The sequence below is a fragment of the Xenorhabdus bakwenae genome (genome assembly GCF_030272115.1).
GTDB classification, from domain to species: Bacteria; Pseudomonadota; Gammaproteobacteria; order Enterobacterales; family Enterobacteriaceae; genus Xenorhabdus; species Xenorhabdus bakwenae.
The window spans coordinates 2822930-3745675 of sequence record NZ_CP119194.1; the positions used below are offsets into that span (position 1 = coordinate 2822930).

At 45.0% G+C, this 922746-nt stretch carries 764 protein-coding genes, 7 tRNA genes, 11 rRNA genes, 1 other RNA gene, 89 pseudogenes, 1 riboswitch and 1 other annotated feature (2 of these 874 only partly in view); of the genes and pseudogenes, 504 read left to right on the forward strand and 368 right to left on the reverse strand.

Annotation, left to right across the window (positions count from 1 at the left end):
* The 5 genes from PXH59_RS14260 to btuB all read right to left on the reverse strand — a co-directional run.
* Nucleotides 1-2753, reverse strand: a 23S ribosomal RNA gene (locus PXH59_RS14260); it reaches 159 nt to the left of the window's first position.
* 191 nt (nt 2754-2944) lie between these two features.
* A tRNA-Glu gene (locus PXH59_RS14265) sits at nt 2945-3020 on the reverse strand.
* 86 nt (nt 3021-3106) lie between these two features.
* Nucleotides 3107-4650 (reverse strand): 16S ribosomal RNA (locus PXH59_RS14270).
* A gap of 374 nt (nt 4651-5024) precedes the next feature.
* Complete coding sequence (murI, locus tag PXH59_RS14275; RefSeq protein WP_285808871.1) at nt 5025-5888, reverse strand: glutamate racemase; 864 nt, start codon at nt 5886-5888, stop codon at nt 5025-5027.
* The gene (gene btuB, locus PXH59_RS14280; protein WP_285808873.1) at nt 5833-7671 is read right to left on the reverse strand and encodes a TonB-dependent vitamin B12 receptor BtuB; all 1839 of its coding nucleotides are present in this window, start codon (nt 7669-7671) and stop codon (nt 5833-5835) included. The genes murI and btuB overlap by 56 nt, the downstream gene beginning before the upstream one ends.
* A gap of 202 nt (nt 7672-7873) precedes the next feature.
* On the opposite strand from btuB, the gene trmA reads away from it, so the two are divergent.
* Nucleotides 7874-8974 (forward strand): tRNA (uridine(54)-C5)-methyltransferase TrmA, encoded by a 1101-nt coding sequence (gene trmA, locus PXH59_RS14285; protein WP_285808874.1) that lies wholly within the window; start codon nt 7874-7876, stop codon nt 8972-8974.
* Between the two features lie 74 nt (nt 8975-9048).
* On the opposite strand, the gene PXH59_RS14290 is transcribed toward trmA, so the two are convergent.
* Both PXH59_RS14290 and fabR read right to left on the reverse strand, forming a co-directional pair.
* Nucleotides 9049-9426 carry a YijD family membrane protein gene (locus PXH59_RS14290; protein ID WP_047768584.1) on the reverse strand — a complete coding sequence of 126 codons (378 nt, stop codon included), beginning with the start codon at nt 9424-9426 and terminating at the stop codon, nt 9049-9051.
* A gap of 21 nt (nt 9427-9447) precedes the next feature.
* Nucleotides 9448-10110, reverse strand: coding sequence for an HTH-type transcriptional repressor FabR (fabR, locus tag PXH59_RS14295; protein WP_285808877.1), 663 nt, complete (start codon nt 10108-10110; stop codon nt 9448-9450).
* Nucleotides 10111-10315: 205 nt separating this feature from the next.
* Here fabR and sthA point away from each other — a divergent pair, with 205 nt between their 5' ends.
* Nucleotides 10316-11713, forward strand: coding sequence for a Si-specific NAD(P)(+) transhydrogenase (gene sthA, locus PXH59_RS14300; protein ID WP_047768588.1), 1398 nt, complete (start codon nt 10316-10318; stop codon nt 11711-11713).
* On the opposite strand, the gene oxyR is transcribed toward sthA, so the two are convergent.
* The 5 genes and pseudogenes from oxyR to argC all read right to left on the reverse strand — a co-directional run bounded on the left by oxyR (nt 11705) and on the right by argC (nt 17206).
* A complete protein-coding gene (gene oxyR / locus PXH59_RS14305) occupies nt 11705-12622 on the reverse strand; it encodes a DNA-binding transcriptional regulator OxyR (protein ID WP_285808878.1) in 918 nt (305 codons plus the stop codon). The two genes, sthA and oxyR, sit on opposite strands and share 9 nt — an antisense overlap.
* Nucleotides 12623-12721: 99 nt before the next feature.
* Nucleotides 12722-14094: pseudogene (gene argH, locus PXH59_RS14310) on the reverse strand (argininosuccinate lyase).
* Nucleotides 14095-14149: 55 nt separating this feature from the next.
* Nucleotides 14150-15361: an argininosuccinate synthase gene (locus PXH59_RS14315; RefSeq protein ID WP_285808879.1), complete on the reverse strand. Its 1212-nt coding sequence runs from the start codon at nt 15359-15361 to the stop codon at nt 14150-14152.
* 24 nt (nt 15362-15385) lie between these two features.
* Entirely contained in the window at nt 15386-16159 is a 774-nt protein-coding gene (argB, locus tag PXH59_RS14320) for an acetylglutamate kinase (RefSeq protein ID WP_047768595.1), read from the reverse strand.
* Between the two features lie 42 nt (nt 16160-16201).
* A complete protein-coding gene (gene argC, locus PXH59_RS14325; protein ID WP_285808880.1) occupies nt 16202-17206 on the reverse strand; it encodes an N-acetyl-gamma-glutamyl-phosphate reductase in 1005 nt (334 codons plus the stop codon).
* Between the two features lie 116 nt (nt 17207-17322).
* Between argC and argE the strand changes: the two genes are divergently transcribed.
* Together argE and metF are read left to right on the forward strand one after the other, a co-directional pair.
* On the forward strand, nt 17323-18480 hold the full coding sequence (gene argE, locus PXH59_RS14330; protein WP_285808882.1) for an acetylornithine deacetylase: 1158 nt from the start codon (nt 17323-17325) through the stop codon (nt 18478-18480).
* A 214-nt stretch (nt 18481-18694) separates the two neighbouring features.
* Complete coding sequence (gene metF / locus PXH59_RS14335; protein ID WP_047768602.1) at nt 18695-19582, forward strand: methylenetetrahydrofolate reductase; 888 nt, start codon at nt 18695-18697, stop codon at nt 19580-19582.
* Between the two features lie 57 nt (nt 19583-19639).
* Here metF and ppc read toward each other — a convergent pair.
* Together ppc and PXH59_RS14345 are read right to left on the reverse strand one after the other, a co-directional pair.
* Nucleotides 19640-22275 (reverse strand): annotated as a pseudogene (gene ppc, locus PXH59_RS14340) (phosphoenolpyruvate carboxylase).
* Between the two features lie 287 nt (nt 22276-22562).
* Nucleotides 22563-22787: pseudogene (locus PXH59_RS14345) on the reverse strand (IS110 family transposase); the annotation flags it as partial.
* Nucleotides 22788-22826: 39 nt separating this feature from the next.
* On the opposite strand from PXH59_RS14345, the gene PXH59_RS14350 reads away from it, so the two are divergent.
* The 3 genes from PXH59_RS14350 (at nt 22827) to PXH59_RS14360 (ending at nt 25429) form a co-directional block, all read left to right on the forward strand.
* A complete protein-coding gene (locus PXH59_RS14350) occupies nt 22827-23033 on the forward strand; it encodes a hypothetical protein (RefSeq protein WP_285811859.1) in 207 nt (68 codons plus the stop codon).
* Nucleotides 23034-23291: 258 nt separating this feature from the next.
* A complete protein-coding gene (locus PXH59_RS14355) occupies nt 23292-24869 on the forward strand; it encodes a DUF6973 domain-containing protein (RefSeq protein ID WP_285808884.1) in 1578 nt (525 codons plus the stop codon).
* 128 nt (nt 24870-24997) lie between these two features.
* Entirely contained in the window at nt 24998-25429 is a 432-nt protein-coding gene (locus PXH59_RS14360) for a hypothetical protein (RefSeq protein WP_285808885.1), read from the forward strand.
* 241 nt (nt 25430-25670) lie between these two features.
* Here the strand turns inward: PXH59_RS14360 and PXH59_RS14365 are convergent.
* The 4 genes and pseudogenes from PXH59_RS14365 to metB form a co-directional block, all read right to left on the reverse strand.
* Nucleotides 25671-26839 (reverse strand): annotated as a pseudogene (locus PXH59_RS14365) (IS3 family transposase).
* 70 nt (nt 26840-26909) lie between these two features.
* Nucleotides 26910-27056 (reverse strand): annotated as a pseudogene (locus tag PXH59_RS14370) (IS5/IS1182 family transposase); the annotation flags it as partial.
* A 220-nt stretch (nt 27057-27276) separates the two neighbouring features.
* Nucleotides 27277-29712, reverse strand: a complete 2436-nt coding sequence (locus PXH59_RS14375; protein ID WP_285808887.1) for a bifunctional aspartate kinase/homoserine dehydrogenase II — start codon at nt 29710-29712, stop codon at nt 27277-27279.
* A gap of 9 nt (nt 29713-29721) precedes the next feature.
* Complete coding sequence (gene metB / locus PXH59_RS14380) at nt 29722-30882, reverse strand: cystathionine gamma-synthase (RefSeq protein ID WP_285808888.1); 1161 nt, start codon at nt 30880-30882, stop codon at nt 29722-29724.
* A 292-nt stretch (nt 30883-31174) separates the two neighbouring features.
* Here metB and metJ point away from each other — a divergent pair, with 292 nt between their 5' ends.
* A complete protein-coding gene (gene metJ, locus PXH59_RS14385; RefSeq protein ID WP_047768609.1) occupies nt 31175-31492 on the forward strand; it encodes a met regulon transcriptional regulator MetJ in 318 nt (105 codons plus the stop codon).
* 83 nt (nt 31493-31575) lie between these two features.
* Here the strand turns inward: metJ and rpmE are convergent, their stop codons facing one another.
* Nucleotides 31576-31791: a 50S ribosomal protein L31 gene (gene rpmE, locus PXH59_RS14390; protein ID WP_047768612.1), complete on the reverse strand. Its 216-nt coding sequence runs from the start codon at nt 31789-31791 to the stop codon at nt 31576-31578.
* 231 nt (nt 31792-32022) lie between these two features.
* On the opposite strand from rpmE, the pseudogene priA reads away from it, so the two are divergent.
* The 7 genes and pseudogenes from priA to rraA all read left to right on the forward strand — a co-directional run bounded on the left by priA (nt 32023) and on the right by rraA (nt 40048).
* Nucleotides 32023-34222: pseudogene (priA, locus tag PXH59_RS14395) on the forward strand (primosomal protein N').
* Nucleotides 34223-34442: 220 nt separating this feature from the next.
* Nucleotides 34443-35468 (forward strand): DNA-binding transcriptional regulator CytR, encoded by a 1026-nt coding sequence (cytR, locus tag PXH59_RS14400; RefSeq protein ID WP_285808889.1) that lies wholly within the window; start codon nt 34443-34445, stop codon nt 35466-35468.
* A 72-nt stretch (nt 35469-35540) separates the two neighbouring features.
* The gene (gene ftsN, locus PXH59_RS14405) at nt 35541-36368 is read left to right on the forward strand and encodes a cell division protein FtsN (protein WP_285808890.1); all 828 of its coding nucleotides are present in this window, start codon (nt 35541-35543) and stop codon (nt 36366-36368) included.
* A gap of 137 nt (nt 36369-36505) precedes the next feature.
* Nucleotides 36506-37036 carry an ATP-dependent protease subunit HslV gene (hslV, locus tag PXH59_RS14410; RefSeq protein ID WP_047768620.1) on the forward strand — a complete coding sequence of 177 codons (531 nt, stop codon included), beginning with the start codon at nt 36506-36508 and terminating at the stop codon, nt 37034-37036.
* An 11-nt stretch (nt 37037-37047) separates the two neighbouring features.
* Complete coding sequence (hslU, locus tag PXH59_RS14415) at nt 37048-38379, forward strand: ATP-dependent protease ATPase subunit HslU (protein ID WP_047768621.1); 1332 nt, start codon at nt 37048-37050, stop codon at nt 38377-38379.
* A 136-nt stretch (nt 38380-38515) separates the two neighbouring features.
* Nucleotides 38516-39442: a 1,4-dihydroxy-2-naphthoate polyprenyltransferase gene (locus PXH59_RS14420; RefSeq protein ID WP_285808891.1), complete on the forward strand. Its 927-nt coding sequence runs from the start codon at nt 38516-38518 to the stop codon at nt 39440-39442.
* Between the two features lie 108 nt (nt 39443-39550).
* The gene (gene rraA / locus PXH59_RS14425; protein WP_047768685.1) at nt 39551-40048 is read left to right on the forward strand and encodes a ribonuclease E activity regulator RraA; all 498 of its coding nucleotides are present in this window, start codon (nt 39551-39553) and stop codon (nt 40046-40048) included.
* Nucleotides 40049-40104: 56 nt separating this feature from the next.
* On the opposite strand, the gene zapB is transcribed toward rraA, so the two are convergent.
* Nucleotides 40105-40347, reverse strand: a complete 243-nt coding sequence (gene zapB, locus PXH59_RS14430) for a cell division protein ZapB (protein ID WP_047768623.1) — start codon at nt 40345-40347, stop codon at nt 40105-40107.
* A 326-nt stretch (nt 40348-40673) separates the two neighbouring features.
* Between zapB and PXH59_RS14435 the strand changes: the two genes are divergently transcribed.
* Entirely contained in the window at nt 40674-41471 is a 798-nt protein-coding gene (locus PXH59_RS14435) for an MIP/aquaporin family protein (RefSeq protein WP_047768625.1), read from the forward strand.
* A gap of 25 nt (nt 41472-41496) precedes the next feature.
* Complete coding sequence (glpK, locus tag PXH59_RS14440) at nt 41497-43020, forward strand: glycerol kinase GlpK (protein ID WP_047768627.1); 1524 nt, start codon at nt 41497-41499, stop codon at nt 43018-43020.
* Nucleotides 43021-43109: 89 nt separating this feature from the next.
* Here the strand turns inward: glpK and emrD are convergent, their stop codons facing one another.
* Nucleotides 43110-44297, reverse strand: coding sequence for a multidrug efflux MFS transporter EmrD (gene emrD / locus PXH59_RS14445; protein ID WP_047768629.1), 1188 nt, complete (start codon nt 44295-44297; stop codon nt 43110-43112).
* A 348-nt stretch (nt 44298-44645) separates the two neighbouring features.
* Between emrD and fpr the strand changes: the two genes are divergently transcribed.
* On the forward strand, nt 44646-45392 hold the full coding sequence (gene fpr, locus PXH59_RS14450; protein ID WP_285808895.1) for a ferredoxin--NADP(+) reductase: 747 nt from the start codon (nt 44646-44648) through the stop codon (nt 45390-45392).
* Here fpr and PXH59_RS14455 read toward each other — a convergent pair whose 3' ends face one another.
* Nucleotides 45393-45827 carry a DUF805 domain-containing protein gene (locus PXH59_RS14455; protein ID WP_047768631.1) on the reverse strand — a complete coding sequence of 145 codons (435 nt, stop codon included), beginning with the start codon at nt 45825-45827 and terminating at the stop codon, nt 45393-45395.
* Nucleotides 45828-45873: 46 nt separating this feature from the next.
* Between PXH59_RS14455 and PXH59_RS14460 the strand changes: the two genes are divergently transcribed.
* Nucleotides 45874-46506, forward strand: coding sequence for a DUF1454 family protein (locus PXH59_RS14460; protein ID WP_235428318.1), 633 nt, complete (start codon nt 45874-45876; stop codon nt 46504-46506).
* Nucleotides 46507-46651: 145 nt separating this feature from the next.
* Entirely contained in the window at nt 46652-47419 is a 768-nt protein-coding gene (gene tpiA, locus PXH59_RS14465; protein ID WP_285808897.1) for a triose-phosphate isomerase, read from the forward strand.
* 94 nt (nt 47420-47513) lie between these two features.
* Here tpiA and PXH59_RS14470 read toward each other — a convergent pair whose 3' ends face one another.
* The 4 genes and pseudogenes from PXH59_RS14470 to PXH59_RS14485 all read right to left on the reverse strand — a co-directional run.
* Complete coding sequence (locus tag PXH59_RS14470) at nt 47514-48476, reverse strand: sulfate ABC transporter substrate-binding protein (protein ID WP_434223384.1); 963 nt, start codon at nt 48474-48476, stop codon at nt 47514-47516.
* 254 nt (nt 48477-48730) lie between these two features.
* Nucleotides 48731-49708 carry a 6-phosphofructokinase gene (gene pfkA, locus PXH59_RS14475; protein ID WP_285808899.1) on the reverse strand — a complete coding sequence of 326 codons (978 nt, stop codon included), beginning with the start codon at nt 49706-49708 and terminating at the stop codon, nt 48731-48733.
* Nucleotides 49709-49865: 157 nt separating this feature from the next.
* Nucleotides 49866-50765: a CDF family cation-efflux transporter FieF gene (gene fieF, locus PXH59_RS14480; protein ID WP_285808900.1), complete on the reverse strand. Its 900-nt coding sequence runs from the start codon at nt 50763-50765 to the stop codon at nt 49866-49868.
* A gap of 26 nt (nt 50766-50791) precedes the next feature.
* A pseudogene (locus PXH59_RS14485) lies at nt 50792-51025 on the reverse strand (phosphatidate cytidylyltransferase); the annotation flags it as partial.
* Nucleotides 51026-51110: 85 nt separating this feature from the next.
* Here PXH59_RS14485 and rfaL point away from each other — a divergent pair.
* Nucleotides 51111-52325, forward strand: a complete 1215-nt coding sequence (gene rfaL / locus PXH59_RS14490) for an O-antigen ligase RfaL (protein WP_285808901.1) — start codon at nt 51111-51113, stop codon at nt 52323-52325.
* 55 nt (nt 52326-52380) lie between these two features.
* On the opposite strand, the gene PXH59_RS14495 is transcribed toward rfaL, so the two are convergent.
* The 9 genes from PXH59_RS14495 to PXH59_RS14535 all read right to left on the reverse strand — a co-directional run bounded on the left by PXH59_RS14495 (nt 52381) and on the right by PXH59_RS14535 (nt 58309).
* On the reverse strand, nt 52381-53247 hold the full coding sequence (locus tag PXH59_RS14495) for a glycosyltransferase (protein WP_285808902.1): 867 nt from the start codon (nt 53245-53247) through the stop codon (nt 52381-52383).
* Nucleotides 53248-53369: 122 nt separating this feature from the next.
* Nucleotides 53370-55397, reverse strand: a complete 2028-nt coding sequence (locus PXH59_RS14500) for a replication endonuclease (protein WP_285808903.1) — start codon at nt 55395-55397, stop codon at nt 53370-53372.
* A complete protein-coding gene (locus PXH59_RS14505) occupies nt 55394-55516 on the reverse strand; it encodes a hypothetical protein (RefSeq protein ID WP_255334729.1) in 123 nt (40 codons plus the stop codon). The genes PXH59_RS14500 and PXH59_RS14505 overlap by 4 nt, the downstream gene beginning before the upstream one ends.
* Before the next feature lie 81 nt (nt 55517-55597).
* A complete protein-coding gene (locus tag PXH59_RS14510; protein WP_053014246.1) occupies nt 55598-56224 on the reverse strand; it encodes a hypothetical protein in 627 nt (208 codons plus the stop codon).
* Nucleotides 56221-57054: a DNA adenine methylase gene (locus tag PXH59_RS14515; RefSeq protein WP_285808904.1), complete on the reverse strand. Its 834-nt coding sequence runs from the start codon at nt 57052-57054 to the stop codon at nt 56221-56223. Before PXH59_RS14515 ends, PXH59_RS14510 begins: the two co-directional genes overlap by 4 nt.
* A 1-nt stretch (nt 57055) precedes the next feature.
* Complete coding sequence (locus PXH59_RS14520) at nt 57056-57277, reverse strand: TraR/DksA family transcriptional regulator (RefSeq protein WP_285808905.1); 222 nt, start codon at nt 57275-57277, stop codon at nt 57056-57058.
* The gene (locus PXH59_RS14525; RefSeq protein ID WP_285808906.1) at nt 57270-57512 is read right to left on the reverse strand and encodes a DUF2732 family protein; all 243 of its coding nucleotides are present in this window, start codon (nt 57510-57512) and stop codon (nt 57270-57272) included. Before PXH59_RS14525 ends, PXH59_RS14520 begins: the two co-directional genes overlap by 8 nt.
* Nucleotides 57513-57597: 85 nt before the next feature.
* Nucleotides 57598-57948, reverse strand: a complete 351-nt coding sequence (locus PXH59_RS14530) for a DUF5347 family protein (RefSeq protein WP_285808907.1) — start codon at nt 57946-57948, stop codon at nt 57598-57600.
* Between the two features lie 124 nt (nt 57949-58072).
* Nucleotides 58073-58309 (reverse strand): hypothetical protein, encoded by a 237-nt coding sequence (locus tag PXH59_RS14535; protein ID WP_053460693.1) that lies wholly within the window; start codon nt 58307-58309, stop codon nt 58073-58075.
* A gap of 143 nt (nt 58310-58452) precedes the next feature.
* Here PXH59_RS14535 and PXH59_RS14540 point away from each other — a divergent pair, with 143 nt between their 5' ends.
* Nucleotides 58453-58632: a hypothetical protein gene (locus PXH59_RS14540; RefSeq protein ID WP_285808908.1), complete on the forward strand. Its 180-nt coding sequence runs from the start codon at nt 58453-58455 to the stop codon at nt 58630-58632.
* On the opposite strand, the gene PXH59_RS14545 is transcribed toward PXH59_RS14540, so the two are convergent.
* Genes PXH59_RS14545 through PXH59_RS14550 form a run of 3 tightly spaced genes read right to left on the reverse strand, consistent with a single transcriptional unit; the run spans nt 58633 to nt 60840 of the window.
* Nucleotides 58633-59406, reverse strand: a complete 774-nt coding sequence (locus tag PXH59_RS14545) for a hypothetical protein (protein WP_285808909.1) — start codon at nt 59404-59406, stop codon at nt 58633-58635.
* Between the two features lie 26 nt (nt 59407-59432).
* Entirely contained in the window at nt 59433-59501 is a 69-nt protein-coding gene (locus PXH59_RS20315) for a Cox family DNA-binding protein (protein WP_491630988.1), read from the reverse strand.
* A gap of 16 nt (nt 59502-59517) precedes the next feature.
* The gene (locus tag PXH59_RS14550; RefSeq protein WP_285808910.1) at nt 59518-60840 is read right to left on the reverse strand and encodes an IS4 family transposase; all 1323 of its coding nucleotides are present in this window, start codon (nt 60838-60840) and stop codon (nt 59518-59520) included.
* Between the two features lie 144 nt (nt 60841-60984).
* On the opposite strand from PXH59_RS14550, the pseudogene PXH59_RS14555 reads away from it, so the two are divergent.
* Nucleotides 60985-61380, forward strand: a pseudogene (locus tag PXH59_RS14555) (transposase family protein); the annotation flags it as partial.
* Between the two features lie 20 nt (nt 61381-61400).
* On the opposite strand, the gene PXH59_RS14560 reads toward PXH59_RS14555, so the two are convergent.
* The gene (locus PXH59_RS14560) at nt 61401-62369 is read right to left on the reverse strand and encodes an IS110 family RNA-guided transposase (RefSeq protein ID WP_285808913.1); all 969 of its coding nucleotides are present in this window, start codon (nt 62367-62369) and stop codon (nt 61401-61403) included.
* A 172-nt stretch (nt 62370-62541) separates the two neighbouring features.
* Between PXH59_RS14560 and PXH59_RS14565 the strand changes: the two are divergent.
* Nucleotides 62542-63048 (forward strand): annotated as a pseudogene (locus tag PXH59_RS14565) (IS982 family transposase); the annotation flags it as partial.
* A gap of 28 nt (nt 63049-63076) precedes the next feature.
* Here the strand turns inward: PXH59_RS14565 and PXH59_RS14570 are convergent.
* The gene (locus PXH59_RS14570) at nt 63077-63304 is read right to left on the reverse strand and encodes a Cox family DNA-binding protein (protein ID WP_285808915.1); all 228 of its coding nucleotides are present in this window, start codon (nt 63302-63304) and stop codon (nt 63077-63079) included.
* Nucleotides 63305-63427: 123 nt separating this feature from the next.
* Here PXH59_RS14570 and PXH59_RS14575 point away from each other — a divergent pair, with 123 nt between their 5' ends.
* Nucleotides 63428-63700, forward strand: a complete 273-nt coding sequence (locus PXH59_RS14575) for a helix-turn-helix domain-containing protein (RefSeq protein ID WP_285808917.1) — start codon at nt 63428-63430, stop codon at nt 63698-63700.
* 93 nt (nt 63701-63793) lie between these two features.
* Complete coding sequence (locus tag PXH59_RS14580) at nt 63794-64780, forward strand: phage integrase (protein WP_285808919.1); 987 nt, start codon at nt 63794-63796, stop codon at nt 64778-64780.
* 227 nt (nt 64781-65007) lie between these two features.
* Here PXH59_RS14580 and PXH59_RS14585 read toward each other — a convergent pair whose 3' ends face one another.
* Nucleotides 65008-65499 (reverse strand): Spy/CpxP family protein refolding chaperone, encoded by a 492-nt coding sequence (locus PXH59_RS14585; RefSeq protein ID WP_285808921.1) that lies wholly within the window; start codon nt 65497-65499, stop codon nt 65008-65010.
* A gap of 152 nt (nt 65500-65651) precedes the next feature.
* On the opposite strand from PXH59_RS14585, the gene cpxR reads away from it, so the two are divergent.
* From cpxR to trmL, 15 genes are all read left to right on the forward strand, one after another.
* Nucleotides 65652-66344, forward strand: coding sequence for an envelope stress response regulator transcription factor CpxR (cpxR, locus tag PXH59_RS14590; RefSeq protein WP_047768645.1), 693 nt, complete (start codon nt 65652-65654; stop codon nt 66342-66344).
* Nucleotides 66341-67717, forward strand: coding sequence for an envelope stress sensor histidine kinase CpxA (gene cpxA / locus PXH59_RS14595; protein WP_285808923.1), 1377 nt, complete (start codon nt 66341-66343; stop codon nt 67715-67717). The genes cpxR and cpxA overlap by 4 nt, the downstream gene beginning before the upstream one ends.
* A 312-nt stretch (nt 67718-68029) precedes the next feature.
* Nucleotides 68030-69118, forward strand: a complete 1089-nt coding sequence (gene rfbB, locus PXH59_RS14600; protein ID WP_285808925.1) for a dTDP-glucose 4,6-dehydratase — start codon at nt 68030-68032, stop codon at nt 69116-69118.
* Nucleotides 69118-70008, forward strand: a complete 891-nt coding sequence (gene rfbD, locus PXH59_RS14605) for a dTDP-4-dehydrorhamnose reductase (protein WP_285808926.1) — start codon at nt 69118-69120, stop codon at nt 70006-70008. The genes rfbB and rfbD overlap by 1 nt, the downstream gene beginning before the upstream one ends.
* A 47-nt stretch (nt 70009-70055) precedes the next feature.
* Complete coding sequence (gene rfbA / locus PXH59_RS14610) at nt 70056-70940, forward strand: glucose-1-phosphate thymidylyltransferase RfbA (protein ID WP_285808928.1); 885 nt, start codon at nt 70056-70058, stop codon at nt 70938-70940.
* Between the two features lie 50 nt (nt 70941-70990).
* Entirely contained in the window at nt 70991-71536 is a 546-nt protein-coding gene (rfbC, locus tag PXH59_RS14615) for a dTDP-4-dehydrorhamnose 3,5-epimerase (protein WP_285808930.1), read from the forward strand.
* Between the two features lie 1198 nt (nt 71537-72734).
* Nucleotides 72735-73973 (forward strand): flippase, encoded by a 1239-nt coding sequence (locus PXH59_RS14620; RefSeq protein WP_285808931.1) that lies wholly within the window; start codon nt 72735-72737, stop codon nt 73971-73973.
* Nucleotides 73973-74635, forward strand: coding sequence for a glycosyltransferase family 2 protein (locus tag PXH59_RS14625; protein ID WP_285808932.1), 663 nt, complete (start codon nt 73973-73975; stop codon nt 74633-74635). The genes PXH59_RS14620 and PXH59_RS14625 overlap by 1 nt, the downstream gene beginning before the upstream one ends.
* A 252-nt stretch (nt 74636-74887) precedes the next feature.
* Nucleotides 74888-76186, forward strand: a complete 1299-nt coding sequence (locus tag PXH59_RS14630; protein ID WP_285808934.1) for a hypothetical protein — start codon at nt 74888-74890, stop codon at nt 76184-76186.
* Complete coding sequence (locus PXH59_RS14635) at nt 76183-76746, forward strand: acyltransferase (protein WP_285808936.1); 564 nt, start codon at nt 76183-76185, stop codon at nt 76744-76746. Before PXH59_RS14630 ends, PXH59_RS14635 begins: the two co-directional genes overlap by 4 nt.
* Before the next feature lie 14 nt (nt 76747-76760).
* A complete protein-coding gene (locus PXH59_RS14640; protein WP_285808937.1) occupies nt 76761-77684 on the forward strand; it encodes a glycosyltransferase family 2 protein in 924 nt (307 codons plus the stop codon).
* Nucleotides 77681-78787: a glycosyltransferase gene (locus PXH59_RS14645; RefSeq protein ID WP_285808938.1), complete on the forward strand. Its 1107-nt coding sequence runs from the start codon at nt 77681-77683 to the stop codon at nt 78785-78787. The genes PXH59_RS14640 and PXH59_RS14645 overlap by 4 nt, the downstream gene beginning before the upstream one ends.
* 5 nt (nt 78788-78792) lie before the next feature.
* Nucleotides 78793-79863 carry a glycosyltransferase family 4 protein gene (locus tag PXH59_RS14650; protein WP_285808939.1) on the forward strand — a complete coding sequence of 357 codons (1071 nt, stop codon included), beginning with the start codon at nt 78793-78795 and terminating at the stop codon, nt 79861-79863.
* A gap of 261 nt (nt 79864-80124) precedes the next feature.
* Nucleotides 80125-81258, forward strand: coding sequence for an ISAs1 family transposase (locus PXH59_RS14655; RefSeq protein ID WP_285808940.1), 1134 nt, complete (start codon nt 80125-80127; stop codon nt 81256-81258).
* Between the two features lie 297 nt (nt 81259-81555).
* Nucleotides 81556-82059, forward strand: coding sequence for a tRNA (uridine(34)/cytosine(34)/5-carboxymethylaminomethyluridine(34)-2'-O)-methyltransferase TrmL (trmL, locus tag PXH59_RS14660; RefSeq protein WP_047771590.1), 504 nt, complete (start codon nt 81556-81558; stop codon nt 82057-82059).
* Between the two features lie 75 nt (nt 82060-82134).
* Here the strand turns inward: trmL and cysE are convergent, their stop codons facing one another.
* The 4 genes from cysE to PXH59_RS14680 form a co-directional block, all read right to left on the reverse strand.
* Nucleotides 82135-82956, reverse strand: coding sequence for a serine O-acetyltransferase (gene cysE / locus PXH59_RS14665; RefSeq protein ID WP_047771589.1), 822 nt, complete (start codon nt 82954-82956; stop codon nt 82135-82137).
* A gap of 18 nt (nt 82957-82974) precedes the next feature.
* Nucleotides 82975-83994: an NAD(P)H-dependent glycerol-3-phosphate dehydrogenase gene (gpsA, locus tag PXH59_RS14670; RefSeq protein ID WP_047771588.1), complete on the reverse strand. Its 1020-nt coding sequence runs from the start codon at nt 83992-83994 to the stop codon at nt 82975-82977.
* Nucleotides 83994-84464 carry a protein-export chaperone SecB gene (gene secB / locus PXH59_RS14675; RefSeq protein ID WP_047771586.1) on the reverse strand — a complete coding sequence of 157 codons (471 nt, stop codon included), beginning with the start codon at nt 84462-84464 and terminating at the stop codon, nt 83994-83996. The genes gpsA and secB overlap by 1 nt, the downstream gene beginning before the upstream one ends.
* A gap of 74 nt (nt 84465-84538) precedes the next feature.
* Nucleotides 84539-84976 carry a rhodanese-like domain-containing protein gene (locus PXH59_RS14680; RefSeq protein WP_047771585.1) on the reverse strand — a complete coding sequence of 146 codons (438 nt, stop codon included), beginning with the start codon at nt 84974-84976 and terminating at the stop codon, nt 84539-84541.
* 329 nt (nt 84977-85305) lie between these two features.
* Here PXH59_RS14680 and envC point away from each other — a divergent pair, with 329 nt between their 5' ends.
* Nucleotides 85306-86619, forward strand: a complete 1314-nt coding sequence (gene envC, locus PXH59_RS14685) for a murein hydrolase activator EnvC (RefSeq protein ID WP_285808941.1) — start codon at nt 85306-85308, stop codon at nt 86617-86619.
* Nucleotides 86620-86634: 15 nt separating this feature from the next.
* A pseudogene (locus tag PXH59_RS14690) lies at nt 86635-86862 on the forward strand (divergent polysaccharide deacetylase family protein); the annotation flags it as partial.
* 129 nt (nt 86863-86991) lie between these two features.
* Here PXH59_RS14690 and tdh read toward each other — a convergent pair.
* On the reverse strand, nt 86992-88017 hold the full coding sequence (tdh, locus tag PXH59_RS14695) for an L-threonine 3-dehydrogenase (protein WP_285808942.1): 1026 nt from the start codon (nt 88015-88017) through the stop codon (nt 86992-86994).
* Nucleotides 88018-88026: 9 nt separating this feature from the next.
* Entirely contained in the window at nt 88027-89223 is a 1197-nt protein-coding gene (gene kbl / locus PXH59_RS14700; RefSeq protein WP_285808943.1) for a glycine C-acetyltransferase, read from the reverse strand.
* Nucleotides 89224-89518: 295 nt separating this feature from the next.
* On the opposite strand from kbl, the gene rfaD reads away from it, so the two are divergent.
* From rfaD to rfaC, 3 genes are read left to right on the forward strand one after another with little or no spacing between them, the layout of a single operon-like run.
* A complete protein-coding gene (gene rfaD / locus PXH59_RS14705) occupies nt 89519-90457 on the forward strand; it encodes an ADP-glyceromanno-heptose 6-epimerase (protein ID WP_285808944.1) in 939 nt (312 codons plus the stop codon).
* A gap of 9 nt (nt 90458-90466) precedes the next feature.
* Nucleotides 90467-91519 carry an ADP-heptose--LPS heptosyltransferase RfaF gene (rfaF, locus tag PXH59_RS14710; RefSeq protein WP_285808945.1) on the forward strand — a complete coding sequence of 351 codons (1053 nt, stop codon included), beginning with the start codon at nt 90467-90469 and terminating at the stop codon, nt 91517-91519.
* The gene (gene rfaC, locus PXH59_RS14715) at nt 91519-92493 is read left to right on the forward strand and encodes a lipopolysaccharide heptosyltransferase RfaC (protein WP_285808946.1); all 975 of its coding nucleotides are present in this window, start codon (nt 91519-91521) and stop codon (nt 92491-92493) included. The genes rfaF and rfaC overlap by 1 nt, the downstream gene beginning before the upstream one ends.
* A gap of 376 nt (nt 92494-92869) precedes the next feature.
* On the opposite strand, the gene PXH59_RS14720 is transcribed toward rfaC, so the two are convergent.
* The 3 genes from PXH59_RS14720 to PXH59_RS14730 form a co-directional block, all read right to left on the reverse strand.
* A complete protein-coding gene (locus PXH59_RS14720; RefSeq protein ID WP_285808947.1) occupies nt 92870-94024 on the reverse strand; it encodes a glycosyltransferase family 4 protein in 1155 nt (384 codons plus the stop codon).
* Between the two features lie 419 nt (nt 94025-94443).
* Complete coding sequence (locus PXH59_RS14725; RefSeq protein WP_285808948.1) at nt 94444-95559, reverse strand: glycosyltransferase family 9 protein; 1116 nt, start codon at nt 95557-95559, stop codon at nt 94444-94446.
* A gap of 36 nt (nt 95560-95595) precedes the next feature.
* The gene (locus tag PXH59_RS14730; RefSeq protein ID WP_285808949.1) at nt 95596-96558 is read right to left on the reverse strand and encodes a polysaccharide deacetylase family protein; all 963 of its coding nucleotides are present in this window, start codon (nt 96556-96558) and stop codon (nt 95596-95598) included.
* 218 nt (nt 96559-96776) lie between these two features.
* Between PXH59_RS14730 and rfaQ the strand changes: the two are divergent.
* The 6 genes and pseudogenes from rfaQ (at nt 96777) to coaD (ending at nt 102713) form a co-directional block, all read left to right on the forward strand.
* Nucleotides 96777-97846 (forward strand): annotated as a pseudogene (gene rfaQ / locus PXH59_RS14735) (putative lipopolysaccharide heptosyltransferase III).
* Nucleotides 97843-98973, forward strand: coding sequence for a glycosyltransferase family 4 protein (locus PXH59_RS14740; protein WP_285808950.1), 1131 nt, complete (start codon nt 97843-97845; stop codon nt 98971-98973). Before rfaQ ends, PXH59_RS14740 begins: the two are co-directional and overlap by 4 nt.
* On the forward strand, nt 98970-100073 hold the full coding sequence (locus PXH59_RS14745) for a glycosyltransferase (RefSeq protein ID WP_285808951.1): 1104 nt from the start codon (nt 98970-98972) through the stop codon (nt 100071-100073). The genes PXH59_RS14740 and PXH59_RS14745 overlap by 4 nt, the downstream gene beginning before the upstream one ends.
* A 104-nt stretch (nt 100074-100177) precedes the next feature.
* Nucleotides 100178-101455 (forward strand): lipid IV(A) 3-deoxy-D-manno-octulosonic acid transferase, encoded by a 1278-nt coding sequence (gene waaA, locus PXH59_RS14750; RefSeq protein WP_285808952.1) that lies wholly within the window; start codon nt 100178-100180, stop codon nt 101453-101455.
* Nucleotides 101455-102234 carry a glycosyltransferase family 2 protein gene (locus PXH59_RS14755; RefSeq protein ID WP_285808953.1) on the forward strand — a complete coding sequence of 260 codons (780 nt, stop codon included), beginning with the start codon at nt 101455-101457 and terminating at the stop codon, nt 102232-102234. The genes waaA and PXH59_RS14755 overlap by 1 nt, the downstream gene beginning before the upstream one ends.
* Nucleotides 102231-102713 carry a pantetheine-phosphate adenylyltransferase gene (coaD, locus tag PXH59_RS14760; RefSeq protein ID WP_047771564.1) on the forward strand — a complete coding sequence of 161 codons (483 nt, stop codon included), beginning with the start codon at nt 102231-102233 and terminating at the stop codon, nt 102711-102713. The genes PXH59_RS14755 and coaD overlap by 4 nt, the downstream gene beginning before the upstream one ends.
* A gap of 38 nt (nt 102714-102751) precedes the next feature.
* On the opposite strand, the gene mutM is transcribed toward coaD, so the two are convergent.
* The 8 genes from mutM to radC all read right to left on the reverse strand — a co-directional run bounded on the left by mutM (nt 102752) and on the right by radC (nt 109827).
* Nucleotides 102752-103561, reverse strand: coding sequence for a bifunctional DNA-formamidopyrimidine glycosylase/DNA-(apurinic or apyrimidinic site) lyase (gene mutM, locus PXH59_RS14765; protein ID WP_285808954.1), 810 nt, complete (start codon nt 103559-103561; stop codon nt 102752-102754).
* Nucleotides 103562-103684: 123 nt separating this feature from the next.
* The gene (locus PXH59_RS14770; protein WP_285808955.1) at nt 103685-104863 is read right to left on the reverse strand and encodes a glycosyltransferase family 4 protein; all 1179 of its coding nucleotides are present in this window, start codon (nt 104861-104863) and stop codon (nt 103685-103687) included.
* A complete protein-coding gene (locus PXH59_RS14775; RefSeq protein ID WP_285808956.1) occupies nt 104844-105965 on the reverse strand; it encodes a glycosyltransferase family 4 protein in 1122 nt (373 codons plus the stop codon). Before PXH59_RS14775 ends, PXH59_RS14770 begins: the two co-directional genes overlap by 20 nt.
* A 16-nt stretch (nt 105966-105981) precedes the next feature.
* Nucleotides 105982-106971: a glycosyltransferase family 9 protein gene (locus PXH59_RS14780; RefSeq protein ID WP_285808957.1), complete on the reverse strand. Its 990-nt coding sequence runs from the start codon at nt 106969-106971 to the stop codon at nt 105982-105984.
* A 191-nt stretch (nt 106972-107162) separates the two neighbouring features.
* Entirely contained in the window at nt 107163-108281 is a 1119-nt protein-coding gene (locus PXH59_RS14785; RefSeq protein WP_285808958.1) for a glycosyltransferase family 4 protein, read from the reverse strand.
* 160 nt (nt 108282-108441) lie between these two features.
* Complete coding sequence (gene rpmG / locus PXH59_RS14790) at nt 108442-108609, reverse strand: 50S ribosomal protein L33 (protein ID WP_010847629.1); 168 nt, start codon at nt 108607-108609, stop codon at nt 108442-108444.
* An 11-nt stretch (nt 108610-108620) separates the two neighbouring features.
* On the reverse strand, nt 108621-108857 hold the full coding sequence (gene rpmB / locus PXH59_RS14795) for a 50S ribosomal protein L28 (RefSeq protein ID WP_038239873.1): 237 nt from the start codon (nt 108855-108857) through the stop codon (nt 108621-108623).
* 277 nt (nt 108858-109134) lie between these two features.
* Nucleotides 109135-109827 carry a RadC family protein gene (radC, locus tag PXH59_RS14800; RefSeq protein WP_047771596.1) on the reverse strand — a complete coding sequence of 231 codons (693 nt, stop codon included), beginning with the start codon at nt 109825-109827 and terminating at the stop codon, nt 109135-109137.
* 338 nt (nt 109828-110165) lie between these two features.
* On the opposite strand from radC, the gene coaBC reads away from it, so the two are divergent.
* The 3 genes from coaBC (at nt 110166) to slmA (ending at nt 112621) form a co-directional block, all read left to right on the forward strand.
* Nucleotides 110166-111425 (forward strand): bifunctional phosphopantothenoylcysteine decarboxylase/phosphopantothenate--cysteine ligase CoaBC, encoded by a 1260-nt coding sequence (gene coaBC, locus PXH59_RS14805; protein ID WP_285808965.1) that lies wholly within the window; start codon nt 110166-110168, stop codon nt 111423-111425.
* Nucleotides 111403-111861 carry a dUTP diphosphatase gene (gene dut, locus PXH59_RS14810; protein WP_047771552.1) on the forward strand — a complete coding sequence of 153 codons (459 nt, stop codon included), beginning with the start codon at nt 111403-111405 and terminating at the stop codon, nt 111859-111861. Before coaBC ends, dut begins: the two co-directional genes overlap by 23 nt.
* Before the next feature lie 160 nt (nt 111862-112021).
* Nucleotides 112022-112621, forward strand: a complete 600-nt coding sequence (gene slmA / locus PXH59_RS14815; RefSeq protein ID WP_047771550.1) for a nucleoid occlusion factor SlmA — start codon at nt 112022-112024, stop codon at nt 112619-112621.
* A gap of 274 nt (nt 112622-112895) precedes the next feature.
* Here slmA and pyrE read toward each other — a convergent pair whose 3' ends face one another.
* Nucleotides 112896-113537, reverse strand: a complete 642-nt coding sequence (gene pyrE / locus PXH59_RS14820) for an orotate phosphoribosyltransferase (RefSeq protein ID WP_047771549.1) — start codon at nt 113535-113537, stop codon at nt 112896-112898.
* A 118-nt stretch (nt 113538-113655) separates the two neighbouring features.
* Nucleotides 113656-114399: a ribonuclease PH gene (gene rph / locus PXH59_RS14825; protein WP_285808966.1), complete on the reverse strand. Its 744-nt coding sequence runs from the start codon at nt 114397-114399 to the stop codon at nt 113656-113658.
* 124 nt (nt 114400-114523) lie between these two features.
* Between rph and PXH59_RS14830 the strand changes: the two genes are divergently transcribed.
* The 5 genes and pseudogenes from PXH59_RS14830 to cml all read left to right on the forward strand — a co-directional run bounded on the left by PXH59_RS14830 (nt 114524) and on the right by cml (nt 119697).
* Nucleotides 114524-115387, forward strand: coding sequence for a YicC/YloC family endoribonuclease (locus PXH59_RS14830; protein WP_285808968.1), 864 nt, complete (start codon nt 114524-114526; stop codon nt 115385-115387).
* A gap of 577 nt (nt 115388-115964) precedes the next feature.
* The gene (locus tag PXH59_RS14835) at nt 115965-116186 is read left to right on the forward strand and encodes a type II toxin-antitoxin system Phd/YefM family antitoxin (protein WP_047962450.1); all 222 of its coding nucleotides are present in this window, start codon (nt 115965-115967) and stop codon (nt 116184-116186) included.
* A complete protein-coding gene (locus tag PXH59_RS14840) occupies nt 116183-116581 on the forward strand; it encodes a type II toxin-antitoxin system death-on-curing family toxin (RefSeq protein ID WP_285808969.1) in 399 nt (132 codons plus the stop codon). The genes PXH59_RS14835 and PXH59_RS14840 overlap by 4 nt, the downstream gene beginning before the upstream one ends.
* 411 nt (nt 116582-116992) lie before the next feature.
* Nucleotides 116993-118135 carry a Fic family protein gene (locus PXH59_RS14845; protein ID WP_285808970.1) on the forward strand — a complete coding sequence of 381 codons (1143 nt, stop codon included), beginning with the start codon at nt 116993-116995 and terminating at the stop codon, nt 118133-118135.
* A gap of 465 nt (nt 118136-118600) precedes the next feature.
* Nucleotides 118601-119697 (forward strand): annotated as a pseudogene (gene cml / locus PXH59_RS14850) (CmlA/FloR family chloramphenicol efflux MFS transporter).
* Between the two features lie 226 nt (nt 119698-119923).
* Here cml and PXH59_RS14855 read toward each other — a convergent pair.
* On the reverse strand, nt 119924-120952 hold the full coding sequence (locus PXH59_RS14855) for a TPM domain-containing protein (RefSeq protein WP_047771537.1): 1029 nt from the start codon (nt 120950-120952) through the stop codon (nt 119924-119926).
* A 115-nt stretch (nt 120953-121067) separates the two neighbouring features.
* On the reverse strand, nt 121068-122480 hold the full coding sequence (locus tag PXH59_RS14860; protein WP_285808971.1) for an MFS transporter: 1413 nt from the start codon (nt 122478-122480) through the stop codon (nt 121068-121070).
* A 94-nt stretch (nt 122481-122574) separates the two neighbouring features.
* On the opposite strand from PXH59_RS14860, the gene PXH59_RS14865 reads away from it, so the two are divergent.
* Nucleotides 122575-123234 carry a helix-turn-helix transcriptional regulator gene (locus PXH59_RS14865; protein ID WP_285808972.1) on the forward strand — a complete coding sequence of 220 codons (660 nt, stop codon included), beginning with the start codon at nt 122575-122577 and terminating at the stop codon, nt 123232-123234.
* Nucleotides 123235-123327: 93 nt separating this feature from the next.
* Here PXH59_RS14865 and PXH59_RS14870 read toward each other — a convergent pair whose 3' ends face one another.
* Nucleotides 123328-124977 (reverse strand): LTA synthase family protein, encoded by a 1650-nt coding sequence (locus PXH59_RS14870; protein ID WP_285808973.1) that lies wholly within the window; start codon nt 124975-124977, stop codon nt 123328-123330.
* Nucleotides 124978-125368: 391 nt separating this feature from the next.
* On the opposite strand from PXH59_RS14870, the pseudogene PXH59_RS14875 reads away from it, so the two are divergent.
* From PXH59_RS14875 to PXH59_RS14880, 3 genes and pseudogenes are all read left to right on the forward strand, one after another.
* Nucleotides 125369-126622, forward strand: a pseudogene (locus tag PXH59_RS14875) (DUF7400 domain-containing protein); the annotation flags it as partial.
* A 61-nt stretch (nt 126623-126683) separates the two neighbouring features.
* Nucleotides 126684-126830: pseudogene (locus PXH59_RS20275) on the forward strand (DUF7403 domain-containing protein); the annotation flags it as partial.
* Between the two features lie 30 nt (nt 126831-126860).
* Nucleotides 126861-127442 carry a plasmid pRiA4b ORF-3 family protein gene (locus tag PXH59_RS14880; protein WP_285808975.1) on the forward strand — a complete coding sequence of 194 codons (582 nt, stop codon included), beginning with the start codon at nt 126861-126863 and terminating at the stop codon, nt 127440-127442.
* 264 nt (nt 127443-127706) lie between these two features.
* Here the strand turns inward: PXH59_RS14880 and PXH59_RS14885 are convergent.
* The 9 genes and pseudogenes from PXH59_RS14885 to PXH59_RS14925 all read right to left on the reverse strand — a co-directional run.
* Nucleotides 127707-128282: pseudogene (locus PXH59_RS14885) on the reverse strand (4Fe-4S dicluster domain-containing protein); the annotation flags it as partial.
* 12 nt (nt 128283-128294) lie between these two features.
* Nucleotides 128295-128731: pseudogene (locus PXH59_RS14890) on the reverse strand (molybdopterin dinucleotide binding domain-containing protein); the annotation flags it as partial.
* Between the two features lie 132 nt (nt 128732-128863).
* Nucleotides 128864-129745, reverse strand: coding sequence for a DUF6282 family protein (locus PXH59_RS14895; RefSeq protein ID WP_285808976.1), 882 nt, complete (start codon nt 129743-129745; stop codon nt 128864-128866).
* Nucleotides 129742-130416 carry an RraA family protein gene (locus PXH59_RS14900; protein ID WP_285808977.1) on the reverse strand — a complete coding sequence of 225 codons (675 nt, stop codon included), beginning with the start codon at nt 130414-130416 and terminating at the stop codon, nt 129742-129744. Before PXH59_RS14900 ends, PXH59_RS14895 begins: the two co-directional genes overlap by 4 nt.
* A gap of 62 nt (nt 130417-130478) precedes the next feature.
* Nucleotides 130479-132095 (reverse strand): isocitrate/isopropylmalate dehydrogenase family protein, encoded by a 1617-nt coding sequence (locus PXH59_RS14905; protein ID WP_285808979.1) that lies wholly within the window; start codon nt 132093-132095, stop codon nt 130479-130481.
* On the reverse strand, nt 132092-132847 hold the full coding sequence (locus PXH59_RS14910) for an alpha/beta hydrolase (protein WP_285808980.1): 756 nt from the start codon (nt 132845-132847) through the stop codon (nt 132092-132094). Before PXH59_RS14910 ends, PXH59_RS14905 begins: the two co-directional genes overlap by 4 nt.
* Nucleotides 132844-133782: a hydroxymethylglutaryl-CoA lyase-like TIM-barrel protein gene (locus PXH59_RS14915; protein WP_285808981.1), complete on the reverse strand. Its 939-nt coding sequence runs from the start codon at nt 133780-133782 to the stop codon at nt 132844-132846. The genes PXH59_RS14910 and PXH59_RS14915 overlap by 4 nt, the downstream gene beginning before the upstream one ends.
* A complete protein-coding gene (locus tag PXH59_RS14920; protein WP_285808982.1) occupies nt 133775-134986 on the reverse strand; it encodes a multidrug effflux MFS transporter in 1212 nt (403 codons plus the stop codon). The genes PXH59_RS14915 and PXH59_RS14920 overlap by 8 nt, the downstream gene beginning before the upstream one ends.
* 489 nt (nt 134987-135475) lie before the next feature.
* Nucleotides 135476-136112, reverse strand: a pseudogene (locus PXH59_RS14925) (AAA family ATPase); the annotation flags it as partial.
* A gap of 136 nt (nt 136113-136248) precedes the next feature.
* Here PXH59_RS14925 and fdhD point away from each other — a divergent pair.
* The 4 genes from fdhD to PXH59_RS14945 all read left to right on the forward strand — a co-directional run bounded on the left by fdhD (nt 136249) and on the right by PXH59_RS14945 (nt 140736).
* On the forward strand, nt 136249-137094 hold the full coding sequence (gene fdhD, locus PXH59_RS14930; RefSeq protein ID WP_285808983.1) for a formate dehydrogenase accessory sulfurtransferase FdhD: 846 nt from the start codon (nt 136249-136251) through the stop codon (nt 137092-137094).
* A 253-nt stretch (nt 137095-137347) separates the two neighbouring features.
* The gene (locus tag PXH59_RS14935) at nt 137348-138073 is read left to right on the forward strand and encodes a Slam-dependent surface lipoprotein (RefSeq protein WP_047771524.1); all 726 of its coding nucleotides are present in this window, start codon (nt 137348-137350) and stop codon (nt 138071-138073) included.
* 286 nt (nt 138074-138359) lie between these two features.
* The gene (locus tag PXH59_RS14940; RefSeq protein ID WP_047771523.1) at nt 138360-139079 is read left to right on the forward strand and encodes a Slam-dependent surface lipoprotein; all 720 of its coding nucleotides are present in this window, start codon (nt 138360-138362) and stop codon (nt 139077-139079) included.
* A 148-nt stretch (nt 139080-139227) separates the two neighbouring features.
* Complete coding sequence (locus tag PXH59_RS14945; protein ID WP_285808985.1) at nt 139228-140736, forward strand: surface lipoprotein assembly modifier; 1509 nt, start codon at nt 139228-139230, stop codon at nt 140734-140736.
* Here the strand turns inward: PXH59_RS14945 and PXH59_RS14950 are convergent.
* On the reverse strand, nt 140733-141497 hold the full coding sequence (locus PXH59_RS14950) for a transferase (RefSeq protein WP_285808986.1): 765 nt from the start codon (nt 141495-141497) through the stop codon (nt 140733-140735). The two genes, PXH59_RS14945 and PXH59_RS14950, sit on opposite strands and share 4 nt — an antisense overlap.
* A 567-nt stretch (nt 141498-142064) precedes the next feature.
* On the opposite strand from PXH59_RS14950, the gene PXH59_RS14955 reads away from it, so the two are divergent.
* The 7 genes from PXH59_RS14955 (at nt 142065) to PXH59_RS14990 (ending at nt 151294) form a co-directional block, all read left to right on the forward strand.
* On the forward strand, nt 142065-142805 hold the full coding sequence (locus PXH59_RS14955) for a Slam-dependent surface lipoprotein (protein ID WP_047771520.1): 741 nt from the start codon (nt 142065-142067) through the stop codon (nt 142803-142805).
* A 92-nt stretch (nt 142806-142897) separates the two neighbouring features.
* Nucleotides 142898-144373 (forward strand): surface lipoprotein assembly modifier, encoded by a 1476-nt coding sequence (locus tag PXH59_RS14960; RefSeq protein ID WP_285808988.1) that lies wholly within the window; start codon nt 142898-142900, stop codon nt 144371-144373.
* A 94-nt stretch (nt 144374-144467) separates the two neighbouring features.
* A complete protein-coding gene (locus PXH59_RS14970) occupies nt 144468-147344 on the forward strand; it encodes a TonB-dependent receptor domain-containing protein (RefSeq protein ID WP_434223385.1) in 2877 nt (958 codons plus the stop codon).
* Between the two features lie 20 nt (nt 147345-147364).
* Nucleotides 147365-148186 (forward strand): TonB family protein, encoded by an 822-nt coding sequence (locus PXH59_RS14975; RefSeq protein ID WP_285808990.1) that lies wholly within the window; start codon nt 147365-147367, stop codon nt 148184-148186.
* A gap of 269 nt (nt 148187-148455) precedes the next feature.
* A complete protein-coding gene (locus PXH59_RS14980; RefSeq protein WP_285808991.1) occupies nt 148456-149238 on the forward strand; it encodes a 2OG-Fe(II) oxygenase in 783 nt (260 codons plus the stop codon).
* A gap of 3 nt (nt 149239-149241) precedes the next feature.
* Nucleotides 149242-149961, forward strand: a complete 720-nt coding sequence (locus PXH59_RS14985; protein WP_285808992.1) for a hypothetical protein — start codon at nt 149242-149244, stop codon at nt 149959-149961.
* Nucleotides 149954-151294, forward strand: a complete 1341-nt coding sequence (locus PXH59_RS14990; RefSeq protein WP_047771129.1) for an MFS transporter — start codon at nt 149954-149956, stop codon at nt 151292-151294. The genes PXH59_RS14985 and PXH59_RS14990 overlap by 8 nt, the downstream gene beginning before the upstream one ends.
* A 140-nt stretch (nt 151295-151434) precedes the next feature.
* On the opposite strand, the gene mnmE is transcribed toward PXH59_RS14990, so the two are convergent.
* The 5 genes from mnmE to rpmH all read right to left on the reverse strand — a co-directional run bounded on the left by mnmE (nt 151435) and on the right by rpmH (nt 155260).
* Nucleotides 151435-152799 (reverse strand): tRNA uridine-5-carboxymethylaminomethyl(34) synthesis GTPase MnmE, encoded by a 1365-nt coding sequence (gene mnmE / locus PXH59_RS14995; protein ID WP_285808993.1) that lies wholly within the window; start codon nt 152797-152799, stop codon nt 151435-151437.
* Between the two features lie 100 nt (nt 152800-152899).
* Nucleotides 152900-154516: a membrane protein insertase YidC gene (yidC, locus tag PXH59_RS15000; protein ID WP_285808994.1), complete on the reverse strand. Its 1617-nt coding sequence runs from the start codon at nt 154514-154516 to the stop codon at nt 152900-152902.
* A gap of 2 nt (nt 154517-154518) precedes the next feature.
* Nucleotides 154519-154779, reverse strand: a complete 261-nt coding sequence (gene yidD, locus PXH59_RS15005) for a membrane protein insertion efficiency factor YidD (protein ID WP_047771132.1) — start codon at nt 154777-154779, stop codon at nt 154519-154521.
* Nucleotides 154743-155102, reverse strand: a complete 360-nt coding sequence (gene rnpA / locus PXH59_RS15010) for a ribonuclease P protein component (RefSeq protein ID WP_047771133.1) — start codon at nt 155100-155102, stop codon at nt 154743-154745. The genes yidD and rnpA overlap by 37 nt, the downstream gene beginning before the upstream one ends.
* A gap of 17 nt (nt 155103-155119) precedes the next feature.
* Nucleotides 155120-155260 carry a 50S ribosomal protein L34 gene (rpmH, locus tag PXH59_RS15015; protein ID WP_004093983.1) on the reverse strand — a complete coding sequence of 47 codons (141 nt, stop codon included), beginning with the start codon at nt 155258-155260 and terminating at the stop codon, nt 155120-155122.
* Nucleotides 155261-156012: 752 nt separating this feature from the next.
* Between rpmH and dnaA the strand changes: the two genes are divergently transcribed.
* Genes dnaA through gyrB (PXH59_RS15035) form a run of 4 tightly spaced genes read left to right on the forward strand, consistent with a single transcriptional unit; the run spans nt 156013 to nt 162048 of the window.
* Nucleotides 156013-157401, forward strand: a complete 1389-nt coding sequence (dnaA, locus tag PXH59_RS15020; protein ID WP_285808996.1) for a chromosomal replication initiator protein DnaA — start codon at nt 156013-156015, stop codon at nt 157399-157401.
* A gap of 4 nt (nt 157402-157405) precedes the next feature.
* Complete coding sequence (dnaN, locus tag PXH59_RS15025) at nt 157406-158506, forward strand: DNA polymerase III subunit beta (protein WP_285808997.1); 1101 nt, start codon at nt 157406-157408, stop codon at nt 158504-158506.
* A gap of 17 nt (nt 158507-158523) precedes the next feature.
* Nucleotides 158524-159615 (forward strand): DNA replication/repair protein RecF, encoded by a 1092-nt coding sequence (gene recF, locus PXH59_RS15030; protein ID WP_047771136.1) that lies wholly within the window; start codon nt 158524-158526, stop codon nt 159613-159615.
* Nucleotides 159616-159633: 18 nt separating this feature from the next.
* Nucleotides 159634-162048 (forward strand): DNA topoisomerase (ATP-hydrolyzing) subunit B, encoded by a 2415-nt coding sequence (gene gyrB, locus PXH59_RS15035; RefSeq protein ID WP_285808998.1) that lies wholly within the window; start codon nt 159634-159636, stop codon nt 162046-162048.
* A 38-nt stretch (nt 162049-162086) separates the two neighbouring features.
* On the opposite strand, the gene PXH59_RS15040 is transcribed toward gyrB (PXH59_RS15035), so the two are convergent.
* Nucleotides 162087-162452, reverse strand: coding sequence for a hypothetical protein (locus tag PXH59_RS15040; RefSeq protein WP_285808999.1), 366 nt, complete (start codon nt 162450-162452; stop codon nt 162087-162089).
* A gap of 923 nt (nt 162453-163375) precedes the next feature.
* Between PXH59_RS15040 and PXH59_RS15045 the strand changes: the two genes are divergently transcribed.
* Both PXH59_RS15045 and PXH59_RS15050 read left to right on the forward strand, forming a co-directional pair.
* The gene (locus PXH59_RS15045) at nt 163376-164155 is read left to right on the forward strand and encodes an MFS transporter (RefSeq protein ID WP_285809000.1); all 780 of its coding nucleotides are present in this window, start codon (nt 163376-163378) and stop codon (nt 164153-164155) included.
* 414 nt (nt 164156-164569) lie between these two features.
* Entirely contained in the window at nt 164570-165277 is a 708-nt protein-coding gene (locus PXH59_RS15050; RefSeq protein ID WP_285809001.1) for a YqcI/YcgG family protein, read from the forward strand.
* On the opposite strand, the gene PXH59_RS15055 is transcribed toward PXH59_RS15050, so the two are convergent.
* Nucleotides 165278-165984 (reverse strand): IS1 family transposase gene (locus PXH59_RS15055; RefSeq protein ID WP_285808308.1). Its coding sequence is split into 2 segments (ribosomal slippage): nt 165278-165735 and nt 165735-165984, totalling 708 coding nucleotides; the frame shifts between segments, so codons are not numbered across the junction.
* Nucleotides 165985-166040: 56 nt separating this feature from the next.
* Here PXH59_RS15055 and PXH59_RS15060 point away from each other — a divergent pair.
* From PXH59_RS15060 to PXH59_RS15075, 4 genes are all read left to right on the forward strand, one after another.
* The gene (locus tag PXH59_RS15060) at nt 166041-166922 is read left to right on the forward strand and encodes a DUF819 family protein (protein ID WP_285809002.1); all 882 of its coding nucleotides are present in this window, start codon (nt 166041-166043) and stop codon (nt 166920-166922) included.
* A gap of 106 nt (nt 166923-167028) precedes the next feature.
* Nucleotides 167029-167868, forward strand: a complete 840-nt coding sequence (locus tag PXH59_RS15065) for an IS630 family transposase (RefSeq protein ID WP_285809003.1) — start codon at nt 167029-167031, stop codon at nt 167866-167868.
* A 69-nt stretch (nt 167869-167937) separates the two neighbouring features.
* A complete protein-coding gene (gene gyrB, locus PXH59_RS15070) occupies nt 167938-170352 on the forward strand; it encodes a DNA topoisomerase (ATP-hydrolyzing) subunit B (protein ID WP_285809004.1) in 2415 nt (804 codons plus the stop codon).
* A gap of 547 nt (nt 170353-170899) precedes the next feature.
* Nucleotides 170900-171541 (forward strand): hypothetical protein, encoded by a 642-nt coding sequence (locus PXH59_RS15075; RefSeq protein ID WP_047770894.1) that lies wholly within the window; start codon nt 170900-170902, stop codon nt 171539-171541.
* Nucleotides 171542-171718: 177 nt separating this feature from the next.
* Here the strand turns inward: PXH59_RS15075 and asd are convergent, their stop codons facing one another.
* Entirely contained in the window at nt 171719-172828 is a 1110-nt protein-coding gene (gene asd / locus PXH59_RS15080) for an aspartate-semialdehyde dehydrogenase (RefSeq protein ID WP_047770893.1), read from the reverse strand.
* A 230-nt stretch (nt 172829-173058) separates the two neighbouring features.
* On the opposite strand from asd, the gene PXH59_RS15085 reads away from it, so the two are divergent.
* Entirely contained in the window at nt 173059-173844 is a 786-nt protein-coding gene (locus PXH59_RS15085; protein ID WP_285809006.1) for an IS5 family transposase, read from the forward strand.
* Between the two features lie 238 nt (nt 173845-174082).
* On the opposite strand, the gene glmS is transcribed toward PXH59_RS15085, so the two are convergent.
* The 15 genes from glmS to asnC all read right to left on the reverse strand — a co-directional run bounded on the left by glmS (nt 174083) and on the right by asnC (nt 189032).
* Nucleotides 174083-175912, reverse strand: a complete 1830-nt coding sequence (gene glmS, locus PXH59_RS15090) for a glutamine--fructose-6-phosphate transaminase (isomerizing) (protein WP_285809007.1) — start codon at nt 175910-175912, stop codon at nt 174083-174085.
* 121 nt (nt 175913-176033) lie between these two features.
* On the reverse strand, nt 176034-177434 hold the full coding sequence (glmU, locus tag PXH59_RS15095) for a bifunctional UDP-N-acetylglucosamine diphosphorylase/glucosamine-1-phosphate N-acetyltransferase GlmU (protein WP_285809008.1): 1401 nt from the start codon (nt 177432-177434) through the stop codon (nt 176034-176036).
* Nucleotides 177435-177578: 144 nt separating this feature from the next.
* Nucleotides 177579-178001, reverse strand: coding sequence for a F0F1 ATP synthase subunit epsilon (locus PXH59_RS15100; RefSeq protein WP_047770884.1), 423 nt, complete (start codon nt 177999-178001; stop codon nt 177579-177581).
* Between the two features lie 21 nt (nt 178002-178022).
* On the reverse strand, nt 178023-179405 hold the full coding sequence (atpD, locus tag PXH59_RS15105) for a F0F1 ATP synthase subunit beta (protein WP_047770883.1): 1383 nt from the start codon (nt 179403-179405) through the stop codon (nt 178023-178025).
* Nucleotides 179406-179439: 34 nt separating this feature from the next.
* On the reverse strand, nt 179440-180303 hold the full coding sequence (gene atpG, locus PXH59_RS15110) for a F0F1 ATP synthase subunit gamma (RefSeq protein WP_047770897.1): 864 nt from the start codon (nt 180301-180303) through the stop codon (nt 179440-179442).
* A 72-nt stretch (nt 180304-180375) separates the two neighbouring features.
* Nucleotides 180376-181917: a F0F1 ATP synthase subunit alpha gene (gene atpA, locus PXH59_RS15115; protein WP_285809009.1), complete on the reverse strand. Its 1542-nt coding sequence runs from the start codon at nt 181915-181917 to the stop codon at nt 180376-180378.
* Between the two features lie 14 nt (nt 181918-181931).
* On the reverse strand, nt 181932-182465 hold the full coding sequence (gene atpH, locus PXH59_RS15120) for a F0F1 ATP synthase subunit delta (RefSeq protein WP_047770881.1): 534 nt from the start codon (nt 182463-182465) through the stop codon (nt 181932-181934).
* Nucleotides 182466-182477: 12 nt separating this feature from the next.
* The gene (gene atpF, locus PXH59_RS15125) at nt 182478-182948 is read right to left on the reverse strand and encodes a F0F1 ATP synthase subunit B (RefSeq protein WP_047770880.1); all 471 of its coding nucleotides are present in this window, start codon (nt 182946-182948) and stop codon (nt 182478-182480) included.
* A 59-nt stretch (nt 182949-183007) separates the two neighbouring features.
* Nucleotides 183008-183247: a F0F1 ATP synthase subunit C gene (atpE, locus tag PXH59_RS15130; RefSeq protein WP_045967711.1), complete on the reverse strand. Its 240-nt coding sequence runs from the start codon at nt 183245-183247 to the stop codon at nt 183008-183010.
* 51 nt (nt 183248-183298) lie between these two features.
* Nucleotides 183299-184123 carry a F0F1 ATP synthase subunit A gene (gene atpB / locus PXH59_RS15135; protein ID WP_047770879.1) on the reverse strand — a complete coding sequence of 275 codons (825 nt, stop codon included), beginning with the start codon at nt 184121-184123 and terminating at the stop codon, nt 183299-183301.
* Nucleotides 184124-184154: 31 nt separating this feature from the next.
* The gene (gene atpI / locus PXH59_RS15140; RefSeq protein ID WP_047770896.1) at nt 184155-184532 is read right to left on the reverse strand and encodes a F0F1 ATP synthase subunit I; all 378 of its coding nucleotides are present in this window, start codon (nt 184530-184532) and stop codon (nt 184155-184157) included.
* A 609-nt stretch (nt 184533-185141) separates the two neighbouring features.
* Entirely contained in the window at nt 185142-185762 is a 621-nt protein-coding gene (gene rsmG, locus PXH59_RS15145; RefSeq protein ID WP_047770878.1) for a 16S rRNA (guanine(527)-N(7))-methyltransferase RsmG, read from the reverse strand.
* A gap of 11 nt (nt 185763-185773) precedes the next feature.
* Nucleotides 185774-187663: a tRNA uridine-5-carboxymethylaminomethyl(34) synthesis enzyme MnmG gene (gene mnmG / locus PXH59_RS15150; protein ID WP_285809010.1), complete on the reverse strand. Its 1890-nt coding sequence runs from the start codon at nt 187661-187663 to the stop codon at nt 185774-185776.
* A 375-nt stretch (nt 187664-188038) separates the two neighbouring features.
* The gene (gene mioC / locus PXH59_RS15155) at nt 188039-188479 is read right to left on the reverse strand and encodes an FMN-binding protein MioC (protein WP_285809011.1); all 441 of its coding nucleotides are present in this window, start codon (nt 188477-188479) and stop codon (nt 188039-188041) included.
* Between the two features lie 91 nt (nt 188480-188570).
* On the reverse strand, nt 188571-189032 hold the full coding sequence (gene asnC / locus PXH59_RS15160; protein WP_047770875.1) for a transcriptional regulator AsnC: 462 nt from the start codon (nt 189030-189032) through the stop codon (nt 188571-188573).
* Nucleotides 189033-189198: 166 nt separating this feature from the next.
* Here asnC and asnA point away from each other — a divergent pair, with 166 nt between their 5' ends.
* Entirely contained in the window at nt 189199-190191 is a 993-nt protein-coding gene (asnA, locus tag PXH59_RS15165) for an aspartate--ammonia ligase (protein ID WP_285809013.1), read from the forward strand.
* 3 nt (nt 190192-190194) lie between these two features.
* On the opposite strand, the gene viaA is transcribed toward asnA, so the two are convergent.
* Nucleotides 190195-191652 (reverse strand): ATPase RavA stimulator ViaA, encoded by a 1458-nt coding sequence (gene viaA / locus PXH59_RS15170; protein ID WP_285809015.1) that lies wholly within the window; start codon nt 191650-191652, stop codon nt 190195-190197.
* A gap of 112 nt (nt 191653-191764) precedes the next feature.
* On the opposite strand from viaA, the gene PXH59_RS15175 reads away from it, so the two are divergent.
* Complete coding sequence (locus tag PXH59_RS15175; RefSeq protein WP_285809017.1) at nt 191765-195244, forward strand: DEAD/DEAH box helicase; 3480 nt, start codon at nt 191765-191767, stop codon at nt 195242-195244.
* Nucleotides 195245-195318: 74 nt separating this feature from the next.
* Here the strand turns inward: PXH59_RS15175 and ravA are convergent.
* Nucleotides 195319-196810: pseudogene (gene ravA / locus PXH59_RS15180) on the reverse strand (ATPase RavA).
* 218 nt (nt 196811-197028) lie between these two features.
* On the opposite strand from ravA, the pseudogene PXH59_RS15185 reads away from it, so the two are divergent.
* The 5 genes and pseudogenes from PXH59_RS15185 to PXH59_RS15205 form a co-directional block, all read left to right on the forward strand.
* A pseudogene (locus tag PXH59_RS15185) lies at nt 197029-197133 on the forward strand (RbsD/FucU domain-containing protein); the annotation flags it as partial.
* Between the two features lie 11 nt (nt 197134-197144).
* Nucleotides 197145-197261, forward strand: a pseudogene (locus tag PXH59_RS15190) (hypothetical protein); the annotation flags it as partial.
* A gap of 106 nt (nt 197262-197367) precedes the next feature.
* Nucleotides 197368-197703: pseudogene (locus PXH59_RS15195) on the forward strand (substrate-binding domain-containing protein); the annotation flags it as partial.
* A 64-nt stretch (nt 197704-197767) separates the two neighbouring features.
* Nucleotides 197768-198697, forward strand: coding sequence for a ribokinase (gene rbsK / locus PXH59_RS15200; RefSeq protein WP_285809019.1), 930 nt, complete (start codon nt 197768-197770; stop codon nt 198695-198697).
* 2 nt (nt 198698-198699) lie between these two features.
* Nucleotides 198700-198918: pseudogene (locus PXH59_RS15205) on the forward strand (LacI family DNA-binding transcriptional regulator); the annotation flags it as partial.
* Between the two features lie 127 nt (nt 198919-199045).
* On the opposite strand, the pseudogene mdtD reads toward PXH59_RS15205, so the two are convergent.
* A pseudogene (gene mdtD, locus PXH59_RS15210) lies at nt 199046-200432 on the reverse strand (multidrug transporter subunit MdtD).
* Between the two features lie 585 nt (nt 200433-201017).
* On the opposite strand from mdtD, the gene PXH59_RS15215 reads away from it, so the two are divergent.
* The 4 genes from PXH59_RS15215 to rrf (PXH59_RS15230) all read left to right on the forward strand — a co-directional run bounded on the left by PXH59_RS15215 (nt 201018) and on the right by rrf (PXH59_RS15230) (nt 206020).
* Nucleotides 201018-202560: ribosomal RNA gene (locus PXH59_RS15215) — 16S ribosomal RNA — on the forward strand.
* A gap of 86 nt (nt 202561-202646) precedes the next feature.
* Nucleotides 202647-202722, forward strand: a tRNA-Glu gene (locus PXH59_RS15220).
* A gap of 191 nt (nt 202723-202913) precedes the next feature.
* Nucleotides 202914-205825, forward strand: a 23S ribosomal RNA gene (locus tag PXH59_RS15225).
* Nucleotides 205826-205904: 79 nt separating this feature from the next.
* A 5S ribosomal RNA gene (rrf, locus tag PXH59_RS15230) occupies nt 205905-206020 on the forward strand.
* A gap of 79 nt (nt 206021-206099) precedes the next feature.
* Here rrf (PXH59_RS15230) and actP read toward each other — a convergent pair.
* The 3 genes and pseudogenes from actP to acs all read right to left on the reverse strand — a co-directional run bounded on the left by actP (nt 206100) and on the right by acs (nt 210153).
* On the reverse strand, nt 206100-207749 hold the full coding sequence (actP, locus tag PXH59_RS15235) for a cation/acetate symporter ActP (protein WP_285809021.1): 1650 nt from the start codon (nt 207747-207749) through the stop codon (nt 206100-206102).
* Nucleotides 207746-208057 (reverse strand): DUF485 domain-containing protein, encoded by a 312-nt coding sequence (locus PXH59_RS15240; RefSeq protein ID WP_285809023.1) that lies wholly within the window; start codon nt 208055-208057, stop codon nt 207746-207748. The genes actP and PXH59_RS15240 overlap by 4 nt, the downstream gene beginning before the upstream one ends.
* A gap of 139 nt (nt 208058-208196) precedes the next feature.
* Nucleotides 208197-210153: pseudogene (gene acs, locus PXH59_RS15245) on the reverse strand (acetate--CoA ligase).
* A gap of 381 nt (nt 210154-210534) precedes the next feature.
* Here acs and sodA point away from each other — a divergent pair.
* Nucleotides 210535-211161 carry a superoxide dismutase [Mn] gene (sodA, locus tag PXH59_RS15250; protein ID WP_047766347.1) on the forward strand — a complete coding sequence of 209 codons (627 nt, stop codon included), beginning with the start codon at nt 210535-210537 and terminating at the stop codon, nt 211159-211161.
* Nucleotides 211162-211290: 129 nt separating this feature from the next.
* Nucleotides 211291-211962: a 6-hydroxyaminopurine reductase gene (yiiM, locus tag PXH59_RS15255; RefSeq protein WP_285809025.1), complete on the forward strand. Its 672-nt coding sequence runs from the start codon at nt 211291-211293 to the stop codon at nt 211960-211962.
* 60 nt (nt 211963-212022) lie between these two features.
* Here the strand turns inward: yiiM and trpS are convergent, their stop codons facing one another.
* From trpS to pilM, 11 genes and pseudogenes are all read right to left on the reverse strand, one after another.
* Complete coding sequence (trpS, locus tag PXH59_RS15260) at nt 212023-213057, reverse strand: tryptophan--tRNA ligase (protein ID WP_285809026.1); 1035 nt, start codon at nt 213055-213057, stop codon at nt 212023-212025.
* 4 nt (nt 213058-213061) lie between these two features.
* Entirely contained in the window at nt 213062-213784 is a 723-nt protein-coding gene (locus PXH59_RS15265; protein WP_285809027.1) for a phosphoglycolate phosphatase, read from the reverse strand.
* The gene (gene rpe / locus PXH59_RS15270; protein ID WP_285809028.1) at nt 213784-214458 is read right to left on the reverse strand and encodes a ribulose-phosphate 3-epimerase; all 675 of its coding nucleotides are present in this window, start codon (nt 214456-214458) and stop codon (nt 213784-213786) included. Before rpe ends, PXH59_RS15265 begins: the two co-directional genes overlap by 1 nt.
* Before the next feature lie 58 nt (nt 214459-214516).
* Nucleotides 214517-215332, reverse strand: a pseudogene (gene dam / locus PXH59_RS15275) (adenine-specific DNA-methyltransferase); the annotation flags it as partial.
* An 89-nt stretch (nt 215333-215421) separates the two neighbouring features.
* Nucleotides 215422-216372: an SPOR domain-containing protein gene (locus tag PXH59_RS15280; RefSeq protein ID WP_285809029.1), complete on the reverse strand. Its 951-nt coding sequence runs from the start codon at nt 216370-216372 to the stop codon at nt 215422-215424.
* A 260-nt stretch (nt 216373-216632) separates the two neighbouring features.
* Nucleotides 216633-217730, reverse strand: a complete 1098-nt coding sequence (gene aroB / locus PXH59_RS15285) for a 3-dehydroquinate synthase (protein ID WP_285809030.1) — start codon at nt 217728-217730, stop codon at nt 216633-216635.
* 45 nt (nt 217731-217775) lie between these two features.
* A complete protein-coding gene (gene aroK / locus PXH59_RS15290; protein WP_038237472.1) occupies nt 217776-218297 on the reverse strand; it encodes a shikimate kinase AroK in 522 nt (173 codons plus the stop codon).
* 443 nt (nt 218298-218740) lie between these two features.
* Complete coding sequence (locus PXH59_RS15295; RefSeq protein ID WP_285809031.1) at nt 218741-219799, reverse strand: secretin GspD/PilQ domain-containing protein; 1059 nt, start codon at nt 219797-219799, stop codon at nt 218741-218743.
* The gene (locus PXH59_RS15300; RefSeq protein ID WP_047766355.1) at nt 219796-220350 is read right to left on the reverse strand and encodes a hypothetical protein; all 555 of its coding nucleotides are present in this window, start codon (nt 220348-220350) and stop codon (nt 219796-219798) included. Before PXH59_RS15300 ends, PXH59_RS15295 begins: the two co-directional genes overlap by 4 nt.
* Nucleotides 220340-220888: a PilN domain-containing protein gene (locus tag PXH59_RS15305; RefSeq protein ID WP_285811796.1), complete on the reverse strand. Its 549-nt coding sequence runs from the start codon at nt 220886-220888 to the stop codon at nt 220340-220342. The genes PXH59_RS15300 and PXH59_RS15305 overlap by 11 nt, the downstream gene beginning before the upstream one ends.
* Nucleotides 220888-221736, reverse strand: a complete 849-nt coding sequence (pilM, locus tag PXH59_RS15310; protein WP_285809032.1) for a type IV pilus biogenesis protein PilM — start codon at nt 221734-221736, stop codon at nt 220888-220890. Before pilM ends, PXH59_RS15305 begins: the two co-directional genes overlap by 1 nt.
* 194 nt (nt 221737-221930) lie before the next feature.
* Between pilM and mrcA the strand changes: the two genes are divergently transcribed.
* Complete coding sequence (gene mrcA, locus PXH59_RS15315; RefSeq protein WP_285809033.1) at nt 221931-224465, forward strand: peptidoglycan glycosyltransferase/peptidoglycan DD-transpeptidase MrcA; 2535 nt, start codon at nt 221931-221933, stop codon at nt 224463-224465.
* A 329-nt stretch (nt 224466-224794) separates the two neighbouring features.
* On the opposite strand, the gene nudE is transcribed toward mrcA, so the two are convergent.
* A complete protein-coding gene (nudE, locus tag PXH59_RS15320; protein ID WP_285809034.1) occupies nt 224795-225346 on the reverse strand; it encodes an ADP compounds hydrolase NudE in 552 nt (183 codons plus the stop codon).
* A gap of 359 nt (nt 225347-225705) precedes the next feature.
* Here nudE and PXH59_RS15325 point away from each other — a divergent pair, with 359 nt between their 5' ends.
* The 4 genes and pseudogenes from PXH59_RS15325 to pckA all read left to right on the forward strand — a co-directional run bounded on the left by PXH59_RS15325 (nt 225706) and on the right by pckA (nt 230974).
* The gene (locus PXH59_RS15325) at nt 225706-227811 is read left to right on the forward strand and encodes an IgaA/UmoB family intracellular growth attenuator (protein WP_285809035.1); all 2106 of its coding nucleotides are present in this window, start codon (nt 225706-225708) and stop codon (nt 227809-227811) included.
* On the forward strand, nt 227792-228196 hold the full coding sequence (gene hslR / locus PXH59_RS15330) for a ribosome-associated heat shock protein Hsp15 (protein WP_285809036.1): 405 nt from the start codon (nt 227792-227794) through the stop codon (nt 228194-228196). The genes PXH59_RS15325 and hslR overlap by 20 nt, the downstream gene beginning before the upstream one ends.
* 97 nt (nt 228197-228293) lie before the next feature.
* Nucleotides 228294-229166: an Hsp33 family molecular chaperone HslO gene (gene hslO / locus PXH59_RS15335; RefSeq protein ID WP_047766362.1), complete on the forward strand. Its 873-nt coding sequence runs from the start codon at nt 228294-228296 to the stop codon at nt 229164-229166.
* Between the two features lie 187 nt (nt 229167-229353).
* A pseudogene (gene pckA, locus PXH59_RS15340) lies at nt 229354-230974 on the forward strand (phosphoenolpyruvate carboxykinase (ATP)).
* A gap of 67 nt (nt 230975-231041) precedes the next feature.
* On the opposite strand, the pseudogene PXH59_RS15345 reads toward pckA, so the two are convergent.
* The 6 genes and pseudogenes from PXH59_RS15345 to PXH59_RS15370 all read right to left on the reverse strand — a co-directional run bounded on the left by PXH59_RS15345 (nt 231042) and on the right by PXH59_RS15370 (nt 239682).
* A pseudogene (locus PXH59_RS15345) lies at nt 231042-231738 on the reverse strand (pirin family protein).
* A gap of 329 nt (nt 231739-232067) precedes the next feature.
* Nucleotides 232068-232994, reverse strand: coding sequence for a GNAT family N-acetyltransferase (locus PXH59_RS15350; RefSeq protein ID WP_285809037.1), 927 nt, complete (start codon nt 232992-232994; stop codon nt 232068-232070).
* Between the two features lie 11 nt (nt 232995-233005).
* Complete coding sequence (locus PXH59_RS15355; protein WP_047766366.1) at nt 233006-234250, reverse strand: phenylacetate--CoA ligase family protein; 1245 nt, start codon at nt 234248-234250, stop codon at nt 233006-233008.
* A gap of 15 nt (nt 234251-234265) precedes the next feature.
* Nucleotides 234266-236701, reverse strand: coding sequence for an acyl-CoA reductase (locus tag PXH59_RS15360; RefSeq protein ID WP_285809038.1), 2436 nt, complete (start codon nt 236699-236701; stop codon nt 234266-234268).
* Nucleotide 236702: 1 nt separating this feature from the next.
* Nucleotides 236703-237833 carry a LuxE/PaaK family acyltransferase gene (locus PXH59_RS15365; RefSeq protein WP_047766368.1) on the reverse strand — a complete coding sequence of 377 codons (1131 nt, stop codon included), beginning with the start codon at nt 237831-237833 and terminating at the stop codon, nt 236703-236705.
* 649 nt (nt 237834-238482) lie between these two features.
* Nucleotides 238483-239682 (reverse strand): BaiN/RdsA family NAD(P)/FAD-dependent oxidoreductase, encoded by a 1200-nt coding sequence (locus PXH59_RS15370; protein ID WP_285809039.1) that lies wholly within the window; start codon nt 239680-239682, stop codon nt 238483-238485.
* A 352-nt stretch (nt 239683-240034) separates the two neighbouring features.
* On the opposite strand from PXH59_RS15370, the pseudogene pitA reads away from it, so the two are divergent.
* Nucleotides 240035-241526, forward strand: a pseudogene (gene pitA / locus PXH59_RS15375) (inorganic phosphate transporter PitA).
* 439 nt (nt 241527-241965) lie between these two features.
* Here pitA and PXH59_RS15385 read toward each other — a convergent pair.
* The gene (locus PXH59_RS15385) at nt 241966-242865 is read right to left on the reverse strand and encodes a LysR family transcriptional regulator (RefSeq protein ID WP_047766369.1); all 900 of its coding nucleotides are present in this window, start codon (nt 242863-242865) and stop codon (nt 241966-241968) included.
* A 14-nt stretch (nt 242866-242879) separates the two neighbouring features.
* On the opposite strand from PXH59_RS15385, the gene PXH59_RS15390 reads away from it, so the two are divergent.
* Nucleotides 242880-244157, forward strand: a complete 1278-nt coding sequence (locus PXH59_RS15390) for an MFS transporter (protein WP_285809040.1) — start codon at nt 242880-242882, stop codon at nt 244155-244157.
* A 150-nt stretch (nt 244158-244307) separates the two neighbouring features.
* On the opposite strand, the gene PXH59_RS15395 is transcribed toward PXH59_RS15390, so the two are convergent.
* From PXH59_RS15395 to uspB, 3 genes are read right to left on the reverse strand one after another with little or no spacing between them, the layout of a single operon-like run.
* On the reverse strand, nt 244308-244799 hold the full coding sequence (locus PXH59_RS15395) for a hypothetical protein (RefSeq protein ID WP_285809041.1): 492 nt from the start codon (nt 244797-244799) through the stop codon (nt 244308-244310).
* The gene (locus tag PXH59_RS15400) at nt 244796-244996 is read right to left on the reverse strand and encodes a hypothetical protein (RefSeq protein ID WP_285809042.1); all 201 of its coding nucleotides are present in this window, start codon (nt 244994-244996) and stop codon (nt 244796-244798) included. Before PXH59_RS15400 ends, PXH59_RS15395 begins: the two co-directional genes overlap by 4 nt.
* 17 nt (nt 244997-245013) lie before the next feature.
* On the reverse strand, nt 245014-245343 hold the full coding sequence (gene uspB / locus PXH59_RS15405) for a universal stress protein UspB (RefSeq protein ID WP_285809043.1): 330 nt from the start codon (nt 245341-245343) through the stop codon (nt 245014-245016).
* 297 nt (nt 245344-245640) lie between these two features.
* Between uspB and uspA the strand changes: the two genes are divergently transcribed.
* Both uspA and gdhA read left to right on the forward strand, forming a co-directional pair.
* Nucleotides 245641-246072 (forward strand): universal stress protein UspA, encoded by a 432-nt coding sequence (gene uspA, locus PXH59_RS15410; RefSeq protein WP_285809044.1) that lies wholly within the window; start codon nt 245641-245643, stop codon nt 246070-246072.
* A gap of 257 nt (nt 246073-246329) precedes the next feature.
* Nucleotides 246330-247673 carry an NADP-specific glutamate dehydrogenase gene (gene gdhA, locus PXH59_RS15415; RefSeq protein WP_285809045.1) on the forward strand — a complete coding sequence of 448 codons (1344 nt, stop codon included), beginning with the start codon at nt 246330-246332 and terminating at the stop codon, nt 247671-247673.
* 75 nt (nt 247674-247748) lie between these two features.
* On the opposite strand, the gene rsmJ is transcribed toward gdhA, so the two are convergent.
* Both rsmJ and prlC read right to left on the reverse strand, forming a co-directional pair.
* The gene (gene rsmJ / locus PXH59_RS15420; RefSeq protein WP_285809046.1) at nt 247749-248492 is read right to left on the reverse strand and encodes a 16S rRNA (guanine(1516)-N(2))-methyltransferase RsmJ; all 744 of its coding nucleotides are present in this window, start codon (nt 248490-248492) and stop codon (nt 247749-247751) included.
* 6 nt (nt 248493-248498) lie between these two features.
* On the reverse strand, nt 248499-250541 hold the full coding sequence (gene prlC / locus PXH59_RS15425; protein WP_285809047.1) for an oligopeptidase A: 2043 nt from the start codon (nt 250539-250541) through the stop codon (nt 248499-248501).
* A 205-nt stretch (nt 250542-250746) separates the two neighbouring features.
* On the opposite strand from prlC, the pseudogene PXH59_RS15430 reads away from it, so the two are divergent.
* Nucleotides 250747-250938: pseudogene (locus tag PXH59_RS15430) on the forward strand (GNAT family N-acetyltransferase); the annotation flags it as partial.
* Nucleotides 250939-251480: 542 nt separating this feature from the next.
* On the opposite strand, the gene treC reads toward PXH59_RS15430, so the two are convergent.
* Both treC and treB read right to left on the reverse strand, forming a co-directional pair.
* The gene (gene treC, locus PXH59_RS15435; RefSeq protein ID WP_285809048.1) at nt 251481-253142 is read right to left on the reverse strand and encodes an alpha,alpha-phosphotrehalase; all 1662 of its coding nucleotides are present in this window, start codon (nt 253140-253142) and stop codon (nt 251481-251483) included.
* A gap of 31 nt (nt 253143-253173) precedes the next feature.
* Nucleotides 253174-254610: a PTS trehalose transporter subunit IIBC gene (gene treB / locus PXH59_RS15440; RefSeq protein ID WP_285809049.1), complete on the reverse strand. Its 1437-nt coding sequence runs from the start codon at nt 254608-254610 to the stop codon at nt 253174-253176.
* Between the two features lie 458 nt (nt 254611-255068).
* On the opposite strand from treB, the pseudogene PXH59_RS15445 reads away from it, so the two are divergent.
* Nucleotides 255069-255236, forward strand: a pseudogene (locus tag PXH59_RS15445) (DUF6444 domain-containing protein); the annotation flags it as partial.
* Between the two features lie 888 nt (nt 255237-256124).
* Nucleotides 256125-256300: pseudogene (locus PXH59_RS15450) on the forward strand (IS4 family transposase); the annotation flags it as partial.
* Between the two features lie 250 nt (nt 256301-256550).
* Here PXH59_RS15450 and catB read toward each other — a convergent pair.
* From catB to paaA, 13 genes and pseudogenes are all read right to left on the reverse strand, one after another.
* Nucleotides 256551-257189, reverse strand: coding sequence for a type B chloramphenicol O-acetyltransferase (gene catB, locus PXH59_RS15455; protein WP_285809050.1), 639 nt, complete (start codon nt 257187-257189; stop codon nt 256551-256553).
* Nucleotides 257186-258127, reverse strand: a complete 942-nt coding sequence (gene paaX / locus PXH59_RS15460; RefSeq protein WP_285809051.1) for a phenylacetic acid degradation operon negative regulatory protein PaaX — start codon at nt 258125-258127, stop codon at nt 257186-257188. The genes catB and paaX overlap by 4 nt, the downstream gene beginning before the upstream one ends.
* Nucleotides 258128-258272: 145 nt before the next feature.
* Nucleotides 258273-259592, reverse strand: coding sequence for a phenylacetate--CoA ligase PaaK (gene paaK, locus PXH59_RS15465; RefSeq protein WP_285809052.1), 1320 nt, complete (start codon nt 259590-259592; stop codon nt 258273-258275).
* 118 nt (nt 259593-259710) lie between these two features.
* Nucleotides 259711-260925, reverse strand: a complete 1215-nt coding sequence (pcaF, locus tag PXH59_RS15470) for a 3-oxoadipyl-CoA thiolase (RefSeq protein ID WP_285811797.1) — start codon at nt 260923-260925, stop codon at nt 259711-259713.
* Nucleotides 260926-261000: 75 nt separating this feature from the next.
* Nucleotides 261001-261498: pseudogene (gene paaI, locus PXH59_RS20125) on the reverse strand (hydroxyphenylacetyl-CoA thioesterase PaaI); the annotation flags it as partial.
* Nucleotides 261383-262996: pseudogene (locus PXH59_RS15480) on the reverse strand (3-hydroxyacyl-CoA dehydrogenase). The pseudogenes paaI and PXH59_RS15480, both read right to left, overlap by 116 nt.
* Nucleotides 262997-262998: 2 nt before the next feature.
* Nucleotides 262999-263796 carry a 2-(1,2-epoxy-1,2-dihydrophenyl)acetyl-CoA isomerase PaaG gene (gene paaG / locus PXH59_RS15485; protein WP_285809053.1) on the reverse strand — a complete coding sequence of 266 codons (798 nt, stop codon included), beginning with the start codon at nt 263794-263796 and terminating at the stop codon, nt 262999-263001.
* A 3-nt stretch (nt 263797-263799) separates the two neighbouring features.
* A complete protein-coding gene (gene paaF / locus PXH59_RS15490; RefSeq protein ID WP_285809054.1) occupies nt 263800-264573 on the reverse strand; it encodes a 2,3-dehydroadipyl-CoA hydratase PaaF in 774 nt (257 codons plus the stop codon).
* A 9-nt stretch (nt 264574-264582) separates the two neighbouring features.
* On the reverse strand, nt 264583-265671 hold the full coding sequence (gene paaE, locus PXH59_RS15495) for a 1,2-phenylacetyl-CoA epoxidase subunit PaaE (protein ID WP_285809055.1): 1089 nt from the start codon (nt 265669-265671) through the stop codon (nt 264583-264585).
* A 42-nt stretch (nt 265672-265713) separates the two neighbouring features.
* Nucleotides 265714-266232, reverse strand: coding sequence for a 1,2-phenylacetyl-CoA epoxidase subunit PaaD (gene paaD / locus PXH59_RS15500; RefSeq protein WP_285809056.1), 519 nt, complete (start codon nt 266230-266232; stop codon nt 265714-265716).
* A 27-nt stretch (nt 266233-266259) separates the two neighbouring features.
* Nucleotides 266260-267051 (reverse strand): 1,2-phenylacetyl-CoA epoxidase subunit PaaC, encoded by a 792-nt coding sequence (gene paaC, locus PXH59_RS15505; protein WP_285809057.1) that lies wholly within the window; start codon nt 267049-267051, stop codon nt 266260-266262.
* Nucleotides 267052-267062: 11 nt separating this feature from the next.
* Entirely contained in the window at nt 267063-267350 is a 288-nt protein-coding gene (paaB, locus tag PXH59_RS15510; protein WP_047766388.1) for a 1,2-phenylacetyl-CoA epoxidase subunit PaaB, read from the reverse strand.
* A gap of 40 nt (nt 267351-267390) precedes the next feature.
* Entirely contained in the window at nt 267391-268332 is a 942-nt protein-coding gene (gene paaA / locus PXH59_RS15515) for a 1,2-phenylacetyl-CoA epoxidase subunit PaaA (RefSeq protein WP_285809058.1), read from the reverse strand.
* Nucleotides 268333-268660: 328 nt separating this feature from the next.
* On the opposite strand from paaA, the gene paaZ reads away from it, so the two are divergent.
* A complete protein-coding gene (gene paaZ / locus PXH59_RS15520) occupies nt 268661-270727 on the forward strand; it encodes a phenylacetic acid degradation bifunctional protein PaaZ (protein WP_285809059.1) in 2067 nt (688 codons plus the stop codon).
* A gap of 81 nt (nt 270728-270808) precedes the next feature.
* Here the strand turns inward: paaZ and PXH59_RS15525 are convergent, their stop codons facing one another.
* The 15 genes and pseudogenes from PXH59_RS15525 to gntX all read right to left on the reverse strand — a co-directional run bounded on the left by PXH59_RS15525 (nt 270809) and on the right by gntX (nt 283565).
* Complete coding sequence (locus PXH59_RS15525; protein ID WP_285811798.1) at nt 270809-271894, reverse strand: aminotransferase class V-fold PLP-dependent enzyme; 1086 nt, start codon at nt 271892-271894, stop codon at nt 270809-270811.
* Nucleotides 271895-271928: 34 nt separating this feature from the next.
* Entirely contained in the window at nt 271929-272921 is a 993-nt protein-coding gene (locus tag PXH59_RS15530; RefSeq protein WP_352232093.1) for a YhfT family protein, read from the reverse strand.
* Nucleotides 272890-273279: pseudogene (locus tag PXH59_RS15535) on the reverse strand (YhfT family protein); the annotation flags it as partial. The gene PXH59_RS15530 and the pseudogene PXH59_RS15535, both read right to left, overlap by 32 nt.
* Before the next feature lie 10 nt (nt 273280-273289).
* The gene (locus PXH59_RS15540) at nt 273290-273652 is read right to left on the reverse strand and encodes a DUF2620 domain-containing protein (protein ID WP_285809060.1); all 363 of its coding nucleotides are present in this window, start codon (nt 273650-273652) and stop codon (nt 273290-273292) included.
* A gap of 86 nt (nt 273653-273738) precedes the next feature.
* Nucleotides 273739-274647 (reverse strand): phosphotriesterase-related protein, encoded by a 909-nt coding sequence (locus PXH59_RS15545; protein WP_434223323.1) that lies wholly within the window; start codon nt 274645-274647, stop codon nt 273739-273741.
* An 89-nt stretch (nt 274648-274736) separates the two neighbouring features.
* Entirely contained in the window at nt 274737-275927 is a 1191-nt protein-coding gene (locus tag PXH59_RS15550) for a YhfX family PLP-dependent enzyme (RefSeq protein ID WP_047766393.1), read from the reverse strand.
* Between the two features lie 101 nt (nt 275928-276028).
* Nucleotides 276029-276391, reverse strand: coding sequence for a hypothetical protein (locus tag PXH59_RS15555; RefSeq protein WP_047766394.1), 363 nt, complete (start codon nt 276389-276391; stop codon nt 276029-276031).
* A 54-nt stretch (nt 276392-276445) separates the two neighbouring features.
* Nucleotides 276446-277354, reverse strand: a complete 909-nt coding sequence (yhfZ, locus tag PXH59_RS15560) for a GntR family transcriptional regulator YhfZ (RefSeq protein ID WP_434223324.1) — start codon at nt 277352-277354, stop codon at nt 276446-276448.
* A gap of 408 nt (nt 277355-277762) precedes the next feature.
* Nucleotides 277763-278017 (reverse strand): hypothetical protein, encoded by a 255-nt coding sequence (locus PXH59_RS15565; RefSeq protein WP_285809062.1) that lies wholly within the window; start codon nt 278015-278017, stop codon nt 277763-277765.
* A 212-nt stretch (nt 278018-278229) separates the two neighbouring features.
* Nucleotides 278230-279723, reverse strand: coding sequence for a glycerol-3-phosphate dehydrogenase (glpD, locus tag PXH59_RS15570; protein WP_285809063.1), 1494 nt, complete (start codon nt 279721-279723; stop codon nt 278230-278232).
* Nucleotides 279724-279967: 244 nt separating this feature from the next.
* Nucleotides 279968-280726 carry a DeoR/GlpR family transcriptional regulator gene (locus PXH59_RS15575; protein WP_047766397.1) on the reverse strand — a complete coding sequence of 253 codons (759 nt, stop codon included), beginning with the start codon at nt 280724-280726 and terminating at the stop codon, nt 279968-279970.
* Between the two features lie 86 nt (nt 280727-280812).
* Nucleotides 280813-281673, reverse strand: a complete 861-nt coding sequence (gene glpG / locus PXH59_RS15580; protein ID WP_285809064.1) for a rhomboid family intramembrane serine protease GlpG — start codon at nt 281671-281673, stop codon at nt 280813-280815.
* A 75-nt stretch (nt 281674-281748) separates the two neighbouring features.
* Nucleotides 281749-282072, reverse strand: coding sequence for a thiosulfate sulfurtransferase GlpE (glpE, locus tag PXH59_RS15585; RefSeq protein WP_285809065.1), 324 nt, complete (start codon nt 282070-282072; stop codon nt 281749-281751).
* A 174-nt stretch (nt 282073-282246) separates the two neighbouring features.
* Nucleotides 282247-282822 carry a Fe-S biogenesis protein NfuA gene (gene nfuA / locus PXH59_RS15590; protein ID WP_285809066.1) on the reverse strand — a complete coding sequence of 192 codons (576 nt, stop codon included), beginning with the start codon at nt 282820-282822 and terminating at the stop codon, nt 282247-282249.
* A gap of 59 nt (nt 282823-282881) precedes the next feature.
* Nucleotides 282882-283565, reverse strand: a complete 684-nt coding sequence (gene gntX, locus PXH59_RS15595) for a DNA utilization protein GntX (RefSeq protein ID WP_285809068.1) — start codon at nt 283563-283565, stop codon at nt 282882-282884.
* Between the two features lie 38 nt (nt 283566-283603).
* On the opposite strand from gntX, the pseudogene PXH59_RS15600 reads away from it, so the two are divergent.
* Nucleotides 283604-283840, forward strand: a pseudogene (locus PXH59_RS15600) (alpha/beta fold hydrolase); the annotation flags it as partial.
* 154 nt (nt 283841-283994) lie between these two features.
* Here the strand turns inward: PXH59_RS15600 and PXH59_RS15605 are convergent.
* Complete coding sequence (locus PXH59_RS15605) at nt 283995-285164, reverse strand: IS701 family transposase (protein ID WP_285809069.1); 1170 nt, start codon at nt 285162-285164, stop codon at nt 283995-283997.
* Between the two features lie 52 nt (nt 285165-285216).
* Between PXH59_RS15605 and bioH the strand changes: the two genes are divergently transcribed.
* The gene (bioH, locus tag PXH59_RS15610; protein WP_434223386.1) at nt 285217-285771 is read left to right on the forward strand and encodes a pimeloyl-ACP methyl ester esterase BioH; all 555 of its coding nucleotides are present in this window, start codon (nt 285217-285219) and stop codon (nt 285769-285771) included.
* A gap of 62 nt (nt 285772-285833) precedes the next feature.
* Here the strand turns inward: bioH and PXH59_RS15615 are convergent, their stop codons facing one another.
* The 6 genes from PXH59_RS15615 to PXH59_RS15640 form a co-directional block, all read right to left on the reverse strand.
* Nucleotides 285834-286277, reverse strand: a complete 444-nt coding sequence (locus tag PXH59_RS15615) for an OsmC family protein (protein WP_047766403.1) — start codon at nt 286275-286277, stop codon at nt 285834-285836.
* Nucleotides 286278-286441: 164 nt separating this feature from the next.
* The gene (locus PXH59_RS15620; RefSeq protein WP_047766404.1) at nt 286442-286681 is read right to left on the reverse strand and encodes a FeoC-like transcriptional regulator; all 240 of its coding nucleotides are present in this window, start codon (nt 286679-286681) and stop codon (nt 286442-286444) included.
* Nucleotides 286682-286704: 23 nt separating this feature from the next.
* A complete protein-coding gene (gene feoB, locus PXH59_RS15625) occupies nt 286705-289020 on the reverse strand; it encodes a Fe(2+) transporter permease subunit FeoB (RefSeq protein WP_285811801.1) in 2316 nt (771 codons plus the stop codon).
* Nucleotides 289021-289093: 73 nt separating this feature from the next.
* On the reverse strand, nt 289094-289321 hold the full coding sequence (feoA, locus tag PXH59_RS15630; RefSeq protein WP_047766405.1) for a ferrous iron transporter A: 228 nt from the start codon (nt 289319-289321) through the stop codon (nt 289094-289096).
* A 326-nt stretch (nt 289322-289647) separates the two neighbouring features.
* Complete coding sequence (locus PXH59_RS15635) at nt 289648-290172, reverse strand: pyridoxamine 5'-phosphate oxidase family protein (protein ID WP_285809070.1); 525 nt, start codon at nt 290170-290172, stop codon at nt 289648-289650.
* 315 nt (nt 290173-290487) lie between these two features.
* Complete coding sequence (locus PXH59_RS15640) at nt 290488-292824, reverse strand: Tex family protein (protein WP_285809071.1); 2337 nt, start codon at nt 292822-292824, stop codon at nt 290488-290490.
* Between the two features lie 273 nt (nt 292825-293097).
* Between PXH59_RS15640 and greB the strand changes: the two genes are divergently transcribed.
* From greB to PXH59_RS15695, 11 genes and pseudogenes are all read left to right on the forward strand, one after another.
* Nucleotides 293098-293580: a transcription elongation factor GreB gene (gene greB / locus PXH59_RS15645; protein WP_047766408.1), complete on the forward strand. Its 483-nt coding sequence runs from the start codon at nt 293098-293100 to the stop codon at nt 293578-293580.
* A gap of 99 nt (nt 293581-293679) precedes the next feature.
* Nucleotides 293680-294399, forward strand: coding sequence for an osmolarity response regulator transcription factor OmpR (gene ompR / locus PXH59_RS15650; RefSeq protein WP_285809072.1), 720 nt, complete (start codon nt 293680-293682; stop codon nt 294397-294399).
* Nucleotides 294396-295427, forward strand: a complete 1032-nt coding sequence (locus PXH59_RS15655) for an ATP-binding protein (RefSeq protein ID WP_285809073.1) — start codon at nt 294396-294398, stop codon at nt 295425-295427. Before ompR ends, PXH59_RS15655 begins: the two co-directional genes overlap by 4 nt.
* Before the next feature lie 190 nt (nt 295428-295617).
* Nucleotides 295618-296640: a phosphate ABC transporter substrate-binding protein PstS gene (gene pstS / locus PXH59_RS15660; protein ID WP_285809074.1), complete on the forward strand. Its 1023-nt coding sequence runs from the start codon at nt 295618-295620 to the stop codon at nt 296638-296640.
* Between the two features lie 31 nt (nt 296641-296671).
* Nucleotides 296672-297631 carry a phosphate ABC transporter permease PstC gene (gene pstC, locus PXH59_RS15665; protein ID WP_285811802.1) on the forward strand — a complete coding sequence of 320 codons (960 nt, stop codon included), beginning with the start codon at nt 296672-296674 and terminating at the stop codon, nt 297629-297631.
* A 1-nt stretch (nt 297632) separates the two neighbouring features.
* Complete coding sequence (gene pstA / locus PXH59_RS15670; RefSeq protein WP_047766412.1) at nt 297633-298541, forward strand: phosphate ABC transporter permease PstA; 909 nt, start codon at nt 297633-297635, stop codon at nt 298539-298541.
* A gap of 99 nt (nt 298542-298640) precedes the next feature.
* On the forward strand, nt 298641-299414 hold the full coding sequence (gene pstB, locus PXH59_RS15675) for a phosphate ABC transporter ATP-binding protein PstB (protein ID WP_285811803.1): 774 nt from the start codon (nt 298641-298643) through the stop codon (nt 299412-299414).
* An 18-nt stretch (nt 299415-299432) separates the two neighbouring features.
* Nucleotides 299433-300149 carry a phosphate signaling complex protein PhoU gene (phoU, locus tag PXH59_RS15680; protein WP_047766413.1) on the forward strand — a complete coding sequence of 239 codons (717 nt, stop codon included), beginning with the start codon at nt 299433-299435 and terminating at the stop codon, nt 300147-300149.
* A 110-nt stretch (nt 300150-300259) separates the two neighbouring features.
* Nucleotides 300260-301109, forward strand: a pseudogene (locus PXH59_RS15685) (ABC transporter substrate-binding protein).
* Between the two features lie 99 nt (nt 301110-301208).
* Entirely contained in the window at nt 301209-301946 is a 738-nt protein-coding gene (locus PXH59_RS15690; RefSeq protein WP_285809075.1) for an amino acid ABC transporter permease, read from the forward strand.
* Between the two features lies 1 nt (nt 301947).
* Nucleotides 301948-302787 carry an amino acid ABC transporter permease gene (locus tag PXH59_RS15695; protein WP_285809076.1) on the forward strand — a complete coding sequence of 280 codons (840 nt, stop codon included), beginning with the start codon at nt 301948-301950 and terminating at the stop codon, nt 302785-302787.
* 135 nt (nt 302788-302922) lie between these two features.
* On the opposite strand, the gene PXH59_RS15700 is transcribed toward PXH59_RS15695, so the two are convergent.
* A complete protein-coding gene (locus PXH59_RS15700; protein WP_285809077.1) occupies nt 302923-304404 on the reverse strand; it encodes an MFS transporter in 1482 nt (493 codons plus the stop codon).
* 100 nt (nt 304405-304504) lie between these two features.
* On the opposite strand from PXH59_RS15700, the gene PXH59_RS15705 reads away from it, so the two are divergent.
* On the forward strand, nt 304505-305044 hold the full coding sequence (locus PXH59_RS15705) for a TetR/AcrR family transcriptional regulator (protein WP_285809078.1): 540 nt from the start codon (nt 304505-304507) through the stop codon (nt 305042-305044).
* Between the two features lie 559 nt (nt 305045-305603).
* On the opposite strand, the pseudogene PXH59_RS15710 reads toward PXH59_RS15705, so the two are convergent.
* Nucleotides 305604-305864 (reverse strand): annotated as a pseudogene (locus tag PXH59_RS15710) (helix-turn-helix domain-containing protein).
* Between the two features lie 726 nt (nt 305865-306590).
* On the opposite strand from PXH59_RS15710, the pseudogene PXH59_RS15715 reads away from it, so the two are divergent.
* From PXH59_RS15715 to PXH59_RS15725, 3 genes and pseudogenes are all read left to right on the forward strand, one after another.
* Nucleotides 306591-307654: pseudogene (locus tag PXH59_RS15715) on the forward strand (ThiF family adenylyltransferase).
* The gene (locus tag PXH59_RS15720) at nt 307639-308856 is read left to right on the forward strand and encodes an MFS transporter (protein WP_285809079.1); all 1218 of its coding nucleotides are present in this window, start codon (nt 307639-307641) and stop codon (nt 308854-308856) included. The pseudogene PXH59_RS15715 and the gene PXH59_RS15720 overlap by 16 nt, the downstream one beginning before the upstream one ends.
* 19 nt (nt 308857-308875) lie before the next feature.
* Nucleotides 308876-309346, forward strand: a complete 471-nt coding sequence (locus tag PXH59_RS15725; RefSeq protein ID WP_285809080.1) for an HIT family protein — start codon at nt 308876-308878, stop codon at nt 309344-309346.
* A gap of 328 nt (nt 309347-309674) precedes the next feature.
* Here PXH59_RS15725 and PXH59_RS15730 read toward each other — a convergent pair whose 3' ends face one another.
* A complete protein-coding gene (locus PXH59_RS15730; protein WP_285809081.1) occupies nt 309675-311147 on the reverse strand; it encodes a glycosyltransferase family 39 protein in 1473 nt (490 codons plus the stop codon).
* 146 nt (nt 311148-311293) lie between these two features.
* Between PXH59_RS15730 and yihI the strand changes: the two genes are divergently transcribed.
* The 3 genes from yihI (at nt 311294) to PXH59_RS15745 (ending at nt 314288) form a co-directional block, all read left to right on the forward strand.
* Nucleotides 311294-311812 carry a Der GTPase-activating protein YihI gene (yihI, locus tag PXH59_RS15735; protein WP_047766422.1) on the forward strand — a complete coding sequence of 173 codons (519 nt, stop codon included), beginning with the start codon at nt 311294-311296 and terminating at the stop codon, nt 311810-311812.
* Nucleotides 311813-311965: 153 nt separating this feature from the next.
* Nucleotides 311966-313339, forward strand: a complete 1374-nt coding sequence (gene hemN, locus PXH59_RS15740) for an oxygen-independent coproporphyrinogen III oxidase (protein ID WP_285809083.1) — start codon at nt 311966-311968, stop codon at nt 313337-313339.
* A gap of 622 nt (nt 313340-313961) precedes the next feature.
* Entirely contained in the window at nt 313962-314288 is a 327-nt protein-coding gene (locus PXH59_RS15745) for a hypothetical protein (protein WP_285809086.1), read from the forward strand.
* Between the two features lie 2 nt (nt 314289-314290).
* Here the strand turns inward: PXH59_RS15745 and PXH59_RS15750 are convergent, their stop codons facing one another.
* The 5 genes from PXH59_RS15750 to glnA all read right to left on the reverse strand — a co-directional run bounded on the left by PXH59_RS15750 (nt 314291) and on the right by glnA (nt 320153).
* Nucleotides 314291-315091 carry a DUF4225 domain-containing protein gene (locus tag PXH59_RS15750; RefSeq protein WP_285809088.1) on the reverse strand — a complete coding sequence of 267 codons (801 nt, stop codon included), beginning with the start codon at nt 315089-315091 and terminating at the stop codon, nt 314291-314293.
* A gap of 2 nt (nt 315092-315093) precedes the next feature.
* Nucleotides 315094-315573, reverse strand: coding sequence for an Hcp family type VI secretion system effector (locus PXH59_RS15755; RefSeq protein WP_285809089.1), 480 nt, complete (start codon nt 315571-315573; stop codon nt 315094-315096).
* Nucleotides 315574-316026: 453 nt separating this feature from the next.
* Nucleotides 316027-317472 (reverse strand): nitrogen regulation protein NR(I), encoded by a 1446-nt coding sequence (glnG, locus tag PXH59_RS15760; protein ID WP_285809091.1) that lies wholly within the window; start codon nt 317470-317472, stop codon nt 316027-316029.
* 19 nt (nt 317473-317491) lie between these two features.
* Complete coding sequence (gene glnL / locus PXH59_RS15765) at nt 317492-318535, reverse strand: nitrogen regulation protein NR(II) (RefSeq protein WP_369813296.1); 1044 nt, start codon at nt 318533-318535, stop codon at nt 317492-317494.
* 208 nt (nt 318536-318743) lie between these two features.
* Complete coding sequence (glnA, locus tag PXH59_RS15770) at nt 318744-320153, reverse strand: glutamate--ammonia ligase (protein WP_047766429.1); 1410 nt, start codon at nt 320151-320153, stop codon at nt 318744-318746.
* A gap of 565 nt (nt 320154-320718) precedes the next feature.
* Between glnA and typA the strand changes: the two genes are divergently transcribed.
* The 4 genes from typA (at nt 320719) to fabY (ending at nt 324875) form a co-directional block, all read left to right on the forward strand.
* A complete protein-coding gene (gene typA / locus PXH59_RS15775; RefSeq protein WP_047766430.1) occupies nt 320719-322548 on the forward strand; it encodes a ribosome-dependent GTPase TypA in 1830 nt (609 codons plus the stop codon).
* A gap of 264 nt (nt 322549-322812) precedes the next feature.
* A complete protein-coding gene (gene yihX, locus PXH59_RS15780) occupies nt 322813-323430 on the forward strand; it encodes a glucose-1-phosphatase (protein WP_285809094.1) in 618 nt (205 codons plus the stop codon).
* 39 nt (nt 323431-323469) lie between these two features.
* Entirely contained in the window at nt 323470-323907 is a 438-nt protein-coding gene (gene dtd, locus PXH59_RS15785; protein WP_285809095.1) for a D-aminoacyl-tRNA deacylase, read from the forward strand.
* A gap of 50 nt (nt 323908-323957) precedes the next feature.
* Nucleotides 323958-324875: a fatty acid biosynthesis protein FabY gene (gene fabY / locus PXH59_RS15790; RefSeq protein ID WP_285811804.1), complete on the forward strand. Its 918-nt coding sequence runs from the start codon at nt 323958-323960 to the stop codon at nt 324873-324875.
* Here the strand turns inward: fabY and PXH59_RS15795 are convergent.
* Entirely contained in the window at nt 324865-326646 is a 1782-nt protein-coding gene (locus PXH59_RS15795) for an AsmA family protein (protein WP_285809097.1), read from the reverse strand. The genes fabY and PXH59_RS15795 overlap by 11 nt on opposite strands.
* A 140-nt stretch (nt 326647-326786) precedes the next feature.
* Nucleotides 326787-328172, reverse strand: coding sequence for a nucleobase:cation symporter-2 family protein (locus PXH59_RS15800; protein ID WP_285809098.1), 1386 nt, complete (start codon nt 328170-328172; stop codon nt 326787-326789).
* Between the two features lie 241 nt (nt 328173-328413).
* Here PXH59_RS15800 and gltS point away from each other — a divergent pair, with 241 nt between their 5' ends.
* Nucleotides 328414-329628 carry a sodium/glutamate symporter gene (gltS, locus tag PXH59_RS15805; protein WP_047766435.1) on the forward strand — a complete coding sequence of 405 codons (1215 nt, stop codon included), beginning with the start codon at nt 328414-328416 and terminating at the stop codon, nt 329626-329628.
* Nucleotides 329629-329695: 67 nt separating this feature from the next.
* On the opposite strand, the gene recG is transcribed toward gltS, so the two are convergent.
* The 6 genes and pseudogenes from recG to gmk all read right to left on the reverse strand — a co-directional run bounded on the left by recG (nt 329696) and on the right by gmk (nt 335251).
* Nucleotides 329696-331777, reverse strand: coding sequence for an ATP-dependent DNA helicase RecG (recG, locus tag PXH59_RS15810; protein WP_285809099.1), 2082 nt, complete (start codon nt 331775-331777; stop codon nt 329696-329698).
* A gap of 22 nt (nt 331778-331799) precedes the next feature.
* Nucleotides 331800-332042: pseudogene (locus PXH59_RS15815) on the reverse strand (tRNA (guanosine(18)-2'-O)-methyltransferase TrmH); the annotation flags it as partial.
* Between the two features lie 30 nt (nt 332043-332072).
* Nucleotides 332073-332159 (reverse strand): annotated as a pseudogene (locus PXH59_RS20280) (tRNA (guanosine(18)-2'-O)-methyltransferase TrmH); the annotation flags it as partial.
* A gap of 5 nt (nt 332160-332164) precedes the next feature.
* A complete protein-coding gene (gene spoT, locus PXH59_RS15820) occupies nt 332165-334279 on the reverse strand; it encodes a bifunctional GTP diphosphokinase/guanosine-3',5'-bis pyrophosphate 3'-pyrophosphohydrolase (protein ID WP_285809100.1) in 2115 nt (704 codons plus the stop codon).
* An 18-nt stretch (nt 334280-334297) separates the two neighbouring features.
* Nucleotides 334298-334573: a DNA-directed RNA polymerase subunit omega gene (gene rpoZ, locus PXH59_RS15825; RefSeq protein ID WP_047766439.1), complete on the reverse strand. Its 276-nt coding sequence runs from the start codon at nt 334571-334573 to the stop codon at nt 334298-334300.
* Between the two features lie 54 nt (nt 334574-334627).
* Entirely contained in the window at nt 334628-335251 is a 624-nt protein-coding gene (gene gmk / locus PXH59_RS15830; protein WP_047766440.1) for a guanylate kinase, read from the reverse strand.
* A 334-nt stretch (nt 335252-335585) separates the two neighbouring features.
* On the opposite strand from gmk, the gene ligB reads away from it, so the two are divergent.
* Nucleotides 335586-337367, forward strand: a complete 1782-nt coding sequence (ligB, locus tag PXH59_RS15835; RefSeq protein WP_285809101.1) for an NAD-dependent DNA ligase LigB — start codon at nt 335586-335588, stop codon at nt 337365-337367.
* 34 nt (nt 337368-337401) lie between these two features.
* Here the strand turns inward: ligB and PXH59_RS15840 are convergent, their stop codons facing one another.
* A complete protein-coding gene (locus tag PXH59_RS15840) occupies nt 337402-338019 on the reverse strand; it encodes a trimeric intracellular cation channel family protein (protein WP_045973134.1) in 618 nt (205 codons plus the stop codon).
* A 135-nt stretch (nt 338020-338154) separates the two neighbouring features.
* On the opposite strand from PXH59_RS15840, the gene PXH59_RS15845 reads away from it, so the two are divergent.
* Nucleotides 338155-339444, forward strand: a complete 1290-nt coding sequence (locus tag PXH59_RS15845) for a YidR family protein (protein ID WP_285809102.1) — start codon at nt 338155-338157, stop codon at nt 339442-339444.
* A gap of 78 nt (nt 339445-339522) precedes the next feature.
* Here PXH59_RS15845 and PXH59_RS15850 read toward each other — a convergent pair whose 3' ends face one another.
* Entirely contained in the window at nt 339523-339870 is a 348-nt protein-coding gene (locus PXH59_RS15850) for a YceK/YidQ family lipoprotein (protein WP_285811805.1), read from the reverse strand.
* A 241-nt stretch (nt 339871-340111) separates the two neighbouring features.
* On the opposite strand from PXH59_RS15850, the pseudogene PXH59_RS15855 reads away from it, so the two are divergent.
* Nucleotides 340112-340717: pseudogene (locus tag PXH59_RS15855) on the forward strand (aspartate-alanine antiporter-like transporter); the annotation flags it as partial.
* A 352-nt stretch (nt 340718-341069) separates the two neighbouring features.
* Here the strand turns inward: PXH59_RS15855 and PXH59_RS15860 are convergent.
* Complete coding sequence (locus PXH59_RS15860) at nt 341070-342326, reverse strand: valine--pyruvate transaminase (RefSeq protein WP_285809103.1); 1257 nt, start codon at nt 342324-342326, stop codon at nt 341070-341072.
* 222 nt (nt 342327-342548) lie between these two features.
* On the reverse strand, nt 342549-343112 hold the full coding sequence (locus PXH59_RS15865; protein ID WP_047770518.1) for a DNA-3-methyladenine glycosylase I: 564 nt from the start codon (nt 343110-343112) through the stop codon (nt 342549-342551).
* 192 nt (nt 343113-343304) lie between these two features.
* On the opposite strand from PXH59_RS15865, the gene glyQ reads away from it, so the two are divergent.
* From glyQ to PXH59_RS15925, 11 genes and pseudogenes are all read left to right on the forward strand, one after another.
* The gene (gene glyQ, locus PXH59_RS15870; RefSeq protein ID WP_047770520.1) at nt 343305-344213 is read left to right on the forward strand and encodes a glycine--tRNA ligase subunit alpha; all 909 of its coding nucleotides are present in this window, start codon (nt 343305-343307) and stop codon (nt 344211-344213) included.
* Nucleotides 344214-344222: 9 nt separating this feature from the next.
* Nucleotides 344223-346295: a glycine--tRNA ligase subunit beta gene (gene glyS / locus PXH59_RS15875; RefSeq protein WP_285809104.1), complete on the forward strand. Its 2073-nt coding sequence runs from the start codon at nt 344223-344225 to the stop codon at nt 346293-346295.
* 100 nt (nt 346296-346395) lie between these two features.
* Nucleotides 346396-346472 (forward strand) — tRNA-Pro (locus tag PXH59_RS15880).
* Nucleotides 346473-347298: 826 nt separating this feature from the next.
* Complete coding sequence (gene dppA / locus PXH59_RS15885; RefSeq protein WP_285809105.1) at nt 347299-348909, forward strand: dipeptide ABC transporter periplasmic-binding protein DppA; 1611 nt, start codon at nt 347299-347301, stop codon at nt 348907-348909.
* A gap of 143 nt (nt 348910-349052) precedes the next feature.
* Entirely contained in the window at nt 349053-350072 is a 1020-nt protein-coding gene (gene dppB / locus PXH59_RS15890; protein ID WP_285809106.1) for a dipeptide ABC transporter permease DppB, read from the forward strand.
* Between the two features lie 9 nt (nt 350073-350081).
* Nucleotides 350082-350984 (forward strand): dipeptide ABC transporter permease DppC, encoded by a 903-nt coding sequence (dppC, locus tag PXH59_RS15895; protein WP_285811806.1) that lies wholly within the window; start codon nt 350082-350084, stop codon nt 350982-350984.
* A gap of 12 nt (nt 350985-350996) precedes the next feature.
* Nucleotides 350997-351977 (forward strand): dipeptide ABC transporter ATP-binding protein, encoded by a 981-nt coding sequence (gene dppD, locus PXH59_RS15900; protein WP_047770531.1) that lies wholly within the window; start codon nt 350997-350999, stop codon nt 351975-351977.
* Nucleotides 351974-352990 (forward strand): dipeptide ABC transporter ATP-binding subunit DppF, encoded by a 1017-nt coding sequence (gene dppF / locus PXH59_RS15905; protein ID WP_047770533.1) that lies wholly within the window; start codon nt 351974-351976, stop codon nt 352988-352990. The genes dppD and dppF overlap by 4 nt, the downstream gene beginning before the upstream one ends.
* Before the next feature lie 246 nt (nt 352991-353236).
* Nucleotides 353237-353944 carry a HAMP domain-containing protein gene (locus PXH59_RS15910; protein WP_285809107.1) on the forward strand — a complete coding sequence of 236 codons (708 nt, stop codon included), beginning with the start codon at nt 353237-353239 and terminating at the stop codon, nt 353942-353944.
* Nucleotides 353945-354051: 107 nt separating this feature from the next.
* Nucleotides 354052-355522, forward strand: a pseudogene (locus PXH59_RS20130) (insulinase family protein).
* Nucleotides 355523-355820: 298 nt separating this feature from the next.
* Nucleotides 355821-357962 (forward strand): phosphocholine-specific phospholipase C, encoded by a 2142-nt coding sequence (locus tag PXH59_RS15925; protein WP_285809110.1) that lies wholly within the window; start codon nt 355821-355823, stop codon nt 357960-357962.
* A gap of 74 nt (nt 357963-358036) precedes the next feature.
* Here the strand turns inward: PXH59_RS15925 and PXH59_RS15930 are convergent, their stop codons facing one another.
* From PXH59_RS15930 to PXH59_RS15950, 5 genes are all read right to left on the reverse strand, one after another.
* A complete protein-coding gene (locus PXH59_RS15930; protein ID WP_285809111.1) occupies nt 358037-358243 on the reverse strand; it encodes a 2-hydroxymuconate tautomerase family protein in 207 nt (68 codons plus the stop codon).
* Nucleotides 358244-358320: 77 nt separating this feature from the next.
* Nucleotides 358321-359298: an inner membrane protein YhjD gene (gene yhjD, locus PXH59_RS15935; protein ID WP_285809112.1), complete on the reverse strand. Its 978-nt coding sequence runs from the start codon at nt 359296-359298 to the stop codon at nt 358321-358323.
* Nucleotides 359299-359439: 141 nt separating this feature from the next.
* A complete protein-coding gene (locus PXH59_RS15940; protein WP_285809113.1) occupies nt 359440-363885 on the reverse strand; it encodes a hemagglutinin repeat-containing protein in 4446 nt (1481 codons plus the stop codon).
* A gap of 110 nt (nt 363886-363995) precedes the next feature.
* A complete protein-coding gene (locus PXH59_RS15945; protein ID WP_285809114.1) occupies nt 363996-365666 on the reverse strand; it encodes a ShlB/FhaC/HecB family hemolysin secretion/activation protein in 1671 nt (556 codons plus the stop codon).
* Between the two features lie 626 nt (nt 365667-366292).
* Complete coding sequence (locus tag PXH59_RS15950; RefSeq protein WP_047770551.1) at nt 366293-366811, reverse strand: Hcp family type VI secretion system effector; 519 nt, start codon at nt 366809-366811, stop codon at nt 366293-366295.
* A gap of 917 nt (nt 366812-367728) precedes the next feature.
* Here PXH59_RS15950 and tssB point away from each other — a divergent pair.
* The 24 genes and pseudogenes from tssB (at nt 367729) to PXH59_RS16070 (ending at nt 397904) form a co-directional block, all read left to right on the forward strand.
* Nucleotides 367729-368226 (forward strand): type VI secretion system contractile sheath small subunit, encoded by a 498-nt coding sequence (tssB, locus tag PXH59_RS15955; protein WP_047770553.1) that lies wholly within the window; start codon nt 367729-367731, stop codon nt 368224-368226.
* Between the two features lie 20 nt (nt 368227-368246).
* Entirely contained in the window at nt 368247-369725 is a 1479-nt protein-coding gene (tssC, locus tag PXH59_RS15960) for a type VI secretion system contractile sheath large subunit (protein ID WP_047770555.1), read from the forward strand.
* A 2-nt stretch (nt 369726-369727) separates the two neighbouring features.
* Nucleotides 369728-370168, forward strand: coding sequence for a type VI secretion system baseplate subunit TssE (gene tssE / locus PXH59_RS15965; protein ID WP_047770557.1), 441 nt, complete (start codon nt 369728-369730; stop codon nt 370166-370168).
* The gene (gene tssF, locus PXH59_RS15970) at nt 370169-372001 is read left to right on the forward strand and encodes a type VI secretion system baseplate subunit TssF (protein ID WP_047770559.1); all 1833 of its coding nucleotides are present in this window, start codon (nt 370169-370171) and stop codon (nt 371999-372001) included.
* On the forward strand, nt 371965-373017 hold the full coding sequence (tssG, locus tag PXH59_RS15975) for a type VI secretion system baseplate subunit TssG (protein ID WP_047770561.1): 1053 nt from the start codon (nt 371965-371967) through the stop codon (nt 373015-373017). The genes tssF and tssG overlap by 37 nt, the downstream gene beginning before the upstream one ends.
* Before the next feature lie 5 nt (nt 373018-373022).
* The gene (gene tagH / locus PXH59_RS15980) at nt 373023-374318 is read left to right on the forward strand and encodes a type VI secretion system-associated FHA domain protein TagH (protein ID WP_047770563.1); all 1296 of its coding nucleotides are present in this window, start codon (nt 373023-373025) and stop codon (nt 374316-374318) included.
* Complete coding sequence (tssJ, locus tag PXH59_RS15985; RefSeq protein ID WP_047770565.1) at nt 374302-374856, forward strand: type VI secretion system lipoprotein TssJ; 555 nt, start codon at nt 374302-374304, stop codon at nt 374854-374856. The genes tagH and tssJ overlap by 17 nt, the downstream gene beginning before the upstream one ends.
* Nucleotides 374857-374858: 2 nt before the next feature.
* Nucleotides 374859-376212: pseudogene (gene tssK, locus PXH59_RS15990) on the forward strand (type VI secretion system baseplate subunit TssK).
* 2 nt (nt 376213-376214) lie between these two features.
* Nucleotides 376215-376982 carry a type IVB secretion system protein IcmH/DotU gene (icmH, locus tag PXH59_RS15995; protein ID WP_047770568.1) on the forward strand — a complete coding sequence of 256 codons (768 nt, stop codon included), beginning with the start codon at nt 376215-376217 and terminating at the stop codon, nt 376980-376982.
* A 54-nt stretch (nt 376983-377036) separates the two neighbouring features.
* A complete protein-coding gene (gene tssH, locus PXH59_RS16000) occupies nt 377037-379709 on the forward strand; it encodes a type VI secretion system ATPase TssH (protein ID WP_434223387.1) in 2673 nt (890 codons plus the stop codon).
* Nucleotides 379709-380506 carry a hypothetical protein gene (locus PXH59_RS16005; RefSeq protein WP_047770572.1) on the forward strand — a complete coding sequence of 266 codons (798 nt, stop codon included), beginning with the start codon at nt 379709-379711 and terminating at the stop codon, nt 380504-380506. Before tssH ends, PXH59_RS16005 begins: the two co-directional genes overlap by 1 nt.
* Nucleotides 380503-381171, forward strand: coding sequence for a type VI secretion system-associated protein VasI (gene vasI, locus PXH59_RS16010; RefSeq protein WP_285809117.1), 669 nt, complete (start codon nt 380503-380505; stop codon nt 381169-381171). The genes PXH59_RS16005 and vasI overlap by 4 nt, the downstream gene beginning before the upstream one ends.
* Before the next feature lie 5 nt (nt 381172-381176).
* Nucleotides 381177-382622, forward strand: coding sequence for a type VI secretion system protein TssA (gene tssA, locus PXH59_RS16015; protein WP_285809118.1), 1446 nt, complete (start codon nt 381177-381179; stop codon nt 382620-382622).
* The gene (tssM, locus tag PXH59_RS16020) at nt 382619-386227 is read left to right on the forward strand and encodes a type VI secretion system membrane subunit TssM (RefSeq protein ID WP_285809119.1); all 3609 of its coding nucleotides are present in this window, start codon (nt 382619-382621) and stop codon (nt 386225-386227) included. Before tssA ends, tssM begins: the two co-directional genes overlap by 4 nt.
* 84 nt (nt 386228-386311) lie before the next feature.
* Nucleotides 386312-387718: a VasL domain-containing protein gene (locus PXH59_RS16025; RefSeq protein WP_285809120.1), complete on the forward strand. Its 1407-nt coding sequence runs from the start codon at nt 386312-386314 to the stop codon at nt 387716-387718.
* Between the two features lie 153 nt (nt 387719-387871).
* Nucleotides 387872-389800, forward strand: coding sequence for a type VI secretion system Vgr family protein (locus PXH59_RS16030; RefSeq protein WP_369813285.1), 1929 nt, complete (start codon nt 387872-387874; stop codon nt 389798-389800).
* A 97-nt stretch (nt 389801-389897) separates the two neighbouring features.
* Nucleotides 389898-390317, forward strand: a complete 420-nt coding sequence (locus tag PXH59_RS16035; RefSeq protein ID WP_285809121.1) for a DUF1795 domain-containing protein — start codon at nt 389898-389900, stop codon at nt 390315-390317.
* A 12-nt stretch (nt 390318-390329) separates the two neighbouring features.
* Nucleotides 390330-394754, forward strand: a complete 4425-nt coding sequence (locus PXH59_RS16040; RefSeq protein WP_285809122.1) for an AHH domain-containing protein — start codon at nt 390330-390332, stop codon at nt 394752-394754.
* A gap of 5 nt (nt 394755-394759) precedes the next feature.
* On the forward strand, nt 394760-395308 hold the full coding sequence (locus PXH59_RS16045; RefSeq protein WP_285809124.1) for a hypothetical protein: 549 nt from the start codon (nt 394760-394762) through the stop codon (nt 395306-395308).
* An 18-nt stretch (nt 395309-395326) separates the two neighbouring features.
* Nucleotides 395327-395557, forward strand: coding sequence for a hypothetical protein (locus PXH59_RS16050; RefSeq protein ID WP_285809125.1), 231 nt, complete (start codon nt 395327-395329; stop codon nt 395555-395557).
* Nucleotides 395558-395618: 61 nt separating this feature from the next.
* Complete coding sequence (locus PXH59_RS16055) at nt 395619-396215, forward strand: RHS repeat-associated core domain-containing protein (RefSeq protein ID WP_285809126.1); 597 nt, start codon at nt 395619-395621, stop codon at nt 396213-396215.
* A gap of 2 nt (nt 396216-396217) precedes the next feature.
* The gene (locus PXH59_RS16060; protein WP_285809127.1) at nt 396218-396685 is read left to right on the forward strand and encodes a hypothetical protein; all 468 of its coding nucleotides are present in this window, start codon (nt 396218-396220) and stop codon (nt 396683-396685) included.
* Between the two features lie 272 nt (nt 396686-396957).
* Nucleotides 396958-397652, forward strand: a pseudogene (locus tag PXH59_RS16065) (IS1 family transposase).
* 21 nt (nt 397653-397673) lie between these two features.
* Nucleotides 397674-397904, forward strand: a complete 231-nt coding sequence (locus PXH59_RS16070) for a hypothetical protein (protein ID WP_285809129.1) — start codon at nt 397674-397676, stop codon at nt 397902-397904.
* 69 nt (nt 397905-397973) lie between these two features.
* Here PXH59_RS16070 and PXH59_RS16075 read toward each other — a convergent pair whose 3' ends face one another.
* From PXH59_RS16075 to PXH59_RS16085, 3 genes are all read right to left on the reverse strand, one after another.
* Nucleotides 397974-398324 carry a SymE family type I addiction module toxin gene (locus PXH59_RS16075; protein WP_047771163.1) on the reverse strand — a complete coding sequence of 117 codons (351 nt, stop codon included), beginning with the start codon at nt 398322-398324 and terminating at the stop codon, nt 397974-397976.
* Nucleotides 398325-398459: 135 nt separating this feature from the next.
* The gene (locus tag PXH59_RS16080) at nt 398460-398798 is read right to left on the reverse strand and encodes a SymE family type I addiction module toxin (protein WP_285809131.1); all 339 of its coding nucleotides are present in this window, start codon (nt 398796-398798) and stop codon (nt 398460-398462) included.
* 86 nt (nt 398799-398884) lie between these two features.
* Nucleotides 398885-399067 (reverse strand): hypothetical protein, encoded by a 183-nt coding sequence (locus PXH59_RS16085; protein ID WP_285809132.1) that lies wholly within the window; start codon nt 399065-399067, stop codon nt 398885-398887.
* Between the two features lie 48 nt (nt 399068-399115).
* Between PXH59_RS16085 and PXH59_RS16090 the strand changes: the two are divergent.
* Nucleotides 399116-401014, forward strand: a pseudogene (locus PXH59_RS16090) (PAAR domain-containing protein); the annotation flags it as partial.
* Nucleotides 400986-401573, forward strand: coding sequence for a hypothetical protein (locus tag PXH59_RS16095; RefSeq protein WP_285809134.1), 588 nt, complete (start codon nt 400986-400988; stop codon nt 401571-401573). The pseudogene PXH59_RS16090 and the gene PXH59_RS16095, both read left to right, overlap by 29 nt.
* Before the next feature lie 114 nt (nt 401574-401687).
* On the opposite strand, the gene PXH59_RS16100 is transcribed toward PXH59_RS16095, so the two are convergent.
* Nucleotides 401688-401930, reverse strand: a complete 243-nt coding sequence (locus PXH59_RS16100) for a SymE family type I addiction module toxin (protein ID WP_285809135.1) — start codon at nt 401928-401930, stop codon at nt 401688-401690.
* 217 nt (nt 401931-402147) lie between these two features.
* Between PXH59_RS16100 and PXH59_RS16105 the strand changes: the two genes are divergently transcribed.
* The 5 genes and pseudogenes from PXH59_RS16105 to PXH59_RS16125 all read left to right on the forward strand — a co-directional run bounded on the left by PXH59_RS16105 (nt 402148) and on the right by PXH59_RS16125 (nt 405392).
* Nucleotides 402148-402732, forward strand: a complete 585-nt coding sequence (locus PXH59_RS16105) for a TetR/AcrR family transcriptional regulator (RefSeq protein WP_047770735.1) — start codon at nt 402148-402150, stop codon at nt 402730-402732.
* Between the two features lie 139 nt (nt 402733-402871).
* A complete protein-coding gene (locus PXH59_RS16110) occupies nt 402872-403747 on the forward strand; it encodes an NAD(P)-dependent oxidoreductase (RefSeq protein ID WP_285809136.1) in 876 nt (291 codons plus the stop codon).
* 173 nt (nt 403748-403920) lie between these two features.
* Nucleotides 403921-404223: pseudogene (locus tag PXH59_RS16115) on the forward strand (transposase family protein); the annotation flags it as partial.
* 631 nt (nt 404224-404854) lie between these two features.
* Nucleotides 404855-405133, forward strand: coding sequence for a hypothetical protein (locus PXH59_RS16120; RefSeq protein WP_285809137.1), 279 nt, complete (start codon nt 404855-404857; stop codon nt 405131-405133).
* Entirely contained in the window at nt 405081-405392 is a 312-nt protein-coding gene (locus tag PXH59_RS16125; protein ID WP_285809138.1) for a hypothetical protein, read from the forward strand. The genes PXH59_RS16120 and PXH59_RS16125 overlap by 53 nt, the downstream gene beginning before the upstream one ends.
* 68 nt (nt 405393-405460) lie before the next feature.
* On the opposite strand, the gene PXH59_RS16130 is transcribed toward PXH59_RS16125, so the two are convergent.
* Nucleotides 405461-405841, reverse strand: coding sequence for a DUF1090 family protein (locus tag PXH59_RS16130; RefSeq protein WP_285809139.1), 381 nt, complete (start codon nt 405839-405841; stop codon nt 405461-405463).
* Between the two features lie 207 nt (nt 405842-406048).
* Here PXH59_RS16130 and PXH59_RS16135 point away from each other — a divergent pair, with 207 nt between their 5' ends.
* Nucleotides 406049-406891, forward strand: coding sequence for a 23S rRNA (adenine(2030)-N(6))-methyltransferase RlmJ (locus tag PXH59_RS16135; protein WP_285809140.1), 843 nt, complete (start codon nt 406049-406051; stop codon nt 406889-406891).
* 151 nt (nt 406892-407042) lie between these two features.
* Nucleotides 407043-408395 (forward strand): glutathione-disulfide reductase, encoded by a 1353-nt coding sequence (gene gorA / locus PXH59_RS16140; protein ID WP_285809141.1) that lies wholly within the window; start codon nt 407043-407045, stop codon nt 408393-408395.
* 122 nt (nt 408396-408517) lie between these two features.
* Here gorA and lsrK read toward each other — a convergent pair whose 3' ends face one another.
* Entirely contained in the window at nt 408518-410110 is a 1593-nt protein-coding gene (lsrK, locus tag PXH59_RS16145; RefSeq protein WP_285809142.1) for an autoinducer-2 kinase, read from the reverse strand.
* Between the two features lie 297 nt (nt 410111-410407).
* On the opposite strand from lsrK, the gene lsrF reads away from it, so the two are divergent.
* Complete coding sequence (gene lsrF / locus PXH59_RS16150; protein WP_047770742.1) at nt 410408-411292, forward strand: 3-hydroxy-5-phosphonooxypentane-2,4-dione thiolase; 885 nt, start codon at nt 410408-410410, stop codon at nt 411290-411292.
* Nucleotide 411293: 1 nt separating this feature from the next.
* Complete coding sequence (lsrG, locus tag PXH59_RS16155; protein ID WP_047770743.1) at nt 411294-411593, forward strand: (4S)-4-hydroxy-5-phosphonooxypentane-2,3-dione isomerase; 300 nt, start codon at nt 411294-411296, stop codon at nt 411591-411593.
* 58 nt (nt 411594-411651) lie between these two features.
* On the opposite strand, the gene mobB is transcribed toward lsrG, so the two are convergent.
* Both mobB and mobA read right to left on the reverse strand, forming a co-directional pair.
* Nucleotides 411652-412176 (reverse strand): molybdopterin-guanine dinucleotide biosynthesis protein MobB, encoded by a 525-nt coding sequence (gene mobB, locus PXH59_RS16160; RefSeq protein ID WP_047770744.1) that lies wholly within the window; start codon nt 412174-412176, stop codon nt 411652-411654.
* Nucleotides 412173-412760, reverse strand: coding sequence for a molybdenum cofactor guanylyltransferase MobA (gene mobA / locus PXH59_RS16165; protein ID WP_285809146.1), 588 nt, complete (start codon nt 412758-412760; stop codon nt 412173-412175). The genes mobB and mobA overlap by 4 nt, the downstream gene beginning before the upstream one ends.
* 187 nt (nt 412761-412947) lie before the next feature.
* On the opposite strand from mobA, the gene PXH59_RS16170 reads away from it, so the two are divergent.
* The 6 genes from PXH59_RS16170 (at nt 412948) to spfP (ending at nt 418456) form a co-directional block, all read left to right on the forward strand.
* A complete protein-coding gene (locus tag PXH59_RS16170; protein WP_047770746.1) occupies nt 412948-413217 on the forward strand; it encodes a YihD family protein in 270 nt (89 codons plus the stop codon).
* Nucleotides 413218-413235: 18 nt separating this feature from the next.
* The gene (locus tag PXH59_RS16175; protein WP_285809148.1) at nt 413236-413682 is read left to right on the forward strand and encodes a serine/threonine protein kinase; all 447 of its coding nucleotides are present in this window, start codon (nt 413236-413238) and stop codon (nt 413680-413682) included.
* Nucleotides 413594-414226 (forward strand): serine/threonine protein kinase, encoded by a 633-nt coding sequence (locus PXH59_RS16180; protein ID WP_285809150.1) that lies wholly within the window; start codon nt 413594-413596, stop codon nt 414224-414226. The genes PXH59_RS16175 and PXH59_RS16180 overlap by 89 nt, the downstream gene beginning before the upstream one ends.
* An 18-nt stretch (nt 414227-414244) precedes the next feature.
* Nucleotides 414245-414868 carry a thiol:disulfide interchange protein DsbA gene (gene dsbA, locus PXH59_RS16185; RefSeq protein WP_047770747.1) on the forward strand — a complete coding sequence of 208 codons (624 nt, stop codon included), beginning with the start codon at nt 414245-414247 and terminating at the stop codon, nt 414866-414868.
* Nucleotides 414869-415277: 409 nt separating this feature from the next.
* Nucleotides 415278-418070 (forward strand): DNA polymerase I, encoded by a 2793-nt coding sequence (polA, locus tag PXH59_RS16190; RefSeq protein WP_285809151.1) that lies wholly within the window; start codon nt 415278-415280, stop codon nt 418068-418070.
* A gap of 338 nt (nt 418071-418408) precedes the next feature.
* Complete coding sequence (gene spfP / locus PXH59_RS20320) at nt 418409-418456, forward strand: small protein SpfP (RefSeq protein WP_438361642.1); 48 nt, start codon at nt 418409-418411, stop codon at nt 418454-418456.
* A 62-nt stretch (nt 418457-418518) separates the two neighbouring features.
* On the opposite strand, the gene yihA is transcribed toward spfP, so the two are convergent.
* Nucleotides 418519-419142, reverse strand: coding sequence for a ribosome biogenesis GTP-binding protein YihA/YsxC (gene yihA / locus PXH59_RS16195; RefSeq protein WP_047770749.1), 624 nt, complete (start codon nt 419140-419142; stop codon nt 418519-418521).
* A gap of 596 nt (nt 419143-419738) precedes the next feature.
* Here yihA and ppiA point away from each other — a divergent pair.
* The 3 genes from ppiA (at nt 419739) to PXH59_RS16210 (ending at nt 422502) form a co-directional block, all read left to right on the forward strand.
* Nucleotides 419739-420305 carry a peptidylprolyl isomerase A gene (gene ppiA / locus PXH59_RS16200; protein ID WP_047770750.1) on the forward strand — a complete coding sequence of 189 codons (567 nt, stop codon included), beginning with the start codon at nt 419739-419741 and terminating at the stop codon, nt 420303-420305.
* Nucleotides 420306-420586: 281 nt separating this feature from the next.
* On the forward strand, nt 420587-421162 hold the full coding sequence (locus tag PXH59_RS16205) for an aminodeoxychorismate synthase component II (RefSeq protein ID WP_285809152.1): 576 nt from the start codon (nt 420587-420589) through the stop codon (nt 421160-421162).
* A gap of 122 nt (nt 421163-421284) precedes the next feature.
* A complete protein-coding gene (locus PXH59_RS16210; protein WP_285809153.1) occupies nt 421285-422502 on the forward strand; it encodes an aspartate aminotransferase family protein in 1218 nt (405 codons plus the stop codon).
* A gap of 61 nt (nt 422503-422563) precedes the next feature.
* Here the strand turns inward: PXH59_RS16210 and crp are convergent, their stop codons facing one another.
* The 3 genes from crp to PXH59_RS16225 all read right to left on the reverse strand — a co-directional run bounded on the left by crp (nt 422564) and on the right by PXH59_RS16225 (nt 424773).
* A complete protein-coding gene (gene crp / locus PXH59_RS16215; RefSeq protein WP_004240730.1) occupies nt 422564-423196 on the reverse strand; it encodes a cAMP-activated global transcriptional regulator CRP in 633 nt (210 codons plus the stop codon).
* Between the two features lie 422 nt (nt 423197-423618).
* The gene (locus PXH59_RS16220; protein WP_285809164.1) at nt 423619-424488 is read right to left on the reverse strand and encodes a phosphoribulokinase; all 870 of its coding nucleotides are present in this window, start codon (nt 424486-424488) and stop codon (nt 423619-423621) included.
* A gap of 66 nt (nt 424489-424554) precedes the next feature.
* On the reverse strand, nt 424555-424773 hold the full coding sequence (locus PXH59_RS16225; RefSeq protein ID WP_047770754.1) for a YheU family protein: 219 nt from the start codon (nt 424771-424773) through the stop codon (nt 424555-424557).
* Between the two features lie 180 nt (nt 424774-424953).
* On the opposite strand from PXH59_RS16225, the gene PXH59_RS16230 reads away from it, so the two are divergent.
* On the forward strand, nt 424954-425559 hold the full coding sequence (locus PXH59_RS16230; protein ID WP_285809165.1) for a LysE family translocator: 606 nt from the start codon (nt 424954-424956) through the stop codon (nt 425557-425559).
* 70 nt (nt 425560-425629) lie between these two features.
* Here the strand turns inward: PXH59_RS16230 and murQ are convergent, their stop codons facing one another.
* Nucleotides 425630-426535, reverse strand: coding sequence for an N-acetylmuramic acid 6-phosphate etherase (murQ, locus tag PXH59_RS16235; RefSeq protein WP_285811808.1), 906 nt, complete (start codon nt 426533-426535; stop codon nt 425630-425632).
* A gap of 1041 nt (nt 426536-427576) precedes the next feature.
* Between murQ and PXH59_RS16240 the strand changes: the two genes are divergently transcribed.
* Both PXH59_RS16240 and PXH59_RS16245 read left to right on the forward strand, forming a co-directional pair.
* Entirely contained in the window at nt 427577-427948 is a 372-nt protein-coding gene (locus PXH59_RS16240) for a LysR family transcriptional regulator (protein ID WP_285809166.1), read from the forward strand.
* 280 nt (nt 427949-428228) lie between these two features.
* Complete coding sequence (locus PXH59_RS16245; protein WP_285809167.1) at nt 428229-428468, forward strand: hypothetical protein; 240 nt, start codon at nt 428229-428231, stop codon at nt 428466-428468.
* Nucleotides 428469-428757: 289 nt separating this feature from the next.
* On the opposite strand, the gene PXH59_RS16250 is transcribed toward PXH59_RS16245, so the two are convergent.
* Entirely contained in the window at nt 428758-430713 is a 1956-nt protein-coding gene (locus tag PXH59_RS16250; protein WP_285809169.1) for an ABC transporter ATP-binding protein, read from the reverse strand.
* Between the two features lie 249 nt (nt 430714-430962).
* On the opposite strand from PXH59_RS16250, the gene PXH59_RS16255 reads away from it, so the two are divergent.
* Both PXH59_RS16255 and slyD read left to right on the forward strand, forming a co-directional pair.
* A complete protein-coding gene (locus PXH59_RS16255; RefSeq protein ID WP_047770758.1) occupies nt 430963-431166 on the forward strand; it encodes a YheV family putative zinc ribbon protein in 204 nt (67 codons plus the stop codon).
* Between the two features lie 145 nt (nt 431167-431311).
* The gene (gene slyD, locus PXH59_RS16260) at nt 431312-431845 is read left to right on the forward strand and encodes a peptidylprolyl isomerase (protein ID WP_285809171.1); all 534 of its coding nucleotides are present in this window, start codon (nt 431312-431314) and stop codon (nt 431843-431845) included.
* A gap of 132 nt (nt 431846-431977) precedes the next feature.
* Here the strand turns inward: slyD and PXH59_RS16265 are convergent, their stop codons facing one another.
* A complete protein-coding gene (locus PXH59_RS16265; RefSeq protein ID WP_047770760.1) occupies nt 431978-432196 on the reverse strand; it encodes a SlyX family protein in 219 nt (72 codons plus the stop codon).
* A 244-nt stretch (nt 432197-432440) separates the two neighbouring features.
* Between PXH59_RS16265 and fkpA the strand changes: the two genes are divergently transcribed.
* The 17 genes from fkpA to rpoC all read left to right on the forward strand — a co-directional run bounded on the left by fkpA (nt 432441) and on the right by rpoC (nt 452813).
* Nucleotides 432441-433205 (forward strand): FKBP-type peptidyl-prolyl cis-trans isomerase, encoded by a 765-nt coding sequence (fkpA, locus tag PXH59_RS16270; RefSeq protein ID WP_285809172.1) that lies wholly within the window; start codon nt 432441-432443, stop codon nt 433203-433205.
* Between the two features lie 465 nt (nt 433206-433670).
* Nucleotides 433671-434408 (forward strand): helix-turn-helix transcriptional regulator, encoded by a 738-nt coding sequence (locus PXH59_RS16275; protein WP_047770762.1) that lies wholly within the window; start codon nt 433671-433673, stop codon nt 434406-434408.
* On the forward strand, nt 434408-434803 hold the full coding sequence (gene tusD / locus PXH59_RS16280; protein WP_285809175.1) for a sulfurtransferase complex subunit TusD: 396 nt from the start codon (nt 434408-434410) through the stop codon (nt 434801-434803). The genes PXH59_RS16275 and tusD overlap by 1 nt, the downstream gene beginning before the upstream one ends.
* Nucleotides 434804-434837: 34 nt before the next feature.
* Nucleotides 434838-435197, forward strand: a complete 360-nt coding sequence (gene tusC / locus PXH59_RS16285) for a sulfurtransferase complex subunit TusC (protein ID WP_047770764.1) — start codon at nt 434838-434840, stop codon at nt 435195-435197.
* A 19-nt stretch (nt 435198-435216) separates the two neighbouring features.
* Entirely contained in the window at nt 435217-435504 is a 288-nt protein-coding gene (gene tusB / locus PXH59_RS16290; protein WP_285809178.1) for a sulfurtransferase complex subunit TusB, read from the forward strand.
* A 223-nt stretch (nt 435505-435727) separates the two neighbouring features.
* Nucleotides 435728-436102 carry a 30S ribosomal protein S12 gene (gene rpsL / locus PXH59_RS16295; RefSeq protein WP_010848548.1) on the forward strand — a complete coding sequence of 125 codons (375 nt, stop codon included), beginning with the start codon at nt 435728-435730 and terminating at the stop codon, nt 436100-436102.
* 98 nt (nt 436103-436200) lie between these two features.
* Nucleotides 436201-436671: a 30S ribosomal protein S7 gene (gene rpsG / locus PXH59_RS16300; RefSeq protein WP_285809182.1), complete on the forward strand. Its 471-nt coding sequence runs from the start codon at nt 436201-436203 to the stop codon at nt 436669-436671.
* Nucleotides 436672-436766: 95 nt separating this feature from the next.
* Nucleotides 436767-438875: an elongation factor G gene (gene fusA, locus PXH59_RS16305; RefSeq protein ID WP_285809183.1), complete on the forward strand. Its 2109-nt coding sequence runs from the start codon at nt 436767-436769 to the stop codon at nt 438873-438875.
* A 70-nt stretch (nt 438876-438945) separates the two neighbouring features.
* Nucleotides 438946-440130 (forward strand): elongation factor Tu, encoded by a 1185-nt coding sequence (gene tuf, locus PXH59_RS16310; protein WP_047770768.1) that lies wholly within the window; start codon nt 438946-438948, stop codon nt 440128-440130.
* A 336-nt stretch (nt 440131-440466) separates the two neighbouring features.
* Nucleotides 440467-440850: a preprotein translocase subunit SecE gene (gene secE, locus PXH59_RS16315; RefSeq protein ID WP_047770769.1), complete on the forward strand. Its 384-nt coding sequence runs from the start codon at nt 440467-440469 to the stop codon at nt 440848-440850.
* Between the two features lie 2 nt (nt 440851-440852).
* The gene (gene nusG, locus PXH59_RS16320; protein ID WP_047770770.1) at nt 440853-441398 is read left to right on the forward strand and encodes a transcription termination/antitermination protein NusG; all 546 of its coding nucleotides are present in this window, start codon (nt 440853-440855) and stop codon (nt 441396-441398) included.
* 215 nt (nt 441399-441613) lie between these two features.
* On the forward strand, nt 441614-442042 hold the full coding sequence (gene rplK / locus PXH59_RS16325; protein ID WP_047684958.1) for a 50S ribosomal protein L11: 429 nt from the start codon (nt 441614-441616) through the stop codon (nt 442040-442042).
* Nucleotides 442043-442045: 3 nt separating this feature from the next.
* Nucleotides 442046-442747, forward strand: coding sequence for a 50S ribosomal protein L1 (rplA, locus tag PXH59_RS16330; RefSeq protein ID WP_047770771.1), 702 nt, complete (start codon nt 442046-442048; stop codon nt 442745-442747).
* Nucleotides 442748-443082: 335 nt separating this feature from the next.
* Entirely contained in the window at nt 443083-443580 is a 498-nt protein-coding gene (gene rplJ / locus PXH59_RS16335; protein ID WP_047770772.1) for a 50S ribosomal protein L10, read from the forward strand.
* Between the two features lie 63 nt (nt 443581-443643).
* Complete coding sequence (gene rplL / locus PXH59_RS16340) at nt 443644-444009, forward strand: 50S ribosomal protein L7/L12 (protein ID WP_047770773.1); 366 nt, start codon at nt 443644-443646, stop codon at nt 444007-444009.
* A 381-nt stretch (nt 444010-444390) separates the two neighbouring features.
* On the forward strand, nt 444391-448419 hold the full coding sequence (rpoB, locus tag PXH59_RS16345; RefSeq protein WP_285809185.1) for a DNA-directed RNA polymerase subunit beta: 4029 nt from the start codon (nt 444391-444393) through the stop codon (nt 448417-448419).
* 161 nt (nt 448420-448580) lie between these two features.
* Nucleotides 448581-452813, forward strand: coding sequence for a DNA-directed RNA polymerase subunit beta' (gene rpoC / locus PXH59_RS16350; RefSeq protein ID WP_285809186.1), 4233 nt, complete (start codon nt 448581-448583; stop codon nt 452811-452813).
* A 774-nt stretch (nt 452814-453587) separates the two neighbouring features.
* Here the strand turns inward: rpoC and malM are convergent.
* Genes malM through malK form a run of 3 tightly spaced genes read right to left on the reverse strand, consistent with a single transcriptional unit; the run spans nt 453588 to nt 456947 of the window.
* Nucleotides 453588-454544: a maltose operon protein MalM gene (gene malM, locus PXH59_RS16355; protein WP_285809187.1), complete on the reverse strand. Its 957-nt coding sequence runs from the start codon at nt 454542-454544 to the stop codon at nt 453588-453590.
* Entirely contained in the window at nt 454544-455803 is a 1260-nt protein-coding gene (locus tag PXH59_RS16360; RefSeq protein ID WP_047771051.1) for a maltoporin, read from the reverse strand. The genes malM and PXH59_RS16360 overlap by 1 nt, the downstream gene beginning before the upstream one ends.
* A 34-nt stretch (nt 455804-455837) precedes the next feature.
* The gene (malK, locus tag PXH59_RS16365) at nt 455838-456947 is read right to left on the reverse strand and encodes a maltose/maltodextrin ABC transporter ATP-binding protein MalK (RefSeq protein WP_285809188.1); all 1110 of its coding nucleotides are present in this window, start codon (nt 456945-456947) and stop codon (nt 455838-455840) included.
* Nucleotides 456948-457374: 427 nt separating this feature from the next.
* Here malK and malE point away from each other — a divergent pair, with 427 nt between their 5' ends.
* The 3 genes from malE (at nt 457375) to malG (ending at nt 461123) form a co-directional block, all read left to right on the forward strand.
* Nucleotides 457375-458574 (forward strand): maltose/maltodextrin ABC transporter substrate-binding protein MalE, encoded by a 1200-nt coding sequence (gene malE / locus PXH59_RS16370; protein WP_285809189.1) that lies wholly within the window; start codon nt 457375-457377, stop codon nt 458572-458574.
* A gap of 89 nt (nt 458575-458663) precedes the next feature.
* Nucleotides 458664-460220 (forward strand): maltose ABC transporter permease MalF, encoded by a 1557-nt coding sequence (malF, locus tag PXH59_RS16375; RefSeq protein ID WP_285809190.1) that lies wholly within the window; start codon nt 458664-458666, stop codon nt 460218-460220.
* 12 nt (nt 460221-460232) lie between these two features.
* Entirely contained in the window at nt 460233-461123 is an 891-nt protein-coding gene (gene malG / locus PXH59_RS16380; RefSeq protein WP_047771047.1) for a maltose ABC transporter permease MalG, read from the forward strand.
* Nucleotides 461124-461313: 190 nt separating this feature from the next.
* Here malG and malQ read toward each other — a convergent pair whose 3' ends face one another.
* The gene (gene malQ, locus PXH59_RS16385) at nt 461314-463458 is read right to left on the reverse strand and encodes a 4-alpha-glucanotransferase (RefSeq protein ID WP_285809191.1); all 2145 of its coding nucleotides are present in this window, start codon (nt 463456-463458) and stop codon (nt 461314-461316) included.
* Between the two features lie 9 nt (nt 463459-463467).
* Nucleotides 463468-465930 (reverse strand): maltodextrin phosphorylase, encoded by a 2463-nt coding sequence (gene malP, locus PXH59_RS16390; protein WP_285809192.1) that lies wholly within the window; start codon nt 465928-465930, stop codon nt 463468-463470.
* Between the two features lie 380 nt (nt 465931-466310).
* On the opposite strand from malP, the gene malT reads away from it, so the two are divergent.
* From malT to PXH59_RS16425, 6 genes and pseudogenes are all read left to right on the forward strand, one after another.
* Nucleotides 466311-469025 (forward strand): HTH-type transcriptional regulator MalT, encoded by a 2715-nt coding sequence (gene malT, locus PXH59_RS16395; RefSeq protein ID WP_285809193.1) that lies wholly within the window; start codon nt 466311-466313, stop codon nt 469023-469025.
* Nucleotides 469026-469259: 234 nt separating this feature from the next.
* Nucleotides 469260-470512 (forward strand): annotated as a pseudogene (locus PXH59_RS20285) (aminotransferase class III-fold pyridoxal phosphate-dependent enzyme).
* Nucleotides 470506-471567: a zinc-dependent alcohol dehydrogenase gene (locus PXH59_RS16410; protein WP_285809196.1), complete on the forward strand. Its 1062-nt coding sequence runs from the start codon at nt 470506-470508 to the stop codon at nt 471565-471567. Before PXH59_RS20285 ends, PXH59_RS16410 begins: the two are co-directional and overlap by 7 nt.
* A 25-nt stretch (nt 471568-471592) precedes the next feature.
* Nucleotides 471593-472261, forward strand: a complete 669-nt coding sequence (locus tag PXH59_RS16415) for an HAD family hydrolase (protein WP_285809197.1) — start codon at nt 471593-471595, stop codon at nt 472259-472261.
* A gap of 101 nt (nt 472262-472362) precedes the next feature.
* Nucleotides 472363-473529, forward strand: a complete 1167-nt coding sequence (locus tag PXH59_RS16420) for an MFS transporter (RefSeq protein WP_434223325.1) — start codon at nt 472363-472365, stop codon at nt 473527-473529.
* Nucleotides 473530-473543: 14 nt separating this feature from the next.
* Nucleotides 473544-474140, forward strand: a complete 597-nt coding sequence (locus tag PXH59_RS16425; RefSeq protein ID WP_285809199.1) for a DUF1349 domain-containing protein — start codon at nt 473544-473546, stop codon at nt 474138-474140.
* A 139-nt stretch (nt 474141-474279) separates the two neighbouring features.
* Here PXH59_RS16425 and thiH read toward each other — a convergent pair whose 3' ends face one another.
* The 6 genes from thiH to thiC are packed head-to-tail and all read right to left on the reverse strand — an operon-like array spanning nt 474280 to nt 479817.
* Nucleotides 474280-475404 (reverse strand): 2-iminoacetate synthase ThiH, encoded by a 1125-nt coding sequence (gene thiH, locus PXH59_RS16430; protein WP_285809200.1) that lies wholly within the window; start codon nt 475402-475404, stop codon nt 474280-474282.
* Nucleotides 475401-476171: a thiazole synthase gene (locus PXH59_RS16435; protein WP_047771037.1), complete on the reverse strand. Its 771-nt coding sequence runs from the start codon at nt 476169-476171 to the stop codon at nt 475401-475403. The genes thiH and PXH59_RS16435 overlap by 4 nt, the downstream gene beginning before the upstream one ends.
* 20 nt (nt 476172-476191) lie before the next feature.
* Nucleotides 476192-476407, reverse strand: a complete 216-nt coding sequence (gene thiS / locus PXH59_RS16440; RefSeq protein WP_047771036.1) for a sulfur carrier protein ThiS — start codon at nt 476405-476407, stop codon at nt 476192-476194.
* Entirely contained in the window at nt 476404-477189 is a 786-nt protein-coding gene (locus tag PXH59_RS16445; RefSeq protein ID WP_285809202.1) for a HesA/MoeB/ThiF family protein, read from the reverse strand. The genes thiS and PXH59_RS16445 overlap by 4 nt, the downstream gene beginning before the upstream one ends.
* Nucleotides 477183-477857 carry a thiamine phosphate synthase gene (gene thiE, locus PXH59_RS16450; RefSeq protein WP_285809203.1) on the reverse strand — a complete coding sequence of 225 codons (675 nt, stop codon included), beginning with the start codon at nt 477855-477857 and terminating at the stop codon, nt 477183-477185. The genes PXH59_RS16445 and thiE overlap by 7 nt, the downstream gene beginning before the upstream one ends.
* Nucleotides 477841-479817: a phosphomethylpyrimidine synthase ThiC gene (thiC, locus tag PXH59_RS16455; protein WP_047771033.1), complete on the reverse strand. Its 1977-nt coding sequence runs from the start codon at nt 479815-479817 to the stop codon at nt 477841-477843. Before thiC ends, thiE begins: the two co-directional genes overlap by 17 nt.
* A 146-nt stretch (nt 479818-479963) precedes the next feature.
* A riboswitch (TPP riboswitch) is annotated at nt 479964-480088 on the reverse strand.
* Between the two features lie 163 nt (nt 480089-480251).
* On the opposite strand from thiC, the gene nudC reads away from it, so the two are divergent.
* From nudC to PXH59_RS16485, 6 genes are all read left to right on the forward strand, one after another.
* Nucleotides 480252-481019 carry an NAD(+) diphosphatase gene (gene nudC, locus PXH59_RS16460; protein WP_285809204.1) on the forward strand — a complete coding sequence of 256 codons (768 nt, stop codon included), beginning with the start codon at nt 480252-480254 and terminating at the stop codon, nt 481017-481019.
* Between the two features lie 106 nt (nt 481020-481125).
* Complete coding sequence (gene hemE, locus PXH59_RS16465) at nt 481126-482190, forward strand: uroporphyrinogen decarboxylase (protein WP_285809205.1); 1065 nt, start codon at nt 481126-481128, stop codon at nt 482188-482190.
* A 4-nt stretch (nt 482191-482194) separates the two neighbouring features.
* On the forward strand, nt 482195-482884 hold the full coding sequence (gene nfi, locus PXH59_RS16470) for a deoxyribonuclease V (RefSeq protein ID WP_285809207.1): 690 nt from the start codon (nt 482195-482197) through the stop codon (nt 482882-482884).
* Nucleotides 482885-482960: 76 nt separating this feature from the next.
* Nucleotides 482961-483551, forward strand: a complete 591-nt coding sequence (locus tag PXH59_RS16475) for a YjaG family protein (RefSeq protein ID WP_285809209.1) — start codon at nt 482961-482963, stop codon at nt 483549-483551.
* A gap of 185 nt (nt 483552-483736) precedes the next feature.
* A complete protein-coding gene (gene hupA, locus PXH59_RS16480) occupies nt 483737-484009 on the forward strand; it encodes a nucleoid-associated protein HU-alpha (protein WP_047771029.1) in 273 nt (90 codons plus the stop codon).
* 41 nt (nt 484010-484050) lie between these two features.
* Entirely contained in the window at nt 484051-484725 is a 675-nt protein-coding gene (locus tag PXH59_RS16485) for a DUF1481 domain-containing protein (RefSeq protein ID WP_369813279.1), read from the forward strand.
* 29 nt (nt 484726-484754) lie between these two features.
* Here PXH59_RS16485 and purD read toward each other — a convergent pair whose 3' ends face one another.
* Together purD and purH are read right to left on the reverse strand one after the other, a co-directional pair.
* Nucleotides 484755-486050 (reverse strand): phosphoribosylamine--glycine ligase, encoded by a 1296-nt coding sequence (purD, locus tag PXH59_RS16490; protein ID WP_285809211.1) that lies wholly within the window; start codon nt 486048-486050, stop codon nt 484755-484757.
* Between the two features lie 30 nt (nt 486051-486080).
* The gene (purH, locus tag PXH59_RS16495) at nt 486081-487670 is read right to left on the reverse strand and encodes a bifunctional phosphoribosylaminoimidazolecarboxamide formyltransferase/IMP cyclohydrolase (protein ID WP_285809212.1); all 1590 of its coding nucleotides are present in this window, start codon (nt 487668-487670) and stop codon (nt 486081-486083) included.
* A 594-nt stretch (nt 487671-488264) separates the two neighbouring features.
* On the opposite strand from purH, the gene PXH59_RS16500 reads away from it, so the two are divergent.
* The 9 genes and pseudogenes from PXH59_RS16500 (at nt 488265) to aceK (ending at nt 499781) form a co-directional block, all read left to right on the forward strand.
* A 16S ribosomal RNA gene (locus PXH59_RS16500) occupies nt 488265-489807 on the forward strand.
* A gap of 78 nt (nt 489808-489885) precedes the next feature.
* Nucleotides 489886-489962, forward strand: a tRNA-Ile gene (locus PXH59_RS16505).
* Between the two features lie 20 nt (nt 489963-489982).
* Nucleotides 489983-490058 (forward strand) — tRNA-Ala (locus PXH59_RS16510).
* A 173-nt stretch (nt 490059-490231) separates the two neighbouring features.
* A 23S ribosomal RNA gene (locus PXH59_RS16515) occupies nt 490232-493143 on the forward strand.
* 79 nt (nt 493144-493222) lie between these two features.
* Nucleotides 493223-493338: ribosomal RNA gene (gene rrf, locus PXH59_RS16520) — 5S ribosomal RNA — on the forward strand.
* Nucleotides 493339-493770: 432 nt separating this feature from the next.
* Nucleotides 493771-494700 carry a homoserine O-acetyltransferase MetA gene (gene metA / locus PXH59_RS16525; RefSeq protein ID WP_285809214.1) on the forward strand — a complete coding sequence of 310 codons (930 nt, stop codon included), beginning with the start codon at nt 493771-493773 and terminating at the stop codon, nt 494698-494700.
* A 310-nt stretch (nt 494701-495010) separates the two neighbouring features.
* Nucleotides 495011-496606 (forward strand): malate synthase A, encoded by a 1596-nt coding sequence (gene aceB, locus PXH59_RS16530; protein WP_285809215.1) that lies wholly within the window; start codon nt 495011-495013, stop codon nt 496604-496606.
* A gap of 126 nt (nt 496607-496732) precedes the next feature.
* Nucleotides 496733-497972 (forward strand): annotated as a pseudogene (gene aceA, locus PXH59_RS16535) (isocitrate lyase).
* An 84-nt stretch (nt 497973-498056) separates the two neighbouring features.
* Nucleotides 498057-499781, forward strand: a complete 1725-nt coding sequence (gene aceK / locus PXH59_RS16540; RefSeq protein WP_285809216.1) for a bifunctional isocitrate dehydrogenase kinase/phosphatase — start codon at nt 498057-498059, stop codon at nt 499779-499781.
* Between the two features lie 223 nt (nt 499782-500004).
* Here aceK and iclR read toward each other — a convergent pair whose 3' ends face one another.
* Nucleotides 500005-500793, reverse strand: coding sequence for a glyoxylate bypass operon transcriptional repressor IclR (gene iclR / locus PXH59_RS16545; RefSeq protein WP_285809218.1), 789 nt, complete (start codon nt 500791-500793; stop codon nt 500005-500007).
* 252 nt (nt 500794-501045) lie between these two features.
* Nucleotides 501046-502419: a lysine-sensitive aspartokinase 3 gene (gene lysC, locus PXH59_RS16550; protein ID WP_285809219.1), complete on the reverse strand. Its 1374-nt coding sequence runs from the start codon at nt 502417-502419 to the stop codon at nt 501046-501048.
* 277 nt (nt 502420-502696) lie between these two features.
* On the opposite strand from lysC, the gene pgi reads away from it, so the two are divergent.
* The 3 genes from pgi to ubiA all read left to right on the forward strand — a co-directional run bounded on the left by pgi (nt 502697) and on the right by ubiA (nt 505936).
* Nucleotides 502697-504343 (forward strand): glucose-6-phosphate isomerase, encoded by a 1647-nt coding sequence (gene pgi, locus PXH59_RS16555; protein ID WP_285809220.1) that lies wholly within the window; start codon nt 502697-502699, stop codon nt 504341-504343.
* A 184-nt stretch (nt 504344-504527) separates the two neighbouring features.
* Nucleotides 504528-505040 carry a chorismate lyase gene (gene ubiC / locus PXH59_RS16560; protein ID WP_285809222.1) on the forward strand — a complete coding sequence of 171 codons (513 nt, stop codon included), beginning with the start codon at nt 504528-504530 and terminating at the stop codon, nt 505038-505040.
* Between the two features lie 41 nt (nt 505041-505081).
* Nucleotides 505082-505936 (forward strand): 4-hydroxybenzoate octaprenyltransferase, encoded by an 855-nt coding sequence (gene ubiA / locus PXH59_RS16565; protein WP_285811809.1) that lies wholly within the window; start codon nt 505082-505084, stop codon nt 505934-505936.
* Nucleotides 505937-505970: 34 nt separating this feature from the next.
* Here the strand turns inward: ubiA and plsB are convergent, their stop codons facing one another.
* A complete protein-coding gene (gene plsB / locus PXH59_RS16570; protein WP_285809224.1) occupies nt 505971-508439 on the reverse strand; it encodes a glycerol-3-phosphate 1-O-acyltransferase PlsB in 2469 nt (822 codons plus the stop codon).
* A 138-nt stretch (nt 508440-508577) separates the two neighbouring features.
* On the opposite strand from plsB, the gene PXH59_RS16575 reads away from it, so the two are divergent.
* The gene (locus PXH59_RS16575; RefSeq protein WP_285809226.1) at nt 508578-508949 is read left to right on the forward strand and encodes a diacylglycerol kinase; all 372 of its coding nucleotides are present in this window, start codon (nt 508578-508580) and stop codon (nt 508947-508949) included.
* A 119-nt stretch (nt 508950-509068) separates the two neighbouring features.
* The gene (gene lexA, locus PXH59_RS16580; protein WP_047769942.1) at nt 509069-509686 is read left to right on the forward strand and encodes a transcriptional repressor LexA; all 618 of its coding nucleotides are present in this window, start codon (nt 509069-509071) and stop codon (nt 509684-509686) included.
* Between the two features lie 148 nt (nt 509687-509834).
* Here lexA and zur read toward each other — a convergent pair whose 3' ends face one another.
* A complete protein-coding gene (gene zur / locus PXH59_RS16585; RefSeq protein WP_047769944.1) occupies nt 509835-510347 on the reverse strand; it encodes a zinc uptake transcriptional repressor Zur in 513 nt (170 codons plus the stop codon).
* A gap of 465 nt (nt 510348-510812) precedes the next feature.
* On the opposite strand from zur, the gene PXH59_RS16590 reads away from it, so the two are divergent.
* The 3 genes from PXH59_RS16590 (at nt 510813) to dusA (ending at nt 514212) form a co-directional block, all read left to right on the forward strand.
* Nucleotides 510813-511964, forward strand: a complete 1152-nt coding sequence (locus PXH59_RS16590; RefSeq protein ID WP_285809230.1) for a DUF1266 domain-containing protein — start codon at nt 510813-510815, stop codon at nt 511962-511964.
* Nucleotides 511965-512035: 71 nt separating this feature from the next.
* Nucleotides 512036-513049 carry a PDDEXK family nuclease gene (locus PXH59_RS16595; protein WP_285809232.1) on the forward strand — a complete coding sequence of 338 codons (1014 nt, stop codon included), beginning with the start codon at nt 512036-512038 and terminating at the stop codon, nt 513047-513049.
* A gap of 188 nt (nt 513050-513237) precedes the next feature.
* Nucleotides 513238-514212 carry a tRNA dihydrouridine(20/20a) synthase DusA gene (gene dusA, locus PXH59_RS16600; protein WP_285809233.1) on the forward strand — a complete coding sequence of 325 codons (975 nt, stop codon included), beginning with the start codon at nt 513238-513240 and terminating at the stop codon, nt 514210-514212.
* Between the two features lie 25 nt (nt 514213-514237).
* Here the strand turns inward: dusA and PXH59_RS16605 are convergent, their stop codons facing one another.
* On the reverse strand, nt 514238-515221 hold the full coding sequence (locus PXH59_RS16605) for a quinone oxidoreductase (RefSeq protein ID WP_285809235.1): 984 nt from the start codon (nt 515219-515221) through the stop codon (nt 514238-514240).
* Nucleotides 515222-515405: 184 nt separating this feature from the next.
* On the opposite strand from PXH59_RS16605, the pseudogene dnaB reads away from it, so the two are divergent.
* The 3 genes and pseudogenes from dnaB to PXH59_RS16620 all read left to right on the forward strand — a co-directional run bounded on the left by dnaB (nt 515406) and on the right by PXH59_RS16620 (nt 519263).
* Nucleotides 515406-516816, forward strand: a pseudogene (gene dnaB / locus PXH59_RS16610) (replicative DNA helicase).
* Nucleotides 516817-516920: 104 nt separating this feature from the next.
* Complete coding sequence (gene alr, locus PXH59_RS16615; protein WP_285809236.1) at nt 516921-518000, forward strand: alanine racemase; 1080 nt, start codon at nt 516921-516923, stop codon at nt 517998-518000.
* Between the two features lie 68 nt (nt 518001-518068).
* A pseudogene (locus PXH59_RS16620) lies at nt 518069-519263 on the forward strand (amino acid aminotransferase).
* Between the two features lie 129 nt (nt 519264-519392).
* Here PXH59_RS16620 and PXH59_RS16625 read toward each other — a convergent pair.
* The 3 genes from PXH59_RS16625 to uvrA form a co-directional block, all read right to left on the reverse strand.
* Nucleotides 519393-519959: a disulfide bond formation protein B gene (locus tag PXH59_RS16625; RefSeq protein ID WP_285809239.1), complete on the reverse strand. Its 567-nt coding sequence runs from the start codon at nt 519957-519959 to the stop codon at nt 519393-519395.
* A 12-nt stretch (nt 519960-519971) separates the two neighbouring features.
* On the reverse strand, nt 519972-520130 hold the full coding sequence (locus PXH59_RS16630) for a DUF5993 family protein (protein WP_167400589.1): 159 nt from the start codon (nt 520128-520130) through the stop codon (nt 519972-519974).
* 262 nt (nt 520131-520392) lie between these two features.
* Complete coding sequence (gene uvrA / locus PXH59_RS16635; RefSeq protein WP_285809243.1) at nt 520393-523224, reverse strand: excinuclease ABC subunit UvrA; 2832 nt, start codon at nt 523222-523224, stop codon at nt 520393-520395.
* A gap of 250 nt (nt 523225-523474) precedes the next feature.
* Here uvrA and ssb1 point away from each other — a divergent pair, with 250 nt between their 5' ends.
* The gene (gene ssb1, locus PXH59_RS16640; protein ID WP_285809244.1) at nt 523475-523990 is read left to right on the forward strand and encodes a single-stranded DNA-binding protein SSB1; all 516 of its coding nucleotides are present in this window, start codon (nt 523475-523477) and stop codon (nt 523988-523990) included.
* A gap of 111 nt (nt 523991-524101) precedes the next feature.
* Here ssb1 and PXH59_RS16645 read toward each other — a convergent pair whose 3' ends face one another.
* Together PXH59_RS16645 and glk are read right to left on the reverse strand one after the other, a co-directional pair.
* Nucleotides 524102-524884: an aminoglycoside adenylyltransferase family protein gene (locus tag PXH59_RS16645; RefSeq protein ID WP_285809245.1), complete on the reverse strand. Its 783-nt coding sequence runs from the start codon at nt 524882-524884 to the stop codon at nt 524102-524104.
* 104 nt (nt 524885-524988) lie between these two features.
* Complete coding sequence (glk, locus tag PXH59_RS16650; protein ID WP_285809247.1) at nt 524989-525957, reverse strand: glucokinase; 969 nt, start codon at nt 525955-525957, stop codon at nt 524989-524991.
* Between the two features lie 363 nt (nt 525958-526320).
* Here glk and PXH59_RS16655 point away from each other — a divergent pair, with 363 nt between their 5' ends.
* The 3 genes from PXH59_RS16655 to PXH59_RS16665 all read left to right on the forward strand — a co-directional run bounded on the left by PXH59_RS16655 (nt 526321) and on the right by PXH59_RS16665 (nt 530556).
* Nucleotides 526321-527667 (forward strand): NCS2 family permease, encoded by a 1347-nt coding sequence (locus tag PXH59_RS16655; protein ID WP_285809249.1) that lies wholly within the window; start codon nt 526321-526323, stop codon nt 527665-527667.
* Between the two features lie 300 nt (nt 527668-527967).
* Nucleotides 527968-529617 (forward strand): Na+/H+ antiporter, encoded by a 1650-nt coding sequence (locus PXH59_RS16660; RefSeq protein ID WP_047770669.1) that lies wholly within the window; start codon nt 527968-527970, stop codon nt 529615-529617.
* A 39-nt stretch (nt 529618-529656) separates the two neighbouring features.
* The gene (locus PXH59_RS16665) at nt 529657-530556 is read left to right on the forward strand and encodes a carboxylate/amino acid/amine transporter (RefSeq protein ID WP_072059794.1); all 900 of its coding nucleotides are present in this window, start codon (nt 529657-529659) and stop codon (nt 530554-530556) included.
* On the opposite strand, the gene metR is transcribed toward PXH59_RS16665, so the two are convergent.
* Entirely contained in the window at nt 530441-531397 is a 957-nt protein-coding gene (gene metR, locus PXH59_RS16670; RefSeq protein WP_285809253.1) for an HTH-type transcriptional regulator MetR, read from the reverse strand. The genes PXH59_RS16665 and metR overlap by 116 nt on opposite strands.
* A gap of 108 nt (nt 531398-531505) precedes the next feature.
* Between metR and metE the strand changes: the two genes are divergently transcribed.
* The 13 genes and pseudogenes from metE to hemB all read left to right on the forward strand — a co-directional run bounded on the left by metE (nt 531506) and on the right by hemB (nt 545557).
* Nucleotides 531506-533785, forward strand: coding sequence for a 5-methyltetrahydropteroyltriglutamate--homocysteine S-methyltransferase (gene metE / locus PXH59_RS16675; RefSeq protein ID WP_285809255.1), 2280 nt, complete (start codon nt 531506-531508; stop codon nt 533783-533785).
* A gap of 424 nt (nt 533786-534209) precedes the next feature.
* Entirely contained in the window at nt 534210-535595 is a 1386-nt protein-coding gene (locus PXH59_RS16680) for a GntP family permease (RefSeq protein WP_047770665.1), read from the forward strand.
* A gap of 182 nt (nt 535596-535777) precedes the next feature.
* Complete coding sequence (gene udp, locus PXH59_RS16685; protein WP_047770664.1) at nt 535778-536533, forward strand: uridine phosphorylase; 756 nt, start codon at nt 535778-535780, stop codon at nt 536531-536533.
* A 161-nt stretch (nt 536534-536694) separates the two neighbouring features.
* On the forward strand, nt 536695-537477 hold the full coding sequence (locus PXH59_RS16690) for a tyrosine-protein phosphatase (RefSeq protein ID WP_285809257.1): 783 nt from the start codon (nt 536695-536697) through the stop codon (nt 537475-537477).
* Nucleotides 537478-537553: 76 nt separating this feature from the next.
* Nucleotides 537554-538085 (forward strand): annotated as a pseudogene (locus PXH59_RS16695) (DedA family protein).
* A 210-nt stretch (nt 538086-538295) separates the two neighbouring features.
* Entirely contained in the window at nt 538296-539630 is a 1335-nt protein-coding gene (rmuC, locus tag PXH59_RS16700; protein ID WP_285811810.1) for a DNA recombination protein RmuC, read from the forward strand.
* 75 nt (nt 539631-539705) lie between these two features.
* The gene (gene ubiE, locus PXH59_RS16705; protein ID WP_285809259.1) at nt 539706-540461 is read left to right on the forward strand and encodes a bifunctional demethylmenaquinone methyltransferase/2-methoxy-6-polyprenyl-1,4-benzoquinol methylase UbiE; all 756 of its coding nucleotides are present in this window, start codon (nt 539706-539708) and stop codon (nt 540459-540461) included.
* 1 nt (nt 540462) lies between these two features.
* On the forward strand, nt 540463-541131 hold the full coding sequence (ubiJ, locus tag PXH59_RS16710) for a ubiquinone biosynthesis protein UbiJ (RefSeq protein ID WP_285809260.1): 669 nt from the start codon (nt 540463-540465) through the stop codon (nt 541129-541131).
* Nucleotides 541118-542752 carry a ubiquinone biosynthesis regulatory protein kinase UbiB gene (ubiB, locus tag PXH59_RS16715; protein WP_285809262.1) on the forward strand — a complete coding sequence of 545 codons (1635 nt, stop codon included), beginning with the start codon at nt 541118-541120 and terminating at the stop codon, nt 542750-542752. Before ubiJ ends, ubiB begins: the two co-directional genes overlap by 14 nt.
* Before the next feature lie 135 nt (nt 542753-542887).
* Nucleotides 542888-543160: a Sec-independent protein translocase subunit TatA gene (gene tatA, locus PXH59_RS16720; RefSeq protein ID WP_047770658.1), complete on the forward strand. Its 273-nt coding sequence runs from the start codon at nt 542888-542890 to the stop codon at nt 543158-543160.
* 3 nt (nt 543161-543163) lie between these two features.
* Nucleotides 543164-543631, forward strand: coding sequence for a Sec-independent protein translocase protein TatB (gene tatB / locus PXH59_RS16725; RefSeq protein ID WP_285809265.1), 468 nt, complete (start codon nt 543164-543166; stop codon nt 543629-543631).
* Between the two features lie 3 nt (nt 543632-543634).
* A complete protein-coding gene (gene tatC / locus PXH59_RS16730) occupies nt 543635-544423 on the forward strand; it encodes a Sec-independent protein translocase subunit TatC (RefSeq protein ID WP_285809266.1) in 789 nt (262 codons plus the stop codon).
* A gap of 117 nt (nt 544424-544540) precedes the next feature.
* A complete protein-coding gene (gene hemB, locus PXH59_RS16735) occupies nt 544541-545557 on the forward strand; it encodes a porphobilinogen synthase (RefSeq protein WP_285809267.1) in 1017 nt (338 codons plus the stop codon).
* Nucleotides 545558-545598: 41 nt separating this feature from the next.
* Here the strand turns inward: hemB and rfaH are convergent, their stop codons facing one another.
* Entirely contained in the window at nt 545599-546087 is a 489-nt protein-coding gene (rfaH, locus tag PXH59_RS16740) for a transcription/translation regulatory transformer protein RfaH (RefSeq protein ID WP_047770675.1), read from the reverse strand.
* Nucleotides 546088-546338: 251 nt separating this feature from the next.
* On the opposite strand from rfaH, the gene ubiD reads away from it, so the two are divergent.
* Both ubiD and fre read left to right on the forward strand, forming a co-directional pair.
* The gene (gene ubiD / locus PXH59_RS16745; protein ID WP_285809268.1) at nt 546339-547811 is read left to right on the forward strand and encodes a 4-hydroxy-3-polyprenylbenzoate decarboxylase; all 1473 of its coding nucleotides are present in this window, start codon (nt 546339-546341) and stop codon (nt 547809-547811) included.
* Nucleotides 547812-547821: 10 nt separating this feature from the next.
* On the forward strand, nt 547822-548523 hold the full coding sequence (gene fre / locus PXH59_RS16750) for an NAD(P)H-flavin reductase (protein WP_047770653.1): 702 nt from the start codon (nt 547822-547824) through the stop codon (nt 548521-548523).
* Nucleotides 548524-548703: 180 nt separating this feature from the next.
* Here fre and fadA read toward each other — a convergent pair whose 3' ends face one another.
* Together fadA and fadB are read right to left on the reverse strand one after the other, a co-directional pair.
* Nucleotides 548704-549867 carry an acetyl-CoA C-acyltransferase FadA gene (gene fadA / locus PXH59_RS16755; RefSeq protein ID WP_047770674.1) on the reverse strand — a complete coding sequence of 388 codons (1164 nt, stop codon included), beginning with the start codon at nt 549865-549867 and terminating at the stop codon, nt 548704-548706.
* Between the two features lie 11 nt (nt 549868-549878).
* Nucleotides 549879-552065: a fatty acid oxidation complex subunit alpha FadB gene (gene fadB / locus PXH59_RS16760; RefSeq protein WP_285809271.1), complete on the reverse strand. Its 2187-nt coding sequence runs from the start codon at nt 552063-552065 to the stop codon at nt 549879-549881.
* A 276-nt stretch (nt 552066-552341) separates the two neighbouring features.
* Between fadB and pepQ the strand changes: the two genes are divergently transcribed.
* From pepQ to rrf (PXH59_RS16805), 9 genes are all read left to right on the forward strand, one after another.
* Nucleotides 552342-553676: a Xaa-Pro dipeptidase gene (gene pepQ / locus PXH59_RS16765; protein ID WP_285809273.1), complete on the forward strand. Its 1335-nt coding sequence runs from the start codon at nt 552342-552344 to the stop codon at nt 553674-553676.
* Entirely contained in the window at nt 553676-554287 is a 612-nt protein-coding gene (locus tag PXH59_RS16770) for an IMPACT family protein (RefSeq protein WP_047770650.1), read from the forward strand. The genes pepQ and PXH59_RS16770 overlap by 1 nt, the downstream gene beginning before the upstream one ends.
* 36 nt (nt 554288-554323) lie before the next feature.
* Complete coding sequence (trkH, locus tag PXH59_RS16775) at nt 554324-555775, forward strand: Trk system potassium transporter TrkH (protein ID WP_285809274.1); 1452 nt, start codon at nt 554324-554326, stop codon at nt 555773-555775.
* Between the two features lie 141 nt (nt 555776-555916).
* On the forward strand, nt 555917-556459 hold the full coding sequence (hemG, locus tag PXH59_RS16780) for a menaquinone-dependent protoporphyrinogen IX dehydrogenase (RefSeq protein WP_285809276.1): 543 nt from the start codon (nt 555917-555919) through the stop codon (nt 556457-556459).
* 395 nt (nt 556460-556854) lie between these two features.
* Nucleotides 556855-558397, forward strand: a 16S ribosomal RNA gene (locus PXH59_RS16785).
* A gap of 78 nt (nt 558398-558475) precedes the next feature.
* Nucleotides 558476-558552: transfer RNA gene (locus PXH59_RS16790), tRNA-Ile, on the forward strand.
* 20 nt (nt 558553-558572) lie between these two features.
* Nucleotides 558573-558648, forward strand: a tRNA-Ala gene (locus tag PXH59_RS16795).
* Nucleotides 558649-558821: 173 nt separating this feature from the next.
* Nucleotides 558822-561734, forward strand: a 23S ribosomal RNA gene (locus PXH59_RS16800).
* Nucleotides 561735-561813: 79 nt separating this feature from the next.
* Nucleotides 561814-561929: ribosomal RNA gene (gene rrf / locus PXH59_RS16805) — 5S ribosomal RNA — on the forward strand.
* Nucleotides 561930-561986: 57 nt separating this feature from the next.
* On the opposite strand, the gene PXH59_RS16810 is transcribed toward rrf (PXH59_RS16805), so the two are convergent.
* Nucleotides 561987-562652, reverse strand: a complete 666-nt coding sequence (locus PXH59_RS16810) for a GntR family transcriptional regulator (protein ID WP_434223326.1) — start codon at nt 562650-562652, stop codon at nt 561987-561989.
* A 324-nt stretch (nt 562653-562976) separates the two neighbouring features.
* Here PXH59_RS16810 and PXH59_RS16815 point away from each other — a divergent pair, with 324 nt between their 5' ends.
* The 5 genes from PXH59_RS16815 to PXH59_RS16835 all read left to right on the forward strand — a co-directional run bounded on the left by PXH59_RS16815 (nt 562977) and on the right by PXH59_RS16835 (nt 569421).
* Complete coding sequence (locus PXH59_RS16815) at nt 562977-563744, forward strand: LamB/YcsF family protein (RefSeq protein ID WP_285809280.1); 768 nt, start codon at nt 562977-562979, stop codon at nt 563742-563744.
* A 43-nt stretch (nt 563745-563787) separates the two neighbouring features.
* Nucleotides 563788-565386 carry a 5-oxoprolinase subunit B/C family protein gene (locus PXH59_RS16820; protein ID WP_285809282.1) on the forward strand — a complete coding sequence of 533 codons (1599 nt, stop codon included), beginning with the start codon at nt 563788-563790 and terminating at the stop codon, nt 565384-565386.
* Nucleotides 565383-567176 carry an acetyl/propionyl/methylcrotonyl-CoA carboxylase subunit alpha gene (locus PXH59_RS16825; protein ID WP_285809283.1) on the forward strand — a complete coding sequence of 598 codons (1794 nt, stop codon included), beginning with the start codon at nt 565383-565385 and terminating at the stop codon, nt 567174-567176. The genes PXH59_RS16820 and PXH59_RS16825 overlap by 4 nt, the downstream gene beginning before the upstream one ends.
* A gap of 227 nt (nt 567177-567403) precedes the next feature.
* Complete coding sequence (locus PXH59_RS16830) at nt 567404-568351, forward strand: TonB-dependent receptor plug domain-containing protein (RefSeq protein WP_285809284.1); 948 nt, start codon at nt 567404-567406, stop codon at nt 568349-568351.
* A complete protein-coding gene (locus PXH59_RS16835; RefSeq protein ID WP_285809285.1) occupies nt 568348-569421 on the forward strand; it encodes a TonB-dependent receptor domain-containing protein in 1074 nt (357 codons plus the stop codon). Before PXH59_RS16830 ends, PXH59_RS16835 begins: the two co-directional genes overlap by 4 nt.
* Nucleotides 569422-569514: 93 nt before the next feature.
* Here PXH59_RS16835 and frdD read toward each other — a convergent pair whose 3' ends face one another.
* The 4 genes from frdD to frdA are packed head-to-tail and all read right to left on the reverse strand — an operon-like array spanning nt 569515 to nt 572818.
* Complete coding sequence (gene frdD / locus PXH59_RS16840) at nt 569515-569868, reverse strand: fumarate reductase subunit FrdD (protein WP_285809286.1); 354 nt, start codon at nt 569866-569868, stop codon at nt 569515-569517.
* A 16-nt stretch (nt 569869-569884) separates the two neighbouring features.
* On the reverse strand, nt 569885-570280 hold the full coding sequence (gene frdC, locus PXH59_RS16845) for a fumarate reductase subunit FrdC (RefSeq protein ID WP_047771673.1): 396 nt from the start codon (nt 570278-570280) through the stop codon (nt 569885-569887).
* A 14-nt stretch (nt 570281-570294) separates the two neighbouring features.
* Nucleotides 570295-571029 (reverse strand): succinate dehydrogenase/fumarate reductase iron-sulfur subunit, encoded by a 735-nt coding sequence (locus PXH59_RS16850; RefSeq protein ID WP_285809287.1) that lies wholly within the window; start codon nt 571027-571029, stop codon nt 570295-570297.
* Entirely contained in the window at nt 571022-572818 is a 1797-nt protein-coding gene (gene frdA / locus PXH59_RS16855; protein WP_285809288.1) for a fumarate reductase (quinol) flavoprotein subunit, read from the reverse strand. Before frdA ends, PXH59_RS16850 begins: the two co-directional genes overlap by 8 nt.
* Nucleotides 572819-573369: 551 nt before the next feature.
* Here frdA and epmA point away from each other — a divergent pair.
* The gene (gene epmA, locus PXH59_RS16860; RefSeq protein WP_285809290.1) at nt 573370-574347 is read left to right on the forward strand and encodes an elongation factor P--(R)-beta-lysine ligase; all 978 of its coding nucleotides are present in this window, start codon (nt 573370-573372) and stop codon (nt 574345-574347) included.
* An 81-nt stretch (nt 574348-574428) separates the two neighbouring features.
* Here the strand turns inward: epmA and glpQ are convergent, their stop codons facing one another.
* Together glpQ and glpT are read right to left on the reverse strand one after the other, a co-directional pair.
* Nucleotides 574429-575505 (reverse strand): glycerophosphodiester phosphodiesterase, encoded by a 1077-nt coding sequence (gene glpQ / locus PXH59_RS16865; protein ID WP_285809291.1) that lies wholly within the window; start codon nt 575503-575505, stop codon nt 574429-574431.
* 575 nt (nt 575506-576080) lie between these two features.
* Nucleotides 576081-577433 (reverse strand): glycerol-3-phosphate transporter, encoded by a 1353-nt coding sequence (gene glpT, locus PXH59_RS16870; RefSeq protein WP_285809292.1) that lies wholly within the window; start codon nt 577431-577433, stop codon nt 576081-576083.
* 979 nt (nt 577434-578412) lie between these two features.
* Here glpT and PXH59_RS16875 point away from each other — a divergent pair.
* Nucleotides 578413-581580: a thioester reductase domain-containing protein gene (locus PXH59_RS16875; protein WP_285809293.1), complete on the forward strand. Its 3168-nt coding sequence runs from the start codon at nt 578413-578415 to the stop codon at nt 581578-581580.
* Entirely contained in the window at nt 581568-581750 is a 183-nt protein-coding gene (locus tag PXH59_RS16880; RefSeq protein ID WP_047768566.1) for an MbtH family NRPS accessory protein, read from the forward strand. The genes PXH59_RS16875 and PXH59_RS16880 overlap by 13 nt, the downstream gene beginning before the upstream one ends.
* 82 nt (nt 581751-581832) lie before the next feature.
* On the opposite strand, the gene PXH59_RS16885 is transcribed toward PXH59_RS16880, so the two are convergent.
* Both PXH59_RS16885 and PXH59_RS16890 read right to left on the reverse strand, forming a co-directional pair.
* Nucleotides 581833-582933: a glycerol dehydrogenase gene (locus PXH59_RS16885; protein ID WP_047768564.1), complete on the reverse strand. Its 1101-nt coding sequence runs from the start codon at nt 582931-582933 to the stop codon at nt 581833-581835.
* A 191-nt stretch (nt 582934-583124) separates the two neighbouring features.
* On the reverse strand, nt 583125-583793 hold the full coding sequence (locus tag PXH59_RS16890) for a 7-cyano-7-deazaguanine/7-aminomethyl-7-deazaguanine transporter (RefSeq protein WP_285809294.1): 669 nt from the start codon (nt 583791-583793) through the stop codon (nt 583125-583127).
* A gap of 170 nt (nt 583794-583963) precedes the next feature.
* Here PXH59_RS16890 and tusA point away from each other — a divergent pair, with 170 nt between their 5' ends.
* Nucleotides 583964-584218, forward strand: a complete 255-nt coding sequence (gene tusA, locus PXH59_RS16895) for a sulfurtransferase TusA (RefSeq protein ID WP_047768560.1) — start codon at nt 583964-583966, stop codon at nt 584216-584218.
* 245 nt (nt 584219-584463) lie between these two features.
* Here tusA and PXH59_RS16900 read toward each other — a convergent pair whose 3' ends face one another.
* The 3 genes from PXH59_RS16900 to rsmD form a co-directional block, all read right to left on the reverse strand.
* Nucleotides 584464-586806, reverse strand: a complete 2343-nt coding sequence (locus tag PXH59_RS16900; protein ID WP_285809295.1) for a zinc/cadmium/mercury/lead-transporting ATPase — start codon at nt 586804-586806, stop codon at nt 584464-584466.
* 326 nt (nt 586807-587132) lie between these two features.
* A complete protein-coding gene (locus PXH59_RS16905; protein WP_047768557.1) occupies nt 587133-587414 on the reverse strand; it encodes a DUF1145 family protein in 282 nt (93 codons plus the stop codon).
* A 41-nt stretch (nt 587415-587455) separates the two neighbouring features.
* Nucleotides 587456-588034 carry a 16S rRNA (guanine(966)-N(2))-methyltransferase gene (gene rsmD, locus PXH59_RS16910; RefSeq protein WP_285809296.1) on the reverse strand — a complete coding sequence of 193 codons (579 nt, stop codon included), beginning with the start codon at nt 588032-588034 and terminating at the stop codon, nt 587456-587458.
* A gap of 220 nt (nt 588035-588254) precedes the next feature.
* On the opposite strand from rsmD, the pseudogene ftsY reads away from it, so the two are divergent.
* The 7 genes and pseudogenes from ftsY to PXH59_RS16945 all read left to right on the forward strand — a co-directional run bounded on the left by ftsY (nt 588255) and on the right by PXH59_RS16945 (nt 593680).
* Nucleotides 588255-589858: pseudogene (ftsY, locus tag PXH59_RS16915) on the forward strand (signal recognition particle-docking protein FtsY).
* 6 nt (nt 589859-589864) lie between these two features.
* Complete coding sequence (ftsE, locus tag PXH59_RS16920; RefSeq protein WP_047768551.1) at nt 589865-590530, forward strand: cell division ATP-binding protein FtsE; 666 nt, start codon at nt 589865-589867, stop codon at nt 590528-590530.
* 2 nt (nt 590531-590532) lie between these two features.
* Entirely contained in the window at nt 590533-591498 is a 966-nt protein-coding gene (gene ftsX / locus PXH59_RS16925; RefSeq protein ID WP_285809297.1) for a permease-like cell division protein FtsX, read from the forward strand.
* A gap of 208 nt (nt 591499-591706) precedes the next feature.
* Nucleotides 591707-592564, forward strand: a complete 858-nt coding sequence (rpoH, locus tag PXH59_RS16930) for an RNA polymerase sigma factor RpoH (protein WP_047768549.1) — start codon at nt 591707-591709, stop codon at nt 592562-592564.
* 105 nt (nt 592565-592669) lie between these two features.
* Nucleotides 592670-592780: pseudogene (locus PXH59_RS16935) on the forward strand (glycerate kinase); the annotation flags it as partial.
* A 59-nt stretch (nt 592781-592839) separates the two neighbouring features.
* A complete protein-coding gene (locus tag PXH59_RS16940) occupies nt 592840-593163 on the forward strand; it encodes an IS630 transposase-related protein (protein ID WP_285808283.1) in 324 nt (107 codons plus the stop codon).
* Nucleotides 593132-593680 carry an IS630 family transposase gene (locus PXH59_RS16945; protein WP_285811610.1) on the forward strand — a complete coding sequence of 183 codons (549 nt, stop codon included), beginning with the start codon at nt 593132-593134 and terminating at the stop codon, nt 593678-593680. Before PXH59_RS16940 ends, PXH59_RS16945 begins: the two co-directional genes overlap by 32 nt.
* Here the strand turns inward: PXH59_RS16945 and PXH59_RS16950 are convergent.
* Entirely contained in the window at nt 593667-594737 is a 1071-nt protein-coding gene (locus PXH59_RS16950) for an ATP-binding cassette domain-containing protein (RefSeq protein ID WP_285809298.1), read from the reverse strand. The two genes, PXH59_RS16945 and PXH59_RS16950, sit on opposite strands and share 14 nt — an antisense overlap.
* A gap of 396 nt (nt 594738-595133) precedes the next feature.
* Here PXH59_RS16950 and PXH59_RS16955 point away from each other — a divergent pair.
* The 7 genes and pseudogenes from PXH59_RS16955 to PXH59_RS16985 form a co-directional block, all read left to right on the forward strand.
* Nucleotides 595134-595277 (forward strand): annotated as a pseudogene (locus PXH59_RS16955) (IS1-like element transposase); the annotation flags it as partial.
* Between the two features lie 74 nt (nt 595278-595351).
* Nucleotides 595352-598567, forward strand: coding sequence for a DEAD/DEAH box helicase (locus tag PXH59_RS16960; RefSeq protein WP_285809299.1), 3216 nt, complete (start codon nt 595352-595354; stop codon nt 598565-598567).
* 430 nt (nt 598568-598997) lie between these two features.
* The gene (locus tag PXH59_RS16965; protein WP_047768819.1) at nt 598998-599666 is read left to right on the forward strand and encodes a DedA family protein; all 669 of its coding nucleotides are present in this window, start codon (nt 598998-599000) and stop codon (nt 599664-599666) included.
* Nucleotides 599667-599884: 218 nt separating this feature from the next.
* A complete protein-coding gene (locus PXH59_RS16970) occupies nt 599885-600190 on the forward strand; it encodes an ElaB/YgaM/YqjD family protein (protein ID WP_047768817.1) in 306 nt (101 codons plus the stop codon).
* A 1-nt stretch (nt 600191) separates the two neighbouring features.
* Complete coding sequence (locus tag PXH59_RS16975) at nt 600192-600593, forward strand: phage holin family protein (protein ID WP_047768814.1); 402 nt, start codon at nt 600192-600194, stop codon at nt 600591-600593.
* Complete coding sequence (locus PXH59_RS16980; RefSeq protein ID WP_285809300.1) at nt 600586-600879, forward strand: YqjK-like family protein; 294 nt, start codon at nt 600586-600588, stop codon at nt 600877-600879. Before PXH59_RS16975 ends, PXH59_RS16980 begins: the two co-directional genes overlap by 8 nt.
* Before the next feature lie 193 nt (nt 600880-601072).
* On the forward strand, nt 601073-601468 hold the full coding sequence (locus PXH59_RS16985; RefSeq protein ID WP_047768810.1) for a DoxX family protein: 396 nt from the start codon (nt 601073-601075) through the stop codon (nt 601466-601468).
* 122 nt (nt 601469-601590) lie between these two features.
* Here the strand turns inward: PXH59_RS16985 and PXH59_RS16990 are convergent, their stop codons facing one another.
* Entirely contained in the window at nt 601591-602496 is a 906-nt protein-coding gene (locus PXH59_RS16990) for a LysR family transcriptional regulator (protein WP_285809301.1), read from the reverse strand.
* A gap of 92 nt (nt 602497-602588) precedes the next feature.
* Between PXH59_RS16990 and PXH59_RS16995 the strand changes: the two are divergent.
* Nucleotides 602589-602727 (forward strand): annotated as a pseudogene (locus PXH59_RS16995) (pirin family protein); the annotation flags it as partial.
* A 123-nt stretch (nt 602728-602850) separates the two neighbouring features.
* Here the strand turns inward: PXH59_RS16995 and rnpB are convergent.
* Nucleotides 602851-603237: RNase P RNA component class A (gene rnpB / locus PXH59_RS17000), an RNA gene on the reverse strand.
* A gap of 42 nt (nt 603238-603279) precedes the next feature.
* On the reverse strand, nt 603280-604170 hold the full coding sequence (gene rsmI, locus PXH59_RS17005) for a 16S rRNA (cytidine(1402)-2'-O)-methyltransferase (protein WP_047768806.1): 891 nt from the start codon (nt 604168-604170) through the stop codon (nt 603280-603282).
* 63 nt (nt 604171-604233) lie between these two features.
* Between rsmI and PXH59_RS17010 the strand changes: the two genes are divergently transcribed.
* The 4 genes from PXH59_RS17010 to dolP are packed head-to-tail and all read left to right on the forward strand — an operon-like array spanning nt 604234 to nt 607607.
* Nucleotides 604234-605970 carry a penicillin-binding protein activator gene (locus tag PXH59_RS17010; RefSeq protein WP_047768804.1) on the forward strand — a complete coding sequence of 579 codons (1737 nt, stop codon included), beginning with the start codon at nt 604234-604236 and terminating at the stop codon, nt 605968-605970.
* A gap of 25 nt (nt 605971-605995) precedes the next feature.
* On the forward strand, nt 605996-606376 hold the full coding sequence (locus PXH59_RS17015) for a YraN family protein (RefSeq protein WP_047768802.1): 381 nt from the start codon (nt 605996-605998) through the stop codon (nt 606374-606376).
* 54 nt (nt 606377-606430) lie between these two features.
* Nucleotides 606431-607021 (forward strand): DnaA initiator-associating protein DiaA, encoded by a 591-nt coding sequence (gene diaA, locus PXH59_RS17020; protein WP_047768800.1) that lies wholly within the window; start codon nt 606431-606433, stop codon nt 607019-607021.
* A gap of 10 nt (nt 607022-607031) precedes the next feature.
* Nucleotides 607032-607607 (forward strand): division/outer membrane stress-associated lipid-binding lipoprotein, encoded by a 576-nt coding sequence (dolP, locus tag PXH59_RS17025; protein ID WP_047768798.1) that lies wholly within the window; start codon nt 607032-607034, stop codon nt 607605-607607.
* Nucleotides 607608-607628: 21 nt separating this feature from the next.
* On the opposite strand, the gene mtgA is transcribed toward dolP, so the two are convergent.
* The 3 genes from mtgA to arcB form a co-directional block, all read right to left on the reverse strand.
* The gene (gene mtgA / locus PXH59_RS17030; RefSeq protein WP_285809302.1) at nt 607629-608378 is read right to left on the reverse strand and encodes a monofunctional biosynthetic peptidoglycan transglycosylase; all 750 of its coding nucleotides are present in this window, start codon (nt 608376-608378) and stop codon (nt 607629-607631) included.
* Between the two features lie 4 nt (nt 608379-608382).
* Nucleotides 608383-609036, reverse strand: coding sequence for an isoprenoid biosynthesis glyoxalase ElbB (elbB, locus tag PXH59_RS17035; RefSeq protein WP_285809303.1), 654 nt, complete (start codon nt 609034-609036; stop codon nt 608383-608385).
* Nucleotides 609037-609272: 236 nt separating this feature from the next.
* On the reverse strand, nt 609273-611615 hold the full coding sequence (gene arcB / locus PXH59_RS17040; RefSeq protein ID WP_285809304.1) for an aerobic respiration two-component sensor histidine kinase ArcB: 2343 nt from the start codon (nt 611613-611615) through the stop codon (nt 609273-609275).
* Between the two features lie 671 nt (nt 611616-612286).
* Here arcB and gltB point away from each other — a divergent pair.
* The 3 genes from gltB to PXH59_RS17055 all read left to right on the forward strand — a co-directional run bounded on the left by gltB (nt 612287) and on the right by PXH59_RS17055 (nt 618994).
* A complete protein-coding gene (gene gltB, locus PXH59_RS17045; RefSeq protein WP_285809305.1) occupies nt 612287-616744 on the forward strand; it encodes a glutamate synthase large subunit in 4458 nt (1485 codons plus the stop codon).
* A 10-nt stretch (nt 616745-616754) separates the two neighbouring features.
* A complete protein-coding gene (locus tag PXH59_RS17050) occupies nt 616755-618173 on the forward strand; it encodes an FAD-dependent oxidoreductase (RefSeq protein ID WP_285809307.1) in 1419 nt (472 codons plus the stop codon).
* Nucleotides 618174-618487: 314 nt separating this feature from the next.
* Nucleotides 618488-618994 (forward strand): hypothetical protein, encoded by a 507-nt coding sequence (locus PXH59_RS17055; protein ID WP_285809309.1) that lies wholly within the window; start codon nt 618488-618490, stop codon nt 618992-618994.
* A gap of 123 nt (nt 618995-619117) precedes the next feature.
* Here PXH59_RS17055 and sspB read toward each other — a convergent pair whose 3' ends face one another.
* On the reverse strand, nt 619118-619615 hold the full coding sequence (sspB, locus tag PXH59_RS17060) for a ClpXP protease specificity-enhancing factor (RefSeq protein WP_047768789.1): 498 nt from the start codon (nt 619613-619615) through the stop codon (nt 619118-619120).
* A 3-nt stretch (nt 619616-619618) separates the two neighbouring features.
* On the reverse strand, nt 619619-620260 hold the full coding sequence (sspA, locus tag PXH59_RS17065) for a stringent starvation protein SspA (RefSeq protein WP_047768787.1): 642 nt from the start codon (nt 620258-620260) through the stop codon (nt 619619-619621).
* A gap of 257 nt (nt 620261-620517) precedes the next feature.
* On the opposite strand from sspA, the gene PXH59_RS17070 reads away from it, so the two are divergent.
* On the forward strand, nt 620518-620646 hold the full coding sequence (locus PXH59_RS17070) for a hypothetical protein (RefSeq protein WP_285809312.1): 129 nt from the start codon (nt 620518-620520) through the stop codon (nt 620644-620646).
* 43 nt (nt 620647-620689) lie between these two features.
* Here PXH59_RS17070 and rpsI read toward each other — a convergent pair whose 3' ends face one another.
* The 3 genes and pseudogenes from rpsI to zapE all read right to left on the reverse strand — a co-directional run bounded on the left by rpsI (nt 620690) and on the right by zapE (nt 622893).
* Nucleotides 620690-621082 carry a 30S ribosomal protein S9 gene (rpsI, locus tag PXH59_RS17075; RefSeq protein ID WP_045959780.1) on the reverse strand — a complete coding sequence of 131 codons (393 nt, stop codon included), beginning with the start codon at nt 621080-621082 and terminating at the stop codon, nt 620690-620692.
* Nucleotides 621083-621097: 15 nt separating this feature from the next.
* Entirely contained in the window at nt 621098-621526 is a 429-nt protein-coding gene (gene rplM / locus PXH59_RS17080; RefSeq protein WP_047768784.1) for a 50S ribosomal protein L13, read from the reverse strand.
* Between the two features lie 238 nt (nt 621527-621764).
* Nucleotides 621765-622893 (reverse strand): annotated as a pseudogene (zapE, locus tag PXH59_RS17085) (cell division protein ZapE).
* A 355-nt stretch (nt 622894-623248) separates the two neighbouring features.
* Between zapE and zapG the strand changes: the two are divergent.
* From zapG to degS, 3 genes are all read left to right on the forward strand, one after another.
* Nucleotides 623249-623647, forward strand: coding sequence for a Z-ring associated protein ZapG (gene zapG / locus PXH59_RS17090; protein WP_047768780.1), 399 nt, complete (start codon nt 623249-623251; stop codon nt 623645-623647).
* A 299-nt stretch (nt 623648-623946) separates the two neighbouring features.
* On the forward strand, nt 623947-625326 hold the full coding sequence (locus PXH59_RS17095; RefSeq protein WP_047768778.1) for a Do family serine endopeptidase: 1380 nt from the start codon (nt 623947-623949) through the stop codon (nt 625324-625326).
* Between the two features lie 89 nt (nt 625327-625415).
* The gene (gene degS / locus PXH59_RS17100; protein ID WP_047768776.1) at nt 625416-626477 is read left to right on the forward strand and encodes an outer membrane-stress sensor serine endopeptidase DegS; all 1062 of its coding nucleotides are present in this window, start codon (nt 625416-625418) and stop codon (nt 626475-626477) included.
* Nucleotides 626478-626553: 76 nt separating this feature from the next.
* On the opposite strand, the gene murA is transcribed toward degS, so the two are convergent.
* The 7 genes from murA to mlaF form a co-directional block, all read right to left on the reverse strand.
* Nucleotides 626554-627816 (reverse strand): UDP-N-acetylglucosamine 1-carboxyvinyltransferase, encoded by a 1263-nt coding sequence (gene murA, locus PXH59_RS17105; protein WP_285809316.1) that lies wholly within the window; start codon nt 627814-627816, stop codon nt 626554-626556.
* Nucleotides 627817-627873: 57 nt separating this feature from the next.
* Nucleotides 627874-628128, reverse strand: a complete 255-nt coding sequence (ibaG, locus tag PXH59_RS17110) for a BolA family iron metabolism protein IbaG (RefSeq protein WP_047768772.1) — start codon at nt 628126-628128, stop codon at nt 627874-627876.
* 136 nt (nt 628129-628264) lie between these two features.
* Nucleotides 628265-628618, reverse strand: coding sequence for a lipid asymmetry maintenance protein MlaB (gene mlaB / locus PXH59_RS17115; protein WP_047768770.1), 354 nt, complete (start codon nt 628616-628618; stop codon nt 628265-628267).
* A 1-nt stretch (nt 628619) separates the two neighbouring features.
* The gene (gene mlaC / locus PXH59_RS17120; protein ID WP_047768768.1) at nt 628620-629249 is read right to left on the reverse strand and encodes a phospholipid-binding protein MlaC; all 630 of its coding nucleotides are present in this window, start codon (nt 629247-629249) and stop codon (nt 628620-628622) included.
* Nucleotides 629250-629283: 34 nt separating this feature from the next.
* Entirely contained in the window at nt 629284-629796 is a 513-nt protein-coding gene (gene mlaD, locus PXH59_RS17125; RefSeq protein ID WP_285809317.1) for an outer membrane lipid asymmetry maintenance protein MlaD, read from the reverse strand.
* Between the two features lie 4 nt (nt 629797-629800).
* Nucleotides 629801-630583 (reverse strand): lipid asymmetry maintenance ABC transporter permease subunit MlaE, encoded by a 783-nt coding sequence (gene mlaE / locus PXH59_RS17130; RefSeq protein WP_285811811.1) that lies wholly within the window; start codon nt 630581-630583, stop codon nt 629801-629803.
* Nucleotides 630584-630593: 10 nt separating this feature from the next.
* Entirely contained in the window at nt 630594-631397 is an 804-nt protein-coding gene (gene mlaF / locus PXH59_RS17135; RefSeq protein WP_047768882.1) for a phospholipid ABC transporter ATP-binding protein MlaF, read from the reverse strand.
* Between the two features lie 229 nt (nt 631398-631626).
* Here mlaF and PXH59_RS17140 point away from each other — a divergent pair, with 229 nt between their 5' ends.
* The 17 genes from PXH59_RS17140 (at nt 631627) to PXH59_RS17220 (ending at nt 644807) form a co-directional block, all read left to right on the forward strand.
* Nucleotides 631627-632604 (forward strand): calcium/sodium antiporter, encoded by a 978-nt coding sequence (locus PXH59_RS17140; protein WP_285809319.1) that lies wholly within the window; start codon nt 631627-631629, stop codon nt 632602-632604.
* Between the two features lie 24 nt (nt 632605-632628).
* Entirely contained in the window at nt 632629-633597 is a 969-nt protein-coding gene (gene kdsD / locus PXH59_RS17145) for an arabinose-5-phosphate isomerase KdsD (protein WP_285809321.1), read from the forward strand.
* A 68-nt stretch (nt 633598-633665) separates the two neighbouring features.
* Entirely contained in the window at nt 633666-634229 is a 564-nt protein-coding gene (kdsC, locus tag PXH59_RS17150; RefSeq protein WP_047768762.1) for a 3-deoxy-manno-octulosonate-8-phosphatase KdsC, read from the forward strand.
* 18 nt (nt 634230-634247) lie between these two features.
* Nucleotides 634248-634841, forward strand: coding sequence for an LPS export ABC transporter periplasmic protein LptC (gene lptC / locus PXH59_RS17155; RefSeq protein WP_047768759.1), 594 nt, complete (start codon nt 634248-634250; stop codon nt 634839-634841).
* A complete protein-coding gene (gene lptA, locus PXH59_RS17160) occupies nt 634822-635370 on the forward strand; it encodes a lipopolysaccharide ABC transporter substrate-binding protein LptA (protein WP_047768757.1) in 549 nt (182 codons plus the stop codon). Before lptC ends, lptA begins: the two co-directional genes overlap by 20 nt.
* A gap of 6 nt (nt 635371-635376) precedes the next feature.
* Entirely contained in the window at nt 635377-636102 is a 726-nt protein-coding gene (lptB, locus tag PXH59_RS17165) for an LPS export ABC transporter ATP-binding protein (protein ID WP_047768749.1), read from the forward strand.
* A gap of 69 nt (nt 636103-636171) precedes the next feature.
* A complete protein-coding gene (gene rpoN / locus PXH59_RS17170) occupies nt 636172-637617 on the forward strand; it encodes an RNA polymerase factor sigma-54 (RefSeq protein ID WP_285809325.1) in 1446 nt (481 codons plus the stop codon).
* Between the two features lie 301 nt (nt 637618-637918).
* A complete protein-coding gene (ptsN, locus tag PXH59_RS17175; RefSeq protein WP_047768746.1) occupies nt 637919-638386 on the forward strand; it encodes a PTS IIA-like nitrogen regulatory protein PtsN in 468 nt (155 codons plus the stop codon).
* 41 nt (nt 638387-638427) lie between these two features.
* Nucleotides 638428-639279, forward strand: a complete 852-nt coding sequence (gene rapZ, locus PXH59_RS17180) for an RNase adapter RapZ (protein WP_047768744.1) — start codon at nt 638428-638430, stop codon at nt 639277-639279.
* A 16-nt stretch (nt 639280-639295) separates the two neighbouring features.
* The gene (gene npr / locus PXH59_RS17185; RefSeq protein ID WP_047768742.1) at nt 639296-639568 is read left to right on the forward strand and encodes a PTS phosphocarrier protein NPr; all 273 of its coding nucleotides are present in this window, start codon (nt 639296-639298) and stop codon (nt 639566-639568) included.
* 341 nt (nt 639569-639909) lie between these two features.
* Nucleotides 639910-640773, forward strand: a complete 864-nt coding sequence (locus PXH59_RS17190) for a nucleotidyl cyclase domain-containing protein (protein ID WP_047768740.1) — start codon at nt 639910-639912, stop codon at nt 640771-640773.
* A gap of 39 nt (nt 640774-640812) precedes the next feature.
* Nucleotides 640813-641118: a hypothetical protein gene (locus PXH59_RS17195; RefSeq protein ID WP_285809330.1), complete on the forward strand. Its 306-nt coding sequence runs from the start codon at nt 640813-640815 to the stop codon at nt 641116-641118.
* A 231-nt stretch (nt 641119-641349) separates the two neighbouring features.
* Nucleotides 641350-642582, forward strand: coding sequence for an alanine racemase (gene alr / locus PXH59_RS17200; RefSeq protein ID WP_285809332.1), 1233 nt, complete (start codon nt 641350-641352; stop codon nt 642580-642582).
* Between the two features lie 206 nt (nt 642583-642788).
* Complete coding sequence (gene rnk / locus PXH59_RS17205) at nt 642789-643199, forward strand: nucleoside diphosphate kinase regulator (RefSeq protein WP_047768734.1); 411 nt, start codon at nt 642789-642791, stop codon at nt 643197-643199.
* Between the two features lie 209 nt (nt 643200-643408).
* Nucleotides 643409-643567, forward strand: coding sequence for a hypothetical protein (locus PXH59_RS17210; RefSeq protein ID WP_285809335.1), 159 nt, complete (start codon nt 643409-643411; stop codon nt 643565-643567).
* Nucleotides 643568-644142: 575 nt separating this feature from the next.
* Complete coding sequence (locus PXH59_RS17215) at nt 644143-644331, forward strand: type II toxin-antitoxin system HicA family toxin (protein ID WP_285809336.1); 189 nt, start codon at nt 644143-644145, stop codon at nt 644329-644331.
* 68 nt (nt 644332-644399) lie between these two features.
* On the forward strand, nt 644400-644807 hold the full coding sequence (locus tag PXH59_RS17220; RefSeq protein ID WP_047766643.1) for a type II toxin-antitoxin system HicB family antitoxin: 408 nt from the start codon (nt 644400-644402) through the stop codon (nt 644805-644807).
* Nucleotides 644808-644955: 148 nt separating this feature from the next.
* Here PXH59_RS17220 and PXH59_RS17225 read toward each other — a convergent pair.
* The 3 genes and pseudogenes from PXH59_RS17225 to PXH59_RS17235 all read right to left on the reverse strand — a co-directional run.
* Nucleotides 644956-645360, reverse strand: a pseudogene (locus tag PXH59_RS17225) (hypothetical protein); the annotation flags it as partial.
* A 13-nt stretch (nt 645361-645373) separates the two neighbouring features.
* Nucleotides 645374-646080, reverse strand: a protein-coding gene (locus tag PXH59_RS17230) for an IS1 family transposase (protein WP_285808308.1) whose coding sequence is annotated in 2 segments (ribosomal slippage) — nt 645374-645831 and nt 645831-646080 — 708 coding nt in all. Because the reading frame shifts where the segments join, the coding sequence is not laid out codon by codon here.
* A 58-nt stretch (nt 646081-646138) separates the two neighbouring features.
* Nucleotides 646139-646267 (reverse strand): annotated as a pseudogene (locus tag PXH59_RS17235) (transposase); the annotation flags it as partial.
* 72 nt (nt 646268-646339) lie between these two features.
* On the opposite strand from PXH59_RS17235, the pseudogene PXH59_RS17240 reads away from it, so the two are divergent.
* Nucleotides 646340-646561 (forward strand): annotated as a pseudogene (locus tag PXH59_RS17240) (tyrosine-type recombinase/integrase); the annotation flags it as partial.
* A 150-nt stretch (nt 646562-646711) separates the two neighbouring features.
* Here PXH59_RS17240 and pmbA read toward each other — a convergent pair.
* The gene (pmbA, locus tag PXH59_RS17245) at nt 646712-648055 is read right to left on the reverse strand and encodes a metalloprotease PmbA (RefSeq protein ID WP_285809337.1); all 1344 of its coding nucleotides are present in this window, start codon (nt 648053-648055) and stop codon (nt 646712-646714) included.
* A 198-nt stretch (nt 648056-648253) separates the two neighbouring features.
* Here pmbA and yjgA point away from each other — a divergent pair, with 198 nt between their 5' ends.
* The 5 genes and pseudogenes from yjgA to PXH59_RS20135 form a co-directional block, all read left to right on the forward strand.
* Nucleotides 648254-648790 (forward strand): ribosome biogenesis factor YjgA, encoded by a 537-nt coding sequence (gene yjgA, locus PXH59_RS17250; RefSeq protein ID WP_047768730.1) that lies wholly within the window; start codon nt 648254-648256, stop codon nt 648788-648790.
* A 238-nt stretch (nt 648791-649028) separates the two neighbouring features.
* Entirely contained in the window at nt 649029-650975 is a 1947-nt protein-coding gene (locus tag PXH59_RS17255; RefSeq protein ID WP_285809340.1) for a T6SS phospholipase effector Tle1-like catalytic domain-containing protein, read from the forward strand.
* Nucleotides 650975-651679 (forward strand): DUF2931 family protein, encoded by a 705-nt coding sequence (locus PXH59_RS17260; RefSeq protein WP_285809341.1) that lies wholly within the window; start codon nt 650975-650977, stop codon nt 651677-651679. Before PXH59_RS17255 ends, PXH59_RS17260 begins: the two co-directional genes overlap by 1 nt.
* A gap of 101 nt (nt 651680-651780) precedes the next feature.
* The gene (locus tag PXH59_RS17265) at nt 651781-652491 is read left to right on the forward strand and encodes a DUF2931 family protein (protein WP_285809343.1); all 711 of its coding nucleotides are present in this window, start codon (nt 651781-651783) and stop codon (nt 652489-652491) included.
* A gap of 175 nt (nt 652492-652666) precedes the next feature.
* A pseudogene (locus tag PXH59_RS20135) lies at nt 652667-652720 on the forward strand (hypothetical protein); the annotation flags it as partial.
* Between the two features lie 21 nt (nt 652721-652741).
* On the opposite strand, the gene PXH59_RS17270 reads toward PXH59_RS20135, so the two are convergent.
* The 10 genes and pseudogenes from PXH59_RS17270 to mreB form a co-directional block, all read right to left on the reverse strand.
* Nucleotides 652742-652966 carry a barstar family protein gene (locus tag PXH59_RS17270; RefSeq protein ID WP_285809344.1) on the reverse strand — a complete coding sequence of 75 codons (225 nt, stop codon included), beginning with the start codon at nt 652964-652966 and terminating at the stop codon, nt 652742-652744.
* Between the two features lie 4 nt (nt 652967-652970).
* Nucleotides 652971-653146 (reverse strand): annotated as a pseudogene (locus PXH59_RS17275) (ribonuclease domain-containing protein); the annotation flags it as partial.
* A 56-nt stretch (nt 653147-653202) separates the two neighbouring features.
* Nucleotides 653203-654648 carry a metalloprotease TldD gene (gene tldD / locus PXH59_RS17280; protein ID WP_047768728.1) on the reverse strand — a complete coding sequence of 482 codons (1446 nt, stop codon included), beginning with the start codon at nt 654646-654648 and terminating at the stop codon, nt 653203-653205.
* An 18-nt stretch (nt 654649-654666) separates the two neighbouring features.
* On the reverse strand, nt 654667-655515 hold the full coding sequence (nit1, locus tag PXH59_RS17285; protein WP_285809346.1) for a deaminated glutathione amidase: 849 nt from the start codon (nt 655513-655515) through the stop codon (nt 654667-654669).
* Nucleotides 655512-659324: an AsmA2 domain-containing protein YhdP gene (gene yhdP, locus PXH59_RS17290; RefSeq protein ID WP_285809347.1), complete on the reverse strand. Its 3813-nt coding sequence runs from the start codon at nt 659322-659324 to the stop codon at nt 655512-655514. Before yhdP ends, nit1 begins: the two co-directional genes overlap by 4 nt.
* 93 nt (nt 659325-659417) lie before the next feature.
* Nucleotides 659418-660887, reverse strand: a complete 1470-nt coding sequence (gene rng, locus PXH59_RS17295) for a ribonuclease G (protein ID WP_285809348.1) — start codon at nt 660885-660887, stop codon at nt 659418-659420.
* On the reverse strand, nt 660884-661471 hold the full coding sequence (locus PXH59_RS17300; protein WP_047768720.1) for a Maf family protein: 588 nt from the start codon (nt 661469-661471) through the stop codon (nt 660884-660886). The genes rng and PXH59_RS17300 overlap by 4 nt, the downstream gene beginning before the upstream one ends.
* A gap of 77 nt (nt 661472-661548) precedes the next feature.
* On the reverse strand, nt 661549-662037 hold the full coding sequence (mreD, locus tag PXH59_RS17305; RefSeq protein ID WP_047768718.1) for a rod shape-determining protein MreD: 489 nt from the start codon (nt 662035-662037) through the stop codon (nt 661549-661551).
* Nucleotides 662034-663037, reverse strand: a pseudogene (mreC, locus tag PXH59_RS17310) (rod shape-determining protein MreC). The gene mreD and the pseudogene mreC overlap by 4 nt, the downstream one beginning before the upstream one ends.
* A gap of 108 nt (nt 663038-663145) precedes the next feature.
* Nucleotides 663146-664189 carry a rod shape-determining protein MreB gene (gene mreB, locus PXH59_RS17315; protein WP_047768715.1) on the reverse strand — a complete coding sequence of 348 codons (1044 nt, stop codon included), beginning with the start codon at nt 664187-664189 and terminating at the stop codon, nt 663146-663148.
* Nucleotides 664190-664759: 570 nt separating this feature from the next.
* Between mreB and acuI the strand changes: the two genes are divergently transcribed.
* The 10 genes and pseudogenes from acuI to PXH59_RS17365 all read left to right on the forward strand — a co-directional run bounded on the left by acuI (nt 664760) and on the right by PXH59_RS17365 (nt 674002).
* Nucleotides 664760-665734 (forward strand): acrylyl-CoA reductase (NADPH), encoded by a 975-nt coding sequence (gene acuI, locus PXH59_RS17320; RefSeq protein ID WP_285809350.1) that lies wholly within the window; start codon nt 664760-664762, stop codon nt 665732-665734.
* A 155-nt stretch (nt 665735-665889) separates the two neighbouring features.
* Entirely contained in the window at nt 665890-666342 is a 453-nt protein-coding gene (aroQ, locus tag PXH59_RS17325; RefSeq protein WP_047768710.1) for a type II 3-dehydroquinate dehydratase, read from the forward strand.
* A gap of 27 nt (nt 666343-666369) precedes the next feature.
* Entirely contained in the window at nt 666370-666816 is a 447-nt protein-coding gene (accB, locus tag PXH59_RS17330; protein WP_285809352.1) for an acetyl-CoA carboxylase biotin carboxyl carrier protein, read from the forward strand.
* A 13-nt stretch (nt 666817-666829) separates the two neighbouring features.
* A pseudogene (gene accC, locus PXH59_RS17335) lies at nt 666830-668180 on the forward strand (acetyl-CoA carboxylase biotin carboxylase subunit).
* Between the two features lie 130 nt (nt 668181-668310).
* Nucleotides 668311-668553: a YhdT family protein gene (locus PXH59_RS17340; RefSeq protein WP_047768703.1), complete on the forward strand. Its 243-nt coding sequence runs from the start codon at nt 668311-668313 to the stop codon at nt 668551-668553.
* Complete coding sequence (gene panF / locus PXH59_RS17345) at nt 668543-669988, forward strand: sodium/pantothenate symporter (RefSeq protein WP_285809354.1); 1446 nt, start codon at nt 668543-668545, stop codon at nt 669986-669988. The genes PXH59_RS17340 and panF overlap by 11 nt, the downstream gene beginning before the upstream one ends.
* 26 nt (nt 669989-670014) lie before the next feature.
* Complete coding sequence (gene prmA, locus PXH59_RS17350; protein WP_285809355.1) at nt 670015-670896, forward strand: 50S ribosomal protein L11 methyltransferase; 882 nt, start codon at nt 670015-670017, stop codon at nt 670894-670896.
* Nucleotides 670897-671180: 284 nt separating this feature from the next.
* A complete protein-coding gene (gene dusB / locus PXH59_RS17355) occupies nt 671181-672164 on the forward strand; it encodes a tRNA dihydrouridine synthase DusB (RefSeq protein ID WP_047768699.1) in 984 nt (327 codons plus the stop codon).
* Nucleotides 672165-672171: 7 nt separating this feature from the next.
* On the forward strand, nt 672172-672468 hold the full coding sequence (fis, locus tag PXH59_RS17360; protein WP_010847912.1) for a DNA-binding transcriptional regulator Fis: 297 nt from the start codon (nt 672172-672174) through the stop codon (nt 672466-672468).
* Between the two features lie 402 nt (nt 672469-672870).
* Nucleotides 672871-674002 (forward strand): annotated as a pseudogene (locus PXH59_RS17365) (IS701 family transposase).
* A gap of 177 nt (nt 674003-674179) precedes the next feature.
* Here the strand turns inward: PXH59_RS17365 and PXH59_RS17370 are convergent.
* Nucleotides 674180-674518, reverse strand: a pseudogene (locus PXH59_RS17370) (IS110 family transposase); the annotation flags it as partial.
* 74 nt (nt 674519-674592) lie between these two features.
* Nucleotides 674593-674829, reverse strand: a complete 237-nt coding sequence (locus tag PXH59_RS17375; RefSeq protein ID WP_285809360.1) for a helix-turn-helix domain-containing protein — start codon at nt 674827-674829, stop codon at nt 674593-674595.
* 283 nt (nt 674830-675112) lie between these two features.
* On the opposite strand from PXH59_RS17375, the gene PXH59_RS17380 reads away from it, so the two are divergent.
* Genes PXH59_RS17380 through PXH59_RS17395 form a run of 4 tightly spaced genes read left to right on the forward strand, consistent with a single transcriptional unit; the run spans nt 675113 to nt 679437 of the window.
* Entirely contained in the window at nt 675113-675517 is a 405-nt protein-coding gene (locus PXH59_RS17380) for a DUF6088 family protein (RefSeq protein ID WP_285809361.1), read from the forward strand.
* A gap of 2 nt (nt 675518-675519) precedes the next feature.
* Nucleotides 675520-676464, forward strand: coding sequence for a nucleotidyl transferase AbiEii/AbiGii toxin family protein (locus PXH59_RS17385; RefSeq protein WP_285809362.1), 945 nt, complete (start codon nt 675520-675522; stop codon nt 676462-676464).
* A gap of 8 nt (nt 676465-676472) precedes the next feature.
* Nucleotides 676473-679052: a type I restriction-modification system subunit M gene (locus tag PXH59_RS17390; protein ID WP_285809364.1), complete on the forward strand. Its 2580-nt coding sequence runs from the start codon at nt 676473-676475 to the stop codon at nt 679050-679052.
* Nucleotides 679045-679437: a restriction endonuclease subunit S gene (locus PXH59_RS17395; RefSeq protein ID WP_285809366.1), complete on the forward strand. Its 393-nt coding sequence runs from the start codon at nt 679045-679047 to the stop codon at nt 679435-679437. The genes PXH59_RS17390 and PXH59_RS17395 overlap by 8 nt, the downstream gene beginning before the upstream one ends.
* A 128-nt stretch (nt 679438-679565) precedes the next feature.
* On the opposite strand, the gene PXH59_RS17400 is transcribed toward PXH59_RS17395, so the two are convergent.
* Entirely contained in the window at nt 679566-680735 is a 1170-nt protein-coding gene (locus PXH59_RS17400) for an IS701 family transposase (RefSeq protein ID WP_285809069.1), read from the reverse strand.
* A 234-nt stretch (nt 680736-680969) separates the two neighbouring features.
* On the opposite strand from PXH59_RS17400, the gene PXH59_RS17405 reads away from it, so the two are divergent.
* From PXH59_RS17405 to PXH59_RS17455, 11 genes and pseudogenes are all read left to right on the forward strand, one after another.
* The gene (locus tag PXH59_RS17405; RefSeq protein WP_285809368.1) at nt 680970-681647 is read left to right on the forward strand and encodes a restriction endonuclease subunit S; all 678 of its coding nucleotides are present in this window, start codon (nt 680970-680972) and stop codon (nt 681645-681647) included.
* A 114-nt stretch (nt 681648-681761) separates the two neighbouring features.
* A protein-coding gene (locus PXH59_RS17410) for an IS1 family transposase (RefSeq protein ID WP_285808308.1) occupies nt 681762-682468 on the forward strand; the annotation gives its coding sequence in 2 pieces (ribosomal slippage) (nt 681762-682011 and nt 682011-682468; 708 coding nt in all).
* A gap of 105 nt (nt 682469-682573) precedes the next feature.
* Nucleotides 682574-685696 (forward strand): type I restriction endonuclease subunit R, encoded by a 3123-nt coding sequence (locus PXH59_RS17415; protein ID WP_285809370.1) that lies wholly within the window; start codon nt 682574-682576, stop codon nt 685694-685696.
* A gap of 394 nt (nt 685697-686090) precedes the next feature.
* The gene (locus tag PXH59_RS17420; RefSeq protein WP_285809372.1) at nt 686091-686264 is read left to right on the forward strand and encodes a hypothetical protein; all 174 of its coding nucleotides are present in this window, start codon (nt 686091-686093) and stop codon (nt 686262-686264) included.
* Nucleotides 686251-686709 carry an antirestriction protein gene (locus PXH59_RS17425; protein WP_285809373.1) on the forward strand — a complete coding sequence of 153 codons (459 nt, stop codon included), beginning with the start codon at nt 686251-686253 and terminating at the stop codon, nt 686707-686709. Before PXH59_RS17420 ends, PXH59_RS17425 begins: the two co-directional genes overlap by 14 nt.
* 204 nt (nt 686710-686913) lie before the next feature.
* On the forward strand, nt 686914-687372 hold the full coding sequence (locus PXH59_RS17430; RefSeq protein WP_285809375.1) for a hypothetical protein: 459 nt from the start codon (nt 686914-686916) through the stop codon (nt 687370-687372).
* 16 nt (nt 687373-687388) lie between these two features.
* Nucleotides 687389-687697, forward strand: a complete 309-nt coding sequence (locus PXH59_RS17435) for a TA system toxin CbtA family protein (RefSeq protein WP_285809376.1) — start codon at nt 687389-687391, stop codon at nt 687695-687697.
* A gap of 90 nt (nt 687698-687787) precedes the next feature.
* A pseudogene (locus tag PXH59_RS17440) lies at nt 687788-687940 on the forward strand (DUF1281 domain-containing protein); the annotation flags it as partial.
* A gap of 61 nt (nt 687941-688001) precedes the next feature.
* Nucleotides 688002-688841 carry an IS630 family transposase gene (locus tag PXH59_RS17445; protein ID WP_285809378.1) on the forward strand — a complete coding sequence of 280 codons (840 nt, stop codon included), beginning with the start codon at nt 688002-688004 and terminating at the stop codon, nt 688839-688841.
* Between the two features lie 6 nt (nt 688842-688847).
* Nucleotides 688848-689876: pseudogene (locus PXH59_RS17450) on the forward strand (glycerate kinase); the annotation flags it as partial.
* 200 nt (nt 689877-690076) lie between these two features.
* Nucleotides 690077-690265 (forward strand): hypothetical protein, encoded by a 189-nt coding sequence (locus PXH59_RS17455; RefSeq protein ID WP_152669787.1) that lies wholly within the window; start codon nt 690077-690079, stop codon nt 690263-690265.
* Between the two features lie 30 nt (nt 690266-690295).
* Here the strand turns inward: PXH59_RS17455 and PXH59_RS17460 are convergent, their stop codons facing one another.
* Complete coding sequence (locus tag PXH59_RS17460) at nt 690296-690598, reverse strand: helix-turn-helix domain-containing protein (RefSeq protein WP_047768547.1); 303 nt, start codon at nt 690596-690598, stop codon at nt 690296-690298.
* 2324 nt (nt 690599-692922) lie between these two features.
* Between PXH59_RS17460 and PXH59_RS20140 the strand changes: the two genes are divergently transcribed.
* Together PXH59_RS20140 and PXH59_RS17465 are read left to right on the forward strand one after the other, a co-directional pair.
* A complete protein-coding gene (locus PXH59_RS20140; RefSeq protein WP_352232099.1) occupies nt 692923-693072 on the forward strand; it encodes a hypothetical protein in 150 nt (49 codons plus the stop codon).
* A gap of 32 nt (nt 693073-693104) precedes the next feature.
* Nucleotides 693105-708419: a non-ribosomal peptide synthetase gene (locus PXH59_RS17465; protein WP_352232143.1), complete on the forward strand. Its 15315-nt coding sequence runs from the start codon at nt 693105-693107 to the stop codon at nt 708417-708419.
* 136 nt (nt 708420-708555) lie between these two features.
* Here the strand turns inward: PXH59_RS17465 and PXH59_RS17470 are convergent, their stop codons facing one another.
* Together PXH59_RS17470 and PXH59_RS17475 are read right to left on the reverse strand one after the other, a co-directional pair.
* Nucleotides 708556-708960 carry a hypothetical protein gene (locus PXH59_RS17470; RefSeq protein ID WP_285809380.1) on the reverse strand — a complete coding sequence of 135 codons (405 nt, stop codon included), beginning with the start codon at nt 708958-708960 and terminating at the stop codon, nt 708556-708558.
* The gene (locus PXH59_RS17475) at nt 708939-710306 is read right to left on the reverse strand and encodes an MFS transporter (RefSeq protein ID WP_285809382.1); all 1368 of its coding nucleotides are present in this window, start codon (nt 710304-710306) and stop codon (nt 708939-708941) included. The genes PXH59_RS17470 and PXH59_RS17475 overlap by 22 nt, the downstream gene beginning before the upstream one ends.
* A gap of 95 nt (nt 710307-710401) precedes the next feature.
* Here PXH59_RS17475 and PXH59_RS17480 point away from each other — a divergent pair, with 95 nt between their 5' ends.
* On the forward strand, nt 710402-711289 hold the full coding sequence (locus PXH59_RS17480) for a LysR family transcriptional regulator (protein ID WP_285809383.1): 888 nt from the start codon (nt 710402-710404) through the stop codon (nt 711287-711289).
* Between the two features lie 96 nt (nt 711290-711385).
* Here PXH59_RS17480 and PXH59_RS17485 read toward each other — a convergent pair whose 3' ends face one another.
* The 3 genes and pseudogenes from PXH59_RS17485 to PXH59_RS17495 all read right to left on the reverse strand — a co-directional run.
* Nucleotides 711386-712039, reverse strand: coding sequence for a LysR family substrate-binding domain-containing protein (locus PXH59_RS17485; RefSeq protein ID WP_285809384.1), 654 nt, complete (start codon nt 712037-712039; stop codon nt 711386-711388).
* A 36-nt stretch (nt 712040-712075) separates the two neighbouring features.
* Nucleotides 712076-713185, reverse strand: coding sequence for an ISAs1 family transposase (locus PXH59_RS17490; protein WP_285809385.1), 1110 nt, complete (start codon nt 713183-713185; stop codon nt 712076-712078).
* A gap of 88 nt (nt 713186-713273) precedes the next feature.
* Nucleotides 713274-713889: pseudogene (locus PXH59_RS17495) on the reverse strand (winged helix-turn-helix domain-containing protein); the annotation flags it as partial.
* 673 nt (nt 713890-714562) lie between these two features.
* On the opposite strand from PXH59_RS17495, the gene PXH59_RS17500 reads away from it, so the two are divergent.
* Complete coding sequence (locus PXH59_RS17500; protein ID WP_047768868.1) at nt 714563-714913, forward strand: SymE family type I addiction module toxin; 351 nt, start codon at nt 714563-714565, stop codon at nt 714911-714913.
* Nucleotides 714914-715041: 128 nt separating this feature from the next.
* On the opposite strand, the gene PXH59_RS17505 is transcribed toward PXH59_RS17500, so the two are convergent.
* Nucleotides 715042-715788, reverse strand: coding sequence for an SDR family oxidoreductase (locus PXH59_RS17505; protein ID WP_285809386.1), 747 nt, complete (start codon nt 715786-715788; stop codon nt 715042-715044).
* Between the two features lie 131 nt (nt 715789-715919).
* Between PXH59_RS17505 and PXH59_RS17510 the strand changes: the two genes are divergently transcribed.
* The 7 genes and pseudogenes from PXH59_RS17510 (at nt 715920) to PXH59_RS17540 (ending at nt 721772) form a co-directional block, all read left to right on the forward strand.
* A complete protein-coding gene (locus PXH59_RS17510) occupies nt 715920-716138 on the forward strand; it encodes a hypothetical protein (RefSeq protein WP_285809387.1) in 219 nt (72 codons plus the stop codon).
* A 67-nt stretch (nt 716139-716205) separates the two neighbouring features.
* Nucleotides 716206-716256: pseudogene (locus tag PXH59_RS17515) on the forward strand (DUF3761 domain-containing protein); the annotation flags it as partial.
* Nucleotides 716257-716994: 738 nt separating this feature from the next.
* Nucleotides 716995-717768, forward strand: coding sequence for a protein bax (locus tag PXH59_RS17520; RefSeq protein ID WP_285809388.1), 774 nt, complete (start codon nt 716995-716997; stop codon nt 717766-717768).
* A gap of 263 nt (nt 717769-718031) precedes the next feature.
* Nucleotides 718032-719009 (forward strand): MBOAT family O-acyltransferase, encoded by a 978-nt coding sequence (locus tag PXH59_RS17525; RefSeq protein ID WP_285809391.1) that lies wholly within the window; start codon nt 718032-718034, stop codon nt 719007-719009.
* Nucleotides 719010-719118: 109 nt separating this feature from the next.
* On the forward strand, nt 719119-719454 hold the full coding sequence (locus PXH59_RS17530) for an MBOAT family O-acyltransferase (protein ID WP_285809392.1): 336 nt from the start codon (nt 719119-719121) through the stop codon (nt 719452-719454).
* Nucleotides 719441-720577, forward strand: a complete 1137-nt coding sequence (locus tag PXH59_RS17535) for an SGNH/GDSL hydrolase family protein (protein ID WP_285809393.1) — start codon at nt 719441-719443, stop codon at nt 720575-720577. The genes PXH59_RS17530 and PXH59_RS17535 overlap by 14 nt, the downstream gene beginning before the upstream one ends.
* Nucleotides 720564-721772: an SGNH/GDSL hydrolase family protein gene (locus PXH59_RS17540; RefSeq protein WP_285809394.1), complete on the forward strand. Its 1209-nt coding sequence runs from the start codon at nt 720564-720566 to the stop codon at nt 721770-721772. Before PXH59_RS17535 ends, PXH59_RS17540 begins: the two co-directional genes overlap by 14 nt.
* Before the next feature lie 136 nt (nt 721773-721908).
* Here PXH59_RS17540 and gntU read toward each other — a convergent pair whose 3' ends face one another.
* The 4 genes from gntU to PXH59_RS17560 all read right to left on the reverse strand — a co-directional run bounded on the left by gntU (nt 721909) and on the right by PXH59_RS17560 (nt 725621).
* A complete protein-coding gene (gene gntU, locus PXH59_RS17545) occupies nt 721909-723246 on the reverse strand; it encodes a gluconate transporter (RefSeq protein WP_285809395.1) in 1338 nt (445 codons plus the stop codon).
* A complete protein-coding gene (gene gntK, locus PXH59_RS17550) occupies nt 723243-723800 on the reverse strand; it encodes a gluconokinase (RefSeq protein WP_047768847.1) in 558 nt (185 codons plus the stop codon). The genes gntU and gntK overlap by 4 nt, the downstream gene beginning before the upstream one ends.
* Before the next feature lie 220 nt (nt 723801-724020).
* Nucleotides 724021-725016 (reverse strand): gluconate operon transcriptional repressor GntR, encoded by a 996-nt coding sequence (gntR, locus tag PXH59_RS17555; RefSeq protein WP_285811813.1) that lies wholly within the window; start codon nt 725014-725016, stop codon nt 724021-724023.
* Nucleotides 725017-725429: 413 nt separating this feature from the next.
* Nucleotides 725430-725621 carry a hypothetical protein gene (locus PXH59_RS17560; RefSeq protein ID WP_285811814.1) on the reverse strand — a complete coding sequence of 64 codons (192 nt, stop codon included), beginning with the start codon at nt 725619-725621 and terminating at the stop codon, nt 725430-725432.
* A 1171-nt stretch (nt 725622-726792) separates the two neighbouring features.
* Between PXH59_RS17560 and PXH59_RS17565 the strand changes: the two genes are divergently transcribed.
* The 12 genes from PXH59_RS17565 to PXH59_RS17620 all read left to right on the forward strand — a co-directional run bounded on the left by PXH59_RS17565 (nt 726793) and on the right by PXH59_RS17620 (nt 740225).
* Complete coding sequence (locus tag PXH59_RS17565; protein WP_285811815.1) at nt 726793-727191, forward strand: bleomycin resistance protein; 399 nt, start codon at nt 726793-726795, stop codon at nt 727189-727191.
* Nucleotides 727192-727243: 52 nt separating this feature from the next.
* Complete coding sequence (cas3, locus tag PXH59_RS17570; RefSeq protein WP_285809396.1) at nt 727244-729994, forward strand: CRISPR-associated helicase Cas3'; 2751 nt, start codon at nt 727244-727246, stop codon at nt 729992-729994.
* A complete protein-coding gene (gene casA, locus PXH59_RS17575) occupies nt 729994-731613 on the forward strand; it encodes a type I-E CRISPR-associated protein Cse1/CasA (protein ID WP_285809397.1) in 1620 nt (539 codons plus the stop codon). The genes cas3 and casA overlap by 1 nt, the downstream gene beginning before the upstream one ends.
* Complete coding sequence (gene casB, locus PXH59_RS17580; RefSeq protein ID WP_285809398.1) at nt 731606-732157, forward strand: type I-E CRISPR-associated protein Cse2/CasB; 552 nt, start codon at nt 731606-731608, stop codon at nt 732155-732157. Before casA ends, casB begins: the two co-directional genes overlap by 8 nt.
* A 41-nt stretch (nt 732158-732198) precedes the next feature.
* A complete protein-coding gene (gene cas7e, locus PXH59_RS17585) occupies nt 732199-733236 on the forward strand; it encodes a type I-E CRISPR-associated protein Cas7/Cse4/CasC (RefSeq protein ID WP_285809399.1) in 1038 nt (345 codons plus the stop codon).
* Nucleotides 733237-733247: 11 nt separating this feature from the next.
* Nucleotides 733248-734021 carry a type I-E CRISPR-associated protein Cas5/CasD gene (gene cas5e, locus PXH59_RS17590; protein ID WP_047768832.1) on the forward strand — a complete coding sequence of 258 codons (774 nt, stop codon included), beginning with the start codon at nt 733248-733250 and terminating at the stop codon, nt 734019-734021.
* A complete protein-coding gene (gene cas6e, locus PXH59_RS17595; RefSeq protein WP_285809400.1) occupies nt 734008-734682 on the forward strand; it encodes a type I-E CRISPR-associated protein Cas6/Cse3/CasE in 675 nt (224 codons plus the stop codon). The genes cas5e and cas6e overlap by 14 nt, the downstream gene beginning before the upstream one ends.
* On the forward strand, nt 734682-734924 hold the full coding sequence (locus PXH59_RS17600; protein WP_434223327.1) for a hypothetical protein: 243 nt from the start codon (nt 734682-734684) through the stop codon (nt 734922-734924). The genes cas6e and PXH59_RS17600 overlap by 1 nt, the downstream gene beginning before the upstream one ends.
* A 483-nt stretch (nt 734925-735407) precedes the next feature.
* Entirely contained in the window at nt 735408-736391 is a 984-nt protein-coding gene (locus tag PXH59_RS17605; protein WP_285809401.1) for a hypothetical protein, read from the forward strand.
* Nucleotides 736391-737542, forward strand: a complete 1152-nt coding sequence (locus PXH59_RS17610; protein ID WP_285809402.1) for a BamA/TamA family outer membrane protein — start codon at nt 736391-736393, stop codon at nt 737540-737542. Before PXH59_RS17605 ends, PXH59_RS17610 begins: the two co-directional genes overlap by 1 nt.
* Nucleotides 737539-738675: a DUF4056 domain-containing protein gene (locus PXH59_RS17615; RefSeq protein WP_285809403.1), complete on the forward strand. Its 1137-nt coding sequence runs from the start codon at nt 737539-737541 to the stop codon at nt 738673-738675. The genes PXH59_RS17610 and PXH59_RS17615 overlap by 4 nt, the downstream gene beginning before the upstream one ends.
* A gap of 449 nt (nt 738676-739124) precedes the next feature.
* Nucleotides 739125-740225 (forward strand): AraC family transcriptional regulator, encoded by a 1101-nt coding sequence (locus PXH59_RS17620; RefSeq protein WP_235428321.1) that lies wholly within the window; start codon nt 739125-739127, stop codon nt 740223-740225.
* A 33-nt stretch (nt 740226-740258) separates the two neighbouring features.
* On the opposite strand, the gene PXH59_RS17625 is transcribed toward PXH59_RS17620, so the two are convergent.
* Entirely contained in the window at nt 740259-740903 is a 645-nt protein-coding gene (locus PXH59_RS17625) for an ATP-binding cassette domain-containing protein (RefSeq protein ID WP_285809404.1), read from the reverse strand.
* A gap of 100 nt (nt 740904-741003) precedes the next feature.
* Between PXH59_RS17625 and PXH59_RS17630 the strand changes: the two genes are divergently transcribed.
* The 3 genes and pseudogenes from PXH59_RS17630 to PXH59_RS17640 form a co-directional block, all read left to right on the forward strand.
* Nucleotides 741004-741327 (forward strand): IS630 transposase-related protein, encoded by a 324-nt coding sequence (locus PXH59_RS17630; RefSeq protein WP_285808283.1) that lies wholly within the window; start codon nt 741004-741006, stop codon nt 741325-741327.
* On the forward strand, nt 741296-741844 hold the full coding sequence (locus PXH59_RS17635) for an IS630 family transposase (protein ID WP_285811610.1): 549 nt from the start codon (nt 741296-741298) through the stop codon (nt 741842-741844). Before PXH59_RS17630 ends, PXH59_RS17635 begins: the two co-directional genes overlap by 32 nt.
* A gap of 1 nt (nt 741845) precedes the next feature.
* Nucleotides 741846-742127: pseudogene (locus PXH59_RS17640) on the forward strand (DUF1281 domain-containing protein); the annotation flags it as partial.
* Between the two features lie 7 nt (nt 742128-742134).
* Here PXH59_RS17640 and PXH59_RS17645 read toward each other — a convergent pair.
* Nucleotides 742135-743303 (reverse strand): IS3 family transposase gene (locus PXH59_RS17645; protein WP_285811816.1). Its coding sequence is split into 2 segments (ribosomal slippage): nt 742135-743042 and nt 743042-743303, totalling 1170 coding nucleotides; the frame shifts between segments, so codons are not numbered across the junction.
* Between the two features lie 92 nt (nt 743304-743395).
* Between PXH59_RS17645 and PXH59_RS17650 the strand changes: the two genes are divergently transcribed.
* The 18 genes and pseudogenes from PXH59_RS17650 to ssb all read left to right on the forward strand — a co-directional run bounded on the left by PXH59_RS17650 (nt 743396) and on the right by ssb (nt 761028).
* The gene (locus tag PXH59_RS17650; protein WP_285809405.1) at nt 743396-744415 is read left to right on the forward strand and encodes an IS110 family RNA-guided transposase; all 1020 of its coding nucleotides are present in this window, start codon (nt 743396-743398) and stop codon (nt 744413-744415) included.
* 282 nt (nt 744416-744697) lie between these two features.
* A complete protein-coding gene (locus PXH59_RS17655; RefSeq protein WP_285809406.1) occupies nt 744698-744997 on the forward strand; it encodes a TraI domain-containing protein in 300 nt (99 codons plus the stop codon).
* Nucleotides 744936-745658 carry a TraI domain-containing protein gene (locus tag PXH59_RS17660; RefSeq protein WP_285809407.1) on the forward strand — a complete coding sequence of 241 codons (723 nt, stop codon included), beginning with the start codon at nt 744936-744938 and terminating at the stop codon, nt 745656-745658. The genes PXH59_RS17655 and PXH59_RS17660 overlap by 62 nt, the downstream gene beginning before the upstream one ends.
* A 157-nt stretch (nt 745659-745815) precedes the next feature.
* Nucleotides 745816-746824: pseudogene (locus PXH59_RS17665) on the forward strand (tyrosine-type recombinase/integrase).
* Nucleotides 746825-747295: 471 nt separating this feature from the next.
* Nucleotides 747296-748184 (forward strand): annotated as a pseudogene (locus PXH59_RS17670) (ParA family protein).
* On the forward strand, nt 748181-748576 hold the full coding sequence (locus tag PXH59_RS17675; RefSeq protein ID WP_285809408.1) for a hypothetical protein: 396 nt from the start codon (nt 748181-748183) through the stop codon (nt 748574-748576). The pseudogene PXH59_RS17670 and the gene PXH59_RS17675 overlap by 4 nt, the downstream one beginning before the upstream one ends.
* Nucleotides 748560-749925 (forward strand): annotated as a pseudogene (dnaB-PI, locus tag PXH59_RS17680) (SPI-7-type island replicative DNA helicase). Before PXH59_RS17675 ends, dnaB-PI begins: the two are co-directional and overlap by 17 nt.
* Nucleotides 749926-749928: 3 nt before the next feature.
* Nucleotides 749929-751516 (forward strand): annotated as a pseudogene (locus tag PXH59_RS17685) (ParB family protein).
* An 80-nt stretch (nt 751517-751596) separates the two neighbouring features.
* On the forward strand, nt 751597-752172 hold the full coding sequence (locus PXH59_RS17690; RefSeq protein WP_285809409.1) for a DUF2857 domain-containing protein: 576 nt from the start codon (nt 751597-751599) through the stop codon (nt 752170-752172).
* 20 nt (nt 752173-752192) lie between these two features.
* Entirely contained in the window at nt 752193-752450 is a 258-nt protein-coding gene (locus tag PXH59_RS17695; protein WP_285811818.1) for a ParE family toxin-like protein, read from the forward strand.
* 94 nt (nt 752451-752544) lie between these two features.
* Nucleotides 752545-753786 carry an STY4528 family pathogenicity island replication protein gene (locus PXH59_RS17700; RefSeq protein WP_285809410.1) on the forward strand — a complete coding sequence of 414 codons (1242 nt, stop codon included), beginning with the start codon at nt 752545-752547 and terminating at the stop codon, nt 753784-753786.
* Nucleotides 753787-754035: 249 nt separating this feature from the next.
* Nucleotides 754036-755517 carry an Eco57I restriction-modification methylase domain-containing protein gene (locus PXH59_RS17705; protein ID WP_285809411.1) on the forward strand — a complete coding sequence of 494 codons (1482 nt, stop codon included), beginning with the start codon at nt 754036-754038 and terminating at the stop codon, nt 755515-755517.
* Nucleotides 755518-755531: 14 nt separating this feature from the next.
* Nucleotides 755532-756518, forward strand: coding sequence for a BsuBI/PstI family type II restriction endonuclease (locus PXH59_RS17710; protein ID WP_285809412.1), 987 nt, complete (start codon nt 755532-755534; stop codon nt 756516-756518).
* A gap of 181 nt (nt 756519-756699) precedes the next feature.
* Nucleotides 756700-757413, forward strand: a complete 714-nt coding sequence (locus tag PXH59_RS17715) for a PFL_4669 family integrating conjugative element protein (RefSeq protein ID WP_285809413.1) — start codon at nt 756700-756702, stop codon at nt 757411-757413.
* Between the two features lie 13 nt (nt 757414-757426).
* Nucleotides 757427-759433: a DNA topoisomerase III gene (locus PXH59_RS17720; protein WP_285809414.1), complete on the forward strand. Its 2007-nt coding sequence runs from the start codon at nt 757427-757429 to the stop codon at nt 759431-759433.
* 315 nt (nt 759434-759748) lie between these two features.
* On the forward strand, nt 759749-760213 hold the full coding sequence (locus tag PXH59_RS17725) for an STY4534 family ICE replication protein (RefSeq protein ID WP_285811820.1): 465 nt from the start codon (nt 759749-759751) through the stop codon (nt 760211-760213).
* A 76-nt stretch (nt 760214-760289) separates the two neighbouring features.
* Nucleotides 760290-760499, forward strand: a complete 210-nt coding sequence (locus PXH59_RS17730) for a hypothetical protein (RefSeq protein WP_285809416.1) — start codon at nt 760290-760292, stop codon at nt 760497-760499.
* Between the two features lie 16 nt (nt 760500-760515).
* A complete protein-coding gene (ssb, locus tag PXH59_RS17735) occupies nt 760516-761028 on the forward strand; it encodes a single-stranded DNA-binding protein (RefSeq protein ID WP_285809417.1) in 513 nt (170 codons plus the stop codon).
* A 71-nt stretch (nt 761029-761099) separates the two neighbouring features.
* Here the strand turns inward: ssb and PXH59_RS17740 are convergent, their stop codons facing one another.
* Together PXH59_RS17740 and PXH59_RS17745 are read right to left on the reverse strand one after the other, a co-directional pair.
* Nucleotides 761100-761780 (reverse strand): DUF4276 family protein, encoded by a 681-nt coding sequence (locus tag PXH59_RS17740; RefSeq protein WP_285809418.1) that lies wholly within the window; start codon nt 761778-761780, stop codon nt 761100-761102.
* Entirely contained in the window at nt 761773-762879 is a 1107-nt protein-coding gene (locus PXH59_RS17745) for an AAA family ATPase (protein ID WP_285809419.1), read from the reverse strand. The genes PXH59_RS17740 and PXH59_RS17745 overlap by 8 nt, the downstream gene beginning before the upstream one ends.
* A 527-nt stretch (nt 762880-763406) precedes the next feature.
* On the opposite strand from PXH59_RS17745, the gene PXH59_RS17750 reads away from it, so the two are divergent.
* Both PXH59_RS17750 and pilL2 read left to right on the forward strand, forming a co-directional pair.
* Complete coding sequence (locus PXH59_RS17750) at nt 763407-763670, forward strand: helix-turn-helix domain-containing protein (RefSeq protein ID WP_285809420.1); 264 nt, start codon at nt 763407-763409, stop codon at nt 763668-763670.
* Between the two features lie 175 nt (nt 763671-763845).
* A pseudogene (gene pilL2 / locus PXH59_RS17755) lies at nt 763846-764199 on the forward strand (PFGI-1 class ICE element type IV pilus protein PilL2); the annotation flags it as partial.
* An 11-nt stretch (nt 764200-764210) separates the two neighbouring features.
* On the opposite strand, the gene PXH59_RS17760 reads toward pilL2, so the two are convergent.
* Entirely contained in the window at nt 764211-764756 is a 546-nt protein-coding gene (locus PXH59_RS17760) for an IS630 family transposase (protein ID WP_327213539.1), read from the reverse strand.
* On the reverse strand, nt 764725-765048 hold the full coding sequence (locus PXH59_RS17765) for an IS630 transposase-related protein (RefSeq protein ID WP_047769920.1): 324 nt from the start codon (nt 765046-765048) through the stop codon (nt 764725-764727). The genes PXH59_RS17760 and PXH59_RS17765 overlap by 32 nt, the downstream gene beginning before the upstream one ends.
* A 60-nt stretch (nt 765049-765108) precedes the next feature.
* On the opposite strand from PXH59_RS17765, the pseudogene PXH59_RS17770 reads away from it, so the two are divergent.
* The 5 genes and pseudogenes from PXH59_RS17770 to PXH59_RS17790 form a co-directional block, all read left to right on the forward strand.
* Nucleotides 765109-765303: pseudogene (locus tag PXH59_RS17770) on the forward strand (PFGI-1 class ICE element type IV pilus protein PilL2); the annotation flags it as partial.
* The gene (locus PXH59_RS17775; protein ID WP_285809422.1) at nt 765303-766001 is read left to right on the forward strand and encodes a TIGR03759 family integrating conjugative element protein; all 699 of its coding nucleotides are present in this window, start codon (nt 765303-765305) and stop codon (nt 765999-766001) included. The pseudogene PXH59_RS17770 and the gene PXH59_RS17775, both read left to right, overlap by 1 nt.
* Complete coding sequence (locus PXH59_RS17780) at nt 765977-766516, forward strand: integrating conjugative element protein (protein ID WP_285809424.1); 540 nt, start codon at nt 765977-765979, stop codon at nt 766514-766516. The genes PXH59_RS17775 and PXH59_RS17780 overlap by 25 nt, the downstream gene beginning before the upstream one ends.
* Nucleotides 766513-768576, forward strand: coding sequence for a type IV conjugative transfer system coupling protein TraD (gene traD, locus PXH59_RS17785; RefSeq protein ID WP_285809426.1), 2064 nt, complete (start codon nt 766513-766515; stop codon nt 768574-768576). The genes PXH59_RS17780 and traD overlap by 4 nt, the downstream gene beginning before the upstream one ends.
* Entirely contained in the window at nt 768576-769334 is a 759-nt protein-coding gene (locus tag PXH59_RS17790; RefSeq protein ID WP_285809427.1) for a TIGR03747 family integrating conjugative element membrane protein, read from the forward strand. The genes traD and PXH59_RS17790 overlap by 1 nt, the downstream gene beginning before the upstream one ends.
* A 96-nt stretch (nt 769335-769430) precedes the next feature.
* Here PXH59_RS17790 and PXH59_RS17795 read toward each other — a convergent pair whose 3' ends face one another.
* A complete protein-coding gene (locus PXH59_RS17795; RefSeq protein ID WP_285809428.1) occupies nt 769431-770150 on the reverse strand; it encodes a DUF5710 domain-containing protein in 720 nt (239 codons plus the stop codon).
* A gap of 149 nt (nt 770151-770299) precedes the next feature.
* Here PXH59_RS17795 and PXH59_RS17800 point away from each other — a divergent pair, with 149 nt between their 5' ends.
* From PXH59_RS17800 to PXH59_RS17905, 22 genes and pseudogenes are all read left to right on the forward strand, one after another.
* A complete protein-coding gene (locus PXH59_RS17800; protein WP_285809429.1) occupies nt 770300-770629 on the forward strand; it encodes an integrative conjugative element protein, RAQPRD family in 330 nt (109 codons plus the stop codon).
* A complete protein-coding gene (locus PXH59_RS17805; protein WP_285809430.1) occupies nt 770626-770862 on the forward strand; it encodes a TIGR03758 family integrating conjugative element protein in 237 nt (78 codons plus the stop codon). Before PXH59_RS17800 ends, PXH59_RS17805 begins: the two co-directional genes overlap by 4 nt.
* A 79-nt stretch (nt 770863-770941) precedes the next feature.
* Nucleotides 770942-771274, forward strand: coding sequence for a TIGR03745 family integrating conjugative element membrane protein (locus PXH59_RS17810; RefSeq protein WP_285811821.1), 333 nt, complete (start codon nt 770942-770944; stop codon nt 771272-771274).
* 10 nt (nt 771275-771284) lie between these two features.
* Nucleotides 771285-771641 (forward strand): TIGR03750 family conjugal transfer protein, encoded by a 357-nt coding sequence (locus tag PXH59_RS17815; protein WP_285809431.1) that lies wholly within the window; start codon nt 771285-771287, stop codon nt 771639-771641.
* Nucleotides 771638-772294 carry a PFL_4703 family integrating conjugative element protein gene (locus tag PXH59_RS17820; RefSeq protein WP_285809432.1) on the forward strand — a complete coding sequence of 219 codons (657 nt, stop codon included), beginning with the start codon at nt 771638-771640 and terminating at the stop codon, nt 772292-772294. The genes PXH59_RS17815 and PXH59_RS17820 overlap by 4 nt, the downstream gene beginning before the upstream one ends.
* Nucleotides 772291-773115 carry a TIGR03749 family integrating conjugative element protein gene (locus PXH59_RS17825; protein ID WP_285809433.1) on the forward strand — a complete coding sequence of 275 codons (825 nt, stop codon included), beginning with the start codon at nt 772291-772293 and terminating at the stop codon, nt 773113-773115. Before PXH59_RS17820 ends, PXH59_RS17825 begins: the two co-directional genes overlap by 4 nt.
* Nucleotides 773105-774505, forward strand: a complete 1401-nt coding sequence (locus tag PXH59_RS17830; protein ID WP_285809434.1) for a TIGR03752 family integrating conjugative element protein — start codon at nt 773105-773107, stop codon at nt 774503-774505. The genes PXH59_RS17825 and PXH59_RS17830 overlap by 11 nt, the downstream gene beginning before the upstream one ends.
* Nucleotides 774505-774861: a hypothetical protein gene (locus PXH59_RS17835; RefSeq protein WP_285809435.1), complete on the forward strand. Its 357-nt coding sequence runs from the start codon at nt 774505-774507 to the stop codon at nt 774859-774861. The genes PXH59_RS17830 and PXH59_RS17835 overlap by 1 nt, the downstream gene beginning before the upstream one ends.
* Nucleotides 774849-775250: a TIGR03751 family conjugal transfer lipoprotein gene (locus PXH59_RS17840; RefSeq protein WP_285809437.1), complete on the forward strand. Its 402-nt coding sequence runs from the start codon at nt 774849-774851 to the stop codon at nt 775248-775250. Before PXH59_RS17835 ends, PXH59_RS17840 begins: the two co-directional genes overlap by 13 nt.
* Nucleotides 775250-777968 (forward strand): annotated as a pseudogene (locus PXH59_RS17845) (conjugative transfer ATPase). Before PXH59_RS17840 ends, PXH59_RS17845 begins: the two are co-directional and overlap by 1 nt.
* Nucleotides 777969-778359: 391 nt before the next feature.
* Nucleotides 778360-778611 carry a hypothetical protein gene (locus PXH59_RS17850; protein ID WP_285809439.1) on the forward strand — a complete coding sequence of 84 codons (252 nt, stop codon included), beginning with the start codon at nt 778360-778362 and terminating at the stop codon, nt 778609-778611.
* Between the two features lie 19 nt (nt 778612-778630).
* The gene (locus PXH59_RS17855; protein ID WP_285809441.1) at nt 778631-779197 is read left to right on the forward strand and encodes a thioesterase II family protein; all 567 of its coding nucleotides are present in this window, start codon (nt 778631-778633) and stop codon (nt 779195-779197) included.
* Nucleotides 779198-779221: 24 nt separating this feature from the next.
* Nucleotides 779222-780076, forward strand: coding sequence for an AvrD family protein (locus PXH59_RS17860; protein WP_285809442.1), 855 nt, complete (start codon nt 779222-779224; stop codon nt 780074-780076).
* A 13-nt stretch (nt 780077-780089) separates the two neighbouring features.
* Entirely contained in the window at nt 780090-781109 is a 1020-nt protein-coding gene (locus PXH59_RS17865) for a beta-ketoacyl-ACP synthase III (RefSeq protein WP_285809443.1), read from the forward strand.
* Between the two features lie 115 nt (nt 781110-781224).
* Nucleotides 781225-781470, forward strand: coding sequence for an acyl carrier protein (locus PXH59_RS17870; RefSeq protein ID WP_285809444.1), 246 nt, complete (start codon nt 781225-781227; stop codon nt 781468-781470).
* Between the two features lie 8 nt (nt 781471-781478).
* The gene (locus PXH59_RS17875) at nt 781479-782045 is read left to right on the forward strand and encodes a histidine phosphatase family protein (protein WP_434223328.1); all 567 of its coding nucleotides are present in this window, start codon (nt 781479-781481) and stop codon (nt 782043-782045) included.
* An 8-nt stretch (nt 782046-782053) separates the two neighbouring features.
* A complete protein-coding gene (locus PXH59_RS17880; RefSeq protein ID WP_053460688.1) occupies nt 782054-782329 on the forward strand; it encodes a putative quinol monooxygenase in 276 nt (91 codons plus the stop codon).
* Nucleotides 782330-782337: 8 nt separating this feature from the next.
* Entirely contained in the window at nt 782338-783798 is a 1461-nt protein-coding gene (locus PXH59_RS17885; RefSeq protein WP_285809446.1) for an MFS transporter, read from the forward strand.
* Nucleotides 783779-785317 carry an FAD-dependent oxidoreductase gene (locus PXH59_RS17890; RefSeq protein ID WP_047771181.1) on the forward strand — a complete coding sequence of 513 codons (1539 nt, stop codon included), beginning with the start codon at nt 783779-783781 and terminating at the stop codon, nt 785315-785317. The genes PXH59_RS17885 and PXH59_RS17890 overlap by 20 nt, the downstream gene beginning before the upstream one ends.
* A gap of 10 nt (nt 785318-785327) precedes the next feature.
* Nucleotides 785328-785873: a carboxymuconolactone decarboxylase family protein gene (locus tag PXH59_RS17895; RefSeq protein ID WP_053014317.1), complete on the forward strand. Its 546-nt coding sequence runs from the start codon at nt 785328-785330 to the stop codon at nt 785871-785873.
* 10 nt (nt 785874-785883) lie between these two features.
* Complete coding sequence (locus PXH59_RS17900; RefSeq protein ID WP_285809448.1) at nt 785884-786858, forward strand: aldo/keto reductase; 975 nt, start codon at nt 785884-785886, stop codon at nt 786856-786858.
* A gap of 15 nt (nt 786859-786873) precedes the next feature.
* Nucleotides 786874-787833, forward strand: a complete 960-nt coding sequence (locus PXH59_RS17905; RefSeq protein WP_285809450.1) for an oxidoreductase — start codon at nt 786874-786876, stop codon at nt 787831-787833.
* 395 nt (nt 787834-788228) lie between these two features.
* Here the strand turns inward: PXH59_RS17905 and PXH59_RS17910 are convergent, their stop codons facing one another.
* On the reverse strand, nt 788229-789197 hold the full coding sequence (locus PXH59_RS17910; protein ID WP_285808913.1) for an IS110 family RNA-guided transposase: 969 nt from the start codon (nt 789195-789197) through the stop codon (nt 788229-788231).
* Between the two features lie 174 nt (nt 789198-789371).
* Here PXH59_RS17910 and PXH59_RS17915 point away from each other — a divergent pair.
* A pseudogene (locus PXH59_RS17915) lies at nt 789372-789467 on the forward strand (IS1 family transposase); the annotation flags it as partial.
* A gap of 20 nt (nt 789468-789487) precedes the next feature.
* Here the strand turns inward: PXH59_RS17915 and PXH59_RS17920 are convergent.
* The 3 genes and pseudogenes from PXH59_RS17920 to PXH59_RS17930 form a co-directional block, all read right to left on the reverse strand.
* A pseudogene (locus PXH59_RS17920) lies at nt 789488-789706 on the reverse strand (IS982 family transposase); the annotation flags it as partial.
* A gap of 471 nt (nt 789707-790177) precedes the next feature.
* Complete coding sequence (gene cspE, locus PXH59_RS17925; RefSeq protein ID WP_047769059.1) at nt 790178-790390, reverse strand: transcription antiterminator/RNA stability regulator CspE; 213 nt, start codon at nt 790388-790390, stop codon at nt 790178-790180.
* A gap of 522 nt (nt 790391-790912) precedes the next feature.
* Nucleotides 790913-791770 carry a hypothetical protein gene (locus tag PXH59_RS17930; protein ID WP_285809453.1) on the reverse strand — a complete coding sequence of 286 codons (858 nt, stop codon included), beginning with the start codon at nt 791768-791770 and terminating at the stop codon, nt 790913-790915.
* Nucleotides 791771-792091: 321 nt separating this feature from the next.
* On the opposite strand from PXH59_RS17930, the gene PXH59_RS17935 reads away from it, so the two are divergent.
* Genes PXH59_RS17935 through PXH59_RS17985 form a run of 11 tightly spaced genes read left to right on the forward strand, consistent with a single transcriptional unit; the run spans nt 792092 to nt 798968 of the window.
* On the forward strand, nt 792092-792853 hold the full coding sequence (locus tag PXH59_RS17935; RefSeq protein WP_285809454.1) for an IS5 family transposase: 762 nt from the start codon (nt 792092-792094) through the stop codon (nt 792851-792853).
* Nucleotides 792854-792856: 3 nt separating this feature from the next.
* Nucleotides 792857-793270 carry a hypothetical protein gene (locus PXH59_RS17940; protein ID WP_285809455.1) on the forward strand — a complete coding sequence of 138 codons (414 nt, stop codon included), beginning with the start codon at nt 792857-792859 and terminating at the stop codon, nt 793268-793270.
* A 37-nt stretch (nt 793271-793307) separates the two neighbouring features.
* Nucleotides 793308-793556: a hypothetical protein gene (locus PXH59_RS17945; RefSeq protein ID WP_285809456.1), complete on the forward strand. Its 249-nt coding sequence runs from the start codon at nt 793308-793310 to the stop codon at nt 793554-793556.
* Nucleotides 793553-794290: a cyclase family protein gene (locus tag PXH59_RS17950; RefSeq protein ID WP_285809457.1), complete on the forward strand. Its 738-nt coding sequence runs from the start codon at nt 793553-793555 to the stop codon at nt 794288-794290. Before PXH59_RS17945 ends, PXH59_RS17950 begins: the two co-directional genes overlap by 4 nt.
* A complete protein-coding gene (locus PXH59_RS17955) occupies nt 794287-795435 on the forward strand; it encodes a beta-ketoacyl-[acyl-carrier-protein] synthase family protein (RefSeq protein ID WP_285809458.1) in 1149 nt (382 codons plus the stop codon). Before PXH59_RS17950 ends, PXH59_RS17955 begins: the two co-directional genes overlap by 4 nt.
* Nucleotides 795428-796081 carry a hypothetical protein gene (locus PXH59_RS17960; RefSeq protein WP_285809459.1) on the forward strand — a complete coding sequence of 218 codons (654 nt, stop codon included), beginning with the start codon at nt 795428-795430 and terminating at the stop codon, nt 796079-796081. Before PXH59_RS17955 ends, PXH59_RS17960 begins: the two co-directional genes overlap by 8 nt.
* The gene (locus PXH59_RS17965) at nt 796068-796535 is read left to right on the forward strand and encodes an SRPBCC family protein (RefSeq protein ID WP_285809460.1); all 468 of its coding nucleotides are present in this window, start codon (nt 796068-796070) and stop codon (nt 796533-796535) included. Before PXH59_RS17960 ends, PXH59_RS17965 begins: the two co-directional genes overlap by 14 nt.
* Complete coding sequence (locus PXH59_RS17970; protein WP_285809461.1) at nt 796532-796948, forward strand: EVE domain-containing protein; 417 nt, start codon at nt 796532-796534, stop codon at nt 796946-796948. Before PXH59_RS17965 ends, PXH59_RS17970 begins: the two co-directional genes overlap by 4 nt.
* Entirely contained in the window at nt 796945-797319 is a 375-nt protein-coding gene (locus tag PXH59_RS17975; protein ID WP_285809462.1) for a hypothetical protein, read from the forward strand. Before PXH59_RS17970 ends, PXH59_RS17975 begins: the two co-directional genes overlap by 4 nt.
* A 10-nt stretch (nt 797320-797329) precedes the next feature.
* Complete coding sequence (locus tag PXH59_RS17980; protein WP_285809464.1) at nt 797330-798493, forward strand: MFS transporter; 1164 nt, start codon at nt 797330-797332, stop codon at nt 798491-798493.
* A gap of 31 nt (nt 798494-798524) precedes the next feature.
* Nucleotides 798525-798968, forward strand: coding sequence for an SRPBCC family protein (locus PXH59_RS17985; RefSeq protein ID WP_285809466.1), 444 nt, complete (start codon nt 798525-798527; stop codon nt 798966-798968).
* A 101-nt stretch (nt 798969-799069) separates the two neighbouring features.
* On the opposite strand, the gene queF is transcribed toward PXH59_RS17985, so the two are convergent.
* The 4 genes and pseudogenes from queF to PXH59_RS18005 all read right to left on the reverse strand — a co-directional run bounded on the left by queF (nt 799070) and on the right by PXH59_RS18005 (nt 803172).
* Nucleotides 799070-799906 carry an NADPH-dependent 7-cyano-7-deazaguanine reductase QueF gene (gene queF, locus PXH59_RS17990; protein ID WP_285809468.1) on the reverse strand — a complete coding sequence of 279 codons (837 nt, stop codon included), beginning with the start codon at nt 799904-799906 and terminating at the stop codon, nt 799070-799072.
* Nucleotides 799907-799919: 13 nt separating this feature from the next.
* A pseudogene (locus tag PXH59_RS17995) lies at nt 799920-800779 on the reverse strand (queuosine precursor transporter).
* Between the two features lie 18 nt (nt 800780-800797).
* A complete protein-coding gene (locus tag PXH59_RS18000; RefSeq protein ID WP_434223329.1) occupies nt 800798-801409 on the reverse strand; it encodes a helix-turn-helix domain-containing protein in 612 nt (203 codons plus the stop codon).
* 878 nt (nt 801410-802287) lie between these two features.
* Complete coding sequence (locus PXH59_RS18005; RefSeq protein ID WP_285809472.1) at nt 802288-803172, reverse strand: IS982 family transposase; 885 nt, start codon at nt 803170-803172, stop codon at nt 802288-802290.
* A gap of 1009 nt (nt 803173-804181) precedes the next feature.
* Here PXH59_RS18005 and PXH59_RS18010 point away from each other — a divergent pair.
* The 3 genes from PXH59_RS18010 (at nt 804182) to PXH59_RS18020 (ending at nt 806431) form a co-directional block, all read left to right on the forward strand.
* On the forward strand, nt 804182-805102 hold the full coding sequence (locus PXH59_RS18010; RefSeq protein ID WP_285809474.1) for an integrase domain-containing protein: 921 nt from the start codon (nt 804182-804184) through the stop codon (nt 805100-805102).
* Nucleotides 805103-805490: 388 nt separating this feature from the next.
* Nucleotides 805491-806009 carry a hypothetical protein gene (locus PXH59_RS18015; protein ID WP_285809476.1) on the forward strand — a complete coding sequence of 173 codons (519 nt, stop codon included), beginning with the start codon at nt 805491-805493 and terminating at the stop codon, nt 806007-806009.
* Nucleotides 806009-806431 (forward strand): tail fiber assembly protein, encoded by a 423-nt coding sequence (locus PXH59_RS18020; RefSeq protein ID WP_285809478.1) that lies wholly within the window; start codon nt 806009-806011, stop codon nt 806429-806431. The genes PXH59_RS18015 and PXH59_RS18020 overlap by 1 nt, the downstream gene beginning before the upstream one ends.
* 26 nt (nt 806432-806457) lie before the next feature.
* Here the strand turns inward: PXH59_RS18020 and PXH59_RS18025 are convergent, their stop codons facing one another.
* From PXH59_RS18025 to PXH59_RS18035, 3 genes are read right to left on the reverse strand one after another with little or no spacing between them, the layout of a single operon-like run.
* Nucleotides 806458-806616: a phage tail fiber protein gene (locus PXH59_RS18025; protein WP_285809480.1), complete on the reverse strand. Its 159-nt coding sequence runs from the start codon at nt 806614-806616 to the stop codon at nt 806458-806460.
* Complete coding sequence (locus PXH59_RS18030) at nt 806591-807007, reverse strand: tail fiber assembly protein (protein WP_285809482.1); 417 nt, start codon at nt 807005-807007, stop codon at nt 806591-806593. Before PXH59_RS18030 ends, PXH59_RS18025 begins: the two co-directional genes overlap by 26 nt.
* 1 nt (nt 807008) lies before the next feature.
* On the reverse strand, nt 807009-807563 hold the full coding sequence (locus PXH59_RS18035; protein ID WP_285809484.1) for a hypothetical protein: 555 nt from the start codon (nt 807561-807563) through the stop codon (nt 807009-807011).
* 378 nt (nt 807564-807941) lie between these two features.
* Here PXH59_RS18035 and PXH59_RS18040 point away from each other — a divergent pair, with 378 nt between their 5' ends.
* Entirely contained in the window at nt 807942-809075 is a 1134-nt protein-coding gene (locus tag PXH59_RS18040; RefSeq protein WP_285809486.1) for a PD-(D/E)XK nuclease family protein, read from the forward strand.
* Between the two features lie 438 nt (nt 809076-809513).
* Here PXH59_RS18040 and PXH59_RS18045 read toward each other — a convergent pair.
* Nucleotides 809514-810550 (reverse strand): annotated as a pseudogene (locus PXH59_RS18045) (IS110 family RNA-guided transposase).
* A 434-nt stretch (nt 810551-810984) separates the two neighbouring features.
* Here PXH59_RS18045 and PXH59_RS18050 point away from each other — a divergent pair.
* The 3 genes from PXH59_RS18050 to pcp are packed head-to-tail and all read left to right on the forward strand — an operon-like array spanning nt 810985 to nt 813412.
* A complete protein-coding gene (locus tag PXH59_RS18050) occupies nt 810985-811713 on the forward strand; it encodes a DUF969 domain-containing protein (RefSeq protein ID WP_285809487.1) in 729 nt (242 codons plus the stop codon).
* Entirely contained in the window at nt 811710-812729 is a 1020-nt protein-coding gene (locus tag PXH59_RS18055; RefSeq protein WP_285811822.1) for a DUF979 domain-containing protein, read from the forward strand. The genes PXH59_RS18050 and PXH59_RS18055 overlap by 4 nt, the downstream gene beginning before the upstream one ends.
* A 20-nt stretch (nt 812730-812749) precedes the next feature.
* On the forward strand, nt 812750-813412 hold the full coding sequence (pcp, locus tag PXH59_RS18060; RefSeq protein ID WP_285809488.1) for a pyroglutamyl-peptidase I: 663 nt from the start codon (nt 812750-812752) through the stop codon (nt 813410-813412).
* Nucleotides 813413-813462: 50 nt separating this feature from the next.
* On the opposite strand, the gene pgpA is transcribed toward pcp, so the two are convergent.
* From pgpA to queA, 11 genes are all read right to left on the reverse strand, one after another.
* Nucleotides 813463-813954, reverse strand: a complete 492-nt coding sequence (gene pgpA / locus PXH59_RS18065; RefSeq protein WP_047766859.1) for a phosphatidylglycerophosphatase A — start codon at nt 813952-813954, stop codon at nt 813463-813465.
* Nucleotides 813947-814993, reverse strand: coding sequence for a thiamine-phosphate kinase (thiL, locus tag PXH59_RS18070; protein ID WP_047766860.1), 1047 nt, complete (start codon nt 814991-814993; stop codon nt 813947-813949). Before thiL ends, pgpA begins: the two co-directional genes overlap by 8 nt.
* 100 nt (nt 814994-815093) lie before the next feature.
* The gene (gene nusB / locus PXH59_RS18075; RefSeq protein ID WP_047766861.1) at nt 815094-815510 is read right to left on the reverse strand and encodes a transcription antitermination factor NusB; all 417 of its coding nucleotides are present in this window, start codon (nt 815508-815510) and stop codon (nt 815094-815096) included.
* 29 nt (nt 815511-815539) lie between these two features.
* Nucleotides 815540-816010 carry a 6,7-dimethyl-8-ribityllumazine synthase gene (gene ribH, locus PXH59_RS18080; RefSeq protein WP_047766862.1) on the reverse strand — a complete coding sequence of 157 codons (471 nt, stop codon included), beginning with the start codon at nt 816008-816010 and terminating at the stop codon, nt 815540-815542.
* An 86-nt stretch (nt 816011-816096) separates the two neighbouring features.
* The gene (ribD, locus tag PXH59_RS18085) at nt 816097-817203 is read right to left on the reverse strand and encodes a bifunctional diaminohydroxyphosphoribosylaminopyrimidine deaminase/5-amino-6-(5-phosphoribosylamino)uracil reductase RibD (RefSeq protein WP_285809490.1); all 1107 of its coding nucleotides are present in this window, start codon (nt 817201-817203) and stop codon (nt 816097-816099) included.
* A 5-nt stretch (nt 817204-817208) separates the two neighbouring features.
* Complete coding sequence (gene nrdR / locus PXH59_RS18090) at nt 817209-817658, reverse strand: transcriptional regulator NrdR (RefSeq protein ID WP_047766864.1); 450 nt, start codon at nt 817656-817658, stop codon at nt 817209-817211.
* A gap of 122 nt (nt 817659-817780) precedes the next feature.
* Complete coding sequence (gene secF, locus PXH59_RS18095) at nt 817781-818749, reverse strand: protein translocase subunit SecF (RefSeq protein ID WP_285809492.1); 969 nt, start codon at nt 818747-818749, stop codon at nt 817781-817783.
* A 10-nt stretch (nt 818750-818759) separates the two neighbouring features.
* The gene (gene secD, locus PXH59_RS18100; RefSeq protein WP_285809493.1) at nt 818760-820607 is read right to left on the reverse strand and encodes a protein translocase subunit SecD; all 1848 of its coding nucleotides are present in this window, start codon (nt 820605-820607) and stop codon (nt 818760-818762) included.
* Nucleotides 820608-820635: 28 nt separating this feature from the next.
* The gene (yajC, locus tag PXH59_RS18105; protein ID WP_047766868.1) at nt 820636-820974 is read right to left on the reverse strand and encodes a preprotein translocase subunit YajC; all 339 of its coding nucleotides are present in this window, start codon (nt 820972-820974) and stop codon (nt 820636-820638) included.
* 123 nt (nt 820975-821097) lie between these two features.
* Nucleotides 821098-822222, reverse strand: a complete 1125-nt coding sequence (tgt, locus tag PXH59_RS18110) for a tRNA guanosine(34) transglycosylase Tgt (protein ID WP_047766871.1) — start codon at nt 822220-822222, stop codon at nt 821098-821100.
* A 143-nt stretch (nt 822223-822365) separates the two neighbouring features.
* Nucleotides 822366-823439, reverse strand: coding sequence for a tRNA preQ1(34) S-adenosylmethionine ribosyltransferase-isomerase QueA (gene queA, locus PXH59_RS18115; protein ID WP_047766873.1), 1074 nt, complete (start codon nt 823437-823439; stop codon nt 822366-822368).
* 104 nt (nt 823440-823543) lie between these two features.
* Between queA and PXH59_RS18120 the strand changes: the two are divergent.
* The 3 genes and pseudogenes from PXH59_RS18120 (at nt 823544) to ggt (ending at nt 826914) form a co-directional block, all read left to right on the forward strand.
* Nucleotides 823544-824132 (forward strand): annotated as a pseudogene (locus PXH59_RS18120) (acyl carrier protein phosphodiesterase).
* A 182-nt stretch (nt 824133-824314) separates the two neighbouring features.
* Nucleotides 824315-824917, forward strand: a complete 603-nt coding sequence (locus tag PXH59_RS18125; RefSeq protein WP_285809495.1) for a peroxiredoxin C — start codon at nt 824315-824317, stop codon at nt 824915-824917.
* Nucleotides 824918-825153: 236 nt separating this feature from the next.
* Entirely contained in the window at nt 825154-826914 is a 1761-nt protein-coding gene (gene ggt, locus PXH59_RS18130; protein WP_285809496.1) for a gamma-glutamyltransferase, read from the forward strand.
* Between the two features lie 100 nt (nt 826915-827014).
* On the opposite strand, the gene brnQ is transcribed toward ggt, so the two are convergent.
* From brnQ to phoB, 3 genes and pseudogenes are all read right to left on the reverse strand, one after another.
* Nucleotides 827015-828355, reverse strand: coding sequence for a branched-chain amino acid transport system II carrier protein (gene brnQ / locus PXH59_RS18135; RefSeq protein WP_047766882.1), 1341 nt, complete (start codon nt 828353-828355; stop codon nt 827015-827017).
* A 355-nt stretch (nt 828356-828710) separates the two neighbouring features.
* Nucleotides 828711-830037: pseudogene (phoR, locus tag PXH59_RS18140) on the reverse strand (phosphate regulon sensor histidine kinase PhoR).
* A 19-nt stretch (nt 830038-830056) separates the two neighbouring features.
* Nucleotides 830057-830746: a phosphate regulon transcriptional regulator PhoB gene (phoB, locus tag PXH59_RS18145; protein ID WP_285809499.1), complete on the reverse strand. Its 690-nt coding sequence runs from the start codon at nt 830744-830746 to the stop codon at nt 830057-830059.
* A 269-nt stretch (nt 830747-831015) separates the two neighbouring features.
* Here phoB and sbcD point away from each other — a divergent pair, with 269 nt between their 5' ends.
* Both sbcD and PXH59_RS18155 read left to right on the forward strand, forming a co-directional pair.
* Nucleotides 831016-832233: an exonuclease subunit SbcD gene (gene sbcD / locus PXH59_RS18150; RefSeq protein ID WP_285809501.1), complete on the forward strand. Its 1218-nt coding sequence runs from the start codon at nt 831016-831018 to the stop codon at nt 832231-832233.
* 17 nt (nt 832234-832250) lie between these two features.
* Nucleotides 832251-835931 (forward strand): SbcC/MukB-like Walker B domain-containing protein, encoded by a 3681-nt coding sequence (locus PXH59_RS18155; RefSeq protein WP_285809503.1) that lies wholly within the window; start codon nt 832251-832253, stop codon nt 835929-835931.
* 204 nt (nt 835932-836135) lie between these two features.
* Here PXH59_RS18155 and PXH59_RS18160 read toward each other — a convergent pair whose 3' ends face one another.
* From PXH59_RS18160 to PXH59_RS18170, 3 genes are all read right to left on the reverse strand, one after another.
* A complete protein-coding gene (locus tag PXH59_RS18160; protein WP_285809506.1) occupies nt 836136-837758 on the reverse strand; it encodes an ABC transporter substrate-binding protein in 1623 nt (540 codons plus the stop codon).
* Between the two features lie 274 nt (nt 837759-838032).
* The gene (locus tag PXH59_RS18165) at nt 838033-839667 is read right to left on the reverse strand and encodes an ABC transporter substrate-binding protein (protein ID WP_285809509.1); all 1635 of its coding nucleotides are present in this window, start codon (nt 839665-839667) and stop codon (nt 838033-838035) included.
* A 378-nt stretch (nt 839668-840045) separates the two neighbouring features.
* Nucleotides 840046-841998, reverse strand: a complete 1953-nt coding sequence (locus PXH59_RS18170; RefSeq protein WP_491630989.1) for a bifunctional 2',3'-cyclic-nucleotide 2'-phosphodiesterase/3'-nucleotidase — start codon at nt 841996-841998, stop codon at nt 840046-840048.
* A gap of 322 nt (nt 841999-842320) precedes the next feature.
* On the opposite strand from PXH59_RS18170, the gene rdgC reads away from it, so the two are divergent.
* Nucleotides 842321-843232 carry a recombination-associated protein RdgC gene (gene rdgC / locus PXH59_RS18175; protein ID WP_047766893.1) on the forward strand — a complete coding sequence of 304 codons (912 nt, stop codon included), beginning with the start codon at nt 842321-842323 and terminating at the stop codon, nt 843230-843232.
* Between the two features lie 45 nt (nt 843233-843277).
* Here the strand turns inward: rdgC and PXH59_RS18180 are convergent, their stop codons facing one another.
* A complete protein-coding gene (locus PXH59_RS18180; protein WP_047766894.1) occupies nt 843278-844426 on the reverse strand; it encodes a porin in 1149 nt (382 codons plus the stop codon).
* A gap of 317 nt (nt 844427-844743) precedes the next feature.
* On the opposite strand from PXH59_RS18180, the gene PXH59_RS18185 reads away from it, so the two are divergent.
* Together PXH59_RS18185 and PXH59_RS18190 are read left to right on the forward strand one after the other, a co-directional pair.
* Nucleotides 844744-844866, forward strand: a complete 123-nt coding sequence (locus tag PXH59_RS18185; RefSeq protein ID WP_285809515.1) for a hypothetical protein — start codon at nt 844744-844746, stop codon at nt 844864-844866.
* Nucleotides 844867-845069: 203 nt separating this feature from the next.
* Complete coding sequence (locus PXH59_RS18190) at nt 845070-845696, forward strand: TetR/AcrR family transcriptional regulator (RefSeq protein WP_285809517.1); 627 nt, start codon at nt 845070-845072, stop codon at nt 845694-845696.
* Between the two features lie 98 nt (nt 845697-845794).
* Here PXH59_RS18190 and PXH59_RS18195 read toward each other — a convergent pair whose 3' ends face one another.
* Complete coding sequence (locus PXH59_RS18195) at nt 845795-846109, reverse strand: RNA polymerase sigma factor (protein WP_285809519.1); 315 nt, start codon at nt 846107-846109, stop codon at nt 845795-845797.
* A 71-nt stretch (nt 846110-846180) separates the two neighbouring features.
* Here PXH59_RS18195 and PXH59_RS18200 point away from each other — a divergent pair, with 71 nt between their 5' ends.
* Complete coding sequence (locus PXH59_RS18200) at nt 846181-846504, forward strand: type II toxin-antitoxin system RelE/ParE family toxin (protein ID WP_285809523.1); 324 nt, start codon at nt 846181-846183, stop codon at nt 846502-846504.
* A 52-nt stretch (nt 846505-846556) separates the two neighbouring features.
* Nucleotides 846557-846853 (forward strand): NadS family protein, encoded by a 297-nt coding sequence (gene nadS, locus PXH59_RS18205; protein WP_285809525.1) that lies wholly within the window; start codon nt 846557-846559, stop codon nt 846851-846853.
* Nucleotides 846854-846989: 136 nt separating this feature from the next.
* Here the strand turns inward: nadS and PXH59_RS18210 are convergent, their stop codons facing one another.
* The 4 genes from PXH59_RS18210 to PXH59_RS18225 form a co-directional block, all read right to left on the reverse strand.
* Nucleotides 846990-848033, reverse strand: coding sequence for an acyltransferase (locus PXH59_RS18210; protein WP_285809527.1), 1044 nt, complete (start codon nt 848031-848033; stop codon nt 846990-846992).
* 214 nt (nt 848034-848247) lie between these two features.
* Nucleotides 848248-848607, reverse strand: a complete 360-nt coding sequence (locus PXH59_RS18215; RefSeq protein WP_491630990.1) for an SGNH/GDSL hydrolase family protein — start codon at nt 848605-848607, stop codon at nt 848248-848250.
* Nucleotides 848608-849133: 526 nt separating this feature from the next.
* A complete protein-coding gene (locus tag PXH59_RS18220) occupies nt 849134-850240 on the reverse strand; it encodes a PTS sugar transporter subunit IIA (RefSeq protein WP_285809531.1) in 1107 nt (368 codons plus the stop codon).
* Nucleotides 850237-851046, reverse strand: coding sequence for a helix-turn-helix domain-containing protein (locus PXH59_RS18225; RefSeq protein WP_285809532.1), 810 nt, complete (start codon nt 851044-851046; stop codon nt 850237-850239). Before PXH59_RS18225 ends, PXH59_RS18220 begins: the two co-directional genes overlap by 4 nt.
* 179 nt (nt 851047-851225) lie before the next feature.
* On the opposite strand from PXH59_RS18225, the gene PXH59_RS18230 reads away from it, so the two are divergent.
* The 6 genes from PXH59_RS18230 (at nt 851226) to PXH59_RS18255 (ending at nt 855570) form a co-directional block, all read left to right on the forward strand.
* Nucleotides 851226-851540, forward strand: a complete 315-nt coding sequence (locus PXH59_RS18230; protein WP_047766907.1) for a PTS sugar transporter subunit IIB — start codon at nt 851226-851228, stop codon at nt 851538-851540.
* A gap of 61 nt (nt 851541-851601) precedes the next feature.
* Nucleotides 851602-852846, forward strand: a complete 1245-nt coding sequence (locus PXH59_RS18235) for a PTS transporter subunit EIIC (protein ID WP_285809535.1) — start codon at nt 851602-851604, stop codon at nt 852844-852846.
* Nucleotides 852819-853217, forward strand: a complete 399-nt coding sequence (locus tag PXH59_RS18240; RefSeq protein WP_235428422.1) for a PTS sugar transporter subunit IIA — start codon at nt 852819-852821, stop codon at nt 853215-853217. The genes PXH59_RS18235 and PXH59_RS18240 overlap by 28 nt, the downstream gene beginning before the upstream one ends.
* A gap of 11 nt (nt 853218-853228) precedes the next feature.
* Nucleotides 853229-854668, forward strand: coding sequence for a glycoside hydrolase family 1 protein (locus PXH59_RS18245; RefSeq protein WP_285809538.1), 1440 nt, complete (start codon nt 853229-853231; stop codon nt 854666-854668).
* A 174-nt stretch (nt 854669-854842) separates the two neighbouring features.
* Entirely contained in the window at nt 854843-855103 is a 261-nt protein-coding gene (locus tag PXH59_RS18250) for an HPr family phosphocarrier protein (RefSeq protein ID WP_285809539.1), read from the forward strand.
* A 77-nt stretch (nt 855104-855180) separates the two neighbouring features.
* Entirely contained in the window at nt 855181-855570 is a 390-nt protein-coding gene (locus tag PXH59_RS18255; protein WP_285809540.1) for a cytidine deaminase family protein, read from the forward strand.
* A gap of 43 nt (nt 855571-855613) precedes the next feature.
* Here the strand turns inward: PXH59_RS18255 and PXH59_RS18260 are convergent.
* From PXH59_RS18260 to exbB, 4 genes and pseudogenes are all read right to left on the reverse strand, one after another.
* A pseudogene (locus tag PXH59_RS18260) lies at nt 855614-855887 on the reverse strand (type II toxin-antitoxin system YafQ family toxin).
* 6 nt (nt 855888-855893) lie between these two features.
* A complete protein-coding gene (locus PXH59_RS18265) occupies nt 855894-856154 on the reverse strand; it encodes a type II toxin-antitoxin system RelB/DinJ family antitoxin (RefSeq protein WP_193852359.1) in 261 nt (86 codons plus the stop codon).
* A 181-nt stretch (nt 856155-856335) separates the two neighbouring features.
* Nucleotides 856336-856761: a TonB system transport protein ExbD gene (gene exbD, locus PXH59_RS18270; RefSeq protein WP_047766755.1), complete on the reverse strand. Its 426-nt coding sequence runs from the start codon at nt 856759-856761 to the stop codon at nt 856336-856338.
* Between the two features lie 6 nt (nt 856762-856767).
* Nucleotides 856768-857763, reverse strand: coding sequence for a tonB-system energizer ExbB (gene exbB / locus PXH59_RS18275; protein ID WP_285809542.1), 996 nt, complete (start codon nt 857761-857763; stop codon nt 856768-856770).
* A gap of 464 nt (nt 857764-858227) precedes the next feature.
* On the opposite strand from exbB, the pseudogene metC reads away from it, so the two are divergent.
* The 4 genes and pseudogenes from metC to PXH59_RS18295 all read left to right on the forward strand — a co-directional run bounded on the left by metC (nt 858228) and on the right by PXH59_RS18295 (nt 861930).
* Nucleotides 858228-859422: pseudogene (metC, locus tag PXH59_RS18280) on the forward strand (cystathionine beta-lyase).
* Between the two features lie 162 nt (nt 859423-859584).
* A complete protein-coding gene (locus tag PXH59_RS18285; RefSeq protein ID WP_047766753.1) occupies nt 859585-860256 on the forward strand; it encodes a DedA family protein in 672 nt (223 codons plus the stop codon).
* 218 nt (nt 860257-860474) lie between these two features.
* Nucleotides 860475-861305: a 2,5-didehydrogluconate reductase DkgA gene (gene dkgA, locus PXH59_RS18290; RefSeq protein ID WP_285809545.1), complete on the forward strand. Its 831-nt coding sequence runs from the start codon at nt 860475-860477 to the stop codon at nt 861303-861305.
* Nucleotides 861306-861612: 307 nt separating this feature from the next.
* A complete protein-coding gene (locus tag PXH59_RS18295) occupies nt 861613-861930 on the forward strand; it encodes a hypothetical protein (RefSeq protein WP_285809546.1) in 318 nt (105 codons plus the stop codon).
* Between the two features lie 7 nt (nt 861931-861937).
* Here the strand turns inward: PXH59_RS18295 and PXH59_RS18300 are convergent, their stop codons facing one another.
* Nucleotides 861938-862603, reverse strand: a complete 666-nt coding sequence (locus PXH59_RS18300; RefSeq protein ID WP_047766750.1) for a YtjB family periplasmic protein — start codon at nt 862601-862603, stop codon at nt 861938-861940.
* A gap of 116 nt (nt 862604-862719) precedes the next feature.
* Here PXH59_RS18300 and serB point away from each other — a divergent pair, with 116 nt between their 5' ends.
* The 4 genes from serB (at nt 862720) to PXH59_RS18320 (ending at nt 868243) form a co-directional block, all read left to right on the forward strand.
* A complete protein-coding gene (gene serB, locus PXH59_RS18305; RefSeq protein ID WP_285809547.1) occupies nt 862720-863697 on the forward strand; it encodes a phosphoserine phosphatase in 978 nt (325 codons plus the stop codon).
* Nucleotides 863698-863725: 28 nt separating this feature from the next.
* Nucleotides 863726-865108 (forward strand): DNA repair protein RadA, encoded by a 1383-nt coding sequence (gene radA / locus PXH59_RS18310; RefSeq protein ID WP_047766748.1) that lies wholly within the window; start codon nt 863726-863728, stop codon nt 865106-865108.
* Between the two features lie 505 nt (nt 865109-865613).
* On the forward strand, nt 865614-866840 hold the full coding sequence (gene nadR / locus PXH59_RS18315) for a multifunctional transcriptional regulator/nicotinamide-nucleotide adenylyltransferase/ribosylnicotinamide kinase NadR (RefSeq protein ID WP_285809549.1): 1227 nt from the start codon (nt 865614-865616) through the stop codon (nt 866838-866840).
* A gap of 674 nt (nt 866841-867514) precedes the next feature.
* Nucleotides 867515-868243: an ATP-binding cassette domain-containing protein gene (locus tag PXH59_RS18320; protein ID WP_285809550.1), complete on the forward strand. Its 729-nt coding sequence runs from the start codon at nt 867515-867517 to the stop codon at nt 868241-868243.
* 74 nt (nt 868244-868317) lie between these two features.
* Here PXH59_RS18320 and ettA read toward each other — a convergent pair whose 3' ends face one another.
* Nucleotides 868318-869985 carry an energy-dependent translational throttle protein EttA gene (ettA, locus tag PXH59_RS18325; RefSeq protein ID WP_072059729.1) on the reverse strand — a complete coding sequence of 556 codons (1668 nt, stop codon included), beginning with the start codon at nt 869983-869985 and terminating at the stop codon, nt 868318-868320.
* Nucleotides 869986-870249: 264 nt separating this feature from the next.
* Here ettA and sltY point away from each other — a divergent pair, with 264 nt between their 5' ends.
* The gene (gene sltY, locus PXH59_RS18330) at nt 870250-872169 is read left to right on the forward strand and encodes a murein transglycosylase (RefSeq protein WP_285809551.1); all 1920 of its coding nucleotides are present in this window, start codon (nt 870250-870252) and stop codon (nt 872167-872169) included.
* Between the two features lie 54 nt (nt 872170-872223).
* A complete protein-coding gene (trpR, locus tag PXH59_RS18335) occupies nt 872224-872547 on the forward strand; it encodes a trp operon repressor (protein WP_047766743.1) in 324 nt (107 codons plus the stop codon).
* A gap of 82 nt (nt 872548-872629) precedes the next feature.
* Here trpR and yjjX read toward each other — a convergent pair whose 3' ends face one another.
* The gene (gene yjjX, locus PXH59_RS18340) at nt 872630-873157 is read right to left on the reverse strand and encodes an inosine/xanthosine triphosphatase (protein ID WP_047766742.1); all 528 of its coding nucleotides are present in this window, start codon (nt 873155-873157) and stop codon (nt 872630-872632) included.
* A 54-nt stretch (nt 873158-873211) separates the two neighbouring features.
* On the opposite strand from yjjX, the gene gpmB reads away from it, so the two are divergent.
* Nucleotides 873212-873859, forward strand: coding sequence for a 2,3-diphosphoglycerate-dependent phosphoglycerate mutase GpmB (gene gpmB, locus PXH59_RS18345; protein ID WP_285809554.1), 648 nt, complete (start codon nt 873212-873214; stop codon nt 873857-873859).
* Here gpmB and robA read toward each other — a convergent pair.
* Nucleotides 873856-874737 (reverse strand): MDR efflux pump AcrAB transcriptional activator RobA, encoded by an 882-nt coding sequence (gene robA, locus PXH59_RS18350; RefSeq protein ID WP_285809555.1) that lies wholly within the window; start codon nt 874735-874737, stop codon nt 873856-873858. The genes gpmB and robA overlap by 4 nt on opposite strands.
* A 629-nt stretch (nt 874738-875366) precedes the next feature.
* On the opposite strand from robA, the gene creA reads away from it, so the two are divergent.
* Complete coding sequence (gene creA / locus PXH59_RS18355) at nt 875367-875843, forward strand: protein CreA (protein ID WP_072161169.1); 477 nt, start codon at nt 875367-875369, stop codon at nt 875841-875843.
* A 114-nt stretch (nt 875844-875957) separates the two neighbouring features.
* Here creA and arcA read toward each other — a convergent pair whose 3' ends face one another.
* Both arcA and PXH59_RS18365 read right to left on the reverse strand, forming a co-directional pair.
* Nucleotides 875958-876674, reverse strand: coding sequence for a two-component system response regulator ArcA (arcA, locus tag PXH59_RS18360; RefSeq protein WP_047766739.1), 717 nt, complete (start codon nt 876672-876674; stop codon nt 875958-875960).
* A gap of 489 nt (nt 876675-877163) precedes the next feature.
* On the reverse strand, nt 877164-877439 hold the full coding sequence (locus PXH59_RS18365; RefSeq protein WP_285809560.1) for a hypothetical protein: 276 nt from the start codon (nt 877437-877439) through the stop codon (nt 877164-877166).
* Nucleotides 877373-877491 (forward strand) — a sequence feature (Thr leader region). Its footprint overlaps the gene before it by 67 nt.
* A gap of 26 nt (nt 877492-877517) precedes the next feature.
* Here PXH59_RS18365 and thrA point away from each other — a divergent pair.
* The 3 genes from thrA to thrC are packed head-to-tail and all read left to right on the forward strand — an operon-like array spanning nt 877518 to nt 882219.
* A complete protein-coding gene (thrA, locus tag PXH59_RS18370) occupies nt 877518-879992 on the forward strand; it encodes a bifunctional aspartate kinase/homoserine dehydrogenase I (protein ID WP_285809562.1) in 2475 nt (824 codons plus the stop codon).
* The gene (thrB, locus tag PXH59_RS18375) at nt 879992-880924 is read left to right on the forward strand and encodes a homoserine kinase (protein ID WP_491630985.1); all 933 of its coding nucleotides are present in this window, start codon (nt 879992-879994) and stop codon (nt 880922-880924) included. Before thrA ends, thrB begins: the two co-directional genes overlap by 1 nt.
* Nucleotides 880925-880926: 2 nt before the next feature.
* Nucleotides 880927-882219 (forward strand): threonine synthase, encoded by a 1293-nt coding sequence (thrC, locus tag PXH59_RS18380; RefSeq protein WP_285809564.1) that lies wholly within the window; start codon nt 880927-880929, stop codon nt 882217-882219.
* A gap of 91 nt (nt 882220-882310) precedes the next feature.
* On the opposite strand, the gene yaaA is transcribed toward thrC, so the two are convergent.
* Nucleotides 882311-883087, reverse strand: coding sequence for a peroxide stress protein YaaA (gene yaaA / locus PXH59_RS18385; RefSeq protein WP_285809566.1), 777 nt, complete (start codon nt 883085-883087; stop codon nt 882311-882313).
* A gap of 170 nt (nt 883088-883257) precedes the next feature.
* Between yaaA and tal the strand changes: the two genes are divergently transcribed.
* Both tal and mog read left to right on the forward strand, forming a co-directional pair.
* Nucleotides 883258-884211 carry a transaldolase gene (tal, locus tag PXH59_RS18390; RefSeq protein ID WP_285809568.1) on the forward strand — a complete coding sequence of 318 codons (954 nt, stop codon included), beginning with the start codon at nt 883258-883260 and terminating at the stop codon, nt 884209-884211.
* Between the two features lie 122 nt (nt 884212-884333).
* Nucleotides 884334-884910 (forward strand): annotated as a pseudogene (gene mog / locus PXH59_RS18395) (molybdopterin adenylyltransferase).
* 67 nt (nt 884911-884977) lie between these two features.
* Here mog and PXH59_RS18400 read toward each other — a convergent pair.
* A complete protein-coding gene (locus PXH59_RS18400; RefSeq protein WP_285809569.1) occupies nt 884978-885673 on the reverse strand; it encodes an ArsR/SmtB family transcription factor in 696 nt (231 codons plus the stop codon).
* Between the two features lie 130 nt (nt 885674-885803).
* Between PXH59_RS18400 and PXH59_RS18405 the strand changes: the two genes are divergently transcribed.
* Nucleotides 885804-886301 (forward strand): DUF2938 domain-containing protein, encoded by a 498-nt coding sequence (locus PXH59_RS18405; RefSeq protein WP_047766730.1) that lies wholly within the window; start codon nt 885804-885806, stop codon nt 886299-886301.
* Nucleotides 886302-886794: 493 nt separating this feature from the next.
* Here PXH59_RS18405 and trxA read toward each other — a convergent pair whose 3' ends face one another.
* A complete protein-coding gene (gene trxA, locus PXH59_RS18410) occupies nt 886795-887115 on the reverse strand; it encodes a thioredoxin (protein ID WP_047766729.1) in 321 nt (106 codons plus the stop codon).
* Nucleotides 887116-887889: 774 nt separating this feature from the next.
* On the opposite strand from trxA, the gene PXH59_RS18415 reads away from it, so the two are divergent.
* The 9 genes from PXH59_RS18415 (at nt 887890) to PXH59_RS18455 (ending at nt 899222) form a co-directional block, all read left to right on the forward strand.
* Nucleotides 887890-891321 (forward strand): non-ribosomal peptide synthetase, encoded by a 3432-nt coding sequence (locus PXH59_RS18415; protein ID WP_285809571.1) that lies wholly within the window; start codon nt 887890-887892, stop codon nt 891319-891321.
* A complete protein-coding gene (locus tag PXH59_RS18420; RefSeq protein WP_285809572.1) occupies nt 891305-892957 on the forward strand; it encodes a GMC family oxidoreductase in 1653 nt (550 codons plus the stop codon). Before PXH59_RS18415 ends, PXH59_RS18420 begins: the two co-directional genes overlap by 17 nt.
* Nucleotides 892947-893675 carry a thioesterase II family protein gene (locus PXH59_RS18425; protein WP_285809573.1) on the forward strand — a complete coding sequence of 243 codons (729 nt, stop codon included), beginning with the start codon at nt 892947-892949 and terminating at the stop codon, nt 893673-893675. The genes PXH59_RS18420 and PXH59_RS18425 overlap by 11 nt, the downstream gene beginning before the upstream one ends.
* 19 nt (nt 893676-893694) lie before the next feature.
* Nucleotides 893695-894831 (forward strand): acyl-CoA dehydrogenase family protein, encoded by a 1137-nt coding sequence (locus tag PXH59_RS18430; RefSeq protein ID WP_285809575.1) that lies wholly within the window; start codon nt 893695-893697, stop codon nt 894829-894831.
* A 37-nt stretch (nt 894832-894868) separates the two neighbouring features.
* A complete protein-coding gene (locus PXH59_RS18435; protein WP_285809576.1) occupies nt 894869-895738 on the forward strand; it encodes a GNAT family N-acetyltransferase in 870 nt (289 codons plus the stop codon).
* Nucleotides 895739-895806: 68 nt separating this feature from the next.
* Entirely contained in the window at nt 895807-896271 is a 465-nt protein-coding gene (locus tag PXH59_RS18440; RefSeq protein ID WP_047766723.1) for a group II truncated hemoglobin, read from the forward strand.
* 35 nt (nt 896272-896306) lie between these two features.
* Complete coding sequence (locus PXH59_RS18445) at nt 896307-897152, forward strand: metallophosphoesterase family protein (protein WP_285809578.1); 846 nt, start codon at nt 896307-896309, stop codon at nt 897150-897152.
* Between the two features lie 34 nt (nt 897153-897186).
* Nucleotides 897187-897630, forward strand: a complete 444-nt coding sequence (locus PXH59_RS18450; RefSeq protein ID WP_285809579.1) for a flavoprotein — start codon at nt 897187-897189, stop codon at nt 897628-897630.
* 320 nt (nt 897631-897950) lie between these two features.
* A complete protein-coding gene (locus PXH59_RS18455) occupies nt 897951-899222 on the forward strand; it encodes an MFS transporter (protein ID WP_285809581.1) in 1272 nt (423 codons plus the stop codon).
* 72 nt (nt 899223-899294) lie between these two features.
* On the opposite strand, the gene satP is transcribed toward PXH59_RS18455, so the two are convergent.
* The gene (satP, locus tag PXH59_RS18460) at nt 899295-899867 is read right to left on the reverse strand and encodes an acetate uptake transporter (RefSeq protein ID WP_285809582.1); all 573 of its coding nucleotides are present in this window, start codon (nt 899865-899867) and stop codon (nt 899295-899297) included.
* A gap of 349 nt (nt 899868-900216) precedes the next feature.
* On the opposite strand from satP, the gene dnaK reads away from it, so the two are divergent.
* Together dnaK and dnaJ are read left to right on the forward strand one after the other, a co-directional pair.
* Nucleotides 900217-902133, forward strand: a complete 1917-nt coding sequence (gene dnaK, locus PXH59_RS18465; RefSeq protein WP_285809584.1) for a molecular chaperone DnaK — start codon at nt 900217-900219, stop codon at nt 902131-902133.
* Nucleotides 902134-902232: 99 nt separating this feature from the next.
* Complete coding sequence (dnaJ, locus tag PXH59_RS18470) at nt 902233-903366, forward strand: molecular chaperone DnaJ (protein ID WP_285811823.1); 1134 nt, start codon at nt 902233-902235, stop codon at nt 903364-903366.
* A 103-nt stretch (nt 903367-903469) separates the two neighbouring features.
* Here the strand turns inward: dnaJ and PXH59_RS18475 are convergent, their stop codons facing one another.
* The 23 genes and pseudogenes from PXH59_RS18475 to PXH59_RS18590 all read right to left on the reverse strand — a co-directional run bounded on the left by PXH59_RS18475 (nt 903470) and on the right by PXH59_RS18590 (nt 920904).
* Nucleotides 903470-903811 carry an EamA family transporter gene (locus PXH59_RS18475; protein WP_285809586.1) on the reverse strand — a complete coding sequence of 114 codons (342 nt, stop codon included), beginning with the start codon at nt 903809-903811 and terminating at the stop codon, nt 903470-903472.
* A gap of 353 nt (nt 903812-904164) precedes the next feature.
* Nucleotides 904165-904533 (reverse strand): NIPSNAP family protein, encoded by a 369-nt coding sequence (locus PXH59_RS18480; protein ID WP_285809588.1) that lies wholly within the window; start codon nt 904531-904533, stop codon nt 904165-904167.
* Nucleotides 904534-904611: 78 nt separating this feature from the next.
* Entirely contained in the window at nt 904612-904893 is a 282-nt protein-coding gene (locus PXH59_RS18485; protein ID WP_285809590.1) for a hypothetical protein, read from the reverse strand.
* 1746 nt (nt 904894-906639) lie between these two features.
* Nucleotides 906640-906786: pseudogene (locus PXH59_RS18490) on the reverse strand (ClpX C4-type zinc finger protein); the annotation flags it as partial.
* 141 nt (nt 906787-906927) lie between these two features.
* Entirely contained in the window at nt 906928-907488 is a 561-nt protein-coding gene (locus PXH59_RS18495) for a MerR family transcriptional regulator (protein WP_285809592.1), read from the reverse strand.
* Complete coding sequence (locus tag PXH59_RS18500; RefSeq protein ID WP_285809595.1) at nt 907485-907649, reverse strand: hypothetical protein; 165 nt, start codon at nt 907647-907649, stop codon at nt 907485-907487. The genes PXH59_RS18495 and PXH59_RS18500 overlap by 4 nt, the downstream gene beginning before the upstream one ends.
* A gap of 229 nt (nt 907650-907878) precedes the next feature.
* Nucleotides 907879-908508, reverse strand: coding sequence for a hypothetical protein (locus tag PXH59_RS18505; RefSeq protein WP_285809596.1), 630 nt, complete (start codon nt 908506-908508; stop codon nt 907879-907881).
* Nucleotides 908509-908520: 12 nt separating this feature from the next.
* A complete protein-coding gene (locus tag PXH59_RS18510) occupies nt 908521-909231 on the reverse strand; it encodes a hypothetical protein (RefSeq protein ID WP_285809597.1) in 711 nt (236 codons plus the stop codon).
* A gap of 2 nt (nt 909232-909233) precedes the next feature.
* Nucleotides 909234-909398 carry a hypothetical protein gene (locus PXH59_RS18515; RefSeq protein ID WP_285809599.1) on the reverse strand — a complete coding sequence of 55 codons (165 nt, stop codon included), beginning with the start codon at nt 909396-909398 and terminating at the stop codon, nt 909234-909236.
* Between the two features lie 391 nt (nt 909399-909789).
* Nucleotides 909790-910218 carry a tail fiber assembly protein gene (locus PXH59_RS18520; protein WP_285809601.1) on the reverse strand — a complete coding sequence of 143 codons (429 nt, stop codon included), beginning with the start codon at nt 910216-910218 and terminating at the stop codon, nt 909790-909792.
* Between the two features lie 2 nt (nt 910219-910220).
* Nucleotides 910221-910931: a tail fiber protein gene (locus PXH59_RS18525; protein ID WP_285809602.1), complete on the reverse strand. Its 711-nt coding sequence runs from the start codon at nt 910929-910931 to the stop codon at nt 910221-910223.
* 689 nt (nt 910932-911620) lie between these two features.
* On the reverse strand, nt 911621-912091 hold the full coding sequence (locus PXH59_RS18530; protein WP_285809603.1) for a hypothetical protein: 471 nt from the start codon (nt 912089-912091) through the stop codon (nt 911621-911623).
* A gap of 878 nt (nt 912092-912969) precedes the next feature.
* Nucleotides 912970-913191: a hypothetical protein gene (locus tag PXH59_RS18535; protein WP_285809604.1), complete on the reverse strand. Its 222-nt coding sequence runs from the start codon at nt 913189-913191 to the stop codon at nt 912970-912972.
* A gap of 180 nt (nt 913192-913371) precedes the next feature.
* Nucleotides 913372-915648 carry a DUF5906 domain-containing protein gene (locus PXH59_RS18540; RefSeq protein WP_285809605.1) on the reverse strand — a complete coding sequence of 759 codons (2277 nt, stop codon included), beginning with the start codon at nt 915646-915648 and terminating at the stop codon, nt 913372-913374.
* A complete protein-coding gene (locus PXH59_RS18545; RefSeq protein WP_285809606.1) occupies nt 915642-915947 on the reverse strand; it encodes a hypothetical protein in 306 nt (101 codons plus the stop codon). Before PXH59_RS18545 ends, PXH59_RS18540 begins: the two co-directional genes overlap by 7 nt.
* Before the next feature lie 2 nt (nt 915948-915949).
* Nucleotides 915950-916120: a DUF4222 domain-containing protein gene (locus PXH59_RS18550; protein ID WP_285809607.1), complete on the reverse strand. Its 171-nt coding sequence runs from the start codon at nt 916118-916120 to the stop codon at nt 915950-915952.
* Nucleotides 916113-916361 (reverse strand): hypothetical protein, encoded by a 249-nt coding sequence (locus tag PXH59_RS18555; protein ID WP_285809608.1) that lies wholly within the window; start codon nt 916359-916361, stop codon nt 916113-916115. The genes PXH59_RS18550 and PXH59_RS18555 overlap by 8 nt, the downstream gene beginning before the upstream one ends.
* On the reverse strand, nt 916358-917617 hold the full coding sequence (locus PXH59_RS20290) for a hypothetical protein (RefSeq protein WP_434223330.1): 1260 nt from the start codon (nt 917615-917617) through the stop codon (nt 916358-916360). The genes PXH59_RS18555 and PXH59_RS20290 overlap by 4 nt, the downstream gene beginning before the upstream one ends.
* Complete coding sequence (locus tag PXH59_RS18570; protein WP_285809613.1) at nt 917617-918441, reverse strand: antA/AntB antirepressor family protein; 825 nt, start codon at nt 918439-918441, stop codon at nt 917617-917619. Before PXH59_RS18570 ends, PXH59_RS20290 begins: the two co-directional genes overlap by 1 nt.
* Nucleotides 918442-918459: 18 nt before the next feature.
* The gene (locus PXH59_RS18575) at nt 918460-918741 is read right to left on the reverse strand and encodes an AlpA family phage regulatory protein (protein WP_285809615.1); all 282 of its coding nucleotides are present in this window, start codon (nt 918739-918741) and stop codon (nt 918460-918462) included.
* A gap of 67 nt (nt 918742-918808) precedes the next feature.
* Nucleotides 918809-919033: a helix-turn-helix transcriptional regulator gene (locus tag PXH59_RS18580; protein ID WP_285809617.1), complete on the reverse strand. Its 225-nt coding sequence runs from the start codon at nt 919031-919033 to the stop codon at nt 918809-918811.
* A complete protein-coding gene (locus PXH59_RS18585) occupies nt 919011-920240 on the reverse strand; it encodes a tyrosine-type recombinase/integrase (protein ID WP_285809619.1) in 1230 nt (409 codons plus the stop codon). Before PXH59_RS18585 ends, PXH59_RS18580 begins: the two co-directional genes overlap by 23 nt.
* Before the next feature lie 139 nt (nt 920241-920379).
* Nucleotides 920380-920904 carry an EamA family transporter gene (locus tag PXH59_RS18590; protein ID WP_285809621.1) on the reverse strand — a complete coding sequence of 175 codons (525 nt, stop codon included), beginning with the start codon at nt 920902-920904 and terminating at the stop codon, nt 920380-920382.
* Nucleotides 920905-921112: 208 nt separating this feature from the next.
* On the opposite strand from PXH59_RS18590, the pseudogene PXH59_RS18595 reads away from it, so the two are divergent.
* The 4 genes and pseudogenes from PXH59_RS18595 to nhaA form a co-directional block, all read left to right on the forward strand.
* A pseudogene (locus PXH59_RS18595) lies at nt 921113-921448 on the forward strand (Na+/H+ antiporter NhaA); the annotation flags it as partial.
* Nucleotides 921449-921508: 60 nt separating this feature from the next.
* A complete protein-coding gene (locus tag PXH59_RS18600; protein ID WP_047769920.1) occupies nt 921509-921832 on the forward strand; it encodes an IS630 transposase-related protein in 324 nt (107 codons plus the stop codon).
* Entirely contained in the window at nt 921813-922346 is a 534-nt protein-coding gene (locus tag PXH59_RS18605; RefSeq protein ID WP_235428344.1) for an IS630 family transposase, read from the forward strand. The genes PXH59_RS18600 and PXH59_RS18605 overlap by 20 nt, the downstream gene beginning before the upstream one ends.
* A 5-nt stretch (nt 922347-922351) precedes the next feature.
* Nucleotides 922352-922746: pseudogene (gene nhaA / locus PXH59_RS18610) on the forward strand (Na+/H+ antiporter NhaA); its annotated part runs 463 nt beyond the window's last position; the annotation flags it as partial.

Here is a 922746-nt window from a genome sequence, read left to right on the forward strand (position 1 = left end):
AGCGGTTATCTCTTCCGCACTTAGCTACCGGGCAATGCCATTGGCATGACAACCCGAACACCAGTGGTGCGTCCACTCCGGTCCTCTCGTACTAGGAGCAGCCCCTTGCAATCTTCCAGCGCCCACGGCAGATAGGGACCGAACTGTCTCACGACGTTCTAAACCCAGCTCGCGTACCACTTTAAATGGCGAACAGCCATACCCTTGGGACCTACTTCAGCCCCAGGATGTGATGAGCCGACATCGAGGTGCCAAACACCGCCGTCGATATGAACTCTTGGGCGGTATCAGCCTGTTATCCCCGGAGTACCTTTTATCCGTTGAGCGATGGCCCTTCCATTCAGAACCACCGGATCACTATGACCTGCTTTCGCACCTGCTCGAGCTGTCACTCTCGCAGTCAAGCTGGCTTATGCCATTGCACTAACCTCCTGATGTCCGACCAGGATTAGCCAACCTTCGTGCTCCTCCGTTACGCTTTGGGAGGAGACCGCCCCAGTCAAACTACCCACCAGACACTGTCCGCAACCCGGATAACGGGCCGGCGTTAGAACATCAAACATTCAAGGGTGGTATTTCAAGGATGGCTCCGTGCAGACTGGCGTCTGCACTTCACAGCCTCCCACCTATCCTACACATCAAGGCTCAAGGTTCAGTGTCAAGCTATAGTAAAGGTTCACGGGGTCTTTCCGTCTTGCCGCGGGTACACTGCATCTTCACAGCGAGTTCAATTTCACTGAGTCTCGGGTGGAGACAGCCTGGCCATCATTACGCCATTCGTGCAGGTCGGAACTTACCCGACAAGGAATTTCGCTACCTTAGGACCGTTATAGTTACGGCCGCCGTTTACTGGGGCTTCGATCAGGAGCTTCTCGCCAGGCGATAACCCCATCAATTAACCTTCCAGCACCGGGCAGGCGTCACACCGTATACGTCCACTTTCGTGTTTGCACAGTGCTGTGTTTTTATTAAACAGTTGCAGCCAGCTGGTATCTGCGACTGGCCTCAGCTCCGGACGCTCGGTCCTTCACCTAACGCCAGCGTGCCTTCTCCCGAAGTTACGGCACCATTTTGCCTAGTTCCTTCACCCGAGTTCTCTCAAGCGCCTGAGTATTCTCTACCTGACCACCTGTGTCGGTTTGGGGTACGATGAGCACTAATCTGAAGCTTAGGGGCTTTTCCTGGAAGCGGGGCATCAGCAACTTCAGCACCGTAGTGCCTCGTCATCGTGCCTCAGTGCTGTGGATAACCGGATTTGCCTGATTATCCCACCTACACACTTAAACCGGGACGACCGTCGCCCGGATTGCCTAGCCTTCTCCGTCCCCCCGTCGCAATTATTGCCCGTACAGGAATATTAACCTGTTTCCCATCGACTACGCTTTTCAGCCTCGCCTTAGGGGTCGACTCACCCTGCCCCGATTAACGTTGGACAGGAACCCTTGGTCTTCCGGCGAGCGGGTTTTTCACCCGCTTTATCGTTACTTATGTCAGCATTCGCACTTCTGATACCTCCAGCAAACCTCACAGTTCACCTTCAACGGCTTACAGAACGCTCCCCTACCCAGCAACACATTCGTGTCGCTGCCGCAGCTTCGGTGCATGGTTTAGCCCCGTTACATCTTCCGCGCAGGCCGACTCGACCAGTGAGCTATTACGCTTTCTTTAAATGATGGCTGCTTCTAAGCCAACATCCTGGCTGTCTGAGCCTTCCCACTTCGTTTCCCACTTAACCATGACTTGGGGACCTTAGCTGGCGGTCTGGGTTGTTTCCCTCTTCACGACGGACGTTAGCACCCGCCGTGTGTCTCCCGTGATAACATTCTTCGGTATTCGCAGTTTGCATCGGGTTGGTAAGTCGGGATGACCCCCTAGCCGAAACAGTGCTCTACCCCCGAAGATGACTTCACGAGGCGCTACCTAAATAGCTTTCGGGGAGAACCAGCTATCTCCCGGTTTGATTGGCCTTTCACCCCCAGCCACAAGTCATCCGCTAATTTTTCAACATTAGTCGGTTCGGTCCTCCAGTTAGTGTTACCCAACCTTCAACCTGCCCATGGCTAGATCACCGGGTTTCGGGTCTATACCCTGCAACTTAACGCCCAGTTAAGACTCGGTTTCCCTGCGGCTCCCCTATACGGTTAACCTTGCTACAGAATATAAGTCGCTGACCCATTATACAAAAGGTACGCAGTCACCCTGATAAATCAGGGCTCCCACTGCTTGTACGTACACGGTTTCAGGTTCTCTTTCACTCCCCTCGCCGGGGTTCTTTTCGCCTTTCCCTCACGGTACTGGTTCACTATCGGTCAGTCAGGAGTATTTAGCCTTGGAGGATGGTCCCCCCATGTTCAGACAGGATATCACGTGTCCCGCCCTACTCTTCGAGCTCACACAACACACCACTTCGGATACGGGGCTTTCACCCTTTACTGCCGGCCTTTCCAGACCGTTCTCCTGAGGCGTGTCATGCTGATGGCTCTGGGCTCCTCCCCGTTCGCTCGCCGCTACTGGGGGAATCTCGGTTGATTTCTTTTCCTCGGGGTACTGAGATGTTTCAGTTCCCCCGGTTCGCCTCATTAACCTATGGATTCAGTTAATGATGATGCAACGAATTGCACCGGGTTTCCCCATTCGGACATCGCCGGCTGACAGCGCTTCATATCAGCTCACCGGCGCTTTTCGCAGATTAGCACGTCCTTCATCGCCTCTGACTGCCTAGGCATCCACCGTGTACGCTTAGTCGCTTAACCTCACAACCCGAAGGTGTCTTCGGATTGACGGGTCTGAGAGACTCACCCGTGCTGATGAATTCATCGTCACGGGCTGTTTCAAATTTTCAGCTTGTTCCAGATTGTTAAAGAGCTAATATTGCTAAACCGACGCGCACGTCCGCTTAACAATATTTCAGTGGCACCGTCTTTCACCCGATACCTGAGCAAGATGGCGTCCCCTAGGGGATTCGAACCCCTGTTACCGCCGTGAAAGGGCGGTGTCCTAGGCCTCTAGACGAAGGGGACTCAAAGTCTTCTTCGCAGACGCTTGCTCTGCTTTATTTCATCAGACAATCTGTGTGAGCACTGCTACAAAAACTACTATCTTTCGGTAAGGAGGTGATCCAACCGCAGGTTCCCCTACGGTTACCTTGTTACGACTTCACCCCAGTCATGAATCACAAAGTGGTCAGCGCCCTCCCGAAGGTTAAGCTACCGACTTCTTTTGCAACCCACTCCCATGGTGTGACGGGCGGTGTGTACAAGGCCCGGGAACGTATTCACCGTAGCATTCTGATCTACGATTACTAGCGATTCCGACTTCATGGAGTCGAGTTGCAGACTCCAATCCGGACTACGACAGACTTTATGAGGTCCGCTTGCTCTCGCGAGGTCGCTTCTCTTTGTATCTGCCATTGTAGCACGTGTGTAGCCCTACTCGTAAGGGCCATGATGACTTGACGTCATCCCCACCTTCCTCCGGTTTATCACCGGCAGTCTCCCTTGAGTTCCCACCATCACGTGCTGGCAACAAAGGATAAGGGTTGCGCTCGTTGCGGGACTTAACCCAACATTTCACAACACGAGCTGACGACAGCCATGCAGCACCTGTCTCACGGGTCCCGAAGGCACTTCCGCATCTCTGCAGAATTCCGTGGATGTCAAGAGTAGGTAAGGTTCTTCGCGTTGCATCGAATTAAACCACATGCTCCACCGCTTGTGCGGGCCCCCGTCAATTCATTTGAGTTTTAATCTTGCGACCGTACTCCCCAGGCGGTCGATTTAACGCGTTAGCTCCGGAAGCCACAGCTCAAGGCCACAACCTCCAAATCGACATCGTTTACAGCGTGGACTACCAGGGTATCTAATCCTGTTTGCTCCCCACGCTTTCGCACCTGAGCGTCAGTCTTCGTCCAGGGGGGCCGCCTTCGCCACCGGTATTCCTCCACATCTCTACGCATTTCACCGCTACACGTGGAATTCTACCCCCCTCTACGAGACTCTAGTCAACCAGTCTTAGATGCCATTCCCGGGTTAAGCCCGGGGATTTCACATCTAACTTAATTGACCGCCTGCGTGCGCTTTACGCCCAGTAATTCCGATTAACGCTTGCACCCTCCGTATTACCGCGGCTGCTGGCACGGAGTTAGCCGGTGCTTCTTCTGTGGGTAACGTCAATCACAGGGTGTATTCAACCCTGCGCCTTCCTCCCCACTGAAAGTACTTTACAACCCGAAGGCCTTCTTCATACACGCGGCATGGCTGCATCAGGCTTGCGCCCATTGTGCAATATTCCCCACTGCTGCCTCCCGTAGGAGTCTGGGCCGTGTCTCAGTCCCAGTGTGGCTGGTCATCCTCTCAGACCAGCTAGGGATCGTCGCCTAGGTGAGCCATTACCCCACCTACTAGCTAATCCCATCTGGGTTCATCCGATGGTGTGAGGCCCGAAGGTCCCCCACTTTGCTCTCTCGAGGTTATGCGGTATTAGCCACCGTTTCCAGTGGTTATCCCCCTCCATCGGGCAGATCCCCAGACATTACTCACCCGTCCGCCGCTCGCCGGCAAAGAAGCAAGCTTCTTCCCGCTGCCGCCCGACTTGCATGTGTTAGGCCTGCCGCCAGCGTTCAATCTGAGCCATGATCAAACTCTTCAATTAAAGTGTTTGATGCTCAAAGAATTCTGACTGTCCGTTCATAATGAATTAACTGTTCAGTCACTCTTCAAGACTTTTTTAATCTTTTTCGCCTTTCGGCGTCAGATAGTGTCTTGTGAGTGCCCACACAGATTGTCTGATTAATTTGTTAAAGAGCGTTGGCAACCGGAAGGACCTTCCGGGTTGCGAGGCTGCGTATCTTACGCTTTTCGCCTCGAGAGTCAAGCGATTATTTTCGCTTTTCTCTCACTGTCCTTCGCGGTCTGTTTCAGCTCGGCGTCGGTCAGTGGGGGCGCATTATAGGGGGTTTTTCAGCGCTGACAATAGTTTTTTTTGAAAAAAAAATACCAAGTGGTGATTATTACACCAAATTGCACTTAAATTGGTAGTTTTTCCAGCGTTAAGAAGCCTAATTCGCGTAAAACGGGATGTAATGTTTCACTCTCTGGCTCGATCTTTGTGCAGTAGGCTAAGTTATCCGCTGTTGTTAAAAACAAATCTTCCCGATTTTTGACAAGCCATGCAGTTCTGCGAGCGATTGCCGCTCCCGAATCAATCAATCTTGTTCCATCCGGTAAAACTTGAGCAATTTCTTCTGCTATCAGAGGAAAGTGTGTACATCCTAAAATAACTGTATCTGGTGGCTCTTTCATTCTTAGCCACGGTTTCAGTATTTTCTCTAACTCCTTTAGAGGAACGTCCTTACCATGTAATTTTCGTTCAGCTAACTCAACCAATTCAGCAGAGCCAATTGCATACATCTGGCAATCCGTAGCAAACCTTGCGATTAATTCTTTGGTATAGTCGCGCTTCACTGTGGCACTTGTCGCCAATAGTCCCACAACACGGTTACAGGTTAGCTTCGCCGCAGGTTTGATCGCGGGCACAACACCAACCACAGGAAAAGAAAAACGTTCACGCAAGGCGGGCAAACTGACCGTACTGGCAGTATTGCAAGCAATCACGACAACTGCCAAAGGGTGTTTTTTCTGGATCGTATCAACAATCTGAACAACCCTTTCTACAATGACTTCCGCCGTTTTCTCGCCGTAAGGGAATGCTTCATTATCGAAAGCATATATATAGTGGAGATCTGGCAAGAGTTGCCGAATCTCTTGATAGACAGATAAACCACCCACTCCAGAATCAAAAACCAGAATCGTTGGACGGGCGGTCTTGTTTAAATCAGAAGTTGTAGCTTCCAGTGAGGTAGTATTCTCTTCCTGGGGTGCGATAGCCATAGGCTGTCTCATAATGCTTATCAAACAGATTGGCTATTCTAGCATGGATTGTCAGGTGGTCAGTGATCGAATATGCGGCGCTGATATCCCACAGACTTACGCCCGCTAATTTTACTGTTTTCGCAGGATATACATTATAGTCTTGGTCATAACGCCGCCCAATATATTGATAGGTTATTCCCCAATCGACATTAAAAGCGTCCCAATCCAATTGATATTTAACTTGCTGTTTAGCTCTGCGAGTTAATTGCTGCCCACGGCCATCACGCGGGTCAGTGAACTGTAATGTGAGTTGATGTTGGAATAAGCCAGTCTCCATTGTTCCCGTCCACTCAACACCTTTTATTTTTGCCTTATCACCGTTCTCATAGCGATTATTGGCAAAATCTATCAACTGTTCAATATCGTTACGATAAGCAGATAGACGCCAATTAAGTGACCTGGTCAATCCTTCAATTCCAATTTCCCATTGCTTGCTTTTTTCTGCTGTAAGGTTTTCATTTCCCCATTTGCTATAAAGCTGATTCAAAGTTGGTGCTTTGAATGCCGTTCCATACGAAGTGATAAAACGATAACCATCAACAAATTCCCAGCCGATGCCGATTTGCCCTGTCGTATTCCAGTTATAATCAGAATGGTGATCTGAACGTACAGCACCCTCTAAAATGACATTCTGCACCTTTTGCTGTGCAGTTAAATAGAGTCCCGTATTATCAACATGTTTTTGTACAGGAATGTTATTAGAGCCTGCGGCAACCCCTTCTCTTTTCCAATCAATCCCACTACTGATTGCCCCATGACCAACCTGCCACGTATTTCCCCATTGCACATTGTACTGTTTTGAATCACTCAGACTGGCGTTATTGCCATAACGCCCATGCTTAGGAACATAATCGTAATCTTTGACATGACCGTAACTGACAATGAATTGAGAAGAATAACGGCCTTGATTAAATTGAATACCCGCATCATAGGAACGATTGAACAGTTCGCGAGTGTCTGCTTCGCCGATGTTCCATGCGTCATAAGCCGTCCGATTATTCAATCCATAGGCTCGGACAAATCCGCTTATTTGCTCACTTATTTTATGATCTATTTCCAACCACAGCATTTTACTCATAAAGCCATCACGATCTGGCTGACGATATCCCCCCGTTTTACCATCAACTATCACATCAAACCCTTTGGTGTAGGTATAGCCTGCGGCTGTAGTGAATAAAGTATTCTCACCGAGTTTTTGCTGTGTTGAACCATTATAGTTCTGGTATCCGTTTGAGCCGATACCCGCATTCAGTGTTACCCCGCGTTGTTCCCGTTTTGTGATGATATTGATCACGCCACCCATGGCATCAGAACCATATACAGCAGAACGTGCGCCACGGATATATTCTATTCTTTGCACCATGGAGATTGGGATCTGGCTAAAATCGGCGGCTCCGGTAATGCCTGCCTGATTCAAACGGATCCCATCCACCAGCACCAGTGTATGATTTGAGTTCGTACCACGAACAAATAAAGAAGAGTGCTGCCCAATCCCCCCATTCTGCGCAATATCAATACCCGGCAACCGGCGGAAAACATCCATCAGGCTGCTGGATTGCCAACGATCTAACTCTTCACGCGTCACTACCGTCGTTGGCGCCAACACTGAAGAAATCGGCTGCTTAAAGCGATTAGCTGTAACCACCAACGTATCTGGATTATCAGCCACTGCAAAATGGTTCCAACCAGAAAATATCGCCACGGATGCAGCAGATAGAAAAATCTGTTTTTTATTTGCCATAAGATTTGTGATGAGAATGAGTGTGGTATCTGGCTATCTATATTAACTATAAAGCGTCATGCTACGATGAAGGCTTTAGCATGTCCAGAATGCCCCTCTATCAAAAAAAGCGCGGATAAACTAGAAAACTGGACATCCTTTTCACTTGCCCTACAATGCCGCACGGAAATTTTTCTTAACGCAACCATACGAGAACCCGATAATGCAGAATGCCTTGCCAACGGAAAATTATGAAAATCAATTGACGGAGAAAGTTTATCGTCTAAAAGGAATGATGCTCCCCTTTAGCGCACCCGAACCTGAAGTTTTCCGTTCCCCGGCATCACATTACAGAATGCGCGCAGAATTCCGTATCTGGCATGAGGAAGATGACCTCTACCACATTATGTTTGATCAGCAGACCAAACAGCGTATCCGCATTGATCAATTTCCAGTGGCCAATCAGCTCATCAATAAAATGATGCAAGCCATCATGGCTGGCGTAAAAGACAATCCCGTATTACGCCATAAACTGTTTCAGGTGGATTACCTTTCTACCCGCAGTAACAAAATTATTGTCTCCCTGCTTTACCACAAAAAACTGGGGGATGAATGGCGTGAACATGCAACCGCTCTGCGTACTCAACTCATCGCCGCAGGGTTTGATGTGCAACTTATTGGACGCGCTGCAAAAACCAAGATCATGCTTGACCATGACTATATAGATGAAGCGTTGTCTGTTGCCGGTAAGACGATGATTTACCGTCAGGTCGAAAATAGCTTCACACAACCGAATGCCAGTATCAATGTTCATATGTTGGAATGGGCTATTGATATTACTAAAGGCTCGAAAGGTGACTTGCTTGAGCTGTATTGTGGCAATGGTAATTTCTCTCTGGCGCTGGCGCAGAATTTTGAACGGGTATTAGCGACAGAAATTGCCAAGCCTTCCGTAGCTGCGGCACAATTTAATATCGCAGCGAACAAAATTGATAACGTACAGATTATCCGCATGTCAGCGGAAGAATTTACCCAGGCGATGAACGGAGAGCGTGAGTTTAACCGATTGCAAGGCATTGATTTAAGCCGTTATCAATGTGAAACCATTTTTGTTGATCCACCGCGCAGCGGACTGGATGAAGAAACGCTAAAAATGGTTCAAGCGTATCCACGTATTCTTTATATTTCCTGCAATCCAGAAACACTCTGCCAAAATCTGGAGACGCTGACACAAACCCACAAAATCAGCCAACTGGCACTCTTTGACCAATTCCCTTATACCCACCATATGGAGTGCGGTGTCCTACTGGAAAAAAGAACATAGTCGTCATTAAAAATCAAAACGCCACCCAATTGACTTTGTGGCGTTTTTTATTGAATCGTTCTCGATAAAAGCGATTAGCTTTGGCTTTCTGAAGTGAGCGCTACTTGCTGCTTGCGTTTTTTCATCTTTAGGTAGATCCAAAACACCAAGACAGTACCAATAACGACAGGCAAGAAATTAGAGCCAATTGCTGGATATTCCATCCGAATAAAGGCGTTATACACAAACATACCTAAAAAGAAGCATCCCACAGCCAGCTTGGGTAATCCGTCTGCCATCGGATAATTCAAATAACGTTGGTGGAGACAATACAAAGAAAGTACCAGGGCAATAAGAGGGAAAATAGAAAAAGGGACAAATGAATTAAAAAATATTGAGAAAGTTCCGTGTGTTGCCATTCCAACGATAAGAGCCAGCAACATGGTGCTTTTATCTTGGCGGTATTGTTCCATCGTATTATTCTCCTTTCATTATTATTCAGAGGGTTTAGGGATCGCTTTAGAGACAGTGTTTTTTTCTTGCTCACGACGATACCAATAATAAGCGCCTTTGGAAATCATGCGGAGTTGCAAAACCAAACGCTCTTCGAGACGACGCCTTTTTTCTTCATCAATATCCAGCGCTTCTGCACCTGCACTGAACACGATTGTCACCATCGCCTCGGCTTGTATTTCAGTGAAATGGCGGGGCATATGGCTGGCTTGCTCAAGGTAGTCTGCCAATTCAGCAATAAAATGTTGGATTTCCCGTGCTACAGCCGCACGAAATTCAGCCGATGTACCGGAGCGTTCACGCAGCAACAGCCGGAACGCATTAGGATTGTTGCCAATAAACTCCATGAAGGTTGAAACCGAAGTACGGATGACACTGCCGCCTTTGGCGATGCGCTGACGTGCCTGACGCATTAACTGACGCAACATCAAACCACTTTCATCGACCATCGTCAGCCCCAGTTCATCCACATCTCGAAAATGTCGATAAAAAGAAGTTGGTGCAATACCCGCCTCCCGAGCCACTTCCCGTAGGCTAAGGCTGGTAAAACTGCGTTCAGCACTGAGTTGGCGAAATGCCGCCTCAATCAGGGAGCGGCGGGTTTTTTCTTTCTGTTTTGCTCTAACGCCGGTTACGTTACTCACAACAATCCTGATCTATCTCGACTTTAATCGGGCAAATATAACAGATTCTGCTAAGTTTGCTGTGATTGTTCTCTTAAAGATATTATTCGATGTTTTCCCGATCTATTTCTAAACAGTGAGATAAAAACCTCATGCTCATTGGGTTATTGCATCGAGTAATGTTAAGATAGCGTTGTTATTTTGTGTAAAAACAGGTCTTTCCTCTATGCAACATACTCATTTTGATGCCATTGTGATTGGCTCTGGTCCCGGTGGGGAAGGAGCAGCAATGGGGTTAGTAAAACAAGGCAAAAACGTTGCTGTTATAGAACGTTATAATAATGTCGGCGGTGGATGTACTCACTGGGGTACAATCCCCTCGAAAGCGCTCCGCCATGCTGTTAGTCGTATTATCGAATTTAATCAAAATCCCCTCTACAGTGATAACTCCCGCATTCTTCGTTCCTCGTTTTCAGAAATTCTGCGCCATGCTGACGTCGTGATTAACCAGCAAACTAAAATGCGCCAGGGGTTTTATGAACGTAACCGTTGTCGAATGTTTGCAGGAGAAGCCACTTTCATTGATGAACATCGGGTAAGTGTGCGTTATGCCGATGATAGTGTTGATGTCTTGAGCGCAGACAACATTATCATTGCCACCGGTTCCCGCCCTTACTGTCCTCCTGACGTCGATTTCACCCACTCCCGTATTTATAACAGCGATACCATATTGCAACTGGATCACGAACCTCGCCATGTCATTATTTATGGTGCCGGCGTGATTGGTTGTGAATATGCCTCCATTTTCCGTGGATTGGGTGTTAAGGTGGATTTGATCAATACCCGTGATTATCTTCTGTCCTTTCTTGATCAAGAAATGTCTGATGCCCTTTCCTACCATTTTTGGAATAGTGGTACGGTCATCCGTCATAACGAAGAATATGAAAAAATTGAAGGCCTTGATGATGGTGTTATTGTTCACCTGAAATCTGGCAAGAAAGTCAAAGCGGATTGCCTGTTGTATGCCAATGGCAGAACAGGTAATACAGACACGCTAGGTTTAGAAAATGTCGGACTGGAAACAGACAACCGAGGTTTACTGAAAGTCAATCGCGTCTACCAGACCAACAATGAAAACATCTATGCAGTGGGTGATGTTATTGGCTATCCAAGTTTGGCTTCTGCGGCCTATGATCAGGGACGCATCGCTGCAAGAGCGATGACCACAGGCAATGCTAATCTGCATCTGGTGGAAGATATCCCGACCGGGATTTATACCATTCCTGAAATTAGTTCGGTGGGCAAAACCGAGCAGCAATTAACCGCCATGAAAATCCCTTATGAGGTGGGTCGCGCCCAATTCAAGCATCTGGCAAGAGCGCAAATTGCCGGTATGAATGTTGGCAGCATCAAAATCCTGTTCCACCGTGAGACAAAACAGATTTTAGGCATCCACTGTTTTGGCGAACGTGCCGCAGAGATCATTCATATTGGTCAGGCCATTATGGAACAAAAAGGTGAAGGCAATAATATCGAATATTTCGTTAATACTACCTTCAATTATCCAACAATGGCGGAAGCCTACCGTGTTGCGGCACTCAATGGGCTAAACCGATTATTTTGATGTTTTTCCGGGTATTTCAAAATAATTGCCCATTTTAGTCCGGATCGCCTCTGCCAATTGCTCATAGCGACCACGCAGAGGTGAGCCGGGACGATAAACCAATATGACGGTTCGCTTAGGTTCCGGTTCATAACACGCCAGATAGCAAACCCCATCCCGCCTTCTCTCATTCGGCACTGACAAATCAGGTAATAATGTAATGCCGCTGCCCGCTGCGACCATATTACGCAGGGTTTCCAGACTGGTCGCCCTAAAATGGGTATCTTCTTTGGCTCCCGCCTGAAAACAAAATCCCATCGCCTGATCACGTAAACAGTGCCCATCTTCCAGCATCAATAACTTCTCGCCGGATAGCTCACCCATCTTAATTTTGTCCCGCCCGGCCCATTTATGCTCCTCATATACCGCCAGCTTCATGGGTTCTTCAAACAACGGCACTTCGATAAATGCTTCGGTTTCTTTCACCAACGCCAAAATAGCGCAGTCAAGCTTTCCACTATCAAGTTGAGCCAACAAGTTTAGGGTTTGTGCCTCATGCAGGTACATTTCCAATTTGGGGAACAATGTATGCAGTTCAGGAATAATCAGCGGCAGGAGATAGGGAGCGATTGTTGGAATAAGACCGATATGCAACGGCCCAGACATACTTTCACCTTGAAGGGAGGCCATTTCCTGCAAAACCTTCACTTCCCTCAAAACGGTTTTGGCCTGTTCCACTAGCAACATTCCCTGTTGGGTAAACAATACCTTGCGGCTAGTGCGTTCCAGCAGCATCACGCCAAGCTCATCTTCCAGTTTGCGGATTTGCCCGCTCAGTGTCGGTTGGCTGACATGACTTGCATCAGCGGCGCGGCGAAAATGCCGGTATTCAGCAAGTGCTACAAGGTATTCCAGATCGCGGATATTCATTCCCAACCTCAGCATTTGATATCAATGATAGTATTGACCAATAAATCATTATATCCACGAGGGGAAAAAACTATCAACTGCGTGTGATTATTAATGTTTTTAGCGAAATCGCTGTCTAGCCTGAGCAATCGCTAGCTTCACTTGTTCTTGCGCTACCCCCCTTTTGCCCGTCGCTTGTCCAAACACGATTGCAACAATAAAACATCATAGACATCCACCGCAATGACGTTGCTGAATTTTTGCAATTCAAATAGAGAAAGCTCTTCCAGCGCCTTACCTCTGTCAATTGCCGCAACAACAACTTCACCAACAATGTGATGTGCCTCGCGGAACGGAACACCTTTTGCGACCAGATAATCAGCCAGCTCAGTCGCATTAGCATATCCTTGCTTTGCGGCTTCCTCGCAACGGGGGCGTTTTATCTGAATGCCATTTAACACCAGTATCGCCATATGCAAACAATCCAGCCAGGTATCCAGTGCATCAAACAAGCCTTCCTTATCTTCCTGCATATCTTTATTGTAGGCGAGAGGAAGCCCTTTTAACGTCATCATCATCCCCGTCAATGCCCCTTGCACCCGTCCACACTTGCCACGGATAAGTTCCAACGCATCCGGGTTTTTCTTTTGTGGCATCAAGGAAGAGCCGGAAGTTACCCGATCCGACAATTCAACAAAGCCGGCCTCTCCGCTATTAAAGAAAATTAAATCCTCAGCAAAACGCGAAAGATGGATCATACTAATGCCCGCATCTGACAGTAGCTCCAAAACATGATCACGATCCGAAACACTATCCAGACTATTGCGTGTCGCTGAGGCGAAGCCAAGCCATGACGCCAGTTGCTCACGATCAATATCATAAGCCGTTCCTGCCAGCGCCCCGCATCCCAACGGACTGATATCCAATCGCTTTAATGCATCCTGCAATCGGCTTTCATCACGACTCAGCATTTCCACATAGGCCAGACACCAATGAGCAAAAGTGACAGGTTGCGCCCGCTGTAAATGGGTATAACCTGGCATGACTGCATCCTGATTATTTTCAGCAGTGAGTACCAACGCTTGTTGCAACTCATCTAATGCTGTCAGAATGTGGACGATCTGATCTTTACACCATAATTTCAGGTCAGTTGCGACCTGATCATTACGGCTGCGTCCCGTATGGAGTTTCTTCCCCAAATCGCCCACTTTCGTGATAAGTTGCCCTTCTACCCAACTATGAATATCTTCCGCATCGCTTTGCAAAATGGCCTTGGGGTTGGTTCGCACTTCATCCAGTAACGCATTTAAAGCCAGCTCCAGCTTTTGCTGCTCTTCGGCAGTTAACACCCCCACCGTCACCAACGCTTTTGACCATGCAACCGAGCCAATAATATCCTGCTCCGCCAAACGATAATCAAAACACAGTGAATCATTGAATTGCTTGAACCGCTGATCGGCTTCCTGACTGAAACGTCCACCCCAAAGTGCCATAATATCGTTCCTGTTTTTTCTACTTGCTGATTACCAAGAATTAATAATCCCAAAATTACTTTTTGCTGCTCAGTGCACGAATACGTGAAGAAAGCGAATAGAGGCGGATAAACCCTTCTGCATGGCGATGATCGTAAACTTCATCCTCGCCAAAAGTGGCGAACTCTTCAGAATAGAGGCTATTGGCTGACTTTTTCTGCACCGCTGTTACCTGCCCCTTATAAAGTTTCAGGACAACTTCACCGCTGACACTGGCCGCTAAAATTTCTGCGGCCGCTTGAATTGATTGACGCAATGGCGCAAACCAACGGCCGTCATAAACCACATAAGACATCTCCAGCCCCAGTTGTTGACGCCATTTGAAACTATCGCGATCTAAAACCAGTTGTTCGATGCCGCGCAGTGCTGCCATCATGATGGTTCCCCCCGGTGTTTCATAACAACCGCGGGATTTCATGCCGACTAAACGGTTTTCTACGATATCGATCCGGCCAATGCCGTGCCTGGCTCCCAACTTATTTAACTCAGCAAGGCATTGATAGGGGGAAAGCGCCTGACCATTCACGCCAACCACCTCACCCCTTTCAATCGTCACCGTGATATATTCCGGTTCATTAGGTGCCTCTTCTGGTTCGGCTGTCCACACCCAACAATCTTTATCAGCAGCATTCCACGTACTTTCCAGAACCCCACCTTCGGTTGAAATGTGCCAGGCGTTTTCATCACGGCTATAAATTTTCTCCCGCGTTGCGGTTGTCGGGATATCACGAACCTTCAAATAATCCAGCAGCGCTTCACGGGAACGCAGATCCCATTCCCGCCACGGAGCGACAACTTTCAGATGTGGTGCCAACGCGGTATAAGTACTTTCAAACCGAACCTGATCATTGCCTTTACCTGTTGCACCGTGGGCGACGGCATCCGCGCCTACTTTCAGTGCCAGCTCCACCTGCGCCTTAGCAATAATTGGACGAGCCATTGACGTACCAAGCAGATAGCTTCCCTCATACAGAGCGCCGGTTTTTAACACAGGATAAACATACTCTTTGATAAACACTTCGCGCAGATCAACGACATGGCATTCGGAAGCACCGGAACGTAATGCTTTCTGCTCCACACCGTCCAGATCTTCACGACTTTGGCCAACATCAGCGACAAACGCAATCACTTCACAATTGCCATAATGTTCTTTCAACCACGGAATAATGGCGGATGTATCCAAACCACCTGAATATGCCAAAACGATTTTCTTAATGCTTTTAGTCATAGGGGTAACCTTTTTAATTTTTGTTTATGCCAAAATTCGTGTGCCAATCGGTATGCCATTAAATAACGCAATCAATTGATCTGCATGACGCCAACTCGCTATATCCACGGGTTGTCCGAGTGTTTTTGCCGCTTCCAGCGCCGCATTCACTTTCACTATCATGCCATCAGTGATAATGCCTTGATCGATAAGCTGCCCGATCTGCTCTGCCGTGGCTTCTGGGATCTTTTTCCCTTTCCCATCCAGAATACCGCTGACATCGGACAACAAGATCAAATCTGCATTCAGCACTTGTGCGATGGCTGTCGCCGCTTGATCGGCATTCACATTCATCAATTCCCCCTGCCCAGTGATACCAATTGAGCTGATAACCGGCATATAGCCCACATCCAACAAAATTTTCAGGAGATCAGGCGTTCCTGGTTGAGCTTTTCCAGTGTGACCAAGCTCTTCATCAAGTTGAGAAACTTTAACCATTCCCCCATCACCCAGACATAATCCGATCGCAGGCAAACGATATTTTGTTGCCGACGCCAGCAATTTCTTGTTGGCAGTGCCGGCTAACGTCCCTGTAATGATGTCGATTTGATCCTCTGGCGTCACCCGCAGACCTTGTTTCTTCAAAATCGGCATCTGTAATCGCTGCATCAACTCATCAACCAAGCAACCACCGCCGTGTACAATGACCAGTGGACGTTTATGGTTTTTTCGGTATAACTGTAATGTAGTAAATAACCGTTCCAGCGCCTCTTCACTGTCTAATAACACACCACCCAACTTGATAACTAACGGCTCCATCGGATTTATCCTCTGTCGGTATTCATCTCTGTAGGTTAGAAATTAAAGTAGTGCCTGAGTTTCTTCATACCCAAAACGAATATTCATGCACTGTACTGCTTGTGCCGCTGCCCCTTTCAACAAATTATCCTCAGCCCCTACGATGATCAGGTGTTGCCCCTGAACAGCAAAACCAATATCGCAGAATGGCAAACCAACAACAGCTTTCAACGCGGGAACGCCTTTGCTATATAACCGCACCAACGGCTTATCATGATAGGCCTGTTGATAAGCTTCCCTGATTTGTGCTTCTGTCACACCAGATTTCAATTTACAGGTAATTGTGGCAAGAATACCGCGTGAGAAATTGCCCAAATGGGGGGTGAAAATCACCTCTGTACCTAAATGGGCGGTGATTTCAGGTTGATGACGATGGTTAAAAATCCCATACGGTTGCAAACTCACTTCACAGAAACTATTGGTGATCGATGCTTTCCGGCCAGCACCACTGACACCACTGATCGCATTGATAACAGGCCAATGTTCTGTATCTAATAAATTTTGTTCAAGCAACGGTTTCAAGGAAAGTTGGGAAACAGTAGGGTAACAACCGGGAACAGCAATCAATTGCGCTTGCCTGATTTTTTCTGCTTGCCATTCGGCTAATCCATATACCGCTTGCTCCAACCACAGCGTATTTTTATGTTCAAACCCGTAGTATTTTTTATAGAACTGTGTATTTTGTACACGATAGGCTCCCGATAAATCAAACACGATACAACCTGCTGCCAGAAATATCGGGGCAATATCATGGCTGACTTCATGGGCTGTGGCGAGAAAGACCACATCAATCCCTTTTGCCGCTTCACTCACATCAGTCAGCGGCTGTAAGGACAAATCCACAATACCCTGATATTGTGGATGAAGTTCTGAAAAACATTTCCCTGCATCTAAACTTTGAGAAGAAACCATCAAGCCGGAGAGATGGACATAGGGATGACGTTGCAGATATGCTGCTAACTCAGCTCCGGTATAACCACTGGCACCAACTATCAGCGTATTCAACATGGGATTTATTCACCTTATAGTATTAACCCAATAATATTAATTCAATGACTTTACTGAATTTATATGCAATAAATCTGCATTAATATTGATACTATTATGAGTAAGGGCTGTCAACAGTGAATCTTAAATTACCGTCTTTTATTAAATTATATCATCAGCTCATTGCGGCACCTTCTATCAGTGCAACTGATGCTGAACTCGATCAAAGCAATGAAGTTGTTATCAATCTGCTGGCGGAATGGCTAAAAGAGATCGGGTTTGCCATTGAAATTCAAGGCGTTCCTGAAACACGAGGTAAATTCAATCTACTGGCTACATTGGGCAGGGGTTCGGGAGGGTTACTACTGTGTGGTCATACGGATACCGTTCCTTTTGATGCGGGCCGCTGGACACAAGATCCCTTCACACTGACCGAACGCGATGGCAAATTATATGGACTTGGGACGGCTGACATGAAAGGCTTTTTTGCCTTTATCGTTGATGCTCTGCGGGATATCGATGTCAGTAAACTCTCTCATCCCCTTTATATTCTGGCCACCGCTGACGAAGAAACATCGATGGCAGGTGCACGTTACTTTGCTGCCAGTGCCCATATTCGGCCTGATTTTGCCATCATTGGCGAACCCACATCATTACAGCCAATCCGCGCCCATAAAGGGCATATAGCCCAGGCTATCCGCATTGAAGGAAAATCAGGACATTCCAGTGATCCAGCACGAGGTGTCAATGCCATTGATCTGATGCACGAATCCATTACCCAGCTCATAAAACTACGCCACACCTTACAAGAACGCTATCACAATCCGGCATTCGTCATCCCTTACCCAACCATGAATTTCGGCCATATTCATGGCGGTGATGCTGCAAATCGTATTTGTGCCTGCTGCGAGCTGCATATGGATATCCGCCCGCTTCCCGGATTGACTTTGCAGGATTTAAACGGATTGCTGAATGAGGCACTGGAACCCGTAAAACAACGCTGGCCCGGTCGCCTGAACGTAACGGAACTCCATCCCCCGATTCCGGGTTATGAATGCCCAACAGACCATAAATTGGTGGGTGTAATTGAAAAACTGCTGGGAACCAAAGCAGATACCGTCAATTACTGTACGGAAGCGCCTTTTATTCAGGCATTATGCCCAACATTGGTTTTAGGACCGGGATCAATTGAACAAGCGCACCAGCCTGATGAATTTTTAGATATGGCATTTATTGAGCCAACAAGAACGCTACTTTCACAACTTGTGACGCATTTTTGCTTGAATGCGGGTTGATTTTCACTGCCTATCACCCCGATGAGTACATCGGGGTTTCATACCACCTCCCCAACATGAATTTCTTTCCTGATCGCTTTGAATATTCCTCACTGGAAATAAGCTATTTCCCGATTGACTAAAAATCCCGCTTCGCCCATTCTATTTAGACATCTAAACGGATAGACATTTAAACACTTAAACATCTAAAAATAGATTCATGAGGGCACAGGGTATGAGTTTTTTTCACGCGAATCAGCGAGAAGCGCTGAACCAGAATCTGGCTGAACTTGAAGGGCAAATTCGTGTTTCCTTTGAATTCTTTCCACCCAGAACGGCTGAGATGGAACAAACTCTGTGGAAATCCATTGATCGCTTGAGCAAGCTGAAACCTAAATTTGTTTCTGTCACCTATGGTGCTAACTCTGGCGAACGTGATCGCACTCATAGCATTATCAAGGGGATTAAAGAAAAAACCGGCCTTGATGCCGCCCCACACCTGACTTGTATTGATGCCAACCGTGAAGAGCTACGCGACATTGCCCATGATTATTGGCAAAACGGCATTCGTCATATTGTGGCATTACGTGGTGATTTACCGACTCACGGTTGCAAGCCCGAAATGTATGGTGCTGATTTAGTAGAGCTTTTAAAAAAAGAAGCGGATTTTGATATCTCCGTTGCCGCTTATCCAGAAGTGCATCCAGAAGCGAAAAGTGCACAGGCAGACTTGATCAATTTAAAACGTAAAATTGATGCCGGCGCTAATCGTGCCATTACCCAATTCTTTTTTGATGTGGAAAGCTACCTGCGTTTTCGTGATCGTTGCGTCGCAACAGGGATTGACGTGGAAATTGTACCAGGGATCTTACCAGTCTCGAACTTCCGTCAGTTACAACGATTTGCCACGCTGACCAATGTCCGTATTCCCAGCTGGATGACCAGAATGTTTGACGGGTTAGATGATGATCCGGAAAGTCGCAACTTAGTCGGCGCCTCGATTGCGATGGATATGGTGAAAATTCTCAGTCGTGAAGGTGTGAAAGATTTTCATTTTTATACCCTGAATCGGGCAGAATTGAGTTATGCCATCTGCCATACATTGGGAGTACGTCCTTGTTAAAACCCAAAAAGCCGAACAGTTTCCCTATTCGGCTTCTATGATTAAAAAATATGTAAACTATCCTGTATTACGCATGCCTGCCGCAACGCCGGCAATCGTCACCATCAGCGCCTGTTCAAGATGCGGATCAGGATTTTCCTGCTGACGAGAGCGCTGTAATAATTCGGCCTGGAGTACGTTCAACGGATCGGTATACACGTTACGCAAAGCAATAGATTCGGCGATCCACGGCAAATCCGCCATCAATTGCTCATCCTGTGCAATGGTCAATACCGTTTCGATATCCTCTGCAAGTTGGTTACGCAATTTTACCCCTAATGACCACAGTTTCGGTTCGACCAAACGCTGATCGTAATATTCCGCTAACCACAAATCTGCTTTGGCAAATACCATCTCCAACATGGCAATACGCGTATTGAAAAATGGCCAGGCGCGACACATCTCCGTTAAAACGGACAAATTACCAGCATCGATCACCCGTTGCAGCGCTGCACCCGCGCCTAACCATGCCGGCAACATCAAGCGGTTTTGCGTCCAGGCAAATATCCACGGGATCGCTCGCAAACTTTCAACGCCTCCTGTCGGGCGTCGTTTAGCCGGCCGCGAACCCAAAGGCAGTTTTGCCAACTCTTGTTCCGGTGTTGCTGCCCGGAAATAAGGCACAAATTCCGGTTGCTCACGGACATAATCACGATACATGTCACAGGAAACATCGGAGAGCGTATCCATAATCTGCTGCCATTCCGGTTTCGGCTCTGGTGGCGGCAATAAGTTGGCTTCTAGAATTGCACTGGCATATAAGGCCAGACTGCTGATCGTTACCTGCGGCAAACCAAACTTAAAGCGGATCATTTCTCCCTGCTCGGTGACACGCAATCCCCCTTTCAGACTGCCCGGTGGCTGAGAGAGCAAAGCTGAATGTGCTGGCGCACCACCACGACCAATCGTGCCGCCGCGTCCGTGGAACAAGGTTAATGTTACACCTTCTTGTTCACACAATTTGATCAACGCATCCTGTGCCCGGTATTGTGCCCAAGATGCCGCCATCACCCCTGCATCTTTGGCTGAATCGGAGTAACCGATCATCACCATCTGCTTATCCTGAATCAGATCGCGATACCACTTAACGCCCAATAGTTGCCGGATAACACCTTCTGCATTGTTCAGGTCATCAAGGGTTTCGAACAAGGGCGCGACAGGCAGTGACAATGGGCATCCCGCTTCTTTCAACAACAATTTTACCGCCAAGACATCAGAAGGGACTTTCGCCATAGAAATAACATAAGCCGCAATCGAATCTTGGGGTGATTCAGCAATCACCTTGCAGGTAGCGAAAACTTCTTGCGTTTCTGCGCTTGGCTGCCAATCACGCGGGGTCAGAGGGCGTTTTGATTGCAACTCGCGTAACAGGAACGCCTGTTTTTCGGTTTCAGGCCAGCTCGCATAATCACCCATTGCCAGATATTGCGTCAGTTCAGCAATCGCATCGGTATGGCGGGTACTTTCCTGGCGGATATCAATACGCACCAAAGACAGACCAAAGCAACGGATGCGACGCAAGGTATCCAGCAATTGCCCGTTGGCGATAATTTCCATACCGCAATCCTTCAGGGATTGATAGCAGGCATATAGCGGTTGCCATAACTGTTCGTTATGCAGGAGTAGATCCGCAGGTGGCAGAACTTGCTCGCCTTTCAGGCGTTTTTCCAGATAAGCCAGTGTGTTATTTAATTGCGTGCGCAATTGTTTGGCAATTTCACGGTAAGGCTCTAAAACCTGCTCACCTCCCGCCATTTGACGCAGTTCAGGTGTACATTCCGACATGGAGAGTTCAGAGACTAAAACCTGAATATCTTTCAGGAACAGATCGGCGGCTTTCCAACGGCTCAACAGTAAAACATGACGGGTAATTTCAGCGGTAACGTTAGGATTACCATCGCGATCCCCCCCATCCAGGAGGTGAAACGTATTGGCACGGCTTCCACTGGCAAGCTATGACCAATGGATCCTTCCAGTTGTTCATTGAATTCACGCAGGAAGGCCGGCACACCTTCCCATAAGCTGTTTTCAACCACAGCAAAGCCCCATTTTGCTTCATCAATTGGGGTGGGACGGTTCTTACGGATCTCATCAGTATGCCATGATTGGGCAATCAGCTGCCGCAATCGGCGCATGATGTTATTGCGTTCATAATCGGCCAAATCGTCATGATCAAGCTGTGCCAGACAGCCATTAACTTCAACCAACTTATGAATCAGAGTACGGCGGGCAATTTCTGTCGGATGAGCGGTCAGAACTAATTCAATTGCCAGTTCATTGACTGCCTTAATCAAATCGTCATTGCTGAATTGTTTGTCTTTGAGCCGGTTGAACAGCGCGGCCAGCGCGACCGGATTACTTGCTGCTTCGCCGTGTGGAGAAATACTGTGATATTGTTCGGCAACGTTAGTCAGATTTAAAAACTGGTTAAACGCACGGGCAACAGGCAATAATTCATCATTGGATAAATTTTCCAGCGTTGATAAAAGCTGCTGACGGTGAGCCTCATTACCTGCACGGGATGATTTAGATAACTTCCTGATCGTTTCAACTTTATCAAGAATATCTTCTCCTAAAGCTTCCTTAATTGTATCGCCCAGCAACTTACCGAGCATACTGACATTACTTCGCATTGCGGAATATTGTTGATTCATGTGGTTCCTGGCCTTGTGTTGCTGTATGTCACCTATTTCACCAATAAACTGGCTTAATCGGCATTTACCCTATTTTCTGTCCAAATATTTCATGTTTTTGCTATAGAGAGTGTTGTTCTGTTTATCTCTAGCATTCTATTCATATCAGAAAACAAACAATTTGGGCGAATTTTATGAAATTAAAAAAAGGAAAAGGCATTTGAGGAGATCGTAATCAAATATCGGCAGGAATAATCTGTCATGTCCCTGCCAAAGCCTGATCAATATACCAATCCAACTTCAACATGTAGTGGCATGATAAATCCCATCGCCTGAAGGGTTCTGCCCCAATAGTGAGAAGTTGCACAGGCCTCCATAGCAATGAGGGTTCCTGGCGAAAAAGTGCGCACAGTATCAAGCAATTTTTGCCGTGAAATTTTTCGGTTCGAGACGACAGAACCGTCCTCCATCCAGACACAGACTTGAAAAACGTTTTTGGCGAGGTCAATGCCAATGACTTTAATCGTATTCATGAGATGTTCTCCCGAAATTCAGTGCATCGGAAAAAAAAGGTGGCACTATTTGCTGCTGAAAAAGGGGACGTCCATCACATCACATCACATCACTACACTAAGACACTGGATGAGGTACTCACTAAACCGCCAAAATCCGGTATTAAATGGGATGATGTGGTGAGTTTAATCAAAAAGCTCGACGGAAAAATCAAAAATGGCAGCGGCTCCCGGAGAAAGTTTGTTTTGATGGGGTCGGTTTTGTAACACCAACCTTACACCGCTCATAAGTTAAAATTTAAAAAATAAAATTATAATATTATTAATGACGAATGAGATTAATTTACTATCTTGTTTTTTATTAAAGAGGTTTTTAAATTAATAAATTTTCAAACTTATAAAATAGGATTTATTTTTATAATTGTCATTTGTTGATTTTGAAATTAGAGTTGATGTAAATTTTTATTTCCCTTTAAATTAAGGGGTTTATTTTATCTTAAAAATAAATAAGTTAAGGATATAGATATGTCATATAATTTAATTGCATATTATGAAAATGGTATTCCATATACTGCGGATGGAAAAAGAATTCTTAAAATCATCCCAGCGAGAATCACGGGGAGAGACGTTTTAAACAGATTGAAGTCTAGTTTTATGCCAGATACGCCTAACATTTTTCCTGGTATTGGGTATGGTTCATACGAGAAGCCAAGTAAAACTCTGACGGATGGTGCCCTTTATGCACCCGGAGGAGGAATTAGCGCCTATGATATGACTAAGGCATGGGAAGCTAATGGCGTTAGTGGAAAGAATGAAATATGCCCAGTCTGTTCAAGAAAACAGTGTCCTTTTATAGAAAGCGAAATGAAGAAGGCACTAAGACTAATGGATCAATATCGTAATAAACCTAATGGTGAGACTTTGGCACTAATGAGGTGTGATTACCATTTTCAGCGACCATTATTAAGTATTAAAAACATGTTTAACTCTACAGCGCCTGTTGTGATGAGTCATTTATCAATGCTTGAAGATAAACGTTTTTATTCAACTTCGGATAATTTAAGAGGGCTTTTTGAAGATCGATGTTTACTAGATACTCGAATAGGTTCATTTAAGAGCTTATCATCTAATACTCAAACCACATTACAAATATTTGCTTATGGAAATGAATCCAGAGAATCAAAATATAATAACTTTTATCATCATATGGGGAGTGTGGAAGGTGCAGGAAGGGGGACTCAATTTGGTAAAAGGGATTTGGATTCAGCCATTAAAGAATTATATAAAAATATGACTCCAACATTGAAAAATATTTTCGTGTTAGATGAACTTGTTAAGGAATTCGATAAATTTGGTCAAATGAGCACATATGTAAAAAATATTGGTAATTTAGCTGCTGATTTTCTTAAAAGTGAAAATAGCAATGGTGATAATAAAGATATTATTAAAAACCAATATGATTTCTTCTCAGGAGAGAAAACTAATTGGCAACGAGACCTACAGCAATACATGTTTGCCGTAGGTAATCTAGACAAGGTCTTCACTATCGGGGGAATTTCCCCAGGAAGTACGAATATTTCAACTAGCGCCCTGCGTTTTTCAACTCAGGGAAATAGAGATACAAACCCTCACGGAGTATTTCAAGAAAATAATCGTAGGGAAGGTAGCCAGGTTAATGCCTTTCGACATACACTCTGGCAATCTGCAATTACCGCTAAATACGGTGATGAAATCGCTTCTCGTGTGGCTGATGCGCATGAACGATATGACACATTAGATTTGAATGTTCGTCATTTCCCGACGTCCGAAAAGGCGGATGAAACGATTGATATGCTGAATAACCGAACAGGTCGTCAAATTGGCATGGCAAACGCCAATACGCCAATGAAAGCGCAGGCTAAAGCAGTATTAAACCACTTTCATAAAGAAGGTCTCTACGTTGCCAAAGAGAATGCCTCTGGATTTTCAGTAGTGAAAGAGAAAATTTCAGATGAACAGTTTTCTTATATGAAGAGTCAATTTGATAGAGGTGATAATGAAGGTTTTTCACCCGAACAGTTAGCAGCTGGGAAGAGAAAAGAGCCCTTTGTCGATTATCAATGATAACGACTTAAAAATAATGTAAATTTAAGCTCGGCTTTTTCGGTTGTCATGGGTATGCAATTAAACGCTATACTACCGCCGACAAAAAGCCGACTTTTTTATATGAATGGGAAATGTAGAGAGAGGCGATGATGATAGTTTTTAACCCAGACAATTATTTGCTAGGGCGAAAAAGTCAATTAGTTACTTTGTTTATTATTTTTTTCTCTGTATTTTATTTATCCAGTTGCAGGGAGGTGAATATAGTTGAAGGTATATATAATTATACTGATAAATATTGTCATGTTAATGATGAATGTATTGTCAATATGAAAAGCATAACGCCATTTAAGTGGGATTACATGTATGTAATAGATAACGGATTTGAACGTAAAACTGTTGAAAATTTTATCAACTTAAAAATTAATGAGGATTTGGATATATTTTCAAAAATCATATTTGTTAAAGGAAATAAACTGGTTCATCTTGAGCATTATATTTATATTTCTGATTCAGAAAAAACATTATTATTAAATTTTGATATGGAAGAAAAGAAAAAAAATATATTAAACATTATGTAATATCAAAAAATAATGCAAATATTTTAATTAAAAAGGAAGTGATATCTAATAATAGAAATTATTATTGGTTTTCATATTCGAATGAAAATCAAGTGGTAAGAATGGATTAAATAACTCAAATATAGCTTAAGCTATCAGGTCATGTATTCAATCCGTTGATTATGTGTCATTTTCAGAAGACGACCGCACAGAATGTCAAAAATCGACTGCTCTCAATTGCCGAAGTGGGATATTGAAGTGGTCAATAAAAATTGGTCACTGACTTAGAGGCTTCCCAAAATAATCTTTCTGATTCATTGGGGGTTAATCCGTTGTTATACCAGTGAGGGCGAAGCTGACTGTAATAACCTGTTATATACTGGGTGATTGAATATCTGGCTGCCATAAAATTTGCATATCCCTCTAAAGGCACCCATTCGCTTTTCAAGCTCCTGAAAAACCGCTCCATTGGGCTGTTATCCCAACAGTTTCCCCGTCGGCTCAGGCTTTGTTTGATACCATATTGCTGTAATAATCGCCTAAATGCTTTGCTGGTATACTGGCATCCCTGATCGCTGTGAAACATCACACCTTGTGGCTTTCCTCTTGATTCAAATGCCATTGTTAAGGCTTTCTTCGTTAACTCAGCGTCGGGCGAAAATGACATCGCACAACTGACGGGTTTACGCGCAAATAAGTCGAGAACCACCGCTAAATACGCCCAACGTTGACCTGTCCAGATGTAAGTGATGTCACCACACCAAACCTGATTAGGTTCCGTAACAGCAAATTGGCGGTCAAGATGGTTTGGAATATCAACATGTTCCTGCTCCTTTCGTGAATACCGATGTTTGGGGTGTTGACGACTGACCAGCCCGAGTTCAGCCATGAGTTTTCCGGCCCGCCATCGGCCTAATGGGATCCCCTCACGGGTAACTATCGAGGCAATCGTTCGTGCTCCGGCAGAACCGTGACTTTTGTTAAAGGCTTCACGAACCCGGCTTTTTAGCGTTACGCGAGCAGAGTCTGGCCGCTTGATTCGCTTGTGCCAGGCCTGATAACTACTGCGATGAACCCCGAACAGTTGGCAAAGAGAAGCCACCGGATAATGCACTCTGAATTGCTCGATTAACGAGAACTGTTCATGTAGTCCGACATCAAGAGTGCTGAGGCTTTTTTTAATACATCGTTTTCCATTTCAAGGCGTTGCAGTTTCTTCTTCAGTTCGCGTATTTCAATTTGCTCCGGCGTGATGGGTGAGGCTTTGGGTGATTGGCCTTGTCGCTCCTGTTTTAACTGGCGAACTCAAGATTCCATTGCCGATTTACTCACATTCATCGCCTTCGCCGCTTCTCTTATGCTGTAATGCTGGTCAAGGACTAGCTGGGCAGATTCCAGTTTAAATTCGGGGCTGAAACGTCTTTTCATCATGTCACCTATTTTGCGTGTTGAAGTGAGAATATCACCTCTATAACGGTGACCAAAATCATTAGACCACATCATCCCGCCACGGACATCCCGTTCTCATTCGATAAAGAATGCTTTCGAAAGTCAGATAGTGCGCTTCTTTGTGGTAAATACATCCACTTTGTTGCATCAATATAACTAGCTTATTCCATAAGGATTTTGATAACATTGTTCCTGGCATGATGAGCTGGGGTAATAGTTTTTTCGCGAAGACAATGATACCAGATCATCATGCTGTTCAAATCCCCCTCACAAAACGTCAACATCCCCTAATGTAATATTCAGTTAAACGAATAACACTAAAATCGAATACTAAACTGTTTAAGGATGAATGGTTGGTATTACTGAAGCCTCATTATGAGGCTTCAGGCTCCAATTCTCGCTTGTAGAAATATTGTGGACTACAGAAGTTGTGACAGACGATTTAAATCCGATTGGATTGCCCCCGCAGTAACATCTCGCCCCGCTCCTGGCCCACGGATCACTAACGGATTATCACGATACCAGCGGCTTTCTATCGCAAAGACATTATCTGCCGGCAGCAATGAAGCCAATGGATGATCGCTACGCACCGCTTCCACACCCACTTTCGCCTTACCACTGGCATCAAAACGTGCGACATACCGTAGTACCATGCCCATTTCCTGTGCCGCTAGCAATCGTTGCCGCATTTGCTCATTAATGGCAGCACTGTTTTCAAAGAACTCTTCGATAGAACCGTTCCGAGCCTCTTTCGGTACTAAAGACTCAACACGCACATGATTAGGCTCTATCTCATAACCCGCTTCGCGTGCCAGAATAACCAGCTTACGCATCACATCCTGACCAGAAAGGTCAATACGCGGATCAGGTTCTGTCAACCCTTGTTGCCAGGCTTGTTCTACTAAATCACTGAAAGGCACAGAACCATCAAACTGCAAGAACAGCCAGGATAATGTGCCAGAAAAAACGCCACTGATGGACAAAATGGTATCACCGCTCTCCCGCAGATCCCTGACAGAGTGGTTAATCGGCAGCCCTGCCCCCACTGTGGCGTTGTATAACCAATGACGCCCCGTTTTTGTAAAGGCATCTCGGATCATACGATATGTATTGCTGTCGGAAGAACCGGCAACTTTGTTGGCACTGATAACGTGAAATCCATAGCTGGCAAAGTAGATATACTCTTTAGCCAGTTCTTCACTTGCCGTGACATCCAGTACAACCAAATCATCATAAGGATGTGCCCGTATCCATAAAAACAGGGCATCTTCTTCATGTTCAGTTGCTTCATCATCAAAAAAGGCCAACGCACGACTGGCATCAATGCCCTGATAATTCAGCAAACTCCGGCGACTATCGACGATCCCCGCCAGGATAAATTCAAATCCACTGCGAGCAGAAATGTTCTTCTGTTCACGGGCAAACAGCTCCAGCCAACGAGAACCAATATTCCCTTTGCCAAACAGCACTAAACCGATACGTTTTTCTGCTCTGAACAGGCTTTGGTGCAATCCCTGAATCAAATGTGATGTCTGCTTCGAACGCAGTACAGCAACCAGACTAATGTCATCTTCTGCATGCCAGATAAATTCAACGGGCTGATCTTTTAATTGTTGATAAAAACGATGGCTATGCAGCGGATTCTTGCATACCCCCGCCCCCACTAATGCCACCAGCGCTAAACCTTCACGCAAAGAAAGTTTGCCGGGTAAGGGGGCATCCTGCAAAACATCAAGAGCGCTATTCACAATCTCAGAGGTATAACAGAGTTGGATCAGGTTGCAATCTGCGTGCAGCCCTGTTGCCAATGGCCGGATTTGGGCGCGTTTCAACAAAGAATCAATGTCTTTATAGACTTGCTTGAAATCGTGGGCTGGAGAAACATGCAATTCAATCAGGCAAACATCATCATGGCTGGTGACAATTTTTGCCCCTGTCCCGGTTGCCAGCACCCGTTCAATCTGGGTGGAACCCTGTTCAGGTTGGTAACTGCAACGCAATTGCAGATCAATATCGCTGAGAGAAACTGGCTGCAATGTACGGGTATGGAGAACGGGTGCGGCTAAACGTGCCAGTTCACTGGCTTCATCCAAACGCAGCAACGGCAACAGGCAGGCATCGTTGACTTTACGCGGATCGGCACTGTAAACCCCCGCCACATCACTCCAAATTGTGACTTTTTTGGCTCCCGCCAAAGCCCCAACTTGGGTAGCAGAATAGTCGCTGCCATTGCGTCCCAACAATACCGTCTCCCCCTTCTGATTACTGGAAATAAAACCGGTAACCACTAAACGCTTATTGGCGTTTTGGATCAGTAATTGGCTCAGTAGCGGTTGAGATAAACTGACGTCAACTTGCGGTTGAGCAATGCGCTCTGCCCGCAGGAACTGACGCGCATCCAGCCATGCACTGGGGATACCCTGATTTTCCAGCACCGCCGCCATTAAACGGGCAGACCAGATTTCCCCATGACCGACAACTTCGGCATATGTGATATCGGTGACGGGTTTATCCAACAATACGCTCAATCTTTCCAGATCAGCGATAAAGGCTGCGTTCAGTTCTTCTGCAACGGTTTCGGGCAACAAGCCACGGATCAATTCTTGCTGGTAACGCCGCAAAGACTGCTGTATTTGATGGGCTGATATCCGGTCATTCTGACTCAATTTAAGCCAATCAATCAACTGGTTGGTCGTACTCCCCGCAGCCGATACCACCATCAAATCACCCGGCTGGCTGTAGTTCGCCATAATTTCAGCCACCCGCTGATAGCATTTCACATCAGCCAGGCTGCTGCCACCAAATTTATGTAACTGACGGCCAGATTCCGCCCCCGCTGTTGCCAGTATACTCATGATTAATGATTACCTCGTTACCGCTGCCTGAAAGGCATTGTCCAGATCAGCAATTAAATCCTGACTATCTTCAATTCCTACAGAGACACGAAGAAGCAAATCCGTAATCCCTGCCTGAGTCCTTGCTTCTGCCGACATTCCCGCGTGTGTCATGGTTGCAGTATGAGAAATCAACGATTCCACACCACCGAGAGATTCAGCCAAGGTAAATAATTTTAACGCAGATAAGAAACGACGCATGGCCTGTTCATCACCCTCCAGTTCGAAACTGAGCATCGCCCCAAAACCTTGCTGTTGCTTAACAGCAATTTCATGCCCCGGATGGTTCTTCAACGCAGGATAGAAGAGCCTTTTCACTTGGGGCTGCTGTTGCAAATAATCCACAATGGCAACAGCATTGTTTTGCTGGAGCAACACACGGGCAGATAATGTACGAATGCCACGCAGTAGCAGATAGCTATCAAACGCCGCAGCCGTCACACCAATATTGTTCGCCCACCATGCCAACTCTTCCGCGATGGATGGCTCCTTAGCGATAATGGCGCCTGCGATCAGATCAGAGTGTCCATTCAAATATTTCGTGCAGGAATGCACCACTAAATCTGCCCCCAAATCCAACGGCTTTTGCAGTACAGGACTTAAGAACGTGTTATCGACGACAGCCAATGCCCCAATTTCATGAGCCAATCCACAAATGTATTGAATATCTACGATCCGCAACAAAGGATTACTCGGCGTTTCAATGAGCACCAGTTTGGGCTTTTGGGCCAACGCCTGTTTCAACGCCTGTTCATCTGACTGATCAACAAAAATCACATTGTATGCACCACGTTTGCTCAGACTGTCAAACAACCGGTAACTCCCGCCATAACAATCATGGGGCGCCACCAATAAATCTCCCGGCTTCAGGAATACGGTACAGAGCAGATGAATCGCTGACATGCCACTGCTGGTCATGACTGCGCCCGCTCCGCCTTCCAGCTCGGCCAAAACCTGTTGGACAACATCACGGCCAGGGTTGCCACGGCGTGAGTAATCATGCTCTCTGGGTTCATTGAAACCGGTAAAGTTGTATGTACTGGAAAGATAGATAGGCGGAACAACACAACCATATTGTTCATCAACATTTAAACCACTGTGAACCGCAATTGTCGCTTGCTTACATCCCATAACCTTTCCCCATCGTCGTTATTATTAGCGTCCCGCAAGAATAACGACTGAAAAGATGGACGTCAATACATCTAGACATCCAAATTATTTTGCGGTTTAATACCACAATTCTATGGCTGTCATTACACTTTATATGTCTTCTGGTTATATTTTATAAATTAGTGCAGGTGGGGCGATATAGTCGACAGGCTAATTATGTTAGACTACTGAATTATCGACATGAAAACAGATCAGGAATTCCTTCCAATTTCTGATCTCAATTACTTGATTCAAAAATTATTTAAGGTATCTCATGGCTGAGTGGAATGGTGAGTATGTCAGCCCTTATGCTGAACATGGCAAAAAAAGTGAACAGGTCAAAAAAATTACAGTTTCAATCCCGCTAAAGGTATTGAAAATCCTGACTGATGAGCGCACCCGCCGTCAGGTAAACAATTTGCGTCATGCAACAAACAGTGAATTGCTGTGTGAAGCTTTTCTCCATGCGTTCACCGGACAGCCTCTGCCTGACGATAACGATCTACGCAAAGAACGCCATGATGAAATCCCAGAAGCAGCGAAGGTCATGATGCGTGAGAAAGGCATTGATCCTGATACATGGGAATATTGATAACAAAAAAAACGCCCGATGCAAAACATCGGGCATTTTTTTGTTCTGACCCGCCTGTACTGATGACAGGCAGGAGAAAATCATTACTTCTTAGCACCTGGAACGCTGAAACGTTTGTTAAAGCGATCAACACGACCACCAGTTGCAACATCACGCTGCTTACCAGTGTAGAACGGGTGACATGCACCACAGACGTCCAGGTTCAGATCGTGAGCTACAGTAGAGTTGATTTTGATGACATTACCGCAAGAGCAATTTGCAGTAATTGCTTCGTATTTAGGATGGATACCTTGTTTCATGGGAAACCTCTGTTCAGGCCGTGTCGCTATCCAGCCTTGTTTTGCTGCCAGACACCACACGTCGTGTTGATAAAAAATATGTATCGGTAATTTCTATACCAAAGGCGGCGGATCATACAGAATATCTGTTTATTGCGCAATGAAATCTGCCGATTTGCTATGATACCCTGATCGCCATATGTTCTTTTATACGTTCTTTCATCTGGTCATTAATTATCTGGAAATCACCTTATGACAGTTGTCCAGGTTGCATTGCCTGTTCCCCTAACCCGCTCGTTTGATTATCTATTACCTACAGGGTTACCTTTACCCGCTATTGGTGTTCGAGTGCGCGTGCCTTTTGGTAAGCGTAATGCGATAGGTATCGTCACGGGTATCGCAGACAGCAGCGAATTTCCTTCTGAGCAGCTCAAGTCTATTGCCACCATTCTTGATATCTCCCCCCTTTTTCCTAACAATCTCTGGCAATTGCTTCAGTGGGCCGTCAGCTATTATCACTATCCGCTGGGCGAAGTGTTGTTCCATGCCTTACCTGTCTTGCTACGGCAGGGAAAACCGGCAGAATTTTCCCCACTCTGGCAATGGCAAGTCACCGAAGCCGGCCGTGAACTTCCACTTGCTCAACTCAAGCGCTCCGCCAAACAGCAAAAGGCATTAGCTGTTTTGCGCCAACGCCCTGTTTATCGTCACCAAGTTTCTGAATTGGAGTTAAGTGAAAGCGCACTGCAATCATTGAAAAAGAAATCACTGATTGCCCTGCATCCCATCCAACCAGAAGCGGAAAATTGGTGTGAGGATTTTACAACCATTGGCGAACGGTTAAAGCTCAATACAGAACAAGCTACTGCGATAGGCGCCATCCGTGCAGAAGATCAAACCTTTTCTCCGTGGTTATTGGCGGGAATCACGGGTTCGGGTAAAACGGAAGTGTATCTCAGTGTACTGGAGAACATTCTTGCACAAGGCAAACAGGCTCTTATTTTAGTGCCGGAAATTGGCTTGACCCCACAGACTATCCGTCGGTTCCGGGAACGTTTCAACGCGCCTGTTGATGTTCTGCACTCCGCCTTGAATGACAGCGAACGGCTGACAGTTTGGCTGAGGGCGAAAAGAGGGGAAAATGCCATCGTTATCGGTACACGATCGGCTTTGTTTACTCCCTTTGCCCATCTGGGTGTCATTATTATCGATGAAGAACATGACAGCTCTTACAAACAGCAAGAAGGCTGGCGCTATCATGCCCGCGATCTGGCGGTATTCCGGGCGAAAAAAAGAGGGGATTCCGATCATTATGGGTTCTGCCACCCCCGCACTGGAAACACTGTATAATGTGCAACAGGGGAAATATCGCCAACTCACCTTAACTCAACGGGCAGGCCACGCCCAAGTAGCCACTCAGCATTTATTAGATCTGAAAGGATTGCCATTGACGGTTGGGTTATCCCAGCCGCTCATCAACCGCATGGGTGAACATCTCAAGGCGGATAATCAGGTCATCCTATTTCTGAACCGTCGTGGTTATTCCCCCGCCGTGCTCTGTCACGAATGCGGCTGGATAGCAGAATGCCAACGCTGTGATCACTATTACACCCTGCACCAAAATCATCGCCACCTGCGTTGCCATCACTGTGACAGCCAGCGCCCAATCCCACGCCAATGCCCGCAATGTGGCACCACTAACTTAATTCCCGTTGGTTTAGGCACTGAACAACTTGAAGATGGTATTACAACACTGTTCCCCAACACTCCCGTTACCCGTATCGACCGTGATACCACCAGCCGCAAAGGCGCACTGGAACAGCAACTGGCCGAAGTCCATCAAGGTGGCGCCCGTATCTTAATTGGTACGCAAATGCTGGCGAAAGGTCACCATTTCCCCGATGTTACACTGGTCGCCTTACTGGATGTCGATGGTGCCCTGTTTTCTGCTGATTTTCGAGCCGCCGAACGTTTTGCCCAACTCTATACCCAGGTTTCCGGTCGGGCAGGACGGGCAGGAAAGCGGGGAGAAGTCGTCCTGCAAACCCACCATCCTGAGCATCCACTTTTGCAAATATTGTTGGAGAAAGGCTACGATGCCTTTGCCCAGCAGGCAATGGAAGAGCGTCAGCAAGTTCACCTGCCACCGTTTGTGAGCCATATCCTGCTCCGCGCAGAAGATCACGACAATCAGCAAGCCCCCGCATTTTTGCAACACATGCGTCAATTGTTTGAACATCATGCACAGTCTGATAATCATTTATGGATCATGGGACCTGTACCCGCATTACAGGCCAAACGGAGCGGTCGTTATCGTTGGCAGTTGATGATTCAGCACCCTTCCCGCATTTTTCTCCAGAAAATGATGGCCGGGGTCTATCCCCAAATCACGACACTGCCACAAGCACGTAAAGTGAAATGGAACATTGATGTTGATCCCAGCGAAAGTTGATAATTATTTCTTTAATTTGCGAAGCACCTCTAAGAAATGATTCATATCACACTTTTTATGCAAACAAAGTAACAGATTGATCGGTTAATCAGCTTAAAATGAAATTATTAATATAATTGTAGAAAACAATGCGCCAGCACGCCCTTCTCAGGCAAGACTGGCGTTTTTTAACAGCCGGATAGCAATCGTTTCGCCGCCTGTGGAGAGCGAGGAGTGGACTATGGAAAAAAGGAAGTGCGCACTGGTAACCATGAAAGATGTTGCCAAAGTGGCTGGTGTTTCTACTGCAACGGTATCAAGAACATTAATGAATCCTGACAAGGTTTCTGTCCGTACACGCCAGAAAGTCGAGAATGCGGTGTTGGAAGTGGGTTATTATCCCCACAAACTGGTCAAAAATTTACGGCGTAATGTATCCAGAACCATCCTGGTTATTGTGCCTAATATCAGTGATCCTTTCTTTACTGAGGTTATTCGGGGCATTGAAGAAACCGCCACTGAACAGGGTTATCTGGTTCTGATTGGTGATTGCAAACATCAACAGCAACAAGAACATGCGTTTATCAATCTTCTGATCACCAAACGCATTGATGGTATGGTGCTATTGGGTTCCAACATTCCTTTCGATGTTTCCAAAGAAGAACAGAAAAACCTGCCTCCTATGGTTATGGCCAATGAATTCACGCCAGAACTGGAACTACCCACTGTCCATATTGACAACCTGACAGCCGCCTTCAATGCCACTCATCATTTGCAAAAACTGGGGCACAAACGCATTGCCTGCATTACCGGGCCGGAAACCATGCCATTGTGCCACTACCGTTTACAAGGTTACATCCAGGCATTGCGGCGCACAGGAGAAAAAATTCGCGAAGAATATATTATCCGTGGTGATTTCACTCATGAAAACGGAGCAACATTGGCAGAAACCTTGCTTAACCTGCCAGAGCCTCCAAGCGCTATTTTTTGCCATAGTGATGTCATGGCACTGGGCGCAATGTGGCAAGCTAAAAAAATGGGATTAAAATTACCAGAAGATCTCTCTGTTGTCGGTTTCGATAATTTAAATCTGGCTCAATACTGCGAACCCGCCCTAACCACGGTGGAACATCCCCGTTATGAGATTGGATATCATTCCACTCTGTTATTGCTGGAACAGCTTCAAGGCCGTTTGGTTTTTAAAGGTTCAAAATTATTGGAGGCAGAATTGATCATTCGTGCGAGTACTTGTTCGCCTAAAAGCTAGGCAAATAACGACAGCTTAAGTAACATTAGTTACCTATCCTTTAATTTTTTAAATAACTCAGTGAATTAAACAGTGGCACAACGAGATTATGTGAGTCGCGGGCGCAGCAATCCCCGTCAGAAAAGTACTGGTAAGAAAAAAAATCAGGCTCAAGGATTACCCAAAACTACATTAGCCGTTGCCGTGGCCTTAGTGGTCATGTTTATTGGTGGGCTTTATTTCATCGCACACAATAAACAGGAAGAAAATAAGCAGGAAGGAAGTGCACAAAATGCCTCACAGGCTCATCATCAAACCAAAGGGCACGGCCTGCCACCAAAACCAGAAGAGCGCTGGAGTTACATCAAAGAATTGGAAAATCGCCCTGTTAATGAATCGTCCATCCAGGAAGGCGATGCAACAGTAAATAAACCGCTAAACCAACCTCCTCAATTAACGTCTGAACAAAAACAGCTCCTCGAACAAATACAAGCAGATATGCGCCAACCGCCTATTTCATTGAAAGAGGTGCCTTATAACAGTGAACCTGTTCCACGTTCACGTGTGTTGATCACCCCTCCGGCGCAGCAGCATACTGAACAATATTCGCCAGAACAAAAGTCGGCTGCCGTGCCGGAAAAAAAGCCTTCAACGTCTTCGTCTTCCCAAACCAGTACACAGTCTGAGGTAAAAGAGGCGAAATTGATGCTACAATGCGGCTCTTTCCGCACAATGGAACAGGCAGAATCCGTCCGTGCCAGCCTTGCATTCGCCGGCATTGAGAGTCAGATTACCACGAAAGACAACTGGAACCGTGTTGTACTTGGCCCTTATAAAAATAAAGCCAGCGCTGAGAAAATGCGCGAACGGGTCGCAGGTGCTGGCGTACCTGGCTGTATTCTCCGCCCTACCGGGGGTTGAAAAAGTAGAAAGCCCCCCCATCTTAATCTCTAATAATATACACATGGTGATTTTATCAGCAGTGCGCAAGCAATTGTGGGATAACAAATTAATGCTCCGTGTGTACCCTTTTCTATTTTGTAACCAGGGGCTAACTCGTGACTACAATCGTAAGTGTCCGCCGGAATGGCAAAGTTGTCATCGGTGGTGATGGACAAGCAACAATGGGTCATACCGTTATGAAAGGCAATGTCCGCAAAGTACGCCGCCTTTACCATGACAAAGTCATCGCGGGTTTTGCCGGCGGTACTGCCGATGCTTTCACGCTGTTCGAGCTGTTTGAACGGAAACTCGAAATGCATCAAGGGCACCTGACCAAAGCAGCCGTTGAACTCGCCAAAGACTGGCGAACCGATCGCATGCTACGTAAGCTGGAAGCCCTGCTTGCTGTCGCAGATGAAAATGCTTCTCTGATCATTACAGGCAATGGTGATGTGATTCAGCCAGAGAATGACCTTATCGCCATTGGTTCCGGTGGATCATACGCACAGGCGGCTGCCCGCGCGATGCTGGAAACAACCGAACTCGGCGCCAGAGAAATCGCAGAACGCGCTTTAACTATCGCTGGCGATATCTGCATCTACACCAACCATAATCACAACTTCGAAGAACTGCCTTCGAAAGCGTAAGGATAGATAGTATGTCTGAAATGACTCCTCGCGAAATTGTCAGCGAATTAAATAATCATATTATCGGTCAGGATAAAGCAAAACGTGCCGTTGCTATTGCCCTGCGTAACCGCTGGCGTCGCATGCAGTTAGATGAATCACTGCGTTATGAAGTCACACCAAAAAATATTTTGATGATAGGCCCGACCGGTGTCGGTAAGACCGAGATTGCCCGTCGTCTGGCAAAACTGGCCAACGCCCCCTTTATCAAAGTTGAAGCAACTAAGTTCACTGAAGTGGGTTATGTCGGTAAAGAAGTCGACTCAATCATTCGAGATCTGACTGACGCGGCTGTCAAAATGGTGCGCCTGCAATCCATTGAGAAAAACCGCTATCGTGCAGAAGAATTGGCCGAAGAGCGCATTCTGGATGTCCTGCTGCCACCAGCCAAAAATAACTGGGGACAGACTGAAACTCAGGCTGAGCCGTCTTCAACCCGTCAGACCTTCCGCAAAAAATTACGTGAAGGCCAGTTAGACGATAAAGAAGTTGAAATCGAAGTTTCAGCCGCTCCGGTTGGTGTTGAAATCATGGCCCCGCCGGGTATGGAAGAGATGACGAATCAGTTACAATCCATGTTCCAAAATCTGGCAGGCCAGCGTCAAAAAAATCGTAAGATGAAAATCAAAGACGCATTCAAACTGCTGATCGAAGAAGAAGCCGCGAAACTGGTCAACCCTGAAGAATTGAAACAACAGGCCATTGATGCAGTTGAACAACATGGCATCGTTTTTATTGATGAGATCGATAAAATTTGTAAACGTGGTCAAACTTCTGGCCCGGATGTTTCCCGTGAAGGTGTTCAGCGCGATCTGCTGCCACTTGTCGAAGGTTGCACCGTTTCCACTAAACACGGCATGGTCAAAACGGATCACATCCTGTTTATCGCTTCCGGCGCATTTCAGGTTGCCAGCCCTTCTGATCTGATCCCAGAGCTTCAGGGCCGCTTACCAATCCGTGTTGAGTTGCAAGCTCTGACCACCGAAGACTTTGAGCGTATTCTGACTGAGCCTAATGCTTCGCTCACTGAACAGTACAAGGCCCTGATGGCAACGGAAGGCATGGGCATTGAATTCACGGCTGACGGTATCCGTAAAATTGCGGAAGCAGCATGGCAAGTCAATGAAACCACTGAAAACATCGGTGCCCGTCGTTTGCACACCGTGCTTGAACGTATGATGGAAGACATCTCTTTCAACGCCAGCGAACGTCAAGGACAATCCGTCGAAATCAATGCCGGTTACGTCAAAGAGCATCTGGATGAACTGGTTGCAGATGAAGATTTGAGTCGGTTTATTTTATAATCAGTCATATTATTGGTTTGATTAGCGCCAATAATTCGCCGGACTTATGCAAAATGGGAGGCTTTTAGCCTCCCATTTTGCGATTTTCGATGGTATAAAATTTATTACATCAATCATAATGACAAACAGTGACAATATGAGCTTAACAACGTCTATCAGTCAGATGCAGGCATGGCTGGAAAGTTTACGCCCTAAAACGCTCCCACTGGCCGTTGCTGCCGTCATAACGGGTTCAGCCCTTGCATCATGGACAGGACATTTCAAATGGCCTGTCGCGTTACTGGCTTTATTAACTGCGGCCCTGCTGCAAATTCTTTCTAACCTCGCCAACGATTATGGTGACGTCACCAAAGGCAGTGACACAAAAAATCGCATTGGTCCAAGTCGCGGTATGCAAAAAGGCCTGATTACCGCAAAGCAGATGAAAAGTGCATTGAAGCTCACTGTACTACTCTCTTGTTTATCAGGAAGTTCCTTGATTGCTGTAGCTTGCAATAACCCAAACGACATTATCGGATTCTTGATCCTGGGATTACTGGCAATTGTCGCTGCTATCACTTATACAGTGGGTACGCGTCCTTATGGTTATCTGGGGCTGGGAGACATTTCTGTCCTGATTTTTTTTGGTTACTTGAGCGTTCTTGGCACTTACTATCTGCAATCCGGTACTTTTTCCATAAGCACCGTTTTGCCCGCAACGGCCAGTGGCTTACTTTCCGTGGCCGTCTTGAACATTAATAACCTACGCGATATCGAAAATGACCGCCAAAACGGCAAAAATACGCTGGCTGTCCGGTTAGGCGGAAAAAAGGCTCGCTATTACCATGCAGCCGTTCTGCTAACTGCCATGCTCTGCCTTATCACCTTCACGCTTCTATACCTGAATAATTGGTTTAATTGGTTTAATTGGTTATTCCTGCTCGCTTTTCCTCTGCTGTTAAAACATATGATACAAGTGCTGCGTGATCCAACCGCTGAAGGTATGCGTCCCAGATTGGTACAAATGGTCAAAGCAGCATTATTGACCAATATTCTGTTTTCCATTGGATTGGTACTTAATTAAGCGGGTAAGCATCGATTTTACCCATAGGTTTCAAGATTGATGGTTTTGCCAACACTGGCGTTAAAAGGATATACTGTTCGTTCCTTGCATAAACCAGACGTAAATCCCATGAAATATGATACTTCCGAACTTTGTGATATCTATCAAGAAGATATAAATGTGGTAGAGCCAATCTTCACCAACTTTGGTGGGCGGACTTCATTTGGTGGTCAGATCATCACAGTGAAATGTTTTGAGGACAATGGCCTCCTTTATGATTTACTTGAAGAAAACGGCCATGGCCGCATTTTGCTCGTTGATGGTGGTGGATCAGTACGCAAGGCACTCGTTGATGCAGAACTGGCTCAACTCGCCGTCAATAATGAGTGGGAAGGCATTGTCGTCTATGGTGCAGTGCGTCAAGTCGATTACCTCGCAGAACTTGATATTGGAATTCAGGCAATGGCTGCTATTCCTGCTGGCTCCAATAGCGAAGGGGGGGGAGAAAGTGATATCAGGGTGAATTTTGGTGGCGTCACATTCTTCTCTGGTGACTATCTCTACGCCGATAATACCGGCATTGTCTTATCAGATTTCCCTCTGGAGATTGATGAAGAGCTAAGTTAAAGGGTATATAAAAAGGGCGCAATTATCGCCCTTTTTCAGCTAATCCATTGGATACCTTATTGTACATCTTCCATCTTACCCAACAGAGTGCGTAAGCGTTCTTGCCATGCCGATTGTTCTTGTTTGAGCTGCTCATTTTCACGTACCAGAGCATCACGGCTATCTGCCATATTCTGGACATCCTGAGATAAGACTGCATTCTTTTCTTTTAATTCTTCAATTTCCATTTGCAGCAAAGTGATGGTATCAATCGCCTGCTGAACTTTAGATTCTAGCTTCTCAAAAACTTCAAATGACATTCTGGGGCCCCTCTTGTAAGCAATGTTATTGATTGTATTTAGCCTATTGGCGTCTGTCTAGTTTCATCCTTGCAATGTGCGGCATAACGCGAAATATAACGACCAAACCCAAATGTCTGTAAGATCGCATTTCCAGGCTCAATAAAACTGCAAATAAATGCGAATTCGCTCATTTTGTTGACGCAACACGCAGATTTCAATTTCGCTATTTCTCGTTTACGCGCATTAACGATAAATTCACAGGCACCTTTCTCTTAATACATAAGAAAGGACTCATAATTAATCACTCTCCCCCTGTACTTTGTTATTGGATATAGGATATAGAAATGAGCCAGACCACAACTCCAACATTATCAGGTCAATGCATTTCCGAATTTCTCGGTACTGCGTTGCTCGTTTTTTTTGGCTTAGGCTGCGTTGCTGCTGCCCGAATCGCCGGAGCACAACTGGGCTTATGGGAAATCAGCATTATCTGGGGCTTTGGCGTCGCGCTGGCAGTTTATCTCACTGCCGGAATTTCAGGCGCACATCTTAACCCCGCAGTGACCATTGCGTTATGCCTATTTGCCAACTTTGACAGAAAAAAAGTGCTGCCTTACCTCATTGCCCAAATGCTTGGTGGCTTTGTCGCAGCACTCATCATCTACATGATGTATTACAACCTTTTCCTCGATTATGAGCAAGTTCATAACATCGTGCGCGGCTCGCAGGAAAGTCTCTTTACGGCAGGAGTTTTCTCCACTTATCCAGCGGCCCAGCTCTCCGTATTTCATGCATTTATCGTTGAAGTTATTATCGCCGCCGTTCTGTTATGCCTGATCCTGTCCCTGACCGATGATGGCAATGGTATCCCACGAGGACCTTTGGCCCCTTTGTTAATTGGGATCCTTATTGCAGTTATCGGTGGTGCGTTTGGCCCACTGACCGGATTTGCCCTGAATCCAGCCCGTGATTTCGGTCCCAAATTAGTTGCTTACTTGACTGGCTGGGGAGACATTGCCCTCACTGGGGGCCGAGATATTCCTTATTGCCTTGTTCCATTAGTGGCGCCTATCGTTGGCGCGATTTTAGGTGCTTTTGGCTACCGCCAGCTGATTACTCGCCATTTACCACGCGAGATTTAAAATACATAAAACCAGGTTAATAGTTATGACAACAGAAAATACTACAGAAAAAAAATATATTGTTGCTCTGGATCAGGGCACGACCAGTTCACGCGCCGTTGTACTTGATCACGATGCCAATATTGTCTGCATCTCACAGCGTGAATTCCCACAAATCTATCCCAAGCCAGGCTGGGTAGAGCATGATCCAATGGAAATCTGGGCAAGCCAAAGCTCTACCTTAGTGGAAGTACTGGCAAAAGCCGATATTCGCTCTGATCAAATTGCCAGCATTGGTATTACAAACCAACGAGAAACAACCATTGTCTGGGAAAAAGAAACCGGTAAACCCATTTATAACGCGATCGTATGGCAATGCCGCCGGACAGCAGATATTTGTACCAAACTGAAACAGAAAGAGGGTCTGGAAGAATATATCCGCCACAATACCGGTTTGGTGATTGACCCTTACTTCTCCGGTACGAAAATAAAATGGATTTTGGACAATATCGAAGGTGCCCGTCAACGCGCTGAAAATGGTGAACTTTTATTCGGTACAGTCGATACATGGCTGGTCTGGAAAATGACTCAGGGACGTGTACATGTGACCGATTACACCAATGCCTCCCGTACCATGCTGTTTAATATCCATAATCTGGAATGGGATCAAAAAATCCTTGAAGAATTGGGCATACCTCGCGTTATGCTGCCTAAAGTGGCTGCGTCCTCGGAGATCTATGGCCAAACCAATATCGGCGGTAAAGGCGGCACCCGCATTCCTATTGCGGGTATCGCAGGCGACCAACAAGCCGCTTTGTATGGGCAATTGTGTGTACACGCTGGAATGGCAAAAAATACTTACGGCACTGGCTGCTTCTTACTGATGAACACAGGCAAAGACGCCGTCCGTTCCAATCATGGCCTGTTGACAACTATTTGCTGTGGCCCACGCGGTGAAGTCAATTATGCACTGGAAGGCGCAGTATTTGTTGGAGGAGCATCCATTCAATGGCTGCGTGATGAACTGAAACTCATTGCGGATGCCACAGATTCAGAATACTTCGCAACCAAAGTCAAAGACAGCAATGGCGTTTACGTTGTGCCCGCCTTTACTGGCCTTGGCGCACCATATTGGGACCCTTACGCCCGTGGCGCTATTTTTGGCCTGACCCGTGGTGCCAATAGCAACCATATTATTCGTGCTACATTGGAATCCATCGCTTACCAAACCCGCGATGTATTGGACGCTATGCAGGCTGATGCGGGTTCACGTCTGCAAGCCCTGCGCGTCGATGGCGGTGCTGTCGCCAACAACTTCCTGATGCAGTTCCAGTCCGATATTCTCGGTACGCGTGTGGAACGTCCTGAAATACGTGAGAGCACAGCGTTAGGCGCGGCTTTCCTTGCAGGTTTAGCCGTCGGCTTCTGGCGGGATCTGGATGAAGTGAAAAGTAAAGCTGTTGTCGAAAAAGAATTCCGTCCAAGTATCGAAACGACTGAACGCAACCATAAATACAATGGCTGGAAAAAAGCCGTCGCCCGTGCCCAAGAGTGGGAAGATCGCGCCTAACCGCGAAATATAGCCAATTAAAGGCCCCGGCATTCTGACATTTTATGTACTTTGCCAGGGCCTTTTTAAAACACCGTGGTTTATCCATTTTACAAAATCGTATGTTTCTGACTCTGGAACTGCTGGGAAACGGGCAGCCAACAAAATAGGATCAGCAATGACATGGAAAACATCAACATCCCAACACTAAATTGGCTATTTTGCGGTAGCATCGCCGACAGCCACGTTGCCATACCTGAACCTACATTTTGCAACCCCCCGACCAAAGCACCTGCGGCTCCTGCCAGATAAGGGAAGGGTTCCATCGCTCCCGTCGTCGCCAGTGGGAACAACATACCTGCACCAAAAAAGAATAATGCGGCCGGTATCAACAAAGTCCAGATATTCATGATGCCAAACCAACCGGGCAACCACATCAAGATCCCCGCCAGCAAGCAACAGCTCACAGAGCGCCACATCAGCCGATAAAATGTTTTCCCTTCACGCCCCGCATACCATGCCCCAAAAAACGCCGCCGGAATTGGCAGAATAAACAAAATACTGACTGTTAGGCTATCCAATCCCAAAACAGCGCCCATCAACACACCGCTACTGGCTTCAAAAACGGCAATCCCAGCCAACCCTCCCACCAACATGATCAGGTAAGAGACAAAAGAACCCTGCGAGAGTAATTGGTGGAAAGAGATCAGCATCGTGCTATGTGCAGTCCCTGTGGGACGCGTCTCCGGTAAATGCCGGACCAGTAAGAAGGCAACAACAGCTCCTAACATCAATAGAAACAAGTAGCAGGAGCGCCAACCAAAATAGTAGGCAACCATCCCACCAATCATGGGAGCGACCAGAGGGCTAACCAATATAGCCATATTCAGCAAGCTATTGGCATAACGCAACGTCAGTCCAGTATATAAATCTCGCGGCATGGTACGCACCATCACACCTGCGACCCCGGTGCCCAATCCCTGTAATGCACTCGCAATCACCAGTACCAACAAGTTTGGAGCAAAAAAAGCACATATTGTCGCCACCAAATAAATCGACATGCCCACCAAAATCACAGGACGGCGTCCCACCTTGTCAGATAGTGGCCCATAAAAAAGTTGTGAAAACCCGTAAGAAAACAGGTATGCCGCCATTACCTGCTGAACTTCTCCCGCAGGCTTATTAAGATCACTTGCCATATCAGCAATAACTGGCACGTAGATTGTTTGCGTCATCTGCCCTACAGCGGCCAAGGCAATTAACATCAACAATAAATTAAAGTGTTCTATTTTTCTCATCGCGCTTTATTCAATCACCCATTGAAAACAATAACCCATAAAGCAATCACTCATTGCAAACAGCCGTAGTGAACCCCCAAGCTCTTAATAAAGAACCTGATGAATTGACTTCATTAGATATGATCTTCTTGGTAGATCTATATTTTTTCTTTGTAGTATACAATGTTACACGAAGAAAAAATTACAGATATATTATCTGGATATGTCAATAAAAATGTACATATCAAACCATAAAATTGGCAAAAATCCAGTTAATCGAACTGTAACACGTAATCGATAATGCTATCTCAAGTAATCACGTAGAATCGTTACAAAAAATCATCAATTCGTGTAGAGAGGTTAATCGTAATGGCAAATTGGGTTACAGGAAAAGTTACTGACATAACCAACTGGACAGATTCGCTTTTCAGCATCAACGTTCATGCACCAATAGAAAAATTCACCGCCGGGCAATTTGCAAAACTTGCACTGGAAGTTGAAGGAGAGCGCATCCAACGGGCTTACTCTTACGTCAACGCTCCCGATGACAATAATCTGGAATTTTATTTGGTATCCGTGCCTGAAGGAAAACTCAGCTCCCGATTATCTGCACTAAAAACCGGTGATGAATTGCTGGTAACAGAGCAAGCGGCGGGTTTTTTTGTTCTTGATGAAATCCCCGACTGCCAAACTCTCTGGATGCTTTCCACCGGAACCGCCATTGGGCCTTATCTTTCCATTCTCCAGCAAGGAACGGATCTGGAACGATTCGAAAATATCGTTTTGGTTCATGCCGCCAGATGGGGAACGGATTTAAGTTATTTACCTATGATGCAGGAATTAGAGAAAAAATTTCAGGGTAAACTGCGAATACAGACCATCGTCAGCCGGGAAAAATGGCCTGATTCATGCATGGGCAGAATTCCGGCATTAATTGAAAATGGCGAATTGGAATCGGCTGTCGGCTTACCCATTCAGGCAGAAAACAGCCATGTCATGCTGTGCGGGAATCCCCAGATGGTCAGGGATACCCAGCAACTATTAAAAGAGCAGCGTAATATGGCAAAACATCTGCGCCGTAAACCCGGCCATATCACCAGCGAGCAATACTGGTAATCAGTTTTCCTTGGCAGAAATATAATCAACCGTTTCTGCCATCTCACCAAAACGATTGGTGCCTTCCGTACCACGGAATACACCACAATCTAATATCATCATGACAAAAATCAGTGTCGGGACAAAACGACCAATTCCCCACTGCCATATTGGTGCCATTGCACTCCAGTCCAGCGACAGCAATACCCAGGCCAGTGCAATTAACAACACCCAGCCACCACGTTTATTCCGGTCATGCAGGCGTTTCGAAAAAATCGCCGTGGTCGGATACCATAGCAAAGCAACCCCAACCGCTGCATAATTCATGGGGAGAACATTCATTCCATGCAGTGTCAGGAGTATAAAGATCAAGGCGAAACAAATTCCGATACCGATCCAAAACTCTCGTCGTCCAATTCGGCCTTTGAATGAAAATCCCCATTGTTGTAATGTCATGTACTCTTTTCCAATTGTGGATGCTGTTTTTCCAGGATTTAACTCAGTGAGTAATAAGATGAAAACAGGCATGAATAAATTTCTGATGGCCATATTAATCGTTTTTGGCATCGGTTTGCCATTATCAGCCTCTGCCGATAAGCTTTCTGTCACACCAGAAATAAACTCACCGTTAGTCTACCTGCTGCCGGATTCCCCGACTTTCGAAGAAACCATCCCTGCCTTTCGGGAAAAATATAACAAAAGACACCCCGACATTCCCTTGTACGAATATCGGGTGATTGCAAGCAAAGATATTTCTCAGCCTTTTATCCGCGCCGCCAGTAAAATCAATGACAATATTTACTCTTCAGCGGTACTGGAACGAGGCAGCGAAAAGATTAAAAGCCTGCAACTTACCTTGCTGCCATCACAAAGTGAACAACAAAATGAACGAAACCGTATACTGGCAAAACAATATATCACGGCCCTGATCAGCCAATTCGAACCGACGCTTTCCGCTGAACAATCTCGGTTTCAATTGGAAAGGCTATTGCGGGCAGCAGAAAACCGCCCGGCTTTCAGTCAAAAAATGGGAGCAATGCGCTATATCATCGTAAACAGCCACGAAAATATAATGACCTTCGCAATTGAACCGATTAAGCTATCGTTATCTGACACAGCAGCAAATGAAAATTAGTGACACAGCGCAGAGCTATTCGCATTGATGATCTTTATACTGTCGGGATTCCGCTTACAGGGGAATGACATCACCATAATGTCATCCAAAGAACGAGTATTCATTCATTTCGCAATTTGATTATTTTCTGGTTGGAGGGAAAAATATGCGACATCCATTAGTTATGGGTAACTGGAAATTAAATGGCAGTACCCACATGGTTAACGACCTGATTGCAGGCCTGCGTAAAGAACTGAGCAACGTTGACGGCTGTGGCGTCGCTATTGCACCACCAACAGTTTATGTTTCTCTGGCAAAAAATGCCCTGGCGGGTAGCCGTATCGCCCTGGGTGCGCAAAATGTTGGTGTCAATCTTTCGGGTGCCTTCACTGGCGAAACATCCGCAGAAATGCTGAAAGACGTCGGGGCCAAATATATCATTATCGGTCATTCTGAGCGCCGTACTTACCACAAAGAGAGCGACGAATTCATCGCGGAGAAATTCGCTATTCTGAAAGAGCAAGGCCTGATACCTGTTCTGTGCATTGGCGAAACTGAGCAAGAGAATGAAGCCGGTCAGACTGAATCCGTCTGCGCACGCCAAATCGATGCCGTTCTGAACACGCTGGGTGCCGAAGCATTCAAAGAGACGGTTATTGCTTATGAGCCAGTTTGGGCAATCGGCACCGGCAAATCTGCAACGCCGGCCCAGGCTCAGGCCGTGCATAAATTTATCCGCGACCATATTGCAAAACAAGATGCCGCTATCGCTGAACAGGTCATTATTCAATATGGTGGCTCGGTTAACGCCAGCAATGCAGCAGAGCTGTTCACCCAGCCGGATATCGACGGCGCTTTGGTCGGTGGTGCATCACTGAAAGCCGAGGCGTTTGCGGTTATCGTGAAAGCCGCCGCAGAAGCGAAAAAATCTTAATTTTTTAATAAGTTAACCGCCACAAAGCTCTACTTGTGGCGGTTGTTTCTCACTTAATTCTGACTATTCAATTCATCCCCAATCGGCTCAATAATTAACGCCGGATAATGTCGTCAAATGTTCCGCCTGTGGCAAAATGTTTTTTCTGAGCGTTCTCCCAGCCACCAAAAACCTCATCAATCGTAAAAAGCGTCAAATCAGGAAAAAACGCGCGGTATTTTTCTGCAATTGCTTTATCACGAGGACGATAATAATTTTTAGCGGCAATCTCCTGCCCAACCGGAGAATAAAGATATTTCAGATATTCTGTTGCCAGCTCGCGTGTTCCTCGTTTATCAGCCACCTTATCGACAACGGAAACCGTTGGCTCTGCCAGAATAGAAATGCCGGGCGTCACAATTTCAAACTTACCTTTGTCCAACGCATTAATTGCCAATAAGGCTTCATTTTCCCAGGCAATCAATACATCGCCAATGCCGCGCTCCACAAACGTATTCGTTGCACCGCGTGCGCCGGAATCCAGCACTTCAACATTTTTATAAAGTGCTTTCACGAATTCTTTGGCTTTAGTCTGATCCTGATTGTTATGCGCCAGGCCATATCCCCAGGCAGCCAGATAATTCCAACGTGCTCCACCGGAGGTTTTTGGATTCGGCGTAACCACTGCAACATCCGGGCGAATCAAATCCGACCAATCCTTAATCTGTTTAGGATTTCCTTTTCTCACTAAAAAGACAATGGTTGATGTATAAGGTGCTGAATTATCCGGTAGACGCTGAATCCAATTCTTATCAATGCGTCCATGCTCTGCAATGGCATTGACATCATAAGCCAAGGCCAGCGTCACAACATCCGCCTGAAGACCATTAATAACGGAAGTTGCCTGCTTACCGGAACCGCCATGTGATTGACGGATTTTTACATCATCCCCCGTTTTGTTATGCCAGTATTCGCGGAATGCCTCATCATATTGCTGGTAAAATTCACGCGTTGGATCATACGAGACGTTCAATAATTGCCGCTCTTTTGCCCATGCACTGTTAGTCATCAGTGTCATCGCCAACGCCACCAAGACTAACGCCGATACCACATACTCTTTTGTCATTGCCCATTTTGAGCCTCTATTTATACCCCTTGCATCCACGATAATATTTCCTCTAAGTTATTATGATTTCTCCATAAAAACTGACAGAAAGCGTTATAACGCAGAAATAATTTTAAATTCCTGCTTATGCATAAGAAGAATATGAGGAACAAGACAGCCAAATCATATGGCTGTCTCCAAAAGAGGATCTTACAGGTAGGAAAGGATTAGTAGAGCTTCTTCGCGGTTTCCAGCCACTCTTTCTTAAAGACACGCTGCATATTTTGCACCGCATCAATAATATCGTGATGAACAAGTTTCTCGTTCTGGATACCAACACAACGACCGCCGTGTCCTTCCAGCAGGAGTTGAACAGAATACGCCCCCATACGGGAAGCCAGAATGCGGTCATAAGCAACAGGCGCACCGCCACGCTGGATATGCCCTAATACTGTCGCACGGGTTTCATGGTGGGTTTCTGTCTCAATATATTTTGCCAGTTCAGCGACATCACAGACATGCTCAGTGATAGCAACAATCGCGTGACGCTTGCCTTTTTCAATCCCAGCCTGAATTTCAGCCAGCAATTCCTCACGATCAAATGGAACTTCATTTTCAGGCAGAACAATAAATTCACATCCCCCCGCGATTGCCGCTGATAAGGTCAAATCACCACAATAACGCCCCATCACTTCAACAATCGAAATTCGTTTATGGGAAGTTGACGTATCGCGCAAGCGGTCAATCGCTTCAACCACCGTTTCCAGCGCGGTGAAATAACCAATGGTGTAATCTGTGCCCGCAACATCGTTGTCAATGGTTCCAGGCAAACCGATACAAGGGAAACCCGCTTCGGTCAGCTTTTTCGCGCCTAAATAAGAGCCGTCTCCTCCAATCACCACCAACGCATCAATCCCATTTTTGTGCATGTTTTCAATAGCAATTTCCCGAACCTTATCATCCCTAAACTCTGGGAAGCGGGCTGAACCCAAGAACGTACCACCACGGTTAATCATGTCGGAAACACTAAAGCGATCAAGCTTTTTCATGCGGTTTTCATACAACCCCAGATAGCCATCATAAATGCCATAAACTTCCAACCCTTCGGTTAAAGCGGCACGAACAACACCACGAATAGCGGCGTTCATGCCAGGCGCATCACCGCCACTCGTTAAGACTCCGATTCTTTTAATCTTGTTGATCATGATGACCTCTGACTTGTAGATATAATATTTGAAAAACCTGATTGTCACTGCATTAGCTGAATTGATTCAACTCTAACTATAATACGGAAAAACACCCAGTCTGCATCAAGATTATGCCTGTTTTTTGATGTTCTTTTGATTATGAATAAATTCCCCTTCAATCCCAGCGGTTTTTATGCTCTTCAGACACGACAGAGCAAGGATCTTGGTGAATAATAATATCGGCACCGGGAAATCTACTCCGCAATTTATTTTCAATCCCTTCGGCCAAAGCATGCGCTTGCACTAGTGGCAAATTATCAGCTATCTCCAGATGGAACTGAATGAAACGCGTCGGGCCAGATTGACGGGTTCGCAGATCATGCCCACCCGCTATACCTGGATAATTTTGGATGATATCAATAATCTCCTGTCGCTCTTCATCTGGCAAGGCGCGATCAAGTAAAGACTGTACAGCATCATAGCCCATCCGTAACGCACTATAGAGGATAGTGACTCCAATACCCAAGGCAAAGATTGCATCCGCACGTTTAAAACCATACAGGCTCAAAAGCAACGCCAGCAAAATTGCCCCATTCATCAATAGATCGGACTTATAATGCAACATATCCGCACGGATCGCCTGACTTTGCGTTTTACTGATCACCCATTTCTGGAACGTGACTAAACATAACGTGGAAATCAGAGCAATGACAATGACCCATATGCCTATCGCCGCATGTTCCAGTGGCTGGGGGGAATACAGATGCTGGAAGCCCGTCAAAAACAAAAAAATTGCCGAACCGGAAATAAACATACTTTGCGCCAAAGCCGCCAGTGATTCAGCCTTACCATGCCCAAAAGTGTGTTCGTCATCAGCAGGTTGAAGTGAATAGCGCACAACAAAAAAATTCGTCAAAGACGCAGCCAGATCAACCAATGAATCCACCAGCGCCGCCAATAAACTCACCGATCCCGTCGACCACCAGGCAAAAATTTTCACGATCAACAATACACTCGCCAGTACCGTTGCCGCCAACGCAGCGGAACTGACCCATCGCCCATAATTTATACTCATGACTACCACCTTTCGGTTATTCTGTCTTAGGTATAAAAATAGCGCGTCAGATAGAAAAATATAGGGGCGGCAAAGCAAAGTGAGTCGATTCTATCCAACACTCCACCGTGACCTGCAATTATTCCACCAAAATCCTTCACTCCACTGTCTCGTTTAATCGCCGACATACATAATCCCCCCATAAATCCCAGCAGGGTGATTGCCAACGACATCAGTCCCGCCTCCCAAGGGGAAAAAGGCGTTACCCAGAACAACGACAGGTAACATCGTATTTTTATTCGTGCCTGTCTGGTGAAAATGGTACAAAATACCAGCCAGAAATCCATTTTCCATTCTGGTAAGGCTATGTTTAAAGAAACTATCAAAAATCACTTGTCTTGGGGTACTTTTTTCGTCGGTGGTTACATCGCACTTGTTTATGTAACAGGCATCACGCGTTATAAAAACCTCTTTTTTGCATTGATAGCATTAACCGCACTCTATTTTCTTATTAAAAACCCCAAAGGCTGCCTTTCTGCGTGGAAGAACAATATCGTACTGGCTTTGGGAATATTAACTTTGGCTTATCTCTATTCGATTGTTATTTCACCTGATCCCAGACTCAGTTTCAGTGAAATAAAAACACCTTTTTTCAGAGATGTCGTTCTCTCCGGTATCATCATTACATTAGCATTAAGTCATACGGATACACTTAAAATCCAGAAAATGATTATGGGTTCCTTTCTGCTTGGGTTGTCATTCATTACGCTGAAAGAAATGTACCTGTTTTATCTGGATTATCAGAACAATATCATGCCATTCACCAACTATAACCACCGCAGTGTGTCGGATGGCATTGTCTTCTTCTTTCCCGCACTAGTGGCTCTTTGGCATTTTCAAAAACCCCAAAATTATGTTCGCTTGGTACTGACAACGTTACTTATCTTATCCGTACTCTTTGTGTTACTGGGAACGCTTTCCAGAGGGGCATGGCTCGCCGTTTTTGTGATGTTTTTCATGATGATAATCATGAATAAAAATTGGAAAACGTTCATTGCCAGCATTGTTTTTATCTGCGCCGCCATATTGGCTATCAAATCTGATTACCTTGGTAAGCAGTCGACTCTAACCTATAAATTGGAACAAACAGATAGCAGTCACCGATATAGCAATGGAACACAAGGTTCAGCACTTACCTTAATTCTAGAGCATCCTATCAAAGGCTATGGTGCTGGCAACAAGATCTATGACCAAATTTATAATGAGAGCGCTAAAAATTACCCTGATTGGACATTTAAAACCTCCCTTGGCCCTCATAATATTTTCCTGACAATTTGGTTTTCTGCCGGCCTATTGGGGATAGGCGCCTTTTTATTTTTAATCTTCTTTTATCTGAAACAATCGGCTCAAGAGTGGAACACAAGCACCAGCTGCAATAAGCAAGCTGGGCTAATCTTGCTTATCTCTTTCTTTGGATATTTTATTGTCAGAGGGAACTTTGAAAGTGTTCATTTGAACATTTTGGGGATTTACCTTGGCTTACTGGCCACATTGTGCTCAAAAAGATGGAATAAAGCTTAACTGTCCTGAGGGCTATTCAATTTTTTTTGGATAGCCCAAAATGACGCTAAAATAGTTAAAACCACTCAGCTAACGCTTTTGATAAAGACACACTGACATTACGCCAATTGTATTGGCTTATTACTGTTTCTTTGGCATGTTCAGCAACCATGTTTAAATTATCTTGCAACAACGTATCCGAAATATCTTTGGCAATGCTTTCTGGAGACAAGGGTTCTTGCAGTAAAAATCCCATACTTTCGGGGATCACAAACTCTTTTATTCCTCCTCTGGGGCTGACCAAAACGGATACACCACATGCCATTGACTCCAGGGCGACCATACAAAAGGCTTCTTCTCCCAATGAGGGAACCACCGTTAAATCAGCCAGTGGATATACTTGGTGCATCTCTGCCGGCGGTATACTCCCTGCAAGAATACAGCTATCAGCCATTTTTGCAGCTTTATCCAACACTTTTTTCCGATAAGCTTCGCGTTCGCCTTTTTTAACCGTTGCATGATCACCAATCAAAAGCAGCTTGATATTTTGGTCTTTTTTGTGCAGCAAATTGACTGCATCCATGAGTTCAATAACACCTTTCCCCTTATCTAATCGGCCAGCATACAAGATGACGGTTTCGTCACTTCTTAGTCCAAAACGGTCTCTTTTCCAGCTAACTCCCTGTTTATACAATTCCTTATCAATACCATTCGGAACTACTTTGATATTCTCAATCTTCGCTTCTGAACGAAAAAAATCAGCTAAAAAATGACTAGGCGTAATGAGCTTTGTTTCAGACCCTAAATCAACCACTTTATGTTTGTTATGCAGATGAAGTACCATCAGTTTTTCTGGGTAAAACTGCTTCAAAGAATTATAAAGTGCAATAGAATTTTGAATGATCAGAATCGGCCTCTCATCATCTGGACTGTGATAACGCATAACAATATCTATCACCCTTTTGGCATAAGGGTAAGGATCTACGCGAGACCACTTTCTAAAAAAGCGTTTATAGATTGCACTCGTGTGTATTCTGTGAATAGTGGCATATTCACTGATTTTCTCTACCGTTTCCTCTGTTCTTTCCCCTTGATGCTAATTTTTCCACTCATGATTAATGACCGCGCCATAAATCGGCTAAAATCCATCCCGATTGAATCGGCATAGTCAATAATTTTTTCCACTAACTTTTTATTGTCGTTAATCGTCCTCCGTGCCTCCGTACAGTTATTGACAGAACTCCAAGGGGCGGCTGCGCCGCCAGATAAAGGCAAAAACCTCCCATTGGCAGGATCGTTATCTGCCTTTAACTTCGGCACAATCTGCCAGTTTTTTACGCGAGTGATGATCGGAGTATCTTCGCCGACCAAGGTGCAGAAAACCCCCTTAATACAATCAACGGGTTCCCCGTAAGCATTTGTTTTTTCTTCACGTTCATACCACAGTCTCGCCACGAGATCGGCACGACGTACAAAAGCACCGCCCTGCGCTTTGGTGTACTCCCCCCAATAACCCCGGTCAGCCGCTTTATGAACTTCTGCAAAATCAATATCTAAACCGTCCGATGAGGTTGTATCATCCCCCATGCGGCGTAATTCGCGCCAAACAGACACAGGCGCACCACCGATTTGTTGAAACTGGCGAATTTTCCAATGTGACGCCCACGCTGAAACTGCCCTCGCCATGTCCTTACATTTCTGCCCGGTTTCACCATCCACTTCGTCATCCATTGCATAGCCATCAATATTTTTACTGATATATTTCGCGATATAACCGGTCGCACTGCCTTTTTCTTCATCAATAGGCTCTACGTGAAAACGGGCTTTCAGGGCTTTCTGTGTCTGCAATTCTTCGGAGTCTTCAAGACGGGCGTAATAACAGAAAATATCCCGTAACGCTTCCACCTGTTCCGGGCGGACAAATAGCAGCATGTGCCAGTGTGGCGTACCATCATGATGAGGCTCAGTCACGCGGAAGCCGAAAACGCGAATACCCGCGCGGCTATAAGCGGCACGAATTTTTGCCCAGACTTTACAAAGATATTTCTGGGTTTCCCGTGGATCATTGCCTTGCCAGTTTTTGACAAAGCCACCTGCCTGATAGGCTGAATGAAAACGTGATGGCGCAGTAATAGTGTAGAATTCCCCCACACACCCCATTTCTTTAGCCAAATCTTCAAAACCGCGCATTCTGACCATCAATTCGCAACGTTTGATTGCTGGGTTAGACACACTGGCGAGCACCATTTTTGATAATTCGGTGCGGTTTCCGTCCTCGTCTTCGAGATCGAACTCTTTCAGAAACTGCCAGTTACTGCGCTTTTGTTCCAACCAACGGTGCAGAGTAGTGCGGGAAACGTAAGGGGACGCTGATTTTTGCACCTGACCAATAGCAATGGCCAAGTGTTCGAGTTTAATGTCACACAGTCGTTTTAATCGGCGATACCACCACTGCGCATCCATCATGCGCAGTAAAGCGGCACAGAGCTGATCATCATTGGGTTCTATCCTTCCTTTGATGAACTGCTGCCAGTACGGCGGCTGCGTGCCTGATTGCAGGGTTAATTTAGCCAGTAAGGTATAAACCCGTTCTAGGCGTTTACGCGCTTCACACTCTTCTACAGGCGGGTTATCCGCAAAATCATGGGTGACTGACTGATAGGTTTCAGACATAAAATTGGTGATGCCTGTTGCCAGTGATTTGATGGCCGACCGGTCTAGCTGGGCAATACGCTCCAATTGTTCAATAAACGGAAAGGGAACCGTCCCGGAAGCACGATGCTTGAATTCGTACTGTTTCATCACCAATTCAAACCGTGGCAATACATTCTTGGCTGTTTTGAGCAAAAATTCATTGGCACGGCGGCGACCGGATTTTTTAAATATTCTGGCGTATTTGGTGGCAAAATAGATCGCCAGAAAATCAGGGACGTGGGCGATAATATCGTGCCGCCACTCTGCGTCGTCCTGATTAGCTTCCCACATAATGCGCTCAGCCAGAGTCGCATCGCTTGGCAACTCCGGCTGAAACTCTTCACGCTGGCGACGCATTGATATATATACGTCGCTGTTGTGTTCCTGCAATTCGCTCATGCACGCGCCTCTAGCACCGCAATAATCTCTTTCGCCCTCTGGCAGTTGCCATTGGCAGTGCGTTGGCGATTGTGTACCGCTATTGAATTTTGTACATTGCGGCAATGCTGTTCAGTCATAAAGTCAATCAACCATAATTAAGGATTAATAAGTGGATAATTCAGGAATATCATCTGATCCGCCTTATTACGCGAACCACATTAGCTTCTTATCCGGTGCAACCGTTCTTCAAGGCGAAGTAAGGTTTTTATCAGCCCGCGTGATGTACGACGCTTGCGACGCTTTTCTTGGCGTAACGGCATGCCACATAACACGTCATTGGCTGCCCAAAAAAGAGCATCGAAGGCATCTTGCTCAGCTATTGAAGTCGTACATTCCATCCGACTGGAAACCTTACGGAGAATGGAAAGAACTAGTTCGGCACGCATTAGAAACCGCATATCTGCATTCACCCCGGCACCATATATTCGAATGGGATGATCGGGACACTCAGGAAGAGCTACTGACAAATATTCATCTTTCTGCCCAGGCGACTCGAAAAACGGTTGAACTTTTTGACAGTGGCGATCCAATACATCTGCCAGTTGGCACAAAGGTGTTTGCTGTCTCTGCTCAGTTGAATGAATTTCTTTCGTCTGTGGTTGCCGGTGATGTAAACCCGGTATGGATGGCAACAATGGATAGTGAATGGACACCGGGTTGCCGCAATGGTATTCACCCGAAATATCACCCTCGAAAAGTTTAATCATTTTCCCAGCAGGGAGCGTTGCCGCAGGAACAGAGCACGCGGATTGTGCGGTGCAGTGATGTTTCAGTAATTGATTCATGCTGCGCCCTCCAACACCGCAATAATTTCTTTCGCAGGCTGACGGTTGCCATTGGCGGCAATCGTGCGCGGGGCGTCGATTTCATGGATAGTGAAACCGAGATCGGCATAAAGCGATTTGGCGGCAATTGAGTTGGATACGGTGACAGGGACACCGAGATGCGCATTGAGCGTGTACAAATCAACAGCCAATGCTTCATGATAAGCAGGGGTGAAATTCACTTCATGATATTGGGTGAATGCCTTACCTTTGGTCAGGTACGGCGGATCGCAATAAACCACGTCACCATAATCAACGAGAGTTAATGTGTCCTGCCATTCAAGACATGAGAAACTCGCACGCTCCCGTGATTTACGGCGAAACGCTATGATTTCAGCCTCTGGAAAATAAACCTTTTTATATTTCCCATAAGGAACATTAAATTCACCTTTGGTGTTATAGCGGCAAAGTCCGTTATAACCGTGGCGATTTAAGTAGAGAAACAAACACGCTTTATCAGCATCACTGGTTGCGAAAGGCCGCTCATTGAAGATGTCTCTATTTTTGTAATAATCATCTTCAGTGTTAAAACAATGAAACCAATCTTCAAAATAATCTTCCGCTTTACAAAGAAACACGTCGACAGGAACGGCGTTAACTTCACGGTATAAATTAATCAAATCCGCATTCGCATCAGCAACCAAATACTCTGGGTAATCGGTATTCATCATTACCGCACAAGAACCCGCGAACGGCTCAACCAGTCGCTTACCCGCAGGCAAGTGTGGCAGCAACTTATCCATAATGCGGGCTTTCGAACCCGCCCATTTGAGGATGGTTTTATTAGCCATCTCACACACTCCGGTAATGTTTTTGTTTCAGTTCAAAAACGCTCTGGCAGGTTGCACAGCGGGTGACACCGGCAATAATCATGCGACGTTCTTTAGGAATGGGTGCGCCACAGTCTTCACACGCAAACGCAGAAACACCGACCGGGCGGTTAACATGGGCGGCTATCCGGCACGCCAGCATTTCGGCGATGCGTTCACAGGCGCGGTCGAGTTCCCTAGACATAACTCCACTCCTGCGCCTCACGCTCGATGTTTTCAGATTCGCGTTGCATCAGGTCAGCGCTGGCAGAAGGCGACAGCGCGTTATCCAGAACATGGGAGGACATCTTCACCAAACGGACGGCATATAAACTCGCGCAATGTTTTCGTTCTGCCTGGCGCACATCTTTAACCAGTTGTTTGATGAATTCTTCATCAGCGTTTTTTCTGGCATATTTTGCTAAATAACTTTCTTTCATTATTTCTATTTCCTGTTTTTAGGTAATAAAAAGCCCTGTGCGTCAGCACATAAAATTTGATTACAGTGATTAATTAATGCGGCGTTCAGTCAGGTATAACCAACTTATTGGGTAATACCGAGCATATCGCCTGACATTGATGAAGAATAAAAATAAACGATTTTTTCTCTTCGGGCGTAAATTCATTAATTCCGATGTGATAACGGGATTTATCAAATCCGGCCATATGAAACATCATATGCAGGAACCGTTCATTATTCCAAACACGGTTATTAGTACGGTCGCGCATGTAATCAAGGAAATCCGCCAGCTGTTTATCTGTCCGCAACCCATCATTATCAAAATGGCCACTTAAAAACTCAGCTGTTTTATTCATGCCGCGTATTTTCTCATCCAATGTTAATGATATTGCGCGATGAGATTCAGTATTCGCCATTGCATCACCTCATAATATGGATAATAACGGGGTTAACATTGTTGTCGCCAAACCAATTGAGATTAAAATCTCGGCCAAATGGTTTTTATTAGTGACTTTTTTATTAAAATCATCACTGGAAATTTTATATTTGTGTTGCACTCTCTTTAATTGGTTCATCTAACCGTTCCTCATATAACTGCCGACAAAAATCAATGGCCTGTTCTTTGGAATTAAATTTACCGTAGCAATATTCACCGTCCCCGACCTGATAACGGATGAACGGGCAAACAGCGCTGATACGTAACGGGCGAATGAATAACGTGCCGAATTTAATTTTCCCCTTGTTTAATTCCTCTGGTGTTGGAATAGTATTTCGCATATTTATTACCTCATCGTTATTATTGTGCTGCCGACTTTTAGCCATGTCCGGCGCATGGTACTGTGGTATCTTCTTTGCCTGTGGTTTCTTTGAGCGGAGACTCAGGCGAAAAACATCAACCACCCTATAAAAGGAGCATAAAAATGACAAAAGATGAAAAAGTTTTATTTCTGTTCGAGCAAACAATAAAAGCAATCGATATGCACTATGGAAGTGATACGACTTCCCTGAATAACATTGAATTTCATTTCAATAGGTATTATTCATCGCTTGAATCACTGCTTGACCAAAAATTACTCGAATCAAATATAAAGGTTAAATAATCATCTTTGCTTAATTAAGCCTTCAAATAATTCATTGAGGGCTTTTTTGATAGTTAAACAGTTCTTTTCAAGCAACAACTTCAAACTCCTTTCATCATCAGCCCAATTGATACCGTATGAAATCATTTTTCTGAATACAGGCAACCCGTCAATAACATGGTTGTTATCTTTTCTATATTCTGAAAAGGCGTGATGAAGAGTCCGGGATATTATTAAGGCTTCTTTTTCAGGCGTCACTCTTTCCCATACCGCATAACGATGCAAAACATCTTCCAAGCACAAAGTCATTTCACGGGACAGGATATCATTAAGCTGATTGCCTTCATCAGGCACCTTTAATTCTGCCGCATTTTTAGAAGCCAGGGACATGAGCGCCCGAGCATGAATTTCGGCGGATTCGCGGTCGAGATGAATTAGACCGCGATCTAATTGCAGGTAATCATATTCATCCCCATACCATTCAAGTTCATCAGTGACAGAATCTTTCATGCACAGCGCCGGAACATAATACGTACGATTTAGCTCCAGTGGCGCCCTTACTGGTTCCGGTACATCAACCAACGGTTGAGATTGCACTTCCCCAAACCCAATACGCGCTGACTTAGAAACGTGATAATCATTACCCGTCGCCATCTGCATAAACCGCACCAGCGTTTCCTGGATAAATTCAGGTGTCACTTCCACCTCGTTTTTGACATCATCAAAAACATCATACAGGCGGGCCATCAGGGTTAATTGCCGTTTTGAACGGTTCAGGGATGTTGAGTTTTTCATTTGAATGCCCTCTGATAGATGATTACTTACAAACCAATCCACAACAACCAAGCATCACGCTGCTCTTTTGGTCGATTGTAAAAAGCCTCTTCCATAGCTAATACCGCTCGCTTAAGCACGAGCGGTTCTTTTTTTATAAGGATAACGGGATGTTTTACAAAGCACTTGCCTTGGAACCGATTGCCGTTTTCGCTTTTGGGGTAAGATCAGCCGTTTACCACTTTCCCTGAGGGCTTTTAATTTTTGTGGTATCGTGCCCGGACTGCGTCCTGAACACCATAAAAATTCATCCTGTATCAACCGTAACGCGTTGATAAAGCTTATCCGAAGCGGTTCAACACAGTAGGCCTTTGCCATCCGACTCATCTCCAGCCGAACCAGATTGTAGGCAATCAGTATGCCCCATAATTCCTGATAGATCCCTACTCGTGTCTGGCTTCTCAGCAGAGCGATATTATTGAGTTGCCTTTGTTTCAGTTCACCATAGCCTTCTTCGGTTTCCCATCGTTCCCAGTACACGGTCAGGATCTCTTTAAGAGGATAGGTCACCGGACATTCCAGGGAGGTAATAAATCCTTTAATTTCACCGTTGGGTTCCGGGATCAGGATCAGGCGCGCTCGCCAGGTCTTTTCAAGGTGAGGATACCTTTTCCGGGCTTGGGGAGACACCGGCATCTCGATGAGTTTGTCATAAGCACTGTATTCCTGAATGACGTCATAACGCATTTTGCTTTTTATCGGGGTAAGCCAATGGGTATTTTTGCCGGTGCCCTGCCAGGCCTGAAATAACTCCGCAGAAAGAAAGCCCCGATCAAACAACGTCAGGGTATTTTCGGGGGCAGACCCCACTAATTGTTGGGCATAGCTAACCTCACTTTGGGTGATAGGGCCAAATGCCACATCAGAGATCAGGTGTGTCCGGGCGGACATCAGGGTCACCGCCAACACAGAGGGGAAGGTCGCTTTGCCGGAGGCATAACCCAGCAGTTGGTTATCGCCGGTGTCAGGCACTTTAAACTGAGTGCCATCCACGCATAAGATTTTCAGGCCACACGTCGCATAATTTGTCTCTTCTTTTTCCCATTCGGTGGCGGTGGTATGAAAAAGGTGTCGTAAGGGCTCAACCCCAATGCGATATCGGGCTTTTGAGATACTGCTTGACGCTAATAACGGCAGTTCCCCTTTTGCATCAGGAAACGCCAAATCTAATTTGTCGCAAACCTCATTGATAGAACGATTTCGCATGAGACCGATGCCCAGCACTAACCAGACGGCTTGTTCAGCCGGGAATCGACGTTTTCGCACGGTGGCTCGCCCTGTTTCTTTAACGGCTTCAGTCACCCATTCCATTGGAATGTTTTGACTAAACGCATCCAGGGAGACTGGGTAATTCAATGCCGCAGTGGCTTGGAGTTCACGAGAAAATTCAGACATAAAAAATCGGCCTTAGACAATCATCGAAGGCCGATTATGCTTATCTTAACGCGATGCTCGACTTTTATGGTGAGTTGAAATGACATAGCCGCTCCTTTATAACTTTAAGTCGTCAAAAATAGAGAAATAAAGGAACAAAAGGCTATGTCACAGCAAGATTTTATCATTTGGGTATTTTGTTGGGTAGATGAAAATCTAACGGCGTTACAGCAAGGCACACGGTTCAGAAGCCGGGGATATCCACCTAAGCTGAGCGATGCGGAAGCCATCACGATGGAAGTCGTGGGCGAATTTTTAGAATTTTCAACGGATAAAGGCATTTGGACGTACTTTCGTGACCACTGGCGCGAGTGGTTTCCGGGACTGGGTTCACGCGCCAATTTCGCTAAACAGATTTCGAATCTTTGGGTTGTTAAACAACAACTGCAAGAAAAGCTGGCGAGGTTATTGGGTGCGCCCGACAGGCCGGTACATATTATCGACGGATTTCCGCTGCCCGTCTGTGGATTCAAAAGAGCAAAAGGCAGTGCCAACTTCAAGCAACTGTCTTGAACGCGATTTTATGGCGTTATCTGATGATACGAATTATTCCATTCTTCATTTTTTCTAATCATCGCATTCAAGATGGTCAGCAGCTTGCGCATACAAGCCACAAGAGCCACTTTTTTGGCCTTACCCGCCGCCAGCAGGCGGTTGTAAAACGTCTTGATTACCGGGTTAAAACGGGTTGCCACGAGTGTGGCCATATACAACGCTGTCCGAACCCCAGCGCGCCCGCCAAAGATGGTTCGTCGACCCCGCATAGTTCCCGAGTCACGGTTAACAGGAGCAACGCCAACAAGTGCACTGATTTCCCGACGCGAGAGCTTGCCCAGTTCAGGGACTTCTGCCAGCAGGGCTGCTGTTGTCATTGCCCCAATGCCCTTGATGGCGCTGAGCCGGTCAGCCAGTTCCTTAAAATGAATCTGGATATGTTTATTCATATCTTCATCGATCCGCGCCAGCTCAGCTTCCAGTGCTTTAATGACAGTGTTGATGCTCTTTCTGCTCTGAGGATGCGCAGGATGTAGGCGATTACGCTCAGCAACCAGCATCGTAATCAACTGCCGTCTGCGCACCACCATGGCAGAAAGAATCTGACGTTCCGCATCTGGCAGCGCCCGAATAAACCGTTCTCGTTCGGGATGACGGTTTATCACTTCTGCCATCTGAGTCAGGACCTTGGCGTCAATGCGGTCAGTCTTTGCCAGATATCCCATGGCCCGGGCAAAATCTCGCGCTTGCCTGGGATTAATAACAACGACATCAAACCCTTCGGCCTGAAGCGAGCAGGCAACAGCAGATTCCAGTCCACCGGTGGCTTCCATCAGAATCAGGGACACGAGATGTTGCTTCAGTACGGACACAATGGCATCAAAACCATCAGGATCATTACTGGCGGTGAATGCCTCTACGCCAGTACTCACGGCGATATCTAATGAGGCTTTGGAAACATCGATGCCCACACAAAGTGGATTTGGCTGACTCATATTACCCTGCCTTGCAAATACGTTATGGATGACGGACAACTGTTCGGGTTTCAGATGAGTGGCTCAGTGTATGCGTCAATAGCTTTAAAACGGGCTTAAAACCCCAGGGCAACTCAGACTGCGTACACTGTGCCAAATCTAATCGTATTTATTTTAACCTACTTTTAAGATACAAGGGCAAGCCGATTATGGGTACTGTGCCGCCAAAAACGAAACTGACTACGGCTTCAAAGGACATCTCATGATAGACGAAATCGGCGTGGTAACCGGGTTTACGCTGACGCCCGCCAATGTCGGTGAGCGTGAAGCAACCTGGGATGTGATCGGTTCGATAAAAGGCTATTTGCTGGGTGATAAAGGGTATTTAGGCGTTGAATTTAAACAGGAAATGAAGGCAGAGGGTATTGAAATGATTACCCTAGTGCGTGCCAATAGGGATGATCCCATCCCCAGAAAAACGAGAAGGGTCATTAACGCCAAACGCCGTTTAATTGAAACCGTCATTGGTCAACTTGCCGGGCAATTTGCTATCGAGAAGTGCTGGGCACGGGATTTGTGGCATTTGAGTAATCGAATTGCCAGGAAACTGCTTTCTCACACATTGGGTATTTTTGCCAATTTTAAACAAGGTAAAAGTCAACGCGACTGGCTTCAACAAGCCAACGTTATAGGATGTTAAAGTCGAGCATCGCGTTATCTTAATTTACTTAAGCGAGCGGTATTACTTCCATAGCTCGGTTAAATTCAGGGATGTAAACCCATTTTTCCCCAACTCTGGATTTTAGCTTACTCGGATCACGCCACTCAATAAGTGGTAGTTTGTTTTGCTTTGTCATTTCTTTAACTGCATCGGCTTTTTTACCGATTAACTCTGCAAATTTCTGGTATGGCACAGCGTTAACTGGGTACTCCACCTTGTAAATTTCTTCGTTCATTTGCTAACCTTCTTAGTTTGAACCTTTTTAAAACCGCCCTTACTCGGTTTTAAGGGGTTTTTTGTGCCGCAAAAGGTAATTAATTAATTACCATTTCATCAATATAGTATTGAGGTGATTACCATGTCAAGAGACTATGGGCAAAAATTACGAGAGATAAGAAAAGCCGAAAAATTAACCCAGCAAGCAATGAGTGATATAACGGGAATAAGCTTGGGTGCAATAAAGGGATATGAAACGCAAAATGTTAGCGTAGGGATTAGCATCGTAGAAAGAGTGTTAACCGTTGATATATTTAGAAAATATACTTTATGGTTAATGACTGATACAACAGCACCGGAAGCTGGCCAAGTCGCGCCGGCCCTCGCGCGCTGTGGGCAAGAGAAAATAACCTGACCCCGCTTAGAACAGAAAATTGGCTAGATATTTGTTATGCATATGCTGACGAGTTGTGGGCACAATCTGTCAGTTACATCGGAGGGCTTACTTATGGCAATTAAGAAGCTCAATGATGGACGCTATGAAGTGGACTTAAGACCTCACGGAACCAAGGGCGTAAGATTCCGTAGGTTATTTAATCGAAAAAGTGAAGCAGTTGCTTTTGAAAGATATACATTAGCAAAAGCAGAAAATAATGAGCTGGCTCTTAATGGCTCAAGCAAAAAGAATCTCAGCAATCTGATTGAAATTTGGTGGTTATATTACGGACAAAATACAGAAAATGGAGCTATAGAAAAGCGGCATCTCATCAAAACAATGAGACACCTCAATGACCCAACCATAGATCGACTGACGAAACGGACAATCATGGAGCATCGTGGAAAACGATTAGCTCAAGGGATCACCGCTAAAACTATAAACAGAGACATGTACAGGCTATCAGGCATGTTTTCAACCTTAATAAAAATTGAGGAATATACAGGCGATAACCCCTTACATGGTTTAGAACCCTTAAGCGAGATAAATGTTGCGATGACCTATCTCACCACGCCAGAGATAGATCTATTGCTCAAATCGCTGAATAAGGAAGAAAGGAAAATAGCAGTATTTTGTCTTAGTACTGGTGCGCGATGGGGAGAAGCAGAAAACCTAGAAGCGCAGCAAGTTTTGAAAGGTCGGGTGATTTTTCTTAAAACAAAGAACGGAAAACAGCGCGTCGTTCCTATTTCTGATGATGTAGAGAAAGAAATTCGTGGACGAACGCAAGCAGGTAAGCTGTTTAAAGTTGACTACAAGAAGTTTTGTAACATCTTGCATACCGTCAAACCAGACTTACCAAAAGGACAGGCGACCCATGTACTAAGGCATACTTTCGCTAGTCATTTCATGATGAATGGAGGAAACATAATTGCGCTGCAACAGATACTTGGGCACGCCAGCATAACCCAGACAATGGCCTATGCTCACCTTGCCCCAGACTATCTGCAACATGCAATTACATTAAATCCTCTTAAGGGTGGAATTAAAGTAGCGTAAGTAAAAGAGTGTGGCGATCGTCCACCGACCGTCCACACTCAAAAACTTTCATATACTTTCTAACTCTTTCATACTTTTTTATGTTGTTGTTTTTTATGGAATAGTGACTATAAGTCATTGAAAAAAAAAGCCCCTCAAGGGGGCTGAAAGACAGGGATGGTGTCTATGGCAAGGAAAATCGTTATTGCTGCTACGGCGTAACAAAAAGTCAGTTCACTTTTCGAGCGTCACATTCGTATTCGTTTTTTTAGACGATCTTTTAGCAGCTCTTTCTGCTCGGGTGTTAACAGTTGATAAACCTGATTACTAACACGCGCAATTTCTACATTCAGAGCAACATTCTTTTCGGCTATTTTTTCAAGCTGCGAACGAACCTCAGCTTCATCAAAATCCTCTGCTGTCAAAAGCGCATTCAACTTACGATGCTCAGTTCGCATATCAATCAACGGCTGCTCATACTGATGCTGCTGTTTGACTAAATTCCACATCTGTTCACGTTGCTGTTCAGTTAACGCTATTCCACCGAAGATATAACTATAGTTATATTGACCATCCCGGTGATAATTAAAATTCCTCTTATAACCATATGACATACAATATGGGTGCGGAGTGTAGGAACTAACCTCAGGAATATGATCCGTATCAGCAGTTTTAGCTAAAGCTTCCGTTGTTCCGACGACAACCATTGACGCTAAAGCCAATATTGCTATGTTACGCATTAAATTTCCTCGCTTTCTCGAACAGCAGCATTCGATTCAGTGCGGATAACTATAACCCTACGGCTGCAAACTAGCGTCAGAGCGTGTAAAAGAACGTAAAGTCATGGAATAGCGAAGTTTGTTATCGTATTTTGCTCTTGGAGGAAGAATTAATGCATAAAATCTTATTAGTTGATGATGACCGCGAGCTGACATCGCTATTAAAAGAATTGCTCGAAATGGAAGGATTCAATGTTGTCATCGCCTACGATGGCGAACAGGCTTTACAATACATCGATTCTTCAATTGACCTATTGTTGCTGGACATCATGATGCCGCGCAAGAACGGCATTGAGACGCTGAAAGAGCTACGGCAATACCATCAAACCCCCGTTATCATGTTAACGGCTCGTGGCAGCGATTTAGACCGCGTTTTGGGATTAGAACTGGGAGCGGATGACTATCTCCCCAAACCGTTTAACGATCGTGAACTGGTCGCCCGTATACGTGCCATTTTGCGCCGTTCCAACTGGAGTGAACAACAAGCTGACGTTGGAACACCGATACTGGAGATCGATAAACTGCAACTTAACCCCGGACGCCAGGAAGCCAGTTTTGGTGGTACGATTTTAGATCTCACTGGCACGGAATTCACCCTGCTTTATTTACTCGCACAACATTTGGGACAAGTTGTTTCCCGTGAACATTTAAGCCAGGAAGTATTGGGAAAACGCTTAACACCTTTTGATCGGGCTATTGATATGCATATTTCGAATCTACGCCGTAAATTACCAAACAGAACAGATGGACTACCATGGTTTAAGACATTACGCGGCCGTGGATACTTAATGGTTTCCTCAAAATGATCAATAGCTTGACGGCCCGTATATTCGCAATTTTTTGGTTCACGCTCGCACTTGTCCTGATGATCGCCTTAATGGCGCCCAAACTGGACTCACGGCAGTTAACGCCTCTTTTGGACAGTGAATATCAATTGGGAACAAAACTGGCAAAACAAGTAGAAGAAGAATTAATACACGACTCTGGGAATGACCTATTCTGGTGGCTACGTCTGGATCGCGCTATTGCCTTGTGGACTCCACCAGGCCAGCGCCTGATCCTCGTCTCCAGTGAAGGGCTTATCAGTGACATCAATACCCCGACCCACCAACAACAAGTGATCCGCAACTTTATCGGCCAATCCGATAATGCAGATCACCCTAAAAAGAAAAAATATGGCCGTTCGGAAATACTCGGCCCTTTTTCTGTCCGTGATGGAGAAGACCATTACCACCTTTACATCATTAGACCAGCAGGCAGCCCACAATCAGATTTTATTAATTTGATGTTTGACCGACCATTTTTACTACCTGCGGCCACCATGTTAATCAGTGCGCCATTACTCTTGTGGCTGTCATGGAGCCTGGCAAAACCCGCTCGTAAACTCAAAAACGCCGCCGATGACGTTGCGAGAGGCAACTTACGGCAACACCCTGAGCTGGAATCCGGCCCACAAGAGTTTTTAGCGACCGGCAGTAGTTTCAACCAGATGATCAGTGCACTGGAAAGAATGGTCACCGCCCAACAGCGGCTGATTTCCGATATCTCCCATGAACTACGTACGCCACTTACCCGCTTACAATTAGCGACGGCTTTACTACGCCGCCGTCACGGTGAAAGCAAAGAGCTGGGGCGTATCGAAACAGAGACCCAACGTTTAGATGGCATGATTAATGACCTGCTAGTACTTTCCCGCAATCAACATAAGAACGAGTTACTACGCGAGAATATCAAAGCCCACGATATATGGTCTGACATCCTAGAAAATGCGAAATTTGAAGCCGAGCAGATGAGCAAGACGCTGGATATCGTATCACCTCCCGGAAACTGGATAATTTACTGCAACCCGGCCGCACTCGGCAGCGCACTGGAAAACATCGTCCGCAATGCACTGCGTTACTCCAGCAACCATATCGCCGTTGCATTTACGGCAGATAACCAAGGCGTGACGATTAGTGTTGATGATGATGGATCAGGAGTCAGCCCAGAAGACCGCGAACATATCTTCCGCCCGTTTTATCGAACGGATGAAGCACGGGATAGAGAGTCCGGTGGAACCGGATTAGGGTTAGCGATAGTTGAAACAGCAGTCAGCCAGCATCGCGGTTGGGTGAAAGCAGAAGATAGCCCATTGGGGGGACTACGGTTGATGATTTGGCTGCCATTGCATGGAAGATAAGATAGGCGGCTTTCGCCTTGAAATTTAGTTAGTTACAAGATGTAACAATTAAAGAAAAAATCTATTATACTTGACCTCAATGCGGCGAGGGACTAATCTCGTCGCTGCTTAACACAAATTGTTGATATGTTAATTTTTGTTAAGCAGAAAATTCCTTTTATATTAATTGGATAAGTCAAATTGTGACACACAACAGGCACTCTGGGAGCCGTAACCTAGTGCGGTAGCTTTGGTTATACATGACAATTTATATCCCATAAAATTTCCTTTCCAATTTCATATCAATCCTAAGATCAACTAAAAAAATCAAACATGAAAATTCTGGTTACTGGTGGGGCAGGTTTTATTGGCTCTGCATTAATTCGACATATTATCAACCACACTAATGATAGCGTTATCAATGTTGATAAACTTACTTATGCAGGCAATTTAGAGTCACTCAAAGAAATTGACAGTAGTCCACGTTATAATTTTGAAAAAGCAGATATTTGTGATCACAACAGGCTAGATAATATATTAGAACAATACCAGCCTGATGCTATTATGCACTTAGCTGCAGAAAGCCACGTAGACCGTTCAATCAGTGGTCCTGATGATTTTATTAAGACCAATATTATTGGTACTTACACGCTTTTGGAAGCCACAAGAAATTATTGGCAACAACTACCCGAAGGCAAAAAAAATAAATTCATTTTCCATCATATTTCAACTGACGAAGTATATGGTGATTTACCTCATCCTGATCAATGCCCTGATAATACTACCCTTCCTTTATTTACCGAAAAAACAGCTTATGCTCCAAGTAGCCCATATTCTGCATCAAAAGCATCCAGCGATCATTTAGTCAGAGCATGGCACAGAACTTATGGATTACCGACTATAGTAACTAATTGCTCTAACAATTATGGCCCTTATCACTTCCCAGAGAAATTAATTCCTCTTGTTATTTTGAATGCATTAGAAGGAAAACCTTTACCTATTTATGGGGAAGGAGACCAAATTCGGGATTGGTTATATGTTGAAGATCACGCTCAAGCGCTCTACAAGGTAGTTACTATGGGAAAAATTGGCGAAACCTACAATATAGGTGGCCATAACGAGAAAAAGAACATTGAAGTAGTAAATACCATTTGCAAACTCCTTGATGAACTCAAGCCAAAATCTCAAGGCTCTTACCAAGATCAGATTACATATGTAGCAGATCGCCCAGGTCATGACCGTCGTTATGCCATTGATGCCAGCAAAATTAGCCGTGATTTAGGCTGGCAGCCACAAGAAACCTTTGAAGAAGGTATTCGTAAAACCATACATTGGTATTTAGATAATCAGGTTTGGGTTCAAAATGTGAAAAGTGGTGCTTACAAATCTTGGGTTAACCAACAGTATGGAGAAAACAAATAATGCATATTCTCTTGTTTGGTAAAAATGGGCAGGTAGGATGGGAGTTGCAACGTGCATTGGCACCTTTGGGAAAGGTTACAGCACTCGACTTCACTTCGAATGATTACTGCGGTGATTTCAGCAATCCAGAGGGCGTTGCAAAAACTGTCCAGTTACTCAAGCCTGATGTAATCGTAAACGCAGCTGCACACACGGCAGTGGATAAAGCAGAGTCAGAGCGAGAACTAGCCGAACTGTTAAATTCTCACAGTGTAGAAGCTATTGCCAAAGAAGCCCAAAAACTAGGGGCTTGGTTAGTACATTACTCCACTGACTATGTATTTGATGGTAGCGGAGAAAAACCTTGGCATGAAAATGATACTCCTGCTCCCCTCAATGTCTATGGAGAGACTAAGCTAGCTGGTGAAATTGCAGTACAAACTCATTGTGAAAAACATCTTATCTTCCGAACTAGTTGGGTTTATGCAGCTCGTGGGGCTAACTTTGCTAAAACAATGCTAAAACTAGGCAAAGAACGAGAAACACTCTCTATCATAAATGACCAATTCGGAGCACCAACGGGAGCTGAGTTACTAGCTGATTGCACAGCCCACGCAATCCGAGTAACACAGCAGAAACCAGAATTAGCTGGACTCTATCATTTGATAGCATCAGGTGAAACAACTTGGTTCAGCTATGCTCAATACGTGTTTGAACGGGCACAACAAGCGGGTTTTGAACCAGCTGTCAAAGAGATTAAATCCGTACCAACTTCTGCGTTCCCTACCCCAGCACCACGTCCACACAATTCTCGGCTCAATACCAACAAATTTCAAGAATCTTTTGATCTAATACTTCCTGATTGGAAAATAGGAGTAGATCGCATGCTAGCCGAAATTCTGGGGCAATAAGTTAGAGCTCTGTTCGATTTTCATTTTACACTCGTAAGTTAAACAACATGACAACACGTAAAGGTATTATTCTGGCAGGGGGGTCTGGTACTCGCCTTTATCCTGTCACCATGGCGGTAAGTAAACAGTTACTCCCTATCTATGACAAGCCCATGATCTACTACCCTTTAAGCACACTAATGCTAGCTGGGATTAGAGACATTCTTATTATCAGTACACCTCAGGATACTCCTCGATTTGAGCAATTACTGGGAAATGGCTCTCAATGGGGACTCAATCTTCAATACAAAGTACAACCAAGCCCTGATGGTCTAGCGCAAGCCTTTATCCTTGCTGAAGAGTTTATTGGTGGAGACAACTGCGCTCTCGTATTGGGAGATAATATTTTCTATGGTCATGATTTGCAAAAGCAATTAGAACAGGCCGCTGAAAAAACCAATGGTGCAACAGTTTTTGCTTATCATGTGCATGATCCTGAACGTTATGGTGTAGTAGAGTTTAATACCGAAGGAAAAGCTATCTCTCTGGAAGAAAAACCGCTGAAACCCAAGAGTAACTATGCGGTTACCGGACTCTATTTTTATGACAATCGTGTGGTAGAAGTGGCTAAAGGTCTAACCCCTTCCAAACGCGGTGAGTTTGAAATCACTGATATTAACCGTATCTACCTTAAACAAGACGAATTATCAGTAGCTATGATGGGGCGTGGTTATGCCTGGCTAGACACGGGTACTCACCAAAGCTTGATAGAAGCAAGTAACTTTATCCAAACTATCGAGATACGTCAGGGGCTAAAAGTTGCCTGCCCTGAAGAAATTGCCTATCGCAAAAAGTTTATTAATGCTTCTCAGCTCAAAGAACTAGCTACTCCACTGGCTAAGAATGACTATGGTCAATATCTGATAAAAATGGTGGAAAGAGATCATCAGTAAATTATCAATGGTAAAATTCTTTCCAGTCCTTATATCTAAAGAGCTACCCGATGAATGTAATTAAAACAGCAATTCCTGATGTATTAATATTCGAACCTAAGGTATTTGGAGACGAACGCGGTTTTTTCTTCGAAAGTTTCAATCAAAAAGTCTTTGAAGAAGCAGTTGGCCATTCCGTAACATTTGTTCAAGATAACCACTCTAAATCCAGTAAAGGAGTATTGCGTGGTCTTCATTATCAATTAGCTCCATACGCTCAAGGAAAGCTGGTACGCTGTATTGCTGGTGAAGTTTTTGACGTGGCTGTCGATATTCGCAAAAATTCTCCCACGTTTGGTCAGTGGGCAGGCGTTCATTTGAGTGCAGACAATAAACGTCATTTTTGGATCCCTGAGGGATTTGCACATGGTTTTTTAACACTCAGCAACACAGCTGAGTTTCTTTATAAAACAACGAATTATTATACACCTAGCCATGAAAGAAGTATCATCTGGAATGATCATTTATTATCTATCGACTGGCCAGAATGCTCTGAATTAAAACTTTCTCCGAAAGATGAAAAAGCTTCACCATTTGATTCTGCAGATTTATTTTGATTTAATTAGGTGTTGTTATTAACCTGGTGTGCTTTTACCAATGCTTGAATTTCAATCATTGAGATAATTTCCTTTAATATCAATTTAATAATGAATTTGTTATAACTTAAATTAACAAAGGTATGCCTATTTGAACACCGACTTAATAATGTTTCAGGTCATACATCTAAAAGTTAGTTCAATAATCAAATGTAGTACTCGCATTCAATAAAAATTTCTATGACGTTCTTATGCATAGATTTAACTTGAAATAACAGATAGTTGTTCGATTCAACCTTTATTATGTTCTTTCACATTTACTGATTGATGACGATAACGATAGAAAAAAAGCCGAAAATTTTCTTATCGAGTTTCCGGTTCCTAATAGGGAATGGCAGGGGTTTCCCCTTGCAGTTTAACAATATGTCCGAAGATTTCATTATCGTACACTTTATCCGCAATCACAAAATCCGATGGTGGTAATTGTTTCGAAAACTTCTACATAAACAATATCGTTTGTCAACCAATCGAAAAGCTCAAAATGCACCTATAAATCGCCATTATTTGCCTCTAAATGTGTTTTAGTTGAACATCCTCTCCGGTTTTTTACAATTGAGTTACTTTCTTTGGAAGAAGCATCCGAGCCAGTTGATAGGAACTAACAATATTGCATTAATAAACAACCATTCAATTTTTAAAGACAGTATTCCATTTACCGAATTCACAAATCACTCCAAGGGTAACAGTTTATTACGCGATAAAGAATCCCCTCAAGAGTCAGGCCATATTATACTTTGTGATAAATAAATCTACTTTGTCATAACAATCCATAGAGGGTTTGATAACATTGCTTTCAGTATGATAGTTGAATTCGTCCATACTAAAACCATAGTACTAATCTTAGGAAATTATGGCATTCATAAAAGCTGAAAAACATAGACTGACTGGCGAGAAATACTAAATTTAAACTATTTTATTTTTTTACTATATCACTCACCTTGACTAAATAAAATTGAGCACCTATGGCAATCTCTGTATAAAACAGTAACACAGAACTATTTCTATTAGTTTGTATCTCAATTGATTAAATATGTAACATCTCCATAGAATCGGCCTCATTGCAATAGCAATAGCAATAGCAATAGAGAATAAAAAAACAGATGTACCACTATTATGAAATTTTATTCAATAAACTTTCCATATGATATATGAGGTCCTTGTGGATAGGATTTTATTAAAAAATATATTTTCTTTATTTAGCATTCAAGCAGTAAATTATTTTCTACCACTTATATTAATTCCATACCTTGTCAGAGTACTAGGTATAGAAAACTTTGGAATATATGGTTTAATATTAGCAATAATACAATATTTAATTATTATTATTGATTACGGATTCAATTTTACTGCAACAAAAGAAATTTCAATTTATAGAGGGAACAAACTTTATATAAGTAAAGTTTTTTGCAGTGTTATTTTTTGTAAGATAATTCTATCTCTTCTTGCTCTATTCGTTATCTTTCTCATTACAATTTTTTATGAAGAGGATAAATATTTAGTATTATCTTTTTATTTTGGTTTCTTTCTTGTCATAGGAAGCGCACTATTCCCTGTTTGGTTATATCAGGGGTATGAAAAAATGATTGTTATCGCCATAAGCAATTTTATTGCACGTTTAATAGGTATTTTACTTGTATTTATTCTTGTAAAAAAAGCAAATGATACATATATCGCTATTCTGATTCAAGGTATTATGTCTATAATTGCTGCAACCATAGCTCTAACCATGGCATTTTATCTTAAACTAGTTACCATTGTTAAATTTGAAAGAAAGGATATAATTAATCACTTTAAGTCTGGTTGGGATATTTTTATATCTACATCTTTTGTAAGCTTGTATACAACAAGTATACCAATAGTTCTTGGAGCTACATCGGGGGCAGCAAGTGTAGGAATATATTCCGCAGCTGACAAGATAAAGCTAGCTTTACAAGGATTTATTGGACCAATATCTCAAGCTCTATATCCTAGGTTAAGTCGTTTAATGTCGGAATCTAAGCAAGAAGCTTTATCTTTAATCAAACAATCTTTCAAATATTTTGTTATTCCTTTGTTTGCTCTTAGTTTTTTCGTTTTTTTATTTTCCGATAAGATTGTATATATAATTTATGGACAAGGATTCTCTTCCACAGCAGACATATTAAAAATAATAATTTGGATTCCTCCTATTATAGGCATAGGAAATTTGCTAGGAGTTCAAATTATGCTACCTATGGGACTATATAAAGAGTTTAGTAGAACATATATTTTCACAGGTGTTATAGGCTTTGTATTAATATATTTTTTGTCTAAATATTATTCTTATTATGGAGTTTCGATATCTCTATTATTAATTGAAATAATGGTCGTATTGTTATTTTTTTGTTTTCTTAAAAAAGCATCATTAGGGAATAAGTAATGATTTTTGTTTCAATTTGTATTCCGACGAAAGATAGAGTTGAATATCTAAAAGAGACATTAATGTCTATAATTAACGATCATGAAAATAGATCAGAATATGAAATTGTTGTTTCAGACAACTCTGATAATAATAAAACAATGGATTATGTTCTCTCTTTAAAGGAATCAGGTATTAATGTTGTTTATTATAGAAATCCGGTTAAAGGATTTTACAACTCAATAGAAGCTCTGAAGCACGGCAATGGTGAATTATTAAAATTACATAATGATTATAGTAAATTCCGACCAGGTCAATTCTCCAGACTAGTTCAACAAGCAAAAAATAATATTAAAAATAAACCAGTTATTTTCTTTTCAAATGGCACATTGAAACTAAATTGCCAAGTAAAATCATTTGATAATAAAGATGATTTCATAAGAACCACAAGCTTTCAGAATACATGGAGTTCGGCTTTTTCTATTTGGAAAGAACAATTATGTAATTTAAAGCATAGTAAGGATGATGTTGATGTTATGTTCCCTCATACAAGCTTACTATTCAATATCGATTTAGGATTATATTTGATTGATAATGGAGAATATATTGAGAATCTAGCTGTCGAAAAAAAGGAGGGTATAATATTTTTTATAATTTTTGTATATTGTATATGGAAATGTTAAAAACATTATTATTGACAGAAAAAATATCAAAACGAACTTATAACTATATAAGATTTCATATGTTAATTAGTTTTGTTTCGCCTTGGTATTTTCGAACTGTTTATACAAACCAAGGGTATACTTTTGATTCAACAAATGCGAAAGAAAACATTTGCAAACAATATGGTGTGTGTGGATTTTATCTTATTAAATGCTTGTGTATATTTAATGTTTTTTTGAAAAAAATAAGAAAATATTCTCGTGGTAAATAACATGACAATATTAACGTTTCCGAAAATAAAAATAGGAAAACCGCTAATAGTTTTTTTTATCCTTCTACTTATATTTTGTGGCGCATATAAAACCCCTGTAGGTATTGTCAGCGTTAGTATCGTTATATTTCTAATGGCTGTACTAAAAATAGCATTTTATATATGTACATATAAGAATAATTTAATTTTCCATTTTCAAAAAGAAATAAACCCTTATTTTTATTTTTGTTGTATATTAATATTTTTATTTATTTATTCACTGATAAGGTTTTTGTATTTTGATATTGGTGACCAATTATTTATTGATCTACAATTAAAACAATATTCGATTGCTATAATATCTTCTGTGGTATTCTTTTTTTTAATAAACTCTTGGATGATAAATATCTCAGAGAAAGACTTGTATAAAGGTGTATTTATATTCCTTATTTTTGAGATTATATTTAATGCTTATCAATCCCTATTTCCTTCGTTTAAATTATGGTTTATAAGTGTTACTGCTTTAAATGGTCACTGGTTAGAATTTGCAATTAATTCTCTAAGAGGTATAGGGTTACAAGGACTGTCCATTTGGGACACGTCTATATCATATGCTCTACTTTCTTTTGTTAGCATCATAGTAATAAAAAAGAAAAAATTAATTTACTTTTCTCTTTTTATTCTCCCAATAATAATATTGACAATTTTGTCTGGAAGAACAGGATTAATATATTTGATAATATTTATCTTTCTTATTCTTTTTTGTTTAAGAAAAGGACACTATATTTTTCCTTTATCAGCGTTAACAATAGCATTAATTTTTTATCTTTATTATATTGAAAACTCTTTGATAGTCAAAATAATAGACTTTTCTTTTGAGTTATTTATTAATATCATTAATGGGAAAATGGAATCAAATTCCACAAATGATCTAATACAAAATCATCTGTTTTTTCCAGAGTTGGTACATCCTGTTTTAGGAGACAACATTTATATTGGTGATGGTGATGTGATAAAATCAAGTTTAGGAAGATCATCTGATTCAGCATTTGTTATAAATTATTCCGCATATGGTATTCTGGGGTTTTTATCAACAATAGCCTTTGTATTCCTATGTACAAAAATTCTCTATCAATATTTCCCATTAGTTAGATATAGACGACCAATTTTGAGATATATTATTTATCTTTTTTCATTCCTTATGGCTTTTGGTCTATTTATTAAAGTTCCTGTCTATGTTAGTGCAACATTACTTAAAACAATGGTTTTTGTTTCTATATGCATGTTAAATATAAACAAAAACATTCAGGTTTCAAAATGATTAAAAGAGAACGTTTTTTATTAGGTGTAATTAAAATACCAAATTTCATTCGATGCAGAATTAGTAACTTTATCTATAGCTGTGCATTTTCATGCAGTAATTTAAAAATAGGAAGAAATGTATCTATCAGCAACTCTAAACAAATATTTATCGGAGATAATGTATATATAGGTAATCAATCATGGTTTGATGCTATTGATAAAGGAGTTATATGCATTGGTAGTGATGTGTCATTTAGTCAAAATGTTCATATAGCAGCCTGTCATAAGGTTACCATAGGTAATGGATGTTTAATCGGTAGTGATGTTCTTATTACTGACCATGATCATTCATTCTCTAAAAATATGATAAATATTATTCCTAAAAACCGCCCATTAACTATTAAGGGAGAGACTGAATTGAGTGAAAATGTCTGGCTAGGTGACAATGTGAAAATTTTATCTGGAGTCAAATTGGGTCGAAATGTCATTGTTGCAGCTAACTCTGTAGTTACACGTTCATTTCCTGATAATGTCATTGTAGCAGGGATACCTGGTACAATTATAAAAAATTTAGAATGAGTCTGGTGAAAATTATGTCTGTAGATATCATACTTGCAACATATAATGGTGAGAAATATATTGCTGAGCAAATAGATTCTATATTGAACCAGTCGTTTAGTGATTTTATACTTTATATTCGTGATGATGGTTCAACTGATAATACTGTCGATATAATAAGATCTTATAAAGACCAAAGAGTTAAGTTTCTCGTCGATGAAAAAAAATGTTGCACTGCAGGAAGAAATTTTTGTGAGTTATTGAAAAAAACCACTTCTGACTATGTTTTTTTTGCTGACCAAGATGATGTATGGTTGCCTAACAAAGTCGAAAGAACACTTAAGCATCTTAGGGAGATTAATGGGGCAGGTTTAGTTTATGTTAATGGTCGAGTCGTTAATAAAGATCTTATAGATTTGTCAGTAAATGTATATCCCCTTACGATGCCAGCACCAGATTTAAGAAATTTATTTTTTCTAAATGGTGGAGTACAGGGATGTGCTTTAGCTATTAATCGTGATTTACTTAATCTTATAAATGATTATGATCACCTTTTTTGGCATATGCATGATCAAGTCGTAACATTCTACGCTGCACTGTATGGAAAGATTGTTTTCATTGATGAGATTTTATTCTTATATCGTCAACATGAAAATAATGTTATAGGTCATCAAAATAAAGGCTATTTTAAAGCACTTTTCTCTCAACTAAAAAAAGAGCGTAAAGATTATTTAATTCACTACTCTAGTCTACAGTTTATAAAAAGTTTTTATAAAATTGAAAAAAACAGAATGGATAGAAATAGTTTGGAAATATTTCAATCTTTTTTCTCTTTTATATCATCAGGAAAATTAATATCTATCTTTTCTATTTTAATGAATGGCTTTTCTCTAAAAGGTTCAAAAGTTAGGTTGTTAGTAAAATCTATTTTCACAAATAAGGTTGAATCCCAATCATGAGAATATTGTTTGTTATTACAGGATTGGGTATGGGAGGAGCTGAACGTCAAGTCTGCGATTTAGCGGATAAATTATCAGACAAAAGAAATGAGGTTGAAATTGTTTCGCTTGTTGGTAGTGTCGTCACTAGTCCTAAGAACAAACAGATATCCCTAAGATCTTTATATACTAAGAAAAACCCCTTCAGTCTTTTATTTGCATTTTATAGACTTAGGCGAATTATAAAAAATTTCCAGCCAGACGTTGTGCATGCACACATGGTTCATGCCAATATTCTTACTAGGTTAGTCCGATTAATAACAAAAATTCCTGTCCTGATATCCACTGCTCATAGTAAAAATGAGGGGGGAAGTATTAGGATGTTAGCATATAGATTAACTGATAGTTTATCTGATATATCGACAAATGTAAGCCAAGATGCAGTTGATAATTTTATTTACCTGAAAGCATCCAGCCAAAATAAAATGATTCCCATGTATAATGGTATTGATACAGATAAATTTGTTTTTTCTGAGTTTGATAGAGAAGAATACCGAAAAAAACTTGGTATTGCTTCTGATAAAATTCTGTTGCTAGCAGTAGGAAGATTAACTAAGGAGAAAGATTATCCAACATTATTGACTTCCTTTTCACATATTATTAAAAATCTTCCAGCAGAGTTAGCCATTATAGGCACAGGTCCACTAGAGAGTGAACTAAAAGAGTTAGCTCAAAATCTCAATGTTTCAAATAAGCTCCATTGGTTAGGATTGCAACATAATGTTGAAAAATGGATGTCTGCTTGTGATATTTTTGTATTATCATCAGAGTGGGAAGGATTTGGTCTTGTCGTCGCTGAAGCGATGTCCTGTGAAAGGATAGTGATAAGCACTGATTCCGGTGGAGTTAAAGAGGTCATTGGAAATGATTATTTTATTGTTCCTGTTAAGGATAATAATAAATTGGAAGAAAAGATACGTGAAATAATAATTCTGAAGGACGACGATAAAAAAGAAATAAGAAGTAAGAATAGAGAATGGATAATAAATAGATTTTCTTTAGATGCATCCGTTAAAAAATGGATAGATTTATATAAAAAATATCTTGGTGTTACAAGTAATTAAATAAAATGAAAAAAATCGCTCATATTCAACTGTTGCCGTTATTAAGTGGTGTTCAGAAAGTTTGTTTAGATGAATTGTTAAGATTAGATCCTAGTGAGTTTGAACGTTACTTAATATGCTCTAGCCCTGGTCCCCTGACTGAAGAGGCTGAAAAGGTTGGTATTAAATGTATATATATTTCAACTCTTACAAGAGATATATCTCCAAAGCAAGATTTGATTACACTGTTTAATTTGATAAGTATATTCAAAAAATATAAGTTTGATATTGTCCATACACATTCATCTAAACCGGGTGTTTTAGGTCGTATTGCTGCCAAAATATGTGGCGTTAGATTCATCGTTCACACAGTGCACGGTTTCTCCTTTCCTGCGGCAAAAAATAAAATTCAAAATTTTATTTTTTATGTTATGGAAAAAATTGGCACACTGTGCGGAGATATGCTAATTTGCCTACATGATAATGATAAAAATATAGCCATGTATAAATTAGGTTCTCCTTATGATAAAACAATTATATTGAAAAATGGTGTCGACACAAATCATTATATTAAACACTCCTCTGATAAGATCGAAAATTTAAGAAATGAAATTGGATTCGATGATAATGATATAATTATTGGGATGGTTGGTAGACTTTGGCCACAGAAAAATCCCATACTGCTTATTGATGCCTGCAAAGATTTATTGCTTAAAGATCAACGTCTACATCTTGTATTTATCGGAGATGGTGAATTAAAAAATAGTATATTAAATAAATCAAAAGAACTATCAATTGAATATAAAGTTCACTTAATGGGGTGGAGGAAAGACACCAATAATTTTCTGAATGTGTTTGATATCTTTGTTCTTCCTTCATTGTATGAGGGAATGCCTTTGGCTATTTTAGAAGCGCAAAGCTCATCATTGCCTTGTATTGTATCTGATATTCCAGGAAATAATCATTTGGTTGAAAATAATGTTACTGGACTATTATTTGAATCTAACTCTATTGATGAATTAAAAGAAAAATTATGTCTATTAATTAACAATAGCCATCTAAGAAAAAAATGGGGGAACGTGCAAGGGAAAAAATAGTATCTGAATATGATATCAATGTACGTATTGAACTACTCTCTGAAATATATAAAAAATACACCTATTAATTATCTAGTTATCGTATCACGCATTCAAAAGAGCAACTCTAAACAATTTTTAGCCGTTAAATGGAATAAAGATAGTGTAGTTCTCGGCAAGCTAACGCCACAGGGCAAGAGCGTGAAAAATTTGTTAACAAAATTCAGATTTGACCGACAGGAACAGATATGATCTGATCTTCCTTTTTCCGGAGATCCCTTCATGAATATCGATGCCTTTTCTCAATATTTTGGTCAGTTAACAGACCCTCGCCAGTCTGCCAAAATCAGTTACCCCTTGTTTGATGTGCTGTTCCTGACCATGTGTGCCGTTATCGCCGAGGCGGAAGGATGGGAAGATATTGAAGATTTCGGGGAAACGCACTTTGATTGGCTTCAGGAAAAAGGCCTGTTCCCAACAGGATTGCCTGTTCATGACACCATTGCCCGCATTATCTCCCGCCTTGATCCGACCCAGTTTCAGCATTGTTTTATTCAGTGGGTACAGGCGGTCAGCGAACGAACGGAAGGGGAAATCATTGCCATTGATGGGAAACGATTGCGGGGATCTTATGACCGGAAAAATCGGCAGTCGGCTATTCATATGGTCAGTGCGTTTGCTACCCAGAATGGCATTGTTATGGGGCAGTTGAAAACAGACAAAAAATCCAATGAAATCACAGCAATCCCTAAGCTGATTAACTTGCTGGATATCAAAGGATGCCTGGTGTCCGTTGATGCGATGGGGTGCCAGACTAAAATTGCCGAACGTATTATTCGACAAGAAGGAAACTACCTTCTGGCCGTCAAAGGCAATCAGGAAACCTTGTATCGAGCCGTGAAGCAGGCGTTGTCAACCCAGATATCAGCGGTCAGCAAAACTGAAAATGTCACTCTGGAACAAGGGCATGGACGTACCGAAGCGCGTGAATATCACGTCTTACCGGCGGGAGAGTTGATCCAGCAATTCCCTGAATGGAAAAACTTAAACAGCATCGGTGTGGCAATAGGTTATCGGATTGATAATAAAGGAAAAGAGTCACTTGACTATCGTTACTACATCAGTTCAGCGGAACTTAACACCGCCGACTTTGCGACAGCGGTTCGAGGACACTGGGGAATAGAAACCCGGGTACACTGGGTGCTTGATGTCTCAATGAAAGAAGATGCTTGCCAGATCTATCGGGGAGAATCCGCTGAAATATTAGCGTGTATGTGCCATCTGAGCCTGAATATGCTTCGGGCCGAAACGACAAAAAAAGCCAGCATTCGTCGAAAACGAAGAATAGCAAGTATGGATATTGGTTATTTGGATAAGGTATTAGCCGCAGGATTTAATGCGTTGGGCAAGAAATAAACATTCGTGCTCTTGCCCTGGCTAACGCCATTATGAGGATTCACTCTACTTTGAAAGATAAATTGGCTACCGAGTATCATCGTCGAAAAATGTATAAGCTGAGAGGGTTACAGAACTACTACACGGGATACAGCGGAAAAGAGAAACATTAAAAAATCGTAAACTTCACTGGGATAATATTCCCATTCCTCAATTGGATAAGATAGCTGTTGGTATACACTTAGTAGAAAAAATACACGCAGCCGAAATGGATACTGTAGAAAATTACAACTACATCTGTAACAATTTAATCAAAACATGCTAAACATCGTCCTATTCGAACCAGAAATTCCGCCTAATACAGGCAACATCATCCGCCTGTGTGCCAACACAGGCTGTCAGCTTCATCTCATTCAACCTTTGGGTTTTACATGGGACGACAAACGCCTGCGTCGTGCGGGGTTGGATTACCATGAGTTTGCCAATATCAAACAACACCACGATTACAATGCGTTCCTGGAAAGTGAAGGACTCAGTTCCATCAATTCACAATCCCCTTCTGGAGCGCGTCTGTTTGCCTTAACCACAAAAGGTACTCCGGCTCATAGTAACGTGAGTTATCGTGATGGTGATTACTTGATGTTCGGCCCGGAAACCCGTGGGTTACCACCTTATGTGTTAGATAATATGCCGCCTGAACAGAAAATCAGAATTCCCATGCTGCCAGATAGCCGTAGCATGAATCTGTCTAATTCTGTCTCAGTGGTTGTGTTTGAAGCATGGCGGCAACTGGGTTATCCCGGTGCGTTATTGCGGGATTAAGATTAATAGGACATTCAGCGTCTAATCCGCGCTGAATGTCCTATCTATTAATGCTCATAAGAAAAGAACAGAATTTCAAATCCCATCCCCATTCTCAAATCCATTATTGATGCCATTAAAATGTTGGTTCATATCCAGCGATGGCTTCTCACTTTCCGGTTTACCAACAATCCTCGCCGGTACGCCTGCCACTGTGGTATGAGGTGGAACTGATCTTAATACAACCGACCCTGCCCCAATTTTCGCACCTCGACCAATTTCGATATTGCCGAGTATTTTGGAACCCGCGCCAATCATCACCCCTTCACGTACTTTCGGATGACGATCTCCGCTAGTTTTACCTGTTCCCCCAAGCGTTACGGATTGCAGGATGGAGACATCGTTTTCAACAATCGCTGTTTCACCAATCACAATGCCCGTTGCGTGATCTAGCATAATGCCGCAGCCAATCTTTGCGGCAGGATGGATATCGACACCAAACGAAACTGAGACTTGGTTTTGCAGATAAATCGCCAATGCCTTGCGATTTTCTTTCCATAACCAGTGAGCAATACGGTAGGCTTGCAGAGCATGGAAACCTTTAAGATAGAGTAAAGGTGTCGAATATTTATCTACTGCCGGATCGCGCAGTCGAACAGCTTTGATATCACGTGCTGCCGATTCAATCATCTTGGGATCACTGCGATACGCATTTTCAACGACTTCTCTGACTTCAATGGGGGGCATAATCGGTGATGCCAGCTTATTTGCCAGCATGTAGCTCAGGGCACTACCAAGATTTTCATGCTTGAGTAGTGTCGCGTGAAAGAAACTGGCTAACATGGGTTCACAGTCTGCCAGCGCCCTCGCCTCGTTTTTAATATTTTTCCAGACTTCGTTCAGTTCTGCTCGCGACATATCAGTGTTCTCATTTATTTAAGAGTGAGAGCCTTCTCCCTCATCTCTTGTCGCTCTTCCCAATAATGTTTGGGCGGCCTCAAGCACATTTTTATTGCAGTATAGTATCTGGTAGATCTGCTCTGTAATAGGCATTTCAACACCCGCTCGTTTTGCCAAGGCACGAACTTCTTTAGTGTTGCGATACCCTTCAACCACTTGCCCGATCTCACTCTGCGCTTCATCAACACCGATACCTTTTCCCAGCATCATGCCAAAGCGACGGTTACGGGATTGGTTATCAGTGCAGGTCAGAACTAAGTCACCCAGTCCAGCCATTCCCATAAATGTAGAAGGATCAGCACCCAATGCTACTCCGAGGCGGCTCATCTCTGCCAACCCTCGGGTGATCAATGCCGTGCGGGCATTGGCTCCAAATCCCATACCATCAGAGATCCCTGCACCAATTGCAATAACATTTTTTATTGCCCCGCCGAGCTGTACTCCTATGAAATCTGGGTTTTTATAAACCCGGAAGCTTTTGCCGCAATGGAAAAACTGTTGCAGTTCTTCACCAAATTCAGGTGTTGTGGCAGAAACCGCGATCGCGGTTGGTAAACCTGCTGCTAGCTCTTTCGCAAATGTCGGGCCAGAAACGACGGCCAGAGGGATTTCATCGCCTAATATCTCACGAGCGACATCTTGTAATAAACGCCCGGTTTCCGCTTCAAGCCCTTTGGTTGCCCAAACAATGCGGCTATCCTGTTGTAAATATGGTTTTATCTGCTGTAAGACATCGCCGAAAACATGGCTGGGAACCACCACCAGGATATTACAACTGGCTGAAACAGCGCTTTTCAGATCGGACTCGAGCAATAAGCTGTCAGGAAAAGAAACATCCGGTAAAAATGCCTGATTACAGCGCGCTTGTTGCAATGCATTGACGTGCGCAGGGTTATGCCCCCAAAGCACAACATCATGCCCATTGCGAGCCAACGTAATCGCTAAAGCGGTGCCGTATGAGCCGGCACCGATTACTGTCATAGAAGCGGTATTCATCAGGCTTCCTGTGCAGCCTCATTAGACTGAGATTCAGTCTGCTGTTGCAGATAATTCATGAACAGGGCATCGAAGTTAACAGGAGCCAGATTCAGTTGTGGGAAAGTACCACGACTAACCAGGCTGGTGATGCACTCACGGGCGTATGGGAACAGGACGTTCGGGCAATATGCACCTAAGCAATGTGCCAACTGAGTTCCTTCAAGACCATCAACAGAGAAAATACCCGCCTGCTGGACTTCACACAGAAACGCAGTTTCTTCTTCCAGTGTCGCCGTGACAGTAACGCGCAGAACAACTTCATAAACTCCCTGAACCAATTCACTGGAAGCGGTATCCAGATCCAATTTAACTTCCGGCTGCCAATCCTGCTGGAAAATCTGTGGGGCCTTTGGTGCTTCGAAAGAAATATCTTTCGTGTAAATGCGCTGGATCTGGAAAGCCATTTCTGTGTTGTTTTGTTCTGACATAATAATATTTACCTTTTTCAGATGTCCTTACTAAACTTTTCTACAATGCAAGCGACTACTTGCACCTCAGTTCGTTATTTCTTGCCGCGAGCCAATGGCAAATTTTCACCCGCCCAGCCAGTAACCCCTTCTTTCAGGGAATAGACCTGCTCAAAGCCCAAACGAACCAGATTTTCCGCTGGTGTTCTGGATTCCAGCCCATTCGCTGAAACGACGATAACAGGCTGTTTTTTATGTTTCTCCAACTCACCTAAATTATTGTCTTTAATTTCAGATGGCGTCAGGTTAACGGAACCAATAATATGCCCTTTGCGGAAATCGTCCCGGGAGCGTAAATCCACGACGATAGCGTCTTCCTTGTTGATGAAATGGATAGCCTGAGCACGGGTGATCTCTTTACTCTTGGAGAACGCGCTTTTTACCGTCATCACAATGACAGCCACCAGCAATGCAATCCAGGCAAGGCTCAGGATCGTGTTCCGGCTAATAAATTGCATGATTTCTTGCAGCATGGAGGGCAACAACTCCCGTTGGTTAATAACAAATATCTAAGGTAGAAGAGTATACCTGTGTGTTGCATCAATTACAGCCAATTAGCATCAATCCAATGCAGATTTTGCGGAGAGTTTCGAGAAAAATTAAAAAACATACCGAGAACAACTTGATTGTAATGCATCAATCAAATATTTCATGTAACACTGGATCAAGGCAGGATTTTCGACAATAAATAGACTAAATTAACTAAAACTTATATTAATGATAAAAAACAGTCTGTTCTCTGGTCAGGTGCAATTCCTCATGAAATAATCAGGCGCTATGTGGCAGCAGGGTAACCAATAAGATGGCTGAAAATAAGGATCTCAGGAGCCGTAAAAATCGGCAGAGGCAATACAAACTGCAAAATAAAATCAGAGTGTTACAGCTCTGTGCCTTGTTGTTCACCTTTCTCAGTTTCAGTATAAAGACTTTCGCCAATCCAATTTCAGAGAATAAAAATCAGCTCAAAGATATTCAACAGAATATTGCCGAGAAAGAGGAAAGCGTAAAACAGCAACAAAAACAACGTACAGATCTGCTTAACCAATTAAAAGAACAAGAAAGTACTATCTCAGAAGTGGGACGTTCGCTGCACACGACACAAACTCGTCTGAATAAGCTAGAAAACGACGTGTCATCGCTAAATGCCAATATCAAACACCTGCAAATGCAACAAAAAGAGCAACGACAATTACTTGCCAACCAATTGGATGCCGCATTCCGGCAAGGAAATCACCAAGGTTTAGAATTGTTGCTCAATGGGCAGGAAAATCAGCGCAAAGAACGTATTCTCGCCTATTACAGTTACTTGAATCAGGCACGTCAGGAAACTATTGCCAGACTGCAAAAAACAACTGAAGAACTCAACCAGCAAAAAAAACTGCAACTAGAAAAACAAAGTGAACAAAAAGCGATACTGGTTAGCCAAAAACAGCAAAAGCAAAAGATGGAAACTGCCCGCACGGCGCGGCATAAGACATTAACGGTTCTTGAATCTTCATTGAAAAAAGTTCAACAAAGCCTGGCTGTGCTTCGGCAGAATGAAACCAGACTGAGAGACAAAATTGCCAAAGCTGAACGGGAAGCCAAAGCGCGTGCTGAACGTGAAGCACGTGAAGCGGCTCGTGTTCGTGCCCAGGTTGCCGCTAAACAGAAACAAGCGCAACAAAAAGGTTCCAGTTATAAGCCAACAGAAGCAGAACGTGCTCTCATGGCACGAACGGGTGGCCTTGGGCGTCCTGCCGGGCAAGCAATCTGGCCAGTACGCGGTCGTGTCATCCATAGTTTTGGCGAAGCGATACAAGGTGAACTTCGCTGGAAAGGGGTTGTTATCTCGGCAACGGAAGGGACGGAAGTCAGGGCAATCTCAGATGGACGTGTATTGCTGGCAGACTGGCTGCAAGGCTATGGCCTGGTTGTCGTGATTGAACACGGTAAAGGCGATATGAGCATTTACGGTTACAACCAGAGCACATTGGTCAGTGTCGGGCAACAGGTTCGGGCTGGTCAGCCAATAGCATTGGTTGGCAGCAGCGGCGGGCAACAACAGCCCTCACTGTACTTCGAAATCCGCCGTCAAGGGCAGGCTGTTAACCCATTACCGTGGTTAGGGAAATAGGATAGGAACGCAATAATGGTGAAGATGCGGTATCGATTGATAAAGCGGGTTAATGCATTCACGCTTTTATCTTGGGTACTGTTATTCTTCACATCATTGCTGTTGACTCTAAATGCTCAGGTTGCACGTTTAGCCATCGTCATTGATGATATTGGCTATCGTGTTAGTGAAGAAAATAAGATCTTACAAATGCCCGTTGCGGTTTCTATTGCGATCCTGCCCAACTCCCCGTATGGCAGAAAAAAACATCCAATATTTCAGGCAAGCCAGAAGTAAAGCAAACAACGGAAAACAAGGCTGCCAATAAAACACAATTGCCACCAAAAGCGGATAAAACAGGCACCCAAAAGCCAAAGGTGCCTGTGCTAATTTTTAATCCCAATTTAAGAGAACTTTGCCAGATTGCCCTGAGCGCATGACATCAAAGCCTTTCTGGTAATCATCAATCGAGAATTGGTGAGTGATAATCGGGGACAAATCCAGACCAGATTGGATCAAAGCCGCCATCTTGTACCAGGTTTCGAACATCTCACGTCCGTAGATGCCTTTGATAAACAGCCCCTTAAAGATGACCTGATTCCAATCTATCGCCATGTCTGAAGGTGGAATACCCAACAGCGCAATACGTCCACCGTGGTTCATGGTATTAAGCAAAGTACGGAACGCTGGTGGAGCGCCTGACATCTCCAAACCAATATCAAAACCCTCTGTCATTCCCAGTTCTGCCATGACATCAGTCAGATTTTCTTTGCTGACATTCACCGCGCGGGTAACGCCTATTTTGCGAGCTAACTCAAGACGATATTCATTGACGTCTGTTATCACGACATGACGCGCACCGACGTGCTTACATACCGCAGCTGCCATAATCCCGATAGGGCCAGCGCCTGATACCAGAACATCTTCCCCCACCAGATCAAAAGACAGCGCAGTGTGTACCGCATTGCCAAATGGATCAAAAATCGCAGCCAGCTCATCGGGTATATTGTCTGGGATCTTAAAAGCATTAAATGCGGGAATAACCAGATATTCAGCAAATGCACCTTCACGGTTCACACCAACACCCGTGGTATTGCGACATAAATGCGTACGTCCACCACGACAATTACGACAGTGACCGCAAGTGATATGGCCTTCACCGGATACACGATCACCAATCTTGAACCCTTTGACTTCCTGACCAATCGCAACCACTTCACCAACATATTCGTGCCCGACGACCATCGGGACAGGAATAGTTTTTTGCGACCAATCATCCCAGTTATAGATGTGAACGTCCGTCCCGCAAATGGCCGTTTTACGGATTTTAATCATCACATCGTTGTGCCCAATTTCTGGCGTGGGCACTTCTGTCATCCAGATACCTTCTTCTGGCTTTAACTTGGACAAGGCTTTCATAATGATACCTTAAGCAATCACATTCAATTGCTTGCCAATGCGGATAAATGCAGCCACCACACGTTCAATTTGCTCTTCAGTATGGGCGGCTGAGATCTGGGTTCGAATACGGGCCTGACCTTTTGGCACAACCGGATAGAAGAATCCAATCACATAAATGCCTTCTTTCAACAGTTCCGCCGCGAATTCCTGCGCCAGTTTCGCATCTCCCAACATAACAGGGATGATCGCATGGTCTGCTCCCGCCAGAATGAAACCAGCCGCTGTCATTTTTTCACGGAATAAGTTCGCATTTTTCCAGAGACGCTCACGCAGATCATCACCATTTTTCAGCATGTCCAGCACTTTGATCGATGCGGCGACAATGGCTGGAGCCAGTGAGTTGGAGAACAGATAGGGGCGTGAACGCTGGCGCAACCATTCAACCACTTCTTTGCGCGCAGCAGTATAACCACCCGATGCGCCCCCCAGAGCCTTACCCAGCGTACCGGTGATGATGTCAATACGTCCCATAACATCACAATATTCATGTGTGCCACGGCCGTGCTTGCCAACAAAGCCAACTGCATGTGAATCATCCACCATGACCAATGCACCAAATTCATCAGCCAGGTCACAGATAGATTTCAGGTCAGCAATAACGCCATCCATGGAAAATACCCCGTCAGTTGCGATCAGGATATTTTGTGCACCGTCTGCTTTTGCCTTTTCCAACTGAGTTCTTAATTCTTGCATGTTATTATTGGCATAGCGGTAACGTTTCGCTTTACATAAACGGATGCCATCAATGATGGAGGCATGGTTCAAAGCATCAGAGATAATGGCATCTTCTGGTCCAAACAGGGTTTCAAACAGACCGCCGTTTGCATCAAAGCACGAGGAGTACAGAATGGCGTCTTCCATACCCAAAAATTCAGCAAGTTTATTTTCTAATTCTTTATGGGCATCTTGCGTACCACAGATAAAACGCACGGATGCCATACCAAAACCGTGGCTATCCATGCCTGCTTTTGCCGCCGCGATCAGGTCAGGGTGATTGGCCAAACCTAAGTAATTGTTGGCACAAAAATTAACGACTTGGTGACCCTCAGCAACAGCAATATTGGCATGCTGAGCAGAAGTGATAATACGCTCACTTTTGAATAACCCTTCGGAGCGGGTTTGTTCCAACTGCTCATTCATTTTCTGATAAAACGACGCTGACATGTTTCTCTCCTGAATCCCTAACTAAGTGAAAGGCGTGGTGTATTTTACTGATAGATCCTGCCAGTGACGACATAACGAGCAAGATAATATCAACTTTGTAAAGCTGATCACGGCCCAGAGCCTGGCATACAGCAAAATTTCAGGATATTCCCCTGGTTAAGCTGCTGTCGTCAGTAGGGTTAAGTGCTATTATACGCAGCAAAGATATACCCAATAGATGTCAAATTGCAGCGATAAAGCTGCAATTTGACATCTATTGGGTATAAAGTGAACTGACTATTTAGAGGTGGGCCAAATGATTATTGTCACTGGTGGCGCAGGGTTTATTGGCAGCAATATTGTCAAAGCACTGAATGACGAAGGCTATAAGGATATTCTGGTTGTTGATAACCTGAAAGATGGCACAAAATTCGTCAATTTGGTTGATTTGGATATCACCGATTATATAGATAAAGAAGACTTCATCGCCAGCATCGTGGCGGGTGACGATTTAGGTGCCATTGATGCCATTTTCCATGAAGGGGCTTGCTCATCCACAACCGAATGGGATGGTAAGTATATGATGGACAATAATTATCAGTACTCTAAAGATGTGCTGCATTACTGCCTTGAGCGCCAAATCCCCTTCCTGTACGCCTCTTCTGCGGCGACTTATGGCGGCCGCAGTGACAATTTCATTGAAGAGCGCCAATATGAAAAACCTCTCAATATTTATGGTTACTCCAAGTTCCTGTTTGATCAATATGTTCGTGATATTTTGCCTCACGCGGATTCCCAAATTTGCGGCTTCCGTTATTTCAATGTTTACGGGCCGAGCGAAGGGCATAAGGGCAGCATGGCGAGTGTCGCCTACCATTTAAATAACCAAATTCACCAGGGACAGAATCCGAAGTTATTTGCTGGCAGTGAGAATTTCCGCCGCGATTTTATCTATGTCGGTGATGTTGCCGCTGTCAATCTGTGGTTCTGGAAAAATGGCGTTTCCGGCATTTTTAACTGTGGAACAGGCCGCGCGGAATCTTTTCAGGCTGTGGCAGATGCTGTAATTACATTCCATAAAGAAAAATCCCCAACCGTGGAATACATCGACTTTCCGGAAAAATTAAAAGGCCGTTATCAGAGTTTTACTCAAGCAGATCTGACAAAACTCCGCGCTGCTGGCTATCAACAACCGTTCAGGACGGTTGCCGAAGGCGTCGCTGAATATATGCAATGGCTCAATCAGGATAATTAATCGACCCCTATGAAGATATTGGTGATCGGCCCATCATGGGTGGGTGACATGATGATGTCACAAAGCCTCTACCGTACTTTGAAAGCGTTGTACCCCAGTGCGGAAATTGATGTGATGGCACCTACATGGTGTCGCCCATTACTGGCAAAAATGCCAGAAGTGCATCAGGCATTGGCTATGCCGCTGGGTCATGGTGCCCTTGCCTTGGGTGAACGCCGACGCCTCGGTCTGGCATTGCGTGAAAATAGATACGATCGTGCTTATGTATTGCCCAACTCATTCAAATCTGCGCTGGTTCCTTTCTTCGCCAATATCCCGCTACGTACAGGCTGGCGCGGCGAGATGCGTTACGGGTTGCTAAATGATATCCGAGTCCTGAATAAGAGTGCGTTTCCACTCATGGTTCAACGTTATGTCGCTCTCGCGTATGAAGGGAAAAATATACGTAGCGCCGATGAGCTTCCACAATCTTTGTTATGGCCGCGATTAAGTGTCAATGACGAAGATATTGCAGAATCAACCTCAGCCTTCAATATCTCTGATCACCGCCCTATTATTGGCTTCTGCCCTGGTGCTGAGTTCGGCCCAGCCAAACGCTGGCCACATTATCACTATGCCGCTCTTGCCGAACAGTTAATTACCCAAAAAGGCTATCAAATTTTGCTGTTTGGTTCTGACAAAGATCATCCGGCAGGTGAAGATATTCGCGCACTTTTAAGCGATGATGCCCGCGAAAATTGTCTCAATCTGGCAGGAAAAACCTCGCTTGAACAAGCGGTAAATGTCATCGCCGGCTGTGACGCCATCGTCACAAATGACTCCGGTTTGATGCATGTAGCGGCGGCCTTAAACCGTCCTCTGGTAGCATTATATGGACCAAGTAGCCCGGATTTTACCCCGCCACTATCAAATAAGGCTGAAGTGATCCGCCTGATTACGGGCTATCACAAAATCAGAAAAGGCGACAGCGACGGCGGCTATCACCAAAGCCTGATCGATATTCAACCTGAACAGGTTCTATCTTCATTAGAAAAACGGCTACAGGCGGAGAAGCAAAATTAATGCGTGTTTTACTGGTAAAAACATCTTCGATGGGGGATGTGTTACATACTCTGCCAGCATTAACTGATGCAAAACAGCAGTTTCCTGACATTCAATTTGATTGGGTAGTGGAAGAAGGATTTGCCCAAATTCCAACCTGGCACAATGCGGTCGAAAATGTGATCCCTGTGGCTATTCGCCGTTGGCGAAAAAATTGGTTCAGAAAAGATATTCGGGAAGAACGGGCACGATTCCGGCAACAACTACAACAACACCAATATGACGCCATCATTGATGCGCAAGGTCTGTTAAAAAGTGCTTTTTTGGTAACCAGGCTGGCACATGGCCCAAAACATGGTTACGATCGAAAAAGTATTCGTGAACCCATCGCCAGTTTTTTCTACGATCATTGTCATGCTATCAGCAAGCAACAACACGCGGTTGAACGCACCCGAGCTTTATTTGCTGAGAGCCTGGGCTATCAAAAACCGTCAGGGCAAGGTGATTACGCTATCGCCTGCCATTTTTTGCACCAGCAAACCAGTAGCCAAAATAACTATCTCGTTTTTCTTCATGCAACAACGCGCGATGAAAAACATTGGCCTGAAAATCATTGGAAGCGGCTTATCGCAGATCTCCGGGCAACGGGTATGCGCATTAAACTACCTTGGGGCGCTGAACATGAATATCAGCGGGCATTAAGGCTAGCGGAAGGGTTTCCCCATGTTGATGTTCTGCCAAAACTAACGCTGGCCGAAGTTGCACATGTTATTGCGGGGGCACAAGCTGTAGTTTCCGTTGATACAGGATTAAGCCATCTTACAGCAGCACTTGATCGACCCAATATTACGCTATTTGGGCCGACTGATCCTGGTTTGATCGGTGGATATGGCAAAGAGCAGCATCCCCTGAAATCAGCGGATAATACGATGAAAGGTATTACTTCAGGGGAAGTTATGCTGCTCTTGCAAAATATTTTAGTACATTCAGGATAAAGGTAATTTGTTTATTAAACAAAATCGTAAACAAGATCTTCATTATTTTTTTGTAGTCAACAAGTTCGAAACGATTTTTAGTTAAACAATTTGCTTCTAAATTTCAAGGACATTAATCCAATATAATAGTGCGTTAGGGCTTGTTAACACACTCTAATGTAGTGAAATCTTTATCCTCAAAAGTACCAGCAATCGAACTATGATACTTTAATACAAAAATTAAATTATTGGCAGGGTAACTTAAAATTTATTTTTCCTAAAATTATGAGTTTCCAGAATTGAGGATAGATTGTGAGATATTTTGAAAGTAAAAGCGGTCATTGCTGGCCGCTTCTTGTATTTTTAAATAGTTAGAATAAATACTATCTTTCTAACTTTATTTTTCTACTTCATCTTTTATGATTTGGTGTATTTTAGAAACAAAACTATCATTACTATGATAATTTTTAACATAATTAATCGCCTGCTTCGCAAGATACTCTCTTCTTATGTCATCTTGCATCAATTCATGAATAGCTGAAACGAATGAATCTATTTTATCAAATCCATCACCTAAAACATCTCCCACATGAATTCCAAATTTTGACGTTAAATTATCAGGATTACGATTGCTAACAAGTAAAGTACCAAACGATAAGGCTTCAAGGAAAGAAACTGGTAAAGCTTCATGAATTGAAGTATTTACTAAAATTTTTGCATCACGTAAAAATACATTCTTCTGTTCACCTTCAATATGACCTGTAAAATGTAAATTATTAATATTTTTATAATCTGCCATTATTTCATGATTTTTATCATCTTCTCTATATATTTTACCTAAAACATAAAAATCATACTCAGGCATTCTTTTTGCAATTTCACAAAATAACCAACCACGCTTTACAGATGCAATTCTTCCTAAGAAGATAATCATATCCTTCTTTTTATGAGTAGTTATATCAAATTTCTGGTCAATATCGATGGGATTTGGAACATATTCAATATCAACATCTGAATCTAATTTATATAAATCTTTAGCTTTATCATTCAAACAATATGCTTGTGATATAAATTTAATTCTATCTTGTTTATACCAATCATGAACTAAATCATATACTTTTTGATTATAATAAGAAGTTTCAGGGAAAAGTTTTACAGTAAAAATCTCATCCCACTCATACATTGGACGCGGATCTTGAATCCATAATATTAATTTCTTATCTTTACTTGGCTCATTTTCTAAAATATGATCATAGGTTAATTCAACACTAAAATAAAGGTTATAATTTTTATTTTTTAACCATCGACGAGCAAACCATTTTCTGCGAGGCAACCGATAAATAGTAACATTATCTACTTTATATTCTTCTGCAAAAAAATGACTCTTCCCTTTTCCTAACAATACTTCAATTTCAATTTCTTTATTTGGTAAGTATTTCGCAATGTAATTACGTGCTAGATAACCATATCCTCCGAATCTAGTACCGGCAGCACCAAAGAACTCATCAACAATCAATCCTACTTTAATTTTACTTTTGTTAACTATAGTCATTAAAAACTCCTCTATATTTATTATATTCTTTGAATAACCTGATGAAAATAACGCTTTGATTACTCTAAATTAAAGATAAAATCTACGGTATAAAAGGTGATTATGTCATTTTATCGTCAGACCATCTATGGTGGTATTATAAAATATCTCTTATATGAATGACTATAATAGTATCACACTCAGCCAAATAATAAATTAACAATCTAATTGCAACATAACTATTGATTTATCACAACATTACCATTTTATCTTTTATTGTTAAAAATAATAAACTTTACTTCATAATACCAATACATTTTGTTCATATAATGGATATATCCTTAGTATCTAATAAGCATAATAATAAATAGTTCTATTAAATACATATTATATGTACTTGTTTATAAATAGTTTTAAAATAAATCTATTATCTTGAAAAATTATTTATTATTTTGTGACTCCTTACTATATAAAATATTGTTAATTTCATATATAACTAGAGCTGGAGATATAGTATCCATAATATGAGTATTAGTTATTCCATTCAGTGGCATAACTGCGCCTAGTATTACTTTATGAATTTCAGTATCTTGATATGGCCCTGTAGAACTTGGAATAGCTGTAACAAATAAACTAATAGTAGGTATTTTTAGGGCAATAGCTATATGCATAGGTCCCGTGTCACCAGTAACAAGCAGGTCTAATTCGTTTATTTTTTGTGTTAACTCTACTAAAGTTGTTTTTCCAATAAAGTTATTAACTCTGTTATGATATTCATTTGGCAACAAATTCATAAATTCTTTTTTTAAATGTATATCATTAGATGATCCTATCAATACTATTTTTGCAGTTTTATTATTATCTAAAATATCAGATGCAACCTGAACAAAGTTCTTAACAGACCAACAACGTTCGGGTGAAGAAGCCCCCATTTGAAATCCAATAGTTATATAATCTTTATCAATGGATTTAACGTTACAAGGAAGATGCATTTCAATACAGGATTTTGATGTTGTTTCACACCCCAATGGTTTTATTAGCTCAAGTTTTCGTTGAATAATATGCCCTCTAAATGATTCAACATAGTTAGTTAGCCATTTTTTAATTAGTTCATTTTCCTTATAATTATCTCTAAATACAAGCTTAGCTCCCGACATTATAGCACTTAAATAGTCATATGGACCGTGTGAATGCAATATTACCGCAAGATCTGGCGTTCCTGATTTTTTTATTTCTTTTAATAATTTCGGAATATGATTTACTTTATTATTCCATGTGACAACCCTATCCCAATCAGTACCATGTTCAAGAAATGATTTAAAATTCTGGTGGCAAATTAATGTAATGAAAGCATTTTTGAATCTTTTTCTTATAGCATTTATTGCAGGTGTATTCATCAAGAAATCACCCAGCGCGGTAGTAGAATAAATGATTATATTTGAAAATTCTTTTTCTTCTAATCTATTGAATTCATTTCTCGATTGAGAGAAGTCAGGTCTCTTGGTATAAGCCTTTAAAAAAAGGTCTACTAATTTGTGTTTAGAATACTTATCCATTTAATACCTTTTAAACTATAAACTATTATTATAGATTTATGCATTAGTCAACTTCATCTGATAATACTCTGCCAACGTCATACCCTGCACCAGTGGCTTCAAAAACTCAAACAATCCTTCCAAATCCTGATAAAGCTGTTCAATTTGCTCTTCACTCTTAAACGTTGGGCTTCCACCAGGCATAAACTCAGATGAATGCAACATAAATTCAACATAGTCACTGCCATTAGACAAAGTTTGTTGGACAACGGTTTTCATCTGCGCCAAATTCTCACCTTTTGGTCTCAGCCAATTAACCGATGGAGAACGCTGTTTTCCTCTCAATCGATCATATTTCTGCTTAATAAAGTTCATAACCGCAGAGTGCTTATATTGAATACTCATAGGGACTTGCAATAACGGAGAATGTCCTTCTTTGGAAATATCCTGCAAATCCATAAAATAAGCATGATCAGGAAAACGGCTATAATCTGTTCCACCATTTCCATTAGGATCACCTTTGGTAAAGTTCCAATTAACTTTTGGTGTAACAGAACAGTCTACGTGATATCCATATTCCACTAATAATTGTGCGTAATACTCATTAAATGCCCAGCGCCCAGCACGGTGGCTTAACATTTTAGTCTGGAGCTTATCTTCCAAAAGATGGGTCATTAAATCAACTTTTGCTTTAATCTGATCTTTAGGATACTCAATCAGATATGGTTTATAGTGCATATCATCATCAGTAAGAGGGACAATAGGTGGACTATTCCAGGCATGCAAATGCATACCGATTTCACCCGTATTTCTGGCGATCACATCCTTGGCAAATTCGATATAGCTACCATTCATTGCCATTTCATAGTTAGTTAACCAAACGGGTTTGAAGCCAAAACGCTCACAGAGATTCTGAAACCTTGGCAAATAATGCGTGTTTTTTGTTGAGATCTGACCACTATTTTGCCATAGATCATCACCTTCGGTGTCGATCGTGATAATAAAAGCGGGTAATGACATTGATATACACCAAAACGTGACGATGATAATTGTCCTAATGGTACGCATAGCAAACAAAGAGCGCAATTAGAGAATACCGATTGCCTATATGATTCTTATCTATCTGATTGAATATAAACCCTATCTAGTACTATTCTTGGTTGGTGTACTTAAGATGCCACGCTATGATTTTTACATTAAGATCATCGTATACCTCGATATGCTAAAGAACCCAACAAATGATCCCAAAAAATAATAAAATCAAACGCATTCTGTTGATTAAATTACAACATCATGGAGATATGTTACTGATAACTCCGGTGATCAGCACACTTACTCTCCACTATCCAGATGCAAAAATTGATGTTCTCCTTTATCAAGAAACCTCACCGATGCTGGAAAATTTAGCAGAGATTTCCCGTATTTTTTCTATAGACCGCACGTGGAGGCAGCTGGACACAAGGAAAAAATTATTACATGAGTGGACTCTGCTTAAGACATTGAGACAGCAGCATTATGATTTAGTAATCAACCTTGCCGACCAATGGAGAAGTGCATTTATTTCCCGTTTTACCGGCGCATCTATCCGCCTGGCCCTTAGTTTCCCTAAACGACAAAATTGGAAATGGAGTTTATGTCATACTGAGGTTGTACCAACAGATAACCATGATTCATTACATACAGTAGAACAAAATCTTTCTATCCTAAAGCCATTGCAACTTAATTCAATTATCACAAAAGTAACAATGAGTTATAGTGAAGACGATTTAAAATGGATAATGCAAACACGTTCTAAGTATGGATTTTCAGAAAGATATGTCGTTGTTCAACCCACATCTCGATGGTTTTTTAAGTGTTGGGATGAAAAAAAATGGCACAAGTGATTACTTCACTACAAAAAGATGGGCATAGCATTATCATTACTGCTGGACCAGACCAAAAGGAATTGGAAATGGTAAACACCATCTTGTCACACTGCCCTGATGATAAAAAGAACATTCTTTCTCTGGCGGGAAAATTAACATTACCCAAACTTGCCGCTTTGATTGATCATGCTAAATTATTCATTGGCGTAGATTCAGTACCAATGCATATGGCCGCAGCCCTAAAAACGCCCTGCATTGCATTGTTCGGTCCATCCAAACTGACATTTTGGAAACCCTGGCAATCGGTTGGTGAGGTGATTTGGGCTGGCGATTATGGCAATATTCCACACCCAGATGATATAAAAACTTGTACAAACGAACGCTACTTAGATCTGATACCCACAGATGTCGTCATTTCAGCAGCAAGGAAATATATTTCATGAAACCATTACGTTTAGCCATTGTCCGTCAAAAGTATCGTCCAGATGGAGGTGCTGAACGTTTTATTTCAAGAGCCTTGGAAGCTCTAGAGCACCAACAGCTTGAACTGAATGTTATTACACGCTCTTGGCAAGGCGCAAGTACCCCCAATTGGCATATCCACCTGTGTGATCCCATTAAATATGGAAGAATTAGCCGTGAAAGCGGTTTTGCCAAATCAGCACGGCAATTATGGCAAAAAGCACAATTTGATTTGGTTCAAAGCCATGAACGCATTGCTGGCTGTGATATTTATCGGGCCGGAGATGGCGTCCATAAGCGCTGGTTACATCAAAGAACCCGTATCTTATCAACATGGAAAGCACGCTGGTTGTTAAATGATAGGTATCACCGCTATGTTATGAATGCTGAGGCAGAAATGTATGCAGATCCGGCCTTAAAAAAAGTGATTTGTAACGCTGAAATGATAAAAAGGGAAATTATCGAAGAATTTGGTGTAGCCGAAGATAAAATCACTGTTATATATAACTCAATCGATAATACAAAGTTCTTTCCTGCTGATGAGCAAACCCGTCTACAACTTAGACAACAATATCAAATCCCCGTAACAGCAAGATGCTTAGTTTATGTTGGTTCTGGTTTTGAGCGAAAAGGATTATCTGCGGCAATCCAGGCCATCGCAAAGACAGATAGCTATCTATTAGTTATTGGTAAAGACAAAGAGCAGAAAAAGTATCAGGCGCTGACAAATACGCTGGGGTGTACTTATCGCGTCCGTTTCATGGGGTTACAAAAAAATACATTGCCTTTTTACCAGTTGTCTGATGCTTTACTACTACCGACACTATATGATCCCTTTCCTAATGTGATCCTTGAAGCTATGGCCAGTGGTTTGCCCGTCATTACTAGCACAACATGTGGTGGGGCAGAATTTGTCACCGAAGGGAAGAATGGTTTTATCTGTGATGCATTAGATATTGAAAAATTAAGGGATGCTGTTTATGACATTCCTGATAACATATTCGGAACCAACATGTCTATTGCCGCCAGAAACCAAATAATCGCTGCAACACCTGAAAATTTATCCAAACAATTAATTGATCTTTATCAACGAGTTTTAACACAGTGAAAGAACATATCCTTTTTATTATTGATGGATTACCCGGAGGAGGAGCTGAAAATGTTACCCTTCGCCTTGCGGCTGGTTTGAGTAAATCAAACTACCAAATTTCATTACTTTCACTCAATACTCAATTAGATTACACCATCCCAGAAGATATTCATTACATCGTCAGCCCAGATGATTATCGAGGGCTACTCAGAAAACTCAATGAGATAAGCCGCAGAGCTAAAGCAATGGATAAAGTTTTATTTAAGCTTTTCCAACAAAAAGGTAAACCTGCTCTTGTCATATCCAATCTACATAAAACCGACCGTATCGTAGTAAAATCCAAAGCCTTGAGAAATTGTAATGTATGGCATTGTATTCATGGCATTTATTCTCAATCCTACTTAAGCAATAAAAGTGGCTTTTCTTTTTGGATTAAAAAGAAAAAGATAAAAAAAGTTTATAAAAATAAAAAAATTATCTGCGTTTCCGAGGCTGTTAGTCATGATCTACTAAGCAATATCGGGATACAGCCCAAGCAGATAAAAACCATCTATAATCCCTTTGATTTTGAAAAAATAAAAACACAGGCATCAGAAACCAATCCTTATCACGGGTTGAATTACATTCTGCATGTCGGGCGCTTACATCGAGTAAAACGTCAAGACCGATTAATAGGTGCCTTTGCAAAGACAAATCTCCCATGCAAGCTAATTATTGTTGGGCAAGGTTCCAAAGAAATAGAAAGGTATCTTAAAGTAAAAATTCATGAGCATGGGTTAGATGATAATGTTATTTTGGCTGGCTTTCACCCCAATCCACATCCCATAATCAATGAAGCAAAAGCGGTTGTGATAAGTTCAGATAGTGAGGGATTACCGACAGTATTAATCGAAGCATTAATTTGCCATACTCCTATTGTCAGTACTGATTGCCCTGGTGGTGTTAGAGAGATAATGACAGATCAACTGAAAAACTATCTGTCTAAACTAGACGTAGATTCTTTGGCCGAAAAAATACAGCTTGCTTACGATACACCCCCACTAATTACAGATGAACTGTATGAAAAATTTGAGGCAAACAATATACAGAAGCAATATATTGAATTAATAGAAAAATAGCCCACAGAACACCAAAATATGGTTCAAGGGAAACTGCATTTTACACACTTTCTTCAAGCCAATGTGGTACTATATCCGCAGTCTATGTCAGTGAATTTGATAGAATGTTGCTTCGCTTATATCAGGTACTTCTCTACCTTATCCAACCCATTATCTGGTTACGTCTGCTGCTACGCAGCCGTAAGTCGCCTGCGTACCGCAAACGCTGGGGAGAACGCTATGGCTTCTGCGCTAAAAAGGTGGCACCCGGTGGGATCTTACTGCATTCCGTTTCTGTTGGAGAGACATTGGCGGCCATTCCGCTCGTACGGATCTTGCGGCACCATTACCCTTTTTTACCCATTACGATAACAACCATGACACCGACAGGTTCTGAAAGGGTTCTGTCTGCCCTCGGCAATGATGTTAACCATGTCTATCTTCCCTATGACCTGCCAGGTTCAATGAAACGTTTTCTGGATCACGTCAATCCCAAGTTAGTGATCATTATGGAAACCGAACTATGGCCGAACCTGATTACCCAGTTACGTCAACGGGAAATCCCGCTGGTTATCGCCAACGCAAGGCTATCTGCCCGCTCTGCGGAGGGATATCAGAAAATTAGCAGCTTTATCAAAACCATTTTAAATAAAATCACGTTGATCGCCGCACAAACTCAGGAAGATGGTGACCGCTTTATCGAATTGGGTTTGAGACGTTCCCTGCTCTCCGTGACGGGTAGCCTTAAGTTCGATATCTCTGTTACACCAGAACTCGCGGCAAAAGCCGTCACATTGCGCCGCCAATGGGCACCGCATCGTCCTGTATGGATAGCAACCAGCACCCATGATGGGGAAGAAACGATCATTCTGGATGCGCATTGCAAATTGCTTAAACAATTTCCTGATCTGCTGTTGATTCTAGTACCCCGCCATCCTGAACGTTTTGGTAAGGCCGCTGAGTTAACCCAAAAAGCGGGATTAAACGCGATACTACGCAGTGCTGGCACTATTCCTGACACTAATGTGCAAGTGGTGATTGGCGATACGATGGGCGAATTGATGCTCCTGTATGGTATCGCTGATCTGGCTTTTGTCGGAGGGAGCCTGATAGAACGCGGAGGACATAACCCACTGGAAGCGGCTGCCCATGCCATTCCTGTTATCATGGGTCCACACACATTCAACTTTAAAGATATTTGTGCCAAGCTGCATAAAGCGGATGGATTGATTACTGTTACGGATAGCCCATCATTAAGTTCAGCTATCAATAGCCTGCTGACAGACGAAGATTACCGACGCTATTACGGCCACCACGCCGCAGAAGTCCTGCATGAAAACCAAGGGGCACTTCAACGCTTGCTAAAATTACTGGAACCTTACCTCCCGCCAAGGAGCCATTGATGATTGCCAAGAAACGCCTGTCCGTTGTCATGATCACCAAAAACGCTGCTGATGTGATTGCCGATTGCTTGCTTTCTGTGGATTGGGCGGATGAAATCATCATCCTGGATTCCGGCAGTACCGATACCACTTGCCGAATAGCCAGCGAAATGGGTGCAAAAGTCTATTCAAATGCCCAATGGCCCGGCTTCGGGCGGCAACGGCAGCTTGCACAATCCTATGCCAGCGGTGATTACATCTTTATGATTGATGCCGATGAACGCGTAACGCCAGAACTAAGAGCATCCATTGAACAAGTCCTAGCAAATCCTGATGACAATAAAGTCTATAGCTGCGCACGCCTCAATCTGTTTATGGGCCGATTCATGAAACACAGTGGCTGGTATCCTGATAGGGTTATCCGCCTTTATTGCCGTGAACGTTACCAATACAATAACAATCAGGTTCACGAATCCCTTGATACTCAAGGCGTATCTATCGTGACGCTCAGGGGAGATCTGCGTCACTTGACCTGCCGTAACCTGATGGAGTTCCAGCAAAAACAGTTAAATTATGCAAGAGATTGGGCGAAGCACCGCTACGATCAAGGCAAAAAAATCCGTTATTTTTCTATAATCAGCCATACGCTGGGCGCATTTCTCAAAACCTGGCTATTAAGGGCAGGTTTTTTGGACGGTAAGCAAGGCCTGATATTGGCAATTGTAAATGCTCAATATACATTCAATAAATACGCTGCACTTTGGGAAGTGATTCAGACAAAGGGTAAAAAACCACGATGAAAAGAAAAGCGATTTATCCCGGCACCTTTGACCCTATCACTTACGGTCATCTTGATATTGTTACTCGTGCCGCAAACATGTTTGACCATGTTCTATTGGCTATCGCTAATAGTGATAGAAAAAGTCCCATGTTCAGTTTGGAAGAGCGTGTCACATTGGCAAAAGAAGTCACGGCTCATCTGGAAAATGTCGATGTGGTTGGGTTTAGCGAACTGATGGTCAATTTTGCCAAAAAGCAGCAGGCTAACATCTTAATCCGCGGAGTACGTTCTGTTTCCGATTTTGAATATGAATGGCAACTTGCCAATATGAATCGACATTTTATGCCTGAGCTGGAAAGTGTCTTTTTATTGCCTTCCCAAACGCTGTCTTTTGTCTCATCATCCTTAATCAAGGATGTTGCTCGTCATGATGGCGACGTTTCATCTTTCCTGTCAGAGCCAGCTACACAGGCAATGCTAAAGAAATTGGGCAAATAACAATCAGGCGGGGCAATTATCCTCTGCCCCCAATCCGTTTAATGCTGGCACTGACGACAGAAAAATGTACTGCGTTGCCCCAATTTTACACACTCGATTTTCTCACCACATACGGAACAAAGTTCACCTTTCTTGCCGTAGACAAACAACTCCTGAGCAAAATATCCCGGTTTGCCATCAGATTGCAGAAAATCCTTCAGGGTCGTACCACCTTGCTCAATGGAACGACGTAAAATCTGTTTGATTATATCGGCCAAGAGATAGGCTTCTTGCTGCGTTAATGAATTCACCGGACGTTCAGGCAGGATATGAGCAACGAACAACGCCTCGTTGGCATAGATATTTCCAACCCCAACCACAACTTTGTTATCCATCAACCAAGGTTTGACAGCCATTTTTTTGTTGCGGGAAACCGTGTAAAGGTATTCACCATCAAATTGATCAGAAAGAGGTTCAGGGCCTAAATGAGCAAGTACAGAGCACTCATCAAGAGTGTCGCTCCATAACCATGCCCCAAAACGTCGGGGATCGGTATACCGGAGAATTTTACCATCAGCCATAACCAAATCGACATGATCATGCTTTGCCGGGGGTTGTTCATCCAACAAGACACGCAAGCTACCAGACATTCCTAAGTGGATAATAATCCAGCCCTCCGGCAACTCAAGCAATAAGTATTTCGCCCGCCGTTGGACACTCAGCACAGGCCTGTCTGAAAGCGCCATGATTTGCGCAGAAACAGGCCAGCGCAAACGGGAATTCCTGACCTCTGCATATTGGATCACATTTCCAACCAAGTGAGGTTCAATCCCCCTGCGACTGGTTTCCACCTCTGGTAGTTCCGGCATACCCACCCCTTGAATACGTTATCTACGATATTGTTTCTGAGAATATTGCATCTGAGCAGATTACAATACCGTTTTCATGTATCATTTGCAGCCAGATTTGATTGAGATAACAGGGCAAGATATTCACTGAGACAATCTTTCCGCTATCACGCCCATAATTAACTTCGCACGCTGATCCCAGTTAAAACGTTCTGCAACCAGCCGTTGGGAATAGTCAACTTTAGCCATCATTTCAGCGGGATGATGAATCAGCCATTGAATTTGTTCAGCAAAACTCGCTGCATCTTCACTATCAGCAAAATTTACTGCATTTTCATCAACGGCATCACGAATGGAAGGAAAATCAGAAATAACTACAGGCTTACCCATAGCCATATATTCAAAAAGCTTGAGAGGAGAAGTATAGCGACTGCCAATACTGGTTTTCGTCAATGGCAGAACACAAATATCACTACCAGCAATAACCTGAAAGCGTTTTCTGGGTTGGACAAAACCAAGGAAATTAATTTTATCATTGACACCAATCTGTTTAGCCGTCTGCCGCAATCGCTCAATTTGTTCAGTAGTGCCACCAGCAATATTCAGCTCAACGTTATCCAGGTAAGACATGGCTTTCATTACCGTTGGGATACCTTTCCAACGATGTAAGCTGCCCAAATAAAGTACTTTTTTAGGAAGAGTATTGCTGTCATCGTTGCCGGTAATTGTCTGCTTAACCGATTCAACTGCCAGCATATCAACCCCATCGGGAGCCACAACAATCGGTGTTTTGACACCGTATTGCTTATAAATATCTTCTCGTAATAGTGAAGTAAGGGCAAAAACAACCTTAGAATCCGCATAAACCTGCTGCTCAATTTTTCTCAGTTTATGATACTTACGTTGGTTTCTACGATTGAGCAAATCATGGGATTCCCTAAAAGACTGAGAAAATACTTCATGGCTTTCAAAGAAATGAGGAGTATCTGGATGATTACACAACAGGTAATTCGCCATTTTAATATTGCGGGTAAAAAGGGCATCAACTTGATGCTCTTTAAGCCAGCGCGAAACTTGCAAATAAAACAGTTTCTGAGTATTTAGCGGAAAATACCATTTTCTGCGTATATCGTGCAGGGCAATTAGCTCCACAGAAAGCGGCAATGACCTGCCAAGAATCTCCTCAACCTGGCTTTGGCCTTTTGGGGTAATCAGGAAAACACGATGCCCCTGACGAGCAAAAGCATCTACATTCTGTAAAATTTGTAGTGACGCAACCCGATAATCGGGTACAGGATAAGGATCAATATACGCAATTTTCATTATTTTTTATGGCGTTCAATAAACGGCTAGCAGAATGTTCCCAAGTGTACATCGATTCAATCCTCTGGCGGGCAGATTTCCCCATCTTTTCGCCTCTATCCGGCAAAGATAAAAGATGATTTACCGCCTCAGCAATAGCCATAGCATCACCCGGTGTCACCAAAATACCAGCACTGCCTTCATTACCAACCACTTCCGGTATGCCACCAATATAGCTGGCAATCACAGGCCGTCCACACGCCATCGCTTCAGCAATAGTAATACCAAATGCTTCATCACCAATACTGGGGAAAATCCCGGCATCACCCGCCGCATAAAATTCAGGTAATTGATCATGACCAACAGGAGGATGAAAAATGACGGATTTTTCTAGCTGCAAAGTAGAAACCCGCTTTTTAAGCGATTTCAACTCTTCACCTTCACCAATAATCAATAATTTTACATCCTTGTTCCGCAACAAAGCCATTGCATCAATGGCGACTTTCATGCCTTTCCAACCAACCAACCTGCCAGCAAACGTTAACAGGAACGTTTTCTCATTGATATCTAATCGAGTTCGGACATCCGAGTCAGATGGTTTGAATTTATCGATATCTACCCCATTATAGATGATACTGGGAAATTGCTTAAAATGATGCTGAATCTGCCAGGCATTAAAATGGCTACATGCAACCCATGCAGATATTTTTTTACCCAATACCCGATCCCCTTTAAAAAAACTGGTTCCGCCACTCATATAACAAAACTGGGTATGGGATGTTTCAGGCATCATTCTGGGCCAGAAAAAATCAAAAGGCTTAGTCAAAATCACCCAATCAAAATTTTCAGCAATAACTGTTGCACGGGCATGACGGGCAAAAGAATAACGTTCAACAATACGTTGGAAACGGCGCCCAATGTTAAGCACGCGTTCTCTGGGAATAAATGGAAAAATATGAATAGGGATATTTCTTTCGCCTAATGCAGGCCGAATATCGCCAGTTCCACCGAAAATATGGACTTCATGCCCCGCATCTGTCAGCGCCTTAGCTAACGCCCAAACAGCCGTTTGAATGCCACCGTATGACATGGTAACAGTAACATCGATAAATCCTATCTTCATTGGGTGAATTATCCTTTCATTCATTTTCCAGCAAATTCTGAACAGAATGCCAGACTTGATCGACTGATATTGCTGACATTGTATCTTGACGCGTTGCCTGTCGATAATCTACAGGATGTTCAATTACCACTAATTTTGGATGTTGCTGAGGGGCGAGAAAACGTCCTGGGTGAAAGCTGTGATACAGAGCAACCATTGGTATTCCCAAGGCCCCGGCCAGATGAGTTGTTCCAGTATCAACGCCCACATACAAATTAAGTTGACTCATGATTGCCGCGTTTTGCCGCATCGTAGTCTTACCCGCTAATGATGAGCATCTGTTTGTGCCCAATTTCTCAGCCAGCATTCGCGCACTGTCCTCACCCTCTTTACTGCCTAATAGTAATATATGCGCATGAGGATAATCTCGATAAATATGTTTAGCTAATTCGTAAAAGTGTTCTACAGGCCAATCACGATAGGCTTTTGCCGGGAAACTCTGTAACTGAAAACCAATTTTTAATTGTCGTTCTATCCCTTGCCGTTGAAGCAAATCTCTGGCGTACTCCGCTTCATGCAGGCTTACACTATACTGCAAACGCCAATTACTTACTTCAACCCCAAGTGAATCGATTAACAGTGCCCTTTCCTGTTGGGCAGGCATAAGTTCTCCGGGCCTTGCTATAGCATACTCATTTGATGTTTTACCAGGGGTATCCGAAAAATAAACGGTCAAATTGGCTACACGTTTGGCATACTGCAATAAGAGTTTATCCTGGCCATAGACGAATGCCAGATCATAGTGCCGATGAGAAAACCAGCCACACCATTTAGCCTTGCCTTTTGAAAAATCTTTTAATTTATTAATTAAATCGATATTTTCAAGGATTTCTTTCGTCTTTTTATGCACAAATATATCAATATTTGCCTCTGGCCATTTTTCTTTCAGGGCGCGAATAACCGGCGTTATTAGCAAGGTGTCACCAAAACGGGCGATATTGATGATTAGAATATTTTGGGGTTGCATAATAATGAATATTAAATTATCAATCCAAAGACTGGATCACTTTAGGTACTATACAGTAAAGTGAGTCACTGTTCTATTTACAGTTAATAAGCACAACAGGCATACAAAAATAAAGCCAGTGACATTTCAAATAGTTAATAAAAAGCATCAATGACTCTGCCAATACAGATAAAAATAATATCAACAAAATATTACCGCTTACTTTCTATACTGGAATAAAAAACAGACTCCATTTTTTCTAACATATTATCCATGCCAAATAAATGAGTTGCCCGTCGCAGTGAAGCCTCTCCCATTTGTAAACGTAGCTCTGCATCATGCATTAATAAATATAATTTTTCTGTTAATTGTTCGACATTTTTAGGTTCGATAATATACCCTGTATCGCCATCAATTACAGCTTCGGTAATCGCGCCTACCGAGGTAGAGACAACCGGCAATCCACATGCCATTGCCTGCATGATGCCTTGAGGTACACCTTCATTACCAAACGAAGGTAGAGCAAAGATATCCATTGCATTTAAGCAATCAGGAACATCCTGGCGATTACCAAGAAAGATGACACTCTCTGTCAACCCTTCCTGGTGAACTCGCGGCTCCAAATTCTTTCTTTGAGGACCATCTCCCACAAACAGCAATTGCCAATCAGGATAACGTTGATGGAGAATTTTCCAACTATCAAGCAGGTAACGATGGCCTTTCCACGTTCTCATTGTGGCAACAATGCCCAGTGTTGGCTTGTCTTTGATGCCAATACGCTGACGACTTGAGGACTGACTTTCAGGATGAAAACGTGACAAATCGATCCCCGTCGGCACAGAGGTCATATGAGATAGAGGATACTCATTATGTAAATGCAGATATTGGCGCAGTTTTTCCCCGGTTGTCACAATATGCTGACCCGCGTGCAAATACAGCCAACGAGTCGCAATAGATTTTGAAACATGAGTCGAAACATGACGGGTTCGGACTATCGCAGGCATACCTTTTAATGTGGCACATGCCGCAGCCACCAGCCAGGAATCAGTAGAACTATGGGTATTGATTACATCGAACTGGCGACCTTCAGTTTTTAACCAATGACGCATCGCCCGAAGACACAAAAGACGTTTTTTTTCAATTGGGAGCGCAACAACAGGCACACCATAATGATGAGCTTCACGGTAAAGGGTTGAAGTTGGACAACAAACGATAACCACATGGTGTCCACGCTGTATCATGCCCTGAGATTCTGTCAGGATACGAATTTCCTGCCCTCCCCAACCACACGATGATTCTGTATGTAAGATATTCAAGGTCTTTCTAACCATTTTAGCGCTACACCTGACGGTTCATAATTGAAAAAACGGGAGTATAACTGAACAATGCATTGGTCTACACGCATAACCAATTTAAAATAAGCTACAGTGGCACTATCAACAGATATAAAAAAGCCCAGCATTATGCCGGGCTTTTTATCATGCGCTAAAATTATTTAATTTTAGCTTCTTTGTACATAACATGCTGACGAACAACTGGATCGAATTTTTTCATTTCCAGTTTTTCAGGCATAGTACGCTTGTTCTTCGTAGTGGTATAGAAGTGACCTGTACCAGCGGAAGAAACTAGCTTGATTTTATCGCGAATACCTTTAGCCATTTTTCAGCTCCTTAGTACTTCTCGCCACGGGCACGCAGTTCGGCCAGAACTGTGTCGATGCCTTTTTTGTCAATCACACGCATACCTTTAGCAGATACACGCAGAGTTACAAAACGTTTCTCAGACTCAACCCAGAAACGGTGAGAGTGCAGGTTAGGCAGAAAACGACGCTTAGTCGCATTTAATGCGTGGGAGCGGTTGTTACCACTCACCGGACGTTTGCCAGTAACTTGGCAGACTCGGGACATGTCTATTCTCCAAAAATCAAATCAGCTCGAGCTTTGTATTGGGTGTGACCGCCTCGTCAGGCTTAGGAGCCCATCTCAGCAAACTTTCTTTACTGAAAATAGGTTACTGAAAAGAACGTCACTGAAAAGACTCACATTTTCCCAGTAAAAAAAACTTACTGAGATAGGCTCTTCTCGTCAAACCCAAGATCCTCAAAGGTGGCGTAGTATACGCCCTCATTCGCTGATGCTCAAGTCCCGAACAACTAAGATCTGATCGTATCGCGAAAAAACGGCATTAAATCCAACCTCTTTCCATAAATGAGACACAAGATTGCTTACCAATGACGATATGATCCAAAACTTTAACGCCAACCAAGTCACAAGCCTCAATAATTTTTTCTGTCACCAATTTATCTGCCAAGCTAGGTTCTGGATTACCGGAAGGATGATTATGAGCCAGAATAATTGATGCAGCATTCACTTTAACCGCCTGTTTCACAATTTCACGAGGGTGAACTTCAACTTTGTTTATCGTTCCTTTAAACATTTCATCATGGCAGATAACTTTATTTTGGTTAGTTAAAAACAGCACCACAAATATTTCCCGATCTTGCCAGGATAATAAATCCTGCAAATAATTCTGGGTTATCGTGGGGCTGCTCATGATATCTTCATGGATAAATTGACTGGAAAAAAACCGCTTTGCCAATTCAGATATCGCCTGCAATTGAACATACTTACATAGCCCCATCCCCTTATGTGCACAAAAGTCTGCGTAATCGGCGGACAGAAGGTGATAAAGAGAACCAAATGAGTTCAGCAGATATTCTGCCATTTGTACGACCGGAACGCCTCGGGTTCCCGTGCGCAAAAAGATAGCCAATAACTCCGCATCCGTTAGGGAAACCGCCCCATAAGCCAGTAATTTCTCCCGGGGAAGAAGGTTTAAATGCGATTCATCGTTTCTTTCCATTAGCGTTAAATCCATAATACTTCCCCCCACCGTCAATATTCTTTGCCCTATAACTCCCATAACAATGGGTGCTATCAATCAATATTTACTCGCCGGCTATATCCATTCTTCCACTATATTTATACAGTTATATATTCATACAGTTATATATTCATACAGTTATATATTCATGCGCCTACATTTACACATCTACTATCCCATGATGAAAAAATCATCGCTAGCTCGACTTGCGAGGCTTGCGCAGCGCTTCGCAAACTTGCCATTTTTGGCTGGCTAAATAGGGAAGGTTCTCAACGCAATATTTTCTTGTGATAGAATCTTAAGGAATTACAACTGACATCTGGACAATCAAAATGACAGGATTTTCCGGCAAACCACTTTCTGATAATCCGCTTTCCGGTAAACAACTTTCTGATAAACAAATAGTCCTTGGAATCAGTGGAGGGATCGCCGCTTACAAAACTGCCGAATTGGTGCGCCGTTTACGTGACCGTGGTGCCCAGGTACGCGTTGTTATGACTCCCGCAGCCGAAGCTTTCATCACTCCACTGACCTTACAGGCAGTATCTGGTCATCCCGTCTCAGATGATCTTCTAGACCCCGCAGCCGAAGCCGCCATGGGGCATATCGAACTGGCAAAATGGGCTGATTTAATTATTCTCGCGCCCGCCACTGCTGATCTGCTGGCTCGCCTGGCCGCAGGCATGGCGAATGATTTAGTCACCACAATCTGTCTGGCTTCCGCTGCATCTATTGCTGTTGCCCCCGCAATGAACCAGCAAATGTACCGTGCACAGGCCACCCAAGATAACCTGAAGGTGCTTAAAGAGCGTAATGTATTGGTTTGGGGACCCGATGAAGGCAGCCAGGCATGTGGTGATGTAGGGCCAGGGAGAATGTTGGAACCGATGACTATCGTCGAACGGGCAATACAACATTTCAACACCGAGCCAAATCTTTCTGGTCTACGCATCGCTATTACCGCAGGACCAACCCGTGAAGCCCTAGACCCCATCCGTTTCATCAGCAATCATAGCTCCGGTAAAATGGGTTTTTCCATTGCGCAAGCTGCGGCAGAGCGTGGCGCTGAGGTGACATTAATTACCGGTCCCGTTAATTTACCCACACCACAAGGCGTTAAACGCATTGATGTCAGTAGTGCACTGGAAATGAATGAACAGGTTCAAGCTGCCGTAACTTCACAGCATATCTTTATTGGTTGCGCGGCCGTGTCTGACTATCGTTTTAAACAAATCTCAACAGAGAAAATCAAAAAGCAGGGTGATGAAATCACATTTACACTGGTGAAAAATCCTGACATTGTAGCGAGCGTTGCGGCCATGGAAAAAAATCGGCCATTTGTCGTTGGATTTGCAGCCGAAACCCAGAATGTGGAAGAATACGCTCGCGGAAAACTCAAGCAGAAGAATCTGGACTTGATTTGCGCGAATGATGTATCGCTGGCCGGACACGGTTTCAACAGTGATACTAACGCATTACATCTATTCTGGCATGATGGTAGTGTTCATTTACCCCACAGTGGTAAATTACAACTCAGCCACCGCTTATTAGACGAGATACTCAAACGCTATGATGAAAAAAATCGACGTTAAAATCCTTGATCCCCGCATCGGGCAAGAATTTCCTTTACCGACTTATGCTACACCTGGCTCTGCGGGTTTAGATTTACGTGCTTGTCTGGATAATGCAGTGGAACTGGCTCCTGGCCAAACCGAACTTCTGCCAACGGGGATTGCTATCCATATTGCAGATGAACAATTGGCGGCAGTTATTCTCCCCCGCTCTGGTCTGGGTCACAAACATGGCGTTGTTCTGGGTAATTTAGTGGGACTTATCGATTCAGATTATCAGGGACAATTGATGGTCTCCGTTTGGAACCGTGGTGATAAAACTTTCATCATCGAACCAGGTGAACGCATCGCCCAGATGGTTTTTGTACCCGTTGTACAGGCCGAATTTAATTTGGTTGCAGATTTTGAAACGAGCCAGCGCGGCAGTGGTGGATTTGGCCATTCCGGTCGTCAATAACTTTCCATAAGGCCTGATACCGTCAATCGATTTTCATATTTTTTGCCCACAATGTGTGTGACAGCAATAGGTTGTGACAACAATAGCTTTTGACAGCAATAACGTTGTGGCAAAAAATAGCCGGATTTGTTTTGCTGTTTTAGCAGGGGTCTTACCAGACATGGCAGAAAAAGAACGTACAAAAAAGAAAAATAGGCGTGAGGAAATTTTGCAGGCATTAGCACATATGCTGGAATCCAGTGATGGCAGCCAACGTATTACTACTGCAAAACTTGCCGCAAACGTTGGTGTTTCTGAAGCAGCCCTTTACCGTCATTTTCCGAGCAAAACCCGGATGTTTGACAGCTTGATTGAGTTTATTGAAGATTCCTTAATTTCACGTATCAATCTGATCCTGCAAGATGAAAAGGACACCATCACACGTATTCGGTTAATTCTTGTCCTGCTTTTGGGTTTTGCAGAAAGGAATCCGGGGCTGACCCGTATTATGACCGGTCATGCCCTAATGTTCGAACAAGACAGATTGCAAAATCGCATCAACCAGCTATTTGAGCGAATTGAAATGCAACTTCGCCAAATTTTAAAAGAGAGAAAAATCCGTGATGGGCAAGGATTCGCTTATGAAGAATCTGTGTTGGCATCACAGTTACTGGCGTTTTGTGAAGGGATGCTTTCCCGTTTTGTTCGCTCTGAATTTCGCTATCGCCCGACAACTGAATTTGAAGTACGCTGGCCATTGATATTGACCCAACTGCAATAATCTAATCCACTACAATAGCTTATCGCAGTATCGTAAGTTCATATCCTTATACAGTGAATGATAACGTGCGGATTTTTTATCGGGTTGTGTTAATATGTTCCAGCTCATTGAGTTCACTACTAAGTGACTTAATAATGGCATCATTGTCACAATCCTTACCATATAGATAGATGCCATTTCTACTACTCACCCCGCCCATCCTTGGGCGAGGGATTTTTTTCGCTCAACCCAATTCATAGGTTATAGGTTACTAACGCGCCACATTTTCCAGCCATCAAATACCGTATTCTTTGCGATAAGCTTCCACCGCTTCCAAATGGGATTGCATCTCTGGATTTTCGCGTAAATAACTCACCAAATCATTTAAAGTAATAATGGAGAAGACCTGACAATGGTAGTCATGCTCAACTTCTTGAATCGCCGAAAGCGTTTCACGCCCACGTTCCTGACGATCCAGACACAAAATCACACCGGATAACGTTGCGCCATGTTGTTTAATGATTTCCATCGACTCACGAATCGCCGTACCTGCGGTAATGACATCATCCACCACCACAACATTACCTTGCAGAGGGCTACCAACCAATGATCCACCTTCGCCATGATCTTTAGCTTCCTTGCGATTAAAGCAATAAGGCATATCGATATCATGATGTTCAGCCAATGCCACTGCGGTAGTGGTTGCAATCGGGATGCCTTTATAAGCCGGTCCAAACAGCAAATCGCACTGAATTCCGCTATCTAGCAACGCAGCTGCATAGAAACGACCAATCAACGCCAAGTCACGTCCGGTATTAAACAGGCCCGCATTAAAAAAGTATGGGCTTTTGCGACCCGATTTCAGCGTAAATTCGCCAAATTTCAGCACCTGTTTTTCCAGTGCCAGCTCAATAAATTCGCGCTGATAGGCTTTCATTGGCGTTTCTCCTCTTTGATCTCTTGTCATTCATTACTATTTATTACAGGTAAACTTATTACAGGTAAATTTATTGCAGATATAAAAAAGGCGACTCTTCAGCCGCCTGATTTATTTATTATTTTAATGGATCTTGTTCTAACACATCTCGCTGCGCTTTGAAAATCGTATCCAATCCCTCTTTGGCCAATGAGAGCAGTGAGAGCAATTCATCATGGCTGAACGGTTCACCTTCTGCCGTACCCTGCACTTCAATCATTCTGCCATCATCCATCATGACGATATTCATATCAGTTTCAGCCGCAGAGTCTTCGACATATTCCAGATCACAACGTCCTTCACCCTCAACGATGCCAACAGACACTGCCGCAACCATTGCTTTTAGTGGGCTTTCTTTCAGTTTGCCCTGCGCAACCAGCTTATTTAGGGCATCGACCAGTGCCACACAAGCGCCAGAAATAGCCGCAGTACGAGTACCGCCATCCGCTTGGATCACATCACAATCCAGCGTAATCGTGAATTCACCCAGTTTTTTTAAGTCGATGGCAGCACGTAATGAACGAGCAATCAGGCGTTGGATTTCCATCGTGCGGCCTGTTTGCTTGCCTTTGGCAGCCTCGCGTGCATTACGGCTATTGGTTGCCCGTGGCAACATGCCGTATTCAGCGGTGATCCAGCCTTGCCCTTGGCCTTTCAGGAAACGGGGAATTCCTTCTTCAACGGAGGCATTGCATAACACTTTGGTATCCCCAAATTCCACCAGAACAGAGCCTTCCGCATGTTTGGTGTAATGACGGGTCATTTTAATAGGACGCACCTGCCCTGCTGACCTTCCCGCTGGACGCTTTCCTACTAAGCTCATAGTGTGATCTCCGTTGTTCGTACATTTTAGGGGCGCATTATACGGCCTAAAGCGGCGAATGCCTATCCTGCATCTACACGGAGCGCTATAATCCGCGCATCATTTTATAAATTGGGAACGAATTATGATCCGTAGTATGACTGCTTTTGCACGGAGAGATATCAGGGGAGATTGGGGTAATGCAGCGTGGGAACTGCGTTCTGTCAATCAACGTTACTTAGAAACCTATATTCGCCTGCCAGAGCAATTCAGAAGCCTTGAACCTGTCATCCGTGAGCGCATCCGTTCCCGCCTGACGCGCGGCAAAGTGGAATGTAACCTGCGTTTTGAGCTGGATACCCTTACCCAGGGTTCTTTGATTCTGAATGAAAATCTGGCAAAACAACTGGTTGAAGCAGCAAACTGGGTTAAACAGCAGAATAATGAAGGTGAAATTAATCCGGTGGATATCCTGCGCTGGCCGGGCGTGATGTCTGCCGAAGAGCAGGATTTAGATGCCATCAGTACACAATTGCTGGCGGAATTAGATCTGACGCTGGATTCTTTTATCCAGAGCCGTGAGAGCGAAGGACAAGCGCTCAAGACACTGATTGAACAACGTTTAGATGCGGTAATTGTAGAAGTGGCTAAAGTTCGAGAACAAATGCCGGCAATCCTACAATGGCAGCGCGAGCGCTTACAGTCCAAGCTGGAAGAAGCACAAATTCAGTTAGATAATAACCGCCTTGACCAAGAGCTAATTTTATTAGCCCAGCGTACCGATGTAGCAGAAGAGTTGGATCGTCTGGATGCCCATGTCAAAGAAACGCGTAATATCCTGAAGAAAAAAGAAGCCGTCGGCCGCCGACTGGATTTTATGATGCAGGAATTTAACCGCGAATCAAATACATTGGCGTCAAAATCAATTAATGCGGATGTGACGAATTCTGCGATTGAATTGAAAGTCCTGATTGAGCAGATGCGCGAGCAGATTCAAAATATTGAATAACGTTTCATAACATTTTAGAGAAAATCATAAAGCCAGATATACATTGTTATGTCTGGCTTTTTTACTATCAGGGCATTACAGAGTGAATCACAGCAGCGCGTGTATTAGCGTGTACCACTTAGATGTACCACCAGTGATTAAAAAAACCATTTAGTGGTACACGGTCATTTTTTACATTGGAGATTGCACAATGCCGAAACTTACTGACAAAGAGATCAGGGCATGGATAAAATCCGATGAAATGCGCGTGATGAAAACAGAACGCTAATAGTGAAAATAAATTTTTCACACAATTTCAGTTTAAGATTTTCCTCACACCCCAGTACTGGCGCGGTCTGGCGATTTGGTTTGTAGAATTTTAAAACTGAAAAAACTTTTTGATCCAAAACGTGGTGGCGTGATCAAAATGAACCCATCTCAGAACACAAAATCATATCTGCGTAGCTTAGAGTGCGATTGGTTGCGTTATATGAGGATGTAAAAAGTCGCACTTAAAGGTAATCCGTACCGAGATCTCGATTGTTGATTAAGCAGCCAAAATATGCACAATTAATATGTACATATTTGGAGACATATTATGCGTACATATACATCAACCCAAGCACGAGCCAATATTTCAGAAGTGTTGGATGCTGCTACCCACGGCGAACCTGTTGAAATTACTCGTCGAGATGGTAGCTCAGCTGTCGTTATCAGTAAGGCAGAATTCGAGGCATACCAGAATGCCAAACTGGATGCAGAGTTTGATTCTATTATGCAGCGTCATGGGCATACGGTAGAGGCACTGACAAACCGATGATATGGGTCAGTGCGCAGGAGGTTATCGCTTTTCATGACCGTATATTGCAGCGGCTTCCGGGCGTTGCCGGAATGCCTGATTCTGGCAGGGCTGAGGCACTCATCTATCGAGTGCAAAACCGTACCCACTACGAAGATGTAACAGACATTTTTGAACTTGCAGCCACCTACTGGGTTGCTATTGCTCGCGGCCATATCTTCAATGATGGTAATAAGCGCACAGCATTTTTCGTTACCATGACTTTTCTTTACCGTAACGGCATTAAGATCCGTGATAACGACAATACACTGGAAAATTTAACGGTAGAAGCTGCCACGGGTGAGAAAACCGTTGAGCAGTTGGCGCAACACCTGCGTGAATTGGTGGACTGTGTTAATCCAAGCTGTAAGACATAATCACAACTTACTTTTTATGAGGATGAGTGAACACCTCGTTTTGCCGTGTACCAAAGAGTGTACCACTCGAAAATATTGAATAACATCAATCCGGCATTCATGCAGGTTTAAGCCCTATACTCAATGAATAGATTCTAACGCTTCATAACATTTTAGAGAAAATCATAAAGCCAGCATGTACATGTTATAGCTGGCTTTTTTACTATCAGGGCATTACAGAGTGAATCACAGTAGCGCATGTATTAGCGTGTACCGATTTTTTGAGATAGCAACATAGCTATATTTGAGATCTTCATAACCTTGATTTTGAGATAATAGTGAGTCACTATTGTTCATAACGTACCATAAATAATCAATTTTTTTCTTTATTTTCGAGATATTGAAAACATGATTTTTGAGATAACTTAAGATATGGCTACATTTAATCACTTTGAACTCAAATTATTAAATCCTAGTTTTGATTCTGCTCTTGTCGATATCATAACTGAACTAGAATTATTGAGGCATTTGCGCCTAGAAATTGATGTGCATCCATCACTTTTTAGTCAATTAAAAGAGATCTTTCATATGCTTGAAAGTCTTGGTTCAGCCAGAATTGAAGGCAACCATACAACCCTTGCTGACTATGTTGAAAGTAAAATTGCAGGAACTCAGAGCCAAGATGACCAGTTGAAAGAAATTGAAAATATTGAAAAAGCAATGAGTTTTATAGATGGGCATTTTAAAAGTGGTGAGGATATAACAGAGCATTTTATAAGAGGGTTACATTCGCTTGCTGTTAATAACTTACAACGCGAAGGAGACAAAACACTTGGTCAATATTGTCATTATGGTGTGAGCATTGGACAATCAGAGCACCTTCCCCCCGATAGTATACAAGTGCCTAGCTATATGAATGAATTAACCTCTTTCATTAACCGTGCAGACAACCCTAAATACGATTTAATGAAGATAGCTCTTGCCCATCATCGCTTTGGCTGGATTCACCCTTTCGGAAACGGAAACGGTCGGACGGTAAGATTGTTAACTTACGCATTACTTATCAAGTATGGATTTAACGTTCAAGTTGGCGGTAGAGTTCTCAACCCTACAGCAGTGTTTTGCAACGATAGAAACAAATATTATGAAATGTTATCGAAAGCAGATCTTGGAACTAATGAAGGACTTGAAGAATGGTGTATTTATGTATTAGGTGGTATTTCTACCGAGCTAAAAAAGGTTGATCAGCTAACTAATCTACAATTTTTGAGTCAGAAAATTTTATTTCCAGCAATAACCTTTGCTTTAGAAAAAGGTGTGCTAAGCGATATTGAAGCAAAAATACTGAGAAAAGCGGTTACAACGGGCATCATTAAGGCAGGAGACTTGAAAGAGGTTTTACCTGAACTGAAGCCAGCGCAAATAACATACCAAATATCTAAACTAGTAGAACAGAAATTATTAGAGCCAATATCAGATAACGCCAGAAGCTACACAATTGATATATCTCATTCATATCTGATAAGAGGTGTAATTCAATCATTGAGAAATGAAGGGTTCGTTCCTAGCTTATAGCTACCAATACCCTATCAATATTAAGCTTGGCAAAAGGGTGGGGACAACGCGAATGGCTAAAAGGAGTAGCTAATAAAGCAAGCGTAGCTTATTTGCTCCATGTCTTAGAAAAAATGAACAATTATCTATAAAGTACCATCCGTAATTTAAGGCGCCTTGCATCTCAGCATGGAGATGTTTACGGTACGAATTCACTACAGGATAACCTACATATGAGTATTCTCAACGAGCACAGAGCAGAGAGATAAGCCGCAGCAACCATAGTTTTTTTCGGTTGTTGCGGCGTCCTCAAGAACTTCTCAATTCTATGAGCACGCCGCCAATTCCTTAACTTTAGGAGATGGATTCGTGCACTCAAAAGATTTTTCCTGGCAATATTCTCTTACCGCCACAATATTATTGTTATCACCATTCGATTTACTGGCATCACTGGGTATGGATATGTATCTGCCCGTCGTTCCTCTCATGGCCGATGTACTTAATGCCGGAACAGGGACGATCCAGCTAACATTGACTGTATACCTGATTCTGTTAGGAGCTGGTCAGCTTTTATTTGGCCCACTGTCAGATCGGTTCGGTCGCCGTCCTGTTTTACTCAGCGGTGGGATTGCTTACACAGTTGCTTCATTCGGCCTTGCCATAACTTCATCACCAGAAGTTTTTTTGGGCTTCCGGGTTATCAAGCCTGTGGGGCTTCGGCATGTCTCGTAGCCATGTTTGCGGCTGTACGCGACATCTATTCGGGCCGTAAAGAAATCAACGTCATCTATGGCTTGCTCGGTTCTATGCTTGCTATAGTTCCGGCAGTAGGTCCTTTGCTCGGAGCGCTGATTGACACTTGGCTGGGGTGGCACGCAATCTTTGGTTTATTAGGATGTGCAATGGTAGTTGCTGTTATTGCAGCCTGGAAATTCTGTCCAGAAACCCGGCGGCAAGGGACGGCAAGCTTACAGTGGTCGCAGCTACTTCTTCCTGTGAGACACCTGCATTTCTGGCTGTACACGCTCTGCCACAGCGCAGGGATGGGTAGCTTTTTCGTCTTTCTTTCAACGGCCCCTTGGGTAATGATGAGCCGACAAGGATTATCACAAATTACTTTCAGCTTGCTATTTGCAACTGTGGCTATCGCAATGATGGTGACTGCGCGAAGTGTGGGAAGTTTGATTACCCGATGGGGAATCCTAAATACGTTACGGGCGGGAATGTACTGCCTGATGGCAGGAGCACTATTGCTGGCTGTTGGGGAAATACTCATACCTAATTCGGTATTGGGCTTCATTGCCCCAATGTGGCTTGTCGGTGTTGGTATCTCTATTGCGGTTTCTGTGGCCCCTAATGGTGCACTTCAAGGTTTCGATCATATAGCAGGAACGGTTACAGCAGTCTACTTCTGCTTAGGGGGCTTACTGTTAGGAGGGATTGGAACGCTCACTATTACACTTTTATCCAACGCTACTACCTGGCCAATTATCGCTTATTGCCTGATCCTGGCAATAGCTGTGATTTGTCTGTCCTGCTTTAATCCCGGCAGACACCATATTAGCAGTGAAGAGCATGACTAACGCTATTGTTTGGGGCCATATCTGAAAAACCGCGACACGAATTACTTCTTTCTGAAGATTCGTGTCGCGGATTATTCTAAAATAGACTATCTGTAATTTCCACTTGGTATTTTTATTAATCCGCCCGCAATATTTAATTCTGGGTAATCAGTTATATTCCCAAAATACAAAATAATTCAATTTCATTATTATTGATAACAATGAATTTATTGATATTAAAAAACAATTACCAATCGCCTGAAGCTCCACCACCGCTACTGCCGCCGCCACCACCGGAAAAATTATCATCATCGTTACGATCAGAACTACAGCCACCAAACAAGCCACCAAAAAGGCTGCCGAATAGGCTTTTCAATAATGACACCACGGACGAGATCAGAAAAAATACCAGAATCACGGGTAACAGGATAATAAGCAGATAAAACTCTGCCGGAATGGTAGAAAATAACCCAATAAAGTTCAGTACATAGGTTCCTACAGCGATAGTCAGGGCACTCTTGAGAAAACGCTTAAACCAATGCCCTGTGCGAAAAACTTTTAGTGGCAGTAAGATTATACTCACCAACCAAAAACCCAGTAGCATAAAGATGTCTTTACCGGATATCTTGTTGAATGCGCCATCGCCTTCTTCAAAAGCCTGAACAATCTTCGCCGTTTCTTTCTGTGCTTCCGCTTGTTCGGATTTTTTCAGCCATGTACCAATTGAATCAATTGCCTTGCTAATCCCCTGATAATAATCATCTTCTTTGAAAGCCGGTTTCACATTCTGCAACAAAATGAGTGTAACCTTGCCATCGGATAATTTACGATCTAAACCCGAGCCAACTGCAATACGCATTTTATGGTCATCAGAAGCGATCACAAACAAGATGCCATCATTGCGTTCTTTACTACCTAACTTCCATTTATCAAATACACGGGAAGTAAATTCCTCAACAGTATCACTTCCCGTCGTCGGGATAATCAGGACTGCCATCTGTACTTTTTCTTCCGATTGCAGTTTTTTCAGTTGGCGGGTCAGGCCCTGACGCTCTTCTTTCGTTAGAACTTTAGATATATCTGTCACACGCTTGCTTAATGCAGGAATATCAACAGTTGTTGTTTCTTGTTTTATCTCTCTGGCTGATACGTTGCCCATCCCGATGAGCAATAAAAACAGTATAAAAAATTGTTTCATTATCAATGAATAACTGCGTTTCGGCTCTATCATTCGGGTACGACAACCATCCTTCGGCATAGGGGAAATAACTAACATCAAATATCCTTAGCTCTTATTTATGGAATCAATCATCACTATTATATGAATATCCTCCATTGCACATCATGAAAAAAACGGCATTATTTTTTCGATAATGCCGTTGATAATAAATTTATTCCCCGACTTTAATTTTTGCTGATTTATACGCGGTCAATAATGCCAATACGGGTGCGATAGAGAAGAGCAGAAATAACCAATAGGAAGCAGCAGCAGCGCCCTCCACACCACCGGGCTGATAAAACCCAAATATATTGGTGACCATCCCTGCCAGTGCGGAACCGAATGCGGTGGCAAATAGCTGAACGGTAGTAATGGATGAACCGGCGATGTTTTTATCCGCATCACGGGAAGCCTGTAAAATGAGAGTCAAAAGATGAGGCCAGCCGAATCCAACCCCGAAGCCAAACACCCCCAATCCCAGGATTATCGGTAGTATAATCTGCCACTCCCCTGCCGACTGAGATGGCAACAACACAAGCAACACCAACATGCCAACCAACATAAAGACTGGACCACTGACAATTGCAAACCGCATCTTTGTCCCTTGCCAGCTAGCACTGAGCATTTCTCCTATAGTCCAACCCATTGCAGCAGAAGCAACCATGTAACCAGAAGCCAAAGGGGATTGCCCATGCAGAATTTGCAAAAAATAGGGAATAAAAACATCCCCCGATAAACCCACTATCAATAGAAATAGGGTAGTGAATAAAACCAAATGAGGAGAACGTAAACTTAGGGAATTTTCAGGCAATAACCTGACTGAGGTTCGGCGCTCATAGATGATCAATAAAAAGATTAAGATTACAGCCGCAACAATGCCGAAAATGTTGAACCGAATATCCGGTGACAAACTGCCTGAAGAAACCGCCAGTACCGCCGCTGACAATAGGATCAATTGCACAATGGGCAATGCTGTTTTGGTTTTATTCTGTGCCTCTGTTTTAGGTAAAATAAGGTAGGTAAATACGGCATAACATAGAGTAATGGGAAGCATAATGCCAAATGCGTAACGCCACGCATCCATTTCAGCAAAAACACCGCCAATGGCTGGCCCGATTAAAGTCGCTATTCCCCACATCCCCGAAACCAACGCTATAGCTCGCGGCCAAAGTGATTGAGCAAATACAAGATTAATCATCAAATAGGAAAGGGCAAACAAAAATCCCCCGCCCAGGCCCTGAATAGTTCTGCCAACCAGCATCACGTCCATTGTCGGTGCAAGAGTACAGAGTAAGCTGCCGATAAAAAAAACCAGTGATGCAACCAGATAAGCATTTCTTGCGCCCAAGGCACCCAACAATCTCGCAGAAAGAACGGAACCAATAATCGATGCCACGACAAACAATGTCGTATTCCAGGCATAGAGGTTCAATCCGCCAATATCATTGACGACAGAAGGCAGAATAGTAATCGCAATTAAGGTATTCATTGCCATCAATACCACGCCCAGTGAAAGTGCTATCGCACTTGGCGCATTTTTGCTGGAAAACAGATCTCTCCAGCGGTTTTCCTCAGTCATTATCATAATTTTTGCCCTGAACACAGGTTGAGTTGTGAAATGTCTTACGCTAAATTAAACAAGATAAATCTTGGAATAAATTAATGTCGGGATCAACAATATGTCAAGCGATGACTTGGAAAATAGTACAATCGTAGGGCAAACCGTGAGTGATAAGCTATTAATGCTGTTAAAAACTCAAGGTGCCTTACAAGCCTCTGATGCCGGCAAATTATTGGGAACGACTGGAGAAGCCGCCCGCCAACAGTTTGTGAAAATGGCTAAAGAGGGATTAGTTGAAGCAAAATCAGAAACGAGAGGAGTTGGGCGTCCAGTACAGCTCTGGCATATCACAGAGAAAGGTCATGCCAAATTTCCTGATGCTCACGCAGAGTTAACAACCCAACTGATCTCGATTATCCGTAATCAGTTGGGTGAAGATGCGATGGATTTGATTATCAGCGCCCGTGAAAAAGAGGCTTTTTCCAACTATAAAAAGGCGATGGAGGGTGCGACTGGATTACAGGAGAAGGTTGAGCGTCTGGTTTCGATTCGCTGCCAAGAAGGTTATATGGCTCATTATTCTGTTGAAGAAAATGGCGCTATTTTGTTTTTTGAAAACCATTGCCCAATTTGTGCCGCTGCCAAGTTGTGTCAGGGCTTTTGTCGGACAGAGCTGAAACTGTTTCGGGAGATCCTGCAAGCCAATGTGGAAAGAACCGAATATATCCTTAGTGGTCACCGACGCTGTGCTTATCGCATCACCGCCGCCCATTCTTAATAAACGGAGGCTTCACGAATAGCGCCCATATCGTCGCAGTATATCGATAACACATCCCTTCTGTCAGCGACATCACCGACAGAAGGGATAACATTATTCCTTACCTGCTGCTTCCAACTGCTGGTAAATATAATGCTTATAACTCTCTACCAGTGCACTATCCTGACAATCATTCAAAGCACCATGACATAAATGACGCATGATCATATTTGCTTGGTAAAACGCGGGCGCTGACAGACGGGCACGTTCCAGAATGATTCCGCCGAGGAAGGAGATATCCGTCAGTTTACCCGTTGTTATTGACGCTCCCTGTTTCAGGTTATCCCGCAACGTAAACTGAGTCACATGTGCTGGATCAGGTAGCGGAGAAGTGTAGTGCTCAAAATTGATGTTTGGTTGATGATCACCAAAATAGAGGAAAACGGTAGGCTTGTCGCGCTTGGCAACGAATTCACTGAAATCCCTGATGGCAGGATCAGAGACCACGATTTTTTCCATGTAATGGCTAAACTTACCTGTCGCTGTTGCAGAATCAACGTTGCCAGCCAAGCCATAATCATCATGATGACTCTCTTCATAAGGACCATGTTCATACATGGTGAGAGAGAAAATAAAAATCGGCTTGTCTGTTTCCTTAGCCAGGAGGGTTTTCACATAAGACAACATATCTTGTGTCGGGATTTTCCACAAATTCTCATCCATGTCAGCGGGATAGCCTAACTCCTGTGGTTGGATAATGCGATCAACACCCAGTGTCTTGTAAGCATGTCCCGCATGGTAAGCAGACTTATTAAACGGTGTCAGAACAACCGTGTAATAGCCGTTATCTTTCATTGCACGGAACAGGCTGTTTTTCAGGTGATCAACGACAAAATAAAACACCGCATTTTTACGTGAACCAAAATCATCCGTATTCAATCCGGTTAAAACGGAGAATTCAGATAACCAGGTTCCGCCACCAAAGGTTTGTACCCTTAATGGACTTTGGGCACTGACACCCGCATCACGCCGGAACATGTAAAGATCGGGCAACTGCACATTGGCAGGTAATTGGTAAATATGGGGATTGACAGTAGACTCTTGCAGCAATACAACCACATCGGGTTTCACCTCTGACTGAGGTTCAGGCAACGTCACCTGTTTCGCCTGTTGCAAGAAATAATCAGCAGATGAGCCAAATTTCGGTGGCTGATATTGCGCATCCGAGGCAGACATCACCATATTAGTCACCGTTCCCCGCCCCTTCGGTAATTCCTCTTGCCATTGAGCATGATAGGCACTAACTGTGAGATTGATACCCCAGGCACTCACGACCATCAAAACGATACTGGCGAAGCGCCATTTGATCCCACGCGCAGAAGGGACTATTTTCCAGCTCAATATCATGTTGAATATCAACCAGATAAGCATAGCCACTACAGCGATCCCTGCCAGCCAATAGTGGCGCAAAGTCTCCTGATTTGATGGATCTAACATCACATTCAAATCAGAAAACATCAATTGTTCTTTGTAGTAATGGATTTTTATCTGGTTGAGGAATTTTAGGATGATAAATAAAGTGCCAGTGAACACTGCCGAAAATAACCAGCGCGCTGAAACTAAAAAAGCCAGGCCAAAGAGGATGCCGAATACGCCGACAGACACCAGTGCAGGATAAATATCTCCACCTTTCTCCAACACTAATATCAAGGAAGCAATCAACAACAATCCAAGATAAATCCTCGAGATTATCTTCTTTTTCATACTCTATCGAATTCCACACATGAGTTCAGTTTGCCAACCCGATGAAAAATAGCACAGATTGTCAAAGATACTATAAATAAAATGGTGACTGCTCCCGCTCTATCGGGCAAGGCTGCGGCTTGTGCGACAAATGTCTTGCTGAGAATGACCAGGAAGCTCATCCAATGCCATCTCCAGCGGAGAATGGCATTGCCAGACCCTATCGATTTCAAGTTACAGACCCCAAAGCAGCAACCCGGAAATAACAGAGATAAATTTCAACACAAACTTACTGCCTTCACAAAAATTCAGGTTAGACTATTGAATAATCGCAAAGGGGAATGGTGGATATGACAGCGTGATAACCAGCACTCTTCTTGGTTGAAATATCGATATATTGAAGAGGTTGATAATGAAATTAACACCTGAAAAATTGCTATCTGCAATAGAAAAATATGCCCATACTCCCGAGAAACAGCGCACCTTAACGCCAAAGCAGATACGGTGGTTTTCCGATCCAGAAAACGTCTTCTTGTTGATTAGCCTGGTGCTAGCGCTGCCTAAGGAAGCGATGACGGAGATAGGGGATAGCATTAACCATTGGCTTGAAGTTGCCATCGCAGAACTTGCATTAACAGCAAATAAATTGCCGGCTGAGGCCAAACAGCAGCTTGAAGAAGTTATTGAACAAATTTTGGTTTATACCAAAGAAAAATTCGAGATTAATAGTGAATGCGTATTATTATGTGTATCAATCCTGAAAAGAAATCAGTTTCATATCAAAACTGACATCACTGGGCTACTGGATGCCCCTCAATATCCTGATAACACCAACATAGCGACTTTCCCTAAAAAATCCTTAAACTTAAATCAACTGTTTAAACAGTTTGAAATTCATTCTGGCATTGAATTTATTGACTTTTTTGAAAGCGGGCTTTCCGTCGTGCCCCATGAAGCCTTACCTCATCTATTGTCGGAAGTCGCCAAGCATTCATGGGGTATAGATGCCCTGCTATTACTCACCCAATACTTTGAAGAACCCATTGCCCTTGCCTGTGTGCAAGCATTGGACGATTGCCCTTCCTCTGCATGGGAAAATTTATCCTACCTGCAACTTGTCAATCTGTGTGCACGGTTTAACCGCCATCCAGCCATTCACACCTGTTTTAAGCGCTGGAAAAAAAAGGCGATGTCGCACCACAAGAAGGCGCGGGAAACAGCGAAGATACACGAATTATATGTTACTCACGTTGATGGAAATGACTGTGCCAGCATGATGATGACAATCACACTGGATGGTCAGGAATATCAAACGAATATGATGCTGGATTTTAAATCTGGTATCCGCGAGAGCTTACTGAATATTGCTCCTGAGAGTACAATCCCCGAACTGATTGAAGAGTTGGGCAATAATGAAGCTTATGTTGACTTTACTCCGGTCTCCCCTGACTGGCTGCAACAGATTTTACCGTGGATACTTTCAGTTCAACAAAATAAAAACACACCGCTCGATCTCACCTCACTTTATTGGTTGTCACAACTTCCCGTCGAATGGACACAGCCAGAAGCATTTGAACTTGAACACTGGAGCCAGCAGTTCGATTACCAGGTTAATCCGAAACGACAGGATCAACATCGCCTTGGCATCACCATGGGTTCATCATTAATACTGTCTTGGCTGGCACCGGAAGAATGCTTGTTGACGGCGAAAAAAACCCAAGGATTTATTGAAGCTCTATTATTATGCAAACCGCGAGCTGTTTATTGGACGCCTGACTTATTCCGCTGCAATCGAACAATACAGATTGCCACCACAAGCGCCATACCTGGTAGAGCAATATTTAGATTTGGCTTATGCCCTGAGAGACCCTGCGTTAAATCGCAAGAGATTTGCTTTATTTGATATGTTGGCTGAACTCAGTTTTGAATATTTCTATATGGAGCAAGAAGAAGAGATTGAACCGCAAGGTTTGGTTCTCAAAGTGAGTTTATTTGATGCAACGCCAGCCATATGGCGCCGGATCCGTGTCAGCAATCAGCTAACACTCAGTGAATTTCATGATGTGATACAAACTGCCATGGGTTGGGAAAATGCTCATCTATTCAGTTTTGGTTTTGCAGGAATCGACATTCCAGAAGAACATTATGACCAAATGCGCATCGGTGCATTTCTGGAGGAAGTTGGGGATGAATTCAACTACCAATATGACTTTGGCGATGATTGGTTCCATCAAATAACAGTAGAGAAAGTTCTGCCAAAAGATATTATCCAGCCGGAGGTGACCGCAGGTAATGGCATGTGTCCGGCAGAAGATTCTGGTGGCATTTGGAATTGGAACTATTTACTCAAATTGAGAAAAAAGAAACACCTGACTGAAGATGAAGCAGAACAATTAGAGCTTGTGGGATTATCCCCGAATGAATCACTCGAGCCTTTTGATAAACAGCAGGTTAATAAGAAGCTCAAGGCATTTATCAATCACTAAAAGTCACTAAACCGGAGGAGAAAACGGCCTCCGGTTTCCTTCACCTTGCAGAGAACGGCGATAGCCGTTTTCGAATACTCAGCCCTAAACTCACTCTTTCCCTTTTTACTGCTCTTGTTGTTTCACCATTTCACGATACCAACGGGGATGATGTTTTTTCGCCCAGCCACGTGTGCCCCAACCTTCTACCATGGCCTGCACTGATCCCTTCACCCAAAACGTCGTATAAGCATGGACGATAATTGTCAAAATAAGACCAATCTCCGCCAGCGCTTTCATATCCTGCTTGCTACCGAAATGAATTGCACCGGTTGGACACGTTTTCACACAGACCGGTTCTTGTCCTACACCAACTAGATCAACGAACAAAGTACATTTGTAGGCGCGATTATCCTCTTTGTTGATGCGCGGTACATTGAATGGACAGCCAGCACTGCAATAGCCACAGCCAATGCAGTGCTCTGACTGAAAATCAACGATGCCATTGGCATATTAAATAATCGCGCCTTCCGCCGGACAGGCTTTCAGGCAACCCAGATCGGCACAGTGCATATAACCATCCTTGCGGATCAACCATTCCAGTTTGCCATGCTCCTCCACCTCTGGAAATCGCATCACTGTCCATGACTTCGCTGTCAAGTCAGCCGGATTATCATAAACGCCAACGTTGTGCCCAACTTCATCACGAATGTCGTTCCATTCTGAACACGCCACCTGACACGCTTTGCAGCCAATACAGGTTGTCACATCGATCAGTTTAGTCACTTCTTGCTGATGATCCCGCACACGAATGAATGGGGGGGCAGAGCGACGAATGATGTCCTGGGATTGCAATGACATAATTTTTCTCCCTTACACCTTTTCCACATTAACCAGAAATGCCTTGAATTCCGGCGTCTGTGTATTGGCATCACCGACAAACGGCGTCAGGGTATTTGCAAGAAACCCTTTCTTCGCCGCCCCTTCAAAGCTCCAGTGAATCGGAATACCGATGGCATCCACTTCACGGCCGTGAACCTTCAAGGTACGAATGCGCTTCGTCACCACCGCTTTGGCCTTAATATAACCACGACTGGAACTCACTTTGACGGTATCGCCCTGTTTGATGCCTTTTTCTGCCGCCAACCGTTCACCAATTTCCACAAACTGCTCTGGTTGGGCAATGGCGTTGAGCAATGCGTGTTTTGTCCAGAAATGGAATGCTCAGTCAAGCGGTACGTGGTGCCTACGTAAGGGAATTTATCGGCTTTATCCAAAGCCTCAAAATCGCTCTTGAACACGCCGGAGGCGGAGTTGAGAATTATTATAATTTATTGAAAATAAAAAATTTATAACCTTATCTTTCTTTTATACTCCTTTTAATGCCCCTAAGTTTTTTTGCTTGCTTTTACTTTTATGTTTGATGATGGCTTATCCTAGCTCTAATCAGGAGCCAACATACGCAACGGATTAAGTAAGAATATGTCTCGGATATGTGACTCACTAAGGCCTGCCATTTTAAACCAACATTTGCTGTCACTCAGCCATTTCTCAATATCCGGCTGCACAGGCTGACCAAGATCAGAACTATAAACCACATTATTTACTTCTGATAATACCTCAAAAAAATCGTCAGTTGTTTGATAACCGAGATAAATGGTCAGCGCTGTTTGCTCCACATAAAGCCACTCATGCTCACCCAGCGCCTTAAGGTCTTTCGCCTTTAGTCCCGTTATCGGACTAGCTGGTTGGTTAAGCATAAACTTACAACCACCTGCGGCAGTAATCGTATCAATAAGTTGCATAACTTCATAACAAGAGGCATGACCAGATGACAGCACAACATTATATTGTTGCGCAAAACGAATCAATTCATGAATTTCTTTACGTACTCGTCCGTTGCTATCGACAACAGACGAATATTGCTGAGCAAATGTGTGAGCAGCAGCATTTGCCCAAGCACGTTTCATTACACTTTTATGATTTGTCGGAACAATAGTTGGTAAATGAACTAATAATCTAGGAGCTTCATCAAACTGATATTGACTTAGTGCTTGGATTACTGAGTTGATCGCCATTCCTCCAGCCGTTGCATTCAATACCACCGAACCAAAAACGGGAAGTCCTTCTTCTTGGGCCAGTGACGATAAAGCAGTAACACTTCCCAAATGACTTTTGAGTACAATTCCTCCATTTTGTCGTGCGTATTCTCTTCCTGCTTCGAGTACATTATACCTACGAATATAACTATCGGGGCGGGCATGATAATGAACATCCAGAAAGCGAAGTCTTTTCTCCCAATATTCTATAAACTCTTGATTCATAAGTCATATTTCCAAGGTACGGCATATCCTAATTTTTCACGAGCGGAAACCAAATCTTCTCCATTGGTTATTGCCTCAATGATGGCTTGTTCAGTTTTTTCAACATTTTCAGCACGTTCGATAACTGTTAGTAAATGCTGCTGTGGGATGACTAACGCACCATTATCATCAGCAAAGACCCAATCTCCAGGAGATACAACTACATCATCAATTTTCAGAGGACATTGCACTTCTGCAACCTTGGCTCGATTTTTTCCGGATACCATATAAATTCCTGTTGTAAATAAGGGGTATGCCAGCCTACGGACTTCCGACAAATCTCGTGCTGATCCATAAATTACAGAACCTGCAATTCCTTTTTGTATAGCCTTAAATGTCAAGATATTGCCCCAACTGGTACAATCCGTGCGCCCTTGGTTATCAACCACCACTATGTGTCCAGCAGGTACTTCATCAATATAGTTTCCAGCATTAAGAAATTTTCCCTGCTCTGGAATGATAGGCTCATAACGTACAGTAAAAGCTGGACCCACTATTTTAATTCCAGAGTTGCGTGGCACAATCCCAGCTAATCCTGCGGGAATATGCAGACTATCCATTGCATCCGATATAGCTGCACTATCGAGTGCCATTAAACGTTCTTTGATTTGCTCAATTTGTGTAATTTGCATTAGGTTTTCTCCTTGGGTACACGGGCATACATGAAACTCCCTATGGCAATTTCATTCTCATGTTAGTCACTGGAGGAAATAGAGTGCTTTTCTGACAACATTAGCTGCATCTGGAAAGGGGGATCAGATAATACAACTATTTTACTGCCATCCACATTCAGGCTAAAACCAGGTGTTGTCCCTACAACATTGGGTATAACTTCTGCACTGGTTGGAAACATTGCTTGAAATTGATATGAGGAGTCAGGATATATTCCTAATTTTTTCAATTGTTGCTGTATTCCTACCCAGATATTGTCACGTATCTCTAGAGACTGCCCTGCTATTCTAGCTATAGCCTCACGGATTTTATCATCAGGGGTAAGGCCAAGGCCGCCGCACACTACGATGAGAGCATCTTGTCCCAACCTACGAATGACTGCTGTAGCAATTTGATGAATATCATCAGAACAAACCTGTTGTTGTTTTACCTTATAACCTTGCTTTAGGAGATAGCGGCTAATATCCTGAAGGTTAGTATTAGTATGTTGCCCGCTCAGTAATTCATCACCAACCGAAATAATCGATGCCGACTTGTTGGTACACTTTTCGTCTAGAGTATTAATAATAGCTTGTGCCATTTGTTGGGTTGTTGCATTTCCCCCTAGATCATAAGTTACAGTTTTCCCTACACGTATTACATTGTCCACTGCACGATTAATTTTCATGGCGGCATTAATAAAACCAAGATTTTCCAATAGCAAAGCTATTGTATAAAACATAGCTGCTGGATTAGCTTTATTTTTACCGGCCATGCTAGGTGCACTACCATGGACAGGTTCAAAGTATGCAATATCACTACCAATATTGGCGCTAGGAGCTAAACCAAGCCCTCCCATTACGCCAGCAGCCAGATCAGACAAAATATCACCGAACATATTTTCAGCAACAATCACACCAAATTCATGTGGCTTTTTTACTAACCACAATGCTACTGCGTCTACATTATGAATATCTGCTTGTATCTCTGGATAACGAGCAGCAACCGTATCAAAAATAACTTTTGCAAAATGCCCACTTTCCCGCATAACATTCGGTTTATCAGCAAAAGTTACGCGTGTGTAATTATTTTCCTGTGCATACTCGAAGGCAGTGGTAAACAAACGCTCCAGACCAAAACGTGTTTGTAAGCGGACTGACCATGCTGCCTCTTCAGGGCCATATTTGTCTATATTAGGATGTGTTAACCAAGTCGCTGCAATAGCAGGAATTCCTTTAAAATCGAATCCCGCATATAATCCCTCTGTATTTTCTCTAATAACACAACAGCGAAAGGGTTTACGCTCTCCTTCTATATAACGTATTGGCCGAATATTTGCGTATAAGCCCAAACGTTGACGTAATTGGATAACGGGTGATACATAATTTCCCACTTTTCCACGAAGATACAATGGCAACGCCTGTTGTGCTTCTTCTTTGCCTTTACTAGTAATGGCACCGAGCAATACAGCATCAACTGAACCTATTTGTTCCCAAGTACTTTCAGGTACAGGATTACCTTCTCTTTCCCAACAAGCCCAACCAATATCGCCAATTGTCAATGTCACAGGAAGATCTAACGCTTTAAAAACAGGAAGAGCAGCATCACATACTTCTTGGCCAATACCATCTCCAGGTAAAACAAGAATTTTTTTGTTCATAAGATTTTGAGCCAATCGTTAATTACATCGTTAATAAATTCAGGTTGATCGTTCCAAGGTCGCATTCCTGCTCCCTCAGCTACAACAAAACAGTGCATAAGATTAGGACTGACAACTTGATTACGTACAGTAGCCAACTGTGAACATCCACCAACTATACTCAGAAATTTTCCTTTATAATTGCACAGTGCTGTTCTTGCATCGAATTGTAGCAACAATGAAAACCCCATTATCAAACGCTTTTGTGCAATACCTTTTAAATGATTCGGGATAGCGGATACCGAGGGAAGTGGCGTTCCTCCTTTAGGAATAACAAAGTCATGCAATAATGAAATGGCTTCATCCAACTGACTTTTTTTCAGTAAAATTATTAGTTGTCCTAACTTATCGCTCAGTAATATATCTGCATATCCAGGACCACTGATTGAAATCACTCCCGTAATCGTCTTTAAGCGTGGTGCAAGTAACTGCACCAGAGTACCTGCCATAGCAAATCCAATAAGAAGATAGGGCTTAGAAAAACGTTGAGTTAACTCAAACTCAATAGTGTTAATAAAACAGTCAGGATCAATTAAATCAGGATTCACGTGGTTAATTAAGAATAATGTATCAATAATAGATACTCGATATCCCATTTTCTCTAATAATAAGACCAATGGTGCGCAAAAATTACCATGATCCCATAGCGGCATCACTGGAGAGAGAATTACCGCATCAGGACTAAAATGCCCGGCATTACTATGCTGCATCATGCCGTTATTTCCTTCAAAGACTTAACAATCTGAAACGCATAATTAATACCACATCGTAACCCTTCTTCGAGAGCTGTTTTATTTTCCACACTCAGATTGTACATTCCCATGATTACATCAATAAGCTCGCGTTTAGATGCAGCAAAAAAGTGATGGGATTGCAGTTCATTAAGTTGATTAAATACGTGTTCAAGATCGTATTGTTTAGTATCTTGACTCAAATTGAGAAATGATAACCAGCTTTCCAAATTGAGATTTCCAGCTCCTTTCCCCATTCCTGATAAAGAGCTATCAATAAAACTGGCTCCAGACTTCATAGCTTCAATACTATTCGCGGTAGCAAGTCCTAAATTGTCATGGGGATGAAAACCCAATTGCAATTGAGTAGCAGATTTTAGCTTATAAAATAACTGCGATACTTGTTCTGGGAATAAGCTGCCATTTGAGTCCGCTAAGTAAATGATATTAGCACCAGCATGTTCACATTGTTTGGTAATCTCAATAACTTTATTGATAGAAAGCTGGCTTACCCGAATAAAATTGATACTAACCGCCATTCCAATGGACTGCGCAGTTTCACATAATGCCAAACATGGCTGCGGATTGTCAGTCTTGATACATAGTCTAAGTAAACTAATACCATTCGCCTTCATTGCATGAATATCATGAACATTAATATTGTGTGGGTGTGCAATAACGACCAACTTTGCCTTAGGCACCATTTGATGAATATCACTAATGTAACTGTCTGGGGATATACCTGTTAGGCCAATATTTGGTATAGGTTTAAAAGAACCATTACGATAACCAATTTCGAACCACTCCACACCACCTTTGAGCAATGTCTTAACATGATTTATCGCGTATTCTTTTGTAAAATTAAAATTATTCAGATATCCACCATCCCGTAGTGTTACATCTATATTGTTAACCATTTTTATTCCTTCTTAATTTAACTTTTATTTCTTTATCACCAATTAAATAAATTGAACTGCCGATAAGAGTAATAATGGTGATAATCATTGCCACTTTCATGGGATCATGGTGAGATATATAACCGATAAGGAGTGATGCTAATCCTGCACTGCCCAATTGTAATGTTCCCATCACACCAGAAGCAGTTCCTGCAACTTGTGCATTCGTAGCGATTGCCGATGCCGTACCAAGTGGTAGTAAAAAACCATTGCCGAAAGTCAATATTGCTATTGTTATCACTGAGGTTAACAATGGAAAAGGACTTAAAAACATTTGTATTGTGAAAGCAATTCCTCCAACAGTAAAGAATATATAACCACGGGAGATCGTTTTTCTCAAACTTCGTTGACGGCTTAATTTCTTAGCTGTCATATTACCTAATACATAACTCAAAGAGAGTGTGATATAAGTGTAGCCAATATATTTCTCTGGTAATCCCATAGTTGTAAGAATAAAAGGTGATTCTATCAAATAAGAAAAGTATGCGGCATAAGCAAAACAAGGTATTGCTGCATAGTAGAGAAACTCTTTATTTATTAGTACGTAATAAGTATTGTTAAATACACTCCTAACATTCAATTTTTGACGTTTCTCTACAGGTAATGATTCTTTTAATACCAGTAAACTCAATATAAGCGTGACTGCTATAAATAAAGTCAGAAATAAGAAACAAGCTTTCCAGCCATAATGTTCATTAAGTACTCCGCCGATCATTGGTGCGACTGCTGGTGACATTCCAACAAAAGGAAAAATGATTAGATACAAGCTCGCAGCCTCTTCCTTCTCCATTAAATCATTAATGATGGCACGACTTAATGTAATACCGGTGCAAGCTCCTATTCCTTGAAATAAACGCAATAGCAACAATTCACTAATATGTGTGCTGTAGAAAATACAAATAGTAGAAATCAACCATATAATAATCCCCGAAAGGAGAATTTTTTTTCTTCCTAAACAATCACTCAATGGACCATAAATAAGTTGAGAAAAGGCTATAGCAAATAAAAATATAGCTATCGCACTTTGTACATTAGATTCACTAACGTTGTAATAATCCCCCATTTCACTTAAAGCAGGAAGAAATATATCTGATGAGATCAATCCTCCCATAGAAAGAAAAGCCATTAATACAATAAATAATAAAGAATAAGTTTTGTTTTTCATAAACAACTAGTCAACTGATATGAGAATAAGTGTTATATTAGAATGAAATAATCATAAAAAAAATAAACAGTCATTCAACGTGAATTAAATACATCAAAAACAACATACAAAATCAGAATGACATTCTATACTTTAAATTAAATAACACTGTAATAATATTCTGATTTCATTATATTGACAATAAATAATTTAAATAAGATCAATCACTTTTATATAAATAAATACCATCAAGAATGAAAATAAAAAAGGTTAAGAATCATTGTTTATAAATAATTAACTGAATAAACGCACGAGTGACTATAAAATATACAACAAGATGTATGCACATGGTCTATAGTGCTAAATTAATTGCCCACCAAAAAGAATGAATTTCTCGCTTAATCAGCTTGTTTGTCTATTCAGAGCGCCACTGACGCGCTGCGCTTGTTCCCTTATTCATGCATCAGTATTTGCTGTTAACATTTTAGCGCCTCACTCATTCCTCACTTTTTAATCTTCATTATTCTGATTAATGATGCTGAGTTCCTGCCCGTTGCGGGTAATCAAGCCATCCTGCCCTAACTTGGTCAACCAGCGGCTGAAATTTTTCACATTCACGCCCATCGCTTTTAAATCATCACGCACAAGGGCAATGAATGCTACAAGGCTCTTTCAGAACGGTACGTGACCGAATACGCTGCCACAATGCTGTATGCTTATCGGTCTTATTGGAGACATGCACGATGTCCTCCTCTTCAACCGGATCGCGTGGCCTGTCAATCAAAACCAATGACGTAATATCCTCACCGTCTTTATCAGTAAAAAATTCAACCACACGCACGTCATAGGCTTTGGTTTCCTGCTCTTCGGCATCTTTCATTTTGGTGCAGGTAATAACCAGCGCGGCACGAAAAGCACTGGAACCCCTTGCAACCTTTACTTTCATCTTTGCCGGAATGGTGAACCACGAGAATGCTGCGCCTGTTTTGGCTTTCAGCTCGTCACAGCCCCGGACAAACGCACCCATATCTTTAGAACCATTCTCATCCGCACCCCCAAAACAGCGGGCAAGGGTGTCCAGAATAATCAGGCGTACCGGTTCGCCTGTTTCAGACTCAACCTGCAGGGTGGCGATCACCAGCTTATTCGCTGCCATTGATGACTCATTAACACACCGCCTAACAGGAATGCCGTGGGTGTATTTGCTTCTTATCAGGACACGGACTGGTAATATATTATCCACACAAACAGCATTATGAATCAAACTACTGGGGAATTCATTGATGAAAAATAAAAGGCCGGAAAATGAGTTAACTATGGAGAAAATCAATGGTGTTTCTCGCACCAATGTACAACAAAAAAATGCCAAACAAAGCGCCCCATTGGGCAGTCCAACGCCGGATTGGGTCGCTGAGGAAGTACCTGTTGCATTGATTTACAACGGTATTTCCCATGTCGTGATGATGACCAGCCCGAAAGATCTCGATCATTTTGCTATCGGGTTTTCCTTGTCAGAAGGGATCATCACGTCTCCACAGGAAATTCGGGGGATTGATTCGATAGTTAACTGCCACGGCGGCATTGAACTACATATTGAGCTTTCCAGCCGCCGTTTTGCGGAATTAAAAGAGCGCCGACGCAATATGGCCGGGAGAACAGGTTGCGGTATTTGTGGCACAGAACAACTCGCAGAGATCTTTCGCCCAATGACACCTCTGCCTTTCACCCAAACGTTTTCACTCTCTTACCTTGATATTGCACTTGCCCAATTACCGCATGTTCAGGAAATCGGCGCACTCACTGGTTGTACCCATGCGGCGGGTTGGATTGACCCAGAGGGCAAATTACTTGGTGGCTGCGAAGATGTTGGGCGCCATGTTGCACTGGATAAGTTGCTGGGAATGCGGGCAAAAACAGGCTGGCAACAAGGCGCTGTGTTGGTCTCCAGCCGTGCCAGTTATGAGATGGTGCAAAAATCAGCTAACTGCGGGGTCGAAATTTTATTTGCCGTTTCTGCCGCAACCTCACTCGCCATTGAGGTCGCACAGGAATGTAATCTGACGTTGATCGGATTTTGCAAACCAGGAAGAGGGACAGTGTATACCCATCCTCAACGGTTAGTGATTTAATTTAAGTAATGAAACAATCCGAAATTCATTCCACTATAAAAAATAAAATTAATTTCAATAAGTTGATTTTAAAATTTCGCAAGCAATGAAGAATAACAAACAATAAACATAATAATAACTTGTTATTTACAGCGCCATTTATCCAGCATACCTTTTATTTGCTGTGCATTTTTTGCGCATATTTTTCACACAAAAAGTTCAGGACGTTCTGATGACAGGATAATCAAATATTCAATACTCTGCGAGGTTTCCCATGAAAAAGGTCAATATATTAATCGCTATATTAAGTGTTCTCGGATTTACGACTACACAGGTTCAGGCAAAAGTTGGGTATGGTATCAGCCAGCAAGAAACCGACCCACATCTTATAATCGGAGAGGTAAACGGTGAACCTGCCCTGGGCGTCACGGTGGATGTAGCGATACTAGGAGGCCAATTATTTCCTGCCTCCGTACTGAAAAAGAAGGCCACGCTCGATAACAATGGCATCTATCACGTTGCATTCAATGGTAAAACATACAAAATAGAGAACCAATATATCGATATCGGTCAGGTTCCCAATACAGAAGTTTACTTTGGCGAATGGGCACAAAAAACACCCGATAAATCAGATGTTACTCATACTGCTTTTTACGCAGGCAAAGATGTGACAACCAATCTGCCAACGGGTGGCTCTGCAACCTATACGGTAAAAGGCCTAAGCCAGTATAGCGGCAAGAATCTCCTCTCCGGCAAACTCGTCGCAAACTTCGGGACCAAAAAATTGAATGGTTCACTGAGCAATAACTCACTCAATATTGGTATCAATGCCAATATCAATGGCAATGGCGGCTTTTCAGGTAAAGCCACAGCCAACGGTAGTACTAATGGAGTGACTGATGGAAAATTCTTCGGTAATTCCGCCTCCGCTCTGGCAGGGTATGCCAAATTTGATAGCGACAGAAACAAAGATACGGCTTTCGGCGGTGCTAAAGATTAATGATTAATTCCCCAAAAAACAGTGTCATTCAGGCACTGTTTTTTTCTTCATCTTTTTTACTACTCTTACCTTTTATTTCAAAGTATTAGATTCTGATTTACGTAAAACTTAATTTGCGCAATCAATGAATCTCAACAAACACAAAACATAATAATAACTTATCATTTACACCACTATTTATCCAGTATACATTTTATTCTCTGTATGTTTTTTGCGCAGAACTTCAAAAGTTATGGACTCTCTTATAACAGGATAACAAGACATTCAACACGCTGTGAGGCTACTTATGAAAAAGGTCAATATAGTAATCGCCATATTAGGCGTTCTCGGATTTACTACTACACAGGTTCAGGCAAAAGTTGGGTATGGTATAAGCCAGCAAGAAACCGACCCACATCTTGTAATCGGAGAGGAACATGGTGAACCTGCCCTGGGCATCACGTTGCCTACACTAAAAGGCGGATTATTTCCTGCCTCCGCACTGAAAAAGCGCGCCACGCTCGATAATAATGGCATCTATCATTACGAAGTGACTCAGGCAGCATGTGGTGCTGAGGATCAGTATGTCGATATCGGTCAGGTTCCCAATACAGAAGTTTACTTTGGCGAATGGGCACAAAAAACACCCGATAAATCAGATGTTACTCATACTGTTTTTTACGCAGGCAAAGATGTGACAACCAATCTGCCAACGGGTGGCTCTGCAACCTATACGGTAAAAGGCCTGAGCCAGTATAGCGGCAAGAATCTCCTCTCCGGCAAACTCGTCGCAAACTTCGGGACCAAAAAATTGAATGGTTCACTGAGCAATAACTCACTCAATATTGGTATCAATGCCAATATCAATGGCAATGGCGGCTTTTCAGGTAAAGCCACAGCCAACGGTAGTACTAATGGAGTGACTGATGGAAAATTCTTCGGTAATTCCGCCTCCGCTCTGGCAGGGTATGCCAAATTTGATAGCGACAGAAACAAAGATACGGCTTTCGCCGGTGCTAAAGATTAATGATTAATTCCCCAGAAAACAGTGTCATCTAGGCACTGTTTTCCTTTTCATCTTCTTTACCCTATTTATTTTCAAATTGTTTATTTCAAGCTGTTTATTTCAAACTTTTTATTTCAAATAAATAGGGACCTTATAAAGCGGGTTTGCTATGTCTGATCAAAAAAAAGTGATTGAAAAGAGAATATTTCCAATATTACTCATATTATTAATATTCATTCTGAACTCATTTCTCTCCCCAGCAGTTTGTGCCAATGAGGATATTAACCACAAAATTTGGCAAGAAACACGATATCATCAACAACACACCCAACAGAGAAATGAAGCCAGTTTAATTATACCAAACGCTATCTCTACAAAAGAGGTCACCTCATTGCCCGTCATTCCAGGACAAGAACTTAAGGGTGCAAATAATCTTAAGAAGATCAGTCAAGCGCTGTACCTTGCCATTAATTATCAGCAATGGCAAGACGTCAGACGTCTTATGCTGATTTATCAAAAAATTCCCGGGTATGATCCGTTTCTCATTGATTTTGCCCGGGGCGGCTTGGCTCGTATTGAAGGGAATTTAGCGCTTGCTACCTCTTATTATCAAAAAATCCTACGTCAAAAACCGAATTTTACCCGCATTAAACTGGAACTGGCTCGTCTTTATTTTGAAGATCACAAAAACCAAGAATCCGCGCAATTATTTAAAGAAATCAGTGAACAATATCAGTTACCAGAAATGGTATTGAAGAATATCGATAGTTATCTGGCGGCAGTAACCCAAAGAAATGGCTGGAACGGTTCGTTTTCATTAGGCTATATCTATGACGACAATATTAATATGTCACCAAACCAAAAACCGATCTGCCTGTTTTACAAAGAGGGAGCGTGCGTCGTTGAACGGAAAGTGCCTAAGCCTATCAAAGCATGGGGGGGAACTTACAACGCAACCTTAAACCGACGTTACCAACTTGCCGGCCATCACGGCGTTTTTGGCCGTGGTCTGATATATGGTGAAAATTATCGCAATGACCATGACGAAAATAAAAATATGTTCCAGCTGTTCAGTGGCTACAGTTATAAAAGCAAAAAACAGGATTTCTCCTTTGGCCCTCTGTTTGAATATCAACAGTATGCAGAAAATACCGGATACCATGCCATCGGCGCTAAAATGGAATGGCAGTGGGCAGTCAGTGAAGATACCACTCTCTATGCTGAACTTGGACATAAAAAATTAAGTTACAAACCGCGTTACAGTGAGAACGATAGCGAACTTTCCTCAGCCTATCTCAGCCTGTCTCACGCCATCAGTGAAAAATTAATTCTGTTTGGTGGTGGCAACTGGAGCTATCAGCATAATCGACAACCAACATCTCGTTATCAACAATGGGGAGTCAATGCGGGAATAGCAGGACAAATCTATCCCCATATTAATGGCTCGCTGTTTGTCACACTGAGGCAACAACGCTTCGGCGCTTACAGCCCGTTATTAGGTGCCAGACGTCAAGATAATGAGCAGATCTATACTGCTGCCATTAAATTCCCTGCTGCGAAGATATTGGGAATGACCCCTTCTTTAACTTTCCGCCATCGCCACAATCACAGTAATGTCAACTGGCTATACAGTTATGATAAAAACGAAGTACAGATACAGTTAGAGAAATATTTTTAATCCAGACTGTGGTACATCCACAAATTAGGCTCAATGTAATAAGCCATCTGCTTTTCAACATCTACCACTAATGGCACCAGGCCACCTGGAATGACGTATTCCCCGCTTTGCGGAAACTTCATGCCTGTCCATTCCTGCCACTGATCCAAAGTGCCGTAAATATCCATGGAGCGCAGGGCAGGCTTGATGATTTTGGCACCTATTCGGCAATGGGTACGGACCCACGGATCAAACGGTTCACCTTTGTCATTTTTCCACCCGCAATATTCGATGAAGTCTTGCAGGGGATATTGGCTTTTCAGACTCGGCCTGACAGGCACAACCAGCCCCTGCAACCGCTCATCTCTGGCAGTCTGTTTCAAGCTGTTAATCAATAAAGCCGGAATATTTTTCCCCCGAAACGCAGGATCAACCGTCACACTCAGGGCAGAAACCAGATTGGCTTGCACCTTTCCTTTAGCTCTCCCACCCGCATCAAATACCGCATCCCATCCTTCATCAGGTAATTGATCTAACGAATGATTTTCCCAAGGAAAAGGAATTGAGTTCAGTAAGCCAATAAGACGCTCTTCTTTTCCCTGTTGCAGAATGGCAAATTTTTGAAAGTGACTGAAACCAGGCTCATATAATTTATGCCAGTGTTGTTCAGCGACTGCATCATAATTCATAAACAGAGGCCAATTGTTATCAATAAGCTCCTCTACCTCATCACCAAGATCTGTCCTTTCTTCAGCAGACTGAATAATGATTTTTGCTTCCATAATGCATCTCCAATTAGGCTTTTTTCAGCCAGATAGATATATGAAAACTGATATACCCTTTATTCTTTTAGATAGCAGCTTCCTGCTACGCAGAAAATAAAGATATGAGTAAACATTTATTTGCTTGGTTCTTTGCGCTCAAATTTCACCATAACTCATTATTTTCCACAACAGGAGATGAATATTTCCCCCTATAAAATACATGTATTAACTTTATTTAATGATATGAGCAATAAAACAACCCCCATCAATTTAATTACATTGGAAAATTTTTTAATGCTAATTATATTGTTAATAACAAAATAACCTCAGTGAATAAAATCTACCAATCTCACATTTTCAAAAAAAAAGCAGATAGATCAAACCTTACCCAAAATGCAAAAAATAAAATAAAAATCAATAAAATAAAAAAAGATATTGACTAATAAACCCTATCATTAGTGAAACAAATAATAATAATTATCATTTACATTATCATTTGAACAGTGTACGTTTTTCTCGCGCAATAGATCAGGCCGTTTTTAAGATTGGGTAACGAGGGATCCCCCACTCCAAACGAGGATAATGATGAAAAAGTTAAACGTATTAATCGCCGCTTTAGGCACATTGGGATTGATGGCACAGGCTCAGGCAGAAGTTGGTTTTGGGCAGAGCCAGCAAGCAACTACACCACACATTAAGGTTGGCAAAACTCAGCCAAGTTTAGGGCCACACGGTGGCAAAGGCGATGAGCCTGGTATTGGTGTTAGTTCCGTTTATGGCGGCCAAATCACAGGCTTTGCTGGCTTGACTCGCATGGCTCCTGCTGACAGCAATGGTATTCATAATATCTCAATGGCGGGTGCACCAGGTTCTCACGGAGGTATGGGTGTATTCCATTTCAGTAAAGTTGCTAATGCGGATGTTTATTTTGGTGAATGGTCTCAAACCGGTAAAGCCGGGGATAGTACCCATACCGTTTACTATGCAGGCAAGGATATCACCACCAATATTCCAACCGACGGTACAGCAACTTACACGATAACAGGTATTAACCAGTACAGTGGTGACAATGCTCTGGCCGGTACATTTACCGCAGACTTCGGTGAGAAAACGCTGGTCGGTTCCATGGAAAATACCGCAATGACAATAAATATTGATGCGGATATTTATGATGATGCCAGTTTTGAGGGTGATGCCAAGAGCGGTACTCTTGATGGGATAACTCAAGGTCACTTCTTTGGTGATAGTGCTTCCAGCATTGCGGGATATACCACATTTGCTGATGACAATTCCAAAAATACCGCTTTCGGTGGTTCTAAACAGTAATCGTTAATTTTTCAGAGAACAGTGCCATTTTTGGCCTGTTCTCTGTTTTTATTTTATTCCTAATAACGTGAGCTTTGTGATCTGGTTTCCCGATGTCTGACAATAAAATTACGCCAATATTATCAACGGCACTGGTGGCGCTATGCCTCTCCCTACCCGTTTATGCCGATGAAGATACTCCACGAACAATCTGGCAAGAAGCACAGCATAATCAACAGGAAAATGAAACCAACCTGATTACGCCAGATCCTATTTTTGTTGAAAATAATGCTTCACTGATTGTTATTAATGGGCAAACGTTTCAGGTCGAAAACAATATTAATGATATCGGCCAAGCGCTATTCCTGGCTATTAATCATCAACAATGGTCAGATGTCAGACGCTTTCTGGCGGCTTATCAAAAATTGCCGGAACATGATGTTATGTTGGTCAATTTTGCTCAGGGTGGGCTGGCACGTTTTGAGGGAGATTTAGATCTCGCTGCTTATCATTATCAACAAGTTCTGAATCAACAGCCCGATTTTCCCCGTATCGAACTGGAACTGGCCCGCGTCTATTTTGAGGATCATAAAAATCGGGAAGCCGAGCAACTGTTTAGTGGATTATATAAAGCACAAAAGCTACCCGAAGTCGTATTGAAAAATATTAACAGCTATCTGGAAGCGATAGATCTGAGAAACGGTTGGCGCGGCTCTTTCTCAGCCGGTTACGCTTATAATGATAATGTGAATATGTCTCCTGATCAGGAAACTCCCCATTACGATTTTGATCTCATAAATCAAAGACGCTATAAAATGCAGGTGCCAAAGCCCATCAAAGCATGGGGTATGTCTTATGACGCAACATTAAGTCGGCGCTATCAACTTAGCGGCCATCACGGCATTTTCGGCCGTGGCCTGATTTACGGCGAAAACTATCGTGATTACCACGCTGAGAACGAAAATACTTTTCAGCTGGTTAGCGGATACAGCTATAAAAGCAAAAGTCACGATTTCTCTTTTGGTTCCTTATTTGAATATAAACAACGAGCAGGTGAACCCTATTACCGTGCGGCAGGCGCCAAAACAGAATGGCGATGGGCGTTCACGGCCAAAACAGCCATGAAGGTTGAATTAGAGCACAAACAGCTACGTCATCAGCCAAGTTTCCGCCGGAAAGATGGCAGCCTTACCACAGCCTACTTCACCCTGTTCCATTCCATTAGCAAAGACGTTGTCCTGTTTGGCGGCGGCGATTGGGTTTACCGCGACAACGACCTGTATGCCATGGATCGCTACCAGCAATGGGGAATTCGGACAGGGATTGCCGGACAGATCTATCCCGGAATCAACGGCTCACTGTTCGCCACACTGAAAAAACGTCATTTTGGCGCTTACAGCCCGATGTTGAATGCCACACGGCAAGATAATGAGCAGATTTACAGCGCTGTCATTAAAGTGCCCGCCGCTGAAATATGGGGCATGACACCTTCTTTCACTTTCCGCCATCGACGCAATCACAGCAATGTGAGTTGGATGTACAGCTATAACAAAAACGAAGTGCTGATCAGGCTGGAAAAATATTTTTAATCAAAATGGAGGCATCAATGGCATACCGAGTTAGAACCCAGTTCACCCCCATCACAATTGCATTGTCACTGGCATTGTCACTGGCTGCCCCCCCCTGTTTGCCGAATCCAAACCTACGGGCACCACCTCAAACAGCAAGACGGATCTGGGCAAGATCCGTGTCACGGATAACAGCGCTAAAGATGAAGAAGGTTACGATGCAGTCTATGACAAGGATATCGCCAATATATATATTGGCAAAGAACAGATAGAGCGCTACAAGGGTGCTTCTCCCGCCGATTTAATTAAAGGTGCTGTCGGTGTATATAGCGGTGATTCCCGCAATAGTGGTGCTCTGGATATCAATATCCGTGGCGTTCAGGGACAAGGGCGAATTCCCGTCACCATTGATGGTACAGAACAGGCGATTACCGTCGGGCGTGGTTATAATGGCGCCAATAACCGTAATTACATCGATCCAAACCTAATCAGTAGCATTGAAATCGAAAAAGGCCCTTCTCTGAACCGTAGAGTTAAAGGATCTATCGGTGGTGCAGTATCCATCAAAACATTGACCATTGATGATGTAGTGCCGAAAGGAGAAACTTTCGGCATCAATACTAAGCTGGAAACCAGTAGTAACTCAGTGAGAGAGCGTACACCGTCCCTACCATTGGGGCAGGACTACCGCGATATTCCTGATTTTATCCAAAATAAGATTGAAACCGATCCAGAGTTGCAGATTACGCCTCATTCATCGAAAGACAATAAACTGTTTGGCTTCAAAGATAATGCCTTCCGTCTCGCATTAGGAACACGGCAGGAATATTTTGACCTAATGCTGGCCTATGCATACCGTCGTCAGGGTAACTATTTTGCCGGAAAAGGTGGCGCCCATCGCTATGATGAACCCATTACGGAAAACGACAGGGAACTCATGAAGAATGTCAGGACAACGCTGGACCCCTATCTGCCTTTTGCTGCTCGTATCTATCGTCCCGGTAATGAAGTTCCCAACACTTCCAGTGAAATGCGTTCTGTATTAATTAAAAACAGTTGGCGTTTCACCCATAATCAAACATTACTATTAGGCTTTCGCAATACGCGCATGGAGTTCGGCGATATTATGCCTTCACGCCTGGGCTGGATTAAGCCCGAAGAAAATAAAGTTCCTCAATGGCCATTAGCGAAAGTTCATCAGCAAGCAGCCAACCTGAGCTATAAATGGCAGCCTGAGAATAACCCCTATATCGACTTCGACATGAACTTATGGACAACTCGCACCACCAGCAATACCAACACCGCCGGAGGATATCCGCGCTCCCCTGTCGACAGAGACTGGCGTTGGGAAGATGGTATTGGCCGCAGAAACGCCAATATCGATGGCACATTGATCAATACCGCTCTCACCCATTCTCAAAACAATCGTTGGGGTGTCGATCTTTCCAATAAATTTACCCTACACCCGAGCTTAGAGTTGACCTTAATGGGGAATTTCCAACGGGAACGCCTCGATTCCAATGATAATTATAATTCAACTAACCTATATTTCTTCCAGTCACCGGCACGGAAAGGACAACGTCAGGAAATCAACCTCGCCTTTAACTTTAACTGGCAGCCCGCTTCATGGCTGGAGTTGAATGCTGGAGCCAAACGTGTTTCTTATTGGTCCCAAGACGATTTGCTTAATGAACGGCGTGTCGTAAGAGATAACAATTATCAGAAACAACGGGAAACCATTGGCCATGAAATGAGTTATTACCAAACACCGACAGTCGAAGAATCTGAGTATCTCAAGAAAAGATTGCATGGAAAATTGAGCCGAAAAGAACGCAAGGAATTGACTAATAAATTAAAAGAAATAGGTTTATCAACTAACCCTATTCTTGATCGTGATGGGCAACAACAACGCTATATGGTTCTAAAAAAATTCACTTGGAAATACGATCCTAGCAATGGCAGGCTCAGTAAAAGCGGTAACCCCTATTTCAATGGCCAATTAAACATGAATGAAAAGGTTATTGATCCAATAAGCGGCAAAGAAGTCTATAAATATGAATACGATGCGGGAGCTGACGCTAATGGCGTACCTGGCCCTGATGTTAACGATCCCTGGGAACCTGCTCCAAAACGTAAGGATCACGCTTGGGCACCCACTTTCTCTGCTACAGCCTATGTCACTGACGATTTCCGTATCTACGCCCGCTATGCCGAAGCGGTAAGAATGCCCAGTATTTTTGAAGATACCGTCGGTTTTTCAGGCTCTAAAACCAACCAAATAGGTTATAAGTTCAAGCCTGAGCGTGCCAAAACTGCGGAAGTCGGCTTAGTCTACGATTTCAGCCAATTAGTCGACGCTGAACGCCATGCCGATATCAAACTTTCCTATTACAACACCCTCATTGAGAATGTGTTCGACAGGGACACTACCTATAAATTCTCTCAATTGGACAAACAGAAACTGGCAGGTTTGGAACTCCAGGCACGTTATGACAACGGTGGCTTCTTTGCCGAGATGGGGTTGGTTTACAACATGAAAAATAAGGTATGTGACAGTAATTCTGCCATGAGGCTGGATTCCCAGAATCGTTATGGCATACCTGAATGTATTGACGGCGGTTTCCCTGGCGGTTTTTTACGCACCTCTATCCAGCCTAAATACTCAGCTAACCTGTCCGTTGGCGGCCGCCTGTTTGATGAAAAACTGGAGCTAGGCAGCCGAATGCTCTATCACAGCAAAGCTGAAAACAAAGATGAAAAATGGCTGATGAGTGCCTTGCCCGATATTTATGAGGGGCAATCCAATAACCCAATGCGCTGGAATCCGGTGTTTACGGTTGATGCCTATATCAGCTATCAAATCACTCCGGCTATCTCCGTAGAGTTGACTGGCACAAACCTCACTAACCGCTACTATCTCGATCCGCTAACGCGTTCGATGATTCCAGCACCGGGCAGAACCTTTAAACTCAGCCTGACCAGCCAGTTTTAGAGACTTGATTCGAGGATCGTATGACCAACACAGCCATATTAGACAATCCAGCCATCTGTTTTCCACTGATGCCCAGAAGGAGAGTACTGGGTGGTATCCTGATCGCTATTTTATTGCATACCAGTCTGATATGGCTGTTTAACCGACATGCTTCATATGATGATGACACGGCACCTCATATCAACAATAACGCTTCTACTATGGGGCTATCTATAACGATGGTTGCCGCCCCATTGTGGGAAAACAAGCCGGAGCCTGTTTCTCCTCCCTCCCCACTTTTGACGGCACCGGAATCACCAACAAAACCGGAACTCGTACTGGATAAAGCCATTCACCCTGAAAATAAGATAGCAAAACCGCCAGAAGCCGATAAACCTAAGAAACGCCAAAAGCAGCAGAAAGAAAAACCGCAAAAAGTGGCAGCAAAGAAACCCACCCAATCACCACAGGTACAGAAAGACAATCAGACAGAGCAGGCAACGCATGGTAGCGATCAGGTTAATTCAGAAGGCAATATGAGCCGCGCGGCAACATCAAAACCTTTGGTGGGGCAAGGAAATAGCGAAGTGGACAATTACTATGCAAGACTGCGGCAAGAAATTGAACGCCATAAACGCTATCCCCGCAAAGCAAAAAGAATGAAACAACAAGGTATAGTCACAGTTAACTTTACCCTGCTGGATGACGGCACATTAACCGCTGCCAAAGTAGTGAATTCCTCCGGCAATAGCACACTGGATAATGCCGCCCTCGATGCTATCAATCATGCCAATTCAGTTGGCTCCATACCAGCGGGTATAGAGCCTAATGTCATGCTGACACTTGATTTTACATTGAGGTAAATCCAACAAGGCCATTAAAATAAGTTTTTAAAATCGTAGATCATGACTAAATAAATTATTAAACCTATCACTTTCTTAAAGTTAAACAACATAATGAAATTTTAAAAAAATATAAAGCAATTCACCATAACTCAAAGAAAAATAATTTTTTTATTTTAACTCCCTGTTATTTTTGTTTTTAATAAAAAGTTATAAATAAAATGTTATTTGTTTAATTTTGGTTTAATTTTTGTTTAATATTATTTTCTCCGTTTTCATAAGGAGATAGTATGGGCAAAGTAATAGAAGTTGATGTGAAGTCCCTAACAGGTAACCACCTATGTTCACTATGTACTGGGGATGCTTTAGCGATAAGGATACCTAATTTTGTTCAAATTTCAGCCACTGAGAGGGCAAAAGAAAAATTATTCCTTCATCAGGATAAAGGCGCTCTCGGACATGCCCGGGAGTTTACCCGACTTGGTATAGCTTATGCTGAGATAAAGACAGACGAAATAAGGCAAGAATATCACCAACAAGCAATAAAAAACATCCAACGGATACGTGATATATTTGGTGAATTAGCTTCACCAATAGAGCATTTCAGAACATTATTAGATGATATTTGGCCAGAAGGTGCTCATTTATTAGCAGTTAAAAAACAAAAATGTTTTGTCGGTGTTTGCCGCTATCTTACTCCAAATGTTGATCTTGAACCTCATATTGATAGTTTAGAATGGACACTTCCTCCTGATACTGATTGGACATTACAATACCAACTTTCCGCCAATATCTACATGCAGGTTCCTGATCACGGAGGAGAACTCGAAATGTGGAACATTCAACCTAGTGCTTTAGAGTATGAACGCCTGAAAGGAACACGGCATTATGGTATTAATCGCCACGACATGCCTACACCTGATTTAGTAATAAAACCAAAACTACGTGATTTAATAATATTAAATCCTCGTTTCATCCATGCCGTTCGCCCAGTTAAAGAGCAAGATCGTATAACGCTTAGTTCTTTTATTGGAGTGATATCTGAAAATGATCCGTTAGTTTATTGGAGTTGAGAAATGTACAAAGTTTCATTACAAGCACAAGGTAAATTTAAAGCTAATCATTATATAGATAAGACAGTGCTTCTACTTATCAGTGTGGGAAAAGAATATCATGAGGGAGAAAAAATTTCTGCAACAATAGATAAAATAAATCAATCTGGTTTTGGTAAATGTATCATTGCTGTAGCAGACTCTTTACAACGACATAACTATAGTACTGGCACAGCTAGTGATAACTACCAATACAGTTTGACAAAAGGAAATGAATGGCTTAAGAATAATGCAGGGACGCTGTCTAATCTAAAAATACCTAATGAAATTATTCGCTGGGATGTCTATCTTAAACGTGAAGACTATAAATATTACTATGACCGTATTTTGAATGAATATTATTCCAATGAACACTATCGTTCATGCATTAATGAAACTATCAATGTATTTGCAGAAAGAAATAATATTAAATATGGAACAGCAGAATATGAAGGTACTTTTTATCGATCACTCTTTTATATTCTAGAAGAATGTCCTGTCATTATGCCAATGTGGGCCAATGATGATATCAACTTCATCATTTATCCGAAACAAATGACTGCCGCAATGCGTAAAACCAGAGAGATTTTTGTTGAAAAATCACATAATGAGTATGTTAACTGGCTCTCTTTAAAATTTAAGAAAAAATCTCAATTTTATGAAGATCCTATTGATACAGAGCAAAAGGAGCTAGTAAATGAGTGAGTCAGTCATTGTAACCCGAAAATATACCGGATTAATCGGAATATGTATTGCAAGTTTTCTTGGATGTATAGATCTCACCGTTGTGAATACCATTATCCCTGCAATTGGACGTGAATTTAATACCTCGTTGAGGGAAACACAATGGGTTACTTCTATATTTATGATAGCTCTTTCCGCTTTTATGGTTCCGGTCGGGACATTGGCTGATAGTCGCGGGCGCAAAAAAATATTATTGTGGGGATTAATACTGTTTGGCGCAGCCTCATTACTTGTTGGCCTCGCAACAAACCTTGCCGCCATCACTACCTTTAGGTTTATTCAAGGGATTGGTTGTGCAATTCTCTATACTGTTTCTGGTGCTATTATTTCCTATTTATTTGATGAACATGAACAGGGAAAAGCTCTTGGTATCTTATTTGGGATTAACGGACTAGGGCTTGCAATAGGCCCAATTATCGGTGGATTATTTGCAGGTATAGTAGATTGGCGTTACGCATTCTTGATAAATATTCCTTTTATCATTATTAGTTTTATTCTATGTGCCTGGTCTATACCCGAATATAAAACCGAAAAAGTGAAAAAACTGGATATACTCGGTTGTATTCTCCTGATCATTTTTCTAATAAGTTTAGTCAGTTATTTCTCTTTGGATGGAAATGCCCTGCAACAATGGAGCCTATTGGCTATAGCAGTTATAGCATTGTTTATCTTTATATGGCATGAGTTAAAAACACCAGAACCCATTGTTGAATTCCATTTTTTCCGCAAAATGCGTTTTGTTTCTGCACTACTTGCAACCTTTTTTCTTGCTTTTTTCTATTGCACAGTGCTGCTGACATTACCTATGTTTTTCGCAGGACAATTGGGGAAAAATGATATCGAGATAGGTCTGTTCTTGCTACCTGCCACAGTCATGTTTGCCTTAACGTCTCCGTGGGTAGGTAACCGCAGTGAAAAATTTGGCCCGCAACGAGTCATTTTAGTCGGTTTGTTACTGTTTGTAGCTGCTGCTACTTTCCTCGCATTCGCCTCAACACAGGTCAATGCTTGGTGGTTCATTATCCCACTATTGTTATTTGGTATGGGATGGGGATCAATTCTTGGACCGTCAACATTAATTGCATTGAATTCCCTGCCTCGTGAACAAGCGGCTGTTGCCATGGGAACTTCATGGACTATTCATAATGTAGGGGGAGCTTGTGGTATCGCTTTTGCTGTATTTTTGTTAGCTCGCTTCAATACCTTGATCCAGGGTTATCAAGCCCTGATGTTATTTTTGGCTGGACTTGCATTAGCCTTTACTTTCATCTGTTATTTTCTCAATCGAAAATAATCTCAGTGGCGAGCTATGGAAAAATAAAGGGTTATAAGATTAATGACAAAGCGCTGGTTTTTTTATCCAGCGCCTTACTTTCATCAGATTTTATTCACGCAGTAGCAGAAGAGCCTCCCAAGCGGACTTTATTTGTCATCTTACTTCCCAATACAAAAACTGGAAAAAATCCGCCCAAGTAAATCATCGGAAGTAAATTCACCGGTGATTTCACTTAGAGCTTGCTGTGCCAAACGCAGTTCTTCTGCTAACAGTTCCCCTGAACGGGCAAAGACGAGCTGTTGATGGCCTTCCTGCAAATGTTCTGCTGCCGTGCTCAATGCCTGCAAGTGACGACGACGGGCAAGAAAACCACCTTCTGTATTGCTGTTGAAACCCATCGTCTTTTTTAGGTGATCACGCAGAAAACCGACACCTTCCCCATCGCGGGCAGAAAGGCGAATTAAGGTATAGTTACTGACTTCTGTAACACCCGTTTTTTCCCCCGTCATATCTGTCTTATTACGAATGATGGTAACCGGCAGCGATTCTGATAGCTTAGCCATAAATTCAGGCCAGATTTGTGCAGGCTCAACGGCATCGGTTGTCGTACTGTCTACCATAAACAGTACCCGATCCGCCTGCTCAATTTCCTGCCATGCCCGCTCAATACCAATACGTTCCACTTCATCACTGGCTTCGCGTAATCCTGCCGTATCAATCACATGCAGCGGCATTCCATCAATATGGATATGTTCACGCAAAACATCGCGCGTTGTTCCTGCAATATCAGTCACAATCGCAGCTTCACGGCCTGCCAGTGCATTAAGCAAACTGGATTTACCCGCATTCGGACGCCCTGCAATCACGACTTTCATGCCTTCGCGCAACAAACTGCCCTGACGCGCCTGTGAACGAACGTGCTCAAGGTCTGCGATCACGTCATCCAACTTGGCTTCTATCTTGCCATCGGAAAGAAAATCAATCTCTTCATCTGGAAAATCAATCGCGGCTTCAACGTAGATCCGCAAGTTAGTCAGCGCTTCCACCATTTCATGGACTTGGCTAGAGAATGCACCTTGCAGGGAATTCATCGCGGAACGTGCGGCCTGTTCAGAGCTGGCGTCGATCAAATCCGCAATGGCTTCTGCCTGTGCCAGGTCAAGTTTATCATTGAGAAAAGCTCGTTCAGAGAATTCACCCGGGTTGGCAATACGTACACCGGAAATCGCCAGAATACGCTTTAACAGCAAATCCAGAATAACCGGCCCACCGTGCCCTTGAAGTTCCAGAACATCTTCCCCCGTAAATGAATTAGGGCCGGGAAAGTAAAGTGCAATACCTTGATCAAGCACAGAACCATCGGTATCACGGAAGGGCAGGTAATCGGCATAACGCGGTTTTGGGAGTTTACCCAATACCACCTCAGCAACTTCCGCAGCTTTATGGCCAGAAATACGCAGAATGCCTACACCGCCTCGTCCCGGAGGAGTGGCCTGAGCGACTATCGTATCGGTGGTATTCATGAAATTCTCTCTTTCGACCTAGGTTTGTTATCTTTCAAAACTAAAATAATAAAGGCGGCCAATGACCGCCTTCCACTTATATTTTATATTTTTTTAACAGCTATTTTTTCTCGCGGGTATGTAAACCACGTTTTTCCAGACTGCGGAAAATAACTTGTTGCTGGATAATGGTAACCAGGTTACTGACGATGTAGTACAGCACCAGACCAGACGGGAACCACAGGAAGAAAACCGTGAACACAACAGGCATATAGGTCATGATTTTCTGCTGCATTGGATCAGTCACGGTAGTCGGTGACAGTTTCTGGATAACAAACATGGTCACACCCATCAGCAATGGCAGGATGTAGTAAGGATCTTGAGCAGACAAGTCATTAATCCAGCCAATAAATGGGGCATGGCGCAGCTCAACAGAACCCATCAGCATGTAATACAATGCCAGGAAGATTGGCATCTGGATCACCAGAGGCAAACAACCACCCAGCGGGTTCACTTTTTCTGTCTTATACAGCGCCATCATTTCCTGGCTCATGCGCTGGCGGTCATCACCAAAACGCTCACGCATTGCCGTGATTTTTGGCTGCAACAGACGCATTTTCGCCATTGAGGTGTATTGCGCCTTGGTCAGCGGATACATGATACCGCGCACGATAAAGGTAATCGCAATAATAGAGAAGCCCCAGTTACCGATGAATTCATGCAGGAATTTCAGCAACTTGAATAACGGCTGGGAAATAAACCACAACCAACCGTAATCCACGGTCAGATCCAGATGAGGTGCAACCTCTGCCATTTTGTCCTGAATTTCAGGGCCAACCCACAGGGTAGAAGAGATATTCTGCTGGCTGTTCGGCGCAATATTGATGTCTTCACCTTTGTACCCGATGATCGCCATTTTTTGGTTTTTCAGGTCTTTGGTATAGAAAGTACTGGTTTTGCCTTCTCCCGGAACCCACGCCGTGGCGAAATATTGCTGGAGCATTGCTACCCAGCCGCCTTTTGTGGTCACGGAAAGCGCTTTACTTTCAATATCATCAAATTTGTATTTTTCGTATTTTTCTTCATCAGAAGAGTAAGCAGCGCCACGATAAGTATGCAGAGCAAAGTTGTTGCTGCCAGTATCACGATGTTTTGGCAGTTCAACGCTCTGTTTCAACTGACCAAAAAACGCCATCTGCAAGGGTTTATCAGTGACGTTATTGACGTTGTAATCAACAGAAACTGCATAGTCGCCCCGTTTTAAAACGAAGGTTTTGACATAAACAACGCCGTCCGGCGCGGTATAAGTCATTGGAATACGCAATTCATTCTGACCATCGGCCAAAACAAAACTATTCTGAGTGGCATGATAAAGCGGGCGTTCAGCTTGATTATCGGGACCATGGATACCCGTTAATCCACTTTGAGCCTGATAAGTGAATTCAGGGGTTGTTTCCAGCAATTTGAATGGGGTTTTGGAACCGAGAGTATCAGGATAGGCCAGCAGATCAGCCTCCTCGATATCACCGCCACGGGTATTGATGTGCAATGACAGCACATCCGTTTTCACGGTGATCAGTTTACCTTGCCCACTGCTTGCTTCGCTACTCAGCGTAGTATTTGCTTGCTGCGTGATCTGGGCCGTTGGTTGTGGGTTTTTATCATTTTCCCACGCCTGCCAGACCAAGAACGAAACAAACAGCAGAGCGATGAGAAGAAGATTGCGTTGCGAATCCATCGTTAATGTTCTCTGTTATCGTCATTTTTTTTAGGTGGGACAGGATCATCACCACCTTCGTGTAAAGGGTGGCATTTTAATACGCGTTTCACTGTTAACCAACTGCCTTTTATCATCCCAAACCTGCGCAATGCCTCTATGCCATAGTGGGAACAGGTAGGATTGAAACGACAACGAGGCCCCAGCAGTGGACTAATCACTAACTGGTAACCCCGAATTAAAGCAATCAGGAGGCGCGAGCCAAGCGACAGTGACGACGCCATAATTTGCCCAAAGCTTCCGTTAGCTCACGGTTATCAAGCTCAGAGACCCCTTTCCTCACCAAAACCACAAAATCCATTGGAGGCAATTTATGTTGGTTTAAACGAAAACTTTCACGAGCCAGTCGCTTGATACGATTACGCTCATGGGCGCGTTTAACATTTTTTTTGGCGACGGTTAGACCGATGCGGGGATGCCCCAGCTCATTCAAGCGCGCAAGGATTGTTATCTCTGCGGAGCTTGCCCGTTGCGGCTGCTGGAAAACATACGTGAAATGCTCGGGAGTTAACAAACGTAACTCCCTCGGAAAAGCGAGCTTAACCACTGGATTGGTTAGCTTTATTACTTAGAAACAGTCAGACGAGTACGGCCTTTCGCACGACGGCGAGCCAGAACCTGACGACCATTTTTAGTGGCCATACGTGCGCGGAAGCCGTGAGAACGGTTACGCTTCAGTACGGATGGTTGAAAAGTGCGTTTCATAGCGATTTCTACCTAGCTTAAAATTTGTTACTGATTCAGCAAATGCGTTGGCGACCAGTGAGAATAAAGTAGACACCGATGCCTCAGTCGCAACATCAATATATAGAAAGAGGCAGGATTGTAATAAAATGTACTCCCCCTCGTCAATCTAAGATGACACGAGCCTGACCGCCCCCCTGTCGGATTTTTTTATTTCAATCAATCACAGACAGGTCAGACTTTTGCTACCCGAAGTGCTAACCCCAAATCCTCACCAGACCTAACCGGAAAAAATCATTGGCATAACACGCAGGGTGCAAGATTATACGGACTGTGTAATAAAGCGCAAGGATCATACACCTATCGTTGCATTCTTATTGCGCGATCGTAACACCATCAGCATATTGAATTTCAAACGATAGCTAAATGAAGTTTGCTATATGCCATGATTACACTACAGTATCTCTTGCGGGCCTACATATTCTGCAAGTACCAAAAAGCGTGGTGATCTCCCTGTGGATAAAAAGCGTCAAAGCTGTGTAAAAGAATGAGGATTTGTGTCGTCTTTTGCGTTATGATCGTTGATCCCGATCCCAGTCTCTCTATATACAGATTATGTGGATCTTTGGGGAGCGATGATGTTAAAAATCGCCACAAGGTACGTGCTCTGTTCCTCGTCACATGAGAAACAGAGAGGAATAACACCTTGTGCCCTATATAACGTATCTTTTATTCCGGTTTCTTTTATTAGTCTTGTTTTAGGGGAGTTCGCCGTGTCACTTTCGCTTTGGCAGCAATGTCTTGCCCGATTGCAGGATGAGTTACCTGCCACAGAATTCAGTATGTGGATACGACCCCTTCAGGCAGAACTGAGTGATAACACTTTGGCTCTCTATGCCCCCAACCGTTTTGTGTTGGATTGGGTGAGGGAGAAATATATTAATAATATCAATGTGTTATTAAATGATTTCTGTGGTCCTGAAGTACCTTTACTGCGTTTTGAAGTAGGAAATAAGCCTGTTTCACCAAACCAGTCTCCATCTCAGAAAATCATTACCAATATGCCGGTGGCTGCTGCGCCGTCCAGTCCATCAGTACGCCCAAGCTGGGACAACGCAAAAGCTCAACCAGAGTTATCCTATCGTTCCAACGTTAATCCCAAGCATACATTCGATAACTTTGTTGAAGGTAAATCCAACCAACTCGCCAGAGCTGCCGCCAGACAAGTGGCTGATAATCCTGGTGGCGCATACAATCCTCTGTTCCTTTATGGCGGAACCGGACTGGGCAAAACCCACCTTTTGCACGCTGTCGGCAATAGCATTATGGCCCGCAAGGCCAATGCAAAAGTGGTTTACATGCACTCTGAACGCTTCGTTCAGGATATGGTAAAAGCATTACAAAACAATGCGATAGAAGAATTTAAACGTTACTATCGCTCAGTGGATGCTCTACTGATCGATGATATTCAGTTTTTTGCCAATAAAGAGCGATCCCAGGAAGAATTCTTTCACACGTTCAATGCGCTGTTAGAAGGTAATCAACAGATTATTCTGACGTCAGATCGCTATCCGAAAGAGATAAATGGCGTCGAAGATCGGTTAAAATCCCGTTTTGGTTGGGGATTGACCGTGGCTATTGAACCACCGGAGCTGGAGACCCGCGTTGCCATTCTGATGAAGAAAGCTGATGAGAACCAAATCCAGTTGCCGGGGGAAGTGGCTTTCTTTATTGCTAAACGCCTGCGATCTAACGTTCGTGAACTCGAAGGCGCGTTGAATCGAGTCATCGCCAATGCCAATTTTACCGGCCGTGCGATTACTATTGATTTTGTACGCGAAGCATTACGTGACTTATTGGCTCTACAGGAAAAGCTGGTAACCATCGATAATATTCAGAAAACGGTGGCTGAATATTACAAAATCAAGGTTGCCGATCTGCTTTCCAAGCGCCGTTCACGCTCTGTTGCCCGTCCGAGACAAATGGCAATGGCGCTGGCAAAAGAGCTGACCAATCACAGCTTGCCTGAAATCGGGGATGCCTTTGGTGGACGTGACCATACAACCGTACTTCACGCTTGTCGTAAAATCGAACAACTGCGTGAAGAGAGTCACGACATCAAAGAAGATTTTTCTAACTTAATCAGAACATTGTCTTCCTAGCGCTATGAAATTTATCATTGAACGTGAGCAATTATTAAAACCTTTGCAACAGGTTAGCAGCCCCTTGGGGGGTCGCCCTACCCTGCCTATTTTAGGCAACTTATTATTGCAGGTAACAGAAGGTTCCCTGTTGCTGACGGGCACCGATTTGGAAATGGAAATGAAGGCTCGGGTGACACTGACCCAGCCACATGAACAAGGTGCAACAACTGTCCCCGCCCGTAAATTTTTTGATATCTGGCGTGGATTGCCTGACGGAGCAGAAATCAGTGTAGAACTGGATGGCGATCGCATTCTCGTCCGTTCGGGACGCAGCCGATTTTCACTCTCTACGTTACCTGCTTCAGATTTTCCTAATCTTGATGACTGGCAGAGTGAAGTTGAATTTTCTCTGCCTCAGGCCACACTGAAACGCCTGATCGAGTCTACCCAATTTTCCATGGCGCATCAGGATGTTCGCTATTACTTGAATGGTATGTTGTTCGAAACTGAAGGCGAAGAACTGCGTACCATTGCCACAGACGGCCACCGTTTGGCCGTTTGTTCCATGAGCATCGGGCAAAATCTGCCGTCCCATTCCGTGATCGTACCCCGCAAAGGCGTTATTGAATTAATGCGTCTGCTCGATGGCGGTGATAATCCGCTGCAATTGCAGATTGGCAGCAATAACATTCGTGCTCATGTTGGTGATTTTACCTTCACATCGAAGTTGGTTGATGGCCGTTTTCCTGATTATCGTCGCGTATTGCCCAAAAATCCCGATAAAACGCTGGAAGCCAATTGTGACATGCTTAAGCAGGCATTTTCGCGGGCCGCCATTTTGTCCAATGAAAAATTCCGTGGCGTTCGCATCTACTTGAGCGAAAATCAACTTAGAATTACCGCCAATAACCCAGAGCAGGAAGAGGCAGAAGAGATTGTTGATGTCAGTTATCAGGGCACTGAAATGGAAATTGGCTTCAATGTCAGCTACGTACTGGATGTTCTGAACGCATTGAAATGCGAGCAAGTCAGTCTCCTGCTAACAGATGCCACATCCAGCGTAAAAATTGAGAATTCAGCCAGTCAGGCTGCGACTTATGTCGTGATGCCAATGCGCCTGTAACAACATTAACTCATTATATGATTCTCTCGCGTTTGCTGATCCGCGATTTCCGTAATATCGCGGATGCTGACCTGCCACTGGCAGCCGGTTTTAATTTTCTGGTTGGGCCGAACGGTAGCGGCAAAACAAGTATATTGGAAGCCATTTATACCTTAGGCCACGGTCGTGCTTTTCGCAGTATTCAGGCAGGCCGGGTAATTCGTCATGATTGCGACGCGTTCATTCTTCATGGGCGCATTGATCAGCTATCCTATGAACGTACTTTATCGGTGGGATTAAGCAAAAACCGTCAGGGCGATAGCAAAGTCAGGATAGATGGCAGTGATGGGCATAAAATTGCTGAATTGGCGAAAATACTGCCGATGCAACTTATCACACCAGAAGGTTTTACGTTGCTAAATGGCGGTCCGAAATATCGTCGGGCCTTTATTGATTGGGGATGTTTTCACAATGAGCCACGCTTTTTTGCAGCCTGGGCTAACCTGAAAAGGCTGCTTAAGCAACGGAATGCCGCATTGCGACAAGTCACCCGCTACAACCAAATCCAGCATTGGGATCGAGAGCTTGCCCCATTGGCAACCGAAATCAGTCAATGGCGGGCTGAATATATTGCAGAAATTTCCGAGGATATAGAAAAAACCTGCAAACAATTTTTACCTGAATTCACACTGAGTACCAGCTTCCAGCAAGGTTGGGACAAAGAGAGTGAATATGCGGAGCTGCTCGCGCGGCAGTTTGAGCGCGACAGATCGCTAACCTACACCGCTTCCGGCCCGCATAAAGCCGATCTGCGGATCAGGGCGGACGGTACACCAGTAGAAGATATGCTGTCCCGGGGTCAGTTGAAGTTACTGATGTGCGCATTGAGGTTAGCACAGGGTGAATATTTCACCCGACAGAGCGGGCAAAAATGCCTGTATCTGCTTGATGATTTTGCCTCAGAACTGGATGCCGGCCGTCGTCAGCTATTAGCCGAGCGTCTGAAATCTACGCAAGCCCAGGTGTTTGTCAGTGCAATCACATCCGGGCAAGTTACAGACATGATTGATGTAAATAGCAGGATGTTTCGCGTAGAACATGGCAAAATAGAGGTTCAACCACAGGATTAAGATGAGCGAGAAACGTTGATGTCGAATACATATGACTCCTCAAGTATCAAGGTATTAAAAGGGCTGGATGCCGTCCGTAAACGTCCAGGCATGTATATCGGTGATACCGATGATGGTACTGGCCTTCACCACATGGTCTTCGAGGTTGTTGATAACGCTATCGACGAAGCCCTCGCAGGTCATTGTGACAAAATAACTGTCACTATCCACGCAGATAACTCCGTTTCTGTGCAGGATGATGGCCGCGGTATTCCGACCGACATACACGAAGAAGAAGGTGTTTCAGCAGCAGAAGTCATTATGACCGTGCTGCATGCGGGGGGTAAATTCGATGATAACTCCTATAAAGTTTCTGGTGGACTGCATGGCGTGGGGGTTTCTGTTGTTAACGCCTTATCGGAAAAACTGGAACTGACTATCCGCCGTGACGGTAAGGTTCACGAACAAACCTATTGTCTGGGCGTGCCACAGTCACCACTGAAAGTTGTCGGTGATACTGAGCAGACAGGAACCACTGTCCGTTTCTGGCCAAGTATGGATACGTTTAAGATTAACACTGAGTTCGAATACGACATTCTGGCAAAGCGCCTGCGTGAATTATCATTCCTCAACTCCGGTGTTGCCATTCGTTTAGTCGACAAACGCACCAATGCCGAAGATCTCTTTCACTATGAAGGGGGCATCAAAGCGTTTGTTGAATTCCTGAGCCGCAATAAAAACCCCATTCACCCGAATGTCTTCTATTTCTTTACCGAAAAAGATGGTATTGGTGTTGAAATTTCCATGCAATGGAATGACGGTTTTCAGGAAAACATTTACTGTTTCACCAACAACATTCCTCAGCGTGATGGGGGAACCCATTTAGTGGGTTTCCGTACCGCAATGACCCGTACCCTTAATAGTTACATGGACAAAGAGGGTTACAACAAGAAATCCAAAGTCAGCGCTACCGGTGACGATGCCCGCGAAGGTTTGATTGCGGTCATTTCCGTTAAAGTCCCTGATCCTAAATTCTCTTCCCAGACCAAAGACAAACTGGTTTCTTCCGAAGTGAAAACAGTGGTTGAAACCCTGATGAATGAGAAGCTGGTGGAATACCTGCTGGAAAATCCGAACGATGCTAAAACCGTCGTCGGCAAAATCATCGACGCAGCCCGCGCCCGTGAAGCCGCCCGTAAAGCGCGTGAAATGACCCGCCGCAAAGGTGCTATGGATCTGGCCGGATTACCGGGCAAACTGGCTGACTGCCAGGAGCGCGATCCGGCGCTGTCTGAACTCTATCTGGTGGAGGGTGATTCTGCGGGCGGTTCAGCAAAACAGGGACGTAACCGTAAGAACCAGGCTATCCTGCCGTTGAAAGGTAAAATCCTGAACGTTGAGAAAGCGCGCTTTGACAAGATGCTCTCCTCACAGGAAGTCGCCACCTTGATCACCGCTCTGGGTTGCGGCATTGGCCGTGATGAGTACAACCCAGACAAGCTGCGTTATCACAGCATTATCATCATGACCGATGCCGACGTTGATGGATCGCACATCCGCACCCTGTTGCTGACATTCTTCTATCGTCAGATGCCGGAAATCATTGAGCGCGGTTATGTCTACATCGCCCAGCCACCACTGTATAAAGTGAAGAAAGGCAAACAAGAGCAATACATCAAAGATGACGATGCAATGGAAGCCTACCTGATGTCCATTGCCTTGGATGGCGCAGCATTGTATACCAATCCACATGCACCCGCCCTGAAAGGTGAAGCATTGGAAAAATTGGTGACTGAATTCAATACCGCTCAGAAAATCATCCGTCGCATGGAACGCCTGTATCCGCTGGCCCTGCTGAACAACCTGATTTACCATCCAAAACTGACCGAAGATGCCTTGAACGATCAGGCGAAAGTGGAAGAATGGGTCAGCGAGTTGTCTATTCGTCTGAATGACAAAGAGCAGCATGGCAGCACTTACAGCTATCAAATCCATGAAAACCGCGAACGCCAGATTTTTGAGCCAATTTTGCGCATTCGTACACATGGTGTTGATATTAACTACAATCTGGATTTCGATTTTATCCACGGTGGCGAATATCGCCGCATTACCAAACTGGGTGAATTGATCGGGAGTTTGATTGAGGAAGACGCATACATCGAACGTGGCGAACGTCGTCAGGCAATAAGCAGCTTTGAACAGGCTCTGGAATGGCTGACGAAAGAGTCACGCCGTGGTCTTTCCGTCCAACGCTATAAAGGTCTGGGGGAAATGAACCCTGATCAGTTGTGGGAAACAACCATGAACCCGGAAACCCGTCGCATGATGCGTGTCACCGTGAAAGATGCGATTGCAACTGACCAACTGTTCACGACCCTGATGGGAGATGCGGTTGAACCTCGCCGGGCATTTATTGAGGAGAATGCTCTGAAAGCGGCGAATATTGATATCTGATATTACTCCTTAAATCCATTATCCCAGATAGCACAGAGCTATCTGGGATAAATTTGTGATTCCCCCGTTTCTGCAACACTAATTTCGTTATCCATTTCATGGATGCAGATGTTCCAAGCTTTTAGGTCTTCCCACAAGTTTTGATGATGATTGAAGGCATTGACATTCTGGGTGGGGACAAGCCTGATGATAAATCCCATCTCCTGTAGTGTTCTGCCCCAATAATGAGACGTTGCACAGGCTTTCATCGCAATGACGGTGGCCGACGGGAAAATGCGCACGGTATCGAGTAATTTTTGCTGTGAGATTTTTCGGTTCAAAGTCACGAAGCCATATTCCATCCACACACAAACCTGAAAAACGTTTTTAGCGAGCTCAATGCCCACCACTTTGATCGTATTCATGAGATGTTCTCCCAAAATTCAATGCATCGGAAAAAAGATGGCACTGTTTGCCGTTGAAAAGGAGGCGTCCATCATCACTATTATTTTGACATGAGGAGGGTGGATAAAAACTCTAAATGATGTAACAAATATGTTTATGATATGCTTTGTGAATGATGTTTTTTGTACATTTGTAGTGTGATAAACCGAAAATACTATTTTATATCTTAATTACCACTGTAGGGCTTGAAAAATATCTAATCTTAAACATAATAGGTTATTCCAAATTTTATCCAGAAAAGTTTAAGTTTAGAATACAAATTTGTTATACATAACTATATGGGCACTGTTCATATTCAAGGGGATACATACTTTCTTGTTTGTATAAAAAATATTGCATTTATTATTTATATTAAATGAGAATAATAACCATACTGAACTTCTTACTCTCTCCTTGTCATATGAATTGATGGTTATTACGTGTTTTATTTAAAATCTTGGAAGAAGCTAATGTTCAGAGTAGTAATATTAATTATATTTAAACAGAAAGATATCAATGGTAAATTATTATCTTTCTATTATTTTAAAATCAAACAAAATTTAGAAACATTAAAATTTTATTATTATTAACTTTAGATATTAAAGCATGGTTAATAATTAACCTGAATTTTTTGATAAAAAATATTTTAGTGCCTAGGACTAAGATACTGTCATTAGGAAAGGTAAAAAGTTAATTATTAGTACCATAGATAACAAAATAGGCTATTAAAGGTTTACATCATTTAAAATAAAGAATTAAAACTATCACCATCTGTAATTATTTAAGGTTAGCAGAATATGAAATTACCAGTAGACAGTTAGAGAAACAAAATACGCCTTTACTTCGAATATAATGATGTAGTACTCATTATGTGAATCTGCCATTTAAATAAGGTAACAATAAAATGTCTACGAAGGTTTCAATTATATTACTTGCTATCGCAATGTTTGTTATCACCTTTGCTGTCAATATTCAGACCCCACTTTATAGCCAATATGCATCCATGAGTAATGTAGGAACAACTGCAGTGACCCTTGCCTTTGCTGCTTATGTATTAGGTTTGATGCCTACGCTATTATTCCTAGGAGGTTTATCCGATAGAGTTGGAAGACGACTTCCTATTTCTATTGCATTATTTTTAGCAATAGCAGCAACATTTTTGCTTATTATTTATCCAGGCTGGGGAAGCTTATTTATTTCACGGTTATTACTTGGGATCGGTACAGGGCTAGCTACCACATCAGGTACAGCATATATGACAGAACTGATGGGAGAAGCCAAGGCAGATAAAGCTGCTCTTCTCGTCACATCAATGACCTCGCTTGGTTTCGGTAGTGGTGCATTAGCAACCAGTATTAGTTTAAAATTTCAGGGAACTACATTTACTCCATATAGTTATCAAGCTTTCATTGCACTCGCCCCCATACTGGCAATCATCACTCTAATGATGTCTAAAAAGTATACCCGTAAAAATGTCTCAATGCTCAGACTCCCAACATTCCCAGCAGGAACTTGGATTTACGGTATGGCTATTGCTATTGCATGGTCAACTACTGGCATGATTATTGGGGTAATACCTCTAGAACTTGAGAGATTGGCACTGAGTGATTGGACTGGGATGACAGTTTTTTTTGGCTGTATTCGTGGGTTTTTTAAGTCAACCTTTTGCCAGATGTTTATCTAACGAAAATTCATTGCGACTCGGATTCATTTTAACGTTCCTCGGCTTTGTGGTTATTGTTATTGGTGTTAATTACGTATCTCCCAGTTTGATCTTAATGGGGACTGCATTAACCAGCGCATCTAGCTATGGATTTATCTATCTTGCAGCGTTGTTTTTATTTTCATCTAAGGATCCTCATAACCGTGCTCGTTCAGTAGCTGGTATGTTCATATACGCCTACGTTGGTTTTTCTCTACCTGTAATTGGCAGTGGTATTATCGCTGATCTGTTTGGAAATGAAAAAGCACTGGAGATATTTCTCTTCTTCCAGATCATAGCAATTATATGTTCACTAATAGCATGGAAGCTCCTCGCAAGATATCGAAAATCACATTGATTTAGTTTAAATAATCTTACCATTGGAGATATTATCAAATGAATAATATTAGATTACTGATCTCTCAGAGAACTCTATCAGAAAAAGGCACAGGCTGGCATAAAGATGTATTTGATAATTTAAAAAATAAACTCAATGATCCTGATTTTCCTTGTGTTTTTTCCAAACGTGCATTTAGGAAAAAGTTGTTACTGTTTATTTTTGTTGAAAATAATTCACATGAAGAATTAAATCATTTAATCGAAACACTCAAAGAATTCATAGCTATTGAGAGGAAATGGAATAAAGAAATTGATACTGCTTCTCCACTGGTTGTTGCATTCTCCAAAAACGCAATTTCTGCCAACACCATAGAGGGTTATCACAACTATGGCTGGAGTATTTTGCAAAAGCTTCATGATAATGACACCATCCCTTGGCCAGAAAATGTTGGAATAGATCCTGATGCAGAAGGTTGGTCAATGTGTTTTGACGGCATGCAGTTATTTATCAACATGAGCACTCCAGAAAATAAAAAAAGGCGTAGTAGAAACCTAGGAGATCATTTAATTTTTATTATTAATCCACGGGAACGATTTGATGTAATTGCCGGAGAAAATCCTATTGGCAGAAAAATCAGGAGTAATATTAGGAAACGAATTGAAAACTATGATGGCATGGAGCGTGCTAAACAACTTGGTTCTTATTCGACTGGTGCACTGGAATGGTGGCAATATGGTCTAATTGAAGGGTCATGCACCCAATAGTTAGATAACCTTTGGAAGATAGTATTCACGCTCAATGAAAGTGCCTATCACTTTGTCATGCATTTCTTCGGATTTGGAATAACAGATCGTTTTCCGATTCAGTCTCTTGATGCGAGTACGTAAGGTCAGATTGGTTCTTTCGATACGTTGAGTAAATTTCTTCCCTCTAAAGTGTTTTTCCTCAGAAAGGCAATCGTAAACGGCATAATTATCGGTACAGAAAAATTGAATTTCGAAAGGAGCCAGAAGTGCCAGCAATTTGCTCAGTGTTTTCCTGCTGCGATCCCCCAATACGTGCGCGATTATTTGCTTTTGCTCCGGTTCCCAGGCATACCAAAGCCAGCGCTGATTCTTCTTGTTACCGACAAAAGACCATTGTTCATCAATTTCGCAGATAATATGAATATTATTTGCGGCCAGCGGCAGTGTAGTTACCTGTCTGGGTTCGAGTTTTTTAGGGTACGAAGAACGGTGTTGATACCCACCTTCAGGACACGAGCGGTGTCTCTGATACCGCCATTATTCGCAGCCATATCCACAATCTGATCTTTCATTCCGGGTTTGCAGGCTTGGTAGGTGTAATTCAGTTGAAAGGTTTTACGGCAGGCATAACAGTGATAACGCTGATGTCCGCTGCTTCCTTTTCCATGCCCTTTGACCTCTTCCGCTTTGTGACAGTAACGACAAACCACATCAACTTTAGCCATATCTCACCAGTAATAAAAAGTGGGGAGTTTACTACAACAATCTAATGATTGGAAGCATGACCCATCTGCTCAAGGGATATATTTCCGAACTGGATAAAATAAGCAGTATGATTTCGGCATCTTATACGGGAGGAGGAGTCAACTTTGCTGTAATGGCGGCTAAACTAGAACCTTCTCAAAGTATGGTTGTATCCACCATTGTGGCTGATCATATGATGATGGCTGGCTATTTTATTATTCTGATAGCAATATCTGGCTGGACAGCGGCAAGGAAATTCTGGGGCAGTCTCTACTCTGGCGTGATAGATGACTCTCCCAACTTAGATAAATCCCAGACCTTTGCTGCCGCCTATTGGAAACCCCAAAATATTGCCCTGAAAGATATAGCCTTATCTCTTGCATGGTCAATCTTTATCGTTACCTTATCATTTCATCTCTCATCATGGCTAAAGTTCCTGTTTGGGCAGCCTGATAATATCTATCAGGAACTAGTTTTCAGTTTGGTATCTGATAAATACCTGCTCCTTACCACGGTAACATTTATTGTCGTATCTATCTTCAAAAAGACGTTCAGTAACTTGAATGGTACACAGGAATTAGGGATTTATGCCATTTATATGTTTTTTGTCGTTATAGGTATACCAGCTTCAATTCATTCCATCATTAACAACGCGCCTTTACTGTTTGTCTTTGTTTTCATCATTGCCATGATTAACTTGATTATTACCCTTGCTGCGGGGAAAGTATTTAAATTCAGTCTGGAAGAAAACATTCTTGCCTGTAATGCCAATATCGGTGGACCGACCACAGCCGCGGCAATGGCAATCAACAGAGGTTGGAATACTCTGGTCGGGCCGATTATGGTTATTGGTACCGTCGGTTACGTTATTGGTAATTACGTTGGCACATTTGTTTATTTTATTGTGGGGAAAATGTAGTGGCAGGAGGAGTTCAGGCTTTCATGGAAACTTTAACTTTAGATATAGCAAAATCATACTAATATGTCATAATATCCAAATCCAAAATGACAAGGCATAAAGTGAAATGGGTTACAGTCTAAATTTTCGAAAAAGAGTACTGGCATACAAAGATAAGCATTCGTTGACTTTCGAACAAACGAGTGCCCATTTTGAGATTTCTATTCGTACCCTGTTCCGGTGGAGTCATAAAATAGAACCTTGCATGACGCGTGATAAGCCTCCCATGAAAATTCCTGATGAGGTGCTCATCGCGGATGTCCAAAATTTTCCTGATGACTATCAATGGGAAAGAGCAAAGCGCTTAGGGGTCTCACAATCGGCGATTCATTACGCGTTGAAACGGCTTCGCCTCACTCATAAAAAAACCTTAAAACATCCTCGCGCTGATCCTCAGCTTCGTCAGGCGTTTGTCGAGCGCATCAGCGGCTATAAACAGGAAGGCAAACCGATTGTGTATTTGGATGAAAGTGGTTTCGCGCAGTCAATGCCACGGATATACGGGTATTCAGAGAAAGGGCAGCGTTGTTTTGGTACACAGGATTGGCACGCGAAAGGCCGTATTAACGTGATTGGAGCCATTCTCGAAAATACGTTCATCACCTTAAGCTTATTTACTGGCAACATTAACGCCGATGTCTTTCATGCGTGGGTGACGCAGGATTTATTGCCCAAACTCCCACACGGTGCCGTGATAGTCATGGATAATGCGCGTTTTCATAAACGACTTGATACGATACAAGCGATAGCAGAGAGTCAATATCAATTAGAGTGGCTGCCCGCTTATAGTCCGGACTTGAATCCCATAGAACACAAATGGGGTGGGGCAAAAGCGATAAGAAGACAAAAAAGATGTTCAGTTGATGAGGTGTTCACCGAGCACATCGAGTGTGTCAGGTTATGTTGATTCTGCTATAGCATACCCTTCACAACCAAACCGTGGGGCACTTATGGGTAATCCTTCCGAGAAACGTTGATGTCGAATACATATGACTCCTCAAGTATCAAGGTATTAAAAGGGCTGGATGCCGTCCGTAAACGTCCAGGCATGTATATCGGTGATACCGATGATGGTACTGGCCTGCACCACATGGTCTTCGAGGTTGTTGATAACGCTATCGACGAAGCCCTCGCAGGTCATTGTGACAAAATAACTGTCACTATCCACGCAGATAACTCCGTTTCTGTGCAGGATGATGGCCGCGGTATTCCGACCGACATACACGAAGAAGAAGGTGTTTCAGCAGCAGAAGTCATTATGACCGTGCTGCATGCGGGGGGTAAATTCGATGATAACTCCTATAAAGTTTCCGGTGGACTGCATGGCGTGGGGGTTTCTGTTGTTAACGCCTTATCGGAAAAACTGGAACTGACTATCCGCCGTGACGGTAAGGTTCACGAACAAACCTATTGTCTGGGCGTGCCACAGTCACCACTGAAAGTTGTCGGTGATACTGAGCAGACAGGAACCACTGTCCGTTTCTGGCCAAGTATGGATACGTTTAAGATTAACACTGAGTTCGAATACGACATTCTGGCAAAGCGCCTGCGTGAATTATCATTCCTCAACTCCGGTGTTGCCATTCGTTTAGTCGACAAACGCACCAATGCCGAAGATCTCTTTCACTATGAAGGGGGCATCAAAGCGTTTGTTGAATTCCTGAGCCGCAATAAAAACCCCATTCACCCGAATGTCTTCTATTTCTTTACCGAAAAAGATGGTATTGGTGTTGAAATTTCCATGCAATGGAATGACGGTTTTCAGGAAAACATTTACTGTTTCACCAACAACATTCCTCAGCGTGATGGGGGAGCCCATTTAGTGGGTTTCCGTACCGCAATGACCCGTACCCTCAATAGCTACATGGATAAAGAGGGTTACAACAAGAAATCCAAAGTCAGCGCTACCGGTGACGATGCCCGCGAAGGTTTGATTGCGGTCATTTCCGTTAAAGTCCCTGATCCTAAATTCTCTTCCCAGACCAAAGACAAACTGGTTTCTTCCGAAGTGAAAACAGTGGTTGAAACCCTGATGAATGAGAAGCTGGTGGAATACCTGCTGGAAAATCCGAACGATGCTAAAACCGTCGTCGACAAAATCATCGATGCAGCCCGCGCCCGTGAAGCCGCCCGTAAAGCGCGTGAAATGACCCGCCGCAAAGGTGCTATGGATCTGGCCGGATTACCGGGCAAACTGGCTGACTGCCAGGAGCGCGATCCGGCGCTGTCTGAACTCTATCTGGTGGAGGGTGATTCTGCGGGCGGTTCAGCAAAACAGGGACGTAACCGTAAGAACCAGGCTATCCTGCCGTTGAAAGGTAAAATCCTGAACGTTGAGAAAGCGCGCTTTGACAAGATGCTCTCCTCACAGGAAGTCGCCACCTTGATCACCGCTCTGGGTTGCGGCATTGGCCGTGATGAGTACAACCCAGACAAGCTGCGTTATCACAGCATTATCATCATGACCGATGCCGACGTTGATGGATCGCACATCCGCACCCTGTTGCTGACATTCTTCTATCGTCAGATGCCGGAAATCATTGAGCGCGGTTATGTCTACATCGCCCAGCCACCACTGTATAAAGTGAAGAAAGGCAAACAAGAGCAATACATCAAAGATGACGATGCAATGGAAGCCTACCTGATGTCCATTGCCTTGGATGGCGCAGCATTGTATACCAATCCACATGCACCCGCCCTGAAAGGTGAAGCATTGGAAAAATTGGTGACTGAATTCAATACCGCTCAGAAAATCATCCGTCGCATGGAACGTCTGTATCCGCTGGCCCTGCTGAACAACCTGATTTACCATCCAAAACTGACCGAAGATGCCTTGAACGATCAGGCGAAAGTGGAAGAATGGGTCAGCGAGTTGTCTATTCGTCTGAATGACAAAGAGCAGCATGGCAGCACTTACAGCTATCAAATCCATGAAAACCGCGAACGCCAGATTTTTGAGCCAATTTTGCGCATTCGTACACATGGTGTTGATATTAACTACAATCTGGATTTCGATTTTATCCACGGTGGCGAATATCGCCGCATTACCAAACTGGGTGAATTGATCGGGAGTTTGATTGAGGAAGACGCATACATCGAACGTGGCGAACGTCGTCAGGCAATAAGCAGCTTTGAACAGGCTCTGGAATGGCTGACGAAAGAGTCACGCCGTGGTCTTTCCGTCCAACGCTATAAAGGTCTGGGGGAAATGAACCCTGATCAGTTGTGGGAAACAACCATGAACCCGGAAACCCGTCGCATGATGCGTGTCACCGTGAAAGATGCGATTGCAACTGACCAACTGTTCACGACCCTGATGGGAGATGCGGTTGAACCTCGCCGGGCATTTATTGAGGAGAATGCTCTGAAAGCGGCGAATATTGATATCTGATATTTCCGGCACTATGTAGAGAACGCCAGATAATAAATTTCAAGTTGCAGGCAATAAAGCTGCAACTTGAAAAATGACAGAATTATATCCGACAGGAAAATAAAAAAATTTATAATAATCTATAAATATTGTCATAATCAAAAAATATAAACAAACCTGACCACTATAAAATAAATATTATCCCCATGAGAGTAATAAATTTATTATTGATGACTTCACCTGTTATTAATATATATTTATACCAATCCAACCTCAAGGTATGTGTTATATTTCTTCACACAACGGGGAAATATAAGCCCCGTTGCGGATTGCAACTTGAAGTTTATCGAGTATATAATTCACGCGCTTACTATTTAATTATATGTAACATAACAAAATACAAATAAGAACAGCCTTAAAAAATTATTGACAATGGTATGCTAATAAAGTTAATTAATACCCCAGTTCATTCATCTAATCCGATTTATCAGAAGCTGTATCATTATCCGTAGGGATATTTACATATTTATATATCTATATATTTAGTAATGTCATTTAGGAGAAGATCATGCAAAATTTTACTACCCAAACATCCACCATACCTCATATTATTGAGGCCGAGATGGTGAGTCAAAATGAGCTGTGTCGTATATCCGACAATGCCGATGCTCTCCGTTCTAAGGCAATGGAACTGACCGATTCGTGGGAAGGTGTAATGTTCGCATTAACCCATGAAGAAATTGAAAATATCGCACTGGCTGTTGGTTTCATTCCAGAAGTAGCAAGTAAAATTCACCATGAAATTAAATCACTTTCCTATGCCAAAATCCAATCCAACACAGGCTCAGATTCACTTGCAACCAAACATAACATGGATATTAGTCTTCTTGCACTCCGGGGTGTAACAGACTTTGATCGTGCTTTATCTCATGTTAATGATAGTAACCTGGAAGAAATTCTGGATGAAAACCAAGAGATATTCCAGAAAATCCGTAATGCACTTCCCGCTTATGAAGCCCGGATGAATTTTAGGCCCGAAACGGCCTCTGCTGTGCTTAAGTCTCTGGGGGCAGAGATATCACCTGAATTGCTTTATAAAATTTGTCCAAAATACCACACGACGTCGGTTATAGACCTTGAAAACCGCAAAGGGGTCAGTACCGAGTTTATTCGTTGTGTCACATTAACATTGGGTACAACCGTTTGCTAAAAGCATTAATATTATGCCAGCGCCCGTTTTCTTGGGCGCTGGCATTTTAGGTAACGACACTGATTTATTGATATTGATGAAAAATTCAGGCGACAGGCGAAAAAATCATTAATGCCGCCACGAATGACGGCATTATCCCAACAAATGCAGTGTTTCAATAAAAAACTTAACTCTTTTCTACAGCAGAATACGTAACATACGGCGCAAAGGCTCTGCGGCTCCCCAGAGCAACTGATCACCCACCGTAAAGGCAGATAAATATTCCGGTCCCATATTCAACTTACGCAGACGACCCACAGGTGTATTCAACGTGCCGGTAACCGCTGCCGGCGTTAACTCCCGCATCGTTAGCTCCCGATCATTTGGAATAACGCGAACCCAATCATTATGGGAAGCCAATAGCATTTCAATTTCCTGGATCGGGATATCTTGTTTCAATTTCAGGGTAAATGCCTGACTATGGCAACGCAATGCCCCAATACGGACACACAAGCCATCAATCGGGATCACATTATTGCCTGTGTTCAAGATCTTGTTGGTTTCCGCCTGACCTTTCCATTCTTCGCGGCTCTGCCCGTTTTCCAGTTGTTTATCGATCCACGGAATTAAGCTCCCGGCCAAAGGAACACCAAACTGCTCCGTTGGCAATGCCCCACTGCGGGTAAAATCTGTTACACGTTTTTCAATATCCAAAATTGCGGAAGCAGGGGTCTTTAATTCTTCAGCAACCAGATGATGCAACATCCCCATTTGCACCAACAGCTCACGCATATGGCGAGCACCACCGCCAGAAGCGGCCTGATAGCTTGATACCGACGCCCATTCAATCAAATCATTGGCAAACAATCCTCCCAACGACATCAACATCAAGCTGACGGTACAGTTACCGCCAACAAAAGTTTTGATACCTTTATTCAGGCTATTTTGAATATGTCGGAGGTTAACAGGATCAAGAATAATGACAGCGTCATCATTCATACGTAGTGCAGAAGCGGCATCTATCCAATATCCCTGCCAGCCGGTTGCCCTCAGTTTAGGGTAGATTTCATCGGTATAATCCCCACCCTGACAGCTAATGATAATATCCAGCGCACCCAGTGCCTCAATATCAAAAGCATCCTGTAACACACCTGATTTTCCAGCGAATTCTGGCGCAGGAAGCCCGTGCTGGGAGGTTGTGAAGAAAACCGGATTTATTGCGTCAAAATCCTGCTCTTCTACCATTCGCTGCATCAATACTGAGCCGACCATACCGCGCCAGCCGATAAAACCTACACACTTACTCATGTTTACCCTGCCTTGAAAAATGTTCATCTGATACCACTGATATCATTAAAACTGACAAAATATAGCAAAAGGTGCAAGTATATTTATGAGCTATAGCACTAGAACTTTTAAAGCGATGGGTCTGCCATTTTTAAGTTATATTGAGATTTGCACCGTTAATTTAGAAAATACCGCTGTAACAACCTGTTCAGAGTTTTTACTAAAATACATTGAACCCTGATAATCTGAAGATGAGAAAAGTTTACCCCAGTGATATCACCCGTGAGCAATTTGAGCAGATACGCTCTCTGCTTGAACAAGCCCGTAAACGAACTGCATCCCGTAAAATTGACCTTTACGAGGTATTTTGTGGCCTCTTGTATCTGTTGAAAAGCGGATGTCAATGGCGCATGCTGCCGTCCGATTTCCCTAAATGGCGTACTGTACATTATGACTACCAGATTTGGAGTGAACCCCATGAATCCGGCTCTGTTTTGGCGCTGGCTTTAAAAAAATCAGGTTCAAGAAGCCAGACAAAAAACGGCCGTGACGCATTGAGCACGTTTTTAATTGTTGATGCACAAAGTGTCAACAATACCGATACAGCGAAAAGCAAAGGCTATGATGCGGGGAAAAAGATTTCAGGGATAAAGCGCCATATCGTTGTTGATAGTCAAGGACTTCCTCACGCCATGATAGTCACAACGGCCAATGTGACTGACAGGGAAGGCGCACTGGATGCACTGGCCGGGCATCAGGCCAATCCGGGAAACTTAAAGTGCCTTTTGGCGGATGGGGGATATACAGGTGATCGTTTTGCTTTGTCGATCAAACTGTTGTGTGGTGCTACCGTGCAAATTGCCCAACGTCATGAGTTACATAGATTGATAGTCATTCCTAAACGTTGGGTTGTTGAACGCTCGTTCAGTGGGTTGGAAAAATGCAGACGGCTTTGGAAAAATTGTGAACGAAAACTGAATACCAGTTTGCAAATGATCAATTTAGCTTTCTTAGTGGTGTTATTAAAAAGACTCTGAACAGGTTGTTAGGTTAGGCAATAGAAATTTTGGTTGTCAAGTCGCATGAAACCAACCGATATTGTGCGTCTTTTGAAGATATATTGAGTGTAGTTTAGACATCACTTATCACGTGAAAATAGCTATGATCTGTTTTCAGAAAGGAATAATAAGTCCGTTATCCATTACGTGCAAACTCCCCAAATACAGTGAGATCTGCCTTTGAAAGACAGATCTCTGACCGCTAACTACAACACCATCACTCCACCGTTACCGACTTCGCCAAGTTACGAGGCTGATCCACATCCGTACCTTTGATCAAGGCAACGTGGTAAGACAGCAATTGCAGGGGCACAGTGTAGAAGATCGGTGCGATCAACTCTTCTACGTGTGGCAGGGAGATGATCTTCATGTTTTCGCTGTTGGTGAAACCTGCATCTTGATCGGCGAAGACATACAACAAACCGCCACGGGCACGAACTTCTTCGATATTGGATTTCAGTTTTTCCAGCAGTTCGTTGTTTGGTGCGACGATGATGACCGGCATATCCGCATCGATCAGTGCCAACGGGCCATGTTTCAATTCACCAGCAGCGTAGGCTTCTGCGTGAATGTAGGAGATCTCTTTCAGTTTCAGTGCACCTTCAACCGCGATCGGGTATTGATCGCCACGGCCAAGGAACAGGGCATGATGTTTTTCAGAGAAATCTTCTGCCAATGCTTCAATCAGCTTGTCTTTGGATAACATGCTTTCAATGCGGCTTGGCAGGGCATGCAGGGCATGAACAATGTCTTGTTCCAGTGCTACATCCGCACCTTTCAGGCGTCCAATGTAAGCCACCAGCATCAGCAATACAGTTAGCTGGGTGGTAAAGGCTTTGGTGGATGCCACGCCGATTTCTGCCCCTGCTTTGGTCATCAGGGCAAATTCAGATTCACGTACCAAAGAGGAACCAACAACGTTACAGATGGTCAACGAAGTCAGATAGCCTAGTTCTTTAGACAAACGCAGAGCAGCCAAGGTATCCGCCGTTTCACCGGATTGGGACAGGGTGATCAGCAGGCTTCCTTTACGGCACGCTGGTTTGCGGTAACGGAATTCAGAAGCGATTTCAACATCACATGGAATACCTGCTAGTGATTCGAACCAGTAGCGCGAAACCATGCCTGCATTGTAGGAAGTACCGCAGGCAACGATTTGGATATGCTCAACTTGTGACAGTAATTCCGCCGCATTAGCGCCCAGTTCTGACAGATTTACCTGACCATTGCTAAAACGGCCTTCCAATGTGCTTTTGATCGCCATCGGTTGTTCGTAAATCTCTTTCTGCATGTAGTGACGGTATACCCCTTTATCACCGGCATCGTACTGAACGTTGGATTCAATTTGCTCGCGCTCAACCGCTTCGCCCTGCACATCAAAGATGCGAACGGAACGGCGAGTGATTTCTGCAATATCCCCCTCTTCCAGATAGATAAAGCGACGAGTCACTGGCAGTAATGCCAATTGGTCAGATGCCAGGAAGTTTTCACCCACACCTAAGCCAATGACCAATGGGCTGCCAGAACGCGCAGCAACCAGCACATCTGGATGACGGCTATCCATAATTACGGTGCCATAAGCGCCACGTAATTGTGGGATCACACGCTGCACCACTTCCAGCAGTGAACCGCCTTGTTGCTGTTCCCAGTGAATAAGGTGGGCAATGGTTTCTGTATCTGTATCAGAAGAGAAGGTGTAACCACGCGTTTTTAATTCTTCGCGTAGCGCTTCATGGTTTTCAATAATGCCATTATGCACAACGGCAATATGCTCAGAAACATGAGGATGAGCATTGCGTTCGTTTGGTTCACCGTGAGTCGCCCAACGAGTATGAGCAATCCCTGTGCCGCCAATAACTGGCTGTTTATCTGCTTCATCAGCCAGCATCTGTACTTTGCCCACTTCACGCAGGCGGGTCATGCGGTTTTCACTGTCAACGATAGCCATACCCGCAGAGTCATAACCACGGTATTCCAGGCGACGAAGACCTTCGATCAGTATTTCTGCAATATCCCGTTGTGCTACTGCACCAACAATTCCACACATTTTGTTTTATTCCCAAAAACAGGGCGATGAAGCCCTTTTATGTCGCTAACCTGATTGTGTTTCGGCTTTGCCGTCCCCGAGCTTTGTAGAGATGGGGATTTTTATTATGGATATATCTTATTTATTTTTTCTTCACTGGACGCTGCCAGTTTTTAATATGGGTTTGCTTTACACGACTGATAACCAAGTCATTCTCAGCAACGTCTTTTGTTACTGTGGTTCCGGCACCAATCGTCGCGCCTTTCGCAACCGTCACTGGCGCAACAAGCTGTGTGTCAGAACCAACAAAAACATCATCACCAATGATGGTCTTAAATTTATTGGCACCATCATAGTTACAAGTAATGGTTCCCGCACCAATATTGACATTATTGCCAATTTCAGAATCACCAAGATAAGTCAGATGACCTGCCTTGGAACCTGTGCCAAGCGAGGATTTTTTCATTTCAACGAAATTGCCAACATGCGCTTTTTCCGCCAATTTGGAACCTGGGCGTAAACGGGCAAAAGGCCCAATAGTACACTCTGCCGCAATGTCAGAATCTTCAATGACGGTGTACGGGTCAATGACTGCCCCATCACCAATAACACAATTTTTCAGGATACAGCCAGAGCCGATCTGAACATTATTTCCCAGTGTGACATGACCTTTAATAATCACATTGGTATCAATCACCACATCACGACCGTGTTCTAGTGTTCCGCGCAAATCAAAACGGGCAGGATCTAATAACATGACGCCCGCCAGCAGTAATTTTTCCGCTTGCTCAGATTGGTAAATACGTTCCAGATCGGAAAGTTGCAGACGATTGTTGACCCCTTCCATTTCACTTAAACGGCTTGGGTGTACGGCCTTGATTTGACGGCCTTCTTTGTGTGCAAGCGCAATAACATCCGTCAGGTAATATTCGCCCTGTGCGTTATTGTTTTCCAGCCGGGATAACCACCGTTTCAAATCACCGCCATTCGCCACCAAAATACCGGTGTTAATTTCGTTGATTTTACACTGTTCTTCCGTTGCATCTTTCTGTTCGATAATCCCCGTCACTTCACCATCTTCACGGATGATACGACCATAGCCCGTTGGATTATCCAGTATGGCAGTTAATAAACCAATTCCACCCTCTGGTTTAGCTTCTATCAAACGCGCCAAGGTATCTTTGCCAATCAAAGGCACATCACCGTAAAGGATCAGAATATCTTCATCATCCGAAAAATACGGAGCAGCTTGCTGCATGGCATGACCTGTACCAAGCTGTTCAGCTTGCAGTACCCAATTCAGATCCTGGCCGGGAAGTGCTTGTTTCATCAAATCACCTCCATGCCCATAAACCAGGTGAACATTTTGGGCGCCCAACTCCATTGCGGTATCAATAACATGCTGAACCATCGGCTTACCGGCCAGCACGTGCAGAACTTTAGGAAGAGCGGAATACATGCGAGTTCCCTTGCCCGCGGCAAGGATCACAACACTTTTTGTACCGACATTATTTGCGTTGTCATTATTTGCAATAATAGACATAAGAAACCTGACAATCCCAATTTTTAAGTATGAAAGTAAACCTGTTTGCGAAATAAATTGCCACATATTTCGTAATGCAAAAAAAGCCAGTTAGTTTTCACCAACTGGCTTTTTATCTAACTGCCTATACCCTTTGGGTATTTATTACATCATTTTTTTTGTCAATTCGATAACACGAAGTTTCGCGATCGCTTTCGACAATTCAGCAGATGCCTGAGCATAATCAACATCGCCGTGAGAATTACGGATGTGTTCTTCCGCCTTGCGCTTGGCTTCAAGCACTTTAGCTTCGTCCAAATCCTTACCACGGATCGCTGTATCGGCCAGTACGATAACGCCATTTGGCTGAACTTCAAGAATACCACCTGACAGGTAGATAAATTCTTCTTCACCAAACTGCTTAACAATACGTATCATGCCCGGTTTTATGGCAGTAAGCAGTGGTGTGTGTTGAGGATAGATCCCCAGCTCACCTTCACTACCTGTCACCTGAATTTTCTGTACCAGCCCTTCAAACAACAGTTTTTCAGCACTGACTACGTTCAGGGAGAACGTCATTGCAGCCATATCAACCTCCCGTCAGCCATATTAAAGCGTTTTCGCTTTTTCCATCGCTTCTTCGATGGAGCCAACCATGTAGAACGCCTGCTCTGGCAGATGGTCATAATCACCGTTCAGGATGCCTTTGAAGCCTCGGATAGTGTCTTTAAGAGGAACAAATTTACCTGGTGAACCGGTGAAGACTTCTGCAACGAAGAATGGCTGAGACAAGAAGCGCTGGATCTTACGGGCACGTGCCACAACCAGTTTGTCGTCTTCAGACAGTTCGTCCATACCCAGAATAGCGATGATGTCTTTCAGTTCCTGATAACGTTGCAGGATAGACTGAACACCACGAGCCACGTCATAGTGCTCCTGACCAACGACCAGTGGGTCAAGCTGACGGCTGGTTGAATCCAGAGGATCAACCGCAGGGTAGATACCCAGAGATGCGATCTGACGGCTCAATACGACGGTTGCATCCAAGTGAGCAAAGGTTGTCGCAGGTGATGGGTCAGTCAAGTCATCCGCAGGAACGTAAACGGCCTGTACCGAGGTGATAGAGCCAGTTTTAGTTGAGGTGATACGCTCTTGCAAAGCGCCCATCTCTTCCGCCAATGTTGGCTGATAACCTACAGCAGATGGCATACGACCTAACAGTGCAGATACTTCTGTCCCTGCCAGGGTGTAACGATAAATGTTATCAACGAACAACAGAACGTCGCGGCCTTCATCACGGAATTTTTCTGCCATCGTCAAACCGGTCAATGCAACACGCAGACGGTTTCCCGGTGGCTCATTCATCTGACCATACACCAAAGATACTTTATCCAGTACGTTTGAATCCGTCATTTCATGATAGAAGTCGTTACCTTCACGGGTACGCTCACCAACACCAGCAAATACAGAGTAACCTGAGTGCTCGATCGCAATGTTACGGATAAGCTCCATCATGTTAACGGTTTTACCTACACCCGCACCACCGAACAGACCCACTTTACCACCCTTAGCGAATGGGCAGATCAAGTCCATAACTTTAATACCGGTTTCCAGCAGTTCCTGAGAGTTGGACAACTCTTCATAGCTTGGTGCTGTACGGTGAATTGACCAGCGCTCTTCTTCGCCGATCTCACCTTTCATGTCAATGGGATCGCCCAATACGTTCATGATACGGCCCAGTGTTGCTTTACCCACTGGGACTTCGATTGGGTGTCCTAAATCAGTCACGTCCAAATGACGGCGCAGGCCATCGGAAGTACCCATTGCGATACAACGAACTATACCCCCACCTAACTGCTGCTGAACTTCCAGCACCAGTTTTTCTTCACCGTTTTTAACCTCAAGGGCATCGTATACTTTTGGTACGCTGTCCTGAGGGAATTCGACGTCCACCACGGCGCCGATTACCTGGATAATCTTTCCAGTAGCCATCTTGAATCCTCTACGTAATTCGTAAACCTAGCTGTTAAACCGCAGAAGCACCCGAAACGATTTCGGTGAGTTCCTGAGTGATGCTGGCCTGACGAGCCTTGTTGTAAACCAACTGCAACTCTTTGATCAGGTTGCCACCGTTATCGGTCGCGGCTTTCATCGCTACCATTCGTGCGGCCTGTTCACTAGCCAGGTTTTCAACGACGCCCTGATAAACTTGCGATTCTATATAGCGACGCAGCAGGGTATCCAACAGCGCCTTAGGATCAGGTTCATACAGATAGTCCCAGGACTTCTTCTTCAGTGTTTCATCGTCTCCGGCTGGCAGAGGCAATAACTGAGTGATCGTCGGAACCTGAGACATTGTATTCATGAACTTGTTTGTCACTATATACAGTTTATCCAGACGCCCTTCGTCATATGCTTGCATCATGACGTGGACTGGCCCGATCAGTTCGGATAATGATGGGTTATCTCCCATCCCTGTTACTTGGGCAACAATGTTGCCACCAACAGAAGAAAAGAAGGAAACCGCTTTTGATCCAATAAGCGCCAAATCAACTTGAACGTTTTTATCAGACCAGTCTTTCATTTCTATCAGCAATTTTTTGAACACGTTAATGTTCAAACCGCCACATAAACCACGGTCAGTCGAAACAACCACGTACCCAACACGCTTCACTTCGCGCTCTGCAAGGTAGGGATGTTTGTATTCCAGATTACCTAACGCAAGGTGTCCAATCACACTGCGAATGGTTTCTGCATAAGGACGGCTGGCTGCCATGCGATCCTGCGTTTTACGCATTTTGGACGCGGCGACCATCTCCATCGCTTTAGTGATTTTTTGCGTGTTCTGCACACTGGCGATTTTGGTACGTATCTCTTTTGCGCCGGCCATTTCTGCTTCTCCGAATTCAACCAGACGGCCCATTTTTTATTCATCAACAGAATCAAACTGGGCCGAATAGTGTTACCAGGACTGAGTCGCCTTGAAGGATTCCAACAGCGCTTTCAGCTTCGCTTCGATCTCGCCATTGTAATCACCAGACTGGTCAATCTCTTTCAGAAGATCAGCATGTTCACGGTTAGCATAAGCCAACAGCGCAGCTTCGAAACTGACCACTTTTGCGATTTCGATATCTTCCAGATAACCACGTTCAGCAGCAAACAGAGACAGAGCCTGCTGTGCAATGGACATCGGCTGATACTGTTTCTGCTTCAACAACTCAGTGACTTTCTGACCATGGTCCAACTGCTTACGCGTTGCATCATCCAGATCAGAAGCAAACTGGGAGAATGCTGCCAGTTCACGGTACTGAGCCAGAGCGGTACGAATACCACCAGACAGTTTCTTGATGATCTTAGTCTGAGCAGCACCACCTACACGGGATACTGAAATCCCTGGGTTAACCGCTGGACGGATACCTGAGTTAAACAGAGAAGATTCAAGGAAGATCTGACCATCAGTGATGGAAATAACGTTTGTTGGTACGAACGCAGAAACGTCACCCGCCTGAGTTTCAATGATTGGCAGTGCAGTCAGAGAGCCGGTTTTACCCTTCACTTCACCATGAGTGAATTTTTCAACATATTCAGCGTTAACACGCGCTGCACGCTCCAGCAAACGGGAGTGCAGGTAGAAAACGTCACCAGGATATGCTTCACGTCCAGGTGGACGACGCAGCAACAGGGAAATCTGACGGTATGCTACAGCCTGTTTAGACAGATCATCGTAAACAATCAGGGCATCTTCACCGCGATCACGGAAGTATTCACCCATCGCACAACCAGAGTAGGGCGCCAGATATTGCAGGGCCGCAGATTCAGAAGCGGATGCAACAACAACGATGGTGTTTTCCAGTGCGCCGTGTTCTTCCAGTTTACGGACTACGTTAGCAATGGTAGAAGCTTTCTGACCAATCGCAACATAGACACATTTGATACCAGAATTACGCTGGTTGATGATAGCATCAATAGCCAGAGCAGTTTTACCGGTCTGACGGTCACCGATGACCAGTTCACGCTGGCCACGGCCGATTGGGATCATGGCATCAACGGATTTGTAACCTGTCTGGACAGGCTGGTCAACGGATTGGCGATCGATAACACCTGGTGCGATCACTTCTACCGGTGAGAAGCCATCGTTCTCAAGAGCACCCTTGCCGTCAATCGGTTCACCCAGTGTGTTAACAACACGACCTAGCAGACCACGACCAACAGGCACTTCCAAAATACGGCCAGTACATTTGACTTTCATGCTTTCGGCCAAGTCAGCATACGGACCCATCACAACCGCACCTACAGAGTCGCGCTCTAGGTTCAGTGCAATTGCGTAACGGTTGCCAGGCAGAGAAAGCATTTCACCCTGCATGACATCAGCTAAACCGTGGATACGAATGATCCCGTCGTTAACGGAAACTATCGTACCTTCATTGTGAGCTTCGCTCACGACATTGAACTGAGCAATACGCTGTTTGATCAGTTCGCTGATTTCGGTGGAATTCAGTTGCATATGCTCCAGTCCCCTTAAGACTGCAAGACGTCTGTTAAACGATTCAGACGGCCACGAATACTGCCGTCAATCACCATGTCACCCGCGCGGATAATCACGCCGGCAATAACAGACTTGTCAATTTTGCAATTCAGCTTCACTTTGCGTGACAGACGTTTTTCCATCGCCGCAGAAATTTTAGCCTGCTGCTGCTCATTCAGTTCGGTCGCAGAAGCCACTTCAACATTGATAGTCGATTCAAGTGACGCACGCAATTGGATAAATTGCTGGAAGACTTCTGGCAGTACCAGCAAGCGACCATTTTCTGCCATTACACGAATAAAGTTCTGAGCATGCTCATCAACCTGCTCACCACAAAGGGTGATGAAGGTTTTGGCTAACGTTTCCGGTGCTAATGAACCGGAAAGCAGCTCACCAACCTGCTCATTGCGAGTAACCTCAGCAATAAACGCCAGCATATTCTGCCAGTGTTCAAGCGACTGGTGTTCTACAGCAAAGTCAAAAGCAGCTTTGGCGTAGGGGCGAGCTACCGTAGCGAATTCAGACATGCCCCTCCCTCCTTACAGTTCAGCGACCAGTTTATCAACGATGTCGCTGTTAGCAGCTTCATCCACGGAACGTTCGATGATTTTCTCGGCACCTGCGATAGCCAACATCGCAACCTGTTTACGTAACTCTTCACGCGCACGCTTGCGTTCAGCTTCAATTTCAGCATGAGCTTGCGCCACAATTCTGTTACGTTCCAGCTCTGCTTCTGCTTTCGCATCATCAATAATTTGGGCTTTTTGTTTATTAGCCTGCTCAATGATAACTTGTGCATCAGCTTTCGCTTTTTTCAGTTGGTCGGTCGCATTGGCTTGCGCTAAGTCCAGGTTCTTTTTGGCACGCTCTGCTGAAGCCAAACCGTCAGCAATCTCTTTCTGACGTTTTTCAATGGCCGCCATGATTGGTGGCCATACATACTTCATGCAGAACAAAACAAACAGGACAAACGCTAAGGCCTGGCCGAGGATTGTTGCGTTAATATTCACGACACAATACCTCTAATTTCAATTAATAAATTGGCGTAAATTTAAGTTCTGCTATCTTATTAACCGCCAACAGCAAACATCATAAACAAGCCCAGGCCCACAGCAATCATCGGGATGGCGTCAACCAGGCCCATGACGATAAAGAACTGCGTACGCAGCAGAGGAATCAGATCAGGTTGGCGAGCAGCGCCTTCCAGGAATTTACCCCCGAGGATGCCGATACCGATCGCAGCACCGATAGCAGCCAACCCCATCAGAATAGCGGCAGCTATGTACAGCAGATCCATGTTTATATCCATGACAGTCTCCAGTTTGTTTCAAGTTAAAACACAATTATTGATTGATAAAAATTAATGCTCTTCAGATGCCATCGACAGATAAACAATCGTCAGAACCATGAAAATAAAGGCTTGTAACGTAATAATTAATATGTGGAAAATCGCCCAAGGCAGGCTGAGTAACCACTGTGCTCCCCACGGTAGAAGGGCCGCAATAAGAATAAAGATCAATTCGCCAGCATACATATTACCAAACAGTCGCAGACCGAGTGATATAGGTTTAGACAGCAAGCTGACCCCTTCCAAGATTAAGTTAATTGGAATAAAGAGTGGATGATTGAAAGGCTGCAATGTCAGCTCCTTCGCAAAACCACGAATTCCTTTCATCTTAATGCTGTAGAACAGAATGAGGACAAAAACACCGAGGGCCATCGACAAAGTGACACTGACGTCTGCGGTTGGAACAATACGCAGAGCAGGCAAGCCGAAGAAGTGTTCACCGATTAGAGGAATAAAATCGATTGGCAGCAAATCCAATGCGTTCATGAGTAACACCCAGACGAACACAGTCAAAGCCAGAGGAGCTATCACTTTGCTCTTGCCGTGATACATATCACGCACGGTGTTATCAACGAAGCCGATTACCATTTCTATTGCAGTCTGAAATTTGCCCGGAACGCCGTCAGTGGCGCGAACCGCAACTCTTCTGAATACGAATAGAAACAACATCCCTAATACGATGGAGAAAAAAAGCGAGTCGATATTCAACGTCCAGAACGTCGCCTCATAACCACTAGCGTGGGGATTGACCAACTCAAAGGTACGCAAGTCCAACTGAAGGTGCTTCAGGTGATGACTTATGTACTCCGAAGTTGAAACTTCTCCTGATGCAGACATGATGCTTTTTACCCTTTTGTTGTTAAAAACGCTAACCGTTCATTACGGCAGGTGCGATGATCTGCACAATCAGCACCGCTAAATAGGCCACACCAAGTGGTGCAAATGCCGCCTTGAACACCCCTAAAGCGACTATCAGCACGGTTATCGTAATGATAACCTTCACCCCTTCGCTAATCGCGAAAAACCATGCAATCCGTACTGGAACCCCTTCTTCTTTTACCTTTTGGAAGCGGCTAAGTCGCATAAAAATGGCATTTGGTAGCCAACATGCTAGCCCACCAGCAAAAGCAGAAGCGCCCCACTCTATACTTTTGGTACAAAAAGCTACACTGAGAATAACAAAAGTCATTAACTGCAAAAATAACAGTTTCAGTGCCATTCTACCGCTGTAAAGGGATACAGACATGACTTTTGTTTTCTCCCTGTGGTACACCATCACATATCAGGCTTTGCTGAATGTTGTATAAAACTGGCTTTGCTTAAGAGTGTCAAGTGACAAAAACGTGCAAATTATACGGGCCGCCAAAATGAATTCAATCCATAAGTAGCGAAAAAGTGAATAATTATTTAAATTTCTAACTTTGATGCTAGATCGCTCACAAATACCATTTAATATTCTGCAATGACTAATGGTATGACCTCAAAATTAAACGTGATATACATCACATTAAACAAAAATCATTAATTATGTTTATCATTAAATATGTGATAAAAATCTTTTATTTTTTTATCGAAAATCAAACTATTAATATTATAGCTATGAAGTTTTATCTGATATACCGATAAAAAAGATTAAATGATTATTTTCTCACTTTCTCTAAAGTTTATTTATAAAGAAAATCGATAGCAATCTTTGAAAAGAGAAATTCTGCCAATATAAAAATAACGTTGATTTTCTGTGAATCATCAGTAAATAAAGTTGAATTCATGGAAGAGAATAATGAGTAACGCCAGTTACATTTTAACTGTCGTTGGCGTCACTTATTATTTAGATTTTTATTGACAAATAGCAAAGTTAGTTTGACTTAAGTATTACCAGATGACGCTGTTCATCTAACGCTGTGACCTGGAGAGGAACGACAGTGTCGAGCACAATCCCCGTTGGCAATTCAGCCAATTCATCTTCCGGCAATACACCTTTCAAAGCATAAAAACGCCCTTCACGTGGTTTAGAAAGATGGTTGCACCATGACAGCATGTCTTGCAGTGAAGCAAATGCACGGCTAATCACCCCATCAAAAAGAGGTTCGGGAATAAATTCTTCAACCCGGCTCTGTACAGGCTCAATATTGTTTAAGCCTAATTCATGTTGAACCTGACGCAAAAAGCGAACGCGTTTTCCCAAACTATCCAATAAAGTGAAATGGGAATCTGGACGTACAATGGCCAGTGGGATGCCTGGCAAGCCAGGCCCTGTTCCAACATCAATAAAACGCGTTCCACGCAGGAATGGATTAACAACAATGCTATCCATAATATGCCGAACCAGCATCTGTTCTGGGTCGCGGACAGATGTCAGGTTATAAGCCTTGTTCCATTTATTGAGCATGTCAACATAGGCAACGAGCTGCTGTTTTTGTGGCAGTGATAACGTAATGTCAGTTTTCGCCAGCAGTGATTCCAATTTATTAAGCAAAATCTGTCCTCTTAGGCGCTACGACGCAATAAACCTTGTTTTTTCAGCCATACCAGCAAAATAGAAATTGCTGCTGGCGTGATGCCTGAAATCCGTGAAGCCTGGCCAATTGAACTGGGTTTATGGTCATTCAGTTTTGCAATAACTTCATTTGAAAGCCCGCTCACTTGTTGGTAATCCAAATCAACAGGCAATGCAGTTTTTTCATTACGTAACTGTTTTTCGATCTCTTCTTGCTGACGGGCAATATAGCCTTCATATTTCACTTGAATTTCAACCTGATCCGCAGCTTGAGGCTCAGTCAGCCTAGGAGAGAAACGGGGTAACGACGTCAATAATTCATAATTCATCTCAGGGCGGCGCAGCAAATCTTCACCGTTGGCTTCTTTTGATAGCGGTGTTTTCAGCATCTGGTTGATATCCTCTAAGTTATCAGAGTGAGGATGAACCCAGATATTGCGCAGGCGCTGGCGTTCTTGCTCGATCATGTCAAATTTGCGGCAATAATGCTCCCAACGGAGATCATCCACCAAGCCAAGTTTACGGCCCTGTTCAGTCAGACGAAGATCCGCATTGTCTTCGCGCAGCATCAAACGATATTCAGCGCGGGAGGTGAACATGCGGTAAGGCTCTTTGGTGCCAAGTGTGCATAGATCATCAACCAATACGCCAATATAAGCCTGATCACGGCGTGGAAACCAACCTTCTTCACCATAAGCATAGCGTGCAGCGTTAAGGCCAGCCAGTAATCCTTGTGCGGCGGCTTCTTCATATCCGGTGGTGCCATTGATCTGACCAGCAAAAAACAGACCGTGAATAAATTTACTTTCCAGTGTTTGTTTTAAATCACGTGGATCGAAGAAGTCATATTCGATCGCATAGCCAGGGCGGATAATACGGGCATTCTCCATGCCTTTCATGGAGTGAACAATTTGCATCTGAACATCAAATGGCAAACTGGTAGAAATACCGTTTGGATAGATTTCGTTACTGGTTAATCCTTCAGGTTCCAGGAAGATCTGGTGAGCGTTACGATCCGCAAAACGCATCACTTTGTCTTCGATGGAAGGACAGTAACGAGGGCCGATCCCTTCAATGATCCCCGCATACATTGGACTGCGATCCAAGTTATTGCGGATCACTTCATGGGTTTTTTCATTGGTATGCGTGATGTAACACGGGAGCTGCCGTGGGTGTTGATCAACGTTACCCATGAATGAAAATACGGGTGTGGGGTTATCGCCCAGTTGTTGTTCAAGCTCGCTAAAATCAATGGTTCGAGCATCAATGCGAGGGGGTGTACCTGTTTTCAGGCGAGCTACACGCAATGGCAATTCACGTAAACGGTGAGATAATGAGATCGCGGGAGGATCACCTGCCCGTCCTCCACTGTAGTTTTCCAGTCCGATGTGAATTTTTCCATCAAGGAAAGTCCCTACGGTCAGCACTACAGATTTAGCTTTAAATTTCAATCCCATACGGGTAACAACACCTGTAACTGTGTCGTTTTCAACAATGAGATCTTCAACGGGTTGCTGGAAGATCATTAAGTTAGGTTGATTTTCCAGTGCTGTTCTTACAGCTTGTCGGTAAAGTACTCGATCCGCTTGTGCTCGTGTTGCCCTAACAGCAGGGCCTTTGCTGGCATTGAGTGTTCTAAACTGAATCCCGGCCTGATCTGTGGCTTTTGCCATTAGGCCACCAAGTGCATCGATCTCTTTTACCAGATGCCCTTTACCGATCCCACCAATGGCTGGATTACATGACATCTGGCCCAAAGTATCAATATTGTGAGTCAGTAGTAAGGTTTGACGCCCCATACGTGCGGAGGCCATCGCTGCTTCAGTACCGGCATGACCCCCGCCGATAATGATGACGTCAAAGTGCTCTGGATAAAACATGTGCGAACCTTCAATAGTGAGAATGCTTCATATGCATCAGGGAGAGAATTCTACCCAAGTTTGGAGCTGAGACCAAGAGGTGAGAGATCATCATTAATTAAAAGAAGATCTTTTTATTTAAAGATCTCTTTATTAGATCTTTTATTAGGATCACGATCATCTGTGGATAAGTGGATTTTCCATATAAAGATCATGATACTGTAAAGGATCATTTGCTGTGAATGATCCGTGATCCAACTCAGTATAAGCTGGGATCTAAATGCCTAGTTATTCACAGCCACTTAATTGTAACTCGGTTATTAAATGGATAACTACGGGTTAACCCCTGCTTTTCAGACAAGTTATCCACAGCTGATCGTTATATTTTTAATCAGATCAGAGTAACTTTGCCCACTCTTTAACCCATTCTTCGGCTGGATCTTCGGGAATTTCGTGTTGCAGGATATCGATTTCCAATCGATCGCCGATCCGTTTTGCTCCATGATCTTCTAATAAGCGTTCCAGTGATCTTATTGCGCCACAGAAGGTGTCATATTCGGAACTGCCGATACCGACGGCTCCAAATGTGATATTGCGGAGATCCGGTTGCTGTTGTGTGATCTGATCCACCAGAGGTTGGAGATTATCAGGTAAGTCCCCAGCTCCATGCGTTGAAGTAACGACAATCCACAACCCTTCACGTGGGAGATCTTCCAATGAGGGACCATGCAGCATCTTCGTTGGAAAGCCATTATTTTCTAAGATCTCAGCCATATGTTCTGCGACGTATTCGGCGCTACCCATTGTGCTGCCGCTGATTAAGGTTATTGTGCTCATCATGATCCTTGTTAAATTAAAGAATAACTATTGTACGCAGTGAATCTATTGGGATCTACCTGTGGATAATGTGGTTAACTGGTTTTTCGTTTTAAGGTTTTATTGTCCTCATTATCGGGTTTTGCAGGGAGATCAACGTTTCTGTTGACTGGATTTCGTCAATCGTCTGGATCTTGTTGATAAGTACGTCCTGAAGAGCTTCTATGGATCGGCACATGACTTTAATGAAGATACTGTAGTGCCCTGTGGTGTAATAAACTTCAACAACTTCATCAAGCATGTCGAGTTTCTTCAATGCCGCCGGATAGTCTTTGGCGCTTTTTAATATGATGCCAATAAAGCAGCACACATCGAACCCCAGTTGTTTAGCACTGATATCAACCCGAGTCCCCGTAATGATCCCTGATTGTTTCATTTTTTCTACACGGACATGAATCGTTCCTGGGCTTACTGCGAATTTTTTGGCTAATTCTGCGTAAGGTGTACGTGCGTTCGCCATTAAAGCGTGAAGTATGTCACGGTCTAAATTATCGATCTGATAAATTTCCGCCATTTTCAACCCCTGTTTTTGAATAATATTCATTTTTATAGTGTAAAATTTATCGTTTATAAATCTTATTCACTATTTTTATCATCATATATTGAATTTGCACCTCATTTTGTTGCTTAATCTATATCAACAGGACACAGGGCCACTAAAAAATTTTGAGAGCTGCATCATGAAAACATCCTTTATTGAAAAGCAACAGCAGATTAGTTTTGTGAAATCATACTTTTCCCGTCTGTTAGAGAAAAAACTTGGCTTAATCGAAGTGCAGGGACCTATCTTAAGTCGTCTTGGTGATGGTACTCAGGACAACTTATCGGGTCATGAAAAAGCGGTTCAGGTGAAAGTGAAAACTTTGCCAGACGACACATTCGAAGTGGTTCATTCTCTGGCGAAATGGAAACGTAAGACATTAGGTCGCTTTGGTTTTCAAGCTGAACAGGGATTGTATACTCACATGAAAGCTCTGCGTCCTGATGAAGATCGCTTGACGCCTATCCACTCTGTTTTTGTTGATCAGTGGGATTGGGAGAAAGTGATGGGTGAAGGTCAGCGTTCACTCGACTATTTAAAACAGACAGTAGGTAAAATCTACGAAGCAATAAAAGAAACACAACAAGTAGTAAGTAAGGAATTTGGTCTGGCACCGTTCCTGCCAGATCAAATTCACTTTATTCACAGTGAAGAGCTTCTGAAACGTTACCCTGGTCTGGATGCTAAAGGTCGTGAACGTGAGGCTGCCAAAGAGTTTGGTGCCATTTTCCTGATGGGCATTGGTGGTAAGTTGTCTGATGAGCAGGCTCATGATGTACGTGCGCCGGATTACGACGATTGGACTACACCAAACGGTGATGGTTTCTTTGGTTTAAACGGTGACATTATTGTCTGGAACCCAGTTTTGCAGGATGCTTTTGAAATTTCTTCTATGGGTATCCGTGTTGATGCAGAGACGCTGAAACGTCAGCTTGCACTGACTGGTGATGAAGATCGTCTGCAATATGATTGGCATCAAGCGTTGATCAGCGGTGATATGCCACAATCTATCGGTGGTGGTATCGGGCAATCCCGCTTGGTGATGTTGCTGCTGCAAATGGCACATATCGGTCAGGTTCAGTGCGGTGTCTGGTCACCTGAGATTATTGAATCCGTTGAAGGTGTACTCTAAGTTTTAATTTCGCCACCTTCTTTGTAAACGGCTTATAAGCCCGGTATCAAAACACCAGATATAGTCGAATATCTGCATAATACCGGGCTTTCCGTAATGGGAAAGGGAGACTGCATGGAAGCGGTGTTGCTGATGCTGTTGCAGATTTTTTATCTGATGGATTAGGGAGCCTGGCAAACGTTGGGCAATGAAATCTGAAATAACAACAGCATCAGCATCTTCCCAACTATTTTCTTTCATTTTTTCAACGGTTGCATTTAAACAAGATGCCAGATCTGTTCCTCCCCTAAAGGTTTGTCCCAGAAAATGCATCACTTGAGTGAGTCCATCCGGTGATGTTAAGTCATAATGAATAAGTTGTGTCGAGAACAATATAATATGACAGTGACGATTATCCGCCAGTGCAATACGCATCAAAGCCAGACAGAGTGCTTTTGCACATTGCTCATTAAATCCACCCATTGAACCTGAAGTATCGACACAAACAATAAATGGTCCTCGAGGTTGTTTTTCATTATGGTGATGTGTAACGGGTTTAAGAGTGGTTTTCGGTTGCCAATCGTCTCCTTGTAGGCGATAGGATAGTAACTTTTTCTCCACCAGCCGCCGGTAAAATTCGTATTCCAACGCGTCAATACCCAGCATAGCCATTTCGGTGGGTAATAACCTTAAGATATCGTCGCTTTGCCTAATCCCGCTAATTTGCTCCGGTATAGTCTCTGGCAGCCTTTCAGGTCGGGTAAACGGCTCCAGAACGACGCTTTCTTGAGGGATTGCTTTCGCTGCCTGACTGCGGCCAAGTAATTGCGCCAGTTTTTCCAGCTCAGGTTGCTGTTTAAGAAAGTCAGCATAAAGAGTAAATAGTTGTATATTTTTCGTGGTCAGGTGAAGTTGTCCTTTACTCATATCCCATAATCGGCCTGCCGCGTGATCATTGTGATCAAAGAGGGGATCAAGGTTACCACTGAGTGTTAATCGCTTCTGGATCTCTGCAAATAGTTGTTCTTTTTCTTGTTCTAATAGTGTCTTGTTAAAGGTCGTTGCTTGCAGGATCAGGCTGAGATGCCAGCGTTGGATAAATAACATCTGTTCTGAAGGGGGGTGTTCAGAGAATGCTTTGGATAGTGTATTGGCTTCTTTGGCAAAGGGGGATCCGAGCTGTTGGAGTTTCTTCAGGATATTAGGTAATTGTTGATAGAAATCTGACGTATCAATTGCCTGTATGTGTTGGTATAACTGAAACTCTTCAGCTAATGGAGCAGGGATACGTGTCTCTTTTATTCTCTGCTGCAATGCTTGTTGCCATGAGGGAAGATCTTTCAGCAATGCGTTCTTAAGCCTTGGGAACTTGCCAAAGAAAATAACGAGCTGGGGGGAACCTAACAGTACCAAAATGATCTCTTCGATCAGCTCGCTTTCATTGATAGAGAGCAAGAGATCGAGTGTGGCTAGTGTTAACATGTGGGTTTCCCATTGTGGGGCATGTGCCAATGTTGCAAAAAAATAATCATGTGCTTTGTAGCCAAAACTCGTAAAATTCAGTCTATATCTTCTATCTTCTTTGGTAAATATCATGAGTTATGGTAATACCTGGTGGGGTAAACAATGGCTGAACGCTCTCACTAATATAGATTATGACAACCGATTGCCGCGTGGGAGAACTTACGCTAATAAAGGTGTGGTCAAGAATCTGACATTGAAAGGAGGCACTTTGCAGGCGAAAGTGCAGGGTTCTCGTCCATTACCTTATCAAGTTTTAATTCAAGTCCCTTCACTGACCCAGAAACAAATCAATCGATTGCTTGATGTGTTGGTGGGTGATCCTGGTGTGATCGCCCGTCTGCTTAATCGAGAATTAGATCCTTCAGTGTTAGAGCAGGCTAAACGCTTGGGTATTGCCGTATTTCCGTCCCAGTGGAAAGATTTAACGATGAGATGTTCCTGCCCCGACTGGGTAGTGCCTTGTAAGCACTTGGCGGCAACGATTTACTTGATCAGTCGTCAAATCGACAGCAATCCTTTTCTGGTGTTCTCCCTGCGTGGTGTGGATCTTGTTCAGCAGCTAAAAGAACGAGGAATTAATATTGAGCGCGAGGCAGTGGTCAATGTGCCGCGCTTGTCGACCCTGTTAATTGAAGGTGGCGCGTTGGTAGACGCTATCCTGCCGGATCCGATGGCACTGGAAACGTTGGATTATACTGGCTTGCCATCTCTGTCTGAGCCGCTATTGGCGGTATTGCCTGCACAGACGGTTTTTTTTCCTGACGGCGATCTACGCAAGGTGATGCAAAGAGTACTGACGCGGGTGGCTAAGTTTGCCCGCAAGGTATTGGATGGCAAAATTCTGATGGATATGCCTGTAGTCACTTTGTTGGCTCCCCACCGTCCCCGTATCACGTTGAATCGGGAGGGAGATGCCATCATCAGTGGTGTCAACGGGCTATATACCATTGAAGAACTGGACACTGCGCTGGCACAACTTACTCCAGCAGACTTGCCGGACAGGCAACCAGAGGTAGCCGCCCTGTTCCACCTGCGCATGATATCTTTGCATCTGCTGGTTCACGGAGCGGTGGTGCCACAGGTATTTTCTGTGGAGCCAAATGTTCTGGGAGTGCGTTGGTTACCCGCTATGCTCGATAACCGGGTTGCTGAACAGATACAGCTTCTGGCAAGAGGCTTGCCGTCGCAATTGGCCGTGTTAAGTCGGAACCAGACTATTTCACCGATAATGCAGACCTGCGCGTTATGTGCGGTATTTCTCGGTTATTACCTGCGAATGGCGTCGGAGTATGTCAGAGAGAAACCGCGCGACAATAAAATCTTGTCCTTGTTATTCAGTGGTGAACCGAAAAATTTTGATGGTTCAGAGGAAAGTGCTATCGGTCCTGCCTTACAGACTTGGCTTGCTCGTTATCATCTGGCTGAACGGGACTATTCTCCCGTACTGAACCTGAATGAGGGGGAGTTCGGCGATTTCGAGGTAGGGTTGGCTATTCAGCCCAAATCGGCCTTGTTGACACCACCGGTTCCGTTGTACAGCGTACTAACTGAGCAAGAGTGGAGTCAGGCGCGTTTCGGCATCTTGCAGACGGTCATTCTGCTGGCCGAATTTTTCCCTCCTCTTAATGACTACCTGAGACAGGGCGCACACTCTCCTATTGTTCTGACGGCGGAACAACTGCCTGAGCTATTGTTCAACACACTACCTGCCATTCAACTGCTCGGCATTCGCACTTTGCTACCCAAGGTGTTGGAACGATTGTTACGCCCTCGGTTGTCGATGAACGTATCTAGTCGGACTCAGGGACTTGGAAGCAATCAATTGCGGGTTGATGAGATCCTGACTTTCGATTGGCGGGTCGCTTTGGGTGAACATCATCTGACTCGTGTCGAGTTCGAGCAATTGGTTCAGGGCGCAACGGGCGTAGTGCGTTTCAAAGGAGAATATGTCTACTTAGATCCGGAAGAAATTGCGAGTTTGCAAGCCCAACTGAACCGCCCCTCAAAATTGTCGGGCACTGAATTGCTGCGCACGGCACTGGCTGGTGAATATGGTGGCACACCGGTAAAGCTCGACGACAACACGCTACAACTGCTGACCGAGTTGAGGGAGTCGGGTGAAATGCCTTTACCGTGCGATCTCAACGCTACCCTGCGTCCGTATCAACAACGCGGTTACGCTTGGATGATGCGCAACTTACAGGTAGGATTTGGCAGCGTGATTGCTGATGATATGGGGCTTGGAAAAACCCTGCAAGTGATCGCTACACTGCTCAAACTTAAGCAGGACGGTGCCTTAGAGCAGTCTAAGGCATTGATAGTGGTTCCCACCAGTTTGCTGACCAATTGGCAGAGGGAAATTGCTCGCTTTGCGCCAACGATCAGCATTGACGTATTTCATGGCAGAAAACGTGAATTGACCTGTGAACGACCGGACGTCTTGCTGACTACCTACGGTATTGTTCGTAGTGCGGTGACCTCGCTCAAGGCTATGTCCTGGCGGGTTCTGGTGGTGGATGAAGCGCAAAACATCAAGAACCCGTCTGTCGCGCAGACCAAAGCGATCAAATCTATTCCTGCTGCTGGCTATATTGCCATGAGTGGTACTCCCGTTGAAAACCGTCTGTCTGAATACTGGAGCTTAATGGATTTTGTCAATCGCGGTTATTTGGGCACACTTAAACGTTTCGAGAAAGATTACACTACGCCGATCCAGATCAACCGCGATCGGCAGGTAGCAGAACGCTTCCAACGCATCACCGCCCCCTTTCTCCTGCGCCGCCTTAAGTCCGATCGCAGCGTGATCAGCGATCTGCCCGACAAGGTTGAAAGTGATCAATACTGCAGCTTGACGGCAACACAAACCGCACTGTACGAATCGGTGGTGCGTGAAAGTCTGCTGACCCTTGAAGCTGAAGAAGATCAGTTCAAACGCCAGGGCTTGGTATTACAAATGATTCTGTCGCTCAAGCAGATCTGCAACCATCCCGATCTGTACCTGAAACAACCTGCCAGCGATGCTATAGCGTCCGGCAAACTCGAACGCTTGTTCGATCTGCTCGACGATATACATGCCAGCCACGAGAAAACGCTCATTTTCACTCAGTTCCGTGAGATGGGGGAATTATTGGCTCACTGGTTACGACAACGCTACGGGCAGGCCCCGATGTTCCTGCATGGCGGTCTGTCCCGCACTAAACGTGACGAAATGGTGGAGAAATTTCAGACCGACCGCACTGAACGGGTGTTTCTGTTATCCCTCAAGGCCGGAGGGACGGGGCTTAACCTAACTGCCGCCTCAAACGTGATTCACTTCGATTTATGGTGGAATCCCGCAGTGGAGGCGCAGGCTACTGACCGTGCGTATCGCATTGGTCAACAGCGTAATGTGCAGGTGCACCGCTTTATTACCAGTGCCACCTTTGAAGAACGGATTAACGAAATGATCCAGCGTAAGCGTGAGCTATCTGATATGGTGGTGGGTAGCGGAGAACAATGGATAGGCAATCTGGATACGCAAGCGATTAGAGAACTGTTTGCGCTTGCTTGATTATAACTCCATCCCAAGGGAGACGATATTTGCACTTTGTATAAGTCGCTCCCTTGCGGAATATCAACACGATATTACCCACTCATTTTTACCCTCAACTGTTTCTGTTTTTCAGTTAATTGCAGAAAACTCTGTTCAATGTTGACAAGCCAATGTGCTTCGATAAATAAACAGGGTTGATGCTGACTGAATAAATTGCGTTGTTGCTGAATTTCATCGCTGATGGATATCATTTTTTCATGCCATTCTGTATTGGTGTTTTTTGAAGTACTAAATAGGCAGAGAACAGCGTTATTACGGCTAATATCCAGCACTGTAAGCAGGTTCTTTTCATTGATTTCTGCCGTGATAGTTTGAGGAAAACCAATGCCGTTTAAACAGGCAGAGAGTTCTCCTGTATTATTTTTTAGAGCGTTTTCCAGCGAGTTTTTATCTAGTTCGATGAAATTGACTTCAATATTATGCATGTGTAATGAAGGACGTAAAAATAGGGTCAGTTTTTCATCTGCTATATCTTCGGGCAGTGAATAAAGGGTCTTACGGCGAAACAGAGAGGATTTGGCGACTAATTGCAGGGGATGGTCATTTTCTCCTTGGTTGGATTGTACCCATTGCTGGTATAACTTCTCCATTTTTTGCAGGAGGGAATGTTGTCGATAAGCCTGTTCTGTCAATAAGACATGCAAAAATTGGGACAAGAATTTTAAGCTATTCAAGTCGTGCCATAGGCAATCTTTTAATAGCACGATATCTAACGGGGATATCTCATTTCTGCCGCTGAAAAAGGCACAGGCTTGCAGTAAACGGATAGATTTTTTCCAACGGCGATCTGAGACATCAGCCGTGCTCTTAGTCGCATTGACTTGTTGGCGTAATTGATAAATCAGTTCGAAGATATGATCTGGCAGGGATACATGATTGATCTTATCTTGCCATTGCTGAAATTCATCATCGGTGATTTGAATATGGGCAGGCACGGGATTGCTATTTTCCTTGTTTCGGTCAGTCAGCAAGGCGCGAAAATTTTTCTTTTCCTGAATTTTGTCCAGCCAGAGTCGAATCAACATGCGATCGTAGAGTGCTTCCAGATTGCTATCACTATCCGGGAGTTCATTGGATGCTGTAACCAGTAAACGCATCGGTAGTTGTTCTTCCAGGTTGCCATTTCTGAATTTCTTTTCATTAATCGCGGTGAGTAACGTATTCAAAATGGCGGGACCTGCTTTCCAAATTTCATCCAAGAAAACGATTTCCGCTTCGGGTAAATAACCTTCAGTAAGGCGCTGATAACGGCCTTCATCTTTGAGCGCTTGAATGGAAAGGGGGCCGAAGATCTCTTCTGGGGTGGAAAAACGGGTCATCAGATACTCAAAAGCGCGTGCGTTTTGGAATGCAAATTTGATCCGACGCGCGATAAGGCTTTTGGCTATTCCCGGGGGGGCCAAGAAGAAAAATGCTCTCTCCACATAATGCGGCTAGCAGGCACAGGCGAATAGCTTGCCGTCTTTCATATAGTCCGCTTTCTAGATGCTGACCTAACTGGGATATTTTCTCGACCAATTGCATAGTATGGACACCAAGGATTGAAGAGTTACCTTCCTTTATTTATAGATAAAATTCACCCTATGCAAAGATTTTGATGATAAGTTATTTTTTCCCTTTATTTATCTCCCCCATTAAACGTTTCTATGATGATCACATTTTTATATTAATCATATTGTCTTTGATGGTTAGCTTTATATGATGACTGTTTAGCGAAACGTTTCGCTAAACAGTTTATAAAAATGAAAAAAGGCGTTTTATTACATTCTGATATTTCAGCCGTTATTTCTCGTTTGGGACACACCGATCCGATTGCGATCAGTGATGCGGGCTTACCTATCCCGTCGTTGTGGCTTCCACTGGTTCCAAATCCGCTCAGGAAGCTGGTATTGGCATTCTTCATCAAGAATTAAACCCCATCCCCCAACTAACGATTGCTGAAAACATTTTTTTGGGTCGTGAATTCGTCAATAAACTGGTAACTATTTTCTCCGTCATGGCATAAAGTGCCACTATCAGTGCTAATTAAGGGCAATGTTATCAGCTATATTGCTTCTGACAGCCGTTTAGGTGCTAAAATAGTCGCTGATTATGATCGCACAAAAGGGATGAATGTTATGCAGAACTTGCTGACAGCTCATCCGTCAGTACAAGCTGTTTTCGCTCAAAATGATGAAATGGCTCTTGGTGCATTGCGAGCGTTGCAGGCAGCCGGTAAAGAAGAGGTGTTGGTTGTCGGATTTGATGGCATTGACGATGCTCTTAAGGCTGTACAGAGTGGTAAATTGGCAGCAATCAACGCACAGGATCCGGATCAGATAGGTATCATTAGTGTTCAGACTGTGGACAAAGTGCTAAAAGGTGAAAAAGTTGATGCCATCATTCCGGTTGAGCTGGAATTAGTTGTGAAGAAATAATCAACATTATTCATGCAGTCATTAATTTTTATGGCTGCATTATTTTTACACAGGAATAAATGTAATGCGTGTGGCAAAACTGGTTGTGATGGGTAGCATCAATGTAGATCACATATTGAATCTCAACTCTTTTCCCCAACCAGGGGAAACAGTGAGAGGAGAACAATATAAGGTTGCCTTTGGAGGAAAGGGGGCAAACCAGGCCGTTGCTGCTGGTCGTTGTGGTGCTGACATTACATTTATTGCTTGCGTTGGCCAAGATGATGTCGGCATACGTGTTTGCCAACAGTTGGCGAAAGATAATATCAATACTTCCTCAATTGAGGTGATTGAAGGGGAAACAACGGGCGTTGCTCTGATTTTTGTCAATCGGCTGGGTGAAAATGTTATTGGCATTAATGCTGGGGCGAATGGGAAGCTAACGCCTAATTATTTCCTTCGTCATGAACAGATTGTCAAAGAAGCTGATGCATTGTTATTGCAGCTTGAAACGCCATTGGAAACCGTACAACTTGCTGCTGAAACGGCCAAGAAACATCATGCTAAAGTGATTTTGAATCCAGCACCGGCACAGCAAATCTCAGATAAATTACTGTCGCTGGTGGATATTATCACGCCGAATGAAACTGAAGCGGAATATTTGACTGGCATTGCCGTAAAAGATGATGTTGGCGCGAAAAAAGCCTCGCAGGCTTTACATCATAAAGGCATAGAAACGGTCATTATCACATTGGGTAGCCGAGGCGTATGGCTGAGTGAGAAAGGTAAGGAAGGGAAAATTGTTTCTGGATTTAAAGTAAAAGCGATCGACACAATTGCTGCTGGGGATACATTTAATGGCGCCTTGGTAACAGGATTGCTGGAAGAAAACACCCTGTTGTCTGCTATCCGCTTTGCTCATGCGGCGGCAGCGATTGCCGTTACGCGTCAGGGAGCACAACCTGCGGTTCCGTGGCGGAATGAAATTGACGCATTTCTATCTGAACAGGATTAACTGTGGCTACCATGAAGGACGTTGCCCGTCTGGCGGGCGTCTCAACATCAACAGTTTCTCATGTGATTAATGGCAATCGTTATGTCAGTGACAACGTGAAAAAGAAAGTCAATGCAGCGATTGAGGAATTGAATTATGCGCCGTCTGCTTTGGCAAGAAGCTTGAAAATAAAGCAAACCAAAACCATTGGTATGTTGGTTACAGCCAGTGATAACTCTTATCCATCAACCCAAGGATGAATTGGGTAAGCCTGCTTTATCGAATGAAAAATCCAGAAAGCGAACCAAAGTAACTGATTTTGACACCTAAATTGATCGAGCGAAGTTCTGTAGCAAGTCGCTAACGGGTTCATTTCTTCTTAATTAAGTTATTACCGTCTTCTTTATTCAGTAATAGAAAAACAGTAGAAGAAATCAAGGTAATCACTCCCATCGTGATTAAAGTATAGTGGAAATGGTTGATGGCTGAACCATATTCCATTGACTCATAAAATCGCAGAACTGCCGCACTGATGGTCACCCCAAAACTGATGGATAACTGTTGAGTGACTGATAACAGGCTATTACCGGCACTGGCATTGTTATCATTCAGATCAGCTAAAGTGATTGTATTCATCGCTGTGAATTGTGTGGACATGACTACTCCCAATATAAAAAGAGGAATTATCAACAATATGATGGGGAGTTCCGGTGTTTGTAGCGAAAATTGTGAAATCATTATGCCAATAATAATCGTGACCCAGATGAGTGTTTTTCGATATCCAAAGCGGGTCAGTATCTTAGTGACAAAAGATTTGGCTAAAATTGAACCAATTGCATTCGGTGCCATCATGACGCCAGCAATGACGGCTGGAAATCCAAACCCCACTTGGAGCATTAAAGGAATAATAAATGAAAGCGAGCCAGTACTTAGCCGAGTAGCAATATTGCTGGCGATGCCAATTGAAAATGTACGTGTCTGGAACAACTGGAGATTAATGAGGGGATTTGAGTGTCTTTTTGCATGGAAGACATACCCTAATAACATAATGATACCGCTACAAAATAAAGTAGGGGAAAGATAACCAGAGAATGTCTGATCTCCAAATAAATCAAAACTGACTGAAATGATCACCAAGCCCATACTAAACAACATGAATCCCAGAAAATCGAAAGGGCATTTGGGCATAGTTAAATTAGGCATATTCTTTCTGGCGTAAATGATACCTAATAAACCAATGGGAATATTGATGATGAAAATCCAGTGCCATGTTGCATAAGTGACTAACAATCCGCCAAACATTGGACCCAAAATTGGGCCTAATAACCCTGGCATGGTGACAAAATTCAAAATAGGTAGCAGTTCACTACGTGGATATGATCTTAATAGAGCCAGGCGCGCAACGGGCATCATCATAGCTCCACCTATACCTTGAATAACTCTGGATGCAACTAAGAAAGAAAAATTAGGCGATAGCGCACAAGCAAGCGAGCCTAAAGAAAAGAAGAAAACAGCATAAATGAATACCGTACGAGTACCAAATCTATCGGCAAGCCACCCGCTTACGGGAATGAGCATTGCTACAGTTAAAGTATAACTGACAATAGCGGGCTGCATTGCCAGTGGAGAGTGATCAAGACTTTTTGCAATTGCCGGTAGTGCGGTGTTAAGAATTGTGGCATCTAAAGACTGCATAAAAAAAAGCCATCGCTGCAATCCAAGGTAACCCCGACATATTGCGTGCGGATTTGACCATCAGATATCCTGTTTATTTTTTAATGATAGTGAATACATAATGTCTCACTATACCAAATTCAACCATTTATTGGTTGTTAATCAACCAACAACTTCCTCTGGGGCCAATTGACAGTTGCCGTAGGCAATTGCACAACAATCATTGTATAAGAACTTTGCCTCTATGATTTTTGTTTAAACCCTCAATTTTAGGATGTAAAACATGCAAAATTACCGTTTTTGTTGAAAAAAACCACGAACAGAAAAAAAATCAAAAAAAAAACTATTGTCAGCGCCGAAAAACCCCCTATAATGCGCCACCACTGACCGGCGCTGAGCTGAAACAGACCGCGAAGGACAGTGAGAGAAAAGCGAAAATAATCGCTTGACTCTCGAGGCGAAAAGCGTAAGATACGCAGCCTCGCAACCCGGAAGGTACTTCCGGTTGCCAACGCTCTTTAACAAATTAATCAGACAATCTGTGTGGGCACTCACAAGACACTATCTGACGCCGAAAGGCGAAAAAGATTAAAACAGTCTTGAAGAGTGACTGAGCAGTTAATTCATTATGAACGGACAGTCAGAATTCTTTGAGCATCAAACACTTTAATTGAAGAGTTTGATCATGGCTCAGATTGAACGCTGGCGGCAGGCCTAACACATGCAAGTCGGGCGGCAGCGGGAAGAAGCTTGCTTCTTTGCCGGCGAGCGGCGGACGGGTGAGTAATGTCTGGGGATCTGCCCGATGGAGGGGGATAACCACTGGAAACGGTGGCTAATACCGCATAACCTCGAGAGAGCAAAGTGGGGGACCTTCGGACCTCACACCATCGGATGAACCCAGATGGGATTAGCTAGTAGGTGGGGTAATGGCTCACCTAGGCGACGATCCCTAGCTGGTCTGAGAGGATGACCAGCCACACTGGGACTGAGACACGGCCCAGACTCCTACGGGAGGCAGCAGTGGGGAATATTGCACAATGGGCGCAAGCCTGATGCAGCCATGCCGCGTGTATGAAGAAGGCCTTCGGGTTGTAAAGTACTTTCAGTGGGGAGGAAGGCACAGGGTTGAATACACCCTGTGATTGACGTTACCCACAGAAGAAGCACCGGCTAACTCCGTGCCAGCAGCCGCGGTAATACGGAGGGTGCAAGCGTTAATCGGAATTACTGGGCGTAAAGCGCACGCAGGCGGTCAATTAAGTTAGATGTGAAATCCCCGGGCTTAACCCGGGAATGGCATCTAAGACTGGTTGACTAGAGTCTCGTAGAGGGGGGTAGAATTCCACGTGTAGCGGTGAAATGCGTAGAGATGTGGAGGAATACCGGTGGCGAAGGCGGCCCCCTGGACGAAGACTGACGCTCAGGTGCGAAAGCGTGGGGAGCAAACAGGATTAGATACCCTGGTAGTCCACGCTGTAAACGATGTCGATTTGGAGGTTGTGGCCTTGAGCTGTGGCTTCCGGAGCTAACGCGTTAAATCGACCGCCTGGGGAGTACGGTCGCAAGATTAAAACTCAAATGAATTGACGGGGGCCCGCACAAGCGGTGGAGCATGTGGTTTAATTCGATGCAACGCGAAGAACCTTACCTACTCTTGACATCCACGGAATTCTGCAGAGATGCGGAAGTGCCTTCGGGACCCGTGAGACAGGTGCTGCATGGCTGTCGTCAGCTCGTGTTGTGAAATGTTGGGTTAAGTCCCGCAACGAGCGCAACCCTTATCCTTTGTTGCCAGCACGTGATGGTGGGAACTCAAGGGAGACTGCCGGTGATAAACCGGAGGAAGGTGGGGATGACGTCAAGTCATCATGGCCCTTACGAGTAGGGCTACACACGTGCTACAATGGCAGATACAAAGAGAAGCGACCTCGCGAGAGCAAGCGGACCTCATAAAGTCTGTCGTAGTCCGGATTGGAGTCTGCAACTCGACTCCATGAAGTCGGAATCGCTAGTAATCGTAGATCAGAATGCTACGGTGAATACGTTCCCGGGCCTTGTACACACCGCCCGTCACACCATGGGAGTGGGTTGCAAAAGAAGTCGGTAGCTTAACCTTCGGGAGGGCGCTGACCACTTTGTGATTCATGACTGGGGTGAAGTCGTAACAAGGTAACCGTAGGGGAACCTGCGGTTGGATCACCTCCTTACCGAAAGATAGTAGTTTTTGTAGCAGTGCTCACACAGATTGTCTGATGAAATAAAGCAGAGCAAGCGTCTGCGAAGAAGACTTTGAGTCCCCTTCGTCTAGAGGCCTAGGACACCGCCCTTTCACGGCGGTAACAGGGGTTCGAATCCCCTAGGGGACGCCATCTTGCTCAGGTATCGGGTGAAAGACGGTGCCACTGAAATATTGTTAAGCGGACGTGCGCGTCGGTTTAGCAATATTAGCTCTTTAACAATCTGGAACAAGCTGAAAATTTGAAACAGCCCGTGACGATGAATTCATCAGCACGGGTGAGTCTCTCAGACCCGTCAATCCGAAGACACCTTCGGGTTGTGAGGTTAAGCGACTAAGCGTACACGGTGGATGCCTAGGCAGTCAGAGGCGATGAAGGACGTGCTAATCTGCGAAAAGCGCCGGTGAGCTGATATGAAGCGCTGTCAGCCGGCGATGTCCGAATGGGGAAACCCGGTGCAATTCGTTGCATCATCATTAACTGAATCCATAGGTTAATGAGGCGAACCGGGGGAACTGAAACATCTCAGTACCCCGAGGAAAAGAAATCAACCGAGATTCCCCCAGTAGCGGCGAGCGAACGGGGAGGAGCCCAGAGCCATCAGCATGACACGCCTCAGGAGAACGGTCTGGAAAGGCCGGCAGTAAAGGGTGAAAGCCCCGTATCCGAAGTGGTGTGTTGTGTGAGCTCGAAGAGTAGGGCGGGACACGTGATATCCTGTCTGAACATGGGGGGACCATCCTCCAAGGCTAAATACTCCTGACTGACCGATAGTGAACCAGTACCGTGAGGGAAAGGCGAAAAGAACCCCGGCGAGGGGAGTGAAAGAGAACCTGAAACCGTGTACGTACAAGCAGTGGGAGCCCTGATTTATCAGGGTGACTGCGTACCTTTTGTATAATGGGTCAGCGACTTATATTCTGTAGCAAGGTTAACCGTATAGGGGAGCCGCAGGGAAACCGAGTCTTAACTGGGCGTTAAGTTGCAGGGTATAGACCCGAAACCCGGTGATCTAGCCATGGGCAGGTTGAAGGTTGGGTAACACTAACTGGAGGACCGAACCGACTAATGTTGAAAAATTAGCGGATGACTTGTGGCTGGGGGTGAAAGGCCAATCAAACCGGGAGATAGCTGGTTCTCCCCGAAAGCTATTTAGGTAGCGCCTCGTGAAGTCATCTTCGGGGGTAGAGCACTGTTTCGGCTAGGGGGTCATCCCGACTTACCAACCCGATGCAAACTGCGAATACCGAAGAATGTTATCACGGGAGACACACGGCGGGTGCTAACGTCCGTCGTGAAGAGGGAAACAACCCAGACCGCCAGCTAAGGTCCCCAAGTCATGGTTAAGTGGGAAACGAAGTGGGAAGGCTCAGACAGCCAGGATGTTGGCTTAGAAGCAGCCATCATTTAAAGAAAGCGTAATAGCTCACTGGTCGAGTCGGCCTGCGCGGAAGATGTAACGGGGCTAAACCATGCACCGAAGCTGCGGCAGCGACACGAATGTGTTGCTGGGTAGGGGAGCGTTCTGTAAGCCGTTGAAGGTGAACTGTGAGGTTTGCTGGAGGTATCAGAAGTGCGAATGCTGACATAAGTAACGATAAAGCGGGTGAAAAACCCGCTCGCCGGAAGACCAAGGGTTCCTGTCCAACGTTAATCGGGGCAGGGTGAGTCGACCCCTAAGGCGAGGCTGAAAAGCGTAGTCGATGGGAAACAGGTTAATATTCCTGTACGGGCAATAATTGCGACGGGGGGACGGAGAAGGCTAGGCAATCCGGGCGACGGTCGTCCCGGTTTAAGTGTGTAGGTGGGATAATCAGGCAAATCCGGTTATCCACAGCACTGAGGCACGATGACGAGGCACTACGGTGCTGAAGTTGCTGATGCCCCGCTTCCAGGAAAAGCCCCTAAGCTTCAGATTAGTGCTCATCGTACCCCAAACCGACACAGGTGGTCAGGTAGAGAATACTCAGGCGCTTGAGAGAACTCGGGTGAAGGAACTAGGCAAAATGGTGCCGTAACTTCGGGAGAAGGCACGCTGGCGTTAGGTGAAGGACCGAGCGTCCGGAGCTGAGGCCAGTCGCAGATACCAGCTGGCTGCAACTGTTTAATAAAAACACAGCACTGTGCAAACACGAAAGTGGACGTATACGGTGTGACGCCTGCCCGGTGCTGGAAGGTTAATTGATGGGGTTATCGCCTGGCGAGAAGCTCCTGATCGAAGCCCCAGTAAACGGCGGCCGTAACTATAACGGTCCTAAGGTAGCGAAATTCCTTGTCGGGTAAGTTCCGACCTGCACGAATGGCGTAATGATGGCCAGGCTGTCTCCACCCGAGACTCAGTGAAATTGAACTCGCTGTGAAGATGCAGTGTACCCGCGGCAAGACGGAAAGACCCCGTGAACCTTTACTATAGCTTGACACTGAACCTTGAGCCTTGATGTGTAGGATAGGTGGGAGGCTGTGAAGTGCAGACGCCAGTCTGCACGGAGCCATCCTTGAAATACCACCCTTGAATGTTTGATGTTCTAACGCCGGCCCGTTATCCGGGTTGCGGACAGTGTCTGGTGGGTAGTTTGACTGGGGCGGTCTCCTCCCAAAGCGTAACGGAGGAGCACGAAGGTTGGCTAATCCTGGTCGGACATCAGGAGGTTAGTGCAATGGCATAAGCCAGCTTGACTGCGAGAGTGACAGCTCGAGCAGGTGCGAAAGCAGGTCATAGTGATCCGGTGGTTCTGAATGGAAGGGCCATCGCTCAACGGATAAAAGGTACTCCGGGGATAACAGGCTGATACCGCCCAAGAGTTCATATCGACGGCGGTGTTTGGCACCTCGATGTCGGCTCATCACATCCTGGGGCTGAAGTAGGTCCCAAGGGTATGGCTGTTCGCCATTTAAAGTGGTACGCGAGCTGGGTTTAGAACGTCGTGAGACAGTTCGGTCCCTATCTGCCGTGGGCGCTGGAAGATTGCAAGGGGCTGCTCCTAGTACGAGAGGACCGGAGTGGACGCACCACTGGTGTTCGGGTTGTCATGCCAATGGCATTGCCCGGTAGCTAAGTGCGGAAGAGATAACCGCTGAAAGCATCTAAGCGGGAAACTTGCCTTAAGATGAGTCTTCCCTTACTCCTTTGAGGGTACTGAAGGACCGTCCGAGACGAGGACGTGGATAGGCCGGGTGTGTAAGCGTTGCGAGACGTTGAGCTAACCGGTACTAATGAGCCGTGCGGCTTAACCTGACAACACCGAAGGTGTTTTGGGGATTTGAGAGGGTTTCAGAATAAAAAACAGCTTGTTCGGGATTGAAGACAGAATTTGTCTGGCGGTAATAGCGCGGTGGGACCACCTGAACCCATGCCGAACTCAGCAGTGAAACGCCGTAGCGCCGATGGTAGTGTGGGGTCTCCCCATGTGAGAGTAGGACACTGCCAGACATTCATTTAGTCAGAAAAGCCATCCGTCACCGGATGGCTTTTTTTGCGTTTAGGAAAAACCGAAATAATTAACCATAAGTTAATGCACTTTTCCTTGTTCCATACCAATACCCGTTTGTGAACGAATAAACTGACTGCGAAACATTTCCCTTTCCTGCATTCCTTGTGCCGAAGTATCGGTAATCGAAGATAACCAAGCTCCGATAAATGCGATAAACATGGAAAACAGAGCTGGGTATTCATAAGGATAAATTGGATTCTCATGACCAAGAATGCTAACCCAGATCGTAGGGCCTAGAATCATTAATACAACTGCTGTCAGTAACCCCAACCATCCGCCAACTAACGCTCCACGTGTAGTCAGCTTGCTCCAGTACATAGACAATAAAATAATAGGGAAATTGCAACTTGCGGCAATGGAGAAAGCCAAACCGACCATAAAGGCAATGTTTTGTTTTTCGAATAAAATACCCAAGCCAATGGCAACCACTCCCAGAATAACGACGGTAATTTTGGAGACTTTTAGCTCATCTCGCTCATTAGCTTTTCCCCGTTTAATCACATTGGCATAGAGATCATGGGATACTGCGGAAGCGCCTGCTAATGTTAACCCGGCTACTACAGCTAAAATAGTGGCAAAAGCAACAGCAGAGATAAAACCAAGGAAAAAATCACCGCCAACGGCATTTGCCAGATGGACAGCAGCCATATTTGTACCACCAATTAATGTGCCAGTTGTGTCTTTGAAAGAAGGATTGGCGCTGACCAATAGAATTGCACCAAATCCGATAATAAACGTCAGGATATAAAAATAGCCGATAAAGCCTGTTGCATAGAAAACACTTTTACGGGCTTCTTTAGCATCACTGACGGTAAAAAACCGCATGACAATATGGGGTAATCCTGCAGTACCGAACATCAATGCCAATCCTAAAGAGAGTGCAGAGATAGGATCTGATACCAATCCGCCAGGACTCATAATGGCAGGCCCAAGAGAATGTACCGCAATGGCTTCTTTAAACAGGGTATGAAAATTGAAATTAACTACTTTCATGACCATCAAAGCCATGAATGTTGCTCCTGCCAGCAACAGAATTGCTTTAATAATCTGAACCCATGTTGTCGCCAGCATTCCGCCAAATAAGACATAAAGCACCATCAAAATACCGACCAAGACAACAGCGACGTAATAATTTAATCCGAATAGCAACTCGATCAGTTTTCCGGCTCCGACCATCTGAGCTATTAGATATAGCGCAACAACAACTAACGAACCCATTGCGGATAAGGTACGGATGGGACGTTGCTTCAGCCGATAAGAAGCGACATCCGCAAAGGTGTAACGCCCCAAATTTCTTAATCTTTCGGCAATGAGGAATAGAATTATTGGCCAGCCAACGAGAAAGCCAATGGAATAGATCAACCCATCATAGCCAGAGGTATAAACTAACGCTGAAATTCCCAGAAACGAGGCGGCTGACATATAGTCACCTGCTATTGCCATACCATTCTGGAAACCAGTAATACGTCCGCCAGCGGTATAGTAATCTGAACGTGAAATAGTCCGCTTTGAAGCCCAGTAAGTAATACCAAGCGTTAACCCGACGAATAACAGGAACATGATAATTGCCTGAATATTCAACGGTTGTTTTTCTACATTACCTGAAATGGTATTTGCTTGAGCTAGGATAGGGAAGAGGAAAGAAAATAGTAATACGATTTTTTTCATTTTCTCACCTCGTTGAGAATAGTTGACGTCAGACGATCAAATTCACCATTCGCCCTGATTACATAAATTCCGGTCAGTATGAAAGATATGAAAATGATCCCAACTCCTACAGGAATTCCCCGTGTCATACTGGTGTTTTCATGAAGTGGTGTCCCAAGCCATTCAGGAGCAAAAGCAATAAGGAAAATAAAACTAACATAAAGCACTAACATAATGATGGATAACTGCCAGGCAAAACGCCCTCGCTTCTTAACTAACTCCTTAAAGCGGGGATTATTTTCAATCTCTTGATAAATGCCGTCACTCATTGGAGTATCTCCTGTTGATTTTAAACGTCACACCTTAAGCCCACCATATCCGAGGGAATTTGACTATTAGCCAGGTCCCTGTACGGCTCCGCACTTTTGGTGATGCGTTATCAGGCCGCCTTACGACGGCGCATATGTTTTACGACATATTGATGGATTGCTTTTCTTCCAGCAGTTTTTCAACAACTCCCGGATCGGCCAGCGTGGAGGTATCTCCTAAGTTACTGGTATCACCAGAAGCAATCTTGCGCAAAATACGCCGCATAATTTTCCCGGAACGTGTTTTGGGCAGAGAGTCTGTCCAATGAAGGATATCAGGCGTTGCAATTGGGCCGATTTCTTTACGAACCCAATCTCTGACCTCGGTATACAATTCAGGGGAAGGCTCTTCACCATGAACTAGCGTGACGTAGGCGTAAATAGCTTGTCCTTTGATATGATGGGGGATACCAACAACAGCAGCTTCAGCGATTTTGGGGTATGCAACTAAGGCTGATTCAATTTCTGCGGTTCCCAAACGATGGCCTGAAATATTCAGAACATCATCAACACGGCCAGTGATCCAGTAATAGCCATCTTCATCACGTCGAGCGCCATCGCCACTGAAATACATTCCCTTGAAAGTGGAAAAATAAGTCTGTTCAAAACGCTCATGATCGCCATACAAAGTTCGTGCCTGTGCTGGCCAGGAATCCGTGATAACTAGGTTGCCTTCACTCACACCCGCTAAAATTTCTCCAGAATTATCAACCAAGGCCGGACTAATACCAAAAAATGGCAGAGTGGCGGAGCCTGCTTTGAGATCGGTAGCGCCTGGTAGCGGTGTGATCATGAATCCACCGGTTTCGGTTTGCCACCATGTATCTACGATAGGACATTTACTGTTGCCTATTTTTTTGTAGTACCATTCCCATGCTTCTGGGTTAATGGGTTCGCCCACAGAACCCATAATGCGCAATGACGTACGCTTAGTTCCTTCTATGGCTTTATCACCTTCGGCCATCAATGCCCTGATGGCGGTTGGCGCAGTATAAAGAATATTCACTTTATGCTTATCAACCACCTGACAAAGACGGTTAACATCGGGATAGTTGGGGACACCTTCAAACATTAGCGTCGTGGCACCACAAGACAAAGGTCCATATAGCAGGTAGCTATGCCCTGTTACCCAGCCTATGTCGGCTGTACACCAGTAAATCTCCCCCGGTCGATAATCAAACGTGTATTTAAACGTTAAAGACGCGTAGACTAAATAACCACCAGTCGTATGCAGGACACCTTTAGGTTTTACCTGTAGAGCCTGAAGTATAAAGAATGAATAATGGATCTTCGGCACCTATTTCTTCAGCAGGACACTCAGCACTCACACTCTCGGTCAGTTCATGCCACCATAAATCACGATTGTCATTCCAGTTTTTGGTATTTCCGGTACGTCTGAAAACAACCACATTAGTTACACTAGTCACGTCAGAATGGTTCAGAGCCTCATCGACATTTTTTTTCAATGGGATTGTGCGGCCCGCTCGCAAGCCTTCATCTGCGGTAACCACGAGTTTAGCGTTGGAATCGATAACTCGGCCCGCGATGGCATCAGGAGAGAAACCACCAAAAATGACGGAATGGATCGCTCCGATACGGGCACAGGCCAACATTGCGACGGCGGCTTCTGGCACCATTGGCATATAGATAGCAACAACATCGCCTTTTTTGATCCCCAGTTTTTTCAACACATTAGCAAATTGGCAGACGTCATGATGTAATTCTCGATAGGTAACATGGCGGGATTCTGCGGGATTATCTCCTTCCCATATAATGGCGGTTTGATCACCTCGCTCTTGCAAATGGCGATCAAGACAGTTGGCACTTAAGTTCAGGGTGCCATCTTCAAACCAACGGATGCTGATATGCCCAGGATCGAAAGAGGTATTTTTGACCTTGGTGTAAGGCTTAATCCAGTCAACTACTTTACCTTTTTCACCCCAGAAGCCCTCTGGGTCTTGCAATGACCTTTGATAGTCATGTAGGTACTGTTGCTTGCTTATCAGGGCTGTATCTGCAATATCAGCAGGAATAAGATGCTTGATTATTTGAGTCATATTTTTATCTCCTTGCAATTGTTAATACTATGTCAAAACAAGGTTAACTAAAGTATGAGAAGAGTTTTTGTTTCTTTTTTGCGCGGAAGATCACGCAATAAAGAGAATGAATTTTATGGAATGATCATTTAATGCTGTAGATATTAAGCAATACTAAGTAATGAGTTTATTATTTTTATTGGATTTATATTCTGTTATTTAAGTTTATTATTGATATTTTTATCTATGAGGAGGCATGAAACGTGAATGTATAAAGGAAACCATAGTAATAACATGGAATTGATAATCATTTTCATTATTGTTCAATTCACTATAATAATCATGTTGTTCACAAGGTGTGAGCTTTATATATTCTAAATTCTAAATAACTGGAGATATGATATGAGCCATTCATTGCCTTCTCTACCTTACTCCTATGATGCGCTAGAGCCTCATTTCGATAAACAAACGATGGAAATTCACTATACTAAACACCATCAGACGTATGTTACTAACACGAATACTGCTCTGGAAACCTTCCCGGAATTAAGCAAACTTGATATCGATGATCTCATTCAGCAGCTTGATAAAATTCCAGCCGATAAACGCACTTTTATTCGCAACAATGCAGGTGGTCACTCAAACCATAGCCTGTTTTGGCAGGGTTTAAAATTAGGTACAGTCTTGGATGGTGCCTTGAAAACCGCGATTGAGCGTGATTTTGGCAGTATCGACAGTTTCAAGGAAAAATTTGAACAAGCGGCAGCAACTCGCTTTGGTTCTGGCTGGGCTTGGTTGGTACTGAAAGAAGATGGCAAACTTGCAGTTGTTTCAACAGCCAATCAGGATAGCCCACTGATGGGTGAAGAAATAGCCGGTGCTTCTGGTTACCCGATTGTGGGTCTGGATGTATGGGAACATGCTTATTACCTGAAATATCAGAATCGCCGCCCTGATTACATCAAAGCATTTTGGCATGTAGTCAACTGGGATGAAGCGGCAAAACGTTACGAAGAAAAAACGAAATAATCTTTCAATTATTTTTTCACAAGAATGCTGGTCATCGCTGTGACCAGCATTTTTATTGCCTGTAATCTTGGCTATTATGCCAGGATAATACGTGTTCATCTTCACCAGCTCATTGAGAGGGAATAAAGAATGTATTATCCACAAATATATAGAGGCAAAATATCATCGTCAGAAACACTGGGTTTCAGTGCGATCAATAAACTGGTGGTGAATGGTCGTTTACAGCTAACCTCTCTTGGGTTAGAAGGCGATGAACAAGCGGAAACTCGTTTTCATGGTGGCGCTGATCGTGCACTTTGCCATTATCCAAGAGAACATTACCTATTTTGGAAAAGGCAATTTCCTGAATTGATGGAATTATTTGTCTCTCCCTTGTTTGGTGAGAATATATCCACAGAAGGAATGACAGAAGATAATGTCTATATTGGTGATATTTTCCAATGGGATGAAGCTCTGATTCAAGTAACTCAACCACGCTCTCCTTGTTATAAACTCAATTTTATTACAAATATCAGTGAGTTTGCTGCGATAATGCAAAGTAATGGGCGCTGTGGCTGGTTATATCGTGTTATCTCTCCGGGTTTGGTTAATGCTGGTGAACCGATAAAACTGTTAAGCCGTAATAGCGATGTTTCTGTTAAGGAAGCCATTTCCATTGCTTTTCATAATCCATTTGATGAAGAGCTGTTTCGGCGTTTAATGGGGGCAGCTGGGCTGTCTGCCAGTTGGAATCTAACGATGCAAAAGCGCATATTGCATGGAAAAATCGAGGATTTTAATCGTCGTTTATTGGGTCATTAAGGAATCTATATGCCAAAGGGGAGAATGGGATCCCCTTTGGCATTCATCTAAGGTCAGCTGTTACGGATGAGCAATCAAACCTACCGCTTCATAGACTTTATCCAGGGTTGCCTGGGCACGAGCCTGAGCCTTTGCCGCACCTTCTGCCATGATTTGGTTAAGTAAGGCGTCATCGTTACGGAAATGATGGAAACGTTCCTGTAAGCCTGTCAGCATTTCACTGACAGCCTCTGCGACGGCTCCTTTCAAATGGCCGTACATTTTACCGGTAAACTCGGCTTCTAATTCAGGAATAGTTTTACCTGTTACACCCGCGAGGATATCCAGTAAGTTGGAAACGCCGGGTTTGTTTTCCTGATCATAACGTACGCAAGGTGGCTCATCAGAATCGGTAACCGCACGTTTAATTTTCTTGACGACGGATTTAGGATCTTCCAGCAGGGCAATGACGTTATTGCGGTTATCATCCGACTTCGACATTTTCTTGCTCGGATCTTGCAATGACATTACGCGTGCGCCACCTGTCGGAATGAATGGCTCTGGAACAGTGAAAATATCGCCATATAAAGCGTTAAACCGCAGCGCCAAATCACGGGTTAATTCAAGGTGTTGCTTTTGGTCAATACCCACAGGGATCTGATTAGCCTGATAAAGCAAAATATCAGCAGCCATTAGAACCGGATAATCAAACAGGCCGGCATTGATATTTTCTGCATGACGGGCTGATTTATCCTTGAACTGGGTCATGCGGCTAAGTTCACCGAAATAAGTGTAGCAGTTCAGCACCCAGCTTAACTGGGAATGTTGTGGAACATGTGACTGAACGAAGATGGTGCTTTTCTTTGGGTCAATACCACAGGCAAGGTAAAGTGCCAGCGTATCCAGCGTGCGTTTTTTCAGTTCATTGGGATCTTGACGCACAGTAATGGCATGCTGGTTAACGATGCAATAGATGCAATCGTATTCATCTTGCATTTTAACCCACTGACGTAACGCCCCCATATAGTTACCGATGGTCAATTCACCGGAGGGTTGTGCGCCGCTGAATACAATAGGTTTTTGGGAGTTTGGTTTTATTGCAGTGGGTTCATTCATTTTATTAAGCTTCCTGTATTTTCAGACTGGATAACGGGTTCAAAGTGGATAGTCCAATAATTGGGAGTAAATCCGAAAAATGGTCCAATACATAATTTGGGTGGCTTGATGCTATCGACTCGCCATAGTTATATCCATAGGTTAAGCCAATACACGGGCAACCGGCGGCTTGTGCCGCCAAAATATCATTACGGGAATCACCAACAAAAAGCAATTCTTCTTTATGCAAACCAAACATACCCATTGTTAGATAGAGTGGTGCGGGATGAGGCTTTTTCTCTTTAACATCGTCACCACCCAGTACTAATGAAAAATATTCACTGATACCTAATGATTCCAGCAATGGAGCAATAAAAGGGGTGGGTTTGTTCGTAACAATCGCCATCGGCAAATGGTGTTTTGCCAGTTCTGCCAAGGTCTCTTTTACCTGGGGAAACAGTTGGCTGCCTGTGGTTACACTGGTTTCATAAAATGTATCAAACAGCTTGCGTGTTTCACTATGCAATTTGGCAGACAGTTCTGCTCCAGCCCATTTTAATGCGCGTTCAACCATGACATCAGCACCATTGCCTATCCAGACGGTGACGTGTTCTTTGCCCGCAGCGGGTAAGCCTTTGGCCATCAGAGCCTGATCCAAAGCATCGGCCAGACCGCCGGCACTGTCCACCAGTGTGCCATCCAAATCAAATGCAATGGCACGAATTCCTTTTACGACGTCATTTTTCATTATGCTACCTTCGATAATTCGCGGCGCATCTCATCAATAACTGCTTTATAATCTGGCTGACTGAAAATAGCAGAGCCAGCAACGAACATATCTGCGCCAGCTTGAGCCGCCTCAGCAATATTATTGGGTTTGATACCACCATCAACTTCAAGACGGATATCGTATCCGCTGTCATCAATGATTTTGCGTACCTGATGCAATTTTTTCAGTGTTTCAGGAATAAAAGACTGACCACCGAAACCTGGGTTAACAGACATCAACAGAATCACATCCAACTTATCTAATACATAATCAAGATAGCTAAGCGGTGTTGCTGGGTTGAAGACCAAACCCGCTTTGCAGCCATGTTCCTTGATAAGTTGCAGTGTGCGATCGACATGCTCACTCGCTTCGGGATGGAAAGTAATATAGGTTGCACCCGCCTTGGCAAAATCAGGAATAATGCGATCAACCGGTTTTACCATTAGGTGAACATCAATGGGCGCAGTAATGCCATAGTCGCGCAGTGCCTGACAGACCATTGGACCAATCGTCAAATTTGGCACGTAATGGTTATCCATAACATCAAAGTGCACAACATCAGCGCCTGCTGCCAGAACCTTAGCGGTATCTTCACCTAATCGGGCAAAATCTGCGGATAGAATGGATGGGGCAATCAGAAAGTCTTTCTTCATTGTTATCTTCTCCAATTCATTGTTTTATCCCCGTTATTTCAGGGACTGGAAACCTTAATCACTTCTGGCAGTATAACGCCAAAAGTTCATCAACTTTACTGCGGGCAAGAATATTTCTGCTGATTGTCCGGCGGGCTTTAACAATGTAAAGGGAAGCCTGATGATACCATTCTCGTGTCATCGGTGTGTCATGGTTAGATATGAGCACCGGAATGTCTTTTTGAGACGAGATATAATAGGCGATATGTGCTAGCTTTTCCTGATCGAGAAGGTTAAAGCTATTTGTATGGTAGGCGGTAAAATTGGCCGTAGCCGAAAGCGGGGCATACGGAGGATCACAATAAACCACCGAACCCGTTGAAGCATTATTCAATGCTATTTCGTAATGTTGGCAGATGAATGTTGCCTTTTGGGACTTTTCAGCAAACCAGTAAAGCTCATTTTCAGGAAAATAAGGCTTTTTATAGCGGCCAAAAGGAACGTTAAATTCACCTCGTGAATTATAGCGACAAAGGCCGTTATAGCAGTGGCGATTCAGGTAAAGAAACAGCATACTGCGGCGAAAGGGATCATTGCTTTTGTTAAACTCTTCTCGCAGGCGATAGAAGTTTTCGGCAGTGTTGAACTCCGATGAAAATAATGGACGGACATGACTAATAAATTCATCCGCACGAGATTTTACGGCATTGTACAGATTGATCAGATCGTTATTGATATCTGACAAAATGTAAAAATCATAATCGGTATTGAGAAATACCGAGCCTGCGCCAACAAATGGCTCAATCAAGCAATCGCCCTCTGGTAGATAATGTTTAATATCATCTACTAAGGGGTATTTTCCACCGGCCCATTTTAAGAAAGCGCGTTTTTTTTTTCATGCCGTCAAATTAGTTATTCAATAATTTCAGAGCCGCAGATTGTACTCTGTTTAGGACAGCATATCAGCGCCTAATCAAAATAGTTTTATTTTTTCAGATCTTGCTGAACTTGTTGTAGTTTTCTGACCCAAGGCTTTTTAGCCTGAACTTCAGCAGGCAGTGAGGAAATGGCCCTTTTAGCATCAGAAACAGAACGATAACTACCGTGGATCAAGATAAACCATGTTTTTCCATCGCGTTTAGTTTCATAAACCTTGTAATTTATAATGTTATTTTTTTCCGCGAAGGCGCTTAAGGTATCAGAACGGCCGGCACTACTCAATTGTAGTGTGAATCGATTTGCGGGTGCTTTCAGCAAATCACCCCCAGCATCGGCGACGCTCTTTTTATTGGCCTGATATTGACCAGCTGCTTTGGCGTGATTGTCTCCTTTGGCCTTATTCTCTATTTTGGGTGGCGTAACCTTCTCTGGTTTGCTTGGCTCAACAGGTGATGTTACCGTTGGTTTAGTGGGTTTGGCCTGCGGTTGTGTCAGATTGTTTTGCACAGAATGATTAATGGTGCTTTGTTGTTGATTTAAAGCATCAGTAATATCACCGGGTAACTCTATGCGCTGGTTGTAGCCCCCCGTCCCAGTTTCGGCAGGAAGATCTTTACTTGGCGTACTATTAATTGGTGGCGGACTGATTTCACGTGCGCCATGAGTTGTTGGTTCTGACGGGTTTTCTTGCTCGCTGTCAGGGAAATTGGTCGAAAGTGAAGAAGAACCAGAACCAGAAAGGTTAATACTCTTTTCCGAGGCATTGTGCTGTGATTGCTGTTTTTCATGCTCAGTGGGTGATTTCAATGCGGAGCTGATAGCAATAATCAGAAGCAAAAGTACCAGAATACCAACACCAATCATTATTTGTTGGCGGGATATTGCGAGCTTAGGTTGATTGAACTGGCTTCTGGAGCGCTGAAGATTGCGATCAGAAGTATCAGGCTTTAATTCACTTTCTGTTTTTTGTTTGTTTTCTGATTTTAATTCGTCCACATGCCCTCCTAACAGAGATAGTTCTGCCAATTGTTATTGAAGAGGTTTGGCAGTCTGACCTAACTAAAACCGATGATGCTTTATTTGATAATCTAGCTATTGTATAGCATAACAGCTAGAGGATAATTCATCATTCAGCTTTTATTATCAGCGCAAATTTTGCCATATCCAGAAATTCCCTTCATCTTCCCAATTTCAGCCTGGCAGTAAAATTCACTGCCAGAGCAATAAGTTGGGATTAATTAGAGAGTATCAAGTATCTAACGAGGGGATGGCTGAGATAGACGAACGGCATCCAATATAACTTCTTTCCCAATATCAGAACGAAGTTTTGCTTCCCCAATCGCGGTTGGCAGTACCAGATGCAGTTTTCCGGCAGAAACTTTTTTGTCACGCATCATATGAGGTAGATAGGCATCAGGGGACATTGCTTCAGGGCCATTGACAGGTAATTCTGCTCGTTCCAGCAAGCGGATGATCCGTTGGGTGTCCTGTTTTGAGAAGGTGCCGACAAGTTCAGATGCTCTGGCCGCCATCACCATACCCGCCGCAACAGCATGACCATGCAGCCAGACGCCATAACCCATTTCAGCCTCAATCGCATGTCCAAAGGTATGACCGAGGTTTAACAGTGCCCGCATTCCACTGCGTTCTTGTTCATCAGCCGCAACAACCAACGCTTTGAGTTCGCAGCAACGACGGATGCAATAAGCCATTACCTGACTGTCGAGAGCCAGTAATTTCTCAATATTCTCTTCAAGCCAGCGAAAGAATTCGCCATCCAGAATAATGCCGTATTTAATCACTTCAGCCAGACCTGAATGTAACTCTTGAGCCGGTAATGTTTTCAGGCAATTGAGATCGACAATAACCGAAGCGGGCTGGTAGAAAGCGCCTATCATGTTTTTGCCGAGGGGGTGGTTGACTCCTGTTTTTCCACCGACGGAAGAGTCAACCTGAGAGAGCAATGTGGTGGGTACTTGGATAAAACGAACACCGCGTTGATAGCTAGCTGCGGCAAACCCCGTCATATCACCGATTACACCACCACCAAGGGCGATAAGCGTTGTGTCACGGCCATGATTCTTTTCCAGCAAGGCGGAAAAAATGTCATTGAGCACAAAAAGTGATTTGTGCTGTTCACCGTCAGGCAAGATAACTTCATTTACCCGAAGATCCATTCTCTGCAATGTGGATTTCACCTGTTCGAGATACAGGGGAGCAAGCGTCTCATTGGTCACTATCATGACCTGTTGACCCGCTTGCAGGGGCTTGAATGCCTCACTGTCAGAAAATAGCCCTTCGGCTATGGTAATTGGATAGCTTCTTTCACCTAACGTAACAGTCACTTGTTCCATATCAGCTTTCGCCTTATCGTTTGCCGCTGTGCGGACTCGCTATAATCAGTTTTTTTCCAGTAGTTCAATGATTTGGTTAGCGACGACTTTGGCGCTTTGCTCATCTGTGCGAATAGTCACGTCAGCAATTTCCTCATAAAGAGGATTGCGCTCATCAGCCAAATTCTCTAAAACTTCGCGTGCTGGTGCATCAACTTGAAGTAAAGGGCGTTTTTTATCGCGCTGGGTACGAGCCAACTGTTTTTCGATGGTTGTTTCTAAATAGACGACCACACCACGGGCAGACAGGCGATTGCGGGTTTCTTTTGATTTAACAGAACCCCCTCCAGTAGCCAATACGATGCCTTGTTTTTCAGTCAGTTCGTTTATTATTTTTTCTTCGCGATCGCGGAAGCCTTCTTCGCCTTCCACATCAAATACCCAGCCCACGTCAGCTCCGGTACGTCGCTCAATTTCTTGATCAGAGTCGTAAAACTCCATATTGAGTTGCTGAGCTAACTGACGACCAATAGTGCTTTTGCCGGCACCCATAGGCCCAACCAGAAAGATATTGCGTTTCTCTGCCATGTTTTTGGTATTACTAAGACTGTTTGTTAATGATAACCCGCCCCGCCAATCAGATTAGCCACGGGACCTAAACTGAAACCTCATGAGTGATAATGTGAGATCAGATATGAAAATTATCTCAGCACATCAGCCTGTATTGCAACTATATAAATTTCGCACGAACTCAAACATCGGGTTCATGCTTTTGCTGGCCAATTGAGAGCCTATTGTATCTACCTTCCATCCTACAACTTGCTGTTTTGCTGCAATTTGCCATCTATTGGGTATAAGCTCTTGCTTGCGATATTAGATCTGCTCACTCAATTAGTTAATCCTTGTATGCTAAATTACTCTCAGCGTCAAATCCATAAACAGGCCAGACCAAGAAAAACGGTAGGTGTTTTGACAGAAAAAACACAATTACGTTATTAATTGATTGATTTTTATATTATATTTTTCATTGGTTAAATATCGGTCAGTTGAGGCGTGATAAAAATGACGAGTTCCCGGCGGCTATGTTGCTCTCCTTTTTGGTTAAATAATGCCCCCAATAGGGGAAGATCTGATAAATAAGGAACTTTTTGTAAACTTGCGGTTTTTTTCTGTTGAAAGATCCCTCCGAGAATCAAGGTCTCCCCATTTTTAATTGTAACGTGGGTTATTATCTCTTGTTTATCGATGGACAAATTTTCATTTCCGCCTTGGTTGATGGGAAAACCGGGGGCATTCTGACTAATTTTCAGCGCGAGCCGGATTTTTCCCTGCCTTAAAATATGGGGCGTAACTTCCATGCCCAATACCGCCTCTTTAAATTGAACGGTAGTTTTGTCCTTGTCCTGAACAATATAGGGAATATCAGAACCTTGCTTGATACTGGCTGTTTGCTGGTGTGAAGCGGTTAGTCGTGGGCTGGCAATGATATCAAGCTGGTTTTCCTGCTCTAGTGCACTGAGTTCCAGCTCGAGTAAGTTTGCATGAATGCGGGCGGTATTCAGTACCAACCGATGGCGCTGGTTGCCTGCGGGTTGATGCAGATTTAAGCGGTTTAAGCCTATTGATTGATTATGCGGATCGGCGTTTATTCCCCAGTGGATCCCCAATTCATGCAGGGCTTCCTGACTGCTGGTAACAATATGGGCAGTGATCTGTACTTGTTGCTGTGGGGTATCGACTTCTTTCAGCCAGTTTTTAATACGAGTAATGGCATCAAATTTATCTTCCAGGATCAGACTGTTGGTTAAGGGATCATGTTCAACTTTTCCCCATTTTGTCAGTAGCGCAGGATGATTTTGCTGTAATTGTTCTGCCACTTGTCCTGCATCGGCGTATTGCAAAGTAATAGCCTGATATTCGATCTCTTGTTCTTGCCCATCTTGCTCTGCCGGAGAAAAGTCAGTTGCATTCTCTATTATTGGAGGCTGGAACGGATCTCTTATTGGCATTTCAGAATTGGGTTCTTCTCCGGTAAAACCGAATAGGGGAAATAAGAGACAGATTAGGAGAATCAAAGGATGGCGGTTCATGATTTCTCCTTATCTGAAAAAGCGGTGTCTGAAAAAACCATGTGAACCGTTAGGTTATCATCGGCAGGTGTAATTGTGATGTGCTTAATTAATAACGGGGGCTGCAATTTTTGAATTTCATTCAAGAAATGGAGAAATTGGCCGTAATTTAGCGACAGCATGATATGCCAGAAAACGTGTTCGTTTTCTTTGTGGATTTGCCATTCCATTAGCTGACTACCGGAGTGGGTTAGTGGTATATGCAGTCGTTTGAGTATGGTCGTATTATTTTTTGAGGATGAAAGATGGCCGTCTGGGGTAAGGCTTGTGGCCATATGCTGGATCTGCTGTTGCGTTTCAGGCAGAGATGGCAGCTCAGCAAGCTTCTGCCGGGATAGCACCACATTGTGTTGCTGCTGCTTAATATTGCTCTGGAGGGTATGAATTTCATACCGATTTTTCTGCCAGACTAAAAAGTAGAACCCTAACAGCAGTGAGATGATGAGCAATTGTTGCAAGACAAGCTGTTGCCAGACAGGCCGATAAAACCATTCAAGATAATTATTTCTCATCGGACTCTCCCGTCAACCAATTGGCATCAATGGTAAAAACCTTGAAATGATCTTCTGTCGTGGTCATTTTCTTTAGCTGCACATTGATAAGCGAAGTATCGTCAGTCAGGTTATCCAACAAATTGGAGATATCGGTATAGTTTTGACTGCGGGCAGTAAAAATTAATTGTCCACTGTCGTCACTAAATGCAGTCAGCCAACTGTTCTCTGGTAACACATTGGGGAGTTGACGAAAGAGTTGTAAATAACGTTGATTCTGTTCCATGAATATGCGTTTTTTCCGTAATCGTTGTGACAATTGTTGGTGCTGTTGCACGGCGTGGTCTGTTGCGCTGATAGTTTGTTGTAATTGAGCCAATGAGTGAGTCATTTCCGTTAATTGTCCGCGATATTGTCTAATCTGGTTTGTTTGTAGCGTAGAAATAAACACGAATACAGCTGTCCACAACGTAAGTTGTAAGCAAAGTAGTACTCCCCATATTTGGCACTGGCGTTTCAGCCTATTTTGCCGCCAAGGTAAGAAATTGACTTGATACATCACTGATCACTCGGCCTGAGCGCTAAACCTGCGGCAATAATGAACGCATTCGTTTTATCTGGCAGCGGGGGATGATAATGACGGAACGCCATTAAGAGTTGCCAAATATTGGCTGATTTTGTTGATACTGATATCGCTTTTACTGATGTCGATTGCTCTTCATCGCTGTAATAAATTGCATAATCTTCTGTTTCTGACGTGATGGGGAGCTGGTTGATGATCTGCGCCAGATGGGAATCCGGTTGTGAAGATATCAGGCCATAACCGAAAGGTCGGTTGGCAGGAGCTACCCATAGCCAGTTTGTTATACGTTTGTGAAGCAGCCAACTGGCGTCAGGCACTCCCGCAAATTTGGCGACATAACGCAATGCACAGGGGGCAATATCAATAGCATCAAGGGATAAATTGATCTCCGCGAATAAATTCAGCCAGCGGTTGAGATCTTTTTGACGGGTTGCACTAATGCAAATCTGCTGACCATGAACACGATAATCCAACGCCAGGTCACTGGCAGGAAATTGTTTTTCAGCATTGGCGTGCACAAACCAGCCGAGTTCCGGCTCCTGCAAGGCAGTATGGTCAGGCAAGGCGATCTGGCGCTGTAAGGTTTGCTGAACAGGGAGGGCTAATCTTAGGCTAAGATTCTTAGGTAATATTTTTCGCCATTGCATTAAAATGTGACGTAATTTTTCAGGATCTTGTAGCCGCCCTCCTGAAATAATCTCGCTGGATAAGTGATATTGCCAGCAATGCCGAAGTTGCCAACCGTCACGGCGTTTAATAGCGGCAAGAGCACGAATGTAATGATCCTGGATATCCAATCCGATATACCATTTAGGTGGATACATAGAGAGATCTCCTTATCTACTATCAACGAAAACATCAAATTAATGAAAACCTAATGAGACATGAAAAGGGGATTGGTAAAGGTGATATCTATAGTGTTGTACAGCCCTTATACTAATTCCTTTATACTAAGTCTTTTATACTACGTACTGATCGTTTATAAACTGCCCGATTAACATGGCGTGAGAAATTTCAGGTGAAGTTCATAAAGTATTTTTTGATCCTTATTGTTGTTTGCATTTTATTGGGAGTTGTCTCGATTTTTGGTTTGTACAAATATATCGAGCCACAGCTTCCTGATGTTGCGACACTAAAGGATGTCCGGTTACAAACACCGATGCAGGTGTTCAGTGCTGATGGCGAATTAATAGCCCAATATGGTGAAAAACGCCGTTTACCCCTTACCTTGTCAGAAATACCTCCCCTAATGGAGAAAGCCTTTATTGCCACGGAAGATAACCGTTTTTATGAACACCACGGTGTTGATCCCATCGGGGTTATCCGCGCTGTTTCTGTGGTAATCACTTCCGGTCATGCTTCCCAAGGGGCGAGTACCATCACTCAGCAGCTTGCGAGAAACTTTTTTCTTAGCCGAGAGAAGACATTGATACGTAAAGCGAAAGAGGCATTTTTGGCGATTAAGATCGAGCAATTATTAACTAAGGATGAAATCCTGGAGTTGTATCTCAACAAGATCTATCTCGGCTATCGTGCTTATGGTGTTGGCGCTGCGGCTCATGTTTATTTTGGTAAAAACGTCAACGAGTTGACATTAAGTGAGATGGCGATGATTGCCGGTTTGCCGAAAGCACCTTCAACATTTAACCCACTTTATTCTTATGATCGCGCGATCAGTCGCCGCAATGTGGTACTGGGCAGGATGCTGGAAGAGGGATATATCACCCGGCGTCAGTATGAGGAAGCCAGAGAAGAAAAATTGGTTGCCCGTTATCACGCTCCACAAATTGTTTTTTCTGCGTCTTATCTGACTGAAATGGCTCGTCAGGAAATGATCAATCGATATGGTGAAGAAAATGCCTATACAGAGGGTTATAAGGTCTATACCACGATCACGCGTAAATCCCAGTTAGCGGCTGTGAACGCGGTTCGTTCCAATGTGATTGACTATGATGTCCGTCACGGTTACCGAGGCCCTCAAGAAGTGTTATGGAAAGCCAATCAACCGGCATGGAGCCAAACGCAGATTATCGATAAGCTGAAAACCTTACCTAAATATGGCCCTCTGGTGCCAGCCATTGTGACGAAATCCAGCGCTAACCAGGCACAAGTGATGCGGGTGGATGGCAACAACGTTGAGTTGACAATGGCAGGCGTGCGCTGGGCACGTCCATTTAAAACCGACAGCTTACAAGGTGCTGTACCACATAGTGTCAATGAAGTTATTCGGGCAGGCGAACAAATTTGGATCAGAAAAGTCAATGATACTTGGTGGTTGGCTCAACTTCCCGAAGTTAATGCAGCGCTGGTTTCCATCAATCCGATGAATGGTGCAATAGAAGCGTTGGTCGGTGGATTTGATTTTGAATTGAGTAAATTTAACCGTGTGACACAATCGTTGCGTCAGGTCGGTTCCAATATCAAGCCATTCCTGTATACCGCCGCAATGGACAAAGGGTTGACGTTGGCTTCATTGATGAATGATGCGCCAATCAGCCGTTGGGATGCCGGAGCCGGGACGGATTGGCGTCCGAAAAACTCACCACCGAATTACGATGGGCCAATTCGTTTGCGTCAGGGGTTGGGACAATCCAAAAACGTAGTGATGGTTCGAGCCATGCGTGCGATGGGGGTTGATTATGCTGCGGATTACTTGAAGCGCTTTGGCTTACCGGGTGAAAACGTTGTACGCACAGAATCTTTGGCTCTGGGTTCCCCTTCATTTACTCCGCTACAGTTAGTACGCGGTTATGCCGTGATGGCAAACGGTGGTTACCTGGTTGATCCTTACTTCATCAGCAAAATTGAAAATGATGAAGGAAAAGTCCTGTTTGAAGCGAAACCTAAAATTGCTTGTCCTCAATGTGAAAACATTCCGGTGATTTATGGTGAAACAGCACGTTCTATCGAATTATCTGAAGATTCCATTGAGAACGTGGCGCATTCTGAGGTTCCGCAAAATCCAGATTTACTGCCTCAACCGGAGTTAGAGAGCGTATCGGGAAATGTTAATGTGGATGATCAACAGTATGCCCCTCACGTGATCAGTACACCGCTGGCGTTCCTTATTCATGATGCCTTAAAGACGAATATCTTTGGTGAGCCGGGTTGGATGGGAACGGGCTGGCGTGCTGCCCGTGATTTGAAGCGCCGTGATATTGGTGGCAAAACCGGGACAACCAACAGCTCAAAAGATGCGTGGTTCTCTGGTTATGGCCCGGATAGGGTGGCAACAGCCTGGATTGGCTTTGATGAACATAGCCGAAGTTTGGGACGTACTCCGGTATTAAAAGGGGAAGGTGGCGCGAAAACGGCTCAACCAATTTGGGATGATTTTATGAAAGTGGCGTTGGCAGACGTTCCAGATAAAGCCATGGAACCCCCTGCCGGCATTGTTTCTGTCACAATTGATCGGGCAACGGGCAAGTTAGCTAATGGTGGCAGTAATACCCGTAAAGAATATTTCATTGATGGCACTCAGCCGACGGAATATGCTGTACCCGATGTGGGTACGACAGTCACTGAAAATGGTGAAAGCCGTGAATTATTCTGATTGATCTGTCTGTAACCAACATAACGGAAATGGAAGATAAAAAGGCCTTGCCGGGGAACTGGCGAGGCCTTTTGTTATTTACTGGGGAAGATATGATTATGATGCGAATTAATTTTGAAGGTGTAGTTAATTTGTTTATTTATTATTTTTAATAAGCTGAGTTATTTTTCATAAATATTATTAAAATTATTACACGCATCAAATTAAACCTTACTCTGTTTAGGTGTTTGTTCTTTATCTCCGTATTTCACTTAAAACGAGTATAAAATTGGTATTGGGATATCAATTGCATACCCGTTTTTAAAGAATGCATTAATTAATGTTTCCTATTATTTTTTTGCTTGCAGGTATCGTTGAGCAAAAAATAGGGCGCTGACATTTCTGGCTTCATTGAAATCGGGATGCTCCAATAGTGACATCATGTCAGAGATTGGCCAGCGTTTCTGCACGAGTGGTTCGGGTTCATCGCCTTTCAGACATTCTGGATAAAGATCATGAGCAATCATGATATTCATCTTGCTGGAAAAGTAGGACGGTGCCATCGTCAATTTCGTCAACAACTCCAGTTTTCCTGCACCAAAACCAATTTCTTCCTTCAATTCACGATTGGCGGCTTCCAAAATACTTTCGCCAGCATCAATGGCCCCTTTTGGAAAACCTAATTCATATTGTTCGATGCCAACGGCATATTCGTGAATCAGAATTAATTCATCCCCGATAATTGGAATAATTAGAACCGCTTCACGATTTGCGGGTTTCATTCGTTCATAAACACGTTTTACACCATTGCTGAACTCAAGATCAACTGATTGAATATTGAATAAACGAGAATGAGCAACGTCATTTATATTCAGTATCTTAGGTTTTTTTAGATCAATCATGCTCGCCCCTGATGGCTGTCATATACCGGATAATTGAAAATAATAATGCGCCAAGTAACTTAAATATTACTGTATTTTTAAAGTGTTGTGATGAAATGGTTATGCATTCAAGCTTTGCTTTAATATGGCGGATTATGTTAGTAAATGATAGCGATTATCGCTTGAATGTATTTTTGTTGCTATCTTACTCACTCTTGCAAAAAGACGTTAGTTTATGGAAAGGTATGAGGAAAATTATATAACCTTTTGTAAATAAAATTAAAAATAGAAGAGAAGAATAGGAATAACCTGATTCTGGGTGTTCCATGAGGTTGTTATTCTGCTGATCTCTGTACTGCGGTTATGAGCATGGGGAAAAAATGAGCTTATTGGTCATTATATTGGCTATTTTTATCATTAGCCTGATTATAATGGCTTCCTTTCTGATTTTCAGATGGAGGCGGCTTGGTAACGCGTGTTATCTACAGTCAATGACTAAAACTGCCAGCCGTAAACTGGGTACTGATGAATACCAAGCTATAGAATCTTACTTGCGAAATGCCCGTCTTCTGATGAAACCGAATAGTAGACACAGGGCTGATCATCCGGTACTACCTGTTAAACATGCTGATGTCTATACCATCACACATCCTATTAGCCGTTTTTCTGCTGCAACGGATGGAGAGCACTATTGGCGCTATTATCTTGGTGAAACAGAAATACATCTGCCTGTGTTGTTTGAGCCATTTATCAAGCAGCAGAATACGATTGAGATTGTTCGAACTTCATCAATACCGCTAGTCATCGCGGTTAATGGTCACTTTTTGCAAGATTATCAGCAAGATTTGCTCATCACGCGAGTAATGGCAAAAACCGAACATGCCTCCATTCAAAAAAATGGCAATTCGAGTGCTAAATTACTGTATATCCGCAAGGAGACGTTAGAAGAATATCGTTTGCGAAAACCAACGGGCATTCAGGGAAGCATCCTGATGTGTGTTGGTTTATCGCTGTGGTTTGTGGCTCTTTTTGTACCCATTCCGATGTTGCCGTGGTTAATGCTGGTGGCGTTTTTGTTTCTTCTGGGCAGTTTTTGGTCACATTTTCGATTGCCATCCGGTCGAAAATTAGCCGATATCCATTGTTTCAATGGCATTCCGAAACGATGGGGAATATTTAGCGAATTTGAGCCGGAGCAAAGAAAGAATATCTCTCTGGGCGGCATTGATCTGGTTTATCCCGTACATTGGGAGCCTTATATTTTTCATGATCTTGATCAGAATACCGATATTGACATTTATACCAACTGCCATGTTGTGCGGCAGGGGCGCTATCTCTCTTTGCATGAAGAAGAGAAGCACTACCCTTATCAGCGTAGTAGAAAGAATGTGATGTTGGTGGCTTTCTCTGTATTTGTCATGCTGTTGCTTTACTTTTACCAGCCGGTGAACTTATCCATGCAGCTTAGTTTTGCCTGGTTATATGGTAGTAATACCAAGGTCATTACCCGCTTTCATGAGCTACAAAATATGTCGTTGAAGGAAGGGGATGTATTAAAGGTCAAAGGTGTTGGGATGTGCTATGTTCCCCCCAATATCATGCCCGAAGCGAATATTACAATATTCGCCCCATTTGATTGTGTGGGTATCTATTGGAATAGTGAAATTCCATTACCTATGCTGGAATCTGACGTTGTCGAAAGTGCTTCAGCACTGATTACAGCGGTTAGTGAGCAATTACATCCAGTTGAACGTAAAAGTAATCCTGGCCTGAATGCAGCCATTGCCAAATCGGGCATGGCCTTGCTCGACAATTTTTCACAAATCATTTTGAAAACACAAAAGTTGTGCCAAAACGATGCTGATTGTGACCGTTTGAAAAATGCATTGGTCAATTTGGGAAATGCCAAAAGTTGGGACAAGTTGTTAAAAGCCGCAGATAGCGGCAAGCTGGACGGAACTAAGGTATTGCTGCGTTCTGTCAGTGCCGATGCGTTGGAAAAACTGGTTGATTCAACTACTGCATCATTTATCTATCGCGAGATCGATAGAATGATCATTCTTATAAACAGCCCATCTCCGGGAGGCGTTTTATTGCTGAGTGATGAGGGAAAAACTTTAGTTGAATACCCGATGCGAACACACTACATATACGAACACTCAGCGTTAGATCGGTGGCGGGAATTACAGGGGCTTTTAGAACTGTTGATGAAGACACCATTTGAAACCGAGGGGATTGTGACAAAATTGTCAGAAGATCCGAATGGGACTCGCCATATCATGCTGCATCGTGAACCCGATTCCACGTCGATTATTCGTTATCTGGGAAGTTGTCTGCTGCTGGCGATTTTGCTGGTAACGTTGATCATCAACGTCATATTGATTATCAAGAAAAAGCAGAAGAACCGACGACGTCCTCAACAAATCACCCAATACTATAATAACTGTTTTAATGAGAGAAATATCCATGCAGAATTCAGACACTGATCAGGTTGTTCGCCTTGATAAATGGCTGTGGGCTGCCCGTTTTTATAAAACCCGTTCCATCGCACGTGAAATGATTGAAGGGGGAAAAGTCCATTATAATGGGCAACGGAGTAAGCCGAGTAAACTGGTTGAGTTGAATGCAGAGATTAAACTGCGTCAGGGAAACGATGAAAAAACGGTGATCATCTTGGCATTGTGCAGTCACAGACGGAGTGCTACCGAAGCCCAGCAACTTTATCAGGAAACGGCAGAGAGCATTATCAATCGGGAAAAAACGGCATTAGCGCGTAAAATGAATGCGCTCACGATGCCGCATCCCGATCGCCGTCCAGACAAAAAAGAACGGCGCACACTAATAAAATTCAAGAACGCAAAACTATCATGAGTCGGAAGATACTTAATCGATTTTAAGCTGCACCTAATAAAAACAGGCAACTTGAAAGACGAAGGAGACAACCGTTTCAGTGAAATGAGAGAGATTTATGACCAAGCATGACCAATTACACCGCTTTTTATTTGCAAGCCACTCTGTCAGGGGGGAACTTGTTTCCGTTAGTGAAACTTACCAACGGATGCTGGAAAATCATCATTTCCCTCAACCGATACAGCAGCTATTGGGTGAATTGTTGGTCGCAACCAGCCTGTTAACCGCTACCTTGAAATTCAGCGGGGATATCACGGTACAGATCCAGGGGGATGGGCCGGTCAAACTGGCGGTGATTAATGGTAACAACCGACAACAGATGCGTGGCACGGCTCGCATTGATGGTGAAGTGAATGCCGCAAGTAGCCTGCGCGATATGATCGGCAATGGTTATATGGTCATCACGGTGACACCAACAGAAGGTGAGCGTTATCAGGGCGTTGTGGCGTTGGAAGGCAATACGCTGGCAGAGTGCCTGGATGCGTATTTCAAACAGTCAGAGCAGTTACCAACGCGTCTGTTTATCCGTACAGGGATGCAGGATGGAAAAATAGCAGCCGGTGGCATGTTATTGCAAATCTTGCCCGGGGCGCAGGAAAGTAGCGAAGACATGCTTGACCACTTGGTGCAACTGACTGCAACCATTAAGGGAGAAGAGTTGTTTACGCTGGATGCGAAAGAGATTTTGCATCGCCTTTATCATGAAGAAGATGTCACGCTATATGAACCTCAGCAAGTGGAATTCCGTTGCACCTGCTCCCAGCAACGTTGTGCTGATACCCTGGTGACATTATCGGAAGCCGATCTACAGGAAATTTTGCACAACGATGGCAAAATTGACATGCAATGTGAATTTTGCGGCATGCATTATGTTTTCGACGAAAAAGATATCAACGCAATAAAAGCGGCAAAAACAGAGCGGTTGCACTAATTAGGTATCATAGGGCGTTATATACGCCCTTTTTATTACGAATGATTCAGCCATTCCGTGTTCTGTGTCTCATATAAGCTTAAAAAAAGTAATGTGATTTCAATTTTTTGATAACAATCGCTGTTAATTAGTCATAATTATTTATTATCCCCTACAGAGATAAAGTATAACCGACCAGGAGCAACAAATGAGCGTTACAGGCATTACTGAGCAGGAACTTGCGGTTTATGGTATTCACGGTGTTAGTGAAATTGTTTATAACCCAAATTATGAACTGTTATTCTCTGAAGAAACTCAACCCACGCTACAAGGGTACGAGCGTGGCATATTGACTAACCTCGGTGCTGTCGCAGTAGACACAGGTATTTTCACGGGGCGTTCTCCGAAAGATAAATATATTGTTCGTGATGATGTTACCCACGACACAGTATGGTGGGCTGATCAGGGCAAAGGCAAGAACGATAATAAACCGCTCAGTCAGGAAACCTGGTCTCATCTAAAAGGTTTGGTTACTCAGCAGCTTTCAGGCAAACGTTTGTTTGTGATTGATGCTTTTTGTGGAGCCAATACGGATACGCGCCTGAAAGTGCGTTTTATTACTGAAGTGGCGTGGCAGGCCCATTTTGTGAAAAATATGTTTATCCGCCCGTCAGACGAAGAATTAGTTGATTTCACACCTGATTTTATTGTGATGAACGGTGCTAAATGCACCAACCCACAATGGAAAGAGCAGGGGCTGAATTCTGAAAACTTTGTTGCTTTTAACCTGACCGAGCGTATGCAGTTAATCGGGGGGGACTTGGTACGGTGGTGAAATGAAAAAAGGGATGTTCTCAATGATGAACTACCTGTTACCACTAAAAGGTATTGCCTCGATGCACTGTTCCGCCAACGTGGGTGAAGCGGGAGATGTCGCTATTTTCTTCGGTCTTTCTGGAACAGGGAAAACCACGCTTTCCACTGATCCGAAACGTAAGTTAATCGGTGATGATGAACATGGCTGGGACGATGACGGCGTGTTTAACTTTGAAGGTGGTTGCTACGCGAAAACCATCCATTTATCCAAAGAAGCTGAACCGGATATTTATCACGCCATTCGCCGTGATGCCCTGTTGGAAAATGTCACTGTACTGGCGGATGGTACGGTTGATTTCAATGATGGCTCCAAAACAGAAAATACCCGTGTTTCTTATCCGATTTACCATATTGAAAATATCGTTAAACCAAGCTCAAAAGCAGGGCATGCGACCAAGGTTATTTTCCTGACCGCAGATGCTTTCGGTGTATTGCCTCCGGTTTCCCGCTTAACCCCAGAACAAACCCAATATCATTTTCTGTCTGGCTTCACGGCAAAATTGGCAGGAACAGAACGTGGTGTGACAGAACCAACACCTACTTTCTCTGCTTGCTTTGGAGCGGCGTTCTTGTCACTGCATCCGACACAATATGCGGAAGTTCTGGTTAAGCGTATGCAGTTATCGGGCGCGAAAGCTTATCTGGTCAATACTGGCTGGAATGGCACGGGTAAACGTATCTCCATCAAAGATACCCGTGCCATTATTGATGCGATCCTCAATGGTGACATTGAAGATGCGGATACCCTTCAATTGCCGATTTTTGATTTGGCCATACCAACGACATTGCCGGGTGTAGATACCCACATTTTGGATCCACGCAATACCTATGCCGATAAATCTGAATGGGATGTGAAGGCAAAAGATCTGGCCGAGCGTTTTATCGATAATTTTGACAAATATACTGATACGGCTGCGGGTGCTGCATTGGTAAAAGCAGGCCCTAAGCTGTAGTGTAATTTTAAGTTTTCTATGAAAGAACTCTATTCAGTTGGGTAGAGTTCTTTTTCAATATTCAACATCAATTGGAGGGTAAGTCAAACAGTAGGATCTCACTTTCTTGATTTGCAGTTAGCCGAAGTTGGGATTCATCCCAAATAGCAATACCATCGCTGGTGGTAGCCCGGGTTCCATTGATTATCACTTCACCACGAACCACCTGGATCCAGACATTTCGTGTTTTCTCCATGTTATATTCACCCTCTTCGCCATTTTTTAATGCCCAACGCCATAATGTCATATCCTGAAAAACTTTCAGGGAGCCAGCACGGGCATCAGGAGAGAGAATTAATTGGCGACCTTCTGTAGTATCAAAACGGTGTTGTTCATAACGGGGAGTGAGTCCTGTTTTTTCCGGTATGATCCAGATCTGGTAGAGATGCAGTTGGCTATCATGCTGTGGGTTATATTCTGAGTGGCGGATGCCTGTCCCTGCACTCATAATCTGGAACTCTCCCTCAGACACTTGCCCTTTGTTACCCATACTGTCTTGATGTTCCACCGTTCCAGACAGCACATAGGTCAATATTTCCATATCCTTGTGAGGATGCGATGCCGAATCCCTGACCCGCGTCAATCACATCTTCATTAATGACCCTGAGTGCAGAAAATCCCATGAAATTGGCATCATAATAGTTGGCGAATGAAAAAGTATGCCAACTGTCCAGCCAACCGTGATTGGCATGACCCCGTTCTGAAGCTTGGCGTAAGTAGATCATTACAAAATCCCTCAAATTTTTTTTGTAGTCTAGTTGAAGGAATGAAATAGAAAAGACGGGAAATTTAACCTTAAATTTCAAAATATTTGAATAAAAATAAGGCAATGACAAGACGAAAAAAAAAGCCAACATAAAGTTGGCTTATAAAAGTAAACACTGGAAGCAATGTGAGCAATGTCGTACTTTCACATGGACCCTGAAGGTGGTGCACTGAAAGTGCTAATAATGATAATCGTTCTCAATATCATTTGTAAAGTGTTTTTTTTAAGCAAATTTTAAATTTGAGATACTGTTTAAAATGCGATTTTTGACACATATCAGTTGTATGGTTACCCCTCCAATTCCATCTGATAGAGATGTTGAGTACCCATATCATGAAATTGATAGGGCGTTAATTGGTAGCCTCGTAGCCACAGCAAAAACCATCCATCATGTGTGTCCGGGCAAAGCCCGGCGAAGCGAAACCCGCCTTTTTTCAGCAATGAGTACAACTTCAGCGCTTCTTCACATGCAGGCAGTTTCAAATAGATTAATTGTCCAGAGGGAAGATCGATGACCTCCGATAAAAAGTCAGCCTGAACTTTGTATAGTGTGATTTCCAAACGTCTACCCGATTTTTTGATGGTAATAGGCTCAGAAAGAATAGAGTGCCGATACACTGATGGTTCACTTTGGGATGATTCGCCAACATATTGGCTGATTTGAGTGACCCAGCCTTGCCAGGGTCGGGGCCAGTTCAGCTTAGGTAATGGCAATGATTTAAACGGCAAAATACCCTGAATGATACTTTCGGGTTCTGGCAAACCAAATGGCGAATCAACATAATCCAGCATCAGCGCCGTAGAATAAAACCCCAAATTTTGGGCGATGTACTGGCTTTTAGGGTGTGAACATACCTGTTTCATCGTCAATAAATTATAGCCTTGCTCTTTCGCATAGCCGCATAAATAATTGCCCAGAGACTTAGCCACACCATGACCTTGAAAATCGGAACACACCGCAATAAGTGCCAGCTCTGCCTGATTTTTCTGTACCGTATCTTTAACCAGAGACGCATGACCGATGAGCAGGCCTTGATGGAATGCCAGGGCAGAATACCATTGCCCTGTAGACTGGTAGTCATTGATGAGCTTTGGTAGATAAATGTCAGGATAGACATACGAATCGCCGTAAACCTCACGGAATAATTGGCTGATCTTTTTATCATCTCCTGGCTGATAGCTGCGGATTTGAAGAGTGGATTGTAAGATAGTCATTGATTTCAACCTTAGCTATAACGACGTAGATCCACAACTCGCTGCAATTTTCCTGATCGTGGGTGCGTAGACATGCTATCAATATTGGTTTGCACGATCTCCAGCATATTCTGGTGTATACAAGCTTCTTCTAAACCCGGAAATGCGGCCATAACCCGATGGCGTATTCTGTCGATATCTACAGTTTGCAGACTTGCTACCAACAACCGAATTTGATCTTGTCCTTCTTTCTGGCTTAGCTCCAATTGCCAGGCCAAAAGCTCTGTTTGTTGTGATAACTGTGTCGTTAAGTCGTCAGGGAATAACGATAGGGTGCCAAATCGTATACGATAGCCTTGATTAGCACGTCCTTGCAGGGCAAATTTACGGCTTGGCTGTTCTGGCTCGCACCAGCAAGCCATATCACCAGTAGGATAGCGGATCACAGGCATAAGTTGTCGTTGCAGGTTAGTAACAACTAATAAGCCACGTTTCCCTGGCACAGTAATGGGCTGGTGAGTGATTTCATCGACAATTTCGATAATCGTTTCGTCAGAAAATACGCGATGCTCTCCCTGTTTACAATCGGGATCAGCAAAGCCAATCAAACCCGCATCGACACTGGCACAACCGATGGAGCCTAAACGGGCGCAAGGAAATGCTTGTCTTATCATCGTGAGCTGTGAATCAAATATGCTTTCGCCCCCGTAAAGAATGGTCTCCACCATTGGCAATGTTTGTTCCATCTCTTTCAGATAGTGAGCTAAACGGATTAACTGCACCGGGACGCCGGCCAGCACATTAATGTTGTGAAGGCGGATATTGTTAATCAGTAATTCATCCTCAACCTTACAGGTGAAAGGAAATTCCAATATCGGGATTGGTGAATTCGATAATGCGCCGTGGATAAATATAAAGCTGGTATAAAGATCGCCAGCAAAAAACAGGTTAGCCACCCGATCCCCGGCTTTTAATTGGCGGGCAATGCCTTGACCAAAGGAATAAATGAAGGCTTTCCATTCTTGTTGACTGAAAACCGATAAACGCCCTTCGCTGGTTGAGCCACCTGTTTTAAACACATGACCGCCTTCCAGCGGGGCAGTCAGCACCGGCCATGCCGGTAAGTCATTTGAATGTGCCCAATAATGGTTAGGCTCCACGAGAGGTAAATCTTCCAAAACCCAATTGTCGGGAATGGACTGATAGAGTTCTCGGTAATAAGCAGAATGCTCGCGTGTATGATGGAGCAAATCAGTCAATGTCGTTTTGGTCATCATCTTAATTTTACTCAATTAATATTTACGCAAGTCGATGAATAATGGTGTTTTCCCACTATGTTCATTGCGGTGAAACTCAGTACTTGACATGGAAATAACATCTAAATTCAGCAGGTTTCCTTCAACAACTTCGGCAATTTTGGGATCTTTTAATAAATTTTGGTGCACAGTGAGGGGATCGGTATGTTCAACCAATAGCTGAATGCTATCAACGCCATTATTGTTATGGTTGATTATCCATTGCACGGGTAATGCCAATTGTTCAGACAAATCAGCAAGATTGAAAAAAATACTGCCTATACGTAACAGGGAACCGTGGCGCTCTTTAAGTCGGAAACGTGGTGAAGTCAGGCCACAACAACAAGGTTGATTAATCCAGCAGCCGAGATCGCCTAAATTGTAGCGTTGGACGGGTTGGGCTTCACGGTGGCGGGAAGTGAATATCAGACGACCTGTTTCACCCTCTGCCACGGGTTGATCATTCTCTATATTGAGAATTTCCAGCCATTGAGTATCAGCCATTAAATGGAAAACGCCATCCTCGCTGGCTGCGCACGCATGACCCATTGGCCCCGCATCGACTGAACCGTAAATTGTTGAACGTATCAGGGTAACGCCAAAATTGGTCAGGAAATTTCGCTGGTTTATATTGAGGGGTTCGCCCCCCAGTAATAGCTTACGAATACCGCCATATTGACGTAGTTTGGTTTCTTCATTTAGAAATAGCCGATGTATCGTGCTTGGCATACCCACCAGCGTATTAATGCGTTGGTGTACGATAAAATCAGCGATTTCACTAAAATCATTATCAGTAGGGCCACCCATTGGATATTGTGCCACGCCCAATTTATCCAGGATGGTGAAGAAGCTCATCATGCCACCGTATAACTTCCCGCCATACAACAGGTTCATGACGCGATCGGTTGCAGGTTCAAGCCCTGAGGCGAATACTCCATCGGCTGCGGCCTGCATCTGCCTGTGGTAATCATGGTAGCTATAAGCCGCCAACTTAGGCGTACCACTGCTGCCACCACTGCGGAAAAACAGGCGTGCCTTATCGTTAGGAACCCGCGCCTGAAAATCTGCCTTATTCATGACAGGCAGATTTTCTAATCCGCGTGGACGTGGTGGAGGGACATCAAGATGGGCACAACCTGCCATTAAATCAGGCGCAAGGCTGACAGAGACCCGCTTGGTAAGGCGCGATAGTGCGTAGACGCCATCGTGTGGTTCACCACTATAACCATCATGCATCTGTCCCGCCGGTGTGATTCGGCTGACGCCCGCAGCAAACAGGGTATGACTCATTTCGGTGATATGCGCTTGACGGGTAATCAAAGCACAGCTTTGTAGATAGTGACGCCAGGGCAGCAAAATAGAACACAAATGCTGACGGGGTGCAGGGCGTATCTGCAATGTGCGGAACAAAGGAGATGCGGCTAATTCTTTTTCGTGTCGCCATATCACTCGCCAGCCGTCGGCTTGCCATATTTCACCGCGAACCTGTGTAAACGCAAAATCGAGTTGTTGGAAAGCCGTTTGCGTCGTAATTTCAGCTGCTTCCTGAATATCCGGTTTCAGGGCTGGATGCAATCCGGTACGGCGTTGTAAAGCGGCCGCCATTCGTTGCCCGATATGGTGTAAAACCTCAGGTTCATCGCTATCGACCAGCAAACATTGCGGGCTGGAACAGGCTTGTTGGTCATAACGACAGATATCATCAGCTAATGCATCCAATTGGGTATCATCGGCGGCGTCAGGGCTTAACCAGGCAATGCTGATACGGTGCCCCCAATCTATCCAGCGGCAACCGGGGGGGAGTTGAGCACGAATGGAGGTCAGGGAAGAATCGCTGCCCCAGGCAGAAACCGCATCCGCCTGACTGAACAACTCTGTCAATTGTGTTACGGGCACAGGCAATACTGCGACCCGATCAACTAAATCACCTGAAATATCCTGGGATAAAAATTCTGCCAGCAGTTGAGCACTAAACCCGTTATCGCTGCTGCTTGGACGTAACCAGTTAATATTCCCCACCAGCAAACTCTCTATGACGGCCATAAAGGGCAAAAGTTCAGCATTGGAAGGCGTAATATGGACGACCAAGCCTAATGGTTTCCAGGTCTCATATCGGTTCTGGTTATAATCGAATCGACGCAGTGAAAAAGCATTTTGCCCCAGTTCCCGCTCCAGTTTGGCTTCCAGCGCTTCACGTTGGCAAAAAGCGATAAGCGATCTCTGTGTCTGAGCATCAAACAAGGGATGTTCACTCAGATTGACAAGATATTCGGCAAAGCGTTGTGCGCAATCCAGAACTTGCTCAGAAGTATGGGGACGTGCCAGAAGATCAGGTAAACGCTCACGTAATTGCGCGATTTTTTGTTCTGCCAATTGTTTTGAAGAAATCGGATTATTCATGGTTTTTACAGAAACAGTATTTACGGAAGACATATCAAGATCTCTTAATCAATTCTGAAGCGGCAATCGCACAACTCCGGTTTTTGCTAGTGCCAGCGCGGCCAAGCAGTTCAAACCAATCTGTTTTAAGCTCACAACCACAGCTTTCACCGGAATGCAGTACAGCCAGGTCGCTGGTAACAATGCTGTGGGCTGGGCAGGAAGTGATATAAGGGGATGTAAGATGCAGAAAACCCGGTTCCCCATAAGGTTGGCAGGTCAAGTTAGTGGTATGGCGCACATAGGCACGGGCATAGACTGGAACATGGAAATGATGGTGAGAACATTCAACATAAGGGACCGGGTGTTCAACCGAACCATAACCATCACGACAGCGAATATCAGGGATACCCAATTGTTCGGTTATCCGTTGATAGAGTTCTTTTTTAGGAATGGATTTATCGGCATGGGTTTTCCAGCCTCCGCCGAGGAAAACCAGCGATTCAGGATGTAATTTCAGTGCCGGTAGTCCCATCTGTTCCATTCTTTGCAGGGTGAACCACAAAAAGGCAGGAAAGCCGAAAATCCGCACGGGCAATCCTTCTTGGGCAAATTGCTGGAGTGCCGTAATAGTACCGAAGGGATCAAATTCATTACCTTGTCCGTTATGGCGCAAAGCATAATAAGCCCGATTTACCGGCGCATATTTACACAGGAATTGATCGGTGTAGGCGGTGCCCAGAGTGACGGCACCAGCGGGTTCATAGCTCAGCAGCAGGTAATTACAGGGTTGATCAGGCGTATTCCAGCCATAATAGTCAAAAATACAGTCCACCATATGCTGGGCAGCCGCAATACTGACAGCGTCATAGCGCATACGGCTTTTTTGTCCGGTGGTTCCAGAGGAAGTCAGTTCCAGCGCATCGTGTGCACTGTCGCTGAGTATTAGGTTATGTTTGAAATAATTGGCAAATAGCAAAGGCAGATCTGACCAATCATCCAGAGTCATTATTGCCTTTTTATCCAAGCCATGCTCTGTCAGCCACTGCTTGTAACCAGGGGTATGTTCGCAATGATATAGCGTCAGTTCATACATGGCGTTATTAAATAACGCATCATATTCGGCACAAGCACGGTAAGGATGTGTGATAGCACACAGTGCTTTGACGTGAGGTAAGTTTTGCATATCAGCACTCATTCTTCAGTAACAGCTATAAATAATTATTAATTAAACATATAGATAAACTAATTTTTTATTCTTAGGTTGGGTGTAATTATTTTTGATAGGTGTTATTAATATAATAAATAAGGCGCCTATTTAAATTTAATCTTTAGACGTTGTTGGAAGATGATGCGTTGGTTTCTGACAATATGTAAATTTTATGAAAAACAGCTGGTTATTGATAGTAAGCAGGTGTTTTTTATCGTTACGTCAGCCCTGTGTTTGCGGAGCACATTATTTCAAACCAAATGATAACAATCAAATTGTTTTTATAATGTTATGTCTTATTTTGTGTTTAATGCAATCATTGTTTGATATATCAGTTCCATTATTTAGTATTATATGATGATTGGTTTAAGTTTAGTTTATTTAAATGGGTGAATTATTTGAAGGTAAATATTTATTTAAAGAGAAAGTCCGAATAAAAATTAAATATTACCTTTAACCATTTGTTTTAAAACAGTTAATTATTTATTTGTGCCCGGTGTATTAAATTTTCGCTCACATCAAGGGATGTTTATTTTTTTATCCAGTGATTTGCATTAATCAAGTTCCGTTTGATGAGCGGAACTTGCTGCCATGTAAGAACAATAATAATTCAAATCGCTTTTAATTATCTCTCCACAACCACCAATGCCTGCGCACAAGCCCACGCCGAACTCCATGCCCACTGGAAGTTATACCCACCAAGCCAACCGGTTACATCGACCACTTCACCAATAAAGTACAACCCTTTCACCTTATGGGCTTCCATCGTTTTTGATGACAACTCGTGAGTATCCACGCCGCCAAGAGTCACTTCTGCTGTACGATAACCTTCCGTACTATTGGGTTGCACCGGCCAGCATTGCAGGGTTGTGATTAGCGCTTTTTGCTGTGCGCCATTAAGTTGTTTCAAAGACAGTTCCGGCAATTGCCCCAGGGACTGTAAACATTCCACCAGACGTTTGGGCAGTAATTTAGCCAGCGTGTTTTTCAAACTCTGATTGGGATGAAATTCCCGTTCCTTATCCAGAAAACTCCCGAAATCTGTATCAGGAAGTAAGTTAATACTCACATACTCACCTGGCTGCCAATAGCTGGAAATCTGTAAAATAGCCGGGCCGGAAAGACCGCGATGGGTGAACAGAATATTTTCCCTGAATACGGTGCCATCTTTTGCGGTCACAACAGAGGAAACCGAGACACCGGAAAGGGTTTGAAGTTGTTCCTGTAGTGGTTTATGCAGGGTAAAGGGAACTAATGCTGCACGTGTAGGCAGGATGTTGAGTCCAAATTGTTCCGCGATACGGTAACCCAAAGGAGAGGCTCCCAAGCCCGGCATGGACAAACCACCGGATGCCACAACAAGTGAGTGGGCGCTTACCTTTCTTCCTGCCGCCGTAATGACAAAACCCTGCGTTTTCTTCTCGACATGAGTCACTTCACTGCGCAATTGAATCGTTACCTGTCCTCTTTCACACTCTTTTAAAAGCAGGTCTATGATTTGTTGGGCTGAGTCGTCGCAGAAAAGCTGCCCCAATGTTTTTTCGTGGTAAGGGATACCATAACGTTGTACAAGAGCAATAAAATCCCACTGGGTATAGCGAGCAAGTGCTGACTTACAAAAATGGGGATTGGCAGAAAGGTATGCTGCTGGTTCGGTATACATGTTGGTGAAATTGCAGCGCCCGCCACCGGACATCAAAATCTTGCGACCCGCTTTTTTGCCATTATCCAGTACCAGAACGTTTAACCCAGCCTGTCCTGCTTGTGCAGCACAGAATAAGCCGGCAGCGCCAGCACCAATAATCACTACATCAAATTTTTCCATTCATTTGTCTCTTTTGTCTCTTTTGTCTCTTTTGTCTCTTTTGTCTCTTTTGTCTCTTTTGTCTCTTTTGGCCGAGTTAATTGTGGGAATTCACTGCATTGTGAGGGTTCTGTTCACGAACTACGGAGAAAAATAGGCATTTGGTTTAACTTTCTGCGGTAAAAAGTTATTTTTCATCAAAAAAATATCAAAATATTAAAATTAAATAACCATTTGATATTATTAATAAATGCAAGAATTTTTATGTCATTTGACCATCATTAAATCAAAAAAAGGTCATATTTCTCTTTTCCCGCTACCATTTGTCACTGATAATGCGCGCGTTCATGTCCTACTAACTGGCTTAACGTTTATGCTACATCTGTTTACTGGCCTGGAATTTTATACCGGCCTTATGTTAGTGCTTGCTCTGTTGTTTGTGCTTTTCTATGAAGCCATCAATGGGTTTCATGATACCGCAAACGCAGTAGCAACTGTTATTTATACCCGGGCAATGCGTTCACAGCTTGCTGTTGTGATGGCAGGGGTTTTTAACTTTTTGGGTGTTCTCCTTGGTGGGTTAAGTGTCGCTTATGCGATTGTGCATCTACTACCTACTGATCTTCTGCTAAATGTCAGTTCAGCTCACGGTTTGGCTATGGTTTTTTCCATGCTGCTGGCGGCGATCATCTGGAATTTAGGGACGTGGTATTTCGGTATTCCTGCATCCAGTTCCCATACGTTGATTGGTTCTATTATCGGCATCGGCCTGACTAATGCGATAGTGACCCGTTCTTCAGTGGTTGATGCGTTGAATATTCCGAAGATGATACAGATTTTCATGTCCTTGATCCTGTCTCCTCTTGTTGGCCTGATCATTGCCGGAGCGATGGTGTTTTTACTGCGTCGTTATTGGAGTGGTACAAAAAAAACGTCGCCGTATCCATATGACGCCTGTTGAGCGTGAAAAACAGGATGGCAAACGTAAACCCCCATTCTGGACACGTACTGCCCTGATCCTCTCGGCTGTTGGTGTGAGTTTCTCCCACGGAGCGAATGATGGTCAGAAAGGTATCGGTTTGATTATGCTGGTTCTGATTGGTGTCGCGCCTGCGGGGTTTGTCGTCAATATGAATTCAACCAGTTATGATATTGCTCGCACTCGTGATGCCGTTGTCCACTTGCAGCAGTATTATGGGCAGCATACTCCAGCGCTGACTCATGCGATTGAACTAAATCCAGCCGCTTCTTCTGTTGAAGATCAACTCGATCTGACGTTCCATTGCGATAGCTCACGCGCATTAGTGGTGCTGAATAAGGCTGAAAGCATGTTGGCGAGTACTCAAAACTTCAACGAGTTAACGCCGGATCAACGTAACAGTATGCGCCGTATGTTGATGTGCGCCGCTGATACGACCAACGTTGTGGCTAAGTTGCCAGAAACCAGCCTTGAAGATGCACGTTTCCTGAATAAGCTGCGTAAAGATCTGCTCAGTACGGTGGAATATGCGCCATTATGGATCATTGTTGCCGTGGCTCTTGCCCTGTCTTTAGGCACAATGGTGGGCTGGAAACGTGTTGCTGTGACTATCGGTGAGAAGATTGGCAAAAAAGGCATGACTTACGCCCAGGGTGTTTCTGCACAGGTGACTGCTGCGGTTTCTATTGGTGTAGCCAGCTATACGGGTATGCCGGTATCCACGACACAAGTGCTCTCTTCTGCGGTAGCGGGGACGATGCTGGTTGATGGTGGTGGTGTGCAGAGCAAGACCATTAAGAATATCATGTTGGCGTGGGTTTTGACGTTGCCGATTTCCATTGCATTGTCGGGCTTACTGTATTGGATCGCCCTGAAACTGATCTAATCACATCTTAGAAAAAGGGTTGGTTGTTATTGTCAGCCAACCCTTTTTTATTTTTTAGTAGATAAAAAAAGACTCGATGCTTCAGCATGGGTACCCAAAGTGGTAATCCTTGATAAAAATGGTGCCAATAAAACCGCACTGGATGAATTAAGCCAGAGAAAGCCAAAAGATAAGGCCATCCGGAAAAATAAGTATCTCAATAAAATGATTGAACAGGAGCGTTGCAACGTCAAACACGTTCCATGCTGAGGTATAAAAATTTCAGGCAGGCTCAGACTGTGTTAGCCAGCGTTGAACGGGTCAGTATGTTGCGCAAAGGGTAATATCCGTAAGAGCTGGGACGTCCGATTTCACCAGACACTTTTTTCTATCAATGAATGGCATGATAATTAATCAATACACTTGCGATCGAGCTCTCTCTGTTAATGCGAAGGAACCCTTAAAATTTAGGATTTATCCATTCGTAAGTTAAGTGTTCAATAAAGCTTCTTACCCTTTGAGGAATCGGTTCCCTACGAGCTCTGATTATACTTATCATTGTTTCTTTTTCTTTCCAATCTGGCAGAACTCTAACCAATTTACCTGTGGCTATCTCATCTTTTACATCCCATTTTTCCCTCAGCGCTATACCTAACCCAGCAAGACACCATGCTTTTATGGCATGGCTGTTATCGCTACGTAAATTTCCTGAAACAGTAATTTCAATTTGCTCTTTTGCTTTATTTAATGACCATGTGTGTTGAAAAAGACCAGGGTAAGAGAATAGAAGACAGTTGTGGTTTTTGAGTTCATTAGGATGTGATATAGTCCCGCCTTGCATATATTTTGGTGAAGCAACTAAAATACGTTCACTAACTGCGAGTGGTGTAGCTATTAACTGTGAGTCAGCCAACTGGCCAAAACGTATAGCAAGATCTAATTTATTGCTGTATATATCGATTATCCGATCAGTCAACTGTAAATCGAAATTGACTCTGGGATATTTATCTATAAATGAAGTGATTTCTTTGGTGATATATTTCTCCCCAAATGCGACTGGCGCTGTTATTTTAATGTTTCCTTCCAAATTATTATTTCCTTTATTATCTATGGTATAGATGTTTTCTAAAAGTGATAAAGCTGTACGCACATATTTCGCAATAGCTGTTCCCTCATCGGTAATTTTTATCATTCGGGTATTTCGTTCGAACAAACTGACATTTAAGGCAGCTTCCAGTCGTGCTATCTGCTTACTGACGCTTGAAGGCGTTTTATTCATTATTCGTGCAGCAGCTGAAAAACTATTAGAGTCTATCACAGTTAAAAAAGTCACAAGATCATCAAGGTTACTGAGAGCCATAGAGTTGTTCTATTTTGGAAAAAGAGATAGTCCATTTTATCTTTTTAGGATTATATATCAATGCATTTAAACTACTACTCATTCTGTTGACCAAGAAATTGATTACCCTAGTAATTATTTTTAATAAGGTAATAATTATGCCTCTTGCTATATACGCATTAACGGTTGGCGCTTTTGGAATTGGCGTAACTGAGTTTGTTATTATGGGATTATTAATAGAAGTCAGTACTGATTTAGGTATTTCTATACCTGCCGCAGGGTTACTGATATCAGGATATGCTTTAGGTGTTGTTATTGGAGCACCGTTTTTAACAAGCTTGATGAATAATTGGCCTCGCAAGCGTGTATTATTAGTGCTTATGGTAATTTTTATATGTGGTAATGCAGCATGTGCCTTAGCTCCAAATTATGAGTTACTAATGGCAGCACGTATATTGACTGCTTTTACTCATGGCACTTTTTTTGGGATTGGTTCTGTAGTTGCAACTAACCTGGTTCTTGCCGAAAAGCGTTCATCTGCTATTGCTGCTATGTTTACAGGGCTTACGGTTGCTAACATCGCTGGTGTTCCTTTTGGTACTTGGCTTGGTCAGTATTTAGGATGGAGGGCAACTTTTTGGGCTATAACTATTATCGGTATTATTTGTTTAGCTATTATTGCCATGTTCATACCTTCTGAAAGTAAACCATCTGATAGCAGTAATTGGCGTAATGACTTGAAATCAATGGCAAGAAAACCTGTCATATTTGGATTATTATCTACTACTTTAGGTTATGCCGGTTTTTTTGCTGTATTCACATTTATTTCTCCAATATTAACTCAAATCAGTGGCTTTGAACTATCAGAGATATCGCCTATTTTGCTATTATTTGGAGTTGGTTTAGTCATAGGAAATATTGCCGGTGGACTACTAGCAGATAAGAAGATTTTACCTACCTTGATTTGGACAATTGCTCTATTAGGTTCAACATTAATAATCATGACGTGGGCTATGAATTATAAAGCAACAGCTTTGATTTTTACTGTCTTACTTGGCATAACCGCATTTTCTACAGTTTCACCATTGCAGACTTGGATATTAAAAAATGCTGAAGGAGCCGGACAAAGTCTTGCTTCCAGTCTAAATATAGCCGCCTTTAACTTAGGGAATGCCATAGGGGCATGGATAGCCGGTATTATTATAGAGTATGGGCCTGGTTTATCATACATTCCTGTATTTGCCTCTTTATTAACATTCTCTGCAATCGGCGTAATTTATATAAGTATCAATTCGGCACATAAAGACAACTGAGGATAATCGGCTCTGTTGCATTAACAGGGCCCCTTTCTCTATCAATTGTTTGTATAAATGATTAACCGTCACACGAACTTTCTTTGGTAATGAGACATAACCTAGAACGTGGTGAAAATAAACGATTACTACTGGTTTAACAGTGGAGTTTCATTTCATTGTAGTGCACGACGATTTTTGCATCTTTTGCGACATAGTAATTAGGAACCGAGTAGGCAATGGTCGCAAAATAAATTTTGCCGCGATTTTTAAAATCTGCAATTGCGATATATCCAATAACACCCGATGCCATTCTGCTTCCTGAGGTTTTGCATCATCCTTTTTGTAGTACACTGCCACAGTATTACCATGGAATGGTTCAGTAGCTGCTACATAACTGAAGATGTCGTTACCTATCCGACCAACATCCATATCACCATTGCCTTTAAAACCGGTTTTTTCAAACTGAGTGAGTTCGTCTGTACCTATCAATACTCGCCGCCAGTCACGAGTTTCATCATCGAAATACACACCCTTATCAGAGGCTAGTACCACTGAGTCACGGGAAGAGCCATGTATCAACCCCGTTTTCTTTTCTGCGCCATGAATCATACGGAATGTACTATCGTCGATGACTGTCATATGCCATTCTTTTGCATTCAACACATCATCCGGCTGGGTAAATAACACAATTGGCAGGACTGCACTGGATTTTCGTACCAATACAACTCTCCCAATGTCAAACCATAGCCAAAGAGATCGGTTTTTCCATCTAGGTTTAAATCTGTTGCCTCTAACCAATAACCATCACGTAAATTTTTCGCTACGACTTCTTTAGATCGGGGGGATGTAAAATTCATCGTTTCTCACATTTACGTCAGATCATCATCGCTATCAGGCAAAGCAGAACAACGCCACAGAGTATTTCTGTCAATATAAATTGTTTCCTCATCCTTTCGCATAATAAGATGACATCAGGGTCGTGATGGTTAAGATAACTTTGTGAATTGATATAATGCACGAGCCGAATCTGCTTATTAAATTGACCATTAGCTTTAAAAAAACCATTCCCATCAACGGATTGATACAGCATGGGATCTGATTCACGTAAAATTGACAGAAGTACACGGAGCGAAGAACAGTAGCGCATTATGTTAATAATGCAGATAAGGCAAACTGCCCAAAATAGTGCAATGGTATTGAACATACTTCCCCCTCCTGATTGTGGCAGTAAAGGTTGCTAATAGCTGCCAGCAAAAGAAGAAACCAATAAGAAACGTTTTGATTTGAATAATAACTATATTGAATCTTAGTTAAAAATACAGTGTCCAGCAGGTATTATCGTAAGGCATATAATCTGCTATTGTGGCTGGTTTGAAAGTAAAACAATAAGTTGTGATCACAACAACACTCAAAAGACACATTGAGCGGTTATAGTATAAACATCGAATCATGGCGTTTAATGTTGCCTATCCATTTAAACGACGTTATGGAAGGAGTTCTTATGGCTTACAAACATATTCTTGTTGCGGTTGATTTATCCCCGGAAAGCCGGATTTTGGTGGAAAAAGCGGTATCATTGGCGAAACCGTACAATGCCAAAATTTCCCTGATCCATGTTGATGTTAACTACTCTGATCTTTATACCGGCCTGATTGATGTAAACCTTGGCGATATGCAGGAGCGTATCGCGGATGAAACGCGTAATTCCCTGAAAGAACTCTCTGCTAGTGCAGATTATCCCGTTCAGGAAACGTTGAGTGGCAGTGGTGATTTAGGGCAAGTCCTTGTCGATGCGATTAAGCAATACAATATGGATCTGGTGGTATGCGGCCACCATCAGGATTTTTGGAGTAAGTTGATGTCTTCAGCACGCCAGCTTATTAACACCGTTCATGTTGATATGTTGATTGTTCCTTTGCGTGACGAAGAATAATCTTCGGTTGATATTTTATTCCGTAAAATCGCCTGCTTATGCAGGCGATTTTTTTATCCGCAGAAAAGATAATGAAACTGGTTTAGAAATTGTCAAAGGTATTTTTGAGAAAATACATAAAAATAGTTGTTGAAATTTAAGCATAGAACAGTGCTATATTCAGAAAGCAAACCGTAACTACCTCACATTTTCGACAAAAAAATAATATGGAAAATGGCAGGGGGTCATCACATCTGCATGACAAAAAGGAAGCCCGAATGAATGTTTCATTATCTTTAGTTTCGTTTCTCGATTTGGTTCAATCCCGTAATCAGCATCAACCAGAATACCTACAGGCAGTACGAGAAGTGTTGACTTCTCTCTGGCCTTTTCTGCAACAAAACCCACAATATTGTGAGCAAGGGTTATTGGAACGTCTGGTGGAGCCGGAAAGAGTTATCCAATTCCGCGTCTGCTGGGTGGATGATCAAGGGAAAGTACAGGTTAACCGCGCATGGCGGGTTCAGTTCAGCTCAGCTATTGGGCCGTTTAAAGGCGGAATGCGTTTTCACCCTTCTGTTAATCTTTCTATCCTGAAATTTTTAGGTTTTGAGCAGACATTGAAGAATGCGTTAACAACGTTGCCGATGGGCGGCGGAAAAGGGGGTTCTGATTTCGATCCCAAAGGGAAAAGCCACGGCGAAATTATGCGATTTTGTCAGGCATTGATGACAGAACTTTACCGTCATTTGGGACCAGATACCGATGTGCCGGCCGGGGATATTGGTGTAGGCAGCCGTGAAGTTGGGTTTATGGCAGGTATGATGAAAAAACTGTCGAACAATACGGCGTGCGTTTTTACGGGTAAGGGCCTTTCTTTTGGTGGCAGCCTGATCCGCCCTGAAGCTACCGGATATGGGCTGGTTTATTTCACCCATGAGATGCTTAAACGTCATGGTATGGAACTTGAAAGCAGGCGAGTATCTGTGTCCGGTGCGGGGAATGTCTCCCAGTATTCCATTGAAAAATGTATGGAATTGGGGGCGAAAGTCGTCACAGTATCGGATTCAGGCGGGACGGTATTGGATGAAGAGGGTTTTACACCGGAGAAACTGGCTCATCTTCAAGAGATCAAAAACCAGCGTTACGGCCGTGTGGAAGAGTATGCCAAAGAGCGTGGCCTGACTTTCCTTAAAGGCCAGGATCCGTGGTCCATTCCTGTGGATATAGCCTTGCCTTGTGCGACGCAGAATGAACTGGATTTGGAAGCAGCACAAACATTGATCAAAAATGGTGTGAAAGCGGTTGCGGAAGGTGCCAATATGCCTGCGACGATTGAGGCTACTACAGCTTTCCTTGATGCAGGCGTTTTGTTTGCACCGGGTAAGGCGGCCAATGCGGGTGGCGTGGCAACTTCGGGTCTGGAGATGGCACAGAACGCAGCACGCCTGAGTTGGAAAGCGGAAAAAGTGGATATTCGCTTACATCACATTATGCTCGATATCCATCAGGCTTGCGTAGAATACGGTGGAGAAGAGCAACAAACTAACTACGTACAAGGCGCAAATATCGCTGGCTTTGTCAAAGTGGCGGATGCGATGTTGTCACAAGGCATTATTTAGGAAGGTAATTATTTATAAAATAATTGTGTAGTCAGGCAATTTAAAAACCCCAATAGAACATGGGGTTTATTTTTTCTAACAAGGATAAATATCGAATCGGTGATTTTTGGTGGTAATGGCAGCGGATGCTTTAACACCTGCCAGTGGTTCTGCATAATCGGGCCGTTTTACCACAACCCGACGTTTTGCCAGCGTTCTGGCAGGTTCCAGCAAACTATCAGCATCGTCATCCGGCCCGACCAACGATTGGAAAATCCGCATCTCTTTTTTGACCAACGCGCTTTTTTGCTTATGTGGATACATTGGATCAAGGTAAACCACATCTGGCGGCGGTGTAATATCTGTCAACGCCGTAATGCTTGAGGCATGGATCAGTGTCATGCGTTCTTTCAGCCAGCTACCAATCTCTTCATCCTGATAGCCACGCTGTAGGCCGTCATCCAACAAAGCGGCTACCACGGGGTTGCGCTCCAACATCCTGACATGACAGCCGATAGAAGCCAGTACAAAAGCATCGCGTCCCAACCCGGCGGTGGCATCCACAACATTGGGTAAATACTCTTTCTTGATGCCGACGGCTTTCGCAACGGCTTCGCCACGGCCACCACCAAAGCGACGACGGTGTGCCATTGTTCCGCTGACAAAATCGACATAAATCCCGCCCAGCTTAGGCTCATCGCGCTTGCGTAATTCCAATCGCTCGGGAGTCAATACTAGTGCCATGACTGAGTCTTCATCGTGGATCAGATCCCAACGTTCAGCCAATAACGACAAGGCGCTGCGATCAGCGCCTTCTTCACAAATCAAACAAATCTTCACTGGCCATTATCCGCCGATGCCGTAGCTCTTCAGCATGGCATCCAGTTCTGGTTCACGACCACGGAAACGGACAAACAGGGTCATTGGATCTTCTGAGCCGCCGCGGGTCAAAATATTGTCGAGGAATGACTGACCGGTGGCGCGATTGAAAATTCCCTCTTCCGAGAAGCGGGAATAGGCATCGGCTGCCAGCACATCCGCCCACAGATAGCTGTAATAACCTGCTGCATAACCACCATTAAAGATATGGCTAAAGGAGTGCGGGAAGCGTCCCCAATCAGGTGATGGCGCAACTGCAACCTGTTTTTTCACAGATTGCAGCGTTTCCAGGATTTGCGCTCCTTTGGCGGGATCATATTCCACATGTAAGCGGAAATCGAACAGGCCAAACTCAAGCTGGCGCAGAATTTTCATTGCGGCCTGATAGTTTTTGGCTGCCAGCATATTATCCAGCATCTCTTGTGGCAGCGGTTCCTGCGTTTGATAGTGACCGGAGATAAAGGCTAATGCTTGCGGCTCCCAGCACCAGTTTTCCATAAACTGACTTGGGCACTCTACCGCATCCCACGGCACGCCACTGATGCCGGCAACATCCAGGGCTTCAATTTCGGTCAGCATATGGTGCAGGCCATGCCCAAACTCATGGAAGAGTGTTGTCACTTCATCGTGCGTAAACAGGGCGGGTTGATCACCGACTGGCTTATTGAAGTTACAAGTCAGATAAGCGACTGGGTTTTGCAACTCGCCAGATGCATGACGCATTCTGCCGACATAACTGTTCATCCATGCGCCACCGCGTTTATGTTCACGGGCGTAAAGATCTAAATAGAAACTGCCGCGCAATACCTGCTGATCATCATACAGGTCAAAGAAACGAACATCAGGGTGCCATGTATCGACATCATGGCGCTCTTTGGCGGTGATGCCATAAATGCGGCGAATGACTTCAAACAGTCCTTCCAGCGCCCGTTGTTCCGGGAAGTAAGGACGCAGTTGTTCATCATCAATGGAGAAATCATGCTGCTTTTGCTTCTCGCTGTAATAGGCCAGATCCCACGCTTCCAGCCCATCAACACCGTGGTGAGATTTGGCAAAGTCGGTGAGTGTTTCCAACTCTTCTTGACCTTGTTGATGGGCGCGTTTGGCCAGATCGTTCAGGAAATCGAGCACTTGCTGAGGTGTTTTGGCCATTTTGGTTGCCAGGGAACTTTCAGCATAGTTCTTGAACCCCAGTAATTGAGCGAGTTCATGACGTAATGCAAGGAGTTCCGCCATCACTTCACTGTTATCCCATTTTCCGGCATCTGGCCCTTGATCGGAAGCACGGGTTGTATAGGCGTAATACATTTCTTTGCGCAGTTCACGATTATCGCCATAGGCCATAACGGGCAGATAACTGGGCATATTGAGTGTCAGCAACCAGCCATCCAGCCCCTTGGCTTCGGCGGCGGCCTTGGCGGCGGCTTTGGCACTTTCAGGCAAACCAGCCAGATCGCTCTCGTCGGTAATCAGCTTGGTCCATCCCATGGTGGCATCCAGCAAATTATTGCCGAACTTTGCACCCAGCTCAGATAAACGGGCCGTAATTTCACCGTAACGCTTCTGTTTCTCTTCTGGTAAGCCAATGCCGGTCAATTCAAAATCACGCAAAGTATCTTCAATAACCTTGCGCTGTGGCTGGGGAAGGGTTTCGAAGGCTTGGCTCTCTTTTAGCGATTTATATGCCTGATATAACCCTTTGTGTTGCCCCAACCAGGTATCGAATTCAGAGAGCAGGGGCAGGCTTTGCTCATAGGCTTCGCGGAGTTCTGGACTATTCTTAACCGCATTCAGATGTTCGACTGGCGACCACATACGGGAAAGCCTGTCTTTCTCTTCTGAAATGGGTTGGCACAGGTTATCCCAGGTAAAAGCAGTGTTTTCGGATAAAATCTTCTCAATTAACTGGCGGTAATTGGCTAACGTCTCTTTCACAGCAGGCACGACATGTTTTGGTTCGATTGCAGAGAACTCAGGCAATGCAGAAGATGTCAGTAACGGATTAGTCATAATGAGTGCCTTATAGGTATATTTGGGTACAGGCTTAAACCAGCCCCGCATCCCAATGGGTTGTTGACGATAGATGGGGATAAGATATCGTGAGTTCAATGCTAATGCCGCACTTTTATGCGAATAATTAGGCTCTTTTTCTGTCAGAGATCTGTGATGTCATGGAAACGTTTAGATATTATTGGAGACGCGCTATAACTCTGTAATTCATCAATTTCTGACACGTTCCCGTTGGGCGGAAGGTGTTGATCTCGAAGCAGTTCGGTCTGCTATTGAAAACAGCCTGATATCTGGATTGTACAAAGATAAAACCCAAATGGAATTTGCCAGGCTCGTCACAGATTTTGCGACGTTCGGCTATCTATGTGATGTTTATGTATCGGAAAAGTATCAAAAACAAAAGGACGACAAATAAACTCTGCCACTTTTTTGGTATCTGACCAGTTTTCTACCGTTGGTCGTGCAGATTTATCTGTAACTTGTTTATTAATCTGCCGTTGCAGGTATTTTTTTTGGGTTTTGGAGATAATTGTTGAGAGGGCACTTATGCTTGTGCAAAGGCAGATAATAGTAGACTGATAATCCCCAAATAAGTTAAGTATCTTGAGTAAAACATAATGGTATATGCCTTGTTTGAGATTAAAAAATTATGGCATAAATTTTTGGTGGCGCCATTAATATACTGCTATGGTATGCGTTTGGGATTACTTATCGATAAGATTAATGTTAACAGATATATCGATTAATCTTGTAATTACGGATGGGGTTGTAAAATGTTAAGCAGGATTTAAATAATGTTTTTTGCATCGAATAAGCATGATGTGTTCTTATTTTTTTGAAAAAGAAAAGCATACCTCACCTTATTTTTAGTGAGGTATGTTATTTAAAAGATTTTATAAATAATTCAATATGCCAAATGACGATATATCAATAAAATTATCATTTGGATATTAAGTATATTGATTCATAAGGTTTAATTTTAATCTCATGATCTACCGTTGCCGATGATGAGTAATTGCTCATCAATACTTGCCATTCTGTGCTTACAAGTGAAGTCTCTGGAGACCAGAGTTGAGTTTCATCGCTTAGGTTTGCAATAACCAGCAAGGTTTGATCCTGCCAACGACGCAGATAGCACCACAGTGAAGGGTGCTCTGGCAGCAAATCCAGGTAATCACCGTAGGTCAGAATGGGCTGTTGCTTTCTCAATTTAATCAAATTGTGGTAGCAATAGAAGACGGAATCTTCATCCTGTAATACGGTTTCGGCGTTGATCTCTGAGTAATTACTGCAAGGCGCAATCCACGGCGTTCCGGTGGTAAAACCCGCGTTTGCTGAATCATTCCACTGCATGGGGGTTCGGCTGTTATCACGGGATTTCTGCGCCAAAATTGCCAGTATATCCTCTGCTTGCATACCTTTCTCAATGCGCTCTTGATACATATTCAGGCTTTCGATATCCCGATAATCTTCAATACGCGTAAAGTGAGGGTTTGTCATGCCCAGCTCTTCGCCCTGATAAATATAAGGCGTACCCTGCATACCATGCAGCACCATCGCCAGCATTTTAGCGGATGTTTTGTGGTGCTGGTGTTCATCCCCGAACCGGGAAACAATGCGCGGTTGATCATGGTTACACCAAAAAAGCGCATTCCAGGCTTTTTGGTGCATACCCTGCTGCCAGGTTGAGAAAATCTTTTTCAGTTCAACATAATCTGGTTTTGCCCGAGTCCATTTTTCTCCATTTGGGTAGTCAACTTTTAGGTGGTGAAAATTAAACGTCATGGACAGCGTCGTTCCGTCCAGAGCAGCATAGCGTTGGCAGCTCTCAAGGCTGGTGGATGACATTTCACCAACGGTCATTAATCCCTTGGGCTGGAAAACATCACGGCTCATTTCTTGCAGAAACTCATGTATCCGTGGGCCATCGGTGTAGAATCGGCGGCCATCGCCGTGATCATCACTAGGATAATCTTGCTGTTTTGATACCAGGTTAATGACATCCAGACGCAAGCCATCAACGCCACGATCAGCCCAGAATTCACAGATTTTCTTCAGCTCAGTGCGAACCGGTTCATGCTCCCAATTTAAATCGGCTTGTTCAACCGCAAACAGATGGAGGTAATATTGTTGGCTCTCTGTATGCCATTGCCACGCATGACCACCGAATTTGGATTTCCAGTTATTGGGCAGGGAACCTTCAGAACCATCCCGCCAAATATAAAACTGGCGGTAGGGGCTGTTAATATCCTGTGCCGCCTGGAACCACGGGTGTTGGGTTGAGGTGTGATTGAAAACCATATCCAAAATAATGCGAATGCCACGGCGATGGGCATTTTGCACCAAATTATCAAAGTCCTCCATCGAGCCATAATCAGGATTGATGGCACAGTAATCAGCGACGTCATAACCATTATCAACTTGTGGAGAGGGATAAATTGGCGTGATCCAAATGGCTCCAACGCCAAGTCGCTGTAGATAATCCAGCCGCTGGGTGATCCCGTTGATATCTCCTGTGCCACTACCGGTACTATCCTGAAAACTCTTGGGATAAATTTGGTAGATAACGCTATCCATCCACCAGGGTTTTTGTTCCGTCATAAATAGATACCTATAAAATTAATTGGCCTGTTTATTGGGTAAGATCAGCATTGGATAAGGTCGCTTTGCGTTCATTTCTACGATAAGCCAGAACGGTCAGCAGGAATGGCACAATAATTGCGACGATCATAGCAAGCAGATAAACCATCCAGAACTGCGGCTTGATAGACAGAATTCCCGGTATTCCGCCAACGCCGATACCATTGGCCGTGACATGGTTGAGTCCACAAATCAGCCCGGCTATGGCCGCCCCAATCATCGCACAGAACATGGGGTAACGGTATTTCAGGTTGATTCCATACATAGCGGGTTCGGTGACACCCAGATAGGCTGAAATCGCCGCAGGAACAGAAATTTCGCGCTCTTTTTGTTTCTTGCTTGCCCAGACAATGCCGACAACGGCAGAACCTTGAGCGATATTAGATAGCGCAATAATCGGCCAGATGGGGGTGCCTCCGGTGCTTTGGATCATTTGCAGATCGATTGCCAGGGTGGTTTGGTGTACACCGGTGATCACCAGCGGGGCATAGAAGAAACCAAACAAGGCGGCTCCAATAGGCGCAAAACTCCCCGTCATTAGACTTTTAACAACCCAGGCAACACCATCACCGATAGCACGTCCGGCAGGGCCTATCAGGGCATGGGCAAGGAGGACGGCCAGTATCAGAGAAGTCACAGGGACAATCACAAGATAGAGATAGTCTGGGACCCATTTTTTCAGCCGCGTTTCAATCCACCCCAACGTTAGGCCAGCTAATAGGGAAGGAATAACCTGTGCCTGATAACCGACTTTAGAAATGGTAAACCAGCCGAAATTCCAGACTTCGGGCGTTTGTTGCCCAAGCAGGTAAGCATTCATCAATTGTGGGGAAACCAGGGTAATGCCGAGAATAATCCCCAGAATGGGTGTTCCGCCCATTTTTCTGACGGCAGACCAACAGATACCCACAGGGAGGTAGAAGAATACCGCTTCACCAATTAGCCAGAGAAAATCATAGACACTCTGCCAGACAGGGTAGAGTTGCGCGAGCGATTTGCCTTCACTAAACGGGATATCGCCGATCAGGTTACGAAAACCGAGGATTAAACCGCCGCTGATCAGGGCTGGGAGTAATGGGAAGAAGATCTCAGCAAAATGTGAAATTGCATTTTCATACCATTTCATATTTTGGCGAGCTGCTTGCTTAACCTCTTCTTTATTAACGGATTGTTTCCCCGTAGTTTCAAGCAGAGCTTTGTAATAGACATCCACATTCGTCCCAATCACGACCTGAAATTGTCCGGCATTAGTGAAGCATCCCTTGACCATTGGTAACTCTTCAATGGCTTTGGCATCGGCATTTTCTGGTGTATTAAGAACGAATCTGAGGCGGGTGATACAATGACTGACGGAAGCGATATTTTCTTTACCACCAATCAAGGTAATAAGATTATCAATATCCTTTTGATTTATTTGTTTTTTCTTCATGCCTTTGCTCCTTGGTGTGGCAGGAGTGATAAATAATGGAGTTTTGCGATTAACAGAATGATTACGCTCGTGATGAGATAATGAATAGACTGAAATAATAGCAGGTTGATCCTAGACAGATTTTTGTATTTTGAATATGAAAAGATGTTTTGTTTGAGTTTTAGATCACATTTTAGGCCATTGATTTGAAATTAAAGGGTTTTTTATATTCGTGATGCTTATCATTATCGGATTTTTAGTTTTTTTGGTAATTAATAGATGTAGGTTATAGGTTTATGTTATCGATTGGTAAAATAAAGCAAGATCCATACCCTATTGAGTCACAACTTGGAGGGATAATTTTAGCTTTATTTTTGTAACCCTTCACCAGTCCCCTATTGACACAAAAATGTGATGTTTATCTCTTGATCCGCTTTTACCTGTTGCTTGAACCTGCCAGTCAGGTCATTTTTCCGCCCATGAAAAAGAAAAAGTACTTTACCGCTGAACCACCTGAGGTGAGCAACATCAGCGAAGCTAGTGCCCTTATCCGGGAACTCTGGGCCAAACTCCGTGAATACGAAGACCGCCTGGCTCAGAATTTGCGTAATTCCTCACGCTCTCCGTCCAGCGATACGCCCCAGGAAGCGCCCGTCACCACAGCCGAAGGTGCCGCCCCCTACATATTGAGCCTTTTATTGTCCTGGAGAGAAAAATCCGGAAAACACGGGAATATAGTGAGATCACAGTGACCCTGCGCCAGACGGGAACGGTTACCGATCACTGGCAGGTCGGATTTCTGCAATCTTAATTCATTAAATGATAATTGCTGGTACAACTATCTCAATAGATTTTCAAAATGAGATGAGTATTTCTTTCCCCATTTGATACGCGGAATAAGGAAAAATAACTACTGATGCTCTCATTATTATAAATAGGGTATATACAATAATCCAAACTACAACAAGTAATGATTTAATCTATCCTTTATGTTTTTTTACAAACATAAAGGATTTATATGTTAGTCTTACAGATGAAAAATATAACACTATTGGCATTGAAATAAAAAATGTAAGCGCAGTATTAATATAATCATCGATATCATGAGCGAGTAATAGCATGCAAATAAAAAAAGAAAGAGAAATGAAAAAAACAAAAATAGCACCATGAAATTTTCTTTTCAAAATACATATTTCTTGCATAATTTCATAACCGGAACGTCTCTGAGGCAGCTTTTATCAAGCTAATATCCTTTGAAGTAAAACCATGTTCAATCATTAATGACTCTATATTTTTTTCCATTTTAACTCACCTTTAATGATTTTTTCATATATGCAAAGCGCTGACATGGAAATTGAATATTCTGTCAGGTTGACTATGAAAATTATATACTCGATAAACTTCAAGTTGCAATCCGCAAGACGACGCGAGGCCTTATATTTCCCCGCTGCGCGCTGAGGAATCCCCAGAAAAATAGACAAGCATAGCGTTGTGTGATCTACTGATTGTTCCACCAAGTCAATAAGGTCACTGCTATGCCTGTACGTCAAGTATGTCATAACTTCTTCAAAGAGGCTTTAGCGCCGTTTCATAAATATCGTCAGAATGCATTAATCGATGCCACTACCGCGTTGACCGACTCCTCGGTAATAAAGCGCTTCATGGCGATATTCCTGATATTTTTCGTCACATTATTGCCATGTTGACAAAATCGACATTTTACTTCAACCGCCGCCATTTAATTTCTCTGAAAAAAGGGGAATTATACATCACCATCAACGGGTTGAATACGTTACCCAATGATTCTGTTGTTCCCTATAAAGAAGCTGAAGGGGCACAAGCTTTATGGGCTAAAGAAGGTGTAATTCAACTCATAGAAATTTGAGATTAATATCCAGTGCATCTGGGGTTGCAGCCAATCAGGCTGCAACTTGAAGAACGAAAAGGATATTATCGATGGTTTATTTGGCCTTGTGTTGATCTTTCCACCACTGATACAGAGCTTCAATATCTGATGAGGTGATCAGCTTCATTGCTGCCTTAAGTTGTTCCAGTGACCAGTCCCACCATCGCATTTCCAGCAATAGGGCAATATGTTCATCAGAAAAACGTTTTCGGATCACTTTTGCCGGATTGCCGCCAACAATGGTATAAGGTTCGATATCTTTGGTCACCAGCGCACGTGTGCCAATGACGGCACCATCACCAATTTTTACGCCTGGCATAATGATTGCTTCTGCACCAATCCAGACGTCATTGCCGATAATGGTATCCCCCATAGGTTGGTAGCCATTTTGTGCATCAGCAAAGGCGGGTTCTTCCGGCATATAAAAAAACGGAAATGATGAAACCCAATCCAGACGATGCCCTTGGTTGCCCGCCATCATAAAGGCGACACCTGTACCAATGGAGCAGAAGCTGCCGACGATGAGCTTATCGACATTGGTTAAATCAGGTGATAAGTAACGGGCGCATTCGTCAAATGAATGACCGTGATAGTAACCGGAATAGTAACTGAAACGGCCAACCTGAATATTGGGGTTGGTGACCTGTTCCGTTAATGTCTTGCCCTTAAAGGGGCTATCGAAATAGTTTTTCATAGGGTATTGATTTCATTATGTAACCCGCCAAATCGTCGGTAATACGCGGCGGTGGGTTGAGGTAACTGACCAATGGTCGTTTCGCAACGTTCACTGACGTAGTGTGTCGCAGCAAGGCCAAGGTGCTGATAAATATTGATACACAAGTTACGGGCAATTTTCCCTTCCCATTGTGCGGGCAGCAGGGCATCCGGTAGCAATGGATCACGCAGGACGATGCGGCGGTAAAAGTGGATTAGCAGCAGGCGCAATTGGAAACAGCGTTCTGGGGTCAGGTCAGCCTCATGGCAATCCCGTAGCAGTGTCATCAACGGACGGAAGGAAACAATAAATTCGTGATAATGCTGTGATATCTGCTCCAGTGACCAATTGAGAGAGACAAGTTCTTTCAGGCTCTGTTCCGAACGCGGGTAAGGATAATCAGCCCGGAAATAGATGACAGAATCGCTGGCGTTGAGTTCGCCCAACAGAGAGGGAATGTCTCTTTGGGAATGGCTTGGTGCAGCCATCAGGGTACTGTTAAATTGCGCGAATCCGAGCCAGCCCAGCGCTTTTTTCAGGCGGGTGCGCTCGTTTTTGTCTGTGCCTTCCAGCAACAGTAGATCCCACTTACCATCCCATTCTGGCTGCTCATAGAGGTAGATTTTATCCTCGGCATGACGAAATTGATGCATTCCCCGTTCGGCGATGCGGTAATAACTGCGTCGCCCGAGTTTTTCTACTGTGAGCCACCCCTCTTTTTGCAGCCTGAATACGGATGTTCTCACGAAACGGTCACTAAACCCCATCGGTTCCAGCAAGAGGCTCAAACTGCCAAGCCAGACTTCACCGCCACGGTGACTCAGGGCATCCCCATATAAGGAGATAATCAGCGATGTTCCGCTGACAGGCTGTGCATTGAGAGCGTGTTGGATAAAATCATCAAGTTTATGTGCCATAGTTTCTGTGATCTGCTCAAAAGTGTGTCATAACTGTATCGGTAAGCTCAAAGAAAACCCCTCGGAGCAACATACTGTTGGGAAAAATACCCTTAAAAAGGGTGCCACCGCCGTTTCATAGCATTTAACTTGCGGTGGCAAAAGGTTATTCGTGTGGCCGGTTGTCGATCACCCGTACCGCTTTGCCTTCTGAGCGTGGAATAGCACCACAGTTGACAATGCTGACATCGATGCTGAGTCCTACCGTTGATTTTATATGCTGGCGCAACTGATGACAGAGGTTGCAACGTTGTTCATGGTTCAGCAGATCGGGTTCTTTTAGTTCAACTTTGACTGTCAGGCAATCATAGTTACTTTCGCGGTTGACTTCCAACTGATAGTGGGGAGAAAGCGCCTTAAAGCACATGATCTGTTCTTCTATTTGTGATGGAAAGACGTTGATGCCACGAATAATCAGCATGTCATCGGAACGGCCGGTGATCCTGTCCATGCGACGCATATTACGCGCCGTACCGGGCAATAAGCGTGTCAGGTCGCGGGTGCGATAGCGGATCACGGGCATGGCTTCTTTGCTTAAGGTAGTGAGAAGGAGTTCTCCGGTTTCGCCATCTGCCAGGTTATTCAGGTTGTCAGGATCAATGACTTCCGGGTAGAAATGATCTTCCCAGATGGTAGAGCCGTCGGCGTATTCCAGTGATTCCATAGCAACGCCTGGACCCATCACTTCGGACAGGCCATAGATGTCCAGGGCTTTGATACCCATACGTGTTTCAATTTCAGTACGTAAGGTGGTTGTCCACGGTTCTGCGCCAAAAATACCAACACGTAAGGAGCATGAGCTGGCATCCCCACCCATTTGGCGCTCCAGCTCATCCAGTAAAGTCAGGCAGTAAGAAGGCGTCATCATAATGATGTCAGGCTTGAAATCCACAATCAGTTGCGCTTGTCTGGTGGTGTTACCGCCAGATACCGGAATGACGGTTGCTCCCAGCCGCTCGGCACCATAGTGCGCACCCAATCCTCCGGTGAACAGGCCGTAACCGTAGGCGACGTGAACTTTGTCTTTGGCACTTGCACCGGCAAATCGCAGGCTGCGGGCGACCAGCTCTGACCAATTATCGATGTCCTGTTGGGTATAACCCACCACCGTTGGGCGTCCCGTTGTGCCGGATGAAGCATGAATGCGAACTATTTGCGCCATCGGGACGGCGAAGGCATCAAAAGGGTAGTGTTCCCGCAGATCTTGCTTGGTGGTGTAAGGAAATTGGGCGATATCACTAAGTTGCTTGAAATCACTCGGATGAATACCGGTTGCATCAAATTTGCGGCGGTACATGGGAACGTTGTCATAGGCGTGGTTGAGGGTCCATTTTAACTGGTTAAATTGCCATGCCTGAATCTCATCACGTGAAGCAAATTCAATAGGATCCAGCGGATTCTTCAGGTTTTGTACGTTGTTGCTCATTGTTGCCTGTCCTTTTGTTGATTTGTTTGTAACAGGTTATTTTTTATGGTTATTTACTTGCATGTAGTTATGTGCACGTCGTGATACGCAGGTGTTGGTTAAGTCAGGTAAATAGCGGCTATGCAATACGTTCAATAATCATGGCGATGCCTTGCCCGACGCCAATGCACATGGTGCATAAGGCGTAACGTCCGGCCCGTCGCTCCAGTTCAAGGGCAGCTGTCAGCGCAAGGCGGGCACCGCTCATCCCCAGAGGATGCCCCAGTGCAATTGCCCCGCCATTTGGGTTGATGTGTTCTGCGTCATCCGGTAATCCCAGTTGGCGTATCACCGCCAGTGCTTGTGCAGCGAAAGCCTCATTCAGTTCAATAACATCCATTTGATTCAGGGTTAAGCCGGTGAGTTCCAGTACCTTGCGAGTCGCAGACAGTGGCCCGATCCCCATGATGCGTGGCTCCACACCACATGTTGCCGTTGCGACGATGCGTGCCCGTGGTGTCAGCCCCCGGCACAAGGCTGCTGTTTCTGAGGCGATGATCACTGCTGCCGCACCATCGTTGACACCGGAAGCGTTACCGGCGGTGATAGTGCCGTCAGCACGGAATGGGGTTTTGAGCCGTTGTAATTGTTCGAGCGTCGTTTCTGGTCGTGGATGTTCATCCTGTGAAATAACCGTAGCTACGCCTTTTTTATTGGCGGGAGGCAGAGTCACAGGGATGATTTCCTCAGCCAGTACGCCACGTTGTTGTGCTCTGGCGACACGTTGCTGGCTGCGCAGGGCGAAAGCATCCTGGTCATCGCGGCTAATGTGAAACTGGGCGGCGATATTTTCTGCCGTTTCTGGCATGGAGTCTGTGCCGAATTGCTGTTGCATCAGGGGGTTAATAAAGCGCCAGCCCAGAGTGGTATCAAAGATCTCCGCCTGCCGGCTGAAAGCACTGTCTGCTTTGCCCACCACGAAAGGGGCACGGGTCATCGATTCAACGCCCCCCGCCAATATCAATTGGGCGTCGCCGGATTTAATACTGCGAGCGGCGAAGGCCAACGCATCAAGGCCTGAGCCACATAACCGATTGACTGTTGTACCAGAAACCGAACTTGGCAATCCCGCTAACAATAGCGCCATACGTGCGACGTTGCGATTATCTTCTCCTGCCTGATTGGCACAGCCGAGGATCACATCATCGATTTGTTGCCAATCCAATGCCGGATAACGCGTCATCAATGCCCGTAGCGGCAGGGCAGCCAGATCATCAGCCCGCAGGCCGGATAGCGCCCCCCCATAACGGCCGATAGGTGTGCGGATACCATCACAGATAAATGCATGGTTCATGATTACTCTCCCTGACGGTTTGGCTGGTTTTTTTTTCAGCGTATTGTCCGAAATAGGGGGACTGAGGCGATGGGAGTAACCACGGAAAAAAGCCACAACTTTACCGTTTTGGTTGATGATCTCCACGTCGTACAGGCCTGTATTTTTACCTTGATGCCGAACGGAAGCGGTGGCGGTCAGTTGATCACCCACTAATGCCGGACGGATAAAATCAATGCTGCCTCTGGAAGCGACCGCAGCCAGCCCTTCACTGTTACAGGCATAGGCGAAAGCCGTATCCGCCAGGCTGAACAGAATACCACCGTGACAACGGTGATGACCGTTGAGCATGTGAGGCACGATTTTCATACTGAGTCGGGCCAACCCGATATCGATATGTTCAATCTGTATTCCCATATTTTGGGCGCAGACATCTTGGGCATAAAGAGTTTCAATGTGATGGCGAGCCGCGTTAACGTTATTTTGCATGGTCATCCCCTTTCTTGCGTTTTTGAGCCTGTTGGTAGGGGAGTTGGGTATGCCCTGCCGCGAGTTGGCGCAGTAAGGGGGCTGGGCGGTAACGGGGTTCCCCATAAAACTTCTGCAAGTTTTCCAGCGTACTGAGAATATGTTTCCAACCCAACTGTTCACCCCATGCCAGCGGGCCGATGGGATAATTCACACCGTAGCGCATCGCCAGATCGATATCTTCAGCGTTGGCGATACCTTTATTAATGGCATCCAGTGCCTCGTTGCACAGCATAGCAACGGTACGCATGGTTAGCAGGGCGGGATAATCCGGCAGGAGAATGACCTGCTTACCGAGGGATTGCAGAAAACCGATCACCTTTGCGGTTTGCTGAGGCGTATTCTGGCAAGCAGCACTGAGTGTCATGACAGAAGCCGATTGGTGATTGGCGGAAAGGTCAAATTGCACCACGGGTGCCCTGACTTCATCGGCAATCTGGGCGCAGGTTCTCCCTTTGGTCAGAATCAAGAGAATGTCATCAATCTGCAAGGTCGGGGAGTGGAATCGGTCATTTTTGCTTTCTTCGAAGATGATTCCATATTGCTGTAACTTAGGGTGTTGTAACAGGGCAACAAAGTGTGGCAATGCCGCCCAATTTCCTGTCGCCTTGATCCGCACTGGCTGTTTTTGTGCTTTGGTGTGTTTCGGTTCTAGTTTGGGTTGCGGCTGGGTCTCTTTTTTTTCCGCCGCTTCCTGTTATGTCATAGGCGTAAAAACCACGACCGCGTTTACGCCCAAGATGATTGGCATCCACCAGCTCTTTTTGTCGCAGTGACGGCTGGAAGCGGGGATCACAGTGGAAAGCCTGAAACAGGGATTCAGTCACGGCGTAATTAATATCATGGCCGATCAAATCCATCAGTTGTAATGGTCCCATAGCGAAACCGCCCGATTCTTTGAGAACGGCATCTAATGTGGCGGGAGTCGCAATCTGCTCTTCCAGTGCACGCAGGGTTTCAGCATAGAATGGGCGGGCGATGCGATTGACGATAAACCCCGGCGTAGAACGGCAAATTACCGGTTGTTTTTTCCAGCCAGTTACGAAGTTTTTGAGTGTTGCCACGGTTTGGGGGGAAGTTTCCAGACCTTGCACGATTTCCACCAGCTTCATTAGGGGGGCTGGGTTGAAAAATGTAGCCCTGCCATGCGCTGTGGCGCAGACAGGACACGGGCAATGGCGGTAATCGACAATGATGAAGTATTGCTGGTAAACAGGGTTTGGTGTGAACAAATGGATTCCAGTTGCTGGAAGAGATCCTGTTTAGCTGCCAGTTGTTCGATAATGGCTTCAATCACCAGCCCACACGGTGCCAACGCCTGTAACGAATTCGCCTGAGTGATGCGTTGTAACAGGGTTTCTGTTGCGCTGGCTTCGGCTTTGCCTGCTGCGACACGTTGATGCAGGCGGGTGCGTAAACTATCCAGCGCCTGACTGACCGCTTCGCCGTTGCTGTCAAACAGCAGGACGGAATGTCCTGCCTGAGCCGCAACCTGGGCAATGCCGATGCCCATTGTTCCCGCACCGATAACGGCTATGGGACCGTGGAGGTGAGGCGTGGTCATGATCATTTCCCCTTGAACATTGGCTGGCGTTTTTCAATGAATGCATTAACGCCTTCACGGAAATCTTCGCTATGCCCGCACCGGCGTTGTAAATCTCGTTCGAGAGCAAGCTGTTGCTCCAGCGTATTGGTTGCGGCGGCATAGGTGGCTTGCTTGATGCAGCTAAGGGCCAGGGTAGGTTGGGTAGCAAGGTGTCGGGCGAGTTTCTGGGTTTTGTCTTCTAACTCTTCAGGCTCAACAACTTGCCAGATCATTCCCCAATCCAGGGCTTGTTCGGCGCTGATTTTTTCGCCCAACAGCGCCATCCCCATCGCCCGCGCCTGCCCAATCTTATGAGGCAGGAAGTAGCTACCGCCAGAATCAGGTGTCAGGCCAATACGGCAGAAAGCCTGAATAAAGCTAGCGGTACGGGAAGCGATAACGATGTCACAGGCCAGAGCAAGGGAGACACCAGCCCCCGCCGCGACACCGTTGACGGCGCAGATAATGGGCTTAGGCAGAGAAGTCATACGCCGGATTAGCGGGTTGTAGTAGCGTTCAACCGATAGGCCGAGATCAGGGATACCGCCATCAGAGATAACGACATTGCGATCATTTAAATCTTGTCCGGCACAGAAGCCGCGTCCGGCTCCGGTGAGCCGGACACAGCGTACGGACTCATCCTGTTCAGCAATATCCATTGCCTGACTTAATTGTTGGTGCAGCTCCTCGTTAAAACTATTGAGGCATTCTGGACGGTTGAGAGTAATGCTAAGGACACCTGCTTGTATATCAGTCAGTACCGTTGACATGTTTTCCATCGATCAGAACCCTTTAAATGTTGGTTTACGTTTTTCCAGAAAGGCGGAGATGCCTTCCTGACGATCGGTTGTGCCGGCCAACGTAACAAAATGCTGGCGTTCGGCGAGTAGCCCTTGTGACAGGCTGGTTTCTTGGGCGGACTTGAGGGCTGCTTTGGCTGCCCGCAAGGCCAGAGGGGAAAATTCGCTGATGCGTTGCGCGATCTGCTCTGCACGTTCTCGTGTCAGGGCATCAGGGCACACTTCGCTGACCAGCCCCGCTCCCAGAGCACGATGGGCATCGATAGCTTCGCCGGTCAAGACCATCTGGTAAGCCAATGCTTTGCCGACGCTGCGGATGAGCCGTTGTGTTCCTCCCGCCCCCGGCATCAGCCCCAATGTGATTTCTGGCAGGCCAAAACGGGCGCTTTCTCCGCAAATCACCAAATCACAAGCCAATGCCAGTTCGCAGCCAGCGCCAAGTGCGTAGCCATTGACGGCAGCGATCAGGGGCTTGCTGATATTATTTAAACGTTGCCATAGCTGTGGACGGCGATCCGTCATGGCTGTAGCAACGTTTTGTTGTTGTAGTTCTCTCAGATCGGCACCTGCCGCGAAACAGCGCCCGGCTCCCGTCATAACAATGGCACCTGTACCGTTATCTGCCTCCGCAAGTTCCAATTGCTGCACGAGCTGTTCCAGACAATCATTACTGAGGGCATTGCGCACTTCTGGCCGGTTTAGGGTCAATGTGCGCACCCTTTGCTGCTGGTGGCATAAAATCCATTCCTGACTCATGGTGGCTCCTCAGACATCAAAATCGACAACGACATCATCGCCTTTCGGCCATGACTGGCAGCTCAAGATATAACCGGCAGCCAATTGATCGGGTTCAAGGCTGTAGTTCACCCTCATATCTACTTCGCCGGCTTTAAGCTGGCATTTACAGGTAGCGCATACTCCGCCTTTGCAGGCGTAGGGCAAGTCTGCGCCCTGGCGTAATGCGGCATCGAGGATGCTGTCATCTTCGGCGTTCATGGCAATGTTGAGGATGCGGCCATCCAGATGGATCTCAACACGGGTTTCACTGCGTTCTGCCAGATTGGCAGGGCGGGAATTTACCGTGGCTTGTCCGGTATTGAAACGTTCACTATGGATGCGTTTAACCGGTATCCCCGCCTGCTCCAGCGCAGAGTGGGCCTCATCCAACATGGCTTCCGGACCACAGAGAAAAGCATGGTCAAATTGGGTAAAATTGAGCAGGGTTTTGCCGATGTGGTTTAGGTGCTCAGTATCAATACGTCCGTTAAACAATGGGCTATCAGTGGTTTCCTGACTGAATAAGTACAGCACCTGAAAACGGCTCAGGTAGCCATTTTTGAGATCGGCCAGCGCTTCTTTGAACATGGCAGAGCGACTGGTGCGATTGCCATAAATAAGTGTAAAAGTGCTATTAGGCTCTAATGCCAGCGTACTTTTGATGATCGATAAAATGGGCGTGATACCCGACCCTGCGGCAATAGCCAGATAATGCCCCAGCTGGCCTGTATTGGGGTGATGGCCAAAATTGCCCTGTGGCTGCATGACTTCCAGCTCATCCCCGACTTTTAATTGTTGGTTGATGAAGGTCGAAAAACGGCCCTGGTGAATGGCTTTGACACCAATTTGTAATACATCATCCAACGGTGAGCTACAGATAGAGTAGCAGCGGCGTAGTTCTTCGTGATTCACTTTTGCCTTGAGTGTCAGGTGTTGGCCGGGGTGATAGCAGAACTGTTTTTTCAGTTCAGCGGGAATATGCAGGGTGACGACCACTGCATCCGGCGTTTCCCGTTCGATGGCAGCAATGCTTAAGCGATGAAAGCCATGTGAGCGTGTTTGATGCAAAGTGGACATCTTACGTTCCTCGTTAAGTGCGTCCTCGTTAAGTGCACCTCGTTAAATGCATTTGAAATAATCAAAGGGTTCCAGACAATCCCGACAGCGATAGAGGGCTTTGCAGGCCGTGGAACCGAATTCGCTGATTGTTTCTGTTTTATGACTGCCACAGTACGGGCAGGTAATGGGGACCATATCCGCTGTTTTTTCGCAAGCCAATCCCTGCGGAGGGGCAATACCGGCTGCTCGCAAGCGTTGTTTGGCATCTGCATTTATCCAGTCGGTCGTCCACGCAGGGTTCAGGCTTACTTCGATATCCACCGGCGCAAAGCCTGCTTGTGTCAGTGTTTCCTGAATGATTCCGATCAGGTACTCCGTTGCAGGACAGCCGGAATAGGTTGGGGTAAATGTCACCCGCCAGCCGTTTTGTAACGGCGTAACGACCCGTATCATGCCAAGATCAGTAATGGAGAGCGCGGGCAGTTCTGGATCGGCAATTTGGTGCAGACACTGCCAGATTTGATGAATTTCCGGCGGTTGTATCTCTGCATGGAAGCGAAGGTTACATTGCTGTTCCATGATCTTCTCCTATACCAATCCGTATTGTCACCAGTTGCAGTTGGGGTAGGTGCGTTGCAGGTATTGCATTTCTGCCAACATGTATCCCAAATGCTCTGTATGCAGCCCTTGTTTTCCGCCATGTCGATAAGGCACCTCTTGTGGCATTGCTAGCGTGGCTTCGGTGAACGTTTCGTTGATGATGTGCAGCCACGGTTCATGCAGGGTGCGGGGATCAATGGCAATGCCTTCTTCTGCCAGTTGCTGCTCGATTTCGTCACAATGGAACAGTTCGCCGGTAAAGCGCCACAGTTGATTGATCGACTGCTGGATTTTTTCGTGGCTCAGTGCTGTTCCATCGCCTAATCTGATCATCCAGCCTCGGCTAAAGCGCAGGTGATATTCCACTTCCTTCAACGATTTGGCACTGATTGCTGCCAATTGGGGATCACGACTTTGCTCCAGCGCCTGATGCAGCAAAACATGATAGGCATCAATAAAAAATTGGCGTACCAAGGTGTCATTAAAGCCACCATTGGGTTGTTCTGCCAGCAACAGATTGCAGAATTCGCGCTCATGACGCGAAAATGCCAGATGATCTTCATCCAGCCCTGTTCCTGCAAGGGTGGCGGCATAACTGAGGCAATGGCGTGCCTGGCCCAACAGGTCGAGTCCGATGTTGGACAGGGCAAGGTCAATTTCCAGTTCGGGTGCATGTCCACACCATGCGCACAAGCGCTGTGCCAGAATCAGTGGGGTATCTCCCTGACGAAGGACATAGTTGAACAGGGCGTGGTTTAACAGGGAATGGCGGGGAGATGAAACGCTATGTGTATGCATATTCTCGTCCCCTACATATTTTTGATGCCATCAGGAATGGCGTAGAACGTGGGATGACGGTAAATTTTGTCCTCCGATGGCTCGAAAAAAGCACCACGATCTTCCGGTTGTGACGCTACCAGATAGATGGATTTCACTACCCAGATGGAGCAGCCTTCGTTGCGCCGGGTGTAGGCATCGCGTGCGTTTTCCAGTGCCATTTGATCATCTGCCGCGTGGAGGCTGCCGGCGTGACGGTGCGCCAATCCCTGTTTACTGCGGACAAAGACTTCATACAGTGGCCAATCGGTATCGTTCATCAGATTTACTCCCTTCAAGGTGGTTCAGTAACGCGAGGTACTAAGCGACACGATTTTTGGCGGCTATTTTCCCGGCGTGAACCGCCGCCGCTTCCCGTACCCAACTTCCTTTTTTCCAGACCCGGCGTTTGGCTGCCAGCCGTTCGTGGTTGCATAGCCCCTGTCCTTTCAGCACCTGATAAAATTCATCCCAGTCGATTGCACCAAAACGGTAATGGCCTGTTGTTTCATCCCAAGCTAATTCAGGATCGGGCGCTGTCATACCCAGGGTTTCCAACTGGGGTACGGTGTTGTCGATGAATTTTTGCCGCAGTTCATCATTACTGAATCGCTTGATTTTCCATGCCATGCTCTGGGCGCTGTTGGGGGAATCACTGTCATTGGGACCAAACATCATCAATGTCGGCCACCAGAAGCGGTTGATAGAATCTTGTAACATGGCGCGTTGGGCTTCGCTGCCATTCGCCAGCACGGTTACCGCTTCATAGCCCTGCCGCTGGTGGAAACTTTCCTCCTTGCAGATTTTTACCATCGCACGGGCGTAGGGACCGTAAGAGGCACGGCACAAGGCAACCTGATTGACAATTGCCGCACCATCCACCAGCCAGCCAATCACACCAACATCAGCCCAACTGAGGGTGGGATAGTTAAAGATTGAAGAATATTTCATCTTGCCATCCAACAACTTTTGGTAGATATCCTGACGGGAACAGCCCAATGTTTCAGCGGCGCTGTAGAGATACAGCCCGTGCCCGGCTTCATCCTGGACTTTCGCCAGCAATATGGTCTTGCGACGCAGGGTCGGGGCACGGGTGATCCAATTGGCTTCCGGTAACATGCCGACGACTTCCGAGTGTGCGTGTTGGCCGATTTGGCGTATCAGGGTTTGGCGATAGGCTTCGGGCATCCAATCTTTAGCCTCGATCGAGAGATCGGCCGCTATTTTTGCCTCAAAGCTCACCTGACGCGGATCTGTTGTCATGTGCGACTCCATTATGATTCTTATTTTATGAGATAAGATATAAAAATGAATCACTTTACATAACTGCAAATCTACAAACTGATAACAAAAATAGCAAACACAAAAATTGTGTATTTGTTGTTCATATCACAATATTAATTTTTATTCGTTATAAAACAATTGATTAATTATTTTTATTTAGCGATGGGATAAATATTAACAAGTGATCAGGTGAGGATGTTTGTTTTTTGTTAATTTTATGGGTGGTTTTGTCAATCATATATGTGATACATAAATGGCCTTTCATTACTTAATGATTGTTTCATGGATTAAATCGGTGGAGAAAAAAATGCAACAGTTAACGAGTTACATTTGTGGTGCCTGGGTTTATGGGCACGGTGATCCCAGAACTATTTATCATGCAATCAGCGGCGAAGCTTTGTATCAGGTCTCTTCAGAAGGTTTGTCCTTGGCAGAAAGTTTAGGCTACGCCCGTGAAAAAGGCGGAAAGGTGCTGGCTGCGATGACGTTCCAGCAACGTGCGCAGATGATGAAAGCAGTTGCAAAACACCTGCTCGCCAACAAAGAAGCCCTGTATGCCATTTCCACAGAAACAGGTGCAACCCGTGCGGATAGCTGGGTGGATATTGAGGGGGGCGTAGCTACTCTGTTCTCCTATGCCGGGTTAGCCGGGCGTGAATTGCCGGATGATACCCTGTGGCCGGAAGATGAGATGATCCCGCTGTCTAAACAGTCCCAGTTTGTGGCACGCCATGTGCTGACTTCCCGTCCCGGTGTTGCACTGCATATCAATGCGTTTAACTTTCCGTGTTGGGGGATGCTGGAAAAACTGGCACCGACGTGGATGGCAGGCATGCCAGCGATTATCAAGCCTGCCACGGCATCCGCCCAACTGACACAGGCGATGGTGAGCATGATCATCGATAGCGGTCTGGTGCCGGAAGGGGCGTTGCAATTGATCTGCGGTGGCATTGGTGATCTGTTTGATCATCTCGATTATCAGGATGCGGTGACGTTTACCGGTTCGGCTAAAACGGGGCAAAAGTTGCGGGTCCATCCTCGGCTGATAGAAAAATCCATTCCTTTTACGATGGAAGCGGATTCGCTTAACTGCTGCATTTTAGGCGCGGATGTGACACCTGACATGCCAGAATTTGGCGTTTTCATCAAGGAAGTCGTTCGTGAAATGACGGTAAAAGCCGGCCAGAAATGTACGGCTATCCGGCGTGTTATTGTGCCCGCCAGCCAAATGGAAGCGGTCAAACAAGCACTACTTAAACGGCTATCTGGCGTGGTAGTTGGTGATCCTGCTTTGCCGGAAGTGCGCATGGGGGCGTTGATTAATCGGGAACAGCGTGATGAGGTGCAGGCGAAGGTCAACGAATTGCGCAATAGTGGTTGCGAGGTTTTATGTGGTGGTTCACTGGATAAATGGGTGCTGGCAGGCAATAACAACCGTCATGGTGCCTTCTACCCGCCGACATTGCTCTACTGTGCAGATCCAATGACCAATCAGGTGGTACACGGCACCGAAGCCTTTGGGCCGGTGGCCACGTTAATGGCGTATCAGGATACCGGGCAGGCGATTGCATTGGCGATGATGGGACAGGGGAGTCTGGCTGGCTCACTGGTGACGGCAGATGAACAGATTGCCGTACAGGTGATCCGGGCGACAGCCTGTGCGCATGGTCGGATGCTGGTGCTGGATGAAGCGGCGTCTGCGGAGTCCACGGGACACGGCTCCCCGCTGCCCATGCTGGTACATGGTGGCCCAGGGCGTGCCGGTGGCGGAGAAGAGTTGGGTGGCTTGCGTGCTGTGAAACATTATATGCAGCGCACAGCGATCCAAAGCAGCCCCAGTATGCTGGCCGCGATTGGCCGTGAGTGGGTTCGTGGCGCGAAAGTGAAAGAAGGGCCGATTCATCCATTCCGCAAGTACTTTGAACAAATTGAAATGGGTGAAAGTTTGCTGACGGCTCGCCGGACGGTGACGGAAGCGGATATCGTGAATTTCGCCTGCCTGAGTGGCGATCATTTTTACGCCCACATGGATAAAATCGGCGCGGCTGAATCCTTGTTTGGCGAGCGTGTGGCACATGGTTATTTTATCGTATCGGCTGCGGCGGGCTTGTTCGTTGATGGTGCGGTAGGGCCGGTACTTGCCAACTACGGTATGGAAAACCTGCGCTTCATTGAGCCGGTCAAGATTGGCGATACCATTCAGGTTCGTTTGACCTGCAAGAAGAAGATTAAAAAAGTCCAGAAGACGCCAGAAGATAAACCACATGGGGTGGTGGTGTGGGATGTTCAGGTGCTGAATCAGGAGCAACAGCCGGTGGCGCTTTATAGCATTCTGACTTTAGTGGAACGGCAGCAAGGGGATTTTGCGGCTTAGGAGGCGCGTTGTTGAGTCAAGGGAACAGAAGAGCCTGAGGGTATTTGCCAAAGGCAAGGGCAGCGGTAATTCTCAGGCCGTTTATTTCAACTGACAGCTTTCCCGTAAAATGCGCATAACGGTATCTGCGCCGCTACGGTTGGGATTGATGCGGATCATGCGCTGTTCCAGGGTGGGATCTGCCTGACGGAAGGTACCGGAAATGCGGTAAAACAGGGGCGGAATTTCAAACTTTGACTCTGCACCTACCGGATAAGGGAGTGCACCGAGTGTATGGGCTGTGGTGAGTACGCTTTCTGCAATGGGATCGTGAAATTCCACTAATAATACTTTTGATTGTGCATTGGCGAGAAAGGCGTGTTTTACCTGTGGTAACTCCCCTTGGTTCAGACGGGTCACCAGTTCGTTATTCACTTCTGCTTGCACTGCGTGCATCACTGGCGCGAATACCATACCGCGCAACGCTTCCATAGCCTGATAACCTTGTATCTGGCAGCCACCGGAGTACATGCTGTGGCGTAGATTATCAATAATTGCCTGTTTTCCTACAATTAACCCAACGCCTTGTGGTCCCAATAATTTGAAGCAAGAGAATGTGGAAAGGGTTGCACCATATTGACAACCGATATGTGCCACTTTCATCGCCGCGTAGTTATCATCGACCAATGAAGGAATGTCATATTGATTCAGGGTGCGGATAACCTCTTGCAGGGAATAACGGTCAGACATTTTCTGGCGTGTATGTTGGACAAGACTGGCTGCGGGTTGGTATTGCTCAATGGCGGCCACAATTTGCTTTGTGTGGTTGAAATCTGCCTGAACGACACGAAGCCCCATTTGTTCAATTGATGCCCGGGTTGTGGGATAAATCGGTGCATTATGCACAAGTAACGTTGAATTAGGGCTGACCAAAGCGGCCAGCCCAGCGCGTAATGCGCCTGTTCCTGCTCCATTGACAAAAGCGGCGGTTTCAGCACCAAAAAACGCCGCAATCACCGTTTCAATGCGTCGGGTCATCCGTGGTTGGTGAAGATCTGGGACTAAGCCCAGATCGCCTTGCGAAAGAAAATCAGCACCAGGAAAGTGGCGACAGATAATATCAACCAGCCTGAATTGTTGCTGTTGCGCTTGCGCCATCGTCATGCTTTGCAATGGAGCGGTTTTCAATGGATCGGTTTTCAATGGATCGGTTTGCATTTTCTTATTTTATTCCCAGCAGAAAGAGCACGTTTGCCAGAATACCCACCATGATTGTTGCGATTGGGCCGATAGCCATTTCTACTAAAGGACGTTTGGATGTACGGTTAAGCAGGTAGATACCCGCCACGATCATAAAGCCCATACCCGGCAGAATGGCGTTGGAAGCAATCATGGCACCCACCAGCAAGGCAACTTCGAGCATTTTGGTGATTGCGGTACGAATATGTCCGCTGCACGCTTTCACGCCAGGGTATTTATCCAACCAGATAGCGATTCTTGCCAGTAGCTGGATTTCAATAAACATGGTGATACCGCCCGTGATAAAGGCCATCCACGGGTTGTTAGTGGCTAACCCTGCCACAAACACAAATTTCATGCCATTTGGGCTATAAACGCCGGTGGCGATAGCTGTCGTGCCCACTAACGGGATAAAGCTAATGGCACGTGCCAGTGCTACCAGTAGTGCATTGGTCTGCTCACCTTGTGCCATGAGTTGCAGGGAAACAGGCCCTTCCGCCAGCAGGCTAAAAGACATGGTGGCTGCACTGGCGGTCAGGCCACCGCACAGGATTAACAGCCATTTGTTTTTTTGGATACGCGCTATGCGGGTTGAAAACAGGCCGACTAAGACCTCGTTGGTGCCTTTTTGCTCCGCTGTCTGCGTTGGGCGCTCACGCATTGCAAAGTAGAACATGGCAATCATCGACAGCAATAGTGCAGCACCGTTAGGGTCAATGCTGACGGGTTTTTCGATCATCCCCCCAAAGCTCAATGGGCCAATGGCCTTGGTTGCCAGATAGCCGATCAGTGCGGTGAACATGACTAAAAGCCCTTTGCGATAGCCATATTGATAACCGACGACCATCGCAGGAAACAGGGCAAAACAGGCCACAATCGGATCGCCCACTTTTTTTGAGGTCATCGGTGAAATTGACGGGCAGCATGGCAAACAGTTCCACCACCGAACGCAGACCAGCCAGCAACGCGATGGCATATAAGGCACCAATGATGCCTGAGGTGATAAAACCTCTCCGGCTGTTGGCACACCAAATCCCGATCATGTCTGTACCGAGTAACAGGCTGTGAACCAAAACAATGGGGGCAGTGAGTGAAAAGGGAATGCCGAAACCGACAACCAAACCGATGCTCAGGGCGAAACTGGTTGCGGCAAGCGTTTTGCGGCTCATGCGACCTTCAAGGTATTCCGGCAAAAGTGGCCGCAGGCCATCGTGGAATACGGCGATACCCCGGTTTGCCATCATCGCGGCAATGGCACCAATGGTTGCCAATAACCCGGCTTTAAAAGGGTCGACTTCCATCAATCTCAGCAGGAAATCATGGAAATGTTGCATGATTGCCTCCTTACAGTGAGATGATGGTATTGATGATCACAGGAAGGACGATATCAATATCCTGGCCGGTAAAACCAAATGCTTTCTTGCCTGCTTTCACATGGGCGATGATCTCGTCATTAGACAGGATTTTTCCCGGCATTCCGATGGTGGCACATTGGTTTAGTCCAATAAGAGCAATTGCCATTGCCAGCGCACCTCCTCCACCCGTATTGCACGCGCCAAAATAGTAATCCGCTTCGCCATTTTTAATTGCCATCGCCGCATCAATATCATTCATAATGGTAATGGCGGTGGCTTTATCGCCTGCTAATTGACGAATACCTTCGGCTATTGCCTGTTTCTCTATTTGTCCACCAACGACAAATTTCATGTTGTTATCCCTCTCTTTTGTATCTTCATATCGGATTGCTTTTTGAAAAAGCCAGGTTTTTAGAATTAATATTCTGTTTTAGAGATTTATTTAATCTTACCTTGGAAAAATTGTGCAGGGTTATCACGCAGCATTTGGTCTATCTGTTTTTGGCAAAAACCCGCTTCCAGTAACATGGGAACGAATACGGTTAGCAAGTAATCGAAGCCATTGCCCCCATTGTTTTTCAAATGAGATCGACGCGTGATATCTTGGGAAAGCATGACCCGATCAAGCAACCTACGCTTGGCAACCTCTTGCAACAGGGTTATGCGTCGGCTGTCGGGGTAGTAATTATTCTTGCCGATTGTATCGAATTGTACCCATGCTCCGGCTTCTAGCAGCGGAATAATGGTGTCCAGGTTATCTCTCAGATCACAATGACCGATAGCCACATATTCAGGAGAAACACCAGACTTCTTTAGCAGCGCCAACTGCTCACGTCCCATTGTGCTTAATGTCGTGTGGGTGGAAATGGGACAGCCTGTAGCCTGGTGTGCCAATGCCGCAGCAGTGAACACCTTTTGCTCATCTTTCGTAATTTGATCGAGACTAGAACCAATTTCTGCAATGACCCCTGCTTTTAATGCGGTGCCATCAATGCCAATTTCAATTTCAGCGATCATGTCATCGGCGATAGCCTGTACACTTAACTCTCCGAAATGAGCCGGGAAGAATGATTGTTTATAGTAGCCCGTCGAGGCAATGATATTGATACGGGTATCACGCATCAGATCCAACAGAAAAGCGGCGTTGCGCCCCATGTAACGATTGGTCATCTCCACGATGTTTCTTACCCCAAGGATGTAGAGGTAACGAAGTTCTCCTACGATCAGATCGTATTGATCCAATCGACAATCCAGATTTCCTTTCACATCAGAGAGATCGATATGCAAGTGTTCATGTACATAGGTGTAGCCTGAAACATCAATCAAGTTATTTGCCTTTATTGCCAAACGGCCGGATCATGCGGTAATTCCGTTATAGCGAAAATAATATTATTTAACGATGGAATGATCTTATTTGTAATACCTTTGTCGGGGGATTAGTCACAATAACCACTATTTTTCCAATTGCCTTGACTGTCATAAATACCTTCAAGTTTTGGAGAGCCAGACTGAATACCTGAGACAAGGGCAACATCGCTGCGCGTTATGAAAATCTGAGGGCGAAAACACATTATCACTGGGCTACCAATAGGATGAATGCCTGCTAATGGGAGGTGGTAGTCAATGCAGGGTTCACCCAGACGCAGTATGCGTACTTTTTTAGCCAGGGTAATGCCTGGAGGGAGGGTGCGTTCAGGGAGAACCAATGCATGTTTCATCTGCCCGCGTTTATAATAGCCGCCACCATAGCAGTAACTATGGCCACTGTGGTGATGGGAAATTTCTGTGAGATAGACCATTGCAATATGTTCTGGTTCTCGGCCACAGAAGTTAGCGGGAATGGTTCCGGTCAGGGCATGGCCCGGCTCCAGGTGGGTAGCCCCGTATTTGGCCAGTAAGGGTATGGTGTTGCAGCTTGAGGCCGCCGGAGCATTAATTTGCGCAAGTTTGATGCCGAGTTGTTCCAGTCGGTTTCGTGCACGAATGAGGGTGAGCAAATTGGTGGTAGGTAAGGTTATCTGATAGCGGGGATCCCATGCCAGGCAAGGAAAATGCGTCAGTCCGCTCAATTTGATGCCTGGCATGTGTTTTAAGGCATCCACGACGGTATCTAACTCATCAAAGGCGATCCCGGCTTCTTGGCCGGGAAAGGCGATATCTCGTTTATCAAATATTTTCAGCATGATGGGCTGAATTCGCCCCAATTTCTCCGCAATATCCGAAATAGCCTGGGCTTTTTCAAGGGAAAATACGGTAATGATACTCGGACTATGCTTGAGCATGGTTTCTATCAAATGGGTTGGGGTCTGCACTAAATGGCCGATGTGGCACAGTGGAATACCATGCTGGCTTAGGCTATACGCTTCCCTGAAATCGACAGCCACGACACCGCGATAACCGAGTTCAATCAATTTCTTGGTCAGCCATGGGTTACGTCCAATTTGTTTGGTCATCAAATAGAGTTCAATGTCATACCGCTCTGCGGTTTGCAGCAAACGCCGACCATTGTCCAAAACCTGATCGACGTCGATGATGTAGGTATCTGGCAAGATTACACCTTGTTGCCAAAGGTTTTTTGCAACTTCAATCAATTCGGGGTTCTGTTTTTTTAATGCCTCAATAAACATAGGACTCCCTTTTTATAGCTGCAAAGCAGCCAGGCTGTGTGAAATCAACATTTTTACAGATAAATTTTCATTTTTTTGAATATTTTTATGAGAATCAAAAGCTAACCTCTTTCGAATGAAAATATTAAACCATATAAATTTGCCAACAGATAGCCTTCCTCGTTGGGATGTAAGGCGACGGTAAATTTTTCAATCAGGGAGTGATGAATGGTGAGTAATTGCTCGTAGTATTCAGATTGCTTGAGTGTTGCTAATATTTCTTTATCCAACGGAGCAATGATTTCACCACGGCGTGAACGCATGAAAGCACTTGCCATATGGGTGAGTGCCATTTCGCCTTGTGGATGACGGATAGGGATGAGCCACGTATCTTCCAGAACATGCACAACTTCCAGCATGTTTTCGTAGATATCTTGATCGATAACATTACCTTGTAGCAGGATAGTTAACCGTTGTTCTATCATTGCTTTTTGTTATACGTAGGTGTTAATCAGCAGTTTATTTTGGTTAATCGAGTTTCAATAAACCGGTTCGATGATGCCTGTTACTACATTTTGTTGATGGGACAGCAATAGATCCCGATCCACCATAGTATGCAGGAGTTGCTGGATCGGGATATTATCCTTGCGGGTAAGGATAACGGCTTCAGAAGCCTTGATAAAACACGCACTGTTGTCAGGGAGTTGGGTCATCAGGCCTTGTGCTATGAGTTCATGGCCTTGCCCAACATTCCAGATGGCCGCATCAATGTGGCCTTTTATGATTTGATTTAGGCATTCATGATAGGAAACCTCGACCAATTCGATCTCTCTGTCAGCAAAGTATTGCTTTGTCATTATTTTTTGGTCTGCTGAGGTGCTATCTAACCCAACGCGACGAATTGATTCCATTTCGCCATTGCGAAAGATTAACCTATGCCCGTCTGTGTAACTTTGTGTCCCTAGTGAAAGCGCAATATATAAATCTTTATTTTCTGGGTGCTGCTCTGCGGCAAGCCTTGATGTTACCGCTAAATCGTAAACACCGTTCAGTAAACATTCAATGCGGATGTCTGAGCCACGCATGTGTGCAAAGTAAAAAGGAACACTTGCACACAACGCTTTTAAACCACTTGCCAGCCCTTCATAAGCACGGGTATACGGGAGCGGCATCGCACAAACCACATTGCCAATATCGGCATACTGCAACAGTAATCTGTGGTTTATCTGTACAAGAAAGCTACCACTACGACCTCGACGCTTAATTCCAACCACCTGTGCTTGTTCAAGAGATTTTAATGCTGCTTGCATCAAACCCACTGACAATCCACATTCTTTAGCCAATAACTCTATGGTTTTCAGGCGGTTACCACATTGTTCAGAGAGGAGATAACGAGCCAGAAATGACTGTGCGATCCCCTCTTTCTTAATGAATGTTTGACTCATCATTACAAGTTGTTGTCCATTCCTGTTTATATTCATAAAATTGAACATAAATCGCAATAAGCGAATTAAAGAAAGGGGATTAATATCACAATTACAAAAAAAATGAAAATTTAAAAAATGATAAAGTGTAATATTATCAATATTTTGAATATATATTCTAATTTTGTATTGAAGATATAAAAATCTCCATTATGGGAGAATATAGGGAAGGCGGGAGTATTATTGATGCTTACTCACTGTATTTTTCTGTATAGATGGTGATTTTTGCCATGCTATTGATCACGCTACAGAATAATTAGGCTATATTCTGCACGCCATTCTTGCATGAATCAATAAAATATCTTATGGATGTATCTGATTTTATGCCTAATATATTTTGCATGGATCGAGCAATAAGGCTTTTTTGATAAATTAAATATGTGATCCAATAGTATGCTGGGATTCAGCAATAAACCATTTATGGTCGGGAGATTGTAATGAAGTCAATATTTTCTCTATGGAACATTCTCCCGCAATATATTCTTCCAGTTCATTTTGGTCATGCCATAAATAAGAAAAGTGAAAACGATAGCTTGTTTCCAGAGTAGCCAGAATAGTAGTGCAGCGTCTTTTATCGTTGCATTCCGAATCGTTAACATGGATATCGCCCAATTTAATTTCTGACATACTATCACGGCGATAAAAATGCGCTCATAAAATAACCAGCCGAATGAAATAAAAAAATAAGGGAATTGCGATAAAAAACAAGGATGATTGATTTCGAAAGTTAACGTTCGTTTGCGGACATTGATGAGCGGGAAAAAACGTATATGACAGGAATCAAATCGAATAAAAAATGGCGATAATTTCTATCGCCATTTTAAAAATCAATCTGGCAATTAAGCGGCTTTGGCGTTTTGTGCCAGCCAGTCAGCTACACGCTGTTTTTGTTCCTCAGTGAGCCACATGCCCAGTTTGGTACGGCGCCAGATAGCATCATCTAACTGCGTTACCCATTCGTGTTTAACCAAATAATGCAGTTCTGCCTCATATAAACCGTGGCCGAAGCATTCGCCGAGATCGGCCAGCGTTTCTGCGCCTTGCAGGATGAATTGGCTGTTGCTGCCGTAAGTACGAGCATAACGCAGTGCCACACCTTCTGGCAGCCAGTTATAACGCTGGCGTAGCAGGCGCGCATAACCATCACGATCACAGCCTTCCAGCTCACCGCCTGGTAACTTGCCATTTTTGGTCCAGGCCTTACCTGCGTTAGGGTAGTACTGCACCAGTTTTTCCATAGCGTGTTCAGCCAGTTTACGATAAGTTGTCAGCTTACCGCCAAATACGGACAGCAATGGCGTCTGGCCTTGCTCATCCTGCACATCCAGCGTGTAATCACGGGTGATCGCTTGGGGTGAATCGGATTCATCATCACACAGGGGACGAACGCCAGAGTAAGTCCAGACAATATCATCGCGCCCAAGTTGTTTCTTAAAGTGGTCGTTATAGACTTTCAGCAAATAGCCGATCTCTTTATCGTCAATTTTGACTTCTTTAGGATCGCCTTTGTATTCAACATCCGTCGTGCCGATAATCGAAAATTCGGCATTCCATGGAATAACAAATACGATGCGATGATCTTCATTTTGCAGAATATAAGCCTGCGGTTCATCGTGAACGCGAGGCACAACGATATGACTGCCTTTGATCAGACGGATGCCATAAGGCGATTTCAGTTGCAGACTGTTATCGAAGAAATTTTTCACCCACGGGCCTGTTGCGTTAACCAAACCTTTTGCGCGCCATGTATGGGTTTCGCCAGTTTTGAGGTCTGTGGCTTCAACCATCCAATAACCATTTTCACGCCATGCACGGGTTACTTTAGTACGGGTACGTACTTCACCGCCGTGTTTCTGCACTTCCTGTGCGTTCAGAACAACCAGACGCGCATCGTCAACCCAACAGTCGGAATATTCAAAGCCACGGGTGATCGAGGGTTTCAGTACTGAGTTTGCACCAAATTTCAGCCCTCTACTGCCTGGTAAGCTAACGCGTTTGCCCAAGTTATCGTACAAGAACAGGCCAATGCGGATCATCCACGCTGGGCGCAGGTGTGGTTGATGTGGCAGGCGAAAGCGCATCGGGAATGCAATATGGGGAGCCAGTTTTAAAAGCACTTCACGTTCTGCCAGTGCTTCACTGACCAAACGAAACTCATAATGTTCCAGATAGCGTAAACCACCGTGGATCAGTTTGGAGCTGGCAGACGAAGTTGCGCTGGCCAAATCCTGACCTTCCAACAGTAGGACAGAAAGCCCCCGGCCAGCAGCATCTGCCGCGATACCAGCGCCGTTAATTCCGCCGCCTATTACAATCAAGTCTTTGGTTTCCATTGCATCCCCTATGAAATGTTCGAAACAGTTCTTTAATGTTCGTTTTCGCTCAAGGATTGTAATTAAAAATTCATCAATCGCCAACCTTTAACTCAGAAAAAACACATTCACGTGATATGGGTAGCAAAATCTCATCATATACATAAGATTAATAAGGATTCTGTGGGATACAAATTTGAGGGGGTTATTGGTGGGAGCTAACCCCACCAGAATCTCTGATGGGGCATTTTTGCCTAAAAAGTGATTAGCACAATTCCAACTTAACGTTGTGTTGCTCGATAATTTTCTGGAGGCCGGAAGGAGGTGCTTTATCCGTGAACAAAAAATCAATCAGGTTCATGTTGCCGAGATTAACCATCGCATTGCGGCCGAATTTTGAATGGTCGGTCACCAGCATGACACAGCGGGAGTTTTCGATAATGGCACGTTTGGTACGAACTTCGTGGTAATCGAATTCCAGCAGTGAACCATCACTATCGATGCCGCTGATCCCAAGAATGCCAAAATCAAGGCGGAACTGGGAAATAAAGTCTAGCGTTGCTTCACCGATGATTCCGCCATCGCGGGAGCGTACTTCACCACCCGCTAAAATCAGACGAAAATCTTCTTTGCCCATAAACAGAGTTGCGACGTTGAGATTGTTGGTGACAATCCGTAAATCGCGGTGGTTGAGCAGCGCATGTGCTACGGCCTCTGGCGTTGTTCCAATATCGATGAACAGGGTTGCGCCGTTTGGAATTTGGGTGGCAACGTGTTGTGCAATTCGCGCTTTTTCATTCGACCACATGATCTTGCGGTCATGGTAGGCTGTGTTGACAGAGCTGGATGGCAACGCAGCGCCGCCGTGATGACGCTGGATCTTATTTTTATCTGCGAGATCATTTAAATCGCGTCGAATGGTTTGCGGGCTAACATCAAAATGTGCAACCAGCTCTTCAGTGCTGACATAACCTTGAATGCGTACCAGCTCGATTATTGCATCATGTCGCTGAGTTTGCTTCACAAAATTCCCCTAATATATGCATAGATGGATTATCGTTGACCAAAATTATCTCCCTTCTATTTCAAGCCGATGCTGAAACTCGAAATCTATTGGGGCTTATTTGGCATTTTTTGGTTTTTTTGTTTGCGCAAATTATCCCATAACCCCATTAATAACCCGATGATTAATCCTGCAACATGGGCGGCATTGGCGATGTTTAACGAAAATAGATCGAAATAACCCACCAACAACCAAATGACAGAGACAGCGATTAATCCTCTGGGAGCACTGATCCCACGTTTTGGGGAGATTTCACCGGTTAGCCAAACATATCCGATCAGTGCGTAGACGACACCGGATAATCCCCCGAAATCAGATCCGCTGAATAATGATTGCGCCCAATTACTGAAAATGGCTGACACTATCGTAATTTCAAACAGTTTGCTGCCCCCAATCTTCTGCTCTACCTGGCTGCCGAAATACCACCATAAGGCAAGATTAAAGAGCAGGTGTGTCCGAGAGAAATGCAATAGAGCTGGGCTTATCCAGCGCCATAATTCCAGATACTGATCACTGTTGGCTGGCCATGCTAACCAGTTCATCACATCCTTTATGTCTGCCATTGCTATCCAGAGGTAAACGAGGATGCAGAGCAGGGTTATGGCAATAGTCAGTGGGCCAGATTGGTTTTTGAGCGTATTTAAATTCAGGTTGTTATGATACTTGAAGAAGCTGACAGATTGGCCTGTTTGCCAACTGGCAGCTTGATAGCGTTCATTCAGTGGATCGCGAGCAAAGTGGCGAAGCTCCTCTTCAACCTGACTTCGTTGGCTATCATCCTCTAACCAGAGTTCAACTAATGGTGGCTCATTGGTGGGCCGCATGGTCAAATGAATGCCCTGCGTCGCCATATAATCAATAAAGGCCTGAGCCAGCCGAGGATTAGATATTGAGGTTATATGGATCATTGCTCGTCTTATCTCTGCCTTAAGTTGAGGTTAATTACACTGGAGTTAATGGCATTAAAATCAATGTATTAATGTTTATTGAGTATGGACAGCGTGAGGATAGTCTTTTCGCCAGCCTTCAAAACCGCCATTGACACTATAAACGGTCTCAAAACCCATATTGATCAGGTACTGTGCTGCGCCCTGACTGCTATGACCGTGGTAGCACATCACCATGACCGGCTGGTCAAAATCCGCTTCCTGTAGAAAGCCATTGAGTGTTTCATTTGTTAGGTGAAACGCATTGGTTGCGTGCCCGGCATGGAAGCTTTGTGGATCGCGGATATCAACCATGACTGCGGTTTTATCGAGCCAATGTTGGTAAGCCTGTTCAGGCGTTATCGTTTGAAAATGGTTCATAAATACTCAACGTAGTTTCTAAGATTTTTATTTTCAATATATTCATTTCTGAATAGTCGTCTGGTATGACCTGACTGTCTTCCCAATATTAACCATTGGGAAGACATAGAAATTGAGATAGAAAACGTCAGAAACAGAAAAATGGTTAAAAACTGTCAAAATAAGAATAAAAAATCAGTAATATGAATGTTCACCGCGCTGGTGCTCAGTCAGATCTCTCACGCCTTTTAATTCAGGAAATAGCTGTAATAACTGTTTTTCGATCCCTTCTTTCAGAGTGACATCGACCATTGAACAGCCGTTACATCCACCACCGAATTGCAGGATAGCATAGCTTTCATCGGTGATTTCCATCAGGCTGACACGCCCCCCATGCCCTGCGAGCTGCGGATTGATCTGCGATTGCAGGACGTATTCAACACGATCAATCAGTGGGGCATCATCCGCCACTTTACGCATTTTAGCGTTCGGGGCTTTCAGGGTCAGTTGAGAACCCAATTGATCGGTCACAAAATCAATGACGGCCTCTTCCAGAAAAGGGACACTAATTTCATCAACATAAGCAGAGAGTTGATCAAACTTCAATTCGGTGTCAGTGGCTTCAACAGCATCCGGTGGGCAATAGGAGACACCGCATTCAGCGGTCGGCGTTCCTGGATTAATAACAAAGACGCGGATCTGTGTGCCCGGTTCTTGATTTGCCAGTAGCTTGGCAAAATGTGCTTGCGCTGCTTCAGTAATATTAATCATGTCATTTGCTCAATAGTTGACTGTTCTAGTTGGTTATAATACGCCCATTTATAAAGGAACTACAAGGTTCGGCATATTGCCCAAGCCTGTACAGAGCGAGCGCCAGCACGAATCATCAACTGTGACGTTTCATGCAGCGTTGTGCCCGTGGTGATCACATCGTCGAAAATAGCGACATGTTGATCGGTAAAATCGCCCTGTAATTGAAAGGCTTGCTTAAGATTGGTTCTCCTTTGGGCGGCAGATAAGCCCCGCTGCGTGAGTGTAGCACGTGAGCGGCGTAAAAAATCGGGTTGATATGGACATTGCAGCCAACGTGATAGGGATCGGGTAATGAGTTCAATATGATCGAAACCACGTTGCCAGCGTTTTCTGCTGTGCAGAGGAATACCCAGTATGCAATCTGGTTTATGCCAGCGGCCTTCACGATAGCCTTGCAACCAATGCAGCAGGAACACCCGCGCCAGCATTGGTGCGAGTTGTGGGGTACTGTAATATTTGTATTGTTGAATAAGCTGGCTTAATGGTGGGGTGTAATCCGTAATGGCGATCAAATGTTGCCATGCAGGGGGATTCCTTATGCATCGTCCACAGGGAAGGTTGCCGGATTCAGAAGGCAATGCACAGCGTGGACAGACATGTTGCAGCCGCTTTAAGTGACGGTAGCAGCTGTTGCAGATCCCATGATGGGCAAAATACAAATTTTGATGGCATAGCCAACAGTATCCAACCATTGTTAGCATAGTTTCCTTCCTTGGTGACAAATAAAGTGAGAATAACAATGAATCAGTTGTTTTGGCAGACAATTGGCGATGCGCCACGTGATCTTGTGATGCTGCACGGATGGGGGCTAAATTCTGAGGTTTGGCGCTCAGTGGAAACGCGATTGGCTCCGCATTTTCGTTTGCATCTAGTGGATTTGCCGGGTTATGGGCGTAGCCAATCGCATTCGGCTCTGTCATTGGCGGATATGGCGGACACTGTATGGCAGCAGGCGCCAGAGAATGCCTTGTGGCTAGTACTACAGTCGTAATCGTTCTGTAATCATAAGGCTATTCCGCCGACGATAATGGCATTGTTGTGCGCGATACTGATGTCGTCGTCGCCAGGTTGACCAAGATAAAATCTGCTTTAGGGTTTCTCCTGTTTTTCTCATCAGTTTTGACAGGAGTTTACGCAGTTCTGCTACACTCAGGGCTATCAGTCCCGCCGGCGTTTTTTTTCTCCTGTATTCGCAAAACTGCCAGCACCGCATGCGCCAATAATGACAACGTAATATGCCGATACCAGCTGTGCCACTGCCGCACTTCGTAATGATCCAGACCGCATTCCCCTTTCGTTTCCTCAAAACCGCTTTCGATTTCCCAGCGATGGCCAGCCACTTGAATCAACGTCTTGAGAGCGGCCTGCTCTTTGAGGGCATAGACAACATAGTAGGCCAGTTCCTGTTTCTCATCCCGATTACGCCGTATTAGCAGATAATGGCCATAACGCCTTTCCTCTGCATTGACTTGTAACCGCCAGAGCGGGATCCGAGCCCAGTCATACCACCGTTCACCTTTTGTTCCCCTCCCGGCTGACTGTTTTTCCCAGTCGTCAGCGGTCAGACTGGCTGCAATGGTGTCTGCTCGGGTGTAGTGTGGTGTTTGCCACCAGAGGCGTTCATTTTTGGGGATCGCTAAGACAAACGGTTGATGCTGAGATTCCAGCCAGCATCGCAAGCAGCGATCATGTCCATAGACCGCATCGGCGGTGACCCAGCGACAGGGGATATTGGCCTTGAATGCGCGCGCCAGCATGTGCCGGGCGAGCTGGGGTTTGGTTGCAAAACTGACCGAGTCGGGAATGCCAGCGGCATCACAGCGGGGGCGATCCTCCGTCCACTGTTTGGGCAGATATAAAGCCCGGTCAATGAAGGCATGGCCGCCGTTGCCGGCGTAACACAGGAAGACCCCTATCTGACTGTTTTCAACCCGTCCCGCCGTGCCACTATACTGACGCTGTACCCCGGCAGAATGCGTCCCTTTTTTGATAAAACCGGTTTCATCGATAATGAGGATCCCTTGCTCATCAGCCAAATGTGCGGTGACATAATCACGTAAGATATCGCGAGCGGCTTCAGCATCCCAATGGGCTCGTTCCAGAAAATATTGAATACCATCCGGTGAGCGTTCACCCAGCCATTCAGCCAGTTGCCAGCCATTTTTACGTTCCACATCACTGAGTAATCCGCGAAGATAATCCAGACAACGTTGTTGAGAACTTGCAGAATGAAACAGCGGAGTCAGACGGGAATGGGTGGTCAGGAGTTCCTGTTCCCAGAGATTAACAGGTGAGGCCATGTGGCACCTCCCTTAGAGGGTTAGAAAGAAGGACGATAGCTATCATGACACAATACACATTACGACTGTAGTACTAGGCTGGTCTTTAGGTGGATTGGTGGCTAGCCGGATTGCTTTGGATCATCCGGCACACGTTGCGGGTTTGATAACCGTGGCCTCCTCGCCAAAATTTAGTGCTGATGGCGACTGGCCGGGCATTAAGCCAGAGGTCTTGAAGGCATTTGAGCATCAATTGAGTGCGGATTTTCAAAAGACGGTTGAACGTTTTCTGGCTTTGCAGACCTTAGGAACAGACAGCGCCCGTCAGGATGCCCGTGTACTGAAATCAGTGATACTGAATCAGCCGATGCCGACAGTCGAGGTACTTAATGCCGGTTTGGAAATCCTGCGCACTGATGATCTAAGGGAGGAGTTATCCCAACTTCAATTACCTTTCCTGCGCCTTTATGGTTATCTTGATGGTTTGGTGCCGCGTAAGATTGCTTCACAGCTTGACAAGGCATGGCCACATACGCACTCCGTTCTTATGCGCAACGCTGCCCATGCGCCTTTTATTTCCCATCCTGATGAGTTTGTGGAAGCGTTAAAGAATTTTGTGGCAGGGTAGTCAATTGATTTGTCATTATTGATAATTACCCATAACATTAATTGTTATGGGTAATCGATAAGTTATCTTGAGGAATAAACCTCAGTCACAATTTCAGGTGTATTGACCATTGTGTCGCGAATAGGGCAATTGCTCTCGACAAAATCAATAAAATCTCGTATCTCTTGTTCAGTATTATCTGCTTTGATATAGAATTTGGAGGTGATTTTGGAAAAGCCCATTTTGGCGTTTTTATTTATACCTGTGAAGCCATCGGTATCCAGTTCTCCTTCCATTTTAACCTGAATATCGATCAAATTGATTTTGTGCTTGCGGGCAAAGCTTTTTGCCACAATGCACTGACATGCACCAAATGCAGAAAGTAACACTTCCACTGGATTCATCGCCTCATTGGTTCCACCGAGGCTTTTGGGTTCGTCCATATGGAAGTTAAAATCTCGCGATGAGCATTTCATCTTGAGATTGCCAACTGATTCAACTGTTGCAGTGAATAACTCTTTAGGCATATTACTATCCTCAGATTATTAATGTACAGCATCTCAGATAATAAAGAGATAATTATAATTAATCTATTTATTCTTTTTAAACGCTTATTAGAAGGGATTTTCTTACAGGGCAATTATAGCGATAGGATATTTTCAATCATCTATTCTATAACGCAGGGAGTCCCTTATTTTTTTACGCCAAGCTGATATGTTTTAGTATCACATTTCTGTGTTTCCGGGCACTGCTTGCAGCCCCCGCTGAGGCAGGAGGAAGCATCCACTTCCTCCAGTTTACCCATTATGACAAGCTGCTTGAGCATGGCTTCTACCATTGGCAGCGGTGCTGAGAACTGATGGCTCAATGACCTGGCATCGGTACGCCCGTTGAGGGCAACAGCATCTCTGATTTTCAGCAGGTTAATCATTTATGGCTCCTCAATGGCTCCGGCTAGTGACAGCTATTGTTTGAACATTCGCAACTATGGTCAGCAGCAGCGTTGTTGAATGTCACAGTGACTCGGCTGCGTGCGCGGCGTAAACCAATAACTATCAGAATGTTAAACAGGATCACGGCCAGAATGGTGATCAGGCTACTTTGTGGATGAGCTGAAAACGTTGTGATTTGATAAAACAGGGCTGACAGAGAATAAGCGACGTTTAATCCCCACAGAATCGAGAATATCATCCAGCCACGGCTGGTCTCACGGGCAATGGCACCCATCACGGAAACGCAGGGTACGTACAGCAACACGAAAATCAGGTAACTGTAAGCGGAAATGGCAGAGCCAAATTTGGCGCTCATGGTTCCCATAGAGCTGCGATCCATGTTGCCATCACCTTTACTGGCTTCAATCGGGTTAGAAAGTGCGCTCAAAGTGAAGGTTTCTTTCAGGCTATCCCACGTTTCTGCGAACGAATCTTTTAGTTGATCCAATAAATTAAATTCATCGGGATTAAATGGCTCTTGAGCAATGTTTTCTGCGGTATAGAGGGTATTTAGGGTTCCTACAACCACTTCTTTTGCCATCGCGCCAGTGATAAGCCCGACGGTGGCTTGCCAGTTATCGGAATGCACACCGAGAGGTTGTAAAACAGGAGTCAGCACTTTACTGACGGAAGCCAGCGCCGATTCGTTGATATTGTCTACGGCCTTACCGGAGAAGGAGAAACTGTTCAGGGCACCAATCAATATGCTTGCTGCGACAATCACTTTACCTGCGCGTATGACAAAACCTTTCAGCCTTTGCCATGTCTGGAGCAGCAGGGTCTTGGCATGGGGAACGTGATAGACCGGCAGTTCCATGACAAATGGCGATGCTTCACCGCGCATTAGCGTGAATTTCAATAGCAGCCCTGTCAGGATGGCAATGACAATCCCCAGAATATACAGGGAGAAAACGATGCTTGCGCCCTCTTTGCCGAAGAAAGCCGCAGCAAAGACGGCAAAGATCGCCAACCTTGCCCCGCAGGACATAAACGGTGCCATCATGATGGTAATCAGGCGTTCACGCGGCGCATCCAGTGTCCTTGAACCCATGACGGCAGGCACGTTACAACCAAAGCCAACAATCAGGGGCACAAAGGATTTACCCGGCAGCCCCAGGGCTTGCATCAGCCTGTCCATGACAAATGCCGCCCGAGCCATATAGCCGGAATCTTCCAGAAAGGAGAGGAACAGGTACATCATGCCAATTTGGGGAACCAGCGGCAGTACGGTATTGATACCCCCACCAACGCCTTGAGCAAGGAACACCGTTAACCAATGTGGAAAATGGAGAGTATGGCCGAGCCATTGCATGCCATCAATAAAAATGGCGGTGGAAGCGCCGTCAAAGATAGGCTGTAAGGCTCCACCAATATTGATAGCCAGTACAAACATCAGGTACATGACAAACAGGAAGACAGGCAGACCCAACCAGCGGTTCAGGATAACGGCATCTAACGCTTGAGTCAGTTTGTTGGGTGTGGCTGTGCGGGTATCAATGACTGCCAGACAAATTTCACTGATGGTTTGATAGCGTGAGCCTGCAATGATGAGGTCAGGTTCTTCGATTTGTTGTTTTTGTAAGCGTTCTCTGCTTTCAGCCAGTTGTGCGTGAGCCAGGCCGGATACTCCACGGCTGTAAATATCCCCTTCCAGGACTTGTAAAGTCAGCCAGCGGCGCTGTTGTGATGTGAATTTTTCTGCGATCTGGCTGGAAAGGTGGGAAATCTCCTGCAATAACGCATCAGGATAATTAACCTGTACAGGGCGGGTATGCTGAGGGTAATTGTCGATGGCTTTTTTTAGCGTATCTATCCCTGTGGCACGGGTTGAAACCAGTGGGATGACCGGACAGCCAAGACGTTTTTCCAGTGCAGGAATATCAATCTTGATGCGTTGATTTTGGGCGATATCCAGCATGTTCAGCGCAATGATGCAGGGAACACCCAGTTCAATCAATTGCAGTGAGAGATAAAGGTTACGTTCCAGATTAGACGCATCAATAACATTGATGAGCATATCTGCTTCACCACTGAGGATATAGTGGCAGGCGATTTGCTCATCAATGGAAGTTTGCTCGGAAATGGTGGTAAGGGAATAAGTGCCGGGAAGGTCGACAAGTTCGATCTGATGGTTATGGGTGGTAAAGTGGCCGGTTTTGCGTTCTACGGTAACGCCAGCCCAGTTTCCCACGCGTTGGTGAGAGCCGGTAAGCTGGTTAAAAAGCGTTGTTTTGCCGGCATTGGGATTACCAATCAGGCCAATGGTTAATTGTTTCATCATACTTTCTGCCAATCAGGAAAGTGAATTTCGTACCTTATATATTTCAGTACCAAATTGACTTCGGGCCTTGCTAATTCAGATCTTCATGTAACATGAGAAATGCCAGGTCTTGTTTACGAAGGGTAAGGTTAACTCTGCGTGTTTCGATTTGTATTGGATCGCCCAATGGAGCGAAGCGAATGACCTGAAATGTTGAACCAGGTAACATGCCGAGTGACAATAATTTTTGTCGGTAAGCTGGGGTAATCTTTGGAGAAAATCCCAGAATTTTATATCTGCGTTCTGGAATAAGAACCATATAAATCTCCACGCTAATTGAAAAAATAAGTGATTATAAGAATTATTATCCTCAATAATGGAAGAACCACAAGAAAAAAGTATGGTAATTTCTCTGAATTATAGTTGTTAATGATAATAATACGCAATTGCGATGTTAGCCATTTATCCTGAATAATGTGGAAATGAATTGATATTAATCAAATTAATGGTGGTTTTATTGAAAATAAATTTTTATTAAGAAGGGGGAATATTCGGAAAAAATTTTTACTGATAAGCCTCGTTAATAAACAAGGCTCATTGATTTCAATTTTATTATTAATTTAACAAATCATTTGTCGGTATTTACTAACCTTTTGGAGGATAAAGTAATTCACTCAGTGGAACCTGTATACGTTCATCATCTTGATGTTGGCTCCAGGCATCCGAATCGTATACCCACCATGCCCGAATCGCCAATTCATAGAAACGGCGTATGGCGTGGCCTTGATAGTCACTGATAGGACGGGCTTTTTTCTGTCTGATATTTTCATCAGGATAAGTTTTTAAGAAAAAATAGTCATAGGTTTCCTGTAGTCGCTCATCGGGGACTTGGCGGGCATAGCCAACGAATTGGGCGCCGGTCAGATCCAGCGATGAATCAGGCATGACCCGGCTACTGTAGATTGCACCGCTGACACGGGGATTGATATGTAATTCTTGCGAATGTCGGGTATCTTGCTTTGAGTACCAGATTAGTGTCAGTGGATTGTATTTCGGAATATAGAACATTGTCGATGGCCAGGCTGAATCTTCATCTGGTTCATGGGTGGAAAGGTTGAAGAAACGTATATTGCTGAGTAGATCAAAACTGCGTTGGATATATTTATTCATGACTTTTCCTCAACAGTACGAATGCGTTCTTTATACCTAAAATGCGAAACCCATTGGGTATAAGAACATTGGAGTATTATTGATGATTTATATTATTCAATAAGTTCCCATTATGATGAGATTTATTGCGAAATGGATTATACGAAGAATTAACTAAAATATGCAGATGTCATAACGTATTCAAATTTATAACGTTAGCAATGAATAGAATTATGATGATGAAAATCATGATTTTTTCAGATATTAAAGATCCCGAACTGGCACAATTAGGCCAGTTCAGGAAATCATTTTAAGCCACCTAACGTTTTTTATTGATTAACGTTTTTTGTTAAAAGCCGCAGCCAATGCATCACTCATGGCGCTGTTGGCTAAAGGCGCAGAACCTGAACGCGAAGCAGGCCGGTTTCTGCCATTACCGTTACGATTATTGCGATCCTGGCGGTTACCTTCTTGGGCGCTATGGCGGGCTTGGGTTTCGCCTGGTTGCTCATCAAGACGCATGGTTAATGCAATACGCTTGCGGTTGAGGTCAACATCCATCACCTTCACTTTCACGATGTCACCTGTCTTGACGATGGTGTGTGGATCTTCCACAAAGCGATCGGAGAGGGAAGAGATATGAACCAGACCATCCTGATGGACACCGATATCCACGAATGCACCAAAATTGGTCACGTTAGTGACCGTACCTTCCAGGATCATGCCTGCTTGCAGGTCGTTCATGGTTTCAACCCCATCGGCAAATGTGGCAGTCTTAAATTCAGGACGTGGATCGCGCCCCGGTTTTTCCAGCTCTTTCAGGATATCGGTGACGGTCGGGATCCCAAATTTTTCGGTCGTGAACTCTTGGGCGCTCAGGTTACGCAAATTAGCCGGGTTGCCCATCAGTTCAGGCAGTGTCTGCTGGGTTGTTGCCAGGATCTTCTCAACCACGGGATAGGCTTCTGGGTGAACCGTTGAAGCGTCCAGCGGGTTATCACCCTGATTGATGCGCAGGAAGCCTGCACATTGCAGGAAGGCTTTGGGCCCCAGACGGCTGACTTTCAATAATTGATTACGGTTGTCGAAACGACCGTTTTCATCGCGCCAGTTCACAATATTTTGGGCAACAGTGCGCGTCAGGCCAGCAACGCGAGTCAGCAAGGCAACAGAGGCCGTATTCAGGTCAACACCGACGCTATTTACACCGTCTTCAACCACGTTATCCAGTTTTTTGGCAAGCAGGGTCTGGCTAACATCATGCTGATATTGACCCACACCGATGGATTTGGGTTCGATTTTCACCAGTTCAGCCAGTGGATCTTGCAAGCGGCGGGCAATGGAGACTGCACCACGCAGGGAAACATCCAAATCAGGGAATTCTAGTGCAGCCAATTCAGATGCGGAATAGACAGAAGCTCCCGCTTCGCTGACCACGACTTTTTGTGCCGTAACATCAGGATACTGTTTTTGCACGTTAACAAAGAAACGCTCTGTTTCACGGGATGCGGTGCCGTTGCCAATAGCAACCAGTTCCACCTGATGTTTGGTGCACAGCGCTGCGACTATGGCAGCCGCTTTGTTTTCCTGTCCGGTGTGCGGATAAATGGTATCGGTAGCAATCAGTTTGCCTGTCGCGTCAACAACGGCGACTTTTACGCCTGTACGCAAACCCGGATCCAGTCCCATTGTTGCACGCATACCCGCAGGCGCAGCCATCAGCAGGTCATTCAGGTTACGGGCGAATACGTTGATGGCCTCGTTTTCGGCTTTCTCACGCAGGGTGCCCATCAGTTCGGTTTCCAGATGCAGCAGCACCTTGATGCGCCATGTCCAGCTCACCACGGCTTTACGCCAATTGTCAGCCGGTGCATTGTTCAGGCGCAGGTTCAGGTGATCGGTAATAATTTGTTCGCAGTGGCTCTCTTTTGGCGCTTCCTCAAATTGTGGGTCTGCATTCAAAGAGAGTTGCAGGATGCCTTCATTGCGTCCACGGAACATAGCAAGGGCACGATGGGAAGGAACGGTGGCGATGGCTTCGTGGTGATCGAAATAATCGCTGAATTTTGCACCTTCTTCCTCTTTACCTTCGATAACCTTGGAAACCAGGTGAGCATTTTTCCATAAATACTCACGTACCTTCGCCAGCAAGGTTGCATCTTCGGCAAAACGCTCCATCAGGATATAACGTGCGCCATCCAATGCGGCCTTGGTATCAGTAACGCCCTTGTCGGCATTGACATAGGCCGCCGCCGCCAGTTCTGGTTCTTGTTGTGGATCTTGCCACAGCAGATCAGCCAGCGGCTCCAATCCAGCTTCAATGGCCGTTTGTCCACGGGTACGGCGTTTAGGTTTATAAGGCAGGTACAGATCTTCCAACTCAGTTTTGCTCAGTGTAGCGTTAATCGCTTCTGTCAGCTCAACAGTTAGTTTTCCCTGTTCCTCAATTGATTTCAGGATAGTCTGACGGCGGTTGGACAGTTCACGCAGATAACCGAGACGGCTTTCGAGTTGGCGGAGCTGTGTGTCATCCAGACCACCGGTGGCCTCTTTACGGTAACGGGCGATAAAGGGAACTGTATTTCCCTCATCAAGCAGGGAAATGGCAGCTAGGATTTGCTGTGGTTGAGCCTGTAGCTCACCGGCAATGATTCGACTTAAAGATTCATTCATGGTCTGTTTTCTTCAACTTCTTTAGGGCCTGTAGATATTCTGAGACATCAGCAGACAGAGCCGGATAAGATCAAATTTCATCTGAAACAGTATCGGCATGGTTCAAACTGGCTCCATTTATACGTGCTGAGCGCGATAATTTCCAGTTTAGCGCGATATTTCAGTTATGTTGCAGCAGAATTCATCAAATATCTTCTGAATTGGGATTGGGTTGATGAAAGTTGATAAGATATAGTACTGCGCCATTAATCCTTTTTCTCAAGTGAGTTTTTCATGGCCAAGAGTCACTATATTACCCGAGAGGGCTGGCATGTACTTGATCAGGAATTGAAATATCTCTGGAAAGTTGAACGTCCCAAAGTTACCCAAGCGGTTTCAGATGCCGCTGCATTGGGGGATCGTTCAGAGAATGCAGAGTACATTTATGGTAAAAAAAGGTTAAGGGAAATTGACCGCCGAGTACGGTTTTTGTCCAAACGACTGGATGTACTGCAAATTGTCGATCCTGACCCGCGCCAAGAAGGGAAAGTCTTTTTTGGGGCATGGGTAAAAGTTGAAAACGAGAATGAAGAGGAACACCTGTTTCGTTTGGTAGGGCCGGATGAATTCGATCCTGCCAGGAAGTGGATCTCCATTGATTCTCCGGTGGCGAGGGCATTACTGGGTAAGCAGGTTGATGATGAAGTCACAGTGATGACACCGAATGGCGTGGTGACTTACTGGATACTGGAAATTCGCTATCAGCCTTTGGCATAAGTTGCCTTAAAATACATGCGGTTAAGTTTCTATTGGGGTTATGGGTTTTCTGTGAAAGTAATGGATGTTGCGGGCATGGAGCATCTTGGGAGCTGAAACATGCAAGAGAGTTATAAAATCCTTGTTGTTGATGATGATATGCGCTTGCGGGCGTTACTGGAACGCTATTTATCCGAACAGGGGTTCCAGGTGCGTAGCGCCGCAAATGCAGAGCAGATGGATCGTTTATTGACCAGAGAATCTATTCAATTGATTGTCCTGGATTTAATGTTGCCGGGCGAAGATGGGTTGTCTATCTGTCGAAGGTTGAGAAGTCAGCATAACGCGATCCCGATCATCATGATATCCGCGAAAGGGGAAGAGGTTGATCGGATTGTGGGGCTTGAAATCGGCGCTGATGATTATCTTGCCAAGCCGTTTAACCCGCGTGAATTGTTGGCACGTATGCGTGCTGTCCTGCGGCGACAGGCGAAAGAACTGCCGGGGGCACCGACGCCGGATGATGCGGTGATCAAGTTCGGGAAATTTAAACTTGATCTTGGAACGCGTGAAATGTTTCATCAAGATGAATGGTTACCTTTGACCAGTGGGGAATTTTCCGTGTTGAAGGTGTTGGTTTCTCACCCACGTGAGCCATTATCACGGGATAAATTGATGAATCTGGCTCGGGGACGAGAGTATGGTGCGATGGAGCGTTCCATTGATGTCCAGATTTCCCGTCTGCGTCGCCTGATTGAAGAAGATCCTGCCCATCCGCGTTATATCCAGACGGTTTGGGGGCTGGGATACGTTTTTGTTCCTGATGGAAACAAGGTATGAAAAAGCCCAGTGTAAAAAAGATTTGGCTTTCTCTGCGTACTTTGTTTTTCTGTGTTCTGTACTTAGTGCTGGGCAGCTTGCTGTTCAGCGCTCTGGTTACCTTACTGCTGGTGGTATTAGAAAAGCTCCCTTTTAACGCGGTATTTCCCTATCTCTTTATCAGTGTTTTTGCGGTGGTATTGTCCGTGTTCATGATGTTCGGGCGATATTCCGCTGTCCAGAGACATTCATTGAAAGCCATGCAGAATGCCGTTATCGACATGGGAAAAGGAAAAAGAGGCTCATCAGTGCCTGAAAGGGGGACGCCCGCTATCCGTTCCGTGATTAGGGCGCTTAACCAATTGTCCACGGAGCTGAAATCACAGGAAAGCGATCAGGCGGTATTAATGGCTGGCGTGAGCCATGACTTGCGCACTCCGCTTACCCGTATTCGTCTGGCGATGGAAATGATGGAGGGAAAAGATGATTTTCTGGCAGAATCGGTTCATCAGGACATTGAAGAGTGCAATGCCATGATTGATCAATTCATTGATTATCAGCGGGCAGGGCAGGATATGCCGATGACATGCTGTGAATTGAACGGGTTGCTTAAAGAGGTGATTGCCGCAGAACAGCGTTGTGCGGCAGATACCGATATTGAAAATCGTTTAGCGACAAGTTCGATTTTCATTTTAGCCCATTCCTTTTCCATCAAACGTGTACTGGTCAATCTGTTGACTAATGCCCGGCGTTATGGCAATGGATGGGTTCGTATCAGTAGTGGCTCAACAGAAAAATTTGGCTGGTTTCAGGTTGAGGACAACGGTACTGGAATGACGAAAGAAGCCGCCGCCATTTTATTTCAGCCTTTTATGCAGGGAAATAATAAAAGTGAAATAAATAATAGGGGCGAAATAAATAAGGGCGTGGGGCTGGGGTTGGCGATCATCCGCCGTATCATTGATAGCCACGGGGGAGATATTCAGGTGGGGAGCAGTGAAAAACAGGGGCTGTCCATTCGTGTATATCTTCCATTGAGTGCAACATAAGAATCGCATTGGACGCAAAATAAGGCACTGCCGAAACCGCCTGTCATAAAAATGTCATCATTCATACATCTTATTGTCATTGCATTCACCTATTTTCTTTATTGAATCATTTTCTTACCTGAAAATCAGATTGTCAGCGATACCTGTCATTTATTTTTCATTAATGATGTGTATTCCAACAGGAGATAGTATGAAATCAATGCGTACCACCGTGGCGAGCATCATGGTTACTGTATTTGCCATGACATCCCTGTCTTCATTTGCCGCCGCCAGCCTGACGGGGGCAGGTGCAACATTTCCTGCTCCGATATATACCAAGTGGGCGGATTCTTATCAGAAAGAAACGGGTAACAAAATCAATTATCAAGGCATCGGTTCTTCTGGGGGTGTAAAACAGATTATTGCGAATACCGTTGATTTTGGTGCCTCTGATGCCCCGCTGTCTGACGAAAAATTGGCGACTGATGGTCTGTTCCAGTTTCCAACGGTCATCGGTGGGATTGTGCTGGCAGTGAACATTACCGGTGTTAAAGCGGGTCAGTTGGTTCTGGATGGTAAAACCCTTGGTGATATCTATCTGGGTCATATCAATAAATGGAATGATCCGGCGATTGCAAAGTTGAACCCCGATCTCAAACTGCCAGAGCAAAACATTGCCGTGATTCGTCGCGCGGATGGCTCAGGGACTTCCTACGTTTTTACGAGTTACCTGTCCAAAGTTAGTAGCGATTGGAAACAAAAAGTCGGGGCTGGCTCGACCGTCAAATGGCCAACAGGATTGGGCGGTAAAGGTAATGACGGGATTGCTGCATTTGTTCAGCGTCTGCCGGGTTCGATTGGTTATGTCGAATATGCCTATGCAAAGCAGAATCACCTGGCTTATACCAAACTGGTTTCAGCGGAGGGAGCTGTGCTAGCGCCTACCGAAGAGAACTTTAGTGCGGCGGCTAAAGGGGCAGATTGGAGCCACAGCTTTGCCCAAGATCTGACAAACCAGAAAGGCGATAATGCGTGGCCAATTACCTCGACTACATACATTCTCATCTACAAAAAGCAGGCAAATGCAGTCAAGGGTGCAGAAGTGCTGAAATTCTTCGATTGGGCTTATAACAACGGCAAACAACAAGCGAAAGAGCTAGATTATGCCACCCTGCCGGAAGAAGTGGTCAGCCAGGTGCGTGCAGCGTGGAAGCGTAATTTCCCCTTTTATTAAGGGGACATAACCTAACATGAGAATGATGCGTATGGCCGAACGTAAAACGGCACTGAAAGCACCAAGCAAAAAGGGTGACATTATCTTCAGCGTTCTGGTTAAGTTAGCGGCGTTGTTAACTTTATTTCTGCTGGGCGGCATTATCATTTCGCTGATCATTGCTTCCTGGCCGAGTATACAAGCATTTGGTTTTGCGTTCTTATGGAGCAAAGAGTGGGATGCGCCGGCAGGGATGTTTGGCGCATTGATACCGGTTTATGGCACATTGATGACTTCGTTAGTTGCCCTGATTATTGCGGTTCCCGTGAGTTTTGGTATCGCCCTGTTTCTGACGGAATTGTCACCAAACTGGTTAAAACGTCCGTTGGGTATGGCGATTGAGTTATTGGCCGCGATCCCCAGCATTGTTTATGGCATGTGGGGGCTGTTTGTTTTCGCTCCACTGTTTGCCACCTATTTTCAGCAACCCGTTGGTGACGTGTTCTCCAGTATTCCCATCGTGGGTGCGCTATTCTCCGGCCCTGCCTTTGGCATCGGCATTCTGGCGGCGGGTGTCATTCTTGCCATCATGATTATCCCCTATATCGCTTCTGTCATGCGCGATGTGTTTGAACAGACCCCTGTGATGATGAAAGAGTCTGCCTATGGTATTGGTTGTACAACATGGGAAGTGATTTGGCATATCGTCTTGCCGTATACCCGAAATGGTGTCATTGGTGGCGTCATGTTGGGGCTTGGCCGGGCATTGGGAGAAACAATGGCGGTCACTTTTATTATCGGTAATACCTACCAACTTGATAGTGTGTCTCTGTATATGCCGGGGAACAGTATTACCTCTGCATTGGCAAATGAATTTGCTGAGGCTGAATCAGGCCTGCATACCGCCGCATTGATGGAACTGGGGCTGATTTTATTTGTCATCACTTTTATTGTCCTGGCGTTATCAAAATTGATGATTCTGCGTCTGGCAAAAAATGAGGGGCAGCGCTGAGATGACAACCATCAATGAGCAACCCGCCCCTTTCGCCAATACAGTAAATGACGCGGAGATGAAAAGCCGTCGCCGTATGCAGTCATGGCGTCGTCAGAAAAACCGGCTGGCGCTGATGCTCTCCATGATGACGATGGCATTCGGTTTATTCTGGCTGGGCTGGATTTTATTCTCCACTGTCACTAAAGGTATCGATGGTATGTCGCTGGCGTTGTTTACTGAAATGACGCCTCCTCCCAATACCGAGGGCGGTGGACTGGCAAACGCCATTGTGGGTAGCGGTTTGCTGATCTTCTGGGCGACGGTGTTTGGTACGCCATTGGGGATTATGGCGGGCATTTATCTGGCGGAGTATGGCCGCCGTTCATGGCTGGCAGAAATCATCCGTTTTATTAATGACATCCTGCTTTCAGCGCCTTCGATTGTGGTTGGATTGTTTGTCTACACGGTTGTGGTGGCAAAAGTGCAGCACTTTTCGGGTTGGGCAGGCGTCATTGCACTGGCACTGTTGCAGATCCCCATTGTTATTCGTACAACGGAAAACATGCTGAAACTAGTGCCGGATAACTTGCGTGAAGCCGCTTATGCACTGGGCACACCAAAATGGAAAATGATCTCTGCCATCACGTTGAAAGCCTCAATATCCGGCATTATGACCGGTGTATTGCTGGCTATTGCTCGTATCGCCGGTGAAACGGCTCCATTGTTGTTCACTTCGCTTTCCAACCAGTTCTGGAGCACCGATCTTAACCAGCCGATGGCAAACTTGCCTGTCACTATTTTCAAGTTTGCCATGAGTCCATTCTCCGACTGGCAACAGTTGGCATGGGCGGGGGTATTGTTGATTACTCTATGTGTATTGCTCATTAACATTGTGGCGCGTGCGTTGTTTGTGAAGAAAAAGGACTGATGTTTTTCAAAGGAACAAAAGCAGAAAGTATTAAAGAGACAAATACTGATGAATAAGGCTAATGACGTTATTTCAGTAAACAATACGGCGATAAACAACATGGCAGTCAATAAAATCGCAGGAAGTAAAATTCAGGTATGTGATCTGAATTTCTATTACGGCACGTTTCATGCGTTGAAAAATATTACGCTGGATATCGCACAAAATAAGGTAACGGCATTCATCGGGCCATCGGGCTGTGGTAAATCCACGTTACTGCGTATTTTCAATAAAATGTATGAATTGTACGGTGATCAGCGCGTTGAGGGTGAAATTATTCTGGATGGCACCAATATCCTGACAGACAAGCAAGATGTTGCCTTGCTACGTGCCAAAGTTGGGATGGTCTTCCAGAAGCCGACACCATTCCCGATGTCCATTTACGACAATATTGCTTTCGGGGTGCGCCTGTTTGAAAAACTGCCCAGAACAGAGATGGACGAACGTGTCCAATGGGCGTTGACCAAAGCGGCATTGTGGAATGAAACCAAAGATAAATTGCACCAGAGTGGGCATAGCCTTTCTGGTGGTCAACAACAGCGTCTGTGTATCGCCCGTGGTATTGCTATTCGTCCAGAGGTTTTGTTGCTGGATGAACCCTGTTCGGCACTTGATCCCATCTCGACAGGGCGCATTGAAGAGTTGATCAGCGAACTGAAATCGGAATATACCGTCGTGATCGTCACCCACAATATGCAGCAGGCGGCTCGCTGTTCGGATTACACGGCATTTATGTACCTGGGTGAACTGATTGAATTTAGCGATACGGACAGATTGTTTACCACACCGAAGATGAAACAGACCGAAGATTACATTACCGGCCGTTACGGTTAATACGGGGTATAGCATAATATGGATAATCTGAATCTCAGCAAACATATCTCCGGTCAGTTCAATGCTGAACTGGAACATATTCGTACAGAATTGATGACAATGGGCGGGCTGGTGGAAGAACAGCTCAGTAAGGCGATTCTGGCGATGCACAACCAGGATGAAGTGTTGGCGCGGCAAGTGATTGAGGATGACCAGAAAGTCAATATGATGGAAGTGGCGATTGATGAAGCGTGTGTTCGCATCATTGCCAAACGTCAGCCGACGGCCAGTGATTTGCGTCTGATCATGGTTATTTCAAAGACCATTGCTGAACTGGAGCGGATTGGCGATGTTGCCGATAAGATCTGCCAGACTGCGCTTGAAAGATTTTCACATCAACAGCAATCCTTGCTGGTTAGCTTGGAATCATTGGGACGCCACACGATCCAAATGTTGCATGATGTGTTGGATGCCTTTGCCCGTATGGATCTGCAAGAGGCTATCCGTATCTACCGTGAAGACAAAAAAGTTGATCAGGAATATGAAAGTATTATCCGTCAGCTCATGACCTATATGATGGAAGATCCCAGAACGATTCCGAATGTCATGACGGCGCTTTTCTGTGCCCGCGCGATTGAGCGCATTGGTGACCGTTGCCAAAATATTTGTGAATTTATCTTCTATTACGTCAAAGGACAGGACTTTCGTCATATTGGGGGTGATAAGCTGGAGAAATTACTCACCCAAAAAGACTAGTTTTTATTCCTAACTGGAATAAATATAGTATTTTATATTATTTCAGGTGCTATATCTAAATTGATAGCTTTTGTTGATAGATAAAAATTAATAACCAACAGGGGTGTACAATGAAGATCCGCAATCAATCTCGCGTAGCAGTTACTGCTCTGCTGACCGGTTTGGCCTTGGTTTCAGGAGTGGCAAAAGCAGATAAACTTGATGACATTAAAAAAGCCGGCACGGTACGTATTGCGGTATTTGACAGTAACCCACCATTTGGCTTTATCGATCCCAAAACGAAAAAATTGGCAGGCTATGATGTCGATATCGCCAATGCGATTGCTAATGATTTAGGGGTGAAACTGGAATTGCGCCCAACAAATCCGGCAAACCGTATTCCTTTGCTTTCTTCCAAAAAAAATCGACTTAATTGCCGCTAATTTCACCATCACTGACGAACGTGCAAAGCAAGTTGATTTCTCCGTTCCTTATTTTGCCACGGGCCAGAAGTTCATTGCCCGCAAAGGCGTTCTGACCAAGCCGGATGATATTGCCAAACTGCGTATTGGGGCAGATAAGGGAACAGTACAGGAGATTACCCTGCGTGAGCGTTATCCAACTGCCAAAGTGATCTCTTATGACGATACGCCGCTGGCATTTGCGGCTTTAAGAAATGGCAATGTTCAGGCGATTACGCAGGATGATGCGAAACTGGTCGGTTTGCTGGCAAATGTACCGGAAGCCCAGAAAGCCGATTTTGAAATTTCCCCTTTCAGCATTACTCGTGAATATCAAGCAGTTGCGGCCTCCAAAGGGGAAACACGATTGGTGGATTCGGTTAACCAAACCTTAGTGAAATTGGAAAAAGAGGGTGAAGCAGCGAAAATCTACAATCGCTGGTTTGGCCCGGAAACTAAATCCGCTCAACCGCGAGGTGATTTTAAATTTGCTCCGTTAGAGGATCAGGCAAAACAGTAATGTTTGTTTAGTGCTTCCATTTAGTGCTTCCATTTAAGAACACCAATTGATTAGCCCCGTTATTTCGGGGCTTTGCTGTTTGTTTATGCGGTGAATGATATGTTTGAGCAATTGATTACTGAGCATTTACTGGCTCCTGAATATCTTCAGTGGCTTTGGCAGGGATTTCTGATCACCTTGTGGCTTTCTGCCTGTGTCATGATCTCTTCTACTTTACTGGGTTTTGTCATTGCGGCGGTACGGGATAGCCAAATCAAGCCACTGCGCTGGCTGGTGACGGTTTACACTACGGTATTTCGTAACACGCCTTTGTTGGTACAACTGTTTTTCTGGTATTTCGCATCCGGGCAAATTCTGCCACAAGAGGCGATGATGTGGCTGAACACGCCCCACGACACCCTGATTTTCGGTCTGACACTGGCATGGCCATCCTTTGAATTTTTGGCGGGATTTATTGGATTAACCCTTTATTCAGCCCCGTTTGTGGCGGAAGAATTACGTGCGGGCATTCAGGGCGTCGCACGCGGGCAGAAATATGCTGCTCATGCATTGGGCTTAACGGGCTGGCAGGCCATGCGGTACGTTGTATTGCCACAGGCATTGAAAATAGCCATGCCACCCTTGTTGGGGCAATACATGAATATTGTCAAGAATTCATCATTAACCATGGCGATTGGGGTGGCAGAACTTTCCTATGCTTCTCGTCAGGTGGAAACCCAAACCTTACAAACCTTTGAGGCATTTGGTGTGGCGACAGTACTCTACATCGCCATTATTGCGGTGATGGAAGGCTGGGGACAATGGCGCCAACAGAAAACAGTGGCGAGAGGGTATTGATATGGACTTTACTGTTATTGCAGAAAACTGGCGTTATTTGCTATTGGGAACCTTTCCCGATGGGCCGTTGGAAGGCGCGGCATTGACGCTGGTCATCAGCATCATAGCGGGGACGATCTCCATTGTATTGGGTATTCTGGGTGGCGTTGCTCTGGCGATGTTGCGTGGTTTTTGGGCCAACCTGTTGGCGGCAGTACTGGGTTTCTTTCGCGCTATTCCGGTCATTATGCTGATTTTCTGGACGTACTTTTTGTTGCCTGTCGTATTGGGGATGGAGATCCCTGAAATTACGACCGTTGTCTGTGCGCTGGCATTGATTACTTCGGCTTATTTAGCACATGGTGTTAAAGCGGGAATTTTAGCGATTGGTGATGGTCAATGGCGGGCTGGGTTATCACTGGGCTTCAATCGTTGGGAAGTGCTTTGGCATATCGTTTTGCCGCAGGCATTGCGTATGATGGTGCCTTCATTCATCAATCAGTGGATTGCGTTAATTAAGGATACCTCATTGGCGTATATCGTTGGTGTGGCAGAACTGTCATTTTTGGCGACCCAGGTGAATAGCCGCAGTATGGTTTATCCGATGGAAGTCTTTTTATTCGTTGCGCTGGTTTATTTTGTCATGTGTTTGTCACTGGAGTTAATTGCCAATTACGTTGCCCGCCGCTTCTCGGTGAGGCGTGAAAGAACCGCAATCTTCGGCTTCTGGCGTAAAAAAAGCGTTGACCGTGGTGCCGCAAAATTAATATCTGGCATCTGGCAGATATTTTCGTTGTTGTATTCATTCCCTGCGCAGCGGGGAAATATAAGGTCTCGCGTCGTCTTGCGGATTGCAACCTGACGTTTATCGAGTATAAAAGAACTGCAAAATCACCTTTAATTTGTGATGTTAGTCATAAAGATATTTAAATTAACCGCTTAAAGGAACATTTTCAGAGAGCCGCTTAATGCGGCTTTTTCATGTTTATTGGCTCAATTAATGGCGTTTCTCTTTTCCAAACACAGCAATGAGTACAGAAGTCAACAACAGCAATGTCCCTGCTGCGATTAACACCGACAGGAATGAGTGATTGAAAGCCTGTTTTGCTGCATGGATCAGTGACAGTGCGACCTCTCCCTTTAGCCCTTCTGCAACAATAAGTGCCTCATCAATACTGTTTCGCGCCAGTTCTGGAATACGTGTATCAGCCGGAAGAATAAATGAGGCAGAATAGACCGCCACCATCAGACTGCCGAGAACGGCTATCCCGATTAAACTTCCCAGTTCATAAGCGACTTCTTCGATAGAGGCAGCGGTGCCAGCTTTATTTTCTGGGGCATTTAGCATGATGGATGTGGAAGCAGCGGTCATTGCTGCGCCGCTACCAAATCCAATGATGCAAAATGCAGTGATTTGCACGAAAAGCCCGGATTGCAGGCCAGCGAGATAAACAGTGATCCCCAGACCGGCAAAAGCGAGTGAAAGCCACATGATCCGCCCGGCACCAAATTTGGGTATCGCAATTCCGGCCAAAGGGCCGGCAATAAAAGAGGCAATCGGAATGGGCAGAATAAATAGTCCCGCCAGAAGGGGAGATAGACCCATAGCGAGTTGGAAGCGTTGACTGATAGCAAGTTCCATCCCGACTAGTGCTGCTGTGGAAACGAAAGCTGCGACGACTCCCGCAGTGAAAACACGATTGCGGAAGAGGTTGAAATCGATCATCGGGGTTGATGAACTTAACTGGCGACGAATGAAGATGACGGTGAAAATAATTCCTGCGATACCCACTGTCGCGGCGGTTAACAATGAAGGTACTGGTTTGCTTAATTCTTTGATGGCATAAGTGATACTGACCAAACCAATCATAATTTGCACCGAAGCAATCAGGTCAAAGTGATGGCCTGGATTGTCCGGGCTTTTAGAAATGACGACCAGTGCAAAGCCAAACGCAATCAGAGCAATCGGGATGTTGATCAGAAAAACCGATCCCCACCAGTAATATTCGAGCAGGAACCCGCCGATAACCGGGCCAAGTGCAGCTCCGCCCGAAGCTATAGCAGACCAGATGCCGATGGCAAGTGCCCTTTCGTTTGGATCTGTAAACGCTTGCCGGACTATGGCGAGTGTCGCCGGCATCATCATCGCCGCGCCAAAAGCAAGCACCACACGTGCAGCAATCAGAGTGGCAGGATTGGGGGAAAATGCCGCCATCAGCGATGCAACGCCGAAAATGGCTAACCCGTGAGTAAACAGTTTTTTGGCACCCAAACGGTCAGTTAACGCCCCCATAGCGGGAAGTAACCCTGCGATGGTCAACGTATAGGCATTCATGATCCACAATTTCTCTGAAGCAGAAGCGTGCAAATCATGTGTTAACCGTGGTAAAGCGGTGTATAGCACGGTCATATCAATAACAACTAAGAAAAGTGCACTGGAAATAATAGCGAGCACAAGCCAGCGGATATTCGATTTCATAAGCAAATTCACCAATGCGGTTTGGTCACCTTACCGAACCTTGACTAAATTGTTGGCGATTATTATAAATACATCCGTATTTAATGAAAAGGAGGTTCGCATGGGACGACGTAAAACAATTGACCGAGAAGTTCTGCTGGATGCAGCGGAACAGATTGTCACAACACATGGCGCTGCGGCTCTCACGATTGATGCACTGGCGAAGGCGGTTGGCATTACCAAGGGGGGAGTGCAATACAGTTTTAGTACAAAAGATGGCCTGATTGATGCGATGCTTGAGCGTTGGGAGGCGAGTTATGACGAACAGTTTCATGAAATTGCCGGACATGATCCCCACCCGTTGACAGCCGTGCGTGCGCATATTGAGGCGACCAGACGATCTGATGAAGCATCGACGGCAAAGGCGGCTGGTTTGATGACGGCTTTATTACAAACACCGGAACATCTTGAATCAACCCGTATCTGGTATCGACAACGCATAGCAGGCTTGGACACAACGACGGAAGAAGGCCGGCAAGCGCGTTTGGCGTTTTTAGCTACAGAGGGGGCATTCGTTTTGCGTTTCTTCGGCTTAATGGATATGTCCGAGGATGAGTGGGGAGATATCTTTACCGATATTCTTGCTGCTGTGTCACCCTGAATTTCTCCGGCAAGACCAATCGCGGATAAATCGAATAAAATATCGTCACAAAATGAATTTCCTCAAGAATCATAATGTTATTTAAGTTATTGATTTCACGTTTAGCAATCGTTTTCTTTTTTGTCGTTTCAGGGTAACGATTTATGTAGGTTTCCTGTAGGATAGGCCGAAAACTTCGCTTTTTTTGGGAAACAATATTACATGAGCACAATAAATTCTGGCTCTGCTCATCGTCAGGGCCTGCTTCAGCGTGTGTTTAAATTAGGGGAACATGGCACGACTTGGAATCGAAAAAAAATTATAATTTATTGAAAATAAAAAATTTATAATCTTACCTTTCTTTCTATGCCCCTTTTAATGCTCCCGGATTTTTTTGCTTGCTTTTATTTTTATATCTGACTGATTTTTTCTTAGTTATATCGCTTATTGTGCACTTTGCAATCATCTTAAAGCAAAAAACGTGAGGGTTAAAAATGGTCAAATTGGGTTGACATTTTACGCTCAGGGCTTGAGATAAAAAATTCTCATTTTTACAACATCGATCACAAATTACAGCGGGTTATTTCTGTGGTTTACTGCGAACCTTACGCTCAATTAATCGTCCGTACATATCAAAATAACGGCTAGGCCAGATTTCAGAGGGATGGATTGCCAAGATAGTTCGCAATAATCCATTCGCCTTTAGGCCACTGTCTGCTGAGTGCATTTGCTAGAGTTGATGAACTGAGTCCCGTCTCACGGGAGGTAGCTGCTAAGGTTGTCCCACGTTTACGTAATCGATGATATCGGCCTGATGCCAGTCATTTCTAACGTTATTCATTCCTGCTACCCCTTTCATTAATTAATGTTGATGGTGGCGATCCAGGCAGGGTTTGCAGACCGGCACTTATTCCGGCGAGACATAGCCTCCCCAGCCTGAACCACCATAGAAAAGGTAATAGCAAGAACACTGGAAAAGTATCTTACCAGTGTATAAGTGCACAAGGCTGCAAACTTCTGTTATTTATTTTTTGAAAATGGTTGCTTAAAAAACAATATGTATAAAATGAATCTACCAACATCTGATTCATTAAATTTAATTATGATTTTATTTTCACAGGATAGAAAATCTGCATAGACCGGTGCATTATTTATAAGGAATTTCCCGTTTTGAGATGAGAGTTAAGTAGATTAATTCCTAAGGATAGCCGAAAAGCTTCAATAATCAGAGTTAAATTACTTTCATTACAAATAAATAAAATTTTTTGTTTTTATTGTTGCTATGTTAGATAATATAATGTAGATCTATTCTAGAAAGATAATCTTTTTGGTTTATATAATATTTAGATTAGCTTGGTAAGATTTATTCTTTTATTAATATATGTGGAGGCGAACATGATCTCTTATTCAGTTAACTAATTAAAAAACAGATGGTGTGTATACTTGTGTATGCGCACCATCTATATAATTTAATTAGGTTTATTTGGAATAAAAAAGGATGTAAATTAAGTGAAAAATGTTAATTTTCATACTGTAATTTATGTTGATTAATTAGGAGTGAATTTGTATGAAAAATAAAGAAATTAAGTATATTCTTTCAAGAGATACTTATGTTGGCTTTTTAGGGCGTAGATGTGTTTTTTCAGTTGGAAATAGACAGGAAGTTTTTGATAATGAAGAAGAATATATTCCCATTTTAAAAGCATCAAAAATCTGGAAAGAACCAAATACAGTAGAATCTGTTATTAAAAAACTTATACATGATGGATTAACATTAGAAAAATCAGTAAATTCAATAAATTTTCTTATAGAAAAACATCATGTCATATATGATGAGCCTAGTAAACTAAATAGATATAGTAGGCATTACCTTTATTATGGCTGCTGGAGTTATAGTCCAAATGATGTACAGGAAAAAATTTCATCAAGTCATGTGATTGTCATTGGTTGTGGAGGAATAGGTAACCACATAGCAACAAATTTAGCTACTGCTGGAATTGGTGAGCTAACTCTTGTTGATGATGATTTAATAGAAATATCCAATCTAACAAGGCAGCACATGTTCACGGAAGAAGATGTTGGTTTCCATAAAATTGATGTACTAGAAAGAGAGATAAAAAAAGAAACAAAAGCATTAAAATTAATACAATTAAAAAATCAATAAATAATAGCGATGACCTCGATTACTTACCTAAAGCTGATTTAATAGCACTATCCGCTGATTATCCTCATGAGTTGGTTTTTTGGGTTAACTCCTATGCTGTAAAGAATGGAATACCTTTTATAAATATTGGTTATGTTGGTGATATTGCTGTTTTTGGCCCATTCTATATTCCTAATGAATCTGGTTGTTTTGCTTGTGGTTCAAATATAGCTCCAGATATTGAATCTGACCATATTGATTTGCATCAATATGCTGAAGTAATAAATGGAAATTTTCAAGCGCCGTCTTTTGTTGCTGTTAATGCAATGTCATCAGCTATGGCAACAAACGATATTATTCGATATTTGGGGAAATGTGTTAGACCTCTATCTGAAAATAAAAGAATAGGAATCCACTCGAATAAATTAAAAATCGAATACCAAGAATGCTCAGTTAATAAAGAGTGTCGAGTATGTTCACATTACTAAGTGGTAGCCGGGGTATAATTTTTTACGGACTAATAACTAGTGCAGCAAGGATGCTTGCTGGTGCAACATCTACTGTTTATTTAATGTCATCTGGAATGACTATTGCCGACATCAGTTGGCTGAAATCGATACAGGCTGCGGTAATACTTTTTGCAGATGTTCCATTTGGTTATCTTGCGGATAAATTTGGTAGAGGAAATACAGTAAAAATCAGTATACTATTTAGTGCAATATGGTTATCAATGACTGCTGTTGGTGAGCATAAGTCTGTTTTTATGATAGCAGAAGTCTTTAATGCCTTTTCTATCGCATTGTTTAGTGGTGCATTTAATGCATTACTGCTAGAAACTTGCAAAAAAGAAACAGAATATATTAATTTTGAAAAAATTATAGGCCATTTTTATAAATGGCAATTCATCCTGATGGCTTTGTTTTCTTTCATTGGAGCTATTGTTTTCCCTCCAGACTCAAAAAAAACGTGGTGGATTGCTGCTATTGTAGTAACATCTATTATGCTTTTATTCAATTATGTTATCCCTGTAAATGAAGAAGCAAAAAGTAATAAAAAAGAAATTTTAAATAAAAATTTAATTTGGGCAATAAAAAATATTTTTTCCTCCAAGATATCTTTGCCAATATTTATACTCTGTATCAGTGTATCACTCTGTTTTCAGATATCAATACAGTTTTGGCAACCAATGATTGCGGGTGAAAATCTATATAATATTCCTGGTGAATATTATGGCATTGTATTTGTGTTAATTTTGTTATCACAATCACTTGCCTCATATATAGCTCAACAAATAAAAGCAAAGATATCAAATTTATTATTAATTTCTATTATGATGATGGTGTCATTTGTTATAACGTTTATATGTTACAAAGAGTTATCAAAGTATTTTATAATTCTATTAATATGTTCTGACTTTTTCCTAATGAAGTTAATAACTATTCACACGTTATCTATTTTTTTACAAGAACAGTCAGATAATCAGTGGGCAACATCAGAATCATTTGTTTCATCCATGACAAGAATCTTTTTACTGCTCATCCTTGCTGGTCTTGGTAGTATCGGTCCTGGCTTAGATATAAAATTTATTTTTTTCTCATTAATTATAATGTCTGTCATTTATGTTATTATTATTTCAGTATTATCATGTTTATCTCTAAAGGAAAAAACTTTTTCAAAAAAAGACGCTTAACAATATAAGGATACTTTATATGAGTAATTGCATTTTCTGTGAGATAGTTAATAGAAATTCACCTGCACATATTATCTGGGAAGATGATAATTACATGGCATTTTTATCAACATATCCAAATACACTAGGATTTACAGTGGTTATTCCCAAAAAACACTATGGAAGCTATGCATTTGAATTAAGTGATGATAATTTGTCAGGGCTGATTATCGCATCTAAAAAGGTTGCTAAACTCCTTGATTCAACTTTAGATGGGGTTGCCAGAACAGGATTAATATTCGAAGGTTATGGAGTTGATCATGTACATTCTAAGTTATTTCCTATGCACGGCACAGGAAATAATAGCAGTTTTAAAAGAATATCATCTAATATGAATAAGTATTTTTATAAATACGAGGGTTATATTTCATCACATGATAGTAAGAGAGCATCTGATAATGATTTGAGCATATTAGCTAAGAAGATTCGAGAACACTCGGAAATGAAATAGATAATATACTCAAATTAATGGCTTTAACTTTGATTTTTTATTGTATAACTTTCAAATAGAAAGGTAAGCACACAGCATGTGTTGACAAACTAATTGCCAGCCAGGGTGTAGAGGTCAAGAAATACCGGACACATTTTTAGCCTTTTCCCACTGCTTTTCATATTCAACCGGTGAAATTCCACCATTAAAACTATGCGGACGATCGGGGTTGTAATAGCCGCCCAAATATGGCGTGATATCCCGTATGGCATCATGGATACCCACTGACCACGATTGACAGGGTAATAAAAAAAAGCCTGACGCGTATTCAAGTCAGGCTTGCTTATTTCTACCCTTGCAGACTGTCAGGTGCCACAAAGCCAATGCAGACAGTATCTAACTCAGCACTGGGCTGGGCCTGGAAGGAAAGCTCTTCTTTGTGACTGAGCACCAATAATAGCCATTGTTCAAACGTGTGTTGGAAATCTTCCTCTGCACAGCTTTTTCCTCGTTCTCCCACTAACAAGGCACCATATTGCACAATATTGCCCTGTTTGATATGGCGGTTATAGATATTGGGTGGCATACCTTTGTCTAACTCCCAGGGTTGTATCGTTTCTGGATGGTAGTGGCTGTAAAATGTCAGCCATTGATGCAGATATTCTCCACCCACATAACGTAATGGCGTTGGATACAATTCGTTCCAGCGTTGATCCAATTGGCTGGCGAAGGTTTTTATGCCAACAAACTTTTGCCCGGCATCACGGACATTTGCCATCATCACACTGACGTAACCGATCAACACCAATACACCAAACACGGCCAATCCCCGTAATGTGCCGCGCAAGGGTTTATTGGGAAAGACCGTTATCGATCCCACCAACAGTGCCGGTGAAACTGTCATAAAAGGTTGTACCCATTCGGTCATACGCCCGCCCTGATTGAAGGAGAACCAGCCATAAATCAGCAGCAGAGGCAGCAGGATCACGATATTAGTCAGCGCACTGGATTGATGCCTGGGCCAGCCAATCCGGCCTCCGAGCAGATAAATAATGGCAGCGACGATAATTAACGGGTAGAACACGGAAAGGATAGCGCGTGTGGTATGTAGATTGAACCCTTCCTGAATTTGGGAATCTACCCACTTAAATGCGACGAAATCGTTATGCACCAGCCACCAAACGTTCGGTAGTACCAGTGCAAACCAGATGACAATGGCGAGATAGAACAGTGGCTCCCGATAGTTGCAACGGACTTTAGGCACGAACAGGGAGAGCAAAAAGACCGAGCCGACGATAGCAAGCGAAGAATACTTTGCCATCGTTGCCAGCCCTGTGGTGAGGGCGAATGCCAGCCACCATTTGGGGTGATCGTCAATGGCCCGCAGAAAAAACAGCAATGACCACGGCCAGAGCATAACCAAAAAGTAATTATCATTATAAGGAATGATATCAAAATTGATGACACCGGATAGGTTCAGCGTCAGCATGGCAAGCCATGCGAGTGCAACTTTGCCTGTCAGCCGGAAAGCCAGCTGCCAAACCCCAAGCATACCAATGGCAATAGCAACAAAGTGGGTGAAATACCAATAAAAACTCAGAGAAATGTCGCTGATAGAGATAGCGGGTAGCATGATGGCTCCCACTAGCCACGGATTTTTGGGTGAACCCCATTCCCCATTAAGACCCCAGTTTAAAGCTTCTACGGCATCATAAGGAACGGTGGGATCGAGAAAATAACTTGCTATTATCCACAAAACGGCATAACCAGTGACCCAAAGATACAATGGCATGCGGTAAGAAGAGGTATCAAAAAAACGCATGGTAGCCTGAACATATTATTTGAGTTAAATCTATCCATAATACTAGACGAAATTTAAACAATCAGTGAATGACATTGGATGTTAAAGGGAGTTTCTGTTAGATTCCGCCGAAAATATCTTGATAAAAATAAGTTGAGTCACAAGCTATGAACCCGTTAAAGAAAAAATCACCGGCGAAACCTTCCGCTGGTAAGCAAAAAAGAAAAAGTCGCGCAGAGCTGGATGCAGAAGGACGCGAACGTAAACGCCAGAAAAAGCGCCGTGGTCATTCGGCCGGCAGCCGTCATAACAGTGATGACGGTAATAAGCGTAAAGTAGTCAAGCAGGAACAAGATCCACGTGTCGGCAGTAAAGTTCCGGTTCCTCTGATCGTAGGCGAAAAAGCACCGACAATGAAACCCGCGGTTAAGCCGGTGGTAGAGCAACAAAAACCGCGCCTGTCACCGCAGGAAGAGCTGGAAATGTTGGAACATGATGAGCGATTGGATGACTTGTTGGCACGCCTTGAACAAGGTGAAAAATTGTCCCAGGAAGACAATGCTTATGTCGACAATACGCTTGATCGCATTGATACCCTGATGGAAGCGTTGGGCATCGAGCTGGAAGAAGAGGACAATGAAGAAGAACCACAGGAAGATATCATGCAATTGCTGAAGGGTAAGTAACGCTTTCATCAATGAATTGTGATCGTAAAAGGCGGGTTCATTCTGATAACCATGATATTAATAACCACAATAATAGTATGTTATTCATTGTGGTTATTGGGTAAACTATGGCGGCTATCGTTTTGATGGGCGAAAACAGCGGAAGGAATAAGCATGTCAGAGCAAGCCATTGTTTGGGATCTGCCTTTGATCCAAAAATACAACTATTCAGGGCCTCGTTATACTTCGTATCCAACAGCATTGGAGTTTAGCCAACAATACGATGCAGCTGCTTTTGCTCAGGCCGCCGCCCGTTATCCTGATCGCCCGCTTTCCCTCTACATCCATATCCCGTTCTGCCATAAGCTTTGTTATTTCTGTGGTTGCAATAAGCTGGTTACGCGCCAGAAGCACAAGGCGGATGACTATCTGAATGTGTTGGAAAAAGAGATTGCTGACCGCGCCACATTATTTTCCCAGCGGAAAGTCAGCCAAATGCACTGGGGTGGAGGTACGCCTACCTATCTGGATAAAACGCAGATCAGCCGATTGATGTCGATGCTGCGCAGCCATTTCCAGTTTCTGCCCAATGCTGAACTTTCCATTGAAATTGATCCGCGTGAAATTGAACTTGATGTGATTGATCATTTGCATCACGAAGGTTTTAACCGTCTGAGTATGGGCGTGCAGGATTTCAATAAAGAGGTGCAGCGTTTGGTGAATCGTGAGCAGGATGAGGCGTTTATTTTCGAACTGATCAGACGCGCCCGTGAAACAGGCTTTACATCCACCAGTATTGATCTGATCTATGGCCTGCCGAAACAGACACCTGAGAGTTTTGCCTTTACCTTGCAGCGTGTGTTGGCCTTGTCACCTGATCGCTTAAGTGTCTTTAATTATGCTCACTTACCGGATTTATTTGCGGCACAGCGCAAGATTAAGGAGCAGGATTTACCCACAGCGATGCAGAAGCTGGATATCTTGCGAGAAACGATTGCGACCCTGACAGGGAATGGCTATCAGTTTATTGGGATGGATCACTTTGCCCGCCCTGATGATGAATTGGCGATTGCCCAACGCCAAGGCATCTTGCACCGCAATTTTCAGGGATATACCACGCAGGGGGAATGCGATTTACTGGGTATGGGGGTTTCCGCGATCAGCATGTTGGGGGATAGCTATGCTCAGAACCAGAAAGACCTGAAAACTTATTACGCTGTGGTAGAAGCACAAGGCCATGCTTTGTGGCGGGGTTTAGCTTTGACGCAAGATGATTGTATTCGCCGTGATGTGATTAAGGCGCTAATCTGTAACTTCCGGCTGAACTTTGCGGATATTGAGCAGCGTTATGGGCTGAATTTCACGGATTACTTTGCCGAAGACCTGCAATTGCTGGCACCTTTGACCGAAGATGGATTAGTTGAAGTGACCGAATCGCAGCTCCAGGTATCCCCGAAAGGGCGATTACTGATACGTAATATTTGTATGTGTTTTGATAGCTATCTGCGTAACCAGATGCGACAGCGGCAGTTCTCGCGGGTGATATGAGGACTTAATTTTCTATTGAAATATCTAACACACTAAAAATCTGAGGTAAGTCACTATGGAAAAAGTAACAGAAGAGTTGATGATGGAGCATGGTTTTACATTAAAGTAAATAAATCAAATAAAATCGGCTTCTCAACGGTCTGGTCACAATATAAAAAAAGAAGTTATGATTCTAAGTAATAGTTTTTATAGGTTGATATTGGTTTTTCTTATTATTTTATTTTCTGTTGTTTCTGCCATTTTTTTGTTCCAGATGTTGATTATTTGAGTGTGGCATTAACATTTTTTATTTCTATTTTTCTTGTGTTACTCTTTTTCTCCCCAACTTTAAGATACAAATCCTTTATTTTTATAAAAAATATAAAGGATGGGTGATTTATCTTTGTTGTTTTTTAACATGATTCCAATTTGTTGATAATGCCGAATATTCATATAATATCCAAAATGTAGCACAATTAGGATCAGATAGTTAGTGGCTGTGCTTATCGATTTGAATGTAAAATTATTATTTGCTTCTTAGTTAGAGAGGAATTACAATGATATTATAGTTAATTACCAAAAAGTTGAGTAACTAGAAGAGAGACTTAATTACAAATAATTAAGAAAAATAGGGAGTGAAAAAATGAATGATGAAAAAATAGAAGAATTAATGAAAAAAAGTGGTTTTACTTTTAAAGACATAAAACTATTAAAGTCAATAAGTAAAAAAAATAACACTACATTACTAAATGAATTAATTGAATTGGAAAGTAAATTTTTCAGGTCTTTATTTGCATTGTTGTTTGTTTTTTTTGTGGCTGCTTGTATGTTTTTAGTAGCCGGTGAAATGAATTTAATTGGTTTTTTTATATCTCTTGTGCTTACAATTCCATTGGCATTGTATATAACAGCTTTCAAGTTATCATATAAGTCGTTTGTTTTTATGAAAAAATATAAACGACTTATCTAGTTTTATTTTTTGCTATTCTGTAGGTTGTCATATGAATCATAGGTGGATTTTATCGTTATCCCATCTACTGTCATTTCAAACATCAGAGAATAACCACCCATATTTTTATATCCAATTATAAAATCTTCATTTATATAATTGAATAATCTCCATGCTTCAGGTTTTAATACATTTCGGAACAAACCATATCCAGATAGTGCAATATCTACTCCACCGTAAACTATATTTGCTGTTTTTTTATCTGATCCGAAAAATTCAAAAGTTTTTTCATATCCTATTTTTAAATAACCTTTATATTCGGCATCATTATTAAATAATGACATAAAATTTTCTTCTATGTTACCAAAGCCATGAACTACAAGGGATGCACCTGCAACAGCACCAACAACAGTAACGCTTGTTGCGGTCAAAATAGTATATCCTAAAATAACTTGAAAGACACCTGCAACTAAACCGACTCCTTTCAATACATAACTAACAACATCGTTCTCTTTTTTTAGTTCTATAATAGCATACTTTTCAATTTGATTATATCTCAATATTTTTTCTTGATTGCATAAGTATTCTCTTTCTTGTTTTAATTCTTGTATTGATTTTAATTTAGAGGATTCTTGGGATGATTTGCTTGTTATTATTCCTATATGATAATTAGTGAATTTCTTTATTTCCTCTTGAAATTTATATTTAATAAAAGGACTGTTAATAAATCTTGAAGCAGATAAAGCACATTCATTAACACTTCTAGCAGTTAATGCTCCCATTGCAGAAAAATAATCATTATCTTTATTTGCATATATGTCCATGTTTAATAAATCCTATCATCCCAGATGCTATAACCACTAGTACCCGCCAAGTGATGTTGCCATGTTATACTTTTGTATTTAAATGAGACGCTCTCTAATGGTTGTGCATCATTATGAGTTGATGAGTTAGGGCAAATAATATCAATATTGCAAATTGTTACACCTGTGACCTTTATAGAAAAATAAAGAGATAACCCACCGTTGCTATCTGTTCTGTACATATTAAACATACATTCTAGTTCTTCATTATCTGATATTGCGACTCCTAGTAATGGTGTTGACTTATCTATTGGTTTTTTTATGTTAATAGGGAAGTGATTTACATTTTGTTCTCTGGATAAAGAAGAGTTTAATTCGTAAATATATATTTCATTTTCATGGCCAGTTTGATAAAGATTACCAATTGAACTTTCTGATGAACATCCAGAAGATATTAGACCTTGTTTTTTTCCTTTAATCGTTAAATAAATAATATTAGCCATTCTATTTTTTCCTTATTGTATTTTAATTTGCTATAAAATACAGAATAATTATTTGTTTTGTCAATGATATTTATCATATTTTAAACCACATTAACTGTATTTAATTTCTGGTGTTTTATATTTCCATAAGTGAATATTTAGATAATTATCTTTTTATTTTGCAATAATATGGTTTTTCTTTGGGATTTTATTTTTTAAATTTCAATTAAATAATCTATGTGTGATTTTTATACACGATAAACTTCAAGTTGCAATCCGCAAGACGACGCGAGGCCTTATATTTCCCCGCGCAGCGGAGAAATATAACATGCATCTTGAAGTTGGATTGGTATAATTGTTAAATTAGTTAGAGAAATAACAAATACTTGGCAATTTTAGTCTGGCATCCCATAGCTTCAATGGACACCAAACAGTCTTTAATATTCTCGTTTTGGGCCTTGGCTGAATAGCCCGTTACAAACCCAATTCCTTCAATTTCCGCGTGATTGTATTTCTTCCCCAGCCCAGAAAACGGGCGGCTTCCTGTTTATGTCCATTGGTATATTCCAGTGCGCAATTAAGCAGAGTGCGTTCCAGTAATGGCAGGGCATCGGCAAGGAGATCAGTTTTTCCCTCTTCTAAGGCATGTCGCGCCCATTCAGCCAGCAGTTGTGGCCAGTCTTCCGATGGTGGCATGACGCGGGAAATAGGAGTATTTCCGGTCTGCCCTGTGGGTGAGTTGCCAATCAGATCAGCGGGCAGATCCTGTACCAGTATCTCCTTGCTTGCCGCCATCACGGTCAGCCAGCGGCAAACATTTTCCAACTGACGGACATTGCCTGACCACGGCAGGCGCATCAGCGCGAGTTCCGTATCAGGATGCAGCACCTTGGCTTCAACGCCCAGCTCTTTGGCAGTGTGTTGCAGGAAATGATGTGCCAGACGAGGAATATCTTCCACTCTGTCCCGCAAAGGCGGTAATTGGACGCGGATCACATTCAGGCGATGGTAGAGGTCTTCCCTGAATTTACCTTCTGCAACGCGTTGCTCAAGATTCTGGTGAGTGGCGGCAATGATACGGACATCCACTTTCACAGGTGCATAGCCTCCGACGCGATAAAATTGCCCCTCAGCCAGAACCCGCAGCAAGCGAGTCTGGATATCCAGCGGCATATCACCAATTTCATCTAAAAACAGTGAACCACCATTGGCTTGCTCAAAACGACCCTGACGTACTTGATTGGCACCGGTGAATGCCCCTTTTTCGTGACCAAACAGTTCGGATTCAATCAAATCCTTCGGGATTGCCGCCATATTCAGGGCAATAAAGGGGGCTGAGGCGCGTGGACTGTGGCGGTGAAGGGCATGGGCAACCAGCTCTTTTCCCGTGCCGGATTCACCATTAATTAACACACTGATGGAGGAGCGGGAAAGGCGGCCGATAATCCGGTATACCTCCTGCATGGCCGGGGCTTCTCCGATCATATCTGAAACCGATACCGGCAACTGTGGGTTCGAGGTTGATTGATGTTGTTCCCGATAATGACTTAGTGCTCGCTCGACCAGTGCAACCGTTTCATCAATATCAAAAGGCTTTGGCAAATAATCGAAGGCACCGTGTTGATAGGCACTGACAGCGGCATCCAGATCAGAATGGGCCGTCATAATGATGACCGGAAGCTGTGGGTAGCTCTGCTTTATCTGGTTGAGCAAACTCAGTCCGTCCAATCCGGGCATACGGATATCTGACAGGATCACTTCTGGATTACCCTGCCCTGAATGACCCTGTGCCAGCGCGGCCAGTACGGCATCGGCATTTTCAAAACTGATACACTCCATCCCTGCACCACTCAGCGCCCGTTCAAGTACCCAGCGGATAGAACTGTCATCATCAACGATCCAAACTTTTCCTCGTTGCATAGTCACTCCTACTTAACGGTTATTTCTTGATAGGCAGGTAAATGGAAAATTCCGTATGTCCTGGCCAACTGGTAAATTCAATTTTGCCCGCATGTTGGTCGATAAGATTACGTGCTATGGATAAGCCAAGTCCAGTTCCTCCTTCATACCCGCTGACCATCGGGTAAAAAAGCGTATCCTGAATATTGGGAGGAATACCAGGCCCATTATCTTCAATATCAATTCGGGCTGCCAATCGGTAACGCTCCCCTTGTAAGGTAATCTGGAATGCGGTTCGTGTTCTCAGGGTGATAATTCCTCCCTTCTCACCGAGTGCTTTTAGGGCATTACGGGTGATATTCAGTAATACCTGTTCAATCTGGTCAGGATAATGCGCCAGTTCAGGTAAGCTCGGATCATAATCTTTAATCAGCGTGACATTGGCGGGCATTTCCAGCGAAACCAATTGACAGACCCGCTCGACCACATGGTGAATGCTCTGGCGGGTTTGGGAACCGGGATGCTGTGGTCCCAGCAAGCGATCAACCAGGTTACGTAGCCTGTCTGCCTGTTCAATGATCACTTGGGTATATTCCCTCAAGGACGGATCAGGCAGCGCCTTGGCAAGCAACTGTGCGGCTCCCCGCAGCCCGCCGAGAGGGTTTTTGATTTCATGTGCCAGTCCCCGAACCAATTCCCGCGCAGCCGCCTGCTGTGCTTGTTGGATCTGCTCTTGGCTTAACCGGCGTTGACTGTCCATAGATGCCAGTTCCAGCAGAACAAACTGTTCGGAAATTGGTTGGGCACTGAGCGACATCACATGAGAGTGATTATTGATCACCAATATGACTTCGTTATCGGTAAAGCCATGACCGTTGATCAAACTGGAACGCATCAATTCTGTATCCAGTGAAATATAACTAAACAGGATAGGAAGCGGCGTGCCGAATAATTTACGGGAACTTTGTGCCAGAAGTTGCATGGCAGAATGATTGGCGTAGCGAATCACTAAATCATTATCCAGTATCAGGACGTTGTTTATCTGTGAGTCGAGAATCTGTTCTGCTTTGGGCAAACTAACCATTGTCATTCAGTTCCTGCACTTTTTTGGTGCGTTGTAGCTTATTTAAGCATAGTTCGATGAATCCTTTTACTCAGCATATATCGTCAATCATGATGTCATTGTGTCTATGCGAGGGAAAAAAGCCCATCCAAGGATGGGCCAAAAGTTTCACGGCAACAAAAAAACACAAGTAATGCCCTCACGTTATGGGGCATTACCTGATAAAGCACTACACGCTGTAATACAGTTCAAACTCCAGAGGATGTGGTGTCATGCGAACACGTTCAATTTCCCCATTCAATAAAGTGATATAAGCATCAATCGTATCATCGGTAAAAACACCACCGCGCGTCAGGAATTCACGGTCGGCATCTAATGCGGCCAACGCTTCTTCCAAAGAAGGGGCCACGGTTGGGATCTCCTGGGCTTCTTCTGCGGGCAAGTCATACAAGTTTTTATCCATCGCATCACCTGGATGGATTTTGTTGATGATGCCATCCAAACCTGCCATCAACAGCGCAGAGAAGGCCAGGTAAGGGTTCGCTGCGGGATCAGGGAAACGCACTTCAATACGGCGAGCTTTGGCACTGGCGACCACCGGGATACGGATAGACGCAGAACGGTTACGGGCAGAATAGGCCAGCATCACCGGGGCTTCAAAGCCAGGCACCAGACGTTTGTACGAGTTAGTTGTTGGGTTGGTAAAGGCATTTAACGCACGTGCGTGTTTGATGACACCGCCGATATAGTAAAGCGCCATTTCGGACAAGCCACCGTACTTGTCACCTGCAAACAGGTTAGTGCCATTTTTGGACAGTGACATATGACAGTGCATACCTGATCCGTTATCGCCCACCAACGGTTTTGGCATAAATGTCGCGGTTTTACCCAATTTATGGGCAACGTTATGAACCACATATTTATAAATCTGGGTTTCATCCGCTTTTTTGGTCATAGTATTAAAGCGGGTGGCAATTTCGTTTTGTCCGGCAGTTGCGACCTCATGGTGGTGGGCTTCAACGACCAGGCCCATTTTTTCCATGGTCAGGCACATGGCTGAACGCAGGTCTTGGGAAGAATCCACCGGAGGAACCGGAAAGTACCCGCCTTTAATGCCGGGCCGATGGCCTTTGTTACCGCCTTCATAGCGTGTGCCGCTGTTCCAGGCGGCTTCCGTATCATCGATATGATAATAAGAGCCAGAGATGGAGCTGCCGAAACGGATATCATCGAACAAAAAGAATTCGGGTTCTGGCCCAAATAAAACGGTATCAGCAATATCGCTTGCCCGCAGGAAATCTTCTGCGCGTTTGGCAATGGAGCGAGGATCGCGGCTATAGCCTTGCATGGTGCCGGGTTCAAGGATATCACAACGCAGGATCAGGGTGGCATCATTAAAGAAGGGATCAAGCATCGCGGTGCCTGGATCTGGCATGAGCACCATGTCGGATTCATTGATACCTTTCCAGCCACCGATAGATGAACCGTCAAACATTTTGCCATCTTCAAAGAAGTCTTCATCAACTTGGTGGGCAGGAATAGTGATGTGTTGTTCTTTACCTTTGGTGTCAGTAAAGCGTAAGTCAATAAACTTCACCTGATGTTCTTCAATCATGGACAAAACATGTTCAACGGACATACTGGCTCTCCTGGTTTACGTCGGCCTGATAAAACAGGGCAAGAAATAGGCTGTTTTATCTTAAAAGTTAAGGGCGATTGTGGATCTCTGTATGATCAATGTTATGAAATCACTATCGCTAAAGATAAATGCGAAAAATGTGCCAATATTTAAAAATTATTTAATATCAATATGATAAAAAAGTATGGCAGAGGGAAGAGAAAAAATAAATAAGACAGGAGTATGGTTTTAGGTATTTTTGCACCAAAGTGGTGAATTCTGACAATGTGCTTGCATTATTATGGTGCGACTGGCCGGCTGAAATCTCGCAAACTTACATCAAATTTTGCGGGAAGGAATGCCCTGGGCTGTCTATACCAAGCTCGCTTCTGTAGTTGGCTCGGAACTTAAGGAACTCGCTAAATAAAGAGAAAACCGCCAATACTGCACAACTTTTAATACCAGTGCAACCATCCAAAGTGTATAATGCTGCACTTTTGTTCGGCGGCGGCCAAGTAAAACAGAATTCTTTTTGTGTACTGCATTGAGAGTGCATAAATGATCTTAGCGTTATCGGAATTTTTAAATGTCAAATGAAATCAGTAATTTAAGAAATATAGCAATTATTGCTCACGTCGACCATGGCAAAACCACGCTGGTTGATAAACTCCTGCAACAGTCTGGCACCTTTGGGGAGCGTGCTGCAACAACCGAACGTGTGATGGATTCCAATGATCTGGAAAAAGAACGTGGTATTACCATTCTGGCAAAGAATACGGCGATCAAATGGAATGACTATCGTATCAATATCGTAGATACCCCAGGCCACGCCGATTTCGGTGGCGAGGTTGAACGTGTCATGTCAATGGTAGACAGCGTGCTGTTGCTGGTTGATGCGATGGATGGCCCAATGCCACAGACTCGCTTTGTTACCCAGAAAGCGTTTGCTCACGGCCTGAAACCGATTGTGGTGATCAACAAAGTTGACCGTCCGGGTGCTCGCCCTGACTGGGTGGTGGATCAGGTATTTGACTTGTTTGTGAACCTCGGTGCAACCGATGAGCAACTGGATTTCCCAATCATTTATGCTTCTGCACTGATGGGTGTTGCGGGTAACGAGCATACCGAAATGGCTGAAGATATGACTCCGTTGTATCAGGCAATCGTTGATCACGTTGAGCCACCTAAGGTTGACCTTGATGGCCCATTCCAGATGCAAATTTCGCAGTTGGATTACAATAACTACGTTGGGGTTATCGGTATCGGTCGCATTAAGCGCGGTATGGTAAAACCAAACCAAAACATCACGATTATCGACAGCGAAGGTAAAACGCGCAACGGTAAAGTCGGCAAGGTCTTTAGCCATCTGGGATTGGAGCGTATTGAGTCTGATAAGGCGGAAGCCGGCGACATCATCGCAATTACCGGTCTGGGTGATCTGAACATCTCCGATACCCTGTGTGAAGTTAATACGGTCGAAGCATTGCCTGCACTGGCCGTTGATGAACCTACCGTCAGCATGTACTTCTGTGTCAACACTTCACCGTTCTGTGGCCGTGAAGGTAAGTACGTGACTTCTCGCCAGATCCTTGATCGTCTGAAAAAAGAACTGGTTCATAACGTTGCACTGCGTGTTGAGGAAACGGAAGATCCAGACGCTTTCCGTGTATCTGGCCGTGGTGAACTGCACTTGTCCGTTCTGATCGAGAACATGCGTCGTGAAGGTTTCGAGCTGGGCGTTTCCCGTCCAAAAGTGATTTTCCGTGACATTGATGGCCGTAAGCAGGAACCTTTCGAGCAGGTTACTCTGGATATCGAAGAGCAGCACCAAGGCGATGTGATGCAGGCACTGGGTGAGCGTAAAGGTGAAATGCGTGACATGCTGCCAGATGGCAAAGGCCGCGTTCGTCTTGATTACGTTATTCCAAGCCGTGGCCTGATTGGCTTCCGTACTGAATTCATGACCATGACTTCGGGTACTGGCTTGTTGTATGCCACATTCAGCCACTATGATGATATCCGCCCAGGTGAGATTGGTCGTCGCCTGAATGGGGTACTGATTGCCAATGGACAAGGTAAGGCAGTGGCTTACGCGCTGTATAGTTTGCAGGAGCGTGGTAAGTTGTTCCTGGGTCATGGTACGGAAGTGTATGAAGGCCAGATCATTGGTATTCACTCACGTTCAAATGACCTGACCGTTAACTGTCTGACCGGTAAGAAACTGACTAACATGCGTGCGTCAGGAACGGATGAAGCGACAACACTGACTCCACATATCAAGAAAACATTGGAGCAGGCGCTGGAGTTTATTGATGATGACGAGTTGGTTGAAGTGACGCCAGTGTCAATTCGCTTGCGTAAGCGTCATTTGACTGAAAACGATCGCCGCCGTGCAAATCGTAGCAAAGACGTTTAATTTTTGGGTCATGTGTTGTATTTGATGACCTGAAAATCAATTGCTTAGGGCGCTTCGGTGCCCTGAGTTCTTTTATGATATCCCCTTCCAGCCATTTGTGATCTATCCCTGCTGATCGGTCGGTAGCCAGTCAAGAGCTTCAACGACGATTTATAAGACACTTCATAAGAAGAACAATTTATTTGTTTTTTTATCCCGCCCTTCTTTTTTCTTAATAAAAGTATGATAAAAGTACTAAACAATGAGCGTCAGTCAGGAGGGATTATGCTGTATATTTTCGATCTGGGTAACGTGATTATTAATATTGATTTTAAAAGAGTATTGGCTGTCTGGAGTAATCTGAGCGGGACACCACTGGCAACATTGACCCCCAAATTTTCGCAGGGAGAAACTATTGAAAAGCACGAGCGTGGGCAAATTAGTGACTCTGAATTTGCAGAAATGATGTGTGATGAAATGGATATCTCACTCAGTTTTGAACAATTTGCGGAAGGCTGGAATACAATCTTTGTCGGTGTCAGGCAGGAGGTCATTGAGCTAATGAATAAATTGCGTGCCGAAGGGCATCGTGTAGTTGTGCTGTCAAATACCAACCGTCTGCATTTTGATTACTGGTCAGTGCATTATCCTGAAGTTGCTGCATCAACGGATTTCCTTTATTTATCCCAGGATTTAGGTATGCGTAAACCAAATCTGGATATTTTTAACTATGTGCTGGCCGCAGAAGGTGTGACAGCGGAACAAGCCATATTCTTTGATGATCTGTCAGAAAACGTCGAAGCAGCAAAAAAATCAGGCATCAATGCAATTCATGTGACTGACAAGAGTGTCATCCCCGATTATTTTAAGTCACATGATTTCTCGCTTCCCGCAAAAAATTAACATTGTTTGCTTATTGCAACGAAATAACAGGCAAGAGAAATGATCGCATTAATTCAGCGTGTAACACAGGCAAAGGTTGTTGTTGAAAGTGAGACGATTGGAGAAATTAGACAGGGGTTGTTGGTGTTGCTGGGGGTGGAAAAAGACGATACCCCACAGAAAGCACAACGTTTATGCGACAAGGTAATGGGATATCGGGTATTCAGCGATGAACAGGGAAAAATGAACCTTAACGTTCAGCAAGCGGGTGGTAGTTTACTGGTTGTATCGCAATTTACATTAGCTGCGGACACGCAGAAAGGCTTAAGACCCAGTTTTTCGGGTGGAGCTGAACCACAAAAAGCAAAGGAACTGTATCGCTATTTTATTGAACAGTGTCGTGTAACGGGTGTAAAAACAGAAACGGGGAAATTTGCGGCAGACATGCAAGTCAGTTTGATAAATGACGGGCCAGTGACTTTTTGGTTGCAAGTATGATGGATTTTTCTGTCGACACAGGGCAACACACAAAAGAAGGGGTTGTTTCTATGTACCATCTGAGAGTACCTCAAACAGAACAAGAGTTGGACACCTATTACCAATTTCGTTGGGAGATGCTGCGTAAACCGCTTCACCAGCCCGTCGGATCAGAGAAAGACGGTTACGATTCGATGGCTCATCACCAAATGGTGGTGGATGAACAGGGTAATCCGCTGGCTGTTGGGCGTTTATACATCAATGCAGACAATGAAGGCGCTATTCGTTTTCTGGCCGTTCATCCCAATGTACAACGAAAAGGTTTGGGGACACTGATTGCGATGGCATTGGAATCTGTAGCCAGACAGGAAGGTGTGAAACGAATTGTTTGCAGCGCACGGGAAAATGCGGTTGATTTCTTCGGTAAGTTGGGTTTTCAAAACAGGGGGTTGATCAATGGTGCTAAGGCATTGCCGATTAGCCATTTTCTCATGATCAAACCGATAATAAGCCTTGATGATATCTTGCACCGTCCTGATTGGTGTGCGGAGTTGCAGCAAGCATGGCATAAGCAAATCCCTTTGAGTGAAAAAATGGGGCTTAGGATCACCCAATATACCGGGCAACGCTTCGTTACGACGATGCCGGAAGCCGGAAACCAGAATCCCCACCATACTATTTTCGCGGGTAGCTTATTTTCTCAGGCCACCTTAACGGCATGGGGATTGATTTGGTTGTTGTTACAGGAGCGCCAGTTAGGGGGAGATATCGTTTTGGTGGATGCCAACATTCGTTATCGGCAACCGATTACAGGGCGCCCCTGTGCAACTGCGGATTTCAATAATATGAGCGGCGATCTTGCCCGTCTTGCCCGCGGCAATAAAGCCCGCGTAACGGTGGACGTGCAGGTTAGCGGTGAACATGGCATAGGTAGCGTGTTCACCGGAACTTATATCGTCCTGCCTCCCGAACGTCTCACTAAAGCTTGATTTTTGCGCAGGGTTGGCTTTCCGTAGAGTGGCCTGTTGTTGAGTTCCCAGTTTCAGGATTATCTACGGAGGCCGGGGCTGTCGGGGTACAGCGGCTCGTTGAGATCAAACCTTGCTCAATAGATTGTGACTCCTTGTCTGATGATTTATCTTCAGCAACCAATGTCCCGTTGATGGTTCCCTTCACATCGTCAGCGGAGAGATCCCCCGTGAAAGCGAGTGAAAAATTGCCTTCTCCCTGAATAGTAAGCGGTATCCAGCCCCATTGTGGCAAGATGTTCAAATCTGCATTCATCCCTTTGAAATTGAGGTTAAAAGGCGTATGAGCAGTTTGTTGTTCCGCTGAACCAGTCACTTGCAGCAGCCCTTCACGGGTAAAGCCATTCAGTTTATCAATGGTGACTTTGCCGTCTGTAGCGTGTAGTTGCAGATAAGGACGGGTTATTTCGACCTTGTTAAAGGTTCCCGCCGCCGCTTGTAGCGATGCCTGACCATTCCATAATCCCCACTTGCCATTTTTCAAGATATCCATGTTGTTAATATGGGCTGCAAGGGTGGTGAGCTGGAACGGGAAATTGGGATTGGTATCAATCAACAGCGTATTATTGAGAGTAATATCGTTGAGTTTCACGCCTGAAATCCATTCCGGCGCGGGCTGTTTGAAATAATCGAGCCATGTTGGTGGCAGAGCATAAAGCAGCCCGGTGACAGAACTCTCTTTGAGGGTAAGCAACCGGTTTTTGCGATCCCATTGAGACTGGATATTGAACAACCCTTTTTGATAGTGGGTTGTCAGGCTTGCGATGGTAAAGGTATCACCAGAAAAACGGAATTTTCCAAGCGTGTCGCTGAACTGTGCATTATTCAACGTTATGTTCATCGCATTAAAATCAATCAACCCATCTTCGGCGTTCCAGCTGCCGTTGACTAAGCCTAAATTTTTGATAGAACTGTCCAGATAATCAACAGACCAGTTTTGCCCTTGCAGTTTGGCATTGGTGATATTGAGATCTTTGACATACATCGCCGGCAGATGACTGATTTTTCCTTTCAAATCACTCAGTGTCATCGGGGTTTGCCAGCGAATATCACTGAGCAGGATATTGTTCCAGCGCCAACTGCCGTCCGGTAATTGCTGACCATCGCCAGAAATGGCGCCTCGCAAAAATGTTGCGCCAAAAGCGTCGATAGTCAGGGCTTTATTCTGGTAACTGCCTTGCACAACAGCATGTTCAACAGACATGTCATTAAAACGGATATTACTGGCACTGAATTGATATTTTCCATGACCAAATGGGTTGTCCCTGGCAGGAACCCAGGGTGTAATGCCGCCCGTGATATTCTCCCCCTGAATACGCGTATTGGGACTCTCTAGCTGAATATTCATCTGGTTCAGTTGCAGGATATCCGCTTGTAAAAGAGGAGGAAGTTGATTTCCAGACAGTATCAATGTCCCTTGTTGCAATGTCAGACGACGGAGATTTTGGGGGGACAGTAAATGCTGCCATTTGAAATCGAGATGAATGGTATCGGCATTGAGTGAGAAAGGACTTTGTGTATCGTGAAGGTCGATGTGGTTTAGTGATAGGGTAGCAGGCTGCTGCCAGCTATGGCTGATGCTTTCAATACTGACTTGATAATGTCCTTGCCTGCTGAACCATTGGCTTAACTGTTTGGCTCCCCAATGCGTCTGGGCAACAACATAGATAACTATGATTGCCAGAATTAGCATTAATAGAAGAGTGACAAAAAATTTCCCTAACCACCTCATATTTCACCTCAACAGTGTGACCTTCCAATAGAAGCCCTTTTATGCCGTAAAATAGAGCCGCACTCAATAGATGTTTTAGGCAAAAAAAGAAAACTCCCGCTGGTAAGGCGGGAGAGAAGCATTATACAAAAAACGGCTGACTATTTTTCTTGGGGAAAAATGAGGTTAAGCATAATGGCGGTTAACCCACCAGCGGCAATGCCTGAAGAGAGTAAGTTTTTCAACCAATCAGGGGCAAACTGTAAAATCAGCGGTTGTTGAGAAATACCTAACCCCACAGCCAGGGACAGTGCGATGATCATAATGGCACGACGATTCAGCGGCTCACGGGAAACGATTCTGACACCAGATGCAGCGATAGTGCCGAACATCACAATCGTTGCTCCGCCCAGAACAGGCTCAGGAATGTGTTGTACAAAACCCGCCACGGCGGGAAACAGCCCCAATAGGATCAGCATGGAAGCAATCATGTAACCGACATAGCGGCTGGCAACACCAGTGAGTTGGATCACGCCATTGTTCTGACCAAAACAGGAGTTTGGAAACGTATTAAACACGGCTGACACCATAGAATTAAGGCCATTTGCCAGCACACCGCCCTTGATACGTTTTATGTAAAGTGGGCCGCTGACAGGTTGCCCGGAGACATCTGAGGTGGCTGTGATATCACCAATTGTTTCCAGTGATGTCACCATAAAAATCAGAATCAGTGGGATCAACAGATTCCAGTCAAAAGACAAGCCATAATAGAGTGGCGAAGGAATTGTGATGATTGGTGCATCTTCGTGCGGTATTGAAGTGGGTAACCTATCCATATACCAGGCCAGCAGATACCCCACTGCCATGGCGATGACCAGAGAAGCAACACGCAAGTAAGGGTTATTTTGGCGATTCAGCAATACGATAACCGCAAGAACAACTCCCGCCAGCAGCAAGTTTTCAGATGCGCCAAATGTGCCATCTTGAATCGCAGAATAACCACCACCAATCGAAGTTAATCCCACCTGAATTAGTGATAACCCAATGATCATCACCACAATACCGGAAACCAGAGGGGTAATAATCCGTCTTGCCAAATGTAACACTCGTGAGAGCAGCACTTCCGTCATTGAAGCGAGCATCAGTGTACCGAACAAGGCTGCCATCATCGTTGGAATATCTGCACCGCCCTTTTTCAATGCCAGGCCACCCATAATAAGTGGGGCAACGAAATTAAAGCTGGTGCCTTGGATTGAAAGCAACCCTGAGCCAATGGGTCCCCAAGAGCGAATTTGAATCAGTGATGCTAAACCTGAAGCAAACAGGGACATACTGATAATGCGTTGGGTATCCTGTTCTGGAAGCCCCAGAGCCTGGCAAATCAACATCGCTGGCGTAATAACAGCCACAAACATGGCCAGTAAATGTTGGCATGCAGCAAATAAGGCATGTGGAAGCGGTGGCTTATCTTCCAGACGATAGATCAGTTCGTTGTTTGATTTATTGGATACTTCTGATGAATTGGATTCACGGGGTAAATTGACCATGTTGTGAAATTCCAGATAGACAAAAAGCGCATTTTAATGATTCTTATCATTAAAGCAATCGTTTGCGTTAAGTTTTCATCATGAATTGTGGTTCAATCCCGTCACATTTTTAAATGTTTTAACTTGTGTTTATGCGTAATTTTATTTCTAATCCAACCCTTACCTGCTCTTGGCGTTTTTATAGGATGATTATAACGTCACATTAAGTTCACATAATATTAACAATGGATGAGGTACATCAATGTATCATCTGGATATTTATGGCACGCTCGTTGCTGCCACACTGGTTTTGCTACTAGGAAGAAAACTCGTACAATCAGTCCCATTTCTTGAGAAATATACGATCCCGGAGCCAGTCGCAGGTGGATTATTGGTTGCATTAGTTCTGCTGGCAGTTAAACAATCCATAGGCTGGGAAGTCAGTTTTGATTTATCTCTCCAAGAGCCTCTCATGTTGATGTTCTTTGCCACAATCGGCTTGAACGCTAACCTTGCCAGCCTGAAAGCCGGCGGAAAATCGTTGGTCATTTTTGTCTGCGTGGTTGTTGGCCTGTTATTTGTACAGAACACCGTGGGCATCGCATTGGCGAAAATGCTTGGCCTTGATCCATTAATGGGATTGCTGGCAGGCTCCATTACACTATCTGGTGGGCATGGAACAGGTGGCGCTTGGGGTAAAGTATTCACTGAGCGCTATGGCTTTGAAAATGCCACGGAAGTGGCAATGGCATGTGCAACATTCGGCCTGGTTTTAGGTGGACTGATAGGAGGTCCGGTTGCCCGCCTGTTGGTGAAAAATACCAAAACGCCAGGGCTGGGGGCTGAGGATACCGAGCTGCCGACGGCATTTGAGAAACCTTATACGGGTCGGCTTATTACACCATTAGTGATGGTGGAAACGATTGCTATGATTTCCATTTGCCTATTGGCAGGTAAGTTTATTGAGAAACTGCTACAAGGCACGGCCTTTGAATTGCCGACATTCGTCTGTGTCCTGTTTGTTGGTGTTATTCTTAGTAACGGTCTGTCTCTGCTTGGTTTTTATCGGGTATTTGATCGAGCGGTTTCGGTCTTAGGTAATGTCAGTTTATCGCTGTTCCTGGCTATGGCATTGATGAGTCTTAAACTGTGGCAATTGGCTTCCCTTGCGTTGCCAATGTTGATCATTCTTGCCGTACAAACAGTGGTTATGGCTTTGTATGCTGTTTTCGTCACTTACCGCATAATGGGTAAGAATTTCGATGCCGCCGTATTATCAGCCGGCCACTGTGGTTTTGGCTTAGGTGCAACACCAACAGCTATCGCGAATATGCAAGCGATCACCGACCGTTTTGGACCATCGCATGTGGCATTCTTACTCGTACCTATGGTGGGGGCATTCTTTATTGATATCGTTAATGCTGCCGTCATCAAATTGTATCTGCTATTACCGGTATTCCCATCTGTAGCAGGTTAAATTAGTACACTTTTGTCTCGCCTGATATCCTGGCGAATATGCCGCTGAAATACTCAGCGGCTGGCACTTAAGCATGACTATATTGGGAACTATCCGGCAACCAGCGTTCAATCAACGCTTTGGCGTGTTCAGGATAGTATTGGTGGATATAGCGGGCGATACGCTGAACTTCGGGTAGCATACTTTGGTCGCGCAATAAATCCGCGATCCTGAATTCTGCATTACCTGTTTGGCGTGTACCCAGCAGTTCACCTGGCCCACGGATCGCCAAGTCTTTCTGGGCAATCACAAAACCATCATTACTGTCGCGTAAAACTTGCAGGCGAATTTTGGCTGTATGGGTCAGTGGCGTTTTATAGAGCAGGACACAGTGAGAAGCGATGGCGCCACGCCCGACGCGCCCTCGAAGCTGGTGCAACTGCGCCAATCCCAGCCGTTCGGGATTATCGATGATCATCAGGCTGGCATTGGGCACATCCACCCCGACTTCAATGACCGTAGTGGCAACCAGCAATTGTATTTCACCTTGCTTGAATGCCGCCATAACGGATTGTTTTTCTGCCGGTTTCATCCGCCCATGCACTAAGCCAATTTTCAATTCAGGCAACGCCAGTGTCAGCTCTTCGCTGGTTGCCTGTGCGGCTTGTGCTTCCAGTACCTCCGAATCTTCGATCAGAGTACATACCCAGTAAGCCTGACGCCCTTCATCCAGACAGGCGCTTTTGATACGTTGGATAATGTCGTTCCGGCGAGTATCTGGGATGGCAACCGTTGTGACGGGCGTTCGGCCTGGTGGCAATTCATCAATGACGGAGGTATCCAGATCGGCGTAGGCGGTCATTGCCAATGTGCGTGGAATAGGGGTCGCTGTCATGATCAACTGATGGGGATGGAAACCTTGTTCGCGTCCTTTTTCCCATAATGCCAGACGTTGATGAACACCGAATCGATGTTGCTCATCAATAATCACCAGTGCCAATCCGGCAAATTTTACCTGCTCCTGAAACATGGCATGAGTACCGACAATCATGCTCACGTGACCGCTTGCTATCGCCTCTTGCTGTGCCTGACGCGCCTTACCTTTCTGCTTGCCAGCCAGCCAACCGACCTGAATACCGAGCGGCTCAAGCCATTGGCGGAAGGTATTGGCATGTTGCTCTGCTAAAAGTTCAGTTGGTGCCATCAGGGCCACCTGCTTGTCGTGAACAATGGCTCGAACGGCTGCCAGCGCTGCCACCAATGTTTTTCCCGAACCGACATCCCCTTGTATCAGGCGCATCATGGGGACATTTTTTGCCAAATCATGTTCTATTTCTGCCACAACACGGGCTTGTGCGCCTGTGGGGGAGAATGGCAACTGGCTCAGGAGCTTCTGCTTTAGCGAATCATCTGCCGTCAGAGGGTATGCATGAAAGCGCTGGGTTCCAGCCCTGACGGCTAACATACTTAAATGATGCGCCAGCAACTCTTCCAGAATTAACCTTCGCTGGGCTGGGTGCCGGCCATTCTCTAAATCGGCCAACGAAGCCTCCGGCGGAGGGTGATGCAATGTACGCAATGCATCGGGCAAGCTAATGATCTTCCGGCTGAATTCTTCCGGCAGTAATTCATTGATGGAGCAGGTGGACAATATTTCCAATGCCTGATCGATTAACTTGCGCAGCGTTGTCTGACGCACTCCCTCAGTCGTGGGATAGATGGGGGTTAACGTCTCTTGCAGTTGGACGCAGTTGGCGTGTTGCTGGACTTTATATTCAGGGTGGATAATCTCTGACCCTTGATTCCCTTGGCGAATTTCGCCATAAGCGACAACGTGCTTTCCTGCGGCCAGATTATTTTTCATGGCGGCAGTAAAATTGAAGAAACGCAGGGTCAATATGCCAGTGCCATCACTGATTTGGCAGGTCATGATGCGCCGACGTCCAAAAGCCACATTTGTACGTAATATTTCACCGGTTACCGTAGCATAAATTCCGGGCAGTAACTCATTAATGGCATACAGGCGGGTTTGATCCTCATAGCGGAGTGGCAAGTGCAAAAGCAAATCCTGTAGATTGACCAACCCTAACTTAGCGAGCTTAGTGACCTGATTGGCTCCAACACCACGTAACGTGGTTAAGGGGATAGCATCAAGTAATTGGCCTTTCATACGATTTCTCCGTCAGTGTGGTTTATTTCCTTGTTGATGGTGCAGTTGTTTTTTGCATAGCTGACCACCATGATTCACTTGCGATGATTTGCACTTGTTTATCTATCAAAGGTTGTTCCAGGCCCGTACGGTGAGAAACGGTGACCAACACGGGATACCCTCCTTCAAACAGTAACCTTTGCTGCTTCTCTTCCGGCAGAATACTTTTCTCCCGCCGGTACATGCCTGCCAATTAGCGTTGCCGTTGTGCTTCATACAGAACAAGGCAGACGCAACAGCGACATTCAATATGGGGTTTGTGAATTTCTTCTAAACAGATTGTCAGGTCAGGTTGACGCATTGCCATCATCTGGTAAATGCGTGCGTAACGTTTAGGATTCATAACCTCTAGTTTCGGTTACGGCTGACTCGCATCACGTCTGGCATGATACGTATCTTACGCATGATATTCGCCAGCTGGATACGGTCTTTGGTCGTCAGTCTGATGAAAGCACAATAGACACGGCCATCTTTTTCCTCTGTATTCATACTTTGAATACTGGAGTTGACATCGTTAATGGCCGCAGTCAGATTTGCCAGTGCCCCCTGATGGTTAAACATATCGACTTTAATTTCAGCAATAAAATCGCTATTGATATCTTTATCCCACTCAACCGGCATGAATTTTTCCGGCTCTTTCTGATATCCACGGATATTGCGACAGGATTCGTGGTGGATGACTAAACCTTTTCCGGGGCTGATATGGGCAATAATCGGGTCGCCTGGAATGGGGCGACAACATTTGGCAAAAGTAATCAGAATACCATCAGCGCCCTTGATAGGCAGCTTACGGGAAGGGTTGCCGTTGTTGTGGGGTATTTTCTCGGGTGAACCCAATAATAAGTTGCGGGCGACAACCACGCTCATGGCATTACCCAGACCGATTTCCGCCAACAAATCATCCAAAGTAGCGAGCTTCATTCTTACCAGTTCTTTGTTGATATTTTCTTGCGGAATATCGGTAATTTTTGTGCCGTTACCGAGCGCATGATTGAGCAGGCGGCGCCCCAAACTAATGGAATCATCCCGTTTCAGGTTTTTCAGTAACTGACGAATTTTGGCGCGTGCTTTGGAACTCACGACAAAGTTCAGCCATGCAGCATTAGGGCGGGCACCGGGCGCAGTAATAATTTCGACCGTTTGCCCACTACTAAGCGTTTGTGAAAGAGGATAAGGCAGACGATCAACGCGGGCACCAACACAGGCGTGGCCGATATCGGTATGGACGGCATAGGCAAAATCGACAGGGGTCGCGCTAGCCGGTAACTCAACAATTCGTCCTTCAGGGGTAAAAACGTAAATCTCATCAGGGAACAAATCGGATTTAACGCTTTCAATAAATTCAAAAGAGCTGCCGGCACTTTGCTGGAGTTCCAGCAAGCTTTGCATCCAACGTTGGGCACGAACCTGCGCAGTTGTACCAGATTCCCCTTGCTCTTTATAGGCCCAATGCGCGGCAACCCCCATTTCCGCCATTTGATCCATATCTTCGGTGCGGATCTGAACTTCGACGGGGACGCCATGCGGGCCTATCAGGGAGGTATGGAGGGATTGGTAACCGTTGGCTTTTGGGATGGCAATATAATCTTTCACTCTACCCGGGCGTGGCTTGTACAAACTGTGCATTTGCCCCAGTACGCGGTAGCAGGTATCAAGATTATTGACGATGACACGAAAGGCGTAAATATCCATAATGGAATGGAAACGCTGCTCTTTCAGACGCATCTTACGATAGATCGAATAGAGATGTTTTTCGCGGCCACTGACGGTGCATTTGATACCGGCATCCGTTAACCTGCCTTCAATCTCCGACAGAATTTTCTGGATCATCTCTTTGCGATTACCGCGAGCGGCTTTCACAACTTCTTTGATTACGCGATAACGGTTCGGATACAGGGCCTCAAACCCCAGTTCCTCCAGCTCGGTTTTTAGGTGATGAATACCCAGACGATGAGCCAGCGGACTATAAATTTCCAGCGTTTCCCTGGCAATGCGCCGCCGTTTATCGGGGCGCAGGGAACCAAGGGTTCGCATATTGTGCGTACGGTCTGCCAGTTTGATCAAAATGACGCGGATATCCTGCACCATCGCCATGATCATTTTGCGGAAGTTTTCAGCCTGTGCTTCCTTTTTATCGCGGAAGTTGAGCTTATCCAGCTTGGATACACCTTCCACCAATCCGGCAACAGCCGTGCCAAATAACTGTTCTATATCCTGAAATGTTGCAGGGGTATCTTCAATGACATCGTGCAAAAGCGCCGCCATAAGTGTTTCATGGTCAAGGCGCATTTCAGCCAAAATACAGGAAACGGCGACGGGGTGAGTGATGTATGGCTCACCGCTGGAGCGGGTTTGCCCTTCGTGGGCATCCCGCGCAACCACATAGGCCTGTTTAAGCAGATCAATTTGATCTTCAGGCAAATATTTTAGAACCAGCTGATTCAGGCTTTCAAACAGGTACAAGGCAGACCTACCGTAAAATTAACGACGACCTTCAGCGATGGCAGAAACGGCTTTGATTTCTGCGGCTTCTTGCTCTTGCCGTTCCTGACGTTCACGAACATCAAGAATTTTGTTGTTGATAAGGCCTTGCTCGATTTCACGCAGGGCAATAACAGTCATCTTATCGTTTTCTTCTGGAACGAGGGGATCTTTGCCACCTACTTGCAATTGGCGTGCTCGGCGAGCAGCGACCAACACCAGGTCAAAACGGTTACCAATTTTTTCTACTGCGTCTTGAACAGTTACGCGTGCCATATGTGTGCTACTCCACAGATAAATAAATGACTGGGCATCATACTGAAACTTGGTTCAGTCTGCCAATAATTTGCTGATTAAGGCATCATGCCGCTGGGTCTGACGATCTAATCGTAGACGCTCTGAACGAATAATAGATTGTAAATCGGCCAGTGCCGTATTGAAATCGTCATTGATGATGACGTAATCATATTCGTTGTAGTGTTCCATTTCCGCGACAGCCTGAGCCATGCGTTTGGCAATGATTTCTTCGCTGTCCTGACCGCGCCCACGCAGGCGGCGGAGCAACTCTTCCTTAGAAGGTGGAAGAATGAAAATGCTGCGAGCTATTGGCATTTTCTGGCGGATTTGCTGTGCACCTTGCCAGTCAATATCAAGAAAAACATCAACGCCACTGGCGAGTGTATCTTCGATGACTTTTCGGGATGTGCCGTAATAGTTACCAAAAACACAGGCATATTCCAAAAATTCATCATGGTTGATCATATTTTGAAATTCATCCACCGTGACGAAAAAATAGTGTTCACCATGATTTTCGCCCGGGCGAGCGTGCCGTGTTGTATGCGAGACAGAAACCTGAGTGTCATACAAGGGCTGGGTTTTTAATAAAGCCTGAATAAGGCTTGATTTGCCTGCTCCACTCGGCGCAGAAACAATATATAACGTTCCTTGGTTCATGATGATTTCTTGACTGATTGGGTATAAATAAATGCAAGCGCAGGAATATAAGATCCCACATAGTATACACGGATACGTTAATCCATGCAGCGCTACAATACATGCCAACAGGTATTTCACCAAAATATTTTCTTAACAAACGGGCATTAATGAGATTTTTTGCGAAACATTTTCAGCAAAAATAGTCGGTTGCAGAAATTGCACATTTACTTTTCGAAACGCTTCGCAAAATTCTTTTTTGCCACTTGGTAAAAATTCTCCTGCTTTTTATTCTCTGCCCATGTCTTGGGAATCAATTTTCAGGAAGCCGTTTTAAGGAAAACAAGGAGCAAGGATGCTTAATTTTCTCATCAGTTTTTTAATAACAGTATGGATATTGCTATCTGGTATGCCAATGGCATTTGCAAACAAGGTTCAGTGTCCTGACTGGGCACCAGAAAAATATCAGCATGAAATTAATCAACTGACACAGCAGGTGGCTAAATGGGATTATCTTTATCGCCAGCAGGGAATGAGTGAAATAGATGATGAAATTTACGATCAATTATTGGAAACCTTGAGAATTTGGCAAAGTTGTTTAAATCACGGATCAGACAGCGCTTTACTTGATGTTAGCCCTGTAGCCGACACTTCTGTGATCCCTGGGCTTTCATCTGAGATACAGTCAGGGAAACAGCTTCATCCTGTCCAGCACACAGGCTTGCATAAGTTGAAAGGAATACAGGAAATTAGCCAGTGGTTACAGGGCCGCACAGGGGTGTGGCTGCAACCTAAAATCGATGGTGTTGCGGTTACTTTGGTGTATGACAACGGTCAATTAGTGCAGTTAATCAGCCGGGGTAATGGTATTGAAGGAATAGACTGGATGGATAAAAGCGCGTTTATTCCCAGTATTCCTCAGCGGATTAAAAATGCCCCTGAACATTTGGTATTACAAGGTGAGCTTTTCTGGCAGCAGGAACAGCATCGGCAGTTTGTTGAGGGGAGCCAGGGGGCGCGCAGTAAAGTTGCGGGCTTAATGATACGTAAAACTCCGGCACCGGAACTGAAACAAGTTGGTATTTTTATTTGGGGCTGGCCGGATGGACCAAATGAGATGGCGGTGAAGCTGGAAAAATTGGCAGAAATGGGTTTCCCCATCACACAGCAACATAGCCACCCCATTGCCACAGCACAAGATGCCGAAAAAAGATGGAAAGATTATTTTGTCCGGTCCCTCCCTTTTGCTACGGATGGTGTTGTGTTACGCCAAGAGGTTGAACCGACAGGCCGACAATGGCGAGCCGCATCAAATAGTTGGGCGGTTGCATGGAAATATCCACTGCGGCAGCAAATGACAACCGTGAAAGATGTTAATTTCACAATAGGCCGGACAGGGAGAATAACCGTTGTATTGGCGCTGGAAAAAGTAAAGGTGGATGATCGACAGGTGAGTCGAGTCAACATCGGTTCGATCAAACGTTGGAAGCAGTGGAATGTCTATCCTGGCGATAAAATTACGGTGGCACTGGCGGGGCATGGTATACCTAAACTCGATAAAGTGGTGTGGCGTATGACGGAACGCCCTGGCATTCAACCACCTAATGAGCAGGATTATCATTTTCTGAGCTGTCTGACATTCGATCATCAAAATGAAATGAATAATGATCATTATTGCCAGCCACAGTTTATCGCTCGCCTGACATGGCTTGGGGAAAAATTGAAAATGAAAGGCATTGGACAAGGAACGTGGTCAGCGCTGGTAAAACATGGTCTGGTGGCAAATTTAACGGATTGGCTGGATCTGGATAAGGAAAAGCTTGAGGCAGTGACCAATATTGGAACTAAACGGGCAGAATTGATCTTTTCCCAATTTCAACAGGCAAAGTTACAGCCACTTTCGCTATGGTATGAAGCCATTGGTCTGCCTTATGCCAGGCACTTTACGGATAAACAAGCAGATAAACTGGGATGGCAGTGGGAAACGATATTATCCGGTGCAAAAGCGAAAAACGCATTAACAGTAAAACAAAGAGAAAAAATCCTGGCCTTTTTACAGCATCCTGAGATTAAGGGGGTAATTCATATTTTGTCTTTACGGGACATTGAGAATAAACAAGAGATATTAAGTGAATAGGGGCAAAAGGCTGCCCCTGAGGTTCGTTATGGTATCAGTGGTCTGTGCCATCGTAATTGAAGATAGGTAAACCAAGGCGATAACGAATAGCAATTAATCGTGCAGCGAGTCCCGCAACAAGCGTAATCAAGATGACGCTGTTCGGGGGTAATGGCGTATGCAGTAAGGCAATATAGAGCCAGGCTGCGGCAAAAGAGACACCGGCATAAATCTCTTTTTGGAATACCAAAGGGATGGTATTACAAAACATATCGCGCAATACGCCACCAAAAACGCCAGTGATGACGGCGGCAATAGCGGCAATAATCGGGCTGTAGTGCATATCTAACGCGATTTGGGCACCGATGATGGAGAAGACGATTAAGCCAATGGCATCAAGAATGAGAAACAGTCGGCGTAGATGTTTCATCATGGGGGCAACCCAGATAGTGAGCACAGCAGCGCAGGCAACGGTCACGATATACTCTGGATTTTTTACCCAGCCGAGGGGATAGTGCCCCAAAATAATATCACGAACAGTGCCACCACCGATGGCTGTCACGGAAGCAATAATGATAACGCCGAATACATCCATTTTTCGACGACCTGCGGCTAGGGCACCTGTCATGGCTTCAGCCGTAATACCGATGATATAAAGGACACTGAGTAACATAAATTTAATTACATGAAATATAACGTAGAAGTAAAGGGTACTGTTGAAATAATAACGTTTCGACTGAAATTTTTTAGCCGAATTTGAATGAAATTAGTTTTTATTATCCGAAACCTCGCAAAGTAAGGCAGTAAAATGGTTTTTAAGGAACGTCAGATTACATTCTATAGCCGTAGCCATCAGATAACGAATATAAATGCTTGGACGCCAGACAGCCAATGGTTAGTATACGATGTTCGTCCCGATGGTGCTTCTTTTACCGGTTTAACGATAGAAAAAATTCATGTTAATCATGGGCAAACTGAAATTATCTATCAGGCAAAGGAGGGCGCTCATGTCGGCGTGGTGACTGTCAGTCCGAAAGAGCCTGTTCGTTATGCCTTTATTCATGGCCCGGAGAAACCCGATGCACAGTGGCAATATGATTTTCATCATCGTCGTGGTGTCATTGTTTCCGATATACAGCCAAATGTGGCAATTAACATTGATGCTATGGATATTACTTCACCTTATACCGCTGGCGCTTTGCGCGGAGGAACACATGTCCACGTTTTCAGCCCCGATGGCAGTCGTCTAAGTTTTACCTACAATGATCATGTGATGCACGAGTTAGATCCTGCGCTTGATTTACGTAATGTGGCGGTGGCGGTTCCTTTGCGAGCTGTAATGCCAGCCAAAAAACATTCGAGAGAATATGGTGGCCGCTATTTCTCGGTTGTGGTTAGTGAGACTACGGCTTGCCCACGTCCCGGCAGTGATGACATCAATCGGGCGTATGAAGAAGGATGGATTGGACAGCAAGGATATCGCAAAGGTAATGGTCAATGGCAGCGTTGGGCACTGTCTTTTATTGGGGATACATACGCCACCAATGGCGAAAAAATACCGGAAATTTATCTCGTTGATCTGCCGGAACACAACGATGAATATGCCATTGCGGGCGATCAACCTTTAGCGGGTACAGAAACAACATTACCGGCACCGCCTGCGGGAGTGAAACAGAAACGCCTGACTTTTACGCACAATAATCGCTGGCCGGGAGTGGTGACGGTTCCACGTCATTGGCTAAGAACATCGCCGGATGGCTATAAAATCTGTTTTCTGATGAAAGATGAAAAAGGGATTGTCCAGCTATGGTATATCTCACCAAATGGTGGTGAACCCATGCAGATTACTTACAGTAAAAACAGCATACAATCTGCATTTAGCTGGGATAGCCGTGGGCGGTTTATTGCCTGTGTTTGTGATAATAGTGTTGTTCTCTGTGATAGCCAGACTGGAAAAATGCAGCGTTTAACAGAGCACACTGATGATGCACCTTCCGCTGATGCGATAGTGATATCACCGGATGATCGCTATGTCGCTTTTATGCGTGATATTGACGGTTACCGACAAATATTTGTGGTGGAAACTGGGATTATCTGAAAACAAATAGAGCAAAATGGGCATTGCCGATGAAGGGTGATGCCCGATAATACGCTGATATCGCCCATAGTTTTTATTCTAAGTATCGTGTTCTACAGTTTCGGGTGTAGGCAGTATGACGATTGGATTTTTATCGAGCTGCTCTATACGATGTTTGGGGGATTGTTCTGCGCTATCTTGATCGGAACGCGCATAATCGTAGGGAAGCAGAAGCGTGTCTAAGAAGGCAGAAAACGGCAGATCTATCGCAAGCAAGGGTTTCATAAGCCATCCCGTTTTGTCATCTTGCAACATGCCAATATTGGCTTTTGCTCCAGAATAATAACCTTGATAGGGACCGCTGTGGGTCATGATGCTGGAACAGCCAGTAAGTAGTAACCATCCTAATGTGGTACATAGTAATAGAGGTACTTTACAATTTTTCATCGTTTCCATGATCTCAATGAGTTAATTTGCCAATGTCCAGATACTTTATTCGCTATTAACGCCACTTTTCCAAAGCATGACGGGTATTTTAAAGCCATTTACCCTTTAAAGCTATTTACCCTTTAATACTATTTACTATAGTCAGGTAATATTCAGTTTGCTATAGCGTTTATCGCCAAAAAGCACACAATATGTGGTTTAAAACACATAACTTACTGTTAATTAGTGCCAATATTAATGGGTGGAAGCCGTCACAAAGCTTTTGGGTAACTCACAGCAAAAACTCCAGCAAGTACAAATGTTGCCTGTATTTATAGGAATAGGATTAGGGGTTTTATTAGGTTCGATTCCTCTATTTATTCCTGGTTTTCCCGCTGCGTTACGCTTGGGATTGGCGGGAGGGCCTTTAGTTATTGCGTTAATTTTGGGACGGATTGGCACGATCGGTAAACTTTATTGGTTTATGCCTCCTAGTGCGAACCTTGCATTACGCGAATTGGGGATTGTTATGTTTCTGGCGGTGGTAGGGCTGAAATCTGGCGGTAATTTTATTAATACACTGGTGCATGGCGAAGGGCTGGCATGGATTGGTTATGGTGCATTGATAACAATAGTCCCCCTGTTAGTTGTAAGCCTACTGGCACGTGTTGTTATAAAAATGAATTATCTCAGCTTATGTGGGGTGTTGGCTGGTGCCATGACCGATCCTCCCGCTCTGGCTTTTGCGAATGGAATTCATAGTACCAGCGGGGCTGCGGCGTTGTCATATGCGACAGTTTATCCATTGGCAATGTTTTTAAGGATTATGTCTCCCCAAATTTTGGCCGTTATTTTCTGGGCCTTATGATTTAGTGCATTAAGTATATTGTTTGATTCATTAAATGTGCTTTAGATCACAGAATACGGACCAATTATCTTAATTTGGCTTAAATTTGAGATAGTAGAGGCAATTTAAAGTAAAAAATCCCTGCTTATTCAATTCATTAGAATAATATTTTTTTGGTTAAATATACGCAGTTCAGGGAAGGTATAAAAACAAGGAGTGTTTTCCTTTCCTATTGTGTGTGAAGAATTCTTTTGGGATTCTAATAACTACTGTCCTGTTCGCAGGTAAAAGTCCTCGTTATCATCTTGCTCCCTCCCTAAAATGAGGGAGCTTTTTTTTATTTTATTGCTAAGGGCAGATTGCGATGCAAGATTCAGCGTCCTGCTGCTTGATGTGCTATTTCAATCTCTTCAGACAGAATACGAATACCTTCTTCGATCTTATCAATATCAGGAACATAGTTCATTCGCATACATTGATGGGCATGTGACCAATCGTGTTCCAGTCCCGGAAAGAAGAAATGTCCCGGCACCATCAGCACCTTGCGTTTCTTCAGCCGTTGATAAAGCTCTTCTGTCGTGATGGGTAAGTCTTTGAACCAGAGCCAGAGAAATATGGCCCCTTCCGGTTTATGGATAAGGCAGCGATCTTCCGAGATGTGGCGACGAATGATGGTAATCACGTTATCTACCCGTTGTTTGTAAAACGGTTGAATAACATTTTGTGACAGGCGGAACAGATCGTTACGTTTAATCATTTCCAGAGCGATGGCCGGCCCTATCCCTCCAGGGGATAAGCTGATAATGCCATTCATATTACTGATAGCATTGATGATTTTTTCATTGGCGATAATGATACCGCAGCGGGAGCCGGGTAGTCCGAGTTTGGACAGACTCATGCACAAAATAACATTGTGATTCCACAGCGGCGTAGCTTCATTGAAGATAATACCGGGGAAGGGGACACCGTAGGCATTGTCTATCAATAAGGGGATCTGATGCTGTTGAGCCAGACTATCCAGGCGCAGTAATTCTTCATCGGTGATCACATTACCGGTTGGATTAGTGGGACGAGAGACGCAAATCAGGTTAATGTCTTCGGTAATATTCAGGTGATCGAAATCAACGTGATATTTGAATTGACCGTTGGGTAGCAATTCAATATTCGGTTTATTAGCAACAAATAACCCTTCATCCAAACCTGAATCGGAATAGCCAATATATTCTGGAGCAAGAGGAAATAAAACGCGCTTCATTGAACCATCTTCAGCGCGACCGGCCAATAAGTTAAACAGATAGAAAAAGGCACTTTGGCTGCCATTGGTCAGGGCAATATTTTGTGGGTGGATATCCCAGCCGAGCTTTTCTCTTAGCTCCTGAGCCAATGCTGCTATCAAGGTGTTTTTCCCTTGTGGCCCGTCATAGTTACATAGTGTTTCGCTTAATTGACCGTCTAACGCCATGTCAGTCAATATCTGCTGGAAATAGGCATCCATTGCTGGGATATGTGCAGGATTGCCGCCGCCTAACATAATTGCGCCAGGTGTTCTCAGGCCCTGATTGAGATCCTCCATCAGACGGGTAATTCCTGAATCTTGTGTAAATTTGTTTCCGAATTGCGAAAATTTCATAGTGGCGTTTGCGTCTGTTTTTTTGTATGAGAAGAAAACACCATACCCTGCTCACTATCAGGGCGCAATGGGGTAAAACGGATATTCTGCGGTTCTGTATCGTTTGGTTTGTCTTTTTTTTGAATTTTAAAACTGGATAATTGCGTTTAATCCAGTTTTATATTTTAAGGTGATATTTTTGTTTATTTTTATGCACTAATTTTAATTTTTCACCACAGCCACTTATTTCCGACATAAACAATTTATGAGGTGATCATTGACTAAACCAGCTGCCTGCATAAAAGCGTAGCAGGTGGTGCTACCAACAAATTTAAATCCCCGTTTTTTCAACTCCTTTGCAAGTGCATCGGAATTGGCTGTTTTGGCAGGAACTTCTGATAAATTTTGCCAGTGATTCATTTGTGGAGAGTGATCAACGAAACGCCAGATAAAAGCGCTGAAGTCTTCACCTTGTTCAGCCATTTTCAGATAAGCGCGGGCATTGTGAATAATGGCATTGATTTTGCCACGATTACGCACGATAGCCGGTTCTTCCATCAGTCTCTCAACGTCTGTTTCATCCATTTTGGCTATTTTGACCGGATCAAACTGATGAAAACATTTTCGATAGCCTTCCCGTTTTTTCAGGATGGTAAACCATGATAAACCGGCTTGTTGTCCTTCCAGACAAAGCAGTTCGAAAAGTTGTTGGCTATCTCTTAAAGGGATTCCCCATTCGTTGTCGTGATAGGCCAGATAATCAGGGGCGGATGTGACCCAACCACAGCGCGTTATTTCCTTGTCCATGAATTGAACTTACCTCAAATAGTGGTTGATAATGACCCTAATCTTAGCTGTATAAATATACAAGTAAAGCGACCTGAATAAGATTTTTTATACTGCGATAAAATTGAGGATGATCAGTGCTGTATATCTTACGTCCAAAGGGTATACTGACCGCTTTCGTTTAAATTCATATGCATCGCGTGCGGGGTCAACATGCAAAAGTTTGATACCAAAACCTTTCAGGGACTTATCCTGACATTACAGGATTACTGGGCGCGTCAAGGCTGTACCATTGTCCAACCACTGGATATGGAAGTCGGCGCAGGAACCTCTCATCCTATTACCTGTCTGCGTGCTTTGGGACCAGAGCCTATTGCAGCAGCTTATGTGCAACCTTCTCGTCGTCCAACTGACGGTCGTTATGGCGAAAACCCAAACCGCCTCCAGCACTACTATCAATTTCAGGTTATCATCAAGCCATCTCCAGAGAACATTCAGGAACTCTATCTGGGTTCCTTGAAAGCGTTAGGACTTGATCCGACTGTTCACGATATCCGCTTTGTTGAAGATAACTGGGAAAACCCAACTCTGGGCGCATGGGGGCTGGGTTGGGAAGTCTGGTTGAACGGTATGGAAGTCACTCAGTTCACCTACTTTCAGCAAGTTGGTGGCCTTGAATGTAAGCCAGTAACGGGCGAAATTACTTACGGATTGGAACGTCTTGCGATGTATATTCAAGGCGTGGACAGCGTTTACGATCTGGTATGGAGCGATGGCCCGTTGGGTAAAACCACCTATGGCGATATTTACCACCAGAATGAGGTTGAACAGTCGACTTACAACTTCGAGCACGCGGATGTGGATTTTCTGTTTACCTGCTTTGAGCAATACGAAAAAGAGGCACAGGAATTACTGGCGCTAGAAACGCCGCTGCCATTGCCGGCGTATGAGCGCATTTTAAAAGCGGGCCATACCTTCAATTTGCTGGATGCCCGCAAAGCGATTTCCGTGACTGAACGTCAGCGCTATATCCTGCGCATCCGTACCCTGACCAAAGCGGTTGCTGAAGCTTATTATGCCTCCCGCGAGGCGCTTGGCTTCCCTATGTGTAACAAGAAATAAGAGGCCATCATGATTCAACAGACTTTCCTTGTGGAAATCGGCACAGAAGAGCTGCCACCAAAGGCGCTGCGTTCATTGGCTGAATCTTTTGCGGCCAATTTTGAAGCCGAACTGGATAACGCCAATCTGGGTCATGGTGAAGTTAGCTGGTTTGCGGCTCCTCGCCGTTTGGCACTGAAAGTCGCCAATTTGGCGGCAGCACAGGCTGATCGTGAAGTTGAAAAGCGTGGCCCTGCGATTGCTCAGGCGTTCGATGCAGAAGGTCAACCAACCAAAGCCGCAGAAGGTTGGGCGCGTGGTTGCGGTATCACCGTTGATCAGGCTGAACGCATGGTAACGGACAAAGGGGAATGGCTGCTTTATCGTGCTCAAGTTAAAGGCCGCGAAGCAAAAGCGTTGCTGGCGGATATGGTGAGCAGTTCTCTGAGTAAGTTGCCGATCCCTAAGCTGATGCGTTGGGGCGATAAACAGACCCAGTTTGTTCGTCCGGTACATACGGTCACTATGCTGCTGGGCGGCGCAGTGGTTGAAGGCGAAATTCTGGGTGTTCAATCGGATCGCATTATTCGTGGTCACCGCTTTATGGGTGAAGCGGAATTTACCATTGAGAACGCGCAGCAGTATCCGGCTATTTTGCAGGAACGTGGCCGGGTTATCGCGGATTATGAAGTTCGTAAGGCGATAATCAAGCGTGATGCCGAACAGGCCGCAATACAGCTGGGTGGTGTAGCGGATCTGAGCGACAGTTTATTGGAAGAAGTGGCTTCGCTGGTGGAATGGCCGGTTGTACTGACGGCGAAATTCGAAGAAAAATTCCTGCAAGTTCCTGCTGAGGCGCTGGTTTATACCATGAAAGGTGACCAGAAATATTTTCCGGTTTACGACAAGGCCGGCAAATTGATGGCGAGCTTTATTTTTGTCACCAATATTGAATCTTCTGATCCTCAGCAAATTATTTCCGGTAACGAAAAAGTGGTTCGCCCACGTCTGGCGGATGCGGAATTCTTCTTCAAGACTGACCGTAAGCAACGTTTAGAAGACAACCTGCCGCGTTTGGAAACCGTACTGTTCCAGAAACAATTGGGCACTTTGCGTGACAAAACGGATCGCATTCAGGCTCTGGCTGGCTGGATTGCGGAAAAAATCGGTGCAGATGTCAATCATGCGACGCGTGCTGGGTTATTGTCCAAATGTGACCTGATGACCAACATGGTGTTCGAATTCACCGATACGCAGGGCGTAATGGGAATGCACTATGCACGTCATGATGGCGAGGCGGAAGATGTGGCACTGGCACTGAATGAGCAGTATCAGCCACGTTTCTCTGGTGATGCACTGCCATCAACAGGCGTCTCCTGTGCCGTTGCCATTGCCGATAAGATGGATACCTTGGCTGGGATCTTCGGGATTGGCCAGCATCCGAAAGGGGATAAAGACCCGTTTGCTTTGCGCCGTGCGGCACTGGGTGTTCTGCGCATTATCGTTGAGAAAAAATTACCTCTCGACCTCCAGACCTTGGCAGAAGAAGCGGTACGTCTGTATGGCGACAAGCTGACCAACGAAAAAGCGGTGGATGAGGTAGTTGAGTTTATGCTCGGTCGCTTCCGCGCCTGGTATCAAGAGCTGGGGTATAGCGTTGATATTATTCAGGCGGTATTGGCGCGTCGTCCGACTCAACCGGCAGATTTTGATGCCCGAATGAAAGCGGTTACGCATTTCCGTACTCTGGATGCCGCCGTTTCGCTGGCGGCAGCCAACAAACGCGTTTCCAATATTCTGGCGAAATCAGCAGAACCGTTGAATGATACTGTCCTTGCTTCCGTGTTAAAAGCGGCAGAAGAGATCCAACTGGCGACACACCTTGTGGTATTGAAGGAAAAACTGGCTCCTCTGTTTGCCGAAGGCAACTATCAGGATGCGTTGGCTGAATTAGCTTCCCTGCGTGAAGTGGTGGATGCGTTCTTCGATAATGTGATGGTGATGGATGAAGACAGCCAGGTCAGGGTCAATCGCTTGACGCTATTAAGTGAATTGCGTGACCTGTTCTTGCGTGTCGCCGATATTTCCCTGCTCCAGTCATAGGCTATATCGGTCATATTGGATGGTTTATGGTCAACTAACCACTTATCTTTAAAAAGATATTGACGGTTTGTGGCTCTGGCAGTAAGATGCGGCTCGTTTTCGGCGAGTAGCGCAGCTTGGTAGCGCAACTGGTTTGGGACCAGTGGGTCGGAGGTTCGAATCCTCTCTCGCCGACCAGCATTCAGAAACCCTGCTCTTATGAGCGGGGTTTTTTCTTATATGCTCGATAAACTTCAAGTTGTAATCTGCAAGACAACGCAAGACCTTATATTTCTCAGCGCAGCGGGGAAATATAACACGCCTCTTGAAGTTGGAATCGATAGGGGCTTTTTAGTTAGGGAAGAAAATTCATAATCACCTAGCTCTAGCTTCAAAAATGAAACATTTAAATAATTACCAAAGCTGACAATGAGTTAACTATGCAATCACATTGACTTTTTTTTGCTCTTAATGTGATTATTATCATTGGCACAATAACTAAATGCAAAAAATGCAATTATAGATGGAATGATTATCGTAAAAAATAACCAAATCATTTTGATGCCCCTTAAGTAAAATGTTTAAAAATTGTATGTTACGCATTCCAAAAGATCAAAGATTATTTTCTCAGCAATCCGTAATAGGTGAACATCTCTCTGCCTTACTTTAACTATTTATATTTAAATCAATTCTCCTGATCGGATCAGATTTCATCTCATATATCCCCACCTTTTTATAAGCCACATTGCCTATTATTTAAGCATTTGGTCGCAAATTCAAAATTATCATCACCAGAGATTAATTCTTTACATTCGCTTAATTTTTGGTTTATTTGTCTATTCCATGTGCTTTCCGTCATGTTTTTTAACCATGATTGTTAATAATTCTTTTCTTTTGTGTTTTTCTTGTGTTTCTAGTGTTGTGTTTGATGATGTTGACGTCAGGCATAACAATTGATTAATTGATAAGCGAAAAATAATAAAACAAGTTAAACATCATAAACATCACAAACGGGGTTCAAGTAATGACAATTTCCAAGAAGAAACCGTCTGGTTTGTTAAAACTGGGTGTCGGTCTTGTCGCACTGGTTGTTACCGCCAGTATTCAGGCCAAAACGTTGGTGTACTGCTCTGAAGGTTCTCCTGAAGGTTTCAATCCACAACTATTCACTTCTGGCACAACTTATGATGCTAGCTCTGTACAACTCTATAACCGTTTAGTGGATTTTAAGTTAGGTACAACAGAGATCATCCCCAGTCTTGCTGAACGCTGGGAGGTGAGTGAGGATGGAAAAACTTATACTTTCTATTTGCGTAAGGGCGTGAAGTGGCACAGCAGTAAGGACTTCAAGCCAACACGTGATTTTAATGCTGATGATGTGATTTTTACTTTCATGCGCCAGAAGGATGAAAACCATCCATATAATAAAGTGTCAGGGGGGAGTTATGAATACTTTATTGGTATGGATCTGGGCAACATCATCAGTAAAGTAGAAAAAGTCGATGATTACACGGTTCGTTTTGTGTTATCTCGTCCAGAAGCCCCTTTCTTGGCTGATATCGGTATGGATTTTGCCTCAATTCTGTCTCAAGAGTATGCCGATGTCATGATGAAGGCTGGAACACCTGAAAAGGTTGACCTTAACCCGATTGGTACAGGCCCATTCCAATTGGTGCAATATCAAAAAGACTCCCGAATTCTCTATAAGGCATTTAAAGATTATTGGAAAGGGCCAGCAAAAATTGACCGTTTAGTTTTCTCTATTACCCCTGATGCGTCTATTCGTTATGCAAAATTACAGAAAAACGAATGTCAGGTAATGCCATATCCAAATCCGGCTGATATCGCCCGCATGAAACAAGATAAAGACATTGTTTTGAAAGAACAGGCGGGGCTGAATGTCGGTTATCTCTCCTTTAATGTCACTAAGCCGCCGATGGATAATCAAAAAGTCCGTCAGGCGCTGGCGATGGCGGTCAATAAAGATGCCATCATTGATGCGGTTTATCAGGGAGCGGGACAGAAAGCGAAAAATCTAATCCCACCGACGATATGGAGTTATAACGATGATATTAAAGACTATGCGTATGACCCTGCTAAGGCTAAAGCGCTATTGAAAGAAGCGGGTTTCCCGAATGGTTTTGAAACTGATTTGTGGGCCATGCCGGTACAGCGCCCGTATAACCCGAATGCTCGTCGCATGGCGGAAATCATTCAGGCTGACTGGGCGAAAATTGGCGTTAAAGCCAAAATTGTCAGTTATGAATGGGGGGAATACCTGAAACGAGCCAAAGATGGTGAACCGAAAACAGTCATGATGGGATGGACAGGGGACAATGGTGACCCTGATAACTTCTTTGGCACTTTGTTTAGCTGTGCCGCCAAAGAAAAAGGCTCCAACTATTCTAAATGGTGTTACAAGCCATTTGAGGATGTTATCCAACCCGCGCGTGAAACTGCTGATATCAACAAGCGTACTGAACTTTACAAACAAGCGCAGGTTGTTATGCACGAACAAGTACCGGCATTGATTATTGCCCACTCTACGGTTTACGAGCCGATTCGTAAAGAAGTGAAAGGTTATGTGGTCGATCCTTTCAGTAAACATCATTTCTATAACGTTGATCTCAAATAATTCTTGCGGTTGAGCTGTTGTGATTAACCATCCCCTCAGATTTTTCTGGGGGGATGGTTTCGCTTCTTTGATGGGCAAGTCAACTCTGTAGACACCAAGCGGTCCGAAGAACCGCACTGGTATTTAAAAAGGGAACTCAGGATATGCTGCAATTTATCCTCCGACGTCTGGGATTAGTGATCCCGACGTTTATTGGTATTACGCTGCTGACTTTCGCATTTGTGCACATGATACCGGGTGATCCCGTGCTGATTATGGCGGGAGAGCGAGGTATTTCTGCTGAGCGTCATGCCCAATTACTGGCTGAAATGGGGCTGGATAAGCCTCTCTGGGAGCAATATCTTCATTACATCAATGGCGTATTGCATGGCGATTTGGGGATCTCGTTAAAAAGCCGCATTCCGGTGTGGGATGAGTTTGTCCCGCGTTTTAAAGCGACTTTCGAATTGGGTATCTGTGCCATGTTATTTGCCATCTCTGTCGGTATTCCGGTCGGGGTATTGGCAGCTGTCAAACGGGGTTCTGTCTTTGATCACACCGCGATAGGTTTGTCATTGACAGGCTACTCCATGCCCATTTTCTGGTGGGGGATCATGCTGATCATGCTGGTTTCCGTTCACTGGAACTTAACCCCTGTTTCTGGCCGAATCAGTGATAGTGTGTTTCTTGATGACAGCAATCCCCTGACGGGATTTATGTTGATCGATACGCTGATTTGGGGCGAGGAAGGGGATTTCACTGATGCTGTCATGCACATGATCCTGCCAGCCATTGTGCTGGGAACGATCCCGTTAGCCGTCATCGTGCGCATGACGCGTTCTTCCATGCTGGAAGTGCTGGGCGAAGATTATATTCGCACTGCCAGGGCAAAAGGGTTGAGCCGAATTCGTGTCATTGTTGTCCATGCGCTGCGTAATGCGTTGTTACCTGTCGTCACGGTGATTGGCCTGCAAGTGGGCATCATGTTGGCGGGTGCCATTCTGACCGAAACCATTTTTTCATGGCCAGGATTAGGGCGTTGGCTGATTGATGCCCTGCAACGTCGTGACTATCCGGTGGTACAGGGCGGAGTATTGTTGGTGGCAACCATGATTATTCTGGTCAATCTGGTGGTTGATTTGTTGTACGGCATCGTCAATCCGCGCATTCGTCATAAGAAATAGGAGCACATGATGACTCAAACAACCGAGCTTGTCGTATCAGATGCGCCGAAATTAATGACGCAGATACAGGAATTCTGGCACTACTTTAAACGTAACAAAGGCGCAGTGATTGGCCTTGTCTATATTATCCTGATGCTGCTGGTTGCGTTATTGGCGGGGATATTAGCGCCGCATGGTCCGGCAGAACAGTTTCGTGATTCCTTGCTAGTGCCTCCGGTATGGCAGGAAGGCGGAAGCTGGCAATTTATTCTCGGCACCGATGATGTTGGGCGCGATATTCTGTCCCGCCTGATGTATGGGGCACGTCTTTCATTATTGGTGGGCTGTCTGGTGGTAGTGATGTCACTCATCATGGGCATCATTCTGGGATTATTGGCCGGATATTTCGGCGGTGTGGTAGATACCATGATCATGCGTATCGTCGACATTATGTTGGCCTTGCCAAGCCTGCTGCTGGCATTGGTGCTGGTGGCGATCTTTGGTCCATCAATTGTCAATGCGTCCCTGGCACTCACTTTTGTCGCCCTGCCTCACTATATCCGCTTAACAAGAGCGGCGGTACTGGTGGAAGTTAACCGCGATTATGTGATGGCTTCCCAAGTGGCGGGTGCGGGAGCCATACGCCAGATGTTCATCAATATCCTGCCAAACTGCCTTGCACCGCTGATTGTGCAAGCGTCATTAGGGTTTTCGAACGCTATTCTTGATATGGCGGCCTTGGGGTTTTTGGGAATGGGAGCACAGCCACCAACCCCAGAATGGGGAACCATGTTGGCCGATGTTTTGCAATTTACCCAGAGTGCGTGGTGGGTTGTGACCTTTCCGGGGCTGGCTATCCTGTTGACGGTACTGGCATTTAACCTGATGGGGGACGGGTTGCGCGATGCACTTGATCCCAAGCTCAAGCAGTAGGGGGATTGTGAAATGGCATTATTGAATGTAGACCAATTGTCTGTGCATTTTGGGGATGAAGATGCGCCATTCCGCGCCGTTGACCGTATCAGCTACCGTGTTGAGCAGGGAGAGGTTGTCGGTATTGTTGGAGAATCCGGCTCAGGTAAGTCGGTCAGTTCATTGGCGATTATGGGGCTGATTGATTATCCGGGCAAAGTCATGGCCGAAAAACTGGAATTCGCGGGCCGTGACCTGACTAAAATTTCAGAAAAAGAGCGCCGGCAGTTGGTAGGGGCGGAAGTGGCGATGATTTTCCAGGATCCCATGACCAGTTTGAATCCGTGCTACACCGTCGGTTATCAGATAATGGAAGCCTTGAAAGTCCATCAGGGCGGCAATCGGAAAACGCGATATCAGCGGGCAATAGACTTATTGAACCTGGTGGGTATTCCCGATCCGGTTTCTCGTTTGGATGTTTATCCGCACCAATTATCTGGCGGAATGAGCCAGCGTGTGATGATCGCAATGGCTATCGCGTGCCGCCCGAAGCTTTTGATTGCCGATGAGCCGACGACGGCACTGGATGTCACCATTCAGGCACAAATCATCGAGTTGTTGCTGGAATTGCAGCAGCGGGAAAACATGGCATTACTCTTGATCACCCATGATTTGGCGCTGGTGTCGGAAGCCGCCCACCATATTATTGTGATGTATGCCGGGCAGGTGGTAGAAATTGGCAAGGCAACGGAAATCTTCCGTGCGCCACGCCATCCTTATACACAAGCATTATTGCGGGCATTGCCGGAATTTGCAGTGGATAAATCCCGTTTGGCATCGTTGTCCGGTGTTGTTCCCGGAAAATATGATCGCCCAATGGGATGTCTGCTCAACCCGCGTTGTCCTTATGCCAATGCGCATTGTCGCCAGGAGGAGCCGCCACTGAAATCAGTAGGAGAGCGTCAGGTTAAATGTCACATGCCACTGGATGATGAGGGGAGGCCGACAGTATGAGCATTCAACAAAACAGGGAACAAGAAAAGGCGACAGTACCTTTACTGCAAGCCACTGAATTGAAAAAATATTATCCGGTGAAAACAGGCTTATTTTCGCCTGAGCGTATGGTCAAGGCGTTGGATGGTGTCTCATTTGAACTGGAAAAAGGCAAGACGTTGGCGGTTGTCGGCGAATCGGGCTGTGGAAAATCCACATTGGGCCGCTTGTTGACCATGATTGAAAAACCGACTGAGGGGGAACTTTATTATCTGGGACAAGACCTCTTAGTGCCAAATAAAGAAGCAGAAAAACTTCGTCGCCAGAAGATCCAGATTGTCTTTCAAAACCCCTATGCTTCCTTAAATCCCCGTAAAAAAGTAGGGCAGATTTTGGAAGAGCCGTTGCTGATTAATACTTCACTTACTGCGCATGAACGTAAGGAAAAAGTCTTACAGATGATGGAGAAAGTAGGATTAAAACCGGAACATTATGCGCGTTATCCCCATATGTTTTCTGGAGGGCAGCGTCAGCGTATCGCCATTGCCCGTGGATTAATGTTAAACCCAGATGTGGTCATTGCAGATGAACCCGTTTCAGCGTTGGATGTTTCAGTGCGGGCGCAGGTTCTGAACCTGATGATGGATTTGCAACAGGAGTTGGGATTGTCTTACGTCTTTATATCCCATGATCTTTCAGTCGTCGAACATATTGCTGATGAAGTGATGGTGATGTATTTGGGACGCTGTGTTGAAAAAGGGAGTAAGGAAATGATTTTCAACACGCCTCGTCATCCTTATACACAGGCGTTGTTGTCGGCGACGCCTCGTCTGAATCCTGAGCTGCGCCGTGAACGCATTAAGCTGACAGGAGAACTGCCAAGCCCGATGAATCCGCCGACGGGGTGTGCTTTTGCTGCCCGTTGTCGTCGTGCATTTAACCCATGTACCCAATTCCAGCCGAAGTTAAAGCAATATGGTGGACAACTGATCGCGTGTTTCGCGGTCGAACAGGATGAAAACCCATCCACCTGATCATATCTGACCGTGGTATAACGTATAAGCATTGTGGTAGGTTGTAGTAGAAGAAGTAGTAGTAGTAGAAACTTATACAATCACTTTATGCGCTTTATTGAGTGATACCGTTATATCCCGGTCATTTCTCTGTTGTATTCATCAAAATAAGACGACCACAAGTAAGATCAAGTATACTCACTCACATTGTTAAGATGTGCTGGTCAGTGTTTTCACTATTATTATCTCAGTGTTGGTTTGGATAAGATGAAATTGCGTGTCAAACGTTCGTTAACTATTAAACAGATGGCCGCTGTGACAGGAGTCACTTTGGTTACCATTGCTATTTTCATCACCATCCAGTTGTCTCATCTGTTACAGCAGCGGAAAGATGACTATATCAGTCAGCTTAACAATGCGGCCGTACAGATCCAGACTCCTTTGGCAGAAGCCTTGTTGAGTTCAGATCTCAATAAAGCGAAAACGCTGTTGATTGGATTAAAGACCTCAGGCATTCTGGGTCGGGCCGATGTAATGTTACCTGATAACGTTCGGGTAATGAGCCTGGATTTTGCCACTCATCGTCCCATACCTGAACTGGCAAAGCAGGTTTTTGGCATTCCCGTTGAGGTTAATATTCCTCTCTATGTTTATGGTGTTTCGCCAAAAATAGCGCAATCACAGGGGCACCTTATTTTACAGGTTGATTCCAATCGAGTGTATCGTTTTGCCTTGAATACACTTGCATTAATGTTGACCACTTATTTATTACTCGCACTTATTCTTACGGTGTCGATAAGCTGGTGCGTAAATCGCATTGTCATCCATCCGTTGCGTGATGTTGCGCGGGAACTGAATGAAGAACAGGCACCAGAGCCTATGCCTTGCCCGAAAAACCATCAGGATGATGAGCTGGGGTTGTTGGTGAAAGGCTATAATCGTCAGGTTAATAAGCAGAAAACGCCATCAAAATGAAACCTGACAAGATGAATAACAGTCTAATCCTTGATGATAATATTCAGGGATGAATGATTGTCTTAGGCTATCGCAGGATAAAATTAAACAGGTAGGGGTAAGTGAACATGCTGAGCAATAAAATCGGATATCTTATTGGTGGTGCGATTCTGGTTACAACTTGTTTGGCACAGGCTGAGACCTTGCAACCAGATCCAGCCTGGCAACAAGGCAAACTTGAAAATGGATTTAGCTGGCAAATCCTGCAAACACCACAGCGGCCTAATGACAGAGTACAGTTGCGGTTATTGGTAAAGACTGGCTCACTGTCTGAAAAAACCCAACAACGGGGCTATACCTCCCTGATTCCGAAAATCGTCTTATCCAGCAGCAAAGATTTATCATCGCAGAAACTGGAAAACCTATGGCACAATGCGATAGATACTAAAAATCTCTTTCCGCCTGCCATTGTTTCCTATGATTTCACCCTTTACAGTCTGAGCCTGCCAAATAATCGTCCCGATCTATTGCAGGATGCATTGATATGGTTATCCGATATTGCTGGTGGTGCGGTATTTACACCGGAGACACTGGCACAGGCCATAAAAGGGGATGAACATCTTGTGACGACGTTCCCATCTGATATTCAGGATCCTGTGTGGCGTATGCGTCTGCAAGGTTCGACACTTATCGACCATGATCCCGGTATGTCCATATCAGTGCCTGTCGATGTAAAAAAAAGTCGAAAATTTTTATCATCAATGGTACACGCCGGATGCGATAACGCTGTATATCGCAGGGCATGTTGACAACCGATTACTGTCAGAGCGGATTAACCGGACCTTTGCCTCATTGGCGGGGAAACGGCAGATACCGGCTCCTGTTTCTACCTTGCTGCCACTGAGAGCAGCAACGATTGGCGTAGTGAGTGATAAGGCCGAACAAGATCGCTTATCGTTAATCTGGAACCTGAACTGGTTGCCGATTAACAATTCGGAAACCCTGATTCAGTACTGGTTAAATGACCTGACGCGTGAAGCGCTTTACCGTTACCTGCAATCGGGGCTTAAGGATAAGCAGGATGACATGAAATTAGGCTTGGATTGCCGGGTGCTATACCAGCGGGCAAACTGCTCACTAAATCTGGATTCTTCTGCGGACAAGCTGATGAAATCTACGCTTTATCTGGCTTCCCAGCTATCAACATTGCGGGAACATGGCTTGCCACAGGAACAATTTGATGAGCTTTATGCGCAGAAAAAAAGTCAGCTCCAGCAGTTATTTGCCATGTATGCCCGCACTGATACCGATGTTTTGATTAATCAACGTCTGTTGTCACAGCAAAATAATGTGATAGATATCGCCCCTGAACAATTCCAGCGGTTAAGGCAGGCGTTTTTATCCTCTCTGACACCCCAAATTTTGAATAAGAGGCTGAAAGAGATGCTGTCCCAGGAAATCTCTTTTATTCTGGTGCAACCAAAAGGTGAAGCGACGATGGATGTGAATCAGATTAAAAATAGCTTTAATCAGATTATGCGCCCCGGTCCATTGCCGGAGAAACCGAAAGAGCCTGAAAGGGTGAAGGAGGGGAAATAGATAGTGACTAATAAAAGAGCAAACTGGTGTTGAGTCTAAATGTGAACAGCGCTATCATGATTAATAGTTTCTATTAGAAACTATTATATTAATATCAGTTTATCTACTGATAAGGTTTGGAATTTCATCTTGTTACGGACATTTTTTACTGATGCCATGCTGCCGTAACCCGATTTTCACTCAGAGCTTTGAGATATTCGCGTATATCCGACTAGTTCGATTTCCTTGGCTTCATTTTCCTGCAATATTTGGCTATTACTCTCGAGGCTCTTTCCAATAGACATCTCAGGAATGAATTATGCCAAACTTTTCACACAGAGAAAGATTAAAAGCTGCCGCCGCCGGATCAGCGTGTTCATTGCTGCCTGACTCGATTCTCAAGGCGCTGGTCATACCAGCCAACAACCGTACCGGTACTATTGACGACGTGGAGCATGTCGTGATCCTGATGCAGGAAAACCGTGCCTTCGACCATTATTTTGGCACCTTGTCTGGTGTACGTGGCTTCAGTGACCGTATCACCATTCCACTCCCCGGTGGCCGCAATATCTGGCAACAGCAGGGGAATGGGCGGCTGATCTTGCCATATTATCTGGACAGTCGATGTGGCAATGCACAGAGAGTTGGGGGGACGCCTCATTCCTGGGATGATGAACACTCCGCCTGGGACAATGGCCGTATGAGTGCCTGGCCAACCTATAAGACGGCAAACTCAATGGGCTATTACCGTCAGGCTGAATTGCCATACCAGTTTGCTTTGGCCAACGCCTTCACCTTGTGTGACGCATACCACTGTTCGATCCATGCCGGCACTGATCCCAATCGTCTGTTCCTCTGGACCGGCACCAACGGTCCTAGTGCGGCTAACGTCGCCGCAGTGATCAATGAGTGGGACGCGCCTGGCCCGCCAGAAGAAGGGTATACGTGGAAAACCTATCCAGAAAGATTGGAGGAGAGCGGCATTAGCTGGAAAATTTATCAATACCTGCCGGACAACTTCGGTGATAACCCGCTGGCCGGTTTCCGCCAGTACCGTGCTGCCAGTGTCGAGGCGGGTAATCCGGCACAGCCACCGGAAGGTTTCCACGACTTTGTACCTTACAGTGATGAACTGAACGAGAGGGTTCCACTGTACAAGGGCAATGGCAATACTCTGCCGGCTGCCAGTGGTGATGATTTGGAGACGATACTGGCTGGATTTCGCACCGAGGTGAAGAAGGGCAGATTGCCGCAGGTAAGCTGGATCGTCGCACCGCAGGCCTATAGTGAGCATCCAGGGCCGTCCTGCCCTGTGCAGGGTGGCTGGTTCGTTCAGGAAATCATCAATGCGCTGACAGATGACCCACAGGTGTGGAGCAAAACGGTATTGTTGGTGAATTTCGATGAGAATGATGGTTTTTTTGACCACATGCCTTCACCCTCCGCACCGTCGCTACGGGAAGATGGTAGTTTCGCCGGCAAATCCACGCTACCTTTCGACACTGAAATCTTCCAACACGTAGCCCCAGAGGGATCGCAGCAGCCACCACCAGACGGGCGCATTTATGGTCCCGGGCCGAGAGTACCGATGCTGATCCTGTCACCCTGGAGTCGTGGTGGTTGGGTTAACTCACAGGTATTCGATCACACCTCAGTCCTACAGTTTTTGGAAAAACGCTTTCGGGTACGTGAGCCGAATATCAGTGCCTGGCGGCGTGCAGTGTGCGGTGACCTCACTTCCGCGTTCAACTTTGTTAATCCCAACAATGAAGTACCCTGCTTGCCTGCCATTACACGACAGATAGCAGACAACCTGCGTTGGGATCAGGAAGCGTTATCGCCTGTGCCGTTACCGGAGGTTGAAAACCAGCACTTGCCGTATCAATGGCGGCTGGCTCGTCCTTCCCGCGCATTACCTTACCGACTTAATGTTGAAGCCTCGGCTTACCCTGCCAAAGGTTTACTGACACTGAGCTTTCACAACATGGGTGAACAGGGTGTGGTATTCCATGTTTACGATAAACTACATCTGGATGAGATCCCTCGGCGTTACACCGTTGAGGCGGGAAAGTCGCTCAGTGATGACTGGCAGACGGCAGATAACTATGATCTCTGGTTGTTAGGACCCAATGGTTTTCACCGTGCATTGAGCGGTTCACTGACACAGCGGGAGCCAGAAGTGAGTCAAATCATGAATGATACTTGCCTGCAACTGGAACTGAACAATCCGGGTGACAAAACGGTGGAGATCATCATAAACCGCTGTCCTTATACATTACAGGGACCGTGGTGCATTAACATGCCTGCGGGAAGCTGTCACAGCCAGTCTTTTGACACCCGCATCCATGGTGGCTGGTACGATATTTCACTGGTGGGACCGAAAGGATGGCACCGCCGCCTGGCTGGCAGACTGGAAAACGGTGAGCACAGTATCAGCGATCCGTTGATGGGAAAAGAATAAGGCTACTGCGTCGAATAACAGGGCGGTTTAAACCGCCCTGATTTAAATAGTTAATGGTTTCTGAAACCATTAACTTATTTCTTCGCGGCAGCCCGTAACTCCGTGACGTTTTTACCCCCAATGCCCCAGTTATCTGTTTCTACTTCATCGATGATCACAACAGTTGTTGCCGGATTTTTCCCAAGTACATCCACCAGCAATTGGGTGGCTCCTTCAATCAGTTGTTTTTTCTGTTCAGTGGTGACGCTTTCACGGGTAATTTTGATGTTCACAAATGGCATAAAAATAACTCCTTTTTGAGGTTGTTATAGACACGTGGGTACAGCCAAAAAAACAGTCTTACTTAATATGTGGATGTTTACTTGGCTTTCTTCTCTTCCGCTGTGGCGATCCAGGCGGCACAAAACAGTGTCAGACGAGCGAAAAAATAGAAGAATGCCATTAAGCCAATCACCGAACCAAAAGCGGCACCCGAAGGGGAGCTGGCAAGGCGTGGCAGCATCATAGTCATAATATATTTAATCACTTCAAATCCAATGGCGGCCATTAGTGTGCCTTTAAACAGCGCTGTCCTTTCAGGGCGATGACGCGGCAAGATCCACAATATCCACAGGAATAATAAATAATTGGCTGAAATGGAAATGGTCATGCCAATTGATGTCCATGCCGGCCGGAGCCATTCGATGCCTTCCAGTCCGAGGGCGTGGACGATAGTCGCCTGGGCAGAGCCTGCTATGGAAGTCAGCGAAAGGGTGATAACCAATGCAAACAGCAGACCGAATAAAGAGAAAAAGTCGCGGATATATTGAAAGTAAATTTTCTCTTTATCTTCATGATGACGTTCCCAGACATCTCTGGATTGGGCGAGTATTGCCTCACGTAAATTACCAACCCAGTTCATCCCTGAATAAAGTGCAATCGCCAAACCCGTCAATCCCACCGTTGTTCTTTGGTTAATCGCCGTGTCTACGCTGTTTTTCAGGGTGTTGGCGAGCGTGGGATCACTGATGCTATTGGCGATGCCATTAATCAAACGTGTCAGCAAGTCAGGGTTGGAAGCCAGCACAAAACCTGCGACGGCAAAAGAGAGCATCAGAATTGGGATTAAGGATAGAAACGAAAAATAGGTGATGGCAGCCCCGAATTGGCTCCCCATACGGTCGTTAAAACGTTGTGCCGCCCTAATAAAGTGGGCGATAAAAGGAATACGGCGGATGACATTGCCAATACGGATGGTTACGGAAAGTGCTTTTTTACTGCCATATAGCCCTTTCTCTAACGGTGTGAAACGCTTCCCTGTATTGCGTTGCTCCCTGTTTTCATGGTTATCTGGCATTACATCCCCTGACGAAAAAATATGTCTGCAAAAAAAAGAGTAACAGGCAAAATGGAAAAGGCAACAGGTTGGGGAATATGAAGAAATACGGTAGCCGTATATTGGCTACCGCACAAGAGGATCAATCGTTAGTCATCATGATTAATCTAACTGACGACCCTTAACTTCACTGTGGATAGTGGGCAGTTCAGTATCGTGGCCCTCATTTTTCACAAAAGGCACTTTACCGGAGAAAATATCTTTTTGTGCAGAGGTTGCCAGACTGGTGAGGGAATCAGGTACATTAATACCTAAGTTTTTGCCCTTATCGTATCCGGCGACAGATTGTTGATTAATTTGTGGCGTGTTCAGCGAGACAGCACCTTGTGCACTGTCAATTTTGCTGCCCATTAAAGAGGTTGTTCCAGAGACATCCAGATTAACCCCTTGAGTACCGGTCAATGCTGTTTGCTTACCTACAGTTTCCCGATCGAGAGAATCGTAGTTGCCTTTGAGTTTGCCATTGAAGCCCTTGAATGTGGCTTTCAATTGATCTGTTAAACTTGGGGCTTTATCCCCGGTTTTAGCGTCACCGGTAGCCGCAGTTTCAGTTACGGCCTTTGTTATGTTTTCTGACAAGACGTCTGTGGTAGGAACAGCCTGTTTAGAAGCGGCATCCCCTTTGACGGTTTTGCTATAACCCACGCCCGCATCCAGACCCACATTCAGGCTATGGATGCTGTCTTTGCGGCTTTCGACATTGAAATTGCCACCGACGTTGCCCGTTACCTGATCAGCATCCACATTCGCCCCTTTAAGTGAAGTATCACCCGCACTGGTCAGGTTAACATTGCCGCCGGAAACCTGTGCGTTATGGTGTGTGGTTTGCGTCAGGTTATTGACACCCAATTTCAGTTCACCACCCATATTATATTTATTGTCGAAAATTCTGTTGGCCGGATCGTTTGTTGTTGAAGCATGGCCTGCTGCGCCATCACCTCCTTCTTTGCGGGCGGTAGAAGACATGCCGCCTTTAGCTTTAGCACCGACATGCCAACCCTCGGCGCTCGCCGTATCCTGAGCCGAGATCAGTTCGATTTTCCCACGCTGTGCGGTTAAATCTACCTGTTTGGCGGAAACGTTGGCACCTTGTAATGTCAGATTATTGCCTGCATTCAGATTTACCCCTTGTCCACCCGTGATATTGCTGGTTTGGGCGGTAGTGTTGTTCTGATTGGCGGTGTTATAACCGCCACCGAGGCTCCCACTGAAATTCTTGCCATCCGGGTTGGTTCCCACGGTCAGGGAAATTTCCCCATTGTAACCATGACCTTGTTTCTCATTACGGTTGGTGGCCTGATTGAACTGAATATTGCCACCCGCTTTAACATTGGCTGAACCTTCACCGGCATTGATTGACGTGCCCTGGTAGCGTGCATCTCTGGTCACCTGAACATTAACGCCATTTTGGGTGTTGATGCCGCTGGTTACTGCACGGGTAGTGCTGTTCGATGTTTCCTGATAACTGCCACTGCCTTTGCCATTGACGGAGATATCTGCACCGGTTGTGGTGTAGACACGCAGGCTGGCATTGCCAGTTGTGTCAGCGGTATGGGAGCGTTGACTGTTGGTTGCGGCTTCACTGGTATGGCTGCCGGCCGTCAGCGAGACACCCCCTTTATTGGCCTGGTATTGCGTACCCTGGTCATAGATATCACCGTTCGTTGTGACGTTGACATCATCCGCCTTGATAGTCGTGACTACCGCATTGGACTGATGGTTATTGGTGTAACGACTGTTGCCATTCATGGTCAGTTCAATACCGGCATTAGGCAAACCCGTTTTCGTGATGGAAGCATCCAGTTTCTTATCTGCGGCCGCCCTGGCTGTTTTTTCTACAGGTCGAGTGGTTGCACTGTAATCGGCAGTCCCGCTAATCTCGCCGCCTGCCTGTAATTGATGGGTTGAGCTGGATGCGGTATTGGCCGTTGCCACATTTTTAATGCTGCCGGCATTAGCCTGATAAGAACCTTGCACTTGATGATCCGTGCCCTGTTGCTTCAACTCACCCATCGCATTCAGCTCAAGGTTGCCCGTCACCTGGGTTTTGGTGACTTCTGCCGTTGTCCGGCTGTCAGATTTTCCGTTGCTGTTGTAAGTTCCTTCAACACCACTACCGAGTTTGTCCATACCGCCAGTGACAAATACACTGCTGCTCAGTTTTTCTTGTGAGGTTGAGGTTGATGTGCTGTTTTCGCCAGCCAGCAATGCAATGTTATTGCCGCTAATTTTCGCATCACCGTAGGTTGTGACCAATTTAGAGCCAGTTACAGTGACATTGTTGCTCGCATTTACGCTAAGGCTGCCACCATTCAGTTCTGATGGGCGTTGAGTTGTACTTTCATCTTTCTGTTTATCGGTGGTGTGTTCAAAACCCACACCCGCACGATATTGGTTATCTTTCATCTCCTTGGCGTAGTACTGCCAGTCAAGGTGGTTTTTTTCCTGTTGATATTGATTCTTCTCACCATAATTCAGGATATTGATATTGCCTGACGTATTCAGTTGCAGTTTGCCGGCACTTTTTGCCAGACTGCCAATGACATTGATGTCTTTATTACTGAGTAATTTCAGATCGACATCGGAAATCAATTGACTGCCGGAAGATTTTTGCTGTTTGTTGTGTTCCTGATTCGTATTTTTGGTGATGTTGAAGATTGTTCCCTTTCTTTCATCCACCTCTTGAGAAATATAGCTGACCGCATTATCGATAATTAACGACCCTTCATTGGCTTGAACATAAGCGCCTTTTTGCGCTTTGACTTTACTGCCCGTAATGGTGACACCCTTTGTACCTGTCAGCAGCAAGTGCCCGTCAGCCGTCACTTCGGAAATATGATGGGTTTCTGATTTATCGCGGTTATCTTTTTTGCTGCCACCGGCAATCCCGCCCCAATAGGTTTTATCCTTGGCAAGGATCTGATCATCAACGAGGGATTGGACAGTAATGTGAGTTTGCTGATCCGCAGAAATAAGCAGGTTTTTGCCTGAGTTAATCTGGGTTCCGATAATGTCAACATTGCCTTTCGCCTTAATCCCTAAGTCTCCGCCTGCGCTTAATTCATTGCCGGTGCTTCTTTGGGTGGAATTGACCTCATTCCAATTACCCGTTTGCAATGATGCCCGATGGTTCTTTTTGTATCCCTTCTCTAAGGTCATTTCTGATTCCACTAAACCCGCCAGCTTCACATTTTTCTGGGCGGATACGGACAACTGGTTGCCCGCTTTGATCTTACTGCCAAGAACTTCGGCATCGCCTTCACTGGCGGTCAACTGGATATTTTCACGCGCGTTAACGGTATTGCCTTCGTGCTGATATTTTTCACTTTCATTGGTGACATCGTACTGCCAGCCCCACTCCCGTTGATTGTTCGTGTTACGGTCAAGTTGGTGAAGCTGTTGCCCATCCAGTTTCAGGTTGGCACCAGTCAGTTTGATATTATCCCCTTCAATATCGGTTGCCATCACGTGATTGTTTTGTCTGGCCACCAGCGTGATGTTCTTGCCTGCCAGTTGGGTACGGGCAACAGATTCACTGATTTGCTTTTGTTCGGTATAAATGCCACTAAAAGTGCTATCGTGATTGTTGCTGCCTGTTTTGTCTGATGAAAATTGATTCAGGCGACCCTGAGACAGCACATTCTTGCCGCTCAAGGTGATATCCCCGCCTTTTAGCTCCGCCGCTTCCAACTTCACATCACCGTAGGATTCAACTTCAATCCCATCATTGGCGGTTACCTGACCCTTTAAATTGACGCCGCTTCCTTCTGCGGTATTCAGCAGACGAATGCGTCCTGCCCGCATACTGCCCAAATAATAGCTGTCAAGTGCATTGATATTGGCTTGCTGGGTATCCAGGATGCGACCATCGGCCGAAATCTTGTTATTCCCCGTTGTAATATTGAGACTTTTTGTGGTGATCACCTGACCATTGATGTCAATTTTAGGTGCGATCAGATTCAGCACGTCATGATGGGATAACCCATTGGTTCTGATATTCAGGGCGTTTTGGTTATCAAAGGTGTTGAAGCCCTGCAAGATCCCACTTTCCACCAGTGGATTACCGACAACCAGTGATGCCTGATTGGTATTGATAAAACCACAGCCGTCACAAGTGATACCGTTAGGGTTTGCCAGGACATAATCGGCGGCGATACCAAATATTTCCTGTTCGCCGAGCAAGAATGAAGGGTTACGGCTAATAACCTCATTTAAGATCACACTGGCAACTTGTCCATTAAGGTTACTGTTGGCAGATAATTCCCCTGCCAATTGTGATGTTCCATCCTCCAGAGAGTTATTGAACACCGCCCCCGTTTGATTGACGTTAAAATCCTGGTATTGGTTATGTGATAACCCTGATTCGGAAGGCGCAACGATATTGACCACGGTTGCACCGGTATCAGCTTGCATAACATCCGGGCTGTGGGCGGCATCGCCACCGGGCGTAATATCATGGGCAAAACTGACTGAACAGGTTGCCAGAATAATTGCCATAGAGGCGGCAAGCTTGCCCGTGGGAGACAGTTTAAATTTTTTACTTTTCATATAATTTCCTTATTTGCTTCTTTTTATTGCCATGTGCAGCGCTCTGGGGATCATGGTTCTGATCATTCCCACAACGGGCTGCGGTTAAAAAAATCAAATGGTTCAAAAAATTAAAAAGAGTAAGAGAAGCGGGTTAACAGCTGCATAGGTTCATCCGTGTGCCTATTTGGGTGAGAAAGCAATTTGCCTCGGTTGAACTCAACATCCGCAAACAGTTGCTGATAGCGTAGTGTCAAACCTGCACTTAATCCGGCACTGCTTTTCCAGCTGTCTTGGCTGCGATAGCCTTTAACCTGGCCGATATCCACGCCGGTACGCAACAAAAGTGAGCCTTTGGCAATGGGGATTGAGTGAGAAAATGTATTTCTTAAATACCAGCCATTATCAGCCGATGACACATTTTTGCTGAATCCTCGCACCGCATTCCGGTCGGTCACATTGAGCCACTCAACACCGGGTAGCCCATCTTTGCTGTATTGAGCATAAAATTGGCTGCTGAATTGGTAAGGCACATCCAGGAGTGTGAAACGCTGTTGCAAATTTGCCGATAATTTACCTTTGGTAAACTGCTTATTCAGGTTGGCTGTCGTGGTTTGGGCACCAAACCACGGCATTCCCCGCTCAATACTCATATTGAGAGAGAGCAGGCCTGAAGGGATAATTTGTAAATGGTGAATACCCAGTTCGAGGACACTCAATGTCTGGCTACTGACGGTGAGCCTGGCTTCTTGGAAATGGTTGGTGTAATTCTTATAAACTAACTGGGTGTTTAATGTACTAATCTGCGACTGGTTACGATGAAAAACCCAATCGGCACGAATGCCCGTTTGCGTTGAATTCCCGTACAATTTAGTCGAATGTATCTTTAAACGAGGATGACTGGTGTATTGGGAATAACTGTTGAATCCACTCAATGTTACGGCTCCATAGGGGAGTGAATAGAGCAGAGTATAGGCGCGATTATATTGGGTATCGGGTTTATCTATGGTACTGGCGCCGCTGAGGCTAACAAAGTCAGATAACCCTAATGGGCTATCAACATTGGCATTGAGTCGCGTGATCCATTTTCCTGTGCTTTTCTGTCCATAATTATCGGTTGTGGTGGTTATTCTCCACGGAGAAGCGTGCCGATTATGTAGCCTGACGACAGAACCCCCATTAACTGTACCCGGTAGAATATCGAGAGTGGTTTTGTTTGACTGCAAACGATTTGCCTGATCCAGCCCTTGATCAAGTTGATTCAGGTTGAGTGGTTTATTTACCAAACGTGGGAAGAGTGTTTGGCTATTGACCCAACGGTCAGCACCTTCTATCGCCTCGACAAAACCTTCAACAACATTGATCCCCAGCTCGCCATTTGCGTTGGGGGGAATGAACTGTACCCGCGCCGTAATGTAACCTTTAGCAATATAAAGGTTGGTGATTTCCGCTGACAGCGTGTTGATGTCATTGCGGGTGATACAGCTATCGGGCAGGGCACTGAGGGTATTCAGATCCCCTAGAGAGAGTAAGGTAATGCCCTGAAGATAAACCCCATTAACCGCCAAACATGGCGGTGCTTCGACTACGACGGGTGAGACAGTTTGTGGTGAAACGTTATCGGTGCGATTAATCAATCCTTGATGACGGCGTTCTTCAATTAATTGGTCTATTTCTCGAGAACTATCTTGTAAGGTTCTTCTTGCTTCATCTGTAGGAAAAGCGGGATTAGGCGTATCAGGTGATGCGCTCCCCTGAAATGCAGTACATAATAAGATGAAGATTGTCGTCCTTTTAATCATGGGAATACCCAAATGACAATAGTTGATGGGAAATGTATCGTGTTGGGTTAGGTTTAAACATCCTGGTTTATTAATTAAGCATTAGAGCATAGAAAATCTTTTATGTTGTTCTGATTAACAAATGTGTTTTGTCAGGAATTATAATTTCCAGTTATAAATTTACATTAGTGATTTATGATAATTCATTTTAGTTATGTATTAACTCAATGTGAAGAGTTAAGTGAAATTTAATTTGGCTTAATCAATGCTCAGCAGAATAATGAGATTGAATTAGGGGCTTTTTCTGTATTTTCAGCTTTTTATTTGCAAGTTTTACTTATGGAATGTTGATGAAAGGTATTGAAGTGGCGGAAATGTAAGACATTAAGAACAGCGGTTTTTTAGTCAGATTGCTTGGCGTAAAATCAATCATGCATGTAACTATAAATTCATCTATCTTTATTTATTGTGAAAATAATTACTATATGAAAATCTGACAGCGAAAAAAAAAGCAGAAAAACAAATATAAAATAGAAAAACAGGAATTAAAGTAAATTAGCGGGAATTTTGAGATGTTAGAATGATTCAGCCAATGAATAATATTCATTGGCTGAAAAATTATGACTTAATATTTAATGAATAAGATATTAAGCAACAACCGGTGCGCGCCAGTCGTCAGCACCAGAAGTACCCGCAGTAGTGTGTTCCCAAGTAATCTTACGATAAGAAAGAGATACACGAACTAATTGCGTGAATTCTGATTTAGCCGGATCCTGGCAGTGTGGCATTTTGCAATCGATATCAACGATAGTTGCATCTTCCAGTTTTGTCGTAAAGAAATGCTCTTGTTTACCTTCGATTGAAGTACGATACCATTTCAATTCTACAGTAGGCAGCATTTCGCCAGAAGCCAGTGCGTTGTACAGCAGAGGAACTGATTTATTCAATGCAACGGTAAAGCGGAATGGCTTATGCGCACGCTGGCCAGAAGGTTGTCCTGACTGTGGATCAGTGGGGACAGTGACGATGTGGTCAAATTCTTGAACCAGCATTTCGTCTTCGTGACCCTGAACAAAGATATTACCTACGGATTCAGCAGTGAATGAACCAGCGGTAATATGACCCTGAGTTTTACCATGGATGGAAATATAACATGGAGTTGGCATATGAATATCCTATAAAAAGTTACCAATATTAGTGTAAGTGTTCATTTCTTGCGTGATTATTCCATCTGTTAATAAAATGAAATTATCGCTTACCAAACACTCGGGGCGAATAATAAAGCTGAAATTGCCTGATGCAAAGTCATTTGAAAAATGCAACATGCACGCTAATTCAATGACAAATAATAATTTTATAATTATTGCCGTTATAAAATTTATAGCTGATTTTTTATAAACAATAAGCTCATTCAACTGGTTTAAAAATGATCTATGACTTTTTTGTTTTCTTAACATTTTGATATTTAATGTTTTTTATTTTTTTGTTTAAATGTTTTTTATGATCATTTGAAAAGTGTTAACTAGATCAAAAAAATGGAAATAACCTGGATTGTTATGGCGCATAATTAATCAGGATAAAATACAAAATGATATTGATGATGATTATTGATAACGGTCTGTAAGGTTATATTTTATTCAGGTGAAGATGAAAAATATTTCTTTTAACGCAAATAATAGGTAGTGGGGTTACGTACTCTTACAGAGAGTAAAACCAAACTTTCCTCTATTTTGAGCGCAAAAAAATGTTTATAACTTGCTATGGATTTTGATAGGAAGATTAAAGGCTTGAATAGAGGTCTTTATCAATTTGTGTTTAGGCTTTACATCAAAAAAATAAAATGTCAAACTCGAACTTGACGATTTTCGTATCGATGTTATTTCCACGATTGGATAGGGTATATCTGATTATTTAACTATATGTTGATATAAAACTATTCGTGCCTGCAAATATAGTTGTCTTCTTTAGCCTATTTTTTAGGAAGATTTTCTGTATTTATTATATGGGTGAACATTGGAATCATTCTCTCACCAATAATGGGTTGTTAGACAGTTCATGGTTGTATTAGCCAAAGGATTCAAATATGAGTAAGAATAGTCCAGGTAGCGTAGCGCCGAAAGAAAGAATTAATATTAAGTATGTTCCTAATAATGGTGACCAGACCGCAGAAGTTGAATTACCTCTAAATCTTCTGGTTGTTGGTGACTTGAAAGGAAAAAGCGAAGATACGCCAATTGAAGAGCGGCAGACAGTTTCTATCAATAAGAACAACTTTAATGCCGTAATGAATGAAGCGAACATCAACCTAACTTTTAACGTTCCTAATCGTCTCGATGAAAAAAGCGAAGAAGATCTGCCGGTTAATCTGGAAATAAAATCGCTGAATGATTTTTCGCCAGATAATGTCGCGAAGAAAGTGCCTGAATTAAATAAACTTCTCGAACTTCGTGAGGCATTAGTTGCATTAAAAGGTCCATTGGGAAATATCCCAGCATTTCGTGCTCGTTTGCAGTCACTACTGGATGATGAATCCGTTCGTGAGCAACTCCTGAAAGAACTTGAAATCGTCAATAAAAAATAACTGGTTAAAGGAATTTTTAAATGGCTCAACGCGAAGAAAACAGCACAGCTATTGCTTCTGGCGCAACGACTTCCTTGCTTGATGAAATTATGTCTCAAGCGAGAATGACTCCTGAAAATGACGGCTACTATATTGCTAAACAAGGTGTTGCTGCGTTTATCGGTAGCATCCTGGATACTGGCTCTAACGACGAACCCATCAACAAGCTGCTTGTTGATAAGATGATCGTTGAGTTGGATAAAAAGCTAAGTGAGCAGATGGATGAAATCATGCACGCGAAGCCGTTCCAGGAATTGGAATCTTCCTGGCGTTCACTGAAAATTTTGGTGGATCGCACAGATTTCCGTGAAAACATCAAAATCAACATCCTTCATGCCACTAAAGATGAATTGCTGGAAGATTTTGAATTCTCTCCTGAAATTATTCAGTCTGGCTTCTATAAGCACGTTTATGCCTCAGGTTACGGCCAGTTTGGGGGGGAACCTGTTGCTTCCGTCATCGGTAACTACGCGTTCAACAACACCACGCCTGATATTAAACTGATGCAGTATGTCAGTTCGGTTGGTGCGATGGCTCATGCACCATTCTTGTCTTCCGTTTCACCGGAATTCTTTGGTGTTAACAGCTTTACTGAGCTGCCTGCCATCAAAGATCTGAAATCCGTCTTCGAAGGCCCTTCACATACTAAATGGCGTGCGCTGCGTGAGTCAGAAGATTCACGTTACTTAGGCCTGACCGCACCTCGTTTCTTGCTGCGTCTGCCTTATTCCAGTGTTGAAAACCCAATCAAGAACTTCAACTATCAGGAAAATGTCAGCCGTGAGCACGAACATTTCTTGTGGGGCAATACTGCGTACTTGTTGGCTAGCTGCCTGACTGACAGCTTTGCTAAATACCGCTGGTGTCCAAACATCATTGGTCCACAAAGCGGTGGTGCAGTCAGCGACCTGCCAGTTCACCTGTATGAAGCAATGGGTCAGATTCAGGCGAAGATCCCAACAGAAGTTTTAGTCACTGACCGCCGTGAATTCGAACTGGCAGAAGAAGGCTTCATTACCCTGACCATGCGTAAGGGTAGCGATAATGCCGCATTCTTCTCGGCAAACTCGGTTCAGAAACCCAAAGTGTTCCCCAATACCCGTGAAGGGAAGAACGCCGAAACCAACTACAAGTTGGGCACCCAGCTTCCATATATGTTCATCATCAACCGTCTGGCTCACTACATCAAAGTGTTGCAGCGCGAACAGATCGGCTCCTGGAAAGAGCGTCAGGATCTGGAACGTGAACTGAACATGTGGCTGAAACAGTACATTGCTGATCAGGAAAATCCACCCACTGACGTTCGTAGCCGTCGTCCTCTGCGTGCCGCTGAGATTAAGGTACTGGATGTTGAAGGCGATCCAGGCTGGTATCAGGTGGCGATGCAAGTTCGCCCGCACTTCAAATACATGGGTGCAAGTTTCGAACTGTCTCTGGTTGGACGTTTGGATAAGGAATAATCATGGCTGCGCTGTACAGTTGGAGTAGGGGCAGCTCTGCCAGTCTGTTCGAGCGCATTCAAGGGAAGAGCGGTGGCTCTTCCCGTCAATCAAGGATGCGTGCACTACTTGATTCTATTAGGAAGCATTTGAATGAAGTGCTGAATTCCCGTCCGGGTGCTTGCCAAAGTGCCGTAGATTTAGGGGTCATTGATCTCAATGATGCGACCGCAACATCGGTGGATTTCAAGCAAAGTATCGAATGGGCGATTGAAGGGTGCATCAGAAATTATGAGCCAAGAATATCAGCGGTTTCTGTCAGCGCCATCAATGATGATTCAGATCCGTTGCTGTTGAGCTTTCATATCAGCGCTGAAATCTCTCTGGATGATATCAACGATCTTGTGGAATTTAGCATCCAGTTGGATAACAACCGGCGCTATTGCCTGGAGCGAACCCAATAAATGTCATTTGAAAAATATTTCAGAGATGAGTTGAACTATCTGCGACAGCTGGGAAAAGAAGCCGCAGTTGAGCGCCCTCATCTTGCCGCATTTCTGTCAGAACAGGGTTCTGATCCCGACGTTGAGCGTTTGCTTGAAGGTTTTGCCTTCCTGACGGGCAACCTGCGGGCAAAGATTGATGATCAATTCCCTGAATTGACCCACGGTCTGCTCAATATGCTGTGGCCGAACTATTTGCGTCCAACTCCCAGCATGACCATCATCGAGTATACCCCGGATGAGAGCGTGGTGACGAAAGCGACACAGGTCAAGCGTGGCACACAGATTATGAGCCATTCGTTGTCGGCTCAGGATGATATTTTTTCGAACGAAAAATCGGCTGGCAAAAAAGACGATCCAGATCGCTGCACCTTTACGCTCTGCCGCGATGTCTGGCTTTTTCCGCTTTCCATCCGTGACATTACCGTCAATAACAGTAATGAAACTGGAATTATCGGCCTGAATTTTACGTCGAAAACAGAACTGAGCCTGCATGAGTTGGAACTGGGCAAACTGCGTTTTTATTTGAGTGGTGATAATTATACTACCTCCCAGCTCTATTTCTGGCTTTGCTACTACTTCAGAAAAGCAGAGTTGGTGGCAGGCGATACCGTGATCCCGCTGCCAGATTTTGATTTTGTGCCTGTGGGATTTGAGCGGGAAGATGCGTTACTGCCTTACCCCAAAAATGCCTATATGGGATATCGTATCTTGCAGGAATATTTCTGTTTCGCGGAAAGTTTCCTGTTTTTTGATGTGAAAGGCTTCCCGGAACTGCCGGAAGATCTCAAGACCAAAGATTTCAAACTGAATTTACATTTTTCTCAGGCATTGCCACCAGAAGCCAAGATTCGCCATGACACTTTTCGTCTGCACTGCACACCCGCAATCAACCTGTTCCCCATGGACAGTGAAGCCATTGAACTCAATGGCAGCCAGACGGAATACCCATTGAAAGCCAGTTACAGCTTCCCGGATAACTACGACATTTTCTCCGTTGATAGCGTAGAAAGCTGGCTGACGGGGGAAAATGGTGAACGCAGTCGTGCCCGTCTTGGTGAGCGAGTCTATACCCCGTTTGAAAGTTTCAACCACCAAATGGATGACGAAGATGAACGTTCGATGCGTTATTACCGTATCCGGGTGAAAGAGTCTCCTTTCCGCCGGGGGCTGGAACATTTCATCTCATTGGTACGGAACGATGAGGCTGATCTGCTCAGACTCAAACTGAAAGAAAATGTTTCGATCAGATTGACCTGTACTAACCGTGAATTGCCTTTAGAGTTGCGGGTTGGCGACATTAATTACCCTTCAACCGGCAGCCCGTCATTTGCGTCATTCCGCAATATTACGCGGCCGTCAGTGCCTCTCTACCCTTTGTTGGATGGCGGTTTGCACTGGTCATTGCTGTCAAATATGTCGCTCAACTATATGTCATTGCTGGATAAGGATGCCCTAAAACAGGTGCTACGTACCTACGATTTCCCCAGTATTCATAACCGGCAGTCCAAGCGTTCATCGCAGAAACGGCTTGATGCTATTGAAAAAATTGATACAAAGCCGACAGATCACCTATTCCGTGGTCAGCCTGTCCGTGGATTGCGCTCAACCCTGTATATCCGGCAACAGGCATTCAGCTCGGAAGGCGAGCTTTATCTGTTCAGTACGATTCTGTCACGGTTTTTCTCACTGTATGCCAGCGTCAATGCGTTTCATATGTTGAAGGTAATCAATTTAGATAATCAGGAATGTTATGAATGGCCGGTACAGATAGGTCAACACTCGTTGATGTAATCACTGAACAGGATCCTGCCACGCCGCTGGCATTGGATATCTCACAGTACAACTTTTACCAGCTGGTTGAGCTGCTTAACCAGCTAGCGGTAGCGTGGGATAAAACCGGAGAGACAGATCGTCCTGATCTGGAATCTGTCCGTTTTCGTTCCAGCGCCAGCCTGGCATTTCCGACCCGGGATGTCATCTCGCTTACGCAATCCAAAAAGGGATACTTCGAACTGGAAGTTTCCTTTATGGGGTTGCATGGCAGCCAGTCCCCGATGCCAGGCTATTATCTGGATTCACTGGCATGGGAAGATGCTCAGGGGGAAAACCGTCTGACGGATTTTCTCAACATTTTCAACCACCGTTTAATTACGATCCTGCATCAGATTTGGCGGAAATACCGCTATTACATCTGTTTCAAGAAAGGTGGGGAAGATTATTTTTCTCAACGTATGTTCTCTCTCGTTGGGTTAGGCAGTGATGTCAACCGCCGGATGCTGAACATCAATCACAGCAAAATGCTGGCGTACGCCGGATTACTGGCAAGCCCCGGACGTTCGCCAGAAGTCATATGCAGCCTTGTTTCCCACTGTTTTGATTTGCAGGACGTCACGTTGCACGGCTGGCAATTCAGGAAAGTCACCATTCCCGTGTATCAGCAGAATCGTCTGGGGGGAGAAAACAAGGGGCTAAAAGTTGGTGATACCAAATTATCAGTATTAGGAGACAACTTCACCATTGGTGCTTGGGTTGGGGATTATAGTGGTAAGTTTTTGCTTAGTATTAATAACTTAACTCGGGATCGGTTCCTTTCATTCCTGCCTGATGGCAAAAACTATCTGCCATTGGTGATGTTCATCTCTTTTGTCATGCGCAGCCAGTTTGCTTGGGAACTGCGTCTTAGCCTGGCTGAAAATCAGGTCAGCGGCATGGTATTGGGGGCAACGCAGAATAACCATTTGGGATGGACCAGTTTTCTCGGCGAACCGGAACAGAAACCTTCTGTCATCATTTCAGTTATGGAATAACGACCATGGAAAAAAATCAACCAATCCTTTCATTGCGGGTTCTTAACAGTGAACAGCTGGAAAGTGGTAAAGCCGCCAACTGCCAGTTCTCGATACAGGGTGGTACGGTCGGTAGCAGTGAAAGCCACCTTTGGTCAGTGCAGGATCAGCAGGGCAATGTCTGCCCGTCCCAATTCGCCATTAAATGGCAGGATGGGGCATTTTGCCTGCAAGTATTTGCTGAATCAGTGCAAATCAACAGTGCGGCTTTGACGCCAGAGTCGGGTTTGATCTTGTTACAACAAGGCGATCAAATCAACGTAGGTAATTTGTCGATCAAGACCCATATCAGTTTTTCTGAGGCAGATCGTGTTGATCCTTCAATGATATCCCCCGAATCGTTGGTTTCCAGTTATAGCAATCCGTTGGATGCCATGATGGAAGGTGCACCTGTACAAAAATCGGCGTTTGCCCACGATGAAGGCATTGCTCCAACGGTTATGCATCGTTTCAGTGATGATCCGCTACGGGTACTTGATAGCGAGAGCCTGACCACATTGAAACCCAGGGTTGAAGCTGATGATACGGAACAACTTTTGCCGCCGGATCATTACCAGACCCCCCCATTTGCTAACCCTATTTCTGATAACCGAGGCAGTGTTATGGATCAGGAGTTCCTTGATTTACCGGGCATCGATTCCGACAGACAGTACGAAAGTATGGATGTTGATCATGTCGCCATTACCCCTCTCATGCGTGGGCTGGAAGCACGTTTGCCTTTGCACGACAGCCAGCAGGCAAATGATTTTCTGCAAGAAATGGGTAAAACCATGAAAGCCGCCATTGAGGGGTTATTGGCTCTCCAGCGTGAACAACATGGGTTACGTGATAAACAGCTCCGGCCTATCGAAGATAATCCACTGCGCCTGAATATGGATTACGACACGACCATGCAGGTGATGTTTTCTGATCAGAAAAGTCCGGTTCATCTCTCCGCTCCGGCTGCGGTAGCGGAAAGTCTGCAAAACCTGCAATTACACTATCAGGCTAACCGAATTGCCATCTCTGCCGCACTGGACACCATGCTGGAAGCCTTTGCGCCAGAGCAATTGCTCCGTCGGTTCTCACACTATCGTCGTAGCAATGAAGCCAGGAATAAAGACGCATCCTGGGCCTGGGACATGTACACCAACTATTACCGAGAATTATCTTCCAGTCGCCAACAAGGATTCGAAAAATTATTCCGCGAGGTGTATGAGCAGGCTTATGACCGCGCATTGCGTCAGGGCTTGGAGGAATCCAGCAATGACACATTCCGCTAGTCGCCGTATATGGGCTGTAGGGATTTTATTGCTGTCAGTGATGTTGCTGAACGGCTGTAGCAGTGCATGGAACGCAACAAAAAAAGTGGGCCAGGTCATTTGGGACCCTTCCACACCGGTAGGTAAACCCGATGAGCAGGTCTCTGTTGCCAACATTACATTGCTGGCCGAACCCGACATCAACCCCAATGAAAGTGGTGAAGCGGTTCCTGTTGAAATGAATTTGGTTTATCTCAGTGAGGATTCACGCTTTCTGGCTGCCGACTATGACCAGCTTGATAGCGATAAGCTCGAAAAAGCACTGGGGAAAAACTACATCGATCATCAGGATTACACCCTGTTACCAGGACAATACAAACCCCTGGAGCAGATCGCATTGGAAAAGAAAAACCGTTACATCGGGGTCATCGTTCACTATGCAGATGCAAATCAATCTGAATGGAAAAAGATCATCCGGGTAAAAGACATCGGCCGCCATTATCACATCTTGGTGCATGTCAGAAATAACGACGTCGAACTTAGAAAAGAGGAGGAGTAATCATGCCAGGCAAAAATCGGGTGATTTGGCACGAAGGATTATTCATCAAACCCCAACATTTTCAGCAACAACAAAAACATATTGATTATCTGGCACATAGCCTTGTTTCAGTCTTGACACCTTATGCGCACGGTTTCAGCTCCCTGAGCATTAATGATGATTTGCTCAAACTGGGACGTATCGGGATCACCGAAGCCAGTGGCATTATGCCGGATGGCACTGTTTTTTCTGCGCCTGGTCAAGATATGCTGCCAAAACCGTTGGATATCCAGAATACCAATGGCGAGAAAAGCAAAGATATTTATCTGGCATTGCCTATGTCCAGCGATACCATTCTGGAAATTGCCGATCCGGATGCAGAAACGCAAAGTACGGTGCGTTATCGCAAATTACCGACCAATATCCGAGACCTTCATACCAAAGGTGGTGATACCACTGCCGTGGAGCTTGCCCAACTGACGCCCGTTCTGATGCAAGGCTCCGAGGACATGAGTGCTTACACCACCATTCCACTGTGCCGTATCAAAGAAAAGCAAAAAAATGGCAACATTGTTCTGGATAACGAATTTGTCCCGACCTGTTTGTCTATCTTCGTGGCTGACAAACTCAGGCGTTTCATGGTGGAAATTGATGGCCTGCTGACCGAGCGTTCAAGAACACTGGCTAAACGCATTGGTTCGCCGGGTCAGCAAGGGGTGGCGGATGTCGCCGAATTTATGATGCTGCAATTGCTCAACCGCGTTCAGCCGTTGTTCAACCATTATGCCAAACAAACCGTTTTGCACCCGCTACATTTGTATACCGAGCTACTCCAGACTTGTGGCGAGTTGAGGACGTTCACCGATTCAAGCCGCCTGCCGGGGAATATATTGGCGTATGACCACAATAACCTGACCGATACCTTCCAGGCTGTGATGCACGCAATTCGTGATGCGTTGAATGTGGTTCTGACCCCACGTGCAACGTCGATTGCGCTGAAACAGAACGAAGGTGGCATTCGTGTGGCAACCCTGCACGACAACGATCTGTTGCGCAAGTCCGAATTCGTACTGGCAATCAGCGCCAGCACACCGCAGGAGCAGTTGCGACGCCAGTTCGTCCAGCAAACCAAAGTCACATCAATGGAAAAAAATCCGCGATCTGGTCAGCGTCCAGTTGCCGGGTGTGCCATTGATTGCCCTGTCTGCTGCGCCACGCCAGTTGCCGTATCACTCTGGATATACCTACTTCCGTCTGGATCAGAAGAGTCCGGCGTGGAAAGAGATCCTGCAAGGAAATTCCATTGCGTTCCACGTATCAGGGGATTTCCCTGACTTAGATATGCAGCTCTGGGCTATCAGGGGCGGTAAGGAATAATCATGAGTGATATCAATGTTGACAGTCCGTCACTGGAAAAGTCTGAAACGCTGCAAACGTCTCAACGCCAGTACCAGCTACCGTTGCGTGGTGAAAGCCTCAACCCCATGATCGATGCCGCCACCCCCTTGTTGGGGATGGTCTTGCGTTTGCAGGATATGACGGATCAGGCACTGCCAGACAAGCTTTACCAACAGGTTGTTACTGACATTCGGGCCATTGAGCAGTCTCTGCAAACCAAGGGTTATGAACCCGGCGCGATTGTTTCATTCCGTTACGTACTGTGCACCTTCATTGATGAAACTGCGTTGGGGCACGGCTGGAACAGCCAGAATGGCTGGTTGAAGCAATCACTGTTGGTGCACTTCCACAATGAAACCTGGGGTGGGGAGAAGGTTTTCGTCTTGCTTGAACGTTTGATGGGAGAGGCACAGCGCTACCAGCATCTGCTGGAGTTCATTTACCTCTGCCTCTGTCTGGGCTATCGCGGGCGCTACAAAGTCAGCGCCCAGAAAAGCGATGACTTTGAGCGCTTGTTCCGTCGGTTGCAGCAACAGCTTCACTCACTGCGCGGGGATACTCCGCCGACCACGTTGTATGTCAACGTCAACGAGAGTAATGCGCGTTATCGCCTGAGCAGACGATGGACTATCAAGCACCTGTTCGTGATTAGCGTGGGCTTGCTGGTGGCTGTTTACAGCTTTTATGCCATTCGCCTCGGTGATCAGACCCAAGACATATTAAAGCAGCTAAGTAACTTATTGAGATAGGAAGTCGCCATGATCCAGATTGATCTGCCTACCCTTGTAAATCGTATAAACCCGATGACCCGCCATGCACTGGAAGCGGCGGCGGCATCCTGCGTCAGTCAGCAACAACCTGAAATCACGGTTGCGCAGCTGCTGCTCCAAATGATCGATACCCCACTTAGTGATGTACGACTCATCTTCAATAAAGCAGACATCGATAAAGATCTGCTAAAAGAACAGCTCGATCAGGTAATAACGCACCATCAAACGCTGGTGCAGGCCTACCCCAATTTTTCCCCAATGCTGGTGGAATGGTTACAGGATAGCTGGTTGTTGGCTTCCACAGAGATGCAGCACACCGAACTGCGCAGCGGCGTTATGCTGATTGCATTGCTATTCAGCCCGCTGCGTTACCTGGCACCACAAACTGCGCGTCTGCTGGCAGGTATCAACCGCGAATTATTGCGCCAAAACTTTGCAGAATGGACGAATGGTTCAGCTGAACAGCCTTTTGCGGACAACAGTAATAAAGATGGGCAGGGCGCACACCCGGCAAACAGCGACAGTTTGCTGGCACGCTTTACCCAGAACATGACCGAACAGGCACGTCAGGGCAAGCTGGATCCGGTTTTATGCCGCGATAACGAGATCGATCTGATGATCGACATCCTGTGTCGTCGGCGCAAAAACAACCCCATCGTCGTGGGTGAAGCGGGGGTCGGGAAAAGTGCCCTGATTGAAGGTTTGGCATTGCGCATTATTAACGATCGCGTACCGGAAAAATTGCGTAACAGTGAACTGATGACACTGGATCTGGGGGCATTGCAGGCTGGGGCCGCAGTTAAGGGTGAATTTGAAAAACGCTTCAAAGGCATCATGGCTGAAATTAGCCAATCGGCAAAACCCATCATCCTGTTTATTGATGAAGCCCATACCCTGATCGGTGCGGGCAATCAAGCGGGAGGTTTGGATATCTCCAACCTGTTGAAACCGGCTTTGGCACGTGGTGAGCTGAAAACTATCGCCGCCACCACATGGAGCGAATACAAGAAATATTTTGAAAAAGATGCCGCGCTGTCCCGTCGTTTCCAACTGGTGAAAGTGTCTGAGCCAACAGCGGATGAAGCAACCGTCATCATGCGTGGCCTGCGAGCCATTTACGAGCAGGCGCACGGCGTGCTGATTGATGATGAAGCCCTGAAAGCCTCAGCGGTATTGAGTGACCGTTACCTTTCCGGCCGCCAACTGCCGGACAAAGCCATTGACGTATTGGATACTGCCTGTGCCCGTGTTGCCATCAACCTGACTTCACCCCCGCGTCAGATCTCTTCGTTAACGACCGACCTGCACCAGATGCAAATGGAAATCGACGTGCTGGAGAGGGAACAACGCATGGGATTGAACATCCATGCTGAACGATTGGACGCGTTGCAAAACCAGCAAAAAGATGTTCAGCAGCAACTCACCGCGTTGGAAATGAGCTGGCAACAGCAGCAAGAGTTGGTGAAACACATCATCGAACTGCGCCACCAATTACTGGCGGATGATTCTTTCGTTGAAAATACGGTTGAAGAGATTGTCGGGGATGAGGATAAACATGAAGCGACTAAGCCGGGTGAGACCGCAGAAGAAGCCGGGATAGCCGGGATAATAGAAAAAGTCGCTGACGAACAATCCTTGATCGAAAAACTGGCGACGCTTAATGTCCAGTTGGCAGAACTACAGCAGAAGCAAATACTGGTTTCCCCGCATGTGGATAAAACCCAGATTGCGGCGGTGATTGCCGAATGGACGGGCGTACCATTGAACCGCTTGTCACAAAGCGAACTTTCCATTGTCACTGAATTGCCTGTTCACTTGGGGCAAAGCATCAAGGGGCAGGAAATGGCGATCCAGTGTTTGCACAAACACTTACTGACTGCCCGGGCCGATTTGCGTCGTCCGGGGCGTCCTCTTGGGGCATTCCTGTTGGTCGGGCCAAGTGGCGTCGGTAAGACAGAAACCGTCCTGCAAATTGCGGAACTGATGTTTGGTGGCCGTCAATACCTTACCACCATCAACATGTCCGAATTTCAGGAGAAACACACGGTTTCCCGTTTGATCGGTTCACCCCCGGGTTACGTCGGATATGGTGAAGGTGGTGTACTGACCGAAGCCATTCGCCAGAAACCGTATTCAGTTGTCTTGCTGGATGAAGTGGAAAAAGCTCACCCTGACGTACTGAACCTGTTCTATCAGGCTTTCGACAAAGGGGAGCTGGCGGATGGAGAAGGCCGCATTATCGACTGTAAAAACGTCGTGTTCTTCCTGACGTCAAACCTGGGCTATCAAACCATCGTAGACAGTGCCGAACAGCCAGCGCAGATCAACGACCTGCTTTACCCTGAATTAGCGGCATTCTTCAAACCCGCCCTGTTGGCGCGGATGGAAGTGATCCCTTACCTGCCACTGGGTCATGAAACGCTGAAAATCATTATTCAGGGCAAACTGGCCCGACTGGATACCCTATTGACCCAACGTTTCAACGCAGAAGTCACCATCAGCGACGAGGTATCCGAAGAGATCCTGCAACGTGCTACCCGCGCGGAAAATGGTGCCCGTATGTTGGAGTCCATCATTGATGGCGCACTGCTACCGCCAATTTCATTACTGCTGTTGCAGAAAATGGCGGCGGGAACCCCCATCAGGGCCATTCGCTTAACCGTGGTTGAACACGAATTCCACGCAGAGGTTGAGGAGGCAGAATAATGAAACAGCGGCTGAAAAGCGCGTTAGCGTTATTGGAAAATGACACTGTAGAACAACTGGCTGACCATTTTTTGCAGATCAGCCATAGCTCGCGTTTTGATGCCCTGTTGGTTTTCCTGCTGAACATCAACGAAAACAGGTTGGAATGCTATAACTTGCCGGCGACTCAGCAAACCAGTTCGCGCCGATTGCAAGTGGACATTGATGACGTCAATAACCCGTTGATACAGGTATTACGCAAGGGAACCCCAACTGTTTGGGATTCCCTTAATCACGGGGCACGCATTGATGAGCCATACTTCCGCACGTTTATCGCGGAACTACCGCATAATTGTGGGTTGTACGGCATTCCCCTGTTTGACTGCAATGGGCAGGGTTGTGGGGTGATCGCTATCTTTGCCGAAGATGTCCGCCATTTCATCAACAATGAAAACATGTTCGGCATCTATTGCCATGTCATGCAGCATCGCCTGAAAAAATTGCAAGAACTCGAACAACTGCGTGGACAGTTACGCCAAATCCGCCAGGTATTTCAGGTTCAACGCCAAAAAGAAAAACAATTGGATGAATTGCTGGCTTCCCTGAGTGAATCGAAAAAACCGGCGGCGGTCAGCCGTATCTCCGTGGATTACAGTCATATCGATAATCTGCCAAAGGCCATAGAAGAATTTGAAAGCGCCGTGTTGATTCAACGTCAGCGTCAGTTTGGCAATGACACCAGATTGATCGCACAAAGCCTGGGTATTGCCCAGCGGACGTTGGTTTACAAACTGGCTAAGTACGGGTGTAGATTATGAATATTGTTTTAATTATCAGTTCATTGCTCGCTTCATTGACAGGGAACCCCAAGTTTGCAGAGGTGGCAGAACTCAAGGACGTGGTTGCGGTGAAGGAAGAGCAAAATTTAGATGAGTTGCATAAATGCCGCTTTGAGCCGTCTCCTCTTATCCGGCTGGCATGTTATGACCGCGCGTTGAATAACCTCAAGTTCAAAACGGTGAAAATCCCTATCGAAAATATGGGACATCTGTGGCGGCAAGCGATGGAGCAGGAGATGAAACGTACCGATTACTCTACCAGCTTCATTGTGACGCAGGGAGAGAATGGTGCGGCACCGATTATCTTGACCACGCCCGCGATTGGCGTAGCCCCCCCACGTCCCGTATTAATGTTGAGTTGCATTGACAGTATCACCCGCTTGCAGGTGGCACTGCCCAAGCCCGTAGAGTCAGGGGCTGTCACTGTGGCAACAGACAGAACCGAGTACCGGACTGAATGGTTCGTGCGGGAACAGGGTTACTTGTGGGAATCCAGCCGGGGTTTACCGGGCATTGAAGAAATCAAGCGCCTGATGAACAGCGACCGGATGAGTATTACAGGCAGTAATGGTAGCCAGATAACCTTTAACATTTCTCAGTTGGAGCAGGCAGCGAAGCCATTACGTGCTGCTTGCCGTTGGTAATCGACATGGACATCAGAACACAATTCGATTGGTTCGGCTCCCTGCTGGCCCCCCTGTCCGACGAACAGATTGGCAAGGCGCTGGGAGACAACGAACCCGCATGGGAATACATTGACGGCGAAATGATCAAATTTGGCTCGCTGTCACATGGGGCGCTGGATGTTGACGAGATCCAGCGTCAGGCACTGCAATTATTGCGTGAAAACAGCAAAGACTTCCGGTTGGTGGTTCATCTGCTGCGTACCCTGCAACATGCTGGCAACGCGGCTGAACTGATCCTCGCAATGGAGTTGTTGACCGAATATATCAAAAACTACTGGGAAAAAGCCTGGCCAACCAAGCCACAGTTAAAACGTCGGCTGGCACAGCAAGTACTCAAGCGTTTCGACTCCGCCCAGAGCAGTTTTATTGAACAGGCAAGCAAAAGTGAACGGGAGGATGCACAAGGGGCGTTAGCCCATCTCGCCCAATGCTGGCATGCCAATGAAGCGGATCTTGCTAAAGACGTTGACCAACTGCGCATTCGTTATAACCGTCAGCCAGAAACCGTCCCTGTGGAGACAAAGCCTGCCCCTGCTGCGGTGCCCGCATCATCTTCAGCCGAATCTGTGGTGCAAACGCCACAGGGTTTTCAAGCTGCACCGATGCCAGACGTCGATGTCAACAGTTCGAGCGAAAAAGCGTGGAAGCAGACGTTGATGACCGTCGCAGATCTGCTGTGTGAACGCTATCCCGAATTGCCTGTGGGGTATTCCCTGCGCCGTCACGCGGTATGGCACACCATCACCACGGCACCGATGGCGAATGCAACAGGCAAAACCCCATTGGCACCGACTTCCGCCGATCGTACTGCCGACTATGTGGCGAGATTACCGACGGCGGACAACAAATTGCTCCAGCAAATCGAGCAAAGCCTGACGCTGGCTCCTTACTGGCTGGATGGTCATGCCATTGCCGCACAAGCCGCATTGCAACTGGGATATGGCAATGTCGCTCAGGCCATTCGTGATGAACTGAATGCCTTTTTAGCACGGTTGCCCGTACTGAAAACCTTAAGCTTTTCTGACAGTAGCCCGTTTATTTCTCCTGAAACCCTCGACTGGCTCACGCCTGAACCTGTGGCAACGGGCAAGGGTTCCGTTTCTGCTGATCAGGAAGTTATCTGGCAATGTTTCCAGCAACAGGGACTGGAAGCAGCCCTGAAAATGCTGGAAGCACATCAGCAACAGTTAACGGAGCCACGGGATCAATTCTATGGTCAATGGCTCAATGCCCAATTGCTTGAAGAAGCTGGCATGACAGCGCTGGCCCAACAGCATTACCGGAATTTGTTACACACGGGACAACACATGCAACTTATTCAATGGGAACCCGGCCTGCTGGCTTTATTGGCTGAAAAACTCCCTTCTCCTCTCAAGGATACGGCTTCAAACAGGAGTGTTAACCCATGAAATGGCCCTCTTTGTCATCTTTGGCTCCATTGAAATCAGCTTTGCCGACACTGGCAAAGTTTAAATCCTTGCCACGTCTCAAGGCATTGATGGCACTGGTTCTGGCGCTTATCCCCTGCTTGCTGTTAATTGCGGTCTGGTGGTGGGGACCGGACTGGAAACTGCGCAACGATTATCCACTGGAAAGCCTCGCCGCCCGCTGGCTGGCAACAATTATCATTGTCATGATGGTCGTGTTCTGGGTTGGCATGAAAGCCTGGCGTCGCTTGCGGACTCTGGAAAAACTGAACCTTGACGTTGAACTGAAAGTAGTTGATCCGGTACGGGTGGATATTGAACATCAGGATCGTTATCTCGACCACTGGAAATCCCAGTTGCAACGCCATCTGGACTCGTACAATTACCTGTATGAACGTCCGTGGTACATCATCATCGGGAGCCAGAAAAGCGGTAAATCCTCATTGATCAAGGAAGGTTATAAGCTCTCCGAAATCGCGGCACCGGAATATTTGCGTCAGGATGGCGAAGTGCCCCTGATGCTGCGTTGCTGGTTAGGGGAAAAAGCGGTCATTATCGATCCGAAAGGGCAGTTAATAGACCAGCCAGTCCCGCTTAACAGCGACAAACCGCAAATCAATAGCCGTCTGTGGGAAACATTGCTGAACTGGTTGACTGAAAATCGTCAGCGTCAGCCCCTTAACGGCATTATCCTGACCGTGGATACCCTGCGTCTGATGTCTGATAGCCGTGAACAGCGTGAACGCTATGTACGGGAGATCCACCAGCGCTTGCAAGACATTCGGCTGACCTTCCACAGCCAGTTGCCGCTCTATCTGGTGATGACCAAAATTGACCTGTTACACGGCTTTGAGGCGATGTACCAGTCCCTGGATCGCAAACTGCGCGACCAGATTTTGGGCGTGACATTCAGCCTGAATAACCGCGATGAAAAAGCGTGGCGCAGTGAACTGGACGCGTTCTGGACGCAGTGGATGGGCAACCTGAATGCGGCGATGCCAGATATGATGCTGAACAATGTGGACGCCAACCAACGCAGCGCCCTGTTCAGTTTTACCCGCCAGATCCAGGGGCTGCACAGCTATATCACCCAGATGCTGGACGATATTCTGTATAACGACGAACACCACCGTCCCACCTTGCGCGGTGTCTATCTGACATCAGCCCATCAGCGGGGACAGATGGATGACCTGTTCACTCAATCCGCGTCGGCCCAGTATCACCTGGGATCGCAGGCATACCCGACCTGGCCGGTGGGCGATACCCTGCCGTACTTCACCCATTCGTTGTTCGAAAATGTCCTGCTGGCCGAGCCGAATCTGGCGGCGGAAAACCGGATCTGGTTGAGCCGCAATCGTCGCCAGTTGTATACCTTCTCCGTGATCAGTGCGTCGGTCATTCTGGCGATGTGGGGGGGCTGGCATTACTTCTACCAGAAAAACTATCGGGCCGGTGAAGAAGTGCTGGCACAGGCGAAAAACTTCCTGTCCGTCCCGCCTCCGAAAGGGGATGACCGCTACGGTAACCTCCAGTTGCCGCTGCTCAACCCGATCCGGGATGCGACTCTGGCTTACGGTAACTATCACGACAATAAATCCTTCCTGACCGACATGGCGTTATACCAGGGAGGCGGGGTCGGGCCGTATGTGGAAGGCACCTACCTGAAACTACTGGAGCAGCGTTTCCTGCCGGCATTGATGCTGGGATTACTGGATGACTTAAATCAGGCCCCGGCCGGCAGCGAAGAAAAACTCGAGATCTTGCGCGTGATGCGCATGATGGAAGATGCCAGCAAGCGTAACAGCGGTCTGGTGGCCCAGTATATGCGTGAGCGCTGGAGCAAGGCATTTCACGGTCAGCGTGATGTGCAGGCGGCGTTGCTGACCCACTTGAATTACGCGCTGGAGCGAACTGACTGGAAGGAGAAACGGGATAAGGGCGAACAGGATGCGGTGGATCGCTTCGCCCCGTTTGTCAAACCGATCCGGCAGGCGCAGCAGGAGTTGAAAGCGTTGTCCGTCAACCAGCGGGTGTACCAGAACCTGCGTATCAAGGCTCAGGATGCCCTGCCCGCTCCGATCAACCTGCGTGACCAGATTGGCCCGAGCTTTGACAGCGTGTTTGTGGCCAGCAACGAAAAACGGCTGGTGGTACCGCAATTCCTGACCCGCCACGGCTTGATAGATTATTTCGTCCAGCAGGGCAATGAGCTGGTGGAGCTGACGGCGATGGACAGCTGGGTGCTGAACATCAAGAATAACAGCCCGGAGAAATACCCCGAACAGGCGTCGTCACCGGTGAACGATAAGTACAGTGACACCGATCAGTCGCGCATCCAGCGCGAAATCACCGAACTGTACGTGGCCGAGTACACCGCAACCTGGCGGGCAGCGATGAACAACCTTGAAGTGCGTGACTTTGATGACCTGCCGCAAGCCATCAGTGCTATCGAACAGGTGATCAGTGGTGAGCAGCCCCTCAAGCGGGCGCTGCAAATCCTGAGCGACAACACCAATCCGTCGCTGATAAGTCCTTCGCTGAGTGACAAGGAAAAACAGGCGCTGACGTTAAAAGAAGACTACCGCCTGTTAAACCGCATCAGCCGCGACTTTGCCCCGGAAACGGGGGTGCTGGTTGAACGCGGTGACAAGGGCAGCACGTTGCAAAGCGTCTACCAAAAACTGATGGCTCTACACCGTTACCTGCTGGCGATCCAGAATTCACCGGTTCCGGGTAAGGCCGCCTTGCAGGCCGTCCAGATGCGTCTGGACAAAAACAACAGTGACGCCATTTTTGAAGTGCAGCAGATGGCGAAAAACCTGCCGGAGCCGCTGAACCGCTGGGTTGGCGAACTGGCTGAACAGGCGTGGCGCGTGGTGATGATGGAAGCGGTCCGCTCGCTGGAAGTGGAATGGAACGACACGGTGGTCAAACAGTATAAAACCTATCTGGCGGGGCGCTATCCGTTCAACCCGAACGCCCGCGAAGAAGTGCCGTTGAGCGAATTTGACCGCTTCTTCCGGCCGGGCGGGACGCTGGACGCCTTCTATCAGCAAAGCCTGAAACCGTTTGTGGAAAATAACCTGACCACGGGCACCGATGGCAAGATGCTGATCCGTCCCGACGTCATGAAACAGCTGGCCGTGGCGAATCGTATCCGCACCACCTTCTTTACCCCGCAAAACGGCCTCGGCACCCAGTTTGCCGTGGAACCGGTCAGCCTGACCGGGAACAAACGCCGCGCCTTGCTGAATCTGGATGGTCAGCTGGTGGATTATTCTCACGGGCGCAGCAATGTGGCGCGGCTGGTCTGGCCAAACTCGATGCGCGCCGGCACGGAAAGCCAGCTGACGTTGATGCCGGCGAAAAGCAATCAGGCGCCGCGCTCTGTCAGCTTTAGCGGCCCGTGGGCACAGTTGCGGCTGATTAACAGCGGCAAGCTGACTCACGTCCAGCCGGGCTTCTTTGATGTGCGCTTTAGCGTCGATAATGGCGAGATGACCTACCGCATCTATGTGGATGAATCGGATAACCCGTTTGCAGGCGGGCTATTCAGTCAGTTCAAACTGCCGGACACCCTTTATTAAGGGGGAAGGCAGCACGTCAGTCTTGAGAACCCCCCCGCCCCCTGCCTTCGGGCAGGGGTTTTTTTTAAGGAGAAAAGCGAGAATATGAGCGAACATCCTGAAAACCTTATCATCCGGGCTGGCGGCAGTCCGCTGAATTTGCCGGAATTTGCCGTTATCCGTGATGAAATCAATAAAACCAGCCATCCGGCGCAGCCAGAAGTGAACTGGCCGTTGGTGGAATCCCTGTCCCTGACGCTGTTCAAAACCAACGGGGTCGATTTACAGACCGCGATTTACTACACCCTGGCGCGGATGCAACTCAATGGGTTGTCGGGGTTCACCGAGGGTTGTGAACTACTGGCGGGGGTGATTGTCAGTGAATGGGAGACGTTGTGGCCAGCCCAGCCGCAGGTGCGTACCGACCTGTTGGAGTGGTTCCATTCCCGAACCGGCAGCGTGCTGCGCCAGTGGGATTTTACTGCCAGCGACCTGCGGATGATTTACCGCGCCGAACGTGCTCTCCAGCTGATTATCGACCGGTTGCAGCAATCCGACCTGAAACGCTTGCCGAGGGTGGAAAACCTGTTGTGGTTCTTCCAGAACGCAGCGAAAAAACTGGAAAAACCCCGTCAGGCGGCGAAACCGGTGTCACAACCGGTGCAGATGCCACCGCTGGTCTACCTGTCCCAGTCGGAAGCCGAGCCGGAAACGCCTCCGTCCCCGCCGCCCCTGCGCCATGACCCTCAGCCCGCTCCCGATAGTCAACCGCGGGTGCGGGTTCGGTTTCCCGAACATCCGCCGCAGGGACTCAATGCGTGGCAGGGTTTTGGCCTGGGCACCCTGTTGGGCTTATTGGTGTTCGTGGGCGGCTGGCTGTTGTGCTACAAGCCCCTGCAACAGCAACTCCGGGCCATCACCGACCACCCCGGGGGAGCCAGACTTGCGTGGTTGTATCAACCGGAACTGGCGGATTATTCCCGCCAGCTGGAACGGCTGGCTGAGACCTCGCCCCGGGTCACCTGGGAGGCGGCCCGCCACCTGACCGCGACTGCAGAACAGCAGTGGCCGCAGTCGCCGGTTCAGCAGCAGGCGACCCGCCAATGGCAGCAGCAGGTCACCGCCCGGATTGACAGCGTGCCGCTGACAGGTGGCTGGAACACCACCCGCGATCAGCTTCAGCAGCTGGCGGATAAAATCCTGTTGCAGGAGCGTACCCGTGGCAGTTTCACGCTGTCTTACCTGAAAACCGCAGTCTATGACATCCAGCGCAGCCACGGCAGTGACGTGCCACTGGAAGAACAATTGCGCCAGTTGAGTGTTTATGCGGCCAAAGGGGAGCCGGCACCGCCGGTACTGCTGAAAAGCATTGATGACCGCTTTAACGCCCTGCTCGGGCGCTATGACCGGCTGCGCCAGACGAGTGAACAGCGGGAAAGTCATCACCACACTGCGGCCGAACCTCCGGCCCCAAAACAGCCCCTCGCGGTTATACCGGACGGTGGGCATTAATCAGGGAGACAGAATATGTCATTGAAAAAGCACAGGGCGAAACTTCAGCAGGGGCAGGCCCTTGTCCAGCAGGGGCAGTCGTTTGTCCAGCAGGGACAGCAGGCTGCCCACATCGCCTCGCAGACGGCGGGGATAGCGGGCCGGGTCGGGCAAATGGCCGCCGGTGGTCAGGGACTGGCTGAACGGGCCGCCAGCGGCCAGTCTGCCGCCGTGAAGGCGTTGCAAAAAGTCACCCAGATGCTGGGAGGCGGTGACAGCGTCCCGAGTGGCCTGCAATTTACCCTGACGGCGGGCAGTCTGGCACCGCAGACCTTTGTCGTCACCGATTTTACCCTGAATGAACACTTTTCCCAGCCGTTCACGCTGGACGTGGGGCTGGCGAGTGCGGATCCGGCGATCGACTTTCCTGCGGTACTGGATCGCACGGCAACCCTGACCATTTTGCAGGAAGGCATTGAACAGCGCAGCATCACGGGGATGGTGGCCGGCTTTGAGCAGGGTAACACCGGGTTGCACCAGACCACCTATCAGATGAGTATTCGCCCGGATCTGTGGCGCACCACCCTGCGTCAGAATTCGCGCATTTTCCAGCAACTCAATATCTCCGCCATTATCACCACGATTTTGAAAGAGCACGGTATCCGTGACGTGGTGTTCAGCCTGCGCCACGCCCACCCGGAGCGGGAATTTTGTGTGCAATATCAGGAAAGTGATTTTGATTTTCTGCAACGGCTGACAGCGGAAGAGGGGATTTTCTACTTCTTTGAATGTGGTAACGGGCGTAACACGCTGGTGTTTGCCGATGATGCCGGTTCGGTACCACCAGACAAAGTGTTCCCTTACCAGCCGGGCGAGGCGAGCACCGTGGGCGAACCCGCCATCAGCAGCCTGACCTGTCGCGCCCAGGTGCGACCGGCCCAGGTGCAACTGAAAGATTACACCTTCAAAAACCCGGCCTGGCCCGCCGAATTCAGCCAGCAGATGAAGGAAGACACCCTGCAACAACGGTATTACGAGCACTACGATTATCCGGGGCGTTTTAAGGATGAGGCACACGGGAAAGATTTTACCCGTTACCGGCTGGAAGCCCTGCGCAACAATGCCATGACCGGACAAGGCAGCGGTAACGCCATTGCCATTCAGCCGGGGAAATTATTCACCCTGAGCAACCACCCGCGTGAAGACCTGAACCAGCCGTGGCAGGTGGTGAGCGCCAGTCATACCGGCAGCCAGCCGCAGGCGCTGGAAACGGCCAACAGCGGCACGGGCACCACCCTGCACAGCCACTTCCACTTTATCCGCCATAACCAGCACTGGCGGCCAGCCCCCCGGCCAAAACCGGTTATCGACGGCCCGCAGATTGCCAAAGTGGTGGGACCGGCCGGCGAAGAAATCTTCTGTGACCAGTACGGCCGTATTCGCCTCCAGTTCCCGTGGGATCGTTACGGCAAGAGCGACGACCAGAGTTCCTGCTGGATCCGCGTTACCCAACCGTGGGCCGGTCAGGGCTGGGGAATGCTCGCCATCCCGCGCATCGGTCAGGAAGTGGTGGTGGATTTCCTGCACGGCGATCCGGATCAGCCGATCGTCACCGGCCGAACCTACCACGCCAGCAACCTTCCGCCGGGCGGGCTGCCGGGCAGCAAAACCCAGATGGCCTTCCGCTCCAAAACCCACAAAGGCGAAGGCTACAACGAGCTGCTGTTTGAGGATGCTAAGGGCAGTGAAAAGCTGTCATTACATGCGCAGAGGAACATGGATACCACCGTACTGAATGACCGCAGTACCCGCGTGATGCACGACCATACCGAAAGTGTCGGACACAATCAGGCTCTCAGCGTACGGGCTGATCGGCATAAAGAAGTCGTCGGCATGGAAGTGAGCAGCATCGGGACACGGCAGGTCACCGTGGAAAAAACCAGCGTACTCAGTGCCAAAGGACAAATTACTATTCAGTCCACCGAGAGCGGTATCACCCTCGGCAACACCAAAGGGAGTATCTCGATTGATGCAGACGGCAATATCCATATTACCGGTAACACCGTCATTGTGAACGGAAAAGAGGTCATTACGCTGAACTGATACCGGGCAGACCAACAATAAGACTGAAACCCGCCCTGCCGGATTTTTCGGCAGCGGGCTGAATATTAATCAGGTAAAAAGAGTGAAAAGGAAAATCATGAGCACACAACCCTACCAAATGAACGAAGGCACCCTGACCCTGCCTGCCGGCTGGCGTGATGAATCGATGCACGTGTTTGTGCTGCCGGATGACAGCGGCGTCAATCTGGTGATTAACCGCACCCCGGTGCCGGTGGGCACCGACAGCCAGGCGTATTATGAACAGACACTGGCGCAGTTTGTGACCCACCTGCCGGGGTATCAGGAGCATCAGCGGCTGCAAATCGAACTCAGCGGTGACATGGCGTGGCGGCTGGATTACCAGTGGCAAAGCCCGGAAGGGGAAATGCACCAGTCGGTGGTGCTGCAAATCCGGGGCAGTCAGCTGCTGGCGTTTAACCTGACCTCGCCGCAGCCCATGAACAGTGGACAGCGGGAAGCTTTACTGGCGGTGGTGAGCAGTTTTCAGGCGGCATAAGGAGAAGCCGATATGGGATTAGGTGATGAAATTATTACCCGGATTGCCCGGGTCGGAGCCACCCATGCCCGGCCTCCCCTGCCGCCAGCCAGCGGTGCCAGAGGGCCGGCCGCAGCACGTCAGGGTGACCCCATCCAGCATAAGAGTTTTTTTGGTGCCCTGATGGGGGCGGTGGCCGGTGCCCTGATTGGTGCCGCGATTTTCGGCGCCGTGGGGTTACTGGTTGCCGGCACCGGCGGGTTAGGGGCGACGCTGATTGTGGCGGCCGCCGGCAGCGGATTAACCTATCTGGCCAGCGATGCCATTGCGGCAGCCAGCTCGGCCGTCACAAACTTTATCGACAGCTTCGGCTCACCGGACGGGGCGTTGAGCAGTGGTTCCGGTAACGTCATTATTGAAGGAAAACCTGCGGCACGGGCCACCGTCGATATAGCGGCGTGCAGCAAACACCCGGCACCGCCCCTGATAGCACAGGGCAGTGAATCCGTATTTATCAACGGCCAGCCCGCGGCGCGGGTCGGTGACAAGCTGGTCTGTGGTGCGGCCATCAAAGGGGGGGCGAGTAAAGTCTTTATCGGCTCCGGTCAGGGGACTTACCTTGAGATTGAAGAAGAGTTCTCCGGCTGGCAGCGGGCGTTACTGGTGGCGGTGGAATTTTTGGTGCCGCCGACACGCGGGCTGCTCAAAGGCGCGGGGAAACTGCTGACCAAAACCGGCCCGCAGGCGGTGCTGACTGGCGCAAAGCTGGGAGCCAAAAAAGCCGGCCATGCCCTGAAAGGCAGGCTGATTTGTGCCAAAGCCGCGTTTAAAGCCAATAAAGGGGTTAAACGTTTCACGCAGGCCACCAAAAAATTCTTCACGGGCGACCCGATAGACGTGACCACTGGCAGCCTGTTTGACCAGCGCACCGAGTTTGAACTGGGGCAGACGATACCCCTGACCTTTACCCGCAGCTGGTCACCGGGATTGCGGGGCCTGCTTGGCGAAAACTGGCTGGACAACTTCTCCGAGTCCGTTATCGTCACCGGCGACCGGATAGAAATCCTGACGCTGGAAGGCGCTTCCCTGCATTTCGCCCTGCCCCGGAGCGTTGACCACAGTATCAACCCGGAGCACCCGGCATTTACACTGAGCCGGCAAAAACAGGGCTTCGTTCTGACCGAGCGTAATAATCCGGTCAGAAAATATTTTACCCAACCGGGCATCTCAGTGACTGCCGGCACGCAGCGTTGGCAACTGGCCGCCCTGCGTGACCGCAACGACAATGCCATCGGGTTTCACTACACCGAACAAGGCCAGCTAAACCGGATCACCCACAGCGACGGCCCGGAGCTGATATTGTTGTACCGCGAGGATGGCCTGCTGTCCGATATCCGCCGCCGCGACAGTGGTCTCAGTGACGTGCTGGTGCGCTATGACTATCACGATAATGGCTGGCTGGCGGAAGCGGACAGTACCCAGCAATTTCACCTGTTCTATGACTATCAGGCACAGGGACTGATAAGCCGCTGGTCAGACGGTGACCAGACAGCCGTGGATTATGTGTATGATGCACAGGGACGCTGCATTGAAAGTGTCGGCCGCGGGGGCTATTATCCCGTCCGGCTGGACTATGAAGCCGGTACCACTCGCTCCACCACGCCACAGGGTCATACCACCACCTGGCATTATAACGCCGAACAGCAGGTCACCCGGGTCGAAACCCCGTGCGGTCACGTCACGCGGTATGAATACGATGACTGGGGCAACCTGCAACGGCAGATCCTGCCGGAAGGGCAGGTTCTGCAACTGGATTATCTGGCGGATACCGGACTGGTGACGGCATTTACCGATGCCACCGGTGCAACATGGCAATACCACTACGATGAGACTGACCGCCTTGTCAGCATGACCGATCCCCTCGGTCGTGTCTGGTGGCAGCAATACGATGATAATGGCAATGCGGCATGCTTTATTGCCCCCGATGGCAGCAAAACCACGCTGACGCGTAATGAATTCGGCCTGGTTATCGCGGCTGAAGACGATGAAGGGCACAAACGGACATGGGAATATGACGACCATAAGCGCCTGAGCAAACTGTTTGATGAAGAGAACCGCAGCCTGCGGCTGGGTTACGACAGCCATGACCGCTTGCAGCGGCTGGCCTCGGGGGGCGGCGCACTGTGGCTGTGGGAATACGATCGCCATCATCGCGTGGCGTTAAGCGATCGCCCGAATAACAGTCTGGAACGATTTCGCCATGACCGCCACGGTAATCTGACCGAGTGGACAGATGCCCGTGGCGTGCAATGGCATATCGAATACGGGCCGTTTGACCTGCCGGTGGGGCGTATCGACGGCGAAGGAAACCGCTGGCAGTACCGTTATGATCCCGACAGCCTGCAATTACTGGCGGTCATTAATCCGCAGGGCGAAAGCTACCGTTATACACTGGATGCAGACGGGCGGGTGATCACCGAAACCGACTATGCCGGTACGCAGTGGCACTATGCCTATGATGGCAACGGTAACTGCATTGAAAAACGGGATGCGTTAGGCAATATCACCCGCTTTGAGTATGATGCAGCCAGCCGCATGACGGCCATGCACACCCCCGAAGGCACCACCACCTACGGTTACGATATTCTGGGGCGTTTGCTGGCCGTCACAACGCCTGACAGTACACCGCTGACGTTCGAATACGATGATAAAGACCGCATCGTGAAAGAAACGCAGGCACACGGCGACATCCAGCGTGATTACCCGGACAGCGCCACCGTCGAAAGAACACTGCTCACCACCGATAATCAGGGCTGGCGGGCAAAAACCGAAGCCAATAAAGTCGGTGAACTGCGGCGAGTCAGTTTCAGCGGTGAACATACACTCGGCCTTGAACGGGATGACGACGGCCATGAATGGCACCGTCAGTCGGATAAAGGTTTTATTCTGCGGCAGGAACACTCCCTGATGGGGCAACTGACCGCTCAGCGTGCCGGGCGTAACACTGAGTTTTTTGAAGCCCATGAAGTGGCCGATATCCCTCAGCCGACACTGGCGGGACTGGATCGGGAATATCGCTACGATGCGGCACTCAATCTGGTGGCCGCAAACGATGAGCGGCAGTGGCTGCGTTATGTGGTGAACGGCAACGGGCAGGTGACGTCAGTCAGTGACGGCGAGCGGTTGCGGGAGCATTATCAATATGATACCTCCGGCTACCCATCGCGCCGTTTTGATGGCCTCAATGAGATAGACGGCGAACGGCTCTACCAGCAAGGCCACCGGTTACGGCAGCTCGGCCAGCATTTATTTGAGTATGATGATGCGGGGCGGATGACCGCCATGCAGCTCTGGCAGGACGGTTACCGCCCGCAGCTCACCAAATTCCGCTGGAACAGCCAGAACCAGCTTGTCGGCGTGCTGACCCCGGACGGGCAGCAGTGGGATTATCGCTACGATGCCTTCGGGCGGCGCACCGAAAAAGTGTGTGAACGGTCGGGCGAGCGCACAACCTGCCTGTGGGATGGCGACGTGCCGGCGGAAATCCGGGAATACCGGCACAACCGGCTGCACTGCATCCGTCATCTGGTGTTTGAGGGCTGGCAGTTGCTGGCGCAGCAGGTACAGTTCTTCACCCCGAACCCGGAAAACCGCAGTGAACTGATCGCCGGGAAAATTCAGACGCAGTATGCGGTGTGCGCGCCAACGGGCGAGCCGCTGGCGTTGTTTGATGCTGCGGGGCACCGGGTCTGGCGCCAGCCGCCGCAGAGCCTGTACGGGCGGCGTCTGGGTGTGCCGGGTGAAAATGCGGCACTGGATCCGGGGTTACAATTTGCCGGCCAATTTCTCGATGAGGAGAGTGGGTTAGTCTATAATCGGCATAGATATTTTTCGCCAGTGGCCAGTTGTTACCTGACGCCCGACCCGCTGGGGCTGCTGGGCGGCACTAATCCCTATGCCTATGTACATAACCCCACAGGCTGGATCGATCCATTCGGATTGGTCGGGTGTTCGACCAAACTGGGTAAAAACATGATGGAAGATATGGGGTTGTCGCGTTCAACTAAATGGAGCGGTTATCAGGCTCACCATGTTATACCGAAGGAATTGGCAAACCATCCTGCTTTGAAAAAGATTAATTATGATATTGATGTTGCTGCCAACGGAATATTCTTGAGAAAAGCTGATAATGGTGTCAGTGCAATGGCAAGACACCAAGGCAACCATCACGGATATACAGATGCAGTTAGAAATGCTTTAGATAAAATAGATATTAATCAATCTACAAAAGCCATATCTGAGCAAGTCGCTAACATACAAAATATAGCTAAGAAAGGTATGATGGATGGGAATATAATTAGATCTAAAGATATGTATAACACGAAAATATTTGGTAAGGATGTTAACCAAATAGGAAGACAAAGAGTGTTTGATCGTTGGAGTAAAATATTAGGGTGATATCAATGCATGAAACAATAGATTTTTATATGGAGCCAATGCTTTTTTTTAAAAGCTCTGATTTTCTTTCTGGTTCTTCTGATAAATTAGAAGGGTATGAAATTATAGAAGATAAAGAAGATGCTATAAAACTCCTTTTTGATCAGGATGTTCTAAGTCCATATGCAATTTGGGGCGATTTTTTTTCCGATCTCATATCTGAATTTTACCTTCATGAAGATTATAAAAAGGCAGATAAAGATATTCTTGACAGAACAAAGGTGTCAACTGAGGATTATGTAAAGGAAAATATTAGGAAAAGAAAATTATATCTTATGAGAAAGAAGCAAGGATTAGCTGATAATGTCGAATATGATTCATTTTTAGAAGAAGTTAGTGATGAGTGTCATCATATGTTAAATATGGTTAGTATTTATCGATATTTATTTTCTTTTAATGAGAGTTCTAAATTAGAAGAAATCTTCTCCATTTTTAAAAAAGGTTTTATGCCATGTGGTGTTACTAAGGATAAAAAAATAGTCGTTTTTAATCCAATGGTATTAAAAACTAGTTGATATAGAAGGTATATCATCATGAAAAAGCCGGAAGATCTCTGCGATCTTCCGGCTGTTTTATCATTATCCCGCCTGATAATCCCCAAGCAGTTCCCGCATCCTGAGCTTAATCTCACTGAGCTGATCCTGCTGGCGCTGGTACTGTTGCTTGATGTTGCGGGTGTCGTCGCTGTCAGGAATGAGCACCAGACAGCCGTCCAGTATCTTCACGGTCAGGGTACAAACGGGCGAGCCGCTGGCGTTGTTTGATGCCGCGGGGCACCGGGTCTGGCGTCAGCCGCCGCAGAGTCTGTACGGGCTGCGTCTGAGTGTGCCGGGTGAAAATGCGGCACTGGATCCGGGGTTACAATTTGCCGGCCAATTTCTCGATGAGGAGAGTGGGTTAGTCTATAATCGGCATAGATATTTTTCGCCAGTGGCCAGTTGCTACCTGACGCCCGACCCGCTGGGGCTGGCAGGGGGATTTAACCCGTATTCTTATGTGCATAATCCCACCGGATGGGTAGATCCGTTTGGGCTGAAGTGTGGTTTTGCCCAAAAAGACAAAACAACTAAGAGATGGGTAGATAAATTAACGGGTAAAACACCTGATGAAATTGATAGGCTTTTAACATCGAAAGGTTGGAAAAAAACTTATCCTCAGGCAGGCAGACCAGATGCTATTCAACATATACAATATGTTAAAACAACTAAATCTGGCACTACATATAAATTAGATTATCACCCTGGAGGTAATACCAAACAGCCTAATATTCATGGAAATGACTATTGGAAAGTATATAAAGTCAATGGTAAAGGTGAAGATGTTGTATTCGGACGTATAGGGCATGGGGATTTTAAAAATTATGATCTAATAAAAGACTCTCCAGTATATGTCGATCGTGTTTTAGTAAATGGAGGGATATAAGTATGGTGAATTTTTGTGCAGAAATAATATCATGTCACTCAATCGGTAATGTTTTATTAAATAGTAATATTTCCGATTATATAAATGAAATGTATTCTCATTATCGTGTTGAATATAAAGAATATAACTTGCCAGATAATAGTAAAAGGCAGGCTTATATTCTTAATGAAACCTTAACAATATCAACAATGCCAAATGGAATTATATTTTCCATAGGATGTAATCAAAACTATAAGGGTTTATATAAAAACCAATTATATGCGGGGCAATCAATAGGAGATGTAATTAGTTTGACAGAACGTCAAAGAATATTTAATGGTTCTATTATTATAGATGATGATTTTGGTTTTTCTTTTATATTACCATCTCCTTTTGATGAAATAGCTGATAGTATTTCAAACATTCCATTTAATTTGAAATTAAATGAAATATATATTGGTGATTATTCCTCTTGGAATCCTTATAAATAATATCTATATACTTTTCAAAATGATAGGGTATTCCTTACTCCGCGCGGGACGCGGAGTAAGGAAACACTACATGCTGTTACTCTTACTATTATGAAAAGGCATATATACCAATCCAACTTCAAGATGCGTGTTATATTTCCCCGCGCAGCGGGGAAATATAAGGTCTCGCGTCGTCTTGCGGATTGCAACTTGAAGTTTATCGAGTATAGAACGGTCACGTATTCAACCCGTTGATGGTGGTGTATAACTCCCCTTTTTTTCGGAGAAATTAAATGGCGACGGTTGAAGTAAAATGTCGATTTTGTCAACAAACAGAATTCGTCAAAAAACACGGTAAAGGCGATGCTGGCCACCAACGCTATCGTTGTTTATCCTGCAAACGAACCTTTCAACTTGAGTACTCTTATCGAGCGTACCAGGCGGGTATAAAAGAATACGTCGTTGACCTTGCTATGAACAACTCGGGGATTCGTGATACTGCCCGAGCACTGCATATCAGTATTAATGCCGTTGTCCGTGTTTTAAAAAACTCAAACCGCGATGCGTAACAACACTTCCTCTGGATAATGTCAACGTTCAGCTCATCGGTGAAGTTGACGAGATGTGGTCGTTTGTCGGGAATAAAAAATGCCAACGCGGGCTATGGTACGCTTGGGAGCCTCGGTTAAAGCGCATTATTGCTCACACATTTGGAAGGCGGAGCAAGAAAACACTTAAAAAACGGCTGAAAAAATTATCATGATTCAATGTTGCTTTTTGGTGTACAGATAAATTTAAAGCTTACAATATGTTGCCTGAAAATAAACTCCTCGTCGGGAAAAATTTCACGCAACGTATCGAACGTGACAATCTCACACTTCGTAACAGAATTAAACGCTTGAACCGTAAAACACTCGGTTACTCAAAATCCCCGGAGATGCATGACAAAGTTATCGGAACTTTTATTGAAAGAGAATACTCTATTTAAGGCAATCAACGGATTGAATGAGTGACCGAGATAATGATCATCAAAACAGCAAATGAACGTTTATTTCCCCAATTGGAAGAGATGGATAAACTCAGGTTGTTAAAAAACGGTCAGGATATGGCTTCAATGGAGTGGATGCCTTATGAATATAACAGCATTATTTATGTTCCCGAAAACCTCAGTCTCTGCTCAATTCTGAGAGAGCTGGTTGAGGAGGAAAATAATAATGGAATATCTCGCTTTGTTTATTGAATGTTCATGTTAAAAATAAAATAAACTGGAATGGTTACATGGAATTCCGGTTTATTTTGATTGATCTGCTCAGGCTAGCAATATCGGCAGTTCAGTCCTTACTACAATCCTGCCATATGCGGTGTCAACAGTGACAGGATGATCCAGCAAACCGCTTTCTGCCAGCCAATCACCGGCCAGATAAAGCTCGCCATTATCGCGTACCCAGTCGATACCCTGATGGGGATCAAGTTCGGTCTCGTGGAACAAGGCGGCGAGATCAGATTCCGTTTCTGACTCAATCAGTGACAAAATTAACCCGTTGGCAAATTGCGTGATATGGAATAACGCATCGGTGGTAAAGCCGATTTCTTGCAGTGGGTCACCACTGATCACGCATTCCGGCAGTTCGGCAAGAGGAGAGGAAAGATGAAGATCCATGAGTACATTCCTTGTGTTATTGAGCGTGGCAGAAATGCGAACCGTTTCCCAAAATGAAAAAAAGTAACAGAGAAACAGGAAACGGTTTCATTTTTTATCAGTTGACTATTTATTTTTACAATTAAAAACAGGGTGTTAAGTGTTTTTCCTCAGCCCGATTTTATTTAACTGGCCGGGAAATTGCTGTAACCAGTGGGCGACGGCGATATCATCCCACTCACCTTCATTGAGGCTTTTCAGGCAGTGCCACAGTTCATGAAAATTTTGGGCAGTAATGATAAGGCAACCCGGCATCACCCTGATTTTTAACGGATCATGTATGGAAAATCCGGCTTCAAGTAGCCATTTTCCGCTTAAATTAATGGCAGGGATTGTGCGGTTGGAACCTTGGGGGTGGTAAATGACTTTCTGATACCGTTCCGGTTGGGAAATTTTGTAAATATGGGTGTCTGCATTAGAATGCGCGTTAGCCATAATAACTATTCCTGTTAGTTGTTGTGGTTAGCGGTTTTATCGTGCTGGACACACGGTAAAGCCGCGTTCAGATTTCATTGCCTACCTTATCGCCACCCTGAGCAACTTTCCATCATCAAAATCAACCTTTGCGAAGCGTCTCGCAAAATAAATACTGTATATACATCCATTTCAAGCGAACGTGTTAAGTCACTCAGTAAATCTGGTTTTTTGCCGATAATGCCAGCGAGTTTAATCACAATGGCAGCATATTCGGTATCTATTGCCATGCCAGCGCCTGCAAGACATTCGCCTGACCTTCCACAGCCAGTTGCCTCTCACCGGACGGGGCGTTGAGCAGTGGTTCCGGTAACGTCATTATTGAAGGAAAACCTGCGGCACGGGCCACCGTCGATATGGCGGCGTGCAGCAAACACCCGGCACCGCCCCTGATAGCACAGGGCAGTGAATCCGTATTTATCAACGGCCAGCCCGCGGCGCGGGTCGGTGACAAGCTGGTCTGTGGTGCGGCCATCAAAGGGGGGGCGAGTAAAGTCTTTATCGGCTCCGGTCAGGGGACTTACCTTGAGATTGAAGAAGAGTTCTCCGGCTGGCAGCGGGCGTTACTGGTGGCGGTGGAATTTTTGGTGCCGCCGACACGCGGGCTGCTCAAAGGCGCGGGGAAACTGCTGACCAAAACCGGCCCGCAGGCGGTGCTGACTGGCGCAAAGCTGGGAGCCAAAAAAGCCGGCCATGCCCTGAAAGGCAGGCTGATTTGTGCCAAAGCCGCGTTTAAAGCCAATAAAGGGGTTAAACGTTTCACGCAGGCCACCAAAAAATTCTTCACGGGCGACCCGATAGACGTGACCACTGGCAGCCTGTTTGACCAGCGCACCGAGTTTGAACTGGGGCAGACGATACCCCTGACCTTTACCCGCAGCTGGTCACCGGGATTGCGGGGCCTGCTTGGCGAAAACTGGCTGGACAACTTCTCCGAGTCCGTTATCGTCACCGGCGACCGGATAGAAATCCTGACGCTGGAAGGCGCTTCCCTGCATTTCGCCCTGCCCCGGAGCGTTGACCACAGTATCAACCCGGAGCACCCGGCATTTACACTGAGCCGGCAAAAACAGGGCTTCGTTCTGACCGAGCGTAATAATCCGGTCAGAAAATATTTTACCCAACCGGGCATCTCAGTGACTGCCGGCACGCAGCGTTGGCAACTGGCCGCCCTGCGTGACCGCAACGACAATGCCATCGGGTTTCACTACACCGAACAAGGCCAGCTAAACCGGGTCACCCACAGCGACGGCCCGGAGCTGATATTGTTGTACCGCGAGGATGGCCTGCTGTCCGATATCCGCCGCCGCGACAGTGGTCTCAGTGACGTGCTGGTGCGCTATGACTATCACGACAATGGCTGGCTGGCGGAAGCGGACAGTACCCAGCAATTTCACCTGTTCTATGACTATCAGGCACAGGGACTGATAAGCCGCTGGTCAGACGGTGACCAGACAGCCGTGGATTATGTGTATGATGCACAGGGACGCTGCATTGAAAGTGTCGGCCGCGGGGGCTATTATCCCGTCCGGCTGGACTATGAAGCCGGTATCACCCGCTCCACCACGCCACAGGGTCATACCACCACCTGGCATTATAACGCCGAACAGCAGGTCACCCGGGTCGAAACCCCGTGCGGTCACGTCACGCGGTATGAATACGATGACTGGGGCAACCTGCAACGGCAGATCCTGCCGGAAGGGCAGGTTCTGCAACTGGATTATCTGGCGGACACCGGACTGGTGACGGCATTTACCGATGCCATCGGTGCAACATGGCAATACCACTATGATGAGACTGACCGCCTTATCAGCATGACCGATCCGCTGGGGCTGGCAGGGGGATTTAACCCGTATTCATATGTGCATAATCCCACGGGTTGGATAGATCCATTCGGGTTAGCAAAATGTCACTTAGATAATCCGAAGAAAAAAGTAAATAGTGCAGATATAGGAGATATTGTTAGAACACCAACTTCTCATCCAGAAGATTTTACCAAAGTAAAAGGTGGTAACCATAAGAATAACTATACGAGTGAGATATGGAGTAAAAGTAACACATCTCGTAGCGATAAAATGGGGGAATGGAAAGTTGGCATTGGAAAATCAGAACCTAAACCAAGACATAAGATAACAATAGGTATGAGCGATGGAAAAATCATTAAAGTTGATAAATAATAATTTTTCACTAAATGGATTTAATTTTAGCGGGTTTAGTTCATCTCTGAATTGGGTTGGTTTTTTTGAAAGAAAAAATGGCTTTTCTTACCAACTTATTGATGAAGCTATTGAACTATCCTCTTCCTTTTTCAAAGGAAAAGATGGTAATCCAACCATTATCACAGCTCTTTCTTTTGATGACGAAAAAGAAGACGATATAGAGACGATTACGAGATATCAAGAAATTTACTGCAATGCTAAAGAAAGAAACTTATTACTCCCAATGACAGAAAGTTATGAGAGTTATTTGTATGGAGAAACATTATTACCCGCTCATTCATTGAGTATTAGTTTTAAAGAAAATGACTTTATCGATCTTTCAAAACTTATTATGTGTCATTCTGGAGTAATAGGTCGGGTTTGTTTTTATATAAACCCTACACTCAATATATGTATTTACCCTCATGAAGATACAGGTTTTGGTTGCATTGCACTCAATGAAGAAAAAAGCACATGTATTGATTTTCTAACTTTTTGTAATAAAAATGAAAATTTCAATATTGTTATAGATCACTAGCTCTGAAATTATAAGCCGGAAAGATCCCATGATCTTCCGGCTTTATTCTTTTTAAGAGCCGCTCAATCCCTGCCCCTTAGTTGCTTTTGTAGTCCCCAAGCAGTTCCCGCATTCTCAGCTTAATTTCACTGAGCTGGTTTTGCTGGCGCTGGTACTGTTGCTTGATGGTACGGGTGTCGTCACTGTCAGGGTACAGCCCTTATCAAAGCCAGCCGCCTTAAGCCACTGCCCTTTCAAATGAATCGCAGGCGGTGCCGTGGTCTTGTCATTTTGCGGCACGTATCCTACGGTGTAATAATGTTCTGTTTTCGTAGCTTTATTTACTGCGCGGTTTTGCTTAGAATGCGCCTTAGCCATCATTAACTACCTCGTATTCCTTTCTACTGCGGAACTTTCACCCGCAAGATCAGTACAGCTTTGCCCTGCGCACCATTCATTACATTCTCTTTGTCTTGGGTCGGAATACGTACTGCCATACCATCTTTATGATTCTGCTATATATATCAAACTTGACTGTCTTATATGCTTGGTGATAAATTTTATTTGACCGATCATTACAAAAAGAGAAAGTTTTATGAGATCAAAAGAATTTGATCTGGATGTGATAGCTAAGGCTGCAATGCGTACTTTTTGGCTTCGCGGGTATTCCGGTACAAGTATTCAGAATTTAGTAGATGATACGGGATTAGGACGAGGGAGTTTATACAATACTTTTGGTAGTAAGCATGGACTCTATGAGTTTGCCCTACAGTCTTATTATGAAATGACAGCAAGTTACGTTGAATTACTTACTCGAAACGACTCAGTTAAGGATTTGATTCGACAATTACTTCTGAAAATCGTTTCAGAAGAACTCAATGATACTGCAAAGTTGGGATGCATGGTTGCAAATGCTTCTTTGGAAATGGCACGACATGACAGTGATATTGCCAATCTGGTAGCGATGAACCTAAGCAGAATGGAACATGCTCTGAGTACTTTGATACTTCGAGGTCAAGTCACAGGTGAAATAGCCCCGACCAAAAAGCCCATCGCTCTGGCTAGATTTATTGTCAGCACAATTCAAGGAATTAGAGTTGTCAGTAAAGGAGCGCCTCAAACAGATCGTTCTGAGCGACTCGCTGATATCGTTGACGTTGCGATGAGTACAATAGAATAAGTAATCATCATATCGTAAAAATACAAAATTTTTTGAAATGATTAGTTAATAACGGGTGTTTATTTTTTAAATTGTCAGTTTGAAAATATACCCGATCTAAGCAAACGAGATTATATCTCATATTTCGAAGGATAAATTTATGACTCAAATAGTACACGCAAACACTAATAAAATTGCAGTACTTGGTACTGGTATTATGGGAGCTGCTATCGCTTGTAATTTACAAAAGAATGGCTTTAACGTTAGCGCATGGAATCGTACTTATGAAAAAGCAAAAAATCTGGAAGAATTCGGAGTAACTGTACATAAGTACGTGCAAGACGCAGTTAGTGATGCTGATATTATATTAACAATGCTTAAAGATGGTGATTCAGTATTAAAAGTTATAAATTCTGCATTACCTAGTTTATCCAAAGGGACAATCTGGATTCAGAGCAGTACTGTTGGTATTACAGCAAATGAACAACTTGAAACCTTTGCTGCTGAAAATGGCCTTAAATATTTTGATGCTCCAGTTCAAGGAACTAAAGGTCCAGCTGAGCAAGGTAAGTTAATTATTATTGCGTCAGGTCCTTTATCCGATCGTAATACAGTTCAGTCTATATTTGATGCCATTGGTCAGCGTACTGTGTGGGTTTCAGAACAAAGCGGTGTGAGTAGCAAGCTCAAACTGGCCCTAAATAGTTGGGCTTTCGCTTTAACACATGGGATCGCTGAAAGCTTATCTATCGCTAAAGCTCTTGGTGTAGATCCATCACTTGTTATTGACGTAGTTAAAGGCGGACCGATGGATAATATGTATTTCCAGCTAAAGTCTGCTGCAATAATTTCTGGAAATTATGATGCTAGCTTCTCTTTGGATAATGCAGTAAAGGATTCTGAATTAGTTATAGATGCCGCCAAACGCGCTGGTGTAAAAGTTGATGGTGTTGAGGCAGGACTTGAGCGTTTCAAACGAGCACAAAAAGCGGGTCACGGTAATAAAGATATGGTCGCAACTTATTTTGCCAAATAATAATTTTTGCTTTGCGTAGGATATATCGTAACTATAAAAGGGTCGATAATATTGCTACCGACCTTGAGAGAAAATAATGAAAAACTCACTTGGTTATCACGTATCAATAGAGACCATAGGTAATGTAGAAAGTATATTCTTATATTAGGGCGTGTTGATGTTTTACGAGAACAATGTTATCAGATCCGATATGGAATAAGCTATCTGCATTAATGCAACACTCTGGGTTTACTTACCATAAACCTCAACACCGCCTGAATTTGGCAAATGGAATACGGTCTTTTCGCGGTTTAATGCCGGGTTAAAAAAGGCATTTTACAGCTTATTTTCAATTGGTTATCTGGCATTATTGATACAAAATGGTTGTTTATTGATGGGCGTATTGTTTGTACTCACCAACATAGCGCCGGAGTAGGCGCTCAACCAAGCTCCATTTAGCGCTACCCTGCGGAGATGTGCCGTGTCTACATTTTGATCAATTTTGTGGCTGTGAAAAGTTTTTGGCGGTTCCCTAAGGTAGGTGAATGCAAAAGTACACTGATATGCATAAATTACCTGTATTTCCTTTCTCTTTATGATTATTTTTTAATATAACAAATCAGATACACGAGATTGCTCTAAAACTATCATAAAATCACGTTAGCAACTATTTATCTAATTTATTATTTGCTTACCATATTTTTCTATTTGAAATCAAAAAAAACGCGGGTACAATTACTATACTTTTTAGTCATCCTGAGTGTCCCTGTATAACTCTCTTGATGCTAGAGATTGGAAGTGGACATCTGTTTTTATCTTGTAAACCGCACTTAAGATATCAAATAGCAATTGTATAACAATCGCTTGTAAGTAATAAGTGATGTCGAATTGTCTCCACAATTCAAGATATACCTTCATAGCAATTGTAAACCCTAAAAAAATCAGGCTGCTGTTGGAAAGGCAGAAGGGCGTGTTTTTTGCCTGTGTTTATCAGTGCCGTGAAGCAAGATGTGGCGATAAAAATGCAGTTGTAAAATTCATAAGGAATAATATCAATCAATTAGTTGATTTTAAAGGTTAAAATTCCAAGGCCGTTTTCTCATATCAAATTTGATTATGAAGGGGGGAATGATGTTTTTCCGTGGTGTCAACAAAAGTAATATGATTATTTTTTCGTTAATACTGGGAATTGCTATTTTATTTTTTTCTTTTGAAAACAGCAGATTAGGAATTATTTCTTATGCTGATAAGCATTGCCAGAGAAATACAACCTGTTTGATTGATATGAATAAAATTATTCCTTTTGACTGGGACAAAATGTATATCATCGACAAAGGCATAGCGCCGGAGGATATTGAAAAAATTATCGGGGCAAAGTTTAATTACGAAACCAGCCTTTTTTTATAAAATTATTTTTGTCAGAGATCAGAAGGTGATTTATTCAGATGAGTTTCATCCACCAGATGAGTCTTATATGAAAAAATTCATTAAGCCTAATTTTTATTATCCTTATGAAAGGGAAGGGAATTATTTTAGCCATTATGCTATTTCTAAAGATAACTCCATTCTTTCCGTGAAAATTGAAAATGAACCGCTTATGAGTGATAAAATCTATTACAATATCTTCCCTTCTAATGTGCAGCAAGTTAGAGGGAGGGAGCTATAAACCTATTGGATGATAAAATAAATACAGGATTAGATGCAGGCCGTGTTTTGTGCCTGACCTGCACTTTTTTATTTTTTCTTTCTTATGTCTATTTTGTTGCTTTTAGACGGTTTGTGAGATGGCCTTTTGCTACTTGGCTGTTTCAATGGTGGTGAACTGTTCTTGTCAGCTGAGTTCCCTGTTGTATTATTTTTCGCGTTGCCTTTTACGGTTTCTGACTTATTGTTTTGTGCTTGAAGAAGCTCTTCCAGAGCACATGTAGTCTTTATATTTTCCAAAGAGCGCATTAATCCTTTTATCAGACGCTTATCTTTATCTGCCTGAGCATACTGGAGCTGTTTTTCCAACGTTTTTTTCTTAATCTCACATCCCGTTTTACCCCGGTTTGCATAGGCAACACTCATACTGAAAACGATCAATACAGATAAGATCACTGTTTTCGACATCATGAATTATTCCTAAGATTTTTAGGTTACCTATCTGAAATTTTATACGCTGATCTTGCTTTGATCCTGAAAGCTCTCCTTAGATTCACAACGAAGAGAGCAAAAAGAGGCACTTATCTTTTTTGTTAAGAATGAGGCTATAATGCCCCTTTAGTTGTCTGATAGGGCATCAGGCAAGTTATCAATATTTTGCTCTCGGGGTTAAATCCAATGTTAAGTTATCGCCATTGCTTCCATGCCGGCAACCATGCTGATGTGTTAAAGCACGTAGTACAAAGCCTGATCATTGAGTCACTTAAAGTAAAAGAAAAACCTTTCCTGTATCTGGATACTCACGCTGGCTCAGGCCGCTATCATTTGAGTGGAGAACGTGCAGAACGTACAGGAGAGTATCTGGAAGGTATTGCCCGTATTTGGCAGCGTGATGATATTCCCGAAGAATTGGCGGCGTATATGGATGTTGTGAAGATGCTGAATCCACAAGGCTCTTTACGTTATTACCCAGGCTCTCCGCTGATTGCTCGTCATTTATTGCGGGAGCATGATGAGCTTAATCTGAGTGAATTGCATCCTAGCGATTTTCCTCTGTTACGTACGGAGTTTTCCCGCGACAGACGTGCCCGTGTCCTGCGGGAAGATGGTTTCCAGCAATTAAAATCAAAGCTGCCACCAAAAAGCCGTCGTGGGTTTGTACTGATTGATCCGTCTTATGAATTGAAATCGGATTATCAGAATGTCGTTCAGGGTATTCAGGAAGGGTATAAGCGCTTTGCTACAGGGACTTATGCACTGTGGTATCCCGTTGTTCTGCGTCAGCAGATTAAACGCTTGGTGAAGGGGCTGGAAGCCGCTGGTATTCGTAAGATTTTACAAATTGAACTTGGTGTTCGCCCTGATAGTGATCAGCGTGGTATGACGGCATCAGGTATGATCGTCATTAATCCGCCGTGGAAATTAGAACAACAGATGAAGGCTGTATTGCCGTGGTTGCATCAGGTACTGGTTCCTGAAGGTACAGGACATACATCAGTAGAGTGGATTGTCTCCGAATAAGGTAAAGGTTTAGTGTGGCGTTATCACTCTATAGCTGTGGCCTATGGCAATAAGAGCTAGAATCGTCCACTGTCAGTGATAACTTTTTGTAATAATGACGTCAGGTTGAGCTTTAGCAGTAACTTAATTGATTAGACGGAAATGACCTAAGATGAGTAAACATTACGATTATATTGCAATTGGTGGTGGCAGTGGCGGCATTGCTTCCATTAACCGTGCCGCTATGTATGGGCAAAAATGTGCCCTGATCGAAGCAAAGGCGTTAGGTGGAACATGTGTTAATGTGGGCTGTGTACCAAAGAAAGTGATGTGGCACGCTGCTCAAATTGCGGAATCTATTCATCAATATGGTCCCGATTATGGTTTTGATACCACCGTCAATCACTTTGACTGGAAAAAACTTATTGCCAGCCGCACTGCTTATATTGAGCGTATCCATCAGTCATATGAACGCGTATTGAATAATAATAAGGTCGATGTTATTCAGGGATTTGCCCGTTTTGTTGATGCGCATACTGTCGAGGTTAATGGCGAAAAAATCACGGCTGACCATATCCTGATCGCAACAGGGGGACGTCCTGTACATCCAGATATTCCCGGTGCGGAATATGGCATTGATTCAGATGGTTTCTTCGAGCTGAATGAACTGCCGAAGCGCGTTGCTGTGGTCGGGGCTGGCTATATTGCTGTTGAAATCGCGGGTGTTTTGAATGCACTGGGTAGCGAAGCACATCTGTTTGTCCGTAAACATGCACCTTTGCGTTCTTTTGACCCCCTGATTGTGGAAACACTGTTGGAAGTCATCAAAAATGAAGGGCCAATACTGCATACAGAAGCAATATTACAGTCCGTGATTAAAAATAGTGATGGCAGCCTGACAGTTAAATTGCAGGATGGCCGGGAGCAGGTTGTTGATACGCTGATCTGGGCGATTGGGCGTGAGCCGATGACAGATAAACTGAATCTGGCCGCTACAGGTGTTGAACTGAATGAAAAAAGCTATATTCAGGTCGATAAATATCAGAACACCAATGTTAATGGTATTTATGCGGTGGGTGATAACACGGGTGCGGTGGAGTTGACGCCAGTTGCGATAGCCGCAGGGCGTCGTTTGTCAGAACGTCTGTTTAATAATAAACCTGATGAGCATCTGGATTACACCAATATACCTACAGTGGTATTTAGCCATCCACCAATTGGCACGGTAGGTTTGACGGAGCCACAGGCAAAAGCTCAGTATGGTGAAGATCAGGTTAAGGTTTATACATCGTCATTCACCGCAATGTACACCGCAGTGACGCAGCACCGTCAGCCATGCCGTATGAAGCTGGTCTGTATAGGAGCCAATGAGAAGATAGTCGGTATTCACGGTATCGGCTTTGGCATGGATGAAATACTGCAAGGTTTTGCGGTTGCGTTGAAAATGGGGGCAACGAAGAAGGATTTTGATAATACGGTTGCTATCCATCCGACGGCGGCAGAAGAGTTTGTGACGATGAGATAATGGGATAGGTTTTAAGCGTAATTCCCCATTATTTATTGCTGAAAAAAGCCAGAGTTATTCTGGCTTTTTTATCTGAGATAGGCGCTACATCTCAGGTGGAAAGTTTTTTATTAAATGTTGAATCACAACCCCGGTGCCTTCCATAACGAAGTTGTCAGCCCGTCATCCACCAGATGCAGTTGGTCTGCATACACCGCCTGCCAGTCTTTTTTCGCTTTCTGGTAAACCTCACGGTGGTTTAAATTCGGTTGATATTCCCGCTCCCAACGTACCAATCTTTCTCCTGTTGCGGGCATGGAAGCATATAATCCAACCCCCACCCCTGCCGCAATGGCACAACCCAATGCCGTTGCCTCTTTTACCACCGGCACGCGAACAGGCAGCCCCGTAACGTCAGACAGGATCTGGCTCCAGAGTTTGCCTTTTGCCCCACCGCCTGCGAAGACCAGCGATTCTGCCTGGACACCAGAGAAAGCCGAAACCATATCAAGGTTACATGCCGAAACGATAGCGGCGTTTTCTTCCAGCGCCCGAAATAGCGTTGCCTTGTTGCATTTTTCTGGATCAATCGAGAGATTGAGGAAAGATGGCGCAGCGTGATACCACGATTTAAAGCGCATAACATCGGAAAAAATCGGCATGACGCCATGTGCACCGGCAGGAACCCTTGCCGCCATCTCTTCCAGCAGATTGTAGGCATCAACGCCCAGTCGTTCCGCCAGCCGTTTTTCTTCTGCGCAAAAAGCATCGCGGAACCAGCGCATGGTGAGACCGGTGAAAAAACTGATGGATTCTGCTTGTGCCATGCCGGGGATAACGTGCGGATTGATACGGATGTTCATGTTGGGGTCGGTGATCGGTTCAGGCAGGTTGACGACTTGCTGCCAGAATGTTCCGCCGAGTACTGCGGTTTGGGCGGGTTTGACGATACCAATGCCAAGGCAGCCGAGTTGAACATCGCCACCACCCATAATCACGGGAGTACCGCTGTTCAGGCCGCATTCTGCCGCGGCTTTTGCCGTAATATAGCCGAGCAAGGTGCCCGTTTCTTTGACGGGAGAGAGGATATCAGAGCGCAATCCTGCCATTTCTAACAGGTTGGGGCACCAATCGCGGCTGGCTAAATTCAGCATGCCTGTTGTGCCCGCGTTAGAGGGATCAACGGCCAGCTCGCCACTTAGCATATAAGCCAGCCAATCACTGATCATGGTTAAGGTACTGGCTTGTTGATAGATATCAGGGCGATAGTGCGCTAGCCAAAGCAGGCGTGGCATGGCTCCCAATGCCAATGTTTGGCCGGAATAGCGGTAGACATCATATTCAAAGGTATTATTGTAAAGCGCTTTCAGTTCGCTGACTTCACGACTGGAGCGGGCATCTACGTTGGCACATGCCCAGATAGGATCGCCGTCGCCATTATAAAGGACAATCCCTTCCCGCATTGAACAGGCGGCAACACCTTGAATCGACTTGGCAGGCAGTTCTGCCTTTTGCAGTGCCTGCCGAATGCATTGGCAGGCCAGTTGCCAGTTATTTTTCAGATCAAATTCCATTGAACCCGCAACATCCGGTACGGGATGGTGTATCCATTCAGCTTGTCCAACGGAAACCTGATTGCCTTCGAGATCAAATATAACTGCCCGGATACTGCCAGTTCCTGCATCAAGCGCCATCAGATACTTCCCTGATGGGGGGGTATAAGCGCGTTGATTCATGATGCTATCCTCGTCTGTCGTTACCTTTGTTCGATATGTCACAGGGAGTGGATGAGTACTATTCGTCTATCAATTTTCATAGCGATCTGAATGGACTTTAACATAACTTTAACTTTTTCACAGAATGTGATCGGAATACTGCAAAAATCTATAATTATGAATTAGAGTTTTGAACAAAAATATTTTTAATAAATAAATGTTCATGTTTGGTTATTTTTCACCAAAGACAATATCAATCAGTACGGTTTCTAATGCATGGGGCAGATATACCGCCCTGACACCTTTCTGGAGGGAGAAATGGCAGATTTAGATGATATCAAAGAGGGTAAAGATTTTGGCATTAATACACCGCAACAGAACACGCTGTTTGAACTGAAAGGCTGTGGTGCGCTGGATTGGGGTATGCAGTCCCGTTTGTCACGGATTTTCAATCCCACCACCAATAAAACGGTGATGCTGGCATTTGACCACGGTTATTTTCAGGGACCAACGACAGGCCTGGAGCGTATTGATATCAATATCGCCCCGCTGTTTGAATATACCGATGTGTTGATGTGTACCCGCGGTATCCTGCGCAGTCAGGTTCCGCCTGCAACCAATAAACCTGTCGTCCTGCGTGCGTCTGGGGCGAACTCGATTCTGACTGAACTCTCCAATGAAGCTGTTGCGGTGGCGATGGAAGATGCACTGCGCCTCAATGTCTGTGCGGTTGCAGCACAGGTCTATATCGGTTCAGAACACGAACACCAATCTATCAAGAACATTATCAAGCTGGTGGATCAGGGAACACGTTATGGCATGCCAACAATGGCGGTGACGGGCGTCGGTAAAGATATGGCGCGTGACCAACGTTACTTCTCGCTGGCGACTCGCATTGCAGCTGAAATGGGGGCGAACATCATCAAAACCTATTATGTCGAAAGCGGTTTTGAGCGGATTGTGGCGGGTTGTCCAGTGCCGATTGTGATTGCGGGTGGTAAAAAATTGCCGGAACCGGAGGCGTTGAATATGTGCTATCAGGCGATTGATCAGGGGGCGTCTGGTGTGGATATGGGACGCAATATCTTCCAGTCGGAAGCCCCTGTTGCGATGCTGAAAGCGGTGCAGGCCGTGGTGCATCATCATGAGAAACCTGCTCAGGCTTATGAGCTTTTCCTGAGTGAAAAAGCCAGGGGGAAATAATATGCACGTCACATTAGTGGAAATTAATGTTAAGGCCGACAAGATAGACGAATTTATCGAAGTATTTCGGGATAATCACTTTGGTTCGGTTAAAGAGCCGGGTAATTTACGGTTCGATGTATTGCGTGATGAGAATATCCCGACTCGCTTCTATATCTATGAAGCCTATGCTGACGAAGCGGCAGTTGCAGCGCATAAGAAAACGCCTCATTACTTGCGTTGTGTGGAAAAACTAGAAGCATTGATGACTGAACCCCGTAAAAAAACCACGTTTATTGGTTTGATGCCGGAAGGAAAATAAGGCAAAAGAGGATATCAGATCGAGTGACAGGAAATATTTCTTATTGTTATAACCACGGTTATTGATGTAACCACTCGGCAATAAACGCTGCCACTTGTTCCGGCCGATTAATATCAAACTGTGGAAGTGGTGTTGCCAGCGTAATATCGCTGGCAATTGCTATGACATGCGGATCGAGAAGCTCATCAACGGTAGAGTTTAAGCCATCTCGATAAAGTGCGATTTTGGGGATGGGTTCATGTTTGAATCCTTCAACCAAAATCAGATCCGACAAATTGACATCAAATTGACGGGCAAGGTAGTCAAGATCCAGTTTCGGCAACTCTGGGGTTTCAGTCATCAAAGCCCAGCGTTGCTGGCTGGCAACCAATGTTTGTGCCGCCCCCGCTTTGCGTAGCTCGTAGCTGTCCTTGCCGGGTTTATCGACATCCATATTGTGGTGAGTATGCTTAATCAGCCCAACGCGGATGTGTTGCTGGCGTAACAGTGGAATAACGTGCTTCAATAGTGTCGTTTTTCCGGTTCCACTATAAGCGGTGATACCCAGAATAGGCAGTGTTGTGTTGTTGGTGCTGTGGTTCATGCCATCTCCTGAAGGCGTTCCCAATGATGGCATTCTTCAGGTGTATTTAAGTTGGTGAACGCATTGGGATTGGGAAAATAGACCGCTTTTGCCTTAATCATCTGCATAAAGAACATCAGTTTTCTGTCTCCCAAAGCCAGATAGCTTTCCAGACGGGGGATTAGTCTGCGGTGCATTAATACCAGAGTAGGATGTGCGCGTTCGCAGTCATGAGCATAAGCAGCCAAGGCGTTTTGTTTGTAGTGCCACAGTGTTGCGACCAGGTTTTCCGGGAAATTGGGGACATCGCAGGGAACAAATACCACCCACTCGTGGATGGCGCTTTTTAAAACCGCCAGCATACCTGCCAATGGCCCGGAAAAATCGGCAATGATATCCGGTATGACGGGATAGCCACTCTGATAATAAACCGCCAGATTGCGATTGGCATTAACCAACAGTTCATGAACCTGCGGCTGCAATCTTGTGGCAATGTGTTGGTAGAGTGGTGCATTGTTAAATTGCAGCAATCCTTTGTCGTTTCCTCCCATGCGGGTGGATAATCCTCCAGCCAGAATTGCGCCACTGATTTTTGGATGCGTCATGTAAAATCACCTGATATTGGGCAATGAAATATTTAATGTTTGGTATACCCTTTGTCTTTCAATTGTGAATCAATATCTCACCATGCTGCTTGAGGTGGCAGTATAACTTTACGCTGATTGACAGACCAATGCTTTCTCAATGTCATTAACCCTGCTAATTTGTATCGTGATTTATAAGGAACTAAAAATGAAGTATCACCGCCTCAATGAAGTTATCGAACTTTTACATCCAGTATGGAAGAATGAGCCGAATTTAAATTTGCTGGCGCTTTTGCAAAAACTGGCTGATGAAGCGGGATTCACAGGGCAGTTGTCTGAATTAACGGATGATATTTTGATTTATCACCTGAAAATGCGCGGTACGGATAGCCATGCAGAAATCCCTGGGTTGAAAAAAGATTATGAAGCAGATTTTAAGACGGCATTGTTGCGTGCCCGGGGCATTATTGAAGATTGATAAAGAGAGAACTGTGTTGTGACAGAACCGAAAGCTTTTAATTTCCAAAATATTACGCCAGATTTAATCATGGATGCATTGGGGCAATCTGGCCTGTATCTTGATTCTGGTTTGACTGAACTGAACAGCTATGAAAATCGGGTGTATCAGTTCATGGATGAGAACCGCAAACGCTATGTTGTGAAATTTTATCGCCCCCTGCGCTGGAGCCAGCAGCAAATTCAGGAAGAACACGATTTTGCCCATGAATTGCAGCAGGCTGATTTGCCCGTGGCAGCCCCGTTAATGTTTGACGGGCAGACAGTGCTGAATTACGGCGGTTTCTTTTTTGCCATTTTTCCCAGTGTGGGGGGGCGTCAGTACGAGTCAGATAGTTTTGACCAATTGGAAGACGTTGGGCGATTGCTGGGAAGAGTGCATCAAATCGGGGCAAAAAAAGCCATTTTCTGCTCGTCCTACCCTTAATCTGAATGAATATTTATATCAGCCGTACCAACATCTCGCTGAATGTAAACTCATGCCCGCCCGGCATAAACAGAATTTTCTGGTTGCACTCGATGAATTGAATCAGGCAGTCGCAAGCCAATGGCATGATAACTGGCAAGTATTGCGGCTGCATGGTGATTGCCATGCTGGTAATATCTTGTGGCGTGATGAAGCATGGTTTGTGGATCTTGATGATGCCCGCAATGGTCCCGCTATTCAGGATTTGTGGATGTTGCTGAGTGGCTCACGGCAAGAAAGGGTGATCCAGTTGGATATCTTGCTTGAGTCATATGGTCAGTTTATGGCATTTGATCCCAAGACATTGGCATTAATAGAGCCTCTGCGTGCGATGCGAATGGTCTATTATTTAGCCTGGGTTGCTCGTCGCTGGCAAGATCCGGCTTTTCCAAAAGCGTTTCCGTGGATGGCTGATAGTGATTTTTGGCATAAGCAAGTGAGTCTTTTTTCTGAACAAGTCAGGCTGTTACAGGAACCGCCTTTACAGCTTAATCCGATGTATTAATTTTTTTGGAGACCATTTATGAAGAAATTTTGGCTAGCGCTGGTGGGAGCATTTATGGCATTTAATGCTGCTGCTTCCGGTTTTTCTGAAGGCAAACAGTATACCGAGTTAAAAGATCCGGTTGCAAATCAGCCTCAGGTGGTGGAGTTTTTTTCTTTTTATTGTCCTCACTGCTATCAGTTTGAAAATACGTATCACGTTCCTGCTACGGTTGAGAAAAACTTGCCAGCAGGTGTGACTCATGAACGTTATCATGTGGATTTTCTGGGGCCGTTGGGCAAAGCATTGACCGATGCCTGGGCAGTCGCCATTGTCATGAAGATTGAAGATAAAGTCACTCCTATTTTGTTTGATGGCATTCAGAAAAGCCAAACCATCACTAGCAAGGACGATATCCGCAATGCCTTCATCAAAGCGGGTATATCTGGTGAAGAGTATGATGCAGCCCTGAACAGCTTTATCGTGCAGTCGGTAGCTGCTAAAGAGCGTCAGGCAGCCAAAGATTTCAACTTACGTGGTGTTCCAGCGATGTTTGTTAATGGTAAGTACCTGATCAACAATGGCGGAATTGACACTCGTTCAGCTTTGGACTACTCACAGAAATTTTCTGAGGTCGTGAACTATCTGGTAAACAAAAAATAAGTTGCAAGAAGGTAGCGTAACGAAACAAAAATGCGAGTATTAATATAAAATAATACAGGTATTGTGCCAGCCATGAGAGAGTTGGCACAATACCTGCCAAAAAACACCTTTCATAACATAAACTCCGGTAATATCCACAAGTCAGTGATTTTAAAGCGGTTGTAATATTTATTTAATATTTCGCGTAATTCATTGATTTTTACCTCCTGTTATCCTCTCTTTGCGGTGATATACATAAATCTGTTTTATATGCCATTTTTTTGTGCACAAAGTTATCCACAGAGCACTGATCAGAATATTTGTCATAAAATGCAAGTTAGTACGAGAAAATTCCCGCAAAATTCGTCTATAACGACACAGTATGGCATTCTATTCTTTATTCATCCCACAGAACGACGAAGAAAATTTTATGGCACAGATAGCAGACAATCCCCTGATTTTAGTTGATGGTTCTTCATACCTTTATCGTGCATATCATGCGTTTCCACCACTGACAAACAGTTCGGGAGAACCGACGGGCGCCATGTATGGCGTTCTGAATATGCTGCGAAGTTTGATCATGCAGTACAAACCCAGTCATGTGGCGGTTGTGTTTGATGCCAAAGGCAAAACGTTCCGTGATGAGCTATTTGCTGAATACAAATCCCATCGGCCGCCTATGCCGGATGACTTGCGTTTGCAGATTGAACCGTTGCACAAAATGGTTAATGCAATGGGACTGCCTATTCTGGTTGTGCCAGGCGTTGAAGCTGACGATGTTATCGGTACGTTGGCCTTGCAGGCTGAAAAAGAGGGCCGTTCGGTGCTGATTAGCACGGGTGATAAAGATATGGCGCAATTGGTGACGCCAAATATCACGCTGATTAACACCATGACCAACACTATTTTGGGACCGGAAGAGGTTGAGGGAAAATATGGTATCCCGCCTGAGCTGATTATCGATTTTCTCGCCCTCATGGGGGACTCTTCCGATAATATTCCGGGGGTGCCGGGAGTAGGTGAGAAAACCGCGCTGGGGCTATTGCAGGGGATTGGCGGATTGGATGAGATCTATGCCCGGCTTGATGACATTGCCTCACTTGGTTTCCGTGGAGCCAAAACCCTGGCTGGCAAAATGGAACAGCATAAAGCGATGGCTTATCTTTCCTACCAATTGGCGACAATCAAAACCGACGTTGAGTTGGATAGGACCTGTTTAGATCTTTCTGTTATTCCACCGGATGCGGATGAGTTACTGTCTCTGTTCAGTCATTATGAATTTAAACGTTGGATCAGTGACGTACAGAATGGTAGTTGGCTGGCAGGTAATGGAAAGAAACCTGTTGCAGCCGGCACTAAGTCAAAATCAGTAGCTGCTGCACCCGCCGCTGTTAAAATTTCACCGGAAAATTACCAAACCATCCTTGAGCGTCAATCCTTTGATGAGTGGATTGAAAAGCTGAAACAAGTTCCGGCATTCTCTTTTGATACGGAAACCGACAGTCTTGATACCCTGACAGCTAATCTGGTGGGAATGTCCTTTGCCATTGCCGTGGGGAAATCAGACGTTGAAGCCGCTTATCTGCCATTGGGACACGATTATCTGGATGCGCCACAGCAATTGGAGCTGCACGAAGTTCTCGCAGCATTAAAACCGCTGCTGGAGGATGCCAATCTGCCTAAAATTGGTCAAAACCTGAAATTTGATCGTGGTGTTTTAGCGCGTTATGCCATTGCTTTAAATGGCATTGTTTTCGATACCATGCTGGAATCGTATGTTTTGAACAGCGTAGCGGGGCGGCATGACATGGATAGCCTTGCCGAACGTTATCTGGGCTATAAAACCACCACATTTGAAGAAATTGCGGGCAAGGGCAAAAAGCAACTCACCTTCAATCAAATCCCATTGGAGGAAGCCGCAAAATATGCGGCGGAAGATGCAGATGTGACTCTTAGGCTACATCAGGTCATGTATCCTCAGTTAGAGAATGCGCCAAAGCTGCAAAAAGTTTTCCAGAAGATCGAAATACCTCTGGTGCCGGTTTTGTCCCGTATGGAAAGAACAGGGGTGTTGATCAACGCCCAAACGTTGGCAGAACATTCAAGGGAAATCACTGCACGTCTGGATGAACTGGAAAAGTCTGCTTATGAGTTGGCAGGGGAAGAATTCAATCTGGCGTCACCAAAACAGTTACAAGTCATCTTATTTGAAAAAATGAACTTGCCTGTGTTGAAAAAGACGCCAAATGGCGCACCATCAACGAATGAAGAAGTACTGGAAGAGTTGGCAGAGAACGATGAGTTGCCAAGAGTGATTCTGGAACATCGCGGCCTGGCAAAACTGAAAACCACTTACACGGATAAATTGCCTCTGATGGTGCACCCACTGACAAATCGCGTTCATACGTCTTATCATCAGGCGGTAACTGCGACGGGACGCCTCTCTTCCCGTGATCCAAACTTACAAAACATCCCTGTTCGTAATGATGAAGGGCGCCGCATCCGTCAGGCATTTGTGGCACCGGAAGGTTACCGCATTATGGCGGCGGACTATTCGCAGATTGAATTGCGCATTATGGCGCACTTGTCACAGGACAAAGGCTTGTTGGAGGCATTTGCCCAAGGCAAAGATATCCACCGCGCAACGGCTGCGGAAGTGTTTGGCGTACCATTGGAACAAGTGACCAGTGAACAGCGTCGCAGTGCTAAGGCGATTAACTTCGGCCTGATTTATGGCATGAGTGCGTTTGGCCTATCCCGCCAGTTAGGTATTCCGCGTGGTGAAGCGCAGCGCTATATGGATCTCTATTTTGAGCGTTATCCGGGAGTGCTGGCTTATATGGAACGTACACGGACGCAGGCGGCTGAACAGGGATTTGTCGAAACGCTGGAAGGTCGTCGGTTGTACCTGCCGGATGTCAAATCGAGTAATGCCATGCGTCGTAAGGCGTCAGAGCGTGAAGCCATCAATGCACCTATGCAGGGGACGGCAGCAGATATCATCAAATTGGCAATGATTGCGGTAGATAACTGGATTATCAGTGAGCAGCCAAATGTGCGCATGATCATGCAGGTTCACGATGAACTGGTATTTGAAGTGCATGAATCAGAGCTGGAGACCGCAGGGCAGAAAATCAGAGAGCTGATGGAACAAAGTATGCAGCTTGATGTGCCGTTAAATGTGGATGTTGGGATTGGTGATAATTGGGATCAGGCACACTGATATACCTTTTTATCTTAAGAAGCAGAAGCAGAAAAAGAGCCGTAGAAATGCGGTTCTTTTTTTATTGAATGATTTTTATGAAAATACTGCTTGTTTAATGAACTGAAATTATCTCAATTATGCCGCGAAAAGGCATGTGACAAGAATTTCAGTTAGGTTGTAGATTAGATCTAGATCTCATAAATATGTAATTAAACTACATTAATGACGCCATAATAACCTGAATTGCTTAAATGTTAACAGCTGAATCGAGGTAATTAGTGAAAATTAATTACAAAAAAGTCTTTTTTTGATTAAAAGAATAGGTTAAAGTTATCGGCGTAGGGTACAGAGGTAAGATGTTCTATCTTTCAGACCTTTTACTTCACGTAATCGGATTTAGCTGAATATTAGCTGCCCCAGTCATTTCTTTTGACTGGGGCGTTTTTTTATGGGGCAGAGGCGGATGTTATTCCATCTCAATGGCTGGCTGATTGAACCACTGGTTAAGTTTTTGCTCTAGTTTATCAATGCCGATTTTTTTCAGGGCGGAGAAGTATTCGATCTGAATATCACCTTCCAGAGAGGCTAATTCCTGACGAACTTTTGCCAGTTGGCTTTTACGGGCTCCGGATGCCAGTTTATCAGCTTTAGTCAGCAATACCATGACAGGGACTTGCATCACGACCGCCCATTCGATCATTTGCCTATCCAGATCTTTCAGTGGATGGCGGATATCCATCAAAACCACCAATCCCTGAAGGTATTCACGCTTCTGGAGATATTCCCCCAACGCTTTCTGCCACTTACGTTTCATCTCTTCTGGTACTTCGGCGTAGCCATAGCCCGGCAAGTCTACCAGACGGACTCCTTCTTCTACTTCGAATAGGTTAATTAATTGGGTACGGCCAGGGGTTTTACTGGTACGCGCAAGGCTCTTTTGGCGGGTCAGTGCATTCAGGGCGCTGGATTTACCCGCATTTGACCTACCGGCAAACGCGACCTCAATACCCACATCTTGAGGCAGGTGGCGAATGTCAGGTGCACTCGTAATAAAGTGGGTCATATGATAGTTGTAGTTCTTGATGGTCAAAATGGTTATCTCCCTGAGGAATACACAAAAATAGCGCGATGATTATACCGAGGGGAGTTGCTTGTGGACAGGAGTAACTTGAGGAATCCGTAATAGGTTCTTTTTGTGAATAATTCGCCAAATCAACACTTTTTCGGGATTCAAACTTTCCTTATATACTCGATAAACTTCAAGTTGCAATCCGCAAGACGACGTGAGGCCTTATATTTCCCCGCTGCGCGGGGAAATATAACACGCATCTTGAAGTTGGATTGGTATAGATCATGTTGGTGATTATTCTGGAAAAAATATCCGAAAGCACAGTGTAAGAAACTGAGCTTACAGATTTTGAATGACTCTGATTATGCTGTCGAGTGTACATCAATCTTCAATTTCTATGTTTTAGCATGGAAAGCATATCAATATGGGGGTTATTCACAAAATAGACTTTGCTGAACTATGCGAATATAAAAGTTATCGGTAGATTTTCCCTCTATTCATCTAAGATACTCGTAAATGTAGGTAAATCTTTGGAACTTCACTCCATAGGGAATTACACTTAAGGCGTTTTGTTGTTATGAGTTTTATTGTTGACCTCAAAAATAAAGGAACCATTAATGTTTAAACGTATTTTTGTGTCGCTTATGGCTGCATGTGCTATCAGTGCGATAGCTGTCCCAGTATTAGCCGCTGAAACTCACGTGAAGCTGGTCACATCGGCTGGAGAAATCGAACTTGAGTTAGACAGCAATAAGGCACCAATGACTACCAGGAATTTCGTTGAGTATGTCAATGAGGGATTTTATAACAACACCATCTTTCATCGTGTTATCCCGGGCTTTATGATCCAGGGTGGCGGCTTTACAAAGGATATGAAGCAAAAAGCTACCCGGGAGCCAATTAAAAATGAAGCAGATAACGGTCTGCGGAATCTGCGGGGTACTATTGCTATGGCACGTACCGCAGATAAGGATAGCGCAACCAGCCAGTTTTTTATTAATGTGACTGATAATGCTTTCCTTGACCACGGGCAGCGTGACTTCGGTTATGCAGTCTTTGGCAAAGTGGTTAAGGGCATGGATGTGGTTGATAAAATTTCTCAGGTCAAAACAGAAAATGTTGGTCCTTACCAAAATGTACCGGCAAAACCTATTGTGATCTTGTCTGCCAAGGTTGAACCTTAACAGCTCGAAGACCGACATAATACGGTATTCGGATAATCATTACTGGTTGTTTGAGTACCGTTTGCATTCCCCTTCTCTCCGCCATTTCTACGTTGTTACATCATGCTGCATTATGGTAATGCGGTCTCCGTACCACTATTTTAAAAGTGCTTCTGTGGTATGATTAGCCCCCCATTGCTGTTAATACTGCTTTACCTGATTTTACTGTTATACAGAATGCATAATATCCCTCTGGGGTAGGGCAACTTATAAGACTATAATAATCAGTAGGATATACTCCTATGTTACTAATAATAGATAACTACGATTCTTTTACATTCAATTTATATCAATATTTTTGTGAGTTAGGGGCAGAGGTTTTAGTTAAGCGTAATGATGAGATTCAGCTTGAAGATATCGAAGATTTGGCGCCTACTCATTTAGTCATTTCTCCGGGGCCTTGCACACCAAATGAAGCAGGGATCTCGTTGGAAGCGATTTCACATTTTGCAGGGAAATTGCCCATCCTCGGTGTGTGCCTGGGACATCAGGCAATAGGTCAAGCTTTTGGTGCGAGCGTTGTTAAAGCTCGTGAAGTGATGCATGGGAAAACCAGTCTGATCCATCATAGCCAGCAAGGGGTATTTAAAGGATTAGATCGTCCATTGACGGTCACGCGTTATCACTCTTTGGTCGTTGCCGCAGAAACGCTTCCTGCTTCATTTGAAGTGACGGCCTGGAGTCAGCGCAATGGCGACGTAGATGAAATCATGGGAATACGTCACCGTACTTTACCACTGGAAGGCGTGCAATTTCATCCGGAAAGCATTCTGAGTGAGCAGGGACATGAATTGTTGAATAATTTCCTGAAATATTAGTCAGTTACCTCCATATTCCCTCATTCAGTGTTTTTTTATTTGCTCTTAAGTGATTTTTTATTCATATTTTATGAGTATTATTTCATTTTTCAAATGGCAAAGATAAAAATAAGGTGGGGGAAATGTCAGAAAATAAAGCAATAAAACGAAATACCTATGATCACGTGATGTTGCCCATTTATGCACCGGCGAATTTTATTCCTGTCAGAGGGCAAGGAAGTCGAGTATGGGATCAACAGGGTAAAGAATATATTGATTTTGCCGGAGGGATCGCGGTTCTGGCTTTGGGGCACTGTCATCCGGCTTTGGTGAACATCCTGAAGCAGCAAGGTGAAAAATTGTGGCATGTCAGCAATATTTTTACCAATGAGCCAGCCTTAACTTTAGCGCAGAAATTGATTGATGCGACCTTTGCCCAGAAAGTCTTTTTCGCTAATTCGGGAGCGGAAGCTAATGAAGCGGCATTTAAATTGGCACGTCGTTATGCGATTACTCGTCATCATCCGAATAAAACTAAAATTATTGCTTTCCATCAGGCGTTTCATGGACGCACCTTTTTCACTGTTTCGGTAGGAGGGCAGCCAAAATATGCCGACGGGTTCGGACCTAAACCTGCTGATATTGTTCACGTACCTTTTAACGATTTGGATGCCGTCAGGGCGGAAATCAATGATCACACTTGCGCTGTTGTTTTGGAGCCAATTCAAGGAGAAGGGGGAGTGACTCCTGCGACGATAGAGTTTCTGCATGGCGTGCGGGAATTGTGTGATAAACATCAGGTCTTGTTGGTCTTTGATGAAGTCCAGAGTGGAATAGGGCGCACGGGTAAATTATATGCTTACCAGCATTATGGCGTACAGCCGGATATCCTGACGACAGCAAAAGCGCTGGGGGGCGGTTTTCCCATCAGTGCAATGTTAACGACAGATACAATAGCGGCAGCAATGGAAACGGGTGCGCATGGAACGACTTATGGTGGAAATCCACTGGCTTGTAGTATCGGTTGTGTCGTACTGGATATCATCAATACGCCAGAAGTGATGATGGGCGTGGAAAAACGGCACGATAGGCTCATTCATGCTCTGGAAAAACTGAACCAAAAATATGGTATTTTCCATGAAGTTCGTGGAAAAGGCTTGCTTATTGGCGCCGTATTGAAAGCTGAATATCAGGGCAAGGCCAGAGAGATAGTGCAGCAAGCGGCGGAATCGGGATTGATGTTATTAAGTGCAGGAGACAGCATCTTGCGCTTTACCCCATCATTGATCATTCCTGAGGACGAAATTACAGACGGCATGATGCGGCTGGAAATGGCGGTATCCCGCTGGTTAAACAAATAAAAGTAAAAAAGCCAGTGCGAAGTAACGGGCTGCACTGGCTGAGTTTCTGGTTTATCGGGAATTAACGTGTCCCATAAACGACGATGGTTTTGCCATGTGCAGAGATCAGGTTTTGATCTTCCAGCATTTTCAGGATACGGCCAACCGTTTCACGGGAACAACCCACAATCTGCCCGATTTCCTGACGTGTGATTTTGATTTGCATACCATCAGGGTGAGTCATTGCATCAGGCTGTTTGGCCAGATTGAGCAATGTCTGGGCGATACGGCCTGTAACGTCCAGAAAGGCTAAGTTACCTACTTTTTCGGAAGTGGTTTGTAGGCGACTTGCCATCTGGGCAGATAAACGCATCAGAATATCAGGATTGACCTGAATTAACTGGCGAAATTTCTTATAGGAAATTTCAGCCACTTCACAGGCACTTTTGGCTCGCACCCATGCAGTACGTTCTTGCCCCTCTTCAAACAATCCAAGTTCACCAATGAAATCTCCCTGATTTAAATAAGAGAGAATCATCTCCTTACCTTCTTCATCTTTTATTAGAACAGCAACTGAACCTTTAACAATATAGTAAAGCGTTTCTGCTTTCTCGCCTTGATGAATAAGCGTGCTCTTGGATGGATATTTGTGAATATGGCAGTGTGACAAAAACCATTCAAGAGTTGGGTCTGTTTGTGGCTTGCCGAGAACCATTCGCTTTATCCTCTGTTGTTATTTCTGCCTTTATGATGTGAGAAACGGTAGTTCCTCTTCAGGCTGGCTTGATAAAATCAATAGGTTAACAATTAACCTGCTGAAAAACTGACAAGCGGGAATTTTATATGGATTATAAAGATGTCAAAATTTAGGTATATTGTCTTAACCATATACCTTGTCAGTCCCTACTTGTAACCTTGTTTGTAACACAGGAAAGCGTTTCTGTCTTCTCCTGTATCGCTTCAGCCTATTAAACTGACTGCCAGATTATCAGAAATCAGGCAGAAGAGTTGGTTTTATTGATTTTACATTTATAAAAGGGAAAAAATTATGTTACCAAAAATGGCCTATTTATTTTAATAAAACAGGTAACATTATTTTTTGTTACCTGCCTTATTAAAAATTAAATGGGGATTAAATTACGAGATTTTTTTGCCTTCCAGTAATTGTTTAACAAGCGGTGCCATAATTAATTCCATTGCCAGCCCCATTTTTCCACCCGGAACGACGATAGTATTTAGGCTGGAAATAAATGAACCCTGAAGCATAGCGAGTAAATAAGGAAAATCAATTTGAGTGAGACCACGGAAGCGGATCACGATAAAACTTTCGTCCAGCGAGGGGATCGCTTTGGCAGAGAAGGGGTTAGAGGTATCAACAGTAGGGACACGTTGGAAATTGATGTGGGTACGTGAAAACTGAGGAGTGATGTAGCGGATATAGTCATCCATTGAGCGGACAACGGAATCCATGACAGCTTCTCTGGAATGCCCACGCTCACCGGTATCACGGATGAGTTTTTGTATCCATTCTAAGTTGACGATAGGCACAACGCCAATCAACAGATCAACATGACTGGCGACATTGTGTTGTGGCGTGACAACACCACCGTGCAGTCCTTCATAAAATAGGACGTCCGTATTTGATGGCAGAGGTTCCCACGGTGTGAAAGTACCGGGTAATTGGTTATAGGGGACGGCCTCATCATAGGTATGGAGATATTTTCGGCAGCGGCCATTGCCCGTTTCTCCGTACTCAAGGAATGTCTTTTCCAGCATACCGAAATCGTTAGCTTTTGGCCCAAAGTAGCTGATATGTCTGCCTTGTTCTCTTGCTTTCCGTATCTCGGCATCCATTTCAGGACGAGTATAACGATGGAAACTATCCCCTTCTATCAGTGCGGCTGTTACGTCAAATTGTTGGAAAATCTTGCGAAAAGCGACACTGGTCGTGGTTGTTCCTGCGCCACTGGAACCAGTGATTGCGATAACGGGGTGTTTGGCAGACATGAACAGACTCCTTAATCAATAAAATTGGCGAATCAGTCAATTAGAATGAATAAAACAAACCGAGCTTTACGGGCGGAACATCGCTTTAGACAAGATATTAACGGTTCCATGTAGTTCAGACCATACCAGCAGAACTTCACCTCGCTCAAGTTGACGTTTGACATCTTGCACTTTTTGTTCGAGCGTTTTTTCCTGTTCGCCGTAATCAGTACCTTCCCGCAAGACAAAGTTTTCAATTAAGTTGTGGAGTGTATCGGCTTCCAATTGTTGCCACGGGATAATCATTGTGATTGCTCCTGAAAATACGGTAATTCATCATTGGGGAACTTAGCCAGTGCTAATGGAGTTGTAGGCCGGGATTCATAATGAATTGATTTCATGATTAGTTATCTTGTATGTGAAATAACATACTGTTATTTTCTTGAAAAGAAATGTCAACCACCTGGGTGGGAGGGGAATCTACCCATGACTTTAAGCCTGATATTCTCGCTTAGTATATTTATGTTTATTTCCGCTGTCACACCGGGTCCAAACAATTTGTTACTGACATCATCGGGAGCTAATTTTGGAATTCGCCGTTCTATCCCGCTTTGTCTGGGCATTATTTTGGGGATGCAGACAATTTTGCTGCTGTCTGCGTTTGGTGTTGCTGCGTTACTGCTGATTTATCCTGCGTTACATACGGGCCTGAAAATACTCGGATGCCTGTATTTATTCTGGCTAGCCTGGAAGACAGCTACTTCGCATTATAAGCGGCTGGACACCATAACGTCGGCAGGAGAGCCAATCAAAATTTATCAGGGTTGGCTATTGCAGTTCTTGAATCCAAAAACCTGGTTGATGGGATTGGGCGCAATCAGTAGTTACAGTCTGGCTGGAGAGCTGTATAACTATTCCATTTTTGTTATCAGCATCGTGATGTTAATCGTCAATACCCTTGCTGGTGCAATCTGGCTGGTTCTTGGCTCACTGATTGGTCAGTTACTGAGAAGCCGCCGCGCGTGGTTTATCTTCAATGTCGCAATGGGAGTCCTGACGGCGGCTTGTGTGCCGTTAATCTGGTTTGGTTAAGTCAATATTTTTGCATCTGAAAAATAGCGTTAGTGAAGCCCATCCTGTCAATGGTATTGAGTATTAATGATTATCGGTCTATTGAGATCGCTGGCCGGATAAGCCCTTGGTGTTCTGCCAGTAACGTTGTGGCTTCTTCGGCGCTGACACCCGATAAAATCATGACGATTGCGGTCTTGCAATGACCACCACAGGCGTTCAAGGCATGTTCTGCCATTTCTCTACTGCACTCCGTGGCGGCCATGACAATATTTTTCTGGCGTTCGATTAATTTGGCATTGGTGGCGTTTACGTCAACCATCAAATTACCATATACCTTGCCAATACGGATCATGGCACCTGTCGTGATCATATTCAGTATCAATTTTTGTGCCGTGCCTGCCTTCATACGGGATGAACCCGTTATCACTTCTGGCCCTACGACGGGCGTGATGGCAATATCAGCTAATTGCACCATTGAGCTGTTTGGATTGCAGCTGATACAGGCGACAGTAGCACCAACTGATTTGGCATATTCCATGGCACCTAATACATAGGGGGTTCGGCCACTGGCTGCGATCCCGACCAGAACATCTCTTTGATTAACGTGTAATGCCTGAAGATCTTTTGTACCTAATTGCCGATTATCTTCCGCATTTTCGACAGCGTGCAAAATGGCTTGATGCCCTCCGGCAATTAAGCCGATTACCTGTTCTGGTTTTGTACCATAAGTGGGTGGACATTCACTGGCATCCAGGATGCCTAAGCGCCCAGATGTGCCTGCTCCACTATAGATTAAGCGCCCACCCTGACGAAATGCCTCGGCAACTTTATCAACGACACGGGCAATTTGAGGCAGTGTTTTTTCAACGGCAATAGCCACTTTTTTATCTTCATCGTTGATAACACGGAGCATATCGAGAGTTGAGAGTTGATCAATGTGGGTACTGGCGGGGTTACAACTTTCTGTTATCATATTGCTCAAGTCGATTTTCATCATTTATCTGTCATATTTTATTGAAATTAAGAAGTGAATTATGTACGTCAGATTATCTTACTGAGCGTTTAATAGAAAATATACACCAAAATAGATTAAAAACACGATTTCCCGCTTTTTATTTTATATCAACCCAACTTCAAAATACGTGTTATATTTCCCCGCGCAGCGGAGAAATATAAGGCCTCGCGTCGTCTTGTGGATTGCAGCTTGAAGCTTGAAGCTTGAAGTTTATCGAGTATATATCGGAAAAATTGTCGATACGATGTTTGAAGGTGGTTTCTTAGATGACTAAAAATTAACACGTTTTATCCATAAAATGAAAATTCAATACAGAGTATTCCGATATAAAAAAAGAGTAAAAAATCGTTAAGAATAAGTATGCATTATCACTATCAACACACTATAAAGCCTGTCATTGCCGTATTGCTATTTTTTAATGTCACATCTCCTTATTAACACGTAATAAGAGTGAATATTAAAGTGATCATAAAATTAAAATATGGAAGAGCGATTAATGATATAATGGATGTAAATTATCTGCTGTTTGTTACATTATCCGAGTAAGCCAGATGTATATGCTTTTCTTTATATTCTTCAATTAAATTATTCACACAATAGTTTCACAATATGATATTTTAACTTTCATAATCTCTGGTATTTGATTTGGCAGATTCTCAATAAAGAAAAGTTATCCATTGTGGATCTGTTTATAGGTTATGTCTCGATTGTTTTTAACCTTAAGAAATAATAATGACTCTGTGGTTTAAAAAATGAAATGGAATGATAAATAATATCGTTAACAAGGAAGATATCCACATTGCCAGAATAATTAGTTACTATTGAAATAATTTTTTAATGAAATTAAAACATAATTATAATAAATATTTTGCGAATTGCCCTCTTATTAACTAACATTTTATTAGTTAACATTTTGACCATTTTACCTGATAAAACCTTTGGCAAAACACTAAGTTAAAATGCTATCACCATGAATCTGTAATGTTTTGTAGTTATTCAACAATCATTGGGCTAAAGAACATGGATATACGCAATCTTGAAGCTTTTATCGTTTTGGCTGAAACGCTTAATTATCATAAGGCTTCTGAGAGGCTTTATCTTTCTCAGCCAGCCTTGACGAAGAGAATTCACGGGTTGGAAAATATTCTTGGTGCATCACTATTTATAAGGGGACCAAATGGAACAAGGTTGACAGATTTTGGGCAGAAGACGTTGGAAAATACCCGGAAGTTTTTATCTCACTATGAGCACTTCAAAAGTCAGGTTCATGTCGATTCAAAAGAGGATATGGTCAGGCACTTATACGTCGGTTCTTGTTTTCCTATCCACAATTATTCTCAAATAGAGCGACAGTTCGTGGAAAAAAAGGGAGCGTTGTGCTGTCATTGGTGACAGGACTGTCAGTTGAGCAGCAGATAAATTTATTGAATGCAAGGATGTTACATGTTGCAGTGATGCCGCTATCATCTATTAGCGCTCCGTTAGAGCCAAAAAAGGTGTTTACGGAAAGGTTGATCTATATCTTTAAGAAAGGAAGTCATCTGGTATCTAAATGCAGAATAGCCTTACGTAAGTTTGGCAACGGAGTTACTCCGAAAAATTCACCAGAAAAAAAGAGGAGGTTGAGTTAACGGATTGCCTCAATGTTTTTCCTATCTATACTGGTGACAATATGCATTTGCTATTAAAAACAAATGATATCATGTTGATAGTAGAGATGATTACAAAAAATAATGCCTATACCTGTGTGCCTAAACGGATTATTAGTTCTATCCCTGAGTATTATATGAATTTTTTGGAAATTGTTGAAACGGATAAAAAAATTGATCTTGGGGTGGTATGGGCAAAATACATAGATGAGCCTTTGATTGAAGATGCTGAAAACTTTTCTGCCTTAGTTGCTAATGTATGAGTCAGTCATTATTCCTTGTTTTATACGGAATATTGTCATTTTGTCTCTCATGATAATCAAGCTTGAGGTGTGATTTTTAAAAGGTTTCTCAGTCAATGAGCAAAAAATGAAAATCTGAAACATTTTTCAATTATAAATGATCTCCTGCATAATTGATGAATTATTATTTTTTACGACGAATATTCTGGCTGTTTGCAAGCAATTTTATATTTTTTCTTTGTAAATAGGGAATAATCGGGTGTTGAATGACAATACCCGATTATATACTTACAGGTTTATACCTGAAAAATTAACTGACTCCTTGACTCGCATCAAATTCTGTTGTCATTTGTTCGAGCTGTTCCTGAATATCCAACCATTCCATTTCAGTATCTTCCAGTTTGGATTTTGTTTGCGTCTGCTGATGCAGGCATTCAGTCAGTTCAGTTTTACGATCATGGTCGTAAAGCGTATTGTCTGACAGCTTCTCTTCTAATTCTGTCAATGCCGTACCCAGTTTTTCCATCTGTTTTTCAAGGGTTGCAAGCTGTTTTCGCAATGGCTGCGTTTGGTTACGGAATTCAGCTTCACGCCGTTTTTGATCTTTACGCTCTTGAGCACTGTAATTTTGAGTGCTATTTGTTGAAGATTCGCTCTCTGATTTTTCTTTTTCCTGGCTATCCCGCATTTGCTGGCGTTGCAGTTCAGTGAGCCATTGCTGATAATCGTCTAAATCACCTTTAAAAAGTTCTACTTTGCCATCATGTACCAGATAAAGTTCGTCTGTTGTAGAACGCAGTAAGTGCCTGTCATGCGATACGACGACCAGCGCACCTTCGAAATCAATCAGTGCTTCAGTCAATGCTTGTCTCATGTCGAGATCAAGGTGGTTGGTCGGTTCGTCAAGCAGAAGGAGGTTTGGACGTTGCCAGACAATCAGAGCCAGTACCAAACGCGCTTTTTCACCACCGGAAAAACGTCCGCTTGGGTCGGTCACTTGATCGCCTTTGAAGCCAAATCCTCCCAGGTAATCTCGAAGCTGTTGCTCTGTCTCTCTGGGCGCGATTCGGACTAAATGCTGTAATGGAGATTCATCTGCCCGTAGGTATTCCAATTGGTGCTGTGTGAAGTAACCCAGTTTAATGCCTTTCGATAAGGCAATTTCTCCTTGCTGAGGTGCAAGCTCTCCTGCCAGCAACTTGATCAACGTGGATTTACCCGCACCATTGCGACCTAGCAGGCCGATCCGTGAACCTGGCACCAGATTTAATTTGATCGAGTTCAATACCGTTTTTTCGCCATAGCCAGCACTAACTTTATCCATATTTAAGAGTGGATTTGGCAGGTTTTCCGGCTGGCGGAAACTGAAATGGAAAGGGTTATCGACATGAGCGGGCGCGATAAGCTCCATGCGTTCCAGCATTTTGATGCGACTTTGTGCCTGTTTCGCTTTAGAGGCTTTGGCGCGGAAGCGGTCAATATAACTCTGCAAATGGGCCACTTTTTCCTGTTGGCTTTGGTATAACGCCTGTTGCTGGGCAAGTTTGGCCGCGCGTTGCCGTTCGAAGGAAGAGTAGTTACCGGTATATTCGTATAGATCCTGCTGTTCAATGTGCAGAATTTTATCGATGATTGGATCGAGAAAATCACGATCGTGGGAAATTAGGATCAAGGTGCCGGTATAACTCTTCAACCATTTTTCCAGCCAGATAACAGCATCCAGATCAAGATGGTTGGTCGGTTCATCGAGTAATAGCAAATCAGAGCGGCAGATCAGCGCTTGTGCCAGGTTGAGGCGCATACGCCAGCCCCCAGAGAATGAACGTACCGGTTGTTCTAGCTGAACCTGGGAAAAACCTAATCCGTGCAGCAGGCTAGCGGCTCGGGCGCGGATTGTCCATGCCTGAATAGTATCCAGCAAACCATGAAGGTGGGCGATGGCGTGACCGTCATTTTGTTCATTGGCTATTTTGAGTTTTTGCTCCAGTTGCCGGAATTCACGGTCACCATCGATGACATATTCCAGCGCTGATATTTCCAGGGCTGGCGTTTCCTGATTAACCCAAGCCAGTGCCCAGTTGCTGGGGAAGGTGACAGAGCCATTTTCAGCTTGAAGTTCATCTTTCAGTAATGCCAGCAGGGTAGATTTACCGCAGCCATTTTTGCCAACTAATCCGACTTTTTGTCCAGGATTGATCGTTGCGTTGGCGTTATCCAGCAGGATGCGAATGCCACGACGGATTTGCAGTGAAGAGAAAACAATCATAGATGTCGTCTATATATAATGTGTTAAGTTAATTAATAGTTAGATTTATATATCCTTCATCTTTCAAGTTGCCGCTTTGTTGACTGCGTTCCTCATACCAATCGTATATCGATATGCATAGTGATCGTTGATACGTATAGTGTTCGATGGGCCGCAATTTGAAATCTATTGGGTATATGTATTGAGTTTTAAGTACCTGGTGTGCATGGTAGCGGAAAATAGATGTTCTGACACGTCTTAGGGGGAATTATGTCAATTAGTCGTAAGCGTTTTATTGCAGGAGCAGTCTGCCCAAAATGCCAATCACAGGATACGCTGGCAATGTGGCAGGAAAATAAGGTTGATGTTGTTGAGTGTGTCCGTTGTGGCCATATACAGAGGCAGACGGAGGACGCTGTCACATCTCATATCAGAGACCAGGAACAGGTCATTGGGATCTTTACACCACAGTAACTCAATACATGTACAATGAATTGTGGATAAATTTTGCCATTGACTAGGTACAGTAACGTAGAATTCCGTTACAATTGGCAGCATTTTTTTGAGCAGTAAAAATTTTCCCTCACGGATTTTTTCCCTCGGGTATGTAGGAGTTGTCATGAAAGTAGCAAAAGACTTGGTGGTCAGCCTGGCTTATCAAGTAAGAACAGAAGATGGTGTTTTAGTTGATGAGTCCTCGGTGAGTGCACCGTTAGACTATCTGCATGGCCGTGGTTCTCTGATCAGCGGATTAGAGAAAGCAGTGGATGGCCGTGAGGTGGGTGAACGTTTTGATGTTAGCGTAGAAGCAGAAGATGCATACGGTCAGTATGATGACAACCTGGTTCAGCGTGCACCAAAAGATGTGTTTGTTGGCGTTGATGATCTCCAGGTTGGTATGCGTTTCCTGGCTGACACCGATCAGGGACCTATTCCAGTAGAAATCACTGCGATAGAAGGTGATGAAGTGGTTGTTGATGCAAACCACATGTTGGCTGGCCAGAATCTGAAATTCAATGTTGAAATTGTTGCGATCCGTGAGGCGACCGAAGAAGAATTGGCTCATGGCCATGTACATGGTCAGGGTGGCTGTGATGAGCACCATGATCACGATCACGGTGATCACGGATGCTGCGGCGGTAGCTGCCATTAAGATTAATCGGGGCTAACTGAAAATCGTTAGTCACCTGAAATATCAGTAAGCAGAAAAAGAGAAGCGGGTTTTAAGCTTCTCTTTTTTATTTTGCGTCTAGCCTTCCTTGGCGGGTCGTTTCCCTGATGAATATCAGTAATGGGGGGGCGGTGTTTCTTCAGAAAGCGGTGCAATGATGGATGCCTGGTGAGTTTTCAGACGTTCAGCGATTAATTTTAGTTGTTCTTTCAATCTGTCAGTTTCGAGCTGTTGCTTTATCACTTCCTGATTCAATGCTTCAATGGTGGCATCTTGGTAAGCCAGCTTGGTTTCTAGTTGTTCAAATCTTCGCTCAAATTCAGATAATTCCATTATCTTTCCTCCTGCCTCTGAATCAATTAATTTAAATGACGGACCGATTATTCGGTCAAGATGCCACTATAATGCTCATATATCCAGTGAAATAGAATTTCACGAAACCTCTTTGCTTTAATGTTGTCTCAACGATTTTTATGGCAAGGTATAGCAAATATTGTCATTGGTTTTCTTAGGCGGTTATAGTAAATGTTATGCCCTATGCTGATGGCAACCCCACCCAAACTTATTGGAGAATAGGATGAAATCACTGTTTAAAACAACTCTGCTGGCAACAACGCTAGCGGTGGCATTTAGCGTACCCCAGGTTTTGGCTGCTAACACCGAAACCAAAGACGAAGTCAAACTAAATAGTGCTTTTAAAACAGCAGAACAGCAAAATTCTTATGCTCTGGGTGCTTCTCTGGGAGGCTATATGGCCAACTCATTGCAAGAACAGAAAGCGCTCGGTATCAATATAGAAAAAGAAAAGTTGCTGGCTGGTGTTGAAGATGCATTAAATAATAAAGCCAAACTGACGGATAAAGAAATACAGGAAACCCTGATAGCCTTTGAATCTAAAGTGAAAAGTGCAGCACTGGCTAAGGCAGAAAAAGAAGCCAGTGAAAATGGTGAAAAAGGTGCCCAATATCGCAAAGAGTTTGCTAAACAAGCGGGCGTAGTGGAAACCAAAACCGGGCTTCTTTACAAAATTGAAAAAGCAGGTACGGGTAACGCACCTAAAGAGACTGATACTGTCGTTGTTAACTACAATGGTTCTTTGATTGATGGTCAGGGTTTTGACAGCTCTTATGACCGTAAAGAGCCGCTGACAATCCGTTTGGATAGCGTTATTCCAGGTTGGAGTGAAGGTATACAGCATGTGAAGAAAGGTGGAAAAATCACATTAGTTATTCCACCTAAGCTGGCTTATGATCAGGTTAATTTACCTAAAATTCCAGCTAACTCCACTTTAGTTTTCAATGTTGAATTACTGGATATTAAGCCTGCGGCCAAGGCAAAATAAAAAGATATTAGCAGGGGCTTAAGGCTCCTGCTTTATCACACATTTTTCTACCTTTCGATTTGCTGCTGATATTTACCTCTATTTGATGAGTAATAAGCATGGATAAAAAATAATAAATTTATTTGCTTATTATTTCCCACGGTATTAAATGGGATATTGCTTTTCGTATTTCAGATGGATTCGGCATAAAGCTGTGATTGAACCCCGCGCTATACTCAGCAAGAACTTGACGGCAGTTCGATGTGGTTTTAACGTCACTATTCTGAATAGTCCGAATAGAATAATATAGAGCAAACATTTTTAACTGTTTGTTTTTAGCGCTTATCTCATAAGGCTATTTAACTTTCTTGTAACAATAGGCGTTTACCGAAGTAGATGCTGAGTTGCAGTAATGTGATTTTATAATAAATCTTGCCCCGATGTTTTTGGTGAGGCAAAGTCAGAATTTGAAGGATGGTGTATTACATGTCTACCCCGCTATTAACTGGTGATAATATCTCTGGTGAAAACAGTGATATTGATTTACTGGAAAACCAACCATTTAGTGAAACTGATCACGAAATTTTAAAATCTTACGAAGCTGCTGTGGATGGCCTGGCTATGTTGATTGGTGGGCATTGTGAAATAGTTCTTCATTCACTGGAAGATCTTAAATGTTCAGCCGTCAGAATAGCTAATGGCGAGCATACAGGGCGTAAAATTGGTTCTCCGATTACCGATCTGGCGTTGCGAATGCTGCATGATATTACGGATGAAGACAGTAGCGTTTCCAGGGCGTATTTCACACGGGCTAAAAGTGGCTCGTTGATGAAATCTGTCACGATTGCTATCCGCAATCGCCAGCGTCGAGTCATTGGGCTTTTGTGCATCAATATGAATCTTGATGTGCCTTTCTCTGAAATTATTCAGACCTTTATCCCGGAAAAAACCCATGAAGTTGCTTCAAACGTCAATTTTGCTTCTTCCGTGGATGATCTGGTAGCACAAACTCTGGAATTCACAATTGAAGAAGTGAATGCTGATCGCAATGTTTCCAATAATGCGAAAAACAGACAGGTTGTGCTGAACCTTTATGAGAAAGGTATTTTTGATATTAAAGATGCGATTAATCAGGTGGCTGATCGTTTGAATATCTCCAAACATACGGTATATCTCTATATTCGCCAGTTCAAAAATGGTGAATATGCGGGTTCGGAGAAGTAATGTCGTCACTGTCTTATTGTTTGCTGGTCACTGGGCCAGCTTACGGTACTCAACAAGCCAGCAGCGCTTACCAATTTGCTCAGGCATTGATCACCTCTGGCCATAAACTGCATAGCGTGTTTTTTTATCGCGAAGGTGTCCAAAACGGCAATCAATGGGTTGCCCCTGCCAATGATGAGTTTGATTTGGTCAGGGCCTGGCAGACATTGGCAGTCCAGCATCAATTCGATCTGTTTATCTGTGTTGCTGCGGCATTGCGCCGTGGTGTCGTGGATGAACAGCAAGCCCGTGAATTGAATCTGCCCGCCGCTAATTTAGCTGAAGGGTTTGAGCTTAGTGGATTGGGATCGTTGGCAGAAGCCATGATGTTATGTGATCGTGTCATACAATTTTAGCGCTGGTTAGGTTTGGGAATCTTCGTGGGTATCGATGAAAAAAATTGCCTTTGTTTTTACTGAAGCTCCTCACGGCTCTTCTGCCGGCCGGGAAGGGCTGGATGCACTGCTTGCGACGTCGGCATTGACTGAGCAAATCGGTGTATTTTTTATTTCTGATGGTGTATTTCAATTATTGGCCAATCAGCAGCCGGATAAAATCCTGGCCCGTGACTATATCTCAACCTTTAAGGTCTTGCCGCTCTATGACATTGATAAATGTTACGTCTGTCTGGATGATTTGGTGATTCGGGGAGGCAGCCCAGCCAGCAATTTTGTGCTGGAAGCTGAATTTCTTTCTGCCGCCGCAATCCGAGAATTGTTGGCGGGTTATGATTTTGTGTTGAAATTTTAATCTATTTCAGGCGGGTAACATGTTATATACTGTCAGTCGCTCACCTTACCATAGTGACTTCAATGCAATGCTTGGCCTTGTATCTGATACCGATGATGTTTTATTGATGCACAATGGTGTGTTATTGGGCATTAATGATAACCGTTATTTGGCGGAGTTACTCCGTACGAGGGCAGGCATTTATGTTTTAAAAGAAGATCTTGATGCACGGGGGCTGATTGAACAGATTTCAGACCGTGTAATGGTAATTGATTACAATGGCTTTGTTAGCTTAACAGTAAAACATCAGCAAAATTTTGCATGGTAGAGGTGATGGGTAGATCTGAATGACACTTTTCAGTAACTTTACCAGCCCAACGCTTTACTGGCAGTACTTTATCGATAATATTTTGCCGATATAGAAAAACTGTATATTTCTTGACACCTCGTCAAGTCAGCAATAAAATTCCGCGTCCTCTTGTTTTGTCATAATGGCAGAGAGAGGGTAAAATCCGTGTTTACGAAGCAAAAAACCAGGAGCTTTTTTAATAATGGCAACTATTAATCAGCTGGTTCGCAAATCTCGTAGCTCGAAAGTTGTGAAAAGCAACGTTCCTGCTCTGGAAGCTTGCCCGCAAAAACGTGGCGTATGTACTCGTGTATATACTACCACCCCTAAAAAACCAAACTCCGCACTGCGTAAAGTATGTCGTGTGCGTTTGACTAATGGTTACGAAGTTTCTTCCTACATCGGTGGTGAAGGCCACAACCTGCAGGAACACTCCGTTATCCTGATCCGTGGCGGTCGTGTTAAAGACTTGCCAGGTGTACGTTACCACACCGTTCGCGGCGCTCTGGACTGTGCCGGTGTTAAAGACCGTAAACAAGGTCGTTCTAAGTACGGTGTGAAGAAGCCAAAGGCTTAATGGTTCTCCGTTAAGTAAGGCCAAACATTTTTCACATTAATGTCAAAATAAACTCGTAGAGTTTTGGACAACCCTGAAATTCGAAACGGAGTATTTCCATGCCACGTCGTCGTGTAATTGGTCAACGTAAAATTCTGCCAGATCCAAAGTTCGGATCTGAACTGCTGGCCAAATTTGTAAATATCCTGATGATAGACGGTAAAAAGTCTGTCGCAGAAGCTATTGTATATGGTGCGCTTGAGACCCTGGCTCAGCGTTCCGGTAAAGATCATCTGGAAGCATTCGAGCTGGCACTGGATAACGTGCGCCCGACTGTAGAAGTTAAGTCCCGCCGTGTTGGTGGTTCTACTTATCAGGTTCCAGTTGAAGTTCGTCCGGTTCGTCGTAATGCTCTGGCAATGCGTTGGATCGTTGAAGCTGCTCGTAAACGCGGTGATAAGTCCATGGCTCTGCGCCTGGCAAATGAATTATCTGATGCGGCTGAAAATAAAGGCGCTGCTGTGAAGAAACGTGAAGACGTTCACCGTATGGCAGAAGCTAACAAGGCGTTCGCACACTACCGTTGGTAAAATCCTTTATTGGGTATTCCATCGGCAGTGAATATGTTCCGGGTGGCTGTCCAGCTACCCGTTCTCTAAATTGAACGCCCACGAGAGAGGAAAAAATGGCTCGTAAAACCCCTATAACTCGTTACCGTAATATCGGTATCAGTGCGCACATTGACGCGGGTAAAACCACTACCACCGAACGTATTCTGTTCTACACTGGTGTAAGCCATAAGATCGGTGAAGTTCATGATGGCGCTGCTACTATGGACTGGATGGAACAGGAGCAAGAACGTGGTATTACCATCACGTCTGCTGCGACTACCGCATTCTGGTCTGGTATGGCTAAACAGTTTGAGCCACACCGTATCAACATCATCGACACCCCAGGCCACGTTGACTTCACTATCGAAGTAGAACGTTCCATGCGTGTTCTTGACGGTGCAGTAATGGTTTACTGTGCAGTTGGTGGTGTTCAGCCACAGTCTGAAACTGTATGGCGTCAGGCGAACAAATATAACGTTCCACGTATCGCGTTCGTTAACAAAATGGACCGTATGGGAGCGAACTTCCTGCGCGTTGTTGAGCAGATCAAAACTCGTCTGGCTGCTAACCCTGTTCCTCTGCAATTGGCAATTGGTGCAGAAGATACTTTCACCGGCATTGTTGATTTGCTGAAAATGAAAGCAATCAACTGGAGCGACGAAGATCAGGGTATTACCTTCGAATATGAAGATATCCCAGCTGACATGCTTGAGCAGGCTCAGGAATGGCATCAGAACCTGATTGAATCCGCAGCAGAAGCATCAGATGAACTGATGGATAAATATCTGGGCGGTGAAGAGCTGACTGAAGAAGAAATCAAGGCAGCTCTGCGTAAGCGTGTTCTGGCTAACGAAATTATCCTGGTTACCTGTGGTTCTGCATTTAAGAACAAAGGTGTTCAGGCAATGCTGGATGCAGTGGTCGAATATCTGCCAGCTCCAACGGATGTTGAATCCATCAAAGGTATGCTGCCAGACGGTAAAGATACTCCGGCGGAACGTCACTCCCGCGATGACGAACCATTTTCAGCACTGGCGTTCAAAATCGCGACTGACCCATTCGTGGGTAACCTGACGTTCTTCCGCGTTTACTCCGGTGTGGTTAACTCTGGTGATACCGTACTGAACCCAGTGAAAGACAAAAAAGAACGTTTTGGCCGTATCGTTCAGATGCACGCCAACAAACGTGAAGAAATTAAAGAAGTCCGTGCAGGCGACATCGCTGCTGCTATCGGTCTGAAAGATGTCACTACAGGTGATACTCTTTGTGACCTGAGCAAGCCAATCATTCTGGAGCGCATGGAATTCCCAGAGCCGGTTATCTCTGTTGCTATTGAGCCAAAAACTAAAGCTGACCAGGAAAAAATGGGTATCGCTTTAGGCCGTCTGGCTCAGGAAGACCCATCTTTCCGCGTGAGCAGTGATGAAGAGACTGGTCAGACTATCATCGCAGGTATGGGTGAACTTCACCTCGACGTACTGGTTGACCGTATGCGTCGTGAATTCAACGTTGAAGCGAACGTAGGTAAACCTCAGGTTGCTTACCGTGAAACCATCCGTGCATCTGTTGAGCAGGAAGGTAAACACGCTAAACAGTCCGGTGGTCGTGGTCAGTACGGTCACGTTTGGCTACGTATCGAGCCTCTGGAAGCAGGTGGTGTTGGTTACGAGTTCGCGAACGAAATCGTTGGTGGTGTTGTTCCTAAAGAATACATCCCAGGCGTCGATAAAGGCGTTCAGGAACAGTTGAAGAGCGGTGTTCTGGCTGGTTATCCAATCGTTGACGTTAAAGTTGCTCTGTTCGATGGTTCTTACCACGACGTTGACTCCTCAGAAATCGCCTTTAAAATTGCTGCATCCATGGCATTTAAAGAAGGCTTCATGAAAGCGAAACCAGTTCTGCTGGAACCAATCATGAAAGTCGAAGTGGAAACACCAGAAGACTACATGGGTGACGTCATCGGTGACCTGAACCGTCGCCGTGGTATGATCGATGGTATGGATGATATAGCTACGGGCAAAATTGTTCGTGCTCAAGTACCATTGTCTGAAATGTTTGGTTATGCTACTGACCTGCGTTCTCAGACCCAAGGTCGTGCTTCTTACTCCATGGAGTTCTTGAAGTACAACGAAGCGCCTAGCAACGTCGCTCAGGCTATTATTGAAGCTCGTAAATCTAGATAAGTTTTCGAGTTTACTATCTTTTTAGCTCCCTCCTCTTTGTGACGAGGGAGCGGTATTAAGGAATAGAGTCGTGTCTAAAGAAAAGTTTGAACGTTCAAAACCGCACGTTAACGTTGGTACTATCGGCCACGTTGACCACGGTAAAACTACCCTGACTGCTGCAATCACTACCGTTCTGGCAAAAACTTACGGTGGTAGCGCACGTGCATTCGACCAGATCGACAATGCGCCAGAAGAAAAAGCACGTGGTATCACCATCTCTACTTCTCACGTAGAATACGATACCCCAACTCGTCACTACGCACACGTTGACTGCCCAGGCCACGCCGACTATGTGAAAAACATGATCACCGGTGCGGCTCAGATGGACGGCGCGATCCTGGTTGTTGCTGCAACTGATGGCCCAATGCCACAGACTCGTGAGCACATCCTGCTGGGTCGTCAGGTAGGCGTTCCTTACATCATCGTGTTCCTGAACAAATGTGACATGGTTGATGATGAAGAGCTGCTGGAACTGGTTGAAATGGAAGTGCGTGAGCTGCTGTCTCAGTACGATTTCCCAGGCGACGACACGCCAATTATCCGTGGTTCGGCGCTGAAAGCGCTGGAAGGCGACGCTGAGTGGGAAGCGAAAGTTATCGAACTGGCAGAAGCACTGGATACTTACATCCCAGAACCAGAGCGTGACATTGATAAGCCATTCCTGCTGCCAATCGAAGACGTATTCTCCATCTCCGGCCGTGGTACTGTAGTAACCGGTCGTGTAGAGCGTGGTATCGTTAAAGTCGGTGACGAAGTTGAAATCGTAGGTATCAAAGAAACCACTAAAACCACGTGTACTGGCGTTGAAATGTTCCGCAAATTGCTGGACGAAGGCCGTGCGGGTGAGAACGTGGGTGTTCTGCTGCGTGGTACTAAGCGTGATGACGTTGAACGTGGTCAGGTTCTGGCGAAGCCAGGCTCTATCCACCCACACACTCAGTTCGAATCTGAAGTGTATATCCTGAGCAAAGATGAAGGTGGTCGTCATACCCCATTCTTCAAAGGTTACCGTCCACAGTTCTACTTCCGTACCACTGACGTAACCGGAACTATCGAACTGCCAGAAGGCGTAGAGATGGTCATGCCAGGTGACAACATCAACATGGTAGTTAACCTGATTGCCCCAATCGCAATGGACGAAGGTCTGCGTTTCGCCATCCGTGAAGGTGGCCGTACTGTAGGTGCCGGTGTTGTTGCTAAAGTGATCGCATAATTTTTTTAATGTGTTCATTTTAGAAGGGCATCGATAGATGCCCTTTTTATACGTTGTCTTAAGAAGAACCTATCTCATCAATAGTTGTTCATTATTGGGCAATTAATAGCAGATAAATTGCTGTTTGATTGCTATTCTTAATTATTGGTGAGATAGGCTCTGATACAACGGATGGGCTTAAATATCATTAAGATACAAAAGTCCTGCTGAATTTTGGTGCCGAGTCAGATACAATTACAATTATCTTTGGGTTCGGTCTGATTTGTTTTGCTCTTGCGAGGCAAGCTGGCTATCTATTTACATCATAGTTACTTACATATAGTTACAGGTTGGTTTATGAGTGCGAATAGCGATGCTCAAGAAAGCGGGCGTGGTCTTGATATAGCAAAGTGGCTATTGGTGGCGATGCTACTGGTGGTTGCTATTGTGGGTAATTACTATTACCGAGAGTATAACCTGCCTCTGCGCGCGATAGCCGTGGTTGCTATTGTGGCCCTTGCAGGAGCAGTTGCATTGTGGACTGTAAAAGGTAAAGCTGCGTTAGCATTTGCCCGTGAAGCCCGCATTGAAATGCGTAAAGTCATTTGGCCAACTCGCCAGGAAGCACTGCATACGACTTTGATTGTTGCAGCTGTGACGGCTGTCATGTCTCTTATTTTGTGGGGGCTTGATGGTATTCTGGTGCGTTTAGTTTCATTTATTACAGGCCTGAGGTTTTAAAAATGTCTGAATCCCCAAAAAAGCGTTGGTATGTCATCCAGGCATTTTCTGGGTTTGAAGGTCGCGTCGCTCAATCTCTGCGTGAACATATCAAATTACAAGAGATGGAAGATTTTTTTGGCGAAGTGATGGTGCCGACAGAAGAAGTTGTTGAGATCCGTAGTGGTCAGCGCCGTAAAAGCGAGCGTAAATTCTTCCCTGGCTATGTCCTGGTACAGATGGTAATGAACGATGCGACTTGGCATTTGGTTCGTAGTGTACCTCGCGTAATGGGTTTTATCGGTGGCACCTCTGACCGCCCAGCACCAATCAGCGATAAAGAAGTTGATGCGATCATGAATCGTCTTCAACAGGTTGGTGATAAACCACGGCCAAAAACTCTGTTCGAACCAGGCGAAATGGTTCGAGTCAGTGATGGTCCGTTTGCAGACTTCAATGGTGTGGTGGAAGAAGTCGATTACGAGAAGAGCCGCTTGAAAGTCTCGGTTTCTATCTTTGGTCGTGCTACACCTGTTGAGCTGGATTTCAGCCAGGTAGAGAAAGCCTAATCTGGTGATTAAGTAAGCGCTTATGCTTGCAAGGGGGGTGAAATTAGCATACAATTTCGCGCCTTTTGTTTTTTATCCAGGCATCATTTTGAGATGATACTGAGATAATATTAGGTTAATTAAAGTTTTTAGTGACCTGGTCTTTAATAGACGGGGTTCAAATCGTCAGGGGAGCCTCATTTTGAGGCGATAAGACCCGCATAGAGGAAAAATAAATGGCTAAGAAAGTACAAGCCTACGTTAAGCTGCAAGTTGCAGCGGGTATGGCTAACCCAAGCCCACCAGTTGGTCCAGCTCTGGGTCAGCAGGGTGTTAACATCATGGAATTCTGTAAAGCGTTCAATGCTAAAACTGAAAGCATTGAAAAAGGCTTGCCAATTCCAGTTGTTATTACTGTTTACGCAGACCGTTCTTTCACTTTCGTTACCAAAACCCCACCAGCGGCTGTTCTGCTGAAGAAAGCAGCAGGCATCAAATCTGGTTCTGGCAAACCGAACAAAGATAAAGTTGGTAAAGTAACCAGCGCTCAGATTCGTGAAATTGCTGAAACTAAAGCTGCGGACATGACTGGTGCTGACGTTGACGCGATGATGCGTTCAATCGAAGGTACTGCTCGTTCCATGGGCCTGGTAGTGGAGGGTTAATCAATGGCTAAACTGACTAAGCGCATGCGCACTATCCGTGAAAAAGTTGATGCAACTAAACAATATGACATCAACGAAGCTATTACTCTGCTGAAAGAATTGGCTACTGCTAAATTCGTAGAAAGCGTTGACATAGCTGTTAATCTTGGCATTGATGCTCGTAAATCTGACCAGAACGTTCGTGGTGCAACTGTACTGCCACACGGTACTGGCCGTTCAGTACGTGTTGCTGTATTTACTCAGGGTGCAAACGCTGAAGCGGCTAAAGCTGCTGGTGCTGAACTGGTAGGTATGGAAGATCTGGCTGAATTGGTTAAGAAAGGCGAGATGGACTTCGACGTTGTTATCGCATCTCCAGATGCAATGCGCGTTGTTGGCCAACTGGGTCAAATCCTTGGCCCACGTGGTCTGATGCCAAACCCGAAAGTGGGTACTGTAACGCCTAACGTTGCTGAAGCTGTACAAAACGCTAAAGCGGGTCAGGTTCGTTACCGTAACGACAAGAACGGTATCATCCACACGACTATCGGTAAAGTTGACTTCGAAGCTGACAAACTGAAAGAAAACCTGGAAGCTCTGCTGGTTGCGCTGAAAAAAGCGAAACCATCTTCAGCTAAAGGCATTTACGTTAAGAAAGTTAGCCTGTCTACTACCATGGGTGCAGGTGTTGCGATCGACCAGTCTAGTCTGAACGCATCAGCTTAATGATTTAAGCTGAGAATAACGCTTTACCTTAGCGTCAGATTTGTCTAAAATCTGACGCTTCAAATTTGCCTGATCAGTGTGTTTTATCACACAGCTTTCGGAAAATAAGGCAGTATCGGCAAATAACAAGTTTTCGGTTGGAGCTTGGCCTGATCCAAGCCCCGTCCAAGACCGCAGGCGTAAGTAATTACTTAATATCCTGCGTAGACGGTGACAGAGCCAAATGAAATTTATTTTCTGGATTCTGCTCACCGTGTTTCAGCGCTCAGGCACATTTGGTGTTTTGAGTGAAGTGAGTCCCGGGTTTGCCCGGTTAATCCAGGAGCAAGAAGCTAATGGCACTAAATCTTCAAGACAAACAAGCGATTGTTGCTGAAGTCAGCGAAGTAGCCAAAGGCGCGCTGTCTGCGGTTGTTGCGGATTCTCGCGGCGTTACCGTAGATAAAATGACTGAACTGCGTAAAGCAGGTCGCGAAGCTGGCGTTTATATGCGTGTTGTTCGTAACACTCTGATGCGCCGTGCTGTTGAAGGTACTGAGTTTGAGTGCCTGAAAGAAGCGTTTGTTGGTCCAACCTTGATTGCTTTTTCTAACGAACATCCGGGCGCAGCTGCTCGTTTGTTCAAAGATTTCGCGAAAGCGAACCCAGCATTCGAGATTAAAGCAGCAGCCTTTGAAGGTGAGTTTATCCCAGCGAGCAACATCGATCGTCTGGCAACACTCCCAACTTACGAAGAAGCAATCGCACGCCTGATGGCAACCATGAAAGAAGCCTCTGCAGGCAAACTGGTTCGCACTCTGGCTGCGCTACGCGATCAGAAAGAAGCTGCTTAATTGCTTATTTCCTTCGTTGCTTTTTAACGTATAAATTTTTTCTGAATTTTAGGAACACTTGTTATGTCTATCACTAAAGAACAAATTCTGGACGCAGTTGCAGAAATGTCTGTAATGGACGTTGTTGAACTGATCAGCATGATGGAAGAAAAATTCGGCGTTTCTGCTGCTGCAGCTGTAGCTGTAGTTGGTGGTGCTGCTGAAGTTGTTGAAGAAAAAACTGAATTCGACGTCATCCTGACTGGCGTTGGTGCTAACAAAGTTGCTGTAATCAAAGCAGTACGTGGCGCAACTGGCCTGGGTCTGAAAGAAGCGAAAGACCTGGTTGAAAGCGCACCAGCAGCACTGAAAGAAGGCATCAGCAAAGACGACGCTGAAGCTCTGAAAAAATCTCTGGAAGAAGCAGGTGCTTCTGTTGAGATCAAGTAAGATCTGTTTGAAGTTCGCAGCCTGATTTTATAAGGCTGGCGGCTGGCGATTTTTTAATCGCCAGCCTTTTTGCGCTGTAAGGGCATTGTCTGAAAGTCAGATTTGTCTGAAAGGCATCAATAGGGAATTAGTAACATTTCACACTGTTTGGCTACTAATAAACCCAAAATACTTCATCCTATTGACGACTTAATATACTGCGTTCTCAGCTACGATCCACTCGGTAGCTCGGTAGTAAGGTAACGCAATGAAATGATGTAAGAGTAATAGTCATGAGTATTACGGAAAATATTCTGTTTTCTGTTCGAAAAAATAGTGTTGCAGCGTGCTGTCCTTAAGGGCGGACAGAGTGGGTCACTTATCAGCGAGCTGAGGAACCCTATGGTTTACTCCTATACCGAGAAAAAACGTATTCGTAAGGATTTTGGTAAACGTCCACAAGTGTTGGATGTTCCATACCTTCTTTCTATCCAACTTGACTCGTTCCAGAAGTTTATCGAGCAAGATCCAGAAGGCCAGAATGGACTGGAAGCGGCCTTCCGTTCAGTGTTTCCAATTCAGAGCTACAGCGGTAATTCAGAGCTGCAATATGTAAGCTACCGTCTTGGTGAACCTGTCTTTGATGTCAAAGAGTGTCAGATCCGTGGAGTGACTTTCTCCGCACCTCTGCGCGTTAAGCTGCGTCTGGTGATCTATGAGCGCGAAGCGCCAGAAGGCACAGTTAAAGACATCAAAGAACAAGAAGTCTACATGGGTGAAATTCCACTCATGACTGATAACGGGACTTTCGTTATCAACGGTACTGAGCGCGTTATTGTATCTCAGTTGCATCGTAGCCCAGGCGTTTTCTTTGATAGCGATAAGGGTAAAACCCATTCATCCGGTAAGGTACTGTATAATGCACGTATCATTCCTTACCGTGGTTCGTGGTTAGATTTCGAATTTGATCCAAAAGATAACCTGTTTGTGCGTATCGACCGCCGCCGTAAGTTGCCGGCTTCGATTATTCTGCGTGCGATGGATTATTCCTCTGAAGACATCCTGAATCTGTTCTTCAAAAAAACCGTTTTCGAAATTCGCGCCAATAAATTGCAGATGATCTTGGTTCCAGAGCGTCTGCGTGGCGAGACTGCTTCATTTGATATCGAAGCAAACGGCAAGGTTTATGTTGAAAAAGGCCGTCGTATCACAGCTCGTCATATCCGCCAGTTAGAAAAAGAGCAGGTAGACCGTATTGAGGTACCTGTTGAATATATTGCGGGTAAAGTTGTAGCAAAAGATTACATCGACCAGAACACAGGTGAAGTCATCTGTACCGCTAACATGGAACTCTCTTTGGATCTATTGGCCCGTTTGAGTCAGTCTGGTTACAAATCTATCGAGACCCTGTTTACCAATGATCTGGACCACGGTGCTTATATTTCCGAAACCCTGCGTGTTGACCCAACCAATGATCGCCTGAGCGCACTGGTTGAAATCTATCGCATGATGCGTCCGGGTGAACCACCAACACGTGAAGCCGCAGAAAACCTGTTTGAGAACTTGTTCTTCTCTGAAGATCGTTATGATCTGTCGGCGGTTGGTCGTATGAAGTTCAACCGTTCGCTAGATCGTGAAGAGATTGAAGGTTCCGGTATCCTGAGCAAAGAAGACATCATTGACGTGATGAAGAAGCTCATCGATATCCGTAACGGTAAAGGTGAAGTCGACGATATCGACCACTTGGGCAACCGTCGTATCCGTTCCGTTGGTGAAATGGCTGAAAACCAGTTCCGCGTCGGCTTGGTTCGTGTAGAACGTGCAGTGAAAGAGCGTTTGTCTCTGGGCGATCTGGATACCCTGATGCCACAGGACATGATCAACGCCAAACCAATTTCTGCGGCGGTGAAAGAGTTCTTTGGTTCGAGCCAGCTGTCCCAGTTCATGGATCAGAACAACCCACTGTCTGAAATCACCCATAAACGCCGTATTTCTGCGTTGGGTCCAGGCGGTCTGACCCGTGAGCGTGCAGGCTTTGAAGTTCGAGACGTACACCCAACTCACTACGGTCGTGTATGTCCAATCGAAACGCCTGAAGGTCCAAACATCGGTTTGATTAACTCATTGTCCGTTTATGCGCGTACCAATGAGTATGGTTTCCTTGAAACGCCTTATCGCTTGGTTCGTGATGGCGTAGTGACTGATGAAATCCACTACCTGTCTGCAATCGAAGAAGGTAACTACGTTATTGCTCAGGCGAGCACCGTATTGGATGAAGAAGGCCATTTCGTTGAAGAATTGGTCACGTGCCGTCATTACGATGAATCCAGCTTGTTCAACCGTGATCAGGTTCAGTACATGGACGTTTCGACACAACAGATTGTGTCCGTCGGTGCTTCTTTGATCCCATTCCTTGAACACGATGACGCCAACCGTGCATTGATGGGTGCGAACATGCAACGTCAGGCGGTTCCAACTCTGCGCGCTGATAAGCCGCTGGTTGGAACAGGTATGGAACGTGCGGTAGCGGTTGACTCCGGTGTAACCTCAGTAGCTAAACGTGGCGGTGTGGTTCAGTACGTTGACGCATCCCGTATTGTTATCAAGGTTAACGAAGATGAAATGTACGCAGGTGAAGCGGGCATTGATATCTATAACCTGACCAAATATACCCGCTCAAACCAAAACACGTGTATCAATCAGACACCATGTGTTTCTTTGGGTGAATTGGTAGAACGCGGTGACGTACTGGCTGATGGTCCATCCACCGACTTGGGTGAACTGGCACTGGGTCAGAACATGCGTGTGGCGTTCATGCCTTGGAATGGTTATAACTTCGAAGACTCCATCCTCGTCTCTGAGCGTGTTGTTCAGGAAGACCGTTTCACCACTATTCACATTCAGGAACTGGCTTGTGTGTCTCGTGACACTAAACTGGGACCTGAAGAGATTACGGCTGACATCCCTAACGTGGGTGAAGCTGCACTGTCTAAACTGGACGAATCCGGTATCGTTTATATCGGTGCGGAAGTGAAAGGCGGCGACATTCTGGTTGGTAAGGTGACACCAAAAGGTGAAACTCAGCTAACTCCAGAAGAAAAACTGTTGCGTGCGATCTTCGGTGAGAAAGCGTCTGATGTGAAAGACTCCTCACTGCGCGTACCAAATGGTGTTTCTGGTACTGTTATCGACGTACAAGTCTTTACCCGTGATGGTGTAGAGAAAGACAAGCGTGCGTTGGAAATCGAAGAGATGCAGTTGCGTGAGGCTAAGAAAGACCTGACAGAAGAACTGCAAATTTTCGAAGCTGGCCTGTTTGCACGTATTCACTCTGTACTGGTTGCCGGTGGTGTTGAAGCGGAAAAACTCAGCAAACTTCCTCGTGGGCGTTGGCTGGAACTGGGCCTGGCTGATGAAGAAAAACAAAATCAGCTAGAGCAGTTGGCAGAACAGTACGACGAACTGAAAGTAGAGTTCGAGAAAAAACTGGATGCTAAACGCCGTAAGATCACTCAGGGCGACGATCTGGCACCGGGCGTACTGAAAATTGTCAAAGTGTATCTGGCTGTGAAACGTCAGATCCAGCCTGGTGACAAGATGGCAGGTCGTCACGGTAACAAAGGTGTTATCTCCAAGATCAACCCGATCGAAGACATGCCTTACGATGAAAACGGCACACCAGTGGACATCGTACTGAACCCGCTGGGCGTACCATCACGTATGAACATCGGTCAGATTCTGGAAACTCACCTGGGTATGGCGGCAAAAGGCATTGGTGACAAGATCAATGCAATGCTGAAACAGCAGCAGGAAGTTGCCAAACTGCGTGAATTTATCCAGAAAGCTTATGATCTGGGTGATGATACCCGTCAGAAAGTTGACTTGGGCACCTTCACTGATGAAGAAGTGATGCGTCTGGCAGAAAACTTGAAAAAAGGTATGCCTATCGCAACGCCGGTCTTTGATGGTGCAAAAGAGACCGAAATCAAAGAGTTGTTGAAACTGGGTGGCTTGCCGACTTCCGGTCAGATCACGCTGTTCGACGGCCGTACAGGTGAACAGTTCGAGCGTCAGGTAACCGTTGGTTACATGTACATGCTGAAACTGAACCACTTGGTTGATGACAAGATGCACGCCCGTTCTACCGGTTCTTACAGTCTGGTGACTCAGCAGCCGCTGGGTGGTAAGGCACAGTTCGGTGGACAGCGCTTCGGTGAGATGGAAGTGTGGGCATTGGAAGCATACGGTGCGGCGTACACCCTGCAAGAAATGCTCACCGTTAAATCCGACGATGTTAACGGTCGAACCAAGATGTATAAAAACATCGTGGATGGTAACCACCAGATGGAGCCAGGCATGCCGGAATCTTTCAACGTATTGCTGAAAGAAATCCGTTCGTTGGGTATCAACATCGAGCTGGAAGACGAATAAATCGTTTTCCCGCTGGTACTGCCCGGCCGTATGTTGAAACATAAGAATGTCGGGCAGTTTACCCGCCAGAGGTTGCACTGGTCCCAGTGGTTATACTGGTTATAGAGGGGAGTGGCATGGGCCACTCACCTAACAGGTCTAACTCCGACAGGAGCCATTTCGTGAAAGACTTATTGAAGTTTCTGAAAGCGCAAACTAAGACCGAAGAGTTTGATGCGATCAAAATTGCTCTGGCCTCTCCAGATATGATCCGTTCGTGGTCATTCGGGGAAGTAAAAAAGCCGGAAACTATTAACTACCGTACGTTCAAGCCTGAGCGTGACGGCCTTTTCTGTGCGCGTATTTTCGGGCCAGTAAAAGATTACGAATGCTTGTGTGGTAAATACAAGCGTTTGAAACACCGTGGTGTGATTTGTGAGAAATGTGGCGTTGAAGTAACCCAGACTAAAGTGCGTCGTGATCGTATGGGTCACATTGAGCTGGCATCTCCAACCGCTCACATCTGGTTCCTGAAATCGCTGCCATCCCGCATCGGTTTATTGCTGGATATGCCTCTGCGCGATATTGAACGCGTACTATACTTCGAATCCTATGTGGTTGTTGAAGGGGGGATGACCAATCTTGAGCGTAGCCAAATCCTGACTGAAGAACAGTATCTGGATGCACTGGAAGAGTTCGGTGATGAATTTGACGCCAAAATGGGTGCAGAAGCAATCCAAGCCTTGCTGAAAAGCATCGATCTGGAAAACGAATGCGAAACCTTGCGCGAAGAGCTGAATGAAACCAACTCTGAAACCAAGCGTAAGAAGCTGACCAAGCGTATTAAACTGCTGGAAGCGTTCATTCAGTCTGGCAACAAACCAGAGTGGATGGTTCTGACCGTTCTGCCAGTTCTGCCACCAGATTTGCGTCCACTGGTTCCACTGGATGGCGGTCGTTTCGCAACTTCAGACCTGAACGATCTGTATCGTCGCGTTATTAACCGTAACAACCGTTTGAAGCGCCTGTTGGATCTGGCTGCACCAGATATCATCGTACGTAACGAAAAACGTATGTTGCAGGAAGCGGTGGATGCGCTGCTGGACAACGGTCGTCGTGGTCGTGCGATTACCGGTTCTAACAAACGCCCTCTGAAATCCCTGGCAGACATGATCAAGGGTAAACAGGGTCGTTTCCGTCAGAACTTGCTGGGTAAACGTGTTGACTACTCAGGTCGTTCTGTTATTACCGTAGGTCCATACCTGCGTCTGCATCAGTGTGGTCTTCCTAAGAAGATGGCACTGGAACTGTTCAAGCCATTTATTTACGGCAAACTGGAACTGCGTGGCCTGGCGACGACTATCAAAGCCGCCAAGAAAATGGTTGAGCGTGAAGAAGCTGTGGTATGGGATATCCTGGATGAAGTCATCCGTGAGCACCCTGTTCTGCTGAACCGTGCACCAACCCTTCACCGTTTGGGTATTCAGGCATTTGAACCCGTACTGATCGAAGGTAAAGCTATTCAGTTGCACCCACTCGTGTGTGCGGCATATAACGCCGACTTCGACGGTGACCAGATGGCTGTTCACGTACCGTTGACACTGGAAGCTCAGTTGGAAGCGCGTGCGTTGATGATGTCTACCAACAACATCCTGTCTCCAGCGAGCGGTGAACCCATCATCGTTCCATCTCAGGACGTTGTATTGGGTCTGTACTACATGACCCGTGACTGTGTTAACGCGAAAGGCGAAGGCATGGTTTTGACCGGCCCTAAAGAAGCAGAGCGCGTATACCGCGCAGGCCTGGCTTCTCTGCATGCCCGTGTCAAAGTGCGTATCACTGAAGAAGTGAGAGATGGTGAAGGTAATGTCGCCACCAATACTGGGTTGGTTGACACCACTATCGGTCGTGCCATTCTGTGGATGATCGTACCAAGAGGCCTGCCTTACTCACTGATTAACCAGCCACTGGGTAAAAAAGCTATCTCTAAGATGCTGAATACCTGTTACCGCATACTGGGTCTGAAACCAACCGTTATTTTGGCTGACCAGACCATGTATACCGGTTTTGCTTACGCTGCCCGTTCAGGGGTATCCGTAGGTATTGATGACATGGTTATTCCTGAGAAGAAAGAAGGCATTATCGCGGAAGCTGAAGCGGAAGTGGCCGAAATTCAGGAACAGTTCCAGTCAGGTCTGGTAACGGCTGGCGAACGCTATAACAAAGTTATCGATATCTGGGCCGCGGCGAACGAACGTGTTGCTAAAGCGATGATGGAAAACCTGTCTTCTGAAACAGTGATTAACCGTAACGGTGAAGAAGAACAACAGGTTTCTTTCAACAACATCTTTATGATGGCCGACTCCGGTGCGCGTGGTTCTGCGGCTCAGATCCGTCAGTTGGCGGGGATGCGTGGTCTGATGGCAACGCCAGATGGTTCCATCATCGAAACCCCAATTACCGCGAACTTCCGTGAAGGTCTGAACGTACTTCAGTACTTCATCTCAACCCACGGTGCTCGTAAAGGTCTTGCGGATACCGCATTGAAAACGGCGAACTCCGGTTACCTGACCCGCCGTCTGGTTGATGTTGCCCAAGATTTGGTAGTGACTGAAGATGACTGTGGTACTCACGATGGCATCCTGATGACTCCAGTTATCGAAGGTGGTGATGTTAAAGAGCCACTGCGTGAGCGTGTATTGGGTCGTGTGGCGGCGGAAGACATCCTGAAACCAGGTACAGGTACAGCGGATATTCTGGTTCCACGTAACACGTTGCTGAATGAAAAATGGTGTGATCTGTTAGAAGAGAACTCCGTTGACAGCGTGAAAGTACGCTCCGTAGTAAGTTGTGAAACTGACTTTGGTGTTTGTGCGAACTGTTACGGTCGTGACCTTGCTCGTGGTCACCTGATCAACAAAGGTGAAGCGATCGGTGTTATCGCGGCACAGTCAATCGGTGAACCAGGTACACAGTTGACGATGCGTACGTTCCACATCGGTGGTGCGGCATCTCGTGCGGCAGCAGAATCCAGTATTCAGGTACGTAACAAAGGTCATCTGAAACTGATCAACGCGAAATTCGTGACGAACTCAGCAAGCAAACTGGTTATTACCTCTCGTAATACCGAATTGCGCCTGATCGACGATTTCGGTCGTACCAAAGAGAGCTATAAAGTCCCTTACGGCTCGGTATTGACCAAAGGTGATGGTGAGACAGTCACCGGCGGTGAAACCGTTGCGAACTGGGACCCACACACTATGCCAATCGTGAGTGAAGTATCCGGTATTATCCAGTTCTACGACATGGTTGATGGTCAAACCATTACCCGTCAGACGGATGAGCTGACCGGACTGTCTTCACTGGTGGTTCTGGATAGCGCAGAGCGTACCGGCAGTGGTAAAGACCTGCGTCCGGCACTGAAAATCGTAGACGCCCAGGGTAACGACGTTCTGATCCCAGGTACAGATATGCCTGCTCAGTACTTCCTGCCGGGTAAAGCGATCGTTCAGCTGGAAGATGGTATGTCCATCTCTGCGGGTGATACATTGGCGCGTATTCCTCAGGAATCTGGGGGTACTAAAGATATCACCGGTGGTCTGCCACGCGTTGCGGACCTGTTCGAAGCTCGTCGTCCGAAAGAGCCTGCTATCCTGGCAGAAATCAGCGGTATCGTTTCTTTCGGTAAAGAAACCAAAGGCAAGCGCCGTCTGGTCATTACTCCGCTGGTTGGTGATGAACCTTACGAAGAGATGATCCCTAAATGGCGTCAGCTCAACGTGTTCGAAGGTGAGGTTGTTGAACGTGGTGACGTGATCTCCGATGGCCCAGAATCTCCACATGACATTCTGCGCCTGCGTGGTGTTCACGCGGTTGCTCGTTACATCACTAACGAAGTACAGGAAGTTTACCGTCTGCAAGGCGTTAAGATTAACGATAAACACATTGAAGTTATCGTTCGTCAGATGCTGCGTAAAGCAACTATTGCGAATGCGGGTAGCTCCGAATTCCTTGAAGGTGAGCAGGTTGAATACGCACGCGTTAAGGTTTCGAACCGCAAACTGGAGCAGGATGGCAAAGTACCCGCTCTCTTCCATCGTGACCTGTTGGGTATCACCAAGGCATCATTGGCAACAGAATCCTTCATCTCTGCGGCATCGTTCCAGGAAACAACCCGCGTTCTGACTGAGGCCGCTGTTGCAGGTAAACGTGATGAACTGCGTGGCCTGAAAGAGAACGTCATCGTTGGTCGTCTGATCCCTGCGGGTACAGGTTATGCTTACCATCAGGATCGCATCCGTCGTCGTCAAGAAAACGATGTGGTTGAAGCGCCGCAATTTAGCGTTGACGAAGCCTCTGCAAACCTTGCTGAGTTGTTGAATGCAGGTTTTGGTAGCAGCAGCGATAACGAATAATCGTGATGCGTAGCATACCTATAGCTAAATATAGATATAGCTAATCGTGAAAATGCCCTCTCTGGTAGAGGGCATTTTTTATTTGGATGGAAAATTGAAATGAGACGAATTGTTTATATTATTGCAATGGCTTGCTTGGCGCTGTTGATCTGTTTTTCCAATTCGGCTTTATCGTAATATCACGATAATTGAATGTAGGATGTAAAATCATTTAATTTATAAATAGCAAGAGAATACTCTAATATGATATTTTTTACTGAGGATAGATGTGATGGATTTTCTGGGAATAATATTGGAAGTTTTTTATAGCATTATAAAGTGCATTATCAGGTTTTTTGCATGGATATTTAAGATTGCCATGAAGGAAACTGCTGTTTCATTACTTTCCATAGGAATTTTATTCTGCATTATATTTTCATTCATAATTCCTAGGTTGATTTTGGGTATTTTACTGTTACTAATGTTTATATGTTTGTTTTATAAATTCCGTGTAAAAATAAAGGATTATCTGAATAAGAAAGGGTTTATGGATTACTTTAAGTAAATATGATGTTAGTAATGCTATGCAATGAAAATTCATCTGATAAGGATAATGAACTAGTATACCAATCCAACTTCAAGATGCGTATTATATTTCCCTGCGCAGCGGGGAAATATAAGGCCTCGCGTCGTCTTGTGGATTGCAACTTGAAGTTTATCGCGTATATCTTTTAAGAGCCTATTCCCTTAGGCTCTTAAGTTAAATATCTCGCTATAATGATTTGATGAATAAATTTATTTTTTGTTTTTTATCGTATTGATAAAAGTATCCCGTGCAGTTGGAGACCCAAGTCGTTCTGCTTCATCTAACAGTTTCAATGCCTTATCAACATCATCATGGTTAATAGCTCTTTTGATAGCGTCATTGAAATACCGTTCGGTGTCGTTCAGTACAGGTTTAACTACTGAGGCATTAGTTTGTGGTACATCGGCCGGGGTTGTTCTTATCGGTGATGTAAATACTGTTTGTGTAGAACCAACTGTGATCGGTTTAGGTGCAGGTGGAGAAAATACCTGGCCTATCAGAACGTTGCTTGCATTGCTTTCTGATTGTACTTTTAACGTTAATGTACCTGTTGCTGTATGGCGAGCGATCGGATCTGGAATATCTGGCACAGAATTACCGACACCTTTAGCATAAGCTTTAGCAGGATCGACCATTTGTGTCGAAGTTTGTAAATCAGAACGGGTGGTATAAATCAGCAAATAAATTCGTTGTTGTCCCAATGCCGGTGTCAGCTTTAACACACCCTCAAGTCTATCGGTGGACATAATACTCGGTTGTTGATAGCGGAAGTAGTGGCTTGGATAGAAAGCCGCAGGGTGGAGTTGTTCATCAAAGACTAAAACATTCGGTGAGTATACTTGCTTATCTTTTATCAGACTGTTCAGAGTGATTTCCAATGAACCCTGATTGGCCGGTAAAGCAAATGTGGCTACCGCACCTTGGATATGACCATCATTAAGCTGCTGTGATGCGCTATCAAGAATAAGAGTCTGTGTGCTATGAGTATTAATGGGCTGCCACTGTAATTTCTGCAAGGTTGGCAAAGACAACGTTGGGGCAGAATTGGTTGTCTCTATGCCTGATTTTGCTGGGTCAGACAGTGCAGTGTCTGATGTAGCATAACTCGCCGGAATTGAGTTGCAGAGCAGGGCACTGAGACAAAGTGAGAGTAATTGCTTTTTCATTACCACCAAGCCTCAAATTGGGCACCAAATGTAAACTCATCGCTGTTCCCACGACTGAATTGATGGGCTGCTGTATCTTTGGCGGCAATGCTGCCGTCATAACCCCATTTTTCATTCCATTTGGAGTAAGAAGTAAATAAACGGATAGCCGGGCGTGACCAGATGCTGTCACCCGCTTGCCACTGTTGAGCCAGAGTGACCTTGAACTGGTTATTGTTTTCCTTAGTGCGTTGTGATTTCACGTGGTCATAACCCACTTCCATTAAGGTACTCATTATCGGAGTCCACTTATACATTGGGCGGACACCCACGGTGTACCATGTGTTGCCATTGTTATTGTCGAGGTCAATGTCTTGATACATGGCGGCATACATGAGATCCCAGTTCTTGGTGATACTAATGGCACCATGATTCAGGATGCGCAGCATATGCCCGTCATTATTCACATTAGCACCTTCGGCACGCCCATTACCGCTGGAAGTCATGGCATCAGTTGCGTACTGTAAGACAAATTTGTTGAAACCACCTAACAGGCTTTGGGTATGTTCGGCAGTCAGCATCACACCCTCTTTGGATGCTTGCTTATCAAGCTGGTATCCCTTACGTGTATTGGCACGCCCATAATCGATACCAAACTCTAGTGTGCCACCGGCATTGACAGGTAAGTTGGCTAACCGTATATCAAAAATGTCATTTGAAGTATTTGGGGCCTCCGTGCGGTTATTATTAATCCATCCGTATGAACCGCCTGCTTCTGTATTACGGGTCACCGCGAAGGAAAGCTTACCAAACCCAAGGTCAATATTTTCCAATCCTGCGCCAGGGCCGGAAATATCCCAGTAATAGAAGTCAATCATATGTACATCGTGACGCTGGTAGAAACGCTTACCCGCCCACAGTGTTGAACCAGGCAGCCAATCAATAATATTGGTTGCCTTCACGTTGACTTCACGAAAACCAGGTCTTGTATCTTCCCAGTCTTTTTGCTGACTGACGGAATAGGCTAAATTGGTATCAAAATAGAAACTTTTATTCCCTTCTTTCCATAACTCTTGCCCTAACTTAAGTTCGGCGTAGGTTTCACATTCGTTGCCGAGACGGTATTTACTTGCTGCACCAGTGGCTTTGGCACACTTTTGCTCACCGCCACTACCTGTCCAACCAATACCTGAACGGGCATAACCGTGGAAGTCAACAGCAAGGGCTTGCATCGAAAATAAACCAGTTAGCATAGCCAATGAGAGAGACAATATACGCATAATGATTCTCCTGTTATTTTTTATAGCCGCGGATCTAGATTCCGGGTTCTTTATGTAAACGCTGACATGCAGTTCCATCTTCACGGAAAAGATGACATCGGTGGGGAGCGAGTCCGATAGAGAAATCTGCACCTTCTTTAACGAGAACAATATCAGGTTGGCGGTAAACCAAATTTTGATGAATGGCAGGTATGCGGATGTGAATCTGAGTTTCGTTCCCCAGTTGTTCCACGATCTGTACTGTCCCCTCTAACGTAACATCGGCTACATCATTAGGCAAAAGATGTTCGGGGCGAATTCCCAAAGATACATTACTACCGACAGTTAGCCCTTTGCTTTCAACTGGCAACCAGACTGGCTGACCGTTAGGCAGGATGATCTGTACCTGATCAACAGCAATCGCGGAGACTTTGACTGGCAGGAAATTCATTTTCGGTGAACCAATGAAACCTGCGACAAAGCGATTGGCAGGATAGTGATAAATTTCAAGTGGCTTACCGACCTGAGCAATATTGCCCCCATCCAGAACCACAATTTTATCTGCCAGAGTCATGGCTTCGGTTTGATCATGGGTGACATAGACCATTGTACGTTGTAATCGTTTGTGTAGACGTGAAATTTCAATTCTCATCTGTACACGCAAAGCTGCATCCAGATTAGAAAGCGGTTCATCCAGCAGAAAGATATTGGGTTCAGCAACGAGAGTTCGGCCAATGGCGACTCGCTGGCGTTGGCCGCCGGACAGTGCCTTAGGACGGCGTTCCAGTAAATGGGCAAGCTGGAGGGTTTCTGCAACTTGTTGCACTCGTTTGTGGATATCGCTTTTTTTGACACCCGCCAGCTTCATGCCGAATGACATATTGTCTGCAACAGAAAGATGGGGATACAGCGCATAAGATTGAAAAACCATGCCGATGCTGCGTTTGGCGGGTGGAACATCATTCATTCGTTTTCCGTCTATCAGCAAATCACCGGACGTAACGTCTTCCAATCCTGCGATCATCCTTAGCAATGTCGATTTCCCACATCCCGACGGGCCAACAAATACGACGAATTCCCCTTCCTGAATATCAAGATTAAGATCTTTGGAGATGACAGTTTCACCATATGATTTAGATACATTGTGGAATGTGACGCTAGACATTTGTTCCCTCCCTCGGATTTGCCACCTCAGTTTTTTGTTCGTTTCCGATTCGTCTTCGTTTTCTATTTGTCGCAGCGAGAAACTTACTGAAAAACTGATGGTTGGATTGTGTATAAAATAACAGGCGCGAAAATCCTCCATCCCAGAATTTTTAGTGGTGGAGGAGCCAGGAGGACGAGATTAATACGATTGAGAAAGAAAGAAGAAAATTGTCAGGTAAGATGTGATTTAAATCGCAAAAAAGGATGCTGACTTGATGTTAACGTACTGATTTTAATTATTTTTGTAAGCCAGTTCACACTCGTACGGTATGAGGCGTAGGACTAGGGAGGATGAGTCTTTTTTACATTGATTGCACACTGGTGCCATTTTATCGTGATGTAACAAAGATAATTATCTTGAACTAACAAATGAAAAAGGCGGAATGATGACCAAGAAAATTTTAAAAGTAGGGACTCGTACCCTGATGCTTTCCGTTTTAACAACATGTGTATTGTCTGCTTCGGTTTTTGCAAAACCGGAAGAAGGAAAGTTGGTCATTTGGATCAATGGTGATAAAGGTTATAACGGACTGGCACAGGTTGGTGAGAAATTTGCAAAAGAAACGGGGATTCCTGTCACCGTTGAGCATCCTGACAAACTGGAAGAGAAATATCCCCAGATTGCAGCCAGTGGAGATGGGCCGGATATTATTTTCTGGGCACATGATCGCTTTGGTGGCTATGCACAGTCAGGGTTAGTTGCTGAAATCACGCCTGATAAGTCATTTATTGATAAGCTATTTCCCTTTACATGGGATGCCGTTCGTTATGACGGAAAATTAGTAGGATACCCTGTCGCAGTTGAAGCCCTTTCTCTTATCTACAATAAAGACTTGATTAAATCTCCGCCTAAAACATGGGAAGAAATCCCTGCCTTGGATAATGAGCTGAAAAAGCAAAATAAAAGTGCACTGATGTTCAATTTGCAGGAACCGTATTTTACTTGGCCGCTGATTGCTGCTGATGGTGGATATGCCTACAAGGCAGAGAACGGTACTTATAATGTTAAAGACAGCGGAGTGAATAATACGGGTTCTAAAGCGGGGCTGAAATTTCTGGTTGATTTAGTCAAAAATAAACATCTCAATGCCGATATCGATTACTCCATCGCTGAAGCTGCCTTTAATAAAGGTAAAGCAGCAATGACGATTAATGGTCCCTGGGCATGGGCGAATGTCGATAAAAGTAAGATCAATTACGGCGTTACCCTATTACCAACCTTTAAAGGAAAACCCTCTAAACCTTTTGTTGGCATTTTAACTGCGGGAATTAATGTGGCCAGTCCTAATAAAGAGTTAGCCAAAGAATTTTTGGAAAATTATCTGCTTACCAATGAAGGGTTGGCAACGATGGACAAAGATAAACCACTGGGAGCGGTGGCTTTGAAATCCTATCAGGAGATCCTGGCGAAAGATCCACGTATTGCGGCCACGATGGCAAATGCCCAAAACGGCGAAATTATGCCGAATATTTCCCAAATGAGTAGTTTCTGGTACGCAATGCGTAGCGCTGTTCTTAACACGGTCAGTGGGCGTCAGACAATAGATGCTGCCCTTAATGATGCTGAAGCGAGAATGACAAAATAAACGAGTGACAGGCTCCTGAGTTTAAGGAGCCTTAGCTCTTATTGTGATGATGTTGGATAGTCACAATTGTTGGTAACAGGAAGTGCAAGATGTCAGCGACATTAGAAAAAACAGTATGGTGGCAGCATCCTGCCCTGAAATGGTTTGCTGTAGGTATTTGCCTACTTTTTACAGGTTATCTGGTTGTGCTGATGTATGCACAGGGAGAGTACCTGTTTGCTATGGTGACACTGGTATTACTGGGAAGCGGTATCTATGTTTTTTCTAACCGGAAAGCATATGTTTGGCGCTATACCTATCCTGGGATTGCTGGAATAGGGATATTTATACTGTTTCCGCTTATCTGCACGATTGCTATTGCTTTTACAAATTACAGTAATACCAACCAGTTAACTTTTGAACGTGCTCAAACGGTATTAATGAGTCGCCACTATCAGACAGGGGAACCATTTAATTTCAAACTCTATCCGGTATCTGAACAGTGGGTTTTGGCTTTGAGCGCTCCTGATAGCACCCACTTATTAGTATCTGAGCCTTTTTCTCTTGCGGGAACGGAAGAAATTATTCTGTCTCTTCATGAACAGGAGAAAAAATTTGAAGGCAATGCTGCGACATTACGTACTATTACGCAATATCGGCAGGCATTGAATCAATTGGTAGTCGTTCTTCCTGATGGCAGTAAACTGAGAATGAGTTCCTTACGTCAGTTCTCTGCTATAAACCCTCTTTATTCCCTTGATGAAGATGGGATTACACTGACCGATAAACAAACTGGCATACGATACCAGCCGAATATGGATACGGGGTTCTACCAATCCATTAATGTTGAAGGAGAATGGACTAAGGAAACGTTAAGTCCTGGATTTACGGTTTCTATTGGTTGGAAAAACTTCTTACGGGTGATACAGGATGAAGGTATCCAAAAACCTTTTCTGTCCATTTTTGTCTGGACAATGGTTTTCTCCCTGGCGACCGTGGCATTGACGGTTACCCTGGGGATGGCTCTCGCGTGCATTGTACAGTGGGAAGCGCTTAAGGGACGAGCGATTTACCGTGTACTGCTTATTTTACCTTATGCTGTTCCTTCGTTTATTTCCATTCTGATTTTCAAGGGATTGTTTAACCAGAGTTTTGGTGAAATTAATCTGGTGCTAAATGGGTTGTTTGGTTTTAAACCGGATTGGTTTACAGATCCGACATTGGCTCGAACCATGTTGATTATTGTAAATATGTGGTTGGGTTATCCCTATATGATGATTCTTTGCATGGGCTTGCTGAAATCTATCCCTGATGATCTTTATGAGGCATCAGCACTTGATGGCGCAGGGCCGTGGCAGAATTTCACCAAAATTACTTTTCCATTATTGATTAAGCCATTAACGCCGTTGATGATTGCCAGTTTTGCTTTTAATTTTAATAACTTTGTCCTGATTCAATTGTTAACCACGGGTAAACCTGATCATATTGGTACATCGACCCCAGCGGGTTATACCGATCTTTTAGTGAATTATACCTACCGTATCGCATTTGAAGGTGGTGGTGGGCAGGATTTTGGTCTGGCCGCAGCAATTGCAACATTGATCTTCTTATTGGTGGGTGCATTGGCCATCATCAATTTGAAAACTGCCCGCATGAAATTTGATTAAGGAGAAAAGAAGATGGCGATGGTACAACCCAAATCGCAACGATGGCGGGTATGGGGAACACATGTATTAATGCTGGCTTTTATTGCCACGATTTTGTTTCCTCTGCTGATGGTCATTGCTATTTCTTTGCGTCCGGGTAATTTTGCTACGGGCAACCTGATTCCAGACACCGTTTCATGGGAACACTGGAAGCTGGCACTTGGTTATAGCGTGGAGTCTGCTGATGGACACGTCATGCTTCCCCCATTTCCGGTCATGCAATGGCTTTGGAATTCTGTCAAGGTTGCCTTGATTACTGCCGCTGGCATTGTGGCATTATCAACGACGTGTGCTTATGCATTTGCTCGAATGCGCTTTCGTGGAAAAAGTACCTTACTCAAAGCGATGTTGATTTTTCAAATGTTTCCGGCGGTACTTTCTTTGGTGGCACTATATGCCTTGTTTGATAGATTGGGAGAATATATTCCTTTTCTTGGTCTCAATACCCACGGTGGTGTGATTTTCGCCTATTTGGGCGGAATTGCTCTGCATGTATGGACGATAAAAGGTTATTTCGAAACGATAGATCGTTCTCTGGAAGAAGCCGCTATGTTGGATGGGGCGACATCGTGGCAAATTTTCCGTTTGATACTGTTGCCACTTTCTGTACCTATATTGGCTGTCGTATTTATTTTGTCGTTTATTGGCGTGATTACCGAAGTACCTGTTGCATCTCTATTATTACGTGATGTGGACAATTACACGCTGGCAGTGGGAATGCAGCAATATCTTCACCCACAGAACTATCTCTGGGGGGATTTTGCTGCTGCGGCTGTGCTTTCTGCTATCCCTATCACGGCGGTTTTCTTACTTGCCCAACGTTGGTTAGTCGGTGGGCTAACGTCGGGAGGCGTGAAAGGCTGATCCTCTCCCCCAATCATATTTAGCTATATATGATTGGGGCGTTTTCTGGCTACTTGGCTACATATATACCAATCCAACTTCAAGATGCGTGTTATATTTCCCCGCGCAGCGGGGGAAATATAGGGCCTCGCGTCGTCTGGCGGATTGCAATTTGACGTTTATCGAGTATAGCTGTTAGCTCAGTAAGTTATTAACCCTGTTTTCGGCACTCTCCGATTGTTTGTAACAAGTCATTGATATGAGCATCCACAAACATAGTTTCCAATGTTGCGGTAAGTTTTCGTCGCCAGTTGGGATATTCCTCTGTTGTGCCAGGAATATTAACGGGGTGTTCCATATCCAGCCAATCTTCAGGTTGTAATCCTAATAAGGCACAGGCGCTATGAGCTATATAGCGGTGTATGCTTTGATTTATAACATGTGACATCGGATATTCTGTTTGTTTCAGTGATGCCGTTCCCTGCAACGAGGAGAAGATATCTGTCTTGAGCGATTCTACTGATAAATAGCCGTGACGGTTTAAACTGGTTAATAACGCTTGCTTGCAGCGTTTACGTTCCGAATATAAATCAGCAAGAAGAGCTTTATCAGGGTATAAACCGATATCTTCTCCTAAGGTGAGATCTTTATTTTGCCAGAATCCGCGTAAAGTAGGTAAGTCATGGGTAGTAATGGTTGCCATCGCTTGCACGGGATATTCATCGGGAGAGCGGTATTCACCTTGCTCATTGCGTTCGAAATAAAATACCTTATAGGAATAAACACCTCTGTCCCGTAACTTATCGACAATTTCTTCTGGCACAATACCTAAATCTTCGCCTATCACCAGGCAATGATTGCGCTGGCTTTCCAACGCCAATATTGCCAGCAGATCGTCAACCGGGTAATGGACATAAACGCCTTTGTCGGCAGTTTCTCCTTGTGGTATCCACCAGAGTCTGAGCAGTGACATCACATGATCGATGCGTAATGCACCGCAATGACGCATATTGCTGCGCAATAATTCAATGAAAGGTTGATAGGCCTGAGTTTTTAATACATGGGGATTCATTGGCGGAAGTCCCCAATTTTGCCCCAGTGGTCCCAGAATATCGGGGGGCGCTCCGACGGATGCTTTAGTGCAATAGATGCTTCGGTTACACCAGGTTTCTGAACCCCCTTGTGCAACACCAACGGCAAGATCACGGTAAATACCAATTGGCATGTGATGGGTTTGGCTGGTAGTGAAGCACTCAGCAAGCTGGGTATCAGCTACCCACTGTAGCCAAAGGAAAAACGCTATCTCCTGTGGATATGAATGGCAGAATGCCTTAACCGCGTCATTTTCTGGTTCACGGTATTCTTCCGGCCATACAGGCCAGCCCCAATAGACATTATTTTCCCCATATAACTTATGGTGTAGGGCATCATAAGCAGCTTGATAATAAAGATTTTTGCCTCCTTTGGTCACAAACTGTTGGAAAGCGATCTGTTGGGGATCATCGCCAGAGCGGCGCTTAAATTGCGGATAAGTCAGATGCAATGCAGCCATTTTTAGAGATATTACTGTGGTGTAATCAACCCATTCTGCCTGACGGGCTTGCTGGAGTTTGGATTGTGTTTCCGCTGAATGCCACCACTTTTGTGCTTCGGCGCTACAATTAAAGTCGTCTATCTGATTTACAGCAATATAGATGATATTGAGCCAGTGGCGGGAAGACGGACTGTAAGGGCTGGCGTTTTCAGGCATTGCCGGGTAGATGGCATGAAGAGGGTTCAGGCCAACAAAGGCCCCACCACGCAGTGCCAGTTCTTGCAGCATATATTTCAGGTCGCCAAAATCACCAATTCCCCAGTTATTTTCTGATCTCAGGGTATAGAGCTGGACACAAGCCCCCCAAAGTTTTTCTCCACGTGTTATGGCATCGGGTTCGTAACAACGTTTAGGGGCAACAATAAGTTGTGTCGAGTATTGCCAAGCGCCAGTTTCTGGTTTCGCCTCCGATATCAAGTTCAGCGTGTGGTATCCCAGGGGGAGATTGGCAGGCAACGTGAGCTGATGTTGGCAGTAACCCTGAAATATCTGCCCTTGCTCAGCGTGTATCTGCCACTGGTAATTATTTGTATCCTCCAGAGGCAGGATTATTCTTTGTTCCTGAATAACCACCTTAACATTAGGTAAGGGGGAAGCGCGTAAATGAGAAACCGGCCTCCCGACCGGTATATCTGTACTCATGGCTTCCAATATCCGATACCTGATTTCAGCAGGGATCGCCTGAGGTTTCCCATAGGCATTAATATATTCGCTGACAATGCCGGCCTCAGTTGCCAAATCATTGAGGCATTTTTTTTCCATACAAAACCCCTAGTTAGTTTGCCAGATACGTTGTTGATAATCCTGAATAGCGCGGTCAGAACTAAAGTTACCCATTCGGGCGGTATTGAGTACAGTACTGCGTGTCCAGCTTTGGGCATCGCGATATCGAGTGTCAATTTGCTGGTGGGCGTGGCAATAAGAGGCAAAATCAGCCAGCACTAAATAAGGGTCACCGCCGTCAGTCAGGCTATGTAACATAAGATTAAACGCGTGCGCATCTCCATGGCTGAACTCACCCTTGGCGAGAGAGTCAAGGATAGCTTTTAGATGGTGATCCTGCTGAAGGATATCTTGCGGATTGTATCCGCTGTTCAGTAAGGCCTTAGCTTCTTCCACGGTCTTGCCGAAAATAAAGATATTGTCATTTCCGACGTGTTCGGCGATTTCGACATTCGCACCATCCAGTGTTCCAATAGTGAGTGCGCCATTTAAGGCTAACTTCATATTGCCTGTACCGGAGGCTTCTTTGCCTGCGGTAGAGATTTGCTCTGATACATCAGCCGCTGGGATCATCAGTTCCGCAGCGGAAACATTGTAATCGGGGATAAAAGCAATTTTGATGCGATCACGGACGATTGGATCATGATTGATCTTTTCAGCGGCATGATTGATGGCCGAGATGATGTTTTTAGCCAGATAGTAACCGGGCGCTGCTTTGGCACCGAACAGGAAAACACGAGGATGAATATCTAAGGCCGGATTTTCCTGAATTTGCCGATAAAGTGACAAGATATGGAGCAGGTTCAGGTGTTGACGTTTGTATTCATGCAGACGTTTTATCTGAATATCGAAAATGGCGTTAGGATCAATTTTCAGCCCCATGACCTTATTGACATAGTTAGACAGGCGAATTTTGTTATCTTGCTTAACCGCGCGATAAGTTTCGCGGAAAGCTGAATCATCGGCATAAGATTCGATTTGTTCTAAGGCAGCCAGATCATTTACCCAATCATGGCCTAATGTTTGGTCAATTAATGAAGAGAGTGCAGGGTTACACTGTTTTAACCAACGACGAGGAGTGACACCATTAGTCACATTGTGGAATTTAGTTGGCCACAGTTGATGATACTCAGGGAACAGATCTGTCACGATCAAGGATGAATGCAGGGCTGCGACCCCGTTGACGGCAAAGCAGGCGACAACACACAGATTAGCCATTCTGACTTGATTGTCATGGATAACTGCCAATTTTTCCCAGATTTGTCGGTTATCAGGCCAAATTTGTTCCACGGTTGTTTTAAAGCGTCGGTTGATTTCCTGGATGATGCGATGATGGCGTGGCAGAAGTGCACTCATCAATTGTTCATCCCAACGTTCCAGGCCCTCTGGCAGCAAAGTATGGTTGGTATAGGCGAAAGTTTTTCCTGTGATTTCCCATGCGGTTTCCCAACTTAACTGGTATTCATCAAGCAGAAGACGCATCATTTCAGGGATTGCGATAGTGGGATGAGTATCATTAAGCTGGATAACTTCGTATTGTGCTAGCGCTTCTATTTTTCGCCCTGCCTGCTGATGGCGGCGCAGAATATCTGCCACGGCACAAGCACACTGGAAATATTGTTGCATCAGGCGCAGTCGTTTACCTGCCTGATGATTATCATTCGGGTAGAGAACTTTGGTCAGACTGGCGGCTTCAATGCCTTGTTGTTCGGCATGCAGGAACTGCCCGTCATTGAAAAGTGACAGATCAAAGGGGGTATCGTAGGTTGCCTGCCACAAACGAAGTGGTTGGGTTACCCCATTATTATACCCAATCACGGGTAAATCCCAGGCTTCACCAATCAGGCTAAATGCGGGAACCCAGGTTTCATGACCATCGGCCGTTGTCACGATTTCGCCACCAAAACTGACGCTGACTTTTAATTGCGTGTTATGGCGAAACCATGGGTAGGACTCGCGTTCCCAATTATCAGGTGTTTCAATTTGTTGCCCATTTTCAAAGGATTGGCGGAAAAGACCATATTGATAATTGAGACCATACCCGATAGCAGGTTGATTGAGCGTTGCCATTGAGTCGAGAAAACAGGCTGCTAGCCTTCCTAACCCACCATTGCCCAATGCGGGATCGGTTTCTTCTTCCAGCACGTCACTCAAAATGATGCCATTTTCTGCCAGATAAGACTGAATATCGTTATACCAACCAAGATTCAATAAATTGTTGGCTGTCAGTCGGCCTATCAGAAATTCCATCGAGATATAGTTCACGTGGCGTTGATTGTCAGAGGATGGATTGGCACGGTTTTGCTGATGGGATAGGGGGAGTAATTCTGATACGGCTGCGCTAATGGCCTGCCACCACTGATGTGGCGTCATTTCCTGAGCTGCGTTGAGACCGAAATATTGCCACTGGCGTGTGAGTGCGGCCTGAAATAAAGCGTTATCGAGTTTCGGGTTTTTATCTAATGTGGGTTCTTGATTTAATGTCGATGATTTTAATGTGGATAGTTGCATGGCGTTGCATCCTGTCACTGACTGAGGAAAGTTTAGATAATTATTTACAGGGATATGCTGAAGGTTAGTGGCTTGGGAAACATCATCCCGTGAAAATATTCGCAGGGAGGAGCGCAAGGGCGTAGCTATTTCTTTCGAGCTTTTTCGCAATTTCATAGAAAAATAGCAAGGTTGCACCCAAAGAATGTGACAAGGTGCAATTTAACACAATGAAATTAATCAACTTGTTTGCAAAAGATGGGCGTTTCTCTACATTTGTTGGTCGTAAAGGAATGTTAATGTGTAAGTGACTTAATCGTGTCAAACAGAATTCCGGTATCAGTTTTATTCGTTGCTTTTATTCGTTGCTTTTATTCATTGCGTGTGAGGGGAGAAATTTAATGCTTATCCCATCGAAACTCAGTCGCCCCCTTCGACTCAATAATATGGTTATGCGGGAGCGTCTGTTGGAAAAGTTCAATGAAATTCAGGATTATCGACTGGTATTGATAACCAGTCCCGCCGGGTATGGCAAAACGACCTTGATGTCACAATGGGCTGCCGGACAGGATCATCTAGGGTGGTATTCTCTTGATGATAGTGACAACCAGCCAGAACGTTTCGCTAGCTATCTGATTGCAGCCATTCAGCAGGCAACGCAGGGACACTGTGTGAAAAGTGAGATACTGGCCCAGAAACATCAATATGCCAGCTTATCTACACTGTTTGCGCAGTTATTTATTGAGCTTAACGAATGGCAGCAACCGATTTTTTTGGTGATTGATGATTATCATCTGATCGTGAATGGGATTATTCATGAAGCAATGCGCTTTTTTCTCCGCCACCAACCCGAAAATTTAACATTAGTGGTGCTATCACGCCATTTGCCCTCGTTGGGAATTGCCAACTTACGCGTGCGTGAACAGTTATTGGAGGTTGATAGTCAGCAGTTGGCTTTTGATTATCAGGAAACACAACAATTTTTTGCCAAGCGGTTAGCCAATCCATTGGCGCCTGAACACTGCGAACAGTTATGTAATGACGTTGCTGGGTGGGCAACGGCCTTGCAACTGATTGCCCTTTCTGCCCGTCAATCCGGTAATACGACGGAAAGTTCAGCAAAGCGCCTTGCGGGAATTAATGCCAGCCACCTTGCTGATTACCTTGTAGATGAAGTTTTAAACCGAGTGGATCAGAAGACGCGGAATTTCTTGTTGCATAGTTCTATCCTGCGCTCCATGAATGATGGGCTGATAACCTGCCTGACGGGAGAAGAAAACGGTCAGCAACGTCTGGAAGACATTGAACGGCAGGGATTGTTTATTCAGCGAATGGATGATTCTGGTGAGTGGTTCTGCTTTCATCCTTTGTTTGCTTCATTTCTTCGCCAACGTTGCCAATGGGAAATGGCGGCAAAATTGCCCGAATTACATCGAGCCGCCGTGCAAGGATGGCTGATGCAGGGATATCCCGGGGAGGCTATTCATCACGCCCTGGCAGCGGGAGATACTATTTTGTTACGGGATATTTTGTTGCAACATGCCTGGGAGTTATTTAACCACAGTAAACTTTCCCTGTTGGGAGAGTGTATGAATGCACTGCCGTATGAACAGCTGCTGGAAAGTCCTCGCCTGGTACTGTTGCAAGCGTGGCTGGCACAAAGCCAGCATCGCTACTATGAGGTCAATGCATTATTGAATCAGGCAGAGCAATCACTAAAGCAGAAGCAAATCGCCATCGAACCGGAATTACTGGCAGAGTTTGATGCTCTGAGAGCGCAAGTGGCGATGAATGATGGACGGCCCGCCGATGCTGAGGCGTTGGCCGAAAAGGCGTTAGCAAATTTACTGCCAAATAATCAATATGGCCGTATTGTGGCGATGTCAGTAAAAGGGGAATTATTGCATTGCAATGGTCAGTTGGTCAGCGCATTGACATTAATGAAGCAAACGGAGCAGCTTGCCCGCCTTTGTCATGTTTATCACTATGCTTTATGGGCGTTATTGCAACAAAGTGAAATTTTACTGGCACAAGGTTATTTGCAGGCGGCTTATGATACCCAATCCCATGCTTTTGATTTAATCCGTGAGCAGCATCTGGAACAGTTGCCGATGCATGAGTTTTTGCTGAGGATACGTTCACAACTTTTGTGGTGTTGGGCTAGAATTGATGACTCAGAAGAGGCGGCGCGTCAAGGGTTGGAAGTGTTGGACAATTACCAGCCACAGCAGCAATTACAATGTCTTACCCAACTGGCGAAATGTTCTTTGGTCCGGGGTGATATTGATAACGCTCGCCGTTACTTGACCCGTTGTGAAAATTTACTGAGTAATGGGCAGTATCACCGCGATTGGCGAACGAACACTGACGAGTTGCGTGTCATTATTTGGCAGACTTTAGAAGATAGTGATTCCTTGACTCAATGGTTGATACAGGCAGAGCAACCAGAGAGCTTTTGTAACCATTTCAATCAAAATCAATGGCGCAATATTGCACGGGCTAAAATCTTACTGGATCAGCATGAGGAAGCTGAATCTATTCTGGTGAAACTGAATGAATATGCCAGAAAATTGGCATTGGTCAGCGATTTGAATCGTAATCTTCTGTTGTGTAATTTGCTTTATTGGCAGCTTGGACGTAAGGCTGAGGCTCAGGATGTGTTGATGGAAGCGTTGAATTTGGCTAACTGCACAGGGTTCATCAGCCATTTTGTTATTGAAGGTGAGTTGATGGCTTTGCAATTGCGCCAGCTTATCCAACTGAATATCTTGCCTGAAATGGAACAGCATAGAGCACAGCGTATTCTCCGGGAAATCAATCGACAGCACCGGCATAAATTTGCCCATTTTGACGAAACGTTTGTAGAACAACTACTCACTCATCCTGACGTGCCTGAGCTTATCCGTAATAGTCCACTCACTCAGCGTGAATGGCAGGTGCTGGGGTTAATTTATTCTGGTTACAGTAACGATCAAATTGCGACAGAACTGGATGTGGCAGCGACCACGATAAAAACGCATATACGTAATTTATACCAAAAAATGGGAATTGCTCATCGACAAGAGGCCATTCAACAGGCCCGGAAATTAATGCGAATGATGGGATTGGGGGTTTAAATTGCTAATTTCTAAACGTGATTTTTTCTGTATTTAATACATTTAATAAGTATTAATAAATAACTGCATGATTTTAAAAATTTAAATTAAATTTTAATTTTGCATAATGTTTTTTATGGCATTTATGTGATCGAAATAAAATTTCAATGAGCATAATCTAGTCTCATCACAGTCGGTATTTTTTGTTGTTAAACTTAACTTGTTGTTTAATATAACTAATAGTGGTGAGTCATTATGGAAAATAGAAATCATCTTGAAAGCATGCTTTCTCGTTTTATTGGTCATGGCCCTTATTTGATCATTGATGGTGAAACATATATTGATGCGGCATCGGGAACTTTTAATTTGCCGCTCGGCTATACGAATGATCGGATTACAGAAAAACTCAAACAACAGATTGATAGATGTACCCATTTGAGTTCGGCTTATACCCGTGAAATGTCACAATATATTTTGAGTAAATTAATTAAATATACACCTGAAGGAGTCGATCGCATCTGGTTGCGAGATGTTTCTGGATCGGGTGCGGTTGAATGTGCTATCCGCATAGCGCAAAAATCAACGGGACGCTCAGGCGTTATTTCACTCTTTCTTGCCCATCATGGACAATCTCTTGCAACCGCACAAATTTCTGGCAATGCATTCAGGATTAAAGACTTCCATATCAATATTGATGGTTCAATAAAAATTCCTACGCCAGCCAGTGTCTTGGCAGGGCAATCACAGCCGAGTGAAGAACAATTTGTCGATTTAGAACAATTTATTCAATTAGGCTCTAATGACAATATTGCCTGTCTGATTATTGAACCGATTCAGGGAAATGGCGGCAATATGGTTTTCCCTGTGGCTTTCTACCGGAAACTCAGAGAAATCTGTCGCCAGCATGGCATCATCATTATCGCGGATGAAGTACAAACAGGTTTTGGTCGCACAGGTACGTTCTTCGCATCGACGGGTTATGCCAAAGAGCTGGAGCCAGATATCATCGTTTTTGCCAAAGGAGCGGGGGGTATCGGTATTCCAACGGGGGGGTGTTGATGCATCATTCACTGGATATCCTGGAATCATTCGAACATTCCAGTACGTCTGGCGCTAATCCGCTCTCTTTGGTCGCCCTCAACGAAATTATCGATATTATTGAAGATGATCACGTTTTGGAAAATGTGCAACAAAATGAAGCCTATCTGCGTGATGGTTTGTTGAAATTACAGGAGTGGTATCCAGAGATCACGGGAGTGAGAGGGGTGGGGTATATGTATGGCTTTGACACACCAAACCCAGATTTTGCCGCGCAGGTGATCGCGACGGCTAACCGCCATCATTTGATCTTGCGTGGTTCCCGTTATGGTAAAGGCAGGGCAATCAAAGTGCGTCCTCCACTGATTTGCACACAGGAACATTTGGCAGAAATTCTCCATAAACTGGATCTGACTTTCTCAGAATTAACGACCAGCGCACAAGTACGTACGGAGGCTGTATCATGTTAGCACTTAAATATCATCAAACTTGGGATGTTGAAATCCAGCAAGTTGAACCTTTGTCTTGTATTGAACCCGATGATGTTGTTGTTGACATTGCAGTGTGTGGTATTTGTGGCACGGATGTGGGAATTATCACGGGTGCTTATCCTGTTGCTATTCCGGGAACCACTTTGGGGCATGAAACCGCTGGCGTGGTATCCCAAATTGGCAGCGGTGTTACTCAATTTCAGGTGGGGGATCGTGTTGTCGTCAACCCGACTTACTTTTGTGGGCATTGCCGGATGTGTCAGACAGGCAGCCCTAACCATTGTGAGAGAAAACTGGGAACAGAAGCTGGAGTTTCCTATGATGGCGCTTTCGCAGGGCAATATTTGGCAAAAGAAAATTTGCTTATCAAGCTGGATGATCATGTCAGTATGGAGGAGGCTTCATTGACTGAACCACTAAGCTGCACAATAACCGGCGTGGATAAGCTTGGGATTACTCACACGAATATTCGTGCGGCAGTGGCAGGTGCTGGCCCGATGGGGATGCTGTACATTTGGACGCTGCATGAGCGGGGCGTAAAAGCCTTTATGGTCGAAAAGAATGAGAACCGAACTCAGTTTGCAATAAATAATTTGCCACCGGAATGCCAGTTGTATTCTGACTTTAATGAAGCATTAATACAGGAATATGGTGATACGTCAGCCCTGATTGATTTATGTGTGGATACAACGGGGCAGTTGACTGAATATATTTTTGATCATCTGGCACCGGGTGGAAAATTATTAAATGTTGCCCTGAAAGATAAACATGCCAATTTGGACATTATGAAAATTGCAGATAAAAGTCTTTCAGTCATAGGCTCCATTGATTCGCTGAATAATAGTTTTGAACGTGCCTATACTATGATCCGTGACGGCGCAATCCCTGTTAAGCGTTTTATCAGCCAGATTTTTGATTTCAAAGATTATCAACAGGCTTTTCTGACTGTCGGTTGTGATATTGCATCGAAAACGCAAGTTCCTCTTAATACACCAAACTGTAAGGTATTAATTCGTATTTCTGACCTAAAATAAGTGAATATTTTGAAGGACGACGGCGATGGATAGATGTAATGTCATTTTTGATATCGACGGTGTTATTGTCGATAGTGAACAACTGCATTTTGACGTATTGCTTGATGTATTAGGTAATGAATCAGGTAACGTATTGGAAGAACAGATACATATTCAATTAAGTGATATCCAACCTCAGCAATTGATTGGGCTAAGTCTGGAGGAAACCTTAAATAAGGTTGGTCTTCCGCCATCAATGCAACAAGACATTACCGAAAAAATCATTTTGCATTATCAAGAAAAATTGTCTGCGCATTATTTGCGACCGGGGATCACTGATTTGATTGCGGCTTTGCAACAAAATGGTACTAACTTTGGGTTTGTTTCCACTGCGCCGCGCAATGTGTGTCTGGCCAATCTTAGTTTGTTGGATCTCCATGAACCACCTGCTTTGATTTCTGGCGATGATGTGGAAAGAACTAAACCCTTCCCTGATCCTTATTTGGCTATGCTGAAATTGAAAAAGATGGATGTCCAGCAAACGTTGGTCATTGAAGATACCGATTTGGGGATTGCGGCGGCAAAGCAAGCGGGTATTGCGTGGATATATGCCTGGCCTCATGCATTGTCGGTAGCAGAGCAGTATGAGCAGGCTTCCCGTGTTATTGAGAAGCTAACGGATATTCCCCAGTTTTCAGGAATAAATATAAAGTGATCTTTTATTGAAGACCAATAATTGACGCCTTCTGCCAGTTCTGGCGGAAGGCGTTGTTTAAAAGATATGGTTTAAAAGATATGGTTTTTTGAAGGGTATTGATGGGAGGATTCAAATTGTCTGAGGAATATACAGTTTCTTCAATAAAGCAGCCTGTTATAGCAACGCGCGTTTCATTTTTTATTGCGGGATTCAGTATTGCCAGTTGGGCACCGCTGATCCCATTGGTAAAGGAACGGTTTGGGCTGGATGATGGTTCAATGGGGCTTCTGATACTGGTGTTTGGTATCGGTTCTTTTATTATGATGCCAATAGCGGGAATGTTGGCAACTCGCTTTGGCTGCCGGAAGATTTTTACCTTTTTCGCATTATTGGCTATTTTAATATTGCCGGGGCTAAGTGTGCTCTCTACCCCATTGACACTGGCTTGCGCTTTGTTTGTATTTGGGATGGGAATTGGGGCGACAGATGTGGTGATCAATATCCATGCGGTTAATATTGAGAAAAGAGTCCACCAACCAATTATGTCGGGCTTTCATGCATTGTTCAGTCTGGGGGGAATTGCGGGAGCGGGTACGGTCAGCTTATTGTTGTTTTTGGGGATCTCGCCATTTCAGGCCACCATTGTCGTAGTGGCACTTGTTATTCTGCTATTGTTGCCAACGTGGAATGGTATGCTGGATAACGCCGAAACAGAAGAAACGCCCTTTTTTGCCTTACCTCGCGGCATTGTTATCCTGATTGGTTCGCTTTGTTTTGTGGTTTACCTGATGGAAGGCTCCATGTTGGATTGGAGCGGGATCTTATTAAGTAGTGTGCATAACATGAATAGTCATCAGGCGGGTTTTGGCTATACGCTGTTTGCCATTACCATGACGGCGGGACGATTTTTAGGTGACAAGATCATTGCGGCATGTGGATATCGACGCGTATTTTTAGGTAGTGCGATTTTGGCGTCGTCAGGGTTTGTGCTGATCTATCTGGCAACCAGCCCAATTCAGTTGGGCATTTCTTTCCTGATGATAGGTGCGGGATTATCCAATTTGGCGCCGATGTTTTTCACCGCTTCAGGTCAGCAGAAAGTGATGCCTGATGCGTTAGCAGTTTCTGCCGTTTCTACGATGGGATATTCAGGGGTTTTACTTGGGCCGGCAATTATTGGTGGTTTGGCTCATCTGGTAACATTACATGGTGCTTTTGCTTGTATAGCTGTGCTTTCCCTTTCATTGTTAGCGGGATATGGTTTGGTTAATCCCACCAGGAAATAACAGGGTAAATATTGATGAATTTGCAGCAATGCTATTGGTTGAATGAACCTGCTTTATGGCGGTGTCAGGATAATGAACTTCATGTCACGACAGACAATAAAACCGATTTCTGGCGTGATACATGGTATGGTTTTCAGCGTCATAGTGGTCATGTATTTGGTGGCTATATTGATGATTTTAAACTTGAAGAAGGTTTTACCTTCCAGTTTTGTATCGAAGGCCAGTTTGAACAATTATATGATCAGGCTGGTGTGATGTTATTGGTGGATGAGCAACATTGGCTAAAAGCGGGCGTTGAACATTCTGATGGGCAGGCAACCATCGGCAGTGTATTGACAAATGGATGTTCGGACTGGGCCATGGGGATTTTTCCCGGTACTCCGGAGAAATTCTGGTTACGGCTGACTTACCATGATGGGGCTATCCGGTTGCAGTATTCCACGGATGGCGTGATATGGCCGTTACTGCGATTGTCCCCTTTTGCCGTTGGCAATCAGCGGATTTTTGTCGGGGCGATGTGCTGCTCACCAGAACGTGAAGGCTTACAGGTGAGGTTTTCAGACTTTAGTCTCACGTCATCGTTGAAAAAGCACCTGCATGATTTAAGTTAGCTCTCTACTAATCATAACCATTAATGTGCATTTTCCTGCACATTAATGATTCTTTTACCTATTATGATTCTATTTTTGCGCATTATAAGCAGGTATGCCGCGATTGCAGCATACCCAAATAAAAACTGTCTACTAAAAATTATCGACCTAAGTAATTGTCCCAATCTTTCCAGACGGGCTGTAAACCCGATTTAATCAACGCTTCGGCGACCTGAAAAACAGAACGATTGTCGTGGGGAGCGAATTGTTCCAATTCGTGGTGTCCATCGGCATAACCGCCCGGCTGGGTTTTTGAACCTGCACTGATATTGTTGATCGCAAGAGGAACAACGTGATCACGAAAAAAGGGTGATTCACGGGTAGACAGGGAAAGCTCTACATCGGGTGCCAGCAGGCGGAAAGCGCAAATCAGTTGTACCAGTTCGGCTTCATTCATTAAAGAAGCGGGTTCTATACCGCCTGCACAGGGACGTAGTCGAGGAAAAGAGAGGGAATAACGGCTTTTCCAGAACTGTTTTTGCAGGAAAAAGAGGTGTTCAGCCACTATATAACAATCTGTTCGCCAATGGTGGGATAGCCCAATCAAAGCGCCTAGTCCAATCTTGTCAATTCCCGCTCGACCAAGGCGTTCCGGTGTTTCCAGTCGCCAGTGGAAATCCTGCTTTTTGCCTTTCAGATGATGCAGTTGATAGCTGGGTTGATGGTAGGTTTCCTGATAGACCATCACGCCATCCAATCCCAATGTTTTCAGTTCAGCATATTCTTCTTGCGCCAGTGGCTGAACTTCCATTGAGACAGAGCTGAAATGGCGGCGGATCAGGGGAAGATAGCGACGAAAATAAGCCATGCCAACTTTATTTTGGTGTTCTCCGGTCACCAGCAGAATATGCTCAAATCCCCGTTTTTTCAGCGCAAGACATTCTGCCTCAATCTCCTGTTCATTGAGGGTCTTGCGCTTAATGTGATTGCTCATGGAAAAACCACAATAAGTGCAGTCGTTGGCACACAGATTGGAAAGATAGAGTGGGATAAAAAATCCCACGGTATGACCAAAACGTTGGCGAGTCAGTTGTTGTGCGCGTTGGGCGAGCGGTTCAAGATAAGGCAGTGCCGCAGGGGAGAGCAGGGCCATAAAGTCATCCAACGTCAAGCGAGTACTGTTTAGTGCCTGTTCAATGTCCCGCGATGTTTTACTGTTGATGCGTAGGGTGATGTCATCCCAATCCAGTTGTTGCCAGCGTTGGCTGAATGTTCGGTTTGTCATAATACCCCCAGAAAATCGGTCAGGGGGCTGGAAGCCTCAGCATAAGATTTCTGGCTTGCTACGCCTGCCTGATGTGAAAGTTCGCCAGCTTCAATGGCCGTTTTGAATGCCTGTGCCATTTTAACGGGATGGCGGGCAACCGCGATGGCGGTATTCACCAGCACAGCATCCGCCCCCATTTCGATAGCGGCCAGCGCATGGCTCGGTGCGCCGATCCCGGCATCCACCACCACGGGCACGTTAGCCTGTTCGATGATGATTTGTAGAAAATCGCGGGTCAGTAACCCCTTATTTGAACCGATAGGGGCACCCAATGGCATCACGGCAGCACAGCCGACTTCTTCCAGGCGGCGGCACAGGACAGGATCCGCGCCACAATAGGGTAGAACGATAAATCCTTCTTTGACTAGCTGTTCCGCTCCTTTTAAGGTTTCAACCGGATCGGGCAGCAGGTATTTTACATCGGGGTGGATCTCCAATTTAATCCAGTGAGTTCCCAACGCTTCCCGTGCGAGTCGAGCGGCGAAGATCGCTTCCTCCGCAGTTTTAGCGCCAGAAGTATTGGGTAGCAGTCTGACACCTAACTGTTGCAGTGGGGCAAGAATGCCATCGTCATTATTGCCGTGGAGATCGATGCGTTTCATTGCCATGGTGACCAATTGGCTGCCAGAAGCACGGATCGCGTCGATCATTAATTTTGCATTGGCAAATTTACCTGTTCCGGTAAATAGGCGGGACTGGAAGGTGGTATCTGCAATTTTTAACATAAAATTAACCTCCGACAATATCAGCCACCCGCAATGGCCTGAAACAGCAAGATAGTGTCCCCGTCATTAATCTGATGGGTTTGCCACTCTGAACGCGGAATAATGGTTTGATTGATAGCCAGAGCAGTACCTGATTGCGGGCGTTCTATCGGTTCCAGCAATTGATGTTCCAGAAATTGTTGCACTGTCATGGGGGCACTCAGTGTCATGGGTTGATCGTTGACGATAATGTTCATGCGACCTCTTTTCCTAACCGCTTTTTATCGGTTTCTCTGGTAGCACCACAAATTGGGCACTGTGATGAACGGGTAAGCTGTAATGTGCTCCAGCTTTGCTGCTTGCCATCAAACAGCCGGAGTTTTCCGTTTAAGGGAGAAGAAAGACCTGTCAGCATTTTTATGGCTTCCAATGATTGCAAGGTGCCGATGATCCCAACGATAGGGCCTAAGATACCGGCTGTCCGACAATTTCGGTGAGGTTCTTCTTGATTAGGATAGAGGCAGGCATAGCAACCGTGCTGGTAGGGAGGAGTCAATACCATTAATTGTCCACTAAAACCGACGGCACTGCCGCTGATGAGAGGTTTATTTTCTGCAATACAGGCGGCATTGATGGCATGGCGAGTTGCCATATTGTCGCAGCAATCCAAGACCAAATCGACTTGGCTGACAGCGTTAACCAAAGATTTGCGATCTTGCCGTTCAGTAAGTGCAGTGATATGGATTTGTGGGTTTAGTTCAGCCAGTTGTTTTGCGGCTAATTGGGCTTTGTTGGCAGGAATATCGGCGCTGCGATAGATAATTTGGCGTTGCAGGTTTGAGATATGCAACGTGTCATCATCTGCCAGATAAAGGTTTCCTACCCCTGCGGCCGCGAGATAGAGCGCAGCCGGCGATCCTAATCCCCCCAAACCGACAACCAGCACCTTGCTGGCTTTTAATTTCTCTTGTCCTCCGGGACCAATGTCTTCCAGCAGTAATTGGCGGCTGTAACGCATAAATTCTTGATCGTTTAACATAAAAGCCCCCGATCTTGATACTCAACCAGATGAAGCAATCTGGCTGTTGTCTGCCGCCAATCTTTCGCTTTTGTAATCGCACTGACCAGTGCCACGCCACCGACTCCCGTTGCCACCACCTCCGGCACCCTCTCCAGTGAAATACCGCCAATGGCGACGGTAGGATATTCTGGGGTGATCTCCACTTGATGTTTGAGTGCTTCAAGGCCCTGTGGTGATGAGGGCATCTCTTTCGTGGTAGTGGGGAAAATATGCCCTAGTGCAATATAAGAGGGGCGCAGGGATTTTGCCCGCGCCAGTTCTTGTTGATCGTGGGTAGAAATGCCCAGACGCAATCCGGCTTGCTGGATGGCATGGAGATCCGCGATGTCGAGATCTTCCTGTCCCAAATGAACGCCATAGGCCTGATGTTTAATGGCAAGACGCCAATAATCATTAATGAATAATCGTGCATGATAGTGGTGACCGAGCGCAATGGCGAACTGAATATCTTTCTCTACCTGTTCTTCCGGCTGGTCTTTGATGCGCAATTGCAGGGTTTTGACGCCGGCTGCCAGTAAACGCTCAATCCACGTCAGGGAATCCACCACCGGATAAAGCCCCAATCGGTGCATTGTTGGGGCAAAGGGGGCTTGTGGAAGCGTTGAGGTATCAGGCTGATTTTTCATGCGTCACCTCCTCAGCACTGTGATAGAGTTCGCTGCCACGGGAACGGAATGCTTCTGACATCTGTTCCATACCCGCTTCCTGTTCCAGTTTTGCTGCATAATCGCGCACATCCTGGGTGATTTTCATTGAGCAGAATTTTGGCCCACACATGGAACAGAAGTGGGCAACTTTGCCGGATTCCTGCGGTAAGGTTTCATCGTGGTAGGCGCGGGCGGTGTCAGGATCAAGTGCCAGATTGAATTGATCTTCCCAGCGGAATTCAAACCGCGCCTTTGACATCGCATTGTCACGGATTTGTGCTCCCGGATGGCCTTTGGCGAGATCTGCCGCATGGGCTGCGATTTTGTAAGTAATCAGGCCTTGTTTGACATCCTCTTTATTGGGCAGCCCGAGGTGTTCTTTGGGCGTGACATAACACAGCATGGCACAGCCAAACCAGCCAATCATGGCAGCGCCGATGCCGGAGGTGAAATGGTCATAACCTGGAGCGATATCGGTCGTCAATGGTCCCAGAGTATAAAATGGGGCCTCGTGGCAGTGTTCGAGTTCTTCCGTCATATTACGGCGGATCAGTTGCATTGGGATATGCCCGGGTCCTTCAATCATGACCTGAGCATCGTACTCCCATGCGATCCTGGTCAGCTCGCCAAGAGTATACAATTCTGCGAATTGGGCTTCGTCATTGGCATCCTGAATTGAGCCAGGACGCAACCCATCCCCCAAAGAGAGGGAGACGTCATAGGCCGCACAAATTTCACAGATTTCGCGGAAGTGGGTGTAGAGGAAATTTTCTTGGTGATGGGAAAGGCACCACTTCGCCATAATTGAGCCGCCACGGGAAACAATACCGGTCAGGCGTTTGGCGGTCATCGGGACATAACGTAGCAGCACGCCAGCATGAATAGTGAAATAATCCACGCCTTGTTCGGCCTGTTCCAGCAAGGTATCGCGGAACATTTCCCATGTCAGGTTTTCTGCGATGCCGTTGACCTTTTCCAGTGCCTGATAAATCGGGACAGTACCAATGGGAACCGGGCTATTGCGTAGTATCCATTCGCGGGTTTCGTGGATGTAGCGTCCGGTGGAGAGATCCATCACGGTATCTGCGCCCCAGCGGGTAGACCAGATCAGTTTTTCCACCTCTTCTTCAATAGAGGAGGTGACGGAGGAGTTACCGATATTGGCATTCACTTTCACCAGAAAATTGCGACCAATAATCATCGGTTCAGATTCAGGATGATTAATGTTGGCGGGAATAATCGCACGGCCGGCAGCAACTTCCTGACGGACAAATTCGGCTGTGATGTTTTCCGGTAAGTTGGCACCGAAACTTTGCCCTGCATGTTGCTGGCGCAAGACTTCACTGCGAATGCGCTCGCGCCCCATATTTTCACGCAAGGCGATAAATTCCATTTCTGGTGTGATGATCCCCTGGCGTGCATAGTGCAATTGGGTGACACACTTACCCTGCCTGGATTTCAGTGGATGTGGACGATGGTGAAAGCGCAGGTGATCCAATCCGGCATCAGCAAGGCGTTGTTGGGTAAAATCAGAACTGAGGGCTGAAACAGGTTCGGTATCATTGCGTTCATCAATCCACGGCTGGCGGATCTTAGGTAAACCCTTCCTTACATCCAGTATGGCAGCAGGATCGCCATAAGAGCCGGAAGTGTCATAAACCGGGACAGGTTCGTTTGCCTCAAATTGGGGATTTTCTTTCGTGCCCCCAATGAATGTGGGAGAAAGTTGGATTTCACGCATAGGAACCTGAATATCTTGGCGTGAGCCTTCAAGGTAAATGCGCTTTGAATTGGGAAAAGTCACCCCTTGAACGGAATGGATAAATGCTTGTGCCGCATCTCTTTGAACCTTACGTGGCCTCGCTGGATGGGCTTTAGGCGAGATATCAGCCGTTGGAATAACCGTATTCGAAATAACGATATTGTTGGACTTAGACATAGCAAATTCCTGACTGTGTTATCGCCTGTCTCATTGTTGATCAGGCTTAAGTTGAGAAAATTGCTTGTCTGGAGCTCGCAGGGAGTAATGGTTGGGGCTGATTGGTATTTGTACATGATTGCATAAATGTACAAAATACTGGCAGCGGAGTGATTACTCTTGTTCCCTTCGCGGGTATTAGCCCGATCAGGTTCTGCGGATCCCGAATTAACGGTCTCAGCCTGTGTCCATCGTGATATACGTTGAACGCTAGGCACTCCGACAAGAAAAAACACCCCAAAGTATAAAGGGGATTGTGAAAACTACAACCCCGTTTTTGGGCGCATTTGTTTTGACATTACTGTGACGCCTATTTAAGAAGAGTATTCACCAGTGCGGTTACTATAACGAGATTGAAGACGTCATAAATCACATAACCCATGATGGAACAGATTATGCAACAAAAACTGACAGGTAGAGAACAAGGCTGGTGGATTGTCAGTCTTGAGAATCGGGTTTGGCTACCACAAGGAGAGTTACCTTTAGGTACGGCCGGTCAATGGTCATTGCAAGGCCATATGGCAAAACCCATCGGTGAGTGGTTGGGGGAGACGGTCTGGTTGGTTCGTCAGAAAATGGCTTCAGATATGTCCTCTCCCCGTTTAATTGCTGATCGGGATGCTAAGTTATTTCAGTTGGTTGGGCGTGGTGTTCAATTGGCTGAGTTTTATCGTTCACATCACTATTGTGGTTACTGTGGTCATGAGATGCAGCATAGCCAGCGTGAATGGGCTTGTTTGTGCCACCACTGCCATGAACATTATTATCCACAAATTGCACCCAGCATCATTGTCGGTATTCGCCGTGATGACCATATCTTGCTGGCACAACACCAGCGTCACCGTAATGGGATTCATACCGTGCTGGCCGGTTTTGTTGAAGTGGGGGAAACGCTGGAGGAGACTGTGCATCGTGAAGTGATGGAAGAGAGCGGGATTACGATCCGTAATTTGCGTTATGTCGCCTCCCAGCCGTGGCCTTTCCCGAATTCATTGATGGTAGGCTTTCTGGCCGATTATGAGAGCGGTGAAATCAATATTGACCCCGCTGAACTGATCAGTGCAGATTGGCACCGTTATGATAATCTTCCCTTGATTCCTCCCCCTGATACGATTGCCCGCCGTTTAATTGAAGATACGGTGGCGTTATGCCGTCATCAGTAATCATCACGTTATGGGAGGTTATGCCAGAAGTTCAATTTCAGGCATGTTAAACTGCGCCAGTTTTTTCGTGTGTTTGTCGTGCATAAATTAATCAAGGGAGCTTGTCATGAATGAGTTGAAAAACGACCGCTATCTGCGTGCCTTATTGCGTCAGCCCGTCGATATCACCCCGGTATGGATGATGCGTCAGGCCGGTCGATATTTACCTGAATATAAAGCTACGCGTCAGGCGGCGGGAAATTTCATCTCGTTATGTAAAAACACCGAATTGGCTTGTGAAGTGACTCTCCAGCCCTTACGCCGCTTTCCGCTGGATGCCGCTATCCTGTTTTCTGATATTTTGACTATTCCTGATGCGATGGGATTAGGGCTGTATTTTGAAACGGGAGAAGGGCCACGTTTTCATTCTCCGATTCAGAATCATGCTGATGTAGAAAAATTGCCTGAGCCTGATCCCGAACTGGAGTTAGGCTATGTTATGGATGCCGTGCGGGCTATTCGTAAGGCATTGGCAGGACAAGTGCCTTTGATCGGGTTTTCTGGTAGCCCGTGGACATTGGCCACATATATGGTTGAAGGCGGAAGCAGTAAGGCTTTCACCAAAATTAAGGCCATGATGTATGCGGAGCCTGCTACATTGCATATGTTACTGGATAAATTGGCAAACAGCGTTATTTTATATCTGAATGCGCAAATAAAAGCTGGCGCTCAATCTGTCATGATTTTCGATACCTGGGGTGGGGTTTTGTCTCATCGAGATTATCTGGCGTTTTCCCTGCAATACATGCATAAAATTGTTGATGGATTGATCCGCGAACATGAAGGCCGTCGTGTGCCTGTGACCCTGTTTACCAAAGGGGGAGGGCAGTGGCTTGAAGCGATGGCGGCGACAGGATGTGATGCGCTTGGTTTGGATTGGACAACGAATATGGCTGATGCGCGTCGGCGCGTTGGAGATAAGGTCGCCTTGCAGGGTAATATGGACCCGTCCATGTTATATGCCCCGCCAGCACGAATTGAAGAAGAAGTGTCGACAATTTTACAAGATTTTGGTGTGGGCAGTGGGCATGTTTTCAATTTGGGGCACGGTATTCATCAGGATGTTCCGCCAGAACACGCAGGCGCATTCGTTGAAGCAGTACATCGGCTTTCAGTAAAATACCATCAATGATTTTATGATTGATACAAAGGCATTACGTCAGGAACAGATAGAGAAATCACGGCTGGTTATCCGCCATGATGCTTTTTCTGCGTCTTTCACGCCAGATTTTACGCCGAAGTTCATTGCGGGTGCTGATGTTGGGTTTGAAAAAAGCGGTACGGTAACCCGTGCCGCCATTGCGGTATTGCAATATCCTTCACTGGAATTGGTTGAATACCAAATTGCCAGAATTGATACGGTACTTCCCTATATCCCCGGTTTACTCTCATTTCGTGAATATCCTGCACTGATAGCTGCATGGCAAAAATTAAGTTTGCGGCCTGATTTGGTGATGGTGGATGGTCAGGGCATTGCCCATCCTCGGCGTTTTGGTATCGCCAGCCATTTTGGGGTCTTCGTGGATGTTCCCACCATTGGGGTGGCAAAAAGCCGTTTGTGTGGTGAACATGCGCAGGTAGGAGAGGTTCTGGGTGATCGTCAGCCACTGATGGATCACGGTGAACAGATTGGTGTCGTATTGAGAAGCAAAAAAAGATGCAATCCGCTCTATATTTCCCCTGGACACAAGATCAGTATTGATAGTGCGGTCTTTTGGGTTGAGCAGTGTATGGGGGGATATAAACTGCCTGAACCCACCCGTTGGGCGGACGGGATTGCCTCAAATAGGTTGTTTTTTAAGCAAACAATGCAGAAAAATCTATAATTGTGGCGGAAAAGTGTGGATATTCTTGATTTTCAGGTAAACTTCGACGCAAATTAGGCATTATGAGTAACGACCAATGTTAAGAAACCCGATCCATCTGCGGTTGGAGAAACTCGAAAGTTGGCAACATTTGACTTTTATGGCTAGTCTATGTGAGCGGATGTATCCAAATTATCAGGCATTTTGTCTCCAAAGCAGATTTGCAGACCCTGTACAATATCGCCGCATTCTGGATCTTGTGTGGGAAATTTTGGTCGTTAAAGATGTAAAAGTGAATTTTGATAATCAGCTGGAAAAATTGGAAGCCATTATCCCATCATCGGAAGATTATGATATTTATGGTGTGTATCCGGCGATTGATGCGTGCATTGCATTGAGTGAAGTCATTCATTCTCGTCTGAGTGGTTCGACGTTAGAACATGCAATAGCCGTCAGTGAAACATCCATCCGTACTGTTGCTATGCTGGAAATGACGCAGGCCGGTAGAGAAATGACCGAGGATGAGTTAAAAGTATTACCTGCCATTGAGGAAGAATGGGACATTCAATGGGAGATTTACCGTTTGTTGGCAGATTGCGAAGAACGGGACATCGAATTAATTAAAGGATTAAGGACTGATCTCCGTGAGGCGGAAGTCAGCAATATCGGCATAAATTTGGCGCAATAACTTATAAAACGTGACTTAGTGCTTGATTTGCCGTATTTAAAGTCTTCACATTTGCCCTCACTCTGTTCTACATTGGAGGGCGAAAAGAAGTGGCTATCGGTGCGTGTATGCAGGGGTGCTGTCAAATCGGCATATCCGTCGCACTCGATGCTTTGCAAACGATAAACACACTGTAAGGATAATCTATGAATAAGACTGAATTAGTTGATGCAATTGCAGCAGGCGCAGACCTGACCAAAATCCAGGCTAAAGCTGCACTGGAATCAACTTTGAATGCAATCACTGAATCACTGAAAAATGGTGATGCAGTGCAGCTGGTAGGCTTTGGTACTTTCAAAGTTAATCATCGTGCAGAGCGTACTGGTCGTAACCCACAGACTGGTAAAGAAATTAAAATCGCAGCAGCAAACGTGCCTGCTTTTTCCGCTGGTAAAGCACTGAAAGACGCAGTTAAGTAATCGAATTGCGAAAAAAAATAAGAGGGGCAAATAAACCCCTTTTGTTGATTCTACAGGGGCTGTTAGCATTAGGGTTCATCTCTTTGCTCAGCGCCTGTTCGATTCAGCCAACAACACCTCTTTTCAGCGCCAGTGGTTTTGTGACTGATAACGGCGTGATTCGTTTATGGCGTTTAAACGATCAAAACAGTAAACCTCAGGTTATCATGAGTGTTTACAGCCCCTACCACAATAAAGCTCCCCATAATAAAGATACCGTTGTGACTTTCTACGAATATCGTCATGGCAGTTTGTGGCAAATCCGCCGCAATGTGTTTGATAATCCGCCCATCGCAGAGACATTACGTATCTCCCAAGATAATTCTGTCATTTTTATGCTACGGCAATTGCAAAAAAGCAATGAACCGTTGTCCGATGATGATGTGGCTCGTCTGAAATTTGATGCTAAACAGATAGAAAAAATCAGTGATACTTTAATTGCAGATAAGGTTAAGTTGCTACAAGGGCATTGGCAGAATGGGCGAGTTACCACCTGTTTAGGAAAACAATTATTCATTGAATTTGAGCCTCACGCACAGAGATGGCTCGAAGAAAGGCAAAGCAATCGTTCCGGTTTACTGACTATTGCATGGTTGGATTCGCCTGAAGGCAAAAAGTTATTATTGGTCGCCAATGATGATTTTTGTCGTTGGGAACCGACGAAAGATAAACTGTAATTTTGTTCCTTCCGCCGGCTTAGGTTGAGCTATTTCAAACGGGCAATGGCTCGGTAGCCAATATCTTTACGATAAAAGCACCCTTCCCAGTTAATTTGTTCGGCTTTCAGATAAGCTTTTTTCTGGGCATCTGCAATATCGTAACCTAAGGCAGTCACACATAAGACACGCCCACCCGCGGTGATAATATTTTCATCCTTAAGGGCTGTCCCTGCGTGGAAGACTTTTTCATTGATACCAGATTCATCGGCATCAGGCTTCTTTAATCCACTGATAACGTCACCTTTGGTATAACTGGCCGGATAACCGCCCGCCGCTAGCACAACGCCTAAGGCAGGACGATCGTCCCATTCAGAGGTTTTTTCACCTAACTGACCTTTGGCTCCGGCAAGACACAGTTCGACCAAATCAGAACGTAGACGCATCATGATAGGTTGGGTTTCGGGATCACCAAATCGACAGTTAAATTCGATCACTTTCGATTCACCCTGTTTATCAATCATCAATCCCGCATAAAGAAAACCCACATAGGTATGGCCTTCAGCCGCCATTCCTTTCACGGTAGGGTAAATGATTTTTTCCATCACTCGTTGGTGGATCTCATCCGTGACGACCGGCGCGGGGGAGTAAGCCCCCATTCCTCCGGTGTTCGGCCCTGTATCGCCGTCACCTACGCGCTTGTGATCTTGACTGGTTGCCATAGGAACCACGTTTTTGCCATCCACCATGACAATAAAACTGGCTTCTTCGCCTGCCAGAAATTCTTCAATGACAATACGATGCCCGGCATTACCAAATGCATTACCTGCCAGCATATCTTTGACAACGCTTTGTGCTTCATCCAGGGTTGTGGCAACGACTACACCTTTACCGGCAGCCAAACCGTCAGCTTTGATAACGACTGGAGCGCCTGCTTTTTCCAGATAAGCCAGTGCGGGTTCAATTTCGGTGAAATTTTGGTAGGCCGCTGTAGGGATATGATGGCGGGCAAGGAAATCTTTGGTGAAAGCTTTGGAACCCTCCAATTGAGCAGCCGCTTTTGTCGGGCCAAAAATCGTCAGACCTGCCTGTTGGAAAGCATCAACTACACCGATAACCAGTGGCGCTTCAGGCCCAACAATGGTCAGGTCAATATCATGATTTCGGGCAAATGCTAGTAACCCTTCAATATCTGTCGCGGCAATGTTCACATTTTCTAAATGAGCTTCCAATGCGGTGCCCGCATTCCCTGGTGCGACATAAACTTTGTTTGCCAGAGGGGATTGCGCTGCTTTCCAGGCTAATGCATGTTCTCTTCCGCCATTGCCAATAACCAATATGTTCATCTGAGTCTCCTATTAATAAGACATAAATTGTTAATGGCGAAAATGGCGCATACCAGTGAAAATCATGGCGATACCGTGTTCATCGGCAGCGGCAATCACTTCATCATCACGAATGGAACCACCGGGTTGGATAATACAGCTCACCCCTACAGCGGCTGCGGCATCAATACCATCACGGAATGGGAAAAAGGCATCTGAAGCCATGGCGCAGCCCTGAACTTCCAATCCTTCATCGGCTGCCTTAATACCAGCGATTTTGGCAGAGTAAACACGGCTCATTTGTCCGGCGCCAATACCCACGGTCATATTATCCTTAGCATAAACAATCGCATTGGATTTGACGAACTTAGCGACTTTCCAGCAGAACAGGGCATCTTGCCTCTCTTGTTCCGTTAGCTGACGTTGGGATACAACAACCAGGTTATTTTCTGTCACCATACCTAAATCGCGATCTTGTACGAGTAAACCGCCGGTGACACGTTTGAAATCCAAGCTGGCAACGGGCGAATGCCATTCGCCGCACACCAAAACGCGGACATTTTGTTTTGTTGCCAGAATCGGCAGCGCTGCTTCACTCACAGAAGGCGCAATGATGACTTCGACAAATTGACGTTCAATAATAGCCTGAGCAGTGTTGGTATCGAGTTCACGGTTAAAAGCAATAATGCCACCGAATGCAGAAGTAGGATCGGTTTTAAAAGCGCGATCGTAGGCGGTATGGAGGTCAGAACCAATCGCAACGCCACAAGGATTGGCGTGTTTGACAATGACGCAGGCTGGTTCGGAAAAGCTTTTTACACATTCCAGTGCAGCATCGGTATCCGCGATATTGTTATAAGAAAGTGCTTTACCTTGTAACTGGGTTGCCGTAGCAATTGAAGCTTCTGCGATTTGGTCTTCTATATAGAAAGCTGCATCTTGGTGGCTGTTTTCACCATAACGCATATCCTGCTTCTTAATGAAGTTGAGATTCAGCGTGCGGGGGAAACGTCCTGATGGTTGATCAGTTTCACCATAATAGGGTGGAACCAATTTACCAAAGTAATTGGCAATCATGCTGTCATAAGCGGCGGTGTGTTCAAACGCCTTGATGGCTAAATTAAAGCGAGTGGACGGTGTCAGTGAATTTTGGTTGTTATCCATCTCCTCAATAATTTTGTCGTAATCCTGGCTATTGACAACAATCGCCACATCTTTGTGGTTTTTGGCTGCGGAGCGAACCATTGTGGGACCACCAATATCAATATTCTCTACCGCATCGTCCAGAGAGCAGTCTGGTTTTGCTACGGTTTGGGCAAAGGGATAAAGGTTAACAACCACCATATCAATCTGTGAAATCTGGTGTTGTCCCATCACTTCATCATCCTGTCCACGTCGACCCAAGATGCCGCCATGAATTTTAGGGTGAAGTGTTTTGACTCTCCCATCCATCATTTCAGGGAAGCCTGTATAGTCAGAAACCTCGGTGACATTCAATCCTGCTTCGGCCAGCAGACGAGCAGTGCCTCCCGTTGAAAGCAGTTCGACACTGCGATTGGATAAAGCTTTGGCAAATTCAACAATCCCCGCTTTGTCAGAAACACTCAGCAGGGCACGACGGATTGGACGAAGCTGTTGCATTGGTGTGATCCCTTGAATTTCATAAAACAAGAATGTGTTATTGGGGAAAATCCACTGATTGGTAGAAAAAATGGTTTCTGCAATAACATTTCAAAACAATATTAAAAAAAACACGTGGTGATTTTTCCTCCGCAGATTGTAACGAAAACGTTTGCGTGATGCTCGATAAATTTTATCAAAATATCGATGCGTGGATAAATCTGTGCATATCTAGGTATAAAATGGCATTTTGCTGTGTAATTCATCAAACGATAACTATTTTCAAAAAAAACTATTGTCAGCGCTGAAAAACACCCTATAATGCGCCACCACTGACCGACGCCGAGCTGAAACAGACCGCGAAGGACAGTGAGAGAAAAGCGAAAATAATCGCTTGACTCTCGAGGCGAAAAGCGTAAGATACGCAGCCTCGCAACCCGGAAGAGACGCCCGGTTGCCAACGCTCTTTAACAAATTAATCAGACAATCTGTGTGGGCACTCACAAGACACTATCTGACGCCGAAAGGCGAAAAAGATTAAAAAGTCTTGAAGAGTGACTGAACAGTTAATTCATTATGAACGGACAGTCAGAATTCTTTGAGCATCAAACACTTTAATTGAAGAGTTTGATCATGGCTCAGATTGAACGCTGGCGGCAGGCCTAACACATGCAAGTCGGGCGGCAGCGGGAAGAAGCTTGCTTCTTTGCCGGCGAGCGGCGGACGGGTGAGTAATGTCTGGGGATCTGCCCGATGGAGGGGGATAACCACTGGAAACGGTGGCTAATACCGCATAACCTCGAGAGAGCAAAGTGGGGGACCTTCGGGCCTCACACCATCGGATGAACCCAGATGGGATTAGCTAGTAGGTGGGGTAATGGCTCACCTAGGCGACGATCCCTAGCTGGTCTGAGAGGATGACCAGCCACACTGGGACTGAGACACGGCCCAGACTCCTACGGGAGGCAGCAGTGGGGAATATTGCACAATGGGCGCAAGCCTGATGCAGCCATGCCGCGTGTATGAAGAAGGCCTTCGGGTTGTAAAGTACTTTCAGTGGGGAGGAAGGCACAGGGTTGAATACACCCTGTGATTGACGTTACCCACAGAAGAAGCACCGGCTAACTCCGTGCCAGCAGCCGCGGTAATACGGAGGGTGCAAGCGTTAATCGGAATTACTGGGCGTAAAGCGCACGCAGGCGGTCAATTAAGTTAGATGTGAAATCCCCGGGCTTAACCCGGGAATGGCATCTAAGACTGGTTGACTAGAGTCTCGTAGAGGGGGGTAGAATTCCACGTGTAGCGGTGAAATGCGTAGAGATGTGGAGGAATACCGGTGGCGAAGGCGGCCCCCTGGACGAAGACTGACGCTCAGGTGCGAAAGCGTGGGGAGCAAACAGGATTAGATACCCTGGTAGTCCACGCTGTAAACGATGTCGATTTGGAGGTTGTGGCCTTGAGCTGTGGCTTCCGGAGCTAACGCGTTAAATCGACCGCCTGGGGAGTACGGTCGCAAGATTAAAACTCAAATGAATTGACGGGGGCCCGCACAAGCGGTGGAGCATGTGGTTTAATTCGATGCAACGCGAAGAACCTTACCTACTCTTGACATCCACGGAATTCTGCAGAGATGCGGAAGTGCCTTCGGGACCCGTGAGACAGGTGCTGCATGGCTGTCGTCAGCTCGTGTTGTGAAATGTTGGGTTAAGTCCCGCAACGAGCGCAACCCTTATCCTTTGTTGCCAGCACGTGATGGTGGGAACTCAAGGGAGACTGCCGGTGATAAACCGGAGGAAGGTGGGGATGACGTCAAGTCATCATGGCCCTTACGAGTAGGGCTACACACGTGCTACAATGGCAGATACAAAGAGAAGCGACCTCGCGAGAGCAAGCGGACCTCATAAAGTCTGTCGTAGTCCGGATTGGAGTCTGCAACTCGACTCCATGAAGTCGGAATCGCTAGTAATCGTAGATCAGAATGCTACGGTGAATACGTTCCCGGGCCTTGTACACACCGCCCGTCACACCATGGGAGTGGGTTGCAAAAGAAGTCGGTAGCTTAACCTTCGGGAGGGCGCTGACCACTTTGTGATTCATGACTGGGGTGAAGTCGTAACAAGGTAACCGTAGGGGAACCTGCGGTTGGATCACCTCCTTACCGAAAGATAGTGGTTTTTGGTGCAGTGCTCACACAGATTGTCTGATGAAATAAAGAAAAGAAGAGACGGGACGGAATAGGCTTGTAGCTCAGGTGGTTAGAGCGCACCCCTGATAAGGGTGAGGTCGGTGGTTCAAGTCCACTCAGGCCTACCAACTTTTCCGGACACCTCGATGGGGCTATAGCTCAGCTGGGAGAGCGCCTGCCTTGCACGCAGGAGGTCAGCGGTTCGATCCCGCTTAGCTCCACCATCCTCTTCTGATTTATAATCATTTCCGAACACATGCAAAGCCGTGTGTTGTGAAATGTAAGCTCTTTAACAATCTGGAACAAGCTGAAAATTTGAAACAGCCCGTGACGATGAATTCATCAGCACGGGTGAGTCTCTCAGACCCGTCAATCCGAAGACACCTTCGGGTTGTCAGGTTAAGCGACTAAGCGTACACGGTGGATGCCTAGGCAGTCAGAGGCGATGAAGGACGTGCTAATCTGCGAAAAGCGCCGGTGAGCTGATATGAAGCGCTGTCAGCCGGCGATGTCCGAATGGGGAAACCCGGTGCAATCCGTTGCACCATCATTAACTGAATTCATAGGTTAATGAGGCGAACCGGGGGAACTGAAACATCTCAGTACCCCGAGGAAAAGAAATCAACCGAGATTCCCCCAGTAGCGGCGAGCGAACGGGGAGGAGCCCAGAGCCATCAGCATGACACGCCTCAGGAGAACGGTCTGGAAAGGCCGGCAGTAAAGGGTGAAAGCCCCGTATCCGAAGTGGTGTGTTGTGTGAGCTCGAAGAGTAGGGCGGGACACGTGATATCCTGTCTGAACATGGGGGGACCATCCTCCAAGGCTAAATACTCCTGACTGACCGATAGTGAACCAGTACCGTGAGGGAAAGGCGAAAAGAACCCCGGCGAGGGGAGTGAAAGAGAACCTGAAACCGTGTACGTACAAGCAGTGGGAGCCCTGATTTATCAGGGTGACTGCGTACCTTTTGTATAATGGGTCAGCGACTTATATTCTGTAGCAAGGTTAACCGTATAGGGGAGCCGCAGGGAAACCGAGTCTTAACTGGGCGTTAAGTTGCAGGGTATAGACCCGAAACCCGGTGATCTAGCCATGGGCAGGTTGAAGGTTGGGTAACACTAACTGGAGGACCGAACCGACTAATGTTGAAAAATTAGCGGATGACTTGTGGCTGGGGGTGAAAGGCCAATCAAACCGGGAGATAGCTGGTTCTCCCCGAAAGCTATTTAGGTAGCGCCTCGTGAAGTCATCTTCGGGGGTAGAGCACTGTTTCGGCTAGGGGGTCATCCCGACTTACCAACCCGATGCAAACTGCGAATACCGAAGAATGTTATCACGGGAGACACACGGCGGGTGCTAACGTCCGTCGTGAAGAGGGAAACAACCCAGACCGCCAGCTAAGGTCCCCAAGTCATGGTTAAGTGGGAAACGAAGTGGGAAGGCTCAGACAGCCAGGATGTTGGCTTAGAAGCAGCCATCATTTAAAGAAAGCGTAATAGCTCACTGGTCGAGTCGGCCTGCGCGGAAGATGTAACGGGGCTAAACCATGCACCGAAGCTGCGGCAGCGACACGAATGTGTTGCTGGGTAGGGGAGCGTTCTGTAAGCCGTTGAAGGTGAACTGTGAGGTTTGCTGGAGGTATCAGAAGTGCGAATGCTGACATAAGTAACGATAAAGCGGGTGAAAAACCCGCTCGCCGGAAGACCAAGGGTTCCTGTCCAACGTTAATCGGGGCAGGGTGAGTCGACCCCTAAGGCGAGGCTGAAAAGCGTAGTCGATGGGAAACAGGTTAATATTCCTGTACGGGCAATAATTGCGACGGGGGGACGGAGAAGGCTAGGCAATCCGGGCGACGGTCGTCCCGGTTTAAGTGTGTAGGTGGGATAATCAGGCAAATCCGGTTATCCACAGCACTGAGGCACGATGACGAGGCACTACGGTGCTGAAGTTGCTGATGCCCCGCTTCCAGGAAAAGCCCCTAAGCTTCAGATTAGTGCTCATCGTACCCCAAACCGACACAGGTGGTCAGGTAGAGAATACTCAGGCGCTTGAGAGAACTCGGGTGAAGGAACTAGGCAAAATGGTGCCGTAACTTCGGGAGAAGGCACGCTGGCGTTAGGTGAAGGACCGAGCGTCCGGAGCTGAGGCCAGTCGCAGATACCAGCTGGCTGCAACTGTTTAATAAAAACACAGCACTGTGCAAACACGAAAGTGGACGTATACGGTGTGACGCCTGCCCGGTGCTGGAAGGTTAATTGATGGGGTTATCGCCTGGCGAGAAGCTCCTGATCGAAGCCCCAGTAAACGGCGGCCGTAACTATAACGGTCCTAAGGTAGCGAAATTCCTTGTCGGGTAAGTTCCGACCTGCACGAATGGCGTAATGATGGCCAGGCTGTCTCCACCCGAGACTCAGTGAAATTGAACTCGCTGTGAAGATGCAGTGTACCCGCGGCAAGACGGAAAGACCCCGTGAACCTTTACTATAGCTTGACACTGAACCTTGAGCCTTGATGTGTAGGATAGGTGGGAGGCTGTGAAGTGCAGACGCCAGTCTGCACGGAGCCATCCTTGAAATACCACCCTTGAATGTTTGATGTTCTAACGCCGGCCCGTTATCCGGGTTGCGGACAGTGTCTGGTGGGTAGTTTGACTGGGGCGGTCTCCTCCCAAAGCGTAACGGAGGAGCACGAAGGTTGGCTAATCCTGGTCGGACATCAGGAGGTTAGTGCAATGGCATAAGCCAGCTTGACTGCGAGAGTGACAGCTCGAGCAGGTGCGAAAGCAGGTCATAGTGATCCGGTGGTTCTGAATGGAAGGGCCATCGCTCAACGGATAAAAGGTACTCCGGGGATAACAGGCTGATACCGCCCAAGAGTTCATATCGACGGCGGTGTTTGGCACCTCGATGTCGGCTCATCACATCCTGGGGCTGAAGTAGGTCCCAAGGGTATGGCTGTTCGCCATTTAAAGTGGTACGCGAGCTGGGTTTAGAACGTCGTGAGACAGTTCGGTCCCTATCTGCCGTGGGCGCTGGAAGATTGCAAGGGGCTGCTCCTAGTACGAGAGGACCGGAGTGGACGCACCACTGGTGTTCGGGTTGTCATGCCAATGGCATTGCCCGGTAGCTAAGTGCGGAAGAGATAACCGCTGAAAGCATCTAAGCGGGAAACTTGCCTTAAGATGAGTCTTCCCTTACTCCTTTGAGGGTACTGAAGGACCGTCCGAGACGAGGACGTGGATAGGCCGGGTGTGTAAGCGTTGCGAGACGTTGAGCTAACCGGTACTAATGAGCCGTGCGGCTTAACCTGACAACACCGAAGGTGTTTTGGGGATTTGAGAGGGTTTCAGAGTGAAAAACAGCTTGTTCAGGATTGAAGACAGAATTTGTCTGGCGGCAACAGCGCGGTGGGACCACCTGAACCCATGCCGAACTCAGCAGTGAAACGCCGTAGCGCCGATGGTAGTGTGGGGTCTCCCCATGTGAGAGTAGGACACTGCCAGACATTCATTTAGTCAGAAAAGCCATCCGTCACCGGATGGCTTTTTTTGCGTTTAGATGTTTGGAAAAATCAATTACGATATTTGCATCACCATCCAAGCTATCACCTTGCCAGGGAACCTTATGAGTTGGTTGTCTTAAGTTATCCTGAACAACTAAGCGAACAAAGTTATCAGGCGTTTAAAGATTGTTTGAGCTATCAAGTTATGAACCCTGCCTATCTTTAATTTCACTTATGAAATATTGATGTTGGTCACATCGTATTGCGACTAATATCGGCTTAATTTTTCTTCCTTATTTTGATAACTATTTCCTATATAATAAAATGAAATAATTTCAATTTGAGTACAATAACTCGACATTTAACTTCCATTTGGGGTAAATTTGGCTATCTAGAAGTCTAAATACACAAGTTCAATAGTCGAGGTTTTAAGCAATGCCAATTCGTGTACCAGATGAATTACCTGCGGTGAACGCTCTTTGCAATGAAAACATTTTTGTGATGACCTCAACACGGGCCAGTATTCAGAATATTCGTCCATTGAAAGTATTGCTCCTCAACCTAATGCCAAAGAAGATAGAAACAGAAAACCAGTTTATTCGGTTATTGTCTAACACACCGCTTCAAATCGATATTCAATTGCTGCGTATTGATAGTCGCCAATGCAAAAATACTCCCGCTGAACATTTGGATACTTTTTATTGTGATTTTGATTCAATAAAAGATCAAAATTTCGATGGGTTGATTGTCACAGGCGCTCCTTTGGGACTCATTGAATTTGAGGATGTGGTTTATTGGAGCGAGGTTGAAAGAATAGTGATGTGGGCAAAAGAGCACGTTACCTCGACACTTTTTGTTTGTTGGGCTGTTCAAGCAGCATTGAAAGTGCTTTACCACCTTCCTAAATATACGCGAAAAACTAAACTCTCTGGCGTTTATTCCCATTCAACTTTAGATCCTCTGGCATTGTTAACCCGTGGATTTGACGAAACATTTTTTGCCCCCCATTCGCGTTTTGCTGATTTCCCTGAATCGCTGATTCGTGGACATACAGATTTGGCTATCTTAGCCAGCTCAGAAGAAGCAGGCGCTTATTTATTTGCCAGTAAAGATAAAAGATTAGTATTTGTGACAGGGCACCCTGAATATGGCGCAGGTACATTGGCCGCAGAATATTGGCGTGATCGTTCTGCTGGTCTGGAACCGGAATTACCGGTTAATTATTTTCCAAGTAACGATCCTGCAAATAAACCTATTGCGTCTTGGCGCAGTCATGGTCATTTACTATTTTCAAATTGGTTGAATTATTATGTCTACCAAATTACGCCATATGATCTGGCTGTTATGAATCCTACCTTAGATTAAATCCAATTTGAGTTTTAAATAAAAATGAGCGGTTGCTGAAGCGAGCCACTTCTCATTTTTTTAATTTTCCTTCCGTTGCTGTCGTTCAATAGTCATTCGTTATTTTTCATGCATAACAAAAACTTAACATTGTTGCGTGTTATTTTTTAGAATTCATTTCCCAGATTTTTTTATCTTTTATGTGCCTTAATTTGTTGATTTTAATTAATTAATTTTCATTACTAAAAATAATGGAAACTGTTTTTGATTTATTTTTTTAATTGATTACTCTTAAGCAGATCAGTGTTTAAAAGTGAGAAGTGGGGAGATTATGCAGCAGGCATTAGCAACAAAATTAACTTTTATTAAACCTTTTGGAGAGGAGGAGAAACAGGTGTTATCACCTGAATCTATTCGCTTTTTAGAGGATTTAATTATCGAATTTTCTGACAGACGTACAAAATTATTGGATGAGCGTGTACATTGGCAGGAAAAGATAGATAGCGGCTCATTACCTAACTTTATTTCGGAAACAGATTCCATTAGAAATGGGGGTTGGAAAATTCAGGGAATACCCGATGATCTCAAAGATCGTCGGGTTGAAATAACAGGTCCTGTAGAGCGCAAGATGGTCATCAATGCCTTAAATGCCAATGTAAAAGTATTTATGGCAGATTTTGAGGATTCATTAGCACCTGAATGGGATAAGGTCATCAATGGACAAATTAACTTACGGGATGCCGTCAATGGAACGATCTCATATACCAATGAGCAGGGTAAGCGTTATGAGTTGAAAGCAGATCCCGCAGTATTGATTGCCCGGGTTAGAGGGCTGCACCTGCCAGAAAAACATATCCTCTACAAGAACGAACCGATTTCTGGCGGATTGTTTGATTTTGCTCTCTATTTCTACTTGAATCATAAGAAATTACTGCAAAAAGGCAGTGGTCCTTATTTTTATCTACCCAAAATACAGAGCTACCATGAAGCACAATGGTGGAGTGATGTGTTTCGTTTTGCGGAATCACGTTTCAATTTGCCAATAGGTACGATTAAGGCAACGGTTTTGATTGAAACATTGCCAGCCGTATTCCAGATGGATGAAATTTTGTATCACTTGCGTCATCACATCGTTGGCCTGAACTGTGGGCGCTGGGATTATATTTTCAGTTATATCAAGACACTGAAAAATCATGCTGATCGCGTTTTGCCGGATCGCCAATCCGTTACGATGACACAACCTTTCTTGAGTGCTTACTCTCGATTACTGATTAAAACCTGTCATAAACGTGGGGCATTTGCAATGGGAGGAATGTCGGCATTTATTCCTAGTAAAGATCCTGTGCAAAATCAGCAAGTTTTGGACAAAGTCAGAGCGGATAAAGAGCTGGAAGCCAATAACGGCCATGATGGTACATGGGTTGCGCATCCAGGGCTTGCAGATATTGTCATGGAGGTCTTTGACGCAAAACTGGCAGAGCGTCAAAACCAATTAACCGTTTTACGTGAAGAAGATGATGCGATTACGGCTGAACAATTGCTTGCGCCTTGTTTGGGAGAAAGGACAGAAGAGGGAATGCGCGCAAATATTCGCGTTGCCGTTCAGTATATAGAAGCCTGGATTTCGGGGAATGGATGTGTACCGATTTACGGTTTGATGGAAGACGCGGCTACGGCAGAGATTTCCCGAACGTCTATTTGGCAATGGATTCGCCATGAAAAATCACTCTCTAATGGTAAAAAAGTGACAAAAGAACTGTTCAGAGAAATGTTGAAAGAAGAATTAGATGTGATTAAACAGGAAGTTGGGGAGCCGCACTTTAATCAAGGGCGATTCATGGAAGCTTCTGATTTAATGGAAAGAATTACCACTCAGGACAACTTAATTGATTTCCTAACATTACCTGGTTATCAGTTATTAGATTAGCTTAAAGACAATAATGGCAAAAATATCCGATTAATTAAGCATAGGAAGTAGAACATCATGACCATATCCCGGAAACAACAAATCGCTCAATTAGAACAAGAATGGCAACAACCGCGTTGGAAAGGTATCACTCGTCCATATAGTGCTGAAGATGTCGTCAAATTGCGGGGTTCGATTAATCCTGAGCATACTTTAGCGCAACTGGGGGCGAAAAAGTTGTGGAACTTGCTGAAGGGTAACTCGAAAAAAAGGCTATGTGAATGCGCTTGGGGCGCTGACAGGCGGGCAGGCACTTCAGCAAGCTAAAGCTGGTATTGAGGCGGTTTATCTTTCCGGTTGGCAAGTGGCGGCAGATGCAAATACCGCAGCGAGCATGTATCCCGATCAATCATTGTATCCTGTTGATTCTGTTCCTAATGTAATCAAACGTATTAATAATAGCTTCCGTCGTGCAGATCAGATCCAATGGTCAAATGGTATCAATCCAGATAGTCAAGAATATATTGACTATTTCCTGCCGATTGTTGCAGATGCGGAAGCGGGGTTTGGCGGGGTACTGAACGCATTTGAACTGATGAAAGCGATGATCGAGGCGGGTGCTGCGGCTGTGCATTTTGAAGATCAACTTGCAGCAGTGAAAAAATGTGGACACATGGGCGGCAAAGTCTTGGTTCCGACTCAAGAGGCCATTCAGAAGCTGGTAGCTGCACGGTTGGCAGCGGATGTCTCCGGTGTACCCACCTTATTAATCGCACGCACCGATGCAGATGCAGCAGATTTGCTGACCTCAGATTGTGATCCTTATGACAAAGCGTTCATTACGGGCAAGCGAACCTGTGAAGGCTTCTATTGTACTCACGCTGGTATTGAACAAGCTATCAGCCGTGGGTTAGCTTATGCCCCTTACGCCGATGTTGTCTGGTGCGAAACCTCTACACCGGATATTGAAGCAGCTCGTTATTTTGCTAAAGCCATCCATGCTAAATATCCTGGCAAGTTGTTAGCTTATAACTGCTCGCCTTCTTTCAATTGGAAAAAGAATCTGGATGATAAAACGATTTCCAGTTTTCAAGAGCAGTTATCTGCTATGGGATATAAATTCCAGTTCATCACACTTGCGGGCATACATAGCATGTGGTTCAACATGTTTGATTTGGCCTACGATTATGCACGTGGTGAAGGAATGAAACATTATGTTGAAAAAGTTCAGGAACAAGAATTTGCTGCCCTTGACCGTGGTTATACATTCTCCTCACATCAGCAGGAAGTGGGAACGGGATATTTTGACAAAGTGACCACGATTATTCAGGGAGAAGGGGCTTCTGTTACAGCATTAACCGGTTCGACAGAAGAACAGCAATTCTAAGTTCATTATACTGATTGGGATAATAAACTGTGGGGGAATTCCCAAAAGGGATACCCCTTTACGTGCCGAGTAAGGTGGCTAAATATGGAAATAGATCTCGCACATTTAATTGCACAAACCATTTTGCAGGGATTTGATGCGCAATATGGTCGATTTCTGGAGGTCACTTCTGGGGCACAGCAACGTTTTGAACAGGCCGACTGGCCGGCTGTACAGCAGGCCATGAAAAAGAGAATTAACTTGTATGATCATCATGTTGGATTGGTGGTGGAGCAATTGAAGCGCATTCACACTTCATTACAATATGATGAAGATTACATTGCTGAAGTTAAAGCGGTTTATACCCGTTTACTGCCTGATTATCCGCGTTTTGAAATTGCCGAAAGTTTTTTTAATTCGGTTTACTGTCGCTTTTTTAAACATCGCAACTTGAAACCAGAAAACCTCTATATCTTTTCTTCCCAACCCTCTTCCCGTTTTCGTCATATTTCTCGCCCATTATCCCGGGATTTTTTTCCTAATGATAATCTTGCAGCAACGTTGCGAACCATCTTAAATGATTTGCCATTACGCCTTAAATGGGAGAATTTGGATCGGGATATTAGTTATGTCACGCAATATTTACAGAATACATTCTCCCAATCTGATTTATTACACGCCACATTCCAGATTGCGAATGAATTGTTTTACCGCAACAAGGCAGCCTGGTTGGTAGGAAAGATCAGGATGGGGGCGATTGTTTATCCCTTTTTGTTACCGATTCATCACAATGAATCGGGGGGAATTTTTGTTGATACCTGTCTGACCCACTACGATGATGCCAGCATTGTTTTTGGTTTTGCCCGTTCCTATTTTATGGTTTACGCGCCCTTGCCCGCCGCTTTAGTTGAGTGGTTGCGTGAAATTCTTCCGACGAAATCCACAGCAGAACTCTACATGGCGATAGGCTGTCAAAAGCACGGTAAAACAGAATACTACCGTGAATATCTGACATTCATTAATTCCACTCAGGAACAGTTCACAATTGCACCGGGTGTGAAGGGCATGGTCATGCTGGTTTTCACTTTCCCGTCATTTGATCGTGTATTTAAAGTGATTAAAGACAAATTTGCACCACAGAAAGAGGTTTCTCAAGAGCGTGTTCAGGAGTGCTATCGTCTGGTAAAAGAGCATGATCGTGTTGGAAGAATGGCTGATACTCAGGAATTCGAAAACTTTGTGATTGATAAACGCCATATTAGCCCTGAGTTAATGGAGGAATTGCAAAAAGAGATACCAAAAAAGTTAGAGGATTTAGGCGATAAGCTCTTGATAAAGCATCTTTATATGGAGCGTAAAATGATGCCGTTAAATATTTATATGGAACAGATCAATGATGAGGAGCAATTGAAGGATGTGATTGAGGAATACGGAAATGCCATTAAGCAACTGGCTGCGGCAAATATTTTCCCAGGTGATATGTTGTTTAAAAATTTTGGTGTTACACGCCACGGAAGGGTGATTTTCTACGATTATGATGAAATCTGTTATATGGCCGAAGTGAATTTTCGGGATATTCCTCCGCCACGCTACCCAGAAGATGAATTAGCGAGCGAACCTTGGTTTAGTGTTGCTGTTAACGATGTTTTTCCAGAAGAGTTTCGGCATTTTTTATGTACTGACAAACGTATTCGACGTTATTTTGAAGAAAGTCACAGTGATCTGTTTAAATCAGATTACTGGCGGGCATTGCAAGAGCGTATTACAAACGGATATATAGAAGATGTTTTTGCGTATCGCAGTAGACAGCGATTTAGTCAACGTACTTAAATAAACCAAATAAGAAAGATATACCAATCCAACTTCAAGATGCGTGTTATATCTCCCCGCTCAACGGGGAAATATAAGGCCTCGCGTCATCTTGCAGATTGCAACTTGAAGTTTATCGAGTATAAGCCGTGATATTAGGTTAGCTGTTAAAAACGACCGCAGGTGTTTCAATAACTTGACATAATTCGCGGCATGATGAGGCCTGGTTATTTTTTGGCGAAAATTACTTAATGCCACCGTATTCCCGGCTAATTGCCTTTGCTGCCCGCATGACAAGAGCGCCAAGTTCAGTCACTCGATCATCAGAGATACGTGATACTGGGCCGGAGATGGAAATAGCGGCAAAGGCTTCATGATGCTCATCATAGATACAGGCAGCAATACAGCGTAACCCTAACGCATGTTCTTCATCATCAAATGAAAAGCCCTGCTTGCGGATCTGCTCGAGATTTTCTGTTAATGCTGCGGCGGTGGTACAGGTATGCTGGGTATAAGCGTGCATTCCTTTTTTATGCAGCAATTGGAAGCGTTTTTGTTCAGAGAGGGTAGACAGCAGGGCTTTTCCAGCGCCGGAAGCGTGCATCGGTAGATTGCCACCAATGGGAGCAGACATTCTCATCAGCGCATTGCATTGCACTTGATCAACAATCACGGCTTCATATTCGTCCAGATTAAGGATAGCAAGGTTGACGGTTTCACCGGAGTCTTCCATTAACTGACGCAATATCGGATGAACCAGCACCATCAGATTACGGCTTTGTAAGAAACTACTCCCAACGACAAAAGCATGGGAAGCGATCACCCATAACCCTAGATCACCTATTTGGCGAACAAAACCATGTTGCTGCAAGGTGGTCAAAAGACGGTGGGTCGTAGAGTTGGGCAGACCGGCTTGTATCGCCAGATCAGTCAAAGCAACACCAATAGGCGAATCGGAAATGTATTCCAAAAGTGTCAGTCCTCGGCTTAAAGACTGAACCTGACCGCTTGCAGCGGCACTATTTGTCATCATTTTCGTTTTTTTTTGTGCGTTTGCTGGCAACGGCTGTGCTCATAAGATTCCCTCTGAATAATCGTCTGCTTGCTGCAACGATAGCTGCGATGGACAAAAAATGGAATTTATTTTCGTTTTCTTATTATGAATGATAAAGAGGGGAAAAACACATCCGATGTGTTGTGGTTTGATTAATTAATCCTCTTTGCAAGATCAAGAAAACCCGCGTTTCATGCGGGTTTTTCTGGCTCGATGTTTGACTTTATTTTGTCATCCTTCAAACAAACTCTGATGCAATGTCTGAATGACTTGTTTTGCATCGTTACCCGGAACGAGCAGACAAACATTATGGCTGCTTGCACCACAGCTAATCATGCGAATATTAAAGGGTTCCAACACGCCAAAAATTCCTTTTCCCAATCCTTTTGCTCGTGAAAGTTCATTACCGATAATTGCTACTAATGCCATATCTTCCTCGACTTCCACATGGCACAATTTAGAAAGTTCAGTGAGTAATGCATTGGTCAGCAGATTGCCATTAGTGCTGGTGGAACCTTTAGTATCCAGTGTCAGGGCGATGCTGACTTCTGATGTAGTAATCAAATCCACCGAAATATTATGGCGTGACAGTAGGGTAAAAACTTCTGCCAGAAAGCCCCTGGCATGCAGCATTTTCAGGCTATGTAATGTCAGTAAAGTCTGTTTACGGCGCAAGGCCAATGCACGAAACAGCGGGGAATTTTCTGTTTTATCACAAACCACCGTACCGCCTGCTTGTGGATCTTTGCTGGAGCCGACAAATACCGGAATGCCACAGCGAACAGCCGGTAGTAATGTGGCCGGATGGAGGATTTTGGCACCAAATGTTGCCATTTCTGCCGCTTCATCAAAGGCAATTTTATTGATGCGTTTAGCGGTAGGAACAATACGGGGATCGGTTGTGTAGATGCCGGGAACATCTGTCCAGATATCAACACGCTGTAAACCAAGTGCTTCACCCAGTAAGGCTGCGGTATAATCACTGCCGCCTCGTCCCAGCGTAGTTGTCCGCCCTTTTTCTTCTCTGCCAATAAACCCCTGAGTGATGACGATTGTATTGTTCAGGCGAGGATGAAGGTACCTCATTGCCAAAGTATGGATCTGGCGTATATCTGGCTCTGCCCGCCCAAAGTTATCATTGGTTCGCATGATCCGACGGATATCAAACCATTCAGCACCCATATTGCGTTGACGTAGCAACTCTACAAACAATAAGGTAGACATCACTTCACCGTGGCTAACCAATTCATCCGTCAGTGCTGCTGATGTGGCGAGCGATGCGGCTTCTGACAGCATCTCAATATTTTCCAGCAGACGATCAATTTCCCCACGGATCACATCGGCTTCATTCAAGCGGCCAATAATGGCATATTGAATGTCACGGATCTGTTTCAGGCAGCTCTCCCGTTTGTCACTCCCGCAACCAGCCGCCAATGCAACCAGCAAATTAGTTACGCCAGCAGAAGCTGACAGAACGACCACCCGGATATTTGTGTTTGCCAGGATAATGTCGGCGCAATTATTCATGGCATCAAAATCTGCCACACTAGTACCACCAAATTTTGCTACTACATACTGCGAGTTAGGAGATGAAACAGCACACATGGATGATAACCCTTTGTTTGGAGAATAGTTCAGAGAATAGGCTGTTAGAAATATCGGGTTAGGCGTACGGAGTCAATATTTGACAATAAAGCATAAATAATTTTCATGATGGAAAGGAAATTATCGTTTTTGCCTATCTCAACAATTAAGACTGGAAATCATGAGCTATTTTGACCAATATCAGTAATTACAAGGAAAAGGAGATCAATCACAGAATTAAGCCGTTACAATCTGTGCATTCCTATTATTTATTGACAGTTGATAGAGAGCATTATTCATGAAAAGCATCAACCCTAGCCAGACCGAAGCCTGGAAAGCATTGCAGCAGCATTTTGAGCAAATGAAAAATGTGCATTTGCGGGATCTGTTTGAACAGGATAAAAAACGATTTACGGCATTTTCTGCGACATTTGATCAGCATATTCTGGTGGATTATTCCAAAAACCGCATTACGACGGAAACACTGGAGAAATTACAAGCATTGGCACAAGAAATCGATTTAGCCAGTGCAATTCGCAGTATGTTCTCTGGTGAGAAAATCAATCGTACTGAAGATCGTGCGGTGCTGCATATTGCCCTACGTAACCGGAGTAATACCCCGATTATGGTGGATGGGGAAGATGTGATGCCGCAAGTCAATGCGGTGCTGGCGAAAATGAAATCATTCAGTGAACGCATCATTAGTGGTGAGTGGAAAGGCTATACAGGCAAAACCATTACAGATGTTGTCAATATTGGTATTGGTGGTTCTGATCTTGGTCCTTATATGGTGACTGAAGCACTGAAAGCGTATAAAAATCACTTGAATATGCACTTTGTTTCTAATGTTGATGGAACCCACATTGTTGAAACGCTCAAAAACTTGGATCCAGAAACCACCTTGTTCTTGATTGCTTCCAAGACGTTTACTACGCAAGAAACCATGACCAATGCACATTCTGCCCGCCATTGGTTCCTGCAAAGTGCCGCTGATGAAGCGCATGTCGCAAAACATTTTGCGGCATTATCCACCAATGAACAAGAAGTGAGAAAATTTGGTATCGATCCCCAAAACATGTTTGAGTTCTGGGATTGGGTAGGGGGGCGTTATTCGCTCTGGTCTGCAATTGGTTTATCTATTGCGATTTCCATTGGTTATGAAAATTTTGAACAGCTGTTGAGTGGCGCTCATGCTATGGATAAACACTTTCAGCAAACCGCCTTCGAGCAGAACATTCCTGTTTTGCTGGCACTGATCGGCATCTGGTACAACAATTTCTTTGGGGCAGAAACTGAAGCGATTCTGCCTTACGACCAATACCTGCACCGTTTTGCTGCCTATTTTCAACAAGGCAATATGGAATCAAATGGTAAGTACATCGATCGTGATGGCAATCCGGTGAATTACCAGACAGGGCCAATTATCTGGGGCGAGCCTGGCACCAATGGTCAACATGCGTTCTACCAGCTTATCCATCAGGGAACTAAATTGATCCCGTGTGATTTTATTGCGCCAGCAATTAGCCATAATCCAGTGAGTGATCACCACAGTAAACTGCTCTCTAACTTCTTTGCACAAACTGAAGCATTGGCATTTGGTAAAACACAGGCTCAGGTGGAAGCTGAATTTGCACAAGCAGGAAAAAATGTCGAAGACGTGGCGAATGTTGTGCCATTCAAAGTGTTTGAAGGTAATCGTCCGACCAACTCTATTTTATTACGTGAAATTACCCCATTCAGTTTGGGGGCATTAATTGCTATGTATGAACATAAGATCTTTGTTCAAGGCGCCATTTTGAATATCTTCTCATTTGACCAATGGGGCGTAGAATTGGGCAAACAATTGGCGAACCGTATTTTGCCTGAACTGCACGATGCAGACGCTGTAACTAGCCATGACAGCTCTACAAATGGCCTGATTAACCAATTCAAAGTGTGGCGTTAATCTGAGCTTCCATATTATCTAATCTTTTCTCACCTTAATAACAACTGTTGTTAAGGTGAGTTTTTTTTGTGATTTACATAATTTGTTATCAACTTTTAATTTTATTGGTCTGCAACATGATATCCTCACTCCCCATTCGTTGTGCTGTCGGGGAAATTGCTCTTCCCCGCAATGGGAAAATGATATGGCAGATGACACAATATTAAATTCAACCCCCATCCACTGGTTATCATCAAATGAGACTGCCCCTCTGCCTGAATCTGTTTTAGATTGGCTGATGGAAGTCGGCTCAATGACACGTCGCTTTGAACAACATTGTCAGCAGGTATCGGTTGCACCTTTCCGGGAAGATTTTATTACTCTGGCAGAGTTAAATGATGAAAGTGAGCACTTACCTGTAAGTGGAAAATATTGGTTACGTGAAATTGTCTTGTATGGAGATAACATCCCGTGGCTTTTGGGGCGCACAGTGATCCCTGAGGAAACACTCACTGGCCCAGATAGAAAATTGGTGGATGTCGGCACGGTTCCACTTGGACGTTATCTTTTTAGTGGTCATAATTTAACGCGGGATTATATTCACATAGGCCGGCAGGGGGATCGTTGGGCGCGTCGTTCTTTATTGAGGCTGTCGGGCAAGCCACTGCTGCTCACAGAGGTTTTTTTACCGAATTCACCTGTATATAAAGAGAATTAAGATCAACAGAACTAAAAGGGAGAAATAGATTGAAGGTCAGTATGACGCGGGATAAATGGCGTGCTTATTGTCGTTTAATGCGTATCGATAAACCGATTGGCACATTATTACTATTATGGCCAACCTATTGGGCATTGTGGATCGCCGCAAAAGGTATGCCAGATTGGCACATAGGGTTAGTCTTTACTCTCGGTGTGTTTTTCATGCGTGCTGCGGGATGTTGCATTAATGATTTTGCAGACAGAAAATTTGATGGGTATGTAGAACGGACAAAATCTCGTCCTCTTCCCAGTGGCGATATTACCGAAAAAGAAAGTAACATCTTGTTTGCCACACTGATACTTATTTCTTTCGCACTGGTTCTGACACTGAATAAAATGACGATTGCATTATCGGTCGTTGGTCTGGCACTGGCGTGGGTTTACCCTTTTGTCAAGCGTGTGAGTCACTTGCCACAAGTTGTGTTAGGTGCGGCTTACGGCTGGTCAATTCCGATGGCCTTTGCCGCAGTTAGTGAATCCTTACCTTTGGAATGCTGGCTGTTATTTTTGGCTAATATCATTTGGTCTGTCATTTATGATACACAGTATGCCATGGTTGATCGTGACGATGACCTGAAAATCGGCGTGAAATCGACCGCCGTGCTTTTTGGGCGCTTTGATAAACTGATCATTGGCATTCTGCAATTCATCATGCTGGGCATTTTGGTTTTAGTTGGCGGGATGGTGAATCTGGGGGGAATCTATTATTGGACGGTATTGCTGGCAACCGCATTATTCGTTTATCAGCAGAAACTGCTCACAAATCGGGAAAGGTCTGCCTGTTTTCAGTCATTTATGAACAATAACTACGTTGGTTTAGTTCTATTCCTCGGCATCTTTTTTAGCTATGTCTAATATAACGGGCGGTAAACCGCCCGTTAATTTCTTGTTATGGCTGATCTTGTGCTATCTGTATAGGCTCATTCTGTTCTGGTGGCATACTGACACTTTCAATCGTCAAGCGAATTTCAGGTGACATCAACTCACTCAATACATGATAGAGTTCCTGGGCACTGGTGGTGATCATATCGCCGCTGTCTTGAATATAACCCTCTTCACGCAACGTATTGACCGAGCAAGCAAAAACGGCCTTATCAAAGAACTCTGGCGCATTGATGCCATGCAGCACTGACAGACGTTGTGCCAGCATCCGGCTCTCTTTTTCCAGTACACCACGGCTGATTTCAGGGGTGGCATTCAACAAAGAGAGCGTAATGGCATAACGTTGCAGTGTTTCCCTGATGCCTGCTGCCAGCAATTGCAGTGGGCGAATACGCGCAGGATTCAGCACCAGCATTTCTTGCTCTTTGTTGCAGATAAGGCATTGGTGCGCCAGCTCATCAATCAAGGTATTGACGACGTCCGGGAGCGTTTCCTTACTGTAACGCATGAAAAGTTCCTGCTTGATCAGCGGATAAATCAGTGCTACCTGTCTGAGCAATTCACTGCGACTAATGCGGCGGTGATGCATAATAATACTGGTAATCAGGGATGGCAGGATCAGTAAGTGCTGGATATTATTACGATAATAAGTCATCAGTACCGCGCTTTCACGTGGCAGGATAATAATATCGCCCAGGCCGTCTTTCTCAACCTCAAACTTATTCATCATAAGAGCGTGATCTAACAACTCTTCTGCGGTTTGGTTTGGCACCGTGATATCGTTAGTGTAAGGCACATTACGCAGTAATTGCAGATAGCAATCTAACTGCTCAATAAGTTGCTCGCGTGTAAGTGCTCGCTGACGTGATGATAACAGTGCTGTAGTGCATAAATTGATAGCATTAGCTGCGGCAGCATTATTGATATTGACCATAATATTGTTAGCCAGTTTACTGACTGTTGGCGTCAGCCATGTTGGACGCTGAGATTCTATCGGGTCAATGGAGTCACGCCACTCTGGTACATGCTGATTCAGGTATTGTATCAACGGGATCGGTTCACCAAAATTTACGTAACCTTGTCCCAGATTACGTAATTTGCGCAACCCTCGAACCATCTGGAAAAAGCTTTCTTTTTCCTTGGTGGCTCCGCGCAGCTCTTTGGCATACGTTGCCACTTCCATCACATATTCATAACCGATATAGATCGGCACAATCGTGATGGGACGAGATTCTCCCCGCAGCATGGCTTGCAGGGTCATGGAAAGCGTCCCCGTTTTGGGATCAAGCAAACGACCAGTACGGGAGCGTCCTCCTTCGACAAAGTATTCAACCGAATAACCGCGGGTAAACAACTCACCGAGATATTCACGAAAGAGGGTTGAATAGAGCTTATTGCCTTTAAATGTACGGCGGATAAAGAACGCACCAAGACGACGGAATATCGGCCCGGCAGGCCAGAAATTCAGGTTAATACCCGCAGCAATGTGTGGTGGAACCAGCCCTTGGTGATAGAGCACATAAGAGAGCAGAAGGTAGTCCATATGGCTGCGATGGCAGGGAACATAAACCAGTTCATGACCATCCTGTGCCAACTGGCGAACTCGTTCGGCGTTATGGACATTGATGCCCTGATACAAACGGTTCCAGGTCCAACTTAAAACCCGGTCGGTCAAGCGTACGGTTTCATAGGAGAAATCCGCAGCAATCTCTTCCAGCATATTGATAGCATTCTGCTTTGCCTTTTCGGGAGAGATTTTCTTGCTACGGGATTCATCAGCAATCGCTTTTTCTATTGCTTTTGATGTCAGTAACTTGTTGAACAGATCCTGCCTGGCAGGCAAACGAGGTCCAACAGCCGCAAGACGTTGGCGGGAATAGTGCATCCGGGCCACACGGGCGAGTTTATTGGCGATGATATTATCTGTGCCATGTTCGTCGGCCATACGGCGTAAAGACACCGGAGTGGAGAAACGAACAAAACTATCCCGTCCAAGCCATAAGATCGCAAAAAACTTCTGCACGCCATTTAGCAAGCGTAATCGTGGGGTTGTATGCCCTTCTTGCCCTTCGCGCCCAGGGGATCGGCCAAACATGACGGAAACAGGCACCATCTGGATATCCAGATCGGGATTATTACGATGCAAGTCCAGATAGGCATGGAAAATTTTCACAGATTCATGTTTTGGTGCATAACAACGGAACACACGTGGACCGTTATCAATAAAGACACAACTGGGCAGCTGTGTATCACTAATTTCCAAAGGATTCAACGGATCAGGCAGATCTTGCGCCAGACATTGTTGACGCAGAGTCAATAAGTCTGTTTTTGAGCGGTACGGTAATATGTACAAAATAGGCCGAGTCGTATCAAGACGCAGCTCCGCAATAGGATCCGTAGGGATTAGTTTACTTTTTACTAAAAATTTTAGTGGTAAATTCAATAACTTATAATATATTTTACGCCAGCCTGACATAACTGCTTTAAGCCTCTTGTTAGCAACGCATCGCAAGGATACCAGAAACGGGTTTTGAGATCTGTGGAAAATAAGACAATAATAAGAGCTAAAAGTTATATAACCATACATTTAATAAGTTCATTAAAGAAAATTTTTATGGCAAATCAATCAACAGGTTTGAATCGCATCATTAAAGCGGCTGGGTATTCGGCGAAAGGAATCAAGGCAGCATGGCAAAATGAAGCGGCATTTCGGCAGGAAACAATGGCCGCCATACTTGCGATCATCATTGCATTTTCTATAGATTTTGGCTTACTTGAAAGACTCCTTCTGATTGGCGCTGTTATGCTGGTGGTCATTGTCGAAATCCTCAATAGTGCCATAGAGTCAGTCGTGGATCGCATCGGTAGTGAATATCATGAATTATCAGGTCGAGCGAAAGATATGGGGTCTGCGGCGGTATTGCTCAGTATACTTTTGGCGCTGTTTATTTGGGGAATGATCTTTTGGTCGCATTTTATGCGTTGAGGTAGCGTATTTTTTCAGCAAACTATGTTAGTTCGCTGCTTTTACATGTTGACCGGTTCCCAATTCGGCTTTACCTGTATATACTCACAGTTTGACTGTATAAACAAACAGGGGGCGAAATGAAAGCATTAACTGCCAGACAGCAGCAAGTCTACGACTTGGTGCGTGACCATATTTCGCAGACGGGTATGCCACCAACACGTGCTGAAATTGCAGCGCGGCTTGGTTTTCGTTCACCTAACGCAGCAGAAGAGCATTTAAGGGCTTTGGCGCGTAAAGGGGTGATAGAGATTATCTCTGGTGCATCCAGAGGTATCCGTTTGCTTCTTGAAGAGGATGATGGAGGAGCAGGATTGCCGCTGATCGGTCGTGTTGCTGCTGGAGAACCACTGCTGGCTCAGGAACACATCGAAAGTCACTATAAGGTTGATCCTGAATTATTCAAACCAAGTGCTGATTTTCTGTTACGTGTCAGAGGGATGTCCATGAAAGACATTGGGATTATGGACGGAGATTTACTGGCTGTGCATAAAACACAAGATGTTCATAATGGGCAAGTCATTGTGGCGCGCATTGAAGATGAAGTCACAGTAAAACGCTTCAAACAAACAGGAAACAAAATTGAACTGATTGCTGAGAATCCAGAATTTAAACCCATTGTTGTTGATTTGAGCGAGCAGAATTTCACTATTGAAGGATTGGCAGTCGGCGTTATTCGTAGCGGGGACTGGTTCTGATTGTAAAGGCGGATAATTGCAGTTTGCCATTCTGGGGCGGTCATTTTCCCAGTGTCCGTTAAACTTAAGTTTAACGGACACTGGGAAAATATATGATTATATTAGTTATGATCGCCTCATTGCTCAATTTGTCTTCAAGTGTCTTTTCTTATTTCTTTTTATTTTCTTCAACCGAATGATTGTGCTGGCATATATCACGCTCTGTACAGGATTCAATCTCATGGCAGGAAGAACACATGCCATGCACTTCTATCACGCTATTTCGCAAGTGAAATCCCGTACCTTGTGCTAGCTGTTGGATAGCTGATTCAATATCCTTTGCATCCTTTTCGGTTACTGAACCACAAAATTCACAGATAAACATTGCCGAAGTATGGCAAGGCTCTTCAAAATGATGGCAAAGCACATAGCTATTTGTAGATTCTATTTTGTGAATAAAACCTTGTTCCAGCAGAAACTCCAACCCACGATAAACTGTTGGAGGCTTGGCTTGTGGCTCGACTTCACGCAATAAATCCAGCAAATCATAGGCACTTATCGCGCTAGGTTGTTCAGTGATTAAGCGAAGAATTTCAAGGCGTTGAGGTGTTAAACGAACCCCTCTTGACAGGCAGATTGTTTCAGCCTGTGCCAGTAACTTTTTTTGATTGATAGTTTTCATTACACCTCTCACCCCGACACGATGCTAATGACTTTAATATTATCATGTTTTTTAACCTGAGAGTGGGATCTCTATGATGTTCAATTCTCGTCTGATGTGTAACATACCGGTGAAGACGAGTGGCCCACTTGTCATGATGAGATACTTGAAAATAAAGTTAATCCGTAAATAAGAACAATAAAATGGGCTGAAAAACGGAGAAAATAAAGCTGAAAATATTGGATAATATCCAGGTGCTTAAGTTAATTTATCCGCCAATTATATTGGGAATTAAAATTATATGTTTTTTAAATATGTAATTCTTCATAATTAACACTGAAAATAGTATTCTCCATTACTAATATTAGAGATGGTTTATAATGATATATAATATAAGGCTGTTTATTCTAATGGTTTCACTTAAGAAAGAAAAAAATTACAACATTAAAAATTCTAAATACATCTTACTTAATTAATGGATTAAAAATGAAAGAATTATTGCAAAACCACCCGAATAATAGAAGATTTCCTGTTAATGGTTTTAGGATAATCAAAAATATCCTCAAGGAAAAAAAGGGAGTGACATTTCTCAAGCCTGTTCAGGTAGTTGGCTTTAGTGTTCTTTGGATTGCAACACTTTTGTTAGGGGGATTATCGATCGGAATAACGATACTGATCCTTGATGCTAATAACGTACCTTCAAAGGGATACATACTTTGGGCTAGTTTGATTGGCTTGAGCTTACTTGGTATCTATTTCTCCACTTATAGTTTACAACGCATCAAAAATCTCCCTATTACTGAACAGAAACGTTATTACTTACAGGCAAAGTATTCTGTTTTGCCGGAAGAAAAACGTCAGGCATTGCGTTTGCATATCGTTAGTTGTTATTACAATGGTTTTTGGACAGAAACATTAGAACATTACCCTTTAAAAAGCCGTGTTTCTCGTGATAATTACCAATACCGTATCTTGCCCTTATCTGATGCAGAGCCTCACCAATCTCAAGTCTATACAGATTGGGGAATACTTGATGAAAAAGACTATTGGAAAGTATTGCATGATTTATGGGCGGGAATGCACTCAGAGCGTTTTGCGGTTGATGCGGTTTTTACCGATGGAGAAATGTTTAAGGTACTTGGCAGTTTAATTGAAGAGCCAGAGGAATATGTACAGCAATGTTCTCGCTCAATTAATGGACGCCCACCCGCTTTACTTTGGGGATTTGATCTCTGGCGAGCGATTGTTTTGAACCGAAATTGTTTTGCTGCGGGCTATATTAGTGAAGAAACAGCGTGGAAAAATATACTAAAAACAGCCGATTATGTTTATGAAATCTTTGGCAGCTTTGATGAATTCCATACGAATTATCGGTTAGGTAATGCCTATTGGAATCGGGATTTTGACACAGTGAAAGGGCGCTTGAAAGCGTTTTGGCTTTACAAGGAACACTGTGACTGGCCGATGGCTCAGTTACCCTGGCCAAACCCGAAAGGTATATTTATGGAACAATATATGAAAGATGGTTTTGCTGATGCGGTCAATTCCATATTGCGCGATCAACAAATGGAAGATTCATTTGACGACGAAGTAATGGATGAGGAGTATAACCATACCGAAATTCGTGTATTGCATTAACAGCCTGTAGGGATAGGTATGTATACTCTATGACACAAAGGAACAACGACAAAAATACTACAAGTACAAACATGGCAATATATGAATTAACACAGGATACGTTAACAGAAGTTGAAATGACTTCATTTGAGGCAGAGAAGCTGAAGGAACGACAAGACATCCAGCGTCTTTTAAGATCGCAAATTGGAGCTATTAGTCCAGATACATTAGTGATTGCAGAAGAATATAGTCATTTTGTTGGCTCTAAGCGAAGCCTCGATTTACTTGGTATCGATAAGTCTGCCAATCTCGTCGTCATAGAGCTTAAGCGAGATGAAGATGGTGGTCATATGGAACTTCAGGCGATTCGGTACGCAGCTATGGTTTCGAATTTAACGTGGGAGCAAGCTGTTAGTGCCTACAGGGAATTTTTGAATCAAACGGGACAGTATATTGATGCTGAAAGTTCGCTGTTGGATTTTCTAGCCTGGGATTTTCCTCAACATAATGATTTTGCTAAAGAAACGCGTATCGTTTTAGCTGCTTTTGGTTTTTCTAAAGAGATTACGACATCGGTTTTATGGATGAATGATAGAGGGATGGATATAACTTGTGTTCGTCTTCAACCTTTTCGAGTAAATGAAAAACTTTTATTGAATGTTGAGCAAATTATTCCTCTTCCCGAAGCGGTAGATTACCAGATAGAGGTACGCCATAAAAATCGGGAAAAGAGAGTTGTTAGCAATGAAAAAGATCACTCATCACTTAATCTGTATGTTAATGGAATTCTTTACCAGCAAGGTTTCCGTAAGTCAGATATTGGTTTTTATACAGTTAAGGCACTTGAGGATCATAAATTAATTGATGAGTCTGGTTTTCACTATCTCCGAAATAATAAAACTTGTTCGTTTCAGTTGCTGAAAAAATATGAAGAAATTAAAGGAACTGAAGACAAATACAAAAAGTATCGTACTCAGTTAGAGCCTGAGTTTGCTTATCAAGGTGGGGAGTATTACATCGCTAGAAATTGGAGTCTTTCTAGTACAAATCGATTTATTGATGAAATTCAAGAGAAATTCTCGTCATTACATTTTGAATGGAGCTAATTCAAGCATTCATTTTTGGTTGCGTTTGAAGCGATCCTTTTTGCTTTGTATAATCGCCCGTCGTGGATAATTTGGGGGAGTTTGTGCTCCCCTTAATATCTCCTAATGGCTGAATAAGCCGAAATAAACCAGAATATAAAGTGGCGATATCGGCGCTATCTTTTTGATTTTTAAACGAGGTTTGTGATATGCACCCATCATCCCGCTTTTCCGTTGCACCCATGTTGGACTGGACTGATCGCCATTGCCGTTACTTTCATCGTTTATTGAGTAAGGAAGCCCTGCTTTACACGGAAATGGTTACAACGGGGGCGATTATTCATGGCAAAGGGGATTATCTGACCTATAACGAGCAAGAGCATCCATTGGCACTGCAATTGGGAGGTAGTGATCCTCAGGCATTGGCGCAGTGTGCCAGGATCGCGCAGGAAAGAGGTTACGATGAAATCAATCTGAATGTGGGTTGCCCTTCTGATCGTGTGCAGAATGGCCGCTTTGGTGCTTGCCTGATGGGAGAAGCAGCGCTGGTAGCTGATTGTATTAAGGCAATGCAGGATGTCGTGGATATTCCTGTTACCGTTAAAACTCGCATCGGAATTGATGAACAGGATAGCTACGAGTTTTTGTGTGATTTTATTGATATTGTTGTGAAAAATAGCAATTGCGATAATTTTATTATCCATGCACGTAAAGCGTGGCTGTCGGGTTTAAGCCCGAAAGAAAACCGTGAAATTCCACCTTTGGATTACCCGCGAGTCTATCAATTAAAACGGGATTTCCCCCAACTGACGTTTTCAATTAATGGCGGCATTAAATCGTTGGAAGAGGCCAGGCAGCATTTGCAGTATATGGATGGCGTGATGATTGGACGAGAAGCCTACCAAAATCCATCCATTCTGGCACATGTGGATCGTGAGTTGTTTGACCAAACAGTTCCAGTGACCAATACGGTTGAGGTGGTTAAGGCGCTTTATCCTTATATTGAACAAGAGTTATCAAAAGGCACTTATTTAGGGCATATCACCCGCCATATTTTAGGCATTTTTCAGGGAATTCCTGGGGCACGTCAATGGCGTCGTTATTTAAGTGAAAACGCCCATAAGCCGGGCGCTGATATTATGGTTGTTGAAAAAGCGTTGGAAATGGTAACAGAGAGGATGTAAATCCACTCAGGTATTTTGCCTGAAATCATGGGATCAATAAGCTGGAGCCGTGGGTTGCACGGCTTTCCAGTGTCTGGTGTGCTCTTACCGCTTCGCTCAGTGGAAATTTCTGGTTTTCTGGTACATCCACATTGATCTTGCCACTGGCAATTAAAGCAAATAATGTCTTGCTGGCTTCTGCTAACTCTTCGCGGGTGGTGATATAGCCATTAATAGAAGGGCGGGTGAGAAACAGTGAACCTTTCTGGGTGAGGATACCCAAATTCACTCCGGTTACTGGCCCTGAAGCGTTACCAAAACTGACCATCAACCCTTGTCGTTTTAGGCAATCCAGTGAATCCAGCCATGTCTCTTTGCCAACAGAATCGTATACGACACCCACTTTTTCCCCGCCAGTAATAGCCAGGACGCGTTCAACAATATTCTCGCGACGATAATTGATGGTTTGCCATGCTCCTGCTGCTTTGGCGAGTACCGCTTTTTCGTCTGAACCTACTGTGCCAATCAATTTCGCGCCCAGTGCTTTTGCCCATTGGCAGGCAATTAAACCAACACCACCGGCGGCGGCATGAAATAAAGTGGTTTCTCCTGCCTGAAGCTTATGTGTCAAATTGAACAGATAGTAAACAGTCAAACCTTTTAAAAATGACGCAGCTGCTTGTTCAAACGAGATCTCATCTGGCAACAGAGCTAATTTGCTTTCAGGAACGTTGTGTATTTCACTGTAAGCCCCTAAGGCTGACTGGGCATAAACCACACGATCACCGACTTTAATTGATGTCACATTAGAACCAACTTTAGTGACAATGCCAGCGGCTTCCGTTCCCAGGCCGCAGGGCAGGCTGGCTGGTGGATATAAACCACTGCGTATGTAGGTATCGATATAATTAATACCGATAGCTTTGTTTTCGACTTGTACTTCATCGGGAGCAAGATCAGCAGGTGTAAATTCACAATATCGGAGTACTTCTGGGCCGCCAGTGGCGGATAATTCGATGTGTTTTGCCATGGTAACTCTCTCATTATGTTAGAAATATTGGGAACAGACTCGCATGTTTGCAATGAAATAGCTGCAAATAGCGCGTTAATGTATCTGAAATCATTACAGACTATATATAATTACTCAAGGCTGTTTTCATGGCGTATACTGATACCCTGTTTCGTTTTTTGTTTAGTGGATTGATGCGGTATACATGGCTGGAAAAAAACCAACTAACAACAGTATGGCTGAACCAAAAGATCGCCAAGTGGAAGGGCTGAAACTTCCACCACACTCTTTGGAGGCAGAGCAATCCGTGTTAGGCGGTTTGATGCTGGATAATGAACGTTGGGATAATGTATCCGAACGGGTTAGCTGCAATGACTTTTTTTAGCCGACCACACAGACGTATTTTCGCTGAAATGCAGCGTTTGCTCGAAACGGGCAAACCTATCGACCTGATCACATTATCGGAATCTCTTGAACAGAATGGCGAACTCGATAATGTCGGAGGGTTTGCCTATCTTGCTGAATTGTCGAAAAATACCCCAAGTGCGGCGAATATCAATGCCTATGCTGATATTGTCCGTGAACGTGCGGTAGTACGCGATATGATCGCGGTCGCTAATGAAATTGCCGATGCGGGATACGATCCACAAGGGCGAACCAGCGAAGAACTGTTGGATTTGGCTGAATCACGCGTATTCCAGATCGCAGAAAATCGGGCAAATAAAGACGAGGGTCCGAAAGGTATTGAACAGATCCTGGAAGAGACCGTTGAACGAATTGAACAGCTCTATCAGCGCCCGCATGATGGCGTAACTGGCGTTTCTACCGGCTATCAAGATCTGGATAAGAAAACCGCAGGATTGCAAAAATCAGATTTAGTTATCGTAGCGGCGCGTCCTTCAATGGGTAAAACGACTTTTGCGATGAACCTGTGTGAAAACGCAGCTATGATGCAGGATAAGCCTGTTTTGATTTTCAGCCTTGAGATGCCCGGCAACCAGATCATGATGCGTATGCTGGCGTCCCTGTCCCGCGTAGATCAAACACGTATTCGTACCGGTCAACTTGATGATGAGGATTGGGCACGCATTTCCAGTACGATGGGAATTTTGCTGGAAAAACGCAATATGTATATCGATGATTCATCCGGTTTGACGCCAACAGAAGTGCGTTCCCGTGCACGACGAATTTTCCGCGAACACGGTGGACTCAGTTTGATTATGATCGACTACCTGCAATTGATGCGAGTCCCTTCTTTATCCGACAACCGAACACTGGAAATTGCGGAAATATCCCGCTCACTGAAAGCGCTGGCAAAAGAACTTCAGGTGCCAGTTGTTGCACTCTCCCAGCTTAACCGTGGCTTGGAACAGCGAGCTGATAAACGTCCGGTTAACTCCGATCTGCGTGAATCAGGCTCTATCGAACAGGATGCTGACTTGATCATGTTTATTTATCGTGACGAAGTTTATCACGACAACAGTGAACTGAAAGGTGTGGCAGAAATCATCATTGGTAAACAGCGTAACGGCCCTATCGGTGCAGTAAGGCTGACGTTTAATGGTCAATGGTCACGATTCGATAATTATGCCGGGCCAAGTTACAGCGACGAATAAACCTAAAGGCCTATCACACATGTTCAAATGACTTCAATAATCAACATCGAAGATAGGCTATTATTTATCAAACCTGACTGAAAAATTATAAAAAAGGGGATGGAATGAAAGCGGCTACTGCGGTTATTGACCGCCACGCTCTGCGACACAATTTGCAACAGGTAAGGAAGCAGGCGCCTGACAGTAAACTGATTGCAGTTGTGAAAGCAAACGCCTATGGACATGGTTTATTGGAAACTGCGCGAACAATGGAAGATGCTGATTGCTTTGGTGTCGCTCGCATTGGGGAAGCGCTGGCCCTGCGCCGTGGTGGGATCGTCAAGCCAATCTTACTCTTGGAAGGTTTTTTTGAAGCGGCAGATCTGGCTGTTTTAGTCGTTAATCATATTGAAACCGTGGTGCATAGCATTGAGCAGCTTGAAGCGTTAGAACAGGCAGATTTATCCCACCCGATTAAAGTGTGGATGAAACTCGATACAGGTATGCATCGTCTGGGGATCAGGATTGATGAAGCAGATGAGTTTTATCAACGCCTGAGCCGCTGTCGTAACGTTGAACAACCCGTTAATCTCATTAGTCATTTTAGCCGTGCAGATGAACCTACAGTTGAAACGACCCAGCGGCAAATCGAGCGCTTTATGGCATTTATTGCGGATAAGGTGGGTGAAAAATCCATCTCTGCATCGGGGGGGGTTTTATTATGGCCAAAGGCACACTTAGATTGGGTTCGTCCCGGCATCATGATGTATGGTGCCTCGCCAATGACGGAGAAAACTGCGGCTGACTTTAATTTACTCCCTGCAATGACACTCAAATCCGGCTTGATCGCGGTACGTAAGCACAAAGCGGGTGAAGCCGTGGGATATGGTGGTACGTGGAGTAGTGAATGTGATACATATCTTGGTGTTGTGGCGATGGGATATGGTGATGGATATCCCCGCAGTGCACCTGCCGGTACACCAATATTTCTTAATGGTCGGGAAGTCCCCCTTGTTGGCCGTGTATCTATGGATATGATTACGGTGGATTTGGGACCGGTATGTCAGGATAAAGTGGGTGATGAAGTCATCCTTTGGGGGAATGTCCTGCCTGTTGAAAAAATTGCAGCGCATTCGGGAATTAGCGCTTATGAGCTGATTACGAAACTGACTTCACGTGTTGCAATGGAATATCTAGACGAATAATCCGGGGCAGTTATATTGTCTGTTATTGTATTTTTAATCAATAACACAATAGCAGGGAGTATAACGTAATGTTCCAGAATGTTGATGCGTATGCAGGCGATCCTATCCTATCGTTAATGGAAGAATTCAAAAACGATCCCCGCGCAGAAAAAATAAATCTGAGCATCGGGCTGTATTACGATGAACAGGGTATAACCCCAAAATTACAGGCTGTTGCAATTGCTGAAAAACAAATAAACGCCTTGCCACAGTCTGCTTCCCTTTACCTCCCAATGGAAGGGTTACTTGCCTATCGTACGGCAATTCAGGAACTGCTGTTCGGCAAAGATCACCCATTATTAAACCAACAGCATATTGCCACGATTCAAACACTGGGCGGCTCAGGCGCATTAAAAGTAGGGGCTGATTTTTTACACCGTTATTTCCCTGATTCTGAAGTATGGTGCAGTGATCCGACGTGGGAAAACCATGCCGCTATTTTTGCCGGAGCCGGTGTCAAAGTGAACTATTACCCTTATTTTAATGATAAAACCAAAGGGGTAAAATTTGACGAAATGCTGGCAACATTCAAGCAATTGCCCGCAAAAAGCATCATTTTGATGCATCCTTGCTGTCATAACCCAACAGGTTCCGATCTCACCAATGAACAATGGGATCAGGTGGTTCAGGTTGCAAAAGAGCGGGAATTGCTTCCTTTCCTTGATATCGCTTATCAGGGATTTGCTGATGGTATGGAAGAAGATGCCTACGCGATCCGCGCAATGGTCAATGCGGGTTTAGCTTGTCTGGTCAGCAACTCATTCTCGAAAATTTTCTCACTGTATGGTGAGCGTGTTGGTGGATTATCAGTTATCTGTGGCGATGCGAAAGTGGCTGAACATGTCTTGGGACAATTGAAAGCGACGGTGCGCCGTATTTACTCCAGCCCACCAAATTTTGGCGCGCAGATTGTTGCCAGGGTATTGAGTAACCCTGAATTAAAAAACCAGTGGCTGGATGAAGTTGAGCGGATGCGCTTGCGTATTCTGGAAATGCGAACAGTATTGGTAAGTGCCTTGCAACAAGCGCTACCAGAAAAAAAACGTTGATCATTTACTGAAACAGCGTGGAATGTTCAGTTATACCGGATTCAGTCAGGCACAAGTTGATAGATTACGTGAAGAGTTTGGTGTCTATCTGGTCGGTTCTGGCCGCGTTTGTATGGCTGGCGTGAATCATCACAACGTACAACGCATTGCAGAAGCGTTTGCTGCGGTGAGTTAGCCATTTTGATTACCTGCACGTAAAGAAATTTAGAGAAAAGAGCCTGATTGAAAACATTCAGTTGAAAAAAGCAGAAGGCTACTGGAATTATGTAGCCTTCTGTTTTAATAGTTTCAATATAAATAAAAATTACTTTTGCAATAATTGATAGAATGTTGGGTTATCATCACATTGCCCACTACCACATTCCAATAGGGTAGAAACCAAATTGGCTGCAATCAAAAATGCGAACAATCCCATGACAAATTTGCCTAATGTTGGGGGTGTGTATCTTGCTGAATCAACATTGCCTGCTTTCAGAGGCATAATAGCGGCGATAGCAATAATAGTCAGGATAGAGAGAATTGCAGCCCAGGTATAAAAATGCAGGCCGAAGAAAGTTGAACCATATCCCGTATCTCCCGGCATGATATGGAGAGAAACCTGACGCATGGCAATGAAACCAGTCACAATGCAGCCAAGTAGTGAAAGGCTATAATGGGAATTTTTTATGCCGAAATAAATATTAAATAAAAATCCAAAACCAATCATGATAATGCCTGCTCGCTGCAATAAACATAATGGGCAGGGAAGTTCAAAACGCGCTAATTGATAATAAAATGCGACGATCAAAACAACACTAATACCTAACAATCCCAGAATATTCAAGGCCATTGCAAGGTTAATATTACGGGGTGCTGACATTGTATTATTCATTACGGCCTCCGATTAGAAAGAAAGGTTCAATGCATCAGTGGCATGGTATTTGAACCAAAATACCGTGATGATGAATAAAGCAAACCACAGGGTATACGTCAGCTTTTTTTTGCCGGTAATGATAGTGATGATGATAACTAGCGCAATTAAGAACGGTAAAAACATGTACATGTTTAATCTCCATTATAAATTCGAAGCATATGTAATGTCATTATGGCATTAATACTTTGGTCATGTGAGCATTAATAATATTAGAACAACAATACAATACCATATGAATTCAGGAAAAATTGTTTCATCTGAATTGGCGGTAAGAAAAAGCATTTCTACACGTAGGAAGATGAATCTGATTAATAATTGTGTGGAACATAAATAAAAAACTCCCCACATAGTGGGGGAGGATTGTCAGCAATTTAGTTGCGAAATTAATAAATTAATTTTGTTCAAGTACCGATTTCAAAAAGCGAGCCGTGTGAGACTTTTCACACTGAACCACTTCTTCTGGGGTTCCTGAAACCAATATTTCACCACCGCCGCTACCACCTTCAGGGCCAAGATCGACAATCCAGTCAGCAGTTTTGATCACATCCAGATTATGTTCAATAACGACAATCGTATTTCCTTGATCCCGCAATTGATGCAGAACGGACAATAGTTGCTGAATATCCGCAAAATGCAGGCCAGTTGTTGGCTCATCAAGAATATACAGTGTCTGGCCTGTACCCCGCTTGGATAATTCCCGTGCCAGTTTTACCCGTTGAGCTTCCCCGCCAGAAAGTGTCGTTGCGGATTGGCCCAGACGAATATAGGAAAGACCGACATCTATCAAAGTTTGCAATTTACGGGAAAGGGCAGGAACTGCATCAAAAAACTCACGAGCCTCTTCGATGGTCATATTCAGCACTTCATTAATATTCTTGCCCTTATATTTGATTTCCAGCGTTTCACGATTGTAACGCTTACCCTTACATTGGTCACAAGGCACATAAACATCAGGCAAAAAATGCATCTCAACTTTAATTACGCCATCGCCCTGACAGGCTTCGCAACGTCCGCCTTTAACGTTGAAACTGAAACGCCCCGGTGTATAGCCACGGGTACGGGATTCAGGAACGCCTGAGAATAACTCTCTGACAGGCGTAAATATGCCAGTATAAGTGGCAGGGTTTGAACGAGGGGTTCTGCCAATCGGGCTTTGGTCAATATCGATCACCTTGTCAAAATGCTCAAGACCCTGGATATCGATATAAGGCGCAGGATTAATATTTGTGGCCCCGTTCAACTGACGCTGCGCGATAGGGAACAGCGTATCGTTGATCAACGTTGATTTACCGGACCCGGAAACCCCAGTAACACAAGTAAACAGGCCAACAGGCAGTTTTAATGTCACCTTTTTCAGGTTATTGCCTTTTGCGCCAATCAATTTCAGCATTTTATCTGGATCAACAGACACGCGCTGCTCTGGAATAGCAATTTTACGTTCACCACTGAGGAATTTTCCGGTGAGCGATTTGGGACTCTCCATGATATCGCTCAGTATTCCTTCGGCAACAATCTCGCCACCATGTACGCCCGCGCCCGGTCCGATATCAATAATATGGTCAGCCGCACGGATGGCATCTTCGTCATGTTCGACAACGATAACCGTGTTGCCTAAATTGCGCAGGTGCAGCAAGGTTTCCAGCAAACGCTCATTATCCCTCTGATGCAGACCAATGGAAGGCTCATCCAGCACATACATCACACCGACAAGACCCGCACCAATCTGGCTCGCCAAACGGATGCGCTGGGCTTCCCCACCGGAAAGCGTTTCTGCGGAACGGGAGAGCGTCAGGTAATTCAAGCCAACATTAACCAAGAATTTCAGGCGATCACGGATCTCTTTCAGGATTTTTTCGGCAATTTGGGCGCGTTGTCCACTCAGTTTGATATTTTGGAAAAATGCCATTGTATGACCGATGCTGAAATCCGAAATTTGTGGCAGCGTCGTATTTTCAATAAAGACATAACGCGCTTCCTTACGCAGTCGCGTTCCATCGCAGGAAATGCAAGATCGATTGCTGATATATTTTGCCAACTCTTCCCGTACTGCGGTGGATTCCGTTTCTTTATAGCGGCGTTCCATATTATGCAGCACACCTTCGAACGGATGATGACGAACCGTCACATCACCACGATCATTAGTGTATTTAAATTCGATGGATTCTTTACCTGAACCGTATAAAACCACTTTCTGAAGGGTTAGGCTCAATTGATTAAACGGTGTTTCGATATCGAATTTGTAGTGTTCTGCCAGTGATCTTAACATTTGAAAGTAATAGAAATTACGGCGATCCCAACCACGAATCGCCCCGCCGGCAAGGGAGATCCCTTCATTCTGGACAACACGTTCGGGATCAAAAAATTGCTGAACCCCTAATCCATCACAAGTAGGGCAAGCACCAGCGGGATTGTTGAAGGAAAACAGGCGCGGCTCCAACTCGCTCATACTATAACCACAGGTTGGACAGGCAAAATTGGCGGAGAAGATCAGTTCTTCGGCCTGTGTATCATCCATATTGGCAATGACGGCAGTACCGCCGGAAAGTTCCAATGCAGTTTCGAATGATTCCGCTAATCGCTGGGCGAGATCAGCACGCACTTTAAAGCGGTCGACGACGACTTCAATAGTGTGTTTTTTCTGTAATTCGAGTTTTGGTGGATCGGAGAGGTCACACACTTCACCATCAATACGGGCACGGATATAACCCTGTGCCGCGAGATTATCCAGCAGCTTGGTATGCTCGCCTTTACGTTCTTTGACGACGGGAGCCAGTAACATCAAGCGTTGGCCTTCTGGCAGTGTCAAAACGTTATCGACCATCTGGCTGATCGTTTGTGCCGCCAGGGTGATATTGTGCTCAGGGCAGCGTGGTTCACCCACTCGTGCAAATAACAGACGAAGATAATCGTGAATTTCAGTTATCGTTCCGACCGTAGAGCGGGGGTTATGGGAAGTAGACTTTTGTTCAATGGAAATAGCCGGAGATAGCCCCTCAATGTGATCGACATCCGGTTTTTCCATCAGTGATAAAAACTGGCGTGCATATGCAGAGAGGGATTCAACATAGCGACGTTGCCCCTCTGCATACAGGGTATCGAAAGCCAAAGATGACTTACCGGAACCAGATAGCCCGGTAATGACTATCAGCTTGTCACGGGGAATTACTAAATTGATATTTTTAAGATTATGGGTGCGGGCGCCCCGAACTTCGATGTTATCCATATACCACTTCCCAGATTATTGATAGTGCAAAACTCATAAACGCGTTATTATTGCACAAACATTGCTGAATGGATATCCAGTGTTTAACGGACAATCGTGCTGTAACCATGACAATGGAAAGTACGATGCTCTTCGCAAAGTATAATATAATGGCTCTCTGTTTAAACTTATCCCTCGCATGGTAAACTACTTTGCTTATAATTAGAGAAATCCGTTTTTAGCAAAATTCATTTCATCAGGAGTATTTCCAATGGCCAGCAGAGGCGTAAACAAAGTTATTTTAGTGGGTAATTTGGGGCAGGACCCGGAAGTTCGCTATATGCCGAATGGCGGGGCAGTTGCCAATATTACTCTGGCAACGTCTGAGAGCTGGCGCGATAAGCAAACCGGTGAGATGAGAGAGAAGACCGAATGGCATCGTGTCGTGTTTTTCGGCAAATTGGCAGAAGTCGCCGGTGAATACCTGCGCAAAGGTTCTCAGGTTTATATTGAAGGTTCTTTGCAGACTCGCAAATGGCAGGATCAGAGCGGCCAAGACCGTTACACCACGGAAATTGTAGTCAATCCTATCGGTGGCGTTATGCAAATGTTGGGTAGCCGTAGTGGCGCAGCACAGGATGCGCCAGCACAAGGCGGTTGGGGGCAACCACAGCAACCACAAGCCTCTCAGCAATTCAGTGGCGGTGCTCCATCTCGCCCAGCGCAGTCGCCTATGCCACAGAGCAATGAGCCGCCAATAGATTTCGATGATGATATTCCTTTCTGAGTGGACTGAAAAAGCGGCTTGATTCTGGTCAGAACCAGTCATAGATTTTGCGGTCTATAGTCGTTTAAATTTGATCTGGCAATTGTCCGTTTTGTTTCGGTAATTGTCAGATTAATCCTGAGCCAATGTACACAGATTCGTTAGCACACAATCGTGCAGCGAACTTACCGTAAGCTGAAGTTCTTGTTGGCGATTTTGCCAATCTTCTTCATGCCCTTTCAAATAGGTTTCCCGCGCATCAGCTAAGACTGCGGCCTGTGTGGCTGGAAGACGAGCAGCCGCCCAATCGGCAGCAACATCCTTAGAGACAAACTCTCCCGTCACTAATGTATGCCACATACGCGCCAGCGTTAGAAGGACATTGCGTTCATCTCCCTGTAGCGTCTCAATTAAATTCGGCAGGACATCCTTAATAGCTCTATGAATGTCTGGACTTGGAATAGCGGGTAGAAGACGGCTTGTGTTCGGGCCGATCAGCGGTATTGCTTCTTGCCGTGATTGAGCCAACACCAAGGTAAGTTCTGGATCACAAACCGACTTGGGAATTTCTCCCACCTCATATTCATGGCGTAGCCACTCGCCGTAAATAAATTCACTTCGGGCAGGATAAAGCGATGCGGTGAGATCAGCGCGTAAGAAAACAATCAGTTCAATAGGGCGACGCCCATCAGGATCAAAAGGATATCGGCCTGATACCATCATTAAATCGGCAGCGAGAGATGCCCGAACCTCAGATGTCATCGGTTGGTCAATAACCACGAGTAAATCTACATCGCTGCGAGGGCGAAGACCACCAACCACAGCCGAACCATGAAGGTAGACAGCGACCAGCGATTCCGCTAATCGCTTCTGGATGATCACCAACGTTTTATCTGCTTCGGGAGGAATAGTCATTAAACAGCTCACTCATAAAATACTCATGCTAAATATTGCTCAAAATTACACCAGCAAATCAAACAAATAAATAGCATGAGCACATATAAATATCTTGGTTCTATTTAACCAATCGTTTTACCCAGCAATTGGCGAATATAATATCCCGCACCCAATAACCCCGGTTTGTCATGAGTAATCAGATACACAGGAATATCTTTTAAATAGTCTGTAAATCTGCCTTTGTTTTCAAACCCTTGCCGGAAACCTGATTTTTGGAAGAAATCAAAGAAACGAGGAACGATCCCACCCGCAATGTAAACACCGCCAAATGCACCCATATTCAGCGCCAAATTTCCACCAAAACGCCCTAACGCAGCACAAAAGAGTTCTAATGCCTGTTTGCAGATCGGGCAATTTCCACTCAGTGCACGGTCAGAGATATCGCTAGGGGTAAGATCTTCGGCGACTTGGCTGTTGAGTTTCATCAGGGAACGATAAATATTCACTAAACCAGGGCCGGAAAGGATTCGTTCGGCGGAGACATGACCATATTCTTCGCGCAGTACGCTCAACATATGATCTTCTTCCGTACTATCTGGCGCGAACTCTACGTGACCCCCTTCACCCGGTAAGCTCATCCATTGGCTGCCTGTATGAACAAGGTGCGCGACTCCTAACCCAGTTCCCGCACCATAAACCGCAATAGGGCGTTTCGCCTGAGGTTGCTTGCCACCAATCTGAATCACATCATTTTCTCCCAGAACCGGAATGGCGAGGGAAACGGCAGTAAAATCGTTAATCACCTCAAAACGTTCCCACTCCAAAGAGGCTTTCATTTGGCTAACAGAAAAACGCCAACTGTGGTTGGTCATGCTGATTACATCGTCCGTCACCGGACAGGCAATAGCGATACTGCCATATTTGACTTCACAGTTCTGTTGTTTCAAATATTGGCGGATAACAATTTCAAGCGATGCATAATGCGCACAGGGATAGAATTCGACCGCGCTCAATTGCCCGGTATCTACATCACATAATGCCAGGCGTGCATTTGTACCGCCGATATCACCTACCAGAGCATAAGTTGTCATGGTTTATCTCCTTAATTCTTACAGAAATCCTAATGAACCCGTTAAAAATTGAATTGAGGGGATTTTACACAAGGTCAGGCCTAAAGGCCGCATAAAAATGTATCTTACAGAGCATGAGTTTTATCATCGTCGATGTGATTATCGCTTGATTCTTATCCCTGATTCACTGGATAATCGTCGGCTTCAAATTTTCTCACTTTTTCTTTACCCAAAAAGCCAAACGATTGCGCGAACGAATGGTTGAACCAATGAATGCTGCACTGATTTTTATTATCTTGTGACGTAATCGTTTTCGTTTGAAGAGGTGAAGAAATAGGGAGAGGGCTTTTAAAGCGATGTATTTAACAGAAGCAGGGGAAAAACATGTCTGGTATGCAGGCACCAACACAATGCAAACTCGATAGGTATTTTAAGATTACTGAACGCGGATCGACGGTACGTCAGGAAGTTCTCGCTGGGTTAACGACATTTTTGGCGATGGTCTATTCCGTTATTGTGGTTCCAGGGATGCTTGGGCAAGCCGGATTTCCTCATACCGCTGTGTTTATTTCTGTTTGTCTGGTGACCGGTATCGGTTCGTTATTGATGGGATTGTGGGTTAATCTGCCAATGGCGATTGGTTGTGCAATCTCGTTGACTGCATTTACCGCGTTTAGCCTGGTATTAGGGCAACAGGTCAGCATTCCGGTGGCATTGGGTGCGGTTTTCCTGATGGGATGTTTGTTTACGTTAATTTCAGTAACCGGTGTGCGAGCGTGGATTTTGCGCAATATGCCAATGGGTATTGCACATGGAACGGGTATTGGCATCGGGTTGTTTTTATTGTTGATTGCCGCCAATGGCGTGGGTCTGGTGGTGAAGAATCCAAACGCTGGCTTGCCTGTGTCCTTTGGTTCATTGACGTCATTTCCCGTGGTGATGACGTTATTGGGGCTGGCGGGAATTATCGGTCTGGAACGGAAGAAGGTGCCTGGCGGTATCTTGCTGATCATTATTGCGATTTCTATTATTGGCTTGATTTTTGATCCAGCCGTTAAATATCAAGGATTCTTTAAATTTCCTACCTTGGGGGAAGATGGCTTGTCCCTGATGTTCAGTATGGATGTCATGGGCGCTTTACAGCCTATTGTCTTACCCAGTGTTCTGGCGCTGGTCATGACAGCCGTATTTGATGCGACGGGTACGATCCGTGCGGTGGCGGGGCAAGCCAATTTATTGGATAAGAGAGGCCAGATTATCAATGGCGGCAAGGCACTGACAGCCGATTCTGTCAGTAGTATTTTTGCTGGGGTTATCGGTTCTTCTCCCGCTGCGGTTTATATTGAGTCTGCCGCAGGAACCGCTGCGGGTGGTAAAACAGGTTTAACAGCTTCTGTTGTCGGTATTTTATTCCTGTTGATTTTATTCCTGTCTCCGCTGTCGTATTTAGTTCCCGGCTATGCTACGGCTCCTGCCTTGATGTATGTCGGATTACTGATGCTGAGTAATGTGCGAAAACTAAACTTTGATGATTTTGTGGATGCAATGTCAGGTTTACTGTGTGCTGTATTTATCGTGCTGACTTGTAACATCGTCACCGGCATTATGCTGGGTTTCAGTGCATTAGTGGTTGGGCGTATCTTTGCGGGGGAATGGCGTCAGCTGAATACTGGTACGGTGATACTTGCCATTGTATTAGTGGTATTTTATGCCGGAAATTGGGCTATCTAATTTAAATAGGATGCGCGAACACTGAGAGTTTGCGTATCCTTATTCCTGCTATATTTTTCCATTCCACTGTGAGTTATCTGGTGACCACCAGACATCGTCTAAAATAGGCTAATTTTTCAATACACGTTGGCCGATAAGCATAAAATAGAAATATGAATCAATGCTGATTGATTCATAATGTGATTGTTTTTTGATTTTCTTTAATAACTGTAATATTTATGGTTATTAGCGCTATTATTAACATTAAAAAACAGTCACAATCTTTCCACTGACGGATTTTTGGCAATTTGTAAGGGTAACATGGAAATATTCTTTACTATCTTGATCTTGATTTTGGTGGTGTCAGTTTCTGGTGTTCTTACTAAAATGATTCCGTTCCGTATCCCCTTGCCGATAGTGCAAATAGCAATGGGTGCGTTGCTGGCCTGGCCTCATTTTGGTTTACACGTTACTTTCGATCCAGAACTCTTCCTCGTATTACTTATCCCTCCTTTGTTATTTGTTGATGGTTGGAAAACGCCAACCAGAGAGTTTTTTCAGCATGGGCGTGAAATCGTCATTTTAGTTTTAGTATTGGTCTTGGTGACGGTTATTGGCATTGGTTATTTGATCTATTGGTTATTGCCGAGTATTCCACTTATTGCTGCTTTTGCACTGGCGGCTGTATTATCCCCAACAGATGCGGTGGCATTATCATCCATTGTCGGAAAAGATCGTATTCCTAAAAATATGATGAGCGTGCTGGAAGGGGAGGCATTAATGAATGATGCTTCCGGTCTGGTGGCTCTGAAATTTGCTGTAGCGATTGCTATGGGCACGATGGTATTTACTGTCACTGGTGCAACGGTTGAGTTTTTCAAGGTGGCGGTGGGGGGATTGCTGTCGGGTATCGCCATTACCTGGTTATACAGTAAATCACTGCGATTGATGAGTCGCTGGAGTGGCGATGATCCGGCAACTCAAATCATGTTTATGATGCTGTTGCCGTTTGCTTCTTATATGATTGCTGAACATATTGGTGTCTCAGGAATTCTGGCAGCGGTTGCCGCAGGTATGACTATCAGTAAGGCCGGCGTGATCCGCAACGCACCACTGGATATGCGTCTGCGTGCCGATAACGTATGGGGAATGCTGGCCTTTGTCTTCAATGGCCTGGTGTTCATCATGCTGGGGCTGCAATTGCCGGGTATCTGGGAAACATCGGTGGAACAGGCTGAACTTGACCCACATGTTGAAACCTGGATGCTATTTGCTGCCGTTGGGATCATTTATGTTGCGCTGGTATTACTGCGATTCTGCTGGTTGTGGTTGATGAAAAATATCAGCAAGATGCTGATAAAGAAAAAACCCCTTCAATTTGCCTCCTATACGGCTCGTGAGTTGTGGCTGGCTTCATTCGCGGGTGTTCGAGGGGCAATTACGTTGGCAGGTGCGCTGTCTGTTCCCTTGTTCTTACCGGATGGTGATCCGTTCCCGGCGCGTTATCAGTTGATTTTTATTGCAGCGGGCGTGATTTTGTTCTCCCTTTTTGTCGGGGTTGTCGCTTTACCTTTGCTGCTGCGTGGCATGAAAGTCGGTGATAAGCTGGCAGATCTCAATGAAATCAGAATGGCAAAATCGGCCATGGCTGAAGTTGCTATTGTCAGTATGAATAAGATGGAAGAGCGTCTGTCGGCCAGTACTGAAGAAAAACTGGATGCTGAGGTTATTAGTGAGATTGCTTCTCGCGTTACCGGTTATTTGCGGCGTCGTACTGCGGGAACGGATGAAATCGAACATAACCTGATGATTGAAGATTTGGAACGCCGCTTCCGTTTGACGGCATTAAGGGCTGAACGAGGAGAGTTATATCACCTGCGTGCCACCCGTAAGATTAGTAATGAAACACTACAAACGTTGCTGCATGATCTTGATTTGCTAGAAGCGCTTTTAGTAGAGAAAGATCAATAAGTAGAGAAAGATCAATAAAAGGTAAAAGACCAATAAATTATGTGGCTGTTAACGATCACAACATTTTTATGGGCCGCCTCATTTAGCCTGATTGGCGCTTATCTTGCTGGTCAGGTTGATAGCTGGTTTTCGGTTCTTGTCAGGGTCATATTGGCAGCAATGGTATTTTTACCATTTTTGCGCTGGCGTGGGTTATCGCTGAAAGTCATTTCACTGTATATGGCTGTTGGGGCCTGTCAGCTTGGTGTGATGTATTTGTTTGTATTTCACGCTTATCACTATCTGACCGTGGCAGAATTTTTGCTGTTTACCATCATGACGCCGCTTTATGTCACATTAATGTATGATCTGATGGGACGCCAGCGATTGCGCTGGAGTTATGCCTTGAGTTCTTTACTGGCAGTGGCTGGCGCAGCGATTATTCGTTATGACCGATTGAGTGAGTCTTTCTGGATTGGCTTGCTGTTAGTGCAATTGGCAAATATTTTCTTTGCAATTGGTCAAGTCGGTTATAAGCGCTTGATGGAGATCCACCCGATCCCACAACGAGTGGCATTTTCATGGTTTTATCTGGGCGCTTGTGCTGTCGCTATCATCGGTTGGCTGATGTTTGGTGATCCGCAAAAATTGCCAACCACTCAGCTACAGTGGGGAGTCTTGATTTGGCTGGGTGTTGGGGCATCGGGGATTGGCTACTTTATGTGGAACTGTGGTGCCACTCAGGTCGATGCCGGAACACTGGCAATTATGAATAATATGTTGGTTCCGGCAGGGTTATTGGTCAATTTTGCGATTTGGCAGCAGCATCCGAATTGGCTGAACTTTACCATTGGAGGCAGCCTGATTGTTGCGTCGCTTTGGGTGCATCACCGTTGGATACTGAAACCTGTTTCACAAACGGCAAATTGTCCACCGCGTGCTGGCGCGCAGAACGAATAAAGGTATCGATAGCGGGTTGACGCTGCTCCCCTTCCCGGCTGGCAGCGTACAATCTGCTCCATAACCCTTCTCCCAATGTCTGAGTGACAACCAATCCTTGTCTTTCAAATGTTTCCACGGCCCAGTGTGGTAACGCGGCAATACCCAATCGGGCGGCAACCATCTGGATCAGCAATAGTGTATTATCGACAGCTTTTAATGTTGGCGTAATTTCCGCAGGCTGGAGAAAACGACGCCAGATATCAAACCGTTGGCGCTGGACGGGATAGATCAGCAAAATTTCTGCGGCGAGATCTTGTGGACGAATATCACGTTTATTGGCCAGTGGATGATCCGGCGCGAGCACCAGCTTCACTTCATAATCAAACAGCGGCGTATAATGCAGGTTACTGTCTGCAATAATGTCAGATGTCAGAACGATATCCAGCTCGCGTTTTTGCAGTGCAGGTTGAGGATCAAATGTCACACCAGATTTAAAGTCCACATTAACCTGCGGCCAACTTTCACGAAAACGCTTAAGTGCGGGTGTCAGCCATTGAATACAGCTATGGCACTCGATGGCAATGCGTAAGTTTGTCTCTTCCGGCTCATGGCATTCACGTAAGGAAGCGGTCACTAAGGGCAAGACTTGCTCTGCCAGCTTCAACAGCACTTCCCCTTGGGGGGTTAGCTTTAAGGGTTGGCTTTTACGAATGAATAGTTTAAATCCCAGCCGATGTTCTAATTCACTGAACTGATGAGAAAGGGCCGATTGCGTCTGATGCAAATAATTTGCTGTCGCGGCGAGTGAGCCACAATGGTTCAGTGCTTGCAGCGTTTTTAAGTGTTTTAGTTCGATCATGAAAAACCTTCAAGATGATAATGAATAATTTGCGCTTGTGGTTTATACCTTACCTGTTGATTATAGAAGTGTAAACATCTAGACGGCTAAAAATTACAGGGTGACGACATGACGGTTCTGAATCATACATTAGGTTTTCCACGTATCGGATTGAAAAGAGAGCTAAAAAAAGCGCAAGAAAGCTATTGGGCGGGCAAAATTTCTCAACAGGAATTGCTGGAAACAGGTCGTGAATTACGTGCACGTCACTGGCAACAACAAAAAGAAGCGGGCGTTGATTTAGTCCCCGTTGGTGATTTTGCCTGGTATGACCAAGTATTGACCACCAGCCTGTTATTGGGCAATGTTCCACCGCGTCATCAAAATGAAGGTGGCAATATTGATCTGGATACGCTGTTCCGCATCGCCCGTGGTCGTGCTCCAACAGGGACACCTGCGGCTGCTTCGGAAATGACTAAATGGTTTAACACCAATTATCACTATATCGTGCCTGAATTTCAGGAAGGGCAGGAATTTAAGTTAGGCTGGACTCAGTTGTTGGATGAAGTTGATGAAGCTCTGGCATTGGGACACAACGTAAAACCTGTCCTTTTGGGACCCGTGACCTATTTATGGCTCGGTAAGGTAAAAGGCAAGGCTTTTGATCGCCTGTCTCTATTAAAGGATATCCTGCCGGTATACCAGCAGGTGTTGGCAGAACTGGCAACACGCGGCATTGAATGGGTACAGATTGATGAACCGGCTCTGGTACTGGAATTACCAGAAGAGTGGCAGGCGGCATTCTCAACAGCTTATCAAACACTTGAAGGACAAGTGAAATTGTTGCTGACGACCTATTTTGACAGCATCGGTCACAATCTGGAAACCATCAAATCGTTACCAGTGCAAGGACTGCATGTTGATTTGGTCGCGGGACAGGATTCTCTTGAGCATTTGGATAAATCTCTGCCGGAAGACTGGCTGCTTTCATTGGGGGTGATTAACGGCCGCAACGTTTGGCGAGCCGATTTGAGTGAAAAATACCCGCTTGTCGCCCCATTGGTTGGTAAAAGAAATGTGTGGATCGGCACTTCCTGTTCATTACTGCATAGCCCCATTGATCTGAATGACGAAACAGGATTGGATGAAGAAGTGAAAAGCTGGTTTGCCTTTGCATTGCAAAAATGTGCGGAACTTTCTTTGCTGTCACAAGCATTGAATGCGCCGGAAAGCAGTAAACAGGCAGATCTGGATGCCTATAGTGCCCCAGTTCGCGCCCGTCGCAGTTCCACAAGGGTGAATAATCCAGCGGTCGCTGGGCGCATTGCGGCAATTAAGCCACAGGATAGCGAACGTCATCAGGTATATCCTGAGCGTGCCAAGCTCCAGCGTCAGCGTTATAACTTACCGTTGTGGCCAACAACAACCATAGGTTCATTCCCGCAAACAACGGAAATTCGTAGCCTGCGTCTCGATTTCAAAAAAGGTCGGGTGGATAGTACGCACTACCGAGCCAATATCAGTGAGCATATCAAACAGGCGATCCAAGAGCAGGAGCGTTTGGGGTTGGATGTATTGGTACATGGTGAAGCTGAACGTAACGACATGGTGGAATATTTCGGTGAACACTTTGACGGTTATGTCTTTACTCAAAATGGCTGGGTACAGAGTTATGGCTCCCGTTGCGTGAAACCACCGGTAATTATTGGCGATATCAGTCGGCCAGAGGCGATAACAGTGAACTGGGCGACATATGCACAATCCTTGACTGATAAGCCAGTCAAAGGCATGTTGACGGGACCTGTGACCATTCTCTGTTGGTCATTCCCAAGGGAAGATATCAGCCGTGAAACCATCGCTAAACAGATCGCACTGGCTTTGCGTGATGAAGTTGATGATTTGCAGAAGGCAGGCATTGGCATTATCCAGATTGATGAACCGGCATTGCGTGAAGGCTTGCCACTGCGCAGAGAAGAGTGGCAGGAATATCTGGAATGGGCGGTGGATGCTTTCAAATTGAGCGCAGCTATTGCGCAAGATGATACCCAAATCCACACTCATATGTGTTATTGCGAGTTCAATGACATCATGCCGTCCATTGCAGCGCTGGATGCGGATGTAATCACCATTGAAACCTCACGCTCGGATATGGAGTTACTGGATTCGTTCGAAGATTTCTCTTATCCGAATGAGATAGGGCCTGGTGTGTATGATATTCACTCACCAAACGTCCCCAGCGTCGAATGGATTGAGTCATTATTACGCAAAGCGGCTGATCGTATTCCGGTTGAACGTTTGTGGGTAAACCCAGACTGTGGCTTGAAAACTCGCGGTTGGACAGAAACCAGACAAGCGTTGGCAAACATGGTTGAAGCGGCAACACGTTTACGCTCTTCATTAAATGGCTAATTTAGAGTTTATTTGTTCAGTTTAAACTTACTAAGTGATGAAAATACCCGCTACAGTCAGATTCATGTAGCGGGTGAAAAAGCGAGTTTTCTTGGCCGCTTAATCTTCAACAGATCCAATGCCCGCAGATTTTAAATCCAGATTTTTTGAGACGTCAGCGTTTGGCTGACCTTATCGATAAGACCAGACAAACGCTGATCTTCAATCCAATCTATCATGCATATGCTGGTGCTGCCTTCGCGCTGTTACAAGCCCGATCCGCAACTATTCGTTTTATCTCGGCAATACCTCTTTTTCAGCTCATTATATTTAAAGCAGACCGGGTCTGGACTGAAATTTTCCTTGGAAAAAATCGATTTCTGATAGCGAAACGCATTGTAAATATGGCATGTTCCAATTTATCCATTTTTAATGAGGTTTTGTGATGGGGTTTTATATTCCAATTATTGGATTGGGAGTGGCGGTATTTACGCTGGTTTTTCTGGTCTTGCGCACGCGTGTTCATGTCCTTATTGCTATGCTAATTGCGGCAATAATCGCCGGAATATCAGGCGGCTTGACTATGAATAATATCGTTGAAGTCATCGCTAAAGGATTTGGTTCGACATTAGGTAACATCGGTATCGTGATTGGATTGGGATGCATGATGGGGAGAATATTGGAAGTATCGGGAGCAACAGAGCAAATCGCCTATAGCCTGATTAAATGGTTGGGTAAAAGGCGCGAAGAATGGGCTTTGGCGATTACCGGCTATATTGTCAGTATCCCCATATTTGTGAATTCAGCTTTTGTGATCCTCTATCCGTTGGTGAAGGCATTGGCGAAAAAAGGTAAACGCAATGTATTGTCCCTTGGGGTTGCTCTGGCCGGAGGGTTAGTGGTGACTCACCATATCGTTCCTCCAACACCAGGGCCACTTGGTGTCGCCGGAATATTCGGGGTCAGTATCGGCCAAATGATGCTGGCAGGTATGATACTGGCGGTGCCCTGTGTCATGGGTATTACCTGCTATGCAAAGTGGTTGGAGACTAAATATCCTCAATATCAACTGGGTGATACAGAGGAAAGTGCAGAAAATTTGCCACAAGTACATCAGCGTTATATGGAAGAGAAAGAGCAAAAATCACTTCCAAGTCTATTTCTTTCGCTTTTACCCATCGTCGTGCCAATTATGCTGATTTTTATTGGTGTCATTAATGGAATGATACGGAAAATGGATGGGTTTGCCGGTAAGGAGAACGCTTTCTATTTTCAGCTTTTTGATTTTCTAGGATCACCCATTATTGCGCTAGCAATCAGTGTATTACTGGCGGTTTATACCTTAATGCCAAACGTTAGTAAGCATGAAGTGATTGAACATCTGGAAACAGGGTTAAAAACGGTAGGTATTATTTTGCTGGTGTCAGGCGCGGGAGGTGCATTAGGCGCCGTGTTGAATGAAGGCTCAACAGGGACGATATTGGCGCATTATATTGCCAGCCTGCCCATAACACCGGTCTTGATCCCATTTATCATTGCAACGCTCATACGCATAATTCAAGGCTCTGGTACAGTGGCAATGATAACTGCGGCTTCTATTTCTGCGCCGGTTATCAAGCAGATACCGGATGTTAATATGTTGGTGGCGGCTCAGGCGGCGATGATGGGCACACTATTTTTCAGTTACTTCAATGATTGTTTTTTCTGGGTGGTTAACCGGATGATGGGCATTAAGAATGTGAGACAGCAGATTATCATCTGGTCGATACCCACCACCATTGCTTGGGGAATTGGACTGTGTGGTGTATTACTGCTTAATTTCATCATGTAACTTATTATGCGGATAGCGCCCTGTAGAGGGCGTTTTCTTTTTAAATGTGATAATCATCACAAATATATGTATGTGCTTCTTTTTAATATCAATTAAAGATGATTTTAATCACTAAAAAATGTCAGAGTATTGACTAAATTTAGGTATTCAAATTTTGAATCATGCCCGCTGAGGAGTTTGCTATGTCTGATGTGTTTCACTTAGGTATTACCAAAAGCGACCTGCAAGGCGCAACTCTGGCAATTGTACCCGGCGATCCTAACCGTGTTGAGAAAATTGCGCGACTGATGGATAACCCAGTCCATTTGGCTTCCCACCGTGAATTTACAACCTGGCGTGCAGAAATCAACGGAAAGGCTGTGGTTGTCTGCTCTACAGGCATTGGCGGTCCCTCAACGTCGATTGCTGTAGAGGAACTGGCACAGTTAGGAGTATGTACTTTCCTGCGTATCGGAACAACTGGGGCGATTCAGCCACATATCAATGTAGGGGATGTATTGGTTACGACTGCCGCGGTTCGTTTGGACGGTGCCAGCCTGCACTTTGCCCCAATGGAGTTCCCTGCGGTTGCTGATTTTGCGTGTACAAATGCCTTGTATGAAGCCGCAAAGGCATCGGGTTCTGCTACCCATGTTGGTATTACTGCATCTTCCGATACCTTCTATCCAGGACAAGAGCGTTACGATACTTATTCCGGTCGTGTTGTGCGCCGTTTCCAGGGTTCGATGAAAGAATGGCAAGAAATGGGCGTAATGAACTTTGAAATGGAGTCAGCAACCTTGCTGACCATGTGCGCAAGTCAGGGACTACGGGCTGGTATGGTAGCCGGTGTGATCGTTAACCGTACCCAACAGGAAATCCCCGATGTTGAGCTGCTGAAAAAAACGGAAAGCAATGCACTGGGGATTGTTGTGGAGGCCGCCCGTCGCCTGCTGTGAAGTTTTTCATCAAGGGTCAGAGCATTCTGGCCCTATCGTTTTTGTTATCTTTTGTCTCCCTTCATTTTCCCTTCATTTCAAAATTTGATAATGTCATAACATTCTGTACTAATAGATAGTTTGTTCTATTAACTATTTTTTTAATCGCAACAAGAGTGACTATGACCACAACATTTCTATCTCATCCTTCACTACTTCCTTTGAATGGTGGCATTAATTTCCGTGATTTGGGTAATAACACCCTGAAAAATGGCGCTAAAATTAAATCAGGATTGTTATTTCGTTCAGGATCACTGGACAGATTGACAGAAAACGATCAGGCTTTTTTAGTCGATCAAAACCTTTTGCAGATCATTGATTATCGTGATAACAGCGAAATTATGGATAAACCCGATCGCATATGGAATGGTGCGCATTATCACCATGCTCCAGCTAATCCTCTTTCCAAAGAAGTGGATGCTAATCTGGATAAGTTAGACAAAGAAATACTGGAGCAATTCGACGCGAAAGTATTTATGGCTCGCTTATATGAATTGTTACCCATTAACAATCCAGCTTATAAGACGTTAGCGACATTATTGCTGCAACCAGAGAAAGGCGGAATTGTGCAACATTGCGCGGTGGGTAAAGACAGGACAGGAGTGGGTTCTGCACTGGTTTTATTCGCACTGGGTGCTGATTTGGATACGGTGATGGAAGATTATTTGTTGACCAATATCACATTGGCGCCATACCGCGACTATTTATTGAGTGAACACGCAAAAATTATGCGTGAAAGTGTGGTCGAAAAATTTGCCTATGTTTATTCAGTGAGGGAAGAGTTTCTGCTGACAGCAATTAACAGTATTAACCGGCATTATGGCAGCGTAGATATTTGGCTGGAAAAAGATATCGGACTCAATATCGCTGCGCGTGAAAAACTACAAGCTTATTTTCTTGAATAAAAATATCAGGTTAGCATTGGACGGATTGTTCAGGGCTGACCTATAACCTCCCACTGATAACACAGGAAAGATTAATGTGAGCCTGCATGAAATTATCGAACTGATCATAAACTTCGTAAAAGACCATGAAGTTTGGGCAATTCCCATCATTTTCCTACTGGCATTTGGTGAATCGTTGGCATTTATTTCCCTATTATTGCCAGCAACGATCATTTTGTTGGGGTTAGGCGCATTGATTGGTGAAAGTGGATTAACCTTCTGGCCAATATGGCTAGCTGCCGCCGCCGGCGCTTTCTTTGGTGATTGGGTTTCTTACTGGTTTGGTTTCCATTACAAAGAAAATGTCGGCAAGATGTGGCCGCTTTCCCGCCATCCTCAAACGTTGGTTCGCGGACATCGTTTTTTTGACCGATGGGGCGTATGGGGCATTTTCATTGGGCGTTTTTTTTGGCCCGTTGAGAGCAGTTGTACCGCTGGTGGCTGGAATTTGTGCCATGCCAAAACGTCATTTTCAGCTCGCTAATTTAGCGTCTGCATTGATCTGGGCATTCGGTATCTTAGCACCAGGGGCATTTGGCCTGCGTTGGTTGGCAGAGTGGATGGGATAATTGCGAGCCGCTTTGCAGACTGAAAGAAAGCCATTAGATATTCTGGACATTTATACAGCATCTATTTAACTTACATTGAGTCTAATGAATCGAAAACGTTGACTGAAATTTAGTGCCAATGGTGTTAATGAAGAATAGCGTTAGCGAGAAATGGTATTAGTGAGAAATGATGTTAGCGAGGGTGTATAAGTGGATATCCAGTGGTTATACATGCTGATCGGTGGTTTAGGTGGATTGCTGGGCGGAGGGATCTTCGTCTGGCTCTCTGTTCAGCAGAGGATCCAGCAGAAAGAGCAGGCACTGCGTGAATTATATAGCCAACAGGCTGTTAGCCATGAAAAGCTGGAGCAATCCCACTATTGGCGTACTGAATGCACTCAACTAAACCAAGAGTTACTGGCTCAACGCGAAATTAACAGTGTGCAGGAAGTTGAGTTGCGAGAACTGAGCACCCGGCTTGAAGAAACCAGACTGGCTGCGGAGGAAAAGCAGCGTTTATTGATCAACAGTGAGCAGCGATTAAGTACCCAATTTGAAAATCTCGCCAATCGTATCTTTGATCAGAATCGACGCAGTACTGACGAATATCATCGTCAAAACCTCAATAATCTTCTGATGCCATTTCGTGAACAACTTGAAGGATTCCGCCGTCAGGTACAAGACAGTTTTGGGCAGGAAGCCCGCGAGCGCCATACTTTGACTCATGAAGTTCGTCATCTTCAGCAACTCAATGCACAGATGGCAAAAGAAGCTATTAATCTTACAAAGGCCCTGAAAGGAGACAATAAAATACAGGGAAATTGGGGGGAGATGGTATTGGCTCGGGTTTTGGAAGCGTCTGGTTTGCGTGAGGGATATGAGTTCGATACGCAGGTTAATCTTAAGGCTGAAAACAGCGAACGTTTTCAACCGGATGTGATTGTGCATCTGCCACAGGGAAAAGATGTCATTATTGATGCCAAAATGTCTCTGGTTGCTTATGAACGTTATTTCAATAGTGATAGCGAAGAACAACAGGCGCAGGCATTACAGGAACATATCAACTCTATCAGAGGACATATTCGCGGCCTGAGCCGAAAAGATTATCAACAATTACCCGGATTGCGATCACTGGATTATGTTTTGATGTTTATTCCTGTGGAACCTGCTTATCTGGTTGCACTCAATCAGGCCCCAGAATTACTTGATGAAGCATTGAAACATAATATTATGTTGGTCAGCCCATCAACTTTGCTGGTTGCTGTTCGTATTATCAATAATTTGTGGCGTTATGAATATCAAAGCCAAAATGCGCGTTTGATTGCCGATAAGGCCGCCAGAATGTATGACAAAATGCGGTTGTTTGTGGATGATATGCAAGGATTGGGGCAAAGCCTTAACAAAGCACAGGCGAGTTACCATTTCGCAATGAAAAAGCTTGTTGAGGGCAGAGGTAATTTAATTAGTCAGGCCGAAGCATTTCGTGATTTAGGCGTGGATGTGAAACGTCCTATTGATTCACAGTTGATTGATAAATCTTTCCAATCGTTGCAGGTGAATGAGTGAAGTCTGGATAGGGTTTTGTTGGAAAGGCTGGTACACTGGCTATAAATTTTTTTGAATAAAAAGCGGACAAATAACATGGCAGATCAATCAAAAGAAACCACTGATTTTGGTTTCCGCACCGTAGCCAAAGAACAAAAAAAAGAGATGGTGGCAGAGGTATTTCACTCTGTGGCCTCGAAATATGACTTAATGAATGACTTGATGTCATTTGGCATTCACCGTATCTGGAAACGTTTCACTATTGAGTCAAGTGGTATTCGCCGTGGTCATAAGGTGCTTGATCTTGCTGGTGGAACAGGTGATCTAACCGCAAAATTCTCCCGAATGGTGGGGGAAAAAGGTCAAGTTGTTCTGGCGGATATTAATGACTCAATGTTGAAAGTGGGACGCGAAAAATTACGCGATACCGGTATCGTAGGTAATGTCAGTTATGTTCAAGCCAATGCCGAAGAACTGCCTTTCCCTGATAACCATTTTGATTGTATTACTATTTCTTTCGGCTTGCGTAATGTCACGGATAAAGAAAAAGCACTACGTTCCATGTATCGGGTACTTAAGCCAGGCGGACGCTTGTTGGTGCTGGAGTTTTCTAAACCTGTATTGGCACCGTTAAGTAAGGTTTATGATGTTTATTCATTCCATGTTCTGCCCCGAATCGGTCAGATGGTTGTGAATGATGGGGACAGTTACCGTTATCTGACAGAATCCATCCGTATGCACCCTGATCAGGAAACGTTAAAAGGCATGATGGAAGAGGCGGGCTTTGACCAGGTTTACTACACCAACATGACTGGTGGAATTGTTGCACTGCACAAAGGATTCAAATTCTGAGATGGAAACCCCCTCATTAAGCCATAATATGAGTTCTGCGGCATCCAATGATAAGGTGTTGTTTCCGGTAGTAACGGCCTTTCTGGAAACAACCTTGAATCATCTGTTATATCGTGAAGCGGTATTAAAACCTGCCCGCTTGAGACTGGCAGGTAAGATACTGTCCATCAAACTGAAAGAAATCGAAACCCCCTTGATACTGATATTCAGTGAGAGACGGGTGGATGTTTTGAGCCAATGGTCAGAGCTTGTGGATTGCTCGATGAAAGCAACGCTCCCTGCACTACTCAAACTACGGGATCGCCAGTGCCTTTCAACCCTGATTAACCGGGGGGAAATTGTCATTGAAGGGGACATGCAGGTGATTCAACAATGGTCTGCTTTGCTGGATATGTCAGAGTGGGATCCTGCGTATTATCTTTCCCCTTATGTCGGTGATATTGCCGCAGAAGGTATCAGCCGGATGATAAAGAAAGGTTTTGAATTTGCCAGCAATACCATTGCAAGGAAGAAAACGTATTTCACCGAATCATTGACGGAAGAATGGAAAATGGTTCCCAGTGCGTTGGAAGTGGCTTATTTCAACGAAGAGGTTAGTGCTGTTGCCAATCAGATAACACAACTCGAAAAACGGTTGGCGGCACTGGAGGGAAAACATGACCCCCAGTGAAATTAGACGACTTTACTTTATCATCCGAGTGTTTCTTTCTTACGGGTTAGATGAACTCATCCCTAATATTCGTTTGACATGGCCGTTGCGTTTTGGGCGTTATTTCCTGTTTTGGATACCTAACAAGCATAAGGATAAACCTCTCGGCGAACGTTTGCGTTTAGCATTACAAGAACTCGGTCCAGTGTGGATCAAATTTGGCCAGATGCTCTCCACGCGTCGAGACCTGTTTCCGCCTGCGATTGCAGATCAACTTTCGATGTTACAAGATCGGGTAGTGTCCTTTGATGGCGCGGTGGCACGAAAATCGATTGAAACGGCTTTAGAGGGCGCACTGGAAACGTGGTTTGAGGATTTTGATCCACAACCCCTGGCTTCCGCTTCTATCGCTCAGGTACATACTGCTCGATTGAAAGAGAATGGCAGAGAAGTTGTTTTAAAGGTGATCCGCCCGGATATTCTGCCGGTAATTAAAGCTGATGTGCGGTTAATGTATCGCCTGGCAAATTTGGTTCCTCTTTTACCTGATGGTCGTCGTCTTCGTCCGCGTGAAGTTATAAGAGAATATGAGAAAACGCTGCTTGATGAGCTGAATTTATTGCGTGAAACTGCAAACGCGATTCAATTGCGGCGTAATTTTGAAGACAGTTCAATGCTCTACGTGCCGGAAGTCTATCCCGACTATTGCCGGGAAAATGTTTTGGTGATGGAGCGCATTTATGGTATTCCCGTGTCAGATGTTGCGGCTTTAGAGGCGCAGAACACCAATATGAAATTATTGGCTGAACGTGGAGTTCAGGTATTCTTCACCCAAGTATTTCGTGATAGTTTTTTCCATGCGGATATGCATCCCGGTAATATTTTCGTCAGTTATGACAAACCGGAAGATCCTACTTATATCGGCATCGATTACGGCATTGTTGGCTCTTTGAATAAAGATGATAAACGCTATCTGGCCGAAAATTTTATTGCTTTCTTCAATCGTGATTATCGTCGGGTCGCTGAACTGCATGTCGATTCTGGTTGGGTGCCGGCAGATACCAATGTGGAAGATTTCGAATTTGCTATTCGTACCGTTTGTGAACCAATTTTTGAAAAACCACTGGCTGAAATCTCATTTGGGCATGTTTTGCTAAACCTTTTTAATACCGCCCGTCGTTTTAATATGGCAGTTCAGCCCCAGTTAGTTCTGCTGCAAAAAACGCTGTTGTATGTTGAAGGCTTGGGGCGCCAACTTTATCCTCAGCTTGATCTGTGGAAAACAGCAAAACCTTTTCTGGAAGATTGGCTGCATGATCAGATTGGGCTTCCCGCTATTGTGCGTGCCTTTAAAGAGAAAGCACCTTATTGGGCGGAAAAGTTACCAGAACTTCCAGAGCTGGTATATGGCACGCTCCAGCAGCATCGGCGTTTACAAAGCAGCATTGATCAGATATCGCAACAATTCAGGGAACAACAGTTCAGACAGCGCAAGTCTCTCTATTTGTTGGGGATTGGTGCAACTCTCTTTATCTGTGGTAGTTTGTTTTTCATCATAGATCAGAAACATCTGGCATGGGGAATGATAGGGAGCGGAATTGCATCATGGGGATTGGGCTGGTGTCATTTAAGCAAGCGTTAATAATTCAGTAATGATGAATATTAAATGAAGGTAATTCTGCCACGATCCTTGGTATGATTGTGTTATTTTTGAACATAAAGTTTGTCGTTTATCATTAAATCACGAGTAATATTCTATGAATGGAGGTAGGTCAGTATGGGTGGTATAAGTATTTGGCAATTGCTCATCATTGCCGTCATTGTCGTACTGGTGTTTGGTACTAATAAGCTGCGTACCTTGGGTTCAGACTTGGGTGAATCAATCAAGGGCTTTAAAAAGGCAATGAGTGATGATGGAAAGTCACCGCAGCCGGAAAAAATGAGTCAGGATCAGGATGCCGAGTTTGAAACTAAAAACCTCACTGAAAAGTTCACGGCGGCGCAATCTGAAAAATCAGAGAGTAAAAGTAAAGACAAAGAGCAGGTATAAACCGTGTTTGACATTGGTTTTAGTGAACTACTGTTAGTGATGATCATTGGCCTGGTCGTTCTGGGACCGGAACGTCTGCCTGTTGCGGTCAAAACAGTGGCTGGCTGGATTCGGGCATTGCGTTCGCTGGCGGCTAATGTCCAGAATGAGCTTGCTCAGGAACTAAAATTGCAAGAGCTTCAGGACACCCTGAAAAAAATGGAAGAAAAAGCCGACCTGCAATCACTTTCGCCAGAACTGAAAGCTTCAATGGAGGCGTTGAAGGAAGCGGCTGATTCATTGAAAAATACGTATCAGTTGAAACCGGATGAAATGAGGGAATTGGAGGAGGATGAAACGTATTTTCATTCTTCTGAGTCCCAATCGGTTGCAAGGCATTCGAATTCAGAATCAGTCATTGCAGAGCAATCGAACGCAAGCACAGAGCAACAAAAAAGAAAACCACCTGAACAAGTAAATGGCGAACACTGAAACATGTCTGTGGATAATACCCAACCTCTTATCAGTCACCTGATCGAACTGCGTAAGCGGATTTTAAATAGTTTAATTACCGTGCTGGTTGTGTTTCTGGCATTGGTTTATTTTTCCAATGACATTTATCGACTTATTGCAGCGCCTTTAATGGAACAATTACCTAAAGGTGCCAATATGATTGCAACAGATGTTGCATCACCTTTTTTTACCCCAATTAAACTGACCATTATGGTGTCTATCTTTGTTTCGGCACCGATGATCCTTTATCAAGTATGGGCATTTATTGCGCCGGCATTGTATAAACACGAACGCCGTTTGATTATGCCCTTACTGTTTTCCAGTAGCATATTGTTTTATCTGGGAATGGCATTCGCCTATTTTGTCGTTTTTCCCATTGTGTTTGGTTTCTTTATCAATACCGTACCCGTTGGGGTCGTAATATCGACGGACATCAGCAATTATTTAAGCTTTGTCATGGCGCTATTTATGGCTTTTGGCGTTTCATTCGAAATACCCATTGCCATTATTTTGCTGTGTTGGAGTGGGATAGTGACGCCAGAATCACTAAAGAGAAAGCGTCCTTATATTTTGGTCGGGGCGTTTGTGGTTGGGATGTTGTTAACACCCCCCGATGTTTTCTCACAGACTTTGCTGGCTGTTCCCATGTATTTGCTATTTGAGCTGGGGATTTTGCTTTCGCAGTTCTATGTTGGTAAATGGGGACGGCGTAATTTTATCAATTCAGAAGATAAATCAGACAGTGATATTGGTGACAATTTTAAACAATAATCTGATGCCAGGCATTCATGATTATTGCGAACTGATAGATGGTGTTAACATCATTATCATGAAACGATGACTATTAACCCAGCGCTTTGGCGCTGGGTTTTACATTAGGAGAACAATATGAGCTATGTATTTCCGGGGGCATTTCCCGGTCGTCGTATGCGTCGTGTGCGCCGTCATGACTTTTCCCGTCGCTTAGTTGCTGAAAATCAACTTACTGTGAATGATCTGATTTATCCTGTATTTGTTATGGAAGGAACGAATCAGCGTCAGGAAGTGTCTTCAATGCCAGGAGTGTATCGTCTGACAATCGATCTTTTGCTGAAAGAAGCAGAAGAGATTGCCCGACTGGGTATTCCTGTTTTGTCTCTGTTTCCGGTCATTGAAGCGGACAAGAAATCATTGGATGCGAAAGAAGCCTATAACCCCGACGGCTTGATTCAGCGCTCTGTTCGTGCCCTGAAAGATGCTGTTCCTGAATTGGGTCTTCTGACGGATGTAGCGCTCGATCCATTTACTACCCACGGGCAAGATGGTGTTATTGATCAGGATGGTTATGTTATCAATGACATTACCAAAGATATTCTGGTTAAGCAGGCATTGTCCCATGCTGAAGCTGGGGGCGAAATTATCGCGCCAAGCGATATGATGGATGGCCGCGTTGGGGCTATTCGTGAGCAGCTTGAGATGGATGGTTATGTTAATACCCAAATTATGGCTTATTCTGCCAAATACGCCTCTTGTTACTATGGGCCATTTAGGGATGCTATTGGCTCCAGCGGTAACCTGAAAGGTGGCAATAAAATGACCTATCAAATGGACCCTGCAAATAGTGATGAAGCGTTGCAGGAAATTGCACAGGATTTACAGGAAGGTGCAGATAGCGTCATGGTTAAACCGGGTATGCCATATTTGGATGTGATTCGCCGGGTAAAAGAGACTTTCGGTGTGCCGACATTTGCTTATCAGGTTTCTGGGGAATATGCCATGCATATGGCAGCGATTCAAAATGGTTGGTTGAAAGAGCAGCCCGCGATTATGGAATCACTATTGTGCTTCAAACGAGCGGGAGCAGATGGTGTTCTGACCTATTTTGCCAAGCGCGTAGCGCAGTGGCTGCATGAACAAAAATACTGATTTGTAATCGCTTGAGACGGGCAATTTTGCCCGTCTTCTGCTTAAATTTTGATGAAATATTTATTATCTAAAACCTTAGAAACTTCTTTGTTGAGAATATTTAGCAAGAGAATGGAGCGGGTTTCCCCATCCGGTTCATTATAAATTGCTTGAATGCCTTCGAAGATCCCCTCAGTGATTAAGACGGTATCACCAGTAATCGGGGTTTCAGGTGCAATATATTCTTGCTCAGTAACAGACATTAATTCATCAATCAATGTTTGTGGAACAATGGCAGGATAAGTACTGAATCGAACGAAATGATTGACACCACGTGTGGAATTAACGGTCGTGGTATGAATAACTTCGGGATTAAAGTGGACAAACAGGTAATTGGGAAACAGTGGCTCAGTAACTGTGGTTCGTTTACCCCGAATAATTTTTTCAATTTTGGCTGTAGGTGTTAAGCAAATTACGTCCTGTCGCTCTAAATTCTCTATTGCCCGAGAGACTTGCCCACGTTTACAGTAAAGAAGATACCAATTTCCCATCATATTTCGACTCCATTGCGTAGAGTGCCTAGCATAACAAAACCAGTACTAAAGGGTCACCAGTAAAGATAGAAGTTATTTAAGTGTAAGCCGTATTTTTATATTCTATCGTGCTTATTTTCAGTAAAAGTCTATGTCTTGATTATTGCACTAAATCCATTGTGTTTTAGCAGGTTATGAGTTTTCCTTGTAACCCTCATGGGAGGGATTATAATGGCTTTCCCCCCTGAAAATCGGCACAAATGAACACTATGAAATATCGCGATCTAAGAGACTTTCTTTCCTTGTTGGAACAATCAGGTGAATTAAAGCGAATTCGTATAGAAGTTGATCCATACCTGGAAATGACTGAAATCGCAGATCGTACTCTTCGTGCCGGTGGTCCTGCCTTATTATTTGAAAATCCTAAGGGATATTCGATGCCTGTATTGTGCAACTTGTTTGGGACACCTCAGCGTGTTGCCATGGGAATGGGGCAGGATGATGTTAAGGCACTGCATGATGTTGGGAAACTATTGGCTTTTCTGAAAGAGCCTGAGCCACCAAAAGGCTTTCGTGATTTGGTCGATAAATTGCCGAAATTCAAACAGGTTTTGAATATGCCAACCAAACGCCTTAGCTTTGCGCCTTGTCAGGAACAGATTTGGGCCGAAGATGAAGTTGATCTTACCCGTATTCCAGTCATGCATTGTTGGCCAGATGATGCAGCCCCTTTAATTACCTGGGGATTGACGGTGACTAAAGGACCTAATAAAGAGCGCCAGAACTTGGGTATCTACCGCCAACAGGTATTGGGAAAAAACAAACTGGTTATGCGCTGGTTATCACATCGTGGTGGTGCGCTTGATTTTCAGGAGTGGTGTCAGGCTCACCCGGGGGAACGTTTCCCTGTATCCGTTGCATTGGGAGCCGATCCTGCCACGATATTGGGGGCGGTTACTCCAATTCCTGATACCTTGTCTGAATATGCGTTTGCTGGATTATTGCGTGGGCATAAAACGGAAGTTGTTAAATGTATATCCAATGATCTGGAAGTACCTGCCAGCGCTGAGATTATCCTTGAAGGCTACATTGAACCTGGTGAAATGGCACCGGAAGGGCCATATGGTGATCATACCGGCTATTACAATGAAGTCGATATGTTCCCGGTATTTACCGTAACCCATATTACCCAACGCAGTGATGCTATCTATCATTCGACTTACACTGGGCGTCCGCCGGATGAACCTGCGGTGCTGGGGGTTGCGTTGAATGAAGTATTGGTGCCAATATTGCAAAAACAATTTCCTGAAATTGTGGATTTTTACTTGCCGCCAGAAGGCTGCTCTTATCGACTCGCGATCGTTACAATGAAAAAACAGTATGCAGGCCATGCCAAACGAGTAATGATGGGAGTTTGGTCATATCTGAGACAATTTATGTACACAAAATTTGTTATCGTTTGTGATGATGATATCAATGCGCGAGATTGGAATGATGTCATCTGGGCGATAACAACGCGAATGGACCCGCAGAGAGATACGGTCTTAATGGAAAATACCCCCATTGACTATCTCGATTTTGCATCGCCTGTTTCTGGGTTAGGCTCAAAAATGGGGTTAGATGCAACAAATAAATGGCCAGGAGAGACACAAAGGGAATGGGGACGCCCGATAGTGATGAGCGATGAGATTCGGGCCCGTGTCGATGAAATTTGGGATCAATTAGATATTTTGAAGCGATAAGAGGGAACGCATGACAATATTAAGTTGTAAAGTAACATCGGTTGACTCCATTACAGATACAGTTTATCGGGTTCGTTTATTACCTGATTCGCCTTTTTTTTTCCGTGCAGGACAATATTTAATGGTGATTATGGATGAAAGGGATAAACGTCCTTTCTCCATGGCATCACCACCCTCAGAAAAACAGATAATTGAGTTGCATATTGGGGCTTCTGAGCTAAATCTCTATGCGATGGCGGTAATGGATAGAATTCTGGATCAGAAAGTCATTGATATTGACATTCCACATGGTCATGCCTGGTTTCGTGAAGACAGCAAAAACCCGATGTTATTGATTGCCGGTGGAACGGGATTCTCATATACGCGCTCTATCTTATTGGCTGCATTGAAAAAAAATCCTAATCGTGAAATTTCCATCTATTGGGGAGGGCGAGAACTGCAACACCTTTATGATTTGGGGGCGTTGCAATCATTAAGTGAGCATTATCCTAATTTGACCGTTGTACCGGTGGTTGAACAAGTTGATGAACACTGGCGCGGAAGAACGGGAACAGTTCTGAGTGCGGTTTTGGAAGATTTCGGCAGTTTGGCAAACCATGATATTTACATTGCTGGCCGCTTTGAGATGGCTAAAATTGCCCGTGAACGGTTCTGTAGTGAGCGAGATGCATCTATCGAACGCATGTATGGGGATGCATTTGAGTTTATTTGAGCCGTTTGCCGATAAAAAATGAGACGACAAAAAATAAAAAACCCGCCCCTGACAGGCGGGAAACTATGGCAACAACTGACTAGAATGATGCAATAGATAAGACAGACAAGGGAAAAACGTTAATTTTTAAAAGCCATAAATGTCAATCGTCAACTATGCTTTATAGCCAAGTTTTCATGACTATACTCTTTCAATAATCGTGGCTATACCCTGGCCTAACCCGATGCACATGGTTGATAGCCCGAACTGAACATCTTTACGTTCCATCAAGTTAAGCAGAGTGGTTGTAATGCGAGTACCAGAGCACCCCAATGGGTGACCGAGAGCAATAGCGCCACCGTTCAGGTTGATTCTGTCATCCATACTCTCCAGCAGATTCAATCCCTTTATACAAGCCAGGGATTGTGCAGCGAATGCTTCGTTCAATTCCATAACGCCAATATCCGTAAGGCTTAATCCGGCTTTTTTCAGGGCCATTTGTGTGGCCGGCACAGGGCCATAACCCATGATAGAAGGATCACAACCCACCACCGCCATTGAGCGAATACGGGCGCGAGGTTTTAATCCTAACGCTTTAGCTTTGCTTTCGCTCATGATCAGCATGGCAGAGGCGCCATCGGAAAGCGCTGAGGAGTTACCCGCAGTCACACTTCCAGTGACAGGATCAAAAACGGGACGCAGTGCAGCCAAATCTTTTGGATTAGCATCTGTGCGGATCACTTCATCAAAATCGACGAGTTTCAGATTTCCTTCAGCATCATGTCCATATATGGGGACTATTTCGCTAGAGAAAGCCTTGGATACGGTCGCTTGTGTTGCACGTTGATGAGAACGGAGGGCAAACTCATCCTGCATTTCACGACTAATATTGTACATTTTGGCCAGCATTTCTGCCGTTAACCCCATCACACCTGCTGCCTTGGCAACGTTACGGCTTAATTTGGGATGAAAGTCGACACCGTGTGTCATGGGAACATGTCCCATATGTTCAACACCACCGACCATAACAATACTGGCATCACCGGTCATGATCATGCGGGCACCATCGTGCAGCGATTGCATCGAAGAACCACAGAGACGGTTAACCGTGACCGCAGGAACTGAATGGGGAATACCCGCGAGTAAAGCTGAGTTGCGGGCAATATTGAACCCTTGTTCCAGTGTTTGTTGCACGCACCCCCAAGAGATATCATCAATATCTTCAGGTTTAACAGTAGGATTGCGCTTGAGTATTGACTTCATCAGATGTGCAGAGAGATCTTCGGCACGGACCTGACGGAATACACCACCTCTTGAGCGCCCCATCGGGGTACGGATACCATCAATAATAACTACGTTTTCCATGTTTTCAGACCTCACGCTTTTTCACCTGAATTAACAGCAAGTTCTGCTGGGGCAGGGTAGTAACTTTCATTACCTTCGGCTTTTGCTTTCAGACCAGCGGGTATGTGATAGAGGGCGCCCAGGTGAGTATAACTTTCTGCCATCTTCACATAGGCGGCAGTTCCCAGGGTATCCAGATAACGGAAAACGCCACCATGGAATGGAGGGAAGCCTAAGCCATAGACCAGTGCCATATCCGCTTCTGCGGGGCTGGCAATAACACCTTCTTCGAAGCAGCGAACAACTTCGTTAATCATTGGGATCATGGTTCGGGCAATGATCTCTTCGCCAGAGAAAGTATGTTTCGGTTTGCTGATGCTTGCCAATAATTGATCGGTAGTATCATCCTGCTCTTTTTTCGGCTTGCCTTTTTTATCTTGGGTATATTTATAGAAACCAACGCCATTTTTCTGACCATAACGCTGATTTTCAAAGAGTACATCAATGGCATCCCGATAATCGCGGCTCATGCGGTTTGGGAAACCCTGAGCCATGACAGATTGTGCATGGTGGGCGGTGTCAATACCGACAACATCAATGAGATAAGCAGGACCCATTGGCCAGCCAAATTCTTTTTCCATGATTTTGTCGATTTGGCGGAAATCACCACCATCACGCAACAACATGCCAAAACCAGCCAGATAGGGGAACAATACGCGGTTTACAAAGAAGCCGGGGCAATCGTTAACAACGATCGGTGTTTTACCCATTTTACTGGCATACGCAACAACATTTGCAATCGTCTTATCTGCGGTTTTTTCTCCACGAATAATTTCAACCAACGGCATACGATGTACTGGGTTGAAGAAATGCATCCCACAGAAGTTTTCCGGGCGTTTTAGCGATTTTGCTAATTCAGTGATTGGGATAGTGGAGGTATTGGAAGCCAGAATGCAATCATCGCTGATATGTGATTCTGTTTCTGCTAAAACCGCCGCTTTAATCTTCGGATTTTCAACGACAGCTTCAACAACAATTCGGGATTGTTCAATACCCGCATAATTCAGGGTTGGATGAATGGATGCCAGAATTTTAGCCATCTTCATGGCATCTAAACGCCCACGCTCAAATTGTTTATTCAGCAATTTGGCAGCTTCATTGATACCTAAATCCAGCGCTTTTTGATTAATATCTTTCATCAAGACAGGAATACCTTTGCGCGCTGATTGATAGGCAATACCTCCACCCATGATCCCGGCCCCCAGTACAGTCGCATGCTCAGGGGTTGTAACGGTTTGCAGGTGTTTCTTCGCCAGGCCTTTAACATATTGCTCATTCAGAAAGATGCCGATTAAAGCACGAGAGACAGACGTGTGTGCTAATGAAACAAAACTGGCTGATTCCAGTTTTAAGGCTTCATCACGACCCAGTGTAGCGGCTTTTTCAATGGTTTTTACCGCAGTGATTGGTGCTGGATAATGAGGGCCGGCAACCTTCATGACCATACCTTTTGCGACGGTGAAACTCATGATACGTTCGATCTCATTGAGAGTCAGAGGCATCAGTTTAGGCTGACGGGCGGCTTGCCAGTCCAAGTCTCCCTGAATAGCTTGTTCCAGAATTGAAACGGCAGAGTCAACCAGTTTTTCGGCGGGAACTACGGCATCAACCAGGCCATTTTTCAGTGCTTCTTCAGCACCAATATCTTTTCCTGCGGAAATGATTTCGAGAGCGTTGTCTGTGCCAATCAGGCGTGGTAGGCGAACAGAGCCACCAAATCCCGGCATAATACCTAATTTAGTTTCTGGTAATCCGATGCGAAGATCGGGGGATGCGATACGAAAATCTGTTGAAAGCACCAATTCACACCCACCGCCAAGGGCATAGCCATTGATAGCAGAAATAGTTGGAACGGCGAGATCTTCTATACGGTTAAAGATATTGTTGGCGAGATCCAGTAATTCGTGCAGTTTTTCTGCTGGTGCACTGAATAGCGATAAAAATTCTGTGATATCAGCACCAACAATAAAAGCTTTTTTTTCAGAGCGTAGCAGTAACCCTTTTAGTTTAGTTTCTTGCTCAAGGGTAGCAACGGCTTTATCCAGCGAAGTAACCGTTTTTGTGTCTAATTTATTAATTGCAGCCGGCGCATTGAAGATGAGTTCAGCAATGCCATCTTTCAGCCATTTTACTTGAATAGTTTCACTTAGGTAGAGCATGTCATTCTCCTCAATGAGTGCATACCATCTGGTATGACCAGATGCAGTTGATTGTGATTACTGTGTTAATTTAATGCAAACCAATGATTAATTTTTTGTAGGGCAGATCACAGGTAAGATTTATGGCAGGGAGCAATATATTTTGTTAATGCATTGAAAAATATAAATATATTGGTTTATTTTCAGAGAGGGCATTTTTCACGTGATAGCTCCCACAATAATGGATTGTGGTAATATTTAAGCTCCTGCCAAAAAATCAAAAGGTTAATTAAGAAGATGGAAAAGTTGGCATCTCTGTACCAAGAACATATTAAAACCTTACAAAAACGTGCCCGAGAAATCTTAGAACGAACTCAGTTTGACGCCTTGCTTATTCATTCAGGTGAATCATTACGGGTTTTTCTGGATGACAGCCATTATCCGTTTAAGGTAAATGCACACTTTAAGGCTTGGATACCTGTGACCAAAGTGCCTAATTGCTGGTTGTGGATTGATGGTGTTAATAAACCTAAGCTCTGGTTTTATTCACCAGTAGATTACTGGCACAGCGTAGAGCCACTACCCAGTGGATACTGGACTGACGAAATAGAAATGATCCATTTGGCAAAAGCTGAAGATATCAGCATTAAACTGAATGGATTATCAAAACAGAACACCGCTTATATTGGTGAACAAACGGAGCGTGCTAAATCTTTAGGCATTCTTGATCACAATATCAACCCAAAAGCTGTTTTGGATTATTTGAATTATCATCGTTCATATAAAACAGATTATGAATTGGCTTGTATGCGTGAGTCCCAGAAAACCGCCGTTAATGGTCATCTGGCCGCTTATGATGCATTTTTGTCTGGTGTGAGCGAATTCGAAATCAATATGTTCTATTTGATGGCAACCGGGCACCGTGATACCGATGTCCCTTATGATAATATTGTTGCCTTGAATGAAAATACGGCTGTTTTGCACTACAACAAATTACAGCAGAGGGTTCCTTCGGAAATACGCAGTTTTTTGATTGATGCTGGAGCGGAATATCATGGTTATGCTGCGGATATCACCAGAACCTATGCAGCAAAACCTCATAATGATTTTGCCTCACTGATAAAGGATCTGAATGAAGAACAACAGGCGCTCATCGGCACAATTAAAACGGGAGTTCGATATACCGACTACCATGTTAATATGCACCAACGTATAGCCAGAATACTGAAAAAACATGATATTGTTCATGGGATCAGTGAAGAAGATATGGTTGAAACAGGATTGACGACACCATTTTTCCCACACGGACTCGGCCATCCTTTAGGTTTGCAGGTGCATGACGCTGCGGGATTTATGCAAGATGATAGAGGAACCCATCTGGCCGCCCCGGAGATGCATCCTTATTTGCGCTGTACCCGTATTCTGGAGCCAAGAATGGTTTTGACCATTGAACCTGGGATCTATTTCATTGAAACTTTATTAGCGCAGTGGCGTGAAAGTGAATATCGTCAACATTTTGATTGGAAGAAAATCAATATGTTGAAAAATTATGGTGGTATTCGTATTGAAGATAACATCGTTATTCACGATGGAAAAATTGAAAATATGACCAGAGAATTACAATTATCGTAATGAAGCCTTATTTAATTCCTGCGGCTTCAGTCAGTTTTACTGAAGAAATAAAAAAGAGTCGTTTCATTACCCTGCTGGAGCATACCAGCGGGGTGGATGAGGCGAAGTTATTTATCCAAAGCATCAAAGAACAATATCCTGATGCTCGGCACCATTGTTGGGCTTTTGTGGCAGGAGCGCCGGATGATTCCCAACAGTTAGGGTTTTCTGATGATGGTGAGCCTACCGGAACCGCTGGTAAGCCGATGATTGCTCAGTTAATAGGAAGTCGTTTGGGGGAAATTACTGCTGTATCTGTTCGCTATTTTGGTGGCATAAAATTGGGTACGGGTGGTTTGGTAAAAGCCTATGGCAATGGGGTACAGCAAGCTCTGAAGCTGTTGCAAACCGAATACAAAGTACCGCAGAAGTTATACCAGTTACAGTGTGAGTACTCGCATATTTCAATGGTAGAACAGTTGCTACACCAATTTTCTGGGCAAGTGATCGCCAGTGATTATGCTGAAAATGTCACGTTGCAAGTCTCGCTGCCAGCTACCCTTGTTGGTGAGATAGGTGATAAATTACGGGACTTGAGCCGTGGTGCTCTGTTTTTAACACCAAAATCATAACTATTCTTCATACCGGATTTCTAAGGAACCAGCCGAATGCATTTTCGCGCCATAACCCGCATTGTTGGACTACTTGTCATTCTTTTCTCTGTCACAATGATTATTCCGGGGCTGGTCGCATTGATCTATCGTGATGGCGCAGGCAGGGCATTCAGCCAGACATTCATCTTTGCTCTCGTCATTGGTTTAATATTGTGGATACCTAATCGCGAACAAAAATCTGAACTCAAACCAAAAGAGGGCTTTTTGATTGTTGTCCTATTTTGGACCGTGTTGGGAAGTGTGGGGGCATTGCCATTCATTTTCTCAGAAAAACCTAATCTTTCAGTCACAGATGCCTTTTTTGAATCATTTTCTGGCTTGACGACAACAGGGGCGACGACGCTTGTTGGCCTTGATTCCCTTCCCAAGGCTATTTTGTTCTATCGACAAATGCTGCAATGGTTAGGTGGCATGGGAATTATCGTTCTGGCGGTGGCGATCTTACCTCTGCTTGGTGTGGGGGGAATGCAGCTTTATCGTGCAGAAATGCCAGGACCGTTGAAAGACAATAAAATGCGTCCACGTATTGCAGAAACGGCAAAAACGCTTTGGCTGATTTATGTCTTGTTGACCATTGCCTGTGCGCTGGCATTGTGGGCGGCGGGAATGTCAGCATTCGATGCGATTTCTCATAGCTTTTCTACCATCGCTATTGGGGGATTTTCTACTCATGATGCCAGCATCGGCTTTTTTAATAGCCCGGCCATCAACACGATTATTGCCATTTTCTTATTGATTTCGGGCTGTAATTTTGGTTTGCATTTTGCGGTTCTTTCTGGACGAAGCTTGAAAGTGTACTGGCGTGATCCAGAATTTCGGATGTTCATTACTATTCAGTTAGCACTATTGGCTATCTGTATGCTGATATTATGGCAACATTCTGTTTATGAATCAGAATGGGAAGCATTGAATCACGCGTTTTTTCAAGTTGTCTCTATGGCAACAACGGCTGGATTTACAACGGACTCTTTTGCCAATTGGCCTCTGTTTCTGCCTTTTCTGCTGTTATGTTCTGCATTTATAGGGGGATGTGCGGGTTCAACAGGAGGCGGTCTCAAAGTTATCCGTATTTTGTTGCTGTTCTTGCAAGGATCGCGTGAATTAAAGCGTTTAGTGCACCCGAATGCCGTGTATACCATTAAATTGGGGCGCCGAGCATTACCGGAACGGATTATTGAAGCAGTATGGGGTTTTTTCTCTGCTTATGCACTGGTTTTCGTCGTGAGTATGTTGTTACTGATCGCAACGGGTGTTGACGAATTTTCTGCTTTTTCTGCCATCGCCGCCACATTGAATAACTTGGGGCCAGGATTGGGAGCCGTCGCTGATAACTTTACAACGATGAATCCGGCGGCTAAATGGATATTGGTTGTCACTATGTTATTTGGGCGTTTGGAAGTATTCACATTATTGGTCCTATTTACCCCTACTTTTTGGCGTGAATAGTGTTTATATACCAATCCAACTTTAAGATGCGTGTTATATTTCCCCGCGCAGCGGGGAAATATAAGGCCTCGCGTCGTCTTGCGGATGGCAACGTGAAGTTTATCGTGTATATGTGATTCTCTGTTTAATAAGGGCGTATCTATGAATTATTTGTTGCTCTATTCTACCCAAGATGGGCAGACCAAAAAAATTATTACCCGTATCGCAGAGAACCTCCGTCGTGCTGGTATTAAGTGTGAGTTAAGAGATCTTTCTACAGTGAAACAAATCAATTTGCTGCCTTACCAAAAAATCATGGTAGGGGCGTCGATACGTTATGGTTGTTTCAATTTTGTATTGCATGATTTTGTCATTCGCCATCAAAAACAATTGAACCAAATGCCAACAGCTTTCTTTGGCGTCAACTTAACGGCGAGAAAGCCAGAAAAAAGAACGCCAGAAACGAACGCTTATGTACGTAAGTTTTTAATAAAAAGTCCGTGGCAACCTGATTTATGCGGAGTTTTTGCGGGAGCGCTACTCTATCCACGTTATCGTTGGTTGGATCGCATGATGATTCAGTTCATTATGCGAATGACCGGAGGAGAAACAGATACTACAAAAGAAATCGAATACACCGATTGGGAACAGGTAGATCATTTTTCTGAGAAATTTTTGCAAATATCGTGTGATAAAACGCCTTAAAAACAGTCTTTCTGCTGGTTATTACCTCGTTTTGAGGAAAAAAAACGCGAACAGAAAAAAATTTTAAAAAAACTATTGTCAGCGTCATAAAACTCCCTATAATGCGCTTCCGTTGTCACGACAAACACACAAATCGGTCGGGATGACAACGTGAAAGGCCCTGAAAAATAAGGCTTGACACGAAAAGAGGAAAGCGTAAGATACGCAGCCTCGCAACCCGGAAGAGACGCCCGGTTGCCAACGCTCTTTAACAAATTAATCAGACAATCTGTGTGGGCACTCACAAGACACTATCTGACGCCGAAAGGCGAAAAAGATTAAAAAGTCTTGAAGAGTGACTGAACAGTTAATTCATTATGAACGGACAGTCAGAATTCTTTGAGCATCAAACACTTTAATTGAAGAGTTTGATCATGGCTCAGATTGAACGCTGGCGGCAGGCCTAACACATGCAAGTCGGGCGGCAGCGGGAAGAAGCTTGCTTCTTTGCCGGCGAGCGGCGGACGGGTGAGTAATGTCTGGGGATCTGCCCGATGGAGGGGGATAACCACTGGAAACGGTGGCTAATACCGCATAACCTCGAGAGAGCAAAGTGGGGGACCTTCGGGCCTCACACCATCGGATGAACCCAGATGGGATTAGCTAGTAGGTGGGGTAATGGCTCACCTAGGCGACGATCCCTAGCTGGTCTGAGAGGATGACCAGCCACACTGGGACTGAGACACGGCCCAGACTCCTACGGGAGGCAGCAGTGGGGAATATTGCACAATGGGCGCAAGCCTGATGCAGCCATGCCGCGTGTATGAAGAAGGCCTTCGGGTTGTAAAGTACTTTCAGTGGGGAGGAAGGCACAGGGTTGAATACACCCTGTGATTGACGTTACCCACAGAAGAAGCACCGGCTAACTCCGTGCCAGCAGCCGCGGTAATACGGAGGGTGCAAGCGTTAATCGGAATTACTGGGCGTAAAGCGCACGCAGGCGGTCAATTAAGTTAGATGTGAAATCCCCGGGCTTAACCCGGGAATGGCATCTAAGACTGGTTGACTAGAGTCTCGTAGAGGGGGGTAGAATTCCACGTGTAGCGGTGAAATGCGTAGAGATGTGGAGGAATACCGGTGGCGAAGGCGGCCCCCTGGACGAAGACTGACGCTCAGGTGCGAAAGCGTGGGGAGCAAACAGGATTAGATACCCTGGTAGTCCACGCTGTAAACGATGTCGATTTGGAGGTTGTGGCCTTGAGCTGTGGCTTCCGGAGCTAACGCGTTAAATCGACCGCCTGGGGAGTACGGTCGCAAGATTAAAACTCAAATGAATTGACGGGGGCCCGCACAAGCGGTGGAGCATGTGGTTTAATTCGATGCAACGCGAAGAACCTTACCTACTCTTGACATCCACGGAATTCTGCAGAGATGCGGAAGTGCCTTCGGGACCCGTGAGACAGGTGCTGCATGGCTGTCGTCAGCTCGTGTTGTGAAATGTTGGGTTAAGTCCCGCAACGAGCGCAACCCTTATCCTTTGTTGCCAGCACGTGATGGTGGGAACTCAAGGGAGACTGCCGGTGATAAACCGGAGGAAGGTGGGGATGACGTCAAGTCATCATGGCCCTTACGAGTAGGGCTACACACGTGCTACAATGGCAGATACAAAGAGAAGCGACCTCGCGAGAGCAAGCGGACCTCATAAAGTCTGTCGTAGTCCGGATTGGAGTCTGCAACTCGACTCCATGAAGTCGGAATCGCTAGTAATCGTAGATCAGAATGCTACGGTGAATACGTTCCCGGGCCTTGTACACACCGCCCGTCACACCATGGGAGTGGGTTGCAAAAGAAGTCGGTAGCTTAACCTTCGGGAGGGCGCTGACCACTTTGTGATTCATGACTGGGGTGAAGTCGTAACAAGGTAACCGTAGGGGAACCTGCGGTTGGATCACCTCCTTACCGAAAGATAGTGGTTTTTGGTGCAGTGCTCACACAGATTGTCTGATGAAATAAAGAAAAGAAGAGACGGGACGGAATAGGCTTGTAGCTCAGGTGGTTAGAGCGCACCCCTGATAAGGGTGAGGTCGGTGGTTCAAGTCCACTCAGGCCTACCAACTTTTCCGGACACCTCGATGGGGCTATAGCTCAGCTGGGAGAGCGCCTGCCTTGCACGCAGGAGGTCAGCGGTTCGATCCCGCTTAGCTCCACCATCCTCTTCTGATTTATAATCATTTCCGAACACATGCAAAGCCGTGTGTTGTGAAATGTAAGCTCTTTAACAATCTGGAACAAGCTGAAAATTTGAAACAGCCCGTGACGATGAATTCATCAGCACGGGTGAGTCTCTCAGACCCGTCAATCCGAAGACACCTTCGGGTTGTCAGGTTAAGCGACTAAGCGTACACGGTGGATGCCTAGGCAGTCAGAGGCGATGAAGGACGTGCTAATCTGCGAAAAGCGCCGGTGAGCTGATATGAAGCGCTGTCAGCCGGCGATGTCCGAATGGGGAAACCCGGTGCAATCCGTTGCACCATCATTAACTGAATTCATAGGTTAATGAGGCGAACCGGGGGAACTGAAACATCTCAGTACCCCGAGGAAAAGAAATCAACCGAGATTCCCCCAGTAGCGGCGAGCGAACGGGGAGGAGCCCAGAGCCATCAGCATGACACGCCTCAGGAGAACGGTCTGGAAAGGCCGGCAGTAAAGGGTGAAAGCCCCGTATCCGAAGTGGTGTGTTGTGTGAGCTCGAAGAGTAGGGCGGGACACGTGATATCCTGTCTGAACATGGGGGGACCATCCTCCAAGGCTAAATACTCCTGACTGACCGATAGTGAACCAGTACCGTGAGGGAAAGGCGAAAAGAACCCCGGCGAGGGGAGTGAAAGAGAACCTGAAACCGTGTACGTACAAGCAGTGGGAGCCCTGATTTATCAGGGTGACTGCGTACCTTTTGTATAATGGGTCAGCGACTTATATTCTGTAGCAAGGTTAACCGTATAGGGGAGCCGCAGGGAAACCGAGTCTTAACTGGGCGTTAAGTTGCAGGGTATAGACCCGAAACCCGGTGATCTAGCCATGGGCAGGTTGAAGGTTGGGTAACACTAACTGGAGGACCGAACCGACTAATGTTGAAAAATTAGCGGATGACTTGTGGCTGGGGGTGAAAGGCCAATCAAACCGGGAGATAGCTGGTTCTCCCCGAAAGCTATTTAGGTAGCGCCTCGTGAAGTCATCTTCGGGGGTAGAGCACTGTTTCGGCTAGGGGGTCATCCCGACTTACCAACCCGATGCAAACTGCGAATACCGAAGAATGTTATCACGGGAGACACACGGCGGGTGCTAACGTCCGTCGTGAAGAGGGAAACAACCCAGACCGCCAGCTAAGGTCCCCAAGTCATGGTTAAGTGGGAAACGAAGTGGGAAGGCTCAGACAGCCAGGATGTTGGCTTAGAAGCAGCCATCATTTAAAGAAAGCGTAATAGCTCACTGGTCGAGTCGGCCTGCGCGGAAGATGTAACGGGGCTAAACCATGCACCGAAGCTGCGGCAGCGACACGAATGTGTTGCTGGGTAGGGGAGCGTTCTGTAAGCCGTTGAAGGTGAACTGTGAGGTTTGCTGGAGGTATCAGAAGTGCGAATGCTGACATAAGTAACGATAAAGCGGGTGAAAAACCCGCTCGCCGGAAGACCAAGGGTTCCTGTCCAACGTTAATCGGGGCAGGGTGAGTCGACCCCTAAGGCGAGGCTGAAAAGCGTAGTCGATGGGAAACAGGTTAATATTCCTGTACGGGCAATAATTGCGACGGGGGGGACGGAGAAGGCTAGGCAATCCGGGCGACGGTCGTCCCGGTTTAAGTGTGTAGGTGGGATAATCAGGCAAATCCGGTTATCCACAGCACTGAGGCACGATGACGAGGCACTACGGTGCTGAAGTTGCTGATGCCCCGCTTCCAGGAAAAGCCCCTAAGCTTCAGATTAGTGCTCATCGTACCCCAAACCGACACAGGTGGTCAGGTAGAGAATACTCAGGCGCTTGAGAGAACTCGGGTGAAGGAACTAGGCAAAATGGTGCCGTAACTTCGGGAGAAGGCACGCTGGCGTTAGGTGAAGGACCGAGCGTCCGGAGCTGAGGCCAGTCGCAGATACCAGCTGGCTGCAACTGTTTAATAAAAACACAGCACTGTGCAAACACGAAAGTGGACGTATACGGTGTGACGCCTGCCCGGTGCTGGAAGGTTAATTGATGGGGTTATCGCCTGGCGAGAAGCTCCTGATCGAAGCCCCAGTAAACGGCGGCCGTAACTATAACGGTCCTAAGGTAGCGAAATTCCTTGTCGGGTAAGTTCCGACCTGCACGAATGGCGTAATGATGGCCAGGCTGTCTCCACCCGAGACTCAGTGAAATTGAACTCGCTGTGAAGATGCAGTGTACCCGCGGCAAGACGGAAAGACCCCGTGAACCTTTACTATAGCTTGACACTGAACCTTGAGCCTTGATGTGTAGGATAGGTGGGAGGCTGTGAAGTGCAGACGCCAGTCTGCACGGAGCCATCCTTGAAATACCACCCTTGAATGTTTGATGTTCTAACGCCGGCCCGTTATCCGGGTTGCGGACAGTGTCTGGTGGGTAGTTTGACTGGGGCGGTCTCCTCCCAAAGCGTAACGGAGGAGCACGAAGGTTGGCTAATCCTGGTCGGACATCAGGAGGTTAGTGCAATGGCATAAGCCAGCTTGACTGCGAGAGTGACAGCTCGAGCAGGTGCGAAAGCAGGTCATAGTGATCCGGTGGTTCTGAATGGAAGGGCCATCGCTCAACGGATAAAAGGTACTCCGGGGATAACAGGCTGATACCGCCCAAGAGTTCATATCGACGGCGGTGTTTGGCACCTCGATGTCGGCTCATCACATCCTGGGGCTGAAGTAGGTCCCAAGGGTATGGCTGTTCGCCATTTAAAGTGGTACGCGAGCTGGGTTTAGAACGTCGTGAGACAGTTCGGTCCCTATCTGCCGTGGGCGCTGGAAGATTGCAAGGGGCTGCTCCTAGTACGAGAGGACCGGAGTGGACGCACCACTGGTGTTCGGGTTGTCATGCCAATGGCATTGCCCGGTAGCTAAGTGCGGAAGAGATAACCGCTGAAAGCATCTAAGCGGGAAACTTGCCTTAAGATGAGTCTTCCCTTACTCCTTTGAGGGTACTGAAGGACCGTCCGAGACGAGGACGTGGATAGGCCGGGTGTGTAAGCGTTGCGAGACGTTGAGCTAACCGGTACTAATGAGCCGTGCGGCTTAACCTGACAACACCGAAGGTGTTTTGGGGATTTGAGAGGGTTTCAGAGTGAAAAACAGCTTGTTCGGGATTGAAGACAGAATTTGTCTGGCGGCAACAGCGCGGTGGGACCACCTGAACCCATGCCGAACTCAGCAGTGAAACGCCGTAGCGCCGATGGTAGTGTGGGGTCTCCCCATGTGAGAGTAGGACACTGCCAGACATTCATTTAGTCAGAAAAGCCATCCGTCACCGGATGGCTTTTTTTGCGTTTAATTTTTTATGGTACTTGGTTATTTTTACGTGTATAAGCGGCTAATATCGCCCTTTCTGATAACTCCAGGTAATCTTTCATTGTATTAGCTGCTTGTTCATTTTTCCCTGAATTGAGTAATTCCAGAATATGCGCGTTTTTATCGATATAAGGTGCATACAAAAGCTCAGGATTATTCAAAATACCAAAAGCCAGACGCAGTTCTGCGGAAATATTGTGATAAAAAGCGATCAACCTATCACTATCAGTTAATTCTACGATCGCGGCATGAAAGTGCATATTTTCTGTTCCGGCACCAATCCAATCTTGTTGTTTGCGACATTGTTGGGCGGCTTCAACGGCTTGTTTCATTTTGGCAATACCGGGATGCATTGAATAAGCCTGAGCAAGTGCCTGACATTCAATTAACTGCCGAATTCGATAGATATCAATAATGGATGCAATATCGGGAGTTGCAACAAACACGCCACGATTAGGTTCATGTTTCAGCAGCCCTTCCTGCGTGAGAAGACGGAACACTTCACGTAATGTATTTCGTGAAATTTCAAGCTGTTCACTCAACGCAGCTTCTGATAGTCGTTGCCCAGGTAATAACTCCCCTGCAACCAGTTTATTTCTGATGGTTTCAGCGATTCTTTTGCTCAAAATTTGGGGAGAATGGTTTTTTTTCATAGTCATCCGTTAGATTTTATGGCTGATAACAAACACCTTCAACGCGTATACGAAAGCGAATCTTCACATATTCCCCGATAACCAGCAAGTTACCACCATCGAACCAATATAGGACAATATTATTGTGTCTATGGCACCTAAATTGTACATCTTGACGATAAAGTCAACGAAAAATGTTAATAAAGTGATCTCTATTGGATTTTGAAGATCGATAATACAAATTTGTTTGCCTATTTCCTCAGCAGATCTTATCTATTGTTCAACAATATATTTATTTTAATAAAACAATCCGCTTCTTTAGTTCCACAGCTTAGGGAAATCATCATGATAAAAATGATCGATTTAAATAGTGATCTCGGTGAAAGTTTTGGTCAATGGTGCATGGGAAACGATGAAGAAATATTGGATATCGTCAGTAGTGCTAACGTTGCCTGTGGTTTTCATGCGGGTGATCCGGTTGGGATTTTGCAAACATTGAAATCTGCGCAGAAAAATGATGTAGCAATAGGTGCCCATGTTTCTTATCCCGATTTGGTTGGCTTTGGGCGACGTAAAATGGATATAACCAGTCATGAACTTACCGCTGATGTTATTTACCAGATTGGTGCTTTGCAAGGATTGGCCGCAGCAGCAGGTACTAAAGTGAGTTATGTCAAACCCCATGGTGCACTTTATAACACGATCGCAAATGACGAATATCAGGCAATTGCTGTGATTGAAGGAATTCTGGCGTTAGATCCCAACCTTGTGTTGGTTGGTCTGGCGGGATCAAACATTCTCAAATTAGCTCAGAAAAACGGATTGAGAACCATAGCAGAAGCGTTTGCTGATCGTGCTTATACCTCACAAGGGGAATTAGTCTCCCGTCGTGAAACGGGATCTGTTTTGCATGATGCCGATCTCGTTGCTCAACGCATGTTGCAATTGGTGACAGAAGGGGGCGTTGAATCAATTGATGGTAAATTTACCCCTATTCAGGCGGATTCAATTTGTGTGCATGGTGATACTCCTGGTGCGGTAGCGATGGCAAAACAGGTCAAGGCAGTTTTGCAGCAGGCGGGAATAACTATTCGGCCATTTATTCATTCATAAGTATGGGTCGCATTGATATGGTTAATCATCTGGGGAGATAGCCTTGCGTTTTTTACCGGTTAATAGCAATACCATCATGGTTGAATTGAGTGGATTGTCAGAAACACTGGCTCTGCTTGATTCACTGAATATGGCACCTATTTTGGGGATTGAAGAAATTATTCCGGCAGCGAGAACGCTGATGGTTCGTTTTCGGCCGGCAAAAATATCCTTCCAACAATTGGCGCTAGAAATCAGTAGACGAGATTTGCAAGAGCGTAGTCATACAACGGGAAAAAGCATAGAAATTCCTGTGCATTACAACGGTGATGATCTCGCACTGGTTGCGGAAATAGTGGGATGTACCGTTCAGGAGGTTATTCAGCAACATACCGAAAATGAATATACAGTCGCTTTCACTGGATTTGCCCCTGGATTTGCCTATATGGTATCGAATACCTCGCAATGGAATATACCTCGTCGCAAAACCCCCAGAACGCGCATTCCGGCAGGTGCCGTTGCATTGGCGGGGGAATTCAACAGTATTTATCCACAGGCAAGCCCCGGAGGATGGCAGCTTATCGGTATTACGACCGAGCGTATGTGGGATCTTTCCCGCCCATCTCCGGCCTTATTACAACCAGGCTATCGTGTTAACTTTCGAGATGCTGGGTGTCACCCTGCAACAATCAGCTTACCTGAAATACCGGACAGTAACATGGCACTGACTCCGGAGGCTTCCTGTCATCTGGAAATTTTGTCTGTGGGATTACCAACCTTATTTCAAGATCTGGGGCGGGTTGGTCAGGCAAAATCGGGGATCGCAGAATCGGGTGCAATGGATAAAAGTGCTTTGCGCAGCGCAAACCGTATTGTGGGTAATCCCTCTGATCATGCTTGTTTGGAAATCGTGCAGGGCGGATTTAAAGCGCTTGCACATGGGCAGATATTGATAGCGATTACAGGGGCAGCCTGCCCAATAGAGATAAAAACATCATCAGGTAAAATATTCCATGTGAATACTTACCAACCCATTGATTTAAACGGTGGTGATGAAATTTCCTTGGGTATTCCTGTCGCAGGCATGCGGTCTTATTTATCGGTACGTGGCGGCTTTACTGTCCCAGCTATTTTATCCAGCCATTCATTGGATACGCTGTCTAATATTGGGCCTGCTCCGTTGAAAGTGAATGATAAATTAGCTGTCGGTGAAACATCTCATTGCGCCGCGATATCTGTTTCTGAAACTCCGGCTTTTGACATGCCAAATAAAGATGAAATTGTCGTATTGGATATCCTATTTGGCCCTCGTACAGATTGGTTTACGCAAGGATCCATCGACTTATTGAGCAAGCAGATTTGGCAGGTAACGCCTCAATCTAATCGAATTGGGTTGAGATTAAATGGTGAGTGCTCACTATCGAGAATTAAACTACAAGAATTGCCTAGCGAAGGAACCTGTGCAGGGGCGATACAAATTCCTGCCAGTGGGCAGCCGGTACTCTTTTTGGCGGATCATCCATTGACCGGAGGATATCCGGTTATTGCCTCAGTAGCAGATTATCATCTCGATCTTGCCGGCCAGATCCCCGTCAATGCCAAAATTCGGTTCAACCCCATTAGCCAATTCCATGAAATTCGAGGGAGTAATGATTTGCCATGAACACCACAGTGAACAATGTAAATAGCAAGATTAATAAGAAAGTTAATAAGAAAGTTAATAAGAAAGTGCTGATTGCCAACCGTGGTGAAATTGCTGTTCGGATCATTCGAGCTTGCCGCGATTATGGCGTACAGGCAGTTGCTGTCTATGCGGATGCTGACATCAACGCGCAACACGTTCAACTGGCTGATGAGGCTTATGCTTTAGGAGGAAATAGCCCTACAGAAACTTACCTCAATATTCCTCATTTACTGGAAGTAGCGAAGAGATCTGGAGCAACTATGGTGCATCCAGGTTACGGTTTTTTGTCTGAGCGAGCGGAATTTGCCCGGGCAGTGATTGAGGCTGGCTTAATTTGGATTGGCCCTCACCCTGAAACGATTGATGCGTTGGGCGACAAGGTTAAGGCGCGTAAGATAGCGCAGAAAGTGGGAGCGCCGTTGGTTGTCGGGACATCCGAGCCAGTCAAAAATGTACAGGAAGTTGTTGCTTTTGCGGAGCAGCATGGCTTGCCGATTGCCATCAAAGCGGCTTTTGGTGGTGGTGGACGAGGTTTGAAAGTTGCCTGGCGTATGGATGAAGTGGCAGAACTTTACCACTCAGCGGTACGTGAAGCGACAGCGGCATTTGGTCGTGGCGAATGTTTTATAGAGCAATTTTTGGATAAACCCCGCCATATCGAAGCACAGATTATTGCGGATAAACAGGGTAATATTGTGGTACTTGGCACCCGTGACTGCTCTTTGCAACGTCGTAACCAAAAGCTAGTGGAAGAAGCGCCCGCACCATTTTTAACTCAGGAACAAAGAGAACGTATTCATCAGTCAGCAAAAGCCATTTGTGCCGAAGCCAATTATGTAGGGGCTGGCACGGTAGAATTTTTACTCAGTGCAGAGGGAACGCTTTCTTTCTTAGAAGTAAATACTCGCTTACAAGTAGAGCATCCTGTGACAGAAGAGACAACAGGCATTGATCTGGTTATCGAGCAGTTGCGGGTAGCGGAAGGTTATCCATTAAGCATGCAGGAAACGCCGATCCCAAGAGGGCATTCGTTTGAATTTCGTATTAATGCGGAAGATGCGGCGAAAGGTTTCCTACCAACATCAGGCACAATCACCGAATTTATCCCGCCTGCTGGCCCTGGTATTCGTTTGGACTCTGGTGTGATTAATGGCTCTACAATTCCGGCAACCTTTGATTCACTGATGGCAAAATTAATTGTCGTAGGGGCAACCCGAGAACAGGCCATTGTTCGGGCACGTCGGGCATTGAAAGAATTTAAGATCCGCGGCGTAGCCTCCGTTTTGCCTTTCCATCAAGCGGTAATGGAGCATCCTGATTTTATTTCTGGTGATAAATTCAATGTCCATACCCGCTGGATTGAAACAGATTTTGTGAATGAACTAGGGGCTTCATTACGTCAGTTTCCGCGTGAAGATAAAAATATTACCCGCACTTTTATTGAGATTGATGGCCGCAGGCATGAATTGGGATTGCCATTGGATTTATTGGCACATTTAGCCCCTGTGGGTGAACAGCAATTTTCGCCGTCTGTCATAAAGGAAAAACTGCCGGAAGATCCTCGTCAGGTAAAAGCACCTATTTCCGGTATCCTGCATTGCTGGATGGTGAAAGAAGGTGAGCAAGTCAGCGAAGGTGATGTGATTGCAGTGATGGAGTCCATGAAAATGGAAGTGCAAATCAATGCTCATCGTTCAGGAGAAATTACTTTCTGTGCCCAAGCAGGGGGTTATCAGGATGCAGAAGGTGTTTTGGCTCATATAGGGTAGTAATTAATGTGGGGTAATATTACTTAAGGCGGCAGGATCTGTTGATTCTGCCCTTTTCATCCAGCCATGTTCCATACTCGTCTTTAAAGTTATTTACATTTCTCTTAGAAATGTAAATAATAATCCTTCTCAATAGTATTTGTGATTGAAAATAAATGTCTAAAATTACCAAAATTTACGCCGGCCTGGCGAAAAGTGGCCTATGTGTTCCTTTGATGTCTGCATCTATGCTGACAGTCGCTATCTCTGCCAATGCATTTGCAAATGCTGAAAATACGGCTAAGAAATCGACTAATACTAGCGATACATTGGTTGTTATTGCGGATAACAATGCTCAAGGTGCACCAGAAGATAGAAAAGTCAGCCGTAATGAAATCAGAGTTAAACAAGCACAAAGTGTCGGTGAAATTTTAAAGAATGTACCGGGCGTACAAGCCGGTCATCCCAGCGCTTTAGGGCAACGCTTTAAAATCCGTGGCATGGATGATCAATTTATCAACGTGACGATTGATGGCGCAAGGCAAGAAGGATATCACTTCCACCATTCAGGCAATTACGGCATCGATCCTGAGATGTTGAAGCAAGTTGATATCAAGGTCGGCAGTAACAGTATTACCTACGATACTGGTGCGATTGGGGGGGCATTAAAATTTGAAACCGTTGATGCCGGTGATCTGTTAGCACCAGGCCAACTCTTTGGCGCTAAAGGAAAATTAAACTATTCAAGCAATGGTTCTGAATTCCAACAATCCTTAGCGACATACGGTCGATTGGGTGCGGTTGATTTATTAGGTTACTTTACCCATCGTGATATGCATAACTCTAAATCTGGCAGGGATAATAGCGGACGAGGGTCCATTCCGACAGATGGGAAATTATACGATTATTTATTAAAAGCGAAATTTAATCTGACAGATGAGCAGTATATTAATGTATCAAAAGAACATTATAAAAATGATGCAGAAACCAGCTATAGATTGAATTTCGGACAGGATGTAAATAAAGGGAAGAAAGCGAAGTATGCTATTGACCGCGATACCCATAATATCACTTATGGGTACACGCCAGTTGATAATGACCTGATTGATTTAAAACTATCCGCGTATCATACGGAACAAACCTCTACCCATATGAAGCCTGTAAATGGAAATGGGGGGGATTCAATAGTATTGTGAGAACCCAAGGTATTAAGGTTCGTAATACTTCTAGTTTTGAAACCCAGAAGTTAGCTCATGCCTTAACCTATGGATATGAATATTTTGATACCAGAATGAGGTACACGGAGGAAGAAGAGAATATTCATAACAAAGAAGTGGAAAAAGCAAACTCATCATCTGTTTACTTAGAGGATGACATTCAAATTGCCGATTTTCATATTATTCCGGGTATCAGATGGGACCATTATAACTACCATACGGTTAATGCACAGGATGAGTCGTTTGAGAGAACTTACGCTCATTTCTCAAAAGCACTTGGCTTGAAATACGAACTTGGGGCATCCACAACATTATTTGCCAACTATACCGAACTCTTTAGAGGTCCGTTGGGCAAAGAGCTAATGGGGATATCCAACCAGAGCAATAACCTGAAAGCCACAACCGGTTATAACGTGGAAACGGGATTGGCAGGTACTTATCCTGGTATCTTTGCTGACAATGACTCGGTGGTTATTTTAGGTAAAGTATTCCAAACGAACTTTAAAAACCTGTCTACAACTTTAGCCAAGAATGAATTACATAATATCCCGAAAGCCAGACTGCAAGGGTTTGAATTAGCGACTGACTATAAACTGGATAATTTGTCTTTAAAAGCCTCTTATGCCAAAGTCAATAACAAGATTATTGAAGGTAATGAGCTGCTTGATAAGGCATTTACCAGAGGATTAGAGTTCGAGCCAGCAGTGGGAGACTCTATCACAGTAGGTGGTAGTTACCTGTTTGATAAAACTGATATTGAACTCGGCTGGAATACCCGCTTTGTTCTGTCAAAGAACTCAAAAGGTAAAGACACAAATAAGAACAAAGAAGCCATTATTGTCGATATCCATAAACAGGGATATGGCGTAAGTAATATGTATGTCTCTTGGGCGCCAAAAACAGGGGCATTAAAAAATACCGAACTCCAGTTTGGCATTGATAATGTCTTCGACAAACGTCACAACGAACATTCTTACTATTTGAAGAGTTACCAGGGACAAGAAGAGAAAGGCCGCACCTATAAAGCGACAATTTCTTATAAGTTCTAATCAACATATCTTAAAGGTTGCAAATACCTTTCGTAATAAGTCTGCGGTTTATCCGCAGACTTATTTCAGGATAGCTTGCCAGAATTAGCGCAATTACAGCGTAAAAATCCCAATTAAAGCGATAACAGTCAAAATCGCGGCTGCACCATAAAACACCCACTTACTGGCGGGTACAGAGATTTGCAGATCGTGCATACCATGATGCAGACGGTGCAAACCACACCATAAAGGCAGGCTAATCATCAGCAGCAAAAAGATACGACCGATAAAACTCTGGCAAAATGTCAGGATGCGTTCATAAGAAAGCGCTTCTGGTGCCAATCCCAGTGGCAGCAAGATACCCAGCAGCAGAATAATTGCAGGCCCAACAATCGCGCTCCACATACCACCGGCACCAAACAACCCCCAGAAAATCGGTTCATCGGAACGTTTAGGTACTTGATTCATCAGATCCTCCTTGGGGTTAGAAAAACAGGGCCACGCCGAGGATCACGACGGTAGCAATAATCGTGATTGCCCATAGCAACTTAATAATTGGCTCTGGTGGCATTTTCTCATTCTTAACGATGATATTGAGTGCCTTGGGAGCCAGCTCAAACCAGGTTTTGGTATGCAGTAATGTAGCCAGCAGGGTGATGATATTAATCAGCAGCACCCATGGATTTTGCAGAAAAGAGACAAACCCCGCCCAGCTTTCAGGGCCATCTTTCAGGGCAAACAGGCCGTAAAGTATCAGAACACTGAACCAAACGGTGGGGATGGCTGTCCCTTCACGTAACATATAGAAGCGATAAAAACCCAGTTTACGCCACCAATTGGATTCCATACCCCGCACATAAGGCTTACGTTTTGTCGTCATTACACTCTCCTTCCTTATTGTGGTTTCAGCATGGAGATAAGGAAATCTTTAGCACTTTCTGCCTTGCTCTGTTGGATCGCACCGGCAGGATCAACATGCTTCGGACACACTTCAGAGCAGTAACCGACAAAAGTACAAGACCAGACGCCATTATCGCTGTTGATTTGAGGCATGCGTTCTTTCTTGCCGTGATCGCGGCTATCAAGGTTATAGCGGTGTGCCAGCGTGACAGCGGCAGGCCCAATGAACTCAGGATTCAAACCAAATTGAGGGCAGGCGGCATAGCACAGGCCACAATTGATACAACCGGAAAACTGATGATATTTCGCCATCTGGGCAGGTGTCTGGACATTTGGGCCATCGGCGGGTTTACGATCATTGCCAATGATATAAGGCTTGATAGCTTCCAGGCTCTCAATAAAGTGAGTCATATCCACAACTAAATCCCGCTCGATTGGGAAATTACCCAGTGCTTCGATTTTCATGCCTTGAGCATAATCGCGCAGGAACGTTTTACAGGCCAGTTTGGGGACACGGTTTACCATCATGCCACAGGAACCACAGATTGCCATGCGGCAGGACCAGCGGTAAGAGAGGTCCGGCGCCAGATTGTCCTTGATATACCCCAATGCATCCAGCAGTGAAGTTTGTTCATCGTAAGGCACTTCATAAGTGACGAAATGGGGTTCACTGTCAATTTCCGGGTTATAGCGCATGACTTCCATTTTCAGATTGTTCATCTCAGCCATTCGCTTGCTCCTTCTGTTTTTTCTCTTGTGCAGCCGCTTCGCCCCCGTAGACACGTTTCGCTGGTTGAGATTTGGTGATCTTCACATCACTGTATTCCAGACGTGGGGCACCCTCTGGGTTATAGAATGCCAGTGTATGTTTCAGGAAGTTCTCATCATCCCGCTCGGTACAGCCTTCATCAAGGCGCTGATGGGCACCACGGGATTCTTTGCGATTCATGGCGGAATGCGCCATACATTCAGCGACATCCAAACCAAAACCTAATTCGATGGTGTAGAGCAGATCGGTATTGAATACACTGGAACGGTCACTAATTCCGATATGTTTGAAGCGTTCTTTCAGTTCGGCAATTTTGTCGATGGTTTTCTGCATTAACTCTGGTGTACGATAAATTCCGCAGCCTTCTTCCATGGAAGTGCCCAGTTCATCGCGGATTTTCGCCCAGTTTTCGCCGCCTTTCTGATTCAGCAAGTTATTGAGTTTATCTTCAACATCACGAGATTGAGCATCCAATACGCTACTATTGGCGGGTTTCACTTGTTGGATATGTTTGACTGCTTCTTCACCGGCCAGGCGGCCAAAGACAACTAATTCAGCCAGCGAGTTAGAGCCGAGGCGGTTTGCGCCATGCAGGCCAACAGAAGAGCATTCACCGATAGCGAACAATCCTTTGATGCGAGTTTCACCCTGTTGATTCGTTTCGATTCCGCCCATAGTGTAATGTGCGGTTGGACGAACAGGGATTGGTTCTTTGACCGGATCAACGCCGACATAGGCTTTTGCCAGCTCACAGATAAATGGCAGACGCTCGAGCAGCTTTTTCTCACCTAAATGACGCAAATCCAGATGTACGACATCGCCACGCGGCGTAGCGATGGTACGACCTGCCCGCCACTCATGCCAGAACGCTTGGGACACTTTGTCACGCGGGCCGAGTTCCATATATTTGTTTTCAGGATGTCCAAGCGGCGTTTCTGGTCCCAGACCATAATCCTGTAGATAACGATAACCCTCCTTGTTCACCAGAATTCCGCCTTCACCACGACAGCCTTCGGTCATCAAAATACCGGAACCAGGCAGGCCGGTTGGGTGATATTGCACAAATTCCATATCACGCAATGGGATACCGTGACGGAACGCCATTCCCATCCCATCACCCGTCACAATGCCGCCATTGGTGTTATAACGGTATACACGTCCGGCACCGCCAGTCGCCATAATAACGGCATTTGCGCGGAGCTGAACTTTTGTTCCTTCCATCATATTCAGTGCAATCAATCCGCGAGCCTGCCCTTCATCCACCAAAATATCGAGGACAAAATGCTCATCAAAGCGCTGGATTTGCGGGTATTTGAGTGACGTCTGGAACAGTGTATGGAGCATATGGAAACCGGTCTTATCGGCGGCAAACCATGTACGCTCAATTTTCATGCCGCCGAAACGACGCACGTTGACAGAACCATCCTCCTTACGGCTCCACGGGCAGCCCCATTGTTCCAGTTGGATCATTTCTGTTGGACACTGTTTGACAAAATACTCAACCACATCTTGTTCACACAGCCAATCACCACCGGATACCGTGTCATGGAAGTGAAAATCATAGGAATCGTGCGCCTGAGTGACTGCGGCCGATCCGCCTTCTGCGGCTACCGTATGGCTACGCATAGGATAAACTTTTGAGAGCAAAGCAATTTTGAGTTGAGGATTGGCTTCAGCAGCAGCGATGGCGGCTCGTAGCCCTGCTCCACCGGCTCCGATAATCGCAAGGTCGACATTGAAGGTTTTCACCGCTCTTCTCCATTGTTCAAGTGGGAGTCAATCTATTACTTTTTATATGGTTTAATTATAGCGAACAACGTAAGGGGTAAATTTGATATGGATGCGGGTTTTGTGGGATTTCACCTGTAAAACGTGATCTAACGCATGTTTTCACTTATTCAAATGTTGCATGTGAATAACTTCATCAATGGGGTTTATATACTCGATAAATTTCAAGTTGCAATCCGCGAAACGACGCGAGGCCTTATATTTCCCCGCTGTTCGGAGAAATATAACACGCATCTTGAAGTTGGATTGATATATATCATTTCCGCTTTTTTATTGATGGCATCTTATTAAGATTAGGATATCAATTTAGCTATTATGAGTAGAGAAAAAATAATTTTAATTAATTTTTTTATTCATAAATAAAGGGATAACGAATAGAGTTAATAAGGTCGAAAATTAAAAAATTAAGCGTATAAAGAGTAAAGGCATAAAGAAATTGAGGGCAATGAATTGTCTGGTTGGCTTGATGAAGGTAAACTGCGCGTTTTGTTTTATTTTGGAGTCATAGCAATATGAACGAAACCGCGAATTGGCAGCCAAGTGCCCCTATCGTCAATTTATTGAAAAAGGCGGAGATCTTAGCAGAAATACGGCGCTTTTTCGCAGATCGTGGGGTGTTGGAAGTTGAAACACCTGCCATGAGTCAGGCGACTGTCACCGACGTTCATCTGGTTCCTTTCCAGACACAGTTCGTTGGGCCGGGAGCGGCGGATGGCTTGACTCTGTACCTGATGACCAGCCCTGAATACCACATGAAGCGTCTGTTGGCCGCTGGCAGTGGTTCCATTTATCAGATGGGGAAAAGTTTCCGTAATGAGGAAGCGGGTCGTCATCATAATCCAGAGTTCACCATGCTGGAATGGTATCGTCCACATTACGACATGTATCGTTTGATGAATGAAGTGGATGACCTGTTGCAACAGATCCTGGATTGTGAAAGTGCTGAATCGTTGTCTTACCAACAGGCTTTCATGCGATATCTGGATATTGATCCCCTTACCGCAAGCAAAGAAAAATTGCGTGAAGTAGCGGCAAAACTTGATCTCAGTAATATCGCTGATCAGGAAGAAGACCGGGATACTTTATTACAGCTACTTTTTGTCATGGGAATAGAGACTCAGATCGGCATTGAGAAACCGACGTTTATCTATCACTTCCCGGCATCTCAGGCAGCATTGGCAGAAATCAGCAAGGAAGATCACCGTGTTGCGGAGCGTTTTGAAGTCTATTTCAAAGGCATGGAGCTGGCGAATGGGTTTCGTGAATTGACCGACAGCAATGAGCAACGTCTTCGTTTCGAACAGGATAACCGTAAGCGTGAAACAATGGGATTGCCGGTTCAGCCGATTGATGAATATCTGCTTGCTGCCCTTGCCCACGGCATGCCTGAATGTGCAGGTGTAGCATTAGGGGTTGACCGTTTAATTATGCTGGCATTGGGGGCTGAACGGATTAGTGAGGTTATCGCTTTTCCTGTTGGGATCTCGTGATAACGATGTTATATCGTTAATGCAATGAGTCACGATGGGGCAGTCTTGGACTGCCCCGTTTTTCTATGCTATTCGCACTGATTATTTATGCTCGTGGTGTTTTCTCAGGAACGTCACTGCCAAATCAGGGAAATCTGTGAATGCCCCATCGACATTAGCCTTGTCGAAAACGATATCAAACAATTGGTTGCCGCTGGTGGCATATTTTGGCAATTGATCGATACGGATGGTATACGGGTGTACCGCCAGATGGCTGGCGTGAGCCTCTGTTACCATGCCCGTTAATTTAATGTGGTTCGGCGTAGAGTCACTGGCGATAAGCATATGGTAATCAGGGCCAATTCCATCAGCATATTTTGCGACTTCTTTCATCGCGCCAGGTTTAAACATCCAGTCATAGCTATAATTCTGCCATGTACCATCTGACTTTTGTTCGTAAGTTTCGTTCCAGTCGGTGTAAGCGATAAGCTGGATCAGTTTCAGATCCATCCCCAGTTTCGGCTCTAGTTCATTTTTGATGCGTTTGAGTTCATTGGCATCAAAACATTGCAGGTAAACTTTATCGCTCTTTTTGGTGTAGCCATATTGTTTCAGAACTTCCAGCACTTTGCTGGTGATATCTTTGCCTTCCTGACGATGGAACCACGGTGCCTTGATTTCAGGATAAATGCCAATGTCTTTGCCCGTGGATTTATTCAGGCCTTGAATAAATTCCAGCTCTTCCTGAAAGGTATGAATGTGGAAATCTGATTTACCCATCGGGAAACGTCCGGGATAGCTTTGGGCTTTTTTACCATCCTTGATATCAAAACCTTCCGTAAATTTCAGTGACTTAATTTCTGGCAGGGTAAAGTCAATGGCATAATAGCGGCCGTCAGCACGGGCGCGGTTTGGAAAACGTTCTGCGACATCCGTTACGCGATCAAGGTAGTGATCGTGCAGTACAATGAGCTGGTCATCTTTGGTCATGACCAGATCTTGCTCAAGATAATCCGCGCCTTGTGCATACGCCATTGCTTTGGCGGGTAATGTGTGTTCAGGCAAATAACCACTCGCGCCACGATGGGCGATAACAATCTTATCGGCTGCATGTGCAATACCTGACATGGATGATGCTAACAAAATACCGGCCATAATTGCCTTCATAGGGGTCTGCATTGAGATTCTCCATTTATTCTAATAAAAATCTTAGATAAAAGTTGATGTTACTTACCGTTTTACTGATTTTTCGTCAGCAGCCAGAAAAATAGGTGATCATTCAAGTCGATTTTTATATAAGATGATGACATAACACAATCCTGAATATTAATGTTATCAGCAGTATGTCACAGTTTTATGACATGAAAATTTTTCTCCGGATTCTGTTTATACTCGATAAACTTCAAGTTGCAATCCGCAAGACGACGCGAGGCCTTATATTTCCCTGCGGCGCGGGGAAATATAACACGCATCTTGAAATTGGATTGGTATAAGTGGGTAATGATAAGGTAAGCATTATTTAATATTACTTTATGTGGGTGTAAATATTCAGCCTTTATTATCATCAATTAAAGGTGTTTTCAAAATCAAAAAGGTGCTAATAAAGTGTGGATATGAGGAATATATCTATAAGGTAAAAGCAAGTAGTCTATTTAACAGAGCAGAGTAAACAGACTTATTCATCCATGAAATCGCAGTACAAAACGTTGTACTGCGATTGATAAGGTGATTAATTGGCGTCTTTCAGTTGTGTTTTATTGACCTTGACGGGCAATTTCCTGCTTATGTTTGTGTTCACTTAACATCACAAGCACCAGCAGAATAACCGAGAGGATACAACCGCCGATCATGACCATAAAGCCGCCGTCCCAACCGAAATAGTCAACGGTATAACCGACGATGATACTGGCCGCAACCGAACCGCCCAGATAGCCAAACAAACCAGTAAAACCTGCGGCTGTTCCTGCTGCTTTTTTCGGTGCCAGTTCAAGGGCATGCAGGCCGATTAGCATCACCGGGCCGTAAATCAGGAAGCCGATAACCAGCATACAGAGCATATCGATATCAGGGTTACCTTCTGGGTTCAGCCAGAATACGATAGTAGCGATGGTGACCAGTGTCATAAAGAATACACCGGTGGCACCACGGTTGCCTTTAAATACCTTATCCGACATCCAACCACACAGCAGCGTACCCGGAATACCCGCGTACTCATACAGGAAGTAAGCCCAGGAAGACTTATCCATGGTAAAGTCTTTCACTTCTTTCAGGTAAGTGGGTGACCAGTCAAGAATACCGTAGCGCAGTAAATAGACGAAGACGTTGGCAACGGCGATCATCCACAGCAATTTATTCGGCAAAACGTACCGCATGAAAATTTCTTTTGCAGTCAGTTCCTTTTCATTGTTTTCGGTGTAATCGGCCGGGTAGTCGTTTTTATACTCTTCGATTGGCGGTAAGCCACAAGATTGTGGTGTATCGCGCATTAAAGCGAGAACGATGAATGCCACGATGATAGCAGCAAAGGCGGGCATATAAAATGCGGCCTTCCAGTCATTGAACCAGGCCATCCCCAACATGAACAGTAAGGGGGGAATGCCTCCGCCAACGTTATGCGCACAGTTCCAGACAGAAACAATGCCACCACGCTCTTTCTGTGACCACCAGTGAACCATAGTACGTCCACAAGGCGGCCACCCCATCCCCTGGAACCAGCCACAGAGGAACAGCAGAGAAAACATGATAGCAATGCTGGACGTTGCCCATGGTACAAAGCCCATAAATAACATCACTGCCGCCGCCAGTATCAAACCCGCCGGCAAGAAGACACGTGGATTCGAGCGGTCGGAAACGGAACCCATGATGAATTTTGAGAAGCCGTATGCAATTGATATGCCTGACAATGCAAAGCCAAGATCCCCCTTAGAAAAGCCTTGTTCGATCAAGGCGGGTATGGCGAGTGCAAAGTTTTTCCTTACCAGATAGTAAGCTGCGTATCCAAAGAAGATCCCTATAAAAATTTGCCAGCGCAAGCGACGATAGAGTGGATCTATTTCCTGCGCGGGCAACCGGGCCTTATGAGGCGTCGGCTTGAAAATACTTAACATATTTTTTGTCTCCACGTGACTTTTGTATGAGCGAATCACCACCATCAAGCAGTGATGGCGTTAAACGAAAAATTTTAGCTATTTATTTTCTATATCGAAGCTAATATTAGCTGAAAACAACCTTTTATGACTGTGAGGTATCGCTAACATATAGATATAATTTCGCAAAGTCGATAATTTTGAGTGATTTAACGCTTTTTTTGAAGACAATTTATTTATATTAGTGTGATGAAAATCACAATGAATGGCCTTTTGCGCTATTTTTCATTTTCGCGCGTTTAAAGTTTGTATATATTCTCGACCCAATAAAAGCGCATTATTATTAGGGGATTTGTCTGAAGTAGTCACCATAGAAAAGTCAGATAAATATAATCCACACAAACATTCCTATGATAAAATTATTTAATTAATCACTGTTGGCGTTTTTCTGTCGGCTTTTTTTAACAAGTGGTACTGTTTTTTTGATGACATTATTTGAATAATGTTTTCATTTTTCCATGTAATTTATTTTTATTTACATGCTTTGCGTTTTTTGTAACGCGCTTATAAATAAAATTATTGAAATTAAAATTCAAAATAATAGATATTACTACAAATAGTTATTCATGCTGCTGATAGCCGTTTTTATGCAGGGTTGGATGACTATTTTATGATGTAAATTACAATAATATCAACTTGTTAGTTAGAATTGGTTGCAGATTGTATAGGCGTAATACACTCTGCCTTCCAAATAATAATTAGTTTTATATAAGCTGATTATTTAACTAATAAAAGATTACAAATTAATACTAATTAATCTATTTATTAAATTCGCAATAAATTTTTGCAATTTATTTTTATGATCCAGTTAGCGTCAGCATAAGGTATTTGAAAATACTGAATGCAGACAAAAATTGGAAGATAACGACTACCAGCATTGATGCCTCTATTCATCATGAAAAGTGATGAAACTAATGAGGCTCAGAATGAGAGCATCATTATGAATACTTATACACACAAGGCAATATTACACACAGCATTTACTACTGGGCAAAAAAATTCTCCGGCTGTTGAAACTGAATTTAATCGTAATATCAGACACATGACAGCAGAGCTAGAACCATGGTTTAAGAACGTTCCTGTTCGGTTGGTTGAGTTGGCAAAAAGCATACCCAATGAGGTCGCTGTTGCTGATCCCCATGAAACGTTAACATTTGGTGAACTGAACCAACGCATTGATAATGCGACAGAAGTTTTGCGTCTCCACGGGGTCAAAATGGGTAGCAATGTTGCTATTGCGGCGCAGCGGGGGATTGCATGGTTTGTCACCATGCAGGCCATTTGGCGAATTGGGGCGGTATATATCCCTTTAAATACCATGATGCCGGAAAAGCGCCTGAACGATATTCTTACCCGTCTGCCGGAAAGTATTTTGGTAGCCGATAATACGGTCCCGGCAGGGCTTAAGGCGTCAACATTCATCCCTATGAAGACTATCTTAGATAAGGTCGCTCAAACTCAACGGGCAAAAAATAGGGATATTCCTGTACTGGGAGATCATCCGGCTTATGTGATGTTTACTTCTGGCTCTACAGGATTGCCAAAATCAGTACAAGTTCAACATGATAACCTGGCTGCCTGCCTATGCGGATTTGGCAAACTGTTATCAATCAGCCCGCGTGACCATATGTTGGCATTGACGACATTCTCCTTTGATATCTCAGTGCTGGAATTGCTGCTGACCGTGGTGCATGGTGGCAGTATCTACATCGCTTCAATTGATACCCAACGCGATGCAATGGCACTGTCTGACACACTGTCAAAACCACAATTCACTTTCGCCCAGGCAACTCCGGTGACCTGGTCCATGGCCCTGAATGCAGGATGGATGCCGCGCCCAGAAATGAGCATGCTTTGCGGAGGAGAAGCGTTGTCACAAGATTTGGCCGATCAACTGACAGCCACCGGAAGCACATTATGGAACGTTTACGGCCCAACGGAAACAACCATCTGGTCAACTGCGTTCCGCATGAAAAAGGGTGATAAAGTTCAATTGGGGGGGCCTGTTCCGGGCACCAGTATCACGATTGTCGATAAATATCTGCGGACTGTGCCGAAAGGCACTGTGGGCGAAATTCTTATTGGTGGATTGGGCGTGACCGCAGGCTATCGCAATAATCCAACTGAAACCGCCAAAAGATACGTTCCCGACATAACTCAAAAAGGTAAAAGGGCCTATTTGACGGGAGATATGGCACGTATGCTGGAAGATGGCACCCTCATTTATATGGGGAGGCAAGATGATCAGGTAAAAGTGCGGGGATATCGGATCGAGTTAGGTGAGATAGAAATTGCATTGAGAAAACAACATGGTGTACAGGATGCCATTATCCGGGTCGCGGGCCGTGGTGATTTTGCCAGAATCCAGGCATTTGTATTGTTCAATCCTAATCTGGTGGTATCGCAGGACTGGGTACGGGAGACTCAACGCTCTCTCAGAGAAGTACTGCATGAAGCGTGGATACCGGCTGAATATTACCGTATTCCCTATATTCCGCTGACAAGCAGTGGCAAAAGAGATAAAAAGCGGTTGGAAGACGTTGCAGAGCGTCTAAATGCCAGCCATGACAGAGTACAGCCGCAAACGGAAACTGAAAAACGTGTTTATGAAATTTGGCGTGGTTTACTGGGGGCAGATGTATTCGGTATCACGGATGATTTCTTCCAGATCGGAGGGCATTCCATCCTTGTCGCCCGCATGGTAGAACAGATTGAAAAAGCGTTTTCGCTAAGGGTTCCGATTTCTGGGATCTATGTTGAGCCGACGGTTGCCAGAATAGCCACCATTTTGGATGAAATGTTCGCTGAACGTCAGGTCAATCCTGTTCAATTCTCAGGAAGATACCAGAATGAAGCGTTAATTCACCAGCATGCTGAGACGCTCAGGAATGATGTTTACCTGCAAGAAGGAATTCGCCCTGATGGATTGGCGCATGCCAATTGGTATCAGCCAGACAAAATATTACTGACCGGCGCGACCGGCTATCTTGGGCTGCATTTGCTGGAGCAGTTGCTGAAACAAACCTCGGCCCGCATTATTTGCTTGTGCCGTGCATCTGATGCAGAACATGCCCGTGAAAGAATCAAATCTGGATTCAAGAATTACCGCATTGATGTTGGTAACGGGCTTGAACGGGTCGATTTTATTATCGGTGATTTAGGGCAACCACGTTTTGGTTTATTGCCGGAGTTATGGGCACAACTGGCAGAAGAGGTTGATGTTATTTACCACAACGGAGCATGGGTTAATTTCATTTATCCTTATCGTGCCCTGAAAAGTATCAACGTTGACGCGACCCGAACAGCGTTGGATCTGGCGTGCACGACGCGTTTGAAACATTTTCACTATGTCTCCTCTGTAAACGCCCTGTATGCCACGCAGTCGCCTCGCCCCTATATGGAAGATGATCGGGCCATGAGTGAGCCGGTTCGTGATCCTTGCGGTTATTCGGGCAGTAAATGGGTATCGGAAGGGATGATTAATATTGCCCGTCAAAGGGGCGTTCCTGTTAGCATTTACCGGCCTGGGTTGATCCTCGGCCATACCCGCACAGGCGCGGCGCAGGGTAATGATTATCTGATAGCATCGTTGAAAGGCTATTTGGCCATGGGCTTTTATCCTGACCATGCCCTGTTGCTGGATATCGTGCCGGTCGATTATGTGGCGACCGCACTGGTGCATCTTTCCCGCCAGCCGGAATCTAATGGGAAATTCTTTAATCTGTTCAACCCAGAGCAGGTTTCTGTCCGACAATTTTTCGATTGGGTACAAGATTTTGGTTATATCCTCAATCCTGTTCCATTCAATGAGGGGAAAGATAAGATCCTGGCGCTGGATGATACTCACCCATTGTATCCTTTGATCCCACTGATCAGAGACATGACTGAAAGACCTTATCGCGCATTAGATCCGGCTTATGTTGATGAACTCCGCCCTGAATTGGAACTGAAAAATACGCTGGCGGGATTAGCGGGGAGTCATATCCGTTGCCCCACAATTACAGCCGGATATGTTCATCAAGTATTACGTTATCTGATCGGTACTGGATTCTTACCGGCTGCCCTTTCCGACAGTTTCAAAAAGGAGGTTGTATCATGGAACAGTTAACTGAAAAGGATGCCATGAATTGGATGATCGTCATTAATGGTAAAAAGCAGTATTCAATCTGGCCTGTTGGGTATGAGATCCCGTTGGGATGGATGGCAATCGGCAGAACCGGAACGAAAGAAGAATGTTTGAGTCATATCGCTAAAATTTGGCCGGAGCCAACAAAATAGATCTCACTGATTGACATCGTTTAATCAAATTGAGGGCATGTTCCTGTGGGGCATGCCCGTTTTATTTCTGCTTCGCAATCACTTAATACAACCAATCTTTACCTATCTGGTCTGCGGCCAAAATCGCAGCGTAAACCTGTTCTGGTGTCACCACAAAGGGCATATTGTGAATGGTTTCACCCTCAGCACAACTTGCAAGAGCAACTTGCATGATTTTTTGATGCAGTTTCTCACTATCGCGTAAGCCCAATTGCTCCAGTGTGACGGGTAGCCCGACCTGTACACAAAAATCGAGCACAGTTTCCAACTCTTCACTTGGGCTATTTTCTAAGATCAATTGTGTCAGAGTACCAAACGCAACTTTTTCACCGTGATAAAGGTGATGGCACTCTTCCAGCACGGTGAAACCATTGTGGATGGCATGAGCGGCTGCTAATCCCGCACTTTCAAAACCAATGCCACTCAAGTAGGTATTGGCTTCGACAATATTTTCAACGGCGGGTGTGCTGACACCGGCTTCTACCGCCAGTTTTGCTTTATAACCTTCCGCCAGCAAGGTTTCATAACACAGTTTTGCCAATGCCAAACCGGTGGTGGATGTTGCACCGCCAGCCATGGTTGGTTTGTGGGCGGTACTGCTGGCTCGTGCCTCAAAATAGGTGGCGAGTGCATCTCCCATACCTGCGACAAGCAGGCGAACCGGTGCTTTAGCAATAATATTGGTATCCATTAGCACGATATTGGGATTCTGTGGATAGAACAGGTAGCTGTCGAATTCACCGAGTTCAGTATAAAGAACAGAAAGGGCACTGGTCGGTGCATCTGTTGATGCCAGGGTAGGCGAAATAATCACAGGTATTTTGGATTCGTATGCAACAGCCTTGGCAGTATCAATCGTCTTTCCTCCCCCGATCCCGACAACCGCCTGACATTGTTGTTCCAACAAAATGGCAGATAAGCGATGGATTTCAGTGCGGCTGCACTCACCATTGAAAAGTTCGAAATGGCTGGTCACTTCGTGTTCTTCCAGGCTTTTGCTGACGGTATCGCCAATCAGGTTCATCACGAAATGATCGGCAATCACGAAGACGTGGTCAGCAAGCATTTTGGTGTATCGACCAAGGTGAGATAACGCACCTGGCCCTTGGATATATTTGGATGGAGACTGGATCACTTTCAGCATAAGAAATATCCTTCTTTACTGGAAACTAGGCATGAGTGTCACAATACGAGTATAGGGCAAGTAACGAACTGCCCATCCACACTATACGGCAAAATAACCGAGAAGTTATGAGCAAAAGCAAGAAATGAGTGATGTGAGGGGGAAACACTGGCGGAACGATGAGTCCCCCTGATTGATTCAGGGGGATGTTTTTAGTTGGCTTTGGCCAGGATTTTTTCTTCTGTTTGGGCGAAAAAGTATTTCAGGATTAAGTTCAACAGAATGCCATAAGCAGGCAGGAAGAACAGCATGCAGATAAACAGCTTGAAGGCATAATCTACTAACGCAATTTCTACCCAATGGGTTGCCATAAATGCATCCGTGCTGCGGTAAAACGCGATAAAGAAAAAGGCCAGTGTATCGAGCATATTACCGAAAAACATGGCGGCAGCCGGTGCTATCCACCAGTGGCTTTTTTGGCGAAGACGATTGAAGACCCCAACATCCAGTATCTGGCCGAGTACATAAGCCATAAAGCTAGCGGCGGCAATGCGGGCGACAAAGACATTAAAGGTTCCCAATGTCCCGAATCCCTGCCAGGTTCCCTGAAAAAACAGAGCTGAAATCAGATAAGAGATCAGCAACGCGGGCAGCATAACGGAAATAATGATCCGGCGAGCTAATGGCGCACCATAAATACGTACAGTCAGGTCAGTCGCCAAAAAGATAAAGGGAAATGTAAATGCTCCCCAAGTGGTATGAAAACCAAAAATGGAGATGGGTAATTGCACCAGATAGTTACTGGAAGTAATGATCAAAATGTGAAAAAGCGACAGCCAGATCAGTGCTCTAGCCCGCTGTTGCGCAGTCAATTGCAGCATATTGTACCTTTTTGGTGGATGGGGTGAGGGAACCCAACAAATTAATCTACCTGAAGATCAGGCCGTGAGATCATACGTGTGTTGCGCAATAAAAGTAAAGTACGGCAGTTGATGATATTTTGTAATATAATCCACCGCCACACAGATTGTTTGAACCTACAGAGATGGTTATGTCCGAAGTTTTTGCCAACCCCGACAAGACACTTGATACGTTAGGATTACGGTGTCCAGAGCCGGTCATGATGGTGCGCAAGACCGTCCGCCATATGACGGCGGGTCAGACGTTATTGATCATTGCGGATGATCCGGCAACAACCCGTGATATTCCGGGGTTCTGTCGCTTTATGGATCATGCGCTGATCGCCCAGGAGACAGAGCAAACTCCCTATCGATATCTGCTCAGAAAGAGTGAACACTCTGTTTAATTGAGAAAAGTCTATATAATTAACTAGCGGAAAACAGGCTCTATGCCAGACTTTGAATAGGGTGTTTGGTCTACTATCAGCCTCGCTGAGTGCCATATTTCCTTTTTCCTTAATAGCAATTTTATGTCGTTAATTGTAATTTTGAAAAGGTGCAGGGTATGAACATGCACCTTTTCGATTTGTTATCTTCCTTTGTGACTTCTTTACCATCCGCTTGCTGGTGGCAATTTAAGTTGATATGCCATTTATTGCGCTTTTGATTTATTCCTAAGCAGCCGAACCGCGTTTACTGTTACTAAAGCCGTCGCTCCCGAATCGGCCAGAACTGCCATCCATAGTCCGGTAATACCCAACAGGCTCGTGATAAGAAAGATCGCCTTTAAACCTAACGCAATGGTGATATTTTGGCGGATGTTATAACGAGCTGAGCGAGACAGAGCGATAATTTCAGGTAAACCCGTCAGTCGGTTATGTGTCAGGGCGGCATCGGCTGTTTCTAATGCAACATCTGTGCCGCTGCCCATCGCAACACCGATACTGGCGGCTTTCATGGCTGGCGCATCGTTGATACCATCACCGACCATCATAGTATGGTGTTTTTGGTTCAACTCAGTGACCGCTTTCACTTTATCTTCAGGCAATAACCCTGCGCGATAATCAATACCCAGCCGATTTGCAATGGCGGCGGCGGCACGGGGATTATCACCCGTCAGCATCACGGCCTCTATACCCTGTTTTTTCAGGATACGGATAGCATCTATGGCATCCTGACGCAAGGAATCTTGCATAGCGATAAGCCCCATCAGTTGCCCATTCTGCGTGACAGCAACCGCTGTTTTTCCATCGTTTTCCAGTTCTGTGACTCTCTGTTTCCATTGCTCGGACAAGGTATTTTCCGGCAATCTTCCGGGGGCGGTGACGAGAATTTTTTGCCCCGATAATTGCCCTTCAACCCCGATCCCGGCCAGCGCCTTGCGCTGTTCAGCCTCAACAACTGTCACACTTCTATTGTCGGCGGCATTCAGGATAGCTTTTGCTAAAGGATGATGTGAGCCACTCTCTACGGCCCCCGCGAGTGCCAGCAAGGTTTCTGCACTGATATTTTCCACAGGTTCAATGTCAGTAACCTGGGGTTTTCCTTCGGTCAACGTTCCGGTTTTATCCAGCGCAATTGTACTCACTGACCCAAGTTGTTCTAAGGCTGCTCCTCCTTTGATAAGGGAGCCACGACGGGTTGCTGCGGCCAGTGCGGAAGTAATGGCCGCAGGCGTCGAGATGACCAGGGCGCAAGGACAACCAATTAACAGCAGAGTCAGGCCACGGTAGAGCCAGGTTTCCCAGGAGCCAGCAAAAAACAGAGGAGGGATCAATACGATCAGTGCTGAGAACAAGATAATCAGCGGAGTGTAGACACGACTGAATCGGTCGATAAAGCGCTCAATCGGCGCACGACGCTCTTCCGCTTCTTCAATCAGTTGCAGGATGCGATCAATGGCGTTGTGACCCGGTTCAGAGATCACCTTCATCTGCACCGCACTATCGACAGAAAGGCAACCTGCGGCGACTTTTTCACCTTGCTGCCGTTCAACCGGAACCGATTCACCGGTCAGAGCACTTTCGTCGAAACTGGCAAAGGGACTGAGCAGTTCGGCATCGGTAGGTAAACGGGCACCGGGGGCGATTTCGATGATATCCCCCGGCCGCAGATCTGCCGCTGGCACTGTTTCCTTTTTTCCATCCTTAATGAGGAGGGCTTGTTCAGGAACTAATGCCATCAATGCACTGACGCCACGACGTGCGCGTCCGGCGGCATAGGATTCCAGTATTTCCCCCAACTTGAACAGGAGAATAACCATTGCTGCTTCTGCGGTGGCATCAATAAACAAGGCACCAATGGCCGCAACACTCATCAACGTTTCAATGGCGAAAGGCGTACCAGAACGGATCAGTTTGATGGCTTTGGTCGCTACCGGATATAACCCAATGAGCGTAGTGATGATGAAAGCGATCTGTCCGGCGGGGGCATGGGCTTTTGATATTCCCCAACTGATGAACATCAAGGCGGTTAGGATCAAGATTGGGGAAAAGGTTTTCCAATGATTGACTTCGGGAGGCAGTTTAGATGCTGAACTTGCCTCTTTGATAGTAAAGCCGGCCTGTTTTACTGCTTGTTCAACGGCTGCACGAATATCAATATCAGCATCGACCACCAGTTTTTCTGTTGTAAACAGAACCTTGACCTGCTTGGCATCGGGCAGTTTTTTGACCGCATTTTCGATCTTTCCGGCACAGCTTGGGCAATCCATGCCTTGGATAGTCCAATTAAAACGCTGTCTCGCGGTTAATCCGGTGAGAACGCTTTCCGGTATGGCATGGGCATGATCGAGTGAACAGAGTGTGCCGCTCTGCTCATGTTCATGTTCATGAGAGTGCGCGGTGCCAGTAGAGCAACAAGCATGGTGATGGTCTGGAGCGTGAGAATTATGTGAATGCCCACTTACATTATTGGCGACATTCTGGTGTTCATTTTTTTGGCAAGATAGGGAATTGTGCTGTGATTGCTTATGTTTTTTGGACGTGGATAACATAGGCGACCCCTCAATATAGAGTTAATACTAATGATTAAAGTTAACTCTACACGTTGGAGTAAACTCCAGAGTCAAATCCAATAAGGGGAATTCTTTTGATGATTTGTGCTATCGCTTTTGACAGTTTAAAAGGGAAGCATTGCTGAGCAATGATATTGATACTGTGTGTAAGAAGTCGCAAAATATTGATTCGTTATTAACGAACAAATAACGTTTTATTATCAAAAACAAAGAACGTCAATGAGTAATTACGCGAATTACTCATTGATGACATTTGCTTTGTTGCCAATCGGAAGAAAACAGGATGAGTCACTGGATATGGGAAGTTATTTTTTCTCCTGTTGTTTCTCTTTTAGTTGTTTTTTCTGCCAGACCAATAATTCAAAGACGCCGAAAAAGAAGATTTTGGTCTGGATAAAACCAGACAGCTTTTGATCTTTAGGCTGGGAGTTTTTCAGCAGTAGTAACTGAAAAGAATGCATGATTACCGTAAATACCATTGCAATATTCATAAAATATTTTAATGGACTAGGGAATGGGTGAAACAAATTGAAGATCATGATCCCCCAGACTAAGATCATGATCCCTCTTCCTAATTGAATAAACATCATCGACTCCAAAATCGAGTTTACGCCGTTCTGACACCCGATTACGGGTGGCGAATATATAACCGATAAGCAACTTGTCCGGCTGTTTTTTGCCGATGCAGTTGCCAGTTTGGGGGAACTTCTGTTGCCGCAGATTCTGCTTCTGCCTCAACATAAATCCAGCTTTCTTCTGCTAGCCAGTTGTTGGTTTCCAATAAATTGATGGTTTCAGTCAACATCCCCTTACGGAATGGCGGATCGAGAAAAACCACATCAAATGGTGTTCCGGTGTTGATAAGGTATTGTAGTGCATTACCTTGTACCACATCGGCATTCTCAGCTTTCAGTAAGGCTAAGTTAGCCGATAGTTGTTTCGCCACATTGCGATCGTATTCAATTAAGGTTGTGTGGCTGGCATAACGAGACAAAGCTTCAAATCCAAGCGCTCCGCTGCCTGAGAAACAATCCAGGCAACGAGCACCCTGAATCACTGGCATAAGCCAGTTAAAAAGTGTCTCGCGGACGCGATCTGTTGTTGGACGCAAGCCGTCACTATCAGGAACCGGCAATTTTCTTCCGCGCCATTTTCCGCCAATAATGCGGATTTGTCCCAAAGACGCGCGCTGTGGTTTTTTAGTCATAATTTACATAACTTAAATATTTGCCATCCGACGCAACTCAATAATATCTGGCGGAGACAAAAAGTGAGTGAAAACGAAGATATCCATTGATTAATTTACCACGAAATCCTCTATAGATATGTGTTGTGGTGTGATGAAAATGTTAGACTGGATTCATTACCGTTAGAACCTATCTCAGTGGATATAACAGCACATATCTAACTTAAGCGCGAGGAGTGTAGTGGCCGATGGCAAAAGAGAAAAAAAAGGTTTCTTCTCTTGGTTTGGACTTGGTCGTCAAGATAAGGAACAGCAAGAGGAACAAGCCGAACAAGAAAGAGTGGCTGCGGAAGAAACTGAGCAGCAGCGCTTAGCGGAAGAAGCAACCCGTCGTGCGGCAGAAGAAGCCGAGCAGCAACGTTTAGCGGAAGAAGCAGCCCGTCGTGCGGCAGAAGAAGCCGAGCAGCAACGTTTAGCGGAAGAAGCAGCCCGTCGTGCAGCAGAAGAAGCTGAGCAGCAGCGCTTAGCGAAAGAAGCAGCCCGTCGTGCGGCAGAAGAAGCTGAGCAGCAGCGCTTGGCGGAAGAAGCAACCCGTCGTGCGGCAGAAGAAGCCGAGCAGCAACGTTTAGCGGAAGAAGCAGCCCGTCGTGCGGCAGAAGAAGCTGAGCAGCAGCGTTTGGCGGAAGAAGCAACCCGTCGTGCGGCAGAAGAAGCTGAGCAGCAGCGCTTAGCGGAAGAAGCAGCCCGTCGTGCGGCAGAAGAAGCTGAGCAGCAGCGCTTGGCGGAAGAAGCAGCCCGTCGTGCGGCAGAAGAAGCTGAGCAGCAGCGTTTGGCGGAAGAAGCAGCCCGTCGTGCGGCGGAAGAAGCGGCCCGTCAGGCAGAAGAACAGGCGGCCTTACCTAAGGAACAAGAACGGCCAACTAAAGAAGGGTTCTTTGCGCGTCTGAAACGCAGCTTAGTTAAAACTCGTCAAAATCTAGGCTCCGGCTTCTTGGGACTATTCCGCGGCAAAAAAAATTGATGATGATCTGTTTGAAGAGCTGGAAGAGCAATTATTGATTGCAGATGTGGGCGTTGAAACGACCCGTAAGATCATCACTAACCTGACAGACCACGCCAGCCGTAAAGAGTTGAAAGATGCGGAAGCGCTTTACACTAAACTGAAAGAAGAGATGTCAGCCATTCTGGCGAAAGTTGATAAGCCGCTGGAGATAGAAGGTAAATCACCTTATGTCATTCTGATGGTCGGTGTGAATGGTGTTGGTAAAACGACCACGATTGGAAAGTTAGCGCGTCAATATCACTCTCAAGGTAAATCTGTCATGCTGGCGGCTGGAGATACCTTCCGTGCCGCCGCAGTAGAGCAGTTACAGGTTTGGGGAGAACGCAACAAAATCCCGGTAGTTTCCCAACAGACGGGGGCAGATTCCGCCTCGGTGATTTTTGACGCCATCCAGTCAGCCAAGGCTAAAGGTATTGATGTCCTGATCGCCGATACCGCAGGGCGCTTGCAGAACAAATCCCATTTGATGGAAGAGCTGAAAAAAAATCGTTCGAGTGATGAAAAAACTGGATGAAGACGCACCTCATGAGATTATGCTGACTCTGGATGCCAGCACAGGTCAAAATGCAGTAAGTCAGGCTAAACTATTTCATGAAGCAGTGGGATTGACGGGTATTTCATTGACCAAACTGGATGGTACTGCGAAAGGAGGGGTTATCTTCGCTATTGCCGACCAATTTGAAATCCCAATCCGCTATATTGGTGTGGGTGAAGGCATTGAAGATCTCCGTCCATTCAAGGCAGACGATTTTATTGAGGCTCTTTTTGCCCGAGAGGATTAACTATCAATGATTCGCTTTGAACAGGTCAGTAAAGCCTATCTGGGAGGGCGGCAGGCGCTGCAAGGGGTGGATTTTCATCTACTCCCAGGAGAAATGGCATTTTTAACCGGTCACTCAGGGGCCGGTAAAAGTACACTTTTGAAACTTATCTGTGGTATTGAACGCCCAAGCGCAGGCCATATTTGGTTTTCTGGTCATGACATTAGCCGACTAAAATCCAGAGAGACACCTTTTCTCCGCCGTCAGATCGGTATGATTTTTCAGGATCATCACCTGCTGTTGGATCGCACCGTATACGAAAACGTCTCTATGCCGTTGATCATTTCAGGGGCAAGCGCTGAAGACATTCGTCGACGGGTCTCTGCGGCGTTGGATAAGGTCGGCTTACTGGACAAAGCGAAAAACTTCCCCATTCAGCTTTCCGGTGGAGAACAACAGCGTGTTGGGATCGCCCGCGCGGTGGTGAATAAGCCCACCGTATTGCTGGCAGATGAGCCGACGGGAAATTTGGATGGGGCATTATCAGAGGGGATCATGCGTCTGTTTGAAGAGTTTAACCGAGTTGGTGTGACGGTTCTGATGGCTACCCATGATACGGCCCTCATTGAACGAAGAAAATATCGTATCTTGACCCTGAATCAGGGGCGCATGCAAGGAGGACATCATGGTTAGGCATGTCCGTCATTCAGCGAAAAAAAACACCCACACCAAAATCCAAATCATTAAAAGGGGGATGGCGTGTACAGTGGCGTTATGCGTGGAAAAGTACGCTGTCGGATATGTTTCGCCAACCACTGGCAACCTTGTTGACCATTATGGTAATCGCAATTTCACTGACTTTGCCGAGCGTGTTTTATATCGTTTGGAAAAACGTCAATCAAGCCGTGATGCAGTGGTATCCCATCCCACAACTCACGGTCTATCTGGATAAGTCACTGAATGATAATAGCGTCAAACAGGTTATTGAGCAGTTGAAAGGCATGGATGGTGTGAAATCGGTCAATTATCTTTCCCGTGACGAAGCCGTAAACGAATTCCGTGCCTGGTCAGGTTTTGCCAGCGCACTAGATTTGCTGGAAGAAAACCCTTTGCCGGCAGTTGCCATCGTCTCTCCTAAATTGAATTTCCAGGACACTCAGGCGCTAACAACATTACGCGATCAAGTTGCGCAGATTAAGGGCATTGAAGAAGTCAGAATGGATGATAGCTGGTTTGCCCGCTTGACTGCCTTGGCTGACCTTGTTGGCAGAATTGCTGCCGTGATAGGTATCTTAATGGTGGTTGCGCTGCTCTTGGTCATTGGTAACAGTGTCCGGCTGAGTATCTTTAGCCGTCGTGAGACGATTAATGTCATGAAGCTGATTGGGGCAACGGATGGTTTTATTTTGCGTCCTTTCCTCAATGGTGGCGCCTTATTGGGGGTTTTGGGGGCAATATTTTCCTTGATTCTCTCCTCCCTGCTGGTGTGGAAACTGTCTAATGTGGTCACAGAAGTAGCGAGTGTTTTCGGTACAAGCTTTATACTGCACGGTTTGGAGTGGGATGAATCACTCTTATTAGTGCTTATTTCGGGTATGATTGGTTGGATTGCCGCATGGTTTGCGACAATTCAGCATTTACGTCGTTTTAGGCCAGAATAAAGGGGTTGCAGGGTTTGTTGAACTGTCTGGCTTAATTGCTGTCAAAGTCACAGTTATGATTTTGTATTGATACTCACACAACTGAGACGATTTGAATATGATCTCTACGGTGGTAAAATAGACGAATCTCTGGCTTGAATAAACCTGACTGGTAAATTCAGGTAAACTTGAAGGCCATCAATTTGGATCTAATTTTGAGAGAATTTGAATGACAAAAGAAATGCAAACTCTGGCATTAGTTCCACAAGGTAGTTTGGAAGGGTACATCCGTGCCTCCAATGCTTATCCTATGCTTTCTGCCGAGGAAGAGAAGGAATTGGCAGAAAGGCTGCATTATCAGGGCGATCTGAATGCAGCGAAAAAGCTGATCCTTTCTCACTTGCGCTTCGTTGTTCATGTTGCCCGCAGTTATGCCGGTTATGGTCTGCCGCAAGCGGATTTAATTCAGGAAGGTAATATTGGCCTGATGAAAGCGGTTCGTCGATTTAATCCAGAAGTGGGCGTTCGTCTGGTTTCTTTTGCTGTTCACTGGATTAAGGCAGAAATCCATGAATATGTATTGCGTAATTGGCGTATTGTGAAAGTGGCAACGACAAAAGCTCAACGTAAGCTGTTCTTTAATTTGCGCAAGGCTAAACAACGTCTGGGGTGGTTCAACCAGGATGAAATTGAACTGGTTGCCAAAGAATTGGGCGTGACCAGCAAAGATGTCCGAGAGATGGAATCCCGCATGTCAGCACAGGATATGGCATTTGATATGTCTTCTGATGATGACAATCATGATAGCCATCCAGTGGCTCCGGTGCTGTATTTGCAAGATAAGGCTTCTGACTTTGCCGATGGCATTGAAGAAGATAACTGGGAAACTCACGCTGCGGATAAACTTTCTGTGGCGATGGAAGGGCTGGACGAACGTAGCCAGGACATCATTCGTTCTCGTTGGTTGGATGATGACAATAAAACCACCTTGCAAGAATTGGCAGATAAATATGGTGTATCTGCTGAACGAGTTCGGCAGCTAGAGAAAAATGCCATGAAGAAATTGCGACTGGCTATTGAAGCGTAATTGCTTACCTGAGCAAAACTTTTTGGATTAAAAAGCGATAATTTGTTTATCGCTTTTTTTATGCGTGTAAAACAAACAGCACCAAAGCACCGAGGAAATTCCATGATGAAAATTGTGATTGCCCCTGATTCATTTAAGGAAAGTTTGAGTGCCTTGCAGGTGGCACAGGCAATAGAGCGGGGATTTAAGGAGATTTATCCCCAAGCAGACTATATAGCAAAATCATACTAATATGTCATAATATCCAAATCCAAAATGACAAGGCATAAAGTGAAATGGGTTACAGTCTAGATTTTCGAAAAAGAGTACTGGCATACAAAGATAAGCATTCGTTGACTTTCGAACAAACGAGTGCCCATTTTGAGATTTCTATTCGTACCCTGTTCCGGTGGAGTCATAAAATAGAACCTTGCATGACGCGTGATAAGCCTCCCATGAAAATTCCTGATGAGGTGCTCATCGCGGATGTCCAAAATTTTCCTGATGACTATCAATGGGAAAGAGCAAAGCGCTTAGGGGTCTCACAATCGGCGATTCATTACGCGTTGAAACGGCTTCGCCTCACTCATAAAAAAAACCTTAAAACATCCTCGCGCTGATCCTCAGCTTCGTCAGGCGTTTGTCGAGCGCATCAGCGGCTATAAACAGGAAGGCAAACCGATTGTGTATTTGGATGAAAGTGGTTTCGCGCAGTCAATGCCACGGATATACGGGTATTCAGAGAAAGGGCAGCGTTGTTTTGGTACACAGGATTGGCACGCGAAAGGCCGTATTAACGTGATTGGAGCCATTCTCGAAAATACGTTCATCACCTTAAGCTTATTTACTGGCAACATTAACGCCGATGTCTTTCATGCGTGGGTGACGCAGGATTTATTGCCCAAACTCCCACACGGTGCCGTGATAGTCATGGATAATGCGCGTTTTCATAAACGACTTGATACGATACAAGCGATAGCAGAGAGTCAATATCAATTAGAGTGGCTGCCCGCTTATAGTCCGGACTTGAATCCCATAGAACACAAATGGGGTGGGGCAAAAGCGATAAGAAGACAAAAAAGATGTTCAGTTGATGAGGTGTTCACCGAGCACATCGAGTGTGTCAGGTTATGTTGATTCTGCTATAGGACTCAACAAGCGTATGAATCAGGGTGGATTTCCCCACGCCATTATCACCTAATAAGGCGATTCTATCGCCCGGCCGGATATACAAGCCATTATAAATTGAAAATAACGGATTAAACTGCCCATCCTGGTGATAGCCAATCCATTCTTCCCCAATTTGCAGCATATTTTTCGATTTAACCGAGTCGGCACCCAATGATAATCGGTAGGTTTCCCCTTCGGTTATTTTGGTTTTATCCTTTTCAAGTTTTTCTGCCCGTTTTTCCATCGATTTGGCTTTTCTGGCAAACTTTTCGTTATCGTGGATTTTTCCCCACAATGCCAAACGCTTGGCACTTTCCTGTATACGCTGAATGTTCTTTTCTTCCGCTTTCAAACGTAATGCATCCGCTTTATCTTTTTCCTGCAAAGCAGTCAATGCCGGGCTGAATGGCAGGGAAAACGACGTCAATTGTTGGTCACGCAAGAAAATCGTCTGGTTGGTGACGTTATCCAGAAAGTTTCGGTCGTGGGAAACGATAATAAACGCGCTCTTTAGGCTGCTATTAAAGAAATCCTCGAAAAATTTCAGGGTATTGGCATCCAAATGGTTACTGGGTTCGTCAAATAAAATAATATCGGGTTCTGCAATCGCACTCATGGCAAACATCAATTTTGTTTTTTGTCCACCATTGAGATCAATAACTTTTGTCTTAAAATCAGTATTCTGAAAACCAAAATCATAAAGCATGGATACCGCTTTGTAATCACCATATTCATCTATTTGTTTTACTTTCTGGGAAATAGATTCAAATAAGGTCATCTCAAGCAATGCGTCATCAATAAATTGAGAAACCATCTCCAATCTCAAACCATTAGCATATTCAATTACCCCATCATCCGGCTTTTCAATACCCGCCAGTAGCTTAAGTAAATGGGTTTTTCCCGTGCCGTTATAACCAACTAAAGAAATTTTGTCATTTTCTTTAATCGTTATGGAGAGATTGCTGAATAATGGCTTTGAATTAATGCTAAAGTTAACTTTATTACAATGAATCAGCGTTGACATCTTTATGTCCCCATCGCAAAACCTTTATTAATCTCATAATTTTGATTATTTTCAGTCAATATTTATATCTTCAAAGAAAAATAAGGTCAAGTTTTCATCATAATAAATGAAGGGTTATACCGCGAAATCTTGTGTATCTTAATGTGATTATTTATTTGATTAACTAACTTATATACTCGATAAACGTCAAGTTGCAATCCGCAAGACGACGCGAGGCCTTATATTTCCCCCGTTTATTCCCGAATTTCTTCAATCAATTGTGAATGGATGTATTCTTCACAAACACGAGCCACGGGAACAGTACCGAAGGATGGTTGAACGCATTAGCAATCGTGCTGGCGAGTAACGGCAAACGCTGGGCGGTTCCTAATGTTAGTTGAGGTTTTTTGTTTGGGGGGCCTTGCAGGGCATCAACGCTATCGCTGTTTATCCTGTAAACGAACCTTTCAATTTGAATACGCTTATCGAGCGTGCCAGGCGGGTATCAAAGAACACGTCGTTGAACTTGCTATAAACAACTCGGGTATCCGTGATACTGCCATTGAACATTCACTATGCAAAGGAGTAGTATGTTGATATTTAATCAATTTATTAGATAAGGACTCAGCCGTTTGATGGAAGATAACAACAACACCTCCGCTACTCTCCTGGCTATCAGGATTCTCGAATACTGGCACAAAATTGAATTTTTTGAGTCTACTGACATTAAAGATCTGGAAGATGATGCCAAAGGCGTTCTAAAGATTGATCAGGAAGCCCTGGAAACTTCCTCCTCTCTTCCCTGGATTGATCCCCAGCAGATAAGGCTAGCGGGCAAAGATTTCTCACCCTATAAGAAATACAACTATGAACTCTTTTTCGGTATTTTTGATAGAAAGGAAATATTCTCTCGAACGAAGCGCGTCTTGCCTGATATTGACTCCGACACTAACGGAATAAGCGATGAAATGCTTCGGGATGAAGGGAGAACATGTTCGATTAAATGCCTCGTCGATCAGGACGGTATCATCAAGAGCGATAGCTTTGAATTCTCAACCGTGACCTGGGCTTTAGGACAACTGGAAGCTGGCGAACTGGATAATCTTCAGTTCGACGCATATCAGACAGCGACAAAAAATCTACATAATCGCTTTATAGAGATTATTACCGCAAACAACAATTTTAAAAAAGAGCATAAGCTGCCTTTAGCCCTGACGGCATATGAAATCGTTGACTTTTTAAAAGCAATGGCTGAGTGGACCTACTTCAGCCCCGAAGAACCAGTTCCAGCGCTTTTCATCAAATTAAAAGAAACTAAACCCAGAGAAAAAACTGCTCACCCCCTACAGCCGTCCGATCCTGATCCCACTCGTCTTGCTCAGTTATTATTGCCACCAGTATCTGAACAATCAGCAATATCGTCCCCAACCTCGGCTGGTGATATCTGCATTTTTAATAGTTTTTATATCTGTGATATTGAAAATATCCTTAATCATATCAAACGCAATGGACTGGTTCCTGATTCACCGTTAGGTCGTTACCTCACCGGCAGCCAGAATAGAAAGCCAGATTTATTACTGCCTGGCGGCCGTTCTCTTCTGCTAGAGAAACTCAGACTAAGCCAGTTGCCTGCCGGACGCTGGCCTTCAGACGCCAAACACAATATGAGCCTAATGCAGCAGTTTGCCATCAATACGCTTGAGCAAGAGTTGGAACTGTCAGGACTCTATTCTGTTAATGGGCCTCCCGGCACAGGTAAAACCACCATGTTAAGGGATCTTATTGCTAGTAATCTGGTGAAGCGCGCAACAGTACTCGCAGGTTTGAAACATGCCTCTGAAGCATTTGACGGAAACATCACAGAGGAAATAGCGGGTAAACAGCGCATTATTCCCTGCTTGTCACCCAAACTTTGTGGATATGAAATGGTGGTGGTGTCCAGCAATAACTCAGCGGTAGAAAATATTTCCCGTGAATTACCTCAAACAAAAAGTTTGGGCAAAGCATGGCAACATATCGACTACCTAAAGCCAGTTGCTCAAAAACTGGCCGCCTCTACCCGTACTATTGCGCCCCCTGATCAGAATGACGGGAAGACCTTCGAGATTATTCCCTTAACGGAAAAAACCGATTGCTGGGGCCTTATCGCAGCCGCACTGGGAAAGCAGGAAAATCGGAATATTTTCGGAGATCGTGTTTTCTACAAAAAACACGAATGTGCCATCGCGCCATCGCCTGCGGACACCTATCGCCATTTATTCGCTGTAATCAATCAATGCCCTGAGAAAGCCTTCACAAATGCGAAGAAAACGTTCAATCAGGCACAGGAGCAATATGAGCATATTATTAATGAATTGAAGATCCTCGAAGCCTTAAGCGACCAGCAGAATGCTTGCCAGAAACTGCAATTAAAGATTGAAAAATTAAACCTCCGCCAATTACAGCTCAGCGCATTTTTAGCCAAACGCCATGCTCGTACTCCAGCATGGTGGACATTGCGAATAAAAAAAATCTGTCGTGAAAAAGCAATTGCTGAAAGACTGAGTCGCAGGCTAGAGGCCACTCAGACCAGCTACCAGCTGGAAGAAAAGCGCTTTCAAAAGGCCTCAACTGCACTAAATATAGAACAGCAGCGGTGTGCTCCGCTGAAGCAGAAATACACAGATGTACTGTTTGCCTCTTTGGAAACAGATATGGAAGCTCCAGATATTCAGCGAACCGCATTTGGCCACGGTCAGGCCCTGAATGAGGCTCGCAGTCTTCTGACCGTTAGAGCACTGGAATTGCACCAAGCATGGCTTGCGACCGTCTATAAAGAATGTAAATTAAAGGACGTATTATACTGTTTAATGTCTGTCATCAATAACTCATTTGAAAACAGAAAGGTAAGCTTGGCTCTATGGCGACTGCTGTTTATGATTGTCCCCGTGGTTTCATCAACATTTGCATCTGTGGGGCGCCAATTTAGCGCTTTCAGTGCTGGTGATATCGGCTGGTTATTCATTGATGAAGCTGGGCAGGCAACACCGCAGCAAGCAGTTGGTGCGCTCTGGCGCGCTAAACGTGCGGTTGTTGTTGGTGATCCTTTACAGATTGAGCCAGTGTTCACTATCCCCCCTATATTTGTGGAAGCAATTGCAAAAAGAGAGTTTGGTGAAACATGGCGGGACTGGTCTCCAACCATCCAGTCGGTTCAAAATCTGGCGGATAGGGTTAATCCTTATGGCACCATGCAGATTTCGAAAGAGACCTGGCTTGGTAGTCCGCTTCGCGTTCATCGACGCTGTAATGAACCGATGTTCAGCATCGCCAATGTCATTGCCTATAACAACAAGATGTTGCATGGCCAAAACCAACTCTGGCCTCAAGATGAGTTTCTGTGGGGAAATAGCTGCTGGTTTGACGTTTCTGGCGAGGCGGAAGGGAAGCATTATGTTCCCGCTCAGGGGCAGCATGTGTTGACTATGCTGAAAACCTGGCTACAGCACAACAATCAAACGTTACCCGATACCTATATCATTTCACCGTTTAAACAAGTCAAAAACCAATTGAAGGTTTTCCTGCAAAAAGAGCTTCGTGGCGTAGAAGGTATAAATCAGTGGGTCAACAAGCGTATTGGCACAGTACATACTTTTCAGGGTAAGGAAGAGAAAAACGTTATTTTTGTTCTGGGACTCTCGGAGAAGACCCAAGGTGCCGCAAAATGGGCCTCTGAGAAACCGAACCTACTCAATGTCGCTATTACTCGCGCACAAAGCCGTGTCTACATCGTTGGCAGTAAACGCATCTGGTCAGGTTGCCAATATTTTGACGTTGCAGATGAAAAGCTGGGAGAAGTTTTGCAAGATTGATTTTACTTTATGGTGAGCTTGCTTAAATCTATCCGACATCATTATGGGCAAGGATGCCCATTTCTTTATAATTTCCTCACCTCATTCACCATTATATGGACGCTCCAATGCTTCGACGATAACAACATAAGAGTCCCTTGGTGAGACGGATATAATATAATGAAAACAATTTATATAAAATAGTATTGGACTAAAAAACCATTTATTCACAACTAAAAAGCCCTATTCATTACCAAAATTGTCTGTCTCGATACTACTGATTTTGTTAAAGTGTGCCAATCGATCTTTATACCATCTGGAAGGGATTTCGAGATTATTTTATGACAACTGATATTAATTACTTTTGATTACAATGTATTTAATAGAAATTAACCATAAATGCACCATAAAAGTAAGATGTAATCCTTAATCCGTGTTTTAGGAACATTTGATGGAAATTGTAACAGACCTGATTTATGCACTTTGGCACCAAGACTACGAAACATTAGCGAATCCGTCGCTGGTATGGGCAATCTATATACTACTATTTACCATCCTGTTTCTGGAAAACGGGATATTACCGGCGGCGTTTTTACCGGGCGACAGCCTGCTCATATTAGTCGGTGTTTTAATTGCAAAAGAAACCATGAGTTTCCCTGTCACATTAGTCATTCTCACCACCGGAGCCAGCCTCGGCTGCTGGGTAGGCTATCTTCAGGGAAAATGGCTTGGCAATACAAAATTAGTTCAGGGCTGGCTGTCACATCTTCCTGCACATTATCATCAACGTGCACATAACTTATTCCATCGTCATGGCTTATCTGCCTTACTGATAGGCCGTTTTCTCGCGTTTATCAGAACATTACTGCCAACATTAGCAGGCCTTGCCGGGCTAAAAAATGGACGTTTTCAAATATTCAATTGGCTGAGTGGGTTCATATGGGTGGTTATTCTAACAACATTGGGTTATGCCCTTGGTAAAAGCCCGCTGTTCCGCCAGTATGAAGAATATCTGATGAGTTTTTTGCTGCTGTTACCTGTAGGTCTATTACTTATTGGTTTAATTGGCAGCCTGACTGTCATTTGGCGCAAAAAGCGCACTAATAAAACGCTATCGTAACGCTTTATTTCCCTGTGGTATGCCGCGTATACCACAGGGCATTGCTTTTCCCACTTTCCTAACCTTGTCGATTAAGCTTCTCCACTTAGCCCTCTCAAACGGTATTTAAGGCTAATTCGCAATATATTGTGATAATTTTTCATCTATTCATACTTTCATCTCTTGATAAAAACGTCTATGTTTGAAATTCATCCATCGTATATTTAAGGAGACAGGCAATGCCACAAAAGAAAAGCTCTGAAGATCTACGTACTGAATTACAATCGCTTGCGGATACGCTAGAAGAAGTCCTCAACAGCTCCGGTGACCATTCAAAAGCAGAACTGGAAAAACTACGCAGCAAGGCAGAAAGAACACTGAAAAATGCACGAACTACACTCAGTGAAGCTAGTGATAGGCTGGTAGGTCAAACCAAGGAAATTGCCGGTCATGCAGACAGTTACGTTCGTGAAAATCCGTGGACCGGTGTCGGTATAGGTGCAGCCATTGGCGTTGTATTAGGCGTTCTGCTTTCAAGGCGCTGACATGACCCAATCCCCTCACCCGAAAGGCCCGGGAAAAGGGTTCTTTGATACGGTACGGCGAGTAGCAGCCATTGCTGTTCACATAGTTGAAACTCGCATCCAACTCGTTGCCGTTGAGTTGGAAGAGGGAGCAGCAACATTGGTACAACTGCTATTGCTGGTAGGATTGACATTACTCTTTGCAGGCTTTGGCCTGATGTGCCTATTGGTGCTGATATTCTGGGCTATCGATCCAGCCTACCGAATAACAGCAATAGCTATCACTGCCGGAATGTTACTGCTCCTCGCCGTATTTAGTGCAATATGGACAATAAAAAAGGCGCGAAAACTGACCTTTCTTAACGCAACTCGAACACAATTGCATGTTGACCGCAAAATGCTGGAGGATGATCCTCATGAGTAAATCGGGGGATCGTCAGCGAAAATTGCGCAAACAACAGCTATTAAAAGAGATCCAGCAACAACGACAGTTACTTGCTACTTATAGCCAGAACTGGCTTAAAATGACACAACCCTATGATAAAGGCTGGCAAACCTTCATGGCTTTTAAGCCTTATGTTGCCATTGGATCTAGCCTTGCCCTGCTTTACGGACTCCGCCACCCCAGGCAGTTTTATCGCTGGTCACGTCGTATAATCAACATCTTCGGGATCATAAAAATCGTCCGAAACACACTATACAAAAATTAATACCACCGAATTCTTTCAAAAAAAACTGCATAAAATAGTTAATATTCCTTACTAGCAACCAATAATACCTCGCCGTAGAATACTTCCCATCAGATAATGATTAACAAATCGTGCTATTCATTCCATTTTTTGGACAATAAAAGCTAAACAGACAGTTTATTTATCGCGGCCTGCGGTATTTGGGGAAACAATCATGAAAAAATTTGAAGATATTGGCCTGTTGGTTGCCCGTATTTTAATATCCGTGCTTTTCATTATCGCAGGATATGGAAAACTGGGTGATGCCTATGCAGGAACGCAGGAATTTATGGAAGCCATGAAGGTGCCAGGAATTCTATTGCCACTGACTATCTTGCTTGAACTGGGGGGCGGGTTTGCTGTGATATTAGGCCTGTTGACCCGCACCACGGCTGTGTTTATGTTTATTTTCTGTATTCTGACCGCGCTCCTGTTCCATAGCGATTTTTCAAATGACCTGAACCTGACTATGTTCCTGAAAAACTTCTCAATCAGCTCAGGTTACCTGCTGCTGGCTATGATGGGACCAGGAAGATTCAGTATTGACCATCTAATGAAGAAAAATTGGTAATCGAAAAAACAACGCATTTCCCTTTCTTTTTATAGCCCCTTCCTGTGTATTCGCAGCAAGGGGCTTTATGATATTTTCTGCATTCGCTTTATTATCTTGGTGTATGCATCTTAATTGTATTTTCACGCATGTCTTTGCTTCTCAAGTAATTTAGGAATTTCACGCAAGCACCAGGACTTGGCTTCGCCCATATTATCACGCCGCCATGCCATGATAATGTTGGTTTCATGGCTGTATTCCGAACCAATAACCCGCAAATGACTTTCGGCAATATCGTGTTCCACCATAGGGTATGGCATGGTTGCCACTCCTAATCCTGCCAAAAGTGCCCGACGTTTATCTTCCAGTGAACTCACCGTCAAGCGCGGTTGTTTATCCAATAATTTAACCGTCAACACCGGGCGCTCTCTTGCTGTATCAGCGACAGCTATTCCACGATATTTCACGCGTGTGGCATCAGACAATGGTTCGGGTTCATGATGGATAGGGTGATCCGCACTGGCAACATAGACATTGTTAATAGAATACAGTACCCGCGAATTCACTTCGGCAGAAGCCCTGAAATGCAGATCAGGCGCAATCACAATATCAGCATATCCTGTTTCCAGACGTTCCCACGCACCCGCTAAGACTTCCGTCATTAACGAAAGTTGCGTATTCGATTTAGCCGCCAATTTATCCACCAGCGGAAACAGCGAGGCCATTGGGAACAACGCTTCACACACAATCGTCAGGTGAGTTTCCCAACCACGGGCGAGCGCTTCTGCATCTGCGGTCAATTTATCCGCAGCTTCAAGCAGTAACCGCCCTCGCTCCAGTAGCATCCGGCCAACATTAGTAAATTTTGTACGATGACCAGAGCGATCAAACAACACAACGTCCAATTCCTCTTCCAGTTTCTGCATGGTATAGCTCAGTGCAGAAGGAACTCGCCCCAACTCATCCGCTGCCGCAGCAAAACTTCCCCGTCGATCTATCGCATCCATTACCCGCAGGGATTCCAAAGTAAGCGCACGTTCTTTACCCATATTTTTCTCAATCAGGAATTTTGAATATAGTCACCAGATTAACTGGCTAACATTTCAACGTCCAGATAATTAAGATCGACAGTCATAGATCTATAGTTGAAGAGAGAACAGCAAATCAATGCGGAAAAGCCAATTATGGCTGGTTACAGGCTCGCTATACTTTTTCATTTGGTCACTTATTTTGACCCAAAATTTTTGAACTATAGGACGTTGCGTGTTCTTAATCAGGAAGAGCAGGAAGTGCTATTACAAGCGGAGACGCCATTTCGGGGTCTGCTGATTGATTTGGCTGACTGATAATTTCTTATTTATAAAGAAAAAGCCCTATAAAGCATCTGCTCTATAGGGCAAAATCTGTGAAGTTGACCGATAAGCCGGGTTCTGTCTTGGACAGCCATTCATCTAGGCCAGCACTTGCGCACTGGCTCAAGCAACCTACCCGGGTTCGGTACGGGCCGTACCATGCGAACCCCTATTTGGTCTTGCTCCGGGTGGAGTTTACCGTGCCACGAACTGTTGCCAGTCGCGCGGTGCGCTCTTACCGCACCCTTTCACCCTTACCTGATCCCAAAATTGCTTTTACAAACAAAGCTGGGCCATCGGCGGTTTGCTCTCTGTTGCACTAGTCGTAGGCTTTCACCTCCCAGACGTTATCTGGCACCCTGCCCTATGGAGCCCGGACTTTCCTCCCCTTTACTGCTCCCAAAAGAGCGGTAAAGCAGCGACTGTCTGCTCAACTCCGGCGCGGATTATAAGAGGTTTAATAGCCAATGTATAGGGTTTTCACGCATCTTCTTCAATTTGTCCCACGGTCGTGTTTTGATCGAGTGAATAACGATATAAGGCATTTTTCTTCACACCGTGGATCTCTGCCGCCAATGCCGCCGCCTTTTTCAATGGCAGCTCTTTTTGCAGCAATGCCAATGTCCGCAAGGCTTCCTGTGGCAAGCTATCCTCGGCGGGCTTACGATATCCTTCCACAATCAGAACCATTTCTCCGCGGCGACGGGTTTCATCTTCCTTGACCCATGCCAAAAGCTCACCAGCGGGCATTCCTTGAATCGATTCCCACGTTTTGGTTAATTCTCGTGCCAACACGATATAACGATCGGCTCCCCATACTTTCACAATATCTTCTAAACTGTCCAACAGACGATGTGTCGATTCGTAGAAAATCAGCGTACGCGGCTCTTGCCCTAATTCACGCAAAGTATCCTGGCGTCCCTTACTTTTAGCCGGCAAGAAGCCTTCATAACAAAAACGATCTGAAGGCAGGCCAGCAGCAGACAGTGCTGTAATTGCCGCACAAGGCCCAGGTAGTGGAACTACATTGATACCGGCTTCACGGCAACGACGAACCAGATGATAACCTGGATCGTTAATCAACGGCGTACCGGCATCAGATACCAATGCGATGCTCGTTCCTTGTTCAAGTTTCGTCAGCAATTGATCTGCTTTTTGCTGTTCATTATGATCATGAAGTGCGAACATGCGCGCATTAATGGCAAAATGTTGAAGCAACAAGCCCGTGTGTCGCGTATCTTCGGCTGCAATCAGATCGACATGTTTAAGAACTTCAAGAGCACGCTGAGTAATATCCCCCAGATTTCCAATAGGGGTTGGCACAACATATAGCGTGGATGTCGTAACCACTGCTCGATTGGTTTGATTCATTGTTTCATCCGAATGACCGATTTAAGATTGAGCATCTTTGAAAAAAACATCACTGGATACAGTATGCTTCCCTCAATTTTTGTGCGTTTAAAAACTGGTTTAATCTATACAGCACTGCTGTCAACTATGATTATTGCAGGGTGTACCATGCCCGAACGGCAAGGGCAACCAACTTCTAAGCCTCAGGATAAGATCAGCGCAGAGATTAACCGCTATCAAGCCATTATTGACGCAGCACACAATCAACCATCGTTGGATGTGATCCGTGCTTACATCGTATTGGGATCTTACGCAACAGATGAAGCTACCCGCCAGAAAAACCTTGATGAGACCTGGCAATTACTGACGCAACTTTCTCCACAGCAAATGAGTGAATTGGTGATTAATGCCAATGAGTATACGTTGCAGGGCTGGCTTGATTTGCTCAATACCTATCAGACCAATAAACAGGATCTCGATAAACTGCGACTCGCTATTCACGATTGGCAAATCCGTTATCCAGACAACCCCGCTGCACACAGTTTACCCACAGCCCTGCAACAAATGTTGCAGGAAACTAAAAACAGCCATGCCACAATGGGGTTATTTCTGCCATTGAGCGGCCAGGCCAAAATATTTGGGGACGCCATCCGCCAGGGTTTCCTTGATGCTCAAAAAGGGCTACCAAAGCCATCATTACCAGAATCACCATTGCCGGCAAATGCCAGCGCTGCAAATTCAGGGAATACTGATGTTGCCACAACTGAACCAGATATGGGTGTGATAAATGATGTGCCTGTTAATGATCTGACCGTAAAAATCTATGATACCAACAGCCAGCCTCTTACCGAACTGCTGGAGCAGGCTAAACAAGATGGTGTCACTCTGGTGGTTGGGCCATTACTGAAACCGAATGTGGAACAATTGGCTCAAATTGAAACGCCACTGAATATTCTGGCGCTCAATGAACTCGATATGCCACAAAGACGCCCGAATATCTGTTATTTCTCACTCTCCCCAGAAGATGAGGCAAAAAATGCGGCCATGCATCTCTGGCAGCAGCAAAAACACAGCCCTTTGGTGTTGATACCCCGCACTGAATTAGGCTCACGGGTTGCAAAAGCTTTTGCACAGGAATGGCAAAAACTGGGCGGTCATACGGTATTGCAGCAATCTTTTGGCACGCTGGATGAAATGAGGAAATCCATGAATCGTGGTATTGGCATTCGCTTGTCAGGTACACCGGTTGTGTCCACAAATTCTGCCACAGAGCCTGTCGATGCCGTTTATATTGTTGCAACCACAAGCGAACTGACCACGATCAAGCCCATGCTCGATATGGCGATCAGTTCCCGTAAAAAGCCAGCTCTTTATGCCAGCTCACGCAGTAATAAATCAGATTCAGGCCCTGATTTTCGTCTGGAAATGGATGGCATGCAGTTTAGTGACATCCCGTTGCTGACCGGCACAAACGTGCCCTTAATGCAGCAAGCAGCCAAAAAATTCACCAATGATTATTCCCTGATGCGTCTCTATGCTATGGGAATTGATGCATGGTCGCTAGCCAATCAATTTACGCAAATGCAACAAGAAATGGGGTTTCACCTGAACGGCGCTTCGGGAGAGCTATCCGTGACGGATAACTGCACTATCTTGCGACAATTGCCCTGGATGCAATTCAATAATGGTCGCATAAGCCTCGAAAATACCAATAACACCGAAAATATAAATAACACAAAAGGTCTCGATAACGCAGGAAATACCAATAATATAGAGAGCAGCAATAACACTGATTCCAATGCAGTGCATGGTTCTCTGTGATTACAGGCATCGTGGTCATTTCAGGATGAAAAAACCAACAGGCAATCACTACGCGCTGGGGCACCATTATGAACAGCAGGCTAAACTGTTTTTGCAAAAACAGGGGCTTGTCTTTGTTGCTGAGAATGTGAGAATTCGGGGCGGGGAAATCGATCTGATTATGCGTGACAGGCATACATGGATATTCGTTGAAGTCCGTTTCCGCAAAAATGCACAATATGGTGGTGCCATTGCTACAATTACTCAAAGTAAGCGTAGGAAGATATTATATACGGCTGCTGTCTGGCTGTCTCAACGCAATGAATGTCTGGAAACGGCATCCTGCCGTTTCGATGTTTGTGCAATAACAGGACAGAAATTTGAATGGCTGAAAAATGCCTTCAACCTGAATGAGAGCCCATTTTAATAGATTCTCAATTTTCTCACTAAACAAATAATTCCAATATACATAGGTCATAACGTGCTGGATAGAATTAAAGTCTGCTTTACTGAAAGTATTCAAACTCAGATCGCGGCAGCAGAAGCATTACCTGACGCAATATCGCGCGCCGCGATGATGATGGTTCAATCACTACTGAACGGCAACAAAATTCTTTGCTGTGGTAATGGTGGCTCTGCTGCAACGGCGCAGCGTTTTACCGCCAGCATGATCAATCGATTTGAAACAGATAGGCCAAGTCTGCCAGCTCTGTCACTGAATACTGACAATGTGGTGATCACTGCGATTGCCAACAGTAAACAGCCTGATGAAATCTATGCCAAACAAGTCAGGGCACTGGGACAACCAGGGGATGTCCTCTTGGCTATTTCTACACATGGAAACAGCCGGGATATTATCAAAGCGGTGGAAGCCGCTGTAACCCGTGATATGACAATCGTCGCGCTGACAGGTTACGATGGCGGTGAATTAGCGGGTTTACTAGGCCCTCAGGATGTTGAGATACGTATTCCTTCACATCACAGCGTCAGGATCCAGGAAGTTCATATGTTGACAATCAACTGCCTGTGCGACTTAATCGACAACACGTTATTCCCTCATCAGGATGAATAGGAGCCAGCTAATGCGGTTATTTTCTCTATTATTGGTCTGTTTCAGTGCAATACTATTACAAGGGTGTATTGGTGCCGCCGTCGTAGGTTCTGCGGCGATTGCCACAAAAGCAGGTTCAGATCCGCGAACTATTGGGCAGCAAGTAGACGATACCACGCTGGAAGCCCGTGTCAGCAATGCCATCAGCAAGGATCCACAAATTAAGGCACAAGCCCGTGTGTCAGTGACTGTGTATCAAGGCAAGATCCTTTTAACCGGACAAAGCCCCAATACGACTCTGGCTGAACGGGCAAAACAGATTGCGGCAAAGGTTGAAGGTACTGATGTGGTATATAACGAGATCCGTCAAGCCAGTCCCGTGACATTGGCGACGGCCTCCGCTGATGCCTGGTTGACGACCAAAGTGCGTTCCCAAATTTTAACCAGTGATGCGGTGAGATCATCCAGCATCAAAGTGGTGACAGAGGATGGTGAAGTCTTTTTGTTTGGCATTGTCACGCAACAAGAGGGAGCTGCGGCTGCAAAAATCGCCAGCGAAACTAGCGGCGTAAAACGGGTGACAACAGCATTTACCTACCTCAACTGAAAACCATCAAGGCGGCATTAATCAATGCCGCCCAGCCCCACATGTATTCAACGCCCATCCTAACTTATTTTGCTTTAAGTAATTCACGCCTCCCATTAACTGCATTTGTCGCAAGATCCATTGCTGGCGTTGTAATACATACCTGGAAGGCGTATGCACTTTATAACGATGAGGGTTTGGCAATACAGCAGCAAGCAATGCGGATTCGGTAGCTGTCAATCGGCAGGCCGGCTTGCCAAAGTAATGTTGGGCCGCTTCCTCAACGCCGAAAATACCGTTGCCGAACTCAGCAATATTGAGATAGATCGTTAAAATACGTTGCTTTGACCAGAGTAATTCAAGTACAGCAGTCATTCCCGCTTCTAATCCTTTTCTTACCCAACTGCGTCCTTCCCATAGAAATAAATTTTTGGTTGCTTGCTGGGAAATTGTCGATGCTCCCCGAATTCGTTTCTCATATTTTTTGTTATACGCCATAGCAGTTTCGATAGCCTCAAAATCAAATCCCCAATGTTTTGGGAATTTTTGATCTTCCGCTGCAATAACGGCTAACGCCATATAAGGTGAAATGTGATCCTGATCCCTCCATGAGGAACGAGAAACATAAGACAAATTAATTGATATTAAGGCGGCGACTTGTCTTTCTATCATCACCATAGAAAACGGCACTGGCAAAAATGAAAAGGCAATTACAGCAACGAACCACAAAACCGTGATCGACACGACAATTCTTTTCAGCCAGCGCCACAATATTGAAAAAGGATTTCTCATCCGATTACTCAATCATTTCCAATATTTTTCTCACCAACTTATCAATTCCTTTTTCTGCCTGCGCCAAAGATTCTGCGAGCATATAAGCGGGCGTTGTTACAATTTTGTTTTCAAAATCAATGACAATATCATCAACCGGACACTCAACATGTACCCCACCCATCTTCGCTATTTGAGCCGCAGTTTCTGGATCATTGCCGATGGTGACTTTTATCGGTTTACCTAATATTTTAGATACCATAACCGGCGCAATGCATATAAACCCCATTGGCTTGCCTTGCTGGTGCATATTTTGCACTATACTTAACAATTCTTTATTTATTTCGCAATCCGATCCTTTAAATGCGAAATCACATAAATTCTTGGCTGCGCCAAACCCACCAGGAATAATAAGCGCATCCAACTCATCAATATTAACTTTGGATAAAGGTTGTATATTTCCCCGTGTTATACGGGCCGACTCTTCCATTATGTAGCGTCTTTCTTGTTTCTCTTTCCCGTTAAGGTGGTTAATAACATGATGTTGCATCTCATCAGGCGAAAAAAAAGACATTTCGGCGCCAAGACGGCTTAAAGAGAGCATAGTGAGAACTGATTCGTGAATTTCACTTCCATCGTACACTCCACATCCACTGAATATAATGGCAACAGATTTCATATTTCTCTCCCTTTGTAGTAGATTAATGCTTAACCCCTTAGAGGGTTAAACACCAATCTTCATCACAGATTTTAATGAATCTTGTAACAAAAAATCTTATCTTTGCTATGTTGGTACTTGTGTTCTGTGTAAAAGAATCCTTTAATGACTCGCATCGAAAACAAACCTCAGATAAGCGGGTAAACAGATTTCCCTGGTGTTGGCGCAGTATTAGCGCACCCCAACTTCGGTTGGGGTTATTTTTTTGTAACGCCTGATAACCAGTTTCTTAATATTTCTATATCTTGCTTCCATTCTAACTTTAACTCATCCACCCATTCCTGAACATTATCCCACCACGCCGGTAAATCCGGTGACTGAATCTGTTGAGCTAATTGCTGCAAATGGCGTAACCCGACTGAACCCGCCGCACCTTTGATTTTATGCGCCTCTTCCGTAATGCCTTTTTGATCTCTGGCGGTCATATTGGAGTCCAGCAAAGCAAGATAATTTGGCATCATGGTTTCAAAAATAACCAGATTGTCTGTGATCATTTGTGGCCCAACCAATTCGATATATTGATTAAGCATCTCCGTATCCAACCGTCCTTCATCCTGAGTCACAAGCTCAACATCCACTAAGGCAGTGTCAGATTCAGAACCCTTGCCCCAATATTTTTCTATCACGGCAGTCAACTCCTTGACAGATAACGGCTTATTGAGCACATCATCCATGCCCGCATCAAGGTATTCTTTTTTATCCTTTAATACATTAGCCGTCAGCGCGATCAAAGGGGGCAAGAATTGGGAGGAATAACGCTGGTGCAATTGACGGGCAATATCCAGCCCCGTCATATCCGGTAATTGGATATCCAGTAACACTAAGTCATATTCATCAGGATCAAACATGGCCAGTGCATCATAGCCATTCATAGCAACATCCACACTGTTCCCCAATTTCTCCAGAACAGAACGGGCGACAATGACGTTCAATTCAATATCTTCTACCAGTAAGATATTGAGCGCTGGCAATGGCATAGTATCCTGTTCAGCCTTCCCTTCCGGGTGTTCACCAATGGCTGGCGCCACGACAGACAAGGTAAAGCAAGAACCTTTGCCTGACGTACTTTTCACCACAATGTCCCCTCCCATGCTTAGGGCAAGACGCTTCGAAACAGCAAGGCCAATCCCCGTTCCGGTTGCAGGACACCCACCAGCGCTGTCTTTAACCTGATAATACATAGCAAAAATTTTTTCCAACTCGTCAAGAGGAATACCAATGCCGGAATCCGTCACTTCAAAGAATAGGCGTTCCTCTTCTGCTTCACGCCAGATACGAACCTTAATTTCGCCTTCAGGCGTAAATTTCACGGCATTACTAATCAGGTTCCACAAAATCTGGCGCAAACGGGTTCCATCAGTCAGCACTTTTGCGGGGAGTGGCAGTTCAGGCTCCAGAACAAATTTAATGCCCTTCGGCTGCGCCAATAAAGCGGAAATATTTTCTAAATCTGTTATGAAGCCGGTGAAATCAACGGGTTGGTTATCAAGTTGGACTTTGCGACGCTCAATTTTATCTAACTCGATAATATCATTGAAAATATTACCCAATGTAATAGCGCTGACATGGATTGTTTCCAGGTACTTACATTGTTCTGGAGTTAAGTCGGTATCCATCAGAATTCGGCTCAAGCCCACAATGCCATTTAAAGGCGTACGAAGCTCATGGCTAATCGTAGAGATAAACGTCGTCTTATCCCTGCTGGCGTTCTCCAATGCATCCTGATAGCGTTTACGCTCCGTTATATCGCGCCCAAACCCCATTAACCCATGTCGCTTGCCAACGCGATCATAAAAAGGGACTTTCCTGAGTTCAAAACAGGCTTTACGTCCATCGGGGTAAACTAACCATTGCTCATAGGTCAGGGATACATTGTGGCGAAATACTTTTTCATCGGTTTCCATCACCTTGCTGGCAATTTCTTTATCGTAAACATCGGTCGGCGTCAGGCCGATGAGCTGTTTTTCGCTTTTGCCCGTCAGCAATTCCATCGCCCTGTTACAACCGGAAAATTCATTATCTTCATTGCGGTAATAAACCAGATCCGGGGAAGCATCCAGAAATGAACGCAATAGCACCGATTGCTGCTCAAGCTCAATCTGGGTTTTTTCACGCTGCTCCATTTCCAATTTGAGTTTATCCAACAAAACCAAATGGGCTTTTTCCGCCTTCTCCCTGTCACTAATCTCCTGGTTCAATTGGTCGATGTTTTCTTTGAGTTGCAGGTTTAATTTCGCATCACGCTGGCGCATTTCTTCAAGTTTTGCGACCAGACTCGATAACCGCTGGCGAGATTCTTCAAGCTGTTCTACGACGATGGAGAGAAAATAAACCGCCCAGGGGGTAATTAACAAACCAAAAAAAATGGAGCGAATTAAATCAATACCCTGCACTTCTCCATGCAGTACAAATGTCACCGCCATCTGCATCGCCATCGCAAGAATAACTAAAGCTGATGCAAGTAATATAGAAAAACGCACCAGCCCCAGCTTCATCATCAAATCTACATAATATTGGGCAAGCCCCCGAATCAGCTTCATAACAACTCCCAGTAAAATCTTTTCCAGTAAAGTGACTAGATTGAATCATAACGTAAAAAGTCCCAACGTCGTTACGGGATATGACCTTCAACCTCTCACAAAGAATAAAAATGAAAATAATAAGAATAATTATGCAATAAAATTTCAGCGCTCTTTTTTAGATGAAAAAACAACCAATCACTTCTTCTTGCAAGTTAAAAAATACACAATATAAATCCAATTTAAGCAAAAAAATAAGAATAAAATATCGATATGGATCTATTTTAAAGCATATCTAAAATAGATAGTGTGGTGATTTTAGTGATATAACTCACATCATTTAGGCGGAATGATCTTAGTCACAAAATACAAAAAATCGCCATTTACTCATAAAAATCAAAAAAATAAATGAAAATCATCAATAAAAAACGCTATTTAACACGATTTGACCAACTCTGCTTTTACCGTTAAGTTGGGAATTCGCTGAAAATCACCTGTCAGATGATCCTCTGACTCATATTTATGCAGTGATAGGTAGAGAACATAACATCATTTTGATTCACCGCTTGTTAATGCCAATAAAACAAGTGGTGTTTTATTGAGGGCGCAAATTAGACGCCTGTAGAAAAAATATATATCGATCCCCTCTCGTGAGTGATGTGAGAGTCGGACAGAACTTGGGGAGCTTTACAATGTTATATGACAGATTGCAGGAAAAAGATAACTGTGGCTTTGGATTAATCGCACATATTGAAGGAGAACCAAGCCACAAGGTGGTGCGCACAGCCATACATGCACTGGCCCGGATGCAACACAGGGGGGCAATTCTGGCGGATGGAAAAACAGGTGATGGCTGTGGTTTGTTAATGCAAAAACCAGACCGTTTCTTCCAAATGATCGCCCACGAGCAATCATGGCGGCTCGCTAAAAATTATGCTGTCGGCATGTTGTTTCTAAGCCAGGATGCCGAAATCGCTCAATTATGCCGTGATATTATCGAACAAGAATTACAACACGAAACCCTGTCCATTGTGGGTTGGCGGGAAGTTCCTATCAATCACGATATCTTAGGTGATATTGCCTTATCAAGCCTTCCTCGTATTGAGCAAGTTTTTATCAACGCCCCCGCCGGATGGCGAGCGCAAGATCTGGAACGCCGCCTGTTCGTTTCTCGACGTCGCATAGAAAAACGTATTACCGATAACGACTTTTATATTTGCAGCCTGTCCAATCTGGTCACGATTTATAAAGGATTGTGCATGGCTGCGGATTTACCACATTTCTACCCCGATTTGGCTGACCTGCGCATGGAATCTGCCATCTGTTTATTCCATCAGCGCTTTTCAACCAATACCATTCCCCGCTGGCCGCTGGCACAACCCTTTCGCTATCTGGCTCACAATGGGGAAATCAATACCATTACGGGAAACCGTGAATGGGCTAAAGCGCGGGCCTATAAGTTCCGCACGCCGTTGATCCCGGATTTACATACTGCGGCACCTTTTGTTAATGAAACAGGTTCCGATTCCAGTTCACTGGATAACATGCTGGAACTGTTTCTCAATGGCGGTATGGATTTAATCCGCGCAATGCGTTTGCTCGTTCCACCGGCGTGGCAGAATAATCCTGATATGGATGATGATCTGCGTGCATTCTTCGATTTTAATTCCATGCACATGGAACCCTGGGATGGACCGGCCGGCATCGTTATTTCTGATGGGCGTTATGCCGCCTGTAATTTAGATCGCAATGGCTTACGCCCTGCCCGCTATGTGATTACCAAAGATAAGCTGATTACCTGTGCTTCTGAAATCGGTATTTGGGATTACCAACCCGATGAAGTCGTCGAGAAAGGCCGTGTTGGGCCAGGTGAGTTAATGGTTATCGATACCTATGAAGGGCGTATTCTCCACTCAGCGGAAACTGACAATGATCTGAAAAGCCGCCACCCTTATAAAGAATGGCTGGAGAAAAACGTCAAGCGTTTGATGCCGTTTGAAGAGTTGCCACAAGCACAGGTCGGACAACGAGAATTAGATGATCACCTGTTGGTGACTTATCACAAGCAGTTTGCCTACAGTAATGAGGAACTGGATCAAGTTATCCGTACCCTCGGTGAAAATGCGCAAGAAGCGACCGGTTCAATGGGCGATGACACACCATTTGCTGTGCTTTCCAGCCGCCCGCGCATTATCTACGACTATTTTCGCCAGCAATTCGCCCAAGTGACCAATCCTCCTATCGATCCATTACGTGAAGCTCATGTGATGTCTCTGGCTACCCGCATTGGGCGAGAAATGAATGTTTTTTGTGAAGCGGAAGGGCAGGCTCATCGGTTGTGCTTTCAATCGCCCGTCCTGCTCTATTCTGATTTCGTGCAACTGACAACACGGCAGGAATCCTATTATCGCGCTGATACGTTGGATTTGACCTTCAATCCACAGGAAATCACGCTGAAACGGGCTGTCATCGCTTTATGTGAAAGGGCTGAGGAACTCGCCCGCAATGGGGCAGTATTGTTGATACTATCCGATCGCAATATTGCACCAGAAAAGATCCCCATTCCTGCGCCAATGGCGGTCGGTGCTATCCAGCACTGCCTGGTCGAGAAAAACCTGCGCTGCGATACCAATTTGATTGTAGAAACCGCCAGTGCACGTGATCCGCACCATTTTGCGGTCTTGATGGGTTTTGGCGCTACCGCTGTTTACCCTTATTTGGCCTATGAATCACTGGGGAAAATGGTGGATGATGGCACCATCAGTGCGCCATATGCCCGCATAATGCTTAATTATCGCAATGGCATTAATAAAGGGCTGTATAAAATTATGTCCAAAATGGGCATCTCCACCATTTCTTCTTATCGCTGCTCTAAGTTGTTCGAAGCCGTTGGTTTGCACCGGGATGTGACAGACCTCTGCTTCAATGGTGTTGTCAGTCGTATTGGCGGCGCAGATTTCAGCGATTTTGAACAAGATCTGCGTAATCTTGCCAAACGGGCATGGCTGCATCGCCACGCCATCGATCAAGGGGGACTGCTGAAATATGTCCATAATGGGGAGTATCACGCTTATAACCCCGATGTTGTCAGCACATTGCAGGCCGCCGTTCACAGTGGTAATTATCGTGATTACCTGAAATATTCCGAACGGGTCAACGGGCGCCCTATCACCACCTTGCGGGATCTGCTTGCCCTTGCGCCTAAAGGTGAACCCATCGATATTGCAGATGTTGAACCCGCAGAAGCACTGTTCAAACGGTTTGATACCGCCGCAATGTCAATTGGCGCACTCAGCCCTGAAGCCCATGAGGCGTTGGCAGAGGCAATGAATACGTTAGGGGGGTTTTCCAACTCTGGCGAAGGTGGCGAAGATCCCGCACGTTATCGTACCAAGAAAGTTTCCCGCATTAAGCAAGTTGCTTCCGGCAGATTTGGCGTTACCCCCGCCTACTTAGCCAGTGCCGATGTGATCCAGATAAAAATCGCCCAAGGTGCAAAACCCGGGGAAGGCGGTCAATTACCGGGAGATAAGGTAACGCCTTATATTGCCAAATTGCGCTACTCCGTTCCCGGCGTTACCCTGATTTCTCCGCCGCCACATCATGATATTTATTCAATCGAAGATCTGGCTCAATTGATTTTCGATCTTAAGCAGGTGAATCCGCAGGCGCTGATCTCCGTCAAACTGGTTTCAGAGCCTGGCGTGGGAACCATTGCCACCGGTGTCGCCAAAGCTTATGCCGACCTAATCACCATCGCCGGTTATGATGGCGGAACAGGTGCCAGCCCGCTCTCTTCTGTCAAATACGCGGGTTGCCCGTGGGAATTAGGGCTGGTGGAAACCCAACAGGCGCTGGTTGCCAATGGGCTACGCCATAAAATCCGCCTCCAGGTTGACGGTGGCCTGAAAACAGGGATGGATATCATCAAAGCGGCTATTTTAGGCGCTGAAAGTTTCGGTTTCGGCACTGGCCCAATGGTTGCTCTCGGCTGTAAATATTTGCGCATCTGCCACTTAAATAACTGTGCCACAGGTGTCGCTACACAAGATGAAAAATTACGCCAATCTCACTATCACGGCTTGCCAGAAAGAGTCATTCACTATTTCCATTTTATTGCGCAGGAAACACGTGAACTGATGGCGCAATTAGGGGTAAAAAGACTGACCGATTTGATTGGACGCACAGACTTGCTGGAAATACTTGAGGGAATTTCTGCCAAGCAAAGCAAGCTCAATCTCGAACCATTGCTGGAAACAGTGGAACCTCATACCGGCAAAGCGCTGCATTGCACGGAAGGGAATCCGCCTTTTGACCCTGGTACGCTAAATAAATTGATCGTCGCCAAAGCTATGCCTTATGTAGAAAACGCGCAAAGCAAGGCGTTCTATTTTGATATCCAAAATACCGATCGCTCTGTTGGTGCCTCTCTCTCCGGTGAGATTGCGGCTCGGTATGGCGATCAAGGGTGCGCGGCCGACCCGGTCAAACTGCATTTCAATGGAACAGCCGGGCAAAGTTTTGGCGTCTGGAATGCTGCCGGTGTCGAACTGACTTTAATTGGCGATGCCAATGATTATGTCGGTAAGGGTATGGCTGGCGGCTGTATTACCATCCTTCCTCCTGCCGGCTCGGCATTTAAAAGTCACGAAGCCACTATTATCGGTAATACCTGCCTTTATGGGGCAACAGGCGGGAAACTCTTTGCTGCCGGACGTGCCGGTGAACGCTTCGCAGTACGTAATTCAGGTGCCATCACCGTTATTGAGGGGATCGGCGACAATGGCTGTGAATATATGACTGGCGGGATCGTCTGTGTTCTGGGCAGCACTGGCGTAAATTTTGGTGCAGGTATGACAGGGGGATTTGCTTACGTCCTTGATGAATTTGATGACTTCCGCAAACGCGTCAATCCAGAACTGGTAGACGTTCTCTCAATGGATACCCTTGCCATTCATAAAGAGCATCTCCGGGGATTAATCACCGAACATGTCCGTCTGACAAACTCTCAACACGGTGAAAGCCTATTGGAAAATTGGTCTCAGTGGGTCAATAAGTTTGCTTTGGTTAAACCTAAATCCAGTGATGTCAGTGCGTTGTTGGGGCACCGTAGCCGTTCTTCCGCCGAATTGCGGGTTCAGGCACAGTAAGGAGAGAATCATGAGTCAAAATGTTTATCAATTTATCGACTTACAACGTGTCGATCCTCCTAAGAAATCGTTGAAAATCAGAAAAATAGAATTTGTTGAGATTTATGAACCCTTTTCTGAAATTCAGTCACAGGCACAAGCAGATCGCTGTCTCTCTTGTGGTAACCCATACTGTGAGTGGAAATGTCCCGTGCATAACTACATTCCAAACTGGCTGAAACTCGCCAATGAAGGACGCATCATCGAAGCAGCGGAATTATCACACCAGACCAACAGCTTGCCGGAAGTCTGTGGGCGAGTTTGTCCGCAAGATCGTCTGTGTGAAGGTGCTTGTACCCTCAATGATGATTTCGGGGCCGTCACTATCGGTAACATTGAACGTTATATTAATGACACGGCTATTGCGATGGGCTGGAAACCGGATATGTCGCATGTCATCCCAACCGGTAAACGTGTCGCCGTGGTTGGGGCAGGACCGGCAGGATTAGCCTGTGCAGATGTCCTGACTCGTCATGGCGTACAAGTGGTGGTCTACGATCGCCATCCTGAAATTGGGGGCTTGCTCACATTTGGCATTCCCGCCTTTAAACTGGAAAAAGAGGTGATCATTCGCCGCCGTGAAATATTTTCCGGGATGGGGATTGAATTCCGTCTAAACACAGAAATAGGCCAAGATGTCACTCTGGCTGAACTCACCAAAGAATTTGATGGCGTATTTCTTGGGGTGGGGACTTATCAATCCATCCACGGTGGACTGGAGAACGAAAACGCTGACGGGGTATATGACGCCTTACCTTTTTTAATCGCCAACACCCGTCATTTGATGGGTTATCCGTCTCTGCCTGAGCAGCCTTATGTTGATATGAAGGGTAAACGGGTTCTGGTATTGGGCGGCGGTGATACAGCAATGGACTGCGTCCGTACTTCGATTCGCCAGGGTGCAGCCCGTGTTATCTGCGCCTATCGGCGAAATGAGGAAAATATGCCCGGTTCCCGTCGTGAAGTAAAAAATGCGAAAGAAGAAGGTGTAGAGTTTCGTTTTAACCTGCAACCCATTAGCATTGAGATTAATGGTGCAGGACGGGTTTGTGGGGTCAAGGTGGTGAAAACACAACTGAGTGCCATAGATGAAAAAGGCCGTCGTCAGGCTGAGATTATTCAAGGTTCCGAATTTTTGATAGAGACCGATGCAGTGATCATGGCATTTGGTTTCAAGCCTCACACTATGAACTGGCTGGATGAACATCAAGTCAGGATCGATCAAAAAGGTCGTATTATCGCGCCTGAATCCAGTGATCTGCCTTTTCAGACCAGTAATCCTAAAATATTCGCAGGCGGGGATGCTGTACGTGGTTCTGACTTGGTAGTAACCGCCATTGATGAAGGCAGAAAAGCTGCTTTCGGTATCCTCGACTATCTTAAAGTCTAATATTCCATTCTTTTTTCTAATAACTTCTCCGATTTTTTAATCGGAGAAGTTCCCCCGGTATAAAAATACTGTCATTTTTTTATTTTCTTTTACTACCAGATTACTTGTATTTTTGAGATTTATGCGACTATTCTTATATTCTAAAGTCAAATATATCGATTTAGTCTCCTGCTCATTATAGCAATACAGCCATAGTGCAATGCCGTAATACAGCAATAAGGTTTATTTTTTTCGACGAGAAAATGGCTTAACAAAACTGATTAAATAGATATGAAATAAAAAATCATTAAAGTGATAATAATAGGTAGAAATATATGCGCTTACTTTCCCAGATACTCTTCTTCTCTTTTATATCCTCAGCAAGCTTGCCCTCAGCTGCCAGATTCTCTACTCCTGCCGAAATTATGCAACAAGTACAAGAAAGAGGAGTCAATTCTGTTGTGGCAGAGATAAACGCAGAATATAAACAAGATAAAATTATCCAGAATATTGCGACTGGTGATAAACAATGGCTGCAAGTTGCCTTTAAGCTATATCCTAATATCCATCCAGAATTTTCCCAGCAAATTATTCATGCTTTATCAGTTGCTTTAATTGAAAATCCCGTAGAAGTATTATCACTGACGAAATCACATAGCACCCCCTCATTCACGGATATCTGCAACATGCCGCCAACGATCAGAAGAGTGAGCCAACAGAAATCATTTACCGAGAAAATGATAGATAGCCTCAGAGCTATGGAGAAATCTAACAGGGGAGAAAACCAATATAATATCGAAACCTGTCTATGGCAATTTGAGAAATCGCTTAGTTATATGTAGCACTAATTTGCTAAAAATAAAGGAGATCAATGTCTCCTTTATTTCTCATGAATCCCTTTCACCTTCCAAGCTGTAGCCTTGCTGACTACAACTTGAAATCTATTGGGTATGAGCTTTGAACAATTATTTTACGACGCGTAAGGTTGGGCGGCCTTTTGGCGGTTGAGGAGGTTCATCATCTGGCGAATCATCGTCGTGAGCAGCTTTCCTATCATGCTTACTATTATGGATATGCACCAAATTATCCGCTACTGGCATGTCCGTTTCTTCTGACTCAGTATTGTCCACATTATAGGCGAATTCTGGCTCAAACATCATTCCCGCGCCATTTTCACGGGCATAAACCGCAATCACAGCCGCCATTGGAACAGTCACTTGACGACCAACACCACCAAATCGGGCATTAAATCTCACTTCATCGTTCGTCAATTGCAAATTGCCAACCGCTCTCGGTGAGATATTCAAGATAATTTGCCCATTTTGTGCATATTCCATCGGGACGTTAACGCCATAAAAGTTAGCATCCACAACAATATGGGGGGTCATGTCATTATCCAACAGCCATTCATAATGCGCCCGCAGTAGATAGGGGCGGCGTGGAGACATTTGAGTCATCTCCATATATTAACTCCGTGATTGTAAACGCATTTCACGTTCTACTTCCGTCAACGAAGCCAAAAATGCGTCACGTTCAAATACACGCTGCATATAGACTTGAAGATCTTTGGCGCCAGGTCCTGACAACTCAACACCCAAGACAGGCAAACGCCACAACAGTGGAGATAAATAACAATCCACCAAGCTGAACTCTTCACTCATGAAGAACGGCATTTCTCTGAAAATTGGCCCAATCGCCAGTAATTCTTCAGCAAGCTGTTTACGTGCAGCATTCGCTTCCTGAACACTCCCTTCCTGAATTTTGTACATCAGGGAATACCAGTCTTTTTCAATTCTATGCATCATCATACGGCTGGAGCCTCGTGCGACAGGATACACAGGCATGAGTGGTGGATGTGGAAAACGTTCATCCAGATATTCCATAATGATGCGAGAATCATACAGGGCCAGCTCACGATCAACGAGAGTAGGAACAGATTGGTAAGGATTCAAATCAATCAAATCCTGGGGCAAATTACCTGCTTCAACGTGTTCAATCTCTACGCTGACCCCTTTTTCCGCCAATACAATTCTCACTTGATGGCTAAAAATGTCGGTCGGGCCTGAAAACAGAGTCATTACCGAACGTTTGTTGGCAGCGACAGCCATGAAAACCTCCAAGTTTATCTAAAAAAAAGGAACGAACAGCCCTTCAATGAACAGCGGCTATTCTCGCTCATATTCTCATCCTGTTTCGCGCTTATTATCCGAGGTTATCCCCCTTTATCTTCCAGTGACTGCTTTATTGGCTGTAACAAGAAAATATCTTGGGGTATTTTTACCTCTGCCAAATCGGGCAAACTCATGGATAAGGCAAAAAATTGTTACTAGTCTACCAGATTTTGCCCATTTTGTGGGGAAGTACATTGAGAATTAATGATGAAATATTAGAGTCTGGGAATTTATTTCTCAAAAATGCTCTTTTTTTTGCCAAAAATAGCGAATTATCGGAGAGTGAAAAACCGGAAGGAATAAAAAAACCCGCCATAAAATGACGGGCTTTTAACTTTAACCCACTGCCACAGTTGTGGCAATAAATTAACGTTTGGAGAACTGTGGACGACGACGTGCTTTGCGCAGACCCACTTTTTTACGTTCAACTTCACGGGCATCGCGGGTAACGAAGCCAGCTTTGCGAAGTTCAGAACGCAGAGTCTCGTCATAAGCCATCAGTGCACGGGTGATACCGTGACGGATTGCGCCTGCCTGACCAGAAATACCACCACCTTTAACAGTGATGTACAGATCCAGTTTGTTCAGCATATCAACCAGCTCAAGTGGCTGACGAACAACCATACGTGCAGTTTCACGACCGAAATAAACTTCGAGGCTGCGTTGGTTGATTACGATGTTACCGCTACCTGGCTTAATGAAGACACGAGCGGAAGAGCTTTTGCGGCGACCAGTGCCGTAGTATTGATTTTCAGCCATTGCCTATAATCCCGATTAAATGTCCAGAACTTGTGGTTGCTGTGCCGCGTGGTTGTGCTCGCTGCCCGCGTAAACTTTCAGTTTACGGTACATTGCACGACCCAGTGGCCCTTTTGGCAGCATGCCTTTAACCGCGATTTCAATGACACGCTCAGGACGGCGGGCAATCATCTCTTCAAAGGTCGCTTGCTTGATACCACCGATGTGACCAGTGTGGTGATAATAAATTTTGTCAGAACGTTTGTTGCCAGTGACAGCAACTTTTTCTGCGTTAACAATAATGATGTAATCACCAGTATCAACGTGCGGAGTGTATTCCGCTTTGTGCTTGCCGCGCAGGCGACTAGCCACTTCAGTTGCAAGACGGCCCAAAGTTTTGCCATCTGCGTCAACAACATACCAGTCGCGTTGTACGGTTTCTGGTTTAGCTGTAAAAGTTTTCATTAAAGCTTACCCAATTATAAGTTACACGTTGGTGAACACTCGATGTTCAGAAACTGTTTTTTGAGGTTCACACGACTCATGTCCAGCAAACCTACCCCTTCGAATAGCCTATGCCGGCACTAATGCAAGTTTTTTGGGAAATAAAAAATCCTGCTGTAACGTGGGGTCGCAAGATTATAGAGAACTCATCATAAAAAATCGACCCCAAATTCAATAATTATCCCAAAGAGCAAAGGAATCAGGGTAAATGTGGAAGTTTCAGGTATTCCTCACTTTGCATTTCCTGCAACCGGGAGAGGCAACGTTGATATTCAAAGGTCAACAACTCACCTTGATAAATCTGTTCCATTGGCGCGTCAGCATTAATGATAAGTTTCACCTGACGCTCATAGAATTCATCCACCAGCGCGATAAAGCGCCGCGCCGCATTTTCATTCAATGTTGTCATAATCGGCATATCGTGTAACAAAACAGAATGATAAAGCTTCGACAAAGCAATATAGTCCCGTTGACTGCGCGGATCTTCACACAATGTTCTGAAATGGATTGCCAATATCCCATCAACACTCCTGATGACGGGCATATTGCGATGATTGATCACCAATATTGGATTCGGCTCCCCTTCTTGCCCGGCCAAACGCAGAAACATATGACGCATCTCCTGTCGATTCTCCTCTGATAATGGCGTCAGATAGAGATGAGCCGGTGTCAGAGTGCGTAGGCGATAGTCGATACCGGCATCGACATTCATCACATCACAATATTTTTTGATCTGCGCAATGGCTGGCAGAAATCGAGTGCGCTGCAATCCATTCCGGTATAACGCATCAGGCGGGATATTGGATGTCGCCACCAAAGCAATTCCCCGGGCAAATAGGGCCTCCAGCAATGTGCCGAGGAGCATGGCATCCGTAATGTCAGAGACAAAAAAACTCATCAAAACAGAGTATATCCGTCTGTGCCTTGAAACCATCAGCAATGATCTCTAAGGGATCTTCATGGCCTTGTAACGCGGTTAACTCTTCGTGTACCCGTAACATGAAACGGTGGAAATGGAGACGCAGTTTCCGCTCAGTGGGTAAACTCTGGTAAAACATATCCATCAGCCATGTTTTGCCACGCCCGACACCGCCCCACATATAAAGCCCCTGCACAGGGCGGAATTGCGCAGAAGTTTGCCGACTAAACAATTTGCTCAATACGCCTTTCAGTCCACTGGCTTGCGAAGTATGGCGCGGTTGAGCATTGATAAGATCGCTATGAATAAGATCAAGGCGTTCAACCGTCTTGCGCTGTACTTCGTCAGGTTGATACTGCCCCTCAGACAATGCTGATTGATAGAGAGATGAAGGTGTAATCGGTGACATGAAAAAGACAATCCTTAAAGTTTTTTATTCTCAGTACGTATCGTAATTTACCAATAAGAACGATGCCAATTCTCACTGATGTGAATTGAGAGATCTGCTTTTGGATAAGAATTTTTACCTGCATACTTTGGTAAATCTGTATAAAATATATCTATCAGATTACAGATAAATAAATTAATTAATTAATAATCAATATTCCACTCTGACTAAATTAACGGTTATAGTGATCATCATGAACCAAGAGCCTATCCCAATAGTTGTCTACCCTTGCAAACAGAATGACCTAATGGGATAACGCTCGAAGAACATTGCAGAAACAATATTGCAGAATAACGATGTGACTAAAGGAGTTGCCATGACTTGGGAATATGCCCTGATCGGATTAATCATCGGTTTTATCGTCGGCGCACTGGCTGTCCGCTTTGGCAGCTCAAAACTACGCCAACAAAATGCCCTACAGGCTGAATTGGAGAAAAATCGGTCTGAATTGGAAGAATACCGCAAAGAGCTGGTCAGCCATTTCGCCCGTAGCGCTGAATTACTTGACAATATGGCACGCGATTACCGTCAGTTGTATCAGCACATGGCTAAAAGTTCCAATGAACTGATGCCCAATATGCCAGTACAGGATAATCCTTTCAATTATCGTCTAAGCGAATCCGAAACTGAGAAAAATAAAGTGACTGCTAACACGCCTCCCCGGGATTATTCTGAGGGTGCATCTGGTCTACTCCGCCCGAACCAAGATAAATAATTAATGCACTTTGCCGTGGTAATAATCGCTACCACGGCCCCTTGAGTCCCCTTCATCCAATGGGAAAATTTTTGGTTTTTATTTTTAATTCACGTAAATGCCTGTAAAGAAGCGTATTGAAACGACTTTATTAGTGAACTTTGCTGAATAATTGAGAGTCATAACAGCATTGAAACAATGATGCTTAAGGCCTGTCTAACCCCTGGGAATAAGTGATTTCCAAGGTAGCAAAGCCTTGACAGGATAGGTCTCTTAAGCACAATTTCCTTTTCTAGCTTAGGTATTAAGAGAACGTATTCATGAAAATAAAAAATACATTGTTCAGCGCACTCGCTATTAGTATCGGACTGTCTTTGGCTTCAATTCCAATGGTAAGTCATGCAGCCCTACCTGCTGCGATGGCCTCTCAAGGATCCCCCAGTCTCGCTCCCATGCTGGAAAAAGTGCTGCCTTCTGTTGTCACTGTTCATGTTTCAGGTACAGAAGTACAAAGCCAACAGCTCCAATTACCTGAAGATTTCCAGTTCTTCTTCGGGCCGGCTTTTCCTCCGCAAGAACCCAGGAAACGTCCATTCACAGGGTTAGGCTCTGGGGTGATTATTGATGCCAGTAAAGGTTATGTATTGACCAATAGTCATGTCATTAATAATGCAAATAAAATACGCGTTCAATTAAATGATGGCCGTGAATACTCAGCAAAACTCCTTGGGCGTGATCCACAAACTGACATTGCTCTTTTACAATTGAAAGATGCCAAAAACCTGACTGCCATTAAGTTTGCTGACTCTGATCAACTGCGCGTCGGAGATTATGCGATTGCCATCGGTAACCCATTTGGCCTGGGGCAAACCGTCACATCTGGGATCATTTCTGCTCTTGGTCGCAGCGGCCTGAATCTGGAAGGGTTGGAAAACTTTATCCAGACCGATGCCCCAATTAATCGCGGTAATTCTGGTGGTGCATTGATTAACCTGAAAGGCGAACTGATCGGTATTAACACTGCCATCCTTGCCCCAAGCGGGGGTAACGTCGGTATCGGTTTTGCCATCCCAAGTAATATGGCTAAGGTCCTTTCCGCTCAGCTTATTTCTCATGGCGAAGTCAAACGCGGCATACTCGGGATCAAAGGAACCGAGATGACGGCAGACATCGCTAAAGCACTCAATGTTGAAGCACAACAGGGGACATTTGTCAGCGAAGTTATGCCTAAATCGGCCGCAGCTAAAGCGGGTATCAAACCAGGGGATGTCCTAATCTCCTTTGATGGCAAGAAAATTAATAGCTTTGCTGAACTGCGTGCGAAAGTGGGTACAACCGCTCCAGGTAAAGAAGTCACAATTGGTCTGCTGCGTAAAGGGAAGCCACTTGAAGTCACCGTTACACTGGATAACAGTGATGAAGAGCCAACGAAAGCAGAAAACTTGAGTATTGCCCTGCAAGGCGCAACCCTGAGTAATGCCACCCTGAAAAATACTCAAGGCATCAAAGTGGATTCGATTACCCCGAACTCCCCTGCTGCTATATCAGGTTTGCAGAAGGATGACTTGATTGTTGGTGCCAACAATGTACGTGTCCGAAATATCAGCGAATTACGCAAGATCACTGAGGAGAAGCCGACTATTATCGCACTGAACGTCTTACGTGGTGACGATAATGTTTATCTCTTACTGCGTAATTAACCTATACCCACGACAGACGCAGTATGATGCTGTGTCTGTCCACTTCTATGCTATTCTTCTTTCAATCAATTACTATTCTGAATAATGTCATGCTGATCAAGTTAGTACGCTCTATACTCATAGGCTTATTGATTGCCGCTATTTTGCTGGTCGCTATACCATCCCTGCGTCCCAGCGGCTTAAAAAATTTCCTGAGCGATAACAACAGCAACGATAAAATATCCAGTTTCAGCAAAGCAGTCCGCCGGGCTGCTCCTGCGGTAGTCAATATTTACAGCAGCAGCATGGGGAGTTTTTCCCATGAAAGCCGGGAACTGCTTCCCCTGGGTTCCGGTGTCATTATGAGTGAACAAGGCTATATTCTCACTAATCGGCATGTTATCAATAAGGCAGCGTCCATTATTGTCGCCTTGCAAGACGGGCGCTTTTATGAAGCACTGTTAGTCGGTTCAGATGGCCCTACGGATCTGGCAGTTTTAAAAATCAATGCCAAAAACCTGCCTGTGATCCCCATTAATCCTAAGCGAATGGCTCACGTAGGGGATATCGTATTGGCTATCGGTAATCCGTACAATTTGGGACAAACCATCACACAAGGCATTATCAGTGCAACCGGGCGCGTCGGCCTTAGCCCAACACGGCGCCAGAATTTCCTGCAAACAGACGCGTCAATTAACCAAGGCAACTCCGGGGGCGCTTTGGTCAATACGCTAGGCGAATTAGTCGGCATCAATACATTGACGTTCGATAAGTCTGAGTTTGGTTCAACACCGGAAGGACTGGGATTTGCCATTCCAACAAAACTGGCTACTACCATTATGCAGAAATTGATCCGTGATGGCCGGGTTATCAGGGGATATATAGGCATCACCGCCAGAGAGTTACCCTATATTCGCTCATCAGGCAGTCATATCAATCAAATTCAGGGGTTGCGCGTTTTCCAGATTGCACCCAATGGTCCGGCTGAAAAAGCGGGGATCAAAGTGGGGGACATCATTACCCGCGTTAATCATCAGCCAGCCATCTCACCGGTGGAAACGATGGATAAAGTTGCGGAAATTCGTCCGGGCAGTGTTGTTCCTGTCACTGTGCTACGCGATGGCGCTTATCTCACCCTTAACGTCACAATCGATGAGTTTGATGGCTACTAATCTTTCCTCGCCCATTCTTTCCTTACCCATTATTTTCTCACCCACAATGTGGGCGAGAAAAAATATCTAGTTCCGTTTAATCAGCCGCCTTTATACGCTCAATATTTGCCCCAAGACCACGCAGCTTATCTTCAATATGTTCGTAACCACGGTCAATATGATAAATACGGTCTACGACTGTCGTTCCTTCCGCAATGCAACCCGCTAATACTAAGCTCGCAGAAGCACGCAAATCAGTCGCCATTACCTGTGCACCAGATAATTTTTCAACACCATGACACAGCACGGTGTTGCTCTCAATTTCAGCCCGTGCGCCCATGCGAATCAACTCAGGGATATGCATGAAGCGATTTTCAAAAATGGTTTCAGTGATCATGCCTGCGCCATCTGCAACCAGATTCAATAGGCTAAATTGCGCCTGCATATCAGTTGGGAAACCCGGATGTGGTGCCGTGCGGAATGTCACTGCTTTCGGCCGCTGACCATGCATATCAAGGCTAACCCAATCCTCTCCCACGTTGATATCCGCCCCGGCTTCACGCAGCTTGGCTAAAACCGCGTCCAAAGTATCAGGTTTCGCATGACGACACATCACCTTACCGCGCGAAACCGCCGCAGCAACCAGGAAGGTGCCGGTTTCGATACGATCAGGCAGTATGTGATGAACACCGCCCCCCAAACGCTCAACCCCCTCAATCACAATGCGATCGGTGCCTGCACCTTTGATTTTTGCTCCCAGCGTATTGAGAAAATTGGCCGTATCTTCAATTTCAGGTTCACGGGCAGCGTTTTCAATAGTGGTTGTGCCTTCCGCCAATGTTGCGGCAGTCATGATCGTAACCGTTGCCCCCACACTGACTTTATCCATCACAATGCTGGCACCTTGCAAACGGCCATCTACAGTGGCTTTGACATACCCCTCATTCAGCACGATTTTCGCACCAAGTTGCTCCAGACCAGAAATATGGAGATCAACAGGACGCGCCCCAATAGCGCAGCCGCCTGGCAAAGAAACCTGCCCCTGACCGAAACGCGCCACCAACGGTCCCAACGCCCAGATGGATGCTCGCATGGTTTTAACCAGTTCATAAGGGGCACAATATTCATTGACTCCACTGGCATCAATAAAAACAGAACCATTACGTTCCACTTTTGTCCCCAGACGATTAAGCAATTTGATCGTGGTATCAATATCTCTCAATGCAGGAACGTTCTGTAATTCAACCGGCTCTTCTGCCAGTAACGCTGCGAACATAATTGGTAAGGCGGCATTTTTTGCCCCGGAAATAGTCACCTCTCCCAACAGGCAGGCAGGCCCTTTCACACGAAATTTATCCATCTGTCATGATTCTCTTATTTAATTCAAAGTGTGCTGTTCGCGGCGAGGCAAACAACGTCAAAGTCCCTGAAGCTTACGGTCACGCTGCCACTGTGCCGGTGTATAGGCTTTGATTGACAACGCGTGAATGCGGTTATCCGCGATGTATTCCATCAAAGGAGCATAAACAGCCTGCTGTTGTTTAACTCGGCTCAGGCCATCAAAAAATGCGCCAACGGCAATAACCTGAAAGTGGCTGCCGTCACCGCTGACGATAACGTCATCAAGTGCCAATTTTTCCATCAGCACTCTTTTGATTTCATTTGTATCCATAAATCTGCTCACACTCGTCTTTAGCGTTAAAATAATAGTAGATGCCTATCCTAATGGAATACAGGCAACTCTTAAACCAAGAAAAACGCCCCTGTAAGTTGATGGCTTACAAGGGCGCTGATGATCAAAAAAAGAATTACGCTTTGGGCTGATCCTCGTCAAGAAGCGCTTGCAAACCATATAACGCTATCAACGTGCCAAGGCGTTCCCCTATACCTGAAAAGGTCAGTGTCCCGCCACGTTTCTGGCATTCTCCTTTTAATTGAACGAACAGAGCCAACCCCGTAGAATCCACACGGCTTAATTGGGAGACATCAATATTGTCAATGCCCCCCAGAGCTTGCTCTTTTTGTTGCCAAAGAGGCAGCAAGCTATCACGATCCAATGTGCCTTGCAGAAACAAAGTACTCCCCGCTTTTTCCCAGCTAACGGTTCTCTGATTGACGTTTTTGTTACTCATCATACCGTTATCAAAAGTCGCTTTTTCCATATCACTTTTTCTTTTCTAACGTGATCGGGGCTTTCGCGCTGATGGCTAATTGTTCAGTCAGGCCATCAATACCTTTCTGACGCAGGATATCCGCCCATTCATTCTGCTTGGTTGTGATCATGCTCACACCTTCTGCGATCATGTCGTAAGCCTGCCAATAACCTGTCTTACTGTTTTTACGCCATTGAAAATCTAAACGAACTGGCGGCTGTCCATTAGGATCGGTAATCGTGACACGAATGGCCACTATCGTCTTATCACCCAACGGCTGTTCTGGTGCAATCTGATAATCTTGTCCGTGATACATCGCCAGGGCCTGACCATATGCCTGCTCCAGATAGGATTCAAACGTCTTGAAATAAGCATCACGCTGCTCCGGTGTGGCTTGTTTGTAGTAAGGTCCCAGAACCAGTGCGCCTGCATATTTTATCTGTACATAAGGCAGCAATTCTTGACGCACAATCTGGCGCAAAACGTCTGGATTAGCCTGAATTTTCGGTTGCTCGCTCTTCAAATGGCTAAACGTTTTTTCCGCCGCATCTTTCATCAATGCGTAGGGGTTGGTTTGATCTGTAGCGCTGGCCAATGGTGCAACCACCAGCAATGCAATCATAAGTAATCGCTTAAACATAAGTGTTATTTCTCCTAAGCAGTGGATTGCTAACTTAATGTGCTTGTTCAGGTGCCGAAGCGGATTTTCCTTGATTCCCGCTACTACTCTTATACAAGAACTGTCCAATCAAATCTTCAAGTACCATCGCAGGCTTGGTATCTTCAATACGATCGCCATCTTTCAACATGGCAGTCCCTAAATCAGGGTCATCAAACCCGATATTGAGAGAAATATATTGCTCTCCCAGTAACCCTGAAGTTCGGATAGAAAGCGAGCTGGTATTTGGAATATTGTCGTATTGCGTGAAAATATCCAATTCAACTTGTGGCGTATAAGTTTTGTGATCCAGCCAGATTTTCTCCACGCGACCAACAACTACCCCGCCAACTTTCACCGGTGAACGGACTTTCAGACCACCAATATTGTCAAATGTGGCATATACACGATAAGTTGGCTGGCTGCCGAAAGATCGGATATCTGCAACTTTGAGGCACAAAAATACGATTGCAGCCAACGCAATCAAGACAAAAGCGCCCACCCAAATTTCATTTTTCTTGTTTTGCATCGAATTAGTTCCCAAACATCAGTGCTGTCAGCACAAAATCCAAACCCAATACCGCCAACGACGCATGAACTACCGTGCGCGTCGTTGCCCTGCTGATCCCTTCCGATGTTGGGATAGCGTCATAACCATTGAACAGTGCAATCCAGGTTACCGTAATAGAAAAAGCCACGCTCTTGAGAAAACAGTTGAACAAATCTTTTTGCCATTCCACCGCAGATTGCATGGACGACCAGAAAAAGCCCCCATCAATGCCTTTCCAATCCACACCGACTATTGCGCCACCCAAGATCCCCACCGCCACAAAGATCAAGGAGAGTAAAGGCAGACTGATAAAACCAGCCCAAAAACGCGGGGCAATAACGCGGCGCAGCGGATCAACCGCCATCATTTCCAGACTGGAAATCTGTTCAGTGGCTTTCATCAAACCAATTTCTGCGGTCAACGCTGAACCCGCTCGCCCCGCAAACAGTAGTGCAGTCACCACAGGTCCCAGTTCACGTAGTAGTGATAACGCCACCATCATGCCAAGGCTGCCTTCCGCACTAAATGTGGTTAAAACCAGATAGCCCTGTAAGGCCAACACCATGCCAATAAACAGCCCTGAAACCACAATAATCAGAAGCGATTGCACACCTACGCTATACAGTTGCTGACGCAATAGTGTCCATTGTTTGGCTGGCTCTGGCTTACCAATGATTGCATTAAACAGCATAAAGCCCGCACGTCCGAATGAAGCCGTAACCTCAATCGTACGTCGGCCCATTGCTGCTAATGCCCGTGTTAACATCAACATTCCATCATCCTAATAACTCAGTTTTGTAATCCCCGGCCGGGAAACGGAAAGGTACAGGTCCATCAGCAATACCATCAAGAAACTGCCGTACCCGTTGATCCTGATTCATTCTCAACTGATCTGGAGTACCTTCTGCGATCACTTTCTTCTCAGCCACAATATAAGCATAATCGGCAATACTCAGTACTTCAGGCACGTCGTGGGAAACCACAACACACGTAACACCAAGCGCATGATTCAGCTCATCGATCAGCTTCACCAAAACACCCATCGTGATGGGGTCTTGACCCACAAAGGGTTCATCAAACATGATCAAGTCAGGATCGAGTGCAATCGCCCTTGCTAATGCGGCTCGCCTTGCCATACCGCCAGAGAGTTCCGATGGCATCAAGTGCGCAGCGCCACGCAACCCGACCGCTTCCAGCTTCATCATCACGGTTGTGTGAATCAACACTTCAGGCAGTTGGGTATGCTCACGCAGGGGAAAAGCCACATTGTCAAAAACATTCAGATCAGTGAACAAGGCACCTGACTGAAATAACATGCTCATTTTCTTGCGGGCAGCATACAGACGCGGGCGGGACAATGCCGGAATATTATCGCCATCAAACCAAATTTCACCGCGCTCAGGGCGAATTTGCCCCCCAATCAAACGCAGCAAGGTGGTTTTTCCTATACCGGAAGGTCCCATAATAGCGGTAACTTTTCCTTTCGGAACGGTCAGATTAATATCAGCAAAAATCGGGCGCTGGCCTCGGGTGAAATGCATTCCGCAGATCTCAATAAGATTTGCTGTTTGTTGACTCATCATTGATAGCCCCTAACCGTTAATAGAACTGTCTTCATGACTGTATTTAAAAAATTAATCATGCATACTACAAAAAATTGTCCAATTTGCGTTAGCAATGTTGTGACAAATTTTACTTTTTATCGCGGGATCGTCAGAATGTATAAGTCTAGCTGAATAAACATTCCATGTTTAAAAATCAACCATTATTAGCATTATGCTCGGAATAAAACTTATTTAAGGGAACCTCATGTTTCTGACAATTGTACTGCTCATTACCGGGTTGATTTTACTGGTATATGGTTCCGATAGATTAGTTTATGGTGCGGCCGTTTTTGCCCGCATCATGAAAATTCCCCCTTTTATTGTCGGCCTGGTTATTATGGGAATAGGAACCTCCCTGCCAGAACTGATGGTTTCTGTCACAGCCATTTTAGACGGACAGCCAGACATGGCCATCGGCAATGCCATTGGTTCCAATATTACTAACCTGTTGCTCATTACGGGAGCCGCAGCGCTCATTCGGCCAATCGGGGTAAAATCAGAAATTCTGCGACAAGAAGTGCCCCTGATGTTGGCGATCACCGCATTTGCAGGATATTTGTTGTCCAATGGCTACCTGAGCCGACTGGATGGGATTCTTTTAGTGTTTTCAGCCCTCTTCTTTATTTCTCTGATGATAAAGATGACCGCTTTCTCTCAACACAATAGGGCTGATAGCTATACCCAGGAACGAAATGCCGAATTGCCGCTCGAAGGCAATAAAGCAATTGCGCTTCTCTGGGTCGTTCTGGGGTTAATTATTCTTCCCATTTCTACCCGTATGGTGATTGATAATGCAACCGTTATTGCACGTATTTACGGTGTCAGCGAACTGGTGATTGGCCTGACCATGCTTGCCGTAGGAACCAGCTTGCCTGAGCTTGCCACCACTATTGCTGCGGCCATAAAAGGTGAGAATGACATGGCAATGGGCAATATTGTTGGCTCCAACGTATTCAATACCACTCTTGTTCTGGGTGTCCCAGCCATACTTTCCCCCAGTGCCTTTTCACCTCAAGCATTTTCCCGGGATTTTTGGGTCATGATGGCCGCGAGTATACTATTCACGGTATTTTGTCTGGGAAGAAAGCATCGACTGAACCGATTGAACGGCATCTTGCTACTGGGCTGTTTTATCGCTTATTTTGTCGTACTTTTTGTTTCTAATTGTTACGGTACTGAGTAATTGCCAATTGAGTGGGAAATAAAAATGCCTAAAATCGATTTTCAGCAAGCAGGTAAGCAAGTATTACAGATTGAACTTGAAGGGCTGGCTGGCCTGGAACAATACATTAATGACGATTTCAGCGAAGCCTGTGAATTAATGTTTAGTTGTGAAGGAAAAGTCATTGTGATGGGGATGGGCAAATCTGGTCATATTGGACGAAAAATCGCTGCGACATTTGCCAGTACCGGTACGCCTTCGTTCTTTGTCCATCCTGGCGAAGCCAGCCATGGTGATCTCGGCATGGTCACAGCAAAAGATATCGTGCTGGCGATTTCCAATTCCGGTGAATCAAATGAAATTCTGGCGTTAATTTCCGTACTCAAGCGGCAAAAAGTCCCGCTCATCTGCATGACAAATAATCGCAACAGTAACATGGGCAAAGCCGCAGACATCCACTTGTGTATCAAAGTTCCACAAGAAGCCTGTCCATTGGGATTAGCCCCCACCACCAGCACCACCGCCACACTCGTCATGGGCGATGCATTAGCCCTTGCGCTCTTGCAGGCCCGTGGCTTTACGGCCGAAGACTTCGCTCTTTCCCATCCGGGTGGAACACTCGGACGCAAACTTCTGCTGCTGGCCAGTGATTTAATGACCACGGGTAATGACATTCCCCGGGTTCCCCGGACAGCGACGCTGCGTGAGGCTTTAGTGGAAATCACCCGCAAAAAATTGGGCATGACGGTTATTTGTGATGATGACAGGCAAATCAGTGGTATTTTTACCGATGGCGATTTACGCCGTGTTTTCGATATGGGCATTGATTTAAACAATGCAAAAATCTCAGATGTCATGACTGCCGGCGGTATTCGGATTAAACCCAATGCACTGGCGGTTGACGCTCTAAACCTGATGCAATCACGCCATATCACCTCACTCTTGGTCACAGAAGGTGACAAGTTACTGGGTGTATTACACATGCACGATCTTTTGCAGGCCGGTGTTGTGTAGGCCGGTCTTCTATAAAGCAAGTAAACTGACACAAACAAGCATGATATCAATCTTAAGAGAATGTCTTAATGAGTCAAAAAGAGTACCTGAACACCTGTTATGGCCCAGTTAATAAAGTCATTATCGAAAAAGCCCGCCAAATCCGTTTACTGATTTGTGATGTTGATGGCGTAATGTCTGATGGGCTTATCTACATGGGCAATGAAGGCGAAGAGCTGAAAGCCTTTAACGTTCGTGATGGTTATGGCATCCGCTGTTTAATCACCTCCGGTATTGAAGTGGCCATCATCACTGGCCGCAAAGCAAAACTGCTGGAAAATCGGGCAGAAACACTGGGTATTACCTATCTTTACCAAGGACAAAACGATAAGGTTTTGGCGTATAAGGAACTGTTGGATAAACTAGCGTTGCAGCCAGAGCAAGTCGCCTATATTGGTGATGACCTTATTGACTGGCCGGTCATGGCACAAGTGGGATTATCTGTTGCAGTTGCTGATGCCCACCCATTACTGTTGCCAAAAGCAGATTATGTGACTCAGATTGCCGGCGGCCGCGGTGCAGTCAGGGAACTGTGTGATTTGGTACTCTTCGCTCAGAATAAGCTCGAAGATGCCAAAGGATTATCCATATAAATTAAAACTGAAAAAAGAATGAGCAAATTTCAATCCTGGCTGATCGCACTACTGGCACTGATCGCGCTTGCGCTGATTGGCTGGAATTTATCGAGTGTCAATGATGATGCCTCATCAGCCATTGCGGATGATGGTTATCCTGCTTATCAAACCCAGGAAGCCATTACTTTTGTCTACGATCCGGAAGGTAAATTATCTTACAAACTGGTCGCTGACGATGTTAAAAACTATACGGAAACTAAACTGACCTGGTTTACCAACCCGGTATTGACAACATTTGCCCCCGATGGTCCCCCCGGAACCCCGGTAGCAACATGGACAGTACGTGCCAACACGGCCAAACTGACCCAAGATAAGATGCTCTATCTGTACGGGGATGTCCAAGTGGATAGCCTGAACGATGCGTCACAATTGCAGCGGATCACAACAGACAATGCGATCGTCAATCTGACAACTCAAGATGTCGCATCTGATGACCGAGTCACCCTTATTGGGGTCGGTCTGAAATCTGTTGGCATGAAAATGCGTGGCAATCTGCGAAACAAAACTGCTGAACTGATTGAAAAGGTGACCACTCAATATGAGATCTCACATGAACAACCTAATCCGTAATTCCGTTATTGCCAGTACACTTTTTGCCGTCAGCCTGCCCGTACTGGCCTTAAAAGATGATACAAAAAAACCCATTACCATCGACTCAGCAAGACAGTCGTTAGATTTAACGGGCAACGTTGCCACATTTACGGATAATGTTATCGTAAAACAAGGCTCAATCGACATTCATGCAGATAAAGTCGTTGTGACCCGCCCGGAAGGAAATTCCGACAAGACCGTTATTGAAGCATTCGGCAATCCTGCCACTTTTTACCAATTGCAAGATGATGGTAAGCCCCTCAAGGGCCATGCATTAAAGATGCGCTATGAGATGGATAAAGAGCTGGTTACCCTAATGGAAAACGCCTATCTTGAACAGCTAGACAGCAATATCAAAGGCGATAAAATCACTTATCTCGTACCGACACAACAAATGGAAGCGTTTAGTGATAAAGGTAAACATGTCACCACCGTCCTGTTACCTGCCCAGCTGCAAGAAAAAGGTTCTGGTGTTAACGGCGCTGACACTCAGAAAAAGGGTAAATAACGACTGATGGCAATATTAAACGCAGAAAATCTGGCGAAAGCCTACAAAGGCCGTAAGGTCGTTGAGAACGTCAGCCTAAACGTGAAGTCAGGGGAGATTGTTGGCTTACTTGGCCCTAATGGAGCAGGCAAAACCACCACTTTTTATATGGTCGTCGGCATTGTTGCCCGTGATGCCGGTTCTATCACCATTGATGAAGACGATATCAGCCTGCTGCCCCTGCATGAACGTGCACGCCGGGGGATAGGTTATTTGCCTCAGGAAGCTTCCATCTTCCGTCGTTTGAGTGTATTCGATAATTTGATGGCGGTACTGGAGATCCGCAATGATCTGAATCAGGAGCAGAGAAAAACACGGGCAGAAGAGTTGATGGAAGAGTTTCACATCTCTCACTTGCGTGATAGCCTTGGTCAATCACTTTCCGGTGGTGAACGCCGTCGTGTGGAGATTGCCCGTGCACTGGCCGCCAATCCCAAATTCATCCTGCTGGATGAACCTTTTGCCGGCGTTGACCCCATTTCCGTACTGGATATTAAAAAGATCATTCAACATCTGCGGGATTACGGATTGGGTGTCCTGATTACCGACCACAATGTGCGTGAAACACTGGATGTCTGCGAACGTGCCTATATCGTCAGTCAGGGCCATTTGATTGCCCACGGTACACCAAATGACATCCTGAATAACGAGCAGGTCAAACGCGTCTATTTGGGTGAAGGTTTCCGTCTTTAACACTTATCCTTCTATCAGATGCGATTCAAGGAACTATTCAGGCCAGACTAAGGAGAAAGTGGTAACGTTATGAAGCAAAGTCTGCAACTCAGGCTCAGTCAGCAATTGACGATGACGCCACAGCTCCAGCAAGCCATCCGTTTGTTACAACTGTCTACGCTTGAACTTCAGCAGGAGATTCAGCAAGCTTTGGAAACGAACCCACTGCTTGAACAGGATGACCCGCATCAGGAAGTGGAGAATCAGGCACTTTCTGATACTGATGCCGAAACCGAAGTCATGGATACCCGTGAAGCGCTTGAACAGAGGGATATGCCTGAAGAGTTACCACTGGATGCCAGTTGGGATGAAATTTACACCGCTGGCACACCATCAGGCACTCACAGCGACTATAGCGCTGATGATTTCCCCGTATATCAGGGTGAAACTACCCAAACCTTGCAAGATTATCTCATGTGGCAGGCAAGATTAACGCCCTTTACCGAAACGGACGCTGCTATTGCCACTTCAATCATTGATGCCATTGATGACTCCGGATACCTGACCATTTCTATCGAAGAAATCCTTGCCAGTATCGGGGATGATGAACTGGCTTTGGCAGAGGTCGAAACCGTTCTCAAACGCGTACAACATTTTGATCCGATCGGAGTTGCTGCCCGTGACTTACGCGAATGTTTGCTTATCCAGCTTGCAATGCTGCCGCCAAAGACGCCCTATCTGAATGATGCCAGACTTATTGTCAGCAACTACCTGGCACTGCTGGGTAACCGAGACTTCCGTAATTTATTACGTCAGAGCAAATTAAAAGAAAGTACCCTGAAAGGGGCAATTGATATCATCCAATCACTGGAACCAAAACCTGGCCTGGTAGCCAATACCGGTGAATCCGAGTACGTTATTCCAGATGTATTGATACAGAGAGAAAATGAAAGCTGGCAAGTCAGGCTAAATACCGATAGCATCCCCCGTCTGCGCATCAACCAACACTACGCAGCACTGGGACAACGGGCCAACAATGAGAGTGACAGCCTGTTCATACGCAATAACTTGCAAGAGGCCAAATGGCTGCTCAAGAGCCTCGAAAGCCGTAATGAAACATTGCTGAAAGTCGCCCGTTGTATTGTTGAACGGCAACAAGATTTTTTTGAATATGGTGAGGAACACATGAAACCACTGGTATTGGCTGATATCGCCTATCAGATTGACATGCATGAGTCCACCATTTCCCGCGTGACGACCCAGAAATACCTGTATAGTCCACGCGGGATCTTTGAACTTAAATATTTTTTCTCCAGTCACGTCAATACCGACAGTGGTGGTGAAGCCTCTTCTACCGCGATACGTGCTCTGGTGAAAAAACTGGTCGCGGCAGAAAACCCGGTCAAACCACTGAGTGACAGTAAATTGACCAGCATACTCGCTGAACAAGGTATTCTAGTGGCTCGCCGGACAGTCGCAAAATATAGAGAGTCGTTATCCATCCCGCCTTCAAACCAACGTAAAAAATTGGCTTGAACAACACAGAGAAGGAAAACACTATGTCACTTGTACTGGCAGATAAGCTGGCGCATCAATTGACCAAACACAAAAGTAAATTGAGACAACATTAATCGCTTTTAGGCAATGGGGCTGTCATAAAATTATCACTGTTCTATCTATAACACCGTCTATAACGCCCTATAGTACTGGTAATTAGTACTAGGTAATGAGTACTAGGTAATGAGTGCGATCTGTAGATCGGTTTTAGAGCGCAGTGCATTAATATCGGATGCCTCATCAGGCATCCGATATAACAAGGCCCTAAGTGAATAAAGAAATGAACAACGAAACAGATTTACCACTAAGCTCTGTGCTTTCACCCGCATGTACACGCAACAACGTACCTTGTTCGAGTAAAAAGCGCGCCTTAGAGATTATCAGTGAGCTGGCATCAAAACAGCTTGAACTGCCGGAAAATACCGTATTCGAGGCTATTCTTTCGCGCGAAAAAGTCGGCACAACAGGAATTGGCAACGGGATTGCGATCCCTCACGGCAAATTGAATAAAGCGTGTTCGGATAATGCCGTTGGGGTATTTTTACACCTGGAACAACCCATTACCTTTGACGCCATTGATAATCAACCTGTTGACTTGCTGTTTGCTTTATTGGTGCCATCAGACCAGTGTCAGACCCATTTACACTCACTATCATTGATTGCAAAGCGCCTTGCAGATAAAAGCCTCTGCCGTCGCCTGCGTTCAGCGCAGAGTGATGAAGAACTGTATAAAATTATTACTGAATAAATAGCGATTATAATTATAAACATTTAGGGGGGAGTCACCTCATGGTGCTGATGATAGTCAGTGGTCGTTCAGGTTCTGGGAAATCTGTTGCTTTGCGGGCACTGGAAGATATGGGCTTCTATTGCGTGGATAACCTGCCCGTTGTGTTACTGCCGGAATTGGCAAACACACTGGCCGAACGTGATATCTCGGCTGCGGTTAGCATTGATGTCAGAAATATGCCGGAGTCGCCAGAAATTTTTGAAGAAGCACTGACGCAATTGCCTGACAGTTTTTCACCACAGTTACTGTTTCTTGATGCGGATCGTAATACCCTGATCCGCCGCTATAGTGATACACGCCGCCTGCATCCACTCTCCAGCAAGAACCTGTCACTGGAAAGTGCCATTGACCAAGAAAGCGATTTACTGGAACCCCTGCGCTCACGCGCTGACTTGATCATTGATACCTCTGAAATGTCCGTTCATGAACTGGCGGAAATGCTCAGGACACGTCTATTAGGCAAACGGGAACGAGAATTAACGATGGTGTTTGAGTCTTTTGGATTCAAACATGGTATTCCTATCGACGCAGACTATGTTTTCGATGTCCGTTTCCTGCCAAACCCTCACTGGGACCCTAAACTGCGCCCAATGACGGGTTTGGATCGCCCTGTGGCTGCATTTTTGGATCGCCATACCGAAGTTCATAATTTTATTTATCAGACCCGGAGCTATCTTGAGCTTTGGCTACCCATGCTGGAAACCAATAATCGCAGCTATCTGACGGTCGCTATTGGTTGCACAGGCGGTAAACACCGTTCGGTCTATGTGGCAGAACAGCTGGCTGATTATTTTCGTTCCCGTGGCAAAAACGTGCAATCACGCCACCGCACACTGGAAAAACGCAAGTAATACGCATAACACAGCCATGACAGTCAAACAACGACTTGAAATTAAAAATCGGCTCGGAATGCATGCCCGGCCTGCGATGAAACTGCATGATCTGGTACAACAGTTTCAATCAGAAGTGATACTGCGCAATAGCAGTAACTTACAGGCCGAGGCCCGCAGCGTCATTGCCATGCTGATGCTGGATTCTGAGCAAGGCAGCCATATTGACGTTGAAGTCAACGGGCCGGATGAACAACAAGCACTGGCGGCTATTATCGAACTCTTCAACGCAGGATTTGACGAAGAGTAACACGCCCTTCTCCCAATAAAAATATTGTCTTAAGAGGCAATTTGAAAGACGAAGTGTATACTCGATAAACTGTAAGTTGCAATCTGCAAGATGCCGCGAGGCCCTATATTTCCCCACACAGCAGGGAAATATAACACGCATTTTGAAGTTGGATTGATATATAACTTGAGTCTTAATTTATTACCTGATATATAACAGGTAATGTAATAGTTATTCCTTTTATTGCAAAATAACCTTATATTTAATACTTGAAATCGAACATTAGTGAAAGAATAAATAGCCAATGTTCAGTTTTCCGATTACATAAATTAAAAGTCTTAACCCCAGCCATCAAAGCAACTATGAAAAATAAGTTAAAAAGAATGAAAGCAAAAGAAAAAACAACTAAACCTTGTTCCGATAATGACCTGATAGAGTTAATTAATTTTAATCTCGATTGTGCTGAAAAAGAATGGCAACAAGTCCGACACAAATTAAACCAATATAAAAATGAAACTAATATACCCATGAATTTTATTAGTGATAATTTCTATAATAACGTTAAAAAAAATAATAAAATTAACATGATTGAATCGGTAAATTACCCATTCCCTTCCGACTTCAGTGACAAAAGCCATTTTAATCCAGTGTCAGAAAAAGAAATGGTTAAAACGTTCATCCCTGGCTATCCTGTCTTAGAAAGCAACAAACCTGAAGTTAGTGAATTCGTGGTATTCATGATGGATATGAGGGACTCCAGCTCTAGTTTCAAACAGCTTCCCACCTCTCCTGTTATAGAGTGCGGTTTACAAAGAATTATCTATGAGACATCCGCTTTAATTCCAGCGATTGTTTATACAGCCGCACAAGAAGGAGGAAAAGCAACTGAGTTGCTGGGCGATGGAGCATTAATCCTTTTTCATATTGGATCTGACAACCGGGTTAATGTAATCAATAAAGCTTATCTGGCTGCTGAACAATGCATTAGTAATACAATTAATCATGTTAATGCTATTTTATGGAATAGATATAATTTCCCACCTTTAAGAATTGGCATAGGCCTTGCCTATGGCCCTGCCATCATTAAGGTTATGAATGTGAACGGATATCATCCTAAAGTAATAGGCCAATGTGTTTGGAAAGCAACAAAATTAAGTCACGGAGAAAATACGATAGGCTTGTCAGAAGAAATACAAAACATATTAAATTTGAATAAATCTTGTTGATATCATAAAAACTATTTAGCCCAAAAACGGAAACTCATTATGCCTAATAATAAAAGAAAAATGCATCTTAACTGCCATATAGTAGGAGTGGGTCAGCACCCCGCAGGATGGAGAACCCAAAACGATACCCGTGCATTTATAAATCCGCTTTTTTATCAAGAAATTGCAAAATTGGCAGAATTAGGCAAATTTGACGCGCTGTTCTTTTCTGATTCATTATCCCCATATTGCAAAAAAGAAACCTCTTTCGGTCTGACTATACAGAGCAGACCATTAGAGAGCGCTTCGGTGTGGCCTATTGCCAGGGTAAACGCGAAATCAGTGATTAAAACTGACCAAAGATAAAAAATCATTAATATAATCTGTTCATTAAATTTTCACTAAGCGTAAAAACAAGACGTTTTGATGATTAATTTAGTTAATTAATCTAATTATTTATAAATAGTATGATATAGATAATAAATGTTAGCTTTCAATAAGTTAACCATGTGAAATTAAATTAAAAAAAACTTATTATTAAAACGCAATGACACGAAGAACATTATATATACAGTTCCTAAACTGGAGATTTACTTCATGCGTTTTAATAAAACCACACTGGCAATTCTTCTTGGTTTGAGTCTGTCCCAGGGTGTTGCCCAAGCCGCGCCTGTGCTCTCTTTAGATAACACCCATGCAGAAAGCATCGCCGCAACCAATAATGCCTGGGTTGAAATCAATACCACGACTTTCGAAAATAATATTCACACGCTGCAAAAGAAACTGAATAAAGGCACCAAAATGTGTGCGGTTTTGAAAGGCGATGCTTACGGTCATGGTATCGATCTGCTGATGCCATCCATCATCAAAACTGGCGTACCTTGTGTAGGCGTCACCAGTAATGAAGAAGCCCGCATCGTGCGTGAAAGTGGCTTTAAAGGACAATTGATACGTGTCCGTACGGCTGACATGACTGAAATCGAAAGCACTCTGGGCTATGACATGGAAGAGATGATCGGCGATCTGGATCACGCCCAGGCTATTGATGACCTGGCCAAAAAACACGGTAAAGCCATTCGCGTTCATCTGATGCTGAACACAGGTCTTATGAGCCGTAATGGTTTGGAAATGAAAACGGAGCAGGGCAAGCAAGAAGCTTTGAAAATCGCTCAGTTACCTAACCTGAAACTGGTTGGTATGATGAGCCACCATGCATTCACCGATACGAATGCAATCCGTGACAGCATTAAAAACTTCAAAGAACAAACTTCCTGGCTGATCAAAACAGCAAATCTGAACAGAGACGAAATCACACTGCACGCATCAAGCTCTTTTGCATCACTGAGCATTCCTGAAGCACAGTTCGACATGGCACGCGTTGGCAGTGCGCTGTACGGCATTCTGACCACGAGCTACCCAGAATTCAAGCCCTTAATTCAAATGAAAACCCGTGTTGCTTCTGTTAAAACCTATCCTAAAGGTAATGGTGTCGGTTACGACAACACGCACATTCTGCAACGCGATTCCAGGCTCGCTAACTTGCCGGTTGGTTTCTCTGATGGCTTTAGTTCTGCCATGTCAAACAAAGCTTACGTTCTGATCAACGGTCACCGTGCCCCGGTTGTCGGTAGCGTTTCCATGAACACCGTGATGGTCGATGTGACTGACTTGCCGGAAGTGAAGAGTGGCGATGAAGTGGTTATTTTCGGTAAACAAGGTAACGACGAAATCACCCAGTCTGATATTCAGAAATGGGGAGGAATGCATGTTGTTGAGCTTTCTTCCATTTGGGGAGAAACCAACCCACGTATCGTCACGACAGGCTTATAATCTACCGTTCAAAATGATGGCAGACTGTTCTTTTTTTCCATGACGGATAAGCCGTGTTTCATTAACAATGCAAAACAGTTCGTGATCATGATCTCTTTATTTTCGTGGCAGAACAGCCTAATATCATTTTAATCACTTTGAAAATGACACCCCCCTCCTTGCGATGTGGGGTGTTATTTTATATTGAGCCTAATTTGGAGTGTGGTATGAAAAAACCTAAAATCATTATCAATGAATTGGATGCCGAGCGTTTAGATTCTCTGTTGGAACAACCTGCTTTTGCCAATACCCGCATCGCAGAGGCCTTAAACGAAGAGTTGGATAGAGCCGAAATAGTGGCTCCGGTAGATATCCCGGCCGATGTTGTCACCATGAACAGTGAAGTTCGCTTTATTGATCTGGGCAGTGATGAAGAGCGTGTTCGTACACTGGTCTACCCTGCTTCCCTGCAAGACAGCACCAAACATCTGTCCGTCATGGCGCCTTTGGGGGCCGCTCTTCTGGGCTTGCGGGTGAATAATGAAATAACATGGACATTGCCAAACGGTGAAACAACCCGAATAAAAGTATTAGAACTACTTTACCAGCCCGAGGCGGCGGGTGAGTACCATCGATAAAATACTATAAAATCAATAGAATAAACCACTACCACACAAGTGGTTTTTTGCTTTCCGATAGCGAATGGCGACAAAATGGCGACAGAGATTTTTAGCTACGGGCTATACTGATCCCCGAAATATCTTTAGCTTGCCTTACTCCGTTGCCTCTAACATAATTCATTACTGCTTAATTCAAATATCACCTCAACCATTAAGGATAATGAAAAATGTTTGCTCAAAAACGGAATATCAGAATTGAAGTCACCAAAGATAAAACGCTTGTCGATTTAAAAGGATTGTCAGCAGAAGAGGCGATAAAAATTATCGAAACAGCTCAGGCCGTTAGAAGCGCAGACGTAAGCGAAGATAATTCACCGAAGCAATAAATTTCAGTTCATCTTCTCTCACAAAGCCGCATAAATCCTGAACTCTTTAAATGGCGCGGCTTTGCTTTGTGATCCAATATTCTCACGTAAAATAGAATTTATCCTTTAATATCATTACCTTGACTTTTCCCCGCGATCCATGCCGCGATCCAAAAACTGAAATTTCCTGAAAATCTTTTCAATCCTTTCAGTTCGGAATTTTTCCCACGCCGCCCGTGCTGGCGCGGTCTGGCGATATCATTTGTAGGATTTTAAAACTGAAAAAACTTTTTGATCCAAAACGTGCAGGCGGGTGCGGTGTAGTCCGTTTTACGTGGGGTTTACGTTTATTTCGTGGGGATTGTGCAGCATGAGATGCAGTGTAAGAACGTGATCCAAATTAACCGTAACGTGCGTCAATCTGATTGTGCATGTTTCTGTGTGCGTTTGGTTGCGCTCTATGGGCGGGTAATAAATGACAGGGTAAAGAGGGGGATCGCTGCCTATTAATATTTATAGGTATAATACCCATAAATTCATTGACTGCATGTAATTTTGTAGGTATTATACCTACGCATTAACACAATGGAGGATTGATGAGTAGTGCAGAGTTAATCAAACGCCTGATGGCTGACGGTTGGGTAAAGATGCGGCAAGACGGGAGTCATGTCACGCTGGCCAAACCGGGAGTCAGAGAGATAATCACCGTTCCGCATCCAAGAAAAGATTCGTCAAAGGGGATTCTTCGGCAGGCACAGAAAAATTCAGGATTGAAGTTGTTGTAATCATCAAGGAGCGGCCTGACCGCTCCTTCTCTGCGCTACTTATCATCATAAACTATCGAGGTAATATTATGATTTATCCGCTCTTTATCTTTAAAACAGAAGAGGGTTTTGACGGTTACTTTCCTGATGCTGACGGCTGTTTTTTCGCTGGCAACACCTTAGAAGAAGCTATTCGTGATGCTGAAAGTGCTTTTGGTCAGCATATGGAAGTGTTGACTGAGCAAGGTGGGTATGTTCCAGCACCCAAAGATCCATCAGATTACATCAATGACCCCCGCTTGGCGGAAGATGGCGGGATGATTGCGCTGATTGAATTAGACCCCGCGAAATACGAATCAAAGGCCATCAAGTTCAACTTGACTATGCCCGGCAATTTGTTAACTGCGATAGACCGCTATATTGAGCGAAACGGTCACTATAAAAACCGTTCTGCTTTTCTGGCTGAATTGGCACGAAAAGAAATTGCTCATCCCTAAATGTTAAAGGCCACCGGGCAGTTAACTCGGTGGCCTTAATGCTATGACTGAGATTGGTCGCCTCAGCCTTAGCGCATTACTCTCCAACTAACATCACCAGTTTAATGCCTCTGAATAAAATATCAATCTACGGTATGGCGTAAAAACCTTACCCAATCACAGGCGAATACTTCTGTTTCAGTCCATCGGATTTATAAGCCGTGTTCCTGATGGCGCTGGCGTTCTCCGGTGTGCCTGTGTTGTGATGGGTATGGGCGGCGGTCAGTTCGGCCAGTTCCCTGACCACATCCAGAGTCTCTAACATCAATGTCATGACGTTAATTTGCTGGCTACCGACCCAGACCACAGGGGCGACAATCTCTTGTTTAGCACCCGCGATGCTTTGCTTAAGCAGGCCGATTTTCTCTATCAGTTTCTGTCCGACGTCAATATTGGCCTCTTTCCCCACACTGGCGACAAAATTCGCTGAGGTGGCCAGACTGTAATCCCCGTCTGCAATTTGCTGGACAGCGCCTGCCAGTAAGGTGGACGTACCTAACACTGTCGTCTGGTCATGCACCCAATAGTTAGATAACCTTTGGAAGATAGTATTCACGCTCAATGAAAGTGCCTATCACTTTGTCATGCATTTCTTCGGATTTGGAATAACAGATCGTTTTCCGATTCAGTCTCTTGATGCGAGTACGTAAGGTCAGATTGGTTCTTTCGATACGTTGAGTAAATTTCTTCCCTCTAAAGTGTTTTTCCTCAGAAAGGCAATCGTAAACGGCATAATTATCGGTACAGAAAAATTGAATTTCGAAAGGAGCCAGAAGTGCCAGCAATTTGCTCAGTGTTTTCCTGCTGCGATCCCCCAATACGTGCGCGATTATTTGCTTTTGCTCCGGTTCCCAGGCATACCAAAGCCAGCGCTGATTCTTCTTGTTACCGACAAAAGACCATTGTTCATCAATTTCGCAGATAATATGAATATTATTTGCGGCCAGCGGCAGTGTAGTTACCTGTCTGGGTTCGAGTTTTTTAGGGTACGAAGAACGGTGTTGATACCCACCTTCAGGACACGAGCGGTGTCTCTGATACCGCCATTATTCGCAGCCATATCCACAATCTGATCTTTCATTCCGGGTTTGCAGGCTTGGTAGGTGTAATTCAGTTGAAAGGTTTTACGGCAGGCATAACAGTGATAACGCTGATGTCCGCTGCTTCCTTTTCCATGCCCTTTGACCTCTTCCGCTTTGTGACAGTAACGACAAACCACATCAACTTTAGCCATATCTCACCAGTAATAAAAAGTGGGGAGTTTACTACAACAATCTAATGATTGGAAGCATGACCCAAGATTCCATTGCCGATTTACTCACATTCATCGCCTTCGCCGCTTCTCTTATGCTGTAATGCTGGTCAAGGACTAGCTGGGCAGATTCCAGTTTAAATTCGGGGCTGAAACGTCTTTTCATCATGTCACCTATTTTGCGTGTTGAAGTGAGAATATCACCTCTATAACGGTGACCAAAATCATTGGACCACATCACCACACATTCGCTTCTCACTTTATGATGAGCGGAGGCAATATCCTTGTCTTGCAAAAAATACTAGGGCATACCGACATCAAAATGACAATGCGGTATGCACATTTTGCTCCTAACCACCTGAATGATGCTTTGATTTATAACCCGTTATCGCAGTTAAAAAATGGCGACAAGGTGGCGACAGAGAACTTTAACCCTCGGTACTTATCGGTGCTTACCGTTTAGCAACTCATTGATAAATATTTATTTCATTGATTTCACTAGAGTATTCACAGGATTAGAACTACTTTACCAGCCCGAAGCGGCGGGTGAGTACCACCGCTAATTTCCAGCCAGCTCAGTGACACCAAACTGGCTGCTGTTGATTGAGTATCCCTACTGACCGGCGATACTCATTTCCGGCAGTAACACCGAACCACACTGAATATTACTACGTGTTTCGATATCATCACCGATTGTCACCATATTCGCCCACATATCTTTCAAATTGGCTGCAATGGTGATCTCACTGACAGGATATTGGATCTCGCCATTTTCAACCCAAAAGCCGGATGCGCCGCGAGAATAATCACCTGTCACCGCGCTAACACCCTGCCCCATCAGCTCAGTGACGATCAAGCCCGTACCCATTTCACGCAACAAGCCAGTGAAGTCCAGACCCTGACCCGCAATACGCCAGTTATGAATTCCACCTGCATGGCCCGTGTTCACCATTCCCAATTTACGGGCAGAATAGGAAGTCAGTAACCAAGTCTGCAAAACCCCCTCCTTAACAATATCACGTGGTATTGTACGCACGCCTTCACTGTCAAATGGCGTTGAAGCTAGCCCACGCAATAAGTGCGGCTGTTCTTCAATCGTCAGCCATGAAGGCAAGATAGGTTTGCCCAGGCTATCCAACAAGAAAGAAGATTTACGATAAATGCTGCTACCGCTGATCGCGCCAACCAAATGACCGAACAACCCCGTAGCCACCTCCGCAGAAAAGATAACTGGCGCTTTCATCGTTGGTAATTTACGCGCTCCCAGACGAGAAAGCGTACGACGCGCGCACTCTTGCCCCACCCACTCAGGCGATTTCAACCCGTCAAAATGGCGGCTCACGGTATAAGCATAATCGCGCTCCATATTGCCATCTTGTTCGGCAATCACACAACTTGACATAGAATGACGACTTGAGCAGTAGCTTTGCAGCATACCGTGGCTATTACCAAACACCCGAATACCATAATGGCTATTGAAACTTCCGCCTTCCGTATTGGTAATGCGCTCATCTGTCTGTAATGACGCCTGTTCAGCACGGGCTGCCAACTCAATCGCTTTATCTGCATCCAGATCAGCGGGATGGAAAAGATCTAACTCAGGCGCTTCGAATGCCAATAACGCTTTATCGGCCGGGCCAGCATAAGGATCAGGCGAAGTATAACGCGCAATATCAATGGCGGCCTGCACAGTACGGGCTATCGCTTCTGGGCTGAGATCGGTTGAGGAAGCGCTACCTTTGCGCTGCTGGTGATAAACCGTGATCCCCAACGCGCCATCACTGTTAAACTCAACATTTTCGACTTCACTAAAACGAGTGCTGACGCTAATCCCCGTCGTTTTATTGACCGCGACTTCCGCAGCATCACTACCGGCTTTCGCTAACTCCAGCGCATGGGCAACCGCCTCTTCCAGCAGCTTGCGCTGTTCCGCGATTTGTTGATTAGTAACTCTCATTAATTAACCGTAATCCAATGAAGTAAAGGGAGAATTTGTCAGAAAAAATGCCTGCTTCCGGTTCATGACACGAATGTAGAGTGGTAATCAGGCAATTTTCCCAGTTACAATACACAATATTAGGATGTTAACACCCACCGGACGATAGGTCATGCTCCAAAACATACCTTATCCGGCCTTTTTAGAAGGAAAACAATTATGGCAATGCAGCCTGAAGATTGGCTCGACAATTATCCTGCTGAAGAGGAAGAAGAAGAGATAATCTGGGTCAGTAAAAGTGAAATCAAGCGGGATGCTGAAATACTGAAAAAGTTGGGAATGGAACTGGTTGAACTGAGCAAAAATCAACTGGCGCGAATTCCACTGGATGAAGATTTGCTGGCAGCTATTGAGTTGGCACAGAAAATCAAACGGGAAGGACGCCGCCGTCAATTGCAATTAATTGGCAAACTGTTGCGTGCCCGCGATCCTGAGCCAATCACTACGGCGTTGGATAAACTGAAAAACCGTCACAACCAGCAAGTCATTGTGTTACATAAACTGGAAGAACTACGTGACAAACTGCTCGAAAATGATGATGCCTTTGACGAAGTCATCGCACTGTATCCACATACTGATCGCCAGCAACTTCGCTCATTGGTTCGTAATGCGAAAAAGGAAAAGGCCGCTAACAAGCCACCTAAATCCTACCGTCAAATTTTCCAGTATTTGAAAGAATTATCGGAATCCGCCTAGCCCACCGTTACCGCCATTTCGTTAAGAATTGGCGGTCATTAATGTCTCCAGATCCTTTCGCTTTCTTCATTTTAATACCTAAATGTGTAGTAGGGTACGGCTGACATCTCCATATTTCGCCAAAATCAAGCGAAAATTCAATCTTATTAGTTAATTAATTTTATCTATAAGCATGTACAATAAATCACCTCGTCTGTCTGTATATTCATTTTGATAAATAAAATATAAGGAAGCAATAATGAAGCCGTTAGATCCGACGAATTGTATTGATTGCCGGAAGATACTGAAACACTGGATTGAATTTCAGCTTGTGGATGAACAAGGTGAGCCACTAACAGGGATACCTTATAAACTGAAAAGCCGGGGGAACAAAAGCATTGTGCGAACGGGCACTACAGATGGAAATGGCTTATTACGTGAAGTAGATATTCCCCCCATGCCTGTGACATTATCTGTTACAGCACAGCCTCTTGCTGATAGAGTGGTTCAATGCCATGCTCGCCCAGACACCGGAAAAATAGGCAATCTTCAGGTAAGAGAAAATAGCTATAACGGCAAGCATAACTATCGTTATATCACATTAGGTGCAATCAGCGATGCCTACCCCAAAGTCAAAGGCTGGCAAGACGATGAATTAAAAGCCTCTGAGCACTTTAACGGCTCGGCTTTAACCGGGTTTATGGCTCATCCTCTTAACCGGCGGTATGTACTGGAAGTTCAGGCAATAGAAAGCGGGATTACCTTAACCATCGGTGTCTTTTTTGATGGAACGGGGAACAATACCGAGAATATTAATGAGCGGCTTTTATGTATTCCAGAAGCAACCAATACCCGTCAACAGTCGATGAGTTGTTCCTTTAACCAATTTGGGTTGCCCGGTGATACCTCACGGATCAGTTATGATGGCTACTATACCAATGTGCATTTTTTGCATGAAATATATAAGGTGGGTGAAACAAATAACAACTCACATCAAACCAAAGTGTATATCGAAGGTATTGGTACACAAGCGGGAAAATCAGACAGTGTGGTGGGTTATGGATTGGGAGTAGGGGAAACTGGTGTTCATGCCAAAACTGAAATGGCTATCCAAAAAATAAAAGTTGAATTATCAGAGTCACTTAAGAAGATTCAGGGTAATGTCAAATGCTTACAATTCGATATTATTGGATTTAGTCGGGGAGCTGCGGCAGCGCGGCATTTTGCCAACCGGGTTTTTAATCGTGATCCTGTTTTGGAGCAAGCCTTAACAGACAGCTTTAGCCAGTACCGCTATCTGGGTAAATCCTCTTTCCCCACCGGAAAAAACCGTTTTCTGGGGATCTTTGATACCGTTGCGGCTATTGGTACATTAGGTAATGGGCTGAACCCACATTCAGCCGATACGGGCGATGTGGATATTCGTTTACCCGCAGACATTGCCAAACATATCTTCCACATCTCGGCCATGAATGAATGCCGCTATAACTTTTCTTTAAACAGTGTCAACCCTGATTATCCAGAGCTGATATTTCCGGGCGCTCATTCGGATATTGGCGGGGGGTATAACCCGATCGAAACAGAACGATTATTTATTACCCGGCCACGCACTCTTACAGTAGATGAAAGTATCCCCAATAACGCCACTTGGATATATCAAAAAGCACAGAATGAATTATCTCAGATGAGAGACTACCCCACTATTGCTCCGTTACTTCACGGTAACGAGGTAAAAGTGGAAACATGGCAAAATAACCAGTTTTACCCCCGTAATGATCTGGAACGCTTTCAAAAACAAGTAGCAGCGGCTGCGGTACTATATCGGGAAATTACCAATGATTGGTCTAAAGTAGTTATGCAGGTAATGCAGGATGCCGCACAAGAGGCAGGAGTAGTCTTTGGTAAACCCAGTGATAAAGATGATGATTATAAATTGCCTCCTGAGCTTACTTCATTAGCAGAAAAAGCCATTAAACAAGGACGAGCAGTCCGGCAAGGACAGCCTTCAACGCCTTTTACCGCCGAAGAGTTAACCATGATCCAAACCCAATACGTCCACTGCTCATCCCACTGGAATAGCGTAGTGATAAAAGATGAACAAATTCAGGGTGGCGTGAATGCTGTAGAGTTAATCAGTTTTGTGAACCGCCCTTGTGAAAAATGGCACCGAGCCATATTTGATATTACCGGTAAGGAAATTTCATAATGTGGAACAAAAAATCATTGGTTTTATTACTTGGTGTAGGCATGGTATTTGGATTAGTCGCCTGCCAATCTTATCCCCCCAGAGAACGGGTGGTGACCTATAAACCCATTGTACGGCACAGTCAGCCGTTGCCTTATGATAAATGGTGGTTTAAGTTACGCACGCCGAAATATTTTCCTGCCAGTATCAGCTTTGTCCAATTTCAGGATGAAGATAACTATATTGTTCAAAAATTTATGCCAGATGGTGCAAACCCAGATTATGAAAGTTTGCATGGCTGGAATAAACGCTTAGGGGGGAGTAGTGGTATTCGAAACTATGGTGAAGCTTTACCCCGTTCATTGACCGTTTGCTGGGATTCAGTGATTGATAAAAAATCTTATCAGACAACCTTTAAATTTACTCCTGAGGTTTGGCAACTGATGCGTGAACCTGCTTTCTACCCCAGATATGAAAAACAGCCACCTGACTACCGGGAAGTTATTTATATCGGTTTAGCACCAAGTGGTACAGCCCGTGCATGGTTAAGCGGCATCGATAAGAATAACGGTGATAATATCTTAGTTGCCACCGGTGTATCAGTTTCCGGCGATAAGATGACGGTATGTCAGGGAAAAACAAAAGTTCTGAATGGTTATAGCGAATACCCAAAATATATCAAAGACTTTATCAAAGGGAAAAAATACCCCTATGGGGAATGGTAATGCCGTTATTTTGAGCTGGATTAACGCAACAAGTTCAATTTGCGCCCTTGTAAACAATGGCATCGGGCCATTTTTGATATTACCGGTAAGGAAAGTTCATAATGAGAAACAAAAAATCATTATTTTTATTACTTGGTGTAGGTATGGTATTTGGATTAACCGCCTGCCAGTCCTATCCACCCGGAAAACGGGTAGTGACTTACAAATCCATTGTACGTAACAGTGAACCACTGCCTTATGATAAATGGAGATTTCAATTTATCACTCCAGAATATTTCCCTGTCAGTATTAGTTTTGTTCAATTTCAGGATGAAGATAATTATATTGTACAAAAATTTATGCCTGATGGAGCCGATTCAGATTATCGTAGTGTAACCACGTGGAATAAAAAACTAGGTGGGGGCTCTAGTGGAATTAACAATCATGGTGAAGCACTGCCTCGGTCATTGACTGTTTGTTGGGACTCTGTAATTGATAAAAAATCCTATCAGACTCTGTTTGAATTTACGCCAGAGGTAAGACAATTAATGAGAAAACCAGCCACCTATCCAGGTTATGAAGGTCACCCACCAGACTATCGAGAGAGAATTTTTATTGGATTAGCTCCCGGCGGTACAGCCCGCGCTTGGCTACGAGGTATTGATAAAAACAACGGTGATAATATCTTGATTGCCACCGGTGCATCAGTTTCCGGCGAAAAGATGACGGTATGTCAGGGAAAAACAAAGCATTCTAGTGGTTATGGAGACGATTACCCAAAATATATCAAAGACTTTATCAAAGGGAAAAAATATCCCTATGGGGAATGGTAATGCCGTTATTTTGAGCTGGATTAACGCAACAAGTTCAATTTGCGCCCTTGTAAACAATGGCATCGGGCCATCTTTGATATTACCGGTAAGGAAATTTCATAATGAGAAATAAAAACCATTAGTTTTATTACTTGGTTTAGGTATGGTAGGCGGTTTACTTATATAAGGTATTCCCATTGCTGGAGAAACAGATTTAGTTGAGTGCCCCAAATGCAATGGAGTTTTTCCTATTGTGGAAGGCAGCGATAACTTAAAAAGTAAAGGAAAATCTATCGCCGCAAAGCGCGTTCTTTTTTTGCGGAGTAATGCGGATGAAATTAACCTCAACGGGCAACTGAATATATCCGGTCACGGCATCCCACAGTGCGTCTAAGTTGGCACCAAAATCATCCCTAAGCCCGAAGCGCTGTTTGAATTCGCCATAGAAAGCGTTCAAGTCAGGGAGTTGGCTAAAGTCGAATTCCACCTTTTTCATGTCATTACTCCAGTCGGGTAAAACTGTTGTAGTGATCAACCGTTAAATAAGGCCATCATTAGAATAGAGCAACCTGTCACTTCCCCTGTGTCCACAGCGATAATTGATATCTGCTTCAAACCAGTGGCGACCGGATTTGATCGGTAATTTATTCTCACGGTTGGAAAATTTATCACCGCCAGAATGCTCTTTTTCATGATGACCTCAAGCCATTCGTTCTAGTGCTCAAGACATTATCAGGCGGTGCCACCTACGGTCAGGCTATCCAGTTTCAACGTTGGCTGACCAACACCCACGGGGACACTTTGGCCTTCCTTACCGCAAACCCCTACACCGTTATCGAGAGCCAAATCATTTCCAACCATTGAGATCTGCTGCATAGCTTCAATCCCCGAACCAATCAAGGTCGCACCTTTTACTGGCCTGGTGATTTTGCCGTTTTCAATCAAATAGGCTTCAGAGGTTGAGAACACAAATTTACCCGATGTGATATCCACCTGACCGCCACCGAAATTCGGTGCATACAGCCCACGATCCACACTGGCGATAATTTCTTCTGGTGTGGAATTCCCCGCCAGCATATAGGTATTAGTCATACGTGGCATCGGCAAGTGGGCATAGGATTCACGGCGGCCGTTACCGGTCGGAGCCACCCCCATCAAGCGAGCGTTGAGTTTATCCTGCATGTAGCCTTTCAAAATGCCATTTTCGATCAGGACATTGTATTGCCCCGGAACGCCTTCATCATCAATCGCCAGTGAACCACGGCGACCTTCAAGTGTGCCGTCATCCACCACCGTACACAGTTCTGAAGCCACTTGTTGCCCAACCTGACCGGAGAAAACAGAAGTTTCGCGGCGGTTAAAGTCCCCTTCCAGACCGTGCCCCACCGCTTCATGTAGCAGAACTCCCGGCCATCCAGCACCCAATACGACAGGCATAGTACCCGCAGGCGCGGCAACCGCTGACAAGTTGATCAGTGCCATGCGAACCGCTTCACGCGCAAACTGCTCTGCCAGGATCTGACCATTTTCAGTACGCAGGAAATATTCGTAACCATAACGAGCGCCACCGCCACTACCGCCACGCTCTCGCTTACCGTCTTCTTCCACCAAGACACTGACAGAAAGGCGTACCAATGGGCGAATGTCTGCGGCCAATGTACCGTCTGTCGCCGCCACCAGCACTTGTTCATAAACCCCGGTCAGGCTGGCACTCACTTCCTGTACCCGGGGATCTTCCGCCCGTGCAATTTGATCAAGGCGATGCAACAAAGCAATTTTGTCTTCCCGGCTCATGCTCTGCAAAGGATCAATGGCCGGATAAAGTGCCTTATGCGTCACGGCACCTAACGTGTGCGAAATGCCATTGCCCGCGTCCCGTACGATGCTGCGTGCAGCCTGAGCGCTTTGCTGTAACGCATTTAAGGTAATTTGATCTGCGTAAGCAAAACCCGTTTTTTCTCCGCTAATCGCGCGAACGCCCACGCCTTGATCGATATTGTAGGAACCTTCTTTGATGATGCGGTCTTCCAATACCCATGTTTCATGATAACTGGCTTGGAAATAGAGGTCGGCATAGTCCAGACGACGCTCCGACAATTGACCCAGTACCGAAAATAAGTCTTGATGATTCAAATTATTAGCAGCCAGTAAATGTTCACTGACATAAGTTAAACTCATAGTGATTACTCTTTTATCTTAATTTGTATTCTTTTTTATCAAAGAAGTCAGTTGTGGACGGAAGCGATTGTGTTTCACCACTTTTATCTGCTCACGCATGTGAGTCAAGCTCTCCCGACGAATATTAAGCTGTAATGCGCTGACGGCCAGAGGATTTTTCTTGATAATTTCTCCCCAGCCACTGACCGCCATTGTGTGTCCCCATGTCCTGCGAGTGCCATGTACACCAACCTGGGCAGGTGCCAGAATAATACATTGATTCTCAATGGCACGGGCTTTCAGCAAGGGTTCCCAATGCGCCTTACCCGTCAAGCGGGTGAAAGCCGCAGGGACGGAAATAAGCTCCGCACCCTGTTCACGCAATGCCTGAAAGAGTCCCGGAAAACGCAGATCATAACAGATAGCCATCCCCAGGCGACCAACCGGCGTATCAACAACAGTAATATGCTCCCCACGCTGGTAAATAGTCGATTCGTTATAGGCGCTGTGTTCGTCGTTGATATTGGCATCAAACATGTGAATTTTGTCGTAACGGGCCAGAATTTCTCCCTGATCATCAAACAGCAGGCTACTACTGGTGATACGAGTAGGATCTTCTCGACTGACCAGCTGCATAGAGCCAATCAGCAGCCAAACACCGTAACGTTGCGCAATTTCGCTCACAGCTTGTTGCAATGGCCCATCGCCCTGCATTTCTGCATGTGCGCGGTAGGTATCAGCATCAGCGAACAACAGGGCATTTTCAGGTGTCAGAACCAGTTTTACTGTCTCTGGCAATTGCTTAATCTGCTGTTCAATTTGCGCTAGATTATGTTTGACATTCGTACCACTGCATAATTGTAAAAGTGCAACATTAGCATTTCTCATGACCCTTTATTCTCCTTAAGCTGACGTAAAACTTCATCAATTTTAGGCTGTTCAAGGCTGCCCGTTAGCCGATAGCGAATGACCGATATTTTGCTCCATAGGGGCCTCAGCACTTTTGTCGCGGCAAAAATTGCGGCGCCGGCCACCGGATTAACGGCAAAGGCCGTTGCGACGCCCACCGTTGTCGAAATTTCTGGCGTGATGACCAGTTCCATATTGATCTGACGATGAACTAAATCTGTCCGCCCTGTAGCATTAATGTCCGCTGCCAATCCATCAATGAGAAAGTCATCGGTATATATGACGCCATTTTTTATCGTCGCGTCACCACGAATGGAATCAAAGTTGAAATCATTACTGAATGTGTCACTGAAATCCAATTGTAATTTACGCAACAACGCATCAAAGCTGATAAGCCTGAATAATTGCCCGGCCCTGCCACCGCCCAGTTTGGCGATAGCCCCTTTTTTCATGTCTCCCGTCAGCGTGCCATTCAATGTCTTGAGATCTGGCTGCCACGGGACATTGTGCCATTTCAAATTGAAATCAAATTTGAAAGGCGCATCCACAATCGGAACGATAAAGCCCAAATAAGCGGCCATATCATCGAATTTTTCGCCTGATAACTGCCCTTTGATATGGCTATAACTTCCGGTATGGTTTTCATACCAACGCCCGGATAATGTCAGGTTTCCGGCGCTGTTTTCCATCTGTCCATTGGTCAAAACCAGAGAATCACTTTCTGGCTTGATCGAGCCAGATACTTTGCCGAGTTTTAATCCAGCCACCCAGCATTCTGCACATTTAACATCCAGTGCAGGCCAATTGTTCAAAGCATAATGGGGAACGGGCACCTTATCTGACATTAACTTTTTGTTATCAACCGACGGATCTGTCGCAAACAGAGGATCGTAATAAAGATAATTGATTGATGCCTGCATCGGCTTATGCTTTGCAATCAGGAGGTTGCCATTAATTTCTTTCCCCTTTGCACGCACGGTTACATCACTGTTTTGTTGCATGACATTGAATGTGAGTTGATTCCAACGCTGTCCAGCAAGATCCAGTGCAGGCAATGAAATTTCAACTATGTCTGGCCACAGCGAACCATTCTCTTTCGAGGGCTTCCAATGCAGAAGTTCAAACAACGCCAATAATTTTTCACCCTCAATGGCAGGCAAGTTTAAGGCCAGCAATGATTTTTTCGGCAGCGCAGGAACCCCCGTATCATCGGTCTGAAAAATACCTCGCTGCAATTTGGCATGGGCTTCTTCCAACCTCCACTGGGTATTGAAAGCATATCGCTTGCCCATTAATCCTTTGAGCTGGAGCTGATTCATATCACCTTCAGCATGGAGATTAACCTTATGCCATTCCCGCAGAGATTCTGTGTCCAATATGGGTAATTGACTGTTCAAATGAGACAAATCTGCATTAACTGCAACACGGTATTTGACGTCACTTTCTGATTCACCAGCAGGTATCGTCACATTGACATCCCCCTGCCAATTCAGCGTTCCAGATAGCTTGTTGCGGATCTCCGTCGGAAGTTCCGGTAATGCCTCCGCCGCCCAATGTGAGTTCAGTTTTACATCAACCTGATAATGTTTTGCCAAGTCTTGGGTAGAAAATTTCAGGGACAAAGGATTTCCCAGCCAGTGAGCAGACAATGTCTCACTGTTTAACTTGCCATTGTCAAAGCGAAATTTGCCATTGAGATGCGTCATCTCGCTATTTAATGGTTTAATGAACAGATGGGTATCTTTCAGCGCCACTTCTCCGCTCGCCACCACTTTGCCACGCTGCAAGGGAATATCTATATGGAGCTTACCATCCACCCGACCGTTAAGCTGTAAGTTCTCGAGGGCGCTGCCAATCGAACCTGCCATCGGGCTGTGGTTGAAATAATCATGGATACTCTTTCCGTCTCCAGAGAGCGACGCATCAATAAACAGCTTATGTTTACCGTAATCGGGGATCACTGCCGAAACGTGAGTCGCCTCCACTTTTCCCAAATGCGCTTTCTGTGCCAGCATCCACAATCCATTGTTTTGGAAATTCAGGTCGATACTCAAATCAAACAGTGCCGGCCAATCAGGTTGGTATTGAAAGGTGGCATGGCGCAGCGGTACAACTACCTGAAATTGACCGTTGTTCTGTTTAAACGGAAAGTCATGAGGATCACCCTGAAAAATCAGGGTTGCATTATCGACCTTGCCCTTAATCAAGGAGGCGGTCAAATAGTCTGTCAGGGCGCCTCCCATCAGTGGCTTGGGAAAATAGCGCCAGGCTTCCCCCAGATCATCGACTCGAATTCCCGCTAACATGGCTAAAACGGGCGGTTTGCTGTGAGGTTGTAGGTAATGGAAATTCCCATTGATCCACAGCGATTTGGCCTGCAAATCTAGCCCCTGGCTCCAGATTTCCAGGCCATTGTGACCCTTTCTCCAGGATACCTGCCCTTCGCTGCGGGTCATCTCAAGCGGAGCCTGAAACATATTGCCATAATCAATGGTGCTGTTTTTCAGTGCAAGATTGAGCTTTCCCCACTGCTTATTCCCCTCTAAGCTGCCACTGAAATGGTTGATTGAGGGCAGTTCCTTCCAACGTAACCAGCTTACATCCTGCCATTTCAGGCGAATTCCCATGTCATCAGGAAGCGCTGGCGTGATATCGAGGGCCAAATGGTCAATCATCCCCTTTGGCCGCCGATGCTGCCAATCCTTGACCGTATCCGGTGTCACAAAAGAGAGTATCGGTAGTATCCCGTTTAAATATTCAAGCTGAATATTTTCGGCACGAATACGCCAATGATCATTACCCTGATATTGCGGTGACTGCTTAACATACAGTGTCGCTAGCTTCCCTTCAGGCCACTGTTGCTCATCAGTTTTCAGGCTTGCCAGATTGGGGACTTCAAACAACCACCCTTCGCCCTGGCGACGCATCTGCACAAGGAAATCACGCACTTCAAGCCGATGTTTTTCATTTTCGACATGCCAATTGGCGCCACCGTGCCTAAGCTGCATACGTCCACTATCAATCCGCCCATTCTGCAAGGTGATCCAACTGGCTAAACTGAAATGGGCATTATCCAACCCTGTATTATCCCTTAACCAACGGCTTAACCACAGCCGCATGTCGATATCATCGGCCTGCAAATAAACGGTGCCATTATCCAAAATCCCATCGCTATCTTTCAGGTCAAGCTTCACCTGAATAATACCTTCCTGCCCATTAATCGAAGAGAGGCTTACGCTGCCTTGTGCCCGATGGCGGTTGCCTTGATTCAGCCACGTTAGCTGTGGTAATAGCAAATCGGCTTTTTCACCCGATGGCGTCAAAAAGGTCAATCGGCTGTCATGTAAATCAAAATGATTGAATTGTTCAAGAAACAGGGTGGAGAGACCATCCGGCTGGGAAAACCTGTTTTCGCCCTCTGCGCCAAACAGCGCTTTATCGTAATTGACCTGAAGCTGGTAAAAGGCGAGATCACGAAAATGCCAGCGCCGTTGTAACAGTGAGCGCCAGACATCCAAAGAAAGCATCACCTTTTTGGCGTGAATATCGACATCTGCCGTTTTTGCGCTGATATCGCGGATTTCCAGACTAGGGCCAAAAGGCTCCCAATGACCTTTTATGTCGCCAATATTGACAGGAATGTTTGTCACGTCAGCAATTTTTTCGACTAATTGCTGACGATATTCATTGATGTGAGGCAGGAAGAAACGCAACCCGCTGACAAGCAAAGCCACAATGATAATGACTATTGCGGCTGTCGCTAATAGTATCCCCGGCAGTCGCTTCACACATTTCTCCTTGGTTGCAGCGCTATTTCTCTGCAAGCCAGTTTTCTACAAACTGTCTTCTACAGACTCGCTCTTACAAATTAACTGAGTGTGTTACATCATAATGATGTCAAATTTCTCCTGACTGTAACGCGGTTCCGTCTGCACTTTGACCTGTTTACCCACAAAAATTTCCACCTCGGCCAATGCGTGGGACTCATCCCCATTTAGGGCATCACTTACGGCTGGCGAGGCATAAACCAGAAAACGAGTGGCATCAATTGCATGGTTGACGCGTACAATTTCACGCAAGATTTCATAACAGACGGTTTCGACGGATTTTACCGTGCCACGCCCCTGACACGTTGGACAATGATCACACAAGATATGTTCGATACTTTCCCGTGTACGCTTGCGCGTCATCTCCACCAAACCCAATTGTGAAAAACCATTGATGGTGGTTTTCACCCTGTCTTTGCTTAATGCCTGTTCCAGAGAAGCTAATACACGGCGACGGTGTTCTTCATTAGCCATATCAATAAAATCAATGATAATGATCCCCCCCAAATTACGCAGCCTTAATTGTCGGGCGATCGCCTGTGTTGCTTCGATATTAGTATTAAAGATAGTCTCATCTAAGTTGCGATGCCCAACAAAAGCACCGGTATTAATATCAATTGTCGTCATGGCTTCTGTCTGATCAATAATCAGATAGCCGCCTGATTTTAATTCCACCTTACGTTCCAGCGCCCGTTGAATTTCATTTTCCACGCCGTACAAATCAAATATAGGTTGATTTCCCTGATAATGTTCCAGTTTAGCGTTCATTTCAGGAATATATTCATCAATAAATTCCTGCAATTGGAGAAATGTTTGGTGGGAATCGACCCGAATGCGATCAAGGGAAGCGCCAACAAAATCCCGTAACACACGTTGCGCCAGCGCTAATTCACCATAGACCTTGTTTTTGGTGATATTGCGTTTCTTACGTTCAATCACTTTACTCCACAGGCGCTTTAAAAATGCCGCATCTTGTACCAGCTCTTCTTTTCCCACCCCTTCAGCGGCCGTGCGGATAATAAACCCCCCATGCTCATCACAATACTCTGTAACGATGCTTTTCAGGCGCTCACGCTCTTCTTCGCTCTCTATGCGCTGTGAAACACCAACATGCGATGCTCCCGGCATAAACACCAAATAACGTGACGGTAAGGTAATATCCGTTGTCAAACGGGCACCTTTTGTCCCCAGAGGATCTTTCACTACCTGAACCAGTAAATCCTGCCCCTGACGCACCAATTCAGCAATATCCCTGACATGAAAATTTTTCCGCTCTTCACCGGCAATACATTCCGTATGGGGCACAATATCCGAAGCGTGCAAAAAAGCGGCTTTCTCCAGCCCAACATCGACAAAAGCCGCCTGCATACCCGGTAAAACCCGACTCACACGCCCTTTGTAAATGTTTCCGGCAATGCCCCTTTTGGCTTCCCGCTCAATATGAATTTCTTGTAAGATACCGCCATCAATATAAGCAACCCGCGTTTCGGACGGTGTTATATTGACTAATAACTCTGCTGTCATGAATAGTCCTTCCCATCAGCTAACGCTAAAAATCGTGTGATTAATTCATACGTTTCCACCAGTGGTAAGCCGACAACAGCGTGGTAACTGCCATTAATTTTTCTGACAAAACAACCGCCTTTACCTTGAATGCCATAAGCGCCGGCTTTATCCATTGGCTCCCCAGTGGCAATATATTCCTGTATTTCCCGTTGGGACAACTGGCGGAATATCACATCTGTAATGACTGTCTCACACAAGGTATGTTGATTGTTCGATAAAGCAACAGCCGTCATGACCTGATGGCACTGACCAGACAAAGCGTTAAGCATTTCCACAGCGTGTTGCTGATTTCGCGGTTTTTCCAGAATTCGGTTATTCAATACAACAATGGTATCAGCCCCCAGAACGGGGTAAGCATGTGGTGCAATGGCTACGCCAGCCAGAGCTTTCTCTCTGGCTAATCGAGTAACATAGTGCTGTGGAGACTCGCCTGCACACCATTTTTCTTCGACCTGAGATGCCAGGATTTCAAAATTAAAATCCAATAATTCCACCAGCTCACGCCGTCTTGGGGAGCCAGAAGCTAAGTAAATGGTTTTCATCGAGAATAATCCTTAGGAGTCTACCCATCAGCTATTTTTTGTTATATACCTTTGCTTTTTAAATACAGAAACCCACTTTAACGGACTGAAAATTGCCGACGGATTTTCCGCATTAATAAGAATAGCCAAGGCCAGAGAATACCATTGATCACCCCGCTCCAGAACACTTCAGGATGAAAGAGGGTCTTTAGTAATAGAGCATGGACCAGGAAAACACAGAGATTCATCAGTGTCGAAAGACCGACCACAACCAGGGCTTGCTGCCAAAGCGCCATATTGCGGATAAGCTGGAATTTGAATGCAACCAGAAAACTGATAATGCTAAATGCCAGAGCATGTGCTCCCAAAACACTCCCGTGCAACAGGTCAGTAATAATCCCCAAGACAAAGCCCGTACCAACACTGACACGATGGGGAAGCGCAAGCAACCAATAAACTAAGCACAGCATCAGTAAGCTAGGCCGAAACATAAAAAACTGCTCCGGCCACGGCATAATCTGTAGCACTATTGCAATCAGGAAAGATAACCAAATGACCCAGCATCCTTGGCTATGATATTGACTCATTGACGATTTCCTGTAGCTGGTAATGACGGTTTTTCCGCTGACGCTTCTGCTGATTTTGGTGCCAGCAACTGCGGTGACTCATTTGATGGATTTGGCAACACTTGCGGTAACATCTGCATCAGACGTTCATTAGCAGCGCGGTATACTTCTGAAGGCGGCGATGGTTCAGAGGGATCATTACCCCCCCCCCCCACAATAGGAGTAAATAGCGCAAGCGCCGCAATTCAGCCAACGGACGGGCACGAATGACCGCATGCGCCCGCTGGTTATCAATTTTGACAGAAGAGACGACAGCCACAGGATAACCTTCAGGAAAACGTCCTCCCAGCCCCGATGTCACCAATACATCACCTACGCGGATATCTGTATCACTGGGTAAAGGCTCCAGCAGGAGATCATCCGTACACCCTGCTCCACCAGCGATAACACGAATGTCATTACGCAGCACCTGCACAGGAATTGCATGAGAGGGATCGCAAATCAACAATATCCGGCTGCTCAACTGGCTCACGGCTGTCACTTGACCCACGACACCGCGATCACTGATAACCGGCTGCCCTTCGTACACGCCATCCTTCGCCCCTTTATCAATGACAATTTGATCGCGGTATGGGTCCATTCCCCCGGAAATCACCTGCGATACCATCATGTGTTCATCATGACGCAGCGGCGACCCCAGCAATTCACGTAAACGGGAATTTTCTTGTTTCAGTTGCCCCAACAGCAGTAATTTACTGCCCTGTAAACGCAATTCATTACGCAAGGTGCTATTTTCCAGCTCAAGATGATTGCGACTCACGAAAGATTCCGAGATGCTGTCCAAAAACTGACGCGGCCCGTTGGCAAGAAAATAAAAAGGACTCACAGCCGTATCCATGTAGCTACGGACTTTATTGAAAATACCAAGGCGACTGTCTACCACCATCAAAATAATGGCAATAATGATAGCAAAAAAGAGTCGTAGTTGCAGAGAAGGCCCTCTGCTAAAAATCGGCTTCATAAATGGCGTATTGTCGAGCTGTGTTGTCTCATAAATGATAAAACTCCGGCACAATCAGCAAGGAGGTTCCAATAAAACACGTTCACCTCCCAGCTCACAGAGTTACTTTCAGTCTTCGCTGAACAGATCGCCACCATGCATGTCGATCATCTCCAGCGCCTTGCCACCACCACGGGCAACACAGGTCAGTGGATCTTCAGCAACAATGACAGGAATGCCGGTTTCTTCCATCAGCAAACGATCAAGATTACGTAGCAACGCACCGCCGCCAGTCAGCACCATACCTCGTTCAGAAATATCAGAGGCCAATTCTGGGGGGCACTGTTCCAGCGCGACCATCACAGCGCTCACAATACCCGTTAATGGTTCTTGCAGAGCTTCAAGAATTTCATTGGAATTCAAAGTAAAGCTGCGCGGCACACCTTCGGCAAGGTTACGACCACGTACTTCAATTTCATGTACTTCATCCGTTGGATAGGCAGAACCAATGCCATGTTTGATGCGTTCTGCCGTTGCTTCCCCGATCAGAGAACCATAATTGCGGCGAACATAGTTGATGATGGCTTCATCAAAACGGTCGCCGCCAATACGTACAGAAGAGGAGTAAACAACCCCATTAAGGGAAATAACAGCAACTTCAGTGGTTCCCCCACCAATATCAACGACCATTGAACCCGTTGCTTCGGAAACCGGTAAACCCGCACCGATAGCCGCCGCCATAGGCTCTTCAATTAAAAAGACTTCCCGCGCGCCTGCACTTTGGGCGGATTCACGGATGGCACGACGCTCAACCTGAGTCGCACCGACAGGCACACAGACCAACACGCGCGGACTTGGACGCATGAAACTGTTATTGTGAACCTGCTTGATAAAATGCTGTAGCATCTTTTCAGTAACATAAAAATCAGCAATCACCCCATCCTTCATAGGACGAATAGCGGCAATATTACCCGGAGTACGTCCCAGCATCTGTTTTGCTTCCAGCCCTACTGCTGCAACGCTTTTTGGTGAGCCGGCTCTGTCCTGGCGAATCGCAACGACAGAGGGTTGATCCAATACTATTCCTTGGCCTTTGACATAAATAAGGGTATTGGCAGTACCCAAGTCAATGGACAAATCGTTGGAAAACATGCCACGAAATTTCTTTAACATAACGAAAGGATAATCCTGCAAGCTGGGGACGGAGATTTTCCGTCTACTCTACCAACCACATGAAGCAGCGACAAGGCGCATAATTAACTACTTTTACTACTTCAATAAAAGTGGCCACGTTATTCACATCGGAAATACGATATTCTACGTTACTTTTCTCTAACGGAGCAGAAAAAAACTGCATAAAAATGGGTTAATTCAGCTAATACACCAAAAAACACCATGACAAAGAAAGTCCCACGACGAAATAGTTGATGAATTATAAAAACAATAGGTGAATTTGGTGAGATATCACAACATTGTTGCCACCCATTTCAGTCCATCAGCTTTTATCTATACTCGATAAACTTCAAGCTACAGCTACAACCCGCCAGCCGACGCGAGGCCTTATATTTCCCTGCTGCGCGGGAAAATATAACACGCATCTTGAAGTTGGATTGGTATATATAGGCTTTATCTATATTGTAGTAACGCAAAATTGTAATGATGCAAAATTGTGGTAATACCCGCATCGTGGTAATGCTAAACAGGTAATAATGTCAGCCAGATACCTATCAAGAGAGGATGATCATGAAAGCTTTATTACTGGAACAACACGAAACATTATCAGCATCTATTCAAGATATTGATGTATCTCAATTACCCCCGGGTAATGTGGTTGTTGATATCCATTGGTCAACACTCAATTACAAAGATGCCCTTGCCATCAGCGGCAAAGGGAAGATTATCCGCCAATTTCCGATGGTGCCAGGGATCGATTTTTCGGGTGTTATCCATCACTGCGAAGATCCCCGTTTTCACGTCGGACAACATGTTTTGCTGACCGGCTGGGGCGTGGGAGAAACGCACTGGGGTGGGCTGGCAGAACAAGCGAGAGTATCAGGTGAATGGCTAACCCCCCTGCCACACGCACTAAGTCTCCGACAAGCGATGATCATCGGCACGGCGGGTTTTACTGCCATGTTATGTGTCATGGCGTTGGAACAAGGGGGCGTCACACCGGAAAGCGGAGAAATTGTCGTAACGGGAGCCAGTGGTGGCGTTGGCAGTACGGCAATAACCTTACTGTCACAACTGGGTTATTCCGTCACAGCAATTAGCAGCAAACCCGACAGTCAAGATTACCTGATCTCGCTGGGCGCGAAAGCGGTTTTGCCCGCCAGCGACTTCAACCAGCCATCACGTCCATTAGAAAAACAACGTTGGGCCGGTGTGATAGATACCGTTGGTGGCACGATATTGGCTACCTTGCTGGCACAAGTGCGTTACAACGGTACAGTCGCCGCCTGTGGCATGGCAAGCGGCAGTCAACTCCCCACCAGCGTCATGCCATTTATTCTGCGTAATATTCGTTTACAGGGCGTGGAATCTGTCACTGTCCCGGCTTCGGAACGCCCTGCCATTTGGCAGCGTCTGCAAGCGCTATTACCCGGTTCATTTTATCAGCAAGCCGCTAATGAAATTACATTAGAACTGGTGATCGAACACGCCAATAAGTTGATAAACAATCAAATTACAGGCAGAACCGTGGTGAAAGTGCGCTGATAAGACCAGTATTTAGCTGCTAAATGCCACGATATGTTTATAATGTCGGGCTTTATCGCCAAATTTACAATTCTAGCTATCAGAAAGAGATGACAAACCGTTGACATCGAGTTATCTTGGTCGATTGTTGACAGATTGCCGGAGATACCCGCACAATGGCAGACAAGTTTCGCATTTTACTCTTGAATGGCCCTAACCTGAACCTGTTGGGAACACGAGAGCCAGAGACCTACGGCAAGTTAACGCTGGACGACATCGTTAACAGACTGTCAAAAGAAGCGCTACAATCGGGCGCTGAATTATCCCATCTGCAATCCAACGCAGAATCTGAACTGATTGAAAGAATTCATTCTGCGCGGGGCAATACGGATTTTATTTTAATCAACCCTGCGGCATACACGCATACCAGCGTGGCATTGCGCGACGCACTTCTGGCGGTAGGTATTCCATTTATTGAGATTCACCTTTCCAACGTGCATGCCCGCGAACCATTCCGCCACCATTCCTATCTTTCCGATATTGCCGTCGGCATCATCTGCGGATTGGGGGCGGATGGTTATAGTTTCGCATTACAGGCAGCGGTCAACCGCTTGTCAACATCCAACTAATTGACTTAAAAGTACGGAACCACACTCATGGATATTCGTAAGATAAAAAAATTGATCGAGCTGGTTGAAGAATCTGGCATTTCTGAATTGGAAATTTCTGAAGGTGAGGAGTCAGTGCGCATCAGCCGGGTAACGACACCCGCAGCAGTGCCTGTGACCCAGCAATATATTTCTGCACCCGCCCAGCAGCCAGTGCAGGCCGCTGCGCCAGCCATCGCTGAAAAACCGGCTGAAATCAGCGGCCACACAGTTCGCTCTCCAATGGTTGGTACGTTCTACCGTTCCCCCAGCCCGGATGCGAAAGCTTTCATTGAAGTCGGCCAGCATGTTAATCAGGGCGAAACCCTGTGCATCGTTGAAGCGATGAAAATGATGAACCAGATCGAAGCCGACAAAACTGGCGTAGTAAAAGCGATTCTGGTTCAGGACGGTCAACCTGTTGAATTCGACGAGCCACTGGTCGTCATCGAATAACAAGGCGCACCCCATGCTTGAAAAAATTGTCATTGCTAACCGCGGTGAAATTGCACTGCGTATCCTGAGAGCCTGTAAGGAACTTGGGATCAAAACTGTGGCTGTGCACTCTGCGGCAGATCGTGACCTGAAGCACGTCCTGCTGGCGGATGAAACCGTCTGTATCGGCCCGGCCGCCTCAGCGAAAAGTTACCTGAATATTCCTGCCATTATTTCTGCGGCAGAAATTACTTGTGCACAGGCAATCCATCCGGGTTATGGCTTCCTGTCTGAAAACGCTGACTTTGCCGAGCAGGTCGAGCGTTCTGGCTTTATTTTCATTGGTCCGAAAGCGGACACCATCCGTTTGATGGGGGATAAAGTTTCCGCTATCAACGCCATGAAAAAAAGCGGGCGTCCCTTGCGTGCCTGGCTCTGATGGCCCATTGGGTGACGATACCGAGAAAAACAAGGCCATTGCAAACCGCATCGGCTATCCGGTGATCATCAAGGCCTCGGGCGGCGGCGGCGGTCGTGGTATGCGCGTCGTACGCTGCGACAAAGATCTGGAACAATCCATCGCCATGACCCGTGCAGAAGCCAAAGCCGCTTTCAACAACGACATGGTCTACATGGAGAAATTCCTTGAAAACCCACGTCACGTTGAAATTCAGGTTCTGGCTGATGGTCAGGGCAATGCACTCTATCTGGCTGAACGAGACTGCTCCATGCAGCGCCGTCACCAGAAAGTCGTGGAAGAAGCGCCAGCACCGGGCATCCCACCAGAACTGCGTCGCAGCATTGGTGAACGTTGTGCCAATGCCTGTATCGAAATCGGCTACCGTGGCGCGGGTACATTTGAGTTCCTGTACGAAAATGATGAATTCTACTTTATCGAGATGAATACCCGTATTCAGGTTGAACATCCCGTGACGGAAATGATCACTGGCATTGACCTGATCAAGGAGCAGCTGCGTATCGCCTCGGGTTTACCACTGTCTGTCAAACAGGAAGATTTCGAAATCAAAGGCCATGCGATTGAATGTCGTATCAATGCAGAAGACCCGAAAACCTTCCTGCCAAGTCCGGGCAAAATCACCCATTTCCACTCACCGGGTGGATTTGGTGTGCGTTGGGAATCCCATATCTATGCGGGATATACCGTACCGCCTTATTATGATTCTATGATCGGTAAGTTGATCACTTACGGCGAAACCCGTGAAGTGGCCATTGTGCGGATGAAGAACGCACTGGCTGAGTTGATCATTGATGGCATCAAGACCAATATCGATCTGCAACTGGCAATTATGGATGACGAGAACTTCCAGACAGGCGGAACCAATATCCACTATCTGGAGAAGAAACTCGGCTTGCATGATAAGTAAGGTTTCTTTGACGCTTATTTAGCATTTGTTGCTTTGAATAAAATCCCATCTTTTACAGGTGGGATTTTTTATAGTTTCATATGGCTAAAATTCCCCCCATATTGTTTCATGTACATTACCCGGAGAACGAATGGACGGACGATTTGTTCAATCCCACAAAGAAGCACGCTGGGCGATATTCCTGACGCTGGCTTATCTTGTTGGCTGGCTACTGTGTGCTTATTTACCCAGTGATGCCACCGGTTTAACTGGATTGCCCCGCTGGTTTGAACTGGCTTGCCTGCTGTTACCTGCCTTATTTATCATCCTCTGCTACTTGATGGTGAAGTTTATATTCAAAGACATTCCACTGGAGGATAGTGATGCAAAGTGAAGTCATTCTGCCTCTCGTGGGATATCTGGCATTGGTTTTCATACTCTCAATCTATGCTTATCGCCGCCGGCAAACCGGTGAATTCTTAAGTGAGTATTTTCTCGGCAGCCGTTCAATGGGGGGTTTTGTATTGGCAATGACCATTACAGCAACCTATATCAGTGCCAGCTCATTTATTGGTGGCCCTGGTGCCGCTTATAAGTATGGTATCGGTTGGGTATTGTTATCACTGATCCAACTGCCCGCAATATGGCTCTCACTTAGCGTACTGGGGAAAAAATTTGCGATCCTCGCCCGCCGTTACAATGCGGTCACCCTCAATGACATGCTATATGCACGCTATCAGAGCCGATTTCTGGTCTGGTTTGCCAGTATCAGCCTGTTAGTCGCCTTTATCGGTGCCATGACAGTTCAATTCATTGGGGGTGCTCGTTTGCTGGAGACAGCCGCTGGTATCCCTTACGATACGGGATTGCTGATTTTTGGCGTTTCCATTGCCCTCTATACCGCATTTGGCGGTTTCAGAGCCAGCGTCCTCAATGATGCCTTACAAGGGCTGGTGATGCTGCTGGGAACGGCATTATTACTGACCGGTATTATCTACAAAGCCGGTGGATTGTCAGCCGCAGTGACGACACTGCGCACGATTGACCCCAATCTGGTTTCCCCTTATGGCGCAGATCATATCCTCACCGGGCCATTTATGGCGTCTTTCTGGGTACTGGTTTGCTTTGGTGTCGTTGGGCTGCCACACACCGCCGTGCGCTGTATCTCTTATAAAGACAGTAAAGCAGTTCATCGCGGTATTGTGCTTGGCACGATCATCATGGCATTCCTGATGTTCGGTATGCACCTTGCCGGTGCCCTTGGCCGAGCCATCATTCCTGATCTGACGATCCCCGATCAAGTGATCCCAACGTTAATGCTCACGGTACTGCCTCCTGTTGCTGCCGGCATTTTTTTGGCAGCGCCAATGGCGGCAATTATGTCGACTATTAACGCCCAACTGCTGCAATCTTCGGCCACTATCGTCAAAGATCTCTATCTGAATCTGTTTCCACAGCAGATCAGTCAGGAGAAAAAACTGTCACGCATCTCCAGCTACTCCAGCCTATGTTTAGGCGCATTACTGCTACTGGCAGCATGGCATCCCCCTGAGATGATTATCTGGCTGAACCTACTGGCATTTGGTGGACTGCAAGCCGTTTTCCTCTGGCCACTGGTTCTGGGATTATATTGGGAACAAGCCAATGCCCAAGGCGCGATCAGCTCAATGCTGGCAGGTGCGGCAAGCTATACCTTGCTGGCAACTTTCAATCTCCAGCTTTTGGGTTTCCACCCCATTGTGCCATCGCTATTACTGAGTTTACTGGCATTCTGGATAGGAAATAAATTCGGCGGGATTGGCTCTAAACGATTACCTTTCACACAATAACGTGATTCACAAAACGAGAATTTTTTATGCCTTGGATACAATTAAGATTAAACACCACGGGACAACAAGCGGAAGCGTTAGGCGATGAGCTTATGGCAAGTGGCGCAGTATCAATCACCTTTCAGGATAGCCACGATACGCCTATTTTTGAGCCTCTGCCGGGCGAAACGCGTTTGTGGGGTGATACCGATGTTATCGGCCTGTATGACGCTGAAATGGATATGAACGCGGTTGTCAGCCAATTGGAACAACGTCCACAACTGGGCAAAGGTTTTATCCACAAAATTGAACAACTGGAAGATAAAGATTGGGAGCGAGAGTGGATGGATAACTTCCACCCTATGTGCTTCGGTAAGCGTCTGTGGATCTGCCCCAGCTGGCGCGAAGTACCCGAACCCGACGCCGTCAATGTTATGCTTGACCCTGGTCTGGCCTTCGGAACGGGTACTCACCCAACGACCTCCCTTTGCCTGCAATGGCTGGATGGCCTTGACCTGACAGGTAAAACGGTAATCGACTTCGGTTGTGGCTCAGGCATATTGGCTATCGCAGCCCTGAAACTGGGCGCGAAACATGCCATCGGTATTGATATCGACCCACAAGCCATTCAAGCCAGCCGGGATAACGCTGAACGCAACGGTGTATCTGACCAATTAACCCTCTGTCTGTCTAAAGATCAACCTAAAGACCTCGAATGCGATATCGTGATTGCCAATATTCTGGCGGGTCCTCTGCGCGAACTGGCGCCTGTCATCGGCTCACTGCCTAAATCGGGTGGATTATTAGGCTTGTCCGGTGTTCTGGCCAGTCAGGCGGAAGGCGTTGCTCAGGCCTATAACAATGAATTCATTATTGATCCGATAGCCGAACAAGAAGATTGGTGTCGCATCACAGGGATTAAAAAATAATCACCTAATGCCTATTGAAAAGCGAGATTATCCACTAAAATGATCACCCAGGAGGTTAATTGGTGGTAATCCGCTCTCTTTATGATTAGAAATATAAGTAATAACAAATTTCAGCAATAAAATGTAACTATTTGTTATTTAACAATAATCAATCAAGTTTAAAAAAATCAACTGGAAAAAATCCGTTATAAATGTCGATTAGCTCAAAGTTTGGCCTTTCATATCTTGTGAAAAATGCGTAATATACGCGCCCTTAGTCACAGTTGACCACTCTTTCTTCGTCTATGCGTATCGGACAATACCAGTTGAAAAACTGTCTTATTGCAGCCCCTATGGCTGGCATAACAGATCGCCCGTTTCGATCTCTTTGCTACCAGATGGGTGCAGGAATGACAGTCTCAGAAATGCTTTCTTCCAATCCCCAGGTTTGGAAGACGGATAAATCACGGCTGCGTATGGTTCATAGCGACGAACCCGGAGTGCGTTCTGTACAAATAGCCGGTAGTGATCCCGATGAAATGGCGGCGGCAGCGAAAATTAACGTCGCTAATGGCGCTCAGATCATCGATATCAATATGGGGTGCCCAGCTAAAAAGGTGAATCGTAAGCTGGCAGGCTCTGCATTACTGCGTTATCCGCAACTGGTTGAAAAAATCCTGTCTGCGGTCGTCAATGCGGTTGATGTACCTGTCACTTTGAAGATCCGCACAGGATGGTCACCGGAAGAGCGTAACTGTGTAGAAATTGCCCAATTGGCCGAGCGTTGTGGTATTCAGGCTCTTACGATACATGGCAGGACGCGATCTTGCCTGTTTAATGGTGAGGCCGAGTACGACAATATTCGGACAGTTAAGCAGACTGTTGCCATTCCAATTATTGCCAATGGTGACATTACTGACCCGCTAAAAGCCAGAGCAGTGCTTGAATACACTGGGGCTGATGCCCTAATGATAGGCCGCGCTGCTCAGGGAAGACCCTGGATCTTTCGGGAAATCCAGCATTATCTGGAAACAGGAGAAGTGTTATCACCGATGCCACTTGGCGAAGTGCAGCACTTAATGAGCGAGCATATACGAGAACTGCATGACTTTTACGGTCAAGGCAAAGGAGTTCGTATTGCACGCAAGCATGTATCTTGGTATCTCAAGGAACATGCCCCTGATGACCAGTTTCGGCGCACATTCAACGCCATAGAGGATGCCAGCGAACAGCTGGAGGCGTTGAAGGCATACTTCGAAAATTTTTGCGTAAATAAAGAAAAGAGCTGACAGAACTATGTTCGAACAACGCGTAAATTCTGATGTACTAACCGTTGCTACTGTAAATTCACAAGATCAGGTAACTCAAAAACCTCTGCGTGATTCAGTTAAACAAGCACTGAAGAACTATTTTGCTCAACTGAACGGTCAAGATGTTAATGACCTGTATGAGCTGGTACTGGCTGAAGTAGAACAGCCACTGTTGGACATGGTGATGCAATACACCCGTGGCAACCAGACTCGCGCAGCCCTGATGATGGGAATCAACCGTGGTACTCTGCGTAAGAAACTGAAAAAATACGGCATGAACTGATCCTAGTCAGTCAACATGTTGTTGAAAAAGCACTTTCTCTTTTGAGGAGGTGCTTTTTTTATTTCTGAGTACCCCACTGAATACCCCACCAAAAAATCCTCAGCATAAACACTCACAGAACAACATGAGAACTAAAGAAAAGTTTCATCGGGAAGCATTAAGATGAAAGTTACAGATGTATCTACAGTAAGAAAATATCCCGTTACAGTTATCTTCTCGGCTATTTTTAAAACAATAAGCTGGTTAATTTATGGTTTCTTTCTGGGATTCCGGTCAAAAAGATCACCGGTCATACTAAAATAACGGCTAGTACTACAGTCGTAATGTGTAATGTGTAATGTGTAATGTGTCATGTGTCATGATAGCTATCGTCCTTCTTTCTAACCCTAAGGGAGGTGCCACATGGCCTCACCTGTCAATCTCTGGGAACAGGAGCTCCTGAACGCCCATTCCCGTCTGGCTCCGTTGTTTCACTCTGCGAGTTCTCAACAACGTTGTCTGGCCTATCTTCGGGGATTACTCAGTGATGTTGAACGTAAAAATGGCTGGCAACTGGCTGAATGGCTCGGTGAACGCTCACCGGATGGCATTCAATATTTTCTGGAACGTGCCCATTGGGATGCTGAAGCCGCTCGCGATATCTTACGCGGAGCATCTGGGTGATGGGCAAGGTATCCTTATTCTCGATGAAACCGGTTTTATCAAGAAAGGGACGCATTCTGCCGGGGTACAGCGTCAGTATAGTGGAACGGCGGGACGGGTAGAAAACAGTCAGGTCGGTGTCTTCCTGTGTTACGCCGGCAACGGCGGCCATGCCTTTATTGACCGGGCCTTATATCTGCCCAAACAGTGGACGGAGGATCGCCCCCGCTGTGACGCCGCCGGCATTCCTGACTTGGTGAGTTTTGCGACCAAACCCCAGCTCGCCCGACACATGCTGGCGCGGGCATTCAATGCCAATGTCCCCTGCCACTGGGTCACCGCCGATGCGGTCTATGGACATGACCGCCGCTTGCGATGTTGGCTGGAATCCCAACATCAACCGTTTGTCTTAGCGATCCTCAAAAATGAGCGCCTCTGGTGGCAAAAACCGCACTACACCCGAGCAGACACCATTGCAGCCAGTCTGACCCCTGACGACTGGGAAAAACAGTCAGCCGGACTGGGAACAAAAAGCGAACGTTGGTATGACTGGGCACGGATCCCGCTCTGGCGCTTACAAGTGAGTGAAGAGGAACGGCGTTATGGCCATTATCTGCTGATCCGGCGTAACCGGGATGTGAAGCAGGAACTGGCCTACTATGTTGTCTATGCCCTTAAAGAGCAGGCCGATCTCAAGACGCTGATTCAGGTGGCCGGACATCGCTGGGAAATCGAAAGCGGTTTTGAGGAAACAAAAGGCGAGTGCGGTCTGGATCATTACGAAGTCCGGCAGTGGCAGAGTTGGTATCGGCATATTACGTTGTCATTATTGGCGCCTGCGGTTCTGGCGGTTTTGCGGATACAGGAGAAAAAAAAACGCCGGCGGGACTGATAGCCCTGAGTGTAGCGGAACTGCGTAAGCTCCTGTCAAAACTGATGAGAAAAACAGGAGAAACCCTAAAGCAGATTTTATATTGGTCAACCTGGCGGCGACGACATCAGTATCGCGCACAACAATGCCATTATCGTCGGCGGAATAGCCTTATGATTACAGAACGATTACGACTGTAGTACTAGGCTGGACAAAACGCATTGAAGGGCGTGAGGCCGCTTCACAGATGGCTTCTGCGTCAATAAAATCATTTTTGTTACTCTTGACGAAGGGACGGACAAACTGGGGTGAAATCAGCCTGGTTTCATGCCCCAAATCAGCGATCCGTCTTGCCATGAAATGTGCGCCAGCACAGGCTTCCATCACAACCGTTGCCGGAGAGCAGTCAGCCAAGAATTCCATCAATTTAGTTCGGGGGAATTTTTTACGCAGCAGCGCTTTGCCCGATTGATCCTGACAATGAACATGAAAGGAATGCTTGCCGAGATCGATGCCAATCAGTGTGATGGTGTGCATGATGGTAGCCTCTAATCAAAGATAATCACTCTGCTAATATACTGCCGTTAGATAGAGTGAGGGGAGCCATCTCATTAAGTAAAGGGTAAAAGCGCCGTCAAATTCCATCGCCGAGGGCGATCCGCAGGCTGACTTTTCAGCCCTATCCAACCATATGTTCTAAAACGTTTAATCCAACGCCAGACAAAAGACTGCGCAACACAAAATACTTCAGCGACGAAAGGAACTGATTCACCCCGATAAAGTGCGGGCATGGTCATAACCCGGATAGCATATATTTTATCTTGCGTTTTTTGAGCTATTTTTTTCATCAGACGGCGTTCAATGCGGAAAGTAGGGGGTATTACAATTCGGTATTTGGGTGTTGAAATTGAAGATGCTCTTAAACTGTCTGAAAACATTGACTCATAAACAAGGTCATTAAGCTTTTTACTTTGATGTTGACTTTATTTTTTTAAAAATAAATAATGTAAATCATGATATTAAATTATTTCCTGTGCTTTTTATGCCGTATCTTTTCTTGATTAAATGTCGTATTTCTTCCAGTTTTATTTCCTCTAGTGTATACTTCCTATACATAAAGAAGGAGGTCCTATGACAGCAGCAGATCGAATCAATCAAAAGTTGAAACGTTCGAGACGTTACGTCTTTGAGCGCAAAGATTTTGAAGACATTGCCAGTTATGACCAGATCGGCCGTGCGCTTAATCAATTGATCAAGCAATGTGAACTGATGAAAATCGGATATGGCCTGTATACTAAAGCACGTAAGAATAGCCTCACAGGTCGCCTAATGCCAACGAATCCTGGTGGCACCGATGCGATTTTACGTGAAATTCTTAAGATGAAAGGCGTAGACTTCGAAGTAGATGGTCTATCGTTGCAAAGTCTTTCCGGTAATAGCACGCAAATCCCTTCATCTGTGCAGTATTCGTGGAATCCTAAGCAGTTTAATCGCAAGCTGGTGATTGGTAATCGCGTACTTAACTCACCAAGTTAAAAATGAAAAAATTAAAAGATCAATTCTTAGAGGTTTCCGATGCCTTAGAGCTCGGAAACCCAGCCATTATTGAAAAAGATTACTGGGTAGTGGCTTTGCTTGCTGAGTTAGCAAAGTTTGCTTTTGATACGCATCAAATGGTCTTTTCTGGCGGGACGGCACTGGCTAAATCCAATGTAAAAATCCTCAGGATGTCGGAAGATGTCGACATCAAACTCATTCCAACGGATGCATTTAACTCATTCGGTCGTGACAAACGCAAGGCGAAACGTAAAGCTCTGGTGCAACAAATCGAAGAATCTCTTACTCATCAATCAAGCTATTTTTCTATTGAAGAAAAAATAGTTCGTGATGAATACCGCTACGTCGAATATGAACTGAAATACCCACAGCAATTTAGCCAAGTTCCTTGCTTGCGCCCAATCATAAAACTGGAGCTGATGGAGACCATACCCCTGCTTCAAGTAGAACCACGTAGTATTCAATCACTGGTTGCAGAGTTGTATCACCAACCTCAAGAAATCAACGCATTTGCTTGTATCTCTGTTCAATCCACTTTGGTGGAGAAAGTCATTTCTATGCTGCGCCGTACCATGCTAGCCAAACGAGATTCTGAGCGCAAAGATGATGCTACGTTGATACGCCATATCTACGATGTACATTGTATTGACGCAGACCAGAAACTTGATTTTGAAACTCTTATGCCCCTTTTCCAAACCGTGTTACAAGAAGACGTTAAGCGATTTGGTAATCAGCATGTGGAGTTTGTTGCCAACCCTGCTCAAGAATTACAGCTAGGTTTGCAAGAGCTAGAGTCTAACCCGCTGTTTCGTCAAAGGTTTACAAACTTTGTCACCCCAATGGTGTTTAATACAGAAACACCCGATTTCGATACCTGCTTTGCCTCATTTAAGCGCATTGCTCAGTCATTGATGAATAATAATTAGAGTAGAACATGAATAAACAACAACTGGCCGCCAAGATTTGGGAATCGGCTAACCAAATGCGTTCTAAAATCGAAGCAAACGACTACAAAGATTATATCTTAGGCTTCATTTTTTATAAGTTTTTGTCTGATAAGCAAGTTCAGTTCTTAATTCAAAACGAATTTGATGAACAATCGATCAAAAAATTGAGTGAGGACGATGTCGACACTCTCAAATACATTCAAGACGAATTGGGTTACTTTATCGCTTATGACAACCTGTTCTCAACTTGGATCAGTGATGGTAAAGATTTCGACATTGCTTATGTGCGTGATGCGTTATCGGCGTTCAGCCGCTTGATTAATCCAGATCATAAGGACTTGTTTGACGGTATTTTTACTACCCTGGAAACAGGACTAAGCAAGTTGGGTGAAAGCGCAGCAGCACAAACCAAAGCGGCGATGAATCTGATTCACCTGATTGATGATATTCCGATGAAAGGCAAGTATGATTATGATGTGCTTGGTTTTATCTACGAATACCTAATCAGTTCGTTTGCTGCGAATGCGGGTAAAAAAGCGGGTGAGTTCTATACGCCCCATGAAGTCTCGGTATTGATGTCAGAAATCATGGCTGAACACCTGAAAGACCATAAACATATCAAAATTTACGATCCAACCAGTGGCTCCGGCTCTCTGTTGATCAACATTGGTCAATCGGTAGAAAGACGTCTTGATGGTGAAAATAACATTCGTTATTACGCCCAAGAGCTCAAGCAAAACACCTATAACTTAACTCGTATGAACTTATTTATGCGTGGTATTTTGCCCAATAACATTGTCACCCGTAACGCCGATACACTCGAAGACGATTGGCCTCTGAATGAAGACAAAACTCATGAACCAATGCGTGTGGATGCGGTTGTCTCTAACCCTCCCTATTCACAAAAGTGGGACCCAGAGTTTAAAGACAAAGACCCTCGCTATTCGCCTTTTGGCTTAGCGCCAAAAACGAAGGCAGATTATGCATTCTTGCTACACGATCTGTACCACTTGAAACCCGATGGCATTATGACCATCGTTTTACCACACGGGGTGTTATTCCGTGGCGGTGATGAAGGAAAGATTCGTGAGAACCTCATTGAAAAGAACCATATTGATGCCATTATCGGCTTACCAGCCAATATCTTCTTCGGTACGGGTATCCCAACCATCATTTTGGTGCTTAAGCAAACACGTAGCAATGACGATGTTTTGATCATTGATGCCTCAAAAGGGTTCGTGAAAGAAGGTAAGAACAACAAACTTCGCGCTTGTGACATCAAGCGTATTGTGGATGCTGTGGTCACTCGTCAGCCACAAGAAAAATTTGCCGCCTTAGTTAGCCGTGACACCATTCGCGATAATGGCTATAACCTTAATATCCCACGTTATGTAGACTCTTCCGATGCGGCAGAAAGCTGGGATATTTATGCGTCTATGTTTGGCGGTATTCCGAATAACGAATTAGATGCACTAAATCACTATTGGCAAGCGATGCCTAACCTCAAGGCAAGCTTGTTTAGCTCAGTATCCACTGATTACTCAGCATTAAAAGTTGCCGATGTGAAATCAGCGATTGAAGCGAACGATGATGTGCAACAATTTATGGCAACGTATCAACTCGCTTTCGGTGATTTTGAAGCTTATTTGACACAAAGCTTGATTAAAGAGTTGTTACAAGTCAAACCTTTACGCCAACAAGATATCATCAGTGAAGAGATTTTCCGCCGTTTAGAAGGAATTGCACTGATTGATAAATACGATGCTTACCAATTGCTTGATGATCAATGGCAGCAACTCAGTGCGGATTTGGAAATGATCCAAACCGAAGGCATGGATACCTGTAAAGTCGTTGAGCCTAATATGGTCACCAAAAAGCAAAAAGGCAAAGACGTTCAGGTTCAAGACGGTTGGTTTGGTCGCATCTTCCCCTTTGCGTTGGTTGAAAAAACCTACTTTGCAAAAGACCTGGCAAAAATCCAAATAATGGTAGAGCGTTTGCAAAGCATCGAATCCAAGGTTCAAGAGATCTTCGATTCTCTTAGCGAAGACGATAAAGAAGCGGAATGTGTTAATGACGACAAAACCGCATTTGTTACCGCAGCGCTGAACAAAGAAGTGAAACAAATCAAAGCCGACAAAAAGAAAGGCGAAACATTTGATAATGACAGCTTTGAAAGCAAACTGCTTACCGTAGACAAATTACAAACAGAAGAAAAATCACTGAAGACAAACCTCAAAGCCGCCAATGAAACTTTGCTAGAAGCAACACGTAAAAAAATCGAAAACTTAACTCAAGATGAAATTGATCATCTATTGCTGCTTAAATGGATAAAACCAATCACTCATTCCTTGAACCAACTGCCAAATCAGGTATTGCAGCAACTGGCCAGTAAGCTAGAAATTTTGGCTGAAAAGTATGCACAAACGTATGCCGATATTGCTAAAGAAACCCAACAAGTGGAGCGAAGCTTGGCGGCAATGATGGGCGAATTACAAGGTAGTGAATTTGATATGCAGGGTTTAAAAGAGCTACAGAAATTCCTGCAAGGTGGCAAAGATGAGTAAAGGAAAGATGTTGCAACCTGCGCTGCGTTTTTCTGGTTGTGACGGTGATTGGAAGTTCACTAGTCTTGCTGATGTTGTTGATGTCCGAAGTGGTCGTGATTATAAGCACTTAAACAAAGGTAGCATCCCAGTATATGGTACAGGTGGGTATATGCTTAGCGTTGATAATGCTCTGTCTTATAATGAAGATGCTATAGGTATTGGGCGAAAAGGGACAATTGATCGCCCATTCGTTCTTAGAGCGCCATTTTGGACCGTCGACACATTGTTCTACGCAGTTCCTAAACTAAACAATGAATTACAATTTACATATAGTCTTTTTCAGAAAGTGAATTGGAAAGATAAAGATGAGTCAACTAGTACTACAGTCGTAATCGTTCTGTAATCATAAGGCTATTCCGCCGACGATAATGGCATTGTTGTGCGCGATACTGATGTCGTCGTCGCCAGGTTGACCAAGATAAAATCTGCTTTAGGGTTTCTCCTGTTTTTCTCATCAGTTTTGACAGGAGTTTACGCAGTTCTGCTACACTCAGGGCTATCAGTCCCGCCGGCGTTTTTTTTCTCCTGTATTCGCAAAACTGCCAGCACCGCATGCGCCAATAATGACAACGTAATATGCCGATACCAGCTGTGCCACTGCCGCACTTCGTAATGATCCAGACCGCATTCCCCTTTCGTTTCCTCAAAACCGCTTTCGATTTCCCAGCGATGGCCAGCCACTTGAATCAACGTCTTGAGAGCGGCCTGCTCTTTGAGGGCATAGACAACATAGTAGGCCAGTTCCTGTTTCTCATCCCGATTACGCCGTATTAGCAGATAATGGCCATAACGCCTTTCCTCTGCATTGACTTGTAACCGCCAGAGCGGGATCCGAGCCCAGTCATACCACCGTTCACCTTTTGTTCCCCTCCCGGCTGACTGTTTTTCCCAGTCGTCAGCGGTCAGACTGGCTGCAATGGTGTCTGCTCGGGTGTAGTGTGGTGTTTGCCACCAGAGGCGTTCATTTTTGGGGATCGCTAAGACAAACGGTTGATGCTGAGATTCCAGCCAGCATCGCAAGCAGCGATCATGTCCATAGACCGCATCGGCGGTGACCCAGCGACAGGGGATATTGGCCTTGAATGCGCGCGCCAGCATGTGCCGGGCGAGCTGGGGTTTGGTTGCAAAACTGACCGAGTCGGGAATGCCAGCGGCATCACAGCGGGGGCGATCCTCCGTCCACTGTTTGGGCAGATATAAAGCCCGGTCAATGAAGGCATGGCCGCCGTTGCCGGCGTAACACAGGAAGACCCCTATCTGACTGTTTTCAACCCGTCCCGCCGTGCCACTATACTGACGCTGTACCCCGGCAGAATGCGTCCCTTTTTTGATAAAACCGGTTTCATCGATAATGAGGATCCCTTGCTCATCAGCCAAATGTGCGGTGACATAATCACGTAAGATATCGCGAGCGGCTTCAGCATCCCAATGGGCTCGTTCCAGAAAATATTGAATACCATCCGGTGAGCGTTCACCCAGCCATTCAGCCAGTTGCCAGCCATTTTTACGTTCCACATCACTGAGTAATCCGCGAAGATAATCCAGACAACGTTGTTGAGAACTTGCAGAATGAAACAGCGGAGTCAGACGGGAATGGGTGGTCAGGAGTTCCTGTTCCCAGAGATTAACAGGTGAGGCCATGTGGCACCTCCCTTAGAGGGTTAGAAAGAAGGACGATAGCTATCATGACACAATACACATTACGACTGTAGTACTAGCGTACCTAGTTTATCAAAAGTTGCAATTAATGGTATTCCTGTCATTTCCTGTTCATTAAGAGAACAAACTAAAATCGGAGACTATTTTCAAAACATCGATCAACAACTAAAACTCCATCAATCCAAACACACCAAGTTGCAGCAGTTAAAAAAGGCAATGCTGGGTAAGATGTTCCCAAAAGCAGAAGTAAAAGTGCCAGAGATACGTTTTGCTGGGTTTAGTGGGGATTGGGAAGCTAAAGTTTTTAAAGATAGTTTTAATTATATTGCTAATAATAGTCTTTCCAGAGCGCAGCTAAATGATAAATCCGGATTAGCTATGAATATTCACTACGGTGACGTTCTGATTAAATTCGATGAAGTATTAGACGTTTTTGAGACAAACATACCGTATATTTCTAATGAGGCCCTAGTAAGTAACCTAATGCCCAGTTGTTTACAGAATGGCGATATAGTTATTGCTGATGCAGCAGAAGACACATCCGTTGGTAAATGTACGGAAATTTACAATTTAGGTGAACAGTTATTATTTGCTGGCTTGCATACTATTGCTATTAGACCATTAACACCTTTCGCACCGAAATATTTAGGCTATTTTCTGAATTCGAACTTATATCATGATCAGTTAATACCAATAATGCAAGGAACAAAAGTGTTATCAATATCAAAATCATCGATTAAAGAAACGTTAATCTATTACCCTAATGATTTAGCTGAACAAACTAAAATCGGCAATTACTTCTATAACCTCGATCGCTTAATTGCTCTTCAGCAGCAACATATTGATAAGCTTAAAAACATTAAGCTGGCTTGCTTAGAAAAGATGTTTATTTAAGCACTAAGTTCATACCAAACACTTATGCGGTCACAACATTGGCTTGTGATCGGGTCATGCTCCCAATCATTAGATTGTTGTAGTAAACTCCCCACTTTTTATTACTGGTGAGATATGGCTAAAGTTGATGTGGTTTGTCGTTACTGTCACAAAGCGGAAGAGGTCAAAGGGCATGGAAAAGGAAGCAGCGGACATCAGCGTTATCACTGTTATGCCTGCCGTAAAACCTTTCAACTGAATTACACCTACCAAGCCTGCAAACCCGGAATGAAAGATCAGATTGTGGATATGGCTGCGAATAATGGCGGTATCAGAGACACCGCTCGTGTCCTGAAGGTGGGTATCAACACCGTTCTTCGTACCCTAAAAAACTCGAACCCAGACAGGTAACTACACTGCCGCTGGCCGCAAATAATATTCATATTATCTGCGAAATTGATGAACAATGGTCTTTTGTCGGTAACAAGAAGAATCAGCGCTGGCTTTGGTATGCCTGGGAACCGGAGCAAAAGCAAATAATCGCGCACGTATTGGGGGATCGCAGCAGGAAAACACTGAGCAAATTGCTGGCACTTCTGGCTCCTTTCGAAATTCAATTTTTCTGTACCGATAATTATGCCGTTTACGATTGCCTTTCTGAGGAAAAACACTTTAGAGGGAAGAAATTTACTCAACGTATCGAAAGAACCAATCTGACCTTACGTACTCGCATCAAGAGACTGAATCGGAAAACGATCTGTTATTCCAAATCCGAAGAAATGCATGACAAAGTGATAGGCACTTTCATTGAGCGTGAATACTATCTTCCAAAGGTTATCTAACTATTGGGTGCATGACCTGTGATCGACTATAATTTCAATTTTATCTGTTACCACTCATAAACCAAAGGTAACTGAGCTTTTTAGACTGTACGCTAAGGATAAGCTGTGACCTACACTAGTGAAGCCCAATTTGAACAAGATGTTATCTCCGAGCTATGCAAGAAAGGCTGGGAAGATAAGGTTTTAACCAATCTCACCGAAGCCGATTTGCTGAAAAATTGGGCGGATATTCTTTATCAAAATAACAACAGCATTGATCGCCTAAACAATGTGCCACTCAGCCAGAGTGAGATGCAGCAAATTATAGAGCAAATCATTGCGCTTCAAACTCCACTCAAGATAAACGGTTTTATTAACGGTAAAACGGTCTCTATTAAACGTGACAATGCCGCAGACACTCTGCACTACGGCAAAGAGATAAGCCTCAATATTTATGACCGCCAAGAAATAGCCGCGGGAAAAAGCCGGTATCAAATTGTTCAGCAACCTCGATTTGAGCGTAAAAGTGCCGTCCAGCACGACAGGCGCGGTGATCTTTTGTTGCTGATCAATGGCATGCCCGTTATCCACCTTGAACTCAAACGTTCAGGCGTCCCAGTAATTGAAGCGTGTAACCAGATAGAAAAATACACCCATGAAGGGCATTTTAGCGGTGGCATCATGGCGTTAGTGCAGGTGTTTGTTGCAATGAATCCAGATAATACCTTGTATTTTGCTAACCCTGGGAAGGACGGAATCTTTAATCATGATTACCACTTCCAGTGGGCCGATTTTTCTAATGAACCCATCAACCACTGGCAGAAAGTGATCGAGGGGTTACTATCCATTCCGATGGCTCACCAGTTAATTGGTTTTTATACCGTTGCCGACAATGCCGATGGCATTCTTAAAGTGATGCGCAGCTATCAGTATTACGCTGCTAATGCTATTTCAAGTAAAGTCGCCAGCTTGGACTGGTCTATTAAAAATAAAGGTGGCTACATTTGGCATACCACTGGCTCGGGTAAAACCATGACCAGCTTTAAGTCTGCGCAACTGATTGCTAACTCTGGCGATGCCGATAAAGTGGTGTTTTTGATGGACCGCATCGAGTTAGGAACACAATCCTTAGAAGAATATCGCAGCTTTGCCGACGCCAGTGATGATGTGCAAGGAACAGAAAATACCCATGTTCTGATCGCCAAACTGAAAAGCATAAAGCCAAGCGATGGTTTGATTGTGACTTCAATTCAAAAGATGAGCAACATCCACGATGAAGGACAATTAAAAACTGCGGATATCGACTGTATTAATCAAAAGCGCATTGTGTTCATTGTCGACGAAGCCCACCGTTCAACCTTTGGCGATATGCTTTCTATCATCAAAGCCACTTTCCCTAATGCGGTGTTCTTTGGCTTTACGGGAACGCCAATCCAAGAAGAAAACCAGAAGAAGGACAGCACAACCAGTACGATTTTTGGTGATGAGTTACATCGTTATAGCATTGCGGATGGTATTCGAGATGGTAACGTGCTGGGGTTCGACCCTTGCAAAGTGATGACGTATCGTGATGATGACTTACGCGAGGCGGTTGCGCTTGAAAAAGCCAAAGCAACGAATGTTACTGAAGTATTTGCCGATCCTGCAAAAACTAAAATTTATGAAAAGTACATGGACAGTGCTCGGGTGCCAATGGCGACCCAAGAAATCAATGGTAAAAAAGCGCGAGGCATTGAAGAATTACTGCCTACAACGCAATATGATCGCATAGAGCATAAACAGCAAGTCATTAATGATATTCTGGCTAACTGGGTGCGTTTTAGCCGTGGTAATCAGTTTCATGGCATTTTTGCCACACACAGTATTCCTGATGCCTTACAGTATTATCGATTATTCAAACAGCAAGCTCCTCAACTGAAGATCACGGCGTTGTTTGACCCTAACCTTGATAACAAAGGTAATACCGTGACTAAAGAAGCTGGGTTAATTGAGATTATTGAGGACTATAACAAAACCTACAATACGACCTATACCTTGCCCACTCATGCGCAATTTAAAAAGGATATTGCGGCACGTCTTGCGCACAAAAAACCTTATCAATATATTGAGCAACAACCGGACCAGCAATTACATTTACTGATTGTTGTTGATCAGATGCTCACCGGTTATGACTCCAAATGGGTGAATACCCTGTATTTGGATAAAGAACTTGAGTACGCAAATATCATTCAAGCGTTTTCTCGCACTAACCGATTGTTTGGTATCGATAAGCCTTTTGGCAATATTCGTTATTACCGCAAACCGCACACCATGGAACTCAACATCAATAAAGCGCTCAAGCTCTATTCTGGAGATCGTCCTTATGGTGTATTTGTGGAGAAATTGGAAGATAACTTGCATTCTCTCAATGAAAAATTTGCCGAGATAGAAATCATTTTTAAAAACGCGAAGATCAGCGATTTTAGTCAGTTACCTAAAGATGAAGAGACTCGTGCTAAGTTTGCTAGCCTGTTTAATGAATTCAGTAAAACTTTAGAGGCGGCGAAAGTTCAAGGGTTTAACTGGCAGGAAAGCAGCTATCCATTTGAAGAAACGGGTAATACGGTGGATATTGATTTTGATGAGAATCAGTATCAAGCGATGTTGCAACGTTATAAAGAGCTGTCGTCTTCACCAGGTAATGGCGGCGGAAGTGTGGCTGCGGTTCCTTATGCCATTTTGGGCTATTTAACCAAGCAAAATACTGGGCGAATTGATCATAACTATATGAACGCTCAGTTCACCAAATTCCTTAAGCAACGCGAGCAACCGCATGTCACGCCAGAGGAGATGCAACAAACGCTTGATGAACTGCATAAATCTTTTGCTAGCTTAAGCCAAGCGGAGCAAAAACAAGCAAACAAACTACTGATTGATATTCAGGCAGGTAATTTAATTATCGAAGCAGGCAAATCCTTACAAGATTACATTACCCGTGCTCAAGCTGAGGAAGAGGATAAAGCCTTGCAAGAAATAGTCGACGCTTTGGGACTCGATGGTAAGCAGCTTAAGACTCTAACAACAGGCAATATTACAGCCGCCAACTTAAACGATTATGGGCGTTTTGATGCACTTAAGGCAACAGTGGATAAAGCCAAAGCTAAGGCCTACCTAGAAGATAAATTAGGCACAAAGCTAACGCCACCTAAAGTCAATATTGAACTGAACAAGCTACTGCGGGAGTTTATTTTGCAGGGTGCGACAGACTAGATAGACATTATACGATAGAGTTAATGATTTTTGCATAATTAGTCATTTTATAACCTAAATATTCATATTTGCCTTTATTAACTAAGATAAGAAACCCGAATAATTGGCTTTATTCGGGTTTTACTCTAAATGATTTATGTCCAAAAGTGAGTTAGAGCAAGTTGCCTGATTTGGTCACACCATAAAATTGGAACGGATAGATTGCATTCTAATCAATTTAAATAACGCCATCGCGCTTCTGACATTATTTTTTGTCCCGGAAAATGAATTACGTATTGACCTTATGATTTCCGTTCATTAGCGTGGTCAGACTTATCGATGATCCGGTCGCTTATGAGGATCACCTTCGGGCAGCGACACCCACACTCCCGTAGCCTGTAAGGGAGCACACACTGTGTGGTACATCTACGCACCTTTGGAAGCAGATATCATCGTTGATGATGATGATGAAGGTTATTTAATCCATTCTGGCATTACGCCAGTCACCCGGACGGGGAACATGCTTCCCGTCGGGCAGGGTGTTCTCCGTCTTTTTTTATTCACAGGAGAACATCATGCAAAAAAGTGAACTTATCATGCTGGACAGTCCCGCGCTGTCTGCGGCATTTCCCGGCAAAAAACCGCTGGAACGGTTGTTTCTGGGGTTTCTGATTGCTAATACCGCCTCAACGTTATGTAGCGATTACCCGCCTGAGCAATGGACAGGTCGGCAAGTATCTGAGTCGCTGGCTTATATGGTGCCGACATCAGCGAAAAATTATCCGGTTTACCTGCCGGACACGCAGTTAAGGGTGACACTGTCGGCGGATGCGTTCGGACTGGCTGTGACGTCAATCGTGCTTGCCCGTATTGCCGCGCTGAATGAGCGGGATGCCTGTCGGTTTTGCGAATTGCGGGAATATGCGAAGCAACACCCGGAAAACGGTCTGATAGGGTCAGTCATGACATGGGTGCCCCCCGAGGACTTTATCAGCCGGTCATTAATCGAAAATAAAAATAATCATTCTCACTGACGTTATCAGCCCATGATGCTGTTAACTCTTTTCTTAAGCGCCTGACCAGGGAGCCGAAAACACCTTCCCGGTCTCGGGCGGGTGTTTTCTTTATTTGACTTCAAATCAAGGAAATACGTATGAACCCGATTTTTTTTACCGGCACCGGATGACACGGGTACGGTATCCCATGAAGAACTGTTTACTGTTCAGGTCACTGGCCTGATGCAGCACCCGCAAGCGAGGCAATCCCTGCGGGAAGAAACCCTGACCGTGTGCGAAGCGGTCTCAGTCACCGAAGCGGTACAGCGCCTGAAAGTTATCCATCTGCTGGGCGACTGGCCGATACCGGAAACGTTATCTGACCAGTTTAAGTGCATTTTTTTCCCGCTGACCGTCATGATTTATGACGCACAGGATGAAAAAGTGCTCGGTGGCCGATGCTATGACGAGATTGTCTGGGCACAGCCGGTGACACGGGCCTCAGAACGCCTGTCACTGGAAAAGCAACAGCAGCAGTTGTGTCAGTCAGCCGTGCTTGAGCAGGGCTGGCAGAATGCCCCGGAAGCCTGTGTCCTGAGGCATGAAGCCGCGTTATTGTCGTTGCATGTGATTTCACCTCGTTATCAACAATGCCGTGAAGTGCAGGAGATTCTCCGGCACGGCACGACAGTCAGCATTTAACCCGTGAGGTATGACTATGGCACCTTTACGTTTAACTGCCTGGCAGGTGATTGCCGGCACACTGCTGAAGCGGCATTTTGGCCTGAACCTGGATGATACGGTCCTGTGTGAAGCGGACACGGTGGCTGAGCTGATGGCCAGTGGCGTCCCGCCCTTTGAAGCCATTAACGCGTTAGTAGATAAATACGATTTAACCCGGCTGAATGCGCAGGATATGCAGGGCAGTACCCCGTATCTGGGTATTCATGATGAACTGAGGGTACTTTTCGACTGCGGTATTACCGGGACGCTGCTCAGTCAGAACAACGGGTCACTGTCTGAGTAACCCCTTTTTTTAATCACCCATCGGGGGAATTGTGCCCTGATGGCACGGTTCCTCCGGTTTATGCTTATTAATCCAATGAGGAACCTGACCATGGCAGAATGGGTCACCAATCAACTGGACATCACCGGCAAGTCGGTGTGTATTGACGTCATGCAACAATGGGTCTGCGGTGAAGAAATTCCCCGTTACCGTCAGGCAGTGCTGCAAAGCCTGCGGCTGTTTCTGGCCGGCTGTGCGGGGATATAGCAAAATCATACTAATATGTCATAATATCCAAATCCAAAATGACAAGGCATAAAGTGAAATGGGTTACAGTCTAGATTTTCGAAAAAGAGTACTGGCATACAAAGATAAGCATTCGTTGACTTTCGAACAAACGAGTGCCCATTTTGAGATTTCTATTCGTACCCTGTTCCGGTGGAGTCATAAAATAGAACCTTGCATGACGCGTGATAAGCCTCCCATGAAAATTCCTGATGAGGTGCTCATCGCGGATGTCCAAAATTTTCCTGATGACTATCAATGGGAAAGAGCAAAGCGCTTAGGGGTCTCACAATCGGCGATTCATTACGCGTTGAAACGGCTTCGCCTCACTCATAAAAAAACCTTAAAACATCCTCGCGCTGATCCTCAGCTTCGTCAGGCGTTTGTCGAGCGCATCAGCGGCTATAAACAGGAAGGCAAACCGATTGTGTATTTGGATGAAAGTGGTTTCGCGCAGTCAATGCCACGGATATACGGGTATTCAGAGAAAGGGCAGCGTTGTTTTGGTACACAGGATTGGCACGCGAAAGGCCGTATTAACGTGATTGGAGCCATTCTCGAAAATACGTTCATCACCTTAAGCTTATTTACTGGCAACATTAACGCCGATGTCTTTCATGCGTGGGTGACGCAGGATTTATTGCCCAAACTCCCACACGGTGCCGTGATAGTCATGGATAATGCGCGTTTTCATAAACGACTTGATACGATACAAGCGATAGCAGAGAGTCAATATCAATTAGAGTGGCTGCCCGCTTATAGTCCGGACTTGAATCCCATAGAACACAAATGGGGTGGGGCAAAAGCGATAAGAAGACAAAAAAGATGTTCAGTTGATGAGGTGTTCACCGAGCACATCGAGTGTGTCAGGTTATGTTGATTCTGCTATATCAAGCTCCCTATGGCGGATGGCGGCGAAGGGACAGTCGAAGCACTGGTGGCTGCAACCGGAGGAAAACGTATCGTGTGTACTGTTACTGATCCTCTGGGACAGCCGGTTGAGGCATTTTTTGGCCTGCTGGGAGATGGCAAAACCGCGGTGATTGAAATGGCTGCCGCTTCTGGTTTGCATTTGGTGCCGATGGAACAGCGTAACCCTCTGATAACGACGAGTTATGGAACGGGAGAGTTGATTCTGGCTGCATTGGAACAGGGGATACACAAACTGATTTTAGGCATAGGAGGTAGTGCAACCAACGATGGTGGTGCAGGTATGATGCAGGCACTTGGGGCGAATTTATTGGATGGTGACAGTCGTATTCTGCCATTCGGCGGTGCGGCATTAATCCGGCTGGAACGTATTGATTTAACAAATCTTGATCCACGTCTCAGGCACATTGAACTTACCGTGGCTTGTGATGTGAATAATCCGTTGTGTGGTGAACAGGGCGCATCAGCGGTGTTTGGCCCACAAAAAGGCGCGACGCCGGAGATGGTGAAATCGTTAGACTCGGCATTGCGTCATTATGGCATGAAAATAGAGTCCCTAACGGGAAAACGTGTGATTGCTGCTGCGGGGGCTGGCGCGGCCGGAGGAATGGGAGCTGCCTTATTGGGATGTATGGGCGCAAGATTACAGCCAGGTATTGAGATTGTTATCGAAACCTTGCAACTGGAAGACGTGATTCAGGGGGCAGATCTGGTCATTACGGGGGAAGGTCGCCTGGATAGCCAGACCCTATACGGTAAAACCCCCATTGGTGTTGCCTGTGTGGCGAAAAAATTTGGCATTCCCACCATTGCGTTAGTGGGGGGAATGAGCCGGGACTATCATGTTGTGCATCAACATGGGCTGGATGCGGTCTTTTCCATCATACCCGAGGCGTGTTCCCTTGCCGATGCCCTTGCTAATGGTGCCGATAATTTGCAGGTAACGGCACGGAATATTGCAGCAATTTGGGCTATTTCCCATTGAATGCTACTTGATGAGCATTATCGCCGTTTACTGTGTCGTTGAGTCATGATGGCAGTAAAACTGATAGATACAGCAAATAACAACGCTCCCAGTAAAAATACCCAATCACAGTTGCCCGTTCTTCCACAAACGTTGCTAACAATAAAGTGGCATGGGTGGGTGTCGATATCCCCAGAGTGAAACCGTATAAAGCTGTGACAATGATTAACGTGGGAATGCCGAACCGATATGTGATGGAAAACAACAGAACCAAAGCCAGATTTAGCAAACTGCTGACCATCAGGCCATTTATTGCCGAATTTGGTGACCGTCTGGACGGTCACCTCTGGAAAAGCATTTGCACAAAATGCAATACAGGCTCAATGGGATCATTGAAATCAGCAACATAACAGGCTTCTGACGAATTTATTTTGCCGGATTTACCAACCATTCTTGCCTATAATTGTCTCGGCAATGGGGAGATATTGATCCGTAATTTTATTCACACTACAGTCCTCTTTCTTGACGGGTTTGCAATCTTCGAAAAACCATTGGATTGGCGTATTAAATATATCGGCAATATTCACGAGATGGGAGATGTTGATCCGATTCACTCCCGTTTCGTAACGTGAAAGTTGCTGTTGACTGAGGCCAAGTTCCTTTGCTAATGCTGTAGCAGTGATACCCAACTCTTTCCTTCTGGTCTGAATACGTTTTCCGACTAATAGGTTTGCATCTTCCATATCTCATCCTTTTTTCATTAGTAAGTTATGGCGTCATCAAGGAGAATTGCCGAAGCTTAAAATGAGTTCGATTTTTGCCCCGTTGGTTGCTCGTAAAATAGAGCCTGCCTTGACGGATTTACTCTCGTTCATGGTATGCCTATTGATACCACCTGATTCGCCGTTTTTGTTTTCTAACATGCGTCTTTTTTTGTCATCCTTGCCTTATGGCTACCTCTGCATATTTTTTCGGTTGAGTTACCGATACGGCTTAGACAGAGTTTCTATTCTCCTTGCATGAAAGATAATCAATATTTTTCTGATTTTTATTTTATGGGATTTTATATATTTTAATAAATTTATTGCATTGATTTTTAATGATTTTTAGTTAATCAATTAAGGCAAACATGCAAAATTAGGTTAATTTTTGTCTAACCTCATATTTGTCGACATATATCATTCTTGTTGATGATTTTCCTTAGGTTATAAACTGGACAAAATATATCAAACTGTCTGATTTAGATTTCATAATTTACCTAAGGAATATCATTAAATACAATTAAATTTCGGACATGTCATGCTTTTAAAGCATTAATTTTGGTTTTTCTGGCAATATTTTGACTGGCATCAAGTAATATTATTTGTCACCAATAATATTATTGATGACGCAACAAAATATGTGAATAACAAAAAAAATCATATATTATAATTGTTTAAAAGCATGAAATGAAATTTGTAGTATGTAATGAAATCTTGACTTAGGTTAAATTATCTAGGATTATGTTTACAGTTTGATATAAATTGTTTTGTTTTTTAATATAATTTTATTTATTTTACTTATGTAAAGGTATTTTTATGTTTTGGTAGATTATTTCGTCTGATTTATCCTATTACCATTAAAAATATTATTTACCATTACCTTTTCCACTAAATAGACTTTTAATTCGCCTAAAAACGAGGTTTACTCGCACTTTTGATTTTTTTGAAAACGGCAAGAGTATTCCTTACGGATTATTGAGCGATATTTTTATTTTTTCAATAAAAACAATCAGATAAATATATTTATTGGTAGATGGTCGTTCTATCAAGTTGTATTCTGTTTTTCTTTGATAGTTTATCTATGGAAAATAACCGTATTGAAGTATTTTTTCGGGATATCGCATTAAAATTAAAAAAAACGGCTGTTGTACAAGGTTCCCAGAAATACCATTGTGGTTGAAAACATCGTAGCCGATATCTATGGCAGCACTCTTGGAAAAGGAAGGATGAGATCACCACGACAGCCACAGCTCAAAGTGACTTTATTCGGTTAAATAATGTTCGCGCCCTCACCCTGGGGAAATGTGGATACAGATCAATCGGCAAAATAAAAAAAGAAGAAATATACTCGATAAACTTCAAGCTGCAATCCGCCAGACGACGCGAGGCCTTATATTTCCCTGCTGCGCGGGAAAATATAACACGCACCTTGAAGTTGGATTGGTATACGTTGGATTTAACAAAAGGTAAAGTATTTTAATAAGGAAGGAAATTACTTTTTCAACAACCTCGCCCACTCTTCCCACCGTCACTACTCTGATTGCAATTTATCCTGCTGAAAATTCCCCTGAACTTTTTGTCTTTCATTAAAAATATCGCGTTTACACTCAATAACTGCAAATTTAGCGATTATTCCACTAAGCAATTATATTAAAATAGTATTTATTTGAAATTATTTTATTTTGGTATTAAATATAATTGTCCTTTACATTTACATCAGTTGTGTAATTTTATTATTATAAAATAATAGGTAGTTAATTTAGTTTATTTTTTACATGGGGAATATACATGTGCTTATTATAACGTAATGATAAATAATGGTTTGTTTTGTATACCTTGTTCCTTGATTGTGAGTGGCTATTTATAAACATAAACACTTCCTTTTATCTGAAATAATTTCAGATAAATACTAAATGGAAAAAATACAGCAAGGACTTAGCGCTCATGCCAGTAGATATATTCAACAGATCCATTTTTATTGAGTTGTAGAATTCAGCGTAATAAAAAATTGATGTAGATCAAAAACGCTTATCTAAAAAACAAGGAAAAAATGGAATGCCTTATTAGGGTTCATCAAATAAACCATTTATTCCGTTGTCTGGGAAATTATTGTCACATCATTTTTAGCTGTGCAGTTATTAACCGGGCCATGACATCCAGCGCCTGAGAAAAATAGTGTCTAAGTATCTTCCGATGCTTGGCGTGCCCGTTGTTATTTCTCCTAAAAGTAAAAGAAAAACATTTGTAACGGTTGCTGGAAATAACAGTTTTCAAATATCCGATAGATTCGTTGAGGTAGTAAGCAAATGAAAGACAGTATTACCAGCAGGGAAAATACCCTTAAAGCGGGATTGCTGGAAACTTGGAACGCCACGGAAACCCCCTATCCTGACCATGTATGTATTCATCAGTTGTTTGAAAAACAGGCAGAGAAAACCCGGCTGCCGCCGCGTTAATCGCTGGGGATCAGACTCTGAGTTATGCGGAACTGAACGCACGAGCCAACGGGTTGTCTTGTCAACTGATTGAACAGGGAATTGGGCTGGGTGACCATGTTGCGATCCTGTTAGAACGCTCAATTGAACTGGTGGTGGCTCAGTTAGCGATCCTTAAGGCCGGTGCAGTTTATGTCCCGGTTGATCCCAACGTACCGGATGAACGGAAAAACTGGCTGATAAACGATTGTGCCGCCAAATTATTGCTGACGGATATGCAAACGGAGATCCCGGTTGAACTGGTTGTTCCGCCGTTCCGTTTTTCCGGCGAGACAGAACCGTTCCGGGCAGAAGACCATCGCAATCCTGATTTATTGGGTGCCAGTACAGAGCCGGCGTATATCATGTACACCTCCGGTTCGACGGGGATACCCAAAGGCGTCATCGTGCCTCATCGGGCTGTTGTCCGGTTGGTTATCAATAATGGTTATGCTGACATCGAACCCAATGACCGGATTGCTTTCGCCGCTAATCCCGCTTTCGATGCCAGCACCTTTGAAGTTTGGGCACCGTTGCTTAACGGTGCTGCGCTGGTGGTTATTGATCATACCACATTGCTGACCCCGCCGGATTTTGTCCAGGCGTTACAGGCGCACCGCATTACGGTGCTGTGGATGAGTGTCGGGCTGTTTAACCGGCTGGCGGAGGAGCTATCCTCGGTGTGGTCTCAACTTAACATGCTGCTGGTTGGGGGAGATGTCCTCGATCCGCATGTCATTGCTCAAGTGCTGCGTAAAAACCCACCCAAAAAGTTATTGAACGCCTACGGTCCGAGTGAAGGAACCACGTTTACCACGACTTACCACATTCACGGATTAACATCGGGTACGACTTCTATTCCTATTGGTCGGCCTATTGCCAACACCCGGGTTTATTTGCTGGATACTGACGGTCAGCCGGTGCCATTGGGGATGACCGGTGAGATTTATATCGGGGGTGATGGCGTGGCCTGCGGTTATCTCAATCGCCCTGAACTGACCGCTGAACGCTTTCTCACCGATCCATTTAGTGACAAACCGAATGCACGTATGTATCGCACCGGAGATTTAGCCCGCTACCTGCCAGACGGCAATCTGGAATTTCTGGGCCGTAACGACCAGCAGGTGAAAATCCGCGGTTTCAGGATTGAACCGGGAGAAATTGAAGCTCGACTGGTGGAATATCCGGCAATACGTGAAGCGGTGGTGCTGGCGTCAGGAGAGGGACAGGACAAACAACTGGTTGCCTATGTGCTGACCCAGGGGAGTGACGGTTTGGCCGCTCGCCTGCGTGAACACCTGAGTGCGCGGTTGCCGGATTATATGATACCGGTGGCTTTTGTGCGTCTGGACGAATTCCCATTGACGCCGAATGGTAAATTGGATCGCCGGGCGTTGCCGGCACCGGAGGAGGACGCCTTCGCCCGTCAGGTTTATGAAGCACCGCTAGGAGAGAAAGAGATTGTTCTGGCGACCCTTTGGCGCGAATTACTGGGTATTGAGCGAATTAGCCGACATGACAGTTTCTTTGCGCTGGGCGGTCACTCTTTGCTTGGCGTACGGATGATTGAGCGCCTGCACAGTCTGGGATTGACACTGGCTGCCCGTAACCTGTTCCAGTACCCGGTGCTGTCAGAACTGGCCCGGACACTGGAACAACATCAGGCCGTCGTGGTGCCGCCGAATGTCATTACCCCAGCAACTACCGCGCTGACACCGGCAATGCTGCCGCTGATTGATCTGACCCAGTCTGAGATTGATCACCTTGTTGAACAGGTGCCGGGCGGGATCGCTAATATTCAGGATATCTATGCGCTGTCGCCGTTGCAGGACGGTATCTTGTTCCATCATCTGCTGGCGAAGGAAAGTGACCCCTATCTGCTGGCCTATCCGATGATTTTTGCTGACCGGGCGCTGCTGGATCGCTATCTGGCGGCAGTGCAACGGGTGGTTGATCGTCATGATATCCTGCGAACCGCATTTATCTGGCAGGGATTATCCGCACCGGCGCAGGTGGTTTGTCGTCAGGCACCTTTATCGGTCACTGAACTGACTCTGGACCCGGCTGATGGGCCAGTGGGTGAGCAATTGGCTCACCGTTTTGACCCACGTCAGGCTCGTTTTGATCTGAGTCAGGCTCCATTGTTGCGTTTTGTAGTCGCACAAGAAACAGCCGCACAAGAAACGGATGGCCGCTGGCATGTGCTGCAATTGCAGCATCACCTGATTGGCGACCATACGACAATGGAAGTGATGCACCGCGAAGTGCAGGCCTTCCTTGCCGGACAAAATGACAACCTGCCTGTACCGGTGCCTTTCCGCAATCTGGTGGCGCAGGCTCGATTGAATGCCAATCAGGCAGAGCATACCCGCTTCTTTACTGACATGTTGGCTGACGTGGATGAGCCGACGCTGCCGTTTGGTCTCACCGAAGTGCATCGTGATGGTTCGCAAGTCACACAAGCGCACCGGATGTTATCGCCGGAACTAAACGACCGCCTTCGTCAACAGGCAAAACGTCTGGGCGTCAGTGTGGCCACATTGTGTCATCTGGCCTGGGCGCAGGTGCTGTCGCAGACCAGCGGGCAGGAAAAAGTGGTGTTCGGCACGGTGCTGTTCGGGCGCATGGCGGCGGGAGAAGGCGCTGACAGCGGCATGGGGCTGTTTATCAATACCTTGCCGTTGCGACTGGATATGGATGATACACCGGTGCACGACAGTGTACGGCTGGCACAGTCCCGGTTGGCCGGATTGTTGGATTATGAGCATACTTCACTGGCGCAGGCCCAACGTTGCAGTGGCGTAGCGGGTGGCACGCCACTGTTTAGTGCCTTGTTGAACTACCGGCATAATGAGCCGCCGCTGATCCCACATGAGGTTGTACCGGGTATCGAATTTCTGGGTGAACAGGAGCGAACCAACTATCCGTTAGTGCTGTCGGTAGAGGACGGAGGGTCTACTCTGGGGCTGACTGCACAGGTAGTACAGCCGTTTGAGCCGGATCGGGTCTGTGGTTATATGCAACAGGCGCTGACCAGTCTGGCAGACGCGCTGGAGCGGGCACCGGAAACGCCGGTACGGGCACTGAACATTTTGCCTGAAACGGAGCGTGCGTTATTGCTGGAAACCTGGAACGCAACGGAAACACCGTATCCTGAGCAGTTATGCATTCATCAGTTGTTTGAACAACAGGCAGAGAAAACGCCGGTTGCTACCGCGCTGATAGCGGGAGATCAAACCCTCAGTTATATGGAACTGAATATCCGTGCTAACCGACTGGCGCGTCAGTTAATTGAGCAAGGAGTTTATCCGGGGGAACATGTTGCGCTCTTATTAGAGCGATCTATTGAGCTGGTCGTAGCTCAGTTAGCTATTCTCAAGGCGGGAGCTGTTTATGTTCCGATTGATCCTGGCGTACCGGACGAGCGGAAGAACTGGTTAATAAAAGATTGTTCAGCCAAATTGCTGCTCACCGATATGCGGGCTGATATTCCGGCTGATCTTCTGGCTATTCCGTTATTTCGTCTCTCTGGTGAGATGGGCACCATCAGGGACGAAGATCGCCTCAATCCTGACTTACCCGCTTCCCGTACCGGAGCCGCGTATATCATGTATACCTCTGGTTCTACCGGTACACCAAAAGGCGTGGTAGTGCCTCATCGCGCGGTAGTTCGGTTGGTTATTAATAATGGTTATGCTGAAACCGGACAGGATGACCGCGTTGCCTTTACCGCTAACCCGGCTTTCGACGCGAGTACCTTCGAAGTCTGGACGCCTTTGCTTAACGGCGGCGCACTGGTGGTCATCGACCACGCTACCTTGCTGACACCACAGGCATTTGTACAGGCTTTACAGGTTCATCGGATTACGGTTTTGTGGCTGACGGTTGGATTGTTTAACCGACTGGCAGCGGCGTTGTCTCCGGTTCTCCCACAGATCAATATCTTGATTGTCGGAGGGGATGTGCTTAATCCGCATGTGATCGCTCAGGTTCTGCGTAATCGCCCGCCTCAGCAGTTATTGAACGGCTATGGCCCGAGCGAGGGAACGACGTTTACCACGACATACCGTATCACTGAACTGCCGGTAGGAACGACAAAACTTCCCATTGGTCGGCCAATCGCTAACACACGCCTCTATTTATTGAACGCTTATGGTCAACCCGTGCCACTGGGGGCGATAGGTGAGATTTATATTGGTGGGGACGGCGTTGCCTGTGGTTATCTTAATCGCCCTGAACTCACTGCTGAACGCTTCCTGGTTGATCCTTTTAGTGATCAACCGGCTGCGCGCATGTACCGAACCGGAGATTTGGCCCGCTATCTGCCGGATGGCAATCTGGAGTTTTTTGGCCGTAATGATCAGCAGGTTAAAATCCGTGGTTTTCGGATTGAACCGGGGGAAATTGAAGCGCGGTTGAAGGAGTACCCTGCGGTGCGTGAGGCGGCGGTGCTGGTGTTAGGTGACGGGCAGGACAAACGGCTGGCCGCCTATATAGTAGCGCAGGCAGATGACGGATTAATCAACAACCTGCGTGCCCACTTAAGCGCAATCTTACCTGATTATATGATCCCAGCGGCTTTTGTCCGTCTGGATGAATTCCCGCTGACGCCGAACGGTAAACTGGATCGTCGGGCATTGCCGGTGCCGGGCGAGGAAAACTTTGCCCGTCAGATCTATGAAATGCCGCAAGGGGAAACTGAAATAGCCTTGGCGGCTATCTGGCGCGAGTTGTTGGATGTTGAGCAAATCAGTCGGCATGACAATTTCTTTGCTCTGGGTGGCCATTCGTTGTTGGCGATGCGGGTGATGAACCGTGTTGCGGCTTTCGGTGCCGAACTGCCGTTGACTACATTGTTTAAAGCGCCTGCTTTGCTGGCCTTTGCTAAGGTGGTTGATGAGCATCTTAATGAACAGCGTGGGGCATTGCCAGCCATCACACCGACACCCCATGATGGAGCGCTGCCCCTGTCATTCGCGCAACAGCGTTTGTGGTTCCTGGCGCAGTTTGAGGGGATAAGTGATACCTACCATATTCCGTTGGCACTGCGTTTACGGGGCCAGCTTGATATTCATGCCTGGCAGCAGGCGCTGAATCACCTGTTTGCCCGCCATGAAGCATTACGTTCTGTTTTTATCACAGTCAATGAGCAGCCACAGGTTGAACTCCTGCCGGCGGACTTGGGTTTGCCGATGAAAAAACACGATTTACGTAAAGCTCCTGAGATGGATGAACAGCTTAAGCGTTTGTGTGAGCAGGAAGCGAAAATACCGTTTAATCTTGCCTGTGATCCCTTAATTCGTTCTGTTCTGATCCAACTGGCTGACGATGAGTATGTCTTCCTGTTGACCCAGCACCATATTGTGTCCGATGGCTGGTCTTTAGGGATATTGAAATCAGAACTGAGTGCACTTTATTCAGCCTGTTTAAACCAACAGCCTGATCCGTTGCCGCCGTTAGTGATCCAATACCCTGATTATGCTGCATGGCAGCGTCAGTGGCTTTCTGCGCAGAGGATTCAGGTTCAATCCGATTATTGGCGAAGGGTATTGGCTGACGCGCCAGTCTTGCTGGATTTGCCAACTGATCGACCACGTCCACCGGAACAGGTGTTTGCCGGAAACCTCTGGCCTGTCAATCTGGACTCTGAGTTAACGGCATCCCTTAAGCGTCTGAGTGAACAACAGGGGGTCACGTTATTTATGACCTTGCTATCAGCCTGGTCAATAGTGCTGTCCCGTCTGTCAGGTCAGGATGATGTGGTTATCGGTACACCAAGTGCCGGTCGCAGTCGTCAGGAAGTGGAATCCTTAATTGGTTTCTTTGTTAATACGTTAGCTTTGCGTATCGACTTATCGGGTGAGCCTGATGTGACGGAGTTGCTGGCGCGTGTGCGGCAAACCGCGCTGGCGGCACAGGAGCATCAAGATTTACCGTTCGAACAAGTGGTGGAAATTGTACAACCCCCGCGCAGGCTGGCACATACCCCGTTGTTTCAGGTGATGTTTGCCTGGCAGAGCAATGAGATTGTGGCGTGGAGATTGCCGGAACTGACAATTTCACCGATCGATCAAGCCTTTGATGTCGTTAAGTTTGATCTGGAACTTAACTTGTTTGAAGAGGAAGACCGGATTGTCGGTTATCTCGGTTATTCAACTGCTTTGTTTGATCAATCGACAATCGAACGACACGTTGAATATTTGCACACAATACTGCAAGCGATGGTCGCGGATATTCAGCAGCCAGTCGGGGAAATGAATATTCTGGCACCAGTAGAGCGCCAGTTGTTGCTGGAAACCTGGAATGCAACCGTAGCCCCCTATCCTGAACAGCTGTGTATTCATCAGTTGATTGAACAACAGGTAGAAAGAACCCCAGATGCGATAGCGGTACGGTATGAAAACCAGACGCTCAGTTATGCTGAATTGAATGCCCGAGCCAACCGATTAGCACATCAACTGATGGCATTCGGTGTCATCCCCGATCAACCCGTTGCCATTTGTGTGACACGATCACTGGAAAGGATCGTGGGATTACTGGCGGTGTTGAAAGCAGGCGGGGCATATGTGCCACTAGATCCGGCTTATCCGGGTGAACGTCTGGCTTATCTGCTGACGGATGCTGCGCCAACTGTTTTGCTGGCGGATCATATTGGACGGGCTGCACTGGGTGAAGCAGCACTGAAGACGTTAACTGTACTCGATCCAAATACTCAGCCGGATCAGCCAGACAATAATCCACAGATCCCTAATCTCACCTCACGGCATCTGGCGTATGTGATCTACACATCCGGTTCTACGGGCAGACCGAAAGGGGTGATGATTGAACATCAGAGTCTGGTTAACCTGACGCTGGAACACATTGCTCAGTTTGATATTGGTGTCACCAGCCGGATGTTGCAGTTTGCCTCATTTGGCTTCGATGCCAGCGTCTGGGAAATCATGATGGCATTGAGCAGTGGGGCTATGCTGGTTATTCCGACGGAAACAATCCGGCAAGACCCGCACCGCCTCTGGCATTATCTGGAAGAGCAATCGGTGACTCACGCGTGTCTGACACCCGCCCTGCTACGGGATGGTGCTGATTTACCGGCGCTGACGATAAAACCGACCGTGATATTGGGCGGTGAAGCACCCAGTCCGGCGCTAATCCAGACATTAAACCGTCAGGCCACGCTGTTCAATGCCTATGGCCCGACGGAAATCACCGTTTGCGCCACCACCTGGCATTGCCCGCCAGACTACACAGGGGGATCAATTCCCATCGGCAGACCGGCAGTTAACAAACGGATCTATCTGTTGGACAAACACGGTCAGCCGGTGCCGCAGGGCGCAGTCGGTGAGTTATATATTGGCGGTGTGGGTATGGCCCGTGGCTATCTCAATCGCCCTGAACTCACCGCTGAACGTTTCCTGACGGATCCGTTTAGTCATCAGCCGGATGCGCGGATGTATCGCACCGGAGATTTGGCCCGTTACCTGTCGGATGGCAATTTGGTCTTTGTTGGCCGTAATGACCAACAGGTTAAAATCCGTGGCTTCCGAATTGAACCGGGAGAGATTGAAACGCGGTTGATTGAACATCCGGCGGTGAGTGAGGCATTGGTCGTGGCGTTGGGTGATGGACAGAATAAACGCCTGGTGGCTTATGTGGTGGCGCAAGAGGATGATGGATTGGCCGCCCGTCTGCGTGAACACCTGAGTGCGCAGTTGCCGGATTATATGGTGCCGACGGCTTTTGTACGTCTGGAGGCGTTTCCGCTGACGCCAAACGGCAAGCTGGATCGTCAGGCGCTGCCGGCACCGGGAGAAAACGCCTTTGCCCGTCAGGTCTATGAAGCCCCGCAAGGGGAGATAGAAGTGGCGTTAGCGACCATTTGGCGTGAATTGCTGAACATTGAGAAGATCAGTCGGCACGACAGCTTCTTTGCCCTCGGAGGCCACTCGCTGTTGGCGGTGCGGATGATTGAGCGTTTGCGGTGTATGGGGTTGGGCATCTCGGTACAAGCGCTATTCCAGCACCCGACATTGAACGTGCTGGCTCAGTCTTTGTCTCAGCATTGTGAGATCAAGGTGCCTGAGAACCGTATTACACCGGATACGTCCGTGTTAACACCGGAGATGTTGCCGCTGATTGACCTCACTCAGGGTGAAATTGACTGTATTGTTGATCAAATACCGGGTGGGCTGGCTAACATTCAGGATATCTATGCTCTGTCACCGCTACAGGATGGCATTTTATTCCACCATCTGCTGGCAAATGAAGGCGATCCTTATCTTCTGTTAACCCAACAGGCTTTTGCCGATCGGTCTTTGCTGGATCGTTATCTGAGCGCCGTTCAACAGGTGGTTGATCGCCATGATATCCTGCGAACCGCTTTTATCTGGGAGGGATTATCCGCTCCGGCTCAGGTGGTTTGTCGTCAGGTTTCCTTATTCATCACAGAATTGACACTCAATCCGGCTGACGGTTCGATCAGTGACCAACTGGCCCAACGCTTTGATCCGTGCCAGCATCGTATTGACCTGAGTCAGGCACCGTTGCTGCGCTTTGTGATTGCTCAGGATATTGATGGCCGCTGGATCCTGCTGCAACTGTTACATCACCTGATTGGTGACCATACCACGCTGGAAGTGATGAACGGCGAAGTGCAGGCGTATCTGACCGGGCGGGGAGGCAGCTTGCCTGCGCCAGTACCTTTTCGTACTTTGGTCGCTCAGGCTCAATTGGGGATCAGTCAGGAAGAACATACCCGTTTCTTTACTGATATGCTGGCGGCAGTGGAGGAACCGACGCTGCCATTCGGATTAACAGAAGTACACCATGACGGCTCGCAGGTGGCGGAATCGCACAGAATGCTGACGCCTGCACTGAATAACCGCCTGCGTAATCAGGCCCGGCGTTTGGGCGTCAGTGTGGCGGCGCTGTGCCATTTGGCCTGGGCACAGGTGTTGTCACGTACCAGTGATCAGAAGCAAGTGGTATTTGGCACAGTGCTGTTTGGGCGTATGCAGGCTGGCGAAGGCGCCGACAATGGCATGGGGCTGTTTATTAATACCCTGCCGTTACGATTGGATATCGATGAAACTCCGGTGCGGGAGAGCGTACAGGCTGCCCATAGCCGATTGGCAGGATTATTAGCGCATGAACATGCATCACTGGCGCTGGCTCAACGTTGCAGTGGGGTAGCCCGCGGGACACCGCTGTTCAATGCACTGTTGAATTACCGACATAATACCCAGCCGGTCACGTCGGATGACCTCATCAGCGGAATTGAATTCCTTGGCGCACAGGAGCGGACTAATTACCCGTTTGTATTGTCGGTAGAGGACGGGGGTTCCGATTTGGGGCTGACGGCTCAGGTTGTACAACCCTTTGATCCGGAAAGGATATGCGGTTACATGCAGCAGGCGCTGGAGAGTCTGGCAGAGGCACTTGAACAGGCACCGGAAACGCCGGTACAGGTGTTGGAAATCCTGCCGGAAACTGAGCGCACATTATTGCTGAAAACCTGGAATGTGACCGAAACAGCCTATCCTGACCAACTGTGCATTCATCAACTGTTTGAACAACAGGTGGAGAATGCCCCGGACGCCACGGCGTTGGTCTATGAAAACCAATCCATTAGCTATGCGGAATTAAATATCCGTGCTAACCGGCTGGCGCATCAGCTTATCGCGCTGGGGGTTGAGCCGGAGCAGCGGGTGGCGATTTGCGTGGCCAGTTCACCGGCGCGGATAGTGGGACTGTTGGCAATATTGAAAGCGGGTGGTGCCTACGTGCCGCTGGATCCTGCTTATCCGGGTGAACGTCTGATCCATATTTTGACCGATGCTGCACCGACTATTTTGTTGGCGGATAATACCGGCCGTTCCGCATTCAATGAGCAAATACTTTCGCAGCATGTTGTTCTTGATCCGAATTTATTGCCTGATCAGTCAGATAATAACCCACACGTCGCGGCGTTGACCTCCCGTCATCTGGCTTATGTGATTTACACCTCCGGCTCGACGGGTACGCCGAAAGGTGTGATGGTTGAACATGGCGGGCTGGTCAACCTTATCCGGGATAAAATCACCCAGTTCGCTGTTCATGCCCATAGCCGGATGTTGCAATTCGCTTCATTTGGTTTTGATGCCAGTGTCTGGGAAATCATGATGGCATTAGGCAGTGGCGCCAGTCTGGTTATTCCTGACAATGCCATTCGTCAGGCGCCAGAATATCTCTGGCATTATCTGGAAGAACAATCGGTAACGCACGCTTGTCTGACACCTGCGCTACTGCGGGATGGTGCGGATTTACCGACGATAACCATCAAACCAACATTAATACTGGGCGGTGAGGCGCCTGGTGTGGCCTTGCTTCAGGCACTGAGTGGTCGGGCAACGGTATTCAATGCCTATGGCCCGACAGAAATCACCGTTTGCGCCAGCGTCTGGCGTTGTCCATCAGATTATCAGGGAGGATTCATTCCGATTGGACGCCCGACGGCTAACACCCGAATTTATCTGCTGGATGCCCTCAGTCAGCCGGTGCCTTTAGGGGCGGTGGGGGAGCTGTATATTGGGGGAGCCGGTGTTGCCCGTGGTTATCTCAATCGTCCTGAGCTAACTAGCGAACGTTTCCTGGCTGATCCGTTTAGTGATGACACTGATGCCCGCATGTATCGCACCGGCGATTTGGTTCGCTATCTGCCGGACGGCAATCTGGTATTTGTGGGGCGTAATGACCAGCAGATTAAAATCCGTGGTTTTCGGATTGAACCGGGGGAAATTGAAGTTCGGCTGACAGAACATTTCGCGGTACGTGAAGCGCAGGTATTAGCGCTGGGTGATGGGCAGGATAAACGTTTGGTCGCTTATGTGGTAGCAGAATCGCATGACGGATTGGCAGCGAGTCTGCGTGAGCATTTGAGTGCTCTGTTACCGGATTATATGGTGCCGGCGGCTTTTGTCTGTTTGACCGCCTTCCCGCTAACTGCTAACGGCAAATTGGATCGCCGGGCATTGCCAGCTCCGGGAGAAGAAGACGTTGCCCGTCAGGTTTATGAAGCTCCACAAGGGGAGATAGAAACGGCATTAGCGGCTATCTGGCGTGAGGTGTTAGGGGTTGAACAGATTAGTCGACATGATAACTTCTTCGCGTTGGGAGGCCATTCGTTGTTGGCTGCGCGGGTGATGAACCGGGTAGCCGCTTTCGGTGCTGAACTACCGCTTGTTACCTTGTTTATGTCACCCTCTCTGGCTGCTTTTGCGGAGAGGATCTACGCACAATGTCATGAGGATAGTGACAGGTTGCCTGAGATTACTCCGGTATCCCGCGAGAGCGCTCTGCCATTGTCGTTTAGCCAGCATCATCTGTGGTTCATTTCGCAGTTTGGAGGGGTAAGTGATACTTACCATATTCCTGTGATACAGCGTGTGCGTGGTCAGTTTGACATCGGTGCCTGGCAGCGGGCGCTGAATGCTCTGTTTGCCCGCCACGAAGCCTTGCGTTCTGTCTTTGTGACGGTTGATGGTCAGCCCCAGGTTGGGCTATTGCCGACGGAATCCGGTTTGACCATGAAGAAATATGATCTGCGAGGCGCACCTGACGTGGACGGAGAACTTAAGCGTTTGTGTCTGGAGGAGTTTGGGCAATCGTTTGATCTTGCACAGGGACCATTAATCCGCTCCAGTTTGATACAACTGGCAGACGATGAGTCTGTATTTCTGCTGATCTTGCATCATATTATTTTTGATGGCTGGTCTTTAGGAATACTGAAATCAGAGCTAAGTGCCCTCTATACGGCTTTGGTGACAGGCCAACCTGATCCACTACCACCGCTGCTGATTCAGTATCCTGATTATGCAGCATGGCAGCGTCAGTGGCTTTCGGTTGAACGCTTACAGTCCCAGTCTGACTATTGGCGTACCCTGTTGGCTGGTACACCGGTACTGCTTGATTTACCCACCGATCGGCCACGTCCTCCTCAGCAGTCGTTTATCGGGAGTTCATTGCCCATCAATCTGGATGAGGCGTTAACGAAAGCCCTCAAGCGCCTGAGTGAGCAGCAGGGGACAACGTTATTCATCACCATTCTGTCAGCCTGGGCGATGGTTCTGTCGCGCCTGTCAGGTCAGAGTGATCTGGTTATCGGCACACCTTGTGCCGGCCGTGGGCGTCAGGAAATTGAATCCCTGGTGGGTTTCTTTGTCAATGTATTGGCCTTACGTATCGACTTATCGGGCACCCCGGATGTGACGGAATTACTTGCGCGTGTGCGGCAAACGACATTGGCGGCACAAGATAACCAGGATCTGCCGTTTGAACAGGTGCTGGAAATTGTGAAACCGCCGCGCAGACTGGCGCATACGCCGCTGTTTCAGGTGATGTTTGCCTGGCAGAACAATGAGAAAATAGAGTGGAAATTGCCAGCGCTGGAAACCTTACCGGTTGATCAGGGTTTTGATGTGGTCAAGTTTGATCTTGAACTTAGCCTGTTTGAGGAAGAAGGCAGAATTGCAGGTAGTCTGAATTATGCAACGGCCTTGTTTGATCACCAGACAATCGAGCGGTATGCGGGTTATCTGCACACCGTATTGCAAGTGATGGTGGCTGACCCACAACGACCGGTCAGGGAAATTGATATTTTGTCATCGGCGGAACGTCGGCTGTTGCTGGAAACGCGGAATGCGACTGAAATAGCCTATTCCGAACAACTGTGTATCCATCAGTGGGTTGAACAACAGGTGGAGAAAACCCCAGATGCTACAGCGGTGATACATCGGGAGCAGATCTTAAGCTATGCGGAACTGAATGTTCAGGCCAACCGACTCGCTCACCAGCTTATCTCTCTGGGGGTAGTACCGGATCAGCGGGTGGCGATTTGTGTGACACGTTCGCCAGCGATGGTGGTGGCGCTATTGGCAGTACTGAAAGCGGGTGGTGCCTACGTACCACTGGATCCCGCCTATCCGGGTGATCGTCTGGCTTATATGCTGAATGATGCCGCTCCGTTAGATCCTGTCCCGTTAATCGTACTGGCGGATAATACCGGGCGTGCTGCTTTGGGTGAAGAAGCACTGGCGAAATTCACCGTACTTGACCCGAATACTCTGCCTGACCAACCGGACAATAATCAACCGGACAACAATCCGCAGGTTCCTGCGTTAACGTCACGGCATCTGGCCTATGTGATTTATACTTCCGGCTCGACCGGTACACCGAAAGGGGTGATGGTTGAACATCGTGGGCTGGTCAACCTTATCCGGGATAAAATCAGCCAGTTTGACATTCATGCCCACAGCCGGATGCTGCAATTCGCCTCATTTGGTTTCGATGCCAGCGTCTGGGAAATCATGATGGCATTGTGTGGTGGTGCCACTCTGGACATTCCTGCCGATGCGATTCGTCAGGACCCGCGCCGTCTTTGGCATTATCTGGAAGAACAGGCGGTGACTCATGCCTGCCTGACACCCGCTCTGCTGGGGGATGGTGCGGATTTACCGGAGATAAACATAAGACCAACATTGATACTGGGCGGAGAAGCGCCCAATGCGGCGCTAATTCAGGCACTGCATGGACGGGCCACGCTGTTCAATGCGTACGGCCCGACAGAAATCACGGTATGTGCCGCCACCTGGCGTTGTCCGGCAGATTATATCGATACGTTAATTCCTATCGGACGTCCGACAGCCAACACCTGTGTCTATCTGCTGGATGCCTGTGGCCAGCCGGTTCCACTGGGAGCGGTCGGGGAGTTGTATATTGGTGGTGACGGTGTAGCCCGTGGCTATCTCAATCGCCCTGATCTGACGGCTGAACGTTTCCTGCCTGACCCGTTTAGTCAGACACCGGATGCACGGATGTACCGCACCGGAGATTTGGCCCGCTACTTGCCGGATGGCAACCTGATATTTATTGGCCGTAACGACCAGCAAGTGAAAATCCGGGGATTCCGGATTGAACCGGGAGAGATCGAAGCCCGGCTGACGGAGTACCCGACGGTGCGTGAAGCTATCGTACTGGCTCTGGGTGATGGGCAGGATAAACGTCTGGTGGCTTATGTGGTGGCACCAGCGGAAGCTGGACTGGCTACCTGTTTGTATAGCCATCTGAGAGCACTGTTGCCTGACTACATGATACCGGCGGCTTTTGTCCGTCTGAACGCCTTTCCGCTGAACCCTAACGGTAAGCTGGATCGTCGGGCGCTGCCGGAACCTGATCAGAATGCTTTTGTTCATCAAGCCTATGAAGCGCCGCAGGGGGAGATTGAGATGGCATTAGCGGCTATCTGGCGTGAATTGCTGGAGGTTGAGCAAATAGGCCGGTATGACAATTTCTTTGCGTTGGGTGGACACTCGCTGCTTGCTGTGCGGATGATAAATCTTGCCGCAGGCCGTGGTTTGATGTGTACATTGAATGACCTGTTCCAATTCCCTGTGCTGGCTGAACTGGTATCAAAAATCACATTAGATCCACTGTCCCAGCCGCAAAGCAGTGCGATACCTGTGCGGCCATCCGGAATGGAACCGCCGTTATTCTTTGTGTCCAGCGGCATGGATGATTACTCCTATGTCTTTGGATTGGCTAAACATATTCAGTCAGACTATCCGGTTTATGCCTTGCCCTGGCCATCCATCAATGAAGAGCCGATATCGACTATTGAGGCATTGGCCGCCAAAATGATCACCTTTATGAAGGCGGTTCAACCGGAAGGCCGATACCGGATCTACGGTTACTCTTCTGGTGGTGTACTGGCTTATGCCATTGCCCAGCAACTTCTGAACGCCGGTGAGACCGTCGATTTTCTGGGTTTGATTGATACGCCTGCCCCTCACTGCTTTAAGCAGCAGGTTATTCAACCAAAGCTTCATTTTCTTGCTGAACTGGCAAAACAGTCGGGCGGGGAACATGAAGAGGAGATTGCGGTATTGCATCAGAGAATTGATAAACTGAATTTGGTGCAATTTATTGCTGCGGCGCAGGAACTGGGACTATATCCGGCAAATCTGCGTCCTGACCTGATCGCAAAACGTTGGGAACAGATGGTAAATTATATGCAAATGGTTAAAGAATATGAACCACAAGCATTGGCGATAACGCTCCACCAGTTCTATGCGACAGAATCTTATCCGCAGATCCCTTTCGTTACAGAATCCGCATTACCCTCTTTGAGTATGGAACCGTCGTTAGGCTGGAAGCAGGTTATGCCTGATTCTTTGCTCCAGCTAACATCTGTACCGGGCGACCACTTTAGCCTGATGGAGGATAGTGAAAATAAAACCATTTTGGCTAAAACCTTAAGTCAGGCGTTAGCAATGAATTGTGAAGCGGAGGCGGTGTAATTTCACGATTAATTGTGGAATAAATATCAATTAACCTGATTGTTACAGGCGAGACCAGCTTTGTTGGTCTCGCCTGTTTTTGTTTGATATTAATGTACTTGAATAATTTGATATTCAGCCATGACTGAGCCGAATTTCATTCTGAAATCATTGTTTCATGTAAATAACGCCATTGAGGGTGGGAATTATCGAATGAAATAATTGCCAGTGACCAACGATAATTCGTATTTCCATCTTTGGTCTGTTTTTCACGATAACGCACTGCAACATATTCTGCACTGAATGTGATCACAGTGCAGTTATCAACTTCAATTTTTAAATTTGGTCTGGAACCAATGCTATTAACAAACATTTCTTTTACTTGATTTAATAAGACATGCTGACCGGCCAAAGTGGTCATAGTAAAATCAGGGGTAAAACTATTGAGTAGTTTATTCAATGAGTCAGGATTTTTTTCCTGTTTATTGGTGAAAACATTTTCAATCCATTGATGAATTTCAATAACACTTTGGCAGGCAATTAACTCGTTTTCTTTTCGCATAGGTTCTCCGAATGTTTTTTTAAATTATGCAGACTCATTAAAGGTAATAAACCGATTATCGCTGCAAGGATAAAAGTCAGGTGATACGCATTAGCAGAAATAGATCCTTGCTGTAATAAATTAAAAATCATAGTAAATAACGCCGTGCCAATACTAAATGACATTTGACGATTGATATTCCAAATCACACTGGCTCGAGATAATTTTTCATTGGCAAAATCCATTAGCGCAGTTGTCTGTGCAGTGTTAGCACCAATGCCTCCACCAATTCCCATCAGCAAATACGCGCCAATCAAGCCTGGTACATCGTTTGCGTGATTAATGGTAGCTAAGAAAGCAATACCAATAGCATGAAGTACAATCCCACATAAAAATAGACGATGAGCACCCCAACGGTTATACATTCGTCCACATATTAATATGGCACCCAATGCACCAATCGCATATAAAATCATGAGAGAGCCGGTTTTTTTCGCTGACCATCCCAGTTGTTGTTGTAGATAAAAAATATTCAACAGATTAACGCCGGTAAATACGCCTGGAATTGAGTGATAAATCCACACGGAAATACGCATACGAGTATTTTTTATTACAGACAGATCCAGAATAGCATTCTGTACACGATGGTAATGTCGTATATAAAACAGAGTAAAAAAAGCGCCACTGGTCAGGAAGATAATTGGCAGCCATTTCTGGGTTGCATCAGCGTACATAGAAAGTCCTGATAGTAAAGATACCAATGCTAAACTAACCAATAACAACCCCTTCAGATCAGGTTTTTGAGCCAAAATTGTTTCATTACGCAGCCAAATCAGTGAAAGAATGGATGCTAGCAAGCTGAAAGGGATATTGCTAAGAAACACCCAACTCCAGCTATAGTGATCAACAATAGCACCTCCAACACCCGGGGAAATAGCCGGTGCAATGAGTGCAACAGCCATAACCAGTGTCGAGATTTTTGCCCGTTCATGCTTTTTAAACAACCCAAAGGTTAACGCTTGCCCGACCGGAATCAACAAACCGCCTCCCAATCCTTGAATAAAGCGCCACAATACTAAATCATAGAAATGTTCCGCCAGACCAGAAAACAGAGCAGCTATAGAGAAAAGTAGCATCGAAGCTGCCATAATTTGCCGTGTGCCAAAACGTTCAGCCAACCAGCTACTAATAGGTATAATGAGTGTCAAACCCAGAATATAACTATTGGATACCCAGGCTACGCGAGATTCAGAAACAGACATTTGATCGGCAATATCAGGCAAAGCAATTGCCGACATAAAAATATTGATGCAATCAATAAAGAAACCAAGCAAAAATATTAATGCAATACGGTAGCGATAACTCATTATTTTACCTCCATTCAGGAAGTTTAATGACCATTGACTTAGTTAGTCTATTCATTTAATTTAAACACTTAATTTAATTATATTTAACAATAAAAATGCAACCTCATCTTAATCGGATACAAACTTTTCTTACGGTGGTAGAATGCGGCTCTTTTACCCGCGCGGCTGAAACTTTATTTATCAGCAAAGCTGTCGCCAGCATTCATGTGAAAGCACTGGAAGAAGCGTTAAGCGTACCATTGTTAGTGCGTAATACTCGTGGTATTGCATTAACAGAAGCGGGGAGAGAATTTTATGAAGATTTTAAAAAAATATTTCATCACATTCAGGTTGCGTTCGATAATGTTGCGGAACGGCATCACTCCTTAGCCGGAAAATTACGAATTACTTCAACAGTGGAATTTGGTGAAAAATTTCTGCTTCCTTTAATCAGTCAATTTTGTGAAATCCATCCTCAACTGGAAATTAGCTATTTTGCTGACTCAGCCTTAAATGATTTAATTACCGAGAGAATTGATCTTGCGATCCGTTTGGGGACATTAGATGATTCAACATTGAAAAGCAGGCAGTTAGCGACTTTTAAAATTAAATTAGTTGCAGCTCCACATTGGTTAGAACGCAACCCCATTAGTGAACCGATGGCGCTGAATAAAGTGGACTGGATTGCCAACACGAATCTACAAAACCCAACCCAATGGGAATTAAAACATCCTATTCATCCCAGGTTTATCATCCGTGGCAAAATTAAATATGCCTCAAATAATTCCTCTGCCATTCGTTCACTGACTCTATCTGGTTTAGGCGTATCTGTATTACCCGAATGGCTTGTCAATGAAGATATAGCGTCTGGTACTCTGGTAGCGCTTTTCCCAGAATATCATCTACCCAAACAGGAAATAACGGTTGTATTTCCAAATAATGTACAACTTCAACGTAAGAACCGTCTTTTTATAGATTACCTATTAAAAAATTTGGTCGTGTGAATAAGAGAAACCAAAGTTTGTACCTGTTTTCAATCTTGTGCCTTGCTCAATTTGAAGTGATCAATTTTTATTGATCACTTCAATTAAAAATATAACCTAAACTTCTTTTTCATTGAGTAAACGGTTTAAGCCATTGATAACGACTTCTCTGGATTCATTCTTACGAATGGCTGCATAGATATCAATATTTAAGGATTGAGCAGCAACTTTATCTAATTCCCTGTAACAAAGCCCTTTTTGATTAGAGATACACATAGAACGGGGCATAAGCGCCATTCCTTTCCCTCTTGCAATACTGGAAAGCATGACCAGTGAATCATCAGGCTCCTGACATCTTTTTAATAAGAAAGGTAATTGTTGAAAATAACTTTCACATTTGTCGTAAAAAACGGGATTTGCGTTTCTTGAAAACCAAAAAAGAGACAGATCGGCAACATCGGTAAGCGACACTTTTTCTTTCAAACTGCCAGGATGAGAAGACGGTAATGCAAGCAGAAGAGGTTCACGATAGAGCCAGTAAGATTGAAAATCATGTTTATTATGTAGACTTTGTTCTCCTATAACAACAAGATCTATTTTCTCTTTTGAGAGAAAACGCAAGAGTTGGCTAGAAACCAGATGTGATGTGCCAATTTCCCCTCCTGTCATAAGCGCTTTAATTTTATTACTTAGCTCAGGGATATTATTAAAATTTAAAGTGCTGGTAAGCCCAATACGTAAATAAGTTTCCTCATTTTTAATTTTATCCATAAACAGAGCAGGGCGCGAGCATGCTTTGATGAATATTCAACCAAAGAAAACTCTAGCCCTATAATCATCACACCAACCCGCTTTTTTAAGTTTGTTCCTTTGGCTGGATGCCCCACAATCGCATTGTTTGACCAGATTCAACACAATTCGCCGAAATAATGCCAGATTCTCAACCGCACCATCCAGAACAATTCTTGAATCATCTTCTTTAAAAACTACATCAAGGATATAGGGCTGACCATTCTCAATTCGCCAATGTTGACGAATATAGTGCCCCAATAACTTATGCTTGGGTGAAAGAGAACTCACGTAATAAGAAGTCTCCACCGTTCCTTTGCCGTTTTGTGTCCGGTGACGTTCAACCGCAATCACACTGCGGATCGTTGGCCACTTGTCGGCCAGTTCTGGCTCGAATTTTGCCTTTAACTGAAACACATAGCGCTCTTCACGTCGGCCATGGGCTTCTTGTTTAACTTCCGTGATAATTTTCTCTTTACCCGCATCAAACACCGCCTGAAATTGAGATTGGACGGCTTCCCACAGATGGGGCTGATTTTTCTTCACCTGAACAACAACATGGGCTTTTTTTTCACTGATTTTCTCCAGTGTTTGGCGCTGACAATGCAAGGCATCTAGCGTGACTATGCTGCCTTTCAGGTCAAGAAGCTCTAGCATCTGCCGTACGATACTGATTTCACCGTTTTTCGTAGCGGTCGCTTTCTGGCTCAGAACTAACCCCCGCTCCGTATCATACGCCGTGACCAGCTGAACGGCATTTTTCCTTTCATTACGGTAGGCGTGTCGCAGAACTTTTCCATCAAAGGCAATGACCGGTTTTCCTCCCTGTTCACGTTGCTCGTTGATCCAGTTGAGTAAAGCGTCCAGCAGGGAATCGAGCTCAATAGCGCGCACTATCCTGGCCATCGTGTGTCGACGGGGTATTCCACTGAGAAAAGAACGATATTTTCTCAGCCATTTAATTTTAGCACGACCATAAGTTTCAATATCTTGCCAGCCTTCGGCGCCGGCCAGAATGGCACTGATGACAAGAAAAATGACATCAACCAGCTCGTATTGACGATTGATATCAGAACGGGTTTCTTTCACAACGGTTAAATATTCAATCAGGGTCTGGTTCGGATTCATGGGCGAGCATTCAAAGAAGAAATAAGAATAATTAGATCACGTAATTACTGTTCATTCAATAGGCGTTAAAAGTATGCCCAAGCCCTGGTGTACGACTGCCGGTGGTTTCAACGACTTTGACGTGCTTCCTTCCTTCCTTCCTTCCTTCCTTCCTTCCTTTCTTCATCCAGCCGTAACTTAATTTTGTAGACTGGGTAGGATGCACGGCATCAATAAACAAAATAGGCTCATTTTGGCCACAAGCTTCTTTCAGCGCGTTGTAGGCCCCAATAAACTGTTGCTGTTTATCGGCATCAAATTTATGCGGAACTCCCATTGGCTTCTTCCCTGACGGTGAAGCCATTTCGTCATACCTGCGACAGTGAAAGCCACCTGCCATTGATCCCAGACATAAGCCACGATTTGTGCGGTGGTGTGCATCAAATTTGCGGTCAGATAATCAATCAGTTCAACGGTGCGTTCAGCAGATAAACGGCTTTCAGAGCCGCCATTTTCAGGGGCGAGTTTTTCCTGAGAGAAGTACTCCTTCAGATGGTGGTTCACGGTGCTTTCATGGATACGCAGGGCCTGAGCAATCATCTGGGTAGTCCACCCTCTGATGCCAAAAGCACAGCCTTGATGCGGTCACGTACTCGTCCATCGCGAGTAGTATCATGCATCAATTCGAGGGCTTTCTTTTGATCTGCTGTCAGATGAATTTTCATGGTCACGATCATGATCTGATAAGAATGAAAAATCAAGCATCTTCAATTACGAGGGGTATATAATTCATTAGCCTGAACCTAAGCCTGAAATTGATCACTGGAAATCTGAGGTGATCATACGGATATTTCTGCCATTTTAATGCGGAAAGAGGTTGGAATACGTTTCATTTTAATATTCCTGTTTAAAACTCTTTAGCATTTTCACGACATATACTCGATAAACTGCAAGTTGCAATCCGCAAGACGACGCGAGTCCTTATATTTCCCTGCGCAGGGAAATATAACACGCATCTTGAAGTTGGATTGGTATATAATGTCAATATTTATAATAGGTACAGGATAAAAAATATAACCTGTCAAAGAAACCACAGACTAAGATCCTTTTATTCACCCCTTTGATAACACAGAAAACCATATAATTATTTACAGAGTTATTTTTTGTTCTCACTTCAAAGATGCATTTCAAAATGGATAAATATCCAGTCATTTTTTGCGAGTTGCTTCGCAAAGAGCAACATTCCCGATGGCATATTAGCCAACTAACCGCTAGGGTAGATATCGATCATTAACAATGAATACTATTTAGATGAAAAACACGTATGAATTCGCGGTGCAGTGCGGGCAAAGTGCTGATAGAGTATCGCCGTATATCCATAACACAAGGAGCGTACAAATGAACCTTCATGTTTCATTTCGCTATTCTGACATTGATACCCCAGAATTAATACTGAACGGCAGTGCACTCAGCGATGCTGGATTTACCGCAAATGAATTATTTCATATCTCACAGTTTTCCAATGGCGTTATTATTTCTCTTATTGATCCTAACGCAGATTTAGCCTGTTTAATCAACGAAATGGAAAATAACCCATACCAAGGAATCGACAATATTCGTGAAAATGGTGAACTTTATATTGCCGGAGACTGGCTAACGATCAGCAATTTAGTAGAACAACCTATTAACATTGAAATACAGCCTGACAAAATTATTCTAAAACCTAAATTGATGGAAATATTGGCTTAAAATCAAGGGTCACTACAAAAATAGTTTCCCATTGATTAGCCGGAAAGAAATATTAAGCAGAATTCCGGCTTTTATATTATCTGATATTAAATACCGCCTTATTTAAACGGTATTTCGCACTCTATGGGCTATTTACCACCAGCCAAGTCAATGAAATTGCCTGTAACATACGACGATTCATCAGATAGCAGCCATGCAATGGCCTGAGCAACTTCTTCCGGCTGTCCTCCCCGTTTCATAGGCAAGGAATCTTTGATTCTTTCAACTCGTCCAGGCTCTCCACCATCGGCATGCATTTCGGTATAAATGAATCCAGGGCGAACAGCATTTACCCTGATCCCCTGTGCAGCCACCTCTTGTGCCAACCCAATTGTCAGCGTATCAATAGCCCCTTTCGATGCCGCATAATCAACGTATTCATGGGGAGAACCCAGTCGAGCGGCAGCGGATGAAACATTGACGATGACGCCACCTTGCCCACCGTGACGCAAAGCCATTCTCTTAACCGCTTCACGTGCACAGAGAAAGGCGCCAGTAATATTAGTGGCAAAAATTTCATTTAACCGCTCTGCCGTCAACTGTTCAATGGTAGCTTGAGGTTTTAAGATCCCGGCATTGTTCACTAACCCAGAAATATACCCCAACTCTTTTTCCGCCTTCTGGAACAATGCTATCACTTGCTTTTCATCCGCAATATCCACCTGAACCGCAATTGCTGACTGCCCAAGGGCACGGATCATATCCACCACTTCATAAGCGCTATCTTCACGGTTACGATAGCCAATACAGATATGGTGCCCTTGTTTTGCCAAACAAATCGCCGTGGCCTTACCGATACCACGGGAACCACCAGTAATGATCGTTACTTCTTTCATAATGCCACCCCATACTTGATTTGCGTTATTTTTTTACTCTCTATGTTAAATTTGCAATCATAACATTCAAAACTATACTCCAGACTGCAAGAGTAGATTTCGAGTTTCAGTACTCTAATCAGAGGAACTATATGATGAAAAGCTTGAAGTTATCAGTTGCAGCATTACTGGTGTTGTTTTCAAGTGCAACACTTGCAGCGCCAGCAGTATCAACCTCCGCCGAAGCCGCCTCAAAAACAGCAACGGCAGTAGAACAAAATGTTAAATCAGCAAAAAACAAAGCTCATTCATTAGAGAAAAAAAGTTACCAAAAAAGTAAAAAGCCAAAAAGTAGCAAAGAAGAAAAATAGAAATAGCTCAGTCAAAAAAGGCGCTAATACGGCTCGTTGTAAAGATGGTAGCTATAGCAAGAGTAAATCCCGTAAAGGAGCCTGCTCTCGCCACGGTGGTATTGCTAAATGGCTGTAAAGTTTCGTTGATTTTTCATCATGCACAATTAGGGAGCTTCAGCTCCCTAATTCTTTGTTAATCTTTTTCATTAAATTATTCAATTGTCGTACGGTGAATAAAAAAATTTATTCCCCAATCGGAAATAATTTCACCATTGTGATATTAATGATCATATTTTCTTCAGCAAAAAAATATTGCCTTTTATACCAATCCAACGTCAAGATGCGTGTTATATTTCCTCGCGCAGCGGGGACATATAAGGCCTTGCGTCGTCTTGCGGATTGCAACTTTCAGTTTATCGAGTATATATTTTATTAAATTTAACTTATCATACTGAAATTCAGATAAAAAACTTAAAATAAGCCAGAAAAACAGATAATAAAACATAAACAATAAAATAATTTACAGTAGCCACAATAAAGCAAAAACTCACCCCCAACGAGAGTTAAATGAAAATTAGAAATATTTAATTAATAACATAGCATTAAATAAAGATAATGCATTAAATCAAGTTACATAAACGGGCAATATAGCATGATAAAATATAACATCGGTAACCTTGTTCACCAGATAAAACCATACTATTTATTACATTAATTTACTATACAAAGTAAAAAATATAGATATTTGTCAGTAGGGTGCTAATATTCGTTACAGAAACGAAACTTATGAATGACGAATATCAGTAGCCATATATTGTTTGCTCTGCTAATATTCGTCTAATTTTTATCCAGAGTAATAAAAAGAGGAGAAGCAATGCCCTCTCTAATGATGAGGACAAGTGCGGTCTTCGCTTTCTTTATCTCATTAATCTTTACCGGTCTGAGCCATGCCTCGACCAGTACCTCAAAAGTGCAAGAGTATTCTCACAATAGCATGCTGGTAAGTTTGCCTGATTTGCGACAATACCCTTCAGGTACACCTCGGAAGAAAGCGTTTTTAAATATTATTGTCCCTGTAATTGATCAACATAATCAAAAGATTATGCAAGACCGCAAATGGCTCCTGTCACACCAAAAGAATCATCATTGGTCTGTACAGGATAGTCACCGATTGAAAAAGATTTGCATGGATTACAAAATGACCTGTAATTCGCCAAAACAGCTTAATTGGAATAAGTTATTAAGTCGGGTTGATATTATTCCCACCCATTTTGTTGCCACTCAAGCAGCGGCTGAATCGGGTTGGGGAACGTCAGAACTTGCCAAAAAAAATAATAATCTGTTTGGAATGCGTTGCAGCTCTTGCAGCAAAACGAAAGGAAAAGTCAAAGGTTATTCAGTTTACCCTACTATCAATGCATCCGTCGTTGCCTATATGAAAAACCTGAATACGCATCGTGCTTATGAGTCACTGCGCTCTTCACGTGCAAAGCAGAGAACAACACAGGAGCCGCTGAATATCAGTAAGCTGATTGATAATCTCAAGGGTTATTCTGAACTGGGATCTGACTATAATCGCTATTTACATCGCATATTTAATGGCAACAAGGAACTGATTTCACAAGCGCAAGAATTGCCCATCCAATAACACTCTTCCAACAATCCACATTGTATTAATGACAAAGTGGATTCTTTTTTTATAATCTGTCGCTGTATTATCTACTGTAAACATCGACAAGTTCCATACTATACTCGATAAACGTCAAGTTGCGATCCGCAAGACGACACGAAGCCTTATATTTCCCCGCTGCACGGGGAAATATAACACGCTTCTTGAAGTTGGATTGGTATATAATGCATTTCAGAATTACATTCTTTCTCCCAATGATAAATGGTTAACCAGAGCCTAATATGAATTTCTTCTCTTTTGAGTTCCTTGGATCGTTTGTTATTCTGCTGGTTGTCTATTGGCTTTTACAAAAAGCGCCCAGGCTACAGAATGGCGTGTTAATTTTAGCGAGTTATTTATTTGTATTCTCTTTTGCTGCCAGGTTCGCCTACATTTTATTCGCCTATACCCTGTTTATTTACTTTTTGGCGAATATTCTTAGTCGTTATTTATCCAATAAGGCCATATTTACACTACTGACATTCGGGCTTCTCAGCTGTTTCACTGTTTTCAAATATTACTCTTTCTTTCAAGAGTCGATTCAACAAACATTGGCTAATGTCGGGATCAACGTGGAACTCCCTGTCCTTGAATGGCTGATACCGTTAGGTTTGTCATTTTATGCGTTCCATTCGGTCAGCTATGTTGTATCGGTATGCAAGAAAGAGCTGCCTGCCGCGCCATTGCCGGATGTCATTTTGTATCTTTGCTTTTTTCCCAGCATTGTCGCCGGACCGATTAACCGAGCCAAAGATTTTTTGCCACAGATTCAGGTCGCATCCAGAATGATTCTGGAACCCTTAAAGGCGCTATTATTGATTGCTCTCGCTATCGTAAAACTCTTTTTGCTCAGTTCTACGCTCTCTGAGTATCTGGTGAATCCCGTTTTTGAAGACCCGATTAGTCATCATGCCGGGCAAGTCCTCGTGGCAATTTATGCTTATGCCTGGAATATCTACTTTAACTTTTCCGGCTATACCGACCTTGTCACAGGTATCGCCCTGCTATTAGGCTACAAAGTACCACGCAATTTTGATGCCCCTTATCTGGCTGAAAACTTACAGGTATTTTGGCGACGCTGGCATATCAGCCTGTCAACATTCATCCGTGATTATGTCTACATTCCATTAGGTGGTAACAAAAAAAGGCGTATTCCGCAAGAACCTGAATATATTCACCGCTATGGTGATTTCTGGCCTATGGCACGGGGCTGGTCTTAGTTTTATTATCTGGGGGGCTATTCATGGATTAGGATTAATTCTGCAAAATATTAAAAATGCCCTGTTCCCTGTTTCCAGGAAACAGAGGGAACCACAAGCCAGAAACCCAATGACATTATTTTTATCCCGTGTGGTGACATTCCATTTTGTCTGCTTGGCCTGGATCTTTTTCCGTAGCCCGACATTTAATGATGCACTGGCGGTATTAAATCAACTGTTCGCCGGCGAAACATTTACATCCCTGTTATCCAGCAGTTCTCTATTAATGGTTTTCTGGGGATTCTTTATTATCTATCCTTGGCTGGTAAATTTCAGAAACAAAATTGAAAAAAATCATGGCTTGATTTCCTGGGTTTATTACCCAATTCCCTTAGCCTTGATCCTTACTTTAGTCTTTATTTTGTCACCTTCAGGAATGCCGGGATTTATCTATGCTAACTTCTGAATTTACATCTAATCTGAAAAAAGTCGGACAAGCAATTTGTACCGTGGTATTGACCAGCTTAATGTTAATTTGGCTCAATCAAGGTTCATTAGATAATTTCTGGCAACAGAAATATCACCATAATAGTCCCTGGACATCTCTCAAAGGGGAACCGTGGTGGGATTTGGGGAATAATGTGCAGCAAGGAGCCATTGCTGCCAGTAAAACTTTTATGGCATATGCGCAGGGAAAACATCAGGATAACCCGTCATCAGCCATGAATATTGATAACAGGCAGACCGTATTTCCCCCTGATTTTCAGGTTGGCTTGCGCTTTCTGGGAGGTTACGTGTATCCTATCGAAAATCTCTCTTTCACCTTTCCTGAGCTACTGAACAAAAATATTAAACTCGTTCAGTCTTCTTTACCGCCAAAGAGTTCAGTAGAAAATCCGGTTATTGAAATTGCCCAGAAAACCCATGTTAATCTGGGCATAAAAGATAAGGTGTTATTTGCCGGTGATTCAATGATGCAGGGCGTCGCCCCACATTTAAAACGTCGGTTGTTTCAGCAATATGGCATTTCCAGCATTAACTTAAGTAAACAAAGTACAGGGTTGTCTTATCCCGGTTTCTTTGATTGGCCAAAAACGATTAGCGATGCGTTGAGAACCCACCCTGATATTAAGTTGGTCGTGATATTTTTAGGCCCAAATGATCCGTGGAATATGCCCTCAGGACACGGAGGGCCTTATTTGAAATTCGCCAGTGAAAACTGGGAAGACCTTTATCGCCAACGAATTGAAACTATCTTAAATGACGTGCGCCAACATCAAGCTAATGTTATTTGGGTTGGGCCACCGAATATGCGCCAGAAAAAACTTTCCAGCGGTATGTCTTACCTCAATAAATTGTATCAGACTGAGGTAGAAAAAAAGGGCGAGATCTATGTTGCGGTTAATGACATGTTCAAATATCAGTCAGATAATTATTCAGATTATATTGGCGATGGCAGCAGCACCATCAAACTCCGCAGCGGAGACGGTATTCATTTCAGTTTGAAAGGGCAACAAACCATTGCGGATTATCTATTTTCATTGATCACATTTATTCAGGAGCCAGTTAAAGAAAATGCAACCATTTAACATGTTCCGTGGATGTTATCGGATAGTAGGCACAGTGCTGGCTATCGCGCTCTCAATCAGCCTATTATCGTGCAAGGGGGAAAAATCTCAGCCGGCATCGGAACGCCAGACAACACACATACACCGTCAACAACAATTGACGAATTTTGATGATCCCAATTTCGCGCTATTAACAGATAAATTACGTCACAGCGATACCCGCCAACTCCATTTTGTACAATTAGGTGATTCACACACGGCTGCCGATTTCTTTACCGGTAAGTTGCGCAGTTTATTACAGAATCATTACGGCGACGCAGGGCCGGGTTTTATCCCCCCAATGAGCATTCCCGGCCAGCGTAACGCCTTAATACAATTTTCTGAGGATAAAACCGGTTGGTGGCTTTCAAGCAGCCGCAGGGAAAATCGGGCGGATTATCCACTGGGGGGATTTATCGCTATTCCCGAAAGTACCAGTAGTACGATACAACTCAAATCTTCCTCTGCTCGTGGCAAATACTGGCTGAGTGCACTCTATCAATCCCATACAGCGACTCAAATCAGAACGCCATTTACCACCATAAAGTTACCCGCAACACAAAGTGAATGGCATTTCTCGCCAGGACAGAGCATGAGCTTCCCCATCAATCTCTATCCACAGGATACACAATTGAAAATTGGCGGTTGGCTGATAAAACGTCAAAATCCCGGCGTTATATTATCTGCATTGGGGATTAACGGCGCTACCATTAATATACTGGATAAATGGCAACCGCAATGGATTGATACGTTGGCGCAGATAAACCCGGATATGGTTATTCTCGCCTATGGCACCAATGAAGCCTTTAATGATTCACTGGATTTGGTGGCTTATCAGCAAGATTTGACCGCTAAAATCCAAGAAATCCGCAAAACCATGCCGCAAACCGTTATCCTGCTGATTGGGCCGAATGATTCGCTGAAAAACAAAACCGCAGCAAGCTGTGAAAAACAGCAACCTGCCTTACTTGATCATGTGATTCAGATTCAACAAACCGTTGCCAGACAACAGCGCACCCTGTTTTGGGATTGGCGGGAATATATGGGTGGGTCATGTTCTATCAGAGGATGGGAACAGCAAAACCTCGCTCGTCCTGATTACATTCACCTCTCCGCAACCGGTTATGAACGCAGTGCCGAAGCGCTTTATAAGCAGTTTATGGGGTTGGTTGAATAATAAAAGTTCCTATATGCAAGTCGTAAAAGTCTTTAAATAACGCTTTTAAAAGTGCCAAAATGAATAAATAACAACCGTGGATAACAGCACCTTATGATGGATAAGGTGCCATTAAAAATCGCTTAAAAAGGCTTCATCACAACATAGCGAAATAGATCATGCCAACCATCGCGCCGGTTGTGCCGAGAATCGTTTCCATTATCGTCCAGGTTTTTAGGGTTTGCGCTTCTGTCGCACCAGTAAACTTTCCAAACAACCAGAAACCAGAATCGTTCACATGGCTAAGTACCAAAGAGCCACCGGCGATACATACTGACAACGCCGCCATTTGCGCACCGGAATAACCCAGTTCGCCAATCACGGGCAGAACCAGCCCTACCGTGGTCAAACACGCGACCGTTGCCGAACCCTGAATCACACGCACCGCACCTGACAAAATAAAACACGCCAGCGCGATTGGCAGGCCAGCACCGACCAACGCATCGCCCAATGCAGGCCCAACACCGGAGTCCACCAGCACTTGTTTGAATACCCCCCCTGCACCTGTCACCAGCAAAATAATTCCCGCAGGTTGGATCGCCGCAGAGCAGACCTCCATGACTTTCTCATTACTCATACCACGACGGATCGCCAACCCGTAAATCGCCACCAGACAAGCAAGCAAAATTGCAGTGAAAGGATGGCCAAGAAATTCCAGCCAATGATATAGCGCTGATTGCTGATCAACAAAACGTGCACCAATGGTTTTCAAGCCCACCAATATTAAGGGGAACAAAACCAATGCCAGGCTGAAAGCAAAGGAAGGCATCTGGCTTTTGCCAATGCTTGGTGTGCCCAGATCTTTGGGTAAATCCAGTGTCACATATTTACTGATAAAGTTACCGTATATCGGGCCAGCCAATAACATGCCCGGAACGGCGGCGCTCAGGCCAATCAGGATCATCCAACCAAAATCGGCGCCCATCTGGGAAGCCAGCATCATCGGCGTTGGTCCCGGGACCAAAAACGCCGCCGCCGCCGCAACACCTGCAAACAATGGCAGCGCCAGTTTCACAACATTGCCATTGGTGCGACGCGCAACGGCGAATGCCACACCAATCAACAACACAACCGCCACATCGAAAAACAGTGGCAACGCACAGACAAGCCCGGCCACACCCAATGCATAGTTAGCCCGCTTTTCACCAAAACTCCCCAGCAATTTCACGGCAATCTGGTCAAGGGCACCCGTTTCATGCAGGATCTTGCCAAACATTGCGCCAAGAGCGACAACAACGGCAAGAAAGCCCAAAGTGCCTGCCATACCGTCTTGCATTGTCTGAGTGATTTTCTCCAGTGGCATACCAGAAAAAATCCCTGCCCCTACGGAAACCAGCATCAAGGCAATAAAAGCATGTAACCTGGCTTTCATCACCAAAAACAATAATAGGAGAACAGAGCCGACGGCTGTCAGAACCAGAGTTACAGTACTCATGAACATCCCTCACTAATACGGTTAATGGCGTGGATATGGTCAATGGCTTTAATCACATTTTTGATGACTTCATCAAGATCAGGTTTGATATCAATGTGATGGACATCCTTTTCATCACTGGTCGGCTCTTCCAGTGTCTCAAATTGCGAGATGAGCATTTGCGGTTTGAAGAAATGCCCCTTGCGGGCTTTCAGGCGGCTTTCGATTAAGCCAAGATCCCCTTTCATATAAAGAAATGACAGGTTTTTGTTGCCATCACGTAACATATCCCGATAGTTTTTTTTCAAGGCAGAACACACGAGCAGGGAGATAGGGTTGGTGCGCTGCATGGCAAAAATGGCATCATTGAGTGCCATCAACCACGGCCGACGATCATCATCATTCAAGGCATGACCCTGTGCCATTTTTGTAATATTGGCTCGGGGATGAAGAAAGTCCCCATCCAGAAACGCAGCCCCTAGTTCACGGGCAACACCACTGGCAACCGCAGATTTACCGCTGCCGGATACCCCCATCAATACAAAAACGTGGTTTGGCTGTTGGGTATCACTCATATCAAACTCCTTTACACAGATCTTACCGATCAGATATCCATTTGATTTATAATAAAAAATTAGCAGTGGAATAGTAACCATCAAATGTTACCGGTAACTAATTGCCGGTAACATTAGCAGTGGAGCTGGATGATAGGCAATCAATCAGAACCATCAAAAAAGGAAAATGTGAGGCTTATCGCAATTGAAAATGGGAAAGCATCATTTTGAGCTACAAAAATTAAACACTTTCCCCCAGTGAAAGGGTAAACCCAACATCGATCAGAGTTTGTTCCAGCGTTTCCCCACTCAGACGAGCAAGCAAGGATTCTGCTGCCTTGCGTCCCATTAAGTTACGAGGAGTCAGCACGCTGGCAAGCCTGGGTGTCATTACTTGGCCGACATCATGACCATGAAAGCCCGCTATCGCAATTTCTTCCGGTATTTTGATCCCCTGTCGCTGGCACTCAAAAATCGCCCCGATAGCGATATCATCATTCGTACAAAACAGGCCATCAATTTCGGGATATTTCTGGCAGGATTCTTGCAAAAGCTGTGCGCCTAATGAATAGGAAGAGCTGACGGGTGTCATCATTTTTCTTGGTTGAAGCCCGGCGCTGAACATCGCCATTTCAAACCCTTGCAAACGGATCAGCGTTCGTTCATCCTGCCGGGCACCGAGATAAATAATGTTTTTGCAGCCGCGTTCAATCATCGCCATCGTCATCTGACGAGCCGCTGCTAAATTATCGATCCCTACTGCAATATCAAGGCAAGGCGATACACTGTCCATCAATTCAACTACGGGTATGCCTACTGTTTGCAACACCTTTAACGTTTTGGGGGTATGTGTGCGTTCCGCCAGAATCAGGCCATCAATATTATAGGCAAGCAGGGAGAGTAAACGTTCTTCTTCTTTCTGGGCAGAATAACCATAGTGGGCAAGCATAGTCTGATATCCGTTGCGATCAGTCACATGCTCAATACCGCGAATGACTTCGGCGAAGACCTGATTGGTCAATGAAGGAAGCAAAACACCTATTGCACGACTGGTCGAATTGGAAAGAATATCGGGTACACGGTTAGGGATATAACCTAGTTGCTCCACAGCTTCCGCGATTCGTTTTCCCAACGCGTCAGAAACCTGATCGGGATTACGTAAAAAACGGCTGACCGTCATTTTTGTGACGCCAACGAGGTCGGCAACATCTTGTAAAGCTGGTCGTTTTTTCTTCATTTTCAATGTAATGCAATCAGTTATTGATAGGTACAGAGGAATAACTCGCGGTTTTAACATATTTATACAGCATCACAACACGCTTTCTAGTGAAAAATGCCAATCTACTCGCATCTTATTTATCAGTAATTGCTGAAATTGTGATGGATTACACGCGCTTGAATAAATCTTCCAACATGCTGGTAACATCCCCACCGCATAACACAATAGTTTTCACACCCTTACTCTTTTTGTTGTTGCATTAAGGCCAACAGGTTATTTTGCGATTTCTGTGATGGAAATCTTATAAATTGGTAAGTAAGAATTAAAAATATGGATGAAATGTGATCTGAATTACAGATAGTAAAACAGCAGAATGAAAGCGAAAATTTGACTGACTTTATAGACTAAAAAAATGGTAGAATTTTTCCGCCCTAAAAAAATGTTATAAAACATATGGATAAAATTAGAGTGTTCCCCGTGAGTACGGGGATAAACCGGAACTTGATGGATAAGAATTGCCCCTGGGTCGATAATTCTTCGGGTAAGACAACTTCTAGCATCATTCCCCTCACGGTACTGGTAGTGGGAACCACAACAGCAAATCCGGTATGCTCGTTAAACATCTTTCGAGAGATCACAAACGCAGGGCGGCGTTTCTACCGTAAAATATTCTTTAGGACTTCCGGCTAACAGTGATTCCAACGTTAACTCTTCTTCGATTGGTGTAAGCACAATTTTGTTATCTTGAATGGACAAATCAAGCTTTGAACCCGTATGCAGATTGAAGGTTTTTCACAATGGCTTTCGGTATGCTAACAATATTATCTCCACCAGATTGGCGAATAACAACAGCAGTCATGCCCATCATCATAAACACAATAGAGACGTAATGATGGTGATTTGCTACACTTCAAATCACTGCTTCCGGCAAGCATAGTGAAGATAACAATCAGGAATGTATTTGTCTTAAGAAAAGATGAAAAATAGAAATGTCCACAGTTTAGTGATATGAATACTTTTCCCCGTGAATACGGGGATAAACCGTTTTTATTTTTACTTTTATTTGATCACAACTTATGTTCCCCGTAGATACGGGGATAAATATCTATCTGGATATCTAATCTACACACTAACAGGTGTGAATAAATGATAACCCAAGCAGCCTAATTTTTAGAAGTTTTTCTTATTTCCTTTTATTTGAAATTGAAAAAAAAATTTGCCTTTCCACAAACTCACTCTACACTTTTAAAATATTCCACATAAAAATTCTCATAGGAGACAAAATTTGAAACGATATTCACCTGAAAAAAAAACGAGCCATGCAAAAAAAAATGCTACCGCCCTACAACATCAGTATTTCCTCTCTGGCCAAATCAGAGGGAATCTCTAAAAGCACCCTGATTAGATGGCGCAAAGAAGCGCTGACACAAATAAAAATGCAGCACCTACAAAATGAACAAACACTGATATATAGAGATAAAACACTATCAGAAAAAAATATTCACTAAGTATTACAATTTACTATGAAAACTATCATAAAAATCTAATTCATAGCGAGATGAGATGAAATTTTCACCATTACCTTCTCATGTGATTTTAAATGTGATCAATATTCCATATAAGATAGAATGTTAGTGATAACATAATATAAAATAGGGTAAATTCTCCAAATCCGTTGTTAACAGAGTTGATTTAGCTAATTTTTTAAGCAATTCGCTATTTTAAAATAATATAATCACCCAGGAAAACACTTTGATTGCTAACAATGTAACGGAAATAACTTACTGGAATCGTATGGTGCCAGAACTTACTGTGACCAATTTTGCGGCTTCACTTGATTTCTATCAAAAAATATTGGGTTTCGAAATATTAATTCGTCGAGAAAATCCCGATTTTGTTTATTTAGGATTAGGTGAAGCACAATTAATGCTGGAAGTATTTCATGACAATGGTTGGAATACCGGAGAACTCAATAATCCATTAGGGCGCGGTATTAATTTTCAAATTGAAGTCGATGATATTATGCCAATCCTGGAAAATCTGAAAATTAACGAAATCGAACTTTATCGACCACTGGAAGATAATGATTACTGCATAGGTGATACCTCAATCTGTCAGAGGGAATTTCTCGTTCAAGATCCAGATGGTTATTTACTTCGATTTAGTCAATATATAGAAAACACAGAAGATTAATGACAAACCATTAATATAGGCAGGTTATAATTTTATTTACTCATGAGAGCATATGACTAACTTAATAAATAACTTTAATTACCTCACACGATATTGGGGAAAAGCTAAAAAGAATCCCTATTCTAACGAAAATTATCATCTCCTGGCTTATCACTGCTTAGATGTCGCCGCAGTAGGCCAATTATTATTGGCGCCACATAAGAAATTAACGCAAGATCTCGCAAATTTTTTGGGATTATCATCAGAATCATTACAAAACCTGTTTTCATTTTTTCTGGTACTGCATGATATCGGCAAATTTGCTTCTGCATTTCAGCAATTATATTCCCAGGAAAATACTGATCTAATTAAACCGGAGCAATACTCCCCCTATGATTCCAAATTTTTCAGGCATGATCGGTTAGGGCTATTTTTCTGGAAAAAAATTCAGGACGATGTACTGATTGCTTTAGCAGGAGATGATGGCCTTCAATTCGGTGAAGATAAACAAAAGAAACAAGCCCTGAAAACGTTAATGGTTTTGATGCAGTGTATACTTGGTCATCATGGTAAACCCATTGATGATGATAATTGGAGCGCAATTACCGATTTTACCGAGCCCCAAAATGTTATCGATGCCACAGCATTTACCCATGATCTTCTGGCGCTTTTTCAACCTCATCTGCCACTGGCAAAGCTACTTTCAAAAGAGTGGCGGCGCAAACTACAACAAGTGAGTTGGCAACTTGCCGGTATTGTCGTGCTGGCAGACTGGATAGGCTCTGACTGTTACCATTTTCATTATCAAACCAAAGCCCTTTCGCTGGCAGAATATTGGCTGATTACCCAAAAACAAGCCCAAATCGCCTTAGATGGTATTGATATCCATAACACCCCCGTGATATCTCCTTATACTTCTATTCAGGAGTACTACCAATTTTCACCAACTCCATTACAAAAATGGGCGGAAGAAGTCTCGATTGATGACTCCCCACAGCTTTTTATTCTGGAAGATGTTACGGGCGCAGGCAAAACAGAAGCCGCCCTTGCCCTGACTCACCGCTTAATGCAAACAGGGGCTGCGGACGGTTTCTATTTTGGCCTGCCAACAATGGCGACTTCCAACGCCATGTTTGGCCGAATCGCTAAGCATTATCATCATATGTTCGATACCAAAAACGGCAAACTGCCCAGTATCGTTCTCGCGCACGGTGCACGTGAAATGAATGATAATTTCCGTGACATCATCCTGACGTCTGAACATAACGACAGTGATTACACCAGAGACGATAGCACCGCGACAGCACAGTGCCACCGATGGTTGGCTGATTCTAATAAAAAAGCTCTATTGGCCTCGGTGGGCGTAGGCACTATCGATCAGGCATTACTTGCCGTTTTACCGAGAAAATACCAGTCACTTCGATTGATTGGGTTAAATCGCAAGGTATTGATCTTTGACGAGGTACACGCCGCCGATGAATACATGTTTGCATTGCTGGAAAGCGTATTAAGTCTGCACTTGCACCAGGGTGGTTCCGTGATATTACTGACTGCCACACTCTCCTTGAAACAGCGGCAACGGCTGGTGGATATCTGGTTATCTGCCAGCGGCATACCACCGCAGAAATTGCAAAAAACGGCCTTTCCACTGGCAACCCATGTCACGTTAAACCCAGAAACTCCACTGATTGAAACGCCCCTGCACAGTCGCCCAGACGTCAGCCGTACCGTCACGGTAAAAACCGTGAATCATCTGGATGGCGGCGTACAAATTGCCCTCAACGCCGCTCAGAATGGGCAATGCGTGGTTTGGGTTCGCAACTCAGTGGATGATGCACTCCAGGCTTTCCGGCTTATTCAATCGCAAATGGCGCAACCGGAAAATTGCCTGTTATTCCACAGCCGTTTTATTTTGCATGACCGAAAAGCGATCGAAAATCGTGTGCTGGCAATATTTGGAAAAGAAAGCAAGCAGAAGGATCGGCAAGGAAAGATCCTGATTACAACGCAAGTCTTTCAGGAAAGCCTTGATGCAGATACGGATGTCATGATCTCCGATATCTGCCCGATCGATGACTTGATTCAACGGGTTGGTCGTTTGCACCGCCATACTCGCAATGCAAATGGCGAATACAAGCAAGGCATTACCGATAGCCGATCTGCACCTGAATTATATCTCCACGCACCAGAATGGGATGATCAACCCAAAACTGATTGGTTAAGCAAAGATTTTCGCAATACCCAATATGTTTATCGTTCAGCCGGGCGTTTATGGCTTGGCTTACGCGAATTACTGCGCTTAGGTGCCATTCGTATGCCTGCTGAGGCGCGAACCTTAATCGAAGCTGTTTATGGTGAAGACGCCGATGAACACATCCCTGAAGCACTCAAACACAAGGATAATGATGAGATAGGAGAAGGGCGGAGCAAAGACGCCGCAGCACGCTCACAAGCCCTGCAATGGCAACGCTATGAATATAGCAAACGCAGTGCCCACGGCTGGTATGACGATGACTGCAATATCAGTACCCGATTTAGCGATATCGAAACGGTGAGTGTGCTGCTCGTCAAACTGACCGAAAGCGGGGAATTAATACCGTGGGTAGAGGATGAAAAATTCCCTGTCCAATTAAGTATTGTCAAAATTTCAAAAAACAAATTTGCCGATAAGCTGCAACCCGTACCAGAGTCCCTTTCTCAAGCCGTGGCGCGGCTACAGGATAAATTCAAGTCCGTCAAATACCTGCAAATCTGGCTGCCAGAGAGTGACCCCCAGTTTACTTATGATCCCAACATCGGTTTTTATCCTAAGCAGGAGGCGTAATGAACCTCGTCAAAGACGCATGGCTGACTTTTAGAATGAGAAATGGTAGTGAGAAAAAGTTACCGCTGACGGCAATCGGCGATCCTGCCGTTGTCGATTTTTCCCTGCCACGGGCTGATTTTCAGGGCGCCGCTTACCAGTTAGCCATTGGTTTGCTGCAAACGGTTTTTGCTCCTGAAGATGAAGACGAATGGTATGAATTTTATCAACAAGCCCCTACCCAAGCTGACTTACAGACTGCATTTCATCGCGCAGAACATGCTTTTAATCTGACGGGGAATGGCCCTCTGTTTATGCAGGATTTTGATTCGTTAGCGGAAAGAAAACCCTCCAACATTTCAGGATTATTGATTGAATCACCCGGTGAAAAAACATTGAAGGATAATACTGATCACTTTATTAAACGCAACCAATGTGACGTGATCTCCCCTGAAATGGCCGCCATTGCGCTATTCACATTACAGATTAATGCTCCTGCCGGCGGTGTTGGACATCGCGTCGGGTTACGGGGAGGGGGTCCACTAACGACCTTGATTCAGCCACAAGAACTGGATGCTTCGCTATGGCAAAAACTTTGGCTTAATGTCATTAATCGGGAACGTTGGCCTTATCCAGATCCTGATCTCAATAGCTCAGACGTTTTTCCCTGGTTGGATAAAACGCATATCAGCCAAAACGCAGGGACAGAAATTTACGCACATAATGTCCATGAACTGCATATGTACTGGGCCATGCCACGGCGAATCCGGCTGGAGATAGAGGATAAACCCGCCATCTGCCAATTAACGGGGCAAGCAACTCACCTATCCGTTGCCAGTTATCGTAGCCAAAACTATGGCAACAATTATTCTGGCACATGGCAACATCCTCTAACCCCCTATCGATGGAATCCGAAAAAACCGGATGAAGAGCACCTTTCTATCAAAGGGCAACCTGGTGGTGTTACCTACAAGATCTGGGATAGCCTGACTTTTTCCGATGATAAACAGGGTCAACAGGCAGCCCAGGTTGTCGACCATTTTCACCAGATCAATGATTATTTTGCCGATGAACAGAGTTCCACGCCACGGTTATGGGTTTTTGGCTATGATATGGACAACATGAAAGCCCGCGGTTGGTACTCCACCACCCTGCCTCTGTTTTCCATGCCGATTGAAAAGAAAGATGCTGTTTTCCGGCGCGTCAAAACACTACAAAACCTCTCTGCCAATGCATTAACTCAGTGTCGTACCCAGATCAAAAGCGCGTGGTTCCGTCGCCCGAATGAGATAAAAGGCGATATGTCATTTATTGATGCGACTTTCTATCAACGCACCCAGGCCGCCTTTTTTAAGGCTGTACGACAGATTGTCAGCAGCCAGCATAAAGCTTCTTCCCTATCCACCGAAGACGCTAAAACCTGGCTCTACCAACTCAGAAATACCTGCTTTGATCTCTTTGATGAGTTCGTGCTGTCAGAAGATACCGATCCCCAAAAACTCATCGAAAAAATCGAGGCACGACAAATTCTTACCAAGTGGTTAATGGGTTCTAAAGATATCAAGTCATTTATGACAGAGCACAATATAGAAACCCAATCATCCAAGAACAAAAAGAAGGAGGAGGTTATCAATGAATAACCTAAGTGAAGGTCGTTTACTGCGCTGGTGGGAAAGCATGTTTTTATCCTCCGAAGAATTGAAGAAAAAAGATATCCCCCCTGCACCCACGCTCTTTAAAGCTGAATTAAAGCGTTGCCAGGATATTGAGGCAGTAACTTTCACCGAAGGTTTTCGCGCATTATGGTTCAGTTTGCCTGAAGATATCATCAAAGAAGCTCAGCAACAGACTGTTATGCGATGGGCGATGATTGCCGTCACGCTGGTGTATGTCAAAACCAACACCACCACTAATCTGGCAACTGCCGCTGGCACCAAAACCGAAAATGACAAGCCGATTGTCAGTACACATCGCTTTGCCCAATTGCAGGCGGCCAAAACACCTGATGAATTTATTATGCGTTTGCGGCGCATCCTGCAACAACTGAAAGGCCAGGTTTCCGTGTTATCTCTCGCCAAAGATATTGAACAATGGTTGAGAGAGTACCACCAGCCAAGAGCCTATCGAGCCAATAAACGCCTCTGTGTGCAATGGGCGATGGATTACTACAAGGCCGCTAAATAACGCCAATAATTAACCACTTTTAATCTAATAAGGAATTTTAAATGAGCCAATTTATTCAGCTACATCTGTTAACTTCCTACCCTCCAGCCAACCTGAACCGCGACGATCTCGGACGCCCTAAAACCGCCAGAATGGGCGGAGCAGAGAGATTAAGAATGAGTTCTCAAAGTTTGAAACGCCACTGGCGCATCTCTGATCTGTTTCAGGATACCCTCGCAGAGCACCTTGGTTTTCGTACCAAGCGCTTTGGATTTCAGGTTTATCAACGCTTGCTTAATGGGGGAGTCAAAGAGAAACACGCTACTGAATGGGCTTCTGCCATTGCGGAAGTTTTTGGCAAAAAGAAAAAAGATGAACCCCTGGAAATTGAACAACTGGCACATATCAGCCCGGCAGAAAAAGAGGCTACCTTTGCTTTGGCCGATAAACTTATCGACGAAAATCGCGCACCAACCAAAGAAGAGCTGAATCTGCTGAGCAGAGAAAAAACAGCCGTAGATATTGCCCTGTTTGGCCGTATGCTGGCATCCAGCCCTGCCTATAATGTGGAAGCCGCCTGTCAGGTTGCCCATGCGATCAGCGTTCACCGTGTTACCGTAGAAGATGACTATTTTACCGCTGTAGACGATCTCAATGCGGGCAAAAGTGATTCCGGTTCGGCTCATATTGGCGAAACCGGCTTTGCCGCCGCGCTGTTCTACAGCTATATCTGCATTAATAAATCTTTGTTAATCGAAAATCTGTCCGGCAATGAAGCATTGGCGAACCAAGCCATCGCCGCCCTGACAGAAGCCGCGATTAAAATCGCCCCGTCCGGCAAACAAAACAGTTTCGGCTCCCGCGCCTATGCCAGCTATGTGTTGGCGGAAAAGGGAGAATATCAGCCTCGCTCCCTGTCTGTTGCGTTCTTAAAACCCATTGATAGCGAAGATCAGGCAACTGATGCCATCAAAGCGTTAGAAGATCAGAGAGAAAACTTCGATAACGTTTATGGCGCTTGTGCTGAAACGCGCTATAGCATCAACGCCGTCACGGGTAACGGTTGTTTTGCTGATCTACTTCAATTCGTTACTGAATAAAAGAGGCCAATATGAAGACTTACTTGGTCTTTCGTTTATATGGAGCACTAGCCAGTTGGGGGGTGGAGGCGGTTGGTGAAAACCGGCCAACCAGCACTTACCCAACCCGTTCGGCTATTCTGGGATTATTAGGTGCAGCACTGGGCATCCGGCGCGATGATGAAACACAACTCATGGCATTGCAGCAGAGTGTCAAAATCGCCATCAAGCAGATCGTTTCCGGTTTATTGATGCGGGATTACCATACTTCCCAGGTTCCTTCGCAAGAGAAAAAACAGTCTCACCCAACCCGTAAAAGTGAGTTACGTGATAAATCTAAATTAAACACCGTACTGTCTTCACGCGATTACCTTGCTGATGGCGTGTGGGTTATCGCAATTTCATTGACCGAACAGGCCAGTTTCCCCCTTTCTGCCCTGCGTGATGCGCTGCTAAAACCCGTTTTTACGCTGAGTCTTGGGCGAAAATCCTGCCCTCTTGCACTGCCGATGATGCCGCAACTGACAGAATATCCGTCATTAAAAGCAGCCCTTGATACGCCTTTTCCTCTCTTGCCTTATCAATCAGAAAAGGCCAATCACTATTATTGGCAGCGTAATCATGATGTCGTGAGTTATTTCTGGGAAGGAAATAAAGACGAGATCACGATCCCTGATACGACAATACTGACTCATCAACTTTGGGATGAGCCAGTATCACGCAGCCGCTGGCAGTTTACACAACGCACGATGCACCAATTATCGTTCCAGTTATCCGGCGTGGAGGGAACACATGTATCTGTCTAAAGTCACCTTGCACCCTTTTGCTTACCCTATACAAGCACCATCACGAAAACAGACGAAAAATGATGTCTATGCTTCCCACCAACTCTTGTGGCAATTGTTTACGGGGCAGGAAGCGCGCAATTTCCTTTTCAGGCAAGAGATGAGCTTAAGTGGCAAACCTGAATTTCTTGTGTTGTCCACGACCACACCGATAGCCAATTCCCCGCGGTTCCAGATTCAGACCAGATCTTTTGCCCCTCAATTACATAATGGACAAAAACTGGCGTTCAAACTCCGCACGAACCCCACTGTCTGCCTCACTGATAAAAATTCAGGCAAACAACTTCGCCATGATGTATTGATGCATGCCAAGCGTCAGGCAAGACATTCTGGTTGCTCAGGAGACATTGAATCAGTAATGATGCAAGCCGCCCAAACCTGGATACAAGATGAAAGACGGCTGGCTAATTGGGGTATTCGCTTTGATTTTCCCCCGGATATTGAACGCTATACCCAACATCGCAGCTTTAAAGCCTCTGGCCAGAAAGTGGTATTTTCCAGTGTCGATTTTCAGGGTGTGCTCACGTTGTCAGATAGCGAACTTTTCCTTGAGCAATACCAGAAAGGATTTGGCAGGGCAAAATCCTTTGGTTGTGGGTTAATGCTGATAAGGGCACTGTAATGGCATTTATTCCATTAAAACCCATTCCCATCAAGGACAGGAATTCAATGATCTTTATTGGCATGGGACGTATTGATGTCAAAGATAATGCGTTTGTTGTGATTGATGAAGTCAACGGTGAACGTATGCATATTCCCGTCGGCTCCCTTGCGCGTTTAAAGTTGCTGCCACCAATAGCATTGCTCCTGACAGGCAAGTCAGAATTGCTTGCCGTGAAAAATTCAGGACAGACAAAATTTTGAAACGCCTTATTCCCTTAATTGAAGAAGTCCTTGCAGTGGGCGAAATTTCCCCGCGTAGCGGGGAAATATAACACGCATCTTGAAGTTGGATTGGTATAACTATTAATTAAATAAGGTAATAGCAAACCAAAGATAAAATTATCAATTGTCTTTTAACAATGACTTATTGTAATAAGTCATATAAATAATCAATAAAATTAAAACCTTTATAAACTATCCTCTTATTTTAGGTAACCGAAATAAAAATCAACGCAGGAAATAATTTCAATATAAATTAATTATTTTTAATAATATTTTGGTGAGATAAAACCCGCTCTATTTGACGATAAAACAAACGAATATGCCAAATCGTGCGATATTCCATCTACAAGCATAAATCGTTGATGATTGCCAAAAAGAGCTATGATAATCTACGCGCCTTTCCGGCTTAATCTGTTCATTTTGTACACATAAAAACACCAAAAATAGGAAGCAAATTTACTTATGAACTTAACTAACTCGCGCAAATTGTTAGCAGCGACGCTATGTCTGGCGACCTCCTATGGCTATGCAGATAGTGATCGCCCACTTTTTTCATTAACGGTGTCAGAATCTGGCGCTCCACAGATGAACAGTGACGGTAGCTTATCCCGCACTACCAAGTCTGAATCTCGTATTCTGCCAATTTGGGGCGATGCAGCACGCGCCAAAGGCTACGACCTGCCTGAACCGTTTGGTGCTAGTTATGGTTATATGAATCTGCGTCAGGATGTTGTTGTGGATCAAATCGGGTTTATTATGCCTGAAAATCCCGATACACAAAAAGCTACTACAGTCATAGCCGGAAAGACTCGTGAACGCACTGAATCACACATGCTTAAGCTAGATACATGGGTTCTGCCATTTTTAAATGTTTATGGTGTATATGGAAAAACAAAAGGTTCATCTGAAACTAATATTGAAAACGTGATATTTGGTGGCGTACCTATGTTTAAAGATATTCCTTTCACTTTAGATTTTAAAGGTAAAACCTATGGTGGTGGTATTACATTAGCGGGCGGTTATAACCAATTTTTTGCAACATTAGATGCAAACTATACGCAAACCAATTTAGATATTTTAGACGGTGGTATTAAAGCTCTTATTATAACGCCTAGAATTGGTTATGAATTTACATTTCAGCCATTATTTGCAGGACAAGGTAATACCAAAGTTCAAGTTTGGACTGGTGCCATGTATCAAGATATCACTCAACGCTTTGAGGGCAAGATCGCTAATATAAATATGACCGGAGTACTAGGCGCATTTGTTGGAGGCATGCTTGAATACGACCCTGATATGTCGTTCGACGTTAAACAACACCTTGCCCACAAATGGAACAATACCGTGGGTGCACGCTTTGAAATTACCCGTAATTTCAATATTCTGTCAGAAGTCGGTTTTGGTAACAGAAACAGCTTCTTTATCTCCGGTGAGTTCCGTTTTTAATGTTTGGCCTTGCAACACTGAAAAGGCTGGCTATTTCCAGCCTGCTTATTTTTACCCTTTCATCCGCACACGCTGATATCCTGCCTGATCGGCAAAAAATGGATGGTTGGTTAAACGAATTAGGCGGCAGCAACCATTTTGATGAGCGCAAAAAAATTGACTGGGGCGTATTGCCCGGTCCTTTCTACACCCCTGAAATGGGTATGGGGATTGGTGTGGCTGTGGTCGGCCTGTACCGTCCTGACCATTCAGACCACACCAGCCAGACTTCTTCATTGGGACTCAGTGGCTTTGGTTCGTCTACCGGCGCGTTTGGCCTGAACTTTACCAATTACAATTTTCTTGCCAGTGACCAATGGCGGTTATTTGTTTCCGGTACACTGAATAACACCCCAACTTACTATTGGGGTCAAGGTTATCGTGCTGGTAAAAATGACAGCAACAAAGAGAAGTACCGTTCTCAGGAGTTTGCGATTCATCCACGGCTTCTCTATCGCATCACTGAAGCCACCTATGTGGGATTAGGCTGGAATTTATCTTCCGTCAATGCCAGTGATCCAGATAACGGTGCCAAACAGTATTTCTCCCGATCCGTCGGGGGTCGCTCTGTGATAAGTTCCGGTGTCAGTGCCCATTTCAGTTATGATACGCGGGATTTTTTGCCCAATGCTCGGCACGGACAGGCATTTGAGATCATTTATAGCTATTTTTCCCCAGAATTAGGCAGTGATCACCGTTTCCATACCACACAGCTTCAATTCTCGATCTATTACCCGTTATCTGAAAAGACAGTCCTGGCCTTTGATAACTATGCCCGTTTCAGCGCAGGTGATGTACCGTGGAATCAGCTATCCCTGCTGGGTAACGGCCAGCGGATGCGCGGGTATTATGAAGGACGTTATCGTGACAACAATATCTTCACAACACAGTTAGAGTTACGGCATAAACTTGACTGGCGCCACGGTGTGGTCGGTTGGATAGGCACCGGCACGTTGGGAGATTCCCCTTCACGGTTGGGAACCAGGCATTGGCTTCCTTCTATTGGTGTTGGCTATCGTTTCGAGTTTAAACCACGCATGAATGTCAGATTAGATTTTGGTGTCGGTAAGGACAGTACCGGGTTCTATTTTCAGGTTGGAGAAGCGTTTTGAGATTATTCGTTACACTCTGCCTCTGTTTTTTACTGCTGGCATGCCAAAACCAACCCCAATCTGTTGATCCGGTAAAACCTGTCCTTGTCAGTGATACCTATGAACAATCACAGCAAGATTGGGATGCATTGCCCCCGATGGCTCCGCCTGAAGGTTTAAGGGCTTGCTGTGCTTTCGGCTATAATCTTAAAGCCCAACTCTGGAATATTGCCATTCCCTTTTATGACATCGACAATATCGTCGAAGCTCAAAAATTAGGTAAGCATCACTACAATGACAGTGTTATCGGTGCCAGTGCCGCTTTGCTGGGGGTAAGCGCTGAAAAAGTGGGTCTGCTCTATACCCACAAGGGAGGGTTTATTGATATCTCCCATGTCAGGGATACCGCAGATTATACGCTTTATCTGTTTAGCCAGATTTACGCTCATCTTGGTCAAGAGTGGCAATTAACCCTGAACAATGAACTTGCCGCGCGTAAAATTCACTTTTTTGCTTTTACGCCACCGCAAGATCCTGCCGAACGCTATACACTCAGTGCCTATTTGGCTGTCAGACTCGCTTTTCAGCTTGCCGCCTGGCATGAAATAGCGCAATGGTATGGCTATCAATCAGTCCCCGGTTTTTCGGAGGAAATTTCGGCTTTTTCCCCAGAAGATCTCTATTCAAACCTGTTGGGTGCAAGATTAGCATTAACACTGATTCTGACAGGTCACGCGTCTTCTGTGACACAGTTCTCAACCTCAGTGGATAAGATCTTACCGATGGCTTTGCATGAACTCGGGGATTATTCCCGGTCAGGCACAAAGGCGATATTTGATAGCGTAGATGGTTTATGGTGGAACAGTTATCGACGCATTCCTGAGAAGTTTTTAGTACTGCATCGGAATTATGATATTCAGGACAACCGCTCCCCATTAATGCCTTTCGGTAAAGAGCACCTTGCCCTGCGCTTGTCTCTGCCTGAGTATTATCAGCATTTCTCATTAGAGAAACTGGCGGAATTTCAGCTATGGTCAACCCATGAAATGAAAAACCTGCCTGTGCCAAAGCCATATTGGACAGTGAAAGATTTTAAAAGGCTGGCGGAAAATGCCCAACGGGAAGATGAGAAACAGTTGTTATTGAATAAATAATAACCTACACGTAGATTTGTGGAATTACCCGATTGTGATAGGGCTAATTATCCGTCGTTACCACGGTGCCCATTACATTCATAATTTCTTCTCCTGCCGCCCGATATCTCCCCTGTGCAGTGTTTGGATAAAGCGTGCAGCAGGTGGATAAGAGTACCCCTCATAAATATATTTATAATCATATATATTTCATTTAAACAATATATGGATACTGTTATCAGATAATCGAATAAGGTTAATACTGTTATTTTTTATATCCCGGATCATCAAAATAGGGAATATACCAATCCAACTTCAAGATGCGTGTCATATTTCCCCGCGCAGCGGGGAAATATGAGGCCTCGTGTCGTCTGGCGGATTGCAACTTGAAGTTTATCGGGAATAAACACGTTATTAGCGGAATATCTCATACATCATAACAATGATATGACTGGCTAGAGGTATCTGAAATGATGAGCAATTCGTGGTCTGACAACTATTTTGGGTCTGAAAATACTGAACCAAAATACGCTGACTCTCGAAGAGCTGAATCAAGATATTCAGCTTCAGACTGTTCAGATCCTAAATATGCAGTGACCAAAATCGGGGAGCATCTCAATTCCCCAAAGCATTTACTTTTTTCATCCAACGATCTTGATGAAGTTAAATCTATGGTCGGACGGGTCATCCAGCCTCATCAGCTAACTATCGTGGACGCACATCAAAAATTGGACGCCCAAATGCACTATATTCCACTTGGGGATATTTCCATGAGCCGATTACGTTACGGTGCCTGCGTTGAAATCACCCCAGGAGAGTTGGATTCGTTCTTTCTCATCCAGATGCCGCTGGCGGGCTGTGCGGGTATTGAAAGCGGTGATCAGTACCTTGACTCCACTCCTAATCTGGCTTCCATTCTCAGCCCAAATCAGCACACTTCCATGCGCTGGAATGCCGATAATGACCAGTTTATGGTCAGGATCTCCCGCACCTTGCTGGAAAGAACGCTGGTCGGCCAATTAGGACACTCTCTGGATCAACCACTGCTATTTGCATTGGGGTTTGAATGGCAACGCTGTCAGGCCTGGCGTTGTTTGATGCCTTATATTCTGGAATACGCCACCCAAGTACCTGATATCTTGCAACACAAACTGATGATCAACCAAATAGAACAATTGATTTCCGTTACCCTGCTATCCACCCATCAACATAATTACAGTGAAACGCCTGTCAACCGCCGATGTGCCATTCGCCCACGGCATGTACGGCGAGTGCAGGAATATTTGCAGGCTCATGCCCACGAGCCAATAACCGTAGAACAGCTCGCTCAGGTGGCAGGCGTCAGCCTGCGCAGCCTCTATTCCGGCTTCAAGGAGTTTCTGAATATCAGCCCGATGCAGTATTTACGTGACCTGCGTATGGAACATGTACGCACAGAACTATTGGCGGGAGAAGCCACCAGCGTCACAGGCGTCGCTCTGCGTTGGGGATTCGCCCATATGGGACGCTTTAGCGCAGAATATAAAGCCCGCTATGGTGAGACGCCAAGTAACAGCCTGAAACGTGGGTAGCCTGCAAAGCATCTTATTTTATTATTTCGTCATTTATCCCAGCATTTCATACAACTTCTGAATTTCATTTCTCCAGCTCTCCTGATTTTTGGGCTTCTGATGCCTCGGTTTCCTGGCCAAATCCTGCGTCAGATTTTGCTCCAATACCACAATGCGTTGCAGGATCTCTTCCTCATCCGTTAATACTTTCAAACCATCAGAAGTGCTTTCCTGAGCCTTAACCACTGCTTTTTGATAAGGGATCACTTTTTTATTCAGGAACTGATAATATCCCTCACTGGATGTGACCTCTTCCAGTTTGCCATTTTTAATCAGCCAAAAACGATTAGCGACGTTATCGATAAACGCCCTATCATGCGAAGTGATTAATATCGTCATCCCGTTATTAATCAATTCATTCTCCAGCTCCATTTTGCCAAAAATATCCAGGTGGTTTGTTGGCTCATCGAGGATCAGGAAATTGTGCTTATTCAGTTTCAAGATCAAAAACATTAATCGGGAACGTTCACCACCACTTAATCGCCCCACCAATTGGTTAAAATCAGCATATTTAAAGCCTGTCGCAATCAGTTGCTGTTTACAGGTGATATCATCGATATTCGGCGTGTTATTTCTGACAGCATCAAAGATTGATTCGTTTAGCGGAATTTTTTCCAATTCCTGATCGAGATACCCCATATTACACTGCGGGGAGAAGATATTTCTGGCATTGTTATATAGCAAAATCATACTAATATGTCATAATATCCAAATCCAAAATGACAAGGCATAAAGTGAAATGGGTTACAGTCTAGATTTTCGAAAAAGAGTACTGGCATACAAAGATAAGCATTCGTTGACTTTCGAACAAACGAGTGCCCATTTTGAGATTTCTATTCGTACCCTGTTCCGGTGGAGTCATAAAATAGAACCTTGCATGACGCGTGATAAGCCTCCCATGAAAATTCCTGATGAGGTGCTCATCGCGGATGTCCAAAATTTTCCTGATGACTATCAATGGGAAAGAGCAAAGCGCTTAGGGGTCTCACAATCGGCGATTCATTACGCGTTGAAACGGCTTCGCCTCACTCATAAAAAAAACCTTAAAACATCCTCGCGCTGATCCTCAGCTTCGTCAGGCGTTTGTCGAGCGCATCAGCGGCTATAAACAGGAAGGCAAACCGATTGTGTATTTGGATGAAAGTGGTTTCGCGCAGTCAATGCCACGGATATACGGGTATTCAGAGAAAGGGCAGCGTTGTTTTGGTACACAGGATTGGCACGCGAAAGGCCGTATTAACGTGATTGGGGCCATTCTCGAAAATACGTTCATCACCTTAAGCTTATTTACTGGCAACATTAACGCCGATGTCTTTCATGCGTGGGTGACGCAGGATTTATTGCCCAAACTCCCACACGGTGCCGTGATAGTCATGGATAATGCGCGTTTTCATAAACGACTTGATACGATACAAGCGATAGCAGAGAGTCAATATCAATTAGAGTGGCTGCCCGCTTATAGTCCGGACTTGAATCCCATAGAACACAAATGGGGTGGGGCAAAAGCGATAAGAAGACAAAAAAGATGTTCAGTTGATGAGGTGTTCACCGAGCACATCGAGTGTGTCAGGTTATGTTGATTCTGCTATACTGAAACCGGCCAAACCGCAAACCTATACGCCTTACCCGGCGTTAGTCCGCGGCACGGCGGCGCCGACACCGCAGAACCTGGCTTTTGACCAGTGGCTGAGGCTGTTGCAGGATAATGTGCCGTTAAACAGCGACCATATTAAACGGACAGACAATTTGTACCGCCAGTCCGGCCTCAGCCTGATGCGCTGGGACAGCATCCCGGCACCGGCGCGTGACAGTATCGCCCGTCTTCTGACCCGTCAGTATACCGACTGGTTTGGGATGGTGGGTGAAGTGGTCAATAAAAATTGGTCACTGACTTAGAGGCTTCCCAAAATAATCTTTCTGATTCATTGGGGGTTAATCCGTTGTTATACCAGTGAGGGCGAAGCTGACTGTAATAACCTGTTATATACTGGGTGATTGAATATCTGGCTGCCATAAAATTTGCATATCCCTCTAAAGGCACCCATTCGCTTTTCAAGCTCCTGAAAAACCGCTCCATTGGGCTGTTATCCCAACAGTTTCCCCGTCGGCTCAGGCTTTGTTTGATACCATATTGCTGTAATAATCGCCTAAATGCTTTGCTGGTATACTGGCATCCCTGATCGCTGTGAAACATCACACCTTGTGGCTTTCCTCTTGATTCAAATGCCATTGTTAAGGCTTTCTTCGTTAACTCAGCGTCGGGCGAAAATGACATCGCACAACTGACGGGTTTACGCGCAAATAAGTCGAGAACCACCGCTAAATACGCCCAACGTTGACCTGTCCAGATGTAAGTGATGTCACCACACCAAACCTGATTAGGTTCCGTAACAGCAAATTGGCGGTCAAGATGGTTTGGAATATCAACATGTTCCTGCTCCTTTCGTGAATACCGATGTTTGGGTTGTTGACGACTGACCAGCCCGAGTTCAGCCATGAGTTTTCCGGCCCGCCATCGGCCTAATGGGATCCCCTCACGGGTAACTATCGAGGCAATCGTTCGTGCTCCGGCAGAACCGTGACTTTTGTTAAAGGCTTCACGAACCCGGCTTTTTAGCGTTACGCGAGCAGAGTCTGGCCGCTTGATTCGCTTGTGCCAGGCCTGATAACTACTGCGATGAACCCCGAACAGTTGGCAAAGAGAAGCCACCGGATAATGCACTCTGAATTGCTCGATTAACGAGAACTGTTCATGTAGTCCGACATCAAGAGTGCTGAGGCTTTTTTTAATACATCGTTTTCCATTTCAAGGCGTTGCAGTTTCTTCTTCAGTTCGCGTATTTCAATTTGCTCCGGCGTGATGGGTGAGGCTTTGGGTGATTGGCCTTGTCGCTCCTGTTTTAACTGGCGAACCCAAGATTCCATTGCCGATTTACTCACATTCATCGCCTTCGCCGCTTCTCTTATGCTGTAATGCTGGTCAAGGACTAGCTGGGCAGATTCCAGTTTAAATTCGGGGCTGAAACGTCTTTTCATCATGTCACCTATTTTGCGTGTTGAAGTGAGAATATCACCTCTATAACGGTGACCAAAATCATTGGACCACATCACTCAGACTGGAGACTCCACACATGAAATATATACCGGTTGGCGTTGATATCGCAAAACATCTGATTCAGGTTCACTTCATCAATGAGCACACTGGCGAAGTGGTTGATAAGCAGGTACGTAGCCAGGATTTTCTGACTTTCTTCAGTAACCGGGAACCCTGTCTGATAGGTATGGAAGCCTGTGGAGGCTCTCAGCACTGGGCGCGTGAACTGAAAAAACAGGGGCATAAAGTCCGGCTTATGCAAGCTCGTTTTGTTAAGGCATTCGTCATGGGTAACAAAAATGATGTGATGGATGCCCGTGCTATCTGGATGGCGGTACAGCAACCGGGCAAAGAAATCGCGGTTAAAACGGAAGAACAACAGTCTGTACTGGTTCTGCACCGGACTCGCAGGCAACTGGTGAAGTTTCGGACGGCACAGATTAATGCCCTGTACGGGATATTCCTTGAGTTCGGAGAAACCCTCCACAAAGGCCGGGCGGCACTGGCCAAAGAGCTACCGGAAGCCCTGGAGCGGCTGAAGATGCGTCTCCCTCCGTATCTTATCGCCGTGCTGGAGGACCAGTACAACAGGCTGGGTGAGTTGGATTCACAGATAAATAACATCGAAAAACAGCTTGTCAGCGTGGCCAGGCAGAATGAAACCTGTCAGCGGCTGCTGAAAATACCCGGCGTGGGGCCGCTAATCGCCACGGCTGCGGTGGCCACAATGGGAGAAGCCTTCGCGTTTAAATCGGGACGAGAGTTTTCTGCTTATATCGGACTTGTTCCGAAACAGACAGGTTCAGGCGGAAAAATCCGCCTGCTGGGGATAAGTAAACGCGGAGATACCTATATGAGGACCCTGTTTATCCATGGTGCTCGTGCGGCTGCATTACTGACAAAAGAACCTTTGCCTTGGATCACGGAACTCAAAAAACGACGCCCGACCAGTGTGGTCATCGTGGCGATGGCGAACAAACTGGCCCGGACAGTTTGGGCGATAACGGCTCACCAGTGTGAATACGACAAGGCTCACGTCAGTGTCAGGCCAGACTAAAAGCGGCCACTGACAAACATTAACTTTTAACAAAAGGATGAAGGCAGAAAGGTTGCTCTGGCAGCCAGCGTGATGACAAAGACAGGTAAGACCGGGACTCACTAAACCTGAATGGTTTTATGAGCTTAAAGCTCGCGGAGGAAATGAGGTGTGAGTCGGCGAATGACATAGGGGCTAGCAGCTTTAAAGGCTGCAAAAAAAGCCGGATATAAAGCTGCAACCTATCTGTCAGAGTTAGAACAATGGAAGCCGTTGCAAACGGGACGCGTTCATATAAAAACCATGTTTCAGCGTTTTAAATCCCATTTTGCCCGTCAGCCTGCCACACCACAAACATCATCCGAACCACCCCCTGAAGCCCTTCGTGACCGTGGGGGCTATTTCCGGCCGCAATCGGCGGACGAGTTACTGGCCACCCCGCAGCGCCGGCAGTGTCTGCAACAATTATGGCAGAACAGTGCCCTGCCGGAAGGGTTGTATCAGCGTTTTTATCTTGCGCCGGTGAAGCAATTACTGGGCAGTGTGCAGCAGGTGCCCGCCATACCGGAAGGCGACTGGTCAGGGGGCAGGGGGATTTGCTGACCTGACGCTAAAGTTTACCACCTGTGCCGTGCGGCTGGCGAAGGGGCATCTGTTCCCGCCGGGGGCGGCACCGGAAACGCAGGCGGCACAGAGTCTGTTATGGCAGGCGGTGGTGTTCTGGGCGGCATTGTTTTATCACCTGCCATTGTTGCGGCAACTGGACGGGGAGCTGGAAGACGGACATCACTGGCAGCCGGGGCTGTGGATGCCCGCACGTCGCTTTCGTTTCCGATTCCGGTCATCCCTGCCAGATTTGTCTGTGCCACTGGAAGCCATGATGGCCGCCCGTTTACTGCCGGAAGAGGCGGTGAGCTGGTTATTTCTGGTGCCGGAAGCCTGGCACTGCCTGGCCTTACAGCTGGGCGGGCATCCCTCCGCCGTGCCGTTAGTGGATTCGCTGCTCCAGGAGGCCGCCACACAAGTGCAGTCCCCGTTGCTGAAACCGGCTGCATCTTCTGAGCCACCGTCGGCAACCTTAGCACCAACAGGTTCTGATGGGGTTTCACCGCTTCCCGTATCAACAACTTTACCATCCGTCGGTCAACCGGCATGTGAGGACACACAGACATTATTGTCATTATTTCAATCAAATGATGAAGTTTCATTGTCAATTGATGCAAATGAGAACGATAACGATTTGAAATTACATAAACACCCATGAAGGAAGCCAGAAAGTGTTGCTCCCACCGGGAGTCAGTCGTCATGATATTAACAGTGAAATAATTTCGATGGGTGACTGGTTTTCCAGGGAGTTATTGGCTGCTTAATAGACCACCCGTAAGCAGTATTGTCATGTTGTTGATAACAGGAAAGAGATTATGTACGGAACAGAAGAAAAATGGGGCTGGGATGAATTACTGGAGGAATACTTTTTCTCGCATATGTTACGCCCGGCATCAGAATGGAGTTATAAAAAAGTGGCCCGGGGATTTTCTCAATTTTTGGGCGAAGAAGGACGACCGGAAAGTGTCACCGGGCGGGATGTACTCCGGTGGCGGCGCTATTTACTGAATGAAAAAAAAGCAATCCTGCCATACCTGGAATAATAAGGTGACCCATCTCCGGGCGATTTTTAACTTTGGGATAGCGCAAAAATTATTACCTCAGACAAAAAATCCGTTTCTGGATGCGGCAGTCAAAAAAGGGAAGAAAAAGAAGAAAATTCTGAGTAAATCCCAGCTGACCCGAATTTACCTGGTGATGCAGCAGTATGAACAGGAAGAAAAAGCCGGCGTGAAACCCCGGGGAGGGCGCTGTGCGTTATATCCCACCGGGTACTGGTTGACTGTGCTGGATACGTTCCGGTTAACCGGCATGCGCCAGAACCAGTTGCTGCACCTGCGGCTGCGGGATATCAATCTGGAAGGCAACTATATTGAATTGCGGACCGAAGGCAGTAAAAACCACAGTGAGTGGCGGGTACCGATGATCCCGGCCCTCAAGATCCGTCTGGCGCAATTCCTTGAACGCGTGAAAGCCTGTGGGGCGAAAGACGATGACCCGCTGTTTGATTTAACCCGTCTGGGTTTTCGTTATCACGGGCGGATGACCAGTTATCAGTATAACCCCGATAAAGAAAGGCAGCATATCCGTTCTTTCTTTAATCGCTTGTCGAAAGCGTGTGGTTTTGCCGTCTCTCCTCACCGTTTTCGTCATACCCTGGCCACGGAGTTGATGAAAGCGCCCGACCGTAATCTGCAACTGGTCAGAAGCCTGCTGGGGCACCGCAGTCTGGCGACCACGATGGAATACATTGATATTGATATGGAAATCGCGGGTAAAACACTGGAGAGCGAGTTAGCGATATATCTGGATCTGTCGGTGTAAAGAAAAAGAGAGTATCAGAAAAAAACAGGGCGGGTTTCAATCGGAGTTTAGGAGGATGGAATGGATTGAACTGCCCTGCATCAACAATAGATGGTATGAAAAGATTATTGATACCGGACCGGCATCCCGCAAAGTTTACACCTCACTTGACATCAGAATCAATTACTGAAATCATTACCTTGCACGAAAAAGAACGCTTGCAAGTGCAGGCGCTCTGTGTTCTTTATTAACGGCTTTTTAAACACTGAGTAGGCAAATCGGAATACCCATTGTTTAACATTTTCTTAACGGCCATAAATTTTAACTTACTTGTTAAGTCTATGATAACTAAAACAAATGAGCCTTAAAATTTTGGTGCCGGAGGCGGAATCGAACCACCGACACGGGGATTTTCAATCCCATCGTAAGTTAATTCAATGTAAAATTCCCTGATTTGTCCGATTTGTACGCTTAACTTTAATGAGTGTACAAATGAAAATACTTCCCATCATTTCACCCAAAGGCGGTGAAGGTAAATCCACCCATGCCGCGAATCTGGCCGGCTTTTTTTGCCGATGCCGGTCTACAGACTCTCCTGATTGACGCCGATTATTCACAACCGACATCCAGCAGTATTTTTATTCTGGACTATGAAGCGCCCGCCGGGCTGTATGAATTGCTGATGCAGACGGTGGATCTGAGGGAATCGAACCGGATCATTTCCCGTTCGACGATCCGTCACCTCGATATCCTTGTGTCCAACGATCCCGATGAACTCCTGCCGACGGCGATGCTGCACGCCCCTGACGGGCGTCTTCGCCTGCGCAATATTTTGCAACATCCCCTTTTTCATCAATACGATGTCATTCTTATCGACTCCAAAGGCGCAACCGGGGTAATGACGGAACTGGTGGTACTGACTGCAACTCAGTTTGTGCTGGGGATAATTAAACCGATCCTGCCGGATGTCCGTGAGTTTCTGCGCGGCACGTTACGGATGTTGACCCGACTGCAACCCTTTGAACATTACGGCATTCAGCTGCCGCTGATCCAGATACTGGCCAATGGCATTGAAGGCACCAATCTGGACAGAGATACACTCAATGAGCTGACCGATATTATCGAACAGAAACGGTATGATGCGTCCGCGTTGGGTGGCAGAAAGGTTTACCAGTTGCTGAACACCCGGATAGATCTGCTGGATATCTACAAACTGGGGCATGTTCGCGCCCAGCCTGTTCATCGTCTGGAGTATAAAACACCCCGCAAAAGTCCCGCCGCTGCCCTGACCATGCACCGTCTGGCCTGTGAACTGTTCCCCGAATGGGCTGCGAAATTTGATGCCGTGCTGGTCAACCAACCGACGGGGAACGCGCAATGAATGTTATCTGGCGAGCCGTCTGTTTTTGTTATGACAATGCCGAATTACCCTTTACGGATACACAGGATGAATGGTTTGTGTTTGTCGATGCGCCTGATCGTAAAGCGGCACTGGCGAAATTCCAGACACTATTACCCGTTATCTGGGCTGTGTCGCCTGAGAAAGCCGGGCATTTCAGTCCCCGTCATGAAGACGAATTGCGCGAGCTGTCACTGATGCCCGGTACACCGGATGATTTGGCCCTGCTGGAGTGTGGCTGGGAAAATGGCAAGCCGCAGTATTTAACCGCAAAAGAAGTCCTGTTCTGGGTTTCTTCTCCCTGTCTGCAACAACGGTTAGTGAGGGCACTGAATGCCGTCAACAGGGAGGTGACCAATGAATCGGGATCATAATGCGTTACAGGCCATCAGTGAAGCGGAACCCAGCTATGCCTATGCCGAGGTGGGGGTGATTGGCGGACTGGTACTGGAGAATGAACGTTGGGACAGCGTGGTTCAGCTGCTGGCGGCGGACGATTTTTACTTTCCGGCACACCGAATAATCTATCAGGCCATTGCGGAACTGAGCGAAAAAAAACTGTCCGTTTGACCTGATCACCCTGACCGACAGGCTGACACAGCGGGGGCAAATAGACAACGTCGGGGGTTTTGCCTATGTCGCAGAAGTGTGCAAAAACACGCCCAGTGCGGCCAATATTGAGGAATATGCCCGCATTGTGGCAGAAAAAAGCCGGTTACGTCAGTTACTGGCACTGGGTAAATCCCTCAGCGCGGAAGTCTTCCAACCCAATATCCAGTCAGAAACCCTGATTGAGCAGGCAGAAAGTCACTTGTTTAACCTGGCGGAAAAAGGTACAGCCCGGCAACATCAGGCTGTCACCCTGCTGCAAGGGGCGGATGCCCTGATTGCCCATCTGGAGCGCATACAGGGCAGAAATGGGATCACTGGCACCCCCACAGGATTTCAGCAACTGGATGAAATGACCTGTGGCTTGCAGGCGGGCGACCTCATTCTGCTGGCCGCCCGTCCTTCCATGGGGAAAACGGCACTGGGGCTGGCCTGTTGTCTCGGTGCGCTGCGGTCTCGGGACGATACGGTGGTGCAGATTTTCAGCCTGGAAATGCCGACTTCACAACTGATGCTGCGTCTGTCTGCCATGGAAGGTGGCGTGGCGTTAACCGCGCTGCGCAGTGGCCTGCTGGACGATGAACAGTGGGGACGCATCAGCCAGAGTCTGGATCAGTTTGCCCAATGGGATAGACGGCTGATTATCGATGATTGCAGTCACCAGACGCCTGCTTTATTGCGTGCCCGTGCCCGCCGTTATACCCGCCAATACGGTAAACCTGCCCTGATTATGGTGGATTACCTCCAGCTGATGTGCGCCCCCGGACAGGAAAACCGCACCCGGGAGATTGCCGATATCTCCCGCAGCCTGAAAGCGTTGGGCAAAGAACTGGGTTGTCCAATACTGGCGCTGTCTCAGCTGAACCGGCAGGTGGAAAGCCGCGCCGATAAACGCTCGAACAACGGCGACCTGCGGGATTCCGGTTCGCTGGAGCAGGACGCTGACTTGATATTGCATCTTTACCGCGATGAAGTCTATCACGAGGAAACCCCGGATATTGGAATTGCCGAAATCATTATTGGTAAGCAGCGTCAGGGACCGACCGGCACGGTGCGTGTGCGGTTTGACGGCCGGTATACGCGTTTTTCTGATATCGACAGCGACAGGAGGTAAATGATGGGACGCAATACGTTGCATTTAGGCAGCGCCTTGTTACAGCAGGGACGCCAGGCTGAGGCTACCCGCAATGACAGCCCGCCGATGGCGGAAATGCCAATGGTACTGACATTAGATCAGCTACGCCCGAATCCGGATAATCCCCGCACCCGTCGCAACCCGCGTTATGACGATATCAAGGCGTCGATCAAAGCCCGTGGGCTGGATACGGTGCCGAAAGTCACGCGTGATCCGGACGGTGACGAGGCCTACATCTTCAGTGATGGCGGGAATACGCGCTATCAAATTCTGTCCGAACTATGGCAGGAGACCGGGGATGAACGTTTTTATCGCATTCACTGCCTGTTTAAACCGTGGCCGGGGCGTTTACAGTGCGTTATCGGACACTTAGCCGAAAATGAGTTGCGGGGCGATCTCAGTTTTATTGAAAAAGCGCAGGGTATCCGCAAGGCAAGGGCAATTTATGAAGAGCAGCAACAGAAAAAAAATCTCCCTGCGGGAATTGTCAGCGCTGTTGCGTCAGGCGGGTTTCCCTGTCAGCGACGGTCACATCAGCCGGATGGAGCATACTGTGAAATACCTTTACCCCTGGATGCCTAACCTGCTGGAATCCGGGCTGGGTTCGTCACAGATAAGACCTTTACTGGCCTTGCGGTTGGATGCCGAGGCGGTCTGGCAACAGCATGTGACCAGTATAAACCCGGAACCGACCGTCACCTTTGATGAGGTCTTTGGTGCTTGCTGCCGCAAGTTTGATGCGCCGGAAACTTGGTCGCCGGAGATGTTCCGGGATGAGCTGATTGGTGATTTATTGCAGGCCCTGCCACATCCGCTGCTCAATTATGACCGTTGGGTACTGGAACTCGATCCGAAAGAAAGCAACCGCCGACAACTCTTTGGTGAGCAGGCCACCACGTTTGACCCGATGCCGGAAGAGCCTGAGACGAAAAAAACGGAGCGGGTTCGAGTGCCAGATAGGGAATCGAATCCACGAATAATTTCTCAACCTGCCACTGATAAGGTGCAGGCACCTGAACCAGAACACGCTTCGGTCGATAAAGCACAAGTGTCCGCCACATCTTCCCGAAAAAATCCGGTCATTCCGTCTTATCAGCCGGATGACGCTGATAATCCGCCTGAATCAACGCTGCCTGTTCCTGAAGCAGAATGCCTGCATTTTGCCCAAACCGGGCTGGAACCTGTCAGTTCGGTCTGGGCGATTTCCCCGATGCAGGATGATATCGAGCACCTGCAAAACATGGCATTCCGGCTGGCGTTTGAACTGGCGGAAGTGATGGGCTGTGACAGCGATTTGCTGTCACAGCCGGAAGAGGGTTCGGCGGGATTTTGTCTGGTGAATACGCAAAATGCCCATCCTTTTTCGCGTTTATTGCACACCCTGACCGGAGAAACCCCGGCTGACAGCGGTGAACTGACGCTGACTGCTGTTCTGCTTGGCACTGCCAGGCGGGAAGAGTCGCCTCTGCTGGATGATACCCGGGCCGTGAAATTTCTGCGGCTTATCCGGGTTATCCGTCGTTTGCGTGAGCTTCAGCGCGAGATTGTACCGGAGACGTTGACGATGTAGCGATACCAGTGCGGGGTGCCTGCTTTTCAGTGTGTTGTTCATTCATTGCGTTTTGACTGGCCTGATTATGGAGGAAGTGTATGAATCATTTATCGCAAGCCACCAACAGTTTGCTGATGCAGCTGGTGATGGATTTGAAGAACGGTTATATCCGCCGTTGCGAGGCATTGGGGCTGGCTCCCGCAGAGATGCTGATGTTGCAGAGCCTGACGATTGAAGACTTGCATTACTTAGGCAACAGCCCGGTGTCGGTGCTGAGCGTCCATATTCATCACGCCAATCTGGTGCGCATCTTGCATCAGGCACGTATCGAGCAGCAGCGGATGAAACGGATTGACCGGGCACTGGAATTAGGCGGCTCTATTGAGCTGATGCACTATTTTTTTGGCCTGTCCAGTCTGGAAATCGCCGCCCGACGACGCATTGCCGGCATGGCAGTCCGGCCGGGGCGCGGCTCGCCACTGACGGAAGATGAAAACCGTGACCTGTGGCAGCGCTGGCAGGCGGAAACGATTGCCGATGCGGACAGTGCCGAAGGGCTGGATATCATGATGGAGATGGCTGAACACCATGCGGTCTCACTGACGTCCGTCTGGCGTGCGGTGAAGGACTGGCAGCAGAGTGGTGAAGCGATGTCGGTAAAAAAACAGGCATAAAACAGAGAATGAAAGAAATTATGTCAGGAAAATTAACGGAAATGATGCCCGGCCTGCATGTGCCCTTGACGGCCCCGCTGTCATTTCGCCGCAAGGCACAACATCAGGTGAGGTGCTACCAGCGGGGCGAGCGTAATTACATCCGACTGAAAGAAAAAGGCACGGGATATCTGAAAATCAATGTGGGGTTGTTCTGGCGATTGTTAAGCCGTGATAACGGGCAATCGTGGGAGCTGATGCTTCATGAACGCTACAACAATGAAATTCGTAAATCGTAAATATTGAAGTCGTGTCATTCTGCACCTTGTCTTTGCTACAGGGTGCAGCCCTGACATTATTTTTTAAGGCTAACGCCGCAGAAAAGGGAACATCATGAATCTGTCCGCAGACAGCATCATTGCACACACCATTGCCAAAATGAAAATGCGTCTGGCACAACGCTCAGACGATGACGTCTCACAACTGCGCAGTGGTCTGCTATTTATGGGCAACATTCATGATGCCTATCCCCGCCGTCTGTTGCTGGATAATCGCCTGTCGCCGCTGGATAAAACGGGCTGGATGATGATCCGCCTGTATGCACAACAAAATGAAGGCGCGGTTTTCCCCAGTTATGATGAATTGCAGGTATTGCTGGCTTCACCCTATAAAGGTAAGGCGTCTCGTGAAACCGTCAGCCGGGTATTACTGATGCTGCGAATAACCGGCTGGCTGAGTTTATGCAAGCGTATCCGGGATGAACACGGACGGGTGCGGGGCAATATTTATGCGCAGCACGATGAGCCGCTGACCTGCCGTGATGCCGAGATTCTCGATCCCCACTGGCTGGATACAGTGTCGGAAGCCTGTCGCAGTAAAAATCGCACCATCAGCCAAACGGCCCGGGACGTCCTGACCGATATCAAAGACGACCCGTTGATGCGTCATCGTCATAGCCATATTCGCCTGCTGGAAGAAAGGCTGAATGCCGTGCAGACGCCGCAGCAAAGCGTCATGCGCCAGAAGCTGGGATCTGAGTTGCGAAAGGAAGAGGTGCAAACTGAACTCAGGGGAATTCAGCCGGGTTCGGAAACCGAACTAAGCCCACTAACGGGGCAGGCTGAGCTGAATTCGGTATCCGAACTCAGTCTTAAATCAACGTCTTATAGTGGATCAGCTAAACCGAACGGTAACGTACGTTCTTTCACACAGAGTGTGAATAAAAAAACGTACGTTGATCAGCAATCAGCCATTTCTCTGCCAGAAGGGCTTTGCAGGCAGCTGGAGCCAGAAGATGCGGTGATGTTAACCCATCAGCTGCAAGCTCTGCCGGTAGAGCAGGGACAAGCGATGTTAAGCAGTCTGGACAAGGCCTTAAGAGCAGGAAAAATCAGTAATCCGGTGGGATGGCTGTTGGCGATGATGAAGCGAGCCCGTGAAGGGAAATTGTATGCTCAAGCCGGTCAGTCTGACCCCGTTGTTACCGTTGCTGAATCTGCAAGGCAGCATGTTGAATTGATTGATGAATCTCACCGTTCAGTATCACCATCCTCGCAAGAACATGTGCGCAGTGTAGTGAAGGATATTCGTCAGCGGCTAAATTTAGTGAGATACAATCAGGGTAATGCTGAATAAAAATTGTACGGTGTTGGCAGTGCCAACAGAGATTGAAATTTGTACATTGTTGGCGGTATCAATTGTGACTGAAAATTAATTACTATTGATACTGCTAATAGCGAATAAAAAATGCTCTTTTTGCACTGATTATTGAGTGAATCCTTACTTTATCGCTGGTTTTCTTAAGTGTAAATCTGCGTATACAATTGAATGAAACATCATGTCAGTCTAGTATCACCCATGTTTTGTGATTGAAAGGCCACTTTAATGATTGAAGCAATAGAACTTAACCAGTCTGACTACTTAACTGCTAAATCTGAACATTTGAAAAAAGAGTTTGGGCAATATTTCACTGGTAGCGCTGTGGCTGATTATATGGCATCGATGTTAACTTTTGTGGATATCCCAATTGTACGTTTACTTGATGCGGGAGCTGGGGCAGGAATTCTGACCGTTCATGCCGCTATGCGATGTTTGGCTCAGGGAAACAAACAGGTTCATGCTGTTTTGTATGAAATTGATAGCGGTATTTTATCTCAATTAGAATCAAATATGCAGCGAATAGCTGAGGCCTTTAAAGAAGCCGATGGTAAATTTACTTTTGATATTCGATATGAAGATTTTGTCTTGGCACGGCCTGATTGTAAAGAAGCGCCATTTCATGTGTCTTTAATCAATCCTCCATATTTTAAATATAATGCTAAAACGTCTCCCTATGCTGGTGCTACGGCAGATCTATATGCAGGTAATCCTAATATCTATGCTTCTTTTATGGCTATAGTAGCTTCTTGCATGGAAGATGATGGACAAATGGTTGCTATTGTCCCCCGTAGCTTCACTAATGGATTATATTTTAAGGGATTTCGCCATTATTTGAATAGGACAATGAGCCTTGAGAGGATTCACATTTTCCGCTCTCGCAGTCAGCTATTTCGGGAACAGGCGGTACTGCAAGAGAATATTATCTGCTTTTATCGTAAAGCGTCTCAAAACGCTTCTATCAACGTTTACACTTCAACGGGCTATGATGATCTTAATAAAGATAAAAACAATACTTATCCAGCTGCCCAATTGATAGACACATCGAATGGTTATGAGATCATCCGAATACCAGAGAGTCTGGAAGATGCCCAAATTTTGACTGATGTAGAATACTGGCCATCCAGTTTTGAGAATAATGGTTATTTTATCTCAACAGGTCCAGTAGTAGAGCATCGTACCAGGGAATTTATCATTGAATCAGACAACATCCACGGCAGTATTCCTCTTCTGAGAATGCATAACGTGAAAGCGTTCAAGACAGAGTGGACAGGAGAAAATAAAAAAGATGCCCGATTCATGTTGCTTGATGGTCATGAGAAACATACCTCTAAAAACCAGCCATATGTCATCTTAAAACGCTTTAGTTCTAAGGACGAAAAACGCAGATTGGTTGCTGGAGTGCATGATCCTAGTCATATGCCTGGAAAGCGGATAGCTCTAGAAAATCATTTAAACTATATAGGGCATCAAGACGGACCACTGAGTCAAGCAGAGGCTTATGGTCTAGCCGTGTTGTTTAACTCTACTTTGTTGGATAAATATTTCCGGTGCATGTCGGGAAATACTCAAGTGAATGCTACAGAGATCAGGCTGTTAAAATTGCCAACGCGTGACATTATTCAAAAGATAGGTATGTCATTCCGATCTAATGAAACAATTATTCAAGAACAGATAGATACACTTTTAGAGTATTTTTTAAAAATATAGGAATATCATCAAAGATGGACAAGAAACAAGAAAAGCTACAGCAGGCTAAGATACTTCTTCAAGCTCTGGGAATGCCAAAAGCACAATACAATGATCGTTCTGCTTGGGTATTCCTTTCTTTGGCCAATATCAAACCTAATGATGATTGGCACCGGGCACAAGCACCTTTATTACCTACTGTGGATATTATGCAATTTATCCGCGAAAACTATGGACAAGATTATAAGCCTAATAGCAGAGAAACAATACGTCGTCAAACTCTTCACCAATTTGAGCAGGCTCGCATTGTTGATCGTAATAGAGATAATCCTTCAAGAGCAACAAACAGTAAGGATAACAATTATTCCTTGAATAAACCTATCCTTGAAATATTACAGGAATTTCCAAGTGGTAGTTGGAAACAAAAAATTGAAGAATATAAAGCTGTATTGCCAAACCTTCAGGAACTCTATCGGCGTAATTTGGATTTATTGAAAATTCCGGTCACACTGCCTAATGGACAAGAAATTAAATTGTCGCCTGGTAAGCACAACCAATTACATGCTGATATTGTACATGAATTTTGTCCACGATTTATTGGAAAAGGTGGCAAAGTATTGTACATAGGAGATACAGCGAGTAGTCGTGAAGAGGGAGGGAAATTAATGATATTGGAAACCACAATGCTGGAAATGCTGGGGGTTCCTCCTATGTCTCACGATAAACTCCCAGATTTAGTTGTTTACGATGAAAAAAGAGAATGGCTTTTTTTGATTGAAGCGGTAACAAGCCATGGGCCAATATCTCCAAAGCGCAAGTTGGAGTTGGAAAACGTGCTGACAACATGCAAAGTGGGGTTGGTATATGTAACGGCTTTCCCTGATTCTACTGAGTTTAAAAAAAATGCAGCGGATATTGCATGGGAAACGGAGGTCTGGATTGCAGATAACCCTGATCACATGATCCATTTTAACGGCGATCGTTTTTTGGGGCCTCACGATAGTACAGACGAATTGCTATAAGTTCAGATTAAAAATTATACACTGTTGGCACTGCCAACAGTGACTAAAAAATAATCTTTTTTTCACGATCAATAAAAATGAATCATTTTTTTCCCTTTCCATAACTGGTTATCCATTGAGTCACAGCCTCCTTTGCCCTGATAGTCAAGCAGCTATCAAGGCCAAACAGGAGTCTTAATTCATGTCTGATTCTGAAGAAAAACCTTCTACTCAACCACAATTACGTGCAGGTGTCTTAACATCCTCATTAACGATTGAACTGCATACCCACTACGCGATCCGGCTTTGGGCAGGGCGCAGACGGGAAGAGATCAGCAATCCACGAAAATTTTCAGGCATTCTCGGGATGCCGCAGGTGATTAAACGCGCGGGCACTATCAGTGTGGATTCCGCCGCCGATAATCCTTATGCCGATACCTGGCTGGTGAAACTGGAACACGCACTGGATACGGCTTCCGTCAATCTCCAGCATAGTATTGCCACTTTGCAGGATACCCTGAATGCCGTACCACAGCAGATCACCTTATCCTCTGTTTCCTCTGTTGAACCGTTGAATATCGGCGTCTACAGCCACTCCCCGTTGGGTTATCGCTGTGTCTGGTTGCTGGTTGGTTACGATCAATTGGCAATGAAAACGTTTCAGGCTTTTCATTACGGACTGATTTCACGCCCGGAGCGTGATGCCTTTCTGTTCAATGGCAGCCGTGCCATCCGCCAGATTTACGGCATTGTACGCTCTTACCGTTCACTGGCTGTCACCCGACAAGATATTGCAGAGAAAACTCCGGCAGCGCTTGACGCCATTAAACTGCTGGGCGAACCGCATCCCGATATTCTGTCAGGCAAGTTGCGCTCGCTTTTCTCGCTGCCGTTACGTCCTATTAAACAGAACTGATGGAGGGGGTGCGATGCAGCTTTATTTGTGTGAAAAGCCCTCTCAGGCCAAAGATATTGCCAAAGTTTTGGGTGTGAAACAGCGTGGGCAGGGATTTCTCTTCGGCTCCGGCATTACTGTCACCTGGGCCATCGGGCATTTGCTGGAGGTCGCTGCGCCCGAACACTATGGCGAGCAATTTGGTCCGCCGTGGCGGATGGATGTCCTGCCGGTGCTGCCCGCTCAATGGCAATGGTCGGTAAAAAAAGAGACCGCCGGGCAGTTTGCGGTGATCCAGCCATTATTGAAACAGGCCGATGAGGTGATTATTGCCACCGATGCCGATCGTGAGGGGGAAGTGATTGCCCGTGAGTTGCTGGAATATTGTTATTTCACCGGTACGATCAGGCGGCTGTGGTTGTCGGCACTGGATGAAACCAGTATCCGGCAGGCACTGGCGGCAATCTTACCGGGCGAGCAGACGGAAGCTCTCTATCAGGCCGGACTGGGGCGGGCACGGGCCGACTGGCTGACGGGTATCAATCTGACCCGTTTGTATACCCTGAAAGCACAGGCACTGGGTTTTGGAGAGGTGCTGTCCATCGGGCGGGTGCAGACCCCGACACTGGCCCTGGTGGTGAACCGGGATAAGGCAATCAGTCAGTTTGTGCCAAAACCGTACTGGCAGGTCACGGCAAAGCTGGAAAAAGATACTGTCCGCTTTCCAGCGAAATGGCTGCCCACAGCGGATGATGGCGATGAAGAAAAACGCTGTATCCGGGAGGCCGTGGCGCAGGCTGTGCAGCAACGTTGCCAGCAGGCAGCACACGCCACTGTGATGGACGTCAGCAAAAAGCGGGAGAAAACCCCGCCGCCGCTTTGTTTTGATTTAGGCACACTCCAGCAGGCTGCTTCCCGTTTGTGGGCTATGGGCGCGAGTCAGGTGCTGGCGATTGCCCAGTCCCTGTATGAAACCCATAAAGCCACGACTTACCCGCGCACGGATTGCGGCTATCTGCCCATGTCCATGCAGGCCGATATTCCGGTGGTGTTGACCGCGCTGGTGCGAACCGATCCGGCGATGACCGCTGTTATCAGCCAACTGGATAGACAACTCGTATCCCGGGTCTGGAATGACACAAAAATCACGGCGCACCATGCCATTATTCCCACGCGTCATGCTTTTGATATCAGCCGGTTAACGACCGATGAGTTAAAGGTTTATCAGCTTATCCGTCAGCATTATCTGGCGCAGTTTCTGCCAGCACAGGAAACGGATGTGACCGAAGTGACGCTGGATATCGGCGGGCCATTATTCCGGGTAAAAGGTCGGATTAATGTGATCACGGGCTGGAAAGCGCTGTTTACCGATGAAGCGGAAGAGCATGGAAAGGGGGAAGAAAAGGAAACCGATTTACCGCTACCGGCCCTTAATCAGGGTGATCGCTGTCAGGTGATTGAGGCGAACATTCAGTCCCTGCATACCAAACCGCCGGCACCGTTTACTGAAGGTACGCTGATTGCCGCGATGAAAAATGCCGCCGGTCTGGTCAGTGATCCGCAACTGAAACAAATCTTGCGAGAAAGTGCCGGGCTAGGCACGGAAGCGACCCGTGCCGGCATTCTGGATACCTTGTTTAAACGCCAGCTGATTGAGCGGAAAAAGAAAGCGATCCACGCGACGCCTTTGGCGCAGGAGCTGATTGCCGGGCTGCCGGCGGTGCTGACAGATCCGGGCATGACCGCGTTATGGGAGCAGTCGCTGGAGGATATTGCGCAGGGCAAAGCATCGCTGGCGGTTTTTATGCAAAAACAGGCGCAATGGCTTCAGCATTTGGTCGAACGGGGTAAGGCACAGCCGCTACATCTGACGTTGCCGAGAACTCCCGAATGCCCGAACTGTGGCGGCCGGATGCGGCAACGGCAGGGAAAAACCGCGCCGTTCTGGGGCTGTGTGAACTATCCGGCCTGTAAAGGCATGCTGAATGACAAAGCGGTCACGCAATCGCGCAAAGCCAGGCGGGCAAATCAGAAAGTCTGAAGATCTGATTGTTGATTGACGTCCTGACGGGATGCTTTAAGAATCAACCTGTTTCTTAAATGATCGGAGAGCCTGTAACGATCGCCTCCGGGTGGCTGTAAAACTTCCGTAGCCTGCAAGGGAGTACACACTGTGTGGTACATCTGCCCACCTTTGGAAGCAGATATTGCCAACCCAATGGCAATGAAGGTTCATTATGCTTTATCAGAACGTCAGCAACGTATACGTCTGACGCCCGGCGGGGAAAATCTTTCCCGTCAGGGATGGGGTTTTCTCCGTCATTCCTTATTTTTTGACCTCCATGGAGAACATCGTATGTCTGAGAACACCACATCGTTAACCAAAAACGACTATTTCAACCTGAATATTAAAGGCCTGGGCTATCTGAATAATATCCGCCATGTCAGCACCGCCAACGGGACGTTCCTGAGCTGCGTGATCAATGCGTTAAATGGCCCGAGTGATAATCCGGTCTATGTGCGTTTTGATATTACCGTGGTCGGTAAGGAGGCAACCAGTCTGGTGGGTCGTTGCCAGAAATCGGTGGATGAGGACAAAAAAGTGTTGCTGGGCTTTACCTTAAGTCATCCCTCCACCGATATTTTTACCCTGAAACGCGGGGATCATGCCGGTGAACAGCGCGTCAGCCTGAAAGCCCGTCTGATCAAGGTGGACTGGATTAAAATCGGTCAGGAGAAAGTGTATCAGGCCGAACAGTCCGACTCGACACCCCCGCAGAACGGTGCTGCACAAACCGAATATGCAGAAAACTCATTCTGATATTCCTTTTATCCCACCGACTTGCCCTGAGGTTTCAGGGCAGTCTTTTTATTATCAAAGACAACAGGATACAGAGATGAATATCGCACCGATTGGTGTTCTGGCACTGCAATACTGCCATAAGCAGTTACCGTTAACCGTGTTGCGAAGCTGTGCAGGCTTTTATATCGGCACACTGGATGAGGGGGAACCGTGTTCCCGTGAATCGGTGGAATATTTTGCCCGCCGTGAGCAGGCGGAATTTGCCCTGAAGCAAGGGTGCTGGACGCAGCGTCAGTCAGTGTAACCAGGAGGAAATGGATATGTCTTCACGTGGAATTAACAAGGTGATTTTAGTCGGAAATCTGGGACAAGATCCGGAAATCCGTTACCTGCCAACCGGCGGTACAGTGGCAACACTGTCACTGGCCACCTCAGAAAACTGGCGGGATAAACAAACCGGCGAGCTGCGGGAGAAAACCGAATGGCACCGGGTGGTGATCTTCGGCAAGTTAGCAGAAATTGCGGCGGAATACCTGCAAAAAGGCGCTCAGGTCTATATCGAAGGTTCTTTGCAAACGCGCAAGTGGCAGGACCAACAGGGGCAGGATCGCTATTCAACCGAAGTGGTGGTGAGTGTCAGTGGCACGATGCAGATGCTGGGAAGCCGTGGCGATGCAAAACAGGCGGCTGCTCAGCAGGTGGGGCATAAGCCCGCACCGAAGCCACAGCCTTCTAAGCCAGTAAATAAGGAGAGAAAGGCTACCACAGCAGTACAACCTGCTGCGTTACCGGAAGAGGAGGAAATGGATTGGGATTCGGAGATCCCGTTCTGAGCTGTTTAACCTATTGCCCTGTTATCACAGGGCTTATTCGTATTAAATCGATTCAAAATGCATCTGCATATTTAAGCTGTTATCAATCGCTCAAGCTGACATAGCCATTCGTTGAATAAGGGACATTTTTCTCTCATTTTAGGAATGCCTATTTTCTCAGCAATAGCTATCCCTGTTGTAGTCTTGGCAAAGGTTCCATTTGCTGACCATTTTTCCAATCTCTTTGAAGGCGCCGTTTGTGGGCTATTGTTAATTGATTCCGGTTCCCTGCATTCTCGAAGGACTTGCTCTACTTCTTGTACATGAATATTTAATTCATTGGCAAGTATGTCTTTGTCACTAAAAAGTAAAGCTTCAAATTCATGCATAACGATGTACGGGATAAAACGTTCATCAGCTCTCTGTGCTAATAGGCATTGACGGATTTCATTCTGTGTTGACAGATGCAGATGCTCAGCGATTTGTCTCGGTTCCCAATGTCTATTTAACGTCTCTAACCCCGGCCATTCATGGGTGCCATAATAATCAATAAACGTTGTTACATAGGTATCTGGACGTTGTTTCAAGTGTATCTCAATGTCTTTCTTAACTCTCGAAAAACGTACATCGCCGCCTTTTTGGCCGGGTTTGGAAACTTGGGTTGCAGAGATAAAAATCATTTTCTCAGCCAGATAAGGTTGAAGCATTTTTTCAATAAATATTTGTTCTGTTTTACCTTCAACGATGGCCATGACTTCGATGTAATTACTCATAAGTTGGCCCTCCGGCGATGACGTTTTTAGCCCATAATTCACCGAGAGAATAGTTTTCGAGCCATTGAGAAAAATTTTCCTCATTTAAACGTTCAAAGCTTGAAGCTCCCTGTTTACGATTCACGATGATAATATCTTCGGTAGAGAATTGATCGATTAAAATAGGGGATTGAGTGGCAATAATAACTTGGGTACGTTGAGCAGCTTGTTGAATTAACTCTGCAAGGATCACAATGGCCGCAGGGTGTAGGCCCAGTTCAGGTTCATCAATAATAATGGTTGATGGCGGGTTGGGTTGTAATAATGCGGTTGCCAGGCAAATAAAGCGTATTGAACCATCTGATAAATGATAAGGCTGCATTGGATAGTCTGAGCCTTTTTGCGTCCAGCTCATGTTAACTTCTTCTTTCTGGCCGCTTTGACGAGGTTCCAAAATGAAGTTATCAAAGAAAGGGGTGACTAACCTGATGGCATTCACAATCGATTTGTATTCATTTGGAGCATCATTTTTGAGTTTTAATAAGAACGCGCCAATGTTAGAAGCATCTGTGCGTAATGTTTTGTTATCCTGAATGATTTCATATTTTCGCATGCCAGCCGTAGCGCTGGTATCGTGAAAATGATAAATCTGCCAGGAAGCGATGGCCTCATAGACGGGTTTTGAATACGGTGCGTCAGAGGAATCGTTCTCAATTTCAGCAACCATTCTGGATCTGCCATCGTCGCTATCCCCCAATAACCACCATCCGGTAGCACTTTTTGCGTAATAGCGGGCTTCATCTTCAATGGCACAACTGTCTGCTGGCGTGGGCACCAATTTAAAGCGAAACCCACGTTCCCCGAAGCGTGTTTCAAACTCCATTTTCGGGGTGACCTTATTACCATTAAAGAGTAAATCGCTTGCTCCCCCACTATCGCGTACATAGCGATTTAATGTGCCGTCTATTAATGCCCGCAGCATTTTAAAAAAGGAGATCAAATTACTTTTACCTGCGCCGTTAGCGCCAACAATCACGTTTAAATTTTTAAGTTCAAACTCATTGAGTTCATGGATTGATTTAAATCCTTTAATCGTGAGCTTGTCTAAAGACGTAGTCATGTCGCCTCCTTTGAAATGCTTTACTTCAGTATCAGATAAGGGGGTAACTATCGATGATAGATCATGCATCAAGACAGTTATATTCAATGTTAACATAACCGACTGATGACTGGGGTACTATTCTCTGAATCAAGCGTTTCTTTGGTTATGCTTATCGTTAAAGGGGAATGACTTCGATTTCGGTTTTAGCGTTGTTGAATAAAGTTAAGTATCCAGTATGCTGGGAAGCTGTATTGACGGGCGCTAATAACTTAATTTTACCTGTTAAACTTACCTGTTCGATTATTGAATTAGATAACTCAATCGGTTAAAGTGAAAAAGCTATCGGCAAAATCCGATAGTGAGGAATCTCAGGCCTCATAAAAACACTCCACTGGTAGGATGTTTCTACCAGTGAGCCTGTTATCGCACCTTCAATGGCGGTTCAGGCGGGGGAGACTAACGTCTCACCGGTTGAGTGTGCCCGGTACCTGAGAATCCCTGTCTGAACCACCACCATCAATAATCAACAGAAGGGGACGCAGGTTATGACTCACACTCGACAAGACTGGCACCCAGCCGAAATTATTTGTGCATTACGCAAGCGTGGTACGACACTCGCCGCTTTATCCCGTGAATCGGGACTCAGCTCTTCTACACTGGCAAATACCTTATCCCGCCCATGGCCCAAAGGAGAGTTTATCATCGCTGCCCGTTTGGAAATGGAGCCTGCTGAAATCTGGCCCAGCCGCTACTTTGATCATAATGGCAATCTGATTGAACGAAGAAGACATAAATCGGCTGCTGAATAATGCTTCGTTATCGCCCATGCCACGTAATACGATAATATTTGTTCAGGGTTTATCCGTTATTTTCTATGACGGCATGTTTATTTTCAGCAAACACAGTTGAGTTGTTCATTGAATACATCACAGGGTTCCTTGCATAGTCAGGATTATTTTACGACTGAGCAGGAACCTATTTGGCATGAAAATAAACGCGTTAGTGAGTCTGATAGCGGTCATCGTGACCGGATGTACAGTTCCCGTAAAACAATCGCCACCTCAGCTTTCCAAAGATACCTTTCCTTCCGTCACACTGACACGTAACGTTCAGCCGGTTTCACCGGATATTTATGGGCAAAAAGCAGAAGTCATCCGTTATGGTCGCTATTTGCTGGTCAGCACCGACCCGACAGTGGCACAGCGTGACCCGCTTTCCCAATTAATGGATATCTCTATCCCTGCTTCTCTGAAAGCCACCGTGGCTGATGCCATGCGTTACGTATTACGTCAATCGGGCTACACATTATGTGTGCCTGAAAAGAATAATGACATCCTATAGCAAAATCATCATAACATGGCATATTCAATATGCTCTGTAAACAGCTCATCAACTGAACATCTTTTTTGTCTTCTTATTGCTTTTGCTCCACCCCATTTGTGTTCTATCGGATTCAAATCAGGGCTATAAGCAGGAAGCCATTCCAGTTGACATTCGCTATCCACTATCGCTTGTCTCGTGTCATTTCTTTTGTGGAAAGACGCATTATCCATGACTATCACTGCACCGTGCGGGAGTTTTGGCAATAAATCTTGCGTTATCCATGCATGAAAGACATCCGCATTAATGCTCCCGGTAAACAAACTTAAGGTGACGAAGCGATTGTTGAGAATGGCCCCAATCACGTTAATACGGCCTTTCGCCTGCCAGTCGTGTGTACCAAAACAGCGCTGTCCTTTTTCAGCATACCCATGTGTACGTGGCATGGATTGAGCAAAACCACTTTCATCTAAGTAAACTATCGGTTTGCCTGCCTGTTCATAGCCATTGATCCGCTCGACAAACGCTTGACGAGCCTGAGGGTCAGCGCGAGGGTGTTCCAGCGTTTTTTTTATGCGTGAGCCGAAGTCGTTTCAAGGCGTAATGAATAGCCGACTGCGAGACACCTAAACGTTTTGCTCTTTCCCACTGATAATCGTCGGGAAATTTTTGGATATCCGCGATAAGCACCTCATCAGGGATTTTCATGGGAGGCTTATCACGCGTCATGCAAGGTTCTATTTTATGGCTCCACCGGAACAGGGTACGAATAGAAATCTCAAAATGGACACTCGTTTGCTCGAAAGTCAACGAATGTTTATCTTTGTATGCCAGGACTCTTTTTCGAAAATCTAGACTGTAACCCATTTCACTTTATGCCTTGTCATATTGGATTGGGATATTATGCCATATTGGTATGATTTAGCTATATATCGTCAGCCGTTGCCGTCTGTGCACATGCAGTTAGGCCCCGTCCGGTTGCGTACCGCGTTGCAGGTGATGGCAGGCCCCGCCTGGCAACTGGAAGTCGATGAAGTGCAGCGTGTGGTGTGTCACCATTTGCGCCAGGGCTATCAGTTACCGGCTCCGGCTAAACAATCTCAACAGCAGGGAGGGCATTGATGAAATGGCATCGTTTCGGTTTATGGGTATGGTTGCTGAACAGTTCAGTCTGGGCAGCCACACCAGCACCCTTAGCCTCGCAGCAGACGCAATTGAGGGAAAACCCACAGCAGTCCCTGAAAAATCAGGCCGAACAGTGGCAGTTAAGTGCGGATGAATACCAGCATTATCAGCAACTGATGAGTGGACCACGCGGTATCCAGTCCCCAGGACTTGATCCGCTGACCACATTAGGCATTGAAGCCGACAGTGATGACGAGCGCCGCCGTTATGCTGAACAATGGGTCAGGGCGGAGTTCGCCCGTACCGAAAAAGAGCTGCGTTTCCAGCGAGAAGTGGATGCGGCGTGGCAGCGGCTGTTTCCGGATGTGTTGCCGGTCAATATGACAACATCCCGCGAGACAAGTGGCCGTCTGGCGCTGTTTGTCAGGGTCAACGGTTGCCCACCCTGTGAAACCCGTTTGGCCGAAGTCCTGGCGGCAAAGCAACCGGTGGATATCTATCTGGTTGACAGTCAGGGTAATGACGACACATTACGCCGATGGGCCAAAAACCATCATATCCCCGTTGAACGGGTACGTCACCGGCAAATCACGCTGAATCATGATGCGGGGTACTGGTTCCGGTTTGGTAAGGGGCAGATGCCGGTAGTGTTGCGACAAGGGGAACAGGGATGGCACATCACATCATTACAATAAAACGGCTGAGCCTGTTACCTGTTATCGGTCTGTTATGGATCAGTGCCTGTCAGGCTGAACTGAACGTGATTGCGGATCTAGGCGGCAAAGAGGCTGCGCCCTTTTATGCCGGTATTCATGCCCAGTCAGATGATGTCACTTTGCCGCCACCGCATTTTTCACCCGAGCAGGCAAGTGAAGCTGCCATGTTGCCGGTGAAAACACCGGAACTGACACAGGGAAAAATCGCAAGCCGACCGCTGCAACTGCCGGGCATTGGGGCATTGTTTTTGGTGGGTGATGATCCCGACTCACGTCAGTGGTTAAGCCAGCATGCAGCACGACTCAGGCAATTGCACGCCGTGGGTCTGGTCGTCAATGTCAGTGAAATGGCAGGCTTACAGTCACTGCGGGCATTAGCGCCGGATGTCCTGTTATCACCGGCTTCCGGTACAGAGCTGGCCCGCCGTCTGCAACTGCAACATTATCCGGTGTTAATCACCGAAACTGCGCTCTCTCAACAGTTATCACCATGAGCCGCCGTTACGTTGTTGAAGCCCTGTTACGTCCTGCCGTCGAGCTGAATACCGCGGTGGTTTCCGCCGTTGCCGCGTTTGTCTGTATCCGGGCACCCTGGGCCATTGCTCTGGCCCCCTCAGTCAGTTATATGATGGCCGGCGGTTTTGCGGTATTGGCGATAATACGCACAGGTCAGGGCATTCAGGTACTCCGCTATCGCAGAAACCTGCGCCGTTTGCCGCGTTACCAGATGAGTACAAAACAGATCCCCGTCAGCCATCAGCGTCTGTTTCTGGGCAGGGGATTTCGCTGGCAGCAGAAGCATACCCAGCGTTTGCAGGATACGCGGCGACCGGAGGTCGAACGCTTTGTGCAACCGTCTAAGGTTTATCAGCTTGCCCGTGCACTGGAGCACAGAACGGAATACCGTTGGCCGGGATTGTCGGCCCTGTTACGCAACGACTCCCCGTTCAATCCGGTGCGCCCTTTGCCACCGGTGGGCGGCAATCCGATGATCCACGGTATTGAGCTACAGGAAGCCGAAGTGTTTATGGATCTGCGCGAACGGGTTGGGCACACCTTAGTGATGGGCACCACCCGTGTGGGAAAAACCCGGCTGGCCGAATTGCTGATCACCCAGGATATCCGGCGGGGCGAGGTAGTGATTGTCTTTGATCCCAAAGGGGATGCGGACCTGTTAAGGCGCATTTGGGCAGAGGCACACCGGGCAGGGCGTGGTAATGAACTTTCCCTCTTTCATCTGGGCTGGCCGGAAATCTCGGCACGTTATAATGCGGTCGGGCGATTTGGCCGGGTATCGGAAGTCGCCTCCCGTCTGGCGGGGCAGCTCAGTGGGGAAGGAAACAGCGCCGCTTTTCGTGAGTTTGCCTGGCGGTTTGTTAATATTGTGGCCCGTGCTTTAGTCGCTCTGGGACACCGGCCGGATTACACCTTGATCACACGTTACGTCAATAATATCAGCGAATTGTATCAGCGCTATGCCACTAAAATGATGGCAGAGCAACAACCCGCACTGCTGGAACAAATCAGCCAGTCTCTCAGCAAGCTGAAAGAAAAAGACATCCCACGCAATATGCTGGGGCAGCCGGATGCGCTCAGGCTCTGGGCGATGGAAGTGGCGCTGAGTTCAGAAGCCGGTAAGCAGCTTTACGATCCGATCCTGGACGGGCTGCGTTCTGCTGTACGTTATGACCGCACCTATTTTGATAAAATTGTGGCTTCCTTATTACCCCTGTTGGAAAAGCTGACCACCGGCAAAATTTCAGAACTGCTCTCGCCGGATTATCTCAATATGGCGGATTTGCGCCCCATTTTCGACTGGGAACAGGTGATCCGCAAGAACGGTATTGTCTATATCGGGCTGGATGCGCTGTCTGACAGTGATGTGGCTTCGGCAGTGGGTAACAGCATGTTTGCCGATTTGGTCAGTGTCGCGGGGCAAATCTACAAATACGGCATGAATGCAGGATTGCCGGTGCGCCATGACGGCAAGCTGGCGATTAACCTGCATTGTGACGAATTCAATGAGCTGATGGGGGATGAGTTTATCCCGTTGATCAATAAAGGCGGCGGCGCGGGTATGCAGGTCACGGCCTATACCCAGACTTCCTCGGATATCGAAGCCCGTATCGGCAGCCCGGCTAAGACGGCACAAGTCATCGGCAATTTCAACACCCTGATTATGCTGCGGGTACGGGATAACCGGACGGCAGAGCTGCTCACCAGCCAGTTGCCCGAAGTGGAAATTTATAGCAAGACGCTGGTCTCGGGGCATGCGGATATTGCGGATGCTGAACAAGGGCAGGATTTTACCTCCTCCACGCAGGACCGGGTAGGTACAGTCAAAACCCCGCTGGTGACGCCTGCTGAGATGATTAACCTGCCGAAAGGGCAGGCGTTTGCCTTACTGGAGGGCGGTCAGTTGTGGAAAATTCGCATGCCCTTACCTACCGGGGATGACGATGATGCCCTGATGCCCGCGAGTTTGCAGAAAATCGCCGAACAGATGAGGCGACATTACCGCACCCGTGAAGCCTGGTGGGAAGAAAAAGCATAATGGCACAGTCAGAACCGGCTTCCCGTCAATCTACTCAACCCCCGCGCAAGCATGGCCTGCTGTATCGTGTGCTATGGGAATGGCCGTGGCAACTCATCGGTTTTATTGTCATGTCGTGGCTATTCAGCCTGTTACTGGAATATCTCGGGATGACCTTTCTCTGGCAGGATGAAGGTGCCTCTCACAGCCAGACAATGATGAACACCGAACTGCAATTTTTATCGGCGGAATTTACCCAGAGCCTGCTGTTATCCGAACCCTCACAAACGGTCTCTCACTGGCTGCTACAGGCGTATCAATGGCTGTTTGTGGACAGTGGTTTTATGCGCTGGATACAGGGGACGCGGCAATATCCACTCAATCACAGCCATGATTTTAGGCGTGAATTCAATGCCGTATTACAGGGGGTATCGGGCTATTTACAGGAATACGGGCTGGCCACGGTGTTTATCACGATGGTGACGCTGATCCGGCTGGCGATCCTGGTGTTATCCGTTCCGCTGTTTGTGATGGTGGTTTTAGTCGCAGGGGTTGACGGGCTGGGACGGCGGGATTTACGGCGTTATGGGGCGGGGTATGAGTCCAGTTTTGTCTATCATCATGCCAAGCGGGGCATTAAACCGGCCTGCTCCATTCCCTGTGTGTTGTATTTATCCTGGCCGGATGTGGTGCATCCGACAGTGATATTGTTGCCAGCAGCGATAGGGCTGGGTATGGCGGTGGTGATCACAACCTCGATGTTTAAAAAGTATATATGAAATAGACGCTGGACGATGGAAGGCAAAACGGGTTTTTGTTTTGTATTCCATCGTCAGCAGACAAGCCGCACCGCGGCGCGTCAGCTTATTTCCTGATTAATGCTGATACTTTGATTGAACATTAATGACATGCGTCATCCATTCAAACCAATCTCCGGCAGTATAGGCTCCCTTGTTTGCGCTCAGCACCGTATTTTCCGTATCAATATGAAAACGCTGGTGCGAGATATCCTGACAATAGCCCATAAAAGGCTCGTCGATACGATGAAGCTGAATGGCGGCGGCTTCTTTTCTGGAGGAGGGAAAAAACGCCCCGCCAACTTCCGCAAACATATCGGCATCATCCTGCTGAGCGCCACAGTGTTCGCAATGGTTTATCCAGTGTTGCCTGCGCAGCCGTTGGCTGACCGCTTTGCGCAGCGTGTGATGAAAACCGGGCAGCACGCTACGCACCATAGTGGGAATATCGGCGATATAAAACAGAAACGCCGGGCTGTCCTGCTCAGAGTAGTCCACTTCAGTGTTGGTTTCGTCGTCATCTTCATCGTCATCATCCGCTTCCAGCATTTTATGCCCGGCAGGCAACATAAACGCGGTGACGGTGGTGTGTTCCTGGCAGTGTGGGCACGGCGTCCGGGTCTGGGCGAGATACCAGAATTCGGCATGGACATTGTAGAACGGTAACCAGTTCATAAATGGGGTCGGGTCAAAACTGTCGTCGATATACCAGATTTGAGCTACTGCATCCCAGTGCGCGCCCAGTTTGCGTGCCTTCTCGTGTTCTTCATCGGGGACATTTAAATCAATCCGCAGCATATGCCTTCCTTCATTATTAAACCGTTAATCGAATAAATTAGTCAGACTATTTAGCTAATTTTCACCAAAGCATAAAGAGTTTATTGCTGACCTGATATCAAAAACACCGCATCCTCGGCATTTTGGAACCCATCATAAGGTGAATATTTATGCGCGGTGGCTTTTCGATATCCTGTTCTGCCTGCCTGCTGGGATTTATCATGTTGTGTCTGCCGCTGGCTCATGCGGCCGAAAAAGACGAACTGGCGAGTGCAAAACGTCTGATTGAGCAGGTGCAAATGGCACTGGAACGCGCCAGCATCGCAGAAAATCAGTCTGATACAGCAAAATATCCGCGTTATGACTTTGATTATCAGCGCATCCAGGCTGATCTCAACACCCTCAAAGCCGGTATCGATCACTACCTCACGCCTTCCCGCGACCAGCCCCATGAATTCGGCGCGTTATCCGGCCATGACCGTCAGGAAAACCCGCAATGACTGACGCCCAACGCAATGCGTTTGAAGTGGCCTCCGGGCATTTTGATATCACTTTTCTGTATCTGGTGTGCGTCGGGTTTTTCTTAGCCACCCTGTTTTTCTGGGCGGCCTGGGCCGCAGTGGATGTCTGGCAGGGCTGGGCGAATGAAAAAGTGCGTAATGAAACCCTCAGCCAGTTTGCCCTGCGAACCGCGGTATTGCTGGTCGTGGCTGTCTGGATGTTTGCCAGTTAATGCGACTAACACAATGAAAAGGAACAGAGTCAATATGAAGCCCATTTTTACCGTCTGCCGGCGTATCAGTACGGGCCTGATGGCCAGAATAAACGCCTTTCTTTTATTGTGCTGCCTTTCCTGTCGATCCGCCTGGGCGGATTTACCCGCTATCGAACCGCCGAAAAGTGGTGGCGGGGGTGGATTGCTGGGGCAGGCGAAAGGGTACGCGCAGGATGGCATCGTGATTGGCGGGCTGATTTTATCCGCGGTGGCGTTCTTTAAAGTCGCCTCCGCTGCGGTGGAAACCTTCTCCGAAGTGCGGGATGGCAAATCGACCTGGACCCAGTTTGGCGCCATCGTCGTGGTCGGCGTGGTGTTGTTGGTGGCCGTGATTTGGCTGCTGTCGAAGTCGGCCAGCATTATTTTTTAAGGCAGCCACCATGCAGACGATCGCTTTCTTACCTGACCGTTTAAACGCTGAGCCGATGGTGTTTCGCGGCTTCACCACGCCGGAGATGGGACTGGCCGCCCTGGCCGGGGTCGTGCTCGGACTGGCCGTCAGTCTTCCCCTGATCCCGTTAGCCGGTTGGGTCATGATCCCGACTGGGATGTTGATTACGCCATTGTTACTGATTAGCTTTGGCGGGCGCTGGCTTGCGCATGTTAAACGTGGCAAGCCGGAGAATTATATCTGGCTGAAACTGGAAGAGAAAAAACGCCGGCTGGGTATTGGTGATCCGGCATGGATTATTGCCGCCCGGGGCTGGTCGTTGCGCCGCAGCAGGAGAGCACGATGAGCCGGTTTCGTCATGCGGTGAAAAACCGGGATCAGCATATTCTGACCCTGCGAGTGGCGTGCGGCATTTTGGTGCTGGTATTGCTGCTGAGCCTGACGGGCTGGATGGCGTCACCACGCACTCTCACTATCCATAACCCGCCGGACTTACGCACCGGCAGTACGCGCCCGTGGTGGGAAGTGCCGACATCCAGCGTCTACAGCTTTGCCTTTTATATTTTCCAGCAACTGAATGCCTGGCCGAAAAATGGCGCACAGGACTATCCGGCAAAAATTTACGCTTTATCACCTTATCTGACGCCGGCCTGTCAGGATTTTCTGCGTGAAGATGCCAGAACCCGTGCTGACAGTGGCGAGCTGCTAGACCGGGTGCGGGTGGTGTATGAAATTCCCGGCCGGGGCTATGGGACACGCAGTGTGACAGTGCGTGACCGGGATAACTGGGTCGTCCGGCTGGATTTGGTAGCCGATGAATACTATCACGCTGAACCGGTTAAACGGGCACGGGTACGTTATCCGCTGAAAGTGGTGCGCTGGGAAGGGGATGCGGAGCGTAATCCCTTCGGGCTGGCACTGGATTGTTACGACGGCATGCCACAGCGGCTGGAAGCGATACCGCAACCGGCAGAAGAGAAAAAGGGCGTGTTTCAATGAACAGAGTGTCATTTGGCCGCTGGCTGGGATGGGTCAGTTTGTTATTGTTCAGCGTCGGCACACAGGCTGATGAGCTGATGACATGGGAACGTATTCCGTTACCCATTACCCTCAAAGTCGGTCAGGAACGCATTATTTTTGCTGAGCGGAATGTCCGTGTCGGTTTGCCGCCGTCACTCAGTGATAAGTTGCGGGTACAAAGTACCGGCGGGGCGGTGTATCTGAAAACTAACCGTGCATTCCCGTCAACCCGGCTGCAATTGCAGGACAGCGAAAACGGTGAAATCATTTTACTGGATATTACGGCAGCTAAAACGGGGCCAACAGAGCCGGTACGGATTATTTATTCGGATGAAAAACATGCTGCGTCAAAAGAAGAACCACAGCGTCAGCGCAAAGTCGAATTATCAGCGCCCGTTCCGGTCGCCTTAACCCGCTATGCCGCGCAGCAACTGTATGCCCCGTTGCGTACTGTCGAGCCGGTGGCCGGCATCCAGCCGGTGAATCTGCATCTGCCCCCGTCCATCACCACCCTCTATCCATCAGAGCCGATTGCGATTACGCCGCTGGCAGGCTGGCGATCACACCCTCACACGGTCATCGCGCTGAAACTGCGCAATACGGCCAAACGCACTATCCCCCTCGACCCTCGAGCATTACAGGGGCAGTTTGTGGCCGCCACGTTCCAGCATCGCTGGCTGGGTGAAACGGGATCACCGGAGGATACGACGGTATTGTACCTCGTCACAAAAGGGCGGCCGGATAATGCCTTTATCCCTGAGCCGGCATCGGTGAAACCGGGAGGCCGTCATGGAGGTTAAGTCCAATGCGTTGGTGAAAATACTGGTGCCGACAGTGCTGGTTATCGGCGGGTTTATCGGCATCAAAAGTTGCAGCTCAACGGAAGGTGCCGCGCCCGGTACGACGCAGAATAATGTACTGGCCACGCTGTCACCGGAGGAGTTACAGGCGCTGGGTGTCGGTGGCGATACACCGGAAGATACCCTGCGTACCCTGATAGGTGCCCTCAATAAAGTGCGGGCAGAGCAGAAACGCTTAAGTCAGCAGAATACCGATATCCTGAAAGAAAATGACCAGTTAAAGCATCAGCGCCTTGATGTTGCCGGCCAGATAGATGCGGCGGTTACGGCCATCCGTCAGGGCGATGAACAGCACCGACGCGAGTTACAGGATGAGCAACAGGGGTTGCTGGCTCAGATTGATTTGCTCACCGAGCGGTTAAATTCAACCCCTTTGTCTGCCCCGGAAAGCCAAAACGCATTGAGCAGTCAGTATGCTGCCAACCCAGTCAGTGGGCAGGATGAACTCATCTGGGTGGTTCCTGCCGATGAAAAACCGGTTGATGCCCAAAACGGGGTTTACGGCAAACCGGCCACTAAATTCCCGACCGCTTTTTTAAGTGAGCAACCGGCAACGGAACAAAATACCCCACCGGATCCCTCGCTTAAGGAAGAAAACGAAACCCCGGTCTATACCCTGCCTGAAAATGCCACGCTGGTCGGCAGTCAGGCAATGACTGCGTTATTAGGCCGGGTTCCTGTCAATGGCACCGTAACCGACCCTTACCCGTTCAAAATTCTGATTGGTAAAGACAACCTGACCGCCAACGGCATCGAGCTGCCGGAGGTGGAAGGTGCTGTTGTCTCCGGTTCAGCCAGTGGTGACTGGACACTCTCCTGTGTACGCGGGCAGGTCAATTCCATCACCTTTGTGTTCCAGGATGGCACGGTGCGTACCCTGCCGGGCAAAGGGCAGAATCAGCAGGGTATCGGCTGGTTATCTGATGAAAACGGCATTCCCTGTATCAGCGGTGAGCGTAAATCCAACGCCACGACCTATCTGCCGACGTTGTTTGCCCTGTCAGCCATGAATTCGGCCGGCGATGCCTTGAACGAAAGTCAGCGAACCGCCCAGACCCACGGCACTGGCGGTATCACTTCCGCGTTAACGGGTAACGCCGGACAGGCGGCATTAGGGAAGGCGATGGCCGGTGGCATGAATGACATCACCGAATGGCTCAAACAACGTTACAGCCAGACGTTTGATGCGATCTACGTCCCGCCCGGTGCCGGTGTTGTGGTGCATATCACCCAAAGTCTGGCGATGGATTACGAAACGAAAGGCCGTAAGGTGCGCTACGACGTGAGTGAACCCGTTCAACATGATAATACTCAGGAAGCCCTAGATTAATGGAAACGTATGTCTTTCGATGGCTGTTCAGTGCCAGCCCGCCTTATTGCCTGCAAGTCAACAGACTCCCACAGGCTGAACCTGTACCGGTTCAGCTCTGCTGGCGGCCTGCCCATCAAAAAGCGTCCCGGCTCTGTCTTGCCATCGGCAATGCGTGTCAACCGCTGGGTGACGGTGATTTTACGGTCTGGCGCCTGTCAGACACACAGTGGCAATCCATGTTGGCAGGCAACAACGAGGCTGAGCCTGAACAGTGGGAACATCTGGCGTTTACGGTATCGGAGCTGGCCGTCCATCCTGAGTTTACCACCTTGACCGCGATTGGCATTACGGAGGTTCAGCGATGCGAAAAATAAACGCTGTTGTCGTGCTGTGTCTGTCAGGGCTGCTGGCCGGTTGTTCAACCTCGAAAGACACGTTGCTGCCTGCCGGCGGGCAGACGGTGCTGGCGATGTGGCAGGGCAATAAAGCCGGCCACACTGCCGTGCAGGCCAGAGCCGCATTGCGCAGAACGTTGACCGGAACCGAACGCCGCCGGGCTTTGGAAGAGCATTACCATTACAGCCGTTCGGCTGCGCAGGAAATCAGTCAGCAGTTTCCCCGTCTCCCCAATCCCGATATGGTGATGTATGTCTTTCCGCATCTGGCGGCAGGCAATACGCCGATACCCGGCTACAGCACCGTGTTCCCATTTTATCAGCAGGTGCAATACGCCCTGCCGGGTGAACGCACGGAGGCCCGGTAATGAAAAATCCCAACCCACTGCATCGCCCCGGCCAACTGCGTGAAGCCGATGAAGCCGCGATTTACCGGGCCAGTCCCTCCATCATTGACTACCTGCCCTGGGTGGAATATCTGGAAGACGGGCAGTGCCTGTTGCTGGATGATGGGGTTTCCGTGGGAGCGGTCTATCGTATCGAACCGGTGGCCACCGAAGGGCGTCCAGTGGAACGGCTGATTGAAATCCGGGATCAACTGGAGGATGCGATCCAGGACAGTCTGGAAGAAGACGATATCTCACCCTGGGTGGTGCAGTTTTTTTGTCAGGATGAAGATGATCCAGCCAGTTACCTCAACACGTTACGAAACTATATAAAACCGTGGGCACAAGGTACCGCGTTTACGGAGGCCTTTCTGGCCGAGTCCGAACGCCACCTGAACAGCATTGCTCAGCCTGAGGGGATATTTTACGACAGCTTAATTACCGGGCAACCGTGGCGGGGGCAGCAGCGCCAGACCCGCATGGTGGTTTACCGCTGGCTGCCGGCTCACAAATCGCAGACACACCATCAAACCGTATCCCCGGTGGCGGCACTTAATCAGGTCTGCGAGCGGCTGGTGTCGTCACTGGCGGCGGCGGGTATTGTGGCTGTCCGGCAAAATGGCGAGCAGATCCACAGTTGGTTGTTACGTCATTTTAACCCAGCCCCGGACTGGAGCATGGCCAAAGTCGATTTTTACCACACGGTGAGTTATGAAACGCCCCTGCAGCTCGAACTCCCGATTTATAATGACTTTGCCGAAAGCCTGTGGTTTACCCCACCGGTATCTGATCCCGAAAACGGTGTCTGGTGGTTTGATGGCCTGCCGCATAAAGCGGTGCCGGTTGAACGCCTGCGCCGCCCGCCAGAACCGGGCACGCTGACGGGCGAAGTGAAACGGGGGGATAATATCAATGCGCTGATGGATATGATGCCGGCAGGCACCGTGGTTTCTTTGACCATCGTGGCGCAGGCACAGGATACACTGGAAGAGAGCTTTACCCGGCTGGCAAAAAATGCGGTGGGGGAAAATACCGAATCGGCACGTGTCCGGCAGGATGTGCAGGAGGTTAAAGCCTTACTGGGGCGGCGGCATAAACTGTACCGCAGTGCACTGACCTTTCTGGTGCGCGGCAACGATGTCACTGATCTGAACCAGCGGGTGCATCAGTTATCGTCAACCCTGCTGAGCACCGGATTACAACCGGTGCGACCGGAATTCAGTGTGTCCCCGTTGAATACTTATTTACGCGCCCTGCCCATGTGTTTTAACCCGCAGAAGGATAAGAAATACTGGTATAGTCGCCTGAGCTGGGTACAACATCTGGCGGGACTTATGCCGGTGACAGGCCGTTCAACCGGCACCGGGCATCCGGGGTTCAGCTTCTTTAATCGCGGTGGTGCGCCGCTGACCTTCGATCCGATGAACAAGCAAGATCGCACCCAAAATGCGCATTTATTGCTGTTTGGCCCGACCGGGGCAGGAAAATCGGCCACCCTGTGTGCTTCCCTGGTGCAACTGATGGCTATCCACCGACCGCGTTTGTTTATTGTCGAAGCGGGGAACAGCTTTGGCTTGCTGGCAGATTATTACGCCAGTCTGGGGCTGACGGTCAATAAAATCGGTATCAAACCGGGCTGTGGTGTCAGTCTGGCCTTATTTGCCGATGCCCATCAGTTGCTGCAACTCAGCCCCAATCAATGGCAGGACATTCCTGATGAATCGCAGGAAGACGAAAATGACGAACAGCGCGATATTCTGGGTGAAATGGAAATTGCCGCCCGGCTGATGATCACCGGCGGTGAGAAAAAAGAGGAAGAGCGCCTGACCCGTTCGGATCGGGGGTTAATTCGTGAAGCCATTATGATGGCAGCCCACACCAGCTTTGCTGAGGGACGCCAGATGCTGGCCTCTGACTTACAGAATGCCCTGTATGCCATCGCCCGCAATCACCAGCAGGATGAGCATGGCCAGCCCTTGATCACGGCACATCGCCGGGCACGGGCAGATGAAATGGCCGGTGCCATGTCGATGTTTACCCAGGGTTTTGAAGGGGAACTGTTTAACCGTCCCGGCACGCCGTGGCCGGAAGTGGATGTCACCTTGATTGATTTGGGTACACTGGCGCGTGAAAACTATTCGGCACAAATGGCACTGGCGATGGTGTCACTGATTAACACCGTGAATAATCTGGCCGAACGCGACCAGTATCAGGACAGGGAAGATAGACGAAGGGCATATCACCACCACCAACCCGCTGCTCTCCCCCTATATGACCAAGGTCGTGAAAATGTGGCGTAAACTGGGTGCCTGGCTGTGGCTCGCCACCCAAAACCTTGCCGACTACCCAGACATGGCTGAAAAAATGCTGAATATGGCCGAATGGTGGCTGTGCCTGACCATGCCGCCGGATGAAGTGGAGCAAATCGCTCGTTTCAAAAAATTGAATGAAGAGCAGAAAGCCGTCTTGCTCTCCGCCAGTAAACTCCCGCGCTGTTATACCGAAGGTGTGGTGCTGGCAAAAAAAATCGAAGCGCTGTTTCGGGTGGTGCCACCCAGCCTGTATCTGGCGCTGGGGATGACGGAAAAAGAAGAAAAGGCCGAACGGCGGGCGTTAATGCGGGAACATCAGTGCAGTGAATTGGAAGCCGCGATGTTGGTGGCCAGAAAAATGGATATTGCGCGGGGGTTGAAGATTTAAACGGTATAGATTAATCACAATTTGAGAAATGAAAAGAGATAATTTCTTAGGTATGCCTTCAACATTCTACACTTAAGCTGTCGGCCGCATGCACTAGGTTTACGGGGAAGCGTTGCACTTGAAAGTTAAATCTGGCAAGTGTAATCCCATATTGGTTTATTATAATGTGCATTTGTACGTTATCCTCGGGAGACTCATACATTCCCGTGGCTACTTTTGGATGAAAATATTTATCTGCTTGAATTTTTTTTGGTGTTTATGTAACTGATTGAATTTATTTTCAATGCGACAATTAGTTTATTAAAATGTATTTTTTATATTAATTATGGATTTTTTAGTATAGTAAACATAAAATAAACATGAATATGGTTTTAATTGACGAGGGTGTTTGTTGAGTGTCATTATTTGCACGGGGAAATATTTAGGGTTGTTTTTTATACTACATAACGGCATTAAGGCTGTTTTATTATATGGAGTTAATACTTTAAAGATTAATGAGCAGATATTACCTTTTAGTATTAATAAAATAATAGGAGAAACTATAATAGGGGTTCTCATGAATGAACAGAATGCATTAGTCTTTTTTCCATACGCAGGTGGAAGTGCCAGCTCTTTTGAGATTTTAAAAAAAACATCTATCTGAAGAAGTTAGAATTATCTCTATGAGTTATTCAGTCAGCGAGTTTTCGGTGTCAAAAAACTCTACAGATTTTTTTAGTGTATTATTGGAAAACCTCAAAAATCAGCTTAAAGCATTTGAGGGAAAACTTACTTTTTTTGGTCACAGTATAGGAGCTATTATTGCCTACGAACTGGCGATATTGGGCTGTAATCATCTAAATATTCAGAGGTTAATTGTGTCTGCGTGTAAGCCTCCTGAATTATTGGTCAATTCTAAGATATTTAATTCAGAGGATAATGCATTCGAAAAAATCACACTTTTAGGTGGATTGCCTCAGATGGTTTCAAGTGACCCTATCAGATTGAAAAAAGTAAAGCATAAAGTTACTCGTGATCTTAGAGTATTAATTTACTATGCAAGAATGACTTACCCCAAGGTTAATTGTGAAATACATGCACTATCAGCTAGAGATGATTTTTTGGCTTCTGAAAATGAAATGAAGATTTGGAGTAACTACACAAATAAAGGATTCAGAAAAAGTACATTTGATGGTAATCATTTTTATTTCAGAGATAAATCGAAAGAAGTAGCACAGCTTATCTTGTAATAAAGTACTTAATAAAGGTCTATCATGAAAAAATTGGTCAATGCTGATTCTTATTTAGGAGCATCAGAATCACGTTTTTTTGGTTCTGGATATAAAAAAGTTGATTATATAATAAAAGAAGAAGAAATACTTAGTAATGAATATAAGTCTACTTTAACTCTAGTTTATCCTGAGGATTGGTCTATTAAAAGCAAAAAAAAACTAAATCCTCACTTAAGTAGTATTGATGTAATATTAATGTCGGCTTATGCAAGTGGAAAATTGCTTAACCAGTTTGACCACTCTTACTATAAAATAACTTCGATGATAATTCGTTCATCACGTGTTCCTGTCGAAAAACTGATAAATACTCCAATTAATATTGGTCTGAATCATTGTGAAGAGGGTGTAATTTACTTGCGAGGGAAAGTTGGGAATATGCAAGTTCAACTGAAAGTAGAAAGGAGAGAATTCAACGATAGACTATTGAATTCCATCTTTAGTCGTTGGGAGTTTAAAGATGTAAATCATGAAATAAATGATATTTTTTTAGAAAATAAATACAAAAGCAAAGCCTCAGTAATTAAGACTGCTTTTGGGGAAATAATCGATGATATTGATTATATAGATGCTTTCGTTTCAAGTTTGCAGATCGGTCAAATTCTTCTATATGAGTTAGATGGTATTACTAGGGAGGCTTCTAATAATCTTTGGATGCGTAGCATAAAGATAAATGAAGCTGATGCATGTAATAACCAAAAGGTTGGAACATTAGAAGTAACTTTAGAGAATACCTGCTTGACATATAAAGGAAACGATAAGTGGAGAAGTGCTGACATTGTTTCAAGTATTAATAATATTCAGGTTCGATGTTCTGTAGCACATCAACTAAACCATTGAGGTAGTTATAGTTATGGCAGTAAACGCAGTAAAAATTGTTGGATTAGGTGCATCACTACCTAAACATCAAGTTTCAAACAAAGGTATCTCAGAGTATCTGGATACTAATGATGAATGGATAACGACGAGAACAGGAATAAAAAACAGATTTCATGCAACTGAAGGTGAATACACCAGTTATTTAGCTTTTAAAGCTGGTAAAGCCGCATTATCTAGTATGAATATTGAGAATAGTATTGAGATTGATACTCTAATTGTTGCTACTTCAACTCCTGACAGATTATGCCCGGCCACAGCCCCTAAAGTTGCGACAATGTTGGGGTTGGGAAAAATTAGGGCATTCGATATAAATGCAGTTTGTACTGGTTTTGTGTATGGGCTTGAGTTGGCAGAATCATTTATAAGATCTGGAAAATCTAAAAGATTGATGCTTATTGGTGCAGATGTTTTTACTACAATTCTCGACAAAAATGATAGAACAACCTACCCATTATTTGGTGATGGAGCGGGAGCTGTAATTCTTGAACAAGGAGATGAAGAAAATATTCTTTCCACTTATACAGGAAGTGATGGCGAATATGAAAATTTAATTACCATTTTAAATGGGGGGAGTGAGTCTAAGCTTTCAGTGAGCAAAGATACGTTTTCAAAATCTTCATACTTCAAAATGGAAGGCAAAGAGGTTTTTTTGAAAGCCATTTCATATATGAAAGGTTCTGTTCAAAAAGTATTGGAACTCAGCAATACAAATACAAGTGAAATTGACTATATTGTCCCACATCAAGCAAATAAGAGAATAATAGATACCTTAACTCAGTTGTTTGATTTGAAAGAAACACAAGCGTTAATGAGTCTTGAGGAGTTTGGGAACACTTCAGCAGCATCAATACCACTAACGTTAGCTGTCCATGCCAGAAATAATACAATAAAACCAGGCAATAAAGTTGTTCTTACTGCGTTTGGTGGTGGAATTACATGGGGTGCTGCTGTTATTAAATGGCCTAACTCTGTATTTAGATCTATAGTTTTTTAACTAACTAACTAACTAACTAACTAACTAACTAACTAACTAACTAACTAACTAACTAACTAACTAACTAACTAACTAACTAACTAACTAACTAACTAACTAACTAAATGGATGCGATATGAAAGATATGATTTTTGAGAGAATTAAGTCTCTCCTTACAGATAAGTATTATGTTTCAGTTGATAAAATAACTGAAAATGTTATTTATGATGATCTTGAGTTAGACTCTTTAACTTTGCTAGAAATTTCAGTAGTACTAGAAAAAGAGTTTAATCTTAGCATACCAGACGGTCTGATTTCTTCAGATATGTCTATTGAAGCATCGATAAATAAAATTTTAAATAATAATGTTAACGAAACATGATTTATTTAATGAGACATGGAATTACCAGTTACAATTTGAGGGGGAGAATGTTGGGTCAGACTGATATTCCCTTATGTGAGATTGGTATAAAAAATGTAATAAATATTGTGCCTAAAATGAATCATCTTGGTATAAGATTGATTTATTGTTCAAGTTACATTAGATCAATACAGACGGCTAATATCATATCTTCAGTTATTGGGGTAAATGTGATTAAACGTGAAAATCTAAAAGAACGTCATTTGGGAGTTCTTGACGGAGAATTTAAAGATGCCCTCTGTTGGAGAGACGTTGTTAATAAGCTAGGTGAGAAGAATTTTACTCCTGAGGGCGGCGAAAGTGTTGATAACTGTCTGAACAGATTCACTAATGAGATGAAAAGGATAGCAAATTCAAATTTAGATGAAGAGAACGTGCTCGTGGTGTCCCATGGTGGGGTTATTACTCTTTTTATGCGATATATGCTGCACATCGATAATAACCTCTCTTTTCTTGATAACTGTAGCTTTCATATTTTAGATACAGACCGAAAAGGGAACTTTCATGTGAGTAAGTTAAATGTTAGTTTAATTTGAGGTGGATTGTGAGTATTAATATAGTTGTTTTCATTAAACCAAATATATCTGTATTCAGGTACTTTGGAGAAAAATTATCTCTTCTTCGTGAAGTAACTTTATTGGAAGAAGGTTGTGATATTTTTGATTTTTATACCTACGCAGATAAATATGTTCTCATAGAGCGGTGGGAGTCTCAGGAAAGTATTGATCTTCATATGAATAAAAATTACACACTTAGTTTTATCGAACAAACCAAAGATTCCTTAATTAGCACAGAAGTTTTTCGATTAAAGAATTTTTAGAGAATAATATGACTAAGATTGAATTCAATAAAATAGATATGCATGTTTTACTGACAGTATGTTTATCAATGTTTATAATTCCACTGACAATTACATCCTCCAGTATTTTAAATATTTCTTTAATGAAACATTATTCCCTTACCTATCAGGAAGCACAGTGGTTCATTAATATTTTTATGGTAATGTATGGTGCTTTCTTGCCAATTACAGGTTCTCTTTCTGATTTTGTAGGGCGAAAAAATATTTTTTTGCTTGGACTAATTTTCTTCTCCATAGGTTTTCTGCTGGGTGGTATAATCGATAACTATGCATATATTCTGTTTTTCAGAGCAATTTGTGGTATAGCTGCCGCAGCAGTAACAACATCTGCCACTTCACTACTGGCTTCACATATTGATGAGGCGAAACGGCCAAAAGCATTCTCGATCTTCGGTATTTTTTTAGGAGTAGGTATGATTGCTGGCCCTTTAGTGGCTTCTGGGTTTAATTATGTCAGCAGAGGATGGACTATTTTCAGTGTTATTACTGCATTAATCTTATTATTGCTTTTTATTTCATTAATATATGTTAGTGATAAAACTAGATACGCATATACGAAATTTGACTGGTTTGGCGGAATGGTTCTGACTCTTTTTCTTCTTTCAACAGTATCACTTATATCATTCTTGCCTATATGGTCAATAACTAACAGAAAAGTAGCATTCCTAATTATTGTATCTCTGATATGTGCTCTGGCTTTATATGGAATTGAAAAATCTGCTAAAAATCCCGTCTTAGACTTGACTATTTTCAAGAATAGGACTTTTTCATCCATGAGCATAACAACACTGCTTCTTGGTTTCGGGTATATAAGTATAATGTTCTATTTTCCGTATTATTTTAAGACTACTACTGATTTCACAAGTTTTCAGGTCGGTGTGATTATGACTGTTGCAACTTTGCCTTCTTTCATATTCCCACCAATCATTGCCAAGTTCAGAAGTTCACTCAATAATGGTTGTTTATTAAAAGCCACATTGGTTCTTCTAAGTGTATCCCCATTATATTTGAATTATGTCCTTGGTAGTGAAGGAATATTACATTACTGTGTTGCTATGTTCCTATTAGGTAGTTCTTTCGGAATATCCTTGTCGTATATTGATGGTGTTGCAGTTAGTTCTGTCGATGTTTATCAATCTGGATTGGCTGCGGGTACTTTTAACACATTCCGGATTGGTGGCGAATCAATTTCAATCCCATTAGTGTCTACTGTTATCACTTTATTAAATAATAAAATATCAAATAACAATGCATCAGGAATAATTATGAATAATCATTTTATCAACAATGTAGGAAGCAGATTAACAACTTCGACATCAATAACTTTGCTTGCTATGTCTTTTATTTGCTTAATTTTTTCAATACTAGTGTTAATTCTTTATTATACAAGCAAGAAACGGAACCAAGCATATGAAAATTTCCAGGAGTGATAATCCAGTATTGATTGTTGGGGGAGGTCCGGTAGGAATGCTGACAGCCCTTGAGCTTTCTTTATTTGGTATTAAATCAAAAATTATATCTAAATATTCTCGGTATTCTCCTCATTCTAAAGCTACAATTATCTGGCCTCGCGTGCTGGAAATATTAACACGGACAGGAGTATCAGAAATAATTATTGATTCTGGGCATTACTTCGATCAAATGAATTATTATTCCAATAAGAAAATGATTGGTAATATTCGATTTGATAAGCTGAAATACACTAATTATCGTTATGGAATTACCATACCTCAGTGGAAAACAGAGAAAATACTAGAAGATAGACTCAATGAAAATGGGATATTCATTGAATATGGTTGTGAATTTATAGATGGACATAATGAGAATGATGTAGTTAATGTTTCCCTACAAGATAATGCAGGACGTATATCTTATGAATCATATCAGTGGGTAATCGGTGCTGATGGATATTCAAGCCGAGTCAGAGAGTGTTTTGGATTTGGTTATAATGGATTCCAGATGGAAACTAAACTTGCTATTACGGATGCTGAGCTTGTAAGTGAATCGACCAGTCGTGAAGTTGGTTATTATCTCCATCGTACGGGTAACATGGTGTTAGCTCCAATTGGTGATGGATTATTTCGCATAGGTGCTAGTGTTCCTGCTAATTACAAAGGTGAAATCAATCGAGAATTCTTTAATAAATTGCTCAATGATAGAGTTCCCGGCAATAAAATTTTAGGGAACATGAATTTCTGCGGCATTTTTAATGCTCATGTAAGGTCTGCTTCTTCTTACAGATCTCAGAATGTTTTTCTTGTTGGTGATGCGGCTCATGTGATGAGTCCCTCTGGAGCTCAAGGGATGAATAGTGGGTTTCAGGATGCTGTGAATCTGGGCTGGAAATTGGCTGGTGTTATACGTAGTGAGTATGATTCATCTCTCTTGAATAGTTATTCCACTGAACGAATGAATGGGATTAATCGGACATCAAAATTATCTACATTTCTAGCAAATGTGAGTCTGTATAAGAAGTTTCCAGCGATATTTGCTCGTGATTTTGCCTTCAGGTTTGCATCCAAAACTGGCATCGTAGATAGGTTTTTATCACCTCGAATCGCCCAGATTGATATTCCTCATGGACAGCTGTCTGAAGGGATAATGAAACTTGAGTCAGGAAGACGAATTCCTCTTGAATGGAATAAAAGTACACTTTCGCCACATTTAAGCTTCACTAAGCATACCATTTTCTTCTGGCCAGGTGAGCATTACATCTATTCAGAGTGGGAAAAATACTTTGATTCGGCCACGAAAATTATCACTAGTGCAGTTCTTGTTAACTTGAGTGGAAAAGTTTTGGGACTTATCAAAGATCTTTTACCAACTAATTCTGCCTGCATCATTGTAAGACCAGACGGATTTATCGTTGATTTAGTTGATATTGGTAATATTTCATCAAATGAAGCTTTCAATATTCTCAACAAAAAGATTAATCAACAGTCTATATAAGGAGAAAGTAATGAGTAATATGTTAGTTAAACTAACTGAAGTTCAGGATATGACACAGGAACAACTGAGTGTATATGAGAAGTTCCCTTCAAACTTGACTCGAGGTTTGCTTTTAACCAAATGTTCTGCCGGACCTCATTTAGCTTTAGGAGGTGCTTTGACGAAAGGATATTTGAATGACTATGAGCGTGAAATCATTGTAATGCGTGTAGCTAAACTGATTAACAGCGAGTTCGAACGGATTATTCATTATCCGCTTGCAATTAAGGCTGGTCTGACAGAGCAGGAAATTAACGATATTGAGAATGGAAACTATGAGGCGATGGATTCACGCAGAAAAGCTATGATGAAATATATTACAGAGTGCATTCTTGACGGCAAAGCTTCAATATCATCATTCCGCAGTTTAAATGAATTCTATTCACAAGGTGAAATCGCTGATGCTACTCATCTCGCAGGGCATTGCTGGATGACAGCTATGTATTTGGCAAGTCTCGATATACCACTTGATGAACAAGAAACTTCGTGGTCCAGACTCACTGAGCTTAATAATTGAGGAGGGACATTTGCAATATTGTCACTTAGGAAAATCAGGGCTAATTGTGTCTAGGCTTGCTCTGGGGTGTATGTCCTTCGGAGACTCAACTAAAGGGGCTCACACATGGACTCTGGACTATACCCAAAGTAAGAAAATTATCACTAAATCGTTAGATTTAGGCATAAATTTTTTTGATACAGCCAATGTTTATTCAATTGGTTCAAGTGAAGAAATCGTGGGAACCTGTCTGAAAAAATATGCTAAACGTGATGATGTGGTCATAGCCACAAAAGTTTATGAGAAAATGACTGATTCTCCTTTGTCGGGAGGGTTGTCACGTAAGGAAATATTTACGCAGGTTAATGCCAGCCTAAAAAGACTCCAAACCGATTATATTGATCTTTATATAATTCATCGATGGGATGATAACACGCCGATCGAAGAAACGATGCTTGCTCTGAATGACTTGATTCAGTCAGGTAAAGTTCGGTATATCGGTGCTTCGTCAATGAGAACTTGGCAATTCATCAAAGCGCAATTCGTTGCCAGAATGAACGGATGGGCTCCGTTCATTAGTATGCAAAATCATTACAATCTCATCAATCGTGAAGAGGAAAGAGAAATGCTTCCTTATTGTGTTTCCGAAGGGATTGGTGTTACGCCATGGAGTCCATTGGCCAGAGGTAAACTTGCAAAGAGTACTGATACTACTCGTACACAATCTGACAAGGTATTGTCATGGCTATATGAATCAGCAAAGCAGAGTGATGAAAAAATAATTTCTGTTCTGAATGAGATCGCAGCAAATAAAGAATGTAAACCCGCACATGTAGCTTTAGCTTGGCTGTTATCTAAGCCATCAATCGCTTCACCAATCGTTGGTGTGACCTCAGTAGAGCAACTTATAGACAATACTTGTTGTATGAATGTATCTCTTAGTAATGATGAAATCGCTGCACTGGAGGAGTTCTATACTCCGCATGCTAGAGCCGAGTTATCTTAAAATAGTGGGGGATTTATGCGAGTCCAAAAACCGATCAATTCAGGATTTAGTGCGTCATCAACAGCCTCTGATGTACTTAAAGGTATTGATATTAAAGGTAAGACCGCTTTTATCACAGGCGGGCATTCTGGATTGGGATATGAGGCTACTAAAGCGCTATCAGAAGCAGGTGTTCATGTGGTGGTGGGAGCAAGGGATATGAGGAGTGCATCTAATGCATTAAGTGAGCTAACTAATATTACCATTCTTCCACTTGATCTTTCGAACATAAATTCTGTTAGGACATTGGCGGCTTATGTCAATGCTAATAAATATATCTTTGATTATGTGATTTGTAATGCTGGCATCATGGCTTCTCCAGAAAAACGGGTTGGTCCGGGATGGGAATTGCAGTTTGCTACAAATCATATTGGCCATTATGTACTGGTGAATCTCATATGGAACAATATCCGATCTGGAGGGAGAGTAGTATGTGTTTCATCTGCCGGACATCATAACTCTCCAATTCGATGGGATGACATTCAGTTTACCCGTGGTTATGACAAGTGGGTGGCATATGCACAGTCTAAAACTGCTAATGTGCTTTTTGCATTGCAACTGGATACGTATGGAAAAAACAAGAACATCAGAGCATTTTCTTTGCATCCCGGTAAAATATTTACCCCACTCCAACGGCACTTGTCTTATGAAGAGATGGCAAACGAAGGATGGATGGATAGGAATGGTAACCCGATTGACCCCACTTTTAAATCTCCGGCACAAGGGGCTGCAACTGAGGTATGGGCAGCAACAAGCCCAGCCTTGAATGAACAGGGGGGACTTTATTGTGAAGATTGTGACATTACCGGACTTGCATCAGATTATGAAGAATCCTTTGTCGGTGTTTGTGAATACGCGATTGATCCATCGGAAGCTTTAAGATTGTGGAATTTCACCGCTAATCTTGCAGGTGTAAATGTATTCGCAGCTAACTAAATCGCAAGTAGTCTCATGACAACCTAAGATTCCGGACAGAATACTATTTTTTATGGTATTAAGAAGTCTAACCCATTGTATTTTCTACCTTTGAAGGAGGATTGAGACAGAAATGGAGAAGACCATATACGAAGCTCAGGTTATCCAGAATTCGGGTTACAACGGGCTGTTCGTCGATAAATCAGGCTTTTTAAGGAAGGTGAATCCGCATTTGTCAGCAAATGATATTCCTATTCAGTGTCAGTGCTGTACGCATACATTTAACGGGATTCCTGTTCACCGCTGATTCAGGTAATTTTCACCATGGGAAAAAGAATTAAGTGCAGTATTTAACGCGCTTTTTCTGCATGTTACCCCTTTCAGCATGAATGAAAGCAACTGTCTTGAACGCGATTTTATGGCGTTATCTGATGATACGAATTATTCCATTCTTCATTTTTTCTAATCATCGCATTCAAGATGGTCAGCAGCTTGCGCATACAAGCCACAAGAGCCACTTTTTTGGCCTTACCCGCCGCCAGCAGGCGGTTGTAAAACGTCTTGATTACCGGGTTAAAACGGGTTGCCACGAGTGTGGCCATATACAACGCTGTCCGAACCCCAGCGCGCCCGCCAAAGATGGTTCGTCGACCCCGCATAGTTCCCGAGTCACGGTTAACAGGAGCAACGCCAACAAGTGCACTGATTTCCCGACGCGAGAGCTTGCCCAGTTCAGGGACTTCTGCCAGCAGGGCTGCTGTTGTCATTGCCCCAATGCCCTTGATGGCGCTGAGCCGGTCAGCCAGTTCCTTAAAATGAATCTGGATATGTTTATTCATATCTTCATCGATCCGCGCCAGCTCAGCTTCCAGTGCTTTAATGACAGTGTTGATGCTCTTTCTGCTCTGAGGATGCGCAGGATGTAGGCGATTACGCTCAGCAACCAGCATCGTAATCAACTGCCGTCTGCGCACCACCATGGCAGAAAGAATCTGACGTTCCGCATCTGGCAGCGCCCGAATAAACCGTTCTCGTTCGGGATGACGGTTTATCACTTCTGCCATCTGAGTCAGGACCTTGGCGTCAATGCGGTCAGTCTTTGCCAGATATCCCATGGCCCGGGCAAAATCTCGCGCTTGCCTGGGATTAATAACAACGACATCAAACCCTTCGGCCTGAAGCGAGCAGGCAACAGCAGATTCCAGTCCACCGGTGGCTTCCATCAGAATCAGGGACACGAGATGTTGCTTCAGTACGGACACAATGGCATCAAAACCATCAGGATCATTACTGGCGGTGAATGCCTCTACGCCAGTACTCACGGCGATATCTAATGAGGCTTTGGAAACATCGATGCCCACACAAAGTGGATTTGGCTGACTCATATTACCCTGCCTTGCAAATACGTTATGGATGACGGACAACTGTTCGGGTTTCAGATGAGTGGCTCAGTGTATGCGTCAATAGCTTTAAAACGGGCTTAAAACCCCAGGGCAACTCAGACTGCGTACACTGTGCCAAATCTAATCGTATTTATTTTAACCTACTTTTAAGATACAAGGCTGAATCGAAAAACGATAGGCTATTCCAAATCCGAAGAAATACACGATAAAGTGATAGGAACGTTTATTGAGCGTGAATACGACTTTCTCTAAGCAATCTAACCATTGGAAGCATGACCATATTTCCAAATATGCTCTAGATAAAAATGTTTAAAATCACGGTAATGCGACAGATGAAAAAGGATCAAAAGGGTCATGATTTCACTGGGATACATATGACCTTGTCGGCGGCGTAAACGATGCCCGCTATCGAGACAAAATTGTTCCCATTGAGGGATGAAAAAACGGCAAAAATCATCGACATCACAGAAAACTTCAACTAACTTGTCCATAGCCTGTTCCACCTCGGAGCGGTTTTTGGTGTGCACCAAAACTTTGCTCCCGGAACAGGCTTCTCGTCAATTTCTTATCCAGAATTTGGGTTAAGTTACTCAATGACGAGTCTGAGTCAGCAGGTTAAACTGATTAAACTTGGCAAAGTCAGAGGGCAGACTAAGCTCAATTCCTGTTTGGTCTGCCTTTCACATATTGAAAAGGAATTACAATTGATTATCCATAACTTCCCACTTAGTCCAAGTTCTTCCCATAATTATCTTTCGGTTCCTTCTCAAATATCTTACTTCTGATCATCAGCTATGCGCGTAAAGCGGACATGGTATAAGTCCAAAGTGTCTACGTTATCATGCGAAATTAATGTAATAAAAAACCCGCACAAGGCGGGTTCATTTTATTATCAGCAGAGCTTAGCTGCTCAGACTATTGCCTTCATCGCTATTGTAAGTGTCGCTAATAATTAGCAACGCTTACAGCGCTGTGACGTTTCCAGCTGCAGGGCCTTTAGCGCCATTTTCAATAGTGAAGGAGACTTGCTGACCTTCATCAAGCGTTTTGTAGTTGTCACTCTGGATAGCAGAGAAATGTACGAATACATCCTTGCTGCCGTCGTTCGGAGTGATAAAGCCAAAACCTTTATCTGCGTTAAACCATTTTACTAAACCAGTCATTTTATTAGACATAGATACTTCCTTTATTGATGAGCCACTAAGAGTGGCGATGATGGCCTGTAATTCGAGTTACTTATTTGGCACTTAGGAGGAGGCTCATGAAGAAGGATATCTGTAGATAACACCTGAACTGAGGACTGCTTTACTAAAACTGCTTTCATAAGGTCTGTATTCCAAACCGATGGCGATATTAAGACATAGATAAATTATTTTAGCAACGTTTATATTTTTTATTTTAACCAATTAAACTACTTAAACACCCTGCAGCTGATGTCCATTAGCTGCAGATCATGACAATATCAGACACTAATCTCCCAGGGATCGACAGATATTATAAGTATCCTGCAAAACCGGTCCATTCAATTTTAGAGGCCTTCCGATATGCGCGAGGAACGGACATCAACACCACCATCTGACCCAGTTCGATATATCGATTCTATCGAAGTGTTTTACAAGTGTGTTCAAAGGAATTGTCACCCAGATTATGCCAGTCAGAGACCTTTGAACATGCCTCCTTGTGAGGTTAGATTAACTCTACTGGTGTGAGGACAGTCCAATTTGTTGAAACTGCACAGAAGCAAGTTTTTCCGACACCTTCATCATTTCATCGTATTCCGGGTAGCCAGAAATCATGTCGCAAAAATAGTTGTGGTAGGCGGCAAGCCAAGAGAACTTGGAGAGCACCGCAGGGATTGGCGCATAAGCTTTTAGTGCTCGCTCAATTTGCTTCTTATGAAGAAGAAGAGATTTAGTATCAAGAAACTGCTGTTCATCACCATCAATAATACATTCTGTCAGATAGTTAAGAAAATAACGGCCATCAGGTCCTTTTAGCACATCTCTACGTTGTGGTGCAATTTCACCAGAGTAATAACCGATGTGTATATCCACCAACTTCATTGTTCTATCACAAAGAACGACTACGGGGTTAACGGCTACTTTGCTTTCTAGATGATATGCATCCAGCAATGCTGCTCCATAAACGCTATTTTCATCCATAAATAGCTGACCAACAGCAAGACCACCTCGGATAAAGAATCCTTTAAGCGCCATCTGGAATTGGTATTCTATGATAGACCAGAGAATGAATCCGAATTCTGATTCCATGTCTTCACTAAACTGAGGATGTGCTAGCACCACGTTATCAGTGAATGACTTGAAGTAAAGCATCGACTCGCTGGTGTTCTCCTTAAACTTGTCGATGCTTCTGGCGAGAATTTGGTGAAAATCCATCAGTAGAATATCTTCAGTCCCATCTTCATAGCTGGTGCGAATCCTCTCTGAGAAGCCCAAGACATCTAGAAAGGCACAATAGGACATCCGGTGAACAGGCATTCCAGAGTAGAAATAGTCAGACTTTTGTTGAGTGCTTTTGTATGTACGTTTTGTCATAGCATCGAAAGATTTTTAGTGAAATTTTAATGTTGCAGCTGAGCCACCCAGTGCTCGTGGAAATTAAACGGCTTTGGCGTCTCGTCTCTTGCGAGCTTTCATTGTGGGTCCCTCCAACAGGGGGTGAGTCCTGCGATTCAAGGATATGCTGGCTTTATCAGAGATAAGTATACTGGATCACATCTATGTGGTAGGGCGAGTACTATATCGCTATCCAGTGGCCTTTTTATTAGGGGGTGTTGACATTTTGTGAGGGGAATTTGAACAGCATGATGATCTGGTATCATTGTCTTCGCGAAAAAACTATTACCCCAGCTCATCATGCCAAGAACAATGTTATCAAAATCCTTATGGAATAAGCTAGTTATATTGATGCAACAAAGTGGATGTATTTACCACAAAGAAGCGCACTATCTGACTTTCGAAGGCATTCTTTATCGAATGAGAACGGGATGTCCGTGGCGGGATTTACCTGAGGAATTTGGAAAGTGGAATACGCTTTTTAAACGTTTTAATGCCTGGTCAAAGAAAGGTGTTTTTGATTTATTATTCAAATTGTTATCTAAAAATACAGACACCGAATGGTTATTCATTGATGGGAGTATTGTCCGCGCTCATCAACACAGTTCAGGTGCAGCTTCAACAGAAGATGAAGCCATTGGTAAGAGTCGCGGTGGACGTTCTACTAAAATTCATTTGGCCGTAGACAGTTATGGCTTGCCTGTCCATTTTGAGCTGTCAGGGGGGCAAACGCACGACATTGTGCACGCAGAAAGTTTGGTCACACATTCACCGGCATCCGATTTTGTGATTGCGGATAAAGGTTACGATAGCAGAGCTTTCAGAGAGTTCGTTGAAAAACAAGGTTCGACAACGGTCATTCCTTATCGGAAAAATAGCCGAAAATCTGATAAGAGTATTGATGATGTTTTATATCGTTATCGACATTTGGTCGAAAATGCGTTTGCCCGAATAAAACATTTTCGAGCTATTGCAACAAGATACGATAAATTAGCAAGAAATTACGCCAGTATGTTAGCACTGGCATTTGTCATTATATGGCTGCCAATGTGGGCAGAATAAATAATGATGAACACAAAACGTCAACAGCCCCTAGCTTCAAATGGGCAATATTTTATATATGACAAGAGACGGTTGGCTACATTTTTGGTAGAAAACATCCCTGTTTCGCGACGTATACAGCAAGAGGTAACAAGGATTGAAGATTTGGATGGATTCGACAGGATATTTGACTGTCGTGGTACAACATCTGTAATTAATGATCCTGCTTACATGTCACATGTAATACAGCCAGCACAAACGGCTTGCCGCTATCTCGTCCTATCTTTTCCCCCCGATTTGGATAGAAATGAAATGCGTTTCTGGTCTGAAATATTCCCCAATGGTAGTCGGCGTACTTTTTTTCATGATACCCGTTGGAGACAACAAAGTATCACTGGGGTGTTCCTGTTTACCTTCAAACGTTATTTCGACAGATGAACTACTCGCTGCTATAGCTGCAGAAGGAATTTCAGTTGTGCCGGAAAAGATCCTTTTCAGTGGTTACGTTGTACCTGAAAAACGATCGATGACCTGTTCAATCAATCATGTCACCCCTCTGGGCGATGCCAGCATTTCACCTTGCCCACTGAGTGAATACGGAACGCTTAACGCATTGTTTCAAATCAGGGAATTTGTTGATAACGCTTGTTTTTCACCCATGCTGTTTCAACGACCTAAGTACAATGAAATAGATCCACATCTGCCACAGGAGTTATTTTTATGAAAGACTACACCTGTATTTCAACAGCTCTATATCCGGGGAATGGTGAGCCTGTTCGTATTAATGTGGACACCCTTGATCATATTGCTGGAGTAGCCCAATTATGTAAAGGTTTTGACATTAACCCGGAAGATTGGCCCGATGGTTACGGTATTTCCAATGAAATTATCACGCTGTCTACACACCAGGGAACGCATATCGATGCCCCTCTTCATTATTCACCTGGTGCCCCTGATATTGCTGCTGCTGATATAAATCATTTTATGGGGCAAGCGGTAATTTTTACAGATCGCACATCTTGTGGCGCAGAAATAGAAATTGAGTGGTTGGAGTATTTACAGCGCCTTGATAACTATGCTGAACATGCACATGCGGTATTTTTTATTACCGGAGCCTACGAGCGTTATGGTGATCCCAGCTATTTTACTGAGTTTAAGGGGATACCTGTTCGTTACGTCGAGGCTGCTTTGGATCGTGGTTATACTTTAATCGGAACAGATGCATTCAGCGTAGATCCTCCTTTTGCCGTAATGTGCCGCGCCTATGTTGAAACGAAAGATCCCTCAAAACTCTGGCCAGCACATGTATTGGGGCGTAAACGCCCGTATTACCAAATTGAACGTTTGGCAAATCTCCAGAGTTTTGAATCTGCCAAACTGGTTGATTTTATTGCTTTGCCTATCAAGCTGCACTGTGGAGCAGCCTGGGCCAGAGCCGTAGCAAGGATTATAGAATGAAACATTTGTATATCACTCACGCTGCTGCAATTAACCCTCTTGGTAGTTCATTGGAGGAAATTTGGCGAAATATCATAAAAGGAGCTGTGGTTTACAGAAAAGCAAATCTTCCCGGTAATAGAAGTTTTTTCGTCGCTGAAACCATTCCAGGTACGGGTTCTGATATTGCAGCCTACGGGCGACTCTTTTCGGGTACGATCCGCAGGTTAGTTAACCAACTGAATATTACTGACCCTGTAGATGCTATTTTTTTTGCCAGTGCCGTAGGCAATCTTGCTGAAGTAGAAAATGAGATTTACTCAGATCGGCCAATTGCACTGGAACAACTTGATTTTGCATCAGTTGAACGCATTTTTTCCGATACACCTGCTTACGGAAAAAACACGCAATTTGTTTGTGTTCCAACAGGCTGTTGTGCCGGGCTTCAGGCCATTGGTCTGGCTAAAAATATCATGTATCAATTGGGATTTAAGCGGGCCTTGATAATGTCTCTTGATTTTGGTTTGACCCCTTTGGCATTGGAGGCTTTCAACAAAATCAATGCAACTTGTTCTTTTGATCCCAATTTAACGATGAGTCCTTCACGCCCATTCTGCCTTGATAGAAATGGTTTTCTCTTTGCGGATGGTGGCGGTGCGATCTTGGTCAGTACTGAGGTTCCTGAACATTCCGTACCTCGCATTTCTGGTTATGGATGTGTTTCCAGTGCATACCATATGACTGATATTGCGACTGATGGAGTCTCAATACGCCAAGGTATTGAATTGGCCTTAAAAGATGCGGGAGTAAAGGGAGAAGAAATAGATCATGTCAATCTTCATGCTTCCGGCACTCAACAAAATGATCAGGCTGAATACCAAGCATTAAAAGATGTGATTGGTACAAAACTACCGACTGTCACAACGTTTAAGGGAAATCATGGCCATGCTCTGGGAGGCGCTAATATTATTGAAGTTGCTTTAGCATGGAAAATGATGATAACCGGTACGCTTCCTCCAACGGCGCAAGATTTACCTGTTGATGCTTATCAGGATATACCCCCGCGTTCTCAGGCTTCACCATTTCAGAGCAAAGTGATGTTAAAAACAGCCAGCGGGTTTTCAGGCATTCACACCTCAATGATTATGGAGAATGATTATGTCTGAAACCTTTACGTGCATACTCAAACGAGATGTTGTTGAACTCACTAATTTGACAACAGCAGTGACATCATTGGTTACATACCGTGAGTTTGATGCACAACTCCCGCGCCGACAGCGTCCCAAATTATCATCGGCTACTCGACTGGCTGGTGGGCTTTGGCAGTATTATGATCTTAATCAACGGCTGGAAAAACTAGATGCAAATCCCCAAAAAACACCATTGCTGATCCTAAACCGCTACGCTAACTGGGATTACGTAATGGAGGTCATGAGCAGTGATATTGCAGTTACGCTTGACGGTGTGAATAGTTATGTCGCGACAGCATGGTTTCCTGCGAGTCTTCAAGGTTACCTCACCATTGAACAGGGTAACAAAGCGGAAGCACTGACACTGGCAACCAGTAACATCTGTATTCAGGCCGCTGCAATCGATAGTTTATTCCAACAGAACTTGGAAGGGGAGCGAGTTGGGGCTGTCGTTGTAGGCACTTTCGAATGTATTCCCAAACGTATCGGCACACGTTCTATTACTGAGGGTAAATCTGCCGCCTTTGGCGCCTTCAGCCTGATCTCATCAGAAGATAATGAGGCCGACATATTTGCAACTTTATCCATTCATAAGGAACTTTACCACCATGTCAGCAATTAAAAACAATCCTTTTGTATTTTCTCATTCTGCCAATATCCCAGTAGCTGCTGCTGTAAGAGTTTGGAACGCATGGAATGATCTTGCTGGCTGGCAGCGTTGGGATGCTTCTTTGGCAGGAACTGAAGCAACAGAAAACGGACTGTCTCTTGGGAAATGTTTTATGATTATTCCCAAAGTTGGATCTGGAGCTATTGCAGTCAATGTGACTGCGCTGATTGAAGGTGTTCATTTTACGACAACGGCGAACACTCCTATGGGGCTGCTTTGTTTCGGCCATACACTGATGCAGAGTGATAATAGCCAAAACGTCATCCTACAGCATTCCATTTGCGCTCTGTCAGCGGCTGATGGTTCCGTATTTCCACCTCCCTTGTTGGAAAAACTGCGGGCTGATGTAGTTACCAGCGTTGATGAACTATCCCGGCAGGTTCTTCAGGGAGCACTCGCAATATGAAACATTGGATTGCAGTTATCTCGCGGGCTCATGCCCGCCTTGCAGCCGATTCCGGTTTCCTTCAGGTATGTCATGGAAAGGCGGGACCATTGCGGAAGACCCGGGCTGGAGATGAAGTGTTTATATACTGCCCTCGAAGCGAAATGAAATCGGGAGAAATATTGAAAACCGTTGAATATCAATGTGTATTCACCAATGATGATATCTATCAGGTAGAACAGTTTCCCGGTTTTAAGCCATTCCGTAAAGACGTTATTTTTGACCCAAGCTTTCAGTCAGTTGTGCTCAAGGACATAGATGGATTGGAATTTACTGCTAACCCCCAATGGGGAATGCTGGCACGGAGAGGTTTTTTTGAGATCAGTACAAATGATGCCGCACGGATCAGAACAGCAATGAGGAGACTGACATGAAATCTTCAACAATTGTTGTCGTATTTGATCAGGTCTCACGAGCAGATTTTTTTAATCGTCTCGAATGGCCTTACCTCGTTAAATCTTGGTCAAAAACAATTTCATGGCATCAGCTGTCGGCTCACAAAGTTCAGCTTGAACTAGATGGATTGGATGAGATTGATAGCCTAACCATTACACGCAGGCGGCGTGGTGACCGCATTTTTATAGGTGCCCGCAACCGAGTTGGTGAGCTTATTCAGTCGGGTTTATGGGAATATGAACAGGAAAGTCAGCTATGTGTATGCTATCGGCGTGTTTATAAACCCGAGTTAGTCAACCTCCTTCGGGAAAGGTTGCCTGATTTTATCTGCTCAACATTTCTGAAATGAGATGGTCAATATGCCAAAATCATCCATGCCTATATTGATGATAATGGTATTGTCGCTTACCGCTTTTGCAGTCGGTTTATCCGAATTCATTGTTATTGGCCTGTTAGGTCAAATGGCTATCGAATTTGGTGTGACAATGCCACAGGTTGGTTTATTGGTGACCGTGTATGCTCTTGGGATAACTTTGGGGGCACCATTACTCACAATGCTAACCCTGTCTCACAGTGCCCGCTCTCTTGCAATAACCCTTATGCTGTCATTTGCGATTTTCAGTGCCGGTTCAGTCATCGCACCAAATTTTACTGTTCTGCTCATATTGCGTGCAGTTGCCGGAGTTGTACATGGTGCTTATTTCAGTATAACATCAGCCAGCCTTCCAACAGTTGTTACTGCCCGTCATACACCGCTTGCCATTGCTTTGATGTTTTCTGGACTCACACTCGCAATGGTTCTTGGGGTACCCACCGGGATGCTGGCAGCTGCACACTACGGTTGGCAGTTCCCTTTTGTTACAATTTCCATTATTGCAGGAATGAGTGTCTTTCTGTTGTGGTTTTCATTACCTAAAGAATTTGGCCCATCGGTAAAAACACAAAATCGTAAACTTGCGTTACATGCCACTCTGAGCAATTCAGCATTAATCAGGCCTTATTGTTTTACCATACTTGCATTTGGTGGCGGCTTCGTCTTTTTTTCTTACGCTGAGCCATGGTTGACAGAAACTTCGCGGTTAGATGCCCAAGCAGTTGCGTTAATTATGGGCGCGGTCGGTATGGGATCTCTCGTAGGCAACATTTTGGGAGGGATTCTTCCCGGAAAAGCGGGTTTACCTTCAGCATTGACTTTCTCCGTTGTACTTCAAGCCACAGGACTAGTGGGATTATCTTATGTCGTCAATCCTATAAATCAGACAATCTGCCTGATGCTGTGGAGTATCGGTGCATTTGCCACCGCACCAATGGTTCAGAGCTGGGTGGTTTCTTATATAGAGACGTCTAATGCTCGTGTTTCTGCTAGCCTTAATGTATCCGCTTTTAATCTGGGGATGTCACTGAGTTCCTTTATTGCCACAAGACAAATTGCAGTAGATGGTATGACTCACTTACCCCTTACTGCAGCGGCCTTAGTTATTCTGGCTGTGCCTTTTTGTTTTGTTCGCCGACAAGCGTTATGAACCAAACTAATTTTTGTTTTGGAGAAGTGAAATGTTTACGTGGAATTATAGTGAAGAAATCGTTACTGAAGCGACACCTGAACAAATCTGGGCAATGTGGCAGGATGTTTCGTCATGGCCTGGTTGGGACAAAGAAATTAAGTGGGCAAGGTTAAATGGAAATTTTAAGAAGGGTTCTACCGGGCGAATGAAACCCATTAGTGGGCCTGAAGTTAATTTTACACTGAACCATGTTGAACCTCTACATTCATTTTCTGACGTTGCAAAATTACCTTTAACAACCCTTGTTTTTGATCACGAGTATATTAATTCAACAGATACTTTGCCAGCACGTATCCGCCATTCTGTTACGATGAAAGGATGGCTCGCTCCAATGTTCGGTCATCTGATTGGAAGTAAGATTAAAAATCATTTGCGGGATGCGATGACAGAATTAAGCCGGCATGCACTGATTGGTGACAAAATTCAGTATTAGATGTCCACAAATTTATATACAACACTCTGTTGGTTTCCATATCTTAAGTAAGAATAGTGAACTGGGCGAGGCGGTAACGTCTCACCCAATTTGATATTCTTTTACTGGCGGATAAGCCGTCCCGTCAGAGGGACATTTTCGTAATTGCTTCTGAAAGGGTTAATATCCAGCCCGCCCCGCCTTGTATAACGGGCGAATACGGTTAATTTTTCAGGCTGGCAATAATGCATGATATCGTTATAAATTCGTTCTACGCATTGCTCGTGAAACTCGTTATGTGTTCTGAATGAGATAAGATAGCGCAGCAGTTTTTCATGATTAATTTTTGCGCCCTCATACCGAATAACAACACTTCCCCAGTCAGGTTGGTTAGTGACCAGACAGTTTGATTTTAAGAGATTTGAATGCAATGTTTCAGCGACAATATCCGTTTCCACAGAAACGGCATTTGTCAGTATCGTAGCATCAAAGTCATACCCGTTTATTTCGATATCCAGATCATCCAGTGACTGGCCTGAGAATTGATTTATTTCATGACCGTATCCTTCAAGATGAGGATAAAGTTTTACTTCCACGGGTTGGCCAGCTGTCTGGGACAGATCTTTTTTCATTGCCCGGATCACATCATCAGTTGTTTCAAACTTAGTTTGGTTGAAGCTGTTGAGATAAAGCTTGAATGATTTAGATTCAATCAATCCTGGGCTGGTTGCAGGAATGGTGAATTCACCGATTGCTACTATCGGTTTACCTTTACTGTTCAGCCAGGAAAGTTCCCAGGCAGTCCAAAGATCAAAACCCTGAAATGGCAATGCATCAGAACTGATATTGATAACTTCGCGTGCGAGTGATCGCGGAAGAGTTTCAAGTAATTCTGGAGAATAACTTTGTACGTAATCGGTTTTTGTTCCAAGATGGGTCAGTGACTCTTTAATATCCATGATTGTTTCTCTCCTATGAGTTTATATATTTTCTGAATAATGCTCGGGCAGCATAGATAGGCCCAACACCGACAATGGCGTAGGTTATTTTGATAATAAACTGGGAAAAAATAATGGTTTTAATCGTGTTGGCGTCAAGCGTGTTATAAAATGCCAGTGTACAAAAAATAACACTATCCAGTGCGGCCGCTATTGTTGTACTGGTTATGATACGAATAAAAAGATAACGGGAGTTGGTCAGTTCTTTGATTTTACATAACAGCCATGAATTGACATTCTCAGAGACGATATAAGCAACTGAAGACGCAACAAGAACAGCAGTAATACTCTGGACAATTCCAGCATAGGCTTCTGCTAATCCCCATTCTTTAAGACCTGGCAGTATTGCCGTGAACATCAGGCCGAGAACAAACAGGATATTGGTAATAAACGAAAAAAAGAATCGCCTTTCTGGCCAGACGGAGACCGTAAAACTCATTGAGTATGTCAACGAGAATGAATGTTAAGGGGTAAAAAAAAGACTGCCACGGGTATCACCATATTAATATAGGGAATACTTATTGGTTTTATCCCTGTAATGGTGCAAAAAATATAGATAATGGCCAGAGAAAGCGCAATCACCAGATAGGCGAACCAGGAACGTTCGTGCCGATCAGTGAGGTCATAAGCGGTTACCGTATCCTCACTGCCATACATCCGGCGATAGATCTCCCTGAGTTCATTTCGGTTGAGATCCTCTGAGACCTGGCTACTTTCCAATTCCTTTAACGGTATGCTAATGCTTTTCCCTGTAGATAGTACCATGATATTCGCTCTTATTACGTTGTAAGAGCGACTAAAACCCAATAGTTTATATTTTTGATTATCTGACACAGCCGAATGCTCCTTTGCTTACGAGATGCGTTCTTCAATAATGATGCCAATTAATTGCTCGTTGATGGTTGGCATTTTTTTTGTGTAATCCGACACATCGTGGAGATAAAATCCTTTTTCGGGTGCATATATTAGCGATGGCTGATTTTTTACAGGAGCGGCATAGCGCTTAATGATTAATGTATCACCGGGGAAAAAAATTTTATCAATTTCAGTTTCTACTGTCAGTCCAATCAGGTTTGCGCCTTCTTCGAAGGCCCAGATTACCGGATATCTCATGATAAGCTGGCCAATACGATCTTCCATACTGGCCAACACGTCTGACTGGGGAATAAGCGGAATAGCAGAGGGATTTTTGTTACCTTCAGCAGAGAGAGTATTGTTTATGCGATCAAGTTCTTCGATGTCGAAATGCTCTATAACATCGCACCTGACACCGAAAAAATCGGCAATTCTTGTGATAGTTGATTGTTGAACTTTGTTGATTTGGCCATCAAGAATTTTATAGAGCGTTGTTCTTGTAACACCTGAGCGCATAGCCAGTGAGGACTTATTCTCACCATTTTTTCGCATCATATACTCAATGTTACTAATAATATTAGATTTTCTTTTTATCCCTGATGTTTTCATTTCGGAAAATAATAATGTTGTTAGATTTTCCCTTCAGACATTACATGATTAACTTATTACTTTCCATAATATTTTTCGATACGTAGATTTATAAGAATAGTAAGGGAGAAATTTTTTTAATTTAAAAAACATGATGATATACACAAAGTGTACAATTTAATGCTCTTTTTGTTTATTTTTATGTTGACCTTATTGCGTGATGTGTGATTAATTACTCGCAGTAGTTTACAACTGACTGAATATATTAATTATTATATGAATAAAATAATTTCAATGCAAAATAATTAGCTGAGCCACACCAGATTCTTCTTTTAAGAAAGGCATTTGTGTATGGTTGCCATTTCTATGAGTTTTATATTTTATCGCATTAAGTTTTGGTTATATTGAGGCGTTAAAGATATGAGAAGAATGGCTCGTAACCATGCTTTAACTTTAGAATAATCTACTTTTTTATTTTTCACCAATGAAGTCAATGAATTACCTTTATGTACACTAGGGAAGCTCTATTTTTGGTAAGATAGTTTTCTCAGGAAAATAATATAAGTGAAATGAGCACTTATATAGTGGAAGAAAGTGGTTTTTTAGTATCAGCCGTTGGGAAATACCAACTTAACAGATGTTAAGTTGGTATCTGTGGTGATTTGAATATCTAAATGTGGATTTAGATAAATATGTGGTATGGAGCGGTTACCTTTTTGAGTGTCTAATTTCAAGTGTTAGTAACACCCATAAAGACAATCTATTAATAATTTAAAGAACTCAATATGACTATCACGACAGTTTGATTTTGAGATTATTGTCACGATTATTGTGATTATTTGTCTTGTGTTTGAGTAAAATTTTACTTTAAGTAAGTCACTAATTAACCCGAATTCTGCTTAAGCCATCATTGGAACATCTTCTTCTAAGTAGAAAACTTTCAGTGATGGTTTCTTCAATTTAAGGCAGTAAGCAATCAGTCCACCTAAAACGGTCAACATAAATCCTCTTAGACTTCGGTGACGCGAATGCTCTATCTGAGAAATCAATTTTAATTGCCCATTAATCGTTTCAATAATAAAACGCTTTTTTAACATTATTTTATCCCACTCAGCTTGCATGCACGCTTTCATGTTGCGCCGTTTTTTCGTGATGAAAGTGACATCGGTTTTGGCTAAATCGTCCGCCAATTCCTGGCTGAGATAACCTTTGTCACCGTAAAGAGAACCTATTAATTCTTTTGATAATTCACGAACAGGTTCCCGATCATCCACATTTCCCGCAGTCACTTTAAGCGCTAGAATTTCCCCCTGATGATTGACAACCAAGTGTAATTTGAAACCGTAAAACCAACCCATTGAATTTTTTCCGCGCTTTGCTATTCCCGCAAAGACCTTATGTCGAGGGATGCGAATGTTATGGCAGACACTCAAACTGGTGGAATCAATAAAAGCAATGCCTGTGGGTTTCCCTTTTAATTGAGTCAGATAGCTGCATAGTGGCACCAGAACGGAAGAAGCCACACTGACAAAGCGAGGATAGCTTAGCAAGGTTGGAAAATCCTTATGGTGATATTTCCAAATATGCTCTAGATAAAAATGTTTAAAATCACGGTAATGCGACAGATGAAAAAGGATCAAAAGGGTCATGATTTCACTGGGATACATATGACCTTGTCGGCGGCGTAAACGATGCCCGCTATCGAGACAAAATTGTTCCCATTGAGGGATGAAAAAACGGCAAAAATCATCGACATCACAGAAAACTTCAACTAACTTGTCCATAGCCTGTTCCACCTCGGAGCGGTTTTTGGTGTGCACCAAAACTTTGCTCCCGGAACAGGCTTCTCGTCAATTTCTTATCCAGAATTCGAGTTAATTACCCATCAGAGTCGCAGTAGGACAATGGTTCTGGACATATCACAAGCCTATTAAGAGTATGAACGGAAGAAAAATCATTTTTATCAAGAAAATAATGATATTCTCCCCACACCTCATCATCAAACAAACATTTGACCTCACTCAACCCAATCGATCAAGTATTTAACTGTTACCAATGATCCATCGCCTGTAAGGATCAACGTTAAGCGGCGAATCAAAACTCCCGTAGCCTGAAAGGGAGTGCATGTCATGCGGTACATCTGCGCACTTTTGGAAGCAGATATCATCAGACCAATAACCCACGATCTGACGATGAAAGTTTCCCGGTGTTATTTATCACCGGCTACCGACATAACCGGGCAGAACATGCCCTGCCTCACGTTAATCGCTACCGTTTTAACCGATACAACATTCACCCACGTTTTGTATTTATCACAATAAACGTCCCGAAAATGGCGCGGCGTCACTTGTGTTAACGCGCAGCGATGACCAAGTGACGTCGCCGGGCGTCAGCGTCCAGAGCACATTCGGTCTGCCTTTACGGCCGATTTGAACCCTGAATTACTCAGTGAAGCCATTCAGAACAGACCATTAACAGACATTTCGTTTGATTGACGAACGAATTCCAGACCTGGTTTTCAACCCACCGCCTTAAAACAGGCTGATGCAGTAAAAAAAGGAGATATGACATACGTCAAGATAATGAGGCGTTCATCCTGAGCTGATCAGGCAATGAACGGGGAGCCTTCCATCGTTGTGCTCAGCACGTAGCGAACTCCTGCAATAACTCAACACAACCTCACTCTGCTACACATTATCTGACGCATCACGGAACGGTGAACCTGAACCGACACGCAGAGACTTGTTAAAAAAAATTAATAAAAACAGAGAAAAAGTGGCAGGAGAGGCGTGAATGGCGCAGAAATCAGCACGGTCAAAAATTGAGTTGTTCAGGAAAGAATTTATGACCCATGCCCGACAAGCGGGTGGGAGCTTTGCCACAGTTGCCGATCGTGAACGGATTGCCCGGCAGTTTCTTAACTTTCTCAAGGAGAAAGGCATTAAGCTCCGGCAGATGGACAGCCTTAAAGTCAAATATATTGAACGCTATATTGCAGAGCGAAAGGCCAACTCTATCAGCCACCGAACTCTGCAAAATGAAATGTCCGTGCTGAGAAGCGTTTTAGCGCAGGCCGGAAAGCATAAGCTGGCTGATCCCGGTAACGCCCGTTTGAGCAACCGGGCACTCGGTATTGTTGCCATAAACCGAAAAGGAACTAAAACGGCGTTGGCACCGGCGGCGTTCCGTGAAATCTTTCAGCAGGTCGAACAAAAAGACCGGCATGTGGCGGCGGTGATGCAACTGGCCTATGTGTTGGGCTTACGCACCAAAGAAGCGGTGGAAGCCTATAAATCGTTAGCCACCTGGAAAAAAGCACTGGAAAATGGGCAGACCTCTGTGCGGGTGATATTTGGCACCAAAGGCGGACGGCCGAGGCAGACGACCATATTGGATCGGGCAGCGCTGCAACATGCCATTGCTTATGCCGAGCGAGAGCAGGCAGAGCGGGGTGGTGGAAAACTGATTGATAAACCGACGATCACGCAGGCCATAGACCGTTACCGCTATGTGGTCAGAAGCGCAGGGCTGACGGGCAATAAAGCGCCACACAGTATGCGTTATCATTTTGCTCAGCAGTCCGGTGAATATTACACCGCGCAGGGATTCAGTGAGCGGGAAGCGCTGGCATTGGCATCAATGGATTTGGGACACGGTGATGGACGTGGGCGCTATATCCGGCAGGTGTATTACCAGAAAGGTGAGGCGGAATAACACTATTTTCCCTGATAAAAGATAATGATCTGGATTAATCGCTACCCTACCTGACCGTCAGCTATGAGCGAAAAGCGGACCTGTAGGGGCATCGGGTCAGGCGAACCAGACTACGTTCAGGGCTTCGAACGATGCAGGGATGCTCCGGTTTTATACATGCCTGATTTATTATGCTGCCCTTTGAGATGCATACAATTCAGTATTTAAAACATTAAGTCACCTTCTGCATCATCCTCCTGCTATTTATCGATTAACTCATTGAATGTAATCGTTTTACTTTGGGGTTTCTGATGCCGCGCGCGATAAATTGAGCCTATCCGCGCGATAAATGAAGAGCTAATTGCTTTTCATCTATTGAAAAATTTTTACATAACCAGTCAGTTAAAACATGGTTGTAATTTATTCAATCCACCTATTTTTTCCTTTGCATCACTTTCTTGCTCATTTATTGATATCCAAATATCCCTCATTCTTTCTTTGTAGCCGTTTGCAGCCTCCATTTAGGCAAGGATTTTCTATAAAAAACCTCGGTTTATCAGAACTGGGCTATCGAACCATCGGGAACGGGCCAAATCAGATCCCTGATATGTCGTTTTTTAGCAGCACAGCAAATTCATTTCGTGTACCCAGTGGTTATATGATGGTGTTTGGAGATTTTCTGGCGACCGTTCCGCTGTCGGCTGACGGGCGTAGTGCGTCAATGGAATCCGTCAAATTTTCTACGCCGTTTCCGCGCTCGTGCGATTCTGTGACGGGCGTATTTGCAGTAGGCGTCGAGAACGGCCCTATTTTCTGCACCTGTGAAGCCGTATCCCGCGCGGGGTTCTTGTTACGGGCGGGCATTATGTCAAAATCGACTGGCCCCGTTAAATTAAAATTCATGTATATCGCAGTGGGGAAATACTAATGCAGAACATAGTATGGAGTGCGAAAAATAACGCATTTTTTTACGAATTAGATTTAGTGTATTACGAGCGGGCGGGTTGGGATATATCAGACGTTGTCCCGATATCTGAGCAGATTTTTAAAACGTTCACTAATCCACCGGCGCAAAAAATACGTGTAGTTGGCCCTGATGGTTTACCCGCGTGGGAGGATGTTCCTCCACCAACACCGGAAGAGCTACAACAACAGGCTGAATCTCAGAAACGGCAATTAATGCGTTTGGTCAGGGAAAAAATTGATATTTATCAGGATGCGGTTGATTTTGGCATGGCAACAGAAGATGAAAAACGGTTATTAGGCGAATGGAGGGAATACCGGATAGTTCTCTATCGCGTGGATTGCGCTACCGCCCCCGATATCCAGTGGCCGGAACAGCCGAAATGAATATAGGGGCTGCGTGCCCCTAAACATCATTTTGATTCAGCTAATTTTTGTTGCTGTTGATTCCAAATAGAATTTTCCGGCATCTGGACACGGACATCTAAGCGACAACCTTCGGGAATGTCGCAGGGTTCGGCATCGGGGGCATTACGCCCCTGATTGTTATTCTGGCGCTTTAGGCCAGTCAATATTTGGTGCTGTCGAACAGTCTACACGGTTAAGCAGGACGCAGTATCGTTTCCACTCTGTCAGCGCCGCCCGTTCGCTATCTGTTTCCATCTGGAGATCGACCGCGTATTGTAACGGAGCAATAGATTTTGCAGCCTGAGACAGACGATAGAGTTTTTCCTGTTCTGCCTGCTGTCGTGATTCCGCTGGTGTAGGTGGGGGTATATCGCCCCATGCGGGTAACCCGTCAGTACCTGCAATGCGCATTTTTCCCTGTGGTGGCGTCAGAAATTTCAGATAAACCGCCTCGCTCACCTCAATCCCGTCATCCGGCCACGTCCCCGCGTTGATATAATCCTGCTGCCATTCTATCGGATGAAATGCATTAAATTTTGCACTGTATACATACATATCAATAGCCCTCCACGGCAATATAAACACGCGACGCCTGCGTTTCAGCACTCACATTGGAAATTTTGATTGACGAGAGTGATACTGAATTCCACATGACGCCGCCATAGCTCGATGGTGTCGCCGACATTGACAGTGAGACTCCGATCACTCTCTGTGAAAACCGGATAGGGAAATCAAACGCCTCGGGTAAATAACCGGATGATTTATTGACGAGAAAACACTGACGAATTAATCCTGTATCCCCGCATTTCCACCATCCAGTCTGTGGATTAGCTGTGTTTTTATACCCCAGTTCGATATTATTGAATCGAATTTTGCTATCAATATTGAGATGGGTGTCGCTCCGGTCATTTCGCAGCGTTAATACATCAACGTTAACGTCGCTACCAAATCCAACATACCCAATTCTGTTGGTTTCTGAGTCGTAATAACTCAAATAGTTCCGCCGCCCTGGTGAGGTCATGATCGACAGCGCTTCGTCCTGTGACGCTATTTTTACACCGCCAGTTACCGTTCCGCCTGTTTTTGGCAACGCATTTTTCGCCAGCTCCACGGTATCCACCAAACCGAGGTTTTCTAGAATTACGCACTGGGTGGATTTGGGCAGCAGAAACGGGTAACTGACTGTTGAACGGGTTGAAATTAAACAAATTTTCAGTTCAATAAATGTACAAAATGTGAGTTTGGAGGAACATCGGCGTTAATGGGTAAAAAACAATCTAAATATGCCGCGTGTTTTGATAAAAACATCGTAATATAATTTTTCTCGATTTAAATGAAACAGTTTTTCAATTCACGCGACGCGCTACACCCGATGACTTTGTCATGTTAATAACATTAGCAGGCTTTTGACGTGTCCGAGATCTTTATATCACTACATATAACACTCAGAAAATAATAGAAGTTCGACCCATTATGGGATATTACAACTATGAATAAATTAACAGATGATTTCTTTCAGAAACTAAAAAAAATCACACTTCATGAGGAAAGAAAAACCAATTTCTTCACGTCTGGTGGTACTGGTTATCTTGAAAATCCTACTTCAGATCTGCTGGCACTGTTTATGGGAAACAGGCGGGATGTTCCGCCCTGGTTGCTCAAGGCATTGATGCAGTGCCTTAATGTAGACAGTGATATCGACGATCTGGACATTACCTCGCTGGAAGTAACCAGAGAAACGAGAACATCTGATGGCAAATATCTGGATATTCTGATTTCGCATCAGGATTTCATCATCGGCATCGAACACAAAACAATTTCAGCCATCAATAATCCCTTTGAAAGTTACGAGAAACACCTTAATAGTTTCATAGATAACAGCCAGATGGTATACCGCTGTATCCTTGCTCCCGACAGCCTTCCCTGTTTACCTGTAGCGAAATGGCCATTACTCAGCTATTCACAACTGGTTACAACTGCCAGAAGTCGCCTGGGTCAAGATCAAGCACGTGTTCCTTTCAGTAAGTGGAACATTTTTTACACCGAATTTCTCAATCATTTGTATGAACTAAGCGGAGTGAATAACACAATGGTAATGAACACGGAAAACCAGAATTTTGTTAAGGAACATTTTAACCTTCTGCTGAAAGCTAGAGACCTGCTCAAAGAATTCGAAGCAGCAATGATTGATGAGGGCAAGAAAACTCTCGCTGAAGTACTGCCTGGCACAAATATATCGCATCGTATCAATAACTGGAAAGGGGATTATAAAGCTATACATCTGGCTCCGGAATGTTGGGGAAACGGGAAAACTGGCGTGTCTCTTGTCTATTATCCGAGCGAGGATGAGCAGGACGTCATTTACTACGTTAATGGTTGGATAAATATCTGCGACTGCCCAGAACTGGCAACGCTGCGTGACGTGGTGCTCGAAAAAATGAAATCAGACGCATTCCTGCCATCGGCTGATAAATCCGATTCGGAGATTATCCCGAAAGCTAAAGAGTTGATACTCTCTTTTGGTACTCCGGAAGGCTCTTTAGAAGAAGCGAAACTTTTGCTTAAAGAGATGGCAATGCTCATCTCCGAAGTGTTGGAAAGCCAAATTGTGACTGATGTGTAGGAGGAACGAATAAGCGCAGCCTGTTGCCAGACTGCGTTGTCGTGTTCTGAAAATATCGGCATGGAATTTAGTAGCTGGAAATTTGGTCATGTATTGAATAGTTAGATCATTCATTAAACATAGTTTTCACGCTCAATGAACGTCCCTATCACCTTGTCATGCATACATGGGCGCCCCTTGTTTGCCAAACAATCGTTTGTCATGACCAGAACCAGGTTAAGATTGCAGCCATACATCCGGACTTTAGTTGAGGCCGTCGCCCCTGCCCCTGATGGAATTCGCTGACCAGGCTCTTATCATTTCGACGCGCTATAAGCGCTTGCATGACACCAGAGTTTCCTGATCACGGTCCGACCTGTCTTGCCATCACTTCTCGATTGCCTGTGCAATCTTTAGAACCTACTTTTATATGGACTCCCTTATTTGCACTTGATGATTTTAGTTACCGGTTTCCAGGTTCCCATAATTCGCCTCAAACTCCCGGTCATAGACCAGCAATGCCCTGACAATCCTGGCATTTTTATTTGCCAGCGCCACTACAGCAATATTCGTATTACGCCTCGACAACAGACTATTCAGCCCGTTTTCTGTTCGACCGGTTTTCTCTTTTACGTACCGTACTGCTGCCCTTGCGCCATGAATCAACAGGGTTCGCAAATAATTGTCACCCCGTTTGCTGATCCCTTGTAAGGTTGGCTTCCCCCACTCGAATGTTGTCGGGGAACCAGACCCAGCCATGCCGCCAACTGGCGACCATTGGCGAAGTGTCTAGCATCCCCTATCGATGCGACCAGCGTGCTTGCCGTTATCGGGCCGATACCCGGTATTGCCGATAATCTCCGGCTGTCTGCATTGCCACGATGCCAGCGTTGAATTTCCTGTTCCAGTTCCGCAACCTGACGATCAAGCTCTTTCAGGTGTTCACCCAACCGCTGGAGCAGTTGCCTGAAGGTCTCTGGCAGGCAATGACTGGCGTCCTCCAGAATCTCGGGCAGTCGTACTGCAATCTGCTTTATTCCCTGAGTGATAACGATCCCAAACTTGCCCAGTAAACCACGAATGGCATTGGACTGCGCTGTACGGGCTTTGACAAATCCCTCTCGTGCGCGATGTACCGACAGAATGCTTTGCTGTTCTTCTGTTTTTATTGGGACAAAGCGCATATTCGGTCGTGTCACTGCTTCACATATCGCTTCCGCATCGGCGGCATCGTTTTTATTGGTTTTGACATAGGGTTTAACAAACTGTGGCACGATTAATTTTACTTCGTGACCAAAACCTTGCAGCTTACGTGCCCAATAATGTGCCCCACCACAGGCATCCAGACCAATCAGGCAAGGTGGCAGGTTGACGAAAAACGTCAGCATTTTCGTGCGCGGTAGCGGTTTTTTGAGTACCGTTTTACCCTGTGCATCGACGCCGTGGACCTGAAAAACATTTTTTGCCAGATCGATACCCACGGTTGTAATCTTCATGGTGGACGCTCCCGTTATTAATTGGCTGTGTTGAATACACTTCCATTTTGGCACACTGATGCCGCTTAAATGGGGCGTCCATCCCATTATTTCCGATGACTTAGAATAACCGATTCAGCCAAGGCTCCCAAGCATACCATAACCAACGCAGTTGCTCGTCATTTCACCTCTACCGTTGTCATCTTATTTCCTGAAAAAGTGAGGAGTACACATGAGAAACAACAAATTGAATATGTGACCTTCTCATCCAATAAACGCTTTTTCATCCAAGAAGTGATCTGCATTCCACTTTTACAATCCATTGCGAATTTCATTTGCTTATTTGTTAATCGAAGTTTATTTATTGTTCAACAAGATGCAAGCAACTCATTAACAATAAACACAACCTAAACCCACAATAAAACAACAATACATTTATTCATGGGAAATAAAATATGCAGCAAACCATCAACTTTTGGCCCCTAATCGGGATCGCCGTCATCATCATCGGTTTTGTCATCAGATTTAATCCGGTTCTGGTCGTCACCATTGCTGGCCTTGTCACGGGATTGGCTGCTCACATGCCGATAGCTGATATTTTGGAGAAGCTAGGTTCCGGGTTTGTTAATACCCTAAATTTGACACTGACCATCTTGCTTCCTTTAGTCATCATTGGCCTATTGGAAAGACACGGTTTAAAAGAACAGGCCCAGAAATCCATTGCTCATATCAAAATGGCGACAACCGGGCGTCTATTGATTGTCTATCTGTTTATACGAGAAATCTCTGCCGCATTAGGTTTAACCAGTTTAGGCGGGCATCCGCAAATGGTTCGTCCCCTGTTAGCGCCTATGGCAGAAGGGGCGGCTGAAAATCAATATGGAGAATTGCCGGATTCAGTTCGTCATCGCATTCGCGCGATGTCTGCAGCAACGGATAATACCGGGCTGTTCTTTGGGGAGGATATTTTTGTCGCCTTCGGGGCTATTATCTTTATGCACAATTTCATGCTGGAATCAGGGGGCATTCACACCGAACCACTGCATATCGCCCTTTGGGGGATCCCTACCGCCATTTGTGCTTTTCTCATCCATTCAGTTCGGTTATATCGCCTTGATAACCGTATTGCCAACGAATTGAATGCTTTGAATCACACCAAATTGCACAGCCAGGAGGAGAAATAATGTTTCAATTACAGTATCTCTACGTGCTGGCTGGAGTGCTCTTGCTGGCTGTTGCTATCATGTCATGGCGGGATATTGCTAACCCTCGCCGTTTAACGACCGGTCTATTCTGGGCACTTTACGGTTTGATCTTCCTGATGGGGAAATGGAGTCATCATATAATAGCTATCTGGATTAGCGATGAAGCCCATGCCCAAAGAATTGCCCATATTAGTATCGGTGTGCTGGTCGTTCTTATGGCACTATTGGCAGGGTTTGGTGGAGTTCAGCTGGGAAATTATCATCAACGCACCCCAGAACAACGGCGGGAAGGCGCTGAGCGTCTTGGCAATCAACTATTTTTTCCCGTCTTGCTGATCCCCGTTGTCACAATGATTGGCGTATTGATGTTTAACCACATTCCAGGCTTACAACAAGCCGTCTTTGGTGAGGGAAATCATGCAACTCTGGTGACTCTCTTTTCAATTACTCTCGGCTGTCTGATAGGATTAATTATGGCATTACGCATAAGCCGTGATGCCATAACACAGCCAATACAGGAGACTCGCCGCCTGCTGGACTCCATTGGTTGCGTATTCATCCTGCCACAACTTCTGGCTACGCTCGGATTGCTGTTTACGACTGCCGGTATCGGCACGGTGATTGCCCACCTGACCGAAAGTTATATCGCTGTCGATAATCGCTTTATCGCCGTGGCAGCTTACGTATTGGGTATGGCTCTGCTGACCATGGTTATGGGTAATGCTTTCGCGGCTTTTCCCATCGTAACTGCCGGTATTGGCATTCCCATTTTGGTCTTACAGCACGGTGGCAATCCTGCCGTTATGGCTGCCATTGGTATGTTCTCCGGCTATTGCGGTACGTTGATGACCCCCATGGCGGCAAATTTTAATCTCGTCCCTGCTGCCCTGTTAGAGTTGCCTGACCGCAATGCGGTCATCAAGGCACAAATCCCCACAGGATGTGTCTTATTACTTACCAATGTATTCCTGCTCTATTTTCTACTCTTCTTATAAAACAACAACAAGGAACCGTCATGAAAGCTATCGCCACAAAAACCATTCTCGTCACTGCTTTTGAGCCTTTCTCTGGTGAAACCGTCAATCCATCATGGGAAGCTGTTAGGCTATTGCAGGGATGTCAAATCGCGGGTGCAAATATTGAAGTTCGCCAACTGCCTTGCGTTTTCGATACTTCTCTGGAACAGCTTTATGCGGCAATTGAACACGTTAAACCAGAAGTAGTGATTTCAGTCGGGGAAGCTGGAAACAGATCAAATATCAGCGTAGAACGTGTCGCAATCAATGTTAACGATGCCCGTATTCCTGATAATGCAGGCCAACAACCCATTGATACCCCTGTCATTGTCGACAGCCCTACAGCTTATTTTTCTACCCTACCCATCAAGGCGATAGTCAGTGAATTAAATAATGCAGGAATTCCTGCAACACTATCCCAAACTGCGGGAACCTTCGTTTGCAATCATGTTATGTACGGTTTGCTGCATTATTTAAACCAACGTACTCCTGCTGTGCGTGGTGGTTTTATCCATGTTCCTTATTTACCTGAGCAGGCAATAAAGCATTCTGGTGCGCCAAGTATGGCTGTAGAGATGATGACAACAGCCTTGAAAATCGCTATTGAGTCAACATTGAAGCATGAAAAAGACATTACCATTTCTGGCGGAACAACAAGCTGAAAAAACATCCTGAAAAATAATAGCCACCTGAATTCCAGTGGCTATTTAACTTAGAAAGGTAACAGTTGGTAGAAATTCAGTAACCAGATGACTATAACCGCAAAGATTGCTGCGATAATGTCATCCAGCATGATGCCAATACCCCCTTTCACATAACGGTCAAACCAGCGAATCGGCCACGGTTTCCACATATCAAAAATGCGGAATACCACAAAGCCAACCAAAACCCATTGCCAATTGAGCACAGGGATCGCCATCAGTGTGATCCACATTCCGATGAATTCATCCCAAACGACACAACCGGGATCTTCCACTTTCATGGCATCGGCCGCTTTCTGGCAAATCACACAACCAATGACAGTGCCCAACACAATAACCAACCAAATTCCCCATGTCGGTAGCTGCGCCAGCAGCAACCAGAAAGGGATCGCCGCCACTGAACCCATTGTGCCCGGGATAATCGGCGATAAGCCACTACCGAATCCCGTAGCCAATAAGTGCCACGGATTACTCATTTTTAAGTGGCGTTTTGCGTCATCCATGCGTTCCCTCCGTTTGATCGTTTTCTTCCTTGTGTGCAGCTGGACAAGGTACTATCCGTTTTTTATCCGTTTTAAAGTGGTCAAAGCCGTTCAGATCCAACTCAATTTCTTCGTTATTGTTAAAATAGCGGATGCCTTCTGATTCTGGCCTGATTTGCCCAATACAACAGAAACTTGCCCCCGAATGGGCCAATGCCATATTTAACGCACCACGGTTAAGCTCAGGTACAGTAAAGCACAACTCATAATCTTCCCCACCACTCAGTGCCCATTTCAACGCCTGTTCCGCAGGAACATATTGCTGCGTCGCTTCTGAATAAGGCAGCGCCTCCAGATTAATACGCGCACCACATTGGCTAGCTGTCAGAATATGATTGAGATCAGAAATCAGTCCATCGGACAGATCAATTGCGGCAGAAGCAAGATCACGCAGAGCCTGCCCTTGTAAAACACGTGGTTGTGGACGGAGATGGCGCTTAACCAACCAATTGTGGATCGCAGGATCTTCTACGGTCAGATGCTCTTGCAACAAGGCAAGCCCTGCGGCGCTGTCACCCAGAGTTCCGGTGACATAAATCCAATCACCGTTCTTCGCACCAGCACGACGCAACGCCCTGCCAACCGGCACCAATCCATGTACGGTTAAGGTCAAACTCATGGGACCTTTTGTCGTATCGCCACCAATCAATTGCATACCGTAATAGTTCAATTGTTCAAACAGGCTATCACTAAATCGTTTTAACCAATCCTCATTGACGTCAGGCAACGTTAACGCCAACGATGCCCAAGCAGGATCTGCCCCAACGGCAGCCAAATCACTGATGTTGACAGCCAGTGCCTTATAAGCCAAATCTTCCGGTGAAATATCAGGAAGGAAATGGACACCTGCGACCAACGTATCCGTTGTTACCGCTAATTCCTGCTTATCTGCGACAGTCATCAGTGCACAATCATCACCAATCCCTAGGCTTACATCACGTCGGCGGCTGAGAGGGCGATTGAAATAACGTGCAATGAGGTCAAATTCACCACATGCCATAATAGAATTCCAAAAGTGACCAACGATGAGTACATGAGGCCGGAAATCCGGCCTCATGTGTAAAATCATCGAGTTATAATGGGGAACTCCTGGCAAGCAATCACTTTTTCTTACGTGCTGCTGGGCCAGCTTTATCCAAAACCCCATTCACGAATTTATGACTATCTTCAGCACCAAATGTTTTTGCCAGTTCAATGCCTTCATTAATAGCCACTTTGTAGGGAACATCATCACGAAAGCTTAGTTCAAACATCGCAACGCGCAAGATGGCTTTTTCTACCTGACCTAACTCTTCGAGCTGGCGGGAAAGATAAGGCGCCATCAAGGCATCCAATTTTGTAGCATTGACTGCTACCCCGGACAGCAATTCACGAAAATAGGTGACATCAACACCGGTTACATCCTGCTCTGACAAAAACTGCAATTCAACATCAGCAATGCTGTTTTTGGATAATTGCCACGAATAAATTGCCTGAACAGCACATTCACGAGCACGACGACGAGCAGCAGGTTTCACAAAATTCCCCTTAATTAAAACTAAAAAATTCAGCCTTTAATGGCTTTGATTACATTGATCATTTCCAACGCGGTCAAGGCGGCTTCCGCCCCTTTATTGCCCGCTTTAGTCCCGGCGCGTTCAATCGCCTGTTCAATATTTTCTGTTGTCAGAACACCTAATGTGACAGGAATGTTGCTGGACATTGCCACGCTGGACAGACCTGAACTACATTCGCCGGCAACATATTCGAAATGGGCTGTTCCGCCACGGATAACCGTACCCAAAGCGATAACCGCATCATATTTCTGGGACTCCGCCAGCACCTTGACCGCCAATGGCAGTTCATAAGCCCCCGGCACCCATACTACGGTGATATTGTCTGAAGAAACCTGCCCGATGCGTTCTAACGCATCAACGGCCCCTTCCAGCAGGCTGTCATTAATGAAGTTGTTAAAGCGAGCAACTGCAATAGCAATGCGGGCTTCAGGAGCTGCAACAACACCTTTGATTACGTTCATAGCCTTCCTTATATTTATTCATATCCGCAGGGGCGCGGATCTTATCACATTATTTTTGATTTAGGGCTATCCCAAAATCAAAACACTTAACACGGCCGTAAGCGAAGACGCACATCAGGACCAATCTGTTGAACATCAAACAGAGAAAATTCAGGCGCATCCGATAATTTTTGCAATTCAGGGATATTGAACAAGCCACGGGCACCATTTCCCAATATTTTCGGTGCGATATAAAGGATCAATTCATCCACCAATCCTAGCGATAATAAAGCCCCGGCCAAAGCAGGGCCGCATTCTGCCCACACAGAATTTACCTGACGCTTTCCAAGTTGCATCATCAGCAACACTAAATCAGCACCGACACCATGTTCTGGCAATAAAATCTGTTCGGTATTATCAGGCCATTTTTGCTGATCTTGCTTAGTACGTGCTAACCAACATTCCCCGGGTTGCCGGACAACTTGATGCTGTGGCGTCACACGATTTTGGCTATCCATAATGATACGGATGGGCTGGCGAAGCCATGCTTGCGGATAAACCGTTTGTGTTTCCGCATCCAGTTCATTCCAGCGGACAGTCAGGGAAGGATCATCCGCCAATACCGTTGCGCTGGAACTCAAAATGGCGCTGCACTGCGCCCGTAATTTCTGCACATCCTGACGGGCTTCCGGTGAGGTAATCCACTGACTTTCCCCCGATGCCAGCGCAGTTCGGCCATCCAATGATGCGCCCAGTTTCAATTGCAGGTACGGGAACCCTGTACGCATACGTTTAAGAAACCCCTTATTCAAGGATTCCGCCTGTTCCATCATCAAACCATGTTCAACGGCAATTCCGGCCTGCTGCAATTGATACAAACCACGCCCAGCCACCTGAGGGTTGGGATCTTGCATAGCAACCACAACACGGCTTAAGCCTGCGGCAATTAAAGCATCAGCACAAGGGGGGGTTTTACCATGATGGCTGCATGGTTCAAGAGTAACGTAAGCTGTCGCGCCTTTCGCTTTTTCACCGGCCATACGCAAGGCATGAACTTCTGCGTGAGGCCCGCCCGCCCGGGCATGAAAACCTTCCCCGATGATCTGCCCATCCTTAACGATGACGCAACCTACATTCGGATTTGGGGATGTTGTAAAACGGCCCTGATACGCTAGCTCTAGCGCTCTGGACATATATATTTCATCACGTGTCATAGCGTTTAATCTTGTAGTCTGGCAATCTCTTCACCGAATTCTCGAATATCTTCAAAGCTGCGATAAACAGAGGCAAAACGGATATAGCCCACTTTATCCAGTTTTTTCAGCGCATCCATGACAAAGTTTCCGATCATTTTGGACGGAATTTCACGCTCTCCTGTTGCCCGTACCTGTGACTTAATGTGACTAATTGCGGTTTCCACATCATCAGAGCTGACAGGGCGCTTTTCCAGTGCTTTCTGCATTCCACGACGCAATTTTTCTTCGTCGAAAGGCTCTCGAATGTCATCACTTTTAATCACTCGCGGCATCACCAGTTCCGCAACTTCAAATGTAGTGAAACGTTCATGACATTCCAGGCACTGACGGCGACGGCGCACTTGTGAGCCATCCCCTACCAGACGGGAATCAATAACTTTAGTATCAACGGCTGCGCAAAATGGGCAATGCATATCGTTTCCTGACAGTTAACCGAAGGGATAACAGTGTACCTTGAAGTGATGACGAAAAACACCCTGTCAGTAAGTACTCACAGGGTGTTTAAGCGATATCAGTGCTCGATCATGCAAAATAATTAAGGAAGAATGGAGGGCTGATCTGCCCCTTCTTTCTCAACTTTCTGCTGGATCAAATGCTCACGCTTCATGCCCAATTTCAAAGCCAGTGCAGAAGCAACATAGATAGAAGAGATTGTACCGATAGAAACACCGATTAACATGACAAGTGAGAAGCCTTTCAGCATTTCACCCCCGAAAATGTACAGCATCAATACAACCAACAAGGTGGTTGCAGAAGTCATGATGGTACGGCTCAAGGTCTGAGTCAGGGAAATGTTGGTGATTTCATACGACGTACCACGGCGTATCTTACGGAAGTTCTCACGGATACGATCTGACACCACGATGCTATCGTTCAATGAGTAGCCGATAACGGACATCAACGATGCAACAATAGTCAGGTCAATTTCGATGTGGAACAACGACAGAATACCCAATGTAATAATCACGTCATGCGCCAGTGCAATAACTGCCCCCAATGCCAGACGCCACTCAAAGCGGAAACCGACATAAATCAGGATACAGATCAGTGCAACCAGTAATGCCATCGCTCCGGTTTGTGCCAGTTCGTTCCCGACACTAGGGCCGACGAATTCGACACGTTTAACTTTGGCATCTTTATCAATATCCAGGTTAATCACCGAGATAATCTTATTGCCAAGCTCTTGCCCTGCGTTACCCTCCACCGGTGGCATACGTACTATCACATCACGGCTGCTACCAAAATTTTGCAACAGTGGATCAGCAAAACCATTCTGGCTCAGACTCTCACGCATCTTGTCCAGATCCGCAGGTTGACTCAGCTTCACCTCAATGACCGTACCACCGGTAAAATCAAGCCCCCAGTTAAACCCACGCGCCCCCATCATAATGATGGAAGCGATCAACAGCAGGAACGAAATCCCAAAGGCAACGTTGTCCCAGCGCATAAAGTCGATAACTTTACGCCCATAGTTTAATTGTTCAACACTATAATCCTGTGCCACAACGTGCTCCTTAAATTGACAACTTATTGATACGCTTGCCACCGTACAGCAAGTTCACGATTGCACGTGTTCCCACAATAGCAGTGAACATTGAAGTCGCCACACCAATACTGGTGGTGATCGCAAAGCCCTTAATAGAGCCAGTACCTACTGCATACAAAATAATAGCTGTAATCAGCGTAGTCAGGTTTGCATCGATGATACTGGAGAACGCCCCTTTATAGCCTTCGTGAATTGCCTGCTGCACCGTACGGCCATTGCGCAATTCTTCTTTGATACGTTCGTTGATCAATACGTTCGCATCCACGGCGACGGCAAGCGTCAAGACGATACCCGCAATCCCCGGCATGGTCAGGGTTGCCCCCGGCAGCAGGGACATAATACCCACGATCAGCACCAGGTTAGCCAACAACGCAGAACTCGCAATCAGACCAAACTTGCGGTAGTAAATCACCATAAATACGACAGAAGCAATCAGGCCCCACAAACACGCTTCAAGGCCCTGCTCAATATTCTGCAAGCCCAGAGTTGGCCCAATCGTACGCTCTTCCACAATCTGGATTGGTGCAATCAACGCCCCTGCCCGCAGTAATAGTGATAACTGACGAGCTTCTGCCGGATTGCTAATACCGGTAATGCGGAAACTGTTACCTAAGCGTGACTGAATCGTGGCAATGTTGATAATTTCTTCTTGCTTAACCAAAACCGCACGACCATTGGCATCTTTCTTGCCACTGTCCTTATATTCCACAAACAGCGTTGCCATTGGCTTTTGCAGATTATCTTTGGTGAAATTAGACATTGCTGTGCCGCCCGCGCTATCCAGGGAAATATTCACCTGTGGATAACCGTTCTCATCAGTACTGGAGGTCGAATCGGTGATATGGTCGCCCGTCAGGATAACGCGCTTATACAGTACAACCGGGTTACCATCACGAGTGTCTTTCACTTCTGAATCAGCCGGAATGCGGCCATACTGCACGACATTTTGATCAACACTGGTATTGACCAGACGGAATTCCAGAGTTGCAGTTGCCCCCAGGATTTCTTTCGCGCGGGCAGTATCCTGAATACCAGGCAGTTCAACCACAATGCGGTCTGCACCTTGGCGTTGAACCAGAGGTTCTGCAACCCCCAATTGGTTGACACGATTACGCAAGATAGTGATGTTCTGCTGTACTGCATAAGAACGAGCTTCACGCAGACGTTCATCACTCATCACCACTTTCAGCGTGCTGTTGGCTTCATTAGAGAACACCAAATCACGGTGACGAGGTTCAAGATAGCTTTCTGCTTTAGAACGTGCATCGTTATCACGGAAACGAACTTCGACGCCATAATTATCCGTTTTGCGGATAGTCGAATAAGGGATGCCTTGATCACGCAGTTCAGAGCGCAGGCCATCAATATTCTGTTCCTGCAATTTACTCAGCGCGGTTTCCATATCCACTTCCATCAAGAAATGGACACCGCCACGCAGGTCAAGACCCAGTTTCATCGGTTCAGCACCGACTGCCCTTAACCAGACAGGTGTTGCAGGCGCGAGGTTCAATGCGACAACATATTGTTCACCTAGTGCAGAAACTAACGCTTCACGCGCACGAAGCTGCACATCAGTGTTATTGAAACGAGCAAGAATTGCGCCATTTTCCAATGCAATGGACTTGCTCTTGATTTGATCTTTTTCTAAAACATTACGGACTTGGTCCAGCGTTTTTTCACTGGCGGCGATGCCTCGCACGCCAGTAATTTGTACAGCCGGATCCTCACCATAAAGGTTGGGAAGTGCATAAAGCAAACCGATGAGGATCGCAGCGATCAGCATCAGATACTTCCACAAAGGATAACGGTTCAACACGGCAGTTCCCTTCGGGAAAATCGGAAAATTAAATAGCCTTCATTGTACCTTTCGGCAAAATGGCAGCAACGAAGTCACGTTTGACAGTTATTTCTGTGGTGTCATTCAAGGCAATAACTACATAGCCGGTATCAGACACTTTAGAGACACGACCCACCAAACCACCAGAAGTCAGCACTTCATCCCCTTTGGAGATGGAATCCATCAGTTTTTTATGTTCTTTGGTGCGTTTTTGTTGTGGACGCAGGATCATGAAATAGAAAATCAAACCGAAAACAACCAGCATGATAATCAGAGAATATGGGCTTCCCTGAGTTTGCACTGGTGCGCCAGCAGCTGCCGCAGCTTCAGAAATAAAAAAACTCATCAAATTTCCCTCATTGTTATCGAAAATGTGACTGTCGAAAACATTGCTATTAAAATCGACAGTGGCTCGATCAAAAACCAGCCCAATATGCTACACATATTGAGACTGATTAGTCACGATAAATTATATATTTAACGGCGGAACGGGTTTACCGATCTGCTGATAAAACGCTTCAACAAACTGTTCCAGTTTGCCTTCTTCAATGGCCTGACGAATTCCAGCCATCAAGCGCTGATAATACCTTAAATTATGTATCGTATTCAGCCTTGCACCAAGAATTTCGTTACAACGATCAAGGTGATGGAGGTATGCCCGGCTATAATTGCGGCAAGTATAGCAGTCACAATGCTCATCCAGGGGAGATGTATCTTCTTTATGTTTGGCATTGCGGATTTTGATAACCCCTTCGGTCACAAACAGGTGACCATTGCGGGCATTACGAGTTGGCATCACACAGTCAAACATATCGATACCACGACGAACGCCTTCAACCAAATCCTCTGGCTTGCCGACGCCCATCAAATAGCGAGGCTTATCCTGTGGGATCTGAGGGCAAACATATTCCAGAATACGGTGCATATCTTCTTTCGGCTCACCGACGGCCAGTCCCCCTACAGCGTAGCCATCAAAGCCGATTTCCACCAGCCCTTTTATGGAGATATCACGCAAATCTTCGTAAACACTCCCCTGAATAATACCAAACAAGGCATTTTTATTATCCAGCTCATCAAAACGTTGACGACTGCGGGCAGCCCAGCGCAATGACATTTCCATGGAACGCTTCGCATAATCCCAATCAGCAGGATAAGGCGTACATTCATCAAAAATCATGACAATGTCAGAACCCAAGTCATATTGGATTTCCATAGATTTTTCTGGGCTGAGGAACACAGGCGTTCCATTAATTGGGTTACGGAAGTGAACGCCTTCTTCCTTGATTTTACGCATGGCACCGAGACTGAAAACCTGAAAACCGCCAGAGTCAGTCAGAATGGGGCCTTGCCACTGCATAAAATCATGCAGGTCACCATGCAATTTCATGATTTCCTGTCCCGGACGCAACCAAAGGTGGAAAGTATTCCCCAACAGGATTTGCGCTCCTGTTTCTTTCACCTCTTCTGGTGTCATACCTTTTACCGTGCCATAAGTTCCCACTGGCATAAATGCCGGTGTTTCCACCACGCCACGATCAAAAATCAAACGACCACGACGGGCATTTCCATCCGTCTTTTGTAACTCAAATTTCACTTAACCTCCAGACATCAGAAAAACAGTCTGATGCTATGTTTAGATATCATTCAAATCAGCGGGGCTGAAATGAAGAATATTTTGATTTTAAACTCTTTTATTACAAAACATTAAATTGATTTCAGCACCGTTTCTTCTGGTACTCACTCTTTTAATACCCGTTCTTTTGCCGCCATTTTATTGCGATTAATAAACATTGCATCGCCATAACTAAAAAAGCGATATTCTTTTGCTACCGCTTCTTTGTAGGCATTCATGGTATTCTTATACCCGGCGAACGCAGAAACCAGCATGATAAGGGTGGATTCTGGCAGATGGAAATTGGTGATCAGGGCATCGACAACCTGATATTCAAATCCAGGATAGATAAAAATTTGGGTATCATCAAAAAATGGCGCGATAATCCCATCCTGACAAGCTCTTGCGGCACTTTCCAGCGAACGGACCGATGTTGTCCCTACAGCAATAACCCGATTACCACGCGCTTTACATGCCAGCACCGCATCCACGACATCCTGTGGTACTTCCGCATATTCGGCATGCATCACATGATCTTCGATGGTTTCCACTCGCACAGGCTGGAAAGTACCGGCACCAACGTGCAAGGTGACAAAGGCCATCTCAATGCCTTTTGCACGCAAGGCAGCCAAAAGGGGTTCATCAAAATGCAATCCGGCAGTTGGTGCCGCCACCGCGCCTGGGCGTTCACTATAGACTGTCTGGTACAACTCACGATCCGCATCTTCATCAGGACGAGCGATATAAGGCGGCAGAGGCATATGACCAATTTGATCCAAAATGGTCAATACATCACGCTCATCATCAAAACGGATTTCAAACAAAGTATCATGACGCGCCAGCATCGTTGCCTTAATGCTCTGCGCTTCACCAAGGATAAGTTCAGCACCTTCTTTCGGTGCTTTGGAAGCACGAACGTGAGCAAGCACTCGCTTACTATCCAGCATCCTTTCGACTAAAACTTCCAACTTTCCCCCCGTCGCTTTGCGGCCAAACAGGCGCGCAGGGATAACGCGGGTGTTATTGAAAACCAATAAATCTCCGGCTTCCAGCTTCTCCAGCACATCAGTAAAAACACCGTGTGCCAGCTTGCCTGTTTCACCATCAAGGGAAAGCAGGCGGCAGGCACTTCGCTGTGGCTGGGGATAGTGAGCAATCAGCTCTTCTGGCAGTTCAAATGTAAAATCAGCGACACGCATTTTATCTGTATCATTCAAAAAAACAGGCGGACTAGTCTAGTGCTGCAAGCGCAAGGGTGCAACAAAGAAGCACCTGGTTTGACTATTTACGGTATACTCTCGCTATGAATTTTCTCGCACACCTTCATTTAGCTGCATTAGCGGAAAGTTCCTTACTGGGGAATTTGATGGCAGATTTCGTCCGTGGCTCTCCAGAAGGCGCATTCTGTTCTGATATTGTAGCCGGTATCCGTATGCACCGTCGGGTAGACAGTCTGACGGACAAGCATCCACTTGTCCTGGAAGCGCGCAAATTATTTCGCCCCGAATATCGGCGCGTTGCCCCCATTACCCTTGATATCATCTGGGATCACTTTCTTTCTCGCCATTGGGACAAATATGAAAAAAAATTACTCCTTGCCCGAATTTGTCAATCTTGCCCGCAACAATATAGAACCTCATCTCGCGTCAACCCCTGAAAAATTTCGGGAATTGAATAACTACCTCTGGTCACAAAACTTATTCATCCGTTATGCCGATATGTCATGCATCGCCAATGTCTTACAGAGCATGGCACGCAGGCGCCCAAAATTATCCGCATTGGCAGGATCGTATCAGGATATTGAAAATCATTACCTTGATTTTGAAGCATTATTTTGCCAGTTCTATCCAGAAATGATGTCACTAGCAATAAATAAGCATCTGTTTGAGTAGCCACTATCTTGAACTTTTCACAAATAGTTTTATCTTATGTAGTCTAAAAGGAATTAAAAACCGTTTATTGATAGGTAAAAACTATTATATTGATTGGTATTTTATTCTTTATTGCTATAACCTAATTCCTTATGCTGTAACCCGTTTTTACATAACACCTTTTAAAATCACAGGAGTCAATTATGGTTTTAGTCACCCGCCAAGCCCCTGACTTTACAGCTGCCGCAGTTCTCGGTAACGGTGAAATTGTTAATAACTTCAATCTGAAAAAACACCTGAATGGCCGTGCTGCTGTTATTTTCTTCTGGCCAATGGATTTTACTTTCGTTTGTCCTTCTGAGCTGATTGCTTTCGATCATCGCTATGAAGAATTCCAGAAACGTGGTGTTGAAGTTGTTGGTGTATCCTTCGACTCTGAATTCGTTCACAACGCATGGCGTAAAACTTCAATCAACGAAGGTGGCATCGGCGAAGTCAAATATCCAATGGTTGCTGACATCAAACGTGACATCATGAAAGCTTACGGCATTGAGCACCCAGAAGCCGGCGTTGCTCTGCGTGGTTCTTTCTTGATTGACAAAAATGGTGTTGTTCGCCATCAGGTGGTTAATGATCTGCCGCTGGGCCGTAACATTGATGAAATGCTGCGTATGGTTGACGCTCTGCAATTCCATGAAGAGCACGGCGAAGTTTGCCCTGCACAATGGGAGAAAGGCCAGGAAGGTATGGGCGCTTCACCGGAAGGCGTAGCAAAATACCTGACCAAAAACGCGGGCAAGCTGTAATATCCCACCAAGCGTTCATCATACTGTGTTATGAAACGCGCCAAACCAGCCGCTCAGTCGGCTGGTTTTTCTAATCTGAAATTTCTTTTTTCACTGACTTCCGCGCGAAAAATCATCTTTTAAAAAACCTGAGCTTTAGATAAGGTGAGTTACGAAGTCGTAACAAAAGCAATATAAACGCCCAAATGACTTAACAGTGGCTAATAACAAGAAGCTTATCCTCAGGAGATCAACACATGTTCAAGGCATGGAAAATAACACTTATCACTATATCCCTATTTATTTCCACCCCACTTTATGCTGCTACTGAGCCTGCTGTTGAAGCCAAACAAGGCATGGTTGTCAGCTCACAACGCCTTGCTTCACAAGCTGGCATAGATATTCTAAAAATGGGCGGGAACGCCATTGATGCGGCGGTTGCCGTTGGATATGCCGAGGCAGTGGTTAATCCCTGCTGTGGCAATATTGGTGGTGGTGGATTTATGACCATCCATCTTGCCAATGGAAAAGATACTTTCATTAATTTCCGTGAAACAGCCCCTGCCGCAGCCAGCGCTGATATGTATCAGGATAAAGATGGAAACGTTATCAAAAGTGCCAGCCTGTATGGTTATAAATCAATTGCTGTACCGGGTACAGTAATGGGATTTGAAGAGGCATTGAAAAAGTATGGCACATTAACTCGTGAACAAGTCATGGCACCCGCCATCAAACTGGCGCGCGAAGGCTATATTCTGACCCGTGGAGATACCAATATTCTGGACACCACAGTTAAGCGTTTTGCTCAAGATCCAGAAGCTGCCCGTATTTTTCTGCGTGAAAATGGTAAGCCATTCGAACCCGGGGACCGGCTCATTCAAACCGATTTAGCCAACACGCTGGAAATGATTGCCAAACACGGGCCTGATGCTTTTTATCACGGCAAAATTCCCCAATTAGTTGCAGAAGCGTCAAAAAAATCAGGCGGAATTATTACCGCAGCGGATTTCGCCAATTATCACATTACAGAAACCGCTCCTGTCACCTGTAGTTACCGAGGCTATAAATTCATCTCTTCTCCGCCGCCCAGCTCTGGTGGTGTTACGTTATGTGAGATATTAAACGTCATTGAAGGCTACGATCTTAAATCCATGGGATTCAACTCTGCTGCTTATATTCACACATTGACAGAAGCCATGCGCCACGCCTATATGGATAGAAATACCTATCTGGGCGATCCAGTCTTTATCAATAATCCGCTTGATCGACTGTTGAGTAAAAGCTACGCCGAATCAATCAGAAAAGACATTCAACCCAATAAAGCCACCCCATCAGTGAATGTTCAACCGGATATGGGTCCCCATGAAAAACCAGAGACTACCCACTATTCCGTGGTAGATAAAGAAGGGAACGCAGTATCAACCACTTACACCATCAATGGACGTTTTGGTGCTGTCGTGATTGCCCCAGGAACCGGCTTCTTCCTCAACGATGAAATGGACGACTTCACAACTAAAGTCGGTGAGAAAAACCTGTATGGGTTAGTACAAGGTGCAACCAACTCGATCGCCCCCGGTAAGCGCCCACTATCATCAATGAGTCCAACTCTCGTGACCAAAGATAATAAAATCTTCCTGGTCTTGGGTTCTCCGGGAGGCTCACGCATTATCTCCATTACGCTACAAGCTGCCCTGAATATCCTCGAATTCAACATGCCACCACAAGAAGCTGTCGATAGCCCACGGTTCCACCATCAATGGCTACCAGACGAGGTCTATTATGAGCAACGTGGGCTGTCGAAAGATACCCTGAATTTACTGGAAAAAATGGGTTACAAAATGGTGGAACAGACACCGTGGGGAGCAACAGAGTTAATTATGATTGGATTGCCGGGTGCTGCCGGCGTTGCCCCGGAATCATCAGGTAACGATTCAGCCGTATCAGGTATTGTCCATGAAGGTTACATCTACGGTGCTAACGATGCACGGCGACCTGCCGGTGCCGCTATTGGTTATTAATTCAGCATAAATAAACGAAAAAGGTGGGCTGATTTCAACAGCGCACCTTTACCATCTTATAACATCACTTATCCATGTTTATCATGAATAGACTTCATTCCTACTTCTCTTCAGGCTGCACTTCATACTTTGGGAGCTTTACGCCGCCGACAATGCGGTCATAGATAGCGCACACAACCATCGTCAGTAAAGTAGGCAGTAACCAAGCCAAACCTTGATCCGATAATGGCAGATGCTTCGCCCACTCAGGCAGTAAATGAGTGAGGTACTCAGAAACTTTTATGGCATCCAAAACCCCAAACAGCAAACTGACAGACATGGCAGGAGCCAAAATACGGGTGCAGTTATGCCACCAACGGGTTGTAAAGCTCAGTAATATCAGCACGATACAGGGAGGATAAATGGCCGTCAGTACGGGAAGTGAGAACTTAATCAAGTGACTTAAGCCCATGTTAGAAACCAACATGGAGAATGTGCCTAAAATCAGTACCAGAGTACGGTAGGATAATGGCAAATAACGGCTGAAAAATTCAGAACAAGCACACGTCAAGCCAACAGCAGTCACCATACAAGCAACGAAAATCAGTACCGCGAGGAAGAAACTGCCATAGTTACCAAAAATGCTTTGGACATAGGCGTGCAAAATCGCAGCCCCATTATCTGCGGTAGGCACTAATGTGCCACTGCCTTCCCCAAGTTTGAACAAAGAGAGGTATACCAGCGTCAAGCCAAGACCGGCAATCACGCCAGCCCACATAGCATAGCGCGTCAACAGGGAAGAAGCCGCAACCCCTCTGGAACGAACAGCGTTAACAATAACAATCCCGAATACCATTGCAGCCAGTGTGTCCATGGTCAAATAGCCATTGACAAAGCCATTTGAGAACGGAGTTTCCCGATAAGTTTCAATAGCAGGAACAGGGCCACCTGCCGGCCACAACACAGCCGCAATTCCTAAAATGGCTAACGCCACGATTTTGATTGGGGCCAATATATGGCCAACACTATCCAGTAGTTTGCCCGGATACAATGAAATCAGCACCACGAGTGCAAAATAGATCACACTATAGATAAATAGAGGAAGATCACCTGTTCCGGTAAGTGATGCCATACCCACTTCAAAAGAAACCGTTGCAGTCCTGGGGGTTGCAAACAGGGGGCCGACAGCTAAATAGCAAACAGTTGCCAGAATCAGACCTGCCGTTTTCCCAATCGGTGCACTGAGTGCTTCAATGCCCCCACCCACTTTTGCCAACGCAATGACAGTAATGACCGGCATGCCAACAGCAGTTAGCAAAAAGCCAGCGGCTGAGATCCAAACATTCTCTCCTGCCTGCAAGCCAACCATAGGCGGAAAAATAATATTTCCCGCACCAACAAACAAGGCAAAGGTCATAAAACCTAATGCCCAAATATCCTTAGATGATAAACGGTATGCCATAATGATTGCTAATGTATTATTGCCAAAAGAGATGCATTTGCGACAGTAACTATCGCAAGTACTTGAATTTTCACTGGCGAGACCGAATTCTGATTTAACAGTCAGTGATCAACATAATATTCACTGATAATCGCAAGATACAGAATGATAGTAGTAATAACAGCTAGAATCGCCAACAACTGCCCCCAAGTAAAACTTTTATAGCGCTAAAAGGCAAGTGTAAAACCAAAAACCAGAATAATGTACTGAACTGGTTTTTAAAATCAGTTATTATTGTTATCTATCATTGAATACACACTATATGATTTGTTCATTTTCTGCTCGCGCACATTTTTTGTTCATGCTAACGCATAAATCATTTTGTCGTAAAACGGTTTTTGGCAGAGGCAATAAGCCGAGATGCCAATAAAAAGCTAAACACTGAGCCTTTCCCTAAAGTACTCGCAATATCAAGATGAGTATTATAGTGATGCAATGCATGTTTCACTATCGATAAACCTAACCCATTCCCCCCAGTTTGACGTGAGCGGGCCAGATCGACGCGATAAAAACGTTCTGTCAGACGTGGTAAATGTTCCGCACTAATTCCACCGCCATTGTCTTCCACTTTGAACTGTGCACCTTGGGAAACATCTCGCCAGCTCACCTCAATCCTTGTGCCCGGAGGGGTATGTGTAATGGCGTTATAAACAAGGTTGGACATTGCACTGCGTAATTGCTCTTCATTACCAAACACTTTCAGCCTTTCATCAATATCAAACACAATATCGTGCTGCTCATTTCCCAAGGCCAATACTTTTCGTTGTAATACTTCTCGTTGCAATACTTTCAATATGTTGGGAACATCCACGACTTCATTCATGTTCACTTGTGGTCCCCCTTCAATTTTGGAAAGATGCAGCAGTTGTTGCACCAAACCATCCATTCTTCGTATTTGTTCCCGCATTGTACCGATGACTTTCTGGTTTACGTTAGTGTTGAACGCCTGATCCTCCATCATTTCCAGATAACCTTGCAGTACAGTGAGAGGGGTTTTGAGTTCATGACTTACATTGGCAAAAAAAATCCCGTCTGGCATTTTCCAACTGTCGTTTTTGGGTGATGTCGCGTGCGACCATCAATAATTGCTTCTCAGAATAAGGCATAATGCGGAACTCTATCATATTGCCATTATTCAATTCGATGGACAGAGGGTGGGAAAAATCATTCGCTGTAATATAACGGCTAAAATCAGGATAGCGAAGCAGGTTGAAAATATGCTGACCGTTATCCTCAGGCCAGCGGAATCCAAGTAAATGCTGAGCCAGACGATTACACCAAAAAATATTGCCCTCCGTGGTCATTATCACAATGGCATCCGGCAACGATTCCGCCCCACTGCGAAAGCGCTTGATGAGTAATGCAAGTTCACGACGTCGTTTGCGATTGCGTTGCTGCAACTGATAAATACCATAAAAGATAGGTTCCCAGCCGCCACGACCGGCGGGCGGTAACATATTGCGATCCAGCCATAACCAATCGGATAATTTCAGTAAATTATAGCCATGCCATATCAGAGCCAAAAATAGTGCAATAACCAGCAACCATGCTAACTGACCGATGAAAAGAGACAAAATGACAGCGGGCAAGCAAAAAAGCACAAGCCCCCATACCAACTTTTTCCAGGATAAACGCTCAAGCACGCGACTTTACTCCGAACAATCAATAGCGGGTAGAAAAGCGATAACCCGTCCCCCGCACCGTCTGTACCATCCTTGCGTGACCCCCTATCTCCAGCGCCCTACGCAAGCGGCGAATATGTACATCAACCGTACGATCTTCCACATAAACATTTGTTCCCCACACATAGTTGAGTAGCTGCTCACGACTATAAACACGCTCAGGATGAGTCATAAAAAAGTGGAGAAGTTTGAATTCAGTTGGTCCCATGTCCACATCTTGTCCATGACTGGAAACGCGGTGGGATGACGGATCCAGCGCTAATCCATCCATATCAATAATCTCTTCCGACTCTATAGGTGAAAGGCGGCGCAAAACAGCCTTAACCCGGGCAATCAATTCCTTGGGTGAAAAAGGCTTTGTTATATAGTCATCGGCACCGACATCTAAGCCATGTACCCTATCTTCTTCTTCCACCCGAGCCGTGACCATAATAATAGGGATCGCCTTAACGTTATTATCCCGTTTCATTTGCCGGATAAGTTGTATTCCCGAACCTCCCGGCAGCATCCAGTCCAATAATACCAAATCAGGATAAGGCTCAGACAAACGTCTTAGCGCCGTATCGTAATCTTCCGCTTCAATGGCCTGATAACCGTTTTGTTCCAGAGCAAAACAGACCATTTCACGAATCGGCACTTCATCTTCAACTACCAAAATGCGTTTAACCATGGTTAATTCCGTTAATGTCATTAAGGTCAGTGAGTTCACGACAAAACATTATGAGTCAATTTTATGACACTTTGATGAAACCTCTTACTCCTCAATTAGCAAGAGACAAACTGGCTCCCAAAGAAAATTTTGCAACTTTGTCATATTTCACTGTGGATGCGAAGTAGCTCGAAAATTCAGTAAAGAATGTCGAATTGCACAGGACATCCCTCAAACTGCCATTATAATTAACCCCTGCAACAAGCAAGGAAGTAACGGGCGGGAAAATCATGCGAATTATTCACACATCTGACTGGCATCTTGGCCAATATTTTTTTACTAAAAGCCGCGCTGCTGAACATAAGCATTTTTTGCAGTGGCTGATTGAAAAAACCATTCAATATCAAGTTGATGCACTAATTATTGCCGGCGATATTTTTGATACTGGTTCGCCCCCCAGCTACGCACGTGAACTTTATAACAAATTCATTGTGGCATTACAGCCTACAGGCTGCCAGCTTGTCATTCTTGGTGGAAACCACGATTCTGTTGCCACACTTAACGAATCAAAATCCCTCCTCTCTTACCTGAATACCCTTGTGATTGCCAATGCTGAAACTGAAGATATCACACAGCAAATAAAGCTTCTGAATAACAGAGATGGCAATGCAGGGGCCATTCTCTGTGCCATTCCCTATCTGCGGCCACGGGATATTATGACCAGTCAGGCAGGGCAATCGGGCGTACAAAAGCAACAGGCACTACAGGATGCCATCTCCGGGCATTATCACAAGCTCTACCAACAAGCCTGTGCATTACGAGAACAGCTCGGCCAGCCATTACCGATTATCGCCACGGGTCACCTCACTACGGTGGGCGCTTCCACTACAGATTCCGTTCGAGATATTTACATCGGCACATTAGAGGCCTTCCCCGCACAGTCATTCCCTCCTGCTGACTATATTGCACTAGGGCATATCCACCGCCCGCAAGTCATCGGTAAATCAGCGCATATCCGCTACAGCGGTTCTCCTATTCCACTCAGCTTTGATGAAGTGGGACAGGAAAAAAGTGTCTGCTTAGTGGACTTTAAATCAGGCAAACTCGATAACATCACACTGTTACCAATCCCACATTATCAGCCTATGCAGCTTATTCGTGGTAATTTGAAACAAATCGAAGAGCAATTACACGTTTTCAAGGAACATCAGGGAGAGCGCCCGGTTTGGCTGGATATTGAAGTCGCAACCCAGGATTATCTGCACGACATCCAAAAACGCATTCAGGCCCTAAGTGAAGGGTTGCCTGTTGAGATTATCCTGCTACGCCGCAGCAAAAGCGCTCGCCAACGGTCACTGTCAGAACAACATAAAGAAACGCTTACCGAGCTAAGTGTAGATGAAGTCTTTGAGCGACGTTTAGCGCTGGCAGAAATCGATGATCTTGCCCAAAAACAACGCCTGACCACTCTATTTAAACAGACGCTGGATGATATTTCTCAGCAATAACCTGAAGAGAACATGCCATGAAAATTCTTAGCTTACGGCTGAAAAATATCAATTCCCTGCAAGGTGAGTGGAAAATTGACTTTACGGCAGAACCCTTTGCCAGCAATGGATTGTTTGCCATTATCGGCCCAACGGGTGCAGGGAAAACATCTTTATTGGATGCCATTTGCCTCGCCCTTTATCATGAAACACCAAGGCTCAACACTATTTCTGCCTCGCAAAATGAACTTATGACCCATCATACCGCAGAGTGTCTTGCTGAAGTAGAATTTGAAGTCAAAGGCGTCGCTTATCGGGCATTTTGGAGTCAGCGTCGTGCTCGTAACCAGGTAAATGGCAAACTCCAGCCCCCAAAAGGAGAATTAGCCCTCAAAAAAGAGGGAAAAATCCTGGCTGATAAAATTCCAGAGAAAAAAGAAAAAATAGCCGAAATAACTGGGCTGGATTTTAGCCGTTTTACCAAATCCATGCTTTTGTCACAGGGGAATTTTGCCGCATTTTTGAATGCACAGGATAAAGACAGAGCCGATCTACTGGAAGAGCTAACCGGTACAGAAATTTACGGCATGCTGTCCCAAGAAATTTATCAACGCCATAAAGAGGTGCAATCTGAGCTGAATATCCAACAAACCAAAGCCGCTTCCATTGAGTTACTCACGCCAGAACAACAACAGACATACCAAAACCAACAACAGCAGCTCATTACAGAAGAAACCCAACTCAGCCAACAAATGAAAGCCTTGCAAACAGCTGAACAGTGGCTTTTGCGACAGGATGAGCTACAGCAATCACTGGTCAGCAGTGCTTCACTTTTACAACAAACTGAACAAGACATTCAGGAAGCACAACCTCAATTGCAACAACTTGCTGCTGGCGAACCCGCAGAGAAAATCCGTCCATTATGGGATGCCCAAAACCGAGCCATCCATGAAAAACAGCGGATCATAGAACAACGCACAAAAATAGAGTATGAGCGCCAACAACAACTGGCCATGCTGCAACCTGCCGAACAGCAACTGACACAACTGGAAAAACAGCGGGAAGAACATCAACAGCATCAAAACCAACAAGAAACGCTCATCTCAGCGCAAATTATGCCGCTCGATCATAAAATTGATATCCAATCCAAAGATCTGCTGAAACTTGAGCAAGAGATTGCAGGACAAAACCGTGACCTCACAGACATCTTATCCCAACACCAAGCGACACAGGACCAAACAGCAGCTTTAAATAGCGAACAAAAGGCGTTGGAATCCTATGATGAGCAGCACCCTTATTACCGCAGTTTGGACAGCAAACTGCCTGAATGGAAACAACTATTCACCCGCCAGAAAGAGCGACAAGAAAAAATAGATCAGCTTACCCAAAGCACCCAACAAATTGCCTCAGAGCTTGCCCGCACAACCGATGATTTACATACCTTGAATGCAGAGTTAGCCAAACAACAAGAACAGAGCCAAATACTGCGCAACAGCCTTGCCACTGCGGCAAGCCAACTCACAACTTTGCAGCAAAAGCATCCACTAGAACAATTACAAAAAAATTTAGAAAATTATCAGAAACAATTAGTATCACAAAACCAACTGGAGATCTTACTTCCCCAGATCCAGCAGTTACATACCACGATCTCAGCCGATCAAAACCAATTGATCCAATCTCAAGCATTGGTAAAAGCCTTACCTGATCAGATCACAATCCTCAATCAACAATTGGCAGATAAGCAGCAACATTATGACGATCTCACCAATCGAATTCGTTTAGAACAACAAATAGTTAGCCTGGAAAAAGAACGGTCACAATTAAAAGCAGGTGAATCTTGCCCGCTGTGTGGTTCAACTCATCATCCTTTAATCAACGAATACCAGAATATTGCCCTACCACATTCAGAAGAGCGTTTGAAAACGCTGCGCCAACAGATTGAGCAATTGCAAGAAAATCGTGCAACCCTACAGCAAAAACAACAGATTCAACAGCAGCACTGCGAGCAATTGCAGCAAAATATTGCACAATACAATATTAAATTAGCAGCATTGGTTAAACAGTGGGAACACCATTGCCAGCAGTTACAAGCTACAGAATTACCGATGAAAGCAGAGACGGTTAATCACTTTATCAGTCAGCGACAATCTACTTATCACCAATACCAAGCTCAACAAAAAGCACTTTCACAGGCAGAGAAAAACTATCAAGCAGCCGAAAAAGCACTTGCTGCCAATCGGGAGCAATACCAGGCTTGTGAAAAGAATATTGAATTGGAAAAATTCAAACAGGATTCAGCCCAAAAACAATTGGCAGAAAAGGCGGAAGAAGTTCAACTAATAGAAGCTCACTACGCAGCGACAGCACAACAGTTAAACACACAATTACAGCCAACACCTTTCACACTCCCAGCCCCCTATGAAACAGAAAACTGGCTGCAACAGCGTGAACAGGAATTAAAAAACTACCACAATTCACGAGAAAAGTGGCAGCAGCTACAAAAAGAGCAAGCAGCCTTGCAAAGCAAACTGGGTGAACTAGACAAACAAAAAAATAAGCTCTCCACTCATCTTCATGCTTTGAATGAACAGCAGAAACAACAAATACAGTTATTGGAACAAACACGCCAGGAACGTCATCGTTTATTTGGCGAACAATCCATCATTGCCGTTCGTCAGGCTTTGCAACAAAAAACCAATGAACTGGAAACGAGCCACAAACAAGCAACTTTCCATCTGCAAACACTGCAAAATAAAATGAGTCAATTAATCGGTGCTGCCAGTGAAATAGAAAAAAGCCACCTCGCCGCCGAAGCAAACTACAAACGTGCTGCCAGCCATTTCCAAACAGGCTTAGAACAGCAAGGCTTTCCTGATCAATCATCCTTTGAACGTGCTTTATTGGAACCGGAACAGCGGGAAAAATTACAACAATTACAAGAAAAACTTGAACAGCAACAATTGCAGGCCAAAACACGCCACCATGAATCAGAAGTGGCCTTACAACGACATACAAAAACACAGCCGCAATTACTTAACCAGTATGAACCTCAACAATTAGCCGCCCTATTGACCGACGTTACGGCTCAGTTGAAACACAACAACCAACAACAAGGTGAAGTCAGAACCCTATTGAGCAGTGATGCAACTCGCCGCCAACACCAACAGGAGTTACTGGCACAGATCGCACTTTTACAGCAAACATATGATGACTGGAGCTATCTCAATAATCTTATTGGCTCCGCCGATGGCGCTAAATTCCGCCGTTTTGCTCAAGGCCTGACATTGGATCATCTCGTGCATCTGGCTAATATTCGATTGGAAAAATTACATGGCCGCTACTACTTGCAACGCAAGGATGACGGTGGGCTGGAATTACAAGTCGTTGACACCTGGCAAGCGGAAGCCATGAGGGATACTAAAACGCTTTCTGGAGGTGAAAGTTTCCTTGTCAGCCTGGCTCTTGCCCTCGCCTTGTCTGATCTAGTGAGTAACAAAACACAAATAGAATCCCTGTTCCTTGATGAAGGCTTTGGCACGCTTGATCCTGAAACCCTGGATATCGCTTTGGATGCACTGGATCACCTTAATGTATCAGGAAAAACTATCGGGGTAATTAGCCATGTAGAAGCCTTAAAAGAGCGAATTCCTGTTCAGATCAAAGTGGAAAAAAAGAATGGATTGGGCTTCAGCCAATTAGCCGCAGAATTTCGGGTTTAAACATGGAAATCAAATAGTGACAACCGCCTGAGCAATGTGTGTGATGTGTATATAAAGCCTTGCAATATACCAATCCAACTTCAAGATGCGTGTTATATTTCCCCGCGAAGCGGGGAAATATAAGGCCTCGCGTCGTCTTGCGGATTGCAACTTGAAGTTTATCGCGTATAGATGATGGAGAGCCTGCTTTAGCAGGCTCTTAATTTAGTGCTTAATGACATAAAGATCTTTCGTTGATATTCTCCCCAAAAGATCGGCGTAATAGCCACCAATATAAGGCTTCACCAATATCGCAGTAACATAGTAATAAACGGGGATAACAGGAGTGTCTTTTGTCATAATATCGAGTGCCTGTTGAAAATCCTCTTGTTTATTCGTTTCTCCTGCTTGACGAATCCAATTATCGAAGTCTTTATTAGAATAAAAAGAGGTATTATTGGTTTGATTTGTTGTAAATATATTAAAAAAAGCTATCGGATTATTATAATCGCCAATCCACCCGCCTCTAACGACATCGAATTTCCCTTGATGTTCGTTCTCCAGCATAACTTTCCACTCTTCAATTTGTATATTAGCAATAACACCGAGATTCTTTTTCCACATCGAGGTTGCCGCAATAGCCACTTTTTTATGTAAATTTGATGAGTTGCAAACCAAATTAAATTTAAGAGGATGATTTTTATTAAAGCCCGCTTCATTCAATAATTGTTTAGCTTTTTCATTACGTTGAGCTTGTGTCCATGAGATATAATCAGGCTGTTTAAATTTAAAACCACCAATTCCTGGTGGCAGGATGGTATAAGCGGGTATTTGCCCTTGAGCAACAACTTTATCAGCAATAATATTTCTATCCAAAGCAAGATCTAGTGCTTGCCGGATTCTAATATCTTTAAACAGCGGTTTTTTATTGTTAAATTCATAGTAATATGTGCTAAGTATCGGTGAAATATGAACCTGTGAGTTCATGTTTTTCTTTAATGAGGCAAAAGATCCTAATGGGATCGTAAATGTAATATCTATTTCTCCGGCCAGATAACGGTTTAAATCTGAGGTATCTGATGAAAGTGGGAGATAAGTGACCTTATTAATAACGGTGTCTTTATTATCCCAATAATAAGGATTTCTTACTCCAACAATTTTTTCATTCACTTTCCACTCTGCTAACTTAAATGCGCCACTGGAAACAAAAAAATCAGGTTGAGTCCATTTGTCTCCATATTTTTCAACGGCTTTCTCGCTAATCGGAGACGCAATATTGAACGCTAGCATCTGTAAAAAGTATCCAACAGGTTTTTCTAGCCTGACCTCCAATGTCGAATCATCCAGGGCTTTGACACCAAGCTCTTCCGCTTGTTTCTTTCCGGCTAAAATCTCTTTGGCATTCACCACGGAAGCATCCGCAAAATAGCTGCCATATGGCGAAAGCGTTTTAGGATTTGTTAACCGCCGCCAGCTAAATACCACATCATGCGCGGTAATTGACGTACCATCAGACCATTTGATTCCTTTCCTCAGATGAAAAATCCAGGTTTTATTATCCTTCGTTTCCCAGCTTGCGGCCAGTTTGGGTATGATCTGGCCCTGTTTATCCGTGCCTACTAACGTATCAAAAAAATCATTGATAATGTTTAATGCAATATTACCTTCAACTTTATCGACATCCAATGAAGCAGGCTCTGCACCATTATTGCGGACAATTTCTTGTTTTTCTGCTAATTGTGTACCTGATGGAATAACTGTGGCATAAGACAATGTTGTACTACCCAATATAATACTGATAGAAAAAACTAATGTTTTAACCGTTTTTTTGCTGATTTGATTTAACATGTCATGTCTCCCCATAGCTGTGCTGTAATTATTTATTTTTATCCTTTATTTTATTTTCAATCCATATTTCAGCATGACACGCTATTTATTACCCAATAAATTATTTAATGCAATAATAATAAATTTTTTAAATACTGTATTTATAGCTATGTATTTATAGTTATGTATTTATACACAATAGTTTTCAAATTTCAGCACAGAGGAAAAAGTTATCCTGAAAGGAAAAGCAATTCTTGCTTTTCCTTTGAACAGGTATCACGAACCACTATGGTTATCAGTGTTTAATAATATAGAGATCTTTTGTCGGGATATTTCCCATTGAGTCAACGTAAAATCCACCAACATAGGGCCTGACTAGTTTTACACGGACATAATAATAAACGGGGATGGCAGGTATTTCCTGATTGAGAATATCAATGGCTTGTTGATAATAGGCGGGTTCATTAGTTTCATCTGCTTTTAAAACCCATTGATCGAATTCCTTATTTTGATATCTCATATGGTTATTGGTATTCCCTGACGTGAAAATATCTAAAAAGCTAGTCGGGCTACTATAATCAGCATTCCATGCGTATCTTGTCAGCTCAAAATTGCCTTGCGTAATACTGTCATTTTGTGTTTTGGTTTCCTGATTTTGTAAGATAACTTCCACACCTAGATTCTTTTTCCACGCCGAGCTGGCAGCAATGGCAATTTTTTTATGACCATCAGAGGTATTATATAATAAGGTAAACTTAAGTAGGTTCTTTTCATTAAAACCAGCCTCATTCAGTAACGTTTTGGCTCTGGCGACGCGCTGTTCCTGTGTCCATGAGGCATATTCTGGCTGTTTTAAATAAATACCCCCAGCCCCCGGAGACACCACATCATTAGCGGGCTTTTGACCATTTCCTAATACCTTGTCAGTGATAATATTTCTATCCAATGCTAAAGCCAGCGCTTGTCTGACTCGAACATCATTAAATGGCGGCTTTTGCATATTAAAGAGATAATAATAAACACTCATCATGGGTTTAACATGTAATTGATCACCAAACTTCCTCTTAACGGTTGGCAAGAATTCCGGTGGCCCTCCGTTAGAGATATCAATCTCGCCTGTCATATAGCGGTTTAGATCCGCTTTATAATCCGATAATGGCAAGTAAGTGACTTTATTAATTACGGTATTTTTATTATCCCAATAATAGGGATTTCTGATACCGACAATTTTTTCATTCACTACCCATTCAGAAAGTTTAAAAGGCCCATTGCTGACAAAATGTTGGGGCAGAGTCCATTTACTGCCATATTTTTTAATAACCTGTTCACTAACAGGAGACATGGCGGGATGCGCCAGCATTTGCAGAAAACCCGCTTTTGGCCTTTCCAGTGTAATTTCTACCGTTGCATCATCCAGGGCCTTCACACCGAGTTCTTGCGGTTTTTTCTTACCAGACAGTACCTCACGGGCATTCACGACAGTCGCCTGAATCAGGTAACTCCCGTAAGGAGAAATCGTGTCAGGTGTCACCAATCGCCGTAATGAAAAAACCACATCATGGGCAGTCATCGGTGTACCGTCAGACCATTTAACCCCTTTTCTTAAATGGAAGATCCACGTTTTATTATCTTTGATTTCCCAGCGTTCAGCCAAAGCGGGGATAATATGCTCTTCTTTATCTGTATCAACTAAGCGCTCAAAAAAATCCCTCAAAATATCAAATTCACTGCTACCTTCAGATTTATGCGGATCTAATGAACCTGGTTCGGAAAAATTGTTGCGGGTAATTTCTTGCTTATCCGCCAATTGTACATTGGGAGGAACAATCGCAGCATATGAGAAAGTGATATTTCCCAGCATCAGACTGACAGAACATATAAATATTTTAGCTATCTTATTTTTTATTATTCTTACCCGAATTTTTTGCATATTAATGCTCTCCATACTCGGTAAACTTCAAGCTCCAATCCGCAAGACGACGCGAGGCCTTATATTTCCCCGCGCGGTGGGGAAATATAACACGCATCTTGAAGTTGGATTGGTATATATTGAATAATACCTTCGCGTAATTTGACATTTATTCTCATACCAAAGTGCAACGCATAATAACTCACGTTACACTATCTTTGATCTATGGGTTTTATCTGCGCTTATCTGCGTTATCTTTTATCTCTGTCACACTATCTCTTAATATTCTGGCCCTAAGCAACCCATCACTGCAAAATTCTTGCTATCACACATAAATAACTTGCCTGCCCTTTAGCCAGGCAGAAGAGCAGGCATTAAGACGACAAAATTCAGTCAGTTTTATTTTTTCTCTGTTAAATCAATTTGATAAATAGCAAAACCAGTATCATCATTTTTTAAGTACTTCATCGGGTATTGGGCGTGTTCCTTAACGAATGTCGCCGCTTTTTCTGTTGGGGAAGTTTCGAAACGGATATCTAATTTTTTATCTGTTTTGATTGGCAAGAATGACCAGTTGTTTTCAGCCTGAGTTGATACAACCCCCTTCTCTTTGGTCATTCTGGCAATGTAAGAAGCCAAAATGGTGCGGTTTTCATCCGGTGACGCAAATGCAATGTGATTTTCTCCGGTTCCGGCGAATTTGCTACCGTAACCACGGTAGTTATTGGTGGCGATCAGGAAAGTGGCTGTTGGATCAATTGGCTTACCCTGATAAGTAACATCTTTGATGCGGTTCGCCCCTTTATTGATAAGCTGGCAATCAGTGTCGTATTTAGCAGGTTGAGTCAGGTCTATCTTATAGTTAACCCCTGTGATGGTATCGAAGTTATACGTGCGGAAACCCTCCCAGTTCAGCAATTCTTGTGGTTTGGTGGAGTTTGCATCAATCTGGTTAAACATGCCCGCCGCGCATTCCAGCCACTCAACCACATCCGCCCCCGTTGCTTTTACCACCACCAGTGTATTTGGATAGAGATATAAATCTGCGGCGTTACGGAAAGTCAGATCACCTTTTTCCACTTCCACAAAGTCAGCCGGTGAATTTTTACGCCCGCCGGCTTTGAAAGGGGCCGCCGCCGCTAAAACAGGAAGGCCATCCAGATTAGGATCACCCTGAATAAAGCGTTTGGTGTAATCTACCTGCGCATCATTGACGATCTGCACAGTGGGATCACTCTGGATCAGCGCCAGATAGCTGTACATGTTGTCAGAGGCTTTACCGATAAATTTACCGACGAACTCACGGGTTCCCTTGTGATCTTTTTCGATGATGGCAGCCAGTTGATTATCGCGTTCAACCAGGGCTTTTTTATGGGCTTTATCATAGATAGGGCGGGCTTGTGCTTTGGCAGATTCGACTTTCCACTCACCACTGTTGTTATTGATCACCATATCAACAACCCCCAGATGATCCCCCCACTGCCCCGGCATAACGGCAGGAATGCCATTAATCGTGCCATCAGCGACATTAACACCTTTGATACCCGCATATTCTTTGCCCGGGAATACACCGTGAGCATGACCAAACATAATGGCATTAATGCCGGGGACGTCACTCAGATAGTAAACCGAGTTTTCTGCCATCGCTTTATAAGGATCTTGAGAAAAACCGGAATGAGGAATGGCGATAACCAGCTCTGCACCCTCTTTCTTCATCTGAGGGACGAATTTTTTTGCGGTCTCAGTGATGTCATTAACAACCACTTTGCCATTGAGATTGGCTTTATCCCAAATGGTGATTTGAGGTGGCACAAAACCGATATAACCGATCTTAATCGAATGCGCTTTGCCTTCGCGATCTTTCACTGGAGTCTCAACGATAATATAAGGCGTAAAGTAGTTTTTACCGGTTTTGGCATCGATGATATTCGCATTGATATAAGGAAATTTGGCACCGGCAATAGCCTGTTTCAGATAATCCAAGCCAAAGTTGAATTCATGGTTACCAAAGTTACCGACGGTATAATCCAGCGTATTCATTAGGTTGTAGGCCGGATGAACCTCCCCTTGTTTCAATCCTTTTGCCACCACATAATCCGCAAGCGGGCTGCCTTGAATCAAGTCACCGTTATCGACCAAGATCGCATTGGTTGCTTCCGCTTTGGCCGCCTTAATTAAGTTCACAGTACGAATCAGACCAAATTGCTCCGTGGATTTATCTTTAAAGTAATCGAAATCCATCAGATTGCCGTGAATATCCGAGGTTTCCATCACCCGTAAATCAACGGTTGCTGCGTTCACATTGAATGCCACCAGCATTGCCAGGGTGGATATTTTCGCCATGTTCTTCATCATGCTATTCCCCTTTATAGAATAATACGGGAGAACTCAAACCCGCTTCTCCCTATGAAATTTTACTTAAAAAGACAAACGTGCTCCGGTTAGGGTGGTGAGTAGCCACCTGGCTGCACTTTTAACATTGCCTGCTCTCGTTGGCGATGCACATAGCTCACTTTTCCTATTGAGCAGAGCGACGCTGTTTATTATATGAAAATGAGAAAGTGATTATAGGAAACTCTAGAAGTTCTAGGGCTTCGTCATATGATTCGTTATCATGCCCCCTTATATTTTAAGATGACCTTTGTCACGACGCGCAACAATATGGGGTAACTATATGTTATGGTTCAAAAATTTAATGATTTACCGTTTAAACCGAGAGATTTCCCTTTCGGCGGATGAACTGGAAAAACAATTAAGCCCATTGGCATTCACCCCATGCGGCAGCCAGGATATGATGAAAACTGGCTGGGTTTCGCCAATGGGTTCCCACGGTGAAGCATTAACCCATGCTTCCGGCAATCAAATTCTGATCTGCGCACGCAAAGAAGAAAAAATACTGCCTTCTCCAGTGATTAAGCAGGAATTACAGGACAAAATAGCCCGTCTGGAAGGCGAACAACACCGCAAGCTGAAAAAGACGGAGAAAGATTCACTGAAAGATGAAGTCATTCATACGCTACTGCCAAGAGCATTCAGCCGTTTCAGCCAAACCTATATTTGGATCGATACCGTCAATCATGTGATCATCGTTGATGCCGCCAGCGCAAAACGGGCTGAAGATAATCTGGCATTGCTGAGAAAGACATTAGGATCACTGCCCGTTGTGCCTCTTACTTTCACCAATCCCATTGAATTGACGCTAACCGAGTGGGTACGTTCAGGTGATCTTCCTGCCGGTTATGCCCTGATGGATGAAGCCGAGCTAAAAGCCATTCTGGAAGAAGGCGGGGTGATCCGCTGTAAGAAACAGGATTTGGTCTCAGACGAAATTGCGGCGCATATTGAATCCGGCAAATATGTCACTAAGTTGGCCCTGGATTGGGAAGAGCGTATTCAGTTTATGCTGTCAGACGATGGCGCTTTCAAGCGCATTAAATTCAGCGAAACTTTACGTGATCAAAATGATGATATCGATCGTGAAGATGTGGCCCAACGATTCGATGCTGATTTTACCTTAATGACAGGGGAACTTGGTGCACTAATCAAAAATACGATTGATGCGCTGGGTGGCGAAGCCGAAAGGTAATCACAAAAGAACTGCCTCAATGGGTTTGAGGCAGTTCGATAACCATTAAAAGCGATAAACCAAACCAACACCAAAGACATCGTCAGTACTGATCTTCGCTTTCTTGGTGAAATCATTGTCTTTCAATAAGTTGAATTGATATTCAGCATACGTGCCCATGTTTTTGTTGAAATTATAGAAGGCACCGACTGAAACATATTTCACCAAATCTTCAGATCCCTTGTCTGTCAATATACCCCTGTCAGCCAGGTCATTACCCAGATCTTTACCTTTGGAATAAACAAAAGCGACAGAGGGGCGCAAACCAGAATCAAACTGATACTGAGCCGTCAACTCAATATTTTGGGTTTTATTGGCAAACATCGTGTAGTTATTCACAGAGCTGCCAAACCGGGTCATATTACGGGTTTCACCATACATGGCGGCCAGATAGACGTTATCTTTGTCATACTTGGCAGAAACGATCCACGCTTCGGCTTTATTGCCTTTTGCCAGAACTTTAGCGGCATCAGCCCCCCGTTTCTGTACCGAAGTACGGTCAGAGTTGCCGTATGACGCCCCAATATTGAAACCATTACCAAAGTCATAGGTGCTGGAAAGGCCAAAACCGTCGCCATTTTGCCTTGCAACATCGCTACGGCTATTTTTAGTACCCTCATCATTTTTAGCCTGATACTGCAAGGCAAAATTCAGGCCATTGACCAAACCAAAAAAGTCAGTGTTACGATAAGTTAATAACCCTGTTGAACGCCCCATCAGGAAGTTATCGGTTGCGGCCATGGAATCACCACCAAATACCGGCAATACATCTGTCCATGCGTTGGCATCATAAACCACACCATAATTACGCCCATAATCCAGCGACCCGTATTCACCAAATTTCAACCCAGCAAAAGCTAAACGTGTTCTGGTATTTGCCCCACTTTCGACTTCTGTACCATTGGCACCCATATTGAATTCCCAGCGCCCGAAACCAGTGAGTGTCTCCGTAATTTGGGTTGAGCCTTTAATACCGATACGACCGACAGAACCGTCACCCGACTGGCTATCTGATTTGGAGAAAGTTCTCTGCACATCGGCTTTTCCATATAAATCTATTTTATTGCCATCTTTATTATAAATTTCAGCCGCATTTGCGCCCCCCGTAATGAGAAGTACCGGAATTGCCATTGCTAGTGCGTTGCGTTTTATCATTGTCATAATCCTCATTCGTCTTGTTATTATTTAGCCACCGCCAAAAGATCGCTATCCCAAGAACACGTTGCTCTGGAATAGTCAATAATCAGATGGGCGGAGTATTTCACCTGCTTTAGTTAATTTAATGTTAAATTTGTAACAAATAATGACGATACTAAGATCTAAACAACCCTTTTGCTAACAAAAATTAGCAAAAAGTGCCATCTTGTGAAGAATGTCACATTGTAGGGATATTTTCTATAATTCAACCCGATCAATTATGATAATAGTTTATTAAAAACAGTAAGTTATAAATAATAACCGGGTAATAAAAAATGCCAGAAGAGCAGCCCAAACGCAAATTAGGCTTCCTTAAAGGCAAGGGTAGCATTCCCGCCAATTTTGACGATATGAACAGCGCCGAAATTATTGATATGTTCGAAGGGAAATATTCATAGTGGAATTCCTGTTAGATACCAACATATTACTGTTTTTCATGAATGGGTAATCACGTTTTGATAGGGTTGACAAGCCTCTGCGAATTCTGTAATTGATGAAATGTAATTTAATTCTTCCATTTAAACTTAAATCAAGCGGTTCTGTTTATTAATGGGATCACGCCAGCGCGATACAAATATTAATAACTTATTAAGGTGCTAAAATGGCAGAAAATCATCCACGTCCACGAGGCCGTCCCACCATTCCAGAGCAAGTCATACGCCAAAAAATTCACGACGTCACTTTTCTACTTCTGATTAATCAAGGTTATAACAAAACAACCTTGGATGAGGTTGCCAAAAATGCCGGCATTGCTAAGAAAACGCTCTACCGTTTTGTCAAAAACCGAGAAGATCTGCTTGAACAGGTAGTGATGAGTTGGGAAGATAATTTTATTCCCGATTTTAAGAAGGAAGCCAATAATTTTCAGCAATTGATGAAGTCATTGAAAATATTTCTAACTGAAATAGCGGAGAAATATTTATCTATGGAAGCGGTAGGATTATTTAAATTATTACAATCTGATTTTCCTTATCGTGAAATATTATTGAGTAAATATCAACAAAGTGAAATTGAAAAAAGCAGAAATATATTGACTAACTGGCTTGAAAGCCAGTATCAAAAAGGATTACTGAAAAAAATGGATTTTCATATTATCAGTGAACTTGTCATCTCGATGGTAATTGCAGAACCACTCAGACAAATGGCGCTGGGCATTCTTCCATCTTTGCCAGAAACAGATATTACACCTCGTATTAGTGCAGCGGTTAGTTTGCTTGAGCGTGAGTAATGTTTATTATTAAGGCTGAGAAATAAATTTCCAGCCTTTTATTTATTAGAATATCCATTTTAATATATTACACAACCTTATTATCATTCTATATGTTACTAACACCATAAGATTGAAATAAATAGATAAAATATGATGATGCCATATTTCACAGCATAATTGTTGGGTACTCTACTCCACATACTCTGGTATAACGTGCCAACGTATTTATCGTTTGATTCCATTATGCTTACTGTAGAAGGGTTAACTCCTATAATTTTGGCGATCTCTTGATGTGTTAAGCCAGCATATTCCTGCCATTTTTGCAAAGTTTCTTGCAAACGTTCTTTTCTTATTTCTTCTTCGTAATCCACTCTATATTCTGGATCTTTCATCCATTTTTCGTGCAGTTCTTTATGAGTTGTTAATTTCATTAAGCACCTCTTGTAACAACTGGATACACAGTACCTCATCATGCTTGTATGGATAACAATCAGAGGTTCAGATGAATTATTTGGAGTTTATCGAAACCACTGCATTCAGTAAGAGGCGAGCCAAATTCATGGAAGATGATGAATTTCAGGAACTCCAGAGCTATTTACTGAAACACCATGATAGTGGCGATACGATTAGTCAAACTGGTGGATGTAAAAAAATTCGCTGGAGTCGCAAGGGAATGGGAAAACGTGGTAGGGTACGGGTTATCTATTATGTTAGAACATTAAGTGGTCGACTGTATTTACTGATAGTTTATCCCAAAAATGCACAAGCAGACTTAACACAAGAGCAAAAAGCTCAGCTCAAAAATGCTATTCAATATATGAAATAAACAGCAAACACCGCTTTCTAGCGGTTAACCTCTCCATAACGAGGGTAAATTTATGGATAAAGAATTATTTGCAGATCTTCTAAATAGTGTTCATGAAATGGTTGATATTGAGAATGGTGAAATTCAACCTAAACCTGAACATATTCACCGCCACGCTATTCCTGACGTAAAATCTATCCGCGAGAGTGTCGGTATGGGACGACAAGAGTTTGCGGAAATGATAGGCGCAAGCTTTTGGTCATTGAAAAGTTGGGAGCAAAAGCGCCGTATTCCATCGGGAATAGCGTTAAAAATGTTATGTTTGATAGAGAAAAATCCTGATATAATAGAGACATTAAAATCTATTTAACCTATTGTTGACATCTTCACCATTCTAAAGAGGGTGTCGCAAAAAACTAATATTATTCATTAAGATCTGTATTTTTCCTTTAAATGCAGATCTTTTATAGTCTTATTCATTCGAAAATGGGAACCGTCTATTCACATTAAATAGTGATAATTGACGAAGTTATCTTAAATTTTCGTAATAAAACACATAACATATATGATAGGAGAAAAGCCAGTAATGAATACACTATTATATAAATATATATATTGACATAATGAAATTTTCTTAACAAAAACTCATGGATGAATCCATTATGGATCTCAACAACAAAAATATTGTGAACGAGATATATCCCCAGTATATTTTTGCTTATGTCTGCTGTTATACCTGATATTTTACTGACATTTAAATTAACCAAGAATAAAAATAAGCATACGGAAGAGACTTGAAGGAAGACATTATAAAATTTCCCATAAAAGAAGGCCATTCCTGTCCTGACTGATATTAATGACAGAACCATCAATGCGATAATGGATAACACAAACAGCGTTATATGTTTAAAAGAAAAGGGTTTTATTTCAGGATTCGTCAGCCCTATATAGCCGCCTATCAGAAAACTGAGTAACCCTTCAACCTGAAATGGGAGTAAAATATCAAAGGGTACAATGGAAAAATCATATTTATAATCTGTCAATGCATTCAGCAAGGTGAAATTAGAAATAATAAACATGGTGAATATTATCTTCATAATCCCCTTGGCATTTCCTAAATTAAAAGAACTTCGGATTAACGGCAATAATATATACAGAGAAATCATCGCAAATATAAACCATAAATGAGTGGCATCGGATATCACCCTGCTAACATTAACATAGTTTAAAAAGCTGACGGGAGGAATTGTTGTGAATTTACTAATAAAGAAATTATCATAGATATAATAAAAGACCAACCAAAACAATAATACAATTAGAATTCTCTTTACTTTATTAACTGCATAAGCTGTTTGGTTTTCATGTTTGTTATTTAGCAAAAAATAACCACTGCACATAAAAAATAACGAAACACCTAACTGGCCTGCCTGCCGATACAAATACAAAATCACGTCATTATCATGACGTAACAAGAAGAATAATGTGACGTGGGATACGACGACGAAAAATATAGACATTATCTTTAATAAATCTATGGTCAGAACTCTCATTCAAAATCCCTCTTAAATTGATAACATAAAATTTGCAATTTTAGGCGCTATTTTTGCCATGCCTATTTTTGATGGATGTAACCCGTCGGACTCTGTCCCTGCGCTATTACTCGTCATGATATCTATATTTCCTTCATTAAAACCGGAGTTTTTCAATAAATCCAGATACGGAATGGAATATCTTTCGCAAACTTCCCGACAAACATGGCAATAATCAGATAAATAGTATCCTTTCAGATTTTTTTTCGTTCATACCTCTTTTTATTGAAATGGGCGTTGTTATGATGAACCCTATCCTTGATAATGGGTATTGCTTTGTCACTCCTGCCAGCAATAAATTCATCGCGCTAATAAATGTTAATGGGGTTTTGTCTTTACTGTCACCTATTTCTATTCCCCCATGAGAACCAAAATCATAGCCAAAATCGTTAACCCCTCCCCATAGGGTAATGATGTCTGGATTGTTTCCCATTTCTTTATAGCGTAAACAAATCGCAGAACTATCATCTTTATCTTTTTGAGCTATACATGTTCCTCCAATGCCGTAATTAACAAATTTTCTTAAGCCTAACATCTCAGTCACGATGGGTTGATACCCCCTCTTTCTGTTATGCTGTCTCCGAGAGAGAACCAAACCTGCCCCGCTAAATGAGATTGAATATAAGACATTTCTTTTCCTCTGCTTTTTCTGGAATGATAATCTGGTCGTTTCTGGAGGTATTCCTCTCAGGGAAAACAACCCAGAACCATTAAAGAAATTAACAGTTAAATCCGTAAAATATTGTGTGCAACCTATCATTCTGTCATTTTTTATAAAGATTACCGATGAAAATAACGATTACTAATTAATCGAAATGAGAGGGGAATACACATTACAATTATCGCCATACTTTTAATCAGTGGGGGAGGAATAGCACGCTTTAAAGCTGTTACCACATATCCTGATGGCTCAATGTTGATGAAGTTTTAGCTAAAGTCATCGATATTTTAGATCCTTATTGAACTGATTGTAAAATAACCCCTGCCAGTGTGTTTTTTTCGTTCATCCCAGTCACATAGTCACTATGCTTCTGGGAACTCGCTTCTGGGAACTCGCGTCTTTAATGATGTTTATATTCGATTAAAATATCTCGAAACTTTTCGAAATCAGTGAGTTTACCAAGAGCACCAATAACGCTATCGCAATTGAAGATATCCAACAACGCATCATAACTCTGCGCAAAGCATGTTCTGTCTATCCGATTTATTGCACTCAAAAACACCACATGTACCCGTTCATCGCTTCCCCAACGTATCCCTTTCGGGCTGATAACAACGGCGATACAGGTTTTCACCGCATCCAGTTTTATAGAGTGAGGTAACGCTAAGAGACCAAAAGCCGTCGAAGAGGCATGCTCACGTTCATACACGCAGTCGATGAAATCAGCTTCAACATATCCCTTCGTTAACATTTTCTGGCAAACACTTTCGATAAGTTCATCCCGATTGCGAAAATGGGGATTAAAAAGAAAAAGTTCAGGATCAAAAAATAAGTCAATATTTCGTATTAACGTCGCCCATTTCCGATTAGCCTTGGCTGTATCAATTTTGTCTATCAATTCAGCATGTTTATCTCTTAAATGGAAAGGGGAAATATAGATAGTTTCATAATATCGTCGTGGAGAAAAATTTATCGTTGTAATCAATAATTCAAACTCTATGCCCTCCAATTGAGCAGGCTGAGAAATGATTTTAATAAGATTGATCTCATCACCAAAATCACGCAATAATTGATGGTAAATTTTATTTTCAATGCCACGATAGCTTGGACACAAAAGCACGGCTCTCACTTTATTAATGCTTCTTTTTTGCCGTTCAAATTCTGCCCCAACATGCAAGGCAATAAAAGAGATTTCATCTTCATTCAATTTATTGTTGAAAAACGCATTTAATTGCAAAGAGATAAATATCGCAATATCAAAGATAATTCTGCATTCCTTTTTGATGATCTCCAGCATGGGGTTTTTAGTCCAGATTTTATGTTTTAGTCTGGTTTGTAATCCTGATAAGTGTAATGACAATAAAGAAATAAAATCATCGGAAGACACATTAATCAGATAGTTTTCTTGTACGGATTCAGCAAGTTGCCGGGTAAATTGATAGAGTTTAGCACCAACGGAATCAATGATTTCATTATCTGCTTTATTAGAATTTATGTTGGTTTTCAAAAAAGGTAGCAGGATCTTCTTTCACTTTCAGGCACAACAATTCCAAAACAACATTGAAGTTTGTCGCATAATTCATCTGAGATCAATTTTAGGCTGCTATTTTCTATCGGTAATCTGTGGTTATCCAGAAATCTGCCTTTCTTCAATCGTTCAATCAATATCAGGAAATGCAAAATAAGGTTGGTAGATGAAAAATCACTAAGATACAGTTCCCACTTATCAAAAACGCTTGTCATTATGTCAATAACAACTTTAATTTGGTTACTGTCAAATATTTTCTCCAATGCTTTTGCATCAATGAAATGATAATTGGTTTGTTCAAAGATTGCATAAGAAACTAATTTTCTTAAATCATGTTCTGCGCCTAATATTTCAACATGACTGTTTTTACATAAAAATTTCACATTAAAACGTTGAAATGATGTATTCATTTTATAAATCAATGCTTTTAATGTAGAATCACTTATACATAAATCACTACTGAGGTTATATATGTTACTGCTTTTCTTAAATAATAAGATCGCTTTGATAACAAAGTGTGCTCTTTCTTGATACGTTTTAGGCAGATTATTTTTCTGATAATGTAATTTATTTACGATATCGAGTGATAATAAATTGTGTGATAACAAATAGCCTTTCCGGCTGGAAATAATAATTTTTTGTTCATGCCACTCATTAATCTCTGCAACATGATTTTTTACAGTTCTTATTGATACCGCTAAAGTTTGAGATAATTTTAATGCTGAGACAGGTGCATTTTTAGTTAATAGATAATCTAATAACTCTTTCTGTTTAATTCTTAGCATAATAATACCTATAAGTTTAAAACAATGGCTTAATATTACGTTTTATGTTGTCATTTAAAAGTAGAGACTTGCCCTCTGTGAGTGCAAATATTAATTTGAATATACAAGAAAAAGAGTAGAAATTGTATCTTCATAGAAGAATAGAAATCAATAAACGACTCAATAAGTAAGAGGATGACATGAAGAAGATATTTATTATGTTATGCTGTGGAGCCGGTATTTCCAGCGGAATGCTGGCAACCAGAACCCGCAATGCAGCAAAAGACCAGGCCATTCCTGTCACGGTTGAAGCCAGAAGTGAAAGTGAAGTTGCAGAATATTTTTCTGTAATCGATATTTTATTCCTTGGGCCACACTATGCTTCACAGCAAAAAGAGTTTCAGAAACATGCCGATCGTTATCATATTCCTGTCATGGTTGTTCCACAAGAAATCTATGGAAGATTAGATGGTAAGGCATTACTTGAGTTAGCCATAAATACCCTGAAAAACTAACTTAATTATTTAAATTAAATTTCACCAGGGAATTTTAGAAAAAAACAGAGAGAGATAAAAAATGCAAGCTTTTATGTCTTGGTTATCTGACTCATTTGCACCTGCTATGCAAAATTTTACCAAGCGACCTTGGGTAGCCGCAATTTCTGGAGCGATGCAAAAAAATATACCGTTTATCTTAGCCGGTTCACTTATCTTTTTTTATAACGTATTTCGTTCTTATTTTTTATTCCTGCCTGATCTTGGCAAGATTGCCAATTATTCCTTCGGAATGCTCGGTTTAATTACGGCTTTTATGATTGCAAATCAAATGATGGAGAAGCTGTATCACTTTCGTTATACGCTGATTGCCGGACTCACTTCGATTTGTGTTTACATGATGTTCATTAAGCCAGAATTTATCGATGGTAATATGCTCGTCAGTTTTGATCGCTTTGGCCCGGCGGGAATATTATTAGGTATTGTCACCGGGTTGTTTGTTTCTTATCTCTTTCATTTATATACCAAGTTAGGATTCTTGCAAGAAAGTTCTTTACCTGATTTCGTTGTCGGCTGGATACATGCGATTATTCCTATCTTGATTTCCATCGGCTGCGGCACATTGCTGGTCTTTACTTTTGATATTGATGTTTTTTCTAAACTGCTGTCGCTCTTTTCTCCTATCGCTGCCTTCGGGCAAACCCTGCCCGGCTTTATTCTCATGGCGCTAATTCCTGCCATCGCCATGTCTATGGGGATTTCCGTCTGGACGTTTACAGGCCTGCAAATGCCAATCTTCATGCTTGGGATTACGGCCAATATTGCGCAGGTGGCTGCCGGTCAACCGCCGACGAATATCGTGACTTACGAAACCTTATTCACCGCAGCTTTAATTACGATGGGCGGAACAGGTGCAACACTTGCCCTGAATCTTTTAATGCTGTTTTCGAAATCCAGAGAGCTGAAAACAACGGGCTATATCTGTATCGGTCCTTCTTTTTTCAATATTAACGAACCGTTGGTATTTGGTGCGCCCATTGTCCTTAACCCGCTCTTAATGCTGCCAATGTGGATCAATGCCATTACCAGCCCAATTATTGTATGGATTTTCATGCGCTCAGACTGGCTAAATATCCCCGCGAAAATGATCCAGGTTGGACAGATACCGGCTCCATTTTCCAGTGTCATTATTACGGAAGACTGGCGGGCAATTATCTGCTATGGCGTGCTTATGGCGGTTTTCCTTATCACTTGGTATCCCTTCTTTAAGGTTTATGAAAAAAAACGTATTGAGGAAGAATGTGCCAATACAAGTCAACAGAATTAATGTGTTTAATTTCATCAGGAAATTTAAAAATGAACCGTGAGGACAATATCTTAACTCCCGTTGCTCTGGAAATTATTCTCAATGCAGGTAATGCAAGAGAAAAAAGTGAAGAAGCCATTAAATATGCGCATGTTGGTGATTTTAAAAATGCCCATTTATATCTGGATAAAGCCAGAAAAATGATGTTATCTGCTCATCATGCCCAAACTGATATTATTCAGAAAGAGACTCAAGGGGAAAGTTTTTATTTAGATCTGTTATTTATCCATGCTCAGGATACATTAATGACTATCCGCAGTGAGCTTAATTTGAGAAAAGAAATAATTAGCCTTTATGAATTAATTCATAAAATGACCAATGAAAACAAGTAAAGGAAAATGCCATGATAAAAAATAGTGCTTTATTTCCAGAGAATTTTCTTTGGGGTGCATCAAGTAGTGCTTATCAGGTTGAAGGTGCCGCAGAAGAGTATGGTAAAAAACTGTCACAACAAGATGTTATTAATCACAATCCAGGTTTTGCCGATACCCATATAACCAGTGATCATTACCATCGCTATAAAGAAGATATTGCGTTAATGAAAGAACTTGGTTTGAAATCTTACCGTTTTTCTGTGGCCTGGTCGCGTATTTTTCCGGATGGCATCGGGAAAATGAATGATAAGGGAGTCGAATTTTATCATAATCTTATCGACGAACTGTTGAAAAATGGAATAACGCCGATTCTGACGCTATACCATTATGATATGCCTATGGCGCTGGTCGAAAAATATCATGGCTGGATTAATCGGCAAAGTGTAGAAGATTTTGCCTATTATGCCGAATTTGTTATTAAAGAATTTGGCCAGAAAGTGCAATATTGGCTAACCATCAATGAACAAAGTATTATTGTGCAATTCTGGACGAAAAAGTGTTTGATCCCAGAGCACTATCTGCATGATGAACAAATCAAATATCAGATCAACCATCATATGAATCTTGCCCATGCCATCGCCTGCAAATTAGTTCATCAGTGGGTTCCCAACGGTTTGGTCGGCGCTGCCTTGGGCTATTCCGCCATTTATCCACTCACCAGTAAACCAGAAGATAATTTGGCCGCTCAAAATGCCAATGATCTGCGTAATTACTACTTCACCGATATCTACCTGAAAGGGCACTATAATCAGCCAGCACTCATCTATCTAAAAAATCAGGGGCTGGCACCACATATCGAAGCGGGTGATATGGAATTGATTAAAGAAGGTTATTCTGATTTTCTGGCCATTAATTATTATTGCAGCCATGCCGCTGCCGCCGCACCCAAAGGTGCCCAACGGCGAATGGATGGCTTTAATCCAACCGGTGTTAAAGGGCAAATTAATGGGCATGAAATTCAGCCCGATTTCTATCAAATCCATAAAAACCCACATCTTGATACAACCGACTGGGATTGGGCAATTGACCCCGTTGGATTGGAATATCTTTTGCGTGATTTATATACCCGTTATCAGAAGCCATTGATGATCACAGAAAATGGCTTTGGGGCCGATGATAAGTTGGAATCTGATGGCTCGATTCATGATGATTATCGCATTAACTATATTCAACAACATATTAATACCATTAAGCGGGCAATGGATTATGGCGTTAAAGTGATTTCCTATAACCCGTGGAGTTTTATGGATCTGCTTTCTACCAGCAATGGATATAAGAAAAGATATGGTTTTGTTTATGTTAATCGAACAGATGAAGATATTAAAGATCTTTCCCGTTATAAAAAAGATTCGTTTTACTGGTATCAGAATGTTATTCAAACTCAGGGTGGTTCATTAAAAAAATCCTGATCTTATTTTTATACCAGCCCAACTTCAAGATGCGTGTTATATTTCCCCTCTGCGTGGGGAAATATAAGGCCTTGCGTTGTCTTGTGGATTGCAGCTTGAAGTTTATCGAGCATATACCGAATAAATTTCGGGTGATAGTTTTAAAGATAAAAGATATATAAGCAGGTAAATTTTATGGTTGAATATTCGGTGGTTGTTACCGCTCCTTCCGGGCTGCATACGCGGCCCTGCGCCCAACTCTGTAATTTTGTTAAAAATTACAGTGGCAAAATTGAAATGATCAAAGGCGATAGAAGTGTCAATCTAAAAAGCATGTTTAAAGTGATGTCAATGGGAATCAAAAGTGGTACAGAGGTGATTATTCGGGTTGAAGGCGATAATGAGAAGGAAATGGCAACATCGGTCGTGGAATTCATCCGTAATATAAAAGACTGAGTCATTGACCTTATTAATCCATTTAAATTAATCCATTTAAATTGATTCAATTAATCATAAATAAGGAGTATTATTTTGTGATTTCTTTTGACGAAATGGAGTATATTGCACATTGCTTAATATCCCCGACACAATTAAACAAATATATTAAATACGGTCATGTCAGCGCCGTGATCCAAAGTAAATCTGGACATATTTATACTGGTATTAATATCGATACGGCTTGTTCTATGGGGTTTTGTGCAGAGCACAGTGCCATTTCTGAGATGATAAAGCAGGGTGAAACACAGATAATCAGGATTATTGCTGTCAATCGGCATGGCAATATCCTTCCTCCCTGTGGCCGTTGTCGGGAATTTATCAGCCAAATAAATCCAGAAAATAGCCATGCAGAAGTCAAGGTCACGCAGGAAAAAATTTTGTTTCTTAGTGAGCTATTGCCTTTTGACTGGAAGGATCAATATTAGTGCTTTCCCAAAACTGCCCGATTAGTGATTCGGGCAGTTCCAATTAGAATAGATCGGAGTGCGTTCCTGTTCTCTCAAATCTAATCAGATTATCAGTAATTTTGTAAATAAGTATCCAATCAGGCTCTATGAGCATCCCTGTAACCTTTGTAATTCCCTTGCAGGGGATGATCTTTGTATATAGTTGGCAAAGGTAGCTCATTGTTAATTAAGAGTTTCATTAGATCTTTCAACTTGCTCATATCCTTATGGCGTTTTTGAGCCAGTTTCAAATCTCGTTGAAATTGGCTTGAGTATTCAATTTCCCGCTGCTTCATGGTTCATTAAATGCCCAATTTGTCAAATAGATCGTCAACATCTTTCGCTTTATGGATATTTATACCGTTTTCACTATCAGCAATGGTTTTTGCAGTCAGTGCGTTAGGAATACGCATATCGAACGGTAACGCCTTCTCTTTGGCTACTTTGGTCAAAGTAATTCTGATTAAGTCAGATACCGTTAAACCCATGCTAGCCAGTACTTCAGCAGCTTCATTTTTTAGTGTTTCATCTATACGAGCACGAACAAATGCATTTGCAGCCATGTTGAATCCCCTATGTTGATCAATAAACATACCGTAGCTCAATTGAGATACATAATCAAATATAAAGACATTAATCGAAATATGCAGCCATTCGGGATAAAAGAGAAAATATGAGAGTGATGACTTAAAACTGCCCGATTAGTGATTCGGGCAGTTCATATTTTGGGTCATCATAGAAAAGTTATTGCGCGGAAACGGATTCCATCCCCACTAATCCCACTTTGAGATAACCCGCTTTACGTAGAGAATCCATGACGCTCATCAGGGTTTCATAATCCACGGTTTTATCAGCCTGGAAGAAAATTGTCGTGTCTTTGTTGGACTGCGTGGTTTGATCCAATACCAAAGACAAGTTATCACGATCAATGGCCTGCTCTCCCACATACAACTGCTTATCTGCTTTCACCGTCAAAAATACCGGTTTTTCTGGTCGTGGTTGCGGTTTAGCGGTTGATGCCGGCAAATCAACTTTGATATCTACCGTTGCCAATGGGGCTGCCACCATGAAAATAATCAGCAGTACTAACATCACGTCAATAAACGGCGTGACGTTAATTTCATGCAGTTCGCCGTTATCGTCCAAATCTTCATTAAGACGCATTGCCATAATTTATTACCTTGCTTCTGTTTTTTCTGCTTTGCTTTCAACCAGATCAAGATCACGCCCCAGCAACAGGATTGCTTTAGCGGCCATGTCACCCACCTGACCACGGTATGACGAAATAACGCGGGCAAAAACGTTATAAATCACTACCGCAGGGATCGCTGCCACCAGCCCCAATGCTGTCGCTAACAGGGCTTCCGCAATCCCTGGTGCAACCACAGCCAGGTTAGTCGTTTGTGAATGCGCGATGCCGATAAAACTGTTCATGATCCCCCAAACAGTACCAAACAGCCCCACAAATGGAGAAATTGCCCCAATGGTCGCCAGATAACCGTTACCACGCCCCATATGGCGACTAATTGCTGCGACGGCACGTTCCATACGGAACGAAGTTCGCTCTTTAATTCCAACCTTGTCAATGCTGTCAGCAGACAGGGCGCGCTCTGACTGTGCTTCACTCAACAACAGACGACTGACGCTGCGATTGCCAAAATCTGTTGCAATCTTCACTGCCGCATCCAGATTGGCAACGTCAACCAAAGCCAATTGCTCCTTGCACAAACGGCGGCGGGCCATTAAAAGTTCAGCCCCTTTGGAGAACAGCAGCGCCCATGTGATGACAGAAGCAATCACCAGCCCCACCATGACGGTTTTTACTACTGCATCTGCGTTTTGGTACATGCTCCAAACAGATAAATCCGTTGCAAAGCCGCCGGACGGGTTGCCAGAAACGTCTTCACCAGGTGCCGCAACGGTTTCAGTCGTCACGGTTTCTGTCACGGTTACATTTTCCGCTGTATCCGCTGCCACAATTGGCGCATCTGCGGTTGTTGGTGCATCAGTTGTTGGTTCAGCCGCTTGTGGTGCTGCGGAAGATGCTGGTGCTGCCGGAGAAGCGGCTACCTGAGCAGCGGACTGATTTTCTGGTGTGGCTGGCGTGGTGTCAGCCCATGCTGAACTTGTTAATCCGAGTGCCAATAGAATAGAAGCTGTCAAATTACGCATCAGTTAGCCTTACTCTCTTTCTTATAGATTCTGTTACTTAGCAGTGAATCGCGTTTACTCATCTTGCTAATCCTAATATGTCCTGCGTCATGGCCCACTTTTTAACCCTGTATCTTCGCCCTCTTGCAGCCTGGTAACGGCACTGCAAGGTAAATTCAGGAAGATGCGGGTTTCGTTTAAACCCTGAACCATACCTCTTACCTCGAAAGAGGAAAAAGTCCGCGACAAATGATATCAGACATTTGGCGATTTGATAGTAATTATCATTACTATTTAATAAAAAAGTACCACTTAATGATGTTCTTTCATTAATCGATCCTGATTTACCCTCACCCGCTCACCGTGAATTTTCGTCAAGTTACTCGAATCTCTTTGGTAAAACGCCCCAAATCTTTTAACTTGCTAATCATTATTTGCACGATTCTATTTAGAGACAGGCAGGAAATAACTTGGGGAATGATGCCATGACAGAAAAAAAACTCGAAACCTTATTGGTTAGTGCAGGGCGACAAAAAAAGATATACGCAAAGTGCCGTTAATCCCCTGATTCAACGCACTTCATCTGTCATTTTCGATACTGTTGAAGATTTAGAACACGCCTTGAAAAACCGGGCCAGGGGTGAATTATTTTATGGGCGCCGTGGCACACTGACCCATTTCTCTTTCCAGGCCGCGATGGCTGAACTGGAAGGGGGGGCCGGTTGTGCACTCTATCCTTCCGGTACGGCCGCTATTACTCATTCAATTCTGGCATTTGTGGCAACCGGTGATCATGTTTTAATGACAGGGACTGCCTATGAACCTACACAGGAATTTTGCCATCATGTTTTGAAAAAAATGGGGGTTTCCACCGATTATTTTGACCCCACGATCGGAGAAAACATTGCTGCGCTGATTCAACCTAATACCAAAGTTATCTTTCTTGAATCACCCGGCTCCCTGACGATGGAAGTGCAAGATATTCCTGCTATTGTGCGTGCTATTCGACAAGTCAATTCTGAGATTGTCATTATCATTGATAATACATGGGCGGCTGGCGTACTGTTTAAGGCGCTGGAGTTTGGCATCGATATTTCCATCCAATCCGCCACCAAATATATTATTGGTCATTCAGACGGGATGCTGGGCACGGCCGTCGCCAATGCACGATGTTGGGAAACGCTTAGAGAAGGATCTTACTTGCTAGGGCAAATCGCCGATCCCGATACCGTGTATATGGCAAACCGAGGGCTGCGAACGTTAGCGATTCGTTTAAAACAACACGAAGAAAACAGTATCAGAATTGCCAAATGGCTTGCGCAGCGGCCGGAGGTGGCCGAGGTTTATCACCCTGCCCTGCCTTCTTGCCCAGGGCATCAGTTCTTTCAACGCGATTTTACTGGTTCCTGTGGGCTATTTTCTTTTCTCCTGAATACCCAGCTGACACACCAGCAATTTGCTGATTATCTCGATAACCTGAATCATTTTAAGATGGCCTTTTCGTGGGGAGGTTTTGAGTCATTAATTTTGGGCATTCAACCAGAAATGCTGCAACGACTGCGTCAATACCCTTCGCCGCAAAAAGCGGGCACCTTATTCCGTCTCCATATCGGTCTGGAAAATCCACAAGACTTGATTGATGATCTGGAAGCCGGTTTTGCTCGTTTAGCAGTTCGTTAACGTTCACCTTTTAATTGTGGCTATCTCTTTTACTGCGTATTTGCAGATAGCCACGGTTTCCCTGATGCTGATTCAAATCCCCCCCTATCTCATCATTTTGCGGTACACTGAGGCAGATCTGTTTGTTAATTATTTTTACTCGCAAAAGTCACAGGATAAACAATGGAAACGTTAAGCGAGATCGTGCATGCACTCTGGCATCATGATTTTAACCAACTGGCCAATCCAGATGTCATCTGGGTTATTTATGGCGTCCTCTTTGTCACGCTAGTGTTGGAAAACGGGCTACTGCCAGCCGCCTTTTTGCCCGGCGATACTCTGCTGGTGCTTTCCGGTGCTCTGATTGCCAAAGGTGTCTTGAACTTCATCCCTACGGTAGTTCTGCTCACCATCGCGGCAAGCCTGGGTTGTTGGCTGGGTTATTTACAGGGGCGCTGGCTCGGCCATACCCGTATTGTCAAAAACTGGCTGGCTCAACTTCCCTTGCAATATCGCCAACGTGCCAATGTATTATTCTCTAAACACGGCCTGTCTGCCCTGCTTATAGGACGCTTTTTAGCATTTGTGCGTACTCTCCTGCCAACATTTGCCGGTATTTCTGGTCTAAATAATAAACGCTTTCAATTTTTTAACTGGTTAAGTGGCTTCTTATGGGTCATTATTATCGTGGGTTTTGGCTATATTTTGAACCAGATCCCTTTCGTTAAAGCACATCAAGATACGGTCATGAATATTTTGGTGATTTTGCCTGTCATTCTGTTGTTCAGTGGGTTATCCGCTTCTCTGCTGATGTATTGGCGTTATAAGAAAGGAACAGCAAAGAAAAACAAATAACAGGCTGAATGGCATCCCAGGATGCCAATACACGGCAGAATTGGGCGGGTTTACGGCGGGTTTACGGAGGGTTTAAAAGAAAAACGAATCAATAAAGTTATCCACGCCACTCGTCGGTTTTCTGGAAAGTCCGGGCGTAGAAATTTATCTTTCAGATTAGCTGCTTGATGGCAGATCTCTTCCAGCCATAAAAAGTTCCAAACCTAAAGGAGGTAATAATGGGTCAGCAGACAATTATTAAACTCGCTGATGAGAATCACATGCCACAATTAGGGCTTGGCGTTTGGAAAGCGAGTAATGAGCAGGTTGTTAAGTCTATCCATACCGCATTAGAAGTCGGTTATCGCTCCATTGATACAGCCACCATTTTTCATAATGAAGAAGGTGTGGGAAAAGCCTTAAAAGAAACTGATATCCCACGCGAAGAAATTTTCATCACCACCAAGCTCTGGAATGATCGCCACCTGGATGCTCGTGCAGCATTACAAGAAAGCCTGGGCAAACTACAGTTAGATTATGTTGATCTCTATCTCATTCAGTGGCCAGTGCCCGAACAGGATCATTATGTTGATGCATGGAAGCAACTGATTGAACTGAAAGAAGCCGGCCTGACTCGCAGTATTGGCGTCTGTAATTTTCATATCGAGCACTTACAAAAAATAATACAGGAAACGGGGGTGGTTCCCGTCATCAACCAAATTGAACTGCACCCCTTACTACAACAGCGACAACTTCACTCATGGAATGCCACCCATTATATTACAACCGAGTCTTGGAGTCCGTTATCACGGGGCGGAAAAGGCGTTTTTAATTCTTCATTGGTTGAACGTCTGGCATTTAAATACGGCAAAACGCCAGCGCAGATTGTGATTCGTTGGCATCTTGACTGCGGCATGATTGCCATTCCTAAATCGGTTACACCTTCCCGTATTAAAGAAAATTTTGATGTATTTGATTTCAGACTGGAAAAAGAAGACTTAACCGCCATGGCTGAACTGGACATCGGGAAGCGCATAGGCCCAAACCCCGATACTTACAATCAATTCTAGTGAGTAAAATCACCCGCCATAGATTCATCTCTCCATCCCAATGAGCCTGAACGCTGTTCTTTAGCAGGGTTCAGGCCATGTACCTGAATAAAATCCTCTCCATAAAACACAATAATTCATCAATAAAATCAAAAAAATTAATAATAACTATGTTTACTATTTATGTATAAACCATGTTATAGACTTACTTCACATTGCTAAATAACAGGTATATTAAATAGATAATTGAAACACGCAGCGTGCTTATGACAGCGTTCAATCTATCTGCTTACATCAACATTCCAAACAAAAACTTAAGGAAATGATAATGGTTTATGTGGTTATTTCTTTATTAATGCTTATTCCTTTTTTCTTCGCCTTAAAATGGCTCCTGCTGTCACATCGGATCCACCACAACGCAGCGGGGATCTTACTTGCAATCGCAGCGATGGCCTTTCATATGTATATCTTTCGTTTTGACAATATTCCGATTGTGCATATTAATGTTGCTCATCAGCCGATTGTGTTTTATGGCTCAGTCATGATTGCACTTCTACACGGCGTACTCTATTCCATTTGTTTCAAGCGGTATTATGGAAAGAACATTGATAATGAGGAAAGTTATCCGCACAATAACCAACGCTAATGTCACATTACCGTTGGTTATCATCATCTTGTGCTTTACTTTCTGCTTCATCAGAAGATTTAGTATTGGCCGTCAGCAGATAAGGGGATTGTTGCCAGCGACTAGGAGACAGTTTCAGCAAGTTATGAGCCAGAATAAACCCAATCGCCAAAGAGAGCAGGAGCATTATCCTAAGTAAGTTCGTTGTGTTATCGACCTGTTTAGCCTCGGTCGCCAATCGATGTGTATCCAGTGTCAGGCGAAGAAAACCTTTTGGGTGATTTTCTCCTGGTATCGGCACAACAATTTGTTGGTTGAAATAACTACTGGATTTTTTGCCTTCCAACGATAATCGTTCACGAACAGAAACCGGTTCACCCCTTCGTGCTATCTGTGTGCCATTTTCCAGATAGACACTGGCATCCAAAATGCGGCTATTACTCGTTAAGTAATCTAAGTTAGCGATAATCTTTTTATTATTAAGATCTTTGCTACCATTCTCCATATAATCAGACAAGCTGAATGCGACCTGTTTTGCCAATGTTTTCGCCAGATCTTCAAATTGATCCATATGCGCCTGTTGTTGAGAACGGCTGAAATAGGAAACTCCCTGCATCAGCAGTACCAGCAGAGCTATACATATTAATATAATCGCCGTCTTGTGCAGTCTAATTTTTAGCTTGGTTTTTATCATCGTTATCTCGTCCCATGTTCAGAAAGCACATGTTGCCAGATGCGGTAATGATAGGATAGTTTGAAAAGCGTTTTTTGCCTGCACCAAATTATATGGAACTACAGGAGTCAATGTTCATGTCTAATAATCTGGCCTATCGCTATTTACCGGATGAGATCCATAAATGGCCCGGATTACCCCTATCTCTCAGTGGTGATGAAGTCATGCCTCTGGATTACCGGGCAGGAGATAGCGGCTGGTTGCTGTATGGACGTGGTTTGGATAAACAGCGTATCAGCGAGTTCCAGCACCGATTGGGCGCCGCCATTGTGGTGGTCTCTTCATGGCGGATCGATGATTATCAGGTTGTCCGTATTGCCGGTAGCCTTTCGCCGCGCATTAAACGGCAGGCAGATGAGTGCCGTTTGGATGTCGTTCCCTTGGGGCAGATCCCTCGCCTCCGCTCACCTGGCTTATTGGTGATGGATATGGATTCTACCGCTATTCAGATTGAATGCATTGATGAAATTGCCCACTTGGCCGGAGTGGGTGATAAAGTGGCGGAAATCACAGAGCGGGCGATGCAAGGCGAACTGGACTTTTCAGAAAGTCTGCGCGAGCGAGTGGCACAATTGGCAGGTGCCGATGCCTCAATCTTGCAACAAGTGATGGAAACACTTCCGCTTATGCCAGGGCTAACCAGTCTGGTTCGCAAGTTACAATCATTGGATTGGCATGTCGCTATTGCCTCCGGTGGTTTCACTTTCTTTGCCGACAATCTTCGCCAGCAGCTACGCCTTTTTGCCGCAGTCGCCAATCAACTGGAGATAAAAAATGGCAAGCTGACCGGTAAAGTCAAAGGGCCGATTGTCGATGCCAAATACAAGGCAACCACGCTGATAAGATTGGCAAAAGCCCTGAATATTCCTCTGAGTCAAACCGTCGCTATTGGGGATGGTGCCAATGATCTGAAAATGATCCGCAAGGCAGGGTTGGGGATCGCCTATCATGCTAAACCAAAAGTTTACACTCAGGCCAAAGTTGCTATCCGCCATGCAGATTTAATGGGCGTCCTGTGTGTATTGAGCGGTGGTTTGAAACACGAAGAACGCTGACAAAAGTATTATATTGAGGAAGTACAAAGTGGCAAAAGCAGCAAAACGGGCATTTGTCTGTAACGAATGTGGTGCGGATTATCCCCGTTGGCAGGGGCAATGTACCGCATGTCACGCATGGAATACCATTACGGAAGTGCGTTTAGCCGCCGCTTCATCATCCCGCAATGAGCGTTTTAGTGGCTATGCTGGGGACGCTGGGATCAGTAAGGTACAGAAACTCTCTGATATCAGCCTGGAAGAACTGCCCCGTTTTTCAACCGGGTTTATAGAGTTTGACCGGGTGCTCGGTGGTGGTGTGGTTCCCGGCAGCGCCATTTTGATTGGCGGTAACCCAGGCGCGGGGAAAAGTACTCTGCTTTTACAAACCATGTGCCAGCTATCCACCCAGATGAAAACCCTGTATGTGACCGGGGAAGAGTCATTGCAACAAGTGGCGATGCGAGCATATCGGCTGGGTTTGCCGACAGATCAACTGAATATGTTATCGGAAACCAGCATTGAGCAGATTTGTCTGATTGCAGAGCAAGAACAACCTAAACTGATGGTGATTGATTCAATTCAGGTCATGCACATGGCTGATATTCAATCGTCACCCGGCAGTGTTGCACAAGTCAGGGAAACCGCAGCCTACCTGACACGGTTTGCCAAAACCCGTGGGGTTGCCATTATTATGGTTGGGCATGTAACCAAAGATGGCACTTTGGCTGGTCCCAAGGTGCTCGAACACTGTATAGACTGTTCTGTCATGTTGGATGGTGAAGCTGATTCCCGTTTCCGCACCCTGCGCAGCCATAAAAACCGCTTCGGTGCTATTAATGAGCTAGGTGTATTTGCAATGACCGAACAGGGGCTACGGGAAATCAGTAATCCTTCCGCCATTTTCCTGAGTCGTGGCGATGAAATTACCTCGGGTAGCTCGGTTATGATTGTCTGGGAAGGCACGCGGCCGTTGCTTGTTGAAATTCAGGCATTGGTAGATCACTCCATGATGGCAAACCCACGCCGGGTAGCCGTCGGGCTTGAACAAAACAGGCTGGCTATTTTGCTTGCCGTTCTGCACCGACATGGCGGTTTGCAAATGTCTGATCAAGATGTATTTGTGAATGTTGTCGGTGGGGTAAAAGTTACGGAAACGAGTGCTGATCTGGCGTTATTGCTCTCTTTGGTTTCCAGTTTCCGCGACAGGCCTCTGCCCCGTGATCTGGTGGTATTTGGAGAAGTGGGGTTGGCGGGAGAAATTCGCCCTGTTCCTAGTGGGCAAGAACGCATTTCAGAAGCCGCTAAACACGGTTTTAAACGTGCTATTGTTCCTCATGCTAACATGCCGAAAAAATCACTGCCTGACATGAAAGTATTTGGTGTCAAAAAGCTGGCCGATGCGTTATCTGTTCTGGATGATCTGGATTAATACACAATCTGTTATTCTTTTTAGAACTATACCAATCCAATTTCAAGGTGCGTGTTATATTTCCCCGCATAGCGGGGAAATATAAGGCCTCGCGTCGTCTTGCGGATTACAACTTGACGTTTATCGAATATATATAGCCAATAGATTTCAAGTTACTGCTTGAAATCTATTAAACAGCAATCTAAGTATTTTGCCTAATTTGCCAGAATATTCTCTCGCCTGCCATCACATATCAAACGAGGCGGATAATAAAATCATGAATAAATATTTTTATTCATCTTACTTAAATAAAAAATCAAATAGTTAAACACTATACCAATTCAACTTCAAAATGCGTGTTATATTTCCCCACGCAGCGGGGAAATATAGGGCCTCACGTCGTCTTGCGGATTGCAACTTGAAGTTTATCGAGTATAGCTATCAATTTAGCATTTGGTTATTTTATTTTTACCTTTCACGACAAATATGCTACTTTGTTTAGTATACTAAACATAGAGGGGGTTTTATGGCGCAATTTGACTATTTGAAAGAGGCAATCAAACAGGCAGGTTATACATTACAGCAGGTTGCTGATGCCAGCGGAATGACCAAAGGCTATCTAAGCCAACTAATTAATGCAAAAATAAAAAGTCCCAGTGCTCAGAAACTGGCTTCTCTTCATCAATATCTAGGATTAGCATATCCCATGGAAAAGAAAACGGTCGGCGTTGTGTTTGGTAAATTTTACCCATTACATACTGGACATATTTATTTGATCCAACGAGCATCCAGTCAAGTTGATGAGTTACATGTTGTTCTTTGCTATGACGAAGTGCGTGATCGTGAGTTATTCATCAACAGTTCGATGTCTCAACAACCGACGGTCAGTGACCGTCTGAGATGGTTGCTGCAAACATTCAAGTATCAGAAAAGTATTCATATTCATGCAATTGATGAACAAGGAATGGAACCTTACCCAAATGGCTGGGAAACGTGGAGTCAAAGTGTTAACTCGTTTCTGGCAACAAAAAACATCAATCCTAATTATATCTATTCCAGCGAAGCACAGGATGTTCCTCGTTATAAAGAATATTTCGGCGTTGAAACTGTACTTATCGACCCACAACGCTCATTCATGAATATTAGCGGTAGCCAAATCCGTCAGGCTCCTTTCCGTTACTGGGAATATATCCCTACAGAAGTAAAGCCATTTTTTGTACGTACCGTGGCTATTCTTGGCGGAGAATCGAGCGGAAAATCGACATTAGTGAATAAGCTGGCCAATATGTTTAACACAACCAGCGCATGGGAATATGGGCGCGAATATGTATTTTCCCACCTGGGAGGCGATGAAATGGCTTTACAATACTCAGATTACGATAAAATTGCATTAGGCCATGCTCAATACATTGATTTTTCTGTTAAATATGCCAATAAGGTCGCATTTATCGATACTGATTTTGTAACAACACAGGCATTTTGCAAACGCTACGAAGGAAAAGAACATCCTTTCGTTCAGGCGATGATTGATGAGTATCGTTTTGATTTAGTTATTCTTTTAGAAAACAACACCCCGTGGGTTGCAGATGGTTTAAGAAATTTGGGGAGCGAGCGAGATCGCAAAGAATTTCACCATTTGCTTGAAAGTTTGTTGAAAAAAAATAATATCGATTATATTTGTGTCAATTCACCGGATTATGACCAACGTTTTCTACATTGCGTTGAATTAGTGCAACAGATGTTAATGGAATAACTAACCTTTATATATAAAATAGATTACACTCATATTATTATCAAGGTTAATTGATAGTAATTTATTATTCAGTGTAATCTTTATCTTATTATAATTACCTCACCTTAACAATGAGTTAAATGTTTACTTTAGTTATCTTAACAAATGTAATAAAATAAATTGTGATAATAATATTTTTTGATACTTTAATTTTACTGTTTTGACTTGAATTACAGGGAAATAAGTCATTTAATGAACAGGTCTATTGATTTATTTATATAAAATTTATTAGTCACGAATAAACCCACAAATATTCTAAGTGTTTTTATCAATAACGGAGGTAATAAAAAGTAACATTAAAATATTAACGAAATATAAAATGACTTTTCCCTTATTATAAAAGTGGAATAAAAATAGAAGAATTTATGCTATTTTTATTTTTTCATTGTTACCTTAAGCATAATTCATTAATATTATTGATTTTTATTCCAAGACTAAGAAACATCTCATTTATTAGATAGTCATAGTAAATAATAATTGACATAAGATGAGTATATCCTTGATGAAGATGTTTCACATATAGACTATTTTTATTCGTACAATACCGTAGGGATATCAGTATCATTACGAATGAATTTAGACAGCATATGTTTAAGGATAAAGTTTTAATCTTTTAACCTAATTGTGTTGAGAATATGAACTTGAATCAATTTAAATCGATTGAGGTTATCAATATTTCATATGGTTTAACTGATGCTACAGTTAATCATGAAATGATTTCAAATATCACATTTTCTATTATACCAGGTGAAATTACTTTGATAACAGGGCCGAAAGCATCGACTAACCGTACAGTGTTGTCGATTGCATCGGGTATGTTACAACCAGATCAAGGAGATGTATTAATTAATAATAACAAGTTGAAACTAATGAATGATGTGGAATTAGGAAAGTTTCATCATGAAAATAGTGGGTTTATCTTCCAAGATTTCAACTTATTTAGTGAACTCACTATCTTAGATAACTTATTATTATCAACGGCTTATGGATTACCGCTTGCTCGCGAGCAAGCCGAAAAAATCGCGCAAAAATCGCTGGATATTGTGAAATTAGGCGATAAAAGCCGTTATTATCCAGGGGAACTGTCTGAAAACGAGAAACAATTGGCAGCCATGGCGAAAGCCATAGTCAGAAGACCTGAATATTTATTTGCAGATGACCCAACTCGCAATTTAGATCATCAGGCATTTCAGACGTTCATTAATATCTTTAAATTTATTGCCCATGAACGGAAAGGTACGGTTGTCATTGCCTCCCAGGATAAACGCCTGATACAACATGCAGGTAGCGTTATCACTTTAGCAAGTGGAAAGGCAACTAAGACTTATGAATCCATACTGGAACGACGCGTTTTAGTGTCGTAATAGCTCAATATTACCACGTTAGTTACCATCAACAAAAAAAACGGCCTGATATCAGGCCGTTTTTTCTGGCAGACTTACTTGCTGATCTTTTTATATTTGATGCGGTGAGGTTGCAGTGCTTCCGCCCCCATAGTCCGCTTCTTGTAGTCTTCGTATTCGCTGAAGTTTCCTTCAAAGAAGGTGACTTTGCCTTCATCCTGATAATCAATGATGTGTGTTGCGATACGGTCAAGGAACCAACGGTCATGGGAAATAACCATCGCACAGCCTGGGAATTCCAGCAGGGCGTTTTCCAATGCGCGCAACGTTTCGACGTCTAAATCGTTGGTTGGTTCGTCAAGCAGCAACATGTTGCCGCCAACTTGCAACAGTTTAGCTAAATGCAGACGACCGCGCTCACCACCAGATAATTCACCAACACGTTTGCCTTGATCGACGCCTTTGAAGTTAAAGCGACCAACATAGGCACGGCTCGGAATTTCAAAGTTGCCGATACGCATAATGTCTTGACCACCAGAAACCTCTTCCCAAACGGTTTTGCTGTCATCCATGCTATCTCGGAACTGCTCAACAGAAGCCAATTTAACCGTCTCACCCAGTGTCATTGAGCCAGAATCGGGCTGCTCTTGTCCTGACAACATACGGAACAGCGTTGATTTACCCGCACCGTTCGGGCCGATGATCCCGACAATCGCCCCTTTCGGCAAAGAGAAATTCAAATTGTCGATCAGAACGCGATCACCGTAAGATTTGGTCAGATTGGTGACTTCCAGCACCTTGTCCCCCAAACGTGGGCCAGGCGGAATGAACAATTCGCTGGTTTCATTACGCTTTTGGTAGTCAACACTACTCAGTTCTTCAAAGCGAGCTAAACGTGCCTTGCCTTTTGCCTGACGTCCTTTCGGATTTTGGCGGATCCACTCAAGCTCTTTCTCAATGGATTTACGGCGAGCCGCTTCTGACGCAGCTTCCTGTGCCAGACGTGCATCTTTTTGTTCCAGCCATGAAGAGTAGTTGCCTTCCCACGGAATACCTTCACCACGGTCAAGCTCCAGGATCCAACCAGCAACGTTATCAAGGAAGTAACGGTCGTGGGTGATCGCAACCACTGTGCCTTCGTAACCGTGCAGGAAGCGTTCCAGCCATGCAACAGACTCAGCATCAAGGTGGTTTGTGGGTTCGTCAAGCAGCAGCATGTCTGGTTTTTCCAATAACAGACGGCAAATTGCCACACGACGGCGTTCACCACCGGACAAGTGTTCAATCTTCGCCTCCCATGCAGGCAGACGCAAAGCATCAGCCGCTCGTTCAAGCTGATTGTCCAGATTGTGTCCGTCATGAGATTGGATAATCGCTTCCAGCTCACCTTGCTCTTTTGCCAGCTTATCGAAATCCGCATCAGGATCAGCATAAGCCGCATAAACTTCATCAAGGCGAGTCAGCGCATTTTTCACTTCGCTAACAGCCTCTTCCACAGCTTCACGAACAGTATGTTCAGGATTAAGCTTAGGTTCTTGCGGCAGATAGCCGATTTTAATACCCGGTTGTGGGCGCGCTTCTCCCTCAATATCTTTATCAATACCCGCCATGATGCGCAGTAAAGTAGATTTACCGGCACCATTGAGACCGAGAACACCGATTTTCGCTCCAGGGAAAAAACTCAGAGAAATATTTTTCAGAATATGCCTTTTAGGAGGAACAACTTTTCCCACCCGATGCATACTATAAACATATTGAGCCAATGTAGTTTACCTTTTGATTAATCAAGAAATTTTAAAAATCATTTGCGTTTATCCCGTTTAGATAGTGTATTTTACCTATCCTCTTATCAAATAACACTTTTCCAGCGTTTTCCATTTGGTATGACAATTGTAATAACTCACATCAATAATATGATTATAATTACATAACATCTTAATAATTCACTTGGACAACGCACCTGAGCAAAGTATTTAGACACAGGGCATTTGGACACCGATAGTAGTCTTCCGAAGGGGTATATGGCAATGAGTAAGTGGCGGCATTTCATCATGGCTGTGAGTATGGTTTCTATTGTTGCTGGAGCGGCACATGCTGATTCTCTGGATGCCCAACGTCAACGATATCAAGCAATAAAGCAGGCATGGGATGCCCAAAATAGGGAGGAAGTGGCGCGTCTGATGCCAACGCTGAAAAATTATCCCCTGTATCCCTATCTCGAATATCGTCAATTATCTCAGGATCTGGCAACGACCACGCCTCAGCAAGTTCAGCACTTTATTAACACGCACCCTACCTTGCCACCCGCACGTTCACTGGCATCTCGATTTATCAGTGTACTGGCAAATAATGGTGACTGGAGCGGCATCCTGACATTCAGTCTCAATCCGCCAAATACAGTTGCAGAACGCTGTGATTATTACTTTGCGCAATGGGCCACAGGACACCAGCAAGTCGCCTGGCAAGGTGCCCAAGAAATTTGGCTCCATGACAACTCATTACCTGATAGTTGCGATAAACTACTCACTGCATGGGATCGGGCCGGATACCTGTCTGCAAATTTAATTTTACAGCGTATCGAATTGGCGGTGAAAACCAATAACACCACACTTGTTACCTATCTTGTCAAACGCTTACCATTGCGTTATCAAAGCTTGAGTACGAATTTACTAAAACTACAACATGATCCAGCATTCATTGAACAATTTGCCACAACTGCCACACCAACCGACTTCACCCGCTCGGTTATCATAACGAACTTTTCCCGATTTGCCCGCACAAATGCTGAATTTGCCAGAGTCAGCATCCCTACCCTTGTTCGCTCACAAAAGATGAATGACGCCGAACGACAGCAATTAAAAGATATCGTCGCATGGCAATTGATGGGAGACATTACACCAGAGCAGGCAAAATGGCGGGATGAGACCATTCGCGATTCACACTCTATCAAATTGATTGAACGGCGTGCCCGCCTGGCATTGAGGAATGGCGATCTCTCCGGGCTTGAAAGATGGATTTCGTTGCTGCCGCAAAAAACGTTGCAACAAGATGAGTGGCAATATTGGCGTGCGATTATTCTGCTCAATCAAAGAAAAAGCGCAGAAGGCAATGCGATATTACGTAAACTGACCGAACATCGTGGTTTTTATCCCATGGTGGCAGCCCAGAAATTAGATATTTCTTATCCCCTGACCATCAATAAATCAGAAAGACCCGATCGTGCCATTGCCACTATGCCAGCCATTCAACGTATCCGGGAGTTGCTGTATTGGAATATGGATAATTTGGCCCGCTCAGAATGGCTTCTCCTGGTTTCTTCGCAAGATCGCGTGAAACAAGAACAGTTGGCTCGTTATGCATTTGAGCAGCACTGGCCCGCATTCAGTGTACAAGCTACCATTGCGGGAAAAATGTGGGACCACCTTGAAGAGCGTTTCCCGATGGCGTGGCAAAATGAATTTGCAAACTTCACGTCAGATAAAAATATTTCACAAAGTTATGCCATGGCAATTGCCCGTCAGGAAAGTGCCTGGAACCCACAGGCCCGTTCTTCCAAAGGAGCCAGTGGATTAATGCAGATCATGCCCAAAACCGCCGAACATACCGTGAAGAGTGAGAAAATTCAGGGTTATGTCAGCAGCAATCAATTAATGAACCCGATTACGAATATTAAAATTGGCACCGCTTATCTGGAATCGGTCTATCAGCGTTTTGGTCATAACCGTATTCTTGCCAGTGCCGCTTATAATGCCGGCCCTGCAAATGTTGAACGTTGGTTAGCTAACACCGCTGGAAATATCGATCCCGTCGCCTTTATTGAGAGCATTCCTTTTGCGGAAACGCGCTCTTATGTCAAAAATGTTCTTGCCTACGACATGTTCTACCACAATTTTATGGGAAAAATGCCAAATGTGCTGACAAATGCGGAATGGCAAAGACGTTATTAATTTAAGATTAATATGGTATGCTACTGTACTAGTTGAATAGTATGGTAGTTAATTATGGCACAAAATCATTTGATTGATCCGGCACTTTCCCCGGAAGAAGGTGATGACTGGCTCACTTTTGTTGAGTTGTTAAAAATCGCATTTGAACAAAATTTGCAACATTCTATTTTGCAGCTATTATTGACTCCCGATGAACGTACCGCTTTATCAACTCGGGTTCGGATTATTCAGGAATTGATGCGGGGGCAAATGAACCAGCGCGAACTGAAAAATGAGCTGGCCGTTGGTATTGCGACAATTACACGTGGTTCCAATAGCTTAAAGAATGCACCGGTTCATGTTAAGAAATGGCTGGAAAATCAGTTACTAACTGATTGACAATAACCACGATAAAATAACAAACTAAATAATGCAGCGGGGGCCGTCTAATCGTGCCCCCAAACAGCGACTGCCGTTAAGATTAAGTATTCGACTCTTTATAAATTTCATGATGAATAGGCACCAGAGCCAATATCAGAGCTTGATGATAAACGCTGGTACGCGTCAGTATACCGTGGGTAAAAAAGCCAATCGCCCCACCTTTCTGCTTGATATTATTGACGCCAGTGACATCCGCCATTTCATGGCCAAGTTCTCGTCCCTGACGAATGCCTTCCAGGACTTTTTCTGGCAACATCAGGCTAGCAGAACGCGATTCTCCCCGAATTTGTTTATGTTCAACCACCATCCAGGCAAACGTCATATCATCTTCAATTCCTGCTTCAACGCCAACCCAGAAATCCGCTTCTGGCCGGACCTGACGAGCCGCCATAACTCGATGACGAGCACCGGTACGAGTCTCAGTATTACCAATGGGTTGTTGAGGTACGCTACTGTCTACATTAACATCTTCTATATGGTAAGTGCCTGGGCCAAAAACATCATCGAATGCAAGGCTAATCGCTTTTATCTTCGCAGGGTTAGTTGTTGCTGCAATAACGTGGTACATATAAATAAATTATCCTTTGAATTATTTCATGATGCAGTATAACGGAAAATAACTATGTTACAGGTCTATCTTGTTCGTCATGGCGAAACCGAATGGAATGTGGCTCGTCGTATTCAGGGGCAATCTGACAGTCCTTTGACTGAAACGGGTCAGCGCCAAGCTCACTTGGTCGCGCAGAGAGTTAAATCAGAAAACATTACCCATGTTATCACCAGTGACCTTGGTCGGACACGCCAAACAGCAGAAATCATCGCGGGAGCCTGTGGCTGCGACGTCATACTGGAACCACGCCTGCGAGAGTTAAATATGGGCGTTCTGGAAAATCGCGAACTCACTTCCCTCACACCAAAAGAAGAATCCTGGCGTAAAAGTCTTGTTGATGGTACACCAAATGGACGGATCCCAGAAGGTGAATCGATGCATGAAGTGTCTACCCGTATGCGGGCCGCACTGGAAAATTGCCTTAACCTGCCTGCGGGTAGTCGTCCATTGTTGGTCAGTCATGGAATAGCTCTCGTCAGTTTGATCTGCTCTATTCTGGGTCTTCCTGCTAACTCAGAACGCCGTCTACGGTTGAGAAACTGTTCCATTTCACGGGTGGATTATCAGGATAGCCCGTGGCTGGCCCCTGGTTGGATAGTTGAAACAACGGGCGATATCACTCATCTGGATATGCCCGCCTTGGATGAATTACAAGGTTAACGTTCAATTGGGATGAGATACTCAAATTCCACAACATGATTTTGTGTCTCATCCCCAAGATTTTTCCATTCAAGATTGGTGAGGTAATATCGCTCAACATCGTATCCCTTTCTGCGAGTTATATTTAGCGTAGGCAAACAGACGCCATAAACTGTAAAGAGAAACTCTTGTAACTGCTCTTTATCACCAAAATAACTGAATGAAATGTAATCCCCACTCGGCAAGACGACTGGGCGGCTATCTTTGGTATCAAAGGTAGCATATTCTGGTTCTATGGCTGTGGTATAGAACACGGTCTGTTCATCTTCACTCTCCATACAAGGGGTCGTATGGTGTAATCCATAAAGCCTCGGTGGTAATACTTCCGCATCTTGTAGATAGTTAATCCAAAACTCATGACGCATATTCTTGCAATCTTCTGACCATTGCTCAAGTGTGTAACTGCAAGTGTGCTCAGTGCCGATAAGTGATTTCTCTTCCAATGTGACAAATTTGTGCTCTGGCAGAGGTTTGTTATCCAGCAAGATAGGAGGACATATTCCTTTTGCGCACCACTCTTCGCTTCGACGATAGGCGGCTGGCGTTCGGTCAAACTGTTTTTTGAAAGCTCTTGTGAAAGTTTGTTGAGAATCGAAGCGATATTGCAAGGCAATGTCCAGGATAGGACGGCTGGTTAAACGTAATGCAACGGCAGCTCTGGATAACCTTCTCGCACGGATATAAGAACCTATTGCCTGGCCTGTTATCTCTTTGAACATGCGCTGCAAGTGCCATTTGGAGTAACCTGCTTTTGCTGCAACGTTATCAAGAGACAATGGACGATCCAGATTATTATCCACCCAATGCAGCAAGTCCCGAATGATGTTGGTTTGATCCATACATCTCCCTCAGTCATTAAGACAAAAAGAAAATCATATAAATGTAAAACAGCTTATTAGATTGAAAAATAAAATCTTTTCCCTAAAAACAGATATTGTGTAGTTTGATCAATAATCAACACCTATACTTTTCCCAAAATAAACCCAGATGACAATTTCCCTGAGTGTTGTTGCCGTACACCATCCCGGCAATTAATTACACATATTTACTATAACTATTGGTTAGTTATTCTTTAGGTATACTATGCCAAGATGATTCCATTGGACATATTGATTGTTACATTGAGGTAATCAACAAACTTCCAATGAATTAAACAAGTTTTTGCTTGGAATAAATTAATATCAGAATCGGTAATATGTCAAGCATTGTCCTGATAAATAAGTCAATAATATGAATTATAAGAGAAAATATATTTATTACTGACGTACAGGGTGTTAACTTAACTCCAATGGCATAACGTTTTAAAGGCCATTACTTACTCGTCTTGGGGGCGTATTCAGCTATAATGTCCTGATTTTCCACCACAGATACATTCACATTGGAAATAATTTAATTAAATTTATTGCGTTACATTATATGTGAATGATAGATATTTTCACTGTATTTATTTAATTCAATTGGACTATATATGGCAACAATGAAGAAAATAGTGATAGCGGCTACCTTACTCTTTTCTCCTGCGGCTTTGCATGCTGAAGAAATCGGTTCTGTTGACACCGTGTTCAAACTTTTTGGTCCCGATAACAAGATAGTGATAGAAGCCTTTGATGATCCTGACGTTAAAAATGTCACCTGTTATCTGAGCAGAGCCAAAACTGGAGGGCTTAAGGGAGGATTGGGATTAGCAGAAGATACCTCTGATGCCGCCATATCCTGCCAGCAAATTGGCCCGATTGAATTGGCAGATAAGATAAAGAAATCCCCTAAGAAAGGACAAGTCGTCTTCCAGAAACGCACTTCTTTGGTATTTAAAAAATTGCAGGTTGTACGCTTCTACGACCCAAATCGTAATTCGCTAATTTATTTGACTTATTCTGACAAAGTGATCGATGGTTCCCCTAAAAATGCAATCAGTGCTGTACCGATTATGCCGTGGAAAGAGTGAATAACTTATCACTGAGGCAAGCACCAACTACAAGAAAAGCCCTGATGCCATAAGACATACGGGGCTTTTTGACAGAGACGCCATGTCGAATATATACCTATAAAAAGGTATCAATCATTCTTCTAAATCACCACAGAAACGGTAGCCTTCACCGTGGATAGTCGCAATGATTTCTGGCGTATCTGGTGTCGATTCGAAGTGTTTACGAATACGGCGAATAGTCACATCAACAGTACGATCGTGAGGTTTCAGTTCGCGGCCCGTCATTTTTTTCAACAATTCTGCACGGGTTTGAATTTTTCCTGGATTCTCACAGAAATGAAGCATCGCACGGAATTCGCTACGCGGCAGTTTGTAATGATCGCCCATCGGGCTAACCAAAGAGCGGCTATTGATATCCAGCTCCCATCCATTGAACTTATAACTTTCAACTTGGCGACGCTCTTCTCCTGGAGGACTCAGGTTCATTGTCCGCGAAAGTAAATTACGTGCACGGATGGTTAATTCGCGTGGGTTAAATGGCTTAGTTATATAATCATCAGCACCGATTTCGAGACCAAGAATTTTGTCCACTTCATTATCACGGCCAGTTAAGAACATCAACGCAACATTTGCCTGCTCACGTAATTCACGGGCAAGCAGCAAACCATTTTTACCTGGCAGATTGATATCCATAATAACTAAATTGATATCGTTATCTGACAGAATGTTGTGCATTTCTGAACCATCATTGGCTTCATAAACAACATACCCTTCAGCCTCAAAAATACTCTTAAGGGTATTGCGTGTGACAATTTCGTCTTCAACAATCAAAATGTGCGGGGTTTGCATGGTTGCTACCTAAAATCGCTAAAAAACAGAATCTGTATGACACAAGCTGTTATTATTAAAAGAAAATACGCTGATCTTGTTCTGAGTAACAGAAAATCAGCTTATGCCCGAAATAAATGTTTTGATATGTTTTACGCTAAAAGCTAGCGTCGCTTTCCTAGAGGGTACATACCCGATTTAAACGAGGCTTCTATATTAGTCTATTAACAGCAATATAACAGCTAGTAATGCATTTGCCTTCTAAAAAAACTAACTTTTGTTGATACATATCAAAATCAATTGTAGCACGTTAACATTAATTGTAATTGTTAATTTTAATTCAGGTCATTTGTTATTGACTTGAATAAATTATGTTAATGGATGTTGAGATGTCGTGAATACTTGAAAGAGATTCGCTCGACACTGAAATATCCAGATGACACGTTTTTATCATAAAGACAAAATAATTACAAAATATGTTTTTTGTAAAATTAAATGCTACTAAATAAGCTAACTAACCAAATAATGATTTGTCATTTGGGCTATATTTTGAATAATTTCGATACGGAAAATGCCGTTTTTTTCTTCTTTCGCCATAAAAAATATTTGACATTGACCACAATTTAATTTAACCAATAGGGGGTCAAACAAATTAAAAAAGACAGACAGGAAACGATGCACCCCATCAGCTCGAAAAAAAAGGGTTCTTACAAACATGATTATAACCATCATTACTACAACCACGATTACCACCGGAACCATGAGTTGCGGTGCGGGCTGACGCATACACATAAAACAACAATGAGCCCGTATCCCACAAGATACGGGCTTTTTTTTTGGATCGAAATCAGGAGAAGAACGTTAATGCGCGTATTGAAATTTGGCGGAACCTCAGTTGCAAATCACCAGCGGGTACTGAGTGTTGCAGATATCGCCGAGACTGAGTTATCCCTTGGGCAAGTTGCCTTAGTACTCTCAGCACCGGCAAAAATCACCAACCATCTGGTGGCGATGATCGAAAAAACGGTTGCAGGGCAAGATATTGTTTCTAATATGAGCGATGCTACCCAAATCTTTGCTGATCTGCTGTCAGGATTGAAAGAGCAACAACCCGGGTTTGATTATGACCGCCTGAAAGGGCTAGTAGAACGTGAGCTAGCCAGCCTTAAACAGACTCTGCACGGCATTTCCTTGTTAAAGCAATGCCCAGATAACATTAGTGCATCCCTGATCTGCCGTGGCGAAAAACTGTCGATTGCCATCATGGAATCCGTGCTACAGGCTCGTGGTCATCAAGTGACTGTCATTGATCCGGTTAAAAACCTTTTGGCGCATGGGCATTGTCTCGAATCCACCGTCGATATCCCAGGATCCTCCAAACGCATTGCGGCACTCAACATTCCTGCTGACCACCTCATCCTGATGGCGGGTTTCACTGCGGGCAATGAAAATGGCGAATTGGTCGTATTGGGGCGCAACGGCTCTGACTATTCAGCCGCAGTACTGGCGGCATGTCTGCGTGCAGATTGTTGTGAAATCTGGACGGATGTAGACGGTGTTTATACTTGTGATCCAAGGGCGGTGAAAGATGCACGCTTGCTGAAAAGCCTGTCATACCAAGAAGCGATGGAATTGTCTTATTTCGGTGCGAAAGTCCTTCATCCTCGTACTATCGCCCCGATTGCCCAGTTTCAAATTCCTTGTCTGATAAAAAATACGGCCAATCCCGATGCACCGGGTACTTTTATTGGCGATGCCCCCATTGATCATGGGCAAAAAGATCAGGACATGCCAATTAAGGGCATTACCAATCTAAATCATATGACGATGTTCAACGTTTCCGGCCCTGGCATGAAAGGTATGGTCGGGATGGCGGCACGGATCTTTTCCGTCATGTCACGCAAAGGTATTTCCGTTGTATTAATCACACAATCTTCGTCAGAATACAGCATCAGCTTCTGTGTACCGCAAAAAGAGTTGGTAAAAGCACAAAAGGCACTGACAGAAGAATTTTATCTGGAGCTGAAAGATGGTGTGCTTGATCCCATCGACGTGATCGATAATCTTGCCATTATTTCTGTCGTTGGCGATGGTATGCGTACTCAGCCTGGGACTTCTGCCCGCTTTTTCTCCGCATTGACACGCGCCAACATCAACATCATTGCCATTGCGCAAGGTTCTTCTGAACGTTCTATTTCCGCCGTCATTGAAAATGATGCCGCGACGACGGCTGTTCGTCTCTGCCATCAAATGCTGTTTAACACCGCTCAGGTTGTTGAGGTCTTTGTTGTCGGTGTAGGAGGTGTAGGCAGTGCGTTGATCGAGCAAATACGTCGTCAGCAAACCTGGCTCAAACAGAAACACATCGATTTGCGCATCTGTGGTATTGCCAATTCCCGCGCTTTATTGACTGATGTGCAAGGCATCTGTCTGGATAACTGGCAGCAGGCACTGTCAGAAGCCACGGAGCCTTTTAGCTTGAGTCGTCTTATTCGTCTTGAAAAAGAGTACCATCTCCTGAATCCAGTCATTGTGGACTGTACTTCCAATCAGTCGATTGCGGAACAGTATGCCGGTTTTCTCAGCAATGGCTTTAACGTTGTCACGCCCAATAAAAAAGCCAATACCTTATCGATGGCTTATTACCGCCAAATCCGTCAGGCCGCAGAGAAATCGAAACGTAAGTTCCTGTATGACACTAACGTAGGGGCTGGACTGCCGGTTATCGAAAACTTACAAAATCTGCTTAATGCCGGTGATGAATTAGTGCAGTTCAGTGGCATCCTGTCGGGTTCTTTATCCTCTATTTTCGGCATGCTGGATGAAGGAATGACGCTGTCCCAAGCGACCATGCTGGCCAAAGAGAAAGGCTTTACAGAACCCGATCCACGCGATGATCTCTCTGGCATGGATGTTGCGAGAAAGCTGCTGATTCTGGCACGTGAGGCGGGTTATGCACTGGAACTGGAAGATATTCATGTCGAACCCGTTTTACCTATATCGTTCGATGCCAGTGGCGATGTTGACCATTTCCTGCAACGTTTACCACAACTGGATCAGGTCTTTAGCCAACGTGCGGAACAAGCCGCAGAACAAGGCAAAGTCTTGCGTTATGTTGGTTTGATTGAGCAAGGCCGTTGTACAGTGAAAATTGTCTCTGTTGATGGCAACGATCCACTTTATAAAGTCAAGAATGGCGAAAACGCGCTGGCTTTCTACACCCGTTATTATCAACCCATTCCACTGGTATTGCGTGGTTATGGCGCAGGAAATGATGTAACGGCAGCCGGCGTTTTTGCTGATATATTACGTACTCTGTCATGGAAATTGGGGGTTTAATGGTTATCAGGGTTTATGCGCCTGCCTCTATCGGGAACGTTGGCGTCGGATTTGATGTGCTTGGCGCAGCAGTTTCTCCCATTGATGGCTCGTTACTTGGAGATTGTGTCTCCGTCAGTGAAGCTGATAGTTTCAGCCTGAATAATAAAGGGCGATTTGTTAGCAAATTACCGGCCGATCCCAAACAGAATATTGTCTATCAATGCTGGCAGCTTTTTTGTCAACGACTGGGAAAAGAGCTGCCCGTTACCATGACATTAGAGAAAAATATGCCGATCGGTTCGGGATTAGGCTCCAGTGCCTGTTCTGTCGTCGCCGGTTTAGTGTCATTGAATGAATATGCTGGCCGCCCATTTAACCAACACCAGTTACTGGAGATGATGGGAGAATTAGAAGGGCGCATTTCCGGTGGCGTTCATTATGATAATGTCGCTCCCTGCTATTTGGGAGGATTGCAATTGATATTATCTCAGGAAGATACTCCCTGTCTGCCTGTTCCCACATTTGATAATTGGCTATGGGTAATGGCTTATCCCGGCATCAAAGTATCGACAGCCGAAGCCCGTGCAATCCTGCCCAATCACTATCCCCGTAAGGATATCATTGAGCATGGGCGTCACTTTGCGGGTTTTATCCATGCCTGCCATACCCGGCAATCAGGACTGGCTGCCAAATTAATGCAAGATGTTGTCGCGGAACCTTATCGCACACAACTGTTACCCGGTTTTGCCAATGCACGTGAAACTGTCAAAAAATTAGGGGCGCTGGCATGCGGTATTTCCGGTTCCGGCCCAACACTGTTTGCTATTTGTCATGAAATAGCGGTAGCAGAAGAAGTTGCACACTGGCTGCAACAACATTACGTACAGAATGATGAAGGCTTTGTACACATTTGCCGTCTGGATCTCGCAGGCGCACGACAGGTAAAGTAACCATGAAATTATATAACTTAAAAGATAACAGCGAGCAGGTCAGTTTTTCACAGGCGGTAAAACAAGGGTTAGGTAAACAGCAAGGTCTCTTTTTTCCACAGGATTTGCCAGAATTCAGCCGTAATGAAATTGACGATTTATTGAAATTAGATTTTGTCAGCCGCAGCCAGCGCATTCTCTCTGCCTTTATTGGCGATGAAATTCCCGCAGAACAATTGACAGCCCGTGTGAAAAACGCGTTTGCCTTCCCTGCCCCTGTAGCGATTGTCGAAGATGACATCGCTTCACTGGAGCTTTATCACGGCCCGACACTGGCTTTCAAAGACTTTGGTGGCCGTTTCATGGCACAAATTCTTGCCCAGATTGCAGGAGAACAGCCCGTCACGATTTTAACTGCAACATCCGGTGATACCGGCGCCGCAGTGGCCCATGCTTTCTATGGCTTAAATAACGTACAGGTTGTGATCCTTTATCCCGAAGGCAAGATCAGCCCATTGCAGGAAAAACTCTTTTGCACTCTGGGTGGCAATATCCATACGGTGGCTATCAAGGGGGATTTCGATGCTTGCCAGACATTGGTCAAGCAGGCTTTTGATGATGACGAACTGAAACGGGCTTTACATCTTAACTCAGCCAACTCTATTAATATCAGCCGCCTACTGGCACAAATTTGTTATTACTTTGAAGCGGTTGCGCAGATCCCCGCAGAAAAACGTGAACAATTGGTGATTTCCGTACCAAGCGGCAATTTCGGTAATTTAACCGCAGGGCTGCTGGCAAAATCATTAGGACTACCGGTAAAACGTTTTATCGCGGCAACCAATGTTAATGACACCGTTCCCCGTTATTTAGCGGCAGGCAAGTGGCTGCCGCATCAGACCATTCCGACGCTGTCCAATGCCATGGATGTCAGCCAGCCCAATAACTGGCCGCGCATTGAAGCATTGTTCCAATGCAAAGGCTGGGCACTGAGTGAACTGGCAAACGGCGTTGTGGATGACGTAACCACCCAAAGCACCCTGCGCGAACTGGCGGCAAAAGGCTATATTTCCGAACCACATGCGGCCGTCGCTTATCGTGTTTTACGTGATCAATTACAAGAAGGGGAATATGGCTTGTTCCTGGGTACTGCTCATCCAGCCAAATTTAAGGAAAGCGTCGAAGCTACTCTCGGCCAACCATTGCCTTTGCCACAAGCGTTGGCTGAACGCGCAGATCTGGACTTGTTATCCCACTTTATGTCTGCTGATTTCTCAACATTGCGTGAATTTTTGCTGAAAAAACAATCGAAATAATATGGCATTGATCACTCCTCCTAATTTCCATTTATAGGAGGAGTGATTCCATGCTGGGTTCCATACACCCAAAATTGGTTATATCAAGAAACTATTTCTGTTCAGAACGCTTAAACACCAACACCTCTCCGCAGGAGAGAGATTCATCAAAAGCGTATCCTTCCAGATTGAACGCCACCAGCCGTGCTGGATCGGTCAGTTGGTTCTGAATAATAAAACGGCTCATCAGGCCACGGGCTTTTTTAGCATAGAAGCTAATGACCTTGTATTTGCCATTTTTTTCATCCAGAAAAACAGGTTTGATAATCCTGGCTGCCAGCTTTTTGCTATTTACTGATTTGAAATACTCATCTGATGCCAGATTGACCAGAACATCATCACCTTGTTGTTCCAGTGCCGCATTTAAATTTTCAGTAATGCAATCGCCCCAAAACTGATACAGATCTTTACCGCGTGGATTTTCCAGCTTAATGCCCATCTCCAAACGATAAGGCTGAATCAAATCAAGAGGACGCAAGACCCCATACAGGCCAGATAGAATTCTTAAATGTGTTTGGGCAAAATCAAAATCGTCAGCCGAGAAAGTTTCAGCCTGCATACCGGTATAAACATCGCCTTTAAATGCCAACATCGCCTGACGGGCATTTTCTGGCGTGAAATTGGGCTGCCATTCTGCAAAACGAGCAGCATTCAACCCCGCCAATTTATCACTAATACTCATCAAACTGCCGATTTGCGCAGGCGTTAAAGTCCGGCAAATCTCGATCAGTTGTTGGGATTGCGCCAATAACAGCGGTTGGCTAAACTTTTCTGTTGCCAGTGGACTGCCATAATCGAGTGTTTTTGCAGGTGAAAGGGTAATAAGCATTATTTTTTCCTAATAATCCAGACTTCCCCCACTTTAGCAAAAAAGACAAAAAGAGGAGAATCTCAGCGAGAGAATTTTCCTACCTTACAGCCGCGCTTGACCATGTTATTATCACAAGATGGCGAGGCAATGTTGCCAAAGATTTTACGTATAACGATGAGATATTAAACATGACCGATAAACTGACTTCCCTGCGTAAACTGACAACAGTAGTCGCAGATACCGGGGATATCGAGGCGATGAAACTGTATCAGCCGCAAGATGCGACCACCAACCCTTCCCTGATTTTGAATGCAGCTCAAATTCCAGAATATCGCTCACTGATCGATGAAGCTGTTGAATGGGCGCGTGGTCAAAGCGATTCCCGTGAGCAGCAAATTATTGATGCCGGCGATAAATTAGCTGTCAACATTGGTCTGGAAATTCTGAAACTGATCCCTGGGCGTATTTCCACGGAAGTTGATGCGCGCCTGTCTTATGACACCGAAGCGAGCGTAGCGAAAGCAAAACGTTTGATCAAACTGTACAACGAAGCAGGTATCAGCAACGATCGCATTCTGATCAAGCTGGCTTCCACCTGGCAAGGCATCCGTGCTGCGGAACAACTGGAAAAAGAAGGTATCAACTGTAACCTGACTCTGCTGTTCTCCTTTGCCCAGGCACGGGCTTGTGCAGAAGCGGGGGTCTACCTGATTTCTCCATTTGTTGGCCGTATCCTTGACTGGTACAAAGCCAATGGCGACAAGAAAGAGTTCGCACCGCATGAAGATCCAGGTGTGGTTTCTGTTGCTGAAATTTATCAGTACTACAAAGAACACGGTTACAACACGGTTGTTATGGGAGCAAGTTTCCGTAACTCTGGTGAAATTCTGGAACTGGCAGGCTGTGACCGCCTGACAATCTCTCCATCACTGCTGAAAGAGCTGTCAGAAACCGCTGGTGAAGTTGAACGTAAATTGGGTTATGACGGCGAAATCAAAGAGCGCCCTGCGCCAATGACCGAAGCTGAGTTCTACTGGAACCACCACCAGGATGCAATGGCAACTGAAAAACTGGCGGAAGGTATCCGTAAGTTTGCCGTAGACCAAGGCAAACTTGAAAGCATGATCGCTGATTTGCTGTAATCGCAAGCGATACGCTACTTTTTCTTGTACAAAGGCGACACATAATGGGTCGCCTTTTGTTTATTTCACGTTGCAGCCGCCAAATTTTATTTTTCCTATTATTATAATTAATTGAGGTTTGTATGAATGTATTGCGCATTGGTCTCGTGTCTGTTTCTGATCGCGCGTCAAACGGCGTTTATCAGGATCAAGGGCTGCCCGCACTGGAAACATGGCTGAAAAAAAACGATTATCACACCTTTTAGTGTCGAAACCCGCCTGATCCCTGATGAACAAATCCTGATTGAACAAACATTGTGTGAATTGGTTGATGAACTGGGGTGCCATTTGGTACTCACCACCGGAGGAACAGGGCCTGCTCGTCGTGATGTCACGCCGGATGCAACACTGGCAATTGCGGATCGGGAAATGCCCGGATTTGGGGAACAGATGCGTCAAATCAGCCTTCAATTTGTGCCAACAGCCATTCTGTCCCGGCAAGTCGGCGTGATCCGCAATCAAGCGCTGATTCTCAACCTTCCCGGACAACCGAAAGCCATCGCAGAAACACTGGAAGGATTAAAAGACGAAAATGGCAAGGTGTTGGTAGCGGGAATTTTTGCCAGTGTTCCCTACTGCATCCAATTGCTGAATGGCCCTTATGTGGAAACGGATGAAAGCGTTGTCACCGCATTCAGGCCGAAAAGTGCACGTCGTTAAAAGCCGATATGTTGCTTATTGTTATTAATCATTGCATGCCATAAAGGTTCTGAACCAACTCAGAACCTTATCGATCAATCTTCGAACGACAAAAGTGTGATTGTGATCGCCAGATATTTATTAAGGCTTCGTCTCGACGCGCATTCCTGCCTCTTTCCAACCCGAAAATCCTTTTTTTAAACCGACGGGCTTGAATTCCCTTAGCACGAAGCAATGCGAGGGCATTGGCAGAAAGTACGCAATAGGGGCCACGGCAATAGGCGATCAATTTCTGATGAGTGGCCAATTCATCCAGTCTGTTCTCCAGCTCATCAACAGGAATATTAATGGCATCAGGCAAATGGCCTTGTTCAAACTCCTCTTTTGGTCTGACATCCAGTAATATCGTGCTGTTTTCCTTAATTCTGTCCAACAACTCATCCCATGAAATTATTTCCTGGTTATTTGAATCATCAATCAATCTGCGCATTTCTTCGCGGTTAAATTCGGCATATTGCTGGAGTACCGAAATAACGTCCATAATGGGTCCTTCACTCTGACGATAAAGTACATGTTTTCCTGATTTACGGGACTGAAGTAACCCTGCACGTTTGAGCTGCTGGAGATGCTGAGAAGTATTAGCAATTGACAAACCGGAAAGCTCTGAGAGCTTTTCCACGGAGTGTTCAGTATTAACCAAACATTCAAGCAGTGCCAATCGATGAAGATTTCCTAGTACCTTAGCAATTTCCGCAATCTCGACAATAAGTTGTTTATTAAACATTGACTTTACGCTTCCACCATTATTACACTCAATACATCAATTGAATGAATGGTATCAGAGTTTCTATGCCATTTCGAGTACCTGCTGATTGACCATTAATAGATAGCCACAATTCGGAGGATCGCAACAGATGAATGAAGGATTGGAGTTGATTGTTTATGCTGTACTGATTGGCGCTGGTGCAACAGTTGTTATGGATCTTTGGGCGATTTTCATAAAACGGTGCTTCGGTATTCCCTCACTAAACTATAGCATGGTAGGACGCTGGATTGGGCATATTCCCAAAGGGAAATTTACTCATACAAGCATTCTACAGGCTGAACCGGTGAAAGGTGAAACCGGAATGGGTTGGTTTGCTCACTATTTGATTGGGATTATTTTTGCCGGTTTCCTGTTACTCATTTATGGTTTAGATTGGGCAAAAAACCCCACTTTTCTGCCCGCTTTAATTATCGGTATCGTGACTATAGTTGCCCCTTTCTTCGTTATGCAACCTGGTATGGGAATGGGGATGGCTGCATCTAAAACACCTGCCCCCAACACCGCCAGATTAAGAAGCCTGATGACACATACTATTTATGGTATTGGTCTGTATTTAGCTGCGTTATTATTAACATTATTTTCTTGATTTCATTTTTAAATAACCGTCGATAAATTTGTATTATTTTTATCGACGGAATATACATTTTTACTTTCATCTATTTTTCTGATTGTTATCCAATTTGGATCTTATACCAATCCAACTTCAAGATGCATGTTATATTTCCCCGCGCAGCCGGAATGGAATTTATCGTAAGTTTTAGACGGCTTACGCATAGAGATATTGGATAGATTTAAACCAGTCAAATGCCAAAGGGTGTTGCCCTAATGAAAATGCAGTCATAAATTCCAACGTACGCTTGATGCCATTGTTTCAAAATGATGAGTTCCAAACCGGAGACAACAACAGGAGAAAACCTGCCCTTGCTGCATATATCGCCGCAGCAGACCCGTTCCTATAATGAATACTTTCGTATAAACAGACATTAAATGTCTCCTTTGTTTTACTCATTAAAAGCAAATGATGACATTAGTTTGGACTGTCAGGTAAGGCAGGCTCCTCAAATTTAACTCAACCTAAACTATAAATTTTGAGAAACCATAGTCTTAAATTGTGATAATGAAGCAACCCCAACCAGAGAATCTACAGGTTGCCCATTTTTATAGACTAATGTCGTTGGTATGCTGCGAATGCCATATTTCATAGCGATATTATGGGCATCATCAATATTGATTTCCCCAAAAGTGGCACTCTCTTTCATATCGATTGATAACTGATTAAACGTTGGTGCTACCGCACGACACGGGCCACACCACGGTGCCCAGAATCTAACAATACAGATCCCTTTGGTATTGACCACACTATCAAAATTATCTTCGGTTAATTCAATTAATGTACCCATATTGAATCCTCAGTGAAAATTTTTAAGTTACTAAAATGCAGATCATAAACAAAATGTGGGGGCAGAATATTTGATACCCTTAATTCAATTATTATATTGAATATTATGGTTAGATCAATAGATCTTTTCCTATCATGAAGATAGGCATAGGCTATCAATTAAGAACAGTCAGTTATTAAAATCCTTAAAATAAATCACACAAAATTTATCCAATCAATAGCGAACAAATATAATAATAAAAAAATCAAATAGATAAATTCAAATTAATCACTTTAACCAGAGAAAAAACAGGAAAAATTTGCCAATCATAAATACGATAATTTCACATAACAAATATTAAAAACAAAAAAAATAACTTAGTAATATATTAACATGTGGTTATTAACCAACCCACGGGGATTAGCAGATAACAATAATCGTTAATAAAATATTATTATTTGATATTACATTTAGTTATAAACATGTTATTTTTGCATAAAAGCAAACCAACAAATAAAACCAAAGACCTTACAAAGACCTTACAAAGACCTTACAAATACCTTCCCAAGATTAATGAGGCGTCTGAATATGCACTGTTTTTATTTTAAACCCGTGAGTCAATATATTAATCTGATAGTAAATAATGTTTATTTTAACCAAAATAAATTGGTGAACTATAAAAATATTCCTTGTTAAGAATTTGAACCATATTCCCAGCACCATTTTATTTAAAAGATAAAAAATAACCTCAAAAAAATATAAATTAACTTATCAATCAAATATAAGGGATAATGCATGAAAAACTTTCTCCAGGCCTTACAAGAATCGGGATTAGAAACCGCTAATCCCCCTGAATTATATAAATCAGAAAATAAAAATTTAGATGTAGAGCTATCAAAATTGAAAGAGCAGGTTAATGGGATACTTAAAAACAGATTACCATTAATAAATATTATCATTCCTATAGCTCTACAAGAAGATACGATTGAGACAGCAAATTTCCCATTAACAGATATTCAATATGCCTATTTAATTGGACGTAATCCCGGACTGGAACTAGGAGGGTTAACCAGTTGCCTATATACTGAATTAGATATTAATTCATTAGATATCAATTTATTAAATAATGCATTAAACAAAATTATTGAATATCACCCTATGTTAAGGGCGACTTTATCTTTAGATGGACAACAGCGGATTTTATCCACGCCATTAAATTATATCATTCCTATTCAGGATGGTAGAAAGTGGTCAGAGTCAGAAAAAGATAATAGGCTGGCAAGACTTCGTCAGGAAATGGAAACGCAATTATTACCTGTCGATAAAGCACCTACATTCGATATACGGGCAACAATACTGAATGATGATATTACCCGTCTGCATATTTATTTCGATCTGATGTTTGTCGATATTCATAGCGTCCATTTGGTATTACGTGACTGGTGGCAAGTTTATCAAGGCCATAACCTACCTGCTCTACCTAACCATATGAATTTACAAGGTTATATCAAATTAGAACGTTACCTACAGGGGCAACCACAAGGATTACGCGATAAAACTTATTGGGAACAACAGCTAGAGCATTTACCTCAACCGCCTGAATTACCGTTAAAAAATGCGCCAGAGATCATCTCTCCGCCTGTGTTCAAACGTTACAGCCGAACAATTTCTTCGGAAACATTATTCGCTCTTAGAAAAAAAGCCGAATTACGCAAGTTGACGTTAGAAACGGTACTTCTCGGTATGTACACAGAAGTACTTCGTCAATGGTCGAAACGTCAAACTTTTACACTGACGGTGACGCAATTTGGACGCCGCCCCTATTTTGCGGGTATTGAAAATGTGGTCGGTAACTTCCTGCAACCCATGTTACTGGGAATTGGCGGAACGGGAGAAGAAAGCCTCAATGACCGTTTGGTACAGATCCAGACTGATTTGATGATGAATCGCTGGCACTGTTCCTATAATGGTGTTCAGGTTCTAAGAGAGCTGACCCGCCGAAGTCATAGCAACCGAGCAGCAACCGCCCCCGTCGTATTTAGCAATACCCTGACGGCCAATTTGGATAATGTCGTGACAGATGTCGGTTGGACGGAGGCAAGCCAGGTTTATAGCAGTAATCAAACCCCACAAGTCTGGTTAGAGAACCAGATTGTTCGTGTTGATGATCGTGTGAAAATTAACTGGAATACCGTTAATGAGCTATTCCCTGATGGCATGGTGGAAGCCATGTTGGATGCGTATATGGCGCTGATAGCAACTTGTGCGGAAAATGATTCAGTATGGGATACAAGCACATCATTGGTGAAATTGCCGGACTCAGATCGGCTGGAACGTACACAAGCCAATGCAACAGAAACCAAATTTGATTTCAAACTGCTACATGAAATGGTCTTACAGGCCGCAGACAAATTTCCCGACTCAATTGCGATGATTCAGGGAGAAAAGCAGGTTACCTATGCAGAAATGGCCAACAAAGCCTGTGCAATAGCACAACAACTACGCGCCGCTGTTCCCATTCATCCCAATGATATTGTCGCCGTCTCTCTGCCACAAAGCCCGGAGTTGGTCATCAGTTTATTGGGTATTCTTATGTCAGGTGCTGCCTATGTCGCCATTGATCCTCAACTTCCTGCGGAACGCCGCATGAGTTTACTCAACCGCTGTTCAGCCAAAGGGATTGTCACTGATAGCACGGTTTTTGGACATGATGAATTTACGGATTTATTTCGCATCAATCTGGATGAGTGTTCTATGCATCAGGCAATGGAGACAGCGCAAATGGCTACGGCACATTGGTCTTCCATGCCGTCAATGCAAGGATTAGATGATCTGGCCTATGTCATCTTTACCTCCGGTTCGACAGGGGAACCGAAAGGGGTAATGGCTTCCCACCGGAATGCCGCCAATACCGTGCTGGATATTAATCACAAATTCCAGATCACAGAAAAAGATGTTGTGTTGTCTGTCGCACCTGCCGGGTTTGATTTGTCCGTCTATGACTATTTCGGGCTATTAGGTGTGGGGGGAAAAGTTATTTTTTCCATGCCAGAAACGGCCAATGACCCCAAAATCTGGCTAGACATGTTGATTAAACATCAAATTACGATCTGGAATAGTGTCCCTGCCCCCGTGAAAGTATTGGTAGACAGAAATGGTTCCGCATTGTCCACGACCCAATTAAGGTTAATCCTCATGAGCGGAGACTGGATACCTGTCGATCTCCCTGAACGTATTCGGGAAAGTTTGCCAAATACTGCGATCATCAGTCTCGGTGGCGCGACTGAAGGCTCTATCTGGTCGATACATTATCCGATTGAGAAAATTGATAAAAACTGGAAAAGCATTCCTTATGGCAAACCGCTGGCAAATCAGACTTTCCATGTTTTGAATAACTGGCTCCTTCCCTGCCCCAAATGGGTAACCGGAGAACTCTATATTGGCGGAGACGGCGTGACTCAAGGTTATTTGGGAGACGCAGAAAAAACCGCCCTGCGCTTTATAACTCATCCCGTCACGGGCGAAAGGCTGTACAGAACCGGAGATTTGGGACGATATATTGCCGATGGCTTGATAGAAATTTTAGGGCGCGAAGATAATCAGGTAAAAATCAATGGCTACCGCATTGAATTAGGTGAAATTGAAGCCTGCCTGCTGACCCACGAAAATGCCAGCCATGTTGTCATTGATGCCCCTGTCCATGCCAAAACCGGACAACGACATATCGTCTCCTATGTTGTGCCTGAGATGCCAGGAACGTTGGATGACCCGGCTTATTTTCAGGATCAATTGAGGGAAATTGCCCGCAAAACGTTGCCCTCTTATATGGTGCCCAGTTATTACATCTTATTACCCCATATGCCGTTAACCAGTAATGGAAAAATTGACCGTAAAGCGCTGCCCATTCCCTGGTCTGATAGCGAGGAACATGCGGATGCGCCGGTTGAACCCGCTAATGAGATAGAAGCGAAGATCCTGAAACTCTGGCAGGCACAACTTCAGCACGATGATTTTGATGTCACCGATGGCTTTTTTGATATTGGCGGGGACTCACTCCATGCCGTTGGTTTACTGAGTGCGCTGCGACAGGCATTTAATATTACGCCAGTTGGCGAACAGGACATTATCGAAGGGCTGTTCATGAACTCTAATATTCAGTCTTTTTCGCGCATCATTGAAACAATCGTCCACTCTCAGGCGGTGAAAGAGCATGACCAAAATATATGATTATATCGTGGTAGGCGGTGGTTCAGCAGGCTGTGTGGCAGCCTCCCGCTTGTCTGAAAACAGCACAAAAGCCGTACTACTGATCGAAGCAGGCCACGGATCTGACGTACACAATCCTGCCAGCCCACTCAGAGATGCGTCAAGGCTGGTGCTGGAAGGATATAATTGGGATTACGAAGCCAATGTGCGCAATGATGATGATCGGTTCGCCGCTCTCATTGCTTCTCCTGCCCATAGACAAGATAACCCACAGCAAACTCGCAAGCACAAGGAGCGCAAGCCGTTCAATTATCGCGTGGGGAAAGTCCTTGGGGGTTCCTCCGCTGTTAACGGTGCCATTGCCCTGCGAGGATTTCCAGGCGATTTCGATAAATGGGCCAAAATGGGGTGTCCTGATTGGGCTTGGCAGCAAGTTCTGCCGTGGTTTAAGCATTTGGAGAATGACACTGATTATATCGGTGATGATAACCACGGATCACAGGGTCCGATGTGTCTGCGCAGACCGGCAAATAGCGAGATCCATCCTCTTGATATGGCTTTTGCCCATGCCTGCGAACAGTTTGGCGTACCTTACGCCGATGATCTCAATATCGGTGAAGATCCTGCTGTCGGCCCTGTGCCCGCCAATGTCGTTAACGGCGCCGAAAGAGTCGATGTGTATCGTTCATACCTTGAACCGGTTCTGAATAGAGAAAACCTGCATGTGCTGACAGATGCCTTGGTCACGCAGATCATGTTTAACGGTACTGTCGCCTCCGGGGTAAAAATTATTCAGGCGGAAGAAGAGCAGGTTTATCAGGCCAGACAAATTGTTCTCTGCGCTGGCGCAATTGGTTCGGCAACATTATTACAACGCTCAGGAGTGGGTGATCCAGAACATCTGAGCAGATTAGGGATCCCTGTTGTTGCGCCAGTGCCCGCCGTTGGCAGAAATCTGACTGATCATGCTTCCGTGGTGCTCTGGGCGCTGCCTAAAGCCGGTGTCTGTACTACGGGCCTGCCGTGGCGGCAAATTGCTGCCCGCATTAGAAGCGGTTATGACGCAAAAGTCGATGTGCAAATTGGCCTGCTGAACAATGTTGCCAGTGACACCGTACCGGGGTTCAGAGATCGCGTTACTTACCCAATGCTGGTTGGCGCTTCGGTCATGTTGATGCGTCCAGAGATTCAAGGACGAGTTTTCATCAATTCCGCTACGCCCACAGTATTACCGCAAATTGATCTGCCGTTAACCCGCTCCCCGTCAGATATCGCCCGCCTTATCGGGGGAGTACGCAAAATTTGGCAGGTTTTACGCCACCCGGAAGTCGATGTTTTCCTTGATGGCATCCAATTTTGGTCAGACTCCATGATTCATAACGATGAAATCATGAACAGCGCAATCAAAAACCTGGTTAATCCAGGCTGGCACGCGTCGGGAACGATCAGAATGGGTGCCCATGATGATCCTGATAGTGCCACGCAAGAAGATGGCCGAGTCCGTGGCGTGACGGGGGTAACCGTTGCTGACGCTTCTCTCTTCCCCACGATTCCCTCCATGCCAACCAATCTGACAACCATTATGGTGGCTGAACGTATTGTCCGTTTTCTGCTGGAGAGAGAAACCACCCGCGAGCGGAGGACAAATGGCAACTAATGGCAGACGGGTGATTTATGCCTTTCCCCATGCAGGAGCAACAACAGCAACTTATCGCCCCTGGCTAAATGATCTTATGACCACCCAATCGGCGATCTTACAACCCGTTGCGATCCCGGGTCGTGGTTATCTGGCTAAAGAGCCTGAAATTCACGATCTCGACGCCCTGATTGAACGACTGGCATCCGATATCCGGGCCGATTTTCAGCAGAAACAAGCTCAGGGTTTCACGGAGTGGATCACCTTTGGTCATAGCTTTGGTGGCGTGCTGAGTATCGCGGTGGGTCGGGCATTAAAAAACTATGGCACTTCGCCTTTATTTGGCGTGGTATCCAGCTCTGTTCCCCCTCATCGTCAACCCAAAGATGAACGGCATACATGGACAGATGAACAATTGATGCAGAAAACCAAAGCGGATCAAGGCACACCCGACGCAATCTTGAATGAACCTGCGCTGATAAAACCCATCATCCGGCAACTGCGCAATGATTACCTGATACGCAGCCAATTTCCCCGGCTTGGCAATATACAAGTGAGTTATCCACTGGTGTTGGTTTCCGCCACTCACGACAGTTATGTCACTTTGGCAGACATGGAGGCCTGGAAAAATTACACCGCTGGCGATATTTCCCTCACGCATATTGAAGGGGATCACTTTGCTGTGTATCGGCATTGGGACGTCATCAAACAAATACTACTGAGTAAGGCAACGGGCTGACAACAAATCTGGAGTGTATATGCGTATTGAGATTGATAATTTTGATCATTACCGGAAATCTTGCCGTGAATTCCTTGAGCGTGAAATCGTCCCTGAGCATCAGAAATGGGAAGAGAACGGGCTGGTTGAGCGCACATTTTGGCAGAAATTAGGTCAGTCAGGGTTGTTAGGCATAAGTGTCAGCCCTGAATTCGGGGGATTGGGAAAACACGACTATCGGTTCGCCGTTATTCTGACAGAAGAACTCATCACGGCAGGTGTCACTGTACCCGGGATCGTGGCCCATAACGATATTGTTGCCAGCTACATTTTTGCCCTCGGGAATCAGGAACAGAAAAAGAGGTGGCTGCCGGAATTGTGCAGCGGACAACGGGTCGCCGCCATTGCCATGACGGAGTCGACTGGGGGTTCCAATACCGCAGACATCAAAACCGTGGCTAAACGCCGAGGGGATCACTATCTGGTGAATGGCGGTAAAGCTTACATCACCAATGGCATCAATGCGGACCTGATCGTGGTGGCGGTAAAAACAGAAGAGGGGCAACAAGGCCAGGGTATCAGTTTACTGGCAATAGAACGGGATATGCCCGGATTCACCAGAGGAGAGCCAGTAAAGAAAATCGGCTGGCATGGCAGCGATACGGCTGAACTCTTTTTCCATGACTGCAAGGTTCCTGTCACCAACCTGATTGGCCGTGAGAATCTTGGCAACTATTACTTTATGTCAGCCATGCCCCGCGAACGCCTCAGTATCTCAACCGTGGCGGTTGCCAGTGCAGAACATATATTGCAGAGCACACTGGAATATGTGAAAGAAAGAACGGCCTTCAATCAACCGATCGGCTCCTTTCAATACAACCGTTTTATTCTTGCGCAATTAGATACCGAAGTAAAAATTGCCCGCATTTACCTGGATAACGCCGTTGAACGCTTCAATCAGGGGCTGTTCAGTTTAGTGGATGCAGCCCGCATCAAGTGGTGGACGACCGAACTGCAAATGAAAGTGGCAGATCGTTGCCTGCAATTGCACGGCGGATTGGGTTATATGCGTGATTCCATTGCGGGTAAGAATTGGCTAAATAGCCGCGCCCAGACTATTTATGGCGGAACCAGCGAGGTGCTGCAAGAGATCATCAGTAAATCCATTGGGCTTTAAGTCACCGTGATAAGTGATTGGGGAGGATATATCAGCTATGAATAAGATGAACAGCCAGTCGTGTCTCATTCGATCAGTCAATGTCAATCAATGGAACTCGATCATTCTTAATTGGGCAACGGCCGAGAACTGGGATATGAATGTGGACGATGCAGCCTGTTTCTTTAGGGTAGATCCAGAGGCTTTTTTCATCGCCTATCGGGGTATGCAACCCATCGCCTCAATATCGATGGTGAGTTATTCCGATTTTTATTCGTTCGGTGGCAATTTCATCATACTACCCGAATTCCGCAATCACGTTTGCGCAGGAAAAATCTGGAAATGGTCTATGGACTATGCAGCACACCGCACAATTGGCTGTGATGGTAACTGGGATAGAACGCAACTCTACGCAAAAAGAGGATTTGCCATCCATTACCGCAATGTCCGGCTTTCCGGACTCATCACGCAAAAAATCACGCCACCAGCGGGGGCTATTCCGATTACACCCGCCAATATTGATGAAGTCATTAAATATGATGCTAAATGCATTGGTGTTTATCGGGGGGCATTACTGGCTAATTGGTTCTGGGGCAAAGAACGTTATGGCTTTTGTACTTATTCCGGAACGGAAATTTCCGGCGTTATTGGCATAAGACGATCGCAAAATGGCTACCGAATAGGCCCTTTCTTTGCCGATAACGCGGACGCTGTTGAAACATTAGCCCTTACCGCATTCGCACAGATCCCTGATGGTTTACCTGTATCGGTCGATGTTCCCGAAATCGATAACAATGAGTTTCTCCAATTGGCTAGCGAATATGGGCTAAAGGGACTGTTTAACACATACAGAATGTACAAAGGCAATCTCATACCAAAGGGGCGGCTGGATAAGGTCAAGGCCATTGCATCTTTGGAGTTAGGGTAATGGATATCAACAAGTCGCCATTACCTGAGTCGCAACATCATTAATATACTCATACGAGAGGTTATGTTATGGCAAATGAAACACCGACCTTATTTGAATGGATGGGGGGTCGAGAGGTGCTCATGAAGCTCATGGACACTTTTTATGCCAAGGTCGAAAAAGACGAGCTGCTTGCTCCGCTGTTTAAAAACATGAAATCCGATCACCCTGGTCATGTCGCCATGTGGTTGGAAGAAGTGCTCGGTGGAGAAAATCGCTATACCGAAGATCGGGGTGGCTTCAAAGTCATGTTAAGCCGTCACCGTGGCAGAAGCATTCAACCTGAACAAAGAAAGAGATGGGTGGAATTGTTGATGGCGTCAGCTGATGAAATTGGCTTACCTTCTGATCCTGAATTTCGTTCAGCCTTTGCCGGTTATATCGAATGGGGTTCACGCAGAGCGGAGGCCAATTCTCAGCCCAATGCGGTTCCTTCCCGTCGAGAAACTGTACCTAAGTGGGGATGGGGAGAAGCCCCCCCAGGAACGCCCTGATTTTTGAAGAAACTTAGAAGCAAAGAGGTGAGCTTATGCTGTTGGCTGTCAGTGACTTACATGTCTCTCATGCAACAAACAGGGCTATCGTCGAATCATTCAGGCCATCAGCACCTGATGATTGGCTGTTGCTGGCCGGTGATATTGCAGAGCAGGAATCAGACTTTACCTGGGTCATCAGTATGCTTTCCCAACGATTTGCTCAAGTCGTCTGGACGCCGGGCAACCATGAACTCTGGTGCACACCCAAAGATCAACTCAAGTTGCCCGGCGTACTGCGTTATGAACATCTGGTCAATATCTGCCGACAGCATAACGTACTCACCCCCGAAGATGAGTTTCGTCATTACCGCACAGGCAATGGTACAACGCTGACCATTGCCCCTGTTTTTACCCTATACGATTATTCATTTAGAAATACCTATGACTATACGGCGGAACAGGCCATAGATCGCGCTCGTCGTTGTGGTGTCATTAGCTCTGACGAATTCTTCCTGAAAACCTATCCCCATAGCAATGTTATCGATTGGTGTCGGGAACGTATCCAATATACCGAAAAACGCTTGAATGCCATTCCAGATGGCGAAGATATCGTACTTATCAGCCATTTCCCCATCATCCGCAAGCCGCTCGAATCCTTACGCAATAGCGAATTTTCCATTTGGTGTGGCAGTGAAAAAACGCATCAATGGGCATCAAGAAAAGGGATTCGTATAGTGGTATATGGACACTTACATATGCCTAATCTCGAATACATTCACGATGTTGCTCATTTAGAAGTCTCTTTGGGATATCCACGGGAATGGCAAGAGCGTCATAGCAAGGGTTCTTACTTAGTACAACTAGACGGGTTACTGGAACACGCTAACGCGTATAGCTAATCATCTATTTTTAGAATAAGAGGCTAATTTACCGATGAAGAATGATGAAATAATGCCACAGATAACACCTCGGATCTTAATTGGAGCAACCGGATCAGTGGATATCACCCTCCTCCCCAAATATCTTTCAGCAATTAAGGCGACGATTGACTGTACATTAACCGTATTGATGACAAACAATGCCACCACCTTTTTACCCGCCTCAACCGTAGCGCTCTATGCCGATCGGGTCATTAGCGGAGAGATGCCACACGATTGGCCAACAGACAAACCTTCACGCATTGTCGCGGATCATGACATTCTGGCCGTTTTACCTGCAACCGCTAACACACTTGCGACCGTTGCTTGTGGTGGCGCAACCCATCGATTAACCACAGTTATTCTGGCCTCCACATTTCCTGTGCTGTTTTTTCCTGTCATGGGGCACGTGATGTGGGAAAAAAAAAGCGACACGCCGCAATATCACGCAACTACGTGATGATGGTTATCACGTCATTGAACCCGTGTGGCGTGAAAATTTTGATGTTTCACTACAACGAAAGGTTGGGCATCCTTCATTACCGGATATTGAAACCGTTATTTCACTACTGAAACAACATCTTTCAGAGTAAGTTCGAGATTAATCGCGTTATGGTGTCCAAATCTCAGTGACATATCACCACAATGGGTTCTTTTAAAAGTTGTAGAATAAATATCTTTTAATATAGCATAAGTTTTATTTTCATCTATTTTGAGTCTGGTCAGAACATTGAAAATAAACACCTTAGAACCCATTTTATAACTATAAATCGGTAACTTATGTCACAATATCACAATCGTCCATTAAATAAACAAGATTATAAAACGCTGTCCTTAGCGGCTTTAGGTGGCGCTCTGGAATTTTACGACTTTATTATCTTTATCTTTTTTGCTGTTGCGCTTGGGGAACTCTTTTTCCCTGCGGATATACCTGAATGGCTCAGACAACTACAGACATTCGGTATTTTTGCAGCCGGTTATCTGGTTCGGCCTTTAGGTGGGATCGTCATGGCCCATTTTGGCGATCTCATTGGGCGTAAGAAAATGTTTTCACTCAGCATATTGTTGATGGCTCTACCCACTCTGGCTATCGGCCTGTTGCCCACCTATGACGTCATCGGTATTGCTGCCCCCATCCTGCTGCTCCTGATGCGGATTATGCAGGGAGCCGCAATTGGTGGGGAAGTGCCCGGAGCCTGGGTTTTTGTGGCAGAGCATGTTCCTCATAAACGCATCGGATTTGCCTGTGGTGTTTTAACGGCAGGATTGAGTTTGGGGATTTTATTTGGTTCTCTCGTCGCAACCATTATAACTTCGGTTTATTCCGGGCAGGAAGTCTTGGATTGGGCATGGCGTCTGCCATTTTTCTTAGGCGGTATTTTCGGTTTATGCGCCATGTATCTGCGCCGCTGGCTGCATGAAACCCCTGTCTTCAAAGAAATGCAGGAACGCAAAACGTTGGCAGAAGAGCTGCCACTAAAAACTGTCGTGTTTAATCACAAACGCGCCATCGCTATTTCCATGCTGCTGACATGGCTCCTTTCTGCTGGCATTGTCGTCGTTATCTTGATGACACCAACCTATATGCAGTCGGTATTTAAGCTGGAACAATCACTGACTTTGCAAGCAAACAGTCTGGCAGTCCTCTCATTAGCGATTGGCTGTATCTTTGTCGGATATTTATGCGACAAATGGGGAGCCGGTATCGTGCTGATTATCGGTTGCATTCTATTGGCTGCCACAACATGGTTTTTCTATCACAATATCAGCCATGAACCGCTCAAACTCTTTAGCGCTTATTCCCTCGCGGGTCTGACTGTTGGTGTGATTGGCGCTACGCCTTTTGTGATGGTGAAAAGCTATCCGCCAGAAGTCAGGTTTAGTGGCATTTCATTTGCCTATAATTTGGCTTATGCCATTTTCGGTGGACTGACACCGATCTTCGTCACCATACTGTTGGCCTATACCCCTCTGGCACCTGCCTACTATATGCTGACTTTATCGGCTGTTGGCCTGTTATTGGGGGTTTACTTGCGGAAGAAATCTCTCTGAAAAAGTGGGTAGGAAATCAGAGGATTAATAAAACACAGGATGAGCATAAATCACCCATCCTGTTAAAAACGGTTAAGCGTGTTTCACGTCACCAATTGGCAGCACAGTACGGCCATATTGTTCATTCAGCACTTCGGCCATTGCCAGATAGAAAGCACTCGCACCACAGATAACGCCTTCAAAACCCGCGAAGGTCAGGATGCTGGCATCACCGGTGATATTGCCGATTGCCAGCAATGCGAACAGCAACGTCAGGCTGCCAAATACAAATTGCAGGACACGGTTAGCTTTCAACGTACCAAAGAACATAAACAGTGTGAAAATTCCCCACAGGGCGAGATAAACACCAAGGAACTCTTGGCTGGTTGCTTCAGCCAGCCCCATCTTCGGCAGGAAAAGCAACGCAATCAGGCTCAACCAGAACAAACCATAAGAGGTAAATGCGGTTGCAGCAAACGTATTTCCTTTTTTGTACTCAAAGATGCCGGCCAGCACCTGAGCCAAACCACCGTAAAAAATTCCCATACTCAAAATTGCGGATGCCAATGGGAAAAAACCTGCATTGTGCAGATTCAACAAAATGGTTGTCATGCCAAAACCCATTAAACCCAATGGGCCTGGGTTCGCCAACTGATTAGAATGCATACTTCCCCTAGAAAATACAAATAAAACAAAATATTAAAAAGCGTTCCTGACACTTTCCCGCGCCAGGAAATCATAAAAGGCGGCGAATCATAATGTGATGGCATCAACTACACAATGGCCTGCGGAAAATTTTTTTATTAAATCTCAATTTTTTTTTCAATTCTCCCCTTGATGATGAGATGAATGACCCCATCTAAGTCTCAACTACAGTTACTACTGAATATTTCGGCATTAGCTGGAAAACAAAATGAGGAATTTCTGGCGAACAACGCCATTGAAAAGCAGACATTCATCCTCATATAGCTTAGTAACTTGACCGAATATATGAATTCTTTGTGGAGGCGTTTAGATGGGTAAAATCATTGGTATCGACTTGGGAACTACCAATTCTTGTGTAGCAATTATGGACGGCACAACCACTCGTGTGCTGGAAAACAGTGAAGGTGATCGTACCACTCCTTCTATCATCGCATATACTCAGGATGGTGAAACTCTGGTTGGTCAACCAGCTAAACGTCAGGCTGTTACTAACCCGCAAAACACGTTGTTCGCCATTAAGCGTTTGATTGGCCGTCGTTTTCAGGACGAAGAAGTGCAGCGTGACGTCGCTATCATGCCATACAAAATCATGGCGGCGGATAACGGTGATGCATGGCTGGAAGTGAAAGGCCAGAAAATGGCACCCCCTCAGATTTCTGCTGAAGTTCTGAAAAAAATGAAGAAAACAGCGGAAGACTATCTGGGTGAACCAGTAACCGAAGCGGTTATCACTGTTCCAGCCTACTTCAACGATGCACAACGTCAGGCAACTAAAGATGCTGGCCGTATCGCGGGTCTGGAAGTTAAGCGTATCATCAACGAACCAACTGCTGCTGCGCTGGCTTACGGTCTGGATAAAGAAGTGGGTAACCGCACCATCGCGGTTTATGACCTGGGTGGCGGTACTTTCGATATCTCTATCATTGAAATCGATGAAGTTGATGGCGAAAAAACGTATGAAGTTCTGGCGACCAATGGTGATACCCACTTGGGTGGTGAAGACTTCGACAACCGCATGATCAACTATCTGGTTGACGAATTTAAGAAAGAACAAGGCATCGACCTGCGTAATGACCCACTGGCAATGCAGCGTCTGAAAGAAGCAGCAGAAAAAGCGAAAATCGAACTTTCTTCTGCACAACAGACTGACGTAAACCTGCCATACATCACAGCGGATGCGACCGGTCCTAAGCACATGAACATTAAAGTTACCCGTGCAAAACTGGAATCTCTGGTTGAAGACCTGGTTAAACGTTCTATCGAGCCGTTGAAAGTTGCACTGAATGACGCCGGCCTGTCTGTCACTGACGTTCAGGATGTGATTCTGGTTGGTGGTCAGACTCGTATGCCACTGGTGCAGAAAGCCGTTGCCGATTTCTTCGGCCAAGAGCCACGTAAAGACGTGAACCCAGACGAAGCAGTTGCAATGGGTGCAGCGGTTCAGGGCGGTGTACTGGCCGGTGAAGTGAAAGATGTTCTGCTGCTGGACGTCACTCCACTGTCTCTGGGTATCGAAACCATGGGCGGCGTGATGACTTCCCTGATCACTAAGAACACCACTATTCCAACTAAACATAGTCAAGTGTTCTCTACAGCGGAAGACAACCAATCTGCGGTAACGATCCACGTACTGCAAGGTGAACGTAAGCGTGCCGGTGATAACAAATCTCTGGGTCAGTTCAATCTGGATGGTATTCAGCCAGCATTGCGCGGTACTCCGCAGATCGAAGTAACTTTCGATATTGATGCTGACGGCATCCTGCACGTTTCTGCGAAAGACAAAAACTCAGGTCGTGAGCAGAACATCACCATCAAAGCATCTTCTGGTCTGAATGAAGAGGAAATCCAGCAGATGGTACGTGATGCAGAAGCAAACGCAGAAGCTGACCGTAAGTTTGAAGAGCTGGTTCAGATTCGTAACCAGGCTGACCAACTGATCCACGGCACCCGTAAGCAAGTTGAAGAAGCAGGCGACAAGCTGACAGAGGACGATAAAGCAGCAATCGAGAAAGCAACTTCTGAACTGGAAACGGCGGCGAAAAGCGAAGACAAAGCTCAAATCGAAGCGAAGATCCAAGCTCTGGTTGAAGCCTCTCAGAAACTCCTGGAAATTGCCCAACAGCAAGCCCAGGCTGGTGCTGGTGCTGCCGATGCAGGCACAAGCAACGCAAAGAAAGATGACGACGTTGTAGACGCTGAGTTCGAAGAAGTTAAAGACAAAAAATAATAGCCCTTAGCGGGCAAAGTAACAGGGCGCCTGTTACTTGTTAACTGGCACGGGCGTTGAGGTAACTCCACGCCCGTGCGTGCGTGTTAAGGGTAGACAATACGATGGCAAAAAAAAGATTATTACGAAGTTTTGGGCGTTTCCAAAACCGCAGATGAAAAAGAGATCAAAAAAGCCTATAAACGGCTGGCAATGAAACATCACCCTGACCGTAATCAGGGAGATAAAGGATCAGAAAGTAAATTCAAAGAAATTAAAGAAGCGTATGAGATCCTGACAGATCCTCAGAAACGTGCCGCTTATGACCAATATGGTCACGCTGCCTTTGAACAGGGTGGCATGGGCGGTGGCGCGGGTGGTGGAGCTGACTTTAGCGATATCTTTGGTGACGTTTTCGGAGATATTTTCGGGGGTGGCCGTCGTCAACAGCGTCCTAGTCGTGGTTCAGACCTGCGTTACAGCATGGAATTAACCCTGGAAGAAGCTGTCCGTGGTGTGACCAAAGAGATCCGCATTCCAACTCTGGAATTTTGCGATACCTGCCATGGTAGCGGCGCCAAAGCGGGCACCAGCCCAGAAACCTGTCCAACCTGTCACGGTGCAGGCCAGGTACAAATGCGCCAGGGGTTCTTCGCAGTCCAACAGCCTTGTCCTCAATGTCACGGGCGCGGAAAAATCATCAAAGAGCCTTGCGGTAAATGTCATGGACATGGTCGCGTTGAAAAATACAAAACACTGTCCGTTAAAATTCCAGCCGGCGTTGACACCGGTGATCGCATTCGCTTAAGCGGTGAAGGTGAAGCCGGTGAACACGGTGCACCATCCGGCGATTTGTACGTTCAGGTTCAAGTCAAATCTCACCATATCTTCGAGCGTGATGGCAGCAACCTCTATTGTGAAGTCCCGATCAACTTCGCAACGGCGGCATTGGGTGGCGAAATTGAAGTTCCAACCCTTGATGGCCGCGTCAGCCTGAAAATTCCTGCGGAAACCCAGACTGGTAAGCTGTTCCGTATGAAAGGTAAAGGTGTTAAATCCGTCCGTGGTGGTGTTCAAGGCGATTTGCTGTGCCGTGTCGTCGTAGAAACACCGGTTAAACTGAATGAAGAGCAAAAAGAATTAATGCGTCAATTAGGCGAATCCTTTGGCGGGAAAAGCGGTGAAACCAATAGCCCTCGCTCCAAGAGTTTCCTTGATGGTGTGAAGAAATTTTTTGATGATCTGACCAAGTAATTTAATGCTGTTGTGAGATCTCTGATAAATCCCGCCTGATTATTTTTCTAATGTACTGGCGGGATTTCTAATTTATTAAGCCACCTTCAATTTTAAAGGGAAGTTACCCCAGCTTAGTAGCAATCACCCCAGCCACAATCACAATACAAGCCAATAATCGCATTTTGCTAAACGGCTCTCGCAAGATAACAACTGACAATAACATCGCAAATAACACGCTAGTTTCGCGTAATGCAGCAACCAGCACGATGGGGGCATGGCTCATCGCCCAAATCACGATGCCATAGCTGAGTACTTGCATCAGCCCACCCAATAGCCCCTGTTTCCAATATTGGTGAAGCTTCCTTCCGGCGGTACTCCAATATTTGCAATACATCATCGCCCCCATGACCCAACCATTAATAGCAAACAGCCACAAGATATAAGCCAAGGTATTACCGCTCACTCTGGAACCAATACCATCACGGTAAATATTGCAAATTTAGTTCATTTGTTTGATTTATAACTATTTTATTGGGTTCTGATTATTATTTATTTGCTGTATGCAATACACATTGCAATACACAATGATTTGATGATGAACTATGTAAGGTAGTTTTGCTTTAAGGATGCTAATTTGGAGAACGGTCAATAAATCTCGTCGGTGGTGAGAGGTCAGTACGCTAAACATACCAACCTTGTGAGGGGTTACAGCGTATTTCGTCGGAACCAGTTAAAGAGGAAGTTAACTGATAGTTCAGCCTATCTATGTGAATAGGCTACCCAATAGTTTTGGGCTGGCTGAACTCTTCTTCTAATTTAGAATGGGTAAAGAGGGATATTTCCTCTGGTGCTACTCTGTCCGTAAAGCATTGATGCCGATACAGGCATTTCGATAACCGCTTTCACACTCTTATCAATTTTCTCAATAATCCCTGTTCTAGGACCATTTATCCATGCATCACTTTTATAAAATCTGGCCTGTATAACCGTCAGTTCGTCCATATCTTCAAATGCCCGGATAAGGTAATAACAATCTGGATCATGCTGGGAGCTACCAAAACTAATAACATCAATCCCCTGTGAGCGATGCAATGGAACGCTGATATTTACCATGATTTCATGAAACTGACTGCCGGTTCCTTTTTTTAATTCGTACTGGAGTATTTCGATGATCTTGTTGTCCATGTATTCACCTTACGCATTGTTATTCTTAATAATGTGAGCATAGCGGATAATACCGGAAATATGGCAGCCGTATAGCTATTAAGCGATTGAAGAAACCGCCAACTGATAGCCCTGCCAGTAAGAAGATTTCCCAGTAACTGTGATTTCCTGACCCTTCCGCAATAGCATCACTGACAGCGCCACCTCATCAAAGCCAACGACACGCAGCGGGTAATCACTGCGCTTCTCGCTCTGTACCTGCATGGTGGCAACTGCCATTACTTTACCTGTCTGACACTTGATGCGCTTGGGTGCGATGGTAACCTTCCCTGTTACCGTAGCGACTATCGAGGGGGCGTTCTTCTTCGGTTTTCGTGCCATTTTCCACCGCCTGTAGATGGTTGGTTTTTCAATCATGATGAAAATCAGTTGGTTGCATAACTGCGAACGTAATGCGTATGCAGTGACATTAAGTAACCCTGTACAGGACGGCTTAAACTCAAGCCCTCCTGCGTTGTGATTTCCACAATAGAGATTTTTCGAAAATCACGCTCTAACGAAAAAATCGCAAAATAACTGTACCATCTGTACCACTTGCAATATTTTATAATAATATCATAATGTTAAGTTGGTACAGATACGAAAAATAACTGTCAATAACTGCGCCATATCTGTACCACCGCTCACGGAAGCAATGACCTGTGGCAACCATGGGGATTTCCACCATAGTTGACTAACTCATTGATTTTGCCGAGAACGTCACTTTGACCCAACTATCACAATTTCCGTGATGGTTAATTATGGTTAATTTATGTGCTGGGCAAATGCAATAAATATACATTATTTCAGTGCATTGCGTGGACATAACGAGCTGGACAAAACGACTTAACTCATTGTTTTTGGATCTCTATTTTGAGCGCAAGGGTTCGGGTTAATTTTCACTGCCTCCGTTTGAAACAGAAGTGCGCTGATTTAAAGGTGTGATATCCCACCTTGGGTATGGTGATTTCCCCTATACCTTTTGCTTATGTACATGCCGGATTATCCCGTATGTAACTCAGGGACTAACTGTCAGCCTGATAGCGGAGCAAAGCCAGAATTCGGGATTAGGTAATAACTTATTGATATTTAATCAGAAGTCATATTTGGCGTTTGGTCATAGTCCAACTGACCGAATTATTTTGAGTTGATTACCTCGTTGCATGGAACAAGAACTACACCTCTTTAAGAGGTTCAGTTTGATCACCGAAAATATCGGTATGCAAACTGGTGACCATTTGTCCCGACGAAATTTGTCGATGCAAAATCCGATAATCGGACTTTGGGTGTGACTGACAGTTGGTCAGTCGCAAATAACTTTGTGCATAAATAATATTGACTCACAATTTGAGCGTCAGTCATGCTGACTCACAGAATTTGCACAACTCTTTAAGATGTGTGCAAAAGATCGAGACAGAAACAAAGGGTTAATGCGTTTTACCCAGCTCGTTATGTCCACGCAATGCACTGAAATAATGTATATTTATTGCATTTGCCCAGCTCATAAATCAACTGTGGCGATTTCCACCACAGTTAATGGTCAGGATTTTGACCATCTACGGCAACTATAGGGATTTCCACCATAGTTGATTAACTCATTGATTTTAAATAACTCCGCCCCTGTGCCGGAAATAAGTAAAATCAGTAAGTTACGTTAAATGGGATTTAAAATCCCTTTTAACTGTTTGATATTACTTAATTCCTGCTCAGAACCGGAATTCCTGCACCATGCGGGAATTAGATTAAATCAATGCGTTACCTAAATTCCGCCTATGAGAATAGCTTGATCTCTGGGTTGGGTCTTACCAGCACATTCGCTTTTATGCTGTATGACTGGCTTAAATCGTTAAACTTGGTTTCTGCGGGAACCCCGTCCATCAGATACACTGAGCAATCTTTACCATAGGGCATAACCTGTAGCATATGCCGTTCTGTCAGCAGAGTTATAGCGGCTTTTATCTCCGCTTCATCAAGCCCAGTTTGTTCTTGTAATATCGCATGAGGACATACTACTGCCCGATCAAATGCTCCCCCGGCAGAGCCATAGAGAAAGCGATACAGGTCAGCGGCGTTTTTATCTACTGTTTCAACTTCTTTAACTTTTTTGTGTTCTAAAACAATTTCCTGACAAAGGTCGATGCACTGGTCACAAATATGAACAGCCGGACCTGCGATTAGTGCTTTGACCTCGTTTCCTGATTTACCACAAAATGAACAATATGGATTTGCAGCCATAACAACACCCTGATAGTTAATAATTATCGCTATTCTAAAAGATAAACGCAGAAGGTAAAGGGGACGGCTTAATTTCAAGCCCTCCCATTGGCTGTGTGGTGTGTATGGACTGTTTCTTACTGGCAGGCGTATAAGCCTTTATCACACCGTAGCGGCTTCATCATCAAGGCTTAACTCCTCCATCGCCTCATAGATGATTTCCTGCAATGCGGCGACGAATTCAGCATCAGTGGATGTTGTCGCCAATGCCCTCAGTCGGGGGCCATGTTCAGGGGCTATCGCAATTAATCGGGTACGCATCCGTGAGTATTCCTCGCTAACCTTGTTCACCATATCCTGCCAGGGCAATACCTCACCGGATTTGATGCTGTGCTCCAGTTTCACCAGTTCCGCCAGATAGTGCTCTTTGATGGCTTTAGATTCTTCTATGGGGCGAACCTGAACACTACCGCCGTGCAATTCGTCATAAACTGCCTTTGCACGCACCTCCAGAGACTCAGCCTCTGAGTGGCTGTCTTTCTTCGCGTTCTCTGCCCGGGGATCGGTGCTATCAATATATTGCCTGCGCCATGCATCAACCGCTTCAACATTAATATATCTTCCCACCCTGGGTGGAAAGGTCTGGTGTTTGGCCCAGTCGTAAATGGTCTGACGGGTAACGCCAGCATGTTCCGCATACTTTGAGATGCTCATGGTTTTCATGGCTTGAGTGCTCCGGCTGTTTTGATTAATTGCGGGCGAAACTTTGCTTTCGCTTGCTCCGAACGAGGCAGATCCTTTGTTGTCAATTCCGCAATGGTTGAACGCCATTGGTCAGATTTTTGTGTCTGTGGTAACGCGTCAATGTCTGGTGTGTTTGTCATCGTTTTGCTTCCTGAATGCCGGGTCAGAGTGTCAAATGTAAAGTGTCAAATGGGACTTTACACTTGACACTGACTTGACACTTTTTTGTCAAGTGATCCCACGGTGGAATGCGGGTTTGCGGGGGAAAAGTGTCAAATGTGTAAAACAAATTTGAAATCTCATAGCTAGTGAAAAAACACGACGCGCAATGCCCGTGATATATCAATGCGTTGGGAAGGACCCGAAAAGTTATTCGCCTCGATATAGCTCTAACATCTGCCACCTGTACGCCTGCCCCTGTCTCTCCTGTTCTTCATATGCCTTGCGTTCCTCTTCTTTCTCTTGCCGTTGACGTCCTGCAATACTCTCTGCTGAATGAGGATTATTACGATGCATAAAATCACTCGTCCTCTGGATTAATGCCTGTATCTCATCCCCGGTCATCGGCTCAATGTATTGCTCCAGCTTCTCACCGGCTGCCCGAAGTGAGGCCCGATAACCGTTGGCATCATCGGTTCTCATACTGTAGTTGAAGGCTTCCTGATTCTTGTCTTTATCGTCTAGCAGTTCCCAACCTGAGCAGGCAGCTTCCATCTTGCGCGTGGTGTATTGGCTAAGGTGGCGATAGCTCTCACTGAGCATTTCGATAGCAGATTCGTGAGATGTGTGATTGTCGATAAGGTGCAGCGCATAGACAGGATTGTTCTTGGCCTCCTGACTACTGGCTATCCAGTGGGCGTTACTGTGTGTATCAGTAGCGTGCTCTTCCTGTGGTTCTGGAACATCCAATGAGCGCCAAGAAACATAACGCCCGGTATAACCACGGGCACGGTTTGCATCTGGGCGTAGATGGCTAAAGGAGTATAAGTCAGACCTCATGCTGTCCCCTTGTCAGCGGTTGCTATAACCCGTCTGGTTGATCCCCGTTCTGGCATACGTCGCACTCAGTTTCTCCGCCGCTTTTGCTATCGCTTCCTGATATTCCTGATCGGCCTGTTTACGGGCTTCTACATTGTCCGTGGTGTTCGGATTACTTTGGTTCATCATCTGTCGTGTATTCTCCATCAAGGCTTGTATTTCAGCTTTCGTCATCGGCTCTTCCATCTTCTTGAGTGCTTTGACAGCGTGATGCTTCGCTTGGTTGTAGCCGTTGACATCGCCGTTATTAGCAGAAAATGTCATTGCCTTGAAAGCCTTTTCTTCATCATCCAGAAACTCCCATGACGGATCGTGCTCTTCCATATACTTACTGGTGTATTTGGACAAGGCTTCCGGTTCTTCCTGCAATTTCACCTTAATCTTCTTCGATGACAGGTCTGTTTCACGTAACAACTTCACCGCAAGTACCGGGCTGTTTTCTGCCTCTGCCGATACAGCAACATTATGACCACGGCTGTGTTTTTTCGGCGCGGCTGGCTGTTCGTCTTGCTCAGTGATGAGATCTGTAGCGAGTTCCTGTGCCGGCTCAGTCGTGTAGTGTCCAGAATCATCAGCCCGTGCTGACAGGTGACTAAAGTCTGCTGCGGGGGTTGTTTCTTTGCGGGAGGTATTACGTTTGAAGCGTCCCAATCCCATTAAATTCGACATGCTGTAAGTTGCCATTGTTATCTTCCTGTCTGTGATAAAGCCTTGTCGACCAGCTTACGGGCGACTTCGTGAAGGGTGGGTTTAATGCCAAGTTCTGAGCGTCTGTATTCTTCCTGCTGGATCTGACGTAAAGCGTCCATTTGCTGACGAGTCAGTAAGATAGCTTTGTTATCGACTTTCATATTTAACCTCAAATGCTGATAATTTATACAGCTATATTATTGCAATATATGCAACAAATCAAATAAATGATGCAAATAACGAAACATTATGAATTGCACTAATTATGAACATGAAAGGAACGGCAACACCATGAGACGCCGCCGGTTTAGTAGAGATTTGATGAAAGGGAATCGAGGAGTGAATTATTAATATGGGGCTTATTTTCATGAGGTAAAGCCCCTGTGATGAAGCTGGAAACATGAGGATAACATACTGACAAATATCTTTATGTTTTAGCGTGGTGTGAGCTTCGTTCTGTTGAGGATCGGGAGCTTGAGATATTGACGGAGGTGATTGATTAGACATCCATGTCTGGATTGATATTAGGTCAATACAACTACTATATCTTTGTTATTCCTTTGGTTGTTTAGGCCATACGATATCTGGAGTAGTGGAACAATCAATTCGATTGAGTAATACCCTATATTTACGCCATTCGATGAGTGCTACTTTTTCCTCATCTGTAGCGAGATCTAAATCAACGGCATCCTGTAGTGGAGCTATGATATTTGAGGCTTGATACATGAGATCTTTCTTCTTTTTCTCAACACTTTCCTGCAATTGTTTCATTGTTGGCAGGGGTATATTGTCCCATACAGGTAAACCATCGGCACCTGCAACTCGATATTTATTTACCGGCGCAGAATTAATAGCAAATTCAATAAAACATGCTTCTGATACTTCCAATGCATCATCGGGAAATGTACCGCTGTTGATATAATGTTTTTTCATATATGCAGGATAAAACGAATTACGCAATGCACTATAAAAATATGTCATTATCAGAATCCCCAGGCATGCCATTGACACCCAGATAAAAAAGGTGGATTAAAAGTGCTTGAACTTCTTTGTAACACTCCTAGGTTTACTGCTAAAAAGCCTGTCAAACTGATATCATTTATTTGCCATATGGCCCTAGTTGTACCTCCACCATGATCGTGCTCACTGACCATAGATACCCCAGAACTAAACTGAATTGGAAATGTTATATATATCTCGTCATTTGTTGCAGTTGATGTAACACCCCATTGATAAATTAATCCATTTGGGTACTGAACCCATCCATTTTTAGTATCTCCATATCGTTTAAAAAATGACATGTCAGGAATCTGTCCTGGTCCATTTCCTATGGTTCGATAAACCAGTTCCGATAAACCAAGACTCTTCACAAACTCTGCTTTATCAGAGATATCTGCACCGTTCTGATCTTTAGCTAAACGAGTATTGGCGTTGTCATTTGCATTATCAGCATATTGATTGGCAGTATGCGCCAAATCATAGGCTGCTTTTACAGCTTTTGGTGTTGCTGCCATCGTTTCACTACCACTTACATCATTACTCAGAATAACAAATCCTTTATCTTGCAGTGTTGCATCTGGGTGATTGCGGCTTTGGGCGTGTTCTTCAATTAAATCTTTAACATATTCTGGAGTCGGAACGACAACAAGACCATCATCTTCTAAGATTTGTATTTCAGGTTTTTTATCTTGCATAATTATTCCCTCATTTAATCAACAATACACATTGCTAAGTAACATGAAGGCGGTGGGAGACTTCTCCGCCGGTGAACATCAATAAATGGGTTCATCAATACAGGAGAGTGCAGCTTGACTATTATTTGATAGGTTGCACGTTTTGATAGCAGGATGACATAAAATGACAGGCAGGGAATTAATAGAATTTATCATATGACTGATAAAACTCAGCATACTAAAAGCGGGATTCCCCGTCTTTATAACCCCTTGATTTCCTTAATCTCTGGCACAGTGACAGAATTGTGTTAAATCAATACGTTACGTTAAATGGAATAATTACCCATTTTAACCCATTGATTTAATTGAATTCTCGCTCAATGCAGGAAATAAGTTAAATCAACGACTTAGATAAAGATGGGATATCTCACCTTTAATTCAGCACGCTTCTGTTTCAAACGGAGGGATGAATTAACTATAGGGGTTACTTGAGGTTAAGGAGTTCAATCTCAGCGGCCCACCTCTTTAAGAGGCTTGGTTATAAATAGCTCAGTACGTTTAACAGATCTACCTATTGTCGAGGTCCTCACTTTGGTTGGTCAATCAGCCTGATTTTTGTTCGATAAACCCGCTAAAAGTGGCAGATTTTTCTGCTTTGAAATCGGGGGGTATTATCATCTCAGAGCAGGTGATTTGAGGTGGTATTCGAGTCAGCGCTTGAAGTATTTATCTAACTCATCGTGGTATCGGTATTTTCTGTATTCGATGAACCAAAAGACAAAGCCTAGCACTGCACCAATTGCTGCAAGTTTGGTATATAGCCACCATCTAAATAGAATGAATTCGTAAAAAGTGTATTCTTTTTTTATTAAATCAATTACAACACCACCCATAATCATATCACTGATAAACACAATTACTGGTAGAGCAAGAGCACATGCAATTGCCAAATATATCAGAGTAAATATTCTTACTTTAGTATTGAAGTTCATAAGGCTTCGTACCTTAATTGTTAATATATCAACATTGTGTATATCGGTAGTTAAGATTACTTGAACAGCGTACCACCAACACGCCCATGTCATCACATCCCGTGGTGGCATTTTTATTTCCAACTGTTGGGAAAATCCCAATGGTTGATTTATGTGCCGGACAAACGCAATAAATCCACTGTATTTCAAACTGTTACTTGAGCGCAAGGGGTCGGACAAAACAACTTAACCCCTTGTTTTAAAGTCTCTATTTTGAGCACACCTCTTGCTGCTATGAGTCATTGCCAGCGGAAGAGGTGGCAAAGGGTGCAGGTATATGTGCAAAACAGAGGTGAAAGCATTCTACCTCTTTTGGGCTGCTATAGCGTTCCGGTTTTGTCTTTACTGCTTTTACTCCTTGATCCATCCATGAGTGCTATATCTTTGCGGCTTTTCCGTTGGAATACTGTTCAGGTAAAAAACAGAATCTTCATTGACGTAAACTTCAAAAAATTGTTCACCCTCAGCTCCAATGATAAATTTTCCTGTTTTCCTCTCAAGGTAGCAGCTACCACACGCCCCAATATGTGCCTAAAAAATCGTCTGGCTACTTGTGGTGTGGCTGTTGTTAGCTCCCAGTCATTGATGTATTTTTTCCTCCACGTTGGCACCATTTCCGGCTGATAGTCCCACCATACACTAATCCGCAACGCATCATGACCAGCATCAAACCAGTTAATGATTGTTCGCCTGCCAGAAATAACCAGTTCTTGATACCTGAACTTCTTTTCTTGCGGGTTATTTGAGGATTGCCCGTTAAGGTCTATGTATTCTTTTTTATTGCCTCATTTAAAGCAATAACCATGAGATTTAAAATGTATTTTTGTTTTTCTGATTTCTTCATTTTCATACCTCGCAATTTCAAGAAAATATTAAGTGCGTGACCGTTTTTAGCTTCTACCGAAAAAATCGCAAAATAACTGTACCATCTGTACCACTTGCAATATTTTATAATAATATCATAATGTTAAGTTGGTACAGATACGAAAAATAACTGTCAATAACTGTCCATATCTGTACCATTGCGATTAAAACTCCTGCCTTAAATCGATACCTAAGTCTGTTGGCTCAATCGACCCCTTGCAGACAACACAGGGCAAAATCAGCTCGCAGGGATCTTCTTTGTGGTTCTGGATTTCAACCACAGCCCATGCAACCACCAGATCGCTATCATCATCATCAAACCAGACACGCCATTGCCCAGTTGTGGGGGATACCGCTTTAACGACATAAAAAGGAGTAGACATCATGGCTGATACCTCCTGCCAGGGAATGAAAGGTTTCTTTCTGGCTGGCTTTCTCTCTTTAATAGGTACAGTTGTGGTACAGATATGGCACAGATATTTAAATAACTGTACCAACTCAATATACTGATAAATATATGTTTATTGTTAACTGGTACAGATAACACAGTTATTTTTTGTTTTAGCTTAGAAAACATCATTTACCCCCATACCTATCATTTGAGCAAAACGAACCCTCAATTCGTTAACACTGGGTAACTCATAAACAATACCTATTCCCCGCCCTCGTCTGCCTGAACTATCCAGCCCCATTTTAACCATTGTGCTACCCACACGCCGACGCGCAGCGGGTTCGGTTTCATCCTCGTTGTTTTCCCTGCACCACAGCAGATAGCTATCGATAAGCTCACTAACGGGAATTCTTGCCATGCCCCGAAACGGCCCATCTTTTGCTAGTTCTGCGTACAAATAGGCATACAGCCCGGTCAGACCGAACAGAATCTCTTCCTTAAGCGCTTCGGTCTGTGGTGCTCGGTGGCGGTCAAAGTGTGAGATATCGTAATGCAGCAGATAATGAAGCAACTTAGCTGCGCCGTTATCATTCAGCCACCGATAAAGGTTATCGAAGTAGGTTTTATCCTGTGCTTTTGTGCCATCAGGTTCTAACACCAGATAGCGCCGTTCTCTGATACCGGCTTTCAATGCCTGAGTGCTGTTGCTGGCAAAAATCAGGCGTGAAAAGTTTACCATCGGTTCAGCATCGATACCTTTACGCTCAAGGTTAAAGGTAGGTTCACTTATGATCCCACGCAGCTTTTCCCCATCACTGGCTTTTGCTACCGTGGCCTCATCAGCAAAAACCAGTAGCTTGTTTGCCATCGTTGAATTGAACTTTGCCGTGATCTGTTCAGCGCCGTTCACCTGTACGCCGTATTGTCCCAATATTTCAAGTAATGGCCTGACGAGTGTCCCTTTTCCCGTGCCCGGAACAGATTTCATCGCAATCGCTACCGACGGCTTTTCATCCGGCTTCTGGAACAAATGCGCCAGCCATGAAAGCACATACTGATAAGCTCGTTCGTCACCCGCGCAAATGACCTGCTTAATGTGGTTAAGGTAAATGCTGCAATCTCCCTCTACGGGGTCGACCGCCAGCCCCATGAACAGGTTATATACGCTGTTCGGGCATCGCTTCGGGTCGGGATAAAACCCTACACCATTAGGTTTATAGTTTTTACCTTTCCACTTTAGCCAGGCATCACCCAATGAGAGCTTTTTGGCGATCCGCCCCTCATGCAGAAAGTAGTTTTTAAACTGAGTCAGTTCCTCAAAAACATGTGTTACTCCGTTCACCTGACATGGTTTTAAGCTGACAACCCGATGCTTACCCCCAATAGTGATGTGTGTATAGGTTTTGTTCATTTTCTCCAGCAAGGCTAATTCCGTGCCTGTAATCACTTCACCGCTACCCAGTTCATACATATCTAGTTCTGCCCCGACATAATACTGATACAACCCGTTACTGAATGCCTGCTTTGCTGCCTCAATGCCGTTCTGCTGGCGATAATCGTCCCAGTCGGCTTTGTGTTCTGTGGGCGGTAACGTGACCCACCCGTTGATCGCTTTGGCGGTCTTCTCTGCCGTAACCTTACCAACGTTCTTTTTGGGCTTGCCCTTGTCGTCCAGTTCGCCCGGTGTGTGCCAGTCGTTATCCGCCGCCAGAATGATTTTCGCTGTTGGCCACCGTTCTCTCACCAGCCCGGCAACGGTCGATAAATTACCCTCATCAATCGCAGCCAGTACTAAGCCCTCATGTAATTGGCTGACCGTTAAGGCGGTAGCGTAACCCTCGGTAATGATGAAAGTGTCCGGTGTTCCGGTGATGGGTGATAAGGGGATAAAACTTCCCTTTTTCTGCGTACCTGCAACAAGGCGTTTTTCGCCATTTGGCTTGATGGTCTGCGCACCCGTGATTGTGCCGTCCAGTGCCTGAGTGACTAGGACTAAAGAGCCGTCTTTCAGCAATCGCTGTTCGGGGCATGGCAGCCCCTTTCTGGTCAAATAGTCGGATTGTCCGAAAGTAGTTTGAGCCACCAGCTTTTTAATTTTTTCGGCTATCAAAGGAACCTCTGATTTCAGAGCCTCCTTTCTGGCAGGTTTGGGTTCTGGCAAAGGGAGTGCCAGCGCATCAGAAACAGCCTTTACCGCCTCAATGATCGTTATCCCTTTAGCCCTCATCAGTAAATCAAAGCCATCACCATGATTCGGGTTATCACACTGGCGACAATGCCAGTCACCGTTCCCGTGGTCATCCATGAAGTGAAAGCGGTCAGAGCCTCCACATATTGGGCAAGCACCATGCTTACCCTTTGCCGGAACATCTACCCCACAGGCAGACAGCAATCCTTGCCACTGCCCTTGCGCGGCTGCTTTCACCGTGCGAATATCAATATGGCTTACCATTTTGGGAATCCCTCACGGTGATGGATTTCAAAATCCGCATGCTGCGCTGTGTCGTTCAGGGCTTCGGCGATCCTCGGTAAATACATCAGCGCCTTACCGATACGGCGTAAATTCTTTCTTGCCTGACAATCAGCATAATTTTCGTTGTCTGCTGACCGGAAAGCCAGTTCCCCCATTGCAGACGTTGCCGCCATTACACCACTGAATGCCGCTTCGGAATTCATACACAAATCTTTGAGTTCCTCTGTGCCCATCGTTCTAAAATCGGTGCGTACCAAGTGGTTATAGATATCAGACATAATCAGGCTCTCCCTGCGTAGGTGTATTCTTTAGTGAAACGGCTTAATGGCATGATGCACGGGTTGTTGTAACCCTCACGGACAAACGTCACGCGGTTAAAGGCGACTGACAACACCTGAACGGTATCCCCGTTCTTATGGGTGTAGTAGTCATGGGGGGCAGGGTTAGGCATGGTTCACCCCCTGAACGGTAGACATATCGCTACAGTAGGAAGTGTTATCAATAGCTTCCTCATCCGCGATTACCTCAATCAGAAATACAGCAATATCGCCGGATAGCTTCGCCATCAATGAAGATATAACGGATATTTCACTGCTCTGTATTTGGTGAGGGTATGACTCAATAAGCTGATTAATAAATTCGAGTTGCTGCGCCTTTTCAACGGCTTGATGAATAGTGATAGGCTTGCTCATGCGAACACCCCCTGACGGGAAACAAATATCAGAGAGGACATGCCAGCCAGCAGACGGGCTTCTCCTTCGCTGTCCGCCAGTACAGTAATCAGGCGCACCGGGTGAATATCCACCAGCCGCTGAGTGCCTGACGCAATTAGGAATGTAAATTTAAGGCGAGTTTGGTTATGCTGTGGGGTATCCATAGCGTAAGCCTCCTTTACGTTGTGGTTAGACGCCTCGATAGTGTTTGCCGCACTTCGGGGCGTTGTTATTTTTACCATCACATCAGTGAAGGTGTTTAAATACATTACGTCATAATGTTTAAACACGTCAAGAGGATTTTGTTTAAACACTTTCGAAAATTTGTTCGATGGTGTATCTTTATAAGTGTTAAAACACTTTTTTGAGATGAGGCATATGGCGACAGGACACAAAAACAACAAATCAGGGTACAAGGGAATACGCTTCCCACATGAGTTAATCGAAGAAATAAACGATAGTGTGGAAGTGAATAAACTTTCTAATCCAAGTGCTAATTTTTCAGCATGGGTTATTGATGCATGTGAACGAAAACTCAAATCAGAAAAACGCAAAGCCAAAGCATCATCTGAGCAGTAAGACCAGAATTTAACTAACTGATTTATCTCATGACGCAAATATGCGTGATCCCAAAGGGTAGCATTCGCCGTGCTATCCTTTTCTTTTTGTGACTGACTAACTGTCAGTCGCAAAGTTTGCGCGTCGCTAAAAGATACGCGCAAAGTTTGTGAGTCAGTATTACTGCCGCTCAAAGTTTGTGAGCAAATATCATTTACGCTCAAAGTTATTTGCGAGTAACTAAGAGTTACGCCCAAAGTCCGATTTTCGGGCATTGGATTTTGCATCGACGAAATTCGTCGGTACAAATAATCACCTGTTTGCATACCGATATTTTCGGCGCTCAAACCAAACCTCTTAAAGAGGTGAGGTTCTTGATCCATATAACGAAACAACCAACCCAAAGTTATTGGGTAACCCATTGATTTATTCGAGGCCGTCACTTTGACCGCCGGAAACATTCCAGTATTTCCAGTTCCCAAAGTGAGGATGAATGGAAGCATCAAAGAGTTACTTGGGTGTGCGAAAATATTCTCATACCCATCGGCTAAAATTTCAGCCGATGATTGAGCGAAACTTTTCGCTGAATGGTACTGAGCAAAATATTTTGCCGAGGTCATTGGTTCAGTGACCCCGAAGCCAGCCAGTAGGGAATCATTCACTTGGTAGGTATTCATTAATTTGCCTCTACGCGCTGTGCTAGCCACTTTTGAGACAATCCTGTCAGCTTGTCCTTACGGGCGTGATAATCCATACCTAACTCAATCAGCGTGGTATTGGTCTGTTCCAGATAAGAAAGGTGCTCAAGCTGTAGCTCACTCATCGCATCACGAGGCTCACCAATAACACCATGCTGTTTCGCCCACTGTTTAGCTGTTAATCCAGCCAGAACAATACGGTTCAGCATATTTGATTCATTGGTGTAGTGGCGTGGTAGTGTCGTTTTACCTTGCTCTATACGTGCCAGTTCCAATGCTGAACACATGGGCTTAAAGTAGTTCGCTACTTTTAAACGTGATTTCAGCTCATTTCGTAGCTGTTTGGTTACTGCTGGGGCTACTTTGTGTAACGCTTCCTCACACTTGATAAAATACTGGCGGATTAAACGGCCTTGTTCGGTACGCTCAACCATGCCAAGTTCTTTGGCCATATTCAGAGATAGGAAATAATCTTTACTGCGTCTGTCACCCCCGCGCTTCGATCTCCATTGTTCGTTTTCTGCGCTTTGGTTCCCCCGTTCCGGGGAATCAAAGGTGAAAAAATCAACATCCTTAATAAAACTATATTCAGCAATACGCCCATCAATCCAAGTCGAAAAATCACGACCCACCCCTAATGCCTCATGTAATGATTTCGCACTTACACTATTCACTAATTGCCCGTTAATATTGCTTTGAATAATTGGCAACATCTCAGCAAAAGATAATTCGTTAATATCGTTCTGGCTGTTTTCAGAGTGAGCAAGTCCCTGACCATTTAAGACCACCTTTTTAGATGTCATATTTTTACCCTGTCTTAATTAATTTGATTTTCGGCTATAAGGGTTATTTACATTCTCTACTGTGGGCGGGTTGCGTACCCACCATAAAACATCACTCAGAAGCCATGAAACGGAATTACGCCCCAGCGGAACACGCTTAGGAAACTTTTCTTCCTCTTCTAATACCCAGCGACGAGAACGCGATAAACTTGAAAGATGCTCACATTCTTTTTCCCTGATTCTGCGATCATATCTCTCACCATATTCATTTAAAATTGATTGTCTTTCTTGTGGTGTTGGTGAAGTAAATTTCATTGTCATAGCTTGATATTCTCCAAAAACAAAAACCCGCGAGCGGGGAAAGTGTATTAATTAAAATGTTTTCACTTTATTCAGGCTTCCAAGTACCTTTTATCCAGTCTTGAATTTCAGACAACCGATAGACTTTGGTTTTAGGACCAATATTTATTTTCAGTGGAAACGTCCCTTTTTTCTCAAGCTTGCGAATGTATTGACTATCTAATGAAGTTAGCCATTCGCACTCTTCCATTTTTATTAGCCTATCAATTCCATCTAATCCCTCCAGTTCCTCACGAGTTAATATATTTATCATTTTTCATTTCCGCTTTTTCAATTAATGAATCTAAATAATCAGCCCACCAGTTGAGAGCACTTCTCTTTTGTTCAATGTATTTGCTTCGATTATATATTCCAGCCACTCCACTTAACGAATGGCCTAATAATTGCTCAACCACATTATGCTCAAAATTATTATCACTTAAATTTGTGGCAAGCACTCTTCGCATATCGTGAGCTGTCCAATTTTCTTTATGATTTAATCTTTTCCATATCGCCCCAATCACTGAACTGGCTGTAGCTTGCTTTATACTGAATCCAATAACATAGCCTCTGCTTTTTGTTGATTTATGCAATAAAAGCAACCAATTTTTAAAACTATCCGGTATCGGCCTAATTATTTCCTTGCCGTTCTTACTATGCTTAGGTGGCACTCTCCAGATATTATTTAATAAATCCCATTCATCCCATGTTGATAATAATATCTCTGATATCCTGCAACCAAAGATAATTAAAAACCTAAAAATAATTCTATATTCATGCGAAACAATGTGGTTATTATATTCTTTATTCACATAAAACCATAAATCACGTAATTCATCATCTGTTAGAACTCTATCTCTCTTACTGGATCTTTTACCAACGTCCTCAACGTTTAAATCATCAATCTCATGACTGATTGCATACTTTCTTACCCGACAAAATTTCAATGCCTGTTGCGATATTCTTAACATGTCACCAGCTTGTACAGGTGATTTTATTTTTATCTTGTCAAAACATTTAATCCACATAGTTAATGAACATTCATTTAATGGAATATCGCCGATCTCCGAATAAATATGTTTGCATAAATACCCCCTAATCTGTGGTGTCGCTTTTCGTTTATTGACAGCATAATTATTAATCCAATATTCTAATGCCCCTTTTACGGTGACGGGTTTTAAAGCATCCTCTTTTGCTATTTTTATCTGAATTCTTGGGTCTTTCCCTTCCGCTAACCATGCTCTGCATTCGTCTCTCCGTTCTCTTGCTGCCTTAAGGCTCAAATCTGGGTATTTACCTAATGTTAACCATATCGGAGCACTTTCACGCCCATACAAACGGTAGAAAAACACAAAGCTGATTGTACCCTGTTTACTTACTCTAATTGATAATCCGCTGCCGTCTGCTATCGTCTGCTGTTTTACAACTGATTTACCATGCAAGGATTTGAGTTTTTTATCACTGAGCTTATTAACGGCCATTCATTGCCTCCTCTCAATTTGCAATACACATTGCAATACACAGAGTACTGCAACTGCCAGAACAGATAAAAAAACGCCAAGACATAAAAAGATTAAATTATTTTGTTTTTCAAAATGTTATAAATAACATGAGCACACCCTAAACCCTGTTAAACATAAATTTTATATGCTCAGATAAGGTATAACCGGCGGTAAATGCCGATGTTGTGATTGCCGCAAGTAACGTTTTACGATCCAGATGAAGAGCATTTTTCCCATGTGGAAAAGCAATTAGCATAATTCCCACAATAATGAGTCCTACCCCCAGCATGGCTGGGAGCGGTAACATTTCCTGCAAAATTATCCAACTTAATAAAGCGGTAATGAGTGGCGCACAACCTCTGGCAATGGGATATACCTGCCCCAAATCTCCCGTCGCATAAGAGCGGCTTAAAAACAGGCAATAAGCAGTATGTAAAATAGCAGATAAGATTAACCACGGCACAGAAGATAATGACGGTAATTCAACCCAAAACAGACCCAATGTGGCTGTGGCAATAATTCCGGCAAAAAAGACAATAATTGAAATCCCTAAAAATCGATCAGCGCTAATCTTAACTAAGGCATTCCAACTGGCATGTAACAAAGCAGCGCCAAGGACAAACAGGAAAAGTAATGTTGTCATGGAGTATCTTACTCATCTCGTTATCACAAATAATGATTAAAACTTCTTCTGTTATGTAATGTAATTTATCAATATGTCGAAAACCATTATTCCATTATGTTACAATTCGAATAAAGCGATTAATGGTACATAAATAATCTACTTTTTCCGATGTCATAACTGATTTAACATGCATGACCTTGATCAATTTCATAAGTTAATTTATTCCATGACTGCAATCATTCGCCAATTTTTAAAATTAGAAGCCGCAGGAGGGATCTTTCTCATTATAGCGGCCATTATTGCGCTGGTTATGGCGAATACGCCATTACAGGGTATTTATCATCAATTTCTCAACCTTCCTGTTGCAGTGCAATTCGCCGCACTGGAAATCAATAAGCCGTTATTACTATGGATAAATGATGGATTAATGGCGGTGTTTTTTCTCATTGTCGGGCTGGAAGTAAAACGGGAACTCATGGAAGGCTCGCTTGCAGGTCACGACAAAGCCATCTTTCCAGTCATTGCCGCGCTTGGAGGGATGCTGGTGCCAGCCTTGATCTATAGCTAAATCATACCAATATGGCATAATATCCCAATCCAATATGACAAGGCATAAAGTGAAATGGGTTACAGTCTAGATTTTCGAAAAAGAGTCCTGGCATACAAAGATAAACATTCGTTGACTTTCGAGCAAACGAGTGTCCATTTTGAGATTTCTATTCGTACCCTGTTCCGGTGGAGCCATAAAATAGAACCTTGCATGACGCGTGATAAGCCTCCCATGAAAATCCCTGATGAGGTGCTTATCGCGGATATCCAAAAATTTCCCGACGATTATCAGTGGGAAAGAGCAAAACGTTTAGGTGTCTCGCAGTCGGCTATTCATTACGCCTTGAAACGACTTCGGCTCACGCATAAAAAAAACGCTGGAACACCCTCGCGCTGACCCTCAGGCTCGTCAAGCGTTTGTCGAGCGGATCAATGGCTATGAACAGGCAGGCAAACCGATAGTTTACTTAGATGAAAGTGGTTTTGCTCAATCCATGCCACGTACACATGGGTATGCTGAAAAAGGACAGCGCTGTTTTGGTACACACGACTGGCAGGCGAAAGGCCGTATTAACGTGATTGGGGCCATTCTCAACAATCGCTTCGTCACCTTAAGTTTGTTTACCGGGAGCATTAATGCGGATGTCTTTCATGCATGGATAACGCAAGATTTATTGCCAAAACTCCCGCACGGTGCAGTGATAGTCATGGATAATGCGTCTTTCCACAAAAGAAATGACACGAGACAAGCGATAGTGGATAGCGAATGTCAACTGGAATGGCTTCCTGCTTATAGCCCTGATTTGAATCCGATAGAACACAAATGGGGTGGAGCAAAAGCAATAAGAAGACAAAAAAGATGTTCAGTTGATGAGCTGTTTACAGAGCATATTGAATATGCCATGTTATGATGATTTTGCTATATCTGCTGTTTAATGGCAATGATGAGATCACCCAACAAGGTTGGGCAATTCCCTGCGCAACAGATATTGCTTTTGCACTGGGGATCATGGCGTTGTTGGGGAAACGTGTTCCCACCGCATTAAAAGTATTTTTGCTTGCGCTGGCGATTATTGATGATTTAGGTGTCATCCTCATTATCGCTTTGTTCTATACCAAAACGGTATCTTTGACAGCATTAGGCTTGGCTACCGCCATGATTGGGCTACTGGTTTGGATGAATTGGAAAGGAATCGCTAAAACATCCGCTTATCTGATTGTTGGTACTGCTTTATGGGTGTGTATCTTGAAATCGGGCATTCATGCCACACTGGCTGGCGTTATTGTCGGGTTCTTGATCCCCCTTCGAGA

Coding starts and splice junctions, on each gene's coding strand:
- nfuA (WP_285809066.1), bottom strand. CDS start 282,822: ATGATTAATATTACTGAAGCAGCGCAAGCACATTTTGCCAAGCTACTG.
- sltY (WP_285809551.1), top strand. CDS start 870,250: ATGAGTAAGTGGCGGCATTTCATCATGGCTGTGAGTATGGTTTCTATT.
- aroK (WP_038237472.1), bottom strand. CDS start 218,297: ATGGCAGAGAAACGCAATATCTTTCTGGTTGGGCCTATGGGTGCCGGC.
- paaF (WP_285809054.1), bottom strand. CDS start 264,573: ATGAGTCAGGAATGGATTTTATGCCACCAGCAGCAAAGGGTGCGCACA.
- PXH59_RS17805 (WP_285809430.1), top strand. CDS start 770,626: ATGACTGACGCCCAACGCAATGCGTTTGAAGTGGCCTCCGGGCATTTT.
- pstC (WP_285811802.1), top strand. CDS start 296,672: ATGGCCGAACGTAAAACGGCACTGAAAGCACCAAGCAAAAAGGGTGAC.
- PXH59_RS17940 (WP_285809455.1), top strand. CDS start 792,857: ATGATGAACACAAAACGTCAACAGCCCCTAGCTTCAAATGGGCAATAT.
- PXH59_RS16045 (WP_285809124.1), top strand. CDS start 394,760: ATGCATGAAACAATAGATTTTTATATGGAGCCAATGCTTTTTTTTAAA.
- gmk (WP_047766440.1), bottom strand. CDS start 335,251: ATGAACCAAGGAACGTTATATATTGTTTCTGCGCCGAGTGGAGCAGGC.
- pgi (WP_285809220.1), top strand. CDS start 502,697: ATGAAAAGCATCAACCCTAGCCAGACCGAAGCCTGGAAAGCATTGCAG.
- PXH59_RS18295 (WP_285809546.1), top strand. CDS start 861,613: ATGGTTTATGTGGTTATTTCTTTATTAATGCTTATTCCTTTTTTCTTC.
- nudE (WP_285809034.1), bottom strand. CDS start 225,346: ATGATTGATCTAAAAAAACCTAAGATACTGAATATAAATGACGTTGCT.
- PXH59_RS17530 (WP_285809392.1), top strand. CDS start 719,119: ATGACATTATTTTTATCCCGTGTGGTGACATTCCATTTTGTCTGCTTG.
- rraA (WP_047768685.1), top strand. CDS start 39,551: ATGAAATATGATACTTCCGAACTTTGTGATATCTATCAAGAAGATATA.
- dusB (WP_047768699.1), top strand. CDS start 671,181: ATGCGTATCGGACAATACCAGTTGAAAAACTGTCTTATTGCAGCCCCT.
- PXH59_RS15565 (WP_285809062.1), bottom strand. CDS start 278,017: ATGTCAGAAATTAAATTGGGCGATATCCATGTTAACGATTCGGAATGC.
- PXH59_RS16100 (WP_285809135.1), bottom strand. CDS start 401,930: ATGGCTAAGGCGCATTCTAAGCAAAACCGCGCAGTAAATAAAGCTACG.
- PXH59_RS18515 (WP_285809599.1), bottom strand. CDS start 909,398: ATGAAAGTCGATAACAAAGCTATCTTACTGACTCGTCAGCAAATGGAC.
- fdhD (WP_285808983.1), top strand. CDS start 136,249: ATGAAAAATAAAAGGCCGGAAAATGAGTTAACTATGGAGAAAATCAAT.
- PXH59_RS18415 (WP_285809571.1), top strand. CDS start 887,890: ATGAAAAACTTTCTCCAGGCCTTACAAGAATCGGGATTAGAAACCGCT.
- PXH59_RS16875 (WP_285809293.1), top strand. CDS start 578,413: ATGAATACTTATACACACAAGGCAATATTACACACAGCATTTACTACT.
- gntU (WP_285809395.1), bottom strand. CDS start 723,246: ATGAGTACTGTAACTCTGGTTCTGACAGCCGTCGGCTCTGTTCTCCTA.
- metA (WP_285809214.1), top strand. CDS start 493,771: ATGCCAATTCGTGTACCAGATGAATTACCTGCGGTGAACGCTCTTTGC.
- PXH59_RS20290 (WP_434223330.1), bottom strand. CDS start 917,617: ATGAATACCTACCAAGTGAATGATTCCCTACTGGCTGGCTTCGGGGTC.
- PXH59_RS16625 (WP_285809239.1), bottom strand. CDS start 519,959: ATGAATAATACAATGTCAGCACCCCGTAATATTAACCTTGCAATGGCC.
- dut (WP_047771552.1), top strand. CDS start 111,403: ATGATGAAAAAAATCGACGTTAAAATCCTTGATCCCCGCATCGGGCAA.
- dusA (WP_285809233.1), top strand. CDS start 513,238: ATGCACCCATCATCCCGCTTTTCCGTTGCACCCATGTTGGACTGGACT.
- PXH59_RS18450 (WP_285809579.1), top strand. CDS start 897,187: ATGAAGAATGATGAAATAATGCCACAGATAACACCTCGGATCTTAATT.
- PXH59_RS17935 (WP_285809454.1), top strand. CDS start 792,092: ATGCCAAGAACAATGTTATCAAAATCCTTATGGAATAAGCTAGTTATA.
- fabY (WP_285811804.1), top strand. CDS start 323,958: ATGTACCATCTGAGAGTACCTCAAACAGAACAAGAGTTGGACACCTAT.
- PXH59_RS14645 (WP_285808938.1), top strand. CDS start 77,681: ATGAGAATATTGTTTGTTATTACAGGATTGGGTATGGGAGGAGCTGAA.
- PXH59_RS17405 (WP_285809368.1), top strand. CDS start 680,970: ATGCTGGGTAAGATGTTCCCAAAAGCAGAAGTAAAAGTGCCAGAGATA.
- PXH59_RS17600 (WP_434223327.1), top strand. CDS start 734,682: ATGGCATTTATTCCATTAAAACCCATTCCCATCAAGGACAGGAATTCA.
- PXH59_RS14945 (WP_285808985.1), top strand. CDS start 139,228: ATGTCTGATCAAAAAAAAGTGATTGAAAAGAGAATATTTCCAATATTA.
- PXH59_RS18495 (WP_285809592.1), bottom strand. CDS start 907,488: ATGAAAACCATGAGCATCTCAAAGTATGCGGAACATGCTGGCGTTACC.
- serB (WP_285809547.1), top strand. CDS start 862,720: ATGTCTAATAATCTGGCCTATCGCTATTTACCGGATGAGATCCATAAA.
- PXH59_RS18210 (WP_285809527.1), bottom strand. CDS start 848,033: ATGAGAGTTCTGACCATAGATTTATTAAAGATAATGTCTATATTTTTC.
- rpmB (WP_038239873.1), bottom strand. CDS start 108,857: ATGTCCCGAGTCTGCCAAGTTACTGGCAAACGTCCGGTGAGTGGTAAC.
- feoA (WP_047766405.1), bottom strand. CDS start 289,321: ATGGTTCTTATTCCAGAACGCAGATATAAAATTCTGGGATTTTCTCCA.
- PXH59_RS15860 (WP_285809103.1), bottom strand. CDS start 342,326: ATGAAATTTTCGCAATTCGGAAACAAATTTACACAAGATTCAGGAATT.
- PXH59_RS15065 (WP_285809003.1), top strand. CDS start 167,029: ATGGGTTACAGTCTAAATTTTCGAAAAAGAGTACTGGCATACAAAGAT.
- fadA (WP_047770674.1), bottom strand. CDS start 549,867: ATGGAAAACGTAGTTATTATTGATGGTATCCGTACCCCGATGGGGCGC.
- PXH59_RS18570 (WP_285809613.1), bottom strand. CDS start 918,441: ATGACATCTAAAAAGGTGGTCTTAAATGGTCAGGGACTTGCTCACTCT.
- PXH59_RS17190 (WP_047768740.1), top strand. CDS start 639,910: ATGAAAAATAAGTTAAAAAGAATGAAAGCAAAAGAAAAAACAACTAAA.
- PXH59_RS18510 (WP_285809597.1), bottom strand. CDS start 909,231: ATGGCAACTTACAGCATGTCGAATTTAATGGGATTGGGACGCTTCAAA.
- glpQ (WP_285809291.1), bottom strand. CDS start 575,505: ATGCAGACCCCTATGAAGGCAATTATGGCCGGTATTTTGTTAGCATCA.
- ptsN (WP_047768746.1), top strand. CDS start 637,919: ATGAACAACGAAACAGATTTACCACTAAGCTCTGTGCTTTCACCCGCA.
- malQ (WP_285809191.1), bottom strand. CDS start 463,458: ATGGAAAAAAAATGCCTCAATGATTTGGCAACTGAGGCCGGCATTGTC.
- dkgA (WP_285809545.1), top strand. CDS start 860,475: ATGGGTCAGCAGACAATTATTAAACTCGCTGATGAGAATCACATGCCA.
- PXH59_RS18160 (WP_285809506.1), bottom strand. CDS start 837,758: ATGTTAAATCAAATCAGCAAAAAAACGGTTAAAACATTAGTTTTTTCT.
- sodA (WP_047766347.1), top strand. CDS start 210,535: ATGAGCCATTCATTGCCTTCTCTACCTTACTCCTATGATGCGCTAGAG.
- treB (WP_285809049.1), bottom strand. CDS start 254,610: ATGAAGAAAAAACAAATAAATCAAAAGGATATTGATAATCTTATTACC.
- PXH59_RS14515 (WP_285808904.1), bottom strand. CDS start 57,054: ATGGCTAATAAAACCATCCTCAAATGGGCGGGTTCGAAAGCCCGCATT.
- PXH59_RS15370 (WP_285809039.1), bottom strand. CDS start 239,682: ATGGAAAAATTTGATGTAGTGATTATTGGTGCTGGCGCTGCCGGCTTA.
- PXH59_RS16035 (WP_285809121.1), top strand. CDS start 389,898: ATGAGCACACAACCCTACCAAATGAACGAAGGCACCCTGACCCTGCCT.
- PXH59_RS15555 (WP_047766394.1), bottom strand. CDS start 276,391: ATGATAGAACAACGGTTAACTATCCTGCTACAAGGTAATGTTATCGAT.
- PXH59_RS16075 (WP_047771163.1), bottom strand. CDS start 398,324: ATGGATCTTCATCTTTCCTCTCCTCTTGCCGAACTGCCGGAATGCGTG.
- PXH59_RS17485 (WP_285809384.1), bottom strand. CDS start 712,039: ATGGATAAAATTAAAAATGAGGAAACTTATTTACGTATTGGGCTTACC.
- cpxA (WP_285808923.1), top strand. CDS start 66,341: ATGATCAATAGCTTGACGGCCCGTATATTCGCAATTTTTTGGTTCACG.
- PXH59_RS17445 (WP_285809378.1), top strand. CDS start 688,002: ATGGGTTACAGTCTAGATTTTCGAAAAAGAGTACTGGCATACAAAGAT.
- rph (WP_285808966.1), bottom strand. CDS start 114,399: ATGAGCTTAGTAGGAAAGCGTCCAGCGGGAAGGTCAGCAGGGCAGGTG.
- atpB (WP_047770879.1), bottom strand. CDS start 184,123: ATGTCTGCATCAGGAGAAGTTTCAACTTCGGAGTACATAAGTCATCAC.
- accB (WP_285809352.1), top strand. CDS start 666,370: ATGGATATTCGTAAGATAAAAAAATTGATCGAGCTGGTTGAAGAATCT.
- rfaF (WP_285808945.1), top strand. CDS start 90,467: ATGAAGATATTGGTGATCGGCCCATCATGGGTGGGTGACATGATGATG.
- PXH59_RS14865 (WP_285808972.1), top strand. CDS start 122,575: ATGTCAAGCGATGACTTGGAAAATAGTACAATCGTAGGGCAAACCGTG.
- PXH59_RS15400 (WP_285809042.1), bottom strand. CDS start 244,996: ATGAATTTTACATCCCCCCGATCTAAAGAAGTCGTAGCGAAAAATTTA.
- PXH59_RS16230 (WP_285809165.1), top strand. CDS start 424,954: ATGACTTTAAGCCTGATATTCTCGCTTAGTATATTTATGTTTATTTCC.
- PXH59_RS14940 (WP_047771523.1), top strand. CDS start 138,360: ATGAAAAAGGTCAATATAGTAATCGCCATATTAGGCGTTCTCGGATTT.
- paaD (WP_285809056.1), bottom strand. CDS start 266,232: ATGGAACAGCAATGTAACCTTCGCTTCCATGCAGAGATACAACCGCCG.
- glnA (WP_047766429.1), bottom strand. CDS start 320,153: ATGTCCGTTGAACATGTTTTGTCCATGATTGAAGAACATCAGGTGAAG.
- trpR (WP_047766743.1), top strand. CDS start 872,224: ATGGCACAAAATCATTTGATTGATCCGGCACTTTCCCCGGAAGAAGGT.
- PXH59_RS18430 (WP_285809575.1), top strand. CDS start 893,695: ATGCGTATTGAGATTGATAATTTTGATCATTACCGGAAATCTTGCCGT.
- prlC (WP_285809047.1), bottom strand. CDS start 250,541: ATGACTAATCCGTTACTGACATCTTCTGCATTGCCTGAGTTCTCTGCA.
- alr (WP_285809332.1), top strand. CDS start 641,350: ATGCGTTTTAATAAAACCACACTGGCAATTCTTCTTGGTTTGAGTCTG.
- ompR (WP_285809072.1), top strand. CDS start 293,680: ATGCAAGAGAGTTATAAAATCCTTGTTGTTGATGATGATATGCGCTTG.
- prmA (WP_285809355.1), top strand. CDS start 670,015: ATGCCTTGGATACAATTAAGATTAAACACCACGGGACAACAAGCGGAA.
- PXH59_RS14470 (WP_434223384.1), bottom strand. CDS start 48,476: ATGACACTGATGACTAACAGTGCATGGGCAAAAGAGCGGCAATTATTG.
- dppA (WP_285809105.1), top strand. CDS start 347,299: ATGACAATTTCCAAGAAGAAACCGTCTGGTTTGTTAAAACTGGGTGTC.
- PXH59_RS17775 (WP_285809422.1), top strand. CDS start 765,303: ATGAAATGGCATCGTTTCGGTTTATGGGTATGGTTGCTGAACAGTTCA.
- atpI (WP_047770896.1), bottom strand. CDS start 184,532: ATGTCTGTATCCCTTTACAGCGGTAGAATGGCACTGAAACTGTTATTT.
- PXH59_RS16825 (WP_285809283.1), top strand. CDS start 565,383: ATGAACACCACAGTGAACAATGTAAATAGCAAGATTAATAAGAAAGTT.
- paaX (WP_285809051.1), bottom strand. CDS start 258,127: ATGGCACATAAACTTGATGATTTTATCCAACACGCTCTCAATGCACAG.
- tssF (WP_047770559.1), top strand. CDS start 370,169: ATGTCATTTGAAAAATATTTCAGAGATGAGTTGAACTATCTGCGACAG.
- PXH59_RS16205 (WP_285809152.1), top strand. CDS start 420,587: ATGTTACTAATAATAGATAACTACGATTCTTTTACATTCAATTTATAT.
- PXH59_RS14835 (WP_047962450.1), top strand. CDS start 115,965: ATGCGTACATATACATCAACCCAAGCACGAGCCAATATTTCAGAAGTG.
- PXH59_RS17740 (WP_285809418.1), bottom strand. CDS start 761,780: ATGAGTAATTACATCGAAGTCATGGCCATCGTTGAAGGTAAAACAGAA.
- thrC (WP_285809564.1), top strand. CDS start 880,927: ATGAAATTATATAACTTAAAAGATAACAGCGAGCAGGTCAGTTTTTCA.
- radC (WP_047771596.1), bottom strand. CDS start 109,827: ATGGATTTAACGCTAATGGAAAGAAACGATGAATCGCATTTAAACCTT.
- rfbA (WP_285808928.1), top strand. CDS start 70,056: ATGACAACACGTAAAGGTATTATTCTGGCAGGGGGGTCTGGTACTCGC.
- PXH59_RS17780 (WP_285809424.1), top strand. CDS start 765,977: ATGGCACATCACATCATTACAATAAAACGGCTGAGCCTGTTACCTGTT.
- ligB (WP_285809101.1), top strand. CDS start 335,586: ATGCTTAATTTTCTCATCAGTTTTTTAATAACAGTATGGATATTGCTA.
- ppiA (WP_047770750.1), top strand. CDS start 419,739: ATGTTTAAACGTATTTTTGTGTCGCTTATGGCTGCATGTGCTATCAGT.
- pstS (WP_285809074.1), top strand. CDS start 295,618: ATGAAATCAATGCGTACCACCGTGGCGAGCATCATGGTTACTGTATTT.
- PXH59_RS16985 (WP_047768810.1), top strand. CDS start 601,073: ATGAAAAAATTTGAAGATATTGGCCTGTTGGTTGCCCGTATTTTAATA.
- tal (WP_285809568.1), top strand. CDS start 883,258: ATGACCGATAAACTGACTTCCCTGCGTAAACTGACAACAGTAGTCGCA.
- tusD (WP_285809175.1), top strand. CDS start 434,408: ATGTCGTCACTGTCTTATTGTTTGCTGGTCACTGGGCCAGCTTACGGT.
- PXH59_RS17210 (WP_285809335.1), top strand. CDS start 643,409: ATGTTTGCTCAAAAACGGAATATCAGAATTGAAGTCACCAAAGATAAA.
- PXH59_RS16940 (WP_285808283.1), top strand. CDS start 592,840: ATGGGTTACAGTCTAGATTTTCGAAAAAGAGTACTGGCATACAAAGAT.
- PXH59_RS15800 (WP_285809098.1), bottom strand. CDS start 328,172: ATGGTCAATTTACCCCGTGAATCCAATTCATCAGAAGTATCCAATAAA.
- PXH59_RS14650 (WP_285808939.1), top strand. CDS start 78,793: ATGAAAAAAATCGCTCATATTCAACTGTTGCCGTTATTAAGTGGTGTT.
- rfbB (WP_285808925.1), top strand. CDS start 68,030: ATGAAAATTCTGGTTACTGGTGGGGCAGGTTTTATTGGCTCTGCATTA.
- thiC (WP_047771033.1), bottom strand. CDS start 479,817: ATGTCTAAGTCCAACAATATCGTTATTTCGAATACGGTTATTCCAACG.
- PXH59_RS15305 (WP_285811796.1), bottom strand. CDS start 220,888: ATGTATCAAGTCAATTTCTTACCTTGGCGGCAAAATAGGCTGAAACGC.
- rpoH (WP_047768549.1), top strand. CDS start 591,707: ATGACAAAAGAAATGCAAACTCTGGCATTAGTTCCACAAGGTAGTTTG.
- tssE (WP_047770557.1), top strand. CDS start 369,728: ATGGCTGCGCTGTACAGTTGGAGTAGGGGCAGCTCTGCCAGTCTGTTC.
- PXH59_RS17265 (WP_285809343.1), top strand. CDS start 651,781: ATGAGAAACAAAAAATCATTATTTTTATTACTTGGTGTAGGTATGGTA.
- uvrA (WP_285809243.1), bottom strand. CDS start 523,224: ATGGATAACATCGAAGTTCGGGGCGCCCGCACCCATAATCTTAAAAAT.
- PXH59_RS15640 (WP_285809071.1), bottom strand. CDS start 292,824: ATGAATGAATCTTTAAGTCGAATCATTGCCGGTGAGCTACAGGCTCAA.
- PXH59_RS17605 (WP_285809401.1), top strand. CDS start 735,408: ATGAACTTAACTAACTCGCGCAAATTGTTAGCAGCGACGCTATGTCTG.
- PXH59_RS17765 (WP_047769920.1), bottom strand. CDS start 765,048: ATGGGTTACAGTCTAGATTTTCGAAAAAGAGTCCTGGCATACAAAGAT.
- rfaH (WP_047770675.1), bottom strand. CDS start 546,087: ATGGGAAATTGGTATCTTCTTTACTGTAAACGTGGGCAAGTCTCTCGG.
- PXH59_RS18300 (WP_047766750.1), bottom strand. CDS start 862,603: ATGATAAAAACCAAGCTAAAAATTAGACTGCACAAGACGGCGATTATA.
- gntK (WP_047768847.1), bottom strand. CDS start 723,800: ATGAGTGATACCCAACAGCCAAACCACGTTTTTGTATTGATGGGGGTA.
- PXH59_RS14870 (WP_285808973.1), bottom strand. CDS start 124,977: ATGAAAAAGAAGATAATCTCGAGGATTTATCTTGGATTGTTGTTGATT.
- rpoN (WP_285809325.1), top strand. CDS start 636,172: ATGAAGCAAAGTCTGCAACTCAGGCTCAGTCAGCAATTGACGATGACG.
- PXH59_RS17195 (WP_285809330.1), top strand. CDS start 640,813: ATGCCTAATAATAAAAGAAAAATGCATCTTAACTGCCATATAGTAGGA.
- elbB (WP_285809303.1), bottom strand. CDS start 609,036: ATGAAATCTGTTGCCATTATATTCAGTGGATGTGGAGTGTACGATGGA.
- mlaF (WP_047768882.1), bottom strand. CDS start 631,397: ATGAGTCAACAAACAGCAAATCTTATTGAGATCTGCGGAATGCATTTC.
- PXH59_RS15385 (WP_047766369.1), bottom strand. CDS start 242,865: ATGGCTCTCAGTAACCTTGATGATCTTGTGACTTTTTTAACTGTGATA.
- PXH59_RS17505 (WP_285809386.1), bottom strand. CDS start 715,788: ATGAAAGAAGTAACGATCATTACTGGTGGTTCCCGTGGTATCGGTAAG.
- PXH59_RS14655 (WP_285808940.1), top strand. CDS start 80,125: ATGAATATCGATGCCTTTTCTCAATATTTTGGTCAGTTAACAGACCCT.
- glpE (WP_285809065.1), bottom strand. CDS start 282,072: ATGAACCATTTTCAAACGATAACGCCTGAACAGGCTTACCAACATTGG.
- yiiM (WP_285809025.1), top strand. CDS start 211,291: ATGTATTATCCACAAATATATAGAGGCAAAATATCATCGTCAGAAACA.
- PXH59_RS17015 (WP_047768802.1), top strand. CDS start 605,996: ATGAAAAAACCAACAGGCAATCACTACGCGCTGGGGCACCATTATGAA.
- PXH59_RS14755 (WP_285808953.1), top strand. CDS start 101,455: ATGATTGCCAAGAAACGCCTGTCCGTTGTCATGATCACCAAAAACGCT.
- PXH59_RS18245 (WP_285809538.1), top strand. CDS start 853,229: ATGATAAAAAATAGTGCTTTATTTCCAGAGAATTTTCTTTGGGGTGCA.
- PXH59_RS17050 (WP_285809307.1), top strand. CDS start 616,755: ATGAGTCAAAATGTTTATCAATTTATCGACTTACAACGTGTCGATCCT.
- PXH59_RS17895 (WP_053014317.1), top strand. CDS start 785,328: ATGAGTAATATGTTAGTTAAACTAACTGAAGTTCAGGATATGACACAG.
- PXH59_RS18040 (WP_285809486.1), top strand. CDS start 807,942: ATGAATAAATTAACAGATGATTTCTTTCAGAAACTAAAAAAAATCACA.
- ggt (WP_285809496.1), top strand. CDS start 825,154: ATGTTCAAGGCATGGAAAATAACACTTATCACTATATCCCTATTTATT.
- PXH59_RS17480 (WP_285809383.1), top strand. CDS start 710,402: ATGCAACCTCATCTTAATCGGATACAAACTTTTCTTACGGTGGTAGAA.
- PXH59_RS18590 (WP_285809621.1), bottom strand. CDS start 920,904: ATGACAACATTACTTTTCCTGTTTGTCCTTGGCGCTGCTTTGTTACAT.
- PXH59_RS18435 (WP_285809576.1), top strand. CDS start 894,869: ATGAATAAGATGAACAGCCAGTCGTGTCTCATTCGATCAGTCAATGTC.
- fis (WP_010847912.1), top strand. CDS start 672,172: ATGTTCGAACAACGCGTAAATTCTGATGTACTAACCGTTGCTACTGTA.
- greB (WP_047766408.1), top strand. CDS start 293,098: ATGGCCAAGAGTCACTATATTACCCGAGAGGGCTGGCATGTACTTGAT.
- PXH59_RS17475 (WP_285809382.1), bottom strand. CDS start 710,306: ATGAGTTATCGCTACCGTATTGCATTAATATTTTTGCTTGGTTTCTTT.
- gntX (WP_285809068.1), bottom strand. CDS start 283,565: ATGCTAACAATGGTTGGATACTGTTGGCTATGCCATCAAAATTTGTAT.
- PXH59_RS16110 (WP_285809136.1), top strand. CDS start 402,872: ATGACTCAAATAGTACACGCAAACACTAATAAAATTGCAGTACTTGGT.
- PXH59_RS14520 (WP_285808905.1), bottom strand. CDS start 57,277: ATGTCTAGGGAACTCGACCGCGCCTGTGAACGCATCGCCGAAATGCTG.
- asd (WP_047770893.1), bottom strand. CDS start 172,828: ATGAGTAAGTGTGTAGGTTTTATCGGCTGGCGCGGTATGGTCGGCTCA.
- dppC (WP_285811806.1), top strand. CDS start 350,082: ATGACTCAAACAACCGAGCTTGTCGTATCAGATGCGCCGAAATTAATG.
- PXH59_RS17380 (WP_285809361.1), top strand. CDS start 675,113: ATGACAGCAGCAGATCGAATCAATCAAAAGTTGAAACGTTCGAGACGT.
- glpK (WP_047768627.1), top strand. CDS start 41,497: ATGACAACAGAAAATACTACAGAAAAAAAATATATTGTTGCTCTGGAT.
- casA (WP_285809397.1), top strand. CDS start 729,994: ATGAACCTCGTCAAAGACGCATGGCTGACTTTTAGAATGAGAAATGGT.
- PXH59_RS18585 (WP_285809619.1), bottom strand. CDS start 920,240: ATGGCCGTTAATAAGCTCAGTGATAAAAAACTCAAATCCTTGCATGGT.
- paaG (WP_285809053.1), bottom strand. CDS start 263,796: ATGGAAAACATGTCAACGGTACTGACTGATATACAAGCAGGTGTCCTT.
- mreD (WP_047768718.1), bottom strand. CDS start 662,037: ATGAGTCAATATCATAGCCAAGGATGCTGGGTCATTTGGTTATCTTTC.
- PXH59_RS16890 (WP_285809294.1), bottom strand. CDS start 583,793: ATGCTGCAATTGACTGCGCAACAGCGGGCTAGAGCACTGATCTGGCTG.
- PXH59_RS15655 (WP_285809073.1), top strand. CDS start 294,396: ATGAAAAAGCCCAGTGTAAAAAAGATTTGGCTTTCTCTGCGTACTTTG.
- PXH59_RS14580 (WP_285808919.1), top strand. CDS start 63,794: ATGGCAATTAAGAAGCTCAATGATGGACGCTATGAAGTGGACTTAAGA.
- PXH59_RS17455 (WP_152669787.1), top strand. CDS start 690,077: ATGATTAACGTGGGAATGCCGAACCGATATGTGATGGAAAACAACAGA.
- PXH59_RS17905 (WP_285809450.1), top strand. CDS start 786,874: ATGCGAGTCCAAAAACCGATCAATTCAGGATTTAGTGCGTCATCAACA.
- PXH59_RS15910 (WP_285809107.1), top strand. CDS start 353,237: ATGAAATTGCGTGTCAAACGTTCGTTAACTATTAAACAGATGGCCGCT.
- PXH59_RS14570 (WP_285808915.1), bottom strand. CDS start 63,304: ATGAACGAAGAAATTTACAAGGTGGAGTACCCAGTTAACGCTGTGCCA.
- aroB (WP_285809030.1), bottom strand. CDS start 217,730: ATGGAACAAGTGACTGTTACGTTAGGTGAAAGAAGCTATCCAATTACC.
- yjjX (WP_047766742.1), bottom strand. CDS start 873,157: ATGTACCACGTTATTGCAGCAACAACTAACCCTGCGAAGATAAAAGCG.
- PXH59_RS17715 (WP_285809413.1), top strand. CDS start 756,700: ATGTCTGATTCTGAAGAAAAACCTTCTACTCAACCACAATTACGTGCA.
- PXH59_RS15840 (WP_045973134.1), bottom strand. CDS start 338,019: ATGTTACTCAGTGTCCTTTATATCATCGGTATTACGGCTGAAGCCATG.
- PXH59_RS14785 (WP_285808958.1), bottom strand. CDS start 108,281: ATGGTTAGAAAGACCTTGAATATCTTACATACAGAATCATCGTGTGGT.
- metB (WP_285808888.1), bottom strand. CDS start 30,882: ATGGGATGTAAGCAAGCGACAATTGCGGTTCACAGTGGTTTAAATGTT.
- PXH59_RS18030 (WP_285809482.1), bottom strand. CDS start 807,007: ATGTATGTATACAGTGCAAAATTTAATGCATTTCATCCGATAGAATGG.
- PXH59_RS17950 (WP_285809457.1), top strand. CDS start 793,553: ATGAAAGACTACACCTGTATTTCAACAGCTCTATATCCGGGGAATGGT.
- PXH59_RS16660 (WP_047770669.1), top strand. CDS start 527,968: ATGGAAATATTCTTTACTATCTTGATCTTGATTTTGGTGGTGTCAGTT.
- PXH59_RS18010 (WP_285809474.1), top strand. CDS start 804,182: ATGGCGCAGAAATCAGCACGGTCAAAAATTGAGTTGTTCAGGAAAGAA.
- PXH59_RS18425 (WP_285809573.1), top strand. CDS start 892,947: ATGGCAACTAATGGCAGACGGGTGATTTATGCCTTTCCCCATGCAGGA.
- PXH59_RS18000 (WP_434223329.1), bottom strand. CDS start 801,409: ATGAAAACATCAGGGATAAAAAGAAAATCTAATATTATTAGTAACATT.
- PXH59_RS18165 (WP_285809509.1), bottom strand. CDS start 839,667: ATGCAAAAAATTCGGGTAAGAATAATAAAAAATAAGATAGCTAAAATA.
- PXH59_RS16630 (WP_167400589.1), bottom strand. CDS start 520,130: ATGTACATGTTTTTACCGTTCTTAATTGCGCTAGTTATCATCATCACT.
- trpS (WP_285809026.1), bottom strand. CDS start 213,057: ATGAATGAACCCACTGCAATAAAACCAAACTCCCAAAAACCTATTGTA.
- PXH59_RS15265 (WP_285809027.1), bottom strand. CDS start 213,784: ATGAAAAATGACGTCGTAAAAGGAATTCGTGCCATTGCATTTGATTTG.
- PXH59_RS14560 (WP_285808913.1), bottom strand. CDS start 62,369: ATGAGTCAGCCAAATCCACTTTGTGTGGGCATCGATGTTTCCAAAGCC.
- PXH59_RS17965 (WP_285809460.1), top strand. CDS start 796,068: ATGTCAGCAATTAAAAACAATCCTTTTGTATTTTCTCATTCTGCCAAT.
- rfaC (WP_285808946.1), top strand. CDS start 91,519: ATGCGTGTTTTACTGGTAAAAACATCTTCGATGGGGGATGTGTTACAT.
- PXH59_RS16255 (WP_047770758.1), top strand. CDS start 430,963: ATGTCAATTAGTCGTAAGCGTTTTATTGCAGGAGCAGTCTGCCCAAAA.
- PXH59_RS15530 (WP_352232093.1), bottom strand. CDS start 272,921: ATGCCATCGCGTTGCTGGCTGGTCTGCGTTCGGTGGTGGAACTGTTTG.
- aceB (WP_285809215.1), top strand. CDS start 495,011: ATGCAGCAGGCATTAGCAACAAAATTAACTTTTATTAAACCTTTTGGA.
- dnaK (WP_285809584.1), top strand. CDS start 900,217: ATGGGTAAAATCATTGGTATCGACTTGGGAACTACCAATTCTTGTGTA.
- PXH59_RS14290 (WP_047768584.1), bottom strand. CDS start 9,426: ATGGAACAATACCGCCAAGATAAAAGCACCATGTTGCTGGCTCTTATC.
- nadR (WP_285809549.1), top strand. CDS start 865,614: ATGGCGCAATTTGACTATTTGAAAGAGGCAATCAAACAGGCAGGTTAT.
- PXH59_RS16245 (WP_285809167.1), top strand. CDS start 428,229: ATGCATTTGCTATTAAAAACAAATGATATCATGTTGATAGTAGAGATG.
- PXH59_RS14845 (WP_285808970.1), top strand. CDS start 116,993: ATGGCTACATTTAATCACTTTGAACTCAAATTATTAAATCCTAGTTTT.
- PXH59_RS17890 (WP_047771181.1), top strand. CDS start 783,779: ATGAAAATTTCCAGGAGTGATAATCCAGTATTGATTGTTGGGGGAGGT.
- PXH59_RS14840 (WP_285808969.1), top strand. CDS start 116,183: ATGATATGGGTCAGTGCGCAGGAGGTTATCGCTTTTCATGACCGTATA.
- PXH59_RS18015 (WP_285809476.1), top strand. CDS start 805,491: ATGGTTGTAATTTATTCAATCCACCTATTTTTTCCTTTGCATCACTTT.
- PXH59_RS14315 (WP_285808879.1), bottom strand. CDS start 15,361: ATGACTAAAAGCATTAAGAAAATCGTTTTGGCATATTCAGGTGGTTTG.
- PXH59_RS16880 (WP_047768566.1), top strand. CDS start 581,568: ATGGAACAGTTAACTGAAAAGGATGCCATGAATTGGATGATCGTCATT.
- PXH59_RS16830 (WP_285809284.1), top strand. CDS start 567,404: ATGCTGACAGTCGCTATCTCTGCCAATGCATTTGCAAATGCTGAAAAT.
- PXH59_RS16240 (WP_285809166.1), top strand. CDS start 427,577: ATGGATATACGCAATCTTGAAGCTTTTATCGTTTTGGCTGAAACGCTT.
- PXH59_RS14910 (WP_285808980.1), bottom strand. CDS start 132,847: ATGATGCAGCATAGTAATGCCGGGCATTTTAGTCCTGATGCGGTAATT.
- secE (WP_047770769.1), top strand. CDS start 440,467: ATGAGTGCGAATAGCGATGCTCAAGAAAGCGGGCGTGGTCTTGATATA.
- queF (WP_285809468.1), bottom strand. CDS start 799,906: ATGGATATTAAAGAGTCACTGACCCATCTTGGAACAAAAACCGATTAC.
- PXH59_RS14435 (WP_047768625.1), top strand. CDS start 40,674: ATGAGCCAGACCACAACTCCAACATTATCAGGTCAATGCATTTCCGAA.
- pstA (WP_047766412.1), top strand. CDS start 297,633: ATGACAACCATCAATGAGCAACCCGCCCCTTTCGCCAATACAGTAAAT.
- hslO (WP_047766362.1), top strand. CDS start 228,294: ATGACCAAGCATGACCAATTACACCGCTTTTTATTTGCAAGCCACTCT.
- PXH59_RS17745 (WP_285809419.1), bottom strand. CDS start 762,879: ATGACTACGTCTTTAGACAAGCTCACGATTAAAGGATTTAAATCAATC.
- PXH59_RS18050 (WP_285809487.1), top strand. CDS start 810,985: ATGCAGCAAACCATCAACTTTTGGCCCCTAATCGGGATCGCCGTCATC.
- PXH59_RS18505 (WP_285809596.1), bottom strand. CDS start 908,508: ATGAGGTCTGACTTATACTCCTTTAGCCATCTACGCCCAGATGCAAAC.
- glpG (WP_285809064.1), bottom strand. CDS start 281,673: ATGATCCATATAACCTCAATATCTAATCCTCGGCTGGCTCAGGCCTTT.
- purD (WP_285809211.1), bottom strand. CDS start 486,050: ATGAACATATTGGTTATTGGCAATGGCGGAAGAGAACATGCATTAGCC.
- panF (WP_285809354.1), top strand. CDS start 668,543: ATGCAAAGTGAAGTCATTCTGCCTCTCGTGGGATATCTGGCATTGGTT.
- PXH59_RS15045 (WP_285809000.1), top strand. CDS start 163,376: ATGTCTACGAAGGTTTCAATTATATTACTTGCTATCGCAATGTTTGTT.
- trxA (WP_047766729.1), bottom strand. CDS start 887,115: ATGGGTACATTAATTGAATTAACCGAAGATAATTTTGATAGTGTGGTC.
- PXH59_RS17560 (WP_285811814.1), bottom strand. CDS start 725,621: ATGTTTAACGAGCATACCGGATTTGCTGTTGTGGTTCCCACTACCAGT.
- PXH59_RS17520 (WP_285809388.1), top strand. CDS start 716,995: ATGCCCTCTCTAATGATGAGGACAAGTGCGGTCTTCGCTTTCTTTATC.
- PXH59_RS18575 (WP_285809615.1), bottom strand. CDS start 918,741: ATGACAATGAAATTTACTTCACCAACACCACAAGAAAGACAATCAATT.
- PXH59_RS14860 (WP_285808971.1), bottom strand. CDS start 122,480: ATGATAATGACTGAGGAAAACCGCTGGAGAGATCTGTTTTCCAGCAAA.
- PXH59_RS16445 (WP_285809202.1), bottom strand. CDS start 477,189: ATGTTAAACGATCAAGAATTTATGCGTTACAGCCGCCAATTACTGCTG.
- PXH59_RS17610 (WP_285809402.1), top strand. CDS start 736,391: ATGTTTGGCCTTGCAACACTGAAAAGGCTGGCTATTTCCAGCCTGCTT.
- pfkA (WP_285808899.1), bottom strand. CDS start 49,708: ATGATCAACAAGATTAAAAGAATCGGAGTCTTAACGAGTGGCGGTGAT.
- glnG (WP_285809091.1), bottom strand. CDS start 317,472: ATGCAACGAGGAAAAGTTTGGATCGTTGATGATGACAGTTCTATCCGC.
- glpT (WP_285809292.1), bottom strand. CDS start 577,433: ATGTTAAGTATTTTCAAGCCGACGCCTCATAAGGCCCGGTTGCCCGCG.
- PXH59_RS15930 (WP_285809111.1), bottom strand. CDS start 358,243: ATGCCATTTGTGAACATCAAAATTACCCGTGAAAGCGTCACCACTGAA.
- udp (WP_047770664.1), top strand. CDS start 535,778: ATGTCTGATGTGTTTCACTTAGGTATTACCAAAAGCGACCTGCAAGGC.
- PXH59_RS18580 (WP_285809617.1), bottom strand. CDS start 919,033: ATGATAAATATATTAACTCGTGAGGAACTGGAGGGATTAGATGGAATT.
- nadS (WP_285809525.1), top strand. CDS start 846,557: ATGGATAAAGAATTATTTGCAGATCTTCTAAATAGTGTTCATGAAATG.
- gdhA (WP_285809045.1), top strand. CDS start 246,330: ATGAATGTTTCATTATCTTTAGTTTCGTTTCTCGATTTGGTTCAATCC.
- PXH59_RS17910 (WP_285808913.1), bottom strand. CDS start 789,197: ATGAGTCAGCCAAATCCACTTTGTGTGGGCATCGATGTTTCCAAAGCC.
- PXH59_RS16095 (WP_285809134.1), top strand. CDS start 400,986: ATGGAAAAATCATTAAAGTTGATAAATAATAATTTTTCACTAAATGGA.
- rdgC (WP_047766893.1), top strand. CDS start 842,321: ATGTTATGGTTCAAAAATTTAATGATTTACCGTTTAAACCGAGAGATT.
- fadB (WP_285809271.1), bottom strand. CDS start 552,065: ATGCTCTACCTAAGTGAAACTATTCAAGTAAAATGGCTGAAAGATGGC.
- yajC (WP_047766868.1), bottom strand. CDS start 820,974: ATGAGTTTTTTTATTTCTGAAGCTGCGGCAGCTGCTGGCGCACCAGTG.
- rplL (WP_047770773.1), top strand. CDS start 443,644: ATGTCTATCACTAAAGAACAAATTCTGGACGCAGTTGCAGAAATGTCT.
- gntR (WP_285811813.1), bottom strand. CDS start 725,016: ATGAAGAAAAAACGACCAGCTTTACAAGATGTTGCCGACCTCGTTGGC.
- kdsD (WP_285809321.1), top strand. CDS start 632,629: ATGCCTAAAATCGATTTTCAGCAAGCAGGTAAGCAAGTATTACAGATT.
- zapB (WP_047768623.1), bottom strand. CDS start 40,347: ATGTCATTTGAAGTTTTTGAGAAGCTAGAATCTAAAGTTCAGCAGGCG.
- rpsI (WP_045959780.1), bottom strand. CDS start 621,082: ATGGCTGAAAATCAATACTACGGCACTGGTCGCCGCAAAAGCTCTTCC.
- arcB (WP_285809304.1), bottom strand. CDS start 611,615: ATGAAGCTGATTCGGGGGCTTGCCCAATATTATGTAGATTTGATGATG.
- PXH59_RS16900 (WP_285809295.1), bottom strand. CDS start 586,806: ATGTTATCCACGTCCAAAAAACATAAGCAATCACAGCACAATTCCCTA.
- ubiJ (WP_285809260.1), top strand. CDS start 540,463: ATGGAAACCCCCTCATTAAGCCATAATATGAGTTCTGCGGCATCCAAT.
- PXH59_RS15945 (WP_285809114.1), bottom strand. CDS start 365,666: ATGATTAAAAGGACGACAATCTTCATCTTATTATGTACTGCATTTCAG.
- PXH59_RS15615 (WP_047766403.1), bottom strand. CDS start 286,277: ATGCCTAAAGAGTTATTCACTGCAACAGTTGAATCAGTTGGCAATCTC.
- crp (WP_004240730.1), bottom strand. CDS start 423,196: ATGGTTCTCGGCAAGCCACAAACAGACCCAACTCTTGAATGGTTTTTG.
- PXH59_RS17690 (WP_285809409.1), top strand. CDS start 751,597: ATGAATCATTTATCGCAAGCCACCAACAGTTTGCTGATGCAGCTGGTG.
- PXH59_RS16170 (WP_047770746.1), top strand. CDS start 412,948: ATGAAGTATCACCGCCTCAATGAAGTTATCGAACTTTTACATCCAGTA.
- PXH59_RS18535 (WP_285809604.1), bottom strand. CDS start 913,191: ATGATGTCTACTCCTTTTTATGTCGTTAAAGCGGTATCCCCCACAACT.
- PXH59_RS17980 (WP_285809464.1), top strand. CDS start 797,330: ATGCCAAAATCATCCATGCCTATATTGATGATAATGGTATTGTCGCTT.
- PXH59_RS14635 (WP_285808936.1), top strand. CDS start 76,183: ATGATTAAAAGAGAACGTTTTTTATTAGGTGTAATTAAAATACCAAAT.
- mreB (WP_047768715.1), bottom strand. CDS start 664,189: ATGTTAAAGAAATTTCGTGGCATGTTTTCCAACGATTTGTCCATTGAC.
- PXH59_RS17820 (WP_285809432.1), top strand. CDS start 771,638: ATGAGCCGGTTTCGTCATGCGGTGAAAAACCGGGATCAGCATATTCTG.
- PXH59_RS15730 (WP_285809081.1), bottom strand. CDS start 311,147: ATGCGTTTTTTTGATACCTCTTCTTACCGCATGCCATTGTATCTTTGG.
- PXH59_RS16770 (WP_047770650.1), top strand. CDS start 553,676: ATGAAGCCTTATTTAATTCCTGCGGCTTCAGTCAGTTTTACTGAAGAA.
- lsrK (WP_285809142.1), bottom strand. CDS start 410,110: ATGAATCAACGCGCTTATACCCCCCCATCAGGGAAGTATCTGATGGCG.
- mnmG (WP_285809010.1), bottom strand. CDS start 187,663: ATGTTTTATCCAGAGCACTTTGACGTCATCATTATCGGCGGGGGTCAT.
- dtd (WP_285809095.1), top strand. CDS start 323,470: ATGATCGCATTAATTCAGCGTGTAACACAGGCAAAGGTTGTTGTTGAA.
- PXH59_RS15795 (WP_285809097.1), bottom strand. CDS start 326,646: ATGAGGTGGTTAGGGAAATTTTTTGTCACTCTTCTATTAATGCTAATT.
- PXH59_RS16645 (WP_285809245.1), bottom strand. CDS start 524,884: ATGACTATTCCTCCCGAAGCAGATAAAACGTTGGTGATCATCCAGAAG.
- PXH59_RS16265 (WP_047770760.1), bottom strand. CDS start 432,196: ATGGAATTATCTGAATTTGAGCGAAGATTTGAACAACTAGAAACCAAG.
- PXH59_RS14625 (WP_285808932.1), top strand. CDS start 73,973: ATGATTTTTGTTTCAATTTGTATTCCGACGAAAGATAGAGTTGAATAT.
- PXH59_RS14905 (WP_285808979.1), bottom strand. CDS start 132,095: ATGAACAAAAAAATTCTTGTTTTACCTGGAGATGGTATTGGCCAAGAA.
- casB (WP_285809398.1), top strand. CDS start 731,606: ATGAATAACCTAAGTGAAGGTCGTTTACTGCGCTGGTGGGAAAGCATG.
- PXH59_RS17885 (WP_285809446.1), top strand. CDS start 782,338: ATGACTAAGATTGAATTCAATAAAATAGATATGCATGTTTTACTGACA.
- murI (WP_285808871.1), bottom strand. CDS start 5,888: ATGGCTATCGCACCCCAGGAAGAGAATACTACCTCACTGGAAGCTACA.
- rsmI (WP_047768806.1), bottom strand. CDS start 604,170: ATGAATCAAACCAATCGAGCAGTGGTTACGACATCCACGCTATATGTT.
- yidD (WP_047771132.1), bottom strand. CDS start 154,779: ATGGCGTCGTCACTGTCGCTTGGCTCGCGCCTCCTGATTGCTTTAATT.
- ftsX (WP_285809297.1), top strand. CDS start 590,533: ATGTCCGTCATTCAGCGAAAAAAAACACCCACACCAAAATCCAAATCA.
- PXH59_RS18420 (WP_285809572.1), top strand. CDS start 891,305: ATGACCAAAATATATGATTATATCGTGGTAGGCGGTGGTTCAGCAGGC.
- aroQ (WP_047768710.1), top strand. CDS start 665,890: ATGGCAGACAAGTTTCGCATTTTACTCTTGAATGGCCCTAACCTGAAC.
- yjgA (WP_047768730.1), top strand. CDS start 648,254: ATGGCAATGCAGCCTGAAGATTGGCTCGACAATTATCCTGCTGAAGAG.
- PXH59_RS15540 (WP_285809060.1), bottom strand. CDS start 273,652: ATGAAATTTGTCGTTGGTGGACAAATAGAGAAACAGGCAATAGCCGAA.
- tusB (WP_285809178.1), top strand. CDS start 435,217: ATGTTATATACTGTCAGTCGCTCACCTTACCATAGTGACTTCAATGCA.
- lexA (WP_047769942.1), top strand. CDS start 509,069: ATGAAAGCATTAACTGCCAGACAGCAGCAAGTCTACGACTTGGTGCGT.
- frdD (WP_285809286.1), bottom strand. CDS start 569,868: ATGAATCAAGTACCTAAACGTTCCGATGAACCGATTTTCTGGGGGTTG.
- PXH59_RS17010 (WP_047768804.1), top strand. CDS start 604,234: ATGCTTCCCTCAATTTTTGTGCGTTTAAAAACTGGTTTAATCTATACA.
- PXH59_RS17650 (WP_285809405.1), top strand. CDS start 743,396: ATGAAATATATACCGGTTGGCGTTGATATCGCAAAACATCTGATTCAG.
- PXH59_RS14375 (WP_285808887.1), bottom strand. CDS start 29,712: ATGAGTATACTGGCAACAGCGGGGGCGGAATCTGGCCGTCAGTTACAT.
- PXH59_RS14915 (WP_285808981.1), bottom strand. CDS start 133,782: ATGGTTAACAATATAGATGTAACACTACGGGATGGTGGATATCTGAAT.
- PXH59_RS16130 (WP_285809139.1), bottom strand. CDS start 405,841: ATGATGTCGAAAACAGTGATCTTATCTGTATTGATCGTTTTCAGTATG.
- PXH59_RS16420 (WP_434223325.1), top strand. CDS start 472,363: ATGGGAGGATTCAAATTGTCTGAGGAATATACAGTTTCTTCAATAAAG.
- PXH59_RS15240 (WP_285809023.1), bottom strand. CDS start 208,057: ATGAGTGACGGCATTTATCAAGAGATTGAAAATAATCCCCGCTTTAAG.
- PXH59_RS16060 (WP_285809127.1), top strand. CDS start 396,218: ATGGTGAATTTTTGTGCAGAAATAATATCATGTCACTCAATCGGTAAT.
- yihI (WP_047766422.1), top strand. CDS start 311,294: ATGAACCCGTTAAAGAAAAAATCACCGGCGAAACCTTCCGCTGGTAAG.
- rplA (WP_047770771.1), top strand. CDS start 442,046: ATGGCTAAACTGACTAAGCGCATGCGCACTATCCGTGAAAAAGTTGAT.
- PXH59_RS15620 (WP_047766404.1), bottom strand. CDS start 286,681: ATGATTAACCTGCTGAAAATCAGAGATGCTGTTGCCCTCAACGGGCGT.
- rpmG (WP_010847629.1), bottom strand. CDS start 108,609: ATGGCTAAAGGTATTCGCGATAAAATCAAGCTAGTTTCTTCCGCTGGT.
- PXH59_RS17700 (WP_285809410.1), top strand. CDS start 752,545: ATGAATCTGTCCGCAGACAGCATCATTGCACACACCATTGCCAAAATG.
- nudC (WP_285809204.1), top strand. CDS start 480,252: ATGCAACAAAAACTGACAGGTAGAGAACAAGGCTGGTGGATTGTCAGT.
- PXH59_RS15060 (WP_285809002.1), top strand. CDS start 166,041: ATGACCCATCTGCTCAAGGGATATATTTCCGAACTGGATAAAATAAGC.
- PXH59_RS14530 (WP_285808907.1), bottom strand. CDS start 57,948: ATGGCGAATACTGAATCTCATCGCGCAATATCATTAACATTGGATGAG.
- tldD (WP_047768728.1), bottom strand. CDS start 654,648: ATGAGTTTAACTTATGTCAGTGAACATTTACTGGCTGCTAATAATTTG.
- tatA (WP_047770658.1), top strand. CDS start 542,888: ATGGGTGGTATAAGTATTTGGCAATTGCTCATCATTGCCGTCATTGTC.
- PXH59_RS15940 (WP_285809113.1), bottom strand. CDS start 363,885: ATGAAAAGTAAAAAATTTAAACTGTCTCCCACGGGCAAGCTTGCCGCC.
- PXH59_RS16220 (WP_285809164.1), bottom strand. CDS start 424,488: ATGTCTGCCAAACACCCCGTTATCGCAATCACTGGTTCCAGTGGCGCA.
- PXH59_RS16435 (WP_047771037.1), bottom strand. CDS start 476,171: ATGTTAAAAATTGCAGATACCACCTTCCAGTCCCGCCTATTTACCGGA.
- PXH59_RS17460 (WP_047768547.1), bottom strand. CDS start 690,598: ATGGAAGATGCAAACCTATTAGTCGGAAAACGTATTCAGACCAGAAGG.
- PXH59_RS17825 (WP_285809433.1), top strand. CDS start 772,291: ATGAACAGAGTGTCATTTGGCCGCTGGCTGGGATGGGTCAGTTTGTTA.
- thiL (WP_047766860.1), bottom strand. CDS start 814,993: ATGGCATGTGGTGAATTTGACCTCATTGCACGTTATTTCAATCGCCCT.
- PXH59_RS17435 (WP_285809376.1), top strand. CDS start 687,389: ATGGCACCTTTACGTTTAACTGCCTGGCAGGTGATTGCCGGCACACTG.
- mlaB (WP_047768770.1), bottom strand. CDS start 628,618: ATGGAAAAAGCGACTTTTGATAACGGTATGATGAGTAACAAAAACGTC.
- mobB (WP_047770744.1), bottom strand. CDS start 412,176: ATGAACCACAGCACCAACAACACAACACTGCCTATTCTGGGTATCACC.
- gltS (WP_047766435.1), top strand. CDS start 328,414: ATGTATCATCTGGATATTTATGGCACGCTCGTTGCTGCCACACTGGTT.
- PXH59_RS15720 (WP_285809079.1), top strand. CDS start 307,639: ATGTTCACATTACTAAGTGGTAGCCGGGGTATAATTTTTTACGGACTA.
- PXH59_RS16250 (WP_285809169.1), bottom strand. CDS start 430,713: ATGATTGTTTTCTCTTCACTGCAAATCCGTCGTGGCATTCGCATCCTG.
- PXH59_RS18195 (WP_285809519.1), bottom strand. CDS start 846,109: ATGAAATTAACAACTCATAAAGAACTGCACGAAAAATGGATGAAAGAT.
- paaC (WP_285809057.1), bottom strand. CDS start 267,051: ATGCATACACATAGCGTTTCATCTCCCCGCCATTCCCTGTTAAACCAC.
- PXH59_RS16040 (WP_285809122.1), top strand. CDS start 390,330: ATGGGATTAGGTGATGAAATTATTACCCGGATTGCCCGGGTCGGAGCC.
- fre (WP_047770653.1), top strand. CDS start 547,822: ATGACAATATTAAGTTGTAAAGTAACATCGGTTGACTCCATTACAGAT.
- PXH59_RS17340 (WP_047768703.1), top strand. CDS start 668,311: ATGGACGGACGATTTGTTCAATCCCACAAAGAAGCACGCTGGGCGATA.
- PXH59_RS14980 (WP_285808991.1), top strand. CDS start 148,456: ATGGGCAAAGTAATAGAAGTTGATGTGAAGTCCCTAACAGGTAACCAC.
- PXH59_RS14780 (WP_285808957.1), bottom strand. CDS start 106,971: ATGCAACCCCAAAATATTCTAATCATCAATATCGCCCGTTTTGGTGAC.
- PXH59_RS17960 (WP_285809459.1), top strand. CDS start 795,428: ATGTCTGAAACCTTTACGTGCATACTCAAACGAGATGTTGTTGAACTC.
- murQ (WP_285811808.1), bottom strand. CDS start 426,535: ATGAAAATCGACTTGAGCAATATGATAACAGAAAGTTGTAACCCCGCC.
- PXH59_RS16885 (WP_047768564.1), bottom strand. CDS start 582,933: ATGCTGAAAGTGATCCAGTCTCCATCCAAATATATCCAAGGGCCAGGT.
- PXH59_RS14955 (WP_047771520.1), top strand. CDS start 142,065: ATGAAAAAGTTAAACGTATTAATCGCCGCTTTAGGCACATTGGGATTG.
- PXH59_RS17655 (WP_285809406.1), top strand. CDS start 744,698: ATGTTTCAGCGTTTTAAATCCCATTTTGCCCGTCAGCCTGCCACACCA.
- PXH59_RS14630 (WP_285808934.1), top strand. CDS start 74,888: ATGACAATATTAACGTTTCCGAAAATAAAAATAGGAAAACCGCTAATA.
- PXH59_RS18225 (WP_285809532.1), bottom strand. CDS start 851,046: ATGCTAAGAATTAAACAGAAAGAGTTATTAGATTATCTATTAACTAAA.
- glpD (WP_285809063.1), bottom strand. CDS start 279,723: ATGGAAACCAAAGACTTGATTGTAATAGGCGGCGGAATTAACGGCGCT.
- gyrB (WP_285808998.1), top strand. CDS start 159,634: ATGTCGAATACATATGACTCCTCAAGTATCAAGGTATTAAAAGGGCTG.
- pilM (WP_285809032.1), bottom strand. CDS start 221,736: ATGTATCCACCTAAATGGTATATCGGATTGGATATCCAGGATCATTAC.
- nrdR (WP_047766864.1), bottom strand. CDS start 817,658: ATGCATTGCCCATTTTGCGCAGCCGTTGATACTAAAGTTATTGATTCC.
- pgpA (WP_047766859.1), bottom strand. CDS start 813,954: ATGGATGACGCAAAACGCCACTTAAAAATGAGTAATCCGTGGCACTTA.
- viaA (WP_285809015.1), bottom strand. CDS start 191,652: ATGTTAACACTAGCCACACTCGATCTCTTGCTCTCTATCAATGAAAGC.
- murA (WP_285809316.1), bottom strand. CDS start 627,816: ATGGATAAATTTCGTGTGAAAGGGCCTGCCTGCCTGTTGGGAGAGGTG.
- traD (WP_285809426.1), top strand. CDS start 766,513: ATGAGCCGCCGTTACGTTGTTGAAGCCCTGTTACGTCCTGCCGTCGAG.
- typA (WP_047766430.1), top strand. CDS start 320,719: ATGTCAAATGAAATCAGTAATTTAAGAAATATAGCAATTATTGCTCAC.
- tusC (WP_047770764.1), top strand. CDS start 434,838: ATGAAAAAAATTGCCTTTGTTTTTACTGAAGCTCCTCACGGCTCTTCT.
- waaA (WP_285808952.1), top strand. CDS start 100,178: ATGTTGCTTCGCTTATATCAGGTACTTCTCTACCTTATCCAACCCATT.
- PXH59_RS15350 (WP_285809037.1), bottom strand. CDS start 232,994: ATGACTATCTTACAATCCACTCTTCAAATCCGCAGCTATCAGCCAGGA.
- hemG (WP_285809276.1), top strand. CDS start 555,917: ATGAATTATTTGTTGCTCTATTCTACCCAAGATGGGCAGACCAAAAAA.
- PXH59_RS17725 (WP_285811820.1), top strand. CDS start 759,749: ATGTCTGAGAACACCACATCGTTAACCAAAAACGACTATTTCAACCTG.
- PXH59_RS16690 (WP_285809257.1), top strand. CDS start 536,695: ATGACCACAACATTTCTATCTCATCCTTCACTACTTCCTTTGAATGGT.
- PXH59_RS18155 (WP_285809503.1), top strand. CDS start 832,251: ATGAAAATTCTTAGCTTACGGCTGAAAAATATCAATTCCCTGCAAGGT.
- atpD (WP_047770883.1), bottom strand. CDS start 179,405: ATGGCTACTGGAAAGATTATCCAGGTAATCGGCGCCGTGGTGGACGTC.
- satP (WP_285809582.1), bottom strand. CDS start 899,867: ATGCATTCTAATCAGTTGGCGAACCCAGGCCCATTGGGTTTAATGGGT.
- trkH (WP_285809274.1), top strand. CDS start 554,324: ATGCATTTTCGCGCCATAACCCGCATTGTTGGACTACTTGTCATTCTT.
- tssB (WP_047770553.1), top strand. CDS start 367,729: ATGAGTAAGAATAGTCCAGGTAGCGTAGCGCCGAAAGAAAGAATTAAT.
- phoU (WP_047766413.1), top strand. CDS start 299,433: ATGGATAATCTGAATCTCAGCAAACATATCTCCGGTCAGTTCAATGCT.
- rfbD (WP_285808926.1), top strand. CDS start 69,118: ATGCATATTCTCTTGTTTGGTAAAAATGGGCAGGTAGGATGGGAGTTG.
- PXH59_RS16980 (WP_285809300.1), top strand. CDS start 600,586: ATGAGTAAATCGGGGGATCGTCAGCGAAAATTGCGCAAACAACAGCTA.
- zapG (WP_047768780.1), top strand. CDS start 623,249: ATGACTTGGGAATATGCCCTGATCGGATTAATCATCGGTTTTATCGTC.
- PXH59_RS18520 (WP_285809601.1), bottom strand. CDS start 910,218: ATGACATATTTTTATAGTGCATTGCGTAATTCGTTTTATCCTGCATAT.
- glnL (WP_369813296.1), bottom strand. CDS start 318,535: ATGGTTAGTTTGCCCAAAGCAGAACAGATTCTCGACTCACAGATAAAC.
- PXH59_RS18405 (WP_047766730.1), top strand. CDS start 885,804: ATGAATGAAGGATTGGAGTTGATTGTTTATGCTGTACTGATTGGCGCT.
- PXH59_RS16575 (WP_285809226.1), top strand. CDS start 508,578: ATGGCAAATCAATCAACAGGTTTGAATCGCATCATTAAAGCGGCTGGG.
- PXH59_RS16590 (WP_285809230.1), top strand. CDS start 510,813: ATGAAAGAATTATTGCAAAACCACCCGAATAATAGAAGATTTCCTGTT.
- frdC (WP_047771673.1), bottom strand. CDS start 570,280: ATGACGACAAAACGTAAGCCTTATGTGCGGGGTATGGAATCCAATTGG.
- degS (WP_047768776.1), top strand. CDS start 625,416: ATGCTGATCAAGTTAGTACGCTCTATACTCATAGGCTTATTGATTGCC.
- PXH59_RS18265 (WP_193852359.1), bottom strand. CDS start 856,154: ATGGCTGCAAATGCATTTGTTCGTGCTCGTATAGATGAAACACTAAAA.
- rng (WP_285809348.1), bottom strand. CDS start 660,887: ATGACAGCAGAGTTATTAGTCAATATAACACCGTCCGAAACGCGGGTT.
- PXH59_RS18525 (WP_285809602.1), bottom strand. CDS start 910,931: ATGCAAGATAAAAAACCTGAAATACAAATCTTAGAAGATGATGGTCTT.
- hemN (WP_285809083.1), top strand. CDS start 311,966: ATGTCAGAGCAAGCCATTGTTTGGGATCTGCCTTTGATCCAAAAATAC.
- ssb1 (WP_285809244.1), top strand. CDS start 523,475: ATGGCCAGCAGAGGCGTAAACAAAGTTATTTTAGTGGGTAATTTGGGG.
- dolP (WP_047768798.1), top strand. CDS start 607,032: ATGCGGTTATTTTCTCTATTATTGGTCTGTTTCAGTGCAATACTATTA.
- PXH59_RS17525 (WP_285809391.1), top strand. CDS start 718,032: ATGAATTTCTTCTCTTTTGAGTTCCTTGGATCGTTTGTTATTCTGCTG.
- brnQ (WP_047766882.1), bottom strand. CDS start 828,355: ATGGCATACCGTTTATCATCTAAGGATATTTGGGCATTAGGTTTTATG.
- ribH (WP_047766862.1), bottom strand. CDS start 816,010: ATGAACGTAATCAAAGGTGTTGTTGCAGCTCCTGAAGCCCGCATTGCT.
- PXH59_RS15075 (WP_047770894.1), top strand. CDS start 170,900: ATGCAAAATTTTACTACCCAAACATCCACCATACCTCATATTATTGAG.
- PXH59_RS17800 (WP_285809429.1), top strand. CDS start 770,300: ATGCGCGGTGGCTTTTCGATATCCTGTTCTGCCTGCCTGCTGGGATTT.
- tssA (WP_285809118.1), top strand. CDS start 381,177: ATGGACATCAGAACACAATTCGATTGGTTCGGCTCCCTGCTGGCCCCC.
- PXH59_RS17930 (WP_285809453.1), bottom strand. CDS start 791,770: ATGACAAAACGTACATACAAAAGCACTCAACAAAAGTCTGACTATTTC.
- nit1 (WP_285809346.1), bottom strand. CDS start 655,515: ATGAGAAATGCTAATGTTGCACTTTTACAATTATGCAGTGGTACGAAT.
- glmU (WP_285809008.1), bottom strand. CDS start 177,434: ATGTCTATTATTGCAAATAATGACAACGCAAATAATGTCGGTACAAAA.
- PXH59_RS14540 (WP_285808908.1), top strand. CDS start 58,453: ATGACAAAAGATGAAAAAGTTTTATTTCTGTTCGAGCAAACAATAAAA.
- gyrB (WP_285809004.1), top strand. CDS start 167,938: ATGTCGAATACATATGACTCCTCAAGTATCAAGGTATTAAAAGGGCTG.
- PXH59_RS16655 (WP_285809249.1), top strand. CDS start 526,321: ATGTCTGGTATGCAGGCACCAACACAATGCAAACTCGATAGGTATTTT.
- PXH59_RS18230 (WP_047766907.1), top strand. CDS start 851,226: ATGAAGAAGATATTTATTATGTTATGCTGTGGAGCCGGTATTTCCAGC.
- PXH59_RS14935 (WP_047771524.1), top strand. CDS start 137,348: ATGAAAAAGGTCAATATATTAATCGCTATATTAAGTGTTCTCGGATTT.
- cas3 (WP_285809396.1), top strand. CDS start 727,244: ATGACTAACTTAATAAATAACTTTAATTACCTCACACGATATTGGGGA.
- hemE (WP_285809205.1), top strand. CDS start 481,126: ATGAATGAGTTGAAAAACGACCGCTATCTGCGTGCCTTATTGCGTCAG.
- PXH59_RS17705 (WP_285809411.1), top strand. CDS start 754,036: ATGATTGAAGCAATAGAACTTAACCAGTCTGACTACTTAACTGCTAAA.
- PXH59_RS17710 (WP_285809412.1), top strand. CDS start 755,532: ATGGACAAGAAACAAGAAAAGCTACAGCAGGCTAAGATACTTCTTCAA.
- paaB (WP_047766388.1), bottom strand. CDS start 267,350: ATGAACGATACCGATTGGCCACTGTATGAAGTCTTTGTCCGCAGTAAA.
- PXH59_RS18480 (WP_285809588.1), bottom strand. CDS start 904,533: ATGGACAACAAGATCATCGAAATACTCCAGTACGAATTAAAAAAAGGA.
- malP (WP_285809192.1), bottom strand. CDS start 465,930: ATGCAACTATCCACATTAAAATCATCGACATTAAATCAAGAACCCACA.
- rfaD (WP_285808944.1), top strand. CDS start 89,519: ATGATTATTGTCACTGGTGGCGCAGGGTTTATTGGCAGCAATATTGTC.
- yihX (WP_285809094.1), top strand. CDS start 322,813: ATGCTGTATATTTTCGATCTGGGTAACGTGATTATTAATATTGATTTT.
- polA (WP_285809151.1), top strand. CDS start 415,278: ATGGCACAGATAGCAGACAATCCCCTGATTTTAGTTGATGGTTCTTCA.
- PXH59_RS15745 (WP_285809086.1), top strand. CDS start 313,962: ATGAATGATGAAAAAATAGAAGAATTAATGAAAAAAAGTGGTTTTACT.
- rpmH (WP_004093983.1), bottom strand. CDS start 155,260: ATGAAACGCACTTTTCAACCATCCGTACTGAAGCGTAACCGTTCTCAC.
- tagH (WP_047770563.1), top strand. CDS start 373,023: ATGGAAAAAAATCAACCAATCCTTTCATTGCGGGTTCTTAACAGTGAA.
- PXH59_RS14770 (WP_285808955.1), bottom strand. CDS start 104,863: ATGAAAATTGCGTATATTGATCCTTATCCTGTACCCGATTATCGGGTT.
- malM (WP_285809187.1), bottom strand. CDS start 454,544: ATGAAAAAGCAATTACTCTCACTTTGTCTCAGTGCCCTGCTCTGCAAC.
- PXH59_RS17055 (WP_285809309.1), top strand. CDS start 618,488: ATGCGCTTACTTTCCCAGATACTCTTCTTCTCTTTTATATCCTCAGCA.
- PXH59_RS16025 (WP_285809120.1), top strand. CDS start 386,312: ATGAGCGAACATCCTGAAAACCTTATCATCCGGGCTGGCGGCAGTCCG.
- PXH59_RS15690 (WP_285809075.1), top strand. CDS start 301,209: ATGTTTGAGCAATTGATTACTGAGCATTTACTGGCTCCTGAATATCTT.
- dppB (WP_285809106.1), top strand. CDS start 349,053: ATGCTGCAATTTATCCTCCGACGTCTGGGATTAGTGATCCCGACGTTT.
- rplJ (WP_047770772.1), top strand. CDS start 443,083: ATGGCACTAAATCTTCAAGACAAACAAGCGATTGTTGCTGAAGTCAGC.
- btuB (WP_285808873.1), bottom strand. CDS start 7,671: ATGGCAAATAAAAAACAGATTTTTCTATCTGCTGCATCCGTGGCGATA.
- PXH59_RS17815 (WP_285809431.1), top strand. CDS start 771,285: ATGCAGACGATCGCTTTCTTACCTGACCGTTTAAACGCTGAGCCGATG.
- paaZ (WP_285809059.1), top strand. CDS start 268,661: ATGCAACAGTTAACGAGTTACATTTGTGGTGCCTGGGTTTATGGGCAC.
- ubiE (WP_285809259.1), top strand. CDS start 539,706: ATGGCAGATCAATCAAAAGAAACCACTGATTTTGGTTTCCGCACCGTA.
- pyrE (WP_047771549.1), bottom strand. CDS start 113,537: ATGAAAGCCTATCAGCGCGAATTTATTGAGCTGGCACTGGAAAAACAG.
- metJ (WP_047768609.1), top strand. CDS start 31,175: ATGGCTGAGTGGAATGGTGAGTATGTCAGCCCTTATGCTGAACATGGC.
- dppD (WP_047770531.1), top strand. CDS start 350,997: ATGGCATTATTGAATGTAGACCAATTGTCTGTGCATTTTGGGGATGAA.
- PXH59_RS17470 (WP_285809380.1), bottom strand. CDS start 708,960: ATGCGAAAAGAAAACGAGTTAATTGCCTGCCAAAGTGTTATTGAAATT.
- lsrG (WP_047770743.1), top strand. CDS start 411,294: ATGCACGTCACATTAGTGGAAATTAATGTTAAGGCCGACAAGATAGAC.
- fieF (WP_285808900.1), bottom strand. CDS start 50,765: ATGAGTATAAATTATGGGCGATGGGTCAGTTCCGCTGCGTTGGCGGCA.
- rmuC (WP_285811810.1), top strand. CDS start 538,296: ATGCTGATCGGTGGTTTAGGTGGATTGCTGGGCGGAGGGATCTTCGTC.
- nusG (WP_047770770.1), top strand. CDS start 440,853: ATGTCTGAATCCCCAAAAAAGCGTTGGTATGTCATCCAGGCATTTTCT.
- PXH59_RS16415 (WP_285809197.1), top strand. CDS start 471,593: ATGGATAGATGTAATGTCATTTTTGATATCGACGGTGTTATTGTCGAT.
- PXH59_RS17795 (WP_285809428.1), bottom strand. CDS start 770,150: ATGCTGCGGATTGATTTAAATGTCCCCGATGAAGAACACGAGAAGGCA.
- alr (WP_285809236.1), top strand. CDS start 516,921: ATGAAAGCGGCTACTGCGGTTATTGACCGCCACGCTCTGCGACACAAT.
- ftsE (WP_047768551.1), top strand. CDS start 589,865: ATGATTCGCTTTGAACAGGTCAGTAAAGCCTATCTGGGAGGGCGGCAG.
- paaA (WP_285809058.1), bottom strand. CDS start 268,332: ATGACAACAGATCCGCGTCAGGTGAGCTTTGAGGCAAAAATAGCGGCC.
- PXH59_RS17675 (WP_285809408.1), top strand. CDS start 748,181: ATGAATGTTATCTGGCGAGCCGTCTGTTTTTGTTATGACAATGCCGAA.
- PXH59_RS14420 (WP_285808891.1), top strand. CDS start 38,516: ATGAGCTTAACAACGTCTATCAGTCAGATGCAGGCATGGCTGGAAAGT.
- rfbC (WP_285808930.1), top strand. CDS start 70,991: ATGAATGTAATTAAAACAGCAATTCCTGATGTATTAATATTCGAACCT.
- PXH59_RS14640 (WP_285808937.1), top strand. CDS start 76,761: ATGTCTGTAGATATCATACTTGCAACATATAATGGTGAGAAATATATT.
- trmA (WP_285808874.1), top strand. CDS start 7,874: ATGCAGAATGCCTTGCCAACGGAAAATTATGAAAATCAATTGACGGAG.
- emrD (WP_047768629.1), bottom strand. CDS start 44,297: ATGAGAAAAATAGAACACTTTAATTTATTGTTGATGTTAATTGCCTTG.
- zur (WP_047769944.1), bottom strand. CDS start 510,347: ATGAAAACTATCAATCAAAAAAAGTTACTGGCACAGGCTGAAACAATC.
- PXH59_RS14525 (WP_285808906.1), bottom strand. CDS start 57,512: ATGAAAGAAAGTTATTTAGCAAAATATGCCAGAAAAAACGCTGATGAA.
- mlaC (WP_047768768.1), bottom strand. CDS start 629,249: ATGTTTAAGCGATTACTTATGATTGCATTGCTGGTGGTTGCACCATTG.
- PXH59_RS17510 (WP_285809387.1), top strand. CDS start 715,920: ATGATGAAAAGCTTGAAGTTATCAGTTGCAGCATTACTGGTGTTGTTT.
- recG (WP_285809099.1), bottom strand. CDS start 331,777: ATGAAAGGCCAATTACTTGATGCTATCCCCTTAACCACGTTACGTGGT.
- pmbA (WP_285809337.1), bottom strand. CDS start 648,055: ATGAGAGTTACTAATCAACAAATCGCGGAACAGCGCAAGCTGCTGGAA.
- PXH59_RS16360 (WP_047771051.1), bottom strand. CDS start 455,803: ATGCGTATATTGTCTCTCTCATTGGCTATGCTAACTGGTTTATTTTCG.
- cpxR (WP_047768645.1), top strand. CDS start 65,652: ATGCATAAAATCTTATTAGTTGATGATGACCGCGAGCTGACATCGCTA.
- PXH59_RS16475 (WP_285809209.1), top strand. CDS start 482,961: ATGTTAAGAAACCCGATCCATCTGCGGTTGGAGAAACTCGAAAGTTGG.
- PXH59_RS16135 (WP_285809140.1), top strand. CDS start 406,049: ATGTTAAGTTATCGCCATTGCTTCCATGCCGGCAACCATGCTGATGTG.
- PXH59_RS18485 (WP_285809590.1), bottom strand. CDS start 904,893: ATGGCACGAAAACCGAAGAAGAACGCCCCCTCGATAGTCGCTACGGTA.
- PXH59_RS14730 (WP_285808949.1), bottom strand. CDS start 96,558: ATGTCATTACCCGCTTTTATTATCACGATCGACACCGAAGGTGATGAT.
- PXH59_RS17750 (WP_285809420.1), top strand. CDS start 763,407: ATGACTCACACTCGACAAGACTGGCACCCAGCCGAAATTATTTGTGCA.
- ubiD (WP_285809268.1), top strand. CDS start 546,339: ATGAAATATCGCGATCTAAGAGACTTTCTTTCCTTGTTGGAACAATCA.
- gorA (WP_285809141.1), top strand. CDS start 407,043: ATGAGTAAACATTACGATTATATTGCAATTGGTGGTGGCAGTGGCGGC.
- recF (WP_047771136.1), top strand. CDS start 158,524: ATGATTCTCTCGCGTTTGCTGATCCGCGATTTCCGTAATATCGCGGAT.
- PXH59_RS14920 (WP_285808982.1), bottom strand. CDS start 134,986: ATGAAAAACAAAACTTATTCTTTATTATTTATTGTATTAATGGCTTTT.
- catB (WP_285809050.1), bottom strand. CDS start 257,189: ATGAAAAACTATTTCGATAGCCCCTTTAAGGGCAAGACATTAACGGAA.
- rnk (WP_047768734.1), top strand. CDS start 642,789: ATGAAAAAACCTAAAATCATTATCAATGAATTGGATGCCGAGCGTTTA.
- PXH59_RS15845 (WP_285809102.1), top strand. CDS start 338,155: ATGGTTTTTAAGGAACGTCAGATTACATTCTATAGCCGTAGCCATCAG.
- PXH59_RS16960 (WP_285809299.1), top strand. CDS start 595,352: ATGGAAGATAACAACAACACCTCCGCTACTCTCCTGGCTATCAGGATT.
- PXH59_RS15050 (WP_285809001.1), top strand. CDS start 164,570: ATGAATAATATTAGATTACTGATCTCTCAGAGAACTCTATCAGAAAAA.
- PXH59_RS20140 (WP_352232099.1), top strand. CDS start 692,923: ATGAAAGACAGTATTACCAGCAGGGAAAATACCCTTAAAGCGGGATTG.
- PXH59_RS14950 (WP_285808986.1), bottom strand. CDS start 141,497: ATGGAAGCAAAAATCATTATTCAGTCTGCTGAAGAAAGGACAGATCTT.
- gpmB (WP_285809554.1), top strand. CDS start 873,212: ATGTTACAGGTCTATCTTGTTCGTCATGGCGAAACCGAATGGAATGTG.
- PXH59_RS15705 (WP_285809078.1), top strand. CDS start 304,505: ATGGGACGACGTAAAACAATTGACCGAGAAGTTCTGCTGGATGCAGCG.
- PXH59_RS16595 (WP_285809232.1), top strand. CDS start 512,036: ATGGCAATATATGAATTAACACAGGATACGTTAACAGAAGTTGAAATG.
- metF (WP_047768602.1), top strand. CDS start 18,695: ATGAGTTTTTTTCACGCGAATCAGCGAGAAGCGCTGAACCAGAATCTG.
- hupA (WP_047771029.1), top strand. CDS start 483,737: ATGAATAAGACTGAATTAGTTGATGCAATTGCAGCAGGCGCAGACCTG.
- PXH59_RS16605 (WP_285809235.1), bottom strand. CDS start 515,221: ATGGCAAAACACATCGAATTATCCGCCACTGGCGGCCCAGAAGTACTC.
- lysC (WP_285809219.1), bottom strand. CDS start 502,419: ATGTGTGCTGTTTCATCTCCTAACTCGCAGTATGTAGTAGCAAAATTT.
- sbcD (WP_285809501.1), top strand. CDS start 831,016: ATGCGAATTATTCACACATCTGACTGGCATCTTGGCCAATATTTTTTT.
- PXH59_RS14505 (WP_255334729.1), bottom strand. CDS start 55,516: ATGACTGAACAGCATTGCCGCAATGTACAAAATTCAATAGCGGTACAC.
- mlaD (WP_285809317.1), bottom strand. CDS start 629,796: ATGCAAAACAAGAAAAATGAAATTTGGGTGGGCGCTTTTGTCTTGATT.
- PXH59_RS15695 (WP_285809076.1), top strand. CDS start 301,948: ATGGACTTTACTGTTATTGCAGAAAACTGGCGTTATTTGCTATTGGGA.
- PXH59_RS17790 (WP_285809427.1), top strand. CDS start 768,576: ATGGCACAGTCAGAACCGGCTTCCCGTCAATCTACTCAACCCCCGCGC.
- yaaA (WP_285809566.1), bottom strand. CDS start 883,087: ATGCTTATTACCCTTTCACCTGCAAAAACACTCGATTATGGCAGTCCA.
- kbl (WP_285808943.1), bottom strand. CDS start 89,223: ATGTCAGCGTCGTTTTATCAGAAAATGAATGAGCAGTTGGAACAAACC.
- malT (WP_285809193.1), top strand. CDS start 466,311: ATGCTTATCCCATCGAAACTCAGTCGCCCCCTTCGACTCAATAATATG.
- argB (WP_047768595.1), bottom strand. CDS start 16,159: ATGGAGCCGTTAGTTATCAAGTTGGGTGGTGTGTTATTAGACAGTGAA.
- glk (WP_285809247.1), bottom strand. CDS start 525,957: ATGACAACTTATGCTCTGGTAGGTGATATCGGCGGTACAAATGCACGC.
- PXH59_RS16275 (WP_047770762.1), top strand. CDS start 433,671: ATGTCTACCCCGCTATTAACTGGTGATAATATCTCTGGTGAAAACAGT.
- PXH59_RS17220 (WP_047766643.1), top strand. CDS start 644,400: ATGATTTATCCGCTCTTTATCTTTAAAACAGAAGAGGGTTTTGACGGT.
- fpr (WP_285808895.1), top strand. CDS start 44,646: ATGGCAAATTGGGTTACAGGAAAAGTTACTGACATAACCAACTGGACA.
- thiS (WP_047771036.1), bottom strand. CDS start 476,407: ATGAACATTATCGTCAACGATCAACCCATGACACTGAGTGCCCCCATG.
- gltB (WP_285809305.1), top strand. CDS start 612,287: ATGTTATATGACAGATTGCAGGAAAAAGATAACTGTGGCTTTGGATTA.
- PXH59_RS14725 (WP_285808948.1), bottom strand. CDS start 95,559: ATGGATAAGTATTCTAAACACAAATTAGTAGACCTTTTTTTAAAGGCT.
- PXH59_RS14585 (WP_285808921.1), bottom strand. CDS start 65,499: ATGCGTAACATAGCAATATTGGCTTTAGCGTCAATGGTTGTCGTCGGA.
- PXH59_RS15755 (WP_285809089.1), bottom strand. CDS start 315,573: ATGGCTAATATTATTTATTTAACGATTAAAGGAAAAAAACAAGGTCTA.
- coaD (WP_047771564.1), top strand. CDS start 102,231: ATGAAAAGAAAAGCGATTTATCCCGGCACCTTTGACCCTATCACTTAC.
- PXH59_RS17300 (WP_047768720.1), bottom strand. CDS start 661,471: ATGAAAACCATTTACTTAGCTTCTGGCTCCCCAAGACGGCGTGAGCTG.
- actP (WP_285809021.1), bottom strand. CDS start 207,749: ATGAAAAAAATCGTATTACTATTTTCTTTCCTCTTCCCTATCCTAGCT.
- metR (WP_285809253.1), bottom strand. CDS start 531,397: ATGATCGAACTAAAACACTTAAAAACGCTGCAAGCACTGAACCATTGT.
- pepQ (WP_285809273.1), top strand. CDS start 552,342: ATGGAAAAGTTGGCATCTCTGTACCAAGAACATATTAAAACCTTACAA.
- PXH59_RS18005 (WP_285809472.1), bottom strand. CDS start 803,172: ATGGACAAGTTAGTTGAAGTTTTCTGTGATGTCGATGATTTTTGCCGT.
- PXH59_RS16975 (WP_047768814.1), top strand. CDS start 600,192: ATGACCCAATCCCCTCACCCGAAAGGCCCGGGAAAAGGGTTCTTTGAT.
- kdsC (WP_047768762.1), top strand. CDS start 633,666: ATGAGTCAAAAAGAGTACCTGAACACCTGTTATGGCCCAGTTAATAAA.
- rplK (WP_047684958.1), top strand. CDS start 441,614: ATGGCTAAGAAAGTACAAGCCTACGTTAAGCTGCAAGTTGCAGCGGGT.
- ibaG (WP_047768772.1), bottom strand. CDS start 628,128: ATGGATACAAATGAAATCAAAAGAGTGCTGATGGAAAAATTGGCACTT.
- PXH59_RS14360 (WP_285808885.1), top strand. CDS start 24,998: ATGATGATAGTTTTTAACCCAGACAATTATTTGCTAGGGCGAAAAAGT.
- PXH59_RS18545 (WP_285809606.1), bottom strand. CDS start 915,947: ATGTCTGATATCTATAACCACTTGGTACGCACCGATTTTAGAACGATG.
- robA (WP_285809555.1), bottom strand. CDS start 874,737: ATGGATCAAACCAACATCATTCGGGACTTGCTGCATTGGGTGGATAAT.
- dppF (WP_047770533.1), top strand. CDS start 351,974: ATGAGCATTCAACAAAACAGGGAACAAGAAAAGGCGACAGTACCTTTA.
- PXH59_RS17840 (WP_285809437.1), top strand. CDS start 774,849: ATGCGAAAAATAAACGCTGTTGTCGTGCTGTGTCTGTCAGGGCTGCTG.
- ubiB (WP_285809262.1), top strand. CDS start 541,118: ATGACCCCCAGTGAAATTAGACGACTTTACTTTATCATCCGAGTGTTT.
- PXH59_RS14550 (WP_285808910.1), bottom strand. CDS start 60,840: ATGTCTGAATTTTCTCGTGAACTCCAAGCCACTGCGGCATTGAATTAC.
- exbD (WP_047766755.1), bottom strand. CDS start 856,761: ATGGCAATGCGTCTTAATGAAGATTTGGACGATAACGGCGAACTGCAT.
- PXH59_RS18285 (WP_047766753.1), top strand. CDS start 859,585: ATGGAAACGTTAAGCGAGATCGTGCATGCACTCTGGCATCATGATTTT.
- yhfZ (WP_434223324.1), bottom strand. CDS start 277,354: ATGATGAGTCAAACATTCATTAAGAAAGAGGGGATCGCACAGTCATTT.
- aceK (WP_285809216.1), top strand. CDS start 498,057: ATGGAAATAGATCTCGCACATTTAATTGCACAAACCATTTTGCAGGGA.
- PXH59_RS18445 (WP_285809578.1), top strand. CDS start 896,307: ATGCTGTTGGCTGTCAGTGACTTACATGTCTCTCATGCAACAAACAGG.
- plsB (WP_285809224.1), bottom strand. CDS start 508,439: ATGTCAGGCTGGCGTAAAATATATTATAAGTTATTGAATTTACCACTA.
- PXH59_RS15175 (WP_285809017.1), top strand. CDS start 191,765: ATGAGTTATGGTAATACCTGGTGGGGTAAACAATGGCTGAACGCTCTC.
- PXH59_RS15850 (WP_285811805.1), bottom strand. CDS start 339,870: ATGAAAAATTGTAAAGTACCTCTATTACTATGTACCACATTAGGATGG.
- phoB (WP_285809499.1), bottom strand. CDS start 830,746: ATGGTTAAACGCATTTTGGTAGTTGAAGATGAAGTGCCGATTCGTGAA.
- PXH59_RS18600 (WP_047769920.1), top strand. CDS start 921,509: ATGGGTTACAGTCTAGATTTTCGAAAAAGAGTCCTGGCATACAAAGAT.
- PXH59_RS18190 (WP_285809517.1), top strand. CDS start 845,070: ATGGCAGAAAATCATCCACGTCCACGAGGCCGTCCCACCATTCCAGAG.
- PXH59_RS17835 (WP_285809435.1), top strand. CDS start 774,505: ATGGAAACGTATGTCTTTCGATGGCTGTTCAGTGCCAGCCCGCCTTAT.
- cas6e (WP_285809400.1), top strand. CDS start 734,008: ATGTATCTGTCTAAAGTCACCTTGCACCCTTTTGCTTACCCTATACAA.
- PXH59_RS15635 (WP_285809070.1), bottom strand. CDS start 290,172: ATGAATAAATATATCCAACGCAGTTTTGATCTACTCAGCAATATACGT.
- PXH59_RS17500 (WP_047768868.1), top strand. CDS start 714,563: ATGAACCTTCATGTTTCATTTCGCTATTCTGACATTGATACCCCAGAA.
- trmL (WP_047771590.1), top strand. CDS start 81,556: ATGCTAAACATCGTCCTATTCGAACCAGAAATTCCGCCTAATACAGGC.
- PXH59_RS15925 (WP_285809110.1), top strand. CDS start 355,821: ATGCCAAACTTTTCACACAGAGAAAGATTAAAAGCTGCCGCCGCCGGA.
- PXH59_RS16410 (WP_285809196.1), top strand. CDS start 470,506: ATGTTAGCACTTAAATATCATCAAACTTGGGATGTTGAAATCCAGCAA.
- PXH59_RS16085 (WP_285809132.1), bottom strand. CDS start 399,067: ATGGCAATAGATACCGAATATGCTGCCATTGTGATTAAACTCGCTGGC.
- atpE (WP_045967711.1), bottom strand. CDS start 183,247: ATGGATATAAACATGGATCTGCTGTACATAGCTGCCGCTATTCTGATG.
- thiE (WP_285809203.1), bottom strand. CDS start 477,857: ATGAAAAATCAGCCTGATACCTCAACGCTTCCACAAGCCCCCTTTGCC.
- PXH59_RS17875 (WP_434223328.1), top strand. CDS start 781,479: ATGAGACATGGAATTACCAGTTACAATTTGAGGGGGAGAATGTTGGGT.
- atpA (WP_285809009.1), bottom strand. CDS start 181,917: ATGCAACTGAATTCCACCGAAATCAGCGAACTGATCAAACAGCGTATT.
- PXH59_RS16665 (WP_072059794.1), top strand. CDS start 529,657: ATGTGGCTGTTAACGATCACAACATTTTTATGGGCCGCCTCATTTAGC.
- queA (WP_047766873.1), bottom strand. CDS start 823,439: ATGCGTGTCGCTGATTTTACATTTGAACTGCCAGAAGAGCTGATTGCT.
- malF (WP_285809190.1), top strand. CDS start 458,664: ATGTCAGCGACATTAGAAAAAACAGTATGGTGGCAGCATCCTGCCCTG.
- uspA (WP_285809044.1), top strand. CDS start 245,641: ATGGCTTACAAACATATTCTTGTTGCGGTTGATTTATCCCCGGAAAGC.
- PXH59_RS16850 (WP_285809287.1), bottom strand. CDS start 571,029: ATGGCTGAGATGAACAATCTGAAAATGGAAGTCATGCGCTATAACCCG.
- PXH59_RS14355 (WP_285808884.1), top strand. CDS start 23,292: ATGTCATATAATTTAATTGCATATTATGAAAATGGTATTCCATATACT.
- PXH59_RS16225 (WP_047770754.1), bottom strand. CDS start 424,773: ATGATTATCCCGTGGCAACAATTGGAAGCCGATACACTCCACAACTTA.
- PXH59_RS15325 (WP_285809035.1), top strand. CDS start 225,706: ATGAGCTTATTGGTCATTATATTGGCTATTTTTATCATTAGCCTGATT.
- glyS (WP_285809104.1), top strand. CDS start 344,223: ATGATTCAACAGACTTTCCTTGTGGAAATCGGCACAGAAGAGCTGCCA.
- tssG (WP_047770561.1), top strand. CDS start 371,965: ATGGCCGGTACAGATAGGTCAACACTCGTTGATGTAATCACTGAACAG.
- rplM (WP_047768784.1), bottom strand. CDS start 621,526: ATGAAAACTTTTACAGCTAAACCAGAAACCGTACAACGCGACTGGTAT.
- nfi (WP_285809207.1), top strand. CDS start 482,195: ATGATTGATACAAAGGCATTACGTCAGGAACAGATAGAGAAATCACGG.
- PXH59_RS17400 (WP_285809069.1), bottom strand. CDS start 680,735: ATGGCCTCACCTGTTAATCTCTGGGAACAGGAACTCCTGACCACCCAT.
- PXH59_RS18020 (WP_285809478.1), top strand. CDS start 806,009: ATGCAGAACATAGTATGGAGTGCGAAAAATAACGCATTTTTTTACGAA.
- rfaL (WP_285808901.1), top strand. CDS start 51,111: ATGTTTAAAGAAACTATCAAAAATCACTTGTCTTGGGGTACTTTTTTC.
- PXH59_RS18180 (WP_047766894.1), bottom strand. CDS start 844,426: ATGATAAAACGCAACGCACTAGCAATGGCAATTCCGGTACTTCTCATT.
- hslR (WP_285809036.1), top strand. CDS start 227,792: ATGCAGAATTCAGACACTGATCAGGTTGTTCGCCTTGATAAATGGCTG.
- PXH59_RS14575 (WP_285808917.1), top strand. CDS start 63,428: ATGTCAAGAGACTATGGGCAAAAATTACGAGAGATAAGAAAAGCCGAA.
- PXH59_RS15085 (WP_285809006.1), top strand. CDS start 173,059: ATGAGAAAAGTTTACCCCAGTGATATCACCCGTGAGCAATTTGAGCAG.
- envC (WP_285808941.1), top strand. CDS start 85,306: ATGGCTGAAAATAAGGATCTCAGGAGCCGTAAAAATCGGCAGAGGCAA.
- lptB (WP_047768749.1), top strand. CDS start 635,377: ATGGCAATATTAAACGCAGAAAATCTGGCGAAAGCCTACAAAGGCCGT.
- PXH59_RS16965 (WP_047768819.1), top strand. CDS start 598,998: ATGGAAATTGTAACAGACCTGATTTATGCACTTTGGCACCAAGACTAC.
- PXH59_RS18215 (WP_491630990.1), bottom strand. CDS start 848,607: ATGTTAGGCTTAAGAAAATTTGTTAATTACGGCATTGGAGGAACATGT.
- PXH59_RS18440 (WP_047766723.1), top strand. CDS start 895,807: ATGGCAAATGAAACACCGACCTTATTTGAATGGATGGGGGGTCGAGAG.
- PXH59_RS17430 (WP_285809375.1), top strand. CDS start 686,914: ATGCAGCACCCGCAAGCGAGGCAATCCCTGCGGGAAGAAACCCTGACC.
- slmA (WP_047771550.1), top strand. CDS start 112,022: ATGGCAGAAAAAGAACGTACAAAAAAGAAAAATAGGCGTGAGGAAATT.
- PXH59_RS18555 (WP_285809608.1), bottom strand. CDS start 916,361: ATGAGCAAGCCTATCACTATTCATCAAGCCGTTGAAAAGGCGCAGCAA.
- PXH59_RS14960 (WP_285808988.1), top strand. CDS start 142,898: ATGTCTGACAATAAAATTACGCCAATATTATCAACGGCACTGGTGGCG.
- PXH59_RS14740 (WP_285808950.1), top strand. CDS start 97,843: ATGAAACCATTACGTTTAGCCATTGTCCGTCAAAAGTATCGTCCAGAT.
- arcA (WP_047766739.1), bottom strand. CDS start 876,674: ATGCAAACCCCGCACATTTTGATTGTTGAAGACGAAATTGTCACACGC.
- tusA (WP_047768560.1), top strand. CDS start 583,964: ATGTCCGAAGTTTTTGCCAACCCCGACAAGACACTTGATACGTTAGGA.
- PXH59_RS18235 (WP_285809535.1), top strand. CDS start 851,602: ATGCAAGCTTTTATGTCTTGGTTATCTGACTCATTTGCACCTGCTATG.
- rpmE (WP_047768612.1), bottom strand. CDS start 31,791: ATGAAACAAGGTATCCATCCTAAATACGAAGCAATTACTGCAAATTGC.
- atpG (WP_047770897.1), bottom strand. CDS start 180,303: ATGGCCGGCGCAAAAGAGATACGTACCAAAATCGCCAGTGTGCAGAAC.
- PXH59_RS14495 (WP_285808902.1), bottom strand. CDS start 53,247: ATGCGTTATCACAGTCCAGATGATGAGAGGCCGATTCTGATCATTCAA.
- feoB (WP_285811801.1), bottom strand. CDS start 289,020: ATGAAACAATTAACCATTGGCCTGATTGGTAATCCCAATGCCGGCAAA.
- mnmE (WP_285808993.1), bottom strand. CDS start 152,799: ATGAATACCACCGATACGATAGTCGCTCAGGCCACTCCTCCGGGACGA.
- PXH59_RS18365 (WP_285809560.1), bottom strand. CDS start 877,439: ATGCGTCAGCCCGCACCGCAACTCATGGTTCCGGTGGTAATCGTGGTT.
- rapZ (WP_047768744.1), top strand. CDS start 638,428: ATGGTGCTGATGATAGTCAGTGGTCGTTCAGGTTCTGGGAAATCTGTT.
- rpoB (WP_285809185.1), top strand. CDS start 444,391: ATGGTTTACTCCTATACCGAGAAAAAACGTATTCGTAAGGATTTTGGT.
- sthA (WP_047768588.1), top strand. CDS start 10,316: ATGCAACATACTCATTTTGATGCCATTGTGATTGGCTCTGGTCCCGGT.
- paaE (WP_285809055.1), bottom strand. CDS start 265,671: ATGTCCACTTTGCATCAAACACGCTCACATGGCTTTCATCGCTTAAGC.
- sspB (WP_047768789.1), bottom strand. CDS start 619,615: ATGGAGATGACTCAAATGTCTCCACGCCGCCCCTATCTACTGCGGGCG.
- gpsA (WP_047771588.1), bottom strand. CDS start 83,994: ATGAATACCGCTTCTATGACAGTAATCGGTGCCGGCTCATACGGCACC.
- thrA (WP_285809562.1), top strand. CDS start 877,518: ATGCGCGTATTGAAATTTGGCGGAACCTCAGTTGCAAATCACCAGCGG.
- PXH59_RS17390 (WP_285809364.1), top strand. CDS start 676,473: ATGAATAAACAACAACTGGCCGCCAAGATTTGGGAATCGGCTAACCAA.
- PXH59_RS16030 (WP_369813285.1), top strand. CDS start 387,872: ATGGCCGCCGGTGGTCAGGGACTGGCTGAACGGGCCGCCAGCGGCCAG.
- PXH59_RS14880 (WP_285808975.1), top strand. CDS start 126,861: ATGTTGGCTGAACTCAGTTTTGAATATTTCTATATGGAGCAAGAAGAA.
- PXH59_RS16105 (WP_047770735.1), top strand. CDS start 402,148: ATGAGATCAAAAGAATTTGATCTGGATGTGATAGCTAAGGCTGCAATG.
- rbsK (WP_285809019.1), top strand. CDS start 197,768: ATGCGTGTGGCAAAACTGGTTGTGATGGGTAGCATCAATGTAGATCAC.
- rpe (WP_285809028.1), bottom strand. CDS start 214,458: ATGAAGAAAGACTTTCTGATTGCCCCATCCATTCTATCCGCAGATTTT.
- PXH59_RS18540 (WP_285809605.1), bottom strand. CDS start 915,648: ATGGTAAGCCATATTGATATTCGCACGGTGAAAGCAGCCGCGCAAGGG.
- icmH (WP_047770568.1), top strand. CDS start 376,215: ATGAGTGATATCAATGTTGACAGTCCGTCACTGGAAAAGTCTGAAACG.
- mobA (WP_285809146.1), bottom strand. CDS start 412,760: ATGACGCATCCAAAAATCAGTGGCGCAATTCTGGCTGGAGGATTATCC.
- PXH59_RS15300 (WP_047766355.1), bottom strand. CDS start 220,350: ATGAGAAATAATTATCTTGAATGGTTTTATCGGCCTGTCTGGCAACAG.
- lptA (WP_047768757.1), top strand. CDS start 634,822: ATGAACAACCTAATCCGTAATTCCGTTATTGCCAGTACACTTTTTGCC.
- tssC (WP_047770555.1), top strand. CDS start 368,247: ATGGCTCAACGCGAAGAAAACAGCACAGCTATTGCTTCTGGCGCAACG.
- PXH59_RS17870 (WP_285809444.1), top strand. CDS start 781,225: ATGAAAGATATGATTTTTGAGAGAATTAAGTCTCTCCTTACAGATAAG.
- PXH59_RS15950 (WP_047770551.1), bottom strand. CDS start 366,811: ATGCCAACTCCATGTTATATTTCCATCCATGGTAAAACTCAGGGTCAT.
- vasI (WP_285809117.1), top strand. CDS start 380,503: ATGAATATTGTTTTAATTATCAGTTCATTGCTCGCTTCATTGACAGGG.
- PXH59_RS16905 (WP_047768557.1), bottom strand. CDS start 587,414: ATGTTTATTCAATTAGGAAGAGGGATCATGATCTTAGTCTGGGGGATC.
- ssb (WP_285809417.1), top strand. CDS start 760,516: ATGTCTTCACGTGGAATTAACAAGGTGATTTTAGTCGGAAATCTGGGA.
- PXH59_RS17260 (WP_285809341.1), top strand. CDS start 650,975: ATGTGGAACAAAAAATCATTGGTTTTATTACTTGGTGTAGGCATGGTA.
- PXH59_RS18200 (WP_285809523.1), top strand. CDS start 846,181: ATGAATTATTTGGAGTTTATCGAAACCACTGCATTCAGTAAGAGGCGA.
- PXH59_RS16990 (WP_285809301.1), bottom strand. CDS start 602,496: ATGGGTAAAGAACGTGCGCTTACTTTGGAATCCCTGCGGGTAATGGAT.
- PXH59_RS17140 (WP_285809319.1), top strand. CDS start 631,627: ATGTTTCTGACAATTGTACTGCTCATTACCGGGTTGATTTTACTGGTA.
- PXH59_RS17565 (WP_285811815.1), top strand. CDS start 726,793: ATGGTGCCAGAACTTACTGTGACCAATTTTGCGGCTTCACTTGATTTC.
- PXH59_RS17855 (WP_285809441.1), top strand. CDS start 778,631: ATGAGTTATTCAGTCAGCGAGTTTTCGGTGTCAAAAAACTCTACAGAT.
- PXH59_RS15040 (WP_285808999.1), bottom strand. CDS start 162,452: ATGAATACGATCAAAGTGGTGGGCATTGAGCTCGCTAAAAACGTTTTT.
- PXH59_RS17620 (WP_235428321.1), top strand. CDS start 739,125: ATGATGAGCAATTCGTGGTCTGACAACTATTTTGGGTCTGAAAATACT.
- PXH59_RS18125 (WP_285809495.1), top strand. CDS start 824,315: ATGGTTTTAGTCACCCGCCAAGCCCCTGACTTTACAGCTGCCGCAGTT.
- thiH (WP_285809200.1), bottom strand. CDS start 475,404: ATGACAAACCGAACATTCAGCCAACGCTGGCAACAACTGGATTGGGAT.
- PXH59_RS14680 (WP_047771585.1), bottom strand. CDS start 84,976: ATGCTGCAAGAAATCATGCAATTTATTAGCCGGAACACGATCCTGAGC.
- PXH59_RS17535 (WP_285809393.1), top strand. CDS start 719,441: ATGCTAACTTCTGAATTTACATCTAATCTGAAAAAAGTCGGACAAGCA.
- purH (WP_285809212.1), bottom strand. CDS start 487,670: ATGCAACAGCTTCGTCCAATCCGTCGTGCCCTGCTGAGTGTTTCTGAC.
- PXH59_RS15550 (WP_047766393.1), bottom strand. CDS start 275,927: ATGTTTATTGAGGCATTAAAAAAACAGAACCCCGAATTGATTGAAGTT.
- tssJ (WP_047770565.1), top strand. CDS start 374,302: ATGACACATTCCGCTAGTCGCCGTATATGGGCTGTAGGGATTTTATTG.
- PXH59_RS14545 (WP_285808909.1), bottom strand. CDS start 59,406: ATGAAAAACTCAACATCCCTGAACCGTTCAAAACGGCAATTAACCCTG.
- PXH59_RS17975 (WP_285809462.1), top strand. CDS start 796,945: ATGAAATCTTCAACAATTGTTGTCGTATTTGATCAGGTCTCACGAGCA.
- yhjD (WP_285809112.1), bottom strand. CDS start 359,298: ATGCCAGATAACCATGAAAACAGGGAGCAACGCAATACAGGGAAGCGT.
- PXH59_RS15865 (WP_047770518.1), bottom strand. CDS start 343,112: ATGGACAAGGAAATAACGCGCTGTGGTTGGGTCACATCCGCCCCTGAT.
- creA (WP_072161169.1), top strand. CDS start 875,367: ATGGCAACAATGAAGAAAATAGTGATAGCGGCTACCTTACTCTTTTCT.
- fkpA (WP_285809172.1), top strand. CDS start 432,441: ATGAAATCACTGTTTAAAACAACTCTGCTGGCAACAACGCTAGCGGTG.
- npr (WP_047768742.1), top strand. CDS start 639,296: ATGACAGTCAAACAACGACTTGAAATTAAAAATCGGCTCGGAATGCAT.
- dnaN (WP_285808997.1), top strand. CDS start 157,406: ATGAAATTTATCATTGAACGTGAGCAATTATTAAAACCTTTGCAACAG.
- PXH59_RS16210 (WP_285809153.1), top strand. CDS start 421,285: ATGTCAGAAAATAAAGCAATAAAACGAAATACCTATGATCACGTGATG.
- pcaF (WP_285811797.1), bottom strand. CDS start 260,925: ATGAACCATGCATTTATCTGTGATGGTATCCGCACACCTATCGGCCGT.
- coaBC (WP_285808965.1), top strand. CDS start 110,166: ATGACAGGATTTTCCGGCAAACCACTTTCTGATAATCCGCTTTCCGGT.
- malE (WP_285809189.1), top strand. CDS start 457,375: ATGACCAAGAAAATTTTAAAAGTAGGGACTCGTACCCTGATGCTTTCC.
- PXH59_RS16970 (WP_047768817.1), top strand. CDS start 599,885: ATGCCACAAAAGAAAAGCTCTGAAGATCTACGTACTGAATTACAATCG.
- PXH59_RS14895 (WP_285808976.1), bottom strand. CDS start 129,745: ATGAATCAAGAGTTTATAGAATATTGGGAGAAAAGACTTCGCTTTCTG.
- PXH59_RS14535 (WP_053460693.1), bottom strand. CDS start 58,309: ATGCGAAATACTATTCCAACACCAGAGGAATTAAACAAGGGGAAAATT.
- epmA (WP_285809290.1), top strand. CDS start 573,370: ATGAACGAAACCGCGAATTGGCAGCCAAGTGCCCCTATCGTCAATTTA.
- PXH59_RS14720 (WP_285808947.1), bottom strand. CDS start 94,024: ATGACTATAGTTAACAAAAGTAAAATTAAAGTAGGATTGATTGTTGAT.
- PXH59_RS17255 (WP_285809340.1), top strand. CDS start 649,029: ATGAAGCCGTTAGATCCGACGAATTGTATTGATTGCCGGAAGATACTG.
- PXH59_RS18185 (WP_285809515.1), top strand. CDS start 844,744: ATGCCAGAAGAGCAGCCCAAACGCAAATTAGGCTTCCTTAAAGGCAAG.
- yidC (WP_285808994.1), bottom strand. CDS start 154,516: ATGGATTCGCAACGCAATCTTCTTCTCATCGCTCTGCTGTTTGTTTCG.
- PXH59_RS14855 (WP_047771537.1), bottom strand. CDS start 120,952: ATGTTAGTTATTTCCCCTATGCCGAAGGATGGTTGTCGTACCCGAATG.
- PXH59_RS14990 (WP_047771129.1), top strand. CDS start 149,954: ATGAGTGAGTCAGTCATTGTAACCCGAAAATATACCGGATTAATCGGA.
- PXH59_RS16050 (WP_285809125.1), top strand. CDS start 395,327: ATGAAAAAGCCGGAAGATCTCTGCGATCTTCCGGCTGTTTTATCATTA.
- exbB (WP_285809542.1), bottom strand. CDS start 857,763: ATGCGTAATTTGACAGCTTCTATTCTATTGGCACTCGGATTAACAAGT.
- PXH59_RS17395 (WP_285809366.1), top strand. CDS start 679,045: ATGAGTAAAGGAAAGATGTTGCAACCTGCGCTGCGTTTTTCTGGTTGT.
- PXH59_RS15700 (WP_285809077.1), bottom strand. CDS start 304,404: ATGAAATCGAATATCCGCTGGCTTGTGCTCGCTATTATTTCCAGTGCA.
- ubiA (WP_285811809.1), top strand. CDS start 505,082: ATGACGCGGGATAAATGGCGTGCTTATTGTCGTTTAATGCGTATCGAT.
- PXH59_RS17630 (WP_285808283.1), top strand. CDS start 741,004: ATGGGTTACAGTCTAGATTTTCGAAAAAGAGTACTGGCATACAAAGAT.
- PXH59_RS16080 (WP_285809131.1), bottom strand. CDS start 398,798: ATGGCTAACGCGCATTCTAATGCAGACACCCATATTTACAAAATTTCC.
- PXH59_RS14775 (WP_285808956.1), bottom strand. CDS start 105,965: ATGAAGATAGGATTTATCGATGTTACTGTTACCATGTCATACGGTGGC.
- glyQ (WP_047770520.1), top strand. CDS start 343,305: ATGCAAAAGTTTGATACCAAAACCTTTCAGGGACTTATCCTGACATTA.
- PXH59_RS17830 (WP_285809434.1), top strand. CDS start 773,105: ATGGAGGTTAAGTCCAATGCGTTGGTGAAAATACTGGTGCCGACAGTG.
- ubiC (WP_285809222.1), top strand. CDS start 504,528: ATGGCAGATGACACAATATTAAATTCAACCCCCATCCACTGGTTATCA.
- PXH59_RS17860 (WP_285809442.1), top strand. CDS start 779,222: ATGAAAAAATTGGTCAATGCTGATTCTTATTTAGGAGCATCAGAATCA.
- PXH59_RS18400 (WP_285809569.1), bottom strand. CDS start 885,673: ATGTTTAATAAACAACTTATTGTCGAGATTGCGGAAATTGCTAAGGTA.
- PXH59_RS17695 (WP_285811818.1), top strand. CDS start 752,193: ATGTCAGGAAAATTAACGGAAATGATGCCCGGCCTGCATGTGCCCTTG.
- paaK (WP_285809052.1), bottom strand. CDS start 259,592: ATGAGCAACAACGTACAAAACCTGAAGAATCCGCTGGATCCTATTGAA.
- rpoZ (WP_047766439.1), bottom strand. CDS start 334,573: ATGGCACGCGTAACTGTTCAAGACGCAGTAGAAAAAATTGGTAACCGT.
- rsmD (WP_285809296.1), bottom strand. CDS start 588,034: ATGACTAAAAAACCACAGCGCGCGTCTTTGGGACAAATCCGCATTATT.
- PXH59_RS17385 (WP_285809362.1), top strand. CDS start 675,520: ATGAAAAAATTAAAAGATCAATTCTTAGAGGTTTCCGATGCCTTAGAG.
- PXH59_RS15750 (WP_285809088.1), bottom strand. CDS start 315,091: ATGGACATATATGCAAATAAAGATAATGATTATTTTTCTGCAATGGGA.
- tssM (WP_285809119.1), top strand. CDS start 382,619: ATGAAATGGCCCTCTTTGTCATCTTTGGCTCCATTGAAATCAGCTTTG.
- atpH (WP_047770881.1), bottom strand. CDS start 182,465: ATGTCTGAATTCGCTACGGTAGCTCGCCCCTACGCCAAAGCTGCTTTT.
- PXH59_RS18320 (WP_285809550.1), top strand. CDS start 867,515: ATGAACTTGAATCAATTTAAATCGATTGAGGTTATCAATATTTCATAT.
- pcp (WP_285809488.1), top strand. CDS start 812,750: ATGAAAGCTATCGCCACAAAAACCATTCTCGTCACTGCTTTTGAGCCT.
- slyD (WP_285809171.1), top strand. CDS start 431,312: ATGAAAGTAGCAAAAGACTTGGTGGTCAGCCTGGCTTATCAAGTAAGA.
- acuI (WP_285809350.1), top strand. CDS start 664,760: ATGAAAGCTTTATTACTGGAACAACACGAAACATTATCAGCATCTATT.
- PXH59_RS17865 (WP_285809443.1), top strand. CDS start 780,090: ATGGCAGTAAACGCAGTAAAAATTGTTGGATTAGGTGCATCACTACCT.
- PXH59_RS14830 (WP_285808968.1), top strand. CDS start 114,524: ATGATCCGTAGTATGACTGCTTTTGCACGGAGAGATATCAGGGGAGAT.
- PXH59_RS16810 (WP_434223326.1), bottom strand. CDS start 562,652: ATGAAAAAAAACCATTCTCCCCAAATTTTGAGCAAAAGAATCGCTGAA.
- cspE (WP_047769059.1), bottom strand. CDS start 790,390: ATGTCTAATAAAATGACTGGTTTAGTAAAATGGTTTAACGCAGATAAA.
- PXH59_RS15605 (WP_285809069.1), bottom strand. CDS start 285,164: ATGGCCTCACCTGTTAATCTCTGGGAACAGGAACTCCTGACCACCCAT.
- PXH59_RS17985 (WP_285809466.1), top strand. CDS start 798,525: ATGTTTACGTGGAATTATAGTGAAGAAATCGTTACTGAAGCGACACCT.
- PXH59_RS15355 (WP_047766366.1), bottom strand. CDS start 234,250: ATGATGACCAAAACGACATTGACTGATTTGCTCCATCATACACGCGAG.
- lsrF (WP_047770742.1), top strand. CDS start 410,408: ATGGCAGATTTAGATGATATCAAAGAGGGTAAAGATTTTGGCATTAAT.
- PXH59_RS17425 (WP_285809373.1), top strand. CDS start 686,251: ATGCAAAAAAGTGAACTTATCATGCTGGACAGTCCCGCGCTGTCTGCG.
- PXH59_RS14975 (WP_285808990.1), top strand. CDS start 147,365: ATGACCAACACAGCCATATTAGACAATCCAGCCATCTGTTTTCCACTG.
- PXH59_RS18500 (WP_285809595.1), bottom strand. CDS start 907,649: ATGACAAACACACCAGACATTGACGCGTTACCACAGACACAAAAATCT.
- asnC (WP_047770875.1), bottom strand. CDS start 189,032: ATGGCGGAAATTTATCAGATCGATAATTTAGACCGTGACATACTTCAC.
- PXH59_RS15360 (WP_285809038.1), bottom strand. CDS start 236,701: ATGTCTTCCGTAAATACTGTTTCTGTAAAAACCATGAATAATCCGATT.
- PXH59_RS18170 (WP_491630989.1), bottom strand. CDS start 841,998: ATGAAGAACATGGCGAAAATATCCACCCTGGCAATGCTGGTGGCATTC.
- PXH59_RS17730 (WP_285809416.1), top strand. CDS start 760,290: ATGAATATCGCACCGATTGGTGTTCTGGCACTGCAATACTGCCATAAG.
- PXH59_RS17490 (WP_285809385.1), bottom strand. CDS start 713,185: ATGAATCCGAACCAGACCCTGATTGAATATTTAACCGTTGTGAAAGAA.
- PXH59_RS16950 (WP_285809298.1), bottom strand. CDS start 594,737: ATGTCAACGCTGATTCATTGTAATAAAGTTAACTTTAGCATTAATTCA.
- secB (WP_047771586.1), bottom strand. CDS start 84,464: ATGTCAGAACAAAACAACACAGAAATGGCTTTCCAGATCCAGCGCATT.
- PXH59_RS18455 (WP_285809581.1), top strand. CDS start 897,951: ATGTCACAATATCACAATCGTCCATTAAATAAACAAGATTATAAAACG.
- ribD (WP_285809490.1), bottom strand. CDS start 817,203: ATGACACGTGATGAAATATATATGTCCAGAGCGCTAGAGCTAGCGTAT.
- PXH59_RS17810 (WP_285811821.1), top strand. CDS start 770,942: ATGGCCAGAATAAACGCCTTTCTTTTATTGTGCTGCCTTTCCTGTCGA.
- mutM (WP_285808954.1), bottom strand. CDS start 103,561: ATGCCGGAACTACCAGAGGTGGAAACCAGTCGCAGGGGGATTGAACCT.
- PXH59_RS14510 (WP_053014246.1), bottom strand. CDS start 56,224: ATGAATCAATTACTGAAACATCACTGCACCGCACAATCCGCGTGCTCT.
- PXH59_RS16005 (WP_047770572.1), top strand. CDS start 379,709: ATGAAACAGCGGCTGAAAAGCGCGTTAGCGTTATTGGAAAATGACACT.
- iclR (WP_285809218.1), bottom strand. CDS start 500,793: ATGATGACAAATAGTGCCGCTGCAAGCGGTCAGGTTCAGTCTTTAAGC.
- PXH59_RS16815 (WP_285809280.1), top strand. CDS start 562,977: ATGATAAAAATGATCGATTTAAATAGTGATCTCGGTGAAAGTTTTGGT.
- uspB (WP_285809043.1), bottom strand. CDS start 245,343: ATGTTCAATACCATTGCACTATTTTGGGCAGTTTGCCTTATCTGCATT.
- PXH59_RS16120 (WP_285809137.1), top strand. CDS start 404,855: ATGATGTTTTTCCGTGGTGTCAACAAAAGTAATATGATTATTTTTTCG.
- tssH (WP_434223387.1), top strand. CDS start 377,037: ATGACCCGCCATGCACTGGAAGCGGCGGCGGCATCCTGCGTCAGTCAG.
- PXH59_RS17270 (WP_285809344.1), bottom strand. CDS start 652,966: ATGAAAAAGGTGGAATTCGACTTTAGCCAACTCCCTGACTTGAACGCT.
- PXH59_RS18250 (WP_285809539.1), top strand. CDS start 854,843: ATGGTTGAATATTCGGTGGTTGTTACCGCTCCTTCCGGGCTGCATACG.
- PXH59_RS17095 (WP_047768778.1), top strand. CDS start 623,947: ATGAAAATAAAAAATACATTGTTCAGCGCACTCGCTATTAGTATCGGA.
- PXH59_RS16425 (WP_285809199.1), top strand. CDS start 473,544: ATGAATTTGCAGCAATGCTATTGGTTGAATGAACCTGCTTTATGGCGG.
- PXH59_RS14900 (WP_285808977.1), bottom strand. CDS start 130,416: ATGCAAATTACACAAATTGAGCAAATCAAAGAACGTTTAATGGCACTC.
- pstB (WP_285811803.1), top strand. CDS start 298,641: ATGGCAGTCAATAAAATCGCAGGAAGTAAAATTCAGGTATGTGATCTG.
- PXH59_RS18550 (WP_285809607.1), bottom strand. CDS start 916,120: ATGCCTAACCCTGCCCCCCATGACTACTACACCCATAAGAACGGGGAT.
- PXH59_RS17215 (WP_285809336.1), top strand. CDS start 644,143: ATGAGTAGTGCAGAGTTAATCAAACGCCTGATGGCTGACGGTTGGGTA.
- malG (WP_047771047.1), top strand. CDS start 460,233: ATGGCGATGGTACAACCCAAATCGCAACGATGGCGGGTATGGGGAACA.
- mioC (WP_285809011.1), bottom strand. CDS start 188,479: ATGAGCACAATAACCTTAATCAGCGGCAGCACAATGGGTAGCGCCGAA.
- PXH59_RS16680 (WP_047770665.1), top strand. CDS start 534,210: ATGGGGTTTTATATTCCAATTATTGGATTGGGAGTGGCGGTATTTACG.
- sspA (WP_047768787.1), bottom strand. CDS start 620,260: ATGGCTGTCGCTGCCAACAAACGTTCGGTAATGACTCTGTTTTCAGGC.
- hslU (WP_047768621.1), top strand. CDS start 37,048: ATGTCTGAAATGACTCCTCGCGAAATTGTCAGCGAATTAAATAATCAT.
- PXH59_RS17970 (WP_285809461.1), top strand. CDS start 796,532: ATGAAACATTGGATTGCAGTTATCTCGCGGGCTCATGCCCGCCTTGCA.
- cytR (WP_285808889.1), top strand. CDS start 34,443: ATGGAAAAAAGGAAGTGCGCACTGGTAACCATGAAAGATGTTGCCAAA.
- PXH59_RS14500 (WP_285808903.1), bottom strand. CDS start 55,397: ATGAGCGAATTGCAGGAACACAACAGCGACGTATATATATCAATGCGT.
- PXH59_RS18240 (WP_235428422.1), top strand. CDS start 852,819: ATGTGCCAATACAAGTCAACAGAATTAATGTGTTTAATTTCATCAGGA.
- dsbA (WP_047770747.1), top strand. CDS start 414,245: ATGAAGAAATTTTGGCTAGCGCTGGTGGGAGCATTTATGGCATTTAAT.
- PXH59_RS17625 (WP_285809404.1), bottom strand. CDS start 740,903: ATGGGGTATCTCGATCAGGAATTGGAAAAAATTCCGCTAAACGAATCA.
- tdh (WP_285808942.1), bottom strand. CDS start 88,017: ATGAAAGCCTTGTCCAAGTTAAAGCCAGAAGAAGGTATCTGGATGACA.
- oxyR (WP_285808878.1), bottom strand. CDS start 12,622: ATGAATATCCGCGATCTGGAATACCTTGTAGCACTTGCTGAATACCGG.
- PXH59_RS17720 (WP_285809414.1), top strand. CDS start 757,427: ATGCAGCTTTATTTGTGTGAAAAGCCCTCTCAGGCCAAAGATATTGCC.
- tpiA (WP_285808897.1), top strand. CDS start 46,652: ATGCGACATCCATTAGTTATGGGTAACTGGAAATTAAATGGCAGTACC.
- glmS (WP_285809007.1), bottom strand. CDS start 175,912: ATGTGTGGAATTGTTGGTGCAGTAGCACAACGGGATATTGCAGAAATA.
- thrB (WP_491630985.1), top strand. CDS start 879,992: ATGGTTATCAGGGTTTATGCGCCTGCCTCTATCGGGAACGTTGGCGTC.
- mlaE (WP_285811811.1), bottom strand. CDS start 630,583: ATGTTAACACGGGCATTAGCAGCAATGGGCCGACGTACGATTGAGGTT.
- cysE (WP_047771589.1), bottom strand. CDS start 82,956: ATGTCGCGAGCAGAACTGAACGAAGTCTGGAAAAATATTAAAAACGAG.
- PXH59_RS14455 (WP_047768631.1), bottom strand. CDS start 45,827: ATGACATTACAACAATGGGGATTTTCATTCAAAGGCCGAATTGGACGA.
- cas5e (WP_047768832.1), top strand. CDS start 733,248: ATGAAGACTTACTTGGTCTTTCGTTTATATGGAGCACTAGCCAGTTGG.
- rpsG (WP_285809182.1), top strand. CDS start 436,201: ATGCCACGTCGTCGTGTAATTGGTCAACGTAAAATTCTGCCAGATCCA.
- lptC (WP_047768759.1), top strand. CDS start 634,248: ATGAGCAAATTTCAATCCTGGCTGATCGCACTACTGGCACTGATCGCG.
- tatC (WP_285809266.1), top strand. CDS start 543,635: ATGTCTGTGGATAATACCCAACCTCTTATCAGTCACCTGATCGAACTG.
- PXH59_RS14985 (WP_285808992.1), top strand. CDS start 149,242: ATGTACAAAGTTTCATTACAAGCACAAGGTAAATTTAAAGCTAATCAT.
- hemB (WP_285809267.1), top strand. CDS start 544,541: ATGAGCTATGTATTTCCGGGGGCATTTCCCGGTCGTCGTATGCGTCGT.
- fusA (WP_285809183.1), top strand. CDS start 436,767: ATGGCTCGTAAAACCCCTATAACTCGTTACCGTAATATCGGTATCAGT.
- PXH59_RS17955 (WP_285809458.1), top strand. CDS start 794,287: ATGAAACATTTGTATATCACTCACGCTGCTGCAATTAACCCTCTTGGT.
- mtgA (WP_285809302.1), bottom strand. CDS start 608,378: ATGAGAAATCCTTTTTCAATATTGTGGCGCTGGCTGAAAAGAATTGTC.
- argC (WP_285808880.1), bottom strand. CDS start 17,206: ATGTTGAATACGCTGATAGTTGGTGCCAGTGGTTATACCGGAGCTGAG.
- PXH59_RS15295 (WP_285809031.1), bottom strand. CDS start 219,799: ATGAACCGCCATCCTTTGATTCTCCTAATCTGTCTCTTATTTCCCCTA.
- malK (WP_285809188.1), bottom strand. CDS start 456,947: ATGTCTAGCGTCACATTCCACAATGTATCTAAATCATATGGTGAAACT.
- metE (WP_285809255.1), top strand. CDS start 531,506: ATGACGGTTCTGAATCATACATTAGGTTTTCCACGTATCGGATTGAAA.
- PXH59_RS15365 (WP_047766368.1), bottom strand. CDS start 237,833: ATGCAAAACTTACCTCACGTCAAAGCACTGTGTGCTATCACACATCCT.
- PXH59_RS17540 (WP_285809394.1), top strand. CDS start 720,564: ATGCAACCATTTAACATGTTCCGTGGATGTTATCGGATAGTAGGCACA.
- PXH59_RS17375 (WP_285809360.1), bottom strand. CDS start 674,829: ATGAAAAAAATAGCTCAAAAAACGCAAGATAAAATATATGCTATCCGG.
- asnA (WP_285809013.1), top strand. CDS start 189,199: ATGAAAACATCCTTTATTGAAAAGCAACAGCAGATTAGTTTTGTGAAA.
- PXH59_RS15725 (WP_285809080.1), top strand. CDS start 308,876: ATGAGTAATTGCATTTTCTGTGAGATAGTTAATAGAAATTCACCTGCA.
- PXH59_RS15100 (WP_047770884.1), bottom strand. CDS start 178,001: ATGGCTGCAATGACGTTCTCCCTGAACGTAGTCAGTGCTGAAAAACTG.
- rpsL (WP_010848548.1), top strand. CDS start 435,728: ATGGCAACTATTAATCAGCTGGTTCGCAAATCTCGTAGCTCGAAAGTT.
- cas7e (WP_285809399.1), top strand. CDS start 732,199: ATGAGCCAATTTATTCAGCTACATCTGTTAACTTCCTACCCTCCAGCC.
- treC (WP_285809048.1), bottom strand. CDS start 253,142: ATGACGGAACAAAAACCCTGGTGGATGGATAGCGTTATCTACCAAATT.